Annotated in this window: 831 protein-coding genes, 14 tRNA genes, 1 other RNA gene, 1 pseudogene and 4 riboswitches (2 of these 851 cut by a window edge); of the genes and pseudogenes, 504 read left to right on the top strand and 343 right to left on the bottom strand. The window is 72.7% G+C overall.

The window, feature by feature from the left end:
- Both J3P41_RS07275 and J3P41_RS07270 read left to right on the top strand, forming a co-directional pair.
- Positions 1-1,095: the 3' portion of an ABC transporter ATP-binding protein gene (locus J3P41_RS07275; protein WP_210649509.1), read on the top strand. The gene continues 657 nt to the left of window position 1, outside the view; only the last 1,095 of its 1,752 coding nucleotides appear in the window; its start codon lies off the left edge, out of view; its stop codon occupies positions 1,093-1,095.
- Positions 1,092-1,946, top strand: coding sequence for a serine/threonine-protein kinase (locus tag J3P41_RS07270; RefSeq protein WP_210649508.1), 855 nt, complete (start codon positions 1,092-1,094; stop codon positions 1,944-1,946). The genes J3P41_RS07275 and J3P41_RS07270 overlap by 4 nt, the downstream gene beginning before the upstream one ends.
- On the opposite strand, the gene J3P41_RS07265 is transcribed toward J3P41_RS07270, so the two are convergent.
- Positions 1,893-2,489: a nitroreductase family protein gene (locus J3P41_RS07265; RefSeq protein WP_210649507.1), complete on the bottom strand. Its 597-nt coding sequence runs from the start codon at positions 2,487-2,489 to the stop codon at positions 1,893-1,895. The two genes, J3P41_RS07270 and J3P41_RS07265, sit on opposite strands and share 54 nt — an antisense overlap.
- Positions 2,490-2,587: 98 nt before the next feature.
- Here J3P41_RS07265 and J3P41_RS07260 point away from each other — a divergent pair, with 98 nt between their 5' ends.
- The 8 genes from J3P41_RS07260 to J3P41_RS19225 all read left to right on the top strand — a co-directional run bounded on the left by J3P41_RS07260 (position 2,588) and on the right by J3P41_RS19225 (position 12,821).
- On the top strand, positions 2,588-3,799 hold the full coding sequence (locus J3P41_RS07260) for an allantoate amidohydrolase (RefSeq protein ID WP_246861482.1): 1,212 nt from the start codon (positions 2,588-2,590) through the stop codon (positions 3,797-3,799).
- On the top strand, positions 3,796-5,130 hold the full coding sequence (locus J3P41_RS07255; RefSeq protein WP_210649506.1) for a formimidoylglutamate deiminase: 1,335 nt from the start codon (positions 3,796-3,798) through the stop codon (positions 5,128-5,130). The genes J3P41_RS07260 and J3P41_RS07255 overlap by 4 nt, the downstream gene beginning before the upstream one ends.
- An 11-nt stretch (positions 5,131-5,141) precedes the next feature.
- Positions 5,142-6,326 (top strand): imidazolonepropionase, encoded by a 1,185-nt coding sequence (hutI, locus tag J3P41_RS07250; RefSeq protein ID WP_210649801.1) that lies wholly within the window; start codon positions 5,142-5,144, stop codon positions 6,324-6,326.
- Positions 6,327-6,698: 372 nt separating this feature from the next.
- On the top strand, positions 6,699-9,617 hold the full coding sequence (locus J3P41_RS18905; protein WP_210649505.1) for a helix-turn-helix transcriptional regulator: 2,919 nt from the start codon (positions 6,699-6,701) through the stop codon (positions 9,615-9,617).
- Positions 9,618-9,672: 55 nt separating this feature from the next.
- Positions 9,673-10,431 carry a sucrase ferredoxin gene (locus tag J3P41_RS07240; protein ID WP_210649504.1) on the top strand — a complete coding sequence of 253 codons (759 nt, stop codon included), beginning with the start codon at positions 9,673-9,675 and terminating at the stop codon, positions 10,429-10,431.
- 97 nt (positions 10,432-10,528) lie between these two features.
- Complete coding sequence (locus tag J3P41_RS07235) at positions 10,529-10,789, top strand: hypothetical protein (RefSeq protein ID WP_210649503.1); 261 nt, start codon at positions 10,529-10,531, stop codon at positions 10,787-10,789.
- A gap of 62 nt (positions 10,790-10,851) precedes the next feature.
- Positions 10,852-11,910 (top strand): JmjC domain-containing protein, encoded by a 1,059-nt coding sequence (locus J3P41_RS07230; protein WP_307861868.1) that lies wholly within the window; start codon positions 10,852-10,854, stop codon positions 11,908-11,910.
- Positions 11,907-12,821 (top strand): sucrase ferredoxin, encoded by a 915-nt coding sequence (locus J3P41_RS19225; RefSeq protein ID WP_210649502.1) that lies wholly within the window; start codon positions 11,907-11,909, stop codon positions 12,819-12,821. Before J3P41_RS07230 ends, J3P41_RS19225 begins: the two co-directional genes overlap by 4 nt.
- Here J3P41_RS19225 and J3P41_RS07220 read toward each other — a convergent pair.
- The 4 genes from J3P41_RS07220 to J3P41_RS07205 form a co-directional block, all read right to left on the bottom strand.
- Positions 12,818-13,840 carry a hypothetical protein gene (locus J3P41_RS07220; RefSeq protein ID WP_210649501.1) on the bottom strand — a complete coding sequence of 341 codons (1,023 nt, stop codon included), beginning with the start codon at positions 13,838-13,840 and terminating at the stop codon, positions 12,818-12,820. The genes J3P41_RS19225 and J3P41_RS07220 overlap by 4 nt on opposite strands.
- Positions 13,837-14,139 carry a hypothetical protein gene (locus tag J3P41_RS07215; RefSeq protein WP_210649500.1) on the bottom strand — a complete coding sequence of 101 codons (303 nt, stop codon included), beginning with the start codon at positions 14,137-14,139 and terminating at the stop codon, positions 13,837-13,839. The genes J3P41_RS07220 and J3P41_RS07215 overlap by 4 nt, the downstream gene beginning before the upstream one ends.
- Before the next feature lie 409 nt (positions 14,140-14,548).
- Entirely contained in the window at positions 14,549-15,076 is a 528-nt protein-coding gene (locus J3P41_RS07210) for a DUF1648 domain-containing protein (protein WP_210649499.1), read from the bottom strand.
- Positions 15,061-15,855 (bottom strand): hypothetical protein, encoded by a 795-nt coding sequence (locus tag J3P41_RS07205; protein ID WP_210649498.1) that lies wholly within the window; start codon positions 15,853-15,855, stop codon positions 15,061-15,063. Before J3P41_RS07205 ends, J3P41_RS07210 begins: the two co-directional genes overlap by 16 nt.
- 114 nt (positions 15,856-15,969) lie before the next feature.
- On the opposite strand from J3P41_RS07205, the gene J3P41_RS07200 reads away from it, so the two are divergent.
- Positions 15,970-16,503 (top strand): hypothetical protein, encoded by a 534-nt coding sequence (locus J3P41_RS07200; RefSeq protein ID WP_210649497.1) that lies wholly within the window; start codon positions 15,970-15,972, stop codon positions 16,501-16,503.
- Here J3P41_RS07200 and J3P41_RS07195 read toward each other — a convergent pair.
- Entirely contained in the window at positions 16,490-17,698 is a 1,209-nt protein-coding gene (locus J3P41_RS07195; RefSeq protein WP_210649496.1) for an MFS transporter, read from the bottom strand. The two genes, J3P41_RS07200 and J3P41_RS07195, sit on opposite strands and share 14 nt — an antisense overlap.
- Before the next feature lie 81 nt (positions 17,699-17,779).
- On the opposite strand from J3P41_RS07195, the gene J3P41_RS07190 reads away from it, so the two are divergent.
- Positions 17,780-19,750 (top strand): M3 family metallopeptidase, encoded by a 1,971-nt coding sequence (locus J3P41_RS07190; RefSeq protein ID WP_307861867.1) that lies wholly within the window; start codon positions 17,780-17,782, stop codon positions 19,748-19,750.
- Positions 19,751-19,769: 19 nt separating this feature from the next.
- On the opposite strand, the gene J3P41_RS07185 is transcribed toward J3P41_RS07190, so the two are convergent.
- Positions 19,770-20,480, bottom strand: coding sequence for an SGNH/GDSL hydrolase family protein (locus J3P41_RS07185; protein ID WP_210649495.1), 711 nt, complete (start codon positions 20,478-20,480; stop codon positions 19,770-19,772).
- A 137-nt stretch (positions 20,481-20,617) separates the two neighbouring features.
- On the opposite strand from J3P41_RS07185, the gene J3P41_RS07180 reads away from it, so the two are divergent.
- Entirely contained in the window at positions 20,618-21,415 is a 798-nt protein-coding gene (locus tag J3P41_RS07180) for a GNAT family N-acetyltransferase (protein ID WP_210649494.1), read from the top strand.
- 13 nt (positions 21,416-21,428) lie between these two features.
- Here J3P41_RS07180 and J3P41_RS07175 read toward each other — a convergent pair whose 3' ends face one another.
- A complete protein-coding gene (locus tag J3P41_RS07175) occupies positions 21,429-21,986 on the bottom strand; it encodes a MarR family winged helix-turn-helix transcriptional regulator (RefSeq protein ID WP_210649493.1) in 558 nt (185 codons plus the stop codon).
- On the opposite strand from J3P41_RS07175, the gene J3P41_RS07170 reads away from it, so the two are divergent.
- A complete protein-coding gene (locus J3P41_RS07170) occupies positions 21,985-22,884 on the top strand; it encodes an EamA family transporter (RefSeq protein WP_210649492.1) in 900 nt (299 codons plus the stop codon). The two genes, J3P41_RS07175 and J3P41_RS07170, sit on opposite strands and share 2 nt — an antisense overlap.
- A 51-nt stretch (positions 22,885-22,935) precedes the next feature.
- Here J3P41_RS07170 and J3P41_RS07165 read toward each other — a convergent pair whose 3' ends face one another.
- On the bottom strand, positions 22,936-23,226 hold the full coding sequence (locus J3P41_RS07165) for a Dabb family protein (RefSeq protein WP_210649491.1): 291 nt from the start codon (positions 23,224-23,226) through the stop codon (positions 22,936-22,938).
- A gap of 184 nt (positions 23,227-23,410) precedes the next feature.
- On the opposite strand from J3P41_RS07165, the gene dnaK reads away from it, so the two are divergent.
- The 5 genes from dnaK (at position 23,411) to J3P41_RS07140 (ending at position 27,914) form a co-directional block, all read left to right on the top strand.
- A complete protein-coding gene (gene dnaK, locus J3P41_RS07160) occupies positions 23,411-25,285 on the top strand; it encodes a molecular chaperone DnaK (RefSeq protein ID WP_210649490.1) in 1,875 nt (624 codons plus the stop codon).
- Positions 25,282-25,965, top strand: coding sequence for a nucleotide exchange factor GrpE (locus J3P41_RS19220; RefSeq protein WP_307861866.1), 684 nt, complete (start codon positions 25,282-25,284; stop codon positions 25,963-25,965). Before dnaK ends, J3P41_RS19220 begins: the two co-directional genes overlap by 4 nt.
- A 38-nt stretch (positions 25,966-26,003) precedes the next feature.
- A complete protein-coding gene (dnaJ, locus tag J3P41_RS07150; RefSeq protein WP_210649489.1) occupies positions 26,004-27,173 on the top strand; it encodes a molecular chaperone DnaJ in 1,170 nt (389 codons plus the stop codon).
- Positions 27,170-27,586 carry a heat shock protein transcriptional repressor HspR gene (locus tag J3P41_RS07145; protein WP_210649488.1) on the top strand — a complete coding sequence of 139 codons (417 nt, stop codon included), beginning with the start codon at positions 27,170-27,172 and terminating at the stop codon, positions 27,584-27,586. The genes dnaJ and J3P41_RS07145 overlap by 4 nt, the downstream gene beginning before the upstream one ends.
- A gap of 67 nt (positions 27,587-27,653) precedes the next feature.
- Entirely contained in the window at positions 27,654-27,914 is a 261-nt protein-coding gene (locus J3P41_RS07140) for a hypothetical protein (RefSeq protein ID WP_210649487.1), read from the top strand.
- A 6-nt stretch (positions 27,915-27,920) separates the two neighbouring features.
- Here the strand turns inward: J3P41_RS07140 and J3P41_RS07135 are convergent, their stop codons facing one another.
- The 4 genes from J3P41_RS07135 to J3P41_RS18585 form a co-directional block, all read right to left on the bottom strand.
- Entirely contained in the window at positions 27,921-28,685 is a 765-nt protein-coding gene (locus J3P41_RS07135; protein ID WP_210649486.1) for a 1-acyl-sn-glycerol-3-phosphate acyltransferase, read from the bottom strand.
- Positions 28,686-28,786: 101 nt separating this feature from the next.
- Entirely contained in the window at positions 28,787-29,632 is an 846-nt protein-coding gene (locus tag J3P41_RS07130) for an aldo/keto reductase (RefSeq protein WP_210649485.1), read from the bottom strand.
- A gap of 65 nt (positions 29,633-29,697) precedes the next feature.
- Positions 29,698-30,489, bottom strand: coding sequence for a pentapeptide repeat-containing protein (locus J3P41_RS18590; protein WP_307861865.1), 792 nt, complete (start codon positions 30,487-30,489; stop codon positions 29,698-29,700).
- A gap of 26 nt (positions 30,490-30,515) precedes the next feature.
- Positions 30,516-32,078, bottom strand: coding sequence for a hypothetical protein (locus tag J3P41_RS18585; protein WP_246861481.1), 1,563 nt, complete (start codon positions 32,076-32,078; stop codon positions 30,516-30,518).
- A gap of 229 nt (positions 32,079-32,307) precedes the next feature.
- On the opposite strand from J3P41_RS18585, the gene J3P41_RS07120 reads away from it, so the two are divergent.
- Genes J3P41_RS07120 through J3P41_RS07110 form a run of 3 tightly spaced genes read left to right on the top strand, consistent with a single transcriptional unit; the run spans position 32,308 to position 35,056 of the window.
- A complete protein-coding gene (locus J3P41_RS07120) occupies positions 32,308-33,792 on the top strand; it encodes a cobyric acid synthase (protein ID WP_210649484.1) in 1,485 nt (494 codons plus the stop codon).
- Positions 33,789-34,529 (top strand): cobalt-precorrin-6A reductase, encoded by a 741-nt coding sequence (locus J3P41_RS07115; RefSeq protein ID WP_210649483.1) that lies wholly within the window; start codon positions 33,789-33,791, stop codon positions 34,527-34,529. The genes J3P41_RS07120 and J3P41_RS07115 overlap by 4 nt, the downstream gene beginning before the upstream one ends.
- A gap of 26 nt (positions 34,530-34,555) precedes the next feature.
- Positions 34,556-35,056 (top strand): general stress protein, encoded by a 501-nt coding sequence (locus J3P41_RS07110; RefSeq protein ID WP_210649482.1) that lies wholly within the window; start codon positions 34,556-34,558, stop codon positions 35,054-35,056.
- A gap of 92 nt (positions 35,057-35,148) precedes the next feature.
- Here the strand turns inward: J3P41_RS07110 and J3P41_RS07105 are convergent, their stop codons facing one another.
- The 7 genes from J3P41_RS07105 to J3P41_RS07075 form a co-directional block, all read right to left on the bottom strand.
- Entirely contained in the window at positions 35,149-36,096 is a 948-nt protein-coding gene (locus tag J3P41_RS07105; protein ID WP_210649481.1) for a cobalamin biosynthesis protein, read from the bottom strand.
- Between the two features lie 7 nt (positions 36,097-36,103).
- Entirely contained in the window at positions 36,104-36,901 is a 798-nt protein-coding gene (locus tag J3P41_RS07100) for a CbtA family protein (RefSeq protein WP_210649480.1), read from the bottom strand.
- Positions 36,902-36,911: 10 nt separating this feature from the next.
- Positions 36,912-37,145, bottom strand: a complete 234-nt coding sequence (locus tag J3P41_RS07095) for a CbtB-domain containing protein (protein ID WP_210649479.1) — start codon at positions 37,143-37,145, stop codon at positions 36,912-36,914.
- An 84-nt stretch (positions 37,146-37,229) separates the two neighbouring features.
- Positions 37,230-39,671 carry a cobyrinate a,c-diamide synthase gene (locus tag J3P41_RS07090; protein ID WP_210649478.1) on the bottom strand — a complete coding sequence of 814 codons (2,442 nt, stop codon included), beginning with the start codon at positions 39,669-39,671 and terminating at the stop codon, positions 37,230-37,232.
- A complete protein-coding gene (cobO, locus tag J3P41_RS07085; RefSeq protein WP_210649477.1) occupies positions 39,665-40,279 on the bottom strand; it encodes a cob(I)yrinic acid a,c-diamide adenosyltransferase in 615 nt (204 codons plus the stop codon). Before cobO ends, J3P41_RS07090 begins: the two co-directional genes overlap by 7 nt.
- 1 nt (position 40,280) lies before the next feature.
- Positions 40,281-40,919 (bottom strand): 5,6-dimethylbenzimidazole synthase, encoded by a 639-nt coding sequence (gene bluB / locus J3P41_RS07080; protein ID WP_246861480.1) that lies wholly within the window; start codon positions 40,917-40,919, stop codon positions 40,281-40,283.
- Complete coding sequence (locus tag J3P41_RS07075; RefSeq protein WP_246861479.1) at positions 40,916-42,931, bottom strand: magnesium chelatase subunit D family protein; 2,016 nt, start codon at positions 42,929-42,931, stop codon at positions 40,916-40,918. The genes bluB and J3P41_RS07075 overlap by 4 nt, the downstream gene beginning before the upstream one ends.
- A gap of 23 nt (positions 42,932-42,954) precedes the next feature.
- Positions 42,955-43,101: riboswitch (cobalamin riboswitch) on the bottom strand.
- A gap of 18 nt (positions 43,102-43,119) precedes the next feature.
- Here J3P41_RS07075 and cbiE point away from each other — a divergent pair.
- Together cbiE and J3P41_RS07065 are read left to right on the top strand one after the other, a co-directional pair.
- Positions 43,120-44,334: a precorrin-6y C5,15-methyltransferase (decarboxylating) subunit CbiE gene (cbiE, locus tag J3P41_RS19215; RefSeq protein WP_307861864.1), complete on the top strand. Its 1,215-nt coding sequence runs from the start codon at positions 43,120-43,122 to the stop codon at positions 44,332-44,334.
- Between the two features lie 285 nt (positions 44,335-44,619).
- Positions 44,620-46,182, top strand: coding sequence for an ATP-binding protein (locus tag J3P41_RS07065; protein ID WP_246861478.1), 1,563 nt, complete (start codon positions 44,620-44,622; stop codon positions 46,180-46,182).
- Between the two features lie 780 nt (positions 46,183-46,962).
- Here the strand turns inward: J3P41_RS07065 and J3P41_RS07060 are convergent.
- Positions 46,963-48,645 (bottom strand): AAA family ATPase, encoded by a 1,683-nt coding sequence (locus J3P41_RS07060; protein ID WP_210649476.1) that lies wholly within the window; start codon positions 48,643-48,645, stop codon positions 46,963-46,965.
- A 263-nt stretch (positions 48,646-48,908) separates the two neighbouring features.
- Here J3P41_RS07060 and J3P41_RS07055 point away from each other — a divergent pair, with 263 nt between their 5' ends.
- A complete protein-coding gene (locus J3P41_RS07055; RefSeq protein WP_210649475.1) occupies positions 48,909-49,214 on the top strand; it encodes a hypothetical protein in 306 nt (101 codons plus the stop codon).
- Between the two features lie 449 nt (positions 49,215-49,663).
- On the opposite strand, the gene J3P41_RS07050 is transcribed toward J3P41_RS07055, so the two are convergent.
- Positions 49,664-50,320, bottom strand: a complete 657-nt coding sequence (locus J3P41_RS07050) for a hypothetical protein (RefSeq protein WP_210649474.1) — start codon at positions 50,318-50,320, stop codon at positions 49,664-49,666.
- A gap of 230 nt (positions 50,321-50,550) precedes the next feature.
- Between J3P41_RS07050 and J3P41_RS07045 the strand changes: the two genes are divergently transcribed.
- The 4 genes from J3P41_RS07045 (at position 50,551) to J3P41_RS07030 (ending at position 53,681) form a co-directional block, all read left to right on the top strand.
- Positions 50,551-51,234, top strand: a complete 684-nt coding sequence (locus J3P41_RS07045) for an AzlC family ABC transporter permease (protein WP_210649473.1) — start codon at positions 50,551-50,553, stop codon at positions 51,232-51,234.
- On the top strand, positions 51,231-51,548 hold the full coding sequence (locus J3P41_RS07040; protein ID WP_307861863.1) for an AzlD domain-containing protein: 318 nt from the start codon (positions 51,231-51,233) through the stop codon (positions 51,546-51,548). Before J3P41_RS07045 ends, J3P41_RS07040 begins: the two co-directional genes overlap by 4 nt.
- 148 nt (positions 51,549-51,696) lie before the next feature.
- Positions 51,697-51,903, top strand: coding sequence for a hypothetical protein (locus J3P41_RS07035; RefSeq protein ID WP_246861476.1), 207 nt, complete (start codon positions 51,697-51,699; stop codon positions 51,901-51,903).
- Positions 51,904-51,950: 47 nt separating this feature from the next.
- Positions 51,951-53,681, top strand: coding sequence for a helicase (locus J3P41_RS07030; protein ID WP_307861862.1), 1,731 nt, complete (start codon positions 51,951-51,953; stop codon positions 53,679-53,681).
- Positions 53,682-53,696: 15 nt separating this feature from the next.
- Here the strand turns inward: J3P41_RS07030 and J3P41_RS07025 are convergent, their stop codons facing one another.
- Positions 53,697-54,539 (bottom strand): DUF6461 domain-containing protein, encoded by an 843-nt coding sequence (locus tag J3P41_RS07025; RefSeq protein ID WP_210649472.1) that lies wholly within the window; start codon positions 54,537-54,539, stop codon positions 53,697-53,699.
- A 190-nt stretch (positions 54,540-54,729) separates the two neighbouring features.
- On the opposite strand from J3P41_RS07025, the gene J3P41_RS07020 reads away from it, so the two are divergent.
- From J3P41_RS07020 to J3P41_RS07005, 4 genes are all read left to right on the top strand, one after another.
- On the top strand, positions 54,730-55,005 hold the full coding sequence (locus tag J3P41_RS07020) for a Fe-S cluster assembly protein HesB (protein ID WP_210649471.1): 276 nt from the start codon (positions 54,730-54,732) through the stop codon (positions 55,003-55,005).
- 74 nt (positions 55,006-55,079) lie between these two features.
- Complete coding sequence (locus J3P41_RS07015) at positions 55,080-55,508, top strand: protein phosphatase (protein WP_210649470.1); 429 nt, start codon at positions 55,080-55,082, stop codon at positions 55,506-55,508.
- Entirely contained in the window at positions 55,505-55,927 is a 423-nt protein-coding gene (locus J3P41_RS07010) for a hypothetical protein (RefSeq protein ID WP_210649469.1), read from the top strand. Before J3P41_RS07015 ends, J3P41_RS07010 begins: the two co-directional genes overlap by 4 nt.
- The gene (locus J3P41_RS07005; RefSeq protein ID WP_210649468.1) at positions 55,927-56,988 is read left to right on the top strand and encodes a hypothetical protein; all 1,062 of its coding nucleotides are present in this window, start codon (positions 55,927-55,929) and stop codon (positions 56,986-56,988) included. Before J3P41_RS07010 ends, J3P41_RS07005 begins: the two co-directional genes overlap by 1 nt.
- Before the next feature lie 45 nt (positions 56,989-57,033).
- Here J3P41_RS07005 and J3P41_RS07000 read toward each other — a convergent pair whose 3' ends face one another.
- The 4 genes from J3P41_RS07000 to J3P41_RS06990 all read right to left on the bottom strand — a co-directional run bounded on the left by J3P41_RS07000 (position 57,034) and on the right by J3P41_RS06990 (position 61,008).
- The gene (locus J3P41_RS07000; protein WP_210649467.1) at positions 57,034-57,780 is read right to left on the bottom strand and encodes a cobalt-precorrin-4/precorrin-4 C(11)-methyltransferase; all 747 of its coding nucleotides are present in this window, start codon (positions 57,778-57,780) and stop codon (positions 57,034-57,036) included.
- Positions 57,777-59,312 carry a precorrin-2 C(20)-methyltransferase gene (locus tag J3P41_RS06995; protein WP_307861861.1) on the bottom strand — a complete coding sequence of 512 codons (1,536 nt, stop codon included), beginning with the start codon at positions 59,310-59,312 and terminating at the stop codon, positions 57,777-57,779. Before J3P41_RS06995 ends, J3P41_RS07000 begins: the two co-directional genes overlap by 4 nt.
- Positions 59,309-59,968, bottom strand: coding sequence for a precorrin-8X methylmutase (locus J3P41_RS18580; RefSeq protein WP_246861475.1), 660 nt, complete (start codon positions 59,966-59,968; stop codon positions 59,309-59,311). Before J3P41_RS18580 ends, J3P41_RS06995 begins: the two co-directional genes overlap by 4 nt.
- A gap of 48 nt (positions 59,969-60,016) precedes the next feature.
- Positions 60,017-60,094, bottom strand: a riboswitch (cobalamin riboswitch).
- A 98-nt stretch (positions 60,095-60,192) separates the two neighbouring features.
- Positions 60,193-61,008, bottom strand: a complete 816-nt coding sequence (locus J3P41_RS06990; protein WP_210649465.1) for a nitrite reductase — start codon at positions 61,006-61,008, stop codon at positions 60,193-60,195.
- 287 nt (positions 61,009-61,295) lie between these two features.
- Here J3P41_RS06990 and cobN point away from each other — a divergent pair, with 287 nt between their 5' ends.
- From cobN to J3P41_RS06970, 4 genes are all read left to right on the top strand, one after another.
- Positions 61,296-64,892, top strand: a complete 3,597-nt coding sequence (gene cobN, locus J3P41_RS06985) for a cobaltochelatase subunit CobN (protein WP_210649464.1) — start codon at positions 61,296-61,298, stop codon at positions 64,890-64,892.
- Positions 64,889-65,629 (top strand): precorrin-6A synthase (deacetylating), encoded by a 741-nt coding sequence (cobF, locus tag J3P41_RS06980; RefSeq protein ID WP_210649463.1) that lies wholly within the window; start codon positions 64,889-64,891, stop codon positions 65,627-65,629. Before cobN ends, cobF begins: the two co-directional genes overlap by 4 nt.
- Before the next feature lie 118 nt (positions 65,630-65,747).
- Complete coding sequence (gene clpB / locus J3P41_RS06975) at positions 65,748-68,333, top strand: ATP-dependent chaperone ClpB (RefSeq protein ID WP_210649462.1); 2,586 nt, start codon at positions 65,748-65,750, stop codon at positions 68,331-68,333.
- Positions 68,334-68,356: 23 nt separating this feature from the next.
- Entirely contained in the window at positions 68,357-69,187 is an 831-nt protein-coding gene (locus J3P41_RS06970; RefSeq protein ID WP_307861860.1) for a CPBP family intramembrane glutamic endopeptidase, read from the top strand.
- A gap of 18 nt (positions 69,188-69,205) precedes the next feature.
- On the opposite strand, the gene J3P41_RS06965 is transcribed toward J3P41_RS06970, so the two are convergent.
- From J3P41_RS06965 to J3P41_RS06955, 3 genes are all read right to left on the bottom strand, one after another.
- Complete coding sequence (locus J3P41_RS06965) at positions 69,206-71,062, bottom strand: M12 family metallo-peptidase (RefSeq protein WP_210649461.1); 1,857 nt, start codon at positions 71,060-71,062, stop codon at positions 69,206-69,208.
- Between the two features lie 101 nt (positions 71,063-71,163).
- On the bottom strand, positions 71,164-72,588 hold the full coding sequence (locus J3P41_RS06960; protein ID WP_210649460.1) for an FAD-binding oxidoreductase: 1,425 nt from the start codon (positions 72,586-72,588) through the stop codon (positions 71,164-71,166).
- A 27-nt stretch (positions 72,589-72,615) separates the two neighbouring features.
- Complete coding sequence (locus tag J3P41_RS06955; RefSeq protein ID WP_210649459.1) at positions 72,616-73,527, bottom strand: AEC family transporter; 912 nt, start codon at positions 73,525-73,527, stop codon at positions 72,616-72,618.
- Positions 73,528-73,625: 98 nt separating this feature from the next.
- Between J3P41_RS06955 and J3P41_RS06950 the strand changes: the two genes are divergently transcribed.
- Positions 73,626-74,558, top strand: coding sequence for a 2-hydroxyacid dehydrogenase (locus tag J3P41_RS06950; protein WP_307861859.1), 933 nt, complete (start codon positions 73,626-73,628; stop codon positions 74,556-74,558).
- Positions 74,559-74,594: 36 nt separating this feature from the next.
- Here the strand turns inward: J3P41_RS06950 and J3P41_RS06945 are convergent, their stop codons facing one another.
- Positions 74,595-75,827, bottom strand: a complete 1,233-nt coding sequence (locus J3P41_RS06945) for an alpha-hydroxy acid oxidase (protein ID WP_210649457.1) — start codon at positions 75,825-75,827, stop codon at positions 74,595-74,597.
- Between the two features lie 87 nt (positions 75,828-75,914).
- Between J3P41_RS06945 and J3P41_RS06940 the strand changes: the two genes are divergently transcribed.
- Together J3P41_RS06940 and J3P41_RS06935 are read left to right on the top strand one after the other, a co-directional pair.
- Positions 75,915-77,078, top strand: coding sequence for a mandelate racemase/muconate lactonizing enzyme family protein (locus J3P41_RS06940; protein ID WP_210649456.1), 1,164 nt, complete (start codon positions 75,915-75,917; stop codon positions 77,076-77,078).
- On the top strand, positions 77,075-77,749 hold the full coding sequence (locus J3P41_RS06935; RefSeq protein WP_210649455.1) for a FadR/GntR family transcriptional regulator: 675 nt from the start codon (positions 77,075-77,077) through the stop codon (positions 77,747-77,749). The genes J3P41_RS06940 and J3P41_RS06935 overlap by 4 nt, the downstream gene beginning before the upstream one ends.
- A 316-nt stretch (positions 77,750-78,065) precedes the next feature.
- Here J3P41_RS06935 and J3P41_RS06930 read toward each other — a convergent pair whose 3' ends face one another.
- From J3P41_RS06930 to J3P41_RS06900, 7 genes are all read right to left on the bottom strand, one after another.
- The gene (locus J3P41_RS06930; RefSeq protein ID WP_210649454.1) at positions 78,066-78,404 is read right to left on the bottom strand and encodes a helix-turn-helix transcriptional regulator; all 339 of its coding nucleotides are present in this window, start codon (positions 78,402-78,404) and stop codon (positions 78,066-78,068) included.
- A gap of 1 nt (position 78,405) precedes the next feature.
- Positions 78,406-79,047, bottom strand: coding sequence for an SRPBCC family protein (locus J3P41_RS06925; protein ID WP_210649453.1), 642 nt, complete (start codon positions 79,045-79,047; stop codon positions 78,406-78,408).
- 371 nt (positions 79,048-79,418) lie between these two features.
- Positions 79,419-80,684 (bottom strand): glucarate dehydratase family protein, encoded by a 1,266-nt coding sequence (locus J3P41_RS06920; RefSeq protein ID WP_210649452.1) that lies wholly within the window; start codon positions 80,682-80,684, stop codon positions 79,419-79,421.
- Entirely contained in the window at positions 80,681-81,076 is a 396-nt protein-coding gene (locus tag J3P41_RS06915) for a universal stress protein (RefSeq protein ID WP_210649451.1), read from the bottom strand. The genes J3P41_RS06920 and J3P41_RS06915 overlap by 4 nt, the downstream gene beginning before the upstream one ends.
- Positions 81,073-82,596: a tripartite tricarboxylate transporter permease gene (locus tag J3P41_RS06910; RefSeq protein ID WP_210649450.1), complete on the bottom strand. Its 1,524-nt coding sequence runs from the start codon at positions 82,594-82,596 to the stop codon at positions 81,073-81,075. Before J3P41_RS06910 ends, J3P41_RS06915 begins: the two co-directional genes overlap by 4 nt.
- Positions 82,597-82,607: 11 nt before the next feature.
- Positions 82,608-83,147, bottom strand: coding sequence for a tripartite tricarboxylate transporter TctB family protein (locus tag J3P41_RS06905; RefSeq protein WP_210649449.1), 540 nt, complete (start codon positions 83,145-83,147; stop codon positions 82,608-82,610).
- 26 nt (positions 83,148-83,173) lie between these two features.
- The gene (locus J3P41_RS06900) at positions 83,174-84,172 is read right to left on the bottom strand and encodes a tripartite tricarboxylate transporter substrate binding protein (RefSeq protein WP_210649448.1); all 999 of its coding nucleotides are present in this window, start codon (positions 84,170-84,172) and stop codon (positions 83,174-83,176) included.
- A gap of 113 nt (positions 84,173-84,285) precedes the next feature.
- Between J3P41_RS06900 and J3P41_RS06895 the strand changes: the two genes are divergently transcribed.
- Both J3P41_RS06895 and J3P41_RS06890 read left to right on the top strand, forming a co-directional pair.
- Positions 84,286-85,200, top strand: coding sequence for a LysR family transcriptional regulator (locus J3P41_RS06895; protein ID WP_210649447.1), 915 nt, complete (start codon positions 84,286-84,288; stop codon positions 85,198-85,200).
- 83 nt (positions 85,201-85,283) lie between these two features.
- The gene (locus J3P41_RS06890) at positions 85,284-87,077 is read left to right on the top strand and encodes a HAMP domain-containing sensor histidine kinase (protein WP_210649446.1); all 1,794 of its coding nucleotides are present in this window, start codon (positions 85,284-85,286) and stop codon (positions 87,075-87,077) included.
- Here the strand turns inward: J3P41_RS06890 and J3P41_RS06885 are convergent.
- Together J3P41_RS06885 and J3P41_RS06880 are read right to left on the bottom strand one after the other, a co-directional pair.
- Positions 87,064-87,540: a GNAT family N-acetyltransferase gene (locus tag J3P41_RS06885; protein ID WP_210649445.1), complete on the bottom strand. Its 477-nt coding sequence runs from the start codon at positions 87,538-87,540 to the stop codon at positions 87,064-87,066. The genes J3P41_RS06890 and J3P41_RS06885 overlap by 14 nt on opposite strands.
- A 122-nt stretch (positions 87,541-87,662) precedes the next feature.
- Positions 87,663-87,956 carry a hypothetical protein gene (locus J3P41_RS06880; RefSeq protein WP_210649444.1) on the bottom strand — a complete coding sequence of 98 codons (294 nt, stop codon included), beginning with the start codon at positions 87,954-87,956 and terminating at the stop codon, positions 87,663-87,665.
- A gap of 87 nt (positions 87,957-88,043) precedes the next feature.
- Between J3P41_RS06880 and J3P41_RS06875 the strand changes: the two genes are divergently transcribed.
- A complete protein-coding gene (locus J3P41_RS06875; RefSeq protein WP_210649443.1) occupies positions 88,044-88,964 on the top strand; it encodes a glucose 1-dehydrogenase in 921 nt (306 codons plus the stop codon).
- Here J3P41_RS06875 and J3P41_RS06870 read toward each other — a convergent pair.
- Positions 88,954-89,784, bottom strand: coding sequence for a hypothetical protein (locus J3P41_RS06870; protein ID WP_210649442.1), 831 nt, complete (start codon positions 89,782-89,784; stop codon positions 88,954-88,956). The two genes, J3P41_RS06875 and J3P41_RS06870, sit on opposite strands and share 11 nt — an antisense overlap.
- 185 nt (positions 89,785-89,969) lie before the next feature.
- Here J3P41_RS06870 and kdgD point away from each other — a divergent pair, with 185 nt between their 5' ends.
- From kdgD to J3P41_RS06840, 6 genes are all read left to right on the top strand, one after another.
- Entirely contained in the window at positions 89,970-90,896 is a 927-nt protein-coding gene (gene kdgD, locus J3P41_RS06865; RefSeq protein ID WP_210649441.1) for a 5-dehydro-4-deoxyglucarate dehydratase, read from the top strand.
- Positions 90,897-90,949: 53 nt separating this feature from the next.
- Entirely contained in the window at positions 90,950-92,446 is a 1,497-nt protein-coding gene (locus J3P41_RS06860; RefSeq protein ID WP_210649440.1) for an aldehyde dehydrogenase (NADP(+)), read from the top strand.
- Entirely contained in the window at positions 92,443-93,765 is a 1,323-nt protein-coding gene (locus J3P41_RS06855; protein ID WP_307861858.1) for an enolase C-terminal domain-like protein, read from the top strand. The genes J3P41_RS06860 and J3P41_RS06855 overlap by 4 nt, the downstream gene beginning before the upstream one ends.
- Positions 93,766-93,775: 10 nt before the next feature.
- Positions 93,776-94,702 (top strand): alpha/beta hydrolase, encoded by a 927-nt coding sequence (locus J3P41_RS06850; RefSeq protein WP_307861857.1) that lies wholly within the window; start codon positions 93,776-93,778, stop codon positions 94,700-94,702.
- Between the two features lie 62 nt (positions 94,703-94,764).
- On the top strand, positions 94,765-95,997 hold the full coding sequence (locus J3P41_RS06845; protein WP_210649439.1) for a cytochrome P450: 1,233 nt from the start codon (positions 94,765-94,767) through the stop codon (positions 95,995-95,997).
- 27 nt (positions 95,998-96,024) lie between these two features.
- Positions 96,025-97,101 carry a YihY/virulence factor BrkB family protein gene (locus tag J3P41_RS06840; RefSeq protein WP_210649438.1) on the top strand — a complete coding sequence of 359 codons (1,077 nt, stop codon included), beginning with the start codon at positions 96,025-96,027 and terminating at the stop codon, positions 97,099-97,101.
- Positions 97,102-97,120: 19 nt separating this feature from the next.
- Here J3P41_RS06840 and J3P41_RS06835 read toward each other — a convergent pair whose 3' ends face one another.
- From J3P41_RS06835 to J3P41_RS06815, 5 genes are all read right to left on the bottom strand, one after another.
- Positions 97,121-97,384, bottom strand: a complete 264-nt coding sequence (locus J3P41_RS06835) for a DUF1905 domain-containing protein (RefSeq protein ID WP_210649437.1) — start codon at positions 97,382-97,384, stop codon at positions 97,121-97,123.
- 123 nt (positions 97,385-97,507) lie between these two features.
- Complete coding sequence (locus tag J3P41_RS06830; protein WP_210649436.1) at positions 97,508-98,461, bottom strand: PfkB family carbohydrate kinase; 954 nt, start codon at positions 98,459-98,461, stop codon at positions 97,508-97,510.
- Positions 98,458-99,012, bottom strand: coding sequence for a cysteine hydrolase family protein (locus J3P41_RS06825; protein WP_210649435.1), 555 nt, complete (start codon positions 99,010-99,012; stop codon positions 98,458-98,460). The genes J3P41_RS06830 and J3P41_RS06825 overlap by 4 nt, the downstream gene beginning before the upstream one ends.
- 186 nt (positions 99,013-99,198) lie before the next feature.
- On the bottom strand, positions 99,199-100,035 hold the full coding sequence (locus J3P41_RS06820) for an ABC transporter permease (RefSeq protein WP_210649434.1): 837 nt from the start codon (positions 100,033-100,035) through the stop codon (positions 99,199-99,201).
- The gene (locus J3P41_RS06815) at positions 100,032-100,928 is read right to left on the bottom strand and encodes an ABC transporter ATP-binding protein (protein ID WP_210649433.1); all 897 of its coding nucleotides are present in this window, start codon (positions 100,926-100,928) and stop codon (positions 100,032-100,034) included. Before J3P41_RS06815 ends, J3P41_RS06820 begins: the two co-directional genes overlap by 4 nt.
- Before the next feature lie 143 nt (positions 100,929-101,071).
- On the opposite strand from J3P41_RS06815, the gene J3P41_RS06810 reads away from it, so the two are divergent.
- A complete protein-coding gene (locus J3P41_RS06810) occupies positions 101,072-102,193 on the top strand; it encodes a hypothetical protein (RefSeq protein WP_210649432.1) in 1,122 nt (373 codons plus the stop codon).
- Positions 102,194-102,227: 34 nt separating this feature from the next.
- The gene (locus J3P41_RS06805) at positions 102,228-103,001 is read left to right on the top strand and encodes a DUF4064 domain-containing protein (RefSeq protein WP_210649431.1); all 774 of its coding nucleotides are present in this window, start codon (positions 102,228-102,230) and stop codon (positions 102,999-103,001) included.
- Positions 103,002-103,010: 9 nt separating this feature from the next.
- Here the strand turns inward: J3P41_RS06805 and J3P41_RS06800 are convergent, their stop codons facing one another.
- Entirely contained in the window at positions 103,011-104,183 is a 1,173-nt protein-coding gene (locus J3P41_RS06800) for a pyridoxal phosphate-dependent aminotransferase (RefSeq protein WP_210649430.1), read from the bottom strand.
- A gap of 31 nt (positions 104,184-104,214) precedes the next feature.
- On the opposite strand from J3P41_RS06800, the gene J3P41_RS06795 reads away from it, so the two are divergent.
- From J3P41_RS06795 to J3P41_RS06780, 4 genes are read left to right on the top strand one after another with little or no spacing between them, the layout of a single operon-like run.
- Entirely contained in the window at positions 104,215-104,892 is a 678-nt protein-coding gene (locus J3P41_RS06795; RefSeq protein WP_210649429.1) for a class E sortase, read from the top strand.
- 35 nt (positions 104,893-104,927) lie between these two features.
- Positions 104,928-105,461 (top strand): orotate phosphoribosyltransferase, encoded by a 534-nt coding sequence (gene pyrE / locus J3P41_RS06790; protein ID WP_210649428.1) that lies wholly within the window; start codon positions 104,928-104,930, stop codon positions 105,459-105,461.
- A gap of 30 nt (positions 105,462-105,491) precedes the next feature.
- Positions 105,492-106,157: a DedA family protein gene (locus tag J3P41_RS06785; RefSeq protein ID WP_307861856.1), complete on the top strand. Its 666-nt coding sequence runs from the start codon at positions 105,492-105,494 to the stop codon at positions 106,155-106,157.
- Between the two features lie 49 nt (positions 106,158-106,206).
- Positions 106,207-106,863: a TrmH family RNA methyltransferase gene (locus J3P41_RS06780; RefSeq protein ID WP_210649786.1), complete on the top strand. Its 657-nt coding sequence runs from the start codon at positions 106,207-106,209 to the stop codon at positions 106,861-106,863.
- Here J3P41_RS06780 and J3P41_RS06775 read toward each other — a convergent pair.
- Positions 106,860-107,609 (bottom strand): septum formation family protein, encoded by a 750-nt coding sequence (locus J3P41_RS06775; RefSeq protein ID WP_210649427.1) that lies wholly within the window; start codon positions 107,607-107,609, stop codon positions 106,860-106,862. The genes J3P41_RS06780 and J3P41_RS06775 overlap by 4 nt on opposite strands.
- A 107-nt stretch (positions 107,610-107,716) precedes the next feature.
- On the opposite strand from J3P41_RS06775, the gene fbaA reads away from it, so the two are divergent.
- Positions 107,717-108,751: a class II fructose-bisphosphate aldolase gene (fbaA, locus tag J3P41_RS06770; protein WP_210649426.1), complete on the top strand. Its 1,035-nt coding sequence runs from the start codon at positions 107,717-107,719 to the stop codon at positions 108,749-108,751.
- 611 nt (positions 108,752-109,362) lie between these two features.
- Here the strand turns inward: fbaA and mctP are convergent.
- The 4 genes from mctP to J3P41_RS06750 form a co-directional block, all read right to left on the bottom strand.
- A complete protein-coding gene (gene mctP / locus J3P41_RS06765) occupies positions 109,363-111,123 on the bottom strand; it encodes a monocarboxylate uptake permease MctP (protein WP_246861474.1) in 1,761 nt (586 codons plus the stop codon).
- Entirely contained in the window at positions 111,120-111,401 is a 282-nt protein-coding gene (locus J3P41_RS06760; RefSeq protein ID WP_246861473.1) for a DUF3311 domain-containing protein, read from the bottom strand. Before J3P41_RS06760 ends, mctP begins: the two co-directional genes overlap by 4 nt.
- Before the next feature lie 169 nt (positions 111,402-111,570).
- Positions 111,571-111,903, bottom strand: a complete 333-nt coding sequence (locus J3P41_RS06755) for a hypothetical protein (RefSeq protein ID WP_210649425.1) — start codon at positions 111,901-111,903, stop codon at positions 111,571-111,573.
- Between the two features lie 33 nt (positions 111,904-111,936).
- Complete coding sequence (locus J3P41_RS06750) at positions 111,937-112,356, bottom strand: DUF3151 domain-containing protein (protein ID WP_210649424.1); 420 nt, start codon at positions 112,354-112,356, stop codon at positions 111,937-111,939.
- A 37-nt stretch (positions 112,357-112,393) separates the two neighbouring features.
- On the opposite strand from J3P41_RS06750, the gene J3P41_RS06745 reads away from it, so the two are divergent.
- Complete coding sequence (locus J3P41_RS06745) at positions 112,394-112,858, top strand: thioesterase family protein (protein ID WP_210649423.1); 465 nt, start codon at positions 112,394-112,396, stop codon at positions 112,856-112,858.
- 9 nt (positions 112,859-112,867) lie between these two features.
- On the opposite strand, the gene lysS is transcribed toward J3P41_RS06745, so the two are convergent.
- On the bottom strand, positions 112,868-114,571 hold the full coding sequence (gene lysS / locus J3P41_RS06740; RefSeq protein WP_210649422.1) for a lysine--tRNA ligase: 1,704 nt from the start codon (positions 114,569-114,571) through the stop codon (positions 112,868-112,870).
- A gap of 181 nt (positions 114,572-114,752) precedes the next feature.
- Between lysS and J3P41_RS06735 the strand changes: the two genes are divergently transcribed.
- Complete coding sequence (locus J3P41_RS06735) at positions 114,753-115,739, top strand: DNA-binding response regulator (protein WP_210649421.1); 987 nt, start codon at positions 114,753-114,755, stop codon at positions 115,737-115,739.
- A 40-nt stretch (positions 115,740-115,779) separates the two neighbouring features.
- Here the strand turns inward: J3P41_RS06735 and J3P41_RS06730 are convergent, their stop codons facing one another.
- Positions 115,780-116,691: a diacylglycerol kinase family protein gene (locus J3P41_RS06730; RefSeq protein WP_307861855.1), complete on the bottom strand. Its 912-nt coding sequence runs from the start codon at positions 116,689-116,691 to the stop codon at positions 115,780-115,782.
- 166 nt (positions 116,692-116,857) lie between these two features.
- Between J3P41_RS06730 and J3P41_RS06725 the strand changes: the two genes are divergently transcribed.
- Complete coding sequence (locus tag J3P41_RS06725) at positions 116,858-118,141, top strand: adenylosuccinate synthase (RefSeq protein WP_210649420.1); 1,284 nt, start codon at positions 116,858-116,860, stop codon at positions 118,139-118,141.
- A 16-nt stretch (positions 118,142-118,157) separates the two neighbouring features.
- On the opposite strand, the gene J3P41_RS06720 is transcribed toward J3P41_RS06725, so the two are convergent.
- Positions 118,158-120,302, bottom strand: coding sequence for a serine/threonine-protein kinase (locus J3P41_RS06720; RefSeq protein ID WP_210649419.1), 2,145 nt, complete (start codon positions 120,300-120,302; stop codon positions 118,158-118,160).
- Positions 120,303-120,437: 135 nt separating this feature from the next.
- Between J3P41_RS06720 and purD the strand changes: the two genes are divergently transcribed.
- The 3 genes from purD to purB are packed head-to-tail and all read left to right on the top strand — an operon-like array spanning position 120,438 to position 123,680.
- On the top strand, positions 120,438-121,706 hold the full coding sequence (purD, locus tag J3P41_RS06715) for a phosphoribosylamine--glycine ligase (protein ID WP_210649418.1): 1,269 nt from the start codon (positions 120,438-120,440) through the stop codon (positions 121,704-121,706).
- A complete protein-coding gene (locus J3P41_RS19210; RefSeq protein ID WP_210649417.1) occupies positions 121,699-122,256 on the top strand; it encodes a DUF402 domain-containing protein in 558 nt (185 codons plus the stop codon). The genes purD and J3P41_RS19210 overlap by 8 nt, the downstream gene beginning before the upstream one ends.
- Entirely contained in the window at positions 122,253-123,680 is a 1,428-nt protein-coding gene (gene purB, locus J3P41_RS06705; protein ID WP_210649416.1) for an adenylosuccinate lyase, read from the top strand. The genes J3P41_RS19210 and purB overlap by 4 nt, the downstream gene beginning before the upstream one ends.
- Before the next feature lie 124 nt (positions 123,681-123,804).
- On the opposite strand, the gene J3P41_RS06700 is transcribed toward purB, so the two are convergent.
- The gene (locus tag J3P41_RS06700) at positions 123,805-125,259 is read right to left on the bottom strand and encodes an MFS transporter (protein WP_307861854.1); all 1,455 of its coding nucleotides are present in this window, start codon (positions 125,257-125,259) and stop codon (positions 123,805-123,807) included.
- 116 nt (positions 125,260-125,375) lie between these two features.
- Between J3P41_RS06700 and J3P41_RS06695 the strand changes: the two genes are divergently transcribed.
- The 5 genes from J3P41_RS06695 to J3P41_RS06675 are packed head-to-tail and all read left to right on the top strand — an operon-like array spanning position 125,376 to position 129,090.
- Positions 125,376-125,951, top strand: a complete 576-nt coding sequence (locus J3P41_RS06695; protein WP_210649415.1) for an antibiotic biosynthesis monooxygenase — start codon at positions 125,376-125,378, stop codon at positions 125,949-125,951.
- 9 nt (positions 125,952-125,960) lie between these two features.
- A complete protein-coding gene (locus tag J3P41_RS06690) occupies positions 125,961-126,854 on the top strand; it encodes a phosphoribosylaminoimidazolesuccinocarboxamide synthase (protein WP_210649414.1) in 894 nt (297 codons plus the stop codon).
- A 1-nt stretch (position 126,855) separates the two neighbouring features.
- A complete protein-coding gene (locus tag J3P41_RS06685; RefSeq protein WP_210649413.1) occupies positions 126,856-127,293 on the top strand; it encodes an SRPBCC family protein in 438 nt (145 codons plus the stop codon).
- Positions 127,294-127,339: 46 nt separating this feature from the next.
- A complete protein-coding gene (locus tag J3P41_RS06680) occupies positions 127,340-128,905 on the top strand; it encodes a long-chain fatty acid--CoA ligase (protein ID WP_210649412.1) in 1,566 nt (521 codons plus the stop codon).
- The gene (locus J3P41_RS06675; protein WP_246861472.1) at positions 128,905-129,090 is read left to right on the top strand and encodes a hypothetical protein; all 186 of its coding nucleotides are present in this window, start codon (positions 128,905-128,907) and stop codon (positions 129,088-129,090) included. Before J3P41_RS06680 ends, J3P41_RS06675 begins: the two co-directional genes overlap by 1 nt.
- 245 nt (positions 129,091-129,335) lie before the next feature.
- Here the strand turns inward: J3P41_RS06675 and J3P41_RS06670 are convergent, their stop codons facing one another.
- Positions 129,336-130,163 (bottom strand): DUF72 domain-containing protein, encoded by an 828-nt coding sequence (locus J3P41_RS06670; RefSeq protein ID WP_210649411.1) that lies wholly within the window; start codon positions 130,161-130,163, stop codon positions 129,336-129,338.
- Positions 130,164-130,312: 149 nt separating this feature from the next.
- On the opposite strand from J3P41_RS06670, the gene purS reads away from it, so the two are divergent.
- Genes purS through J3P41_RS06655 form a run of 3 tightly spaced genes read left to right on the top strand, consistent with a single transcriptional unit; the run spans position 130,313 to position 131,717 of the window.
- Entirely contained in the window at positions 130,313-130,594 is a 282-nt protein-coding gene (purS, locus tag J3P41_RS06665) for a phosphoribosylformylglycinamidine synthase subunit PurS (RefSeq protein ID WP_210649780.1), read from the top strand.
- A 2-nt stretch (positions 130,595-130,596) separates the two neighbouring features.
- Positions 130,597-131,265, top strand: a complete 669-nt coding sequence (purQ, locus tag J3P41_RS06660) for a phosphoribosylformylglycinamidine synthase subunit PurQ (protein WP_210649779.1) — start codon at positions 130,597-130,599, stop codon at positions 131,263-131,265.
- On the top strand, positions 131,262-131,717 hold the full coding sequence (locus J3P41_RS06655) for a DUF3817 domain-containing protein (RefSeq protein WP_307861853.1): 456 nt from the start codon (positions 131,262-131,264) through the stop codon (positions 131,715-131,717). The genes purQ and J3P41_RS06655 overlap by 4 nt, the downstream gene beginning before the upstream one ends.
- Positions 131,718-131,786: 69 nt before the next feature.
- On the opposite strand, the gene J3P41_RS06650 is transcribed toward J3P41_RS06655, so the two are convergent.
- From J3P41_RS06650 to J3P41_RS06640, 3 genes are all read right to left on the bottom strand, one after another.
- Positions 131,787-133,145, bottom strand: coding sequence for a glycoside hydrolase domain-containing protein (locus tag J3P41_RS06650; protein WP_210649410.1), 1,359 nt, complete (start codon positions 133,143-133,145; stop codon positions 131,787-131,789).
- A 108-nt stretch (positions 133,146-133,253) separates the two neighbouring features.
- The gene (locus J3P41_RS06645; RefSeq protein WP_210649409.1) at positions 133,254-133,655 is read right to left on the bottom strand and encodes a hypothetical protein; all 402 of its coding nucleotides are present in this window, start codon (positions 133,653-133,655) and stop codon (positions 133,254-133,256) included.
- Positions 133,652-134,755 carry a hypothetical protein gene (locus tag J3P41_RS06640; protein WP_210649408.1) on the bottom strand — a complete coding sequence of 368 codons (1,104 nt, stop codon included), beginning with the start codon at positions 134,753-134,755 and terminating at the stop codon, positions 133,652-133,654. The genes J3P41_RS06645 and J3P41_RS06640 overlap by 4 nt, the downstream gene beginning before the upstream one ends.
- Positions 134,756-134,899: 144 nt before the next feature.
- On the opposite strand from J3P41_RS06640, the gene J3P41_RS06635 reads away from it, so the two are divergent.
- From J3P41_RS06635 to purL, 3 genes are read left to right on the top strand one after another with little or no spacing between them, the layout of a single operon-like run.
- Positions 134,900-135,280, top strand: coding sequence for a hypothetical protein (locus tag J3P41_RS06635; RefSeq protein ID WP_210649407.1), 381 nt, complete (start codon positions 134,900-134,902; stop codon positions 135,278-135,280).
- A gap of 1 nt (position 135,281) precedes the next feature.
- A complete protein-coding gene (locus J3P41_RS06630; RefSeq protein ID WP_210649406.1) occupies positions 135,282-136,430 on the top strand; it encodes a hypothetical protein in 1,149 nt (382 codons plus the stop codon).
- A 57-nt stretch (positions 136,431-136,487) separates the two neighbouring features.
- The gene (purL, locus tag J3P41_RS06625; RefSeq protein ID WP_210649777.1) at positions 136,488-138,770 is read left to right on the top strand and encodes a phosphoribosylformylglycinamidine synthase subunit PurL; all 2,283 of its coding nucleotides are present in this window, start codon (positions 136,488-136,490) and stop codon (positions 138,768-138,770) included.
- A 448-nt stretch (positions 138,771-139,218) separates the two neighbouring features.
- Here purL and J3P41_RS06620 read toward each other — a convergent pair whose 3' ends face one another.
- Positions 139,219-139,965, bottom strand: a complete 747-nt coding sequence (locus J3P41_RS06620; protein ID WP_210649405.1) for an ABC transporter permease — start codon at positions 139,963-139,965, stop codon at positions 139,219-139,221.
- Positions 139,962-140,999, bottom strand: coding sequence for an ATP-binding cassette domain-containing protein (locus J3P41_RS06615; protein WP_210649404.1), 1,038 nt, complete (start codon positions 140,997-140,999; stop codon positions 139,962-139,964). Before J3P41_RS06615 ends, J3P41_RS06620 begins: the two co-directional genes overlap by 4 nt.
- Before the next feature lie 62 nt (positions 141,000-141,061).
- On the opposite strand from J3P41_RS06615, the gene J3P41_RS06610 reads away from it, so the two are divergent.
- The 10 genes from J3P41_RS06610 to J3P41_RS06565 all read left to right on the top strand — a co-directional run bounded on the left by J3P41_RS06610 (position 141,062) and on the right by J3P41_RS06565 (position 150,487).
- The gene (locus tag J3P41_RS06610; RefSeq protein WP_210649403.1) at positions 141,062-142,021 is read left to right on the top strand and encodes a YafY family protein; all 960 of its coding nucleotides are present in this window, start codon (positions 141,062-141,064) and stop codon (positions 142,019-142,021) included.
- Positions 142,022-142,031: 10 nt separating this feature from the next.
- Positions 142,032-142,760, top strand: coding sequence for an alpha/beta hydrolase (locus J3P41_RS06605; protein ID WP_210649402.1), 729 nt, complete (start codon positions 142,032-142,034; stop codon positions 142,758-142,760).
- A 9-nt stretch (positions 142,761-142,769) separates the two neighbouring features.
- Positions 142,770-143,102: a sterol carrier family protein gene (locus J3P41_RS06600; RefSeq protein WP_210649401.1), complete on the top strand. Its 333-nt coding sequence runs from the start codon at positions 142,770-142,772 to the stop codon at positions 143,100-143,102.
- The gene (locus tag J3P41_RS06595; RefSeq protein WP_210649400.1) at positions 143,099-143,908 is read left to right on the top strand and encodes a GNAT family N-acetyltransferase; all 810 of its coding nucleotides are present in this window, start codon (positions 143,099-143,101) and stop codon (positions 143,906-143,908) included. The genes J3P41_RS06600 and J3P41_RS06595 overlap by 4 nt, the downstream gene beginning before the upstream one ends.
- 182 nt (positions 143,909-144,090) lie before the next feature.
- Positions 144,091-145,440: a dipeptidase gene (locus J3P41_RS06590; RefSeq protein WP_210649399.1), complete on the top strand. Its 1,350-nt coding sequence runs from the start codon at positions 144,091-144,093 to the stop codon at positions 145,438-145,440.
- Positions 145,441-145,902: 462 nt separating this feature from the next.
- Positions 145,903-146,373 (top strand): SRPBCC domain-containing protein, encoded by a 471-nt coding sequence (locus J3P41_RS06585; protein ID WP_210649398.1) that lies wholly within the window; start codon positions 145,903-145,905, stop codon positions 146,371-146,373.
- Positions 146,373-147,449: an NAD(P)H-binding protein gene (locus J3P41_RS06580; RefSeq protein WP_210649397.1), complete on the top strand. Its 1,077-nt coding sequence runs from the start codon at positions 146,373-146,375 to the stop codon at positions 147,447-147,449. Before J3P41_RS06585 ends, J3P41_RS06580 begins: the two co-directional genes overlap by 1 nt.
- Before the next feature lie 43 nt (positions 147,450-147,492).
- Entirely contained in the window at positions 147,493-149,028 is a 1,536-nt protein-coding gene (gene purF, locus J3P41_RS06575) for an amidophosphoribosyltransferase (RefSeq protein WP_210649396.1), read from the top strand.
- 26 nt (positions 149,029-149,054) lie between these two features.
- Positions 149,055-150,143 carry a phosphoribosylformylglycinamidine cyclo-ligase gene (gene purM, locus J3P41_RS06570; RefSeq protein ID WP_210649395.1) on the top strand — a complete coding sequence of 363 codons (1,089 nt, stop codon included), beginning with the start codon at positions 149,055-149,057 and terminating at the stop codon, positions 150,141-150,143.
- Between the two features lie 83 nt (positions 150,144-150,226).
- On the top strand, positions 150,227-150,487 hold the full coding sequence (locus J3P41_RS06565) for a DUF3073 domain-containing protein (protein WP_374192866.1): 261 nt from the start codon (positions 150,227-150,229) through the stop codon (positions 150,485-150,487).
- Positions 150,488-150,605: 118 nt separating this feature from the next.
- Here J3P41_RS06565 and J3P41_RS06560 read toward each other — a convergent pair whose 3' ends face one another.
- Entirely contained in the window at positions 150,606-151,697 is a 1,092-nt protein-coding gene (locus J3P41_RS06560; RefSeq protein WP_210649394.1) for a Glu/Leu/Phe/Val dehydrogenase, read from the bottom strand.
- Between the two features lie 101 nt (positions 151,698-151,798).
- The gene (locus J3P41_RS06555) at positions 151,799-153,124 is read right to left on the bottom strand and encodes a hypothetical protein (RefSeq protein WP_210649393.1); all 1,326 of its coding nucleotides are present in this window, start codon (positions 153,122-153,124) and stop codon (positions 151,799-151,801) included.
- A 253-nt stretch (positions 153,125-153,377) separates the two neighbouring features.
- Here J3P41_RS06555 and pstC (J3P41_RS06550) point away from each other — a divergent pair, with 253 nt between their 5' ends.
- The 7 genes from pstC (J3P41_RS06550) to J3P41_RS06520 all read left to right on the top strand — a co-directional run bounded on the left by pstC (J3P41_RS06550) (position 153,378) and on the right by J3P41_RS06520 (position 163,450).
- On the top strand, positions 153,378-154,394 hold the full coding sequence (gene pstC, locus J3P41_RS06550) for a phosphate ABC transporter permease subunit PstC (RefSeq protein WP_307861852.1): 1,017 nt from the start codon (positions 153,378-153,380) through the stop codon (positions 154,392-154,394).
- The gene (gene pstA, locus J3P41_RS06545) at positions 154,391-155,605 is read left to right on the top strand and encodes a phosphate ABC transporter permease PstA (RefSeq protein ID WP_210649392.1); all 1,215 of its coding nucleotides are present in this window, start codon (positions 154,391-154,393) and stop codon (positions 155,603-155,605) included. The genes pstC (J3P41_RS06550) and pstA (J3P41_RS06545) overlap by 4 nt, the downstream gene beginning before the upstream one ends.
- Positions 155,605-157,323, top strand: coding sequence for a substrate-binding domain-containing protein (locus J3P41_RS06540; protein WP_210649391.1), 1,719 nt, complete (start codon positions 155,605-155,607; stop codon positions 157,321-157,323). Before pstA (J3P41_RS06545) ends, J3P41_RS06540 begins: the two co-directional genes overlap by 1 nt.
- Entirely contained in the window at positions 157,320-159,920 is a 2,601-nt protein-coding gene (locus J3P41_RS06535) for a hypothetical protein (RefSeq protein WP_210649390.1), read from the top strand. The genes J3P41_RS06540 and J3P41_RS06535 overlap by 4 nt, the downstream gene beginning before the upstream one ends.
- On the top strand, positions 159,917-160,825 hold the full coding sequence (locus J3P41_RS06530; protein ID WP_210649389.1) for a sortase: 909 nt from the start codon (positions 159,917-159,919) through the stop codon (positions 160,823-160,825). Before J3P41_RS06535 ends, J3P41_RS06530 begins: the two co-directional genes overlap by 4 nt.
- A gap of 73 nt (positions 160,826-160,898) precedes the next feature.
- Positions 160,899-162,488 carry an Ig-like domain repeat protein gene (locus J3P41_RS06525; RefSeq protein ID WP_210649388.1) on the top strand — a complete coding sequence of 530 codons (1,590 nt, stop codon included), beginning with the start codon at positions 160,899-160,901 and terminating at the stop codon, positions 162,486-162,488.
- A 128-nt stretch (positions 162,489-162,616) separates the two neighbouring features.
- Entirely contained in the window at positions 162,617-163,450 is an 834-nt protein-coding gene (locus tag J3P41_RS06520; protein ID WP_210649387.1) for a phosphate ABC transporter ATP-binding protein, read from the top strand.
- A 65-nt stretch (positions 163,451-163,515) separates the two neighbouring features.
- Here the strand turns inward: J3P41_RS06520 and J3P41_RS06515 are convergent.
- The 4 genes from J3P41_RS06515 to J3P41_RS06500 form a co-directional block, all read right to left on the bottom strand.
- A tRNA-Phe gene (locus J3P41_RS06515) sits at positions 163,516-163,589 on the bottom strand.
- Positions 163,590-163,641: 52 nt separating this feature from the next.
- Positions 163,642-164,976 carry a HAMP domain-containing sensor histidine kinase gene (locus tag J3P41_RS19205; RefSeq protein WP_210649386.1) on the bottom strand — a complete coding sequence of 445 codons (1,335 nt, stop codon included), beginning with the start codon at positions 164,974-164,976 and terminating at the stop codon, positions 163,642-163,644.
- Positions 164,973-166,076, bottom strand: a complete 1,104-nt coding sequence (locus J3P41_RS06505; RefSeq protein WP_210649385.1) for a cytochrome P450 — start codon at positions 166,074-166,076, stop codon at positions 164,973-164,975. Before J3P41_RS06505 ends, J3P41_RS19205 begins: the two co-directional genes overlap by 4 nt.
- A gap of 281 nt (positions 166,077-166,357) precedes the next feature.
- Positions 166,358-166,750, bottom strand: coding sequence for a response regulator (locus tag J3P41_RS06500; protein ID WP_210649384.1), 393 nt, complete (start codon positions 166,748-166,750; stop codon positions 166,358-166,360).
- 162 nt (positions 166,751-166,912) lie between these two features.
- Between J3P41_RS06500 and J3P41_RS06495 the strand changes: the two genes are divergently transcribed.
- From J3P41_RS06495 to J3P41_RS06485, 3 genes are all read left to right on the top strand, one after another.
- Positions 166,913-166,988: transfer RNA gene (locus J3P41_RS06495), tRNA-Glu, on the top strand.
- 78 nt (positions 166,989-167,066) lie between these two features.
- Positions 167,067-167,143, top strand: a tRNA-Asp gene (locus tag J3P41_RS06490).
- Between the two features lie 91 nt (positions 167,144-167,234).
- A complete protein-coding gene (locus J3P41_RS06485; protein WP_210649383.1) occupies positions 167,235-167,588 on the top strand; it encodes a metallopeptidase family protein in 354 nt (117 codons plus the stop codon).
- Between the two features lie 16 nt (positions 167,589-167,604).
- On the opposite strand, the gene J3P41_RS06480 is transcribed toward J3P41_RS06485, so the two are convergent.
- From J3P41_RS06480 to J3P41_RS06470, 3 genes are read right to left on the bottom strand one after another with little or no spacing between them, the layout of a single operon-like run.
- On the bottom strand, positions 167,605-167,940 hold the full coding sequence (locus J3P41_RS06480; protein WP_210649382.1) for a CrcB family protein: 336 nt from the start codon (positions 167,938-167,940) through the stop codon (positions 167,605-167,607).
- Entirely contained in the window at positions 167,937-168,338 is a 402-nt protein-coding gene (locus J3P41_RS06475) for a CrcB family protein (protein ID WP_210649381.1), read from the bottom strand. Before J3P41_RS06475 ends, J3P41_RS06480 begins: the two co-directional genes overlap by 4 nt.
- The gene (locus J3P41_RS06470) at positions 168,335-169,267 is read right to left on the bottom strand and encodes an ATP-binding protein (protein ID WP_374192865.1); all 933 of its coding nucleotides are present in this window, start codon (positions 169,265-169,267) and stop codon (positions 168,335-168,337) included. Before J3P41_RS06470 ends, J3P41_RS06475 begins: the two co-directional genes overlap by 4 nt.
- 212 nt (positions 169,268-169,479) lie before the next feature.
- Here J3P41_RS06470 and J3P41_RS06465 point away from each other — a divergent pair, with 212 nt between their 5' ends.
- Positions 169,480-170,961, top strand: a complete 1,482-nt coding sequence (locus J3P41_RS06465; RefSeq protein ID WP_210649378.1) for an NAD(P)/FAD-dependent oxidoreductase — start codon at positions 169,480-169,482, stop codon at positions 170,959-170,961.
- 4 nt (positions 170,962-170,965) lie between these two features.
- On the opposite strand, the gene J3P41_RS06460 is transcribed toward J3P41_RS06465, so the two are convergent.
- Complete coding sequence (locus J3P41_RS06460) at positions 170,966-171,943, bottom strand: S41 family peptidase (protein WP_210649377.1); 978 nt, start codon at positions 171,941-171,943, stop codon at positions 170,966-170,968.
- A gap of 113 nt (positions 171,944-172,056) precedes the next feature.
- Positions 172,057-172,132: transfer RNA gene (locus J3P41_RS06455), tRNA-Lys, on the bottom strand.
- Positions 172,133-172,402: 270 nt separating this feature from the next.
- Between J3P41_RS06455 and J3P41_RS06450 the strand changes: the two genes are divergently transcribed.
- The gene (locus J3P41_RS06450; RefSeq protein ID WP_210649376.1) at positions 172,403-173,200 is read left to right on the top strand and encodes a copper homeostasis protein CutC; all 798 of its coding nucleotides are present in this window, start codon (positions 172,403-172,405) and stop codon (positions 173,198-173,200) included.
- 1 nt (position 173,201) lies between these two features.
- Here the strand turns inward: J3P41_RS06450 and J3P41_RS06445 are convergent, their stop codons facing one another.
- Positions 173,202-174,704: a M81 family metallopeptidase gene (locus J3P41_RS06445; protein WP_307861851.1), complete on the bottom strand. Its 1,503-nt coding sequence runs from the start codon at positions 174,702-174,704 to the stop codon at positions 173,202-173,204.
- Positions 174,705-174,986: 282 nt separating this feature from the next.
- On the opposite strand from J3P41_RS06445, the gene J3P41_RS06440 reads away from it, so the two are divergent.
- Together J3P41_RS06440 and J3P41_RS06435 are read left to right on the top strand one after the other, a co-directional pair.
- Positions 174,987-175,190 carry a cold-shock protein gene (locus J3P41_RS06440; protein WP_045548871.1) on the top strand — a complete coding sequence of 68 codons (204 nt, stop codon included), beginning with the start codon at positions 174,987-174,989 and terminating at the stop codon, positions 175,188-175,190.
- A gap of 199 nt (positions 175,191-175,389) precedes the next feature.
- Positions 175,390-175,551: a hypothetical protein gene (locus tag J3P41_RS06435; protein ID WP_210649375.1), complete on the top strand. Its 162-nt coding sequence runs from the start codon at positions 175,390-175,392 to the stop codon at positions 175,549-175,551.
- Between the two features lie 26 nt (positions 175,552-175,577).
- On the opposite strand, the gene J3P41_RS06430 is transcribed toward J3P41_RS06435, so the two are convergent.
- Entirely contained in the window at positions 175,578-176,627 is a 1,050-nt protein-coding gene (locus tag J3P41_RS06430) for a hypothetical protein (protein ID WP_210649373.1), read from the bottom strand.
- A 46-nt stretch (positions 176,628-176,673) separates the two neighbouring features.
- Here J3P41_RS06430 and J3P41_RS06425 point away from each other — a divergent pair, with 46 nt between their 5' ends.
- From J3P41_RS06425 to J3P41_RS06400, 6 genes are all read left to right on the top strand, one after another.
- Complete coding sequence (locus tag J3P41_RS06425) at positions 176,674-177,534, top strand: NUDIX hydrolase (RefSeq protein ID WP_210649371.1); 861 nt, start codon at positions 176,674-176,676, stop codon at positions 177,532-177,534.
- Positions 177,535-177,751: 217 nt separating this feature from the next.
- Complete coding sequence (gene pstS, locus J3P41_RS06420) at positions 177,752-178,876, top strand: phosphate ABC transporter substrate-binding protein PstS (RefSeq protein WP_210649370.1); 1,125 nt, start codon at positions 177,752-177,754, stop codon at positions 178,874-178,876.
- Positions 178,877-178,955: 79 nt separating this feature from the next.
- A complete protein-coding gene (gene pstC, locus J3P41_RS06415) occupies positions 178,956-179,933 on the top strand; it encodes a phosphate ABC transporter permease subunit PstC (RefSeq protein ID WP_210649368.1) in 978 nt (325 codons plus the stop codon).
- Complete coding sequence (gene pstA, locus J3P41_RS06410) at positions 179,930-180,982, top strand: phosphate ABC transporter permease PstA (RefSeq protein ID WP_210649367.1); 1,053 nt, start codon at positions 179,930-179,932, stop codon at positions 180,980-180,982. The genes pstC (J3P41_RS06415) and pstA (J3P41_RS06410) overlap by 4 nt, the downstream gene beginning before the upstream one ends.
- A gap of 29 nt (positions 180,983-181,011) precedes the next feature.
- Positions 181,012-181,791 (top strand): phosphate ABC transporter ATP-binding protein PstB, encoded by a 780-nt coding sequence (pstB, locus tag J3P41_RS06405; protein ID WP_210649365.1) that lies wholly within the window; start codon positions 181,012-181,014, stop codon positions 181,789-181,791.
- Positions 181,792-182,042: 251 nt separating this feature from the next.
- Positions 182,043-183,119: a hypothetical protein gene (locus tag J3P41_RS06400; protein ID WP_210649364.1), complete on the top strand. Its 1,077-nt coding sequence runs from the start codon at positions 182,043-182,045 to the stop codon at positions 183,117-183,119.
- A gap of 192 nt (positions 183,120-183,311) precedes the next feature.
- On the opposite strand, the gene J3P41_RS06395 is transcribed toward J3P41_RS06400, so the two are convergent.
- From J3P41_RS06395 to J3P41_RS06380, 4 genes are all read right to left on the bottom strand, one after another.
- Positions 183,312-184,307: an inorganic phosphate transporter gene (locus J3P41_RS06395; protein ID WP_210649363.1), complete on the bottom strand. Its 996-nt coding sequence runs from the start codon at positions 184,305-184,307 to the stop codon at positions 183,312-183,314.
- Between the two features lie 49 nt (positions 184,308-184,356).
- Positions 184,357-184,974: a DUF47 domain-containing protein gene (locus J3P41_RS06390; protein ID WP_210649362.1), complete on the bottom strand. Its 618-nt coding sequence runs from the start codon at positions 184,972-184,974 to the stop codon at positions 184,357-184,359.
- Positions 184,975-185,085: 111 nt separating this feature from the next.
- Positions 185,086-187,266 (bottom strand): RNA degradosome polyphosphate kinase, encoded by a 2,181-nt coding sequence (locus J3P41_RS06385; protein WP_210649360.1) that lies wholly within the window; start codon positions 187,264-187,266, stop codon positions 185,086-185,088.
- 81 nt (positions 187,267-187,347) lie between these two features.
- The gene (locus tag J3P41_RS06380) at positions 187,348-187,710 is read right to left on the bottom strand and encodes a DsrE family protein (protein ID WP_210649359.1); all 363 of its coding nucleotides are present in this window, start codon (positions 187,708-187,710) and stop codon (positions 187,348-187,350) included.
- A 22-nt stretch (positions 187,711-187,732) separates the two neighbouring features.
- Here J3P41_RS06380 and J3P41_RS06375 point away from each other — a divergent pair, with 22 nt between their 5' ends.
- The 5 genes from J3P41_RS06375 to J3P41_RS06355 all read left to right on the top strand — a co-directional run bounded on the left by J3P41_RS06375 (position 187,733) and on the right by J3P41_RS06355 (position 191,579).
- Complete coding sequence (locus J3P41_RS06375) at positions 187,733-188,227, top strand: FABP family protein (RefSeq protein ID WP_210649358.1); 495 nt, start codon at positions 187,733-187,735, stop codon at positions 188,225-188,227.
- Positions 188,224-188,682 (top strand): Fur family transcriptional regulator, encoded by a 459-nt coding sequence (locus J3P41_RS06370; protein ID WP_210649357.1) that lies wholly within the window; start codon positions 188,224-188,226, stop codon positions 188,680-188,682. The genes J3P41_RS06375 and J3P41_RS06370 overlap by 4 nt, the downstream gene beginning before the upstream one ends.
- Positions 188,683-188,796: 114 nt before the next feature.
- On the top strand, positions 188,797-189,369 hold the full coding sequence (locus J3P41_RS06365) for a helix-turn-helix domain-containing protein (RefSeq protein WP_210649356.1): 573 nt from the start codon (positions 188,797-188,799) through the stop codon (positions 189,367-189,369).
- Positions 189,366-190,634: an MFS transporter gene (locus J3P41_RS06360; RefSeq protein WP_210649354.1), complete on the top strand. Its 1,269-nt coding sequence runs from the start codon at positions 189,366-189,368 to the stop codon at positions 190,632-190,634. Before J3P41_RS06365 ends, J3P41_RS06360 begins: the two co-directional genes overlap by 4 nt.
- A 9-nt stretch (positions 190,635-190,643) precedes the next feature.
- Entirely contained in the window at positions 190,644-191,579 is a 936-nt protein-coding gene (locus J3P41_RS06355) for a folate-binding protein YgfZ (RefSeq protein WP_210649352.1), read from the top strand.
- A 61-nt stretch (positions 191,580-191,640) separates the two neighbouring features.
- Here the strand turns inward: J3P41_RS06355 and mshD are convergent, their stop codons facing one another.
- Together mshD and J3P41_RS06345 are read right to left on the bottom strand one after the other, a co-directional pair.
- A complete protein-coding gene (mshD, locus tag J3P41_RS06350; protein WP_210649351.1) occupies positions 191,641-192,447 on the bottom strand; it encodes a mycothiol synthase in 807 nt (268 codons plus the stop codon).
- Between the two features lie 37 nt (positions 192,448-192,484).
- Positions 192,485-193,198, bottom strand: a complete 714-nt coding sequence (locus J3P41_RS06345; RefSeq protein ID WP_210649350.1) for a response regulator transcription factor — start codon at positions 193,196-193,198, stop codon at positions 192,485-192,487.
- Positions 193,199-193,262: 64 nt separating this feature from the next.
- On the opposite strand from J3P41_RS06345, the gene J3P41_RS06340 reads away from it, so the two are divergent.
- The 7 genes from J3P41_RS06340 (at position 193,263) to J3P41_RS06310 (ending at position 200,048) form a co-directional block, all read left to right on the top strand.
- Positions 193,263-193,559, top strand: coding sequence for a MoaD/ThiS family protein (locus J3P41_RS06340; RefSeq protein WP_210649348.1), 297 nt, complete (start codon positions 193,263-193,265; stop codon positions 193,557-193,559).
- 160 nt (positions 193,560-193,719) lie between these two features.
- The gene (locus tag J3P41_RS06335; protein ID WP_210649347.1) at positions 193,720-195,864 is read left to right on the top strand and encodes a hypothetical protein; all 2,145 of its coding nucleotides are present in this window, start codon (positions 193,720-193,722) and stop codon (positions 195,862-195,864) included.
- Between the two features lie 101 nt (positions 195,865-195,965).
- Positions 195,966-196,451: a thioredoxin family protein gene (locus tag J3P41_RS06330; RefSeq protein ID WP_210649346.1), complete on the top strand. Its 486-nt coding sequence runs from the start codon at positions 195,966-195,968 to the stop codon at positions 196,449-196,451.
- Between the two features lie 245 nt (positions 196,452-196,696).
- Complete coding sequence (locus tag J3P41_RS06325; protein WP_210649345.1) at positions 196,697-197,197, top strand: DUF4395 domain-containing protein; 501 nt, start codon at positions 196,697-196,699, stop codon at positions 197,195-197,197.
- A gap of 63 nt (positions 197,198-197,260) precedes the next feature.
- Positions 197,261-198,124, top strand: coding sequence for a sulfurtransferase (locus J3P41_RS06320; protein ID WP_210649343.1), 864 nt, complete (start codon positions 197,261-197,263; stop codon positions 198,122-198,124).
- Positions 198,124-198,429, top strand: a complete 306-nt coding sequence (locus tag J3P41_RS06315) for a DUF1416 domain-containing protein (RefSeq protein WP_210649341.1) — start codon at positions 198,124-198,126, stop codon at positions 198,427-198,429. Before J3P41_RS06320 ends, J3P41_RS06315 begins: the two co-directional genes overlap by 1 nt.
- A gap of 140 nt (positions 198,430-198,569) precedes the next feature.
- Positions 198,570-200,048, top strand: a complete 1,479-nt coding sequence (locus J3P41_RS06310; RefSeq protein WP_210649340.1) for a PAS domain-containing sensor histidine kinase — start codon at positions 198,570-198,572, stop codon at positions 200,046-200,048.
- 21 nt (positions 200,049-200,069) lie between these two features.
- On the opposite strand, the gene cysN is transcribed toward J3P41_RS06310, so the two are convergent.
- Both cysN and cysD read right to left on the bottom strand, forming a co-directional pair.
- Positions 200,070-201,359 carry a sulfate adenylyltransferase subunit CysN gene (gene cysN / locus J3P41_RS06305; RefSeq protein WP_210649338.1) on the bottom strand — a complete coding sequence of 430 codons (1,290 nt, stop codon included), beginning with the start codon at positions 201,357-201,359 and terminating at the stop codon, positions 200,070-200,072.
- Positions 201,359-202,273 carry a sulfate adenylyltransferase subunit CysD gene (cysD, locus tag J3P41_RS06300; protein WP_210649337.1) on the bottom strand — a complete coding sequence of 305 codons (915 nt, stop codon included), beginning with the start codon at positions 202,271-202,273 and terminating at the stop codon, positions 201,359-201,361. Before cysD ends, cysN begins: the two co-directional genes overlap by 1 nt.
- 102 nt (positions 202,274-202,375) lie before the next feature.
- On the opposite strand from cysD, the gene J3P41_RS06295 reads away from it, so the two are divergent.
- Positions 202,376-203,536 carry a family 16 glycosylhydrolase gene (locus tag J3P41_RS06295; protein WP_210649336.1) on the top strand — a complete coding sequence of 387 codons (1,161 nt, stop codon included), beginning with the start codon at positions 202,376-202,378 and terminating at the stop codon, positions 203,534-203,536.
- On the opposite strand, the gene dtd is transcribed toward J3P41_RS06295, so the two are convergent.
- Positions 203,533-203,961 carry a D-aminoacyl-tRNA deacylase gene (dtd, locus tag J3P41_RS06290; protein WP_210649334.1) on the bottom strand — a complete coding sequence of 143 codons (429 nt, stop codon included), beginning with the start codon at positions 203,959-203,961 and terminating at the stop codon, positions 203,533-203,535. The genes J3P41_RS06295 and dtd overlap by 4 nt on opposite strands.
- Positions 203,962-203,978: 17 nt before the next feature.
- Between dtd and J3P41_RS06285 the strand changes: the two genes are divergently transcribed.
- Positions 203,979-204,803, top strand: a complete 825-nt coding sequence (locus tag J3P41_RS06285) for a 3-keto-5-aminohexanoate cleavage protein (protein ID WP_210649332.1) — start codon at positions 203,979-203,981, stop codon at positions 204,801-204,803.
- 90 nt (positions 204,804-204,893) lie between these two features.
- Here the strand turns inward: J3P41_RS06285 and J3P41_RS06280 are convergent, their stop codons facing one another.
- The 4 genes from J3P41_RS06280 to cysC form a co-directional block, all read right to left on the bottom strand.
- The gene (locus J3P41_RS06280) at positions 204,894-205,733 is read right to left on the bottom strand and encodes a type IV toxin-antitoxin system AbiEi family antitoxin domain-containing protein (protein WP_210649331.1); all 840 of its coding nucleotides are present in this window, start codon (positions 205,731-205,733) and stop codon (positions 204,894-204,896) included.
- A 140-nt stretch (positions 205,734-205,873) separates the two neighbouring features.
- A complete protein-coding gene (locus J3P41_RS06275; protein WP_246861469.1) occupies positions 205,874-206,875 on the bottom strand; it encodes a sulfite exporter TauE/SafE family protein in 1,002 nt (333 codons plus the stop codon).
- Positions 206,875-207,414: a hypothetical protein gene (locus J3P41_RS18565; protein ID WP_246861468.1), complete on the bottom strand. Its 540-nt coding sequence runs from the start codon at positions 207,412-207,414 to the stop codon at positions 206,875-206,877. Before J3P41_RS18565 ends, J3P41_RS06275 begins: the two co-directional genes overlap by 1 nt.
- Positions 207,407-208,594, bottom strand: a complete 1,188-nt coding sequence (gene cysC / locus J3P41_RS18560; protein ID WP_307861850.1) for an adenylyl-sulfate kinase — start codon at positions 208,592-208,594, stop codon at positions 207,407-207,409. The genes J3P41_RS18565 and cysC overlap by 8 nt, the downstream gene beginning before the upstream one ends.
- 40 nt (positions 208,595-208,634) lie before the next feature.
- Between cysC and J3P41_RS06265 the strand changes: the two genes are divergently transcribed.
- From J3P41_RS06265 to J3P41_RS06250, 4 genes are all read left to right on the top strand, one after another.
- Positions 208,635-209,597, top strand: coding sequence for an asparaginase (locus tag J3P41_RS06265; RefSeq protein WP_210649330.1), 963 nt, complete (start codon positions 208,635-208,637; stop codon positions 209,595-209,597).
- 93 nt (positions 209,598-209,690) lie between these two features.
- A complete protein-coding gene (locus tag J3P41_RS06260) occupies positions 209,691-210,107 on the top strand; it encodes a helix-turn-helix domain-containing protein (RefSeq protein ID WP_210649329.1) in 417 nt (138 codons plus the stop codon).
- 20 nt (positions 210,108-210,127) lie between these two features.
- The gene (locus J3P41_RS06255; RefSeq protein WP_210649327.1) at positions 210,128-210,754 is read left to right on the top strand and encodes a hypothetical protein; all 627 of its coding nucleotides are present in this window, start codon (positions 210,128-210,130) and stop codon (positions 210,752-210,754) included.
- Between the two features lie 79 nt (positions 210,755-210,833).
- On the top strand, positions 210,834-211,130 hold the full coding sequence (locus J3P41_RS06250; protein ID WP_210649325.1) for a DUF2516 family protein: 297 nt from the start codon (positions 210,834-210,836) through the stop codon (positions 211,128-211,130).
- Between the two features lie 57 nt (positions 211,131-211,187).
- On the opposite strand, the gene J3P41_RS06245 is transcribed toward J3P41_RS06250, so the two are convergent.
- Genes J3P41_RS06245 through J3P41_RS06235 form a run of 3 tightly spaced genes read right to left on the bottom strand, consistent with a single transcriptional unit; the run spans position 211,188 to position 215,495 of the window.
- Positions 211,188-212,588 carry a bifunctional dTDP-4-dehydrorhamnose 3,5-epimerase family protein/NAD(P)-dependent oxidoreductase gene (locus tag J3P41_RS06245; RefSeq protein WP_210649323.1) on the bottom strand — a complete coding sequence of 467 codons (1,401 nt, stop codon included), beginning with the start codon at positions 212,586-212,588 and terminating at the stop codon, positions 211,188-211,190.
- Positions 212,585-213,583 (bottom strand): dTDP-glucose 4,6-dehydratase, encoded by a 999-nt coding sequence (rfbB, locus tag J3P41_RS06240; protein ID WP_210649322.1) that lies wholly within the window; start codon positions 213,581-213,583, stop codon positions 212,585-212,587. The genes J3P41_RS06245 and rfbB overlap by 4 nt, the downstream gene beginning before the upstream one ends.
- A gap of 10 nt (positions 213,584-213,593) precedes the next feature.
- Positions 213,594-215,495, bottom strand: a complete 1,902-nt coding sequence (locus J3P41_RS06235) for a DUF4012 domain-containing protein (protein WP_210649321.1) — start codon at positions 215,493-215,495, stop codon at positions 213,594-213,596.
- 61 nt (positions 215,496-215,556) lie between these two features.
- On the opposite strand from J3P41_RS06235, the gene rfbA reads away from it, so the two are divergent.
- On the top strand, positions 215,557-216,423 hold the full coding sequence (rfbA, locus tag J3P41_RS06230) for a glucose-1-phosphate thymidylyltransferase RfbA (protein WP_210649320.1): 867 nt from the start codon (positions 215,557-215,559) through the stop codon (positions 216,421-216,423).
- Positions 216,424-216,611: 188 nt separating this feature from the next.
- On the opposite strand, the gene J3P41_RS06225 is transcribed toward rfbA, so the two are convergent.
- Together J3P41_RS06225 and gmd are read right to left on the bottom strand one after the other, a co-directional pair.
- Positions 216,612-217,547, bottom strand: a complete 936-nt coding sequence (locus tag J3P41_RS06225; protein WP_307861849.1) for a GDP-mannose 4,6-dehydratase — start codon at positions 217,545-217,547, stop codon at positions 216,612-216,614.
- Positions 217,544-218,524 (bottom strand): GDP-mannose 4,6-dehydratase, encoded by a 981-nt coding sequence (gene gmd, locus J3P41_RS06220; RefSeq protein ID WP_210649318.1) that lies wholly within the window; start codon positions 218,522-218,524, stop codon positions 217,544-217,546. The genes J3P41_RS06225 and gmd overlap by 4 nt, the downstream gene beginning before the upstream one ends.
- Before the next feature lie 41 nt (positions 218,525-218,565).
- Between gmd and galE the strand changes: the two genes are divergently transcribed.
- Entirely contained in the window at positions 218,566-219,579 is a 1,014-nt protein-coding gene (gene galE / locus J3P41_RS06215; protein WP_210649317.1) for a UDP-glucose 4-epimerase GalE, read from the top strand.
- A 43-nt stretch (positions 219,580-219,622) separates the two neighbouring features.
- Here the strand turns inward: galE and J3P41_RS06210 are convergent, their stop codons facing one another.
- Complete coding sequence (locus tag J3P41_RS06210; protein ID WP_210649316.1) at positions 219,623-220,525, bottom strand: dihydropteroate synthase; 903 nt, start codon at positions 220,523-220,525, stop codon at positions 219,623-219,625.
- Positions 220,526-220,542: 17 nt separating this feature from the next.
- On the opposite strand from J3P41_RS06210, the gene J3P41_RS06205 reads away from it, so the two are divergent.
- The gene (locus J3P41_RS06205; RefSeq protein WP_210649315.1) at positions 220,543-221,250 is read left to right on the top strand and encodes a dihydrofolate reductase family protein; all 708 of its coding nucleotides are present in this window, start codon (positions 220,543-220,545) and stop codon (positions 221,248-221,250) included.
- Here the strand turns inward: J3P41_RS06205 and J3P41_RS06200 are convergent.
- Positions 221,247-221,774 carry a type 1 glutamine amidotransferase domain-containing protein gene (locus J3P41_RS06200; protein WP_210649314.1) on the bottom strand — a complete coding sequence of 176 codons (528 nt, stop codon included), beginning with the start codon at positions 221,772-221,774 and terminating at the stop codon, positions 221,247-221,249. The two genes, J3P41_RS06205 and J3P41_RS06200, sit on opposite strands and share 4 nt — an antisense overlap.
- A 114-nt stretch (positions 221,775-221,888) precedes the next feature.
- Between J3P41_RS06200 and npdG the strand changes: the two genes are divergently transcribed.
- Entirely contained in the window at positions 221,889-222,554 is a 666-nt protein-coding gene (gene npdG, locus J3P41_RS06195; protein WP_246861467.1) for an NADPH-dependent F420 reductase, read from the top strand.
- A 118-nt stretch (positions 222,555-222,672) separates the two neighbouring features.
- On the opposite strand, the gene J3P41_RS06190 is transcribed toward npdG, so the two are convergent.
- The 4 genes from J3P41_RS06190 to J3P41_RS06175 form a co-directional block, all read right to left on the bottom strand.
- Positions 222,673-223,263: a hypothetical protein gene (locus J3P41_RS06190; RefSeq protein ID WP_210649312.1), complete on the bottom strand. Its 591-nt coding sequence runs from the start codon at positions 223,261-223,263 to the stop codon at positions 222,673-222,675.
- Positions 223,191-223,625, bottom strand: coding sequence for a type IV toxin-antitoxin system AbiEi family antitoxin domain-containing protein (locus tag J3P41_RS06185; protein ID WP_210649311.1), 435 nt, complete (start codon positions 223,623-223,625; stop codon positions 223,191-223,193). The genes J3P41_RS06190 and J3P41_RS06185 overlap by 73 nt, the downstream gene beginning before the upstream one ends.
- Positions 223,626-223,859: 234 nt before the next feature.
- Positions 223,860-225,020: an acyl-CoA dehydrogenase family protein gene (locus tag J3P41_RS06180; protein ID WP_210649310.1), complete on the bottom strand. Its 1,161-nt coding sequence runs from the start codon at positions 225,018-225,020 to the stop codon at positions 223,860-223,862.
- 49 nt (positions 225,021-225,069) lie between these two features.
- Positions 225,070-226,134: a hypothetical protein gene (locus J3P41_RS06175; protein ID WP_210649309.1), complete on the bottom strand. Its 1,065-nt coding sequence runs from the start codon at positions 226,132-226,134 to the stop codon at positions 225,070-225,072.
- A 23-nt stretch (positions 226,135-226,157) separates the two neighbouring features.
- Between J3P41_RS06175 and J3P41_RS19200 the strand changes: the two genes are divergently transcribed.
- Positions 226,158-226,607: a VanZ family protein gene (locus J3P41_RS19200; protein ID WP_210649308.1), complete on the top strand. Its 450-nt coding sequence runs from the start codon at positions 226,158-226,160 to the stop codon at positions 226,605-226,607.
- Here the strand turns inward: J3P41_RS19200 and J3P41_RS19195 are convergent.
- Together J3P41_RS19195 and J3P41_RS06160 are read right to left on the bottom strand one after the other, a co-directional pair.
- Complete coding sequence (locus J3P41_RS19195; RefSeq protein ID WP_210649307.1) at positions 226,543-226,830, bottom strand: PqqD family protein; 288 nt, start codon at positions 226,828-226,830, stop codon at positions 226,543-226,545. The genes J3P41_RS19200 and J3P41_RS19195 overlap by 65 nt on opposite strands.
- Complete coding sequence (locus tag J3P41_RS06160) at positions 226,827-227,684, bottom strand: nucleotidyltransferase family protein (RefSeq protein WP_210649306.1); 858 nt, start codon at positions 227,682-227,684, stop codon at positions 226,827-226,829. Before J3P41_RS06160 ends, J3P41_RS19195 begins: the two co-directional genes overlap by 4 nt.
- An 80-nt stretch (positions 227,685-227,764) precedes the next feature.
- On the opposite strand from J3P41_RS06160, the gene J3P41_RS06155 reads away from it, so the two are divergent.
- The gene (locus J3P41_RS06155) at positions 227,765-229,207 is read left to right on the top strand and encodes a polysaccharide biosynthesis tyrosine autokinase (RefSeq protein ID WP_210649305.1); all 1,443 of its coding nucleotides are present in this window, start codon (positions 227,765-227,767) and stop codon (positions 229,205-229,207) included.
- Between the two features lie 26 nt (positions 229,208-229,233).
- Here J3P41_RS06155 and J3P41_RS06150 read toward each other — a convergent pair whose 3' ends face one another.
- From J3P41_RS06150 to J3P41_RS18890, 10 genes are all read right to left on the bottom strand, one after another.
- Positions 229,234-230,646 carry a sugar transferase gene (locus J3P41_RS06150; RefSeq protein ID WP_210649304.1) on the bottom strand — a complete coding sequence of 471 codons (1,413 nt, stop codon included), beginning with the start codon at positions 230,644-230,646 and terminating at the stop codon, positions 229,234-229,236.
- Between the two features lies 1 nt (position 230,647).
- Positions 230,648-231,766 carry a glycosyltransferase gene (locus tag J3P41_RS06145; protein WP_210649303.1) on the bottom strand — a complete coding sequence of 373 codons (1,119 nt, stop codon included), beginning with the start codon at positions 231,764-231,766 and terminating at the stop codon, positions 230,648-230,650.
- Positions 231,763-232,785 carry a glycosyltransferase family 4 protein gene (locus J3P41_RS06140; RefSeq protein WP_210649302.1) on the bottom strand — a complete coding sequence of 341 codons (1,023 nt, stop codon included), beginning with the start codon at positions 232,783-232,785 and terminating at the stop codon, positions 231,763-231,765. Before J3P41_RS06140 ends, J3P41_RS06145 begins: the two co-directional genes overlap by 4 nt.
- Positions 232,778-233,929, bottom strand: a complete 1,152-nt coding sequence (locus tag J3P41_RS06135; protein WP_210649301.1) for an O-antigen ligase family protein — start codon at positions 233,927-233,929, stop codon at positions 232,778-232,780. The genes J3P41_RS06140 and J3P41_RS06135 overlap by 8 nt, the downstream gene beginning before the upstream one ends.
- Entirely contained in the window at positions 233,926-234,993 is a 1,068-nt protein-coding gene (locus J3P41_RS06130) for a glycosyltransferase (RefSeq protein ID WP_210649300.1), read from the bottom strand. Before J3P41_RS06130 ends, J3P41_RS06135 begins: the two co-directional genes overlap by 4 nt.
- A complete protein-coding gene (locus tag J3P41_RS06125) occupies positions 234,984-237,257 on the bottom strand; it encodes an N-acetylneuraminate synthase family protein (protein WP_210649299.1) in 2,274 nt (757 codons plus the stop codon). The genes J3P41_RS06130 and J3P41_RS06125 overlap by 10 nt, the downstream gene beginning before the upstream one ends.
- 63 nt (positions 237,258-237,320) lie before the next feature.
- Entirely contained in the window at positions 237,321-238,001 is a 681-nt protein-coding gene (locus tag J3P41_RS06120) for an acylneuraminate cytidylyltransferase family protein (protein WP_210649298.1), read from the bottom strand.
- Positions 237,998-239,044 (bottom strand): hypothetical protein, encoded by a 1,047-nt coding sequence (locus J3P41_RS06115; protein ID WP_210649297.1) that lies wholly within the window; start codon positions 239,042-239,044, stop codon positions 237,998-238,000. Before J3P41_RS06115 ends, J3P41_RS06120 begins: the two co-directional genes overlap by 4 nt.
- Entirely contained in the window at positions 239,029-240,033 is a 1,005-nt protein-coding gene (locus J3P41_RS06110; RefSeq protein ID WP_210649296.1) for a glycosyltransferase, read from the bottom strand. The genes J3P41_RS06115 and J3P41_RS06110 overlap by 16 nt, the downstream gene beginning before the upstream one ends.
- A gap of 4 nt (positions 240,034-240,037) precedes the next feature.
- Positions 240,038-240,517 (bottom strand): DapH/DapD/GlmU-related protein, encoded by a 480-nt coding sequence (locus J3P41_RS18890; protein WP_210649295.1) that lies wholly within the window; start codon positions 240,515-240,517, stop codon positions 240,038-240,040.
- A 206-nt stretch (positions 240,518-240,723) separates the two neighbouring features.
- Here J3P41_RS18890 and J3P41_RS06100 point away from each other — a divergent pair, with 206 nt between their 5' ends.
- A complete protein-coding gene (locus J3P41_RS06100; protein ID WP_210649294.1) occupies positions 240,724-242,397 on the top strand; it encodes a rhamnan synthesis F family protein in 1,674 nt (557 codons plus the stop codon).
- A gap of 10 nt (positions 242,398-242,407) precedes the next feature.
- Here the strand turns inward: J3P41_RS06100 and J3P41_RS06095 are convergent, their stop codons facing one another.
- Positions 242,408-243,277 carry a glycosyltransferase family 2 protein gene (locus J3P41_RS06095; protein ID WP_210649293.1) on the bottom strand — a complete coding sequence of 290 codons (870 nt, stop codon included), beginning with the start codon at positions 243,275-243,277 and terminating at the stop codon, positions 242,408-242,410.
- Between the two features lie 190 nt (positions 243,278-243,467).
- On the opposite strand from J3P41_RS06095, the gene J3P41_RS06090 reads away from it, so the two are divergent.
- The gene (locus J3P41_RS06090) at positions 243,468-244,196 is read left to right on the top strand and encodes an alpha-1,2-fucosyltransferase (RefSeq protein ID WP_210649292.1); all 729 of its coding nucleotides are present in this window, start codon (positions 243,468-243,470) and stop codon (positions 244,194-244,196) included.
- A gap of 19 nt (positions 244,197-244,215) precedes the next feature.
- On the opposite strand, the gene J3P41_RS06085 is transcribed toward J3P41_RS06090, so the two are convergent.
- Positions 244,216-246,066 carry an ABC transporter ATP-binding protein gene (locus J3P41_RS06085; RefSeq protein ID WP_210649291.1) on the bottom strand — a complete coding sequence of 617 codons (1,851 nt, stop codon included), beginning with the start codon at positions 246,064-246,066 and terminating at the stop codon, positions 244,216-244,218.
- 120 nt (positions 246,067-246,186) lie between these two features.
- Between J3P41_RS06085 and J3P41_RS06080 the strand changes: the two genes are divergently transcribed.
- The gene (locus tag J3P41_RS06080; protein WP_210649290.1) at positions 246,187-247,269 is read left to right on the top strand and encodes a glycosyltransferase; all 1,083 of its coding nucleotides are present in this window, start codon (positions 246,187-246,189) and stop codon (positions 247,267-247,269) included.
- On the opposite strand, the gene J3P41_RS06075 is transcribed toward J3P41_RS06080, so the two are convergent.
- Positions 247,253-248,575 carry a glycosyltransferase 87 family protein gene (locus J3P41_RS06075; protein WP_210649289.1) on the bottom strand — a complete coding sequence of 441 codons (1,323 nt, stop codon included), beginning with the start codon at positions 248,573-248,575 and terminating at the stop codon, positions 247,253-247,255. The two genes, J3P41_RS06080 and J3P41_RS06075, sit on opposite strands and share 17 nt — an antisense overlap.
- Before the next feature lie 60 nt (positions 248,576-248,635).
- Here J3P41_RS06075 and J3P41_RS06070 point away from each other — a divergent pair, with 60 nt between their 5' ends.
- Entirely contained in the window at positions 248,636-249,583 is a 948-nt protein-coding gene (locus J3P41_RS06070; RefSeq protein WP_210649288.1) for a beta-1,6-N-acetylglucosaminyltransferase, read from the top strand.
- Positions 249,580-250,812, top strand: a complete 1,233-nt coding sequence (locus J3P41_RS06065; protein WP_210649287.1) for a glycosyltransferase 87 family protein — start codon at positions 249,580-249,582, stop codon at positions 250,810-250,812. Before J3P41_RS06070 ends, J3P41_RS06065 begins: the two co-directional genes overlap by 4 nt.
- Here the strand turns inward: J3P41_RS06065 and J3P41_RS06060 are convergent.
- Both J3P41_RS06060 and J3P41_RS06055 read right to left on the bottom strand, forming a co-directional pair.
- Positions 250,748-251,395 carry a WbqC family protein gene (locus J3P41_RS06060; protein WP_210649286.1) on the bottom strand — a complete coding sequence of 216 codons (648 nt, stop codon included), beginning with the start codon at positions 251,393-251,395 and terminating at the stop codon, positions 250,748-250,750. The genes J3P41_RS06065 and J3P41_RS06060 overlap by 65 nt on opposite strands.
- Positions 251,392-252,012: a PIG-L deacetylase family protein gene (locus tag J3P41_RS06055; RefSeq protein WP_210649285.1), complete on the bottom strand. Its 621-nt coding sequence runs from the start codon at positions 252,010-252,012 to the stop codon at positions 251,392-251,394. The genes J3P41_RS06060 and J3P41_RS06055 overlap by 4 nt, the downstream gene beginning before the upstream one ends.
- 63 nt (positions 252,013-252,075) lie before the next feature.
- On the opposite strand from J3P41_RS06055, the gene J3P41_RS19190 reads away from it, so the two are divergent.
- Positions 252,076-253,287, top strand: a complete 1,212-nt coding sequence (locus tag J3P41_RS19190) for a glycosyltransferase family 4 protein (protein ID WP_210649284.1) — start codon at positions 252,076-252,078, stop codon at positions 253,285-253,287.
- On the opposite strand, the gene J3P41_RS06045 is transcribed toward J3P41_RS19190, so the two are convergent.
- Genes J3P41_RS06045 through J3P41_RS06035 form a run of 3 tightly spaced genes read right to left on the bottom strand, consistent with a single transcriptional unit; the run spans position 253,280 to position 257,201 of the window.
- Positions 253,280-254,344, bottom strand: a complete 1,065-nt coding sequence (locus J3P41_RS06045; RefSeq protein ID WP_210649283.1) for a glycosyltransferase — start codon at positions 254,342-254,344, stop codon at positions 253,280-253,282. The genes J3P41_RS19190 and J3P41_RS06045 overlap by 8 nt on opposite strands.
- Positions 254,341-256,191 (bottom strand): glycosyltransferase, encoded by a 1,851-nt coding sequence (locus J3P41_RS19185; RefSeq protein WP_210649282.1) that lies wholly within the window; start codon positions 256,189-256,191, stop codon positions 254,341-254,343. Before J3P41_RS19185 ends, J3P41_RS06045 begins: the two co-directional genes overlap by 4 nt.
- 26 nt (positions 256,192-256,217) lie before the next feature.
- On the bottom strand, positions 256,218-257,201 hold the full coding sequence (locus J3P41_RS06035) for a MauE/DoxX family redox-associated membrane protein (protein ID WP_210649281.1): 984 nt from the start codon (positions 257,199-257,201) through the stop codon (positions 256,218-256,220).
- Between the two features lie 260 nt (positions 257,202-257,461).
- Between J3P41_RS06035 and J3P41_RS06030 the strand changes: the two genes are divergently transcribed.
- On the top strand, positions 257,462-258,163 hold the full coding sequence (locus tag J3P41_RS06030) for a hypothetical protein (protein WP_210649280.1): 702 nt from the start codon (positions 257,462-257,464) through the stop codon (positions 258,161-258,163).
- A gap of 55 nt (positions 258,164-258,218) precedes the next feature.
- A complete protein-coding gene (locus J3P41_RS06025) occupies positions 258,219-259,565 on the top strand; it encodes an MFS transporter (RefSeq protein ID WP_210649279.1) in 1,347 nt (448 codons plus the stop codon).
- A gap of 16 nt (positions 259,566-259,581) precedes the next feature.
- On the opposite strand, the gene J3P41_RS06020 is transcribed toward J3P41_RS06025, so the two are convergent.
- Together J3P41_RS06020 and typA are read right to left on the bottom strand one after the other, a co-directional pair.
- On the bottom strand, positions 259,582-260,253 hold the full coding sequence (locus J3P41_RS06020; protein WP_210649278.1) for a hypothetical protein: 672 nt from the start codon (positions 260,251-260,253) through the stop codon (positions 259,582-259,584).
- An 11-nt stretch (positions 260,254-260,264) separates the two neighbouring features.
- Positions 260,265-262,157 (bottom strand): translational GTPase TypA, encoded by a 1,893-nt coding sequence (gene typA, locus J3P41_RS06015; protein ID WP_210649277.1) that lies wholly within the window; start codon positions 262,155-262,157, stop codon positions 260,265-260,267.
- Between the two features lie 170 nt (positions 262,158-262,327).
- On the opposite strand from typA, the gene J3P41_RS06010 reads away from it, so the two are divergent.
- Genes J3P41_RS06010 through J3P41_RS06000 form a run of 3 tightly spaced genes read left to right on the top strand, consistent with a single transcriptional unit; the run spans position 262,328 to position 265,200 of the window.
- Positions 262,328-263,653 carry a protealysin inhibitor emfourin gene (locus J3P41_RS06010; RefSeq protein ID WP_210649276.1) on the top strand — a complete coding sequence of 442 codons (1,326 nt, stop codon included), beginning with the start codon at positions 262,328-262,330 and terminating at the stop codon, positions 263,651-263,653.
- A 2-nt stretch (positions 263,654-263,655) separates the two neighbouring features.
- Complete coding sequence (locus tag J3P41_RS06005) at positions 263,656-264,153, top strand: O-acetyl-ADP-ribose deacetylase (RefSeq protein ID WP_210649275.1); 498 nt, start codon at positions 263,656-263,658, stop codon at positions 264,151-264,153.
- A gap of 51 nt (positions 264,154-264,204) precedes the next feature.
- Complete coding sequence (locus tag J3P41_RS06000; RefSeq protein WP_210649274.1) at positions 264,205-265,200, top strand: DNA topoisomerase IB; 996 nt, start codon at positions 264,205-264,207, stop codon at positions 265,198-265,200.
- Between the two features lie 535 nt (positions 265,201-265,735).
- Here the strand turns inward: J3P41_RS06000 and serC are convergent.
- A complete protein-coding gene (gene serC / locus J3P41_RS05995) occupies positions 265,736-266,869 on the bottom strand; it encodes a phosphoserine transaminase (RefSeq protein WP_210649273.1) in 1,134 nt (377 codons plus the stop codon).
- Positions 266,870-266,971: 102 nt separating this feature from the next.
- Here serC and J3P41_RS05990 point away from each other — a divergent pair, with 102 nt between their 5' ends.
- From J3P41_RS05990 to J3P41_RS05955, 8 genes are all read left to right on the top strand, one after another.
- Complete coding sequence (locus J3P41_RS05990; protein ID WP_210649272.1) at positions 266,972-267,517, top strand: GNAT family N-acetyltransferase; 546 nt, start codon at positions 266,972-266,974, stop codon at positions 267,515-267,517.
- An 85-nt stretch (positions 267,518-267,602) separates the two neighbouring features.
- Complete coding sequence (locus J3P41_RS05985) at positions 267,603-268,250, top strand: hypothetical protein (protein WP_210649271.1); 648 nt, start codon at positions 267,603-267,605, stop codon at positions 268,248-268,250.
- 62 nt (positions 268,251-268,312) lie between these two features.
- Positions 268,313-269,356, top strand: a complete 1,044-nt coding sequence (pdxH, locus tag J3P41_RS19180) for a pyridoxamine 5'-phosphate oxidase (protein WP_210649270.1) — start codon at positions 268,313-268,315, stop codon at positions 269,354-269,356.
- Positions 269,357-269,461: 105 nt separating this feature from the next.
- Positions 269,462-270,184, top strand: a complete 723-nt coding sequence (locus J3P41_RS05975; protein WP_246861785.1) for an ANTAR domain-containing protein — start codon at positions 269,462-269,464, stop codon at positions 270,182-270,184.
- A gap of 78 nt (positions 270,185-270,262) precedes the next feature.
- Positions 270,263-271,996 (top strand): ABC transporter ATP-binding protein, encoded by a 1,734-nt coding sequence (locus J3P41_RS05970; protein WP_210649268.1) that lies wholly within the window; start codon positions 270,263-270,265, stop codon positions 271,994-271,996.
- Complete coding sequence (locus tag J3P41_RS05965) at positions 271,993-273,978, top strand: ABC transporter ATP-binding protein (RefSeq protein ID WP_210649267.1); 1,986 nt, start codon at positions 271,993-271,995, stop codon at positions 273,976-273,978. Before J3P41_RS05970 ends, J3P41_RS05965 begins: the two co-directional genes overlap by 4 nt.
- A gap of 398 nt (positions 273,979-274,376) precedes the next feature.
- A complete protein-coding gene (locus J3P41_RS05960) occupies positions 274,377-275,963 on the top strand; it encodes an MDR family MFS transporter (RefSeq protein WP_307861848.1) in 1,587 nt (528 codons plus the stop codon).
- On the top strand, positions 275,960-276,418 hold the full coding sequence (locus J3P41_RS05955; protein WP_210649266.1) for a MarR family winged helix-turn-helix transcriptional regulator: 459 nt from the start codon (positions 275,960-275,962) through the stop codon (positions 276,416-276,418). The genes J3P41_RS05960 and J3P41_RS05955 overlap by 4 nt, the downstream gene beginning before the upstream one ends.
- Positions 276,419-276,447: 29 nt before the next feature.
- On the opposite strand, the gene J3P41_RS05950 is transcribed toward J3P41_RS05955, so the two are convergent.
- Together J3P41_RS05950 and J3P41_RS05945 are read right to left on the bottom strand one after the other, a co-directional pair.
- Positions 276,448-278,034, bottom strand: coding sequence for a glycoside hydrolase family 13 protein (locus J3P41_RS05950; RefSeq protein ID WP_210649265.1), 1,587 nt, complete (start codon positions 278,032-278,034; stop codon positions 276,448-276,450).
- A gap of 33 nt (positions 278,035-278,067) precedes the next feature.
- Complete coding sequence (locus tag J3P41_RS05945) at positions 278,068-278,871, bottom strand: hypothetical protein (RefSeq protein ID WP_210649264.1); 804 nt, start codon at positions 278,869-278,871, stop codon at positions 278,068-278,070.
- Between the two features lie 62 nt (positions 278,872-278,933).
- Between J3P41_RS05945 and J3P41_RS05940 the strand changes: the two genes are divergently transcribed.
- Positions 278,934-279,614 (top strand): metal-dependent transcriptional regulator, encoded by a 681-nt coding sequence (locus J3P41_RS05940; protein WP_210649263.1) that lies wholly within the window; start codon positions 278,934-278,936, stop codon positions 279,612-279,614.
- 27 nt (positions 279,615-279,641) lie between these two features.
- On the opposite strand, the gene J3P41_RS05935 is transcribed toward J3P41_RS05940, so the two are convergent.
- The 3 genes from J3P41_RS05935 to J3P41_RS05925 are packed head-to-tail and all read right to left on the bottom strand — an operon-like array spanning position 279,642 to position 282,695.
- On the bottom strand, positions 279,642-280,520 hold the full coding sequence (locus tag J3P41_RS05935) for a Sir2 family NAD-dependent protein deacetylase (protein WP_210649262.1): 879 nt from the start codon (positions 280,518-280,520) through the stop codon (positions 279,642-279,644).
- On the bottom strand, positions 280,517-280,786 hold the full coding sequence (locus J3P41_RS05930; protein WP_210649261.1) for a DUF2277 domain-containing protein: 270 nt from the start codon (positions 280,784-280,786) through the stop codon (positions 280,517-280,519). Before J3P41_RS05930 ends, J3P41_RS05935 begins: the two co-directional genes overlap by 4 nt.
- Positions 280,787-280,832: 46 nt before the next feature.
- The gene (locus J3P41_RS05925) at positions 280,833-282,695 is read right to left on the bottom strand and encodes a beta-propeller domain-containing protein (protein ID WP_210649260.1); all 1,863 of its coding nucleotides are present in this window, start codon (positions 282,693-282,695) and stop codon (positions 280,833-280,835) included.
- A 52-nt stretch (positions 282,696-282,747) separates the two neighbouring features.
- On the opposite strand from J3P41_RS05925, the gene J3P41_RS05920 reads away from it, so the two are divergent.
- Positions 282,748-283,896 (top strand): trans-acting enoyl reductase family protein, encoded by a 1,149-nt coding sequence (locus J3P41_RS05920; RefSeq protein WP_210649259.1) that lies wholly within the window; start codon positions 282,748-282,750, stop codon positions 283,894-283,896.
- 200 nt (positions 283,897-284,096) lie between these two features.
- Complete coding sequence (locus J3P41_RS05915; protein WP_210649258.1) at positions 284,097-284,795, top strand: vancomycin high temperature exclusion protein; 699 nt, start codon at positions 284,097-284,099, stop codon at positions 284,793-284,795.
- 81 nt (positions 284,796-284,876) lie between these two features.
- Here the strand turns inward: J3P41_RS05915 and J3P41_RS05910 are convergent, their stop codons facing one another.
- The 5 genes from J3P41_RS05910 to J3P41_RS05890 all read right to left on the bottom strand — a co-directional run bounded on the left by J3P41_RS05910 (position 284,877) and on the right by J3P41_RS05890 (position 291,027).
- Positions 284,877-287,057: an MMPL family transporter gene (locus tag J3P41_RS05910; RefSeq protein WP_210649257.1), complete on the bottom strand. Its 2,181-nt coding sequence runs from the start codon at positions 287,055-287,057 to the stop codon at positions 284,877-284,879.
- A 251-nt stretch (positions 287,058-287,308) separates the two neighbouring features.
- Complete coding sequence (locus J3P41_RS05905) at positions 287,309-288,154, bottom strand: helix-turn-helix transcriptional regulator (RefSeq protein WP_246861465.1); 846 nt, start codon at positions 288,152-288,154, stop codon at positions 287,309-287,311.
- A gap of 75 nt (positions 288,155-288,229) precedes the next feature.
- Positions 288,230-289,234, bottom strand: a complete 1,005-nt coding sequence (locus J3P41_RS05900) for an SDR family oxidoreductase (protein ID WP_210649256.1) — start codon at positions 289,232-289,234, stop codon at positions 288,230-288,232.
- Between the two features lie 220 nt (positions 289,235-289,454).
- Positions 289,455-289,530: transfer RNA gene (locus J3P41_RS05895), tRNA-Arg, on the bottom strand.
- Between the two features lie 57 nt (positions 289,531-289,587).
- Entirely contained in the window at positions 289,588-291,027 is a 1,440-nt protein-coding gene (locus J3P41_RS05890; protein WP_374192870.1) for a SulP family inorganic anion transporter, read from the bottom strand.
- A 138-nt stretch (positions 291,028-291,165) separates the two neighbouring features.
- Between J3P41_RS05890 and J3P41_RS05885 the strand changes: the two genes are divergently transcribed.
- From J3P41_RS05885 to J3P41_RS05875, 3 genes are all read left to right on the top strand, one after another.
- Positions 291,166-291,564 carry a MerR family transcriptional regulator gene (locus tag J3P41_RS05885; protein WP_210649255.1) on the top strand — a complete coding sequence of 133 codons (399 nt, stop codon included), beginning with the start codon at positions 291,166-291,168 and terminating at the stop codon, positions 291,562-291,564.
- A 119-nt stretch (positions 291,565-291,683) separates the two neighbouring features.
- Positions 291,684-292,973, top strand: a complete 1,290-nt coding sequence (locus tag J3P41_RS05880) for an LCP family protein (RefSeq protein ID WP_210649254.1) — start codon at positions 291,684-291,686, stop codon at positions 292,971-292,973.
- Positions 292,970-293,158 carry a hypothetical protein gene (locus tag J3P41_RS05875; RefSeq protein ID WP_210649253.1) on the top strand — a complete coding sequence of 63 codons (189 nt, stop codon included), beginning with the start codon at positions 292,970-292,972 and terminating at the stop codon, positions 293,156-293,158. The genes J3P41_RS05880 and J3P41_RS05875 overlap by 4 nt, the downstream gene beginning before the upstream one ends.
- A gap of 22 nt (positions 293,159-293,180) precedes the next feature.
- Here J3P41_RS05875 and J3P41_RS05870 read toward each other — a convergent pair whose 3' ends face one another.
- The 3 genes from J3P41_RS05870 to J3P41_RS05860 form a co-directional block, all read right to left on the bottom strand.
- Positions 293,181-293,552, bottom strand: a complete 372-nt coding sequence (locus J3P41_RS05870) for an MscL family protein (RefSeq protein WP_210649252.1) — start codon at positions 293,550-293,552, stop codon at positions 293,181-293,183.
- Between the two features lie 51 nt (positions 293,553-293,603).
- Positions 293,604-294,236, bottom strand: a complete 633-nt coding sequence (locus tag J3P41_RS05865) for an SAF domain-containing protein (protein ID WP_210649251.1) — start codon at positions 294,234-294,236, stop codon at positions 293,604-293,606.
- A gap of 61 nt (positions 294,237-294,297) precedes the next feature.
- Positions 294,298-294,618 carry an FmdB family zinc ribbon protein gene (locus J3P41_RS05860; protein ID WP_210649250.1) on the bottom strand — a complete coding sequence of 107 codons (321 nt, stop codon included), beginning with the start codon at positions 294,616-294,618 and terminating at the stop codon, positions 294,298-294,300.
- Between the two features lie 103 nt (positions 294,619-294,721).
- On the opposite strand from J3P41_RS05860, the gene J3P41_RS05855 reads away from it, so the two are divergent.
- Complete coding sequence (locus J3P41_RS05855; protein WP_210649249.1) at positions 294,722-297,364, top strand: penicillin acylase family protein; 2,643 nt, start codon at positions 294,722-294,724, stop codon at positions 297,362-297,364.
- A 105-nt stretch (positions 297,365-297,469) separates the two neighbouring features.
- Here J3P41_RS05855 and J3P41_RS05850 read toward each other — a convergent pair whose 3' ends face one another.
- Positions 297,470-298,066: a 5-formyltetrahydrofolate cyclo-ligase gene (locus J3P41_RS05850; protein ID WP_210649248.1), complete on the bottom strand. Its 597-nt coding sequence runs from the start codon at positions 298,064-298,066 to the stop codon at positions 297,470-297,472.
- Between the two features lie 22 nt (positions 298,067-298,088).
- Between J3P41_RS05850 and J3P41_RS05845 the strand changes: the two genes are divergently transcribed.
- The 9 genes from J3P41_RS05845 (at position 298,089) to J3P41_RS05805 (ending at position 304,998) form a co-directional block, all read left to right on the top strand.
- Positions 298,089-299,513, top strand: a complete 1,425-nt coding sequence (locus J3P41_RS05845) for a UTP--glucose-1-phosphate uridylyltransferase (protein WP_210649247.1) — start codon at positions 298,089-298,091, stop codon at positions 299,511-299,513.
- The gene (gene glp / locus J3P41_RS05840; protein ID WP_210649246.1) at positions 299,506-300,747 is read left to right on the top strand and encodes a gephyrin-like molybdotransferase Glp; all 1,242 of its coding nucleotides are present in this window, start codon (positions 299,506-299,508) and stop codon (positions 300,745-300,747) included. The genes J3P41_RS05845 and glp overlap by 8 nt, the downstream gene beginning before the upstream one ends.
- Positions 300,747-301,229, top strand: a complete 483-nt coding sequence (gene moaC / locus J3P41_RS05835; protein WP_210649245.1) for a cyclic pyranopterin monophosphate synthase MoaC — start codon at positions 300,747-300,749, stop codon at positions 301,227-301,229. The genes glp and moaC overlap by 1 nt, the downstream gene beginning before the upstream one ends.
- A gap of 13 nt (positions 301,230-301,242) precedes the next feature.
- Positions 301,243-301,719 carry a molybdenum cofactor biosynthesis protein B gene (locus tag J3P41_RS05830; RefSeq protein ID WP_210649244.1) on the top strand — a complete coding sequence of 159 codons (477 nt, stop codon included), beginning with the start codon at positions 301,243-301,245 and terminating at the stop codon, positions 301,717-301,719.
- A 44-nt stretch (positions 301,720-301,763) separates the two neighbouring features.
- Positions 301,764-302,321, top strand: a complete 558-nt coding sequence (locus tag J3P41_RS05825) for a GNAT family protein (RefSeq protein ID WP_307861846.1) — start codon at positions 301,764-301,766, stop codon at positions 302,319-302,321.
- Between the two features lie 60 nt (positions 302,322-302,381).
- Entirely contained in the window at positions 302,382-303,341 is a 960-nt protein-coding gene (locus tag J3P41_RS05820; protein ID WP_210649243.1) for a hypothetical protein, read from the top strand.
- Positions 303,342-303,399: 58 nt separating this feature from the next.
- Positions 303,400-303,475: transfer RNA gene (locus tag J3P41_RS05815), tRNA-Ala, on the top strand.
- A gap of 143 nt (positions 303,476-303,618) precedes the next feature.
- On the top strand, positions 303,619-304,194 hold the full coding sequence (locus J3P41_RS05810; RefSeq protein ID WP_210649242.1) for a hypothetical protein: 576 nt from the start codon (positions 303,619-303,621) through the stop codon (positions 304,192-304,194).
- Positions 304,195-304,386: 192 nt separating this feature from the next.
- Positions 304,387-304,998, top strand: coding sequence for a hypothetical protein (locus tag J3P41_RS05805; protein ID WP_210649241.1), 612 nt, complete (start codon positions 304,387-304,389; stop codon positions 304,996-304,998).
- Positions 304,999-305,029: 31 nt separating this feature from the next.
- On the opposite strand, the gene J3P41_RS05800 is transcribed toward J3P41_RS05805, so the two are convergent.
- Entirely contained in the window at positions 305,030-305,260 is a 231-nt protein-coding gene (locus J3P41_RS05800; RefSeq protein ID WP_210649240.1) for a hypothetical protein, read from the bottom strand.
- A 283-nt stretch (positions 305,261-305,543) separates the two neighbouring features.
- On the bottom strand, positions 305,544-307,115 hold the full coding sequence (locus tag J3P41_RS05795) for a dolichyl-phosphate-mannose--protein mannosyltransferase (protein WP_210649239.1): 1,572 nt from the start codon (positions 307,113-307,115) through the stop codon (positions 305,544-305,546).
- 80 nt (positions 307,116-307,195) lie between these two features.
- Between J3P41_RS05795 and J3P41_RS05790 the strand changes: the two genes are divergently transcribed.
- The 7 genes from J3P41_RS05790 (at position 307,196) to J3P41_RS05760 (ending at position 315,878) form a co-directional block, all read left to right on the top strand.
- On the top strand, positions 307,196-308,998 hold the full coding sequence (locus J3P41_RS05790) for a PKD domain-containing protein (RefSeq protein ID WP_210649238.1): 1,803 nt from the start codon (positions 307,196-307,198) through the stop codon (positions 308,996-308,998).
- A gap of 34 nt (positions 308,999-309,032) precedes the next feature.
- A complete protein-coding gene (gene rsmI, locus J3P41_RS05785) occupies positions 309,033-309,863 on the top strand; it encodes a 16S rRNA (cytidine(1402)-2'-O)-methyltransferase (protein ID WP_210649237.1) in 831 nt (276 codons plus the stop codon).
- On the top strand, positions 309,850-310,758 hold the full coding sequence (locus J3P41_RS05780; RefSeq protein ID WP_210649236.1) for a TatD family hydrolase: 909 nt from the start codon (positions 309,850-309,852) through the stop codon (positions 310,756-310,758). The genes rsmI and J3P41_RS05780 overlap by 14 nt, the downstream gene beginning before the upstream one ends.
- A 276-nt stretch (positions 310,759-311,034) precedes the next feature.
- The gene (locus tag J3P41_RS05775) at positions 311,035-312,165 is read left to right on the top strand and encodes a transglycosylase family protein (RefSeq protein ID WP_307861845.1); all 1,131 of its coding nucleotides are present in this window, start codon (positions 311,035-311,037) and stop codon (positions 312,163-312,165) included.
- Positions 312,166-312,178: 13 nt separating this feature from the next.
- Complete coding sequence (rsmA, locus tag J3P41_RS05770; protein ID WP_210649235.1) at positions 312,179-313,054, top strand: 16S rRNA (adenine(1518)-N(6)/adenine(1519)-N(6))-dimethyltransferase RsmA; 876 nt, start codon at positions 312,179-312,181, stop codon at positions 313,052-313,054.
- The gene (locus tag J3P41_RS05765; protein WP_210649234.1) at positions 313,051-313,950 is read left to right on the top strand and encodes a 4-(cytidine 5'-diphospho)-2-C-methyl-D-erythritol kinase; all 900 of its coding nucleotides are present in this window, start codon (positions 313,051-313,053) and stop codon (positions 313,948-313,950) included. Before rsmA ends, J3P41_RS05765 begins: the two co-directional genes overlap by 4 nt.
- Before the next feature lie 50 nt (positions 313,951-314,000).
- Positions 314,001-315,878 carry an ABC-F family ATP-binding cassette domain-containing protein gene (locus J3P41_RS05760; RefSeq protein WP_210649233.1) on the top strand — a complete coding sequence of 626 codons (1,878 nt, stop codon included), beginning with the start codon at positions 314,001-314,003 and terminating at the stop codon, positions 315,876-315,878.
- Between the two features lie 90 nt (positions 315,879-315,968).
- Here the strand turns inward: J3P41_RS05760 and J3P41_RS05755 are convergent, their stop codons facing one another.
- Complete coding sequence (locus J3P41_RS05755; protein ID WP_210649232.1) at positions 315,969-316,454, bottom strand: MarR family winged helix-turn-helix transcriptional regulator; 486 nt, start codon at positions 316,452-316,454, stop codon at positions 315,969-315,971.
- Between the two features lie 188 nt (positions 316,455-316,642).
- Here J3P41_RS05755 and J3P41_RS05750 point away from each other — a divergent pair, with 188 nt between their 5' ends.
- Positions 316,643-317,455 (top strand): trans-aconitate 2-methyltransferase, encoded by an 813-nt coding sequence (locus J3P41_RS05750; protein WP_210649231.1) that lies wholly within the window; start codon positions 316,643-316,645, stop codon positions 317,453-317,455.
- Positions 317,455-317,835: a VOC family protein gene (locus J3P41_RS05745; RefSeq protein WP_210649230.1), complete on the top strand. Its 381-nt coding sequence runs from the start codon at positions 317,455-317,457 to the stop codon at positions 317,833-317,835. Before J3P41_RS05750 ends, J3P41_RS05745 begins: the two co-directional genes overlap by 1 nt.
- Positions 317,836-317,877: 42 nt before the next feature.
- Here J3P41_RS05745 and J3P41_RS05740 read toward each other — a convergent pair whose 3' ends face one another.
- From J3P41_RS05740 to J3P41_RS05715, 6 genes are all read right to left on the bottom strand, one after another.
- A complete protein-coding gene (locus tag J3P41_RS05740; protein WP_210649229.1) occupies positions 317,878-318,741 on the bottom strand; it encodes an amino acid ABC transporter permease in 864 nt (287 codons plus the stop codon).
- 1 nt (position 318,742) lies between these two features.
- A complete protein-coding gene (locus tag J3P41_RS05735; protein WP_307861844.1) occupies positions 318,743-319,432 on the bottom strand; it encodes an amino acid ABC transporter permease in 690 nt (229 codons plus the stop codon).
- Positions 319,433-319,503: 71 nt separating this feature from the next.
- Positions 319,504-320,388: a glutamate ABC transporter substrate-binding protein gene (locus J3P41_RS05730; RefSeq protein WP_210649228.1), complete on the bottom strand. Its 885-nt coding sequence runs from the start codon at positions 320,386-320,388 to the stop codon at positions 319,504-319,506.
- Between the two features lie 46 nt (positions 320,389-320,434).
- Complete coding sequence (locus J3P41_RS05725; protein ID WP_210649227.1) at positions 320,435-321,211, bottom strand: amino acid ABC transporter ATP-binding protein; 777 nt, start codon at positions 321,209-321,211, stop codon at positions 320,435-320,437.
- Between the two features lie 101 nt (positions 321,212-321,312).
- The gene (locus tag J3P41_RS05720) at positions 321,313-321,810 is read right to left on the bottom strand and encodes a 2'-5' RNA ligase family protein (RefSeq protein WP_210649226.1); all 498 of its coding nucleotides are present in this window, start codon (positions 321,808-321,810) and stop codon (positions 321,313-321,315) included.
- 24 nt (positions 321,811-321,834) lie between these two features.
- Positions 321,835-323,154, bottom strand: a complete 1,320-nt coding sequence (locus J3P41_RS05715) for a family 16 glycosylhydrolase (protein WP_210649225.1) — start codon at positions 323,152-323,154, stop codon at positions 321,835-321,837.
- 256 nt (positions 323,155-323,410) lie between these two features.
- On the opposite strand from J3P41_RS05715, the gene miaB reads away from it, so the two are divergent.
- Entirely contained in the window at positions 323,411-324,913 is a 1,503-nt protein-coding gene (miaB, locus tag J3P41_RS05710) for a tRNA (N6-isopentenyl adenosine(37)-C2)-methylthiotransferase MiaB (protein ID WP_210649224.1), read from the top strand.
- A gap of 161 nt (positions 324,914-325,074) precedes the next feature.
- On the opposite strand, the gene J3P41_RS05705 is transcribed toward miaB, so the two are convergent.
- The 10 genes from J3P41_RS05705 to J3P41_RS05660 form a co-directional block, all read right to left on the bottom strand.
- The gene (locus J3P41_RS05705) at positions 325,075-327,360 is read right to left on the bottom strand and encodes a PQQ-dependent sugar dehydrogenase (RefSeq protein WP_210649223.1); all 2,286 of its coding nucleotides are present in this window, start codon (positions 327,358-327,360) and stop codon (positions 325,075-325,077) included.
- A 119-nt stretch (positions 327,361-327,479) separates the two neighbouring features.
- Complete coding sequence (locus J3P41_RS05700) at positions 327,480-328,187, bottom strand: hypothetical protein (RefSeq protein WP_210649222.1); 708 nt, start codon at positions 328,185-328,187, stop codon at positions 327,480-327,482.
- 64 nt (positions 328,188-328,251) lie between these two features.
- Entirely contained in the window at positions 328,252-329,157 is a 906-nt protein-coding gene (locus J3P41_RS05695; protein ID WP_210649221.1) for a sugar phosphate isomerase/epimerase, read from the bottom strand.
- A complete protein-coding gene (locus J3P41_RS05690) occupies positions 329,154-330,332 on the bottom strand; it encodes a dihydrodipicolinate synthase family protein (RefSeq protein WP_210649220.1) in 1,179 nt (392 codons plus the stop codon). Before J3P41_RS05690 ends, J3P41_RS05695 begins: the two co-directional genes overlap by 4 nt.
- A complete protein-coding gene (locus tag J3P41_RS05685; protein ID WP_210649219.1) occupies positions 330,329-331,468 on the bottom strand; it encodes a Gfo/Idh/MocA family protein in 1,140 nt (379 codons plus the stop codon). Before J3P41_RS05685 ends, J3P41_RS05690 begins: the two co-directional genes overlap by 4 nt.
- A 38-nt stretch (positions 331,469-331,506) precedes the next feature.
- A complete protein-coding gene (locus J3P41_RS05680; protein WP_210649218.1) occupies positions 331,507-332,259 on the bottom strand; it encodes an ABC transporter ATP-binding protein in 753 nt (250 codons plus the stop codon).
- Positions 332,249-333,028, bottom strand: coding sequence for an ABC transporter ATP-binding protein (locus J3P41_RS05675; protein ID WP_210649217.1), 780 nt, complete (start codon positions 333,026-333,028; stop codon positions 332,249-332,251). The genes J3P41_RS05680 and J3P41_RS05675 overlap by 11 nt, the downstream gene beginning before the upstream one ends.
- On the bottom strand, positions 333,025-334,212 hold the full coding sequence (locus J3P41_RS05670; protein WP_246861464.1) for a branched-chain amino acid ABC transporter permease: 1,188 nt from the start codon (positions 334,210-334,212) through the stop codon (positions 333,025-333,027). Before J3P41_RS05670 ends, J3P41_RS05675 begins: the two co-directional genes overlap by 4 nt.
- Entirely contained in the window at positions 334,196-335,074 is an 879-nt protein-coding gene (locus J3P41_RS05665; protein WP_210649216.1) for a branched-chain amino acid ABC transporter permease, read from the bottom strand. The genes J3P41_RS05670 and J3P41_RS05665 overlap by 17 nt, the downstream gene beginning before the upstream one ends.
- Before the next feature lie 62 nt (positions 335,075-335,136).
- Positions 335,137-336,366, bottom strand: coding sequence for an amino acid ABC transporter substrate-binding protein (locus tag J3P41_RS05660; RefSeq protein WP_210649215.1), 1,230 nt, complete (start codon positions 336,364-336,366; stop codon positions 335,137-335,139).
- 121 nt (positions 336,367-336,487) lie between these two features.
- On the opposite strand from J3P41_RS05660, the gene J3P41_RS05655 reads away from it, so the two are divergent.
- The 3 genes from J3P41_RS05655 (at position 336,488) to J3P41_RS05645 (ending at position 339,786) form a co-directional block, all read left to right on the top strand.
- Complete coding sequence (locus tag J3P41_RS05655) at positions 336,488-337,522, top strand: LacI family DNA-binding transcriptional regulator (protein WP_210649214.1); 1,035 nt, start codon at positions 336,488-336,490, stop codon at positions 337,520-337,522.
- Positions 337,519-338,616, top strand: coding sequence for a glycerate kinase (locus tag J3P41_RS05650; protein ID WP_210649213.1), 1,098 nt, complete (start codon positions 337,519-337,521; stop codon positions 338,614-338,616). Before J3P41_RS05655 ends, J3P41_RS05650 begins: the two co-directional genes overlap by 4 nt.
- A 189-nt stretch (positions 338,617-338,805) precedes the next feature.
- The gene (locus tag J3P41_RS05645) at positions 338,806-339,786 is read left to right on the top strand and encodes a hypothetical protein (protein ID WP_210649212.1); all 981 of its coding nucleotides are present in this window, start codon (positions 338,806-338,808) and stop codon (positions 339,784-339,786) included.
- A 187-nt stretch (positions 339,787-339,973) separates the two neighbouring features.
- On the opposite strand, the gene J3P41_RS05640 is transcribed toward J3P41_RS05645, so the two are convergent.
- The 3 genes from J3P41_RS05640 to J3P41_RS05630 are packed head-to-tail and all read right to left on the bottom strand — an operon-like array spanning position 339,974 to position 341,144.
- Entirely contained in the window at positions 339,974-340,264 is a 291-nt protein-coding gene (locus J3P41_RS05640) for a hypothetical protein (protein WP_210649211.1), read from the bottom strand.
- Positions 340,265-340,317: 53 nt separating this feature from the next.
- Positions 340,318-340,806, bottom strand: a complete 489-nt coding sequence (locus tag J3P41_RS05635; protein ID WP_210649210.1) for an NUDIX domain-containing protein — start codon at positions 340,804-340,806, stop codon at positions 340,318-340,320.
- Between the two features lie 20 nt (positions 340,807-340,826).
- Positions 340,827-341,144 carry an antitoxin gene (locus tag J3P41_RS05630; protein ID WP_210649209.1) on the bottom strand — a complete coding sequence of 106 codons (318 nt, stop codon included), beginning with the start codon at positions 341,142-341,144 and terminating at the stop codon, positions 340,827-340,829.
- Positions 341,145-341,191: 47 nt separating this feature from the next.
- Here J3P41_RS05630 and miaA point away from each other — a divergent pair, with 47 nt between their 5' ends.
- Positions 341,192-342,106, top strand: a complete 915-nt coding sequence (gene miaA, locus J3P41_RS05625) for a tRNA (adenosine(37)-N6)-dimethylallyltransferase MiaA (RefSeq protein ID WP_210649764.1) — start codon at positions 341,192-341,194, stop codon at positions 342,104-342,106.
- Positions 342,107-342,109: 3 nt separating this feature from the next.
- On the opposite strand, the gene J3P41_RS05620 is transcribed toward miaA, so the two are convergent.
- The gene (locus tag J3P41_RS05620) at positions 342,110-342,718 is read right to left on the bottom strand and encodes an NAD(P)H-dependent oxidoreductase (RefSeq protein ID WP_210649208.1); all 609 of its coding nucleotides are present in this window, start codon (positions 342,716-342,718) and stop codon (positions 342,110-342,112) included.
- 65 nt (positions 342,719-342,783) lie between these two features.
- Between J3P41_RS05620 and J3P41_RS05615 the strand changes: the two genes are divergently transcribed.
- The 6 genes from J3P41_RS05615 (at position 342,784) to hflX (ending at position 349,352) form a co-directional block, all read left to right on the top strand.
- Entirely contained in the window at positions 342,784-343,359 is a 576-nt protein-coding gene (locus tag J3P41_RS05615; RefSeq protein WP_210649207.1) for a TetR/AcrR family transcriptional regulator, read from the top strand.
- A gap of 48 nt (positions 343,360-343,407) precedes the next feature.
- Positions 343,408-343,926, top strand: a complete 519-nt coding sequence (locus J3P41_RS05610) for a dihydrofolate reductase family protein (RefSeq protein WP_210649206.1) — start codon at positions 343,408-343,410, stop codon at positions 343,924-343,926.
- 76 nt (positions 343,927-344,002) lie between these two features.
- Positions 344,003-345,895: a gamma-glutamyltransferase gene (gene ggt / locus J3P41_RS05605; protein ID WP_307861843.1), complete on the top strand. Its 1,893-nt coding sequence runs from the start codon at positions 344,003-344,005 to the stop codon at positions 345,893-345,895.
- Between the two features lie 85 nt (positions 345,896-345,980).
- Complete coding sequence (dapF, locus tag J3P41_RS05600) at positions 345,981-346,766, top strand: diaminopimelate epimerase (RefSeq protein WP_210649205.1); 786 nt, start codon at positions 345,981-345,983, stop codon at positions 346,764-346,766.
- Positions 346,767-346,947: 181 nt separating this feature from the next.
- Entirely contained in the window at positions 346,948-347,724 is a 777-nt protein-coding gene (locus J3P41_RS05595; RefSeq protein WP_210649204.1) for an SDR family oxidoreductase, read from the top strand.
- 89 nt (positions 347,725-347,813) lie between these two features.
- Positions 347,814-349,352, top strand: a complete 1,539-nt coding sequence (hflX, locus tag J3P41_RS05590; protein WP_246861463.1) for a GTPase HflX — start codon at positions 347,814-347,816, stop codon at positions 349,350-349,352.
- 143 nt (positions 349,353-349,495) lie between these two features.
- On the opposite strand, the gene J3P41_RS05585 is transcribed toward hflX, so the two are convergent.
- Complete coding sequence (locus J3P41_RS05585; RefSeq protein WP_210649203.1) at positions 349,496-351,646, bottom strand: M14 family zinc carboxypeptidase; 2,151 nt, start codon at positions 351,644-351,646, stop codon at positions 349,496-349,498.
- Positions 351,647-351,815: 169 nt separating this feature from the next.
- Here J3P41_RS05585 and secD point away from each other — a divergent pair, with 169 nt between their 5' ends.
- From secD to J3P41_RS05575, 3 genes are all read left to right on the top strand, one after another.
- On the top strand, positions 351,816-354,104 hold the full coding sequence (gene secD / locus J3P41_RS05580; RefSeq protein ID WP_210649202.1) for a protein translocase subunit SecD: 2,289 nt from the start codon (positions 351,816-351,818) through the stop codon (positions 354,102-354,104).
- A gap of 70 nt (positions 354,105-354,174) precedes the next feature.
- A complete protein-coding gene (locus J3P41_RS18875; RefSeq protein WP_282594798.1) occupies positions 354,175-354,306 on the top strand; it encodes a hypothetical protein in 132 nt (43 codons plus the stop codon).
- Positions 354,307-354,392: 86 nt separating this feature from the next.
- Positions 354,393-356,396: an ATP-dependent DNA helicase gene (locus J3P41_RS05575; protein ID WP_307861842.1), complete on the top strand. Its 2,004-nt coding sequence runs from the start codon at positions 354,393-354,395 to the stop codon at positions 356,394-356,396.
- A 3-nt stretch (positions 356,397-356,399) separates the two neighbouring features.
- On the opposite strand, the gene J3P41_RS05570 is transcribed toward J3P41_RS05575, so the two are convergent.
- On the bottom strand, positions 356,400-357,116 hold the full coding sequence (locus tag J3P41_RS05570; protein ID WP_210649201.1) for a sulfotransferase family protein: 717 nt from the start codon (positions 357,114-357,116) through the stop codon (positions 356,400-356,402).
- Between the two features lie 64 nt (positions 357,117-357,180).
- A complete protein-coding gene (lexA, locus tag J3P41_RS05565) occupies positions 357,181-357,903 on the bottom strand; it encodes a transcriptional repressor LexA (RefSeq protein WP_246861462.1) in 723 nt (240 codons plus the stop codon).
- A 311-nt stretch (positions 357,904-358,214) separates the two neighbouring features.
- Here lexA and J3P41_RS05560 point away from each other — a divergent pair, with 311 nt between their 5' ends.
- The 3 genes from J3P41_RS05560 to J3P41_RS05550 all read left to right on the top strand — a co-directional run bounded on the left by J3P41_RS05560 (position 358,215) and on the right by J3P41_RS05550 (position 360,077).
- On the top strand, positions 358,215-358,568 hold the full coding sequence (locus J3P41_RS05560) for a LysM peptidoglycan-binding domain-containing protein (protein ID WP_210649200.1): 354 nt from the start codon (positions 358,215-358,217) through the stop codon (positions 358,566-358,568).
- 220 nt (positions 358,569-358,788) lie between these two features.
- A complete protein-coding gene (locus J3P41_RS05555; RefSeq protein WP_210649199.1) occupies positions 358,789-359,301 on the top strand; it encodes a hypothetical protein in 513 nt (170 codons plus the stop codon).
- Positions 359,301-360,077 (top strand): hypothetical protein, encoded by a 777-nt coding sequence (locus J3P41_RS05550; RefSeq protein WP_210649198.1) that lies wholly within the window; start codon positions 359,301-359,303, stop codon positions 360,075-360,077. The genes J3P41_RS05555 and J3P41_RS05550 overlap by 1 nt, the downstream gene beginning before the upstream one ends.
- A 61-nt stretch (positions 360,078-360,138) precedes the next feature.
- Here J3P41_RS05550 and J3P41_RS05545 read toward each other — a convergent pair whose 3' ends face one another.
- Positions 360,139-360,495, bottom strand: a complete 357-nt coding sequence (locus J3P41_RS05545) for a hypothetical protein (RefSeq protein WP_210649197.1) — start codon at positions 360,493-360,495, stop codon at positions 360,139-360,141.
- Between the two features lie 345 nt (positions 360,496-360,840).
- Here J3P41_RS05545 and nrdR point away from each other — a divergent pair, with 345 nt between their 5' ends.
- The 4 genes from nrdR (at position 360,841) to J3P41_RS05525 (ending at position 366,632) form a co-directional block, all read left to right on the top strand.
- Complete coding sequence (gene nrdR, locus J3P41_RS05540) at positions 360,841-361,317, top strand: transcriptional regulator NrdR (RefSeq protein WP_210649196.1); 477 nt, start codon at positions 360,841-360,843, stop codon at positions 361,315-361,317.
- A gap of 91 nt (positions 361,318-361,408) precedes the next feature.
- Positions 361,409-364,321, top strand: coding sequence for a vitamin B12-dependent ribonucleotide reductase (locus J3P41_RS05535; protein ID WP_210649195.1), 2,913 nt, complete (start codon positions 361,409-361,411; stop codon positions 364,319-364,321).
- Between the two features lie 163 nt (positions 364,322-364,484).
- Complete coding sequence (locus J3P41_RS05530; RefSeq protein WP_210649194.1) at positions 364,485-365,180, top strand: helix-hairpin-helix domain-containing protein; 696 nt, start codon at positions 364,485-364,487, stop codon at positions 365,178-365,180.
- Between the two features lie 183 nt (positions 365,181-365,363).
- On the top strand, positions 365,364-366,632 hold the full coding sequence (locus J3P41_RS05525; protein ID WP_210649193.1) for a hypothetical protein: 1,269 nt from the start codon (positions 365,364-365,366) through the stop codon (positions 366,630-366,632).
- 194 nt (positions 366,633-366,826) lie between these two features.
- Here the strand turns inward: J3P41_RS05525 and J3P41_RS05520 are convergent, their stop codons facing one another.
- Both J3P41_RS05520 and J3P41_RS05515 read right to left on the bottom strand, forming a co-directional pair.
- On the bottom strand, positions 366,827-367,477 hold the full coding sequence (locus J3P41_RS05520) for an endonuclease/exonuclease/phosphatase family protein (RefSeq protein WP_210649192.1): 651 nt from the start codon (positions 367,475-367,477) through the stop codon (positions 366,827-366,829).
- A gap of 109 nt (positions 367,478-367,586) precedes the next feature.
- On the bottom strand, positions 367,587-368,474 hold the full coding sequence (locus tag J3P41_RS05515) for a hypothetical protein (RefSeq protein ID WP_210649191.1): 888 nt from the start codon (positions 368,472-368,474) through the stop codon (positions 367,587-367,589).
- A gap of 342 nt (positions 368,475-368,816) precedes the next feature.
- Between J3P41_RS05515 and J3P41_RS05510 the strand changes: the two genes are divergently transcribed.
- The gene (locus J3P41_RS05510) at positions 368,817-369,629 is read left to right on the top strand and encodes a nuclease-related domain-containing protein (RefSeq protein ID WP_210649190.1); all 813 of its coding nucleotides are present in this window, start codon (positions 368,817-368,819) and stop codon (positions 369,627-369,629) included.
- Between the two features lie 7 nt (positions 369,630-369,636).
- Here J3P41_RS05510 and J3P41_RS05505 read toward each other — a convergent pair whose 3' ends face one another.
- Both J3P41_RS05505 and J3P41_RS05500 read right to left on the bottom strand, forming a co-directional pair.
- Entirely contained in the window at positions 369,637-370,470 is an 834-nt protein-coding gene (locus J3P41_RS05505) for an alpha/beta fold hydrolase (RefSeq protein WP_307861841.1), read from the bottom strand.
- 28 nt (positions 370,471-370,498) lie between these two features.
- Positions 370,499-371,137 carry a nucleoside/nucleotide kinase family protein gene (locus J3P41_RS05500; protein WP_210649189.1) on the bottom strand — a complete coding sequence of 213 codons (639 nt, stop codon included), beginning with the start codon at positions 371,135-371,137 and terminating at the stop codon, positions 370,499-370,501.
- 175 nt (positions 371,138-371,312) lie between these two features.
- On the opposite strand from J3P41_RS05500, the gene J3P41_RS05495 reads away from it, so the two are divergent.
- Genes J3P41_RS05495 through J3P41_RS05480 form a run of 4 tightly spaced genes read left to right on the top strand, consistent with a single transcriptional unit; the run spans position 371,313 to position 375,995 of the window.
- On the top strand, positions 371,313-372,791 hold the full coding sequence (locus J3P41_RS05495) for a GntP family permease (RefSeq protein ID WP_210649188.1): 1,479 nt from the start codon (positions 371,313-371,315) through the stop codon (positions 372,789-372,791).
- Between the two features lies 1 nt (position 372,792).
- Positions 372,793-374,112: a four-carbon acid sugar kinase family protein gene (locus J3P41_RS05490; protein ID WP_210649187.1), complete on the top strand. Its 1,320-nt coding sequence runs from the start codon at positions 372,793-372,795 to the stop codon at positions 374,110-374,112.
- Between the two features lie 42 nt (positions 374,113-374,154).
- Positions 374,155-375,192, top strand: coding sequence for a 4-hydroxythreonine-4-phosphate dehydrogenase PdxA (pdxA, locus tag J3P41_RS05485; protein ID WP_210649186.1), 1,038 nt, complete (start codon positions 374,155-374,157; stop codon positions 375,190-375,192).
- A 26-nt stretch (positions 375,193-375,218) separates the two neighbouring features.
- A complete protein-coding gene (locus tag J3P41_RS05480) occupies positions 375,219-375,995 on the top strand; it encodes a DeoR/GlpR family DNA-binding transcription regulator (RefSeq protein WP_210649185.1) in 777 nt (258 codons plus the stop codon).
- A 45-nt stretch (positions 375,996-376,040) separates the two neighbouring features.
- On the opposite strand, the gene J3P41_RS05475 is transcribed toward J3P41_RS05480, so the two are convergent.
- Positions 376,041-377,228: a zinc-dependent alcohol dehydrogenase gene (locus J3P41_RS05475; protein WP_210649184.1), complete on the bottom strand. Its 1,188-nt coding sequence runs from the start codon at positions 377,226-377,228 to the stop codon at positions 376,041-376,043.
- 79 nt (positions 377,229-377,307) lie between these two features.
- The gene (locus J3P41_RS05470) at positions 377,308-379,137 is read right to left on the bottom strand and encodes a glycosyltransferase (protein ID WP_210649183.1); all 1,830 of its coding nucleotides are present in this window, start codon (positions 379,135-379,137) and stop codon (positions 377,308-377,310) included.
- Positions 379,138-379,342: 205 nt separating this feature from the next.
- On the opposite strand from J3P41_RS05470, the gene J3P41_RS05465 reads away from it, so the two are divergent.
- The 4 genes from J3P41_RS05465 to J3P41_RS05450 all read left to right on the top strand — a co-directional run bounded on the left by J3P41_RS05465 (position 379,343) and on the right by J3P41_RS05450 (position 381,917).
- Positions 379,343-379,564 (top strand): hypothetical protein, encoded by a 222-nt coding sequence (locus J3P41_RS05465; protein WP_210649182.1) that lies wholly within the window; start codon positions 379,343-379,345, stop codon positions 379,562-379,564.
- A gap of 127 nt (positions 379,565-379,691) precedes the next feature.
- Complete coding sequence (locus tag J3P41_RS05460) at positions 379,692-379,943, top strand: hypothetical protein (protein ID WP_210649181.1); 252 nt, start codon at positions 379,692-379,694, stop codon at positions 379,941-379,943.
- A gap of 4 nt (positions 379,944-379,947) precedes the next feature.
- Positions 379,948-380,448 (top strand): DinB family protein, encoded by a 501-nt coding sequence (locus J3P41_RS05455; protein WP_210649180.1) that lies wholly within the window; start codon positions 379,948-379,950, stop codon positions 380,446-380,448.
- Entirely contained in the window at positions 380,445-381,917 is a 1,473-nt protein-coding gene (locus J3P41_RS05450) for a cryptochrome/photolyase family protein (protein WP_210649179.1), read from the top strand. The genes J3P41_RS05455 and J3P41_RS05450 overlap by 4 nt, the downstream gene beginning before the upstream one ends.
- 50 nt (positions 381,918-381,967) lie before the next feature.
- Here J3P41_RS05450 and J3P41_RS18870 read toward each other — a convergent pair whose 3' ends face one another.
- The 3 genes from J3P41_RS18870 to J3P41_RS05435 form a co-directional block, all read right to left on the bottom strand.
- The gene (locus J3P41_RS18870; protein WP_210649178.1) at positions 381,968-382,705 is read right to left on the bottom strand and encodes a matrixin family metalloprotease; all 738 of its coding nucleotides are present in this window, start codon (positions 382,703-382,705) and stop codon (positions 381,968-381,970) included.
- A 108-nt stretch (positions 382,706-382,813) separates the two neighbouring features.
- A complete protein-coding gene (locus J3P41_RS05440) occupies positions 382,814-383,098 on the bottom strand; it encodes a contact-dependent growth inhibition system immunity protein (RefSeq protein WP_307861840.1) in 285 nt (94 codons plus the stop codon).
- A 7-nt stretch (positions 383,099-383,105) separates the two neighbouring features.
- On the bottom strand, positions 383,106-384,500 hold the full coding sequence (locus J3P41_RS05435; RefSeq protein ID WP_210649176.1) for an RNase A-like domain-containing protein: 1,395 nt from the start codon (positions 384,498-384,500) through the stop codon (positions 383,106-383,108).
- Between the two features lie 363 nt (positions 384,501-384,863).
- On the opposite strand from J3P41_RS05435, the pseudogene J3P41_RS19395 reads away from it, so the two are divergent.
- The 4 genes and pseudogenes from J3P41_RS19395 to J3P41_RS05415 form a co-directional block, all read left to right on the top strand.
- Positions 384,864-385,797: pseudogene (locus J3P41_RS19395) on the top strand (DUF222 domain-containing protein); the annotation flags it as partial.
- A complete protein-coding gene (locus tag J3P41_RS19170) occupies positions 385,798-386,055 on the top strand; it encodes an HNH endonuclease signature motif containing protein (protein ID WP_246861770.1) in 258 nt (85 codons plus the stop codon).
- A 105-nt stretch (positions 386,056-386,160) separates the two neighbouring features.
- Entirely contained in the window at positions 386,161-386,670 is a 510-nt protein-coding gene (locus J3P41_RS05420; protein ID WP_210649174.1) for a hypothetical protein, read from the top strand.
- 9 nt (positions 386,671-386,679) lie between these two features.
- Positions 386,680-387,105, top strand: coding sequence for a hypothetical protein (locus tag J3P41_RS05415; protein WP_210649173.1), 426 nt, complete (start codon positions 386,680-386,682; stop codon positions 387,103-387,105).
- A gap of 110 nt (positions 387,106-387,215) precedes the next feature.
- Here the strand turns inward: J3P41_RS05415 and J3P41_RS05410 are convergent, their stop codons facing one another.
- Entirely contained in the window at positions 387,216-387,389 is a 174-nt protein-coding gene (locus tag J3P41_RS05410; protein WP_210649172.1) for a hypothetical protein, read from the bottom strand.
- A complete protein-coding gene (locus J3P41_RS05405) occupies positions 387,386-387,703 on the bottom strand; it encodes a WXG100 family type VII secretion target (RefSeq protein WP_210649171.1) in 318 nt (105 codons plus the stop codon). The genes J3P41_RS05410 and J3P41_RS05405 overlap by 4 nt, the downstream gene beginning before the upstream one ends.
- A gap of 208 nt (positions 387,704-387,911) precedes the next feature.
- On the opposite strand from J3P41_RS05405, the gene J3P41_RS05400 reads away from it, so the two are divergent.
- The 4 genes from J3P41_RS05400 to J3P41_RS05385 all read left to right on the top strand — a co-directional run bounded on the left by J3P41_RS05400 (position 387,912) and on the right by J3P41_RS05385 (position 392,227).
- Positions 387,912-389,513 carry a beta-1,3-glucanase family protein gene (locus J3P41_RS05400; RefSeq protein WP_210649170.1) on the top strand — a complete coding sequence of 534 codons (1,602 nt, stop codon included), beginning with the start codon at positions 387,912-387,914 and terminating at the stop codon, positions 389,511-389,513.
- Positions 389,514-389,639: 126 nt separating this feature from the next.
- On the top strand, positions 389,640-390,194 hold the full coding sequence (locus J3P41_RS05395) for a Dps family protein (RefSeq protein WP_210649169.1): 555 nt from the start codon (positions 389,640-389,642) through the stop codon (positions 390,192-390,194).
- 159 nt (positions 390,195-390,353) lie between these two features.
- On the top strand, positions 390,354-391,721 hold the full coding sequence (locus J3P41_RS05390; protein WP_246861769.1) for a GntP family permease: 1,368 nt from the start codon (positions 390,354-390,356) through the stop codon (positions 391,719-391,721).
- A complete protein-coding gene (locus J3P41_RS05385; RefSeq protein WP_210649167.1) occupies positions 391,718-392,227 on the top strand; it encodes a gluconokinase in 510 nt (169 codons plus the stop codon). The genes J3P41_RS05390 and J3P41_RS05385 overlap by 4 nt, the downstream gene beginning before the upstream one ends.
- Before the next feature lie 23 nt (positions 392,228-392,250).
- Here J3P41_RS05385 and J3P41_RS18500 read toward each other — a convergent pair whose 3' ends face one another.
- The gene (locus tag J3P41_RS18500; RefSeq protein WP_246861460.1) at positions 392,251-393,831 is read right to left on the bottom strand and encodes a bifunctional NAD(P)/FAD-dependent oxidoreductase/class I SAM-dependent methyltransferase; all 1,581 of its coding nucleotides are present in this window, start codon (positions 393,829-393,831) and stop codon (positions 392,251-392,253) included.
- Positions 393,832-393,897: 66 nt separating this feature from the next.
- Here J3P41_RS18500 and J3P41_RS05375 point away from each other — a divergent pair, with 66 nt between their 5' ends.
- From J3P41_RS05375 to J3P41_RS05340, 8 genes are all read left to right on the top strand, one after another.
- Positions 393,898-394,458, top strand: a complete 561-nt coding sequence (locus J3P41_RS05375; protein ID WP_210649166.1) for a helix-turn-helix domain-containing protein — start codon at positions 393,898-393,900, stop codon at positions 394,456-394,458.
- A gap of 41 nt (positions 394,459-394,499) precedes the next feature.
- Positions 394,500-394,712, top strand: coding sequence for a DUF2945 domain-containing protein (locus J3P41_RS05370; protein ID WP_210649165.1), 213 nt, complete (start codon positions 394,500-394,502; stop codon positions 394,710-394,712).
- A 91-nt stretch (positions 394,713-394,803) separates the two neighbouring features.
- A complete protein-coding gene (locus J3P41_RS05365; protein ID WP_210649164.1) occupies positions 394,804-395,487 on the top strand; it encodes an AIM24 family protein in 684 nt (227 codons plus the stop codon).
- Between the two features lie 248 nt (positions 395,488-395,735).
- Positions 395,736-398,909, top strand: a complete 3,174-nt coding sequence (locus J3P41_RS05360; RefSeq protein WP_210649163.1) for an ATP-binding protein — start codon at positions 395,736-395,738, stop codon at positions 398,907-398,909.
- Complete coding sequence (locus tag J3P41_RS05355; protein ID WP_210649162.1) at positions 398,906-399,340, top strand: roadblock/LC7 domain-containing protein; 435 nt, start codon at positions 398,906-398,908, stop codon at positions 399,338-399,340. Before J3P41_RS05360 ends, J3P41_RS05355 begins: the two co-directional genes overlap by 4 nt.
- A 14-nt stretch (positions 399,341-399,354) precedes the next feature.
- Positions 399,355-399,723, top strand: a complete 369-nt coding sequence (locus J3P41_RS05350; protein ID WP_210649161.1) for a DUF742 domain-containing protein — start codon at positions 399,355-399,357, stop codon at positions 399,721-399,723.
- On the top strand, positions 399,704-400,300 hold the full coding sequence (locus tag J3P41_RS05345) for an ATP/GTP-binding protein (RefSeq protein WP_307861839.1): 597 nt from the start codon (positions 399,704-399,706) through the stop codon (positions 400,298-400,300). The genes J3P41_RS05350 and J3P41_RS05345 overlap by 20 nt, the downstream gene beginning before the upstream one ends.
- Positions 400,301-400,303: 3 nt before the next feature.
- Positions 400,304-401,119 (top strand): ABC transporter substrate-binding protein, encoded by an 816-nt coding sequence (locus J3P41_RS05340; protein ID WP_210649159.1) that lies wholly within the window; start codon positions 400,304-400,306, stop codon positions 401,117-401,119.
- 62 nt (positions 401,120-401,181) lie between these two features.
- Here the strand turns inward: J3P41_RS05340 and J3P41_RS05335 are convergent, their stop codons facing one another.
- Both J3P41_RS05335 and J3P41_RS05330 read right to left on the bottom strand, forming a co-directional pair.
- Complete coding sequence (locus tag J3P41_RS05335) at positions 401,182-402,318, bottom strand: calcium:proton antiporter (RefSeq protein WP_210649158.1); 1,137 nt, start codon at positions 402,316-402,318, stop codon at positions 401,182-401,184.
- A gap of 82 nt (positions 402,319-402,400) precedes the next feature.
- A complete protein-coding gene (locus tag J3P41_RS05330; protein WP_210649157.1) occupies positions 402,401-403,396 on the bottom strand; it encodes a GTP pyrophosphokinase family protein in 996 nt (331 codons plus the stop codon).
- Positions 403,397-403,498: 102 nt separating this feature from the next.
- Between J3P41_RS05330 and J3P41_RS05325 the strand changes: the two genes are divergently transcribed.
- On the top strand, positions 403,499-404,101 hold the full coding sequence (locus J3P41_RS05325; protein WP_210649156.1) for a hypothetical protein: 603 nt from the start codon (positions 403,499-403,501) through the stop codon (positions 404,099-404,101).
- 51 nt (positions 404,102-404,152) lie between these two features.
- On the opposite strand, the gene J3P41_RS19165 is transcribed toward J3P41_RS05325, so the two are convergent.
- Positions 404,153-405,631 (bottom strand): phosphodiester glycosidase family protein, encoded by a 1,479-nt coding sequence (locus J3P41_RS19165; RefSeq protein WP_210649155.1) that lies wholly within the window; start codon positions 405,629-405,631, stop codon positions 404,153-404,155.
- Positions 405,632-405,696: 65 nt separating this feature from the next.
- Between J3P41_RS19165 and J3P41_RS05315 the strand changes: the two genes are divergently transcribed.
- The gene (locus J3P41_RS05315) at positions 405,697-406,905 is read left to right on the top strand and encodes a site-specific DNA-methyltransferase (RefSeq protein WP_307861838.1); all 1,209 of its coding nucleotides are present in this window, start codon (positions 405,697-405,699) and stop codon (positions 406,903-406,905) included.
- A gap of 28 nt (positions 406,906-406,933) precedes the next feature.
- Here J3P41_RS05315 and J3P41_RS05310 read toward each other — a convergent pair whose 3' ends face one another.
- Positions 406,934-408,067, bottom strand: a complete 1,134-nt coding sequence (locus J3P41_RS05310) for a glutamate--cysteine ligase (RefSeq protein WP_210649154.1) — start codon at positions 408,065-408,067, stop codon at positions 406,934-406,936.
- 79 nt (positions 408,068-408,146) lie between these two features.
- Here J3P41_RS05310 and J3P41_RS05305 point away from each other — a divergent pair, with 79 nt between their 5' ends.
- On the top strand, positions 408,147-409,580 hold the full coding sequence (locus J3P41_RS05305; protein WP_307861837.1) for a threonine/serine exporter family protein: 1,434 nt from the start codon (positions 408,147-408,149) through the stop codon (positions 409,578-409,580).
- On the opposite strand, the gene J3P41_RS05300 is transcribed toward J3P41_RS05305, so the two are convergent.
- From J3P41_RS05300 to J3P41_RS05290, 3 genes are read right to left on the bottom strand one after another with little or no spacing between them, the layout of a single operon-like run.
- The gene (locus J3P41_RS05300) at positions 409,558-410,115 is read right to left on the bottom strand and encodes a DUF402 domain-containing protein (protein WP_210649153.1); all 558 of its coding nucleotides are present in this window, start codon (positions 410,113-410,115) and stop codon (positions 409,558-409,560) included. The two genes, J3P41_RS05305 and J3P41_RS05300, sit on opposite strands and share 23 nt — an antisense overlap.
- Positions 410,116-410,140: 25 nt before the next feature.
- On the bottom strand, positions 410,141-411,577 hold the full coding sequence (locus tag J3P41_RS05295) for a HAMP domain-containing sensor histidine kinase (protein WP_307861836.1): 1,437 nt from the start codon (positions 411,575-411,577) through the stop codon (positions 410,141-410,143).
- Positions 411,574-412,302, bottom strand: coding sequence for a response regulator transcription factor (locus tag J3P41_RS05290; protein ID WP_282594797.1), 729 nt, complete (start codon positions 412,300-412,302; stop codon positions 411,574-411,576). Before J3P41_RS05290 ends, J3P41_RS05295 begins: the two co-directional genes overlap by 4 nt.
- A gap of 142 nt (positions 412,303-412,444) precedes the next feature.
- Here J3P41_RS05290 and J3P41_RS05285 point away from each other — a divergent pair, with 142 nt between their 5' ends.
- The 4 genes from J3P41_RS05285 (at position 412,445) to J3P41_RS05270 (ending at position 419,100) form a co-directional block, all read left to right on the top strand.
- Entirely contained in the window at positions 412,445-412,885 is a 441-nt protein-coding gene (locus J3P41_RS05285; RefSeq protein ID WP_210649152.1) for a hypothetical protein, read from the top strand.
- Between the two features lie 78 nt (positions 412,886-412,963).
- On the top strand, positions 412,964-416,854 hold the full coding sequence (hrpA, locus tag J3P41_RS05280) for an ATP-dependent RNA helicase HrpA (RefSeq protein ID WP_307861835.1): 3,891 nt from the start codon (positions 412,964-412,966) through the stop codon (positions 416,852-416,854).
- An 18-nt stretch (positions 416,855-416,872) separates the two neighbouring features.
- Complete coding sequence (locus J3P41_RS05275) at positions 416,873-417,469, top strand: hypothetical protein (RefSeq protein ID WP_246861459.1); 597 nt, start codon at positions 416,873-416,875, stop codon at positions 417,467-417,469.
- Positions 417,470-417,657: 188 nt separating this feature from the next.
- Positions 417,658-419,100: an extracellular solute-binding protein gene (locus J3P41_RS05270; protein ID WP_210649151.1), complete on the top strand. Its 1,443-nt coding sequence runs from the start codon at positions 417,658-417,660 to the stop codon at positions 419,098-419,100.
- 3 nt (positions 419,101-419,103) lie between these two features.
- Here the strand turns inward: J3P41_RS05270 and J3P41_RS05265 are convergent, their stop codons facing one another.
- A complete protein-coding gene (locus J3P41_RS05265; RefSeq protein ID WP_210649150.1) occupies positions 419,104-420,450 on the bottom strand; it encodes an HRDC domain-containing protein in 1,347 nt (448 codons plus the stop codon).
- Positions 420,451-420,454: 4 nt separating this feature from the next.
- Positions 420,455-421,075, bottom strand: a complete 621-nt coding sequence (locus J3P41_RS05260; protein ID WP_210649149.1) for a DUF3000 domain-containing protein — start codon at positions 421,073-421,075, stop codon at positions 420,455-420,457.
- Positions 421,076-421,146: 71 nt separating this feature from the next.
- Between J3P41_RS05260 and hemE the strand changes: the two genes are divergently transcribed.
- A complete protein-coding gene (hemE, locus tag J3P41_RS05255; protein WP_307861834.1) occupies positions 421,147-422,193 on the top strand; it encodes a uroporphyrinogen decarboxylase in 1,047 nt (348 codons plus the stop codon).
- Here the strand turns inward: hemE and J3P41_RS05250 are convergent.
- Complete coding sequence (locus tag J3P41_RS05250; RefSeq protein WP_210649148.1) at positions 422,168-423,142, bottom strand: LysR family transcriptional regulator; 975 nt, start codon at positions 423,140-423,142, stop codon at positions 422,168-422,170. The genes hemE and J3P41_RS05250 overlap by 26 nt on opposite strands.
- Positions 423,143-423,361: 219 nt before the next feature.
- On the opposite strand from J3P41_RS05250, the gene J3P41_RS05245 reads away from it, so the two are divergent.
- Genes J3P41_RS05245 through J3P41_RS05230 form a run of 4 tightly spaced genes read left to right on the top strand, consistent with a single transcriptional unit; the run spans position 423,362 to position 427,036 of the window.
- Positions 423,362-424,504 carry an LLM class flavin-dependent oxidoreductase gene (locus J3P41_RS05245; protein ID WP_210649147.1) on the top strand — a complete coding sequence of 381 codons (1,143 nt, stop codon included), beginning with the start codon at positions 423,362-423,364 and terminating at the stop codon, positions 424,502-424,504.
- Positions 424,501-425,055, top strand: coding sequence for an NADPH-dependent FMN reductase (locus tag J3P41_RS05240; protein ID WP_210649146.1), 555 nt, complete (start codon positions 424,501-424,503; stop codon positions 425,053-425,055). Before J3P41_RS05245 ends, J3P41_RS05240 begins: the two co-directional genes overlap by 4 nt.
- On the top strand, positions 425,052-425,690 hold the full coding sequence (locus J3P41_RS05235) for a flavin reductase family protein (protein ID WP_210649145.1): 639 nt from the start codon (positions 425,052-425,054) through the stop codon (positions 425,688-425,690). Before J3P41_RS05240 ends, J3P41_RS05235 begins: the two co-directional genes overlap by 4 nt.
- Complete coding sequence (locus tag J3P41_RS05230) at positions 425,687-427,036, top strand: MFS transporter (protein ID WP_210649144.1); 1,350 nt, start codon at positions 425,687-425,689, stop codon at positions 427,034-427,036. Before J3P41_RS05235 ends, J3P41_RS05230 begins: the two co-directional genes overlap by 4 nt.
- A gap of 103 nt (positions 427,037-427,139) precedes the next feature.
- Here J3P41_RS05230 and J3P41_RS05225 read toward each other — a convergent pair whose 3' ends face one another.
- A complete protein-coding gene (locus J3P41_RS05225) occupies positions 427,140-427,913 on the bottom strand; it encodes an NYN domain-containing protein (protein WP_210649143.1) in 774 nt (257 codons plus the stop codon).
- 54 nt (positions 427,914-427,967) lie between these two features.
- Here J3P41_RS05225 and hemG point away from each other — a divergent pair, with 54 nt between their 5' ends.
- The 3 genes from hemG to J3P41_RS05210 are packed head-to-tail and all read left to right on the top strand — an operon-like array spanning position 427,968 to position 430,929.
- Positions 427,968-429,326: a protoporphyrinogen oxidase gene (hemG, locus tag J3P41_RS05220; protein WP_210649142.1), complete on the top strand. Its 1,359-nt coding sequence runs from the start codon at positions 427,968-427,970 to the stop codon at positions 429,324-429,326.
- Positions 429,327-429,330: 4 nt separating this feature from the next.
- Positions 429,331-430,035, top strand: a complete 705-nt coding sequence (gene hemQ / locus J3P41_RS05215) for a hydrogen peroxide-dependent heme synthase (RefSeq protein ID WP_210649141.1) — start codon at positions 429,331-429,333, stop codon at positions 430,033-430,035.
- A 54-nt stretch (positions 430,036-430,089) separates the two neighbouring features.
- The gene (locus J3P41_RS05210) at positions 430,090-430,929 is read left to right on the top strand and encodes a hypothetical protein (RefSeq protein ID WP_210649140.1); all 840 of its coding nucleotides are present in this window, start codon (positions 430,090-430,092) and stop codon (positions 430,927-430,929) included.
- Here the strand turns inward: J3P41_RS05210 and msrB are convergent, their stop codons facing one another.
- Positions 430,930-431,325, bottom strand: a complete 396-nt coding sequence (msrB, locus tag J3P41_RS05205) for a peptide-methionine (R)-S-oxide reductase MsrB (protein ID WP_210649139.1) — start codon at positions 431,323-431,325, stop codon at positions 430,930-430,932.
- An 83-nt stretch (positions 431,326-431,408) separates the two neighbouring features.
- Between msrB and J3P41_RS05200 the strand changes: the two genes are divergently transcribed.
- Positions 431,409-432,302, top strand: a complete 894-nt coding sequence (locus J3P41_RS05200) for a hypothetical protein (protein WP_210649138.1) — start codon at positions 431,409-431,411, stop codon at positions 432,300-432,302.
- A gap of 9 nt (positions 432,303-432,311) precedes the next feature.
- A complete protein-coding gene (locus J3P41_RS05195) occupies positions 432,312-433,394 on the top strand; it encodes a DNA polymerase domain-containing protein (RefSeq protein ID WP_210649137.1) in 1,083 nt (360 codons plus the stop codon).
- A gap of 215 nt (positions 433,395-433,609) precedes the next feature.
- Here J3P41_RS05195 and J3P41_RS05190 read toward each other — a convergent pair whose 3' ends face one another.
- Complete coding sequence (locus J3P41_RS05190) at positions 433,610-436,378, bottom strand: stealth conserved region 3 domain-containing protein (protein ID WP_210649136.1); 2,769 nt, start codon at positions 436,376-436,378, stop codon at positions 433,610-433,612.
- Between the two features lie 88 nt (positions 436,379-436,466).
- Between J3P41_RS05190 and J3P41_RS05185 the strand changes: the two genes are divergently transcribed.
- A complete protein-coding gene (locus J3P41_RS05185; protein ID WP_210649135.1) occupies positions 436,467-437,555 on the top strand; it encodes a sulfotransferase family protein in 1,089 nt (362 codons plus the stop codon).
- Between the two features lie 38 nt (positions 437,556-437,593).
- Here the strand turns inward: J3P41_RS05185 and J3P41_RS05180 are convergent, their stop codons facing one another.
- The gene (locus tag J3P41_RS05180) at positions 437,594-438,184 is read right to left on the bottom strand and encodes a hypothetical protein (RefSeq protein WP_210649134.1); all 591 of its coding nucleotides are present in this window, start codon (positions 438,182-438,184) and stop codon (positions 437,594-437,596) included.
- A complete protein-coding gene (locus J3P41_RS05175) occupies positions 438,181-439,302 on the bottom strand; it encodes an ATP-dependent DNA ligase (protein ID WP_210649133.1) in 1,122 nt (373 codons plus the stop codon). The genes J3P41_RS05180 and J3P41_RS05175 overlap by 4 nt, the downstream gene beginning before the upstream one ends.
- 42 nt (positions 439,303-439,344) lie before the next feature.
- On the opposite strand from J3P41_RS05175, the gene J3P41_RS05170 reads away from it, so the two are divergent.
- From J3P41_RS05170 to J3P41_RS05150, 5 genes are read left to right on the top strand one after another with little or no spacing between them, the layout of a single operon-like run.
- The gene (locus J3P41_RS05170; protein ID WP_210649132.1) at positions 439,345-440,127 is read left to right on the top strand and encodes a hypothetical protein; all 783 of its coding nucleotides are present in this window, start codon (positions 439,345-439,347) and stop codon (positions 440,125-440,127) included.
- A 29-nt stretch (positions 440,128-440,156) separates the two neighbouring features.
- Positions 440,157-440,474 (top strand): SAV_915 family protein, encoded by a 318-nt coding sequence (locus tag J3P41_RS05165; RefSeq protein WP_210649131.1) that lies wholly within the window; start codon positions 440,157-440,159, stop codon positions 440,472-440,474.
- A complete protein-coding gene (locus J3P41_RS05160) occupies positions 440,471-440,767 on the top strand; it encodes a hypothetical protein (protein ID WP_210649130.1) in 297 nt (98 codons plus the stop codon). The genes J3P41_RS05165 and J3P41_RS05160 overlap by 4 nt, the downstream gene beginning before the upstream one ends.
- Positions 440,764-442,032 carry a hypothetical protein gene (locus J3P41_RS05155; protein ID WP_210649129.1) on the top strand — a complete coding sequence of 423 codons (1,269 nt, stop codon included), beginning with the start codon at positions 440,764-440,766 and terminating at the stop codon, positions 442,030-442,032. Before J3P41_RS05160 ends, J3P41_RS05155 begins: the two co-directional genes overlap by 4 nt.
- The gene (locus tag J3P41_RS05150) at positions 442,020-442,412 is read left to right on the top strand and encodes a hypothetical protein (protein WP_210649128.1); all 393 of its coding nucleotides are present in this window, start codon (positions 442,020-442,022) and stop codon (positions 442,410-442,412) included. Before J3P41_RS05155 ends, J3P41_RS05150 begins: the two co-directional genes overlap by 13 nt.
- On the opposite strand, the gene J3P41_RS05145 is transcribed toward J3P41_RS05150, so the two are convergent.
- From J3P41_RS05145 to J3P41_RS05130, 4 genes are read right to left on the bottom strand one after another with little or no spacing between them, the layout of a single operon-like run.
- The gene (locus tag J3P41_RS05145) at positions 442,409-443,110 is read right to left on the bottom strand and encodes an ABC transporter permease (protein ID WP_210649127.1); all 702 of its coding nucleotides are present in this window, start codon (positions 443,108-443,110) and stop codon (positions 442,409-442,411) included. The genes J3P41_RS05150 and J3P41_RS05145 overlap by 4 nt on opposite strands.
- Positions 443,107-444,018, bottom strand: a complete 912-nt coding sequence (locus tag J3P41_RS05140) for an ABC transporter ATP-binding protein (RefSeq protein ID WP_210649126.1) — start codon at positions 444,016-444,018, stop codon at positions 443,107-443,109. Before J3P41_RS05140 ends, J3P41_RS05145 begins: the two co-directional genes overlap by 4 nt.
- Positions 444,015-444,908: an ABC transporter permease gene (locus J3P41_RS05135; protein ID WP_210649125.1), complete on the bottom strand. Its 894-nt coding sequence runs from the start codon at positions 444,906-444,908 to the stop codon at positions 444,015-444,017. Before J3P41_RS05135 ends, J3P41_RS05140 begins: the two co-directional genes overlap by 4 nt.
- A complete protein-coding gene (locus tag J3P41_RS05130; RefSeq protein ID WP_307861833.1) occupies positions 444,901-445,860 on the bottom strand; it encodes an ABC transporter ATP-binding protein in 960 nt (319 codons plus the stop codon). The genes J3P41_RS05135 and J3P41_RS05130 overlap by 8 nt, the downstream gene beginning before the upstream one ends.
- A gap of 91 nt (positions 445,861-445,951) precedes the next feature.
- On the opposite strand from J3P41_RS05130, the gene J3P41_RS05125 reads away from it, so the two are divergent.
- Positions 445,952-446,030, top strand: a tRNA-Gln gene (locus J3P41_RS05125).
- A gap of 41 nt (positions 446,031-446,071) precedes the next feature.
- On the opposite strand, the gene J3P41_RS05120 is transcribed toward J3P41_RS05125, so the two are convergent.
- The 4 genes from J3P41_RS05120 to J3P41_RS05105 all read right to left on the bottom strand — a co-directional run bounded on the left by J3P41_RS05120 (position 446,072) and on the right by J3P41_RS05105 (position 450,042).
- Positions 446,072-446,962: an alpha/beta fold hydrolase gene (locus J3P41_RS05120; protein WP_210649124.1), complete on the bottom strand. Its 891-nt coding sequence runs from the start codon at positions 446,960-446,962 to the stop codon at positions 446,072-446,074.
- A complete protein-coding gene (locus tag J3P41_RS05115; RefSeq protein WP_246861458.1) occupies positions 446,959-447,807 on the bottom strand; it encodes an SDR family oxidoreductase in 849 nt (282 codons plus the stop codon). The genes J3P41_RS05120 and J3P41_RS05115 overlap by 4 nt, the downstream gene beginning before the upstream one ends.
- A complete protein-coding gene (locus J3P41_RS05110) occupies positions 447,804-449,327 on the bottom strand; it encodes an NAD(P)/FAD-dependent oxidoreductase (protein ID WP_210649123.1) in 1,524 nt (507 codons plus the stop codon). Before J3P41_RS05110 ends, J3P41_RS05115 begins: the two co-directional genes overlap by 4 nt.
- Positions 449,328-449,406: 79 nt before the next feature.
- On the bottom strand, positions 449,407-450,042 hold the full coding sequence (locus tag J3P41_RS05105) for a TetR/AcrR family transcriptional regulator (RefSeq protein WP_210649122.1): 636 nt from the start codon (positions 450,040-450,042) through the stop codon (positions 449,407-449,409).
- A gap of 95 nt (positions 450,043-450,137) precedes the next feature.
- On the opposite strand from J3P41_RS05105, the gene glmU reads away from it, so the two are divergent.
- Positions 450,138-451,574 (top strand): bifunctional UDP-N-acetylglucosamine diphosphorylase/glucosamine-1-phosphate N-acetyltransferase GlmU, encoded by a 1,437-nt coding sequence (gene glmU, locus J3P41_RS05100; protein ID WP_210649121.1) that lies wholly within the window; start codon positions 450,138-450,140, stop codon positions 451,572-451,574.
- A gap of 94 nt (positions 451,575-451,668) precedes the next feature.
- A complete protein-coding gene (locus tag J3P41_RS05095) occupies positions 451,669-452,640 on the top strand; it encodes a ribose-phosphate diphosphokinase (protein ID WP_246861457.1) in 972 nt (323 codons plus the stop codon).
- A gap of 211 nt (positions 452,641-452,851) precedes the next feature.
- Here the strand turns inward: J3P41_RS05095 and pepN (J3P41_RS05090) are convergent, their stop codons facing one another.
- Positions 452,852-455,263, bottom strand: a complete 2,412-nt coding sequence (pepN, locus tag J3P41_RS05090) for an aminopeptidase N (protein WP_246861754.1) — start codon at positions 455,261-455,263, stop codon at positions 452,852-452,854.
- Between the two features lie 276 nt (positions 455,264-455,539).
- Between pepN (J3P41_RS05090) and J3P41_RS05085 the strand changes: the two genes are divergently transcribed.
- The 3 genes from J3P41_RS05085 (at position 455,540) to J3P41_RS05075 (ending at position 457,951) form a co-directional block, all read left to right on the top strand.
- Entirely contained in the window at positions 455,540-456,187 is a 648-nt protein-coding gene (locus J3P41_RS05085) for a 50S ribosomal protein L25/general stress protein Ctc (protein ID WP_210649118.1), read from the top strand.
- A 205-nt stretch (positions 456,188-456,392) separates the two neighbouring features.
- Complete coding sequence (gene pth / locus J3P41_RS05080) at positions 456,393-456,974, top strand: aminoacyl-tRNA hydrolase (protein ID WP_210649117.1); 582 nt, start codon at positions 456,393-456,395, stop codon at positions 456,972-456,974.
- A gap of 329 nt (positions 456,975-457,303) precedes the next feature.
- Positions 457,304-457,951: an acetyltransferase gene (locus tag J3P41_RS05075; protein WP_210649116.1), complete on the top strand. Its 648-nt coding sequence runs from the start codon at positions 457,304-457,306 to the stop codon at positions 457,949-457,951.
- Here the strand turns inward: J3P41_RS05075 and J3P41_RS05070 are convergent.
- The 4 genes from J3P41_RS05070 to J3P41_RS05055 form a co-directional block, all read right to left on the bottom strand.
- Positions 457,935-458,735, bottom strand: a complete 801-nt coding sequence (locus J3P41_RS05070) for a VTC domain-containing protein (protein WP_210649115.1) — start codon at positions 458,733-458,735, stop codon at positions 457,935-457,937. The genes J3P41_RS05075 and J3P41_RS05070 overlap by 17 nt on opposite strands.
- A 4-nt stretch (positions 458,736-458,739) precedes the next feature.
- Entirely contained in the window at positions 458,740-459,468 is a 729-nt protein-coding gene (locus tag J3P41_RS05065) for a DUF4956 domain-containing protein (RefSeq protein ID WP_210649114.1), read from the bottom strand.
- A gap of 122 nt (positions 459,469-459,590) precedes the next feature.
- Positions 459,591-464,438 carry a PKD domain-containing protein gene (locus J3P41_RS05060; protein ID WP_210649113.1) on the bottom strand — a complete coding sequence of 1,616 codons (4,848 nt, stop codon included), beginning with the start codon at positions 464,436-464,438 and terminating at the stop codon, positions 459,591-459,593.
- A gap of 111 nt (positions 464,439-464,549) precedes the next feature.
- Positions 464,550-465,569 carry a sulfite exporter TauE/SafE family protein gene (locus J3P41_RS05055; RefSeq protein WP_210649112.1) on the bottom strand — a complete coding sequence of 340 codons (1,020 nt, stop codon included), beginning with the start codon at positions 465,567-465,569 and terminating at the stop codon, positions 464,550-464,552.
- Between the two features lie 332 nt (positions 465,570-465,901).
- Here J3P41_RS05055 and J3P41_RS05050 point away from each other — a divergent pair, with 332 nt between their 5' ends.
- Both J3P41_RS05050 and J3P41_RS05045 read left to right on the top strand, forming a co-directional pair.
- Positions 465,902-471,397 (top strand): PKD domain-containing protein, encoded by a 5,496-nt coding sequence (locus J3P41_RS05050; RefSeq protein ID WP_210649111.1) that lies wholly within the window; start codon positions 465,902-465,904, stop codon positions 471,395-471,397.
- A gap of 277 nt (positions 471,398-471,674) precedes the next feature.
- Positions 471,675-472,640 (top strand): hypothetical protein, encoded by a 966-nt coding sequence (locus J3P41_RS05045; RefSeq protein ID WP_210649110.1) that lies wholly within the window; start codon positions 471,675-471,677, stop codon positions 472,638-472,640.
- 37 nt (positions 472,641-472,677) lie between these two features.
- Here J3P41_RS05045 and J3P41_RS05040 read toward each other — a convergent pair whose 3' ends face one another.
- From J3P41_RS05040 to J3P41_RS05005, 8 genes are all read right to left on the bottom strand, one after another.
- Positions 472,678-475,743: a lamin tail domain-containing protein gene (locus tag J3P41_RS05040; protein ID WP_210649109.1), complete on the bottom strand. Its 3,066-nt coding sequence runs from the start codon at positions 475,741-475,743 to the stop codon at positions 472,678-472,680.
- A gap of 138 nt (positions 475,744-475,881) precedes the next feature.
- On the bottom strand, positions 475,882-477,438 hold the full coding sequence (locus tag J3P41_RS05035) for an oligosaccharide flippase family protein (protein WP_210649108.1): 1,557 nt from the start codon (positions 477,436-477,438) through the stop codon (positions 475,882-475,884).
- A gap of 14 nt (positions 477,439-477,452) precedes the next feature.
- On the bottom strand, positions 477,453-479,042 hold the full coding sequence (locus J3P41_RS05030; RefSeq protein WP_210649107.1) for a Wzz/FepE/Etk N-terminal domain-containing protein: 1,590 nt from the start codon (positions 479,040-479,042) through the stop codon (positions 477,453-477,455).
- Positions 479,032-479,835: a hypothetical protein gene (locus tag J3P41_RS05025; RefSeq protein WP_210649106.1), complete on the bottom strand. Its 804-nt coding sequence runs from the start codon at positions 479,833-479,835 to the stop codon at positions 479,032-479,034. Before J3P41_RS05025 ends, J3P41_RS05030 begins: the two co-directional genes overlap by 11 nt.
- Complete coding sequence (locus tag J3P41_RS05020) at positions 479,823-480,629, bottom strand: sulfotransferase (protein WP_307861832.1); 807 nt, start codon at positions 480,627-480,629, stop codon at positions 479,823-479,825. Before J3P41_RS05020 ends, J3P41_RS05025 begins: the two co-directional genes overlap by 13 nt.
- Before the next feature lie 59 nt (positions 480,630-480,688).
- Entirely contained in the window at positions 480,689-481,930 is a 1,242-nt protein-coding gene (locus J3P41_RS05015) for a hypothetical protein (protein ID WP_210649104.1), read from the bottom strand.
- Positions 481,927-483,285 carry a hypothetical protein gene (locus J3P41_RS05010; RefSeq protein WP_210649103.1) on the bottom strand — a complete coding sequence of 453 codons (1,359 nt, stop codon included), beginning with the start codon at positions 483,283-483,285 and terminating at the stop codon, positions 481,927-481,929. Before J3P41_RS05010 ends, J3P41_RS05015 begins: the two co-directional genes overlap by 4 nt.
- Positions 483,276-484,214, bottom strand: a complete 939-nt coding sequence (locus J3P41_RS05005) for a sulfotransferase (protein WP_210649102.1) — start codon at positions 484,212-484,214, stop codon at positions 483,276-483,278. The genes J3P41_RS05010 and J3P41_RS05005 overlap by 10 nt, the downstream gene beginning before the upstream one ends.
- Positions 484,215-484,395: 181 nt before the next feature.
- Between J3P41_RS05005 and J3P41_RS05000 the strand changes: the two genes are divergently transcribed.
- A complete protein-coding gene (locus J3P41_RS05000) occupies positions 484,396-485,202 on the top strand; it encodes a LamG-like jellyroll fold domain-containing protein (protein ID WP_210649101.1) in 807 nt (268 codons plus the stop codon).
- 2 nt (positions 485,203-485,204) lie between these two features.
- Here the strand turns inward: J3P41_RS05000 and J3P41_RS04995 are convergent, their stop codons facing one another.
- Positions 485,205-486,203 carry a hypothetical protein gene (locus J3P41_RS04995; protein ID WP_210649100.1) on the bottom strand — a complete coding sequence of 333 codons (999 nt, stop codon included), beginning with the start codon at positions 486,201-486,203 and terminating at the stop codon, positions 485,205-485,207.
- A gap of 131 nt (positions 486,204-486,334) precedes the next feature.
- Here J3P41_RS04995 and J3P41_RS04990 point away from each other — a divergent pair, with 131 nt between their 5' ends.
- The 5 genes from J3P41_RS04990 to J3P41_RS04970 are packed head-to-tail and all read left to right on the top strand — an operon-like array spanning position 486,335 to position 490,169.
- Positions 486,335-486,808: a UDP-N-acetylglucosamine--LPS N-acetylglucosamine transferase gene (locus J3P41_RS04990; RefSeq protein WP_210649099.1), complete on the top strand. Its 474-nt coding sequence runs from the start codon at positions 486,335-486,337 to the stop codon at positions 486,806-486,808.
- Positions 486,805-487,362, top strand: coding sequence for a glycosyltransferase (locus J3P41_RS04985; protein ID WP_210649098.1), 558 nt, complete (start codon positions 486,805-486,807; stop codon positions 487,360-487,362). Before J3P41_RS04990 ends, J3P41_RS04985 begins: the two co-directional genes overlap by 4 nt.
- A gap of 28 nt (positions 487,363-487,390) precedes the next feature.
- Positions 487,391-488,389 (top strand): sulfotransferase, encoded by a 999-nt coding sequence (locus tag J3P41_RS04980; protein WP_210649097.1) that lies wholly within the window; start codon positions 487,391-487,393, stop codon positions 488,387-488,389.
- 44 nt (positions 488,390-488,433) lie between these two features.
- Entirely contained in the window at positions 488,434-489,339 is a 906-nt protein-coding gene (locus tag J3P41_RS04975; protein ID WP_210649096.1) for a glycosyltransferase, read from the top strand.
- Positions 489,336-490,169: a sulfotransferase gene (locus tag J3P41_RS04970; RefSeq protein ID WP_210649095.1), complete on the top strand. Its 834-nt coding sequence runs from the start codon at positions 489,336-489,338 to the stop codon at positions 490,167-490,169. Before J3P41_RS04975 ends, J3P41_RS04970 begins: the two co-directional genes overlap by 4 nt.
- A gap of 952 nt (positions 490,170-491,121) precedes the next feature.
- Here the strand turns inward: J3P41_RS04970 and J3P41_RS04965 are convergent.
- From J3P41_RS04965 to J3P41_RS04945, 5 genes are all read right to left on the bottom strand, one after another.
- Positions 491,122-492,525: an HNH endonuclease signature motif containing protein gene (locus tag J3P41_RS04965; protein ID WP_210649094.1), complete on the bottom strand. Its 1,404-nt coding sequence runs from the start codon at positions 492,523-492,525 to the stop codon at positions 491,122-491,124.
- A 256-nt stretch (positions 492,526-492,781) separates the two neighbouring features.
- Entirely contained in the window at positions 492,782-494,266 is a 1,485-nt protein-coding gene (locus J3P41_RS04960) for an exopolysaccharide biosynthesis polyprenyl glycosylphosphotransferase (RefSeq protein WP_210649093.1), read from the bottom strand.
- Positions 494,267-494,670: 404 nt separating this feature from the next.
- Positions 494,671-496,518, bottom strand: coding sequence for an asparagine synthetase B (locus tag J3P41_RS04955; RefSeq protein WP_210649092.1), 1,848 nt, complete (start codon positions 496,516-496,518; stop codon positions 494,671-494,673).
- Between the two features lie 10 nt (positions 496,519-496,528).
- Complete coding sequence (locus tag J3P41_RS04950) at positions 496,529-497,182, bottom strand: response regulator transcription factor (protein WP_307861831.1); 654 nt, start codon at positions 497,180-497,182, stop codon at positions 496,529-496,531.
- Between the two features lie 7 nt (positions 497,183-497,189).
- Complete coding sequence (locus tag J3P41_RS04945) at positions 497,190-498,656, bottom strand: HAMP domain-containing sensor histidine kinase (RefSeq protein ID WP_210649090.1); 1,467 nt, start codon at positions 498,654-498,656, stop codon at positions 497,190-497,192.
- 416 nt (positions 498,657-499,072) lie between these two features.
- On the opposite strand from J3P41_RS04945, the gene J3P41_RS19160 reads away from it, so the two are divergent.
- Both J3P41_RS19160 and J3P41_RS04935 read left to right on the top strand, forming a co-directional pair.
- Positions 499,073-499,825, top strand: a complete 753-nt coding sequence (locus J3P41_RS19160; protein ID WP_210649089.1) for a LuxR C-terminal-related transcriptional regulator — start codon at positions 499,073-499,075, stop codon at positions 499,823-499,825.
- A gap of 10 nt (positions 499,826-499,835) precedes the next feature.
- A complete protein-coding gene (locus J3P41_RS04935) occupies positions 499,836-500,606 on the top strand; it encodes a 3'(2'),5'-bisphosphate nucleotidase CysQ (protein ID WP_210649088.1) in 771 nt (256 codons plus the stop codon).
- 41 nt (positions 500,607-500,647) lie between these two features.
- Here the strand turns inward: J3P41_RS04935 and J3P41_RS04930 are convergent, their stop codons facing one another.
- The gene (locus J3P41_RS04930) at positions 500,648-500,962 is read right to left on the bottom strand and encodes a multidrug efflux SMR transporter (RefSeq protein WP_210649087.1); all 315 of its coding nucleotides are present in this window, start codon (positions 500,960-500,962) and stop codon (positions 500,648-500,650) included.
- Positions 500,963-500,976: 14 nt separating this feature from the next.
- Positions 500,977-501,042: riboswitch (guanidine-III (ykkC-III) riboswitch) on the bottom strand.
- 91 nt (positions 501,043-501,133) lie between these two features.
- Between J3P41_RS04930 and J3P41_RS04925 the strand changes: the two genes are divergently transcribed.
- The gene (locus J3P41_RS04925; RefSeq protein ID WP_210649086.1) at positions 501,134-501,538 is read left to right on the top strand and encodes a VOC family protein; all 405 of its coding nucleotides are present in this window, start codon (positions 501,134-501,136) and stop codon (positions 501,536-501,538) included.
- On the opposite strand, the gene J3P41_RS04920 is transcribed toward J3P41_RS04925, so the two are convergent.
- A complete protein-coding gene (locus tag J3P41_RS04920) occupies positions 501,539-502,525 on the bottom strand; it encodes a lytic transglycosylase domain-containing protein (RefSeq protein ID WP_210649085.1) in 987 nt (328 codons plus the stop codon). It lies immediately after the preceding gene.
- A gap of 125 nt (positions 502,526-502,650) precedes the next feature.
- Positions 502,651-503,322: a hypothetical protein gene (locus tag J3P41_RS04915; protein ID WP_210649084.1), complete on the bottom strand. Its 672-nt coding sequence runs from the start codon at positions 503,320-503,322 to the stop codon at positions 502,651-502,653.
- Between the two features lie 233 nt (positions 503,323-503,555).
- Between J3P41_RS04915 and mfd the strand changes: the two genes are divergently transcribed.
- The 3 genes from mfd to J3P41_RS04900 are packed head-to-tail and all read left to right on the top strand — an operon-like array spanning position 503,556 to position 508,283.
- Positions 503,556-507,140, top strand: a complete 3,585-nt coding sequence (gene mfd / locus J3P41_RS04910) for a transcription-repair coupling factor (protein ID WP_210649749.1) — start codon at positions 503,556-503,558, stop codon at positions 507,138-507,140.
- A 10-nt stretch (positions 507,141-507,150) separates the two neighbouring features.
- Complete coding sequence (locus tag J3P41_RS04905; protein ID WP_210649083.1) at positions 507,151-507,822, top strand: hypothetical protein; 672 nt, start codon at positions 507,151-507,153, stop codon at positions 507,820-507,822.
- A gap of 11 nt (positions 507,823-507,833) precedes the next feature.
- A complete protein-coding gene (locus J3P41_RS04900) occupies positions 507,834-508,283 on the top strand; it encodes a MazG nucleotide pyrophosphohydrolase domain-containing protein (RefSeq protein ID WP_246861454.1) in 450 nt (149 codons plus the stop codon).
- 42 nt (positions 508,284-508,325) lie between these two features.
- Here the strand turns inward: J3P41_RS04900 and J3P41_RS04895 are convergent, their stop codons facing one another.
- Positions 508,326-511,022, bottom strand: coding sequence for an esterase-like activity of phytase family protein (locus tag J3P41_RS04895; RefSeq protein ID WP_210649082.1), 2,697 nt, complete (start codon positions 511,020-511,022; stop codon positions 508,326-508,328).
- A gap of 105 nt (positions 511,023-511,127) precedes the next feature.
- Complete coding sequence (locus J3P41_RS04890) at positions 511,128-511,976, bottom strand: helix-turn-helix domain-containing protein (protein ID WP_210649081.1); 849 nt, start codon at positions 511,974-511,976, stop codon at positions 511,128-511,130.
- Between the two features lie 152 nt (positions 511,977-512,128).
- On the opposite strand from J3P41_RS04890, the gene eno reads away from it, so the two are divergent.
- The 9 genes from eno to J3P41_RS04845 all read left to right on the top strand — a co-directional run bounded on the left by eno (position 512,129) and on the right by J3P41_RS04845 (position 518,549).
- Entirely contained in the window at positions 512,129-513,406 is a 1,278-nt protein-coding gene (eno, locus tag J3P41_RS04885; protein ID WP_210649080.1) for a phosphopyruvate hydratase, read from the top strand.
- 19 nt (positions 513,407-513,425) lie between these two features.
- Entirely contained in the window at positions 513,426-514,040 is a 615-nt protein-coding gene (locus J3P41_RS04880; RefSeq protein WP_210649079.1) for a septum formation initiator family protein, read from the top strand.
- Between the two features lie 38 nt (positions 514,041-514,078).
- The gene (locus tag J3P41_RS04875; protein WP_210649747.1) at positions 514,079-514,576 is read left to right on the top strand and encodes a DUF501 domain-containing protein; all 498 of its coding nucleotides are present in this window, start codon (positions 514,079-514,081) and stop codon (positions 514,574-514,576) included.
- 21 nt (positions 514,577-514,597) lie between these two features.
- Positions 514,598-515,530, top strand: coding sequence for an exopolyphosphatase (locus J3P41_RS04870; protein WP_210649078.1), 933 nt, complete (start codon positions 514,598-514,600; stop codon positions 515,528-515,530).
- Positions 515,527-516,342 (top strand): uracil-DNA glycosylase, encoded by an 816-nt coding sequence (locus J3P41_RS04865; RefSeq protein WP_210649077.1) that lies wholly within the window; start codon positions 515,527-515,529, stop codon positions 516,340-516,342. The genes J3P41_RS04870 and J3P41_RS04865 overlap by 4 nt, the downstream gene beginning before the upstream one ends.
- Before the next feature lie 5 nt (positions 516,343-516,347).
- Positions 516,348-516,866: a glycine cleavage system protein R gene (locus tag J3P41_RS04860; protein WP_210649076.1), complete on the top strand. Its 519-nt coding sequence runs from the start codon at positions 516,348-516,350 to the stop codon at positions 516,864-516,866.
- Positions 516,867-516,876: 10 nt separating this feature from the next.
- Positions 516,877-517,434, top strand: coding sequence for a peptide deformylase (gene def, locus J3P41_RS04855; protein WP_210649075.1), 558 nt, complete (start codon positions 516,877-516,879; stop codon positions 517,432-517,434).
- A 13-nt stretch (positions 517,435-517,447) separates the two neighbouring features.
- Positions 517,448-517,521 (top strand) — tRNA-Leu (locus J3P41_RS04850).
- A 155-nt stretch (positions 517,522-517,676) separates the two neighbouring features.
- A complete protein-coding gene (locus J3P41_RS04845; RefSeq protein ID WP_210649074.1) occupies positions 517,677-518,549 on the top strand; it encodes a Bax inhibitor-1/YccA family protein in 873 nt (290 codons plus the stop codon).
- 99 nt (positions 518,550-518,648) lie between these two features.
- Here J3P41_RS04845 and J3P41_RS04840 read toward each other — a convergent pair whose 3' ends face one another.
- Positions 518,649-519,698 carry an SGNH/GDSL hydrolase family protein gene (locus J3P41_RS04840; RefSeq protein WP_210649073.1) on the bottom strand — a complete coding sequence of 350 codons (1,050 nt, stop codon included), beginning with the start codon at positions 519,696-519,698 and terminating at the stop codon, positions 518,649-518,651.
- A 62-nt stretch (positions 519,699-519,760) separates the two neighbouring features.
- On the opposite strand from J3P41_RS04840, the gene J3P41_RS04835 reads away from it, so the two are divergent.
- The 5 genes from J3P41_RS04835 to J3P41_RS04815 are packed head-to-tail and all read left to right on the top strand — an operon-like array spanning position 519,761 to position 524,084.
- Positions 519,761-521,146, top strand: coding sequence for a cystathionine beta-synthase (locus J3P41_RS04835; protein WP_210649072.1), 1,386 nt, complete (start codon positions 519,761-519,763; stop codon positions 521,144-521,146).
- Entirely contained in the window at positions 521,143-521,616 is a 474-nt protein-coding gene (locus J3P41_RS04830) for a hypothetical protein (RefSeq protein ID WP_210649071.1), read from the top strand. Before J3P41_RS04835 ends, J3P41_RS04830 begins: the two co-directional genes overlap by 4 nt.
- A 1-nt stretch (position 521,617) precedes the next feature.
- Positions 521,618-522,397: a TSUP family transporter gene (locus tag J3P41_RS04825; protein WP_210649070.1), complete on the top strand. Its 780-nt coding sequence runs from the start codon at positions 521,618-521,620 to the stop codon at positions 522,395-522,397.
- A 35-nt stretch (positions 522,398-522,432) separates the two neighbouring features.
- Positions 522,433-523,458 (top strand): YihY/virulence factor BrkB family protein, encoded by a 1,026-nt coding sequence (locus J3P41_RS04820; RefSeq protein WP_210649069.1) that lies wholly within the window; start codon positions 522,433-522,435, stop codon positions 523,456-523,458.
- On the top strand, positions 523,455-524,084 hold the full coding sequence (locus J3P41_RS04815; RefSeq protein ID WP_210649068.1) for a YigZ family protein: 630 nt from the start codon (positions 523,455-523,457) through the stop codon (positions 524,082-524,084). The genes J3P41_RS04820 and J3P41_RS04815 overlap by 4 nt, the downstream gene beginning before the upstream one ends.
- On the opposite strand, the gene J3P41_RS04810 is transcribed toward J3P41_RS04815, so the two are convergent.
- A complete protein-coding gene (locus J3P41_RS04810) occupies positions 524,077-524,424 on the bottom strand; it encodes a YchJ family protein (RefSeq protein ID WP_210649746.1) in 348 nt (115 codons plus the stop codon). The genes J3P41_RS04815 and J3P41_RS04810 overlap by 8 nt on opposite strands.
- Positions 524,425-524,468: 44 nt before the next feature.
- On the opposite strand from J3P41_RS04810, the gene J3P41_RS04805 reads away from it, so the two are divergent.
- The 6 genes from J3P41_RS04805 (at position 524,469) to J3P41_RS04780 (ending at position 530,501) form a co-directional block, all read left to right on the top strand.
- Positions 524,469-525,422, top strand: coding sequence for a hypothetical protein (locus tag J3P41_RS04805; RefSeq protein WP_210649067.1), 954 nt, complete (start codon positions 524,469-524,471; stop codon positions 525,420-525,422).
- A 104-nt stretch (positions 525,423-525,526) separates the two neighbouring features.
- On the top strand, positions 525,527-526,057 hold the full coding sequence (locus J3P41_RS04800; protein ID WP_210649066.1) for a DinB family protein: 531 nt from the start codon (positions 525,527-525,529) through the stop codon (positions 526,055-526,057).
- Complete coding sequence (locus J3P41_RS04795) at positions 526,054-526,545, top strand: GNAT family N-acetyltransferase (RefSeq protein WP_210649065.1); 492 nt, start codon at positions 526,054-526,056, stop codon at positions 526,543-526,545. Before J3P41_RS04800 ends, J3P41_RS04795 begins: the two co-directional genes overlap by 4 nt.
- A gap of 53 nt (positions 526,546-526,598) precedes the next feature.
- Entirely contained in the window at positions 526,599-527,996 is a 1,398-nt protein-coding gene (locus J3P41_RS04790; protein ID WP_210649064.1) for a sigma 54-interacting transcriptional regulator, read from the top strand.
- Positions 527,989-528,513, top strand: coding sequence for a GNAT family N-acetyltransferase (locus J3P41_RS04785; RefSeq protein ID WP_210649063.1), 525 nt, complete (start codon positions 527,989-527,991; stop codon positions 528,511-528,513). The genes J3P41_RS04790 and J3P41_RS04785 overlap by 8 nt, the downstream gene beginning before the upstream one ends.
- The gene (locus tag J3P41_RS04780; RefSeq protein ID WP_210649062.1) at positions 528,510-530,501 is read left to right on the top strand and encodes a VWA domain-containing protein; all 1,992 of its coding nucleotides are present in this window, start codon (positions 528,510-528,512) and stop codon (positions 530,499-530,501) included. Before J3P41_RS04785 ends, J3P41_RS04780 begins: the two co-directional genes overlap by 4 nt.
- A gap of 334 nt (positions 530,502-530,835) precedes the next feature.
- Here the strand turns inward: J3P41_RS04780 and J3P41_RS04775 are convergent, their stop codons facing one another.
- Complete coding sequence (locus J3P41_RS04775; RefSeq protein WP_210649061.1) at positions 530,836-532,203, bottom strand: AarF/ABC1/UbiB kinase family protein; 1,368 nt, start codon at positions 532,201-532,203, stop codon at positions 530,836-530,838.
- Between the two features lie 258 nt (positions 532,204-532,461).
- Here J3P41_RS04775 and J3P41_RS04770 point away from each other — a divergent pair, with 258 nt between their 5' ends.
- The 7 genes from J3P41_RS04770 (at position 532,462) to J3P41_RS04740 (ending at position 541,108) form a co-directional block, all read left to right on the top strand.
- Positions 532,462-532,749, top strand: a complete 288-nt coding sequence (locus J3P41_RS04770) for a DUF1905 domain-containing protein (protein ID WP_210649060.1) — start codon at positions 532,462-532,464, stop codon at positions 532,747-532,749.
- A 123-nt stretch (positions 532,750-532,872) separates the two neighbouring features.
- Positions 532,873-533,301: a hypothetical protein gene (locus J3P41_RS04765; protein ID WP_210649059.1), complete on the top strand. Its 429-nt coding sequence runs from the start codon at positions 532,873-532,875 to the stop codon at positions 533,299-533,301.
- Complete coding sequence (locus tag J3P41_RS04760) at positions 533,301-533,798, top strand: phage tail protein (RefSeq protein WP_210649058.1); 498 nt, start codon at positions 533,301-533,303, stop codon at positions 533,796-533,798. The genes J3P41_RS04765 and J3P41_RS04760 overlap by 1 nt, the downstream gene beginning before the upstream one ends.
- Before the next feature lie 31 nt (positions 533,799-533,829).
- Complete coding sequence (locus J3P41_RS04755) at positions 533,830-534,318, top strand: phage tail protein (protein WP_210649057.1); 489 nt, start codon at positions 533,830-533,832, stop codon at positions 534,316-534,318.
- 10 nt (positions 534,319-534,328) lie between these two features.
- The gene (locus J3P41_RS04750) at positions 534,329-534,835 is read left to right on the top strand and encodes a phage tail protein (protein ID WP_210649056.1); all 507 of its coding nucleotides are present in this window, start codon (positions 534,329-534,331) and stop codon (positions 534,833-534,835) included.
- 59 nt (positions 534,836-534,894) lie between these two features.
- Positions 534,895-540,426: an Ig-like domain-containing protein gene (locus J3P41_RS19155; RefSeq protein ID WP_210649055.1), complete on the top strand. Its 5,532-nt coding sequence runs from the start codon at positions 534,895-534,897 to the stop codon at positions 540,424-540,426.
- 136 nt (positions 540,427-540,562) lie between these two features.
- Positions 540,563-541,108 (top strand): hypothetical protein, encoded by a 546-nt coding sequence (locus J3P41_RS04740; protein ID WP_210649054.1) that lies wholly within the window; start codon positions 540,563-540,565, stop codon positions 541,106-541,108.
- 28 nt (positions 541,109-541,136) lie between these two features.
- Here J3P41_RS04740 and J3P41_RS04735 read toward each other — a convergent pair whose 3' ends face one another.
- Positions 541,137-541,502, bottom strand: coding sequence for a YciI family protein (locus J3P41_RS04735; protein WP_210649053.1), 366 nt, complete (start codon positions 541,500-541,502; stop codon positions 541,137-541,139).
- Positions 541,503-541,798: 296 nt separating this feature from the next.
- Here J3P41_RS04735 and J3P41_RS04730 point away from each other — a divergent pair, with 296 nt between their 5' ends.
- Entirely contained in the window at positions 541,799-542,338 is a 540-nt protein-coding gene (locus J3P41_RS04730; protein ID WP_210649052.1) for a hypothetical protein, read from the top strand.
- A 16-nt stretch (positions 542,339-542,354) separates the two neighbouring features.
- On the opposite strand, the gene J3P41_RS04725 is transcribed toward J3P41_RS04730, so the two are convergent.
- A complete protein-coding gene (locus tag J3P41_RS04725) occupies positions 542,355-543,035 on the bottom strand; it encodes a class F sortase (protein ID WP_210649051.1) in 681 nt (226 codons plus the stop codon).
- A gap of 229 nt (positions 543,036-543,264) precedes the next feature.
- Between J3P41_RS04725 and J3P41_RS04720 the strand changes: the two genes are divergently transcribed.
- The 9 genes from J3P41_RS04720 (at position 543,265) to J3P41_RS04680 (ending at position 570,846) form a co-directional block, all read left to right on the top strand.
- Entirely contained in the window at positions 543,265-547,599 is a 4,335-nt protein-coding gene (locus tag J3P41_RS04720; protein WP_210649050.1) for a DUF11 domain-containing protein, read from the top strand.
- Between the two features lie 557 nt (positions 547,600-548,156).
- On the top strand, positions 548,157-550,673 hold the full coding sequence (locus J3P41_RS04715; RefSeq protein ID WP_210649049.1) for a DUF11 domain-containing protein: 2,517 nt from the start codon (positions 548,157-548,159) through the stop codon (positions 550,671-550,673).
- A gap of 505 nt (positions 550,674-551,178) precedes the next feature.
- Entirely contained in the window at positions 551,179-555,390 is a 4,212-nt protein-coding gene (locus J3P41_RS04710; protein WP_210649048.1) for a DUF11 domain-containing protein, read from the top strand.
- Positions 555,391-556,260: 870 nt separating this feature from the next.
- A complete protein-coding gene (locus J3P41_RS04705; protein WP_210649047.1) occupies positions 556,261-556,950 on the top strand; it encodes a GAF and ANTAR domain-containing protein in 690 nt (229 codons plus the stop codon).
- 253 nt (positions 556,951-557,203) lie between these two features.
- Positions 557,204-557,905, top strand: coding sequence for a hypothetical protein (locus J3P41_RS04700; protein ID WP_210649046.1), 702 nt, complete (start codon positions 557,204-557,206; stop codon positions 557,903-557,905).
- Between the two features lie 176 nt (positions 557,906-558,081).
- Positions 558,082-560,604 carry an InlB B-repeat-containing protein gene (locus tag J3P41_RS04695; protein ID WP_210649045.1) on the top strand — a complete coding sequence of 841 codons (2,523 nt, stop codon included), beginning with the start codon at positions 558,082-558,084 and terminating at the stop codon, positions 560,602-560,604.
- Between the two features lie 92 nt (positions 560,605-560,696).
- Entirely contained in the window at positions 560,697-568,256 is a 7,560-nt protein-coding gene (locus tag J3P41_RS04690; RefSeq protein WP_210649044.1) for a metallophosphoesterase, read from the top strand.
- Entirely contained in the window at positions 568,253-569,062 is an 810-nt protein-coding gene (locus J3P41_RS04685) for a cobalt transporter (RefSeq protein WP_210649043.1), read from the top strand. The genes J3P41_RS04690 and J3P41_RS04685 overlap by 4 nt, the downstream gene beginning before the upstream one ends.
- Before the next feature lie 218 nt (positions 569,063-569,280).
- Positions 569,281-570,846 (top strand): CHAP domain-containing protein, encoded by a 1,566-nt coding sequence (locus tag J3P41_RS04680; protein ID WP_307861891.1) that lies wholly within the window; start codon positions 569,281-569,283, stop codon positions 570,844-570,846.
- Positions 570,847-570,925: 79 nt separating this feature from the next.
- Here J3P41_RS04680 and J3P41_RS04675 read toward each other — a convergent pair whose 3' ends face one another.
- On the bottom strand, positions 570,926-571,228 hold the full coding sequence (locus J3P41_RS04675; protein ID WP_210649041.1) for a hypothetical protein: 303 nt from the start codon (positions 571,226-571,228) through the stop codon (positions 570,926-570,928).
- 179 nt (positions 571,229-571,407) lie between these two features.
- Between J3P41_RS04675 and J3P41_RS04670 the strand changes: the two genes are divergently transcribed.
- Together J3P41_RS04670 and J3P41_RS04665 are read left to right on the top strand one after the other, a co-directional pair.
- Positions 571,408-572,322, top strand: coding sequence for a bacteriorhodopsin (locus J3P41_RS04670; protein ID WP_210649040.1), 915 nt, complete (start codon positions 571,408-571,410; stop codon positions 572,320-572,322).
- Positions 572,323-573,207: 885 nt separating this feature from the next.
- Positions 573,208-573,705 carry a hypothetical protein gene (locus J3P41_RS04665; RefSeq protein WP_210649039.1) on the top strand — a complete coding sequence of 166 codons (498 nt, stop codon included), beginning with the start codon at positions 573,208-573,210 and terminating at the stop codon, positions 573,703-573,705.
- Positions 573,706-573,717: 12 nt separating this feature from the next.
- Here J3P41_RS04665 and J3P41_RS04660 read toward each other — a convergent pair whose 3' ends face one another.
- On the bottom strand, positions 573,718-574,548 hold the full coding sequence (locus tag J3P41_RS04660) for an MOSC N-terminal beta barrel domain-containing protein (protein WP_307861890.1): 831 nt from the start codon (positions 574,546-574,548) through the stop codon (positions 573,718-573,720).
- A gap of 10 nt (positions 574,549-574,558) precedes the next feature.
- Entirely contained in the window at positions 574,559-575,206 is a 648-nt protein-coding gene (msrA, locus tag J3P41_RS04655; RefSeq protein ID WP_210649037.1) for a peptide-methionine (S)-S-oxide reductase MsrA, read from the bottom strand.
- A gap of 166 nt (positions 575,207-575,372) precedes the next feature.
- Between msrA and J3P41_RS04650 the strand changes: the two genes are divergently transcribed.
- The 6 genes from J3P41_RS04650 to ilvA all read left to right on the top strand — a co-directional run bounded on the left by J3P41_RS04650 (position 575,373) and on the right by ilvA (position 581,592).
- Positions 575,373-576,002, top strand: coding sequence for a hypothetical protein (locus J3P41_RS04650; RefSeq protein WP_210649036.1), 630 nt, complete (start codon positions 575,373-575,375; stop codon positions 576,000-576,002).
- A gap of 87 nt (positions 576,003-576,089) precedes the next feature.
- Complete coding sequence (locus J3P41_RS04645) at positions 576,090-577,250, top strand: cystathionine gamma-synthase (RefSeq protein ID WP_210649035.1); 1,161 nt, start codon at positions 576,090-576,092, stop codon at positions 577,248-577,250.
- Positions 577,247-577,570, top strand: coding sequence for a DUF202 domain-containing protein (locus J3P41_RS04640; protein WP_210649034.1), 324 nt, complete (start codon positions 577,247-577,249; stop codon positions 577,568-577,570). Before J3P41_RS04645 ends, J3P41_RS04640 begins: the two co-directional genes overlap by 4 nt.
- Positions 577,567-578,973, top strand: coding sequence for a glutamate mutase L (locus J3P41_RS04635; protein ID WP_210649033.1), 1,407 nt, complete (start codon positions 577,567-577,569; stop codon positions 578,971-578,973). Before J3P41_RS04640 ends, J3P41_RS04635 begins: the two co-directional genes overlap by 4 nt.
- A gap of 10 nt (positions 578,974-578,983) precedes the next feature.
- Positions 578,984-580,387, top strand: a complete 1,404-nt coding sequence (locus J3P41_RS04630; RefSeq protein ID WP_307861830.1) for an AI-2E family transporter — start codon at positions 578,984-578,986, stop codon at positions 580,385-580,387.
- Complete coding sequence (gene ilvA, locus J3P41_RS04625; RefSeq protein ID WP_210649031.1) at positions 580,384-581,592, top strand: threonine ammonia-lyase; 1,209 nt, start codon at positions 580,384-580,386, stop codon at positions 581,590-581,592. Before J3P41_RS04630 ends, ilvA begins: the two co-directional genes overlap by 4 nt.
- A gap of 290 nt (positions 581,593-581,882) precedes the next feature.
- Here the strand turns inward: ilvA and greA are convergent, their stop codons facing one another.
- Both greA and J3P41_RS04615 read right to left on the bottom strand, forming a co-directional pair.
- Entirely contained in the window at positions 581,883-582,374 is a 492-nt protein-coding gene (gene greA / locus J3P41_RS04620; protein ID WP_210649030.1) for a transcription elongation factor GreA, read from the bottom strand.
- 203 nt (positions 582,375-582,577) lie between these two features.
- On the bottom strand, positions 582,578-582,967 hold the full coding sequence (locus J3P41_RS04615; RefSeq protein ID WP_210649029.1) for a DUF4307 domain-containing protein: 390 nt from the start codon (positions 582,965-582,967) through the stop codon (positions 582,578-582,580).
- Between the two features lie 38 nt (positions 582,968-583,005).
- On the opposite strand from J3P41_RS04615, the gene mca reads away from it, so the two are divergent.
- Positions 583,006-583,905, top strand: coding sequence for a mycothiol conjugate amidase Mca (mca, locus tag J3P41_RS04610; RefSeq protein WP_210649028.1), 900 nt, complete (start codon positions 583,006-583,008; stop codon positions 583,903-583,905).
- A 49-nt stretch (positions 583,906-583,954) separates the two neighbouring features.
- On the top strand, positions 583,955-584,209 hold the full coding sequence (locus J3P41_RS04605; RefSeq protein ID WP_210649027.1) for a hypothetical protein: 255 nt from the start codon (positions 583,955-583,957) through the stop codon (positions 584,207-584,209).
- On the opposite strand, the gene J3P41_RS04600 is transcribed toward J3P41_RS04605, so the two are convergent.
- Positions 584,206-586,365 (bottom strand): MMPL family transporter, encoded by a 2,160-nt coding sequence (locus tag J3P41_RS04600; protein WP_210649026.1) that lies wholly within the window; start codon positions 586,363-586,365, stop codon positions 584,206-584,208. The two genes, J3P41_RS04605 and J3P41_RS04600, sit on opposite strands and share 4 nt — an antisense overlap.
- 141 nt (positions 586,366-586,506) lie before the next feature.
- Here J3P41_RS04600 and J3P41_RS04595 point away from each other — a divergent pair, with 141 nt between their 5' ends.
- Positions 586,507-591,327: a family 16 glycoside hydrolase gene (locus J3P41_RS04595; RefSeq protein ID WP_210649025.1), complete on the top strand. Its 4,821-nt coding sequence runs from the start codon at positions 586,507-586,509 to the stop codon at positions 591,325-591,327.
- Between the two features lie 125 nt (positions 591,328-591,452).
- Here J3P41_RS04595 and J3P41_RS04590 read toward each other — a convergent pair whose 3' ends face one another.
- Genes J3P41_RS04590 through J3P41_RS04580 form a run of 3 tightly spaced genes read right to left on the bottom strand, consistent with a single transcriptional unit; the run spans position 591,453 to position 596,430 of the window.
- Positions 591,453-593,603, bottom strand: coding sequence for an alpha-galactosidase (locus J3P41_RS04590; RefSeq protein ID WP_210649024.1), 2,151 nt, complete (start codon positions 593,601-593,603; stop codon positions 591,453-591,455).
- The gene (locus J3P41_RS04585) at positions 593,600-594,409 is read right to left on the bottom strand and encodes a DeoR/GlpR family DNA-binding transcription regulator (protein WP_210649023.1); all 810 of its coding nucleotides are present in this window, start codon (positions 594,407-594,409) and stop codon (positions 593,600-593,602) included. The genes J3P41_RS04590 and J3P41_RS04585 overlap by 4 nt, the downstream gene beginning before the upstream one ends.
- Positions 594,409-596,430 (bottom strand): beta-galactosidase, encoded by a 2,022-nt coding sequence (locus tag J3P41_RS04580; RefSeq protein WP_210649022.1) that lies wholly within the window; start codon positions 596,428-596,430, stop codon positions 594,409-594,411. The genes J3P41_RS04585 and J3P41_RS04580 overlap by 1 nt, the downstream gene beginning before the upstream one ends.
- Before the next feature lie 168 nt (positions 596,431-596,598).
- Here J3P41_RS04580 and J3P41_RS04575 point away from each other — a divergent pair, with 168 nt between their 5' ends.
- The 3 genes from J3P41_RS04575 to J3P41_RS04565 are packed head-to-tail and all read left to right on the top strand — an operon-like array spanning position 596,599 to position 599,786.
- Positions 596,599-597,924 (top strand): ABC transporter substrate-binding protein, encoded by a 1,326-nt coding sequence (locus tag J3P41_RS04575; protein WP_210649021.1) that lies wholly within the window; start codon positions 596,599-596,601, stop codon positions 597,922-597,924.
- A 3-nt stretch (positions 597,925-597,927) separates the two neighbouring features.
- Entirely contained in the window at positions 597,928-598,857 is a 930-nt protein-coding gene (locus J3P41_RS04570; protein ID WP_210649020.1) for a carbohydrate ABC transporter permease, read from the top strand.
- Entirely contained in the window at positions 598,854-599,786 is a 933-nt protein-coding gene (locus J3P41_RS04565) for a carbohydrate ABC transporter permease (RefSeq protein WP_210649019.1), read from the top strand. The genes J3P41_RS04570 and J3P41_RS04565 overlap by 4 nt, the downstream gene beginning before the upstream one ends.
- A gap of 484 nt (positions 599,787-600,270) precedes the next feature.
- Here J3P41_RS04565 and nagA read toward each other — a convergent pair whose 3' ends face one another.
- The 3 genes from nagA to J3P41_RS04550 are packed head-to-tail and all read right to left on the bottom strand — an operon-like array spanning position 600,271 to position 603,420.
- Entirely contained in the window at positions 600,271-601,401 is a 1,131-nt protein-coding gene (gene nagA / locus J3P41_RS04560; protein WP_210649018.1) for an N-acetylglucosamine-6-phosphate deacetylase, read from the bottom strand.
- Between the two features lie 4 nt (positions 601,402-601,405).
- Complete coding sequence (locus J3P41_RS04555; RefSeq protein ID WP_307861829.1) at positions 601,406-602,653, bottom strand: PTS transporter subunit EIIC; 1,248 nt, start codon at positions 602,651-602,653, stop codon at positions 601,406-601,408.
- Positions 602,650-603,420, bottom strand: coding sequence for a GntR family transcriptional regulator (locus J3P41_RS04550; protein ID WP_210649017.1), 771 nt, complete (start codon positions 603,418-603,420; stop codon positions 602,650-602,652). Before J3P41_RS04550 ends, J3P41_RS04555 begins: the two co-directional genes overlap by 4 nt.
- 95 nt (positions 603,421-603,515) lie before the next feature.
- Between J3P41_RS04550 and J3P41_RS04545 the strand changes: the two genes are divergently transcribed.
- From J3P41_RS04545 to J3P41_RS04535, 3 genes are read left to right on the top strand one after another with little or no spacing between them, the layout of a single operon-like run.
- On the top strand, positions 603,516-603,788 hold the full coding sequence (locus tag J3P41_RS04545) for a glucose PTS transporter subunit EIIB (RefSeq protein WP_210649016.1): 273 nt from the start codon (positions 603,516-603,518) through the stop codon (positions 603,786-603,788).
- Positions 603,785-604,255 (top strand): PTS glucose transporter subunit IIA, encoded by a 471-nt coding sequence (locus J3P41_RS04540; RefSeq protein WP_307861828.1) that lies wholly within the window; start codon positions 603,785-603,787, stop codon positions 604,253-604,255. The genes J3P41_RS04545 and J3P41_RS04540 overlap by 4 nt, the downstream gene beginning before the upstream one ends.
- The gene (locus J3P41_RS04535; RefSeq protein WP_210649015.1) at positions 604,252-604,905 is read left to right on the top strand and encodes an HAD family phosphatase; all 654 of its coding nucleotides are present in this window, start codon (positions 604,252-604,254) and stop codon (positions 604,903-604,905) included. Before J3P41_RS04540 ends, J3P41_RS04535 begins: the two co-directional genes overlap by 4 nt.
- A 10-nt stretch (positions 604,906-604,915) precedes the next feature.
- Here the strand turns inward: J3P41_RS04535 and J3P41_RS04530 are convergent, their stop codons facing one another.
- Positions 604,916-605,905 carry a YihY/virulence factor BrkB family protein gene (locus tag J3P41_RS04530; protein ID WP_210649014.1) on the bottom strand — a complete coding sequence of 330 codons (990 nt, stop codon included), beginning with the start codon at positions 605,903-605,905 and terminating at the stop codon, positions 604,916-604,918.
- A gap of 91 nt (positions 605,906-605,996) precedes the next feature.
- On the opposite strand from J3P41_RS04530, the gene J3P41_RS04525 reads away from it, so the two are divergent.
- A complete protein-coding gene (locus J3P41_RS04525; RefSeq protein ID WP_210649013.1) occupies positions 605,997-606,941 on the top strand; it encodes a DUF1353 domain-containing protein in 945 nt (314 codons plus the stop codon).
- Positions 606,942-606,950: 9 nt separating this feature from the next.
- On the opposite strand, the gene J3P41_RS04520 is transcribed toward J3P41_RS04525, so the two are convergent.
- On the bottom strand, positions 606,951-607,676 hold the full coding sequence (locus J3P41_RS04520) for a hemolysin III family protein (RefSeq protein WP_210649012.1): 726 nt from the start codon (positions 607,674-607,676) through the stop codon (positions 606,951-606,953).
- A gap of 95 nt (positions 607,677-607,771) precedes the next feature.
- On the opposite strand from J3P41_RS04520, the gene J3P41_RS04515 reads away from it, so the two are divergent.
- The 5 genes from J3P41_RS04515 to J3P41_RS18860 all read left to right on the top strand — a co-directional run bounded on the left by J3P41_RS04515 (position 607,772) and on the right by J3P41_RS18860 (position 612,413).
- Complete coding sequence (locus tag J3P41_RS04515; RefSeq protein WP_307861827.1) at positions 607,772-608,551, top strand: isoprenyl transferase; 780 nt, start codon at positions 607,772-607,774, stop codon at positions 608,549-608,551.
- Between the two features lie 220 nt (positions 608,552-608,771).
- Entirely contained in the window at positions 608,772-610,097 is a 1,326-nt protein-coding gene (locus tag J3P41_RS04510; RefSeq protein ID WP_210649010.1) for a PhoH family protein, read from the top strand.
- A gap of 406 nt (positions 610,098-610,503) precedes the next feature.
- On the top strand, positions 610,504-611,184 hold the full coding sequence (locus tag J3P41_RS04505) for a lytic transglycosylase domain-containing protein (RefSeq protein WP_210649009.1): 681 nt from the start codon (positions 610,504-610,506) through the stop codon (positions 611,182-611,184).
- Positions 611,185-611,300: 116 nt separating this feature from the next.
- On the top strand, positions 611,301-611,954 hold the full coding sequence (locus J3P41_RS04500; protein WP_210649008.1) for a Type 1 glutamine amidotransferase-like domain-containing protein: 654 nt from the start codon (positions 611,301-611,303) through the stop codon (positions 611,952-611,954).
- Positions 611,955-612,086: 132 nt separating this feature from the next.
- On the top strand, positions 612,087-612,413 hold the full coding sequence (locus J3P41_RS18860; protein WP_210649007.1) for a DUF2511 domain-containing protein: 327 nt from the start codon (positions 612,087-612,089) through the stop codon (positions 612,411-612,413).
- 407 nt (positions 612,414-612,820) lie between these two features.
- On the opposite strand, the gene J3P41_RS04490 is transcribed toward J3P41_RS18860, so the two are convergent.
- Positions 612,821-613,219, bottom strand: coding sequence for a DUF6174 domain-containing protein (locus J3P41_RS04490; RefSeq protein WP_210649006.1), 399 nt, complete (start codon positions 613,217-613,219; stop codon positions 612,821-612,823).
- Positions 613,220-613,441: 222 nt separating this feature from the next.
- Positions 613,442-613,882: a hypothetical protein gene (locus J3P41_RS04485; RefSeq protein ID WP_210649005.1), complete on the bottom strand. Its 441-nt coding sequence runs from the start codon at positions 613,880-613,882 to the stop codon at positions 613,442-613,444.
- 180 nt (positions 613,883-614,062) lie between these two features.
- On the opposite strand from J3P41_RS04485, the gene J3P41_RS04480 reads away from it, so the two are divergent.
- Positions 614,063-619,729, top strand: coding sequence for a GH92 family glycosyl hydrolase (locus tag J3P41_RS04480; RefSeq protein WP_210649004.1), 5,667 nt, complete (start codon positions 614,063-614,065; stop codon positions 619,727-619,729).
- 63 nt (positions 619,730-619,792) lie between these two features.
- On the opposite strand, the gene J3P41_RS04475 is transcribed toward J3P41_RS04480, so the two are convergent.
- The 3 genes from J3P41_RS04475 to J3P41_RS04465 form a co-directional block, all read right to left on the bottom strand.
- A complete protein-coding gene (locus tag J3P41_RS04475) occupies positions 619,793-620,578 on the bottom strand; it encodes an NAD(P)H-dependent oxidoreductase (RefSeq protein ID WP_210649003.1) in 786 nt (261 codons plus the stop codon).
- A complete protein-coding gene (locus tag J3P41_RS04470) occupies positions 620,575-621,153 on the bottom strand; it encodes a TetR/AcrR family transcriptional regulator (RefSeq protein ID WP_210649002.1) in 579 nt (192 codons plus the stop codon). The genes J3P41_RS04475 and J3P41_RS04470 overlap by 4 nt, the downstream gene beginning before the upstream one ends.
- 109 nt (positions 621,154-621,262) lie before the next feature.
- A complete protein-coding gene (locus J3P41_RS04465; RefSeq protein ID WP_210649001.1) occupies positions 621,263-622,645 on the bottom strand; it encodes an aspartate ammonia-lyase in 1,383 nt (460 codons plus the stop codon).
- Between the two features lie 147 nt (positions 622,646-622,792).
- Here J3P41_RS04465 and J3P41_RS04460 point away from each other — a divergent pair, with 147 nt between their 5' ends.
- Positions 622,793-624,685 (top strand): penicillin-binding transpeptidase domain-containing protein, encoded by a 1,893-nt coding sequence (locus J3P41_RS04460; protein ID WP_210649000.1) that lies wholly within the window; start codon positions 622,793-622,795, stop codon positions 624,683-624,685.
- A 61-nt stretch (positions 624,686-624,746) separates the two neighbouring features.
- Here the strand turns inward: J3P41_RS04460 and J3P41_RS04455 are convergent, their stop codons facing one another.
- Positions 624,747-625,415, bottom strand: a complete 669-nt coding sequence (locus J3P41_RS04455) for a spermidine synthase (RefSeq protein WP_210648999.1) — start codon at positions 625,413-625,415, stop codon at positions 624,747-624,749.
- Between the two features lie 169 nt (positions 625,416-625,584).
- On the opposite strand from J3P41_RS04455, the gene J3P41_RS04450 reads away from it, so the two are divergent.
- Together J3P41_RS04450 and J3P41_RS04445 are read left to right on the top strand one after the other, a co-directional pair.
- Complete coding sequence (locus tag J3P41_RS04450) at positions 625,585-626,454, top strand: MerR family transcriptional regulator (protein WP_210648998.1); 870 nt, start codon at positions 625,585-625,587, stop codon at positions 626,452-626,454.
- Between the two features lie 175 nt (positions 626,455-626,629).
- A complete protein-coding gene (locus J3P41_RS04445; RefSeq protein WP_210648997.1) occupies positions 626,630-627,604 on the top strand; it encodes a hypothetical protein in 975 nt (324 codons plus the stop codon).
- A gap of 9 nt (positions 627,605-627,613) precedes the next feature.
- Here the strand turns inward: J3P41_RS04445 and J3P41_RS04440 are convergent, their stop codons facing one another.
- From J3P41_RS04440 to J3P41_RS04430, 3 genes are all read right to left on the bottom strand, one after another.
- The gene (locus J3P41_RS04440) at positions 627,614-629,332 is read right to left on the bottom strand and encodes a fumarate hydratase (RefSeq protein WP_210648996.1); all 1,719 of its coding nucleotides are present in this window, start codon (positions 629,330-629,332) and stop codon (positions 627,614-627,616) included.
- Positions 629,333-629,394: 62 nt separating this feature from the next.
- Complete coding sequence (locus tag J3P41_RS04435) at positions 629,395-630,018, bottom strand: hypothetical protein (RefSeq protein WP_210648995.1); 624 nt, start codon at positions 630,016-630,018, stop codon at positions 629,395-629,397.
- Between the two features lie 51 nt (positions 630,019-630,069).
- Positions 630,070-630,831: an isocitrate lyase/phosphoenolpyruvate mutase family protein gene (locus tag J3P41_RS04430; protein ID WP_210648994.1), complete on the bottom strand. Its 762-nt coding sequence runs from the start codon at positions 630,829-630,831 to the stop codon at positions 630,070-630,072.
- A gap of 65 nt (positions 630,832-630,896) precedes the next feature.
- Between J3P41_RS04430 and J3P41_RS04425 the strand changes: the two genes are divergently transcribed.
- From J3P41_RS04425 to J3P41_RS04415, 3 genes are read left to right on the top strand one after another with little or no spacing between them, the layout of a single operon-like run.
- Positions 630,897-631,985 carry an NAD(P)-binding domain-containing protein gene (locus J3P41_RS04425; RefSeq protein ID WP_210648993.1) on the top strand — a complete coding sequence of 363 codons (1,089 nt, stop codon included), beginning with the start codon at positions 630,897-630,899 and terminating at the stop codon, positions 631,983-631,985.
- A 36-nt stretch (positions 631,986-632,021) separates the two neighbouring features.
- Positions 632,022-633,728 (top strand): CapA family protein, encoded by a 1,707-nt coding sequence (locus J3P41_RS04420; RefSeq protein WP_210648992.1) that lies wholly within the window; start codon positions 632,022-632,024, stop codon positions 633,726-633,728.
- 45 nt (positions 633,729-633,773) lie between these two features.
- Positions 633,774-634,418 (top strand): DUF1707 domain-containing protein, encoded by a 645-nt coding sequence (locus J3P41_RS04415; protein WP_210648991.1) that lies wholly within the window; start codon positions 633,774-633,776, stop codon positions 634,416-634,418.
- A 138-nt stretch (positions 634,419-634,556) separates the two neighbouring features.
- Here the strand turns inward: J3P41_RS04415 and J3P41_RS04410 are convergent, their stop codons facing one another.
- The 4 genes from J3P41_RS04410 to J3P41_RS04395 are packed head-to-tail and all read right to left on the bottom strand — an operon-like array spanning position 634,557 to position 638,955.
- Positions 634,557-635,819 (bottom strand): ABC transporter ATP-binding protein, encoded by a 1,263-nt coding sequence (locus J3P41_RS04410; RefSeq protein WP_210648990.1) that lies wholly within the window; start codon positions 635,817-635,819, stop codon positions 634,557-634,559.
- Between the two features lie 7 nt (positions 635,820-635,826).
- On the bottom strand, positions 635,827-636,666 hold the full coding sequence (locus J3P41_RS04405; RefSeq protein WP_210648989.1) for a carbohydrate ABC transporter permease: 840 nt from the start codon (positions 636,664-636,666) through the stop codon (positions 635,827-635,829).
- A gap of 1 nt (position 636,667) precedes the next feature.
- Positions 636,668-637,618, bottom strand: coding sequence for a sugar ABC transporter permease (locus J3P41_RS04400; protein ID WP_307861826.1), 951 nt, complete (start codon positions 637,616-637,618; stop codon positions 636,668-636,670).
- Complete coding sequence (locus tag J3P41_RS04395) at positions 637,615-638,955, bottom strand: extracellular solute-binding protein (protein WP_210648988.1); 1,341 nt, start codon at positions 638,953-638,955, stop codon at positions 637,615-637,617. Before J3P41_RS04395 ends, J3P41_RS04400 begins: the two co-directional genes overlap by 4 nt.
- A 100-nt stretch (positions 638,956-639,055) precedes the next feature.
- On the opposite strand from J3P41_RS04395, the gene galK reads away from it, so the two are divergent.
- Positions 639,056-640,162 (top strand): galactokinase, encoded by a 1,107-nt coding sequence (galK, locus tag J3P41_RS04390; RefSeq protein WP_307861825.1) that lies wholly within the window; start codon positions 639,056-639,058, stop codon positions 640,160-640,162.
- Positions 640,163-640,317: 155 nt separating this feature from the next.
- Here the strand turns inward: galK and J3P41_RS04385 are convergent, their stop codons facing one another.
- From J3P41_RS04385 to J3P41_RS04360, 6 genes are all read right to left on the bottom strand, one after another.
- A complete protein-coding gene (locus J3P41_RS04385) occupies positions 640,318-641,235 on the bottom strand; it encodes an alpha/beta fold hydrolase (RefSeq protein WP_210648986.1) in 918 nt (305 codons plus the stop codon).
- A gap of 75 nt (positions 641,236-641,310) precedes the next feature.
- Positions 641,311-642,315 (bottom strand): class II fructose-bisphosphatase, encoded by a 1,005-nt coding sequence (gene glpX / locus J3P41_RS04380; RefSeq protein ID WP_210648985.1) that lies wholly within the window; start codon positions 642,313-642,315, stop codon positions 641,311-641,313.
- 9 nt (positions 642,316-642,324) lie between these two features.
- Entirely contained in the window at positions 642,325-643,284 is a 960-nt protein-coding gene (locus J3P41_RS04375; protein ID WP_210648984.1) for a sulfate/molybdate ABC transporter ATP-binding protein, read from the bottom strand.
- A 29-nt stretch (positions 643,285-643,313) separates the two neighbouring features.
- Positions 643,314-644,105: a molybdate ABC transporter permease subunit gene (modB, locus tag J3P41_RS04370; protein ID WP_307861824.1), complete on the bottom strand. Its 792-nt coding sequence runs from the start codon at positions 644,103-644,105 to the stop codon at positions 643,314-643,316.
- Positions 644,102-644,884 (bottom strand): molybdate ABC transporter substrate-binding protein, encoded by a 783-nt coding sequence (gene modA, locus J3P41_RS04365; RefSeq protein ID WP_307861823.1) that lies wholly within the window; start codon positions 644,882-644,884, stop codon positions 644,102-644,104. Before modA ends, modB begins: the two co-directional genes overlap by 4 nt.
- Positions 644,881-645,288, bottom strand: a complete 408-nt coding sequence (locus J3P41_RS04360) for a molybdopterin-binding protein (protein WP_210648983.1) — start codon at positions 645,286-645,288, stop codon at positions 644,881-644,883. The genes modA and J3P41_RS04360 overlap by 4 nt, the downstream gene beginning before the upstream one ends.
- A 166-nt stretch (positions 645,289-645,454) precedes the next feature.
- Between J3P41_RS04360 and J3P41_RS04355 the strand changes: the two genes are divergently transcribed.
- Positions 645,455-645,994 (top strand): DUF4245 domain-containing protein, encoded by a 540-nt coding sequence (locus J3P41_RS04355; protein ID WP_210648982.1) that lies wholly within the window; start codon positions 645,455-645,457, stop codon positions 645,992-645,994.
- A 441-nt stretch (positions 645,995-646,435) separates the two neighbouring features.
- On the opposite strand, the gene J3P41_RS04350 is transcribed toward J3P41_RS04355, so the two are convergent.
- Complete coding sequence (locus J3P41_RS04350; protein ID WP_210648981.1) at positions 646,436-646,636, bottom strand: exodeoxyribonuclease VII small subunit; 201 nt, start codon at positions 646,634-646,636, stop codon at positions 646,436-646,438.
- Entirely contained in the window at positions 646,629-647,879 is a 1,251-nt protein-coding gene (xseA, locus tag J3P41_RS04345) for an exodeoxyribonuclease VII large subunit (protein WP_210648980.1), read from the bottom strand. Before xseA ends, J3P41_RS04350 begins: the two co-directional genes overlap by 8 nt.
- Positions 647,880-647,936: 57 nt before the next feature.
- Between xseA and J3P41_RS04340 the strand changes: the two genes are divergently transcribed.
- Positions 647,937-648,935, top strand: a complete 999-nt coding sequence (locus J3P41_RS04340; protein WP_210648979.1) for a 4-hydroxy-3-methylbut-2-enyl diphosphate reductase — start codon at positions 647,937-647,939, stop codon at positions 648,933-648,935.
- 15 nt (positions 648,936-648,950) lie between these two features.
- Positions 648,951-649,574 (top strand): L-threonylcarbamoyladenylate synthase, encoded by a 624-nt coding sequence (locus J3P41_RS04335; protein ID WP_210648978.1) that lies wholly within the window; start codon positions 648,951-648,953, stop codon positions 649,572-649,574.
- Between the two features lie 9 nt (positions 649,575-649,583).
- Here the strand turns inward: J3P41_RS04335 and J3P41_RS04330 are convergent, their stop codons facing one another.
- The 3 genes from J3P41_RS04330 to J3P41_RS04320 all read right to left on the bottom strand — a co-directional run bounded on the left by J3P41_RS04330 (position 649,584) and on the right by J3P41_RS04320 (position 652,263).
- Positions 649,584-650,027 (bottom strand): DUF6542 domain-containing protein, encoded by a 444-nt coding sequence (locus J3P41_RS04330; protein WP_210648977.1) that lies wholly within the window; start codon positions 650,025-650,027, stop codon positions 649,584-649,586.
- A 22-nt stretch (positions 650,028-650,049) separates the two neighbouring features.
- The gene (locus J3P41_RS04325) at positions 650,050-651,207 is read right to left on the bottom strand and encodes a DNA recombination protein RmuC (protein WP_210648976.1); all 1,158 of its coding nucleotides are present in this window, start codon (positions 651,205-651,207) and stop codon (positions 650,050-650,052) included.
- Positions 651,208-651,282: 75 nt separating this feature from the next.
- A complete protein-coding gene (locus J3P41_RS04320) occupies positions 651,283-652,263 on the bottom strand; it encodes a GlxA family transcriptional regulator (RefSeq protein WP_210648975.1) in 981 nt (326 codons plus the stop codon).
- 71 nt (positions 652,264-652,334) lie between these two features.
- Here J3P41_RS04320 and J3P41_RS04315 point away from each other — a divergent pair, with 71 nt between their 5' ends.
- Positions 652,335-653,651: an MFS transporter gene (locus J3P41_RS04315; protein WP_307861822.1), complete on the top strand. Its 1,317-nt coding sequence runs from the start codon at positions 652,335-652,337 to the stop codon at positions 653,649-653,651.
- A gap of 3 nt (positions 653,652-653,654) precedes the next feature.
- Here J3P41_RS04315 and J3P41_RS04310 read toward each other — a convergent pair whose 3' ends face one another.
- Positions 653,655-654,458 carry an exodeoxyribonuclease III gene (locus tag J3P41_RS04310; protein ID WP_210648974.1) on the bottom strand — a complete coding sequence of 268 codons (804 nt, stop codon included), beginning with the start codon at positions 654,456-654,458 and terminating at the stop codon, positions 653,655-653,657.
- Between the two features lie 140 nt (positions 654,459-654,598).
- Here J3P41_RS04310 and J3P41_RS04305 point away from each other — a divergent pair, with 140 nt between their 5' ends.
- A complete protein-coding gene (locus tag J3P41_RS04305) occupies positions 654,599-655,411 on the top strand; it encodes a matrixin family metalloprotease (RefSeq protein ID WP_210648973.1) in 813 nt (270 codons plus the stop codon).
- 68 nt (positions 655,412-655,479) lie between these two features.
- Here the strand turns inward: J3P41_RS04305 and J3P41_RS04300 are convergent, their stop codons facing one another.
- Together J3P41_RS04300 and J3P41_RS04295 are read right to left on the bottom strand one after the other, a co-directional pair.
- Positions 655,480-657,051 (bottom strand): PH domain-containing protein, encoded by a 1,572-nt coding sequence (locus J3P41_RS04300; RefSeq protein WP_210648972.1) that lies wholly within the window; start codon positions 657,049-657,051, stop codon positions 655,480-655,482.
- A complete protein-coding gene (locus J3P41_RS04295; RefSeq protein ID WP_210648971.1) occupies positions 657,048-657,551 on the bottom strand; it encodes a PH domain-containing protein in 504 nt (167 codons plus the stop codon). The genes J3P41_RS04300 and J3P41_RS04295 overlap by 4 nt, the downstream gene beginning before the upstream one ends.
- 200 nt (positions 657,552-657,751) lie before the next feature.
- Between J3P41_RS04295 and J3P41_RS04290 the strand changes: the two genes are divergently transcribed.
- Both J3P41_RS04290 and ychF read left to right on the top strand, forming a co-directional pair.
- Entirely contained in the window at positions 657,752-658,582 is an 831-nt protein-coding gene (locus J3P41_RS04290; protein ID WP_210648970.1) for a M57 family metalloprotease, read from the top strand.
- Between the two features lie 100 nt (positions 658,583-658,682).
- On the top strand, positions 658,683-659,759 hold the full coding sequence (gene ychF / locus J3P41_RS04285) for a redox-regulated ATPase YchF (protein WP_210648969.1): 1,077 nt from the start codon (positions 658,683-658,685) through the stop codon (positions 659,757-659,759).
- 98 nt (positions 659,760-659,857) lie between these two features.
- Here ychF and J3P41_RS04280 read toward each other — a convergent pair whose 3' ends face one another.
- The 3 genes from J3P41_RS04280 to J3P41_RS04270 all read right to left on the bottom strand — a co-directional run bounded on the left by J3P41_RS04280 (position 659,858) and on the right by J3P41_RS04270 (position 662,396).
- Positions 659,858-660,892, bottom strand: coding sequence for a CARDB domain-containing protein (locus tag J3P41_RS04280; RefSeq protein ID WP_210648968.1), 1,035 nt, complete (start codon positions 660,890-660,892; stop codon positions 659,858-659,860).
- Between the two features lie 137 nt (positions 660,893-661,029).
- Positions 661,030-661,821, bottom strand: a complete 792-nt coding sequence (locus J3P41_RS04275) for an SRPBCC domain-containing protein (protein WP_210648967.1) — start codon at positions 661,819-661,821, stop codon at positions 661,030-661,032.
- On the bottom strand, positions 661,818-662,396 hold the full coding sequence (locus tag J3P41_RS04270; RefSeq protein WP_210648966.1) for a helix-turn-helix domain-containing protein: 579 nt from the start codon (positions 662,394-662,396) through the stop codon (positions 661,818-661,820). The genes J3P41_RS04275 and J3P41_RS04270 overlap by 4 nt, the downstream gene beginning before the upstream one ends.
- A 133-nt stretch (positions 662,397-662,529) precedes the next feature.
- On the opposite strand from J3P41_RS04270, the gene J3P41_RS04265 reads away from it, so the two are divergent.
- Positions 662,530-662,829 carry a hypothetical protein gene (locus J3P41_RS04265; protein ID WP_246861449.1) on the top strand — a complete coding sequence of 100 codons (300 nt, stop codon included), beginning with the start codon at positions 662,530-662,532 and terminating at the stop codon, positions 662,827-662,829.
- Between the two features lie 27 nt (positions 662,830-662,856).
- Entirely contained in the window at positions 662,857-663,198 is a 342-nt protein-coding gene (locus J3P41_RS04260) for a metalloregulator ArsR/SmtB family transcription factor (RefSeq protein WP_307861821.1), read from the top strand.
- Between the two features lie 58 nt (positions 663,199-663,256).
- Here the strand turns inward: J3P41_RS04260 and J3P41_RS04255 are convergent, their stop codons facing one another.
- The 6 genes from J3P41_RS04255 to J3P41_RS04230 all read right to left on the bottom strand — a co-directional run bounded on the left by J3P41_RS04255 (position 663,257) and on the right by J3P41_RS04230 (position 671,089).
- A complete protein-coding gene (locus tag J3P41_RS04255; RefSeq protein WP_210648964.1) occupies positions 663,257-664,054 on the bottom strand; it encodes a lytic transglycosylase domain-containing protein in 798 nt (265 codons plus the stop codon).
- On the bottom strand, positions 664,051-664,953 hold the full coding sequence (locus J3P41_RS04250) for an anchored repeat-type ABC transporter permease subunit (protein WP_210648963.1): 903 nt from the start codon (positions 664,951-664,953) through the stop codon (positions 664,051-664,053). Before J3P41_RS04250 ends, J3P41_RS04255 begins: the two co-directional genes overlap by 4 nt.
- Positions 664,950-665,750 (bottom strand): anchored repeat-type ABC transporter ATP-binding subunit, encoded by an 801-nt coding sequence (locus J3P41_RS04245; protein ID WP_210648962.1) that lies wholly within the window; start codon positions 665,748-665,750, stop codon positions 664,950-664,952. Before J3P41_RS04245 ends, J3P41_RS04250 begins: the two co-directional genes overlap by 4 nt.
- On the bottom strand, positions 665,747-666,766 hold the full coding sequence (locus J3P41_RS04240) for a choice-of-anchor M domain-containing protein (RefSeq protein WP_210648961.1): 1,020 nt from the start codon (positions 666,764-666,766) through the stop codon (positions 665,747-665,749). Before J3P41_RS04240 ends, J3P41_RS04245 begins: the two co-directional genes overlap by 4 nt.
- Before the next feature lie 67 nt (positions 666,767-666,833).
- A complete protein-coding gene (locus tag J3P41_RS04235; protein WP_307861820.1) occupies positions 666,834-668,414 on the bottom strand; it encodes an anchored repeat ABC transporter, substrate-binding protein in 1,581 nt (526 codons plus the stop codon).
- Complete coding sequence (locus J3P41_RS04230) at positions 668,411-671,089, bottom strand: TIGR03773 family transporter-associated surface protein (protein WP_210648960.1); 2,679 nt, start codon at positions 671,087-671,089, stop codon at positions 668,411-668,413. Before J3P41_RS04230 ends, J3P41_RS04235 begins: the two co-directional genes overlap by 4 nt.
- Before the next feature lie 45 nt (positions 671,090-671,134).
- Between J3P41_RS04230 and J3P41_RS04225 the strand changes: the two genes are divergently transcribed.
- Together J3P41_RS04225 and J3P41_RS04220 are read left to right on the top strand one after the other, a co-directional pair.
- Positions 671,135-672,004 carry a class I SAM-dependent methyltransferase gene (locus J3P41_RS04225; RefSeq protein ID WP_210648959.1) on the top strand — a complete coding sequence of 290 codons (870 nt, stop codon included), beginning with the start codon at positions 671,135-671,137 and terminating at the stop codon, positions 672,002-672,004.
- 131 nt (positions 672,005-672,135) lie between these two features.
- Entirely contained in the window at positions 672,136-676,554 is a 4,419-nt protein-coding gene (locus J3P41_RS04220; RefSeq protein WP_210648958.1) for a choice-of-anchor M domain-containing protein, read from the top strand.
- A 52-nt stretch (positions 676,555-676,606) separates the two neighbouring features.
- Here the strand turns inward: J3P41_RS04220 and J3P41_RS04215 are convergent, their stop codons facing one another.
- Positions 676,607-678,481, bottom strand: a complete 1,875-nt coding sequence (locus J3P41_RS04215) for an arabinofuranosyltransferase (RefSeq protein WP_210648957.1) — start codon at positions 678,479-678,481, stop codon at positions 676,607-676,609.
- Between the two features lie 122 nt (positions 678,482-678,603).
- On the opposite strand from J3P41_RS04215, the gene J3P41_RS04210 reads away from it, so the two are divergent.
- The 9 genes from J3P41_RS04210 to J3P41_RS04170 are packed head-to-tail and all read left to right on the top strand — an operon-like array spanning position 678,604 to position 687,766.
- Positions 678,604-679,614: a decaprenyl-phosphate phosphoribosyltransferase gene (locus J3P41_RS04210; RefSeq protein ID WP_210648956.1), complete on the top strand. Its 1,011-nt coding sequence runs from the start codon at positions 678,604-678,606 to the stop codon at positions 679,612-679,614.
- Entirely contained in the window at positions 679,611-680,996 is a 1,386-nt protein-coding gene (locus J3P41_RS04205; RefSeq protein WP_210648955.1) for an FAD-binding protein, read from the top strand. The genes J3P41_RS04210 and J3P41_RS04205 overlap by 4 nt, the downstream gene beginning before the upstream one ends.
- Positions 680,993-681,781, top strand: a complete 789-nt coding sequence (locus tag J3P41_RS04200) for a decaprenylphospho-beta-D-erythro-pentofuranosid-2-ulose 2-reductase (protein WP_307861819.1) — start codon at positions 680,993-680,995, stop codon at positions 681,779-681,781. The genes J3P41_RS04205 and J3P41_RS04200 overlap by 4 nt, the downstream gene beginning before the upstream one ends.
- Positions 681,781-682,425, top strand: a complete 645-nt coding sequence (locus tag J3P41_RS04195; protein ID WP_210648954.1) for a histidine phosphatase family protein — start codon at positions 681,781-681,783, stop codon at positions 682,423-682,425. The genes J3P41_RS04200 and J3P41_RS04195 overlap by 1 nt, the downstream gene beginning before the upstream one ends.
- A gap of 5 nt (positions 682,426-682,430) precedes the next feature.
- Positions 682,431-683,741, top strand: a complete 1,311-nt coding sequence (locus tag J3P41_RS04190; RefSeq protein ID WP_210648953.1) for a lipopolysaccharide biosynthesis protein — start codon at positions 682,431-682,433, stop codon at positions 683,739-683,741.
- A 29-nt stretch (positions 683,742-683,770) separates the two neighbouring features.
- Positions 683,771-684,814, top strand: coding sequence for an iron-siderophore ABC transporter substrate-binding protein (locus J3P41_RS04185; RefSeq protein ID WP_210648952.1), 1,044 nt, complete (start codon positions 683,771-683,773; stop codon positions 684,812-684,814).
- On the top strand, positions 684,811-685,863 hold the full coding sequence (locus tag J3P41_RS04180; RefSeq protein WP_307861818.1) for an iron ABC transporter permease: 1,053 nt from the start codon (positions 684,811-684,813) through the stop codon (positions 685,861-685,863). Before J3P41_RS04185 ends, J3P41_RS04180 begins: the two co-directional genes overlap by 4 nt.
- The gene (locus tag J3P41_RS04175; RefSeq protein WP_210648951.1) at positions 685,860-686,945 is read left to right on the top strand and encodes an iron chelate uptake ABC transporter family permease subunit; all 1,086 of its coding nucleotides are present in this window, start codon (positions 685,860-685,862) and stop codon (positions 686,943-686,945) included. The genes J3P41_RS04180 and J3P41_RS04175 overlap by 4 nt, the downstream gene beginning before the upstream one ends.
- Complete coding sequence (locus J3P41_RS04170) at positions 686,942-687,766, top strand: ABC transporter ATP-binding protein (RefSeq protein WP_307861817.1); 825 nt, start codon at positions 686,942-686,944, stop codon at positions 687,764-687,766. The genes J3P41_RS04175 and J3P41_RS04170 overlap by 4 nt, the downstream gene beginning before the upstream one ends.
- A 1-nt stretch (position 687,767) precedes the next feature.
- Here the strand turns inward: J3P41_RS04170 and J3P41_RS04165 are convergent, their stop codons facing one another.
- Genes J3P41_RS04165 through J3P41_RS04155 form a run of 3 tightly spaced genes read right to left on the bottom strand, consistent with a single transcriptional unit; the run spans position 687,768 to position 689,759 of the window.
- Positions 687,768-688,184, bottom strand: coding sequence for a VOC family protein (locus J3P41_RS04165; RefSeq protein ID WP_210648950.1), 417 nt, complete (start codon positions 688,182-688,184; stop codon positions 687,768-687,770).
- A 50-nt stretch (positions 688,185-688,234) separates the two neighbouring features.
- The gene (locus tag J3P41_RS04160; protein WP_210648949.1) at positions 688,235-689,440 is read right to left on the bottom strand and encodes an MFS transporter; all 1,206 of its coding nucleotides are present in this window, start codon (positions 689,438-689,440) and stop codon (positions 688,235-688,237) included.
- Positions 689,427-689,759, bottom strand: coding sequence for a DUF3054 domain-containing protein (locus J3P41_RS04155; protein WP_210648948.1), 333 nt, complete (start codon positions 689,757-689,759; stop codon positions 689,427-689,429). The genes J3P41_RS04160 and J3P41_RS04155 overlap by 14 nt, the downstream gene beginning before the upstream one ends.
- Positions 689,760-689,810: 51 nt before the next feature.
- On the opposite strand from J3P41_RS04155, the gene J3P41_RS04150 reads away from it, so the two are divergent.
- From J3P41_RS04150 to J3P41_RS04140, 3 genes are read left to right on the top strand one after another with little or no spacing between them, the layout of a single operon-like run.
- Positions 689,811-691,133, top strand: a complete 1,323-nt coding sequence (locus J3P41_RS04150) for a cytochrome P450 (protein WP_246861446.1) — start codon at positions 689,811-689,813, stop codon at positions 691,131-691,133.
- Positions 691,134-691,157: 24 nt separating this feature from the next.
- Positions 691,158-692,207 (top strand): family 43 glycosylhydrolase, encoded by a 1,050-nt coding sequence (locus tag J3P41_RS04145; RefSeq protein WP_210648947.1) that lies wholly within the window; start codon positions 691,158-691,160, stop codon positions 692,205-692,207.
- A gap of 26 nt (positions 692,208-692,233) precedes the next feature.
- On the top strand, positions 692,234-693,106 hold the full coding sequence (locus J3P41_RS04140) for a thioesterase family protein (protein ID WP_246861445.1): 873 nt from the start codon (positions 692,234-692,236) through the stop codon (positions 693,104-693,106).
- 124 nt (positions 693,107-693,230) lie between these two features.
- Here J3P41_RS04140 and J3P41_RS04135 read toward each other — a convergent pair whose 3' ends face one another.
- On the bottom strand, positions 693,231-694,376 hold the full coding sequence (locus tag J3P41_RS04135; RefSeq protein ID WP_210648946.1) for a hypothetical protein: 1,146 nt from the start codon (positions 694,374-694,376) through the stop codon (positions 693,231-693,233).
- Positions 694,377-694,433: 57 nt separating this feature from the next.
- Here J3P41_RS04135 and J3P41_RS04130 point away from each other — a divergent pair, with 57 nt between their 5' ends.
- The 4 genes from J3P41_RS04130 (at position 694,434) to J3P41_RS04115 (ending at position 697,789) form a co-directional block, all read left to right on the top strand.
- Entirely contained in the window at positions 694,434-694,703 is a 270-nt protein-coding gene (locus J3P41_RS04130) for a hypothetical protein (protein WP_307861816.1), read from the top strand.
- A 66-nt stretch (positions 694,704-694,769) separates the two neighbouring features.
- The gene (gene mshB / locus J3P41_RS04125; RefSeq protein ID WP_210648944.1) at positions 694,770-695,672 is read left to right on the top strand and encodes an N-acetyl-1-D-myo-inositol-2-amino-2-deoxy-alpha-D-glucopyranoside deacetylase; all 903 of its coding nucleotides are present in this window, start codon (positions 694,770-694,772) and stop codon (positions 695,670-695,672) included.
- Positions 695,669-696,031: a hypothetical protein gene (locus tag J3P41_RS04120; protein ID WP_210648943.1), complete on the top strand. Its 363-nt coding sequence runs from the start codon at positions 695,669-695,671 to the stop codon at positions 696,029-696,031. The genes mshB and J3P41_RS04120 overlap by 4 nt, the downstream gene beginning before the upstream one ends.
- 9 nt (positions 696,032-696,040) lie before the next feature.
- Positions 696,041-697,789, top strand: a complete 1,749-nt coding sequence (locus tag J3P41_RS04115) for a VanW family protein (RefSeq protein WP_210648942.1) — start codon at positions 696,041-696,043, stop codon at positions 697,787-697,789.
- Between the two features lie 11 nt (positions 697,790-697,800).
- On the opposite strand, the gene J3P41_RS04110 is transcribed toward J3P41_RS04115, so the two are convergent.
- A complete protein-coding gene (locus J3P41_RS04110; protein ID WP_210648941.1) occupies positions 697,801-698,712 on the bottom strand; it encodes an N-acetyltransferase in 912 nt (303 codons plus the stop codon).
- A 62-nt stretch (positions 698,713-698,774) separates the two neighbouring features.
- Between J3P41_RS04110 and fdxA the strand changes: the two genes are divergently transcribed.
- The 3 genes from fdxA (at position 698,775) to J3P41_RS04095 (ending at position 701,295) form a co-directional block, all read left to right on the top strand.
- On the top strand, positions 698,775-699,101 hold the full coding sequence (gene fdxA, locus J3P41_RS04105; protein ID WP_210648940.1) for a ferredoxin: 327 nt from the start codon (positions 698,775-698,777) through the stop codon (positions 699,099-699,101).
- Entirely contained in the window at positions 699,098-700,216 is a 1,119-nt protein-coding gene (gene dapC, locus J3P41_RS04100) for a succinyldiaminopimelate transaminase (protein WP_210648939.1), read from the top strand. The genes fdxA and dapC overlap by 4 nt, the downstream gene beginning before the upstream one ends.
- Positions 700,217-700,353: 137 nt before the next feature.
- The gene (locus tag J3P41_RS04095) at positions 700,354-701,295 is read left to right on the top strand and encodes a PD40 domain-containing protein (RefSeq protein ID WP_210648938.1); all 942 of its coding nucleotides are present in this window, start codon (positions 700,354-700,356) and stop codon (positions 701,293-701,295) included.
- Positions 701,296-701,323: 28 nt separating this feature from the next.
- Here the strand turns inward: J3P41_RS04095 and J3P41_RS04090 are convergent, their stop codons facing one another.
- The 3 genes from J3P41_RS04090 to J3P41_RS04080 are packed head-to-tail and all read right to left on the bottom strand — an operon-like array spanning position 701,324 to position 703,839.
- Positions 701,324-702,292: a hypothetical protein gene (locus tag J3P41_RS04090; protein ID WP_210648937.1), complete on the bottom strand. Its 969-nt coding sequence runs from the start codon at positions 702,290-702,292 to the stop codon at positions 701,324-701,326.
- A gap of 12 nt (positions 702,293-702,304) precedes the next feature.
- Positions 702,305-703,246: a 2,3,4,5-tetrahydropyridine-2,6-dicarboxylate N-succinyltransferase gene (dapD, locus tag J3P41_RS04085; protein WP_210648936.1), complete on the bottom strand. Its 942-nt coding sequence runs from the start codon at positions 703,244-703,246 to the stop codon at positions 702,305-702,307.
- Positions 703,247-703,293: 47 nt separating this feature from the next.
- On the bottom strand, positions 703,294-703,839 hold the full coding sequence (locus J3P41_RS04080) for a DinB family protein (RefSeq protein ID WP_210648935.1): 546 nt from the start codon (positions 703,837-703,839) through the stop codon (positions 703,294-703,296).
- Between the two features lie 332 nt (positions 703,840-704,171).
- Between J3P41_RS04080 and ileS the strand changes: the two genes are divergently transcribed.
- From ileS to J3P41_RS04040, 8 genes are read left to right on the top strand one after another with little or no spacing between them, the layout of a single operon-like run.
- Positions 704,172-707,381, top strand: coding sequence for an isoleucine--tRNA ligase (gene ileS / locus J3P41_RS04075; RefSeq protein ID WP_210648934.1), 3,210 nt, complete (start codon positions 704,172-704,174; stop codon positions 707,379-707,381).
- Complete coding sequence (locus J3P41_RS04070; RefSeq protein WP_210648933.1) at positions 707,381-708,634, top strand: hypothetical protein; 1,254 nt, start codon at positions 707,381-707,383, stop codon at positions 708,632-708,634. The genes ileS and J3P41_RS04070 overlap by 1 nt, the downstream gene beginning before the upstream one ends.
- 11 nt (positions 708,635-708,645) lie before the next feature.
- The gene (locus tag J3P41_RS04065) at positions 708,646-709,335 is read left to right on the top strand and encodes a hypothetical protein (protein ID WP_210648932.1); all 690 of its coding nucleotides are present in this window, start codon (positions 708,646-708,648) and stop codon (positions 709,333-709,335) included.
- Complete coding sequence (locus J3P41_RS04060) at positions 709,336-710,508, top strand: hypothetical protein (protein ID WP_210648931.1); 1,173 nt, start codon at positions 709,336-709,338, stop codon at positions 710,506-710,508.
- A gap of 28 nt (positions 710,509-710,536) precedes the next feature.
- The gene (dapE, locus tag J3P41_RS04055; RefSeq protein WP_210648930.1) at positions 710,537-711,607 is read left to right on the top strand and encodes a succinyl-diaminopimelate desuccinylase; all 1,071 of its coding nucleotides are present in this window, start codon (positions 710,537-710,539) and stop codon (positions 711,605-711,607) included.
- Positions 711,604-712,362 carry a TIGR00730 family Rossman fold protein gene (locus J3P41_RS04050; protein ID WP_210649733.1) on the top strand — a complete coding sequence of 253 codons (759 nt, stop codon included), beginning with the start codon at positions 711,604-711,606 and terminating at the stop codon, positions 712,360-712,362. Before dapE ends, J3P41_RS04050 begins: the two co-directional genes overlap by 4 nt.
- Before the next feature lie 24 nt (positions 712,363-712,386).
- Positions 712,387-712,680 (top strand): DivIVA domain-containing protein, encoded by a 294-nt coding sequence (locus J3P41_RS04045; protein WP_210648929.1) that lies wholly within the window; start codon positions 712,387-712,389, stop codon positions 712,678-712,680.
- Between the two features lie 15 nt (positions 712,681-712,695).
- Positions 712,696-713,118: a hypothetical protein gene (locus J3P41_RS04040; RefSeq protein ID WP_210648928.1), complete on the top strand. Its 423-nt coding sequence runs from the start codon at positions 712,696-712,698 to the stop codon at positions 713,116-713,118.
- Positions 713,119-713,146: 28 nt separating this feature from the next.
- On the opposite strand, the gene J3P41_RS04035 is transcribed toward J3P41_RS04040, so the two are convergent.
- Entirely contained in the window at positions 713,147-713,980 is an 834-nt protein-coding gene (locus tag J3P41_RS04035; RefSeq protein ID WP_210648927.1) for an enoyl-CoA hydratase/isomerase family protein, read from the bottom strand.
- A 180-nt stretch (positions 713,981-714,160) separates the two neighbouring features.
- On the opposite strand from J3P41_RS04035, the gene J3P41_RS04030 reads away from it, so the two are divergent.
- Genes J3P41_RS04030 through J3P41_RS04020 form a run of 3 tightly spaced genes read left to right on the top strand, consistent with a single transcriptional unit; the run spans position 714,161 to position 716,201 of the window.
- A complete protein-coding gene (locus J3P41_RS04030) occupies positions 714,161-714,328 on the top strand; it encodes a DUF3117 domain-containing protein (protein WP_090967556.1) in 168 nt (55 codons plus the stop codon).
- Between the two features lie 2 nt (positions 714,329-714,330).
- Positions 714,331-715,863 carry a leucyl aminopeptidase family protein gene (locus tag J3P41_RS04025; protein WP_307861815.1) on the top strand — a complete coding sequence of 511 codons (1,533 nt, stop codon included), beginning with the start codon at positions 714,331-714,333 and terminating at the stop codon, positions 715,861-715,863.
- A complete protein-coding gene (locus J3P41_RS04020) occupies positions 715,863-716,201 on the top strand; it encodes a hypothetical protein (protein WP_210648926.1) in 339 nt (112 codons plus the stop codon). The genes J3P41_RS04025 and J3P41_RS04020 overlap by 1 nt, the downstream gene beginning before the upstream one ends.
- A 17-nt stretch (positions 716,202-716,218) precedes the next feature.
- Here J3P41_RS04020 and J3P41_RS04015 read toward each other — a convergent pair whose 3' ends face one another.
- The gene (locus J3P41_RS04015; protein ID WP_307861814.1) at positions 716,219-716,875 is read right to left on the bottom strand and encodes an O-methyltransferase; all 657 of its coding nucleotides are present in this window, start codon (positions 716,873-716,875) and stop codon (positions 716,219-716,221) included.
- A gap of 249 nt (positions 716,876-717,124) precedes the next feature.
- Here J3P41_RS04015 and sigE point away from each other — a divergent pair, with 249 nt between their 5' ends.
- From sigE to J3P41_RS19150, 3 genes are read left to right on the top strand one after another with little or no spacing between them, the layout of a single operon-like run.
- Positions 717,125-717,718, top strand: a complete 594-nt coding sequence (gene sigE / locus J3P41_RS04010; protein WP_210649730.1) for an RNA polymerase sigma factor SigE — start codon at positions 717,125-717,127, stop codon at positions 717,716-717,718.
- Positions 717,718-718,251, top strand: coding sequence for a hypothetical protein (locus J3P41_RS04005; RefSeq protein ID WP_210648925.1), 534 nt, complete (start codon positions 717,718-717,720; stop codon positions 718,249-718,251). Before sigE ends, J3P41_RS04005 begins: the two co-directional genes overlap by 1 nt.
- Complete coding sequence (locus J3P41_RS19150; protein ID WP_210648924.1) at positions 718,248-719,804, top strand: S1C family serine protease; 1,557 nt, start codon at positions 718,248-718,250, stop codon at positions 719,802-719,804. Before J3P41_RS04005 ends, J3P41_RS19150 begins: the two co-directional genes overlap by 4 nt.
- A gap of 1 nt (position 719,805) precedes the next feature.
- On the opposite strand, the gene J3P41_RS03995 is transcribed toward J3P41_RS19150, so the two are convergent.
- The gene (locus J3P41_RS03995; protein WP_210648923.1) at positions 719,806-720,099 is read right to left on the bottom strand and encodes a helix-turn-helix domain-containing protein; all 294 of its coding nucleotides are present in this window, start codon (positions 720,097-720,099) and stop codon (positions 719,806-719,808) included.
- Between the two features lie 100 nt (positions 720,100-720,199).
- Between J3P41_RS03995 and J3P41_RS03990 the strand changes: the two genes are divergently transcribed.
- The 3 genes from J3P41_RS03990 (at position 720,200) to J3P41_RS03980 (ending at position 723,134) form a co-directional block, all read left to right on the top strand.
- Entirely contained in the window at positions 720,200-720,913 is a 714-nt protein-coding gene (locus J3P41_RS03990) for a hypothetical protein (RefSeq protein WP_210648922.1), read from the top strand.
- Between the two features lie 16 nt (positions 720,914-720,929).
- Entirely contained in the window at positions 720,930-722,180 is a 1,251-nt protein-coding gene (locus J3P41_RS03985) for a hypothetical protein (RefSeq protein WP_210648921.1), read from the top strand.
- Between the two features lie 75 nt (positions 722,181-722,255).
- Positions 722,256-723,134, top strand: a complete 879-nt coding sequence (locus J3P41_RS03980; protein WP_210648920.1) for a calcium-binding protein — start codon at positions 722,256-722,258, stop codon at positions 723,132-723,134.
- On the opposite strand, the gene J3P41_RS03975 is transcribed toward J3P41_RS03980, so the two are convergent.
- Together J3P41_RS03975 and J3P41_RS03970 are read right to left on the bottom strand one after the other, a co-directional pair.
- Entirely contained in the window at positions 723,097-724,419 is a 1,323-nt protein-coding gene (locus tag J3P41_RS03975) for a hypothetical protein (RefSeq protein ID WP_210648919.1), read from the bottom strand. The genes J3P41_RS03980 and J3P41_RS03975 overlap by 38 nt on opposite strands.
- 2 nt (positions 724,420-724,421) lie before the next feature.
- On the bottom strand, positions 724,422-724,823 hold the full coding sequence (locus tag J3P41_RS03970) for a hypothetical protein (protein WP_210648918.1): 402 nt from the start codon (positions 724,821-724,823) through the stop codon (positions 724,422-724,424).
- A 125-nt stretch (positions 724,824-724,948) separates the two neighbouring features.
- On the opposite strand from J3P41_RS03970, the gene J3P41_RS03965 reads away from it, so the two are divergent.
- The 4 genes from J3P41_RS03965 to J3P41_RS03950 all read left to right on the top strand — a co-directional run bounded on the left by J3P41_RS03965 (position 724,949) and on the right by J3P41_RS03950 (position 728,725).
- A complete protein-coding gene (locus J3P41_RS03965) occupies positions 724,949-726,406 on the top strand; it encodes a wax ester/triacylglycerol synthase family O-acyltransferase (protein ID WP_210648917.1) in 1,458 nt (485 codons plus the stop codon).
- The gene (locus tag J3P41_RS03960) at positions 726,403-726,747 is read left to right on the top strand and encodes a hypothetical protein (protein ID WP_210648916.1); all 345 of its coding nucleotides are present in this window, start codon (positions 726,403-726,405) and stop codon (positions 726,745-726,747) included. The genes J3P41_RS03965 and J3P41_RS03960 overlap by 4 nt, the downstream gene beginning before the upstream one ends.
- Before the next feature lie 32 nt (positions 726,748-726,779).
- Positions 726,780-728,408, top strand: coding sequence for an L-glutamate gamma-semialdehyde dehydrogenase (gene pruA, locus J3P41_RS03955; protein WP_210648915.1), 1,629 nt, complete (start codon positions 726,780-726,782; stop codon positions 728,406-728,408).
- 74 nt (positions 728,409-728,482) lie between these two features.
- On the top strand, positions 728,483-728,725 hold the full coding sequence (locus J3P41_RS03950; RefSeq protein WP_210648914.1) for a hypothetical protein: 243 nt from the start codon (positions 728,483-728,485) through the stop codon (positions 728,723-728,725).
- Here J3P41_RS03950 and J3P41_RS03945 read toward each other — a convergent pair.
- Together J3P41_RS03945 and J3P41_RS03940 are read right to left on the bottom strand one after the other, a co-directional pair.
- On the bottom strand, positions 728,718-729,380 hold the full coding sequence (locus J3P41_RS03945) for a maleylpyruvate isomerase N-terminal domain-containing protein (protein ID WP_210648913.1): 663 nt from the start codon (positions 729,378-729,380) through the stop codon (positions 728,718-728,720). The genes J3P41_RS03950 and J3P41_RS03945 overlap by 8 nt on opposite strands.
- A complete protein-coding gene (locus J3P41_RS03940; RefSeq protein WP_210648912.1) occupies positions 729,377-729,850 on the bottom strand; it encodes a DUF2505 domain-containing protein in 474 nt (157 codons plus the stop codon). Before J3P41_RS03940 ends, J3P41_RS03945 begins: the two co-directional genes overlap by 4 nt.
- A 183-nt stretch (positions 729,851-730,033) precedes the next feature.
- Here J3P41_RS03940 and J3P41_RS03935 point away from each other — a divergent pair, with 183 nt between their 5' ends.
- On the top strand, positions 730,034-734,911 hold the full coding sequence (locus J3P41_RS03935; protein WP_210648911.1) for an NAD-glutamate dehydrogenase: 4,878 nt from the start codon (positions 730,034-730,036) through the stop codon (positions 734,909-734,911).
- A gap of 194 nt (positions 734,912-735,105) precedes the next feature.
- On the opposite strand, the gene J3P41_RS03930 is transcribed toward J3P41_RS03935, so the two are convergent.
- Both J3P41_RS03930 and J3P41_RS03925 read right to left on the bottom strand, forming a co-directional pair.
- Positions 735,106-735,876, bottom strand: a complete 771-nt coding sequence (locus tag J3P41_RS03930) for a sulfite exporter TauE/SafE family protein (protein ID WP_210648910.1) — start codon at positions 735,874-735,876, stop codon at positions 735,106-735,108.
- Positions 735,873-736,574 (bottom strand): FadR/GntR family transcriptional regulator, encoded by a 702-nt coding sequence (locus J3P41_RS03925; protein WP_210648909.1) that lies wholly within the window; start codon positions 736,572-736,574, stop codon positions 735,873-735,875. Before J3P41_RS03925 ends, J3P41_RS03930 begins: the two co-directional genes overlap by 4 nt.
- Before the next feature lie 111 nt (positions 736,575-736,685).
- Between J3P41_RS03925 and J3P41_RS03920 the strand changes: the two genes are divergently transcribed.
- From J3P41_RS03920 to J3P41_RS03910, 3 genes are read left to right on the top strand one after another with little or no spacing between them, the layout of a single operon-like run.
- Positions 736,686-738,005 carry an SLC13 family permease gene (locus J3P41_RS03920; RefSeq protein WP_210648908.1) on the top strand — a complete coding sequence of 440 codons (1,320 nt, stop codon included), beginning with the start codon at positions 736,686-736,688 and terminating at the stop codon, positions 738,003-738,005.
- 5 nt (positions 738,006-738,010) lie between these two features.
- Entirely contained in the window at positions 738,011-739,186 is a 1,176-nt protein-coding gene (locus J3P41_RS03915; RefSeq protein WP_210648907.1) for a CaiB/BaiF CoA-transferase family protein, read from the top strand.
- A complete protein-coding gene (locus J3P41_RS03910) occupies positions 739,183-740,601 on the top strand; it encodes a carboxyl transferase domain-containing protein (protein WP_210648906.1) in 1,419 nt (472 codons plus the stop codon). Before J3P41_RS03915 ends, J3P41_RS03910 begins: the two co-directional genes overlap by 4 nt.
- Positions 740,602-740,968: 367 nt before the next feature.
- On the opposite strand, the gene J3P41_RS03905 is transcribed toward J3P41_RS03910, so the two are convergent.
- On the bottom strand, positions 740,969-741,958 hold the full coding sequence (locus tag J3P41_RS03905; protein WP_210648905.1) for a Ku protein: 990 nt from the start codon (positions 741,956-741,958) through the stop codon (positions 740,969-740,971).
- A 94-nt stretch (positions 741,959-742,052) separates the two neighbouring features.
- Between J3P41_RS03905 and ligD (J3P41_RS03900) the strand changes: the two genes are divergently transcribed.
- The 5 genes from ligD (J3P41_RS03900) (at position 742,053) to J3P41_RS03880 (ending at position 746,040) form a co-directional block, all read left to right on the top strand.
- The gene (gene ligD / locus J3P41_RS03900) at positions 742,053-742,967 is read left to right on the top strand and encodes a non-homologous end-joining DNA ligase (protein WP_210649729.1); all 915 of its coding nucleotides are present in this window, start codon (positions 742,053-742,055) and stop codon (positions 742,965-742,967) included.
- Positions 742,964-743,866, top strand: coding sequence for a non-homologous end-joining DNA ligase (gene ligD / locus J3P41_RS03895; protein ID WP_210648904.1), 903 nt, complete (start codon positions 742,964-742,966; stop codon positions 743,864-743,866). Before ligD (J3P41_RS03900) ends, ligD (J3P41_RS03895) begins: the two co-directional genes overlap by 4 nt.
- A 117-nt stretch (positions 743,867-743,983) precedes the next feature.
- Positions 743,984-744,130 carry a hypothetical protein gene (locus J3P41_RS03890; protein WP_210648903.1) on the top strand — a complete coding sequence of 49 codons (147 nt, stop codon included), beginning with the start codon at positions 743,984-743,986 and terminating at the stop codon, positions 744,128-744,130.
- Positions 744,131-744,140: 10 nt separating this feature from the next.
- On the top strand, positions 744,141-744,842 hold the full coding sequence (locus J3P41_RS03885) for a response regulator transcription factor (RefSeq protein ID WP_246861444.1): 702 nt from the start codon (positions 744,141-744,143) through the stop codon (positions 744,840-744,842).
- Between the two features lie 28 nt (positions 744,843-744,870).
- Complete coding sequence (locus J3P41_RS03880) at positions 744,871-746,040, top strand: histidine kinase dimerization/phospho-acceptor domain-containing protein (protein WP_210648902.1); 1,170 nt, start codon at positions 744,871-744,873, stop codon at positions 746,038-746,040.
- A 13-nt stretch (positions 746,041-746,053) separates the two neighbouring features.
- Here J3P41_RS03880 and J3P41_RS03875 read toward each other — a convergent pair whose 3' ends face one another.
- Complete coding sequence (locus J3P41_RS03875; protein WP_210648901.1) at positions 746,054-747,079, bottom strand: DUF4436 family protein; 1,026 nt, start codon at positions 747,077-747,079, stop codon at positions 746,054-746,056.
- A gap of 13 nt (positions 747,080-747,092) precedes the next feature.
- On the bottom strand, positions 747,093-748,619 hold the full coding sequence (locus J3P41_RS03870; protein ID WP_210648900.1) for a hypothetical protein: 1,527 nt from the start codon (positions 748,617-748,619) through the stop codon (positions 747,093-747,095).
- A gap of 160 nt (positions 748,620-748,779) precedes the next feature.
- Here J3P41_RS03870 and J3P41_RS03865 point away from each other — a divergent pair, with 160 nt between their 5' ends.
- The 30 genes from J3P41_RS03865 (at position 748,780) to J3P41_RS03720 (ending at position 778,940) form a co-directional block, all read left to right on the top strand.
- Positions 748,780-750,078, top strand: coding sequence for an ATPase, T2SS/T4P/T4SS family (locus J3P41_RS03865; RefSeq protein ID WP_307861812.1), 1,299 nt, complete (start codon positions 748,780-748,782; stop codon positions 750,076-750,078).
- Positions 750,078-750,932 (top strand): type II secretion system F family protein, encoded by an 855-nt coding sequence (locus J3P41_RS03860; RefSeq protein ID WP_210648899.1) that lies wholly within the window; start codon positions 750,078-750,080, stop codon positions 750,930-750,932. Before J3P41_RS03865 ends, J3P41_RS03860 begins: the two co-directional genes overlap by 1 nt.
- On the top strand, positions 750,929-751,870 hold the full coding sequence (locus J3P41_RS03855) for a type II secretion system F family protein (RefSeq protein WP_210648898.1): 942 nt from the start codon (positions 750,929-750,931) through the stop codon (positions 751,868-751,870). The genes J3P41_RS03860 and J3P41_RS03855 overlap by 4 nt, the downstream gene beginning before the upstream one ends.
- Before the next feature lie 55 nt (positions 751,871-751,925).
- Positions 751,926-752,123, top strand: a complete 198-nt coding sequence (locus J3P41_RS03850; protein WP_210648897.1) for a hypothetical protein — start codon at positions 751,926-751,928, stop codon at positions 752,121-752,123.
- Positions 752,124-752,132: 9 nt separating this feature from the next.
- Positions 752,133-752,534 carry a TadE/TadG family type IV pilus assembly protein gene (locus J3P41_RS03845; RefSeq protein ID WP_210648896.1) on the top strand — a complete coding sequence of 134 codons (402 nt, stop codon included), beginning with the start codon at positions 752,133-752,135 and terminating at the stop codon, positions 752,532-752,534.
- A complete protein-coding gene (locus J3P41_RS03840; protein WP_210648895.1) occupies positions 752,531-752,992 on the top strand; it encodes a hypothetical protein in 462 nt (153 codons plus the stop codon). Before J3P41_RS03845 ends, J3P41_RS03840 begins: the two co-directional genes overlap by 4 nt.
- The gene (locus J3P41_RS03835; protein WP_210648894.1) at positions 752,989-753,450 is read left to right on the top strand and encodes a pilus assembly protein TadG-related protein; all 462 of its coding nucleotides are present in this window, start codon (positions 752,989-752,991) and stop codon (positions 753,448-753,450) included. The genes J3P41_RS03840 and J3P41_RS03835 overlap by 4 nt, the downstream gene beginning before the upstream one ends.
- A gap of 115 nt (positions 753,451-753,565) precedes the next feature.
- Positions 753,566-755,749, top strand: coding sequence for a glycogen debranching protein GlgX (glgX, locus tag J3P41_RS03830; protein WP_210648893.1), 2,184 nt, complete (start codon positions 753,566-753,568; stop codon positions 755,747-755,749).
- Positions 755,746-758,022, top strand: coding sequence for a malto-oligosyltrehalose synthase (gene treY / locus J3P41_RS03825; protein ID WP_210648892.1), 2,277 nt, complete (start codon positions 755,746-755,748; stop codon positions 758,020-758,022). The genes glgX and treY overlap by 4 nt, the downstream gene beginning before the upstream one ends.
- A gap of 1 nt (position 758,023) precedes the next feature.
- On the top strand, positions 758,024-759,784 hold the full coding sequence (gene treZ / locus J3P41_RS03820; RefSeq protein ID WP_210648891.1) for a malto-oligosyltrehalose trehalohydrolase: 1,761 nt from the start codon (positions 758,024-758,026) through the stop codon (positions 759,782-759,784).
- Positions 759,785-759,848: 64 nt separating this feature from the next.
- A complete protein-coding gene (locus tag J3P41_RS03815; RefSeq protein WP_210648890.1) occupies positions 759,849-760,661 on the top strand; it encodes a hypothetical protein in 813 nt (270 codons plus the stop codon).
- Positions 760,662-760,779: 118 nt separating this feature from the next.
- Positions 760,780-761,832, top strand: a complete 1,053-nt coding sequence (locus tag J3P41_RS03810; protein ID WP_210648889.1) for a hypothetical protein — start codon at positions 760,780-760,782, stop codon at positions 761,830-761,832.
- A gap of 68 nt (positions 761,833-761,900) precedes the next feature.
- Positions 761,901-763,016, top strand: coding sequence for a peptide chain release factor 2 (gene prfB / locus J3P41_RS03805; protein ID WP_210648888.1), 1,116 nt, complete (start codon positions 761,901-761,903; stop codon positions 763,014-763,016).
- Positions 763,017-763,020: 4 nt separating this feature from the next.
- Positions 763,021-763,314, top strand: coding sequence for a hypothetical protein (locus J3P41_RS03800; protein WP_210648887.1), 294 nt, complete (start codon positions 763,021-763,023; stop codon positions 763,312-763,314).
- A 48-nt stretch (positions 763,315-763,362) separates the two neighbouring features.
- On the top strand, positions 763,363-764,052 hold the full coding sequence (gene ftsE / locus J3P41_RS03795; protein WP_210648886.1) for a cell division ATP-binding protein FtsE: 690 nt from the start codon (positions 763,363-763,365) through the stop codon (positions 764,050-764,052).
- Between the two features lie 76 nt (positions 764,053-764,128).
- Complete coding sequence (ftsX, locus tag J3P41_RS03790) at positions 764,129-765,040, top strand: permease-like cell division protein FtsX (protein WP_210648885.1); 912 nt, start codon at positions 764,129-764,131, stop codon at positions 765,038-765,040.
- A gap of 88 nt (positions 765,041-765,128) precedes the next feature.
- Positions 765,129-766,406, top strand: a complete 1,278-nt coding sequence (locus tag J3P41_RS19145; protein ID WP_210648884.1) for a M23 family metallopeptidase — start codon at positions 765,129-765,131, stop codon at positions 766,404-766,406.
- 123 nt (positions 766,407-766,529) lie between these two features.
- Entirely contained in the window at positions 766,530-767,009 is a 480-nt protein-coding gene (gene smpB / locus J3P41_RS03780; protein WP_210648883.1) for an SsrA-binding protein SmpB, read from the top strand.
- Positions 767,010-767,154: 145 nt separating this feature from the next.
- Complete coding sequence (locus J3P41_RS03775; RefSeq protein ID WP_307861811.1) at positions 767,155-768,270, top strand: ROK family transcriptional regulator; 1,116 nt, start codon at positions 767,155-767,157, stop codon at positions 768,268-768,270.
- A 44-nt stretch (positions 768,271-768,314) separates the two neighbouring features.
- A complete protein-coding gene (locus tag J3P41_RS03770; RefSeq protein ID WP_210648881.1) occupies positions 768,315-769,604 on the top strand; it encodes an extracellular solute-binding protein in 1,290 nt (429 codons plus the stop codon).
- Positions 769,605-769,703: 99 nt separating this feature from the next.
- Positions 769,704-770,612, top strand: coding sequence for a carbohydrate ABC transporter permease (locus tag J3P41_RS03765; protein WP_210648880.1), 909 nt, complete (start codon positions 769,704-769,706; stop codon positions 770,610-770,612).
- On the top strand, positions 770,612-771,451 hold the full coding sequence (locus tag J3P41_RS03760) for a carbohydrate ABC transporter permease (RefSeq protein ID WP_210648879.1): 840 nt from the start codon (positions 770,612-770,614) through the stop codon (positions 771,449-771,451). Before J3P41_RS03765 ends, J3P41_RS03760 begins: the two co-directional genes overlap by 1 nt.
- Complete coding sequence (locus J3P41_RS03755; protein WP_210648878.1) at positions 771,448-772,896, top strand: glycoside hydrolase family 3 protein; 1,449 nt, start codon at positions 771,448-771,450, stop codon at positions 772,894-772,896. The genes J3P41_RS03760 and J3P41_RS03755 overlap by 4 nt, the downstream gene beginning before the upstream one ends.
- A complete protein-coding gene (locus tag J3P41_RS03750; protein WP_307861810.1) occupies positions 772,893-773,810 on the top strand; it encodes an ROK family protein in 918 nt (305 codons plus the stop codon). The genes J3P41_RS03755 and J3P41_RS03750 overlap by 4 nt, the downstream gene beginning before the upstream one ends.
- Positions 773,810-774,595, top strand: a complete 786-nt coding sequence (locus tag J3P41_RS03745; protein ID WP_210648877.1) for a glucosamine-6-phosphate deaminase — start codon at positions 773,810-773,812, stop codon at positions 774,593-774,595. The genes J3P41_RS03750 and J3P41_RS03745 overlap by 1 nt, the downstream gene beginning before the upstream one ends.
- A 40-nt stretch (positions 774,596-774,635) precedes the next feature.
- Complete coding sequence (locus tag J3P41_RS03740; protein ID WP_210648876.1) at positions 774,636-775,967, top strand: hemolysin family protein; 1,332 nt, start codon at positions 774,636-774,638, stop codon at positions 775,965-775,967.
- A gap of 107 nt (positions 775,968-776,074) precedes the next feature.
- Positions 776,075-776,445: a transfer-messenger RNA gene (gene ssrA, locus J3P41_RS03735) on the top strand.
- Positions 776,446-776,585: 140 nt separating this feature from the next.
- Positions 776,586-777,614, top strand: a complete 1,029-nt coding sequence (locus J3P41_RS03730) for an NAD(P)H-binding protein (RefSeq protein WP_210648875.1) — start codon at positions 776,586-776,588, stop codon at positions 777,612-777,614.
- Positions 777,536-778,387, top strand: coding sequence for a DUF5995 family protein (locus tag J3P41_RS03725; protein ID WP_307861809.1), 852 nt, complete (start codon positions 777,536-777,538; stop codon positions 778,385-778,387). The genes J3P41_RS03730 and J3P41_RS03725 overlap by 79 nt, the downstream gene beginning before the upstream one ends.
- Positions 778,388-778,427: 40 nt before the next feature.
- Positions 778,428-778,940 carry a GNAT family N-acetyltransferase gene (locus J3P41_RS03720; RefSeq protein WP_210648873.1) on the top strand — a complete coding sequence of 171 codons (513 nt, stop codon included), beginning with the start codon at positions 778,428-778,430 and terminating at the stop codon, positions 778,938-778,940.
- Here the strand turns inward: J3P41_RS03720 and J3P41_RS03715 are convergent.
- From J3P41_RS03715 to J3P41_RS03705, 3 genes are read right to left on the bottom strand one after another with little or no spacing between them, the layout of a single operon-like run.
- Complete coding sequence (locus tag J3P41_RS03715) at positions 778,924-779,799, bottom strand: cobalamin-binding protein (protein ID WP_210648872.1); 876 nt, start codon at positions 779,797-779,799, stop codon at positions 778,924-778,926. The genes J3P41_RS03720 and J3P41_RS03715 overlap by 17 nt on opposite strands.
- A gap of 10 nt (positions 779,800-779,809) precedes the next feature.
- Complete coding sequence (locus J3P41_RS03710; RefSeq protein WP_210648871.1) at positions 779,810-780,322, bottom strand: putative immunity protein; 513 nt, start codon at positions 780,320-780,322, stop codon at positions 779,810-779,812.
- Positions 780,323-780,331: 9 nt separating this feature from the next.
- On the bottom strand, positions 780,332-780,952 hold the full coding sequence (locus J3P41_RS03705) for an MSMEG_6728 family protein (protein ID WP_210648870.1): 621 nt from the start codon (positions 780,950-780,952) through the stop codon (positions 780,332-780,334).
- An 85-nt stretch (positions 780,953-781,037) separates the two neighbouring features.
- Between J3P41_RS03705 and J3P41_RS03700 the strand changes: the two genes are divergently transcribed.
- From J3P41_RS03700 to J3P41_RS03665, 8 genes are all read left to right on the top strand, one after another.
- Positions 781,038-781,451, top strand: coding sequence for an HIT family protein (locus J3P41_RS03700; protein ID WP_210648869.1), 414 nt, complete (start codon positions 781,038-781,040; stop codon positions 781,449-781,451).
- 52 nt (positions 781,452-781,503) lie between these two features.
- Entirely contained in the window at positions 781,504-782,271 is a 768-nt protein-coding gene (locus tag J3P41_RS03695; RefSeq protein ID WP_210648868.1) for an SDR family NAD(P)-dependent oxidoreductase, read from the top strand.
- Positions 782,272-782,378: 107 nt separating this feature from the next.
- A riboswitch (cyclic di-AMP (ydaO/yuaA leader) is annotated at positions 782,379-782,573 on the top strand.
- Positions 782,574-783,158 carry a C40 family peptidase gene (locus tag J3P41_RS03690; RefSeq protein WP_210648867.1) on the top strand — a complete coding sequence of 195 codons (585 nt, stop codon included), beginning with the start codon at positions 782,574-782,576 and terminating at the stop codon, positions 783,156-783,158.
- A 127-nt stretch (positions 783,159-783,285) separates the two neighbouring features.
- Complete coding sequence (locus J3P41_RS03685) at positions 783,286-784,293, top strand: DUF3048 domain-containing protein (protein ID WP_210648866.1); 1,008 nt, start codon at positions 783,286-783,288, stop codon at positions 784,291-784,293.
- A gap of 97 nt (positions 784,294-784,390) precedes the next feature.
- Positions 784,391-784,945 (top strand): YqgE/AlgH family protein, encoded by a 555-nt coding sequence (locus J3P41_RS03680; RefSeq protein WP_210648865.1) that lies wholly within the window; start codon positions 784,391-784,393, stop codon positions 784,943-784,945.
- A 23-nt stretch (positions 784,946-784,968) separates the two neighbouring features.
- The gene (locus tag J3P41_RS03675) at positions 784,969-785,244 is read left to right on the top strand and encodes a DUF3039 domain-containing protein (protein WP_210648864.1); all 276 of its coding nucleotides are present in this window, start codon (positions 784,969-784,971) and stop codon (positions 785,242-785,244) included.
- 92 nt (positions 785,245-785,336) lie between these two features.
- Complete coding sequence (locus tag J3P41_RS03670) at positions 785,337-787,019, top strand: DEAD/DEAH box helicase (RefSeq protein ID WP_246861678.1); 1,683 nt, start codon at positions 785,337-785,339, stop codon at positions 787,017-787,019.
- Positions 787,020-787,048: 29 nt separating this feature from the next.
- A complete protein-coding gene (locus J3P41_RS03665; protein WP_210648862.1) occupies positions 787,049-787,684 on the top strand; it encodes an IclR family transcriptional regulator in 636 nt (211 codons plus the stop codon).
- Here J3P41_RS03665 and J3P41_RS03660 read toward each other — a convergent pair.
- Positions 787,677-788,153, bottom strand: a complete 477-nt coding sequence (locus J3P41_RS03660) for an Lrp/AsnC family transcriptional regulator (protein WP_210648861.1) — start codon at positions 788,151-788,153, stop codon at positions 787,677-787,679. The two genes, J3P41_RS03665 and J3P41_RS03660, sit on opposite strands and share 8 nt — an antisense overlap.
- 83 nt (positions 788,154-788,236) lie before the next feature.
- Between J3P41_RS03660 and hppD the strand changes: the two genes are divergently transcribed.
- Both hppD and J3P41_RS03650 read left to right on the top strand, forming a co-directional pair.
- Entirely contained in the window at positions 788,237-789,469 is a 1,233-nt protein-coding gene (gene hppD, locus J3P41_RS03655; protein ID WP_246861440.1) for a 4-hydroxyphenylpyruvate dioxygenase, read from the top strand.
- A gap of 378 nt (positions 789,470-789,847) precedes the next feature.
- The gene (locus tag J3P41_RS03650) at positions 789,848-790,645 is read left to right on the top strand and encodes a helix-hairpin-helix domain-containing protein (RefSeq protein ID WP_210648860.1); all 798 of its coding nucleotides are present in this window, start codon (positions 789,848-789,850) and stop codon (positions 790,643-790,645) included.
- 22 nt (positions 790,646-790,667) lie between these two features.
- Here the strand turns inward: J3P41_RS03650 and J3P41_RS03645 are convergent, their stop codons facing one another.
- Positions 790,668-791,267, bottom strand: coding sequence for a LysE/ArgO family amino acid transporter (locus J3P41_RS03645; RefSeq protein ID WP_210648859.1), 600 nt, complete (start codon positions 791,265-791,267; stop codon positions 790,668-790,670).
- Positions 791,268-791,339: 72 nt separating this feature from the next.
- Between J3P41_RS03645 and J3P41_RS03640 the strand changes: the two genes are divergently transcribed.
- The 3 genes from J3P41_RS03640 to J3P41_RS03630 all read left to right on the top strand — a co-directional run bounded on the left by J3P41_RS03640 (position 791,340) and on the right by J3P41_RS03630 (position 793,755).
- Entirely contained in the window at positions 791,340-792,248 is a 909-nt protein-coding gene (locus tag J3P41_RS03640; RefSeq protein ID WP_210648858.1) for a LysR family transcriptional regulator ArgP, read from the top strand.
- A gap of 109 nt (positions 792,249-792,357) precedes the next feature.
- Positions 792,358-793,158 carry a hypothetical protein gene (locus J3P41_RS03635; protein WP_210648857.1) on the top strand — a complete coding sequence of 267 codons (801 nt, stop codon included), beginning with the start codon at positions 792,358-792,360 and terminating at the stop codon, positions 793,156-793,158.
- 60 nt (positions 793,159-793,218) lie between these two features.
- Positions 793,219-793,755: a DUF1697 domain-containing protein gene (locus tag J3P41_RS03630; protein ID WP_210648856.1), complete on the top strand. Its 537-nt coding sequence runs from the start codon at positions 793,219-793,221 to the stop codon at positions 793,753-793,755.
- Positions 793,756-793,762: 7 nt separating this feature from the next.
- Here J3P41_RS03630 and J3P41_RS03625 read toward each other — a convergent pair whose 3' ends face one another.
- The 4 genes from J3P41_RS03625 to J3P41_RS03610 all read right to left on the bottom strand — a co-directional run bounded on the left by J3P41_RS03625 (position 793,763) and on the right by J3P41_RS03610 (position 799,715).
- Complete coding sequence (locus J3P41_RS03625) at positions 793,763-794,338, bottom strand: isochorismatase family protein (RefSeq protein WP_210648855.1); 576 nt, start codon at positions 794,336-794,338, stop codon at positions 793,763-793,765.
- Positions 794,339-794,423: 85 nt separating this feature from the next.
- Positions 794,424-795,557, bottom strand: coding sequence for a methyltransferase domain-containing protein (locus J3P41_RS03620; protein ID WP_210648854.1), 1,134 nt, complete (start codon positions 795,555-795,557; stop codon positions 794,424-794,426).
- An 82-nt stretch (positions 795,558-795,639) separates the two neighbouring features.
- Positions 795,640-798,372 carry a LuxR family transcriptional regulator gene (locus J3P41_RS03615; RefSeq protein ID WP_210648853.1) on the bottom strand — a complete coding sequence of 911 codons (2,733 nt, stop codon included), beginning with the start codon at positions 798,370-798,372 and terminating at the stop codon, positions 795,640-795,642.
- Positions 798,373-798,425: 53 nt separating this feature from the next.
- Positions 798,426-799,715: a nicotinate phosphoribosyltransferase gene (locus tag J3P41_RS03610; protein ID WP_210648852.1), complete on the bottom strand. Its 1,290-nt coding sequence runs from the start codon at positions 799,713-799,715 to the stop codon at positions 798,426-798,428.
- 18 nt (positions 799,716-799,733) lie between these two features.
- Between J3P41_RS03610 and clpS the strand changes: the two genes are divergently transcribed.
- From clpS to J3P41_RS03595, 3 genes are read left to right on the top strand one after another with little or no spacing between them, the layout of a single operon-like run.
- A complete protein-coding gene (gene clpS / locus J3P41_RS03605; protein WP_210648851.1) occupies positions 799,734-800,039 on the top strand; it encodes an ATP-dependent Clp protease adapter ClpS in 306 nt (101 codons plus the stop codon).
- Positions 800,040-800,630, top strand: a complete 591-nt coding sequence (locus J3P41_RS03600) for a DUF2017 domain-containing protein (protein ID WP_210648850.1) — start codon at positions 800,040-800,042, stop codon at positions 800,628-800,630.
- A gap of 37 nt (positions 800,631-800,667) precedes the next feature.
- Complete coding sequence (locus tag J3P41_RS03595) at positions 800,668-801,873, top strand: DUF429 domain-containing protein (RefSeq protein ID WP_210648849.1); 1,206 nt, start codon at positions 800,668-800,670, stop codon at positions 801,871-801,873.
- 26 nt (positions 801,874-801,899) lie between these two features.
- Here the strand turns inward: J3P41_RS03595 and J3P41_RS03590 are convergent, their stop codons facing one another.
- Positions 801,900-803,138, bottom strand: a complete 1,239-nt coding sequence (locus J3P41_RS03590; protein WP_210648848.1) for an MFS transporter — start codon at positions 803,136-803,138, stop codon at positions 801,900-801,902.
- A gap of 109 nt (positions 803,139-803,247) precedes the next feature.
- Between J3P41_RS03590 and J3P41_RS03585 the strand changes: the two genes are divergently transcribed.
- Both J3P41_RS03585 and J3P41_RS03580 read left to right on the top strand, forming a co-directional pair.
- Positions 803,248-803,700, top strand: a complete 453-nt coding sequence (locus J3P41_RS03585; protein WP_210648847.1) for a Mov34/MPN/PAD-1 family protein — start codon at positions 803,248-803,250, stop codon at positions 803,698-803,700.
- Positions 803,700-803,975 (top strand): MoaD/ThiS family protein, encoded by a 276-nt coding sequence (locus J3P41_RS03580; protein WP_210648846.1) that lies wholly within the window; start codon positions 803,700-803,702, stop codon positions 803,973-803,975. Before J3P41_RS03585 ends, J3P41_RS03580 begins: the two co-directional genes overlap by 1 nt.
- A 21-nt stretch (positions 803,976-803,996) precedes the next feature.
- Here the strand turns inward: J3P41_RS03580 and J3P41_RS03575 are convergent, their stop codons facing one another.
- The 4 genes from J3P41_RS03575 to J3P41_RS03560 are packed head-to-tail and all read right to left on the bottom strand — an operon-like array spanning position 803,997 to position 807,554.
- Positions 803,997-804,647, bottom strand: a complete 651-nt coding sequence (locus tag J3P41_RS03575) for a response regulator transcription factor (RefSeq protein ID WP_307861808.1) — start codon at positions 804,645-804,647, stop codon at positions 803,997-803,999.
- Positions 804,644-805,795: a sensor histidine kinase gene (locus tag J3P41_RS19140; RefSeq protein WP_210648845.1), complete on the bottom strand. Its 1,152-nt coding sequence runs from the start codon at positions 805,793-805,795 to the stop codon at positions 804,644-804,646. Before J3P41_RS19140 ends, J3P41_RS03575 begins: the two co-directional genes overlap by 4 nt.
- 35 nt (positions 805,796-805,830) lie before the next feature.
- Positions 805,831-806,649 carry an ABC transporter permease gene (locus tag J3P41_RS03565; protein ID WP_210648844.1) on the bottom strand — a complete coding sequence of 273 codons (819 nt, stop codon included), beginning with the start codon at positions 806,647-806,649 and terminating at the stop codon, positions 805,831-805,833.
- Complete coding sequence (locus J3P41_RS03560) at positions 806,646-807,554, bottom strand: ABC transporter ATP-binding protein (protein WP_210648843.1); 909 nt, start codon at positions 807,552-807,554, stop codon at positions 806,646-806,648. The genes J3P41_RS03565 and J3P41_RS03560 overlap by 4 nt, the downstream gene beginning before the upstream one ends.
- Positions 807,555-807,643: 89 nt before the next feature.
- On the opposite strand from J3P41_RS03560, the gene J3P41_RS03555 reads away from it, so the two are divergent.
- Both J3P41_RS03555 and J3P41_RS18460 read left to right on the top strand, forming a co-directional pair.
- The gene (locus tag J3P41_RS03555) at positions 807,644-808,591 is read left to right on the top strand and encodes a PLP-dependent cysteine synthase family protein (RefSeq protein WP_210648842.1); all 948 of its coding nucleotides are present in this window, start codon (positions 807,644-807,646) and stop codon (positions 808,589-808,591) included.
- A 27-nt stretch (positions 808,592-808,618) separates the two neighbouring features.
- Positions 808,619-809,317 (top strand): DUF3152 domain-containing protein, encoded by a 699-nt coding sequence (locus tag J3P41_RS18460; RefSeq protein WP_210648841.1) that lies wholly within the window; start codon positions 808,619-808,621, stop codon positions 809,315-809,317.
- Here J3P41_RS18460 and J3P41_RS03545 read toward each other — a convergent pair.
- Positions 809,304-810,341, bottom strand: coding sequence for an alkaline phosphatase family protein (locus J3P41_RS03545; protein WP_210648840.1), 1,038 nt, complete (start codon positions 810,339-810,341; stop codon positions 809,304-809,306). The genes J3P41_RS18460 and J3P41_RS03545 overlap by 14 nt on opposite strands.
- Before the next feature lie 112 nt (positions 810,342-810,453).
- Between J3P41_RS03545 and murI the strand changes: the two genes are divergently transcribed.
- Entirely contained in the window at positions 810,454-811,257 is an 804-nt protein-coding gene (gene murI, locus J3P41_RS03540; RefSeq protein ID WP_210649724.1) for a glutamate racemase, read from the top strand.
- A gap of 11 nt (positions 811,258-811,268) precedes the next feature.
- The gene (locus tag J3P41_RS03535; RefSeq protein WP_210648839.1) at positions 811,269-812,048 is read left to right on the top strand and encodes an MBL fold metallo-hydrolase; all 780 of its coding nucleotides are present in this window, start codon (positions 811,269-811,271) and stop codon (positions 812,046-812,048) included.
- Positions 812,049-812,072: 24 nt separating this feature from the next.
- Here J3P41_RS03535 and J3P41_RS03530 read toward each other — a convergent pair whose 3' ends face one another.
- Together J3P41_RS03530 and J3P41_RS19135 are read right to left on the bottom strand one after the other, a co-directional pair.
- Positions 812,073-812,723 carry a response regulator transcription factor gene (locus tag J3P41_RS03530; RefSeq protein ID WP_307861807.1) on the bottom strand — a complete coding sequence of 217 codons (651 nt, stop codon included), beginning with the start codon at positions 812,721-812,723 and terminating at the stop codon, positions 812,073-812,075.
- Positions 812,720-813,883: a sensor histidine kinase gene (locus tag J3P41_RS19135; RefSeq protein ID WP_210648837.1), complete on the bottom strand. Its 1,164-nt coding sequence runs from the start codon at positions 813,881-813,883 to the stop codon at positions 812,720-812,722. Before J3P41_RS19135 ends, J3P41_RS03530 begins: the two co-directional genes overlap by 4 nt.
- A gap of 251 nt (positions 813,884-814,134) precedes the next feature.
- On the opposite strand from J3P41_RS19135, the gene rph reads away from it, so the two are divergent.
- Together rph and rdgB are read left to right on the top strand one after the other, a co-directional pair.
- Positions 814,135-814,863: a ribonuclease PH gene (gene rph / locus J3P41_RS03520; protein WP_210648836.1), complete on the top strand. Its 729-nt coding sequence runs from the start codon at positions 814,135-814,137 to the stop codon at positions 814,861-814,863.
- The gene (gene rdgB / locus J3P41_RS03515; RefSeq protein ID WP_210648835.1) at positions 814,860-815,525 is read left to right on the top strand and encodes an RdgB/HAM1 family non-canonical purine NTP pyrophosphatase; all 666 of its coding nucleotides are present in this window, start codon (positions 814,860-814,862) and stop codon (positions 815,523-815,525) included. Before rph ends, rdgB begins: the two co-directional genes overlap by 4 nt.
- On the opposite strand, the gene J3P41_RS03510 is transcribed toward rdgB, so the two are convergent.
- The 3 genes from J3P41_RS03510 to bcp form a co-directional block, all read right to left on the bottom strand.
- Positions 815,514-816,389: a bile acid:sodium symporter family protein gene (locus J3P41_RS03510; RefSeq protein ID WP_210648834.1), complete on the bottom strand. Its 876-nt coding sequence runs from the start codon at positions 816,387-816,389 to the stop codon at positions 815,514-815,516. The two genes, rdgB and J3P41_RS03510, sit on opposite strands and share 12 nt — an antisense overlap.
- Before the next feature lie 26 nt (positions 816,390-816,415).
- Positions 816,416-816,492: transfer RNA gene (locus J3P41_RS03505), tRNA-Leu, on the bottom strand.
- 3 nt (positions 816,493-816,495) lie between these two features.
- Positions 816,496-816,966: a thioredoxin-dependent thiol peroxidase gene (gene bcp, locus J3P41_RS03500; protein ID WP_210648833.1), complete on the bottom strand. Its 471-nt coding sequence runs from the start codon at positions 816,964-816,966 to the stop codon at positions 816,496-816,498.
- 66 nt (positions 816,967-817,032) lie between these two features.
- On the opposite strand from bcp, the gene J3P41_RS03495 reads away from it, so the two are divergent.
- From J3P41_RS03495 to J3P41_RS03455, 9 genes are all read left to right on the top strand, one after another.
- Entirely contained in the window at positions 817,033-817,800 is a 768-nt protein-coding gene (locus J3P41_RS03495; RefSeq protein WP_307861806.1) for an energy-coupling factor ABC transporter permease, read from the top strand.
- Positions 817,797-818,132 (top strand): PDGLE domain-containing protein, encoded by a 336-nt coding sequence (locus J3P41_RS03490; RefSeq protein ID WP_210649822.1) that lies wholly within the window; start codon positions 817,797-817,799, stop codon positions 818,130-818,132. Before J3P41_RS03495 ends, J3P41_RS03490 begins: the two co-directional genes overlap by 4 nt.
- Positions 818,132-818,794 (top strand): cobalt ECF transporter T component CbiQ, encoded by a 663-nt coding sequence (cbiQ, locus tag J3P41_RS03485; protein WP_210648832.1) that lies wholly within the window; start codon positions 818,132-818,134, stop codon positions 818,792-818,794. The genes J3P41_RS03490 and cbiQ overlap by 1 nt, the downstream gene beginning before the upstream one ends.
- Complete coding sequence (locus J3P41_RS03480) at positions 818,791-819,546, top strand: energy-coupling factor ABC transporter ATP-binding protein (protein ID WP_210648831.1); 756 nt, start codon at positions 818,791-818,793, stop codon at positions 819,544-819,546. Before cbiQ ends, J3P41_RS03480 begins: the two co-directional genes overlap by 4 nt.
- Entirely contained in the window at positions 819,543-819,788 is a 246-nt protein-coding gene (locus J3P41_RS03475; RefSeq protein ID WP_210648830.1) for a DUF3618 domain-containing protein, read from the top strand. Before J3P41_RS03480 ends, J3P41_RS03475 begins: the two co-directional genes overlap by 4 nt.
- A 50-nt stretch (positions 819,789-819,838) precedes the next feature.
- Positions 819,839-820,138 carry a co-chaperone GroES gene (locus J3P41_RS03470; RefSeq protein WP_210648829.1) on the top strand — a complete coding sequence of 100 codons (300 nt, stop codon included), beginning with the start codon at positions 819,839-819,841 and terminating at the stop codon, positions 820,136-820,138.
- 29 nt (positions 820,139-820,167) lie between these two features.
- Positions 820,168-820,728 carry a 1-acyl-sn-glycerol-3-phosphate acyltransferase gene (locus J3P41_RS03465; RefSeq protein ID WP_210648828.1) on the top strand — a complete coding sequence of 187 codons (561 nt, stop codon included), beginning with the start codon at positions 820,168-820,170 and terminating at the stop codon, positions 820,726-820,728.
- Positions 820,729-820,815: 87 nt separating this feature from the next.
- Positions 820,816-820,959, top strand: coding sequence for a GPGG-motif small membrane protein (locus J3P41_RS03460; RefSeq protein WP_210648827.1), 144 nt, complete (start codon positions 820,816-820,818; stop codon positions 820,957-820,959).
- A gap of 105 nt (positions 820,960-821,064) precedes the next feature.
- On the top strand, positions 821,065-822,486 hold the full coding sequence (locus J3P41_RS03455; protein WP_246861438.1) for an amidase family protein: 1,422 nt from the start codon (positions 821,065-821,067) through the stop codon (positions 822,484-822,486).
- 42 nt (positions 822,487-822,528) lie between these two features.
- Here the strand turns inward: J3P41_RS03455 and J3P41_RS03450 are convergent.
- The 4 genes from J3P41_RS03450 to J3P41_RS03435 form a co-directional block, all read right to left on the bottom strand.
- A tRNA-Lys gene (locus J3P41_RS03450) sits at positions 822,529-822,601 on the bottom strand.
- Between the two features lie 74 nt (positions 822,602-822,675).
- Complete coding sequence (locus J3P41_RS03445; protein ID WP_210648825.1) at positions 822,676-824,241, bottom strand: NAD(P)/FAD-dependent oxidoreductase; 1,566 nt, start codon at positions 824,239-824,241, stop codon at positions 822,676-822,678.
- 478 nt (positions 824,242-824,719) lie between these two features.
- Complete coding sequence (locus J3P41_RS03440) at positions 824,720-826,123, bottom strand: HNH endonuclease signature motif containing protein (protein ID WP_210648824.1); 1,404 nt, start codon at positions 826,121-826,123, stop codon at positions 824,720-824,722.
- Between the two features lie 217 nt (positions 826,124-826,340).
- Positions 826,341-828,122 carry a thiamine pyrophosphate-requiring protein gene (locus J3P41_RS03435; protein WP_210648823.1) on the bottom strand — a complete coding sequence of 594 codons (1,782 nt, stop codon included), beginning with the start codon at positions 828,120-828,122 and terminating at the stop codon, positions 826,341-826,343.
- Between the two features lie 242 nt (positions 828,123-828,364).
- Here J3P41_RS03435 and J3P41_RS03430 point away from each other — a divergent pair, with 242 nt between their 5' ends.
- Positions 828,365-834,535 (top strand): DUF5979 domain-containing protein, encoded by a 6,171-nt coding sequence (locus tag J3P41_RS03430; protein WP_210648822.1) that lies wholly within the window; start codon positions 828,365-828,367, stop codon positions 834,533-834,535.
- Positions 834,536-834,688: 153 nt separating this feature from the next.
- Positions 834,689-835,390, top strand: coding sequence for a DUF4396 domain-containing protein (locus tag J3P41_RS03425; protein WP_246861437.1), 702 nt, complete (start codon positions 834,689-834,691; stop codon positions 835,388-835,390).
- A gap of 57 nt (positions 835,391-835,447) precedes the next feature.
- Here J3P41_RS03425 and J3P41_RS03420 read toward each other — a convergent pair.
- Positions 835,448-835,523, bottom strand: a tRNA-His gene (locus J3P41_RS03420).
- Between the two features lie 45 nt (positions 835,524-835,568).
- Entirely contained in the window at positions 835,569-836,225 is a 657-nt protein-coding gene (orn, locus tag J3P41_RS03415) for an oligoribonuclease (RefSeq protein WP_210648821.1), read from the bottom strand.
- A 106-nt stretch (positions 836,226-836,331) separates the two neighbouring features.
- Between orn and J3P41_RS03410 the strand changes: the two genes are divergently transcribed.
- Together J3P41_RS03410 and J3P41_RS03405 are read left to right on the top strand one after the other, a co-directional pair.
- Positions 836,332-837,120 (top strand): thioredoxin domain-containing protein, encoded by a 789-nt coding sequence (locus J3P41_RS03410; RefSeq protein WP_210648820.1) that lies wholly within the window; start codon positions 836,332-836,334, stop codon positions 837,118-837,120.
- Between the two features lie 13 nt (positions 837,121-837,133).
- Positions 837,134-838,195: an adenosine deaminase gene (locus tag J3P41_RS03405; protein WP_210648819.1), complete on the top strand. Its 1,062-nt coding sequence runs from the start codon at positions 837,134-837,136 to the stop codon at positions 838,193-838,195.
- A gap of 32 nt (positions 838,196-838,227) precedes the next feature.
- On the opposite strand, the gene J3P41_RS03400 is transcribed toward J3P41_RS03405, so the two are convergent.
- Entirely contained in the window at positions 838,228-838,380 is a 153-nt protein-coding gene (locus J3P41_RS03400; RefSeq protein ID WP_210648818.1) for a hypothetical protein, read from the bottom strand.
- 106 nt (positions 838,381-838,486) lie between these two features.
- A tRNA-Arg gene (locus tag J3P41_RS03395) sits at positions 838,487-838,560 on the bottom strand.
- A gap of 57 nt (positions 838,561-838,617) precedes the next feature.
- Here J3P41_RS03395 and J3P41_RS03390 point away from each other — a divergent pair.
- Entirely contained in the window at positions 838,618-839,319 is a 702-nt protein-coding gene (locus J3P41_RS03390) for an alpha/beta fold hydrolase (RefSeq protein ID WP_210648817.1), read from the top strand.
- A gap of 35 nt (positions 839,320-839,354) precedes the next feature.
- Here the strand turns inward: J3P41_RS03390 and J3P41_RS03385 are convergent, their stop codons facing one another.
- Positions 839,355-840,749, bottom strand: a complete 1,395-nt coding sequence (locus J3P41_RS03385; RefSeq protein WP_210648816.1) for a dicarboxylate/amino acid:cation symporter — start codon at positions 840,747-840,749, stop codon at positions 839,355-839,357.
- A gap of 288 nt (positions 840,750-841,037) precedes the next feature.
- On the opposite strand from J3P41_RS03385, the gene J3P41_RS03380 reads away from it, so the two are divergent.
- Positions 841,038-841,829 (top strand): SDR family oxidoreductase, encoded by a 792-nt coding sequence (locus J3P41_RS03380; RefSeq protein ID WP_210648815.1) that lies wholly within the window; start codon positions 841,038-841,040, stop codon positions 841,827-841,829.
- A gap of 21 nt (positions 841,830-841,850) precedes the next feature.
- On the opposite strand, the gene J3P41_RS03375 is transcribed toward J3P41_RS03380, so the two are convergent.
- Positions 841,851-843,014, bottom strand: a complete 1,164-nt coding sequence (locus J3P41_RS03375; RefSeq protein ID WP_210648814.1) for a PASTA domain-containing protein — start codon at positions 843,012-843,014, stop codon at positions 841,851-841,853.
- A gap of 87 nt (positions 843,015-843,101) precedes the next feature.
- On the opposite strand from J3P41_RS03375, the gene J3P41_RS03370 reads away from it, so the two are divergent.
- Positions 843,102-843,716: a hypothetical protein gene (locus J3P41_RS03370; protein ID WP_210648813.1), complete on the top strand. Its 615-nt coding sequence runs from the start codon at positions 843,102-843,104 to the stop codon at positions 843,714-843,716.
- On the opposite strand, the gene J3P41_RS03365 is transcribed toward J3P41_RS03370, so the two are convergent.
- The gene (locus J3P41_RS03365) at positions 843,717-844,937 is read right to left on the bottom strand and encodes a methyltransferase domain-containing protein (RefSeq protein ID WP_307861805.1); all 1,221 of its coding nucleotides are present in this window, start codon (positions 844,935-844,937) and stop codon (positions 843,717-843,719) included.
- On the bottom strand, positions 844,916-846,331 hold the full coding sequence (locus tag J3P41_RS03360; RefSeq protein ID WP_307861804.1) for an aminopeptidase P family protein: 1,416 nt from the start codon (positions 846,329-846,331) through the stop codon (positions 844,916-844,918). The genes J3P41_RS03365 and J3P41_RS03360 overlap by 22 nt, the downstream gene beginning before the upstream one ends.
- A gap of 124 nt (positions 846,332-846,455) precedes the next feature.
- Here J3P41_RS03360 and J3P41_RS03355 point away from each other — a divergent pair, with 124 nt between their 5' ends.
- From J3P41_RS03355 to ettA, 6 genes are all read left to right on the top strand, one after another.
- Complete coding sequence (locus J3P41_RS03355; protein ID WP_210648812.1) at positions 846,456-850,718, top strand: metallophosphoesterase; 4,263 nt, start codon at positions 846,456-846,458, stop codon at positions 850,716-850,718.
- Positions 850,719-850,791: 73 nt separating this feature from the next.
- On the top strand, positions 850,792-851,910 hold the full coding sequence (locus J3P41_RS03350; protein ID WP_210648811.1) for a PrsW family intramembrane metalloprotease: 1,119 nt from the start codon (positions 850,792-850,794) through the stop codon (positions 851,908-851,910).
- On the top strand, positions 851,907-853,649 hold the full coding sequence (locus tag J3P41_RS03345) for a dynamin family protein (protein ID WP_246861436.1): 1,743 nt from the start codon (positions 851,907-851,909) through the stop codon (positions 853,647-853,649). Before J3P41_RS03350 ends, J3P41_RS03345 begins: the two co-directional genes overlap by 4 nt.
- Positions 853,650-853,691: 42 nt before the next feature.
- Positions 853,692-855,347, top strand: coding sequence for a YfjP family GTPase (locus J3P41_RS03340; protein WP_210648810.1), 1,656 nt, complete (start codon positions 853,692-853,694; stop codon positions 855,345-855,347).
- Between the two features lie 149 nt (positions 855,348-855,496).
- Complete coding sequence (locus tag J3P41_RS03335) at positions 855,497-855,958, top strand: single-stranded DNA-binding protein (RefSeq protein ID WP_210648809.1); 462 nt, start codon at positions 855,497-855,499, stop codon at positions 855,956-855,958.
- Positions 855,959-856,081: 123 nt separating this feature from the next.
- Positions 856,082-857,764 carry an energy-dependent translational throttle protein EttA gene (gene ettA / locus J3P41_RS03330; protein ID WP_210648808.1) on the top strand — a complete coding sequence of 561 codons (1,683 nt, stop codon included), beginning with the start codon at positions 856,082-856,084 and terminating at the stop codon, positions 857,762-857,764.
- A 220-nt stretch (positions 857,765-857,984) separates the two neighbouring features.
- Here ettA and J3P41_RS03325 read toward each other — a convergent pair whose 3' ends face one another.
- On the bottom strand, positions 857,985-858,479 hold the full coding sequence (locus J3P41_RS03325) for a MarR family winged helix-turn-helix transcriptional regulator (RefSeq protein WP_210648807.1): 495 nt from the start codon (positions 858,477-858,479) through the stop codon (positions 857,985-857,987).
- Between the two features lie 34 nt (positions 858,480-858,513).
- A complete protein-coding gene (locus J3P41_RS03320) occupies positions 858,514-859,728 on the bottom strand; it encodes an acetyl-CoA C-acetyltransferase (RefSeq protein ID WP_210648806.1) in 1,215 nt (404 codons plus the stop codon).
- Positions 859,729-859,880: 152 nt separating this feature from the next.
- Between J3P41_RS03320 and J3P41_RS03315 the strand changes: the two genes are divergently transcribed.
- Positions 859,881-860,726, top strand: coding sequence for a thioesterase family protein (locus J3P41_RS03315; RefSeq protein WP_210648805.1), 846 nt, complete (start codon positions 859,881-859,883; stop codon positions 860,724-860,726).
- On the opposite strand, the gene J3P41_RS03310 is transcribed toward J3P41_RS03315, so the two are convergent.
- Together J3P41_RS03310 and J3P41_RS03305 are read right to left on the bottom strand one after the other, a co-directional pair.
- The gene (locus tag J3P41_RS03310; RefSeq protein ID WP_210648804.1) at positions 860,723-861,130 is read right to left on the bottom strand and encodes a globin; all 408 of its coding nucleotides are present in this window, start codon (positions 861,128-861,130) and stop codon (positions 860,723-860,725) included. The two genes, J3P41_RS03315 and J3P41_RS03310, sit on opposite strands and share 4 nt — an antisense overlap.
- Positions 861,131-861,172: 42 nt before the next feature.
- On the bottom strand, positions 861,173-862,183 hold the full coding sequence (locus tag J3P41_RS03305; RefSeq protein ID WP_210648803.1) for a mechanosensitive ion channel family protein: 1,011 nt from the start codon (positions 862,181-862,183) through the stop codon (positions 861,173-861,175).
- Positions 862,184-862,214: 31 nt separating this feature from the next.
- Here J3P41_RS03305 and J3P41_RS03300 point away from each other — a divergent pair, with 31 nt between their 5' ends.
- Together J3P41_RS03300 and J3P41_RS03295 are read left to right on the top strand one after the other, a co-directional pair.
- Positions 862,215-862,604 (top strand): hypothetical protein, encoded by a 390-nt coding sequence (locus J3P41_RS03300; RefSeq protein ID WP_210648802.1) that lies wholly within the window; start codon positions 862,215-862,217, stop codon positions 862,602-862,604.
- Positions 862,591-862,974, top strand: a complete 384-nt coding sequence (locus tag J3P41_RS03295; protein ID WP_210648801.1) for a DUF5130 family protein — start codon at positions 862,591-862,593, stop codon at positions 862,972-862,974. Before J3P41_RS03300 ends, J3P41_RS03295 begins: the two co-directional genes overlap by 14 nt.
- Before the next feature lie 77 nt (positions 862,975-863,051).
- Here the strand turns inward: J3P41_RS03295 and pepN (J3P41_RS03290) are convergent, their stop codons facing one another.
- Positions 863,052-865,604, bottom strand: a complete 2,553-nt coding sequence (gene pepN, locus J3P41_RS03290) for an aminopeptidase N (RefSeq protein WP_210648800.1) — start codon at positions 865,602-865,604, stop codon at positions 863,052-863,054.
- Between the two features lie 80 nt (positions 865,605-865,684).
- On the opposite strand from pepN (J3P41_RS03290), the gene J3P41_RS03285 reads away from it, so the two are divergent.
- The 14 genes from J3P41_RS03285 to J3P41_RS03220 all read left to right on the top strand — a co-directional run bounded on the left by J3P41_RS03285 (position 865,685) and on the right by J3P41_RS03220 (position 877,361).
- Entirely contained in the window at positions 865,685-866,284 is a 600-nt protein-coding gene (locus tag J3P41_RS03285) for a DsbA family protein (protein WP_210648799.1), read from the top strand.
- 63 nt (positions 866,285-866,347) lie between these two features.
- Positions 866,348-868,150, top strand: coding sequence for a methionine--tRNA ligase (gene metG, locus J3P41_RS03280; protein ID WP_210648798.1), 1,803 nt, complete (start codon positions 866,348-866,350; stop codon positions 868,148-868,150).
- A 27-nt stretch (positions 868,151-868,177) separates the two neighbouring features.
- Positions 868,178-868,759 (top strand): hypothetical protein, encoded by a 582-nt coding sequence (locus tag J3P41_RS03275; RefSeq protein ID WP_246861435.1) that lies wholly within the window; start codon positions 868,178-868,180, stop codon positions 868,757-868,759.
- 8 nt (positions 868,760-868,767) lie between these two features.
- Complete coding sequence (locus tag J3P41_RS03270) at positions 868,768-869,637, top strand: alpha/beta hydrolase (protein WP_210648797.1); 870 nt, start codon at positions 868,768-868,770, stop codon at positions 869,635-869,637.
- 43 nt (positions 869,638-869,680) lie between these two features.
- Positions 869,681-870,229, top strand: a complete 549-nt coding sequence (locus J3P41_RS03265) for a ribose-5-phosphate isomerase (protein WP_210648796.1) — start codon at positions 869,681-869,683, stop codon at positions 870,227-870,229.
- A complete protein-coding gene (locus tag J3P41_RS03260) occupies positions 870,222-871,133 on the top strand; it encodes an Fpg/Nei family DNA glycosylase (protein ID WP_210648795.1) in 912 nt (303 codons plus the stop codon). The genes J3P41_RS03265 and J3P41_RS03260 overlap by 8 nt, the downstream gene beginning before the upstream one ends.
- Positions 871,130-872,185 carry a PP2C family protein-serine/threonine phosphatase gene (locus J3P41_RS03255; RefSeq protein ID WP_210648794.1) on the top strand — a complete coding sequence of 352 codons (1,056 nt, stop codon included), beginning with the start codon at positions 871,130-871,132 and terminating at the stop codon, positions 872,183-872,185. The genes J3P41_RS03260 and J3P41_RS03255 overlap by 4 nt, the downstream gene beginning before the upstream one ends.
- A 77-nt stretch (positions 872,186-872,262) precedes the next feature.
- Positions 872,263-872,336: transfer RNA gene (locus J3P41_RS03250), tRNA-Gly, on the top strand.
- A gap of 55 nt (positions 872,337-872,391) precedes the next feature.
- A tRNA-Pro gene (locus J3P41_RS03245) sits at positions 872,392-872,464 on the top strand.
- 128 nt (positions 872,465-872,592) lie between these two features.
- The gene (gene tig / locus J3P41_RS03240) at positions 872,593-873,984 is read left to right on the top strand and encodes a trigger factor (RefSeq protein WP_210648793.1); all 1,392 of its coding nucleotides are present in this window, start codon (positions 872,593-872,595) and stop codon (positions 873,982-873,984) included.
- 192 nt (positions 873,985-874,176) lie between these two features.
- Positions 874,177-874,782 (top strand): ATP-dependent Clp protease proteolytic subunit, encoded by a 606-nt coding sequence (locus J3P41_RS03235; RefSeq protein ID WP_210440612.1) that lies wholly within the window; start codon positions 874,177-874,179, stop codon positions 874,780-874,782.
- Positions 874,783-874,786: 4 nt separating this feature from the next.
- A complete protein-coding gene (locus J3P41_RS03230; RefSeq protein WP_172265128.1) occupies positions 874,787-875,395 on the top strand; it encodes an ATP-dependent Clp protease proteolytic subunit in 609 nt (202 codons plus the stop codon).
- A 146-nt stretch (positions 875,396-875,541) separates the two neighbouring features.
- Entirely contained in the window at positions 875,542-876,822 is a 1,281-nt protein-coding gene (gene clpX, locus J3P41_RS03225) for an ATP-dependent Clp protease ATP-binding subunit ClpX (RefSeq protein WP_210648792.1), read from the top strand.
- Between the two features lie 137 nt (positions 876,823-876,959).
- Positions 876,960-877,361, top strand: coding sequence for a hypothetical protein (locus J3P41_RS03220; RefSeq protein WP_210648791.1), 402 nt, complete (start codon positions 876,960-876,962; stop codon positions 877,359-877,361).
- Positions 877,362-877,590: 229 nt separating this feature from the next.
- Here J3P41_RS03220 and valS read toward each other — a convergent pair whose 3' ends face one another.
- Positions 877,591-880,224 carry a valine--tRNA ligase gene (gene valS / locus J3P41_RS03215; protein WP_210648790.1) on the bottom strand — a complete coding sequence of 878 codons (2,634 nt, stop codon included), beginning with the start codon at positions 880,222-880,224 and terminating at the stop codon, positions 877,591-877,593.
- A gap of 77 nt (positions 880,225-880,301) precedes the next feature.
- Here valS and J3P41_RS03210 point away from each other — a divergent pair, with 77 nt between their 5' ends.
- The 9 genes from J3P41_RS03210 (at position 880,302) to rodA (ending at position 889,455) form a co-directional block, all read left to right on the top strand.
- Positions 880,302-881,225, top strand: a complete 924-nt coding sequence (locus tag J3P41_RS03210; protein WP_210648789.1) for a GNAT family N-acetyltransferase — start codon at positions 880,302-880,304, stop codon at positions 881,223-881,225.
- 12 nt (positions 881,226-881,237) lie between these two features.
- Positions 881,238-882,629, top strand: a complete 1,392-nt coding sequence (locus tag J3P41_RS03205; RefSeq protein WP_210648788.1) for a folylpolyglutamate synthase/dihydrofolate synthase family protein — start codon at positions 881,238-881,240, stop codon at positions 882,627-882,629.
- Positions 882,626-883,006, top strand: a complete 381-nt coding sequence (locus J3P41_RS03200; RefSeq protein ID WP_246861434.1) for a DUF4233 domain-containing protein — start codon at positions 882,626-882,628, stop codon at positions 883,004-883,006. Before J3P41_RS03205 ends, J3P41_RS03200 begins: the two co-directional genes overlap by 4 nt.
- Positions 883,007-883,025: 19 nt before the next feature.
- On the top strand, positions 883,026-883,457 hold the full coding sequence (gene ndk / locus J3P41_RS03195; protein ID WP_210648787.1) for a nucleoside-diphosphate kinase: 432 nt from the start codon (positions 883,026-883,028) through the stop codon (positions 883,455-883,457).
- A 222-nt stretch (positions 883,458-883,679) separates the two neighbouring features.
- Positions 883,680-884,708 carry a rod shape-determining protein gene (locus J3P41_RS03190; RefSeq protein WP_210648786.1) on the top strand — a complete coding sequence of 343 codons (1,029 nt, stop codon included), beginning with the start codon at positions 883,680-883,682 and terminating at the stop codon, positions 884,706-884,708.
- 13 nt (positions 884,709-884,721) lie between these two features.
- Positions 884,722-885,657 (top strand): rod shape-determining protein MreC, encoded by a 936-nt coding sequence (mreC, locus tag J3P41_RS03185; RefSeq protein ID WP_210648785.1) that lies wholly within the window; start codon positions 884,722-884,724, stop codon positions 885,655-885,657.
- A complete protein-coding gene (mreD, locus tag J3P41_RS03180; protein ID WP_210648784.1) occupies positions 885,654-886,166 on the top strand; it encodes a rod shape-determining protein MreD in 513 nt (170 codons plus the stop codon). Before mreC ends, mreD begins: the two co-directional genes overlap by 4 nt.
- Entirely contained in the window at positions 886,163-888,277 is a 2,115-nt protein-coding gene (gene mrdA, locus J3P41_RS03175) for a penicillin-binding protein 2 (RefSeq protein WP_307861803.1), read from the top strand. Before mreD ends, mrdA begins: the two co-directional genes overlap by 4 nt.
- Before the next feature lie 5 nt (positions 888,278-888,282).
- Positions 888,283-889,455: a rod shape-determining protein RodA gene (gene rodA, locus J3P41_RS03170; protein WP_210648783.1), complete on the top strand. Its 1,173-nt coding sequence runs from the start codon at positions 888,283-888,285 to the stop codon at positions 889,453-889,455.
- On the opposite strand, the gene J3P41_RS03165 is transcribed toward rodA, so the two are convergent.
- Complete coding sequence (locus J3P41_RS03165; RefSeq protein ID WP_210648782.1) at positions 889,452-890,435, bottom strand: endonuclease/exonuclease/phosphatase family protein; 984 nt, start codon at positions 890,433-890,435, stop codon at positions 889,452-889,454. The two genes, rodA and J3P41_RS03165, sit on opposite strands and share 4 nt — an antisense overlap.
- A gap of 138 nt (positions 890,436-890,573) precedes the next feature.
- Here J3P41_RS03165 and J3P41_RS03160 point away from each other — a divergent pair, with 138 nt between their 5' ends.
- From J3P41_RS03160 to J3P41_RS03150, 3 genes are all read left to right on the top strand, one after another.
- Positions 890,574-892,547 carry a TIGR03960 family B12-binding radical SAM protein gene (locus J3P41_RS03160; protein WP_210648781.1) on the top strand — a complete coding sequence of 658 codons (1,974 nt, stop codon included), beginning with the start codon at positions 890,574-890,576 and terminating at the stop codon, positions 892,545-892,547.
- Between the two features lie 102 nt (positions 892,548-892,649).
- Positions 892,650-893,051: a hypothetical protein gene (locus J3P41_RS03155; RefSeq protein ID WP_210648780.1), complete on the top strand. Its 402-nt coding sequence runs from the start codon at positions 892,650-892,652 to the stop codon at positions 893,049-893,051.
- Positions 893,048-894,706, top strand: coding sequence for a glycosyltransferase (locus J3P41_RS03150; RefSeq protein ID WP_210648779.1), 1,659 nt, complete (start codon positions 893,048-893,050; stop codon positions 894,704-894,706). Before J3P41_RS03155 ends, J3P41_RS03150 begins: the two co-directional genes overlap by 4 nt.
- Positions 894,707-894,860: 154 nt before the next feature.
- On the opposite strand, the gene J3P41_RS03145 is transcribed toward J3P41_RS03150, so the two are convergent.
- Positions 894,861-896,192: a hypothetical protein gene (locus J3P41_RS03145; protein ID WP_210648778.1), complete on the bottom strand. Its 1,332-nt coding sequence runs from the start codon at positions 896,190-896,192 to the stop codon at positions 894,861-894,863.
- 10 nt (positions 896,193-896,202) lie between these two features.
- The gene (locus tag J3P41_RS03140) at positions 896,203-897,111 is read right to left on the bottom strand and encodes a glycosyltransferase (protein WP_210648777.1); all 909 of its coding nucleotides are present in this window, start codon (positions 897,109-897,111) and stop codon (positions 896,203-896,205) included.
- 22 nt (positions 897,112-897,133) lie between these two features.
- On the opposite strand from J3P41_RS03140, the gene J3P41_RS03135 reads away from it, so the two are divergent.
- Together J3P41_RS03135 and J3P41_RS03130 are read left to right on the top strand one after the other, a co-directional pair.
- Positions 897,134-898,432 (top strand): hypothetical protein, encoded by a 1,299-nt coding sequence (locus J3P41_RS03135; protein ID WP_210648776.1) that lies wholly within the window; start codon positions 897,134-897,136, stop codon positions 898,430-898,432.
- Positions 898,419-899,207 (top strand): glycosyltransferase, encoded by a 789-nt coding sequence (locus J3P41_RS03130; protein ID WP_210648775.1) that lies wholly within the window; start codon positions 898,419-898,421, stop codon positions 899,205-899,207. Before J3P41_RS03135 ends, J3P41_RS03130 begins: the two co-directional genes overlap by 14 nt.
- On the opposite strand, the gene J3P41_RS03125 is transcribed toward J3P41_RS03130, so the two are convergent.
- Genes J3P41_RS03125 through J3P41_RS03115 form a run of 3 tightly spaced genes read right to left on the bottom strand, consistent with a single transcriptional unit; the run spans position 899,197 to position 901,182 of the window.
- Positions 899,197-900,078 (bottom strand): glycosyltransferase, encoded by an 882-nt coding sequence (locus tag J3P41_RS03125; RefSeq protein WP_210648774.1) that lies wholly within the window; start codon positions 900,076-900,078, stop codon positions 899,197-899,199. The two genes, J3P41_RS03130 and J3P41_RS03125, sit on opposite strands and share 11 nt — an antisense overlap.
- Positions 900,071-900,505 (bottom strand): DUF2304 domain-containing protein, encoded by a 435-nt coding sequence (locus J3P41_RS03120; protein ID WP_210648773.1) that lies wholly within the window; start codon positions 900,503-900,505, stop codon positions 900,071-900,073. The genes J3P41_RS03125 and J3P41_RS03120 overlap by 8 nt, the downstream gene beginning before the upstream one ends.
- On the bottom strand, positions 900,502-901,182 hold the full coding sequence (locus J3P41_RS03115) for a glycosyltransferase family 2 protein (RefSeq protein WP_210648772.1): 681 nt from the start codon (positions 901,180-901,182) through the stop codon (positions 900,502-900,504). Before J3P41_RS03115 ends, J3P41_RS03120 begins: the two co-directional genes overlap by 4 nt.
- A 61-nt stretch (positions 901,183-901,243) precedes the next feature.
- Here J3P41_RS03115 and J3P41_RS03110 point away from each other — a divergent pair, with 61 nt between their 5' ends.
- The 6 genes from J3P41_RS03110 (at position 901,244) to proB (ending at position 909,304) form a co-directional block, all read left to right on the top strand.
- The gene (locus J3P41_RS03110; RefSeq protein ID WP_210648771.1) at positions 901,244-901,966 is read left to right on the top strand and encodes a TIGR03936 family radical SAM-associated protein; all 723 of its coding nucleotides are present in this window, start codon (positions 901,244-901,246) and stop codon (positions 901,964-901,966) included.
- 318 nt (positions 901,967-902,284) lie between these two features.
- The gene (locus tag J3P41_RS03105; RefSeq protein ID WP_210648770.1) at positions 902,285-905,740 is read left to right on the top strand and encodes an Rne/Rng family ribonuclease; all 3,456 of its coding nucleotides are present in this window, start codon (positions 902,285-902,287) and stop codon (positions 905,738-905,740) included.
- A 191-nt stretch (positions 905,741-905,931) separates the two neighbouring features.
- Entirely contained in the window at positions 905,932-906,234 is a 303-nt protein-coding gene (gene rplU / locus J3P41_RS03100; protein ID WP_210648769.1) for a 50S ribosomal protein L21, read from the top strand.
- A 54-nt stretch (positions 906,235-906,288) separates the two neighbouring features.
- Positions 906,289-906,543: a 50S ribosomal protein L27 gene (rpmA, locus tag J3P41_RS03095; RefSeq protein WP_210438357.1), complete on the top strand. Its 255-nt coding sequence runs from the start codon at positions 906,289-906,291 to the stop codon at positions 906,541-906,543.
- 87 nt (positions 906,544-906,630) lie between these two features.
- The gene (obgE, locus tag J3P41_RS03090) at positions 906,631-908,193 is read left to right on the top strand and encodes a GTPase ObgE (protein WP_210648768.1); all 1,563 of its coding nucleotides are present in this window, start codon (positions 906,631-906,633) and stop codon (positions 908,191-908,193) included.
- On the top strand, positions 908,183-909,304 hold the full coding sequence (proB, locus tag J3P41_RS03085; protein WP_307861802.1) for a glutamate 5-kinase: 1,122 nt from the start codon (positions 908,183-908,185) through the stop codon (positions 909,302-909,304). The genes obgE and proB overlap by 11 nt, the downstream gene beginning before the upstream one ends.
- Positions 909,305-909,316: 12 nt before the next feature.
- Here the strand turns inward: proB and J3P41_RS03080 are convergent, their stop codons facing one another.
- On the bottom strand, positions 909,317-909,640 hold the full coding sequence (locus tag J3P41_RS03080) for a MazG nucleotide pyrophosphohydrolase domain-containing protein (RefSeq protein ID WP_210648767.1): 324 nt from the start codon (positions 909,638-909,640) through the stop codon (positions 909,317-909,319).
- A 45-nt stretch (positions 909,641-909,685) separates the two neighbouring features.
- On the opposite strand from J3P41_RS03080, the gene J3P41_RS03075 reads away from it, so the two are divergent.
- From J3P41_RS03075 to mnmA, 3 genes are all read left to right on the top strand, one after another.
- Positions 909,686-909,952, top strand: a complete 267-nt coding sequence (locus J3P41_RS03075; RefSeq protein WP_210648766.1) for a hypothetical protein — start codon at positions 909,686-909,688, stop codon at positions 909,950-909,952.
- A gap of 91 nt (positions 909,953-910,043) precedes the next feature.
- A complete protein-coding gene (locus tag J3P41_RS03070; protein WP_210648765.1) occupies positions 910,044-911,225 on the top strand; it encodes a cysteine desulfurase family protein in 1,182 nt (393 codons plus the stop codon).
- A protein-coding gene (gene mnmA, locus J3P41_RS03065) for a tRNA 2-thiouridine(34) synthase MnmA (protein ID WP_210648764.1) crosses the window boundary here: on the top strand, positions 911,225-911,226 show a 2-nt sliver of it. The gene runs 1,102 nt beyond the window's last position; just 2 of its 1,104 coding nucleotides fall inside the window; only part of the start codon is in view: it crosses the right edge, with 2 bases visible at positions 911,225-911,226; its stop codon lies beyond the right edge, outside the window. The genes J3P41_RS03070 and mnmA overlap by 1 nt, the downstream gene beginning before the upstream one ends.

Genomic DNA, 911,226 nt, shown 5'->3' with positions numbered 1-911,226 from the left:
GGCGGCTCGCTCGGCAGCGTCACCGAGGAGTCGCTCGGCAACGCCGCCCTCATGCAGTCCTACGGCCGCGAGGACCAGGCCGTGGCGGCCTACGACGGTCACAGCCGCGCGATCGCGGGTGCCGAGCTGGCCGCCAGCCGGATCCGAGCGCTGTTCCTGCCCCTCGTGGACCTCGCGGAGCTCATCGGCGTGCTCGTGGTGGTCGGCCTGGGAGTGTGGGCGCTGTCCACCGACCGACTCACGCTCGGCGGGCTGCTCGCCTTCCTCACGCTGCTCATGCAGTGCTTCGGGCCGGTGCGCACGCTCGCCGACCTCGTGCCGTCCCTCTACTCCGCCAGCGCCGGCGTGGAGCGCGTCGTCGAGCTGCTCGACGAGCCCGCCGGCGGCGACCGGGAGGACGCGTCGCGGCTGCCGGCCGGTCCGGGCGCGGTGTCGGTGCGCGAGGCGTCCTTCACCTACCCCGGCACGCCGCGCCCGGCGCTGAGCGGCCTCACCCTCGACGTCGCGGCGGGCGAGGTCGTGGCTCTCGTCGGTCCCAGCGGCTCGGGCAAGTCCACGCTGGGCCGGCTGCTGGCCCGCCAGCTCGTCGCCGACGCCGGCGTCGTGGCGATCGACGGGCACGACGTGGCGGCCCACACCGCCGCGTCGGTGCGCGACGCGGTCACCGTGGTCCACCAGGAGCAGCTCATGCTCGACGCCACCGTCCACGACAACCTGGTCCTCGGCTCGCCCCACGCGAGCCGGGCCGAGGTGCGCGCCGCTGCCCGTGCCGCCGGGGCGCACGACTTCATCGAGCGCCTGCCCCGCGGCTACGAGACCCGCATCGGCCAGCGCGGGCGTGCGCTGTCCGGCGGGCAGCGACAACGGCTCGCCGTCGCCCGCGCCCTGCTCCGCCCGGGCCGCGTGCTGGTGCTGGACGAGCCGACGACGGGCCTCGACGCCGAGGCGGCGCGTCGGCTGATGCGGTCCCTCACCGCCAGGCCGCGCGAGCGCACGATCCTGGTCCTCACCCACGATCCCGTCGTCCTCGAGCACGTCGACCGGGTGCTGTCGCTCGACGCCACCGAGCGGCTGTTGGAGGAGGTGGCGCGGTGACCCGGCGACGTACGCCCACCGGTGACCTTCCCGCGGGCTACCGCCCGCTCGCTCTCCTGGCCGACGGCCGCCGGCTCGAGACCTGGGACGCCTGGGACGAGGCGCGCGGCACCCGCTGCGTGGTCAAGCTGCTGCGCGCCGACCGTCGCGACGACCCGCGGGTGCGCCAGGCCGTGCTCCTCGAGGGCCACCTCGCCACGACCCTCGCCCACCCGCACCTGGTCCGCGGCTACGACGTGCTCGACGACCCGCCGACCGTCGTGCTCGAGACGCTGCGCGGCGCGACCCTGTCGGCGCTGGTCGACGAGGAGCCCTTGGGCCTGGCCGACGCGGCGGAGCTCGGCTGCCAGCTCGCCTCGGTGCTGGGATACCTCCACCGCCACGACTGGCTGCACCTCGACCTCAAGCCCGACAACGTCGTGGTCGACCACGGCAAGGCCGTGCTCATCGACCTCAGCCTCGCCGGCCGGCCAGGCGCCGGCCGGCCGGGCGCGGGCACGCGCGGCTACCTCGCGCCCGAGCAGGCCACGGGGCGCGGGCTCTCACCCGCCACCGACGTGTGGGGTCTCGGCATGGTCCTCATCGACGCCCTCGCCCGCACGGCGCCGTACGGGGACGAGGCCACGTGGGACAGTCGCCGCCGCTGGCCGCTGGTCCACCGCCGGCGACCCGTCGCCCCGGACGGCCTCGACGCGCTGCCCCCGGAGGTGCGCGACGTCCTGGCGGCCTGCGTCAGCATCGACCCGGCGGCGCGTCCGCTGCTCACCCAGGTCCGCGCCGCCCTCGAGCCGCTGTGCTCACCAGCGGCCCCGGTGGACGACGTCCGTACGCCGCTCGCGGCGGGCCGGTGACCCGCTGGGGCCGGCGTCGGCCGCCCGGTGCCCGACCGTGATCGCCCCGACCGGGGTGTGGTCCTCCGGCACGCCGAACGCCTCGCGGAAGGTGCCGACGTGCTCACCGGGGATCCCGAAGAAGCACGCGCCGAGGCCCTCGTCGACCGCGGTCTGCAGGATCAGCAGCGACGCCATGCCGGCATCGACGTACCAGTAGGGCACCGGCCAGCGGTCCTCGCGCCGGTCGGTCCAGCCCTTGTCGTCCTCGGCGTAGCGCTCGAGGTAGGCGTCCTTGCAGGCGACGGGCACGATCACCACCGGCGCTGTCCGCATCCCGTCGAGCCACGCGTTGTGCGTGCCCGGGTCCGCGCCGGTCGCCTCCCAGAACCGGGCGACGTCGTCCACGGCGTCGAGCACCAGGAAGGCCCACCCCTGCGTGAAGCCGGCGTTGGGCGCGCGCTGGGCGTGCGCGAGCATCCGGTCGACGACGGCCGGGTCGACCGGCTCGGGGGAGTAGCGGCGGACCATCCGGCGGCGGCGTACGACCTCAGCGAACTCCATGGCGGCAGGGTCGCACGCCTGATGCCGGTCTGGGATCCGAGACGACTGGCCGGGGCGGCGCGTTGACCGAGGGCCGCGATCGGCGGTGGACTGCTCGCATGCCGCACGCGCGTGGAGACTTCGAGCAGATGTGGCGCGACCTGGCACCCGTCGGCCGTTCCGCGGCCTCCGGCGGCTACCACCGCCAGCCCTGGACGGCGGCGGAGACCGAGCTCCGCTCGTGGTTCGTCGAGGAGTGCGCGGCGCGCGGCCTGACCGTCGAGACCGACGGGATCGGCAACCAGGTGGCCTGGTGGGGCGACGCCGACCTCCCGGGCGTGCTCACCGGCTCGCATCTCGACTCCGTCCTCGACGGGGGCGCGTACGACGGACCGCTGGGGGTCGTGTCGGCGCTGGCCGCCGTCGACGTCCTGCGCGACCGCGGCTTCGAGCCGACGAGGCCGGTCGGCATCGGGGTGTTCGTCGAGGAGGAGGGCTCGCGCTTCGGTCGGGCCTGCCTGGGGTCGCGGCTGGTGACCGGTGCTACGACCTGGGACGACGCGCGCGAGCTGCGCGACCGCGACGGCGTCTTCCTGGCGGACGCGATCGTCGACGCCGGCCTCGACCCGTCGGCCGGGCTGCTGTCGCTGGATCGCGTGGGCACCTTCGTCGAGCTGCACGTCGAGCAGGGCCGCGACCTGGTCGACCGGGGCGTCCCGGTGGGCCTGGCCAGCGAGATCTGGCCGCACGGGCGCTGGCGCTTCGACTTCGCGGGAGAGGCCAACCACGCCGGCACGACGCGCATGGAGGACCGCCGCGACCCGATGCTCACCTATGCGATGACGGCGCTCGCGGCCAACAAGCAGGCTCGGCTGGCCGGCCAGCGCGCGACCTTCGGGCGGGTCGCCGTCGAGCCCAACGGCACCAACGCCGTCCCCTCCCTGGTCACCGCCTGGCTCGACGCCCGCGCCTCGTCCGACGCGGCGCTGGCCGACCTCGTCGACGCGGTCGCGCGCCAGGGCTCGGATCGTGCCGCGCGCGACGGCACCTCGCTCGCCGTGACGCCCGAGTCGGTCTCCGGCTCGGTCGCCTTCGACGCCGACCTGGCGGCGCGGCTCGCCGCCCTCGGCGACCGGCCCGTCATCCCCACGCAGGCCGGCCACGACGCCGGCATCCTGTCCGCCGCGGGCATCCCGACCGCCATGGTCTTCGTGCGCAACCCGACGGGCGTGTCCCACTCGCCCGCCGAGCACGCCGAGACCGCCGACTGCCTGGCCGGGGTGGAGGCGCTCGCCGACGTGCTGGCCGAGCTGACCGGGGCGGGCGCGTGACGGCGTACCTCCTGGAGCGCGCGTGGGTCGACGGCGCCTTCCGCGCCGACGTGCTGGTCGAGGTGGAGGACGGCCGGTTCACCTCCGTCACGCCCGACAGCGACCCGCCGCGAGCGGTCCCGGTGCGGGGCCTGGTCGTGCCCGGCCTCGCCAACACCCACAGCCATGCCTTCCACCGCGCTCTGCGCGGGCGCACCCAGCGCGAGCGCGGCACCTTCTGGACCTGGCGCGAGCAGATGTACGCCGTCGCCGCCGCGCTCGACCCCGAGTGCTACCTCGCGCTGGCGCGAGCGACGTACCGCGAGATGGCGGCGGCCGGCATCACCTGCGTCGGCGAGTTCCACTACCTCCACCACCGACCCGACGGCACCCCGTACGCCGACCCCGACGAGATGGGCCGGGCGCTGGTCGAGGCGGCTCGGCAGGCCGGCATCCGGATCACGCTGCTCGACACGCTTTACCTCTCCTCCGGGTTCGGCGCGCCGCCCGAGGGGGCGCAGGTGCGCTACAGCGACGGGTCCGTCGAGGCGTGGGCCGACCGGGTCGACGCGCTGGCGCTGTCCGGGCACGCCCGGGCCGGCGCGGCGGTGCACTCGGTGCGCGCGGTCCCCGCCGCCGACCTCGCCGTCGTCGCGCAGCGGGTAAGCGAGCGCCCGTTCCACGTGCACGTGTCCGAGCAGGTCGCCGAGAACGAGGCGTGCCGCGAGGCGTACGGCGTGACGCCGACGCGTCTGCTCGCCGACCACGGGCTGCTCGGTCCCCGCACCACGCTGGTCCACGCCACCCACCTCACCGACGACGACGTCGCGCTGATCGGCGGGACCGGGACGTGGGTGTCGTTCTGCCCGACCACCGAGCGCGACCTCGGTGACGGCATCGGGCCGTCGCGGCAGCTGCACGACGCCGGCGCCCGGCTGACCCTCGGCAGCGACAGCCACGCGGTGATCGACCTGTTCGAGGAGATGCGGGCGGTCGAGCTCGACGAGCGGCTCGCGACGCAGCGGCGCGGGCACTGGGCGGCCGGCGAGCTGCTGGAGGCCGCGACCGCCGACGGGCACACCTCGCTGGGGTGGGATGACGCCGGTGCCATCGCGGTCGGTCGTCGCGCCGACCTCGTGGTGCTGGACCCGGCCTCCCCGCGCACCGCGGGCACCGGCCGCGACGAGAGCACCGTCGTGTTCGCCGCCGCCGCCGAGGACGTGCGCCGGGTGATGGCCGACGGCCGCTGGATCGTCGAGGACGACGACCGGCCCGCCATCGGGCGCGAGCTCGACGAGGCGGTCACACGGGTGGCGGCGCTCGTGCGGACCCGAGCGGAGGAGCAGCGATGACCACGCCCGCCCTGACCACCGTGATCACCGGCATCGGCGAGCTGGTCACCAACGACCCGGCCCGCCGGGAGGAGCTCGCGGGGCAGGGCGGACTGCTCGGCCTCGTCCGGGACGCCGCCGTGGTGATCGAGGGTGGCCGCGTCGCCTGGGTCGGGCCCGCCGCCGACGCCCCGGCCGCGGACGTGCAGGTCGACGCCGGCGGCCGGGCAGTCGTCCCGGGGTTCGTCGACTCCCACAGCCACCTCGTCTTCGCCGGAGACCGATCCGCGGAGTTCGAGGCGCGGATGACCGGCCAGCCCTACACCGCCGGCGGCATCCGCACCACAGTCGCCGCGACGCGCGCGGCCACCGACGAGCAGCTCACCTCCCACGTCGCCCGGCTCGTCGGCGAGATGCGGGCCCAGGGCACCACGTCGGTCGAGATCAAGAGCGGCTACGGGCTGTCGGTCCACGACGAGGCGCGCAGCCTCGCGGTGGCGCGCCAGTTCACCGAGGACACCACGTTCCTGGGCGCCCACGTCGTCCCGGCCGGCACGAGCGCGGAGGACTACGTCGACCTCGTCACCGGTCCGATGCTCGCGGCCGCGGCCCCGCACGCCCGGTGGATCGACGTGTTCTGCGAGGACGGCGCCTTCGACGTCGACCAGGCACGCACCGTCCTGGCCGCCGGGTCCGGCAGCGGCCTGCGCGGCCGGCTCCACGCCAACCAGCTGACGTACGGCGGCGGCGTACGGCTGGCCTGCGAGTTCGGGCTGGTCGCGGTGGACCACTGCACCTTCCTGTCGGACGACGACGTCGCGGCGCTGGCGGACTCCGGGACCATCGCGACCCTGCTGCCGGGCGTGGAGTTCTCCACCCGCCAGCCCTACCCCGACGCGCGCCGGCTGCTCGACGCCGGCGTCCGGGTGGCGCTGGCCAGCGACTGCAACCCCGGCTCGTGCTTCACCTCCTCGATGGCGCTGTGCATCGCGCTCGCCGTGCGGGAGATGCGGATGAGCCCCGCCGAGGCCCTGCACGCCGCCACGGCGACGGGCGCCGCCGCGCTCGACCGCGACGACGTGGGCGTGCTCGCGCCCGGCATGGCCGCGGACCTCGTCCTCCTCGACGCGCCGTCGTACGTCCACCTCGCCTACCGCCCGGGGGTTCCGCTCGTGGCGGGGGTCTGGCAGGCGGGCCGCCCGGTGGTCGCCCGGTAGCCGACCGGCCCGGCCGTCATCCCGACCCGAGCCGACAGGTGCCGGCCCGCACTACCTCAGGGGCATGCCGTACGCCGGTGGGCACGCGATCTGAGGTAGCCGGCGCGGCACGGATAGGGCACGCGCCCGATGTCCGGTGCTACCTCATGGGCGGACTCTCGTTCCACGGTCGACGAGGACCGTGGAGACAGAGGAGACCGACATGTTCACCACCGACAGCTTCCTGGGTGCCGAGATCGCCTACCGCCAGGAGAAGATCCGCAAGGACTACGGCCCGCGTCGCTGGACCCGGGTCGGCGGCCGCGACACGGGGAAGTGACCCGCACCGCGATCGACCCGCGCGTGTCCGACCTGCACGACACAATGTCGTCCGTGCCGGCGCTGCGGACCACCGATCTCATCGGACGCGATGCCGAGCTGGAGCACCTGACCGCCCAGCTCGGCATTCGCGCGTCCGGTGCCGCGCCGGCGGTGCGGGCGATGCTGCTCGCCGGTGACGCGGGCGTCGGCAAGACCCGCGTCCTGATGGCCCTGCGGGACCGGGCGATCGAGGCCGACTGGCGCGTCGTCGCCGGCCACTGCCTCGACCTCGCCGACAGCTCCCTGCCCTACCTCCCCTTCTCCGAGATCCTCGGCCGGGTCATGACCGAGCTCCCCGACGTCGCCGCCCGGGTGCTCGAGCAGCACCCGACGCTCGCCCGCCTCCAGCCCGGGCGCCGCATCCGCAGCAGCGAGACCGCGTCGGGCGACCAGGCCCTCGACCGCGGCAACGTCTACGACGCGTTCGGCGACCTCCTCTCCGCCGTCGCCGAGCGGGCGCCCGTGCTCGTGGTCGTCGAGGACGCCCACTGGGCCGACGAGTCCACCCGCGACATGCTCAGCTTCCTGTTCTCCCGCCCGGTGCCGGGCGTCGCCCTCGTCGTGTCCTACCGCGCCGACGACCTCCACCGCCGCCACCCGCTGCGCCGCCAGGTGGCCGAGTGGATGCGCATGCGTGGCGTCGACCGGCTCCACCTCGGCCCGCTCGCCGACGACGACGTACGCCGGCTGGTGCGCGCGCTGCAGCCGGCCACGCTGTCGGAGGCGGAGTACGTCTCGATCGTCGACCGTGCCGAGGGCAACCCGTTCTTCATCGAGGAGCTCGTCGGCGCGTCGTGGTCGGGGCAGGTGCCCGGCGAGCTCGCCGACGTGCTGCTGGTGCACCTCGACCGGCTCGACGAGACCACCCGGCGGGTGGTGCGGCTGGTGTCCGTCGCCGGCCGGCAGGTGAGCCACGGCCTGCTCGCCGCGGTGTCCGACCTCGGCCCCGAGGAGCTCGAGGGCGCGCTGCGCAACGCCGTGGACGCCCACGTCCTGACCGCCTCCCGGGGCGGCACGTACGCGTTCCGCCACGCGCTGCTCGGCGAGGCCGTCTACGACGACCTCCTGCCGGGCGAGCGGGTGCGGCTCCACGCCGACTTCGTCTCCGCGCTCGGCGAGGGTCGCGCCGTCGGCACCGCCGCCGAGCTCGCCCAGCACGCCCGCCGCGCCGACGACCGGCCGGTCGCGGTGCGCGCATCGATCGAGGCGGGGGAGGAGGCGCTCGCCGTCGGTGGCCCCGCCGAGGCCGCCACCCACTTCCTCGACGCGCTGGAGCTGATCGACACCGCCCGCGAGCCGCTGGCCGACGTCGACCCGTCCGTGCTGGCCCGGCGGTGCGCCGAGGCGCTGATCGCCTCGGGCCGGGTGCCCAAGGCGGTCAAGGTGCTGCGGTCCCGGCTGGCCGCGCTGCCGGCCGAGGGCGCCGACCTCGACCGCGGCCAGCTGCTGACCGCCCTCGCCTCGGCCCTCCTGCTGACCGACACCACCGACTCGCCGCACGAGACGGCCGCGGAGGCGGTCGAGCTGCTGCGCAACGGACCGCCCAAGCTGCTCGCCCGGGCGCTCTTGGTCAAGGCGCAGAGCCTCGGCAGCTGGCACGCCGACGAGGCGCGGGCCGTGGCCCTGCAGGCGCTTGAGCTGGCCGAGCGCAACGACCTCACCAGCCTCGCCGTCGAGCTCCACACCACCGTCGCTGGGCTGGACCCCGCCGGTGGCGCCAGCCCCAGCGCGGGCTGGCGCTCGGCCGCCGAGCGCGCCCGACGGGCCGGGCTGATCGAGCCCGAGCTGCGCGCCCTCTACCTCCTCGGCCGCCTGCACCAGGACGAGGGAGACCTCGACACGGCCATCGCGGTCTATCGCGAGACGATCCAGCGCAGCGAGGTCGGTGGCCTCGTCTGGTCGCCCTACCCCGCCGAGGCGCGGGTGCTGCTCGCGGTGGCGCTGACCCATCAGGGCCGCCTCGACGAGGCGTGGCAGCTGCTCGACGTGAGCGGCCAGAACCCGCCCATGATCTACGAGTGGCTCTACTTCGCCCACCAGATGCTGATCCTCATCGGCATCCGGGGCGAGCCCAAGCCCCGCGCCCTCGAGCGGCTGCGCGACTACTGGGGCACCGACGGCCTGACCGCGATCTCGGCGGGCGGCGCCGAGATCATGCGCGCCGTGGCCGAGTGCGACGCCGCCCGGGCGCTCGCGGTGTACGACGACGTGATCGAGATCGTCGTACCCCTCTGGCACGAGTGGTTCCAGGCCCGGCTGCGTCTGGCGACGCTGGTCGTGGCCGCCTTCGCGGGCGCCGCGCCCCGGCAGTCCGCCGAGGAGCGGGAGGCGGCCGCGGCCCACGTCGACCGGCTGATGGCCGACGGCGGGCGGGTGATCGACTTCTACGCCCCCTACGACGGCAGCCACGGCCCCGAGTACCGCATGTGGGTGGCCCGGCGCACGGCCGAGCACCTGCGGTGGCGCTGGCTCGCCCAGGTCGATCCGCCGTCCAGCGACGACCTCGTCACGGCGTGGCGCGCCGCCGAGGAGGCCGCGGTCGCCTACGGCAGCGTGCCCGAGATCGCGCAGACCCGCGTCCGGCTGGCGGGCGTGCTGCGTGCCGCCGGCGACACTGCGGCCGCCCGGGTGACGGCCGACCAGGCCCGGGAGGCGGCGCACGCGCTGGGGGCCCAGCCGTTGCTGGCCGAGCTGACCGCGCAGGGCTCCATGCCGGCGCCGACCGCCACGGTGGACGCGGCTGTGCTCACGCCGCGCGAGGCCGAGATCCTCGCCCTGGTGGCCGAGGGACGCACCAACGGCGAGATCGGCAAGCAGCTGTTCATCAGCACCAAGACCGTGTCGGTCCACGTCTCCAACATCCTGGCCAAGCTCGACGCGGCCTCCCGCACCGAGGCGGCCGCCGTCGCCCGCCGCCGCGGGCTGCTCTGACCGAGCGGCCCGGCCCTCGACCGGTGCGCGCCGGCGGTCGGCCAGACTGCTCCCCATGCCTGACTTCCGGTGCTCGCTGGCCAGCCTCGCCGACGCCGAGCCGATGGCGGGCACCGCCCCGACCGACACCGACCTGCTGCTGGTGGAGAGCGCCGGCCCCTGGGGCCGCGACGCCGTGTCCGACAACCGGTTGCCGCAGGTGGTCCGCGAGCACCTGGGCGCCCTCGACCTGAGGGTGCTGCTGCTGCGCCGCTGCGACGGCAGCTCGGGCCCCGGCACGCGCGTCTTCCGGGCCCGCGCCACCGAGGACGGCTACGACGTCCGCGGCACGGTGCTCGACCGCGCGGAGGACCTCCTGGACGTCGACCTGGCCGGCCTGCCGGCGTACGCCGAGCCGCTGTGGCTGGTCTGCACCAACGGCAGGCGCGACCGCTGCTGTGCCGAGGTCGGCCGCCCGATCGCCGCCGCGCTGAGCGAGGAGTGGCCCGAGGGGACCTGGGAGACCACCCACCTGGGCGGGCACCGCTTCGCCGGCACCCTGCTGGCGCTGCCCAGCGGCCTGACCCTCGGCCGCCTCGACGTCGACAGCGCCCTCGAGGCGTGCCGCGCAGTGGCCCGTGGCGAGGTGCCGGCGCCGTGGGTGCGCGGGCGGGCCGGCCGCCCCGGTGTCGACCAGGTGCGCGAGCTGCACGTGTCGGCGGGCGGTGACCCGGCCGACGAGGTCGTGGCCGTGCCGGGGCCGGAGCGTCGCCAGTCGTGCGGCGACGACGCGGTCAAGGCCACGACGCGGTTCGAGGTGCGACCGGCCGGATGACCACGTCCCCAGGGGTGTGGGACGGTGGAAGTCGCGGGCACGAGACTCGACACGACTCCGGGACGGACCGTCCGTCGCGGCACGAGTAGGAGGATCCATGACGACGACTCCTGACAACCCCCTCGGCGACGACGAGATGAGCACCGAGGGCGTCGACCCCACGGGTGTCGCGGCGGGCCCGGGCACGGACGCCGACGGCACCGACGGCGACTCCACCGACGGCGACTCGACCGACGCTGACGGCACCGACGGCTCCGACGCCGACGGCACCGACAGCGACTCCACCGACGGCGACTCCACCGACGCCACCGACGGCGACTCGACCGACGCCGACGGCACCGACGGGACCGCGCTCTGAGCGCTCTCGACCGGCTCACCGGAGACGCCCAGGCCTTCCTCGACAAGGTCTGGGCGTCCTCGGTGCACGTCCACCGCACCGACCCGGCGTTCGGCGCCGACGTCCTGTCCCTCGAGGCCGCCGACCACCTGCTGACCGAGACGGCCATCCGGGCGCCCGCGGTGCGGGTCGCGCGCAACGGCTCCGTGCTCCCCGAGTCGACGTTCACCCGCGGAGGCAGCCTCGCCGGCAAGCCGCTGACCGGTCTGGTCGACCCGGTCAAGCTGATGCGCCTGCACGACGAGGGCGCCACGATCGTGCTGCAGGGCCTGCAGCGCTACCACTCGCCGGTCGGCGACCTCATCGCCGAGCTCGAGCTCGAGCTCGGTCACCCCTGCCAGGCCAACGCCTACCTGACCCCGCCCGGCGCCCAGGGGTTCGCGGTGCACTCCGACTCCCACGACGTCTTCGTCGTGCAGACCCACGGCACGAAGCTCTGGGAGATCCACGGCGACGGCGGACCCGGCGAGCTGCTGCTCGAGCCCGGTGTCGTGGCCTACCTCCCCACCGGCACCCCCCACGCGGCCCGGGCCCAGGAGGCCGTGTCGCTGCACCTGACCATTGGCATCAACCAGCTCACGTGGCGCAGCCTGCTGACGCGCGAGGTGGGTCGACTGGTCGCGGAGGTGCCCGACGAGCACCTGCCGGCCGGCTACCTCGACGACCCGGCCCGGCTGGCCGAGGGCCTCGGCGGCCACCTCGCAGCGCTGGCCGACGCCGTACGCCGCCTCGACCCGGCGACCCTGGCCGCGGAGCAGGCCGCCTCGTTCCTCAGCGGTCGCCCGCCGCGGCTCGCCGGGGCGCTGCTGGACCGGGCGGCGCTGGCCGGGGGCCTCGACGCCGACACCCGGTTGCGGCGCCGCCGCGGCCACCCCTGCGAGCTCGTCGACGACGGCGACACGGTGCGGGTGCTGATCGGCGACCGCGTGCTGCGGGTCCCGTCCCGGGTGCGCGAGGCGCTCGAGCACGTCGCTGCCCACGCCGAGCTGACGCCCAGCGACCTGTCGTCGCTGGACGCCGAGAGCGCGCTGGTCCTGTGCCGTCGACTGGTCCGGGAGGGGCTGCTCGAGGTCGTACGGTGACGGGCTTCCGCTGCGCCGTCGCCAGCCGGGCCCGCGGTGACGCGCTCGCCGGCACCGCCTCGACCGTCCGCAGCTACCTCCTGGTGGAGCACGCGGGGCCCTGGGGCGCCGACGCGCTGCGCGACGCCCGGCTCCCCGACGGCCTCGGCGAGCACCTGCGGGCGGAGGCCGCGCGGCACCGGGTGCGGGTGCTGCTCGTGCGCCGACCCGGCCGGCGCGCAGCCGGCGGTCGCGTCCGGGTGTTCGCGGCCCGGGCCGCCGGGCCGCGGTCGTGGACGGAGACCGTCGCGCTGGACCGGCTCGAGGACGTGCGCGGCCTCGACCTCGCCGCGCTGGGGGCCGGGCGGTCGCTCGGTCTGGAGGTCCACGAGGCGCCGGTGCTGGCCGTGTGCACGCACGGGCGCCACGACGCCTGCTGCGCCGAGCTCGGCCGGCCGGCGGCGCGCGCCCTGGCCGACAGCGCGCACTCCGACGCCGTCTGGGAGGTCTCGCACATCGGCGGCGACCGGTTCGCGGGGAACCTCGTCGTGCTCGGCCGGGGGCTCTACTACGGCGGGCTGGACCCCGACTCGGCGCTCGCCGTCGCGGACGCGACGGCGTCCGGCGCCGTGCTGCTCGACCATCTGCGGGGCCGGTCGGACCTGCCCATGGCGGCGCAGGTGGCCGACATCGCGCTGCGTCGCGAGCACGGGCGGACCGGGCTCGACGACGTACGAGCCGTGTCCGTGCACGGCGACGGCGACCTCACCACCGCCCGCTTCGAGGTGGAAGGGGTGAGCCTGCGCGACGTCGTCGTACGCCGGGTGGCGGGTGCCGCGACGCACCGGCTGACCTGCTCGGCGGTGCGCGACAGCGCGATCCCGCGCCACGAGGTCCTCGAGGTGCGGGACGTGACGGATGCGGCCGGCTAGCCCAGCCGGTCCTTGAGGTCGACGGGCTCGAACGACTGCTCGGCGCCCGGCCGCCAGTCGGCGCGCTCGGCCACGATGCGCGGACGTCCCTCCTCGGCCGCCTCGAGGTTGCGCGCGGCACGGTTGGCCTGGGCCTGCTCGCGCTCGGCGACCGCCTCGGCCTCGCGGGCCTCGACCCGCGCCTCGGTGAGCTCGCGGTGGATCGCGGCCACCTTCGTGGCCTGGGCCTGGATCTCCTCCGGTGGGCGCTCGGCCAGCACCATCCGCTCGAGGTCGTCCAGCACGGCCTGCTCACGGCGCTTGAGGCCGTCGACGGTGCGCTGGGCGGCCTGTGCGGCGTCGTTGGCCTCGACGGCCTCCATCGCCTCCTCGGCCGCCTCCCGGCGCAGCTCCCCGAAGCGCACCCGGTTGGCGTCGGCCGCGACGAGCTTCTTGTGGTCCTTGTCAGGGTGTACCCCGGCGTACTCGGCCAGCGCCTTCACCAGCTCGCGGGTGCTGGCCCGACGGGCGTCACGCAGCTCGATCTTGGTCTCGAAGCACGCCTGGTAGGCCTTCCAGTCGGCCTCCCACGCGTCGGCCTGCTTCTGTGTGGCGTCGCCGGGAAGCGTCTCGATCGGGGGCCAGATGCGGTGGCCCCGCACCTCGAGGCCGCGGCTCTCGGCGAAGGCGCGCAGCTGCTCGAGGCCCTCGCGGTGGCGGCGCAGCACGTCGGAGTAGGCGTTGATCGCGCGGCCGAGGCCGCGGAGGTTGTCACGCACGCTCGCCGACTCCTGGTGTCGGCGCTCGGCACGCGCCCGCAGGGCGTCGGCGGCATCGCCGGAGAAGACCTCTTCCGACAGGCTCGCGGTGCGCTCGAAGGCGTCGACCGCGAGCTCGACCTTGGCGGCCAGGCGACGTACAGAGTCGCCGTAGGCGTCGACCTCGTCCGGCTCGGTCCAGTGATAGCCGCAGCCGATCGGGTCGCCGAACTGCAGGCCGTCCTGCTGCGTCTCGAGCCTGTCGGCCGCGATCCTGGTCATCGGTGGTCCACCCGGTCCAGCTTGATGGCCACCTGGGCCGCCTGCTCCACCATCGAGTCCAGCTCGTCGAAGTCGACCACCGAGTCGTCGATCGCGCTAGCGATGTTGTGGCAGCGCCGCGCGATCTGCTCGGCGTCCTCCACCAGGCTCCGGACGCCCTCGACCATCAGGTCCCGCCAGGGGAAGTCGTCAGCGGGGTGGTCGACGTCGTCCAGCGCGCCCCGCAGGTGCTCGCGGGCGGAGTCGAGCTCCTCCTTGGCGCCGCGCAGCGCCCGCTGGTTGATCGCGATCGGCCTCATGGCGACCTTCTGCCCCGCTGGCCGCCGTCGAAACCCGTTCTCGTGAAACTGTGAACCACGCGCGCGGCGCGGCCGGCGGGGGGCGGCTCGGCCGGGTTATGCCGGGCCTCGGGTCGGCGCCCCTCGGGCCCCGCATTCATCACGGTATGTCGCTGGGTAGGCACTTCCCCGGGTGAACTCCGCACGGGAAGTGCCTGTTCGGCGACATACCGTGATGAAGCAACGACGGCGTGCCGGCGGAGACGGGGACTGGGCCGGCGCCCCTTGGGCCCCACATTCATCTAGGTATGTCGCTGGGTAGGCACTTCCCCGGGTGAACTCCGCACGGGAAGTGCCTGTTCGCCGACATACCGTGATGAAGCAACCGACGGCGCGCCGGCGCGCAACCCCCGATCCAGCCGAGCCCCGGTCAAGACACCCCGGGCGGCCGGTACCGCGCCCGCACCCGCAGCGCCCACGCGGCGGTGAGGGCCAGGTAGCCGCCGACCAGCCCGGCGAGCACCCACCACGGGACCTCGTCGCGCCCGGTCGTGCCCACCCAGGTGGTCAGGCCCAGCACCGCGAGGAGCAGCACGCCCGTCAACGCGGTCGACGCCTCCGTGTCGTCCTGCAGGCGGTCCCGGAACTCGGCGCGCCGCTCGGGGGCGAACCAGTGGTCCTTCCAGCCGGGCGGCAGGTTGACCCACCTGCCGTCACCCGCGCTCAGGGCGCGCGTGAGCAGAGGGATGCCGCCGAGCACCAGGACCCCGATCCCCGCCCACGCCACGAGCGCCGCAGGGCGCGACGACCAGTCGTCCACCCGACCCGCTGCGTCGAAGTGCGACGGCACCCGCTCGGGCAGCACCGCGGCGGCCCACGCCAGCGCGACGACGTACGCCGCCGCGGTGACGAGCAGCGCGAGGCGGCCGGGTCGCCCGCCGCTCAGACGTGCCCGCACAGCTGCGCCATCCGCAGCTCGAGTCGCGCGAGCATGTCGGAGCACGCCTTCTCGGACGCAGAGGCCTTGCGGCCACCGCCCTGCGCGCACACCGGCAGCACGTCGATCGAGAGCTTGGCGCCGCCGGCCAGCGCCCGCAGCTCGTCGAGCCGGTCGCCGAACGGCGAGCCGCTGCCGGGGGAGTAGTAGCGCACGGCCTCGTCGACGTCGTCGGCGAAGAGGTCGGCCTTCGTCACCGCGATCACGAGCCAGGTCGGGCGATCACGGCGCACCGCCATGGCGGCGATGCGGTGCGCGGTGATCGCCCAGTCCTCGAGCTCGGCGGCGAGCTGCTCCTCGCGCGAGGCGAGCGCCGCGCCGGAGGTGCCGCCGGTGCGCCGCGGGGTGGCGTAGCCGTTGGCGACCACGTGCAGCACGCCGTCGACGGGCTCGTCGTGGAAGACCTCGTCCAACGCGCCGAGCCGGGTGGCGGCGTTCTCGCCCGGCACGACGCGGAAGCGGTACCCGCGCAGCCTCGCGGCGCGGCGCGTACGCCGCTCCATCACCGCCGAGCCGACGTCCTGCCCACCCTCCACAGAGGACTCCGCGCTCGCCCGGCGGGTCAGGCGGTCGGCCAGGCGGGTCTTGCCGACGCCCGTCATGCCGGTGACCGCGACCGTCGGGTAGCGGTGGCGCAGAAGGCGTGCGGCTCGGTCGGGGGCCTGGGACAGCGCGGCCAGGGCGCCTCCGGCGATCGTCGTGCCGATGGCTGCCCTGCCGTGTCGCAACGGTGACTGCATGCCACCATCCTGCCTGCTGGGGAGGAGCCGACCGCCGTCACGAGGCGCAGGTTGGCCAGGTGACCAGCCGTCTTGGACAATGGCCGCGCCCCTGCTCCTGCTCGAAAGGTCCCCATGGACACCGAGAACCGCCCCGTGCTGACCGGGTTGATCGCCCTGGTCGGTGTCGCCGTGGCCATCGGGCTGCTCGGAGGCCTCGCCGTCCTGGTCGGCGTGAAGGCCACGGGGATCGGCGGCGGCTCCAGCGCGGACGGCGACAGCGGCACCCCGGCGACGTTCCGGCTGCCGAAGCCCAGCGACACCGGGACCACGACGCCGGCCCCGTCGGGCACGACCGAGACGACCCCGGGCGCCGAGCCCGGCACGGAGACGGCGGCGCCCGCGATCACGCTCAGCGCCACGCAGCAGTCGGTGAGCCCGATGCAGCAGATCGACCTCACCGGCACCTACCAGGGCGGCGAGGGCGCGATCCTCCAGGTGCAGCGGCTCGAGAACGGCGCGTGGTCCGACTTCCCGGTGACGGCGTCGGTCACCGGCGGCTCATTCGCCACCATCGTGCGAACGGGCCAGGTAGGTGCCAACGAGTTCCGCGTGATCGACACCGACTCCGACGTCACGTCCAACGAGGTCACCGTCACCGTCGGCTGAGCGCCACCCGGTCGAGGTCGACCCGGCGCGTCCAGTAGCCCACCCAGCCGGCGCCGACCAGGCCGAGGACGCCGACGAGCAGGCAGGCCGTCGCCAGCGGCGCCGCGGCCGCGACGGCGCTGACCAGCAGCGGCCCGCCGGTGTTGCCGACGTCGCCGCACAGCCGCCACGCGCCGAGGAACTGCGACCTGCCCTCGGCCGGGGCCGAGTCCGCGCCGAGGGTCATCACGATCCCCGACCCGAGGCCGTTGCCGGCGGCGATCAGCGCCATCACCAGCGCCACGGAGCCGGCCGAGGTGGCCAGCGGCAGCAGCAGGCAGGCGAGTGCCATGGAGAGCACGACCGGCAGCGCCACGACCATCCGGCCGCGCGTGTCCATCAGCCACCCGCCCGGCCACATGAAGGCGACGTCGAGCGCGGCGGCCCCGGCGAAGATCAGCGACGTGGTCGAGGCCGACAGCCCGAGGTGATCGGCCCACAGCGGCAGCAGGCTCAGCCGCAGCGACCGGGACGCCCCGAGGACGACCACGGCGACGCCGAGGGTGGCGAGCACGCGACGGTGTGCGGCGATGACGGACCACACGCCGAGGTGGCCGGAGACCCTTGCCGCAGCGCGCTCGTCCTCGCCCAGGTCGGGCATCGTGGCGGCCAGCAGCGACGCGCAGACCGACATCGCGGCGCCGAGCCAGAACACGCTGGCGAGGTCGGTCAGCCCGATCAGTGCTGCGCCGACCAGCGGCCCGATGAGCACACCGATGCGGTAGGACCCGCCCAGCAGGGACATCGCCCGCGCCCGGTGCGTCACCGGGACGGCGTCGATCATGAAGCCCTGGCGGGCGATGAGGAACAGCGTCCAGCACATCCCGCTCGCCAGCACGCCGGCGGCGAGGCCCGCCACGGAGTCGCTCACCGCCGCCAGCGCCATCGCGGCCGCGTCGACGAACCCCGCGCCGACCAGCGCGCGGCGCTCGCCGATGCGGGCGACGAGCGCGCCGGCCGGGAGGCTCGCGAGGAGCATGCCGACCCCCGTCAGCGCCACGACGGCGGCCGCGGTGCTGACGTCCGCGCCGAGGTCGCGGGCCCGCAGCGCCAGCACCGGCATGATCGCGCCGTGACCGATCGCGGAGACGATCGAGGGGCCGTACGCCACCAGCCAGATGTCGCGGAACCGGAACTCGTCCCGCGTCGTGGTCACGGCGACACGCTACGTCGTCCTCGGCCGGTCCCCGCGCGGCCGGGTGGAGGTCGCCGCTTGGCGCCCGTAGGCTCCCGTGGCGTGGCTCACGACACCGATCCCGCGTCCTCCTCCGCCCGCTCGACGTCCGCGCCGGAGCCGATCGACCTCCCGGGAGCCGGCGACTGGCTCGCCTGGGTCGGCGAGCGGTGCGAGGGCCAGCTCGGCGAGGCCCGGCGCTGCGTCGAGCAGGTGAAGACCGGCTCGAGCGACGCGCACGAGGTGCTGGCGGCGTGGAACCGGGCCGAGACCGCCCTGGCCAACGCCGCGTCGGTGGCCCTGTGGGCCGAAGTGCACCCCGACGCCGCCGTGCGCGACCGCGCCGACGAGCTCGACCAGGAGGTGCAGCGGTACGTCACGGAGCTGGGCCTGGACCGCGACCTGTACGCCGTCTTCGACGCGGTGTCGACCGGCCCCGGCGCCGAGGCCCTCGACGACGACGCGCGCCGGGTGCTCGAGCACACCCTCCGCGACTTCCGCCGCGCCGGCGTCGACCGGGACGAGGCGACCCGCGACCGGCTGCGCGAGCTGAGCGAGACGGCGGTGCGGCTCTCCCAGGACTTCGGCCGCAACATCCGCGACGACGTCCGGTCCGTGCGCGTCGCTCCCGAACGGCTGGCGGGGCTGCCCGACGACTACCGGGCCGGCCACGCCCCCGACGCCGACGGGCTCGTCACGATCACCACCGACTACCCCGACCTCGTGCCCTTCATGACGTTCGGCTCCGACGCCGAGGTGCGCCGCGAGCTCGCCCTCGCCCAGCACAACGTGGCCTGGCCGGCCAACGACCAGGTCCTCCAGGACCTGCTGGCCGTACGCCGCGAGACCGCCGCGCTGCTGGGCTACGACTCGTGGCCCGACTACGACACCGAGGTCAAGATGATCGGCTCCGGGCAGGCCGTCGCGGACTTCATCGAGCGCATCAGCGACGCGGCGGTCGAGCGCGCCCGCGAGGAGGTGGCGGTGCTGCTGGAGCGCAAGCGCGTCGACCACCCCGACGCCGAGGTCGTGCACGCCCACGACTCGCGCTACTACTCGGAGCTCGTCCGCCGCGAGCAGTACGACGTCGACGGCCAGGTCGTGCGCACGTACTTCCCCTTCGAGTCCGTGCGCCAGGGCCTGCTCGACGTCACCGGACGCCTCTTCGGGCTGGAGTGGACCCCCGTCCCGCAGTCGGTGGCCGGCACCTGGCACCCCGACGTGGCCAGCTTCGACGTCGGGCTCGACGGCCGGCGCATCGGCCGCATCCATCTCGACCTGCACCCGCGCGAGGGCAAGTTCAAGCACGCCGCGCAGTTCGACATGGTCACGGGCGTGGCCGGCGTGCAGCTGCCCGAGGGCGTGCTCGTGTGCAACTTCAGCCGCGGGCTGATGGAGCACGACGAGGTGGTCACCCTGTTCCACGAGTTCGGCCACCTCGTCCACCACGTCCTGGGCGGCCAGGGCGAGTGGGCCCGCTTCTCCGGGGTCGCCACCGAGTGGGACTTCGTGGAGGCCCCCAGCCAGATGCTCGAGGAGTGGGCGTGGGACGCCGACGTGCTCGCGACGTTCGCGCGCGACGCCTCAGGCTCGACCATCCCCGCCGAGCTCGTCGCAGCGATGCGCCGGGCCGACCACTTCGGCAAGGGCACCTACGCCGCGCAGCAGATGTCGTACGCCGCCCGCTCCTACTACTTCCACGCGGGCCCGCACGACGACCTCACGGCGTACGGCGACGAGCTGCAGCGCCGCTACTCGGTGTTCCCGCCGCTGGAGGGAGCGCACATGCACTGCGCGTTCGGCCACCTCGACGGCTACTCCTCGGGCTACTACACCTACATGTGGTCGCTGGTGATCGCCAAGGACCTGTTCTCCGCCTTCGACGCCGCCGACCTGTTCGCCGCCGACGTCGCCACCGCGTACCGCGACAAGGTGCTCGCGATGGGCGGGCGCAAGGACGCCGCCGACCTGGTCGCCGACTTCCTCGGCCGGCCGTACTCCTTCGACAGCTGGGCCGCCTGGCTGGCCGAGTAGGACGAGCCCCGCGGACGCCTCAGCGCCGGAGGACCGCGGGACGCGCCGGCTCGAGGTCCGCGATCCGCTGGGCGACGGCCGCCCCGAACTCGCGGTGCCCGCCCTCGGTCAGGTGGAGCCGGTCGCCCAGGTAGGCCAGGTCGAGGTCGCTCGTGGCGACGTACGGGACGCCGTACTCCTCGCACAGCTCGGCGAGCAGCGCGTCGACGCGCGGCACGGAGTCGGACCGCGACGGGGCGTCGGCGGGTCCGACGACCACGACGTGGTGCCCGGCGAGGCTGGCCATCAGGTCGTGGAACCCGCGCTCGATCGCGGCGTCGGGCTGGTCGTGGTCGTTGAGGCCGCCCTCGACCACCACGAGCTGCGGACGCGCCGAGAGCGCGGTCGGGGCGCGGTCGGCGAACGAGACGCGCCCGCACCGGCTGGCGTGGGCGCTGAAGCCCGAGCCGGAGAAGCCTGCGACGTGCACCTCGCCGGACAGGTCGGCCGCCCACGAGCGGCGCAGGTCGTCCTGGCCCAGCCCCACCGACCACGAGTCGCCGATGACCAGGACCGGAGTGCCGGCGCCCGTCACGACGGCGGCGCGCTCGCGCGCGTCGGCGCGGTGCTGCTGACAGCTCTTCGGTCCGGCCCCGGCACGGTCGGCGACGTAGAGGGCCAGGAGGGCCGCGAGCAGCACGACGACGCCCGAGGCGCCGACGACGCGCTTCAGCTTCCCTCCGTGGACCACGAGAAGAGTGTGCGCCCTCGAGGCGAATCTCGGGGCCGCTTCGACCCTGGGATTCCCCTGATTCAGGGTCCGGGGTCGCGTGCGGGGCTCCGGAAATGCGGCGGCGGCGCCACGCCGCCCCGCCCTAGGCTGCGGCCATGACGACCCACGACCTGCTGAGGGCCTACGACGAGCAGCTGCGCACCGACGCCGAGATGGCCGGTGCCGTGCAGGTCGTGCGCGAGGGGCCGCTGTACTGGGCGGTCTTCGACCACGGCGGCTTCGTCTCCTACCGCGACCTCGCCGGCCTGGAGTCGGACGCCCTCGACGAGCTCATCGAGCGGACCGTGGCGCACTTCCGCGACCGGACCGAGGTCGAGTCGTTCGAGTGGAAGACCCGCGGCCACGACCTGCCCGCGGACCTCGGCGTACGGCTGGCGGCGCACGGGCTCGTGCCCGAGCCCGTCGAGACGGTGATGATCGGCGAGGCGGCGCTGCTCGCGGTCGACGTACCCCTGGCGGACACCCCCGACGGACCGGTCGTCGTACGCCGCATCGGCGACGGAGGCGACGTCCGCGACGACCTGACCCGGATGCTGGCCACCCAGGCGGAGGTCTTCGGCGGCCACGGGCCGTCGCTCGCGTCGTCCGTGGCCGAGCTCGAGCGCGGCGCCTCGGAGTTCTGGATCGCGGAGGTCGCCGGCGAGGTGGTGTGCGCCGGACGGCTCACGCCGGTGGCGGGCACCGCGTTCGCCGGGATCTGGGGCGGTTCGACGCTGCCGGCCCACCGCGGCCGCGGGATCTACCGCGCGCTGGTCGCCGCCCGGGCGCGCTCCGCGGTCGAGCGGGGCATCCGCTACATCCACTCCGACTGCACCGACATGTCGCGTCCCATCCTCGAACGCTCCGGCCTGCAGGCCGTGACGACCACGACGCCGTACGTCTGGAAGCGCTGACCTGCCGGGCGCGTCAGGTGGCCCTGGTGCCTCGACCCGGCGGCCAGTCCTGGAGGTGGCGGGTCCAGCGGCCCAGCAGCTGGACGAGCTGGTCGCGCTCGGCCGGCGAGAAGATCTCCAGCAGACGCTCCTCGTTGGCGTAGTGCTGCTCCACCACGCGGTCGACGAGCTGCCTGCCCGCTGCCGTCAGCGCGACGTGGCGGACCCGCCCGTCGTGCGAGGCGACGGTGCGGGTGACCAGCCCGGCGGCCACCAGGCGGTCCACCCGCTTGGTGACGGCACCCGAGGTGATCATGGTGGTCGCCGCCAGCTCGCTCGGAGTGAGCTCGAAGGGCTCGCCGGAGCGCCGCAGGGCGGCGAGCGCGTCGAACTCGCCGTCGGAGATGCCGGCGGCCTCGAAGACGGGGCGCAGCCGGTCGTGGAGGAGGTCGGCGAGGCGGTGCAGACGTCCGATCACGCCCATGGGCGACGTGTCGAGGTCGGGGCGCTCGCGCGCCCACTGCTCCTGCACCCAGGCGACATGGTCGGGCCGCTGGGCAGAATCTTCCGTGGAAGGTAATATGTCTTCCATGGAAAGGATCCTCCTCGGCCGGACGGCGTTGTTCTTGGTCACGGCGGTCGCGCCCGCGGCGTGGGGCACCACCTACATTGTGACGGACCGGCTGCTCCCGCCGGACCGGCCCCTGTTCGCCGCGCTCGTCCGGGCGCTCCCCATCGGGCTGCTGCTGCTCGCCTGGCGCCGTCGGCTGCCGCGCGGGGCGTGGTGGGGCAAGGCGGTGGTGCTGGGGCTGTGCAACATCGGGGCGTTCTTCCCGCTCCTCTTCCTCGCCGCCTACCACCTGCCCGGAGGGTTGGCTGCGAGCGTCCAGGCGACCTCTCCGTTCGCGGTGATGCTGATCGCCTGGCCGGTGATCGGGGAGCGGCCCGCCGCCCTGCGCGTGCTGGCTGCGACCGTCGGCACTCTCGGCGTGGCCCTGCTGGTGCTGCGCAGCCCCGACGGCGTGACGGCGCTGGGGCTGGCCGGCGCTCTCGGCTCCGTGGTGGTCAGCGGACTGGGGTTCGTGCTGATCAAGCGCTGGCCGCCGCCGGTCGACATGCTGACCCTCGTATCGTGGCAGCTCGTCGTGGGCGGCGTCGCCCTGCTGCCTGTCGCCCTGTGGGTCGAGGGCGGTCCGCCGCCGGTCGACCTCGCCGCCGTCGCGGGCTACACGTGGCTGGCGGTCGTCGGCACCGGGCTGGCGTACGTCTGCTGGTTCACCGGCCTGCGGCGGATGCCGGCGGGCGCCGTCGCCATCATCGGCTTGCTCAACCCGGTCGTGGGCACGGCGCTGGGTGTCGCGTTCGCCGCCGAGGCCTTCGGCTGGGCGCAGGCCGCGGGCATGGCGCTGGTCCTGGGCAGCGTCGGCCTCGGGCAGCTCGCTGCGGGACGCGTACGTCGGTCGGTCGCCGCTGCTGCGGCGAGCGCCTGAGCGGGCCCGGACCCGCGGCGCGGCAGCCGGAGGGCCGGATCCCGACAGGGCTCAGAGCGGCTGGTAGTCGATCTCGAGGAAGTCCGCCACCTCGGGCACCCAGCGCTCGGCCACGAACGACGTGTGGACCGGGTGGTCGTTGTAGGCGTCGTACGCCGCCTGGTCGGCGAACTCCATCGAGAAGCCGAACGTGAAGTCGTTCTTGGCGCTGGTCTGGCGCAGCTGCTCGAACGCCTCGACGCCGGGGATGTCGGCGAGCGCCCGCGCGGTGGCGAGGAAGTCGGCCTCCTCGGCGGAGCCCGGAGCGTGGTGGAGTCGGAAGGCGACGGTGTGCCGGATCATGCGGCCCAGGCTACGGGTCCGCCGTCCCGGCGAAATCGGTGTCCGGATCCGGGAACATCCTCGGCGCTCATGCGTTGAGCCACATGAACAGAGTTGAGCGTCTTCGACTCAACTGTTTTGCCTCGCCGGCCGCACCGCGGCAGGATGGGCGACAGTCCCAGATCTCACGCAGGAGGTACACCCCATGGCTCGAGCCGTCGGCATCGACCTCGGTACGACGAACTCCGTCGTCGCCGTCCTCGAAGGTGGCGAACCCACCGTCATCGCCAACGCCGAAGGCGCCCGGACCACCCCGTCCGTCGTCGCCTTCACCAAGTCCGGCGAGGTCCTCGTCGGAGAGGTCGCCAAGCGACAGGCGGTCACCAACGTCGACCGCACCATCCGGTCCGTCAAGCGCCACATGGGCGAGGACTGGAAGGTCGACATCGACGACAAGTCCTTTACCCCCCAGCAGATCAGCGCGTTCGTGCTGCAGAAGCTCAAGCGCGACGCCGAGGCGTACCTCGGCGAGACCGTGACCGACGCGGTGATCACCGTGCCGGCGTACTTCTCCGACGCCCAGCGCCAGGCGACCAAGGAGGCCGGCGAGATCGCGGGCCTCAACGTCAGCCGCATCGTCAACGAGCCGACCGCCGCCGCCCTGGCCTACGGCCTCGACAAGGGCGAGGACCAGACGATCCTCGTCTTCGACCTCGGTGGCGGCACGTTCGACGTGTCCCTGCTCGAGATCGGCGAGGGCGTCGTCGAGGTCAAGGCGACCTCCGGCGACAACCACCTCGGCGGCGACGACTGGGACAACCGCGTCGTGGAGTGGATGGTCAAGAAGTTCAAGGACAGCAACGGCGTGGACCTGGCGGCCGACAAGATCGCCAAGCAGCGCCTGCAGGAGGCCGCGGAGAAGGCCAAGATCGAGCTGTCCTCCTCCAGCGAGACCACCATCCACCTGCCCTACATCACCCACGGCGAGTCCGGCCCGCTCCACTTCGAGGAGCGCCTGACCCGCAGCGAGTTCCAGAAGCTCACCGCCGACCTCCTCGAGCGCACCAAGGCGCCGTTCCAGTCGGTGCTCAAGGACGGCGGCGTCGCGGTCTCCAACATCGACCACGTGGTCCTCGTCGGCGGCTCGACCCGCATGCCGGCCGTGACCGACCTCGTCACCGAGCTGCTCGGGGGCAAGCAGCCCAACAAGGGCGTCAACCCCGACGAGGTCGTGGCCGTGGGCGCCGCGCTCCAGGCCGGTGTCCTCAAGGGCGAGGTCAAGGACGTGCTGCTGCTCGACGTCACCCCGCTCTCGCTCGGCATCGAGACCAAGGGCGGCGTGATGACCACCCTCATCGAGCGCAACACCACGATCCCGACCAAGCGCTCGGAGATCTTCACCACCGCCGACGACAACCAGCCGTCGGTGGAGATCAAGGTCGCGCAGGGCGAGCGCCAGATGTGGTCGCAGAACCAGCCGCTCGGCAACTTCGAGCTGACCGGCCTGCCGCCGGCTCCCCGCGGCGTACCGAAGATCGAGGTCACCTTCGACATCGACGCCAACGGCATCGTGCACGTCTCGGCCAAGGACCAGGCGTCCGGGCGTGAGCAGTCGATGACCATCTCCGGTGGCTCCGCGCTGAGCAAGGACGAGATCGACCGCATGGTCAAGGAGGCCGAGCAGTACGCCGAGGAGGACGCCAAGCGTCGCGAGGCCGTCGAGGCCCGCAACCAGGGCGACCAGCTCGTCTACACGACCGAGAAGTTCCTCACCGACAACGCCGACAAGCTCCCCGAGGACGTCAAGACCGAGGTCCAGGCCGACGTCGACGCGCTCAAGGAGGTCCTCGCCAAGGAGGACGCCACGTCGGAGGAGATCACCGCGGCGGTCACCAAGCTCGGCGAGTCCAGCCAGAAGATGGGCGCCGCGATGTACGCCGCCGCCGAGGCCGACCAGGCCGCCGCGGGCGGTGCCACGGGCGCGACGGGTGAGTCCGACGACGACGTCGTCGACGCCGAGATCGTCGACGAGCCGGCCGACGGCACGTCCGCGAGCGACGCCGAGGGTGAGTCCAAGTGACCGATCGCCCCGACGAGCCCACCCCGGGCCCGCAGGCGAGCGACCTCCCGGAGGGGGAGCCCACCGTGGCTCCCTCTCCGGAGGACGCCCCGGCCGAGGGCTTCGGTGACGTCGCGGGCGACGCGCCCGCGCAGACCGAGGTCGAGACCCAGGTCGAGGGCGACGCCGTCGCCGGCGACGACTCCGGCGCCGACTTCGGCGCGGACTCCGGCACGGAGCCCGGCACCGGGGAGGAGCAGGACGAGCTGTTCGCCCTGCGCGGCCGGGTCGCCGACCTCACCGACGACCTGCAGCGCGTCCAGGCCGAGTACGCCAACTACCGCAAGCGCGTCGACCGCGACCGCCAGCTGGTGGCCGAGACGGCCGCCTACAAGGCGCTCACCCCCGTGGTCGAGGTGCTCGACACGATCGACCGCGCCCGCGAGCACGGCGAGCTCGAGGGCGGCTTCAAGGCGGTCGCCGACCAGCTCGAGCGGGTGGTCACGACCGCGGGGCTGGTCCGCTTCGGCGAGCCCGGCGACGCCTTCGACCCCAACCTGCACGAGGCGCTGAGCCACCTCGGCGGCGACGCCGAGGTCGAGGTGACGACCGTCAAGCACGTCGCCAAGGCCGGCTACCGCTTCGGCGACCGGGTCGTGCGCGCGGCGCAGGTGCTCGTGGTCGACCCGGCCGACGCCTGACCCGCAGACCCGACTGGTGACGGAGAGGAGGTTCACCCATGGCTGACAACGACGCCCCCCGCAACGACTGGGCGACCAAGGACTTCTACGCGGTCCTCGGGGTCGCCAAGGACGCGAGCGCGGCCGACATCAAGAAGGCCTACCGCAAGCTCGCGCGCGAGAACCACCCCGACTCCAACCCCGGCGACGACGCCAAGCACGAGAAGTTCAAGGCCGTCGCCGAGGCGTACGACGTCGTCGGTGACGAGGCCAAGCGCGCGAAGTACGACGAGTTCCGCTCGCTGCAGGCCCGCGGGGGCTTCGGGCCGGGCATGGGCGGCGGGGGGTTCGGCGGCGCGGGCGGGTTCAACCTCGACGACCTGCTCCGCGACCGCGGCGGCTCCGGCGGTCTCGGGGACATGTTCGGCGACATCTTCGGCGGCGCCCAGCGCACCCGCACCCAGCAGACGCGGCCGCGACGCGGTGCCGACGTCGAGAGCTCGGCCACCATCGGGTTCACCGACGCGCTCGAGGGCGTGACGGTGTCGCTGCGCCTCACCTCCGACACCGCCTGCCCGACCTGCCAGGGCACGGGCGGCAAGCCCGGCACCCGGCCGCACATCTGCCCCGAGTGCGAGGGCGCCGGGTTCGTCGTCTCGGGCACGGGCGGTGCGTTCTCCATCAACGAGACGTGCCCGGCCTGCGGCGGTCGGCAGCTGGTCTACGACGAGGCGTGCCCCACGTGCCACGGCAGCGGCCGCGGCACCTCGGCGCGCTCGATCCAGGCGCGGATCCCCGCGGGCGTCAAGGACGGCGCACGGATCCGGCTCAAGGGCAAGGGTGCGCCCGGTGACCACGGGGGGCCGCCGGGCGACCTGTTCGTCACGGTGAAGGTCACCCCGCACCCCGTCTTCGGCCGCAAGGGGGACAACCTCACCATCGAGGTGCCGGTGTCCTTCGACGAGGCCGCGCTCGGCGCCGAGGTGAAGATCCCGACGCTGGGCGGCGCCCCGGTGACGCTCAAGCTGCCGCCCGGCACCCCCAACGGCCGCACCTTCCGCGTGCGGGGCAAGGGTGCGACCCGTCGTGACGGCTCGCGCGGAGACCTGCTCGCCACGGTCGCGGTCCAGGTCCCTGCGACGCTCGACCAGACGGCGCGCGAGGCCCTCGAGGCCTACCGTGCGGCCACCGCCGGGCGGCCGCTGCGTGAAGGGCTCTTCGAGTCGTGAGCACGTTCGGCGCGCCCTCGCCCGACGCGGCCGTCTACGTCATCAGCGTGGCAGCCGAGCTCACCGGCCTGCACCCGCAGACGCTGCGCGCCTACGAGCGGATGGGGCTGATCGCGCCCGGGCGCACCGGCGGCGGCGGCCGGCGCTACTCCCACCGCGACCTCGAGCGCCTGCGCCAGATCGCCGACCTGACCAGCGCCGGGATCGGCATCGAGGGCGTACGCCGGATCATGGACCTCGAGCACCAGATCGACGCGCTGCGGGCGCGCAACGAGGAGCTGGTCGCCGAGCTCGACGCCCTGCGGCGGGCGCTGGCGGCGCGGGCGGCGCAGGCCCAGACGAGCGGCAACAAGCTGCCGGTGCTGCACCAGGCGCCGGGGCAGTCGATGGTCGTGTGGCGCCGGGGGCGCTGACCCTGGCGTGCGGCGCCGATCGCGGCGTTGTCGGTGCCGCCGCCTAGGCTCGGGGCGTGAGTGAGCGATGAGCAAGATGGACAACCTCCGCGCCATGCGGGAGGCACGCTACGCGGAGGCCCAGAAGCGGGCCGGCGCCAAGCCGGCGGCATCCCGCGCCCCGGTCGCCCCCGCGGCCCCGACCCGCACGGCGGTCGGGTCGAGCAGGACGGCGCAGGTCCCTGCCACCGATGCCGCCGCCGAGGCCCTGTGCGGCCACCGCAACATGAGCGGGCGCACCTGCACGCGCGAGAGCGGTCACGCCGCCAAGACCCACCGCTACTCCTGACAGGTTTCACGCGCTGAGCGCTGACTCCGGCACGCCGTAGGGGTGCGGCGGGGTCTCCCCACGCAGGGCCGCGACCTGGGCGACCAGGGACGCCATCACCTCGTCCGCGACGCGGCGCACGGTCGTCTCGTCCACCGGGTCGCCCGCCGCGACGCCGGCGAGCCGGCACACGTCGAGGGGCTCGCCCACCTCGACGGCGACGATCGGGCGCGTCGCGACGTTGCCCAGCAGCCGGGCGAGGATGCGACGCCTGCCGACCACCCGGTGGGCGCCGACCAGCGCGACCGGCACGACCGGGGCACCGGTGCGCAGCGCGAGCCGGACCGCCCCGGTCTTCGACCGCTCGGGCCACTGGTCCGGGTCACGGGTGATCCGGCCCTCAGGGAACAGCCCGACCGCCTCGCCGGCCGCGAGCGCCTCGGCGGCCGCGTCGAGCGACCCGGCCGCGGACGACGTACCGCGCAGCACGGGGATGAAGCCGAGTCGCCGCGCCAGGGGCCCGACGAGCGCCGAGCGGAAGACGCCGCCGGTCGCCATCAGCCGCAGCGACCGGCCGAGGCGACGGCCGACGAGGGCGAGCAGGATGCCGTCGGCATAGCTGGTGTGGTTGGCCACGACGATGAGCGGGCCGTCCGGCAGGTCGTGGCGTACGACGTTGCGCCGGGTGAGCTCGAGGCGGCTGACGAGGGAGACGACGCCGCCGAGCACGGTCGCCGCGACGGCGTAGAGGAGGGCGGCGCGCAGGCCGGGGCGCTGCCAGGAGGTGTCCATGCGCCGAGTGTGGAGCACGCCCACCCCCGGTGACCTGCGTACCGGCACTCAAGTCCCGACGGCCGGGGCGGCACGCCGTCGACGTGCCGCCCCGCCGGCCGTCAGCCGGGGATGTAGTCGAACGTGTCGGGGTTCGGGCCGGTCCGGCCGCTCTCCCCGCGGTCCAGGCCGGAGATCCGGGCGACCTCGTCCTCGGTGAGGGAGAAGTCGAAGATCTCGAAGTTCTCGCGCATGCGGCTCGGCGTCACCGACTTGGGGAAGATGATGTCGCCGCGCTCGATGTGCCAGCGGAGCGTGACCTGGGCGGTCGACTTGCCCTTCGCGGCGGCGATCTCCGTCAGCACCGCGTCGTCGAGCACCTGGCCCTGGGCGATGGGCGACCACGCCTCCGTCGCGACGCCGTGCCGGGCGTTGGCCGCGCGGACGTCCTCGTTGGTGAAGTAGGGGTGCACCTCGACCTGGTTGATCACCGGCACGACGCCGGTCTCGTCGACGATGCGCTGCAGGTGGGCGGGCTGGAAGTTCGAGACGCCGACCGAGGCCGCGCGGCCGTCCTCGACGAACGAGGCCATGGTGCGCCACGTCGAGACGAAGTCGCCGTCGTAGCGCGTGGGGAGCGGCCAGTGGATGAGGAACAGGTCGATGCGGTCCACGCCGAGGTCGGTCAGGGTCTGCTCGAAGGCCCGCTCGGCGTCGTCGGGGCGGTGGAAGCCGTTGTTGAGCTTGGAGGTCACGTAGACCTCGTCGCGGGGCACGCCGGCGGAGCGGAGCGCCTCGCCCACCTCCTTCTCGTTGCCGTACATCTCGGCGGTGTCGATGTGGCGGTAGCCGACGTCGAGGGCCCGGGTCACCGCCTCGACGGTCTCGGCGGGGGCGATCTGGAACACGCCGAAGCCGAGCTGCGGGATCGACGTGCCGTCGTGGAGCTGAATGCTGGGAACAGTCATGCTGGGCACAGCGGGCCACGGCTGCCGCGTATTCCGCCGCCCGCCCCGGAGGGTGGGCGAGCCCGCTAGTGCCTGCCCTGCCAGTGCCCCGGCCGGTCGAGCCCGGCGGGCAGGACGGTGGTCGCGTCGCCGATCGCCGCGTTGACCTGCGGCTGGGTGAGGAACAGCGTCGAGGCGAGGTCGCACCCGCGCACGTCGGCGTCACGCAGGTCGGCGCCCAGCAGGTCGGTGTCGAGCAGGCGCAGACCGCGCAGGTCGGCGCGGATCAGCAGGGCGCCGCGCAGCGTGGCGCCGGCCAGGTCGCGGCCTCGGAGGTCCTGGCCGGCCAGGTCGGCCCGAGCGAGGTCTGCCCCGCCCAGCCCGGCTCGGACCGCGGTGCTGGCGCGGTGCAGCACGGTGCCGACGCGCTCGTGGAGGTCGTCGAGGTCGGCAGTCAGCAAGGTGACCGGGTCGGCGCCGTCGAGGGCGACGATCTCCCGCACGAGCGCGTCGGGCACCAGGTCCGGGGCGCGGTCCGCGGCCGTGCGCAGGTGCAGCAGCATCTCGTGCAGGGCACGGACCACCGAGAGCACGGCGGCCATCTCGCCGAGGTCCGCGACCTCGCGCCAGGACGCGCCGGCGTACGTCACCTGGGTGACGTGCTGCCCGGCGCCGAAGCACTCGAAGCGGGTGCAGCCCACCCACCCGTCGGTGCGCAGCGTGGCGTGGATGCGGCAGGAGTCGTCGCCCGCGAGGTTGTGGCACGGGGTCCCGCCGCCCTTGGTGACGCCGAAGCCGTCGTCGCGGGAGAAGGGGAGCAGCACGCAGCACAGTCCGCTGCACCGGGAGCAGTCGGAGGACAGGACGGGCAGGCGCACCGGCCCATCGTCGCAGCCGCGGCTCGTCAGCACGTGACGGCGTGCGTCCCCGCCGTCAGGCGCGGGCCGCCGCGCGTGGGGCGGCCCGTGCCGGAGGGGTACGCCCGGACCCAGTCGACCAGGGTGCGCGTGGTCTTCATCGGCTCGGTGCCGGAGGCCTGCATGGAGAGGCGGACCGTCAGCGGTTCCCCGGAGATCGCCGCCGGGTCGGTGACCCGCCCGATCGGGCGGCCGTCGAGGAACCAGGTGAGGCGCTTGGGCGTGACCTCGACGGCGAGCGCGTGGAAGGCGTTGCGCACCCGGACGTCCGGGAGGGTCCGCTGCCAGGCGGCGCCGGAGGAGGACCGGGCCCCGATCGTGATCCCGTCGGCCTGCGGGCGTGCCTCGTAGAGGGTGATCGCGCGGGCCTCGCAGCCGGTGGCGACGTCGGCGACCGGCACCAGCTCGGCCCTGACGACGTAGTCCGTGGTGCCGCCGCGGAACACCATGGGCATCAGCCGGGTCTCCCAGCGCCCGTGGGACTGCGCGTTGCCGCCGAGGGTCGCCGACAGCGAGCCCAGCGATCCTGCCCGGCCGGCGCCCTCGCTGTTGCTGCTGAGCTGCATCGCGCCGTTGCGCAGCATCACGCGGCCGGTGCCGGTGCTGACGTCGGTCCACGAGCCGCGTCGGCGGGTGCCGATCACGGCGCGGTCGGTGAGCGACTCGCCGTGCTCCCAGTCGAAGTCGTAGCGCTGGACGCCCCACCGCAGCGTGCCGGCGGCGGTGGACTGGTGCGGGGCACGCCGAGCGAGGGTGGCGGCGCGCGTCCGGGCCGTGCGGTCGCTCGTGACGACCGGCGGCCCCGGCCGCGCGGCGTCGGCGGCGGCCACGTCGACGTACGTCGGATAGCTGGGGAACCAGCCGACGTGCCCGACGCCGCGGTCCCAGTCCTCGAGCCGCACGCGGTAGACGACCGTGCCGGCCGACTCCGGGGTGACGACGAGGCTCCCCGTGCCGTCGGCGCCGACCGTGCTCGTGCCGAGGGTCGCCCATCCGGTGCCGACGCGCTGCTGGAAGGTGAGCCCACGGCCGGGGAGGAGCGGCATCGCGGCGGTGCTGGCGACCAGCGTGAGCGGCCTGCCGGCGACGGGGCGCTCCTGGGTGCGGAGCGTGACCTCCTGGTGCACCGCTTGCGACACGAGCGTGGACGTGCGCCGCGAGCCGCTCACGACGCGGTAGGTGATCGTGCTGGAGTGGGCCGCGATGCGCAGCCGGAACGCACCCGAGGCGTTCGTGCGCGTGGTCGCGCGCGGCACGTCGCGCCACACGTCGCCGCTGCGACCCAGGTTGCTCTGCAGCCGCACCCGACGGCGCCCGTCGGCGCCCAGGTTGCCGGTGAGGGTGACCTGCTGGCCGGCGGTGAAGTGCCCGTTGCCGGGGCTGATCGACAGCGAGCCGGGACGAGCCGCCTGGGCGGCCGGCGTGGCCGGGACGGCGAGGACGAGGGTGCTGCCGAGCAGGAAGGCGAGCAGCGAGGTGAGCGAGCGGATGACGGGCCTCCCGAGAACGGATGTGCGGCCCAGCCTAGGCAGGCTCCACCACCGAGTCACCGCGCTGCGGCGACCCGCGGGTGGGTCAGGCGTACCAGCCGCCCTGGATCGCGAACGCGTTGAGGAACGCCAGCACCAAGAACGCGACCGCGACGAAGCGGTTGTCGAGGAGGAGCTTGCTCATACCATCCAGAGTGCCCGACTGTTCGCGGAATGAAACAGATGGATCGTCAAGATTCGGCCGGGACTGGTGCAGGCCCGCCGGCCGGGCCTCCCTAGGCTGACGCCCGTGGGAGCGCTGCTGGTCGCCGGGACGACGTCGGACGCCGGCAAGACCATCGTCACCACCGCGCTGTGCCGGGCCTTCGCGCGTCGGGGGGTCGCGGTCGCGCCGTTCAAGGCACAGAACATGTCGAACAACTCCATGGTCTGCGCCGACGGGGCGGAGATCGGCCGGGCACAGTGGGTCCAGGCCGTCGCGGCGGGCGTCGAGCCCGAGGCCGCGATGAACCCCGTCCTGCTCAAGCCCGGCGGCGACCGGCGCAGTCACGTCGTCGTGATGGGCAGGCCCGGCGGCACCCTGGACTCGCGCGACTTCGTCGGGGGCCGCACCCACCTGCGCGACGCGGCGTACGCCGCCTTCGACGACCTGCGCTCGCGGCACGAGGTGGTCGTCGTGGAGGGCGCCGGGAGCCCGGCGGAGATCAACCTGCGCGCCGGGGACTACGTCAACATGGGGCTGGCCCAGCACGGCTCGGTCCCTACCGTCGTGGTCGGCGACATCGACCGCGGCGGGGTCTTCGCCGCGATGTTCGGCACGCTCGCCCTGCTGTCCGCGGCCGACCAGGCGCTCGTCGCCGGGTTCGTGGTCAACAAGTTCCGCGGCGACGTCGCGCTGCTCCGCCCGGGCCTCGACGAGCTCCGGTCGCTGACCGGGCGCGAGGTGTACGGCGTGCTGCCGTGGCACCCCGACCTCTGGCTCGACTCCGAGGACGCGCTCGACCTCGAGGGCCGCCGGGCTCCGGAGGGCGAGGCGCGGCTGCGCGTCGCGGTCGTGCGGCTGCCGCGGATCTCCAACTTCACCGACGTCGACGCGCTCGGCGTCGAGCCGGGGGTGGACGTCGTCTTCGTGTCCGAGGCACGGGCGCTCGCCGGCGCCGACCTGGTCGTCCTGCCCGGCACGCGCGCCACGCTGGAGGACCTGGCCTGGCTGCGAGCCCGCGGGCTCGACCGGGCCGTCCTCGACCACGCCGCGGCAGGCAGGCCGGTGCTCGGGATCTGCGGCGGGTTCCAGATGCTCGGCCGCCGCATCCTCGACCCCGACGGGGTGGAGGGCGCGGCGGGCGCCGACGTGCCCGGGCTGGGGCTGCTCGACGTGACGACGACCTTCGCCGCCGACAAGGTGCTGCGGCTCCCGCGCGGCTCCGCGCTCGGCGTGCCCGCGAGCGGCTACGAGATCCACCACGGTCGCACCACCCGGCACAGCGGGGAGGAGTTCCTCGGCGGTGCCCGGTCGGGCGCGGTGCTCGGGACCATGTGGCACGGCAGCCTGGAGGGCGACGAGCTGCGGCGGGCGGTCCTGCGCGTGGCCGCGGCGGCCGCCGGGGCGTCGTACGAGCCGGGCGAGGTGGACTTCGCGGCCCTGCGCGAGCGGCGACTGAACCTCCTCGGCGACCTGGCCGAGGAGCACCTCGACGTCGACGCGCTGCTCGACCTCGCCACGGCCGGCGCCCCGGCCGGGCTGCCCGTCCTCGAGCCGGGGGCGTCGCGGTGACGGTCCTGCTGCTCGGCGGCACCGGGGAGGCGCGCGAGCTCGCCGCGCTGCTCCACGAGGCCGGGGTGCGCGTGGTGTCGTCGCTGGCCGGCCGGGTCGAGCGCCCGCGGCTGCCGGCCGGCGAGGTGCGGACGGGCGGCTTCGGGGGCGTCGACGGCCTGCGCGACTGGCTGGGCTCGCACGGCGTCACGGCGGTCGTCGACGCCACGCACCCCTTCGCGGAGGGCATCTCGGCCAACGCGGTCGCCGCCTGCGCGGCCGCGGGCGTCTCGCTGCTGCGGTTGGAGCGGCCCGGCTGGAGCGGCGCCCCCGGCGCTGAGGGCTGGCACTGGGTCGACGACCACGCCGCGGCGGCCTCGCTGGCGGCGCGGCTCGGGCGGCGTCCGCTGCTGACCGTCGGGCGCCAGCCGCTCGACCGCTTCGTGGGGCCGCTGGGCGGGCACCGGGCCGTGGTGCGGGTGGTGGACCCGCCCGAGATCGAGCTGCCGCCGACGTGGACGGTGCTGCTGGACCGCGGTCCCTACGACCTCGCCGGCGAGCTGGAGCTCCTCGGCGAGCACGCCGTCGACGTCCTGGTCACCAAGGACTCCGGCGGCAGGTACACCTGGCCCAAGATGGCCGCCGCCGGCGAGCTCGGCGTACCGGTGGTCGTCGTGCGCCGCCACGCGGAGGTCGTGGGTGTCGAGACCGTCGCTGACGCCGCCGCCGCAGCGGAGTGGGTCGCCGCCCTCGGCTGACTGGGGCGCGGCCGTATCGTGGCGGCATGTCGACCCCGGGCCTCAACGCCGCCTCGCCCCTCAAGCTGCAGTTCCCCCAGTCGCTGGCGGTCTACGACGACTACGCCGCCGCCCAGAAGAGCGTCGACTTCCTCGCCGACGCGGAGTTCCCCGTCGAGCACCTGATGATCGTCGGCACCGACCTCAAGCGGGTCGAGCGCATCACCGGCCGGCTGACGTGGTCGAAGATCGCCATCGGCGGGATCCTGTCCGGCCTGTGGCTGGGCGTCTTCGTCGGGCTGATCTTCGCGCTCTTCACCGAGGAGGGCGTCTGGCAGGTGCTGCTCAGCACCGCCTTCTTCGGCGCGACCTTCGGCCTCGTGTGGGCGCTCATCGGCTACGCCGCGACGCGCGGGCAGCGCGACTTCTCCTCCGTCGCCGAGGTCGTGGCGACCAAGTACGAGGTGCTCGTCGAGCACAAGCACGCCGCCCGGGCGCGCGAGCTGCTCGCCGGTCTGCCGGGCGCGCTGCCGAACCCGTTCGCGTAGGCGCGCGGGCCCCGGGCAGCGTTCCCCGGCTAGCCGGGGAAACCCGAGCCTCACCCCCGAAACTTCGCACTGGAACCTCCAGTTTCGGACGGTCAGTCCCGGCCCCGGCGCAGCGCGAGCACTGCCGCCACGGCGACCGCGCCGGTGCCGACGGCGCCCGCGAGCCGCACGGAGCGGTCGATGTCGTGCCGGTCCGGCGGCGGGCCGTCGCCCAGGAGCACCCGCTCCTCGACGCCGTGCGCGTAGTGGTTGCGACCGCCGAGCCGTACGCCGAGCGCGCCGGCGAAGGCGGCCTCCACGACCCCCGCATTGGGGCTCGGGTGGCGGCGCGCGTCGCGGGCCCACGCCCGCAGCGCGGCCGAGGGTCGACCGCCGACGGTCGGCGCCAGGGCCGCGGCGAGCAGTCCGCTGAGCCGGGCGCCCGGCAGGTTGAGCAGGTCGTCGAAGCGCGCCGACGCCCAGCCGAACCGGCCGTAGCGCTCGCCCCGGTGACCGATCATCGCGTCGAGGGTGTTGGCCGCGCGATAGCCCAGCAGGCCGGGCGCGCCGAGCACGGCACCCCAGACCAGCGGTGCGACCACGGCGTCGGAGGTGTTCTCCGCGACCGACTCCACGACGGCCCGGCTCACCTCACGCTCGTCGAGGACGCTGGTGTCCCGGCCGACGAGGTGGGTGAGCCGCCGACGGGCGCCGGGCAGGTCGTCGGCGGCCAGGAGGTCGTGCACGGCGCTCGCCTCGCGCGCGAGCGAGGTGCCGCCGAGCACGGTCCAGGTCGCCGCCGCGGTGAGCAGGGTGTGGGCGAGCGGGTGGCGCCGCGCCCGCAGCTCCAGGGCGAGACCGACCCCCGCGGCGGCCCCGGCCAGGAGGGTCAGGTGGACGACGCCGCGCGCCCGCGAGTCGGCGTACGTCCGGCGCTCCAGCGCTGCGGCGGCGCGGCCGAAGCCGGCGACGGGGTGGCCGCGGCGGGGGTCGCTTAGGCGACGGTCGGCGAGGTGGCCGAGCACCAGTCCCAGTGCCCGGCTCACCCCGACCGACGTCATCGCGCGCTCAGAGCGACGCGGCGAGCTCGCGGCGCGCCTGCACGGCGCTGTGCCGCTGCCAGGCGCGGTCGACGAGGAGCGTCAGCACGGCGCCGATCACCGCCCACATCGCCAGCAGGGTCAGCAGCGATGCCACCCGGAAGTCCCACAGGATCCCGGCCGGGAAGTCGCCCAGCTCGTCGACCTTCGGGAACGCGACCGCGGCGACGGCGACCGCGACGACGTACGCCGCCACGCCGGCCAGCACGCCCGGCACGCCGCCCCACTGCCGCGCGACGCGACGGGCGAGCGCCACGGCGAGCACGACGGCGGCCACCGAGACGGCTAGAAAGCCGAAGTAGACGGCAGTGCGGCTGTCGATGGTCTCGCCGGAGCCGACGGCGGGCGGGGTGGCCGGGTACTTCAGGAACGGCACGACGCTGAACGACACCGCGCCGAGCAGGGCGACCAGGGCGGTGCTGCCCGCCGGTCGCAGGCCGCCGAGCCGGCCGAGGCCGAGGGCGGCGAGGAGACCGGTCAGGCCGCCGAGGACGACGCCGATGGCCAGCGTGCCGGTGGCCAGCCCGAGGGTGGACTGGGTGGTGCGGGACACCGCGGCGTCCTCGCCGTGGGAGTGGCCGGCGGACGCATCGTCGTGGTCGTGCGCGTGGCCGTGCCCGTCGGTGGCCGTGGCGCCGGCCGCCTCCTCGAGCGCGATGGCGCGGTCGACCTGCGGCTCACCGACGGTGTACGCCACGACGAACGCGGCGAGACCGGCGAGGAGACCAGCGACGAGACCGTGGACCAGGAAGGTGCGGGTGCTCATCCCCGGGCCGTCAGTGGCAGGGGAAGCCGAGCAGGTGCCGGCCGTCGTGGACCCACTCGTGGATCGCGGTGCCCTCGGGGATGGTGATCGCGCCCTGGACCGAGCTGATCAGCACGAGGACGGACATCGCGAGCAGGGCGCCGAGGACCAGCCAGGGCGTGAGCTCGCGGATCGGGATGGCGAGGTCGGACGGAGCGGGGCCCGTGCCGGAGATCGGGGTGGGGCTGGAGATGGCGTGCGCCATGGTTCCTCCTTCGGGATAGTGCGTCCCGGATAGTTGGGGAGTGTCGTCCAGTCCGTCGGGTCTGACTTCACCGCCACGCAATGCTCACGAAGGCGATGTCACAGTAGCGCCACTGCGCCGGATTCCCACCGGCTTCCTCAGGACTGGGTGCGTGGAGCGTAGCGCACCGAGGAGGTCGTCGGTGACGCTCGGCCGGCGGGCGCTGATGCGCACCCAGGAGTCGTCGAGGCCGGGGAACGTGTCGGCGCGCCGGACGGCGAACCCCCGGCGCCGCAGGGCCTCCCGGCTGCCCTCGCCGGTGCGGGCGAGGACGAACGGCGCGCTGCCGGCGACGGTCTCGATGCCGAGCTCGTGGAGTCCCTGCTCGAGGTGCCGGCGCCGCTGCTCGAGCTCCGCGGCGCGCCTGCGCCCCTCGGCGACCGCCTCGTCGGTGCTCGTCGCGAGGAGGGCGGCGATGGCCGGCGCGGAGACCGACCACGGCGTCTGGAGATCGCGCAGCGCGGCTGCCACGTCGGGCTCGGCGAGCACGTACCCCGCGCGGATGCCGGGGATCGACCAGAGCTTGGTGAGGCTGCGCAGCACCACGACACCGGGCCGCCGTTGCCCGGCCAGGGTCTCGACGTCGTCGTCGAGGAAGGCCTCGTCGACGACGACCAGCCGGCCGTCCCTCCTCAGCGCCTCGACGACGTCGGCCGGGTGGCGTACGCCGGTCGGGTTCGTCGGGTTGCCGATCACGACCAGGTCGGCGTCGTCCGGGACCTGCTCGGGCCGCAGCCGGAAGCCGTCCGCGTGGATCAGGACGACCTGGCCCGGAATGTGGCCGGCCGAGCGCAGCGCGACCTCCGGCTCGGTGAACTGCGGGTGCACGACGACCGGGTGCCGCCACGGCCGCATCCGCGCGAGGAGGGTGAACGCCTCGGCGGCGCCGGCGGTGGCGAGGACGTCCTCGGTCGCCCTCCCGTGGCGCCGGGCGACGGCCGCCTCGGCCGCGCGGGCGTCGGGATAGCTGTCGGCCGCCGTGAGGCTCTCGGTGAGCGCCCGGTCCAGCCAGGCGGGGCGTGGGCCGTCGTAGACGTTGACGGCGAGGTCGACCAGCCCCGGCGTCGCGTCCCGGTCGCCGTGGTGGCGCAAGTCCGGCCCGGCGTACGCCGCCGCGGCGGCCACGAAGCGCCCGGCGAGCTGCGGGTGGCCGGCCCAGTGCGTGTGGAGGTACGACGCGTGGAGGCTCGCGGTCGCGACGCCCGCCGGGTCCGGCATCAGCCACGCCGGGTCGCCGTCCGCGTCGCGGGTCAGGTGGGTGCGGTGGAACTCGTGCCCGGTGACCTGCTCGCCCTGCCGCGCGAGCAGGTTGTCGGTCGGGGCGGTGGCGGTGCGGTAGGACAGCGTCAGCCGCGGCGCCATCTCGGCGGTGGCGCCGATCGCGCCGACCATCGCGACCGGCGGGCCGTCTGGGCCCTGCACGGACTCGCAGAGGTAGAGCAGCCCGGCGCACTCGGCCACGGTCGGCAGGCCCCGGGCCAGGGCCGTGCGGATGTCGCGCCGCAGGCGCTCGTTGGCGCCGAGCTCCGCCGCGTGCATCTCCGGGAAGCCGCCGCCGAGGTAGAGCCCCGTCGTCCCCTCCGGCAGCCGGGTGTCGGTCAGCGGGTCGAGCTCCACGACGTCGGCCCCGGCCGCGCGCAGCAGCTCGACGGTCTCGGCGTAGCGGAACGTGAACGCGCGGCCCCCGGCCACCGCGATGCGCGCCCGAGCGGCGGCTGACGCACGTCCTGCGGCGTCCGGCCCTGCCCCACCCACCGCCTGGCGCGGGTCCCACGGCGCCTCCGCCAGGCCGGGGGCGAGCGACGCCAGGCGTACGACCGCCTCGAGGTCCACCCGCTCGGCGACCTGCACCGCCAGCCGGTCCAGCGCCGCCGCCGCGTCCGCCCGCTCAGCGGCGGGCACGAGCCCCAGGTGCCGTGACGGCGCCTCGATGCCGTCGTCGCGCTGCAGGATCCCGAGCACCGGCACCTGGTCGCCGATCGACCGGACCACCTCGTCGGCGTGCCGCGCCGACCCCGCCTTGTTGAGGATGACGCCCACCACGTCGACCGGCGGCCGCCCCCAGGTCCGGAGCCCGTGGACGGTGGCGGCGATGGTCCGCGAGGCCGACGAGACGTCGACGACGAGGACGACCGGCGTACGCGTCACCGCCGCGACGTGGGCCGTCGACGCGAACCCGTCGCCGCCGATCTGGCCGTCGTACAGCCCCATCACGCCCTCGATGACCGCGAGGTCGGCGCCGGCGGCGCCGTGCAGCAGCAGCGGGACGAGCCGCTCCTCGCCGGCGAGGTGCGGGTCGAGGTTGCGGCCGGGGCGGCCGGTGGCGAGCGCGTGGTAGCCGGGGTCGATGTAGTCGGGGCCGACCTTGTGCCCGCTGACGGTGTGGCCGGCGCGGGCCAGCGCGGCCATCAGCCCGGTCGCGACGGTGGTCTTCCCGTGGCCGGACGCCGGCGCGGCGACGACCAGCCGGGGCAGGTGCGTCACCACTCGATGCCCCGCTGCCCCTTCTGCCCGACGTCCATCGGGTGCTTGACCTTGGTCATCTCGGTGACGAGGTCGGCGGCCTCGACGAGGCGCGGGTCGGCGTACCTGCCGGTGATCACGACGTGCTGGCGTCCGGGCCTGGCTGTGAGCGCGGCGACGACGTCGTCGACGTCGACCCAGCCCCACTTCATCGGGTAGGTGAACTCGTCGAGGACGTAGAGGTCGTGCCGCTCCTCGGCGAGGGCGCGCTTGATCTCCGCCCAGCCCTCGGCGGCGTCGGCGGCGTGGTCCTCCTCGGTGCCGCCCTTGCGCGACCACGACCAGCCCGAGCCCATCTTGTGCCAGGTGACGGGCCCGCCCTCGCCGGTCTCCTCGTGGAGGCGGCCGAGCCGCTCGAGGACGGTCTGCTCGCCGATGCGCCACTTCGCGGACTTCACGAACTGGAACACCCCGATGTCGAAGCCCTGGTTCCAGCCGCGCAGCGCGAGGCCGAAGGCGGCGGTCGACTTGCCCTTGCCGTCGCCGGTGTGGACCGCGAGCAGCGGGCGGTTGCGGCGCTGGCGCGTGGTCAGGCCGTCGTCGGGGACGGTGGTGGGCACTCCCTGCGGCATGTCAGGACCTCCAGGTCTCGAGGTGGACGGCGTCGTCGAGCAAGCGCCCGGTGCGCCAGCCGTGGCGGACGAGGTCGGGGACCTCCTGCAGCTGCGTGACCGGTCCGAGGCACAGCCAGGCGACGGGACGTACGCCGTCGGGCAGGCCGACGAGGTCGGCGAGGAACTCCTCGCGGTAGAACGACACCCACCCGACGCCGAGGCCCTCGGCGGTCGCGGCGAGCCAGAGGTTCTGGATGGCCAGGCAGGTGGAGTAGAGGCCGGTGTCGGCGATCGCGTGGCGGCCGAGCACGTGCTGCCCGCCGCGGCTGCTGTCGTAGGTGACGACCACGCCGAGGCCGGACTCGCGGATGCCCTCGACCTTGATCTTCGCGAACGTCTGCCGCCTGTCCTCGGGCAGCTCCGCGGCGAACACCCGACGCTCGGTCTCGACGTGCTCGGCGAACCTCGCTCGCTTCGCGTCGTCGGCCACGACGACGAAGTCCCACGGCTGGCTGTGCCCGACGCTGGGTGCGCTGTGCGCGGCCTCGAGCACCCGCCGCAGGACGTCGCGGTCGACCGCCTCGCCGCTGAACTCCGCGCGTACGTCGCGCCGGCGGGCGATGACGTCGTACAGGTCCATGCTCGGCGCGAGGCTCATGCCGCGCGCGCCACGGCGGTCAGGGCGTTGGCGCTGACCTCGGCCAGCGGCAGGTGGGTGGCCTGCATGTGCTCTGCGAGGTGCCCGGCGAGGCCCATCCGCATCGGGCCCTGCTCGCAGTCCACGACGACGGCGGAGGTGTGTTGCTCCGCAAGCCAGGCCGCTGCCTGCCGGCTCCGCGCCACGGCGTCGGGCCCGTGGGTCGCGCGGCCGTCGGTGATGACGATGAGGAGCGGGCGCCGCCTCGGGTCGCGGACCTTCTCCACCCGCAGCACGTCGGCCGCGGTCAGGAGACCCTCGGCGAGCGGCGTACGCCCACCCGCCGGCAGGTCGGCGAGCCGCGACGCCGCGATGTCGACCGAGTGGGTCGGCGGCAGCGCGACCTCGGCGGCGTCGGCGCGGAAGGTGACCAGCCCGACCTTGTCGCGGCGCTGGTAGGCATCGAGCAGCAGGCTGAGGATCGCCGTCTTGACCTGCTCCATCCGCTTGCGCGCGGCCATCGAGCCGGAGGCGTCGACGCAGAAGAGGACGAGGTTGGCCTCGCGGCCCTCGCGTCGCGCGGTGCGGAGGTCCGACTGCTCGAACCTCAGTCGGCCCGCGCTCCGGCCCCGGGCCCGCTGGTGCGGGGCGGCGGCGCGGATCGTCTCGACGAGGTGCAGCCCGCCGGCGCCGGTCGGGTCGACGCCGGCCCCCCGGCCGTTCGTCGTCAGCGCGCGGGACCGCTTGCCGGACTCCCCGGCGCCGGTGCCCTGCACCTCGAACCGCCGGACCTGGTAGGGGTCCGCCGATCCGATGACCGACGTTGCGCTCTGCTCGGGCCCGCCCTCGGACGTCATACGGTCGGGTGCAGCGGGTGCCCCCTCCGTATGACGTCCGGGGTCGCCGCCCTCCGATCCGTCCGGCTCCCGGGCGTCTCCCTCCGGCCCGTCGCCCTCAGGCGCGTCGCCCTCCGGCTCCGGCGGCAGTGGCGGCTCGGGCTCCGGCTCCTCGTCGCCCAGCACCTGGTCGAGCAGCTCCTCGTCCAGCCCGGGCGCGTCGAACGGGTTCCGCCGCCGGCGGTGCGGCAGCGCGAGCAGGGCGGCCTGGCGGATGTCGGCCCGCGTGACGGTCGTCCGGCCGTGCCACGCGGCGTGCGCGATCGCCGTACGCGTGGTGACGATGTCGGCGCGTATCCCGTCGACCTCGAAGGCGGCGCAGACCTCGGCGACCTTGGTGAGCACCGCGTCGGTGAGTGCGACCTCGGGAAGCAGCTTGCGGGCGGCGGCGATCCGGTCGGTCAGCGCGCGCTCGGCGTCGGCGTACGACGCGACGAAGGCCTCGGGGTCGGCGTCGAAGGCGAGCCGGCGGCGGACGACCTCGGCGCGCAGCCGCGGGTCGCGCGGCGCGGCGATCTCGACGGTGAGGCCGAAGCGGTCGAGGAGCTGGGGGCGGAGCTCGCCCTCCTCGGGGTTCATGGTGCCGACGAGCACGAAGCGGGCGGCGTGCGCGACCGAGACGCCGTCGCGTTCGACGGTGGAGCGGCCCATCGCGGCGGCATCGAGCAGCAGGTCGACGAGGTGGTCGTGGAGGAGGTTGACCTCGTCGACGTAGAGGATGCCGCGGTGGGCGCGGGCGAGCAGGCCGGGCTCGTACTCGGCGACGCCGTCGGCCAGCACCTTGGACAGGTGCAGCGAGCCGAGCACGCGGTCCTCGGTGGCGCCGACGGGCAGTTCGACGAGGCGTACGGGCCGGGTCTCGGTCTCGGCGTCGAGGGGCCATCTGTGGTCGGGCGCCGGGCCGTCGGGGCTCGTGTCTCCGGGTGCGCTGCAGAACCGGTCGCCGGCGACCACCTCGATCGGCGGCAGCACGGAGGCGAGCGCGCGGACGGTCGTGGACTTCGCCGTGCCCTTCTCGCCGCGCACGAGGACGCCGCCGACCTCGGGGGAGATGGTCGTCAGGACCAGGGCGAGGGTCATGTCGTCGCCGGTGTCCTTGGACGGGACGACGGCGGACAGGGGGTACTGCAGTGGCATGGGGGCTCCCGCTCTCGTTGCCAGCTCAATGGGCGGCGGGAGGCCGGTCTTCGGACTTCCCGGACGCCGTGGTTCGACGTCCGGGTCACCGCAGCGGGCCCTGTGCCGGATTCTCACCGGCTTCCCAGATTCTCCCCAGACTTCGGGGCACCTCTCGCCAAGTGCTCGTCACGATAGCGTCTGCGGTCGTGTCGTCGACCGGGGTGCCCAGCGAGATCGTCGTCGTCGGGATCGGGGCCGATGGCTGGGTCGGGCTGCCTGAGCCGTCGCGCTCGTTGGTGCTGGGCGCGTCCGTCCTGTGGGGCGGTTCCCGTCATCTCTCGTTGGTGCCTGCGGTGTCCGACCAGTCGCGGGTCACGTGGCCCTCGCCGCTGTCATCTGGCCTCCCCGGTCTTCTTGCTGAGTACGCCGGGCGTCCCATCGTCGCGCTGGCCTCGGGGGACCCCCTGGTGTCCGGGATCGCAACAACACTGCTGGAGTACGGCGCTCCGGTGCGGGTGGTGCCGGCCATCTCGTCGGTCGCGCTGGCGCGAGCTCGGATGGGGTGGTCCTCGTCGTCCCACGCTGTGGTGACCGTCGTCGGGCGGTCGGTGTCCACGGTGCTGCGTGAGTGCGCGCCGGGGCGTCGGATCCTGGTGTTGTCGTCGGACGCCTCCACGCCCGCTTCGGTCGCTGCTCTGCTCACGTCGGCGGGCTGGGGCTCGTCGCGGATGACGGTGCTCGGCGACCTGGGCTCGTCGTCCGAGTCCTCAGTGTCTGGGGTGGCCTCGTCATGGTCGGGGGAGTCGCCGGCGCTGAACGTCATCGCCATTGAGGTCGCCGGGCACGGCCTCGCATCCTGGGCACCCGGCCTCCCCGACGACGCCTACGAGAACGACGGCCAGCTCACCAAGCGCGACCTCCGCGCCTCCGCCCTCGCCCGCCTCGTGCCGGCCCCTGGCCAACTCCTCTGGGACGTCGGCGCCGGCGCCGGCTCGATCGGCATCGAGTGGATGCGGTCGCACCCGACCTGCCGAACGATCGCCATCGAGTCCAACCCCGAACGAGCTGCCCGAATCGCCCGCAACGCTCATGCCCTTGGCGTACCTGATCTCCAAATCGTTGAAGGTCGTGCACCCTCAGCCCTGGGCGGCCTCGACGCTCCGGACGCCATCTTCATCGGCGGAGGTACGACCCGAGAAGGCGTCCTCGACACCTGCCTCGCCGCCCTGAAGCCCGGCGGCCGCCTCGTCGTCCATGGGGTGACGCTCGAGACCGAGGTGTTGCTCGCCAAGGCTTACGCCGACCACGGCGGCGAACTGACTCGAGTAGGCATCGAGGTGGCCGCGCCCGTCGGGACGTACACCGGGTGGTCGCCGTCGAGAGTGGTAACGCAGTGGGTTTGGACCGCGGCGCGCGGGTAGAGCTAAGACCTACGGCGAACCGCCCAGACTGCCGCTGCGTTGACCCGCTGCAAACCGCCCAGAAAGGGCTACAAAGCGAACGGTGGTGGCGGACGCACCCAACTTTCTTGCTACTCAAGAACCCTGCATGCGGCGCTATGGCCACGAAGAGCGGGCTGCCCAGCCTTGCCGCGTAGCGAAGCCATCCCTCCACGTGCTTACACGACACGCGAACGCGAATGTTCGCGGTCAACTAGACGAGTGCCGACTGTTTGGCCGTAGTCTCGTCGAGTGGCAATGTCTCAGATGAATCGCGCCCTGATGACGATCCCGCGCCGCGCAGAGTCCAGGCACGCTAACGAACTGCGCGCGACCTTCGTCGACAGTGGCATCGCCGACGCAATGCGAACCGTCGATCACCAGATCATTTACGGTCGCCGCGGCACTGGGAAGACGCACGCCCTTCGCTTCCTGGAAGGGGTCGTCAAGGACGACGCTGATCTTGCGGTCTACCTTGACCTTCGCACTGTGGGCTCACCCGATGGACTCTTCATGGGTCAGAGGCTCCATCTCGCTGAGCGCGCCGGCCGGCTCCTACGGGACCTGCTTCAGCAATTCTACGACCAACTACTCGAGTTGGCGTTTGAGGACGAGTCGCTCCTCACCGGGGCGTTCCTCGATAAGATGCAAGCATTCCAAGACGCCGTCACCTCTGTCCAGGTCATCGGCGAAGTCTCGATCGCTGAGACCGAACAACAGGTTCACCAGACCGATCGGAACCGAGCGTTAAATGGGCGACTGAGCGGCCAGGGCCCGGCGATTGAAGGCCGTTTCGGGAAGAAGGCGAGCAACTCGACGTCGAGTGAAACGCAGACCACGCACACCGGCAACGAGCGAGTCGCCATCAATTTTGGAGACATGGCTAAGGCCATCCGCGATCTGGCTGGTTCGATGCAGGCGAGACGCGTCTGGTTGCTTCTCGACGAGTGGAGCAGTGTTCCTCCCGACGTTCAGCCCTATCTAGCGGAGTTCTTGGTCCGCTGCGTCCTTCCCCTTCAGATCTTCACAGTGAAGATCGCGGCGATTGAACAGCAGAGCAGCTTCAGCATCCAAGACACCGCGACCGGTGCTCGGATTGGTGCTGAAGTTGGCGCCGACATTGCCGCGAACCTCGACCTTGACGACTTCATGGTGTTCGAGCAGGGCAGCGACCGCGCTCGCGAGTTTTTCGTAGGCCTGTTCTTCAAACACTTGACTTCCGGTAATGATTCCCAGCACCAAGTCGCTGGATTACTGAACGAACGAGACCTCATCCGGTTGGGCTTCACGGATCGTCGAGCTTTTGATGAACTGGTGCGAGCGGCGGAGGGAGTTCCCCGCGATGCACTGAACATCGCTTCGGCGGCTGCTCTGAAGGCGGTCGCCGAGCGAATTTCGGTTCCCAACGTGCGCGCGGCCGCCCGTGCTTGGTTCCTTAAGGATAAGGAGGCCGCTCTCTCAGGACAGAGCGACGCAGGGCGACTGCTCAACTGGATCATCGATTCGGTTATTCGTGGAAAGCGCGCAAGAGCCTTCCTGGTCAACCGACGGGACAGTCGCAGCCCAATTCTGATGGCGCTTTTTGAAGCTCGAGTTCTCCATCTTGTCCGACGCGGGTACTCGGCACAGGATCAACCCGGTGAGCGCTACGACGTTTTCAGCATCGACTACGGCGCATACGTCGACTTGATCCAAACCAACTATGAACCACAAGGACTTCTTGCGGCGGAGAACGAGGGCGAGTTCGTCGACGTCCCCACGCAGGACCTCAGAGCGATCCGGCGTTCGATTCTTGATTTGGACGCCTTTTTCGAAGCTCAACCCTCTTAGGCTGCCCAGAGATCGGCGCCCGGGGTCGCGTGACCTATAAGCAGCGTCTTTACCCGCGTGCCAGCACGGCCGCGCCTTCGCGAGGGGCAACTGTTCTGTCTGAACACGCGGACTGACCATGACGCAGAAGCATGGCGTTCAATGTGAATGATCGTTGTGTCGGAGCAGCGGGCCGCAGGCGACGCGATCGACGGGTCAAGTCATGTCACGAAGTAGGCCCCGGGCTGCAGCGATGCCCTCGGTAGCGAGGCGGCGCTGTTCTGCAGCGTCCGTTGCGATGTTAGCCGGCGGCTTGTCCAGAACATCGTCGATCGCGCAGGAACGGACCCCGCGCAGCGTCGCGTGCAAGAGAGTGAGCCTTCCGTTGGATCGCAGTAGATCATCGGCGGCGCCGGTGATCGCCATGAGTGGTTCGAGCCGCGCCCGCTGAGGCTCCACGTGCTGATCAATCCATTCTCGGCTCCGCGGCGACCTTTCGACCTGGCCCAGCGCTTCGACGAGGTCGATGAGCAGGGGGCGTAGCTCAGGCGGGAAGGTGAGCTGTGGCCTCTCGCCTGCGCCGCTCCCCCGGTGGTCACGGTAGGCGAGCAGGCCCGCAAGGCCGCCGACGCTGCCAATTGGACCGCCAACCGCGCCGATGGCTTCAATACGTCCATAATGCACAGGCTATTCGGCGTTCAGTGGGCGGAGCCTCGTGAAGCGCGTCCGAGCGATCTCAATCGCCCGCCTTCTTCGCTCACCCAGACCTTGGTCTCCACATGTGGGTCTTTCCGCCGCGCATTACGCGACTTCCGGTAGCCCGTTGGCCAGACGGATCTTGGCTGCTAAATCCCCCGCGACCGTCGCGAGTTGATCATCCATGTCTGCAGCGGTGAGTGAGTTTGCAACTTCCTTCGCGATTCCAACCTTCGAGTAACTGCCCTTGGTCAGCCCCTCGAACGGCGCGTCAAAAGGACCGGACATCTCGAATGTCTTTAGCCGAGGCCCGGCAACCGGGTGCCTAGCTATCACCGCTCGGCGAAACAGTTCCCGAGGAACGAGGTTCTCGACCGTGCGCACCCAGTCACAGACGATCACCTGTCCGCTACCGGGGCGAAGCGCTTCGTCCATCAGGCGAACCAGGGTTGGTCGGAGAGGATCCTCTCCCGACGTCTTGTCGCTATCGGCGATCACAACGCACTGCCGCCCGAGCTTCAGCAACTGGACTAAGTCCTCCGTCGCTGGGTCGGGCTCGTCACGCAGATGCACGCTATCTATTAAGTAGCCGCCGTAGCTCATGATCGTGAAGTGGACGCCCTCTTTCAGTTGGGGGTCGACAAGTTGCAACCACCTGGACCAGTAGACCCTGTCCGACGGGCCTTCAACCCAAATCGTGTAGTTGGATTGGAGCAAGTCCGAGGCCATGTAGCCGAGGTCCACGCACACCTGCTGGACGTCCGATGCCCTCACCGCAGGCGCCACCCTGCTCGAGGTTCCGTCATGGGTCACGTGAAAGATGCGCGCGCCCGGTAGATCAAGTACGTGGGCGGAGTGGGTGGCGATGATGTACTGGCTCGAGGTGTGGTCTGACAGGAACCTCATGAGCTTGCGCTGAAGGCCAGCGTGGAGGTGAATTTCCGGCTCTTCGAGGAGTACAAGGTGGTCGTCGTAGTAGATGCATGCGGCCGCGATCATGACAACCTGCTTGATCCCGTCGCCGAGGCTATCGATGTGAAGCATGCTGCCGGCTTGCGCCAACCTGACGTGCAGGTCGGTTGCTTCGGCGACCTCCAGCTCCGCATCCGGGTCCTCCAGAACGTCGCGCAGGAAATCCTGAAGCCGTGACCATCGCTGCTTCGCTTCGGCGTACGCAGGCGTATGAGGGCCTCGAGGGTGCTGCCATCGGCTAAGTTCGGCCACCAAGCCCTCGCCGCTGGCGAGGTCAGCGCGGTCGCCCCCGCCGGCTGCCTGTCTCATCTGGCGGAAGGCGGGAATGTTGACGAAGTTGGCTGCAGCATGGGCAGCGACGCCCCCATGGAGCTGGACCGAGTAGTTCTCGACACTCAGCGCCGACTTCAGGTGCCGGGTCAGATTGTTCTGCTCGACGACCCCGGATGTGTTGCTTGCATTCGATCGCTGTACCCACGCTCCAAGCCACCCGTCCTGCAGCGGGAGCAGCGAGGACAGACGGCTTGCCTGCTCCTCCTGGGTTCTCACGCTGCACGACCTCAACATCTGGATGAGAGCATCGCGCTTGATCGGCACCAAAGTGCGACGGACGCCCGTGTGAGCCCCGCCGGATCTCGTGCTCGTCCACTGCGATGCAGCCCGCATTAGTGTGGACTTTCCGTGGTTGTTCCGCCCGACGAGGAAGTTCATCTTCGCGAGCGGGCCGACTCGCGCCTCCACGTCAGCCGCGATACCCGCGACGCCTGACAGCGAGTAGCCGTGTAGCCAACTCTCCTGAGAGTCGAACGGTCGCACTTGTGCCTACCTCCCCGTCATCGCTCTGCTACTTCGTTCTTAGTCTGCCGGTGAGGTGCCAGCGTCGGTCGCTGCCATGACGACGTGTCGCTCGGAGGTAGCGGGTCGCCATTCGGCACCGGGTGGGCTCGTCGACGAGCTAGCTGGACGAACTTAGCGTTTCCCGACCTTGCCCATTCCGCCGCTTGGATGTCCCTGTTTTCGCAACTGCGACTGCGGGCGAACCTGACCCGACAGGGCGACAAGTAACGCATCGTGCACACATGACAAAGAAGGACCGCACAGCCATCGTCCTCCAAGCCCGCGCTGCGCTCATCGTGGCTGCGATGAGCCGCTCCATCGTCACCTACGGCGAGCTTGGGAAGGCTCTCGGCATCGACGGAGTCGCCTTGCGGAACGAGATGAGGCACGTGCTCGACGACCTTTCCGACGACTGCATCGCTCGCGGCGAACCTTCCCTCGCCGCTCTCGTGGTGAATCAACGCAGTGGCGCACCCGGCCCGGGGTGGCAAGACGGTGCTGTGCCGTGGCATGTCGAAGTCCAGGCAGTGTTTCGGCGCGGGGCCTGAACAGTAGGAAGCCCAGATGAGGTAGGGTATTGCGCCGCTTGTCGGGGACGTCCGGCTCCGCCCCGCTAAGTGCTGCTGTTGCAGTGCTATCGGCCTGGGTAGCTCGTGTCCTGCTTGCGAGCCGGACCGAATCGTAAGCCGCCGGTGGTTGCCCGCACCTTCGGGGACGCCTGCCAGTGGGGGCTACCGCTGCCGACGGTGTTCTGGATGGCGAAGTCCCAGCACCATCCCCACATGGTGAACACGTCCCCCCAGGTAGTCACCCCGCGGAGCATTTGGGTGCGATGGCACTGCCCTTGCTTGTAGCCGTCTGTGATGCGAAATCAGCGTTCACACGAGCGAGCGCGTCGGACGGGAGGCGTGCCTGACGCACCCCACCCGCGACCGGGTACTTACACAGGACGGCATCGGCGAGCACCAGGTCCTGCGACAAGATGAGCGGCGTCTTGTCAATGAACGTTCGGCGAGCAGTTCGCACGCACTCGAACCTCATGAGGCCGGGAGTCGGAGCGCTGCTCCCAGAGCAAGTCGCTGAGTCTGGCTGTGACGCCCTTGCCTCCCGCGAATTCGGTCTCGCCGAGCTCCAGGTCGTCGCAAGCGCCGGCGTTGTACGTGACGGCGAAGTCGGTCTCCGGGTAGGTGAACCAGAAAACCTGAGTGGGAGCTCCTACGCCGGCGCAGAAGGTGCCGCCCTCCGGCTTGCTCTCTTTCTCAGCAGCTTCGGCGGCAAAGTTGATTAGGTTCACCACCTGGTCGACCCCAGCGGTCAACGCGTCAACAGGTACAGCGAAGTCGAGTTCAGGGTGCCCTTGTACGCCCATCAACTTGTCACCGGTGAAGTTGCAGATGCGAACTTGGAGGGCCCCGTTTGGCAGCCTGCCTTCCGGCGCCGGGAACTGCGGGTCTACGGCGGCGTCGGGGCATCGCGTCCTGAGAGCCGGAAGGAGAGGGGGAAGTCCGTCGGTGGGCATGGGCACCGCCGACGGGTTCGAGGACGACGACGGCGTCGTTCGCATCCGCTCGGAGTCCGACGTCCTGCTCGAGGTGCACCCTGAGATCGCGATAAGCAGAATCAGAACGCCTACGAATCTCACGTCCCCCTTCATGAGGTCTGAGGCTGGACCCAATCCGCGGCAGGCGCAACGAGCGTCTCCGAATCGTTGCTTCCGGCCGGGGGGTCGGCTAACGCACTCCTCTGCATCGACGCTTGCGCGTCTTTCCGCCGCGTGTCGGGGATATCGAGAGCCTTTGACGCCCAGCGAGTCGCACCCGCGGGCGATGTGAGACACGAGAGTCCGCGGGTGGTGGGATCTACCTGCGTTGCTAGCCTGCGCCGGTGGCAGCGGGGAGAGACGAGGGAGCGCGGGAAGCGTTCCTACGCGGCCTCAAGCTGGGCGTCCCGTTCGGGGTAGTCGGCTTCTTCCTGAGCGCCTCATTCGGTGTCCTGGCTCGACAGGCAGGTTTCAGCGTCGCGCAGGCCATCGTCACGGCGATGATCGTCTTCGCTGGCTCGGCGCAGTTCGCCGCGCTGTCCGTGATCACCGCCGGGGGCGGCATCGCCGCGGCCTTGACCGCGGGGAGCCTGATGAACGCGCGCTTCTTGGCCATGGGCATCGCGCTGGCGCCGTCGTTGCCGGGCGGCCCGATGAAGCGCGCAGCGCAGGGGCAGGCCGTCGTGGACTCCTCGTGGGCACTCGCCAATCGCGGGGACGGCACCTTCGACCGGTGGCTGCTGTTCGGCACGACGGTCCCGCAGTACGTGACCTGGACGCTCGGCGCGGTCGTGGGCGCGATCTTCGGAGACGCTCTCGGTGACACGCACAGGCTCGGCCTGGACGCGATCTATCCCGTGTTCTTCCTGTCGCTCCTGATCGCGGAGCTCCGGGACCCAACCTCGCGCTGGGTGGCCGTCTGCGGCGGCCTTCTCGCGCTCGCCCTGGTGCCGGTCAGTCCTCCGGGAGTGCCGATCCTGGCTGCGAGCGCCGTGACCCTCTTCGGACTGGTGCGGAGGTCGAGGTGACGCTGACCTACACCCAGGTATGGGTCCTCATCTTCGGCCTGGCCGCACTCACCATGCTGATCAAGGCGCTGGGCCCGGTGCTCCTCGGCGGCCGGGAGCTGCCGCCATGGTTCTCCCGGGTCATCGTGCTGATGGCGCCCGCCCTCCTCAGCGCGCTGGTCGTGACCTCGGTGTTCGCCAGCGGACGCTCGTGGTCGGTGGGTGCACACACCGTGGGCGTCGGAGTCGCCGCGGTAATGCTCTGGCGCCGCTGCTCGCTGGTGCTGTCCGCCGTTGTGGCAGTCCTCGTCACGGCCGGGCTGCGGGCGATCTAGGCTGGCTCAGCCGTCCCCGAGCCCGAACCGAGGTCCCCGTGCCTGCCACCCGTTCCGCCAGACAGAGGAGGGCGAGCGCCGAGGCAGGGCCGCTGGCCGTCGTCCGTATCGACCTCAGCCCCGACGACTCCTTCGCCTACAAGATCTCGTGCACGGAGTGCGAGGTCGCGCGTCCGGGGAGCGGCACCCGCGCCTGGAGTACCCGCCGCCCGGGGAGGACAACGGCTACATGGCCGCGATGGACCGGTGGATCCTGCACCTCACGTCCAAGCATCCCGACGCCGAGGCTCCCTGCCTGACGTACCTGCCCGAGGCTCGTGCCCGCCTCCAAGAGCGCCGCGACGCTCGGGACTGACGAGTGTGCTGCTCAGTTCTGGAGCGAGACCCGGATAGCGTCCCGAGGTGGCCAGCTCTCGACGATCGACCGCACGTCGCAAGAGCTCACCCCGACGCAGGGGCGGCACGAAGCAGGAACGCCCGCTACCAACCGCTGGCCCCGGCGAGCGGCTGTGGGTCCTCGACGTCCCGTACGGCACCCAGGTCGACGGCGCGAGCTGGCACCCGGCCGTCAAGACCCACCTGCACGTCGGCCGAGCCCTGCCGGAGCACCTCAAGCCGTACTCCCCGGGACCCCACACCCTCGGGCGGTTCATCGAGAACACCCTCAACCCCGACGACCCCATCCCGAACCCCGAGCCGACGGACGCGCTCGAGCCCAGGAGGATCCAGTTCGAGGCGGCCGACGCGATCGCCGCGCGCGCCGAGGCGGGCGGGCGGCTGTTCCTGCTCGCCGACGAGCCCGGGGTGGGCAAGACGATCTCTGCGGTCCTCGGCGCGACCGCCGTCGGCGACATCAGAGGCGCCAAGAGAGTGTTGGTCGTCGCCGACCGTCCCGCCGCGATCACCATCGGCCACTGGTGCCGCACGATCACGGCGCTGGGCGACGGCGGCCTGGAGTGGGTCGTGATCACGTGGGACCGGCTGGAGAAGGTCAAGGACCACGCCTGGGACGTGATCATCGCCGACGAGGCGCACGCGCTGCGGCGTACGACGACGAAGCGGTGGAAGCTGTGGGCGCGGATCTCCGGGCACGGCAAGCCGCACGACCAGGCGCCGTTCGTCATCGCCACCACCGCGACGCCGGGGCACACGCCGCTCGAGCTGCCGTACCTCGCCCCGGCCTACGCCCAGGTCCTCGGCGAGCCGATGAGGGAGTGGACGAGCGCGACGAAGCCCGGCGAGGTGTTCGCCGACGCGCTCGAGCGCCACGGCGTCGGCGTGGAGCGGGGACGCTACGGCGCGACCTGGACCACCGATCCAGCGCGGCGCGCCGCGGACCTCAAGCTCGTACGCGGCTGGCTCGCCGAGGAGCGGCCACCGGCGATGCTGCACCGCGCCGCGCCGTGGGGGCCGGTGCCGATCTCCGGGATGTCGGTGGCGCTGTCGCCGGCGGAGCGGGCGGCGTACGAGGCGGAGTGGGGCGAGTTCTGCCGCGAGATGGACATCGCCCGGCGCGGCCGCAACGTCGCCAAGGGGCGCGCCGCGCTCCTGCGGTTCCGGCAGAAGGCCGGGCTCATCCGCGTCGACTCGACGGTCGCGTGGATCGCCCAGCAGGTCGAGGCGGAGCGGCAGGTGGCGTGCTCGGTCGAGTTCGTCGCGACCGCCGCGGACCCGATCGCCGACCGCTTGCGAGACTCCGGCATCGAGGTCGCCACGATCTACGGCCGCGACCGGTTCGACCCGGAGACCGAGCGCCTGCGGTTCCAGACCGGGCAGGCCAAGGTGTGCGTCTTCACCACGGTCGCCTCGATCAGCCTGCACGCCGGCGAGACCCTCGCCGACGGCCGTCAGGCGAGCACCGAGCCGCGGGTCGGGGTCTTCCACCAGGCCCGCTTCTCCGGCATCGCCGGGCGGCAGGTGACCGGTCGCACGCACCGCGACCACCAGGTCTCGCCGTGGCACATCGCCTACGCCGAGGGCACCGTCGAGGAGCAGGTGGGCAAGGTGATGGTCGAGCGGATCGCGGCCGCCTCCGACACCGTGGGCAGCGACACCACCGGTCTCGCCGACCTCGCCCAGATCCTCGGAGCCGACTGGTTGCCCGCCGCGAGCCTGACCGACGACGGCGCCTGACCCGGTCGTACGGCGCTACCCGCCGGCGGCCCAGGGCAGAGAGACGACGTACGACTCCTTCACCTTCCTGACCGCCGGTGTCGCGCGGACCCCGGTCACCTTCTCGCTCATGGCCAGCGCGACGGCGGACCAGTCGGCGGTCTCGACCATCGGACCTTCGAGGTCCTCCCAGGCGAGCCGGGCGAGGTCACGGACCTCCGCCGGGATCTCGTTGATGTCGTCGACGAACGCGTACTCGAAGGCGTCGAAGACGATCTGACCGTCGCGGGCGTAGCCGAAGCGGGTCATCGCCTCGATGTTGTCGGTGGCGACGGCGCTCACCGCCCCGCCCTGCGACAGCGCCGCCAGGAGTCGCTTCGGCGGGTCGGCGAAGCCGGTGTCCTCGTAGGCGACCACGCCGTCGCCGACCTGGAGGAAGGAGTACACCGAGAGCTCGGCGTTCATCATGGCGTCCACGTCGGCGTCGGTCGCCTGCCGCGGGTTGGGGCCGAGCAGGCGCAGTTTGGCCTCCTCCACCGTCATCGGCGCGGCCATCACCCAGGACCCCGCGCCGAGGCGCGCATCGATGTAGTGATCGAACAGTGCCCGGTCGGCAGGCGCGAGGCTGGCGATGTTGGCGTCCAGCTCGGTGCGGTCGAGCTCGGGCGGCTCGTACGTCGGCGCGCCCGAGGGAGTGACGTACGGGCTCGGTCCGCCAGGCGGGTTCGCGACAACCCCGGAAAGGTCGTCGTCCGGACCGTTGAGCCCGTCCACCCTCTCGACCGCGACGTCCGACGACCGCTGATCGCCGCACCCGGCAAGCCCGAGCACCATGACCACGATCGACGTGGCAATGGCGCGCCTTCCCCCTGAACGCATGGGCACCAGTCTTGCGCAAGGTCGTCGCCGCTCGCCCGGGAACAGCAGGGGTCGTCGGTCGGGAAGGCGTCGATCCCGCTGCGGGCTGACGAATGATCCTCACTCAACTTCGGTGGCGCCTCGGTTTGGGTCTGCGGCGCGTCCGCGCAATGGTGGAGGGGACACATCCGCCATACGGGAGGAGAGCCCAATGCTTGCTCTCACCGAGAACGTGACCCAGATCGTCAACCAGCTCGCGCAGGAGGTGCCGGAGGTGTCCGGCATCCGCGTCGCGGCCGAGCCGGACGGGCAGTCCCTGTCAGTCAGTCCGGCCAACGAGGCCGTTGCCGGCGACCAGGTCGTCGAGCAGGGCGGTGCGACCGTCTGGCTCGACCCGGTCGCCGCTGATGCCCTCGACGGCATGGTGCTGGACGGCGGCGTGGACGAGGACGGCAACATCCAGTTCGCGCTGGGTCAGCAGGCCTGACGTACTGCATTGAGGAGCCCCGGGCCGTTGGGTCCGGGGCTCCTGCCGTTCCCGTCGGAGCTAGGTTGACGGGCATGCCGACCTGGGACCCGGCTCCGGGCGTCGTGGAGCTGCCGTCAGGGCGGCGGGTGCGCGGTCGCGGACTCCGGTCGGGGAACCCGGACGGGCCCGAGCCCGACCTCGGGATCTACCTCCTCGGCGCGCCACCCGAGCCGGTGCAGTGGGAGACCCGCTGGGTGCGGTGGCCCGACTTCCGGCTGCCGGCCGACCGCGACGATGCGTACGCCGCGCTGCGCGAGTCGTGGCAGCGCTCGGCGGACGAGCGCGTCGAGCTGGCCTGCGGCGGCGGACGGGGCCGGACTGGTACGGCGATCGCGTGCCTCGCGGTCCTCGACGGCGTACCGGCCGCCGATGGGGTCGCGTGGGTACGCGAGCGCTACCACCCGCGCGCGGTCGAGACCCCGTGGCAGCGGCGGTGGGTGCGGCGGTTCGGGACGACGTGAGCGGGTCTCGTGACGGGCGCTTCGCTCGTGGACCGGACCCCGACGACCTCTGGGGCGGGACCTTCATGACGCTGACGCCCTACGACGAGCTCGGCCTGTCCGGCCAGGTCGACGTCGTGCCCGCGACCCTGCAGGCGGCGAGCTCGTGGTTCGCCGAGGCCGAGCGCGGGCTCGACCGCGCGCAGCAGCGGGTGTCGCGGCTCAACCTGCCGCCGTCCAGCCTCGGCGTCGCGCCGGGGGCCGGGGCGCTGGTGTCGACCGTGGACTCGTACGTCGACACGACGGCCACGTGGATCGAGGAGTCGCGCCTGTCCTCTGACACCACCGCGTCCGGGCTGATCGCCGCGGCCAACGACTACGAGGAGGCCGACTCGCGCAGCGACGGGCTCTTCGGCTTCCTGCAACGATTCGTGTCGTGATGCCTCGGACCCGCGCCCTCGCCGCCGCCCTGCTCGGGGTGCTCGCCCTGACCAGCGCCGCCTGCGACTCCGGCGACGAGCCCGCGCGTACGGACGCCGGCTGGCCCAGCACCACCACGCCGGTCGCGACGGACGGCCTGATCTGGGCGGACGACAGCACGGTCCACCTGCCCGACGGCTCGACCATCGACACGGAGGACCCGGCCGGGGCGTACGTCGTCGCCGGCCCCGGCGTGTGGTTCACCTCCACCGAGCCCGGGGAGCTGGACAGCAACGAGCTGCCCGAGCTCCGGCTCGCGACGGCCGACGGGGTCGAGGGGACCGGCGCGCACCCCGACATCGGCAGCCTGATGAGCTCCGACGACGGACGGTGGCTGGCCTTCATCGACCGCCTCGAGGACGGCGCGGGGGCCGCCGAGGCGGTCGTGGTCGACCTGTCCACGGGCGAGGAGGTCGTGCGCAGCAGCGAGGGCCTCGTGCCCTCCGATGACGACGACGTCGATTGGGCCGACCTCTACGAGGACGCGCCGGTGGGCATTCTCGGCGTCGTGGACGGTACGGCGTACGTCGGTGGCCTCGACCAGCTCGTCACCTTCGACCTGGCGACCGGCGAGTCGACGCTTGATGAGCTCGACTGGCCGGCGATCCGCGGCGCCGACTGGTGGACGTCCGTGCACCGGACGCCGCCGCTGTGGAACGACGAGCGCACCTGGCGGATCCCGGCGCAGGCGTTCGGTGCCGCGCCCGTCCTGCAGTCGGCCGACGGCGAGCGGGTCCCGACCTCGGTGCCGGAGGCGACCGGCCCGCTCGGCTCGCCCGACGTGACCGGTCCGCCGCTGGAGGAGTGGAGCCTCGGTGGCTGGACCGACGCCACGACGGTGATCGGTACGACGCCGTCGATGGACGGGTCGTCGCCGGACTGGACGCACCCCGCCCTGATCTCCTGCACCGTCCCGAGCGGCGAGTGCACGCTGATCGAGGGCACGGAGGAGGGCGTCAACCTGCCGGCCGACCGGCCCTTCGGGTTGCCGCGCGAGAGCAGCATCGAGCCGAACGGCTGAGGTTGTCGTCGGCGGGGGTTTCGTGACGGGCGCTTCGCGCCCTCCTCAACCAGCGGTGGGGCGGGGGCGGTCGGCTTGGTAGAGCCAGGACTCGGCTCCGTCGCGGGCGAGGGCCCAGCCGACGAGGATGACGGCCGCTTGCCTGAGACCAGCTTCCTCGACCTGGTCCGCGATGTCGGCGAGCGTCCCGCGGAGGACGAGCTCGTCGGGCTGGGTCGCGCGGTGGACCACGACGGCGGGGCAGTCGGCGCCGTACTCGTCCACCAACGAAGCAGTCAGCTCGCGGGTCTTCGTGATCGCGAGGTGGAGGACGAGCGTTGCGCGCGTTGCGGCGAAGGCGGCCAGTGACTCCGTCTCCGGCATCGCGGTGGAGCGGGCCTGCGTCCGGGTCAGCACCACCGACTGGGCGACGAGCGGGACGGTGAGCTCGCGGCCGACGGCGGCGGCAGCGGCGGCGTACGCCGGGACGCCCGGGCACACGTCCCACTCGACCCCGGCCGCGTCGAGGCGGGCGGTCTGCTCGGCGAGGGCGGAGTAGAGGGAGGGGTCGCCGGAGGTGAGGCGGACGACCTCCTCGCCAGCCTCGGCAGCGGAGACCATCACGGACGTGATCTGGTCGAGATCGAGGCGCTGGGTGTCGACCTGGCGGGCTCCCGCGCAGTGGGAGAGGACCTCGGCGTCGAGGTAGGTGCCCGGGTAGAGCACGACGTCGGCCGCTGCGAGCAGCGACGCGGCGCGCAGCGTGATCAGGTCGGCCGCGCCCGGGCCGGCGCCGACGAAGTGGACGGTCACCCGCCCTCCACGAAGCGAGGCGTCCACACCTGGCCGGCCGCGGTCACGCGGGTCGAGGAGGCGCCGACGATCAGCAGGCACTTCATGTCGATCGTGTCGGCCTCGAGCTGGGCGAGGGTGGTCACCGTCAGCGACTCCTCGGCGCGACCGACGTCGCGGCCGACCACGACGACCGTGTCCGGGCTGCGGTGCTCCAGGAACAGCTTCTGCAGGTCGGCGACCTGGGTGGTGCGGCTGCGGGAGGCCGGGTTGTAGACCGCGAGGACGAGGTCGGCCTCCGCGATCGCGCGCAGGCGCTTCTGCACCACCGGCCACGGCTTGAGGCGGTCGCTCAGCGAGACGACCGCGAAGTCCGCACCGACCGGTGCGCCGGCCTTCGCCGCGACGGCCTGGACGGCGCTGACGCCGGGGACGACCTCGACGGGTACGTCGGGGTAGTCGACGGCTGCCTCGAACACGGCGCTGGCCATCCCGAAGACCCCCGCGTCCCCACCGGACACGACGGCCACGCGCTCGCCGCGCCGGGCGAGGTCCAAGGCGAGGCGGGCGCGGTCGACCTCGACGGTGTTGCCGGACGCGTGGCGGGTGAGGCCCTCGCGCTGGGGGACGCGGTTGACGTAGGGGGCGTAGCCGACGACGTGGTCGACGCGGCCCAGCGCCTCGGCCGCCTCGGGGGTCAGCCACCTGTCCGGGCCGGGGCCGAGGCCGACGACCGTGAGGGGGTGAGGTCCCGCCCCGCCCGCTCGCTCCGGGCGGGGTGCTCGACCCGCGACGACGTCCCGTCGGCCGTGGGGGTCCTCCGCGAGGCTGTCGCCGGGGACGACGATCAGGCTGAAGTACGGAACCGTCGCGGGGTCGACGTCGACCACCCGCATCCAGCGCTCGGCGGGCATCGAGGCGCGCTCGACGTACAGCGCGTGCTCGAGCCGACCGGCCTGGCGCAGCGCCTCGACGACGCCGGGGAAGCGGCGGCCGAGCTTCATGACGATCGCGCCGTCGGTGTCGGCGAGGCGGCGCGCGAGCTCGGGGACCGGCAGCGTGCCGGGCAGCACGGTGAGGACGTCGGTCTGGCGCACGAGCGGCGAGGCGAGGACAGCGGTGGCCGCGGCGAAGGCAGGCACGCCGGGGACCACCTCGGTCTCGAACCGGTGGGCGAGCCGGTCGTGGAGGTACATGAACGAGCCGTAGAACAGCGGGTCGCCCTCGGCCAGCACCACGACCGTACGGCCGGCCTCGAGGTGGGCGGCCAGCCGCGCCGCGCACGACTCGTAGAACTCCGCCATCGCGCCGGCGTACCCGCCCGGGTGGGCGGTCGTGCCGGTGGTGACGGGGTAGCGGAGCTCCTCCTCGAGCGCCGTCGCCGGGATGAGCTCGGCGGCGATCGCGCGGGCGTTGGACGCCTTGCCGACGCCGGCGTGGAAGGCGATCACGTCAGCCGACTCGATCAGGCGCGCGGCCTTGCGGGTGATCAGCTCCGGGTCGCCCGGGCCGAGCCCGACGCCGTACAGCCGGCCGCTCACCTCGCCGGTCACTCCCGCTCCTGAGCGAGCGCGTTGAGGGCGGAGGCGGCCATCGCCGAGCCGCCGCGACGGCCGCGGACGGTGAGGTAGGGGACGTCGAGGTCGCAGTCCTCCAGCGCCTGCTTGGACTCGGCGGCGCCGATGAACCCGACCGGTACGCCGATGATCGCGGCGGGTCGCGGCGCCCCGTCGAGCAGCATCTCGAGGAGGTGGAACAGCGCGGTGGGGGCGTTGCCGACCGCCACGACGGAGCCCTCGAGACGGTCGGCGAGCAGGGACAGCGCGGCGGCGGAGCGGGTGGTGCCCATGCTCGCCGCGAGGGCGGGCACCGCCGGGTCGCGCAGCGCGCAGAGCACCTCGTTGTCGCGCGGGAGGCGGGCGCGGGTGACGCCGCTCGCGACCATGTGCGCGTCGGTGATGATCGGCGCGCCGGCCTCGAGCGCCGTACGAGCCGCGCCCACGAGCCGCGGGTGGACGACCAGGTCGCGGGTGAGGTCGGTCTGGCCGGTGCCGTGGACCATGCGTACGGCGACGCGCTCGGCGTCGGCGGGCAGGTGGTGGAAGGTCGCCTCGCGGCGGATCGTCGCGAACGACTCGTCGTAGATCGCGGCACCGTCGTCGACGTAGTCGAACCGGCGCGTCGGGCGCGCGGGGAGGGTCGGGCTCATCGGCTGCTCCTCGGGGTTCTCGCCCCTGGTCGGCGGACATCGCGCGGGCAGTGTCTGGCTCGACCCTCGATGTCGCCGGAGGGTCTGACAGTGGCGGAACCGCCCCGGACTCGCACCGGGTTCCTGCGTCGCGTGACGCGGGCAGCCTAGGGCAGGGGGGCGCGGGCGCGTGGACGGGCCTGGCGACCGGGGCCAGGGGTTTCGCGACGCGGCTTCGTCGCTCCTCAGCCAGCGGTTGCGACGAGGGACTTCCACGGGGTGACGACCAGTCGCTCGGGCAGCGCGTCCAGCGCCGCGCGGTCGAGCACCCCGTCGGGAACCTCGAGGTGCGTGACGCCCGGCGCCACGTCGCCGTACGACGGCGGGTCGGTCGCCGCAGGCAGGCGCGGGTCGGCGGGTCGGGACGCGGGCGGGACGGGGAGCTCGTCGACGTGCCAGGCGCTGTCGCGGACCTGCTGGAAGGCACGGGCGAGTCCTGTCAGGCGGGCGGCCGCCTCGGTGATCGGGACGACCGGGCCCCAGTGCGAGGACCCGATGCGGAGCTGGACCTCGTCGGCGGACAGGGCAACGAGGCCGAGGTCGCAGGAGCGGTCGACGAGATCGCCGCGGCCGTCGTCGAGGACGAGGAGGAAGCGGCCCGGCAGCGTGGCGAGGGAGGGTGTCGCGCAGATGCGGTCGTCGAGCTCGCCCGTCACCGCTCGCAGGTCCGCGCGTCCGTCGACCAGGCCGGTCAGCGGCGAGACGAGGAAGTTGCGCACGAGCTCGTGGTCGGGGTGGGGGAGCAGGCCGGTCGCGCGGATCGCCTCGACGACCTCGGGTGGCACGGCGCCGTCCGCCAGGGGCAGGGCGCGCAGCTGGAGGTTGGCCCGCTTGGTGAGGTGGACATGCCCGTCGCCGTAGGTCTCGGCGACGTCGAGGAGCGCGGCGAGCGTCGTACGGGAGACGTGGCCGCCGGGGATGCGGAGCCGGACCAGCGCGCCGTCGTCGGCGGGCCACGGGCGGAAGACGCCTGGGCAGAGGTCGCCTCGGGTGCGGGTCACGGGGTGAGTGTGGCACTGGCGCTGGATCGTGGAGGTTCCGAGTCATGTGGTGGCTCGGATGTTCCACGGTGTCGGCGGTTCGAGGCGCGCTGCGCTCGCACCTCAACCACCGGGGATCAGGGCCGGCCCGTGCCGCTAGGCTCGCGGCACCACTCCGCGTGGGACCCAGGAACCCGGTGCGAGACCGGGGCGGTTCCGCCACTGTGAGGTCTGCCCGGCGCAGGCCGCAGCCAGACACTGGCCCACGCGGATCCCGTCACGAGGGGCGAGAACCCCGAGGAGGAACCGTGCGCATCGCGCTGCTGTCCACGTCCGACACCGACCTGCTGAGCGCGCGGGCGTCCGGCGCCGACTACGTGCTCGCCAACCCGGCGCGACCCGGCCACCAGTCGATGGCCGAGGTGATCGAGGGCTGCGACCTCGTCGTCGGCCGGCTGCTCGGCTCACCGCAGGACCTCTGCTCCGGGTTCACCCGCATCGCGGCGACCGGCAAGCCCGTCGTCGTCCTCGGGGGTGAGCAGACGCCGAGCGCGGAGCTGATGGAGCTCTCGTCGGTGCCGATCGGGGTCGCGGCCGAGGCGCACCGCTACCTCGCCGAGGGCGGGCCGGCGAACCTCGCGCAGCTGCATGCCTTCCTCTCCGACACCGTGCTGCTCACCGGCGAGGGGTTCGAGCCGCCGGCGGTGCTGCCGCAGTGGGGGTACGCCGAGCGACCGCCGAGCGAGAGCGACCTGCCCCGCATCGGGGTGCTGTACTACCGCGCCCACGAGGCGAGCGGCAACACCGCGTTCGCCCACGCGCTGGCCGACGCGGTCGACGCCACGGGCCGGGCCGTCGGCGTACCGATCTTCGCCGGGTCGCTGCGCTCGGCACCCGACGAGCTGTACGACGCGCTCGGCACGCTCGACGCGCTCATCGTCACGGTGCTGGCCGCCGGCGGAAGCGTTCCGGCCGGCGCGAGCGCGGGCGGCGACGACGAGTCGTGGGACGTGGCGCGCATGTCGGCGCTCGACTTCCCGATCATCCAGGGGCTGTGCCTGACGTCGAGCCGCGCGGAGTGGGAGGCGTCCGACGACGGCGTGGGTCCGCTGGACTCGGCCACCCAGATCGCGATCCCGGAGTTCGACGGCCGCATCATCACCGCGCCGTTCTCGTTCAAGGAGGTCGACGCCGACGGGCTCCCGCACTACGTCGCCGACCCCGAGCGGTGCGCCCGCGTGGCGGGCATCGCGGTCAAGCACGCGCGCCTGCGCCACGTGCCGAACGCCGAGAAGCGGCTCGCCCTCGTGCTGTCGGCGTACCCCACCAAGCACGCCCGCATCGGCAACGCCGTCGGCCTCGACACCCCCGTCTCGGCGATCCGGCTGCTGCAGCGGCTGCGGGCCGAGGGGTACGACCTCGGCACGGGCAACGAGGTCGTGGACATCCTCGACCGCGACGCCACGGACACTGAGAAGGGCGACGCGCTCATCCACGCCCTCATCGCCGCCGGCGGCCAGGACGAGGAGTGGCTCACCCACGCGCAGCTGACCGACGCGCACGTGCGGATCACGCCGGAGCAGTACGCCGCGTGGACCGCCGACCTGCCGCAGGACCTGCGCGACGACATGGTCGAGGCGTGGGGCGAGGCGCCCGGGTCGCTGTTCGTCAACGACGCCGGCGAGCTCGTGCTGGCGACGGTGCGCGCCGGCAACGTCGTGCTGCTCATCCAGCCGCCGCGCGGCTTCGGTGAGAACCCGATCGCGATCTACCACGACCCCGACCTCGCGCCGACCCACCACTACCTCGGCGCCTACCGGTGGCTCGGCAGTGCCGTCGAGGAGGGCGGGTTCGGGGCCGACGCGGTCGTCCACCTCGGCAAGCACGGGTCGCTCGAGTGGCTGCCCGGCAAGAACGCCGCGCTGTCGGCGAGCTGCGGCACCGACGCGGCGCTGGGCGACCTGCCGCTGGTCTATCCGTTCCTGGTCAACGACCCCGGCGAGGGCGCTCAGGCCAAGCGCCGCGCGCACGCGACGATCGTCGACCACCTCGTGCCGCCGATGGCGCGCGCGGAGTCGTACGGCGACATCGCCCGCCTCGAGCAGCTGCTCGACGAGCACGCCAACATCGCAGCGATGGACCCGGCCAAGCTGCCGGCCATCCGCGGGGAGATCTGGCAGCTCATGCACGCCGCCGAGATGCACCGCGACCTCGGGCTGGAGGAGCAGCCGGACGCCGAGGAGTTCGACGACTTCATCATGCACGTCGACGGGTGGCTCTGCGAGATCAAGGACGCGCAGATCCGCGACGGGCTGCACGTGCTCGGCGAGGCGCCGAGCGGCGAGGCGCGGGTGAACCTCGTGCTGGCGATCTTGCGGGCCGCGCAGGTCTTCGGCGGGCAGGCGCAGGCGGTGCCGGGTTTGCGGGCGGCGCTGGGCCTGGCGGAGTCGGAGGCGACCGGCGAGGTCGACCGGGTCGAGGCCATCGCGCGCGAGCTGGTCGAGCAGATGGACAAGGCCGACTGGGACCCCGCGCGCGCCGCCGAGCTGCACGACGACCCGGAGGTGCGGCGAGTGCTGGAGTTCGCGGCGACCCAGGTCGTGCCCCGGCTGGCGCGCACCACCGACGAGCTCGACGCCGTCGTGCACGCGCTCGACGGCGGCTTCATCAGCGCCGGGCCGTCGGGCTCGCCGCTGCGCGGGCTGGTCAACGTGCTGCCGACCGGCCGCAACTTCTACACCGTCGACCCGCGCGCGGTGCCCTCCCGCCTGGCGTGGCAGACCGGGCAGGCGATGGCCGAGTCGCTGGTCACGAAGTACGTCGAGGAGACCGGCGGCTACCCCCAGTCGGTCGGGCTGTCGGTGTGGGGCACCAGCGCGATGCGCACCAGCGGCGACGACGTCGCCGAGGTGCTCGCCCTGCTCGGCGTCCGCCCGGTGTGGGACGAGGCCTCGCGTCGGGTCAGCGACCTGCAGGTCGTCCCGCTCGAGGAGCTGGGGCGTCCGCGCATCGACGTCACCGTCCGCATCTCGGGGTTCTTCCGCGACGCGTTCCCGCACGTGGTCGCCATGCTCGACGACGCCGTCCGCCTCGTCGCCGCGCTCGACGAGCCCGACGAGCTCAACCACGTCCGTGCGCACGCCCGCGCCGACCTCGCCGAGCACGGCGACGAGCGGCGCTCGACCACCCGGATCTTCGGGTCCAAGCCCGGCTCGTACGGCGCCGGGATCCTGCAGGTCGTCGAGTCGGGCAACTGGCGCAGCGACCAGGATCTCGCCGAGGTCTACACGGCCTGGGGCGGCTTCGCCTACGGCCGCGACCTCGACGGCGCGCCGGCGGCCGACGACATGCGCACCAACTACCGGCGGATCAAGGTGGCGGCCAAGAACGTCGACACCCGCGAGCACGACATCGCCGACAGCGACGACTACTTCCAGTACCACGGCGGCATGGTCGCCACGGTGCGCGCGCTGACCGGCAGCGACCCCAAGGCGTACGTCGGCGACTCGACGACGCCCGACGCGGTGCGGACCCGCACGCTGCAGGAGGAGACCAACCGCGTCTTCCGGGCCCGCGTGGTCAACCCGCGGTGGATCGGAGCGATGCAGCGCCACGGCTACAAGGGCGCCTTCGAGCTCGCCGCCACCGTCGACTACCTCTTCGGCTTCGACGCCACCGCCGGCGTCGTGCACGACTGGATGTACGAGTCGCTCGCCAAGGAGTACGTCCTCGACGAGACCAACCAGGAGTTCCTGCGCACCTCCAACCCGTGGGCGCTGCGCGGCATCGTCGAGCGGCTGCACGAGGCGGCCGACCGCGGGCTCTGGGCGGAGCCCGACGCCGAGGTGATGGCCGCGCTGCAGCAGGTCTACCTCGACGTCGAGGGCGAGCTGGAGGACCGGTGATCGAGGCCGGCACGGCGTCTCGCGTCCGCGTCGTCGGCATCGGCTGCCACCCCGGCCAGCTGACGGCGGAGGCGCGCGAGGCCATCGCCGGCTGCGACTACGTCATCGCTGCCGACAAGGGCGGCGCCGACGCGGGCGCCGACCCCCTGCTCGCGCTGCGCCGGGCGATCTGCGCCGACGTCGGGACCGAGCTGGTCGCCGTGCCGGACCCGCCGCGCGACCGCGACGACCCCGCCGACTACGAGGGCGCGGTCCGCGACTGGCACGACGCCCGCGCCGCGGCGTACGCCTCGGTGATCGGGCGGCGGCCGGGCACGGTCGGCTTCCTCGTGTGGGGCGACCCGGCGTTCTACGACTCGACCATCCGCGTCGTCGACCGGCTGCGGCTGCCGTACGACGTCCTGCCGGGTGTGTCGGCGCTGTCGCTCCTCGCCGCCCGCCACCGCGTCGTCCTCCACGAGGTGGGTCGGCCGGTGCTGGTCACGACGGGCCGTCGGCTGGCGGCCGAGGTCGCGGCCGGGCACGACAACCTCGTCGTGATGCTCGACGGCCGGCTGGAGGCGTCGTCGCTCGCGGGGGACTGGGACATCTGGTGGGGGGCCAACCTCGGCAGCCCGCACGAGGAGCTGGTCGCCGGGCCGCTGCGCGACGTCGTCGGGGAGATCACGGCCGCGCGAGCCCGCGCGAAGGACCGCGACGGCTGGGTCATGGACACCTACCTCCTGCGGCGAGGCTGACAACCGGCCGGGACGCGCAAATTCCCAGAGTTGAGGGGAATCGACTCAACTTCTGGCGCGTTGATCGAGGTGGGACCACAGTGGGTCCCGCAGAGACGTTCGTGACCCAGGAGGACCTGTGAGCCAGTTCGGTGCCGAGAAGTTCACCACCCGCAGCCGCGAGGTCGTCGAGGCTGCCCAGCTGGCCGCCACGACGGGCGGCCACACCAACACCGAGCCCGTCCACCTGCTCGTCGCCCTGCTGCAGCAGGAGGACGGCGCCACCCGCAGCCTGGTGCAGAAGGCCGGGGTCGACCCCGCCGACCTGCTGGCCAGGGCCGTGCAGGTCCAGCGGGCGCTGCCCAGCGCCACCGGCTCGACCGTGCAGCAGCCCAGCGCGTCCGCCGCCCTGACCCGCGTGCTGGCCTCGTCGCTGGACCTCGCTGGGTCGATGAAGGACGACTACGTCGCCACCGACCACCTGCTGGTCGCCCTCGCGACGGTCGAGTCCTCGGCCCGGAAGGTGCTGACCGACGCGGGCCTCACCGCCGACGGACTGCGCGAGGCGATCACCGCCGTGCGCGGCAACCGTCGCGTGACCAGCGAGAGCGCCGAGGCGTCGTACGAGTCGCTGGAGAAGTACTCCGTCGACCTGACCAAGGCCGCCGAGGACGGACGACTCGACCCGGTCATCGGCCGCGACGCCGAGATCCGCCGCGTGATCCAGGTGCTGTCGCGGCGCACCAAGAACAATCCCGTCCTCATCGGCGAGCCCGGCGTCGGCAAGACCGCCGTCGTGGAGGGCCTCGCCCAGCGCGTCGTCGCCGGCGACGTGCCCGACTCGCTCAAGGGACGCCGGGTGCTCTCGCTCGACCTGGCCGCGATGGTGGCGGGCGCGAAGTACCGCGGCGAGTTCGAGGAGCGGCTCAAGGCCGTCCTGGAGGAGATCAAGGACGCCGGCGGGCAGGTCATCACGTTCATCGACGAGCTGCACACCGTCGTCGGTGCCGGCGCCGGGGGCGACTCGGCGATGGACGCCGGCAACATGCTCAAGCCGATGCTGGCCCGTGGCGAGCTGCACATGATCGGCGCGACGACGCTCGACGAGTACCGCGAGCGCATCGAGAAGGACCCCGCGCTGGAGCGCCGGTTCCAGCAGGTCTTCGTCGGCGAGCCGACGGTCGAGGACACCATCCAGATCCTGCGCGGCATCCAGGAGAAGTACGAGGCGCACCACGGCGTGCGCATCACCGACGCCGCGCTCGTGGCCGCCGCGACGCTGTCCGACCGCTACATCACCGGCCGCCAGCTGCCCGACAAGGCGATCGACCTGATCGACGAGGCCGCGTCCCGGCTTCGGATGGAGCACGAGTCCTCGCCCGAGGAGATCGACGTGCTGCGCCGCCAGGTCGACCGGCTCAAGATGGAGCAGTTCGCGCTGGAGAAGGAGACCGACGCCGCGTCCGTCGAGCGGCTCGAGGTCCTGCAGAAGGACCTGGCCGACCGCGAGGAGGAGCTGCGCGGCCTCGAGGCCCGCTGGGAGCGCGAGAAGGACCAGCTCCAGGGCGAGGGCGAGCTGCGCCGCCAGCTCGACCAGCTGAAGATCGAGGCCGAGAAGAAGCTCCGCGAGGGCGACCTCGCCGGTGCCAGCGAGATCCAGTACGGCAAGATCCCTGAGCTCGAGCAGCAGATCGCCGAGGTGGAGAAGAACGAGCAGCTCGACCTCGAGCCGCTCGTCGGCGAGGAGGTCGGCGCCGAGCAGATCGCGGACGTGGTCGAGGCGTGGACCGGCATCCCGACCGGCAAGATGCTGCAGGGCGAGACCGCCAAGCTCCTCGAGATGGAGTCGGTGATCGGGCAGCGCCTGATCGGCCAGCGCGAGGCCGTCAACGCGGTGAGCGACGCCGTACGCCGATCGCGCGCCGGCATCGCCGACCCCAACCGCCCGACGGGCTCCTTCCTCTTCCTGGGCCCGACCGGCACGGGCAAGACCGAGCTGGCCAAGGCGCTGGCCGACTTCCTGTTCGACGACGAGCGGGCGATCGTGCGCATCGACATGAGCGAGTACAGCGAGAAGCACGCGGTCTCGCGCCTCGTCGGCGCGCCGCCCGGCTACGTCGGCTACGACGAGGGCGGCCAGCTCACCGAGGCGGTGCGGCGCCGTCCCTACAGCGTGGTGCTGCTCGACGAGGTGGAGAAGGCGCACCCGGAGGTCTTCGACATCCTGCTGCAGGTGCTCGACGACGGCCGGCTCACCGACGGGCAGGGCCGCACGGTCGACTTCCGCAACACGCTGCTGATCCTCACCTCCAACCTCGGCTCCAACTTCCTGGTCGACCCGCTGATGGAGCCGGTGGTGAAGAAGGAGTCGGTGATGGGGGTGGTGCGCTCGCACTTCAAGCCCGAGTTCCTCAACCGGCTCGACGAGGTGGTGATGTTCGAGGCGCTCACCAAGGACGACCTCGCGCACATCGTCGACCTCCAGCTGGCCCTGCTGGAGAAGCGGCTCGCGGTGCGGCGGATCTCCATCAAGGTCACCGACGCGGCCCGGGCGTGGCTGGCCGAGACCGGCTACGACCCGGCGTACGGAGCCCGGCCCCTGCGCCGCCTCATCCAGTCCGCGATCGGCGACCCGCTCGCGCGCAAGCTGATCGCCGGTGAGGTCACCGACGGCGGCGCGGTCACGGTCGACGCGGGCGGCGACGGGCTGGTGCTGTCGGTCTGAGCCGCGTCCGCGATGCTGTCCCGGTGAGCACCTCCACCCCCGCCCGGTCCTGGTGGCGACTGCCCGACACGCCGGTCCCGGGCGGGGTGCCCGACCTCGCGCGGGCGCTGCTGTGGACCGAGCTGGCGATCGTGCTGCTGCTGTCGCTCGGCCGGTCGGCGGTCTACTCGGTCGTCAGCATCGTCTCGGCGCTCACCGCGCCGGGACCGCTGTCCTCGCAGGCGGCGAACCTCAACAACTCGCTCGCCCCCGACCGGCCGTGGCTGGACCTGACCTACCAGCTGCTGCGGATCGGCTTCGCGCTGGTGCCCGTCGCGCTGGCGGCGTACCTCCTGGTCCGCTCGGGCACCCGGCTGCGCGAGGTGTGGGCGCGCGACGGCGGCTGGGCGACGTGGGGCGACCCGGGTCGCGGCGCCTGGCTGGCGCTGGGCGTCGGATCGGTGGGGGTGGTGTTCTACCTGACCACCTTCGCGCTGGGGACCAACCTGACGGTGGTCGCGCAGTCGCTCCCGGAGGAGTGGTGGCGGGTGCCCGTGCTCGTCCTGGCGGCGGCGGAGAACGCCGTGCTGGAGGAGCTCGTGGTGCTCGGCTTCGTGCAGGTGCGGTTGCGCCAGCTCGGCTTCGGCGACTCCGCGGCGATCGGCCTCGCCGCCCTGCTGCGCGGCAGCTATCACCTCTACCAGGGGCTCGGCGGCTTCGTCGGCAACCTGGCCATGGGGCTGCTGTTCGGCTGGCTCTTCCGCCGCTGGGGGCGGGTGCTCCCGTTCGTCGTCGCCCACACCCTGCTCGACGTGGGCGCCTTCGTCGGGTACGCCGTCCTCGCCGGGCGGGTCAGCTGGTTGCCGACCCTCTGACCCGCCCGGCGACGGGGATCAGCGGCGGATCTTGACCTTCTTCGAGGAGCGCTTGGCGCTCTCGTAGTCCTTGGCCTTGGCGATGACCTTGACCGAGATCTTCTTGCCGCGGTCCTTGGGGCGCACCCGGTAGGTGGCCCCCTTCGCGCCCTTGATCTTCTTGCCGTTGCGCAGCCACTGGTAGCGGACCTTGACGCTCTTCTTGGCGGGCTTGGGCTTCCAGCCCTTCACCGAGACCGACAGGACCCGTCCCACGCGCGGCAGGCCGCGCAGCTTGGGCCGCTTGGTCTTGAACAGCGCCTTGCCGACCACGACCGGGGCGCTGACGGTGGTGACCGACGAGTAGTAGGGCGCCGAGCCCGTCACCTGCACGGACAGCGTCTTCCCGATGTCGCGGCGCGCCAGGTCGTACGTCGCGCGAGTGGCGCCGGGCACCGGGGCGCCGTCGAGCAGCCACTGGTAGCTCAGGGAGACCGCGGGCGCCCACTCGGTGGAGGTGGCCTTGGCGGTGCCCTTGAAGCGTGCGCGTCCGGTGACGCTCGCCGCGCCGGGGTAGATCTGCGACTGGCGGTAGGACGCGACCGCGGCGAGCTGCTCGTTGATCGCCTGCACGTTGTTGGTCGCCGCGGTGCCCTGCGGGCGACCGGCGGCGACAACGTTGGGGCTGGAGAAGTAGCCGATGCGGGTGCAGTTGACTCCGGCGGCGACGCACTGGTCGTAGTACGACATCACGGTGATGGTCCGGGCCGGCACGTCGACGTAGCCGCGGGCGTAGGGCTTGCCGCCGCTGGGCGGGAACTTGGCGCCCGCGTCGTGGTCGGCGCTGAAGTTGTGCCCCAGCTCGTGGGCGAAGACGCGGAAGTCCGTGGCGCAGTTGGCCGCGTAGACGACCGACCAGGCGGCCCACTCGGCGTCGCGGGCGGGGTTGGTCCCGCCGAGGTAGGCCATGCCGCAGGCCTCGCCCCCGGGCACGCTGTTGGCAAGCCACAGGCTGACCAGGTCGGCGTGGGTCTCCTCACGCAGGGCCTGGGCCTCGTCGAAGACGCCGTCGCCGGGCGCCCTGAGCGCCTGGAGGTTGGCCTCGAGGACGGGTGACTGGGGCGCCGCGAGCTGGCGGGTGCCGACGAGCCGCACGCGCGTGGCGACGCCCGAGTTGGCGAACGCCTCGTTGGTCTGCGCGATGCCCTGCGCGAACTGGGCCTCCATGGCCGCCTGGCCCATCTGCGTGGCCAGGAGCGCGGGGTAGACGATCGCGACGTCGATGGTCTCGGGGGCGTCGCGGAGCGAGGCCGGCCCGAGCGCGGCCGAGGGGTCGCGCGGGGCGCGACGCTGGGTGCCGTGGCCCAGACCGTCCTCGCCGGCCGGAGGTGTGGGCTCGATCGCGTCGTACTCGCTGCCGGGCGGGGTGCCGGCCTCGCTGACGACGTAGTCGCCGGTGCGGGTGCTCGACACCTCGAACGTGCCGCGTGCCGAGGAGGTGATGTTGAGGTGCATGGTGCCGTCGACCTCGACGGCGCTGAACGTCCCGTCGACGCCTTCCACGCCACCGCGCCAGGACGTGACCCCGTCGGCGGTGCTCCGGTCCTCGATCACCGCGGTGAGGGTCGTGTCGTCGAACAGCGCCAGGCTGACGCGGTCCCCCACGGCCGCGTCGCCGAGGGCGTCGGTGTCGAGCTCGACGGCCCGCGTCCGCTCGTCCTCGCTGGCACCCGGCAGGCGGCCCGTCCGGTCGTCGGGCGTCGGCGCGCTCAGCAGCTCGACGGCCTCGTCGCGCCCGGTGGGCGCCGCGGAGGCCGTGATGGCCGGCGCAGTCGTGGCGGTCAGCGCCACGGCGCACAGGCCGGCGATCGAGGCCATGGTCTTGTGGTTGGGCATGTGGGAGTCCCCTCTCTCTCGGACGCCTCCTCCCCCCGGAGGCGGCGCTCAAACCTGGCGCGGCTCGGTCACGTCGGCTGTTGTAGCACGGCGGGCGCCCCTCACGCGCCGGGCAGCAGCACCCCCGGGTTCATCAGGCCACCCGGGTCGAGCGCCTGCTTGACCGCGCGCATGAGGTCGACCTCGACGTCCGACTTGTACGCCGCCGCCGCCGCGGCCTTCGTCCGGCCGAGCCCGTGCTCGGCGCTGATCGAGCCGTTGCCGGCGGCCACCGCGTCGTAGATCGCCGCCGACAGGCCGGCGGCCGCGCTCCGCAGCGCGTCGTCGTCGCTGCGTCCCTCGACCAGCGGCGCGCTCAGGTTGTAGTGCAGGTTGCCGTCGCCGACGTGGCCGTAGGTGACCGGCCGGACCCCGGGCAGCAGCCCGGCGACCGTCTGTCCCACCGCGGCGACCCAGTCCGCGAGGCGCGCGATCGGGAGGGTGACGTCGTGCTTGAGCGTCGCCCCCTCGACCTTCTGCGCCTCCGAGATCCCCTCGCGCAGCGCCCACAGCGCGGCCCGCTGCCCGGGGCTGCCCGCGATCGCGGCGTCCGTGGCGAGGTCGGTCTCGACCGCCTCGCCGAGGACGGCCTCCAGGGCGTCGTCGAGGCCGGTGTCGGTCCCGGTGCCGGCCAGCTCGAGCAGGACGTACCACTCGCTCGGCGCCTCGAGCGGGTCGACGGCTCCCGGCAGGTGGGCGAGCACGAGGTCGAGCGCCTGGCGGTTGACGATCTCGAACGTCGCCAGGTGGGCACCGGCGTGCTCCTGCGCCACGCCCAGCAGCGCGACCGCCGCGGCCACGTCGGGCACCGCGACCCAGGCGGTGGCGTGTCGCGGAGTGGCCGGGAAGAGGCGCAGCACGGCTCCGGTGATCACGCCCAGGGTCCCCTCGGAGCCGATGAAGAGCTGGGTCAGGTCGTAGCCGGTGTTGTCCTTGCGCAGGCCGCGCAGCCCGTCCCAGACCCGCCCGTCGGGCAGCACCACCTCGAGGCCGAGCGCCAACTCCCGGGTCATGCCGTAGCGCAGCACGGCGGTGCCGCCGGCGTTGGTGGCGAGGTTGCCGCCGATGGTGCAGCTGCCCTCCGAGCCCAGCGACATCGGGAAGAGCCGTCCCACCCGCTCGGCGGCGGCCTGCACGTCGGCCAGGACGACGCCCGCGTCGACGGTGATCGTGCCGGCGACCGGGTCGACGTCGCGGACCGTGCGCATCCTGCCCAGCGACAGCACGACCTGCCCGCCGCCGGCGTCCGGGACCCCGCCGCCGACCAGGCCCGTGTTGCCGCCCTGCGGAACGATCGCCGTGCCGGCGCGGTGGCAGGCGGCGACCACGGCGGCCACCTCGTCGGTCGACCCCGGCCGGACCACGGCCAGGGCCCGGCCCGCGTGGACGCCGGTCCAGTCGACGACGTACGCCGCCTGGTCGGCGGGCTCGGTCAGGACGTGGTCGTCGCCGACGACGGTCCGCAGGTGGTCGAGCAGGTCGGTCACAGGTCCTCCTCAGGACGGGTGGGCGGGTCAGCCGAGCAGCAGCGCGACGAGCAGCGCCGTCGGCAGCGAGGCGAGGGTCGTGATCAGGATGGTCTCGCGGGCGACGTCCTCGCCCACGCGGTAGCGGGTGGCGTGCAGGAAGATGTTCTGCGCGGTCGGCAGCGCCGCGGTGATCACGACGCCGAGCAGCACCTGGTCGTCGAGGCCGAGGGCGACCCCGACCAGCCACGCCACGACCGGCATGACGGCCATCTTGAGCACCGTCACCAGCACCACCTCGCCGTTGTGGCCGGCGCGACCGACCGGCGGGCTGAGCCGGAGGGCGGCGCCGTACGACATCAGCAGCAGCGGGATGGCCGCCCCGGCCAGCATGTCGAGCGGCGCCATGAGCACGGCCGGCAGGTGCCAGCCGGTGGTCGCCAGCACCAGGCCGAGCACCGCCGCGATCGTCAGCGGGTTGGTGACCAGGCGCCGGACCGCGGCGCCCGCGCCCTCGCCGCGACCGGTGATGCGGTCGAGCACCGTGAGGGCGACCGGCTGCACCAGCAGCATCTGCACGAGCAGCGTCGGCACCACGACCGTGATGTCGCCGACGACGTAGGCGGCGATGGCGATGCCGAGGTTGCCCGCGTTGACGTAGGACGACGACAGCGCGCCGATGAGCAGCGACCCCGTGTCGAGTCGCCAGCGCAGCCGGGCCACGACGACGTACGCCGCGAAGCACGCGCCGAGCGAGACGCTCGAGGCGACGAGGTTGGCCGCCGCCGACTCGAGGTGCACCTGGCTGATGGTGACGACCATCAGCGCCGGCGAGGCGACGAAGAACGCGATCTCGCCGAGGGTGCGCTGCGAGCGCCGGTCCAGGACGCCGACGTGGGCGAGCGCGGCCCCGGCCGCGATCACGACGAGGATCGTGGTGAAGCCGGTCAGCAGGCCCATCGGTGCCCCGTCCCGTCGCCGCGGCGCCCGGGTGCGGGCATCGTGCGATGCCGAGGGCGTGTTGGACGCCCGCGACCGTGCCCGGCGAGGATGGCGCGGTGACCTCCGACGCCCAGCACCCGGTCCGTGTCGTCCAGCTCGGGGGCCTCATGCCCTTCGTGCGCGAGTGGCTCGCGGAGCGCTACGCCGCGCCGGAGCGGGCCGACCTCGCCGACCCGGCGGGGGTCGAGGTGGCCGTCGTGGGCGGCGGCGCAGCCGTGGGTCCGGCCGAGATGGACGCCCTGCCCGGCCTGCGGGCGATCGTGAACTTCGGGGTCGGCTACGACAACGTCGACGTCGCCGAGGCGCGCCGTCGCGGCATCGTGGTGTCCAACACGCCCGACGTCCTCACCGACGCCGTTGCCGACCTCGCGGTCCTGCTCGTCGGCGACGTGCTGCGCGGGGTCAGCGCGGCGGACCGCTTCGTGCGCAGCGGCGCGTGGGCCCGCGGCGAGAAGCCGCCCCTGACCCGTGACGTACGGGGCTCGGTCGTCGGCGTGCTGGGGCTGGGTCGCATCGGGACCGCGGCCGCCCAGCGGCTCGAGGCGTTCGGCGCCGAGATCCACTACCACTCGCGCAGTCCCAAGGACGTGGCGTGGACCTACCATCCGACGCCGGTGGAGCTCGCCGCGGCCAGCGACGTGCTGGTCGTGCTGACCCCCGGTGGCGCCGGCACCGAGAAGCTCGTGGACGCCGCCGTGCTCGACGCGCTCGGCCCCGACGGCTACCTCGTCAACGTGGCGCGCGGGTCGGTGGTCGACGAGGACGCGCTCGTCGCCGCGCTGGAGGAGGGCCGCCTCGCCGGGGCCGGGCTGGACGTGTTCGCCCACGAGCCGCACGTCCCGCAGGCGCTGCTCGGGCGCGACGACGTCGTGCTGCTGCCGCACGTCGGCAGCGCCACCACCCAGACGCGGGAGGCGATGGCCCGGCTGGTGCTCGACAACGTCGACGCGTTCCTCGAGCGGGGCGAGCTGGTGACCCCGGTCCGCTGACCTCATCGGCGCCTCACCGGCCGCCTCACCGGGCGCTCACCGGTCCCGGATGCGGGCGTGGGCGGGGGTGAGGTCCGCGAGGGTCGGCGTGCCGAGCATGCCCATCGCCCGGCGCATCTCGTCGGTGAGCAGGTCGAGCACGTGGCTCACGCCGCGCTGCCCGCCGACCATCAGGCCGTAGAGGTAGGCGCGCCCGAGCATCACCCCGGTTGCCCCGAGGGCCACGGCCGCCACCACGTCGCCGCCGCTGCGCACGCCCGAGTCGAGGTACACCTCGGCGCGGCCGCCGACCGCCTCGACCACCTCGGGAAGCAGCTCGAGCGGGACGGGTGCGCGGTCGAGCTGGCGTCCGCCGTGGTTGGACAGCACGATCGCGTCGGCGCCGGCGTCGACCGCCGTGACCGCGTCGACGACCGACTGCACCCCCTTCACCACCACGGGTCCGTTCCACCGCTCACGCAGCCACGCGACGTCGGTGGGCCGGATCGCCTGCTCGCGCAACTGGTTCGACACGCCCCATCGCGCGTGCTCGGACCCCTCCGGGAACGTCGCGAACGTGAGCGGCTCGGTGCTGAGGATGTCCGCCACCCACCCGGGGTGCCGCGCCATCCCGGCCATCGTGCGCACGCTGAGCCGCGGGGGGATGTCGAAGCCGTTGCGCTTGTCCTTGCGCTTCATGCCGGTGACGGTGGTGTCGATGGTGAGCACGAGTGCCTCGTAGCCCTGCGCGCGTGCCTCGTCGATGTGCGCCCCGGTCACCGCCCGGTCCTTCATCAGGTAGACCTGGAACCAGTTGCGCCCGGCCGGCGCCACCCGCGCGACGTCGGTGATGGAGGTCGTGGCGTACGTCGACAGGCAGTAGGGCAGTCCCGCCTGCTCCGCGGCCGCCGCGACCGCGCGCTCGCCGGTGTGGTGCGAGAGCCGGGTGTAGCCCGTGGGCGCGAGGACGATCGGCGCAGCCGCCGTACGGCCCAGCAGGGAGGCGGTGAGGTCGGGCTCGGCGACCTGCTCGAACGCCGTCGGCCGCAGCTCGACCCGGTCGAAGGCCTCCCGGTTGCGCCGCATCGCGATCTCGCCGTCCGAGCCGCCCTCGACGTAGTCCCACACGGCGCCCGGCACCCGCCGCCTCGCCAGCCTCTCGACGTCGTCGACCGACAGGCAGCGCGCCAGCCGGCGGCGTACGGCGTCGCGCTCGACGGGACGCGGGCGCAGGAACGGCTGGACGTCGCGCCAGCGCGGGACCTGCCGGGGGCTGCGGACCTGCGTCATGCGGTGCTCCTGGAGGTTCGGAGTTGACCTAGTTGTGTAATGAGTTGCACACTCATCATACAAGTTTGCCACGAGCCGAGGAAGCCCATGTCCCAGACCGCCACCCCGTCCCCCGCGAGCCAGCCGCGCACCACCGGCGACCGCATCCGCACCGTCATGCTGTCGCACGTCGTGCTGCCGCTGGCGAACCCCGTGAGCGACGCGAAGGTGCTGACCGGGCGGCAGAAGCCGCTCACCGAGACCGTGCTGCTGTTCGTGGAGCTGACCACCGAGCAGGGCTTCGAGGGGATGGGCTTCAGCTACTCCAAGCGTGCGGGCGGCAAGGCGCAGTACGCCCACCTCAAGGAGGTCGTCGACGTGGCGATCGGCCAGGACCCCAGCGACATCGCGAAGATCTACGAGTCGCTGATGTGGGCGGGCGCGTCGGTCGGCCGCTCGGGCGTGGCGACCCAGGCCGTCGCCGCCCTCGACGTGGCGCTCTACGACCTGAAGGCGCGGCGCGCCGGCCTGCCGCTGGCCAAGCTGCTCGGCGCGCACCGCGACTCCTGCCGCGTCTACAACACCTCGGGCGGCTTCCTCCAGGCCTCGGTGGAGGAGATCAAGGACAAGGCGACGGCCTCGCTCGAGTCCGGGATCGGCGGCATCAAGATCAAGGTCGGCCAGCCGGACTGGGCCGAGGACCTGCGCCGCGTGGCCGCGCTGCGCGAGCACCTCGGCGACGGCCCGTTCATGGTCGACGCCAACCAGCAGTGGGACCGCGCCCGGGCTCGCCGGATGTGCCGCGAGCTCGAGCGGTTCGACCTGGTCTGGATCGAGGAGCCGCTGGACGCGTGGGACGCCGTCGGCCACGCCGACCTCTCGCGCACCTTCGACACCCCCATCGCCACCGGCGAGATGCTGACCTCGGTGCCCGAGCACATGGCCCTCGTCGACGCCGGCTACCGCGGCATCGTGCAGCCCGACGCGCCGCGCATCGGCGGCATCACGCCGTTCCTCAAGTTCGCCACCCTCGCCGCCCACTCCGGCCTCGCGCTGGCACCGCACTACGCGATGGAGATCCACCTGCACCTCGCGGCGGCGTACCCGACCGAGCCGTGGGTCGAGCACTTCGAGTGGCTCAACCCGCTGTTCGAGGAGCGCATCGAGATCCGCGACGGCCGGATCTTCGTCCCGGACCGGCCCGGGCTCGGCTTCACCCTCACCGACACGATGCGCTCGCTCACCGTGGAGACCGCTACCTTCTCGGCGTGAGCACCACCCTGGCGCAGCGCGTGGTCGCCGGCCTCAAGGACAAGATCCTGGCCGGCGACCTCGCCCCGGGCGCCAAGCTGCCCTCCGAGGCCGAGCTCATCGAGGAGTACGCCGTCTCGCGCACCGTGGTCCGCGAGGCGGTGACGCGGCTGCGCGCCGAGGGGCTGGTCGAGACCCAGCACGGGCGCGGCTCGTTCGTGCTCGCGGTGCCCGAGGCGTCGTCGTTCAGCGTCGAGGCCTCCGCCATCCGCACCCACGCCGACGTCATCGCGATGCTCGACTTCCGCATCGGCGTCGAGAGCGAGGCGGCCGCGCAGGCCGCGCTGCACCACACCGCCTCGGACGCGACCGCCATCGAGGACGCGCTCGCGGGGTTCGTCCGCGCCGGGCACGAGGGAGCCGTCGAGGCCGACTTCGCCTTCCACCTCGCGATCGCGCGCGCGACCCGCAACCGGTTCTACGTCGACCTGCTCGGCTCGCTCGGACCGATGATGATCATGCTGCCGCGCACCCGGCTCGGCGAGGCGTACTCGATGACCGACGCCACCCACGTCGAGCGCGTCCAGCGCGAGCACGACAACGTCGCCGCCGCGGTGCTCGCCGGCGACGTCGACACGGCCCGGGCGGCGATGCGGCTGCACCTGGGCAACACGCGGCGGCGGGTGACCTGACGTCGTGCTTGTTGCGCCCTGCTGGCGCTGGGCGGTGTGTGAGCCACATTTACGGGCGGCGGGATGTGGTTGGGGCACCGTTGGGTCGGGTGTTGGCGTGCGCGCGCCGCTGGGCGGTGCGTGAGCCACATGTGCGGGCGGTCGGATGTGGCTGGGGCACCGCTCGGGGGAGCGTTGTCGTGCGCCCGCCGCTGGGCGGTGTGTGAGCCACATTTGCGGGCGGTCGGATGTGGCTGGGGCACCGCTCGGGGGAGCGTTGGCGTACGCTCGCGCACCGGCGGTGCGTGAGCCACATCCGCGTACGGCCGGATGTGGCTCAGGCACCGCGCGAGCGGCGGGCCCGCTTCCCGCGGGCGATCTCCGTGCCGAGGGCATCGAGCCTGCCGTCCCAGAACCTGCGGAACTGCGCGACCCAGAGGTCGGCGTCCCGCATCCCCGTCGGATCGACGGAGTAGAGACGTCGGGTGCCCGCGGCGCGAACGGTCGCGAAGCCGTTCTCCCGCAGCACCTTGAGGTGCTGGCTGACCGCCGGCTGGCTGATGCCGAACTCGGCGCGCACGGTCGCCGTGACGTCCCCGGCGCTCGACTCCCCGTCGGCGAGCAGCTCCAGGATGCGGCGGCGTACGGGATCGCCGAGGACGTCGAAGGCGTGCACGTCAAGCCGGGGCGTCGGCGCCGGTGTAGAAGGCGGCGGTGCGGGCGGCAGCCGCGCGGGACGCGTCCGGGTCGCCGGAGACGGCGGCGTCCGCCTCGCCCCACTGGGTGGCCGCGCCGCTCATGAACGCCTGGCCGTCGGCAGACGCTCCCCAACCCTCGACCTCCTCGTGCGGGATCGAGCTGCCGGAGGCGAGGTGCTCGGCGAGGCCCATCAGGCCGAGCTCCCAGCCGACGCCGACGGCGCCCGGGCCGTACGTCGTCCAGTGCTCGTTGCCGGACACGTCCGCCGCGTGGCGCAGGGTCAGCGTGGCGCCGTCGGGCGCATCCTCCAGGTGCACGTCGACCCAGGACGTGTCGCCGCCGAACTCCCACGTGATCGCCAGGTGCCGCGGCGCCTCGCACGCGAGAACCTCGCCGCCGGCGTTGCCCTCGACCTGGAACCGCCCGCCCAGGCGCAGGTCGCCGGACACCGGGGCGAACCAGCGCGGGATCCGCTCCGGATCGGTGACCGCCTGCCAGAGGTCGTCGACATCGGTGGGGTACGTGCGGGAGGCGATCACGACCTTGACGGGCGTGCCCTCGTGGGTGCTGTCCTCAACGGCGCGCGTGGTGGCGCCCAGGTGCTTGGCTACGTCGAACATGGGCCTAACGTTTCAGGTGCGCCTTATATAAGTCAAGGGCGAATCGTCATCTGGGCGGTGCGTCAGCCACATCGGGGAGGCTCGGAATGTGGCTGGGCCACCGCTCGGGGCCGGTGAACTGGACATACGTCGCGCCCGCCGGTGCGTGAGCCACATCGGAGGGGCGCGCCATGTGGCTGGGCCACCGCCCGGAGGCACGCTGGACGTACGTCGCGCCCGGCGGTGCGTGAGCCACATCGGAGGGGCTCGCCATGTGGCTGGGCCACCGCTCAGCGGCCGGCGGGCACCGCTCGCCCGACTCGCGGTGCGTGAGCCACACCGACCAAGCTCGAGATGTGGCTCACTCACCGCCCCCAGGGCAAGCGGAGCGGCTACCAGCGCGCGGTGTTCGGCGAGAAGCCCGGCTCGATCGAGCGCATGTACACGGTGTCCTCGCGCCGGCGTACGCCGCACGCCAGGTAGAGCTCGTGCAGCTCACCGAGCGCGTCGCGGTCGAGGTCCACGCCGAGGCCCGGCCCGGTGGGCACCTCGACCGATCCGTCGGCGAACGACAGCACGCCGTCGGCCACGACGTCCTGGGTCTTCCACGGGTAGTGGGTGTCGCAGGCGTAGGTCAGGTTCGGCGTCGCGGCGGCCAGGTGCACCATCGCCGCCAGGGAGACGCCGAGGTGGGAGTTGCTGTGCATCGACAGCCCCATGCCCCACACCTCGGTGATCCCGCCGAGCAGCGCGGACTTCTTCAGCCCGCCCCACAGGTGGTGGTCGGACAGCACGACCTGGACGGCGTCCTGAGCGATCGCGGGCGGCAGGTGCTCCATCGCGATCACGCACATGTTCGTGGCGAGAGGTACGTCGGTCCGCGCCGAGACCGCCGCCATGCCCTCGATGCCCGGCGTCGGGTCCTCGAGGTACTCCACCACGCCGGCCAGCCGTTCGGCGACGCGGACCGACGTCTCGACGGTCCAGGCGCCGTTGGGGTCGAGCCGCAGCGGCAGCTCCGGGAAGGCGTCGCGCAGCGCCTCGATGGCGGCGCACTCCTCGTCGGGTGGCAGCACGCCGCCCTTGAGCTTGAGCGAGCCGAAGCCCCAGCCGTCGACCATCCGGTGCGCCTGGGCGACGAGCTGCTCGGGGGTCAGTGCCTCGCCCCACGCGTCGTCGGGGTGTCCGGGGTGCCCGGCCCACTTGTAGAACAGGTAGCCGCTGAACGGCACGCGGTCGCGCACCGCGCCGCCGAGCAGGTCGCTGACCGGCACCCCCGCCTCGCGTCCCTGGATGTCGAGGCAGGCGACCTCGAAGGGGGAGTGCACGGTGTCGACCGCCGAGCCGACGTCGAGCATGCCGCCGAACGACGCGCCCGCCCCGCCCGTCTCGCGGCCCAGCACGTCGGTGACGAGGCGGCGCAGGCCGTGGAGGTCGTACGGGTCGTGGCCCGGCAGGGCAGCGGCGACGGCGCCGAGCCGGCCCAGGTGCGTCTCGTCGGCGTACGTCTCGCCGAGCCCGAGCAGCCCGGAGTCGGTGTGGACCTCGACGATCGCACGCAGCGCGTAGGGCTGGTGCACGCCGACCACGTTGAGCAGCGGCGGGTCGCCGAACGCGACCGGGGTGACGACGACGCGGGAGATGCGGCTCCGGCTCACGGCGCGGGCTTCACGGCCAGGATCGGCACGTCGAGGTCCAGCAGGAGGCGCTGGGCGTCGCTGCCGGTGACCAGCTTGCCGACCGGGGAGCGACGGCGCAGCCCGATGACCACCAGCCGCGCCGAGCTGGCCGCGACGACGTTGCGGAAGGTCTCGACGAGGTCGTCGCCGTGGTCGGCGTGGTCCACGCGCGCCGTCACGCCGGCCCGCTCGGCGCGGGCGACGAGCTCGTCAGCGGCCGCGGTGTCGATCAGCTCCGCGTCGACGGTGCTGCGCCGGCGCGGGCTGTTGAGGATCACCACCTCGTCGCCGTGGGCCGCGGCCTCGGCGAGCCCCGCCTCGAGGGCCGCCTCACCGACGGGGGATGGCACGTAGCCGATCACGATGGTCATCGCAGGACGTCCTCTCGCTGGGTGGTCTCGTCCGGGACGGTGGTGGCGGCGCGCCGGCGGCGCACCGCCTGGACGACGGGGAACACGGCCGCGACCAGGAACAGGGCCAGGATCGTGCCGGAGATGGGGCGGGTGACGAAGCCGGTCGGGTCGCCCTCGAAGATCAGCAGCGCGCGGCGGACGTTGTTCTCCAGCAGCGCGCCGAGGACGAACGCCAGCACCATCGGGCCGGGCTCGAAGCCGACCTTCTTCATCAGGTAGCCCAGGATGCCGAAGGCGATCATCACGAAGATGTCGAAGACCGAGTTGTTGATGGTGTAGACGCCGAGGATCGTGATGAGGGCGGTGATCGGCGCCAGGATCGCCGGGCGCACCCGCAGGATCCGGACGAAGATGCCGACCAGCGGCAGGCTCAGCACGAGCAGCAGCAGGTTGCCGATGTACATCGAGTTCACCACGCCCCAGAACAGGTCGGGGCGCTCCTCGAGCAGCTGCGGGCCCGGGGTGATCCCGAGGACGAGCAGGGCGGCGAACAGCATGCCCATCGAGGCGTTGGCCGGGATGCCGAGGGTCAGCAGCGGGATGAACGACGACGTCGCGGCGGCGTTGTTGGCGGTCTCCGGTGCGGCGACCCCCTCGATCGCTCCGCGGCCGAACCGCTCGGGGGTCTTCGAGACCCGCTTCTCCGTGGCGTACGCCGCCAGCGAGGCCATCACGGCGCCGCCGCCGGGGAGCACGCCGAGGAAGAAGCCGATCAGCGAGCCGCGGCCGATGGCGGGCGTGGCCTGCTTGAGCTCCTTGCGGGACGGCCAGATGTTGGCCACCGCGGCGGGCACGTGGACCTTGCCGTGGCGCTCCTCGAGGTTGTAGAGGATCTCGCCGACGCCGAACAGGCCCATCGCGACGACGACGAAGTCGAGGCCGTCGGCGAGCTGGAGGCTGTCGAAGGTGAAGCGCTGGGAGTTGTTGAAGCTGTCGCGCCCGACTGTGGCCAGGAGCAGGCCGATGGACGCGGCGATGAGCGCCTTGACGGGGTGCCCGCTGCCGATCGTGGCGATCAGCAGGACGCCGAGCAGCGCGAGGGCGGCGTACTCGGCCGGGCCGAAGTCCAGCGCCCAGCCCGCGACGATCGGGGCGGTGAGGCTCAGGGCGACGATCGACACCGTGGCGCCGACGAACGAGCCGACCGCGGCGATGCCGAGCGCGGTGCCGGCCTTGCCCTGCTTGGCCAGCGCGAAGCCGTCGAACACGGTCACCACCGACGACGCCTCGCCCGGCAGGCGCAGGAGCACCGAGGTGATCGTGCCGCCGTACTGGGCGCCGTAGTAGATGCCGGCGAGCATGATGACCGCCGCGACCGGGTCCACGGTGACGACGATGGGCAGCAGGATCGCCATCGTCGCCGCCGGGCCGAGACCCGGCAGCACGCCGATGAGCATGCCGATGAGCACGCCGATGAGGCAGTAGAGCAGGTTGCCGGGCTGGGTGACGACGGAGAAGCCGTCCAGGAACGCGTCCATGTGTCCGCCTCTCAGAACAGGTGCGGCAGCGGGATGCGCAAGCCGTAGAGGAACAGGGCGTAGAAGGCGGCGACGGTGCCGAGCGAGACGACGATCGTCGAGCGCCACGACTCACCGCCGAGGAAGCGCAGCCACACCACGCACAGCCCCAGGGCGGGGAGCTCGAAGCCAAGGGTCGGGATGAGGAAGGCGAGCGCGATGAAGGTCGCGACACCGACCAGCGGGAGCACGCTGGCGCGGCTGAACCGCTCGCTGTCGTCGAGTCCGCGGCCCACGAGGAGCAGCGCCAGCGACAGCACCACGATGACCACCGAGACGACCATCGGCCACAGGCCCGGGCCGGGCCGCGACAGCGACCCGAGCCCGTAGCCCTGGGCGAGCACCGCGCCGACGAGGCCGACCGCGAGGGTGACCAGCGCGGCCACGACCTGGTACGTCGGCCCGCCCGCGGGCGGCCGCTGCTCCTCCAGCTCGTGGGCCACCTCGGCCTCGAGCTCGGCGAGGATGTCGCCCTCGCCGGCCCGGCGCGCGGTGGTGCGCTCGTCGCTCATCGTGGTTCCTCCGGGGGTGGTGATGGTCAGCTGGCGTCGCCGAGGTCGATGTCGTACTCCTCGACCAGGTCGGCGTAGCGCTGCTTGTCCGACTCGAGCGCGTCGACGACCTCGTCGCCGGGGATCTCCATCGGCGTGAGGCTGTTCTGCTCGTTGAAGGCCTGGTAGTCCTCGGTCTCGAACGTGGCCTGCATGGCCTCCCAGATGGTGTCCTTGACGTCCTGGGGCGTGCCCTTGGGGGTCGTCATGAAGCGGTACTGGTACACCTCGACGTCGAGGCCCTGCTCGGTGGCGGTGGGCACGTCGGGGAGGAACTCGATGCGCTCGGGCGCGAAGACCGACAGGGCGGTGAGCTTGCCGTTCTCGATGTTCTCGATGGCCTCGCCGGTCTGCAGGCAGGCGGTGTCGACCTGGTTGCCGAGCAGCGCCGTCAGGGCCGGGGCGCCGCCGTCGAAGGGCACCGCCTCGGAGTCGATGGCGCCGGACTCGTAGGTCAGCGCGCAGGCCAGCTGCGCACCGGTGCCGACGCCGGTGGTGCCGTAGGTGATCTTCTTGCCGGCGCCCTTGAGGTCGTCGATGCTCTTCCAGGGGTTCTCGGCGTTCGTGACGAGCACGTAGTCGTCGCGCGAGACGCCGCCCACGACGTCGAAGTCGTCGATGTTGGTGACCTCGTCCTCGGCGACCGCGAGCGGGGTGATCGCGAAGAGCGAGGCGTTCTGCACGGAGATGACGTTGCCGTCGGGCTCCGCCTGCTGCACCTCGGCGGCAGCGAGCGCGCCGTTGGAGCCGGAGCGGTTCAGCACCGAGAAGGTCTCGCCGAGCTCCTCGGTGAGGCCGGTGGCGATCTGGCGCGAGATCAGGTCGGAGGAGCCGCCGGGGTCGGCGCCGACGTACATCTCGACCGAGCGGGACGGGTACTCGCCGCCATCGTCGCCGCCGGTCGTGGTGGAGACGCCGCCGCAGGCCGAGAGGGCGAGGGCGGCGGTCGAGGCGACGGCCGCCAGGCTGAGGGTCTGCTTGCGCATGGTGGTGCTCCTTGTCAGGTGTGTGACCACCGACACTAGGTTTGCACGACGATGCCGGTCCAAGCCCGATTGCGCATGGACTGATCCATCTCGTGCATCGTAGCCTCGCTCCTGTGATCACCCTCGACCAGGTCCGCTCGTTCGTGGCGGTCGCCGAGGAGCTGCACTTCGGCCGCGCCGCGGAGCGCCTCCAGATGACGCAGCCGCCGCTGTCGCGCCAGATCCAGAAGCTCGAGAAGTCCGTCGGTGCCCGGCTGCTCGAGCGCGACAACCGCCGGGTCGAGCTGACGGGTGCCGGCCGGGCGTTCCTCGACGAGGCCTACCGGTTGCTCAACCTCGTCGAGGGAGCCGGCGACCTCGCCCGCCGCGTGGACGCCGGCGCTGCGGGCGTCGTACGTCTCGGCTTCACCGCCGTCTCCGCGATCTCCATCCTCGGGCCGCTGCTGCGCCGGCTGACCGCGGAGCTGCCCGACGTCGAGGTGGTGCTGTCCGAGCGGGTCACGAACGCCCAGGTCGACGGCATCCGGCGCGGCGAGCTCGACATCGGCCTCGCGCGGCCGCCGTTCGACACCTCGCTGCTGCGCTCGCGCGTGGTGCTGCGCGAGCCGCTCATGGCGGTCGTGCCGGCCGGGCACCCGCTGGCCGGCGCCGGCCGACCGCTGACGCCCGACGACTTCGAGGGCGAGAACGTGATCGGCTACAACCCCCACCAGTCGCGGTACTTCCACGAGCTCTCGGTGCGCTTCTTCGCCAACGCCCACCCCCGCATCGACCAGCGCGTGCACCAGGTCCTCACCGCGATCCTGCTCGTCTCCGCCGAGCGCGGCGTCACGCTCGCGCCCGCCTCGGCCGCCTCGCTCCACGTGGACGGGGTGGTCTTCGAGGACCTCGCGCACCACGGCGGTGACACGCGGGTGGACGCCGACCCCGACCGGCCGGTGGAGCTGCACGCCATCTGGTCGCGCGAGGCGATCACGCCCGTGGTGCGCCGGGTCCTGGACGTCCTCACCGCGCCCGAGGGAGATTGACCGCGCCGTTTCGGCTCCACGCTCGGGGGTCCCATGTGAAGGTGGGAGCACGTGCCGTCGCCGAAGGCGCGACAGGAGGTGCGATGCAGGACCAGTCCAGCGGCCCGTCGGGCCGGCTGCCCGGCGTCGCGTGGGCCGACGACCAGACCCGCCAGCACCTCCAGGTGCTCGTCGAGGGCGTCGCGACCCTCGCCGGCTTCGAGCAGTCCGCGATCAGCCTGCGGCGCGACGGTGACTTCGAGGTCGTCGCCGCAGCCGGGGTGGGCGACGGCTTCGTCGGGCGGCTGGTGCCGGCGGACGCGATCGAGGAGGAGCTCGCCGGCGCGGACGAGTGGGGCGTGTGGCGCTTCGTCCCCCACGACCGCGCCAGCGCGGAGGTCCTCGAGTACAGCCACATCCCCGACGTGACCCCGCTCGACGAGGCCGACGCCTGGCACCCGGTCGACCTGCTGGCCGCGCCGCTGCGCGACGACGAGGGACGGTTGCGCGGGGTGCTCGCGGTCGACAGTCCCCGCGACGGCCGGCTCCCCGGGCCCGCGCAGCTGGAGGTGCTCACCAAGTACGCGGGCGTGGCGCGGACGCTGGTCCTGCTGGCGCTCGAGCGGGAGGTGCTCGCCGAGCGGGTCCGGATGGCCGACGAGGCCCGCCGGATCGTCCGCCGAGCCCTCGGGGAGCCCTCCCTCGAGCTCGTGCTCGAGGCCTGCCGGTCCGCGGTCACGGCCTGCTTCGACGCCACCGGCATGTGGCTCACCGCGCTCGACGACGACGGCCGCAGCTCCACCACCACGTTCTACGCGGCGGACAGCGACCGCGAGCCGCCCTTCGACGAGATCGACGACGTGGTGATCGGGCTGGCACGGCGCTACTGGGCCGACCAGTACGTCGCCCACTTCTCCCACGCCCGGCCCGATCAGCCCGGACTGCCGGACGCCGACGCCGAGCGGCTGCTGGCGTTCCTCGACCGCATCGGCATCGGCTCGGTCCTGTTCGTCCCGCTCGGCGCGGGACCGGAGTGCCTGGGGTTCCTCGTGCTGAGCCGCATCAGCGACACGCGCGCCTGGACCGACATCGAGCGCGACGCGGCGCTCGACATCGGCCGGGACCTGGGCCGCGCCGTGGCCAACGCGCGCCAGCTCGAGCGCGAGCGCGCCCTGGTGGAGAGGCTGCGCGCCCTCGACAGCTACCGCGTGGAGGTGGTCAACACCCTCGGCCACGAGCTGCGCAACCCGCTGTTCTCGCTCAGCGCCAACCTCGAGCTGCTCGACGCCTCCGAGCTCGACGAGGACGCTCGGCGCTCCGTGTCGGCCGCGACCCGCGCCGCCGGCCGCATGCGAGCGGTCATCGACGACATGCTGACGATGGCGCAGATGTCGGATCCCCGACGCGAGTTCCACCCGATCCCGGTGGACCTGCGCCGGATCGTCCACGACGCGATCGAGGAGTGCGCGCCCGCCGCGGCGGCGGGCTCGGTCGCCTGCGCCGCCGAGCTTCCCGAGGAGCCGGTCGTGGTGGCCGGGCAGCGCGAGGACCTCTTCCGGATGCTGGTCAACCTCGTCGGCAACGCCGTCAAGTACACCGACCCCGGCGGCCGGGTCACCGTCCGCATCGAGGCGCGCGGCGGCTCGGTCGTCACCACCGTCGAGGACACCGGCATCGGCATCTCCGAGCACGACCTGTCGCAGCTGTTCCGGGAGTTCTTCCGCTCCACCAACCCGGCCGCGCTGGCCCGGCCGGGCACCGGGCTCGGCCTGGCGATCGTGGCCCGCATCGTCGAGCGCCACGGCGGCACCGTCGACATGGCCTCGCGGCGCGAACGCGGCACCACCGTCACCGTGACGCTGCCGGCCCACGACGGGGACGCCGTCAGCTGGGAGTGAGCCCGAGCGTCATGTACGTGCTCAGCGGGTCGTCGACGTACGTCCCGAACGGGGGGCACGGCTCGAAGCCGGCCGTGGCGTAGAGCGCGCGGGCCGGTGCGAAGAACTCCATGCTGCCGGTCTCGAGCCAGATCCGCTGGACCCCGCGGGCCCGGGCGTCGGCCAGGACGTGGTCCAGCAGCCCGCGCGCGACGCCGCGACCACGGGCGCGCGGTGCGGTGCGCATGCTCTTGAGCTCCTCGTGCCGCTCGCCGTCCCCGAGGTCCAGCGCGGCCAGCGCCGCCGTGCCGACGATGCCCTCCGCGTCGGTGTCCACCCACATGCGTACGTGCGGCTGCCGCAGCGCGGACAGGTCCAGCGCGTGCCGGCTCTCCGGCGGCGCGGTCGGCTCCATGTCGTCGAGGTGCTCCTGCAGGAAGGCCTCGAGGCGGGGGTCGGCGAAGTCGGCACGGCTGATCGTCACGGGCCCAGTCTGGCGGAGCGGGGGCGGCGCCGTCGTACCTGTCCCGCGTCGTCATCGTGGAGGATCCGGGTCACCTGGTGGCTCGGATCCTCCACGATGAGGCCCGGGCGCCGCCGGTGCGCTCAGGGCCGCGGGTTGCGCCGCGTCCAAGGCTTGCTGTCGCGCTTCTCGCCCATGCCGGCCGCGCACTTGCGGCACACCTCGCGCACCTCGTCGGCGTCGCGACCGGTGGCCGGCTGGGCGTCCACCCACTGCACGTGGGGGAACCGGTGCAGCCGGGCCTTGCTGAGCGGTACGCCGCACAGGGTCTGATTGGTGCCCTGGAGCCACGCGTGGACGAGCCCGGCCGGCGCGCGGTAGCCGTCGGGGTCGGTCCATCGGTCGGTCGCGGCGACGGCTGCGTCCTTGGGCGGCATGACCTCCCGGTGCCCCGCATCGACCGTCGTATGCCGGGTACCCGAGGGGCGACCCGCGACCGACCCACGATCAGCAAGGGACGAGCCATGAGCGACGAAGGACAGGCCGAGCAGAGCCGGCAGGACCCCACCGAGGTCCACCACCAGCCCGACACCGAGGGCGAGCAGCTGCCCGCGCCCGGGGACGAGCAGTCGGTGACCGCGGAGATGGGCGAGAAGCCGGACCACGGCGAGGAGACCTACCGTGGCCACGACCGGCTGCTGGACCAGGTCGCGGTCATCACCGGCGGCGACTCCGGCATCGGCCGCGCGGTCGCGCTGGCGTTCGCCCGCGAGGGCGCGGACATCGTGATCGCCTACCTCGAGGGTGAGGAGGACGACGCGCGCGAGACGGCCCGCATCGTCGAGGACGCCGGTCGCCGGGTGGTGCTCGTGCCGACCGACCTCGTCGAGGAGGAGGCGTGCCGGGCCCTGGTCGACCGGGCGGTCAAGGAGTTCGGCCGCATCGACGTCCTGGTCAACAACGCGGCCTACCAGATGGCGCAGCCCGGGGGACTGGCCGACATCACCACCGAGCAGCTCGACCGGGTGATGCGGACCAACGTCTACGCGATGTTCTGGCTCTGCAAGATGGCGCTGCCGCACATGAAGGCCGGCGGCTCGATCATCAACACCTCGTCGGTGCAGTCGTCCTCGCCGTCGCCCGAGCTGCTCGACTACGCCACCACGAAGGCGGCGATCGTGAACTTCACCCGCGGCCTCGCGCAGTCGATCGCCGAGACGGGCATCCGCGTGAACGCCGTCGCGCCGGGTCCGATCTGGACGCCGCTGATCCCGGCGACGATGCCGGAGGAGAAGGTGAAGACGTTCGGCAAGCAGACGCCGATGGGACGCGCCGGCCAGCCCGCCGAGGTGGCCACCGCGTTCGTCTTCCTCGCCTCGCCGGAGTCGAGCTTCATCACCGGCGAGGTCATCGCCGTCACCGGGGGTCAGCCGGTCACGATGTGACCGGGCCCGGAGCGCCCGCGTAGCCCTCGCGGTACGTGGGCAGGGACGGCGCCCATCCGGTCGACCTGAGCCGGGCGTTCGACAGCCGCTTGCCGTGGCCCTGCGCCGGGTCGGCCGGCGGGGGAGCGGGCGCTCCGAGCCGCTCGGCGAGGTAGGCGGCGACGTCGCCGAGCTGTGCCGGCTCGTCGTCGGTGCCGAGGTAGAGCCGCTCGGGCGGGCGGTGCATGGTGAGCAGGTGCACCACCGCGGCCGCCGCGTCGGTGCGATGGATGCGGTTGGTCCAGCGGTGCGGGTCGTCGACGCGGCCCTCGCGGACCTGGTCGAGCAGCCGCGTGCTGGTGCCGCCGTACAGCCCCGAGAGGCGCAGCACCGTGCCGTGCGGGAGGCGCGCGTGGAAGGCCTCCTCGGCCGCGACGAGCATCCGGCCCGGGCCGTCCGCAGGGGCTGCGGGCACCGACTCGTCCTGGATCTCCGGACGGTCCCGGCCCGGGTGGACCGCGGTCGAGGAGACGAGGACCGCCCGCTCCGGCGTCGCCTCCAGCGCGTCGAGCGCGCGCGCCATGCCGTCGACGTACGTCGCCCGGTACGCCTCCTCGGTCCGCGGTCGCGCGGTCAGCGCGACCACGACGAGGCGGGGTCGTACGTCGGACAGGTCGGGCGCCTCGCGGGCCAGGTCGACCGAGCGTCCGACGAGCGGGGCCGGTACGCGGTCGGCGTGGCGGCGCAGCGCGAGCACCCCGTGGCCGAGGTCGGCCAGGCGCAGCCCGACCGCGGCACCGAGGTCGCCGCAGCCGACGAGGAGGGCGTCGGGGGTGGTCACGGCTGCGACGGTACCGGGATCGGGTGCCGCCCATGCGTCATGCACCGGGCGCATCGCGGGATACAGAAACGGGCTTGGACATGCATCGTCGAACGTTCCTAGGTTGGTGAGCACCGCCACATCGCCGCCGGTCACACCTGCGCGGCACGGCCGCTCACATCCGCCTCGGACCGAAGGAACGCAGCGTGACGAAGTACAGCCCCACCGAGCTCGTCGAGACCCTGGGGAGCGGACTGCTCTCGTTCCCGGTGACGCACTTCGACGCCGACCTGCAGTTCGACGAGCCGGCCTACCGCGACCACCTCGAGTGGCTCAGCGGATACCCGGTCGCCGGGCTGTTCGCCGCCGGCGGCACCGGCGAGGGCTTCTCGCTCAGCTCCGAGGAGGCCGACCGCGTCGTCCGCGCTGCGATCGCCGGAGCGGGTGGCAAGGTGCCGGTCCTGGCGCCCGCGACCGGGTCGACGGTCAACGCCGTCGCACAGGTGCAGGCGGCCGAGAAGGCCGGCGCCGACGGCATCCTGCTGATGCCGCCGTACCTCACCGAGGCCGGCCAGCGTGGCCTGGTCGAGCACATCAGCGCGATCTGCGCCGCGACCAGCCTCGGTGTCATTTACTACTCCCGCGCCAACGCCGTGCTCGGCACCGACGCCCTGGAGCAGGCCTGCGAGCGCAACGACAACCTCGTCGGGTTCAAGGACGGCGTCGGCTCCATCGAGCAGATGACCCGCACCTACGCGCAGCTGGGCGACCGGCTCGTCTACGTCGGCGGCCTGCCGACCGCGGAGGTGTTCGCGCTGCCGCTGCTGCAGCTCGGCGTGACCACCTACAGCTCGGCGATCTTCAACTTCGTCCCGCAGTTCGCGCTCGACTTCTACGACGCCGTGCGCCGCCAGGACCAGGCCACGGTCTACGCGATGCTCAACGACTTCGTCATCCCCTACACCAAGATCCGCGACCGCGAGTCCGGCTACGCGGTGTCGATCGTCAAGGCCGGCCTCGCCGCCGTCGGCCGTCCCGCGGGCCCGGTGCGCCCGCCCCTGTCCGACCTCACCGACGCCGAGCGCGACGAGCTGCAGACGCTCGTGGACAAGGTGGCAGGCTCGAAGGCCTGAGCCCCGCGCCACCACGAGCCATCACGAGCACGAGCACGACCGAGAGGAACACCGTGACCGACCAGGCCACCTCCATCATCGCCGGATCCGACTCCGAGCAGGCCGACGTCGCCGCCGCCACCGCGGCGGCCGCCGAGGCGTTCGCCGCCTACCGGGCCACCTCTCCCGAGGAGCGCGCCGCGTTCCTCGAGGCGGTCGCCGCCGAGATCGAGGCCGACAAGGACGCGATCATCCCCGAGGCGGTGCGCGAGAGCAGCCTGCCCGAGGCCCGGATCACCGGCGAGGTCGGCCGCACGACCGGTCAGCTGCGGATGTTCGCCGACGTCGTGCGCCGCGGCGACCACCTCGGCGTGCGCATCGACCCGGCCATGCCCGACCGCGCGCCGCTCCCGCGCGCCGACATCCGCCAGCGGATGGTGCCGCTGGGCCCGGTCGCCGTCTTCGGCGCCAGCAACTTCCCGCTCGCGTTCTCCACCGCCGGCGGCGACACCGCCTCGGCGCTGGCCGCCGGTTGTCCCGTCGTGGTCAAGGGCCACCCCGCGCACCCGGTCACCGGCACCCTCGTGGCCCGCGCGATCACCCGCGCGGTCGAGCGGTCCGGGCTCCCGGCCGGCACCTTCTCGTTCGTCCTGGGCGGCATCGAGACCGGCCAGGAGCTGGTCGCCGACCAGCGGATCGCCGCCGTCGGCTTCACCGGCTCGCGCGGTGGCGGGCTCGCCCTGGTCCAGGCGGCCGCGGCGCGCGAGGTGCCGATCCCCGTCTACGCCGAGATGTCGTCGATCAACCCCGTGGTGGTCCTGCCGGGCGCCCTCGAGGGTGACGTCACGGCGCTCGCGGAGGCGTACGTCGCCAGCCTCGTGCTCGGCGCCGGACAGTTCTGCACCAACCCCGGCCTGCTGTTCCTGCCGTCCGGCGAGGCGGGCGACGCGTTCCTGCGGGCGGCCGGCGCGGCCGTGCAGCGTGCCAGCGGCGCCCCGATGCTCACCCCCGGCATCGCCGAGGCGTACGCCAGCGGCACCGCCAGCCTGCGCGGCACCGAGGGCATCCGGGTCATCGGCGAGGGCACCCCCGGCGGCGACCTGGCTCCGGCCCCGGTCCTCTACGAGGCGCCCGCCGAGCTGCTCTCCCTCGACGACAGCACCGTGACCGACGAGGTGTTCGGCGCCTCCGGCGTGGTCGTCCGCTTCGGGGACGTCACCGAGCTGCTGCCGCGGCTCGAGGGCCTGGAGGGGCAGCTGACCGCGACCGTGCACGCCACCGACGCCGACGCCGACGACGCGGCCGCCCTGCTGCCGGTGCTGGAGCTCAAGGCCGGCCGGATCCTCTTCAACGGCTGGCCCACCGGCGTCGAGGTCGGGCACGCGATGGTCCACGGCGGCCCGTTCCCCGCCACGTCCGACAGCCGCTCGACCAGTGTCGGCAGCCTGGCGATCGAGCGCTTCCAGCGCCCGGTGGCCTACCAGGACGTCCCGGCGGGACTGCTGCCCGCCGCCGTCCGCGACGACAACCCGTGGGGCCTGCGTCGCCGCGTCGACGGGATCCTCGAGTGAGCGCCACGGTCGCCAAGGTCGACGTCGTCCCGGTCGCCGGGCACGACTCGATGCTGCTCAACCTCAGCGGGGCGCACGGACCGTTCTTCACCCGCAACATCGCGATCGTGACCGACTCCGAGGGCCGCGAGGGGATCGGTGAGGTGCCCGGAGGGGAGGCGATCCGGCGGACGATCGCCGACGCCGCCGAGATCCTCGTCGGCCAGCCGGTGGCGACGTTCCGCACGCTGCTGCGGCAGGTGGCGAACGCGTACGCCGACCGCGACGCCGGCGGCCGCGGCCTGCAGACCTTCGACCTGCGCACCACCATCCACGCGGTCACGGCGCTGGAGTCGGCGCTGCTCGACCTGTCCGGTCAGGCGCTCGGCGTACCGGTCGCCGAGCTCCTCGGCGACGGCCAGCAGCGCACCAGCGTGCCGATGCTCGGCTACCTGTTCTACGTGGGTGACCCCGACCGCACCGACCTGCCCTATCTGCGCGAGCCGCAGGGCGCGGACGAGTGGGAGCGCGTGCGTCGCGAGGAGGCGATGACACCCGAGGCCGTCGTCCGCCTCGCCGAGGCCGCGCAGGAGCGCTACGGCTTCGCCGACTTCAAGCTCAAGGGAGGGGTGCTGCCCGGCGAGGAGGAGGTCGCCGCCGTCACCGCGCTGCACGAGCGCTTCCCCGACGCCCGGATCACGCTCGACCCCAACGGCGGCTGGCTGCTCGAGGACGCCGTACGCCTGCTGAAGGGCCGAGACGACGTGCTCGCCTACGCCGAGGACCCGTGCGGCGCGGAGGGTGGCTACTCCGGGCGCGAGGTGATGGCGCAGTTCAAGCGCCGCACCGGCCTGCGGACCGCGACCAACATGGTCGCCACCGACTGGCGGCAGATGGCCGACGCGGTGCGCACCAACGCCGTCGACATCCCCCTCGCGGACCCGCACTTCTGGACGATGGCGGGCTCGGTGCGCGTCGCCCAGCTGTGCCACGACTTCGGCCTGACCTGGGGATCGCACTCCAACAACCACTTCGACGTCTCGCTGGCGATGTTCACCCAGGTGGGTGCCGCGGCGCCGGGGGAGATCACCGCCCTCGACACGCACTGGATCTGGCAGGACGGCCAGGGCCTGACGACCGCTCCGCTCGAGATCCGCGACGGTGCGATCGAGGTGCCGCAGGCTCCCGGTCTCGGCGTCACCCTCGACCGCGACCGGCTGGCGGCCGCGCACGAGCTCTACCTCGAGCACGGGCTCGGCGCGCGCGACGACGCGGTCGCCATGCAGTACCTCGTCGAGGACTGGGCCTTCGACCCCAAGCGCCCCTGCCTGGTGCGATGAGGGTGTCCTAGTGGCGCTCGATCCCGACCTGGCGGCGTTCATCGGCGAGGTCGAGCGCCAGCGCGGGCGACCCGTCGAGGAGCAGAGCGTCGCCGAGGCCCGAGCCGGCATGCGGGCACTGCGCGTCGACAGCGTGCGGCCCGAGGACGTCGTCCCCGTGGGCGCGGCGACGGACGACGTCGTCGACGACCTCCCGGTCCGGGTCTACCGCCCGGCCGGCGTGGACGGACCCGTCCCCACCGTCGTGTACTTCCACGGCGGCGGCTGGTTCCGCGGCGACCTCGACACCCACGACCAGGTCGTGCGGCGGCTGGTGCGCGACACCGGCGCGGTCCACGTCAGCGTCGACTACCGCCTCGCGCCCGAGCACCCGTGGCCGGCGGCGACGCACGACGCCGTGCGGGCCGTCGAGCGGGTCGCCGACCGGCTGGCCTCCTACGGCGGCAGCCACGTGCTCGCCGTCGCCGGCGACTCCGCCGGCGGCAACCTCGCCGCGATCGCCGCGCAGGCGCTGCGGGAGCGGGTCCACGCCCAGCTCCTCGTCTACCCCGCCACCGACCTGCTCGGCCGGCACGCCTCGTACGACGAGTTCGCCACCGGCTACCTCCTCACGCTCTCGATGACCGACCACATCAACCGCCTCTACTTCTCCGGCGAGGCACCCGCGCCCGGCGACCCGCGACACTCGCCGCTTCACGGCGACCTGGCCGGGCTGCCGCCGGCCGTGGTGGCCACCGCGGAGTTCGACGTCCTGCGCGACGAGGGCGAGGCGTACGCCGCCGCGCTCGGCGCTGCGGGCGGGCGGGTCGACGCGGCGCGCTACGACGGGATGATCCACGGGTTTCTGGACCAGGGTCACGTCAGCGCCGCGGCCGCTGCGGCGACGCTCGACGTCAACCGGCGCTTCGCCCGCCTGCTGCGCGACGTCGCCCGCTGAGCGGCCGGCCCGCCCGGCGCGCCGCACGCATGCGACGCGCCGCACGCGGGCACCGGCGGCGCATGACCGACCTCGGAGTGCTGCTGATGCGCCACGGCTATCGCGCGGTCGAGCGGGACCGCGCCGCCCGTGACGGCGGGGACACCTACGTCTCCCGGCTCCTCGGCCGCCGCACCGTCGTCATCGGCGAGCCCGAGGGGGCGCGCGCGTTCTACGACGAGTCGCTGGCCCGGCGCGCTGGTGCGATCCCGCCGCCGCTGGCCTGGCTGCTGTTCGGGCGCGGGGCCGTGCACGGGATGGACGGCACGGCGCACCGCGACCGCAAGCGGCTGTTCCTCGACGTGCTCGACCCGGGCGGCTTCGACCTCCTGCTCGACGAGGTCCGCACTGGGCTGGCGGCGCGATCGCGCGGGTGGGTCGGCCGGACCGTGGACCTCCACGACGAGCTCGTCACCGTCTACGGAGCGGCGGTGCTGCGGTGGGCGGGCCTCGACCTGCCGCAGCGGGATGCGGACACCGTCAGCCGGCACCTGGCGGAGATCGTCGACGGGTTCGGCTTCGCCGGGTGGGCGTACGCCCGGGGCTGGCGCGGTCGGCAGTGGGCCGAGCGCTGGGCGCGCGGCGTGATAGACGACGTGCGCTCCGGCAACCTCGACGTCGCGCCGGGCACCGCCGTGCACACCTTCGCCGAGAGCGGACTCGACGCGCGGACGGCCGGGGTGGAGCTGCTCAACGTGCTGCGGCCGACGGTCGCCGTCAGCTGGCTCGGCGCGTTCGTCGCCCCCGCTCTGGCCGCCACGACGCCGCGCCAGCGGGACGTCCTGCGCTCCGCCACCGGTGAGCGCGAGCGCTTCGCCTTCGCCCAGGAGGTGCGCCGTACCTCCCCCTTCGTGCCGGCGCTGACGGCCAGGGCCCTGCGCGGCGGGACCGTCTCCGGCGTACGCGTGCGCACGGGGGACCGGCTCCTGCTGGACGTCATCGGCATCGACCACCACCCGTCGCGCTGGCCCGACCCGCACCGGTTCGTCGCCGACCGCTTCCTCGACAGCGGCAGCGTCCCCACGCCCCTGGCCTTCGAGCTCGTGCCCCAGGGCGGCGGCCACCCGTCGGGTCACCGCTGCCCCGGTGAGTCGCTGACGCTGCGGCTGCTCGTCGAGACCGTGCGCGTGCTGGCGGGATTCGACGCGCACCTGGAGACCGCGCGCATCGACGCCTCGCGGATGCCCACGCTCCCTGACGGGAGCCACCGCGTACGTCTCACGCCGGTCGACCTCGCCGTCGCCGGCGGCGTATGACGGGTGCGACCGCGGGCACTGGAACTCATGACGCACCGAGGACAGGACGACAGCGAGTCACCCACCGCGGAGCGGGACCGCTCCGCGCCCGACCCGGAGGCGCCCGGCAAGCCCGACTCGCCTGCCGAGATGCGCAAGCCCACCTGGGGCTACTCCCTGCGCAAGACCGTGCGCGAGTTCCTGGACGACCAGTGCACCGACCTCGCGGCCGCGCTGACCTACTACGCCGTCCTGGCGCTGTTCCCCGCAGCCATCGCGCTGCTGTCGCTGGTCGGCCTCGTCGGCCAGGAGAGGCAGACGGTCGACACGCTCCTGCAGATCCTGCGTGACATCGGCGCGTCCTCGGCGGCCGACACCCTCGAGCCCACCCTCAACCAGCTCGCCGCGAGCCAGGGCGCCGGCCTCGCGCTGGTCATCGGCCTCGCGACCGCGCTGTGGTCGGCCTCCGGCTACGTCAACGCCTTCAGCCGCGGCATGAACCGGGTCTACGAGATCGAGGAGGGCCGGCCGATCTGGAAGCTGCGCCCGGTCATGCTGCTGATCACCCTCGTCACCGTCCTCCTGGCCGCCGTCGTGGCCGTCGGCCTGGTCCTCACCGGCCCCGCGGCGGAGGCGGTCGGGAAGGCCGTCGGCCTCGGCGACACGGCCGTCACCGTGTTCAACATCGCCAAGTGGCCGGTGCTCCTGGCCGTCGTCGTGCTCATCGTGGCGCTGCTCTACTACGCCACTCCCAACGTGCAGCAACCGAAGTTCCGCTGGATCAGCATCGGCGCCCTCGCGGCGATCGTGGTGTGGGTGCTGGCGTCCGCGGCCTTCGGCTTCTACGTCGCCAACTTCTCCAGCTATGACCGGACGTACGGCTCCCTCGCCGGCGTGATCGCCTTCCTGCTCTGGCTCTGGATCACGAACCTGGCGCTGCTCTTCGGCGCCGAGCTCGACGCGGAGCTGGAGCGCGGTCGGCAGCTCCAGGCGGGCATCGCCGCCGAGAAGGACATCCAGCTGCCGCCGCGCGACACCCGCAAGTCCGACAAGGCGGCCGCCAAGGAGCGCGAGGACATCGAGCAGGGCCGCCGGCTGCGGCAGTCCGGCGGCGGCGACTCCTAGTCAGGCGAGCCGGCGACGGTCAGCGGTCCGGGTCGGGGACGAGGTCGACCTCCACCTCGTCCCCGGCGCCCCGGCCGGTCCTCTTCCGCGTCTCGGCGTTGAACGACACCAGGAACCGTCCACCCATCACCCCGATCGTGGTCGGGTAGGTGTAGTCGCCGTCGATGGTCACGACGACGGGCACCCGCTTCCCCCGACCGAAGGACAGCACGATCTCCTCGGGGACGACGATGCCGACGTTGTTGCCGCCGGTCGCTTCGAGGACGGTACGGAAGGTGGCCATGGCGAAGGTCCGTTCTAGTCGATTCCGCACAGTATGGGTCTCGGTGCCGGGCCGGCGCAGACGCGCGGACATTGGTCGGTGCGGGCAGCCCGCCCATGCGGGACGCTGCCCCGCCGGCCGGACCTACGTCCGCGCGTCTGCGGCTGTGGCCAGGAAGTCGTCGACCTCCGCGGCGGTCGGTGCCGACGCCGGCCCGCGCCGGGTGACCTTGATGGCTGCCGCCGCGTTGGCTCGCCGGCAGCCCTCCACCCAGGAGGTGCCGTTCGCCACCTCGGCCAGCAGCGCGCCGGTGTGGGTGTCGCCGGCGCCGTTGGTGTCGACCGGCGTCTGCGGGAACCCGGGCACGACGGTGGTGAGCCCGTCGACCCGTACCGCGCAGCCCCGAGGCCCGTCGCGCACGACGGCGACGGCGTCGCCGCGCAGCAGCGGGGCGACCGCTGACGCCAGCTCCGCCAGGGCCGTCGGCGGCTCCTGCCCGGCCGCGCGAAGGAGGTCCTCGGCCTCCTCGGCGTTGCTCGACCAGACGTCGGTCACCGCCAGCATCGCCGTCCGGACGTCGTCCGGGAGGCCGGCGAAGGCGGCACCCGGGTCGAGCACCACCACGGTCCCCTCGTCGAGCGTCGGCAGCCAGGCCAGCAGGGGGTCGCGGGTGCTCGCGAGCGCCAGCGAGTAGCCCGTGACGCACACGAGGTCACCGGGTCGCGGGGCGGAGGTCGCCAGCGACTCGACGGTGACCAGTCGCTCGGCGCCGAGGGTGGTCACGAAGGTGCGCTGGGCGCTGGGCTCGACCAGCACCACGCAGATGCCGGTGTCGAGCCCGTCGACCGCCGGTGCGGAGACCGCGATCCCGTCGGCGGCGAGCGCGCCGCGTACGAGGTCGCCGTGCGGCCCTGTGCCGTGGGCCCCGGCGTGCACGCACGTGGCGCCGAACCGGGCGGCCGCGACGAGCACGGTCACGGCACCACCGGCGTGGTCGGCGACCGAGGACGCCATCACGTTCTGGCCGCGGACCGGCAGGTCGGGCACCTCGACGACCACGTCGACCAGGGCCTGGCCGGTGTGGACGACCCGGCTCACGCGCCGTCCTCCCCGAGGACCTCCGCGGTGCTCGCGAGCGTGATCTGCGGGGGGTAGAGCGCCATCACGTCCATCGCCGCACGGTGGTTCTCCGGGCTCGAGCCGGCGCACGCGTCGGTGACGACGGTGATCGTGGCGCCGGCGTCGGCCGCGGCGAGGGCGGTCGAGACGACGCAGCAGTCGGTGGAGACGCCGACCAGCACCAGGTGCGGGGTGGGACCGGTCACCGCCTGGAGCGCGGGACCCCACTTGCCGAAGGTCGGCAGCGACACCACCTCGTCGCCGAGGTCGCGCAGCTCGGGGACCACCTCGAGGAGCCGGTCGTCCTCCGGCACGTCGGCGAACGGCCAGGCCTCGAGGTACGTCGCCCAGCTGCCCGCCGGCTCCGCGGCGGGGACCCAGCGCGTGACCACGGTGTGTCCGGGCGCGGCGGCAGCGAGTCGGCGTACGGGATCGACGATCGCGGGGAACATCGGCGACCCCCACGGGCTCGCGGCGTCGGCGAAGATCCGCTGGGGGTCGACGACCACCAGCCAGGCGTCCGGGTGCATGCGGCCAGCCTGTCAGACCGCGGGCGGTCCGGGGCCGCGGCGCCACTCGCGTCCCTGCTTCATCACGGTATGTCGCCGAACAGGCACTTCCCCCGGCGAATTCGCCGGGGGAAGTGCCCATCGAGCGACATACCGTGATGGACAGGCAGAGAGGTGGCGGACCGCCGCCAGCGAAAGCCGGACCCGCTACTTGACCTCGGCCCGAAGGACCGCGCGCAGGCCGAGCAACAGCGGGATCCAGAGCCACACCACGGTGGTCACCGCGAGCTGCTGCCACTGCTCGGTGGTCATCGAGTCGTCGAACAGGCCCATCGTCGCGTAGTTCACGTCCACCCAGGGCTGCAGGTCGCGGAACCACTCCTGGAACGCGGCCAGGGTGCCGAGCGCCGCGGGCAGCACCAGGGAGTAGACGAAGTAGCCCACGATGGCGCCGGCGGAGGAGCGGAAGAGCACGCCCAGCGTGAAGCCGATGAGCATGCCGAGGACGTTGGCGAGCACGATCTGGCCGAACTCCCCGACCGAGACGTCCCAGACGGGGTCGAGGCCGGTGATGGCGGAGGCGACCAGGTTCCCGACGACGCCGACGGCGAGCGACAGGGCCATGCCGACCACGCCGATGGCGATGGCCACGACCAGCTTGGCGGCGATGACCCGGCCGCGCCACGGCACGAGGGTGTACGTCGTGAGGCCGGTGCGCTGGCTGTACTCGCTGGTGACCGACAAGATGGCGATGATCGGCAGCACCACCGACAGCGGCATGCCCATCGCGGTGGCGAAGGTCTCGAGCGTGATCGCCTCGTCCGGTGCCCACAGGATGACCGCGGCCGAGGCGAGGACGGCCACGATGCCGACGCTGGCCATCAGCCAGAAGCCGGCGCGGGTGTCGAACATCTTGCGGAGCTCGACGCCCACGAGGCGGCCGGGCGGGATGCGCCGGACCTGGCGGTGCCCGGTGGGTGCGGGCGGTGCGGCCGGTTCGGGTGGGGCGACAGGCGTCGTGCCGACGCCGACGGTGGTGCTCATGCTGCTGCTCCTTCACGTGAGGTCTGGGCGGTGAGCTGGAGGAACATCTCCTCGAGGCCGGCGCCGTCTGCGGCGCGCAGCTCGCGCAGGACGACGCCGGCACGGTGTGCCGTCTCGCCGACGAGCTCGGGGTCGGCGTCCACCCGCAGGCCGCCGTCGATCGGGGTGGTCACGACGGCCGCCTCGTGCAGGGCGCGAGCGAGGCGGTCGACGTCGGAGGTGCGTACGAGCGTGCCGGCGGCGGCGAGCAGCTCGGACTTGCTGCCCTGCGCCACGATGCGGCCCTGGCCGATGACGACGATGTCGTCGGCGATGACCTCGATCTCGTGCAGCAGGTGCGAGGACAGCAGCACGGTGCCGCCGTCGTTGGCGAAGCCGCGGAGCAGGTCGCGCATCCAGCGGATGCCGGCCGGGTCGAGGCCGTTGGCCGGCTCGTCGAGGACGAGGACCCGGGGGTCACCGATCAGCGCGGTCGCGATGCCGAGCCGCTGCCGCATGCCGAGGGAGTAGTCGCGCACCCGGCGTCCCGCCTCGGCCTCGGTCAGCCCGACGCGGGCGAGGGTCTCGGTGACCCTCGACCGGGGCAGGCCCATGGTCTGGGCGGCGATGGTGAGGATCTCGCGGCCCGTGCGTCCGGCGTGCTGCGCGGAGGCGTCCAGCAGGACGCCGACCTCGAGGCCGGGGTTGGCGAGGTCGCGGTAGTCGCGGCCCGCGATGGTGACGCTGCCGGACGTGGCGCGGGTGAGACCGACCATCACGCGCATGGTGGTGGACTTGCCGGCTCCGTTGGGACCGAGGAAGCCGGTCACACGACCGGCGGCGGCCGTGAAGGACACGTGGTCGACGGCCGTGAAGGGGCCGTACTGCTTGGTGAGGGACTCGACGCTGATCATGGGTCCAACCCTCGCGGCGACCCGGCGTCGCGCACATCCGGGACAGGACCCCCCGCTCCCCTGAGAGCCACCCTGAGAAACCCCTCAGCCCGCCCCCGGTACCGGAGGTCCCCGGGTTGGGACCGACCCGCGACAATGGGGGCGTGAGCCAGCCCACCGAGCAGCGTCCGCCCCAGGTGACCCTGGCCTCCGCCATCGTGATGTTCTCCTCGGTGGTGGTGCTCCTGAGCGTGTGGGACCGCATCGCCACCCTCGGCTCCCTGGAGACGCAGGAGTCGATCCGCGACCTGCTGGCCGACGGACGCTTCGCGTCCCTGGGACTCGACGTCGACGGCGTGACCGAGCTGCTCCGCATCTCCTGCATCGTCGCTGCCGTCGCCGCCTGCGGCACCGCGATCCTCGGCTGGTACGTCCGCCGGCCCGACCGCTCGGCCCGCCTGGGACTCACGCTGTTCGCCGTCCCGCTCTTCGTCGCAGGACTGCCCGCCAGCGGCCTGGCAGGCTCGTTCGTGGCCGCGGGCGCGGCCATGCTGTGGACGATGCCGGCGCGCGAGTGGTTCGCGACCGGGCGCTGGACCCCGCCCGCAGCGGCTCCGTCCGCCACCTCGAGCCCTGGTCCGCGACCGTTCGGCAGGTCGGCGTCCCCCGGGCAGCAGGCGGCACCCCGACCGCCCCAGGCCCAGCCGCGCCCGCCGGCACACCCCCAGGCACACCCGCCGGCACACCCGCCGGCACACCCGCCGGCACACCCGCCGGCATGGGGGGCGCCAGGCCCCGCGACGACGCTCACCGCCCAGCAGCGCGAGATGCTGCTGCGTGCCCGCCCCGGCGCGATGGTCGCCGCCTTCGTCATCACCGTCGTCACGGCCGGCGGTCTGCTTGCGCTGTCGCTGCTCTGGATCGCCCTCGCCGGCTTGTCACCGGACTTCTTGATGAGCGTCATCGAGGAGCAGCAGCCGCAGGTGGTCGAGGACGGGCTGACGCTGGAGGAGCTGCGCTCCGCCGTCCTCGGGCTGGCCGGCGTGCTCGTCGTGTGGAGCGTGCTCGCGCTCGTCCTGGCCGGCTTCGCGATGGCGCGCAGGGCATGGGCGCGCCGCGGGTTGCTCGTCAGTGCGGCCGTCAGCGCCGGTGCCTGCTTCGCCCTCGTGCTCACCCTCCCGGTCGTGCTGGTGCCGGCGGCGGCGGCCGTGACGACGGTGGTGTGCCTGCGCCGTGACGAGGTGCGCCGGTGGTTCGCGCTCGAGGTACCCCCCACGCAGCACTGACGCGCGTGACCGGCGACATGGTGAGATAGGGACCATGAGCGACCAGGAGCCCGGACCCACCCACACTCCCTACGGCCAGCCCGAGTCCTCGGGATCGAGCCCCTACGGACAGGGCGGCGCCTACGGCCAGCAGCCGTCCTACGGCCAGAGCCCCTACGGCCACCAGCCGGCCAACGCCTCGCAGCCCACGGGCCGTCGCCCCGGCACGGTCACCGCGGCTGCGTGGATCGCGATCGTGTTCTCGGCGCTCACCGCGCTGCTGTTCGGCCTGATCGCCCTGGCGCTCGTCGTCGCGCGCGACCAGATCATCGCCGAGATGGAGAGGACGCCCGAGTTCCAGGACCTCGACTACGACATCGACCAGGCCTACGGCGTGACGGTCGCGATCCTGTTCGGCGTCGTGGTGTGGTCGGTCATCGCGATCGTCCTGGCCGTGTTCGTGCTGCGCCGCTCCGGCGTCGCCCGGATCCTGCTCGTGATCTCGAGCGCCGCCGCAGCGCTGCTGTCGCTGCTAGGCATCGCCAGCGCCATCACGGCCGTCACGCTCCTCGCGGCGCTCGCGACGATCGTGCTGCTGTTCGTAGGCGGTGCGGGCGCCTGGTTCAAGGGCTCGGACGCCGGGTCCGGCGGCTACCCGGGCGGCTCCTCCGGCTACCAGCCCGAGCAGTACGGCAGCCCGTACGGCAGCCCGTACGGTGGCCAGCAGGGCGGCACGACGTACCCGTCGAGCGGTGACCCCTACGGCCAGCAGCAGCCGCCGGCCGACGGCGGGTCGGAGTATCCGCCGCGGGAGTACCCGGGCCGCTGAGGTCGCGACTCAGCGGGCGAGGTCGGCCGCGGCCAGCCGGCGTACGCCCTCGCGGATGACGTCCGGCTGCTTGCAGAAGGCCCACCGCACGAGCTGGTGACCTGCGTCGGCGTCGTCGTAGAACCCCTGCGTGGGGATGGCGACGACCCCGGCGCGCTCGGGCAGCGCCAGGCAGAGCTCGCGACCGTCGGCCCACCCGAGGTGGGTGACGTCGGTGGTGACGAAGTAGGTGCCCTCCGGCACGCGGGGCGTCAGCCCGGCCGCGGCCAGCCCGGCGCACAGCAGGTCGCGGCGCTGCTGTAGGTCCCGCGCCAGCGCCCGCGGCCAGTCCGGCTCGTGGTCGAGCGCGTGCGCGACCGCCGGCTGCAGCGGTGCTCCGGAGGTGAACGTCAGCCACTGCTTGGCGGCCAGCACCGCCTGGACGAGCGGCGCCGGCCCGGTGGCCCAGCCGACCTTCCAGCCGGTGAAGGAGTACGACTTGCCTGCGCTGGAGAGCGTCAGCGTGCGCTCCCACATGCCGGGCAGCGTCGCGATCGGCACGTGGCCCTCGGCCGAGCGGGCGTCGTCGAAGACGAGGTGCTCGTAGACCTCGTCGGTCACCACGACGACGTCGTGCTCGATGGCCAGGTCCGCCACGACCTGGAGCTCCTCGCGCGTGAGCACCGTGCCGGTGGGGTTGTGCGGGGTGTTGAGCAGGATCGCCTTGGTCCGGTCGGTCACCGCCGCCCGCAGCTCGTCGAGGTCGGGCCGGAAGTCCGGCGACCGCAGCGTCACCGGGCGCCGCCTGGCACCACACATGTCCAGCATCGCGACGTAGGAGTCGTAGTAGGGCTCGAGCACGACCACCTCGTCCCCGGGGTCGACGAGGCCGAGAAGGGCGGCGGCGATGGCCTCGGTGCACCCGGTGGTCACCACGACCTCGCGGTCGGGGTCCGGGTCGAGGCCGTAGTGGCGTTGCTGGTGGCGCGCGATCGCGGAGCGGAGGGCCGGCACCCCGATGCCGGGGGCGTACTGGTTGGCGCCCGCCTCGAGCGCCGCCTGGGCGGCCGCGACGACCGACGGCGGGCCGTCGACGTCGGGGAACCCCTGCCCCAGGTTGAGCGCGCCGGTGCGCAGCGCGAGCGCCGACATCTCGCTGAAGACGGTCGGCGGGAGGTGGGCCAGGCGGGCGGACAGCGGCATGCCCGCCAGGCTAGTGCGGCAGACTGCGGGCATGGCCGAGCCGACCGTCCGCACCCGCTGGCTGGGCCGGGTGGGGGCCCTGATGGTGGTGGCCGGGCTCGTGCTCGGGGGCTACGTGGTGTGGCAGGTGTGGGGCACCAACGTCGTCGCCCAGCGCACCCATCGCGCTCTGGTGGACGAGGTCGAGCAGGCGTGGGTGCAGGCGGACGGCTCGAGGGTCGAGCAGGCCGTGGACACCGACCACGGCCGGGTCTCGGCGGTCGTGCGGATCCCGCGCTTCGGCGAGGACTACGCGGTCCCGCTGCTCGAGGGCACCTCGGACGCCGTGCTGGCGGCAGGCTTCGGCCGCTTCACCGATGGGGCGCGGCCGGGCGGTCGCGGCAACTTCGCCCTGGCGGCGCACCGGGTGACCCACGGCGAGCCGCTGCGCGCGATGCCGGAGCTGCAGCCGGGGGACGAGGTCGTCGTCGAGACCGCGCGCTGGACCTACACCTACGTCCTGGACACCGGAGGCGACGACCTGACGGTGCCCTTCACCGCCGGCTGGGTGCTCGACGAGCTGCCGGAGAACCCCGACGGCGGCGTGCAGCCCGAACAGCGCCCCGGTCAGCGGCTGCTGACCCTCACGACGTGCTCGGAGCTGTTCCACACCGACGACCGGCTGGTGGCGTTCGGGCGCCTGTCCTCGCGCGAGCCGCGCACACGCTGACGCACGCCCGTCGGGGCCGTCGCTAGGCTGCGGTCGTGGTTGACGAGACGCTCGCACGCGACATCGACGCGGCCTGCCGCCTGACCGGGGAGTTCGTCCTGCGGTCCGGCCAGGTCGCCGACACCTACTTCGACAAGTACCTCTTCGAGTCCCAGCCGGCGCTGCTCGACCGCGTCGCGACCCGGATGCTCGACCTGCTGCCGGAGGACGCCGAGCTGCTCGGGGGCCTCGAGCTGGGCGGTGTCCCGATCGCCACGATGGTCTCGGCGAAGACCGGCCTGCCGGCGCTGTTCGTGCGCAAGCAGGCCAAGGAGTACGGCACCTGCAAGCTCGCCGAGGGCCCGGACGTCGCGGGTCGGCGCGTCACGCTGATCGAGGACGTGGTGACCACCGGCGGCGCCGTGCGGGACGCCACCCGCGCGCTGCGCGAGGCGGGCGCGATCGTGGAGGTCGTGGTCTGCGCGATCGACCGCTCGCCCGTGGGGGAGAACCCCCTGGCCGACGTCGCCCTCGACGTCCGCTCCGTCCTCACTCGGGCGGACCTGGACGCCGTACGCGCCGCCGGCTGAGTCCGCGGGCCGGTCATCTAGGGTCTCTGCGTGCTCTTCCGCGTCTTCGCCGCCCAGCCCGGTGCCGAGCTCGATGGCGTAGCGGGGTGGGCCGTCGACGTGATGGAGCGCCTCGGGCCCGTCGGTGCCGCCCTCGTCATCGCGCTGGAGAACCTGTTCCCGCCGCTGCCGAGCGAGGTGATCCTGCCGCTCGCCGGCTTCACCGCGAGCCGGGGCTCGTTCAGCCTGGCCGAGGCGCTGCTCTGGACGACCGTCGGCTCGGTCGTGGGCGCGTTCGCCCTCTACCAGCTCGGGGCGCTCTTCGGCCGCGACCGGATGTACTGGATCTGGGACCGGCTGCCGCTCACCAAGACCTCGGACCTCGAGCGGACCGAGGAGTGGTTCGCCAAGCACGGTCGCAAGGCCGTCTTCTTCGGGCGGATGATCCCGATCTTCCGCAGCCTGATCTCCCTGCCCGCCGGGATCGAGCGGATGCCGATGCTGCAGTTCCTCGGCCTGACGCTCGCCGGCAGCGCCATCTGGAACACCATCTTCGTGCTCGCCGGCTACCACCTCGGCGAGCAGTGGCACCTGGTCGAGACCTATGCCGGCACGTTCCAGAAGATCGTCATCGTCACCGTCGTGCTGGCGGTGGCGTGGTGGGTGCTGCTGCGCATCAGGTCGATGCGCAGCCGACCCGGCCCGCCGACCCGCTGAGCCCGTCGTGCCGGCCGAGGAGCAGGAGGAGCGGGCGCCGTACGACCCGATGCCGCACGGGCCGGCGGAGGTGGGGGTGGGTCCGTGGAAGGGCCCGTGGCCCGAGGGCGACCAGTGGGACCCCGAGCTGCTGCGCGGGGGCGATCGCCGCAACGTCGTCGACCGCTACCGCTACTGGACGCTGGAGGCGATCGTCGCCGACCTCGACACCCGCCGGCACGACTTCCACGTCGCCATCGAGAACTGGCAGCACGACTTCAACATCGGCACGATCGTGCGGACCGCCAACGCGTTCCTCGCCGCGGAGGTCCACATCGTCGGCAACCGTCGCTGGAACCGACGCGGCGCGATGGTGACCGACCGCTACCAGCACGTGCGCCACCACCGCGACGCGGCGGCGCTGGCGGCGTACCTGCACGCGATCCCTGCGGAGTCCGGCGGCCCCGTGCGGCTGCTGGGCATCGACAACCTGCCCGGCTCGCTGCACCTGGAGACGATGGAGCTGCCGCGCCGGGTGTGCTTCCTGTTCGGCCAGGAGGGCCCCGGGCTCTCCGAGAGTGCCCGCGAGGTCTGCGACGGCACCTTCTCGATCGCCCAGTTCGGCTCGACCCGCTCGATCAACGCCAGCTCGGCCGCGGCGATCGCCATGCACACCTGGGTCCGGACGTACGCCGACCTCGGCGGCGACGACGCCTGGCGCGGCTAGCGGCGCGTCTGCGTGTAGCAGACCAGCGTCCGCTCGCCCGCCTTCCAGGCGAGCTTCGACGGCCAGCCGAAGCGGTAGGTCAGGCCGGTCGTCGCCGAGCGGCACCGCTCCGTGCCGAGGCGCTGCCAGGCGCGCTGGCTCGGGTAGCGCGGGGCGCGGACCGCGACCGCGCCGGTGGCCCGGTGCGTGTGCTCCGCGGAGCACACCGTGACGTGGAAGTCACGTCCGGCCAGGCAGCGCGACACCGACCGGGCGAACGGGTACGTCCCGACCTCGAACCGGCGGGGCAGCGGCTGGAGGTCCGTGGCGGCGCCCAGCACGAGGTCGCACCGCAGCCACCGGGCGCCGGCGAGCCGCTGCTCCGGGGTCGGGACGAAGTAGCCGACGTCGTACGCCGTCAGCCGCATCCGGGTCTGCGAGGTGCCGAGTGCGGTGGCCTGGGCCTCCAGGCAGGTCCGGAGGGCGAACCTCGGCAGCCGCCGGCTGTCGTGGTCGAGCCGGTCCGGCAGCGCCGCGACGGCGATGACGGTCGAGGTGTGCTCGGACGAGCAGGCCACCGGCTCGTCGGTGTAGGACGCGGCGGCGAGCTCTGCGGCGCTCAGGTCGAAACAGGCGCCGACGGCCGGGGCGCCCAGCAGGGGGTCCGCGGACGCGGTGGCCGCCCCGGCGCCGGCGCTCGTGGGAGCGGTCGCCAGCAGGCCCGCCAGGACGGCCAGGACGGCGCAGCGCGCCAGTCGTCGTGTCATGGTCGCCAACCTAGGCCCGAGGCTCGACGAGGGCGAGCCCGTCCCGGACCCACCCGTAGCCACTAGGGTGGCAACGTCTGTCGGACCGCTGCAGAGGAGATCTCCCGATGCCCATCGCCACCCCCGAGGTGTACGCCCAGATGCTGGACGCCGCGAAGGAGAAGTCCTTCGCCTACCCGGCCATCAACGTGTCGTCCTCCCAGACCCTCAACGCGGCGCTGAAGGGCTTCGCCGATGCCGGCTCCGACGGCATCATCCAGATCTCCACCGGCGGCGCGGAGTACCTCTCCGGGCCGAGCGTCAAGGACATGGTCACCGGCTCGGTCGCCTTCGCGGCGTACGCCGCCGAGGTCGCGAAGAACTACCCGGTCAACATCGCGCTGCACACCGACCACTGCCCCCAGGACAAGCTCGACGGCTTCGTGCGCCCGCTGCTCGACATCTCCGCCGAGCGCGTCTCGCGGGGTGAGGCGCCGCTGTTCCAGTCGCACATGTGGGACGGCTCCGCGGTGCCGCTGGAGGAGAACCTGCAGATCGCCGAGGAGCTGCTCGCCAAGTGCGCGGCGGCCCAGATCATCCTCGAGATCGAGGTGGGTGTCGTCGGCGGCGAGGAGGACGGTGTCGCCAACGAGATCAACGACCAGCTCTACACGACCCCCGAGGACGCGATCGCCACGGTCAAGGCCCTCGGCGCCGGCGAGCGCGGGCGCTACATGACCGCCCTCACCTTCGGCAACGTGCACGGCGTCTACAAGCCGGGAAACGTCAAGCTGCGCCCCGAGATCCTCAAGACCGCGCAGGAGGCCGCCGCGTCCGAGCTCGGCCTCGGCGCCGACGCGCGTCCCTTCGACCTCGTCTTCCACGGCGGCTCGGGCTCGACCGCCCAGGAGATCAGCGACGCGGTCGACTTCGGCGTGGTGAAGATGAACGTCGACACCGACACCCAGTACGCCTTCACGCGCCCGGTCGCGGCCCACATGTTCGCCAACTACGACGGCGTGCTGAAGGTCGACGGCGAGGTCGGCAACAAGAAGCTCTACGACCCGCGGGCGTGGGGCAAGGCGGCCGAGGCCGGGATGGCCGCTCGCATCGTCGAGGCGTGCCAGAACCTCCGCTCCGCCGGTACGTCGCTGGCGGGCTGAGCTCGCCGGCTCGGCTCGCCCGCCGCTGGGCGGTGTGTGAGCCACATCCTGGAGGCTCGGGTTGTGGCTGGGGCACCGCTGGTGCGGGGGTCGTGCGTCGTACGCCGTGGGGCGGTGTGTGAGCCACATCCTGGAGCCTCGGGTTGTGGCTGGGGCACCGCTGGTGCGGGGGTCGTGCGTCGCTGGCCGCTGGGCGGTGTGTGAGCCACATCCTGGAGGCTCCGGTTGTGGCTGGGCCACCGCTGGCCCGGGGGTCGTGCCCCGCTGACCGTGGGGGCGGTGTGTGAGCCACATTCTGGAGCCTCGGGGTGTGGCTGGGCCACCGCTGGTGCGGGCGTCGTGCGCCGTACGCCGTGGGGCGGTGTGTGAGCCACATCCTGAACCCCCCGGATGTGGCTGAGCCACCGCTGGTGCGGGGGTCGTGCGCCGTACGCCGTGGGGCGGTGTGTGAGCCACATTGTGGAGCCTCGGGATGTGGCTGGGCCACCGCTGGCCCGGGCATCGCCAGTCCCGACCCGAACGCCTCGAGCGGTGCGTGACCCACCCCTCCCACAGGGAAGATGTGGCTCACGCACCGCTCGTTCGGCCCCAAAAGGAAGGGCCGTACGCGCTCAGCGCGACGTCGCGCCGCCCGGCAGGTCGCCGTCGGCCTCGTGGTGCGGGGCGCGCGCGTCGGTCGCGTCCTCCGCGTCGTGCGCGGCGAGGTCCTTCTGCACCCGCGGGTCGTCCGCGTCGGCGAAGTAGTCGAACGGGATCGTCTCGTCCTGGCCGTTGGAGACCTTCATGGCCTGCATGATCGCGGTCACCACGACGGCGACGACGACGTTGAGCACGAACGCGGTCACCGCGATGTAGCCCATCTCGCCGATGCCCGGGATCAGGGCCGTCGAGCCGCCGAAGTGCTTGCCCGTCGCCGGGTTGACCACCTGGTAGGCCTCGATGGTGCCGTAGACCATGCCGACCGCCCAGCCCAGCAGCAGTCCGTAGCGGTGGAACCAGCGGGTGAAGAGGCTGAACACCACGGCGGGGAAGGTCTGCATGATCCAGATGCCGCCGAGCAGCTGGAAGTTGATCGCGTTCTGCTTGTCCAGCGTCAGCACGAACACCAGCGCGAACGCCTTGACCAGCAGCGACATCAGCTTGGAGACCTTCGCCTCCTGCGCCGGCGTCGCGTCCTTCTTGAGCCACTCCTTGTAGATGTTGCGGCTGAAGGTGTTGGCCGCGGCGATGGACATGATCGCGGCCGGCACGAGCGCGCCGATGGCGATGGCGGCGAACGCCACGCCCGCGAACCACGACGGGAACATGTCCTCGAACAGCTGGGGGATGACCAGCTGCGCGTTGGGCTCGCCGTCGAGGCCGATCGGCTGCGTGCCCGCCGCGATCGCGACCCAGCCGAGCAGGGCCAGCAGGCCGAGCACGAAGGAGTACGCCGGCAGGATCGAGGCGTTGCGGCGGATCGTGTTGCGCGAGTTCGACGACAGCGACGCGGTGACCGAGTGCGGGTACATGAACAGCGCCATCGCAGAGCCGAGCGCCAGGGTCGCGTACGCCCAGAAGGCGCCGGAGCCGGGCACGAACGAGGACGACTGCGGAAGTCCGGCCTCGGCGGCCGCGGCGTTGTTCGCGGCCATCTTGTCCTCGGCCGCGCCGAAGATCGCCTCCCACCCACCGACCTGCCCGGGCAGGTAGATGACGGCGACGATGATCACGATGTAGATGAGGATGTCCTTGACGAAGGCGATCACCGCCGGCGCGCGCAGGCCGCTGGAGTAGGTGTAGGCGGCGAGCACCGCGAAGGCGATGAACAGCGGCGCGTCCTTGGCGACGATGTTGTCGCCACCACCGAGCCCGGCCACCTCCAGCACCGCCTGGATGCCGACGAGCTGGAGCGCGATGTAGGGCATGGTCGCCACGAACCCGGTGATCGCCACGGCGAGCGACAGTCCGCGGTCGTCGTACCTGCCGCGGACGAAGTCGGCCGGGGTGACGTAGCCGTGGCGGTGGCTGACCGACCACAGCCGCGCCATGAAGACGAAGATGATCGGGTAGAGCACGATCGTGTAGGGCACGGCGAAGAAGCCGGCCACGGCGCCGGTGGCGAACATCGCGGCCGGCACGGCGACGAAGGTGTACGCCGTGTAGAGGTCGCCGCCGAGCAGGAACCACGTGATCCAGGTGCCGAACGTGCGTCCGCCGAGGCCCCACTCCTCGAGCGACTCCATCGACTCGGCGCGCTTGAACCGGGTCGCCATGAACCCGGCCACGGTGACGAGCAGGAACAGCACGATCAACACCGCGAGGGCGACGCCGTTGATCCCGTCGGTGTCGGCCGCCATCACGGTCAGCTGCGGGCTCAGGTGCGCGGTCATCGGTCCTCACCGGCCTTGTGCGTGGTCTTCCCACGCGCGGAGAGCGTGAGGCGGAAGGCGGTGTAGGTGAGGCTGGAGCAGATGAAGACCCAGACGAACTGGTACCAGAAGAAGAACGGGAAGCCCCACAGCTCGGGCTCGACGCGGGCGTACGACGGCACCCACAGGAGGGCGACGACGGGGATGGCCAACAGGACGGCGGCGAGCGCCATCTTGCGCTTGTCGGTGGGTGGCACCTCGGGTCCGGGGCGCGGCGGAGGAGTGTGACCGAGACTCATGCGCGCGACCTTACTCGTGCAGTGACGACCGTCACGGCATGCGTGCGGCCCACGCCGCGACCAGCGGTCGGGCCGGCGCGCCGAACGGTCAGCCGGCGAGGTGGCCGGGCCGCGGGTCGTGGCGCTGACGCTACGTCGGGTGTACCCCGGGAGTGCGGGCGGAATCCTTTCAGGACCGCCAGCTGGCGAACACGGCGGCGAGCAGCCCGGCGCAGGCCAGCGTCACGAGCAGGATGACCGCCCACTGCCGGGCGCGCCGCACGCCGAACAGCTGCACGCCGAGCAGCAGCACGACGCCGACGACGCCCGCACCGATGCAGGCGCCCTTGAGCCCCTCGGACGCCGACTCCGACATGAGGCCCGCGATGATCGCGACGACCGCCGCGAGGGCGGCGACGCGCAGCATGATGACGCGTCCGATGTCCTCACCGACGTAGGCGGCGAGGTCGCGGGCGTCCGCGTCGTCCGGGATCTGCTGCGGGTCGGTGTGGTCACGCCCCATGTCGCCAGTGTGGCAGGTCCAGGACCGGCCGGGTCAGAGCAGCGCGTCCGCGGCGCTCGGGCTGGAGTCGCGCAGGAACGTCGAGCAGCGCTCCCACTCCTCGGTCTCGCCGATCGCCCGGGCGGCGAGGGCCAGCAGGGCGAGCGAGCGCAGGAAGCCACGGTTGGGCTCGTGCTCCCACGGCACGGGCCCGTGGCCCTTCCAGCCGTTGCGGCGCAGCATGTCCAGCGAGCGGTGGTAGCCGACGCGGGCGTAGGCGTAGACCGTGACGTCGTCGGCCCCGGCCTCCTGCGCCTGCTGCGCCAGCGCCGCCCACGCGGCCGGCGACGCCGGGTGACGGCGTACGACGGCAGCCGGGGCGTCGCCGCCGGCGAGCTCGGCGTCGGCAGGGTCGGCGGGCAGGTGGGTGGGCGGGGGGCCGGCCATCAGGTCGCGGCCGAAGGCGGAGGTCATGGGACGACCCTAAGTCCGGGTCCGACAGACTTCCGCCATGGGTGAGACGTTCACGACCGAGATCCAGGCGCGCTACCGCGACATCAACCTCGCCGGCCACGTGGACAACGTCGAGGCGGTCCGCGTGCTCGACGAGGCCCGCTACGAGTTCCTGCGCTTCGCCCGGCTGCCGTGGCTGCCGGCCGGGGCGAGCGGGCTGCTCCACGCCGCGGACGAGGGTGTGTCCGAGCTGGTCGCCTCGCAGGCCATCGAGTACCACGCCGAGATGCGGTTCGTGCCCTACCAGCCGTTCCTGGCCACCTTGTGGGTCAGCCGGATCGGCGGCTCGTCCTTCACGGTGGCCGCCGAGATCCGGGTCGAGGACGGCGGCGCCCCGGCGGTCGTGTGGGAGTGCGTCAACGTCCTGTGGGACCACCGCGCCCAGACGGCCTGGCGGCTCAGTGACGCCGTGCGCGCCGACCTCGAGCGCTACCTCGGGGACCCGGTGGCGCTGCGGCGCTGAGCCTGGGCGTCAGGCGCCGAGCAGCTCGCGCACCTTGGCCGGCCCGAGGGCCAGCACGAGCGTGGGCAGGCGCGGGCCGCGGTCGGCGGAGACCAGCAGGTTGTAGAGGAGGCGGAAGAACTCCTTCTGGTCCGCCTTCACCTCGTCGGTCGGCGCGTCGTCGAAGCCGAGGCCCCGCGCCACCTTGGGCACGCCGTAGACGACGCCGGTGACCGCGTCGAGGTCCGCCTCCTCGGGCAGGCGGTCCAGGAAGATCCGCAGCCACCGCGCCTCGTCCTCGGTGAGGGAGGCCAGACGCTCGGTGTCCGGGGTCTCCCGGACCGTGGTGCGCTGGTCGGCGGGCAGCGAGGCCGTCCAGGCGGTGGCCCGTGCCAGGCGCGGCTGCAGGTCCTCGACGCTGTCGTGCGCGAAGCCGAGGTCGGAGATCACCGAGCTGATGAGCTCGGTGGAGCCGGCCGTCACGTCGGCGACCGAGGAGAGCGTGCGGAACGGTACGACCACCGGGGAGGTCGGCAGGGGGCCGGCGGCGACGCTGGAGGCGCGCTCCCAGGCCAGCACCGCGGCGTCGCGCTTCGCCGGGTCGGCGGCCTTGCGGCCCAGCGCGTCCCACTCGTCGTAGAGCCGCACGACCTCGGGGCCGAAGTCGACCGTGAAGGTCTGCTTGGGAGCCCGCCGGACGTAGAGCCAGCGCAGGATCGGCGCCTCCAGCACCTCGAGCGCGTCGCTCGCGGTGGGGACGCCCCCGGCGGAGGACGACATCTTCTGCACGCCGGCGAAGCCGACGAAGCCGTAGCCGAACCAGGCCGGCCGCGGCATGTCGAAGAACCGCTCGACCAGCTCGTGGCCCACGGTGAAGGACGAGCCGGGGGTGGCGTGGTCGGCGCCGGCCGCCTCGAAGTCCACGTGGTAGTGCGCCCAGCGCATCGGCCAGTCGACCTTCCACACGAGCTTGCCCTCGTCCTGGGTGGCGAGGTTGGTGACGAAGGAGCCGCCGCACTCGCAGGTGTAGGCCAGGTCCGTGGTCTCGTCGTCGTACGACGTGATGGTGACGGTGTCGCGTCCGCAGTCGCGGCAGTAGGGCTTGAACGGGAAGCGAGCCAGCTCGGTGGCGCCGGTGTCGTCGTCAGCGGCGACCGAGTCGGCCAGCGCGGCGGCCTCCTGCGACTCCAGCTCGCTGCCGGCCTCGGCGGCGGGGGCCGCCGGCTTCTTGGTGCGGTAGCGGGCGAGCACTGCGTCGATCTCGTGCCGCGCCCGTACGGCGACGAGCACGTCGTCGCGGTACGTGCCGCTGCGGTAGAGCTCGGTCTGGGAGATCTCCTCCATCTCCACGCCGAGGTCGGCCAGGGCCTGCTGCAGCGGGGCCTTGAAGTGGCTCGACCAGGAGTCGTGGCAGGCCCACGGGTCCGGCACCGCGGTGAGCGGGCGACCGATGTGCTCCGCCCACTCGGCCGGCACCCCGGCGGGCACCTTGCGGAAGCGGTCGTAGTCGTCCCACACGTGCAGGTGGCGCACCGCCACGCCACGGCGACGCAGCTCGTCGGCGACGAAGTGGGTGGTGAGGAACTCGCGCAGGTTGCCCAGGTGGACCGGTCCGGAGGGGGAGGCGCCCGAGGAGACGGTCACCGGCTTGCCCTCGCCGGCGTGGCGTACGGCATCGTCCGCCGCCCGCGTCACCCAGTCGACGGGATCGCCCTGCTGTCCACCTCTGGCCATGCCCGCAGGCTATCGGTGACCGGGGGAGCGCCGGAGCCGTCCCCCGCAGCGACTCCGACGCCATGCCCCCGAGGGAGCAGGGTCCGCCGTGCACCCCCGTACGCGGCGGGACCCGGGCCAGTATGAAGTGGCCGCTCGCTGCCACACGGGTCAGAAGTGCCGCTGGCACTAAACTGCCACGGTGCCCGGTGACCACGCCTCCGTCCTGGCGGCGCTCGGCCTGCGCCGCGACAGCGAGCAGCTCTACTTCCGTCTGGTGCCCGTCTCGGGCCACACCGTCGTGGGGGTCGCGCGGCTCGTGCAGGAGCGCCCCGACCGGCTGCTGCGACTGCTGACCCCCCTGCTGGAGCGCGGACTGGTCGTGCTGGACGACGAGCGGGTGCTCGTGCCGCCCCTGGCCGACGTCGTGTCCGAGCTCGTGCTCCGCGAGTCGCGCCAGGCGGCGACGGCGGCGGCCAGGCTGGGCGAGCTGGCCAGCGCGGTGCCGCACCTGGTCGCGGCCGGCACGCGGCCGCACGAGCGGGACCTGAGCGAGGTCCACCCCCTCGACGGCGAGCTGAGCTCCGGTGGCGACCCGCTCGAGCTGCTGCAGCTCATGCTGCGCAGCAGTCGCGGCGACATGCTGTGGCTGAGGCCGGACGCCTGGGCCATGGCGCGCGAGTCGCGGGTCAGTGAGCTGCTGGCCGAGGCGATGGCGACCGGGCGCCGCTCCCGGGCCATCTACCCGGTGCGCGCCCTGGCCGAGGCGCCCGACGCGCTGCGCACCCGCGCCCACCTCGGCGAGCAGGTGCGCGTGATGTCGGAGGTGCCGACGCGGATGTTCATCTTCGGCGACGCCCACGCCGTGCTGCCGGAGCCGCTGGGCTTCGCCGACGAGCCGCGCGTCCACGTGCGCCAGCGCTCCATCGTCGCCGCGCTCTCGATGTGGTTCGAGGTGCTCTGGTCCCGCGCCGCGCCGGTGCCCGAGCTCGAGTCGGGGGGACAGCCCGACGAGCGGCGCTTCCTGCTCGAGCAGCTGATGGCCGGAGTCACCGACGAGGTGATCGCGCGCAAGCTGGGCATCGGCCTGCGCACCGTGCGCCGCCGCATCGCGGCCCTGATGTCGGACCTCGGCGTGGACACGCGGTTCCAGGCCGGGGTGGAGGCGGCGCGACGTGGCTGGCTGTGACGCCGCTACGGCCGGCTGCGACTGCGATCCGCGGCCCGGGTCAGGGCAGGATCATCGAGTACGCCGCCGACTCCAGGCGCCAGTTGCGGCTGCGCTCGGGACCCGAGACCTCGCCGTCGGCCGAGAGCCAGAACTCGTCGCCGCTCACCTTCACCGAGCGGCCCTGCAGGGTCAGGACGTCGTCGCGCTCGTCGTGCTCGCCGCGACGCAGCCCGGCGACGTACCCGATCTTGGCGGTGGGCGCCACGGCCCGGCTGATCATCACGTCGAGCAGGCCGTCCTGGGTGTCGGCCTCGGGATTGATCTCGGTGCCGCCGCCGACCCTGCTGCCGTTGCCGATGGCCACCATCAGCACGGGCCGGTCGACGTCGTTGACGACGACGTCGTCCACCTCGACGCGCAGCCGCCAGCTCGGCGGGTGGAACGCCGACAGCAGGGCCCCGATGGGATAGCCGAGCTTGCCCAGGTTCACGTCGCCGACGCCGACGGCGCCGAGCCGGGTCTTCCAGCGCGCACCCTTCCGGCTGGCCTGCGCGCCGACGCCCACGTGGACGTTGTTGACGACCACGTTGCCGGTCTCGTCCACGATCAGGTCGACGGGGCGGGGCCGTCCGGAGAGGACGAGCCGGGCGGCGTCCTCGATGTCCAGGGGGATGTCGTTGCCGCGCGCGAAGTCGTTGCCGGTGCCCATGGGCAGCAGGCCCAGGGTCGCCTCGGCCAGCTCGTGGCGCTTGTGGAGGGCGGTGACGACCGCGTGCAGGCTCCCGTCGCCGCCGGCGACCACGATCGTGCGCCCGCCGGCACGGTGCAGGACGCCGTCGAGCTCACCGGGGTTGGTGGTCCGGGCGACCTCGACCGACGCCTTCTCCCGCAGCACGGTGAGCGCCAGGTTGAGCCGGACCTCGTCGGAGGTGCCGGCCCCGGCGTTGGTGATCACGAGGAGCGAGCGCACGGCCGGGACACTAGCCCACCACCCTGCGGCCCGGTCCCACCCGCAGGAGGCTCGGGCCCGTCGTCGGCCGGGTGCGGTAGCGTGGCGCCGCAAGAGCCCCGGTGCCTTGTGCCGGGGCTGTGTCGTTTCCCGATGCCATGACTATGCCGTGACTAGGAGGGCTGAGATGCCCGCGATCGTCGTGCTCGGCGCCCAGTGGGGCGACGAGGGCAAGGGCAAGGCCACCGACCTGCTCGCCACCACGGACCCCATCGACTTCGTGGTCCGCACCAGCGGTGGCCACAACGCCGGCCACACCATCGTCGTCAACGGCGAGAAGTACGCCACCCACCTGCTGCCCAGCGGCATCCTCACGCCCGGCGCCACCTCCGTGATCGCCGGCGGCGTGGTGGTCTCGCCGGAGGCGCTGTTCCATGAGCTCGACGGGCTCATCGCGCGCGGCGTCGAGGTGGCCGACCTCAAGGTCAGCGCCAACGCGCACGTGATCGCCAGCTATCACGCGACGATCGACAAGGTCACCGAGCGCTTCCTCGGCAAGAACCAGATCGGCACCACGGGACGCGGCATCGGCCCGGCCTACGCCGACAAGGTCAACCGCGTCGGCGTACGCATCGCCGACCTGTTCGACGAGGGCATCCTGCGCCAGAAGGTCGAGGCGGCCCTCGACGTGCGCAACCATCTGCTCACCAAGGTCTACAACCGCCGCGCGATCGAGGTCGACGCGGTGGTCGAGGAGCTGCTGTCCTACGCCGAGCGGCTGCGCCCGATGGTGTGCGACACCTCGCTGCTGCTCAACCAGGCGCTCGACGCCGGCCGGACCGTGCTGTTCGAGGGCGCGCAGGCCACCATGCTCGACGTCGACCACGGCACCTACCCGTTCGTCACGAGCAGCAACCCGGTCGCCGGCGGCGTCTGCGTCGGCGCGGGCATCGGCCCCACCCGCATCGACCGGGTCGTCGGCGTGATCAAGGCCTACACCACCCGCGTCGGTGCCGGACCCTTCCCGACCGAGCTCTTCGACGACGACGGCGCCCGGCTGCAGCAGCTCGGCGGCGAGATCGGCGTCTCCACCGGCCGCACGCGGCGCTGCGGGTGGTACGACGCCGTCGTCGCGCGCTACGCCAGCCGCGTCAACGGCCTCACCGAGCTCTTCCTCACCAAGCTCGACATCCTGGGGGCATGGGAGCGGATCCCGGTCTGCGTGGCCTACGAGGTCGACGGCCAGCGGGTCGAGGAGATGCCGATGACCCAGACGGAGTTCCACCACGCCACCCCCGTCTACGAGTACTTCGACGGCTGGATGAGCGACATCTCCGGCTGCCGCACCTTCGACGAGCTGCCGGCCAACGCGCAGGCCTACGTCCGGGCGCTCGAGGAGATGTCCGGTGCGCCGATCTGGGGCGTCGGCGTCGGCCCCGGCCGCGAGCAGACCCTGGTCGTCCACCCCTGACCGAGGCGGGCCGGCCTCACTCGCTCGAGACCAGCGCCGCGCTCTCGCCCTCGCAGCCGTCGGTGGTGCAGGGGACCTCGCCCCAAGCCTGCGGCTCCTGCACGGCGTCGCCGTCGGAGAGGTACACCTCGACCTGCGCGGTGCCCGCCTCGTCGTCGTAGGAGTGCAGGCGCAGCACGTCCTCGTCGCCGTCACCGTCGACGTCGGCCGCGCCCACGTCGAGGTAGGGGAAGTCGGGACCGCCGCTCGTCGGGGCGACCAGTTCCTCAGGCGTGCCGAAGCTGCCGTTGGTGAAGCGCTGCACCGCCAGGGTCGCGCCGTACTCGTCCTCGCCCCACCGGTCGGTGATGAGGTGCACGAGCTCGTCGGCCCCGTCGCCGTCGATGTCGGCGGCGGTGTAGTCGGCCACGCCGTAGCGCGCGTCGTCGAGACGCGCGGTGGGCGTCTTGCGGAAGCGGTCGCCGGTGCTGAGCAGCACCCGGAACCGTACCCCGACCTCGTCGCCGCCGTTGACCACGCGCGCTGCGAGGTCGTCACGGCCGTCTCCGTCGAAGTCGCCGATCGCGAAGAGGTCGTCCTCGTTGGCACGGCCGCCGCGCGCGGCGTACTCGACCGGCTCGTCGAACCCGGCGCCGTTGCTGCGGGCCACGGCGACGACCATGAACCTCTCGCCGCGGTTGCGGGTCATCAGCAGGTCGTCGCGGCCGTCGCCGTCGAAGTCGCCGACGCCGTAGAAGCCGTAGTCGGTGCGCCAGCGGAAGGTCTGCCGCGCGAGCTCTTCGACGCCGTCGCCGGTGCCGCGCCAGAGCGTCACGGCGACCTCGGTGTCGTCGTCGGACTCGACGACCTCGACCAGGTCGAGCCGGCCGTCCCCGTCGACGTCGCCCGCCTTCGGGCGCTCCATGGTGCCGGCGTCCTCCTCGGCCTCGGACAGGGCGGACCCGTCCGAGGCGAGGAGCGCGACGGGCAGAGCCTCGACGCCGTCACGCCACACGGACCGGTGGACGCGGACGTCGCCGAGGCCGTCGCCGTCCCAGTCGCCGGCGACGGGCTCCTCGATCGCGGCGGGCGTCCGGTCGCCGCTGCCGGAGCCCCCCGCGCCCTCGCCGTCGTCGCCCGCGAGCGCCCGCACGCCGAGCGTGCCGCCGACCACAGCGACCAGTGCCACGGCAGCGGCTGCGACGACCACGCCCGTACGCCGTCCGCGCCCCGCGGCGTCACGGTCGCCCGTCGCGCCTGACGAGCCGGCGGCGGGGCCGGCCGGTGCCGAGGGGCTGCTGGACCCGCTGCCCGACCCGCTGCCGGTGTGGCTGGCGGGCGCGGAGCGGGCGAGCGCGAGCAGGTCGGTGCGCATGGCCCCGGCCGACGGGTAGCGCTCGGCGGGGTCCTTGGCCATCGCCCGGCGCAGCACGCGGTTGACCTCGGTGGTCGCCTCGTCGGTGCCGGGCAGCTGCGGCACCGGCTGGTTGACGTGGGCGACCGCCATCTCGACGTCCGAGCCGGCGTAGGGAGCGCGGCCGGCGACGCACGCGTGCAGCAGGCAGCCCAGGGCGTAGACGTCGCTGGCGGGCGTGGCCGGTGCGCCGTGGGCGCGCTCGGGCGCGAGATAGGCCCAGCTGCCGGCGACGCTGCCGGCGCGGGTCAGGCCCTCGCCCGCCTGGGCGCGCGCGATGCCGAAGTCGCCGAGGTAGACGAACGGCTCGGCGGCGTCGGGGTCGCGGACCAGGACGTTGGCCGGCTTGACGTCGCGGTGCACGATGCCGGCGTCGTGCGCGTCCTGGAGGGCCTCGGCGACCTGCGCGCAGATCGCCGCCGCCATCGGCGTCGGCACCGGTCCCCGCTGCTTGAGCTGGCTGCCGAGGTCGCCGCCGGCGACGTACTGCATCGCGAGGTACGGCGTCCCGTCGACGTCGCCGTGGTCGAAGATCGTGATGATGTGGGGCGAGTCGAGCCGCGCCAGCGTCTCGGCCTCGCGGTGGAAGCGGGCGAGGAGCTCCTCGTCGTCCGCGATCTGGTGGGACATCACCTTGAGGGCGACGCGCCGCTGGAGCTGGGTGTCGAGCGCGAGGTGCACCACGCCCATGCCGCCCGCGCCGAGCCGCTGCTCGACCTGGTAGCGACCGAAGCTGTCCCCCGGACCGATGACCCTGCTGTTCCCCACGCGCGCTCCTCCGACTCGTCGACTGACCGACAAGGCCTGCCCGCGACGGTGCCCCCGCAAACATCCCGTGACCTGGGACACCACGGGCTGAGCGTGTCGCCGAGCCCGGCCGTGCCGCCGATAGGCTCGACGCCCGTGAAGACCCTCGTCATCGGCACCGGCGGTCGCGAGCACGCGCTCGCGCTGGCCCTCGCGAAGGACCCGGCCGTGCGGGAGGTCCACGCCGCCCCGGGCAACCCGGGCATCGGCGAGGTGGCCACCCTCCACGACGTCGACCCGATGGACGGTCCCGCCGTCGCCGCCCTCGCCGTCGCGGTCGGCGCCGAGCTCGTCGTGGTGGGACCCGAGGCGCCCCTCGTGGCCGGGGTCGCCGACGCCGTCCGGGAGGCCGGCGTCGCCTGCTTCGGCCCGTCCCGCGCCGCCGCCCGGCTGGAGGGGTCGAAGGCCTTCAGCAAGGAGGTCATGGCCGCCGCGGGCGTGCCGACCGCCGGGTCGCGCACGTGCACCCTGCCGGCGGAGACGGCCGCGGCGCTCGACACCTTCGGCGCGCCTTACGTCGTCAAGGACGACGCCCTGGCGGCCGGCAAGGGCGTCGTCGTCACCAGCGACCGCGACGAGGCGCTCGCGCACGCCGCGGCCTGCGAGCGGGTGGTGGTGGAGGAGTTCCTCGACGGGCCCGAGTTCTCGCTGTTCGTCGTCTGCGACGGGCAGGTGGGCCGTCCGCTGCTGCCCGCGCAGGACTTCAAGCGCGTCTTCGACGGCGGCCGGGGACCCAACACCGGCGGCATGGGGTCCTACGCGCCGCTCACCTGGCTCCCCGAGGGCACCGTCGAGACGGTGCTGGCGCAGGTCGTCGAGCCCACGCTCGCCGAGATGCGCCGGCGCGGTGCGCCGTTCGTCGGCTGCCTCTACGTCGGCCTGGCGCTCACCGCGGCCGGACCCCGGGTCATCGAGTTCAACTGCCGCTTCGGCGACCCCGACGTGCAGCCGGTCCTGGCGCTGCTCACCTCGCCGCTCGGCGCGCTGCTCAAGGCCGCCGCGGACGGCGACCTGGCCGGTGTCCCGGAGCCGACCTTCGCGGCGGGCGCGTCGGTCTCCGTGGTGATGGCGAGCGCCGGCTATCCCGCGGGATCGAGCACGGGGGACGTCATCGTCGGCACCGAGACGCTGGCAGGGGAGCCCGACGTCGACGTCATCCACGCCGGCACGGCGTGCACCGACGCCGGCCTGGTGACCGCCGGCGGCCGGGTGCTGGCCGTGCGGGCCGTCGGCGCCGACGTCGCCGACGCCCGCGCCAAGGCGTACGAGGGCGTGGCCAGCATCGGCTTCCCCGGCGCCCAGTGGCGCCGCGACATCGCGAGCGAGCCGCTCGGCGTCGTCGAGGGCGCGGCGTCGCGTGGCTGAGCAGCCGCCCTTCGCGCCCGGGACCGACGTCCGGGTGCGTGAGGTGCTGCACGGCGCCGAGTGGGCGTCGTGGTCCGAGCGGGTGATCAGCGACGACGGCCGGGTCCTCGCCACCGTCCAGCCGGACGGCACGCCGCTGACCTTCCCGCCGCACCCGTTCCCGCACCCGTGGGGTCACCTCGACGCGTGGAGCGGCACGACCGTGCTCAAGCTGCGACGCACCGGCGACTGGTACTCGGTGTGGAGGTTCTTCGACGCCGACGGCCCCGGCACCTGGTACGTCAACTTCGAGACGCCCGTGGTGCGCACCGCCGACGGCGTCGACGTCAACGACCTGCAGCTCGACATCGTGGTCCCGCACGACGGCCCGTGGCGGTGGAAGGACGTGCAGGACCTGGCGCCCTCGCTCGCCTCCGGCCGCATCACCCACGACGAGCTGCTCGCCGTGCTCGCCGCCGCCGCCGAGGTGGCGGCGCTGCTCGACCGCGACGACCGCTGGTGGGCGCCGTGGGACGGCTGGGCGCCCGCGGATGGGAGGATCGCGCCGTGAGCGTTCCCGCAGTCCCCAACGTGCTTGCCACCCGCTACGCCGGCGCCGACCTCGCCGCGATCTGGTCGCCCGAGCACAAGATCGTCCTCGAGCGCCGGCTCTGGCTGGCGGTGCTCGAGGCGCAGCGCGACCTCGGCATCGACGTGCCCGACGGCGTCGTCGAGGCCTACGAGTCGGTCGTCGACGACGTCGACCTCGACTCGATCGCCGCCCGCGAGCGGGTCACCCGCCACGACGTCAAGGCGCGCATCGAGGAGTTCTCCGCGCTCGCCGGTCACGAGCACATCCACAAGGGGATGACCTCGCGCGACCTGACCGAGAACGTCGAGCAGCTGCAGGTACGCCGCTCGCTCGAGGTCGTGCGCGACCGCGCGGTCGCCGCCCTGGTGCGGCTGGCCCGGCTCGCCGCCGAGCACGAGGTGACGGTGATGGCGGGCCGCTCGCACAACGTCGCCGCCCAGGCGACGACCCTCGGCAAGCGCTTCGCGACGGTCGCCGACGAGATGCTCGTCGCCGTCCAGCGCATCGAGGAGCTCCTCGCGCGCTACCCCCTGCGCGGGGTCAAGGGTCCGATGGGCACCGCCCAGGACATGCTCGACCTGCTCGACGGCGACGCCTCGCGCCTCGACGAGCTGGAGCGCCGCGTGGCCGCCCACCTCGGCTTCGAGCACGTGCTGACCAGCGTCGGTCAGGTCTACCCGCGCTCCCTCGACTACGAGGTCGTCACGGCCCTGGCGCAGCTGGTGGCCGGGCCGTCCAACCTGGCGACCACCGTGCGGCTGATGGCCGGCAACGAGCTGGTGACCGAGGGCTTCAAGGAGGGCCAGGTCGGCTCGTCCGCGATGCCGCACAAGATGAACAGCCGCTCCTGCGAGCGGGTCAACGGCCTGGCGGTGATCGTGCGCGGCCACGTCTCGATGGTCGGCGAGCTCGCCGGCGACCAGTGGAACGAGGGCGACGTCTCGGACTCGGTCGTGCGCCGCGTCGCGCTGCCCGACGCGTTCTTCGCCACCGACGGGCTCTTCCAGACCTTCCTCACCGTCCTCGACGAGTTCGGCGTGTTCCCGGCGGTCGTCCAGCGCGAGCTGGACCGCTACCTGCCCTTCCTCACCACCACCAAGGTCCTGATGGCGGCGGTGCGCAACGGCGTGGGTCGCGAGGCCGCCCACGAGGCGATCAAGGAGGCGGCGGTCGGCACCGCGCTGGCGATGCGCGGCGGCCAGGCCGACAACGACGTGTTCGCCAAGCTCGCCGCCGACGAGCGGCTCGGGCTCAGCCGCGACCAGATCGACGCCCTCGTCGCCGACCCGATCGAGTTCACCGGGGCCGCGGTGGCCCAGACCCGGGCCGTGGTCGCGCGCGTCGAGGCGCTGGCCGCGCGCCACCCGGCCGCGGCGGCGTACGTCCCCGGCGCGATCCTCTGAGTCGTCGCTCTCCGGCGTCGCAGCCCGAGGTTGTCAGGCCTTCCCGTAGGTGGTCAGGCCGTGCAAGGGCCGACAAGCTCGGGGATCCCCGGGCAGCCGGGGATTCCTCGAGACCGAGGAGCCGTCAGTCGCCGAGCCGCCACGAGCGGACGGCGGCGGCGAGGGCGACCGACAGCACGAGGAGTGCCGCGAGCAGGGCCGAGCGCGCCGCGACCGGTGCTGACGCCACCGCGTCGACCGCCTGGTAGACCGTCATCAGCAGGGCCGCGCCGAGCGCGGAGCCGATCCGCTGCCCGGTCTGCAGGGCTCCGCCGGCCGCTCCGCCCATGCGCGGCGGGACCTCGGCGAGCGTGAGCGTGAAGTTGGGGGAGATCACGCCCCCGCCGCCGATGCCCGCGAGGAACATCGCCGGGGCGAGGGTCCACCACAGCCGGTCGGTGGGCTGGGTCACCAGCCAGGCCGCGAGCGCGGTGCCGGTCATCATCACCGACAGCGCGAGGAGGGTGACCCGCCGCCCGATCCTGCCCACCAGCCTCCCCGCCACGGGGGAGGTGGTCGCGGCGCCGACGGCGAACGGGGTCATCAGCAGGGCCGCGTGGAGCGGCGAGAACCCCTCGCCGTCCTGCAGGTGCACCGACAGCACCAGGAAGATCCCGGTGAACCCGGTGAAGTAGAGGGTGCCGACGAGCAGGCCGTTGGCGTACCCCGGCAGGCCGCGCAGCAGCGACACGTCGAGCAGCGGCGGCCGGCCGAGACGTACGGTCCGCGCCTCCCACCGGGCGAACGCCCAGGCCAGCGGTGGGAACGCCACCAGCAGCACCAGCGGCAGGCCGACGCCGCCCTCGAGGCTGATGAGCGGCAGGAGCACCGCCAGGACGGCGAGGCCGAGCAGCGCCGCCCCGACCAGGTCGACGCGGGGGTCCTTCTCCGCGTCCCCCTGCCCGGCGGCTCCCGCGTCGTTGTCCGGCACCATCCGATGGATCAGCACCAGCGCCACGAGGCCGATCGGCACGTTGACGAGGAACAGCGAGCGCCAGCCGTTCTCCTCGCCGAGCAGGCCGATCAGCGCCCCGCCGATGAGCGGGCCGGTGGCCGAGGCGACCGCCACGGTGAAGCCGAACATGCCGAACGCCCGGCCGCGCTCCTCGCCGCGGAAGAGCTGCTGGATGAGCCCGGAGTTCTGCGGCGTCAGCAGCCCGGCGCTGGCGCCCTGGACCAGCCGCGCGACGACGATCGCGGCCGCGTTGGGCGCGAGGCCGACGGCGGCGCTCGACACGATGAAGCCGAGCAGCCCGATGGTCATCATCCGGCGCCGACCGTGGGCGTCGCCGAGCCGGCCGCCCGCGACCAGGGTCATGCCGAACGCGAGGGCGTACCCCGACACCACCCACTGGATCGTCGCCGCCGACGTGTCGAGGCTCGAGCGGATCGAGGGGACCGCGACGTTGACGATGGTGACGTCGAGCAGCGACATGAAGCCCACGACCAGCGAGACGGCGAGCACCCGCCAGCGTCGCGGGTCCGGCTCGTACGCCGGCTCGTCGGGGGCTGCGGCGTCCGCCTGCTCGCGCTGGGTCACCTTCGCCAGCCTGCCACCGGCGTCCACGGCGCCGGCGGGCGGTCCCGCGCCAACGTGGCCGGGATCTCGTCCGCGCCGGCTTCACCCCGCACCGGCGTGCGCCCGAGACTGTGCGCATGACCGCGCCCGTCACCGTGTCCGTGACCCGTCACGTCGACCCCTCCCGCTCCAGCGAGATGCTCGCCTGGGTGCAGGCGGGCACGTCGCTGGCCGAGAGGTTCGACGGGTTCCTCGGCTCGGGCTGGGTGCGCCCGAGCGAGGACTCCGCGGAGTGGCACATGCTCTACCGCTTCGCCGACGCCGAGTCCCTCGCGGCGTGGGAGGCGTCCCCGCAGCGCGCCTGGTGGCTCGAGGCCGCGCAAGGCAGCGTCGAGGAGAAGCGTCGCGAGCGGCGTACGGGCATCGAGGGCTGGTTCGACGAGCCCGCGTCGGTGGAGGCGCTGAGCGCGGCTCCGGTGGCGCCGCCGCGGTGGAAGCAGATGATCGTGATCTTCATGGGCTTCTACCCGCTGAGCCTGGCGGTCAACTACGTCGTGGGCCACACCCCGCTCACCGACTGGCCGCTCGTGCTGCGCGTGCTGGTGACGATCATGGTGATGACACCGCTCATGACGTACGTCGTGCTGCCGTGGCTCACGCGCCGGATGAACTGGTGGCTCGCCGGGCGGCGCTCGGCCGGCGCTGCTCGATAGGCTCCTCGCGTGGCCGAGATCGACATCCCCGACGCCCCCGAGATCGAGGGCACGACGCACCTGCACTCGGGGAAGGTGCGCGACCTCTACCGCATCGACTCCGGGGAGCACGAGGGCCGGCTGCTGATGGTCGCCAGCGACCGCATCTCCGCCTACGACTTCGTGCTCGACTCCACGATCCCCGACAAGGGCGAGGTCCTGACCCGGATGTCGCTGTGGTGGTTCGAGCAGCTGGCCGGGATCGTCGGCAACCACGTGGTGTCGACCGACGTGCCGGCCTCGGTGGCCGGTCGAGCCGTCGTCGTCGAGCGGCTGGAGATGTTCCCCGTCGAGTGCGTGGCCCGCGGCTACCTCACCGGGTCGGGCCTGCTCGACTACGAGCGCACCGGCGAGGTGTGCGGCATCGCGCTGCCGGCCGGTCTCCAGGACGGCAGCCGCCTGCCGGAGCCGGTCTTCACCCCCGCCACCAAGGCCGACCTGGGCGACCACGACGAGAACGTCGACTACGAGGCGGTCGTCGCCGCGGTCGGCGCCGACGCGGCCGCCGAGCTGCGCGCCCTCACCATGCGGGTCTACGACACCGCCCACGACCTCGCCCGCGAGCGCGGCATCATCCTGGCCGACACCAAGCTGGAGTTCGGCCGGCGGGCCGACGGCACGACGATCCTCGGCGACGAGGTGCTCACCCCCGACTCGAGCCGCTTCTGGCCCGCGGACGACTGGGAGCCGGGCCGGGCCCAGGCGTCGTACGACAAGCAGGTCGTGCGCGACTGGCTGACCCGCGAGTCCGGGTGGGACCGCGCCTCGGGCGAGGCGCCGCCGCCGCTGCCCCCGGCGGTGGTCGAGCGCACCCGGGCGAGGTACGTCGAGGCTTACGAGCTGCTCACGGGCGAGAGGTTCTGAGGTGCCCCGGATCGCGGCCACGGTGGAGCTTCCCGTCTCCGCCGAGGTCGCGTTCCGCTACCTGTGCGACCCGCGCCACCGCCCCGAGTGGCAGTCGTCGCTGCGCTCGGTCGAGGTCCCGGCCGACGAGGAGCCGCACCTGGGCCAGACGTGGCGCGAGACGACCTCGGTCGGCGTCCGTCCCCACCTCGAGACCACCGATCTCGCGCCGTTCCGGCTGTGGGGCGAGCGGGGCCGCTGGCGCGGGGTGAGCGCCACCTTGACGCTGCACTTCACCGAGCTGCCGGCCGGCTGCCGGGTCCGCGCCGAGGGCGAGGTCACCGGCCGGGGCGCCTGGTCGCTCCCGGCGACCGCCGCCGGGCTGCTCGCCTCGCGCGCGATCGGCGCGGACCTGCGCAGGGCCGGGCGGATCCTGTCGCAGCGCACCTCGCCCGGCTAGGTTGACTGCTCCAGGCCGACCGTCCCTCACCCCCGGAGCGCCCACGATGCCCAACCTCGCGTCCCTGCTCGAAGGATCCGCCGCGTCCCACCCGGACCGTACGGCGCTGGTGCTGGGGGACACGCGCCTGACGTACGGGCAGGTCGACGCCGCCGCCAACCAGGTGGCCAACCTGCTGGTCTCGCGCGGCATCGAGCCCGGCGACAAGGTCGCGCTCAGCTGCCCCAACCTGCCGTGGTTCCCGATCGTCTACTACGGCATCCTCAAGGCGGGTGCGACCGTCGTCCCGCTCAACGTGCTGCTCAAGGGACGCGAGGTCGCCTACCACCTCGCGGACTCCGGCGCGAAGGCGTACGTCTGCTTCCAGGGCACCCCCGACCTGCCCATCGGCGCCGAGGGGCACGCCGGGTTCGAGGAGACCGACGGCTGCGAGCACTTCCTCGTGATCACCGTCGACCCGGCCGCGGAGTCGCCGATCGAGGGCACCGAGACGCTGGGCCGGGCCCTGGCGGGCCAGTCCCGGGTCTTCGAGACCCGCGAGGTGCGCCCCGACGACACCGCGGTCATCCTCTACACCTCCGGCACCACCGGCCAGCCCAAGGGCGCCGAGCTGATGCACAGCAACATGATCTCCAACGCGCTGGTCAGCGACCAGCTGTTCGACGCCGACCCCGGTCGGCCGGACACGCTCCTGTGCGTGCTGCCGCTGTTCCACTCGTTCGGCCAGACGGTCATCATGAACGCCGGCTTCGCGTTCGGCGGCACCATCGTGCTGCTGCCCCGCTTCGACGCCGCGTCCGCGCTGGCTCTGATGGCCCGCGAGCGCGTCACCTTCTTCGCCGGCGTGCCCACCATGTACTGGGGACTGCTCGGCGCGCTCGACGACTCTGGCGTCGACGTCCAGCAGGTCGCCGCCCAGGTGCGCGTCGCCGTCGCCGGCGGCTCGGCGCTGCCGGTCGAGGTGCACAAGGAGTTCGAGCGCCGCTTCGGCGTGACGATCCTGGAGGGCTACGGGCTGTCCGAGACCTCGCCCGTCGCCAGCTTCTCCGTCTACGGCGAGCCGGTGCGGGTCGGCTCCATCGGCGTACCCATCCCCGGCGTGGAGATGAAGCTGATCAGCCCGCAGCCCGGCGTCCGCGAGGACCTTCCGGACGGTGAGGACGTCGTCGGCGAGATCGCCATCAAGGGACCCAACGTGATGAAGGGCTACCACGGCCGGCCGGAGGCCACCGCCGAGGCCATCGTCGACGGCTGGTTCCGCTCCGGCGACCTCGCGCGCAAGGACGCCGACGGCTGGTACTACATCGTCGACCGGTCCAAGGACATGATCATCCGCGGCGGCTACAACGTCTATCCGCGCGAGGTCGAGGAGGTGCTGCTGACGCACCCGGACGTGTCCCTCGCCGCCGTCATCGGCGTACCCCACGACCGGCACGGCGAGGAGATCAAGGCCGTCGTCATCCGCACGGACGGCGCCACCGTCACCGAGGACGAGCTGGTCGAGTGGGCAAAGGAGCAGATGGCGGCCTACAAGTACCCGCGCATCGTGGAGTTCGTCGACGCGCTCCCGATGACCGCGACCGGCAAGATCCTGAAGCGCGAGCTCGACTGATGCGCGCGCTCCTCGTCGCCCTCGGCGTGGTGATGGTGCTGGCCGGCGCGGTCTGGACCGCCCAGGGCCTGGGCTACCTCGAGGGGAGCCCGATGACCGACCAGGCTGTCTGGGCGATCCTCGGCCCGCTCGTCGCCGGCCTCGGCGTCGCCCTGGTCGTCGTCGCGGCCCGTCGCCGCGAGTAGCCGTCCCTGCGGTTGCCTCCGCTTGCAGCGATCCTCGCTTGCGGCGATCCCCCTTGCAGCGATCCCCGGCTAGCCGGGGATCCTCGAGCCTCACCCCCGAAGTTTCGGCCGGTAACCGCAAGTTTGGGCGGGTAACCCCTGCCTGCGAGCCGGCCCCGGCTCGACCCCCCGGCCCGCCCCCGGCCCCGCCCGGCCCCAGGCCCGACCGGCCCGGCCCCGCCCCGGCCGGCTCCGCCAGCCAGCCGTCACCCCGCCGCCGAGCTCCCGAGCCGCTCCATGAGCGAGATCGCGTCGAAGGGCGCGTGCACCTTGGCGTCGTTGTCGAAGTACACGTACACGTCGAGGCCGGCCGACTCCCAGGCGCGCACCTTCGCCGCCCAGTGGTCCAGCGCCGCCTCGGAGTAGCCGCTGGCGTAGAGCTCGGTGTCGCCGTGCAGGCGGACGTACGCCACGTCGCTGGTGATCTCGTCGAACATCGGCCACGTCCCCGCGGAGTCGGCGACCACCATGCCGATGTCGTGGGCGCGCAGCAGCTCGCAGAACTCCGGCGTGCGGAACGACAGGTGCCGCACCTCCAGCACGTGGCGCAGCGGCCGGTCGAGGGGCGTCGCGGTGTCGGCGGGCTCCTTGAGCTTGGTCGCGTCGTGGTGCGCCGCGGCGTACGCCGACGCCTCGCCCGTGGTGCGCGGCAGCAGGTCGAAGAACGCCGCGAGACGGTCGGGGTGGAAGCCGAGGTTGGGGGGCAGCTGCCACAGCAGGGGGCCGAGGCGGGGCCCGAGCGACAGGACGCCGGAGGCGAAGAACGTGCCCAGCGGCGTCTCCACGTCGACGAGCTTCTTCATGTGGGTGACGAACCGAGGCCCCTTGACCGAGAACACGAAGTCGGCCGGCACCTGCTCGGCCCACGAGTGCCAGCTCGACGGCCGCTGCAGGGAGTAGAAGGAGCCGTTGACCTCGACGGTGCTCATCCGCTCGGCGGCGTACTCGAGCTCGCGCCGCTGCGGCAGCCCGGGCGGGTAGAACTGCCCGCGCCACCCGGCGTACCGCCAGCCCGAGATGCCGATCCGCGCCATGCCGCCCGCCGTCTCCTCGCCCGTCGCCGCCCTCGTCCGTCGCCGGCGCCGTACCCGGGGCGTCCGCAGTCCATGCCCGAAGTAGGTCGTGGCGGCCCGGCTCTCTAGAATCGACCGTGCCAGACCCCACCTCTCGCCAGGAGCACCCCGTGGCCCGAGTCGTCGTCGACGTCATGCCCAAGCCCGAGATCCTCGACCCCCAGGGCAAGGCCGTGCTCGGCGCGCTGCCGCGCCTCGGGTTCGACCGTGTGAGCGACGTCCGCCAGGGCAAGCGGTTCGAGCTGGAGATCGAGGGGGAGATCACCGACGAGGTGCTCGCCGAGATCGACCGGGTCGCCGAGACGCTGCTGTCCAACCCCGTCATCGAGGACTACGAGGTCCACGTCGAGGACCAGTCCGTCGCCGAGGTCGCCGCGGAGGCCGGTCGATGAGCATGAAGGTCGGCGTCGTCACGTTCCCCGGCTCGCTCGACGACGTCGACGCGCGCCGCGCGGTCACCATCGGCGGCCACGAGGCCGTCGCGCTCTGGCACGGCGACGCGGACCTCAAGGGCGTCGACGCGGTCGTGCTGCCCGGCGGGTTCTCCTACGGCGACTACCTCCGCTGCGGCGCCATCTCTCGCTTCGCGCCGGTGATGACGGCGATCGTCGAGGCCGCGGGCCGGGGGCTTCCGGTGCTCGGCATCTGCAACGGCTTCCAGATCCTGTGCGAGTCCCACCTGCTCCCCGGCGCCCTGATCCGCAACGACCACCGCCGGTTCGTGTGCGTCGACCAGCGCCTGCGGATGGAGCGCGTCGACACCCCCTGGACCTCGGCGTACGCCCCGGGCCAGGAGGTCACGATCGTGCTGAAGAACGGCGAGGGCGGGTACGTCGCGGACGAGGCGACGCTCGACCGGCTCGAGGGCGAGGGGCTCGTGGTGGCCCGCTACCTCGACGACAACCCCAACGGCTCGATGCGCGCCATCGCGGGCGTCTCCAACGAGCGCGGCAACGTCGTCGGGCTCATGCCGCACCCCGAGCACGCCGTCGAGGACCTCTACGGTCCCGGCACCGACGGGCTGGGGTTCTTCACCTCGCTCGCCGCGCAGGCCTTCGCGTGAGCACCCGCGTGACGCCGGCCCGCCTCTACCGCGCGGTCGCCGTCGCGGAGGCGGTGACCTGGGCCCTGCTGCTGACGGGCATGTTCCTCAAGTACGTCACCCGCACGACGGAGCTCGGCGTGCAGGTGTTCGGCATGGTGCACGGCGTCGTGTTCATCGCCTACTGCCTGGTCACGGTGCTGCTGTGGGTCGACCAGCGCTGGCCGTTGAGCCGGCTGGTCCTGGGCCTGCTCGCCGCGGTGCCGCCGTTCGCCACCGTCCCGTTCGAGCGCTGGGCCGAGCGCAGCGGCCTGCTCGGCGAGGACTGGCGGCTGCGGTCCACCGCGCCCGCCGGTCCTGTCGAGCGCGTGGCCGCCTTCCTGCTGCGTCGCCCCGCCCAGGGTGCCCTCGTCGGCGTGCTCGCGGTCGTCGGCCTCACCGGCGTGGCGCTGCTCGTGGGTCCGCCGGCCTGATCCCGTCCGGCCCGCCTGATCCCGTCCGGCCCGAGCCCCGCGTGAGCGGCGGGCCTGCGAGCAGCGGCCTCAGCGGCCCTGCTGGAGCTTGTTCCAGGTCTGGGCCGTCGCGACGCCCGAGACCGGGATGCGCAGCCGCGACTGGTACGTCTTCACCGCCGCCTCGGTCTTGGCGTCGAAGACGCCGCTCGCGCGGAACCGTCCCGCGCCGGCAGCGTTGAGCGCGCGCTGCAGGCGGTACACCGACTCGTCGACCGAGCCGCGCTTGATCGTCGTACGGGCGCCCGCGGCGAGCAGCGCGGTCCAGTGCCGCTTGGCGAAGGTGTCGGTCGGCGTGAACTTCCGGGCCGCCTGCCAGGCGCGGGCGGCCGCGATCGTCTCCGCGTCGTACGCCCCGTCGAGCGGGCCGGCGTAGGTGCCCTGCTCGGTGAGCAGGCACTGCAGCACCTTGACGCGGGTCGCCTTGGTGGTGCCCGGCGACAGCGCGGGGTACTTCCAGAAGCCGAGCCGGGTGCCGGGGCAGCGGCCCTCGGGACGCGGCACCGACCCGGCGCCGAGGTCGATGAAGTTGCTGTCGATGTTGATCGTCACGCCGCCCCACGTCTCGTCGTGGCCGCCGCGGTACTGCTTCATCCGGCCGCCGGGCCGCCAGCCGTCCTCGCCGATGTAGGTCGTGGAGGTGTTGGCCTGCCCGTCCCAGCGGGCGATCCAGATGCGGTCCGGCAGCGCGAACTGCCCGGGGCGCTGCGTGCGGGCGTCGTCCAGCATCTTGATGCCCGAGCTCGCGCTGGAGTAGAAGCCGGCGACGTAGCCGTGCTGCTTGATCCGGGTGACCCAGTGCGAGACGAAGACCAGCGCTGACTCCCGGCAGTGGGTGTCACCGAGGTCGAACCCTTCGAGGTCGTACCAGATCGTGCTGCCCGGCCCGATGCCGTACGCCGCCGCGTCGGCGGCGTTTTTGTCGGCCTCCGCCGCGCCCTGCTGGGCGGCCTTGGCGTATCCGCCGGCCGGCTTGGGCGAGATGGAGAAGTCGTCGGCGTAGCGGGGGAACCGCGGCTGGCACGAGGCCTGTGGCCCGAGCGCGATCGGCAGCAGCCGCCACCCGCGGGCCACCTGGGTGGCCACCCACGTGGGGCTGAGGTTGGGCTGCGAGCGGCAGGCGCGGGAGTCGCCGGAGATGTAGATGCCGACGGCCGAGAACGGGGACTTGCGCCACCACGTGTTCATGGCCGCCTGGGTCGGGGCGAGGCACTGGTCGAAGCCGTAGCCGGTGAAGTCGCCCGGGGTGGCGAGCGCGATCTGTCGCTGCGAGGCGAGCCGCGGCGACGCGTCCTGCGCGCCGGCGGACACCGGCGCGAAGCCGAGCAGCGGGGCGGTGAGGACGAGCGCAGCGGCGGCGACGAACGTACGGACAAGGGCGCGGCGCATCGGTTGCTCCAGCAGTGCGGGGAAGGGCGAACGACGACAGCGAATCACACCAGTCACACGAGTCACAGCGGTTCGAGAGAACTACGCATGTGTAATTCTCGGCGCCACTCAGTCGTCGCGGATGGGTACGTCGTCGAGGAGGAAGTTGCCCTTCGCCTCCTCCTGCTCCACCAGCTCCTCGAACGCCAGCGCGATGTCCTCCTTGTGCTCCTCGAACATCCTCGTGAGGTGACCCTGGAGCAGGGTGCCGTGGGGAGACTCGCCGGAGAAGACCCGCTCCCAGGTCTCCTCGCCGCCCCTGATCTTGGCGACCAGGGTCTGCATGTCCTCCCCGAGCTCGCCGGACTCGGCCTGCTCCTCGAGCGCCTGCTTCTCCTCCTCGGTCAGCAGCGGGCGTGCGGCGAGCTGGTCGACCGTCGCCTTGAGGTCGGCCAGGCTGGTCGTCAGGCCCTCGCGCGCCTCGGTGATCGCGGCGAGGATCTCGGCCTGGCTGCGCAGCTCCTCGCTCATGACGTCGCAGCGACCGGTGCGACGGGGGCCGGGGGAGCCGGCGTGGCGGGACGCTGCCCGACCGTCGGCGTGGCGACCGAGGACGGGTCGCGGGTGACGCTGCTCGGGGCGCCGGTCGCGGTGGGGGCGGTCGGCGTGGAGACGGGAGCCTTGTCGCCGTCGAAGAAGCGCTTCACCGACTCGATGAAGGACGCCACCTGCTTGAGGACGTCGATGAGCCGCATGATCGCCTTGTAGGCCTTCATGACGGCCTGGAAGGCCTGCCACACCGCCTGCACGACCCGGGCCCACCCGACGCCGGGGATGCTCATCGTGGCCAGCGCGGAGGACACCGTCTGGACGGCCGACTTCACGCACTGCACCACCGCCAGCGCGGTCTGCCAGGCGTCGCGGCAGATCTGCACGACGTTCTGCCCTATCTGGACCAGCTGGCCGGCCTGCCGGTCGAGCGACCCCACCCAGGTGCCGATCTGCCTGATCGCGGCGTCGGAGGCGCCGCCCTGCCAGGTCTTGGAGATCGTCTCGCCGCCGCTGCGCAGGTTCGCTGCGACGCCCGACATCGACTGGCCCAGGGCGCCGAACGACGAGCCCTGCGAGGACGCGCTGACCACGTCGCCGCCGATCCGGTCGGCGAGCTCGGCGCGGATGTCGAAGCCGGTGAGCATCCGCACCAGGTCGCACACGGTGTCGTAGGGGAAGCCGAGGCTGATCTGCGGCAGGCTGGTCTCGGTCGGTGCGGCCCGGCGGATCGTGGTGTCCGCGACATCCCAGAAGCTGCTCGAGCCGTCGCGGCCGTCGACGCCGCGGGCGTTGTGGCGACGCACGACGCCGTCCTCGGTGAGCGTGAAGTCGCGCGCGGTCGCGCGCAGCGCCTCGGCGTGGTCGCGCATCCCCGTGCCGTTGTCCTCCAGCGACTGGACCACCGACGGGAGCAGCGCGTTGTAGGCGCCCATCATCGTCTCGAGGATCGGGCCGAAGTCGGTCTGCACCAGGCTGTGGCCGCCGTTGCGGGCGATGCCGGTCAGGTCGTCGCTCGCGCGCTGGACCTGCGCGGACCAGGCGTCGAGCTCCGACAGGTCGACGGTCATCACGGCGTTCATCGCAGCTCCTGGGCTGTCCGGGGGAGTCGAGGCGTCTAGCCGCCTTCCCCGAACCGAGCACCGCGAAACCGCGCAACGCCACCTGTTTGCCCACAGGTCGTCTCCGACGTGTTTGCGGCCCCCGATCGCGGGTAGGGCGAGAGAGTGAGCGCAAGCGGCAAGCGAGTCCTGATGCAGGTCGAGCCGACCAGGCTGGTCGAGCTGGCCGCGTCCTGCGACAGCGTCCTGGCCGCGATGCGCCAGGACTGGGCCACCGCCCTGGACGACCTGACGGGAGCGTGCGACGCGCTGGGCGACGCCCAGGGCGTGCGCAACGTCGCCGCGTCGTACGCCGACTCGCTGCTCGACGCGGGGGAGGTCGTCGCCGCCGTGGCGGACGCGCTGGGTCTCGGCGTCTCCTCGTTGGTCGAGGCCGCACACGACGCCGTGCGCGCCGACGACACGGTCGCCGCCGAGCTCGACCGAGCCGCTCACACGCTCGGCCACGGCGGCTTCGGCCGCCTCCCCGGGGCGGGGGGCCGTTGACGTGCCGGCCAACCCGTGGGAGCTGCGAGCCGACGTCGCCCCGCTCGAGGTCGCGGCGACGCGCTGGGAGGAGGTCGCGACCCAGATGTCGCGCCGCGGCGACGAGATCGTGGACGCCGCGCGGCGCGCCACCGAGGGCTGGGACGCGGCGGCGGCCGAGCGCTACGAGGAGCACCGGCGCGAGGTGCTGGCCCAGCTCGACAGGTTCACCACGCAGGCCGCCCTGGTCGCCGGTTGCCTGCGTGCGATCAGCGCGATCCTGATCTCCACGCAGAAGGAGCTCGACCAGGCGTGGACCAAGGTCGCGATGGTCCCCCACGAGGTGGTCGGCGAGTCGCGCCACCTCGTGTTCCACGCCGCGGCGGACGACGAGCGCGGGAAGGTCGCCCAGGGCCAGCAGGAGGTCGAGGAGATCCGCCGCCGGCTGGCGCTGTCGCTCGACCAGGAGAGTGCCCGGCTGCGGTCGGCGCGCGCCGAGCTCGTCACGGTCCGCACCGAGCTCACGACGCTCACAGGTCGCGCTGTCCCGAGCGGTCTCGTGCCGGGTGCTGAGGAGTCGGGTGTCGGCATCGTGCCGGCCGCCTCCACCTCCGTGCCGGGCACGCCGCAGGTCGGGGTGGGTGCGCTCCCGCCGCTCGCGGCGCCCGCCGCGGTGTCGGTGCCGGCGCTGCCCGGCCTTTCCGCGGCCGCGCTGACACCCGTCGCGTCGATCGCCGCCACCGCGGCGAGCGGGAGGCTGAGCCGCGCCGCCGCCGCGGCGCGTCCCTCCGGCGCGGTGCCGCCCATCGGCGCGATGGGCGCCGGTGCCATGGGTGCCCGTGCGGGTGCGATGTCGCGCGGCATGCCTGGCGGTCGCGGCGGGTCGGGCCGCCTGGCCGTCCCCAGGCTGGAGGGGGCTGAGGACGATGCCGCGCGGGCCGCTCGGCTGGCACGCGAGGAGGAGGCCGCCAAGCAGGCGGAGAAGGAGGCGAAGCGGGCCGCGCTCGAGGAGAAGCGCGCCGAGCGGGCGGCGCGCAGGGCTGAGCGCGAGTCCGAGCGCGCCGCGGGGCGCGGCGGCGAGGGGCGTGCCGGCAAGGACGCCCGTCGTCGTGCCGGCATCACCGTCGTCCACTATGCGCCCGGCGAGGAGCCCGAGGGGCCGCGCCGGTAGATTGGGCCCGTGCCCGAGACGAGCGCCCCGCAGTCCACCTCCCCCCAGGGCCCCGGCCTGACCACCTCCGGCGCCACCGGCACCCTCGACACGGTCGCCCACGCCGCCATCGACGCCGAGCGCGAGCAGCCGTGGGCCGAGCTGGGCCTCAAGGCCGACGAGTACGCCCGGATCCGCGAGATCCTCGGCCGGCGTCCGACGAGCTCGGAGCTGGCCATGTACTCGGTGATGTGGAGCGAGCACTGCTCGTACAAGTCGACGAAGGTGCACCTCAAGCAGTTCGGCGAGATCCCGCAGGAGACCCCGGTCGGCCCGATGCTCGCCGGCATCGGCGAGAACGCCGGGGTCCTCGACATCGGCCAGGGCTACGCGGTGACGTTCAAGGTCGAGAGCCACAACCACCCGTCGTTCGTCGAGCCCTACCAGGGCGCGGCGACCGGCGTCGGCGGCATCGTCCGCGACATCCTCGCCATGGGCGCGCGGCCGGTCGCGGTGATGGACCCGCTGCGCTTCGGCCCGCTCGACGCGCCGGACACCGCCCGCGTGCTGCCCGGGATCGTCGCCGGCGTCGGCGGCTACGGCAACTGCCTCGGTCTGCCCAACATCGGCGGCGAGGCCGTCTTCGACGAGACGTACGCCGGCAACCCGCTCGTCAACGCGCTCTGCGTCGGGGTGCTGCGCCACGAGGACCTCCACCTGGCCAAGGCCTCCGGGGTCGGCAACCAGGTCGTGCTCTACGGCGCTCGCACCGGCGGCGACGGCATCGGCGGAGTCTCGGTGCTGGCCAGCGAGACCTTCGACGCCGACGGCCCCGCGAAGCGGCCGAGCGTGCAGGTCGGCGACCCGTTCATGGAGAAGCTCCTCATCGAGTGCACCCTCGAGCTCTTCGCCGCCGGCGTGATCGCCGGCATCCAGGACCTCGGCGGCGCCGGGCTCTCGTGCGCCACCTCCGAGCTGGCCTCGGCCGGCGACGGCGGCATGCACGTCGAGCTCGACCGGGTGCCGCTGCGCGACTCCACGCTCGCCCCGGAGGAGATCCTCATGAGCGAGTCGCAGGAGCGGATGATGGCGGTCGTCGAGCCCGCCGACGTCGACGCCTTCCTGGCGATCTGTGCGAAGTGGGACGTCGAGGCCGTGGTGATCGGCGAGGTGACCGACACCGGCCGGCTGCACATCGACTGGCACGGCGAGCGCGTGGTCGACGTACCGCCGCGCTCGGTGGCGCACGACGGGCCGACGTACCAGCGCCCGTACGCCCGCCCCGACTGGCAGGACGCGCTCCAGGCCGACCGGGCCGAGGTGCTGCCGCGGCCCTCGTCGGGCGCCGAGCTGCGCGAGACGGTGCTGCGCCTGGTGGCCAGTCCCAACCTCTGCGACAAGTCGTGGATCACCGACCAGTACGACCGCTACGTGCAGGGCAACACGGTCCTCGCCCAGCCCTCGGACTCCGGCATGGTGCGCGTCGACGCCGAGACCAACCTCGGCGTCTCGGTGGCCACCGACTGCAACGGCCGCTTCGCGCGGCTCGACCCCTACGCCGGCGCCCAGCTCGCGCTGGCGGAGTCGTTCCGCAACGTCGCGACGGGTGGCGCGCGGCCGTTGGCGGTCTCCGACTGCCTCAACTTCGGCTCGCCGGAGGACCCCGCCGTGATGTGGCAGTTCGCCGAGGCCTGCCGCGGCCTCAAGGACGCCTGCCTCGAGCTCGGGATCCCGGTCACCGGCGGCAACGTCAGCCTCTACAACCAGACCGGCGAGACGGCCATCCTGCCGACCCCCGTCGTGGCGGTCCTCGGCGTCATCGACGACGTCACCCGGCGCACCCAGACCGGTTTCGTCGCCGCGGGCGAGGAGGTGTTCCTGCTCGGCGAGACCCGCGAGGAGCTGTCCGGATCGGAGTGGGCGCACGTCGTGCACTCCCACCTGGGCGGTCTGCCGCCGCGGGTCGACCTCGCCGCCGAGCAGGCGCTCGCCTCGCTGCTGCAGGACGCGGCGCGCGACGGTGTCGTGACCAGCGCCCACGACCTTGCCGACGGCGGGCTGGCCCAGGCGCTCGCCGAATCGGCGTTCCGGCACGACATCGGCGTCTCGGTCTCGCTGTCGGAGGTGTTCGACGACCCGTTCGTCGCGCTGTTCTCCGAGTCCACCGCGCGCGCCCTGGTGACGACGACCGACGCCCAGGCCGCCGCGCTGGTCGCGCTGGCCTCGCGGCACGGCGTACCGATCACGCCGATCGGTCGCACCGGCGGCGACGTCGTCGCGGTCGAGGGACTCTTCGACCTTCCGGTCGCCGAGGCCAAGCGGGCCTGGCGGGCCACGCTGCCGGCCGTGCTCGACGCCTGAGCGCGTCCTCTCGACCCGGCCGCCCCGGCCCGACCGGCCCCGGCCCGACCGGCCCCGACCGGCCCCGACCGACCCCGACCCGACCGGCCCCGACCGGCCCCGACCGGACCGGGGTATCTAGGGACGATTTGGTAGGCAAGACGGCTGTCCGACCGACCATTTCGTCCCTAGGTACCCGACCCCGACCGACCTGGGTCCGCCCGACCGGCCCCACCCGACAGGACCGGGGTATCTAGGGACGATCCGGTAGGCAAGACGGCTGTCCGACCTACCATTTCGTCCCTAGATACCCCGGGCCGCCGGCCCCAGTCCCAGGACGCCGACCCCAAGACGCCGACCCCAGGACGCCGCCCCCCCAGGCCGCCGCCCCCCAGGACGCCGACCCAGGACGCCGACCCCGGGACGCCGACCCCGGGACGCCGACCCAGGGCCGGAGACCCAGCGGCCGTCAGCTCGAGCGGCGCATCGCCCGTACGCCGACCGCGAGGCCGAGCACGGCGACGACGGCCGCGCCCGCGACGCCCTGGGCGACGACCTCCGCCGGGTAGGTGCCGGCGAAGAGGGCGCGGACCGCGTCGACGACGTACGTCATCGGGTTGAGGGCGGAGAGGACCTCGAGCCAGCGCGGCGCGCCGTCCATCGGCAGCAGCACCCCGGCGGTCAGCAGGGCGGGGAACAGCAGGGTCTGCTGGACCGTCCAGAACATCCAGTCCTGCCCCTTCGAGGCGAGCGCCAGCGCGAAGGACAGCGCCCCGACGCCGACGCTGAACACCGACAGGACGAGCGCCGCCACCAGGACGCCGCCGAGGTGGAGGTCGAAGCTGAACGGCGTCACGACCGCGACGATGATCGCGACCTGCATGAGCATCGGCACCACCTCCTTGAGCGCTCGGCCGACGAGCAGGGCCGGGCGGCCCAGCGGGGAGACCAGCTGGCGCTCGTGGGAGCCCGACTGCATCTCCTCCATGAGGTTGGCGCCGGTGAACGACGCGCCCATCAGGGCGGTCATGGCCACGATCCCGGGCACGAACCACTGGAGCGCGGAGCCGTCGGCCATCTCGGGTAGCAGTGGGGCGAAGAGGCCGAGGAAGACCAGCGGCTGGATCATCGCGAAGACCACCGCCATCGGCTCGCGCCACACGGGCTTGAGCTCGCGGTTCATCACGTTGACGGTGTCGGTCAGGAAGGTGCTCATGCGGCGACCTCGCTCTCGATCGGGGTGGTCTGCTGGGAGTCGGGGGAGCTGGCCTGCTGCGTCTCGCGCAGGCTGCGGCCGGTGAGGTCGAGGAAGACGTCGTCCAGCGTCGGCCGGGTCACCTCGACCCGTGCCGGAGGTACGCCGTCCGCGGTGAGGTCGACGAGCAGTTCGCCCACCATCGTCGAGCCGTCCTTGACCCGGAGGTCCACGGCGTCATCGGAGATCTCGACCCGCGAGTCCGGGATCCGCTCCAGCCGGGCGGCCGCGCGCGCGACTGCGGCCGCGTCGTCGAAACCGAGCCGGATGAGGTCGCCCAGCCCGCTCTTGAGCCGCGCGGCCGAGTCGTCGGCGATCACCCGACCGTGGTCGACCACGATCACGCGCCCGGCGAGCGCGTCGGCCTCCTCGAGGTAGTGCGTGGTCAGCACGACGGTGCTGCCGCTCTCTGCGTGCAGGCGGCGGAGGAGCTCCTGGAGGTTGGCCCGGTTCTGCGGGTCGAGCCCGGTCGAGGGCTCGTCGAGGAACAGCACGCGGGGTAGGTGCACGAGGCCCATCGCGATGTCGAGGCGGCGGCGCTGGCCGCCGGACAGGGAGGACACCTTGCGGTCGGCGACCGCGCCGAGGTCCAGGTCGTCGACCAGCTCGGCGGCGCGGCGCCGCGCCTCTCTGCGGGACAGGCCGTACGCGCGCCCCTGGCTGACCAGCTCGTCGCGGCCGAGCTGCCGGTGCCCGGCGCCGTTGCCCTGGCCGACGAAGCCGATGGCCCGGCGGACGTCGCGCTGAGCGGTGACCACGTCGAACCCGGCGACGCTCGCCGAGCCGGACGTGGGCGGGATGAGGGTGGTGAGCATGCGCAGCGTCGTGGACTTGCCTGCTCCGTTGGGTCCCAGGAAGGCGACGAGCTCGCCCTGCCCGATCTCGAGGTCGAGGCCCTGGACGGCCTCGACGGTCTGCTTGCGCGAGGTGAAGTGGCGGGTCAGGCCACGGGTCACGATCGCCGGTCCGGTTCGCTCTTTGCGGTGGTAGGTCATGCTGACGACGTTAGGCAGCCAAGCGGTCAGGTTCTGACCGCTTGGGCCACTAATTTGAGTGCATGAGCACGAGCGAGCGGATGCTGAGGCTGTTGTCCCTGCTCCAGAGCCACCGCTACTGGCCGGGACCGGAGCTGTCGCAGCGGTTGGAGGTCAGTCCGCGGACGCTTCGCCGCGACGTGGACCGGCTGCGCGAGCTCGGCTACCAGGTCGACGCGGTGCGCGGCGCCGCCGGCGGCTACCAGCTGCGCGCAGGCGGTTCCCTGCCGCCGCTGCTCCTCGAGGACGAGGAGGCCGTGGCAGTTGCGGTCGGCCTCCGCTCGGCGGCCGCCGGCTCGGTCGCCGGGATGGACGACTGGTCCGTGCAGGCGCTGTCCAAGGTGCTGTCACTGATGCCGCCGCGGCTGCGCCGCCAGATGGACGCGGTCGCCTCGCAGACCGAGTCGCCGGGGCCGTGGGAGGGAGCGCCGGTGGTCGACGCCGCGGTGCTCACCACGCTCGCGCAGGCGTGCCGCGACAGCGAGCTGGTGACCTTCGACTACGCCGCCCGCGAGGCCGAGGTGACCCACCGTCGGGTGGAGCCCCTGCGGCTGGTGTCCCTCGGTCGGCGCTGGTACCTCGTCGCCTGGGACCGCGACCGGACAGACTGGCGCAGCTTCCGGCTCGACCGGATCTCCGCCCCGGAGCCGACCGGCCAGCGGTTCCGCGCGCGCGAGCTGCCCGCGGAGGACGCGCTCGCCTTCGTCCGCCAGGGCATCCGGCGGATGCCCCAACGCCACGCCGTACGCGTGCGGTTGGCGATGCCCGCCGACACCCTCGCCGCCCAGGTGGGACGGTGGGGCACGGTCACGCCCGACGGCGCCGGCTGCGTGCTGGAGATGAACGTCGACGACCTGGACTGGCCGGTGATGGTGCTGGCCGGGTCGGGGGCCGACTTCACCGTCGAATCACCGCCCGAGCTGGCCGAGCGAGTCGCTGAGGTCGGGGCACGGTTCTCCCGGAGCGTCCCGGCCACGGCCTAGGCTCGCGGGCATGTCGCGTCTGCAGCCGGAGCGGATCACCTACGGCGACGACCCCAACCGGTGGGTCGACGTCCACCAGCCCGAGGGCACGCCCCGGGGCCTCGTCGTCGTGATCCACGGCGGGTTCTGGAAGGCGCAGTACGGCGCCGACCTCGGCGCCCCCCTGGCCGAGGACCTGGCCGCGCGCGGGTGGACGGCGGCCAACGTCGAGTACCGCCGGGTCGGCATCGGCGGCGGCTTCCCGCAGACGCTGGACGACGTGCACGCCGCCATCGGCGCGGCCGCCGCGCGGGCGGCCGGACCGGTCGTCACCCTCGGCCACTCGGCCGGCGGGCACCTGGCCACCTGGGCGGCTGCGCGCGGACGGTTCGAGCGGTGGGCGGGCGGCCCGAGCGTCACGCACGTGGTGAGCCAGGCCGGGGTGCTCGACCTCCGGGCGGCCGTCCGCGAGGACCTCGGGTCCGGCGCCGCCGCCGCGTTCCTCGGCGACGCGGACGAGGCGGCGTACGACCTGGCCGACCCGCTCGCCCAGGCGCCGCTCGACGTGCCCGTGTGGGCGGTGCACGCGCGCGACGACGACACCGTCCCCTTCGAGCAGGCCGCGACGTACGTCGACGTCGCCACCGCGGCAGGCGGGCAGGTCACGCTGGTCGAGGTGAGCGGCGGGCACTTCGCCGTGATCGACCCCGCGAGTGCTGCCTGGGCGGCCTGCGTCGAGGTGCTGGACTCGATCGCCTAGGTTCGAGGGGTGCCCGCCCGCCTCAAGGTCCTGACCCCCGAGCAGCTCGCGAGCGCCGACACCCGGGCGCTGGTCAAGCACTACCTCGCCGTCCTGGAGGAGCGTGCCCCCGGTCGCTCGGTGGAGGTCCGGGTGCCGCCCTTCGCCGCCGTCCAGGTCGTCCCTGGCGTACGCCACACCCGCGGCACGCCGCCGGCCGTCGTGGAGACCGACGCCGAGACGTGGCTCGCCTTGGCGACGGGGCGTACGACCTGGGCCGAGGCGCTCGGCTCGGGCGCCGTGGTCGCCAGCGGAGAGCGGACGGACCTCACGCCGTACCTGCCGCTAACCTCCGCCCCATGAACGTCACTTCCCTCGGCTTCCGCACCGACCTGGCGCTGCTGACCGCCACCGGCAGCGTCGTCGAGGACCGCGGCACGCACCTGGTGGTCCGCTCGCCGGACAACCCGACCTACTTCTGGGGCAACTTCTTCCTGCTCGCGCAGCCGCCGGTGCCGGGCGGCGAGCGCGAGGTGGTGGGCGCGTTCCACACCGAGTTCCCGACCGCCGACCACGTCAGCATCGGCATCGACACCGCCGACCTCACCGACGAGGCGCGGGCGGCGTTCGAGGCGGCCGGCCTCACCGTCGACGTCGCCACCGTCCTCACCGCCTCCTCGCTGCGGGCGCCGCGCGAGGTCGAGGCGGAGGTCCGACCCCTCGACGGCGACGCCGACTGGGAGGCCCGTGCCCTGCTCAGCCGACAGCTCTACCCGGAGACCCCCGAGGAGGCGTTCCTGGCCTTCGCCCGGCGCAAGAACGTCCAGGAGCGGCGGCTCGTGGACGACGGCCGGGGTCGGCGCTTCGGCGCCTTCGTCGACGGTGCGCTCGTCTCGACCGCGGGCATCTTCGTCACCGAGGAGGGAGTGGCCCGCTTCCAGAGCGTGGAGACCCACCCCGAGCACCGCCGCCGGGGTCTCGCCGCCGCGGTGGTGCACGCCGCCGGCCGGCACGCCCTCGACCACCTCGGCGTACGCACCCTCGTGATCGTCGCCGACACCGACGGCGAGGCGATCGGCCTCTACCGCGGGCTGGGGTTCGCCGACGCGGAGCGCCAGCTGATGATGGAGAAGCGCAGCGGCGCGTGGGCCTCGCCTGACGGGCGCTGAGGCCGGGGGCGGCAGCCCGTGTCGCGATCCCCGGCTAGCCGGTGAAACTTGCGCTTACCCGCTGAAGTTTCGGGGGTGAAGCTCGACTTTCCCCGGGTGTCCGGGGATCCCCGCCGGCGTACCGCCCCTCTCCCGCGATCCCACCTCGCCGCGCCAGCGCACCTGCTCCTAGGGTGGCGGCCATGACTGTCGACATCGCCGCTCGTCTCGCCGAGGTCATGCCCGGCATCCGCCGCGACCTCGAGGACCTGGTCCGCATCCAGTCCGTCTCCGCCGACCCTGCCCGCGCCGGCGAGGTGGAGCGCAGCGCCGAGGTCACGCGCGACCTGTTCGCCGCCGAGGGTTTCGACGCCGAGATCGTGCGCGCCCACGACGGCGCGCCACCGGCCGTCATCGCGCGCAAGGCCGGCCCGGAGGGCGCGCCGACCGTGCTGCTCTACGCCCACCACGACGTCCAGCCGGAGAACGACCACGCCGACTGGGACTCCCCGCCGTGGGAGCCCACTGAGCGCGGGGACCGCCTCTACGGCCGGGGCGCAGCCGACGACAAGGCGGGCATCGCCGCCCACCTCGGCGCCGTCCGCATCTTCGGCGACGACCTGCCGGTCAACCTCGTGATGTTCATCGAGGGGGAGGAGGAGGTCGGCTCCGACACCCTCGTCGACCTGCTCACCGCTCACAAGGAGCGGCTGGCCGCCGACGTCATCGTGATCGCCGACTCCGGCAACTGGGACATCGGCGAGCCGGCGCTCACCACCAGCCTGCGCGGCCTGGTGCGGATGGACGTCGAGGTCCGCACCCTCACCCACGCGGTGCACAGTGGCATGTGGGGCGGCCTGGTGCCCGACGCCATCCTCACGTTGAGCCGACTGGTCGCGAGCCTCGTCGACGACGCCGGCAACGTCGCGGTCGAGGGCCTGCACTCCGGTCCGGCCGCCGACGTCGAGTACCCCGAGGCCCGGCTGCGCGCCGAGTCCGGCGCGACCGAGGGCGTGCAGTGGATTGGCGAAGGTCCCGTCGTCGAGCGCCTGTGGACCAAGCCGTCGATCAGCATCACCGGCTTCGACGCACCGAAGGTCGAGGGCGCCTCCAACACGCTCGTCCCGGCCGCGCGCTGCCGCGTCAGCATGCGTATCGCGCCCGGTGACACGACCGCCAACGCCGTCGAGCGCCTGCAGGCGCACCTCGAGAAGCACACGCCGTGGGGCGCCACGCTCACCACGACGGTCGTCGACACCGGCGAGGCGACGCAGATCGACGCGACCGGGCCGGCGTACGACGCCGCGCGCGCCGCGTTCGCCGAAGCGTGGGACGGCACCGCGCCGGTCGACATGGGCGTCGGCGGCTCGATCCCGTTCATCGCCGAGTTCCTCGACGCGTTCCCGCAGGCCAGCGTGCTGGTCACCGGCGTCGAGGACCCCGACACCCGCGCCCACGGCGCCAACGAGGGCCTGCACCTCGCCGAGTTCGAGCGGGTCGTCAAGGCCGAGGCGCTCCTGCTGCGCAACCTGGGCGAGCTGCCGCGGGGCTGATCGCGCGAGCGCGGGGAGCAGCCCCGCAGCCCCGCGCGTCGGGTGGGCGGTGGCTGAGCCACATCGGGAGGCCTCGGGATGTGGCTGGCTCACCGCCACCCCGGCGACAAGGGCGCGCGCCGAGCGAGCGGTGGCCCACCCACATCAGCAACCGACGGAATGTGGCTCACTCACCGCTACCCCGGCGACAAGCTCCGCGCGCCGAGCGGGCGGTGGTTCAGCCACATCAGCAACCGACGGAATGTGGCTCACTCACCGCCACCCCGGGCGACGCGGGCGCGCGCCGGGCGAGCGGTGGCTCAGCCACATCAGCAACCGACGAGATGTGCTTCACTCACCGCCACCCGGCGACAAGCGCGCCGCACCGGGCGAGCGGTGGCTCACCCACATCACGAGCCCACGGAATGTGGCTCACTCACCGCCCCGCCGCGGCCCCAAGGCGCGCTCGGTAGCGTGGCGGCCATGTCGACCTTCAGGGCGCGCGACCGCTCCGCGGCGGTGCTCCGCTCGCCGCGGAGCGAGGTGTGGGCCGCGCTGACCGACGCCGACCTCATCGCGCGGCTCACGCCCTACGTCACCAGCATCGACGTCGACGGCGACCGGTGGACGTGGCGGATGGGGACGATCCCGGTGCTCGGCATCCAGGTGGCGCCGACCTTCACCGAGGTCATGCAGCTCGAGCCGATGGACCGGATCGTGTTCACCCACGACCCCGAGCGACCCGACGAGACGACCGCCGTGATGGGCACCTACCGGCTCGCCGACCACCCCGGCGGCGGCACCGACGTCAGCATCGACCTGCAGATATCCTGCAACCTCCCGCTGCCCGGCATGGCCAGGCCGGCCGTCGAGCGGGTGATGGCGCGGGTCGTCCAGCACATGGGCGCGGTCTTCTCTCGCAACCTCCTCAAGCACCTGGGCGAGGCGTCCTGATGCGGGTCCTGGTCCTCGGCGCGACGGGCTACGTCGGATCGCGGCTGGTGCCGTACCTCCTCGAGCAGGGGTACGACGTCGTTGCCGCGTCGTCGTCGGTGCCCGATCCGGACCGGTTCGGCTGGGACGAGCGCGTGCGTGCGATCCGCTGCGACGTCACCGACGAGCGGGCGGTCGCCGCGGCGCTGGCCGGCGTCGACGCGGTGGTCTACCTCGTGCACTCGCTCGATCGCGCCGACTTCCCCGACCGCGATCGGCTCGGCGCGGCGGCGGTGGCAGCCGCCGTCGCGCAGAGCGACGTACGCCGCCTCGTCTACCTCTCGGGCCTGGTGCCCGACGTCGCCGAGTCCGAGCTGTCGGCCCACATCGCCTCGCGCCTCGAGGTGGAGCGCATCCTGCTCGCGGCGTTCGACGGGGCCGCCGACGGGGCCGCCGACGGGGCCGCCCGGGGCGCCGTGGCGCTGCGGGCCGGGGTGGTGATCGGTGCCGGGTCGACCTCGTTCGAGATCGTCCGCCAGGTGGCCACGCTGTTCCTCGTGCAGCCGGTGCCGCTGTGGATGCAGAGCTCGGTGCAGCCCGTGGCGATCTCCGACGTGCTCCGGGCCATCGGCGAGGCGCTGCACGACGAGGACCTGCGCGGTGCCGTCGACGTCGGCGGACCCGACGTCGTCGCCTATCCCGACCTCCTGCGGGCCTGCGGCGCCGAGGCGGGCCTGACCCGCGTACGGCTGCCCGCGCCGGTCGCGCCGACCGGCCTCGTCGGCCTGGCGACGGCGCTGGTGACGACCGCCCCCTTCCACACGGTCACCGCCCTGGTCGAGTCCCTGCGCCACGACATGGTGTGCCGCCCCGCGCACACGTGGGCCCCGCGCGACGGCCGCCCGACGCTCGGGCTCGACGAGGCCGTCCGGCGCGCGCTCACGCCGGCGTACGCCGGTCCCGAGGGCGCGCTGCCGTCGGACCCCGGCTGGACGCGCAGCCACCCGCTGCTCGACGTCGTACCGCTTCCCGCCGCGGGCCGGGCCGCCGCCCGGCTGGCGCTGCATCGCGTGCGGTCGCTCCTTCCCGACTTCTGACGTCGGTGCGGCTCTGGAGCCATTCCCCCGTAGACTCGGGTGCGTGCCCCAGCCGACGAGCAAGCGGAAGGGCGGCGACGGCCGTCTCACCACGGCGATCGACCCCCACGACCAGGGCCCGCAGGACGCGTGCGGTGTCTTCGGCGTCTGGGCTCCCGGCGAGGACGTCGCCAAGCTGACGTACTTCGGGCTCTACGCCCTGCAGCACCGCGGCCAGGAGTCCGCGGGCATCGCGGTCAGCAACGGGCGGCAGATCCTCGTCTACAAGGACATGGGTCTCGTCTCGCAGGTGTTCGACGAGTCCACCCTCGACTCGCTGCGCGGCCACCTCGCGATCGGCCACTCGCGCTACTCCACGACCGGCGCCTCGACGTGGCACAACGCGCAGCCGACGTTCCGCCCCACCGGCGACGGCTCCATCGCCCTGGGGCACAACGGCAACCTCATCAACACCCACGAGCTGCGCGAGAAGGTCGCCGAGCTGCCCGGCCCCGCCGGCGAGCTCGACATCAAGGGCGTCGAGGCGACCAACGACACCAGCCTGGTCACCGCGCTGCTGGCCCACCACCCCGACACGTCGCTGGAGCAGCGCGCGCTCGAGGTGCTGCCGCAGCTGCGCGGCGCGTTCTGCTTCGTGTGGATGAACGAGGACACCCTGTACGCCGCCCGCGACCCCCAGGGCATCCGCCCGCTGGTCCTCGGCCGACTCGAGCGCGGCTGGGTCGTCGCCAGCGAGGACGCCGCGCTCGCGACGATCGGCGCGAGCGTCGTGCGTGAGGTCGAGCCCGGCGAGATGATCGTCATCGACGAGAACGGCCTGCGCTCGCACAAGTTCGCCGAGCCCGAGCGCAAGGGCTGCGTGTTCGAGTACGTCTACCTCGCCCGCCCCGACGCCACCATCAGCGGGCGCAACGTCCATGAGGCCCGGGTGGAGATGGGCCGCCGGCTGGCCCGCGAGTTCCCGGTCGAGGCCGACCTCGTGATGCCGGTGCCGGAGTCCGGCACGCCCGCCGCGTCCGGGTACGCCGCGGAGTCGGGCATCCCCTTCGGCCAGGGCTTCGTCAAGAACGCCTACGTCGGGCGCACGTTCATCCAGCCGAGCCAGACCCTGCGACAGCTCGGGATCCGGCTCAAGCTCAACGCCCTCGAGCACATGATCCGGGGCAAGCGCGTCGTCGTCGTCGACGACTCGATCGTGCGCGGCAACACCCAGCGCGCGCAGGTGCGGATGCTCCGCGAGGCCGGCGCCCTCGAGGTGCACGTGCGCATCTCGAGCCCGCCGGTCAAGTGGCCGTGCTTCTACGGCATCGACTTCGCCACCCGCGCCGAGCTCATCGCCAACGGTCTGGACGTCGACGAGATCGCCGCCAGCGTCGGTGCCGACAGCCTCGGCTACATCTCGCTCGAGGGCATGATCGAGGCCACGGACCAGCCGGCCGAGCGCCTGTGCCAGGCGTGCTTCACCGGCGAGTACCCCATCAAGCTGCCGGACGAGAGCCTGCTCGGCAAGCACCTGCTCGAGGCGACGCTGCAGTCGCCGACGATGGGCCGGGCGCTGCCGGTCCTCAACAACCCCTGACCCGCACCCGGCCGCCGAGGAGACACGTGACCGAGCCGACTGACAGTGCCCAGCCGCAGGAGGGGGCGTACGCCGCCGCGGGGGTCTCGATCGAGGCGGCCGACCGCGCGATCGACCTGATGAAGGGCTGGGTCGAGAAGGCTCGGCGTCCCGAGATGATCGGCGGCCTCGGCGGCTTCGCCGGGCTCTTCGACGCCTCGGCACTGACGCGCTACGAGCGTCCGCTGCTGGCCACCTCCACCGACGGCGTCGGCACCAAGGTCGCGATCGCGCAGCTGATGGACGTGCACGACTCCATCGGCTTCGACCTGGTGGGCATGGTCGTCGACGACCTCGTCGTCTGCGGCGCGGAGCCGCTCTTCATGACCGACTACATCGCCTGCGGCCGCGTCGTGCCGGAGCGCATCGCGGCCATCGTCAAGGGCATCGCCGAGGCGTGCGTGGTCGCCGGCTGTGCGCTGATCGGCGGGGAGACGGCCGAGCACCCGGGGCTGCTGGACCCCGACGACTACGACGTCGCGGGCGCGACCACCGGCGTGGTCGAGGCCAGCAGGCTCCTCGGCCCCGGACGCGTGCGTCCCGGCGACGTGGTGATCGCGATGGAGGCCAGCGGCCTGCACTCCAACGGCTACTCGCTGGTGCGCCACGTCCTGCTCGAGAAGGCCGGCTGGACCGTGGACCGCCAGGTCGACGACTTCGGCCGCACCCTCGGCGAGGAGCTGCTCGAGCCGACCCGCATCTACGCCAAGGCCTGCCTCGACCTCGCCGCGCGCACCGAGACCCACGCGATGTCGCACGTCACCGGTGGCGGGCTCGCCGCCAACCTCGAGCGGGTGCTGCCCGAGGAGCTGTCGGTGCGCATCGACCGCTCGACGTGGACGCCGCAGCCGGTCTTCGACGTGGTCCGCCGGGTCGGCGACGTGTCGCAGGCCGACCTCGAGGCGACCCTCAACTGCGGCGTCGGCATGGTCGCGCTCACCGCGCCGGAGGACGTGGACACCGCGATCGCGGTGCTCGCCGGGCACGGCGTACGGGCCTGGGTGGCCGGCGAGACGCGGGCGGACGACGCGCACGGCGGACGCGTGGTCCTGGAGGGCCAGCACCCCGGCTGGTGACGTTATTTCGTGCTCGCGGCGCGAAATGCGCCCCGCGGTGTGCGGGAACACCCAGCCCTCAGGTAGCGTTGGGCTCACGATATGTGACCGATCAGACCGGGCGCGTCGGGGTTCTCCTCGGCAGCCCCGGCCAAGTGTGCGAGGGGGTCGACCCTATGGGGCGCGGCCGAGCGAAGGCGAAGCAGACGAAGGTCGCCCGCGACCTGAAGTACCGGACTCACGAGACGGACTTCGGCGCGTTGGCGAAAGAGCTGCACGGCGAGGACCATCACTCCACGAGTGAGGTCGAGCCGGACGACGACGAGTGGTCGGACTACGCCGATCCTCGTCGGCGCGCAGACTGACTGATCGCACCACCGCCCGGGTGACCGGGTCCACCGGCGTGCGTACGCACCGACCGGGCGCTTCCTCGTGGAGCGCCCGGCCGGCGTGGTGCAGCGGGTGGTGCGGTGCCGAGCGCGGTCAGCGCAGGTGGATGCCGCGCAGGCGGCCGACCTCGCGCATCCGGCGCTCGGCGAGTCGGTCGGCGGCGACCGCGGGCGGCACCGACTCCGACTTGGCCAGCTCGAAGACCCGGCGGGTCGTGTGGAAGATGCCGGTGGCGCGCTGCTGGGCGCGCTCGAAGGAGAAGCCTTCGAGCTCGTCGGCGACCTGGATGACGCCGCCGGAGTTCACGCAGTAGTCGGGGGCGTAGAGGATCCCGCGCTCCTCCAGCTGCTTCTCGACGCCCGGGTGCGCGAGCTGGTTGTTGGCCGCGCCGCACACGATCACCGCCGACAGCGTGTCGACGACCTCGTCGCTGAGCGCGCCGCCGAGGGCGCAGGGCGCGTAGACGTCGAGCTCGGAGGCGACCAGCGCCTCGGTCGACTCGACGACCCGCACCTGCGGGTGCTCGTCGCGGACGCGGTCCACGGCCGGTCGGTGGACGTCGGTCACCACGACGGTCGCGCCGTCCTCGAGCAGGTGCCGGACCAGGTGGCGTCCCACCTTGCCGACGCCGGCGACGCCGACGGTGCGGCCGCCCAGCGTCGGCTCGCCCCAGACCTGCTCCGCGGCCGCGCGCATGCCTTGGAACGTGCCGTACGCCGTCAGCACGGAGCTGTCGCCCGCCCCGCCGTGCGCGACGGTGCGACCGGTGACGTAGTCGCACTCGCGCGCCACGTGGTCCATGTCCTCGGGGAAGGTGCCGACGTCGCAGGCGGTGAAGTAGCGGCCGTTGAGCGACTGGACGAAGCGGCCGTAGGCCCGCAGCAGCGCCTCGGTCTTGAGCTCGGCCGGATCACCGATGATGACGGCCTTGCCGCCGCCGAGGTCGAGCCCGGCGAGGGCGTTCTTGTACGACATCCCGCGCGAGAGGTTGAGGACGTCGGTGACCGCGTCGTCGGTGCTCGCGTAGGGATAGAACCGCGTCCCGCCCAGTCCCGGGCCCAGCGCCGTGGAGTGGATGGCGACGATGGCCCTGAGGCCGCTCGCCCGGTCGTTGCAGAAGACGACCTGTTCGTGCTCGCTGCCGAGCTCGAAGACGTCGACTCCCGAGCTGGTGGCTCCAGACATGTGATGGGTCCTTTCCCGATGGATGGCCGCGGGGTGTGCGGGCCTGGTCAGCGCGGTCGAGGGGTGGTGACCGCCGTCACGCTCAGGGTAGACCCGCGCGATCACCGCTCGCGCATCACCACGAGGTCGCCGTGGGTGCCGTAGCCCAGCAGCCCCCCGCCGGCGGTCCGGCCGTTGAAGGTCGCCAGCAGCCAGGTCCCGTCGACGTGCGCGACCGACGGCCACGGGAGGTTGGTGGGGTAGGGGGCGTCGAGCACCCCGACGTCGGCCATCGTCAGGTCGAACACGGGGAACCGGGCGCGCTGGCCGCGCCGGGAGTCGCGCCCGTCGCTGGCGAGCACCAGCGTCCCGCCGTCCACCTGGACCAGCGTGGTGCCCTCGGTCGCCCGCCGGTCAGCCGCGGCGCCGAGCAGGCGCAGGTCGTCGAGGGTGGGGCCGCCGGCCACCGCGGGGTGGAAGTCGAAGAACCGGCGGGCGCTCACGAAGCCGACCAGCCACTCGCCGTCGCGCCGCACCAGGTGCGGGTCCCAGGTGGCGATGGAGTCCAGGCCGTCGGTGGGCAGGGGCAGCTCGCGGGTGTCCAGCACGTGCGTCCCGCGCAGGAGGTCCGCGCCGGTCTCGGCCAGCGTGACGCGCAAGCCGGCCGGCGTACGGCGACCCGCGCGGGTCGTGGGAGCCTCGAAGTCCCCCCACGTGCTCGTCGCCACCAGCCAGCGGCCGTCGACGCGGACCACGTGGACCGCGTGGTCGCCGAACACTCCCGGCCGGTCGGGGCGACGGAAGAACAGGTCCGCGGAGTGGGTCAGGTCGAGGCTGGTCGGGTCCCACCTCCAGACGCTGGTGTGGGCGGTGTCGAAGAACCCCGGCCCGGCGGAGGTGGCGCTCAGCCACAGCGCCGCGCCGTCGCGCAGCGGCCGTCCGTCGTCCTCGGTGACGAAGCGGACGTCGCGCAGCCCGAGCTGGCCGAAGCCGCCAGCCAGCCCACCCCCCTCCGGCAGCTCGACGCGGAGGTCCGCGAGCGCGGCCTCGTCCCGCGTGTCCACCGCGTCGCGCAGGTCGTGCCGCGACCGGGCCACCCACTCGCCGTGCTCGCGGCTCCACGCGGTCAGGTGCGTCCCGGTCAAGGTGATCCCGAGCTGGGTGGGAGCGTCGGCGCGGTGGAACCGACGGCTCCGCAGCTCCCGGGCGCCGACGGGACCGGTGACGCGCAGGGAGACCGAGCCGTCCTCCACCGAGGCGCCGAGGCGGTGCCCGGACAGGTGCAGGGCGAGCGCGGCGTCGCCGCGCACGTCGGTCGTCGCGGCGACGTACGGCGCGGCGGACGCCATCGGCACGACGCCACCCGAGGCGGCGTCGACGCGCACGGAGTGCGGCGCGACGAGGTCGACCGGACGCGACCGGCGGACGACCTCGAAGCGGGGGAGCACCCGGCCATCCTCCCCGACCCTCCACCCCGACCACCCGACCGGGCCATGCCCCCTGCGCGCTCCCTGGCCCATCCGGACCAGGGCGCGTAGGTCGTTCCGCGGTCGAGGGGCAAGCGTTGGCCGGTCGTTCACCTGGGACGGCGTCGGCGTTCCACCAGGGTCCCAACACTGACGACGCTCACCAGCCGGCACGAGGTCGCGTCGGGGCGTGGCATCCGTCAGCAGTCCTCTCGGGACCGTGCGAAAGATCGTCGTGACCACACTCCCCGTCCAGGACCACGTCCTGCCACCGGAACCACCGGCTCCGCGCCGGCTGGCCCGACGCGCCACCGGCGCCGACCGCGTCTTCGAGCTCGGCGCCCGCACGGTCGGGGCGACCGTGCTGGTCGTGACCGGCGGCATCGGCGCCTTCCTCGCCTGGCAGTCGGTGCCCACGCTGCAGCGCTACGGCTGGAGCTTCTTCACCGAGAGCGCGTGGCAGCCCGAGGCGGACGTGCTCGGCATCGGCGCGGTGCTGGTGGGCACCGTGTCGGTGGCCGGCGTGGCCATGGCCTTCGCGTTCCCCCTGGCGCTGCTGACCGCGCTCTACATCAGCGAGTACGCCCCGCCCTCGATCAAGCCGACCCTGGTCTCGCTCGTCGACCTCATGGCCGCGATCCCCTCGATCATCTACGGGATGTGGGGCTACTTCCTGGTCATGCCCCACGCGGCGGCGTTCAGCCTCTGGCTGCACCAGCACCTGGGGTGGATCCCGATCTTCGCGGTCGACGCCGACCCGGACGCGGCGGTGTGGGACCAGTCGCGCTACATCGGCAGCGCGTTCTGCGCCGGCATCGCCGTGGCCATGATGGTGCTGCCGATGTCGTGCGCGGTCATGCGCCAGGTGTTCTCCCAGACCCCGCCCGGGGAGAAGGAGGCGGCCCTCGCGCTCGGCGCCACCCGCTGGGGCATGATCCGCTCCGTCGTGCTGCCCTTCGGCCGCGGCGGCATCATCGGCGGCACGATGCTCGGCCTGGGCCGCGCCCTCGGCGAGACGATCGCCGTGCTGCTGATCATCTCGCCCGACTTCGTCATCAAGCCCCGCATCCTCGAGGTCGGCACCAGCTCGGTGAGCGCCCTCATCGCCGGCCGCTTCGGCGACGCCAGCGCGGCCCAGCTCTCGGCGCTGCTGACGGCGGGGTTCGTGCTCTTCCTCATCACCCTCGTCGTCAACACGCTCGCCGCGATGATCGTCTCGCGCAGCCGCTCCGGAGCGGGGACCGACGCATGAGCACGATCCGCGAGACGGCGCCGACGGCGCCCCTGGACCCGCCTCCGACGGGCCCGGCTCCGGGGACCCGCGCTCCCTCGACGTACCTGCCGCAGCGCGACCTCGACGCCCCGCCGCCCGTCCCGCGCGCCAGCCTCGGCAAGCCGACGGCGGAGGAGCGGTTCGCGGCCGTCGGCGCCTGGGTGGCCGCCCTCGCGCTCGCCTGGGTCATCACCCAGCGGCTGCTGCCGCTGGGCGGACCCGCCTGGCTCCTCGTCACGTGGTTCGCGACCGGGCTCCTCCTCAGCGCGGTGACGACGTCCATGACCGGGCGCCGGGTCGACGTGGTGGACCGGGTGGTGAGCGGCGTGGTGACCTCCGGCGCGCTCGTGGTGGGCGCCGCCCTGGTGAGCACCGTGGTGTTCGTGGTGTTCCGGGGCTGGGAGCCGCTGCTGCACCTCAACTTCTTCGTCGACGACATGGCCGGCGTCGGTCCGCGCGACGCGTTCGACCGTGGCGGCATCGGCCACGCCATCCTCGGCTCGGTGATCGAGCTGGGGATCGCGATCGCCATCACCCTCCCGCTCGGCATCGGGACGGCCGTCTTCATGACCGAGGTCGGCGGCCGGTTCGCGGTCGTCGTGCGCACCATCGTCGAGGCGATGACCGCGCTGCCCTCGATCGTGGCCGGACTGTTCATCTACACGGTGCTGATCGTCGCGCTCGGGTTCCCCCGCTCCGGGTTCGCCGCGGCGATGGCGCTGTCGGTGATGATGCTGCCGATCATCGCCCGCGCGGCCGACGTGGTGCTGCGCGTCGTCCCGGGCGGCCTCCGCGAAGCGAGCCTGGCCCTCGGCGCCAGCCGGTGGCGCACCGTGTGGCACGTCGTCCTGCCGACCGCCCGTCCCGGGCTCGCGACCGCGCTCATCCTCGGCGTCGCGCGCGGGGTCGGCGAGACCTCGCCCGTGCTGCTCACCTCCGGTGCGGCCAGCTTCTTCGTCACCGACCCGACCGACGGGGTCATGAACTCGCTCCCGCTCTACATCTTCACGGGCGCTCGCAGCCCGGAGCCGCAGATGATCGAGCGCGCGTTCGCCGCCGCGACCGTCCTGCTCGTCCTCGTCCTGGCCCTGTTCGTCGTGGCGCGCCTCGTCGCCCGCCCGGCACGCGCCTCTCGCCGCACGTCCCGCCGTACGCCTCGCCGGGCGCGCGGAGTCTCTGAGGAGTCCTGATGACCGCTCGAACCGTACGCCTCGCCGCCGCACTCGGCGCGCTCGTCCTCGTGTCCCTGTCGGGACTCTCCGCCGCTGCCCAGGCCGACGGACCGGACGACAGCGGCTTCGGCAACCTCCAGCCCCGGGCGGCGTACGCCCAGATCGAGGGCTCGGGCTCCACGTGGTCGGAGGTGATCGTGCAGCAGTGGATCTCCGACGTCGACGCGCTCGGCATGAAGGTCACCTACAACGGCGGCGGCTCCTCGCAGGGGCGCAAGAACTTCGCGCAGAACGTCACCGACTTCGGCATCTCCGAGATCCCCTACCCGGGCGTGGACGAGTTCGGCAACGCCGACAACAGCAACGGGCGCGAGTTCGCCTACCTGCCCATCGTCGCGGGCGGCACCGCCTTCACCTACCAGCTCAAGATCGGCAACGAGCTGGTGCGCAACCTGCGGCTGTCGGGGGAGACGCTGACCAAGATCTTCACCGGTCAGATCACCGACTGGTCGGACCCGGCGATCACCGAGGACAACAACGGCCGCGCCTTCCCCAAGTTGGCCATCACCCCGGTCGTGCGCTCCGACGGCTCGGGCACCACGGCCCAGCTGACCACCTGGATGGACGCCGAGCACCCCGACATCTGGCGGCCCTACTTCGGCAAGAGCGGCTACACCTCGTACTACCCGCGCAAGGGGCGGATGCTCGCCCAGTCGGGGTCGGACCAGGTGATGAACACGATCTCCGGCTTCGCCGGCAACGGCACGATCGGCTACGTCGAGTACGCCTACCCGCTCAACAAGGACTACCCGGTCGTCAAGGTCCTCAACGAGGGCGGCTACTACGTCGAGCCGACGCAGTACAACGTGGCCGTCGCGCTCACCAAGGCGCGGATCAACGAGGACCCGTCCTCGCCGATGTACCTCACGCAGATCCTCGACGGTGTCTACTCGGCCACGGACCCGCGGGCCTACCCGCTGTCGTCGTACAGCTACATGATCATCCCGACCGGCGCGGACGACCAGCGGATGACGACCGCCAAGCGCCAGACGCTCGGCGACTTCATGTACTACTCGCTGTGCGAGGGACAGGACAAGGCGGGGCCCTACGGCTACTCGCCGCTGCCGCTGAACCTCGTGCAGGCCGGCTTCGCCCAGCTCGCCCGGCTCAAGGACGCCGACCCGGCGGTCGACATCACCAACCGCGACGCGACCAAGTGCAACAACCCGACCTTCGTCGCGGGCGACCTCAAGCAGAACAAGCTCGCGCAGATCGCGCCGCAGCCGGCGGCCTGCGACAAGGTGGGTGCGGGCCCGTGCGGCACGGACACCGGCACCGGCGAGCCCTCGACCGACGGGGAGCAGCCCGCCGACTCGACCGGCGACGACGCGGACCAGACCGGCGCCGGCAACGGCCGAGGCGCCACGGGTGACGGTCCGTCCGGCGGAGGAGGCGGAGGAGGCGGCGGCGGTGCAGGTGGCGACCCCGAGGCCACCGAGATCGATCCGGTCACCGGCGAGACCATCAGCACCTCCGGCAGCGGCACCACCGCCGCGGGCACCGGCGCCGCCACCTCGACCGACCCGATCTACGCGACGCCGACAGAGCTGTCGGCCGACCGGCCGGGTGACGGCCGCGCGTTCGGTCTCCTCGCGGCGGTCGAGCTGCTCGCGCTGGTCCTGGTGCCGGGCCTGCTCATCGCCCGGGGCGTACGACGCCGGGGCGCGGCCCGATGAGGCGGCGCGCGCGCCTCCTCGCGGCAGCAGCGGCGGCGCTGGCCGTCGGCCTGCCGGCGCTGGGAGCCTCCGTCGAGGTCGCCGTCGCGGCGCCGGGCGACGAGCCGGCGTACACCGAGACCAAGCACCTGAGCCGCACCATCATGGTGCAGGGCCAGGAGATCGAGATCGACTCCCGCGACGTCACCGTGACCGTCGACCGGACCACGGAGCTGCGCGGGCGCGAGCGCGTCGACATCTCCTGGACCGGCGCCCACCCCACCGGCGGTCGCTCGTCGAGCCCGTTCGGCGAGCAGGGCCTGCTGCAGGAGTACCCCGTCGTCATCCTCCAGTGCCGCGGGCTCGACGACCCGAGCCTGCCGCCGGCCGAGCAGCTGTCCCCCGAGACGTGCTGGACCTCCTCGCGCGCCCAGCGCACGCAGGTCACCGATGACACCGAGGCCGCGTGGCGTCACGACAAGCTGGCCACGGAGGAGCAGCGGGCGCAGAAGTACGGCCTGGCGCCGATCCCCGCGGAGTGCAACGACGTCGCCAACTTCTCGACCCACATCACGCCCTTCCGCGCCGCCGACGGGACCGTCTACGCGAGCTGCACCTCCGAGACGATGGCGCCCGAGGCGGCAGTCGGCGCGGCGTTCCCGCCGGCCGAGCAGGCGGCGTTCACCGACCTCGAGGGCAACGGTCACGCGAAGTTCGAGGTGCGCTCCGACGTCGAGAACGAGTCGCTGGGCTGCTCCGAGAAGGTCGCCTGCTCGATCGTGGTGATCCCGATCCAGGGCATCAGCTGCATGGACGACGACGCCGCCTGCAACCGTGGCGGCCAGTACGAGCCGGGCGCGAGCAACTACTCCAACCAGGGCGTCGACCTCACCGCGTCGCCGATGCTGTGGTGGTCGCCCTCCAACTGGAACAACCGGTTCTCCGTGCCGATCACCTTCGGCCTCTCGCCGGATGCGTGCACCGTCCTCGACTCCCGCGCGCCGACCGGCTTCTACGGCTCCGAGCTGATGTCCCAGGCCTCGCTCCAGTGGTCGCCGAGCTTCTGCCTGGACAAGAAGCGGTTCAAGTTCCAGCACAACAAGATGGCCGACGCGGCCGGCTTCGCGCTGGCCGAGAACGGCGGCGGCGCAGCGGCCTTCGTGTCCGGCGAGCACGAGGTCAAGGGCTCGGACCCGATGGCGTACGCCCCCACCGCCGTGACGGGCTTCTCGATCGGGTACGTCATCGACAAGCCGGGCAACGCCGGCGAGTACACCGGGCTCAAGCTCAACGCCCGGCTCCTCGCCAAGCTGATGACGCAGTCCTACCTCGGCAGCGAGCTCGGCCGTGGCCACCCCGGCATGGAGAGCAACCCGATCGGCATCAACCTGGACCCGGAGTTCCAGAAGCTCAACCCGGGGCTGGACACCATCACCCGCGAAGCGGCGGCGACCCTGCTGTCGCTCTCGGAGTCCAGTGACGTCATCGAGGCCCTCACCTCCTACATCGCCCAGGACGCGGCGGCCATGGCCTGGGTCGACGGCAAGCCGGACCCGTGGGGGATGAAGGTCAACCCGAGCTACAAGAAGATCAAGCTGCCCACGCCCGAGTGGCCCCTGCTCGACGACTACGTCCCGGTCACCAACGACGAGTGCCGCCAGCAGAACCCGACGCCGTACTTCACCCAGCTCGCGGCGCCCGTGCCGTCGATCCGCAAGATCGCCGAGGCGATCCTCGACGCCTGGCCCAACGTCCAGACCAAGTGCGAGCGCTCGACGGTCACCGACCCCTGGAAGATCGGCCGCGTCGACCGGCAGGGCGTCGGCTCCCGCTTCATGCTGGGCGTCGTCAGCATGGGCGACGCCGCGCGGCTCGGGCTGGAGCAGGCCAGCCTCGCGACGCGCAAGGGCTTTGTCGCCCCGACGGCCGGCGGTCTGGTCAAGGCGCTGCGGCTGGCCGAGCCGAGCCGCAGCGGTGAGAAGCCGTTCACGCTCGACATGGCGGCCCTGGTCAAGGCCGACGCCTACCCCGGCACGATGATCGTCTACACCGCGGCGCGTACGGCGAACCTGCCGCAGGAGGACGCCGACAAGGTCCGGCAGTTCATCGAGGTCGCCACGACCGAGGGCCAGAAGCAGGGGTACGGCAACGGCCAGCTCCCCCCGGGCTACGTCCCGCTGACGAAGACCGGCGTCACCGCCCCGCTGTGGAAGCAGGCTCAGGCCGTCGCCGAGGCGATCGGTGAGCAGGAGGGCGCGAGCACCGCCGGCGACGAGTCGACGGACGGCGACGGCGACGGCAGTCAGACCGGCACCGACGGGGGCGACCTCGGGCCCGCCAGCGTCAGCGCGGTCGACGGGACCGACGAGGTCCTCGCGCCGGTCGACGGCCCGGGTGAGGAGGCCGACGCGGACGCCGACGGCAAGGGCGAGGACGAGGGCGACAAGGGCGACGAGGCCGACGACGCGGAGCAGGAGCTCGTGACGATGCCGCCCACGACGCAGGTCTCCTCGCCCGTTGCCGCGAGGGTCCTGCCGACGCTCGTGCTCGTGGCGCTCATCAGCGCCATCGCGGCCAACCTCGTCCGGCTGCGACACCTGCGCAGGAGGCGGTCATGACCGTCACCACCGAGCGACCGGCAGCGGCGCGCGCGGCGGCCCCCCGGCCCGCGCCTCCGGCCCGGAATGACGACGTCTGGTCGGTGGTGTCGACGACGTCGGTGATGTGCTGCCTGGTCGCCGGGTGGATGGTCGCGCAGATGCTCTACCTGGGCGGTCTCGCCCAGGACCGCGCCCAGGACGCGCTCTACGCGGACTTCCGCGCCGAGCTCGCCGCCGGCACCGCCCCGATCGGGCCGGTGACGGAGGTCGGCACGCCCGTCGCCACCCTCTCGATCCCGCACATCGGCGTCGAGCAGGTGGTGGTCGAGGGCACGGCTTCCGGCGACCTGCTGACCGGTCCCGGACACCTGCGCAACACCGTGCTCCCCGGCCAGCGGGGCACGTCCGCGGTGTTCGGCCGGGCGAGCACCTACGGCGCGCCCTTCGCGCGGCTCGGCGAGCTAGAGGCGGGCGACCAGGTCAACGTGGTCACCGCTCAGGGCGCCACCCGCTTCGAGGTGATCGGCGTACGTCGTGCCGGTGACCCGCTGCCGCAGCCCCGGCCGGAGGACGCGGCGCGGCTCGTGCTGGTGAGCGGCGAGGCGGGCGGCTCCCGGCTGCCGTCGCTGTCGCCGGGCGAGGTCGTCTACGTCGACGCCGAGGCGGACGAGGCGTTCGACACCCCCGCGGGCCTGCCCCCCGTGGTCCCTGATCCGGAGCAGGCGATGGGCACGGAGTCAGGAGCGGTGATGCCGCTGCTGACGCTGTGCCTGGGACTGCTCCTGGCGCTGACGCTCGGCGTCATCGCCGCCCGGCAGCGGTTCGGAGCCGCCCTGGTGTGGGTCGTCGCGACTCCGGTCGTGATCGCCGTCGCCTGGCTCACCACGGACGTGGTCATGCGCCTGCTGCCCAACCTGCTGTAACCGAAGTGCCGCTCCACCCGTCCAGGAACACCCGACGCACCACCCCAACGAACACCCAGAGAAAGAGAACCTCATGTCTGTTCGCAGGCTCCTCGCGGGCGTGGCCACCACGTCCGTCCTGGCGACGGCGCTCGCCGTGGCCGCTCCCGCCCAGGCCGACCCGACCGTCGTCCCCGACGCCGACGACATCGTCGGTGTCGGCTCCGACACCACGATGCACGCGCTGACGTACCTGGCCGACGGCCACGCCGGTGTCCCGGGCTACAACGCCGGTGGTGCCGCGCAGCGCCTGGTGTCCTTCGACGCCCGCACGTTCGACGCGTCGGGTGCCCAGACGAACTCCGCCAACGTCACGCTGCGCGCCGGGTCGGCCCCGATCGTGCGGCCGAACGGCTCCGGGGGCGGCAAGGCGCTGCTCTACGGCGCGGGCAACAACACCGACGTGAGCTTCGCCCGCTCCTCCTCCGGCAACAACGCCAACGAGACCGCAGCCGGGCTGCAGGCGTTCCCGTTCGCCAAGGACACCCTCGCCGTGGCCACGGCGCAGACGTCGAACGCCCCGGCCAGCCTCACCCCCGAGCAGATCGTCGCGATCTTCGAGGGCAGCGTCACCAACTGGAGCCAGGTGGGCGGCAGCAACGGCGCCATCAAGCCGCTGGCCCCGCAGACCAGCTCGGGCACGGGTGACTTCTTCAAGAAGGAGCTCGACAAGATCAAGGGCTCGCCGGTCACCTACGGCCCCAGCGTCACCTTCGTGCAGGAGCACGACGACGCGCCGATCAAGTCCGACCCCAACGCGATCGCCCCGTTCTCGGTGGGCCGTGCCGGACTGCTCGGCACCCTGCGCATCGAGCAGGGCTGGCAGGTCGGCCGTGCGCTCTACAACGTGGTGCGCCAGGCCGACGCCGCCAGCCCGTGGGCGCAGGGCCTCTTCGGCCCCAACGGCTTCGCGTGCTCGCCCGCCGCGACCTCGCTGATCCTCGACGCCGGCTTCGAGCAGCTGCTCTCCGCCTCCCAGGGCGGCAAGTGCGGCGTGGCGACCACCACGGCCACGGCCGCCAGCGACCTGCTCACCGCCAAGGTGAACACCACCACGAGCGTCTCCGGCGTCTCGAACGCCGCCGGTGCGGCCACCCTCACCGCCACCGTCGGCGGCGGCGGCACCCTCAAGCCGCAGGGCGTCGTGTCCTTCTCCGTCGACGGCGCGGCCAAGGGCAACGCCGTGGTCACCGGTGGGCGCGCCACCTACACCGCCACCGGCCTCACCCCGGGCGTGCACAAGGTCAAGGCCACCTTCACCCCCACCGGCGCGGCCTTCAACGGCTCGACGTCGACCGAGGTCGACGTGACCGTCCGCGCCGCCGCGCCGGCTCCGGCGGCGAAGGCGAAGACCAAGCTGTCCGAGACCTTCAAGAAGAGCTACGCCAAGGGCGCGGCGATCAAGGGCAAGATCAAGGTCAAGGAGTCGGCGGCGGGCAAGGCCACCGGCAAGGTCGTGGTCAAGCTCGGCAAGAAGACCGTCGGCAAGGGCACCGTCAAGAACGGCGTCGCCAGCGTGAAGCTCACCAAGCTGAAGAAGGGCAAGAACAAGCTCGTCGCGCAGTACGCCGGCAGCTCGGCGTTCGCAGCCTCGAAGCTCGCGTTCGTGATCACGGTGAAGTGACCGACCTCTCCTGAACCGGGGGCGGGCGGCTCGCTGACGGCCGCCCGCCCCCACCTGGTCGCACCGCCCCCCGACCCATCCCGCCCGCGACCCGATCCCGATCCGTCCCCGATCCGAAGAGACCCGCCATGACCCAGTCCACGCTCCCCGCGCCCGCCCCGCCGTCGTACGACGTGGGTGGCGCCGGGCCCGCGACCCTCGAGGCACGCGACATCACCGCGTGGTTCGGCAACCACCAGGTGCTCGACCGGGTCTCGCTGACGATGCCGGCCTCCGGCATCACCGCCCTCATCGGCCCGTCGGGCTGCGGGAAGTCCACCTTCCTGCGGATCCTCAACCGAATGCACGAGCTCGTGCCGTCCGCCGCGCTCGCCGGCGAGGTGCTGCTGGACGGGGAGGACATCTACGACCCGCAGCGCAAGCTCACCGACGCACGGCGCGCGATCGGCATGGTCTTCCAGAAGCCGAACCCCTTCCCCGCGATGTCGATCCGCGAGAACGTCATCGCCGGCCTGCGGCTGACCGGCACCAAGATGAACAAGTCCGCGAAGGAGGAGCTCGTCGAGGAGTGCCTGGTCCGCGGTGGCCTCTGGAAGGAGGTCAAGGACCGGCTCGACAGCCCCGGTGGCGGTCTCTCGGGCGGTCAGCAGCAGCGCCTGTGCATCGCCCGGTCGTTGGCGATCAAGCCGCGCGTGCTCCTGATGGACGAGCCGTGCTCCGCGCTCGATCCCACCTCGACCCGCGTGATCGAGGAGACCATGAAGGACCTCGCCCAGCAGGTCACGATCGTCATCGTCACCCACAACATGCAGCAGGCGGCGCGCGTCTCCGACACGTGCGCCTTCTTCCTCGCCTCGCAGGGCACGCCGGGCGTGATCGTCGAGCACGGCGACACCGACGCGATGTTCACCAGTCCCCGGGACTCCCGGACCTCCGACTACGTGAACGGGCGGTTCGGCTGATCGGCGTCGAACACCAGTCGCAGAAGGGCCCCGATCGGGACGTGATCGGGGCCCTTCTGTGCTTGTGGGCAGGGGCGGGGTCGAACCGCCGACCTATCACTTTTCAGGCGATCGCTCGTACCAACTGAGCTACCTGCCCAAGCGGGACCGAGGATACATCAGCCGCACCACCCTGCGGGAATCGGCTCAGGTCAGGCGCGGATCGGGTCGAAGGCCGGGAGCTCGAGCCAGAACGACGAACCCGACCCCGGCGTCGACTCGCCGCGCACCGCCCCGCCGTCGCGCTCGGCGATGGTGCGCGAGATCGACAGCCCCAGGCCGGTGCCCTTGGTCGCCGGGCCCGCGAAGCGGACGAAGGGCTCGAAGGCCCGCTCCAGCTGACCGGGCTCCAGACCGGGCCCGTCGTCGCGCACGACGACCCGCACCATCGGCCGGCCGCTCTCGCCCAGCAGCCGCTCGGCGGAGAGCAGCACCGTCCCGCCGCCGGGGCGGTGGTGGGCGATGGCGTTGCCGAGGAGGTTGGTGAGCACCTGGCGCACCCCGGACGGGTGCGCCCACACTGCAGTCGACGCGTCGATGTCGACCAGGATCTCCACGCCCGCGATCCGGGCGGGGGCGCGGTGCCAGTGCACGACGTCCGCGACCGCGTCGGCGACCGCCACGGCCTGGCGCTCGTCATCGCCGGACAGCGTGCGACCGGCACCCAACAGGGTGTCGACGATCGCGACCAGCTGCTCGCAGGCCCGCAGGATCACCGGCCCGTCCCGCAGCATGCCCTGCGCCACCTGCTCGGCGGTGCCGTGCTCGGCGTCGTCCAGCAGCACCTCGGTGTAGCCCAGGATCGCCGCGAGCGGGGTCCGCAGCTCGTGGCCGACCGACCCGTAGAGCTGCTGGTAGGCCAGCTGGGCCTGCGTCCCGGTCTCGATCGCCTCGGCAAGGGCGCGGCGTGACTGCTCGAGGGTGAGCCGAGAGGCGACCGCCGCGCTGAGCAGATCGAAGTCGCGCATCAGCTCGTCGGACCACGTGCCTGCGTCGAGGCTGGCTGCCGACATGCTGCCGAACATGACGCCCTCGGACATGCACACCGAGGCCACGAGGCTGCGGATCCCGACCCGCCCGAGCTCGGACTGGTCCTGGGCCGCCTCGGACGGCAGGAGCTCGCGGTCGGTGATGGCGACGATGCCCCGGTCGCGAGCGATCCCGGACAACCACGGCATGCTGAGCGCCGCCTCCGGTCCGGCGCCCGGTGGCGGCGCGATCGAGTGCCCGGACCCCGGCCGGACCCACTCCCGGATCCACGCGCGTTCCCCCAGCCGGGTCCAGCCGGCCGGGTCCTCCGGGGCGAGCCGGGTGAGCACCGACACGACCACCTCGACGCGGGCGCCCGCGAGCAGGTGCAGTGCCGTGCGGGTGATGGCCTCGTCGATGCTGATGTCGCCCTGGAGGATCGCGCGCGCGATGTCGGAGGCCTCCCGGCTCACCGGCGCGTCGGCGTTCAGGTACTGCAGGGAGGCGTGCTCGATCACTGAGGAGCCTCCCTCCTCGGGGCCACACGGAACCGGCACGGCGCCGGGGTGATGCCGCGACTCTGGTCAATGGTCACAGGTTCGCTCAACTCGAGCTCGCGGGTGACCGCCCACCGGGCGACGCAGAGGAGCTGCGCCAGGCCCAGCGTACGGCCTGGGCAGGCGTGCGGCCCGGCGCCGAAAGGCAGCCACGCACCCGGGCGGCGGGCTCCGTCGCGCCAGCGATCGGGGTCGAAGTCGCCCAGTCCGGCGGGGTCGCCGGGGACCAGGGACTCCAGACGACCGAGCAGCAGCGGGCTGACCATCACCACCGATCCCGACGGGATCCGCTCGTCGGCGAGGTCGACGTCCGCCGTGGTGATCCGCGCCGTGACCCAGGTGGGCGGAGTCAGGCGCAGCGTCTCCCACACGGCGTGCAGGGGATCGACATCGCCCGTCGCGTGGTCGGCGAGCCACGCGAGGAGCCAGGCGCCGGCGGCGATCGGCACCTGGATGCCGGCGGCGAGGAGCGTCGCGACCGGAGCGGGGTCGACCCCCGGGACCTGCGCGAGGGTCTCCTCCAGGGCGCGCCGGGCGCGGCGCTCCGCGCGCCGGGTCCGGGTCCAGCCAGCCGGTGGTCGCCGGGCGGCGATCACCGGAGCCAGGGCGTCGATCCAGGCGAGCACCTGGCCGGCGACGCGGTCGCGCTGCGCCGAGTCGGCCGACCCGAGCACCGCGGCGGTCGTGGACCGGGCCACCGGGACCCGCAGCAGCGTCATGGCGTCATAGGGCGCGTGAGGAGTCGTGCGCTCGTGCGCGGCCAGGGCAGCGGCCCACTCGCGCTCGAAGACCTCCACGCCACCGGCCACCTGGTCGGGGGACAGGGCGTCGAACACGAGGTGGCCCGAGCGGGTGTCGCCCCGGCTCGCGGACAGGTCGCCGCTGCGACTCACGTCGCCGGGGAAGTCGAAGTGCGCGGGGTCGGTCAGGACCTGCTTGGCGCTCGCCGGGGTGGTGGCCAGCCAGGGTCCGGAGCGCCCCAGCGACACCACGCCGGACCGCGGGGCGGCGAGGACAGCGCCGAGCCGGCCGCCGGCCGACTCGGCGCTGCCCACGCGCATCACTGCTCGTGTCTCACGAGTCGTGAGGCACCGACCGGTCAGCGACGGCCGGGGGCCGGACGCCAGACGTAGACCGCCTGCAGCTGGTTGCTGGCGCGCTTGGCCTCGATGCGGGTGCGGATGCGGTTCATCATGATGTGTCCTCCAGGGGGTTGAGGTGATGCACGCCAGGCAGGCGCACACGACACCGCCCGGACTCCGCTTCCCGTCGTGCTTCTCAGGGTCGGGTCGCCGACTCCGGACCGCGCCAGCAGCCCGGCCCCCGTGGAGCATCCAGGGGGTCAGGACTCCATGTCGCGGAGTGTCTCGCTAATCAGATCAGTCAATTGCTGAATGCGCAGTGGCTTCTGCATGACGGTTTCGATTCCGAGCTCCTGCAGGACGGCTCGGTGCTCGCCGGCCCACGCGCTGATGACGACGATCCGCATGTCGGGAGCGACGTCGGGGTGAGCCCTCAGCCAGCGCACGACGTCGACGCCGTTCATGCGCGGCATGGTGAGGTCGAGGAGCATCACGTCGAACGACTCGCGTTGCAGCAGGTCGGTGGCCTCGACCCCGTCGCCGGCGGTGGACGCGACGTGTCCGGCCCGCTCGACGAGGCGGCAGAACACGTCCCGGATGTCCTCGTTGTCGTCGACGACGAGGAACCGCAGCTCCCGTCCGTCCGTGTTCATGGGACAAAGGTTAGTAGCGACGGGCGACAGTTGCCGCAGTGTTGCCCAACTGACCGCCCCTCCGGGCGTGGCGCGACGCCGGCTCCGGACGCGGGTTCACCCGGCGCGACGCCCTGGCCCTATGCTGGTCGACGCCTGTGCGGGCCCGTCCCGAGCAGGCGGGCCCCCATCGTCTAGCGGCCCAGGACCCCGCCCTTTCACGGCGGTAGCGCCGGTTCGAATCCGGTTGGGGGTGCCAGGCCCGGTCGTGGTCGCCGCCGATTGGTGGTCTCCGAAGACCATGGGTTAGGGTTTCACCCGCTTCACCAGAAGCACTGGCCCCGTAGCGCAGTTGGTTAGCGCGCCGCCCTGTCACGGCGGAGGCCGCGGGTTCGAGTCCCGTCGGGGTCGCCAACGCATGACCGAACAGGGTGAGCCACCAGGCTCACCCTGTTCGGCATTTCGGCACCACCCCGCCCCTTCGTGCGGTCCCTAGGCTGTCGACATGCCGATCGACCTGGATCCCGCCGCCTTCGACGCGATGGTCGAGCGGGCCCTCGACGGCCTGCCCGACGACCTGGCCCGCCTGGTCGACAACGTGGTCGTGCTGGTCGAACCCGAGGCGCCGGCCGACGACCCCGACCTGCTCGGGCTCTACGACGGGCTCGCCCTGACCGAGCGCCCGGCGAACCACGCCGGCATGCTCCCCGACCGCATCCTGCTGTTCCGCGGGCCGCTGCTCGACATGGCCGACACCGTCGAGGACCTGGAGGAGGAGGTGCGCATCACCGTCGTGCACGAGGTCGCCCACCACTTCGGCCTCGACGACGCCAGGCTGCACGACCTCGGCTGGGGCTGACGCCCGTCGAGGCGAGCTAGCCCGCTCGGACCCCGAGCACCCATCCGAAAGCGCAGGCTCCCACCGCCAGCACCGAGGTCGCGGCGACGTACGCGGCGGCTTCCCGCACCGGCCGCTCCACCGCCTGCAGGGCGAACGACGAGAACGACGTGAAGCCGCCGCAGAGACCGGTGCCAAGCAGAGCCCAGGCGGCGTCGCCCAGCGACAGGGCGGCGAACAGGCCGAACAGGCCCGAGCCGGTCGTGTTGACCACCAGCGTGCCCGTCGGGAAGCGCTGGTCGAGCGCACCCGACAGCACCAGGCGCAGCGGAGCGCCGACGGCCGCGCCCAGCGCCACCAGCAGCGCGGTCACCGCGCCGCCTCCTCGGGCGCAGGTCGGTGCGGGAGCCGCCGACCCGCAGCCGCCGCGCCCAGCCCGGCGGCCAGGGTCAGGCCGAGGTGGAGTCCGGCCAGCGCGACCTGCCCCGCGGCGGCCAGCTCGCGGACCTGCCCGGCCCACGCCGACACCGTGGTGAAGCCGCCCAGCAGGCCAGGTCCGAGGGCTGTTGCGAGGCCGGTCGAGCGGCGTACGGCGGCGAGGGCGGGCAGCAGGCCCAGCGCCAGTGCCCCGACCACGTTGATGGCGATCGTGGGCCAGGGGAGCAGCACGTCGGGCGCGGCGGTGTCGACGGCGTACCGCAGCAGCGCTCCCGCTGCTCCGCCGACGGCGACGAGCAGCAGGTCGCCGCCACCCACCGGGCGGGTGCTCACCCGGCGCGGCTGGCCGAGGCGGTGCTGGAGGGCGGGTGTCCGGCCCACGGCTGGGCCGGCGCGCCGTCGAGCTGGTGGACCAGCTCGCCGAGCAGCCAGTTGTGGAAGGCGCGCTGCGAGGCCGTACGCGCCATCGAGAGCAGTCGCTCGGCTCGGCAGAAGGCGTCGGCCACGTCGAACATCTCCGTCATCGTCACGAAGATGGGTCCGGCCTCGCGCACCATCGGGAAGACCACGTCGACCCGCTGCAGGCCGCGCCTCTCGGCGTCGCGGATCTGCCGGCGGTACGTCTCGGGGAACTGGCGCTCGAAGTTGGCGAACATCGAGGTGAGGTCGCCGGCCAGGGGGTAGTCGGACTGGTGCGAGAGGGAGAGCAGGCGCAGCTCGCGGCGCAGCTCGTTGTACTGGCGGCCCAGGGAGAGGTAGAGCGGCACGTCGAGGCCCATCAGGTGGACCTGGACCGCGGACTCGCTGGTCGGCTCCGGGCGGGTCTGGTCGTGCTGGTCGACGACCCACTCGACCGAGCCGTCCTCGCTCATCTGCGGCGCGGGCTCGAACCAGACGATCTTGCCGTCGGACTCGATGCTGGCGCCCCAGGCGGCGGCGCACTGGGCCACCATCGACAGGCCGCGGCCGAAGGTCAGCAGCATGTCGAGATCGTCGACGTCGACCGGGGACGGAGGAACCGGCGGGCTCGTGGAGCCGTCGACGACCTCGATGCGGGGATGGCTCGCCGTGCCGCGGACCCGCACCTTGTAGGGAGCCCGGGCGTGGATGATCGCGTTGGCGACCAGCTCGGAGACTCCGAGCTCAGCGCACTCGACCAGGTCGTCGCGCTCGAGGCGCCGGCAGATCTCGCTCACCCACCGACGCGCGTCAGCCGCAGCACGCGGCGACGACGCGAGGGTCAGCTCGGAGCTCAGCGGCACTGGGACTCATTTCGACAGAGTGGGCAGTCCAGTGGGGCATGGATACCCCCCACCGGATAGTTCAAACCTCGACGAGCACCATAGTTTCTCCGGGCGCGGGGTAGTGGGTGTGAGCAACCAGACGCGCCCGGCGTTTCGCATTCCCGGTCCGGCCGGGAGGACAATGAAGACATCGGTCCGATGAGATCGCACCTACGACACTAGGAGCTTCGATGACCTCGACCCCCACAGCCCGTCACAAGGTGGTCGTGATCGGCTCCGGCTTCGGTGGGCTGTTCGGCACCAAGGCGCTGCGGCGCGCCGACGTCGACGTGACGGTGATCGGCAAGACCACCCACCACCTGTTCCAGCCGCTGCTCTACCAGGTGGCGACGGGCATCCTGTCCGAGGGCGAGATCGCTCCGCCCACGCGCGAGGTGCTCGCCGGTCAGGACAACGCTCGGGTGCTGCTGGGTGAGGTCACCGCCATCGACCTGACCGCCAAGACGGTCACCTCGCAGGTCCTCGGCCGCGACACGGTGACGCCGTACGACTCGCTGCTGGTCGCCGCCGGCTCCGGTCAGTCCTACTTCGGCAACGACCACTTCGCCGAGTTCGCGCCCGGCATGAAGAGCATCGACGACGCCCTCGAGCTGCGCGGGCGCATCTTCGGGGCCTTCGAGATGGCCGAGCTGGGCGCCAACCGCGGCGACAACATCGACCACCTCCTGACCTTCGTCGTGGTCGGCGCGGGTCCGACCGGCGTGGAGATGGCCGGCCAGATCGCCGAGCTGGCCCACCGGACGCTGCGTCGCGACTTCCGCGCGATCAACACTCGCAACGCCCGCGTCGTGCTGATCGACGCCGCCGGCCAGGTGCTCCCGCCCTTCGGCGCCAAGCTGGGCGCCAAGACCAAGGCCGAGCTGGAGAAGCTCGGCGTCGAGGTGCTGCTCGGCGCGATGGTGACCGACGTCGACGAGCGCGGCCTCGAGGTCAAGTACAAGGACGGCCGCGTCGAGCGCATCGACTCGGTCGCGAAGATCTGGGCCGCCGGTGTGCAGGCCAACCCGCTGGGCAAGACCCTCTCGGAGCAGACCGGCGCGCCCCTCGACCGGGCCGGCCGCATCTCGGTCAACCCCGACCTGACGCTGCCCGGGCACCCCGAGGTCTTCGTCGTCGGCGACATGATCGCCCTCGACAACCTCCCCGGCGTGGCGCAGGTCGCGATCCAGGGCGCCAAGTACGCCGCCAAGGAGATCAAGAACCGGATCGAGGGCAAGCAGCCCCAGGGCCCGTTCAAGTACTTCGACAAGGGCTCGATGGCCATCATCAGCCGCTTCCGGGCGGTCGCGATGGTCGGCAAGCTCCGGCTGACCGGGGTCATCGCCTGGCTGATGTGGCTGGCCGTGCACCTGGTCTACCTGACCGGCTTCAAGAACCGCGTCTCGGCGCTGATGCGCTGGGCCGTCACGTTCATCAGCAACGACCGGTCCGAGCGCACGACGACCGAGCAGCAGATCTTCGCCCGCGCGGCGCTCGCCCGCCTGCGACGAGGCGCTGCCGACCTGGTCTCCGACCCCGGCATCTACGACGCCACCCGGGCGATGATGGAGGAGACCCGGCGCCAGGAGCTGGAGGCGTCGGCCGCTCGCGAGGCCGAGCTTACCGACTCCGGCGCACGCGGGGTGCCTGCGGACCGCGTGGGCGGCGCCTGACGGCTCACGCCGGCGCGGCTCGGGTGAGCTCGCCCCGCGCCACCTTCTCCAGCTCGCGGCGTACGTCCTGCGGCACCGTCGTGCCGGAGGCCAGCAGCCGCTCGGCTGCGAGGCGGTGGGCGACAGCGAGCGCTACGGCAGCCTCGCACGGCACGTCGGGGACGACGCCGGTGCCCTCCCAGCTGGTCCCGGTGTCCGCGACCACCACGCGCTGGGTGGGCAGCCGCAGCACGAAGTGCGGGTCCACCACGACCGACTCGACCGGGTGGGCAGCGCCCACCGTCGTCTCCCCGACCACGACGGCACGGCCCATCGCCTGCAGGTCGTAGGCCAGCTCCTCGGTTCCCGAAGGGGTGCGGCTGCTGGTGAGCACGTAGACCGGCTGCGTGGTGAAGCGCGGCGCACCCAGGTGCGTCTGCGTCCACGTCTGCAGCACGACGGCACCGTCACGGTCCAGCACGTCGAGGATCTTGCGGGTCGGCGGCTCCACGAAGTGGCTGACGAGGTGCGCCACACCGGTGGGCGCCCCGCCGTTGCTCACCCTGACGTCGAGGACCAGCGCGGCGCAGCGACCCAGGAAGGACAGGGCCGCGTCGACGACCGGTCCGGTGCCCTCCGGCTCGTCCAGCGACTCGATCACCACGAGCCCGACGTTGCCGGGCAGCCGCTCGGCCCTGTGGATTCCCTGGTTGTGGTGGTCCTGCTCGGCCCAGTAGGCGGACAGGAAGTCCGGGTCTGCCCACTCGTCACCGACGGACGGGTCCCTGCGGTCGGCGCTGAAGCGGAGCTGTAGGTGCCGGTCCCCGGTCTCCTGCTGCAGGAGCTCCGTCACGGCGCCGGCGAGGCCGCCCTCCGACAGGCCGGCCCAGGCGCCCGCCGTGGCGGCGCGATCCACGGCGTCCGCCGCCCGGGCGCCGGCGTTCGGGACGACGTATCGCTCGCGCAGCTCGGACCCGAGTCGGTCGAGGAGCCGCCGGTCCATGGGGGGACGCTAGCCAGCAGGGTGCGCTGCCGTCCATGGCTTTCGGGTCCGTGCCCGACGTGGGCGAGTCCAGGGCGGATCCTGCTGGATCGACGGTGACGACCGCCGGTGACTGGTAGGCCTCCAGGGGCTCGAACCCTGAACCAACGGATTAAAAGTCCGCTGCTCTACCCATTGAGCTAGAGGCCCGGGACGGAACGCCGGCATCCGTTCGACGCGGACGGCCGACGCGCGCAGCGCTAGTTTGTCAGAGGCGGGACGGTCGCGACCGCCCGGGCAACGCGGCGGCCGGCCCCGAGCTCAGCGCACCACTCGTGTCCGGGGGCGCTGCTCCCCGTCGCGCAATCGCCCCCGGTCGACCGCCACGCCCCGCGCCCGACGTCCGGCGGTCCGGCATCACCGCCGCCGCGCCACCGGCCGTGCGCCCTCGACGCGAGGTGTCCCGCATACGGTGGGGCGATGAGCGCGACCCCACCTGACGGCCTCCGGCCGGAACCCCAGCCCGCCGCCGCCCTTTCCGGGACCCTGTCCGGAACCTTCGTCGAGATCTGCCTCGAGGACGTCGGAGGAGCGCGGGTGGCCGCCGAGGGTGGTGCCAACGCGCTGGAGGTCTGCGCCGGCCTCGCCGACGGCGGCACGACGCCCACCCTCGGCTTCGTCCGGCACTGCGCGTCCCACGCGCCCGGGCTCGACATCCGGGTGCTGGTCCGGGTCCGGCCGGGCGACTTCGTCCACTCCGAGGAGGAGGTGGACGTGATGGCGGCCGACATCGAGGCCGTCCGGGCCGCCCTGCCCGGTCCGGTGCGGCTCGGCTTCGTCGTCGGGACGCTGCGCCCCGACGGCAACGTCGACGTCGACGCCGTACGCCGGCTCGTGTCCGCCTGCGGCGGTGCGCCGGTCAGCTTCCACAAGGCCTTCGACTCCGTGCCCGACAAGGTCGCGGCGCTCGAGCTGCTGGGGGGTCTCGGCGTGACCCGCGTGCTCACCTCCGGCGGTGCCGGACCGGCGGTCGACCACCTGCCCGTCCTCGCCGAGCTCGTGCGGCGCGGCGGCGACGACGTACGGATCGCGGTCGGCGGCGGCGTCCGGCCGGGCAACGTGGTGCAGGTCGTCGAGGAGACGGGGGCGCGCGAGGTGCACCTGCGGGCTCCCGGGTCCGTGGTGTCCAGGGGAGTCTCGGCGGGCTACGACCAGGGCAGTCGCAGCATCACCAGCGCGGACGTCGTGGCGCAGGTGATGGCGGCCCTGGGCCGCTGACTCAGCTCGACGTGTCGCCCGGAAACAGCACGGCGCCGGCCAGCGGGTCGACCCCGGACACGTCGTCGAGCGGGAACATGGGCCGCTGGATCCGGCGGTGCCCCAGGCGGGCGAGGTCCTGGTCGACCCCGCCCGGGGTGAGCGCGAGCATCCAGTCGGCGGCGAGGTCGAAGAGCTCGGGCTCGAGGTAGCCGATCTTCACCACCACGATGTCGGCGCGCCGCGGGTCCAGGCCGAGCCGGGTGAAGTCCGACTCCAGGTGGTACGGGCGACGGCGGCGCGTCACGATCACGTCGACCGCCGGCGTGCGTACCACCACCTCGAGGTTGTCCTCGGTGGGGACCACCGCGACCACCCGGCCCGCGACCTCCACCGGCGGTGCCGGCCGGTCGTCGACCCGGGCGCCCAGCGTGAGCCGTACGTCGGCGCCGACGCCGGCCTCGGCGGCGGCGAGGGCGCCCAGGGCGTCGGGGATGGAGGCGTAGATCGCCCGCTTGCCGCTGTGCGCCAGGTCCTCGCTGCCGAGGAGCTCGGCGAGGGTCCAGGTGACGTCGCCCGCGCCGCCGGCGGTCGGGTTGTCGCCCGAGTCGGAGATGACGTACGGCACGGCCGGTGACGCGATCGCGGCGGCGAGGACCTCCTCGAACGACCCGGTCGGTGCGACGAAGCCGAACTCCTCGCGCCGCGACCACAGCTCGTCGGCCAGTCGGGTGGCCTCGGCCATCGCGAGGTCCGCGTCGTCGCCGATGACCATCACGACCGCGCAGTTGCGCGGCTCGTCCGCCCACGGGTAGCCGATCCAGATGCCGGCGTCGAGGATCCCGTCGAGCGCCTCGATCTCCGGCACTCGGGCGTAGAGGCCGGCCGCCGGCTCCTGGCGGGTGCTGGTCATCTCGCCGGGCAGCAGGATCGGCACCGGCACCCACGCCTTCGCCGGCCGGCGCCTGCCCGGCGGGAGCGCGAGCCGGTCGAGGAGGTTGCGGGCGGCCCGCTCCTTGGTCTCCAGCCAGTCCACGTGCGGCGCCGTGCGGTACGTCGTCAGCAGGTCGACCGTCGCAGCGAGCGTGCGCGAGACGTTGCCGTGCAGGTCCATCCCGCTGCTGATCAGGCAGTCGGGACCGACGACGGCGCGCACCGCCTCGGCCAGGTCGCCCTCCATGTCCTCGAGCCCCACCACGCTGGCCGCGCCGTGGATGTCGAGCACCAGCCCGTCCAGCGGCGCCTCAGCCACGGTCGCGAGGAGGCCGGCGAGGATCTCGGCCTTGAGCAGCGCGTAGTCCTCGGCCGGGATCGCACCGCCGGCGATGCTGCGGGCCTGCAGGATGCCGACCCAGTCCGCGCGCCCGTGCAGCGAGCCTCCCTCCTGCCAGAACGGCCAGGCATCGAGCACCTCGCGCCCGCGTCGCGGCGCGAGCATGGCCGCGGTGGTGAGGGCCGGGGAGAAGGTGGATGCCTCCAGGCTGATGCCGCAGACGGCAACGCGCGGACGGGTCGGTGAGGTCACCGGCCGATGGTGACAGCCGCTCGGGACAGGGGGCTCGGCGGGCCCGTTGGCCGAGTGTTCATGAACAAGTGGTCCGCGGACGGTGCTGTGGGGCGATTTGTTGGTAGGGTTCGTGGTGCAACAGGTGCAAGTTCCAGCAGGTTGACGCCCGCGGAGTTTGTGATCCAACGGCGTTTCATCTTCGGGCCTTCCAGCTTGTGAGTCGGAGCGACGTGTCACCGCACTTGATGCGGAGCCGTCGAAGTGATGGCTTCTCGTTTCGATAACAGGAGTACCGAGCACATGGCTCAAGGCACCGTGAAGTGGTTCAACGCCGAGAAGGGTTTCGGCTTCATTGCGCAGGAGGACGGCGGCGACGACGTCTTCGTGCACTACTCGGCCATCCAGACCAACGGCTACAAGTCGCTGGACGAGAACCAGAAGGTCGAGTTCGACGTCACCCAGGGCCCCAAGGGCCCCCAGGCGGAGAACGTCCGTCCGCTCTGATCGGCTGACGCTGGACCTGTTCCAGATCTGATCGAGGCTCCGGCCCCATCCCCAACATGGGGGTGGGGCCGGAGTGCATTTCGGGGCAGACTGATGACACGTTCGGGCCATTTCGCGCCTGATGGCGCGCCGTCAGGCTTGGTCAAGACGATAAGATCGGACAATTGGATACGTCCCGTGGCGAGAGAAGGAGGGTGACGTGCACGACCAGTTCGACGTGACCCTCGAGGACGGCGACCTCCTCGGCGAGGTCGAGCTCACCACCACCCTCATCATCGCCGCGAGCGAGTCCGAGGACCACCTGTCGCAGGCCGAGATCGACCGGCTGCTCGGGGTGACCCCGCGCCGACCCGTCGACTGAGCGGTGCCTCCCCCGCTCCCTGGCGGTCAGCAGGTCGCGAAGATCACCGGTCCGCTCGTCAGGTCCGACAACACGTAGCCGCCTCCTGACGGGCGCAGGTCGAGGATGATCTCGCGCCCCTCGGCACCGGCCTCCTCGAGGGAGAACCGGTCGCCGAAGGCACCGCCCTGTCCGGGCGCCGGGCCCGAGGCCAGCTGCGCCCGCGCGTCCGCGTCGCCCGGGGCGTCGTCGGCGTCCTCCACCTGCATGACCGCGCGGAGGTCGCCTCGCGCCAGCAGCCCCATCGCGAAGCCGGTCAGCGGGTGCACGCCGCCCGCAGCGGCCACGAGCTGGTCGGCCTCAGCCTGCGCGTCGGCGTCCGCCTGCGACATCGCGAGCTGCTCGCAGGCGTAGGGGCCGTCGTAGACAGCAGCGGCCAGGGGCTCCCCGAGGTCCGCGGCGAGGTCGGCGAGAGCGTCGGCGCCGTCCGAGGCGCCGCGTACCACCTCCAGGACCTGCTCGAGGTACGGCGCCTGGTCGGAGGCCAGGATCAGGTCCTGGTCGGCGAGCACGGCGACGTGCTGCAGCTCGGGGGTGAGGCCGGGGCCCACGCCGACGAGCACCTCCGACCCGCCGACCCAGACGCCGTCGGCCTCGTCCGGCTCGGTCCAGCCGTGCTCGGCGAGGCGGCGGGCGACGTCGTCGAGGTCGAGGGCGTCCGTGGTCCCCATGATGTCCACGGCCCCCTCGTCCGACTGGGACAGCAGCTCCCAGGTGATCGTCGCGGGGGAGAAGCCCAGCTCCTCGTGCATCACGCCGGCAGACGTGCCGAGCGCCGACATCGACGACAGGTCGCGCTCGAAGGCGCTGTCGACGAACGCGTCCACCTCGTCCGCGGCGGACTCCGGGCCGACCTCGGCGCCGAGCTCGCGGCGTACGCCCGCCCAGTCCGTCCACGACGCCCGGCTGGTGTCCGCCGGGGCGAGCGACAGTGCCGTGGCGAGCGGGCCGTCGGCCCGGGCGGCCCGCCACGCGGCCAGGCCAGCGATCGCCAGGCCGAGCGCAGCGGCCACGGCGACGGCGGCACGACGCGACATCGGACGGGGCTCCTCGCGGATCGGGGACGGGTGTGACACTACTTCCATGGAGCTCCGCGAGGTGCGCGCTGCCGGTGCCGTGGTGACGCGCAGAGGCGGTGAGGTGCTGCTCGTGCACCGACCCAAGTACGACGACTGGTCCTTCCCCAAGGGCAAGCTCGACCCCGGCGAGCACGCGGTCACGGCCGCGGTCAGGGAGGTGTCGGAGGAGACCGGTCTCGACGTCCGGCTCGGCCCGGGCCTGGCGCCGCAGCACTACCGGATGAGCAATGGCCGACCCAAGCGCGTCGACTACTGGACCGCGCGCGTCATCGGCAGCGACGACGTACGTCGTTACCGGCCCAACGCCGAGATCGACGCGGTCGAGTGGGTGGACTGGGAGGAAGCGGTGGCCCGGCTCACCTACGACTACGACCGCGACACCCTCGCCGAGGCCCGGCCCCTGCGGCGCCGCACGCGGGCGCTCGTCGTGCTCCGGCACGCCAAGGCCCGCCCGCGCAACGCGTGGCACGAGGACGACCGTCGGCGCCCTCTGGCCCCACTCGGCGAGAGCCAGGCGCAGCGTCTCGTGCCCATGCTGGCCGCGTTCGACGCCACCGCGGTGCACACCTCGTCCAGCACGCGCTGCGTGCAGACGGTGCAGCCCTATGCCGAGACGACCGGCTGGCCCGTCAAGCACCACGACGAGCTCAGCGAGGAGGACGCGACCGCCGAGGCCGTCGGGGGTCTCGTGGACGCCCTGCTGGACGCCGACGAGGGCGCGGTGCTGTGCACGCACCGACCGGTGCTGCCCACCGTCCTCGACGCCCTGCGGGTCCCCTTCGTCAAGCTCGAGCCGGGCGGGTTGCTCGTCGCCCACCACCGCAAGGGCCGCGTGGTGTCGACCGAGGTCCATCAGCCGGCGTGACCAGGGGTGTGCCGCACACGGCCATTGGCACGCGATCCGGTCGCTCGTCAAGGGTCGCGAGGCAAATTCATGTGATCGTCGTCTCAGGCCCCAATGGGTGTCGCCAACCCGCCTGACCGCGTTCACCGCTCGTTCACCGACGCCGCCGCACGCGTTCTCCTGACCTACCTACCTTCGCTGGTGTCAGCAATCATCAGACTCATCAGGAGCACTCGAAGTGAATCGCACTTCTTTCCGCAAGGCTCTCGCCCCCAGCGTCGCCGTCCTCGCCCTCTCGGTCTCCCTCACCGCCTGCGGCGCCGGCAACGAGGACTCGGGCAGCGGCTCGAGCGAGGGCGGCGAGTCGTCGAGCGGCCTGTCCGGCACGCTCGCCGGTGGCGGCGCCTCGTCGCAGGAGAAGGCCCAGGCTGCGTGGCGCGCCGGGTTCCAGGACGAGAACCCCGACGTGACGATCAACTACGACCCCATCGGCTCCGGTGACGGTCGCGCCAACTTCATCTCCGAGGCCTTCGCCTTCGCCGGCACCGACTCCGCGCTCGACGACGACGAGGGCGAGCTCAGCGACGCCCAGGCCCGCTGCGCCGACGGCAACGTCATCCAGGTGCCGGCCTACGTCTCGCCGATCGCGGTCGTCTACAACCTCCCCGGTGTCGACGAGCTCAACCTGTCGCCGGAGACCATCGCCAACATCTTCAACGGCAGCATCACCACGTGGAACGACCCGGCGATCGCCGAGACCAACCCCGACGCGGACCTGCCCGACACCGCGATCACCCCGGTGCACCGTCAGGACGACTCCGGCACCACCGAGAACTTCACCGCGTACCTGGCCGAGGCCGGCGAGGGCGCGTGGACCGAGGAGCCCGACGGCCTGTGGCCGGAGTCGCTCGGCGGCGAGGCCGCTGACGGCACCTCGGGCCTGGTCGGCGCCGTCAGCGGCGGCGAGGGCACCATCGGCTACGCCGACTTCAGCGCCGCCGGCGACCTCGGTGTCGTCAACGTGGGCGTCGGCGAGGAGTTCACCGCTCCCTCCGCCGAGGGTGCTGCCATGGTGGTCGCCAACTCCCCGGCGGTCGAGGGCGCTCCCGAGACCGACATGGCCGTCGAGCTGGACCGCACCACGACCGAGTCGGGCGCCTACCCCGTCCTGCTCGTCTCCTACATGATCGCGTGCGAGACCTACGCCGACGAGGCCGAGGCCGAGCTCGTCAAGGAGTACCTCACCTACGTCGTGAGCGAGGAGGGCCAGCAGGCCGCCGCGGACGAGGCCGGCTCCGCCCCGCTCGACCCGGCGCTGTCCGAGGAGGCGACCAGCCTGCTCGAGAACATCTCGGCCGGCTGATCATCAAGCCCCAACCCTCGCGGCGGTCCGGCTCCATCCCGGACCGCCGCGAGGCACGTCCGACCGACGGGAAGCAGTCATGAGCACGATCACCGAGCCTGAGACGAACGACTCCGGCTCCCCCCTCGACACCGAGGTGCCCGAGAAGGCGCGCAAGCACGCCCTCGGCGACCGGATCTTCTCCGGCCTCTCCTTCACCGCCGGCATCACCATCATGGTGGCGCTCGCCGGGGTGTTCGTCTTCCTCTTCATCGAGGGCTACCCGGGCCTCAGCGTCGACGAGCGGTTCTACCGCCCGAAGACCGACTTCTGGTCCTACGTCGGTCCGCTCGTGTTCGGTACGACGTACGCCGCGATCATCGCGCTCGTGCTGGCGGTGCCGTTCGCGATCGGCATCGCGCTGTTCATCTCCCACTACGCGCCGCGCCGGCTGGCCGGTCCGCTCGGCTACGTCATCGACCTGCTCGCGGCGATTCCGAGCGTGGTGTTCGGGCTGTGGGGCGGCCGTGCCCTGGCCGACCAGATGAAGCCCTTCCTGATCTGGCTCGAGGACACCCTCGGCTTCCTGCCGTTCTTCGGCGGACCCGCCTCGGTGACCGGGCGCACGCTGCTGACCGCCGGCGTCGTGCTCGCCATCATGATCCTGCCGATCATCACCGCGATCTCCCGCGAGATCTTCCTGCAGACCCCGCGCCTGCACGAGGAGGCCGCGCTCGCGCTCGGCGCCACGCGCTGGGAGATGATCCGGATGGCGGTGTTCCCCTACGCCCGCTCCGGCATGGTCTCGGCCACGATGCTGGGCCTCGGGCGTGCCCTCGGTGAGACGATGGCCGTGGCGATGGTGCTGTCCGCATCCCCGATCGTGACGCTCAACATCATCTCGAGCGAGAACCCCGCCACCATCGCGTCCAACATCGCCTCCAACTACAAGGAGGCCAGCCCCGACCGGCAGGCCGTGCTGATCGCCACGGGCCTGATCCTGTTCGCCTTCACCTTCGCGGTGAACTTCCTGGCCCGCTACGTCGCCGGCCGCAGTGAGCGGAGGATGGCTCGATGAGCACCACGACCGTCACCACCGACGCCGGCACCCTGCGTGCCGGCACCCTTCCGAGCTGGGCGCCCCTCGCCGTGGCCGGCCTGTCGGTCGCCCTCGGTGCGCTCGCCTGGATCCTCGGGCTGAGCGTCGTCCTGGCGGTGCTGCTGGCCATCGTGGTCTTCGTCGTCGCGCTGCCCGGCTGGTCGCTGGCGGAAAAGAACCGCCGCGCCGCCACCGACCGCCTCGTCACCGCCCTCATCTGGACGGCCTTCTCCGTGGCCGTGGTGCCGCTGGTGTGGCTGATCGCGCTCGTCGTCAAGGAGGGCTTCGCGACGCTGAGCCCCGAGTTCCTGACGTACTCCATGCGAGGGGTGGTCGGCGACGAGCAGGGCGGTCTCTACCACGCCGCCATCGGCACCTTGCTGGTGACGGTGATGGCCGCGCTGATCTCGGTCCCGATCGGCATCTTCACCGCGATCTACCTCGTCGAGTACGGCAAGAAGAACCGCCTGGCCAAGGTGATCACCTTCCTCGTCGACGTGATGACCGGCATCCCGTCCATCGTGGCCGGCCTCTTCGCGCTGGCGCTGTTCGTGCTGCTGATCGACCCGGCGATCCGTTGGGGCTTCGGCGGCGCGGTGGCGCTGTCGCTGCTGATGGTGCCGACCGTGGTGCGCTCCAGCGAGGAGATGCTGCGCCTGGTGCCCGACGACCTGCGCGAGGCGTCGTACGCCCTCGGCGTGCCGAAGTGGCGCACGATCGCCAAGGTCGTGCTGCCGACGGCGCTGGGTGGCATCGTGACCGGCGTGGTGCTGGCGATCTCGCGCGTCATCGGCGAGACGGCGCCGCTGCTGGTGGTGGCCGGCTTCACCGACTCGGTCAACACGAACCTGTTCGAGGACCGGATGATGACGCTGCCGGTCTACATCTTCACCCAGTACGCCAACGCGACCGAGAAGGGCTACGCCTACGCGTGGGGTGGTGCACTGGTGCTCATCATCATCGTGATGGTGCTCAACCTCGCCGCCCGCCTCATCGGCAAGATCTTCGCCCCCAAGACCGGCCGCTGAGCGCGGCAGAGAAACAGAAGGAAAACCTGATGGCCAAGAGCATCGAGATCTCCGACCTCGACATCTACTACGGCGACTTCCTCGCCGTGCAGGGCGTCAACATGTCGATCAAGGCGCGCTCCGTCACGGCGTTCATCGGCCCGTCCGGCTGCGGCAAGTCGACCGTGCTGCGCTCGCTCAACCGCATGCACGAGGTGATCCCCGGCGCCCGCGTCGAGGGCAAGATCGCGATCGCCGGGCAGTCGCTGTACGACTCCGCCGTCGACCCGGTCTCGGTGCGCCGGATGATCGGCATGGTGTTCCAGCGGCCGAACCCGTTCCCGACGATGTCGATCTACGAGAACGTGCTGGCCGGCAACCGCCTGAACTCCAAGAAGATGAAGAAGTCCGAGGCCGACGACATCGTCGAGCGCTCGCTCAAGGGCGCGAACCTCTGGAACGAGGTCAAGGACCGGCTCACCAAGCCCGGCATGGGACTGTCCGGCGGTCAGCAGCAGCGCCTGTGCATCGCCCGCGCTATCGCCGTCGAGCCCCAGGTCCTGCTGATGGACGAGCCGTGCTCGGCCCTCGACCCGATCTCGACCTCGGCGATCGAGGACCTGATCCACGAGCTCAAGTCCGACTACACGATCGTCATCGTCACCCACAACATGCAGCAGGCGGCCCGCGTCTCCGACGAGACGGGCTTCTTCAACCTCAAGGCGGCCGGTCAGCCCGGTCACCTCGTGGAGTTCAACTCCACCCAGAAGATGTTCGCGAACCCGGACAACGAGGCGACCGAGGCCTACATCTCCGGCCGCTTCGGCTGAGCCGGCGCTCGGGCTGGGTATCTAGGGCTGGGCTCTCGGGCTGGGTATCTAGGGACGATCTGGCAGGCCGATCGGGGGTTTGGCCTACCAGGTCGTCCCTAGATACCCAGCCGGTCGGGTCGGGTCGGGTCGGGTCCGGCCGGGGGCCGTCAGAGGCCGATTTCCGTCCACAGGCGTGTCGTCCGCGGCGTACGGCGTCCGCCTGGGGACGGCGCGGGGCGACCGCCGCCCGACCGTCCCACGCTTCCGGCATGGACAGAGCCGGATGGACCGAGGGGGCGCCGCCGCTGCAGGGAACCGGCCCGCGCGAGGGCTTGCCCGCCGGACTGGTGTGGCCGACGCGGCGCCGGGACGCCGAGGGCCCCAGTCCCTGGCAGACACGGTCGGGCGCCTTCCGCAGCGTGGGTGCCGGCTGGTGGGTGCCGGCCGACGTCAACGCGTCGGTCGAGCAGCGCATCGTCGAGGCGGCCGCTCGCCTGCCCGCTCACGGAGCGGTGACCGGCTGGGCCGGGCTGCGGTGGCTCGGCGCACGGTGGTCGGGCGGGGTCGGGCCGGACGGCCGGGACCGACCGGTCGTCCTGGCACTCGGCTCGCGGCACACCAGGCGGCCGTCAGCCGGGATCCGCGTGAGTCAGGAGCTCGTCCCCGCAGGGCACATCCGACGCGCCCGCGGGTTGCGGGTGACCAGCGCGCTGTGGAGCGTGGCGTTCGAGATGCGCAAGGCGCCGAGCGAGGAGGCGGCGCTGGTGGCGTTCGAGATGGCGGCGTACGACGACCTCGTGTCGGTGGCGGAGCTCGCCGCCTTCATCGACGAGGCGCTGTGGATCCGTCAGGGCGTGCAGCGGGTCCGCGACCTCCTGCCGCACCTGGAGGAGAACAGCTGGTCCCCGCCGGAGTCCGTCATGCGGCGCACCTGGCAGCTGGCCGGCCACGGGAGGCCGCTCGCCAACCGGCCGGTGTTCGACCGCGCGGGCCGCTTCGTCGGTACGCCGGACCTGCTCGACGCCCACCATGGCGTCTACGGGCAGTACGACGGTGCGCTGCACCTCGCGGGCGCCGTGCGTCACGCCGACGTCGCCAAGGACGCGGCGTACCGCGCGCTCGGGCTCGAGGGCGTCACCATGCTGGCCGGCGACCTCGCCGATCGCGGGCCGTTCTGCAACCGCCTGCGCGAGGCGTACGCACGAGCGGCGCGACGTCCCGCGGACCTCCGCCTGTGGGCGCGGGAGCTCCCTGCGTGGTGGGTGCCGACCTCCGGCGTCGAGCAGCGGCGGGCGCTGTCGGCGCACGACGCGACCCGGTTGCTGGCGTACCGGCGCGCCGCCTGACGCCCGCCTGCGCGCTCGCCGTGCGTACCGGGAGAGCCGGGTGCGCGGTATCTAGGGACGTTCCGGTAGGCGATTTTGGCTTCTGGGCGACCACTTCGTCCCTAGATACCCGGAAGACGGGGGCCGCGACGGGGGGCGCGGGGGAGGCGGGGAAGGCGGGGGCCGAGAGGGCCGCCGCGCGCCGTACACCGGTCAGGGCAGGAAGAGGTGCGCCACCCAGTAGCAGATCGCGGCGGCGAGGGCGGCCGCCGGGAAGGTGAGCACCCAGGCCGTCAGGATCGACTTGGCCACGCCCCACCGGACCGCGGAGAGCCGCTTGGTCGCCCCGACGCCCATCACCGCGGAGGTGATGGTGTGGGTGGTGGAGATCGGCGCCTCGAAGACGTACGACGTCGTGTAGAGGACCGAGGCCGCCACCGACTCCGCCGCGAAGCCGCGCGGCGGGTCCAGGTGGATGATGCGCCGACCGAGCGTGCGCATGATCCGCCATCCGCCGGACCAGGTGCCGAGCGAGATGGCGGTGGCCGCGGCGATGATCACCCAGAGCGGGAGTCCGTCGGACTCGGCGACGTAGCCCCCCGTGAGCAGCGCCAGGAAGATCACGCCCATCGTCTTCTGGGCGTCCTGCAGGCCGTGGCCGAGGGCCATCGCCGCAGCGGAGATCGTCTGCGCGACCTTGAAGCCGCGGTTGGCGCGGCCGGGGTTGGCGTTGCGGAACGCCCACATGATCGCCAGCATCAGCGCGAAGCCGAGGCTGAACGCGACGAGGGGCGACAAGAACATCGGGATGACGACCTTCTCGAGCACGACGGCCCAGTTGGCCGTCGCACCGGCGGCCACGGCAGCGCCGACGAGTCCGCCGATGAGGGCGTGCGAGGACGAGGACGGCAGGCCGTAGTACCAGGTGATCATGTTCCAGGTGATCGCACCTAGCAGCCCGCACATGACGATCACCAGCCCGTGGCTCCCTGGCCCCGGATCGATGGTGTCGGAGACGGTGTGGGCAACCTTCTGGCCCAGGAACGCGCCGACGAAGTTCATGATCGCCGCCATGGCCAGGGCCACGCGCGGCTTGAGCGCGCCGGTCGAGACCGACGTCGCGATCGCGTTGGCCGCGTCGTGGAAGCCGTTGGTGTAGTCGAACACCAGGGCCACGACGACCACCGCGATGATGATTCCAAGCTCCATCAGGGGTGCCTCCGGGCGCGCGCGGAGGAACAGGTGGCGATCATCCGGGTCAGGACTCCTTGACCGCGATCTGCTCCACGATGTTGGCGACCTTCTCGAACGCGTCGATCGCGCCCTCGAGGGACTCCACGATGTCCTTGAGCTTCAGGACCTCGAGCGCCTCGTACTCGCCGCTGAACAGGTGGGCCAGGATCCGGCGGAACGACTTGTCGCCGGCGTTCTCGAGCCGGTTGATCTCGATCCAGTACTCGTCGAGGGAGCCCATCGACTCCAGGGACGGCATGGCCGCGGCCGTCAGCTCGGCGCAGCGCTGCAGCACCTCGACCTGCTGAGTGGTCTCCGCGGGCAGGGACGTCACCTCGTAGAGCAGGACCAGGTCGACGGCCTCGTCCATCATGTCCATCACGTCGTCGAGCGCCGAGGCGAGGGAGTAGATGTCCTCGCGGTCGAACGGCGTCACGAACGTGCTGTTGACGCGGCGGATGATCGAGTGGGTGGTCTCGTCGGCGGCGTGCTCGGCCTCACGCATGCGCTGGGCGATCTCGGCCTTGGAGTTGCCGGCCGACAGCATCTCGCTGAGCAGCTGCGAGCCGACGACGAGGTGGCCGGCAGCCTCACTGAAGAGGTCGTAGAACGAGCTGTCGACAGGGCGGAACTTCAAACGCACGGTGAACTCCGGGAGGGGGGCGGATGAACCGGGATCATGCTAGGGGGTCATCTGCCCGCGGGCGCAACCGCGAGCCACCCGGCGAGCCGGGCGTGACGACCGCGCAGGTGGTCAGCGGCGACGGCTGCTGCGCTGTCGGGCGATCAGCTCGTCGTGGAGGTGGCGCTCACCGCGGCGCAGGTGCCAGTCGCCGCCGGAGTCGAGCTCCCAGGCGGTCGTCTGCTCGTCGAGGGCGAGGTCGAGCAGCGAGCGCACCTGCTCGACGACGTGCGGGTCGCGCAAGCGTACGAGCACCTCGACGCGGCGGTCGAGGTTGCGGTGCATCATGTCGGCCGAGCCGATCCACGCGGCCGGAGCGCCGTCGTTCTCGAACCAGAACACCCGGCTGTGCTCGAGGAAGCGTCCCAGCACCGAGCGGACCCGGATCGTCTCCGACAGCCCGGGCACGCCGGGTCGGAGCGCACAGATGCCGCGGACCACCAGCTCGACCGGCACGCCGGCCTGCGAGGCGAGGTAGAGCGCGTCGACGACAGCCTCGTCGACGATCGAGTTCGCCTTGATGCGGATGCCGGCGCGGCGTCCCGCCTCGTGGTGGGCGATCTCCTGGTGGATCTGGGCGATCAACCCCTCGCGCACGCTGTGCGGGGCGACCATGAGGTGGTCGTAGGTCCGGTTGCGGCTGATCCCCGACAGGTTGTTGAACAGCAGCGCGACGTCCTCGCCGATCTCCGGGTCGGCGGTGAGCAGCCCCAGGTCCTCGTAGACGCGCGCCGTCTTGGGGTTGTAGTTGCCGGTGCCGAGGTGGACGTAGCGCTTGATGCCGTCGGGCTCGTCGCGCACCACCATCGACAGCTTGCAGTGGGTCTTGAGCCCCACGAGGCCGTAGACGACGTGGCAGCCGGCGTGCTCGAGCTTGCGGGCCCAGCGGATGTTGGCCTGCTCGTCGAAGCGCGCCTTGATCTCCACGATCACCAGGACCTGCTTGCCCGCCTGCGCGGCGTCGATGAGGGCCTCGATGATCGGGCTGTCGCCGGAGGTGCGGTAGAGCGTCTGCTTGATCGCCAGCACGTGCGGGTCGGCCGCCGCCTGCTCCAGGAAGCGCTGGACCGAGGTGGCGAACGAGTCGTAGGGGTGGTGCAGCAGCACGTCGTGACGCGCCACGGAGTCGAACACGTCGACGGGGGAGGACGACTCGACCTCGGCCAGGCTGGGGTGGGTCGAGGGGAGGAAGGCGGCGTACTTGAGGTCGTCGCGCGGCAGGTCGGCGATGGAGTGCAGGCCGGTCAGGTCGAGCGGACCGGGCAGGGACACCACCTCGTCGCGGCCCACGCCGAGCTCGGAGACCAGGAGCTCGAGGACCTTCGGAGCGATGGACTGCTCGACCTCGAGCCGGACGGGAGCCCCGAACCGACGGCGGAGGAGCTCCTTCTCCAGTGCCTTGAGCAGGTTCTCCGCGTCGTCCTCCTCGACCTCGAGGTCCTCGTTGCGGGTGACGCGGAACGTGTGGGAGCCGAGCACCTCCATGCCCGGGAACAGCTTCTTGAGGTGCTCGCCGATCACGTCCTCGATGGGCACGAAGCGTTGGTTGCCGACGTCGATGAACCGGCCGAAGGTCGGCGGCACCTTGACGCGCGCGAAGTGCTCGGTGCCGGTCTTGGGGTGGCGGACCACGACGGCCAGGTTGAGCGACAGGCCGGAGATGTAGGGGAACGGGTGCGCGGGGTCGACGGCCAGCGGGGTGAGGACCGGGAAGATCCGGTCCTTGAAGAGCTTCTTGCAGACCTTCTGCTCCTCGCGGTCGAGGTCGGCCCACCGGACGATCTGGATGCCTTGGGCGCCCAGCTCGGGAAGCAGGTCCTGGAGCGTGCGGGCGTGCCGCTCCATGAGCTCGCGGCAGCCGGCCCACAGCTGGTCGATCTGCTCGCGGGGCATCAGGCCGCTGGCGGCCCGCACCGCGACGCCTGCGTCGATGCGCCGCTTGAGCCCGGCCACGCGGACCATGAAGAACTCGTCGAGGTTGCTGGCGAAGATCGCCAGGAAGCGCACGCGCTCGAGCAGCGGCACCTCCGGGTCCTCGGCCAGCTCGAGGACGCGCTGGTTGAAGCGGACCCACGAGAGCTCGCGGTCGATGAAGCGGTCCTCGAACTTCTCCACCGCATCGATCGCCGCAGCGTCCGGGACGTACGGCGGCTCGACGTCGAAGGTGTCGCTGGGGTGTCCGAAGGGCTCCGCGACCGGGCCCTCCTCGACCGACGGGGAGACAGCGCTGGTGAGAGTGGCCGAATCGGACATGCGTCCCAGTGTGGCACCGGGAGGTGAACGCCAGATGACGTCTCGTCCACCTCGGGTCGAGAGCCGGATCGAGAGCCGAGGTCAGTAGACGAGGGCCTGGACGCCGTCGCCCAGGACCTGCTCGGCGAACACCGCCGCGCCGGCGATGCTCACCCCGTCGCGCAGGTCACCCTCGACGATGCCCCGGCGTGCCGCGCACTGCGAGCAGACGGTGACCGAGCCGGAGATCTGGACGACAGCCATCAGCTGGTCGAGCGGCGTCGCGAGGTCGAGGGCGAACTCCTCGGCGCGGCCGGGCACCCCGAACCACGCGGCCTGTCCGGTGAGCCACAGCGAGACCTCGGCGCCTGCCGCCGCGGCGGCCGCGGCCACGGTGAATCCCTGGTTGCAGCGCTCCGCGTCCTCGGCGCCGCAGGTGACCTTGACGACCAGTGAGCGAGCCATGGCCACACCCTAGAGTGGAGCCATGCCCTTCGAGCTGCCGGACAACCTGCATCCCAACTGCGGCCCCGTCGCATGGCTGCTCGGCACCTGGCGAGGCAACGGGCACGGCGACTACCCCACGATCGAGCCGTTCCAGTTCGGCCAGGAGCTCATCTTCACCCACGACGGCCGACCGTTCTTCCACTACATGTCGCGCGCCTGGATCGTCGACGAGGACGGCGCGTTCGTGCGCGACGGCGCGATGGAGACCGGCTTCCTGCGCTGTCCGGAGCCGGGGAAGGTGGAGCTTCTGCTCGCGCACAACACGGGCATCTCCGAGATCTGGTACGGCGCGGCCGAAGGCGGCCGGATCGAGATGCACACGGCCGGTGTCTCCTTCACCGAGACCGCCAAGGAGGTGACGGCCGGGTCGCGGATGTACGGCAACGTGGAGGGCGACCTGCTGTACGCCAACGACCTGGCGGCCGTGGGCCAGGAGCTCCAGCCCCACACCTGGGCGCGGTTGCAACGCGCATGAGCGACGACCCTGGGACCGGCTCGGGGGAGAGCCTCGCCGCCCGGCTCCGGGAGCAGGGACTGCGGCTCACGCCGCAGCGGGAGCTGATCCTGCGCGCCGTCGAGGAGTTGCGGCACGCCACCCCCGACGAGGTGCTCGCGCACGTCCGCGGGCAGGTGAGCTCGGTCAACGCCTCGACCGTCTACCGCACGCTCGAGGTGCTCGAGGAGCTGGGGCTCGTGCGCCACACGCACTTGAGCGACCGCGCGCCGACGTACCACTCGACCGACGAGCACGAGCACGTGCACGTGGTGTGCCGCCACTGCGGCGACGTCCAGTCCTACGCCCCTGAGCTCGTCGCCCCGGTCGTGGCAACCCTGGCTGCCGACGGGTTCACGATGGATGTGGGGCATCTGGCGATCTTCGGGGTGTGCGCGGGGTGCGCGTCGCAATCCCCGGCTAGCCGGGGAACCTGAAGGTTCCAGGCCGAAGTTTCGGGGGTGAGGCTCCAGTTTCCCCGGCTAGCCGGGGAACGCAACCGCAGCGCCCGACCCATTGCAAGAGTACTTTCGAAAGAGTACTTTCCACCCATGCCTGAGTACCGCCGCCTGCGCGACCCCCGCGCCCTGACCGCTGTCGCGCACCCCGTCCGGATGGGCATCCTGGAGCTGCTCACGATCGAGGGGCCGCTGACCGCCAGCCAGCTGGCGGAGCGGCTCGACGAGTCGCCGGCCAACTGCTCCTGGCACCTGCGCAAGCTCGCGGAGCACGACTTCATCGAGGAGGCCGAGGGCGGCACCGGCCGTCAGCGACCCTGGCAGATGAGCCAGGTCGGACTGAGCTGGGGTGACGAGCCGGACACCGGTCCGGAGGAGCGGCGCGCGGGCGAGGCGCTGGCCCGCGCGATGCTGGAACGCTGGGTCGACCGCTACCTCGACTCCTCGGCCCGGCTCGCCGAGTCCGACCCCGAGTGGCGCGCGGCCGGCGAGCTCACCCAGACCATGGGGTGGCTCACCCGCGAGGAGCTGCGCGAGGTCAACGACCAGGTCGCGGCGCTCATCCGCGCCTACGAGGGCCGGCTGGCCGACCCCGCGTCACGGCCGGAGGGCTCGCGACTGGTCGAGCTCGTCGCGTGGGGCGCCGCCGTCGAGGTGACCCGGTGAGGGCCGCGTTCGCGCAGCCGGGCTTCTCGCGACTCTTCGCCGGGCTGTCGACCTCGATGCTCGGCGACTCGATCATGCTGCTGGTCCTCAGCATCTGGGTGAAGACGCTGACCGGCTCCAGCGCGATGGCCGGCTTCACGTTCTTCTTCATGTGCATCCCGGCGATCTTCGCCCCGCTCGTGGGTGTGTGGATCGACCGGATCATGCGCAAGCCGATGCTGGTGTGGGGCAACGTGCTGTCCGCCGTCGCCGTGCTGCCCCTCCTGCTCGTCCGCGACGCGGGCGACGTGTGGATCATCTGGACGGTCGCCGGCCTCTACGGCGTGAGCTTCGTGGTGCTGCCGGCCGGACTCAACGGGCTGCTCAAGGAGCTCATGCCCGAGCAGATGCTGGTCGACGCCAACTCCAGCATCCAGACGGTGAAGGAGTCCTACCGGCTCTTCGGCCCGCTGCTCGGCGCCGCGCTCTTCGCGTGGCTCGGGGGCTGGGCCGTCGCACTGGTGGACGCGGCGTCGTTCCTCGTCGCGGCTGCCGTCATCGCGACGATCCGGGTCGAGGAGGAGTCGCCCGAGCCGGAGCAGGGCGCCTACTGGACCCAGCTCAGCGACGGCCTGCGCCACCTCGTCCGCGACCGGGTGCTCGCTCACCTGCTCATCGGGTTCGGGATCTCGATGCTCGTGCTCGGCTTCACCGAGTCGGCGATCTTCGCGCTGACCGACCACTTCGGCCGCGCCGCGACGTACGTCAGCGTCATCGTGTCCGTGCAGGGCATCGGTGCGGTGGTCGGCGGTGTCGCGTCCGCCCGGCTCGTACGCCGCTTCGGCGAGGTCGCGACGAGCACGCTCGGGCTCGTCCTGCTCGGGGTCAGCGCCCTGGGCATCGCCGCGTCGCCCGTCATGGCGGGCGTCCTGGTGAGCATCACCCTGTTCGGGGCCTCGCTGCCGCTGCTGGTGGTGGCCTACATGACGATCCTCCAGCGACGCACCCCGCAGCGCCTGATGGGGCGGGTGTCCACGGCCGCGGAGGTGGTGATGACGGTGCCGACGGCGGTCTCGCTCGCTCTCGGCGCCGCGCTCGTCACGGTGGTGGACTGGCGGTGGATCTTCCTCGTGATCGGTGCGGCGACGCTGGTCGGTGCCGGGCACGTGGCCTTCTGGCTGCGTGCCGAGCTGCGCGGGCGTACGACGGAGCCGGACCCGCTCGACGAGCCTCCCGCTGCTCTCGATCCCTCCTCGCCGCTGGGGCCGGGCGTGGGGGCGGCCTAGTCTGGAGGCATGCCCAGCCCTCTCCTCGCCCTGCCCGGGGCCGTCGCCGGCGACGGCGTCGACGCGCCGGTGGCGGCGCACTACGGCTCCTTCAACACCGAGCAGCGCAGCCTGGTGGCGGGCGAGGGGTTCGTGGACCTCTCCCATCGCGACGTCCTGCGCATCGCCGGCCCGGACCGGCTCTCGTGGCTGCACAGCCTCACCACCCAGTACTTCGACGGACTCGCACCCGGCGCCTGGACGCAGGCACTCATCCTGAGTCCGCAGGGACACGTCGAGCACGCCTTCGCCGGCGTCGACGACGGCGAGTCCTTCACCGCCCACACCGAGCCGGGCGCGGGCGCGGCCCTGGTCGAGTGGCTCGAGCGGATGAAGTTCATGACGCGGGTCGAGGTCTCGCTCGTCGACGACCTCGCCGCGATGTGGCGCCCGGGCGAGGGCAGCGGTCGCTACGACCTGGTGCCCCGCGACCGGCTCGAGGCGTACGCCCACGCGGCCGGCCCGGCGGCGGGCATGTGGGCCTTCGAGGCGCTGCGCATCGAGCGCGGCGAGCCGCGGTTCGGTCTCGACACCGACCACCGCACGATCCCCAACGAGGTCGGCTGGATCGGGGCGGCGGTGCACCTCGACAAGGGTTGCTACCGGGGGCAGGAGACGGTCGCGCGGGTCCACACGCTCGGTCGCCCGCCGCGCCGGCTGGTGCTGCTGCACCTCGACGGCTCGGAGAACCGCCTCCCGCCCGCCGGGTCACCGGTGTCCCTCGATGGCCGCGACCTCGGCTTCGTCGGGTCGAGCGCGCGCCACCACGAGCTCGGTCCGATCGCGCTGGCACTGGTCAAGCGCAACGTGCCGGTCGAGGCCACGCTGTCCGTCGACGGCATGCCGGCGGCCCAGGAGGTCGTCGTCGACCCCGAGGTCGGGCTGCACGTCCGGCCGCTGCGCTGACGGCGCTCCGGTCACGGACCGCGTCCGGCGCGACGCGATCCGGACGCGCGGCGGGAGCGGCTCAGGTACGGCGCCGGTACTGCACGTGGGTGTCGCTCGTCGCGTGCGCGAACCCGAGGCGTGAGTACACCGCCACGGCCGGCGCGTTGTCGGACTCGACGTAGAGCAGGACCTCGTCGACACCGAGGGCGGCCAGGTGGTGCAGCCCGGCGAGGGTGAGCACCCGCCCGAGGCCGCGGCCCTGGGCTTGCGGGGCGACGCCGACGACGTACACCTCGCCCAGACGGGCGTCGTGCTGCTTGGTCCAGTGGAAGCCGAGCATCCCCGAGGAGTCCTCGGCGACCAGGAGCCCGGCGGGGTCGAACCACGGCTCGGCCATCCGGCGGGCCAGGTTGGCCTCGTCCATCGCCCCCTGCTCGGGGTGGTGGGCGAAGGCGGCGGCGTTGACCGCCACGACGTCGGCGGCGTCGGAGTCGCGGTAGGCCCGGATGGTGACGCCGGGCGGCACCTCGAGCGGCGGCATGACGAGGGCGGCGTCACGACGCATCACCCACAGCTCGCGCACCCGCTCCCAGCCGTGGCCCTCGGCGAGCCGGGCCGCGGCGGGGTGGTCCCCGTGGGACCAGGCGGTCAGGGCGCCGGCGTACGCCGCCTCGACCCGCGCCAGCAACGCCGAGCCGATCCCCCTCCCGCGCGCGGCGGGCCGGACGACCAGCGAGAGGTCGTCCGCGTGGACCAGGGCGAACCCGTCGTCCTGCGTCAGCACCTCGACGGTGCCGTCGGCGAGCGCCATGCGCGTCGCCTCGTCGAGCGGGTCGGCGCCGTCGGCCGCGGCCGACTCGTCCGCGATGGCGGTGATGTGGTCCACGCCCTCGACCCTAGCCAGCCGAGCGGCCGGGCAGGCGTCAGTGGTTCGCCGACTCCGCGTCGGCCGCCGCCTCGCGGGTGGGCACCACGAAGCGGTAGCCGACGTTGCGGACCGTGCCGATGTGGTGCTCGTGCTCGGTGCCGAGCTTGGCGCGCAGGCGGCGCACGTGGACGTCGACGGTGCGGGTGCCGCCGAAGTAGTCGTAGCCCCAGACCTCCTGGAGCAGCTGCTCGCGGCTGAACACCCGGCCGGGGTGCTGCGCGAGGTACTTGAGGAGCTCGAACTCCTTGTAGGTGAGGTCGAGCGCGCGCCCGCCGATGCGCGCGGTGTACGTCGCGTCGTCCACCACGACCTCGCCGCGGCGGATGACGTGGGCGGCCGGGTCGTCCGGAGCGGCGGCGCTGCTGCGCCCGATCGCCAGGCGGATGCGCGCGTCCAGCTCGGCCGGTCCGCACGTGTGGAGGACGACGTCGTCCATCCCCCAATCGTGCGCGACGACCGCGAGACCACCCTCGGTGACCACGAGCAGGACCGGGGCCTCGGTGCCGGTGGTGCGGATCAGCCGGCACAGGTCGCGGGCCGCGGCGAGGTCCTGGCGACCGTCGACGAGCACCAGGTCCGCGTCGGGTGCCTCGAGCAGGGCGCTGCCCTGGGCGGGAAGGATCCGTACGCTGTGGGACAGCAGCGCCAGTCCGGGCAGCACCTCGGCCGAGGGCTGCAGGGCGCCGGTGAGCAGAAGCAGCGCGCTCATGGCCGACCCTCCTCGTCTTCGGGGACCTGGGTGTGGGGCTCGGGAGTGAGGAAGGATAGCCCGCATGAGTGCCGCACCCGAGCGTGATCGAGGTCGTGAGACGGTCACCGTGCGCTACTGGGCGGGCGCCCGGGCGGCGGCGGGCACGGCCGAGGACACCTTCGAGGTCACCGACGGGCTCACGCTCGCCGACCTCGTCGAGCAGGTGCTGGCGCGCCATCCCGACGACCGGATGGCGCGCACGGTCGCGGTCTGCTCCGTGCTGGTCGGCGACCAGCCCGTCCGCTCGCAGGACCCCGCCGCCGTCGTCGTCCCTCCCGGGTCGGTGGTCGAGCTCCTGCCGCCCTTCGCCGGCGGCTGAGCGTCGCGGGCGGGGCTGCCGCCAGTCCGCGCGGGAGGCGCAGAGGCGCGCCCGCGCCCGGACAGCGGTGGTCTAGGCTGCCGCCGCAGGCAAACGGGGGTGCCTAACGGGGGATGCCCATTTGCTGCGATCCGTCAGGTTCACAGTGAGAGGAAGCGCAATGGGAAGCACCCACCTGCGCCGGTCTCGTCGTGCCCTGGCCGCGACCGCCATGCTCGGCATGGTCGGTGGCAGCCTGGTGGCGACGAGCGCGGCGAACGCGGCCGTGATGGTCAGCGGCAGCACGATCGACCCGAGCGGCAACTACGTCGAGGGCTCGGTCACCGTCTACACCGAGTCCGGCAGCTACGTCGACACCTACTACGCCGAGGGCGGGGCGTTCGACATCCCGCTCCCCGACGGCGCGTACAAGCTCCAGTTCTACCCCTCGCCCGAGTTCGCGACCGAGTGGTACCGCGACAAGCCCGACGAGGCCTCCGCCGACGTCGTGACGGTCGCCGGCGCGGCGCAGACGCTGCCGGCGTGGACCATCGACCGCGCTCCGAGCGTCGGTGGCGTCGTCCGCACCGTCGACGGCCGCGGTGTCCGCAACGCCCGCGTGGAGGCGTACGACGCGGCCACCGGCACCCTCGTCGGCGCCGACTCCACCGACCGCGCGGGCCTGTTCCGCATCGGCGCGTCCGTCCCGGTGAAGCTCGTCTTCGAGGGCTACGACCCCGACACCGGCGACACGCTCGCGACCGAGTGGTTCAACGACAAGCCCTCGCAGGCGACTGCGGACCCGGTGGCCCCGACCGCCGCCGGCGCCGACGTCGGCGTGGTGACCCTCGCCCCCGGCGGCACGATCGGCGGCCGGATCACCAACGAGGCGGGCGCGCCGCTGCACCGCGCGCAGGCGTGCACGGACGGCTCCTGTGACTGGACGGACGCCAACGGCGTCTACCTCATCGAGGGCGTCGACACCGGTCAGCACGAGGTGACCTTCGTCGACCCGATCGGCGAGTACGTCGGCGAGTCGTGGAACAACGTGCCGTTCGACTCCCCGCTCGACCCGACCCTGGTCACCGTCGGTCCGGGGCAGGCTGTGACCGGCATCGACGCAGCGCTCGCGGCCGCGACCACCGCGGCACCCAACGGCGTGGACGTCAGCGGCATCGTCCGCGACGAGCTCGGCGGCCTCGGCGTGGGCTACCGCATCGACCTGTACGACACGCCTGCCGACCCGCGCGACGCGAAGGCGGTCGCGAGCACGTACAGCAACCGCGCCGGCCAGTACCACTTCGCCCAGCTCGACCGCATCGGCGGCGAGACGGAGTTCAAGATCATGGTCCAGGGCGAGGGACCGCGTGAGGACGGCGACTTCTCCCGTCGCACGACGTGGTCGGGCAACGCGCTGGGCTACGACACCGCGGCCGTGCTGACCGCCGCCCCCCGCACGATGGACTTCACCCTCCCGGTCGCCGGCGGAGTGAGCGGTGCGGTGACCAGCGAGGCCGGCGGGGTGCTCGACAGCCCGAGCGTGTCCTTCCGCGATGCCGAGCAGAACTACGCGGGCTACGCGCAGGACATCGCGCTGAACGGCACGTTCGACGAGCGCACGCTGTGGCCCGGCACCTACACGGTGCAGTTCGGCGCTGCCGACCACGTCCCGGAGTGGTGGAAGGACGCCCTCCCCGAGCACGCCACCACCATCACCGTGCGTCCTGGCCAGGTCGTGACCGGCATCTCCGCAGCGCTCACCAAGGACGTCAAGGCAGTGGAGCGTCCCGAGATCGAGGGCCAGGCCTGGGTCGGCAAGCCCCTCCGCCTCGACGTCGGCCGGTGGAACACCCAGGCCCGCTCGAAGTTCAGCTACGAGTGGCTCGTCGGCAGCACGGTCGTCGCGACCGGCCCGACTCTCGAGCTGCGCAAGTCCCACCTGGGCAAGAAGGTCACCGGCCGCGTCACCAACGACGCCGGCTTCGCGCTCGGCCAGGCGCTGACCACCGCGACCGCCAAGGTCGGCTACCAGCCGAAGCTCAAGGCGAAGGTGTCGCGCAAGGCGGCCGCCATGACGCTCAAGGTCAAGCCGCTGAAGGCCAAGAAGGTCAAGGCGAGCGTCGTGGTCTACGAGGTCGCCGGCACCAGGGCCAACGGCGAGCCCAAGCTCAAGAAGCTCGGCAAGGGCAAGATCGCCAAGGGCAAGGGCGTCGTGCGGTTCAAGAAGCCGCTCCGCGCCGGCAAGCACAAGCTGGTGTTCCGCATCAGTGGCGCGGGCAAGGTCGGGTCCGGTGACCTGACGCAGAAGGTCAAGATCAAGCGCTGAGCTCCAGCTCAGCACCCACCGCGGGGCCCCGGGACGATCCGGGGCCCCGTCGTGCTCTCCAGCGCGGAACAATCGCGGGCACCGCACGTGTTGCACACGACGTGAGCACCGGAGCCTGGATCGCCGCCGCGGCCGTCGTCGTGACCGTGGCGGTGGGTCTGTGGCGACTGGCGACCGACGGCCGGTTCCGCGTCGCGGCCGCTCCTGCGCCGCAGGAGCCCGCCGACGCCGCACCCCCGGCCGTCCCGCCGGGCGCCGAGCTCGTGGCCTCCGTCGGCGGCGCCCTCGGTGGACGTGCCACGCTGCTCCAGTTCTCCAGTGCGTTCTGCGCGCCGTGTCGCGCCACCCGACGGGTGCTCGGCGAGGTCGCCGACCTCGTCGACGGGGTGACCCACGTCGAGGTCGACGCCGAGCAGCATCCCGACGCGACCCGCACGTTCGGCATCCTGCGCACCCCGACGACGGTGGTGCTCGACCCGTCCGGAGCCGAGGTGACCCGTGCTGCGGGCGCCCCGTCGCGCGACCAGGTCCTGGCGGCCGTGGCGCGCGTGGGATCTCACGATGCGGATGGCACGCTCAACAAGTGAGACGAGGGGCGGACGGGATGGATGGACGGCCTACTGTCGTGGGCATGTCCTCGACCCTGCTCACCCGGCGCCGCGCAGTCGACCACTGCCGCGTGCGCTCGGCGCTGTGTCGAATGTCGTAGCGGTCCCGCCCTCCTGAGCACCCGCGCGTCCGTACGCCGGACCGTGCTCTCCGGCGGGACCCGAGCGCCGCGTCCCACGGGCGGCGCTGCCCGGCCCGCCGCGACGACCACCTCAGGAGAGACATGACGACCACAGCCACGCCCGGCACCACGCCGGGCACCAGGACGACCAGCGCGGCGCCGGCACCGCCTGGCGCCATCGACCCGCGTGCACCGCAGCTGGCTGCCGCCGTGACGTCCGTGGTCCTCGTCGCGGTGCTGCTGCTCCCGCCGCCCGCCGCTCTCGCGCTGCTCGCCGCGCAGGCTGTGCTCTTCGGGCTCGGCGCGGTCCGCGGCGTGACGGCGACGCCGTACGCCTGGTTGTTCCGGACCCTCGTGCGACCGCGGCTGGCGCCCCCGGCCGAGTGGGAGGCACCCGAGCCGCCGCGCTTCGCCCAGGGAGTGGGCTTCGCGTTCGCCGTCGTCGGCCTGGCCGCGATGCTGGCGGGCGCGACGGTCGTCGGCCAGGTCGCCGTCGGGGCCGCGCTCGTCGCCGCGCTCCTCAACGCCGGCTTCGGGCTCTGCCTCGGCTGCGAGCTGTACCTCCTGCTCCGCCGCGCCACCGCTCGGCGCATCGCCACCTGACCCGCCACCTGACCCCTCCACCCACCCCGCACACGACTCACCACCAGCAAGGAGCACATCACCATGAGCCGCGAGAACTCGCTCGTCACCGCCCAGTGGGTCGAGGACAACCTCGACACCGACGGGATCGTCCTCATCGAGGTCGACGAGGACACCACCGCCTACGACAAGGGCCACATCAGGGGCGCCATCAAGCTCGACTGGACCACCGACCTCCAGGACCAGGTCCGTCGCGACTTCGTCAACAAGGCGCAGTTCGAGGCGCTGCTGTCCGAGCGGGGCGTGTCCAACGACGACACCGTCATCCTCTACGGCGGAAACAACAACTGGTTCGCCGCCTACGCGTACTGGTACTTCAAGCTCTACGGCCACCAGGACGTCAAGCTCCTCGACGGCGGCCGCAAGAAGTGGGAGCTCGACTCGCGCGAGCTCACCGACGCGGTGCCGACGCGCGAGCGCACGTCGTACACCGCGACCGAGCAGGACACCTCGATCCGCGCCTTCCGCGACGAGGTCGTCGCCGCGATCGGCACGCAGAACCTCGTCGACGTGCGCAGCCCCGACGAGTACGCCGGTCGGCTGCTCGCCCCGGCGCACCTCCCGCAGGAGCAGGCCCAGCGCGCCGGACACATCCCGACCTCGGTCAACGTGCCGTGGAGCAAGAACGCCAACGACGACGGCACCTTCAAGTCCGACGAGGAGCTGGCCGCGCTCTACGACGAGGTCGGCTTCGACGCCGACAAGGACACCATCGCCCTGTGCCGCATCGGGGAGCGCTCGTCGCTCACCTGGTTCGTCCTCACCGAGCTCCTGGGCCGCAAGAACGTCAAGAACTACGACGGGTCGTGGACCGAGTACGGCTCGCTCGTCGGCGTCCCCGTGGCGCTCGGTGACGAGCCCGGCCAGGCGGACGGGACGAGCGCCTGATGTGCGGCGCGACCGAGGGCGGGCTGTCGCTCGACGGCGTCGACGTGGCCAAGGAGGCGGTGATCCAGGGTCAGGTGCTGCGCGCCGGTGACGAGCCGGTGCCCAACGCCTACGTCCGCCTGCTCGACCGCACCGGGGAGTTCACCGCCGAGGTGCCCACGTCCGCGACCGGCCACTTCCGGTTCTTCGCCGGCGACGGTGAGTGGACGCTGCGCACCCTCGCGCCCAAGGCGGAGCCGGTCGACACCCGTGTCGTCGCCGCCACCGGCTCGGTGGCCGAGGTGCAGGTGCTGGTCGGCGCCTGACCGGCTCCCGCCTCACGGAACCGCCCCGCGACCCGCGGGGCGGTTCCAGCAATTTCCTCGCAGTTATCCCGAAGTCGCCCCGCCCCGCGCGCCCGCGTCCTACCGTGGGAGTTCCGCTCCGGACGCGAAGGGATCGCGTGATGCATCAAGCGAGCCTGCCCGTGACCGACGACCTGTGGCGCCTCACCGTGGAGCACTCGCCGGTCGGGACGGCCCTCGTCTCCATCACCGGTGACTTCCTCACCGCCAACGCGGCCCTGTGCGACATGCTCGGCTACGACGCCGGCGCGATGACGACGATGGCGTTCCAGGACATCACCCACCCCGACGACCTCGCCAGCGACCTGGCCCTCGCCACCCGCACGCTGGCCGGGACGATCCCCAGCTACCGCATCACCAAGCGCTACATCCGTGCCGACGGCTCCCTCCTGGTCGGCGACCTCTCCGTCGCGCTGCTGCGCGATGCCGATGGTGCCCCGCTGCACTTCATCTCGCAGATCGCCGACCTCACCGAGCGCCACGCGTTCGCGGAGCGGCTCGACGCGGCCGAGGCGGCTGTGGAGTCCGAGCAGCGCAAGGCCGAAGCGGTGTTCGACACCGTGGCGGTGGGCCTGCTGCTGCTCGATGCCGACGGCACCTACCAGGGCTACAACTCCCGTCACCAGGACTTCATGGACCTCGCGTTCCCCCACGGCCACCGCGGTCGGGTGGGCCAGACCGGCTACCTCTACGACGCCGAGCAGGCCCGACCGCTCAGCTCCGAGGAGATGCCCACGGTGCGGGCGGTCGCGGGCGAGGAGTTCGACGACTTCCTCATCTGGGTCGGGGAGGACCCGGAGTCGCGCCGGGCGCTGTCGGTGTCGGCGCGATCGGTCCGCGACCGTGTCGGCACGCTCACCGGCGCCGCGCTGGCCTACCAGGACGTCACCGAGCTGATGCGCGCGATCCGGGTCAAGGACGACTTCGTCACCTCGATCTCGCACGAGCTCCGCACGCCCCTCACCTCCGCCATGGCCCACCTCGAGCTGCTGGAGGACTCAGCCGAGATCGGTCCCGCTGCCCGACCGCGCGTCGCCGCCGCCCGCCGCAACGTCCAGCGCCTGTCGCACCTCGTGGCGGACCTGCTCTTCTCCACCCGGGCCACCTCCGGCTCGCCGCTGGTCGACCCCTATCGGGTCGACCTCGTGACGATCCTCGCCGAGGCGCTGGAGGCAGCCGCGGTGGACGCCGCGCAGGCCGGGGTCACCCTCGAGTCGGACCTGCCGGACTCCCTGGTCGCGGTCGTCGACGGCATGCGGTTGCGGCAGCTGGTCGACAACCTGGTCTGCAACGCGATCGCCTACACGCCGCGCGGCGGCCGGATCGTCGTCGCGGTGACCTCGTGCGAGACCCACGTGCAGCTCAGTGTGGCCGACGACGGCGAGGGGATCGACCCCGAGGACCGCGACCACGTCTTCAACCGGTTCTACCGCGGTCGCAACGCGCGCCGCCTCCAGGTGCCCGGCACCGGTCTCGGCCTGAGCATCGTGCGCGCCGTCGCCGAGGCGCACGGCGGAGGGGTGTCGCTCGAGAGCACCCCCGGCGGGGGCACCACGGTGTGCGTGGTGCTGCCCCGCTGAGGGTGCTCCCGGTGCGGCCGCTCAGCTGCCGCTGTTGATCATGCCGGCACCGACGGTCACGCCGGTCGCCTCGTCGATCAGGATGAACGAGCCGGTGGTGCGGTTCTTGGAGTACGGGTCGCACAGCAGCGGCACGGTGGTGCGCAGCTGGACGCGGCCGATCTCGTTGAGCCCGAGCTCCTTGGTGTCCTGGTCACGGTGGAGGCTGTTGACGTCCAGGCGGTACTGGATGTCCTTGACCATGGCCCGGCCGGTGCGGGTGGTGTGCTTGATGGCCAGCTTCTGCCGCGGCTTGAGCGGCTCGTTGGTCATCCAGCAGACCATCGCGTCGATGTCCTGGCTGGGCTTGGGGGCGTTCTTGGGCCGAGCGATCATGTCGCCGCGGGAGACGTCGACGTCGTCCTCGAGGTGCACGGTGACGGACATGGGCGGGAACGCCTCGGCGATCTCCTGGTCGAAGAGCTCGACCTTGGCGATCTTCGACGGCATCCCGGAAGGGAGGACGACGACCTCGTCGCCCTTCTTCAGCACGCCGCCGGCGACCTGGCCGGCGTACCCGCGGAAGTCGTGGTAGGCGTCGGACTTGGGGCGGATGACGTACTGCACCGGGAAGCGGGTGTCGACGAGGTCGCGGTCGGAGGCGACGTGGACGTGCTCGAGGTGGTGCATGAGCGTCGGCCCGGAGTACCAGGGGGTGTTCTCGGAGCGGTTGACGACGTTGTCGCCCTGCAGCGCCGAGATCGGGATGACCTCGAGGTCGGGGATGTTGAGCTTCGTCGCGAACTGCGTGAACTCGCGGTGGATCTTCTCGTAGACCTCCTGCGACCAGTCGACCAGGTCCATCTTGTTGATCGCGAGCACCAGGTGGGGCACGCGGAGCAGCGACAGCAGCACCGCGTGGCGGCGCGACTGCTCGGTGAGGCCCTGGCGGGCGTCGACCAGCACGAGGCCCAGGTCGGCGGTCGAGGCGCCGGTGACCATGTTGCGGGTGTACTGGATGTGGCCCGGGGTGTCGGCGATGATGAACTTGCGGTTCGGGGTCGCGAAGTAGCGGTAGGCCACGTCGATCGTGATGCCCTGCTCGCGCTCGGAGCGCAGGCCGTCGGTCAGCAGCGCCAGGTCGGTGTAGTCGTAGCCCTTGGACTGGCTGGTCGACTCCACCGCCTCGAGCTGGTCCTCGAAGATCGACTTCGAGTCGAGCAGCAGGCGACCGATCAGGGTCGACTTGCCGTCGTCGACGGAGCCGGCCGTCGCGAAGCGGAGCAGGTCCATCTGGCCCTGGGCGGTCGTGTGGGAGTCGGTGGTGGCCATCAGAAGTAGCCTTCCTTCTTGCGGTCTTCCATGGCGGCCTCGGAGAAGCGGTCGTCGCCACGGGTGGCGCCGCGCTCGGTGACCCGGGCGATGGCGATCTCGTCGATGATGGCGGCGGTGTCGGTCGCGGTCGACTCGACGCAGCCGGTCTGGGTGCGGTCGCCGACGGTGCGGAAGCGCACCGTCTTGGTCACCGGCGTCTCGCCGGCCTTGGGCTGGATCTCCGGGCCGACCGACAGCAGCATGCCGTCGCGCTCGATGACCTCGCGCTCGTGAGCGAAGTAGATCGAGGGGATCTCGATCTGCTCGCGGTGGATGTAGTGCCAGATGTCGAGCTCGGTCCAGTTGGACAGCGGGAAGATGCGCATGTGCTCGCCGGCGTGGATCCGGCCGTTGTAGAGGCTCCACAGCTCGGGGCGCTGGTTCTTGGGGTCCCACTGGCCGAAGTCGTCGCGGTGGGAGTAGACCCGCTCCTTCGCGCGGGCCTTCTCCTCGTCACGCCGCCCGCCGCCGAAGGCGGCGGTGAACCCGTTCTCCTCGATCGCGCCGAGCAGCGTGCCGATCTGCATGCGGTTGCGGCTGGTCTTGCCGTCGTCGACCACGTGACCCGCGGCGATCGCCTCGTCGATCGTGGCGACGATCATCCGCGCACCCAGGCGCTCGACCCACGAGTCGCGGGTGGCCAGCACCTCGGCGAAGTCCAGGCCGGTGTCGACCTGCAGCAGCGGGAACGGCAGCTTGGCAGGGAAGAACGCCTTCTCCGCCAGGCGGAGCATCACGATGGAGTCCTTGCCACCCGAGAACATCAGGACCGGCTTCTCGAACTCGGCGGCGACCTCACGGAAGATGTGGATCGACTCCGCCTCGAGCTGGTCCAGCTGACTCAGCTGGTAGTCGACGTGGGTGTTGGTCATGGCGTGGCGAGGACCTCTCTAGGGACAGCAGCGTTCATCGTAGCGACGTGGAACGCCTCGGCGAATTCGCATGGCCGGGCGTGGTCGGACAGACTCGGGCGAATGAGCCGCGCCCCCCGACTCGCGTCCCGTCCCCGACCGCGCCGGCTGGTCGGCGGAGTGCTGGTCGTGGCCCTGCTCGGTGCCGGGTGCTCCGCGGCCGAGGAGGCCGGCCCGCCGTCGTACCGGGACAGCGACGCGCTCGAGGTGCGGGTGCTGCCCCAGCTCGCGGCGACCGGCGAGGATCCCGAGCCGGCCGACGACGCCGCCTGGGTCGTGGCGGCCACCGTCGAGGACGCCGAGGCAGGCACGCCCGTGAGGCTCTTCGCCGAGGACGGCGACGACTGGACGTCCGTCTCGGAGCAGGAGACCGACGCCGACGGCGAGGTCGCGCTGACCACCCGCACGCCCGGTGTGCTGCACGTCGTGGTCGGCGAGGGCGAGGACGCGGTCGGCGCCGAGGTCTCGACCGACGACGCCCCGGAGGCCAGCTTCACCGACGACTTCGAGCGGGACACCGTCGACGAGGCAGACGGCACGTGGCACACCCGCGACCAGGGTCACGTCGGCGTGCGCATGTGCTCGCGGGCCGATCCCCGAGGCGCCGAGGTGCTCGACGGCGTCCTGCGGCTGAGCGTGCTCGACGACCCTGCCAGGGGGCAGTGCCGGCTGCCGGGCCGCCGCAAGCAGTTCCCATACCGCCTCAACGGGCACGTCGGCACCGAGGGCGTCTACGGCTTCACCTACGGCTTCGCCGCCGCCCGCATCAAGGCGCAGTCCGCCCGCGGCCAGCACGCGGCGTTCTGGATGCAGGCCGTCGGCGGCCAGTCCGCCGGCGGCGCCCGGACCGGCGGCGCCGAGATCGACGTCATGGAGTACTTCGGCGACGGCCACCCCGAGGGCGGCCTCACCAGCTTCGCCTACTGGCTGGACGAGGACGGCAGGAAGCAGACCTCCGGCGGGTGGGTGCGCGACCTCGACCAGTACGGCGAGGGCTGGGCCGAGCAGTACCACGTGTTCTCGGTCGAGTGGACGCCCGAGGAGTACGTCTTCCGCATCGACGGCCAGGTCACGCACCGGCTGGAGGGCGAGACCTCGGGGCGCCAGGAGTTCCTGATCCTGAGCCTGCTGTCCTCCGACTACGAGCTGCCGCGCTTCAACGGCGAGCTGCCCGAGCACATGGATGTCGACTGGGCGCGGGTCTGGGAGACCGGTCCGCGCTAGGGCGTGTCGAGCACGAGGGTGAGCGGCCCGTCGTTGACGCTCTCGACCTGCATGTCGGCGCCGAACCGCCCGCGCTCGACGTGGGCACCGAGCCGCTCGAGCTCGGCGCACACCGCGTCGTACGCCGGCTCGCTCACCGGGCCCGGCGCGGCGGCCTGCCAGGTGGGGCGCCGGCCCTTGCGAGCATCGCCGTGGAGCGTGAACTGGCTCACGACGAGTACTGGCGCGCCGACGTCGCTGAGGCTGCGTTCCTCGCGCAGCAGGCGCAGGTCCCAGATCTTGCGCGCGGTCCAGGCGACCTCCGCGGCGCCGTCGCCGTGGGTGACGCCGAGGTAGACCAGGAGCCCCGGACCGTCGATCCGGCCGACCTCCTCGCCGTCGACCCGGACAGTGGCGGAGGAGACCCGCTGGATGACGGCGCGCATGGTGCAAGGATGCCGCCATGCCCGATGCCCTGCTGATCACGGTCGCTCCCACCGGTGCCGAGACCGCGAAGGCCGACTGTCCGCAGCTGCCCACCACGCCCGAGGAGATCGCGCGCACCGCGGCCGAGTGCGAGGCGGCGGGCGCCGCGATGATCCACATCCACGTCCGCGACGCCTCCCACCGGCCGACCCTCGACCAGGCCCTCCTGCGCGAGTGGGTGGCCGCCGTGCGCGAGAGCTCGTCGCTGGTCGTGCAGCTCTCCACCGGCGGCTCGGTGCACGATCCGCTGGACGAGCGGCTCGAGGTGCTCGACGCCGAGCCCGACTCGTGCAGCCTGACGATGGGCACGACCAACTTCGGCGACGACGTGTTCCTCAACCCCTGGCCGTTCGTCAAGGACCTCTACCAGCTGGCGCTCGAGCGCGGCGTCGCCCCCGAGTTCGAGCTGTTCGACCTGGGCCAGGTGCATGCCCTCGGCCGCCTCCTGCGCGAGTACGGCCTCCCTGCGGGTGGCAAGGTGCACGTCGACTTCGTCATGGGTGTCCCCGGCGGCATGCCCGGCACGGCCCCGGCCCTGGTCGCCGGCGTGGCCGCCCTGCCTGCCGAGGTGACGTCGTGGTCGGCGACCGGGATCGGCCGCTCGACCCTCGCCGTCGCGATGGCGTCGCTGTCGATGGGCGGTCACCTGCGCGTGGGCATGGAGGACGTGCTGACGATCAGCCGCGGCGTGCCCGTCGAGTCCAACGCGCAGCTGGTCTCTCGCGCCGCCGAGCTCGGCCGGATCACGCAGCGGACACCGATGACGCCCGCCCAGTGCCGGGAGCTGCTCGGCCTGGCGTGAGGGCCGCTTCTCGCCGCTGCCGCCCGCGACACGCGTACGACGCCCGCTTCTCGCCGCGCCCGATCCGGCGGGCGGCCGTGCTCCGGCCCCTCAGGCGGCGACCGGCAGCGACATGGCCGCGCGCACGGTCCGCACCACCACGTGGGGCGCGAACATCACCTGCTCCCAGGTGAAGCGCAGCACCGTCCAGCCGGCGACGACCAGTGCGTTGTAGCGCACGCAGTCGGCGTCGTGCTCCGACCTGCCGGCGTGGAAGGCCCACGAGTTCGCCTCGATGGCCAGCGCGCGGAAGGGGTCGGCGAGGTCGGGGTGGTAGGTCACTCCCCCGATGGCGGTGGCCCACTGCGGGACGACGTCGATCCCGGCGTCGACCAGCACCGCTCGCAGCACCGACTCGAAGGGGTTGGCGGCGAGCGCGGTGGCGTGCTCCAGGACCCGGCGGACGTGAGCCGGGGTGTCCGGCCGCAGCGTCGCGAGCAGGTCGTCGTGGTCGAGGTCACCGTGCCGGAGTGCGGAGTCGGCGACTGCGAGCGCCTCGTCGAAGGGCAGCTCGGCCGCGCAGTCGAGCACGGTGCGCCGCGGCGAGGTCGCCCAGCCGTCCCGGTCCCTCGGCGGAAGCCAGCCGTAGGCCACCTCCGCGCGGACCGGCGCTCGCGGCCGGCGAGGAGCGACGACCTGGGGGTGGCGGGCAGGCCACTTCGTCTCCCAACCCCAGTGCGCGGCTGCGCAGAGCAGCCGCAGGTGGCCGCCCACCTCCCGGGCCACGGCCTTCGCCTCGTCCGCCGTCGGCAGCGCGTATCGCCCGCGGGACACCCGCACGACCCGTCCCTCGTCGACTGCCCGCCGCAGCCTCTTGCGCGTGGTGAGGCTGAGGACCTGAGCCGTCGACGCGATCCCACCGAGGCGGGCGAGGGCGGCGACGGGATCCACGGGGTCAGCCTGGTCCGCAGGAGGTGCGTGCGCGACCGGTCATCCACAGGGGCCGATCCGGCGCGGCTGCGCTCCCGACACGCCGTACGACGGCCACGACACGCCGCGGCCCGGAGGCCGGGCGGCAGCGCTCGGGCCCGTCAGGAGCGGTCGACCTTCTTCATGCCCACCAGGCCCGGGCGGTAGGTCGGGTCCTCGAGCTGGGCGATGGTGGGGGACCCGAACATCGGCAGGCCCTGCTGCTTGCGCAGGAACCCCCACACGATCGGGAGGATCAGCAGCACGGCGATGCCGACACCGGCGATCAGCATCGGGTGCGTCTCCTCCACGCCCAGCGGCGCCCAACCGGCCTTGTCCAGCAGCGCGACGCCGCTCATGGTCAGGACGATGACGATGCCGCGGCGGATGAAGGACTGGGGCACGCGCGGGGCGAGGGCGGAGCCCATCAGCGTGCCGGGGACCGAGCCCAGGAGCAGTGGGATGAGGATCCCCCAGTCGATGCCGTGCAGCACGATGTTGGACACCGCGGCAGCCAGGACCAGGGGGACGGCCTGCACCAGGTCGGTGCCGACGAGCTTCACCGCGGACAGGCCGGGATAGAGCATCAGCAGCGCGATCATGATGACCGAGCCGGAGCCGACGCTGGTGATGCCCACGAGGAGCCCGCCGAGCGCGCCGACGAGCAGCGTGGGGATCGGGCGCAGCCGCGGGTCGTCGTCGGGGTGCTGGCCTCCGCGCACCCGCAGCAGGTTGAGGTACAGGCGCAAGGCGTACGTCGCCGCGGCCAGCAGCAGCGCGAAGCCGATGCAGAGCAGGAGCGTCTCGTCGATGTCCTCGGGGTCGACCACCCAGGCGAGCAGGTGTGGCCCGAGCAGCGCCATCGGGATCGACCCGATCATCAGCCACATCGCGAGCTTCATGTTGGGTGAGCCCTCGCGCTTGTGCACGATCGCTCCGCCGCTCTTGTAGACGGCTGCTGCGGTGAGGTCCGCGGTCACGACGGTGGCGGCCTCGCCGACGCCGAGGAAGATCAGCGCGGGGGTCATCAGGGCGCCGCCGCCCATGCCGGTCAGGCCGACCACGATGCCGACGAAGAACCCGGCAGCGAGGATCGAGAAGAAGGTGGCGGTGACCCAGTCCATCAGTCCTCCCGAGCGGCCGAGGCGCCGGTCAGGCGGGGGACTATGTCGCGCAACATGGCAGTGATTGTGCCCGTTGCCGTCCGGGAGGCCGCCGTGCCCCGCCGGTAGGGGTCCGCGACGTCGTGCTCGGGCAGGGTCGGCGTACGTCGCCGCCCAGCCGCCTCGACGAGCTCGCGGCCGTCCAGGCCCGGCAGCTCCGCGATGGTCGCTGCGAACTGGCCGAGGGTGAACACCTTGCGGTGCAGCTGCGGGAAGTCGTCGAGGATGTGCTCGCGGTGCACCGACTCGGCCGTGAGCACCAGGTCCACGTCGCTCAGCACGGCGGCCGTCAGGGCGCGGCTGCGGAACGCGTCGGCCGCGCCCTTTGGGAGGGTCGCGACCATGTCGGCGTCCATCGCGTGACCGTCCACCGCGTGGGTGCCCGAGCTGGCGAAGACGACGTCGGCGTCACCTGCCAGGTCGCGCGCGATCAGCTCCATCGCGGGCGAGCGGCAGATGTTGGCGGTGCACACGAAGAGCACCTTGAGCGGCTCAGGCATCGGTGCCTGTCAGGTGGAGGTGACCGGCCTCGTCGAGCGCGACCAGGACGTCGTGGAGGGCGTCCTCGATCGTCCGACCGGTGGTGTCCACCCGCACCGCCGGGTCGAGCGGCTCCTCGTAGGGCGAGGAGATGCCGGTGAACTCGGGGATCTCGCCGGCCCGTGCCTTGGCGTAGAGCCCCTTGCGGTCACGCCGCTCGCACTCCTCCAGCGGCGTGGCGACGTGGACGAGGAAGAACGCGCCCCCGGCGTCCTCGACCATCTGCCGCACCTGCTCGCGCGTCTCGGCGAACGGCGCGATCGGCGAGCAGACCGCGACCCCGCCGTGCCGGGAGATCTCGGCGGCCACCCAGCCGATGCGGCGGATGTTGGTCTCGCGGTCGGCCCGCGAGAAGGTCAGCCCGGCGGAGAGGTGGCGGCGTACGACGTCGCCGTCGAGGCTCGTGACCGAGCGGCCGCCCTGCTCGAGCAGCCGGTCCATCAGCGCCCGGGCCAGGGTGGACTTGCCGCTGCCGGACAGGCCGGTGAAGAAGAGCACCAGGCCCTGGTCCTCCGGTGCGGGCCGGTCCTGCTCGACGATCGCGGCGATGCGGTCGGGGTGGGCGGCGGTCTCCGCGCCCCGGTCCGGCAGCGCGTGCACCGGGTCGGGACCGGCGTACGTCGCGACGACCTGCGCGCCGAGGGCATGGTCGGCCTCCGCGTCCCCGTGCGCGGGCAGGGGCACCGCGACGACGGCCGCGTCGTCGAGGAGCGCGGCGGCGGCGAGGGACGCCCGCACCAGGGCGACCGGGGACAGGGCAGCGGTCCCGGTGCCCATCAGGGCGACCAGGACGACGCGACCCAGGCCGCGCAGCTCGTCGAGGTCGGCGTCGGTGAGCGCGTCGACGACCGGCACGAACGTCGCGCCGGCGTGCTGCTCGCGGGCCTGCGACGGCGTCAAGTGCAGGCGGCGGAAGGGTCCGTACTGCGCGGAGGCGAGCGGCTGCAGCGTGCCGTCGCGCGAGACGCGCGCCAGCGGCAGCCCCTCGGGGTCGACCAGCTCGGCCTCGTCCACGCCGTCGGGCAGGTGGAGGGTCACCACGCTCCCCGGCTCGTTGAACCGGGTGGTCGGCGCGTAGGCGCCGGAGACGAGGAGCTCCAGGTCGTCGAGCTCGGTCGGCGTCGGGCAGTGCTGGATCACCCGCGCATCCTCTCACTGCCGCGGTGGGTAGCCTGCGCCCATGCCTGCCGGTCTGCCCGTCGTCGCCGAGATCGTCCGCTCCGGGTTCGTGGAGGGGCACCACTACGGCTCGATCGTCGCGCTGGCCGCGGACGGGTCGGTCGACTGGTCGGTGGGCGAGGTCGACGCACCGGTGCTGCCGCGCTCGAGCAACAAGCCTCTGCAGGCGCTGGCGATGGTGGAGCTGGGGCTCGACCTCCCCCCGGAGCTGCTGGCCCTGGGGTGTGCCTCCCACTCTGGCGAGCCGTTCCACGTCGAGGGCGTACGTCGCATCCTCACGTCGGCTGGCCTGGACGAGTCGGCCCTGCAGACGCCGGCGGACTACCCGCTCCAGGACGAGGTTCGCGAGGCGGTCATCCGCGCCGGCGGTGCCAGGTCCCCGATCCTCATGAACTGCTCGGGCAAGCACGCTGCGATGCTGGCGACCTGCGTGCTGCGAGGCTGGGACACCGCGACCTACCTGCAGGCCGACCACCCGCTCCAGCGCGCGATCCTGGAGACCTTCGAGCGCCTGACCGGGGAGCCGGTCGCCGCGGTCGCGGTCGACGGCTGCGGAGCGCCGCTGCTGTCGGCGTCGTTGATCGGGCTCGCCCGTGCGTTCGCCGTGCTGGCCACCGCGACCGACGGACCGGCGCACCGCGTGGCCCAGGCGATGCGCCAGCACCCGGAGAACGTCAGTGGCAGCACGCGCGACGAGCTCGTGCTGCACCGCGCGGTGCCGGGACTGATCGGCAAGGCCGGTGCGGAGTCCGTCTACGCCGTGGCGCTGCCCGACGGGCGGGCCTGGGCGCTCAAGACCGACGACGGGGCGGCGCGCGTGCGACCCGTCCTGATGGCCGCGGCGCTGCGCCGTTCGGGCGTCCTGGGCGAGGACGGCGTCGACGCCGAGGCGGTCGAGGCCACCGGGCGGCTCCCGCTGATGGGCGGCGGACGTCCCGTCGGCGTCATCCGTGCTGCCTTCTAGCTAGCGGCTCGGGCCGCGTGGGGATGGTCCTTGTGAGACCGCTCACCCACTGCGCGCTTGCATTGTGCTAACCGTTGTTAGCACCATGGGGTCATGGCCAAGGACAAGAACGGCGCGAGCGCCAAGACCGGCAAGGCGGTCGTCGACTCGCTCGGCTCGCTCAGTGACTCGCTGGGTGACTACCTGCGCGAGCACCGGCTCGCCGCACAGCTGTCCCTGCGGCAGCTGGCCGACCAGGTCGGGGTGAGCAACCCCTATCTCAGCCAGATCGAGCGAGGCCTGCGCCGGCCCTCGGCCGAGGTGCTCCAGCAGCTCGCCCGTGCCCTGCGCGTCTCCGCCGAGCAGCTCTACGTACGAGCCGGCATCGTCCACCCCGACCCCGGGCAGGCCGGCTCGGTCGAGCTCGCGATCCTCGCCGACAGCGGCCTCACCGAGCGGCAGAAGCACTCCCTGCTCGACGTGTACGCCTCGTTCCTGGCCCTCAACGACCACCCGCAACAGCCCCGGTAGCCCGGGGGAAGGAGAAGCACATGGCCACCGCCAAGTTCGACATCAGGACCGAAGCCCTCAAGCCCGTCCTGGCCACCGTCGGCGTCACCGACCTCGCGGTCGAGGCGGTCCGCGAGGCCGTCGCCGACGTCCAGAAGCGGGTCGCGGTCGTCCAGCGGACCGCCGCCGCGCGCGTCGCCGACGTGCAGCGGACCGCCACCCGCCGCGCCGTCGAGGCTCGCGTGGCCGAGCTGCAGGCCGAGGCCAGTGCCTACCCGGCCAAGGTCTCGACCCTCGTCGACGAGAACGTCGCCGCGGCCGCCGCCACGTACTCCGAGCTCGTCAAGCGCGGCGAGACCCTCGTCGGGCGCATCCGCCGCCAGGAGTCGACCGCCGCCACGGCGCAGGCCGCGGCGACCACGGCCACCCAGACGAGGAGCACCGCCACCCAGGCCGCCACGACGGCGGGAGCCGCCAAGAAGACCGCGGGGACGGCCAAGAAGACGGCCGCCACGACCGCGAGGGCCACGAAGAAGACGGCCGGCAAGACCGCCGGGGCCACCAAGAGGACCGCCGGATCGGCGAGGAAGACCGCGTCCAGCGCCCGCGAGACGGCCGCTGAGGCGACGAAGGCTGTCGCCGACGCCGCCGAGAAGGTCGGCGACTGAACCCGGCCGCGGGCCCCCGGCCGCACGGGCGGGGGTCCGCACAGCCGGTGGGCGTGCACGCGCCCCTTAGGCTGGGCTCGTGAACATCTACGCGTTCCAGAGCACCCTCATGCTGGTGGTGCTCGTGGTGCTGCTCGCCATCAAGGGGTTCGCGTTCGTCAACGCCCTGACGTACTCCGCCGAGGCCTATGACGCGGCCGGCAAGCTCACCAAGCCGGCCTGGTGCGCGATCACCGGACTCGGCTTCGTCGCGCAGCTGGTCCTGATCGGGTCTTCGCCGCTCGGGATCATCCACCTGGCCTTCACCATCGCCGCGCTCGTCTACATCGCCGACGTGCGCCCCGCCCTGGCGGAGGTCACCTCGCACCGTCGCTGAGCGCGGTGCTGAGCGCGGCGCTGAGCGACGCCGACCGCCACGACGTGCGGGCCGGCGTCAGCTCAGGTAGCGCTCGAGCGCGCTCATCGCGTCCTCGGGCTCGAAGCCGGTGGCGCGGATCTTCGCCAGCGACATCGCCGAGCCGAGCGGCCGAGGCGCGAAGGGCTTGCCCTGCGCCAGCACGCCCTCGGCGTACGCCTCCGTCGTGGTGGCGGTGACGTCCTTCGCGCTGCGCCCGGACCGCTCGAAGACGGCCTGGGCGATCTCGCGCCACGACATCGCGGGCCCGCCGTTGGAGACGTGGTAGGTGCCGAACGGGGCGCCGGACTCCAGCAGGTGGCGGGTCGCGCGGACCAGCTCCTCGGTGAAGGTCAGCCGGCCGACCTGGTCGTCGACCACGCTGGGGGAGACGCCCTTCGCGGCGAGGGACTGCATGGTGCGCACGAAGTTCGCGCCCTCGCCGATCACCCACGAGGTCCGCAGCAGGTAGTGGCGCGGTGCCAGGCCGACCGCGAGGTCCCCGGCCGCCTTGCTCTGCGCGTAGACGCCGAGCGGCGAGAGCGGCTCGTCCTCGGTGTGCCCGGGCTCGAGCGGCGCGGTGCCGTCGAAGACGTACTCGGAGGAGTAGTGGACGAGGGTGAAGCCGTGCTCGCGCGCCAGGGCCGCGAGGGTCGCCGGGCCGGTCGCGTTGGCCGCCCAGGCGGCCACGCGTCCCTCGGGGGTCTCGGCCGCGTCGACGGCGGTGTACGCCGCCGCGTTGAGGACGACGCCGTAGTCGTGCCACGGCCAGGCGCGCACCGCCGCGGCGTCGGTGAGGTCGAGCTCGGCGCGCGTGACCGCGTGGGCGTCGGGGAAGGCGGCTGCCAGTGCGAGGCCGAGCTGTCCGCCGCCGCCGAGGACGAGCGTCCTGCGGGGCGCGATCGCGGTGGCCGGGTCGAGCGCGGGGTTGTTCTGGTCCTTCTCGCTGATGATCGCCTGGTCGAGCGGGATCGGCCACGCGATGGCGACGGTGGGGTCGTCGAGGGCCAGTGCCGGGTAGGCGACGCCTGGGCGCCAGTGCGCGTTGACGAGGTAGGTGTAGGCGGTGGCGTCCTCGAGCACCTGGTAGCTGTTGCCGACACCGCGGGGCACGAAGACCGCGACCGAGGTGTCCATCTCGAGCGTGAACGTCGCGCCGAACGTCTCGCCCTCGCGCATGTCGACCCAGGCGCCGAAGATCCGGCCGGTCGCCAGCGAGATGAACTTGTCCCACGGCTCGGTGTGGATGCCGCGGGTCACGCCGCGCTCGGCGTTGAAGGAGACGTTGTTCTGCACCGGGCCGAAGTCGGGCAGCCCGATGGCGAGCATCTTCTCGCGCTGCCAGTTCTCCTTGAAGAACCCGCGGTCGTCGTCGCGGCGGTCGAGCCGGACGACCACGAGACCCGGGATGGGGGTGGTCTCGAGGGAGGGGAGGCTCACTGGCCCTTCTCCGCGTACTTCGCCTCGGTCGCGTCCTTGTGCGGGCGCCACCAGTCCTCGTGCTCCTGGTACCACCGGATGGTGTCGGCCAGCCCGGACTCGAAGTCCTCGAACTGCGGGCGCCAGCCGAGCTCCTGGCGCAGCTTGCCGGACTCGATGGCGTAGCGCAGGTCGTGGCCGGCGCGGTCGGTGACGTGGTCGAAGGCGTCCGCGGGCTGCCCCATCAGGGTGAGGATCAGCCGGACGACCTCGAGGTTGTTCTTCTCCCCGTCGGCGCCGATGAGGTACGTCTCGCCCACGCGGCCGCGCTCCAGGATGGCCAGGACGGCCGAGGAGTGGTCGTCGGCGTGGATCCAGTCGCGGACGTTCTCGCCGGAGCCGTAGAGCTTGGGCCGGATGCCGTCGATGACGTTGGTGATCTGGCGCGGGATGAACTTCTCGATGTGCTGCCAGGGGCCGTAGTTGTTCGAGCAGTTGGAGACCGTGGCGCGGACGCCGAAGCTGCGCACCCACGCGCGGACGAGGTGGTCCGAGCCGGCCTTGGACGCCGAGTAGGGAGACGACGGGTTGTAGGGCGTGTCCTCGGTGAAGCGCTTGGGGTCGTCGAGCTCGAGGTCGCCGTAGACCTCGTCGGTCGAGACGTGGTGGAGCCGCTTGTCGTGCCTGCGGACCGCCTCGAGGATCGTGTAGGTGCCCAGGATGTTGGTGCGGATGAACGGGCTCGGGTCGTTGAGCGAGTTGTCGTTGTGCGACTCCGCCGCGAAGTGCACCACCGCGTCGTGGGCCGCGACGAGCGGGTCGACGGCGTCCTCGTCGGCGATGTCGCCGACCACCAGCTGCACGCGGTCCTCCGGCAGCCCGGCGAGCGACTCGCGCGAGGCGGCGTAGGTCAGCTTGTCCAGCACGGTGACCCGCAGGTCGGTGTGGTTGACGACGTGGTGCACGAAGTTCGAGCCGATGAACCCCGCGCCCCCGGTCACGAGAAGGCGTTCCATGCCGGGGAGTCTAGGGTGCGGCGGCCGGTCCGGCCGAGCCGGTGATGCTGAGCCGGGGTTGGGTCACCAGGTCGGGATCGGCGTACGTCGTCACGCCGGGCCCGGTGCGCGTCCAGCCCTCGGGGAGGTCGGCGACGTCGTAGCCGCGCGGCCACCGCACAGTCACCGACAGCTCCTGCGGGTCGACCATCCCCTGCGGCGTCACGTCCAGGCGGTAGGTCAGCGTCCCGTCGCCGGGGGCGACCGCGGCGGCAGGGACGTCGTACTCCAGCACCGCCTCGCGGGTCGCCTCGGGCGGCAGCGTCATCCGCAGGAGCTTGTAGGGGCGGCCGTAGTAGTTGAAGACGTCGGTGCCCTGCGCCCGGCCGGCGGCACTGGCGCTCGCGATCTCGACGCCCTCGGGCAGGAAGACGCCGAGGGTCATGCCGTTCCAGCGCGTCACGCTGGTGCCCCCGCGCGGGTCGGCGAAGGCCTGGGCGTAGGGCGGGGAGTCGTTGTGCACCGAGATGGTGAGGCGGACCGTTGCCGACCCGTCCTCGCGGAGCCGGACGTCGCTGCGGACCGCGCGGCGCTGCCAGTAGTCGGCCTTGCTGCGGTTGGTGTTCTGGTTGAAGACCGCGACGTAGTCGTGCTCGGTGTGGGACAGCTCGCCGGCCAGCCCGATGTCGGAGACCGCCGCCTGCACGTCGGCGTCGCGCATCCACAGCGCGAAGTGGCGGGCGCGGGCGGAGTCGCGCAGCGAGGTGATCTTCTCGATGCCGCGGCCGGGGGAGAACAGGCGCTCGGCGAACACCGGCACGATCGCACGGTTGAGGTCGTGGCGTGCCTCGTTGTCGGGGAAGGCGTCGTAGTCACCCACGAGCTTCTGGGTGAACGTGTCCGCGTCGAGCCGGCCGTAGATCGGCGCCTCGACGGGCCCGGTGATGCGCAGCAGGTCGGCGAGCGCGACCACGTCGACGGCCACGAGGCCGTCGGCCTCCTGGCCGGTGCGGCGCGCCCAGCCCCGCAGGAGCTCCTCGCCGGAGACCGACCAGTCCGGGGCGTAGGTCGCCGTCGACAGGCGGAGCTTGCCGTCGTGGAACGGGTTGCCCTCGACCTTGGTCCAGCGGCCCACCCGGTAGAGGTCGGGGTCGGAGGTGTCGCGCGCCTCGCCCATGGTGAGCCGGCCGTCCGCGACCTTCATGGGCGCGACGGTGAGCGGCGCACCACCGGAGAAGCGCTGCTCGCTGGGGTTGAGCAGCGCCAGCAGGTACGTCCGGTCGCCCTCCACGCCGAGCAGCTCGGGCAGCACGGCGGTCAGCGAGGCGGCTCGGCGCGCTCCGCTCGCGAGCGGGGTGACCACGGTCGACGCCTCGTCGCGGGCCTCGGCCAGCCGGGTGCCGACACCCAGCGCCGAGTCGCTCACCGCGCCGAGCTCGAGCTGCGCCGCGTCGAGGTTCACGCTGGCGGTGTCGACCGCGTCGACGAGGCGGCCCAGCGTCGCGACGTCGACGGAGCGGTCGCCGAACAGCGTCGCCCGCTCCCCGTTGACCGCCGGCCAGGTCGCGACCGCGACCTCGGCGGCCGTGGTGAGGTGGTCGAGGGCGTTGCCGAGGTGGCGTACGTCGGCGACGGGCCGGCCCACGACCGGCACCAGGCTCCACAGGTCGCCGCCGATGCCCTGCATCGCGTCCTGCACCTGGTCGGCGTGGCGCCGCGCGCTCTCCACGCTGCTCTCCGCGCTCGCCACGTCGCCGGCGGCGAGGTAGGTGCGCGCCGCCTCGAGGTCGGTGCGGGCGCCCTCGGCGTGGCCGGGCGCCTTGAGGAACGGGATCGCCATCAGCGCCATCGCCGCCAGCAGCAGGAGCAGTCCGCCGGCCACCGTCGCCGGCCGGACCAGCCGCCGCCTGGACGTGCGGCGGGAGGACGGCATGGGCCCATGGTGCCAAACCGGTCGGCACGCCGTGCACGATCGGGCCTCTAGGGTGTGGCCCATGCGCGGAATCATCCTGGCCGGTGGCACCGGCTCCCGACTGCACCCGATCACCCAGGGCATCAGCAAGCAGCTGGTCCCGGTCTACGACAAGCCGATGATCTACTACCCGCTGTCCACGCTGATGCTCGCCGGCATCCGCGACGTGCTGATCATCACCACGCCGCACGAGGCGGACGGCTTCCACCGCCTGCTCGGCGACGGCTCCCAGTTCGGCATCAACCTCACGTTCGCGGTCCAGCCGAGCCCCGACGGCCTCGCGCAGGCGTTCATCATCGGCGCCGACCACATCGGCAGCGACCGGTCGGCGCTCGTGCTGGGCGACAACATCTTCTACGGCACCGGTCTCGGCACGACGCTGCTCCGCTTCGAGCAGCTCGACGGCGCGGCGGTGTTCGGCTACCACGTCGCCGACCCCACGGCGTACGGCGTCGTGGAGTTCGACGAGGCGGGCAAGGCGATCTCGCTGGAGGAGAAGCCCGCCGAGCCGAAGAGCCAGTTCGCCGTCCCGGGCCTCTACTTCTACGACAACGACGTGGTCGAGTACGCCGCCGAGCTGAAGCCGTCCGCGCGCGGCGAGCTGGAGATCACCGACCTCAACCGCCGCTACCTCGAGGAGGGGCGCCTCCACGTCGAGGTGCTGCCGCGCGGCACCGCCTGGCTCGACACGGGCACCTTCGACTCGCTCAACGACGCCTCGAACTTCGTGCGGACGATCGAGGGCCGGCAAGGCTTCAAGATCGGCGCGCCGGAGGAGGTCGCCTGGCGGATGGGCTTCCTGTCCGACGACGAGCTGGTCGCGCGCGCCGAGCCGCTGCGCAAGAGCGGCTACGGCGAGTACCTGATCGGGCTGCTGCAGCACGGCTGATCGCGGGGCGCTTGCGGGGAGCCCTGGCAGCGGATGGCGCCTGCAGCGATCCCCGGCGAGCCGGGGAAACCCGAGCCTCCACCCCGAAACTTCGGGGGCAAGGCTCCAGTTTGGCGGGTGAACCTCGGCCGGGAATGCCCCCGCACGCGGCCACCAGCGCCCGTACGCCGCCAGCGTCGGTACGCCGCTCAGCCGAGGTCGGCGGCGACCATCCGCGCGACCAACTCCTCGAAGTCGACCGTCGGCGCCCAGCCCAGCTCCGTACGGGCCCGGGTCGCGTCGCCGACGAGCTCGGTCGGGTCGGCCGGGCGGAAGTACGCCGCGTCCTGGCGCACCAGCGGCTCCCAGTCGGCGATCCCCACGGCCGCGAAGGCAGCCGCCACGAACTCGCGCACCGAGTGCGCGCGACCGGTCGCCACGACGTAGTCGGTCGGCTCGTCGGCCCGCGCCGCGCGCACCATCGCGTCGACGTAATCCGGCGCCCACCCCCAGTCGCGGCGCGCGTCGAGGTTGCCGAGGACCAGCTCGTCGGCCTCGCCGCGGGCGATGGCGGCGACGCCTGCGGTGATCTTGCGGGTCACGAAGCGCTCGGGCCGACGCGGGGACTCGTGGTTGTAGAGGATCGCGCTCGACACGTGCAGCCCGCGCTGCCGGAAGACCCGCGCGGACAGGTGCGCGAAGGCCTTCGCGGCGCCGTACGGGTTCACCGGCGCGACCGGCGTCGTCTCGTCCTGCGGCGCGGCGGCCGCCTCGCCGAAGATCTCCGCGCTGGAGGCCTGCACGAGCCGTACGCCGCCGACCTGCCGCGCCGTCTCCATGAGCGCGACCGCGGCCTGCCCGTTGACGTGGGCGGTGCGATCGGGCTCGTCCCACGACTGGGCGACCGAGCTGATCGCCGCGAGGTTGTAGATCTCGGCGGGCGCGATCTCGTGCACCAGCCGGCGGGTGCCGGCCACGTCGCCGAGGTCCCCCGCGTGCAGCACCACCTCATCGGGGCAGTGGGGCGGGTGCCCGTCGGCGTGGAGCACGAGGGCATGGACCTCGAGGCCCTCGCCGACCAGGCGCTCGGCGAGATAGCTGCCGTCCTGGCCGCCGATCCCGGTGATGAACGCGCGAGCGATCACCAGCCCGCCTTGACCGCCGCGATGTCGCTGTCCACCATCATCGCCACGAGCTCGGAGAACGAGACGGTCGGCGTCCAGCCCAGCTGCTCGCGGGCCTTGGACGCGTCACCGATGAGCAGCTCGACCTCGGCCGGCCGCATGAAGCGCGGGTCCTGGGTGACGTGCTTGCTCCAGTCGTCGATGCCGACGTGGGCGAAAGCGAGGTCCAGGAAGTCGCGGATCGAGTGCGTCTCCCCGGTCGCGATGACGTAGTCGTCGGCGTGGTCCTGCTGCAGCATCCGCCACATCGCCTCCACGTAGTCGCCGGCGAACCCCCAGTCGCGCTGCGCGTCGAGGTTGCCCAGCGCCATCGAGTCCTGCTGGCCGAGGTGGATGCGCGCCACCGCCTGGCTGATCTTGCGGGTCACGAACTCCGGGCCCCGACGCGGCGACTCGTGGTTGAACAGGATCCCGGAGGAGGCGTGCATGCCGTAGGACTCGCGGTAGTTGATCGTCATGTAGTGGCCGTAGACCTTGCTGACCCCGTACGGCGAGCGGGGCCACAGCAGCGTCTTCTCCGACTGGGGCACCTCCTGCACCTTGCCGAACATCTCCGAGCTCGAGGCCTGGTAGAAGCGGATGCCGGCCGGGTCGTCGCCGGCATGCAGGCGTACGGCCTCCAACATGTTGAGCACGCCCATCCCGGTCACGTCGCTGGTGACGAAGGCGTTCTCCCAGGAGTAGGCGACGAAGGAGATCGCGCCGAGGTTGTAGACCTCGTCGGGTTGCGAGTCGCGCATCGCACGCATCAGGCTGGACAGGTCGGTGAGGTCGCCGTTGTGCAGCCGCACGTCCGGGACGACCTTGGACACGAGGTCGCGCCGAGGGTTGTTCTGCCCGCGGATCAGCCCGTGGACGTCGTAGCCCTTCTCGAGCAGCAGCTCGGCGAGGTACAGGCCGTCCTGGCCGGTGATTCCGGTGATGAGCGCGCTCGGCATGGGCCCAGTCTGGCAGGGCGACCGGTCGTTAGGGTGGCTGCATGAAGATCCTCGTCAGCGGCGGGGCCGGCTACATCGGCTCGCACACCGTCGTCCAGCTCGTCGCCGCCGGCTACGACGTCGTCATCGTCGACAACTTCAGCAACGCGCACCCGACGGTGCTCGCGCGGATGGAGTCGCTGACCGGGACGAGCATCCCGCTGCACTCCTTCGACCTCACCGACCACGACAAGACCGAGCACCTCTTCGCGACCGAGGACTTCGACGGGGTCATCCACTTCGCCGGCCACAAGGCCGTGGGGGAGAGCGTCGAGAAGCCGCTCGACTACTACGAGAACAACCTGGGCTCGACGTTCTCCATCGTGCGCGCGATGCAGCGCTACGACGTCGACAAGCTCGTGTTCTCCTCCAGCGCGACGGTGTACGGCGAGGACCAGGCCGCGGCCACCGAGGACCGCCGGACCTACGCCACCAACCCCTACGGCTGGACCAAGGTCATGCAGGAGCAGATCCTGCGCGACGTCGCGGTCGCGGCTCCGCACATGCGCTTCGCCCTCCTGCGCTACTTCAACCCCGTCGGCGCCCACCCCTCGGGCACGATCGGCGAGGACCCGTCGGGGATCCCCAACAACCTCGTGCCGTACATCGCGCAGGTGGCCGTGGGCAAGCGCGAGAAGCTGATGATCTTCGGCGGCGACTACGACACCGTCGACGGCACCGGGGTGCGCGACTACATCCACGTCGAGGACCTGGCCGCCGGCCACATCGCCGCCCTCAAGGCGCTGGAGGAGACCGACGAGGCGGTGCACACCTGGAACCTCGGCTCCGGCAAGGGCACCAGCGTGCTCGAGATGCTGCGCGCCTTCGAGAAGGCGGTGGGGCGCGAGATCCCCTACGAGATCGTGGCCCGCCGTCCCGGTGACATCGCGACCAGCTATGCCGACCCGACCAAGGCCAACGCCGAGCTGGGGTGGAGCACGAAGAAGACCGTCGAGGAGATGGCCGCCGACACCTGGCGGTGGCAGTCGCAGAACCCCGAGGGGTTCGCGGGCTGACGCTCGCCGTCGTACGCGTCCTGACGCCGGGGTGCGGCGAGGTTCAGCGGACCTCCAGCTCCGCCAGGCCGCGCAGCACCACCCGCAGGTGGGCCACCTCGTGGGTCCGCAGCAGGTGCGTGCCGCCGAGCGCGGCGAAGACGCCGTAGAAGCCCTCGGCCTTGCGGAACTCGTCGCCGAACAGGTCGTAGGTGTGCGGGACCGCGTTGCACACCGGGACGCCGAGCGGGCGGAGCCGGAACGTCTGGGCGAGGACGCGGGCCTGGTGGCGTGCGCGCGCCGGGGGATCGACGAGGTTGGCGTAGTAGAAGCCCATGCCGGGGTCGACGACCACCTTGTCCACCCCCAGCGCACGGGCGTTGGCGATGCGCGGCGCGAAGTGGTCGAGCAGCACGGGGATGGGGTCGGCGTCCGGCGGGACGTCGGCGATCTCCCGCACGTTGGCCGTCTCGCCGAAGCACATCACGACCGCGGCGTCGTACTCGGCGGCCAGCGCCAGCATCTCGTCCTCGTGCTCGCGACCGGTCATGTTGAGGATCCGGGCGCCCGCGTCGAGGCACGCCCGCACGACGGCCGGCTCGTAGGTCTCCACGGAGACGACCGCCTCGCTCGCCAGTCCCTCGACCGCCGGCACGAGCGTCGCGACCTGGTCCTCGGCCGCGACCCGGGCCGCCCCCGCGTTGCTCGACTCGGCGCCGAGGTCGATGACCGACGCGCCCTGGGCCGCCTGGATGCGCCCCATGCGTACGGCGTCGGCGGGGCTGGTCGCCACGCTCTCGCGGTAGGTCGAGTCGCGCGAGAGGTTGATGCATCCCATCAGGGTCACCGGCCCGTCGCCGACGGCGACCGGCCCGCGGGGCCCGTCCACGACGACCGGCGCCACCGGGCTGGCCCAGGCGTCGCCGTGGTCGCTGTGCAGGGCGGCGAGGTCGGCGAGCGTGATCACGGTGCAACAGTAGGGGCGTGAGCGGACACCTCGAGCTGCAACGCCTGGCCGATCTCTCGGACGAGGAGCTGGCCGCGGCCTATGCCCCGCCGTCGGCGCCGTGGCTGCGCGTCAACTTCGTCAGCACCGTCGACGGCGCCGCGCAGGGGACGGACGGCGTGAGCAAGAGCATCAACAACGCCGCCGACAAGCGGGTCTTCGACATGCTGCGGGCGCGGGCCGACTGCCTGGTCGTCGGTGCCGGGACGCTGCGTGCGGAGGGGTACGACGTACCCGCGGTGCCGCTGGTCGTCGTCAGCCGCTCCGGCGAGGTCCCGCCGACCCTGGCGGGCGCCCCGCGCGGCCGGGTGCTGATGGCGACCGTGGCCTCCTCGGACGGCCTGGCGACCGCCCGGGATCGGCTGGGCGAGGAGAACGTCCTGGTCCTGGGCGACGACGCGATCGACCTCGTCGCGCTCACGCGGGAGCTCGCGGAGCGGGGGTGGGACGAGCAGCTGTGCGAGGGGGGACCGTCGCTCTTCGCCGACCTGCTGGCCGCCGGCGTCGTCGACGAGCTGTGCTGGACGGTCGTGCCCCGGCTGAGCGCCGGCGACGCCGTACGCATGGCCGCGGGCACCGCGGTGGACGTGGCCCTACGTCCCGCCCTGCTGCTGGAGCAGGACGGGACGCTGCTCGGCCGGTGGTTGGTGGAGCCGCGGCCCGCCGGGCAGCCGACGCTCGGCTAGGACCCGAGCGCGTCCAAGAGCGCGCGGGAGAATGCCGGGATGTCGTCGGGGTTGCGGCTGGTGATCAGGTTGCCGTCGACGACGACCTCCTCGTCGACCCACTCGCCGCCGCCGTTGCGCACGTCGGTCTGGAGGCTGGGCCAGCTGGTGAGGCGCTTGCCGCGCACCCGGTCGGCCTCGATGAGGGTCCACGGCGCGTGGCAGATGGCGGCGACCGGCTTGCCCGTGTCGAGGAAGTCGCGGACGAAGGCCACGGCCTCCTCGTCCATGCGCAGGGCGTCGGGGTTGGCGACGCCGCCGGGCAGGACGAGAGCGTCGTAGTCGGCGGTCGACACGTCGCTCACCCGCCGGTCCACGCGCTGGGTCGTGGACTTGTCGAGGTGCTGGAACAGCTGCACCTCGCCCTCGTCGAGCGACACGAGCTCCGCGGTGTGGCCGGCGTCGACAGCTGCCTGCCAGGGCTTGGTCAGCTCGACCTCCTCGACGCCTTCGGGTGCGGTCAGGAATGCGATTCGCTTCGACATGCGTCCCACGCTTGCTCGCCGACCCGGCCCGGACAACACACGGAGGGGTGAGCCGTTCGCCTCGCCTGCCGGGTGCCCGCCGGGGCGCGCGGGACGTTCGCTAGCGTCCGTGGGATGACCGAGCCCGACGTGACCTCCCTGACCATCGCCGTCCTGGGCGGCACCGGACCACAGGGCCGTGGGCTGGCCCGCCGCTTCGCCGCCGCCGGGCTCGACGTCGTACTCGGCTCGCGGAGCGCCGAGCGCGCGGCCCAGACGGCGGCCGTCCTCGCCGGTGTGGGCCGGGTCCGCGGCGCCGACAACGCCGAGGCCGCGCGCGCGGGCGACATCGTGCTCGTCGTGGTGCCGTGGGACGGGCACGCCGAGCTGCTGGCCTCGCTGCGCGACGAGCTCGCCGGCAAGATCGTCGTCGACTGCGTCAACCCGCTCGGCTTCGACAAGCAGGGCGCCTTCGCGCTCCCCGTGGAGGAGGGCTCGGCCACCCAGCAGGCCGCCGCGATCCTGCCCGACTCGCGGGTCGTGGGCGCCTTCCACAACGTGAGCGCGGTGCTCCTCGAGGACCCGACGGTGGAGCGCGTGGACACCGACGTGCTGGTGCTGGGCGACGACCGCGAGGCGACCGACCTCGTCCAGGCGCTGGCCTCGGTGGTGCCGGGCATGCGCGGGATGTACGGCGGCCGGCTGCGCAACGCCCACCAGGTCGAGGCGCTGACCGCCAACCTGATCTCCATCAACCGGCGCTACAAAGCGCATGCGGGGGTGCGGGTCACCGACGTCTGAGCTTGTTCTTCGGCGGGGCCGCTGGGGGCGGTTGCATTCCCCGGCGAGCCGGGGAAACCCGAGCCTCACCCGCGAAGTTTCGGCCTGGAACCTCACGCTTGGGGGGTGAACCCCGGCCTCAGGCGACCGTACGCCCTCGCGACTCCAGGATTCGCCGGATGCGCCCAGCCAGGAGCTGAGGCGCTGCGAGCTGGTCCCAGGTGATGCGGATGCACACCCACCCCGTCAACTGGCAGATCAGCTCCTCGCGCGCCTTCTCGCGCATGAGGAACTGCTCGAGCGACTCCCCCGCGCGTCGATGCCGCTCGTACTTGATGCGGCCGTCGAACTCGAGGAAGACGCCGAGCTCGGGCCAGGCGAAGTCGACGCGCGCGACCTCGGCGCCCCGCTCGTCGCGCACGACGACCTGAGGCTCCGGCTTGGGAAGTCCCTGTGCGAAGAAGAAGTAGGCGGTGCGCGACTCGCCAGCCGACTCGTGTCGGGGATCCGCCAGGCGGAGCACCACAGTGGTGCGGAGGCTGCGGGGCCAGAACCTGGTGCGGTGGGCGAACTGACGGATGCCGCTCGGGGTCGTCAGGCCCGCGCTCAGCAGCCCGTCGACCGTGATCAGCGCCGACTCGACGGTCGACACGGTGGTCATCTCCACCGCGCAGCGCGTGGGAAGGGAGACGGGGACGCCGTTGACGACCGCGACGTGGTACGTCGGCATGGTGCCGGCGTCTGCACGCGGTCGCACTCCTTGCGCCCGGAGCGCCCGTCGGTGCGGGTGGTGTGCACCTTGGTGAGGTCGTGGCCCCACACCGGCGCCCCGTGCTCGATGGCGGACGAGACGTGCGTGAGCACCGTGGTGGGGTGTGCTCGCGCCAGGACCGCGCGGGCGAGGACGCGGTGGCGGTCGGCGGCGCCCAGCGAGTCCCACAGTGACTTGTCGCAGTAGCTCCCGTGCCTGACCCGGTGCAGCTCGCCCGCCTTGACGCGGGTCTGGATCTGCCGGTCGGTGTAGCCCGCGGCCAGGAGGTCCTTGCGGAGGACGACCACGCCGGTCAGGTCGAGCAGAACGTCTGATGCCATGCGACCAGCCGTGCCCGCCGGCGTACGCCGCCAATCCTGGACCTTGCAACCTGTGGACAACGCGTACGTCAACCGGCCGGGCGTAGCTGCCAGCGGCGGGGCCCTGGGTTCCGTACCCAAATTGGAGGCTCCAGGCCGAAGTTTCGGGGGTGAGGCTCCAGTTTCCCCGGCTAGCCGGGGAAAGCCACCGCCCCTGCAGCACGGCCGCGAAACCTCAGCGACCGCGGCGCGCCGTCAGGCGATCAGGCCCGAGTTGTCCTTGGCCAGCGACCGGGAGATCACCATCCGCTGGATCTGGTTGGTCCCCTCGAAGATCTGCATGACCTTGGCCTCGCGCATGTAGCGCTCGACGGGGAAGTCGCGGGTGTAGCCGTAGCCGCCGAGGACCTGCACGGCGTCGGTGGTGACCTTCATGGCGTTGTCGGTGGCGACGAGCTTGGCGACCGAGGCCTCGCGGGAGAAGGGCAGGCCGGCGTCGCGCAGGCGCGCGGCGTGGAGCACCGTGGCGCGGGCGGAGACGATCGCCGCCTCCATGTCGGCCAGCACGAAGGCCAGTCCCTGGTGGTCGATGATCCTGCTGCCGAACGTTTCCCGCTCGCGGGCGTAGGCGACGGCCGAGTCGAGCGCTCCCTGCGCGAGCCCGACGGCAACGGCGGCGATGCCGAGGCGGCCGGAGTCCAGGCCCGCCAGCGCGATGCGCAGGCCCTCGCCCTCGGCCCCGAGGCGGCGCGAGGCGTCAACGCGTACGCCGTCGAAGCGCATCGTGGCGGTCGCCGAGCCGGTGAGGCCCATCTTGCGCTCGGGCGGGTCGGCGGAGAGGCCCTCGGCGTCGGCGGGCACGAGGAAGCACGAGATGCCGTTGCGATCGTCGGAGGTGCGGGCCATGACCTTGTAGAAGTCGGCATGCCCGCCGTGGGTGGTCCACGCCTTGGCGCCGTTGAGCACGTAGGAGTCGCCGTCGCGCCGGGCGGTCGTACGCATCGCGGCGGGGTCGGAGCCCGCGTGCGGCTCGGAGAGGCAGTAGGCGCCGAGCAGGTCGCCGCCCAGCATGTCGGGCAGCCATGCGGCCTTCTGCTCCTCGGTGCCGAAGTGGGCCAGCCCAAAGCACGACAGCGCGTGCACGGAGACCCCGACGCCGACCGAGGACCACACGGCGCCGATCTCCTCGAGCACCTGGAGGTAGACCTCGTAGGGCTGGTCGCCGCCGCCGTGCTCCTCCGGGTAGGGCAGCGACAGCAGCCCGGCCTGGCCAAGCATCCGGAAGACGTCGCGCGGGAACGTCTCGGTGGCCTCCGCCTGCGCCGAGCGGGGCGCGAGCTCCTTGGTCGCGATCTCGCGCGTGAGAGCGAGCAGGTCGCGGGCCTCGTCGGTGGGCAGCTGGCGGCGAGCGGTCATGCGGCGCACGTTACCGCCGAGGCAGGACGCCGCGACCGCCCCAGGCCCCTCACCGGCCGACGGGTGCCTGCACCGCTCCCTCCTGCGTCAGGAGGTCGAGGGCGTCGGCCACGAGCCGGGCGGCGTCCGGGTGCTCGCCCCACAGCGCCTGCACCTGCGAGACCAGCTCGTCGGTGGTGCCCGGCGTCTCGAGGGCGAGCCAGAGGACGAGGCCGAGACCGGCCAGCACGTGGACCCGGTCGCCGACCATGAGCACCAGCTCCTCGTCGTACTCCACGGCGTCGAGCCACGGCGTGCGCGTCCAGGCCCGGTCGTGCGCCGCGACGTCCGACCGGCCGGGGTGGTGCAGGCGCGGCGGGGGCGGCTGGGCCTCCATGTCGAGGAGCTGGACGAGCTCCTCGACCCGCTCCTCGAACTCGCGGTAGTGCAGCGCCCACACTCCGCCGCACGCGTCGATGGTGTCGGCCAGCCGGCGGACCGGGTGCTCGAGCCGGACCAGGGAGGACGTCTGCGCGACCATCTCCCCGATCGCGTGGGCCGCGGTGAGGGGCACCAGTCCGGAGTCCTCCTCGCCGCGGTGGAGCACCACGATCCGGTGGAGGTACGCCGTCGCCGGCGGGTGGCGCAGTCCGAGGTCGTCGGGGGAGAGGGACTGCTTCACGAGCGGGTCGGCCGGATCGGTGATCACGGACAGGGGCTTGGGGTGGGGATGGACGGTGAGGGCGTCGTCGACGGAGGTGGTCTCGTCGGACAGGTAGCCCAGCCGCCGGGCCAGCAGCCGGACGGCGGTGGTCTTTCCGGCCCCGGACGCGCCGATCAGCGTGAGGGTCCGTCCCTCCTCGTCCGCGACCGCGCCGGCGTGCAGGTTGATGCGCTGCCCGGCGGTGGCCTCGAGGGCGGCGAGGGTCACCCGCGACGTGACGGCGTAGTCGTGGCTGACGTCGTCGTGGGAGTCGAACGGGCCGAGGTCGACGACCGCCTGCGGGGGCTGGTCGGTCAACGCCCGGCTCCACTGGCGGCGCAGCCGCTCGACGTCGCCGTCCGCGGCCCGGATGCCGATCGGCACCCCGAGGGCGCGCACCACGACGCCGGGTGCACCTCGGCCGCTCGTCACGGCGACCACTCTAGGCTGGCCGCGTGTCCGGGTCGGGCGAGCGCCGCATCCTCGTGGCGCTCGCGACGGCGTACGTGCTGGCGCTGGGCGTGCTGGTCACCGCGCCGTGGGGGTGGCAGCTGAACCGGCTGACCGTCCGCCTCTACGTGCTGTTCCGCTACGACTGGCCGATCGCGCCCGACTGGGCCTCGCCCGACCACTACGGCTTCGCGCTGAACGTCGTGCTGTTCGTGCCGCTGGGCGTGATCGCGGCGCTGCTGACCCGCTGGTCGTGGTGGCGGGTGGTGCTCGCCGCGGCGCTGGCGTCGACGGCGATCGAGGTCGTGCAGTGGCTGTTCCTGGACCGGGTCGGCGACGAGGCGGACGTCGCGGCCAACACCCTCGGCGCGGCGCTGGGCGCCGGGGCGGTCAGTCTTCTCGCACGACTCCGATCACGACGAGCTGGTCGACCAGGTCGGCGACGTCCGCGCTGATCTGGTCCGGGTCGGCGTCCGACATCGCCGCCGCGGCCGCGGTGACCTCCTCGAGGGTGCCGCCCTCGGCGAGCGCCAGCCACACCACGCATCCCGACCCCTCGAGCATGATCGGCATCCCGCGCGGGACTCGGGCCAGGTACGCCGTGGGCACGTCGCCGACGTCGAGGCCGTCCTCGCTGACCCACGCGACGTCGTCGGCGATCCGGTAGCGAGCGGTCACCGGCGCCGCACCCGACTGGCCAGCTCGTCGGTCGCGCGACGCACGCGCAGCCGCTGGCGCGCGCGCACCTCCTCGCGCGTGGGCGGGCGGCCGAGCTCCATGCGCAGGTGGTCGCGGTTGACGCGCAGCGCCGCGCCCAGCAGCTCGGCCCTCGCGCGGGCCGTCCCCGCGGCAGCCAGGCGGGCCCGCCACTCGTCGAGCCGGCTGCCGCCCTCGGTGAAGTAGCGCCACAGGCGGTACGTCGGGTGGTGGCGGTGCAGGTCGAGCTCGCCGATGCCCGCGGCGAGCGCGACCTCCGCGTCGAGCTCGCGGGCCAGTCGGCGTACGTCCTCCTGCTCGCCGGGGTCGGCGGCGGTCCACGCGTGGTCGACGTCGGTGGTGCCACCGGAGCGGGCAGCGTGCAGGACCAGGATGAGCCGCTGCGCGGTGCGGTCGGGAACGGGGCAGTCCCAGTGCGCGATCGGCACCTGCACCCGGGTGCGGGCGAACACGTCGAAGGCGACCTCCGCGTCGACCCCCACCCCCGGCCAGCTCGTGTGCACGTCGACCCAGCCCCAGTCGTCGTGCCACCAGTTGGCGGCGTGGGCGAACACCGAGCCGGTCGCGAAGTCGGTGCGCTGCTCGAAGCCGACCGACTCCAGCGCGGTCACCAGGCGCGGCAGGTGGCTGGGCCGCACCAGCACGTCGACGTCGCTGGACTGGCGCCCCTCGGCGCGCAGGCCGGGCAGGACCGCCGGTCCCTTGAGGTGCAGCAGGTCGATGCCGCGGTCCTCGGCGAGCTTCTGCACGACCGCGTGCGCGAGGTGGACGCGGGCGGCGACGGGTGCTGTGCGCGCGTCGGCCTCCTGGGTCATGCGGACATGGTGCCAGCCGTCCTCACGCGCATGTCGCTGATCGGCCCGGCCCGTCCGCTGCCACGCCCTAGACTCCCGGCATGACGTTCGGGGACTTCGTACGGCTGAGCCGCGCCTACGTCTGGGTGCTGGTTGGCTGCACGATCCTCGGGGCGCTGCTGATGGTCGCCAAGACCACCCGCGAGCCGGTGCTCTACTCGGCCACGTCGTCGGGCCTGGTCATCGTCGGCGAGGCCACGACCGCCGGCGAGGAGCAGGGCAACGCGCAGCTCGCCGAGGACAAGGCGAACCTCTACGCCTTCCTGGTCCCCAGCACGCCCGTGGCCGAGCAGGTGGTCGAGGACCTCGACCTCGACGTCCCGCCGAGCGCGATCGCCGGCCGGTTCTCGGCGTCCGTCGACGCCAGTGTCAACGGCCTCACCGTCTCGGCCATCGGCAGCACGCCCGAGGAGGCCCGCGACCTCGCCAACGCCGTCATCGACGCCGTGGTCGTGTACGCCCAGGAGGTGGAGACGGGCGAGGCGGACCCCAAGACGGCGCCACTGACCCGCATCGTCCCCGTCGAGCCGGCGGAGCTGCCCGGCGCGCCGTTCACCCCGGACTACCGCAGGGCCGCGATGAAGGGCGCGGCCGGCGGTCTCGCGCTGGCGTACGCCGTCCTCATCGCCCGCCGGCTCATCGACCGCCGGATCCGCTCCACCAAGCACGTCGAGGAGGCCACGGGAGCGGCGGTGCTGGGCATCATCCCCAAGGAGGAGGCGCTCGACCGCGCCCACCGCGGCGTGCGCGGCGACCTGGGGCGCGCGGCCGAGGCCTTCCGGCAGCTGCGCACCAACCTGCGCTTCGTCGACGTCGACAACGAGCCGCGACGCATCGTGGTCACCTCCGCCCTCGCGGGGGAGGGCAAGTCGACCGTGTCGGCCAACATCGCCCGGCTGGTGGCTCAGGCCGGCACGCCCGTGCTGCTCATCGACGCCGACCTGCGGCGTCCGATGATCGCCTCGACCTTCGACATCGACGGCACCGTCGGCCTCACCCAGGCGCTGGCCGGGGACGTCGAGGTCCGCGACGTCATCGTCGACTCCGGCATGACCAACCTGAGCGTGCTCCCGGCCGGCCGGATCCCGCCCAACCCCAGCGAGCTCCTCGGCTCGCTGCGGATGAAGCAGTTCATCGACGAGCTGTCCCAGGACCACCTGGTGATCCTCGACGCGCCTCCGCTGCTGCCGGTGACCGACGCCGGACTGCTCTCGGCGTTCTGCGACGGCGCGCTGCTCGTGCAGGCCGCCGGCAAGACGCAGATCGAGCAGAGCCAGCAGTGCCGGCGCATCCTCGACCAGGTCGGCAGCCGCCTGCTCGGCGTCGTGCTCAACAAGGCGCCGGTCAAGGGTGCCGCGGCCATCGCCTACGGCGGCGGCTACGGCAGCTACGGCGGCTACGGCGGCTACAAGGCCGAGCAGGACTCGCTCGACGCGTACTCCACCGCGGGCAAGGGTCGGCGCCGCAGGGCGGCCAGCGCCTGAGCAGGAGGCCGCGTCAGTAGGCCGCCTCAGTACGCCCCGCGGCTGGCCAGCACGGCCGTGACGGTCCGGGCCAGGATCAGCAGGTCCTGCACCATCGACCAGTTGTCGACGTAGTAGAGGTCGAGGCGGACCGTGTCCTCCCACGACAGGTCGGACCTGCCGGAGACCTGCCACAGCCCGGTCATGCCGGGCAGCACGTTGAGCCGGCGCAGCATGTCGTCCTCGTAGTGCTCGACCTCCGAGGGCAGCGGCGGACGCGGACCCACCAGGCTCATCTCGCCGCGGACGACGTTCCACAGCTGGGGCAGCTCGTCGAGGGAGAAGCGGCGGAGAAACCGTCCGGGCCTGGTCACGCGCGGGTCGTCGGTGCTCTTGAACAGCACGTGGTCGCGCGCCTCGACCTCCGCGAGGCGCTCCTCGGCGTCGACCGACATGGTGCGCAGCTTGAGGCAGCAGAACTCGACGCCGTCGCGGCCGACGCGGGTCTGGCGGAACAGGGCGGGTCCGCCGTCGTGGTGCCGGATCCAGAGCATCAGTGCGAGCAGGACGGGCCACGTCAGCGCCAGGACCGTGAGCGCGCCGATCACGTCGAAGGCGCGCTTGGCGTCGTTGCTGGCCAGCTGCGAGCGCGAGCGGCCCAGGTGCATGAGCGGCAGCCCGGCGACGGGGCGGATGCGGACGCGCTCGCTGGAGACGTCGGTGACGTTGGGCGCGACGATGATCTGCACGTCGGCATGGTCCTCGAGGTCCCAGGCGAGACGGCGCAGCTGGGTGGAGGAGTCCACCGCGCCGGCGGTGAAGAAGACGATGTCGGGCGACACCTCGTCGACGACCGCCCGGACCTCCTCGCTCAGCCCGAGCACCGGGACGCCGGCCGAGGTCACCTGCAGCCCGGCGTACTCCTTGGGCACGAGGCAGCCCATCACCTGGTAGCCCAGCCACGCCTCGCGCTCGAGGACGGTGTGGATCTCGCCGATGTAGCCCGGACTGCCGACCAGCAGCACCAACTCGTTGAAGTGCCCGGCTCGCCGCAGGCGCTGGATGACGCGCCGCGAGAACAGCCGCCCGACGAGCAGCAGCAGCACGCCGATGGGGAAGTACAGGACGAAGAAGCCGCGCGAGAGCGGGTACTGCATGAGGTAGGCCATCGTCGCGACCAGCGCGGCGGTGAAGAACGATCCGTTGACGACGAGCTTGAACTCCTCGGTGCCCGCACCGAAGACGTGACGCTCGTAGGTGCCGAAGAACGCCAGCATGATCAGCCAGGTGGCGACGAAGAAGACGCTGGCCAGGGCGGTGTTCTGCAGGACGTCGCCGGCGGTGTCGAAGATCGACAGCGTCAGCCGGAACCGGATCGCGAGCGCCGTGGCCACGACGAGCATGACGAGGTCGACGGCGCCGATGAGCCAGGGGAGCAGCCGGATTCCTTCGGGGCGCACGTCAGGCCACGTCCCCTTCCCCGAGCGCGATCGCGCGGATCCTGTCGATGAAGCGCGCCTCGCCGAACTGCTCGGCCCGCGCTCGCAGTCTGTCAGCGTCCCAGGCCTGGGCGTCGGACGCCGCGAGGGCGGCGGCGACGTCCTCGGGGGCCGGCCGGTCGAAGAAGAGCCCGGTCTCCCCCTCCAGGACGGTCTCGAGGAACCCGCCGCCACGCAGCGCGACGGCCGGCACGCCGAAGGCGGCCGCCTCGAGCGGAGCGAGCCCGAAGTCCTCGTGACTGGCAGCGACCAGCACCCCGGCGCCGGCGTACACCGCGCGCAGCTGGGCGTCGCTGAGCCCGCCCAGCAGGCGCACGTTGTCGGGCAGGGTCGCGCGCAGCCGCGCCTCCTCCGGCCCGCGGCCCACGACGACCAGGCGCCGCCCGCTGCCACGGACCGCCTCGATCACCACGTCGACGTTCTTGTAGGGGAGCAGGCGCGAGACGACCAGGGCGTAGCCGGACCAGCCCTCGAGCTCCGCCACGCTCTCGCGGGGCGCCGAGGCGTCCATCCCGTGCGGCGGCGGCAGCAGCTCGGCCTCGCGCCCGTACGTCTCGGCGATCCGGTGCTGCACGACGCGGCTGTTGGCGACGTAGACGTCGACGTCGCGCGCCCGCCGGCGGTCCCACCGCGTCAGGAGGGGGCGCATCGCGATCAGCGGCGGACCCAGCGGTGAGCGCCATGCGGATCCGCCGAGGTACTCGTCGGTCTGGTAGAGCCAGCGGGCGGGGTTGTGGCAGTAGACGACCGTGCGCCCGGACGTGTCGAACCCGTGCGCCCACCCGCTGCTGGAGGCGACGACCACGTCGGCCTCGACCCTCATCCGCGACGAGGTCGGAGCCAGCAGGGGCAGGGCCAGGCGGTGGTCGCGCCGCAGGGCGGCCACGCGGTTCAGCGGGGAGGTCCGCACGTCGGCGTCGCGGAACTCGGGGTAGGTGGCGTCGGGGTCGTAGAGGGTGGTGTGCACGGCAGCCTCGGGGAAGGCCTTCATCAGCGTGAGCACGACGCGCTCAGCGCCACCGCGCTGGGTGAGGTAGTCGTGCGCGATCGCCACGCGCGGCCGACCGGAGCGGGCGTTCATGTCACCCCCAGGTCCGCGAGGAGTCGGTGCACCCGTTGCCGGCCGGCCGAGGGTGAGTACTGCTCCTCCCAACGGAGCCGGGCCCGATCCGTCACGGCCTGCACCTGCGCGCGGGACGCCGCCAGCGCCCGCCCGATGACCGCGGCGAGGTCGTCGGCGTCACCGGCGCGGGCGATCCACGGATGGTGCGGGCCGGCGACCTCGGGCAGCGCGCCCGCGTCGGAGATCACGAAGGGGACGCCGGCGGCCATCGCCTCGGCGACGACGAGCCCGAAGGACTCCGCCACCCGGCTGGGGAACACCGCCAGGTCGACCTCGTCGAAGAACTCGTGCGGCTCGACCCGGCCCATCCGGCGCACGCGGTCGCCGAGGGCGTCCAGTGCCTGCGCCACGGGGACGCGCTGCTCCTGCGGCACCCAGCGGTCGTCGCCCGCGACGACCAGCTGCGCCTGGGCGAGCGGTGCGGACGTCAGGGCCCGGGCGAGGAGGTCGGTGCCCTTGTCGGTGGCGAGCCGGCCCAGGAACCCCACCCGATGCCCGGCGGCGGGCAGCGGCCCGCGCGTCACCTCACCCGTCCAGTTGGGGCACACCTCGGCCCCGGGGACCGAGCCGCTCAGGAAGGACGAGGGCGTGAGGACGCGGAGGCTGCCCCGCCGGGCGACGGCCAGCGCGGCGCGCTGGCCCCGCGAGCGCGGCAGCTGGTGGAGGTGCACGACGCGCCGCGGGCGGCCTGCGGTGGCGAGGGCCGGCACCAGGCCGTGGCACCACAGCAGACCCCGCCTCTCCCCACGGTCCCAGGCACGCAGTCGGCGCAGGTAGGCACCGCGGTCGTCGGCCCGGATCGCGACCACGTCGGCACCCACCGCGGACGCGGCGTCGAGCACGTCGGTGGGCGCGTCGGGGGCGACCACGGTGACCGGGCGGCCCAGCTCGACGAGGGCGGCGGCCGTGCGCACGAGCATCTGCTCGCCGCCGCCGAGATCGGGGTTGTTGGCTGCGAGGTGGACGCGCTCAGGCATCGGGCGGCCTCCTGTCGCCGGCTCGCAGCGCCTGGCCGAGCGCGAACCCGGTGGCGATCGCCATGGGGGTGTCGAGCAGCACCTCGCCGAGCGTCACCGCCATCACGGCGACCGCGATGATCGCGGCCTGGGCGCCCGCCGCCGCCAGGTCTCCTGCGCGGGCCTGGCGCGAGAGGCGGAGGAAGGCCACCACCAGCAGGCCGAGCACCAGCAGCAGGGCACCCCACCCGCCCTCCTGCCGGGTGGCCAGGTAGCTGTTGTGGAAGAAGAACTCGAGGTCACCGATGTTCACCGTGGCGGTGCCCGGGCCGTGGCCGTACCACGGCGCGGCGGCGAGCTCGACCCTCTCCTGCGCGATGATCCGGTCACGCAGCGCATCACTGCCGGAGCGGTCGGAGAACGGTCCGAAGGTCGTCAGGCCCGCGGGAATGTTGTCGACCAGCCAGACGAGGGCGCCAGCCATGGCCGCGCCCCCGACGACACCGAGCCGGCGTCCGAGCAGCACCCACACGACGGCGAAAGCCCCCGCGAGCAGGCCGGTGCGCGAGTAGGTCAGGACGAGTCCGGCGAGCATCGGCACGGCCACGGCCAGGCGCACCTTCCACCGGTCGTCGGCGAAGAAGATCGCCAGGATCCCGAGGACGGAGATGAAGAACGCCCCTGCGTTGGGATCGCCGAGATAGCCGGTGAGCCGGCCCTCGTAGGTGCTGCCGCCGATCCCCGCCGCCCCCAGCACGATCACCGCGGTGAGGCCCGTGGCGAGGCCCAGGCCGGCCGAGCGCAGCGACACGCGTCCGGTGCCCAGGGCCCAGACGAGGCCGGCGAGGATCGACACGTGGCCCACGCGCCGGGTCCAGTCGACCTCGTTGGTGAGCCCCGAGTAGAGGAGCAGGGCGAGCAGGCTGCCGAGGAGCAGCACGACGAGGCCGGGCAGTCGGGCGCCGCCGCGTGCCGGACGCAGGACGCAGAGTCCGACCAGCGCAGCCATGGTCAGCTCGTTGACGGGGAAGCCCGCGACCTCGACCGTGCGCAGCGGCAGGCTCGCCATGAGGGCGAAGTCGGTGATCCGGATTTCGCGGTCCGCCTCGTCGGCCCGCTGCACCGTCTTGTCCGGCAGGTCCCACGGCGAGTTCACACGGCTCACGTCCGCGCTCCCGCGGCCGCGTACGTCGCGCCGATCTCGGCGCACATCTCGGCCACGGTCGGCCACCGGTCGAGCTCCGGCCGCGCAGCGAGGTCGAGACCCTGACGGGCGAGCGCGCCGGCCACGGCGCCGGCGTCGTCCGCGCGCACGAGGGCCTCCGGGGGCAGCATCTCGGGGTTGCCGCCGACGTTGCTGGCGACCACTCCCAGGCCACGTGCGGCGGCGTCCAGGAGCGCGTAGGAGCAGTTCTCCCACACCGACAGCATCGCCAGCACATCGTGCGCGGCCATCGCCGGCCCGGGGTCGACGAAGCCGGGCAGGACGACCGCGTCGGCGAGGCCCAGCCGCTCGACCTGGGCGCGCAGCGCCGGCTCCTCCGGGCCGGTGCCGGCCAGCGTCAGCCTCGCCTGCGGGTGGGTGCGGTGGAGCTCGGCGAAGCCGTCGAGCAGGGCGGGCAGCCGCTTCTCCGGCGACAGCCGTGCCAGAGACAGGATCCGCAGCCCCGTGGTGGGCGTCGCGGCGGCGACCGGGTCGACACCGTTGGGGACCACCACGACCTCGCGTCGCGGGTGCCACTTCTCGACCATCGCCGCCGCGGTCGCGCGGCTCACCGCGATCGCGGCGTCGAAGCGGCGCAGCCGCACGGTGTGGGCGGCCGCCATCAGCCTCGCCTTGCCGCTCGTGCGGTGGTAGACGACGTCGTCGCGGGCGATGCCGTGCTCGGTCGTGACCAGGCGGGTGCCGCGGCCGACGGCCAGCGCCGCGACGATGTCCGCGTAGGACAGGTGACTGTGCACGAGCGCGGGGCGCTCGCGGCGTACGACGTCGCGCAGGGTGGCCACCGAGGCGCGCAGGCCGTGGTCGGGCCCGAAGGGTTCCTCGACCACCTCGGCGCCGAGCTCGCGCAACCGCTCGGGCAGGGCGCCGGGCGGGGCCAGGAACAGCAGCCGCCAGCCGGGGATGCCCGAGCGCGCCACGTCGAGGACGTGCCGCGCCACGCCGGCCAGGTCGCTGACGGGGACCACCCACAGCGCCAGGGGAGGTGTGGCTGGGGTCAGAACCATTGCTCCAACCGCTCGAGGGCGATCCAGAAGCCCTCGCCGTCGTTGACGTGCCCCTGCCAGATCTCGGGGATGAAGCTCACACCGGGTGACATCGCGTCGAGCTGCTGGGCGAGCACCGCCCAGTCGATCTCGCCGTCGCCCACCTGCACGCCCTCGCCGTCGACGCCGGTCGCGTCCACGAGGTGGAGGTGCTCGGTGTGCGGTGCCAGCAGGTCGGTCGCCTCCGCGAACGACATGCCGAGGTAGTTGGCCGACAGCTTGGAGTGCGAGACGTCGAAGCAGAGGCGGCGGCCGTGGCGCTCGGCGAACTCGGCGGTGTCGCGCGGGTCGACGAAGAGGTTGCAGTAGAGCTGTCCCCCCATGTACCAGGGGTAGGGCGGCAGGGTCTGCGCACACAGCCGGACCCCGGTGTCGTCGACGCGGGCCAGGCCGGCCGCCACCCGCTCGTACATCGCGGCGCGCTGCTCGGGACGTACGAACGCGTCGCTGGTGAAGCCGCCGAGGCTGGCGACGACGACCGGACCCTCGGCGTCGGCCCGGGCGTCGGCGCCACGGGTGAAGTGCTGCTGCATCTCCCGCGTGGTGTCGACCACGCGCTGGAGCTCGCGGATGGAGCGCTCCCAGTGCTCGTCGTCCTCCGAGGCGAGGTTGAGCAGGAAGTCACCCGCGAACAGGTCGGGGGAGTGCGTGGTGAAGCCCATCGGCAGGCCGCCGGGGTACTTCGCGAAGACCTCGGCGACGGGGAGGTCGAGGTCCTTGTAGGAGAAGTGGAACTCCAAGAAGTCGGGGGTCGTGTCCTTCGTCATGGCGTCGATGTCGTGGTAGCGCACGGCCAGGCCCCAAGGACGGCGGAAGGAGTACGCCCGCCCGCGCGGCGCCGCGTCGCCCAGGTCGGTGGCGTAGAAGAAGTCGCCGGGGTCGAGCGCGCGCGAGGTCGTCCGGCCGACGAGTCGGTCGAAGGCGTTGGGCTGCAGCCCGCGACCGGGGCTCTTGATGTCGATGTCGGCCTCGGTGAGCACCTCGCCGGCCTCGATGCGGCGCGCGGCGACGAGCGACTTGGCGAGGTTGACCCGGTTCATCATCTCCCCGGTCGACACCGCGCGAGGTGCCGAGGTGCCGAGGGCCTCCTCCACCTCCCGCACCCGCTGCACCATCTCGCGGTACTCGCCGGGCAGCAGGCTGACCTTGTGGTCGTTGCCCTCGAGGTCGCGGTCCACGGTGAAGTGCTTCTCGATGATCCGCGCGCCCAGCGCCACCGCGGCGAGCACGACGTGGAACCCGCGCTCGTGGCCGGAGTAGCCGACGGGTGCCCGGGTGAGCTCGGCGAGCCGCGTCAGGTAGGCCAGGTTGACGTCCTTGAACGGCGCCGGGTAGGTCGACTGGCAGTGCAGGAAGGCGTGGGCGACGCCGGTGCTCCGGACCAGGTCGACGGTCTCGCGGATCTCGCCCTCGGTGGACATGCCGGTCGAGATCACCATCGGCGTCCCGCTCGCGGCCATGTGCCGCAGCAGCGCGTGGTTGGTCATGTCGGCAGAGGCGACCTTGAGCGAGGGGATGCCGTAGTCGACGAGGCGGTCCACGCTCACCGGGTCCCACGCGGTGCACATGACGTCGATGCCGACGTCGCGGCAGTGGTCGAAGACCTCGAAGAGCCCGTCGGCGCCGAGGTCGTACTTCGCGAGCAGGTCGAGGGTGTACTGCGGGCCGAGGTCCTCCCCGCCCGAGCCGGACGACCCCTGGCGGTAGAGCGAGTCCATGTCGCGCAGCTGGAACTTCACGACGTCGGCGCCCGCCTCGACGGACAGGTCGACGAGCTGCTTGGCCAGCGACACCTCGCCCTGGTGGTTGATGCCGATCTCGGACACCATCAGCGCCGGCGCGTCGGAGGCGACCACGTGGCGGCCGATGCGGAGCTCGTCGGCGCGGTTGATCGCGATGGCGACGAGGTGCCCGCGCTCGTCCACGAGCGCCACGTGGTCGATGCCCGACCCGAAGGCGTGCGTGATCTCGGCGGGGCTGCTCCCGACGGGCAGGCTGCGCGGCGAGGTGTTCGCGGCCTCGAGCGCCGGCACGTCGACGGTGAGGCTGGCCGCGCTGCTGACCCAGCGGCGGAAGTCGCCGTCGGACAGCACGCCGTCGAGGTGGCCGTGGGCGTCGACGAGGAAGATCACGCGCGCCTTGTTGGCGGTGATCTTCTCCAGTGCCCGCAGGACCGGGTCGCCCGAGTAGACGACGTAGGGCGTGAGGTCACGCTCGATGATCAAGGCGGTGGCCTTCCGTCTGTTTACGTTCCACGACACCGTAGCCAGCCGCGGGTGGGTGCGTGGTCACCTCGGAGAAGGGGCGGTCAGCAAGCGCGCCGCGAGCGCGACGTCGAGCTCGGTGTCGATGTCGACGCCCTCGTCCTCGGCCATCACGAACAGCCCGATCCGGCCGCCGAGTCGGTTGTCGTGCTGCTCGTAGACGTCGGTGCGGGTGAGGTAGAGCGAGCCGGTCTCGCGATAGCGCCGGGTCTCGTCGGTGAGGTCCTGGCGCCGCGGGCGCGCCGCGACGTCGTACGCCGCGCGCGGCGGGTCGCCGGCCTGCCAGATGAACGGCGGCTGCTCGACGACGCCGACCATCGAGTCCACGCCAGTGTCCGCGAACTCCGCCAGCGCGCGGCCGAGCGTGTCGTCGTGGCGCACCGGGGAGGTCGCCTGGAGCAGCATCACCGCGTCGGGCCGGCCGCGCTCGGCGGTGACCTGCTCGATGGCATGGCGCACGACCGGCTCCGTCGGCGTGGTGTCCCGCGCGAGCTCGGCGGGCCGCAGCCACGGCACGCGCGCCCCGGCGGCCCGGGCGACGCCAGCGATCTCCTCGTCGTCGGTGGAGACCAGCACGTCGAGCTCCGGGACCGCCAGCGCCTGCTCGATCGTCCACACGATCAACGGCTTGCCGCCGACGTCGAGGAGGTTCTTGCGGGGCACGCCCTTGGAGCCGCCACGGGCGGGGATCACGCACAGCGTCATGACGCCGCCTCGGTCAGGACCTCGGCGATCCGGCGAGCCGGCTGGTGCGTCGGCCGGTCGGGCGCGGGCGTGGGCGGGGTCCCGAGGCGGTGCATGGCATAACGCTCCCAGAACTCGCCCAGCCACGCGGGTGGATGCGGGAAGTCGACCCACGCGTCGCGACCGCGTGCGGCGGCCTCGAGCACCCCGGTGGAGAACACGCTGACGATCGGCGCCTCGAGCTCGACGAGCGGCACTGCGCTGGTGTCGACGGTGATGCCGGCGCGGCGGTACGCCGCCAGCACCGCGCGCGAGGTCACGTCGCGCTCGGACGGGTGCGGGCGGTAGGCGGCGCCGTGGTCACGGCAGGTGACGAGGGCGGCGACGGCCAGCCGGGCGCGCGGGATCTCCGCGGCGTGCCCCTGCCCCAGGTAGGTCAGCGGTGCGGCAGAGCCACTGCTCGACGGCGACGCCCCCGCTGTGGCCGCCGCCCACAGCAGCTGGCTGCCGGTCACCGTCACCTCGACGTCCTGGCGTCCGTGCGTCCAGAACGCTCCGTCCGCCCCGGTCCACGCGAGCAGGTGGGCCGCCCGCGGCAGGGGTGGCGCGAAGGGCGTCAGCGCGCCGTGCTGGGCCACGAGGAACGGCGCACCGCGGTCCTCGGCCAGCGCGAAGGCGGCGGCCCCGATCGCGGTGTAGTGACCGGCCGCCAGCACCGCGTGCGGCGCGGTCGCCCAGGGCAGCTGGTCGACCGTGAGCGTGCGCCGGCCGTGACCGGCGTACGCGTGGGGCGGCTGCCAGCCGTGCGGAGCCACGACGGCGGTGCGGCCCGGCTCCAGGTGATCGAGGGCTGCGACGACGGCGTGGTGGACGCTGCTGTGCGTCGCCTCGACAGCGACCAGGAGGTCGGCGTCGTCGCCGGGACTCAGCAGGTCGAGCACCTCCTCCGCCGGCGGTCGCAACCGGGCGCGAGCAGCTCGGGCGGCGCCACGGACCGGGTGCCGCGACTCGTGCCAGCGGCGCCAGGCGACGAGGTCGGCGGGGTGCCTCAGACCGTGTCCCACGCGTCCTCCAGCACGGCCACCCGGTGGTCGAAGGTGTGCTCGGCCAGCGTCCGGGCCCTGGCGGCTCGCCGCAGCGGACCCGTCCACGACGAATCGGTGAGCGCACGCCGGCACAGCTCGGCCAGCTCGTCGGGGTCGGACCAGGTGGCCACCTCCGTGCCGGGCTCGTAGAGGCTGTCGACGTCGGCGCGGTCGATGACCTGCACGCCGCCGACCCCGGCCGCCTCGAACGTGCGCATGGTGAAGCCGTCCTGGTCGCCGTGCAGGTTGAGGGTGGCCGCTGAGGCCGCCATCACGTCGTACGCCGCCGCGCGGGGGAGGTCGCGCTCGGCCGGGACGGGTGGTGTGGCGACCCGCCAGGTCCGGATGCGGTCCACCGGGTGCCCGGACCAGTCGCGGCCGTAGGCTCGGACCGGCACCGCGCGCTCCTGCAGGCCGGTGAGGACCTGCTCGCGCGCCGGGTAGCGCGCGCCGATGAAGGAGACCGTGGCGGTGCGGGCCTGTGTCGGGGAGGGCAGGAGCCGGTGGTCGTAGGCGAGGGGAAGGTGCCGCGACCCCAGGCCGGCGCTGGTGAAGGCGGCGTGGTCGTGGGCCGAGTACGTCGCCAGCGGGCCGGCGGCGGCGAGCCGGTCGGTGGTCCAGCGCGTGCGCCGGACCTCGTCGTAGAGCCAGGTGACCCGGGGGATGCCGGCGAGCGCCTCCCAGAACCGGAGGCCGAGCGTGTCCCCCTTGATCACGACGACCGCCTGCGGTCGGGCCCGCTCCACCACGGTCGCCGCGGCGGTCGTCTCCTCCCGGGCCAGCCGTCGCAGCGAGCCGGCGCCGATACGGCGAGGCAGCTGGTGGCGGACCTGGTGCCACGTGCGACCGACGACGCCGCCGTGGTCGTCGTACACGTGGGTCGACACGACGTGCCCGCGGGCGACGAGGGCGGCCGAGACGGCGCGGTGGTAGCCGTGGAAGCCCGGGCTCACCAGCAGCACCCTCATCAGGTCAGGTCCGAGTTGAACGTGCGGGGATCCCGACGACGGTGTCGCCGGCCGCGACGTCGCGGGTGACGACGGCGTTCGCGCCGATCGATGCGCCGTCCCCGATGGTCACCCCGCCGAGCACGATCGCGCCCTGTCCGATGAACACGGAGTCGCCGATGGTGACGGGTCCGGTGGCTCCAGTGAGGTGCCGGTCGACCCGATCGTGGTCGCCCGACGTGATCAGGCTGCCGAAGCCCATCAGGCAGTCGTCGCCGAGGGTCACCGGGTCCGTCGAGCTGATGGCCACACACCGGGCGAAGTTGGCGCGGTCCCCGATCGTGATCCGGCTGTCGTCGTTCTCGCACTGCAGCCAGACGTCCTCGAAGATCGCCCCGCCGGAGCCGATGAAGATCTGTTGCGGGCGCCGCAGGGCGTGGGGCCTGACGATGACCGTCCCATCGCCGAAGGCGCCGAACGTCCGCTTGTAGAGCAGACGCGACATAAGGCTGCTCCGGTGCCAGCGGAGCGAGGGCGGTGCTTCCACCAGGCGTCGTAGCACGGTCACGAGAGCCACCTTAGTGACCCGCCCGTTCGTGCGGGCCCGATCGCGAGCGTGCACACCGCGGGCCGGGGGGCGGCCCTCGACCGCGAGGAGGAGCGGCCCGCGAGACTAGGCTCGGCCGGACCGGCCGGACCCGGGAGGGGCTCGTGGAGGACCTGACGCAGCAGGGCGTGTACCTGGACGACCCTCGGGAGGAGTTCGCCGACTTCGTGCCGCCGGATGCCCGCAGGGCCGCTGACGTCGGCTGCGGCAAGGGCGGCTTCGGCCGGACGCTCCGCGAGCGGCTCGGGCCCGAGGCCTGGATCGTCGGCATCGAGTCGGTGGCCGAGCAGGCACGCGTCGCCGCTCGGGGCCACGGCTTCGACGAGGTGGTCGAGGGCTTCTACCCGGAGTCGGTGCCACCATCGTGGACCGACCTGGACCTCGTGTGCTTCATGGACGTGCTGGAGCACGTCTACGACCCCTGGGCCCTCCTCTACGCGTGCCACGAGCACCTCGCCCAGGGTGGGCGCGTGCTCGCCTCGATCCCCAACATCCAGTACCTCCCCGTGCTCGTCGACCTCGCCCGGGGCCGCTGGGACTACGAGGACACCGGGACCCTCGACCGCACGCACGTCAGGTTCTTCACGCGCCGATCCATCGTCGAGATGTTCCACCGATGCGGCTACGAGGTCGAGCGCATCGAGGGCGTGAGCGATGTGCTGGGCCAGTTCCGTTACCGGTGGCTCCGGCCGATGGGCAGCATCATCGGTGATGCCCGGTACCTGCACATGGCGGTGGTCGCCCGGCGGGTCGAGCGTCCGACCAGCGCCGTCTCGTTGCTCGACCCGCCGGAGGTCGAGTCACGAGTGGTCGAGCAGATCGACGCCGTGGCCGACTCCAGCGGCGCGGAGCAGCGTCGCAGGGACAGTCCGATCTTCGCCCTGCGGCGACGAGGCAGGCATCTGGCGGCGATCGAGCTGAAGTTCCGGCTCGGGATCCCGACCGACCTCGCGTGCGACTACGGGACCTGGCGTCGCCGCCGTGGAGCGCCTGCGTCGCTGCTCGGATCCCAGCCGTCCCGGCAGGGCGGGATGACGCGCGGCTCGTCGAAGGGTCGGCTGGCCGTGGTGCTGCACGTCTACTACCCGGACCTCGTGCCCGAGCTCCTGGACCGCCTGCGAGTGGTCGACGTGCCCTACGACCTGTTCGTCACCAACGCGACCGGCACACCGCTCGACCTGCCGGGGACCGCCGCCGGGTCCACGCTGGTGCTGGACGTCGAGAACCGTGGTCGCGACATCTGGCCGTTCCTCCAGGTCGTCCAGTCAGGACTCCTGGACGGTTACGACGCGGTGCTCAAGCTGCACACGAAGAAGAGCCACCAAGGGGTCGCCACGGTGCTGAGCGCGACGACCGGCGACGGCTGGCGCGAGCAGCTCGTCGGGAGCCTGCTCGGCTCGCGCGCCGCCTTCCACGACGCCTACGGGTCAGTGACGCGGGGGCGAGGCGGTCTGGGCTGCCACGAGGGGAGCATCGCCGGCCCCGACGCGTGGGGCACCGATCGCCGGGCCGTCCGCCACCTGGCACGACGCATCCGCGTGCGATGCCCGGCGCGTGGGCTGAGGTTTCCGTCGGGGTCGATCTACATCATGCGGGGGAGCCTGGTCGAGGTGCTCAAGGGACTGCGGATGACGGCCGCGGACTTCCAGGACGAGGGGGACGGGTCCTACACCACGACCGCCCATGCCGTCGAGCGGCTCATGGGCTACGTGGCGCGGAGCCGGGGCCTCGACGTGGTCGGCCTGCAGCCGCCAGCGGAGGAACAGCGGGGTCGCTGAGCCCCGGACCTCACGGTGCCGGGCAACCCAGGCGCCGCGCCTCGACCAGCTTCCCCGCCTCGAACGCCGCCAACGCCAGCCAGCTCCGGCGGGCGTCGGCTGGCCCGCGCCAGGGGTACTGCCGCAGGAGCAGCAGCTCGTGGTGCAGGCGTCGCGGTGCCGACTTGGGCACCACCTCGGCGGGACGGAACCTCGCGTAGAGGGTCGCGGTGCCGCGGCCGGAGTTGTACTGCTGCCGCAGCACGCCGCGCAGGTCCGTGCGTATGCGGTAGTGGAGCAGGGCGTCGGGCAGGTAGGCGAAGCGATGACCGAGGTCCCACGCCCGCCACGCGAAGTCGATCTCCTCGGCACCGGCCGGGTACCCCTCGTCGAAGCCTCCGACCGCCTCCCACACCTCGCGTCGCAGTCCCAGGTTGCAGCCGATGCCGTACGTCCTGCCCTCCCACGTCTCGAACAGCCCGGTGGTCCGCGGCTCGATGGGCACCCAGGCCGCCGACCGCCCCGAGAGGAGGGTCGTCTCGACCGGGCCGCTCACGAGCGGGTGCTCGGCCAGGCCCCGCGCCATGACCGACACCCAGCTCGGCGAGGCGCGGTCGTCGGCGTCGCACACCAGGATCTTGTCGGTGGACGCGTGCTCGATCCCGACGTTGCGCGCCACGGAGACACCGCGACCGCGCGAGGCGTCGACCCGTCGCAGGAGGGGCAGCCGCTCCCGCCAGGGCGCGAGGCCGGCCTCCAGGTCGTCGGTCGATCCGTTGTCGGCGACGACGACCTCGAACGGCGGCGCGTCCTGCTGGGTGCTCAGCGCCTCGAGCTGCTGCCCGATCAGGTGCGCGGCGTTGTAGGTCGGGATCACGACCGAGCACACGGGCTTCGTCACGGCCACAGCCTAGGGACGCTCCTGCCCGCCCGCGCGCGACCCGGTTGCGTACACTCGGGCCGGTCCCGGTCCGTCACCGGACGCACGTCGGCCGAGGAGTGTGAGGGGGGTGCCTCCGTCGTTCTCCTCCCTTCGCCCGTGGCTGTCCGCCCAGCTGCGGCGAGGACGACGGACGGTCATCCTGACCCCGATGACGGCGCGCGTCGGCAACCTCCTCTACTTCTGGCTGCAGGCCCACCGCGCGCAGCAGGAGGGTCGGCAGCTCCGCGTCCGCGAGAGCGAGCACTTCGCCGACTGGGCCGCTGTCTGGCCGGCGGTGACCGACCTCAGCATCCCGAGGCTCTCGATCGGTCGCACCGACCGGCTGCTGCCGGTGCCGCCGACGCACTTCCAACAGTTCGGGACCGACTTCACGAGGGACGAGCTGCGCACGTTCGTGCGCCAGTGCCTGCTCACCGACGCCTTCACGCGGGTGCTGAGCGAGCCCGACCCGGCGAAGCTGACCGTGAACGTCCGTCGCGGCGACTACTACGACGACCCCGACCTGCGCGACCGCTACGGGTTCGACCTCGCGGCCTACCTGCGCGCCGCTGTCGAGTCGGTCGCAGGGTCGGGCGGGATCGAGCGCGTGGTCGTGGTGTCGGACGACCCCGCGTGGTGCGCGGTGGAGCTGGCGTGGCTGGCCGAGGTCGGACCCGTCGACGTCAGGCGCGGGACGCCGGTGCATCACCTGGCCACGCTGGCGTCCGCGAGCAACCTGGTCCTCAGCAACTCGACCTTCTCCTACTGGGGCGCCTACATCGCCGGCACCCGGTCAGCGACGACCCGCGTGCTCGCGCCGAGCTTCCACGTGCGCGACGTCGACGGCGGGGCTCCGTGGCAGCACGACCCCTCGTGGGAGGTCGTGGCAGCCGGCTGAGAGTCGGGGCCGCCGCCCGTCACCCCGCGGACGCGGGCGCGGGGGGCGCGAGGGAGCCGAGCTCGACGAGGCGGGCGAACTGCTCGTTCCGGGCGGCGACCTCGTCGAACGTGCCCACCGTCGCGACTCGCCCGTCGGCCATGAAGACGAGCTGGTCGCAGTGCCGCACCGTGGAGAGCCGGTGGGCGACGATGACGATCGTCATCGTGCCCTTGAGGCTCTCGATGGTCTCGGTCAGCCGGCGCTCGGTCTCGTTGTCCAGCGCGGAGGTCGCCTCGTCCAGCACCAGCACCGCGGGCCGCCGGTACAGGGCACGGGCGATGCCGATGCGCTGCCGTTGACCGCCCGAGAGGCGGACGCCACGCTCACCGATCTCGGCGTCGAGTCCCTGCGGCATCGACCTGACGAGGTCGTCGAGCTGCGCACGGTGCACAGCCTCGGCGAGCCGGCCCTCGTCGAGGTCCTCGTCGAAGGCGATGTTGGCGCGGAGCGTCTCGTCGAGGAGCGTCACGTCCTGCGGCACGACCGCGAGCTGGCGCTGCCAGTCGGGGAGGTTGTCGAAGATGCTGGTCCCGCCCGCCGTGATGGAGCCGTCCCTCGGCCGGTGCAGGCCCAGCAGGATGTCGATGAACGTCGACTTGCCCGCGCCGCTGGAGCCGACCAGGGCGACCGTGCGGCCGCTCGGGATGTCGAGGTCGACCCCGCGGAGGACGTCCTCGTCGGGCTGGTCGTCGTAGGCGAACGTCAGGCCGCGCACGGCGACGTCCCCGGAGGGGACGGTGGTGGTCACGCGCGCGGCCAGCTCGGCGTTGCGCGCGTCCTCGAGCATCCGGTTCTCCGACACCACGTGGGCGAGCGGGGCGCGCGCGAACCTGATGCCCGCGAGGGCGTTGATCAGACGCACGGCGCTGGGCAGGATGCGGGTTCCGGCCGCGACGAAGATCCCCAGCAGCGTGAGGCTGTCGCCGGACGTGTTGCCGGCGGCCGCGCCGACCGCCAGCAGGCCGACCCCGACGATGAAGACGATCTCGAGGAAGTACTTCGGGATCTCGGCGAGCAGCGTCGCCGTCGCGCTGGCACGTGCTCCTTCCTCGCTGGCGCTCGCAAAGGTCCGCACGAAGGGGTCCTGAGCGTGCCGGAGCTTGATCTCCTTGACCGCGGTCAGGGATTGCAGCGAGGACTTGGACACCGCCTTGGAGGCCTCCAGGTTGCGCTGGCTCGCTCGCAGGATCCGCGGCCTGATCCCGCGCTGGACGACGAGGCCGGCGATGCCGAAGTAGACGAGCGCGGCGGCCGTGGCGAGGGGCGAGATGAAGAACAACGAGGCGAAGACGAACGCGATGGTGAGCACCTCGGTGAGCAGCGCCAGCGCCGCGGAGAGCCCCCCGGTGTATCCCATGCCGACTGCCGCTCCGACGGTCCAGAGCTTGTCCGAGGTGTTCTTGGTCAGGTGCCAGGCGTACGGCCCCACCAGGTAGCCCTCGAGGAGCCGGGCCTGGATGGCGACCTGGTTGCGCGCCATGAAGGTGAGCTGCCACCGCCGGAACAGCAGCGCGAAGACGTCCTTGAGGACGAACGCGCCGACGATGATGAGCGCGAGCGCCGCGACCAGCGCTTCCTCCTCGGGATGGCCCAGCAGCCCGTTGACGGCACCGAGGGCGCCGGCGTCCGGGTCCTGGTCGGTGATGTACTGCATCATCGGGAGCATCGCGAGGACGCCCAGCACGTCCAGCAGGGACAGGACCACGGAGCCCCCGACGGAGAGCAGGAGCTTGCGACGCGTGTCGAGGTCCAGCAGCTCGCCGGTGCCCGGCGGGATCCCGATCAGCCGTGCAGCGCGACCGACCAGCGCGCTGTGGAGGCTCAGCACGGGGCCCCGTCCTCGCTGCACGACATGACCTCATCCTTCCATTCGCCGCCACCGGGGGTGGGGCAGTCGGCACGACCGCGCTGCGGGGGCCGGAAGTGCGGCGGTGCCAGGATGGGCCGCGTGATCCGCTTCATGGCGCCCGACCTGCCCACGCCGAGCGGCGGCATCAAGGTGATCTACCGCTACGTCGAGCACCTGTGCGCCCTCGGGTACGACGCCCGCGTGTGGCACGGGACGCCCGGGTTCGCGTACGACTCGTGGGGGTCGACGGCGCCCGTGGACACCGGTGTCGAGCTGGACTTCGCCGCCGGCGACGTCCTGGTGATGCCGGAGACCGGCGGCTCGAAGTGGAGCTTCCTGTCGCGGGGTCAGCCGGTGGTCATGCTGTGCCAGGGCATGGACTTCGTGTTCGCGAGCTCGGACTTCCTCGTGGACGAGCCCGGCGCGTACCCGGGCTGGCCGCAGGCCACGGCCGCCATCGCCGTGTCCGACGCCATCCACACCTTCCTCGAGCGCGCCTGCCACCCCGGCTTCCCGCTCCACAACGTGCCCGTGCAGATCGAGGACTGGTTCCGGCCGGCGGAGAAGGAACGCCGCATCGCCCTCATGCCGCGCCGCCGTCGCGAGGATCTGCTGGGCGCCGTGCAGCTCGTCCGCCGGTCCGGTCGCCTCGGGGACTGGCGGATCGTCCTCATCGACGGCATGACGCAGGAGGAGGTCGCCGAGGAGCTCGGGCGCGCGGCGATCTTCCTGTTCGGAGCCGAGCGCGAGGGCGTCGGCCTTCCCGGCGCCGAGGCCATGGCGTCCGGCTGCTACGTCGTCGGCTTCACCGGTGACGGCGCCAAGGAGTACATGCTCCCGGAGCACTCCTCGGTCATCGCCGACTCCGACGTAGTGGACATGTGCGACCGCACGCTCGAGGCGATGGACTGGTTCGACCGCGACCGGGCGCACTTCGACGCCCGCGCGGCGGCGGGGCGGGACTGGGTGCGGTCGCGACACAGTGCCGAGCTGGTGCGCCGACGCCTCGACGAGACCTTCCGCGCGATCACCGCGCCGGGCTCGCCGTCGCTGCTGTCCGAGGCGGTGACGCTCGCGCACTACCAGGCGCACGCTCCGGCGACGGATCCGTGGAACCGCGCGCGGGTCGGCGCCCGGCGACTGGCCCGTCGCCTGGTCGACGAGGTCAGGGAGCGGCGGTGAGCGTGCGCTGCTCCGGGTCGCGCAGCGTGGCGCGGCGCCGGGACCGCGCCAGCAGGTAGACGACGACGCCGGCCTCGGCGGCCAGTCGGATGACGATGGACGACCAGTACGTCTTGTCGACCCCGGACTCGGGAGTCGTGAACCCGCGGATGTAGAGCCAGGTGGCGACGTAGTGCCACGTCTCCGCGGCGGCGACGACCCCGATCAGCCATCGCTCGCGTGTGACCAGGAGCAGCCCGAGCACGACCCACAGCGAGTACTGGGGCGAGTACACCTTGCCCAGCACGAAGAAGATCAGCAGAAGCACCAGCGCGAGCTCGGCGAAGGTCGGGGCGACAACGCCGCGTCGGGTGAGGACGGCGAGGACCGCCCACGCGACGAGCATGCCCAGGGCCAGGACGAGGCTCAGCTGGTCGGCCGCGACGGGAAGGCCGATCATCCGCATCGCTATCCACAGGGACCCGAACGACGCCGGTCGGTCGGCGTTGGTGTCCCAGAACTCCGACCACGCCTCGGGGTTCGAGAGGTAGAGCGGCGCGTTCACGACCACGGTGGTGGCGAGGAAGGCGACCGTCATGGTGACGAGCGGACGCGCCGACCGCGCCCTCAGGGCCACGATCATGCCGGCCGCCAGCAGCACCAGCGGGAACAGCTTGGCCGCCGTGCCCAGCGCGACGAGTCCACCGAAGAGTGCGACGCGCCCGCGCTGCCACGCGAGGAGGGCCAGCGCGGTCGCCAGCAGTGCGATCGCGTCCCAGTTCACGGTGAGCGTGAGGACGAGGACGGGCGCGAGCATCGCCCAGGAGACGCGGTCGCCCAGGCGCCAGCCGGTTCGCAACGCCACCCACACGCAGCCGAGGGCCGAGGCCAGCAGCCCCGCGCACGTGACCAGGAAGAAGGTCCGTTCCTCGTCCGCCATGCCGGGCACGGCGTACAGCTCGGCGACGGACAGCCGCGCGCGGCGCGACAGCTCCGCCGACGGGGTCCCCGTGACCACGTGGGTGAGCTTGGCGCAGGCCTCGATGAAGAGGTTGATGAGCGGCGGGTACTCGAGGTTGCGGTAGCCCTGGGGCAGCTGTCCGAACCACCCGAAGTCCGCGGCCAGCCCGCGCCCGACGTAGAACAGCGGCACGTCGCTGTAGCACTGCGCGGTGGCCAGCACGTCGGTGTCCACGCGTCCGCGCAGGCAGGGCAGCTTCTGGACGGTCGAGGCCACCGTCAGCACCACGGTGGCCGCGAGCCAGACCCACGGAGCACCCGACCGGGCGTCCCGCCCGGGCTCGGTGGGCGCATACTCCAGTGGCATCACGCGAGGATAGTGAAGGATGGCTCGCGTCGGGCCGGTTCGGAGCGCGGAGGCGTCGAGGTGAGGAAGCACTACCTGCTGCTGGCTCACGACCAGCCGGCGCACGTGGCCCGGCTGCTGCGCCGGCTCCACGACGGGGAGTCGACCTTCTGGTTGCACCTCGACGCGCGGGTCGACACCGGACCGTGGCGAGCGGTGCTCGACCTGCCCGACGTGGTCGCCGTCGATACCCGGGTCAGGTGCCTGTGGGGCACCTGGTCGATGGTCGAGGCCCAGCTCGTGCTCCTGAGGGCGTGCCTCGCCGCGGCGGTGCCGGGGTACGTCGTGATGCTGAGCGGCCAGAGCTACCCGGTGAAGAGCACGGCGCACATCGACGCGTACCTGACCGCTCGCCAGGACCGTGTGCACATGGACCTGTGGGCGTTGCACGAGCGCTGGCCCGACAACTTCCGCGACCGGCTCGACTACTTCTGCGTCCCGATGTCCGAGCGCAAGGGCGACCTCAGGCTCCTGCGTCGCCGACAGGACATGAACGCGCGTGAGCTGGTCGGCTGGACCCGGCGGCTGCTCCGCGAGGTGGGTCCCCGGCGAGCCGCTGAGGTGCTGGCGGTCATCGGCCGCCCCCGACCAGCCGTCGGTGACCGGGTCGTCGGCGGGTCCCAGTGGTGGGCGTTGCCCTGGGACGTCGCCTCGAAGGTGCCCGAGCTCGGCGAGCGGCATCCCGAGTACGCCGAGTTCCTCAGGTGGAGCCAGTACCCCGACGAGTCCTACGTCCAGACCCTGCTCGTCGCGACCGACGACTCCGTGCGCCGGCGCGTCGCGCCCACGCTGACGTTCGTCGACTGGACCGAGGGCGACTGGGACCTGCCCCGGGTCATGGGACCCGACGACGTCCCCCGGCTCCTCGCCCAGCCCGAGCACGTCCTGTTCGCGCGGAAGTTCCTGTCCCCCACCAGCGACGAGGTCGCCGACGCGCTGGACCGAGCCGTGGGCGGGGTGCATCGATGAGCACGGCCGTGGACCGGGGCAACGTGCGTCCCGACCGGTGGCGATGGGTGGTGCTCCTCGTCGCCGTGCTCGTCGCGGCGCGCCACGTCGTCAGCGACTGGCGTCTGGGTGCCAGTGCGGACGTGGGACCGAACGGCGACATCTCCGTCTACATCGGCGCGATCGAGTACCTCGCGCAGGGGGGCGAGCTCTACGACTACCCCGAGGGCGGGGGGTACGGCTTCACCTACCCCCCGTTCGCGGCGATCGCGCTGCGTCCGCTCATCTGGTCGGACCCGACGACGACCGGGCGGGTGTGGCTGTCGCTGTGCGTCCTGGTCGCCGTGGTGCTGGCCGCCCTCGTCGCCGCGACCCGACCGTGGCCGCTGTCGACGCTCGGGCGGCTGGCGGTGCTCGGGCTAGCGGTCGCAGCGTTCCTGGGCTCCGTGCAGGTGCAGAGCGACCTCATCACCGGGCAAGTCAACCTCGTCCTGGGTCTGCTCGTCCTCCTGGACGTCGGGCGGTTCGTCCCGGAACGGTTCCGGGGCGCCCTGGTGGGCCTCGCCGCTGCGGTGAAGCTGACGCCGATGATCGTCTGGGGCTGGTACCTCCTCACCCGGCAGTGGCGGGCCCTGGCGACCTCGGTCGGCACCTTCGCCGCCGCCGTCGCCGGGGCTTGGCTGGTGATGCCGAGCGACTCGCGCCGGTTCTGGACGGAGGCGGTGTTCCAGACCGAGCGCGTGGGTGACGCCGGGCTGCGCTTCAACAGCAGCGTGATGGGGGCGCTGACGCGTGCCGGCGTCGAGGGGGCCGCGAAGCCTCTGCTGTGGCTCGGCATCGGCGGCGTCCTGGTGCTCCTGGCGTACTGGAACGCCCAGCGCGCTCGGCGGGCCGGCGACCACGTCGCTGCGGCGATCCTGCTCGGCTGCGCGGCGGTGGTGGCGACCCCGGTCGCATGGCCGCACCACCAGATCTGGCTGCCGCTCGCCGGGATCGTGCTGGCTCTCCGCGGGCGGCCGCTGCCGTGCGCCGTGGGGCTGGCGATCGTGGCGTACGCCTATCTGCACGTCCCGCTGACGCGGTACTCCGACGCGCACGGGCTCGGTCTGGTGTTCGACAACCTCGACCTCGCCATGTTCGTCGGCGTCTGTGTCCTCGGGCTGGCCGCCCGCCCGGTCGTCGCGGTCAGTGCGGAGGAGCAGCCCTCGCCACGACCTCCATCGGATCGTCGAAGTCCATCAGCACGGTGACGATCGAGTCGCCGGTCGTCTTCAGGTGGTCGGAGAACTCCAGCCCGATGCCGAGCTCGCGGAACTTCGCCTGCGCCTCCTCGCCGAGGTAGTCCCTGGCGCCGGTGCCGGACAGGTACGACGTCGCGCCCACCATCCGCAGCTGCTCGAGCACGCGGTCGGCGGCCTTCTGCGTCGGCGGGTCGGTGAGCACCACCTCCGTCGTGATGCCGAGGTGGTCGCGCATGGCGAGGATCAGCTGGTGGTTGATCTCGGCGAGGTTGTGGGAGTCGACGGCGTGGATCATCGCCAGCACGTCGCCGCTGCGTTCCCTCCAGTGCCGCGCGCTGCGGTAGCGGCCGGTGATCGAGCGCTCCAGGTGGTCCTGCCAGCCGGGCTTGACCACCGTCTCGTTGATCGGGATCAGGTGCGGCTTGGTCTCCAGCGGCAGGGTCACCCACGACCCCCGCATCCTCACGCGGCGCTGCACCCAGTGCTTCTGCAGCTGGTCGTGCACCGCCAGCACGAAGCGGTCGCAGTTGAGCATCTTGAACCAGAACCCCGGCCACGGCAGCAGGTCGGGCTGGTGGATGGCGACCTTCACCGGCGCACCGTCCGGACCAGCGCGTACTGCTCGGCGTAGGGCACCAGCCGCACCTGCCCCAGCGCGCCGGCGATCTGGCGGACGCTGTTGATCGGGTGCACCTCGGTCGGGATCTCCGACTGGTAGGCCTGGCAGGCGGCCTCCTTGGCGGTGATCTGCTCCTCGGTCAGCGCCTCGAAGACGTTCCAGCGCAGGTCCGTGGGGTAGAGGTTCACGTCGTACACCGCGATGTCGTAGACGTAGACGCTCGGCGGGAACCAGTGGTCCAGCGACATCGACACCCGGCACGACCGCATGCCGGCCTCGTAGACCGCGATGTGGTCCTGGTGCAGCGACGGGTACGGCAGGTACAGCTCGTCGGGTTTCAGCTCGGCCATGACCGCGTCGATGGCACCGACCATCTCGCTCATGTGCTGCGGCGTCTGCCCGTCGGGGAAGCCGAGCTGGCGCGACTCCGCGACGCCGAGGATGCGCATCGCCTCGGCGTGCTCGCGTGCGCGTACGTCTCCGCTGTCGGTCACCACCACGACGACGCACTCGTCGGGATGCTTCGCCATCAGTCCGCCGCACCCCATGGCTTCGTCGTCCATGTGGGGGGCCAGGATCAGCCGCACCATCAATGCTCCTTCGTCGGGACGCGCGCGAGTCTAGGTGGACGGCGTTCTGGGAGGATGCCGATCGTGACCCGACCCCGCGTGGTGCTCGTCAGCATGTACGTCGGCCACGAGGGCGTCCCGCACGCCGGCGGCCGCTACCTCCTGGAGCTGCAGCGGCTGCTCGAGTCCGAGACCGACCTGACCATGCTCACCGTCGGCAACCGGCTCAACCACGAGTCCGTGGCCAGGGCGGGGGTCCCGGACCGCACGCTGCTGCTGGGCCACGACCGCGGCCGCGGGCCCGTGAGCCGGCTCGTCAACCGGCTCGTGTTCACCGTCGACGACCGGTGGCGCCGGCGCCGCGACCCGGGATCCCCCTCGCTGCCCTTCGTGCTCGGCCTGCTGCGCTCGCCCGAGGCCCGCGCGGCCGTGCGTGCCGCCGACGTCATCGACCTCCAGTACTCCGAGTCGATCCGTCTCGTGCGGCTGCTGCGCCGGCTGAATCCCCGCGCTCGGATCACCGGCACCTTCCACGACGTGATGAGCCAGTCGTTCTCCCGTGAGCCGCAGGACACCCCCGCGGCCGCGCGCTACTGGCAGGGGGCCGCACGGAGGTCGAGCCGTCACGAGCGGACGATGGTCGCGCGGCTCGACGAGGTGCTCGTCTTCAGCCGCAAGGACGCCGAGCTGCTCGGCAGCCCGGCGCACACCGTCGTGCACCCTCCGCTCTCCGACGGTCGAGAGCGGCGGCACGAGCCGCCCGTCCGGCCGGTCGTGCTGGTCGTCTCCTACCTGGCCCGCGACGAGAACGACAAGGCGGCCCGCTGGACGCTCGACCACGTCTGGCCGCTCGTGAGCGCGCGCCGTCCCGACGCCGTGCTGCGCCTCGTGGGCGGCGGCGCCACCACCGGCCTGCGGGAGCGGGTGGCCGCCGCGCGCGTCAGCGGGCGCGTCGAGCTGGCGGGCTTCGTCGAGAACCTCGATGCGGAGTACGACGCGGCGGCCGTCGCGCTCGTGCCGGTCCTGCAGGGTGCGGGCGTGAAGTTCAAGACCGTCGAAGCACTGTGCCACGGCGTGCCGGTGGTGACGACGACGGTCGGCGCCGAAGGCATCGACGGGGAGGACCTCTGGGCGGCCGTGACGGACGATCCATCCGCCCTGGCGGACGCGCTCGTCGCGGTGCTGGACGACCCCGGAGCAGCGCGGGCCCGCGCGGACCGCGCGCAGGCGTGGGCGCAGCACACCTACGGCCGGGAGCGCTTCGCGGCCACCATCCGGCGCACCTGGCTCAGATGAGCCCGCGCTCGCGCACCACCGCGGCGAGCTCGGTCCACATGTGCCGGGCGTTGAACCTGGTCGCGACGCTGGCCCGAGCAGCCTCGCCGAGGCGCCGACGCTGCTCGGCGTCCTCGCGCAGCTCGGTCAGCACCGCTCGCCAGCCGTCGACGTCCCCCTCGCCGACCAGGCGGGAGTCGACCGTGTCGGTGAAGTAGTCGCGCATCGCGCGCGTCCCGGTGACGGCCACGCAGGCACCCGACGCGGCGGACTCGAGCGCCACGCTGGAGCCGGTCGGGTAGGCGAGGTCGCGGGTGGGCACGACGACGACCTGCGCCCGCTGCAGCAGCCGGCGGTAGTCCGGGAGGGGCACGACGCCGTGGACCCGCACGTTGGCCGGGACGTCGAGGTCGGCGAGGTTCTCGGGCTTGCACACGACGTCGAGGACCAGGTCGGTCCCGCGCACCGCCTCGAACAACGTGCCGTAGTCGCGCCCGCGGTCCTGGCCCACGGCGAGCAGCTCGACGTCGCGCGGGCCGTCGCCCGGCACGTAGTACTCGTGGCTCACGCCGTAGGTCACCGGGAACAGCCGCTCCTCGCCGATGCCGAGGTCGGTGAAGATCTCGGTCTCGTGGCGCGACAGGTGCGTGATGAGGTCGGCCCCGTCGAAGCGGCGCCTGAGGTGCCGTCGTCGCTCGGCGTCCGCGGAGCGGAGGTCGTCGGCCAGCCAGCAGGACCAGACGACGAGCGGTGTGGAGGCGTACGGCGGCACCTTGGCGCGCCGCAGGACCGAGGCGGCGGCGCCCTGCTGCTCCAGCAGCGCCAGCACCACGTCGCTGCGCCGTGCCTCGCGGGCACCGCGCAGGGCCTGCTCGACCGGGAACCCGGCCCGGTGCTCCACCACGTCGCGAGCGCGGCTCCACCGGGGAGCGACTGCCCGGCGCGAGCCGGCCAGCGTCCAGCCCGCCTCGCTGAGGGCGTCCACGCCGTAGGGCATCCGTGCCGGCACCTCCCCGCGCCGGTGACGTTCGCTCCACGCGTCGAGGTCGTGCTCGGAGAGGACCAGCGCGTGCGTCATCGCGTCCCCCGGATCAGCGACAGCTCGGTGCGAGCCACCTCGAGGGGGCGCACGTCGCGACCGGCCGCCCGCCGGGTCGCGTTGACCAGCAGGTTCGCGCCGGTCGCCGCGGTGAGCGCGAGCTGCAGGCGGCGCCGGGAACCCCACGTGTCGGCGTAGCGCAGCTGGCCGTCGACCAGCCACTGGCGGCGCGACTGCGACGGCGACGATCCGCCACCGGCGTGCACCACGGTGGGGGAGCGCAGCGCCACGACGGACAGGCCGCGAGCGCGGAGCCGGCGCTGCAGGTCGATCTCCTCGGAGTTCATGAAGAATCGCTCGTCGAAGCCGCCGACCGCGCGGAAGTCGGCGAGCGGGATCCACATCGCCGCCCCGACGACCCAGTCGACCTCGGACTCGGTCGCGTGGGCGCGCACGTCGTGGCCGACTGCCCAGTGCCAGGCACGGGTGTCGCGGAAACGCGCCAGGGGCGTCAGCCAGGCGGCCGCCTGGTGGTGGGTGCGCGGGAACCGCCGACCGATCCACGCCTCGGCGCCGTGCTCGTCGACGATCCGCGGTGCGAGGACCGCACCCGGGTGCGTCCGCGCCGCCGCCACCATGTCGGCGACGAACGTCGGCTCGACGGTGAGGTCGCTGTTGAGCACGAGCAGCGCCTCGCCCACGGCCGCGGCGGCGCCGGAGTTCACGTTGGCCCCGAAGCCGCCGTTCGCCTCGCGTCGCACCACCTCGACGCCCTCGCGATCGGGGAACGGCGTCGGGGACGCGTCGTCCGCGACGATCACCTGCACCGGGTGCGTCTGGACCGCGAGCTGGTCGAGGAGCGCGAGCGTCGGCGCCGGGTCTCCGTGGTGGGGTACGACGACGCTGACGTCGCGCACCTCCCGCACGGGGGGCGACTCCGCGCGCAGCCAGGTCGCGTCCCCGGCGCGGCGACCGGCGAGGGCTGCGGCCTCCACCGCCCACGCGATCACCTTGCCGTGCGCGAGGGCCGGCAGGCGGGGGAGGAGGTCGTCCACGCGCCGGCCCAACCGGGCCGCGTCCGCTCGGGAGGCGATCCGGTGCGCGGCGAGAGCGACCGCACGGCCCCACGCGCCGGCGGGTGCCGGCACGGCGCCGTGGGTGCCCGGGTGCCGCTCGTCGAAGGCGACGGTCGAGGCGCCCGAGGTGAACGCGCGTGCCGCGCGCGTCGTCGTGTCCGGGGCGGGACCGCGGTGCTCGACCTCGAGCTGTGGGTCGATCACGATCTCGACGCCCGTCCGCGCCAGGCGCAGGCCCAGCTCGGAGTCCTCGCGGTAGCCCATCGTCGCGTCGAAGCCACCGGCCGCCTCGTAGGCGGCGCGGGGCACGGAGTTGCAGGCCGCCCAGTGCTGCCACCGCTCGCCGGCCGGGCGGGCGTACGCCTGTGCGAGGAGGCGCTCGTTGGCGGGCCGACCGTACGCCGCGGCGTACGGCGAGTCGGCGAGGACGTCCCGGGTCATCGAGACGACCCCGAGTGGCGCAGCGCCGGCCGGCCTCGTCCGGTGCCGCGCGAGGTGGCCCGCGACGAGTCCCGACGGGAGTGTCAGGTCGTCGTCGCAGCGCAGCACGATCTCGCCGTCCGCGGCGGCGTACCCCGCGGCGAGGGCGGCGCCCACCCCGTCCCCGCCCGCGCGTTCGAGCACGCGCAGCGGCAGCCGGTCGGCGTACGCGTCCAGCACCTCGCGGCTGCCGTCGACGTCCCCGTCGAGGACGACCACCACCTCCCACGCCTCGTCGATCGTCTGCGCGGCCAGCGTGTCGAGCAGCACCGGCAGCCGACGAGCTCCGCCGCGGGTGGGCACGACGACGGAGACGGCGGGGGACGGCACGCGACGATCCTAGGAGCCGGCACCGCTCACTCGGCGCCGATCGGCTCCTCGGCCAACGCCTCCTGCACCTCGGCGACGAACTCCACGACGTCGTCCTCACCCGCGACCGGTCCGCCGGCGAGGAAGCCGTCGGCGCCGAGCAGGATCGCGGCCGGGGTGCCGACCGAGAAGACGCGGCGGATGTTGAGCTCCGGCTCCCAGGCGGCGGTCTCGGCGGCATGCTGGGACGCTGCGCGGGCAGACGGCCCGTCGGGGTACACCGCGACGACACCGACCGCGGGGCCGAGCTGCGCGCTCCAGCCGTCCACCCTCTCGGCGACCCGGACGCAGGGGGAGCAGCCGGGGTTGAGCACGAGGAGCAGGCGGGCCTGGCTCGCCGCCAGCTCGGTCAGCGTGGCGCTGCTCCCGTCGTGACGGGTGAGCACCCCGAACGGGATCGGCTGGCGCTCGTAGTCCAGCACCTCGGACGAAGCCGGCGGCGTGGACGCGCGGCCGGCGACGAGGGCCACCACGGCGGTCGCCGCCCCCGTGGCGGCCAGACCCCACCAGCCGTCACGGTCGAGCGCGCGGAGGGCGGCCGGCGCCGATCCGCCCTCGACGGCGTACCAGACGGCCGCACCGGCGAGCACCGACAGCAGCACGTTGCGCGCCACGGTGGTGCGGTCGACGTCGTGGCGGCCCAGGCTGCCGAAGCACGAGCACGACACCGGCTCGTCGAAGCCGAGGGCGCGCCCGACCAGCCAGGTGTAGGCGAGCATCAGCGCGAGCACGGCCACGGCGACCGGCACGAGCCAGCCGCGCGGGGCGGCGAGGAGCAGCACGGCGAGCGTGACCTCGACCCACGGGAGGGCCGTCGCGGCGCGGTCGGCCGGCAGCACGCCCGGCACCCGCAGCGCGTCGAACGCATCGCGCGTCGCCCGCGGGTCGCGAAGCTTGGCGACACCGCTGACGAGCAGCACCCCCGCCAGCGTCAGCTGGACGACCAGCGCTGCGAGCGGTGGCGACGACATGGCCCGCATCGTAGGCGTCCGTGCCGGCTCGCCGCGCCGGCGCGGCTCCGTGCCCGGCAGGTCGTCTGTCATCCGGGAAACGGGCTGCGCTCGACCGTCGACCGCTGATCCTCCCTGCGTGAGCCCGTTCGACGGTGGATTTCGTGGTGCAGACAAGGTTCTCTTGAGGATTTCTCGTTACCGATCGGTGGGCGAGCCAGACCTAGCGTGGTGACACCGAGCGACCGTGGGGGTCGCTTGCGTGACCTAGGGGCCTCGTCATGTCGATCGACACCACTCCGCTCGCAGGCGTACGTACGTCGCGCCGCTCGCTCGTCCGCGGCGCCGCGTGGACCGTGCCCGTCGTCGCCGTCGCGACGACAGCTCCGGCGTTCGCCGCCTCGCCGTGCGCCAGCACCACGATCGTCTGGTCGGCTGTGGGGTCGAGCGGCTCGACGTTCGTCAGCACCACGTCGGGCGGGGTCGTCGTCACGCTCACCGTCTCAGGTCAGACGACCGCCCTGAACAACCGGACCATCTCGAACGTGCAGACCGGAGGCCAGTCGAGCAACCTCAGGTTCTACAGCACCTCGGCGAACAACAGCGCGCAGACGGCGACGTTCACGTTCACCCGCAACGGTCAGCCGGTCGACGTGATCAACCTGCGATTCAGCTTCCTCGACATCGACTCCGGTGGTGCCAACTGGGATGACCGGGTCACGGTCAACACCCCGGGTTTCGCCTACACCATCGCGAACCAGACCTATGTGACAGGCAACGGGGGCACGGGATCCAACGCCTTCCGCGCCAACGGATACAACACGTCGGCCGCCACGCCCGGCAACACGAGCAACGGCAACGTCGCGGTCAGCTGGGCCGGCCCGATCTCCAGCATGTCGTTCACCTACGCCCAGGACGGCTCCGCGAGCGGTTCTCCGTTCATCGGCATCTCCAACATGTCCTTCCAGCCCGTCATCTGCTGACACCGAGTCGCCTCCGAGGGAATGCCGCGGCCCGGCGGGGTGTTGTCGCCTCCCGATGACCTCCGCCACCGAGACCGATCCCGCCCTCGCGCAGACTGACGACTCCCGTCGCGTCTCGACGCTCCTCGGACTCCTCTTCGGCCTCGCCGGGATGGGCTCGTCCAGCGCCGCGGTGACCCTCGCCCTCCTCGGGCCGGACCTCGGCGTCGACGCGGGCCTGGCCGCCTGGACGATCAGCCTCTACGTGCTGATGCTCGCGGTCACCACCGCGCTCTACGGGCGGATCTCCGACCTCGTCGGCGTCCGCGCGCCGCTGCTCGCCGGCCTCGTCCTGATGTCCGTGGGCGCGCTCGTGGCCGCGTTGGCACCGACGTTCGAGGTCCTCCTCGGGGCCCGCATCCTGCAGGGAGCCGGCGCCGCCGCCGTACCCACCCTCGGCGTCACCATCCTCTCCGCGAGGTACAGCGGGGAGGTGCGCGGCCTCGCGTTCGGCCGCCTCGCGGGCGTCGCGGCCGCCATCAGCTGCCTCGGGCCGCTGATTGGCGGCGCGGTCGAGGCCGCGTTCGGCTGGCGCGCCGTGATGGCGCTGCCCATCCTCGGCGCGCTGGTCGTGCCGCTGCTGTGGCGCGCGCTCCCGACCGGCGGGAGCGGTGCCCGCCTCGACGTGGTGGGTGCCGTCCTGGTCGCGCTGACGGCCGCCGGCATGGTGCTGCTCGTGCAGTCGCCGTCGGCCGGTCTGGTCGTGGCCGCGATCGGCGCGGGCCTGCTCGTGCTCGGCGTACCGGCCGTTCGCGCCTCTGTACGCCGGCGCCCCGACGGCTTCCTGCCGATCGAGGTCGTCCGCAACGCGACCGTCGTGCGCAGTGCGGTCTCGGCGTCCGCCGTCCCGGCGTCGTGGTTCGCCATGCTCATCGCGCTGCCGGCGGTCCTGCTCGCCGAGGGCTGGGAGGCCTGGCAGGTCGGGCTCGCCATGCTGCCGAGCGCTGTCGTGGCGCTGATGGTGCCCCGGGTCGCCGGCCCGATGCTCAACCGCGGGGGGCCCGCACGGGCCCTCGCCACGGCTGCCGTCATCGCCTCCGTGGCACTGCTGGTCGCCACCGCCGGTGCCCACTGGGTCAGCGCCCCGGTGCTCGTGGTCGCGATCATCCTGGTCACGTTCGCCTTCGGCCTGGGCCAGCCCGCGCTGAGCGCGGTGGTCGGCGACGCCGTGCACCACGAGGTCCGCGGCGTGGCGCTCGGCGTCTCGACGCTGCTCTTCCTCATCGGCGGCAGCGTCGGCTCGGCGGTGGTCGCCGGGCTCAGCGGTCCCGTCGGGATGCCAGGCGCGCTGCTCGTGCTGGCGGTGCTGCCGCTGCTCGGGCTGGCCGTGCTGGCACCGACCCTGCGCCCCGCGCCGGCCTGACCGGCTCGGCCGGGACTCAGCCCTTCGACGCCTGCGCGCGCTCGGCCAGCTTGACGGCCGCGTGCTGCACCACCGGCAGCTCCTCGGGGTCGCGGGCCGCCTCGTGCGGCACCGCCCCGCCCAGCAGCGCCGCCGGCGTGGTGAGCCACATCCAGGCGCGCCACGGGTCGACGCCGGCGGCGAGCAGCGGCTCGAGCACCGCCAGCAGCTCCTCGCGCACCTGTCCCTGCGCGTCCAGCTGGAACTTCGGCACGAGCGTGGCGCCCTCGTTCTGCACGATCAGGATCGCCCGGCGCTGGGCGGCCTTGTGCACCGCGAACCGGGCCGCGTTCTCCGAGATGCCGCGCAGCCGGCCCACCTCGGCATAGCTCAGCCACCCGCCGTCGAGCAGCGCCGCGCGCAGCCGGCCCTCGCGACGCAGCTGCACGAGCTCGACCGGCACGCCGTGCGCCGGGTCGTCGCCGACCGAGCGGAGCAGCCGGTCGAGCTCGACCAGCCGGTCCTCGCCGAGCGCCTCTCCCGTCGCCGGGTCGACCCAGCGCACGGTGCCGTCGCCGGCACGCTCGTACGTCGGCAGGCCGGCGACCACGAGCTGGTCCGTCAGGCCGAGGTCCTCCAGCCACGCGGCCAGCCGCTCGCCGACGCCCGAGTCGTCGGGACGGTCGGGGCGGTCGGAGCGGCAGGACACGGGGACGACGCCTACTTGTTGGCCTTGCGCGCCCGCGACGCCGTCTTGGCGCGCGCGTTGGCGTCGAGGACGACCTTGCGGATGCGCACCGTCTCGGGCGTGACCTCCACGCACTCGTCCTCGCGGCAGAACTCCAGGCACTGCTCGAGCGACAGCTTCTTCGGCGGGATCAGCTTCTCGAAGTTGTCGGAGGTGGCGGAGCGGATGTTGGTCTGCTGCTTCTCCTTGGTGATGTTGACGTCCATGTCGTCGGCGCGGGAGTTCTCGCCGACGATCATGCCCTCGTAGACCTCGGTCGCCGGCTCGACGAACAGCACGCCGCGCTCCTGCAGCGACGTCATGGCGTACGCCGTCGCGGCGCCGGCGCGGTCGGCCACCAGCGAGCCGTTGTTGCGCGAGCGGATCTCCCCGGCCCAGGGGAAGTAGCCCTCGGAGATGTGGTGGGCGATGCCGGTGCCGCGGGTCTCGGTGAGGAAGTCGGTGCGGAAGCCGATCAGGCCGCGCGCCGGGACGACGAACTCCATCCGCACCCAGCCGGTGCCGTGGTTGGTCATGCCCTCCATGCGCCCCTTGCGGACGGCGAGCAGCTCGGTGATGGTGCCGAGGTACTCCTCCGGCGCGTCGATGGTGAGTCGCTCGAACGGCTCGTGCAGCTTGCCGTCGATCTCACGGGTGACCACCTGCGGCTTGCCGACGGTGAGCTCGAAGCCCTCGCGGCGCATCTGCTCGACGAGGATCGCCAGGGCGAGCTCGCCGCGGCCCTGGACCTCCCAGGCGTCGGGACGCTCGGTGGGCAGCACCCGCAGCGAGACGTTGCCGACGAGCTCGGCGTCGAGGCGGTCCTTCACGAGACGGGCGGTGACCTTGGCGCCCTTGACCTTGCCGACCAGCGGCGAGGTGTTGGTGCCGATGGTCATCGAGATCGCCGGCTCGTCGACGTGGATCAACGGCAGCGCGACCGGGTTCTCGGCGTCGGCCAGGGTCTCGCCGATGGTGATGTCCGGGATGCCGGCGATCGCGACGATGTCGCCAGGGCCGGCGGACTCGCCGGGCTTGCGCTCGAGGCCCTCGGTCACCAGCAGCTCGGTGATCCGGACGTTCTTGACCTCGCCGTCACGCCGCATCCAAGCGACGGTCTGGCCCTTCTTGAGCGTGCCCTGGTGGATGCGCAGCAGCGCCAGCCGGCCGAGGAACGGCGAGGAGTCCAGGTTGGTGACGTGGGCCTGCAGCGGCGCCTCGTCGTCGTACTGCGGAGCCGGGATGGTCTCGAGGATGGTCTTGAACAGCGGCTCGAGGTCGTTGCCCTCGGGCATGGCGCCGTTCGCCGGCTGCTCCAGCGACGCGATGCCGGCCTTGCCGGAGGCGTAGACGACGGGGAAGTCGAGGGCGTCCTGGCTGTGGCTGTCGTCGAGCAGGTCCATGAACAGCTCGTAGGACTCGTCGACGACCTCGGCGATCCGGGCGTCGCTGCGGTCGGTCTTGTTGACGACCAGGATCACCGGCATGTCGGCGTTGAGCGCCTTGCGGAGCACGAAGCGGGTCTGGGGGAGCGGCCCCTCGGAGGCGTCGACGAGCAGCACGATGCCGTCCACCATGGACAGCCCGCGCTCCACCTCGCCGCCGAAGTCGGCGTGACCGGGGGTGTCGATGATGTTGATGACCATCGGCTGCCCGCCGCCGGCGGGACCGGCGTAGTGCACCGCGGTGTTCTTGGCGAGGATCGTGATGCCCTTCTCGCGCTCGAGGTCGCCGGAGTCCATGACCCGGTCGGCGACGCTCTCGGCCTGGTGGGCGGTGAAGGCACCGGCCTGGCGGAGCATCGCGTCGACGAGCGTGGTCTTGCCGTGGTCGACGTGCGCGACGATCGCGACGTTGCGCAGGTCGGAGCGGGACTGGATGGGCATGCAGGGGCCTTCCGGGTGGAGACGAGCGGCCAGGGCCGGGCGCGGCCCGCACGGCCGCAGCACCGGGAAGTCTAGTGCGCCGACGCCCAGATCGAGACTTCGTGAGGCGGGCGCGGAGGGTGCGCAGCCGGGGACTACCCGCTGTCGCAGGCACGAGGTAGACCTGTCCCATGACCTCTCGGGACACAGCCACGACCCCCGCGGCCCCCCGCTGCGCGTTCATCCCGCCCTGGCTCGTCGAGCGGGTCGACGGGCCGGAGCAGGCCGAGCGTGAGGAGGCGCTGCGGCGCGCACGCGGCCGGGCCACGGGCACGTCCGCCGCCTCCGGGGTGGTCGCCGGGCCCGCCTGGACCGTCCACGACGCGGGGTCCTCGACCTCGCTGCCCGGCTCACCGGCGCGTCGGGCCGGCGAGCCCGAGACGGGCGACGTCGCGGTCGACGAGGCCGCCACCGGCATCGCGGCGACGCTCCGGATGTTCGCCGAGGCGTTCTCCCGCGACTCCTACGACGGCGCCGGGGCGCCGGTCAGCCTCACCGTCCACTACGGCTCGCGCTACAACAACGCCTTCTGGGACGGCACCCACCTGGTCTTCGGCGACGGCGACGGCCAGGTCTTCGAGCGGTTCACCAAGCCGGTGGACGTGCTGGCGCACGAGTTCGCCCACGCCGTCGTGCAGCACACGGCCGGCCTCGCCTACGAGGGGCAGTCCGGCGCGCTCAACGAGTCGGTCGCCGACGTGTTCGCCTCCTGCCTCAAGCAGCGGCTGCTCGGCCAGGACGCCGGCGCCGGCGACTGGCTGATCGGCGAGGGCATCTTCACCCCGGCGGTGCGCGCACGCGCCCTGCGCGACATGGCCGCTCCCGGCACGGCGTACGACGACCCGGAGCTGGGCGCGGACCCCCAGGTCGGGCACATGGACGACTACGTCGAGACCACCGCCGACAACGGCGGCGTGCACCTCAACTCCGGCATCCCCAACAAGGCGTTCCAGCTCGCAGCCGTCGCGATCGGCGGCCGGGCGATCGAGGGCGCCGGGCGGATCTGGTACGACGCGCTCGTCGGGGACGACGTGCCCGCCGACGCCGACTTCGCCACCTTCGCTGCCGCGACCGTCGCGTCCGCCGGGGCACACGCGGACGCGGTGCGAGAGGCCTGGCGCCGGGTCGGCGTCACCCCGGTCGCCGCGACCGGCGTCCCGGCGGGCGAGCCGCGTGCGGCCAGGCGGCTGAGGGTCGAGCGCAGCGGCGGCTTCGCCGGCCTGCGGCAGGCGGGCGAGGTCGACCTCGACGAGCTCGACCAGCAGGACCTGCGCGCGCTGGTCGAGGAGGCGGTCCGGCCGGGCACCGGCAAGCCGGCGCCGCCGATGCCCGACATGTTCGTCTACACCTTCACCGTGCCCGGCCGTGACCCGGTCACCGTGCCCGAGCAGGCGCTCACGGCCAGTCAGGCCGAGCTGGCCCGGCGGGTGCTGCCGCACGGCTCGGCGGAGGTCTGACGATGCGGCTCACCGTCGTGGAGGGCGACATCACCACGCAGCAGGTCGACGCGGTCGTCAACGCCGCCAACCGACGCATGCGCGGCGGGGCCGGCGTCGACGGCGCGATCCACGCCGCGGGCGGCCCGGAGGTGCTGGCCGACTGCCGGCGCCGCTTCCCCGACGGCCTTCCGACCGGTGCCGCGGGCTGGACCACCGCGGGCCGGCTGCCCGCCCGCTGGGTGATCCACGTGGTGGGCCCCAACCACGCCGCCGGTGAGCGCGACCGCGACCTGCTCACCTCCTGCTACTCCGGCGCGCTCGCGGTCGCCGACGAGCTCGGCGCGGCGTCGGTGGCGTTCCCCCTCGTCAGCGCCGGGGTCTACGGCTGGCCGCGCGGCGACGCGATCCGGGCGGCGATCGACACCCTCCGCGCCACCCCGACCTCGGTGGAGGAGGCTCGCCTGGTGGCCTTCGGCCGGACGGCGTACGACGAGATCGCCGCCGCCCTCGAGGTCTGACCATCCCTCTGGGTGTCTCGGCTGCCGCAGGCCGGGCAGTAGGTTCGCCGCATGCCCCGACTGCGGCGCACCTTCCCCGACCAGCCCGGCTGGACCCGGCGCCGCGCCGGCAAGGGCTTCACCTACCTCGACCAGGACGGCAACCGTCTCGACGCCGAGCAGGTCCAGCGCTGCAAGGACCTGGTGATCCCGCCCGCCTGGAAGGACGTGTGGATCACCCCCTACCCCAACGGACACCTGCAGGCCGTGGGCACCGACGACGCCGGCCGGCGGCAGTACCTCTACCACCCGCAGTGGCGCGCCAGTCGCGACGCTGCGAAGTTCGACCGGATCCTGGGCTTCGGCAAGGCGCTGTCGAAGGCGCGCGAGCGGGTGCTCGCCGACATCGGCGCCGACGGCATGTCGCTCGAGCGGGGGTGCGCGGTCGCGGTGCGGCTGCTGGACCTGGGCTACTTCCGCATCGGCAACGACGTCTACACCGACACCAACGGCTCCTTCGGCCTCACCACCCTGCGCAAGGATCACGTCTCGCGCCACCGCAACGGTCTGAGGTTCTGCTTCGTCGGGAAGTCCGGGGTCGAGCACTGCATCGACATCGACGACCCCGCGGCGACCGAGGCGCTCGACGTGATGCGGCGCCGGCGCGGCGGTGGGGATCGGCTGCTGGCCTGGAAGGACGGCACGACGTGGCGCGACATCAGCGCGCCCGACGTCAACGACTACATCCGCGGCTGCTTCGGGATCGAGGCCACCGCCAAGGACTTCCGGACCTGGCACGCGACGGTCATCGCGGCGGCCGCGCTCGCGGAGACCCCCGAGTCCGGCCAGACCAAGGCCTCCCGCAAGCGGGCGGTGTCGGCGGCCATGAAGGAGGTCTCGGAGTTCCTCGGCAACACGCCGACGCTCGCGCGGTCGTCGTACGTCGACCCGCGGGTGGTCGAGGCCTACGAGCGCGGCCGCACGATCAAGGTCCGCGGGTCCTACGACTCCGCCGACGCACGCCAGGCCGCGCTCGAGCGGGCCGTGCTCAAGCTCCTGACCGCCTGATCCCGAGCGGTGAGCCAGCCACATCCCCGCGGCTGCGCATGTGGCTCAGCCACCGCCCGGCCAGGGCGCGCCGCGGGACGCGGGGGTGGCGGTGAGCCAGCCACATTCCGGCGGGTGCGGATGTGGCTCAGCCACCGCCCGGCGAGCGCGCGCCGCGCGACGCGGAGGTAGCGGTGAGCCAGCCACATCCCCGCGGCTGCGGATGTGGCTCAGCCACCGCCCGGCGAGCGCGCGCCGCGGGACGCGGAGGTAGCGGTGAGCCAGCCACATTCCGGCGGCTGCGGATGTGGCTCAGCCACCGCCCGGCGAGCGCGCGCCGCGGGACGCGGAGGTAGCGGTGAGCCAGCCACATCCCCGCGGCTGCGGATGTGGCTCAGCCACCGCCCGGCCAGGGCGCGCCGCGGGACCCCGGGGTAGCGGTGAGCCAGCCACATTCCGGCGGCTGCGGATGTGGCTCAGCCACCGCCCAACAGGGCGCGCCGCAGCCGACGCGTCAGAGGTTGAGCTCCGCGGTCTCGCGTCCCACCTCGGCTGATCAGCTGTTCTCGACGACGTAGTCGATCGCCCGGGTCAGCGTGGCGACGTCGGCGGGGTCGATCGCGGGGTACATCGCGATCCGCAGCTGGTTGCGCCCGAGCTTGCGGTAGGGCTCGGTGTCCACGATGCCGTTGGCGCGCAGGGTCGCCGCCACGGCGGCGGCGTCGATCGAGTCGTCGAAGTCGATGGTGCCGATGACGAGCGAGCGGTCGGCCGGCTCGGCGACGTAGGGCGTGGTGTACGACGTGCGCTCGGCCCAGCCGTAGAGCGCGTCGGCGGACGCGGTGGTGCGCTCGACCATGCCCGTGAGCCCGCCCTGGGCGTTCATCCAGTCGAGCTGCTCGGCCATCAGGAACAGCGTGGCGACCGAGGGCGTGTTGTAGGTCTGGTTCTTCGCGGAGTTGTCGATCGCGGTCGGCAGGTCGAAGAACGGCGGGACGTAGCGGTCGCTCGCGGCGATCTCCTCCACGCGGGCCAGGGCGCGCGGCGACATCAGCGCAACCCAGAGGCCGCCGTCGGAGGCGAAGCACTTCTGCGGGGCGAAGTAGTAGGCGTCGACCTCCCGCAGGTCCACCGGCAGGCCGCCGGCGCCGGAGGTGGCGTCGACGAGCACCAGCGCGTCGTCGGCGATGCCCGCGGGGCGGCGTACGGGCGCCATGACGGCGGTCGACGTCTCGTTGTGCGCCCAGGCGTAGGTGTCGACGCCCTCCTCGGCGACCGGGTCCGGTCGCGAGCCCGGCTCGCTGGTGATGATCGAGGGGTCGGCGAGCCAGGGCGCCTTCTTCGCCGAGGTCGCGAACTTCGAGGAGAACTCGCCGAACGACAGGTGCTGGCTCTTCTCGCGCACGAGCCCGAAGCACGCGATGTCCCAGAAGGCGGTCGCGCCACCGTTGCCGAGCACGACCTCGTATCCCTCGGGCACGTCGAAGAGGGCGGTCAGCCCCTCGCGGACGCGGCCCACGGTCTTCTTGACCGGGGCCTGGCGGTGCGACGTGCCCATGAGCGTGGCGCCCGTCGCGGCGAGCGCGTCGAGGTGGCTGGTCTGGATCTTGGACGGACCTGCGCCGAAGCGGCCGTCGGCGGGGAGGAGCTCGGCGGGGATCTGCAGCGGCTGGGTCTGGGCGTCGGTCATGGAGGAACCTCACGTGCAGTGCGGAAGGGCGGTCCTGACGACGCTGTCAGCGGTCCCTATTGTGGCACCCGCTCGAGCACGTCTCACGACAGGGGATCCACGATGAACGGCGACGCTGCGCCCACGGTCGACACGCCCGCCCTCGGGGTCCCCGCGACGCCGGAGCTCCGCATCGAGCGGGTGCCCATCACCCACCCCGACGCCCAGGCGCTCGTCGAGGCGGTCCAGGCCGAGTACGTCGAGCGCTACGGCGGCCGCGACGAGTCGCCCATCGACCCGACCGACTTCGAGGACCCGCACGGCCGGTTCTTCGTCGGCTACCTCGACGGCACCCCGGTGGCCACCGGGGCGTGGCGCCGCAGCCCGGTCCAGGCGCTCGGCGCGGAGGTCACCGCCGAGGTGAAGCGGATGTACGTCGTCCCCGCGGCCCAGCGGCGCGGGATCGCCCGGCGGATGCTCGCCCACCTCGAGACCACGGCGGCCGAGGCCGGCATCGAGGCGCTGGTGCTCGAGACCGGGACCAAGCAGCCGGAGGCGATCGCGCTCTACCTCTCCGCGGGCTACGAGCCGATCCCGCCCTTCGGCTACTACGCGGGCGCCCCCCTGAGCCGGACCTTCGGGCGCCGGCTGCGAACCACTCGTCTGTAGTTCGCACGTTCCCCGGACGCCGTTCCCGGTGCCCGCCTACGGTCGCCGTGCCACCGGTGGCCACAGGGAGGGATGGGACGTCGTCATGCGAGCCTCGTCGCGGTTCGTCGCGCTGCTGTCGAGCACCGCGCTGGCGCTCGTGCTGGCGACCGCCAGCGCGTCGGCCGACCCCGCCGGCCACGCCGAGCCCGCCGTCCCGGGGATCCAGCCGCGCGGCACCGTCACCTCGTCCGCCCCCTACCTGCTGCCCGTCGAGGACTACGCCGGCTACCAGCCGCAGACGACGTGCAAGCCCACGCCCAAGAGAGGCGTGCTGATGCTGGCCGACTGGCTGGTCGCCCGTGGCGGCGGCTACGGGCCGATCAGCCGCGCGTGCGCCGGCTCGAGCACCAGCGAGCACAAGGAGTCGCGCGCCTTCGACTGGCTCCTCGACGCCCGCGACCCGGCCGACGCCGCGCTCGCCGCGACCCTGCTCGAGGAGGTGCTCGCCCCCGACGACACCGGCGCGCCCCACGCGCTGGCGCGCCGCATGGGGATCATGTACATCATCTGGGACGACCGGATGTACGCCTCCTACGACGGCTTCGCCGCCAAGCGCTACCTCAGCTCGAGCTGCCGCACGAAGCGGACGTGCTCGCCGACGCTGCGCCACCGCGACCACATGCACATCTCGCTGTCGCGCCGAGGCGCCCGGGGCGCGACCTCCTGGTACGCCGCTCAGCCTGCGTCCTGAGCCGGGCCGGGCGGCCTGCCGCGACCGGCCCCGGGCGCCGCTGGTCGCCGTACGCTCGAGGTGTGGACCGCGGCCTGATGCTCAACGACGGCGACTGCGGCTTCTGCATGCGCACCGGCGCCCTGGTGCCCCACCTGGGCGTCGACGTCGACCGCGCGACCGTGCAGTCCGTGGACCTGGCTGCGCTGGGCGTCGACGCCGAGCGCGCGCTGGTCGAGATGCCCTACGTCCACCCGGACGGCCAGGTGGACTACGGTCACCGCGCCTTCGCCGCCATCCTCCGCACCGGACCTCTGCCGTGGCGCCTGGTCGGACGCGTGCTGACCCTGCCGCTCGTGGACCCGCTCGCGCGCACCGCCTATCACTGGGTGGCAGCCAACCGGTCGCGCCTGCCGGGTGGCACGCCGGCCTGCGCGATCGCGGACCCGCCCCACGACCGCGCCGCTACCCTCGGCCACATGGACCTCACCGGACTGCGCGAGGAGTACGGCCGAGGAGGCCTCGACCTGCCGGACGTGGCCGAGGATCCGATCACGACCTTCGAGCGCTGGCTGGCCCAGTCCGTCGAGGCCGGGGTGCACGAGCCCAACGCGATGGTGCTCGCCACCGCGACCCCCGACGGGCGCCCGTCGAGCCGGATGGTCCTGCTCAAGGGCGTCGGACCCGACGGGTTCGTCTTCTTCACCAACCAGGCCTCGCGCAAGGGCGAGGAGCTGGCCGCCAACCCTCGCTGCGCCCTGCTCTTCCCCTGGCACCCCCTCGAGCGGCAGGTGCGCGTCGAGGGGACCGCGGAGGTCCTCGACGACGCCAGCGTCGAGGCGTACTTCCGCTCCCGCCCCCGCGGCGCCCAGCTCGGCGCCTGGGCGTCGGCACAGTCGCGCCCCGTCGCCTCCCGCGCCGAGCTGGCGGCGTCGTACGCGCGGGTGCAGGAGCGCTTCGGCGCCGAGGACGCCGACGGCGAGGTGCCCGTCCCGCCCGAGTGGGGCGGCTACCGCGTCGTGCCCGCCGTGGTGGAGTTCTGGCAGGGTAGGCCGGGGCGGATGCACGACCGGCTGGTCTACCGGCGCGACGGGGCAGGCTGGCGCATCGAGCGGCTCGCGCCCTGAGCCGACGTTCCTCGGGGTGGGGACGACGCATCCGGGCCGGTCGCGACGGGTACCGCGCGGCGCACGCGTGACGGCCAGGACGACGGAGGTGTGGCGGTGACGCCGATGGAGCCGATCCCCGAGACGGTCGAGGTGCTGCGGGACCTGGACGGGGCGAGCGGCGCGGGCTCGCTGCTGGACCGTCTCTGCGGGCTGGCCGACCGGGCTCAGGCCGTGGTCCCCGACCTCGTCGGTGTCAGCATCGCGCGCCAGCAGGAGGGGCTCTCGTTCACCCTGGTCGCCACCGACCGGGACATCGCGGTCCTCGACGCCGTCCAGTACGTCGCCGGCGGACCGTGCGTGGACAGCGCCGAGGCCGAGGAGGTCCGCGAGTTCAGCAACGTCGACCCCCTGGACGAGGAGCGCTGGCAGATGTTCGCCCAGGCGACGGCCGCGCGGGCCGTGCGCAGCACGCTCACGCTGCCCGTGGTCGTCGACGCGCCGGTCGTCGGCACGGTGAACCTCTACGCCGCGAGCCGGCGCGCCTTCGTGGGACAGCACGAGCGGCTCGCGGAGATCTTCGGGGCGCTGGCCGCCGGGGCCGTGTCGAACGCCGACCTCGCCTTCACCACCCGGGCGGAGGCCGAGGCGGCGCCCGGTCGCGTCCGGGACCAGATGCTGGTCGACGTCGCGGTCGGGCTGCTCGCGGCTCAGCTCGAGGTGGACACGCACGACGCCGAGGAGCGCCTGCACGAGGCGGCCGTCCGCGCCGGAGTCAGCCCCGTCGAGCTGGCGCGCCACATCGTCGAGCTGCAGGAGGGCTCGGACGGGGACGGCGGCTCCGTCTGACCCTGCCACGACGAAAATCGGGTGAGGGAGCAGTCCGCCTCACCTAGGCTGCCCGGGTGCCGATGAGGAGCTGTTGACGTGCTGCTGCGACTCGTCCGCACCTACCTCGCGCCCTACCGAGCCCCGCTGGCGGCCGTCGTGGCGCTCCAGTTCGTCGGCACCATGGCCGCGCTCTACCTGCCCAGCCTCAATGCCGACATCATCGACCGGGGCGTCGTCACCGGCGACACCGGCTACATCGTGCGCCACGGCGCGCTGATGCTCGCGGTCTCCCTCGTCCAGATCACCTGCTCGATCGCGGCGGTCTGGTACTCCGCGCGCAACGCGATGGGGTTCGGCCGCGACCTGCGCGCCGCCATCTTCCGCCGGGTCGGGTCGTTCTCGGCCCGGGAGGTGCAGCACTTCGGCGCGCCCTCCCTCATCACCCGCGAGACCAACGACGTGCAGCAGGTGCAGATGCTGGTGCTGATGGGCGGCACCTTGATGGTGTCCGCCCCGATCATGATGGTCGGCGGCATCATCATGGCGGCGCGCGAGGACGTCGGCCTGTCCTGGCTGGTCCTGGCCGTGGTGCCGGTGCTCGGCCTCTCCATCGGTCTGATCGTGCGGCGGATGGTGCCCAGCTTCCGGCTGATGCAGGAGCGCATCGACGAGGTCAACCGGCTGCTGCGCGAGCAGGTCACCGGCGTGCGCGTGGTGCGCGCCTTCGTCCGCGAGCGCCACGAGACGCAGCGGTTCGGTGCCGCCAACGTGCAGCTCACCGAGGTCGCGGTGACGGCGGGTCGCTGGCAGGCGGCGATGTTCCCCACGGTGATGATCGTCGCCAACCTCGCGACCGTGGGTGTGCTGTGGTTCGGCGGGCACCGGGTGGACGGCGGGCACATGGAGGTCGGCGCCCTGACCGCCTACATCTCCTACCTCATGCAGATCGTCATGTCGGTGATGATGGCGATGTTCATGCTGATGATGGTGCCGCGCGCCTCCGTGTGCGCCGACCGGATCAGCGAGGTGCTCGACGCCGAGTCGTCGGTGGTGCCGCCCAGCGACCCGGTGACCGTGCTCCCCGAGCGGCTGTCCCTGGAGCTCGAGAGGGTCACCTTCGCCTACCCCGGGGCCGACCAGCCGGTGCTGCGCGAGGTCTCGCTCGGCGCCCGTCCGGGCGAGACCGTCGCCATCGTCGGCTCGACCGGCGCGGGCAAGACCACGCTCGTGAACCTCGTGCCGCGGCTCTTCGACGCGACCGGCGGCTCGGTCCGCGTGGGCGGCGTCGACGTACGCGACGTGGAGCTCGACGTGTTGTGGTCACGGCTCGGGCTGGTGCCGCAGAAGGCGTTCCTGTTCCGGGGCACGGTCGCGGACAACCTGCGCTACGGCAAGCCCGACGCCACCGAGGACGAGATGTGGGCGGCCCTCGAGATCGCTCAGGCGAGGGAGTTCGTCGAGGCGATGCCCGGCGGCCTCGAGGCCGAGATCGCGCAGGGCGGCTCGAGCCTCAGCGGCGGTCAGCGCCAGCGGATGGCGATCGCGCGTGCGGTGGTCCGCCGCCCGGCCGTCTACCTGTTCGACGACTCCTTGTCCGCGCTCGACCTCAGCACCGACGCCCGCCTGCGCGCCGCGCTGGCACCGGTGACCCGGGAGTCGACGGTGATCATCGTGGCGCAGCGCGTCGCGACCATCCGGCACGCCGACCGCATCGTGGTGCTGGAGGACGGAGCGGTCGTCGGCACCGGCACCCACGACGAGCTGCTCGACGGCTGCGGCACCTACCGCGAGATCGTCGAGTCCCAGCTGACCGCCGAGGAGGTGGCATGAGCACCACCCGGGCGCCGGGCCGGCTCAAGGAGACCGAGCGCGTCCAGTCCGGCGCGGGCGGACCCGGCCGCGGCCCGATGGGCGGGGGGATGATCGGGCAGCGGCCCGACACGTTCTGGCCCTCGCTCAAGCGGCTGCTCGCGCGACTGCATCCGGAGCGGCACAAGGCGTACGCCGTGTTGGTCCTGACACTGCTCAGCGTCCTCGCCACGGCCGTCGGCCCCTGGATCCTGGGCCGTGCCACCGACCTCGTCTTCGCCGGCCTGATCGGCAGGGACGTGCTCGTCGGCGCGACGACGCAGGAGCAGGTCGTCGAGGGGCTGCGCGCCAGCGGGGAGGACAACCGGGCCGACATGCTCGAGTCGATGACGCTCACCGACGGCGTCGACTTCTCCGCGGTCGCGGACGTCCTGCTCGTCGTGCTGGCGGTGTACGTCGCGGCGTCCCTGCTCGCCCTGCTCGGCGGCTACCTCCTCAACGACGTCGTCCAGGGGACCGTGCTGCGGATGCGCTCGGAGGTGGAGGACAAGATCCACCGGCTGCCGCTGGGCTACATCGACAAGCAGCCGCGCGGTGAGCTGCTGAGCCGGGTCACCAACGACATCGACAACGTCAGCCAGACGCTGCAGCAGACGCTGAGCCAGATGCTCAACTCGCTGCTGACCGTCTTCGCGGTGCTGGCGATGATGTTCTGGATCTCGCCGCTGCTGGCGATGGTCGCGCTGGTCTCGGTGCCGATCTCGATGTACGTCGCCGGAGCGGTGATGAAGCGCTCGCAGGGGATGTTCATCGAGCAGTGGCGCCGCACGGGCGCGCTCAACGCCCACATCGAGGAGACCTTCTCCGGCCACTCCATCGTCAAGGTCTTCGGCCGCCGGGCCGAGTCCGAGCGGGTGTTCGCCGAGCAGAACGACGAGCTCTACGAGGCGTCGTACGGTGCGCAGTTCGTGAGCGGGCTGATCATGCCGATCATGATGTTCGTCGGGAACCTCAACTACGTCGTGATCGCGGTCCTGGGCGGCCTGCGGGTGGCCAGCGGCACCATGTCGCTGGGCGACGTGCAGGCGTTCATCCAGTACTCCCGCCAGTTCACCCAGCCACTCACCCAGGTCGCCTCGATGCTCAACCTGCTCCAGTCGGGGGTCGCGTCGGCGGAGCGGGTCTTCGAGCTGCTCGACGCCGTCGAGGAGCCGCCCGAGGCCGCCGGACGGCTGGCGACGGGGGACGGGGCCCGCGGGGAGGTGCGGTTCGAGGACGTGTCGTTCTCCTACGACCCGGACCAGCCGCTGATCTCGGGGCTCTCGCTGGTGGCCGAGCCGGGGAGCACCGTCGCTATCGTCGGACCCACCGGCGCAGGCAAGACGACGATGGTGAACCTGGTGATGCGGTTCTACGACCCGCAGGCGGGCCGCATCCTCCTCGACGGGGTCGACATCACCTCCGTGCCGCGCGGCGTGCTCCGCAGCCGGATCGGGATGGTGCTCCAGGACACCTGGCTCTTCGCGGGCAGCATCCGCGACAACATCGCCTACGGCCGTCCCGACGCCACGGAGGAGCAGGTCCTCGAGGCGGCTCGCGCGACCTTCGTGGACCGCTTCGTCCACTCGCTGCCCGAGGGCTACGACACGGTCATCGACGAGGACGGCTCCAACCTCTCCGCCGGCGAGCGCCAGCTGGTGACGATCGCCCGCGCGTTCCTCTCCGACCCGGCGCTGCTGATCCTGGACGAGGCCACCTCGTCGGTCGACACGCGCACCGAGCTGCTGCTCCAGCAGGCGATGGCGGCGCTGCGTTCGGACCGGACGTCGTTCGTCATCGCGCACCGGCTCTCCACGATCCGCGACGCCGACCTGATCCTCGTCATGGAGGCCGGCTCCATCGTCGAGCAGGGCTCCCACGACGAGCTCCTCGAGGCCGGCGGCGCCTACGCGCGGCTGTACCGCTCGCAGTTCGAGGCACCCCTCGAGCACGAGGTCGGCTGATCGTCGGCCGACGTCCCCGCGCGGTCGGGGCGTCCGCTCGGGCGGCGGTGGAAATGCCGTTGAGCCGGCTCGGCGCGCGACGTACGGTGGTGGCACACGGAAAGGAGGTGATCCGAAGAATGAGTTCTTTTCGGATGAGTGAGGTGGCTGCCCGCTAGGCAGCCCCGGTACGCCGACAGCTGCCGGCGAATCCACTGCAGCCACCCGACCCGCAGGCTCCCGGCGTCATCCTCCGGGGCCCCTCTCCAGGGGCAGCAGGCCTGCGGGTCGCTGCATGTCCGGGGTCGGGCGCCGATGTGGGCCACGTCTCGTGCTCGCTGGTTTCCGGGCCGTCGGTCGTGGGCGTATAGTTGTGGTCAACAACTATTGCGCAGAGCAACCACAATCGAAGGAACGCAGTGACCCAGGCTCCCACCGCCCCCGCCGAGCAGAGCGGGCAGATGACGCACCGCCAGGTGCTCGAGGCCCTCAGCGGGCTCCTCCTCGCGATGTTCGTCGCGATGCTGTCCAGCACGATCGTCAGCAACGCGCTGCCGACCATCGTCGACGACCTCCACGGCAGCCAGACCGGCTACACCTGGGTCGTCGTCGCCACCATGCTCGCGATGACCGCGACCACCCCGATCTGGGGCAAGTTCGCCGACCTCTTCGACAAGAAGCTGCTCGTGCAGTCGGCGCTGGTGATCTTCTCGGTGGGCTCGCTGGCCGCCGGCTTCGCGCCGTCGATGGAGGTGCTGATCGGCGCCCGTGTCGTCCAGGGCCTCGGCGTCGGTGGGCTCACCGCCCTCGTCCAGGTCGTGATCGCCACGATGGTGTCGCCGCGTGAGCGCGGTCGCTACAGCGGCTACATCGGCGCGGTGTTCGCCCTGGCGACGGTCAGCGGGCCGCTCGTCGGTGGTGTCCTGGTGGACACCGTCGGCTGGCGCTGGTGCTTCTTCGCCGGCCTGCCGGTGGCGGCGCTCGCCTTCGTCGTGCTGCAGAAGACCCTGCGCCTGCCGGTGATCAAGCGCGACGTGTCCATCGACTACCTCGGCGCCTTCCTGCTGGTCGGCGGCGTCTCGATCCTGCTGGTCTGGGTCTCGCTGGGCGGGCAGAACTTCGACTGGGTGTCGTGGACCAGCGCGCTCCTCGTCGCCGGCTCCGTGGTGGTGATCGGAGCCGCCATCCACGTCGAGGCCAACGTGGCCAAGGACCCGGTGATCCCGCTGCGGCTGTTCAGGGACCGCACCCTGGCCCTGGCCACGGTGGCGTCGGTGCTCATCGGGGTCGCGATGTTCGGCTCCACGGTCTACCTGAGCCTGTACTTCCAGCGCGCCAAGGACATGAGCCCGACCGAGGCCGGCCTGATGTCGATCTGCATGGTCGGCGGGCTGCTGGTCTCCTCGATCCTCAGCGGACGGATCATCTCGCGCACGGGGATCTGGAAGCGCTGGCTCGTCGGCGGCATGGTCGCCGTCATCGCGGGCATCGGCCTGCTCTCGACCATCGACGCCGACACTCCACTGTGGCGTACGGGCCTGTTCATGGCGGTCCTGGGCCTCGGCCTCGGTGCCACCATGCAGAACCTCGTGCTGGCGGTGCAGAACACCATCGCGCTCGCCGACATGGGCGCCGGCTCCTCGGTCGTGGCCTTCTTCCGCTCGCTGGGCGGCTCGGTCGGCATCGCCGCCCTCGGCGCCGTGCTGGCCCACCAGGTCGCGGACGCCGTCGAGGCCGGGCTGACCTCGCTGCTCGCCGCGCACCCGGAGCTCGCCTCGTCGGTGGGCCACGACACCGGCGGCATCCCGGACGTCTCCGACATGCCGGCGCCGGTCCGCGCGATCTTCGAGAGCGCGTTCGGCGACGCGACCGGGCACATCTTCCTGGTGGCGCTCCCGTTCGCGGTCGGCGCTCTGATCGCCGTGCTGTTCATCAAGGAGGTGCCGCTGCGCACCTCGGTGAAGCGCGACGACGAGCTGCTCGCCGAGGGCGCGCCGCAGGCATGAACGACGCGTCAGAGCGCAGGCGCCACGACGACCTGCGGCGCATCGAGTCCGAGGTGGGCACGCTGATCCGCAGGGTCAAGCGGGTGATGGGGGAGCGGGCTCGCGAGGTCCACCCCGACCTGCACCCGATGACCTACTCGATCCTCGACCACCTGGCGCGCAACGGTCCGATGCGCGGCGCGGACCTCTCGGGCGCCTTCGACATGGACAAGGGAGGCGTCAGCCGTCAGGTCCAGGCGCTCGTCGACCTGGGCCTGGTCGAGCGCCGACCCGATCCCGAGGACCGCCGGGCGATCATGCTCGACGCCAGCGAGGAGGGCCGCAAGCGGCTGGCCGCCATGAGCCGGGTGCGCAGCGAGCGGTTCGACGAGCGGCTCGCCGCCTGGACCGACGCGGAGCTCTCGCAGTTCGCCGCGCAGCTCGCGACGTACAACCGGGCGCTGTCCGAGGACTGACCGGGTGCCCGCTCGAGCGGGCACCCAGGTCAGCGGAGCCAGGCGGCGGTGTCGGGCGGGAGCGTGCCGTCGACCGGGCCGCTGGCCAGCAGCAGCTCGCCCGCCGGCAGCTCGACCGCGGAGTCGCCGCAGTTGAGCACGACCGTCAGCGGGCCGCGCCGGAACGTCAGCACCTCCGGCCCGGCGGAGACGATCTCGACCTCGTCGCCGGCGGTCCAGGCGAAGTCGCGGCGGGTGCGCAGCGCCTCGCGGTAGAACGACAGCGTCGAGGACGGGTCGTCGGCCTGCGCGGCCACGGTGAGCGGTGCCCAGTGCGGGGGCTGCGGGATCCAGGGCTGGCCGGCTCCCGGGCCGAAGCCGTACGGAGCCTCGCTCCCGCTCCACGGGATCGGCACCCGGCACCCGTCGCGGCCGACCTCGCCGGTGCGCAGGTACGACGGGTCCTGACGGTGCTCCGGCGCGACGTCGACCTGCTCGAGGCCGAGCTCCTCGCCCTGGTAGAGGTAGCTGGAGCCGGGCAGCGCGAGCATGGTCAGCGTCGCCGCGCGGGCACGGGCCAGGCCGCGCTCGCCGCCGCCGTAGCGGGTCGCGTGGCGTACGACGTCGTGGTTGCTGAGCACCCACGTCGGGGAGGCCCCGACGGGCGCCACCGCCGCGAGCGTGTCGGTGATGACACCGGCGAACGCCTCGGCGGACCAGGGCGCGAGCAGCCACGCGAAGTTGAAGGCCTGGTCGAGCTCGTCGGGGCGGACGAACGCGGCCATCGACTCCGGCGTCTGGGTCCACGCCTCCGCGACGGCCATCCGGTCCGGTCCGGCCTCGTCGAGGAGCCGGCTCCAGGAGCGGTAGACGTCGTGGACCTCGGGCTGGTCCCACATCGGCTCGTCCTTGAGCTGCCGCTCGACCATGGAGTGCTCGGTGGTGGCGGCGGAGGCGGGGCGCTCGTCCTCGCTCACGACCTGGTCGCGCAGCGACGCCTCCTTGAACAGCCCGTGCGCCACGTCGACCCGGAACCCGTCGACGCCGCGGTCGAGCCAGAAGCGCAGCACGTCCTCGAACATCGCCGGGACCTCGGGGTTGCGCCAGTCGAGGTCGGGCTGGCTGGAGTCGAACAGGTGCAGGTACCACTGGCCGTCTGCGACCTGGGTCCACGCGGGACCACCGAAGACCGACGCCCAGTTGTTGGGAGGCGTGCCGTCGGGGGAGTCGCGGAACAGGTAGCGCGCGCGCTCGGGGCTGCCCGGGCCCGCCGCGAGCGCCGCCTGGAACCACTCGTGCTCCTCGGAGGTGTGGTTGGGCACGAGGTCGACCACGACCCGCAGGCCGAGCTCGTGCGCGCGGGCGACGAGCGCGTCGGCGTCGGCGAGCGTGCCGAACAGCGGGTCGACGTCGCGGTAGTCGGCGACGTCGTAGCCGTGGTCGTGCTGCGGCGAGGTGTAGAACGGCGTGATCCACAGTGCGTCCACCCCGAGGTCGGCCAGGTGCGGCAGGCGCGAGGTGATGCCGGGCAGGTCGCCGATGCCGTCGCCGTCGCTGTCGGCGAAGCTGCGCACGTAGACCTGGTAGACCACCGCGTGGCGCCACCAGTGCGTCTTTGGATCGTTCACATCAGCCATGGACCCATCCTCGCAAACGGACGGACCCAGCGCTCAACCGTGGGCGTCGGTGCGGGGTGCCCGTCCCCCGAACAGCGCCGGGTCGACCGCGATCCACGTGTGCTCGGCGGTGGCGACGACCCGCCCGTCGGCGTCGTAGAGCGTCGAGGCGGTGAAGGTCTTGCGGCCGTCCTGCCCGCGGCCCTCGCCGACCACCACGTGCGGCTCGCCGACGACCGGCAGGTCCTCGACGCGCGCGGTCATCCGGCCGAGGACCATCAGCCGCTCGGTGAGGTCGCCGGCCCAGCCGCCGATGCAGTCGAGGGCCGCCCAGGTGGCGGGCAGCGAGGCGCGGGTCGGCTCGTCCGCCTCCCACTGCTCCGCGGCGACGCTGGCCGGCGGCGTCCAGGCGGCGGCCACGAGGTCTCCGGACGGCGCCGTGCCGACCCGGCCGGGGAAGATCCGCAGCCCGTCGCCCTCCTCGCGCGCGGTGCCACAGACGAAGCAGGTGGGGAACGGGTGGAAGTCGTGCCCCGGGTACGTCGACGCGGCGGCCGCGGCGGTCGCCGGGTCCACCGGCTCCACCTCGGTGAGGTCGCGCCCGGCGGGCTGGGCGGAGGCGACGACCGTCTGCTCGTGGGCGAGCATGGTGACCCCGCCCTCGGTCGTGACGACGAGCGGTGTGTCGAGGGGTGGCGGCCGGCGCAGGGACACCTCGATCGGCTGTGGGGCCGCGCGCCGGGCGCGCGACCCGGGGTCGGTCGCCTCGACGCAGGCGGCCAGCGCACCGGCCGTCCAGCCGCCGTTGCCGGAGTCGGGAGGCCCGCAGAAACGCCGCGGGACGATCAGCTCGCTCACCGGTCTCACTGTGCCACGGGACGAGGCGCGTCGCAGTTGGCCGATGGGACACAATGACCCACGTGAGCGACCTCATCGACACCACCGAGATGTATCTGCGCACGATCTACGAGCTCGTCGAGGAGGGCATCGTCCCGCTGCGCGCCCGCATCGCGGAGCGGCTGCACCAGTCCGGGCCGACCGTGTCGCAGACGGTGGCCCGCATGGAGCGCGACGGGCTGCTGACCGTGGAGGGCGACCGCCACCTCGAGCTCACCGAGGAGGGTCAGCGCCTCGCCACCCGCGTCATGCGCAAGCACCGGCTGGCCGAGCGCCTGCTCACCGACGTCATCGGGCTCGACTGGGAGCTCGTCCACGCCGAGGCCTGCCGGTGGGAGCACGTCATGTCGGAGACCGTCGAGCGGCGCCTGCTCGACCTGCTCGACCACCCCACGGAGTCGCCGTACGGCAACCCGATCCCCGGGCTCGACGAGCTCGGCGACGTTGGCGGCGAGCACTTCATGGACAACGTCGAGCCGCTCTCCGGCGCTGCGGTCGCCGAGGACCAGCGGGTCCACGTCAAGCGCATCTCCGAGGAGATGCAGAAGGACGAGGAGCTCATGGGCCTGCTCCGCCGCGTGGGTGCGCTGCCCGGCAAGACCGTGACCATCGCCCGCACCGACGAGGGCATCCTCATCGGCTCCGGCGGCGAGACCGCGGAGCTGGTCGTCGAGGCCGCCGAGCACATCTTCGTCCGCCGCTGAGATTCTTCGGGGGTGCGGCGGCGGCCGCTATGAGGGATCCCCGGCCGGCCGGGGATTCCTCAGGTTGTCGGCCCTTGCAAGGCCTGACAACCTCAGGGACTGCCTGACAAGCAAGGTCAGGAACTCGCTGCAGCCGACCTCGAGCTTGTACGTCGCCAGCGGGTCGCCGCGGGTCTCGCCGCGGTTGACGATGACGATCGGCGTGCCACCGGCGGCCGCGCGCTTGACGAACCGCAGCCCGCTCATCACCGTCAGGGACGACCCGGCGACCAGCAGGGCGCCGTCGGTGCCAAGCGCCTCGACGGCGGCGTAGCAGCGCGCCACGCGGTCGGCCGGCACGTTCTCGCCGAAGAAGACCACGTCCGGCTTGAGCGGACCGCCACACGCGCAGGGCGGCACCACGAAGTCGTCGGTCTCCTCGAGGTCCACGTCACCGTCGGGGCGGTCGCCCACACCGCCGTGCCGGTCGGCCCACCCCGGGTTGAGCTCGTCGAGGACCTCCGCCAGCGCCGCCCGCGACGATGTACGCCGGCACGCCAGGCAGACGACGTCGGCCACCCGCCCGTGCAGGGCCACCACGCGCCGGGAGCCCGCGGCCTCGTGCAGGCCGTCGACGTTCTGGGTGATCAACAGGTCCGGGTCGAGCGCGGCCAGGGCCCGGTGGCCGTCGTTGGGCAGCGCCCGTCCCATCCGCTGCCAGCCCAGGTGCGACCGTGCCCAGTAGCGCCGCTGCGCCTCGGGAGTGGCGACGAACTCCTGGTAGGTCATCGGCATCCGCGCCGGAGCGCCAGGTCCGCGGTAGTCCGGGATGCCGGAGTCGGTGGACAGGCCGGCGCCGGTCAGCACGACCAGGGGCCGGTCGACCAGCAGGTCGAGGGCCTCGCCCTCGAGCGCGGCCAGGGTCACGCGCCGTACCGCACGCGCGCCCGGGCGCGCGCCTTCTCCGCCTCCACCTCGCGGTTCTTGGGAGGAGCAGTGGTGACCAGGTCGTCGAGCAGGTGCTCGGTGATGTGGGCGATCTCCTTGACCGCGGCGTAGAAGACGGCCTCGTTGGCCTGGGAGGGCTTGGTCGTGCCGGCCACCTTGCGGACGTACTGCAGGGCGGCGGCGGTGACCTCGTCGCGCGTGGCGGGCGGCTCGAAGTTGTTGAGCGGGCGGATGTTGCGGCACATATCGCGAGCGTACGTCCGCGCCCGGCCCCGGATCGAGGCCTCCGGCTCAACCGGAGACGTCGAAGAAGCCGACGTCCTCGCCGGTCACCAGCACCACCCGGCCCGACGCGAGCGGCACCAGCCGTACGTCGGCGACGTCGCTGCCGTGCTCGACCTCGACCATCCGGTTGGTCATCGAGCCGTCGTCGAGCGAGAGCACGGAGACCCACCCGGTGGTGCCGGTCCAGCCCTGGGAGACGACGGTCAGCGCGACCCGCTGGTCGGGCAGCCAGGTGAACTGGCGGGGGTCGGTGCCGGCTCCGGCCACGCTGGTGCGCGGGTAGCGCACGACGTCGATCTGGCGCGGATCCGTGAGGTCGGTGACGTCGAACAGCGCGGCCTGCGCGCCGCGGACCCGCCCGGTGAGCGAGGCGTCCTGCCCGATGCCGATGAGGCGGTGCTCGCCGAGCGGGTGGAGGTACTCCGAGAACCCGGGGATCTTGAGCTCGCCCAGCAGGCGCGGGTCGGCCGGTTCGCTGAGGTCGACGGCGTAGAGCGGGTCGACCTGGCGGAAGGTCACCACGATCGCCAGCTCGTCGAACCAGCGCACCGACTTGATCTCCTCGTCCACACCGAGCTGGTCGACCCGTCCGTCCTCGACCAGGTCGGCGCCCGCCTCGCGCAGGGTGACCACCGAGTTGAAGTTGCCCGTCTCGCTGCTCGGCCCGACCGCGAGCCGCAGCGAGCCCCCGACCGCGTCCATCGACCACCGGTCGGCGATGGTCCCCTCCACCTCGCCGGAGGCGACGTACGTCGCGTCCATCCCGTCGAGGGCGAAGGCGAAGATCGGCGTGGTGCCGCTGGGGGAGCCGCCGGCCCACCGGCAGTCGATGCACTCGGTCCACCCCCACGCCGGCGCCGCAGCCGCGAGGTAGAAGCGGTCGGTGGAGAAGTAGGCGGTGCCCGAGTCCGTGGCGACGGCCGTCGTGCTGCGCTCGGTCGGTGCGACGGGGTCGAAGGCGAGGACCGTCGTGGTGCCCAGCGCGAGCTCCTCGTCGTCGGGGACCGCGACGTCCTCGCAGTCCACGACCGGCTCGCCGGCCACGCTCGGCAGCCAGTCGGCCAGCGTGGTGTCGCGGACCAGCCCGCGGTTGCGCAACCGCGAGCGGATCTCGCCGAAGGTCCCGTCGGGGTGGGAGAAGTCCAGCTCGGGCAGCCCGTTCTGCAGCACCACGCGGACCACGTCGCCGTGCAGCCGCACCGCGGAGGCACGACCGCGGACCGTGGTGGCGTCCACGACGCTCGGCGAGGTCGGGTCGGCGAGGTCGACGGTCGTGATCGTCGACTCCCAGCCGTCCGAGGACGTCCCGATCACCACCGCGCGCCCGTCGACGAGCACCAGCTCCCCGCCCGGGTCGCCCGGCCACCGCTCGCCGCCGGCGACGTCGAGGTCGGTGGTGGAGAGGAGCCGCGGCTCGCCGCCGGCGACGTCGTAGGCGAGCAGCTCCCCGTCGCGCATCCGCAGCAGCAGCGAGCCCGACACCTTGACCACGTCGGACTCGTCGACGCCGACCTCCTGGACGTTGGTGCCCGACTCGTTGCTGGCGGAGCGGGACGTCGCGACCGTGGACTGCTCCATACCCGACGACGCGGCCTCCGAGGTCGCGGTCGCGTCCCCGGACTGCATCGAGAAGAACGGGGCGTCGCCGCCCCAGCCGTAGGGGCCGACCTGCTCGAGCGCCCGGTCGACGTAGGAGTCGAGGAGCTCCTCGCAGCTCGCCGCGACCGCCAGGTCGGCGTTGGCGAGCGAGATCGGCGGCGAGGTCGGCGGGCCGCCATCGGGTTCGGAGCCGACCACGTAGCCGAGGGCGGCGGCGGCGCTCAGGCTGGCGACGGCAGCGATGCTGGTGGTGATCCTGCGCAGGCTCATGGTCGTGGGACGGCCCGTCGGGACGCGCGGTTCCGCGTGGCACGATGGCGCGATGAGCGACCGACCCCTGGATCTCGTGCTCTTCGGCGCCACCGGGTTCACCGGCGGCCTCACCGCGGACTACCTCGCCGCGCACGCGCCGGCCGGCCTGCGGTGGGCGATCGCGGGTCGCAACGCCGAGAGGCTGGAGGCCGTACGCCGACGGCTGGGCGGCGACGTGCAGGTGCTGGTCGCGGAATCGACGGACGCGGCAGCGCTGTCCGACGTGGTCAGGCAGGCGCGCGTGGTCGCCACGACGATCGGTCCCTACCTCCAGCACGGCGGGCCGCTCGTGGCTGCGTGCGCGGAGGCGGGCACCGACTACTGCGACCTCACCGGCGAGCCCGAGTTCGTCGATCGCACCTACCTCGAGCACCACCGGACCGCCTCGCGCACCGGCGCACGGCTCGTGCACGCGTGTGGGTTCGACTCGATCCCGCACGACATCGGCGCCTACTACACCGTGCAGCAGCTGCCGTCCGACGAGCCGATCACCCTGCGCGGCGTCGTGCGCGCCGGCGGCGCCATGTCCGGCGGGACCTTCCACTCCGCGCTCGACCAGTTCTCCCGCGCGCGGGAGATGAGGAAGACCTACGCGGCGCGACGGCGTGCCGAGGCGCGCCCCGAGGGGCGCTCGTCGCGCTCGGTCAGCGGTAAGCCGCACCGCGACCCGGTGCTGGGCTACTGGCTGCTCCCGCTGCCGACCATCGACCCGATCGTCGTGGCGCGCAGCGGGGCGGCGCTGCCGGCGTACGGTCCGGAGTTCCGCTACTCCCACTGGGCCGGCACCACGACCCTGCGCTACGCCGCGGGCGGGGCCGCGGCCGCGGGTGCGCTCAGCCTCGCCGCACAGGTCGCACCGCTGCGCGAGCTCCTCAAGAGCAAGGTGCCGCAGGGGTCGGGGCCGGACCCGGCCCGGCGGGAGAAGTCGTGGTTCACCGTCGACTTCGTCGGGGAGGCCGGCGGGCGGACGGTCCGCACCCGTGTCTCGGGCGGCGACCCGGGCTACACCGAGACGGCGAAGATGCTCGCCGAGGCCGCGCTGTGCCTCGCCTTCGACGACAACCCGGCGACCGCCGGGCAGGTCACGCCGGCCCAGGCGATGGGCGACGCGCTGCTGGCCCGGCTCCAGGCGGCGGGGATGAGGTTCGAGACGCTCTGACGGAGGTCGTCGGAGCCGCCCTCCGATTCCCATCGGGCGCTCGGGGCATGCCGGCCCGGATCCTCCAGCCCACCAGTGCCTCCGGTCGCGTGAGGGGGAGCGACAGGCCCTGAACGAGCCGCACGACTCCTGACACCGTGGGCCCGTTCGCCTCCCGTCGCCGCGACCCGCGCGGTGACACCGATCAGCAGGAGGATGCGATGCCCCGCACCCACACCGACCCCCGACGCCCTCGCCCCTCGAGGCGGTGGGGCCGCCGGGTCCTGAGGCTGGGCGTGGTCGGCGCCGTCTCGTGCAGCGCGGTCGTGGTCGTCGCCAACGTCGTCGTGGTGGCCCGCACCGACGACGACGTGCGGAGCGACGCCGACGACCTCGATCCTGCCCAGGTGGTCATCGTCCCCGGGTCTCGGGTGCGCGAGGACGGATCACTGGGCGCGGTCGTGGCCGAGCGCGTCGAGGCCGCGGTGGAGCTCCACCGCGCGGGCGCGGTCCAGAAGGTGCTCGTGTCGGGCGACAACGGCACCGTCGCGTACAACGAGACCGATGCGATGCGCGAGGCCGTGCTCGCGGCGGGTGTGCCCGCGGAGGACGTGTTCACCGACTACGCCGGGTTCAGCACCTGGCACACCATGCGCCGGGCGCGCGACGTCTTCGCCGTCGAGAGCGCGGTGGTCGTCACCCAGAGCGCGTACGTCGCCCGCGCCGTCGACCTCGGGCAGGCCGCCGGCATCGACACCCAGGGCTACGTCGTCCGAGAAGGTGGCCGCCGCGGACGCGAGCTGCTCGCGAGGGTGCGCGGGCTCGGCGAGGCGACCTGGCGCCCGGACGTCGTCGGTGGGCCGGTCATCCCGATCACCGGCGACGGCCGAGCCTCGTGGGCCGCCGGCACGGCGGACTGATCGCGCCTGCCTCGCCTCGCCCGGCTGTCGGGTCCGGCCCGGCCCGCCGGTGACGACGAGCCGGGCCGGCGGGGACTGCGGTCAGCCGAGTGCCGCTGGGCTCGGCTCGCGGTTCGCCTGCGCGTCTCTCTCAGGCGGTGTCCAGGTGGTCGCGACCTCGGCCTCGATGGTCGGCAGCAGGCGGTCGAGCCAGGCCGGGAGCCACCAGTTCCGGTGACCGAGCATGGTCATGGTGGCCGGGACGAGCACGAGGCGGACGACGGTGGCGTCGAGGAGGACGGCGACGGCCATGCCCAGGCCGAGCTGGCGCACGATGAGGTCCGACTCGGTGGCGAAGCCGAAGAACACCGCGACCATGACCGCGGCGGCGGTGGAGATGACGCGTCCGGTGCCGGCGACGCCGCGCACGACGCTGCCGCGGGCGTCCCTCGTGTGCAGCCAGTCCTCCCGGATGCGTGAGAGGAGGAAGACCTCGTAGTCCATGGACAGGCCGAACAGGATCGCGAACATCAGGATCGGCAGCCAGCTGGAGACCGGCATGGCGTGGTCGAGACCGACCAGGTCGGTGCCCCACCCCCACTGGAACACCGCGACCACGACGCCGTACGCGGCGCCGATGGACAGCATGTTGAGGGCTGCTGCCTTCAGGGGCACCAGCACCGAGCGGAACATGGCGGCCAGCAGCAGCACCGACACCGCCACGACGCAGGCGACCACCAGCCACATCCGGTCCGCGAGCAGAACGGCGATGTCGGACTGCAGGGCGGTGTTGCCGGAGATGGCGACGCCGTCGAGATCGGCGCGCAGCTGCTCCAGCAGCTCGGGCGTCCGCGCGTCGGAGGGACCGAAGGCGGGTTGGACCTCGAGGACCGCGACCTCTCCGCCCGGCGAGACGACCGGCTCACTGACCGCGACGACGTCCTCGGCCTCGCCGAGCTGCTCCGCGACACGGGACACGCCGCGGTCGCCGACCGCCTCACGGTCGACCACCACGGTGAGCGGCGCGTTGGCGCCCGCGCCGTACTCGGCGGCGATGATGTCGTACGCCTGTCGGGTGGTGTCCTCGGTGGGGTTGTTGGAGACGTCCCGCGGCCAGGTCCGCATCGCCAGGGTGGGGGCGGCCAGGGTGAGCAGCAGCGTGACGGTGACCAGCGTCCAGGCGAGGGGCCGGCGGGCGACGGTGGCGGCCCACCGTGCGGTCCAGGGATCGCGTGCCGGCCGCTGGCGGCGCGGCGGCAGGCCCAGCCGCTCGCGGCGCGGCAGCATGCGTCGACCGAGCAGCCCGCACGCGGCAGGCACCAGGGTGAGTGCGGCTGCGGCGACGGAGACCACGGCGATGCCGGTGGCGAAGCCGTACGACGAGTAGATCGGCAGGCCCGCGAGGCGCAGTCCCATCAGCGAGACCAGGACGATGGCCGAGGCGAACACCACCGAGCGGCCGGCCGTGACCGTCGACCGGGCGGCGGCCTCGACGACGGGGACGCCGGCGCGCAGGAACTCCTGGTGGCGGGTGACCAGCAGCAGCGCGTAGTCGATGCCCACGCCGAGGCCGACCATCATGGCCACCGTCGGCGCGGTCGTGCTGACGCTCGTCGCGGCGGCCAGCAGGGTCACCCCCATCGCGGACACGCCGACCCCCACCATCGCGACCACGAGCGGCAGTCCGGCGGCCACGATCGTGCCGAGCACGAGGGTCATCAGGATGAGCGCGACCGTCACGCCGATGAGCTCGCCGGTGCCCTGGATCTCACCGACGGCGGTGTTGGGCAGCTCCCCGCCGAACTCGACCTGCAGGCCGCCGTCCGCCACCTCCGCGACGTCCGCGACGGCCGACTCCAGCGACGCCAGGCCCGCGCCCCCGGCGAGGTCGGGGTCGGTGACCGGCACGTCGAGCACCACGGTGAGGATCGCTGTGTCGCGATCGTCGGACCACCGTGGTGGGGAGACCGAGGTGACGTGGTCGACCTCGCCCAGGCTGCGGGCCAGGCCGTCCAGGACGCCTTCGCCCACCGCCTCGCCCCCGGGGTCGTGGACCACGGTCTGGGCCGAGCTGCCTGCGGTGGCCGAGGCCGGGAAGCTCTCGCGCAGCTGCTCGACGCCGACCTGGGCAGGGGCGCCGTCGATGTCGAAGTCGTCCTGCGGGGTGCCGCCGAAGGCGCCGGCGGTCGCCACGGTGGCGGCGGCGATGACGAGCCACGCCGCGAAGGTGCGCCACGGGTGGGCGGCCGTGCTGCGGCCGAGGAGGTGGAGGAAGCGGGTCATGATCGGTCCTTTGGGATGGGCGCTGGTGCGCGGATGTCGTCAGGGCAGGCCAGTGCGGATCGGCAGGCCACAGCCAGGTGGCAGGGCGAGGCGAGGCAGGCGAGGGCGAAGCCAGAGGTGAGGTGGCAGGGCAGAGCACCTGCGCGGGATGAGGTGGGGCTGTGGGCATGGCACAGCAGGCCAGGGCCCGGACGGGCGAGGCGGCAGGGACGGCGGCCGCGCGTCAGCACGCGAGCCGGGTCAGGAGGCGGTCAGGGGGTCGACATGACCTGGGCGCCGATCACGGTGAGCAGCTGCAGCTTCTCGTAGCTCTCGGTGCCGGGGTCGGCGGTGTACACCAGGAGCCGGTGCGACTGGTGGGGGTCCAGCAGGACTTGGCAGTTGAGGTCGAGCCGCCCGACCTGGGGATGCTGGAAGCGCTTGACCTCGTCGGGCTCGACCCCGATCTCGTGGTCGGCCCAGAGGGTGCGGAACTCCTCGCTCTGCTCGAGCAGGAGGTCGGCGAGCTCGGCCGCGCGCGAGCGAGGTCCGCGCACGGCGGCGATGCCGCGCAGGCCGGCGGCGTACATGCGGGAGAGGAACTCGTGGTCCTCGGGCACGTAGATGTCGCGGCTCGCGAGGTCGGTGAACCAGCGGTAGCCGTTGCTGCGGGCGGGCCCGCTGTAGCGGGTCCAGTCGCCCACGAGCGCGACCCTGGGCGGGGTCTGCCGCAGCGTCTCGCCCAGCTCGGTGACGATCTCCGCCGGGGTGTCGGCGAGGCGGTCGAAGATGCGCAGCATGCCGGGGCTGACGTGCTCGCTGCTGGCGCCCCGGGTGGGGGGCTGGTGACCGGCGAGGCGGAACAGGTGGTCCCGCTCGGCCACGGTCAGGTGCAGGCCCTGGGCGATCGAGGCGACCATCTGCTCCGAGGGCTGAGGGCCGCGCTCCTGCTCGAGGCGGGAGTAGTAGTCGGTCGACATGTGGCACAGCACGGCCACCTCCTCGCGGCGCAGGCCGCGGGTGCGACGTCGTGGCCCGCGGGGCATCCCGACGTCCTCGGGTTGCAGCGCCTCACGGCGGCGGCGCAGGAACTCCGCCAGCTGGGTCCGGTCGATCATCGTGTGCCTCCTACGCCGGCGGGTGCGCCGGGCTGCTCGGATGTTGTCTACCTGGTCCTGCGCTGCACCGGTACGTCAGGCAGCAGGCGGGCGCGGCAGACGGGTGACCGGCCGGTCCGACGGCTGGCTGCCGTCCTGGCCGGCGGGGAAGGCGACCCCGGTGAGCCTCTCGGACTCCAGCCAGACGCGCTGGGCTTCGTCGACGTCGCGCAGCGGCTTGTACATCTGCTGCTGGGCGGGTGCCCCGCTCATGTGCTGGAACCCGCTGGGTCCGTAGAGCGCGCCGCCCTCGGCGTCGGGCGAGGTGGCCGCGAGCAGAGCCGGAAGCCCGGCCGTGCGGGGAGTGCCCGCCAGGATCCCGCGCTTGGACAGGGCGCGGATCAGCCGCACCGCGCCGGTGTCGCGCTGGCGGCCGAGCTCGGGTCGGGCCGAGAGCAGGCTGGTGGGAGCGACCCCGGGGTGCGAGAGGTTGCTGGTGATCCCCCAGCCGAGCGCCTTGCTGCGGCGGTCGAGCTCGAGGCCGAAGAGTCCGAACGCGATCTTGGACTGGCGGTAGGCCTTCATCGGGTCGTAGGAGCGCTCCCAGTCGAGGTCCTCCCAGTTGATGGTGCCGCTGCTGGCCGCGACGCTGATCTGCGAGGTCACCCGCGCCCGGCCGGCCTGCAGCAGCGGCAACAGGTGCGCCACGAGGGCGACGTGCCCGAGGTGGTTGGTGGCCAGCTGCAGCTCGTGGCCGTCGGCGGTCGCCTGCCGGGTCGGCGGTGTCATCACGCCGGCGTTGTTGACGAGCACGTGGATCGGCGCGCCCTCGGAACGGAGCGCCTCCCCGAGGGTGGCGACGGACTCCAGCGAGGACAGGTCGAGGGACTCGAGCACGACGGTGGCGCCCGGCGTGGCGGCGCGGATCTCGGCGGCTGCCGACTGACCCTTGCCGAGGTTGCGCACCGGCAGGACGAGCTCGGCACCCGCTGCGGCGAGGCGCTTGGCGATCTCGAGGCCGATGCCGTCGCTTCCTCCTGTCACCAGGGCGCGTCTGCCGGAGAGGTCCGGGACGGTGATGTCGATGGCGGTTCGAGGCATGCTGTCGCTCCTGTTGGTCGTCGAGGGCTGTGTGCAGCAGCGGCGCCGTGCGGCTCCGGTGCTGCGTGGACCAACGGTCGCGCAGATCCGCGACGTTATTCAGGGCCTGCCGGTCCCCCCTTCGCGTCAGCGGCCGGGCTGCGGGTTCGCGGACGCCGAGCCGACCCACGGCCACGAGATCGTGCCGGCCAGCGCGTCGAGCGACTCGTCCGAGCGTGTCTGGTGCCCCAGGCAAGAGTCGAACTTGCGACCTTTCGCTTAGGAGGCGGCTGCTCTATCCACTGAGCTACTGGGGCGGTGCCGCGCAACGGCGGCGGGCAGCATGATGCCACGACGGCGCGCCACGCCGCCCATCAGTGCGAGGGCAGGGAGCCGCTGAGGCGCTCGTGACGTGCGGCGCTCGCGGGGTTGAGGCCGACGATCTCGACCGTCTTGCCCTTGCGGTGGTACTTCGTGGTGATGGCGTCGAGGGCGGCGACGGTGGAGGCGTCCCACACGTGGGAGGCCGACAGGTCGATGACCACGTGCTCGGGGTCCTCGGCGTACTCGAACTGGGTGTAGAGGTCGTTGCTGGAGGCGAAGAACAGCTCGCCGGTGACCCGGTAGACAGCCGAGGTGGTGCCGTCATGGTGCGTGACGACCTCTCGGTGCGTCTCGGTGAGGTGCGCAACCCGTCGCGCGAACAGGGTCATCGCGACCAGCACGCCGACGCCGACGCCGATGGCGAGGTTGTGGCTGAGGACGGTGACGACGACGGTGGCGACCATGACGGTCGTCTCGGACTTGGGCATCCGGCGCAGCGTGGCCGGCCGGACGGAGTGCCAGTCGAAGGTGCCGACCGAGACCATGATCATCACCGCGACCAGCGCCGCCATCGGGATGAGGGCGACGACTTCGCCGAACCCGACGACGAGGACCAGCAGGAACACGCCGGCGAGGAACGTGGAGATCCGGGTGCGGGCCCCGGAGACCTTCACGTTGATCATCGTCTGACCGATCATCGCGCAGCCGCCCATGCCGCCGAAGAACCCGGTGACGAGGTTGGCAGCGCCCTGGCCCCAGGCTTCGCGGGTCTTGTCGGAGTGGGTGTCGGTGATGTCGTCGACCAGCTTGGCGGTCAGCAGCGACTCCAGCAGGCCGACCAGCGCCATCGCGAGCGCGTACGGGGCGATGATCTGCAGCGTGTCGAGGGTGAACGGCACGTCGGGGAAGAACAGCGACGGGAGGCTCTCGGGCAGCTCGCCCTCGTCGCCGACGTCGGGCACGTCGAGCGCCGCCACGAGGGTGAAGGCGGTCAGGGCGACGATAGCGACCAAGGGCGCCGGGACGACGTTCGTGACGCGGGGCAGGGCGACGATGACGGCGATGCCGGCGGCGACCATCGGGTAGACCGGCCACGGCACGTCGACCAGGTGGGGCACCTGCGCGAGGAAGATGAGGATCGCGAGCGCGTTGACGAACCCGACCATCACCTGACGGGGGATGAACCGCATCAGCCGGGCCACGCCCAGCAACCCCAGGGCGACCTGGATCACGCCGCCGAGCAGGACGGTGGCGATGAGGTGGTCCATCCCGTGCTCGCGCATGACGGGCGCGATGACCAGGGCGATGGCACCGGTCGCGGCCGAGATCATCGCCGGGCGGCCGCCGAGGAAGGCGATGGACACGGCCATGGTGAACGACGCGAACAGGCCGACGCGCGGGTCGACACCGGCGATGATCGAGAACGAGATCGCCTCGGGGATGAGCGCGAGGGCGACGACGAGGCCGGCGAGCACCTCGGTGCGCAGCATCCGCGGCGAGCGGAGGGCGGCGCGGACGGACGGCTCGGTGGTGGCGGCGACCATAGGGTCCAGAGCGGCAGGCACGTGGCCCAACCCTACCCTTACGTAAGGGTAGAGTTGGCATCCGCACGACGTCAGGAGGCAGCCATGGGCGAGGCACCCGGCGGTCCCGTCATGCACATCGGCGAGGTCGCCGCCCGCACCGAGCTCTCGCTGCGCAGCCTGCGGCACTGGGAGGAGGTCGGGCTCCTCCAGCCGTCCGGACGCACCGAAGGCGGGTTCCGCCTCTACACCGACTCCGACGTGGACAAGATCCTGGTGATTCGCCGGATGAAGCCCCTGGGGTTCAGCCTCGACGAGATGAAGGCCGTGATGTCCGACCTCGAGGTGCTCGACGACCCGGACCTGGCGGACACCGAGCGCGCGGCGGCGCGGCAGCGGCTGGCGGACATCGAGGACGACGCGGCGCAGCGACGCGACCGACTCGTCCGTCAGCTCGAGATGGCCGACGAGTTCATCGGGCTGCTCGCCGCACGACGTGCCTGACGCGTCCCGGCGTACGCACGCCGCGACGTCATTCGGCGCCGGTGGAGTCGGATTCTTGCCGGAGTGAAGTAGGTTCGGTCCGTTGAGCCGAGTCCGCCCCCCTGTCGAAGGTGAGTCCCGTGTCCGATGAGTCGCGCCCGGATGCGGCCGCTGGCGCGCCCAAGCGCAAGGGGAAGGCGCCCCGCAAGCACACCGTCGGCCGCGTCATCCTCATCAGCGCGGTGGTGCTCGCCCTGATCACCGGTCTCGGCACCGTGTACCTGATCCGCCACCTCAACGGCAACATCGACGGAGTCTCGCTCGACGCGCTCGGCGACCGTCCCGAGGAGGTCTACAAGGGCAACGGCGAGCCGCTCGACATCCTCGTGATGGGGTCCGACTCCCGCGACTGCGAGGGCTGCGGAATCGATCAGGAGGGCGGCGGCGGTTCGGACACCACGATCCTGGTGCACCTCTCGGCCGATCGCAGCAGGGCGTACGCCGTCTCGATCCCGCGCGACTCCATCGTTGAGCGCCCCGAGGACGGTTGCGACGCTCCTGCAGCGACTGACGTGATGTGGAACGCCGCCTACGGCCTCGGTGGCCCGGTGTGCACCCTCGCCCAGGTGGAGCACAACACCGGCATCAGGGTCGAGCACTTCGTGGTGGTGGACTTCGCGAGCTTCGGCGACATGGTCGACGCCGTCGGCGGGGTGCCGGTCTGCGTGCCCGAGGACATCGTCGACAGGGAGCACCAGATCTTCGTGCCGAAGGGCGACCCGTCCGTCCTCGATGGCGACGAGGCGCTCGACTACGTGCGCGCCCGCTACGTCGGTGAGGTGATCCAGCAGAACGACATCTCCCGGATCCGCCGCCAGCAGGAGTTCATCGGCGCGCTCGTGCGCGAGGTGATGTCAGCCGGGACGCTCACCCGGCTCGACAGGGTCGTGCGGTTCCTCGACGCCGCGACCGAGTCCCTGACCACCGATGAGGAGTTCGCCTCGGTCACCCGACTGGGCAAGGTCGCCATGCAGCTGCAGGGCATCGGCCTCGACAAGATCCGGTTCGTCACGTTGCCGACCGAGTACTACGACCGCGAGTCCGAGTTCTGGGGCAAGGTCTACTGGACCGAGGACGCCACCCGGATCTGGGAGCTCCTCCAGCAGGACAAGGAGCTCCCGGCCAAGCTGATCGGTGGCACCTCCGTCAGCGCCGAGGGGCCTCCGGGCGCCTCGACGACCGAGACGCCGAGCGCGGGGGAGAGCGAGACGCCCGGCACCGAGACCTCGGAGACCGCCTCGGAGACCCCCGTGACCCCTCCCGACACCGAGTCGGAGACCGCCACCGAGAGCCCCACCGACGCACCCAGCACCACGCCGAGCGCCCCGGTGACGACGGAGCCCGAGCCGGTCCCGGGCATCTGCGCATGAGCCCCGTGGCGGGCGGCTCCGACCACGCCGGGACCGACCCGGAGTGGCAGCGTCGGCGGCGTCTCGCCTCGGTCTTCGGCGACGCGACGCCCGAGCAGACCAGCGACGACCGTGACCCGCGCGAGGACACCTCGGGCAAGGGTGACGACTGGTACCGCGAGCAGGTGCCGCCGCACCACGGCTGACCGCCGCGACCGGAGCACCCGCTCAGACGTCGCCGTTGCGCGCCTTGAGCAGATCGCGGATCTCCTCGAGCAGAGCCACGTCGGCCGGGGTGCCGGGCGTCTCGGTGGGGAAGTAGCGGTCCTTGGCCTTGGTGTAGGGCAGCACCACGAAGAAGTAGATGACCGCCGCCAGGATCAGGAAGGCGACGAGCGAGGTGAGGAACGGGCCGACCTCGATGCCGCCGGGAGCGTAGTCGTCGAAGTTGGGCTGCGCACCGCCCGTGGCCCGGGCGATGGCGGAGAGCAGCATGCCGGTGAAGGTCGTGACGACCGCGGCGAACGCCGTGCCCATGATGACTGCCACGGCGAGCTCGACGAGGTTGCCGCGGAGGATGAAGTTCTTGAAACCGCTCATGGTCAGCTCCTGGTGAGGTCGGGGCCGGACGTGCAGACGGACCCCGTCACGCTAGCGGCTCCACGACACCGTCAGGAACTGCGTCAACGCGGCTCCGGCGAGGTCCATCGCTTCGGGGGCGCTGGTCCCGACGACGACCAGCGCGCCGCCCTGCGCGCCCGTCGGTCCGTCGCCGACACCGCTCGGCGTCGCGAGGACCGTGACGTCGCGAGCCACCACCGTCGAGGTGCCCGTCCCCGGGTCGGTGGCGAGCAGGTCCACCTCGTCGCCCGGTCGCAGCAGCGTCGCCATGCCCGCGTCGGGCAGCCGCACCGGCAGGACCGTCTCGTGAGGCTCGGCGCGGGCCAGCCCGGGACCCACGACCCGCACGTCGGTGACCACCTCGCCGCTGGCGATCGGGCCGGCGAGCACCCGGCCGGCGGCGGAGGTCGCCGCGCCGGGCGGGGCGAGGTCGGCGGGGTACGCCCGCAGCGCGAGGTCGTCGTCGCCCAGGACGGTGCCCGACGGGAGGTCGCGGGTGGCGACGAGGACGTCGGTCGTCTCCGCCGGTGGCGGCGCGAGCGTCCGCAGCGCGCTGAGCGTGGCGAGCGCTGCGAGGGTCGCGGCGATCAGCCGGCGGCGGCGCCGCAGCTGGTGGCGTACGGCGCGCAGCCTGCGCCGCATCGGTGGGAGTCCCGGGAGCATCCTCCGACGCTAGAGGCGTACGGCGTGCCCGCGCTCGGCCTCTCCACAGGGCGGCGGGCGCTCAGTCGGACGACGAGGCGGTCGAGGAGGCCGAGGACGTCGCCGCGCTCGACGCGGCCTTGGTCGAGCCACTGCCGGACGAGGCGTCGGAGGACCCGGACGAGGACCCGGACGAGGATCCGGACCCATCGGAGCCGGACGACCCCGAGCGGCTGTCGGTGCGGTAGAACCCCGAGCCCTTGAAGACGACGCCGACGGCGTTGAACAGCTTGCGCAGCCGGCCCTGGCACTCCGGGCACGTGGTCAGCGCGTCCTCGCTGAAGCTCTGGAACTGCTCGAAGGCGTGACCGCACTCCGTGCAGGCGTACTGGTAGGTGGGCATGTGTGGTCCTCGAGGTGATCCGACGTGGTGCCGGGCCGGCCGGCGCGACGCGCTGGCACTCAAGCCCTTCGACTGCCAATGGTACGGCACTATGGTCGACGCGATGAGCGAGCAGCCGGTCACACCCGCGCACACCCCCGCCGCCGAGGACGCCCCCGCCCGGCGCGGAGGCTGGTGGCACACCTTCCGACGTGCCCCCCGGGGCGTGCGCTGGGCCGCGTGGACGGCGCTGGTCCTGGTGCTCGTGCTGCTCGTCCTGGCCGCGGCGGCCGTCGTCGTCGTACGTCGTCCGCTGCCGCAGACCGACGGCGAGGTGGAGGTGCCGGGGCTGAGCGCGTCCGTCGAGGTGCTGCGTGACGACCACGGCATCCCGCAGGTCTACGCCGACACCGACGCCGACCTGATGTTCGCCCAGGGCTACGTGCACGCGCAGGAGCGGTTCTTCGAGATGGACGTCCGGCGCCACATCACGGCCGGCCGGCTCTCGGAGATCTTCGGCGAGGACACGCTCGAGACCGACCGGTTCATCCGGACGATGGGCTGGCGGCGGGTCGCGGAGCAGGAGCTGGCCCTGCTCCAGCCCGCGACCCGCGACGCGCTGACGTCGTACGCCGAGGGGGTCAACGCCTACATCGGCGAGCGCAGCCCCTCCCAGCTCGCTGCGGAGTACAGCGTCCTGGGCCTGACCGGGCTCGACTACACCCCCGAGGAGTGGCAGCCGGTCGACTCGCTGGCGTGGCTCAAGGCGATGGCCTGGGACCTGCGCGGCAACATGGACGCCGAGGTCGACCGGGTGCTGCTCTCGCTCGACCACACGCCGGAGGAGATCGCCGCGCTGTGGCCGGCCTATCCCTACGACGACCACCCGCCGATCGTGTCCGGCGGCGGCGTGGTGGACGGCGTCTTCGAGCAGAACGCGACCGGCAACGCCACCCGCAACCCGCGCCGGCCCGCGTACCCGCCCGCGGTCGTGGACGCCCTCGAGCGCGTGCAGGAGAGCCTCGACGCGATGCCGTCGCTGGTGGGCAAGGGACGCGGCATCGGCAGCAACTCGTGGGTCGTCGACGGGGAGCACAGCGCGACCGGCATGCCGCTGCTGGCCAACGACCCGCACCTGGGCATCAGCCAGCCCGGCATCTGGATGCAGATGGGACTGCACTGCCGCGAGCAGAGCGCCGAGTGCACCCTCGACACCTCCGGCTTCACGTTCTCCGGCGTGCCCGGCGTGATCATCGGGCACAACGCCGACATCGCGTGGGGGTTCACCAACCTCGGCCCGGACGTGAGCGACCTGTTCCTCGAGCAGACCGACGGCGACGACCGCTACGTCCGCGACGGCCGCTCGGAGCCGATGGAGGTCCGCACCGAGACGATCCGGGTGCGCGGCGGCGACGACGTCGAGCTGCGGGTCCGCGAGACCGTGCACGGACCCCTGATCAGCGACGTGTCGTCGGAGTTCGCGACGGTCGGCGCCAACGCCCCGACCGACGAGCCCGGCGAGCGGGGCAGCGGCTACGCCGTGGCGCTGGCGTGGACCGCGCTCGACCCCGCTCCCACCGCCGACGCCATCCTCGGCCTCAACCGGGCCTCGGACTGGGACGAGTTCCGGGCGGCCGCGGCCGACTTCGCCGTACCGGCGCAGAACCTCGTCTACGCCGACCGCGAGGGCCACATCGGCTACCAGGCACCCGGCCGCATCCCCATCCGCCGCGCCGGCAACGACGGCACGATGCCCGTCGAGGGCTGGGTCAGCGCCAACGACTGGACGGGCGACTACATCCCCTTCGACGGGCTGCCGAGCGTGCTCGACCCGGAGGAGGGCTTCCTCGCGACCGCCAACCAGGCGGTGGTCGGGGAGGACTACCCCTACCTCCTCACCCGCGACTGGGACTACGGCTTCCGCTCCACCCGGATCCGCGAGGCGCTGCAGGCCGAGGGCGAGCTGTCGGTGCAGGAGATGCTCGACGTACAGCTCGACTCGACCAACCCGATGGCCGAGACGCTCGTGCCCTACCTCCTCGACATCCGGGACCTGCCGTCCCCCTACTACCGCAACGCCCAGAACCTGCTGCGCGGCTGGGACTTCACCCAGCCGGTCGACAGCGCGCCGGCGGCGTACTTCAACGTCGTCTGGCGCACCCTGCTCGAGCTGACCTTCCACGACGACCTGCGCCGCCGCACCTGGCCCGACGGCGGCGACCGCTGGTTCCTGGTGGTCAGCCGGATGCTGACCGAGCCGGCCGGCCCGTGGTGGGACGACTCGACGACCGACGAGGTGGAGACCCGCGACGACATCCTGCGCGCCGCGATGATCGCCGCGCGCGACGAGATGACCCGGCGCCAGGCCCGCGACCCGCGGCTGTGGACCTGGGGCCACCTGCACCGGATGCACCTCCACAGCTCGACGCTCGGGGAGTCCGGGATCGCGCCCGTGGAGCGGCTGTTCAACCGGGACGGCTGGCAGGTCGGCGGCGGCTCGGCGATCGTGGACGCCACCTCGTGGAACGCCGTCGACGGCTACGAGGTCACCGCCGCCCCCTCGATGCGCATGGTGGTCTCCCTGGCCGACTTCGACGAGTCGCGGTGGATCAACCTCACCGGCGTCTCCGGGCACCCCGCGTCCGCGCACTACTCCGACCAGACCGAGCTCTACGTCGAGGGCGACACGCTGCCCTGGGCCTGGACCCGCGGCGCGGTCGAGGCCGCGGCCGAGGATCGGCTGGTGCTGACGCCCGCCTCCGGCTGAGGCGCTGCTGACGGCCCGTGAGGAATCCCCGGCCGGCCGGGGATCCCTCAGGTTGTCGGCGCTTGCAACCCCTGACAACCTCAGGAAGAGCCTGCCAGCCGGGGATCACAAAAACCGCGCAACCCCACCCCCGGTCAGGGCGAAGCCGACCCGTACGTCGTGCGGCTCGGTCGGCACGGCCAGGCCGACCTCGTCGTCGTAGAGCAGCACCGCCACCGGCGTCCCGGCCGGCACCCGCGCCAGCGCGCGGTCGTACGACCCCCCGCCGCGGCCGAGGCGCTCGCCGACGGGGGAGGCGGCGAGGCCCGGGACCAGGACCACGTCGGCAGTCCGGACCGCCTCCACGCCGAGCCGCTCGCCGACCGGCTCGAGCAACCCGCGCGCGGCGGGAGCCAGGCTCGCCGGGCCCGCGTACGCCGCCCAGTCGAGGTCGTCGTCGGGGCGCAGCACCGGCACGATGACCCGCTTGCTGTGGGCCACGAGCGCGTCGAGGAGCAGGCCGGTGCCGGGCTCGCTGCCCACCGAGACGTAGGCGGCGACGGTGGCCGCGTCGCGGACCGGCGCCCAGCCGAGCGCGACGTCGGTGACCGCCTCGGCGAAGGACGCCGCGGCCTCCAGCGGTCGCCGCCTGCGGGCGGCCAGCACCTGGTCGCGCAGGGCCGTCTTGGCCGTCGACCTGTCCCCGCCCCATGACGCGTCCACGTGGGCAGCCTACGATCGAACCATGGCAAGCAAGGGCACCGCCAAGGGCAACGCCAAGGGTCTCGAGCTGGCGCGCGAGAAGATGCGGCAGGCCGGGGTGGACGAGGTCGCGATCGACACGTTCGCGCACTACTACCGGCTCCTCGAGCACGGCGAGACCGGCATGATCGCCGAGGACACCATCGAGCCGCTCGACATGGAGGCGCTCGCCGACGTGGAGGTCCCCGACGAGACCGCTGCCGCGGCGATCCGGGAGACGGCCGTGATCAAGCTGAACGGCGGCCTCGGCACCTCGATGGGCATGGAGCGCGCCAAGTCGCTGCTGTGCGTGCGCCGCGGGCTGAGCTTCCTCGACATCATCGCCCGGCAGGTGCTGCACCTGCGCAAGCAGTACGACGCGACGCTGCCGCTGATGTTCATGAACTCCTTCCGGACCTCCGCCGACACCATGGCGGCCCTCGCCCGCTACGACGAGCTCCCCGTCGAGGGCCTGCCCCTGGAGTTCCTCCAGAACAAGGAGCCCAAGCTCCTCGCCGCCGACCTGATGCCGGCCTCCTACCCGAAGGCTCCCGATCTCGAGTGGTGCCCGCCCGGCCACGGCGACATCTACACCGCCCTGCGCGGCACCGGCCTGCTGCAGCGGCTCCTCGACGCCGGCTACCGCTACGTCTTCGTCTCCAACTCCGACAACCTGGGCGCGGTGCCCGACGCGCGGGTCGCGGGCTGGTTCGCGACGAGCGGGGCGCCGTTCGCGATCGAGGCGGTGCGGCGTACGCCGTCGGACCGCAAGGGCGGCCACTTCGCTCGGCGCAAGGAGGACGGCCGGATCGTGCTGCGCGAGTCGGCCCAGACCCTCGAGGCCGACAAGGAGGCGCTCGCCGACCTCGACCGGCACCAGTTCACCTCCACCAACAACCTGTGGTTCGACGTGCAGGCGATGGTCGAGGCGCTCGACGCGCGCAGCGGCATCCTCGGGCTGCCGCTGATCCGCAACGTGAAGCACCTCGACCCCAGCGACCCCTCCACCCCGGAGGTGATCCAGATCGAGACCGCCATGGGTGCGGCGATCGAGGTGTTCGAGGGAGCGCGCACCATCGAGGTCGGCCGCGACCGGTTCGTGCCGGTCAAGACCACCGACGACCTGCTCGTGCTCCGCTCCGACGTCTACGACCTGCGCCGGGACTTCGTGCTCGACCAGGCCGGAGAGCAGGTGCCGTACGTCTCGCTCGACGCCGAGTTCTACAAGCTGGTCGGCGACTTCGACAAGCGCTTCCCCGAGGGCGCGCCGTCGCTGCGCGAGGCCGACTCGTTCACCGTGCAGGGCGACTGGACCTTCGGCCCCGGGGTGAAGGTCCGCGGGGAGGTCGCTCTCGCCGCCAAGGCGGCCAAGCGCGTCGAGGGCGGCGCCGTGCTCGATGACCAGGAGCGCCAGGGCCACGATGGCTGAGCCGCTGCCGGATCTGCTGCCGGTCGGCGAGCACGTCGAGCGCATCCTCGCCACCATCTCCCCGCTGCCGGCCTTCCCGCAGCCCCTGATGGAGGCGCTGGGCCTGGCCCTGGCCGAGGACGTCGTCGCGCCCATCTCGTTGCCGAGCTTCGACAACTCAGCGATGGACGGCTACGCCGTGCTGGCCGACGACGTCGCCACTGCGAGCGAGGCGGAGCCGGTGACGCTGCCGGTGGTGGGCGAGATCGGTGCCGGGCAGTCCTCGATCCTGGCGCTGTCGCCGGGCACCGCGGTCAAGATCATGACCGGCGCGCCGGTGCCTGCCGGCGCGACCACCGTCGTCCCCTACGAGTGGACCGACCGCGGGGTCGCGACCGTGCGCATCAGCCGTGCCGCGCGGCCCGGCCAGCACATCCGGCCGACCGGCGACGACATCACCGAGGGCGACATGCTGCTCGAGGAGGGCACGGTCCTCGGCCCGCGCCACCTGGGCATGCTGGCCGCCGTGGGACGCGCGACGGTCCGCACCCGCCCGCGACCCCGGGTCGTGGTGATCTCGACCGGCTCCGAGCTCCGCGACCCGGGCACCCCGCTGGGCCGCGACTCGATCTACGACGGCAACTCCTACCTCCTCGCCGCCGCCGCCCGGGCCGCGGGCGCGATCGCCTACCGGGTCGGCATCGTCCCCGACGAGGCGCACGCCTTCACCGAAGCGCTGAGCGACCAGCTGGTGCGCGCCGACCTCGTCGTGACCAGCGGGGGAGTGAGCGAGGGGGACTTCGACGTGGTGAAGGAGTCGCTGTCGAGCCACGGCACGATGTGGTTCGGCGGCGTCGGCATGCAGCCCGGCAAGCCGCAGGGCTTCGGCACGATCGGCGAGGACGCCACGCCGGTCTTCACCCTGCCGGGCAACCCGGTCTCCTCCTACGTCTCCTTCGAGATGTTCGTCCTGCCGGCCATCCGCCGGATGATGGGCAAGGCTCCCTACGTCCGTCCCACGGCCCGCGCCCGGCTCACCCACGGCCTGTCCTCGCCGGCCGGCAAGGTGCAGCTCGTCCGCGGCCTGCACGAGACCGACCGCGGGGGCACGTTCGTCTCGCCGGTCGGCGGTCCCGGCTCGCACCTGATCGGCGACCTCGCCACGGCCAACTGCCTGATCGAGGTGCCGGCCGACGTCACCGCCGTCCAGGCCGGCGAGATGGTCGCGATCCGCAAGCTCGACGAGGAGTTCTGATGGCACCGCCCGAGCAGGAGCGCCTCACGCACGTCGACGAGTCCGGCGCCGCCCGGATGGTCGACGTGGGCGACAAGCCCGTCACGACGCGTACGGCGTCCGCGTCCGGCCGCGTCCTCGTGAGCCGCACCGTGGTCGACCTGCTCCGCGGCGAGGGCGTGCCGAAGGGCGACGCGCTCGCCGTGGCCCGCGTCGCGGGGATCATGGGGGCCAAGCAGACCCCGATGCTCGTCCCGCTGTGCCATCCGCTGTCGATCTCCGGCGTCAGCGTCGACCTGGTCGTCACCGACGAGTCGGTGGACATCACCGCGACCGTGCGCACCACGGACCGCACGGGCGTCGAGATGGAGGCGCTGACCGCCGTCTCGGTCGCCGCGCTCACCGTCGTCGACATGGTCAAGGCCGTCGACAAGGGCGCCGTCATCACCGACGTCCGGGTCGAGACCAAGACCGGGGGCCGGTCCGGCTCGTGGAGCCGATGAGGCAGTGGAGCCGATGAGCCTGCGCGCCGCCGTCGTGGTCGCCTCCAACCGCGCCGCCGCGGGGGTGTACGCCGACGAGACGGGCCCGCTGATCGCGCGGTGGCTGCGCGAGCAGGGGTTCGACTGCGGCGACGCGGTGGTCGTGCCGGACGGCGATGCCGTGCGCGAGGCGATCGCCGCCGCCATCGAGGCCGGCGCCCGCGTCGTGCTCACGACCGGGGGCACGGGACTGACCCCCACCGACCGCACGCCGGAGGCGACCGCGCCGCTCCTCGATCGTGAGGTGCCCGGCATCGCCGAGGCCGTGCGCGCCGCCGGCGTCGCGCAGGGTGTGCCGACGGCGATGCTCTCGCGCGGGCTGGCCGGGATCGCCGGCGAGTGCCTGGTCGTCAATCTCCCCGGCTCGCGCGGCGGGGTGAAGGACGGGCTGGGCGTCCTGGCGCCGGTGCTGCGCCACGCGGTGGAGCAGGTCGTGGGGAGCGACCACTGAGCGCGCCCGGCTGGCCCGCGCGGCTGGAGTCGCAGGGGGTGGTGGTGCGGTCGCTGCGCAGGTCGGACGCCGAGGAGTGGCGCGCGGTCCGGGCCCGCAACCACGACTGGCTGCGTCCGTGGGACGCGACGATCCCTCCCGGCGCCGCCCCGCGCCCCTCGTCGTACCGGGTCGTGACGCGCTCGCTGCTGCACCAGGCCAAGCAGGGGCAGTGCCTGCCGTTCGTGATCGAGGTCGACGGCAAGTTCGCCGGCCAGGTCACCGTCAGCAACGTGGCCCGCGGCTCCGCGCAGTGGGCCTCGATCGGCTACTGGGTGGCCGCCGAGGTGGCCGGCCGCGGCGTGGCGCCGCGCGCGGTGGCCATGGTCATCGACCACTGCCTGGGGCCGGTGGGCCTGCACCGGGTGGAGATCTGCGTACGCCCGGAGAACACCAACTCGCTGCGCGTGGTCGAGAAGCTCGGCCTGCACCAGGTCGGCTACGCCCCGCACTTCCTGCACATCGACGGCGCCTGGCGCGACCACCGGATCTTCGCGGTGACCGTCGAGGAGGCAGCCGGCGGCATCACCGCGCGGCTCTCGACACACCAGTCACACCAGTAGTCCTGCGACACACCACCTGACATCCGCCCCGCCCCCGCTCCCCGCTCCTACGCTTCGAACGTGGACCTGAGCGCTCTCATCTTCGTCGCCCTTGCCGTGGCGTGGGCCGTCTACCTGATCCCCAAGGCCCTCAAGCACCACGACGAGGTCGTCCGCAGCCGCTCGGTCGAGAAGTTCTCCCACACCATGCGCGTCCTGGCCCGCCGCGAGCCGGTCGACCGCCGCAACGCGCGCCTCGTCGTCGCTCCCGTTCGCACGTCCCTGCGCCCGCCGGTCGAGACCAAGGCCCATCCGAGCGCCGAGTCCCGCCCGGAGCCTGCCGCCGCGCCCGACACCGTCGTGTCCGTCGCCGCGGCGTCGGTCACCACGACCGTGACCCGCGACGTGACTACGTCCGTCACCGCGAGCCGTACGGCGACGTCGCCCGCCGGCGCCCAGCGCGCTGCGGCCCGCCGAGCCGCGGCCCGCCGCCGCAACGTGCTCGCTCTCGTCCTGCTCGGCAACGTGGTCGTGCTCGGGCTGGCCGTTGCGTCGGTCGTCGCGTGGCCCTGGACGGCCGCGCCCGCCGGCCTCCTCGTCGCCTGGCTGGTCGCCTGCCGCGTCTCGGTCCGCGCAGAGCGTCGCCGACGCACGTCCCGTGCCGCGATCGAGGTCGGCCTGCCGCCGGTCGAGGACGAGGGCGACGACGTGGAGCTGACCGGCGAGCTGCCGGCTGCTCCCGAGGCGCCCGCGGTGCCCGACGAGCCCGAGGAGCACGTGGGTGCCGACGACGTACCGGCCCGCGTGCCGAGCAGCGCGACCCCGGTCGCCGGCGGCTGGGACATGGTGCCCACCACGCTGCCGACGTACGTCGGCAAGCCCGCCGCCCAGCGGCGTACGGTCTCCACGATCGACCTCGACTCCACGGGGGTGTGGTCGAGCGGCCGCAGCGACGAGGACTCCGCTCTCGCCCGCTCCGCCGAGCAGTCCGCGAGGGCGGCACGCGAGAGCGAGGAGACGCGTCGCGCGAGCGGCGCCTGAGCCGATTCGTGGGGCCGCGCGCGGCTCGTGTATCTTGGCGACGCGCCGTGAGGCGCATGGGGCTGTGGCGCAGTTGGTAGCGCGTCTCGTTCGCAATGAGAAGGTCAGGGGTTCGAATCCCCTCAGCTCCACCAGCACGACAGGACCCGCAGGCCGCCTGGTCTGCGGGTCCTTGCATGCACCGCCGCAACGGGCGCGGGACCGACACGGCGGGTTCCGGGCAGGCTCGGATCGAGATCGGCGGCGGGATCGTGCGTTCGCGTGATGGGATGCCCGCATGGCGAAGCGCAAGGAGCGACACGGCGTCTCCGGCAACCCAGCCAGAAGGGCGCACGCGACCGGAGCACCCGCGCCCTCGTCGAGTCGTCGCCGCGCCCCGCAGTCGTACGTCCTGGGTGCCGCGCTCGTCGTCGTGACCGTGTGCGTCCTCTTCGTCTTCAGGCCGGGTGGCGAACGGAGTCCATCACCACCGGCGCAGGACTCGGCCTCCTCGGACGCCCAGGCGTCTCGCCGCGCGCCGGCACAGCTGGAGGCGACGGAGCCACCTCGACGGGCGACGGAGAAGGCGTTCTGCGACGCGTTCGTCGCGATGGTGAAGAGCGAGGGACAGGCCCCCGGCACGCGCGAGACGCGCACCGACCGGCTCGAGCGGCTCGCGAATGACCTGGTCGCCGTGGGCGTCCCGGCGAGCATGTCGTTGCCGGCCAGGACGGGTTACTTCGAGGTCATGTCGGACGTCTACGAGCACATCGGTCTGGAGCTGGCCCCTGAGGCGGTCGGTGCCGCCTCGCTGTCGTTGGAGGGGGCCGAGGCCGCCTTCACGGCGTACCTGGACCAGAACTGCCCCGTCTGACCAGTCCGAGAACGCCGGGGCATGGCATGGGACGGCCCGGGTGCCCTTTGCTCAAGCACCCGGGCCTGGTCACCGCGGCCTCCATGGCGGCTACGGCGACGTGCGCCAGCGGTACCCCTCTCGTCGGGTCCTGAATCGGCGGCGCGCCTGACCGCACGCCGGCCACGTGGTCACGGCGCTACGGTCGTGAGAGTGAGGGAACTCCAGCGCATCCTCGTGGTCAGCACGCAGGCGAGCGCTTCCCACGTCGAGCGTGTGCGGACGGGGCTGTCGCCGGGTGCGAGGGTGCTGACCGCGCCGACGAGCGAGGCGCGGCGCGTGGTCGAGGCACTGGGTCGTACGCCCGTCCCCGACGTCCTGCTCGCTCCCGTGCGGTTCCCCGACGTCGACCGCGGGCACCGCCTCGACGACCTCGTTCGCCGTCATGCGGTGGAGGACCGCTACCGCGACGTGGTCGTGGTCGCGGACCCCGCCACCGTGACGCTGCTGCTGCGGGCCCTCGCCCCCGACCAGCTGCCGGAGTCCGGGCCGGTGACGGAGGTCGGGCTGCCTCGCGCACCCCGGCCGGTGCCCCTTGGCTGGGCGGCCGCCGGTGGCATCGCCCTCGCGCTGGCGACGGGGCTGGCGTCGCCGCTCCTGCCCGTCTGGGTGCTGCCGGGACTCGTCGTCCTCGCGGCGGTCGTCCTGCTGGTCGTGCCCGGGCGCGGTCACTGGGGCCGGGCGCTGCTGGTCGGGACGGGGGTCGCCGTGGTCGTCGCGGTCCTGGCGGTCGCGAGCTCGTCGCGGTTCCCCGGTTCCTGGTGACGAGTCCGGCGAGCGGGGTGCCGCCGCCCGGTCAGCCCCGGCGCGGTCCGAACAGCAGCCCGCGCACCGGAGAGCGGCGTGGCCGGGGAATGGCCGGTGCCGGCCACCAGTCGAGACTGGCGTAGCCGGCCCGGTTGAACCCCTCGCGGTAGACGAAGTTGTCGCCGCAGGCGCAGACCCATCGCTCGCCCACCTCGTGGTGCTCCTCGGGTGACGGTGCGCCCGCGGTCTCCAGGCAGATGTGGATCAGCGTCGAGTCCATGTGCAGCCCTCCCGTGCCTCGCCCGAACGACTCGGGTGCCGCCATCGTGGGCGGCGGGGACGGCGAAAGCCATGGGGGACCGCGGAACTTCGAGCGGTCTTGACGCAACCTCGAACGTTCGTGCCGAGTTGCCCCGCAGCGCTCGGTATCCGCGGGCGCCGGCGACGCCCGGGTTGCGATCCCCGGCGAGCCGGGGAAACCCGAGGTTCCGGTGCGAAGTTTCGGGGGTGAGGCTCGAGTTTGAGCGGCTAGCCGGGGATCGCAACAGCCGCCCCCCCGACGGTCAGATCCAGCGCTGGAACCAGATCCGCGCGTCCCACTCGGACTTCGTCAGCAGGACGTCGGTCCACACCGGCCAGAACCAGGCGAAGGCGACCAGGGCGAGCACGGTGTAGCTCCCCGCGACGACCACGCCGAACGTACGCCGCGGCGTCGGCACGTCCGAGGTGCCGATCAGGTGCCCGGCGGCCAGGGCGATCGACAGCACCATGAACGGCAGGCACGCGATCGCGTAGAAGAAGAAGATCGGGCGGTCGTCGTAGAGGAACCACGGCAGCCAGGTGCTGGCCAGGCCTGTCACGGCGACGCCGTGGCGCCAGTCGCGAGCGCCGATCCACAGCAGCAGCGAGGCGACCATGGCCAGGCAGCCGCCCCACCAGATGACGGGGTTGCCGATCAGCAGGATCTGCCGGATGCAGGTCGACCCGCTGGGCGCGTCACAGCCCTGCGAGCCGGGCTGGATGTCGGTCTGGGCATCGACCCCCACGGGGCGGCCCATCACCAGCCAGGTGGAGGGCCGCGAGGCGTAGACGTGCGTCGAGTCGTCGAGGAAGTGGCTGTGGAACGTGTAGACGTCCTGGTGGTACGACCACAGCGACCGCAGCGACTGGGTCACCTCGCCGAGGCCGTCGGCGTCGGGCTCGCTCGCGGTCGGCCACGGCTCGCCGCCGCCGTACGTCGTGTACTGGGTGTTGCTGAACGCCTGCTCGTAGGCGTCGGCGTGGAGGAGCCAGCCGGTCCACGAGGCGACGTACGTCACCAGCGCGACGCCGACCAGCGCCAGGAACGCCGGTACGCCGTCGAGGAACACCGAGCGGAGCAGTGGCCGGCGCTGGCCGAACGCGCGACGCGCGCCCGCGCTCCACAGCCAGGCGAGGAGGCCGAAGACCGCGAGGGTGTAGATCGCCGACCACTTCGTGCCGCAAGCCAGGCCGAACGCCACCCCGCCGGCCGGCAGCCACGGCCGCCACAGCACCCGGGTCGCGCCCGCCGCGAGCCGGTCGCGCAGCCACTGCCGGTCGGCGACGACGCAGTGCACCCCGCACAGCAGGAAGAAGGCGAGGAAGATGTCGAGCAGCGCGAGTCGCGACAGCACCAGCTGGAGTCCGTCGATCGAGAGCAGCAGGCCGGCGAGCAGCCCGAGCACGGTCGAGCCGGTGACGCGGCGCACGAAGCGGCACATCAGCAGCACCATGAGGGCGCCGACCACGGCCGATGCCGTACGCCAGCCAGCCGGGTCCATCCCGAAGACCTCGATGCCGGCGGCGATCAGCCACTTGCCCACCTCGGGGTGGACGATCATGGACGGACCGTCCTGCCACAGGCCTGTGACGTCCCCGTTGAGGATGGTCTTGTCCGCGTCCTCGACGTAGCTGCGGACGTAGCCGAAGTTCAGCAGCGACCAGGCGTCCTTGGCGTAGTAGGTCTCGTCGAACGAGAACTGGTGCGGCGTGCCGAGGTGCCACCGGCGCAGGAAGAAGGCCAGGGCCGTCAGGCACAGTGCCCCGACCCAGCCGAGGAGGGGCGACTCCGACCGCCAGGGCGCCCGGTTGCGCTCCTCGGCCGTCGGGGTCACGACGCGAACTCTAGCGAGCGACTCCTGCCAGCCCTTGACGTGACGCCCGACACATCCGAGACTCGGGTCACGATTCAGGAATGCGAACCGCGTTCGACATGTCGCTCCGAGAGGTCCTCGCGCCCGTGATCCAGCCTCCTCGCCGCCCGGGCACGCCGCCGCGCGACGTCCCGCGACGCGGGCTCGCGCGGCTGCAGGCCGCGCTCCTCGCCCTCGTCCTGGGCGCCTCCGTCGTGGCTGTCGCCGTCCTAGGTGGCGCGGTCGCGGCGACGGGCACCGCCGCTGCCGAGCACGCCCGCACCTGGGTGGTCGACGCGGTCGACGACGACCGGGGCACCCGGTGGGAGTCGGTGGACACCGGCGACAGCACGGTCACCATCGGCGTCGGCGACACGGTCGAGTGGCAGTTCGACCGTGCCCAGCAGGGCCACGACCTGACCTCGCTCGACGACGGCACCGACTGGTCGCCGCCGCTGCGCGAGGCGCGCAACGCAGGCGGCGAGCCGGTCCGGCGCACCTTCGACGAGCCGGGCACCTACTTCTACTACTGCGCCATGCACGGCACGGTGATGACGGGCGTCGTCGTCGTCACCGACGGCGGGGACAACCAGCAGCCCACCGCCGCCCCGGTGGTCACGCCCACCAGCGGCGACGCCCCTCTCGTGGTGCACGCGACCGCCAACGCGTCCGATCCCGACGGCGACCCGGTGGCGGTGAGCTGGGACTTCGGCACCGGTGCGGCTGCGACGTACGCCGACCACGCGATGTTCGAGTACACCACCCCCGGCACCTACGTCGCCCGGCTCCGCGTCACGGACGGACGCGGTGGGCTCCACGAGCAGGAGTTCCCGATCACCGTCACCGGGCAGCCCGCGCCACCGACGGGTCCGGAGCCGCCGACGGCGGACGGGGCGCTGCCGGCGGTCGACGCGAGCGCCGCAGCGGGCCCGGGCCTGGGCGTCTCGTTCGCCACGCAGGTGACGACGACCGGCACCCTGCGCCCGTTCGCCGACGCGCAGCCCCGCGACGCGGACCTGTCCGGGACCGCGGTCCTGGTGCGACGGCGTGGACAGACCTACACCTCGCTCGTCGTCACCGGGGCCCGGCCGCTCGCGGCCCACCCGGTGCACGTCCACGAGCGGCCCTGCGCGGTCTCCGACGGCGGCGCGCACTTCCGCTTCGACACCACCCGGCCCTTCGCGGAGGTCAACGAGATCTGGCCGGCCTTCACCGCCGACGCCGCCGGCTCGAGCGGCCTGGTCGAGGTGACCAAGCCGCAGCGGGCCGGACCCCTGGCCGTCTCCGTGGTCGTGCACGACCCGGACAACGCCGCGCGGCGCATCGGGTGCGCCGACCTGGGTCCCGGCACCGCCGACCTGACCTACGCCTGGGACTTCGGCGACGGCTCGACCGCGACGGGCCCCGACCCCGATCACACCTACGCTCGCCCCGGCACCTACACCGCCACGGTCACCGTCGCCCGCGGCTCCGGCGCGCACGCCGGGCACCTGTCGGTGAGCGACACGGTGCAGGTGACCGTCGGCGGCGGCGCAGCGCCGGTCGCTCCGCCGGTCGCCCCGCCGCCGGCCGACACCACCGGCCCGCGCATCTCCCGCGTCGCCCCGCGCCGCACCGTCCGCGACGTGACACCCACCGTCACGGCCCGGCTGCGTGACGGCGACTCCGGCGTCCGAGCGAGGTCGATCGTGCTCCGGGTCGACGGCCGGCGGATGTCCGGGGTGACGTACGCCGCCGGCCGGGGGCTGGTGCGCTGGACCCCGCGGCGGCGACTGACGCCCGGACGGCACGTCGTACGGCTGGTCGCCCGCGACACGGCGGGCAACCGCTCGACCGAGACGTGGCGGTTCCGCATCCGCCGCTGACGCCCGGCTCCGGGCGGCCTGCGATGATCGACCCATGGCTGGCGTCCTGGTCCTCGCGGGCACCCCGATCGGCCAGGCCGGCGACGCCCCGCCGCGACTGGCCGCCGAGCTCGCCGGCGCCGACGTGGTCGCCGCCGAGGACACCCGTCGCCTCAAGCGCCTCTGCGCCGACCTCGGCGTCACCCTCGCCGGCCGGGTGGTGTCCTACTTCGAGGGCAACGAGCAGGCGCGCACCCCCGCCCTGCTGGAGGCGCTCCTCGCCGGCGACCGGGTCGTGCTGGTCACCGACGCTGGGATGCCCAGCGTGTCCGACCCCGGCTACCGGCTCGTGGCCGCGGCGGTCGCGCACGACGTACGCGTCACGGCCGTGCCCGGCCCCAGCGCCGTGCTGACCGCGCTCGCGGTGAGCGGGCTGCCCGTCGACCGGTTCTGCTTCGAGGGGTTCCTGCCCCGGAAGGCCGGCGAGCGCGACCGGCGCCTCGCCGCGCTGGCCGCCGAGGAGCGCACGATGGTGTTCTTCGAGGCGCCGCACCGCGCCGAGGCCGCCCTCGCCGCGATGGCGGAGGCCTGGGGCGAGGACCGATCGGCCGCCGTGTGCCGCGAGCTCACCAAGACCCACGAGGAGGTCCGGCGCGGGCCCCTGGCCGAGCTCGCCGCGTGGGCTGCCGAGGGCGTCCGCGGCGAGGTCACCATCGTCGTCGAGGGCTCGAGCGGCGCGCCTGCGGTCGCCACCGACCCCGGCTCGCTGCGGACCGCCGTCGCCGAGCTCGAGGCCACCGGGTCCACGCGCAAGGAGGCGATCGCCGAGGTCGCCCGTCGCGCCGGCCTGCCCAAGCGGGAGGTGTACGACGTTGTCCACCGCTGAGCCGGCAGGCGCCGGTCCCACGCGCAGCCGCGCCGCCACCCAGGAGACGTCGGGTGCGCGGCGTGACCGGCAACGGCCGCCGGCCCCCGAGCCGCTGCCGCACCCGGTCGTCGACAACCACTGCCACCTCGACATCGCAGACGGCGACTGGATCTCCATCGACGACGCCGTCGCCGCCGCTGCAGCCGTGGGGGTGCCGCGCATCGTGCAGATCGGCTGCGACCTGCCCGGCGCCCGGTGGGCGGTGGCCGCCGCAGCCGAGCACGCGGCGCTGGTCGCCGGCGTCGCGCTGCACCCCAACGAGGCGCCCGTGCTCGCGGCGGCGGGGCGGCTCGAGGACGCGCTCGCCGAGATCGAGCGGCTGGCCGGCGCGCACGACAAGGTGCGCGCGGTGGGCGAGACGGGCCTCGACAGGTTCCGCACCGGCGAGGAGGGTCGCGCCGCGCAGGAGGAGAGCTTCCGGCGCCACATCGACCTGGCCAAGCGGCTCGACAAGACCCTGGTCATCCACGACCGCGACGCGCACGACGACGTGCTGCGGGTGCTCGACGAGGAGGGCGCCCCGCAGCGCTGGGTGATGCACTGCTTCTCCGGCGACGACGCCTTCGCCCGCCAGTGCCTCGACCGCGGCGCCCACCTGAGCTTCGCCGGGACCGTGACGTTCAAGAACGCCGCCTCGCTGCGCAACGCCCTCGCCGTGACGCCGCGCGACCGGATCCTGGTCGAGACCGACGCGCCGTTCCTGACCCCCACGCCCTACCGCGGCCGGCCGAACGCCTCCTACCTCGTGCCCCTCACCGTGCGCGCCATGGCCGAGGTGCTGCACGCCGACCTGGAGGAGCTGTGCCGGGCCATCGACGCCAACACCGAGGCGGCCTTCGGGGGACCCTGGTAGGGAGCGCGGCCGCTCTCCGGCTGGGGTCGCGTGAGCGGTGTCTCGCACGAATTCCGGCGTTCGAGTTTGCGACGGGGGCCTGTCTCGTTATCGTCTTGTGATGTTGGCCGGGATCGGGAGCGATGCCGGCAGCACACGAGGACCGGATCGGGCCGGTCCTGCGAGACCCCCGCTCGCACGTCGTACGGCTCCGCAGCTCGCTCGTGGCCGCCGCGCGCCTGGGACCGGGGAGTGCTGCCCACCCGAGGCCTGGAGAAGAACGACGTTCGGAGAATCGTGCGCTCTCGTCTCGCGCAGCTCAGCAAGTCCAAGACCGTCCTGGCGAGCCTCGCCGCAGTGGTGGTCGCCGCCGTCGCAGGTACGACGGCCGGCTACGCCGCCCTCACCAAGGACGTGACCCTCACCCTCGACGGCAGCACCACCCAGGTGAGCGCCATCGGCGGCACCGTCGGTGACGTGCTCGCCGCCGAGGGGGTCGAGCTCACCGACAAGGACCTCGTCGCCCCCGGCGTCGAGGAGCCGATCAGCGACGGCACCGCCATCGCGGTGCAGTTCGGGCGGCCGCTCGAGCTGTCCGTCGACGGCGAGAGCCGCACCTACTGGGTCAACTCGACCGACGTCGCGAGCGCGCTCGGCGAGATCGGCCGCCGCTTCGACGGCGCCGACCTGTCCGCCAGCCGCAGCTCGTCGATCGGCCGGCGCGGCCTCGCGCTCGAGGTGGTCACGCCGAAGGTGCTGCGCGTCAAGGTGGGCGCCCGGGAGGTGCAGCGACACAAGGTCACCGCGGTGACCGTCGCCGACGTGCTCGAGTCGATGGACGTCGAGCTCGGCAAGCGCGACGTCGTCGAGCCGCCGCTGCGCACCGAGATCACCGACGGCGACAAGGTGGTGGTCACCGACATCCGCGTCGCGACCCGCAAGGTCCGGCGCGAGGTCATCGACGCGGGCCTCATCGAGCGCGAGGACCCCTCGATGTACGAGGGCGAGGAGGAGGTCGTCCGCTCGGGCCGGGACGGCGTCCGCGCGGTGACGTACCGCCTGCGCTTCGTCAACGGCGAGCTGGTCACCCGCCGCGTGGTCCGCTCCGACGTGCGCGTCGAGGCGGTGCCGACGATCGTCAAGGTCGGCACCAAGGAGGAGCCCACCGCCGACTTCTCCACCGGCAGCACCGTGTGGGACGCGCTGGCACGCTGCGAGTCCGGCGGCAACTGGGCGATCAACACCGGCAACGGCTACTACGGCGGACTCCAGTTCAGCCTCTCCACCTGGCGTGCCTACGGCGGTGCGGGCTATCCGCACCAGGCCTCGCGCGAGACGCAGATCGCCGTGGCCACCAAGCTCCGCGACGCGACCGGCGGCTACGGCTCCTGGCCGGGCTGCGCCGCCAAGCTGGGACTGCCCCGCTGACTAGGCTGGACCCATGATCGAGAACCCGGCCGGCCCGAGGCTCCTCGGGCCGGCCGAGGTGCGCCGGCTCGCCGCCGAGCTCGACCTGCGCCCCACCAAGCAGCGCGGCCAGAACTTCGTCATCGACGCCAACACGGTCCGCCGGATCGTGCGCGAGTCGGGCGTCACCGGCGAGGACGTGGTCGTCGAGGTCGGCCCCGGCCTGGGGTCGCTGACGCTGGCCCTGCTCGAGGTCGCCCGCCGGGTGATCGCGATCGAGGTCGACCCGCTGCTCGCCGAGCGGCTGCCCGCCACGGTCGCGGCGTACGCCCCGGCGCAGGCGGACCGCTTCGAGGTCGTGCTGGCCGACGCGATGCGCGTCGAGTCGGTGCCGGGCCCGCCGCCCACCGCCCTGGTCGCCAACCTCCCCTACAACGTGTCCGTGCCGGTGCTCATCCACCTGCTGACGCTGCTGCCGTCCCTCGAGCGCGGCCTGGTCATGGTGCAGGCCGAGGTGGCCGACCGGCTCGCCGCGCGCCCGGGATCGAAGACCTACGGTGTGCCGAGCGTGAAGGCGGCCTGGTTCGCCGACGTCCGGCGAGCGGGTGCGATCGGGCGCAACGTGTTCTGGCCGGCCCCCAACGTCGACTCGGGCCTGGTCGCCTGGACCCGGCGCGAGCCGCCGGTGACCACCGCGAGCCGCGCGGAGGTGTTCGCGGTGGTCGACGCCGCCTTCGCCCAGCGGCGCAAGCAGGTGCGGGCCGCGCTGCGCGGGCTCGCCGGCTCCGCCGAGGCCGCCACCGCAGCGCTGGAGTCGGCGGGGGTCGATCCGACGGCGCGCGGCGAGGTGCTCGCGGTGGAGGACTTCGCCCGCATCGCCGAGGGCCTGGCCGCGGTGGGAGCCCGATGAGCATCACGGTCCGCGCGGCCGCGAAGATCAACCTCCACCTCGGCGTCGGCCGCGCCCGCGACGACGGGTTCCACCCGCTCGACACGGTCTACCAGGCGATCGGGATCCACGACGACCTGACGCTGACGCAGGCCGACCGGCTCTCGCTCACCACCCGGGTGGCTGACCACATCGATCCCGCGGCGGTGCCCGACGGCGCCGACAACATCGTGCTGCGCGCCGCCCGGGCGCTGGCGGCCCACCACGGCGTCACCGCCTCCGGCGCGTTCGAGGTGCGCAAGGACATCCCGGTGGCCGGCGGCATGGCCGGTGGCTCGGCGGACGCGGCGGCCGCCCTCGTGGCCTGCGACCGGCTGTGGGACCTGCACACCTCCGACGACGACCTGCTCGCGCTGGCGGCCGGGCTGGGCAGCGACGTGCCGTTCTCGCTCGTGGGAGGTACGGCGCGCGGCCTCGGCCGCGGCGAGCTGGTCACGCCGGTCGACGACGGCGGTGCTTGGTGGTGGGTCGCGGTCCCGTCGACCGCCGGCTTGTCGACGCCGGACGTCTATCGCCACTTCGACGCCCTGCGGCCCGACGCCCCCGAGGTGCCGGCCTCGGCCGAGCCGGTGCTCGCCGCGCTGGCCAGCCGCGAGCCCGTACGCCTGGCGCGCGCCCTGCACAACGACCTCCAGGAGCCGGCGGTGGACCTGCGTCCCGAGCTCGGCGACCTGATCGACCTCGGGGAGGCCGAGGGGGCGCTGCGCGGCATGGTGAGCGGCTCCGGCCCCACGGTGGTGTTCCTGTGCGACTCCGCCGAGGGCGCACGCGAGACCGCCGGCGCCCTGGCCGGCGCCGGGCACGGCGTCGTGCTCACCGCCACGGGCCCGGTGGCCGGCGCCCACGTGCTGGCCTGACCACCGCGGATGCGTCCCGGCGGGGTGCCGCCTGAGAGAATCGGGATGACATGGCGAACCTCATCAACCTCGAGCGGGTCTCGAAGTCCTACGGCGTGCGGCCCCTGCTCGACAACGTCTCCCTCGGCATCTCGGTGGGGGAGCGCGTCGGGATCGTCGGGCGCAACGGCGACGGCAAGACCACCCTGCTGGAGGTCATGACCGGCATCGAGGAACCCGACGCCGGTCGCGTCTCGCGCACCCGGGGCGCCGAGATCGGCTACCTCCACCAGGGCGACGAGCTCGTCGACAGCCACACCGTGCGCGAGGCGGTGCTCGGCGGGCGCCAGGACCACGAGTGGGCCGCGGACGCGACCATGCGCGAGGTCGTCGAGGAGCTGCTGGCCGGCGTGGCCCTCGACCGGGCGGTCGTCGGGCTGTCCGGTGGCGAGCGCCGTCGCTGCGCCCTCGCGGCGCTGCTGCTCTCGCGCCACGACCTCATCGTGCTCGACGAGCCGACCAACCACCTCGACGTCGAGGCCGTCGCCTGGCTGGCCTCGCACCTCGTCGCCCTGCCCTCCGCGCTGATCGTCGTGACGCACGACCGCTGGTTCCTCGACGCCGTCTGCCAGACGACGTGGGAGGTCCACGACGGCGCGGTCGACTCCTACGAGGGCGGCTACGCGGCGTACGTCCTGGCCAAGGCCGAGCGGCAGCGGCAGGCGGCCGCCACCGAGACGCGGCGGCTCAACCTCGCGCGCAAGGAGCTCGCCTGGCTGCGTCGCGGCGCGCCGGCGCGTACGTCGAAGCCGAAGTTCCGCATCGAGGCCGCCAACGCCCTCATCGACGACGTGCCCCCGCCGCGCGACCGGATGGAGCTGCAGCGGTTCGCCAGCCAGCGGCTCGGCAAGGACGTCGTCGACATCGAGGACGTCGACCTCGCGCGCGGCGAACGGGTGCTGCTCGAGCACGCGACGTGGCGCATCGGGCCGGGCGACCGGATCGGCATCGTGGGCGTCAACGGCGCCGGCAAGACCTCGCTGCTCTCGCTGATCTCCGGCGCGCTGCCGCCCGACGCCGGCCGGGTCAGGCACGGCCGCACGGTCCAGCTGCAGCACCTCACCCAGGCGCTCGACGACATCGACCCCGAGGCCCGGGTGCTGCCGACGGTCGAGTCCATCCGCCGCGTCACCCGCACCCTCGACGGCCAGGAGCTCACCGCGACCTCGCTGCTCGAGCGCTTCGGCTTCACCGGCGACCGGCTCACCGCCCGGCTCGGCGACCTCTCCGGCGGCGAGCGGAGGCGCTTCCAGCTGCTCAAGCTGCTGCTGACCGAGCCCAACGTGCTGCTGCTCGACGAGCCCACCAACGACCTCGACATCGACACCCTCAACGTGCTCGAGGACTTCCTCGACTCCTGGCCGGGCACCCTGGTCGTGGTCTCGCACGACCGCTACTTCCTCGAGCGGGTCACGGACTCGGTGTGGGCGCTGCTCGGCGACGGCCAGGTCTCGATGCTGCCGCGCGGCGTCGACGAGTACCTCGAGCGCCGGGCGGCCCTCCAGGCCGCATCCTCCCCGGCTCCCGCCGGCGCGTCATCGCGACCGGCAGGCACCGGTACGGCGTCCGATGACGGACCGCGGGCCGTCGGCGATCCGCCGCCCGGACCGGCGCCCGTGGGCGCGGACCGGGACGACGCAGCCGCGGGCACGCCGGCCAAGGTGCGGCCCGGCAGCGCGGAGGACCGCGCCGCGCGCAAGGTGCTGGCCCGGGTGGAGAAGCAGCTCGAGCGCATCGCCGTACGCGAGGCGGAGCTGCAGGCGGAGATGGAGGCCAACCTCACCGACTACGCCCTCCTCGCGCGCGTCGGCGACCAGCTCGGTCAGCTCGCCGCGGAGAAGGAGGAGCTGGAGCTGGAGTGGCTCGAGGCATCCGAGGTCGTCGAGTAGGCGCGCGGACATTGCTCGCCGTGCACGCGACGACTCAGCGTGCCGACACGCGCGCCGCCGGACCTTCGTCCGCGCGTGTGCGCCGCCCGGTCAGCTGAACGGCGCGAGCAGCGAGCGCAGGAGCGACGCCAACCGGGCCCGGTCGCGCTCCGGCAGGTCGGCGAGCAGGTCGGCCTCGGCCGCCAGCAGCGCCTCGAACGCCCCGTCGACCGCCGCCTTCCCCTCGGCGGTCAGCCGGACGAGCACCCCCCGGCGATCGTGCGGGTCGGGGAGGCGCTCGACGAGTCCGCGGCCCGTCAGCCGGTCGACCCGGTTGGTCATCGTGCCGCTGGTCACGAGCGTCTCGCGCAGCAGCCGGCCGGGGGAGAGCTCGTACGGGCTGCCCGCGCGCCGCAGCGCCGCCAGCACGTCGAACTCCCACGACTCGATGGCGTGGGCGGTGAACGCGTCGCGACGGGCGAGGTCGAGGTGGCGAGCCAGGCGGCTGATGCGCGAGAACACCTCGACGGGGGCGAGGTCCAGGTCGCCGCGCTCGCGGCTCCAGGCCTCGACCAGGTCGTCCACCTCGTCGCGCATGTCGGACATCCTGCCAGATCGGTCGAGAATCTTGACATCGAGAGGCTTCTCGCTGACAGTGGGGATGTCTCGACATCAAGACACTTGTGGAGGGTATCTAGGGACGTCCTGGTAGGACGATGGACGACAATCGCTACGACAACGTCCCTAGATACCCTCCACGAGGACTCGGCGAGGAGGAGAACGTCATGAGCCACACCTGGGATCCCGACCGCTACCTCGCGTACGCCGACGAGCGCGGGCGACCGTTCGTGGACCTCCTCGCCCGCGTGCCGGCCGAGACCCCGCGCGTCGTGGTCGACCTCGGCTGCGGCCCGGGCAACCTCACCGCCCTGCTGGCCGACCGGTGGAGCGGCGCTGTCGTCACGGGCGTCGACAGCAGTGCCGAGATGATCGCCGCCGCCCGCGAGATCCCCGGTGTCACGTGGGAGGTGGGCGACCTGCGCGAGTGGGCGGCGCCCGACCCGCTGGCGCTGCGGGAGCCGATCGACGTGCTCGTCTCCAACGCCACGCTGCAGTGGGTGCCCGAGCACCTCGACCTCCTGCCGGGGCTGCTCGACCGGGTCGCGCCGGGCGGCTGGCTGGCCTTCCAGGTGCCGGGCAACTTCGACGAGCCGAGCCACACCACGCGCACGGCGCTGGCTTCGCGCGAGCCGTACGCCGCGCACGTCCGGGACGCGCGGGTGCCCACCAGCCACGACCCTGTCGACTACGCCCGCGTGCTCCTCGACCTGGGCTGCGAGGTCGACGCGTGGGAGACGACGTACCTGCACGTGCTCACCGGCGAGGACCCCGTCTTCGAGTGGGTGTCCGGCACGGGGGCGCGACCGACGCTGCAGGCCCTGCCCGACGACCTGCGGCCGCTGTTCGAGGAGGAGTTCAAGGCGCTGCTGCGCGAGGCGTACCCCGCCGACGCCTCGGGACGGGTGGTCCTGCCCTTCCGGCGCATCTTCGTGGTGGCGCACAAGCCGGCCCGCGGCGCCGTACGGGCCGCCGGCTGATGCGCCTGCACCACGTCCAGGTGGCCTGCCCGCCGGGCGGCGAGGACGTCGCGCGCCGCTTCTGGGTCGACGGGCTCGGCATGACGGAGGTCGAGAAGCCGGCCGACCTCGCCGCGCGTGGCGGGTGCTGGTTCCGGGCGTACGACGACTCCGGCCGGGTCACCGCCGAGCTGCACGTCGGCGTCGAGGAGCCGTTCGCGCCCGCCCGCAAGGCGCACCCCGCCTTCGTGGTCGCCGACCTCGACGCGGTCGCCACCCGCCTGCGCGGCCTCGGCTTCGAGGTCGACGAGGGCCAGCGCGACAGCTTCCCCGGGCACGCCCGGCTGCACACGTACGACGGCCACGGCAACCGCGTCGAGGTGCTGGCCCCGACGTCCTGAGCCCCGGGCCGGCCGACGTTCCGCCCCGGGTCCGGTCAGACGCTAGAAGGGGCCCCGCTGGGACTGCGCCTCGCCCACCATCGGCACGTCGAGCACCTTCTTCTCGCCGACGAACTTGCGCTGCACCCACATGGCCAGCGCCGTCAGCAACAGGTTGACCACGACGTAGATCGCGGTGATGACGATGATCGTGGGCACGTGGTTGCCGAACTGCTGGTAGATCGGCTTGGCGATGCGGGTCAGGCCGAGCCCGGCGACCGCGTAGCCGAGGCTGGTGTCCTTGAGCGCCACGACCATCTGGCTGATGATCGCCGGGATCATGATCTTCACCGCCTGTGGCAGCAGCACGATCGTCATGACCTGCGTCTTGCGCATGCCGATGGCGTACGCCGCCTCGGCCTGGCCGCGCGGCACGGCGTTGATGCCGGCGCGGAAGACCTCCGCGAGAACGGCGCCGTTGTAGAGGGTGAGCGCGAGCACGACGGACCAGTACGTCCGCCGGCTGAGCTCGTCCATCCCCCCGAAGATCGCGTAGAAGCAGAAGATCATCAGCATGATCACGGGGACGGCGCGGAAGAACTCCACGACGAGCCAGCACGGCCAGCGCAGCCACCGGTGCTCGGAGAGCTTGCCGACGCCGAACACCACGCCGAACACCACGGCTCCGATGACGGCGCTGAACGCCATCTGCAGGGTGATCAGCAGGCCGTCGACGAGAATCGCCTCGATGTAGCGCGGGGTGACGAACGGCTCCCACTTCTCGTACTCGAGCTGGCCGGTGTCGTAGAGGCGCCACAGCACGAAGGCGAGCGCGGCGACCAGGGCGACGCCGGACAGGATGCTGTAGATCCGGTGGCGTGCGCGGGTCGCGGGACCGGGGCTGTCGAAGAGGACTCCGGCACTCATGTCAGGCCACCTTCCAACGACGTTCGATCAGGGTCGAGACCAGCGACACGATCTCGACGAGGATGACGTAGCCGATGGCGAAGGCCAGGAAGATGCCCCAGCGCTGGTCGGCGTAGTCGTTGGTGAAGCCCTTCATCCGCCCGACCGCCTCGATGACGCCGAAGACGCCGGCGACGGAGGTGTTCTTGAGCAGCGCGATCAAGGTGCTCGCCAGGGGCGGCACCGAGGCGCGGAACGCCTGGGGGAGCACGACCTGCGACATCACGCCGGAGAACGGCAGCCCGATGGCGCGGGCGGCCTCGGCCTGGCCCAGGGGCACCGCGTTGACGCCGGCCCGGATCGCCTCGCAGATGAAGGCGGCGGTGTAGAGGCTGAGCGCGGCGACGGCAGCGCTGAAGAAGGACGTGAAGTCGAAGGGGCCGATGTGGATGTCGACCCAGCTGAAGCGCAGCCAGTCGAAGATCTTGCCTGCGCCGAGCTGGAAGAACAGGAAGATCATGACGAGCGGGGTGTTGCGCACGAGGGTGACGTAGCCGGTGCCGAAGATCCGGAGAACGGCGACGGGGCCGACGCGCATGGCGGCGAGCAAGGTGCCGAGGAGCAACGAGATCACGGCGGACACGAGGAACAGGAAGACCGTGTAGCCGAAGGCCCTCAGCACCAGGTCGAAATTGTCCAGGACGGCGTTCACGCCACTCCTCTCACATGGGGGGCCGCCCCGGGCCCGTCACGTCGACGGGCCCGGGACGGCATCAGGGTGTGTTACTCGCAGGAGTCCATCTCGGGGAGCTCGGGCACCTCGACGCCCGAGGGGCCGAGCGTCGCCTCGAACGCCTCCTCGTAGGTCCCGTCCTCGTAGGCCTCGGTGATCGTGTCGACGATCCACTGGCACATCTCGGGGTAGTCCTGGGAGTAGCCGACGCCGATGCGCTCCTCGGAGAACTCCTCGCCGACGACCTTGAGCTCGCCCTCGTTCTGCGCGGCGTAGCCGGCGAGGATCGTGCCGTCGGTCGTCATCGCCTGCACCGTGCCGTCGAGCACCTTCTCCACGCACTCGGAGTAGGTGTCGAAGCCGACCGGCTTGGCGCCCTCGGCCTCGACGTTGTCCAGCGAGGTGGACCCGGTCACCGAGCACACCTCCTCGCCCTTCACGTCGGCCACGTCGGAGATGTCGCTGTCGGCGGTGACGAGGAGCTGCTGTCCGGTCACGAGGTACGGGCCGGCCTGGCCGACGACCTGGCGCCGCTCGTCGGTGATGGAGTACGACGCCAGCACGAGGTCGACCGTCTTGTCCTGCAGGAACGGCTCGCGGTTGTCCGAGATCGTCTCGACCCACTCCACGTCGGTCTCCGGATCGATACCGAGATCGGCCGCGAGCACCTTGGCCATCTCGACGTCGAAGCCGGTCGGGACGTCGGAGGCGGCGTCCTTGAAGCCGAGGCCGGGCTGGTCGAACTTCACGCCGATCTTGATGGAACCGGCCTCGGCGAGCTCCTTCATGCGGGTGCCGTCGTCGAACTCGTCGGCCGCGTTCTCGGCGACCTCGACGTCCGCGCCCTCGGTGTCTTCGCCGGCGTCGCCGCAGGCGGCCAGGCTCAGCGCGAGGCCGAGACCGGCCACCACCGCCTTCGTACGGATGAATCGCATGTGCATCTCCCTTGATCTGTGGGTGCGGGTAACTCGTGGGGGCGGGTCAGTGCTTGAGGATCTTGCCCAGGAAGTCCTGCGCGCGCTCGGACCTCGGGTTGGTGAAGAACTCCTCGGGGGTGTTCTCCTCGACGATGGCGCCGTCGGCCATGAACACGACGCGGTCGGCGGCGGTGCGCGCGAAGCCCATCTCGTGGGTCACCACGATCATGGTCATGCCCTGCTGGGCGAGGTCCACCATGACGTCGAGGACCTCCTTGATCATCTCCGGGTCGAGCGCGGAGGTCGGCTCGTCGAAGAGCATCACCTTGGGCTCCATCGCGAGGGCGCGGGCGATGGCCACGCGCTGCTGCTGGCCGCCGGAGAGCTGCGCGGGGTACTTCTCGGCCTGGTGGCCGACGCCGACGCGCTCGAGGAGCTCGCGCGCGCGGCGCTCCGCCTCGTCCTTCTTGACCCCGCGCACCTTGATGGGGCCGAGGGTGACGTTCTCGAGGATCGTCTTGTGGGCGAAGAGGTTGAAGCTCTGGAACACCATGCCGACCTCGGCGCGCAGCGCGGCGAGCGCCTTGCCCTCCTGAGGCAGGGGCTTGCCGTCGAGGGTGATGGAGCCCTCGTCGATCGTCTCGAGGCGGTTGATGGTGCGGCACAGCGTGGACTTGCCGGAGCCCGACGGGCCGATCACCACGACGACCTCGCCGCGGGTGACGGTGAGGTCGATGTCCCGGAGCGCGTGGAGGGCGCCGAAGTGCTTCTGGACGCCGCTGAGCACGACGAGGGCCTCGCCCCGGGCGGCGGTGACGGCTGCTGCTTCCTGCACGGTCATAGGCGGCAACCTATCCGTACGCGGCTCGCGCAGCCATCGGCGCCCGGCCCGGCCGGGTGACCGTCACCTATTCGTGATCCGTCACCGCGCCGCTGCGCGCGTCAGAGCGGGTGCACGACGCCCGCGTCGGGGTCCCAGCGTCGCAGGCCGGACAGGCTGAGCACCACGTCGTCGTGGCCCAGCACGTCGAGCGCGCGCGGCACGTCGGCCCGGGGGACCCGGCGCGCCAGCGTGACGTGCGGCAGCCAACCGGGGTGCTGCGGCTCGGTCACCGCGGCGCGGAGGTCGAGCACCGCGCGGACGAGGGGGTCGGGCACGTCGACGAGGCGCACGAGGGTCACCCGGGCGCCGCCCAGCAGCGCGATGCCCGCCGCCCTGACCTCGACGGGCAGCAGCGGCCCGAGCAGCTCGACCGCCCGCTGCTCCTCCAAAGGTCCGAGCGAAGGCGCGGCGATCAGCGTCAGGTGCGGGGTGTTGGTGGCGCCGCGGTGGTCGAGCTGCGAGGGGAGCCCGGCGTCGCGCAGCGCCTGCCAGTCCCGGCGTACGACGTCGCGGCCGGCCTCGTCGGGCAGCAGCTCGAGGGCGTGCATGCGGGCCATGCCCGTGAGCCTAGGTCGAGCGGGTCAGGCGGCGGGTCGGGCGGCCTTGCGGCCGAGCGTGATGCGGGAGGCCTGCTGCGAGGTGGCGTCGAAGACCCGCACCCAGTCGACCTGGGCGGTGTCGCCGAGCTCGTCGGCGGTGAGCTTGTCGAGTTCGTAGTCGGAGGTGAGGTTGGACAGGACGAGGTACTGCGGCGCCTGGGAGACGGCCCTGGTCTCGCGGTAGTACTCCCGACCGTCGATGCGGAAGATGTACTCGCTTGGGGTCCACTCGACCGAGAACACGTGGAACTCCTGCCACCAGCTGCGGCCGGCGCCGAGCGAGCGGCGGGCCGTGGGGAAGTAGTCGCCGAGGCTGACCTTGTGCCAGCCCGGCTCGTAGTAGTGGATGTGCGAGCCGACGGTCTCGGTGCCGCGGCCGTTCTCCCCGAAGAACTCCATCACGTCGATCTCGGTGCCGGCGGCCGGGACGCCGTCGACGTACGTCGTGCCCTGCGGCAGCATCCAGAAGCCGGAGTGCATGCCCTTGGCCCGCTGCGGCTTGATGCGGGCGGCGACGATGCCGTGCCGGAACGCGCGGGTGTGCTCGGTGGCGACCTGGCTGTTGAGCAGGTACCTGCTGGTGCCGGCGGTGCCGCCGCTCGTGTAGGCGCAGGGGAGTCCGGCGCGGGCCGGGTCGGCGGCGACGCCGAGATGGAGCACGCCGTCCTCGACGCGGCGGGCGGCGGGGTCGACCCGGGCGCAGGTGCGAGGGGCGTAGACGCTCTCGTGCTCCCGCTTCTGGTCGTTCCAGACGGCCGGGTCGAGGTCGGAGCCGGAGAAGGTGTCCTCGAACACGGGCTCCCACCGCGTGGTGGCGACGGTGCCGGTCACCCACGTGCGCCCGGCGGACGTGGTGAGGGCGCGATACGCGCCGCTGCGCGGGGAGAACGCGGCCGAGCCCCAGGCGTCCTCCCGGGCGCTGGCGACGACGCGCCAGCCGCGATCGGTACGTCGCTCGAGGGTGACGGTGCGTCCGGGCGCGGCAGGGGCGAACGTGGCGAGCAGCACCCCGCCGTCCTGCGGTGCGGCGGCGCTGGTGCCGGGCTGCACGATCGGGGGGAGCGCGGCGAGGGTGCCGCGCACGGCGCCGGAGCGGCGCGCGTCCGTAACGGTCGTGGTGGCGGCGGTGCTCATGGTCGCGTCGTCGGCGGCGTGGGCGGTGCCGGGCAGCAGCCCGACGAGCAGGCCGACGAGCAGGCCGACGAGCAGGCCGAGGACGAGCACCGTGGCACCGGACGTGACGACAAGGACGGCCGCCTCCCGGCTCGGCTGGGATCGATCACGGGCGCTGATGTGCTGCATGACGTCTCCCCCCACCGTGGACGTGGCGACCCGGGACGACGACGAGCTGGCGTTCCCGGGTGTTACCAGTTTGTGCATGTCTGAGGAGATCTTGAGTGGTTCAGAAGAGCCGCGTCGACCGGCTGGGACAGAACCACCCGATCGAGCGCCGGGCGTGGCCCGAAGTGACTAGGCGTGACCAGCGCCGGCTCACCCCCGGGGGTGAGCGGAGTTCGGATTCGGGCGACCTCGCTCGCCGCCGTACCCTTGACCGGTCATGAGCGCCACCGCAGAGACCGCAGCCCGCACCTACGAGGTCAAGACCCACGGGTGCCAGATGAACGTGCACGACTCCGAACGGCTCAGCGGCCTGCTGGAGGACGCGGGCTACGTCCGGGCCGGCAGGGGCGAGCAGGCCGACGTCGTGGTGTTCAACACCTGTGCGGTGCGCGAGAACGCCGACAACAAGCTCTACGGCAACCTCGGCCACCTCGCGCCGGTCAAGGCGCAGCGACCCGGGATGCAGATCGCGGTCGGCGGCTGCCTGGCGCAGAAGGACCGCGACACGATCACGCGGCGGGCGCCGTGGGTCGACGTCGTCTTCGGCACCCACAACATCGGCTCGCTGCCGGTGCTGCTCGAGCGGGCTCGCGTGGCCGAGGAGGCCCAGGTCGAGATCCTCGAGTCGCTGTCGGTGTTCCCGTCGACGCTGCCGACCAAGCGCGAGTCGGCGTACGCCGCCTGGGTGTCGATCTCGGTCGGGTGCAACAACACCTGCACGTTCTGCATCGTCCCGGCGCTGCGCGGCAAGGAGAAGGACCGCCGCCCCGGCGAGATCCTCGCCGAGGTCGAGGCGCTGGTGGCCGAGGGCGTCACCGAGATCACCCTGCTCGGCCAGAACGTCAACGCCTACGGCGTGGAGTTCGGCGACCGGCAGGCGTTCTCCAAGCTGCTGCGCGCCTGCGGGCAGGTCGACGGCCTGGAGCGGGTGCGGTTCACTTCGCCGCACCCGGCCGAGTTCACCGACGACGTCATCGAGGCGATGGCCGAGACGCCGACCGTCATGCCGTCGCTGCACATGCCGCTGCAGTCCGGGTCCGACAAGGTGCTGCGGGACATGCGTCGGTCCTACCGCCGCTCGAAGTACCTCGGGATCATCGAGCGCGTGCGCGCCGCCATCCCCGACGCCGCGATCACCACCGACATCATCGTGGGCTTCCCCGGCGAGACCGAGGAGGACTTCCAGGAGACGCTCGACGTGGTCCGCGCCGCCCGGTTCTCGGCGGCCTTCACGTTCCAGTACTCCAAGCGTCCCGGCACCCCCGCTGCCGTGCTCGAGGACCAGGTCGACCCGGCCGTGGTGACGGACCGCTACCAGCGGCTCGTGGCCGTGGTCGAGGAGATCGCCTGGGAGGAGAGCAAGCGTCTCGTCGGGCGCACCGTCGAGCTGATGGTCGCCGAGGGCGAGGGTCGCAAGGACGCCGCGACGCAGCGGCTCTCGGGCCGGGCCCCGGACAACCGGCTGGTGCACTTCGCCGCCGACTTCTCCGAGGTCGAGGCCGACTCGGTGCGCCCGGGCGACATGGTCACGGTCGAGATCACCTACGCCGCTCCGCACCACCTGGTGGCCGACGGCCCGGTCCGGTCGGTGCGCCGGACGCGTGCCGGCGACGCCTGGGAGCGGCGTACGTCCGCCCCGCCGGCCCCCTCGGCCGTCGGCCTCGGCATGCCCTCGGTCGGCGTACCGGCGCCGCTACCGGCGGCGCCGGCGTGCGGCTGAGCGCGGGCGTTGCGATCCCCGGCTAGCCGGGGAAACTTGCGCGCGGGCGTTGCGATCCCCGGCTAGCCGGGGAAATCACCAGGATCGTGGAGGATCCGAGCCACCTGGTGACCCGGATCCTCCACGATCCGATGGTTACTTCTGGTTACCGAAGCTTCGGGTCAGCGCCGGAACCGGCGGTACTGGCGCGCCACCTCCGACGCGCTGGCCACGTCGTCGAGGAACATCAGCGCGTCCATCCGGCAGTTGCACGGGTTGCGCTCGGTGCCGTTCTGCGGGAACGAGCCGCCGATCTTGATCCCGCGCGGGTTCGTCGCGGACGTGCCGGTGCCGTCGACCTGCCACGGGTCGTTGGTCGCGGTGTAGAAGCCGTCGACCTTCTTGCCGTTGCGGTAGAGCGCCATCGTCCCCTTCGCGAAGTCGAACGTCGCCGCCAGGTGGACCCACTCGCCCTGCGGGAGCAGCTCCTGCCAGTCCTGCGTCGCGGCGAAGGTCTGCGAGGCGCCGGTGTCGAGCCGCCGGCCCAACGCCACCAGCTTGAGCTCGCCGTTGACCTGGATGAGCTCGAGCAGCGCGCGTACGCCGTGGCCGTCGGAGTTGCCGGCCAGCACCCCGGCGAGGCCGATCGCGTTGTAGCCGGGCGTCGGGTTCTGGCCGGTCATCTTGAACCAGCCCATCACCGTCGTGCCCTTGGCGTTGTTGAACCTCGACAGGGACGCGACGCCGTCGGCGTCGGCCTCGTAGACCCCGGCCTTCCACGCCGTGCCGGTCGGCGACTCCGCAGCGCTGTGGACCTGCAGGGCGTTGTTGGAGCCGGGGTAGGCGCCGTCGTCGACGCGCATCCGCTCACCGCCGTTGATCAGCGAGATCAGCGTGCGGCTGGGGCCCTGGTCCTCCTCGTAGGAGTCGTTGGCCGCGAACGGGTGCTCGAAGTCGTACGACGCGACCAGGTGCTTGCGCAGCGCCGGCTCGACGTCGTCGGGCCACTGCTCCCGCTCGGTGTCGACGACCTTCCAGATCATCCCGTTGGCCTTCGCCAGCAGGTACAGGTTGCGCTCTGAGTCGGTGCCGAAGCGCAGGTCGATGCGGCCGTCGCCGACCAGGTCGGGCATCCGGACGCGCTGGCCGTCGGTGGTGAAGAGCTGCAGCTCGTGGACGGTCGCCTCGCGGTCGCGGTCGTCGCGCATCTGCGCGGCGTCGGTGTAGAACACCTTGCCCTCGACGAGGTCGCCGAAGACGTACTTGCCGTAGAGGCCCTTGAGGTCACCGCGGTGCACGTGCCCGCCGGAGATCGCGTGGCCGGAGTCGGAGTTGCAGCTCCAGTTGGCCGGGGTGTCGTGGGAGTACGACGCGACCGGGAAGTCGTAGCCCTTGGCGGCCTGCTCGGGCGTCATCGGGTCGAGACGGCACTGGGTGTCGTTCTGGTAGTCCAGCCGCGACTCGACGTCGGGCCAGCCGAAGTCGTCACCTGCGTCGACCTCGTAGACCGCCTCGATGGCGCGCTGCCCGATGTGCCCGAGGTACATGTCGTGCTTGCCCTCGAGGTCCCAGCTGAAGCGGTGCGGGTCGCGCATGCCGATCGCCCAGATCTCACCCAGCGCGCCCGGCTCGCCGACCCACGGGTTGCTGTCCGGGATGCCGTACTGGCCGTTGGGGCCGTCGGTGCCGAAGGGGTCGATGCGCAGGATCTTGCCGGCGGGGTTGTCGAGCTCCTGCGGGACCGTGCTCCGTACGCCGTTGCCGCCGTCGCCGACCGCGAGGTAGAGCAGGCCGTAGTCCTCGTCGCCCGGCTCGGCCGTCGGGTTGAAGTCGATCTGCTGGATGGCGTGGATCTGCTCGGTGAAGCCGAAGCGGAAGATCTCGCGCGAGGTGCCCTCGAAGGTGTCGGCAGAGGGGTCGCTCGCCGTCCACTCGGTCACCACGCTCTGCACGAAGGCGTTGGGCTGGTTGGGGTACGTCGGCGGCTGGGTCGCGATCGCGTCACGGTCCTCGGTGTGGACGGTGTAGAACTTGCCGTTGTCCGCGAACTCGGGGTGGAACGTCACGAAGCCGAACCCCGAGCCCATGCCGCGGCCGGAGAAGAACTCCGGGAAGCGTGCCTTGATGTCGAGGTAGACGGTCTCCTCCCCGTCCCGCAGCAGGTAGAGCGGGCCGTTGAGGTCCGGGACGTAGAGGCGCCCGGAGCCGTCGGGGACCTCGCCGATGTAGTTGATCCGGTTGTGCCGCATGAGCCGGGCGTCCGTGGGCGCCGGGGTCGGCTCGGAGGCGGGCAGCTGTGCGTACTCCTCCAGCACCAGGCCGAGGTTGGACGGCTGCGGGTCGGGCGGGATCGGTGGCGCCCCCGGCCCGGAGGAGCGCGTGGCCGTGGCCGGGGCGGCCAGGGGGGAGAGGGCCGCTGCCACCAGGGAGGTGGTGAGGGCAGCGGTCCACCAGCGTGTGTGTCGCATGGGGGTCCCTATCGTTGAGGTGGTTGGAGACGACTGCTGCCGCGATTCCTTGCCCGGGTCCGCGGCAGCCCTCGTCGGTCCCCCGGTTCGCCGGGGGACCGACGGGGATCAGGGGGTGGTCACGGCGTGGTGACCGCGGTGCCGACCGCGCGGAAGTGGCGCGTGCGACCGAAGTTGTCGAACGAGCCGAAGCCCACGCGGCCGCCGGAGAACGTGGTGTCCGTGGCCGTCATGAGCGGCTCGTCGGCACCGTCGACGTAGACCTCGATGCGGCCGGTGTCCGCGTCGTAGGACACCCGCACGTCGTGCCAGTCGGCGTCGGTGACGGCGGGTGGGGCGCCCACCGAGCCGGTCCACTGGTCGTCGATGCGCCGGCGGTCGGCCTCGTCCACCACGAAGATCCCGTTGTGCGGATAGATCGTGTTGTCCTGCGAGAAGTGGGCGTAGTAGAAGCGCCGAGGTCCCTGGTAGTTCCAGATGACCACCACGTCGCGGTTGCTGACGGTGACCGACTCGTCGAGACGCACCTCGGCGCTGACGTCGACGTCGGCGAGCTCGGGCCCCTTGGTCACGACGGCGTACTCGAAGGGGCGACGCACGCCGTCGTTCGGGTTGGTGCCGGCGCGGGTGAGGACGACCTGGTTGCCCCGGTAGTCCCACAGCTCGTCGGTCAGCGGGTCCCAGTGCTGGGGGGTCGCCGGTGCGACGACCCTGACCGTCCGGTCGTGGTCGGGGGCGGCTGTCGCCGCCGTAGCGGGCGAGGCGAGGACCGCCGTGGTGAGGAGGGCGGTGCTGACGAGCGTGGTGGGGATGGTCCTGCGGTGCATGTGCTCCCGTTCCTTTCCGAGAATCCAGAGTGGGGGCGTGCAGTGGCCCGGCGGGCCGGTGAGGTCAGAGGTGCGGCTCCACGAGCTCGACGTAGCGGCGGGCGAGCGTGTCGACGACAGCCCGGCCGTCGGCGGCCCAGACGTCGGCGTTGAAGATCTCGACCTCGACGTCGCCGGTGTAGCCGGCGGCGGCGACGAGGGAGGTCAGTCGCGCGAAGTCGATGTGGCCGTCGCCCATCATCCCGCGGGACAGCAGGGCGTCCGGCGGGAGCGGGGTGATCCACTCGCAGACCTGGTAGGACGCGATCCGCTCGCCGGCGCGGGCGATCTGCTCCTCCACGCCCGGCTCCCACCACACGTGGAACGTGTCGACGACGACGCCGACGGCGGCCGACGGGAGCGGTTCGGCGATGTCGAGGGCCTGTGCCAGCGTGGAGACGACGCCGCGGTCGGCGGCGAAGATCGGGTGCATCGGCTCGATCGCGAGACGTACGCCGACGTCGAGCGCGTGCGGGACGAGCGCCTCGATCGCGTCGGCCGCGCGGGCGCGCGCGGCACCGAGGTCGCGGTCGCCGGCGGGCAGGCCGCCCGGCACCAGGACCAGGCACGGGGCGCCGAGCGCCGCGGCCTCGTCGAGGGCTCGACGGTTGTCGTCGTGCCGCTCGGCCCGCGACAGGTCGCCGGCGCCGGTGAAGAAGCCGCCGCGACACACCGAGGAGACCCGCAGGCCCGCCTCGCGCACCCAGCGAGCGGCCGTCTCGAGCCCGACCTCGGCGACCGGCTCGCGCCACGCACCGAGGGCCGGCAGCCCGGCAGCGACGCAGCCGTCGATCGCCTCTCGGAGGCTCCACCCGTCGACCGTCTTCTGGTTGAGGGAGAGCCGGGCCAGGCGGGGGTCGCCCGGGGCGGGTGTCGCGACTCGCGCGGGGGCACCCGAGGGGACGTCGAGGGCCACGTCGACGGCGGTCATCGCGTACGTCCCGGGCCGTCGAGGCCGGCGACCTGCAGGCACAGCTGCATCCGGTGCGCCGCCAGCTCGGGGTCGGGCAGCAGCCGGGCCTCGTTGGCCAGCGCGAAGAGCCGGCCGAGGTGCACCGCGCTGCGCGCGGACTGCAGGCCGCCGACCATGGTGAAGCCGGGCTGGTGGCCGCACAGCCACGACAGGAAGGCGATGCCGACCTTGTAGTGGTACGTCGGGGCTTCGAACACGTGCCGCGAGAGCGGCAGGGTGGGCGCCATCTCCGCGTCGTAGGTCTCGAGGTCGCCCTCGTCCAGCGCGGTCAGTGCCGCCGAGGCGGCCGGGGCGATGGCCGCGAACGCGCCGAGCAGCGCGTCGGAGTGGTGCCGTCCGTCGCCGCGGATGAGCTCGGGGTAGTTGAAGTCGTCGCCGGTGTAGAGGCGCACGCCGTCCGGCAGCTGCGCGCGCAGCCCGGTCTCGTGGTCGGCCGACAGCAGCGACACCTTCACCCCGTCGACCTTGTCGGCGTGCGCGCGCACGAGGTCGAGGAACGTCGCGGTGGCGGCGTCGACGTCGGCCGAGCCCCAGTAGCCGCGCAGCTGCGGGTCGAAGGCCTCGCCGAGCCAGTGCAGGATCACCGGCTCGCGCACCTGGCTGAGCAGCTCGGCGTAGACCGACAGGTAGTCGTCGGGTCCCGCCGCGACGGCGGCCAGCTGGCGCGACGCCATCAAGATCACCTGGGAGCCGGTCGACTCGACGAACGCCACCTGCTCGGCGTACGCCGCACGCACCTCGTCGAGGGTGGCGGCTGCCGGCGCGTGGTCGGTGCCGGCACCGGAGGCGATGCGGGCGTCGTACTCCCGCGCCTGCTCGGCGCTGCGGCGCACCAGCTCCTGCACCGCGGGCCAGTCCAGGCCCATGTTGCGCTGGGCGGTGTCCATCGCCTCGGCGACGCCGAAGCCGTAGCGGAACAGCTCGCGCCGGAAGGCGAGCGTGGCGTCCCAGTCGACCACCGCGGGCGCACCCGGGACGTTCTCCCCGCGGGGGTCGGCCACGACGTGGGCCGCGGCGAAGGCGACGCGCTGGGCGTAGGGCTGCGGGTGGTCCTTCCACTGGCGCGGCTCGGCGAGGGTGACCTCCTGCCACCCGCCGTCGGCCAGCGGGACCTCGACGCGGGCGGGGCTCATCGCAGCGCCACCCGCCGGCCCTCGCGCGAGGACGTGAGGCCGGCGTCGACGAGCTCGAGGCCGCGGACGCCGGCGGAGAAGTCGTAGCGGTGTGGACGGCCGTGGTGCACGTCGAGCAGGAACTGCTCCCACTGCGCGCGGAAGCCGTTGCCGAAGACCTGGTTGTCCGGGATCTCGCGCCACTGGCCGCGGAAGTCCTCGGTGGTCGGCAGGTCGGGGTTCCACACCGGCATCGGGGTCGACTCGCGCGGCTGGATGCGGCAGTTGAACAGGCCGGCGACCGCCGAGCCGTGGGTGCCGTCGACCTGGAACTCCACCAGCTCCTTGCGCTCCACGCGGACCGCCCAGGAGGAGTTGACCTGCGCGATGATGCCGCCGGCCAGCTCGAAGATGGCGTACGCCGCGTCGTCGGCGGTGGCGTCGTAGCGCTCGCCGTTCTCGTCCCACCGCTCCGGGATGTGCGTGACCGCCTTGGCGGTGACCGCCTCGACGCCGCCGAACAGGTTCTCGAGCACGTAGTTCCAGTGGCAGAACATGTCGAGCACCATCCCGCCGCCGTCCTCGGCGCGGTAGTTCCAGCTGGGTCGCTGGGCCGGGAGGTAGTCGCCCTCGAACACCCAGTAGCCGAACTCCCCGCGCACCGACAGGATGCGCCCGAAGAAGCCGGAGTCCACCAGGCGCTTGAGCTTCATCAGCCCGGGCAGGTAGAGCTTGTCGTGGACGACGCCGTTGATGATGCCGCTGCGCTCCGCGGCGTCCACGAGCTCCTGGCCCTCGGCGACGGTCTCGGCGATCGGCTTCTCGGTGTAGACGTGCTTGCCGGCGGCGGCGGCCTTGAGGATCGCCTTCTTGCGCTCGCTGGTGACCTGGGCGTCGAAGTAGATCGGGGCGGGGTCCTCGGCCAGCGCGGTGTCGAGGTCGGTGGACCAGTCGGCGATGCCGTGCTGGTCGGCCAGGCGCGCCAGCTTGTCGGCGTTGCGCCCCAGCAGCACCGGCTCCACCTGCAGCCGGGTGCCGTCGGGCAGCGCGATCCCGCCGTCGTCGCGGATGGCCAGGATCGAGCGCAGCAGGTGCTGGCGGTAGCCCATGCGTCCGGTGACGCCGTTCATCAGGATGCGGAGTGTGCTGTCAGGCATGGTGGGTCCTCACGTCGAGGTCGTCGGGTGGGCGTACGTCAGGCGGTGGGCGCGGCGCTCGGCCGTCCGCCCAGGTAGAGCTCGGCGAGCTGCGGGTCGCGCAGCAGCTCGTCGGCGGGGCCGGAGATGTGGACGCGCCCCAGGTCGAGCACGCAGCCGAGGTCGGCGGTCTCCAGCGCCCGGCGGGCGTTCTGCTCGACCAGCAGCACCGCGGTGCCGGCGTCGCGCATCCGCACGACCTGCTCGAAGACGGTGCCGGTCGCCTTGGGGTCCAGGCCCATGGAGGGCTCGTCGAGCAGCACGACCTGCGGGCTGACCATCAGCGAGCGGGCGAACTCGACCTGCTTCTGCTGCCCGCCCGAGAGGGCGCCCGCCAGCGCGTTCCAGCGGTCGGCGACGACCGGGAAGAGCGTCTTGACGAAGTCGATGCGGTCGTTGACCTCGCTCTTGTCCTTGACCGAGTAGGCGCCGAGGCGGACGTTCTCCTCGACCGTCATCTCCTTGAACACGCTGTGGCCCTGCAGGACGTGGGAGAGCCCGGCGGCCAGCATCTGCTGCGGCGAGTTCTTCGTGACGTCCTGCCCGGCCACCCGGATGGCGCCCGAGCGCGGGGTCAGCATGCCGCTGGCGACCTTGAGGACGGTGGACTTGCCGGCGCCGTTGGGGCCGACCAGGCACACCACCGTGGCGGGCGGGACCTTGACGGTGAGGCCGCGCAGGACGAGCGCGGCGCGGCCGTAGCCGGCCTCGATGTCGTCGAGCTCCAGCAGGTAGGGGGCGTCAGATGCCAAGGTAGGCCTCCAGGACTCGGGGGTCGTTCTGCACGACCGACGGGGTGCCTTCGCAGATGGGGCGGCCGCGGTCGAAGACCACGACGTGGTCGGAGAGCGACATGACCAGGTCCATGTTGTGCTCGACGACGATGAAGGTCTTGCCCTCGGCGTTGAGGGATCGCACGAGGTTGGCGATCCGGTCGATCAGCGCCGGGTTCACGCCCCCCGCCGGCTCGTCGAGCATGATCGTGTCGGGGTCGGCCATCAGCACGCCGGCGAGCTCGAGGAGCTTCTGCTGGCCGTAGGAGATGTCGCGCGCCAGCGAGTGCTCGAGGTGCTCGATGCCGACCCGGGCGAGCAGGCCGCGGGCACGGTCGAGCTCCTCGGGGTTGCGCGCCGAGGACAGCTGGCGGCGCAGGCTCGTGGACCGGACGGCGACGAGCATGTTCTCCATCACCGTCATCCGCGGGAAGATCCGGCACAGCTGGAAGCTGCGACCCACCCCGGCCCGCGCGATGCGGTGCGGGGCCTTGCCGGTGATGTCGGCGCCCCGGTAGCTCACCGAGCCGGAGTCGGGCTTGATCATGCCGGTGACGCAGTTGAAGAACGTCGTCTTGCCCGAGCCGTTGGGGCCGATCAGCGCGTTGACCTTGCCGTGGTGGAAGGTGACGGTCGCGCCGTCGACGGCGTGCACGCCGCCGAAGGACTTCCGGAGCTCGACCGTGGCCAGGCTCGGCGTGGACGGCGCGGCGGTGCTCGGGCCGGCGGTCTCGCTGGTGGCGGTCATCGGCGGGCTCCTTCCGTGACGCTGGTGTCGGTCGGGGTGTCGGTGCTGGGGATGTCGGTGCCGTCGTCGGTCCGCGCCTGCTGGTCGGCCTGTCCCGCCTCGGGTCCCGCCGTACGGCGTTGCTCGGCCAGGTCGGCCGCGCTGACCTCGCGGATGGAGGTCTTCTGCGGCCGGAACCGCTCGACGAGGTTCGTGGCGGCCGGGATGATGCCGTCGGGCATGAACAGCACGACCAGGCCCAGGAGCAGGCCCATCGCGACGAGGTGGAACTGGGAGTCGCCGTACTGGTTCTTGAAGTACTCCACCGCGTAGCCGACGATCACGGCGCCGAGGAACGGGCCGAAGAGGCTGCGGATGCCGCCGAGCAGGCTCATCAGCACCATGTAGGAGCCGACCAGGATCGAGAACTGGAAGATCGGGTCGAGGAAGCCGAACCACAGGGCGTAGAGGCCACCGCCGAGGGCGGTGAAGAACGCCGAGACGACGAACGCGATGAGCTTGTAGGTGAAGGTCGGCACGCCGAGGGCCTGCGCCTTGTCCTCGTCCTCGCGGATCGCCTTGAGGCCCGTGCCGAAGCGGGAGCGGTCGATGAGCCACCACACCAGCAGGGCGACGCCCAGCAGGAGCGCGTGGAGGTAGAAGAACCGCTCGTGCTGCTCGGGCCGCAGCACCTCGGGGCCGAACGGGCGCGGCACCCGCAGGCCGTTGGAGCCGCCGGTGAAGGAGCCCCACGACTGGAAGACCAGCAGGAGGATCAGCACCAGTGCGATCGAGACGATCACGAAGGAGGCGCCGCGCACCCGGAGGCTGGCGATCCCGATCGGGACCGCGAGCGCGGCGACGACCAGGCCGGCGAGCACCATCGCGAGCCACGGGTTGATCCCGGTGTGGATGACCAGGAGCCCGGTGGCGTAGCCGCCGAGGCCGGAGTAGGCGGCGTGGCCGAGGGAGATGTAGCCGGTGAAGCCCCCCACGAAGTTCCACGAGGTCGCCAGCACGGCGTAGCTCATGATGACCACGCCCACCGACAGGATGAACGGGTTGGCCGCGACGGACGGGAAGGACAGGACTCCCGCCGCGAGGACGGCCAGGGCGACCGCCTTGAGGAGCATGGACCCGCGGCGGCGGGTGGTGTCCCCGGTCGCGGCCGAGGTCACGGTCGTGGTGTCAGAAGCGCTGGGCAAGACGACCTCCGAAGAATCCCTGCGGTCGCACCATGAGGGTGGCGAACAACGCGATGTAGAAGAACGTCTGGGCCCACGTCGTCCCGAGCGGGATCTGGAGCAGGGACTGACCCATGCCCAGCACCATCGCGGCGATGGCCGCTCCGGGGATGCTGCCCAGTCCGCCGACGACGATGATCGCCATCAGCGGGCCGATCCAGTGCCAGTGCAGCGAGGGGTAGAACGTGGAGTCCAGGGCGAGCGCGGTGCCGCCGACGGCTGCGGTCGCCAGTCCGAGACCGAAGCCGTAGCCGGCCACGCGGTCGGTGTTGATCCCGATCAGCCGGGCCGCCTCCGGGTGCTGGATGGTGGCGCGCAGCGCCTGGCCGAACTGCGTCTTCTTCATGAGGAGGAAGAGCGCGGCGAGCGAGACGGCGGCGAGGGCGAAGGCGATGAGCTTGACCACCGCGACGTTGGCGCCGAACACCTCGAAGTTGGCACCGCCGTAGTCGAGGCGGATGCGCCGCTGGGTGCCGCTGAACGCGAAGCCGAGCATGCCCTCGATGACCAGCGCGATCGAGAAGGTGAGCAGCACCGACATCATCGTCAGGGTCGCCGGCCGCAGCCGGCTGATCAGCACCCGCTGCATGAAGACCCCCATCCCGAAGAAGAGCGGCACCGTCAGCACGAGGGACAGCAGCGGGTCGAGGCCGGTCTCGGTGGAGAACCACCAGGCGAGGTAGGCGGCGAGGATGAGGAAGGCCGAGTGGGCGATCATCACCACGCGCATCACGCCGAAGTAGAGGGTGAGGCCGGCTGCCAGGAGGGCGTAGAGCCCACCCAGCAGCACGCCCAGCACCAGGCTCTGCAAGAGCAAGGACATGACAGGGGCCTAACGGTCGGGAGCGTCGGTCGCTCGGACGGGGACGTCGTGGCGGGTCGGGGTCACCAGGCCGGCTTCTCGATGATGAGGTCGGCCTCCTTGGCCTCCTCGGGCAGCACGATGCGGATCTCCCCGTCGACGTACTGCTGGATCAGGTGGGCGCCCTCCGGCCGGCCCTCGGCGTCCCAGGTGAGCGGGCCGACGACGGTGTCGACCTCGTTCTCACGCAGCCAGTCGATGAGCTGGCTCTGGCACTCCGGGTCGGGGCTGGCGCACTCGACGGCCTCCACCGCGGCGGCGACCACCTGGCCGGTGGTCCAGGCGTTGGCCTCGTCCTCCGCCGGCGGCGTGCCGTTCTTCTCGGTGTAGTAGTCGACGAACTCCTGGTTGGTGGGGAAGTCCGCCTCCGGGGTGTAGCCGGTGGGGGAGAGGATGCCCTCGGTCTTGCTGCCGATCGCCTCGGGGAACTCGGGGTTGGTGGGCGCGGTGGAGAAGGCCGCCATCTTCGGCTGGTAGTCGAGCTGCTGGAGCGCGACGATCATGTTGACCGCGTCCTGGTACTGGGTGCCGCCGACGACCACGTCGGCCTCGCTGTCGGCGATCTTGGCGGCGATGGAGCCGAAGTCGGTGGTGTTGGGCGGGTAGACCTCGTCGACGACGGTCTCGACGCCCATCTCCTCCAGGCGGTCCTTCAGGCCGTAGGCCGTGCCCATCGCGAACGGGTCGTCCATCGCGGCGTACGCCGCGGTCTTGGGTCGCTGGTCCTCGGGAAGCGCCTCGATGGCGTCGGCGAGGTAGTTGTAGTGGTCGTCGGCCACGGCGGGGGCGGCGTAGAAGAGGTTGTCGAAGCCCTGCGTGAAGACCTCCTCGGCGGCACCGGCCGGCTCGACGAAGAGGAATCCGTAGTCCTGGGCGACCTGGGCCGCGGGCACGACGAGTCGGGTGGAGAACGGGCCGAAGACGAGGTCGACGCCGTCCTGGTTGATCAGCTTCTCGTAGTCGGCGGCGACCCGGTCGGCGTTGGACTGGTCGTCGAGGATGGTGAGCTCGACGTCGCGGCCGAGGAGGCCGCCGTTCTCGTTGACGTAGTCGGCCCACGCCTCGTAGCCGCGCTGCACGCCCTTGCCCGGCTCGGAGAAGTCGCCGGTCAGCGGGAGGGAGATGCCGATCTTGATCGGGCCGTCGCCGTCCTCGGCGGATCCGCTGTCCGAGCCGGAGCTCATGCACGCCGTCAGGGCCATGCAGGACGCCATCGCGAGTCCGGCCACGCGGTAGGGGGTCTTGACCTTCATGTCACTCCTCGGGTCCAATGCGTAAGCGCTTTCGTAAGCGCTTTCGGCTACTGTAGGCAGCATCCGCCGGATGTGGCAAGGGTCACAATCGGATCGACCGGGACGGACGCGAGGGGGCGAGATGCACAAGGAGCGGGCGACCGCGCTGCGCCTCAAGGACGTGGCCGAGGCGGCCGGCGTCTCGATCGCCACCGCCTCGCGCAGCCTGTCCGGGGCGCCCGGGGTGAGCGTGCCGGTGGCCGAGCGGGTCCGCGCGGTGGCGACCTCCTTGGGCTACGTCGCCAACGTCCACGCCCGCAGCCTCGCGGGCGGCCCGAGCCGCTCGGTCGGCCTGGTGGTCCACGAGATCGGCGACCCCTACTTCTCCGAGATCGCGAGCGGCCTGCTCGGCGTCGGCGCTCGCGAGGGGCTCACCGTCCAGATCTGCCACACCGGTCGCGACCCCGAGCGCGAGCTCGAACAGCTGCGGATGCTGGTCGCCAACCGCGTCGGCGCCATCGTCATCGCCGGATCCGGCCTGGTCGACCCGAGCCTGCAGGCGCCGGCCAAGGCCGAGCTCCAGGCCTTCCAGCGTGCGGGGGGTCGCGTGGCGGTGATCGGCCGGCACCACCTCGGCGTGGACGCCGTGCTGCCCGACAACACCGGCGGGGCCGGCTCGGTCGCCCAGCACCTGCTCGACCTCGGCCATCGCAGGGTGGCAGTGGCGACCGGCTCGCGCGGGCTCACCACGGTCGCCGACCGGATCACCGGTCTGGAGGCGGCCTTCACCGCCGCCGGCCTCGACTTCGCCGACGTACCTCTCGTGGAGGCCGACTTCACCCGCGCCGGCGGCAAGGCCGCCGCCGAGGAGATCCTCGACCGACACCCGGGCGTCACCGCCGTGCTCGCGCTCAACGACGACATGGCGATCGGCGTGCTGTCGGCCCTCCGCGCCCGCGGCATCTCGGTCCCAGGACAAGTGTCGGTCACCGGCTTCGACGACGTCGCCGTCGCGGGCGACCTGGCCCCCTCGCTCACCACCGTCCGGCTGCCCATGGGGGAGATGGGCGAGCAGGCGCTGCTCCTCGCGCTCAAGGAGCCGGGGGCCCGCCCCCGCCGCCGACCGGTCGGCGCCGAGCTGGTGGTCCGCGACTCGACCGCACCGCCGCCCGCATGACGACGCCACGCGTGCTGGTCGCGCCCGACAAGTTCAAGGGGTCCCTCCCCGCCCACGAGGTCGCGCGCGCCCTGGCGACGGGCCTGCGCCGGGTGCGACCCGAGGCGGTCGTCGACGTCCTACCCGTCGCCGACGGCGGCGACGGCACCCTCGACGCGGCCGTCGCGAGTGGGTTCGAGCGGGTGCCGGTGGTCGCGAGCGGGCCGACCGGCGAGCCGGTGGCGACGGCGTACGCCCGGCGCGGCACGACCGCGGTCGTGGAGATGGCCGACGCGTGCGGGCTGGCCCGCCTGCCCGGCGGCGTACCTGCTCCGACGACCGCGACGAGCCGCGGGCTCGGCGAGGTCGTCGCGGCCGCGCTGGACGCGGGGTGCCGCGACCTCGTGATCGGGATCGGCGGCAGCGCCAGCACCGACGGCGGGGTCGGGATGCTGGCTGCGCTGGGGGCGGCGGTCGACCCGCACGACCTGTCGTCGGACGTGCACCTCGACCTGTCCGGCCTGCACCCCGCGCTCGCACAGTCGCGCATCGTGGTCGCCTGCGACGTGGACAACCCGCTGACCGGTCCGGAGGGCGCGGCCGCGGTGTACGCGCCGCAGAAGGGCGCCACGCCCGAGCAGGTCGCCCTCCTCGACGCCCGGCTGGTGCGCTGGGCCGATGCGGTCGCAGCCGCAACCGGGACCGACCGCCGAGACCAGCCGGGCGCGGGAGCGGCCGGCGGCGTGGGCTTCGGCCTCGTCGCGGTGCTCGGCGCCGAGCTGCGGCCCGGCATCGACCTGATGCTCGACCTGCTCGGGTTCGCCGACCGGGTGCCCGGGGCGGACCTGGTCATCACCGGCGAGGGGTCGCTCGACGAGCAGAGCCTGCGCGGCAAGGCGCCGGTCGGCGTGGCCACCGCCGCCGCGCGGGTCGGCGTTCCGGTGGTCGCGGTGTGCGGGCGCAGCCTGCTCACCGCCGACCAGGTGGCCGCCGCCGGCTTCGCCGGCGCCCACGCGCTGACCGACCTCGAGCCCGACGTCGACGTCTGCCTGCGCGAGCCGGACCGGCTGCTGACCGACCTGGGCGCGCTGGTCGCGCGCCGCTACCTGGGCTGAGGTCTCGCGGCGGGCCTGCGGGGGTCGCTGCGGGGGTCGCTGCGGTTGCGATCCCCGGCTAGCCGGGGATCCCTGCAGGATCGTGGAGGATCCGAGCCACCCAGCGACACGGATCCTCCACGATGGTGTTGTCCACAGCCTGTGGAGAGTCGGTCGCGCGGCGTCGGCCGGTGCCGGAAGGTGAGCGGCATGGACCGACTGCAGGCACTGCTCGCTCGCCAGGGCGGCGTCGTGACCCGCGCGCAGCTGCTCGATCTCGACCTGGCGCTGCACGACGTACGCCGCCTGGTGCGCCGCCGCGAGCTCACGCCGCTCTTCGCAGGGGTGTACGTCGACCACACCGGGTCGCCGACGTGGGTGCAGCGGGCCTGGGGAGCCGTCCTGGTGTGCGGGCGCCCGGTCGCAGGATCGACGCGCGAACGGGGCGCAGCCCTCGCCGGCGAGTCGGCCATGCGTGCCGCCGACGGGCCCGGGCGCGCCGGGGGCGTCGAGCGAGGTCCGATGGTGGTGGCGGTGCCACGCGAGCGGCGGGTCGTCGCGCCCGCGGGCGTCAACGTCGTGCGCACCTTCGATCTCGACGAACGCGTCCAGTGGCACCTCGGGCCGCCGCGGCTGCGCTACGAGGAGGCGGCGCTCGACGTGGCGCTGGCGGCCGCAGAGGACATCGCGGCGATTGGCGTGGTCGCCCGCGCCGTCCAGGGGCGACACACGACCGCCGTACGCATGCAGGCAGCCCTGGCGAGCCGCAGCCGCGCTTCCCGGCGGGACTTCCTCGCCGGGGTGCTGAGCGACGTGGCGGCCGGCACCTGCTCGGTGCTCGAGCACGCCTTCCTCACACTGGTCGAGCAGCCGCACGGGTTGCCGCGCGCTCAGCGCCAGCTCCGTGCCGGGACGGCGAGCGGGGTCGTCTACCGGGACGTGGCATACGGCGAGCGCCTCGTCGAGCTCGACGGCCGGCTCTGGCACGACACGGCCGAGCAGCGCGACCGCGACTTCGAGCGCGACCTCGACGCGGCGGTCGAGGGCCGCGGCACCGTGCGGTTGACGTACGGGCAGGTGGTCGGCCGGCCGTGCTCCACCGCGGCCAAGCTGTCAGCGCTGCTCGAGCGCGACGGCTGGCCCGCTGCGCGGCCGTGCGGGGTCGACTGCGCGGTGGCGCGGGTCGCTTGAGACGGGCGGGTGGGAATCCCCGGCTAGCCGGGGATCCCTGCAGGATCATGGAGGATCCGAGCCACTAGGTGACCCGGATCCTCCACGCTGTTGGCGCGGGCCAGTCACGGGGCTAGCCAAAGACCTCAGCCAGGCGACCTCAGCCACAGACCTCACTCGAAGCCCCAGCCGAAGACCCCGAGAACGCTCAGGCCGGAGGCTCCGGCGAACCGTCCTCGGCCTCCTGACCGGCGTCCGGGTCACCGACGGGCTCCCCGGCCTCCTGGTGCGAGGTGTCCTCGTCAGGAGCCTGCTGCTTGTCGTCCGGCTCCGAGATCGCCTCGGGCACGTCGTCCGCGGCGGGGTTCCCCTCCGGCTGCAGGTCGCGCCCCAGGCCGTTGTCCGCGGGGTCCTCCTCGAGCGCGTCCGCGCCGCCCGGGTGCAGCTCGGGGTCCTCGGTGGTCGGCGTGGGCATCGGGCTCAGGTTGTCGCTGTCCATGGTTTCCCTCCCTGTTCAGGTCGCACGATCCTGTCGTCCCGCCGTCGTCCCGGCTACCCCCGGGGGGCGGGACGAGGCCGGTCCTGCTGCTCCCACCCGAAGGTGAGGTACGCCGCCCCGCTGCCGAGGTGCGCCAGTGCGTGCGCCTCGTGCGGGACCATCGGCTCCGGCAGCCGGTCGAGCCGGCACCACCGGATCTCCGCACACTTCTCCGGCTCCACGACTCGGGGCTTGCCCGTCCACGACCGGGCGGTGAAGAACCAGTCCACCCGCTCGTCGATCGCGTCCGCGTGCTGGGTGCGCTGCATCGTGAAGGCGAACTCGAGCTCCAGGTCGGTGATGCCGAGCTCCTCCACCGCCTCGCGGCGCGCGGCGTCGTACGCCGTCTCGCCGCGCTCCACGTGCCCGGCAGCGGCGGCCGCCCAGTGCCCGTTCATGTAGGGCGTGCCCTGTCGCAGCTGGAGCAGGACCTCGGGGCCCTCGGCGCCGTCGCGCAGCAGGTAGACGTAGGAGGCGGGGACGAGCACGAAGCGGTCGGTCACCGGCCCAACCTAGGGGCTGCTCAGCCGGTGGCAGGGTTGGTGGGGTCGGTGGGCAGTCCGGGCTGCTGAGTCTCGGGGCGCAGGGGGTCGCCCGCGGGACCGGCCGGCGGCGGGGTGGCGGGAGCGTCGTCCGTGCCGCCAGCGGTGCCGCCCGTGCTGCGGTGCTGGTCGAGCGTCTCGCGCGCCTTGCCGGTGGCCTTCTCGACCTTGTCCGCGTGCTTGCCGCCGGTCCTCTCGTTGACGACCTGCCCGGCCTTGTCGATGCCCTGGGTGATCTTGTCGCCGTGCTCGTCGACGACCTTGGTCAGCTTGTCCTTGGCCTTGTCCAGGAATCCCATGCCGGCGAGCGTAGCCGGGCTGGGACAATCGACTTGTGCCCGATCCGATGCCGCAGCCGATCGTCGCCGTCGTGGGCGCCACCGCGTCGGGCAAGACCGGGCTCAGCCTCGACCTCGCCGAGCGGGTCGGGGGAGAGGTCGTCAACACCGACGCGATGCAGGTCTACCGCGGCATGGACATCGGCACCGCCAAGCTGCCGGCGGGGGAGCGGCGCGGCATCGCACACCACCTCCTCGACGTCCTCGAGGTCACCGAACCGGCCACCGTGGCGCTGTTCCAGGAGTGGGCGCGTGAGGCGGTCGCCGACGTCCGCAGCCGCGGCGCCACACCGGTGCTCGTGGGCGGGTCCGCGCTCTACACCCGCGCGATCGTCGACCGCTTCGAGTTCCCCGGCACCGACGACTCCCTGCGCCGCGAGCTCGAGGCCGAGCTCGAGCGGCTGGGCAGCCGGGCGCTGCACGCCCGGCTGGCCGGCGTGGACCCGGAGGCTGCCGCACAGATCCAGCCCGACAACGGGCGCCGCGTCGTACGCGCACTGGAGGTGGTCGCCCTCACGGGGCGACCGTTCAGCGCGAGCCTGCCGCGCCTGGAGTACGCCGACCCGCTGACCGTGCAGGTCGGGGTGGACATCGACCGGCCGACGCTCGACGAGCGGATCGGCCGGCGGGTGGACCAGATGTTCGCCGCCGGGTTCGTCGAGGAGGTGGAGGCGCTGCTGGCGCGCGGCCTCGCCGCGGGTCGCACCGCTCCTCGCGCCATCGGATACCGCGAGGTGATGGGCTTCCTCGCCGGAGACCGCACGCTCGCTGAGGCGATCGAGCAGACGAAGACCGCCACGCGGCGCTTCGCCCGACGCCAGGACTCCTGGTTCCGCAAGGACCCCCGCACCGTCTGGGTCGCGCACGACGACCCGGGCCGCGTCGAGCAGGCGGTCCGGGCAGTCGAGCGGCTGCAGGGCTGAGGTTCAGCGGCTCGCGGCCGTGAGCTCACGGCGTACGCCGCCGGCGCGGGCGGCGTCGCTCGCCCCCAGGTCGGCCGCCTCGCGGATCCAGGCCGCGATCTCGGCCTCGCTGCGCCCGCGTACGCCGGCGTAGCGGGTGAGCCGGGTGGGCTTGATCCCGCAGAACTCCATAGTCCGCCCGCGCACCTGCTTGGCAGTGGTGTCGCCGACGAGCGGGAGGTACCACCGGGGCGAGTCCGAGGTGACCGCGAGCCGGCCGGTGCGCCCGGCCAGCAGGCCCTCGGGCATGCCGTTGTCCTTGTAGCGGAAGGCCCAGCCGCGCTCGAGGGTGCGGTCGAAGAACCCCTTGAGCAGGGCGGGCACCGAGCCCCACCACAGCGGGGTGAAGACGGCGACGTGATCGGCCCAGCGCAGCAGCTCCTGGGCTCGGACGAGGTCGGGCTCGAGGTCCTGCGGCGTGCGGTAGCCGGTGCGCAGGTTCACGTCGAAGTGGAGGTCGCGCAGAGGGAGTGCGAGTGCGTCGGCGCCCGCACCGGCCGCATAGCTCGAGGCGAGCGCGGCGGTGAGCGAGCGCGGGTCGGGGTGGCCGTCGATGACGAGGACGTGGGACATGGCGATTCCGATCTGGACGGTGTCAAGAAAGTGGACACTGCCAACATTGGAGTACGATGTTGCGCATGTCAAGATCCAGCGGGGGCTATCACCACGGAAACCTCCATGTCGCGCTGGAGGACGCCGCGCTCGAGCTGCTCGAGACCACCTCGGCGGCGAAGATCAGCCTCCGCGAGGTCGCCCGGCGCGCCGGGGTCAGCCACAACGCGCCCTACCACCACTTCGGCGACCGCGCGGCGCTGCTCGGCGCGCTCGGGGTCCGCGGCATGGCTGCGCTGCTCGACGCCCAGGAGAAGGCCGTCGCTGCGGCCGAGGGGCCGGTCGAACGGGTCCGCGCGCTCGGGCTGGCCTACGTGCGCTACGCCGCGGCGCATCCCCAGGCGTTCTCCCTCGTCTTCGACCCCGACTACTGCGCAGCAGGCTCGCCCAGCGCGGGAATGGCGCCCCTGATCGCCCGCAACGAGGAGCTGCTGGGCAGCGAGGTGGCCGCGCTGGTGCGGGAGCCGGGCTACGAGGGACGCGACCCGATGGCGCTGTCGGCCGCGCTCTGGTCCACGGTCCACGGGATGGCGCAGCTGATCACGCTCGGGCACCTGCCGCTCGAGGCGGCCGAGCCCGCCCTGCACGCGCTCGTGCAGTAGCTCGTCGACCCGGCGCCGGATGTCGGTGCCGGCTGTCATGGTGGTGCGATGGCGACCATCTACTACACCGGGTGCACCCTCGACGGCTTCATCGCGACCACGGACCACTCCCTCGACTGGCTGACCTCGCGCGACATCGACCTGGACGGCCCCATGGCCTACCCCGCGTTCCAGCGGCGGCTCGGCGCCTGCGTCATGGGCGCCTCGACCTGGCAGTGGATCCTCGACCACGACGAGGAGCCGTGGGGCTCGTTGCCGACGTGGGTGCTGACCCACCGCACGTTCCCCGAGGCGCCCGCCAGCGTCCGGTTCGACCGTGACGACGTGGCTCGCGTGCACGCGGACATGACCGAGGCGGCCGGCGGCCGGGACATCTGGGTGGTGGGTGGAGGAGAGCTCGCCGGTCAGTTCCACGACGCCGGGCTGCTCGACGAGGTGTGGCTGCAGTACGCACCGGTCGCCCTCGGGGGCGGCGCTCCCGTGCTGCCGCGCCACGTGGAGCTGCGGCTCGAGGAGACCGCGCGCAACCGCGACTTCATGTGCGGGCGCTACTCGGTGGTCCGGTGAGCCGCGGACCGAAGGGTGCCGGTCCCGACCCACCCCCGGGGTCGTGGACAACCGCCGGTCACGGCGGCAAGGTGGAGTGATCGTCACTTCGGAGGTCTTCATGCACCAGCACGCCCGGCGGCTCACCGCCGTCCTGTCCGCCACCAGCGGGCTCACCCTGGCCGTCGGCCTCCTCGTCGCGCCCAGCGCGTCGACGGCCGCGTCGTCGCCGTCCCTCGCGCCCGCCGGGGCCGAGGAGCGCCGCCCGACCGTCAAGGACCCCACCGCGGTCGGCAAGGGCGGCGCGATCAGCACCGTCGACCCCGAGGCCAGCGCAGCCGGCCTCAAGGTCCTCAAGGCGGGCGGCAACGCCGTCGACGCCGCCGTGGCAGCCGCCGCGACGCTCGGCGTCACTGAGCCCTACAGCGCCGGCATCGGCGGCGGCGGCTACTTCGTGTTCTACAACGCCAAGTCGGGCAAGGTGCGCACGCTCGACGGCCGCGAGACCGCGCCGATGAAGATGCCGCAGGACGCGTTCATCGACCCGGCCACCGGCAAGCCCTACAACTTCACTCCCGAGCTCGTCACCAGCGGCGCGAGCGTCGGCACGCCCGGCACGCTCGCGACGTGGGACAAGGCCCTGGCCAACTGGGGGACCCTGTCGCTGGCCGACGCGCTGGCACCCGCGACCAAGGTCGCGCGCCGCGGGTTCAAGGTCGACGAGACCTTCCGGCAGCAGACCCTCGACAACGAGGAGCGCTTCGCCGCCTTCAAGGACTCCAAGAAGCTGTTCCTGCCCAAGGGCGACGCACCCCGGGTCGGCTCGGTGTTCCGCAACCCGGAGCTCGCCGCGACGTACGACATGATCGCCGAGCGCGGCCCCCGGGCGTTCTACCGCGGCCCGCTGGCCCGGCTGATGTCCGAGGTGGTCCGCAAGCCGCGCACGACCAACAACACCGACCTGCCCGTGCCGGCCGGCTGGCTCACCCCGCGCGACCTGCGCGACTACAAGGTGCGCTCGCAGAAGGCGACCCGGACGACCTACCGCGGGCACGACGTCTACGGCATGGCGCCGTCGTCGTCGGGTGGCACGACGGTCGGCGAGGCGCTCAACATCCTCGAGCGCTACGACCTGTCCGCGATGACGCCCGAGCAGGCCCTGCACCACTACCTCGAGGCCAGCGCCCTCGCCTTCGCCGACCGCGGCAAGTACGTCGGCGACCCGGCCTACGTCGACGTCCCGGTCAAGCGCCTGCTCGACGATCGGTTCGCGGCGGAGCGCGCCTGCCTGCTCGACCCGACCAAGGCGGCGGCCAAGCCGGTCCCGGCCGGCGACGTGACGTCGTACGACGGCGTGTGCGGCCCGGCGGCGGCGAAGGGCACGGTCGACGCCGACACCGAGAACATCTCCACCACCAACCTCACCGTCGCGGACAAGTGGGGCAACGTCGTGGAGTACACCCTCACCATCGAGCAGACCGGCGGCTCGGGCATGGTCGTGCCGGGCCACGGCTTCCTGCTCAACAACGAGCTGACCGACTTCTCGACGGTGTACGACGCCGCCGACCCCAACCGGATCCAGCCGGGCAAGCGCCCGCGCAGCTCCATGTCGCCGACGATCGTGCTCAAGGACGGCAAACCGTTCCTCGCGCTGGGGTCCCCGGGCGGCTCGACGATCATCACCACCGTGCTCCAGATGCTCGTCAACCGCATCGACCTCGGGATGAGCATCGAGGAGGCGATCGCAGCACCCCGCGCCACGCAGCGCAACACCACGAGCGTGACGGCGGAGCCGGCGTTCATCGCCGCCTTCGGGCCGGCGCTGACCGCCCTCGGGCACACCCTGGTGCCCGCGGGCGACGCCTTCACCAGCGCTGCCGAGATCGGCGCGGCGACGGCGATCGAGCTCGGGCCACGCCGCCAGATGACGGCGGTCGCCGAGCCGAGCCGCCGCGGCAAGGGCTCGGCCAAGGTGGTCGACCCGCGGTAGCCACTTCGGACGGTCGTGGGGTCCGCGCATCCCGGGGAGCCCACGACCGTCCGGCTGCTCTCCGCACGGCTGCCACACTGGAGGCGTGAGCTATCGCTTCCTCAAGGGCCACGGCACCGAGAACGACTTCGTGGTCCTGCCCGACCCCGACGGCTCGGTCCACGGCGACCTGGCCGCCGAGCGGGTGCGGGCGCTGTGCGACCGCCGCGCGGGCCTGGGGGCGGACGGGGTCCTGCGTGCGGTCCACCGCGGCGACGGCTGGTTCATGGACTACCGCAACGCCGACGGTTCGGTCAGCGAGATGTGCGGCAACGGCGTCCGCGTGCTCGCGCGCTACCTCCACGACCACGAGGGTGAGCCGTTCCCGATGCGCATCCAGACGCGGGCCGGGGTCAAGGTGCTCGACGCCGCCGGCGAGGAGTACACCGCAGACATGGGCGCGCCGGAGGTGCTGGGGGAGACGGAGGTGTCCGTCGGCGACCGGGCCTGGGCGGCCCGCCACGTGTCGATGGGCAACCCGCACGCGGTGGCGTTCGTCGACGACCTCGCCGACGCCGGCTCGCTGCTCGAGCCGCCCGCGCACGACGCCGAGATCTACCCCGACGGCGTGAACGTCGAGTTCGTCGTACGCCGCGGCGAGCACCACGTCGCGATGCGGGTCCACGAGCGCGGGTCCGGGGAGACCCGGTCCTGCGGAACGGGCGCCTGCGCAGTGGCCGTCGCGACCGCGCTCGCCGACGGGGCGCCGCGCGGTACGGCGTACCGCGTCGACGTCCCCGGCGGCACGCTCTGCATCGTGTGGACCGAGGACGACCGGGTCCTGATGACCGGCCCCGCCGTCCTGGTCGCCGAGGGCGTCACCGACCTCTGAACCGCTCGCCGCCGCCCGTCACGCTGGCCCCACATTCATCACGGTATGTCGGTGAGTAGGCACTTCCCCGGGTGAGTTCCGCACGGGAAGTGCCCGTTCGGCGACGTACCGTGATGGACCATCAACGCCCCCGACCCGGGCCCGCCGAGCGCAATCCCTGGGACGTCCTAGGATCCGAGCCATGGACATCACCGGATCCTCCGCCATCGTCACCGGCGGCGCCAGCGGCATCGGTGCCGCCGTCGCCCGAGCGCTCGCCGCGAAGGGCGCCACCGTCGTGGTCGCCGACCTCAACGCCGAGAAGGGCCAGGCGCTGGCCGACGAGGTGGGCGGCTTGTTCGTGTCCGTCGACGTGACCCGGACCGACCAGGTCGCCGCCGCGGTCGAGGCGGCGGCCGAGGTCGCGCCGCTGCGCGCCTGCGTGAACTCCGCCGGCATCGGCTGGGCCCAGCGCACCATCGGTCGCGACGGCCTGCTGGAGTCGGCCCACGACCTCGACGCGTTCCGCAGGGTCATCGAGATCAACCTCATCGGCACCTTCGACATGACCCGGCAGGCCGCGACCGTGATGAGCCGCAACGAGCCGGACGCCGACGGCCAGCGCGGCGCGATCGTCAACCTCGCCTCGGTCGCCGCCTTCGACGGCCAGATCGGTCAGGCGTCGTACTCCGCCTCCAAGGGCGGCGTGGTCGGCATGACCCTGCCCGTCGCGCGCGACCTGTCCGCCGCCGGAATCCGGCTCAACACCGTGGCGCCGGGCCTGATCGACACCCCGATCTACGACTCGTTTCCCGAGCCCGAGGCGTTCAAGGCCAACCTGGGCGCCAACGTGCTGTTCCCCAAGCGTCTCGGCCGCGCCGAGGAGCTGGCCAGCATGGTGGTCGAGTGCCTCACCAACTCCTACATGAACGGCGAGACGATCCGCGTCGACGGCGGCATCCGGATGCCCCCCAAGTAGGCCGTCGCCGCGGCCGCGCCCGGCCGCCGCACGGGCCCGTCGCAAACCGGCTCGCGCAGGTGGGTTCGCCGACCTACTCTTGAGGGCATATGACGAACGCACCTGACTTCAACCTGCGCGACGCACTCGACGCCACCCGCGGCTGGGACGACGAGGCCATCGAGCTCGACGACGAGCTGCTCGCCGACGAGGACGAGGCCGACGACGGCTTCGAGTCGGGCTACGCCGACGACGCGTCGTACGACGAGCCGGACCCCGAGGAGCTCACCGTCGGCGCCCAGGAGCTGGCCGAGCGCCACGCCCTGCGCCGCGTGGCGAGCCTGCGCACCGAGCTCGAGGACATCACCGAGGTCGAGTACCGCCAGCTCCGCCTGGAGAAGGTCGTGCTCGTCGGCGTGTGGACCGAGGGCAGCGTCACCGACGCGGAGAACTCGATGGCTGAGCTCGCGCTGCTGGCCGAGACCGCCGGCTCCGAGGTGCTCGAGGCCGTCTTCCAGCGCCGCCAGAAGCCCGACCCGGCCACCTACATCGGCCGCGGCAAGGTCGACGCGATCCGCGAAATCGTGCAGGCCACCGGCGCCGACACTGTGATCTGCGACGGCGAGCTCGCGCCCAGCCAGCTGCGCAACCTCGAGGACCGGCTCAAGGTGAAGGTCGTCGACCGCACCGCGCTGATCCTCGACATCTTCGCGCAGCACGCGAAGAGCAAGGAGGGCCAGGCGCAGGTCGAGCTGGCTCAGCTGCAGTACATGAAGCAGCGCCTGCGCGGCTGGGGCGGCAACCTGTCGCGCCAGGCCGGTGGCCGGGCCGCCGGCGGTGAGGGCATCGGTGGCCGTGGTCCCGGTGAGACCAAGATCGAGACCGACCGCCGGCGCATCAACACCAAGATCGCCAAGCTGCGCCGCGACCTCAAGGAGATGCGCGGCACCCGCGAGGTCAAGCGACAGTCGCGTCGCCGCAACCACATCCCCAGCGTCGCGATCGCCGGCTACACGAACGCCGGCAAGTCCTCGCTGCTCAACCGGCTGACCGACGCGGGGGTGCTGGTGGAGGACGCACTGTTCGCGACCCTCGACCCCACCACGCGGCGTACGACGACCGCGGACGGACGCATCTACACGATGTCCGACACCGTCGGGTTCGTCCGGCACCTCCCGCACGACCTCGTCGAGGCGTTCCGCTCGACGCTGGAGGAGATCGCCGACTCCGACCTGCTGCTCCACGTCGTCGACGGCTCGCACCCCGACCCCGAGGGCCAGATCGCCGCGGTGCGCCAGGTCCTCGCCGAGATCGGTGCCAACAAGGTTCCCGAGATCATCGTCATCAACAAGGCCGACGCGGCCGACCCGCTCGTCATCAGCCGGCTGCGGGCGCGTGAGCCGCACAGCGTGGTGGTGAGCGCGAAGACCGGCGAGGGCATCGCCGAAGCCCTCGCGACGATCGAGTCGGAGCTGCCTCGTCCCCAGGTCGAGTTCGACGTGCTCCTGCCCTACGAGCGCGGCGACCTGGTCAACCGCATCCACCAGGAGGCGGAGATCGGCACGCTCGAGCACACCGGCGACGGCACCCTCGTCGTGGGTCGGGCCAACGCCGACCTGGCCGGCGAGCTGGCGGCGTACGCGCGCTGAGGTTGGCGGTCGGTCGTCCGGTCGTCCCTCGGGCATCAGGAATCCCCGGCTGCCCGGGGATTCCTCAGGTTGTCAGGCCTTGCATGGGCCGACAACCTCAGCGATCCCCGGCCGACCGGGGATCGCTAAGGTTGTCAGGCACTTCAGCGCTTGTAGCTGCCCCGCCGACAGACGTCCCCGACGCCGACGACCTCACCGCGGTCGACGACCACCGAGCGCGTGCCGAGCACCAGGCCGCGCCGGTCGGTGCAGGAGACGAGCCACGACTCCTTGACGCCGGTCTCGATGGGCGGGTCCGGGCTCTCGAAGGTGACCTCGCCGGTCCAGTCGTGCTCCGCGGAGCCGCCGGCGTAGTTGTCGGCGACGACCGTGTACGTGCCGGGCTGCGGGTCGGGGATCCGGATCACCTCGGGATTGTTCAGCGTCGCGCCCGAGCCGACCGGCGTACCGTCCGGCCCGATCACCGTGAAGTCCCAGTCCTGCGCCTCCGGGTCGTCCGAGGGCCACGAGATCGAGACCACCGCGTAGCCGTTGTCGGCCGCCGGCAGCCCCTGCACCTCGAACGTGGTGGACTCGCTGCCGCCCACCGGCGGGACCTCCGCGGGGTTCACCAGCGGGACCGTCGCCTGCGGCGGGGCCTCGGGGTAGCGGCCGTAGCGGCCCGCGACCAGCGGCCTCGTCGACGGGTTGACGTCCACGACGAAGCGCCCGCCGCGGTCGGTGGCGTACTGGTTGACGAGGGTGTCCTCGTAGAGGATCGGCTCGCCGACCGACCCGTCCGGCTGGATCACCGGCGAGGTCGGGGACACGACGTGCTTGGACACGGTGATCGTGCGACCCGCCGGTGCCTTCCCGCGGATGCGGGAGTGCAGTGAGTCGTCGGCCGCCGCCTCGGCCGCCAGCCAGTACGCCTCCTGGTTGCCGCCGAGACCGGCGCTGTCGGCGGGCGCCTCGCCGAGGTACTCCCCGACCACGGCCTCCTCGTAGGGCGGGTGGAACCCCTCGTCGCCGATCTCGATCGTGTAGCCGAGCCCGCCGGTGATCCAGTAGCTCCAGTCCTCGGTCGACCCGGAGGTGTCGTAGAGCTGGTACGACGCCTGGCTGGTGTAGGCGTTCTGCGCGGCCATCGCGTCGCCGAGAGCCTTCAGCTCCGGCTCGTCGGGCGCGAGCCCGGTGGCCGCGATGGCCGGCGGCCGCAGCACGAGGTTGCTGTAGGTGTGGTTGGAGATCATCACCGTCACCGCGCGCTCGGAGATCAGCTGGCGCACCGCGTCCGTCTCCGGCTCGCTGCCCGGGGCGTCGCCGCGGTAGGTGTCGCTGGACCAGATCGGGCTGGCCCCACCGCCGCCCCAGAAGCCGGGGTAGTTGCGGTTGAGGTCGGTGCCGCGCAGCCGGCCGGCGGGGTTGTCCGCGCAGGTGCCGCCGAGGTACTGCTCGGGCGTCGCCGCGGAGATCGAGCAGTTCTTGCGCTTCATCTCGTAGTCGAACGTGCTGAAGTCGCCGAGCGGCTGGGCGCCGCGCGAGACCTTGAAGCCGTCGACGTTGACGACCGGGACGACGATGACCCGCGACGTCGAGAGCACCCGCCGGGCGCGGTCGCGTACGGCCCGGTCACGGTCGTAGTAGGACTCGAGCAGGTCGAAGGCGAACTCCATGGTGTGCTCGGCGCTCGGCCACTCGCGGGCATGGTGGGCGCCCATCAGCAGGAACACCGGCTTGCCGTCACGTACGTCGCGGGCGTCGACGCTGATCTCGAGGCCGCGGATCGGCTCGCCGAGCACCGTCCGGTTGGGCAGCGTGAGCGGGCGGGTGAGGGTCGGGTAGTGGCGCGCGAGGCGGAACATGTCGCGCAGGTAGTCGTCGTAGGTGCGGTACGACGTGCGCCCGCTGGGCAGGTCCGACCTCGTCGTGGTGGCGGCGTACCGGGCGTCCTGGCGGCGGTTGGCCTCGGTCAGGGCCTCGAGGTCGTCGACCGTGACGGTCCAGGTGAACCCGGCGTCCTTCAGCGTCTGGGCGTCCTCGGCGTCGTGGAGGACGACCTCGATGCCGCGGCTGTTCGCGTGCTCGGTGACGTCGAGCCCGAGCTCGATCACCTCGTTGCGGTCCTCGACCTCCGGTGCGCGGACCATGACGATCTGGGTCGTGTCGTCGGCGGCCGTCCGCGCGAGCTGGCGGCGGCCGTCGTCGAGGCCGGAGCCCGAGGCGACGCCCGCCCCGGCGGCCAGGCCGGCGGTCACCAGACCCGCCACGGCCACGAGTCTGGTGCTGCTGAGCTTCTTCGTGCGTATGGACATGTGTCCTCCCGAGAGTGCGGCCCGGAGCCGGCCGCGGTGCGATCCACACAACACCCGCGGCCGCCCCCTGTCGAGGCCTCTGACGGGCGGAACCTTCCCCCTGAGCCGTCCGTTGGGGTTTCCGTGCCCGGATTCGGGCGATGGAGTCTCGTGGTGGAGGATGTCGCGCATGTCCCGTGGTGTCTGGATTCGCTTCATCCTCGTGCTCGGCCTCCTGGCCGGGTGCGCGGCGCTCGCGATCAACGTCAAGCCCAACCTCGGCCTCGACCTGCGCGGTGGCGCACAGTTCGTGTTCGAGGCCGAGGGCACCGAGCAGACCCCCGCCAGCGCCGAGAACGTCGACAAGACCCTGCAGGTCCTCCGCGGCCGCGTCGACGCCCTCGGCGTCGCCGAGTCGACCCTGGTCCGCCAGGGCGAGAACCGCATCCTCGTCGAGCTGCCGGGCGTCACCAGCGACGCCGAGGCGCAGGAGGCGGAGGAGCGCATCGGCACCACCGCCAAGCTGACCATCCACGAGGTGCTGGCGGCCGCGCAGCCGGACGCCAAGCCGAGCAAGAAGGGCAACCTGGTGCTGCCCTCCGACCAGGGCGACACCATCGAGGTCGGGCCCACCGTCATCCAGGGCGACGAGATCAGCGGCGCCAACGCCGTCCAGCGCGAGCAGAGCGTCCAGTGGGTCGTGGCCATCGACTTCAACGGCAAGGGCGGCGACACCTGGGCGGACATCACCGGCAAGGCCGCGTGCAACCCGTCGGGCGACCCCAAGCGGCGCATCGCGATCGTCCTCGACAACGAGGTGATCTCCTCGCCCGAGGTCGAGACGAGCGTCGGATGCAACGTCGGCATCCGCGGCGGCTCGACGGACATCACCGGCGACTACACCTCCGAGGAGGCCAGGGACCTGGCCGCCCTCATCGAGGGCGGCGCGCTGCCGCTGGAGCTGCGTGCGATCTCCGACCGCCTCGTCGGTCCCTCGCTGGGCGCCGCGGCGATCGACGCCTCGATCGAGGCCGGCATCATCGGCTTGATCCTCACCGGCCTGTTCATCATCGTCGCCTACCGGCTCGTCGGGCTGATGGCGACCCTCGCGCTCACGTCGTACGCGCTGCTGGCGTACGCGATGCTGGTCGGGCTCGGCTCGACGCTGACGCTGCCCGGCCTCGCCGGCTTCGTGCTGGCCATCGGCATGGCGATCGACGCCAACGTCCTCGTGTTCGAGCGAGCACGCGAGGAGTACGCCGCCTACCCGTCCGCGGGGTTGCGGCGCGCCCTCGCGGTCGGCTTCAACAAGGCCTGGACCGCGATCATCGACTCCAACGTCACCACGCTGCTCGCGGCGGGGCTGCTGTTCTTCCTCGGCTCGGGTCCGATCAAGGGCTTCGGGGTGACCCTCACCATCGGTGTCATCGCCTCGATGATCTCCGCGCTGATCATCGCCCGGGTGCTGTGCGACCTCGCCGTCTCCAACCGCAAGGTCGGCCGCTCGCCCAAGGTCAGCGGTCTCAGCGACGTCGGCAAGGTGCGGGCCTGGCTGGACCGCAAGGACCCCAACATCATGAAGAACCGCGGTCGCTGGCTGGCCGTGTCGGGTGCGGCGACGGTGTTCGCCATCGCCGGCATCGTGACCCAGGGTCTCAACCTCGGCGTCGAGTTCACCGGCGGCCGCCAGCTGGACTACTCGGTGACCGACGACGTCTCGATCGATGAGGCGCGCGACGCGGTGGCTGCTGCCGGGTTCTCCGAGGCCGTCGTCCAGACCGCCGACACGCCCGCGGACTTCACCGTGCGCACCGGCGAGATCTCGAACGAGGACGAGCAGCGCATCGAGGACGAGCTCGCCAAGGTCGGCGGTGACGTCTCCAAGATCGACGACCAGCAGATCGGTGCGTCCCTCGGTGAGGAGCTGCGCAACAACGCCCTCATCGCGTTCGGCGTGGCCTTCCTGGCCCAGCTGCTCTACCTCGCCGTCCGGTTCAAGTGGACCTTCGGCGCCTCGGCCGTCATCGCGATGGCGCACGACGTGCTGATCGTCGTCGGCATCTTCGCGTGGCTGCACAAGCCGATCGACGGCATCTTCCTGGCCGCCGCGATGACCATCATCGGTCTCTCGGTCAACGACACCGTCGTCGTCTTCGACCGTGTCCGCGAACGCTGGTTCGGCTCGAAGCCGGAGGACGACTTCAACACGCTGGCCAACAAGGCCGCGGTCGAGACGGTGCCGCGCACGGTCAACACCGGTCTCGGCACGATGTTCATCCTCGCCGCGCTCGCGATCCTCGGCGGCGACTCGCTGCGTGACTTCTCGATCGCGCTGCTCATCGGACTCATCGTCGGCACCTACTCGTCGGTCTTCACCGCCACGCCCCTGGTGACCTACTTCCAGGAGAAGTGGCCGATGAGCCGAGTGCAGAAGGAGAAGGTCGTCCGCGCGCCCGAGGACTCCGGCGCCGTCGTCTGACGGACGGGCGTTCCGCGCCGGCGCTGGCGCGGAACCCCCGAGCGGTTGGCGCCGGGCGTACGCTCTGCCCATGCTGTGGATCCTGCTGATCGTCGTCCTGGGCGTGGTCGCCTACCGCTACCGGGTCAAGATCCTGGCCCGCCTGCTCGGCCAGCCCGAGCGCCGCATCGAGCGCCAGATCGGGCGCAAGAAGAACTACTGAGTCCTCCGCGCGCCTGCGGCGAACGGCCGCGGCGCGTTGTGGACGGCGTACGCCGTGGTGTCGGCGCCGCCCCGTAGGGTTCTCTGGTGCCCGAGACCGCCACCGCCACCCAGCCCGTCGGCGAGGTGCTGGCGCGCGCTGTGACAGCGCTCGGCGGGCAGCAGCGCGACGGCCAGGTGCAGATGGCCGCCGAGGTGGCCGAGGCCATGGAGGAGGGCCGGCACCTGCTCGTGCAGGCCGGCACCGGCACCGGCAAGTCGCTGGGCTACCTCGTGCCGGCGCTGCTCCACGACAAGCGCGTCGTGGTCGCCACCGCCACGCTCGCCCTGCAGCACCAGCTCGTCGAGCGCGACCTCCCACGCCTGGTCGAGGCGGTCAAGGACGTGCCCGGCCTCGACACGTCGTACGCCGTGCTCAAGGGCCGTTCCAACTACGCCTGCCTCCACCGGGTCCGCGCCGGCGTGCCCGACGACCAGGGCACCCTCGTCGACGTCCCGCTGGGCGCGATGGCCGAGAAGGTGCTCGAGCTGCGCGCGTGGGCGGAGCAGGAGACCGAGCAGGGCGGCAGCGGCGAGCGCGACAACGCCCCGCGCCACACCGACCGCGAGTGGCGTCAGGTCTCGGTCAACCACCGCGAGTGCCTCGGTGCCGCCAAGTGCCCGTTCGGCGCGGAGTGCTTCGCCGAGCTGGCGCGCGAGAAGGCGCAGCGCAGTCACCTCATCGTCACCAACCACTCCCTGCTCGCGATCGACGCGATCGAGGACGTGCCGATGATCCCCGACTACGACACCGTCGTCATCGACGAGGCGCACGAGCTGACCGCCCGCGTGACCCAGGCCGCGACCGACGAGCTGGGCGTGTCCGACATCGAGCGCGCGGCTCGACGAGCCACCCGCTGGACCGACGCGGCCGACGGCGATCCGGCCGGCGACCTGGAGGACGCGGCCGCGCAGCTCGCCGAGGCCATCGAGGCGACACCGCCCGGGCGCATCGACCAGCTCTCCACGCAGCTGTCCGACGCGCTCGTGCTCGTGCGCGACGCCGCGCGGGCGTGCCTGTCGGCGTTCCCCCGCGAGTCAGGCGGCGGCGAGGGGGAGGGCGACGCGGGCCGCACCCAGGCCAAGGGCATGGTGCAGGAGGTCTTCGCCAACGCCGAGCGGATGGCGGCCGGGTCGCAGGCCGACGTGATGTGGCTCGGCGAGGCCCGCGACCGGTTCCCGGCCCGGCTCCACGTCGCGCCACTCCAGGTGTGGGGCCCGATGCGCGACAAGCTGCTCACCGACAAGACCGTCGTCTTCACCAGCGCCACGCTCATGCTCGGTGGCGAGTTCGGCGCGGTCGCGACATCGCTGGGACTCAAGCCCACCGAGCGGGTCGGGTCGCAGGTCGTGACCACCGACCCCGACACCGCGCTGCCGTGGAAGGGCCTGGACGTCGGCTCGCCCTTCGACTACGGCCAGCAGTCGATCCTCTACGTCGCCCGCCACCTGCCGCAGCCGGGCCGTGACGGCCTCGGGCCGGCCCAGCTCGACGAGATCTGCGACCTCGTCGACGCGCTCGAGGGCCGTACGCTCGGGCTGTTCTCCTCGCGCCGCGCCGCGGAGGCCGCCGCCGAGGCGGTGCGGGCGCGGCTGCCGCACCTGACCACGCTGGCCCAGGGCGACGCCCAGCTCCCCGAGCTCGCCAAGCAGTTCGTCGAGGACCCGCACACCTGCCTGTTCGGGACCCTGTCGCTGTGGCAGGGGCTCGATGTGCCGGGCGACACCTGCCAGCTCGTGATCATCGACCGCATCCCGTTCCCGCGTCCCGACGACCCGCTGATGTCGGCGCGCCAGCGCGCCGCCGATCAGGCCGGCGGCAACGGGTTCATGCAGGTCGCCGCCACCCATGCGGCGCTGCTGCTCGCGCAGGGCGCCGGCCGGCTGATCCGGACGACGTCCGACCGCGGGGTCGTCGCGGTCCTCGACCCGCGCCTGGAGACCGCCCGCTACGGCCGCTTCCTCAAGGCGTCGCTGCCGCCCATGTGGTCGACGACCGACCCGGCGCTCGTCCGCCAGGCGTTGGCGCGGCTGGGGCAGACGAGGGCCTGAGGCCTACGCCGGATAGCCGAAGACCTGGTAGTCGCGCCGGTACATCCGCGCCACCAGGTCGCGCAGCTCGTCGGACACCTGCCGGTCCCGACCGCCGGGTGCGGTCTGGTTCTGCGGCGCGGTCGGCACCGCCGGCGCGCCCACCCGCTCGCACACCTCCGCGAAGTCGCGGTCGAAAGTCTCCAGGCGACCGACGAAGTCGACACGGTTGAGGTCGATCATCCTGCTCTGGAGCGTGAGGTGCTGGTCGGTGCCCGGCACGGCGGAGAGGTCCTGCGCCGCGGTCCAGCGGGCGAACTCCTCCACGACCTGCATCCGCTCGTGCGTCGCCTCGTCGAAGGCGTAGTAGTTGTTGTGGACGACCTTGTCCTGCCACGCCGAGACAAACCGGTCGAGCGGGTCGCGCACGAACGCGAACGTGAAGTAGTCGGCGAACGCCGCCAGCGGGTAGCGCACGCGCATCGCGTGGTCGACGTCGAGGCTGACGCCGTGGCTCTCGCAGTGGTGACGGATGGTCCGCGTCGCCACCTTCGCCACCCGGTACCAGACGAACCGGTGGCTGTGGCTGATCGTGAGGTTGTACGCCAGCGGGCTGAGCCAGCCGGACTCCTCGCCGGCGGCCGTCAGCCGGCCGAGCTCGGCCTCGGCGGCCGGTACGAGCCGGCGCCGGTTGCCCGGACGGGTGCGGAACAGCGCGGGGTCGGGTGCGTCGGCGGACATCGCCGCGAGGCTACACCGGGGGCGAGCGCGCCGTACGCCGAGCGCGGCGCCCCCGGCGTACGCCTCAGACGCTGCGCAGCACCGCCGTGACGACACCGAGGATCGTGGCGTTGTCGCCGGGGATGGGGTCGTAGGCCTCGTTGTGGGGCAGCAGCCAGACGTGCCCGTCCTTGCGCTGGAACGTCTTGACGGTCGCCTCGCCGTCGATGAGCGCGGCGACGATCTGGCCGTTGTCGGCCGTCTGCTCCTGGCGGATCACGACGTAGTCGCCGTTGCAGATGGCGGCGTCGACCATGGAGTCGCCTGAGACCTCGAGGAGGAACAGCGTGCCGTCGCCGACGAGCTGCTTGGGCAGCGGGAACACGTCGGTGACCTGCTCCTCGGCGAGGATCGGACCGCCGGCGGCGATCCGGCCGACGACCGGGATGTTGACCGCGGTCGGCGCGACGTCGCCGATGCCGGTCTCGTCGATGCTCGATTCCTCGCCGCTGGAGATCGAGCGGCGGGCCGCCATCACCTCGGGCAGGAAGACCTCGAGGGCGCGCGGGCGGTTGGGGTCGCGCTTGAGGAAGCCCTTGCCCTCCAGCACGCGCAGCTGGTGCGCGACGCTGGAGGAGGAGGTCAGGCCGACCGCCTGTCCGATCTCGCGCATGCTGGGCGGGTAGCCCTTGGTCTCGATCGAGTCCTTGATCGTCGCCAGCACGCGCTGCTGACGAGGGGTCAGGCCCGTCGCGTCCGGGGGGCCGTCGGGCATCTCGATGACGTTGGGGTCGTCTGACTTGGCCATGCGGTCCTCCACTACGGTTGCCCACCCCGCGGCCCGCGTCGGCCCGGGAGTGGCTGGTGCGCCCACCGTAGTGCGCGCGGCCGGGCCGGATCAAACACCTGTTCGAAGTCCGCGTGTCGAGGCGTCTCGATGCATGCCGGCGAACACGTGTTCGACGGATGCTTGCGTTGTTCGAACACGTGCTCTAAGGTCGTACATGTGTTCGATCGAACGTCTGATCGACGCCGCTGCCGGGCCAGGCCCGTTGTCGGTGGCTCCGACTAGACATTCGCTCGACCGACCACCCGGCTGATCTTCCCCAGGAGGCCACCATGAGCACCCTCAGCCTTGCACCCGCTTTCACGCCCACCTCCGCTCGTTCCCGATCGACCGTGCGCCTGACGCGCCGTGGCCGGCTTGTCGTCTTCCTGACGTCGCTGTTCCTGGCCCTCGGTGTGGCGTTCCTCCTCGCCGGCGGCGCGGTCGGCACGGACCGCGCAGGAGAGCCGGTGCCGACCGAGATCGTCCAGGTCGCGCCCGGCGACACGCTGTGGGAGATCGCCAGCGACGCCGCCACCGACGGCGACGTCCGATCGATGATGAGCGAGATCGAGCGCCTCAACGCGCTCGAGTCCACCGGCCTCGCGGCCGGCCAGAAGCTCCGCGTCCCAGTCGTCTCCGACTGACGCGAGAGGCCTCCACCAGCCGCTTCGACCCCGGCTGGTGGACCAAAGGGGAGGACGAGGGGCGGGCCAGCTGGCCCGCCCCTCGGCGCCATTTCGAGGCAGTCGCTCGTTCGCTGCCACTATCAGCAAGTTCTCCACAGGGTTTGCCTCAGGGGTGGTTCATTCCCCGCCCGGATGGGTAGTTTCGCGGTGCTGACGTTGTTCTCGGGAAGGCACCTTCATGCACGTACGCCGCGCGCTCGCCGTCACCCTCGTCGCTCCGCTGCTCCTCGCCGGGTGCACCGACGAGGCCGAGCCCACGCCGAAGATGCCCGATCCCACGACGTCGTCTCCTGCGTCGACGCCGACGGAGACGGAGACTGCGGAGCAGGAGAGTCCGGAGGAGTTCATTCGGCGGTGGGTAAAGGCCGGCGACGAAATGCAAGTGACAGGGGCGACGGAGGAGTACGACCGAATGGCGCCAAGGTGCGAACCGTGCCAGGCGTTTGTTGACAACGTTCGCAAGGTGTATGCCGACGGCGGTAGCGCAGAGTTTGCCGGGTCTCGCGTTGTAAGCATGGTGCGGAGAGGGTCGAGTCCGCCGACCTATGACGTCACGAAGGTGCTGCCCGAGACGATCATCAAGAGCGGCGACGGCCGAACTGAAACGCTGCCGGGCGGGCGGACGACGATTCGCGTAACCCTCGGTCTGACCAAGGGCGTGTGGACAGTGACGCACTTCGGGATCCTGTGATGGCTGTCCTTCGAGGTCTCGTTGCGGCAAGCATCCTGACTTCGGTGCTTGTTGCCTTGCTCGCATCGCAGGCGACCGCTGAATCGTCGTGTGTATCGGTCGGTTGGGAACAGCTGGACGCGGACTGCACTTGGACCTACGCGGACTATTCCGCTAGCGCGAGCTCTGGCGATGGGCAGACGTGGGTTGTGACTATCCAGTGCGGCAACGGGGGGATTTGCTCTGAGCACGTCGAGTGCGAGGAGGGCGGCGCGGCGGGCTTCTGGCATGACGTCTTCCTCAATGGGAACGACGTCGGTGACGTCTGCGTGCCGGAGAACGAGGTCGACCAGGTCAACATCGCCCAACTGATCCTCCGCGAATTCAGACGGATCGCCTGGCCGGACTCAGAGCTCGTCGTGCAGCCGCCCGGCGGCAAGACGCTGGTGAACTTCGAGACGAACTTCTACACGCCGGACCACGCTGCGATCACGCAGGACGTCGTCCTGGCGGGCCGGCGCGTTGCTATCCGCGCGGTGCCGACGTCGTACACGTTCCACTTCGGCGACGGGACCAGCACGACGACGGACAGCCCGGGCGCACCGCACCCCGACCTCGACGTCACGCACGCCTACCAGCGCACCGGAAAGGTAACGCTCGGCCTGGACACGACGTACGCGGGGGAGTACCGGATCGGGGACGGCGACTGGGTCGCCATCACGGAGACGCTCACCGTCGCGGGCGACGGGCAACCGCTCGAGATCGTGGAGGCGCTTCCGCAGCTCGTGATCCGCTGACACCCGACATCGTGGAAGTTCCGAGCCACCAGGTGACTCGGATCCTCCACGATCAGGTGGATCAGCGAGCCGCGCGCTTCCCGCCGACGGGTCGGGGAACGGCTGGCTCGTCGGCGGAGGCGCCGGCGGAGGTAGGTGGCGGCGCGGTGATCCCGAGCGCGCGCGAGAGCCGGGCGACCAGGAGCAGGCCGACGAACAGGCAGGCGACCGCGCCCAGGCTGGCCAGCCCCATGAATGCCCAGGCCGAGCCGCCGGATCCCTCGCGCGCCGCCGTACCGAAGTCGATGGCGGCGTAGACCAGGTAGCCCCACGCGATGACGCACAGGGTGATGGCGGCGCCGATGACGAGGGCGGCCTTGTTCAGCGTCCGGGGTGGCCGGGCGCCCTTGCGCGACCCTGCTCTCTTCCCCGTGGACACGCGCCCATTGTGGCGGATGGGGCATGGGCGAGGATGCGATTTCGACCAGGTGCGGGGGTCGACACGCCGGGACGCGAGAGGTGGAACGGCCACTGACCTGCGGTTTTAGCGAGCCGGTGGAATCGGTCCGACGAGGTTCGGCATTCGCTTGCCAAGCGTCGTGGCCGGGGCGTACGGTTACCACTACATCTAGTAGTTACACCGCTGTAGTTATCCACATCTGGTGCACAGGCCAGGCGGCGAAGCGCACAGCTCCAGGCTAGTTGTCCACAGGAACATCCCCAGGCGACACCCTGTTGAGACGGGTGTACGTGCCATGCCTCGACGTACCCGGGAGGAGGACCCATGCACTGTCCCTACTGCAAGAACGAGGACACCAAGGTCCTCGACTCCCGAGTCGCTGACGACGGCGGTTCCATCCGTCGCCGCCGCACCTGCGCCGAGTGCGACCGCAGGTTCACCACGGTCGAGAAGATGCAGCTCACTGTGCTCAAGCGCTCCGGCGCCACCGAGCCGTTCAACCGCGACAAGGCGATCGCCGGCGTCCGCAAGGCCTGCAAGGGCCGTCCGGTCACCGACGCCCAGCTCGCCTGCCTCGGCCAGGAGGTCGAGGACGCCCTGCGCCTCAGCGGACAGGCCGAGTTCGACGCCAACGACGTCGGTCTCGCGATCCTGGCGCCGCTGCGCGCGCTCGACGAGGTGGCGTACCTCCGGTTCGCCTCCGTCTACCGCGCGTTCGAGTCCGCCGACGACTTCGAGCAGGAGATCCAGATCCTGCGCATGGAGCGCACGGCGGAGGCACACCCAGCCCAGTCGGGCTGACCACAGACGGCCCGGCAGGTAGTGGGGAAGCTGCCTGCCGGGCTCACCAACCGTGCGGACGACCGTCCGCAATTCACACACAGGAGAGCGCATGACCGAGACGGTGAGCACCCGCAGGGGCGCTGCACGGGGCAAGGGCCTCAAGCTGGAGCGCATCTTCAGCACCGAGGGCACCCACCCCTACGACGCCATCACGTGGGAGCGTCGCGACGTCGTCCAGCAGAACTGGAAGACCGGCGAGACCGTCTTCGAGCAGCGCGGCGTGGAGTTCCCCGACTTCTGGTCGGTCAACGCCTCGACGATCGTCACGACCAAGTACTTCCGCGGCGCGGTCGGCACCGACGCCCGCGAGTGGAGCCTCAAGCAGCTCATCGACCGGGTCGTCAAGACGTACACCAAGGCCGGCATCGAGCACGGCTACTTCGCCACGGACGCCGACGCCGAGGTCTTCGAGCACGAGCTGACCTGGCTGCTGGTCAACCAGTACTTCTCCTTCAACTCCCCGGTGTGGTTCAACGTCGGCACGCCCTCGCCGCAGCAGGTCAGCGCCTGCTTCATCCTGAGCGTCGACGACTCGATGGACTCGATCCTCAACTGGTACAAGGAGGAGGGCTTCATCTTCAAGGGCGGCTCCGGCGCCGGCCTCAACCTCTCCCGCATCCGCTCGTCCAAGGAGCTGCTCTCCAGCGGCGGTACGGCGTCGGGTCCGGTCTCCTTCATGCGCGGCGCCGACGCGTCCGCGGGCACCATCAAGTCGGGCGGCGCGACGCGCCGTGCGGCCAAGATGGTCGTCCTCGACGTCGACCACCCCGACATCGAGGAGTTCGTGATGACGAAGGCGCGCGAGGAGGACAAGATCCGCGCGCTGCGTGACGCCGGCTTCGACATGGACCTCGGCGGCGCCGACATCACCTCCGTGCAGTACCAGAACGCCAACAACTCCGTCCGCGTCAGCGACGAGTTCATGCGCGCGGTCGAGGACGGCACCGAGTTCGGCCTGCGGGCGCGCGGCACCGGCGAGGTCATCGAGACCGTCGACGCCCGCGACCTGTTCCGCAAGATCAGCCAGGCCGCGTGGGAGTGCGCCGACCCGGGCCTGCAGTACGACGACACGATCAACGACTGGCACACCAACCCGGAGACCGGCCGCATCACCGCGTCCAACCCGTGCTCGGAGTACATGTCGCTCGACAACTCCTCGTGCAACCTCGCCAGCCTCAACCTGCTGAAGTTCCTCAAGGACGACGACACCTTCGACGCGGAGCTGTTCGCCAAGGCCGTCGAGTTCATCATCACCGCGATGGACATCTCCATCTGCTTCGCGGACTTCCCGACCGAGCCGATCGGCCAGACCACCCGCGACTACCGCCAGCTCGGCATCGGCTACGCCAACCTCGGCGCCCTGCTCATGGCGATGGGCCTCGGCTACGACTCCGAGGGCGGCCGGTCGATGGCCGCGGCCATCACGTCGCTGATGACCGGTACGTCGTACAAGCGCAGCGCCGAGCTCGCCGGCATCGTCGGCCCCTACGCCGGCTACGCCCGCAACGCCGACGCCCACAAGCGCGTGATGCGCAAGCACCAGGCGGCCAACGACGTCGTGCGCGTGCTGCACACCGAGGACGGCCGCGTGCACAAGCTGGCCACCAAGGCGTGGGCCGACGTCATCAAGCTGGGCGAGAAGAACGGGTTCCGCAACGCGCAGGCCTCCGTGCTCGCGCCCACCGGCACCATCGGCTTCATGATGGACTGCGACACCACCGGCATCGAGCCCGACTTCTCCCTGGTGAAGTTCAAGAAGCTCGTCGGCGGCGGCTCCATGCAGATCGTCAACCAGACGATCCCGCGGGCGCTGAAGAAGCTCGGCTACCAGCAGGAGCAGATCGAGGCGATCGTCGCCTACATCGCCGAGCACGGTCACGTCGTCGACGCGCCGGGCCTCAAGACCGAGCACTACGAGGTCTTCGACACCGCGATGGGCGCCCGCTCGCTCAAGCCGATGGGTCACGTGCGGATGATGGCGGCGGCGCAGCCGTTCCTGTCCGGCGCGATCTCCAAGACGGTCAACCTGCCCGAGACGGCCACGGTCGAGGAGATCGAGGACGTCTACATGCAGTCCTGGAAGCTCGGCCTCAAGGCCACCGCCGTCTACCGCGACAACTGCAAGGTCGGCCAGCCCCTGGCCGACGGTGGCGGCAAGGCCAAGAAGGACGCCGCCGACAAGGCGGCGGCCGACTCCGCAGCCGAGGTCGAGACCAAGGTCGTCGAGAAGGTCGTCTACGCCCCGGTCCGCAAGCGCCTGCCGAAGTCGCGCACCGCGCGCACCACGTCGTTCACCGTCGGCGGTGCCGAGGGCTACATGACCTCCGGCGCCCACGACGACGGAACCCTCGGCGAGGTGTTCCTCAAGCTCGGCAAGCAGGGCTCGACCCTGGCCGGCGTGATGGACGCCTTCTCGATCGCGGTGTCGGTCGGCCTGCAGTACGGCGTCCCGCTGGAGACCTACGTCTCGAAGTTCACCAACCTCCGCTTCGAGCCCGCCGGCCTCACCGACGACCCGGACGTGCGGATGTCGCAGTCGATCATGGACTACATCTTCCGCCGCCTCGCCCTGGACTACCTGTCCTTCGAGGAGCGCTCGATGCTCGGCATCTACTCCGCCGAGGAGCGCCAGCGCCACCTCGAGACCGGCTCGTACGAGCCGCTGGTCGAGGAGACCGGCTCGGCCGCCGAGCTCGTCGAGCCGGCGTCCTCGTCCGCGTCGTCCTCCACGGACGTCGTCGAGGCCGAGGAGGTCGAGACCAAGGACACCCACGGCAACGAGGCCCGCGAGGTCCCGGCTCAGGTGTCCACCGGTACGGCGCACACCACCGCCGAGCTGTTCGAGAAGCTCACCGGCACCGCCGTTGACTCCCCGCTCTGCATGACCTGCGGGACGAAGATGCGCCCGGCTGGGTCCTGCTACGTGTGCGAGGGCTGCGGGAGCACCAGCGGCTGCAGCTGATCAGTGAATGCGTCGAGGGCGGGCCGCGTGGTGCGGTCCGCCCTCGACGCGTTCCTTCGCGACACCAAGCCGATCGAGCTACGGTCTGCGGTGCTGAGCACAGCCTCTCGGGTTCACCGACATTCTGGAGCGACTGGTCTCAGCGAGACCTACCATCGTGCGCATGCAGCTGCCGAGCCCGCCCGCTAGCCACTACATCAGCCGACCACCCAAGTGGCTGTGGATGCTCCCCGTCTTCTCGATGGGTCTGTTGTCCGCGGTGCCGCCGATCGTCATAGCAGCCAAGGCGAGGGCGCGACAGGCATGGACGTGGGCTGTGGGGTTGGCGGGGACATGGCTGCTCGGCTTCATGCTCGTTGGCACGGACGAGTCCGACAGCTTGCTCTCCGATGTCGGCTTGGCGCTGTACTTCGCTGCATGGATCGGCGCTGTCGTGTATGCCCTGGTGATGGGGCCGAGGGTCCCGTGGCCGCCCAAGGGGAGCTACGTGCCGGTGGCGCGTCCAGTGCCAGCGCCGTACGACCCCAACTCGAGCGCTGTGGCGAGCGTCCAGGGTGCGCGACTCAAGCGGGAGGAGGCGCGTGCCATCGCGAGCCGCGACCCCGCGATGGCGCGCGACCTGCGAATCGGTCGTCCGGACCTGCCGCGGCAGTACGACGACGGAGGACTGGTTGATGTCAACAGTGCTCCCGTCGAGGTCCTGCGGGAGTCGCTCGGATTGACCGCCGACCAGGCTGCGAAGCTTGTTGAGGCACGTCATCAGCTGAGCAGGTTCGAGCACCCCGAGGACCTGGTGAACTTCGCAGGCCTTGAGCTCAGCGCCTTCGACAGCGTCAGGGACCGCGTCATCATCATGTGACGTGAACGCTTGAACGATTGAGCCGTCCCTGTGCCACCGCGCTCACGCGCCCCCGGCCAGCCTCCCGAGCCGACGACGACGTCAGCTGCCGCTCCCTCCGGCTCGGCGGTGGGCAGCAGGAGTCGTGACAACCTTTCAGGTTGTTGCCCAGTCACAAGGGTTCGTGCACGATCAGGGGGAATCATGAGGAACACCAGCCTGACTGCCGCCGCGCTCCTCGGCGCGGCCCTGCTCGCGCCGATCAGCACGGCCACCGCGGCGGCCGAGACATGTCAGGGACAGTCGGCGACCATCGTCGGGACGCCCGGGAGCCAGATCACGGGAACGGAGGGCGCGGACGTCATCGTCACGAACGGCGCGACGCGTGTCGACGCGCTCGGCGGGGATGACCTCGTGTGCGCGACCAGCGAGGACGGCGTCGGCTACAACCCCGTCTTCGCCATCCTCGGCGCGGGGGCCGACACGTTCACCGCCTCCAACGGCGGATCGCACGTGATCTACGCGGGCACCATCGTTGGCCCCGACAACGTGGTCGCCCCCGACAGCACCGACACCGAGGCCGACGTCATCCGGTCCAGCGGTCACAGCCTCGTCAGGTCCGGCATGGCTGGCCAGTCGAACGCCGACATCATCGACCTCGCGTCCGGCGAAGTCAGTTGGAGCGGCATCCAGACCGCCCCGGGCGCGGTGTCCGTGGGTACGGACGGCATCCTGGGCGTTCGATCCGCCAACGGCGACGTCACCATGGACGCCAGCGGCACCGTGACCGGCGCCGACACGATGCTCACCTGGACAGGCCAGTTCGACCGGTTGGTCTTCACCACATCAGCCGCGAACGGACGGTTCACGTTCCGCGGCACCGGCGGCACCGAGCACCTGAAGGTCGACGCGCCGATGACGTATGACCGCGACATCGCGCTCGGCGGCGGCAAGGACTCCTACGAGTCGAACAGCCTGGGCGGGAAAGCGACGCGGATCAAGGGCGACGGCGGGCGCAACCAGCTGCTGCTCGAGCTCGGCAGCCACGACCGGGTGCGCGCCGACCCGAGCCGTTCCCGGGTGACGGCCACCGAGGATGGTGTCACGGACTCGATCCGCGTGCGCGGCTTCGATGACCTCATCGTGACCGCGAAGCGCGCCGACGTCGTCGGCACCAACCGCGCGAACGAGATCGGCGTCATCGCGTGCCGGACGACGATCAAGGGCAAGAAGGGCCGGGACGAGCTCTACGTCGACTCCAAGTACAAGGGCCTCGGCTCGTGGGCCACGCCGCGGTGCGCGACGTATCGATCCACGATGTACGGCGGCTCGGGCAACGACAGCCTCGCCGGGAGCTACGTCAGCAACGACCGCCTCATCGGCGGCCCGGGCAAGGACAACGTGAGCGGTGGGTGGGCCGGGCGCGACGTGTGCCAGGGCGAGAAGCTTCGGAACTGCGAGAAGCGCATCTGACCGCGCGCGCACGCGTCTCGGTGTGTCCTGCAGCTGAGCCAAGCACGGAGGGCGCCCCCAGAGCCCGATGGGCCCTCGAATCGCTCACGGCAGAGCGGGTTGATCCTCGCGCTCCGATGGGGGAGATGCCTCGACGACGTGGCCCGGCGCGGCTCCGCCCCGGCTGAGGCGGCTGCTACAAGAGGCCGGCGGCCTCAGAGGTCGGTCTCGACCACGTACGCGTCGTGGTCGGAGAGCCGCTTCCCGTGGTGCTCCGCCGACACGCGCCTTGCCGAAGCGGCGGTGCCGGCAGGTACGGCGATGTGGTCGATGCTGAGCAGGCCGTCGATCGCGTGCGGCAGCTCGGCGGTCGGGACTGCGAGGTCGAGCTCGCCCAGCGCCCGGGTGATGGCCGCGCGGCCACCTGCGGAGCCGGCGTACTCGCGCCCGGACAGGGCGTGGTTCCAGTCGCCGCCCCACACCAGCGAGCCGGCTGGCCGCAGCCGCAGCAGCAGGTCGTCGACGGCGTTCGACGTCCTGTCGGCGTGCCGATCGCCGACCCACACCGGACCGGACCGGGCGCTGCGCCATGGCAGGACCGAGCTGACGTACGTCGTCGCGCCGATGCGGGCCTGGGCGCTGGCGTGGTGCGGATCCGGACTCGACGCCATCGGCACCCGGCTCGCGACGCCTGCCCAGCGTCGGCGCCGAGCCGCGAGGGACTGGGACAGGTGCAGCGCGTAGCCGGGCAGGCTGGTTTGCTCGTTCACCTCGGTCAGCAGCCACACGTCGCAGTCCGCGTCCAGCAGCAGTGCCCGATGGGCCGCCGACCAGCGGCCGGCGAGGTTCCAGGTTCCGATGCGCACGCCGCGCATCATGGCGGAGTCGCGGACGCGCACGCGCATTCGCTGCGCAGTGGGGCCGCGGGCAGGCGGTCGCGGCGACGGCCGAAATGACCCTTGCGGGCCACGCCGGTCAGGCCCCGCCCCGTTCCTCGAGGTACTGCTCGACCTGCCTGAGGGCCTCCGGGTCGAGTGTGTCGCGCAGGTCGACCACCAGGTCGCGTCGGAGGCCCTCCACGGCTGCGGCGTAGAGGGGTCGGCCCAGCCTCCGCTCCGGGTCGCGGGAGTACCAGTCCCGGTATCTCCGCGCACCCCAGCGCTGCAGCGTGCCTGCGATCAGTCCTGGCCGGCCCCTCCTGCCCCAGAAGCCGACGAGCTGACCAAGGGCAAAGGCGACGATGAATGCCGCCGCCATGACGAAGACCGTGCCGGCGACCTCGTCCCCGGCGAAGTTGTCGGAGGCGGCGAACAGGCCGCCGTAGTAGACAGGAACCAGCTCCCGCACGTGCTCGACGTACGGGCTTGCCTGCTCGGCCGCCGCGGCCAGGTCCCGCAGGGAGCCGGTATCGGGTATCGCGGCCCACGCAGCGTCCAGGTGGTCGACCAGCTCGCGGGCCGTCTCCGGGATGTTGGTGATCCCCAGGTCGCCCACGGTCTCCCTCGCCGCCCCGACCTCGCCGGACACCCGCTCGATGTCACGGAGCGTCTCGACGCTCCGGTCGACACTCGCCTGGAGCTCCGCCTGAGGCGGGGTGTGGTCGCGCAGATGCTCGAGGGCGCCCTGGATCTCCTGGCGGTGGTCGGCGACGTACTTGGCGGCGCGGTACCTGTCCGTCAGGTTGGACACCGCGGCGACCGCGTCGCGGCCCTTGCCGCCCACTGTCTCCGCATCGCTGAGCGCCACGCTCGCTGCCGCGGCGGCGCCATAGGCCTTGAACCCGACCTCACCGATCCAGCCGACGACTCGTCGACCGATCTCGATGTTGCGGGCGCCCGAGGGGCGGTCATGGCCGGTTGTCACAGGGCGTCCTCCAACAAGTCGGTCACGTCCTCGCGGGTGGGAACAGCCCCGCCGGTCCCGAGGATGTTCTCAAACACCACCGTCACGACCGGTCTTGTCGCGCTACCGGCGGACGTGAGAAGTGCTGTCCGCCGGGGAGATGACCCGTTCTCGGTGACGCTCCCGGCGGACGCGATTCATCACTCGTCGGCACCCCGATGGGGCGGTTCGAGGCGCCGGCCGTCGGCCGCACCGGCGGGGGTGACGTACCGATGCGCACCGACGGATTCTCTCGGACCGACATCGCGAAGCCCGCGCGCGCAACGCCGAGGCTGTCTACCGTTGTGGGCGGAGGTGGTCGAGATGGTGGGGGATTCGGCGGGACGGTCGGCACACGACGTCGCGAGGCGGCAGCGTGAGCGCGCCGAGCGGCTGCAGCGATCGGCAGCGCTGTGGGAGCAGGGGGCCGAGGGTGAGGTGGCCGTCGCCCGCGCCCTCGAGGCGTTGCCCGAGGGCTGGGTGGCGCTGCACGATCTCCCATGGCCCGGCCGGCAGCGAGCCAACCTCGACCACGTGGTGGTCGGCCCAGGTGGCGTGTTCGTGGTCGACGCCAAGAACTGGTCGGGCCGGATCGAGGTGCGCGACCAGGTGCTGACCCAGAACGGGCGCCGGCGTGAGGAGGCGGTCGCCGGCGCGGCGGAGGCGGCGATCACCCTGCAGAGCATCGTGTCGGTGTCCCACTCGTGCACGGGCGTCCTGTGCTTCGTGCGGGACGAGCCGATGACTGGGTGGGCCCGCGGGGTCATGGTCTGCTCGACGAGCAACCTCACGACGATGTTGACGTCGCGCCCGCCCGTGCTCGGCGCGGACGACGTACGCGCGTGCGTCGAGGCGATCCGGGCGGGCGCCCAGCGCACCATGCGGACGACGGTGTCCCGATCGGAGCGTCGTACGACGAAGCGGCGGGGCGGTCGGCCGGTGGCGGTGCTGGTGGGCGGGCTCGCGCTGCTGGCGGCCATCGCGAGTGGCGGACTCCAGGACGCGGCCGACTGGGCGGGCCGACAGTTCGCCGGGGTGATCGTGCCGGGTGAGCCGGAGCAGCCGGTCGCGCCGAGCGACAGGGACGAGCGGAACAAGAAGGACAAGCAGAAGCGGATAGACCAGCAGCGTCAGTAGCGGTCGCTCACCCCACCTCCCGCGCCAGCCGCACCACAGCGTCAGCCACCCGCGGCCCGAACATCACCGCGTCGTTGTGGTCCGCGCCCCAGAGGACGACGCGTTCGGCGAGCGAGCCGACGCCATCGGCGACCCGGGCGCTCAGCTCGGTCGGCACGACGCCGTCGCGGTCGCCGTACACCACGGCGACGGGTACGTCGCTCGCTGCGAGCGGGTCGAGCACGGGGAACCGGTCGCGGAGCAGGGTGCGCACCGGCAGCCACGGGTAGTGGTGACGACCCACGTCGGCAAGCTCGGTGAACGGCGAGCGCAGCACGACTCCCGCCGGGCGGTGGCGCTGCTGCAGCGCGGCGACCACGCCCGTGCCGAGGGACTCGCCGAAGTAGATCGTGCGGTCGAGAGGGTGGCCGAGGGTGGCGAGCGCTTGCACCGCAGCGTCCGCGTCGGCGGCCAGGCCCTCCTCGCTGGGGCTGCCGGGGTTGCCGCCGTAGCCGCGGTAGTCCATCACCAGCACGCTGAACCCGCGGTCGGCGAGCAGGCGGGCGAGGCCGGTCCGGCCGGCGCGGTTGCCGCCGTTGCCGGGGGCCATCAGCACGGCCATCCCGGTGTCGCTCGCCGCGTCGGCGGGCAGGTACCACGCGCCCAGCGCGAGCCCGTCGGACGTGTGGAGCGCGACATCGCGAGCGCCGGGCAGCACCTCGCCGGCAGGCGGTACGTCGCTCGCGTCGGGGAAGTAGATCAGCTGACGCTGCAGCCCCCAGACGGCCGCCAGCACGAGGCCGACCAGCACCACCACGGCCACGAGCCCCAAGCCGAGCCTCCTCGCGCGTGATCGAGCCACCGGCTCATCGTGGCACGGAGCGGGCTGTTCAGGACCCGTCGAGCGGCACGACCAGGTCCGCCGCGCCGCGGGTCGCGCGCACGAGCTCGGCGTTGGGCTCGTCGACCCGCTCCACCCAGGCGCGGGCGGCCTCGGGCGACTTGCCGAACTGCTCGTGTCGCCCGACCAGCCGGAGCCGGCGTACATCGTCGTCCACCTCGACGAACCACACCTCGGCGAGCAGCGGACGTACGCGCTCCCAGCCGCCGCCGGGCAGCAGCAGGTAGTTGCCCTCGGTGAGGACCAGCTGCGCCGACGGCGGGATCGCGAGAGCCGCGGCGATCGGCTGCTCGAGGTCGCGCTCGAAGCCCGGCGCGAACAGCGCGCGGTCGGGTTCGTCGTGCAGGCGTCGCAGGGCGGCGACGTAGCCGTCGACGTCGAAGGTGTCCGGCGCGCCCTTGCGGTCGCGTCGCCCGAGCCGGTCGAGCTGGGCGTCGGCGAGGTGGAAGCCGTCCATCGGCAGGTGGCCGACGGCGTCAGGACCGAGCGAGTCGCGCAGGGACGCCAGCAGCGTCGAGGTCAGCGTGGACTTGCCGGACCCCGGCGCCCCGGCGATGCCCAGCACCGCGCGACCCGGCCGCGCCACCAGGGCCGCGGCCTGCGCGAGCAGGGCGGCACGCGAAGTCATGAGGGGAGCGTAGTTGCCTGCCGCGCGCCCGGCCCGAGGCGAAGACCGGCGGCACGCATGCCAAACTGCGCAAACCGCGCAACTTAGTTGCGCAGAACTCTTGCTTATGACGGTCGTCACAGGTCAAGATGGCGCGAGGCCCCGACCGTCGGGCCCTGCGCCATCTGGAGGTTCGATGGATCTGCAACTGCTCCTCGCGCTCGTGCTCGGCATCGGGACGATCATCTTCCTGGTCCTGCGCACCCGCATCGACGCCTTCGTGGCGCTCCTGATCGCCGCGCTGGTGACCGGGTTCGTGGCTGGCTCGCCGGCTCTCGAGACGATCACCTCGATGACAACGGGCTTCGGCAACACGCTCGCCTCGATCGGCATCGTCATCGGCCTCGGCGTCGCGATCGGCAAGATCCTCGAGGTCTCCGGTGCCGCCGACGCGCTGGCGAAGACCTTCGTCAAGGCGCTCGGGCGCGGTCGCGAGCACTGGGCCATGGCGGGCACCGGCGCTGTCGTCTCGATCCCGGTGTTCTGCGACTCGGGCTACGTCATCATGAACCCGTTGGCGCGCTCCATCGCCCGGCGGCTGAAGGGTCGCTACGTCACCCTCGCGCTGGCCCTCGGCTGCGGCATGACCCTCACGCACCACCTCGTGCCGCCGACTCCCGGGCCTCTCGGCGTCGCCGGCATCCTCGGCGCCGACCTCGGTGGCCTGATCCTCGCCGGCCTGATCTTCTCGGTCCTCCTGCTGCCGATCGTGATCCTCTACGCCGCGTGGATGGGCCCCAAGCTGGAGAGCGAGGTCAACGACACCGTGCGCGAGGCGGTCTACGGCACCGCCGCCGTGCAGACCGGGTCGCGCTCCGCCGGCACCTCGACGACCACTGTGGACGACCCGTCGAGCTCGGTGGCGGACGAGGCGCCCGTGCACCAGCTCGGGGAGCCGCCGGCCGGCGGCAAGCCGCACAGCATCTCCTTCGCCCTCGCCGCCCTCCCGCTGCTCGTGCCGCTGCTGCTGATCGTGCTCAACACCGTCGCCACCGCCATCGACCGCAACAGCCAGGGCGCGCTCGGCCCCGAGGACGAGTACACGCCCTCGCGGTGGGCGGAGGTGCTGGCCTTCATCGGCAACCCCGTCGTCGCGCTGATCATCGGCATCGTGCTCGCGGTGTACGTCCTGCTCCCGCGCTGGACCCCGCGCAAGCAGGTCCACGGCTGGATGGCGGACGCCGCGGCCTCCGCGGGACTCATCATCCTGATCACCGGCGCCGGCGGCGCGCTCGGCCAGGTGCTTCGCGACTCCGGCGTGGGCGACGCGCTCGCCGAGGCGATCGCCGACCTGAGCCTGCCGGGGGTCCTCGTGCCCTTCCTGATCGCGAGCCTCGTGCGGCTCGCGCAGGGGTCCGGCACCGTCGCCATGATCACCGCTGCGTCCGTGAGCGCCCCGCTCGTGGTCGGCCTGGACCTGTCCCCGCTGGCTGCGGCGCTGGCCTGCTGCGCCGGGTCGATGGTGTTCAGCTACTTCAACGACTCCTACTTCTGGGTGGTCACCAGGTTCACCGGTCTCGAGGGCACTGCGGCCCTGCGCGGCTGGTCCGGCATCACGACCGCCGTGTGGCTCGGCTCGCTGCCGCTGGTGCTCATCGCGGGCGCGGTCCTCTGACGTGACCGGCGTCCTCGTCGTCGCGGACGACCTGACCGGGGCGAATGCCGCCGCGGCCGGGTTCGCCCGGGCCGGCTTCCGCGCCGCGACCGCCAGCGCCGGCGAGCACGCGGACGTCGTCGCCGAGATGGTGGCGCGCTTCGACGTCGTCGTGGCGACCACCGACAGCCGCCACCTCGACCCGGCCAAGGCGCGGCAGCGCGTGGGTCGCGTGGTCCGCGCCGGCTGGCCCGCCCGGCTGGTCTGCAACCGCATCGACACCACCCTGCGGGGCAACGTCGGCGCCACCACCCGCGAGGTGCTCGAACGCGTCCGCGAGCTGACCGGCGCGCGCGTCGCGGTGCTCTGCGCGCCGGCCCACCCGGAGGCGGCGCGGCAGACCATCGGCTCGATCCAGCTGCTCGACGGTCGCCGGCTCGAGGACACCGAGGTCGCGCGGGACGCCCGGAGTCCCGTGCGTACGTCGAACGTCGTCACCATGCTGGTCGAGCAGGCGGACCTCGACGTGGTCGCGGTGCACCTCGAGGACGTCACCGGCGACGTCGACGCGCTCGCCCGCAGGATCCGTCAGCACCTGGACGACGGCGCCGAGGTGATCGTCGCCGACGCGACGACCACCGACCACCTCGACCGCGTCGCGACCGCAGCGGTGGCCGCGACCGCCGGCACCGGCACGGTGTGGACCACCAGCGACCCGGGGCCGGCCTCCGTGGCTCTGGCCCGGGCGATGGGACTGGCCGACGACGTGCCCGGCGCTCCGTTGCTCGTCCTGTCCGGCTCGGCGACCGAGCTCACCCGGCAGCAGCTGCGCCAGCTCGTGGCCGAGCGCGGTGCCCGCGCGTTCCGTACGCCGGGCACGCACGCCGTACCGGACGTCGACGCCACGGTCGCGGTGCTCGACGAGGCCCTGGCCGAGGCCGGGCCCGGCGGCATCGTCGTGCTGGCCACCGTCCTCGAGGAGTCCGACCTCTGGTCGCCGACACCGCAGGAGGCTCAGCAGATCCCGCTCGCCCTGGCCCGCGCCGCTCGGCGTGCGCTGGAGTCACGTCGGGTGGACGGCGTCTTCAGCACCGGGGGCGACGTCACCGCCGCCCTCCTCGCCGAGCTCGGGTCGCACGGTCTCGAGGTGTCCGACGAGGTGGAGCCGCTGGCGGTGTCCGGCTCGCTGGTGGGCGGCCCCTGGGACGGCCTCCAGGTCGTCACCAAGGGCGGTCTCATCGGCGACGCGCGGACGACGGTCGCCTGCCTCGACCACCTCCGCAGCCAGGTCGACGCGCACCGCAGGCAGGTCACCGCCGCCGAGTCGCGCGAACGCCACTGAAGCCGGCACCACCGCTCCGATCCCGCACAGAAAGAGAGCACCATGACCCGACACGTACTCGCCCTGACCCTCGGAGACCCCGTGGGCATCGGCCCCGAGATCACCGCCAAGACCCTCGTCGAGCAGGCCGGCGCCAGTGACCACCACGGCGTGGCCGTGGGTGACCCCGCCGCCCTGCGCCGCGGGGCGCAGGCGATGGGCCTCGACGTCGAGGTCCGGGTGGTCGACGACTTCGACGTGGAGCCGGCCGACGGCGTCATCGACTGCTACGACACCGGAGTCCTCGGCGACGACCTGCCCGAGTGGGGCGTGGTCGACGAGCGCGCCGGACGGGCGGCCGTGAGGTCCATCGAGGTCGCCACCCAGGCGGCGATGGACCGCAAGGTCGCGGGCATCGTCACCGGCCCGATCAACAAGGAGGCCATCTGGGCGGCGGGCTCGGAGCACCTCGGCCACACCGAGATGCTCGGCGCCCTGACCGGGGTCACCAAGCAGGACACGATGTTCGTCGTCCGCAACGACGCCGCGGGCGGGCACCACCTGCGGATCTTCTTCACCACCCGCCACGTGTCCCTGCGCCAGGCCCTCGACCAGGTCACCCGGGAGTCGGTCGGCGAGTCGATCGTCAAGGCCCACACGGCGCTGAAGGTCTTCGGCGTCGAGGAGCCCCGGCTCGCCATCGCCGCGATCAACCCGCACGGCGGGGAGAACGGCGCGTTCGGCGACGAGGAGATCGTCCACCTGGCCCCGGCGGTCGAGGACGCCAGGGCCGCTGGGCTCGACGTCGCCGGGCCGGTCCCCGCCGACTCGGTCTTCCACCAGGGGCTCGTCGGAAAGTACGACGGGGTGCTCTCGCACTACCACGACCAGGGCCACATCCCCGCGAAGACCTTCGACTTCGACGGGACCATCTCGGTCACGGTGGGGCTGCCGATCCTGCGGACCTCGGTCGACCACGGCACCGCCTTCGACATCGCCGGGTCCGGCAAGGCCGGGCACGGCACGATGCTGTCGGCCTACCTGGCGGCGGTGGACTACGCGCCGTACGTCGATAACATCCGGGCGACGTACGGCTCCTGAGCGCCAGGCGCCGGGGTAGGAGACCTGTGGCCGGCGAGACCCGCGTCCGACGCGCGACGCAGGCGCGCCACGACGCGATGGTGGCCCTCGTCCGCGAGGGCGTGGACAGCGTCGAGGTGCTGTCCGAGCGGCTCCGGGTCTCCGCCTCGACGGTCCGCCGCGACCTGGCGACCCTGCAGCGCGACGGCCGGCTCGCGAGGACGTACGGCGGCGCGCTGGCGCGCGACGTGTTCCACGAGCGGTCCTTCCGCGAGAGCGAGCGGCTCAACCTCGCCGCGAAGTCCGCCATCGCCGCGACGGCCGTCGACCTCGTGCCCGCCGGGGGGACGGTGTTCATCGATGCCGGGACGACCTGCCTGGCCCTCGCACGGCTGCTGGTGGACCGCGGCCCGCTGACGGTCGTGACGCGCGGCCTCGAGGCCGCGCTCCTGCTGTCGCGGTCCGGGGGCGTCGACGTGGTCGTGGTGGGCGGGCGCGTGCAGCCGCTGAGCCACGGGGTGATCGGTCCGCTGTCGGCGCTGGCGCTGGAGCGCTACCACTTCGACGTCGCCTTCCTCGGCGCAGACGCGGTGGACCCGGTGCGCGGGCTCGGTGAGCCGACGGTCGACGAGACGTGGATCAAGGAGCGGGCGAGCGCGGTGGCCGACGAGGTCGTGCTGCTCGCCGATGCGACGAAGCTCGAGCAGCCCGCGCCGGCGTGGCTGCCGATGGGACCGACCTGGACCGTGGTGATCGACGCCGCTGCCCCGGACGCGGCAGTGGCGCAGCTGCGCGAGCGCCGGGTGCGGGTCCTGCTCGCCTGACCCGCACCCAGCATCACCGCCGGCCCGTCGCCGCGCGGGCGCCGGTCAGGGCTGGAAGACCACCTTGACCATGCCCTCCTCCTTCTTCTGGAAGTGCTCGTAGGCGCTGGGGGCCTCGGCGAGCGGGAGGTGGTGGGTGGCGAACGCGTCGACGCCGAACGGGTCGTCCTCGACCAGCATGGCGAGCAGCTCGTCGGTCCAGCGGCGCACGTTGGCCTGCCCCATCCGGATCTGGATCTGCTTGTCGAACAGCTGCATCATCGGCATCGGGTCGGCGGAGCCGCCGTACACGCCCGAGATCGAGATCGTGCCGCCGCGGCGCACGGCGTCGATGGCGGTGTGCAGCGCGGCCAGGCGGTCGAGGCCGGCCTTCTTCATCATCGGCTCGGCGACGGCGTCGGGAAGCAGGCCGGTCATCTTCTGCACGACCTGGGCGCCGCCGGAGCCGTGTGCCTCCATGCCGACGGCGTCGATGACGGCGTCCGGACCGCGGCCGCCGGTCGCCTCGCGCACGACGTCGCCCACGCTGCCGACCTCCATGGCGTCGTCGAGGTTCAGCGGCTCGGCGCCGAACGCCTCGACGCGGGCGAGCCGCTCGGGGACGCGGTCCACCGAGATCACCCGGTGCCCGGCGCGGACGGCCATGCGGGCGCTCATGTCGCCGATCGGACCGGCGCCGAGGACCAGGAGGGTGCCGCCGGCGGGGACGTCGGCGTACTGCAGCGCCTGCCACGCGGTCGGCAGCACGTCGGAGAGGAACAGGAACCGGTCGTCGGCATGCTCGTGCGGCACCTTGACCGGCAGGAAGTCGGCGAAGGGCACGCGCAGGTACTCCGCCTGTCCGCCGGGGACCTGGCCGTAGAGCTTGCTGTAGCCGAAGAAGCTCGCGCCGGTGCCGTGCTCGTGGTTCTGCGTCGTCTCGCACTGGCTGTAGAGCTGCTGCTCGCACATCCAGCACGAGCCGCACGACACGTTGAACGGCACCACGACGCGGTCGCCCACCTCGAGCGACGAGACGCCGGAGCCGACCTCCTCGACGATGCCCATCGGCTCGTGACCGACGATGTCGCCCGCCTCCATGAAGGGCGCCAGGGTCTCGTAGAGGTGCAGGTCGGAGCCGCAGAGCCCGGTCGAGGTGACCTTGATGATCACGTCCGTCGGCTCCTCGATGCGGGGGTCGGGGACCTCCGTGACCTGCATGTCGTGGACGCCTTGCCAGGTGACTGCCTTCATGCCGATGTACCGCCTTCGCTCGAGGGTCGTCGAAGCGGTCCCGTACCCGGGCGCCGGGCGGGCATGCGACGGTGCCGCGCTACCCCCGGTGGCTCGCGATGCACGCGCGGAAGAACTCCACCAGGTCGTCGACCCACGCGTCGAAGGTGAAGAGCGCGCGCTGCGACCACACGCTCTTGCGCAGCCCCTCCATCAGCTCGCGGTCGCGCAGCTGGGCCACCAGGTCGTCGGGCGTGCGCCAGAAGAGGCCGAGCTCGCGCTCGCGGGCCAGCGTCTGGCTGGCCACCACCGAGCCCGAGCTGTCGCGCTGGATCATCGGCACGCCGGCCGCGGCCAGGGTGGCCATCCGGGCGGGGAGGTTGAGGTCGTCCCAGGACGCGGCGTGCAGGTCGCCGCCGTTGGTGCTGGTGAAGTCGTGCAGCCACCCGGCGTCGTACTGCGAGAACTCGCTCACCCAGTCGGACTGCGTCACCTGCCCGTGCAGGTGAAGGTGGTCCGGAGCGGCCCGGCGGCAGTCCTCCACCCACGCACGCATCTGGTGGTGCGCCTTCTCGCTGTAGACGTGGACGTGGATGCCGGCCTCGGCGAGCGTGCCGACGACCTCCGGCGGCGGGCCCATCGGCCGTCCGGCGATGACGGTGTGCACCTCGCCGTCGCGCGCCGACAGCAGGTCGGACTGCTCGCCCACCATGCCCTCCGCACGGGGCAGGTCGCCGTCGAGCAGCATGCTGGGCCGCGAGGCGCTCGCGGGCACCGTGACCGCGAACCAGTCGCGGAGCTCGGGCGAGGAGTAGACGACCCCGTCCGAGCGCGTGTGCAGGTCCACCAGCCGGTCCCAGTGCCCGTGGTGGCGGCTGAAGAACGGCCCCTCCTTGAAGTGCCACACGAACGGGATGCCCAGGTCCTCGGCCAGCACCTCGTGGGCGAACGGCACCGCCTGCCAGTTGAGGAGGGCGTACACCAGGTCGGGCTGCAGCTCGCGCACCGCCTCGCGCCAACGCTCGCGCGGCACCTCGGTGACGTGGCCGAACGGCACCGGCCCGACGGTGTTGAACCACACCGGCGTGTCGGTCCACAGACCGTGGAGCTCGTGGCCGCGCTCGTGCAGGGCGAGGATCCGCTCGGGGTTGTGGGCGAGCTCGCCGACGAGCAGGATCTTCAGGCCATCGGCTGCGCGCGGCGTCGCCGGGCGCTCGCGCAGGTGCCGATAGTGCGCGACCTCGTCGTGCAGGTGGCCGGCGGTGCTCTGGAAGCGCAGCGGCTCCTGCACGCCGTACTTGCTGCGGTAAGGGTTGAGCCCGCCCCACGGCTCGCGCATCGCGCGGTGCCGCTGGCCAGGGTGCGCCACCCACGAGCAGGTGATCCGCCCGGTCTCGACCGGGTCGCGGCCGTCGAGGAGCCGGTCCCACAGCATCCGGTCGAGGTCGTCGGTGGTCAGCTCGCTGCGCTCGAGCCACCGCTCGTCGGTGCGCCGGTGCATCACCTGCACGAGCTGCAGCGGCTCCCCCTCGATCCGGCCGGTCGCCGCTCCGTGCTCGTGCCGGACCCCGGCGACCGCCAGCGGCGCCTCGGGGTGCGCGTTCAGCGTGTCCAGCAGGGACTCCAGGTGGCCGGCGTGCAGGACGTCGTCGGCGGGCAGGTAGGCGACGTACGGCGCCGTGCCGAGGTCGAGGCCCCAGTTGAGCGCTGCCCCCAGGCCTCGGTTGCGCTCGTGCCGCACCAGCCGGAACCGCCGGTCGTCGGCCACCGCGCCCATCGCGGCGGCGACGTCGCCCGGCGACCCGTCGTCGACGACGACGCACTCCCAGGACGCGAGCGTCTGGCGCAGGAGGCTGTCGAGCGCGGCGGGCAGCCAGGCCTCCTGGTCGTGGACCGGCACCACCACGGTGACCTGGGCTGCGTGGGCCATCGGGACGCTCCGTTCTCGCTGGGCGTCACCCTCCACAGCGATGCCTGATCGGGTCCAGTACCCACAAACGACGGGTTCAGGCGACGCCGCACGGCGGCCCCGCACGGCCCGGCCGGGCCGGTGCGCGTCGCTCGAAGTGGGCGGGGACACGCTCGATCTGAACGTTCCATCCCCGGTTCTGCCGTCGAGGACGCATAATCGAAGGATGGCGAGCTCCTACAACTCCCGGCCGAAGCACCTCCCGAGTAGTCCGTTCGCCCCGGCTCCAGAGGTGGTCGTGGAGACCTTCGAGGTCGGCGACCGCGTCAGCCACGACCTCTACGGCCTCGGCAAGGTCGTCAAGGTCGACAGCCACGCGGCGACCGTCGACTTCGGCTCGCAGCTGGTGCGCATCACGCCTCCCTACGCCAAGCTGCACCACCTCTGAGCCAGCACTGGCAGCTCTCGGTACGACCCGCACTCGACCCCTGACCCCGACCCCTCAGCCGACTGCCCCGCGCAGGCCACCCCGAAGGGCGCTTGTGCCACCACGGGCCCTCGTTACCGTGGGACGCATGACCGATGAGACCGACCAGGCAGTAGTCGAGGCAGCAGTCGAGGCAGCTCAGCGCGTGGTGGAGGAGGTCACCTCGTGGGAGTACAGCGCCGAGGAGGGCACCATCGCCGACAAGCTCGACGAGGGGCTGCGTGCCGCCGGGGTGGCGCTCGACGACGACGAGCGGGCGCGCATCCTCGCCGAGATCGACGACATGAAGGACGAGCACTCCGCCGAGCCGCGGGTGCGCAGCGCACGGCCGGTGGCCTGATCCCATGGACGTCCGCGGCGTGCTGACCGAGGCCTACGGCCGCGTCACCGAGCTCTACGACGACGTGGCCGACGGCCTCGACGCCCAGGCGCTCGCGCACCGGCCGGGCGGCACCGGCAACCCGATCGGCTGGCTGCTGTGGCACCTGGCGCGGGTGCAGGACGACCACGTCGCCGGACTCGCCGGGGAGCCCCAGGTCTGGGAGCGGTTCCAGGACCGCTTCGGGCTGCCCAACGGCACCGACGACATCGGCTACGGCCACACGAGCGAGCAGGTGGCGGCGATCCGCATCGAGGACCCGCAGCTGCTCGTGGAGTACCACCACGAAGTCACCCTCGCGACCGCGCGCTACCTGCAGACGGTCGACGAGGCGGAGCTCGAGCGCGAGGTCGACCAGAGCTGGGACCCGCCGGTCACCGCCGGCGTACGGCTGGTCAGCATCCTCGGCGACTGCCTCCAGCACCTCGGACAGGCGGCGTACGTCAAGGGCCTGCTGGCCACATGACCACCCGGTGGCTCTTCGGCGACCAGCTCGGACCGTCCTTCGCCGAGGACCACCACGGGCCGCTGCTGATGGTCGAGGCCCGGTCGGTGCTCCGGCGTCGCCGCTTCCACCGGGCCAAGGCGCACCTCGTGCTGAGCGCGATGCGGCACCGCGCCGAGGAGCTCGGTGACCGGCTGACCTACGTGCGGGCGGAGACGTACGCCGAGGTGGTGCGCGAGCACGCCGACGTCGAGGTCGTGCACCCGACGTCGTACGCCGCGCTGGGCCTGGTCGAGCGGCTCGGTTGCACCGTCCTGCCGGCGCGCGGCTACGCCACCGCCCGCGAGGACTTCGAACGCTGGGCGGAGGGCCGCCGGGGCAAGCGCCTGCTGATGGAGGACTTCTACCGCCGGGCCCGGGTGGCCCACGGCGTGCTCGTCGAGGACGGCGAGCCCGTCGGCGGCCAGTGGAACTTCGACCACGACAACCGTCAGCCACCGCCCAGGGGCGCCGAGACGCTCGGCGTCGCCGAGCCGTGGTGGCCGAGCGAGGACGACATCGACGCGCAGGTGCGCAAGGACCTCGACCGGTGGGAGCGCGACGGCGAGGTGGCGTTCATCGGGCGCGACAGCCCGCGGTTGTTCGCCGCCACCCGCTCCGAGGCGCTGTCCGCGCTGGAACACTTCGCGGAGCACCGGCTGCCGGAGTTCGGCGCCCACGAGGACGCCATCCTCGAGGGCGACCCGTGGATGGCGCACAGCCTGCTCAGCGTCACCCTGAACCTCGGCCTGCTCGACCCCCTCGAGGTCGTCGAGCGCGCCGAGGCGGCGTACCGCAGTGGCGCGGCGCCGATCGCCAGCGTCGAGGGGTTCGTGCGGCAGGTGATCGGCTGGCGCGACTACGTGTGGCACACCTACTGGCACCAGGGCGACGACTACCGTCACGCGAACTTGCTGGGCGCGCACGAGGACATGCCGCGGTGGTTCGCCGAGCTCGACGCCGACGCAACCGACGCGCGCTGCCTGTCGCACACGCTCGGGCAGCTGTCGGAGCGCGGCTGGGTGCACCACATCCCGCGGCTCATGGTGCTGGGGTCGTACGCCCTGCAGCGAGGCTGGTCGCCGCAGCAGGTGAGCGACTGGTTCCACCGGTCGTTCGTCGACGGCTACGACTGGGTCATGGTGGCCAACATCATCGGCATGTCGCAGCACGCCGACGGCGGGGCGATGATGACGAAGCCGTACACCTCGGGCGGTGCGTACATCAACACGATGAGCGACCACTGCGGGTCCTGCCGGTTCGACCCCAAGGTGCGGGTGGGGGAGGACGCGTGCCCGTTCAGCGCCGGCTACTGGTGGTTCCTCGACCGGCACCGCGAGACCTTCGCCGCCAACCACCGCATGCGGCGGGCGCTCAACGGGCTCGACCGGCTCAAGGACCTCCCCGAGCTGGTGGCGCAGGAGGACGCGCGCGGCAGCCGGGCCCCCTGACGTACGTCGCCGCGGGCTCTTCGCAGGGTCAGCCGCAGGTCAGCTGCAGGTCAGCTGCAGGGGAGCGACCCGAGCCGCGCGAGACCCTCGCGGTCGCCGGGGCCGAGCTCGACCTGGCCGGTGTTGTCGGCGTACATCAGCTCCATCGGTTCGTCGACGTGGTCGAGGCCCACCACGTGGGCGAGCTCGTGCAGCACGATCGCCTCCATGACCCGCGGCTCCTGGGCGATGGCGGCCGCGGTGAACGCCTCGACGTCGAGGACGACGCCGCCGCCCACGAAGTGGAGCCGGCCGTCGCTGCCCCGCTCGGCGGCCGGTCCGCCCAGCCCCGCCACCCGTCCGGCAAGGCCCGGGTACTCCGCGGGTGTGCCCCAGCCGATCACGACCGGGTCGGGACGCCCGAACAGCCTGACGCCGTCGGGGAAGGGTCGCCGGTCGGTCTCACCCTCGTCCTCGAAGGCCAGCCCCGTCGCCCGGCTCACCCGGTCGAGGGCCCGGTCGATGAGACCGCGGCCGCCGGGCGGCTCGCCCGCCGGGTTCACCTCGAACCGGATCTTCTCGCACGGGTCCCAGCCGACGGGGTCGCCGGCCGTGCCCGGTTGGGTCCTGGTGAAGGCGTATGCACCGCCCTGCCGTACGACGCTGGGCGCGGGCAGCGCTCGCTCCGGGCCCAACCCGATGGCGCGTCGCACGGTCACGAACTCGTCGGCGGGGTGCCACCTGATGACCGCGACCAGCATCGCGGCGGTGACCAGCAGGGTCAGCCAGGTGGAGGAGCGGCGGGACACGCGTCCAGTGTGGCGCGTGGGTGGGGGAGCCGGCGGGAGAACGAGTGTTGGACTATTCCTGCTCGCTTCGCGATCGGGTGGCGGCGAGGGAGCTGCGCAGCTGCTCGCTCACATCAGCGCACGCGCTTGGGCGTGAATCTCTCTGAGCCAGTCGACGTGTGCCGTGGGTGAGTCGCCCGGTGACCGGTAGTTGCCCATGCCGTCCAGCGTCGAAGCGACGTCGTCGTCGGTCTCCGACTGCTCGAGGAGTCTCGTGATGTCCGCGAGCAGCCCCGGTACGCGGTCCGGAGACCGCCGTGCGTAGTCCGCCACGGCCGCCTGCCACGAGCCGTCGTACTCGGCCGACCAGTCCTGGTGGAAGTACGCAGCCATCAGGTGCCGAAGATCGTCCACAGTCGTCCTATCGGGGGAATGCGGTGAGGACCTGCCAGCCGCCGGGTTGAGTCTTGCTCGGTATCAGCACCACGCGCACGCCCCTCGTCGCCGTCGAGGTGCCGTGAACATCGGTGGTCATGCCTGTGTGGTGCTCGAACGCGGCGTCGAGCAACAGCTTTTCGTCGCTGCCAGTTCGGAGCCAACGCTCGATCACGTCAGTCTTCCGTGCGAGCACGGCGTCGATCAACCGCTCTGCCTCCGCCTCGTCTGTGAAGGTTGAGGCGCGCTTCAGACCATCTGTTCGGCAGCGCTCGAGCAGCTCCTGCTCCGTCTTGCCCACGTGCCGCTCGAGCGTGTGCCCGGGCGGCACCTCGTGCTGGCGAAGCCAGCCGGGTCCGCGACGCGGAGGCAGCCAGCCGCCTGGGTGCCGTAACGTCCCGAGCTCGGTGCGGGCCGGCACTCGCGCGAACTTCTCCAGTCCCCGCCGCACGCCGTCGAGCTCGTCCCAAGCGCCCTGCAGGCGGGTGGTGGCGGTAGCGACGCCGGCGCGGAGGGTGTCGAGAAGGGCGTGGAAACGCGGAGCGTTGCTGCGCACTCGGGCAGCGGCCGCAGCCACCGCGGCGCCGCCCCCGAAGCCGCCCGTGACGCCGGTCGCCAGCACCGAGATCGCGGCGCCTTCGACGATCATCTGTGCCACCTCGGCCAGCAGCGCCCGGGTCCGATCCCGCGCGTCCTCGACCGCGTCGGCGTACTCGTCGCAGGCGGTCGCCAGGTGGCTGAGCTGCCAGCCGGTGTCGCCGACCAGGGTCGCCAGGTCGCTGAGCGCGTCAGCGGCGAGCGGGATCTCCGGAGACCGCTGCATGCGGACGAGGGCCACCGCAACGTCCACGTGGTCGGCGAGGCCGGCGACGGAAGCGGCGGCGCGGCGCCAGGCCGAAGCGGCGGTGCGGAGCTGCTCCACATCGGCGCCGGGCCAGACGAACCCCTCGACCCGGTCGAGGATCCACGCGTCCACGGAGCCGAGGGACGGCTCCTGCGCGCCGCGGCACGACACCAGAACTCGAGGTTGAACGCGCACGAAGGCGCCGTCGTCGAGGCTGCCGCCGTCGTAGCCGAGGACCTTCATGGCGTCGCCGGCCGCCGCTGCTTCCGCCCGGGAGTGGCTGTCGGCTGTCGCGGTGAGCAGGCGGCCCATGCCGGTGAACGCGTTCGTGAGGTCGATGAGCGCTCCGAACGCCTGCCGCGCGGCGACGTCGTACGCCGTTGCAAAGGCGCTGCTGGTCGCGTCGTCGCCTGCCATACCCGCGCACCGCGCGAGCCGGCCAGCCAGTGACTCGGTGAGCACAGCGCTGATGTGGTTGGCGGTGCGGCAAGCGTCGGCCGCCTCGGTGAACCCGCCGCACTCCACGCTGATCCGCATGACGACCACCTTGGCGGCCCCGAATGCATGCGCGCCACCCCGGCCCAGCGATCTGTGGAGATGGCTTTGCGACTGTATTCGAACAGGTGTACAGTCGAAGCAGCACGCCGAACCAACCGGATCACCGCATCCGGCGGACGCGACTCCTGAGGAGACGGTTGGGTCCGAGGTCCGGGAGAGCCACCCATAGAACCCGTCGCTGGTGCCGGCGGGACGTCCCCAGGCGACTGGTCCGACTCACGGGTGGCGAGCTGGCAGCCGAGCCGACATGCCTCACCGCCCACCCCGGGGACCGGGTGGAGGTCGAGCGTCGTGTCGAGGAGGTGAGTGGTGGTGCATCCGATCATCGCGTGCGCCGAGTCCATGGCGGCCGCTCTCAAGGGCGCGGCAGGGGTCGAGCCGACGTTGATGACGACGGCCGACAAGGAGGCCGCGCTCGTCGCGCTCACGGAGGTGGGGTCGCAGCTCGCCGCGCTCACCGTGCGCGTGCTGGCCGAGGCCGGTGACGTCGCCGAGGCGCACGGGCTCCCGCAGGCGGCCGACTGGCTAGCGTCGACCACGCGTACGACGCGGCGCGCAGCCCGGGCGGACCTCGCCCTGGGACAGGCGCTCCTGCGTCACGCGAGCGTGTCCGACGCACTGTGGTCCGGCTCGATCCGGCTCGATCAGGCGCGCGCCATCACGCGGGCCGTCGACGCACTGCCGGCGCAGGTCGACGACGACGTCCGGGATGACGCGCGGAGCGCGCTCCTCAGTCTCGCCGGCGAGCACGACGCCGACGCCCTTCGGCATCTGGGCAAGCGCATCCTCGACGTCGTCGCGCCGCAGGTCGGCGAGTCGCACGAGGCGGCCGTGCTGGCTGCCGAGGAGGCGCGAGCCGACGCGACCGCTGCGCTGACGCTGGTCGACGACGGTGCAGGTCGGTGCCACGGGCGATTCACGGTGCCCGCCCACGTCGGCAAGGTGCTGCGGCGGCACCTCCTGGCGCTCGCCAACCCCGCCCGCCACGCACCGGACGACCTGACCGACGACCAGGGCGCGTGGAAGCCGCTCGACCGACGGCTGGGGGAGGCGTTCGTCGAGTACGTCGAGCGCTGTCCCGCCGACCGCAGCCCGACCACCGCCGGTGTCAACCGCGACCGTGGTGGTCACCATGACGCTGGAGCAGCTCCTCGCGGACGGTGCCACCGCAGTGCTCGACGACGGGAGCCGGATGAGCGCCGGCCAGGCGCGGCGCCTGGCCTGCGAGGCGGGCATCGTCCCGGTCGTGCTGGGCTCACGGTCCGTTCCGCTGGACATGGGGCGTCAGGTACGGCTCTTCACCAAGCACCAGCGGATCGCCCTCGGCCTCCGCGACGGCGGCTGCACAGCCGAGGGCTGCGGGACGTCAGCGTCGGGGTGCCACGCACACCACGAGGACCCCTGGTCGAGACGGGGTCGCACCGATCTCGCCAACGGCCGCCTGCTGTGCCCCCGCCACCACCGCCTGGCCCACGACGCCCGCTACGCCATGACCGTGCATGGGGGCCGCGTCGCCTTCACGAGGCGGACGTGAGCCGCCGCGCGGGAGACGCGGTTGTCCACAGGCGGCGGCCGGCGGGTTTCCGGACGCGCCGGCCGGGCAGGGACTCCTGCACGTCTCGCGAAACAGGAGGTCCTCATGCCACGCGACCCGGACATCGTCGGCTGCATCCGCGTCCACCCTGCCCTCAACGAGGCGGAGCGCGACTTCCTCCTTGACCTGCTCGCCTCCGAGCGCACCCTGCGCGGCACCCCGACGGGCCGTGGGGATGCGAGCGTGCCGTTCGCGCGCCTGGCGTGGGAGCCGTGTCGCGACGGGTGCTGCCTGGAGTGGAACGGCGACGAAGAGGGCAGGTGGATGGAGGAGTCCCTCCTCTTCCTCGTCGCGCACCTGTTCGCGCCGGGTGCGAAGGCGCAGGGGCGAGCGAGGTTCGCCGCTTTCACCTTCGACCACGTGCTCGACGGGGCCGTCATCGCACGTCCCTTCGACGACTCCTCCGCCGATCTCGTCACCGTCGTCGCCAACCAGGTGAGCGGACGGACCGTCCCCTCGCCGTGCGAGTCGCAGCAGGCCGACGCCGCCGTCGACACGCGTCCGCGACCGGACAACGTCATCGAGCTCCGCCCGCGCCGTGCTCGCGGCATGTAGAAAGGCGTCATGAGTCTGATCCCTGCCGGCGCCAAGGCAGTAAAGCTGGCCGCGAAGTACGGCCCCCAGGCAAAGCTGGTCTGGGACGCGGCGGGTCAGGCCGCGGCGGACCAGGTGAAGGCCCGTCGTGCCGCGGCGACCCAGCGCAGGCGGGCCGTCGAGAAGGCGCGCACCGTCGTCGACGGCACGGTCCTGCGCCAGCTTCACGGCGACCAGGTCGTGTGGGTGGTCTACTCCGGCGACGAGCCCATCACCGCCTACCCGTTGCCCGACGTCGACCTCACGGAGCTCACCAGCCGGGCGGAGCTGTCGCAGCGCATCACTCCCGAGCAGTACGACCAGTCCCGCGCGCGGGCGCGCGCAAAGCGGGTGGCGGCCAGGGCGCGACGGCGCGGCGCCCGCGAACCGGGTGCAGGTCCTCAGCCGCTGACCTGACGCCACAGGGCGACGTTGGCCTCGGCGGCACGCGAGTAGCAGGCGTCGGCGCCGGCGACCATCCCCCGCATCGCCGCAAGGGCGGTGACCATCTCGGCGCAGCGGTCGCGTCACGAGTCGTACGACGACGCCTCGCCGATGGCCGCCCGTCCTGACCAGTCCTCGTGCAGGCGCGCATGGGCGCGGTCGATCTCGCCGGCCAGGACGACGAGGTCGCGCTGGCAGGCGGCGAGCTCGCCGATGGCGCGGCGCAGCTCGGCGAGGTCGACGTCGTAGCTGGTCATCCGAGCCGCCCCGAGACCCGGTGGGCCGCCTCGCTGCGGCGGTCGTCGGCGGCGGTGGTGTCGCGGCGCGCGAGGTCGAGCGCCTCGGCGGCGGCCGCGAGGTCCTCGACGACTCCGCAGGCGGCGAGGCGCCACTCTGCCCACCGCTCGCGGAACGCGTCGGCGGCGGACCCGTGCCAGCACGCGAGCACCGCCTCGACGCGGCGATCCGTGGCGTGCCGCCGCGCGTCGAGGGCGTCGAGCCGCTCGCGCAGCACCGCTGTCGACGTCGCATGCGCAGCTGGGTCGAGGTCGATCGTTCCCGAGAGGATCATGGTCCGATGGTGGCGGTTCGCACCGACCTGCGACACCCAGCCCGGACGACCTGTGGAGAACCGTGCAGGGCCCGCCGCTCGCCCCAGGACCAGCGAGCGAGGTGGTCCGCAGACCACTCGCTGAGGCGCACAAGCGGCCCTTGACAGCGCATGGAAGCGCTCTCATAACGTGACGGCCGTCACACTCTCTCGGGAAGAAGGTTCGACCATGCGCATCCTGCGTGCCGCCACCGCCCTGCTCGCCGCACTCGCGGCCTCGCTCTCGCTCACCAGTCTGCCCGGCCCGGCTCGTGCCGTCGGCCCTGACCGGTTGCCGTTCAGCATCGTCAACCAGTCCCAGCGCGGCGAGGAGGTGTTCCTCTACGTCGTCGGCGTCGACCTCGCGTCGGGCCGGCTGGGCTACGTCCGGCAGGACGGCACGTTCAGCCCGTGGCCTGCGGGCAGCAACCCCCCGAGCCCGGCCCCCGACGTGTCGATCCGCATGGGTGGCACCGGATCGAGCACGCCCCTTCACGTCCCGCGCGGGTTCTCCGGCCGGGTGTACATGTCGTTCGGTGAGCGGCTGCCGTTCCGGCTGACCCCGGACGGGCTCGTGCAGCCGGCGCCGTGGGCGCCGGGCGACCCCAGCGAGAACATCCTGTTCGACTGGAGCGAGTTCACGTACAACGACGCCGGACTGTGGCTCAACAGCTCGCAGGTCGACATGTTCGCGGTGCCGCACGCCATCTCGGTGACCGGCGCGGACGGAGCGACCCGGACCACGGGGCGACTCGTGGACGACGGTCGCAACAAGGTGATCGCCGGGATCCGCAACCAGCCGGGCTGGTCCGGGCTGGTCCGGACCCGCGCCGACGGCACGGTGCTGCGAGTGCTGGCGCCCGGCAAGGCCGCCGACGCCGGGTACTTCGACCGCGCCTACCTCGACCCCTACATCGCGCAGGCGTGGAACGCCTACACCACCAAGACGCTGACCGTCGTGCCGTTCGGTGACCGCCCCGACGTCCGCTACTACGGGCGTACGACGGGCGCGACGATGACGTTCGCCAACGGCGCGGGCCAGCAGGTGGCGTCGTTCCAGCGTCCCACGACCGGCGACGTGTGGGGATGCGACGGCGCACTGCACGCCCCCAACGACCAGGTCGTCGGGCCGATCGCCCGGACGCTGTGCGCCGCGCTGCACCGCTCCACGCTGGGCCGCCTCGACACGCAGCCGAGCGGCACGGCGGCCGACTTCTACCAAGGTGCCATCACCAACCACTACTCCCGGCTGGTGCACCAGAACATGGTCGACGGCCGCGCCTACGGCTTCGCGTTCGACGACGTCCAGGCGCAGGAGTCGCTCGTGCACAGCGGCGACCCGCGCTCGGCCGCGATCACGCTCACGCCCTTCGGCCCCGGCGGCGGCACCACGCCGCCGACCGGGTCCACCGGCAGCACTCTCGTCAGCCAGCTCAACGGCAGGTGCATCGACGTCCCGAACTGGCGGTTCGAGGACGGCCAGCGCCTGGTCATGTGGGACTGCGCCGGTGGGACCAACCAGCGGTGGGAGCGCGTCGGCGGCACGCTCCGCTCGCAGAACGGCATGTGCATGGACGTCGCCGGCGGCAGCGTGGCCGACGGCGCGCCGATCCAGCTCGCGCGCTGCAGCACCAACCCGGCGCAGCAGTTCGTGCTCAGTGCCGCGGGCGACCTGGTGAACCCGCAGGCGAACAAGTGCGTCGACATCGTCGACCGCAACGCCGCCAACGGGGCGCAGCTGCAGCTGTGGACCTGTGCCGGCACGCCGAACCAGAAGTGGCGCCTGGGCTGAGGAGAGCCGGCGGGGAGGCGGGCTGGCCCGCCTCTCCGTCGCCGGCCAGGTAGGTCAGCCTCGCCTTACTGGAATCATTCAAGAAAAAGGTGTTCAGTAGGTGGTGTCCGACAGAGAGGAAGTGCCATGACCCAGACCGCCACCCAGTCCACCGGCCAGTCCGCCGGCCAGACCCGCTCCACCCACACCGCGCACCCGGCGTTCCAGGCCTCCGAGCGTCTCGCGGGCCACCTCCAGCAGCTGCTGGTCGACCTGACCGACCTGCACCTGCAGGGCAAGCAGGCCCACTGGAACGTCGTCGGCAAGAACTTCCGTGACATGCACCTGGCCCTCGACGAGGTGGTCGAGGCCGCACGCGGGTTCTCCGACGACGTCGCCGAGCGGATGCGCGCCGTCTACGCCACGCCCGACGCCCGCTCCACGACCGTCGCCGCGCAGTCCACGCTGCCGGAGTTCCCCTCCGCCGAGGTCAACACCGGCGACTGCGTCGACCTCATCGTCGCCGCGATCTACGCGGTGGCGGGCACGGGCCGCCGCATCCACGACGAGGTGGACGCCGAGGACCCGACGTCCGCCGACCTGATCCACACGATCCTCGAGCGGCTCGAGCAGCTGGCCTGGATGATCGACGCCGAGAACCGCGTCGCCAACAGCAGCCTCCCGCGCTCCTGGAGCGAGTGAGACAGACACCTCCCCGACGGGGCCGGCTCAGCGGAGCCGGCCCCGTCGTCGTGTCGGAGCGGGCCCGGCAGCGCCGCTCGTACGAGCCACACATGCGGTGTTGCCCCTAGGGTGAGGCGACCCACCCGGCGAAACTCGGAGGCACTCCACGTGGACACCATGGACCCCGTCTACGGCTCCGGCACGCTGCTGCTCATCGCAGCCGCGGCCGTCGCCGTGCTGCTCGTGCTCATCATCGTGCTGCGCATGCACGCCTTCGTCGCGCTGGTGCTGGTCAGCCTCGGCACGGCCGTGGCGGCCGGCATCCCGGTGGCCGAGGTGCCGACGGTCGCCATCGCGGCCTTCGGCAGCACGCTGGGGTCGGTCGCGCTGCTCGTCGGCCTCGGCGTGATGATCGGCAGGCTGCTGGAGGTGACCGGCGGCGCCCAGGTGCTGGCCGACACGCTCGTGAGCCGGTTCGGCGAGAAGCGCGCTCCGCTGGCGCTCGGCGTCGCCGCCCTGCTGTTCGGCCTGCCGATCTTCTTCGACGCCGGGCTCGTGGTGTTCCTGCCGATCATCTTCTCCGTCGCGAAGCGGTTCGGCGGCTCGGTGCTGATGTACGCCCTGCCCGCCGCCGGCGCCTTCGCCGCCATGCACGCGATCGTCCCGCCGCACCCGGGACCGGTCACCGCGGCCACCGAGCTCGACGCCAGCATCGGCCTGACGCTGCTGGTCGGCGTGGTCGTCGCGGTGCTCGCCTGGATCGTCGGCGTGTACGTCGTCACGACCGCGTGGCTGGGCAAGGTGCAGGTCCCGGTCGACGACTCGGTGCTCACCGGCGGCCGGGCGGCCGACACCGACAACCCGCCGGCCTTCGCCCACGTCCTCGGCATCCTGCTGCTCCCCCTGGTGCTGATCGGCGCCAACACGGTCCTCACCACCCTGCGGACCAACGGCACCATCGCCGAGGACGGCGGGCTCGTGGACGCGCTCGTCTTCCTGGGCCAGACCCCGGTCGCGCTGCTCATCGCGCTCCTCGTCGCGACGTACACGCTCGCTATCCGCCGCCACTCGCGCGAGGAGGTCGAGACCCTGCTCAACGACGCCCTCGGCCCCATCTGCGCGATCATCCTCATCACCGGTGCCGGCGGGATGTTCGGCGGCGTGCTGCGCTACAGCGGCATCGGCGCCGCGCTGTCGGAGTCGCTCGCCGACCTCGGCCTCCCGCTGGTCGTCTCGGCCTTCGTGATCGCGACGATCCTGCGCGTCGCGCAGGGATCGGCGACCGTCGCGCTGACCACCACCGCCGGGCTCCTGTCCGCAGCCGTGACCGAGGCGGACCCCTCGTCGCTGCAGCTCGTCGCGCTGGTGCTCGCGATCGCCGCCGGGGCCACGGTGCTTTCGCACGTCAACGACTCGGGCTTCTGGCTGGTCAGCCGGTTCTTCGGGATGGACGTCAAGACCACGCTGCGCACGTGGACGGTCCTCGAGACGACCCTCGGCGTGTCGATCTTCGTGCTCGCCCTCGGTGTGTGGGCGGTCGGATGAGCGAGCCGCTGCACCTGGTCTTCATGGGCGTCTCCGGGTCGGGGAAGTCGAGCGTCGCGCAGGCGGTGCAGCAGCGGCTCGGCTGGGAGCTCGCGGAGGGTGACGACTTCCACCCACCGGCCAACGTCGCCAAGATGCGTGAGGGCATCGCGCTCACCGACGCCGACCGCTGGGGCTGGCTGGAGTCGCTGGCCGAGTGGACGGCCGAGCGGGACGCTCGCGACGAGCCGACGCTGATGACCTGCAGCGCCCTGCGACGGACCTACCGCGCGGTGCTGCTCCGCGGCGGCGCGGGAACGTTCTTCGTGCACTGCACGGGCGACAAGCACCTCATCCTCGACCGGATGAACGCCCGCGAGCACTTCATGCCGCCGAGCCTGCTCGAGTCGCAGCTCGACACCTTGGAGCCGCTGCAGCCCGACGAGCCCGGGATGGACGTCGACCCGGCGCTGCCCGTCGAGCGGATCGCCGCGCTGGTGCTGGCCCGGCTCGGTCTCATCGGCTGACACCGGCGCGGCGTCCGCCCGCCTCACGCGAGGCGGCGCGCCCGCAGCACCGCGTCGGCGACGGCGATCTCCTCACCGGTCTGCGGGTGCGGCTGCGTGCGCGGTCGGGACTCGCACACCTCGACCGCCCACTCACCCGCGCCGTCCCCGTCGAGCGCGGGCAGGAGCGACTCGGCGGTGAACAGGAACGTGCGGTGTCCGTGCCGCAGCCCGGTCGCCAGGTCCTCGGGGTCGTGCCCGACCACGAGCAGGGTCCCGCCGGGCGCCACTGCCGCGGCGAGGCGTCGTACGACGTCCACCATGCCGCCGTCGGGCAGGTGCACGAAGTGCGAGGTGACCAGGTCCCACGTCTCCCCGTCGGGCTCGAAGATGCGTACGTCGACACGGCGGGTGCTGACGCGGTCGCCCACCCCGGCCTCCTCGGCGTGGGTGGCGGTGCGGGCCAGGGCGGCGTCGGCGAAGTCGACGGCCGTCACGTCCCAACCGTGGGAGGCGAGCCAGATGGCGTCGCCACCCTCCCCGCAGCCGACCTCCAGCGCCCGGCCCGGCGTCATGGCGGCGACCTCCGCGACCAGCTGCACGTTGGCACGGCCGCTCCACACCTGCTCGCCGGAGTAGCGCTCCTCCCACGCGGGCCGCTCGAAGTGCGCGGCACGCCGCTCGGCCACGGCTCGCGCCGCGTCCTCGGCGGCGAGCTCGGCGTTGATCCACGCCCCGACCCGCATGCCGTGCGCGGCCGAGGCCATCAGCGTCATCGCGACGTCGGTGACGTTGCCTGCGGCGAAGACGCCCGGGACCGCAGTCGCGCCGGACGACTCCACCGCGATGACCGAGCCGAAGGCGACGCCGTTCATCTCGAACGGCTGTGGCTCCAGGCCCAGCGGGGCGAGGAAGTCGGCGCGCGCGTGCGGCTTGCTGGCCACCACGATGGCCTGCCGCTCCAGCACCGAGCCGTCGGCCAGCCGCAGCCCCACGAGCGCATCCCCCTCGGTGACGACCTCCTGCGGGGTGCCGTGCTCGATCCGGACGCCGATGGCGCTCATCTTCTCCAGCTCCTCGTCGGGCAGCTCCACGCCGTCGTGGACGATCATCACCACGTCGTCGGACAGCTGCCGGAACAGCAGGCCCTGGTGCCCGGCCATCGGAGTCGTGGCCAGGACGGCGATCGCCTGGTCGCGGACCTCCCAACCGTGACAGTAGGGGCAGTGCAGGACGTCGACGCCCCACCGCTCGGCCAGACCCGGCACGTCGGGCAGCTCGTCCACGACCCCCGCCGTCACGAGCACCCGGCGCGCGCCGTAGCGCCGTCCGCCCGCGGTCGTCACGAGGAAGTCGCCGGCCGCACCGGACAGGCCGACCACGCGATCGTCGACCAGATCGACGCCGTACTGCGCCACCTCGGTGCGGCCGATCTCGAGCAGCTCGCGCGGGGGGATGCCCTCGCGCCCCAGGTAGTTGTGGGCATGTCCGGCCGGGGCGTTGCGGGGCTCGCCCGCGTCGACCACCAGCACGGAGCGCTTGGAGCGCCCCAGCGCCATCGCACCGCTCAGGCCGGCCGCGCCGCCGCCGACCACCACCACGTCGTACATCGTGTTCTCAGTCATGCCGTCGAGAATGCACCCACCCTGCGGAACTGACAAACATTCTTGCCGATGTGGCAAACTCGCGGCATGGACGACGAGGGAGTGCTGCGCAACGTCGGACCGCGGCTGCGGCAGCTGCGGCTGGAGCGCGAGGCCACGCTGACCGACCTGGCGCAGGAGACCGGCATCTCCGTGAGCACGCTCTCGCGCCTGGAGTCCGGTCAGCGCAAGCCGACCCTCGAGCTGCTGCTGCCCCTGGCCCGCGCGCACCGGGTCGCACTCGACGAGCTGGTCGACGCGCCGGAGACGGGTGACCCGCGGGTGCGCCTCAAACCGGTGGTGCGGCACGGTCGCGTCCACATCCCCCTGACGCGCCGACCCGGCGGGCTGCAGTCGTTCAAGCTCGTCCTCCCGGTCGACCGGGACCCGGCGCCCACGCTGCAGACGCACGAGGGCTACGAGTGGTTCTACGTGCTCAGCGGCCGGGTGCGCCTGATCGTGGGCACCCGCGACCTGACCCTGGAGCCCGGGGAGGTCGTCGAGTTCGACACCCGTACGCCGCACTGGGTCGGCAACCCCGGGCCGGCACCCGCGGAGGTGCTGGCGATCTTCGGCCCCCAGGGCGAGCGGATGCACGTCCGCTCCTGAGGGGTGGTCCGCCCGCGTCCGGCCCGTGGCACCGTGGCGGGATGACGATCCGGACCGGCACGCTGGTGAAGTGGAAGTGGGGCTCCTCGTGGGCCGAGGGCAAGGTCGCCGAGATCCACCACGGCGACGTCTCGCGCACGACCAAGGGCAAGGAGATCACCCGGCACGGCAGCGACGACGACCCGGCGTACGTCATCGAGCAGGAGGACGGCACGACGGTCCTCAAGCTCCAGAGCGAGGTCGAGCGCGCCTGACCGTGCGCGAGCGCGCCCCTCGCGGGCCCGCTCCTCGCTAGGCTCCCCGCGACGGCGGCCAGGAGGGCCGCCACGACGACGGGGGAGCACCATGCGCAGCGAGCTGTTCGACCAGGCCAACCAGGAGAACGCGACCGCCCAGCGGTTCAGCCTGCACCACCGCAAGACGCTGCGGGCGGTGCTCGGCGAGCCGGTGCTCGCCGCGAAGGGCTCGATGGTGGCCTACCAGGGGCAGGTCACCTTCGAGCACAAGTCGGCGGGCTCGCTCGGCAAGATGATGCGCCGGCTGGTGACCTCCGAGGACACGCCGCTGATGACGGTCGCCGGGCAGGGCGAGGTCTTCTTCGCCGACACCGCCAAGGACGTCTTCCTCGTGCACCTCGAGGGCGACGCGCTGTCGGTCAACGGCACGGCGCTGCTCGCGATGGACGCCACGCTCGAGTACGACGTCCACCGGGTCAAGGGCGCCGGGATGATGAGCGGCGGGATGTTCAACACCCTGGTGCAGGGTCACGGCACGGTCGCGCTGACCAGCGACGGCCAGCCGCTGATCCTGGACTGCTCGCAGGCGCCGACCTACGTCGACATCAACGCCGCCGTGTGCTGGTCGGCCGGGCTGGTGCCGCAGGTCGTCAGCTCGATGAACATGCGCTCGATGCTGCGCGGCGGCACCGGCGAGGCGTTCCAGTACGCCTTCCAGGGCCCCGGGTTCGTCGTGGTCCAGCCGTCCGAGGGCCCGGTCGTGCCGCCGCACAGCCACGGCTCCGCCGGCTGAGCCTGCGGCGTTCCGGCACCAGTGGAGCCCGCGGCCGACAGGGTGTGACCGTGGGCTCCACTGTCGTTCCCGGTGGTGACCGATCCACGCGCCGCCCGCTCGCGAAACGGCTGGTCCAGCCCTTTACACCCCCGGGGCGCAACTTCTGCGAAAACGCCACGGAATGTCGCGAGACTCCTTAGGTTGAGTCTGCTCCGTCCCTCGGGGCACGTTTCGTCTCTCCGCAGTCGCTCACGAACGAGGCACACATGACCCAGGATGCAGCCCAGTCCCGGAAGGGAGCGGGCATGTCGGTAGCCGGCTGGCCCCTGCGCCGCAAGATCGCGCTCGCCCTGGCCATCCCGCTGCTGCTCGCGGCCACCCTGGGGGGCCTCCGTGTGCTGGGCGACTACAGCGACTCCCGGGAGGCGGCGAGCAGCGCCAAGCAGGTCACCATCATCCAGCCGGCGGTCGACTACCTGACCGCGTCCGAGGCCGCCATGGTGGCTGCGCAGTCCGACGACGCCGCGAGCCAGGGCGACCTGATCGACGCGATCGCCGACATCTCCACCAACGCCGAGGCCCTGACCGAGGCGCGGGACAGCGCCGACCTGACCGACCTGCAGGTGGCCCACGTCAACGCGCTGCTCGACCTGAGCCAGGCGATGCGCGGCGAGGGCGCGGAGTCCCTCGGCCCCGCCACCTGGATCGCCCTGGTCCGCCAGCTCGAGTCGAGCGTCACGCAGCTGATCACCAGCGTGAACGCCGCCCAGGACACGCCGGAGCCCCGCCTCGAGCAGCTGTCCCAGGCCATGAGCGGCCGGCTCTCGCTCGCGCTCCAGCAGGGTCTCATCGCCACCACGCTGTCGCAGTCGAGCTCGCAGGACCTGTTCTCGGAGATCGGTGTGGAGGCTGCCGCCATCGACCGTCTCGCCGGCTCGGTCGAGGGCGCCGAGGAGCAGACCGCCCTCCTCCGCACGCAGAACACCCGGCACGCCGGCCAGGTCCGCGACGACTCCGCGAGCGACCTGGGCGGTCGCGACGCCTACGCTCCGTACGACGAGATCACCGCCTCGCTCATCAGCGGTGTCAGCGACACCCTCGACGAGGCGGCCTCCGACGCGCAGCGCAACGCGCTCCTCGGGGCGGCGCTCACGCTGCTCGCCCTCGCCGCGGCCATCGCCATCGCCTTCGTCATCGCCCGCAGCCTGCTCGACCCCATCGGCCGGGTGCGCGAGGGCGCGCTCGCCGTCGCGCGGCACCGCCTGCCCGATGCCGTCGCCCGGATCCGCGCCGGCCAGGAGCCGGAGCCGATCAAGACCATCGACGTCACCACCAACGAGGAGATCGGCCAGGTCGCCCGCGCGGTCGACGACCTGCACCGCCAGGCCATCCACCTCGCCTCCGGTGAGGCCCAGCTGCGCCAGACGGTCAACGCGATGTTCGTGACGCTCTCGCGCCGCTCCACCTCGCTGGTCAACCAGCAGCTGGCCCAGATCGAGCGCCTCGAGCACGACGAGGAGGACCCCAAGCGTCTCGAGTCGCTGTTCCGCCTCGACCACCTCGCCTCGCGCATGCGTCGCACGGCCGACTCGCTGCTGATCCTGGCCGACGCTCCCAACCGCGCCGCCGGCACGTACAGCCTCACGGTCGGCGAGGCGCTCCAGGCCGCGACCTCCGGTGTGCAGGACTACCAGCGCGTGCAGATCCTGTCGCACCTCGGCACCCGCGTCAGCGACGACGCCGCCCCCGACGTGGTCCACCTGCTCACCGAGCTCGTGGACAACGCGCTGACCTACTCCCCGCCCGCCGAGCCGGTGCGCCTCGCGGCCAAGCTCGGCGCGGACGGCGTGACCGTCACCATCACCGACGCCGGCCTGGGCGTGCCGCCCGCCGAGCTCGAGCAGCTCAACCGCGATCTGGCGCACGGCGCCGAGGCAACGCCGGACACCGCCCGCCGCATGGGCCTGTTCGTCGTCTCCCGCCTCGCCGAGCGGCACGGCATCCACGCCAGCCTGGCGCGCAACGCCGGTGGCGGCATGACGGCCACCGTGCTCCTGCCGCCGGCGATCCTTCCCGAGCTGCCGCAGAGCACTCCCGCGCCGCAGGCGGCCCCGGACGCCGCCCAGCCGGTCCCCGCCACGGTCGCCGCCCCCGAGGCGGAGATCCTCGAGACCACGGCGGTCGCCGCGCCCGCCGGTGCCAGGCGGAGCGCGCGCAAGCCCTCGCGTGCGGAGCGGGCCGAGGCCAAGGCGGCCGAGAAGGCCGAGAAGGCCGCCGCCGCGCAGGCGAAGGCGGCCCGGGACGCCGAGGCGCAGTCGGCCCCGCAGCCCGTGCAGCCGGAGCCCGTCCAGCCGGAGCCCGCGCAGCCGTCGCCGCAGCCGGTCGCTCGGACCGCCGCGGTGCCGTCCGTGACCGAGGACCGCCCGCCCCTGGAGAGCCTGCTGCCGCGCCGCGAGCCGGGAGCCAACATGCCGCGCACGGGAGCCGACGCCTTCCTGCCGCCGGAGACCTCCAGCGCCACCGGTCCGCTCTTCGGCAAGCGTCCCAGCCCGGCCGGCGAGTCTGCGACGGCCGCCGGTGCGGGATCCGCCGATGCGCCCGTTCCGGCCGCCGCCTCGCGTGCCGAGAAGGTGGCCTCGGTCGTCCCCATCACCGCGCTCGCCTCGCGCCAGCGCGCCCAGGCGGAGGAGGCGAAGGTCGAGCCGACGGCTCCTCAGCCGACCGCGCCGGCCACCCCGCCGACCACCCCGCCGACCACCCCGCCGGTCACCCAGCAGTCGGTGGCCGAGCCCGTCGTGCAGCCTCCCGCTCAGCCTGCAGTGGAGCCGGAGCCTGCCCGGGCACACGACCCGCTGTCGCGATCCGTGCCCACCGGCGCGGGCGACCGGGCGACGGCCGTCGACCCCGCCGACGAGGTGCAGGTCGACGTCGACGACCCCCTGGGTCTGGGCACCCCCACCCGCCGCGTGACCCCGCCCGTCGCGGAGCCCGTCGCGCAGCCGGTCGCCCCACCTGCCGCGCAGCCGGTCGCCGACGTACCGGCCGCCTCCCTCGGGACGGACCACGGCACCAACGGCCTGTCCCAGGACAGGGGCGCCCCGGCTCGCGCCGGCGGCGACTCGCCGATCTTCAAGTCCATGCGCTCGGGGTGGCTCACCGGCGACGCCAGCGCGATCCACGAGACCGAGGTCGACCGCGGTTGGGAGATCGCCGAGCAGGTGGCCGAGGAGACCCCGGCCGTCGAGGCCACCCCCGCCGGGCTCCCGCGACGCGCCCCCGGGGAGCGTCTCGTGCCCGGTAGCGTTACCCCGCCCACGGCCGCCAAGACGCGTGACCCCGAAGCGATCCGTCGCCGGCTCCAGGCCCACACCGCGGGTGTGTCCCGCGGTCGACGAGCAGCCCAAAGTTCCCCTCAGCACACGGAAGCAGGCCCCGTATGACGTACGAATCCGCCGCCCCCGCCGCCGGCTCCGCTGGTGACGACCGCGACCTCGACTGGGTGATGTCGCGCTTCGTCGACGACGTGCCCGACGCGGCCCACGCCATCCTGGTCTCCGCCGACGGTCTCCTGATGGCCTCGAGCACGAGCATCCCGGGCGAGCGCGCCGAGCAGGTCGCCGCCGTCTCCTCGGGTCTGGCCAGCCTCGCGGTGGGCGCCGCCCGACTCTTCGAGGGCGGATCGGTCATGCAGACCATCGTGGAGATGGAGATGGGCTTCCTGATGCTGATGAGCGTCGGAGACGGCTCGAACCTCACCGTCCTCACGACCGAGGAGGCCGACATCGGCCAGGTGGGCTACGAGATGGCCCTGCTGGTGGACCGCGTGGGACGTACCGTCGAGGCCCAGGCCCGCGTCGGTACGGGCGGCTGACCGGTTCCCGTGCCATGACGCCCCCACACGAGCCGGAGGACGAGGAGTACCGCCCTCGCCTCATCCGGTCCTACACGATCACCGCTGGCCGGACGGCGACCTCCGTCGACCTGGCCATGGAGGCCACGCTGCGCCTCCAGGCTGGTGCGGAGGCGCCCGTCCTCACCCCCTCTGCCGCGCAGGTTCTCGAGGTCTGCGACCGGCGATCCGTGGCCGAGGTGTCGGCCCTGACCAAGATGCCGATCGGTGTCACCCGGGTGCTGCTGGGTGACCTCATCGAGCAGGGCTTGGTCCGGATCCAGGCCACCATCACCGAGAAGACGTCGACAGATGAGCGTCTCGAGCTCATCGAAAGGACCCTCCGTGGACTTCGAAACTACTAAGGCACAGCGCGCTGCTGCGTCGACGAAGATCGTCATCGCCGGCGGCTTCGGCGTCGGCAAGTCGACGCTGGTCGGCGCCGTCTCGGAGATCGACCCGCTGCGCACCGAGGCGCTCGTGACCAACGAGTCCGAGGGCGTCGACGACCTCGCCGCCGTGCCCACCAAGGCGACCACCACGGTGGCCATGGACTTCGGCCGCCTCACCCTGGCCGAGGACCTCGTGCTCTACCTCTTCGGCACCCCCGGCCAGCGACGCTTCTGGTTCATGTGGGACGACCTGTGCCGCGGCGCCATCGGCGCCATCGTGCTGGTCGACGTGGCCCGGCTCGACGAGTCGTTCTCGCCGCTGGACTACTTCGAGTCCAAGGGCATCCCGTTCATCGTCGCCGTCAACGAGTTCGACGGCGTTCCGCGCTACCCGGCCGACGAGATCGCCGCCGCGCTGGCCCTGCCCGCCGACGTACCGATCATCAGCCTCGATGCCCGCGACCGCGAGCAGGCCAAGGGCGCGCTGGTGAAGATCACCGAATACTCCCTCATGCGACTTCGTGAGTCGCTCACCGTGAATGCGAACTGACCCATGACCCGCACCGACCGTCGCCTCGGCCCGGCCCGCACCGCCGTGGCCGCCCTGACCTCCGTGGCCCTGATGGGTGCGCTGAGCGCCTGCGGTGGCAGCGCCAGCGGCGAGACCGCCGACGCGCTCAGTGACGTGTCCCTCGTCTTCGAGGGCGCGCTGACCATGTGCACCGACAGCCCCTACCCGCCCTTCGTCTACGAGGAGAAGGGCAAGCTCGTCGGCTTCGACGTCGACCTGGGCAAGGCCGTGGCCAAGGCGCTCGACGCCGAGCTGGACGTGCTCGACGTCGCCTTCGACGACATCACCTCCGGCGACTCGCTCAACAACGACGTGTGCGACGTGGCGGTCTCGGCCATGACCATCACCGGCGAGCGGGCGCGCGTCCTGGACTTCTCCAGCCCCTACTTCGACGCCAAGCAGGCGCTCATCACGCCGCGCGGCTCCGGCCTGGACGAGCTGGAGGAGCTCGCCGGGCAGCGGGTCGGGGTGCAGAAGGACACCACCGGCGAGACCTACCTGAGCGACTTCGCGCCGGAGACCACCGAGGTGAAGGCGTACGACGACGCCGCCGGCGTGCAGGCCGCGCTCGACGCGGGCGAGCTGGACGCCGCGATGCTCGACAACACGGTCTCCGGCCAATTCGTCTCCGACAACCCCAGCCTCAAGCTGGCGCGTGAGTTCGACACCGGTGAGCAGTACGGCATGGCGGTGAAGAAAGACGGCAACATCCCGCTGCTGCGCGAGATCAACCGCACGCTCGCCGAGCTGCGCGAGGACGGGACCTACGACAAGATCTACGCGAAGTACTTCGGCTGATCGTCGCTCCCGACCCGTGGCCGGCGACCGACCGGTTGCGCGGGTCGGTCGCGGCAGACGTCCTACGGCGCGATCGTCAGGAACAGGAACGCCGCTAGCAGCACCAGGTGCACGCCGCCCTGGAGCGGCTTGGCCCGGCCCGGCACCACGGTGAGGATCGCGACGGCCGCGGTGAGCACCAGCAGCGTGGTCTGCAGCTGGTTGAGGCCCAGCGCGAGCGGGCCGTCGAGCCAGATGCCGGCCACGGCAATGGCCGGGATGGTCAGGCCGATCGACGCCATCGCCGAGCCCAGCGCGAGGTTGAGGCTGACCTGGACGCGGTTGCGCGCGGCGGCCCGGACGGCGGCGATCGTCTCCGGGGCGAGCACCAGCAGGGCGATCACGACACCGACGACGGCCTGGGGGAACCCCACCGCGGCGACGCCCGACTCGATCGCCGGTGACTCGATCTTCGCCAGCCCCACCACGGCGACGAGGGAGACGAGCAGCAGGCCCAGGCTGGTGAGGGTCGCCCGACCGGTGGGCGGGTCCGCGTGGCCGTCGTCGTCGAGGTCGACCGGCTCGTGCTGGAAGGAGTCGCCGCCACCGGAGGACGCGACGACCGGCGTGTGCTCGCCCGCCGCCACCGGCAGGAAGAAGTCACGGTGCCGGATGGTCTGGGTGAACACGAACATGCCGTAGAGCGCCAGGGACGCGGTGGCCGCGAAGGCGAGCTGTGCGCCGGTGAACTCCGGTCCGGGCTCCGACGTGGTCACCGACGGCACGACCAGGCACAGCACGGCCAGCGCGATCACCGTGGCCAGCGCCGCGCCGGTGCCCTCGGGGTTGAAGACGGCCAGGTGGTGCTTGAGCGCGCCCACCAGCAGCGCGAGGCCCACGATGCCGTTGACGGTGATCATCACCGCCGCGAAGACGGTGTCGCGCGCCAGCCCCGAGGTGTCCTTGTCGGTGGTCACCATGAGCGTGACGATCAGGCCGACCTCGATGATCGTGACCGCGACCGCCAGCACCAGCGAGCCGTAGGGCTCGCCCACGCGGTGCGCCACCACCTCGGCGTGGTGCACCGCCGCCAGGACGGCGCCGACCAGCAGCAGCGCGAGCACGCCGAGCACGACCGGTCCCGGGTGGCGGCCCCAGACCAGCGCGAGCGCCACGGCGGCCAGCAGGGGAGTGAGGGTGGTCCAGGAGGGCCGTCTCATGCGGCAACCCTAGGGGGTCCGGTCCAGGGGCTCGGGCGGGCTCTGGCGAGCGCTTCGGAACGAGCGCGGGCCGTGTGGCGCGTCAGCCCTCCGGCGTGGACAGCTTCTCCAGTCGCGCCCGCAGCAGCGGGACGCGGTGGCTGTTGCCCTCGAGGGTGACGTACTGCTCGCCGAAGATCGCCAGGAGCGCGTCGTCGAGGCGGCGTACGGCTCCGGCGGGATAGCGGTAGCCCATCCGCCGGATCACCGCATCGGCGTCGACCGAGGTCAGCAGGCCGGCGAGGTCGTCGACGGTGTCGATGCCGAGCTGTGCGAGCAGTCCGGCGATCCAGTCGTAGTGGTCGGTGTGCGACCAGCCGGCATCGCTGTAGTGGCCGGCCAGGAACGTGGCGAGGTCCTGCCCGACGATGTGGTCGGCCTCCGGCGCCGTGGTGCTGCCGGGGGCGGCCGCCTGGATGCGCTCGCGGATCGTCGCGAACTCCCGGTCGGCCAGCTCGATGAGCCCGGCGGCCAGCGTGAAGCGCCGATCGAGGTCGGCGGCGGCCTCGCCGGGGACGTTGCCCTTGTAGCGGATGTCGTGCTCGAACTCGGCCCACGCGTGCTGCAGCACCGTCCGCACCTGGACGCTGGCCCGCTCGCCGGCGAGGGACTCGTGCTGGTCGCCGTCACGCACCTGGACGAGGAGGTGGCGGCTCGCGTAGCCGAAGCGCCCCGAGCGGGCCGTCTCCGCGCCCAGGTCGCGGTCGTCGAGCAGGGTCAGCTCGTCGGCCAGCAGCTCGGCGACCGCGGCGACGTCGCTGTGCACGTAGGTGATCACGCGGACGCCGATCTGGTCGGTGATCTGCTCCAGCGGGTCGGGGTACACCGGCCGGCCGTTCTCGGCGCGGTTGGCCTTGGCGGCGAAGGACGCGACGCTCTTGGTCCGCCCGGTGACGCTGAGGTAGTCGATCCCCGCATCGTCGAGCAGGGTCCGGACGAGGGTGACGTACGCCGCGGTGGCGGCGGCGAGGGCCGGCTGCCGGGCGGCGTAGGCGCGGACGGCCTCACGCACCGGCTCGGCCTGCATGGCACTGCTCATGGCGCCCAGCCTGCCAGTGCGGGGGTGGCGGCGTCACTCCGCCGCCGATCCCGCACGCGCCTGCCCGGGGAGCCGCGCCGCGACGGTTATCGTCCCACCACCATGACCTCCCTTCCCACCCCGCGCGGCCGGCGCCGCGCTGCCACGCTCGCCGGCGGTCTCGCCCTCACCTCGGTCCTGGTGGCGGCCCTGTCGGCGTGCGCCTCCGACGGCGGCGACGACACCGCGTCGGACCCGGCGGCCTCGTCCACTGCGCCCAGTCCCTCGGAGTCGGCGTCGGACGCGCCCTCGGGGACCGACGAGCCCACCCCTGAGCCGGAGTCCGGCGACGGGTCGCAGACCATCCCGGCGACCGGCTCGGCGGGGGTCGCCGAGGCGCTGCTGATCAGCGCCACGGACGCCGGCGGCTCCGCCTCGACGTTCGCGTTCGCGCTGGACGGCGACCAGGCGGTCTCGGACTTCGTCACCGGGCTCGACGCCGGGTTCGCCGACACGGTGCGGGCCACCGTGGCGGAGGTGGCGCAGCAGGCGCCGGGATCGACGCCGTACGGCGCGACCGTGAGCGTCGGCTGCGAGGCGCCGACCGGCGTGGCCGTGGAGCAGGGTGAGGCCGGCTTCCAGGTCGTGGCGCAGCTGCCCAAGAGCACCGTGCAGTGCCTCGCGCCGATGACCTTCGTGGTCGTGTTCGCGGCGCCCGACGCCTGAGTCCCACGCCTGAGCTCGAGCCGGGCCGTCGTCGACCGGGCGGGCGGGGTCCTAGCGGCCCGGCGGCGGCGGGACCGTCGGCGTGGAGGTCGGCGTGGAGGTCGGCGTGGAGGTCGGCGTGGGAGTGATCGGCAGCACCGGCGGCAGCTCGCCGTTGTAGAAGACACCGAACGCGTTGGCGACCTTGCGCTCGCTGCCGTCCGAGGGCTCGTTGACCACGGCGCTCGCCCCGGAGGCGGTGCGGGTGTACATGGCCGAGGAGCCGCCGCCGTCGAGGTTGAGGGCGTTCTCCGCGCCCAGGGCCGTCATCAGGTCCGCGAGCTCGACCATCGTGTAGCCCCGGCTGGCCGACGAACGGCCGTCCACGACGAGGATGAGCAGCTTGCGGCCGTCAGCGTCGATGCCGACAGCCGTACGCGGGTGGGCGATGGTGTTGTTGATGACGGTGCGCACGCCGTTGACCAGCAGGGGCCGGTCGCCGCTGATGGCAGCGCTAGCGTTGCCGCCCTCGACGCGCTTCGACAAGGTGATTCTCTCGCCCTTGCGCAGGGACTTCAGCTGCACAGCCCCGCGGCCTACGCCGATGAGCACTCTGTCGCGAGGACCGATCTTCTTGCCGCGCGAGAGGGTGGCGCGATTGGTCAGGACCTTGTTTCTGCGCAGCACCACCTCCCGGGCGAACCTCTTCCCGTCGGTCACCTTGTAGCCCTGCGTTCGGTGCCAGTTCTTGTCGAACACCCCGATCTGGCCCTTGGGCACTTCGAAGTGATTCATGCCGCTCACAACCCAGTCACGGTGCTGTCGAATGGTGTACTGCACGCTCAGCGGGCTGATGTGGAGGCCGGCGTTGTCGATCCAGAATGACGAATTCACGTCCGGAATCCAGCCGTCGCGCGATCCGGTAAGGACCTTGCCGTCATCGATCGTCACGCCCTGCGGAGCATAGGTTCCCGGATTGTCGGAACTGCCGATGTCGAAGAAGTCACCGTTAACCGTCGCGAGCGCGCCGCTCCAGCGCGCAAACTCGCTCGGTGTGCGCCGGCTTGTGACGTACGTCGGTGAAAGAGGGCGGAAACTGATGTTCGGTGCGTCGAGGCTGACCGTCAGAAGGTTCATCCGGACCTGCCCGACGGGCTGCCGGCCGTCCACCTGGTCCCACTCGCGCAGCGTGACGCCGGGGGCGATCTCGTAGCTCACGTCGTTGCGGACCTGGGCGGCGCGGCCGCGCAGCTCGACCGGGGGGCCGACGACGGTGCCCGGCCTGCCGTCCGAGGTCTGGTTGCGGCCACGGTAGCCGGACCGAGCGGCCGCGGCGTGGGCATCGAGGCCCGCCGCGGCCCGAGCGCCGGGGGTGTCGCGGCCCTCGTCGGCGACGGACGGTCCCACGCCGAGCCCCGCGACCAGCACGGCCGCGGTGGCGAGCGTCAACGCCCGGCGACGGCGCGGCAGCGCGAGCGCGGAGGGGCGGGACGAAGGCCGGCTGACGGTCTGGGCGGAGGCGTTGGCGGAGGGCCGGGTGGAGGAAGGCACGCGTTCCAGGGTAAAGGACGTCGTGGGACTGGTGGGGATGTTGGGACCCACCTAGGCTGCCGCGCGTGCCCGCCGAGCCAGCGATACTGACCCCGGGACCGGCGTGGAACACCTTCGTCGCCGGCGACAACCTCGACGTGCTGCCCCGCCTCGCCCCCGGCTCGGTGGACGTGGTCTACACCGACCCGCCCTACAACACCGGCAACGACTTCGTCTACGCCGACCGGTTCCGCGACGGGTCGCAAGCCGACCCCTATGCCGGCCGGCACGCGGCGTGGACGGCGATGATGCGGCCCCGGCTGCAGGCGGTGCGCGAGGTCCTCGCCCCGCACGGCGCCGTCTTCGTCAGCATCGACGACAACGAGGCGGCGCACCTCAGGCTGTTGATGGACGAGGTGTTCGGCGAGGCCAACTTCCTCGCCCAGGTCGTGGTCAACCTCAACCCCAAGGGCCGCCAGCTCGGGCGCGGCTTCGCGACCAGCCACGAGTACGTGCTGGCGTACGCGCGACACCTCCCGGACTGCGCGATCGACGGCAGCACCACCGAGTCGGTCGACGAGGCCGACTTCCCGCGCAGCACCGCCGACGGCCGCCGGTTCCGCTACCTGCCGCTGCGCAACACCAACAAGAAGTTCAACCCGCTCACCGCGCCGACGCTGCACTTCGCCCTGTACGGCGACCCGGTGACCGGCCGCGTCGCGACGAGTGAGTTCCCCGGCAGCCAGGCGCTCACCCCGGTCTTCGGGGACGGGCGCCCGGCGGTGTGGCGCTGGTCGCGCCCGCGCGTCGACGAGCGGCCCGACGACCTCGAGTGCCGGGTGATCAGGGGCCGCGGGGGCGAGCGCGTCGACGTCTTCCAGCGCGACTGGCTGCACCGCGAGGGCGGCCGGCGCAAGAAGCTGCGCACGATCTGGCTGGCCGAGGAGATCGGCTCGACCGACACGGCCGTGGCCGAGCTCAAGGCACTGGTGGGCCACGTCTTCGAGTCGCCGAAGCCCACCGGCCTGGTGCGCCGGATCCTGTCGCTGCTCCCTGACGACGTCGTCGTGCTCGACCCCTTCGCTGGCAGCGGCACGACCGGCCACGCCGTCGCGCTGGCCAACGCCGCCGACGGCGGGACGCGCAGGTGCGTCAGCATCAACTCGGCCGAGCCGACGCGGCAGGGCTCCAACGCCCGGCTGGCGGGGCTGGAGACCGTCGCCGACATCACCCGGGCCCGGCTCGCCGCGGTCGCCGACCAGGTCGGCGGCGGCCTCGACGTCGTCGCCGGCTGACGCCACAGCCGACGCGGAGGGCGCCGCGTCAGGTGCTCAGCGAGTGGGCCAGCTCCTCGACCAGCGCGTCCACCACCGCGACCAGGTCGCCGCCCGACTCGTGGGCGACCGCCCGCTGCCGCTGGTAGGAGGCCCCGCGGGTGGGGATGTCGGCGACCGTGCGCAGCTCGGCCTCGCAGCCCAGGCGCCGGGCGACCGGCGTGAGCCGCTCGAGCAGGTCGTCGAGGTCCTCGGTGACCAGCCGCTCGCGGTTGTGCTCGTCGAGGATGACGATCGCCTCGAGGCCGTAGCGCGCCGCGCGCCACTTGTTCTCCTGCACCTGCCACGGCGGAAGCGTCGGCAGCCGCTCGCCCGCGGCCAGTCGGGTGTCGAGGTCGACGACCAGGCAGTGGACCAGAGCCGTCAGCGCGGCCACCTCGCCGAGGTCCGACATGCCGTCGCAGACCCGGTTCTCCAGCGTCCCCAGGTGCGGCGCGGGGCGCAGGTCCCACCGCACGTCGGCCATCGAGTCGATGATCCCGGTCGTCGTCTGGTCGGAGATGCACTTCTCGAACTCCGACCAGGTGTCGAAGGCGAACGGCAGGCCGGCGGTGGGCAGCTGCTGGAACATCAGCGCGCGGTTGGAGGCGTAGCCGGTGTCCTGGCCGGCCCAGATCGGCGAGCTCGCGGACAGCGCGAGCAGGTGCGGGTAGGTCGTGAGCATCGAGGCGAGGACCGGCATCACCCGGTCGCGCTCGGGCATGCCCACGTGGACGTGCACCCCCCAGATGAGCATCTGCCGACCCCACCACTGCGTGCGATTGATCAGCTCGGCGTATCGGTGGCCCTCGGTGAGCTGCTGGTGCGACCAGTCCGCGAACGGGTGCGAGCCGGCGCCGAGGAGGTCGACCCCCAGCTCGTCGGCGGCCGGGGCGACGACCGCGAGCGTGCCGCGCAGGTCGGCGGCCGCCTCGCCGACGGTGTCGCAGATGCCGGTGACGACCTCGATCGTGTTGCGCAGCAGCTCCTTGTGCAGCCGTTCGGGCTCGTCGAGCCGGCCGCCGGCCAGCTCGTGCAGCTCGGAGGCGACGCTGACGAGGTCGCGGTCGACCCGGTCGACGAGGGCGAACTCCCACTCCACGCCGAGGGTGGGCCGCGGCGACGCGTGGAAGTCGATGCGCATGCGTCCACTCTAGGGACGGCGGTGCCGGGGCTGGCTCACCCCTGCGACGGGCTGAGGACCCTGCTGCCACCATGGCCGCGTGGAGCAGCAGCACGACGGCCGGCACGACGACGGCCAGCACGACGGCCAGCAGGACGGTCGGGACGCCGAGGCGCAGGCGGTCGCGGAGCGGGCACGGGAGATCCACCTGACGATGGACCTCTGCCTGCGCATCGGGGAGATGCTGCTGTCGTCGGGCGCCGGGGCGGCTGACGTGACGGCGACGATGCGCTCGGTCGCCGACCACCTCGGGCTGCGCCAGGCCGAGATCGACGTGACGTTCACGGCACTGTCGATGAGCTACCAGCGCTCGACGGAGGACGTACCGGCGCTGATGCTGCGCCACGTGCAGCAGCGCGACATCGACTACCAGGACCTCACCGCGGTCGACCACCTCGTGCGCGACATCCTCACCGACCGCGTGGACCTCTACATGGCGAGGACGCGGATGGCGACCATCGTCTCGGTCGGCCACGACATCCCGCGCTGGGGCGTGACGCTGGCATCGGCTGTGATGTCGGCCGCGATCGGCGTCTCGCTCGGCGGCGGCCTGGTCGTGCTCGCCGTCGCCGCCGTGGCCGCCGTGCTGATCGACCGCGTCCAGCTCGCGCTCAGCCGGCGCCGGTTCCCCTACTTCTACCTGCAGGTCGCCGGAGGTGCCATCGCGACGCTGCTCGCGGCCGCGGTCGCCGCGACCCCGATTGCGGTGGACCCCTCGCTGGTCGTCACCGCCAACATCATCGTGCTCCTGGCCGGCATCGGGCTGATGGGCGCGGTGCAGGACGCGCTGACCGGCTTCTACCTGACCGCGGGCGCCCGGTTGATCGAGGTGATGATGGCGACCGCGGGCATCATCGCCGGCGTCGCGCTCGGCATCTCGGTGGCCGACGCCGTCCCCGGCCTGGCGCTCGGCGAGCTCGTGCCCGGTCGGCTCGGCTTCTCCGACCTGCCGGCCGTCATCCTCGGGTCGGCCGTGGCGGCCGCGGCGTTCAGCGTGTCGAGCTACGCCCCGCGGCGCGCCGTGCTGCCCGTCGCGGCCATCACGGCCGTGGCGGCGCTGGTGGCGCAGGCCTTCGCACTCAACGGCTTCGGCCGGGTCGCGTCGGCGGGTGCGGCGGCGTTCTTCATCGGCCTCGTGGCGTACGCCGTGGCCGGCCGGGTGCGGGTCCCGCCGCTCGTCGTCGCGGTGTCGGCGATCGTGCCGTTCCTGCCGGGCCTGTCGATCTACCGCGGCCTGAGCTTCCTCTCCGACGGCGGGTTCTTCGTCTCCCAGGGCATCCTCGCGCTGATGACCGCGATCTCGGTCGCGATCGCCCTCGCCTCGGGCGTGATCCTGGGAGAGTACGTCGCCCAGCCGCTCAAGCGGGAGGCGCGGCGACTGGAGAACCGGCTCGCCGGCCCGCGGCTGGTCGGCCCGTTCCGGGCGCTCACCCGTGCCGAGCGGCGGGCGCTCAAGCGGATGTCAGGCGGCTGAGCTCGTCGAGCCAGCGCCGGTGCGCGCCGTCGTACGGCGGCAGGCCGGCGCGCACGGCTGCGACCAACGCGTCGGCGCTGGACCGCGCGGCCGCGACGACGTCGGGCGGGTATCCGTAGGCCACCTGGTGCTCGGCGAACTCGTCCTCGTCGTCGAGAAAGGTCTCGCCGGGTCCCGCCATCCACGGCAGCGGGTCGCGCAGCGGCTCCGGCGACATCCGGATGACGTCGAGGTCGAGGTCGACGGCGCGCAGCACGTCGCCGTCCCAGCGTGCGGGCGTGGTGATGTCGACGTAGACCTCGCACCAGATGCCGGGGGCCTGGAAGGTGGCGAGGTGCCACCCGTCCACAGGCACCAGGGTCACCGCGTCGACGTCGGAGCGGAACTCGTGCCCCGGACGGTGGTTGTGCGTGCCTCGGGGGAAGCCGAGCCACTCGCCGTGCTCGTCGGAGCCGAGGTGGAGGCCGGCGAACTGCCAGTGGGGGCGGTCGCCCCACTTGGTCATCTCGCAGCGGATCGAGGTCCCGGGCTCCATGAGGCTCAACCTAGGCCACCGGACGTCATGCGGAGGTGCGGTCGGGGAGCCGGACCGTGACGGTCGTGTCACCCGGAGCGCTCGCGAGGTCGACCGAGCCGCCGTGGGCCCCGACGATCGCCTCGACCAGGGACAGTCCGAGCCCGGCGCCGCCGGCGCGGGTGCGGGCGACGTCACCGCGGGTGAACCGCTCGAAGGCGCGGGGCGCCAGGTCGGGGGCGAACCCGGGACCGTCGTCGTGCACGGCGAAGCCGCCAGCCGTCCCGGTCACCGTGACGGTGCTGCCGGCGGGGGTGTACTTGTGCGCGTTGGTCAGCAGGTTGCTCACGACCTGGTGCAGCCGCGCCTCGTCGCCGAGGACGGAGATCGGCTCGTCGGGCAGCACCAGCCGCCAGGAGCGCTCCCGGTCCACCACCCGCGCGTCGTCGACGGCCTCCAGCAGCAGCCGGGACAGGTCGACCGGCTCCCGCTGGAGGGGGCGCCCGGCGTCGAGGCGGGCCAGCAGCAGCAGGTCCTCGACGAGCGCGGTCATCCGCGCGGACTCGGTCTCCACCTTGTCCAGCGCGGTGCCCGTGGCCTCCGGCCGCTTGCGGGCGAGCTCGGTGTAGCCGGCGATGGTCGCCAGCGGCGTACGCAGCTCGTGGGAGGCGTCGGCGACGAACTGGCGCACCTGCTGCTCGCTGCGGTGGCGCTGGTCGAGGGAGGACTCGACGTGGTCGAGCATCGTGTTGAGGGCCGCGCCGACCTGCCCGACCTCGGTGCGCTCGTCGGTGAGCCGCTCGGGCACCCGCTCGGTGATCTCGATCTCCCCGGACGCGAGCGGGAGCTCGGCGACCCGGTGCGCGGTGCCCGCCACCTCGCGCAGCGGCGCGAGCTGGCGGCGTACGACGACGGTGCCGACGAGCGCCGCGGCGAGCACCCCGAGCAGGGTCGCCAGCAGCTCGAGCCGGACGAGCTCGGCGACCGTGCGGTTCACCTCGTCGCGAGGCAGGCCGTAGACGATCCATCCGTCGTCCGCCTGGTACGCCGCGATCCGGTAGCTGCCGAGCTCGGGCAGGCGGGCGGTCTGGACGTCGTCGGAGACGATGTCGGCGAGCGCCTCGAGCTGGTCGTGGCCGAGGTCCTCGACACCGCCCCAGCTGTCCCGGTCACGCTCCCCGCGGAGTCGGCCCACGGCCTCGCCCTCGTCGGGGAGCACGGCGACGAAGGCGCCCTCCTCCTGCTGCAGGAGGTCGCGTCCCGGGTCGAAGCCGGGCCCGCCCGGTTCCTCGGACCCGCGCGGGGCGTGCACCGTCAGGTAGAGCGACTCCCGCAGTCGCTGGTCGAGCTGCCCGTCGAGGTCGCTCTTCATCGCCAGCGTCGTCGCCGTGGCGATCGCGAGGGCCGTCGCCGCGACCAGGAGCACCGCGATCGCGACGAGGCGCGCGGTGAGGGTGCGCGGCACGCGGTGCAGCCGTCTCACGGGGCCGGCTTCAAGACGTAGCCGGCGCCGCGCATGGTGTGGATCATCGGCTCGCGGCCGGCGTCGACCTTCTTGCGGAGGTAGGAGATGTAGAGCTCGACGACGTTGGCCTGCCCGCCGAAGTCGTACTGCCACACCCGGTCGAGTATCTGGGCCTTGCTCAGCACCCGGCGCGGGTTGCGCATCAGGAAGCGCAGCAGCTCGAACTCGGTGGCGGTGAGGCTGAGCTCGGCGCCGCCGCGGTGCACCTCGTGGCTGTCCTCGTCGAGGGTGAGGTCGCCGACGACGAGCACGTTGCCGGCCTCGGCTTGGGCGGCCGTGCCGCCGCGGCGGATGAGCCCGCGCAGCCGGGCCACCACCTCCTCGAGCGAGAACGGCTTGGTGACGTAGTCGTCGCCACCCGCCGTCAGCCCGGCGATCCGGTCCTCGACGGCGTCCTTGGCGGTGAGGAAGAGGACGGGGACGTCGCTGCCGTCGGCGCGCATGCGCCGCAGCACCTCGAGCCCGTCGAGGTCGGGCAGCATGATGTCGAGCACCACGGCGTCGGGGCGGAAGTCGCGCGCGGCGGTCACCGCGTCGCTGCCCGAGTGCGCCATCCGCAGGTCCCACCCCTCGTAGCGCAGGGCCATGGCGAGGAGCTCGGCGATGTTGACCTCGTCGTCGACGACCAGGACGCGCACGGGCGAGCCGTCGACGCGGGTGAGCTGCTGCTGCATGAGCAGCATCCTGCCGCTCCTTGCTGTGCGATTGCTGTGCGAGTCCTGTCGCCGACCTGCCAGGTCCGAAGCGCGGACCTCGCGGTAGGTGCTGGGCCGGCTCAGGGCGTGGGCACAGGTCGCGCACAGGCGGGCGGCTCAGGCTCGTCCCATGACCGATGACACGACCCGAGACCCTCGACCCGACGACCAGACCCAGCCGGTGCGTGCGCAGGGCACGCCGTCCGACGTGCCCGCGGCGCCCGCCGATCCGGCTCCGGCTGTCGACCACGCTCCCTCCGCCGCCGGCGGTCCCGCGCGGCGCGGACTGCGCGCGCGGCTACGTACGCTGCGCTCCTCCGGTGGGAGCCGTACGTTCGGCCTGGCGGCCCTGATCGCCTCGACGCTCGCCGGAGTGATCGTCGGCGGCATCGGTGCCGCGACCGTCGGTGCGCTCACCCACGACCGCCCGGACTGGGGCGAGCACCGCGGCCGCATGGGACGCGACGCCGGCGACGACGGGCGCGGTCCGGCGTTCGGGGACCGCGGCCCGGGCCAGATGCAGCCCACGACCCCGCCCGAGGACGACGAGTCGGACGGTTCCACCTCCTGACCTCCGGCCGTCGGCCACCGGCCACCGTCGGCCCGACACGGGGACCGCGCGGGGTGCGCCGGAAACCAGGTTGCCGACGTGGGCGAGAATGGCGCGGTTGTGAAGATCACCTATCCCGCCGAGCTGCCGGTCTCCGCGCGCCGGGACGACATCGCCGCGGCCATCCGCGACCATCAGGTCGTCATCGTCGCCGGCGAGACCGGCTCGGGGAAGACCACCCAGCTGCCCAAGATCTGCCTGGAGCTGGGCCGCGGGCTGGGAGCCGCCGGCGGTGGCAAGCTCATCGGGCACACCCAGCCCCGCCGGATCGCGGCCCGGTCGGTGGCCGAGCGGATCGCCGAGGAGCTCGGCACCGAGCTGGGCGACGTCGTCGGCTACCAGGTGCGCTTCACCGACCGGACCAGCCGTGCCAGCCGGGTCAAGCTGATGACCGACGGCATCCTGCTCGCCGAGCTCCAGCGCGACCGCGACCTGCGCAAGTACGACACGATCATCATCGACGAGGCGCACGAGCGCAGCCTCAACATCGACTTCCTGCTGGGCTACCTCAAGCGCCTGCTCCCGCGCCGGCCCGACCTCAAGGTGGTCATCACCAGCGCCACCATCGACGTGGAGCGGTTCGCCACCCACTTCGGGGCGCCGGTCGTGGAGGTCTCGGGACGTACGTACCCGGTCGAGGTCCGCTACCGGCCCCTCATCGCGCTGCCCGAGGAGGACGACGAGGGCGAGCCGGTGCAGCGGGACCAGACCGAGGCGATCCTCGAGGCGGTCCGCGAGCTCTCCGCCGAGGGGCCCGGCGACGTGCTGGTCTTCCTGCCGGGCGAGCGGGAGATCCGCGACACCGCGGACGCCTTCGAGGCGCTGAGGAGCGACCGCCTCGAGGTCGTGCCGCTCTACTCCCGCCTCAGCGCGGCCGACCAGCACCGGGTGTTCTCCAGCCACCCCTCGACGGTGCGCCGGGTGGTGCTCGCGACCAACGTCGCCGAGACGTCGCTGACGGTCCCGGGCATCCGCTACGTCGTCGACACCGGGGTCGCGCGGATCAGCCGCTACTCGGTGCGCACCAAGGTGCAGCGGCTGCCGATCGAGCCGATCAGCCAGGCCTCGGCCAACCAGCGCTCCGGCCGGTGCGGTCGTGTGTCGGAGGGCATCGCGATCCGGCTCTACTCCGAGGAGGACTTCGAGGCGCGCCCGCAGTTCACCGACCCCGAGATTCTGCGCACCAACCTGGCCAGCGTCATCCTGCAGATGGCGTCGCTCCGCCTGGGCGACATCGCCCGGTTCCCGTTCGTCGAGCCACCGGACCGGCGCAACGTCAAGGCCGGCACGGACCTGCTGGAGGAGCTCGGCGCCATCACCACCTCGCAACGTCATACGGACGGGGCATCCGCTCGCCCCGACCGTATGACGTCCCGGGGGGCCGAGGGGCGCCCCGGCGTACGTCTCACCGAGGTCGGCAAGCGCCTGGCCCGGCTCCCGATCGACCCCCGGCTCGGCCGGATGATCCTCGAGGCCGACCGCCGCGGCTGCCTGCGCGACGTCCTGGTCATCGCGGCCGCCCTCTCGGTGCAGGACCCCCGCGAGCGGCCCGAGGAGCAGCGGGCACAGGCCGACCAGCTCCACGCGCGCTTCACCCACGAGTCGAGCGACTTCCTCACCTGGCTCAACCTGTGGCGTCACCTCAGGCAGCAGCAGCGCGAGCTGTCCTCGAGCGCCTTCCGCCGGATGTGCCGCCGTGAGCACCTCAACTACCTGCGGATCCGCGAGTGGCAGGACTACGAGTCGCAGCTGCGACAGGTGTGCAAGGAGATGGGCCTCGAGCTCGGCAGGGCGCGCGACGCGGGTCCGACCGAGGGCGGGGCGGCGTACGACGAGGACGGCATCCACCAGGCGCTGCTCTCTGGGCTGCTGAGCCACATCGGCGCGCTCGAGGAGCGCGAGAAGGCCCGGCCGGGGGAGCGGCGGCCCATGCGGGAGTACCTCGGTGCCCGCAACGCGCGCTTCGCGATCTTCCCGGGCAGCGTGCTCAAGGGGCGCAACCCGAGCTTCCTGATGAGCGCCGAGCTCGTCGAGACCTCGCGCCTGTGGGCGCGCCAGAACGCAGCCATCCAGCCGGAGTGGGCCGAGCGGCTGGGGGCGCACCTGGTCAAGCGGACGTACTCCGAGCCGCACTGGTCGCGCAAGCGCGCCGCAGTGATGGCGCGCGAGCGCGTCACGCTGTACGGCGTGCCGCTGGTCGCCGACCGGCTGGTGTCCTACGGCAAGGTGGACCCGCCGCTGGCCCGCGAGCTGTTCATCCGCCACGCCCTGGTGCAGCGGGAGTGGGACTCGCGCCACCGCTTCCTCGCCGAGAACGCCCGCCTGCTCGAGGAGGCCGAGGAGCTCGAGCACCGAGCGCGCCGCCGCGACATCGTCGTCGACGAGGAGACGCTCTTCGCCTTCTATGACGCGCGGGTGGGCGCCGAGGTGGTCAGCGGGCAGCACTTCGACCAGTGGTGGAAGCGCGCGCGGAACAAGCGGCCGGACCTGCTCACCTTCGACCCGTCGATGCTGACGCACGACACCGCCGGCGAGGTGCGCGCGCAGGACTTCCCCACCGAGTGGCACGACAGCGACGAGGCGGGACTGACGTTCCCGATCAGCTACCACTTCGAGCCCGGTGCCGCCGACGACGGGCTCACCATCGACGTACCCGTCGCGACGCTCAACCGGGTCGAGGCCGAGGACTTCTCCTGGCTGGTGCCCGGGCTGCGCGAGGAGCTCGTCACCGAGCTGATCCGCTCGCTGCCCAAGCACCTGCGCGTGGCGATGGTCCCGGCGCCCAACACCGCGCGCGAGTTCCTCGCCGCGACGCCTCCCGGCGCCGAGCCGCTGCTCGACGCCCTCGAGCGCTTCGCCCGCAGCACTCGCAGCCTGGTGATCGACCGCGACGCGTGGGACTGGTCCAAGGTGCCCGCGCACCTGCAGCCGACCTACCGGGTGGTGACCGAGGAGGGCACCGAGGCCGCCCGCGGCAAGGACCTCGACGCGCTCAAGGAGCCGCTGCGGCCCACCTTCGAGCAGGCGATGGCCGACGTCGCCGCCGACTCCGGGGTCGCGACGACCGGGCAGACCGCGTGGACCTTCGGCACCGTCGACGAGTCCTTCGTGCAGCGCCGCGCCGGCCACGAGGTGCGCGGCTTCCCCGCGCTCGTCGACGAGGGCGAGACCGTGGGCCTGCAGGTCCTCGCGACCGCCGAGGCCGCCGCGGCGCACCACCGCCTCGGCGTACGCCGCCTCGTGCTGCTCGCGCTCGGTCCCGCCGCCCCGGTGGACGAGGTGCTCGCCAGCGCCGGTCTCGACCAGCGCGCCCGGCTCGCGCTCGTCGGCTCGCCCCACCCCTCCGTCGCGGCCCTGCTCGACGACGTCCGGGCGGGCATCGTGGCCGACGTCGTCGACGCCCGCCCCACGGTGCGCGACGAGGCGGCGTACGACGACGTGGTGTCCGCCGCGCGGGAGGCCGTCGAGAGGGGCACGAGTGCCGCGGTGCACGACGTGATGCGCGTGCTGGACGCGTGGCGCACCGCCGACAAGGCGATCTCCGGCCGCGCCGACCTGATGACGCTGCCCGCCCTCACCGACATGCGGGCCCAGGTCGCCCGCCTGATGACCGACGGCTTCGTCGGCGAGGCCGGCGCCACGCGGCTGCGCGACCTCGCGCGCTACCTCGCCGCGGTCACCTACCGCCGGGAGCGGTTGGACGCGCAGGTGGCGCGGGACCGAGCGCAGATGGACCAGCTGATGGGGCTCCAGGACGCGTGGCTGCACGCGGTGGCGGCGCTGCCCGAGGGCCAGCCGCTGCCGCAGCACCTGCGCGAGGCGCGGTGGCTGCTGGAGGAGTACCGCGTCTCGCTGTTCGCCCAGCAGCTCGGCACCCGGGAGAAGGTCAGCGACCAGCGGATCCGCAAGGTGCTCAGCCGGGCTGGCTGAGCCTCCTAGGCTGGCACCATGACGGATCGTCCCCACCACCGTCCGATGACGCCCGGTGACGGCTTCTTCGCCGACATCGCCGGGGGCACCGACCCGGCGCGCCTGCGGGAGGCCGGTGACCTCGCCGCGACCGTGCTGGTGCGCGGGGCGCGCGACGCGCAGGACCCGGCGCTGGCCGAGCGCATCGTGCACCTGGTCGAGAACGAGGGCCTCGAGACCCTGGCCGAGGTGTGGTCGGGGGCGCCCGCCGACACCCTCGCGGGGAGTCTGTGGCGGCTGTTCCTGCTCCGCACCTGGGTGTACGCCGCCCCGGAGCGGGTCTCTGCCGAGTACCAGGCCGGGCAGCGCCGGGTCGACGTGGCCCGCGTCGTCGCGGGCGTGGCCGACCCGCCGGGGCCCGACGAGCTGCGGCGGATGGTCGACGACGTGCTGCGTGGCATCGCGCGCGGCGACTTCGCGGTCACGCTGTTCCGCGCGGCGGCCTTCGCCCGCATCGTCGCGGCCGGTCGCGCGAGCCTCGGTGCGTCGTCCCACGAGGAGATCACCCGGATGCTGACGCTCTCCGAGCAGCTGGAGGCGGCCGGACACGAGGAAATCAGGCACACGCTGGGCTGAGGTTTTACAATGGTGGTGAGTGCGTCGGGCTGTGGCAGCCCCGGGTCCCAAATGAAGCCGCTACGAGCGGCCACGCGCCGTGAGGCGCTCCCGGTCCGGCGCACTCGCCCTCCGGCTCCGCCCGGCGGGCTCCGCGCCGGCCCGCGTGGGCAGGCACGCGCGTTGCCCTCGACCGTTAGGGTTTCGCCGTGCTCCGTCCCCTTACCGCCCGCCTGAGTCCTCGCCGCTTCGCCGCCGCCGGGTGCGCCCTGGCGGTCGCGCTCACGACCGCCGCGTGCACCGGGGACGCCGACCCGGCGTCCGGGCCGGCCCGGCCGCCTACGAAGCCGGCCCCGTCGCAGCCTCGGGAGGTCGTCTTCGGCGCCTACGGCAGCGACGAGCAGGTGGCGGCCTTCCAGAGCGTCGTCGACTCGTTCAACGCCGCCTCCACCACCCGCAAGGTCACCTTGAAGTCCTGGCCCGACCACGAGTCCGCGCTCGCCGACGTGCTCGCCGGCAACGCGCCGGACGCGTTCTTGACCTCTCGCATCGACCTCGGCCAGCTCGTCGACGCCGGAGCCCTCCAGCCGGTGAGCCTGCTGCTCGACGAGCGCGGCGTCGACTTCGGCGACCGCTTCTCCCGCGACGCCGTCGACGCCTTCGCCATGGACGACGAGCTGCAGTGCATGGCGTACTCGGTCTCTCCGATGGTCATCTACTACAACACCGACATCGTCGACTTCGACAAGATGGAGCGCCGCGAGCTCGACGTGCCGACCCCCGACGAGGAAGGCGTGCGGGACCGCTGGACCCTCGCGGAGTTCGGTGCCGCCGCGAAGTTCGCCGCCCGTCGCGGCGACCGTCGCGGCATCTGGATCGACCCGACCCTGCAGGGGCTGAGCCCGTTCATCTACTCCGGCGACGGGCAGGTCTTCGACGACGACCGGGAGCCGACCTCGCTCGCCTTCTCCGACGACGACACGCGCGAGGCACTCACCCTGACGCTGGAGATCCTGCGCGACCCCACGCTGACGCCCACCAACGCGCAGCTCGCGCGGGCCACCCCGGTGCAGCTGTTCAAGCGCGGCGAGCTGGCCATGATCGCGGGCTTCCGCGACCTCGTGCCGGAGCTGCGCGAGGCCGAGGACCTCGACTTCGACGTGCTGCCGATGCCGACGATCGACAACCGGGCGACCGTCGGGGACATCAGCGGCCTGTGCCTGTCGGCCGACTCCGAGGTCACCCAGGACGCGGCCGACTTCATCGCCTACGCCGTCTCGGACGCCGCGATCGCCACCGTCGCCTCGACCGGCTACATCGTCCCGGCCAATACCGAGGTCGCCTCCTCGCCCGACTTCCTCGCTCCGGGCAACGAGCCGGCCACCGCCGAGGTCTACAACTCCAGCATCCGCTACATGGAGGTGCCGCCGTTCATCGACCAGCGCGAGGAGCTCGTCGAAGCCGTCACCCCCCACCTCGAGCGTCTCGTGACCGAGCCGGGGGTGCTCGACCTCGAGCAGGTCACCGAGGAGATCGACGAGGCCTCGCGGACGGTGCTCGCTCCCGAGGAGGAGACGGAGGAGGACACCGAGGAGTCGGAGGACCCCACCGACTCCTCGACCGGGTCAGCGAGCGAGTCGCCGACGGAGTGAGGCCTACTCCGCCTCGGCGCCCAGGATCGCGCCGACGAGGGCGCCGGTGACCAGCTCGGCCTGCCACGGCCGGGCGCCGTACGCCGCCAGCTGCGAGCGCACGGCCTCCGCCAGTGCGGCCGGCTCCCGGGTCGCCGGCGGCGCCCACATGAGACGGCGCAGGTAGTCGGGGGTCAGCAGGTTCTCGACCGGCAGGTGGTGGACCTCGGCGAGGTTGAGCATCGCCTCACGGGCCGCCTTGAAGCGGCGGTCGGCGACCGGTTCGCGGTCGGCCCACGTGCGCGGGTGCGGGGGACCCTCGCCGCGCGGCGCCCGGGCCGGCAGCTCGTCCTCGGGCATGTCGCGGACCCGCTGCAGCGCCTCGACCCAGGTCGCCGCGTAGCGGCTCGCCCCGCGGCCGTGGAAGCCCGGGGTCGCCAGCAGGGCCCGTCGGTCGGTGGGCATCGCCGTGGCGGCCGCGACGATCGCGGAGTCCGGCAGGATCCGGCCGGGGGTCACGTCCCGCTCGGCGGCGAGCGCGTCGCGCGCCTCCCACAGCGCCCGCGCCGCGCCGAGCGCGCGTCGGCCGCGCAGCCGGTGCACCCCCGACGTACGCCGCCACGCGTCGACCCGGACGGCCGGCTCGAAGCCCAGCAGGTGGTCGAACTCCTGGCGCGCCCACTCGGCCTTGCCGGCCTTCTCGAGCTCCGCGGCCATGTGGTCGCGCAGCTCGACGAGCACCTCGACGTCGAGGGCGGCGTACTCCAGCCAGGGCGTGGGCAGCGGCCGGGTGGACCAGTCGGCCGCGGAGTGCTCCTTGCGCATCCGCTGGCCGAGCAGGGTCTCCACCAGGGTGGCCAGGCCCACCCGTGGGTAGCCGAGCAGGCGGCCGGCCAGCTCGGTGTCGAACAGGCTGGTGGGGGTCAGCCCGACCTCGCGCAGGCAGGGCAGGTCCTGGGTGGCGGCGTGCAGGATCCACTCGACACCTTCGAGCGCCTCCTGCAGCGGCGCGAGGGTGGTCAGCGGGATGGGGTCGACCAGCCAGGTGCCGGCCCCCTCGCGACGCAGCTGGATGAGGTAGGCGCGGTTGGAGTAGCGGTAGCCCGAGGCGCGCTCGGCGTCGATCGCGACCGGCCCGGTCGCGCGGGCGAGAGCGGCGCACGCCTCGGCCAGGCGCTCGTCGGTCTCGACGACCTCGGGCAGCCCGTCGCGCAGCACGAGCAGCGGCGCCGGCGCGGCCTCGGTCTCCGAGGTCGGGTCATCGGTGGGGTCGTCGCTCGGGTCGTCGATGACGTCGGTGGGGTCGTCGCTGGGGTCGGCGCTGAGGTCGGCGGTGAGGTCGGCGGTGGGCTCGTCCGGGATGTCGGGCATCGGCTCAGCCGCCGCGCTGTCCACGCCGGCTCGGGATGGCGGTGACCCCCTCCGGGACCGGCGGCAGGCCGACGGCGGTGCACATCAGCTCGCCCCAGGCCTCGACGTGCGGTGTCATGTCGAGCCCGCCGTCCTCGTCGACGTCCGGCGTCCACGACGCCCGGATCTCGACCTGGGCGGTGCCGGGCTCGTCGGCCATGCCGCCGAAGCTCTCGGTGCTCACGCAGGTGACGGTGCCCGATGCGGCGTGGAACTCGGCGGCGTGCGCCTCGAGCGCCTCCGTCAGCCACGACCAGCCGACCGCGGCCAGCATCGGGTCCGCGCCCAGCTCGGGGTCGATGTCGGCGCGGGCGTAGGCCACGCAGCGGAACGTGCCGTCCCAGGCGTCGTTGCCGGCGGGGTCGTGCAGGAGGATCAGCCGGCCGGTGCCGAGGTCCTCGTCGTCGACCGTGACGTCGCCGCTGAGCGCGGCGGACCACGGCGCGATGCGCTGGGGCGCCGGCATCTCCTCGCAGAGCACCTCGGGACGCAGCGATGCGCGACGCATCGACTCCACAGCCGCGCGGAACTCCGCAGGCCCAGCCGTGGCAGCGTTGCCCGGGTGGGTCTCGTGACGGGCCACCATGGGCCCACAGTAGGCCAGCCCGCGGCTCCGCCGATGTGCCGCCACGCCGCCTGACCTGCGAAGATTCAGGCGTGATCGACGCTGCCGCCGCCCCGCACCCCGGCCTGGCCGGAAGCCCCTTCCTCGCGGCCGCTCGCGGGGAGACGCCGTCCCACACGCCGGTCTGGTACATGCGGCAGGCGGGTCGCTCGCTCCCGGAGTACCTGAAGGTGCGCGAGGGCGTCGGAATGCTGGAGTCCTGCATGGACCCCGACCTGGTCACCGAGATCACCCTGCAGCCGGTGCGGCGCTACGGCGTCGACGCGGCGATCTTCTTCTCCGACATCGTGCTGCCGCTCAAGGCGGTGGGCGTCGACCTCGACATCAGGCCCGGTGTCGGCCCGGTCGTCGCCTCGCCGGTGCGCACGCTCGCCGACGTCGAGGCGATCCCGGACCTCACCCCCGACCACGTGCCCTACATCTCCCAGGCGGTGCGCCAGCTCGTCGCCGAGCTGGGGGCGACCCCGCTGATCGGCTTCGCGGGGGCTCCGTTCACGGTCGCCTCCTACCTGGTGGAGGGCGGGCCGTCCAAGGAGCACGCGCAGACCAAGGCCATGATGTTCGGCGCCCCGGACGTCTGGGACGCGCTGATGCGCAAGATCGCCGGCATCGCCGCGACGTACCTCCGCATCCAGGTCGAGGCCGGCGCCTCGGCCGTGCAGCTGTTCGACTCCTGGGCGGGCGCGCTCACCCCGGCCGACTACCGCGCGTCGGTGATGCCGCACTCGCAGCGGGTCCTCGCGGCTGCCGGCGAGCTCGGCGTGCCGCGGATCCACTTCGGCGTCGGCACCTCGAACCTGCTCGACCTGATGGGGGAGGCCGGGGCGGACGTCGTGGGCGTCGACTGGCGTACGCCGCTGGAGCGGGCGATCCCGCTGGTGGGCGACCGGGTCGTGCAGGGCAACCTCGACCCCACCCTCGTCTTCGCCCCCACCGAGGTCATGACCAGGCGTGCCGGCGAGATCATCGCCGCCGGCCGAGCGGCCAAGGGCCACATCTTCAACCTCGGCCACGGGGTGATCCCGTCGACCGACCCGGATCAGCTGCTGGCGCTCACGGAGTTCGTGCACGGCTGCTGATGGGCGTCACCGGCGTGAGGTCGGAGGCCGTCGGCGCCAGCTCGAGCGAGGCCAGGTAGGAGCGCGCCTGTCGCGCCAGCGCGGTCTGCAGGTCGCGCAGCGTCTCCGGGGTGCGCTCGGCGCGGCGACGCAGCATGAGCAGGGTGACCACGGTGTGGTCGGTGTGGATCGGCCGGGTCGTGAGCACGCCGGCGCGCACCAACGGGTCCGCGACGATGGAGAAGTCGGGCAGGATCGCGATGCCGAGCCCGGCGGCCACCATCGCCTTGCCCATCTCGGCACCGTCGGTGGCGTACGTCGTCTCGGGCAGGACGCCGGCGAACAGCCGGTGCGCGTAGCGGTGCATCACGAAGCCCGGACGCATCAGGACGTGCGCCTCCGCCCGCAGGTCGTCGACGGCGATCCGCTCCCTCGAGGCGAGCGGGTGGTCGGCGCGCAGGCACGCGACGGGTCGGCCCTCGATCAACCGGTCGGCGACCAGGCCCGGGGGCACCTCGTCGCCGGGGAGCACGTTGACCAGCCCGAGGTCGAGCGAGCCCTCGGCGAGTCCCTGCTGGATGTCGGCCTGCCGGCCGGTGACGACCTCGACGCCGCCCGAGCCATGCCGCGCGTGGAGGTCGCGCAGGGCCGGGGCGAGCAGGCTGGAGGAGGCGGTGTTCACCGTGCCGATGCGCAGGTCGCGACGACGGAGGGACTGCTGACCGGCGGCGGTGCGCAGGCGGTCGACGGCCTCGAGCACGTCGGTCATGTTCTGCAGGAGGTCGAGCCCCTGCCGGCTGATGCGGGAGCCCGTACGCCGCCGGTCCAGCAGTGTCGTGCCGAGCTCCTTCTCGAGCTTGGTCAGCGCCTCGCTCAGCGCCGGTTGCGAGATGTGCATGGCCTCGCTCGCCCGGCGCAGCGACCCGTGCTCGGTCACCGCCGCCAGGTACTCCAGCTGTTCGATCCGCACGCGCGCGCTCCCTCGATGGTCAAATACTTAAAGTCAATGTAAACACTATACAAAGCGCGCCGGCGATGGTGTGCAAGGTAAGGGCGCCAGGCGACGCCTTGCGCCCCATCGAGATCCCCGGCAGTCGAGCACGCCGGCGCTGGAGCACCGGCCTGCTAGGTTTGTCTACAAGATTGGTAGAGATAGTCATCTACCGACGCCGAGCACGAGAGAGGTCCGATGAAGTTCCACTGGTTCCTGCCCACCAACGGCGGCGACGGCCGCCAGGTCGTCAGCGGCGGCCACGGCGTCGACCACGGCGCCGCCGGGCGACCCGCGAGCGTGCCCTACCTCGGCCAGGTCGCCCGCAGCGCCGAGCAGCTCGGCTTCGAGGCCGCGCTCACGCCGACGGGCGCCTGGTGCGAGGACGCCTGGCTGACCACGGCGATGCTGGCCCCGCTCTCGGAGCGGTTGAAGTTCCTGGTCGCCTTCCGCCCGGGGCTCACCTCGCCGACCCTCGCCGCACAGATGGCGGCGACGTTCCAGAACCTCAGCGGCGGACGCCTCCTGCTCAACGTCGTCACCGGCGGCGAGTCCCACGAACAGCGCGCCTACGGCGACTTCCTCGACAAGGACGAGCGCTACGAGCGATGCGGGGAGTTCCTCACCATCGTCCGGCGGCTCTGGGCGGGCGAGGAGGTGACCTTCGCCGGCACGCACCTGCGCGTCGAGGGCGCCCGGCTCCAGCAGCTGCCCGACCCGATCCCGCAGATCTACTTCGGCGGCTCCTCACCGGCCGCCGGCCGGGTCGCGGCCGAGCACGCCGACGTCTACCTGACGTGGGGCGAGCCGCCCGCGGCCGTGGCCGAGAAGGTCGCCTGGATCAGGTCGCTGGCCGCCGAGCGGGGTCGCGAGCTGACGTACGGCCTCCGGGTCCACACCATCACCCGCGACACCTCCGAGGAGGCCTGGGCCGAGGCCGACCGCCTGCTGGCCGGGATCTCCGACGAGGACATCCGGCGCGTGCAGGAGGGCTTGCGGCGCTCGGAGTCGGTGGGCCAGCGCAACATGCTCGCCCTCAACCAGGGCAGCCGCGACGGCCTGGAAATCCACCCGAACCTCTGGGCGGGCGTGGGCCTGGTCCGCGGGGGCGCGGGCACCGCGCTGGTCGGCAGCCACGAGGAGGTGGCCGACCTCATCGAGCAGTACGCCGCTGTCGGCATCGAGGAGTTCGTGCTGTCGGCCTACCCCCACCTCGAGGGCGCCTACCACTTCGGGGAGGGCGTGCTGCCGGTGCTGGAGAAGCGTGGGCTGTGGACCAACCCGGTGCCGGCCGGCGCGCAGACCTCGGTGCCGTTCGGCGCCGAGCGGGCGGCGTCGTGAGCGCGCGCGTCGCGGTCGTCGTCGGCAACCCGAAGCCGCGCTCGCGCACCTACGACTCTGCCCTGGCCCTCGCCGAGCGGCTCGGCGGCGCGGACCTCGTGGTCGACCTCGCCGACCACGCCTCCGAGCTCTTCGAGTGGGGCTCCGAGACGATCGGCGGGCTCGTCGAGGAGGTGGCCGGCAGCCTGGTCGTGGTCGTCGCCAGCCCGACGTACAAGGCCACCTACACCGGGCTGCTCAAGGCGTTCCTCGACCGGTTCCCCCATCAGGGGCTCGGTGGGGTCACCGCCGTGCCGCTGATGCTCGGCGCCTCGCCGGTGCACGCGCTGGCGATCGAGCACGGCCTGCGACCCCTGCTCGTCGAGCTGGGGGCGTCCGTGCCGACCCGCGGGCTGTACCTCCTCGACTCCCAGCACGCCGACGCGGAGCCGTACGACGCCTGGTACGCCACGGCGGAGCACCTGCTGCCCGCACTCGGGTCCGCGCCCGGATCCGGGCCCGTGCCGGCTCCCCAGTCCACCCTCGAACCCAGCCAGGCGGTGTCCGCATGACCATCCAGTCCACCACCCCACCCACCTCCCCGCCCGAGGGCGCGGCGGCGATCGACCAGCGCACGCTGCGCGACGCGTTCGGGGCGTTCCCTTCGGGCGTGGTCGCGGTCGCGGCCTCGGTCAAGGGCCAGCTCACCGGCATCGCGGCCTCGTCGTTCACATCGGTCAGCATCGACCCGCCGCTCGTGTCGTTCTCGATCGCCGCCACCAGCTCGACGTGGCCGCTGCTGCGCGAGGCCGGCCGCATGGGGATCAGCGTGCTCGCCGACCACCACGACGTGGTGTGCCGCCAGCTCGCCGGCCCGCGTGAGGAGCGCTTCACCGGGTTGCCCTTCAAGGTCACCACCGACGGCGCCGTGCTGCTCGACGAGGCGGTCGCGACCTACGACTGCTCGGTGCACGCCGAGGTCACCGCCGGCGACCACGTCATCGTGGTGCTCCGGGTGCACCGCGTCGGCGCCGGCGACGGCCACCACCCGCTGGTCTTCCACCGCTCGGCCTTCGCCAAGCTGCACCGCGACGACCTCGACCCGTCCCGCCTCGACGGCCGGATCAACGGCGCCGACGTCGACCGGGGGGCCGCCGAAGGCGCCCCGGAGCGATCCGCGCGCGACGAGGCGGAGGACGCGGCATGAGCGACACGCGCTCCGGCCAGGCGGCGCCCAGCCCCCGCCGCGTCGCCCTCGCCTCGGCCGTCGGCGCCACCATCGAGTGGTACGACTTCTTCCTCTACGGCACCGCCGCCGCGGTCGTCTTCGACAAGCTCTACTTCAACGGCCTCGACGGGCCGGCGGCGCAGTTCGCGGCGTTCGCCACCTTCGCGGTCGGCTTCCTCGCCCGCCCCATCGGCGGGCTGGTGTTCGGGCACTTCGGCGACCGCATCGGGCGCAAGCAGATGCTGCTGCTGACGCTCGTGATCATGGGCGTCGGGACGGCGCTGATCGGCCTGCTGCCGACCTACGACCAGATCGGCGTCTGGGCCCCGGTCGCGCTCGTCGTCCTGCGGGTGCTGCAGGGCATCGGCGTCGGCGGCGAGTACGGCGGCGCCGTGCTCCTCGCGGTCGAGTACGCCCCGGCGGAGCGCCGCGGCTTCTACGGCAGCTTCGCGCACATCGGCGTGCCCGGAGGGCTCGCCCTGGCTGCCGGAGCGTTCTCCCTGGCCGGCCTGCTGCCCGAGGAGGCGTTCCTGGCGTGGGGCTGGCGCGCGTGCTTCCTGGTGAGCATCGTGCTGCTCGGCATCGGCGCCTACATCCGCCTGTCGGTGATGGAGACACCGGAGTTCGCCAAGGTGCAGGAGCGCAAGGAGATCTCCCGGCTCCCGCTGCGCGACCTCCTCGCGCAGCAGCCGCGACCCCTGCTGCTCGGCATGGGCACCCGGTTCATCGAGGGCTTCACGTTCAACCTGTTCTCGGTCTACCTGCTGGCCTACGTCGCCACGAACCTCGAGCTGCCGCGCAGCTGGGCCCTCGACGCGATCCTGGTCGGCGCGGTGCTGGGCGTCGTCCTGGTGCCGATCTCCGGGGCGCTGTCCGACCTCGTGGGCCGCAAGCCGGTCTTCCGGGTCGGCGCCTGGATCGGTCTGGTGTTCGCGTTCCCGGCCGCCTTCTTGATCCAGACGGAGGACCGCTGGGCGATCTCGGTCGTCTTCGTCGTCGGCCTGGGCCTCGTCTACGGCACGGTCTACGGACCGCTGGCCGCGTTCTGGTCCGAGCTGTTCGACACGCGCTACCGCTACACCGCGCTGAGCACGCTCTACCAGGTCTCCGGCATCCTCGCGTCGGGCCTGACGCCGCTCATCGCCGCCTGGCTGGTCACCCGTGGTGACGGGACCCTGTGGTGGGTGGCGGGCTACAACGTGCTGGTGGCGGCGATCTCCCTGGTCTGCGCGCGGTTCCTCCCCGAGACCCGGGGGCGCGCGCTCGACGGCGCGGCCGCTGCCCGGGAGCTCGAGCCCGCCGAGCAGGTGGCGGCACCCGCGTAGACGCGCGGACATTCCTCCCCGCCGGGCGCCGCCGCGCGCGCGGCGGGGAGGTGGGCCGCGGACCATGGTCCGCGCGTCTCCGCCTGCTAGATGCCCGCCTGCGTCAGGACCTGCCCGACGACCGCCGGCCCCCGCCCTTGAGCCGGACCCGCAGCGCGTTGCCCGTGCCCTCGGTCTCGAGGTAGGGCTGCGCTGCCACGAGGGTGCTCAGCCGGCCACCGGGCCCGGCGAAGTTGCGCGCGTCGAACGACGGGTGCGTGCGGATCAGCTGGTTGCCGAGCGCCGGCAGGAGCGCCCAGCCCTCGTCGTCGGAGACGGCGTTGACCGCGCGGGTCAGGGCGCTCTCCAGGTTGATCGACGGGGCCTTCACCGTCTCGTCGTCGGTCCCGCCCTCGTCCGTGTCGACCGCATCGGCGTCGTCGGCCTCGTCGGCGTCGGCGACCACGGCCAGGTCGATGAACTTGTCGCAGGCGTTCCTCAGCGACTCCGGCGCCTTGTTCTCACCGAGCACGTAGACGGCCTTGCCCGACTCGCGCAGCCGGTGCGCCAGGCTGGTGAAGTCGCTGTCGCTGGTCACCAGCGCGAACGCCTCGACGTTGCCGTCGTAGAGCAGGTCCATCGCGTCGATGACCAGCGCGAGGTCGGTGGAGTTCTTGCCGGTCGTGTACGCGTTCTGGTGCATCGCCCGCAGGCCGAGGCTGTTGAGCTTGCGCGCCCACTGGTTCAGGTGCGGGTTGGTCCAGTCGCCGTAGACCCGCCGGATCGTCGGGTTGCCGTACTTGGCGACCTCGCTCAGCACCTCACCGGCGTACGCCGGCCGGGTGTTGTCGGCGTCGATCATCACTGCGATGCGGTCGGCACCGCCGTTGGCTTCCATGCCGTGCAGCCTAGGGCCGTGCAGCCTAGGGGCCGTGCAGCCTAGGGTGGCGGTGTGGTGCAGGACAGGCGGGACGTGGTCGTCGTCGGCGCCGGGATCGCCGGCCTGGTCGCTGCGCGGGACCTCGCAGCCGCCGGACGCGACGTGCTCGTGCTGGAGGCCTCGCCCCGCATCGGCGGCAAGCTCAGCAGCGCCGAGGTCGCCGGGCTCCCCGTCGACGTCGGTGCCGAGGCGATGCTGGCCCGCCGGCCGGAGGGCGTCGACCTGGCCCGCGAGATCGGCGCCGACCTGGTCCACCCGACGGCCGCCACGTCCGGCCTGTGGTCGCGCGGAGCGCTGCGCGCGATGCCGCGCTCGCTCATGGGCGTGCCATTCGACCTGGAGCAGCTCGCCGCCAGCGGCGTGCTGAGTCCCGACGGCCTCGCCCGAGCCGCGGCGGAGACCAGTGCCACCGTCGACGACGACGTGTCGGTCGGGGACCTGGTCGCCGCACGCCTGGGCGACGAGCTGGTCGACCGGCTCGTCGAGCCGCTCCTCGGCGGCGTGTACGCCGGCCGCGCGCGCCGCATCTCGGCGGCCGCGGCCGTGCCTCAGCTGCTCGCCATGGCGCGACGGGGGAGCCTGCTCGAGCAGGCCGCCGCCGTGCCGACGAGCACCGCTCCGGTCTTCGCCGCCCCTCGCGGCGGGATGGGCACGCTTCCCGGGCTGGTGCGCGACGAGGGTGGCTTCGAGGTGCGCACCTCGACGACCGTGCGGGCGCTGCGACGTACGGCGACCGGGTGGGCGCTCACCGTCGGCCCGACCACCCACGCCGAGACGATCGAGGCGGGCGCGGTCGTCCTGGCCACGCCGGCCGCGCCCACCGCCCGGCTGCTCACCGACGTGCTGCCCGAGGCGTCGGCGGAGCTCGCCGCGGTGCAGTCGGCCAGCGTCGCGGTCGTGACGCTGGCCTTCCGGGCCCGCGACGTGCCGGAGGCACTGTTCGAGCGCTCGGGCTTCCTGGTGCCGCCGGTCGAGGGGCGCGCCATCAAGGCCTCGACGTTCTCCTTCGCCAAGTGGGGATGGGTGCACGACCTCGACCCGGACGTGGTGGTGCTGCGCACCTCGCTGGGCCGGCACGGGGAGGAGGCGACGCTGCGGGCCCCCGACGACGACCTGGTGCGCGCCTCGCTCGCCGACCTCGCCGCGATGGCCGGCATCACCGCCCGCCCCGTCGACAGCCACGTCCAGCGGTGGGGCGGAGCGCTGCCGCAGTACGCCGTGGGCCACCTCGACCGGGTGGCCCGGATCCGTGCCGCGCTCGCCGGGCAGCCGGGCCTGGCGGTGTGCGGCGCGGCGTACGACGGCGTCGGCGTCCCGGCCGTCATCGGCTCGGCCCGGCGCGCTGCCGCCGCGGTGACCCGGGCAGAATGAGCACATGAGCGACAAGACGAACGCCGCCCGCACCAAGGAGCTCAACGAGACGATCCGCTACACGATGTGGTCGGTGTTCCGGCTCCGCGACGTCCTCGGCGACGCCGACCGGGACGCGGAGGCGACCGACGTCGAGGCGCTCGTCGAGGTGCTGGCCGAGCAGGACGTGGTGGTCCGTGGCATCTACGACGTCAGCGGCCTGCGCGCCGATGCCGACGTGATGGTGTGGTGGCACGCACCCGACTCCGAGCAGCTCCAGGCGGCGTACAACGCCTTCCGGCGCACCGCGTTCGGCCGCCGGCTCGACCCGGTGTGGTCGCAGATGGCGCTGCACCGGCCGGCGGAGTTCAACAAGTCGCACATCCCCGCGTTCCTCGCCGACGAGGAGCCGCGCGCCCACGTCTGCGTCTACCCGTTCGTCCGCTCCTACGAGTGGTACCTCCTCGAGGACGGCGAGCGCCGCCGGATGCTCGCCGAGCACGGGCAGCTCGCGCGGGGCTACGCCGACGTCCGCGCCAACACGGTCGCCTCGTTCGCGCTCGGCGACTACGAGTGGATGCTCGCCTTCGAGTCCGACGAGCTGCACCGCATCGTCGACCTCATGCGCGACCTGCGTGCCTCCGACGCCCGCCGCCACGTGCGCGAGGAGGTGCCGTTCTACACCGGCGCCCGCGTCACGCCGGCTGAGCTGCTCGCCCGGCTGCCCTGACGCCGGACCGGGTCCGGCTCGGAACCGGCCCGGTCGCGGTAACGTCCCACAGCCATGAGGACACTTCCGCTGTCGCTTGCCCTGGCCGCCGTCGCGCTCAGCGCCTGCTCGACCGAGAGCGAGATGCGCGCCGTCGACCCGGCCGCCGCCGATGACGCCACGAGCGCGCCGGCCGACGCCGTGCCCACCCCGGTCCCGGACGGCGAGGTGCGCACCAGCGGGCTGGTCACGGTGCTCGACGACGGCGACGGCCCGCAGCTGTGCCTGGGGGTGGTGGCCGAGTCGCACCCGCCGCAGTGCGGCGGCCCCGCGCTCGAGGGGTTCGAGTGGGGCGAGGTGGGCTCGGAGCAGGCCGCCGGGGTGACCTGGGGCTCGTACGCCGTGACCGGGACGTTCGACGGGACGACGTTCACCGTCTCCGAGGCCGTGCCGGCGGCGCTGTACGACGCGCTGGCCGAGCCGGAGGAGCAGCCGCTCGACGCGGCCTGCGACGCGCCGGCATCCACGGACCCCGCCAAGGCCACGCCCGAGGACATGGACGCCACCCTCGCCGCCGCGTCCACGCTGCCGGGTTACGCCACGGCGTGGCTGTCGGGCGACACCGTCAACGTCGCCGTCACCGAGGACGCCGCGGGCGCCGAGAGCACGCTGCGGGAGACGTGGGGCGGCCCCCTGTGCGTGACGATCGTCGAGCGCACCGACGCCGACCTCAACGCCGTCAACCAGGAGCTGCAGGCGGAGCTGGGGGACCAGCTGCTCAGCAGCGGCTCGACCGCGCCCGACTCCCTCGACGCGCACGTCGTCTACGACGACGGGTCGATCCAGGAGTGGGCCGACGCGACGTACGGCGAGGGGCTGGTGCGGGTCGGCTCCGCGCTGGTGCCCGCGGAGTGACTACTTCTCGTTGAGCGTGATGCTGATCGAGTTGATGCAGTAGCGGTCACCGGTTGGCGTGCCGAAGCCGTCGGGGAAGACGTGGCCGAGGTGGGAGCCGCACTTCGCGCACCGCACCTCGACGCGCTTCATGCCGTGGGAGTTGTCCTCGATGTACTCCACCGTGTCGGTCATCGGCTGGTAGAAGCTCGGCCAGCCGCAGCCGGAGTGGAACTTGGTGTCGCTGGTGAACAGCTCGTTGCCGCAGGCCTTGCACGAGTAGGTGCCCTCGGTCTCGGTGTCGGTGTACTCACCGGTGAAGGCGCGCTCGGTGCCGGCCTGTCGCAGGACGGCGTACTCCTCGGGGGTGAGCTCCTCGCGCCACTGCTCGTCGGTCTTCTGCACGTCGTAGGCCATGGGCCCAGTTTACGGCGCGACCGAAGGTCACGATCCGGCCACACCCCTCGCGCGCCGGGCCCGGCGTGCGCGACGGTGTCGCCATGAGGGGGAGATGGCTGGCGGCCGGGGCGCTCGTGGTGGCGACGGGCTGCGGTGAGGTGTCTGGGGCACCGACGGTTGAGCCGCTGGACGCGGCCTCCGACGAGCCGGTCCGCCGACCGACCGCCGTGCCGGGCGCGGAGGGTCGGGTGGTCACGTCGACACCGGTGGTCGTGACCGATGACGGCTCGGGCGCACATCTCTGCTTCAGCAACGCGACCTTCGGAGGCGGGGTGCCCGACCCGCTCCTGTGCGACGACGTCGCCCTGGCGGGCTGGGACTGGGACCGCCACGGCGGCGCGCCCGCCGCGGATCGGGGAGTGCGGGCGGGCACCTACGAGCTGGTCGGCACCTTCGACGGCGCGACCTTCACGGTGGAGGAAGCCAGTCCGCCCGACCCGTCGCCGGACGACTGGGACTTCGAGATCCCGTGCCCGACGCCCACCGGCGGGTGGCGGGTGCCCGACCCCAACCGGGTCACCCAGGACGATTACCTCCGAGCCAGTGCGCTCGCGCAGGAGCTCGACGGCTTCGCGATGGCTGCCGTGAGCACCCCGGACGGCTCGCCGGGTCCGCGCGACCCCGCCAACACGGTCCTGTCGGTCTACGTGGCCGGCGACCCCGCAGCTGCCGAGGCGGCGGTCCGGGAGGTCTGGGGCGGCATGCTGTGCGTGACAGGGGTCGAGCGCTCGGCGGAGGAGCTGGAGGAGATCCAGATGCGCCTCGTGAGGCTCGACCTGCCCGGCGTGACGGAGGTCGGCGGCAACCTCGACAACGAGATGGAGCTGGCGGTCTTCCACGACGACGGCAGCATCCAGCGGTGGGCGGACCGCGAGTTCGGCGACGGCGTCGTCGTCGTCGAGTCGAACCTGCAGCCTGCCAGCGCCCCCCGCTAGGGTCGGGACATGGCGAAGGCGTCGGAGGCGTACGTCCGGGCGGGGGAGCGCGAGGTGCGCATCTCCTCTCCGGAGCGGGTGATCTACGAGGCGACGGACACGACGCCCGAGATCACCAAGCTGATGGTCGCGGAGTACTTCGCCAGCGTCGAGGACGGCCTGATGCGGGCGCTGCGCGACCGGCCGACGGCGCTCGAGCGCTGGACCTCGGGCGTGCGCGAGGGGATGCGGCTCGCCACCGGGCCGCAGGACCGCGACGCGGACGCGTTCTACCAAAAGCGCGTCCCGAAGGGCGCTCCGGACTACCTGGAGTCCGTGCAGATCACCTTCCCGTCGGGGCGCACCGCCGATGAGATCTGCCCGACGGAGATCGCGGTGCCGGTGTGGTGCGCCCAGATGGGCACGCTGACCTTCCACCCCTGGCCGGTGCGGCGCGACGACGTGGACCACCCCGACGAGCTGCGCATCGACCTCGACCCGCAGCCGGGCACGACCTTCGCAGACGTCGTGCGCGTCGCCGGGGTCGCCCGCGAGCTCCTCGACGACCTCGGCATGACCGGCTTCGCGAAGACCTCAGGCAACCGGGGCGTCCACATCTACGTCCGCATCGAGCCGCGCTGGGACTTCAGCGAGGTGCGGCACGCCGCCATCGCGTTCGGCCGTGAGCTCGAGAAGCGCGACGGCGGCGTGACGACCGCCTGGTGGAAGGAGGAGCGGGGCGAGCGGATCTTCGTCGACTACAACCAGAACACCCGCGACCGCACCATCGCCTCCGCCTACTCCCTGCGGCCGATCCCCGGCGCGCCGGTCTCGACTCCCGTGACGTGGGACGAGCTGGCCGGGCTGACCTCGCCGAAGGACTTCACCCTCTTCACCGTCCCCGACCGCCTCGACTCCGACGGCGACCCGTGGGCGGCCATCGACGACGAGCACCACTCGCTCCAGCCGCTGCTCGACCTCTGGGCCGAGCACCCCGTCGAGCTCAACTACCCGCCCGACCACCCGAAGATGCCCGGCGAGCCGCCGCGCGTGCAGCCGTCGAAGAAGGTCGAGTCGCACTGGGACGCCGAGGGCAACCGCATCGCCGACTGACGTGCTGCGGCAGCGGTGTCCCAGCAACATCGCGAGCCGCGAGGATGTGGCTCACGCACCGCCCGGCAGCGCGTCGTGTGCGGCCACGCCGGCAGCGGTGTCCCAACCACATCGCGAGCCGCGAGATTGTGGCTCACGCACCGCCCGGCAGCGCGTCGTGTGCCGCCACGCCGGCAGCGGTGTCCCAGCCACATCGCGAGCCGCGAGGATGTGGCTCACGCACCGCCCGGCAGCAGCTCCCAGGGCGCCGGGATCGGGAAGTACCGCTGCAGGAAGTCGAGCAGCAGCCCGTCGGCCCGCTCCTCGTCGAAGGCCGAGACGTGGTTGTCGGCCACACAGAAGAAGTCACGGTCGCGCTTGAGCATCGCCTTGAGCTGCACCGGCAGCTGCTGGTGGCCGAGGTCGACGTAGCCGTGGTGGGCGCCGGCGCGGACGGCCTGACCGGTCACGAGGCCGTAGCTCTGCGCAAAGGACGAGAGCATCGACAGGTCCGTGGGGGACCGGAACGGAGCATGCGTGGTGCGGTCCACCTCGTCGGGGAAGCGGGCCGCGATCTCCGCCAGGACCGTACGCCGCTGCGGGTGCGGGCTGTGCATCATCGTGTGCGTGAGCACCACGCCGAAGGCGTCGGCGAGCACCCGGCGGTTGTTCTGCGCCGCGGAGAGGTAGGGGCGGTCGTCGGTGCCGGGCAGTCCGACGGCACGGTGATCAGCCACGAAGGCGGCGAACTGCCCACCGGGGGTGAAGAAGTGCTCGGGCCGTCGCGGCCGGCCGAGGAAGACGTCGTCGTTGACGTAGACGAAGTGCTCGGCCAGGTCGGGCACGGCGTGCAGCCGGGTCTCGATGGCGTGCGAGCTGAACGTCGGCAGCGCCGACGCGGGCAGGATGTCGCGGTGGTCGACCACCCGGATGCTCGGGTGGGCGGTGTCGAGCCAGGACGGCACCTGGCCGGCGGTGACGAGGTGGATGCGCCGCACCCACGGGGCGAACAGGTGGATGCTGCGCATCGAGTAGCGCAGCTCGTCGCGGCTGCGGTAGCGCGCGGCGCCGGTGGCCCGCCGGTCCGGGGTGCCGCCGAGGGCCACGATCCGGGCGTCGCGAGCGGCCAGCCACTCCTCGTCGTCGCCGTCGACCCAGGTGTAGACGACGTCGACGTCGAAGCGGCAGTCGTCGAGGGTCGGCAGCGCCATCGCCTCGAGCGTGGGCACCGCGACCCCGTCGACCTCGATCGTCGTGCGGGGGCTGCCCGCCGGGACCCGGTCGCCGAACCGGTTGTGGGCTGGCGCCAGCAGGTCGCCGTCGGGCGACTCCTCCCAGAACTGCACGGACACCTCGACGCCCTCCGCGAGCAGGCCGTCGTGCCCGCCGCGCATCGGCCACGGCTCGAGGAACAGCGAGGCCGTACGCGTGCGCGCCAGGTCGGCGGTCATCGCGGCCACCGTGCCGCGGCGCTCGTGCCAGCCGCGTTCGGCGGGGTCGCGCACCGAGAGCCAATCGGGGACCGCGGCCTCGGCCAGCGCCGCGAGGAAGTCGACCCGTCGCGACGACGGCACGACGACGACGGGATGCGGGTCGAGGCCGCGCGCGGGCATCACGAACCACCCGTCCCCGGTGGCCGCGGCGGCGGAGGCGACCACCCGCAGGGTCGTCGTACGCGCCTCAGCGGGGGTGGTCCCGGCCGCCGAGGAGGTCTCCGGCAGGTCGCCGAGCGGGCCGGGCCGCAGCCCGTGCAGCACGCGGCGCGGCGCCAGCGGGTCGGCGCGCCGCTCGACGGCGCGCCGGAAGGTCTCGACCCACTGGCGCGCCAGCACCCGGCCGTCCCAGCGCCGTGAGCGCTCGAGCGCCGCCGCGCCCAGCCGGCTGCGCAGCTCGTCGTCCGCGGCCACCCGCAGCATGGCCGCGGCGAGGGCGGCCTTGGAGCCCGGCGGCACGAGCAGGCCGTCGACGTCGTGGGTGATGATCTCGCGCGGCCCCGACGGGCAGTCGTACGACACCGCGGGGACGCCCGCGGACATCGCCTCCTGCAGGACCAGCGGGTAGCCCTCGCCGCGCGAGGCGAGCACGGCCACGCTGGTGCGGGCCCACTCGGCGGCGAGGTCGTCGGTCGAGCCGGGGAGATCGACGCGGTCCTCGAGCCCGAGCTTGCGGACCTGCGCGGCGAGGTTGTCCGCGCGCGGGCCGTCGCCCCAGATGCGCAGCCTCCACCCGGGCAGCTGCTCGTGGATGCGCCAGAACGCGTCGACGACGTGCTCGAACTGCTTCTCCGGCGCCAGCCGCCCGGCCGTCACGAACGTCCTCTGGTCCAGCGGCGAGCGCGGCTGGGGCTCGGCCGGCAGCGGGTTGGGGACCACCAGCAGCTCGGGGGCGGCGCCGCCGAGCCGGCCCGCCAGCCAGCGCGACATCGACTCGGTCAGCGACACCACGATGTCGGCGCGCGGCGCGAACTCCAGCAGCGCGCCCAGGTCGTTGACGCGGCTGGAGGACGCCCGGTGCTCCTGGTGGACGAGCGCCACGCCCGGGGGCGCGAGCTGCGCGACCACCGCCAGCAGCTCGGGGGTGGTGGTGACGAGGACGTCGGCGTCGAGGGCACCCAGGGCCTCGCGCAGCGTCGCGTCGGTGAGGCCGTTGTAGAGCGCGTCCCAGGAGCGGGGCACGATCACCGACTCGCGCCGGGCCAGCTCGGCGGCGACGTCGGGGGCGGGCCGGTCGGCGACCGCGCTCGGCTGCGCGCCGCGTACGTCGACGAGGTAGGTGACCTCGACTCCGTCGGCCAGCCGGTAGTGGGTGGACGCACCGCTGCGCGTCACGCTGAGGATGCGGACCCGGTGCCCCTCACCCAGGCCGACCAGCGCATTGGCCTGCTCGATGCCGGAGCGGGCGGTGCCGCCCATGCCGTCGGCGTTGAAGAGGACGAAGACGATGTCGAGCGGGCCGTCGCGGCGGGTGCGGCGCATCGCCGAACGCACCTTGTCGGTGAGTGCCACGTGTGTCTCGATCCTGTCCGGGAGCGGGGTCCGCCGATCGGGTCGGCACGATCCTAGAGGCCCGGCCCCGGCCGATAGGGTGACCCGCATGCCGACGTCCCCCTCGCAGCCGGGCACCCCGCTGGTGCTGGTCTCCGGATCCGGCCGCAGCGGCACCAGCTCCCTCGCCGGCACGCTCAAGCGGCTCGGGCTGCACGTGCCGCAGCCCGAGGTCGAGGCGTCGGAGACCAACCCGCGCGGCTTCTACGAGCCGCAGTGGGTCATCGACTTCCACAAGCGCCACCTGCGCGAGCTGGCGCTGTTCAACATCGACAGCCGCCCGGCGGCGGTCGACATCGTCGCCCGCTACGTCGCGGAGGGCCTGCCCGCCGCCGAGCTGCGCGAGTGGCTGGCCGGGCAGCTCGACGCCGACCAGGTGGTCGTCAAGGACCCGCACGCGTTCTGGTTCGCCCGCGTGTGGGCGGAGGTGGCCGGCGAGCTCGGCGCCGACCTGCGGTGGTTGACCGCGCTGCGCCACCCGGCCGAGGTCGTCGGCTCCCGCGACATCGCCTACCTCTCGAGCCAGTCCGACGACCTGCGGCTGACCAAGGAGACCTCCAACGTCGCCGGCTGGGTGCACGCGGCCCTGCTCACCGAGAAGGCCGGACGGGGCGCGAAGCGGTCCTTCGTGCGCTACGTCGACCTCCTCGCCGACTGGCGCGCGGCGCTCACGCCGGTGCAGGAGCAGCTCGGGCTCGACCTCGCCGCCGACCTCACCTCGCGCGAGCACCACGCCGTCGACGACTTCATCGAGCCGTCGATGCGCAAGTCGCAGCTGACCTGGGACGACGTACGCACGCCCGGGTGGCTGCGGGAGATGGCCGAGGAGGTGTGGCAGCTCCTCGGCGTGCTGATCGCGACGCCGCACGACCCCGCGACGCTGGCGGCGCTCGACCGGATCCACGAGGACTACAACGCCCGCTACGCCGACGCCGTGGCGCTCACCTTCGACCACACCAAGGCCGAGTCGACGCTGGCCGCGCGCGAGGCGCGGGAGGCGCAGCGGGCGACGGTGCAGCAGCTGCGGCGCGAGCTGGAGCAGGCGCGCCGTGCCGAGGCGCCGGCGGTCGGTGGTCGGGAGGCCGCCGCGATCCTGCGCCGCGCCGTCGTACGCCGGGTGCGCTCCCCGCGCGGGTGACGCCGGCTCGCGGCTGAGGCCACCGCAGGACCAGGGCCTCAGACGCCGCTGACGCCCTCGCCGGAGCCGGAGGCCTGCTCGGCGAACGTCTCGTGCTCGATCAGGTGCAGCACCGGCACGCCGAGCCGGCGGCGCGCGCGCGAGGTCCAGTCGACGTGGAAGAACTCCGCCACCACGTGCGGGCGGGTCAGGATGATCGCCTCGCGGGCGTCGACCGCCGTGACGAGCGCGGCCAGGGCGTCGACCGGGGGCTCGGAGGTCACCTTGCCGGTCGCCTCGCCGCCGGCGGCGGCCAGCGCGGCGAGCGTCTTCTGCAGGTCCGACGACGAGCTCTCCCGGCACTCGCGCCGCAGCGCCTCGATGTCGACGTCGTTCATCGCCAGCGCCGGGGCGGCCATCAGGTCGCCGGCGCCGAGCGTGCCGAGGGACGCCTCGATCCGGGCCGCGGCGTCCTCGAGCGGCAGCAGGACGTGGTAGACCACCCGATCCTCGATCTCGGCGTGCAGGGAGCGCACCTGCTGGGCGTCGGCTGCGGTGAGCGCCTGCTCGACCAGCAGCACCACGTCGTAGGTGCCCTGGCCGTCGTGGATGCTGTCGTTCGCGCGAACGGGATCGCTGTGCTCGGTCATGACTCGCCTCCGGGGTCGGTGCTGAGGATTCTAGTGAGGTCGTAGCCCGCCGGCTCGTCGAGCTGGTCGTAGCGGCAGGTCTCCGGGTCGCGGTCGGTGCGCCACCGCTTGAAGTGCGCGGTGTGCCGGAACCGGCGGCCCTCCATGTGGTCGTACTTGACCTCCAGCACCCGCTCTGGCCGCAGCGCGGTGAAGCCGAGGTCCTTTCCGGCGCTCCAGCGGCTCTGGGTGCCCGGGACCCGGTCGGGGTTGGCGGTGAGGAGCTCGTTCCAGCGGCCCCACGGGTGGTCGGCGATGTCGCAGACCAGCGGCTGGAGCTCGCGCCACAGCTCCGCACGCCGCTTCGCGGTGAAGCTGGCCGAGACGCCGATGTGCTGCAGCTCGCCGGCGTCGTCGTACAGCCCGAGCAGCAGCGAGCCGATCAGCGGCTCCTCAGGGGTCGAGGTCTTGTGCTCGCGGTAGCCGGCGAGCACGACGTCGGCGGTGCGCTCGTGCTTGATCTTGAGCATCGTGCGCTTGTTGGGCTCGTACGCCGCCCCCAGGGGCTTGGCGACGACGCCGTCCAGGCCGGCGCCCTCGAACTCCTCGAACCACCGCTCGGCCTCGGCGGCGTCCTCGGTCGTGCGGGTGAGGAAGCAGGGGCCGCTGCCGTCGAGGTGTCCCAGCGCGGCCACCAGCGCGGCGCGGCGCTCGGCGAAGGGGCGCCCGAGGAGGGACTCGTCGCCGAGGGCGAGCAGGTCGAAGGCGACGAACCCCGCGGGCGTCTCGACGGACAGCTTGTCGACGCGGCTCGCGGCCGGGTGGATGCGCTCCTGGAGGGTCTCGAACTCCAGCCGCCATCCCGCGGACCCGCGGAGGCCGACGAAGATCTCGCCGTCCAGGACCACCCGGTCGGGCAGCTGGCGACGACAGGCCTCGACCACCTCGGGGAAGTAGCGGGTGAGCGGCTTGGTGTTGCGGCTGGCCAGCTCGACCTCGTCGCCGTCCTTGAAGACCAGGCAGCGGAAGCCGTCCCACTTGGGCTCGAAGCTCAGGCCGCCGTGCTTGACCGGGTCCGGCACCCCGCTGACGCTCTTGGCGAGCATCGGCAGGAGGGGCGGCATCACGGGGAGGTCCACGACCCCGAGCGTAGTGCTCCGGTGGACTCCTAGAATCGCGACATGAGCCCGCCGCCCGCTGTCCGGTTCGCCGGACGGCAGAAGTGGGGCGAGGTGGCGGCCGACCTGGCGCTCGCCGGCGGCGGCACGCTGCTCGCCGCGCTGGGCGCCGCGGCGATGACCGGTCGGGACCCCGTCGGGCTCCTGCTGCTCGTCGCCTACACCGCGTACGCCGTGGCCGCCACGCTCGTGCTGGCGGGCGTGGTGGCGGCGACCAGGCAGCTGCCGACCCTCACCGAGGGCGTGGTCGACCAGAAGCGGGCGGTGGTCGCCCGCAGCTGGGCGGCGCCCTGGTGGCACACCGTGGCGCTCGACGCCGGGCTGGCCGCGGTGGGCATCGCCCTGCTCGGCGCCGGCGTCGGGGCGGGGGCCGACTGGGGCCTCGTCGCCACCGTCCCCGGCGTGGTCGGGCTGTGGTTCCTCGTCCGGGTCGTCCTCGTGCTGGTCGGCCGCCGCCGCCGCCCCGCGCTCTGGCTCACCGACGACGAGCTCGTCCTCGACTTCCCCGCCGGCCGGGCCCGGTCCGCACGCGCCGACGTCGCGAGCGTCCGATCGCGCGCGCGCCGCCTGGTCGTGGACCTGGACCGGGACGCGGCCTGGGAGCTGTGCCCTCGTCCGTGGCGCTCCGCCGTCGCCGACCGGCGCACCCTCGTGCTGGACTGCTCCGACCTGGGGCACCGCGCCGACGACCTCGCCGCCTGGCTGGCCGGTGAGCTCGACGGGTCCGGCTCGGCGCCCCCGGTTTCGTCCGGGCGCAGGCGGGAAAGGAACCACCGAGCACCGTGACGACACGATCCCGAGGAGTGACTGCTTCCGTGACCACCCCCCAGACGGCACCTCCCCCGACGAGCGAGCGGCAGCGTCCGCAGCTGCCGCCCGTGGTGTACGTCCCGACCACCGACGAGGCCGACGTCGCCTCCCGGCGGGTGCTCCTGCACCGGGTGGAGGACGGACGGACCGCCCTCTACGCGTACTCCGCGATCGACCGCCTCCACACCTGGTACCTGCCGGACGCGCCGTGGCTGCTGTGCGACGTGGCGGCGCTCCAGCGGATCCACGACCAGACGCCGTACGACTTGCTCTTCCTCGATGTCGATCCCGGTCTGCGCGACGATGCCGAGGAGACGGCGTGAGCGGCGGCATCGACGTCGACCTCGGAGTCCTCGACACCATCGCGAGCGACCTCGACGGCGCGGCGGACGGCATCGAGGGGCTCGCCGGCAGCGTGCCGCGCGGTGTCGACGCCGGTCCCATGACGGCCGTGATCGCGAGCATGCTCAGCCAGGTCGTCAGCAGCGCCGGCAACGCCTCCACGGCGCTGAGCGGCTCGGCGGAGTCCGTCCGCCTGGCCCGCAGCTACTACCAGCGCGCCGACGCCGACTCCTCGGCCGGCATGGAGCAGATCCGGCGAGTGATGCAGCAGTGAGCATCGACACCGAGATCCAGGGCTCGCCGAGCAGCATCGAGGGTGCCGCCACGTGGCTGCGAGGCAGCCTCGAGCCGAAGCTGACCGCCGCCGGCGACGCAGCCAACGACTCGCGCCGCAACGCCGAGTCGTCGTGGCGCTCGGTGGCCGGCGAGGAGTTCGCGGACATGGCCGGCCGGGCGCGCGACAAGATCGACGACCTGGCCGGCGCGACCAAGAAGATGGCCGGCGACCTCGACGACTTCGCGGAGAAGCTGCGCCGCTCCCAGGAGCAGATGGCCGACGTCCGTACGGCGGCGCGCGGCGCGGGGCTGACGGTCTCCGGGTTCGTCGTGGAGCACCCCGGCGCCGGACCGGCGCGGCCGCCCTCGGACTTCGTGGGCACTCCGCAGGAGGTCGAGGACCACAACCGCCGCGTGGCGGCGTACGACGCCCACCAGGCGCTGCTCCAGGCCTACTACGACGCGGAGGGCGAGGCCGCCCGCATCGACCGCTACTACGCCGCCGCCTGCCGGGAGCTGCAGAACGACTACCAGCCCGGCACCCACGCCGCGTGGCTGGTCACCGTGACCGACATCGTGGGCAAGGTCGCCGCCGGCGCCATGGGCGTCAGCATCGCCTTGCACCAGTCCCGGCTCGTGCAGTCCGCCCAGGACCTCGTCGCCGAGGCACACCGGGCGATGGACGACCTGCAGGCCCACCCCGAGCGCTACCTGAAGCGCAAGTGGTTCTTCTTCGAGACGATCGACCACGCCAGGCTCGAGGCCGACCGGCTCGCGATCGAGGGCAAGCTCGACCAGGCCGAGGACCTGCTGCGCCGGGCCGACGAGGCGGCCGACTCGCGCGGACTGCGCCACCTCGGCCGCGCCGGCAAGATCCTCGGGCCGCTCGGGATCGGGATCGGGATCTACAACGACTGGCAGGAGGGCGAGACGACCGAGCAGATCGCGGTCTCGCAGGGAGTCTCCGCCGGCCTCGGCGCGGCCGCCGGCTTCGGCGCCAGCGTGGGCACCGCGGCGCTCATCGGCGCCACGGCCGGCTCGGTCGTGCCCGGTGTCGGGACCGCTGTCGGAGCGGTCGTCGGCACGGTCATCGGCGCCGGCGTCGCGATCTTCGCCGACGGCGCCATCGACTCGCTCTTCGAGAACGGCCCCGACGTGGGCAAGGCCTGGGACGAGGGCGTCGACGCGCTCGAGGACACCGGAGAGGCCATCGTCGACGGCGTCTCGAGCGTCGGGGAGACGATCGGCGGGTGGTTCAGCTGAGCGCGCGACCCCGGATCGGGAAGGTCTCGGCGGCGTTCGGCGTCGGCGCGGGGCTGCTGGCCGTCGCGCTGGGCACGGGACTCGTCCTCGAGGCCGACAGCGCCTTCGGGCGCGCGTGGGCGGCGGCCTTCGTCGTCTTCGGGGTGGTCTCGGTGCTGGGCGCGGTCGTCGCCGCCCGCCCCCTCGACCCCGGCTCCCGGGCCGCGCGGACCCCGGGCCTGGTGGCGCTGGTGCTGCTCGCCGCGTGGGCGGGCGTCACTGCCGTGGTCGGCGCGGTCGAGGAGAGCTGGCTGTGGGCGGTCCTCCTGGGCGTGCCGGCGGTCTACCTGCTGTGGGCCGCCGGCCGGCTGTGGCGTGCCCGGGCGGTCGTGGCCGACTAGTCCTCGCCGCGCAGCGAGAACGACCGCAGCCGGTCGCCGGCGAACCACACGCCGCCGAGGGTGACCACCAGGGCGGCGAGAACGGCGTAGGGCAGGTTGGCCGGGTCGGGCAGCCGGTCGGAGATCTCGTGGCCCACCCGCAGGCCCCACTGGCCGATGCTGAGCCAGGCGACGCCGGTGAAGAGGTTGCCGAGCAGGCTCTCCCAGATCAGCACGAACATCAGCGACGCGATGACGGCGTGGCGGGTGACGGCGGAGATGGCGAGGAACAGCGCGGAGTACGTCGTGCCGGCGACGATCGCGCCGACGAACATCCCGACCGCCCGGTCGCTGTCGCCGGCGATGAGCGAGGCGACGAGGATCGGCAGCGCGCCCGCGGTCAGCGTCGCGCCGAGGGCGACGAGCCACTTGCTGATCGCGACGCCGTAGCGGCTGACCGGCTTGGAGAGCAGGTAGACGATCGATCCGTCGTCGACCTCGGGACCGAGCACCGACGACGCGGCGAGGATCGCCACCAGCGGGAGCACGAGCGGGTAGCCCAGACCGGGCAGGATGTCGAAGGCGGCGTCACCGTCGGTGAGCGCGGTGACCAGCGCGACCAGCGCGACGAGCAGGACCGGGAAGGCCAGCAACAGGAAGAAGCGGCGGCGACCCAGGAGTGCCTGCAGGGCCAGCTTGGCGATCGTCGTGTTGATCATCGCGCCACCAGGTAGGCGAAGACGCTCTCCAGCGACTCGTCGCTGGGGGAGAGCTCGTAGAGGGTCACGTCGTGCTCCTTGGCCAGGCCGGGCAGTCCCACGGCGAAGCTGCCGAGGTCGTCGACCTGGATGTCGAGGTGGTCGGCGCGCAGGCTGACCGCACGCACGGACTCCTGCGCCATCAAGGCCGCGGCCAGCCGGCGGTTGTCGCTGGACTGCAGGGCGTACTGCACCGGCCGGTCGGTCATCAGCCGGCGGATCGCGCCGAAGTCGCCGGAGGCGGCGTGCCGACCCGAGACCACGACCTCGATGTGCCGGGCGAGACGCTCGACCTCCTCGAGGATGTGCGAGCTGAACAGCACGGTGCGCCCCTCGTCGCCCAGGCGGCGCAGCAGGTCCATCAGGTGCATGCGCTGGCGCGGGTCGACGCCGTTGAAGGGCTCGTCGAGCAGCAGCACGGACGGGTCGTGCACGAGCGCGGCGGCGATCTTCACCCGCTGGCGCATGCCCTTGGAGTAGGTGTCGAGGCGGCGCCCGGCCGGCTCCACCATGTCGACCACCTCGAGGATGCGCTCGGTCGCCGCGGCCGCGTCGGGCAGGCGGTGGAGGTCGGCGTTGGCGCGCACGAACTGGCGCCCGGTGAGGTAGCCGAAGCTCAGCTCGCGCTCCGGCACCAGCCCGATGTGCCGGTAGATCTCGGTGTTGCGCCACACCGGCTGGCCGTCGAGGGTGACGTGGCCGGCCGAGGGGGCGAGGAAGCCGGACATCATCGCCATCAGTGTCGTCTTGCCGGCACCGTTGGGACCGAGCAGGCCGGTCACGCCCGGGCCGATCGACAGCGACACGTCGTTGACCGCGACCACGTTGCCGAACCAGCGCGAGGCCGAGTCGAGGACCAGGGTGCTCATCGCGAACCCACCTTCCGGAAGCGGGCGACCAGCCCCAGGAGACAGCCGGCGACGAGCAGCACCGCCACCAGGGCGTACGCCGGGACCCACGCGCCGTCCACGGGCGCCGGGGTGTTGACCCCCGCGTCCCAGGCGTCGGCGAGGCCGGCGAACAGCGACCATGGGGAGAACAGCCCGACGGCCACCGATGCGGAGTCCGCGTCCTCGAAGGCGGCGATGTTCTGCACGACGCTGACCACGCCGGTCAGCACGATCAGCACCATCACCGATCCGACCACCGCGAAGCCGCGGCGCAGCGACACCGAGGAGATCAGGCCCGTGATGCCGGCGACGAGCGTGGCGAGCAGGACCTGGAGCACGAGCGCCTTGAGCAGGCCGGCGACCTGGTCGCCCGTGTCGAGCTCGGCCAGCAGCGCGCCGAGGAACAACACGAGCGTCGGCACGAGCATGAACAGCAGCAGCGCCAGGCTCAGCGACAGCCATCGCATCAGGGCGAACATCGGCGCGGACAGCGGCCGAGCCAGGTAGAGCACGATCGAGCGGTGGCGCAGGTCGCGCGAGAACAGCACCGGCGCCTGCGCCGCGGCGAACAGGCTGACCAGGAGCTGCGTCTGGTTGGTGTAGTCGGCGTACGACACAGGCAGGTCGCCGAGGCCGGTGAGGACGACGACGCCCACGACGATCGCGGCCGGCAGCAACGACATGCCCAGCAGGAGGAAGGGCATCACCTTCGACTTCCCGGAGCGCCCCAAGCCGTACGCGTGGCGCAGGCCGGTGACGAACAGGGTGCGCGCGATGGCCGGCGTGCCCTCGCGGACGCCGGAGTAGTGGCGGTAGCCGAGGTCGTGGATGACTCCGGAGCGGCCGAGGTCGGGAGCGGACTCAGACACGGGCTCCTCCTTCGAGGAAGACGTCCTCGAGGTGGCCGCGGTCCGGCTCGAGGCGCATCAGTCCCAGGCCCAGCTCGACGGCGACGTCGCGGATGAGGTCGTGGGCGGCGCCCTCGGCGGCGAGGTCTGCCGGCGGCGGGTCGACGGCGACCATCGAGCCGCGTGGCCGACAGGTCAGTCCGCGCCGGGCCAGCTCCTCGCCGAGCCGGTCGCGCTCGGTCTCGGTGCCGACGACCTCGACCAGCAGGCTGCCGGTCTGCCGGAGGAAGTCGGTGGTCGCGCTGGAGCGCAGCAGGCGTCCTCCGTCGAGCACGATGACGTGGTCGCTGACCTGCTCGAGCTCACCGAGCAGGTGGGACGTGACGAGCACGGCGATGCCGAAGTCACTGCCGATGCGCTGCACGAGCCGCAGCATGTCGGTGCGCGCGGCGGGGTCGAGGCCGTTGGTCGGCTCGTCGAGGAAGACCAGCTGCGGGTCGTGCGCCAGCGCCTGGGCCAGCTTGGCGCGCTGCTTCATGCCGGTGGAGTAGCCGCCCATCGGCCGGTAGCGCTCCTCGTCGAGCCCGACGTGGCGCAGCACGTCGGCCGAGCGCTCCCGGGCCGCCGACGCGCCGAGCCCGGACATCCGCGCCATGTGCACGACGAAGTCGCTGGCACTGACGTCGGGCGGCAGGCAGTCGTGCTCGGGCATGTAGCCCACGAGCCGGCGGATGTCCTGGCTGGCCTGCTCGATGTCGTGACCCAGCACGGAGGCGTGCCCGGCCGTCGGCTCGAGGAGGCCGAGCAGGATCTTGATCAGCGTCGACTTGCCGGCACCGTTCGCGCCCACGAGACCCGTCACGCCCGGGCCGACGTCGACCGTGAGGTCGGTCAGCGCGTGCACCGACCCGTAGTGCTTGGTGAGGCCGGCGGTCGCGATGACCGGCGTGCGGCCGATGAGTTCCCCCGTCACGGTCGTCACGCTAGCGGCTGGGACCGGCGTACGGCATCAGGGATCGCCCCGATCGTCGCGAAGGCTGATGGCTCTAGGCTGGGGCGCACATTCCCCGGTTGGTCTGCCGGCAGGGCCCGCCTGACTTTGAATCAGGACTAGCGACGTAGGTTCGACTCCTACCCGGGGAGCTCCTGTCCTGTCGCCTGAGGAATTGCTCCGGACCTGGTCCTCAGCGTCCCGCGCCGACCTCCGCGAGGAAGGCGCGGTAGTCGGCGGCGACGCGGCCGGGCGCCTCCAGCATCGGCATGTGGCCCAGTCCGGGGTAGCGCACGGACCGCGCGCCGGCGATCCCGGCGGCCCACGTCGTCGCGGTGCTCGGGTGCACCAGCCGGTCCTCCTCGCCCCACATCACCAGGGTCGGTGCGACGACCTCGCCGAGCCGGTCGTCCAGCGTGCCGACGCCGTGGAAGTCCGCGAAGATCTCGGCCAGCTGCTCGCGGCGAGCGACGTGGTCGGCGGCGATGGCGGACCGCAGGAAGCCGGGGAGGAACGGCGGGCGCGCCATCGTCATCGCGTAGAAGGCCGGGAAGTCGCCGGCGTGGTCGAGCAGGAAGGGGTTGCGGCCATCGCGGATCAGCAGCTCCGCCTCGCTCGGCTCGGGCGAGCTCACGCCCACCGCGTCGCTGAGCAGCAGCGACCGGACCCGCTCGGGGTGCGAGAGTGCGAGGGTCGCGGCGACGAAGCCGCCCATGGAGTTGCCCGCGACGTGCGCGGCGTCGATGCCGAGCCGGTCCATCAGCACGGCGACCCGGTCGGCCTGGGCGGCGGCGGAGTAGCCGGCGCCGGTGGTGAACCCGGACGCACCGTGGCCGGCGAGCTCGGGCACCACGACACGGTGGTCGCGCAGCAGGTGACGCGCGAAGCGCACCCACACGACTCGGTCGGCGGAGTAGCCGTGCAGCAGCACTGCTGCGGGGGCGTCCGCAGGCCCGCCCTCGAGCACGGCCAGGGTCGCGTCGCCGACGTCCACGCGGCGCTCGCGCAGGCCGTACGCCCTCGCCTCGGCGCCGGTCGCGGCGGCGTACAGGCGACCGGCGAGGGCGGTGCGGACGCCGCTCACTTCCCGCCTCGCGAGCGGACGACGCCGGTGACGAGCCGCTGGTAGCCGGCGGGTGTGAGGCGCGCCATCGCGTCGAAGACCCGGGCGTCGGGTCCCACCAGCACGCGCCGCTTGTCCTTGCGCACCGCGTCGACGATGACGTCGGCGGCCTTGGCGGGGGAGGTGAGGAAGGACTTCTCCAGCTCGCGGGCGGCGGCGTCCGACGGCTTGCCCGTCGCGTTCGCGACGCTGGGATGCACGCGGGCGGAGCGGGCGATGTTGGTCTTGATGCCGCCGGGGTGGACGCACGTGGCGCTGACGCACGAGCCGGTCAGCTCGAGGTCCTGGCGCAGCGACTCGGTGAAGCCGCGTACGGCGTACTTGCTGGCGTTGTAGCCGCTCATCAACGGCTGGGCGGTCAGCCCGAAGACGCTGGAGATGTTCACGACGTGGCCGGCGCCGGAGCGCTCGAGGTGGGGCAGGAAGGCCTTGGTGCCGTGCACCACGCCCCAGAAGTTCACGCCCATGATCCAGCGGTAGTCGTCGGTGGAGAGCGACGCGACGGTGCCCGAGAGCGCGACGCCGGCGTTGTTCACGATGAGGTTGACGCGCCCGTGGTCGGCCACGACCGCGTCGGCCCAGGCCAGGACGGCGGCCTCGTCGGCGACGTCGACGACGGCCGTGGTGACGGCGCGGGCGCGACCGGCGAGCAGCCGCTCGGTCTCGGCGAGGCCGTCGGCGTCCACGTCGGCCAGGGCGAGCCGGCACCCGTCCTGGGCCAGCCGCAGCGCGAGGGCACGGCCGATCCCGGAGCCGGCGCCGGTGACGGCGGCGACCTTGTCGTCCAGGTCGTGCAACAGCTTCATGCGTGCGTCCTCTCGGAGGGGGTGGGCGTACCGGCGGGGTCGGAAGTGCCGACGGGGGTGGGAGCGTGCCGGATGACGTGGTGCTCGGGCCGGAAGCGGCGGGCGAGGCGGCGGAACGAGAAGGAGAAGCCGGGGAACATCGCGACCACCCGGCCCGAGCGCGACTGGTACCAGGACGTGCAGCCGCCGTCGTGCCACACCGTCCGCTCCATCTCGCGGTGGATCCTGCGGGTGTACGCGTCCTCGGCTTGGGCGGTGACCTCGATGCTCGTCGCACCGGCGTCGAGGACCGCGTCGAGCGCGCGCCCGATGTACTCCATCTGCGACTCGATGACGAAGATCGCGCTGGTGTGGCCGATGCCCGTGTTGGGGCCGGTGACGACGAACAGGTTGGGGAAGTTCGGCACGGTCGTGCCGAGGTAGGCCCGCGGGAACTCGTGCCAGAAGTCCGCCAGGGTCGCTCCGTCGCGCCCGCGCACCTCGTAGGGGATGAGCCCGTCGGTGGCGTCGTAGCCGGTGGAGAACACGACGACGTCGACGTCGAGGTGCTCGCCCGATGCGGTGACGATGCCGGTGGCGTCGAAGTGGTCGATGCCGTCGTGACGGTCGTGGAGCGTCACGTGGGGAGCGGACAGGGCGGGGTAGAGCGTGTCGGACAGGATGATCCGCTTGCACCCGATGGTGTAGTCCGGGGTCAGCCGGGCACGCAGGTCGGGGTCGGGGACCTGGGCCTCGAGGTGGCGCAGTGCGGCGCGCTGGGCGACGCGGCGCAGCAGCCACCGGCTGTGCTTGAACCCGATGACCCGGCTCTCGAGCCGCCAGTAGATGGCGGTGCGCAGCAGCCGGTGCAGGGGACGCAGCCGCAGCAGGCGCCGCTGGAGGGGGCCGAACGTGCGGTCGGGCCGCGGCAGCACCCAGTGGGGACTGCGCTGGAACACGTGGAGCTCGCCCACCAACGGCTGGATCGCCGGAATGGCCTGGGCGGCGCTGGCGCCGGAACCGACCACCGCGACCCGCTTGCCGGCCAGCTCGGCCCCGTGGTCCCAGCCGTTGGTGTGGAAGGTGGTGCCCGTGTAGTCCTCGAGTCCGCGGAACGGCGGCACCACCGGGGTGCTCAGCGGCCCCGAGGCGTTGACGAGGAACCGGCCGCGGTGCAGCCCGCCGTCGCGGGTGCGCACGGTCCAGACCCGGCCGTCCCACTCGGCGGCGACCACCTCGGCACCCAGCACCGTGTGCTCGCGCAGGGACCAGCGGTCGATGACGTGCTCGGTGTAGTCGCGCAGCTCGGCCTGCTCGGCGTACATCCGCGTCCAGGGATAGGGCTCCGCGGCGATGGAGTAGAGCGGCGACGGCACGTCGACGGCGGCGCCGGGGTAGGAGTTCTGGCACCAGGTGCCGCCCATGAAGTCGCGCCGCTCGAGGATGCGGAAGTCGGTGATCCCGCGGCGCAGCAGGTTGATGGCGCTCAGCTGGCCGCCGAAGCCGCTGCCGATGACGAGCACGGTGACGGGTGGCTCCACGGCGCGCCTCCGATCTGGGACCTGTCCGTCGCCACCCTAAAGTGATGACGTCCGATTCCGCATCGTGGGGTGACGCAGGTCACCGACCGGTGGGCTCGAGGAGGGCGGCGGCCGCTCCGGAGAGGAACTGGGCCAGCGCGTCCACCACGACCGCGCGGGCGGGGGTGAACCCGGCACTCGCCCACGTGACGACGCTCTGGCTCACCGCTCCGGCACAGGCGCTGGCCAGCAGCTCGCGCGCCTGCTGGGTCAGCGCCTGGTCGCCGGCGCGCTCGGCGACCACGCCCAGCATGAGGTGGCCGAAGGACTGCATCCGCGCCAGGTACGTCGACTCGACCCGCGGGCTGACCCCGAGCACCTCGAACCAGACGACCCGCGCCAGCCGCGGGTCGGACTCCACCACGGTGAGGAACGCGTCGAGGCCGTGCCGCGCGAGCTCGCCGACCGGGCCCTGCCGGTCGCCGAGCGCAGCCAGCGCCGCCTCCTCCAGGCGGGCGGTGCACTCGCCGTAGACCGCGAGCAGCAGGTCCTCGGTGGAGTCGAACTGCTCGTAGAAGTAGCGGTCGCTGACCCTGGCCGCCCGGCAGATCTGACGCACGGTCGTCGACTGGTAGCCCGCGGTGCCGAACAGCTCGAGACCCGCCGCGAGCAGCTGCCGGCGCCGCCGCGCCAGCCGGTCGGTCGCCGACTCCCCGCCGTAGGTGCGTCCGGTCACGTCGACATTCGACCACAGGCCGCGGAGGCGACCGGGTCGAGTGCCGGCGCCCCTACGGTGGTGGCGCACGCGGCGGGCGATGACAGACTGCGGCCATGGACAACCTCACCGTCATCGTCCTCGCCGCCGGCGGCGGCACCCGGATGAAGTCGAAGACGATCAAGATGCTGCACCCGGTCTGCGGGCGCTCGATGATCGGCCACGTCCTGCGCGCGGTTCAGGCGGTGGAGCCGTCGAAGGTCGTCACCGTCGTGGGTCATCAACGCGAGCAGGTCGCAAGGCACGTCACCGACCTCGTGTCCGACGTCGTTCTGGCGGTCCAGGAGACCCAGGAGGGCACCGCGCACGCCGTACGGGTGGCCGTCGAGGCGGCGGGTACGACTACCGGCACGGTGATCGTCACGGCCGGGGACACCCCGATGCTGGAGGGCGAGACCCTGCGCGCGTTCGCCGAGGAGCACGAGGCGGCGCAGCGGGCGGTCTCCATCCTCAGCGGGCGGGTCGCTGACCCGTTCGGCTACGGCCGGATCCTCCGCGACGCCGAGGGCGACGTCGAGGCGATCGTCGAGGAGAAGGACGCGACGCCCGAGCAGCGCGAGATCGACGAGATCAGCTCGGGCATCTTCGCTTTCGACGCCGAGTTCCTCGTCGACGCGCTGCCGCGGATCTCCAACGACAACGCGCAGGGGGAGTACTACCTGCCCGACACCGTCCAGCTCGCTCGCGAGGCCGGGCTCACGGTGGGGGCGTACGTGATCGACGACGTCATCCAGACCCAGGGCGCGAACGACCGTGCCCAGCTCGCCGAGCTCGGTCGCCTCATGAACCAGAGAATCGTGACCCGTTGGATGAAGGACGGCGTCACGGTCATGGACCCCGCGACGACATGGATCGAGGCCGACGTGGTGCTCGAGCCCGACGTCACGATCCTGCCCGGCACCCAGCTCCTGGGCGCGACGATCGTCCACGAGGACGCGGTCGTCGGGCCGGACACCACGCTCAAGGACTGCGAGGTCGGCGCCGGCGCCCGCGTCGTACGCACCCACGGCGAGCTCGCGATCGTCGGCGACGGGGCCAGCGTCGGGCCGTTCGCCTACCTCCGCCCGGGCACGCAGCTCGGCACCGGCGGCAAGATCGGGACCTTCGTGGAGACCAAGAACTCGCAGATCGGCGACGGTGCCAAGGTGCCGCACCTGTCCTACGTCGGCGACGCGGAGATCGGCGAGGGGACCAACATCGGTGCCGGCACGATCTTCGCCAACTACGACGGTGTCGCCAAGCACCGCACCGTCATCGGCCGCCACGCCAAGACCGGCTCCAACAACACCTTCGTCGCACCGGTGGCGGTGGGGGACGGGGCCGGCACCGCCGGCGGGACCGTCGTACGGCGTGACGTGCCGCCGGGCGCGCTGGCGGTCAGCAGCAGCCCCCAGCGCAACCTCGAGGGCTGGACGGAGTCGCGGCGAGCCGGGACGGCGCAGGCCGAGGCCGCCCGAACGGCGCGTGAACGGCAGGAGAAGACCGACGGGTGACCCCGGGGTTGGGGACGGCCGGTTCGTGGGCGAGAATCCTGTGCAGCACCGTCGAACGAGCCCCCCGATCGAGGAGACGCGTCGCGTGACCGGAATGAAGCGGACCACCGAGAAGAACCTCATGGTCTTCAGCGGCCGGGCGCACCCCGACCTCTCCCACGAGGTCGCCGACCTCCTCGAGACCGGGCTGGTCCCGCAGAAGGCGTACGCCTTCGCCAACGGCGAGCTCTACGTGCGCTACGAGGAGTCCGTGCGCGGGTGCGACGCCTTCGTGATCCAGAGCCACACGGCTCCGATCAACGAGTGGATCATGGAGCACCTGATCATGGTCGACGCGCTCAAGCGCGCCTCGGCCAAGCGGATCACCGTCGTGATGCCGTTCTACGGCTACGCCCGCCAGGACAAGAAGCACCGCGGCCGCGAGCCGATCTCGGCCCGCCTCGTCGCCGACCTGTTCAAGACCGCCGGCGCGGACCGGCTGATCACCGTCGACCTGCACGCCGACCAGATCCAGGGGTTCTTCAACGGCCCCGTCGACCACCTGATGGCGCTGCCGATCCTCACCGACTACGTCAAGGAGAAGTACGGCGACCAGCCGCTGGCGGTCGTCTCGCCCGACGCCGGGCGGATCAAGGTCGCCGAGCGCTGGTCGGCGCGCCTCGACGGTGCGCCGCTGGCGTTCATCCACAAGACCCGTCGCACGGACGTGGCCAACGAGGTCGTCGCGAACCGGGTCGTCGGTGAGGTCGCCGGCAAGATCTGCATCCTGACCGACGACATGATCGACACCGGCGGCACGATCGTGAAGGCCGCCGAGGCGTGCATGGCCGACGGAGCCGCGGGCGTCATCATCGCCGCGACCCACCCGATTCTGTCCGAGCCCGCCGTCGACCGGCTGAAGAACTCCTCGGCCATGGAGGTCGTGGTCACCAACACGCTGCCGGTCGGGCCGGAGAAGCAGTTCGACAAGCTGACCACCCTCTCCATCGCGCCGCTCATCGCGCGGGCCATCCGCGAGGTCTTCGAGGACGGCTCGGTCACCTCGATGTTCGACGGGCACGCGTAGGTACCTGCGCCGTACGGGCTCGCCCTTCGCCGGGCGGCGCTGCGGCCGCCGCGTTGCGATCCCCGGCTAGCCGGGGAAACTCGAGCCTCACCCCCGAAACTTCGCACTGGAACCTCCAGTTTCCCCGGCTAGCCGGGGATCGCTGCGTCCCCTCGACAGCCCGTTCAGCGCTGGCCGTGGGGCCGAGCCCCGGAGAGCCGGGGCGCGGCCCTCAGAGCGTGCGGTCGAGGTCGTCGAGGGAGTCGTTCCACGACCGCGCCAGCACGGTCGGCACGTCCCCGCCGGCGAGCGCCGCGGCGACGGTCTCCCGCAGCTCGCGGCGTACGTCCGTCGTGAGCGGCAGGCGCGGGAAGGCGTCGCCGATGACGTCGCCCATGGCCTGGCCGGACCGGCGGGCGAGGTCGAGGCCGTCGGTGACGTAGCGGGCGAGGTAGGGGCGGACCAGGTCGGCCTGCTCCCAGCCCCAGAAACCTGCGCCGACGGCGTGGAACTCGTGGCTGCCCAGGTCGCCGCTCATCAGGCTCTTCCACGCGGCGGCCTTTGCCTCGGCCGTGGGTACGGCGGCGCGGGCGGTGAGCGCGGCGTGGTGACCGGAGACCGACCGGTCGCGCTCGGACTCGGTGTCGATGTGCGAGGGGTCGCCGAGCTCGGCGAGGCGGTGGACGGCGGCCCACCGCACACCGGGGTCGACCTCGTCCTGCCCCAGCCAGGCGCGGAGGAAGTCGCGGTCGGCGCTGAGCCGCGCGAGCGTGCGCGAGGCGCCGGGTGCCAGCGCCGGGTCGCCGCCCTCGACCGCCCCGCGGGCGATGTCGGCAACGACAGCGAGGTGCGCCGCGACCTCCGCCGGCTCGGCGTAGCGGCGCAGCACCAGCTGCAGCGACCGCATCACGCCCTCGAAGACGAGCGGGTGCGTCTCGGGGCGCAGGTGCCGGTCGGCCAGCGCGACCAGGTCGCCGACCCCGATCACCCGCGACTCGCAGAGGTCCACCGCGGTCCACCACAGCATCGCCCGGGTCAGCTGCGACTCGACGCTCGACAGGCCGGCGGTGATCGCGGCCCACGACTGCTCGTCGGGACGCACGACCGCGAACGTCTCGTCGCCGGAGTTGGGCACGACCACGCGTCCGGCGAACTCCTCGAGCCGCACAGGCTCCGCGCCGAGGTGCACGTCGCGGGATTCCAGCAGCCGCATCGCGTCGTCGTACGCCGACACGGTGAGCCGGTGCGGCCGCGACCCCTCGCGGGTCAGGACCGGGACGTCGCCCTCACGCGTCACCACGAGGGTGTCGAACCCGGTGGTGCGCAGCCACGCCTGCGCCCACGCGCGTACGTCCTTGTCGGTGGCCGAGTCGAGCGAGTCGAGGAAGTCGGCGAGGTCGGCATTGCCGAACGCGTGTGCGGTCAGGTGCCGGTTGACCCCGGCCAGGAAGTCGTCCTCGCCCAGCCAGTGGCCGAGCTGGGCGAGCGCCGCGTTGCCCTTGGCGTAGGTGATCATGTCGAAGTTCGCGAACGCCGTGTCGACGTCGACGATCTTGTCGGTGTCCTCGGCGATCGGATGGGTGGAGCGGCGCCGGTCCGCGCGGTAGCCGGTCGGCTTGCGGGTGATCGCCGCCGACGTCCACGCGTCGGTGTAGCCCGCGGCCCTGCCGGCCACGTCGAAGCCCATGAAGTCGGCGAACGACTCGTTGAGCCACGAGTCCTCCCACCACCGCATCGTGACGAGGTCGCCGAACCACATGTGCGCCATCTCGTGGGCGATCGTCGAGGCCAGCCACTCGCGCTCGAGCTCGGTCGGGGTGCCCTGGGTGAGCGCCTGGTCGCGGAAGACCACGCAGCCGGGGAACTCCATGGCGCCCCAGTTGAGCCCGGGCGCGAAGACCTGCTGGTAGTCGGCGTAGGGGTACTCCGGCTCGAAGACGGTCGTGTAGTGCTGGAAGCAGGCGCTGGTGATGCGCCGCAGCTCCTCGGCGTCACGCCGCAGCTCGCGCTCCTGCGAGGCCCGCGCGTGCCAGCCGAACGGCAGCGTGCCGCCCGGCGCCGGGGCGTACGGCTCGTCCCAGGTGACCGACACCCAGGGGCCGCCGACGAGCGTGAAGAGGTACGACGAGAAGGGCGGCGTCGTGCCGAACGTCCACGTGTCGGAGCCGTCGCCGGCCGCGCGCTCCTCGAGCGGCCCGTTGGCGAGCACCGTCCAGTGCGACGGCGCGGTGACGCGGACCGAGAACGTCGACTTGAGGTCGGGCTGGTCGAAGCAGGGGACCACCTTCTGGCTGATGTCCATCGAGGTGTGCGCGCAGACGTAGCGCTCGCCGTCGGCGGGGTCGACGGTGACCGTCATGCCGTCGCCGTCGGTGACGTAGGGCATCCGGGCGGTGACGCGGACCGTGTTGGTCGCGGCGAGGTCGGTCAGCGCGATGCGCCCGTCGGCGTACGGCGCAGGAGCCCCGTCGAGGGTGACGTCGGTGCCGCCGTTGAGCTCGAGGAACGTCGAGGCGCCGGGCCGGGTGCAGCCGAAGGAGATCGTCGCGTCGACGGTGAAGTCCTCGGTCGAGGTGAGGTCGAGGTGGACCTCGGTGCGGACGTCGGTCAGCAGGGCGGCGCGCTCGCGCGCCTCGGGGAGCATCAGGGGCACCGGCTCACCCTAGTGACCGGCTCCGACGAGTTGCACCTCCGTCTCGACCGGTGCCGGACGAGGATTCGACCCGGCTCCGGGTCGAGGTCTAGAGTTCACGGGTTGCCTCGGCGAGGGAGCCCGGACCACCGGAGCTCCGTGATCGACTGGGCCGGCCCGCCCCGCTGCGCCGCGCTCACGATCCGGAGCGCGGCGTTCGTCGTCTCCGGACCGCTGGCCCACCGACCCCGATCACGCCCTGATCACCGCCCGATCACAGGAGAAACCATGTCTGCCCCCGAGAAGATCATCGCCGAGGCGCGCACCGAGTTCGGCAAGGGTGCCGCCCGCCGGATCCGCCGCGAGAACAAGATCCCCGCCGTCATCTACGGCCACGGCAACGAGCCGGTGCACGTGATCCTGCCGGGCCACCAGACAATGATGGCGCTCAAGCACGCCGGCGCCAACGCACTCCTCGCGCTCGACGTCGACGGCTCCGAGCAGCTCGCGCTGGCCAAGGACGTCCAGATCGACCCGATCCGCCGCCTCATCGAGCACGTCGACTTCGTCGCCGTCGTGCGGGGCGAGAAGGTCGTCGTCGACGTCCCGATCAACGTCGTCGGCGACGCTGCCTCCGAGACGCTCGTCGTCACCGAGAACGCGGTCGTCTCCGTCGAGGCCGAGGCCACGCACATCCCCGAGTCCTTCGACGTCTCCATCGAGGGCGCCGAGGCCGGCACCCAGATCCTCGCCCGCGACCTCGACCTCCCGACCGGTACCACGCTGCTCGCCGACGAGGACCTGCTCATCGTCAACGTGACCGCCCAGATCTCCGCGGAGGCCCTCGAGGCCGACCTGGAGGAGGCCGAGGCCGACGCCGGCATCGAGCACGACGCACCCGAGTCCGCTCCCGCCGGGGACGCCGACTCCGAGTGAGCTTGGGACGTCCCGCGGTGCTGCTTCACCACGGGATGTCGCTGGATGGGCACTTCCCCGGGTGAACTGACCTGGGGGAGTGCCCATTCGTCTACATACCTTGATGGGCAGGCAGCCCGTTGGACAGGCAGCCGGGTGGACAGGCAGCCGGGTGGACAGGCAGCCGGGTGGACCGGCAGCCGAACGGATCGGGAAGGATGGGGCCGTGAGCGATGACGTGTGGCTGGTCGTCGGCCTCGGCAACCCCGGTCCGGCCTACGCCGGGCACCGCCACAACATCGGCTACCTCGTCACCGACGAGCTCGCCTCCCGCATGGGCGGCAGGTGGCGCTCGCACAAGTCGGGGCGCGCCGACGTGGTCGAGGGCCGGCTCGCGATGGGCGGCCCCCGGGTCGTGCTGGCCCGCGGCCGGGGCTACATGAACGAGTCGGGCGGACCCGTCAAGGCGCTGGCCACCTTCTACAAGGTGCCGGCCGACCACGTGATCGCGATCCACGACGAGCTCGACATCGCGTTCGGGACGCTGCGCATCAAGCTCGGCGGCGGGGACAACGGGCACAACGGCCTGAAGTCGCTGCGCTCCTCGCTGGGCACCGGGGACTTCTACCGGGTCCGTGCCGGCATCGGCCGGCCACCGGGCCGCCAGGACGTCGCGGACTTCGTGCTGTCGAACTACAGCACCGCCGAGCGCAAGGAGCTGCCGTTCCAGGTCTCCGACGCCGCCGACGCGGTCGAGTCGCTGATCTCCGATGGGCTGGAGAAGACCCAGCAGCGCTTCAACTCCTGACCGGCTCCCCAAAATCGGTCAAAGAGCCGGCGCGCGCCGTGGCGCCGAGCGGCGCGTCCTGAGGATGTGCACGTGCCGCCAGGGGGGCGGCGTCCCGAACCCGGACGGTGGCAGATGGCGATGTACGTCGGCGGCAGCGATGCCGGTCCCGCACAGCCCGCCGCGCCGCAGTCCGGCCCCAGACCGCCGCGTCGGGCGGTGGCCGCTCCTGGTCCCCGCAACCATGGGCGTCCTGCACGAGGCTCGCTGAACGCCGGAACTCACCCCCGGGTCCCTGGCGCACCGATGGCCCTCGCTGCCCGACGCGGCGCCCAGGGGCGGTCCGGCGCATGACGGGCCTGCTGCTCGTCGGTGCCACCGGCCTGGCCCGCGAGGCCACGGCGGTGGCGGTGATGGTGCGCCACCCCGGTCCGGTGCAGGTCGTCGACGACGACGCGGCCCGCTGGGGCACCCTGCACGGCCTCGCGCCGGTGCTGGGCGCGGTCGAGACGGCGATCGAGCTCGACCACGACGTGGTGCTGACCCTCGGCAAGGGCCGGGTACGCCGGCGCACCGCCGCGCGGCTGGAGATGCTGGGCCTCGACGCCGGACGCTACGCCTCCCTCGTCCACCCGCGGGTCGTGCTGCCGGGCAGCTGCTGGCTCGGCACCGGCTGCGTCGCCCTGGACGGTGTCGTCCTCACCGCCGACGTCGAGGTGGGGGACCACGTCGTGCTCATGTCCCACGTCAGCCTGACCGTCGGGTGCGTCGTGGAGTCGTTCGCCACGCTCGGTGCCGGCGTGGCCCTCGGCGCGGGCGTGCACGTCGGCTCCGGGGCGGAGATCGGCATGAACGCCTCGGTCCGCGAGGGCGTGCGCATCGGCAGGGACGCCACCGTCGGGATGGGGTCAGTCGTGCTGGAGGACGTCCCCGCCGGCGAGACGTGGGCCGGCGTCCCGGCACGCCGCCTCCGGACCCGCGTCACCAGCTTCGGCTGACCGCCCCGGGGCGCTGGGGCGCCCAGGCGAAGTACGCCCGCAGCTCCCGGTTCCACCGGTTGGCGGGCAGTCCGTGGTCGAGCACCGCCATCCCCACGCAGTACTTGCTCAGCGAGACCGGACGGGCGCCCAGCGACCGGAGCACACGGTCCGTCGGCGCATCCCCGCCCCGGCTCTTCGACTCCAGCACGACGAGGCCGGTCGCCGGCCCGTACGACTGCCCCGACGGTCGCTCGAACCGGAGGTCGACGTCGCAGGTGACCCGGGTGCCGCGGACCGTGTCGACCAGTGTCGTGCGCCGGTAGAGCGTGGTGAGGGTCGGCTCGAGAGCCGGCACGTCGGTGGTCGCCCCCAGCCGCGCGGCGGCCAGGGCGCGCGCGTCGGCGTCGAGGTCGAAGCGGGATCCCAGCGGGTACGGGTAGCGCTCCTTGACGGTCTCGCCGCGGGACCCGACCCGCTTGAACTCCAGGAGGCACTCGCCGGAGTCGAGGTAGGCGCGGGTCCTGACCTTGGTGCGGCGCCGGCGCCCGTGGGCGTGCTGGTGGTAGCTCAGCAGCCCCGGAGTGTCGAAGTACACCGACTCGTAGCGGAACGCCCGGTGCTCGCCGATCTGCAGGACGTGGAGCTGGTCGCCGACGCGGTCGAGCAGCGCGCTCAGGCACTCGAGCCGGACGACGTACTTGCGGTCCACCCGAGCCTGCAGGTCGGCCGCGGCGAGGACCTCGTCGAGCGACGCGCGCCGCAGACCCGCCGTGAGGGCGGTTAGGAGCGGCTCGGCGGACACGCCGTCACCGCAGGTCGGTGGTCAGGCTCGTGCGGGGGGTGTCGCCGTCGCGACCGGTGAGGGACACCAGTGCGTCGGACAGCGGCGTGGCTGCCGGCAGCGTGGGCCCGCTCGCGGTGGCCGTCGCGGTGGCCGGCGCGGTGCCTGACGTGGTGGCGGGGAGGTCTGGCGCGACCAGCGGCACGAGGCTGGACCGAGCGCGGTATCGGACGTCGACGACGGTGAGGTCGCGCACCAGGTCGAGCTCCTGGACGATCAGGTGCCGCACGTCGATGCCGAGGTGCCGGATGTGGTCGCGCAGCACGGCCTCGTCCGCGATGGCGGTGTCGAGCGTGAGGAGCTGGCGCCGCGCGCGCGGCAGCAGCCGGGGGTGGTCGGCGACGTACATCACCGCGACGAGGAGGGCGGTGAGGACCGGCACCAGGGCCGGCGGTCCCCCGCCGACGCCGGCGAGGAGACCCAGCGCCAGCGCGACGAAGTAGTAGGCGATCTCCTCCTGGGTGATCATGTCGGAGCGCAGCCGGATGATCGACAGGATGCCGAACAGGCCGAGGCCGAGGCCGACGCCGACCGCCGTCGACGAGGTCAGCATCGCCGTGACGCTCAGGATCCCGATGTTGAGCGCGACGTAGGCGAGCAGCAGGTCGCGGCGCTGGTGGCGGCGGAAGTAGAGCGCGGCGATCGCGGTGATCGCCACGACGTCGCAGGCGATGGGCAGCAGGTGTTCGGTCACGGTTCCCCCTTGGGCCTCACTCAGCACCGTAGGTGGCCGTGCAGCGACTGCCGTCACCAAATCTGTCTATCTTCCGTTCACCTTCCAGGCGCATTCCGTTCACTCGCGACGGAGCGTGCTGGTCAGTCGTCCAGGGGCAGCAGGATCGTCCACATCGTGGCGTTGCCGGCCACGCTGTCGGCGGTCGCGGTCAGCTGGCCGTACGCGCCCGCGGGCACCGGCCCGCCGGAGTCGGCGAGGACGCTGCAGACCCGGCCGGCGTTGGCGGCACACGTCGCCTCGCGGGGGACGAGTCCGTCGGGCAGCGAGAACCCGGTGGTCGCGGAGGACTTGTCGGCCCAGTAGGACAGCGCCCAGTCGCCCGCGGACGCGTCGACGACCGGGGTGGTGTGAGCCGCGCGCGCCGCCGTCTCGGCGGCGCCGGCCAGCTGCGGGGCGAGCACGTCCCCGCGGTAGGTCGCGAGGCTCAGGGTGTACTTGGCCGCCGCGTCCATCGCGAAGCGCACCGTCCTGCCGCCGTCCCCGGACGCCGCGACCCGCGTGTAGACGAAGGTGCTCATCGTGCCCGACACGACACTGTCGGCGAGGGTCCATCCGGTCACACCGCCACCGGGTGCGCCGGGGACGCGGGTGGCGTCGTTGAGCGACAGCACCAGGACCAGGCGGTCCCCCGCGGAGGTGCCGGGGGGCACGACGGTGTTCGGGGTGGAGACGTTGCCCTGGTTGGCGCTGCTGCCCACGTAGGAGATCGGCCGCACCGCGACCGCAGCCACGTCTCGCGTGGTGCTGGCGGTGTCCTCGTCGTTGTCGGTGACCGTGAGCGTCACGGCGTACGAGCCCTCGGTGGCGAAGGTGTGGCTCGTGGTGGCCGTGCCCGTGCGGTCGCTCGAGCCGTCGCCGAAGTCCCAGTCGTACGACGTCACGCTGCCGTCGGCGTCGGAGGAGGCGCCCGCGTCGAAGGTGCACGCGAGGTAGCGGCACGTCGTGGTGAACGACGCGGCGGGCGGCGCGTTGGTGCGCCGCACCTGGACCGGCACCACCACCGACCCGGACGTGCCCTCGTCGTCGGTCACCGTCAGCGTGACGTCACGCGTGCCGGAGGTGACGAAGTCGTGGTGGGGCGTGGCCCCGGTGGCGGTGCTGCCGTCCCCGAAGTCCCAGGCGTAGGAGACCAGCGACCCGTCCGGGTCGCTCGAGGGCGTGGCGTCGAACGCGCAGGCGGCGCTCGAGCACGTGGAGGTGAAGGCGGCCGTCGGCGCCTGGTTGGGCTCGACGGTGCGCAGCACGACCGACCAGGTGGTCGCGGTCGCCGTGGCGGTGTCGGCGGTGGCGACGAGCCCGCCGTAGGCGCCGGCGGGGACCGCGGCGGCCGAGTCGGCCAGGACGCTGCACACGTGCCCCGAGCCGGTGCTGCACGCGGCGGAACGGCCGGTGACCGCGTCCGGCAGTGTGAAGCCGGTGGTGAGGGCGGACTTGTCCGCCCAGTAGGACACGACCCACGACCCGGGGGGCGCGTCGACGACGGGCGTCGGGTGGCCGGCCCGCGTCACGGTCTCGGCCCAGTCGGCGTGCACCAGTGCGCCGGCCCGCGCGCCGGAGTACGCGGCGACGGTCATGGTGTACTTCGCGGCGCCGTCGAGGGTGACCGTCACCCGCCGGTCCGCGTCGGCCGCCTCGGCGACCTTGCTGTAGACACGGGTCTGCATGCTCCCGGAGGTGGTGGTGCCCAGCACCGTCCACCCGGTGACGCCGGTCGGCTCGCCCATGGCGCGGGCCGTGTTGAGGGTCAGCGCCATGACCAACCGGTCCCCGGCCGACACGGTGCTCGGGAGCGTCACGTTGGGGGTGGCCACGTTGCCCTGGTTCGCCGCGCCCCCGACGTACGACACGGTGCTGGCCACCGGCGCGGCCACCACGACCTGCGCCACCGACGCCTCGTCGCTCGCCCCGTCGTCGTCGGTCACCGCCAGCGAGATCTGATAGGTGCCCGGGCGCTCGTAGGCGTGCGTCGTCGTGGCGCCGTCGCCGGTGTTGCCGTCGCCGAAGTCCCAGGCGTGGTCGACGAGGGTGCCGTCGCTGTCGGCCGAGGCGCTCGCGTCGACCTCGCACGTGAGGTAGGTGCAGCTGATGTCGAACGACGCCGTGGGGGCGACGTTGGGCTTGACCACCGACACCTGCTGGGTGGTGGTGCTCGTCAGGCCGCCGTCGTCGGTCACGGTGAGCGTCACGTCGTAGGTGCCGGTCTCCGCGAAGTCCTTCTGCGGGGTCGGCCCACCGGCCTCGTCGCCGTCGCTGAACGACCACTCGTAGGAGACCACGGTGCCGTCCGCGTCGCTCGAGCCGGTGGCGTCGAAGCTGCACGAGATGCCGCTGCAGCTCGAGGTGAACGCCGCGCTCGGGGCCGTGTTGGGCAGGACCGAGGCGAGGAAGACCGCCCTGCCGCGCCAGTCGAGGGTGGTGTCCGCGACCGTGGGGGAGCCGGTCGGGGCACCGTTCTCGAAGCCGATGCGCAGCAGCTGGCCGTTCGTCGAGCTCACGACGTAGAGGTCGGTGCCGTCGAGGAACATCCCCCGTGTGGCGCTCCAGCTGATGGTGCCGCCGGCGACGGTGCCCTCGACACCCCCGACGATGCCGCTGTCGGGCGAGAACCAGCGCCAGTAGAGGGAGTTCTGGCCGCTGCGCGTGTAGTAGATGCGACCGTGGGCGTAGAACATGCCGGTGACCGAGGCGAGCTGCGCGTACCAGGTGGGCAGGACGCCCGCGTAGGTCTGCCCCACCGTGCCGCTGCCTGTCTCAACGGTGCTCCACAGCGGGTCCTGGTACGGGTTGACCGCCGTCGGCGGGCCGAACGTGGTGCCGTCGAACGAGCGTCGGTAGAGCATCCCGTCGCTCTGCCCGTAGAACAGCGTGCGGCCGGCCATCACCGCGTGGCGCACGGTCGTCCAGTCGAACGAGCCCGTGCTCACGTCCGAGGCCGAGCTCACGGTGGAGCCGGTGAAGGAGACCACCCGCGCGACGGTGGCGTTGGGCGCGGCCGACAGGTTCAGGATCTCGATGGCGTTGACCTGCGGGTTGCCGAAGACGGTGTGGGTGAAGTCGATGTTGACGACGCCGTCGCTGGTGACGTCGAAGGACTTCATCGTGCCGCGGTTCACGCCCGGGTCGACGTTCGGGTCGTAGGACGAGAGCCGGCTGACGCCGTCGATCGACACGTTGAAGCGACGCGTGGTCGTGGACCGGCTCGCGAAGTAGAGCCGCACCCGCGCGCTCGTGCCGGCGGGCACCGGGAAGGCCCACTGCATCTCGTTGCCCCCGGCCGGGTCGTTGCGCTCGGAGGTCCAGATGCCGAGGGGTGTCGACGAAGGCACGTCGACCAGGCTGGCCGCGCTCAGCGCGCTGAAGCTCGCCGTGGTGCTGCCGGTGTTGCGCACGCTGCTGGTCGCTCCGCTGTCAGCCGCCCAGTCAGGTCCACCGTCCGTGGACGCGATGGCGGCGCCGCCCGCGTTGACCCGGTGCAGGACGTTGGTCGCGGCGAGCGGGGCGCCGATGTAGACGTTGCCCGGCAGGGAGCCCCGGCTCGTCGATGCGGTCTGGTAGCCCTCCGAGTAGGGGAAGAAGGCCAGCCTCGGGCGCTGGTAGCGGCGGTTGCCGACCCAGTCGGTGTCGCTGACCACCCACACCCCGGCGTCGGTCTCGTACACCTCGTAGGCGGCCTCCCCGCGCGGGTTGCGGCCGGGGTTCCACCTCAGCGGGATGCCCGTCTCCGGGTCGAGCGCGGAGAGCCCCGGCCGGGGGACGGCGCCCTGGGCGGCACGGTCGGAGCCGCTGGGGTTGTTCATCCAGCGGTTGTGGCCACCGACGTAGACGGCCGTGGAGGTCACCTCGACGCCCCAGAGCGTGTCGCCGCCCGAAGCGTTGGTCCAGGTGGGGCTCAGCGTCGTGCCGACGGCGTACGTCTCGAACCGGGCCGCGGTGTCGCACAGCGTGCCGCCGTGCGGACCGCCGGTCGTGGCCACCACGAAGAAGGTGCCGTCGGGTGACATCTCCACGTCGCGCATGTAGCTGTCGAAGGCCTGGGGGGAGCAGATCGGCGTGTAGCCGGTCGTGTACCAGTCCGGGGCGACCGCCGCGGTGGCCCCGCTCAGGTCGAGCATCACGATCTGGTCGCGCGCCAGCCCGCCCACCGTGCGGAAGTTGCCCACCACGACCATCCGGTCGCCGGCCGGTGTGACTCCCGCCTCGCGGATGCCCACCGGCGCCTTGGCGCCCGTCCCGGTGTTGTGGTTCCCCGCGACGGTGAGGTCGAGGAAGGGGTCGAGCGTCCCGGTCGTCGCGTCCAGCGTGGCCAGCTGGCCGTGTGGCACCCCGCCGACGCGGGTGAAGAAGCCTCCGATGAACAGGCGGTCGTCCGGCAGCAGCTCCATCGTCTGGATCCCGCCGTTGGTGGAGGGCGCGCGGAAGGACGTCACCGCCTGGCCGGTGTCGAGGTCGAGCAGCTGGACGTGGTTGGGACCCCTGCCGTTGATCTTGGTGAAGTCGCCGGCGACGTAGACGGTGTCGGGCGTGGGTCCGGGAAGCAGCTCCTGCACCCGGCCGTCGACCGTCGGGGCGAACGCCTGGTTCACCAGTCCCGTCGCGGCGTCGAACGCGACGAGGTTCTGCCGCGTGTGCAGGGTCCCGTTCATCGGGTCGGTGACCTGGGTGAACAGTCCGCCGGCGACCATCGTGTCGCCGACCTGGACGATCTCGGTGACCTCGCCGTCGAGCACCCAGGGCGTCCGCTTGCTCGGCACGTCGCCGGGCATCCGGTCGGCGGCAGGTGTCGACAGGGTCGCCGCGGCGACCGCCGGGGTGGCGAGTGTCGGAGTGGCGACTGTCGGGGCGGCTCCCGCGGCTGCCGCAGTGAGGGCGCCGGCCGGCAGCGACGCCGCCAGGCACGAGACGAGCGTGACGATCCGTCGCAGCCGCACGGGAGCCTCCTGGGTGACTGGTGGGTCCGAGAGCCGGTGGCGGGTCAGGGTCGCCGACCCCTGGGTCATTCGAGCCCGGTGCCGCGTCGACGGACCGGTCCGTGCACCGCTCTAGCCACGTTTGGGTAGGTAGGCGCGCTGGACGCGCCAGCCGCCGGGGCGGTATCCCGGGTCCTCGACCTGCTCGACCGTCAGCGAGCCGAACATCGGCAGACCGGTCGTCCGGCGCAGGACCCCCCAGGTGAGCGGCACCATCGCCACCATGGCGATGCCGACGCCCACGACGAGGCCCGGGTGTACCTCGTGCTCGCCGGCACCGAGCACGGACCACCCCGCCTTGTCGAGCAGGGCCACGCCCGACATGGTCAGCACCACGACGATCCCACGTCGGACGAACGACTGCCGCACCCGCGGCGCGAGCAGGCTCCCGAGCACCGTGCCGAGCACGGAGCCCAGCACGAGGGGCACCGTCACGCCCATGTCCAGCCCGTGGAGGGCGATGTTGGAGACCGCCGCGGCCAGCACGAGCGGCACCGCCTGCACCAGGTCGGTGCCGACGAGCCGTACGGCGGGCAGGCCGGGGTAGAGCATCAGCAGGGCGATCATGATGACCGAGCCCGAGCCGACGCTGGTGATGCCGACCAGGAGTCCGCCGAGCGCGCCGACGAGCAACGTCGGCACCGGCCGCACCTGCGGGGCCGCCGCCGCGGTGACGCCCCGGCGCATCCGGACGAGGTTGACGTAGAGCCGCACCGCGTAGGTCAGCGCAGCGAACAGCAGGGCGAAACCGATGCTGAGCTTCAGCACCCGGTCCAGGCCACCCGGCGGGGACAGCCAGCTGATCAGGTAGGGGCCGGCGAGCGCCGTGGGGACGGAGCCCGCGACGAGCCAACCGGCGAGACGCAGGTCGGGCGATCCCTCGCGCTTGTGCACCAGGGCGCCGCCGGACTTGTAGATCGCCGCGGCGGTCAGGTCGGCGGTGACCACCGTGGGCGCATCGCCGACTCCCAGGAAGATCAGCGCCGGGGTCATCAGCGCACCGCCTCCCATCCCGGTCAGTCCCACGACTGCCCCGACGAGGAAGCCCGCCACCAGGATCGACACGAAGGTCGTCGTCACGACGTCACCCATGTCCCACCTCTCATGTCGGGCGCCTTGCAGCGCCACCGGTCCTCGCGGCGCCTCCCGCCCCTCCGCGGCGCCACTCTGGGCGTGCGTCCGCCGGCCACGGGGTCTCCCGTGCGGATCCCCCACAAGTTGGGGAGGCGCGGAAGCCAGAGTCCGGGGGCCGAGCGGTACGGGTCCCCGGCGCGGCGGAGCGGTTCCTCGATTTCGGTGATAAGCCCCCGGAGCCCGGTGGACGGCTCCGGAGGCTACTTACGTTGCCGACGACACAGGTCCCCGGTCGGCACGCCGTGCCGCGAGCCGATCGGACCGAGAACTGCTCTGCGAGGGAGTGCAGCATGAACGGAACGCAGTCGGGTGGGCGCACGCTGCGCGGTGCCGCCATGGCGTCGGTGGCAGCGCTCGTCGGAGCACTCCTGGGCGTGGTCGCGCTCGCGCCGCCCGCCTCCGCGGCGGACGTGATCACGTTCCGGGCCGCCACCGAGGCGTCGTGGAACCAGACCACCGCACGGGTGACCATCCCAGCCGCCGTGCGGGCCACGGACGGCATGCTGCTGTTCGTCACGACCAACAAGGACGTCACGCTCACCGCCCCGGCCGGGTGGACGCTGGAGGGGACCCGGCTCTCGAACGTGGACACCGAGACCACCCTCTACAGCCGCGTCGCCGAGGCCGCAGACGCGGGCCGCAACGCGGCGGTGACGCTCTCGGAGACGGCCAAGACCTCGATGACGCTGCTGGCCTACGACGGGACCGCCGCCGACCCCGTCGCTGCGTTCGCCTCCGCGGCGGAGGTGTCGCCGGCCAAGGCCGCGCACGCGACCCCGGGCGCCGCAGTGGGCACCGCCGGCTCGTACGTCGTGTCCTACTGGGCCGACAAGTACGGCGAGGAGACCAACGGCTGGACCCTCCCGGCCGGCCAGACCCGGCGCAGCACCGTCTCCGGCGTCGGGGCCGGGCGCATCTCCGCCGTCGCCGCCGACGAGGGCGCGCCCGTCGGGGTCGGCGCCAGCCCGAGCCGTACGGCGACCAGCGCCGTCTCCAGCTCGAAGGCGACCATGTGGACCGTCGTGCTGCAGGCCGATCCCGACACGAACCCCAACGTCGCCCCGGTCGCCTCGTTCACCGTCGCCTGTCCCACCGCGACCTGCACGGTGGACGCGTCGGGCTCGACCGACACCGCTCCCGGCACGATCGCCTCGTACGCCTGGGACTTCGGCGACGACACCACCGGCACCGGCGTGACCACGACCCACACCTACGCGACCAGCGGCACCAAGACGATCACCTTGACGGTCACCGACAACCAGGGACTCACGCACTCGACGACGCGGACCGCGAGCGTCACCGTCGGCGGTGGCGGTGGGGCCGGTGCGCAGCCGGTGCCCGGTCACAACCGGCTGGTGCCACAGACGCCGCGCAGCAACACCCCGCGCATCAGCAACGGCGAGATCTGGGACATCGAGGTGGTGCCGCAGCTCAACCGGGTGTTCATCGCCGGCAACTTCACCTCGATCCAGAACACCGCGAGCGGCAACACCACGACCTACCAGCAGTCCGGGCTGGCCAGCTACAACATCTCGACCGGGCTCGTCGACGCCCAGTTCCGCCCGACGTTCAACGGCGGCGTCGCGGCCGTCGAGGCGACGCCGGACGGGACCAAGCTCTTTGTGGGCGGCTCGTTCAACACCGTCGGCGGCGTGACGAAGCAGAAGGTCGCCAGCCTCAACCTCACGACGGGTGCGCCGCTGTCCACCTTCGGCTTCACCAACAACACCAACAACCAGGTGCAGTCGCTGGCCGCGAGCAACTCCACGCTGTACGTCGGCGGTCGCTACTCGCGGATCAACGGCCAGCTGCGCACCGGCGTGGCCGCCGTCAACGCCGCGTCCGGCGCGGTCGACCTGGGCTTCGACAACTCCATCTCCGGCGGCATCGGGGTCAACGGCCAGCTCGGCGTCCCCCAGCTCAAGCTGACCCACGACAACAGCAAGCTGCTGGTCGTCCACACCGGCCGGCAGATCGACGGCCAGGACCGGCTCGGCATGGCCCTCATCGACACCGCCACCAAGCAGCTCCTGCCATGGCGCAGCCGGCTGTGGGACGAGAACCTGTCGCGCGTCGGCGGGGTGACCCGCATCTGCTGCGCCGACATCGCGCCCGACGACTCCTACTTCGTGGTCTCCAGCGGGTCCGGCGGCGACGCCCCGCCCATCAGCGACACCGCGATCCGCTACGACCTGGACGCGGAGTCCCTGCAGGACGACGACGCCCAGTACACGTGGATCTCCCGCCACTTCGACAGCATCTACTCGGTGGCGATCACCGAGCAGGCGGTCTACCTCGGCGGGCACTTCCAGTTCATCGAGTCCCCGAGCTCCGACGACCCGTGGCCCGGCCTCGACAACGTCGGCTACGGCACCGGGCAGGGCCTGTCCGGCTACGGCCTCGGCGACCAGGTGGTCCGCCGCGACCACATCGCCGCGGTCTCCACGGCGACCGGCAAGGCGCTCGAGTGGAACCCCACCGGCGGCTCGAACTCCTTCGAGGGCGACAAGGCCATGGAGGCGACCGCACGCGGGTTGTTCGTCGGCGGCGACGGCATGTTCAAGGGCGGCGTGCGCACCGGCCGGGTCGGGTTCTTCGACCTCACCACCGAGACGTTCCCCGCGCCGGCGCCCGACACCACGATCACCACGCCCATCGAGGGCCGGGTCGTGGCCAACAACGCGCCCTTCGACGTCACCGGCACCGCCCGCGTGGCGACCGGCACCGTCGGGCGGGTGCAGGTGTCGATCCGCGACCGGGACAGCGGCCAGTACCTGCAGGACAACGGCACCGCCTTCACGACGTTCGGCAGCACGAACAACACGCTGAACGCCACGCTGTCGGGCACGGGCACCACGCGCACCTGGTCGGTCCCGGCCACCGTCACGGTCAACCGCAACATGATCGTCACCGCCACGGCGTTCACCGCGGCCACCGGCGGGACGGGTGACTCCACGCCCGCCACGAAGAAGTTCGAGTCCTTCAGCCTCGAGGACCAGACACCCACCACCAGCATCAACGGCCCGAGCGGCGTCCAGACCTCGACCACCTTCACGATGACGGGCACCGCTGTCGACGACAAGGGTGTCAACTCGCTCACCTACTGGTTCCGTGACGAGCAGCAGCGCTACCTGCAGGCCGACGGCACGGTCGACAGCATCTTCCACACCTTCCGCGGCGAGCCGGACGTCATCGGTGCCACCAACGCCACGTGGTCCTACGAGGTGACACTGCCGCACGAGGGCCTCTGGCGCGGCAGCGCGACCGCGGTCGACACCACCGGCCAGGCCGACCTCCGCAGTGCGACCCGGGACTGGACCGTGGACTCCACAGCGGTGGCCCCCACGGTCGCGATCCGCGCGCCCGCCGAGATGACGCCGCCCTTCGCCGTCCCGGCGGTCAACGTCGAGCCGGGGAGCCGGGTCACCTTCTCCGGCACGGCGGCCGACGACGCGGGCCTGAAGAACGTCGAGATCTCGCTGCGCAACACCTCGACCGGCCAGAACCTCGGCAGCGATTGCACCTGGGGCAACGTCAACGCCGGCAACTGCCGGATCTCGCCGGTCGACATCAGCGGGTCCACCTACGGCTGGAGCTGGACCACGCCGTTCGACCTGACGCCCGGCACCTACACGTTCACCGTCCGGGCCACCGACGACGAGGACCTGACGACCTCCTCGACGAACAGGGGCTCGCTCACCCTCAACGCGCAGTATCCCGGCGACCTGCCGCCGGACACGATCATGTCCTTCTCACCCCCCACCGACCAGTCGCTCACGGTCAACCTGCTCGGCTCGGCCAGCGACGACCTCGGGGTGGAGAGCGTGCGGGTCTCGCTGCAGGACCGCGACACCGGGCGCTACCTGCAGGCCAACGGCACCATGTCGTCGACCCTGGCCACCCGCACCGCGACCCTGGGGACCCCGGGCGGCACCAGCACCACCTGGTCGCTGCCTCCCATCACCCTGCCCAGCGGCGGCAACTGGCGCTTCACCGCGACCGCGTTCGACGCCGCGCGCGGCCAGCAGGACGGCACCCCGGCGACGGGCAGCTACCGGGTCTACCCCGGCGACGGCCTGCCCACGCTGTCGGACACGCTCGGGCAGCCGCAGAGCGGGGCCACCTTCGAGGGCGGCAAGATCGTGGTGACCGGCCGCGCGGAGGACGCCCCGGACCAGTACGCCGGCATCGCCGCGGTCCAGGTGGCGATTGTGAACTCGGCCGGCCAGTACATGAGCTCGACGGGCACCTTCACCAGCACCGCGCCGAGCTTCCGCACGGCCTTCCTCAACAGCCCCGGCAGCGTCGGCTCGAACTACTCCTACACCACGCCGGTGATCCCGGCCGGCACCTACAGCGTGGTCGTGCAGTCCGTCGACGTCCACGACCAGGTGATGAACCCGCCGCGCACCAGCACCGGGGTCGTCGTCTCGCAGCCGCCGAACAACCCGCCGGTGCCGAGCTTCACCTACAGCTGCAACCAGAACGTCTGCACCTTCGACGGACGCGGGTCGACCGACGAGAACGCGGCGTCGCTGACCTACACCTGGAGCTTCGGCGCCTCGACGGGCACGACGACCAACGCCAGCGGACCGCTGCCGACCCGGACGTTCAGCGGGCCCGGCACGTTCCCGGTCACCCTGACCGTGCGCGACGAGTGGCAGTCCTCGGTCACCTCGGCGGCGCAGAACGTGACGATCACCGAGCCCGCGGGCAACAGCGCGCCGGTGCCGACGTTCACGCAGAGCTGCCTGGGCACCACCTGCTCGGTGAGCAGCCAGGGCACGGCGGATCCCAACACCGGTGACACGATCTCGTACTCGTGGAACTGGGGCGACGGCACGCCGGTCAGCACGGGGGCGTCCCCGGCGGCGCACGCCTACGCCGCTCCAGGCGCGTACACGATCACGCTGACCACGACGGACGGGTGGGGCAAGGCCGCCTCGACGACCCGCAACATCAACCTCGTCGAGCCGAACGGCAACACCGCCCCGGTGCCGCAGTTCACGGCGAGCTGCGTGTCCTTCACGACCTGCACGTTCAACAGCGCCGGCACGACGGACGCCCAGGGCGACACCATCAGGTATGCGTGGAGCTTCGGTGACACCGCCACGAGCACCGCGGCGAACCCCTCGCGCACCTACGCCGGACCGGGCACCTACACGGTGACCCTCGTCGTCTCCGACGTCTGGGGCAAGAGCGCCACGGCCACCCGCACGGTGACGATCGAGGAGCCGTCGAGCAACAACGCGCCCACCGCGGTGATCGCCTCGGGGACCTGCACGACCTTCACCACGTGCGCCATGAGCGCCACGGGGAGCAGCGACCCGGACACCGCGAGCGGCGACGGCATCCGCAACTACCAGTGGTCGTGGGGCGACGGCACCGCCGACACGCTGGGCACGTCGGCGAGCCAGTCGCACGTGTTTCCCCAGGCCGGCACCTACACGGTGACGCTGCGGGTGATCGACAAGTGGGGACGCTCCAGCGCGCCGGTCACCCGTACCGTCACCACCCAGGCCGAGCCGGCGGGGAACAACGCCCCGAGCGTCACCTTCACGACCAGCTGCAGCGCCCGCACCTGCACCACCAACAGCTCGGGCACGAGCGACGCGGACGGCGGCATCCGGAGCTACTCCTACGACTGGGGCGACGGCACGGCGACCAGCACGACGGCCAACGCGACGCACGCCTACGTCGCGGCCGGGACGTACACGATCGCGCTGACGGTGACCGACAACTGGGGCCGCAGCACGACGGTGAACCGCACCGTCACGGTCACCTGAGGCGGCCTCGGAGGGTCTCGCGAGGCGGGCCGCGGACCCGAGGGGTCCGCGGCCCTCCCACGTGCCTCCCACGCGTCGGGGCTTGGACTCGCGGGGTCGTTCGCCCCTAGACTCCCGAGCGCTTGGCGTGGATCGTTCACCGGCAACGGGGGCTCGTGTCGGTGGACGCGTCAAGCCGGCATCCGTCCCGGGATGTCGTGCCCCGTCCCAGCGGCGCGGCCCCGCGGTGCTCGCGAGCACCCCCGTCGGGGCGTGCGCCGACACTCGGAAGGTCCCCATGCAGCACGTCTCCCGCCGCCATGTCCTCGGCTTGGTCGGTGCCGCCGGCGCCGGCGTCGCGGTCGCATCGACCCAGCCCGCCGGCGCCTCCGCCGGCGACACCGCTCTCCACGACCACGGCCGCCGCCGGCAGCGCGGCCGCCGCACCGGGATCAAGGGCGTCAGCGCCCTGGGCGTCCCGCTGATCGGCATGAGCGCGCCCGCCGAGGTGTGGCACGCACGCCACCGCGCCGTGGGACCGGGTGTGGGCGCCCGCCGCATCTTCGCCGATCTCGCCGACGGTCCGACCAGCCAGCTCTCGCTCGTGCGGGAGGCGCACGCGGCGGGCCAGCTCCCCGTCATCTCCTACAAGGCGGGCGGCGACGTCGACGCCGTGGTCGCCGGTCAGTACGACGCCGCCGCCGCCGCGGCGGCGGCGCGGCTGGCCGCCTTCGACAGGCCCACGGCGGTGGTGTTCTGGCACGAGCCGCACGGCGACATGACCCCCGCGCAGTACGTCGCCGCCAGCATGCGGATCCTGCCCTTCTTCAAGCGCGACCGGCTCGAGGTGGGGCCGCTGCTCAACGGTTGGCTGCTCGACCGCCAGGCCGAGGTGTTCGCCCAGTACGCCCCCGACGAGCTGCTGCGGACGTGGGACTGGTTCGGCTTCGACACCTACGAGTCCGGGACGATGGAGAGCCCCGGCGCGGTGAAGCCCGCGTCACGGATCCCGGCGGCGGCGGCCTTCCTGGCGCAACGCGGGTTCCAGCTCCCGCTGGGTGTCGGCGAGTACAACGGCTACTCGGCGCAGTCCATCACCGATGTCGGCAACGCCCTGCTGTCGACGCCCAACGTGTGGTTCGGCTGTCTGTGGAACACCACCGGCGGCAAGGGCGTCGAGCTCAGTGGCGACCGGCTCGAGGCCTTCCGCGGCACCCTGGCGAAGGCCCGCGCGCGCCGCGCCCGTCGCCGCCGGCGCCGCTGAGTCGGATCGTCGGCGGCGCCGTCGGCGTGCCGGGGCGTCAGCGAGGCACCACGTTGGCGGAGCGTGCCGAGGCCGGGCCGGTGCCGACCGCGTTGATCGCGACGACCTCGAAGCGGTAGTTGCCGGCGGGGAGCGTGAACTCGCGCTGCCGCACCGACGGACCGAGGATGCGCGAGGTCGTGCGCGACAGCACGGTGGCATCGGCCGCCGAGGAGCTCATCCGCAGGGCGGTGACCCGGTAGCCGGTGATCGCGGAGCCTCCCGTGCTGGTGGGTGCCGACCAGCGCGCGATCGCGGTCAGGTCGCCGCCGAGGGGCCCCGGCGACGGGGTGCCGATGATCGGCGCGCCGGGCGCGGTGGCAGTGTTGGTGGGCGTGACGGAGTTGGACAGGGCGGAGTACGCGCCGGTGCCGGCGTCGTTGGTGGCCGCGACCTGGAGGCGGTAGCTCGTGCCGTTGGTCAGGCCGGTGACGGTGAGGCCGGTGGCCGACGCGGGGGCGGGTCGCAGTGCCCCGACCTGGGCGCCGGTGGGCCCGACCACGCGGACCAGGTAGCCGGTGAGCGGTGCGCCGCCGTCGCTGCTGGGCGCGGTCCAGGTCAGGGTGGCGCTGGTGTTGCCGGCCGTGGCGGTGCCGACCGTCGGCGCGGACGGGGCGGTCACCACGGGGCCCGCGCCGCGGGGGGTGCCGGGCGTGCCGGCGCCGCTGGAGAGTGCCCAGCTCGAGCCCAGGTCGTTGTCCGCGGCGGGGTCCTGCAGCTCGAGCGACTGACCGCTGGTGGGCACCGGCCAGCCCGCGCCGCCATAGGTCACGGTGTCCGCCGTCGTCCCGTCGGCCCGGGTGAGGGTGAGGGTCCCTGCTGCGGGGAGCGCGCCGGAGAAGCGGTCGCCGACGAAGACCCCGGCGCCGTGGGCGGCGCGGAACGCGGGGTCGTTGCCGACGAAGGTCATCGCGGTCCTCGGCAGGATCACCGTGCCGGGCTGCACCGTGAGGGCGGTCGCGCCGCCGATCGACCAGCCGGAGAGGTCGACGGCCTGGGTCCCGGGGTTGTAGAGCTCGACGAACTCCGCCGGGTCGCCGCCGGCGGGGGAGTGCTGGATCTCGCTGACGATGACGTCCGGGGTCGCCTGCTGGGCGCCCGGGACGCGGGAGTCGTTCGCGAACGCCGTACGCCGTGCGGCGATGTCGTCGAAGAGCCGCTTGCGGAAGGTCGCCCAGCTCACCGGGTTGCCGGGGTAGGGCCACGCGGCGTAGTCCAGGGGCGCGACCGGCTGCGCCGCCCCCAGCCGGGCGTCGTACAGCGCCTCCATCCGCCCGGGCGCCAGCAGGTCGTCGACGAGCGTGCGCAGGCGCCGGAAGTACATGGTGCGCCACGTCGGCTCGGCCAGGATGGCGCGCATGAGGGCGCTGGTGTTGTCGCCGGGCTCGGCCGGGGTCACGAAGGCGCTGTCGACGTTGCAGCACCCGTTGCCGAGCGTGTGGTCGAGGTCCCACGGCAGGATGCGCCACCGGCCCGTGGTCGGCTCCTGCGCGAGGTAGAAGTTCTTCGACGCGGAGTCGTGGTGCTCGACGATGGCGGTCACCGCCGCGTAGTTGAGCATCTGGGGCAGGTCGGCGTTGGCGAGCAGGTGGTTGCGCTGGGCGGTCCCGGTCAGCCGGACGCCGCTGACGAAGGCCGCGATGGGCGCGAAGTCGGTCTCGTCGGGCGACTTCTTGGAGAACTGCACGGAGATCGGCCGGGTGGAGAAGGCGCTCGTCTCAGCCTCGTAGAACTGGTCGTCGTCGTACCCCTCGCGCTCGCGCCAGGTCCCGTCGTAGGTCTCCTGCAGCGTGTACAGGCCTTGGAAGGCGCCGTTGCGCTGGGTGCGGACCGGGAACATCGTGTGGTCCTCGAAGCCGGCCCGGGCGTAGGCGTCCCAGGACAGGATCGCCCGGCCGTGGGAGCGGTCGCTCCAGTCGGCCTGCATGTCGAGCTCGTCGACCGGCTCCACGAGGAGCCCGGGCATGTCGAAGTCGTAGCCCGCAGGGGTCTTGAACTTCCAGCTGACCTTGGGGTCGCGCTGCGAGGCGTGCCCCTTGATCTCCATCGAGACGTTGTCGTAGACGCGGCCCTCGTAGGCGATCGCCCCCTGGACGACGATGTCGACGGTCGGGTTGTTGACCAGGTTGGTGTAGTCCGAGGGGGCGATGAACCACTCCCACTGCGGGATCGGGCTGCTGATGCCGCTCGGCACCACGACGCCCCGATAGGTGACGGTGTCGTCGCTGCGGGGGGAGGTCGTCGTGGCGGTCGCGTTGGTGGCCTGCACCCGGTAGCGGATGAGGTGGCCGGCCGCGGCGCCGGGGATGGTCGCGGTCCACGTGTCGCCGCCGGTCGCGGTCATCGGCACGGTCTGCTCGGCGGCGAAGTCGGTGCGGTATCGCACGACCGCGCTGGCGTGGCCGGTGATCGTGGCGCTGATGGTGACGGCCTCGCCGGCGGCGGGGGTCGTGGTGCTCGGCGTGACGGCGGTGATCCGCGGGCCCAGCCCGCTGCGACGCACCGAGTTCGCCGCTCCGGGGGTCCGGCCGGCGGCATTGGTCGCGGCGGCCCAGTTGAGGAAGTCGTTGTTGTCGAGGCGGGCGTCGACGAGCTCGAGGGAGGGACCGGTGCCGTCGGCCTTCACGGGCCAGGGGTCGGCCTCGCCGTAGGCGACGGTGTCGATGGTCGTGCCCGCGGCGTCCTTGAGCGAGACGGTCTCTCCGGAGTTGGACAGGTTGCCGCCGTAGACGGCGGCGGGGGCGAACCCGTAGCTGGCCTGGAACTGCGCGGCGTCCTTGGCGACGACCAGGAAGCCACCGGGGGCGATCGTGGTGCCGGCGGGGAGGGTGAGCGTGATGCCGCTGAAGGTCCACCCGGACAGGTCGACGGGGGTGGTGCCGATGTTCGTCAGCTCGAGGTAGTCGTCGCCGTCGAGGTCGGACACGGCGTGGTACATCATCTCGTTGATCACCACGTCCGTGGCGGCCGCGCTCGCCGGGGAGACGGTGGTGGTGCTCAGCGCGCCCGCCGCGGTGGCGGTCGCAGCCAGCAGCGTCACGAGCTTGGTGCGTGGTCCGGTCATGTCGTTCAGGCCCGTCTGTCGGTGTCGCTCGCGTCGCTGGTCGCACCGGCCGTTGCCGGCGGACGCCTGGAGCCTCGAACGTAGGTCGGCCGTCGGAGAGGCCTCAACCTCAGTTTTGGTGAAAGCCCGGGCGCGGGGTCAGGCGGCGGTGGGGCCGGGGCGCGCCGGTGCGTGCCGTGGCCTGAGCGCGGTGCGGAACGCGGCGAGCTCGAGGGGCCCGCGCCACGTCCACAGCACGGCGCCGTAGCCGATCGCGGCCGCGGCGGTGAGCGAGATGCCGACGACCAGGGGCAGGTCGGCGAGCCACAGCACCGCGTCCACGAGGCCGAAGCACCCGAGCGCGGCGAGGCCGACGCGCAGCGACGGCGCCGTTCCGGGCCACATGTCGAGGTGGCGGCGGACCTGGAACAGCGGCAGGAGGTTGCGCACCACGATCGCGACCGCCCAGGCGATCGCCGCGCCCCGGATGCCCAGAGGCGGGATGAGGACGAGGTTGAGGCCGACGTTGACGGCGAGCGCGACGGTGCTGTTGCGGAGGCTCAGCCAGCTGCGCCCGGCCATGAGCAGCACCGAGTCGACGGGGCCGCAGGCGGTCGCCAGGAGCATCGTCAGGGAGAGGATCACCACCACGTCGGAGGCCGACGCGTAGCCCTCGCCGAAGAGGGCCATGAGCGCCGGCGCGAAGCCGGCTGTGACGAGGTAGAGCGGCCAGGCCGCGATCATGCTCCACCGGGTGGCGGCCTGGAACACCGCGTTGGCAGCGCGCTGCTCGCCGCGCGCGAACAGCGAGCTCATCTGCGGCGAGAGCGCCTGCTGCACCGACTGCACGAACAGCTGCCCGAGCACGATGAACCGGCTGGCTGCGGTGTAGAGGGCGGCCTCGGCCGGCGAGGCCAGCGCGGCGACCATCACGATGTCGGAGCGCTTGAGGGCGGTCTGGGTGACGCGAGCGATGCCGCGGGCCGCGGTGTAGGACCAGAACTCGCGTGCCAGCACCGCCCAGGGCGTGGCCGGCGCCCGCCCGCCCGCCCCACGACGCAACAGGCGAGAGAGCCAGACCGTCGAGACGGCCAGGCCCGGGACGTAGGGAACCGCCCAGGCCAGGGCCAGCATCACCGTGCCGCCGCCGGCCAGGTAGGTGAGGACGACCAGCAGGGACTGCAGCCCGAGGCGGCCGATGTTCTCGACGATCACGGTCGGGCGCATCGAGCCGGCTCCGCGGGTGGCGGCCAGCACCAGGTCGTGCAGGGCCGCGACGGGGAGGACCAGCGCGAGGGCGCGGAGCATCCCCGCCATCGTGTCGGCCTCCGCGTCCCCGACGAGGTACGGCGCGACACCGGACGCGACGGTGTGCAGACCTGCCGCGACGACCACGGAGAACAGCAGCACGGGGGCCACCGCGACCACGACCGTGCGGCGGAGATCGCCGGCACGGTCGGAGCCGAGCTGGGTGGGCAGCCACCGCACGAGGCCGGTGTCGGTGCCCAGCAGCGCGACCGACTCCAGGATCAGGAAGGCTGCCGTCGCAGCGAACAGGGTGCCGGCCACCGCCGGGGAGAAGCCGTTGGTGACGATGACGACCAGCACGACCCCGAAGACCCCGCTGAAGCCGGCGCCGATCATGCTGGCGGTGCCCCGCCTGGCCAGCCGCTCCAGCTGGCCGCTGTGCGGCGAGGCCCGACCAGCGGGGGACACCGGGGCCAAGGGGGTCACGCTCGCGCCCGGGGCGCGCCGTGCGAGGTGTCGCGTCGGGCGTTGCGTCGGGCGTCGCGACCCGTCGCGGTCGGTGTCGAGTCCGCGTGGCGGCTGGGTCGGGACCGCTGCGCGAGGTCCCGGGGGCCGACGACGAGCGCGACGACCGAGGACAGCGAGGCGCGCGCCTCACCCACGACCTCCTCGAGCGCCCGGCGCCGGGTCCGCGACCTGGTGACCACCACCACCCCGAGATCGGCCGCCGCGAGGTGGGCCTCGCCGTCCGCGGTGCCGCGGCCGGGCGCCTCGATCACGACGATGTTGCCCTCGTCCACGAGGGGTTGCAGCACCTCCCGCACCCGGTCCGCGGTCAGCAGCTCCCGGGTCTCCGCGGTCCAGGCGCCGCCGTCGAGCACGCTCAGCAGCGGCTCGACGCTCGGGCGCAGCACGTCGTGGACGTCGAGCCGCTCGTGCAGCAGCAGCTGGGCCAGGCCGCGCTCGTCAACGGCGAGGTCCTCGGCCCCGGGCGCGTGGCCGGGCCGCACCAGCACCACCCGGTGCCCCGCCCTGGTGAACGACCCGGCGAGGGCCTCCGCGGCGCCGGCGTCGCTCGTGTCGGACGTCGTACCGGTGACGGTGATGACGCCGGGGCGGTCGTCGAGGTCGAGGATCGTGGTGCGGAGGCGACGTACGGCTGCGTCGACGGCCTCCCGCCTGCTGTCCGGGCGCCGGCGGTCACGCCACCCGGCCGCGGGGACGGCCGCGACGACCGGGACACCGACGTCCTGGGCCTCCCTCGCGGACCGCACCACGCCACGCGTGCGCTCGAGCACGACGGCGAGCAGCAGGCCCAGAGCGAGTCCCGCCAGGGCGCCTCCCACCGGCCACACGAGCGTGGTCAGGAGCGGCGGTCCGGCCGGCACGGACGCCGGGGCGATGACGGTGCCCGGAGGCGAGGTCAGGTTCTCCAGCGAGGTGCGCTGGGCGCGCAGGTTGACCAGCTCGTTGCGCAGCGCGTCGGCGAGCTCGTTGTTGAAGGCGCGCTGGGCCGGGGTGCCCCTCTGCGCCGCGGACGTCGCTGCGCGCAGGTCCTCGACGGTGCGCACCGTCTGGGTCTCGAGCCGTCCGACGCGCTCGTCCTGGATGCGCTGGAAGCGGGCGTCGCGGTTGTCGAGGTAGGCCGTCGCGACGGCTCCGGCCACCTGCCGGGCGAAGCTCGCGTCGCCGGCTGAGTAGGTGATCTCGAGGATCTGGGTGCTGGGCGGCACGCTCACCTGCAACCGCGAGGCGAGGCCCTCGACCGTGAGGCCGTCGCCGCGCTCGACGACCGCGGCGAGCACCTCGGCGGACCGGACCATCTGCGCCTCGGTCTCCAGGCTGGTGACCTCGTCCTGGCGTACCGACGCGGGGGTCGCAGAGAACGGGTTGCCGACCGATGGGTTGATCAGCACGCGTGTGGTGCTGGTGTACGTCGCAGGCTGCGCGCCCGCGACGTACCACCCGGCGCCCAGGCCCAGGGCCGTGAGGACGGCGACGAGGACGATGTGGTGACGAGCGGCCCGGGCGAGCTTCCCGCCCGGTGCGGCGGCGTGGGTGTCATGCGGCATGTTCGTCCTCCTTGGGGACGGAGTGCTCGTCCCTCGATCGATCTCGTGCGGCGCCGACCAGGCAGCCGATGACCAGTCCGAGAGCGGCTCCCGAGGTCACCGGGACCTCGCTGTTGGCGTAGACCGCCTGCCCGCGATCAGGGGCCGGCTCGATGACCTCCGCAGGCGTGCGCCTGGCGCTCTCGAGCTCGTCCAGCCGCGTGCGCAGCTCGAGGAGCTCGGCGAAGAGGTCGTCGCGGGCGGGGACGACGAGGCGTCGAGCCTGCTGCCGGGCCAGCGCCGCCTCGGTCGCGACGACGTGGAACCGCAGCTGGCGGATCTGCTCGTTGGTGATGGCGCCGAGCGCGGTGCGGCGCACCTCGAGCAGCGCGAGTGCCGCGGCGTCGGCCGCGCGGGCGGCCGCGGCGGCGTCGGTGGCGGTGACGGTGACGTGGAGGATGCTCGTGTTGGGCGAGGCCGTCACCGACATGTGCTCCTCGCTCCGGGCGCCGTCGACGTCCAGCTCCTCGGCGACCGCGGCCAGCACCGCGGGACTGCGCAGCAGCTGCGCGTCGGTGTCGATGCTCACCGGGGGCGGAGCCAGCTCGGAGGTCGCCGCCATGACGTAGAGCGGGACGGGCGTGAGCGCCACCGACGCGGTGGCGGAGTACGTGGTGGACTGGGTCGCCGACAGCGCGAGGCCACCCAGCACGCCGGCCGCCACGGCTGCAGCGATCCGTGCGCGGTGCCTGCGGACGAACCGGGTGTAGTCGGCGACCAGCGGCAGGCCGCCGGTCCGGTTCAGCTCGCCCATGCCGGCGGCCGCCCCAGGAAGTCGGACAGCGCGTCGTCGTGGCTGCGGAAGTGCCGGCGCAGGCGGGCCCGGGTGGAGTCCGACATCGGGGCGCTGGGCCGGCCGTTCCACCTGTCGAAGCGCTCGGGCATGACGATCGGCAGCCCGAGGAAGTCCAAGACGCCGGCGAAGGTCCGCTCCGGGTGCTCGAAGAACGACTCGCTCTCCACGACGTGGATGTGCTCGCGCGGGAAGAGCTCGCCGATCCGGCGCAGCTGCTCGGCGTACTGCCCGCGCCGCACGTAGGCGTGGTGGCGGTGGCTGACGCTCTGGTACAGCGGGTCCTGTGCCATCCGCTCGGCCTGCCCGGCGAGCCGCTCGTCCTCGAGCGCGAGCGCGCGGTCGAAGCTCTCGGACTCGAAGCCGCGGGCGTGCTCGTGCTTGTAGGCCGACCACGCGCGCTCGACCGGGTCGCGCAGCATCGCCAGGATCCGCACGTCGGGCAGGTGCTGGGCCATCCGCTCGGGGGCGCACGGGTGGAACATGTAGTAGCCGCTCGCCTCGAACGTGATCGGCTCCCCGCGCAGCCCCTGGGTGCGGCCCCGCAGCGAGGCCGCGAGCGGGAAGTGGCCCTGGTACCAGTCGAAGCCGCGGTGGTAGTTGACGTCGAAGTAGTTGACGCCCTTGTGGTAGTTCGCCGAGTGCACCAGGGGATGCGACTGCAGCGCGCGGAACAGCGAGGTCGTCCCCGCCCGCTGGGCGCCGACCAGGATGAAGGTGGGGAGCTGACGACGCGAGGCGGTGACCGTCCCCACGCCTACGGAGACCAACCTTCCCGCGTGCTTGACCGGCTGGGGCAGTGCCCGACGAATAGTCATGATTCTCCGTTCCGTGCGTGACCTGGGTGGTGCAGCTGGCGTTCGAGGAGCGAGGCGACCCAGTCGGTGCGCAGCCGGAGCACCGGCGTCGCGCCGTGCCGCAGCGCCTCGAGGTAGCGGGCCGACATCTCGGCGAGGTAGAGCAGCAGGGTGAGCCGGTGCTGGCCGGACGGCACGTCGAGTCGCGCCAGGTGCGCGTCGCACGCGGCGAGGAACGCTCGCTCCTGCTCGCCCGCGGCCCGCTCCTCGGGCCGCACCGACTGCGCGGCGAAGTGGAGCTCGTCGAAGCCGAGCGGGACGTCCGGCTCGTGCCGCTCCCAGTCCCACACCTGCAGGACCCCTTGCGACATGGCCATGTTCCAGTGCCCCCAGTCGCCGTGCCAGCCGCCGAACGTCAGGGCGTCGCCGCCGTGGCGCTGCGCGAGGACCTCGACGCAGTCGAGCAGCCGGTCGGCGCCGTCGAGCTGCGTGAGCCCGAGGGCGCGAGCGACCAGCCGGGTGAAGTAGGCGCTCTGCCCGAGCGTGGTCGTGGTGGGATTGCCGAGGCGGATGACCTCGCCGGCGGCGGCGATGCGGGCCGTACGCGGAACCCGGGGACCGTCGCCGGACGCGAGGGGTGACATGACGAGGACCTCGAGCCCGCCCCAGCTGTCATGGTGCAGCACGCGGGGGGCGCGGAAGCGCTGCGGCTGCGCCGCGGCGAGTGCCGTGAGGGCGGCTGCTTCCCGGCGCACCAGTGCCGAGGTCAGCTCGTTGTGCCCGATCTTGGCGTAGCCCAGCACCGCGCCGTCGGCTCCGAAGAGCTGGAGGACCGGCTTCTGGTTGACCCGCCGGGTCCCCAGCAGCACGCCGACCCGCACCTCGGCGCCCAGGGCCGCGGTGAGGTGCCGCTCGATCGAGTCGGCGTCCGGGTCGTCGCCCTGCACCCGCAGCCGCGGCCACCCCAGGAGCGGGAACGCGCGCGAGCGCACCGTCCGCTCGAGCACCCGGCGGGCGGGCCCGGCCCACCCGGACCGGGAGCCGCCGAGCCGGCGGATCATCACCGAGGACCCGGGCAGGTCGGCGGGCACCAGCAGCCGCGGGTTGGTGTCGCTGGGGAACAGGTAGACGTCTCGGTGGCTCGACCCGGCCGGACGCCGGGCGCGGGTGAGCTGCGGCGTCCCCCAGGGAGCGGGCCACAGCAGCCGGGCGACCTCTGCGGCGTAGGAGCCCGACGGGCTCACCAGTTCGGCGCTCATGACGCCTCCTCGATCGGGTCGTCGGCGCGGGCCATGAGGCCGACGGCCACCATCACGGTGAACATGGCCGAGCCGAGGGAGTCGTAGACGAAGAAGCACAGGACCGCGACCAGCAGCACCGTGCAGCAGGTGACGTCCAGGGGCGCGGGCCCGCGGGCTCGTCGCAGGAACTGGTGGGCGAAGAACGCCAGGCACAGCACCGTGCCGCCGAACCCGGTGGTCAGCACCAGGCGCCACATGAAGCCCTGGGTGCCGAGCGGGGGAGCCGCGCACTGGTGGCACTGGTCGGTCTCGCCGCCCGCCAGGGAGCTGAAGCTCCCCTGCATCGTCCGCGTGGTGCCGTAGCCGACGACCGGGGACCCCTGGGCGGTCACCGACACGACCGTCTCCGCGGTCCCGGCCCGCCGGTCGTTGCTGTGCGGCGTCTCGACCCGCAGCAGCAGGGTGTCGTACAGCGGGGAGGAGACGAACGCGATGCCACCGACGAGCACCGCGGCGACGAGGGCCTGCAGCGCACGCGCCCTCCCGTTGGCGGCCAGCCGGAACGCCGCGTAGACCGCCGCCACCGCCAGCGAGATCCACAGTCCCCGGTTGAGCGAGAACGTGATGGGGAAGACCGCGGCGACCAGGACGAGCGGAGCCACCTTGCGACGCCAGCCGCCGTCGCGCCCCATCCAGGCCAGGACGAAGAACGGCAGGTAGAGCGCGATGTTGTTGCCCCACGCGTTGGAGTAGGGGAACGGCGCGGTGGGCCTGGCCTGCACGTAGCCCAGGAAGTCGCTGGACGAGGACAGGGACGGGTGCACCAGGGTGCGCACGAAGTTCTTCGACGTCAGCTGCTGCGGCAGCACCATCTCGACCGGCGACTCGAACTCCAGCGTGGGGGCGACCATGGCCAGCACCCCGAACCCGGTGGTGACGACGAACATCCACGCGAGCAGGCGCACGATGCGCTGGGAGGACACCTCCCGGGCGGTGTTGACGACGTAGAGCATCACGACGGTGATGGCGACGTACCAGCCGCCCCAGACCACGAAGCCCGCGAGCCGGCCGAGACCGCCTCCGGGGACCGTGCCGGGGGCCTGGGCGTAGGTGACGAAGACGCCGGCGCCCATCCAGATCAGGAACAGCAGCCAGAGCGCGAAACCGCGGGGCACGCGCAGCGCGCCCTGCCGCCGCAGGAGAACGGCCATGGCGGCCGCCGAGAAGAAGAAGATGAGCTGGGCCAGGCCGAGCGCCCACCACAGCGGGAAGCCGAGGTAGAGCACGGCGAGCGGCCAGCCCGGGCGCAGCAGCCGGCGCTCGCGGGTAGGGACGTCGGTCCGGACGGCCGGCGCGGCGAGGCTCAGCGCCATGCGGTCGTCCCCGTCCGCTCGTCCGCCGCGTGCCGGCCGGCGTAGCCGTAGCTGACCAGCTGCGGCCAGGTGACGGCCGTGACGACCCGCCTGGAGGCGGATGGAAGGCTCGAGCGCCAGGCGTCGTCGAGCCGCAGCTCGACGTGGCCGGTGGTGAAGCGGGTGCGGCTGCCGGCGACCCCGTGGCTGGCCGGCAGCTCCACGCTGTGGTCGCCCACGTGGGCCAGCGATCCCGGCGCGGCGGGAAGGCCCACCTCCTCCAGGGCCCGCTCCAGGGTGGGCCGCGGGTCGCTGACCAGGTCCTCGTAGCGCATCCGCGTGGCGTACGGCGCAGCCGCGCACAGCATCGCCGACTCGGCCTGCAGCGCCGACCAGAGCACCGCGAGGCGCTGGGGCGAGTAGGTGCCCATCGACTCGCCGTCGCGTGACTGCGGCTTGACCAGGCCGGGCTTGTTCCACGAGTTGGCGACGCCCCGCGAGTCGCGCACCAGGTTGAGAACGCGCAGGTCGAGCGAAGCGATCCGGCGCAGGGCGAACAGCTGGGCGGTCGACTTGCTCGCGTCGACGACCACCTCGGCGCCGGCGACGTCGGCGATCGCGCGGTACAGCCGGTCGTGGCACTCGAGGTACACGCCGAGCTCGCGGCGCGCGTCGTCACTCATCACGCCCGACACCAGCCGTGGGACGTAGCGCTGTCGCACCACCCGCGGCTGCAGCCGGCTCATCTCGGCGGTCACCTCGGACCAGCCGCCGAACGCCTGCTGTCCGACGGCCTGCCAGAAGTCGCAGGAGGAGAACGGCGTTCCGCACCCGCAGCGCTGGTCCTGCCGGGCGACCCGGGAGAAGACGGCGTTGAGCTCGCCGGCGTTGTGCCATCCCGGCAGCGTGCCGAGGGTCCGTTCGAGCAGGGTGCTACCGGACCTGCCCACGCCTACGATATAGAGGACCTTCATCCCCGTTCCTCCCCGTCGTGCCCCACCCGGCCACCGCCGGGGGTGGCCGAGGTGCCGACGCTAGGTCTCGCTCGTGGGCGTGGGCGGGGCAGTCGTCGGGCATCCCCAATTCGGGGTAGCCAGTCAGGACCGACGTGCGAACAGGGGGCTCGCGATCGTGTGGACCAGCAGGTGGCGCCGGGCAGCGCTCTGGTCGGCCGCGTTAGCGATGCTCGCGGCGGGCGCCTGCGCTGCGCCCGAGCCCGCGCCGCCGGACGAGGGGCTCACCGACCCGCCGTCGAGCGGAGGCGCCGATCTCGACGTGTCGGGCGCCGAGCTGTGGCTGTCGTTCGACGACGCCCAGGTCGGCTTCGACGGCTCGCCGGAGTACGCCGACGCCCAGGAGGGGCCGTTCGCCGGCCGGGTCCTCACCGCCAACGGCGGCACGGCGCGGCCCGTCGCCGGAGCTCCGGGGCGCGGTCGCGCCCTCGCCTTCCCCGAGCGGTGCACCGACGACTCGGGGTGCCCCCGGGCGCTCGTGGAGGTACCGGCCGACCCGGCCCTCGAGCCGGGCGCCGCGCCGTTCGCCTACGGGGCCAGCGTGCTGCTGGAGAGGGACCAGACCGCCATCGGCTCCAACATCGTGCAGAGCGGCCGCTTCGGCTCGGCGGGCGGTCAGTGGAAGCTGCAGGTCGACGGCGCGGACGGCCGGCCCAGCTGCGTCATCCGTTCGGGCGACGAGGTCCTCAGCGTCCGCTCCGAGACGGGGGTCGCCGACGGCGACTGGCACCGCATCGTGTGCCGCCGCGACGGTCGCGGCATCAGCATCGACGTGGACGGGTCGGTCGAGCGCCGAGCCGGCCCGAGCGGACCGCTGGAGACGGGCCTGCCGGTCCGCATCGGCAGCCCGGGCACCGGGGACCACGACGACCAGTTCCACGGCATCGTCGACGACGTCGTGGTCGACATCGACCCGGAGGACTGAGGTCAGGCGGGCCGGGCCACCCACGCGGAGGCCAGCTGCTCGGCGAACGCCGACTCCATCGGCTCGGTCAGCTCCCACGAGCCCTCCGGCCCGCTCGTGCGCGAGTTGTAGTACGACAGCGACACGACGCCGTGCGTACGGGCGTAGTCGGCGGCGTCGCGGATCCACTGCGCGGCGATGCCGGGGTTGGCCGGGTCGTCGCGACAGCCGTGCTCGCCGATCACGATCGGCTTGTCGCCCAGCCAGGGCAGGACCTCGTCCATCTTGCTGCCGAAGCTGCGCCACTCCTTGCCGTTGAGCGGCGACCACGGGTTGTAGACGTCGAACCCGGCGACGGGAGCCTCCTCGACCAGCCAGGCCCCCGGGTCGACGTCGTGCCGAGCGGGGTCGAACGTCCAGTGCTGGAGCACCGGGGCGACGACCACCGACGGTGCCAGGTCGGCCGCGAGGCCGAGCGCGCGCCGCTGCATGCCCACGAAGTCCGCCGGCTGCATGCCCGGAGGGCCGGCGTCGTTCTCCGGCTCGTGGTGCAGCGTGAAGATGACGGGTCCCGCGAGCTCGCCGAGGGGGGCGAGCATGCTGGCCAGCCACGAGTCGCGCCGACCGGCGGCCACGTCGGACCACGTCCCGTGCGGCTTGATCGAGACGTGCGGCATCCGGCCGTGCGCGAGGTCGTCGCGGCAGCGCGCCACCAGCTGGGACACCTCGTTGTCGTCGGGGGTGAAGTAGGAGCGGTTGAGCCCGAGCCTCGTGCCCAGGTCGGACTCCCAGTCCGACAGGGACCGGTGGTAGGGCACCGAGGCGCCGTAGTAGAGCGTCCCGGGTGCCGGCTGCCCCGGGAAGAGGTCCGGTCGAGGCACCCGCGCGGTCGTCGCGGTCGGGTCCGCAGGTGCCGTCACGGTCCCGGAGCTGCCCGGCTCTGCGTCGTGGCACGACGTCGTCGCCGCGGACAGCGCCACGCAGGCGCCCGCGCCCAGCAGCTGACGTCGCCCGATGCGCATGTCTCGACAGTAGGTACACCGCGCCCCCTGCGGGAGTGCGCTGCGCGTGGGCCTGTCTGCATACCCCCAAAATGGAGGATTCCCCCCGGCTGCCGGCGGGCCTCCTGCGCGGGGTGCCACAGCCTGTGCCCATGGCGCGAGACGACGGACGTGCGGGACCCGTTCTGCTGGTGAGCTCCCAGGGAGGGCACCTGGCGCACCTGCTCGCGCTGCGGCCCTGGTGGGAGGGCCGGGAGCGGCTGTGGGTGTGCCCGGGGACGCCGGACGTGGCGGACCGGCTCGACGGCGAGCGGGTGACGAGCTCGCACCACCCGACGACGCGCAACGTGCCGAACCTCCTGCGCAACACCGTCCTCGCCCTGCGTCTGCTGCGCCGTGAGCGCCCCGCCCTCGTGGTCAGCGCCGGCGCCGGGGTGGCGGTCCCCTTCTTCGTCCTCGCCTGGCTCCTGCGCATCCCGACGGTCTTCATCGAGGTCTACGACCGGGTGGACTCACCCACGATGACCGGACGGCTGTGCGGCCCCTTCACCACGCGGCGGCTGGTGCAGTGGCCCAGCCAGCTGGAGTTCTACCCGGACGCCCACCTCGTCGGGCCGCTGCTGTGAGCGCCGTCGTCCTCGCCCTCGCCGGCACGGACCACCACCCCTTCGACCGGCTCGTGGAGTGGATGGACGTGGCCGCGACGCGCCGCGCCGACGTGCGCTTCGTCGTGCAGCACGGCTCCGCCCCGCCGCCCCGCGTCGCCGAGGGGCACGCCTTCCTCGCCCACGACGTCATGGTCGGGCTCATCCAGCAGTCGTCCGTCGTGGTCTGTCACGGTGGTCCCGGCACCATCATGGACGCGCGCGAGGCCGGCCGTGTGCCGCTCTGCATGCCGCGCGACCCGCGCCTCGGGGAGCACGTCGACGACCACCAGCAACGGTTCGTCGCGGTGGTCGGGGCCGTCGGCCTGGTCCGCCCGATCGGGACGCTCGAGGGCCTGCTTGCCGAGCTCGACGGAGGGCTCGCGGGCGGGCTGCACGAGGGCGAGCCCGCCGCGATCGACGGGACCCGCCAGGCGGCCCGCGCGCGAGCCGCCGCGGAGCTCGACCACCTCATGTCCGTACGCATCCCGCGGCCGCGTCGGCACCGCCCCACGCAGCTGTCCGGGCCCATGTGAGCGCCGACGGCGACGAGGGGGAGAGCTGATGGGGGTCTGCGTCGTCTATCTCGGGGGCTTCGGCCGGTCGGGGTCCACGCTGGTCGAGCGGGTGCTGGGGTCGGTGCCCGGCTGGGTGAACGTCGGAGAGCTGGTCGACCTCGCCCGCTCGGTCGCGCCGCGCGACGAGCTGTGCGGCTGCGGACGCTCCTTCTCGAGCTGCCCGCTGTGGAACGAAGTGGGCCGGCTCGCCTTCGGCGGCTGGTCGGAGGAGGTGCTGGCCCGCATCCGGTCCTCGCACCACGCATCCGCGCGCCAGCGCCACCTGCCCGGCCTGCTGCGCCCGCGAGGAGAGCCCTCCGCCGCCCTCGCCTCCCTGCGCGCGGACTACAGCGCCATCTACCGTGCCGTCGCGGAGGTGACCGGCGCCCGCGTCGTGGTGGACGCGTCCAAGGGCCCGGCCCTCGGGCAGGCCCTGGCCGGCGCTCCCGGCGTCGACCTGAGGGTGCTCAACGTCGTGCGCGATCCCCGCGCCGTCGCCTGGTCGTGGCAGCGCGAGGTGCTCCGTCCCCACGACGTCTCGGGCACGGACACCATGTGGCGCATCCCGGCGCGGCGGTCGGCGGCCCAGTGGAGCGCCCTCCAGCTCGAGATGGAGCTGGTGGCGCGCGCAGGCGTGCCCAGCGCGCGGCTGCGCTACGAGGACTTCGTGGCCGACCCGGTGGGCTCCGTGGTGGCCGCGTCGACCGCGCTCGGGCTACCGGTGGTGGCCGACGAGCTGCCCGGCACGGACGACGGCGGGCTCGTCCTCGAGCCCAGTCACGGGCTGTCCGGGAACCCGTCGCGGTTCCGGTCCGGCACGGTGCGGCTGCGCCGGGACGACTCCTGGACCACCGACATGCCGGCAGCGGCGCGCGCCGTCGTGACGGGCCTGACCCTGCCCCTGCTGGCCCGCTACGGCTACGCGGGCGCTCGCGCCCCGCGGCCGCCCCAGCAGCGCACGCACGCCGACGTACGGCACGGACTCGACGAGAGGATCGCGAAGTGACGACACAGCAACCACGAGCGGCGGCGGGGCGGGAAGGCCCGCTGGTGAGCGTCGTCATCCCGACGCACGGGCGACCCGACCTGCTCCGCGAGACGCTGGCCACGATCCTCGACCAGGACTACGCCGGCCCGATGGAGGTGCTCGTGGTGCACGACGGGGAGCCGGCCGACCAGGACCTGGAGGCGCTCTCGTGCCCCGGCCGCCTCGTGCGCACGACGACGAATCTGCGCACCCGTGGGCTGTGCGGCGCCCGCAACACCGGCGTGCTCGCCTCCCGGGGCGACCTCGTGGCCAGCTGCGACGACGACGACCTGTGGCACCCGACGAAGGTGCGCAAGCAGGTGCAGCGCCTCGAGGAGGACCCGTCGCTGGTCGTCGTCGGCACCGGCATCCGGCTGCTGATGGGATCGCAGGCCGACGTGGAGTGGGTGGCCACCCAGGGCGTCGTCACGCACGAGCGGCTGTTGCACAACCGCGTCAAGGAGCTGCACAGCTCCAACCTCATGATGCGCCGCTCGGCCTTCGACCTCGCCGGCCTCTACGACGAGCAGCTGCCGCACGGCTACGGCGAGGACTACGACTGGCTGCTGCGGGCGAGCCTCGTCGGGCGGGTCGGCGTCGTCCAGGAGACCCTCGCCGACATCCGCAAGGACGTCCCGTCCTGGTTCCGTGACCGCTGGCTCAACACCGCGACGGCGCTGGAGTACCTGCTGGACAAGCACCCGGACTTCGGCTCGCACCGGCGCGGGCACGCGCGCATCCTCGGACAGATCGCCTACGCCCGCGCGGCCGCCGGCGAGCGACGGGTCGCTGCCCGCCTGGCCGGCCGGGCGCTGCGCCGCCACCCCGCGGTGCCGTACGCCTGGCTCGCCCTCGCCGTCGCCGGACCCGGCACGGACCACCAGCGCCTGCTCACCATGGCGCGTCGCTTCGGAAGGGGACTGTCATGAGCCGTCTGCCCAACTTCCTCTACGTCGGCCCGGACAAGGCCGGGTCGTCGTGGCTGCACGAGACGCTGATCAAGCACCCGGACTGCTACCTCACGCCCTCGAAGGACCTCTACTTCTTCGACCGCTACCACGACCGCGGCCTGGACTGGTACGCCGCGCAGTTCAAGGACGCGCGGGAGGAGAAGGTCGTCGGTGAGGTCTGTCAGGACTACCTGTTCCACCCCGAGGCGGCGCAGCGCATCCACGACGCGCTCGGCGACATCAAGATCATGGTCTCGCTGCGCGACCCGGTGGACCGCGCCTGGTCGTCGTACCTCTACATGCGCAAGCACGGCATCGGGCCCGACACCTTCGCCGAGGCGCTGCGCAGCTGTCCCGAGCTGCTGGAGCACGGGCGCTACGCGACCGGGCTGGACCGCTTCCTGCAGCACTTCTCCCGAGACAACGTCCACGTCGCCCTCTTCGACGACCTCGAGGCCGACCCGCAGGCGTTCCTCGACGGCGTCACGGACACGCTCGGGATCGCCCGGCTCCCGCTCGCGCCCAAGGACCTCGAGGCCAAGCTCCCGGCGGCGAGGGCGCGGTCGGTGCGGGTGGCCGCGACCGTGCGACGCGGCGCCGACTGGGTGCGCGAGCACGACGGCGCCCGGCTGGTCGGGGCGGTCAAGCGCTCGCCGCTGGTGCATCGCGCCCTCTACCGCCCGATCGACCGCGCCGCGGTGCGGCCCGGGGCCAGCGACGTGATGTTCGTGCGCCGGGCACTGGCCTCGGAGGTCGAGGCTCTCGAGAGCACCTTCGGGTTCAGGCTGCGGGAGTCCTGGGGCTGGTAGCGCCAGGCGTCGTCCCTCCGTCGTCCCCCGGCCGTCATCGGCGCGGCGGTATGGATCGGGCGCCGGGACGTGACCTTCGTGCGCCGGGCACTGGCCTCGCAAGTCAGGCGCTCGGCGGCCCCTTGGAGTTTCGAGCTGCGGCCGTCTCAGGGTGGGTGGCTCCACACGTCGTCCCCGACGTCCCTGCATCCGGCCGTGGTCCTGCCCCGGCTTGGGCACGGCTGCGCCGGTGGGATCCAGGCGGCGGCGGCCGAGGAGTGCAGTGGCTCCTGACCAGGCGCTACGGGCGACGGTATTCGGCCACCGCGTCGTCCGTGCGTGCTCGAGGCTCCGCCGTCAATGGAGCGGCGGGGGTAGAGCTGCGTCCAGGACCACCGTGCGCCCGGCACTGGCCTCGGAGAGCCGGCGCTCGGGACACCTTGGCCGTCCAGCTGCGGTGGTTTGAGGGCTGGTAGCGCCACACGTCGTCCCCGACGTGCCTGCAGCCGGCCGGCGGTCCTGCCCCGGCTTGGGCAGGCCTGCGCCAGTGGGATCAGGCGTGGCGGACCGAGGAGGGCAGGCGCCTGCACTGCGGGCGACGGCGTTTGGGCCACCGCGTCGTCCGCACGTGCTCGAGGCTCCGCCGTCAAGGGAGCGGCGGGGGTAGAGCTGCGTCCAGGACCACCGTGCGCCCGGCACTGGCCTCGGAGAGCCGGCGCTCGCGAACACTTGGCCGTCCAGCTGCGGTGGTTTGAGGGCTGGTAGCGCCACACGTCGTCCCCGACGTCCCTGCACCCGGCCGGTGGTCCTGCCCAGGCTTGGGGCACGGCTGCGCCAGTGCGATGCAGGCGGCGGCGGACCGAGGAGGGGAGGCGCCTGACGGGTCACTACGGGCGACGGTGTTCCGGCCACCGCGGCATCCGTGCGTGCTCGTACCCCCGCCGTCATCGGAGCGGCGGGGTGTGGGGCGGGGTCATTGTCGGCGTGGCAGCGGGACCGGTGGTGGGTCGTCGAGTGCGGTGGTGCCGGACGGATCTCGTCTGAACCGGTGGCCGTGGGGGCTGGTCCACTCCAACGCATCTGGTCCGGTGATGCTGTACCGCCAGGCGGAGTGAGTCTTCAATCGGTGGTGGCGCCGACACAACGCGGCGAGATTCGACGTGGTGGTCGGTCCGGGCTGCGGCCGGCCGCCTGCGTGCGCGTCCGGGTCGTAGGGGATGACGTGGTCGATGTCGCAGCCACGGGCGGGCCGGCTGCACCAGGGGAAGACGCACGTCCGGTCGCGGAGGACGACCTGCTCGCGGATGCGGTCGGGGATGTCGTAGCCCGGCGAGGTGAGCTCGGCGGTGAGGTCGATGACCGGCTTGATGGTGACCTTGGTGCGCGTGTCGGCGCACCACCCCTTGACCTGGTCGAGCAGCAGGAGCCGCTGGCCTTCCTCCATGCGACCCGTGGGCCCGAACACCGTCTGGTCGCCGCAAGCCGTGGCGTCGAAGTGGGCGTGGAGGACGACCTCCCGCGCGACGGGGAGCCCGTCAGCTGCCCGCGCCTCGGCATTGCCTTGGGTGTGGAGGTCGAGGGCGGTCTGGGTGCGGGCCAGGTCGCCGAGCGCTTTGGCGCGCCGGGCGTCCAGCGTTTCAGCGGAGCCGAGCGCGGCCAGCGTCGCGGCGCCATGCGCGAGCGCCCGGTCGAGGTCGAGGGCGTCGGCGAGATCGAGCTCGGCCTCGAGGCGCATGGTCCCGGCGTAGTGCACGTCCTGCGTGTCGATCGTGGCGTGGCGCGGGTCCACGGACAGGTAGCCGTCCTCCGGATCCCCAGCGGGATCGGGCGCGGCCAGGTCGAACCGCTTGATCGTCTCAGCGACCAGCCTGTCCAGCTGCGCCGGCCCCACCCGCCCGGCGACCGCGGCGACCTGGGAGTCGACCCAGCCCGCTGCCTCGGGGGTGAGCGCGGGTGTGGCGTGGATCGTGGCCTCGGCGACCGACCGCGCCCGCCACGCCGGCACGGCACCTGACTGGACCTGCGCCCACAGCCGCGGCAGCCGGTGCCGCAGCTCGAGCGCGTGCCCGATGAGCCGCTTCGCCGACGTCGTCGAGATCCCGAGGACGGCGCCGAGCTCGGCGACGCAGAACTCCGCCACCAACGGCGCACCCTCGCCGGCGATGGGCTCCTCGTGATCACATCCGGGCACGGTGAACGAGGCGGCGGAGTGGATGGACTCCGGTGGGTGCAGGTCGGCCCATCGTGCGGCGAGGTCGAGTTGGTCGGCGGCGGCGCGGTGCTCTGTGGCCTTCCGCTCCTTGATCGCAGCCAGCAGCGCGGTGGCGGAGAGGTCCTCGACCCCTGCGCCTCGCGGTCCTGCCAGCGTCTCGATCATGTGTTCGATTATATCGTATTCGACTGACGGTGGCCATGGCTCGGGGCGCATCCGGTGGAGATCGCGGAAGCAAGTGTGGCGCCCGTGTGGCGGGATCCCGTCCTCGGCCCCAGCCCGCCGGCCCCAGGCCCGCCGCGTCCTTCTCCGCCACCGCCTCCAGCGCCGTGTCAGTCGTCCTCGGCGACTCCCTCCGAGATGGCCCGCCCGCTTGAGCCGAGCAGGGCGGACGCCGGCACCGCCCTCCGACGACGCGCGCTCAGTACGCGCCGCGGTGGCCGAGGACGGCCCGGACGGTGCGGACCAGGATCTTCACGTCCAGGGCCAGCGACCAGTTGTCGACGTACTTGAGGTCCAGCCGGACCGACTCCGCCCAGGTCAGGTCCGAGCGACCGGAGACCTGCCACAGGCCGGTCACGCCGGGCTTGACGACCAGGCGCCGCCGCGGGTCGATGTCGTACTGGGCGACCTCGCTCGGCAGCGCCGGCCGGGGTCCGACCAGCGACATGTCGCCACGCACCACGTTCCACAGCTGGGGCAGCTCGTCGAGGGAGTAGCGGCGCAGCATCCGTCCGAGCGGCGTGATGCGGGGATCCTGCTGGATCTTGAACAGCACGCCGTCCTTCTCGTTCACGGCGGTGAGGGCGGATCGCACGTGCTCGGCCTCGACGCACATCGAGCGCAGCTTGAGCATCGTGAAGGCCACGCCGTTGCGGCCGATGCGCTCCTGGCGGAACAGGGCGGGCCCGGGCGTCTCCAGCCGGATGGCCAGGCACAGCGCCGCCAGCAGCGGCAGCGCGAGGAGCCAGGCGACCAGGGCGAGCGAGCGCTCGACGACGTCCTTGAGGAGACGCCGGGGCCCGTCCAGGACGGGCGGGGTGACGTGCAGGATGTCGATGCCGGCGGCGGACACGACTCGCGTGCGCTGCGGCTCGACGTCCAGCAGGCCCGTGCCAAGGTACAGCTCGGCGCCGACGCCGGCCAGTGCCCAGTGCAGGCGGCGCACCTCGTGGTGGGTCAGGCGCGCGCCGGGGAGCACCACCAGCGCGTCGGCCTGGTGGCGGTGCGCCACGGTGGAGGAGTCCGCGAAGCCGACGTACGTCGGCAGGTCGCCGAGAGGCACCTTCGAGGGGCGGGTCAAGCATGCGGCGACGATCTCCGGGCTGCCGGAGGAGCGCAGCTCCGCCATCGCCTCCCGGACGTCGCGCGGGCGCCCGGCCAGCACGAGTCGGAGGCGGCGCCGTCGCGCGCCGACGACCGGGGGGACGGAGCTGGCGAGGCTCATGATGGCGACCAGCGCGGCCAGCGCGGTCAGGTCGACCGTGAAGAACAGGGGCGACACCGCCAGTGCCAGCACCGCCGCACGCACGCCGGTGCCCAGGACGATGCCCAACCGGGCGCCGGCAGTCCCGCCGAGACCTGGGTACCGGTAGTGCCCGGCCGCCAGCAGCAGCAGCGGCCAGGACGCGGCGGAGAGAGCCGCCACCGGCGCCGGGACGACTCCCATGGCCGCCGCGGCGCCTGCGAGGGCGAGCGCGAGCAGGGTGTCGACGCCGATGGCCGATCGAGTCGTGCGTCGCCCGGACGAGACCCGGGTCGCGAACTCGACCACGGCCGGCGGGGGAGCGACCGGCGACAGGGCCGTCGTCGACGGCTCGGCGGGCTCCGCGCCCCGCGGGCGGGGGACCGGTGTCGTCGTCAGCTCGGCCTCGGACGCGACGGCCCTGATCGGCGTGTACGTCATGCTCTGCCCCCCACCCCGTTGCTGCCCACCGGATGCCCTCTGCCCCGGTGGTGCGAGCCTAGGAACGCTGGTCGGTCACGGCATGCCGCAAATGAGCGAAAGCCGTGCAGACGCCCGGGACACGCCACCGACGGGCCGGCCCGGAGATACCCATTCGGTGGGATGGGCGGCGCGGGCGCCAGAACCTAGTCTTGCGGCGGGTGCACCACGCTGGGTGGCACGCCGTCCCACCTCGAGCGCCGTGACGGCTGCCGAGGACGATGAGATCCCCACGACTCGTCGTTCCGACCCGGCGGACCAGCAGCGGCGGTCGAGGATCCCCCACCTCGGCCGCCGCCTCGGTGTGCCGCCCGTGCGTGGTGGCGCGTGCGTTGCAGCGCGTGCGTTGCGGTGCGGCAGGGACCTCAGCCGCGCTGCCCCGGAACGGCGACGCGGCGGTGCTCCCGCCGCGGTCCCGGGACGGGCGGCGGGGCACCGAAGAAGCTGTCGTGCCACATCTCGAGGCTCAACAGGGTCCACAGCCGGAGGGCCTGTCGTCCTCCGAGCTCGTGCCGGTCGAGCACGTCGTGGACCGCGCGCGGGTCGAACGTCTGGCCGATCCACGACCCCTCGGCCGTCAGCCGCTCGCGCGCCACGTCCCGCAGCCCGTCGCGGAACCAGGAGCGGAGCGGAACCCGGGGCTCCGCGCCGGCGCGGTCCAGGACCGCGTCGGGCAGGAACGGCCGGGCGGCCTCACGCAGCACCCAGTGGTCGATGCCGCCGCGCCACTTGACCGACGCCGGCAGCCTGGAGGCCAGCTCGACCAGGCGGTGGTCCAGCAGGCACGGACGCGTCCCGACGGAGGCGGCTGCGGCCATGCGGTCCTCGCGCTCGAGGACGTCGTCGGACAGCCGGTGCCGCAGGTCCTCGCGCAGCATCCGGTCGACGGGGTCCACGCCGAGGGCCGGCGACGACCGCCGCTCGGCGGGCGGGGGCGATCCGAGCAGCCGCTCGCGCTCGGCGGGGGTGAACGTCCCGCACAGGTGACGTTCGACGGTCCCCGCGACGCGCGAGCGCAACCCGGTCGTCCGCTGGGTGGACTGGTCGACGATCCGAGCCAGCAGGTGGCTGCCGTGTCCCCCGAACAGGGCCTCGCTGCCCTCTCCGGTGAGCAGCACGTCGACGTGCTCACGGGCGGCGCGGGCGAGCACGAAGGTCGCGACGTCGCCCGGGTCCGACAGGGGGGCTTCGCGGGCCCAGGTGAGCCGGCCCCAGAGAGCGTCGAGGCCAGCCGCGTCGAGCCTGACCTCGTGGTGCAGGGTGCCCAACATGGCGCTGGTGCGCGCCTCCCGGGACTGCGTGCCGCGGTGGCGGTCGCCGAGGTCGACGGAGAACGTGTGCAGCGGCTCGTCGCCGCGCTGCTGCTGGGCGTGGGCGGCGACCAGGCTGCCGGCGAGGCCGGACAGGTGTACGCCGACCCGGGTGCCCGGCGTACCGGCGCGCAGCGCGGCCTCGACCGCCGCCCGCACGCCGTCGCCGACCGCCTCGATGGCGTCCGCGGCGCTCCACGTGCCGTCCGGGTCGCACTCGGGCGGAGCCCAGTAGCGGACCTCCTCGACATGGCCGCCGGCGGTGACGGTGACCCGGTGCGCGGGTCGCACCTTCTTCACGCCCTCGAACAGCGTGTCGGGTGCGGGCACCGACCGGGTGGCGAGGTAGGCGTCGAGGCTGCGGCGGTCCACCTGCGGGGCCGGGCCGACGTCCAGCAGCGCCTTCACCTCGGAGGCGAACGCGACGCCACCGGGGACCTGGCGGTAGTGCAGGGGCACGACGCCGAGCCGGTCACGCACCAGGTGGGTGGTGCCGGTCCGCAGGTCGTGCGCCACGAAGGCGAACTGCCCGAGCAGCCGTTCGGCGAAGCTGATGCCCTCGACGGCCAGACCGGCCGCGACCACCTCGTCGTCGTCGCAGTCGGACGGTCGGTCGAGGTAGTGGCGCAGGCTGTCGCGGTTGAGGACCACCCCGTCCAGGACGAGCACCCATCGCCCGTCGGCGGAGTGCACGGGTCGCTCGGGAGGCGCGTGGTGCGACGCCGACAGCCCGGTGTGGACGAGGCCGATGTCGGAGCCCACCCACACCGAGGTCCGGTCCGGCCCGCGGTGGTGCAGGTGCCCGGCCATCCGGTGCAGCCCCTCGGTCGCCACCCCCGGACCGGCGCCGGCTTCAGCACCTGCCCCCGCCCCGAAGGCACGCACGCCCCCGATGCCGCTCATCCGGTCGCCCTCATGCGCCCTGCCTCCATCCGACCTGGTTCGCCATCCCGACCGCGGCGAGCTGGGAGGACACCTCGAGCTTGTTGAGTATCGACTTGACCTGGGTCCGCACGGTCGCCTCCGAGACCACGCTCTCCTGCGCGATCGCGCGCACCGTCCGGCCCTCGATCAGCGCCGCCAGCACCTGCCGCTCACGCGGGGTCAGGAGGTCGAGGCGGCGGCGCAGGTCGTCGTGCGCCCGTCGCTCGCGAGCCCACGCGTCGAGGAGCAGCTCCAGCTCCTCACGGTTCATCACCGGCAGGCCCTGGTTCAGGCGCCTGACCGTGGACAGGGCCGACTGCAGGGCACCGCTCTTCGGCAGCACGCGGCGCGCACCCAGGCGCATGCACCCGCCCCAGCGACCGAGCTCCTCCGACGCGGTCAGCACGACCACGTTGATGCCGGCCTTCGCCAGCGGCGCGACCAGGTTGACCCCGTCGCCGAACCGACCGAGGTCGAGGTCGAGGAGCACGGTGCGCGGCCCGGCACGCAGCGCCAGCGACCGCACGGTGGCCATCGAGCCGCCCTCCTCGGGCAGCTCGAGGCGGCGTACGTCGTAGCCCTCGACCGACAGCGCGAGCTCGAGCGACTCCGCGAACAGCACGTGGTCGTCGATGATCAGCACGCGGTGGTCAGCTCGAGCGGCGCCAGGCACTGTCGCCCCCCATCACCAGGTCCTCCTGCGAGCGGCGCACCGCCGGCAGGGAGATCACGAACGACGAGCCGGTGCCGGTGGGCTCGGCCAGCTGCAGCGAGCCGCCGTCCTCGGTCATCAGCCGCTGCGCGACGTGGAGGCCGATGCCCTCACCGGGCGAGCGGCTGCCCCGCTTGCCCCACGCGAAGATCTGCGATCGATGCTCCTCGGGGATCCCGCGGCCGAAGTCGGTCACCGTGATGTCGACGGTGTCCTCGTCGCGGCGCACGACCTCCACCACGCTGCGATCGGTCCGGCCGTGGGTGACGGCGTTGTCCATGAGGATGTTGACGACCTCCGCGAGCGCGTCGAAGCGGGCACGCACGGTGGTGCCGGTGCTGCGCAGCTCGACCTGGCGGCCCTTGAGCCGCTGGAGGTCGAGGATCATGGTGAGCGCCTCGTCGAGGTCGAGCTCGGTCGCCGGCTCGTCCTTGCCGGACAGCAGTCGCTCCATGCGTCCGAGCTCGCGGCGGACCGACTCCCAGAGCCGCCGGCGGACGTCCTCGGGCAGGTCGGGTTCGTCCATGAGCGCCGACCCGTGTACGAGCCCCGCCACCGTGCTGCGCAGCTCGTGGAGGCGCTCGCGCTGCTCGCGCGTCGTGTCGACCAGGACGTGCTCGAAGCTGTCGATGCGTCGTCGGTCCTCCTCGATCGCGCGCCGGAGGCTGACGCAGGCGACGGTGAGCCAGGCCGCGCCCACACCGGCCCTCGCCAGCGCCACCGCGGCGTCGGCGGCGCCGCCGGTCACGCCGAAGACGTTCAGCAGCAGGCCTCCGTCGACCACGAGCACGGTGACGACGATCAGCGCCGCGACGCTCGGGGCCAGCGAGCGCTGCCTGAGCACCAGGGCGGCGACCGCCACGTGGGTGGCGACCAGCACGCCGACCAGGACCTCGACCGTCGCCGCCGGCGGGCGGCTGATCGGGAACTGCAGCAGGAGGTGACCGGCCGCGACCAGCCCCATGCCGAGGCCGATCGCGAAGCTCTTGTCCACCACGTGCCCGACGTCGGCCAGGCCGCGCAGCGAGCCCACCACGCACCCCAGGCCCGCGACTGCGCCGAGGAGCATGAGCGTGAGGGTGACGACGTCACGGGGCGGGGCGCTGTGCAGCGCCAGCAGGGTGACGACGAGGGCCTGGCCCGCGACCAGCGCTCCCGCGGCCAGGACCCACCGGGTCCTCGGGCCGGCGTGCCGGCGCCACGACACCACGGCGGCGGAGATCGCACCGGCGACGAACACACCGCCGACGATCCCGTCGGCGAGTGGTGGCAGTGCCGTGCCCGGTGGCGCCACGCTCCCCACGTGCCCGCCGCTCGACCCGACGTAGACCAGGAAGGCGAAGCAGGAGGCGGCGACGCCTCCGATGCCGATCCAGCGATGAACCCCTTGGAAATGCTCGTGCATGTCTCTCCCCACAAACAGCTGTACGACCGCGACGTACGACCCCGAGGTCTTCGACACGCGCCTGACCCCAACTGCGGGACGGGTTCCCCGGTGCCGATCGCCCCCCATCTGGGGGACTGCGGTGATTGTGTGCGGCGACGCGGCCCGCGTTAAGGCCGGTCTGGTCCGCCCCCTTGAGAGGTCCACGAGGAATGGTCAAGAACGCCACTAGGGCACCGGAAGCCCGCTGCGAGGCATCGACAAGAGCCCGGCTCCACCAACGGTCGGTACCCCGTCGGCGGACCTCCCTCGCGCCGGCCGCCTTCCCCAAATAGGTGCACGTGCGGCACGAGCCACCTTCGTGACGGCGGCGACCCCTCAGGGTTTGTCGTAGGTCCGGCAGGGAGGGAGAGGTCATGGCGGCCCCACCAGTTGACGTGCGCGCGAAGCGCTCCCGGGCGACCGGTCCTGCGCCGGTCGTCTGGGTGGTGTCGCCGCACCGGCTGGTGGCCCAGGCGGTGGTGGCGGCGCTGCAGTCCACGGGGGCGCGGGTGCAGTTCCACGCGTGGGAGAACCTGCGCGACGAGCTGTCGTCGAGCAAGGACGAGGGGCGCGTCCGCCACCTCCTCGTCGTGATCGACGGCGGCGGCCAGGCAGCGGCCGTCGAGGAGATCGGTCGCGTCCTGGCCCTGGGAGACGTGCGCGTCGCAGTCGTGACGTCGCTCCCGAGCGACCCCGGGTGGGGGGCTCTGGTCGCGGACCCTGCGGTCGACATCGTCATGATGACCACGTCCCTCAGCCAGCTGCACGAGGTCGTCGACCGCCTCGTCGCCGGGGACCGGCTCATGGAGCAAGAACGCCGACAAGAACTGCGAGCGGCCTGGATCGAGGCCCTTGACAAGCGTCAACAACTCGTTCAACGCGTGGAGACGCTCAGCGGGCAGCAGCGCCGTGTCCTCGAGCTGCTGGCCTCGGGGCGGCGGGTACCGGAGGTCGCCCAGCTGCTGGGCATCACCGACGGGACGGTGCGCAGCCACGTCAAGAGCCTGCGCGCCAAGCTCGGGGCGAAGACCCAGCTCGAGGCCGTGGCCATCCTGCGTCAGGTCCAGCAGGTGGGCACGGGTGCCGGTGTCGTACCTCGCCAGCGCGCCGCGCCCGCCGACGCCGAGCGAGCCGTCGAGCGTGGCTAGGGTGGGCGCCATGATCGACCCCACCACGCTCGACGACCACGCCTTCGCCGCCTGGGCAGCCGAACGAGCCGGGACGGTGCTGCTCGACGTACGCGCCGGTGCCGCGGCCGAGGGCCTCGAGGGCAAGGCGCTCAAGGACGCCGGCGACGCGGCCGCCCAGGCCGAGCTCGACCGGGTGCTCACCGCCCACCGGCCGGAGGACGCGGTGCTGTCGGAGGAGGCCGCGGACGACAAGTCGCGGCTCACCGCCCGCCGGGTCTGGATCATCGACCCGCTCGACGGCACACGGGAGTTCTCCGAGCCGCCGCGCGACGACTGGGCCGTCCACGTCGCGCTGTGGGAGGACGGCGACCTCGTCGCGGGCGCCGTCGCCCAGCCGGCACTAGGGGAGACGTTCAGCACCGGGCGCCCCAGCGTCGTACCGCCGCGCACCTCTTCGCGTCCGCGCATCGCGGTGTCCCGCAGCCGACCGCCGGCGTTCGTGGAGGCGCTGGCCGCCGAGCTCGACGCCGAGCTGGTGCCGATGGGCAGCGCGGGGGTCAAGGTGATGAGCGTGGTGCGTGACGTGGCCGACGCCTACGTCCACGCCGGCGGCCAGTACCAGTGGGACAACGCTGCACCCGTCGTGGTCGCCCGGGCGGCGGGACTGCACTGCAGCCGTGTCGACGGCTCCCCCCTCGTCTACAACGAGGACGACACCTCCCTGCCCGACCTCATCGTGTGCCGCCCCGAGCTGGCCGAGCAGATCGTCGACTTCGTGCGGCGTCACGGCACGGACTGACCAGCCCGGCCGCCCGCGGGGGCCGCTCGCGCCCCGCGCGCTCAGTGGACGAGCTTGAGGCCGATGATGCAGCCCACGAGCCCGGCCAGCAGCAGTCCCTTGACGACCGAGAACGACTCCGTGCCGGTGGCCATCGCGATGACGAGGGTCAGCACGGACCCGATGCCGACCCAGACGGCGTACGACGTGCCCACCGGCAAGGTGCGCATGGCGTAGCCCAGCCCGCCCATGCTCAGCGCCAGCGCGACGAGGAACGTCGCGGTCGGGACAGGGCGGGTGAGCCCCTCGGACCGGCCGAGTGCGGTGGCCCACACCGCCTCCATCAGTCCGGACAGGACGAGCACGAACCAGGCCATCGACGACGCTCCTCGGTGGCCGTCTTGTCGCTGTCCGGGTACGGCTCCCTCGTCCGGTCGCCCTCTGCTCGGGGCACGACCGACCGTGCCACCGCGGTGCCCTCCCGGGCAAGCCGAGGCGAGGACCGAAACGCGCTTGCGGAGGTGCGTGCGCCTTGCCAGCGTGGCCCCATGACCTCCTTCGTCTCGCACACCACCGTGGACTGCCACGACGCCTACGCGCTCTCGGAGTGGTGGAAGTCCCTGCTCGGCTACGTCGACGTCGAGGACGACCCCAACGAGCCCGGCCACGACGAGTGCACGATCGTCGACCCCGACAGCGGCCACACCATCTTGTTCATCGAGGTGCCCGACGCGCAGCTGCCGGACAAGCGGATCCACTTCGACCTGCGCCCGCGCGAGGGGACCCGGGACGAGGAGGTCGAGCGCGTGCGCGGGCTGGGGGCCACCGAGGTCGCCGACCATCGCGGGGAGTGGGGACCGGGCACGGGCTGGGTCGTCTTCGCCGACCCCGAAGGCAACCAGTTCTGCATCCTCCGCTCGACGGCCGAGATGGAGGCGCCCACGCCGGCCTGATCAGGGGAGGCGCTCCGGATGCGCCTCGACGTACGCCCGCACCGGCACGGGCTGCCGGTGGGCATACCCCTCCGGCAGCCACACGCTGCCGATGCGGGTCAGGTAATAGACCTCCCACGCCAGGTAGCCGTGCAGCTGGCGCGGGTCGCGGCGCATCACCTCGGCGTGGAGGGTGACACCGCGGACGTAGGCCCAGGAGTTGTTGTAGCGCCACAGGGCGGCACCCCGGTCGCGGCGGAAGCCGTTGGCCTGCAGCAGCCTGCCTGCGGCGAGGATCGCGTCGTGCGTGTCGTGGATGTCGCCGCCCGCGCCGTAGATGTCCCACGTCGTCGGGATGAACTGCATCGGTCCCTGCGCCCCGGCGACCGACGTGCCGCGGATGCGGCCGAACGCGGTCTCGACCAGGTGGATGGCAGCGAGGTACTCCCAGTCGACGCCGAAGCGCCGCTCAGCCTCGCGATAGCTGCGCAGCACCATCCGGGCGGGCGCCGGCGACACGATCCGCCAGGCGGGGAGCTCGTCGGCGAGGTCGGCGTTCGAGGTGGGGTGCATCGAGCGGAACTCGCGGCGCGCGGCCACGTTGGCGCGCACCCAGCGTCGCTCGCGAGGGCCGAGCCGCTCCAGCACCCGCGGCAGCCACGCGGGGCGCACCGCGATCTCCCGCACCGCCAGCTGGCCGGTGTGCCCGGCCGCGGCCACCGCGGCGGGGTCCGGGCGCGCCGAGCCGATCACGCGCTGGGAGGCTCGCACCATGGCCGCCGCCTCCCCGGGCGTCGCCGGGCGCTGCGGAGCGCCCGCGAGCGCCGGGCTCAGCTCCTCGGGTACGTCGGACCCGCCCTGCGCATCCGAGGGCTCGGTCGAGGGTTGCTGGGACGTCGGCGCGTCGCTGGGGCGCGGCGAGCCGTCGGTGCCGGCGCCGGAGCGTGGTGCAGCCGTGCAGGCGGTCAGGACGACCAGCAGCGCCGCGAGCAGCCAGGACCGGGACATGCGCCCACTGTCACACAGCGGGCGGCACCGCGAGGCTCCACCGACTCTCAGCCGGGTGCCACCCGAAATGCCACCGACCCGGCAGGGAGCGAGTCTCTGCCGGGTCGGTGTGGGGAGCGTTCAGGTCAGGAGACCCAGGTCTTCCAGACGAATCCGGTGCCGAGGTACTTGGCGTCACCCTTGACGGTGAAGCTCCAGTACCAGGTGCCGCCGCGCTTGGGCAGCGTGACGCGGTACTTGCCGGCCTTGTTGGTCTTGATGGTCTTGAAGCCCTTGAAGCCCTTGTTCTGCTTCTTGCTGACCTTGATGACGATCTTCTTCTTGCCGTAGTTCGGCGTCACCTTGCCCTTGAGCACGAAGCCGGAGCTCGGGTAGGTGATCTTGCGCGCGACGCCCACGGTGAAGGGGGCCGACTCGCTGGCCGCGTAGTTGTCCTCGTAGGTCGAGGTGGCGGCGTAGCCGCTGTAGACCACCTTGTACGTGGTGTTGATCTTCGGCTTGACGTCGAAGAACGTGGAGCTCGCCGAGGTGCCGGTGGCGACCGGGGCCCACGCGGTGGAGCCGGCCTCCATGGCGTAGAGCGTCGAGGTGCCGCGGTAGGCCGACGAGCCGTTGGAGGCGTCGACGTCGACGCTGATGTAGATGTCGTCGCCGTACTCGACCTCGGTGGCGCTCGGCGTGGCGACCGTGGTGGTGGTCAGGTTCTCGGTGGCGTGGCTGGGCGCGGCGATGGCGATCGGCGTGAGGCCGAGCAGTCCGGCGGTGACCGTGCCGGCGACGAGACGGTTGATGCGCATGTCCCCGTGGTTCCTCTCAGTGGATTCTGGTCGACCGGCGCTCGGGCGCCGGGCGTTGAGGTGCTTGCTACCCCAGCGGCGCCCGGGACAAACCCTCCGCGTCGGCCCTCAGGCTCGGTGGTGGATCGGTCCCATCCCGCACGCGCTGTTGTCGGACAGCACCCGTAGACTCTCAAAGCCCCCCGGCGCCCGGCGATCGGGGGTCGCTCTGCGTGCTCTCGAAGGGATTCCCGGTGTCCTCCGCGCCGTCCACACCACTCCACGCCGTCGCCCGGCGACTCGCCACCGCGCCCACCCTGGGTGGTGCGCTGGCCGACGCCGCGGTGCAGTCGACGCTCGACCTGACCGGACCGGGAGCGGTCCGGCCGTTCGTGGTCCACGGGCTGGTGGAGCGGGGTCGGACCGTCCTGGCCGTGACGGCGACCTCGCGCGAGGCCGAGGACCTGGTCGAGGAGCTGGCCGACCTCGTCGACCCCGACACGGTGGCCTACTACCCGAGCTGGGAGACCCTTCCCCACGAGCGGCTCAGCCCGCGCAGCGACACCGTGGGGCGTCGACTCGCCGTGCTGCGGCGGCTGCGCCACCCGGGCACCGACCCGGCCAACGGCCCGCTGTCGGTGGTCGTCGCGCCCATCCGCAGCCTGCTCCAGCCGCAGGTCCCCGGCCTGGCCGACATCGAGCCGGTCGAGCTCGCACCCGGCGACTCCCGTGCCCTGGACGACGTCGTGCGCGGCCTGGCCGACGCGGCGTACACCCGCGTCGACATGGTCGAGCGCCGCGGCGAGTTCGCGGTGCGCGGCGGCATCGTCGACGTCTTCCCGCCGACCGAGGAGCACCCGCTGCGCGTGGAGTTCTGGGGCGACGACGTCGAGGAGATCCGCGCCTTCTCCGTCGCCGACCAGCGCACGCTGGAGACGGTGCAGCGGCTGTGGGCGCCGCCGTGCCGCGAGCTGCTGCTCACCGACGACGTACGCCGGCGTGCCGCAGAGCTCGGGCAGGCGCACCCGCAGCTCCTCGAGCTCACCGACAAGATGGCGGCCGGCATCGCGGTGGAGGGCATGGAGTCCCTCGCCCCGGTGCTCGTCGACTCGATGGAGCTGCTCGTCGACCTGATGCCCGCCGACACCACCGTGCTCGTCCTCGACCCCGAGCGCGCCCGCAGCCGCGCCCACGACCTCGTCGCCACCAGCGAGGAGTTCCTGAGCGCGTCGTGGGCCGCGGCCGCCGGCGGCGGCACCGCCCCGATCGACCTCGGCGCCGCGTCGTACCGCGAGATCGCCGACGTCCGCCTCCACGCGCTCGGCCTCGGCCACGCGTGGTGGACGGTGAGCCCGTTCGGGATCGACACCGACGACGTCCCGGCCGCGGCCCTCGCGGACGCGCAGACCGCCGGCGTCCCGAGCCGCACCCTGCCCACCCAGCCCGCCGAGGCCTACCGTGGCGACCTGCAGAAGGCCGTCGACGACATCCGCGAGTGGGTGGGCGAGGGGCTCGACGTGGTCGTGGTCCACGCCGGGCACGGGCCGGCCGAGCGCTTCGTGGAGCTCCTCGGCGAGAACGACATCGCCGCCCGGATGGTGGAGGACGGCGACACCGCCGGCGCCGGCGTCGTCACGGTCACGTGCGGCCACCTCGTGCACGGCGTGGTCGACGACGAGGCGCGGGTCGCGGTGGTCACCGGCGACGACCTGTCGGGCCAGAAGACCTCGACCCGCGACATGCGCCGGATGCCGACGCGCCGCAAGAAGCAGATCGACCCGCTCGAGCTCAAGGCCGGCGACTACGTCGTCCACGAGCAGCACGGCGTCGGCCGGTTCGTGGAGATGCGGCAGCGCGAGGTCGGCGGCGCGACCCGCGAGTACCTGGTGCTCGAGTACGGCCCGAGCAAGCGCGGCGGTCCCAACGACATGCTCTACGTCCCCGCCGACACCCTCGACCAGGTCACCCGCTACGTCGGCGGCGAGAACCCGAGCCTGGACCGGCTCGGCGGTGGCGACTGGACCAAGCGCAAGGCCAAGGCGCGCCGCGCGGTCCGCGAGATCGCCGCCGAGCTGATCAAGCTCTACGCCGCGCGGCAGGCGACCAGGGGCTACGCCTACGGCCCGGACACCCCCTGGCAGCGCGAGCTCGAGGACGCGTTCCCGTTCACCGAGACCGTCGACCAGCTCACGACCGTCGACGAGGTCAAGGCCGACATGCGCCAGGTGGTGCCGATGGACCGCCTGGTGTGCGGCGACGTCGGCTACGGCAAGACCGAGATCGCGGTGCGCGCGGCGTTCAAGGCCGTGCAGGACGGCAAGCAGGTGGCGGTGCTCGTGCCCACCACGCTGCTGGTCACCCAGCACCTGTCGACGTTCACCGAGCGGATGAGCGGCTTCCCGGTCGTCATCAAGCCCCTGTCGCGCTTCCAGACCGACAAGGAGGCCAAGGAGGTCGTCGACGGTCTCGCCGACGGGTCGATCGACATCGTGATCGGCACCCACCGCCTGCTCAACCCCGACATCAAGGTGAAGGACCTCGGCCTGATCATCGTCGACGAGGAGCAGCGCTTCGGTGTCGAGCACAAGGAGCAGATGAAGCGGATGCGCACCTCGGTCGACGTGCTCTCGATGAGCGCGACGCCGATCCCGCGCACCCTCGAGATGGCGGTCACGGGCATCCGCGAGATGTCGACGATCACCACCCCGCCCGAGGAGCGGCACCCGGTGCTCACCTACGTCGGGGCCTACGAGGACCGGCAGGTGGTGGCGGCGGTGCGCCGGGAGCTGCTGCGCGAGGGCCAGGTGTTCTACATCCACAACCGGGTCAACTCGATCGAGAAGGCCGCCGCCCGCATCCGCGAGCTGGTGCCCGAGGCGCGGGTGGCGACGGCGCACGGCCAGATGAACGAGCGCCAGCTCGAGCAAGTCATGCTCGACTTCTGGGAGAAGCGCTTCGACGTGCTGGTGTGCACGACCCTGGTGGAGTCGGGACTCGACGTGTCCAACGCCAACACGATGATCATCGAGCGGGCCGACACCCTCGGCCTGTCCCAGCTGCACCAGCTCCGCGGGCGGGTGGGCCGCTCGCGCGAGCGGGCCTACGCCTACTTCCTCTACCCGGCGGAGAAGCCGCTGACCGAGACCGCCCACGAGCGGCTCGCGACGCTGGCCCAGCACTCCGACCTGGGTGGCGGCATGGCGATCGCGATGAAGGACCTGGAGATCCGCGGCGCCGGCAACCTGCTCGGCGGCGAGCAGTCCGGGCACATCGCCGACGTCGGCTTCGACCTCTACGTCCGGCTGGTGGGGGAGGCGGTCGCCGACTTCAAGGGCGGCGCCGAGGAGGAGCTCGCCGAGGTCCGCATCGAGCTTCCCGTCGACGCGCACCTGCCCCACGACTACATCCCGAGCGAGCGGCTCCGGCTGGAGATCTACAAGCGCCTGGCCGAGGTGCGCGCCGACGCCGACGTCGACGAGGTCCGCGCCGAGCTGGTCGACCGCTACGGTCCGCCGCCGGAGGTCGTGGAGTCGCTGCTCGTCGTGGCGCGCTTCCGGGCCCGGTGCCGCCAGGCCGGTGTCGGGGAGGTCACGGTGGCCGGCAAGTACGTCCGCTTCGCGCCGGTCGACCTGCCCGACTCGCGCGTCGTACGCCTGCAGCGGCTGCACCCGCGCAGCATCGTCAAGGCGCCGGTCAGCACGATCCTCGTGCCGCGGCCGCAGAGCGCCGGGTTCCCCGTCCGCCCGGTGGCGGGCGTGGCCCTGCTTGAATGGGCCCGCGGCGTGATCGACGAGGTGATCGACCCGCCGGTGCCGGCCACCACCGCAGCGTCCAGCTAGGAGTGAACTCGTGAGGAAGACCCGCCTGACCACGGCCGCGACGACGGCCGTCGCCGCCCTGCTGCTGACCGGGTGCGGGAGCGCCGCGCCGGGGGTGGCGGTCAAGGTGGGCGACGAGGAGCTCACGGTCCGCGAGGTCGACCGCACCACGGCCGACTACTGCACGTCGGTGAGCGACCAGCTCGAGGCGGCCGTCCCGATGGGCTTCGTGCGCCAGTACGTCGTGCAGCTGATGACGCTGCGCTCGCAGGCGATGCAGATCGCCGACGACTACGGCGTGGAGCCGGGCTCGACCTACCGCGGCGACGTCGCCCAGCGTCGGCAGGCCGCCGCCGGCATGCCGGCCGACGTGCAGGACACCTTCGTCGAGCTGGCCTCGACCCCCGCGCTCGCCAACGACGTCGTCAACCAGATCGGCGCGATCGTCCTCGAGGACGAGGGCGTCAGCGATCCCACCGAGGAGCAGCTGTCCGAGGCCGGGGTCGACGTGTTCAACCAGTGGCCCGACGCCCACGGCATCGAGATCGACCCGCGCTACGGGCTGGAGAGCGTCGACGGCGTCCTGACCCCCGTCGACACGAACACGTCGGTGGCCGTGGGCGAGACCGCGACGGCCGGCCAGGCGACCGAGCCGGACACCGCGTACGCCGAGACGCTGCCGCTCACGCACCGCTGCGGGTGAGTGATCGTCCGATGACGGCGGGCGGATCGGGCGAGCACGGCTCGGCGCTGGAGGCGTTCGCCGACCAGATGCGGCTGCTGCGGCGCGAGTGCGCCTGGAAGCGCGAGCAGACCCACGCCTCCCTGGTCCCGTTCGTGCGCGAGGAGGCCGAGGAGGTCGTCGAGGCCATCGAGTCGGGCGACCCCGCGGCGCTGTGCGACGAGCTGGGCGACCTTCTGCTCCAGGTGGTCATCCACTCGGTCATCGCCGAGGAGGCGGGCGACTTCACGCTCGACGACGTCGCGCGGGGCGTGATCGCGAAGATGGAGCGCCGCAACCCGCACGTCTTCGGCGACGCGATCGCCACCGACGCCGCGCAGGTGCAGCGGCTGTGGAACGCGGCCAAGGCCGCCGAGAAGGCCCAAAAGGCGGAGAAGGCCGAGAAGGCGGAGAAGGCGCAGGCGCGCGACCGGACGTCATGAGGATCGCCGGTGCGCACCGGCGATCCCCATGACGTCAGCGGGTCAGCGGACGGTGACCCGCTCGACCGTGCGCGAGCGCCGCGTGCGTGCGTCGCCGAGGTAGGTAACCACGACCGTGTGGCGGCCGCCCGTCAGGCGCAGGTCGAGCACCGCGCGTCCGTCGTCCAGCCGGACCTTGCGCCGCAGCTCGGTCTCGCCGCCGCGCCGGACGAAGACCCGGACCTTGCCGGTGGCGGTGCCGGGGCGGACCCTGGCGACCAGGCGCACCGGGCGGCCCGGCCGGTCCCGGACGGTGAGCGCCACCCGCGACTCCGCCTTGGCGACCGGCCCGGGGGTGGGAGCCGGGGTGGGAGCCGGGGCGACGGGCGTCGGGGCCGGCGTGGCGGGCACCGTGGGCGTGGTGGTTGGGGGAGTGGTCGGCGGGGTGGTCGGCGGCGCCGTCGGCTCCGGTGCGAAGACCGTGGCCGCCGCGCCGAGGCGCAGCAGCTGCGTCTCGCCGGTGGCGTCGTCGAGCCCGTCGTTGTCGGTGACGGCGTACACCTGGCCGTCGGCGCCGATGGTCAGGCCCTCGAGCTTCTCCTGCGTCCAGCCCTTCAGCGCGCGCAGCCGCGGCAGCACGTCGACGGCGAGCCGCTTCGTCAGCGGCACGGGCGTGGTGGTGCCGCCGGTGGCGGGCAGGTCGACGGTGTAGACCCGCTTCACCGCGGCCGCCGGCCCGTTGAGCTTGTCGCGCTCGATCACCGCGAGCGTGTCGGCGTCGACGGCCGTCACCTCGGAGACGCCGATCCAGTCCCCGGCGGTGGCGGTGGTCGCCAGCGGGTAGGCGAACCAGCTCCACGTGCCGGTCGCGACGTCGTAGCGGCCGATCCGGGTGCTGGTGCCCTCGAGCGGGGTCAGGGCGCCGCTCGTGGTGGTCCAGAGGGGGCGCTGCAGCGCGACGTACACGACCTCCGAGGAGCCGGTGCCGGTGGCGGTCACGCCCTCTAGGCCCCAGCTGCGGACGTGGTCGGTCACCGACGCGGGCAGCGGGACGGTCTGGACGACCCGGCCCCGCGCGTCGGTGCGCAGGACCTGGTTGCCGGCGCCGGTCGCGCCCTCAACGGCGAGCCAGAAGCCGCCGTCCGGGCGTGCGGACAGGCCCTCGATGTCGAGCGCCGGCGTGGTGCCGCCGTCGGTCACCTCGACGACCTTCTCGATGACCGCGGGCTCGGCGCCCACGTCGAGCCGGTAGATCCGGCCGGTGGCGTACGCCGCGTCGCTGGCCGCCCAGAGGTGGCCGGCGTTGCCGGGGTCGGCCGACAGCGCGCCGAGGGCGCCCCAGCCGATGTGGGTCCCGTCCGCGTCGGCGTCGGAGACCACCGACGGGAAGGCCGGCCGCCCGGCGCCGAGCTGGTAGATCGCCACGCTCGCGCGCACCTGCGCGGCGGCGTCGTCGGTCTCCGAGGAGATCACCACGAGGTCCCGCGACGGCACGGGCAGCAGGCCCTCGGGTCCGTTGGTGGTCGGCAGCGCCTGGGTGAACCGCGGCTGGGTCGGGTCCGTCATGTCGTAGACCGCGACGAAGTTGCTGCGCTCGGAGCCGACGAAGGCGTACGGCGTGCCGCCGATCTCGGCGAACGCCAGGCCCTCGGGCTCGGCGCCCTTGTTGTCGGCGCGGTCGTTGTTGAAGAGCCCGTGCTCCACGGCGAGCTGCTCGAACGAGCGACCGGCGTCCCAGACGACGTCGCCGGTGGCGGCGTCGAACACCGTCCATCCGCGGGTGCCGCCGAGCCAGTCGCCCTCGTTGGCGGTGGCGACCAGGCCGTCGCCGACCCACTGCACGGCGTCGGGCTCGCGGGGGAGGTCGAGGTCGACGGTGAAGTCGAAGACGCCGTCGTTGTCGTCGTCGACGCCCGGCACCTGGGCGCGGCCGGCCGAGAAGGCGGAGACGATCCGCTTCGACGGCAGGTCGATGACGACGAGGCCGTTGTTCTCCTGGAGGGTGAGGACGTACTGGTCGTCGGCGTTGATGTCGCCGTACTCCGGCTCGGCGTCCTCGGGCGTGTTCATCCCCTCCAGCGCGGCGGCGGGAAGGTCCACGCGGGTGGTCGTCCAGGCGGCGGGGCCGCCGCTCAGCTCGATGACCTGGGCGAACCCGGCGGGCGCCTGGGGGAGGTCGCCCTCGTCCCCGCCGGCCGGGGCGGCGTCCTCGTCGCGCTGGTTCTCCACGGCGACGACGGCGTACGTCCCGTGGGGGCTGGTCGCGATCGAGTCGGGCTGCCCCTCCATGTCGATGCTGCGCACCAGGTCCCGGCTCGCGACGTCGTAGACGTCGACGCGGCCCGACGGGTCGGTGAAGTCGCCGTCCGTGCTGTCGACCGCGACCAGGAGGTGGTCGCCGACGACGGCGACCGAGGTGGGGGAGTCGCCGGGCGCTCCGGCGGCGTCGGCCGCGGTGACGTCGATGGACCCCTTGCCCACCGGGTTCGCCGGGTCGGTGATGTCGAGCAAGCCGATCCGGCGCCCGGCGGCGTCGGTGTAGACCACCGTGCGCCCGTCGTCGGTGACGTCGGAGATCTCCGCGACCGTCTCGTCAGCCGGGTCGACGCCCGCCGGGACGTTCTGGAAGACCGGGTAGGTGGCCAGCCGGTGGAACGACTCCGCGGGCTGCGCGGCACCGGAGGAGGCGCCGGTCACGGCCAGCAGGGAGAGGGGCAGGGCGGCGCCGGCGAGGTACGCCAACGGTCGTCGGGAGTGCAATGCGATGCCTTTCGCGCGGTCGGGTCCGAGACGTCAGGCGAAGGATCGCCGCGGCGCGTGGCGCGGCGGTGACGCCGACGTGAACGGCGTACGTCCTGGGCGGACTCAGGCCCGCAGCGGCGGCCGTCGGTCCGCGAGCAGCGGGTCGTCGATCCCACAGGCGCGCAGGCACGCGACGGCCAGCACGCGGTCGTGGGCGGAGGTGAGCACCTGGGCGACCGCCGCGCCGTGGGAGAGCATCCGCGCCCCGGGCGCGAACGCCGCGACGACCACCTCGTCGAGGCGGCCGGCCCCCGCCGTCACCGCCACCGCCTCGACGAACGCCGACCCGGCGAGGTCGAGGCGCCGTCTCAGGGCGGCGACGGAGTGCTTGCCGGCGACGTCCGGCTCCGCGTCGACCCGGGCCCCACCGCCCAGGACCTCGGCGCAGGCGGCGATCTCGTCGACCAGCCGCGACAGCGCGCCCCGCAGGGTGTCCGCGTCCTCGTCCGGCCACCGGGCGCGCCGGTCCAGGTCGGTGTCCGCGACCGGGCCGGAGCGGTCGAGGAGCTCTGCGACGAGCCGCACGTGGTGCTCGGCCATCTCCACGACCAGGTCGCCGCCGTCGCTCCGCTGCCGGGCCGGCAGGCGGAGATGGGCCGGCGGGTGGAAGTGCACGTCACCGGGCGCGTCGACGACGTACGACGTCGGCTCCGCGCGCCACGCCGACGGCAGCACGCCGAACTCGCGGCGGAACGCGCGCGTGAACACGTCGTAGCGCGCGAAGCCGCAGTCGGCCGCGATCTCGTGCAGGCTCAGGTCGCTCTCGCGTGCCAGGTGTGCCGCCCGCTCGAGCAGCACCCGCCCGCGGAACCTGAGCGGCGCCTCGCCGGCGAGGGCCCGCCCGAGCCGCGCCGCGTCCGGACCGGCGAGACCGCTCACGAAGGCGGCGAGGTGGTCGGCGGCGGTGGGCACGGCCCGCACGCTAGCCGCGCCCGCGGACACCGCCGAGACGCCGTCCGGCCTCGTGACTAGGCTGGCCGCCGGCCGTCGAGGTCGCCACTCCGACCTCCCCCGTACGCCATCCCACACGCGATCCCACACCCCATCCCACACAGGAGTGCTCCATGTCGATCATCGCTGCAGTCGGCGCCCGCGAGATCCTTGACTCGCGCGGCAACCCCACCGTCGAGGTGGAGGTGCTGCTGGAGGACGGCGCGTTCGGTCGCGCCGCGGTGCCCAGCGGTGCGTCGACCGGCGCCTTCGAGGCGGTGGAGCTGCGCGACGGTGGCAAGCGCTACCTCGGCAAGGGTGTGCAGAAGGCCGTGGCCGGCGTCGTGGACACCATCTCCGGCGCGATCGTCGGCCTGGACGCCGACGACCAGCGGCTCATCGACCAGGTGATGCTCGACCTCGACGGCACCGCCAACAAGGCCAAGCTCGGCGCCAACGCGATCCTGGGCGTCTCGCTGGCCACCGCCAAGGCGGCCGCGGAGTCGGCCGGCCTGCCGCTGTTCCGCTACGTCGGTGGTCCCAACGCCCACCTGCTGCCCGTGCCGATGATGAACATCCTCAACGGCGGCGCCCACGCCGACTCCAACGTCGACGTCCAGGAGTTCATGATCGCCCCGATCGGCGCGCCGACCTTCCGCGAGGCGCTCCAGCAGGGCGCGGAGGTCTACCACGCGCTCAAGTCGGTGCTGAAGCAGAAGGGCCTCGCGACCGGTCTGGGCGACGAGGGCGGCTTCGCCCCGAACCTCGACAGCAACCGCGCCGCGCTCGACCTGATCGCCGAGGCCGTGGGGGCCGCGGGCTTCACGCTCGGCACGGACATCGCGCTGGCGATGGACGTCGCCGCGAGCGAGTTCCACGACGACGGCGGCTACACCTTCGAGGGCAAGGCGACCACGACCGACCAGATGGTCGCCTACTACGCCGACCTGGTCGCCTCCTACCCGATCGTCTCGATCGAGGACCCGCTGGACGAGGAGGACTGGGAGGGCTGGAAGGCCATCACCGACGTCCTCGGCACCCGCACCCAGCTCGTCGGCGACGATCTCTTCGTGACCAACGTCGAGCGGCTGCAGCGCGGCATCGACGGCGGGCAGGCCAACGCGATGCTGGTCAAGGTCAACCAGATCGGCTCGCTGACCGAGACCCTCGACGCCGTCGAGCTCGCCCACCGCAGCGGCTTCCGCAACATGATGAGCCACCGCTCCGGCGAGACCGAGGACACCACGATCGCCGACCTGGCGGTCGCCACCAACTGCGGCCAGATCAAGACCGGTGCGCCGGCCCGCTCGGACCGCGTCGCCAAGTACAACCAGCTGCTCCGCATCGAGGACGAGCTGGGTGACGCGGCTCGCTACGCCGGCCGGGGCGCCTTCCCGCGTTTCGCCGGCTGAACGAGGCAGACTGGGGCGCATGCCGTCGCAGCGCCGTACGCCTCGCCGCGGCCCGGCGCGAGGATCGCGCGGGCCGGGACAGGTCAGTCCCGGCACGCGCGGCGCCCGGCTCCGGCGGGGCCCGGCACCGACGACGATCGCCCGGACCGGGGAGCTGCCCGCCGCGGGCGGTCCTGTCGGCCCGAGCAGTCGCGCACGCCGACCGCGCTTCACCGGTCGCGCCGCCGTGCTCGTCCTCGTGCTGGCCGTGCTGACGGTGTCGTACGCCTCGTCGGCGCGTGCCTACCTGCAGCAGCGCTCGCACATCGGCGACCTCAAGGCGCAGATCGCCGAGCGCGAGGCCAGCATCAACGACCTCGAGCGGGAGAAGAAGCGCTGGGACGACCCCGCCTACGTCAAGGCGCAGGCCCGGGCCCGCTTCGGCTACCTGATGCCGGGTGAGTCCGGCTACGAGGTGATCGGCCCCGACGGCCGGCCCTTGGAGGCGCAGGCGTCTCTCAACGACCCCGACGAGGTGCTCAAGACCGTGCCGAAGGCGTGGTGGACCGCCGCGTGGGAGTCGATGGAGCTCGCCGGCAACCCACCCCCGCCCGAGGAAGAACCCGCGAAGCTGATCGACGGGACCCAGCAGTGACCGAGCCGACCCCCTCACCCACACCGCCCGCGCCGAAGATCGACCCCGCCGACGAGGCCGCGATCCGCGCCCAGCTCGACCGGCGCCCGCGCGGCATCGACTCCGTGGGCCACCGGTGCCCGTGCGGCAACCCCGACGTGGTCACGACCGAGCCGCGGCTGCCCGACGGCACGCCGTTCCCCACCACCTTCTACCTCACGTGCCCGCGCGCGGCCTCGCGCATCGGCACGCTCGAGGGCAACGGCGTGATGAAGCAGATGCAGGAGCGGCTCGGCACCGACCCGGAGCTCGCCGCGGCCTACCGCGCCGCGCACGAGCGCTACCTGCAGGCCCGCGCCGAGGTGGGCGAGCGGGCCGGGCTGGACGTGCCGGAGATCGACGGCATCTCGGCCGGCGGCATGCCGGACCGCGTCAAGTGCCTGCACGTGCTGGCCGGCCAGTCGCTGGCGATGGGCCGCGGCGTGAACCCGCTCGGCGACGAGGTGCTCGACGCGCTCGGCGAGTGGTGGTCCGCCGGTCCCTGCGTCGAGCGCTGAGCCGCTCGGCACAATGAGGCCATGACCGACCCGGCACGGCTCGTCGCGGCCATCGACTGCGGCACCAACTCCATCAAGGTGCTCATCGGCAGCCCCCGCGGCGACGGGCGGCTCGACGTGGTGGTGCGCGACTCGCGCGTCGTACGCCTCGGGCAGGGGGTGGACCGGACGGGGGTGCTCGCCGAGGAGGCGCTGACACGCACGTTCGCCGCTGTCGACGACCTCGCCGAGACCATCCGCAGCCACGGCGTCGAGCCGGGGCGGGTCCGGTTCTGCGCGACCTCGGCCACCCGCGACGCAGCCAACGCCGCGGTGTTCCGCGACGGCGTACGCCGACGGCTGGGCGTCGAGCCGGAGGTCCTGTCGGGAGAGGAGGAGGCCGCGCTCGTGTTCGCCGGCGCCATCGCCGCCCAGGACCCGGTCCCGCCGGAGCCCGTGCTGGTCGTCGACATCGGCGGCGGCTCGACCGAGCTCGTCCTCGGCGAGGCGGGGGAGCGGCAGGCGGTGTCGATGGACATCGGGTCGGTGCGGCTGCACGAGCGGCACCTCCACAGCGACCCGCCGACTGCCGACGAGGTCGCGGCCTGCGTGGCCGACATCGACGCCCACCTCGACGCCTCCGGCATCCCGCTCGAGCGGACCCGGACCGTCATCGGCACCTCCGGCACCATCAAGACCCTCGCCTGCGGGGTGCTCGCGCTGCCGACGTACGACCGGGACGCCTTCGACCAGGCGGTGCTGTCCAACGCCGCGACCGCCTCCTTCGTCGACGGTCTGGTCGCGATGACCGTGGCGGAGCGGCGCGCGCTGCCCTACATGCACCCCGGCCGCGCCGACGTCATCGGCGCCGGCGCGCTGATCTGGACCCGGATCCTCGCCCGGGTGCCCGTCCCGGACCACGTGGTCTCCGAGGCCGACATCCTGCACGGCATGGCCGCGGCCATCGGCCGATGACCCTGCTGCCGCACCCGCTCGTCGGGGGCAGGTTCACCAGCCCGGTCGCCCCGGGCACCGGCTGGCCCGACGACCCGGCCGCACCGGACACCCCCGTGGCCCGCGACGCCGACGACGTACGTCGCCTGGCGCGGGACGCGCCGCTCGCCGAGCTCGAGGCGCGGGTCAGCGTCTGCTCGGCCTGCCCGCGGCTGGTGGCCTGGCGCGAGGGGGTGGCGCGCGAGAAGCGCGCCTCGTTCGCCGACCAGCCCTACTGGGGGCGGCCGATCCCGGGGTGGGGGGATCCGGAGCCGTCGCTGCTGGTCGTCGGCCTGGCGCCGGCCGCCAACGGTGGCAACCGGACTGGGCGCATCTTCACCGGCGACCCGAGTGCGGACTGGCTCTTCGCCAGCCTGCACCGCACCGGGTGGGCGGTGCAGGCGACCAGCGAGCACGCAGGCGACGGTCAGCGGCTGGTCGGGGCACGGATGGTCGCGACGGTCCGGTGCGCGCCACCGGACAACAAGCCGACGCCGGCCGAGCGCGACGCGTGCGCACCGTGGATCGCGGCCGAGCTGGCGCTGCTGCCCACCGTCCGCGTGGTGGTCGCGCTGGGCTCGTTCGGCTGGGACGGAGCGGTGCGGTCGCTGGTCGCGGCCGGGGCGCCGGCGCCGGCCCGCAGGCCGAAGTTCGCCCACGGCGCCGAGGTGGAGCTGGGTGCAGTCACGCTCGTGGGGTGCTACCACCCCTCCCCGCACAACACCTACACCGGTCGACTCACCCGGGACATGACGGACGAGGTCTTCGCCCGCGCCCGCGCGCTGACACAATGACCGCCGTGACCCTCCACGCCATCACCGTCCTCGGCCACGACCGCCCCGGCATCATCGCCGAGACCACCGACCGGTTGGCGGGACTGGGCCTCAACCTCGAGGACTCCACGATGACGCTGCTGCGCGGTCACTTCGCGATGACTCTGGTGTGCGAGGGCGCCGCCGGCGACGCCGAGATCGAGGCGGCCCTCGCGCCGCTGACCACCGACGGCACCCTCACCGTGACGGTGCGGGAGGTGCCCGTCGAGCAGGTGCCGGCCGCCGACGGCACGTCGTGGATCCTCTCCGTGCACGGTGGCGACCGTCCGGGCATCGTCTCCGCCGTGGTCGGCGTGCTCGCCGCCGTCGGCGGCAACATCACCGACCTCACCACCCGCCTGGCCGGTGACCTCTACCTGCTCGTCGCGGAGGTGGATCTTCCCGCCGATGCCGACGCGGCGGCTGTCGAGCATGACCTCGCGGCGGTGGCCGCGGACCTCGGCGTCGGCGTGACCCTGCGCGCCGCCGAGACCGACGAGCTCTGAGCGGCCGCCGATGAGTGTCAACCCCCGGGTCCGGGACTGGGCCGTGACCGACCTCGCCGTGACCGGGGCGGTGCGCGCCGTCGTACGCGCTCCCGCGCCGGTGCTGTCCACCGCCGGCGCCGCCGTCGACCCGACGTCGCCCGAGGTCGTGCAGCTCGCCGCGGACCTGGTCGCCACCATGCGGGTGTCCCCGGGCTGCGTGGGCCTGGCCGCGCCCCAGGTCGGTGTCGCCGCCCAGGTCTTCTGCGTCGACGTGTCCCAGCATCCCAAGACCCGCGAGCATCACGGGACGTTCGTGCTCTGCAACGCCGCCGTGGTCGCGAGCACTCGCAACGAGAAGGCCCGCGAGGGCTGCATGTCCGTCCCCGACCTCACCGGCGACGTCAAGCGGCCCAGCCGCATCGTCGTACGCGGGCAGCTGCCCGGCACCGGCGAGGAGGTCGAGCTCGAGGCGGAGGCGTTCGAGGCGCGGGCGCTCCAGCACGAGATCGACCACTGCGACGGCCTGCTCTTCCTCGACCGGGCGGCCGGGGCGCACGCCGTCTACGCTCGCAAGACCTACCTGTAGGACAGCTGGACCGGCCCCGGTATCCCAACCGGTAGAGGAAGCGGTCTTAAAAACCGCACAGTCTGGGTTCGAACCCCAGCCGGGGCACGAACCTGAGAAGTTGCTGTGACGGGAACAGCAGACACCGCGCGCACGTTTGAACAGGTGTCACCCCGGCTAGAGTGGTGTGACGTGACAGGCGCCGTCACCGCGACGGCGTCGGAACCCCCGGAAGCTCCGGGGGCGGCCTCCAAGGAGAGACCATGAAGAGCAACAACCCCGTTTTCAACCGTTCCGAGGAGTTCAGCCGAGCCTCGTCGAACGCCTACGGCAACCAGACGTACGCCGGTGGCGGCGCGGCCTACCCCGGCTACGGCGACACCAGCAGCGACCCGTCCACGTGGGGCACCGGGACGCCCGGCGGCCAGGTGGACCAGGGTCGGATGACGATCGACTCGGTCATCCAGAAGACGGCGATCTCGGTCGCGCTCATCTTCGTGACGGCCACCATCACCTGGTGGTGGATCGGTGACTTCTCCGGCACCGACACCGAGGTCAACGCCGCTGCGTCCCGCGCGCTGATGCTCGCCGGCCTGGGTGCGGGCGCTGCGTTCCTGCTGTCGCTGGTGAACTCGTTCAAGCGCGTCATCAGCCCGGCTCTCGTGCTCGCGTTCGCGGCTGCAGAGGGCGTCGCGCTGGGCGCGGTGAGCAAGGTCTTCGAGACCCAGTTCGAGGGCGTCGTCACCAGCGCGGTGATCGGCACGTTCGGTGCCCTGGCGGGCACGCTCGCCGCCTACAAGTTCCTCAACATCAAGGTGGGCGACAAGTTCCGCCGCGGTGTCGTGGCCGCGATGTTCGGCATGGTCGGTCTCGGCCTGCTGTCGCTGGTGCTGAGCTTCTTCGGCGTCAACACCGGCCTCTACGGCATGGGTGGGCTCGGCTTCGTCTTCGCCCTCGCCGGCCTCGTGCTCGGTGTCCTCATGCTGATCCTCGACTTCGACTTCGTCGAGAACGGCGTCGCCGCCGGCCTCCCGGAGCGCGAGTCGTGGCGGGCCGCCTTCGGCCTGACGGTCAGCCTGGTGTGGATCTACACCAACCTGCTGCGGATCCTCGCGATCCTGCGCGGTGGGGACTGATCCTCGCCTGACCTGCTCCCTGCTGGACCGTTCGCCGGCCCGTCCGAGTCACCTCGGGCGGGCCGGCGCCATGTCCGGGCGCTGCGCCACGGGTGTGCGTCACTGACCGCTGGTGTCGCCCGACGCCGCGGCCAGCTCGGGGTCCTCCTGCTCGTCCTGCTCGGGCGACTCCGCGTCGGTGGAGGGGCGGCGGCGCCGGTGCCGCAGCTCGACCCAGCGCCCGCGCAGGCCGCGCTGGTGGCCGCCGACCTCCGTGCCGTCGACCTCGGTGCCGGGCGTACGGGCGGCGCGGACCGCCGCGGCCGCGACGGGCAGGATCCCCTCGCGGCGGCGCGGCTCGGGCAGCGCCTCGTCCTCCGGCACCAGGCCGAGCGCGGCCAGGCACGACGGGACGAGCACCGACGCGAGCTGCTTGTAGCCGTCGGCCGACGGGTGGAAGCGGTCGGGGCCGAAGAGGACGGCCGGAGCGGCATCGAACTCCGGGCCGAGGATGTCGCCGAGCGACACCGACCGGCCGCCGTTCTCGACCACCGTGATCGTCTGGGCGGCAGCGAGACGGCGCGACCACTCGCGCGCCACCTGCTTGAGCGGTGGCGGGATGGGCCGGACGGTGCCGAGGTCCGGGCAGGTCCCGACCACGACGGCCACGCCGGCCTCGCGGAGCCGGCGTACGCCCTCGGCCAGGTGCCGCACGGACGCGGACGGCAGGACGGTGTGGGTGACGTCGTTGGCGCCGATCAGCACGACGGCGAGGTCGGGGTGGGTGCCGAGCGCGCCATCGACCTGGTCGGCCAGGTCGCTGGACTGCGCGCCCACGACCGCCAAGGAGCGCAGGTGCACGCGGCGGTCGGCCTGGGCGGCCACGCCGGTGGCCAGGTGGGCGCCGGTCGTGTCCTCGACCCGCTGGACGCCGTAGCCGGCGGCGCTGGAGTCGCCCAGCAGCGCGATCCGGATCGCCGGCGCCGGCCGGCCCCGTCCGTACCAGCCGGTGGCGTCGGGAGGCGCGTCGGTGGCGTTGCCGATCACCTTTCGGGCGATCTTCGCCTCGGCGACCAGGACCCCGTAGAGGCCCGCGCCGAGCACGGACAGGCCGCCCCCGCCCAGGGCGGCGGCCGATGCCAGCTTGCGTGCTGCTCCTGTTGCCCCCACGGCGCCGATGCTACGCAACCGGCGTTGACGCGAACGGAGCAGGAGGTGGCTAGATTGAGTGGGTGCAGTACGTGAACTCGCTCCTCGACCTCATCGGCAACACCCCGCTCGTGCGGCTGAGCCGGACCCTCGACCTGCCGGACGGGGGACCGCTCGTCCTCGCCAAGGTCGAGTACCTCAACCCCGGCGGCTCGGTGAAGGACCGCATCGCCTCGCGGATGATCGAGGCGGCCGAGGCCTCCGGTGCCCTCCAGCCCGGCGGCACGATCGTCGAGCCGACCTCCGGCAACACCGGCGTCGGGTTGGCGATGGTGGCCCAGCAGAAGGGCTACAAGTGCGTCTTCGTGTGCCCGGACAAGGTCAGCGAGGACAAGCGCAACGTGCTCAAGGCCTACGGCGCCGAGGTCGTGGTGTGCCCGACCGCTGTCGCGCCGGAGCACCCCGACTCCTACTACAACGTCAGCGACCGGCTCGCCGCCGAGCCCGGCTCGTGGAAGCCCGACCAGTACTCCAACCCCCACAACCCGCGCTCGCACTACGAGACCACGGGGCCGGAGATCTGGGCGCAGACCGAGGGGCGGATCACCCACTTCGTCACCGGCATGGGCACCGGCGGCACGATCAGCGGCGTCGGGCGCTACCTCAAGGAGCAGAACCCCGACGTCCAGGTCGTCGGCGCCGACCCGTCCGGGTCGGTCTACTCCGGCGGCACCGGCCGCCCCTACCTCGTCGAGGGCGTCGGCGAGGACTTCTGGCCCGACACCTACGACCGCACCGTCGCCGACCGGGTCATCGAGGTCTCCGACGCCGACTCCTTCGCCTTCACCCGGCGTCTGGCCCGCGAGGAGGCGATGCTCGTCGGCGGCTCCGCCGGGATGGCGGCCTTCGCGGCCCGCCAGCTGGCGCACGAGCTGGCCGAGCAGGGACGCAGCGACGCGGTGGTCGTCGTGCTGCTGCCCGACTCCGGTCGCGGCTACCTCACCAAGGTCTTCAACGACGACTGGCTGGGCCAGTACGGCTTCGCCACCGGCGCGCAGGCCGACGCCCGCACGGTCGGCGAGGTGCTGCGCGGCAAGTCCGGCCAGCTGCCCGACCTCGTGCACACGCACCCGGGCGAGACCATCGCCGAGGCGGTCCACATCCTGCAGGAGTACGGCGTGAGCCAGATGCCGGTCGTGCGCGCCGAGCCGCCCATCGTGGCGGCCGAGGTGGCCGGCTCGGTGTCGGTGTCCGCACTCCTCGACGCGCTGTACGCCGGCACCGCCCGGCTCACCGACCGGGTCGAGGACCACATGTCGCCCGCGCTGCCGACGATCGGCTCGGCCGAGCCGGCGGCGGACGCCGTCGCGCTGCTCGGCGAGGCCGACGCGGTGCTGGTCCACGAGGAGGGCAAGCCCATCGGCGTGCTCACCCGCCAGGACCTGCTCACCTTCGTGGCCGCCTCGTGAGGCGGGGCACGCGGCTGCCCGCCGCGCTGCTCGCGCTCGCCTGCCTGGGCGCGCTCGGCGCGTGCACGGAGGACGCCGAGGACGCCCGGGATGCCGCGCCCAGCACCGACCCGGTGGAGGTCGAGGTCGGCAAGGCCTTCGAGTGGAACGGCTTCGCCGTGGAGGACGGGTGGGAGCTCAATCCCATCGAGCGCTCCGCCGGTGTCGACGAGGTCACCACCCCGGAGGTCAAGGGCACGATCACCAACCGGTCGGACGAGGAGCGTGCGGCCATCTTCCAGATGGTGTTCTCCACCGACGGCGAGCCCGTGGCCACCCTCAACTGCTCGGCCGCGACGATGGAGACCGACCAGTCCCAGCAGCTGGTCTGCCCCGGACTCGGCGCGACCATGCCCGAGGACTACGACGCCGTCGTGGTGCAGGAGTTCAGCCGGGACTCCGGCTCGGGCGACGACTCCACGTCCGGCTGACGTGGCGGACCTGTCCCTCGAGGTCGTCTGCTTCCTGCTCCTCGCGGCCCTGTGCGCCGGCTTCGTCGACGCCGTCGTCGGCGGCGGCGGGCTCGTGCAGCTGCCCGCCCTGCTCGTCGGGCTGCCCGGCGCGTCGGTCGTGCAGATCGCGGCCACGAACAAGCTCGCGTCCTTCTGCGGCACCAGCATCAGCGCGGCGACGTACGTCCGGCGCATCCGCCCCGACCCACGGACCTTCCTGCCGCTGATGCTGGCCGCGTTCGTCGGCTCCGCGGGCGGGGCACTCGTCGCCTCGCTGCTGCCGCGCAGCGCCTTCGACCCGATCATCCTCGTCGTGCTCGTGCTGGTCGGCGGCTACGTGGTGGCCAGGCCGAGCGTCGGCGAGCTGACCAAGCTGCGCTTCGAGGGCGGTCGGCACCTCGCCGTCGTCGCGCTGACCGGCCTGACGATCGGCTTCTACGACGGGGCGATCGGGCCGGGCACCGGCTCGTTCCTCGTCTTCGCGCTGGTCGGGCTGCTCGGCTACAACTTCCTCGAGGCCTCGGCCAAGGCCAAGCTCGCCAACTGGGCCACGAACCTGGCCGCCCTCGCCGTCTTCATCCCGCAGGGCGCGGTCATCTGGGACCTGGCGCTGGTGATGGCGGCGGCCAACGTCACCGGCGGCTACGTCGGTGCGCGGCTGGCGATGGCGCGCGGCGCGAAGTTCGTGCGGGTGTTCTTCCTGCTGGTCGTCTCGGGCTTCGTGGTGCGCATCGGCGGGCAGCTGCTCGGCTGGTGGTGAGCGCCGGCGGCCACCGGGAGCGGTAGCCTCCCCTCGTGGGAGCGGTCTCGGCAGTCGACGGGTTCCAGCGCCGTCACCCCGTGCTCGGCTTCCCCCTGGCCGTGGTCTACAAGTACTTCGACGACCAGGGCCCCTACCTCGCCTCGGCGCTGACCTACTACGCGTTCATCGCGATCTTCCCGCTGATGCTGCTGGGGACGTCGATCCTCGGGCTCGTGCTCCGCGGCGAGCCGCAGTGGCAGGAGCAGATCCTCGACTCCGCACTGTCGCAGTTCCCCATCATCGGCGACGAGCTCGGCCGGCCCTCGGGCCTGCAGGGATCGGTGGCCGGTGTCGCGGTCGGCGGCATCGCCGCGCTGTACGGCGCGATGGGTCTGGGCCAGGCACTGCAGAACACCCAGCACGTCGCCTGGTCGGTGCCGCGCAACAGCCGGCCCAACCCGTTCTACGCCCGGGTGAAGACGCTTCTCCTGCTGGTCACGGCGGGCTTCTCGCTTCTCGCGGTGACGATCGTGTCCACCGTCGCCAGCACCACCGACGCCTTCACCGAGTGGCTGGGCGAGGGGATCCGGCTGTTCCTGCCGCTGCTCACCGTGGCGGTCGTGGGCACGTTCCTCACCGTGCTGTTCCGCTTCGCCGCCACCGGCCAGCACTCGTTCCGGCGCGCGGCCCCCGGCGGGTACTCGCTCGCCGTCATGTGGCAGGTCCTCCAGCTCGGCGGTGCGGCGTACGTCAACAACGTGCTGGTCGACACGAGCTCGATGACCAAGACCTTCGGGCTGGTGCTGGGGCTGATCGGCTTCCTGTGGATCGGCGCGGTGATGGCCGTGCTCGCGATGGAGATCAACGTGGTCGCGGCCCGCCGGCTGTGGCCGCGCGCGCTGCTGACGCCGTTCACCGACAACGTCGAGCTCACCGACGCCGACCGGCGCGCCTACGCCGCCTACGCCGCGATGCAGCGCCACAAGGGCTTCGAGAAGGTGCAGGTGGTCTGGGAGCCGGGGCCGGCGGAGCTCCAGGCGAGCGGCGAGCCCGAGCCGGCGCCGGACCGCGGCGCGTGACGTCGTACCTCACGCCGGCCCGTCCGGCCACCGCCGAGGTCGAGGACCGAGGCTCGCGCTTCGTGTGCACGCTGCGCCGGGTCGACGACGAGGACGAGGCGCGCCGGCTCGTCGCCGAGCTACGCAAGCTGCACCCGGACGCTCGGCACCACTGCTCGGCCTTCGTGCTGGGTCCGCGCGGGGAGGTGCAGCGCTCCTCCGACGACGGCGAGCCGGCGGGCACGGCCGGCGCGCCGATGCTCGAGGTGCTGCGCGGTGCCGGGATCAGCGACGTGGCCGCCGTGGTCACCCGCTGGTTCGGCGGCACCCTGCTCGGTGCCGGCGGACTCGTGCGCGCCTACGGCGACGCCGTGCGCGGCGCGGTGGCCGCAGCCGGCACGCGGCGCCGCTCCCTGCTCACCGAGCTGTCCCTCGACCTCGACCACGCCGACGCCGGGCGGGTCGAGGGAGAGCTGCGCTCGCGCGGGGCGACCGTCCTCGAGGTGGTCCACGAGGCGCGGGTGCGGCTGCTGCTCGCGGCGGCGCCCGACGAGGTGGAACGGCTGGCCCAGACGGTCGCCGCGGTCACCTCGGGACGGGCCCGGCCGGTGCCCGTGGGCGAGCGTTGGGTCGACGCGCTCAGCTGACGTCGCCGTCGACGTACACCCAGCGCCCCGCGCGCTGCTCGAACCGGCTCACCTCGTGCATCTCGCCGCCCTCCCACGTCGCGACGAACTCCACGGTGTCCGCGTCGACCGCCAGGATCCGCAGCCCGGTCCAGCGCGTCGCGGGGTCGGGGACGACGTCGTCGGGGCGCGTGCGGGGGTGCCAGGTGCGGAACAGGTGATGCGCGTCGCCGCGGACGTAGGCGGTGTAGCGCGACCGCATCAGCTGCTCCGGCGAGGACGCCTGCGCCGTGTTGGCCAGCAGCGGCCCGCAGCACGCGTCGTACGCCGCCCCCGTGCCGCACGGGCAGGTCGGTGTCAGCACGTCGCCGAGGGTAGCGGCAGCGGGCTGGCTAACCTGCCCGCATGACGCGCGACAGCACCCCGGCGCTCGACGCCCTCGCCCAGCTCGCCCGCGACCGGGTCGAGCGCGACGGCGTCGTGGCCCAGCTCGAGGCGGCCCGGCGACGGCTCGAGGGTGCCGCCGAGCGGTGCGAGCGCACGACCGAGCAGCTCGCGGTCGAGCTCGAGGATGTGTCCCGGCTCGAGCAGGTCTCGATGACCCGGATCCTCGCCAGCCTGCGGGGGCGCCGCGACCTCGACCTCGACCGCGAGCGAGCCGAGGCGGAGGCCGCGCGCTACGCCGCCACCGAGGCGGAGTCGCGGCGCCGCGCCGCCCAGGCCGACGTCGACGCGCTCGCGGCCCGCCTGGCCGGGTTCGGCGACCTGGCGGCCCGGCGCACCGAGCTGCTGGCCCAGCGCGAGGCCGAGGTGGCGGCCGACCCCGCGGCACGGGAGACGGCGGCGCGGCTCGACGAGCTCGCAGCCGGCATCGGCGCCCAGCAGGCCGAGCGCCAGCAGCTCGAGGAGGCGCTCGCGGCCGCCGGCGACGCCGCCCACAGCCTCGACGAGGCGGCGCGCCACCTCGGCAGCGCCGGGGACTGGGCCGCGTACGACACGTTCTTCGGCGGCGGGATGCTCACCGACATGGTCAAGTACGACAACCTCGACAAGGCCGGCGCGCTGATGCGGGAGGCCGACGACGCCCTGGCCCACCTCGCCACCGAGCTCGCCGACGTCGGCATGACCTCGGTCGGCACGATCGAGATCACCCAGATGACCGGCTTCTTCGACGTCTGGTTCGACAACATCTTCAGCGACTGGGCCGTGCGCGACCGGATCCGCCAGGCGGCCGACCGGGTGTCGGCGGCCCGCGCCGGGGTGGCCGAGGCCGCCGCAGCCCTCGACCGGCGACTGGCCGCGTGCGCCGCCGAGCTCGACCGGCTGACCGCCCAGCGCCACGAGCTGCTCGGCGCCTGACGCGTAGACACGCGGACATTGGTCGCCCGGCTGCCGTCCGCAGAGCGTGGCGGCCGGCCGAAATCCGGTGTTCTGTCCGCGCGTCTCCCACTAGGTTCGCCGGCATGACCACCGACCGGACCTCGCCGCCGTACGCCGCCGACGAGCTCACGACGCTGCGCTGGTTCCTCGACCACTACCGCGCGACCCTGCGCCGCCAGGCCCAGGGCCTCGACGCCGAGCAGCTCACCCGGACGCTGCCGCCGTCGCCGGTCACGCTCGGCGGGCTGCTCAAGCACCTGGCCTACGTCGAGCACTGGTGGTTCACCGAGGTGCTGCACGGGCGTCCCGCGACCGGCGTGTGGGCCGACGTCGACTGGGAGGCCGACGCCGACTGGGACTGGCACAGCGCCGCCGACGACAGCCCCGAGGAGCTCGACGCCCTGCTGGTCGAGGAGATCGCGCGCGCCGACGCGGCGATCGACGACGCGCTCGCCGACGGCGGCGGCCTCGACCGGCTCGCGGTGCGCCCGCGAGGGGACGGCAGCGTCGCCAGCCTGCGCTGGATCCTGGTCCACATGATCGAGGAGTACGCCCGCCACTGCGGGCACGCCGACCTCGTCCGCGAGTCCGTCGACGGGGCGAGGAACCTGTGACCGTCCGCGAGGCGACCGACGCCGACTGGCCGGCCATCTGGCCGTTCTGGCGCGACATCGTCGAGGCCGGCGAGACGTACGCGTACCCGCTCGGCGCCACGTCCGAGCAGGCCCGCGAGTGGTGGTTCGACGGCAGCCACGTCGTGGTGCTCACCGAGGCCGAGGCGGGCGAGCGCGTCCTCGGCTCGGCGAAGATGGGTCCCAACCGGCCCGGGCGCGGAGCCCACGTCGGGACGGCGTCGGTCATGGTGGACAGCGCCGCCCGCGGTCGCGGTGTCGGTCGTCGGCTCGGTGAGCACGTCGTCGCCTGGCACCGCGAGCAGGGGTTCGCCGGCATCCAGTTCAATGCGGTCGTCGAGACGAACGCCGCCGCGGTGCGCCTGTGGCGTGACCTCGGCTTCGAGGTGGTCGGCACGGTGCCCGAGGCGTTCGACAGCGCGAGCCACGGCCGAGTCGGGCTGCACGTGATGTACCTGGACCTCGGCTGAGCGAGCGACTTCGAGCGCGCTCCACGTTGCGCGGCCGGTCTAGCGTGGAGGTCGTGACGGACCCGACCCAGCACCCCGCCGCCAGCACCCTCGGAGAGCTGCGTGCCAGCGGCCATCGACTCAAGTCCCTGCGGCAGGAGATCCGCGACAACCTGCTCGCCCGCCTCGCCGCCGGGGAGGACCCGTGGCCCGGGCTGCACGGCTTCGCGGACTCGGTGATCCCGCAGGTCGAGCGCGCGCTGCTGGCGGGCCACGACATCGTGCTGCTCGGCGAGCGCGGCCAGGGCAAGACCCGGCTGCTGCGCTCCCTGGTGGGCCTGCTCGACGAGTGGACGCCGGTGATCTCCGGCTCCGAGCTCGGCGAGCACCCCTACGAGCCGATCACCGTGACCTCGCGGCAGGCGGCGGCGACGTACGGCGACGACCTGCGGATCTCGTGGCGCCACCGCGACGAGCGGTACGCCGAGAAGCTCGCGACGCCCGACACCTCGGTCGCCGACCTGATCGGCGACGTCGACCCGATGAAGGTCGCCGAGGGCCGCCACCTCGGTGACCCGGAGACGATCCACTTCGGGCTGATCCCGCGCAGCCACCGCGGCATCATCGCGATCAACGAGCTGCCCGACCTCGCCGAGCGCATCCAGGTCGCGATGCTCAACGTGATGGAGGAGCGCGACATCCAGATCCGCGGCTACGTGCTGCGCCTGCCGCTCGACGTCCTCGTCGTGGCCAGCGCGAACCCCGAGGACTACACCAACCGGGGGCGCATCATCACCCCGCTCAAGGACCGCTTCGGCGCCGAGATCCGCACCCACTACCCGCGCGAGGTGGCGGAGGAGATCGCCGTCATCGAGCAGGAGGCCGACCTCGTGGCCGAGGTGCCGGCGTACCTGCTGGAGGTGCTCGCCCGCTTCACCCGCCACCTACGCGACTCGCAGTCGGTCGACCAGCGCTCCGGCGTCAGCGCGCGGTTCGCGATCGCCGGCGCGGAGACCATCGCGGCCGCCGCCCTGCACCGCGCGACCACGCAGGGCGAGGAGGAGGCGGTGGCCCGCGTCGTCGACCTGGAGACCGCCGTCGACGTGCTCGGCGGCAAGATCGAGTTCGAGACGGGGGAGGAGGGCCGCGAGACCGAGATCCTCACCCACCTGCTGCGGACCGCGATCGCCGAGACCGTGCGCGCCCACCTCGCCGGCATCGACCTGCGGCTGCTCGTCGACGCCATCGAGGCGGGCGCGATGGTCAGCACCGGCGCCCGCGTCGGCGCGCGCGACTTCCTCGCCGGCCTGCCGGTGCTGGGCGAGTCCGACCTCTACGACGCGGTGTGCGACCGGCTCGGCGCGACCAACGACGGCGAGCGGGCGGCCGCCCTCGAGCTGGCGCTGGAGGGGCTCTACCTGGCCCGCAAGATCGGCAAGGACACCGACGGCGGCGAGACCGTCTATGGCTGAGACCCGCTCGAGCGCCGAGATCACCGTCCGGCGCGGCACGGTCGACGACATCCCGCAGTTCCGGGCGCTGGGCGAGGCGGTGGTGCCGCCGACGTACGGCCCCATCGACCCGGCGTACGCCCAGCGGATGCTCGACGAGTGGTGGATCCCGGAGGTGTTCGAGAAGTCGCTGGCCCGCAACGCGCACCTCGTCGCCGAGCGCGACGGGCGGGTCGTGGCGTTGGGCAGCTTCGGTCGGCTCTCCCGCTCGTACCGCGACTTCCCCTACGTCACCGGCGACCGCGAGGTGATGTGGAAGCTCTACGTCCACCCCGACCACCAGGGCCTGGGCATCGGCAGTCGGCTGCTGGGGCAGGTGGAGGCGCTGGTCGAGGGCGACGAGCTGTGGCTGGAGGTGGTCGACGGCAACGACCCGGCCTTCGACTTCTACCGCTCGCACGGCTTCGAGGAGGTGGAGCGGATCAGCGACGACGGGCCGTTCCCCGACGACGTCTGGATGAGGAAGGTCCTGCGATGAGCCGGTTCCGCAGGTACGACGGCGGCGACCCGCTGGCGCCACCGGTGGACCTGTCCGAGGCGCTCGACGCGATCGGGCAGGACGTGATGGCCGGCTACTCGCCGGAGCGCGCGATGCGCGAGTTCCTGCGCCGCGGCGGCACCGACCAGGCCGGGCTCGACGACCTCGCCCGCCGCGTCGCCGAGCGGCGCCGTGAGATCCTCCAGCGCAACAACCTCGATGGGACCATGCGCGAGGTGCGCGAGCTGCTCGACAAGGCGGTCCTGGCCGAGCGGGGACAGCTCGCCCGCGACATCACCATGGACGATGCCGACCGCGACTTCCGCGAGATGGTGCTCGACAACCTGCCCACCTCGACCCCGGCCGCGGTGGGCGAGCTGGCGTCGTACGACTGGCAGTCCGCCGAGGCGCGCGCGGCGTACGAGGAGATCAAGGACCTGCTCGGTCGCGAGCTGCTCGACCAGCGCTTCGCCGGCATGAAGCAGGCGCTGGAGGGGGCCACGGAGGAGGACCGCCAGGCCGTCGCGGAGATGCTGTCCGACCTCAACGACCTGCTCGAGAAGCACGCGCGCGGCGAGGACACTGACGAGGACTTCCGCGACTTCATGGACAAGCACGGGGACTTCTTCCCCGAGCAGCCGAAGGACATGGACGAGCTGCTCGACTCGCTGGCCCAGCGGGCGGCCGCGGCCCAGCGGATGCTGAACTCGATGAGCGAGGAGCAGCGGCGCGAGCTGATGGAGCTCTCGCAGCAGGCCTTCGGCTCGCCGCAGCTCATGGAGCAGCTCGCCCGCATGGACGCCAACCTGCAGGCGCTGCGACCCGGGGAGGACTGGTCGGGTTCGGAGAGCTTCGAGGGCGAGCAGGGGATGGGGCTCGGTGACGGCACCGGCGCGCTGCAGGACCTCGCCCAGCTCGACGCGCTGGCCGACCAGCTGGCTCAGTCCCACTCGGGCGCCCGGATGGACGACGTCGACCTCGACGCCCTGGCTCGCCAGCTGGGCCAGGACGCGGCGGTGGCGGCGAAGACACTGCAGGAGCTGGAGCGGGCGCTGCGCGACAGCGGCTACCTCAAGCGCGGCTCCGACGGCGAGCTGCGCCTGTCGCCCAAGGCGATGCGCCAGCTGGGCAAGGCCCTGCTGCGCGACGTCGCCGACCGGATGAGCGGGCGCGCCGGCGCCCGGGAGACGCGTACGACCGGCCTCGCCGGCGAGCCGTCGGGTGCGAGCCGGCGGTGGGAGTTCGGCGACACCGAGCCGTGGGACGTGCCCCGCACGATCACCAACGCGGTCCTGCGCGACGGCGGGTCACCGGTGCGCATCCAGGTCGACGACATCGAGGTGGTGGAGACCGAGGCCCGCACCCAGGCGGCCGTCGCGCTGCTCGTCGACACGTCGTTCTCGATGGCGATGGACGGGCGGTGGGTGCCGATGAAGCGCACGGCGCTGGCGCTGCACCAGCTGGTCCGCTCGCGCTTCCGCGGCGACGACCTGCAGCTGATCGCCTTCGGGCGGCACGCGCAGGTGATGGAGATCGAGGAGCTCACCGCGCTCGACGCGCGGTGGGACAAGGGCACCAACCTCCACCACGGGCTGCTGCTCGCGAACCGGTTCTTCCGCAAGCACCCCAACGCCCAGCCGGTGCTGCTCGTCGTCACCGACGGCGAGCCGACCGCCCACCTCGAGGCGGACGGCGAGGTGTGGTTCTCCTACCCGCCGCACCCACTGACGATCGCGCAGTCCGTGCGCGAGCTCGACGCGGCCGCGCGCCTCGGCGCGCAGGTGACGTTCTTCCGGCTGGGTGAGGACCCGGGGCTCGCCCGGTTCATCGACTCGATGGCCCGACGGGTCGACGGCCGGATGGTGAGCCCCGAGCTCGACGACCTCGGCGCCGCGGTGGTCGGGTCGTACCTCGGCTCGCGCGGGCCCGGGTCGTCGTACCGCGAGCAGTTCGGGGACTTCTACGGCGGGCGCGGGTTCTGGGCGTGAGGTTCGGGGTGTCGGTTCGCCGAGCCAGGGAAGTGCCTGTTCGGCGACATACCTTGGTGGATGTCGCGGAGCTCCGCCTGCTGCTTCATCAAGGGATGTCGGTCGATGGGCACTTCCCGTGCTGAGTTGACCCGGGGAAGTGCCTGTTCGGCGACATACCTTGATGGATGTCGCGGAGCCCCGCCCGCTGCTCCATCAAGGGATGTCGGTCGATGGGCACTTCCCGTGCCGAGTTGACCCGGGGAAGTGCCTGTTCGGCGACATACCTTGATGATTGTCGCGGAGCCCCGCCCGCTGCTCCACCAAGGGATGTCGCCGAACAGGCACCCGCGGATCAGTCGGCCGCGAACCCCGGCAGCGACTCCTCGAGGATCTCGCGGAAGGGGGCCGACGCGCCGAGCTGGCTGAGCAGGCCCAGTGCGCCGAGCCAGGTGCGGTGGATGAGGAGGTACGACGGGGGCAGGTTGAGCTTGGTGGCCAGGGTGAAGGTCTCGGCGCGGGGGTCGTTGATCCGCTCGAACTGCTCGCGCATCCAGTCGCGGGTGAAGGTGAAGCGCTCCTCCCCGGCGGGCTCGACGAACGGGGAGAGGTAGTCCAGGAGCAGGGCCGGGTCGACCGTCGTGCGCTCCTTGATGAAGCCCTCCTCGCGCAGTCCCGCGACCAGCGACTCCTCGTCGGACTCCAGCGCGATGCGGATCAACCGGCCCATCGCCTCCGGCAGGCCGCCGTTCGGCAGCCGGGCGACGGCGCCGAAGTCGAGGACGCCGAGCCGGCCGGGCCCGCCGTCGGGCGCCGGGATCACGCGGTAGTTGCCGGGGTGCGGGTCGGCGTGGAGCATGCCGGTGCGCCGGGGACCCTCGAACAGGAACCGGACGAACAGCTCGCCGTAGTGGTCGCGCTCGGCCTGGGTGCCCTCGCGGATGACGTGCGCCAGGGAGTAGGCGGAGTCCATCCACTCCGTGACCAGCACCTCGTTGCCCACCGCGACCACGGCCGGCACGACGATGTCGGGGTGGTCGGCGAAGGCCTCGGCGTACGCCGCCTGCGCCTCGGCCTCGAGGTGGTAGTCGAGCTCGTCGGCGGCCCGGGCCTGGAGCTCGGCGACGAGCGGCTTGATGTCGATGCCCGGGAAGACGGGCGCGACGCCGCGCGCCACGCGCGCGATCTGCCGCAGGTCGGACATGAGCGCCTCGCCCGCACCGGGGTACTGGACCTTGACCGCGACCTCGCGCTCCCCGGAAACCCCGGAGGCATGGTCGACGGCGTGGTCGACCCAGCGGCCCCGGTGGACCTGCCCGATCGAGGCGGCCGCGGTGGGGGCACCGTCGAGCCACACCAGCCGCTCGGCCCAGTCCTCGCCGAGGTGCGCGGCGAGCTGCTCGCGGACCGTCGCCGTCGCCATCGGCGGCGCGGAGTCCTGCAGGGCGGTGAGGTGCTCGCGGTAGGGCGCGCTGACCTCCTCCGGCAGCGCCGCCTCGAGCACCGACAGCGCCTGTCCGAACTTCATCGCGCCGCCCTTGAGCTCGCCCAGCGTGCGGAACAGCTGCTCGGCGGTGCGCTGCTGGACCTCCGTCAGCACCGCCTCGGCCGGCTTGCCGCCGAGGCGCTTGCCCAGGCCCATCGCCTGGCGCCCGGCGTAGCCGAGGGGCAACGCGGCCAGACGGGCCGTGCGGGCGGCGGCCTTGCGCGGCAACTCGGTCATGGGCCCAGTGTCGCAGTGCGGGCAATGGGGGTACGGGGGTCGGTCCCCGCGTGACCTGGTGCGGGTCGCGTCGTTGGGCAGGCGACGTATCCGATCTCGGGAGGACCAGATGCGACCCGAGCCGGACCCAGACCCTCCAGGGAGGGCCGCCGCGCGACAGGGGCGCGGCGGAAGGGGACGGGCGGGAGTCCTGCGACTTCCGCCCGTCTCCGGTCCCGGGGCTGGTCCGCGGACGCGGCGGGCTGCCAGGGTGGGGGCATGGAGATCGAGTGCCGCGGCGAGGTGGTCGAGTGGCGCGGGCCGGCGCCGTACCACTTCGTGCGCCTGCCGCTCGATGCCGCCGACCTCGTCGACGAGGTCAAGGCGGACGTCGTCTACTGGGGCGTCGTGCCGGTGCGCGCCTGGATCGGCGGCACCGAGTTCACCACGTCCATGTTCCCGCGCGAGGAGACCTGGTTCCTGCCGGTGAAGGACGCGGTGCGCCGTGCGGAGCAGGTCGAGCTCGGCGACCTGGTCGACGTACGCATCCGGGTCGGTCGCGACTGAGCGACGCGCGGCGGCGGTGGTCCACACCAGTGCCGCAGGTTCGGCGAAAACGCCACGGGCCCGCGATCGGTGTGGAAGCGTCCTCCTGTCATCGTCGGCGCACACAGGATCGATCTCACACGGGTGGACGCACGCATACCGCTGGTCTCGACCGCTGCCACGCGCAGGACGGTGGTCGCCGCAGGCGTCGCGACCGTGGCGACCGTGGCCGCTCCGGACGTCGCCGAGGCGGCGCGCGCTCCGAGACGGTCCCGGTTCGACAAGCTCGTCGGGGAGACGTTCGTCGCCACGCGGGACGGCCGGCGCGTCGCGCTGCGCCTCGACGCGGTGCAGGACGCGCCCTACCGTCCGCCCGGGCTCCGCGGCGAGCGGCTGGCCCGCTGGCGCCGCCAGTCCTACGTGCTCGTCTTCACCACGCGCGGCGTGGTCGAGCAGGGCACGTGGAGCCTGCGCGCGCGCCGATCCCGGCGGTTCCGGCTCTTCGTCGTCCCTGGTGCTGACCGGGGCAGGCGCACGGTCGTGACCGCGACCTTCAACGGCTGGAGAGGCTGATGGCCGAGCCCTTCATCGGCGAGCTCCGCATGTTCGCCGGCACCTTCGAGCCCGTCGGCTGGGGCTTCTGCGACGGACGCGAGCTGCAGATCGCGGAACACGATGTGCTCTACCAGCTCATCGGGACGATGTACGGCGGCAACGGTGTGACGACGTTCCGCCTGCCCGACCTGCGCGGTCGGGTGCCGCTGCACGCGGGCCCGGGCCACCAGCTCGCCAGCCTCGGCGGGGTCGAGACCGTCACCCTGACGGCCAGCCAGCTCCCGCCGCACACCCACGGCCTGCCCGTCTCCTCGACCCCGGCCGGCAGCCGCTCGGCCGTCGGCGGCGTCCCGGCCGCGGCGCCCAGCGAGGTCGTGTGGTCGTCCGAGGCTGCGTCCGAGCCCATGGCCACGACGACTCCCGCGGGCGGCTCGCAGCCGCACGACAACATGCAGCCCTACCTGGGCATCAACTTCATTCTCGCGCTCTACGGCGCGTACCCGCCGATGCCCTGACCGGGAGGACCCTGTGGCCAGCGATCCCTTCGTGGGTGAGATCAACCTGTTCCCCTACACCATGTGCCCGCAGAACTGGGCATGGTGCAACGGCCAGATCCTGCCCATCTCGCAGAACACCGCACTCTTCGCCCTGCTCGGCATCACGTACGGCGGGAACGGCAAGACCACGTTCGCGCTGCCGAACCTCAACGGCTCGGTCGCGCTGCACCCGGGCCAGGGTCCCGGACTGAGCGAGCGGCACCTGGGGGAGGTGGGTGGCTCGGAGACCGTGACCCTCAGCCAGGCCGAGATGCCTTGGCACGTCCACTCGGTGAACGCCGCTCCCGGCCCGGCGACGACGGCCAACCCGGTCACGTCGGCCCCGGCGACGAGCGAGGTGCCTCTCTACCACTCCACCGGCGGCGCCGACAGCATCCTGCACCCCTCCGGCAGCGACCTGCCCCACAACAACATGCAGCCCTATCTCACCCTGTACTACGCGATCGCGCTCCAGGGCGTGTTCCCCACCCGGTCCTGAGAGGTTCACCATGCTCGAACCGCACCTCGGCGAGATCCAGTGGGTCGCCTTCACCTACGCGCCAAGAGGCTGGGCGCTTTGCAACGGCCAGCTGCTGCCCATCAACCAGAACCAGGCCCTGTTCTCCCTGCTCGGCACCCACTACGGCGGCAACGGGCAGACCACGTTCGCCCTGCCCAACCTCCAGGGGCGCGTCATCGTCGGTGCCGGGACGCCGGGTCCCGGTCAGATGGGCGGTGCGGCGGAGCACAGGCTCACCGCCGCGGAGATGCCGGCGCACCTCCACACCTACCCGGCCAGCGACCACCGCGGCACCACCGGGGACCCCGGGGCACCGGCCGGCGCGGCCTTCGCGAGCGGCGAGCGCACCTACACGACGCAGGCGGCGGTCAACGGCACCTTCCATCCCTCGGCCGTATCCGTCGTCGGCGGCAGCGTGCCGCACCAGAACATGCAGCCCTACCTGACCCTCAACGCGATCATCGCCACCCAGGGCATCTTCCCGACCTTCGGCTGACCCGTCCGGGTCCGCCCAGGACCCGACGCGGGCCGAGCCATCACACCTCAAGGACTCCCGTGCCTCTTCGCCACCGCCTCGCCGGGGCCACCGCTCTGACCCTGGCCGCGTCGCTGCCGACGGCCTTTGGCGCTCCTGCCCACGCCGGCGCCTTCGGCCCGGGGGAGACCATCGTGTCCGGGACCACCACGCCGGCCGGCGCCGGCGAGTCCGTCGTCGCCGCGCTGCCCGACGGCCGCACGCTCGTGGTGTGGGAGGGCGCCCGCACCGTGACGACCGGGACGGCGCAGGGGATCAAGCGCGAGATCTTCGGCCGGCTGCTCGACGTGTCCGGCGCGGCCGTCGGCAGCCCGGTCCTGCTGGCCCGGATGGGCGGCGTCGACGACGCGACCACCGACGCGACGGACCCAGCGGTGGCGACGCTGCCGGACGGCCGGGTGGCACTGGTGTTCGCGGGCGACACGATCGCGGACAAAGCTGGAGCGCCGACGCCGAACGACCTCACCGGCTGGCAGATCCAGCACGCGGTGATCGACCCGAGCGCCCTCGGACTCGTCGCCCCCACCCCCGTCACGGCGGTCGCGCCGGGCGACGCCGCCTACGACCAGCAGCACCCCGACGTCGCGATGGACCACGGCGTGCTCCGCGTGGTCTGGGACGGCGACACCCCGGCCACCGGCGAGGGCCAGACCCACGTCTGGACCGCCCAGCTCCCGCTCGATCCGGCCACCGTCCCCACGGCCGTCCGGGTCAGCCCGGCGGCGCCCGCGGGAGCGGCGTACGACCACGCGCGGCCGCGGGTGGCCTCGGCGAGCACCGGCTCGCGGAGCTCGGTCGTCGTCTGGGAGGGCGTCACGGCGCTCGACGGCGGCGCCCCGCTGCGGCGCATCCACGCGGCACGGGTGGACGACGAGGCCGTCACCGCGCTCGACAGCCCGGGTGTCGGCGCGACCGCCCTGGGGTCCGCGGTCGAGGAGCTCTCGCCCGACATCGCCGCGAGCGACGCCGGCTACCGCGTGGTGTGGTCCTCCAACTCCGCAGGGTCCTACCGGATCACCAGCGCGCGGCTGGCCGTCGACGGCGCCATGACGGGGTGGGCGATCCTGACGGCCGGCCACGACACGTGGCCCTCGGTGGCGACCGACCCCGCCCAGCCGGGCCAGTACGTCGTGGACTTCTCGCGCCGCACCCCGGGCACCGGGCACTACGAGGTCATGTCCGCCCGCTTCGGCAACACGGGACGGCTCGAACCCTTCACCCAGCTCAGCACGACCGACGCGAACATGTCCCACCCCAACGCCGAGTCGATGCGACCCGCCCTCGTCGCGCACGCCAGCGGCGCCGTGCACCACGTCTGGGCGCGGGTGCGGCAGGACGCCGGGCCCGGCGTGGCCGTACGCCGCTCGGCCGCGCTCGTCGACCTCACCACCACCATCGCCGTCAGCCCGGCCCGGCCGAGCCCCGCACGTGCGGGGGTCAACCCGGCCGACCAGGTCACGGTCACCGTCGGCTACGGGTCCAGTGCCACGTCCAGCGGTCGCGCGCCCAGCCGGCTGACCGTAGACTTCCCCGGCTTCACCGTCACCAGGAGCGCCGTGACCGGACCGGCCGTCGCGTCCGGTGGCGGCTGGGACGTCCCGCGCATGGAGCCCGGCGCCAGCGGCACGATCACCCTCACCGGCACGATGGCCGCCGGTGCCGAGGGCACGATCCGGACCGCGACCGCCGCGGTCGCGGCGACCGACGCCGTCGTCGACGACCCCGCGCTCACCAACACCGCCACCGCCTCCGTCACCCTCGACCACCCGCTGGCGGTCGAGAGCGTCACCCGGCTCGACTCCTCGCCCACCAGCGCCGCGGTGCGCTGGCGCGTCACCTTCGACCAGCCGGTGACCGGGTTCGACGCCTCGGACGTCGTCCTCGTGCCCGTCGACGTCACCGACCCGACCGTCACGGGCATCACCTGCGCGGGCTCGAGCTGCGTGGTGAGCGCCCGGGCCACCGGCACCGGCACGCTCGCCGTTCGCGTCCCGGCGTCCGCCACGGCGACCGACCCGACCGGCCGCGGGCTGGCGACCGACAACCTCCCGATGACCGGCGCCGCGTACGCGATCGACACCGTCGCGCCGGCGGTCACCACGACCGCGCTCGGGCCCGACCCGACCAACGCCGATCTCATCGGCTTCCGGCTGGACTTCAGCGAGGCCGTGACCGCGCCGGCCCCCGGCCGGCTGACGGTCGGCGGGGGCGCCGTCTCCTCGGTCGGCGTCACCGGCGGCGGCTCCGGTCCTGCCGCGTCGTGGACGGTCCAGGTGACACCGAGCGGCGACGGACCCGTGTCGGTCACACCGGAGGCGGGCGCCGCCAGCGACGCGGCGGGCAACCCCAGCACGGCCGGCAACCGTGCCTCGCGGACCTCCGACCGCACCGCCCCGGTCCTCACGCTGACCGGTCCGACCGACCCGCAGCGGGCGGCGTACGACGTGGTGGTGAGCGCCAGCGAGGAGGTGGCCGCGCTGACGATGGGCGACCTCGTGGTCTCCGGCGGCACCGCGGAGTCCCTCACCGGGTCCGGCCCCTGGACCGTCCGGGTCCGGCCCACGGCCGAGGGCCCGGTGGTCCTGCGAGTACCGGCCGGGTCCGTCGCCGACGCCGCCGGCAACGGCAACGCCGCGGCGGCGAGCACGACGACGTACGACGCCACCGCTCCGGGCGTCACGGTCTCCTCGGCGGCCGGCGAGCGGACGGGTGACAACCCCATCGGCTTCACGCTCACCTTCACCGAGCCCGTGACCGGGCTGGACGTCGACGAGCTCGCGGTCTCGGGCGGTACGGCGACCCTGTCCGGGTCCGGCGCGACGCGGACGGTGCTGGTGGTGCCGGCCGGCGAGGGACCCGTGTCCGTCGCGGTCCCCGCGGGCGTCGCGAGCGACGCGGCGGGCAACACCAACACCGCCGGCGCAGCGGCCACCCGCACCTACGACCAGACAGGCCCGACCCCGCAGGTCACGTCTCCGGTCACCTCACCGAGCAACGCCGCCTCCTTCGCGGTCACCGTCACCTGGCCCGAGGACGTCACCGGCTTCGCCGTCGATGACGTGCAGGTCGTCAACGGAGCCGTCTCCGACTGGGCCGCCAGCGGCCCCCGGTCCTGGACCTTCACCCTGATTCCTGCCGCCGACGGCACGGTCCGCGTGTCGGTGCCGGCCGGCGCCGCGCAGGACCGGGCAGGCAACGCCTCCCTCGCCGCCACGCGCCTGGAGGTGGAGGTCGACCGCGCCGCTCCGGCGGTCACGCTCGACTCGTCGGACCCCGACCCCACCAACGCGTCCTCGATCACCGTCGACGTGGTCTTCGACGAGCCGGTCACGGGCCTGTCCTCGGGCGACTTCACTGCGACCGGCGCCACGGTCAGCAACCTCACGGGCAGCAGTGACACCTGGACGCTCACGCTCTCGCCGAGTGGCGAGGGCCCCTTCGGCGTGCGACTCCCCGCCGGCGCCGTGACCGACGCCGCAGGCAACCCCAACACCGCCAGCAACACGCTCAGCCGCACCCGCGACGTCACCGCCACCGCCCAGCTGACCCGCACCGGGCCCCCGGTCGTGAACGCGCCGATCGCGCTCCAGCTCACCCTGAGCGACGACGCCACCATCGCCCCCGGCGACTTCGTCACCACCAACGGCACGGTGACCTCGCTCGCCGGCGGCCCGCGCCGCTACGACGTCGTGTACACCCCGACCGCGGACGGCCCCGCCTCGGTGCGGCTGCGTGCCGGTGCCTTCACCGACGCCGCCGGCAACACCAGCAGCGCTTCCGCCGAGGTCGCCGTCACCTACGACGCGACCGCGCCCACCGTGACCGGCCTCCGGGCCCCGGCATGGGCGACGGCGCCCTACCCGGTCGAGGTCACCTTCTCCGAGCCGGTGCTGTCCCTCGCCACCGCGAACATCGCCGTCACCAACGGCGTCGCCGGCCAGGCGTCAGGAGCGGAGCGCGACTGGACCTTCGTCGTCACTCCGGACGCGGACGGCCAGGTCACCGTCACGGTCGGAGCGGACACAGCCCGTGACGCCGCCGGCAACGCGAGCGTCAGCAGTGGCACGGTGTCGACGACGTACGACACGACGGCACCCACCGTCACGGTCACCTCGCCGACCGCTGCGGTGGTGACCACGTCGCCCATCCCGGTGGAGATCCGCTTCTCCGAGCCCGTCACCGGCCTCGACGTCGACGACTTCGAGACCGGCAACGCCACCGTGACCAACCTCGCCGGCGGCGGCACCCGGTGGACCGCCGACCTGGTGCCGGCCGCCGAGGGCCTCGTGACCCTGCGGGTGGTCGCCGGTGCCGCGGCCGACCAGACGGGCCACCCGACGTCGGCGAGCGACGTCCTGAGCCGCGAGTTCGACTCGGAGCGGCCCACGCTGGCGCTGACCTCGCCGGTGTCCGGCGTGACGACGGCCTCGACGATCCCGGTGACGGCGACCTTCAGCAAGCCCGTCCTGGGCTTCGAGGAGGACGACCTGCGCACCACCGGCGCCACGGTCACCGACCTCACCCGGGTGGACGCCCGCACGTGGCGCTTCGTCCTGGCCGTCGTGGCCGACGGCGAGGTGTCGGTGCGGGTGCCGGACAACGCAGCCGCGTCCGCCGGCGGGCACCTCGCCTTCGGGGCGACCTACTCGGTCACCGTCGACCGCACCGCCCCGTCGCTGAGGGTCGCCGGGCCGGCCTCGGTCACCGACGACAGGCCGGTCGTCTTCGACGTGGTCGCGAGCGAATCCGTCACCGGCCTCGACGAGGCCGACCTCTCCGTCTCCGGGGCCGCGCGGCCCGGCGCGGTCGTGCTCGCCCAGACGTCGCCGGACAGCTGGCGGGTCACCGTGAGCGGGATGACCCAGGCCGGCGACGTGCAGCTGGCGGTGCGCGACGGCGCGGTGAGCGACGCGGCGGGCAACACCTCCGTACGCGCCGCCGGGCAGGCCGCCTGGCGTCCGTCCGGACGGCTGCGGTCCTTCCGGCTCCTGCAGCAGCCGGGCTCCCGCGAGGGCAATCGGGTGAGCCTCCCGGTGCTGGTGCGGGGGAGCGAGGTGACCTTCACCGCCCGCTCGTCGAACGGCCGGCTCCTGCCGGAGTCGGCGGTCGGCGTCACGGGCAGCGGCGCCACGCGCCAGCTGACCCTGGCCGCCCGCAGCGGCCGGTCCGGCGCGAGCACGGTCGTCGTCACCGCGCACGCCGGCTCGACGAGCCGCACGATCCGGGTGCGCCTGGTCGTCGGTGGAGAGGGCGACGAGCGCCTCCGCGGCGGCCCCGGCACCGACGTCATGCTCGCCCGCGAGGGCGTGGACGCCATGCTCGGTCGCGGTGGCGACGACCACCTCTACGGCGGCTTCGGCTACGACCGACTCGTGGGCGGGGCCGGTGACGACCTGATGGTCGGCGGCCCCGGTGCGGACGAGCTGGTCGGCGGCGCCGGCAGCGACGTCTTCGTGGCTTGGGGCTCGGACCGGCTGGTCGACGTGCGCCGGGGCCGGGGTGACCGGGTCGTCCGCCCGTCGAAGGCGCAGCGTCGCCTGCTCGGCCCCTGAGCCGCTGCTTTCTGCCGCACGCCGTGGGGACAGCTGGTCCAGACCAGCTGTCCCGGGCAGGCAACCCCGCGTACGTCGATCGCGTCCCTCCTCCGTCCCCACCCGGGGGGACCGGACACGAGAACGGACCTGCACCATGCGCACCACCATCTTGAGCATCGCGACCCTCGCGGTCACCACCGTCGCCCTGACCCAGCTCGCGCCGGCCAACGCCGACGGCATCGGCGTCCGGGACCCCAGGGACCTCGACCACGGCGTCGACCTCCGGTCCGTGGTCGTCGACCACCGCGCCGACGACGTCGTGGTGACGACCACGCACCGCGACCTGCGCAGGTCCTTCCGCAGCGGCTCGGCCGGGTCGGTGTTCATCGACACCGACCCCACTGACCGCGGCCCGGAGTACGTCTTCGTCGGCGGCTACTTCGTCGGCACCGACTACCAGCTCCTCACCACCGACGGCTTCAGCAACAAGCTGTGGGGCGAGCCGGTCGAGGGGTCCTACCGGATGCGCGTCGACTACGACCGCGAGCACGTCCGGATGCGGATGTCGCGCGAGGCCCTCGGTCACCCGGAGCAGGTCCGGGTCGCCGTACGCGTCGCCGGGACCCGTCCCGACGGGAGCACCACCGGGCTGGACTGGCTCGGCGACCCGCGCAGCTTCACCGACTGGGTGGCGCAGTAGCCCGCGGGGGTCCCGGCCGGCTGACGGGTCAGGTCGTCGGGACCGGCCCGAAGCGTCGTACCTCCTGCGGCCAGCCGCACGCCTCCGCGAGCCGGCCGGCCCACGTCCGGGCCTCGTCCTCGGTGGCGACGTCGACGACCGTGAGCCCACCGATGACCTCGGTGGTCTCCGCGTAGGGGCCGTCGGAGAAGGTCAGCGTGCCGCTGGTCGCGTCGGCGTGGAAGACGGTGAAGAGGGGGCTGCCCTCCTCCTCGAGCCCACCGGCGACCCGGAGGACGCCCGCCCGTTCCATGTCGTTCACGACGGCCATGGCCAGCGGCGCGCGGCTGCGGGACCACTCCTCGCTGTGGTCGCCGACCCACTGCTGGTTGAAGTAGATGAGGTACTGCGTCATGTCGCTCCTCGGCTGGCGGCCGCCTCGTGCGACCTCTCACCACTGTGACGGACGAGCGCCGGCCTGATCGACACTCGGCACGGTCGCAACGCTTCGTGCGTGTCCCAGGAGCCCGGATGTCACCGTGGGGTGGGTGACGCGTGGCACGACGTTGGTGATTCCGTCATCGTGGCGTGATCATCTCGGTATCCTCGTCCTCGCCGCATCCCCAGCAGAAAAACAGGCTACGCATGACCAACGGTCCCCGCCCCAGTCGTCGGACTCTCACCCGAGGGGCGGCATGGACCCTGCCTGTCGTGGCGGTGGCCAGCACGGCGCCGGCGTTCGCGGCGTCCCCGTGCAACTGCCCGGAGTTCTTCGTCCCCGCCTTCCCGGCGAGCGGGACGGCCGGAAACGGGTGGAGCTTCACGGCGTCGGGCGGCACCTCCGGTGGCGGCAACGACGGGTTTAGCAACGGCTCGTTCGTGACGGTCGCCGACCCGGCCGGCGGCGGGGTGTTGAGCAGTGCACCCACACGACGAGCCGTCGCGAGCCGCACCATCTGCGTCACCCAGGGCCGCACCTACCGGTTCAGCTACAGCTGGACGGCGTACCTCGTCAACCCGCGCCCGATGACCTCGGTGCTGACGGTGGCGGGCGCGGCCGTCGCCGGCAGCCTGATCGACACGGACGCCCACCCGGGCAGCGGCACCCGATCGGTGACCTGGACCGCCACCACGACAGGCAACGTCGAGATGGCGTTCGTGCACACCACCGTCGCGCAGAGCACGTTGCTCGGCTGGACGACCACGGCCGACGACATCACGATCAGCAACCTGACCGGCACCTGCGCCTGACGGCGCTCGCCGGCCGCTAGATCGGCTCGGCGAACCAGATGGTGCGGTGGCTCCAGTCACCCGGCCCGCGGCGGACGCCTGAGCAGACGAGGATCGCGAGACGCGGCCGCCCGGTGGAGGTGTAGTACGCCTGCGCGATCTGCCCGGCGGGCACGCGCGTAATCTTCGTCACCCGGTAGCACATCCGCTGGCCCGCCGGGCCCTCGACCGTGATGCGCGCGCCGTTGCGCAGGCTCGTCAGCAGCCGGTTGCCGAGCGCGAGTCCGTAGGCGCCGCTCCACGGGTAGGTGTGCGCGGTGAGTCGTACGACGCCTCGCTCGCTGCCGGGCCGGATGCGCGAGATCCGGTCCCAGCCGAGCTGCCACTTGCCCCGGTCGGTCAGCGGCGGCGTGCGCGGGACGCCGTTGCGGTCGCGGCCGAGGGCGAGCACGCGGGTCGGACCGACGACGCCGTCGATGCGCAGCGACGTCGGCGTGAACGGTCGGTCGGCGGTCGTGCAGCGCGGTCCGGACGCCGCCGGGGCGGAGGCGGCCTTGGCGGGCGCAGCGGCGCCCGCGCCGGGGTGGAGGAAGCCAGCCAGGAGGACCGGCACCACCAGGAGGAGCGCGGCGCGATGCCGTCGTCGGGCCGCGACGGTGTTGTCCATGTGCACGTTGCCTTTCCCCACGTCGACGGCCTCGGTGGCCGGCAGCAGCATAGGCGACCAGCCGGCCGCATCGGCCAGAAGTCGCACAATCCGCGGAGATCCCGCGCCGTCAGGATCGTTCTGCTCCGGCTCATTCGGTTCACACTCAGAGTTTTCCGCGTTCTCCTGATTTTACTTCCGGCACCTGCGAGTGTCTGGCTCGTTGATGTGATGTAGCGCTCGCGTTCGCGGGAGTCCTTTGGGGGAATCCGCCGATCGCTGCCTCGACCTAAGGAGACTCATGAACACTCGAGCTCGGCGCCCGCGCGCCGACGGACTCCCGCCCGGGCGCTCGCGCCTGGCCCGGCTGGCTCGCCAGCCTTTCCTGTTCCTGCTCGCACTCGTAGTCGCCCTCGGCACCCTGGCGGCCGGTGCCTCGCCGGCCTCGGCGGCGCCGACCTACGAGTTCGTGGCCGAGTGGGAGGCGGGCACCCCGGGTCAGCCGGGTGTCGCCGATCCCGACGCGGCCAAGGGTGACGTGGTCACCGGTCTGTTCCGCATCAGCGTGAACAGCGACCTGGAGGCACCGACGAACGAACCCGTCGACAACGTGTTCGCCACGGTGACGTTGGCCAACGGTTCGTTCGGTGAGATCCCGGACGTGTGCTTCACCGGTGCGGCCTACACCCCGCGCTCGAGCATCTCGGCGGACAAGCGGACGCTGACGTGCAACATCGGCACCGTCCACGAGGGCACTGCTGCGCTGCTGCAGGTGCCGATCGTGGCCGACGGCCCGACCGGCAGCGCGATCACCGCGACGGCCGACGCCATGGGCGTGCCGGCCTCACTGCCCCCGGTGCCCATCCGCAACACCTTCGGCATGAACATGCACTGGGGCACTCCGACGGGCGCCACCATCGTGAAGTCCGACCCCGACGCCATCGGCTTCGACTTCGAGTGGACCCTGTTCCAGGACCAGGGCAGCGACGAGGGTCCGCAGACGGTCACCTACGACCTGTCGATCCCGCTGGCCAACGGGATGAACCTCGAGCTCAGCGAGCTGAACCAGCAGTGGAACACGCCGTGCACGCCGCACGTCACCGGTATCGCAGGCGGCCACCCGTTCTCCTCACCCAATCCCAGCACGGACCCGAGGTTCGCTCCGTTCGTCGAGACGTGCACGCTGACGAAGCTGCCGGGCTACAACAACTTCCGGATGACGATTTCGGGCATCGACTACTCGCAGACCCAGGTCCCGACCACCGACTCGGCCGGCGACCCGATGCCGACCGACCGGGTCGCGATCGCCGCCGGCTCGATCTGGCTGGAGGTGCGGGGGCTGACTGCGGCCACGTCCGCCCGGCTGGACGCTACCGAGCCGACCTACCAGTCCATCACGGGGCAGACGGACGTCGACGACCCCTCGGACAACATCAGCACCAAGACGATCAACTTCCCGGGCACCTGGTCGCAGACGTGGGCTCGCACCAACGGCGGCACGGCGTGGGACTACTCGTTCAAGCTGCCTCCGGAGTCCTCGGTGGTCTCCCAGACCGTCGACCTCATGGCCGCCCAGGCGAATGTCGCCGGTAGCACCGTGGTGGCGGCCTGCACGCTGCTCGACAACGCGTATGTCGACTATGACTCGGTCTCGCTGAACATCTGGGAGAACGAGCAGCCGCAGGCTCCCGGGGCGCTTCCGGCCGGTGCCTACTACGAGTGGTACGTCGGCAACGACCCGCTCCTGACGCCGGGCGCCACCTACAACCCGGACGAGTCCGAGGCGTGCGGCGCGGCCACCGGGTGGACGCGCACCGAGCCCGCCGACAAGACGCTGGTCAAGGGCGTGCGGGTCACCGGCACCGCCGAGCAGTGGGGCTACCGCAACATCAACCTGCGGGTCGCCCAGGTGATCGAGGCCGACGCGCCGACCGGTCAGCACATCTGGACCTTCGGCACGATCTTCCGCAACGGCGCGTGGAACTACGACTACCTCCACGGTGACGTCCCGATCGGCCAGGGTGGTCGCACCGAGGTCACCGAACCTGGCGGGCGCTACGAGACCACCACGCCCGCTCGTGACGTGCTGCGCGTGGTCTACGCCGTCCCCGCGGTGACCAAGCGTGCCGACCGGGCCCAGGTGCGTCCGGGCGTCCCGGCGACGTTCACGCTGGTCTACTCCGCCAACGGCGCGGGATCGGTCCCGCCGACGGTGGACGACTACACGATCGTCGACGTGCTGCCGGTGGGGATGACGTACGTGACCGGGTCGGCCACGCCGGCTCCCACGACGATCACCACCAACGCGCAGGGCCAGCAGGTGCTCACGTGGAGCCTGGACGAGGTCCCGACGAACGTCCGGAACACGCTGACCTACCAAGCCGTGGTGGGCCCGAACGTGACCCCGGGCGTCACGCTGACCAACACGGTCAGCACCTCGCTGCGTGGCGAGACCTCGCGGCCGGCCACCGCCCAGGTGACGACCTCGACGAACGGCTACACGCAGATCTCGAAGGTCACCGACACCCCGTTCATCCCCAACGTGGACGGCTCGGGTGACGGTGCCGGCTCGTGGACGGTGAACCTGCGCTCGTTCGACCCGCTGCCCAACAGCTTCACCGACGTGATCGACATCCTCCCCTACGAGGGTGACGGTCGTGGCACGGACTTCGACGGGACCTACGACCTGTCGCGTCCGGTGGAGATCCTGGGCGCGGCGGCAGGGACCACGGTCTACTACACGACCGCGGACCCGGCCACCCTGCAGGACGACCCCCGCAACCCGACCAACGGCAATGCTGCCGGCACCACGACCGGGAACACGGTGGGGTGGACGACGACCTACACGCCGGCCGCGACCGCGGTGCGGGTGATCGGTCCCCGGCTGGACCCGGGCGCGCTGCGTCAGTTCCGGGTGCACATCGTCACCGACGGCGCCTCGCCTGCCGACGTGTACGTCAACCGGGCCGACGGCAACGCCGGGCACACCCGCCTGGCGATGCGGACCTCGGCGCCGATGCAGATGGCGCCGCACTACTCGGCGAACCTGAAGAAGTACGTCCAGGACGTCGACGGCAACTGGCACGACGCGCAGGACGTGACGGACTACCCGGCGTTCCGCTACGGCGACACGGTGCGGTACCGGGTCGTGGTGACCAACACCGGCCAGGGCACGTTGAACGACATCGTGCTCGAGGACGACAAGCAGCCCGAGCTGGGCGCGTTCACCATCGACTCGCTTGCTCCGGGGCAGTCGCAGAGCCACGAGTACTCGTTCGTGCTGGACGAGGACCAGTCGGGGACCGTGGTGAACACCGCATGTGCAGAGGCGGACGTCCCGGCCGATTCGGGCAGCACGGTGCCGCCGGCGATCAACTGTGACCCGGCGGGTATCGAGATCACCAACTACAAGACGGTGAAGACGTCGGTCCCGGCCGAGCTGACCACGGTGAAGCCGGGTGACAAGGTCACCTACACGGTGCGGGTCACCCAGCAGGGCACTGCGCCGGCGAACGCGGTGTTCACCGACGACTTGAGCGACGTGTTCGACGACGCGACGTACAACGGTGACGTCACGTCTTCGATCGGGGAGGCGACCCTGACCGGCAACCGGCTCGCCTGGGCCGGCACCATCCCGGTCGGGCAGGTCGCGACGGTCACCTACTCGGTGACGGTCAAGCCGATCGCGAACCTCAAGGCGAACGGCGACTTCGGTCTGGACAACGTGGTGTCGTCGCCGGGCTGTGACCCGAAGGCCGGTGAGGACGCGGACTGCAAGACCCGTCACGACGTGGGTGTGTACGAGTACTCCAAGACTTCGGACCCGAAGAGCACCTCGAAGGTGAGCATCGGTGACGAGGTGACGTACACGGTGCGGGTCAAGCAGGTCGGCAAGGCTGCGGTCCCGGGTGCGACGCTGACCGACGACCTGTCGGCGGTCCTGGACGACGCGACGTACAACGGTGACGCTGCGGCGAGCAGCGGCTCGGTGTCGGTGTCGGGCTCGACGCTGTCGTGGACCGGGGACCTGGCGGTGGGCGCGAGTGCGACCATCACCTACTCGGTGACGGTGCGCGCCAACGGCGACAACCGGCTGCGCAACGTGGTCACGAGCAACGACCCGCGCAGCGTGTGCGTGCCGGCGCCGGACCAGAACGCCGACTGCACCACGACCCACATCAAGACCGAGTTCGACTTGAAGCTGAAGAAGTCGATCGTGTCGGGTCCGCGGGCCACGGTGGGCGACAACGTCCGCTACCGCCTCGACGTCACCAACCGCGGTCCGGGCGTGGCGCCGGCCCCGATCAAGCTCTCCGACAAGCTCCCCGCGGGCTTGGAGCTGGTCTCGGCCAGCGGCAAGGGCTGGGACTGCACGGTCAAGAAGGCCACCGACAGGGTCGTGTGCGAGATGGACACGAACCTGAAGGCCGGTCAGAAGGCCAAGCCGGTGTTCGTGGTGGCCAAGACCACCGCGGCGGCTGCGGGCAAGAAGCTCGTCAACGTCGCGGAGGTCAAGGCGGCCGGTGACACGGTCAAGGCCAACAACGAGGACAAGGCGAAGGTCAAGGTCGCCGGTCGTCCGGAGGTCCTGCCCAACACCGGGTTCCGCCCGGGGTTCCGCGCCGGATGGGTGTGATCGATTGACCGCTGATGCAGGTCAGACCTGAGCCATCCGAGACCGGGTGAGGCGGGCGGCCCCTCGACACCAAGAGGGAGCCGACCCGGCTCACCCGGTCTCGGCTTTTCAGAGACCGTGGGATGGGGCGGCGGGGATGGGTCGGCAAATGGTCGGCCTCCGGAGCGATCAGGCACGAATCGGCGTGGAGCGGGGTCTGCCGTCTCGCCGATGCGGCAGCGACGTCCAACATGAATTCGACGACGTCCACGAGATCGGTCGTCGGCCCCGACCTCCTCCCGTGCTCGAGCCGGAAAGACGCCCAAGCAAGCGCGGGGTGTTCCTCCGTTCGACACACAGGTGGGTCGCCTGTGGTGGAAACTGTCGACGGTCGATTGCTGTCGAGAGGGCGCGCGCCTTCGCGAGCTGCGGTGACCGTGCGGTCACGGGGTCAACGGGACCCCGACGCACTGAGCTGATGGAGATCGAGCATGAAGTGGTTCATTTCGGGGAGTCATGCCACCGCCCTCGCGCCGGGGAGGGAGGGCGGGCGCAGTCGGCGGGCCGCTGGTCGCCCCGTGCTGTCTCGCATCGCGCGGTCGGGTGCGGTGCTGGCGATGTCCGCGGCCGCGCTTCCGGTCGTCGGTGTCCTCGGTGCGGCGCCGGCCAACGCGTTGGCGCCGATCTCCTGCGACACGATCTATGCCATGGAGAACGGCGTCGTTGGCCCGAGGCCGGGGGTGGACGCGCTCGACGCGACGACGGGTGCCCTGACTCAGGTCGTGCCACTGTCATCCTCCCTGTACAACGCGCTGGCCGTTGACGGCAGGAACAGCTACGCCTACCTCTTCAGGGGCAGCATCCTCACACGGGTCGACACCGTAACCGGAGCAACGAAGCCCTACAGCGATGTCGTCTTCCCTGTCACCCCGCCGGTCATGGGCGCCTACGACGCCACCAGCGGGATCTACTATCACGGCATCATCAACGCCGGCGTGGTCGAGATCCGGGCCTTCGACACCACGACGGAGACCCCCATCCCGGGCATCATCGGCCGGGTCACGATCGGAGTTGGCGGCAACGGTGACTTCGCCTTCGATGGTGGTGGCCGCCTGTACGTCGTGAGTGCTGGAGTGCTGCTGAGACTCAACGACCCCTTGCCGACGACGGGGACAGTCGACGGACCGCTCCTGGCGACCACAACCATCGCGAACCCGCCCGTAGGCCAGATCAACTCGATGGCCTTCGGGGCGGACGGGTATCTGTACCTCGGTGGGGGCCGGGCTCCCCAGAGCGTGTACAAGGTCAACCCCAGTAGTGGGGCAGTCGTCTCGTCGGTGCCGTACACCCCAACGACGGCAGTGATCTCCGACTACGCCTCGTGCGCGCTGCCGAACGCGATCCAGGTGCGCAAGACGCTGCCCGATGGCCGAGTGGCCGCCACGGACCAGTTCGGGCTGTCGGTGACGGGCGGGGGACTGACCACCGGCAACACCGGCACCACAGCCGGTGACGAGACCGGGCTGCAGGACCAGGACGCGGCTGAGGTCGCCGGACCTGTCCTCGGTCTGTCCGGCGTCACGTACACGATCGCCGAGACCGCGGCCGGTACCACGGACCTGGCCGACTACGCCAGCTCGTGGGAGTGCGTCAACACCCTCACCGACACCGTGGTTGCCAGCGGCACGGGCAGCACCGGAACGTTCACGATGCCCAACGGTGGCGCCAACGGCACCAACGTCGTGTGCACCTTCGCCAACGACGCGCTGCTGCCGGAGCTCGAGGTGAGCAAGTCCGCGACCCCGGCCTCGGGTGCCACCGTTCCTGCGGGCGACACGATCACCTACACCCACACGTTCGACAACACCGCGGGTGACGCTCCGGCGAGCGTGGACTGGGACGACGTGGTCGCGGGTGTCCTCGATGACGCCACGATGCTCGCGCCCCCCGTTGCCTCGGCCGGGTCGCTAACGGCGTCCCCGGTCGAGTCCGGCCGGTTCTCGGTCACCGGCACGGTGCCGGCGGGTCAGGCGATCACAGTGTCCTACACCGTGCGGGTCAGCCCCGAGGCCCAGCGCGGCGACGATGTGCTGGAGAACTTCCTGGTCCCCGCCGGTGACCGACCTCCGGCGGGCTGCGTGGAGAGCTCCCCCCTATGCACCGTCCACATCCCCTCAGACGCACCCGCGAACGTGGTCGACGCCAAGACCGTGAGCCCGGCCTCCGGAACGCTGGTCGGCCAGGGCCAGCAGGTGACGTACACCCTCAGCTTCACCAACCAGGGTGGGCTGACGGGACCCGTGGACCGGGTCGACGACCTGACCCACGTCCTCGACGACGCCGCCATCACCGCCGCGCCGGTGTCCTCGGATCCCGCACTGGCGGTCTCTCCGGTCGTCGGCGGCCGGTTCGCGATCACCGGCGACCTTGCCGCGGGGCAGACCGTCACGGTCACCTACACCGCAACGGTGAAGCCGGTCGAGGCCCAGGGGGACCGCGTGCTGAGCAACTTCCTGCTCGGCCAGGACGACCCCACGCCACCCGCCGCAGCGTGCCCCGCCGGGTCACAGGACTGCACCAGCCATCCCGTCGCACCGCCCGTCGTGCCCCCCGCCCCACCCGCGCCCCCTGTCGCACCGCCGGCGGGCGCGGCGACGTTCGACTTGGACCTCGACAAGACCGCGATCTCGGGTGCCAAGGCCACGGTGGGCGACGAGGTCCGCTACCGGCTGCAGGTCACGAACACCGGCCCCGACGCAGCACCGGGCCCGATCAGGCTCGTCGACCGGCTCCCCGACGGACTCCAGCTCGTCTCCGTCAGCGGCAAGGGCTGGAACTGCCGGGTCAACAAGGCCACCGACACCGTCAGGTGCAGTCGCCAGAACGGGTTGGCAGCCGACACGGCAGCACCGTCCGTGGTCGTGACCACGAAGGCGACCAAGGCCGCGGTCGGCCGCGTCGTCAACATCGCCCGGGTCCGCGCCCCTGGCGACGCCGACGTCGCCAGCAACAGGGACAAGGCCAAGGTCGTCGTGGCCCCCGTCCCGGCGCTGCCCAGCACCGGCTTCCGGACCAACATCCACGGCTGGAGCTGAAGCCCTGAGCGGCCGGCGCCTCCCGCGCCGGCCGCTCGCCCATGCACAACTCTCGCGTCGAGGCGCACGCAGCCCCGGCGCGGTGCGGGCTCGGCCGAGCGGAGGCACGGCTTCGTGCCCCGCCAGCACCGACCGGGTGAGGTGCGCGACGTCCCTTCCGCGACGTCGCGCACCTCACCCGGTTAGTGCCTTCTCCGCACCAAGACAAACAGGTTATGGCGATTTCTGTTTCTCCTACGTTTCCTTGCGAAACGTGCAAGTGTCTGTCTCGTTGATCTGATGTAGCGCTCGCGTTCGTGGGAGTCCTTTGGGGGAATCCGCCGATCGCTGCTTCGACCCAAGGAGACTCATGAACACTCACGCTCGGCGCCCGCGCGCCGGTGGACTCCCGCCCGGGCGCTCGCGCCTGGTCCGGCTGGCTCGCCAGCCTTTCCTGTTTCTGTTGGCGCTGATGGTCGCGCTGGGCACGGTGGCTGTGGGCGCCGTGCCCGCGTCTGCTGCGCCCGTGTATCAGCTCGAGGCCGAGTGGGAGGCCAATACTCCCGGCCAGCCCGGTGTCGCTGATCCGAATGTCGCGCGCGGTGAGCTCGTGAACGCGAAGTTCCGGGTCAACGTCAACAGCGACCTCGCGGCGCCGACCAACGACCCGGTGCCGAATGTGACCGCCAGGGTGACGGTGGAGAACGGCACGTTCGACAACCTGCCGAACGTGTGCTTCACCGGTGCCGGCTACGAGCCCCAGTCGAGCTTGTCCGCGGACCGCAAGACGCTGACGTGCAATATCGGCACCGTCCATGAGGGCACAGCCGCGGTCATCATCACCCCGATCATCGCCAGCGGCGCCACCGGGTCCAACATCAACGTCGACGCATCTTTCGGCGACCCGGCGAACCCGGTCACCGCGGAGTTGCCGCCTGTCCCGATCGTCAACTCCTTCGGCATGGACATCCGGTGGGAAACCCCGTCGGGTGACATCGCGCTGGTCCCCGGTACGAACGACACGATCCGATTCCCCATCCAATGGACCCTGTTCCAGGACAAGGGGAGCGACCCCGGCCCGAGCACCGTCTCGTACGACCTGACCATCAGCCTGGCCAACGGCCAGGCTCTCGCTCCAGGAAGCTGGGCCGGCGGCGGGTACAACGATGCGCCATGCTCCCCCCAAGTCGCCACCGTTACGGGTCACCCGTACTCCAACCCCGCGCCCGCCGCGAGTGAACAGCACACGGCGTTTCCCACGTGCACGCTGACTCAGAGCGCAACAGATCCCACGCGTTTCACCCTCACGCTGAGCAACATCGATTACTCCTTGACGACCGTCCCGTCGCGCGACTCAGCAGGCGCCCCCATGCCGGTCGACAAGACTGCGATCGCCAGCGGCATGGTGAACCTGCGGATGACGGCCCCGCTCGCGTCTAACACGTCGGTGACGCTCGTGTCCAGCACGCCCACGTACGTGGCCCCGACCGGGCAAAGCGACGTCGACGACGCAGCCAACAACACCAGCAGCAAGACGCTCACACTGCCCGGCACGTGGAGCAACTACATCAACCGGCAGTATGGCGGCACGCCGTGGGACAACAGCGGGGAATACCCCCAGGGCGCCGAGTTCTTCAATCTCGTCAACGACTTCCACGCCGTCAGCATCCCGGACAACGAGGTCATGGGCAGCTGCTCCATCCTCGACAGCCAGTTCGTCGACTACACCAAAGTCGAACTGTGGTCGTGGCCCGACAACACTCAGGCCTACGAGTTGTATACCCCCGCAACGATCGGCAATCGCGGCACCTTCGCCTGGTATGTCGGCAACGACCCCACCGTCACCCCGGGCAGTGGCAGCTACAACCCCGACGCCTTCCGCGGCTGTGGCGGTACCGCAGGTTGGGTGACCACAGAGCCGGCCGACAAGACCACCATCAAGGCGGTCCGCATCACCGGAACCGGTGGCAGCTTCCGCCACCAGAACATCCAGCTCCGCCCGTACCAGACCGTGCAGACCGACGCCGCCATCGGCCAGGACATCTGGTCGTGGGGAGCGCCGCTGCGCGATGGTGCCTGGCACTACTGGGGACGCGACGGCGCGGACAGCCCTCAGATCGGCGAGTACTTCCCGTTCAACCGTCCTGGTCGCCCGTCGGCGCGTTACAACAGCACCAACGGCGCCCGCGACCTCATCCGGGTTATCTTCGCCCAGCCGGCGATCACTAAGCGAGTCGACCGACCTGTGCTGAGCCCGGGGGAGTCGGCAACCTTCAGCCTGACCTACTCGGCCAACGGGTCCGGTGCCGTTCCGCCTACGGTGGATGACTACACCATCGAGGACCACCTGCCCATCGGAATGACCTACGTCGCCGGGAGTGCGACGCCGGCGCCGGTCATCTCCATCGCGGGCGACGGGCACCAGGTGTTGACCTGGAACCTCGACGACGTGCCGACCAACGTGCCGAACACCATTACGTACCAGGCCGCGGTGGGCCGCGTCGAGCCAGGAGTGGTGCTTCGCAACACGGTGACCTCGTCACTGCTCGGGGAGACCTCTCCGGTGGCCGCCGCCCAGATCACCACAGCCTCCAACGGGTACACGCAGATCTCGAAGACGACAGACACGCCGTTCATCCCGAATGTGGACGGCTCGGGTGACGGGTCGGGTTCGTGGACGGTGAGTCTGCGGTCGTTCGACCCGCTGGTGAGCCCTTACACCGATGTGATCGACATCCTTCCCTACGAGGGTGATGGTCGTGGGACGGACTTCGACGGTGACTATGCGCTTGACCGGGTCGAGATCCTCGGCAACACCGGCGGCACGGTCTACTACACGACGGCCGACCCGGCCACGCTGTCGGACAACCCGCGTGAGGCGGTCAACGGCACCAATCCTGGCTCGATCGCGGGCAACACCTCGGGGTGGACGACCACGTTCACTCCGAACGCGACCGCGGTCCGGGTGATCGGTCCGGCGTTGAACCCGGGTGCGACCCGTCAGTTCCGGGTCCACATCGTCACCGACGGTGCGTCCCCGGCCGACATGTTCGTCAACCGGGCTCAGGGCGTGGCTCAGCACACCCGTCTGGTGATGCGGACCTCGGCTCCGATGTCGGTGGCTGCGTTCTACTCGGCGAACCTGAAGAAGTACGTCCAGGACCGCAACGGCGAGTGGCACGACGCGCAGGACGCGGCGGACTACCCGGCGTTCCGCTACGGCGACACGGTGCGCTACCGGATCGTGGTGACCAACACCGGGCAGGGCACGCTGCGCGACGTCGAGATCAGCGACGACAAGCAGCCCGAGCTGGGTGGTTTCACGATCGACTCGTTGGCTCCGGGGGAGCAGCAGACGCACGAGTACGAGTTCGTGCTGGATGAGTCGACGTCGGGCACGGTGGTTAACACCGCGTGCGGCACGGCTGACATCCCGAGCGACTCCCAGGTGCCGCCGGCGATCAACTGTGACCCGGCGGGTATCGAGATCACCAACTACAAGACGGTGAAGACGTCGGTCCCGGCCGAGCTGACCACGGTGAAGCCGGGTGACAAGGTCACCTACACGGTGCGGGTCACCCAGCAGGGCACTGCGCCGGCGAACGCGGTGTTCACCGACGACTTGAGCGACGTGTTCGACGACGCGACGTACAACGGTGACGTCACGTCCTCGATCGGGGAGGCGACCCTGACCGGCAACCGGCTCGCCTGGGCCGGCACCATCCCGGTCGGGCAGGTCGCGACGGTCACCTACTCGGTGACGGTCAAGCCGATCGCGAACCTCAAGGCGAACGGCGACTTCGGTCTGGACAACGTGGTGTCGTCGCCGGGCTGTGACCCGAAGGCCGGTGAGGACGCGGACTGCAAGACCCGTCACGACGTGGGTGTGTACGAGTACTCCAAGACTTCGGACCCGAAGAGCACCTCGAAGGTGAGCATCGGTGACGAGGTGACGTACACGGTGCGGGTCAAGCAGGTCGGCAAGGCTGCGGTCCCCGGTGCGACGCTGACCGACGACCTGTCGGCGGTCCTGGACGACGCGACGTACAACGGTGACGCTGCGGCGAGCAGCGGCTCGGTGTCGGTGTCGGGCTCGACGCTGTCGTGGACCGGTGACCTGGCGGTGGGCGCGAGTGCGACCATCACCTACTCGGTGACGGTGCGCGCCAACGGCGACAACCGGCTGCGCAACGTGGTCACGAGCAACGACCCGCGCAGCGTGTGTGTCCCGGCGCCGGACCAGAACGCCGACTGCACCACGACCCACACCAAGACCGAGTTCGACTTGAAGCTGAAGAAGTCGATCGTGTCGGGTCCGCGGGCCACGGTGGGCGACAACGTCCGCTACCGCCTCGACGTCACCAACCGCGGTCCGGGCGTGGCGCCGGCCCCGATCAAGCTCACCGACAAGCTCCCCGCGGGCTTGGAGCTGGTCTCGGCCAACGGCAAGGGCTGGGACTGCACGGCCAAGAAGGCCACCGACAAGGTCGTGTGCGAGATGGACAGCGACCTGAAGGCCGGTCAGAAGGCCAAGCCGGTGTTCGTGGTGGCCAAGACCACCGCGGCGGCTGCGGGCAAGAAGCTCGTCAACGTCGCGGAGGTCAAGGCGGCCGGTGACACGGTCAAGGCCAACAACGAGGACAAGGCGAAGGTCAAGGTCGCCGGTCGTCCCGAGGTCCTGCCCAACACCGGGTTCCGCCCGGGGTTCCGGCCCGGGTTCCGTGCCGGCTGGGTGTGATCTGACACCAGCCAGGACCTGACTCACCACAACCGGGTGAGGTGCGCGACGTCCCTCGGGACGCTCGCCCACCTCACCCGGTTCCAGGTGGCGGGTCCGGCCCGTGCCGCGTCGCGTCGTGCCCGTCTTCTCCTTGACGAGCCGGCCGGCGTAGACGAGGCCGTGTCGTCGGCGACGCGCGAGCGCAGGCTGACGGCTGCACCGACGGCACCCCTCGTCAAGGCCGGGGGCGTCTGGGACCCCCCAACTCAGGCGCTTCCGGCCGCTCTGGCGCTCGTCGCCTAGCGGTGGCTGAGCCACATGTGCGTCGGCGTGGTTGTGGCTGGCTCACCGCCGAGCGTGCGCGCGGCCGGTGTACGGCGGGTGGCGGTGGCTGAGCCACATGTGCGGCCGCGTGGTTGTGGCTGGCTCACCGCTGGGGGTGCTCGCCGGCCGGTGTACGTCGTCTAGCGGTGGCTGAGCCACATGTGCGGCCGCGTGGATGTGGCTGGCTCACCGCCGAGCGTGCGCGCGGCCGGTGTACGGCGGGTGGCGGTGGCTGAGCCACATGTGCGGCCGCGTGGTTGTGGCTGGCTCACCGCTGGGGGTGCGCGCCGCCGGCGTACGGCCGGTAGCGGTGGCTGAGCCACATCTGGGTCGGCGTGGTTGTGGCTGGCTCACCGCTGGGGGGTGCGCGCGGCCGGTGTACGGCGGGTGGCGGTGGCTGAGCCACATCTCGGTCCTCGTGGATGTGGCTGGCTCACCGCCGAGCGTGGTGCGAGCCAAGCCATCGTGTCGTCTAGACTGCCGCTGTATTTGCGTCCGCCTGGCCAAGGCGTGACTGAATTGTCACCAACTGCCGGAAGCCGGGGTCGCAGGATTGAGGTCGTCGTGAACGACACCAGGTTGATACACGAGTTCAGCCAGCTGGCGCAGGCCATCGCCTCCGCCACGGACGAGAACGCCCGGCTGCAGGTGGCGGTCGACGCGGCGGTGTCACTCGTGTCCCGGTGCGACCACGCCGGCATCACCATCAACGAGAAGCGCGGCCTGGTCACGCGGGCCAGTAGCGACGACGTCGTGAGGCGCGCCAACGAGCTGCAGCGCGAGCTCGGCGAAGGCCCGTGCCTCGACGTCAGGCGCGACCAGGAGACGCTCGTCAGCACCGACCTGACCCAAGAACGGCGGTGGCCCCGCTGGTCGCGCCAGGCCCACGACGAGCTCGGCGTGTGCACGATGATGTCGCTGCTCATCTACACCGACAAGCACTCCTACGGCGCGCTGAGCCTCTACGCACGTGAGGGGCACCGCTTCGATGCGGATGACCTGACGGTCGGGCAGGCCATCGCCAGGCACATGTCGGTGATCATGAGCGCCGGGCGCGAAATCGACCAGCTCGGCGCCGCCCTGCACAACCGCATCACGATCGGACAGGCCGAAGGCATCCTCATGGAGCGTCTGGACATCTCCGTCGACCAGGCCTTCGACTACCTGCGCCGCGCCTCGATGCACCTCAACCGCAAGGTCGTCGACGTCGCTGCCGACATCGCGAGCACGCGCAAGCTGCCCGACCTGAACTAGCGGTGCGCGCTCCTCGTACGCCGACGGGGTCCCGGCGTCGGCTCGGACCGTGCAAGCGGCCCGGGTGCCCGCTGGCTTGAGCACCCGGGCCTCGTCGTCAAGGCACCCATGGCTGCCTTGTGGACGTGGCCGGTCGGTACCCCGATGCCGGCGTCCGATTCGCAGCCGGGCGGTTCACCGGCGCGTGGCCGGGAGTTCGGCCCGCGGACACCGCCGTCGTGGACCCTGCACCGTCGACGATCGAGGAGCAGCAGTGGCAGACATGCGCGGGGCCGCGGCCGCGGCGGTCATCACCGCTGCCCTGGTGCTGGGCGCCGGTCCTGCTCAGGCGCACCCCTTCGGCGACCCGCAGACCGTCGAGGTGTCCGCGACCCCCGACGGCGTCCGCGTGGACTGGGCGGCCGCCCCCGATGACGTGACCGCGCTGGCGGCGTACGTCGGCGTGGTGGGCGGCAGCCACGTCGTGGTCTTCGAGGACGGGGAGTACGCCGAGGACCAGTCGTCGGTCGCGGCCGGCATCCGCCTCGCCGAGGAGCCGGAGGTCCTCGAGGCGTACCTGCTCGAGCACATCGCGGTCACCGTCGGCGGCGAGGACTGCGCCGGCTCGCTCGAGCCGGTCGACAACGTGCAGGACACCGGCGCCGGTCTGGCCTTCGACTGCGGCGGTCCCGTGTCGAGCGCCGACGTGACCGTCCGGATGCTCACCGACATCGACCCGGCCTACCGGACGCTGGCCACGAGCGAGGACGGTCAGCGCCGGGTCTACACCGCCGCCGACGACACGTTCACCTGGCGGCTGGGCAAGCCGCCGTCGGCCTCGGGGGAGCCGGCGCAGAGCGGCCCGGACGCCGCCGCGAGCGCCGTACGACAGCTCGGAGCGGTCGCGGCGGGCGCGGCACTGGTCGCGCTCGCGGCCGTCGTCGTCCGCCGGCGGCGAACGGCACGGTCCGGCTGAGCATCGACAGCCAGCCTTCGTGCGTCGTCCAGACCGCGGTCCGTCGCCGGTCACCGTCCGTTCACCTGTGCCGGAGAGCGTGACGCCGCCGTTGGGTCTATCGGGAAGTCGGCGGTACACACCTCCGCCATCCCCCGTTGTGAAGGACGTCCGTGCCCAGTCGAGGCCGCCTCGCCATGCCCGCTCCTGCGCCCGCTCCCGCCGTCTCCCCGCGCACGTCGGCGCGGCGAGCCCTGCTGCTCCTGCTGACCGGCACGGTCGCCCTGGTCGGGCTGCTGCCCGCCACGGCGCACGCCGCCTCCGTCGGTGACCTCGAGGGCGACGGCTCGCCGGCCGACCCGGTGCTGATCGCCGACGCGGCGGACCTCGACGCGGTGGCCGCCGCGGTGAACTCGGAACCGGCGACGTACGCGTCGCTGTCCTACCGGCTCGTCGCCGACATCGACTACGACGGCGCCACGTTCGCAGGCTTCACGACGTTCTCCGGCACCTTCGACGGCGACGGCCACGCGATCGAGGACATCGTCTACAGCAACGCGCGCAACTCGGTCGGCCTCTTCGCGGCGCTGACCCGGGCGACCGTGCGCGACCTCACGCTGACCGACGTCTCCGGCACCACCCGGGACGGCACCGGAAGCGCGGGCGTGGTTGCCACCACCGCCACCGACTCCGTCATCACCGGCACGAGCGTCGTCGACGCACGGGTCACGGTGGCCCCGGGAGGAGCGGTCAACACGCAGGCCGCGGGCCTCGTCGCCGGTTCCTTCGGAGCCACCCGGATCACCGACAACGTCGTGTGGGCCTCGACGGTCACCGGCCACAAGTACGCCGCCGGCCTGGTCGCCTACCCGCGCGCGGGCACCACCCTCGCGCGCAACCTGGTCGTCGACGTCGACGTCGTGGCCGACGCGGGCGGTGCCGGCTCCACCGCGGGCATGCTCATCGCCCAGCACCAGGCCACGCCCGGCTTCGACGTCTCCGCGAACGTCGTCGTGCGCGGCAGCGCGACCGGCCTCGCGCTCACCAAGGGCGCCGGGCCGGCTGCACTGACCGGCACCGCGCCCAACCTCGTCGACTCGAGCACCCGGCTCGGCAGCGGCACCGTCGCCGGCAACACCGGGACCGCGGCGACGCCCGAGGAGCTGGCCACCGAGGCGACGTACGTCGCAGCGGGCTGGGACCTCGCCGGTGCCTGGCGCTGGCTCGCGGGCGTGCGGCACCCGGCCCCCGCAGCGGCGGTGCCGCCCACCTACACGCTCGACTACGACCTCGCCGGCGGTTCGCTGGCGACGGCCAACCCCGCGTCGTACCGGCTCGGCGACGCTGCCGTCGAGGTCGCCGCCCCCGTCCGGGACGGCTACCTCTTCACGGGCTGGACCGGCACCGGCCTGTCGTCCCCGACGCTCGGCCTGCAGATCCCCGCCGGCGCGACCGGCGACCGGGCCTACACCGCCACCTGGACGGCGGCCGAGTACGTCGTGCGCTACGACCTGGCCGGCGGGTCCGTAGCGGGCGGCAACCCGGTCTCGTACACCGTCGAGTCGGACGCCTTCACCCTGACCAACCCGACCCGCCTCGGCTACACCTTCCTCGGGTGGAGCGGCACCGGTCTGAGCTCCCCGGCCATGACGGTGCGGGTCCCGACGGGCTCGCTCGGCGACCGGACCTACACCGCCACCTGGTCGTCCGCGACCGCCTATCCGGTGACGTACGACCTCGCCGGCGGCACGGGCGCGGCGAGCAACCCGTCGTCGATCACGATCGAGTCCGGTGCCGTCACGCTGGCCGACCCGACCCGCGAGGGCTACCGGTTCGCCGGCTGGACCGGCACCGGACTCGCCGGTCCGACGATCTCGGTGACCATCCCCGCGGGCGCGGTCGGCGCGCGCAGCTACTCCGCGACCTGGGTCGCGATCGACTACCCGATCACCTACGACGCGCAGGGCGGCACCCTGCCCGACGGCAACCGGGGCACCTACACGGTCGAGACGGGTGCGTTCACGCTGCTCGACCCGGTCCGCACGGGCTACCGGTTCGCCGGCTGGACCGGCACCGGCCTCACCGCCGCGACGACCGCGGTCACCGTGCCCGCCGGCGCCACCGGCGTGCGCTCCTACCGCGCCACGTGGACGCCCGTGCGCTACCCGCTGACGTACGACCTCGCGGGCGGCCAGGTGAGCAACCCGGGCGACTACCACGTCGAGTCCGGCCCGATCACGCTGGCCAACCCGACCCGCACCGGACACGAGTTCGCCGGCTGGGTGGGCACCGGGCTGGCCGGCCCGAGCACCCTCGTCACCATCGCCACCGGCTCGCTGGGCGCGCGCAGCTACGTCGCCACCTGGCGGGAGGTCGCCGCCCCGAGGACGGCCACGACCGTCGGGCTCTCGGTCGTCGACCGGGCCACGCAGCGCGTGCGCGTGCGGCTCTCGGGTGCCGGGGCAGCCAGGGCGACCGGCACGGTGACCGTGACCGCCACGGCGAAGGTCCGGACGGACCGCGGCACGCGGGTCCGCACGGTCACCAGGACGCGCACGGTGCGCGTGGACGGCGCGTCGACCACGCTGCGGCTGCGCGGGCTCCGGCCCGGGAGGTGGCGGCTCACCGCGTCCTACTCCGGCGACGCCGACCGCCTCGGTGCGACGTCGCGCGCGGTGAACCTCCGCGTCCCGAAGCCGGCCAAGGGCCCGAAGGGCTAGCCGCTACCGGCCCGGTGCCCCACCGGTCCCACCCGATCCACTCCGTCTCCCGCGCCCCCGAGCACCTCAGACCTGCCTCCAGGAGTCCCTCCGTGTCGTCCCGCCCCATGCAGTCGCGCAGGCTGCGCCAGCTCGTCCTCCCCGTGATCACCCTCGCCGTCGGCGTGCTCACGGTCATCCCGGCCACCGCCGGCTCCGCGAGCGCGGCGACCGTTCCCGGCCTGGAGGGCTCGGGCAGCACGGGGGACCCGCTGCTCATCGACTCGGCCGCCGACCTCGACGCGGCGACCGCCGCCATCAACAGCGAGCCCGCGACCTTTGCCTCGCTGTCCTACCGCCTCTCCGGCGACGTCGACTACGAAGGCGGCACCTACCCCGGCATCGCCGCCTTCTCCGGCACCTTCGACGGTGCCGGCCACACCATCAGCAACCTCGCCTACGCCAACACCGCCGACTCGGTCGGGTTCTTCCGCAGCCTGACCGGCGCGACGGTCACCGGCCTGACGCTGGCCAGCGTCCAGGCCTCCACGGCCACCGGTGACGGCACCGGCGGCCTCGTCGCGACCGTCGCCGCCGACTCTCGCGTCGTGGGCAACACGGTGCTCGACTCCTCGGTCCGCCTCGGCAGCGGCGGCGCGGTCAACACCCAGTCCGGCGGGCTCGTGGGCGGCAGCACCGGCACCACGACGGTCACCGACAACGTGCTCTGGAACGTCAGCGTGACGGGCCACAAGTACGCCGCCGGCCTCGTGGCCTACCCCCGCGCCGGCACCACGATCGCGCGCAACCTGCTCGTCGACGTGACCGTGCGCAGTGACGCTGGCGGCGCGGGCGCGACCGCGGGACTGATCCTGTCGCAGGGCGTGGGCGCCGCCTCCACCGGCGGGAACGTCGTGATCCGCGGCGCCGTGTCGAAGTCCGGCTCGGGCACCGCCGCCGTCGGGCCCGAGGGCATGACCGTCACCCGGCCCAACCTGGTGAGCACGGCGACCACCATCACCGCCGGTTCGGTGCCCGGAGCGGTCGCGACCCGCGGCACCCTCGCCCCCGCCACCGAGACCGACCTCCCCGACCTCACCGCGCAGCCGACCTACGAGGGCCTCGGCTGGGACTTCGCCGAGGGCACCGGCGCCTGGCGCTGGGAGCCCGCCGTCTCCCACCCCGCGCCGCGGCTGGCGGCGCTGCCGCCGCTCAAGCAGGCCGGCGTCCCGGGCGCGGGCACGTCCGCCGACCCGTTCCTCATCTCGTCGGTCCGCTCCTTCGAGGCGATGGCCGCGGCGGTCAACGCGGACCCCGCGACGTACGGCTCCGGCTCCTACCGGCTCACCGCCGACCTCGACTTCGACGCTCGCACCTTCCCCGGACTCGACACCTTCGCCGGCGACCTCGACGGCGCCGGCCACACCCTCACCGACATCGGCTACGGGCCGGGCTCCGGCGCGGGCGCCACCGACCTCGGGCTCGTGCGCGACCTGACCGGCCGGGTGCGCAACCTCGCGGTGGAGGGCATCAGCCTGCACCCGACCGCGACGACCGAGCACGTCGCGGGCGTCGCCGTACGCGCCCTGCCGGGCTCCTCGGTGTCCCTGGTCCGCGTCGAGTCCGACCTCGACGCTCCCGACGCCGACGTCGCCGGCGGCCTCGTCGCGGTGGCGGACGACGCCACCCTCCACGCCAACGTCGTGGACGTCACCGTGCGCGCAGCCGGCGCCGCCGGCGGCATCGCGGGCCGCGCGAGCGGCGGCACCGAGGTCGCCGAGAGCCTCGTCGACGCCGAGGTCTCGGCCCTGACCGCCGGCGGCGTCGTCGCGACCGTGTCCGGCGACGGCACCGTCGTACGCCGCAACGTCGTGCACGGTGGCTCGACCACCGGCACCAGCGCCGGACGCGTCCTCGGCAGCACGAGCGGCACCGGCGACTGGACCGTCGCCGACAACCTCGCCGAGCGCACGGTCACCGTCTCCGGCTCGACGGTCACCGGACCGGGCGAGCGCAACCAGCACGGCACCGACGTGACCGCGGAGCAGCTGCGGGTCCGCTCGACCTACCGCGACCTCGAGTGGAACTTCGTCGACACCTGGCGCTGGGACACCGCCGCGCTCGTGCCGGCCATCAAGTACGTCACCGCGGCCGAGCAGCCCAACCGGATCACCACGACCTTCCACGGCGACCCGACGACCCGGCGCGCCTTCACCTGGTATCAGGACCTCGACGCCGAGGACCCGGGCGTCCTGCTCAGCACCGACCCCACGTTCCCCGACAGCGCGACCACCCTCGTGCCCGCCACCGAGGAGGAGTCCGAGCACGGGGAGACCGTCTTCCGTGCCGTGGCGTCCGGGCTGACCCCCGGCGTGACCTACCACTACCGCGTCGGCGACGACCTGACCGGCCTGTGGAGCGACCTGGGGCACTTCCGGACTCCCACCGGCGAGGGCGACTTCAGCTTCATCGACCTGACCGACACCCAGGCCCGCGGGGCAGGGGAGGCGGCGGTCTCGGCCGCGACGATGGCCAAGGCGCTGCGCACCGTGCCCGACGCCGAGTTCATGGTGCACAACGGCGACGTCGTGCAGACCGGCGAGGAGGAGTCGGAATGGCAGGACCTGCTCGGCGCCGCGCAGGAGAGCCTGCTGGCCACGACGATCGCCCCCGTGGCCGGCAACCACGACCTCGCGAGGAACTCGTTCAGCGACCACTTCACCCTCGAGCGGCCCAACGGCCAGGACCCCAGCACCGGCGCCTACTACTCCTACGACTACAACGGCGCCCACTTCGTCATGCTCAACACCAACGAGGGCAACGACCGCACCCCGCTCAGCGTGGGTGACGTCGACTACGAGCCGATCTCGGACGCGCAGCTGGGGTGGGCGCGCCGCGACGTCGCCGCCGCCCGCGAGCGGGGCAGCGACTGGATCGTCCTCACCCTGCACAAGGGCCCCTACTCGGCCGCGGACCACCCCACCGAGCCCGACGCCGTCAGCCTGCGCGAGCGCCTCGTCCCGCTGATCGACGAGCTCGACATCGACCTCGTGCTGCAGGGCCACGACCACTTCTGGTCGCGCACGCAGGTGCTCCAGTCCGACCCCGCCGGCGTCGCCGGCGCCAAGGTCGTGCCGACCGAGGTGATCACCGAGGTCCGGGGTGGGGTCCACGTCGACTACAAGGTCGACCCCGACGGCACCGTCTTCGTCCTGCCCGGCACCGCCGGCACCAAGCACTACCCGCAGCTCACCGACCCCGCGGGCGCCTTCGACCTGGAGTCCTACTTCGGCCTGTTCGAGCGTCTCGGGGGCGGCCTGCGGTGGGGCAACGCGGGGGAGTCGTTCGTCGAGGTGCAGGTCACCGACGAGCGGCTCACCGTCAACCGCTACGAGATCGTCGGGCGGGGCGAGCCGACCTTCGCCGAGGGCTTCGGCATCGACCGCCAGGTCTCCTCCGTCGACGCCACCCTCGGCGAGCTGCCCGACGCCGCGTCGGTCACCCTCGACGACGAGCCGGCGATCGTGGCCGCGCGCCGGCTGGTGCGGGCCCTGACGAAGGCGCAGCGGGCGCACCTGTCGAACCTCGACCGGCTCCGGGCCGCCGAGGAGGCGCTCCGGGTGCTGCGCCGCACCGTGGCCGTCGACGGCTCCGAGGTCGCCTGGGCCGACCCGGCTGCGACGAGCCGTCAGCCCATCACGGTCCGCAACGACCAGCGCCGCGCACTGGAGGACGTGCCCGTCCGCCTCGCGATCACCGACACCCCGGACGTCGACGCCGCCACCCTCGCGATCACCACCTCGCGCAGCGTCCCGCTCTCCTTCGAGGTGGAGACCTGGCAGCCCGGCGGCACCTCGGTGGTCTGGGTCAAGCTCCCGGAGCTGGCCAAGGTCTCTCAGCAGATCGTGTGGGCGTACTTCGGCGGCACCGGTGCCGCCGACAACGACCCGGCCGACGTGTGGAGCGACGAGTTCGAGCTCGTCGAGCACTTCGCGGCCGACACCGAGGCGGGCGGCACGCGTCCCGACTCCAGCGGCACCACGACCGGCACGCTCGTGGGCGAGCCGCTTGCCGGTGAGGTCGCCGACGGCCGCGGTCTGCCCGGCGGCATGGTCAGCCGGTTCTCCGGCTCCCGCCTGCAGTACGGCGGCAACCTCGGCCGCTTCACCCGCGAGTTCACCGTGTCGGGGATCTACTCGCTCACCCAGGCCGACCTCGACGCCGTCGGCGGCGTCGAGACCGCGCTCCTCGGCAAGCGGGCGCCGGGTGCCGAGACCCCCACCTTGACCCTCGGCCCGGTGAAGGCCACCGGCCAGGCCCGCACCCGGACGCCGTTCGGCGGCGCGATCTCGGACGTGCCGGTCGACGGCGAGCCGCACCTGGTCACCATGACCTTCGACGGCATGACGTTCGCCGTCTTCGTCGACGGCGAGATCGTCCACGAGCAGATGGCCGAGGGGCGGCAGTTCCCCGACCAGCCGGGCGTGCTCACCGCGATCGGCGACACCGGCGTCGACCCCGAGCGCCCCGACACCCTCGTCGAGCCGTTCCACGGCGTCGCCGACGAGGTGTGGGTCGCCAGCACCGAGTTCATCCCCGAGTACGACGCCTTCCGCACCGACAACTACTTCGGCGACGCCGTCGTCCTGGGCGACCGCGAGCAGCGCACCGACGCCGGCCTGTCCCTGGCCCTCGGCAACCCGAGCGACGGCACCGCCGTCGAGGCGGGCACCGTCGACGTGTTCGGCAGCGTCACCCGCCGCTCACGGCTGGTGGCCACCATCGACGGCGAGGAGGTCTTCTCCCAGCAGGTGGACGCCGGCACCTTCACCGTGCCCGTGCCCGTGCTGAGTGCCGGCGACGACGTCCGCGTCGCGTTCACCGCGACCGCCGTCACGGACCCGTCGCGGTCCGCCGCGGCCGCGCTGACCCTCGATGTCACCGACACCACGGGCCCGGCCGAGCCCCGCGTGAGCGACGTACGTCCCGCGGGGCAGCCGCTGACGCTGAGCGTCCAGCCGCGCACGGACGTGGCCGAGAAGGTCGAGGCGCGCTTCTACGCCAATTCCAGCGTCGCCCTCGGGTCCGACAACGTCACGGTGCGGACCGGCTCGACCACGGACCGCGTGCCGTCCTCGCTCACGCCTGCCAGCGGCGTCGCGAGCGACGCGCTCACGCCCACCACCGTCGGCGACGACCGCAACCCCTACCAGATCTACCGCGTCCGGCTCACCCCCGAGCAGACCGCCGAGCCCGAGCAGCACTTCTCCTGGCGCGGCACCGGAGGCGACCGCACCGTGTCGGCGTGGGTCTGGGACACCACCACGTCGGCATGGGTGCTCAAGGACTCCGCGGCCGACCGCGACGGCGGTCAGCTCAACCTGGACGTCCGGACCACCAGCGCGGACCACGCCGTCGACGGCGACGGCGTGCTGACCGTGCTCGTGTGGCGCGGGCTCACCGAGCTGCCGTGGGGTGAGGACCGCGACTACGACAACACGGTGCCGTCCCCCGACGACTACGACTGGTCGTTCAACCACGTCGGCGACACGCAGCTCTACACCGAGGCGACGCCGTGGACGATGACCGAGCAGTTCGAGTACATCCGCGACCGAGCGGAGGAGCGCAAGACCGCGCTGGTGCTGCAGGCCGGCGACTGGGTCAACCGCGAGGAGTACGAGGACGAGTGGCAGTGGCGCAACGCCGAGCCGTCGGCCCGCATCCTCGAGGACGCGGACATCCCCTACATGATCTCGTGGGGCAACCACGACTACAACGAGACCCGCAACGGCCGCCAGATGCTCCAGAAGTACTTCCCCGCGGAGCGCTTCGCAGCCAGCCTCGAGGGCTCCCCGTGGTCGATGGGCGGCACCCACGACATCGACAACTACTACTACACCGGCGAGATCGACGGCGCGAAGCTGCTCTGGCTCGAGGTCGGCTTCTGGTCGGCCGAGAGCGACGACGACCCGGCCTTCGCGTGGGCGCAGGACGTCATCGAGTCCCACCCCGACCACACCGTCATCCTCGCCACGCACAACTACCTGGTCGCCTCCGGCGGCGGTGGCTACTCCAACCCGCGGATCAACACCCTGCTCGTCGACCCCTACCCCAACGTGAAGCTGGTGCTCACCGGCCACAACTCCGGCACGTTCGTCTCCTCGCGCACCAACAGCGGCGGCACCCGGGTCTACGGCATCCTCACCGACTACCAGACCCGCGCGTGGGGCGGCCACGGCTTCTTGAAGAACCTCAGCGTCGACGCCGAGAACGGCCTGATCTACGTCAACACCTACTCGCCGTGGCTGCAGACGACCACCTCCGACGGTCGCTGGAACAACCCGATCGAGGAGTCGTCGACGCCCGGCTTCCACGGCGACAACGCCGAGAACTACGTCCTCGAGCTCGACCTGGGCGGCACCCAGACCCGCACCCTCGCCGCTGACCGGGTGACCTTCTCCTCCGGGGTCCCCGAGCAGGTCGGCGAGCCCGTCGACCTCACCGGTGAGGACGTCGGCAGCGTGGACTTCAGCCCGGACCTGGGCGTGACCCACGAGTGGTACGCCGTCCTGACGGACCGCTCCGGCAACTCGGTCACGTCCGCGACGCGCACCGTGCGCCGGATGCAGGCCCACCCCATCGGCTACGACCTGGCCGGCGGCACGCTGCCGCCCGGCGCGGCGAACCCGGTCACGCACACCGCCGACGACGAGCCGCTCACGCTGGTCAACCCGACCCGCGCCGGCTACGAGTTCGCCGGCTGGACCGGGACCGGCCTGGCCGGCCCCACGGTGGACGTGACGATCCCGACCGGCTCGGCCGAGGCCCGCAGCTACGTCGCCACCTGGCGCCGGGTGGACTACCCGCTGTCCTACGACCTCGCCGGCGGTGTCCTGCCGAGCCTCAACCCGTCGAGCTACCACGTCGAGTCCGGGCCGACGAGGCTCGTCGACCCGATCCGCGGCGGTCACGAGTTCGTCGGCTGGCTCGGCACCGACCTCGACCGGCCGACGACCGCCCTGACGATCCCGGCCGGCTCCACCGGTGCGCGCTCGTACGTCGCCGTGTGGTCCCCGCTGGCGCCGGCGGCGGAGGACTCGACCGTGCAGATCGAGCCGGTCCCGGCCGGCACCTACGGGCAAGGCACGCCCGTCGCCGTACGCGTCACGGGCGTCGGCGGCGGCGCGGCGAGCGGCGAGGTCGTGCTCAGCGGCGTCGGGCAGCCCGTCGTCGCACAGCTCGCCGGGGGCCGAGCGGTCCTGGTCGTACCCCCGAGCACCGGCGCGGGGAGCCACGTCGTCAGCGTCACCTACACCGGCTCCGCCACGCTGCGCCCCTCCGTGAGCAGCGCGCGGCTGGTGCGGGCGAAGGCGTCCGGTCCGAGGCTCGGTCTGAGCAGGGTGCGGGCGCGGGGGCGCACGGGGCGGGCGGTCGTGAGCGTCGCGTACGCCGACGGCGTCCCGGCGCCGAGTGGTGTGCTGCGGCTCGTGGCGACCCGGACCAGCGACGGTGCCACCCGCACCCGAGCGCTCACCCTGCGCGAGGGCCGGACCCGGGCGAAGCTCCCGGCGCGGATGGGACGGGGCCGCTGGAAGGTCACCGTGACCTGGGCCGGCAGCGCGGACCTCGAGGCGTCGCGCTCGCGGACCATGACCGTGCGGGTGCGCCGATGACGCTCGACCTGCTCGGCGCCTCGGCGCTGGCCGACCGCCTCGTGGCGGCGGTCGGGTCGGACTCCTTCACGCCGGTCGCCCTCCTGGTCGCGGTCGCGGCCGGGGCGGCGCACGGCGTCGGACCCGGTCACGGCAAGAGCCTCGCCGCGGCCTACCTGGTCGGGTCCGACGGCCGCGTGCGCGACGCCGCCTGGCTCGGTGGCTCGGTCGCGGTGATGCACACGTTCTCGGTGCTCGTGCTGGCCCTCGCGTGGACCTTCCTCGACCTCTCCGACATGGTCAGCCTGGGGCGCCTCACCAGCGGCCTCGAGGTCGTGGCGGGACTGCTCGTCCTCGGGCTCGGCCTGTGGCTCGTACGACGCCGGCTGGGCGCGCACGGCCACGGGCACTTCCACGGGCACGGGCACTCCCACGGGCACTCCCACGGGCACTCCCACGGGCACGGTCACGCCCACGACCACGTCCATGCCCTGCGGGTGAGCCGGCCCAGCCTCGCCCTGCTCGGCGCGTCCGGCGGCCTGACACCGTCGCCGGCGGCGTTCCTGGTCCTGGTCACGGGCCTGTTCAGCGGTCGCTCCGCGCTGGCGCTGCTGCTCGTCGTCGCCTTCGGGCTCGGCCTGGCCTCCGTGCTGTTCGCGACGGGCCTGCTGGCCCTGGCCGGCAAGTCCGTCGTGGTGCGCGTCGCCGGGCAGGGCCGGGTCGTCGCCCTTGCGGGCCGGGTCGGGCCGATCCTGGCCGCAGGCATGATCGCGGTCATCGGGTCCGCGATCACCCTGGTCGGGGTCTCGGGCCTGACCCAGGCCTGAGCGGCCCCGCGCCCGCAACCGGCGGGAGAATTACACGATTGATCTTCACTCATCGGCGTGGCGCGCTTGACGACCGGCCCATACGATCGCTCACTGTGCAACAACAGCCTCATCGGTCACAGCCGTCACAGCCGACCCGCCCCGTCTCGTCCGGTGTTCGGCTGGTCCTCCGACGGGCTGGCCGTGCCACCAAGCTGATCACCGGCGTCTTGGCGCTCGTGCTGCTCGTCACGCCGACCACCGCGGACAAGATCAGCCTGACCACCTCGACGTACCTCTGCTCGGGCTACGCCGGCTGCCAGGCGGCCGGCTACGGGAACGGCGGTTACCGGCAGGCGTCGTCCACCATGTACTGGCGCATGTACGCCGGGCACAACTGCACCAACTACGTCGCCTACCGGCTGATCCAGTCCGGCATGCCCGACGTCCGTCCCTGGGAGGGCAGCGGCAACGCCTCGAACTGGGGCGTGGCGATGGCGAGCATCACCGACCAGACCCCCGCGGTCGGGTCCGTCGCCTGGTACAAGCCGCACGTGACGCCGGCAGGTGGCAGCGGCCACGTCGCCTACGTCGAACAGGTCATCTCCGACACCGAGATCATCGTCTCGGAGGACTACTGGGGCGGTGACTTCTACTGGCGGCGCATCACGAAGTCCGGCGGGGGCTGGCCCACGGGCTTCATCCACTTCAACGACCGCGTGGTCGCGCCCACGACGGCTCCCGCCATCGTCGGCACTCCGGCGGTCGGTGCACCGTTGGAGGTGGCGGGTGGCGCGTGGACGCCGACGCCCAGCAGCGTCTCCGTCCGTTGGCTCGCCGACGGTGTCGCCATCCCCGGTGCCACCGCGTCCAGCTACGTCCCGACACCCGACGTGAAGGGCAAGGCGCTCACCGCCGAGGTGACGGCTCAGCTCGACGGCTACACCGCTGGGCGAGCAGTCCTGGCGACGGCTCCCGTTGCCCCCGGCAGGTTCCAGGTCGCAGCGCAGCCGACCATCCAGGGCGTCGCGGAGGTCGGCCAGACGTTGTCCCTCGCCCCCTCGTCGTGGTCGCCGCAGCCCGCGAAGGTCACGACCCAGTGGTACGCCGACGGGGTCGCCCTTCCCGAGGCCACGGGGACGTCCCTCGTGCTCACCCGGGACCACATCGGCAAGCGGATCAGTGCACGTACCACGGCAAGTGCGCGCGGCTACAAGAAGTCGAGGTCGGACGCGGCCGCGACCGCGCCCGTCCTGGCCAAGCCGATCGCGATCACCCGGCCATCCCGCGTGACAGGCACGCCCGTGGTGGGCCAGAAGCTGGTCGCCCGGGTCGGGGCCACGAAGCCCGGGGACGCGACCGCCACGTACGCCTGGTTCCGGGACGGCCAGCGCATCGCCAAGACCACGAAGCCCACGTACACGGTCCGCCGGGCGGACGTCGGCCGCAACCTGTCCGTCCAGGTCACGCTGACCCGGCGCCACTTCCGCAGCACCACGGAGTTGGTTGCCGTCCCCGCCCCGGTGACGACCGTTCCCGAGATCAAGGTGCGCGCTGACGCGTCGCGCAAACGCGTCACCGTGGACGTGCGCGTCCGTGCTCCCGGAGCGCCGAAGCCGGACGGGCAAGCGACCGTCAGCGTGGGAGGACGCACGGTCGAGGTCCAGCTGGTCGGAGGCAAGGCGCGGGCCGTCGCACGCGGCGTCCGCCCGGGCACGAAGCCCGTCGTCGTGCGCTATGCCGGGACCGATGTCGTGCTGCCTGCAGTCGCCCGTACGAGCGTCACCGTGCCGTCACGGCGCTAGCCGCCGCGACGGGGCGCGGTCTCGCGGCGGAACGGCTTCGCCGCGGTACTGCTGGTGTCAGCGGGCTGTCGATCTCGGATCAGGTCCGGTAGGGCTTGTGCTCGTGCCGGGGGTCCAGCCGGGGATAGCCCGCCTTCGGCTCCACGCCGTCCGGCTGCGGCTCCGCGCCACCCGATGCTTGCTCCGGCGGCCCCTCTGCCGGGGTGTCCGACGTGGAGGTGTCCCGCACGCCGTCGGTCCCCACCTGGCCGCGGCCGGTGGGACCGACACGCTCACTGCTGGAGCCCATGGTCCCTGCCGCTCCCTCGGGGCCGGACGAGTTCGGCGTCGCCCGTCCCGCCTCGGATGCTGGCTTGGCCGTCTTGTCGTCCGGGCTGGTCATCAACTCGTCCCCTCACTCATGGATCGCAGTCACCTTGTTCCCAGGTCGGCGCTCGCGATGCGCCCCACGACGACCGTGCCGGCCGAGCGGCGATCACATGCACGGTTTGCCCGCGGGGTACCGGACGGGCCAGCAAGCGTACGAACGTGCGAGCGGCCGAACCGTCGAGAGGAGCGCTGATGCTCCTCGTCGCGTCCGCCGATGTCACAGCTCCCGAGAAGATCGTGCTGAGCTCGGCCCAGCACGACCTGATCGTCTTCAGCATCGTGGCGGCGGGCTTCGCCCTGCTCACCCACTTCCTCTACAACTGGGCCAGCATGGGCGAGGTCAGCTCGCGCTACCGGCCGGCCGTGCTCGCGAGCCTGTGCATCGCCGGGGTTGCGACCGTGTCCTACCTCCTCGTGTTCCTGAAGGTCGACGGTGGCTACGACTACTCAGGCGGCGGCTACGTGCCGAACCCCGAGGCGCTGTCCAGCATCACGTCGCGCTACATGGACTGGGCCGTCACCGTGCCGCTGCTGATGGCCGAGCTCCTCGCCGTGTGCACGCTGGTCGGCCGCAAGCTCGCCGGCACGCGGGCGGTTGCGATGGCTGCGGCGTTCGCGATGATCGTCACCGGCTACCTGGGGGACCAGGTCTTCAGGGAGGGTGAGAGCACCTTCTGGCTGTGGCTCTGGTGGGGCATCAGCATGGCCTGCTTCGTGCTGATCTACGTCGTCCTCGTGCCGGCGGTGGTGACTTCGGTCAGGAGCCTGCCCCAGGACGCGGGACGCGGCCTCGGCCAGGCCGCGACGGTGCTGCTGTCCGTCTTCTTCGTCTACCCGATCGTCTATCTAATCCCGATCTTCTTCGATGGCGGCTGGTGGACCACGACCATCCACGTGTCGTTGTCAGCCGCCGACGTCATCGCGAAGGTCGGTTTCGGCATGTTGATCCACAAGGTCGCCAAGCTCCGGACCGCGGCCGACGTGACCGCTGGTGAGGAGACCCACCCCGAGCCGGTCTGGGTGAACAGCGTCCACCACAGCGACGGCGTCCAGCCGGTTCAGCGGCCTCTTGAGGAACTGCCTCGACCTCGCGGCGACGTCCACTGAGCGGTGGGCGAGCACGCGTCACGGCACCCTCGTCGACGGGCGACCGCGTCGCGAGCAGCGCCGATCGCGGTGTACGCGCGGCAGATTCGCGGGTGCCTCGCACGAACCGACACCGAAACCGGCTACATGGGCGACTAGCGAACCGGATCTGCAGCAACCAAGTCCATGTTCGGCGGGGAGGCGGGGTCTACTTCCCAGCACTTCTTCCACCCTGCGGTGGAACCCGTCTCTCCCTCTTACCTGCCGGGATGGCCGGGACCCACCCTACGGACGAGGAACATCCGGATCTCCGTCCTTGAGGGCGGCCACGCTCGCGGGACCTGCCGGGTGTCGGTGGAATCTGCTGCGATCGGAGACGTCGTCGGGCTGGAGTGCGCGCGGGGCGTCATGGGTTCGAGCGGTTCGAACCGGTGGTTCTCATGACGTCATGGAGGGGGCGCTGGGACACGTCCTCCTGCCGAGCGTCGAGCGACTCGACTCCTGGAACTGACGGGGCAAGAAGTTGCGCGGCACGCCAGCGGGGATCTCGCACGATCCGGAAGTTCGTGGCGCTGGTCGACACCGACCATGCCTCTTACTGGTGACCGCTCCCGTTGAAGCGGTGTCGTTGCCCTCTGGGGCCGTACCCGCGCCACGCAGGAACAAGGGGTGCAATCACCGCGACCGCTAGGACGGCGACGCCTGTAGCCAACGTCTTCAGCAGTGACCCCGCCACGTTCAGCCCGAGTGTGACGACACGTCAGATCCGCTTTCCGAACCATGCCGACACAGCTGTTCCTGACGCCTGGCAGGAGTCCGGGAACCGGAGTGACCGGGCCAGTTCGGCGCGCGACTGTTGCCGGAGCGATCGGATGATCGATAGGCATCTCTGGCATCCTGCGTCGGGTGAGGGAGACGATCGAGGCCACGCGGGTCGATTGGCCGGACGTGCCGACCAGCGCGTGGGCACTCGGGTACTCCTTCGTGGTGGGGCAGTCCCTGGCGCTGTTCGAGCGCGGCACGCAACCGCCGGAGGATTGGCTCATCTCGATCGCGCTCAGCGTCGCTCTCGTGGTCCTGGGCGCACACGGGGTCATGCGTGCGCGCATGATCCGCTTCTGGCTGGTGGTGGCCGTGGTGATCATCGCCGCCGTCGGGGGCGTCGTGAGCCTCTTCGTCGCGCCGTCAGCCTGGGACGTGCTAGAGCTCGGGCTGACGGTTGTCCAGCTCATCCTGCTCCGCACCTACTACCGGAGCGAATGGTTCGCGCTCCATCGCCAGAACGTACCCGGCGCCCCGTCGCTCGCGCCGATCATGTTCGTCGCCGTGCTCGTGGGCGTGATGGGCGGCATGCTCGGGGCCGGCTCCAACGGTGTGAGCGTGACCTTCAACGTCGGCTCCTGAGACGTGCGAGTCTCAGCGGACCTCCACGGGGTCGCCGACGCTGATCCGGCCGGCCGTGTCCGGGATCAGGTTCACGGCGAACAGGACCTTCTTATCGACCAACCGGTGCCTGGCCAGGGTCCGGAGCGGCTCCCTGCCCGTCTGCAGCGACACAGGATCAAGCGTCGTCATGACGCACCGGGCGTTCAGCTTCGCGGCCCGGAAGCGGACGTCCCCGATGACCACCGAGCTCCAGCCGTCCTCGGCGAACGGCTCGTCGCCGTCCACGACGACGTTGGGCCGAAACCGCTCCATCTGGAGCGGCGGGGGCGGGTCCTCGCCGCGCTCGACCGCAGCCTCGGCGACCCAGTCGTTGAGCCGGCGCAGGGAAGAGAGCGACGCGATCGTGACTGGGTATCCGTCGGCGAACGCGGTGTGGTCCCCGGGCGAGGAGAACGCGGGGTCCAGATGCCGCTGGGCCGGGTCGTCGCACCAGACCAGGCGGACGTCGTCGCGGCCAAGCACGGTTCGGAGCCACGCATCTGCCTCCCGGCCGGCGACAACGCCGTCGACCTGCTGGCCGAACACCAGGGTGCGGACCCGTTCGCCGCTCGGTTCGTCCACGAGCAGGTCCGGCATGCTGGGGGACCGCAGCCGCAGTCCTCGCTCGAGTGCGGGATCGGTGGCCGGCGTGTCAGCGACGATCCTGAACAGCGCATGGGTCTTGCGCGCGGTGAGCATGGTCCCGTCGCCGTCGACGACCATCCAGGTCCGGTCGCCCTCGAGGCCTCCGGGCAGCACCAGCGCACTGTCCACCGGCCGGGTCGCGGTGCTCTTGACGGGATAGACGGCCAGGCCGGTCACGAGCACGACGTCAGCTCTCGGGGAACTTCACACCCGTCTTCGCGTGGCACCGGTACCCGAACGGGTTCTTCGCGAGGTACTGCTGATGGGCGTCCTCGGCGTAGTAGTACGGCGTCTCGCTCGCGGGGCGGATCTCGGTGGTGATCTCGCCCAGGCCGCGGCGCGCCAGCTCCTCGCCGTACACCTTGGTCAGCTCGCGCGCGGTCTGCTCCTGCTCGGGGGTGGTCCAGTAGATCGCCGAGCGGTACTGGGTGCCGACGTCGTTGCCCTGGCGCATGCCCTGGGTCGGGTCGTGGATCTCGAAGAACGTCTTGAGCAGGTCGGCGTAGGAGACGACCGAGGGGTCGAACACGACGCGGACGGCCTCCGTGTGGCCGGTGCGACCGCTGCAGACCTCCTCGTAAGTGGGGTGCGGGGTGCTGCCACCGGCGTAGCCGACCGACGTCGACCAGACGCCCGGCACCTGCCAGTAGACCTCCTCCGCGCCCCAGAAGCAGCCCAGGCCGAGCACCGCGACCTCGTGGCCGGGCGGCACGTCGTCGCTGACCACGGGCGTGCCGAGAACGAGGTGCTGGCCGAGGGACCACGGCTGCTCCGCGCGCCCAGGCAGGGCCTCGTCGGGGCTGGGCAGGGTGGTGGGCTTGCCGAATCCGAACATGCCCCCATTCTCCCCGGTCGGACAAGGCCCGGCGTAGCGGTCTCGCCGCCGGGCATCGGTGAAATTACGCGGTCTAGTCGTCGTGCTGTCACCGATGCGCGATCGCCGTGCGCGGAGGAACGTCGGTGGCATCCCATCCGCACGCACCCCCTTGGAAGGCACGCACATGTTGTTCCGATCAGGCCGCTACGCCAACGTCGCGTCGACCCTCGCGCTCGTCGTCGCACTCGGCGGCACGAGCTACGCCGCCGTCGCCATCCCGAAGAGCTCCGTCGGCTCGAAGCAGATCATCGACTCGTCCGTGAAGAGCAAGGACATCAAGAACGGCACCCTCAAGGGCACCGACTTCAAGACCGGCGAGCTCCCCGCGGGCTCGCAGGGCCCCGCCGGCCCCGCCGGCCCCGCCGGTCCGCAGGGCCCGGTCGGACCCAGCAACGGCTACAGGTTCGACTCCGGCAGCGACATCCTCGACTGGACCGCCACCGACCAGACGGTCGCGACGCTGAGCCTGCCGGCTGGCAGCTACGTGCTGTTCGCCAAGACCATGGGCAACAACAACGCCGCCACCGTCGCGACGATGAACTGCAAGCTGAGGTTCAACGGCACCGTGGTGGACGACGGCCTGGGCTACCTCAGCCTCGACGGGTCCGGCGTGGACCGGGGCTACGTGCCGCTGGCGGGCACCGCGACGTCCGCGGGCCCGGCCACGGCGAGCGTGACCTGCCAGGCCAGCGCGAACACCGGCAACTGGCTCAGCCGCACCATCACCGCGGTGAAGGTCGGCTCCATCGGCTGAGCTCGGCCGTCGACGGCCGCCACACCGGGGGAGTGTGGCGGCCGTTGCGCTGTCCGCAGCGTCGGCGGCGGGGTCTACGCTCGGAGGGTGACCCAGGAACGCGCCAACAAGACCGGGTTCGAGACGCGTGCGATCCACGCCGGCTACGAGCCCGACGCGATGACCGGGGCGGTCATCCCTCCCATCTACGCCAGCAGCACCTACAAGCAGGACGGCGTCGGCGGCCTGCGTGGCGGCTACGAGTACAGCCGCTCCGCCAACCCCACGCGTACGGCGCTCGAGGGCGCCCTCGCCGCCGTCGAGGACGGCGTGCGGGGGTTCGCCTTCGCGTCCGGCCTGGCCGCCGAGGACACGATCATCCGGGCCCTGACGGGCACGGGCGGGCACGTGGTCATCCCCGACGACGCCTACGGCGGCACGTACCGCCTCTTCGACAAGGTCGCCAAGGTCTGGGGCCTCGACCACAGCCCGGCGCCCGTGGCCGACACGGAGGCCGTCGCCGCGGCCATCGAGCCGGGTCGGACGCGGCTGGTGTGGGTCGAGACACCCACCAACCCGATGCTCACCATCGGCGACATCGAGGCGCTCGCCACGGTCGCCCACGACGCCGGCGCGCTGCTCGTCGTCGACAACACCTTCGCCTCGCCCTACCTCCAGCAGCCGCTGACCCTCGGCGCCGACGTGGTCGTGCACTCGACCACCAAGTACGTCGGCGGGCACAGCGACGTCGTCGGGGGAGCGGTGATCGTGCGCGACCTCGAGCTGGCCGAGAAGATCGCCTTCCACCAGAACGCCATGGGAGCGGTGGCCGGCCCCTTCGACTCGTTCCTGGTCAACCGCGGGCTCAAGACCCTGCACGTGCGCATGGACCGCCACTGCGACAACGCCGAGCGCGTCGTGGCCTTCCTCGACGCCGACCCGCGGGTCACCGAGGTGATCTACCCTGGCCTGACCAGCCACCCCGGCCACGAGGTCGCCGCGCGCCAGATGAAGCGCTTCGGCGGGATGGTCTCCTTCCGGGTCGCCGGCGGCGTCGAGCGGGCCCTCGCCGTGTGCGAGCGGGCCGAGGTCTTCACCCTGGCGGAGTCGCTGGGCGGCATCGAGTCCCTCATCGAGCACCCGGGCCGGATGACCCACGCCAGCGTCGCCGGCACCGACCTCGAGGTGCCCGACGACCTCATCCGGCTCAGCGTCGGCATCGAGAGCGTCGAGGACCTGCTCGCCGACCTCGACCGAGCGTTGGGGTGAGCACGCCCGAGGGCCCCGACGTCCGGTTCTCGCTGGCCAACGAACGCACCTTCCTCGCCTACGAGCGCACGGCCGTCGGGCTCGTCGCCGCCGCGCTCGCGGTCTTCCACCTGCTCGACCCGTCCTGGTCGCAGCGACTGCTTGGCATGCTGCTGGTCGCCTCCGCCCTGGTCGCCGCCGGTGGCGGCTGGCTCCGCTTCCGCCAGGCCGACCGGGCGATCCGGGAGGGCCGTGAGCTTCCCGTCGGGCGCACGGTGCACGTCCTGGCGTTCGCCGTGGTGGCCCTGATCGTGGTGGCCGGCATCTCGGTGGTGGTGTGAGCAGCGTCGTGTGCGTCGACTTCGGCTCGACCTTCACCAAGGCGGCCCTGGTCGACCTGGCCACGGGCGCGCTCCTGGCCACCGCGAGCCACCCCACCACGCTGCCCGGCCCCAACGGGACCGGCGACGTGCTCGACGGGTACGACGCCTGCTTGGCGGCCCTGCGCGAGCAGGACCCGCGGGCTGAGGACGCCGACGTACGGGCATGCTCCAGCGCCGGCGGCGGGCTGCGGATCGCGGTCGTCGGCAACGAGGAGCTGGTGACCGCCGAGGCGGGCCGCCGGGTCGCGCTGTCCAGCGGCGGCAAGGTGGTGCTGGTGCTGTCCGGCGGGCTGACCGCCGCCAAGCTGGCCGAGCTCCGCGGCTGCGAGCCCGACGTGGTGCTGCTGGTCGGCGGCACCGACGGCGGCAACTCCGAGGTGCTCGAGGGCGACACGGCGTTCCTCGCGAGCGCGCCCTGGCCGGGGCCCGTCGTCGTCGCCGGCAACGTCGAGTCCCAGCCGCAGGTCCAGGCCCTGCTCGAGCAGGCGGGAACGCCGTACGTCCTGGCCGACAACGTCGTGCCGCGCATCGGCGTCCTGGCTCCCGACAGCGCCCGGCGGGCCATCCGGGAGATCTTCTTGAGCCACGTCATCGGCGGCAAGCACCTCAGCAGCCGCACCGACGGACGGGGCCGGTCGTTCACCGACCTGGTCCGCGGCGCCACCCCTGACGTCGTGCTCACCGGCGTCGAGCTGCTCGCCCGCGGTCTCGACGACGCGCACCCGGGAGCCGGCGACGTGGTGGTCGTCGACGTCGGCGGCGCCACCACCGACGTGCACAGCGTCGTCGAGCTCGACCCCGAGGACAGCGGGCTGGCGCGCGAGGTCGTCGCCACGACGCCGGTGACCCGCACCGTCGAGGGCGACCTCGGCATGCGCTGGTCGGCCGTGTCAACGGTCGAGGCGGCCGGGCTCGACCACCTGGCCGACGCCGCGCGCCGCCGTCGCGCGCATCCCGACCTCCTGCCCGACACCTGCCCCGACCCGGCGCTCGAGCGCGACGCCGACCTCGACATCGCGGCCGCCGCGGTCCGGCTCGCCCTGGAGCGTCACGCCGGTCGCAGCCGGGTGGTCGTCAGCCCCGAGGGACGCGTCGTGGAGCGCAGCGGCAAGGACCTGCGCGAGGTCGACCTGCTGGTCGGGTCGGGCGGCGTGCTGCGCCACGGCGGCCCCGACGGCGTACGCCGGGTCCTGCTGCCGGCGACCGGCGACGCGTTCGAGGGCGGGTGGCAGCTGCCCCGCGACCCGGTCGTCGTCGTGGACCACGACTACGTCCTGGCGGCGGCCGGCCTGCTGGCCGAGGAGCACCCCCTGACGGCGCACCGGCTGGTGAGCCGCCTGCGCACGGCCGGTGATGGGTAGCGTGGCCGATGTGAGCGAGCAGCGCGCGTCCGACCCCGACCGGAGCCTCGAGACCGAGGAGGACTCGATCCGGCGTCGGCTCTTCGCCGCCCTGCAGCGCGGCGACGACGAGGACCGCCTCACCGAGCGGATTCTCGGCCAGTGGGCGCAGATGCGCGCCGAGCGCCGCAGCGAGCCGGCCTTCACGACCGGACCGTCCAACTTCAGCCGGGCGCAGGTGCCGTGGGGGCTCGACCTGGCCGCTGCCTGGTCGTGGCGGCTGATCGTCATCTGCATCGCCGCGCTCGGGCTGCTGTGGACGCTGCGCCACTTCGCGGTGGTCACCCTCCCACTGGCGGTGTCGCTGCTCGCCGCGGCGCTGGCCGTGCCGCTGGTGACCGCGCTGCGCAGGATCGGCCTGCCACGAGGACCCGCGGCAGGCATCGTGCTGGTGCTCGGCCTGGGCACCGTCTCGCTGCTGCTGACCTTCGTGGGGCAGCAGGTCGCGCAGGGCGCGAGCGACCTGGCCGACTCCGTCGTGGACGGGCTCGAGCAGATCCGCGCGTGGCTGCGTACGGGTCCGCTCCACGTCTCCGACTCCCAGCTCGACGGCTACATCGAGCAGTTGCAGGGGGCGGTGACCGACAGCACGGACACCGACGGCGTGGTCACCCGCGTCACCGAGGTGGGCACCGCGCTGGGGCACGTGGTCGCCGGGTTCTTCATCGTGCTGTTCTCCACCTACTTCTTCCTCGCCGACGGCGACCGCATCTGGGCCTGGCTCGTACGCATCGCGCCCCGCGCCGCGCGCGAGCGGGTCGACGCCTCCGGTCGCGTCGCGTGGGTCTCGCTCACCCAGTTCGTACGAGCGACCGTGCTGGTCGCGCTGGCCGACGCGATCGGGATCATGATCGTCGCCTGGCTCCTCGGCGTGCCCTTCGTGGTCGCGATCGGGGTGCTGGTGTTCCTCGGCGCCTTCGTGCCGATGATCGGCGCCACGGTCGCCGGCTCCGTCGCCGTGCTCGTCGCGCTCGTCGACCAAGGCCCGTGGACCGCGGTGCTGATGCTCGGCGGGGTGATCCTGGTGCAGCAGATCGAGGGCCACATCCTGCAGCCGTTCCTCATGGGCCGCTTCGTGTCCCTGCACCCGCTGGGCGTGATCGTCGCCATCGCGTGCGGGGTGATCGCGGCCGGGATCGCCGGCGCGCTGATCGCCGTACCGCTCGCGGCGGCCGGCAACGCCGTCGCCCAGCACCTGGCCAGCTACACCGCCATCGGCGAGGACGACCCCGACGACGCCCTCGACGTCGACCTCGCCACCGACGGCGTACCCCCCGACGTCGTGCCCGAGGACGACAGCCCCCTCGCCGGCCCCGACGCTCCGTCGGACGGCCGGCGCGTCGACCACCACCCGCACGTGGAGGACCCCTCATGACCCAGCAGGTGACCCTGGCCGACATCGTGGCCGCGCGGGAGATGCTGGACGGCGTCACCGTGACCACGCCCATGGAGGAGTCCCGGTGGCTCTCCGCGCTCGCCGGGGGACCGGTGGCGCTCAAGTGCGAGAACCTGCAGCGGACCGGGTCGTTCAAGTCGCGCGGCGCGTACGTCCGCATCGCCCGGCTGTCGGCGCAGGAGCGCGCCAACGGGGTCGTCGCCGCGTCCGCCGGCAACCACGCCCAGGGCGTGGCCCTGGCCGCCGCGACGCTCGGCATCCGCGCGACCGTCTTCATGCCCGAGGGGGCGCCGATCCCGAAGGAGAAGGCGACCCGGGGCTACGGCGCCGACGTCGTCTTCCACGGCCGCTACCTCGAGGACTCGCTCGCCGCCGCCCGGGAGTTCTCCGAGCAGACCGGGGCGGTGCTGATCCACCCCTTCGACCACGTCGACATCGTCGCCGGTCAGGGCACGCTCGGGCTCGAGGTCCTCGAGCAGTCGCCCGACGTACGCACCGTGCTGGTGCCCACCGGCGGGGGCGGCCTGCTCGCGGGGGTCGCGATCGCGGTCAAGGCCGTACGTCCCGACGTACGCGTCGTCGGCGTGCAGGCCGAGGGCGCGGCCGCCTACCCCGGCTCGCTGGCCGCCGGACAGCCGGTGCCGCTGGAGTCGATGAACACGATGGCCGACGGCATCGCGGTCGGGCGACCCGGCGAGATCACCTTCGCCGCGGTGCGCGACCACGTCGACGAGATCATCACGGTGTCCGAGGAGTCGCTGTCGCGGGCGCTGCTGGCGCTGGTGGAGCGGGCCAAACAGGTCGTCGAGCCGGCCGGTGCGGCGGCGGTGGCGGCGATGCTCGACAACCCGAGCGGCTTCGAGACCCCCGCGGTCGCGGTCCTCTCCGGCGGCAACATCGACCCCCTGCTGCTGAGCAAGGTCATCCGGCACGGCCTCGCCGCCGCCGGGCGCTACCTCTACCTCCGGGTGTGTATCCCCGACCTTCCCGGCGGGCTGGCCTCGCTGCTCTCGGAGGTCGGTGCGGAGGGGGCCAACGTGCTCGAGGTGGCCCACGAGCGGATCTCGCCCTCGCTGACCCTCAACGAGGTCGAGGTACGCATCCAGCTCGAGACGCGCGGCGACGCGCACGCCGAGCACCTGATGGACCGCCTGCGCGAGCGCGGGTACCGCGTCAACGACTGACCGGCGCGCGTTGGGGGTGCGGGTGGGGCCGGTGTTGGGGCCCGGCCCTGGGGCCTGGCCCGATGTGGGAATCCCCGGCTAGCCGGGGAAACTCGAGGTTACCGGCCGAAACTTCGGGGGTGAGGCTCCAGCTTCCCCGGCTAGCCGGGGATCGCAACCGGGGCCTGATCCCCGAGAAACGGCGGAGCGGTGCCCCAGCCAGATTCAAAGACGTTGGGATGTGGCTGGCGCACCGCTCCGGCGGTGACGGGGTGACGGGGGTGACGGGGTGACGGCGGTGACCGGGCAGGTCAGGCGCGGTACGGCTCCGCGTCGACGATCGTGACGGTCAGGTCCTTGCCGTTGGGCGCGGTGTAGGTGACCTCGTCGCCCTTCGACTTGCCGTTGATCGCAGCGCCCATCGCCGACTGCGGCGAGTAGACGTCGAGGTCGTCGCCCTCGGTGAGGTTCTCGCGGGCACCGAGCAGGAACTTCTCGGTGTCGCCGCCGCCGAAGTCGATCGTGACGACCATGCCGGGCTCCACGACGCCGTCGTTGGCGGGCGTCTCGCCCACCTCGGCGCGCCGGAGCATGTCCTCGAGCTGGCGGATGCGGGCCTCCTGCTTGCCCTGCTCGTCCTTGGCGGCGTGGTAGCCGCCGTTCTCCTTGAGGTCGCCCTCGTCGCGGGCGGCAGAGATGCGCTCGATGATCTCCTGGCGCTTGGGACCCTTGAGGTCCTCCAGCTCGGCCTGCAGCTTGTCGTAGGCCTCCTGGGTCAGCCAGATGGTGCCCTGGTCGGTCATGTCACTACTCCTGCTTCGCGTGGTGCTGATGCGCATGTGCTGGGGATGTGCCTCAGCGCAACCGCATCCGGTCGGTGTGCTCTTCCGTCCGATCAGGGTCAGCGCGGCAGCAGACGTGGGCCAGCGCTGCCGGACGGGCAGACCGACAGGCTAGCAAGCCGGACCGAAAAGCGCAGGTCGCGTTCTCCGGGGCGGCCGTACGCTCAGCGCGGGCGCGGCTGGTCGTCCGTGGTGCAGCCCAGCTTCTCCACCGAGGTGGCCCGCCGCTCGGTGCGGATGACGACCTCGTTGGTGCCCGCGACGGGCGTGAACGCCAGCTCGCCGACAGGGGTGTGGTCCTCGGCGTGGGCGCGTACGCGACAGGTGGCCTCGACCCCGTCCGCGAGCGTGACGTCGACGCGCGCCTGCGTCTCGTGCTCGCTGGTCACCTCGAAGGTCACGACCTCCGACTCCACCTGCGGCGTGCTGTGGAACCAGGCGGTCCAGGCCAGCCAGGTGAGGCCAGCCACCGCGAGGACGACCGCGAGAGCGACGATGACCGGGCGCTGCCACCGCGAGGGGGCGCCGTACCGGTCGGCGAGGTCGGTGGTCACGGACACGAGCCTAAGCGCCTGCTCCTAGACTCAGGCCCATGGCCCAGCCCTCCGCAGACCGGCCCCGCGCCGGACTCCGACTCATGCACGTCCACGCCCACCCCGACGACGAGTCGAGCAAGGGCGCCGCGTCGACGGCGAAGTACGTCGCCGAGGGCGTCGACGTGCACGTCGTCACCTGCACCGGCGGCGAGCGGGGCTCGGTCCTCAACGCCAAGATGGACCGCCCCGAGGTCTGGGAGAACATCACCGAGATCCGGCGCGAGGAGATGCACCGCGCCCGCGACATCCTCGGGATCCGGCAGGACTGGCTCGGGTTCATCGACTCCGGCTGGCCCGAGGGCGACCCGCTGCCGCCGCTGCCCGAGGGCTGCTTCGCCCTGGTCCCCCTGGAGGAGGCCGCCGAGCGCCTGGTCCGGCTGATCCGTGAGTTCCGCCCGCACGTGATGACGACGTACGACGAGCGCGGCGGCTACCCGCACCCCGACCACATCCGCTGCCACGAGGTCTCCGTCGCCGCCTACGCCGCGGCCGGCGACCCCGACCGGTTCCCCGACGCCGGCGAGCCGTGGCAGCCGATGAAGCTCTACTACCACCACGGCTGGAGCTGGGCGAAGACCAACGCCCTGCACGAGGCGATGCTGGCCCACGGCCTGGAGTCGCCCTACACCGAGCGCCTGGAGAAGTGGGAGCGCGAGCCGGAGTGGGATGAGCGCATCACCACCCGCGTCCCGTGCGGCGACTACTTCGGGGTGCGCGACCAGGCGCTGCTGGCCCACGCGACGCAGATCGACCCCGACGGCATGTGGTTCGCGATCCCGCGCGAGATCCAGCAGAACGTCTGGCCCACCGAGGACTTCGAGCTGGTCGAGTCGACGGTGGAGACCAGCCTTCCCGAGGACGACCTCTTCGCCGGCATTCCGGCCCCCGCTCCCTGAGCCGTCGGCCGACTCGGACCCGTCAGGGGGTGAGTGGGACACTGGGAGCATGCTCGACCTGCTGATCGTTCTTGCCGCCGACCCCACCCCGGAGCCCACCGAGGTCAAGGCGGGACCGCTGGGCTTCGCCATCTGGATCTTCATGATCCTCGCGGTGGTCGTGCTCGCCTTCAGCCTGGTCAAGCAGCTGCGCAAGGCGCAGGCCGCCAAGGACGCCGGTCTCTACGGCGACCAGCCGGCCGACGGGTCGACCGAAGGATCGGTCGACGATTCGGCGTCGACGCCCAACCGCGACGAGCGCTAGGCCGGGTCGGCGGCAGCAGCCTGACGAGCTCGCCCCGGCACCCACCAGTTCCACCTGCCGAGCAGGGTCATCGCCGCCGGCAGCAGCAGACCGCGTACGAGCGTGACGTCGATCAGCACGGCCACGGTCATGCCGACCCCGATCTCCTTGACCGCGATGAGTTCCCCGGCCACGAAGCCGAGGAAGACGATCCCGATCGCCACCGCCGCCAGGGTCACGACCGGGCCGGAGGCGGTGATGCCGCTCATCACGGCACGGTCGCTGAGCACGCGCGGGTCGACGGCTCGCTCCTTGCGCCGCCGCGGCCGGGCCAGGGACTCGTCCCAGGCCTCACGGATCCGGGCGACCAGGAACACGTGGTAGTCCATCGAGAGCCCGAACGCGAACATGAACAGCAGCAGCGGGGTGGTGACGTCGAGCGCGCCCCAGGAGTCGAAGCCGAGCAGGGACGACGCCCAGCCCCACTGGAACACCGCGACCACGACGCCGAGGGTGGCGCCGAGGGAGAGCAGGTTCATCGCGACCGCCTTGAGGGGTACGACGACCGAGCGGGTGAGGCGACCGAGCAGGAGCGCGGTGAGGAGCGTGACGACGAGGATCGCCCACGGTGCGCGGTCGGCGAGGGCGGCGCGGGTGTCGACGAGCTCGGCCACCGGTCCGCCGACGAGCACGTCGGAGCCCAGGTCGGCGGCCCGCAGCCGGCGTACGAGGTCTTGGCCGTCGGGACCGTCGTAGTCGCCGGCGGCGTCGGGCCGCGGCTCGACCAGGATCTGGCTCACGTCGTCGGGGAGGGGGTCGAGCAGGGTCACGTCGGCCACGCCGGGGATCCCGCCCAGGCGGGCGAGGGCGTCGGCGGTCTGCTGGGAGTCGTAGGCGCCGTCCACCAGGACCGTGATCGGGGTCGCGGCCTGCTCGGGGAAGTCGCGCTCGATCGTCTCCTGCGCGAGCCGCGGCTCGCTGTCGCGGGGGAGCGAGCGGGCGTCGGAGTTGCGCAGGTCGAGCGAGAGCAGCGGGGTGGCGAGCAGGAGCAGCAACGCGGTGCAGCCGAGCAGGACCGGCCACGGTCGCGCCTGCGCGAACCGGGCAAGGCGGGGCAGCAGCGCGTGCGCGCTCGGGGTGCCGCCGAGGAACCGACCCGGCTGGGGTGCCGGGATCCGGCGGTGGCCGAACGCCACCAGCACCGGCATGAGGGTCAGGCCGGCCAGCGTGGCCGCAGCCACGGCGACGAGGCCGCCGACCGCCATCGGGGACAGCACCGGGTCGCCGAGCAGCAGCAGACCGGCCAGCGCGGTGCCGACCGTCAGCCCCGACACGAGCACGGTGCGACCGGACGTCGCGAGCGTGCGGGCGAGGAGGTCGGCGGGATCGGCGCGGGGGCTGGCCTCGCGCTCCTCTCGGAACCGGCCCAGCACGAGCAGGGCGTAGTCGACGGCGAGGCCGAGCCCGAGCAGGGTCACCACGTTGACGGCGTACTCGCTCACCGCGCTCACCCGCGCCAGCCCGGCCAGCGCGAGCAGTGCCACGCACACCGACCCGAGGGCCGTGAGGACGGGGAGCACGCCGACGACGACACCGCCGAGCGCGAGGGCGAGCACCACCACCAGCACGAGGACTGCCGCCCCCTCGCCGCGGGCCGCGTCCTGGATCGCCTGCTCGCCGAAGGCCTCCTCGGCCAGCGAGGGGCCGCCGACGAGAACCTCGGGCATGGCGACCTTGCGCAGGGTGCGGTCCACCCGCTCGACGGCTGCGCGGGCCCGGTCGTCGTCGACGGTCGGGTCGATCTCGACCGTCACGACCGTGCCGAAGCGGTCGGGCGCGACGAGGTCCTGGGCGCCGGTGGTCCACGGGTCGCGCACCTCGACCACGTCGGGCAGGTCGCGCACCTCGTGCATGACCTTGCTCGCCTGGTCGATCAGGTCGACCCCGTAGAGGTCGGCTCCCGAGAACACGGCGACGACGAGCTCGCCCTCCGGGTCGACGGCGTCGAGCCGCTCCTGCAGACGCGCCGACTCGGCTCCCTCGCGCAGCGAGTCGGGGGACTCGGCCAGGTCGAACACCGCGCCCCCGAGAGTCGCGCCGAGCAGCACGACGATCACCCACACCCCGGCGATCCAGGTGCGCCAGCGGTGCAGGAGGCGTCCCAGGTCGTCGAGCACAGGCGTGACTGTAACCGGCGTCACCCCTTTTGACGATCAGCAGGCAAAAGTTGTTCACAAACCGCCGCATTCGACCTAGGGTGAGCGTCGTCACATCCCCCTGCCCGTGCCTCGTGCCCGGGTTCCCGAGAGGTATTGCCGGTGTCGAAGACCCCCTCCACCGCTCCACCCCGTCGCGTACGCCGCTGGGCTGCCGCGACCCTCGCCGCCTCCGTCGCGGCGAGCCTCGCCGCCACGGTGCCGAGCGCCGCGTCGGCCATCCCGCCGAACGACGAGCCCGGGCTGACGATGCGTGCCTACCAGCTCGGGCAGAGCATCTCGGAGCTCTGCACGCTCAAGAGCGGTCAGACGCCCAACGTCGACGTGCTCAAGCAGACGATTAACTGGAGCACCCCCGCCGACTTCGGCGGCCTCGAGGACAACTTCGTGGTCGAGGCGCTGGCCAGGCTCAGCGTCGAGACGAGCGGTACGTACCGCTTCCGGCTCACCAGCGACGACGGGTCCCGCCTGACCATCGGCGACCAGGTCGTCGTGGACCACGACGGCCTGCACGGTGACACCGCCATGGAGGGCAGCGTCCCTCTGACCGCAGGAGTGCACGAGCTGCGGGTCGACTACTTCGAGGCCGGTGGCGGGGAGCGTCTCCTGCTCGAGTGGATGCCGCCCGGTGCGACCGCGTTCACGACCGTCCCGACCTCCGTGCTCAGCACGGAAGCGAACGTGACCCGGGTCGTCGACCCGGGCTTCAAGTACTGCGAGGGACAGAACGACTCGGCCGGCGACGGCCTGCAGCTCGACGGGGTCAACCCGGCCTACGAGCTCACCGACCTGCGTCCCCAGGGTTTCGAGCCCCAGGTCACCGGACTCGAGTGGCTGGGCGACGACCTGCTCGTCCTCACGTGGGGCGGCAACAACAACGACGCGGGCGACACCGAGCTCGGTGAGCTGCACCGATTGAGCGGCGTCAAGGACGCCGCCTCGCCGGCCGACGTCGAGCGGACGCTGATCGCCAGCGGGCTCAAGGAGCCGCAGGGCATCAAGGTCGTGGACGGCGAGATCTACATCTCCGAGAAGACCGGCCTGATCAAGCTGACCGGCGAGGACGCCCAGGGCGTCTTCCAGTCGGAGGAGAAGATCGCTGACTACCCCTTCGACACGAACTTCCACGAGTTCGGCTTCGGCATGCTCTACAAGGACGGCAAGTTCCACGTGAACCTGTCGGTCTCGATCAACCGCGGCGGGGCGACGACCGTCCCGCAGGGATCGCAGGACCGCGGCACGCACATCACCATCGACAAGGAGACCGGCCGCATCGACTACGTCGCCGGCGGCCTCCGCACCCCGCACGGCATGGGCTGGGGCGCCAACGGTGAGATCTTCGTGACCGACAACCAGGGCGCCTGGCTGCCGGCCAACAAGCTCATCGAGATCAAGCCCGGCGAGTTCTACAACCACTTCACCACCGAGAAGGACGGCACGCCCGGTCGCTTCGACGACCAGCCGGTCACCAAGCCGGTGCTGTGGATGCCGCAGAACGAGATCGCCAACTCCCCGAGCACCCCGATCGTCGTCGAGGAGGGCCCCTACGCGGGCCAGATGTTCATCGGCGACGTCACCTACGGCGGCCTGCAGCGCGCCGACCTCGAGGAGGTCGACGGTGCCAAGCAGGGTGCGCTCTTCCGCATGACGCAGGGCCTCGAGGCCGGCGTCAGCCGCGTCCTCGCCGGTCCGGACGGCTCGCTGATCATCGGCGGCCTCGGCGCCGGCGGCAACTGGGGTCAGGCCGGCAAGAAGCGGTTCGGCCTGCAGAAGCTCTCCTTGAGCGGCAAGACCCCGTTCGACATGGCGTCGATGGACGTCGTCGAGGGCGGCTTCGAGATCGAGTACACCCAGCCCCTCTCCGAGGAGACCCTCGCCGGCCTGGCGGACGCCTACCAGCTCAAGCAGTGGCGCTACCGCCCGACCGCGCAGTACGGCGGCCCGAAGCTCGATGAGGAGAGCCTCGCGGTCACCAGCGCGACCGCCAGCGAGGACGGCAAGACCGTCACCCTCCAGGTCGACGGCATGAAGCCCGACCGCGTCGTCCACCTCCGCTCGCCCCGGCCGTTCGCATCGGCCTCCGGCGAGACGCTGTGGAGCACCGAGGCGTGGTACACCCTCAACAGCTACCCGGGCTACGTCGAGCCCGAGCCCGAGGCCCCGGCCGACGGCATCTACGAGCTCGAGGACGGCGTCCTCACCGGCACCGCCGGCATCGACACCGAGCACGCCGGCTACACCGGCTCAGGCTTCGTCGACGGGATCCAGACGATCGGCTCCGGTGTCACCGTCGACATCGTCGCTCCCCGCGCCGGCGCCTACGACCTGCAGCTGCGCTACGCCAACGGTCCGAACCCCCAGCCCAACCAGGCCAAGAAGATGAGCCTGTACGTCGGCGGGGTGCTCCAGACGATCGTCCTGCCGCCGCTGGGCGACTGGAAGACGTGGGGCACGCACACCGTCCGGGTGAACCTGCCGGCCGGGGTCACCACCGTGGAGATCGCCTACGAGACCGGTGACGACGGCAACGTCAACCTCGACCACCTCAAGGTCGTCGACCCGACCGGCGGTCGCGTCGAGGCCGAGGTCGGGACCATCACCGGTGACCGCAACCGGGTGCAGACCGAGCACGCCGGCTACAGCGGCGCCGGCTACGTCGGCGGCTTCGAGGTCGACGGCGCCTCCGTGACCTTCGACGTGACGGCGACGGCGGCCGGCTACCACAACGTGACGCTCGGCTACGCCAACGGCCCCAACCCGCAGGCCAACCAGACCAAGGTCATGTCGGTCTACGTCAACGATGTCTTCGCCAAGAAGATCTCGCTGCCGCCCTTCGCGACCTGGAAGGAGTGGGGCTCGGTCACCGACCAGCTCGAGCTGAGGGCCGGCGCCAACGTCGTGAAGATCCAGCGCGACGCCGGCGACAACGGCAACGTCAATCTCGACTACCTCGACCTCGGTGCTCGTCAGGCGTGCGCCCCCGGGCAGGTGCCGGGTGCCGACGACGAGTTCGACGGCACCACGCTCGACACCTGTCGCTGGAGCACGATCCTCAACAAGACGGCGACCGGCGTCACCGTGGCCGACGGCCAGCTGCGGATCACCGCGCAGGGCGGTGACCTCTCCGGAGGCGCCGTCGACGCGAAGAACATGGTGCTGCAGAACTCGCCCGCCGAGGGCCCCTGGGCCGCCGCGACGCAGCTCACGATGACCGGCACGGACGACTACCTGCAGGGCGGTCTGGTCGCCTGGACCAGCGCGACCAACTACGCCAAGTTCGTCGCGATGGAGAAGCCGGACGGCGACTGGGTGCTGGAGCTGGGTCGCCGCATCAACGGCGACATGGTCTACACCAACGCCGACCTGCCCGAGGGCGCCGCTCCGGACGACCTGCAGCTGCAGATGGTCTCCACCGGCAGCGCCATCCAGGGCCGTTGGTCGGTCGACCAGGGCGCGACGTGGCAGTCGATGGGCGCGGGCTACCCGTCCACGGGCCTGGTCGCCCCCAAGATCGGCGTCGCCGCCTACAACGGCACCGGCAGCCAGACCGGGGTGTTCGACTGGTTCAAGCTCGTCGACCCGGTCGTCGAGCCCGACACGTGCCAGGCCACCGAGGCCGACCCCGGCTACCGGATGCTCTTCGACGGCACCGCGTCGAGCCTCGAGGACTGGAACATGGCCGGCCCCGGCGTGTTCACCCGCGAGGCGGACTGCTCGCTGAAGACCAACGGGGGGATGGGCCTGCTCTGGCACTCCGAGCCGCTGGAGGGTGACTACTCGCTGCAGCTGGACTGGAAGCTCACCAAGGACGACAACGGCGGCGTGTTCGTCGGGTTCCCGAACCCGGAGACGACGCCTCGCCAGGACGGTGGCACGCCGAACCCGGCGGGCGACCCGTGGGTGGCTGTCGACCGGGGCTACGAGATCCAGATCGACGCCACGGACCTGCCTGACCGGACCACCGGCGCCATCTACACGTTCCAGGGGGCCAACGCCCAGCGGGACGCGGCGCTCAAGGGGCTCAACGAGTGGAACCACTACGAGATCCGGGTCGAGGGCCGGCGCATCCGCGTCTTCCTCAACGACGTGCTGGTGAACGACTTCACCAGCCCGGCGTCCGACCCCAACCAGGCGAATCGCCTCAAGTGGCCTTCGCACTTCGGCCTGCAGAACCACGGCGGGGGCGAGAACGTCTTCTACCGCGACGTGCAGGTGAAGGAGCTGGCCGACCCGGAGAACGTCCCCGCGACGGTCACCGTCACCGCGCCGGAGCAGGTCGAGACGGGCGAGAAGGCGCAGGTGCAGGTCGAGGTCACCTCGGCGGCCGAGGAGGTGCCGACCGGTGAGGTCGTGCTGTCGGTCGACGGCACGGACCTGCCCGGTGTGGAGCTCGAGGACGGGAAGGCGACGTTCGAGGTCGGACCGTTCGAGGCTGCCGGCACTGTGGAGCTGGTGGCTGACTACGCCGGCGACCTGGCGGTCGATGCCGGGCAGGGCACCGCGCAGCTCGAGGTGGTGACGTCGACGACCCCGCCGACGACTCCGCCGACGACCCCGCCGACGACCCCGCCGACCACCCCGCCGACCACCCCGCCGACGACCCCGCCGGACGGGCCGACGGTCAAGGTGATCAAGCGCGGCTCGGTCGACGCGACGTCCAACGGTCGCAAGGCGAAGCTCGCGCTCCGCTGCGGTCCGGTCGACTGCGAGGGCAAGGTCGTGCTGCGCACCACCGGGAAGAAGGGCAAGCGCCTCGGCGGTGGCTCCTTCGACCTGGAGGCGGGTGACAAGGGCACGGTCAAGCTCAAGCTGAACAAGCGGGCCCGCATGCTGCTCGGCACGAAGAAGTCGGTCAAGGCGGTGCTCGTCGTCCGCAACGAGGACGGCACCACGCAGCGGGTGAAGGTCCGCCTGAAGCGCTGACACCGCGGTCCGGGTGGGAGAGCGCAGTCAGCGCTCTCCCACTCGGACCACTGCACCCCCGGCCGTGCGCCATCCGGCACGGCCGTGGTCGCCGCCGCCGCCCGCCACCAGTGCGGGCGGCGGCGCTAGTTCTTCACGTCCACGGCGAACAGGCGCAGTACCCGCGCGTCCTCGGGATGCATGACGGGGAGCGCAACACCCGTGCCGGCCAGCGCCCGTCCGGTCAGGACGCGGCCGGAGGCGGCCCAGGAGTCGGTCAGGTCGGCGCCGCCCGGCTCCGGCGGCATCTCCTCGACGAGCCGGTAGGCCCGGTCGGGGTCGAGCCCGGTCAGTCGCAGGGGCGCCGGGTGCTGCGTCGCCGTGGCCGCGACGGTCGCCACCACGAAGCACGCCTCGGAGCGGTCGGCGGCGACCACGCCGGTGACGAGCACCGCCGGGTCCGGGTGGTCGGGGTGCACCAGCGTGCCGCTGCCGATGATCGGGCGCACCTGTTTGTGGAGCGCGACCCAGTCGCGCAGCGCGGCCAGCTGCGACTCGTCGAGCGTGGTGACGTCCCACTCGATCCCGAACGAGTACAGCAGGGCGGCGGCTGCCCGGTAGCGCAGCGGATGGGTGCGCCCGGTCGTGTGGGAGGTGGGGCCGCCCACGTGCGAGCCGATGAGCTCCGGCGGCACCAGCAGCGACGTCCATCGCTGCAGGTGCTGGCGCTCCAGCGGGTCGATGGTGTCGCTGGGCCAGATCCGGTCGGTGCGGCTGAGCACCTCGGCGTCCACACGCGCCCCGCCCGAGGAGCACGACTCGACCTCGAGCGCGGGATGCGCCTCGCGCAGCTCGTCGAGCAGCCGGTACGCCGCCCGGGTCTGCCCGTGCACCGCGGGGCGGCCGGCGTGGGTGACGTCGGTGAGGTCGCGGTTGTGGTCCCACTTGAGGTAGGCGACGTCCAGCTCGTCGAGCAGCGCCAGGAGGGCCTCGCGCAGGTCGGCGTACGCCGCCTCGTCCTGCAGGTCAAGCACCTGCTGCTGGCGCCACGGCGGGGAAGCGGCGGCGCGACCGCGCAGCACGCGCTCGGGGTGCCGGCGCGCGGTCTCCGAGTCGAGGTTGACCATCTCCGGCTCGACCCACAACCCGAACTGCATGCCACGGCCGGTCACGTGGTCGACCAGCGGTCCCAGCCCGTGCGGCCACGCCTCGGGGTCGACCCGCCAGTCACCGAGCCCCCGGGTGTCGTCGCGGCGGCCGAGGAACCAGCCGTCGTCGAGCACGAAGCGCTCGACGCCGATCGACGCGGCCACGTCGGCGAGCTCGGCGAGCCGCTCCAGCGACTGGTCGAAGTAGACCGCCTCCCAGGTGTTGGCGATCACCGGGCGCTCGGTGCGGGCTCGCGGGGTGACCGCGCGGAGGTGGGCGTGGAAGCGGTGGCTGAGCGGGTCGAGCCCCCGATCCGACCACGACCCCAGCAGCTCCGGTGAGCGGTAGGTGTCGCCGGGGCGGAGCACCACCTCGCCGGGCGCCAGCAGCTCGCCGCCGCCGAGGAGGCAGTCGCCCTCGGGTGTGCGCTCGGCGTACGTCGTGTGGTTGCCGCTCCAGGCGGTGTGGACTCCCCAGACCTCGCCGCGGCCGAACGCGAAGCCGGGGGTGCCCGCCACCATCAGCAGGGTCGCGTCGTGCCCGGTGCGGCCGTGGCGGGCGTCGCGGCGATGGGTCCCCTGGACCCAGGAATGGCGCTGCGGCGTGCGCTCGCGACACCAGCGTCCGGTCAGGTCGAGCAGCTCGGTGGCATGCGCGGCGACGGGTAGGACGGTGAGGACGGAGGCGAGGTGCAGGTCGCCGTCGGCCGTGTTGGTGACCTCGGTGCGAGCGTGCAGCAGCCCGGCGTCGTCGAGGCGCAGCACCACCTCGACCCGCCAGCCGGCCTCGTCGTCGGTGACCGTGCACGTCACCCCGGCCGCGTCGTCGCCGCGCACCTCCCAGTCCACCAGGCTGGGTGCGACGGCAGCGGCGGCGCCGCCGACGCGGTGCCCGGCGAGAGCGGGGGTGCCGGAGAACCCGCGGGTGCTGTCAGGGACCAGCCCCGTGCGGCGCGGCACGTCGTACGACGACCGCGCGACGCCGGGCCGGCGGGCGGCGACCAGGTCCGCCAGCGCGGCGTCGTCGAGGTCGCCGAGCGCGGCACCCCAGTGCAGCAGCACCGGGACCCCGGCCTCGTCACGTCCCACCACGACGCTCACGCCCGCGCGGGTCAGGTGCACCGCGCCGGGCGCGGCCGGCGCGCTCATGCGTCCTCCGCCGCGTCGAGGGCGTCGTCGTCGACCGGGTCGACGACCACCAGCTCGCCGACGTGGTCGGCCAGCGCTCCGCTGGCCTGCGCGGAGAGGCCGGAGTCGGTGACCAGCACCGCTGCCTCGGACAGGCTCGCCATGCTGCTGAGCCCGACGACTCCCCACTTGCTGGAGTCGGCGCACACGATCAGGCGCCGCGAGCGCTCGATCATCGCCCGGTTGGTCTCCGACTCCAGCAGGTTGGGCGTGCTGAAGCCGGCGCGCACGTCCATGCCGTGCACCCCCATGAAGAACGCGTCGACGTGCAGCGTGCGCAGCGAGGAGACCGCAACCGGACCGACGAGCGCGTCGGACGGGGTGCGCAGGCCGCCGGTGAGCAGCACCGACGTGGTGGCGTCACCGGTGCGGTGCAGCACGTCGGCCACCCACACCGAGTTGGTGACGACGGTCAGGTTGGGGATGCGCGCGATGTGCTCGGTGAGGGCGTGGGTGGTGGTGCCGGCCGAGACCGCGATGGCCATCCCGGTGTGCACCAGCTCGGCGGCGGCTGCCGCGATCGCCTCCTTCTCGCGCCGCAGCTGCACCGACTTGGCGGCGAACCCGGGCTCGGACGACGACGGCTCGGCGACCGCGAGTGCGCCGCCGTGCACCTTCTCCAGCAGGCCGTCCCGGTGCAGGGCGACGAGGTCGCGGCGCACCGTCATGTCGGAGACGCCGAGCAGCTCGACGAGGTCGGTCACGCGGACGGTGCCGTCCCGGCTGAGCTCGGCCAGGATGCGTCCCCGGCGCTGGGCGGCGAGCATCAGGCGACCTGCCCGCCGGCAGCGGCCTCGCGTACCACCGCGACGCCGCCCGCTGCGACGACGAGGTCGCCGGCGACCTCCTGCCCGCTGACGAGCTCCACGCCGTGGACCGCCACCTCGGCGGGCTCGCTGTCGTGGTTGACGACGAAGAGCCAGCTCGCGCCCTCGCCCACCCGGCGGGTCACCTCCACCAGGGGGGAGGCGCCGGGGAGACGCTCGAGCCTCACCTCGGTGACCAGTCGCTCGACCAGCCGGTCGGTGCCGGCCGCGTCGAGCCGGGTGGCGACGTACCACGCGGCGCCAGCGCCGACCGGACGCCGGGTGATCGCGGGCAGCCCGGCGGCGGGTCCGTCGACGTGCGTGGCGACCGCCTCGGCCCCGGCGAGCTCGAGGTCCTCGGTCCACACGTCGGCCGTCACCGGCCCGCCCTCGAGGCCCTCGACCCGCACCTGCTGACCGGCGAGCAGCGGCAGGAACTCGGTGGTGCGTACGCCGAGCAGGTCGCGGAAGGCGCCGGGATAGCCGCCGAGGCGGACGTGGTCGTGCTCGTCGACGATCCCGCTGAAGTAGGTCACGACCACCGTCGCCCCGGCCTCGGCAGCAGCAGTGAGCGCCGCGGCGGTCGCGTCGGAGACGAGGTAGAGCGTCGGCACCAGCACGAGACGGTACGACGACAGGTCGGCGCTGGGGTGCACGACGTCGACCCCGACGCCGAGCGCCGACAGCGCCCGGTGGAGGTCCTCGGCGCGATCGCGGTAGCGCACGTCGACGGTGGGGTGGGAGTCCAGCTCGCACCCCCACCACGCCTCGTAATCGAACAGGATCGCCGCCTCGTTGCGCGCCGTGCTGCCGGCGACCTCCTCCACCGCGTCGAGGACGCGCGAGAGCTCGACCACCTCGCGCCACTGGCGGGTGTCGGTGCCGGCGTGGGGGAGCAGGCCGGAGTGGAACTTCTCCGCGCCCGCCCGCGACGCCCGCCACTGGAAGAACAGCACCGCGTCGGCACCGCGCGCCACGTGGGAGAGGCTGTTGCGGATCATCTCGCCGGGCGTCTTGGCACGGTTGCGCGGCTGCCAGTTGACCGCGCTGGTGGAGTGCTCCATGAGCAGCCACGGTCGCCCGCCGGCCGTGCCCCGCGTGAGGTCGGCGCTGAACGCGAGCTCGCGGTGCCCGCCGGCCTCGGCGGCGATGAGGTAATGGTCGTTGGAGACCACGTCGAGCTCGCGCCCCCAGCGCAGGTAGTCCATCTCCGCCGTCTGGCGCATGACCATGAAGTTGGTCGTCACCGGCACGCCGGGGGAGACCCGGTGCAGCACGTCGCGCTCGGCGACGAAGTTGTCGAGCAGCTGGTCGGAGGAGAAGCGCAGGAAGTCCAGCTGCTGGGTGGGGTTGGCGTGCGTGGGAGCGACCCGCGGCGGCAGCACCTGCTCGAAGTCGTCGTAGCGCTGGGACCAGAAGGCCGTGCCCCAGGCGTCGTTGAGCACGGCCACGTCGTCGTCGTACCGGCGACGCAGCCAGGTCCGGAAGGCGGCGGCGCTGACGTCGCAGTAGCAGCGAGCGTTGTGGCAGCCCAGCTCGTTGGACACGTGCCACAGGGCGAGCGCCGGATGCTCGGAGTAGCGTTCGGCCAACGCCGTGCACAGCGTCAGCGCGTAGTCGCGGTAGAGCGGCGAGCTCGGGCAGAAGGCCTGGCGCCCGCCCGGCCAGAGCGTACGGCCGTCGTGGGTCACCGGGAGCACCTCGGGGTGCCGGTGGGTCAGCCACGGCGGCGGGCTGGCGGTGGCGGTGGCCAGGTCGACCCGGATGCCCGCGCTGTGCAGCGAGTCCATCTGGTCGTCAAGCCAGCCGAACTCCCAGCGGTCCGGCTCGGGTTGCAGCCAGGCCCACGAGAAGACGCCGAGGGTGACCAGGTCGACCCCGGCCTCGCGCATCAGCGCGCGGTCCTCCTCGTGGATCTCGCGGGACCACTGCTCGGGGTTGTAGTCGCCGCCGAAGGCGAGCGCCGGCAAGGGGACGGGCATGCCGCCCACTGTGGCGACCCTCACACGACGAAGTCAACGCCCCCGAGTCGAAATCCGTTCGGAAGTGTTCGATCCGGTGTCGATTGGCGGCTCGGAGAGGCTTGACGTCGGTGTGAGGGGCGTCACATGCTGTGCACCCCTGTTTGATTTTGTCCCCAGGAGGCCGTCATGCCCCGTCCCCGTTCCGCCGCCGTCCCCCGCTCCGCCGTGGCCACGGTGGCCGCGACGCGGCGCTCCGTGATCCGCGGCATGGCGCTCAGCGGCCTCGCGGTGGGCGGAGCGAACCTGCTGGCCGCGTGCGGCGGCGACGACGGGCCCGCCACCGGGTCGGGAGCCACGGTGAAGTTCGGCATCAACGAGGCCGAGGGGGTCGGCGCCGCCCACGACCGGCTGGCCGCGATGGCGGCGGCGTACACCGAGGAGACCGGCACCAAGGTCGACCTCAACGCGGTGGACCACAACACCTTCCAGGAGAGCATCAACACCTACCTGCAGGGCACTCCCGACGACGTCTTCACCTGGTTCGCCGGGTTCCGGATGGCGCAGTTCGCCGAGGCGGGGCTGATCACCGACCTGAGCGACATCTGGCCGATCGAGGGGCTCGACGACTCCTTCAAGCAGGCCTCGACCGCCGCCGACGGCAAGCAGTACTTCGTGCCCGTGCAGTACTACCCCTGGGCGGTCTTCTACCGGAAGTCGGTGTTCGAGAAGAACGGCTGGACCGCCCCCGAGTCCAACGACGACTTCATGGCGCTCATGGAGGACATGCAGGGCAAGGGCATCACGCCGTTCGCCTTCGGCGACAAGGACGGGTGGCCGGCGATGGGCACGTTCGACATCCTCAACATGCGGCTCAACGGCTTCGACTTCCACATGAGCCTGATGGCCGGCGACGAGCAGTGGGACGGCGACGAGGTCAAGCAGGTCTTCGAGACCTGGCGCACGCTACTGCCCTACCACCAGGAGGACCCGCTGGGCCGCACCTGGCAGGAGGCGGCCACGGCCATGGGCAAGGGCGAGTGCGGGATGTACCTGCTGGGGACCTTCGTGGTCGACGCCCTGGGTGAGAACGGCGAGGACCTCGACTTCTTCACCTTCCCCGAGCTCGACCCGGCCATCGGCTCCGACGCGCTCGACGCCCCCATCGACGGGTTCTGCGTCGCGGCGGCCGGGCAGAACCAGGAGGCCGGCAAGGAGATGGCCAAGTGGCTCGGCAGCGCCGCGGCCGCCGACGCGGCCAACAACGGCGCCGACGCCCCCTTCATCGCCGCCAACTCCGGCGCGAGCACGGCGACGTACAGCGACCTGCAGAAGAAGTCGGCCGAGGTCGTCAGCGCGGCGGCCAACATCGCGCAGTTCATGGACCGGGACACCAACGCCGACTTCGCCAACACCGTGATGATCCCGTCCATCCAGGAGTTCTTGAAGAACCCCGACGACATCGACGGCGTCACGGCCAGCATCCAGGAGCAGGCCGAGTCGATCTTCGCCTGAACCATGTCCGAGACCACCGAGGCGCCGCCGCGCCAGGCGGCCGCGTCCCCTCCGGGCAAGCGCCGGCTACCCCCGCGCGACCGGCTCACCGTCGTCGCGATGATCACCGTCCCCACCCTGCTGGTGGTCGGGCTCGTCTGGCTGCCCGCGCTCGGCTCGGTGCTGCTGTCCTTCACCCGCTGGAACGGCTTCGGCGGCCTCGACACCATCGAGTGGGTCGGACTGCAGAACTACGAGGACATCACCACCATCTACCCCCCGTTCTGGCCGGCGATCCAGCACAACCTCATCTGGTTGGCGTTCCTCTTCGTCCTGCCGACGATCCTCGGGGTCGTGCTGGCGGTGGTGCTGGACCGCGAGATGCGGGGGAGCCGGTTCTACCAGACCGCCTTCTACATGCCCGTGGTGCTGTCGCTGGCGCTCATCGGCTTCATCTGGCAGCTGTTCTACTCACGCGACCAGGGGCTGATCAACCAGGTGTTCGGCACCACGGTCGACTGGTACGGCGACCCCGACGTGAACCTGTGGGCGGTGCTCGTCGCCACCGCCTGGCGCCACACCGGCTACATCATGCTCATCTACCTGGCCGGGCTGAAGGGCGTGGACGCGTCGCTGCGCGAGGCGGCCGCGATGGACGGGGCCAGCGAGGTGCGCACCTTCTTCCACGTGATCTTCCCGGTGATGCGGCCGATCAACATGATCGTGATCGTCATCGTGGTCATCGAGTCGCTGCGCGCCTTCGACCTGGTGTGGGTGATCAACAAGGGCCGCAACGGACTCGAGATCATCGCCGCGCTGGTGAGCCAGAACGTCATCGGCGAGGCCACGCGCTACGGGTTCGGCTCGGCACTCGCGGTGATCATGATGCTCATCTCGTCGGTCTTCATCACCCTCTACCTGCGCGTGGTGTTCAAGGAGGAGCGGTCCCGATGACGTACGAGACACCCGTCGCGACCCCGCCTCCCACCGCCGCGCCGGCGGCCGGGACCACGTCCCGTACGGGTGGGGTGCTGAGCAGCCCGCGCGGCACCGTCGTCACGGTGCTCGTCGCGGTGCTCGCGCTCGCGTGGCTCTTCCCGCTGGTGTGGGCGCTGGTCAACTCGTTCCGCGACTACGACTACACCCAGGCCAACGGCTACCTGTCGCTGGGCGGGTGGACGCTCGACAACTACGAGGAGGCGTGGGCCCGCGGCAACTTCGGGCTGCACTTCAAGAACTCGCTGCTCATCACCGTGCCGGCGGTCCTGCTCACCCTATGGCTGTCGTCCATGGTGGCGTTCGTGCTCGCGCGGTTCAGCTTCCGGTTCAACCTGACGCTGCTCGGCGTGTTCCTGGCTGCGAACCTGCTGCCGCCGCAGGCCCTGCTGATCCCGGTCTTCCGGCTGTTCCGGGAGATCCCGCTGCCGCTGTTCATGAGCGACTCCGGATCGATGCTGAACAGCTTCTGGTCGCTCATCCTGGTCAACACCGCGTTCCAGCTCGGCTTCTGCACCTTCGTGCTCAGCAACTACATGAAGACGCTGCCGCACGAGCTCTACGAGTCGGCCGAGCTCGACGGCGCCAGCGTGTGGCGGCAGTACTGGCAGCTCACCATGCCGCTCGTACGCCCTGCGCTGGCAGCCTTGGCGACGCTGCAGGTCACCTGGGTCTACAACGAGTTCTTCTGGGCGACCGTGCTGCTGCAGCAGGGCAGCAAGTACCCGGTGACGTCCGCGCTCAACAACCTGCGTGGCCAGTTCTTCACCGACACCAACCTGGTCGCGGCGGGGTCGATCCTGGTCGCGCTGCCGGTGCTGGTCGTGTTCTTCGCCCTGCAGAAGCAGTTCGTGTCCGGATTGACGCTGGGCTCGACGAAGGGCTGAGGTGGGTTGGTCCGGGGGTCCGGGCGTTCGGTGTTCGGGCGTTTGGGGGTCCGGGTCGCCGTTGCTTCATCACGGTATGTCGGCGAGCAGGCACTTCCCCAGGCGAACTGATCGAGGGAAGTGCCCATCCAGCGACGTACCTTGATGGAGCTGGGGCCGCTGGGACTCTTGGGATCGCCGGCCGGCCGGCGGTGCCGGCGCTGGTGCTTCATCACGGTATGTCGGCGAGCAGGCACTTCCCCAGGCGAATGCACCTAGGGGAGTGCCCATCCAGCGACATACCTTGATGAAGCTGGGGCCGCTGGGACGTTGGGATCGCCGGCCGGCCGGCGGTGGCCGGCGCCTGTGCTTCATCAGGGTATGTCGGCGAGCAGGCACTTCCCCGGGCGAATTCGCCGAGGGAAGTGCCCATCCAGCGACATACCGTGATGAAGCTGGGGCCGGTGGGGCGCTCGGGATCGCCGGCGCCCAACCGACAGCCCGGTCAGCCCGCGACCCAGGCCCCCGCCCGCATCACCCGGACCACCTGCAGGTCGTCGTCGAGCACGACGAGGTCGGCCCGGCGACCGGGTTCCAGCGCGCCCACGTCGCCCAGCCCCCACGCGTTCGCAGGCGTCGTGCTCGCAGCGCGGACGACGTCGATGAGCGGCAGGCCGGCGGTGCGTACGGCGTGGCGCACGGCGGCGTCCATGGTGAGCGTCGAGCCGGCGATCGCCCCGCGGCCGTCGGCGGCGGCCAGCCGGGCCACGCCGTCGCGGACCTCGACGGTCATCGGTCCGAGCCGGTAGTCGCCGTCCGGAGCGCCCGCTGCGGCCATCGCGTCGGTGACCAGGATGCAGCGCCCCGGCTTCGCGGCGAACACGGTGCGCACCAGCGCGGGGTGCAGGTGCACGCCGTCGGCGATCAGCTCGACGTCGACGGGCGCGTCGAGCAGCGCTCCGACCGCGCCGGGGTCGCGGTGGTGCAGGGGCCGCATGGCGTTGAACAGGTGGGTGCCCAGCGGCGAGCCGGCGTCGAGCGCCGCGCGCGCCTCGTCGTACGTAGCGTCCGTGTGGCCCACCGCGGCGACCACGCCGGCGGCGGTGAGCCGCTGCACCGCCTCGATCCCGCCCGGCAGCTCCGGGGCGAGGGTGACCATGCGTACGGCGCCGTCGCCCGCGGCCAGGAGCGACTCCACGGCTGCCGGGTCAGGGGCGGACAGCGCACCGGGCTGGTGGGCGCCGGAGCGCTGGGGACTGAGCCACGGACCCTCGAGGTGGATCCCGGCGAGGAGGCCGTCGTCGACGAGCAGGCCCAGCTCACGCACGGCGGCGGTCATCCGCGCCGGCGTGTCGGTGACCAGGCTGGCCGCCATCGACGTCGTGCCGTGGGCGAGGTGGGCGGCGGCCACGACGCCCGCCGCGTCCGCCGTACCGGCGTCGAAGGACGCGCCGCCGCCGCCGTGCACGTGCAGGTCGACGAACCCGGGGACGACGGTGGCCTCGCCCAGGTCGAGGTCGGCCGCGCGCGGCGGCGCGCCCTCGCCCACCGCGGCGATGCGGTCACCCTCGACGGACAGCCACCCCGGCGCGAGGATCCGCGCCGGGGTGACCACCTGCCCTGCGGTGAGGATCACCCGCTCAGGCCTTGTTGTCCTGCTCGAGGACCGAGCCGCCGCCCGCCGCGTCGTCGTCCTCGCGGCCGGGCGTCTTGAGGTTCCACTTGCGGATGACGAACCGGAAGAGGAAGTAGTAGACCGCGCCGTAGGCCAGGCCGATCGGGATGATGAGCAGCGGCTTGGTCGCGATGCCGAAGTTCAGCACGTAGTCGAACAGGCCCGCCGAGAAGCCGAAGCCGTCCTTGATGCCGAGCGCGTTGGTCAGCGCCATCGACGAACCGGTCAGGAACGCGTGGATGACGTAGAGCGGGAACGCGACGAACATGAACGCGAACTCGAGCGGCTCGGTGACGCCGGTCAGGAACGCCGTCAGCGCGGCGGAGAGCATGATGCCGCCGACGAGCTTCTTGTTCTGCGGCTTGGCCTCGTGCCAGATGGCGATGGCCGCTGCGGGCAGGGCGAACATCATGATCGGGAAGAAGCCGGTCATGAACGCGCCGGCGGTCGGGTCGCCGGCGAGGAAGCGCTCGATGTCGCCGTGGTAGGTCTCCCCGCCGGAGGTGTACTCGCCGAAGATGAACCACGGCGGGTTGTTGAGGATGTGGTGCAGGCCGAGCGGGATCAGCAGCCGGTTGATGGTGCCGTAGACGAAGCCGCCGAGCACCGCGTTGTCGGTCACCCACTCGCCGAGGCCGGTGATGCCGGCGTCGAAGGCGGGGTAGACGAAGCTCATCAGCACCGAGACCACCAGCATCGCGAAGGCGGTGAGGATCGGCACGAACCGGCGACCGCCGAAGAAGGCGAGGTACGGCGGCAGGGAGGTGCGGTAGTACCTCTGCCACAGCCAGGCGCTCACCAGGCCGGACACGATGCCGCCGAGCACCCCGTAGTTGATGAGCTCGTCCCCGTCGAGGATGACCGGCGACATCGCGTCGCCGACGCCCTTGAAGACGAGGTAGCCGACGACGGCGGCCAGCGCCGTCGAGCCGTCGGACTTGCGAGCCATGCCGATGGCGATGCCGACCGCGAACAGCAGCGGCAGGTTGGCGAACAGCGCGTTGCCGGCCGCGCCGACGACGGCCGCGACGTCGACCCAGCCGAGGCCGTCCGCGCCGAGCAGGTCGGCTTGGCCGAGCCGCAGCAGCAGCGCCGCGACGGGGAGTGCGGCGATGGGCAGCATGAGGCTGCGGCCGAACTTCTGCACGGGCGCGAGGTTGAACCTGCGCTTCTCTGGGGCGGTGCCGCTCGCGGCGGCGTCCTGGGTTGTCACGAGGATGCTTCCCTTCCGGTGGTGCTGGTTTTCCCGGTGGCGCCGTTGTCGGCGCCGAGGTTCATGTGGACCTGGTAGCGGTCGCCGCGGTAGCGCGAGACGACGTACTCGACGGGTCGGCCCGCGGCGCTGGAGATGCGGCGGAAGACCAGGAGCGGGGTGTGCACGGGTGCCTCCAGTCGGCGGGCGGTCGCGCCCTCGGCCGCCTCGCCCCACAGCGTCTGCTCGGCGACGTCGATGACCAGGTCGTAGTGCGCCGCGAAGAGCGTGTAGAGCGAGCCGCTGAGGTCCTCGGTGTCGAGGGCGGGCAGGAGGGCGCGCGGGTACCAGCCCTGCTCGATGGCCATCGGCTGGCCGTCGGCCAGGCGGACCCGGTCGATGCGCCAGGCGGTCCCACGCGCACCCAGGCGCAATGCGTTGGCGACCTCGGCCGGCGGGCGCTCCTCGTCCACCAGCATCAACCGGGTCGACGGCTCGAGCCCGCGCCGGCGCATGTCCTCGGAGAATGACGCGAGGTGCAGCCGGCTCTCCACGCGCGGCCGCGCCACGAACGTGCCCTTGCCCTGGATCCGGTGGAGCAGGCCGCCGGCCACCAGGCTGTCGATGGCCTTGCGCACGGTGGCGCGCGAGACGTCGTACGTCGCCATCAGCTCGCGCTCCGAGGGGATCGCGGTGTCCGGCCCGAGCTCACGCGTCGCGAGGTCGGCCAGCACGTCGCTGAGCTGCGCGTGCTTGGGGCGGGGACCCTCGTCGATTCTGCGGGCCATGCCGTCCTCTCGACCTCGTGCCGACGAATTGGTACGGTCTGGTACGTACCAGCCGTCGAGCATCGCGCTGGCGCCCGGAGTTGTCAAGGACCACGATGGTGGTCGGCATCGACGGCACCACGGAAGGAACCCAGATGAGCAGCAAGGCAGAGCAGATCCTCGCCGGCCTCGGCGGCGCGCAGAACGTCGTGGAGATCGAGGCCTGCATCACCCGCCTCCGCACCGAGGTCAAGGACGGCTCCCTCGTGGACCAGGCCGCCCTCAAGGCCGCCGGCGCCCACGGCGTGATGGCCAGCGGCACCGTCGTGCAGGTCGTCGTCGGCCCCGAGGCCGACAACCTCGCCGACGACATCGAGGACCTGATGTGACGGCTCCCTCCGTCCGCGTCCTCGCCCCCTGCCCCGGCCGGGTGCTGGCGATGGCCGACGTGCCCGACCCGGTCTTCGCCGAGGAGATGGTGGGCCCCGGGGTCGCCATCGAGCCGGACGCCGGCCCGACCACCGTGGTCTCCCCGATCGCCGGCACGGTCGTCAAGGTGCTGCCGCACGCCTTCGTAGTGCTCGGCGACGGCGTCGGCGTGCTGGTGCACCTCGGCATCAACACCGTGCGGCTGCGCGGCGAGGGCTTCGAGGTGCACGCGACCCAGGGCAGCGAGGTCGCCGCCGGTGACCCGATGGTGACCTGGGACCCGTCGACGCTGCCCGCGTCCGCCGACGGGCAGGACGTCTCGCCCGTCGTGCCCGTGGTCCTCATGGACGCTCAGAAGGGCTCCGTCACCAGCGACGCGATCGGCAGCGCCGTCGCGGCGGGCGACGTGCTCTTCGTCACTCCATGAGCCGACCTCTCGCCGGTGTCTCGGCGCTCCTGCTGGACCTCGACGGCACCCTCGTCGACTCCGAGCCGCTGCACCGCCGCGGCTACGAGGCGTTCTTCGCCCACAAGGGCTGGGACGTCCCCGACCTGACGATCTTCACCGGCCGGCGCGCCGAGGACGTCTTCGCCACCGAACCGGGTCCGTGGGCCGGGCTCGACCCGGCGGCCGTCCTCGCCGAGGTGCTGCTGCACGTGCCCGACGAGGCAGCGCTGGCCGTGCCGGGCGCGCGCGAGCTGATCGAGGCGGCCCGCGCCACCCGTACGCCGGTCGCGATCGTCACCTCCGCGGGCCCCGCCTGGGTGGAGCGCTCGCTGGTGGAGTCGCTGTCGCTCGGGCTCGACAGCGTCGACGTGGTCGTCACCGCCCGCGACGTCGTGGACGGCAAGCCGCACCCGGCGGGGTTCGCGCTCGCCTGCGAGCGTCTGGGCGCCGATCCCGCGCAGGCGCTGGCGGCCGAGGACTCGCCGGCCGGCGTACGAGCCGCGCTGGGCGCCGGCGTACGACAGGTGCACGGCCTCAGCACCAGCCACGCGCCCGAGGTGCTGCTCGAGGCCGGTGCCGTCGAGGTGCACGACGACCTGCGTCCGCTTCGGGCCCTGCTGGACGGCTGAGGCGGCCGTCTCAGCCGTCGCTGTGGTCGCCGACGGTGCGTGCGTGCGGGCGCCCGGGGTCGTCCAGCGACGGGGCGGCCTCCCCGGCCCGCAGCGCCTCGAGCTGCGCGCAGACCGCGGTGCCGTAGAAGAGCGCGATGGAGGACAGCAGGGCCCACAGCAGCAGGGCGAAGATGCCGGCCAGCGGCCCGTAGACGTCGCCGAAGGAGCCGCTGAGGGAGACGTAGAGCGCCAGTCCCACGGTCGCGAGCGCGCTGAGCAGCACGGCGATGGCCGCGCCCAGCGCCAGCCACGACAGCGCCGGCTGCCGGCGGCGCGGGGCGTGGTCGAGCAGCACCGCGATCGTCAGGACCAGCAGGCTCAGACCCACCGGCCAGCGCAGCACGTTCCACCACGTCACCGTGCGCGCCGACCACCCGTAGCTCTGCGCCATCGCCTCGCCGAGCGCGGCGCCACCGACGATCATCACGAAGCCGGTCGCCACCGGCAGGGCCAGGACCGCGGTCAGCACGGCCGCGCGGCCGTACTTGAACATCGCCTTGCGGTCCCGCCGGATGCCGTAGATGCGGTTGGCGCCGCGCTCGACCTGGGCCATCGCGGTCGTCATCGACATCAGGGCGAAGCCGAGGCCGAGGACCAGGGCCACTTCGCCCGCCCGCTCGTCCTCGTCGCCCGTGCTGACCGCCGAGGCGAGGGCGTCGCTCTCACCGGCGCCGGGGGAGACGGAGTCGACGACGTGGGCGACGACCGCAGCCGGGCGCTCCTCGTCGAGGTCGGCGGCGAGCCCGGTCAGGGCCAGCAGGAAGGGCACGACCGCCAGGCACGCCTGCAGGGCGAGCGCGCGCGAGTTGGTGAACCCGTCGCCGTAGCGGAACCGCACGAACGACTCGACCGCGATGCTGCGCAGGCCGTGCTGGCGCGCGAGGTGCCACGCGTCGAGGGCGTCGAGCTCGTCGCCGTCCATCTCCGTGGTGACCGGGACGGTACGCGCGGTGGTCATGGGCGCACCCTAGGTGGACCGCGGCGCGGTCGGGGAGGACGGGTGGGGGCGGGTGGTGCCGGGTGTCGGTCCGGGCCACCACACTGGGGACATGCAGTCTCGGGAGCGCAGGGGAGCGGTCGTACGGCTCCCGCGGCAGGTGGCGCGTGAGCCGCGTCGCTTCTACGACGGCGGCACGCTGCCGAGTGCGGCGGGCCCGGGCGAGCCGCCCGACCGCGACGCCGACCCGCGCATCGTCCTCGAGCGGCACGCCGAGGAGGACGCGGAGCTCTTCGAGCTCGAGCGCCGTCTGGCCTACCTCGACCGCCACCTCGGGGAGCTGCTGGTCCCGGCGACTCCGGGCTTCCGCACCGACCTGACCTCGGTGCCGGCGCTGTTCACGTGGCTGGTGCCCAAGACCGGCGCCCACCTCCCGGCCGCCCTGCTGCACGACGCGCTGGTGGCCGGCGGCGACGACCCGGCGTCGTACGACTCCACCGACGGGCACGTCGTGGACCGGGTCGCGGCCGACCGCATCTTCCGCGACGCGATGGCCGACACCGGCACGGGCGTGATCCGCCGCTGGATCGTGTGGACCGCGGTCACGGTGGCGACGATCTTCGTAAGCGAGTCCGTGCCGTGGTCGCGGGCACGGCACTGGTCCTACCGCGTGGCGGCCGTCGTGACGATCACGACCATCCTCTTCCTCGGCTACTCCTCGACCAGCGACCTCCTCGACCGATCCTGGGTCGGTGCCGTCGACGTGCCGTGGATGGGTGAGCGGCCGTGGTGGCTCGAGCTGGTCGGCGGCCTCGCCGGCACCGTCGTGCTGCCGCTGGCGCTCAGCCTGCTGTGGGGGCGGCTGCGGATGGCCGGCGCGATCGCCGGGGTGATGCTCGCGGTGCTGTTCCACGTGACGATCGGGCTGGCGGCGATCGGGGCGTCCTACCTCGCGCTCGAGCGCCTGGCCCGGCGCGCGCCGGTGCTGGCGTGGGCGCTGGCCGCGCTCGTCGTGGCGAGCTCCCTCGCCACCTTCGCGCTGCTCACCCTCGGCTGAGCCGGCCCGCTAGCGCAGCGAGTACGTCGCCAGCGAGACACCGATGTAGTGGGCGGCGAACGCCAGCACGGTGAAGGAGTGGAACACCTCGTGGAAGCCGAACCACCGCGGCGAGGGGTTGGGTCGCTTGAGGCCGTAGACGACGCCGCCGAGCGTGTAGAGGATGCCGCCGATCGCGACCAGCACGAGCGTCGCGATCGCGATGCCCGAGCTGAACTTGTCGGCGCCCTCCATGAACTGCGGGATGAAGAAGACCGCGGCCCAGCCCAGCGCGATGTACATCGGCGTGTAGAGCCAGCGCGGGGCATCGGTCCAGAAGACCCGGAAGACCACTCCCGCGATCGCGGCGGCCCACACCACGACGAGCAACGTCGTGCGGGCGGAGCCGTCGAGGAACAGCAGCGCGTAGGGGGTGTAGGTGCCAGCGATCAGCACGAAGATGTTGGCGTGGTCGAAGCGCCGCAGGAACGCCCAGGTGCGCGGCGACCACTCGCCGCGGTGGTAGATCGCGGACACGGTGAACACCAGCAGCGCCGACAGCGCGAAGGCGGTGGACCCGATCCGCGTGGAGGCGGTGGGGGACAGGGCCACCAGCACGATGCCCGCGGCGAGGGCCAGCGGCGCGGTCGCGGCGTGCAGCCAACCGCGCAGTCGCGGCTTCACCTCGGCCATCTTGTCGGCCATGATCCCGCCGGCGCGCTCCACAGCGTGCTCGACGCGGTCGCGAGATGTCATGCCCTGGTCTCCATGGTGCCGAAAATACCCGGACGTCGGTGACGCGCGCAGCCGACCGTGCCGAGTGCTCGCTCGGGCGGCGTTACGATCGGTCGGTGGTCAACGTGAAGGACGCCGTGCGACGGGTGCTCTACCCGGCGTACGAGTCCCGGGTCGTGAAGTCCCTGTCCGCGGACCGCCTTCCCAAGCACGTCGGGGTGATGCTCGACGGCAACCGGCGCTGGGCCAAGGCCGTCGGCGCCAACACCGCCGAGGGCTACCAGGCGGGCGCCGACAACATCCGTCCGCTCCTCGGCTGGTGCGAGGAGGTCGGCATCGAGGTCGTCACGCTGTGGCTGCTGTCCAGCGACAACCTCACCAACCGTCCGCCCGAGCAGATCGCCGGCCTGCTGCGCATCATCGAGGGCGCCGTCGCCTCGCTCGCCGAGGCCGGTCGCTGGCGGATCCACCCCGTCGGCGCGCTCGACCTGCTGCCGACCGAGACGGCCGAGCAGCTCAAGGCGGCCGAGGAGGCCACCCGCCACATCGACGGCGTGCTGGTCAACGTCGCGGTCGGCTACGGCGGGAGGCGCGAGATCGCCGACGCCGTACGCGCGCTGCTGGCCGACCACGCGGCGCGCGGCACCTCGCTGGAGGAGCTCGCCGACCTCATCGACGTCGAGCACATCGCCGAGCACCTCTACACCAAGGGCCAGCCCGATCCCGACCTGGTCATCCGCACCTCCGGCGAGCAGCGCCTCGGCGGCTTCCTGCTGTGGCAGTCGGCCAACTCGGAGTTCTACTTCTGCGAGGCCCTGTGGCCGGACTTCCGGCGCGTCGACTTCCTGCGCGCGATACGGGCGTACGCCGCCCGCGAGCGTCGCTTCGGCGGCTGAGCCGGCCGCGGTCGAAGCGTCACCTGCTGCTCACCCCACGTTCGGGCGTGTCGGCGGTCCGGGTGTGGCGGACGGGCGTACGTTCGCCACATCGGCAGGTGGGGAAGCCTGCTGAACCGGGAGGCAGTCCTTGAGCACTCAGATGGGAGCTCTCCGGTCCGTTGAATGACATCGGGCCGGGCGAGGAGTGCGCGCGCCGACCCGCAGCTAGGGGTTAGTCGTGGCCAGCAACACCTCATCGCCCAGCACCGCACGTCGGACCTACGTCCTCGACACCAGCGTCCTCCTCGCCGACCCCGGGGCGCTCAAGCGCTTCGCCGAGCACGAGGTGGTGCTGCCGGTCGTCGTGATCACCGAGCTCGAGGGCAAGCGGCACCACCCGGAGCTCGGCTTCTTCGCGCGGTCGGCGCTGCGCTCCCTCGACGAGCTGCGGGTCGTCCACGGGCGGCTCGACGAGCCGGTCGCCATCGGCAGCGAGGGCGGCACCATCCGCGTCGAGCTCAACCACACCAGCCCCGACGCGCTGCCCTCGGGCTTCCGGCTCGGCGACAACGACACGCGCATCCTCGCCGTCGCGCGCAATCTCGCCGACGAGGGACATCGCGTCACGCTGGTCTCCAAGGACCTGCCGCTGCGCATCAAGGCCTCCGCCGTGGGCCTCGACGCCGAGGAGTACCGAGCCGAGGCGATCAGCAGCTCCGACACCGGCTACACCGGCATGGCCGAGCTCGAGGTCCCGGCCACCGACCTCGACGAGCTCTACGAGGACGGGGTCATCGACCTCGCGGAGGCGCGCGACCTGCCGTGCCACAACGGGCTGGTCCTGCTCTCGGAGAGGGGTACGGCGCTGGGCCGCGTCGGCGCGGACAAGCGCGTCCACCTCGTGCGCGGCGACCGGGACGCCTTCGGGATCCACGGGCGCTCCGCCGAGCAGCGGGTCGCCCTGGAGATGCTGCTCGACCCCGAGGTCGGCATCGTCTCGCTCGGCGGCCGTGCCGGCACGGGCAAGTCCGCCATGGCGCTGTGCGCCGGGCTCGAGGCGGTGATGGAGCGCCGCCAGCACAAGAAGGTCGTGGTCTTCCGCCCGCTGTTCGCCGTCGGCGGGCAGGAGCTGGGCTACCTGCCCGGCTCGGAGAACGAGAAGATGTCGCCGTGGGCCCAGGCGGTGTTCGACACGCTCGGGGCGCTGGTCTCGCGCGACGTGGTCGACGAGGTGATGGACCGCGGGATGCTCGAGGTGCTGCCGCTCACCCACATCCGCGGCCGGTCGCTGCACGACGCCTTCGTGATCGTCGACGAGGCGCAGTCGCTCGAGCGCAACGTGCTGCTGACCGTCTTGTCGCGCATCGGCGCGAACTCCAAGGTCGTGCTGACCCACGACGTCGCCCAGCGTGACAACCTGCGGGTCGGGCGTCACGACGGCATCGTCGCGGTGGTGGAGAAGCTCAAGGGCCACCCCCTGTTCGCCCACGTCACCCTGACCCGTTCGGAGCGCTCCCCGATCGCCGCCCTGGTGACCGAGATGCTGGAGGACGTCACCCTCTGAGCCGGGCGCGCGGCGGCTCCGGCCGCCGGCCGCTGTCGGCGCCCCCGCCCGATGTAACGCCGTGTTACTGCACCTACCCACCCCCGTACACGACCGGGCGTACAAGCAGTAACACGGCGTTACATCGCCGCTGCCAGCAGACGGATGTGACGTATGGGGCTGGTGGGCTCGATGTGGCGCGTTCCTTGCCGACGTGATCCACAAGACGTCATCAATCCGGGCGTTCGGTTTGCACGCCCCGAAGGCCTCGTGCATGGTGGCTGGTGACCTCCTCGTGACTCCGGTCGTCGGCTGGTGAGCGACCCCCGCAACCCCGCCGCCCGTACTGTCGCCCGAGTCGTCGAGGCCGGTCCGCCCGCGTCCTGCGACGTGCCCCCCCCTGTCGTCGACCCCCTCTGTGAACCCTGTGCCCAAGCCCGACAAGTACGTCCCCAAGCACCGCGCCCCTGGCAAGCACAAGGCCGTACGTGCCCCGCGCCGCGCCCTGCGCACCGGCGTCGCCCTCACCGGGGTGGCCGCCGCAGTGACCGGGGTGAGCGTCGCGGGCGGGATCTCCGCCAGCGACCCGGCCGTGCTGACCCCGGCCGCGGCCGACCTGGCGACCAGCTCGTCCAGCGCTTCTCCCCGCCCGGCGGCCGGCTCGTCGACGCCGGAGCCCGCGGCGGACCGGCTCGAGCAGCGCTCGCAGCGTTCGGTGGCCTCCCGCTCGGCACGACGTACCGATGCTGCCAAGGCGACGGCGCTGGCGATGTCGGGCGGCGCCGCGGTGACCCGCTCGCAGACGCTCTCCGAGGCAGACCCCCGCGACATCGCCCGGGCGCTCCTGCCGGTCTACGGCTTCTCCTCCGACCAGTTCTCGTGCCTGGACGCGCTCTACGTGAGCGAGTCCGACTGGCGCATCGACGCCGACAACCCCACCTCGTCGGCGTACGGCATCCCGCAGGCGCTGACGCAGCTGCACGAGCTGCCCGCCGACTACATGACGTCGGCTGAGTCGCAGATCCGTTGGGGCCTGGAGTACATCCGCGACACCTACGGGACCCCCTGCAGCGCCTGGGACTTCAAGCAGGGCAACGGCTGGTACTGACGCTGATCGTCGTCGAGCTGTCGGCGGTCCGGCGAGTGGTATTCCCGCGGGACTAGTGTGAGCCTGGAGTGCCGCGACCCTCTGCCACACATTCCTCCTCCACGCCGGGAGGCGTCATGAAGTTCCTGCTCACGTCGGGCGGCGTCACCAACCCGAGCATCCGCGGCGCGCTCGTGGAGCTGCTCGGCAGACCGATCGAGGAATGCCACGCCCTCTCCGTCCCGACGGCTCAGTGGGGCCATCCCATGTGTGGCCCCGGATCCGTACGTCGCTCCGTCGCCGGCGACGGGACCAACCTGACCGACCTCGGTTGGGCGTCGGTAGGCGTGCTGGAGCTCACGGCGCTCCCGACGATCGGCGCGGAGCGGTGGCAGTCGTGGGTGCGGGACGCCGACGTGCTGCTGGTCGATGGCGGCGACGCGACGTACCTCAGCCACTGGATGCGGGAGTCCGGCCTGGCTGACCTGCTGCCGTCGCTGACCGACATGGTGTGGGTCGGGGTGAGCGCGGGAAGCATGGTCCTCGCTCCACGGATCGGGTCCAGCTTCGTGGAGTGGCCGTCCGCGGTGGACGACCGCTCTCTGGGAGTCGTCGACTTCTCGATCTTCCCGCACCTCAACGCGTTCCCGGAGAACACCCTGGACGCGGAACGGTGGGCAGCCGAGCTCGGCGGGCCCGGTTACGCGAGTGACGAGCAGACCGCGATCCAGGTGGTCGACGGCACCGTCGAGGTGGTCTCCGAAGGTGAGTGGACGCGGTTCGGCGTCTAGTCACGCCACGGTCCCCATCCTGAGTCGACGAGCGCTTTCGCGCCCGAGATCTGCCCGGCGCTGAGCGCGCTCGTGCCGAGAAGCGTGCTCCGCGTCGGCGATCTTGCGCGAAGGGGATCTACGCTTCGCTGCGTGCATCGGCTCCTCGTCGCGATCGCGAGCATCGCCTTCCTCGGCGCGTGCTCCAGCCCCGACAAAGGCTTCGGCGAATCCGAGGAGATCGGGCGGAGCGAGCTCGGCTCCGAGTGGCCGCTCAACGTCGACTCTGCACTTCTGACGTGTCTCGAAGGCGATGTCTCAGTCACCATCGCAGGACGGACTGACTACATCGACACCGACGTAGAGCTTCAGGACCTCTCGCGCAGGTTCAGGAGGGCCTGGTCGCACGACCCCTTGCGCCCGGACTCGCGGATGAGTCTGCGACCGCTGGTCGATCGAGGGAAGTCGCTCTGCGACTGACCGTCCGGATCCGCCGCGGCGAGGGGCATCCGTCCCTGCCGAGATCGGAACGCCATCGGTCGCGGACCCAGGCGGGACATCTATGCACACCCACAGTTCGGCAGGGTGCAGCGGGGCTTTCCAGCCTTCATGTTCATAGCCGAGGACGGCACCATCGCAGGCGTGGCCTCCGGGGGAGTCGCCTCCGTAGCCGAGATCGAAGACTTGGTGGCGAAGCACCTCGGCGTGCGGCTCTGACCGCCAGCGAACGCCGTGGCTCGTCTGCCCGAGCGTCCGGATCCACCTGCGTGGCCTACGACTCCCGCAGGCTCGACATCGTGGTCGAGGTTCGTTCGAAGTGGTTCGCCAGCCCTGCCGAGCTGCGGCCGAGCCGAGTGGCCGAACGTGTCCGTACGAGCCGGTGGTGGTCATCGCCGCAGCGGCGACACGTCGGTGACCTCGTAGCACTCCTCGTCGTCGGTCACCTCGGACGACGGGTCGATGTTCAGACTGCTTGGGAGGCCCTTGTCGTCCACCGCCAGCGTCACCTCCGCGCCCGCCTCGGCCTGGTCGGCCCGGTCCAGCAGGCCGGCCAAGGTGGGTACGTCGGCGAGCTCCGGCCGCGCGACGGTGCCCTGCAGCGGCTCGGCGGATTGCACGGCGCCATCGCGCACCTCCACGCGGTAGCGACCGATGAGCGGGCGCTCGCCGCACGAGGAGGTGAGGACGAATCGGTAGTCCTGCGGGAGTTCAGGGCGCTCCGACGCCGGCGCTGGACCTCCGGGAGCCGGCTCGTACGTGGAGCAGCCGGTGACGGCCGCTGCCACGACCGACGCTGCAACGGCGTACGAATGTCTCCGTCCAGCCATGCCAAGCCCTCCCGCCAGCGGTCGACCTCCAAGGGACCATAGCCTCGGTGAGCTGCGCGAGCGGACTTCGGCAGGGAGGACGCGGCCGGCGCTGACCGCCAGCTGGGCGGCGCGGGTGGCTGGCGCCACGACGTCATACGGACGGGGCAGGCGCCGGCCCTGCCCGTATGACGTCCGGGGTCACTCCGAAGCGGCGGGTGGAGTCGCGAACACGGCGTCGACGGCGCCGGTGCGGTGCAGGCAGTCCACGACCGCGTCCGCGTCCACGCCCTCAAGGCCTCGGACGTGAGCCTCCCCGTAGTGCCCACCGCCGCCGGAGAAGCGGTCGCCGAGGGCGACCGACTGTCCTGAGTCGAAGACGACTGCTCGCTCGGTCGCGTCCCACGTGGTTCCGTCGGCCCAGAACGCCACCGAGTCCCCGACGAGGAGGCAGCCCGCGGCCAGCTCGAGGCGGCCAGACACCTGCGCTGCGGGGTACGCATCCCAGCCACGCACCGCGATCACGGGGCCCGCCGTCGTCGCGTCGTCCGCGGGCGCGCGGTCGTCGCCGCTGCACCCGGCTCCGGCGCCCATGGCAGTGATCGACGCGACCAGCCATCCCGTCGCCGTACGAGTCCGCATCGCGATCCCCCCTCCTGCTGAGCGTAGCCGGTCCAGGGCGCGCGGCACTCGTGCGAAAGGCCGCGTTCACCCAGCGGTCGCTCGGAGGAACGCTGCCTGCCACCCCGTCCTGAAACCTTTCAGGCCAGGCGCCTGCTCGCGGGGGCGCCTTCGTCATGTCTCCCTCCGAAAGGACCCGCCATGCCCCGACCCGGAGCCCCCTCCGGCGTCGGTCGACGTCGTCGCAGCAGCCTCGTGCTGGCAGCGACCGTCGGCCTCGGTCTGGTCGCGTCGAGCGCCTCGACCGCCACGGCCCAGCCGCCCCTGTCCGCGAGCGCAGCGGCGACGGCCGCCGCCTCGACCCTCGCCCCGTTCGACGCCGTCGACCAGTTCATCGGCACCGAGCTCGACACCACCCAGAACAAGAGCAACGACGCCTACGGCAACACCTACCCCGGCGCGGCGCTGCCGTTCGGCATGGTGCAGCCGAGCCCGACGACGTACAAGGTCGGCGAGACCAACGACCTGGTCCGCGAGAAGGGCGGCTACGAGTACACCGCGAACCAGATCCGCGGCTTCGGCATGACGCGCTACTCCGGCACGGGATGCCACACCCGCTTCGGCGGCTACGAGTTCCCGACGATCCCGTACGCCGGTGAGCTCGCGGCCGACGGCACGCTGCCGCGCAACCCCGCGGTCGACGGGCAGCACCGCTCCTACTTCCTCGACTTCAGCCACGACGACGAGGTCTCCGAGCCCGGCTACTACCAGGTGACGACTGCCGACGGCACGAGCACCGAGCTCACCGCGACGCGGCGCACGGCCGTCAGCCGCTTCGACTTCTCCGACGCCGACGGCTCGACGCTGGTCCTCGACGCCTCCGGCGCCAACAACCGCACCTTCGAGGTGGACCTCGACATCGACCCCGAGACCCGCACGGTCAGCGGCTCGATGTACGGCACCGACGTGTGCGACAACGGCAACTTCTACCGCGCCTACTTCTCCACGACGTACGACCAGGCGTTCGCCTCGTACGGCACGTGGACCAACGGCACGATGACCGCCGGCTCGACCGAGGCGTCCGTCGCCGGCGACACCGGCTCCGACCAGCGCCACCGCACCGGCGGCTGGGTCACCTTCGCCGACGACGCCGTCGTCACCGCGAAGACCGGGTTCAGCTACACCAGCGTCGACGCCGCGGCGGCCAACGCCGAGGCGGAGACCGCCGGCTCGTCCTTCGACGACGTCCGCGCCGACGCGAAGGCCGCCTGGGAGCAGGCCCTGGGCACCGTCGAGGTCGCCGGTGGCACGGACGCGGAGCGCACCAAGCTCTACACCGCGCTGTACCACGCGCTGCTGCAGCCGACCATCGGCCAGGACGCGGACGGCCGCTACCTCGGCTACGACGGCCAGGTGCACCAGGTCGAGGAAGGTCACGACTTCTTCCGCCGGATCAACTTCGCCGGCCAGGGCTGGGACATGTACCGCAGCCAGGCGCAGCTGATCGCCATGCTCTTCCCCGACGTCGCGGTCGACATCAACCGCTCGATCGTCGCGCTGACCCAGCAGACGGGCAAGTGGTCGCCCGGCGCCGCGCGGATGTCCGGCGACAACTACCAGGTCATCCTCTCCACGCTCGACGCGTTCGGTGCGACCGACTACGACCGGCGGGCTGCCCTCGACTCGATGCTGGCCACCCAGGAGCTGCCAGCCACGAACTCCACGCGCACGGAGGCCTTCCAGTTCGCGGCGGCCGGGTTCATCGAGAACCGCAAGGGCAACCACGCCACCTCGCGCACCCTCGAGTACGCCGTCGACGACTTCGCCATCGCGCAGCTCGCCGACCGCCTCGGCGACACGGCGGCGCACGACGCGTTCATGGTCCGCGCGCAGAACTGGCAGAACGTCTTCGACCCGCAGACCCAGCACATCCGCCCGCGCGAGCGCACCGGCTTCGACCGCAACCAGAACCTCGCCAACCGCGGCACCGGTACCTACGGCGAGCAGTTCAACCAGTCCACCGGCTACCAGTACGGCTGGATGGTCCCGCACAACATCGCCGAGCTGGTCGAGCGACGCGGCGGCCGGTCGGCCTCCCTGCGCGCGCTCGACGTGCTGATGGCCGAGCTCGACGCCGGTGCCTACGACAAGACCGGCAACTACCTCTCCAACGAGGCCGCGCTGAGCACGCCGTGGGTCTACAGCTGGCTGCAGGCGCCGCACAAGACCACCGACGTCCTGCGCCGCGCCGTCACCGAGCTCTACGACACCACTCCCTCGGGCCTGCCCGGCAACGACGACGAGGGCGCGCTGAGCGCCTGGTACGTCTTCGCGAACATCGGCGTCGCGCCGGTCATCCCCGGCACCTCGAACCTGCTGGTCACCGCCCCGATGTTCGACAAGGTCACCCTGCGCAGCCTCGGCTCCGACCGGGTGTACGAGATCAACGCGCCGGGCGTCTCGGCAGGGCAGCGCTACACCACGGCGATGAAGGTCGACGGCGTCGCCACCACGAAGAGCTGGGTCGGCGAGGACTTCGCCCGTGACGGCGGCACGCTCGACCTCACCATGGCCGCCACCCCCGGCACGTGGGGCACCGGCGCGGACGACGTCCCGCCGTCGTACGGCGAGGGCATCGACGCGCGCAACAACGTCGGCACCTCGCCGGACGGCCAGGCCCGGATGGGCTCGATGGACCTCAGCGACTGGTCCTTCTCCCGCCAGACGCTCGCGAGCAAGGGCGCGGCACCGGGTCAGCAGATCCCCTTCGGGGACACCGGCCTCACCTTCACCTGGCCCGACACCGAGCCGGGCGAGCCGGACAACTGGATCCCCAACGGCCAGCGGGTGGACCTCGCGAACGGCAACGCCGGCAGCATCTCCTTCATGGGGCTGGCCACGAACGGCCCGTCCTCCGGCACCGCGGTCGTCGAGTACGCCGACGGCAGCACGCAGCGGGTCCCGGTCACGCTCAACGACTGGACCGGCAGCGGCAACGGCAACACCGAGCTGTTCAGCGTGAGCGGGCGCAACAACGCCAACGGCACGACCGGCGCCGGGACGTTCAAGGTCTTCGCGACCCGTCCGGCGCCGCTCGACCGCAGCAAGACCGTCGACGCCGTCGTGCTGCCGCAGGCGACGTACTCCGGGGTCATGCACATCTTCGACGTCGCCACCTCCCCGCAGGAGTACGTCGACCCGAACGCGCCCACCGGCACGCCGGACCGGGTCATCCTCACCAGCACCGAGGCCCCGGCGACCTCGCAGCACGTGACGTGGCGCAGCAGCAGCGCGCTGCCCATCGACGGCAAGGTCGAGTACCGCACCGTCGGCGGCACCGCGCAGACCGTGGACGCCGTCGAGCAGGCCGAGCGCACCGTCGGCGGCTACCCCTCGCGCAGCCACTCGGCGCGGCTCACCGGTCTCACGCCGGCCACGGCGTACGAGTACCGCGTCGGCGCGGGCAGCACCTGGAGCCCGTGGCAGACGTTCACGACCGCAGGCGACGAGGACGACGCGCTGTCGTTCCTCTACTTCGGCGACGCCCAGGAGGGCATCGACACGGTGTGGCCGAAGACGGTCGCCGACGCGTGGAAGGCCGTTCCCGACGCCAGCCTGCGCCTCTACGCCGGGGACATGGTCAACACCTCCACCAACGAGAAGGAGTGGGACGACTGGTTCTCCGGCGTGGGCTACCACGCGCGCACCACCACCTCGCTCGCCACGCCGGGCAACCACGAGGTCGGGCCCGAGCCCTTCATGGAGCACTACAAGGACACCTTCGAGTTCGACGGCAACGGCCCCGTGGCCGCCGACGCGGGGCCGTACGCCGCGACGTACGGCGAGCACCTCGCCTCGGTGCTGAAGGACACCGTGACCTACAGCGACCACCAGGGCGTCCGGTTCGTCGTGCTCAACGCCAACCGCGACGACATCTGCCCGATGACGACCGTCCCGGGCCTCGCGACGTGGAGCTGCGACGTCGCCCGGCACGTGTGGATGTCGATGCAGGCCACCTGGCTGGACCGGGTGCTGGAGGAGAACCCGCACAAGTGGAGCGTCGTGCTGGTCCACCAGCCGCAGTTCTCCACCGGCATCTCCGACAGCGGGGCCTTCCGCGACGAGGACAACTGGCGTCGCTACGTCGGCCCGGTGATCGAGCGTCACGACGTGGACCTGGTCCTGCAGGGCCACGACCACGCCTACGGCCGCGGCTTCATGAACCGGCACCGCACCGACACGCAGGGCGTCTCCACCGGTCCGGTGTACGTCGTCGCCAACGCGGGTCAGAAGCAGTACCGCGCGGCGCCCGAGAACGACAACGTGTGGACCCGCAACCGGGCCACCGCGGTCGTCAGGGCGCAGGACACCTCGACGTTCCAGCACATCCGCGTCGAGGGCGACACGCTGACCTACGAGTCGGTCGTGACCTACGTCGAGGCGGGCGGTGCCGCTCCGAAGGCGCCGGGGGAGACCCTGGACTCCTTCACCATCACCAAGTACGACGACGGCGCCAAGTGGGTCACCGAGGCCGGCGTGGCCGTGCCCGGACCCGAGGTGCCGGCGGCCGGCGTCGAGAAGCCGGGATCGGAGCCCTTCGATCCCGACACCTTCGGTGCCGTGGTCTGGGACGACGACTTCAGCACCGACAAGCTGGCGCAGTACGCCACCCGAGCGGGCGGCGAGCCGCTGCCCGCCCTGTCGGTCGACACCGCCGACGGCGTGCTGGAGGCGACGGCGACTGGGCGTGCCTGGGGCAACGTGGTGCCGCCCGTGGAGGGTGGCGAGCGCTGGGCGCTCGTCGTCGAGCCCCGGTCGTTCGCCGGCAACCGCGCCGCGGAGGACAGCATCTTCGTCGGGGCCTCGGCCGACAACCAGAACCAGTGGATGAACTGGTACAACCACAGCCGCAAGGAGACCGGCTACGACTTCGCCGCCTCCTCCGCGGGCAAGGCGGTCGGTCGTGCCAACGGCCCGCTCAGCGTGGACCCGGGCGACCGGGTGGCCTTCGTGGTCGACCACGGCGAGGTGAGCTCGTGGATCGAGGAGGACGGCGCGTGGCGACGCTACAACGGCGGCCTCGCGGCGTACGCCCTCGACGAGGGGACGCTCGAGTCCTGGAAGCCGACGCTGGGCCTGCGGCTCGACCCGGGCACGATCGCGATCGACCGGGTGACGGTCCTCGCGGGCGACCCGGTGGACCCGCCCGTCGACCCGCCGGTGGACCCGCCGGTGGACCCGCCGGTGGACCCGCCCGTGACCACCCCGGTGGACCCGCCGGTCGACCCGGCGCCTCCCACCGAGGCGGCGCCCGTCTCCCTCGCCCTGAGCGGCGCCGGACGGGCACACGGAAGGGCGACCATGATTACCGGGACGCTCCGCTCGGGCTCCCGGCCGGTCACCGGTGACGTGAGTGTCGCCGTCGACGGCAAGGCCTACCGCACCGTCACCGCCACAGGGGGCACGTTCACCGTCGCGCTCGACCGGTCGCTCGCGGCCGGACGGCACACGGTGACGGCGTCGTACGCCGGTGGCCGGGGGCTCCAGCCGGCCACCGCGGAGCTGGGCATCACGGTGGCGAAGGCGACGGCGCGGGTGAGGCTCGCGCTGCCGAAGGCCGTGGCGGCGGGCACGCGGCTCAGCGCCGTGGTCCGCGTGGTCCTGCGCGGCGGCGCCCCCGTCGACGGCGGCCGGGTGCGGCTCACGGTCGGCGGCACACGGGTGGTCGCCAAGGTGCGCGACGGCCGGGCGCGGATCCAGCTCCCGGTCCTCCGCAGGCCCGGCAAGGTCCGCGTGACGGCGCGATTCCTCGGCACGGACTCGGTGCGGAAGGCCACCGCGAACACGGTGGTCCGCGTACGGCGCTGACCGTACGCAGCACCACGCACCACACCGGCGGGCCGGGACGCGCCACGCGTCCCGGCCCGCCGGTCACACGTAGTGGATCTGCAGGTCGGTGCGCCCGGGCAGCACGTCGGCGCGCAACGCCCGGGTCTCCCGGTAGTCCCCGTCCCGCAGGGACCGGAAGCGCCGGGCCGGCTCGGACGCGATGCCGCTCAACCGCTCGCGCAAGCGCTCGACCTCTGCCTCGACCTCGCTCGCGGTGAGGCTGTCGGCGTCGTGGACCACGTGCAGGTCGAGCGTCTCGATGCCGACGTACCACAGCACGCCGTGGGTGACGGGGAACAGTAGCGAGTCCAGGTCGCCGCTGATCCCGCGCGGGCCGATGGACCGGGCGTCCTCGCCCGCGGTCACAACGACCAACGCCCGGCGCCCGGCGAGGCCGCCGTCGCCGTACCGTCTCGGCAGGCCCTGGGCATCGACGTCCCCGTGCGCGAAGCCGCCGGTCAGGACCCGGTCGAACCAGCCCTTGAGGATCGCGGGCGGCGCGTACCACCAGAGCGGGAACTGCAGGACCAGCAGCTCGGCCGCGGCCAGCTTGGCCTGCTCGGAGCGGATGTCGTCGGGCAGCGACCCGGAGGCGTAGGCGTCCTCGAGCTGCTGCCAGATCGGGCCACCGGTGCTGGCCGGGCGCAGGTCCGACTCGCGCAGCACCGGGTCGAAGCCCTGCGCATAGAGGTCGGAGGTCCGTACGTCGAAGTCGGTGCTGAGTGCCCGGACACCCTCGGCGAACAGTCGGCCGTTGAGCGAGTCCGAGCGCGGGTGGGCGTGGACCCACAGCGCGGTGCCCGGGGTGATCGGGTGCGTGATGGTCATGTGTCGCTCCGCCGGCTGTCGTCGCGGTCGCCGACCAACGCCGAGACCACCCGAGCCAGCACCCTGCGGGCGTCCGTCGCGGTGACGTCGCCGTCCAGGACGCTGCGGGCCAACGCGTCGCCCGCGCCGACGACGGCGCGCAGCGCCGACGCTGGGATCGGTCCGGCAAGGGGCTCGAGGGCTGCCCGTGCCATCACGAGGTAGGCGTCCTCGGCTTCCTGACGCAGCGACGTGAGCGCGACGGACCCGCTCAGGGCGGCCACGACGTCGGCCATCTCCCGCCCTTCAGCGACACAGCAGTCGAGGTAGGCCCCTGAGACCAGGTCGACGACCGTCGCCAGGTCGTGCCGCCCCTGCTCGAGCGCGGCGTCCAGCGTCTCGCGCTGGTGCGCCTCGAACTCGCGGTACAGCTCCGCCAGGACGCCCGCCCGGTCGCCGAAGTGGTCGTACACCAGGGGCTTGGTCACGCCGGCGCGCTCCGCGAGCCGGGCGAGGGTCAGCCCGTCGGTCCCGTCCTCCCGGATCAGCTCGCGCGCTGTCGCCAGCAGCTGCGCGCGCCGCTCCGACCGGGCCATCCGTCGAGGCTGTCTCGGTGTGGGTGTGGTCACGAAAGTTCCTCACGCTCGTCGCTAACTTACCTTTCGTAAGTTAGCAGCGGGCGCAAGCGCACGAGCGACCCCCGGTTCAGCGCCCGGTCATGGAGTCGACGTCGAGGGCGGCGTCGAGCTGCTCCTCGGTGAGCTCGCCGCGCTCGACGTAGCCCATCGCGATCACCGTCTCGCGGATCGTGGCGCCCTGGGCCAGCGCCTGCTTGGCGACCTTGGCCGCCTGCTCGTAGCCGATGTGAGCGTTGAGGGGCGTGACGACGGACGGGGACGACTCGGCGTAGCGGCGCATCCGGTCCGCGTCGGCGGTGATGCCGTCGACACACCGCTCGGCCAGCAGCACGCTGGACGTCGACAGGACGTGGATGGACTCGAGCAGCGCCTGCGCCATGACCGGCATCATCACGTTGAGCTCGAAGTTGCCGGCCGCTCCGGCCCAGGCGATCGTGGCGTCGTTGCCGACGACGCGGGCGCACACCATCAGCGTCGCCTCGGGCAGCACCGGGTTGACCTTGCCGGGCATGATGCTCGAGCCCGGCTGCAGGTCGGGCAGGTGGATCTCCGCGAGCCCCGTCGTCGGTCCCGAGGACATCCAGCGCAGGTCGTTGCAGATCTTGGTGAGGCCGACCGCGACCGTGCGCAGCACCCCGGACAGCTCCACGAGGGAGTCGCGCGTGCCCTGGGCCTCGAAGTGGTTGCGGGCCTCTGCGAACGGCTGGCCGGTGCGCTCGGACAGCGCGGCGATGGCGCGCTCGGCGAACGCGGCCGGCGTGTTGATCCCGGTGCCGACCGCCGTGCCGCCGAGGGGGAGCTCGCGGACCCGGGGCAGCACCGCCTCGAGCCGCTCGACGCCGAGCCGCAGCGTGGCGGCGTACGCGCCCATCTCCTGCCCCAGGGTGACCGGGGTGGCATCCATCAGGTGGGTGCGGCCGGACTTCACGAGGTCGGCGAACTCCTCCGCCTTGGCCTCGAACGCCGATGCCAGCCGGTCCAGGGCCGGAAGCAGGTCGTCGACGACGGCGAGCGTCGCGGCCACGTGGATGCTCGTCGGGAACGTGTCGTTGCTGCTCTGCGAGGCGTTGACGTGGTCGTTGGGGTGCACCTCCACGCCGGCGCGGGCGGCCAGCGTGGCGATGACCTCGTTGGTGTTCATGTTGGAGCTGGTGCCCGAGCCGGTCTGGAAGACGTCGATCGGGAACTCGCCGTCGTGCCGGCCCGCCACGATCTCGTCGGCGGCGGTCAGGATCGCCTGCGCCTGCTCGTCGGTGATCACGCCCAGCGCGGCGTTGGCGGTCGCGGCGGCCGCCTTGACGTGGGCCAGCGCCTGCACGTGCCGCGGTTGCAGCGTGAGACCGCTGATCGGGAAGTTCTCGACCGCGCGCTGGGTCTGGGCCCGCCACAGGGCGTCGCGAGGCACCTCGACCTCGCCCATGGAGTCGTGCTCGATGCGTGTCTCGCTCATGAGGAGACGGTAGCCCGAGTCCGACCGGGTCGGGCCGCCGGACCGGTGTCTGGAGCGGCGACGTCGTGCGTGACCGCGCCGAGCTCGGCTGACCCGGATCGGCGTGTGGGCCGCGCCTCGCGGCGGCGACGCTGCGAGCATCGGCCCATGCGATCACTGCGTCTCGGGATCGCCGCTGTGCTCGTGGGGGTGGCCGCCGGCTGCTCCGCGCTCGGCGGCGACGACAACGAACCCGCCTCCGGCACCGCCGACGACCTCGCGGCCGCACTGTCCGAGCACTCGCTCGGCGAGGTGCCGCTCACCGACGAGGCGGACCGCACCGCGTACGCCGAGCTGGTCGCGCCGCTCGACGACGTACCGGTCGCGGTCGAGGTGGTGTCGGTCGAGGAGACGGAGGCGAGCGGTGACGCCGAGGCGTCGGCGACGGCCACCCTGGGCTGGAGCTGGGAGCTCACCGACGACGCGGCGTGGGAGTACGAGTCGACCGTGGCGCTGCTCCCGGTCGAGTCCGGCTGGGAGGTCGACTGGACCCCCGCGGCGCTGTCCCAGGAGCTGGCCGAGGGCGACACGCTCGGGCTGCGGACGCTGAGCCCGCAGCGCGGTGAGATCACCGGCGCCGGCGGGGTCGCCCTGGTCACCGAGCGCCCGGTGCTGCGCTACGGACTGGACAAGACCAAGGTCGACGGGCCCCAGGTGGCGCGCAGCGCCAGGCGCATCGCCGCCATCCTCGACGTCGACGTCGACTCGTACGTCGCACGCGCGGAGGCGATGGGGCCGGAGGCCTTCGTCGAGGCGGTCGTGCTGCGCGAGGACGACGCCCGCGACGTGCTGCCGGCCTTCCGGCAGGTGCCGGGGGCGCTCGCGGTCCGCGACACGCTGCCGCTCGCGCCGACGCGGGAGTTCGCCGCCGCGCTGCTCGGTCGCGTCGGCCCGGCGACGGCCGAGATCGTGGAGGCGTCCGAGGGACGCATCCTCGCCGGGGACGAGGTCGGACTGTCCGGGCTGCAGGCGCGCTACGACGAGCAGCTCCGCGGCACGCCCGGCACGGCCGTGGTCGCCCGCGACGCCGAGGACCGGCTGCGCACGATCCACGAGGTGCCGGCCACCGACGGCGCCGACCTCGCCACCACCCTCGACCCGGCCCTGCAGCAGAAGGCCGAGCAGGCGCTGGCCGGCCTCGGTGCCGACGGTCCCGCCAGCGCCCTGGTCGCCATCCGGCCCTCCGACGGCGCGATCCTCGCGACCGCCAACGGCGCCGGGGCCGCCGGGGCGGACCTGGCCTCCACGGGCCAGTACGCACCCGGCTCCACCTTCAAGGTCGTCTCCTCGCTGGCGCTGCTGCGCGCCGGGCTGACCGTCGACGACGCGGTCGACTGCCCCGCGACGACGGTCGTGGACGGTCGGTCGTTCAAGAACTACGACGACTACCCGGCGACCTCGGTCGGGCGGATCACCCTCACCGAGGCCGTCGCGCAGTCCTGCAACACCGCCTTCATCGGCAACGCCGACCGGCTGGGCCGCGGTGACCTCGCCGCGGCGGCACAGGCGCTCGGCTTGGGCACCGACCACGACCTGGGGTTCCCGGTGTACTTCGGCCAGGTGCCGCCGCCGGAGACCGAGACCGGCGCCGCGGCCGACCTCATCGGCCAGGGGACGGTGCTCGCGAGCCCGTTCGCGATGGCGACGGTGGCCGCCTCGGTGTCGGCCGGCCGCGCAGTGCTGCCGGTCCTGCTCCCCGAGCACCAGGTGGAGCAGACGCAGCCCGAGGTGCCGCTGACCCCGCAGGAGGCCGACACGCTGCGCGGCCTGATGCGGGCCGTGGTGACGTCGGGCTCGGGACGGTTCCTGCTCGACGTACCAGGGGAGGTGGGCGCCAAGACGGGCACGGCCGAGTACGGCACGCCGGACGCCGCGGGGGAGCTGGCGACCCACGCCTGGATGATCGCCACGCGCGGCGACCTGGCGGTCGCGGTGTTCGTGGAGACCGGGGTCTCGGGGTCGCAGACCGCGGGGCCGGTGCTGGAGGCCTTCCTGCGCTGACCCGAGCCCTCAGCGGCCGGCTCTCAGCGGCGAGCTCTCAGCGGCGGGCTCAGCGGCGGGCTCAGCGGCGGGCGAGGTAGAGGTAGTACTTCTCCGGACGGTCCTGCAGCAGCACGTCGTGGGCCTGCTCCTCGGCGTGCCCGAACACCTCGCGCAGCGCCTCCAGCAGCGCGGGCGCGGCGGCGGCCGACCACACCACGAGCACGCCGCCCGGGCTGAGCAGGTCGCGGCAGCGGCGCAGGAACTGCTCCTCGTAGACCGCCTCGTTGGCGGCGTGCACGAGGTAGCCCGGGCCGTTGTCGACGTCGAGCAGCACCAGGTCGTACGTCGATCGCGCCTCGGCGATCGCCATCGCGATGTCGGCGTTGACGACCGTGGCCCGCGTGTCGGCGAGGATCGCCGGGCCGTGCGGCACCGTGCCGTCGCGCATCCACTGCACGAGCGGTTCCTCGATCTCCACGACCACCGCCCGCTCCACGCGAGGGTCGGCCAGCACCCGCTGGAGGGTGAACCCGAGTCCCAGCCCGCCGATCAGCACGGACGCCGGCCGCTCGACGAGCTCGAGCGCCTGCGCCGCGAGCTCGATCTCGCTGGTGGTCTCGAGGGTGTCCATGACGAAGACCCCGTTGACCCGCAGCTCCAGCACGTCGGCGGCCGCCTCGGACGTACGTCGTCGCAGGACGACCTCGCCGCGCTCGGTCTCGGCGCGGGCGATCTCGGCACTCTCCACGAGTCCATCCTGCCAACGCCGGCGCGGGACCGGCCACGGCGTCCATCCCGTCGTACGGGCACCTCCTCCACGTGTCGTCCACGCGGCGTCCAAGCCCCGTCCAACGTCGCCGCGCGGAAGTGCGCGCAAAGTACTGCCGAGCGCCCGGAGGCGTTCTACGTTGGAACACGTGTACACCGTCGGACGAGCCGCCGAGCTCACCGGCGTGCCCAGCGGCACCCTGCGCAAGTGGGAGCAGCGCTACGGCGTGGTCGCCCCACACCGTTCCCCGGGCAACTACCGGCTCTACGACGACGAGGCCGTCCGCAGGCTGAGCGTCATGCGCAGCCTCGTCGAGGCGGGATGGTCGGCGCAGGAGGCGGCGCGGCACGTGGTGCACGACGCGGCGGCCGCGGAGTCTGCGCTGCCGCGTCCGGAGGTGCCCTCGTCCGACCCGCGGTTCGCGGCGCTCGTCGAGTGCGCCCGCAGCTTCGACGGGCCCCGCCTGGAGCGGCTGCTGGCGCAGGCCTTCGCGGACGCCGACCTCGTCTCGCTGGTCGACGACTGGTTCCTGCCCTCTATGGTCCACCTCGGCAACGCCTGGCAGCGCGGCGAGATCACCGTCGCGGGGGAGCACTTCGTCACCGCGGCCATGCACCGCCGGCTCGCGCACGCCTTCCAGTCGCTGCCGCCTGCGCGCGATGGCGGACCCCGCGTCGTGGTCGGGCTGGCCCGCGGCTCGCGCCACGAGCTGGGCGTGCTGTCCTTCGCCGTCGTCCTCCGCTCGCGCGGCGTCGCGGTGACGTACCTCGGCGGTGACCTCCCGCTCGAGGCCTGGGTGGGCACGGTCTCGCTCGTCGCACCGGAGGCGGCCGTGCTGTCCGTGCCCACCGTCGAGGACCTGCCCGCCGTACGCGAGGTCACCGAGGCGCTCGCGCCGCTGACCGCGGTGCTGCTGGGTGGTGCCCACCAGGCGCAGGTCGAGGGACCCGAGCACCTCGGCCACCGCGCGGGCGCGGCTGCCGCCGCGCTGGCCCGGCAGCTGGGCGCGGTCGGCTAGGGCTGCCCGCCCTTCCGCCCCCGCCCCGGACGTCATACGGACGGGGCAAGCGTCCGCCCGCTCCGTATGACGTCCGGCGTGCCGCTGCCGTCCACAGAGGTCGGCGGAGGTGGGTTCTCCACAGCCGGTGCGCCGGGTCGTGGCGACGGGCGGCCGCGGCGAGAACCCTCGCCGCATGCCACGACGTACCCCGCACGACGACCCCCGCCCCGTCCAGGCCCGCCAGCTGGCCGCGCGCCAGGGCGGCGTCGTGTCCAGGCCCCAGCTGTACGACCTCGGACTGACCCGCTACGAGGTCAGGGGTCAGGTCCGCGGGGGCAGGTGGCAGCTCGTCGGGGACCAGTCGGTCTGCCTGCACAACAGCGAGATCTCCGACGCCGGCCACCGGTGGGCGGCGGTGTTCCAGAGTGGACCGAGAGCCTGCCTGGACGGTGCCTCCGCGCTGGTCGCCGGCGGCCTGGAGCGCTACGAGGTGCAGCGGCACCGCGTCTCCGTACCTCGCGGGGCACGCGTACGCCGCTCCGCCCACTACGACATCCGCCAGACGCGGCGGTGGGACGCGAGCGACCTCGCGGTGTCCGGGATCCCGCGCACCCGTCCGGACGTCGCCGCCGTCCGCGCGGCGCTGTGGGCGGCGTCCGACCGCCAGGCGACGTACGTGCTCACCCTCGTCGTGCAGCAGGGGCTCGCCACGGCCGAGGAGCTCGGACGGCAGTCGCTGCGCATCAGGCGTGACCGGCGGCGCCGCCTCGTGCACACCACGATCCTGGACCTGCTCGACGGGGCGCGGTCGCTCGGCGAGCTGGACGTCGTACGCGCGCTGCGCCGGCGCGGGCTCCCACCGCCGACCCGCCAGGTGCTGCGACGGGACGGGGCCCACCGCTACTACCTCGACCTCTACTGGGAGGACTACGCGCTGGTCGTCGAGGTCGACGGCATCCATCACACCTGGGCCACCAACGTCGTCGGCGACGCGCTGCGCCAGAACTCTCTCGTCATCGCCCGCGACCGCGTCCTCCGGCTCCCGCTGCTCGGCCTGCGGCTCGAGCCCGACGCCTTCTTCGCCCAGATCGAGGAGGCGCTCGTCGCGGGCGGCTGGCAGCGCGGCAACGTCATACGGACGGGGCAGGCGTCGGCCCGCCCCGTATGACGTCCGGGGCTACTGCGCGGAGCGGACCCGGATCCCGGACTGCAGCAGCGAGCCGAGCGGGACGGTGACGGCGCCGGAGGGGTCGGTGAAGAAGTCGTTGCCCTTGTCGTCGACGACGATGAAGGCCGGGAAGTCCTCGACCTCGATGCGCCACACCGCCTCCATGCCGAGCTCCTCGTACTCCAGCACCGAGACCGACCGGATGCAGTCCTGCGCCAGCCGCGCGGCGGGCCCGCCGATCGAGCCGAGGTAGAAGCCTCCGTGGGTGCCGCAGGCCTCGGTCACCTGCTTGGAGCGGTTGCCCTTGGCGAGCATCACCATCGACCCGCCCGCGGCCTGGAACTGCTCGACGTAGGAGTCCATCCGGCCGGCCGTCGTCGGACCGAAGGACCCCGACGGCAGGCCCTCGGGCGTCTTGGCGGGTCCGGCGTAGTAGACCGGGTGGTCCTTCATGTACGCCGGCATCTCCTCGCCGGCGTCGAGGCGCTCCTTGATCTTGGCGTGCGCGATGTCGCGGGCCACGACCAGCGGCCCGGTCAGCGACAGCCGGGTCTTCACCGGGTGCTTCGAGAGCTCGGCGAGGATGTCGGCCATCGGCTGGTTGAGGTCGATGGCGACCACCTCCCCGCCGGCGATGTCGTCGGCGAGCCCGGCCTCGGGCATGTAGTGGGCCGGGTCGGTCTCGAGCTGCTCGAGGAACACTCCCTCGGGCGTGATCTTGCCGAGCGCCTGGCGGTCGGCCGAGCAGGAGACGGCGATCGCGACGGGGCACGACGCGCCGTGGCGCGGCAGGCGGATCACGCGGACGTCGTGGCAGAAGTACTTCCCGCCGAACTGCGCACCGATGCCGAAGGAGCGGGTGAGCTCGAGGACCTTCTCCTCCAGCTCGGTGTCGCGGATGCCGTGGGCGGCCATCGAGCCCTCGGTCGGCAGGTCGTCGAGGTAGCGCGCGCTGGCGTACTTGGCGGTCTTCAGCGCGAACTCCGCGCTCGTGCCGCCGATGACGACGGCCAGGTGGTACGGCGGGCACGCGGCGGTGCCGAGGGAGCGGATCTTCTCGTCGAGGAACTCCATCAGCCGCGTCGGGTTGAGCACGGCCTTGGTCTCCTGGAAGAGGAACGACTTGTTCGCCGAGCCGCCGCCCTTGGCCATGAAGAGGAACTTGTACTCCGGGACGTCGGTGGCCGGCGTGGAGTAGATCTCGATCTGCGCCGGCAGGTTGGTGCCGGTGTTCCTCTCCTCGAACGTCGTCAGCGGCGCGAGCTGCGAGTAGCGCAGGTTGAGCCGGGTGTAGGCGTCGTACACGCCCCGGCTGATGGCCTCGCCGTCGTCGGCGCCGGTGAGGACGCCCTCGGACTTCTTGCCCATCACGATGGCGGTGCCGGTGTCCTGGCACATCGGCAGTACGCCGCCGGCGGAGATGTTGACGTTCTTGAGCAGGTCGAGGGCGACGAAGCGGTCGTTGCCCGACGCCTCCGGGTCGTCGATGATCCGGCGCAGCTGGGCGAGGTGGCCGGGCCGCAGGTAGTGGCTGATGTCGTGCATCGCCTCCTCGGTGAGCCGGCGAATCGCCTCGGGCTCGACCTGCAGGAGAGTGCGCCCGCCCACCTCGACGGTGGACACGCCCTCGGTCGTCACCAGCCGGTACGGCGTCTCGGGAGCGCCGTTGGAGCCGGCGGTGGGGAGGAGGTCGGAATAGCGGAACTCGGGGCCGGAAGGAGCGGTCACGAGCGCCGAGCGTACGCCGCCGCCGACTGCGACCGTGCCACCACCCGGGCCCGCACCGTCGGTCAGTCGCTGCCGCGGGTCCGGACGTGTGCCGGTGCGCCGAGCCGCTCGAGCTCCTCGCGCAGGATGCGCGTGAAGGTCACGCCCATGGGCGCCGGGATGACGCCCTTGCAGTCGACGTAGCCCTCGACCCCGTGCGGGGTCACGACCGGGTCGGCGGTGTAGTTGGGCGTGTAGAGGCCCTCGGTGAAGGCCGCGACCGCCGCGTCGTCGTCGGCGTGCTCGCGCCCCAGCTCGTCGACCAGCATGAACCGGCGGCCGGCGCGCGCGACCGCGTCGGCGACCGCGCGGGCCGATGCCGCGCTGGTGACGACGAAGTACTCCGAACCGGGGTCGCCCCACTCGTCCGGACCGAACACGTCGTCGTCGATGACCACCCGCCTGGAGGCGGCGTCAGTGGCGGGCGTGGGCTCCGGCTCGGGCTCCGGCTCGGGTACGCCGCGTCGCTGCCGCTCGGCGCGCTCGCGCACGGCACGCCGGTAGTCCTGCTCGGCGCGTGGGCTGTGCGGACGCACCGGGGGAGGAGCGGGCGACCCGCCACGACGCGCCGCGGCGCGGCGCTGCAGCAGCCGGACGACGACGTACACCCCGACCGCGAGGACCAGCAGGACGAGGGCGATGCGCACGCTTCCACCCTAGGACCCGTGCGCACGCGCGCCTGATGCTGACGGCGGCGGCTACCGCCAGGCGGCGACTAGTGCGGCCAGCTCCGGAGCGAGCTCCCTCTGCAGCAGCGGACCGAACGTCACCCGGTGCACCCCCATGACCTGGAGGTCCTCCAGCGATCCGGCCGCGGACCCGGTGCGGGGGTTGGCGATCACGTTGACCGGTCCGGCCAGGCCGTCGAGCAAGGCCTGCAGCGACGCGGCGTCCGGCACCTTGACCGGATAGCTGCAGCGCGAGCCCGCCTCCTCGCAGGCGGTCAGGCGGGCCAGCGCCTCGGCGACCGGGTCGTCGAAGCGGTCGGGATCCAGCCACACGTCGGTGCGCGCGTTGACGACGAGGTCGACCCCGGCGGCGTCCGCGGCCTGCCGGATGCCGCCGATGTAGTCGGCGTGCTCGGCCACCGACCGCAGCCGGCCGCCCTCGGAGTGCACGGTGTCCTCGATGTTGACTCCGACCGCACCGGCCTCGAGCAGCCGCTCGACCAGCTCGGCCGGGGCGGCGCCGTAGCCGGCCTCCATGTCGGCGGTGACCGGCACCTCGGGCACGGCCGCGCAGATGCGGCGCACGCCGTCGAGGGCGTCGTCGAGCGACATGTCCTCGTTGTCGCCCTGGCCGCGGGAGTCGGCCAGCGGGTGGCTGCCGATGCTCAGGGCGGGGAACCCGGCCTCGGCCACGACCCGGGCCGACCAGGCGTCCCAGACGTTGGGCAGGACCAGCGTGGTGCCGGTGTGGTGCAGCTCGAGGAGGGTGGTGGCGCGTGTGGTGATGTCCATGCCCCGAGGCTCCCACGCGGCCGAGGCGCGGGCATAGGGGCCGCCCGTCCCGCGTTGCACCCGACATGACGGTCGTCGGTGAGGTGCTCGACTCGGTGGTCGTCGGCGCCGGGCAGGCCGGCCTCGCCGCGTCGTACTTCCTGCGCCAGCGCGGCATCGACCACGTCGTCCTCGACGCAGACGCCGGACCGGGTGGCGCCTGGCAGCACCGCTGGGCGTCGCTGAGCATGGACGACGTGCACGGCGTGGCGGACCTGCCCGGCTCTCCGGCACCCGGCCGCTCCGAGCGGGCGGCGCGCGACGTCGTGCCGGACTACTTCGGCGCCTACGAGCGCCATCACCGCCTTCCGGTCGTGCGCCCCGTACGGGTGGACCGGGTCGACGACGACGGCGGACTGCTGGTGGTGCGGGCCGGCGACCGCACGTGGCGGACCAGGACCCTGGTCAACGCGACGGGAACGTGGCGGCGGCCCTTCGTCCCGTACTACCCAGGGATCGGCACGTTCGCCGGCGAGCAGCTCCACACCGCCGGCTACCCCGGTGCCGAGCACTTCGCCGGGCGTCGGGTGCTCGTGGTCGGTGGCGGCGCGTCCGCGGTGCAGCACCTGGGCGAGCTGGCCCCGGTGACCGACACCCTGTGGGCGACCCGCCGGCCCCCCGTGTGGCGCAGCGACGACTTCGACGAGGCGGCCGGGCTCGCCGCGGTGACCGCCGTCGAGGAGCGCGTACGCCGCGGGCTGCCGCCGACCAGCGTCGTGGGCGTGACCGGCCTCGCGCTGCGCCCCCAGGAGCAGCAGGCGGCCCGGCTCGGGGCGTACGAGCGGCTGCCGATGTTCGACCGGATCGAGGCGGACGGCGTCCGGTGGACGGCCGGCGCGGAGGCGGGTCGCGACGAACGGGTCGACGCCATCCTCTGGGCCACCGGCTTCCGGGCCGCGGTCGACCACCTCGCGCCGCTCAACCTGCGGACCCCGCAGGGCGGCATCGCGCTGGTGCCGGTGCCCGGCAACGTGCAGGGTGCCACGACCGCGGTGCGCGACCCGCGCGTGCAGCTGGTGGGCTACGGGCCCTCGGCCAGCACCATCGGCGCCTCGCGCGCCGCTCGCCAGGCGGCCCTGGCGGTCTCGCGGCACCTCGCGACCGCCGCCGCCTGAGGCGCCGCGCCACCGCGCGCCGGGCACAATCGGAGGATGGACGGACGCGTCGGACGGGTGGTGGCCGTCCTCGGCTGCGTCCTCCTCCTCGCCGGGTGCACCGCGTCGGCGCCGGGCGGGGAGACGCGACGGCCGGAGTCGGTGACCACCACGACCGCTGCGTCCCCGGCCGGGGAGATCACCCTCGCCTTCGGGGGCGACGTCCACTTCGAGGGCCACGTCGCCGCGCTGCTCCGCCGGCCGGGAGCGACCCTCGGCCCGATCTCGCGCACGCTGCGCGCGGCGGACGTCGCGATGGTCAACCTCGAGACCGCGGTGACCGCCCGCGGCCGGCGCGACCCCAAGGAGCTCGAGCTACCCCAGGACCGGTACCACTTCCGCACGACCCCGCGTGCCCTCGACGTGCTCGCCGACTCGGGCGTGGACGTGGTCAGCGTGGCCAACAACCATGCCGGCGACTACGGCAGCGGCGGGCTCGCCGACACGCTCGCCGCGGCCCGGGCGCGCGGGCTGGCCCCGGTCGGCGCCGGCCGCGGTGCCGCCGCCCACGCCGCGCACGTGGTGGACGTGCGCGGCCGGGAGGTCGCGTTCCTCGCCGCCGACGGGGTGCAGCGCGAAGGAGCGAGCGAGGTGTGGAGCGCCGGCCCCGGCACCCTCGGCACGGCGTCGGCCCGCGGACGCAGCCCGGACCAGCTGCTCGACGCCGTCTCGGCCGCCGCCGCGAGGGACCAGATCGTCGTGGTCTACCTCCACTGGGGCAAGGAGTACCAGCGCTGCCCCACGCAGTCGCAGCGCCTGCTCGCCCGGGACCTCGCCGCTGCGGGCGCCGACGTCGTGGTCGGCGCGCACACCCACGTCCTCGGCGGCGCCGGCTGGTCCCGCGACACGTTCGTGGCCTACGGGCTGGGCAACCTCGCCTGGTACAACGCCCGACAGTCGGCCAGCGGCGTCCTGACGGTCACGCTGGACGGCGACGGCGGGAGCACGAAGTCCTGGACCCCGGCCCGCATCTCCGCCACCGACGGCCGGCCGGTGCCCCTCACCGGCGCCGCCCGCGCCCGCGCGGTCGCCGACTGGCGCGCCGGACAGCGGTGCAGCGGCCTGGCCGCGGAGCCCGGTGGGGCGCAGGCCGACGACCCTCCGTACGCCGCCACGGTGTCCCCGATCGACGCCGAGCTGGCCGAGCGGATGCGGGGCACCAGTCACCGGCCCGGCTGTCCGGTCCCGCTCGCCGACCTGCGCCACCTGACGATGACCCACCGGAGCTTCGACGGCGTCGCGCGCACCGGCGAGATGGTCGTGCACCGGCGCTTCGCGCGGGAGGTGACCGAGGTGTTCGGCCGGCTGTACGACGCCGGGTGGCCGATCGCGCGCATGCGGCTGGTCGACGACTACGGCGGCGACGACGACGCCTCGATGGCGGCCAACAACACCTCCGGCTTCAACTGCCGGCGCGTCGCGGGCCAGCCGAACTGGTCCGACCACGCCTACGGCGCAGCCATCGACCTCAACCCGCTGCAGAACCCCTACGTCCGGCCCGGATCGGTCGTCCCGCCCGCCGGGCGGCGGTACGCGCGCATCGACCGCAGCAGGTCGGCGCCGGTGCCGACCGGGGCGATCCGCGACGGCGACCTCCCCGTCGCCGCGTTCGCCCGCATCGGCTGGCAGTGGGGCGGTCACTGGAGCTCGACGAAGGACTACCAGCACGTCGCCGCGAGCGACGTACCGCGCTCGGATCCCTGACGCCCGTCACGGGCGCGTCCGGCGAGGGATCGCTAGTCTGGGCGCATGGGGGAGATGGAGCGCCCGTACGACCCGTCGCAGATGCGCATCTCCGACGCGGACCGCCAGCGCGTGGCCGACGTGCTCCGCGACGCTGCCGGTGACGGCCGCCTCGACCTCGACGAGCTCGAGGAGCGCCTCGAGCGCACCTGGCAGGCCAAGACGTACGGCGACCTGGTGCCGATCACCGTCGACCTCCAGGCGCCCGGTCCGGTGGCGCCGCACGCCGCCGCGCCCGTACGCCGTCCGCCGTCGTCGGTGCCGGCCGTGGGCCACAACTCCTCGGTGGCCATCATGAGCGAGTGCAAGCGGCAGGGCGTGTGGGCGGTGCCCGAGCACCACAGCGCCTTCGCCCTCATGGGCGGGGTGGTCATCGACCTCCGCCAGGCGCAGCTCGAGGCTCGCGAGACCCTCATCAACGCCAGCGCGGTGATGGGCGAGGTCAAGGTCATCGTGCCCGCCCACGTGCACGTCGTCGTCGACGGGACGCCGATCATGGGCGAGTACAGCCAGGCCCGGGACAAGGTGCCCGCCGAGCTCGGCCCGGACTCGCCGGTGGTCCGGGTGCGTGGCATGGCCATGATGGGCTCCGTCACCGTGCAGCGGCTCCCGCCGCCCGGCACGCCGCGGAAGATCCTCGGCACCTACTGACCCGGCCCACGACGCCGCCCGCGACCCGGCCCACGACGCTCACGACGCGGCCGACGACGCGGCGAGGCCCCGGTCGCTGATGCTCCCGGGGCCTCGGTTCCACGCCGACCTGCGGGGCCGGACATCACTGGTGGACGCTCAGGTGGTCGCCTGGTCCGAGCTCGACTCGACGTTGTCCTGCTGCTCGCCGACCCGCTCCGCCTTCGCCATCGCGTCGCCGCCCGGGACCGTACCGGCACGGGAGGCGTCGACGGTCAGGTTCTCGCCGGTGGCCGGGTCGAACAGGTGCATCTTGCGCGCGTCGACCCAGATGGTGGCTTCGTCGCCCTCGCGGATCCGGCTGGCCCCGTCGAGGGAGACGACCAGCTGCGTGCGCAGCGACTCGCCGTCGAGGTCGCGCTCGAGCTGCTGGAGCTGCCGCTGCACCTCCGGCGGCGCCTCGAAGGGCACGTAGGCGTACGCCTCGTTGCCGAGCCACTCGACGACGTCGACGGTGGCGGTGAACGTGGAGTCGGTCACCTTGTCGGCGTCGACGACGCTGGCGTCCTCGAAGTGCTCGGGCCGGATGCCGGCGATGAGCAGGTCCTTGCCCTGGGCCCGGGCCGCCTTCTCGGCCGGCAGCCGCACCCTGCCGAAGGGCAGCTCGACCGAGTCGCCGTCGACCCGCGCCGGGAGGAAGTTCATCGGCGGGGAGCCGATGAAGCCCGCGACGAACAGGTTGGCCGGGTTCTCGTAGAGCTCGCGCGGCGTGGCCAGCTGCTGCAGGACGCCACGCTTGAGCACCGCGACGCGGTCGCCCAGGGTCATGGCCTCGGTCTGGTCGTGGGTGACGTAGACGGTGGTGATCCCCAGCCGCTTCTGCAGGCGGGCGATCTCGGTGCGCATCTGCCCGCGCAGCTTGGCGTCGAGGTTGGACAGCGGCTCGTCGAAGAGGAACGCCTCCGCCTCGCGGACGATGGCGCGTCCCATGGCCACGCGCTGGCGCTGGCCGCCGGACAGGTTGCCCGGCTTGCGCTCGAGGTGCTCGTCGAGCTCGAGCGTCTTGGACGCCTCGCGCACCTTCTGGTCGACCTCCGCGTCCGAGGCACCGGCCAGGCGCAGGGGGAAGGCGATGTTCTCGTAGACGGTGAGGTGCGGGTAGAGCGCGTAGTTCTGGAACACCATGGCGAGGTTGCGGTCGCGCGGGGCGAGGTCGTTGACCCGCTTCCCGCCGATGACCATGTCGCCCTCGGTGATGTCCTCCAGCCCGACGATCATCCGCAGCAGCGTCGACTTCCCGCACCCGGACGGCCCGACGAGGATCAGGAACTCCCCGTCGGCGACGTCGATGCTCACGTCGTTGACGGCCGGGAACCCGTCGCCGTACTTCTTGACGATGTGCTTCATCTCGATGGCGGCCATGACAGCTTCACCCCTTCACTGCGCCGGAGGTGAGGCCGGCGACGATCTTGCGCTGGAACAGCAGGACGATGACGATGATCGGGATCGTCGAGACGACGGCTCCCGCGGCCAGCAGCGAGGCCGGCCGGTTGAACGGGTCGGAGCCCACGAAGAACGACAGCGCGGCGGGGATCGGCCGGGCCCGCTCGGTCGAGGTGAGGGAGATGCCGAAGACGAAGTCGTTCCACGCGAAGAAGAACGTCAGGATCGCCGCGGTGAAGACGCCGGGAGCGGCCAGCGGGACGATCACCTTGCGGAACGCCTGCCACGAGGTGGCCCCGTCGACCTGCGCCGCCTGCTCCATCTCCCACGGGATCTCGCGGAAGAAGGCCGACAGGGTCCAGATCGCCAGCGGCAGCGTGAAGGACATGTAGGGGATGATCAGTCCCGGCCAGGTGTCGTAGATGCCGAAGGTGCGCCACATGTCGAACAGCGGCCCCACCAGCGAGACCACCGGGAACATCGCGATGACCAGCGCGAGCGTCAGGACGAACTTCTTGCCGGTGAACTCCAGCCGCGCGATCGCGTACGCCGCCAGGGTCGCGATGATCACCGACAGGAGCGTCGCGATCAGCGAGATGCCGATGGAGTTGAGGATCGAGCGCAGGAACTGGTCGTCGGCCAGGACGTCGCGGTAGTTCTGCCATCCCGCGCCGCCGCCCTCCGACGGCAGGAACCCGGGGCTGCCGTTCGTGATCGCCTCCTGGCTCTTGAACGACAGCGAGATGATCCACGCCACCGGCAGCAGGCACCACAGCAGGATGAGTGCCGCGCCGATGACGACGCCGATCTTGTTCGTGGTGCTCATGTCAGCCCTCCTGTCGGGCAGCAGCGAGGTCGACCCGGAAGATCTTGACGATCAGGAAGGCGATCAGCAGCACCGAGAGGAACAGCAGCACCGACAGCGCCGACCCGATCCCGAGCTGGAACTGCTCGATGACCTGCCGGTAGGTGAGGAACGAGATGGACTCGGTGCCCTGGGCCCCGGCGGTCATCACGTAGATGTTGTCGAAGATGCGGTAGGCGTCGAGCGCGCGGAAGAGCACCGCCACCATGATCGCCGAGCGCATGTTGGGCAGGATGACCTTCCACAGCCGCTGCCACCACGTCGCCCCGTCGACCTTCGCCGCCTCGAGCATGTCCTCGGAGACCTGCGCGAGGCCGGCCAGCAGCAGCAGCGACATGAACGGCGTGGTCTTCCAGATCTCCGAGACCATGATCGCCGCCATCGCCGAGCCGTACTGGCCGAACCAGTTGAAGCCGTCCTCGACGAACGGCAGCCAGGCGTTCACGAAACCGTTGTTGTTGCTGAAGGCGAACTGCCAGGCGAAGCCCGAGACGACGGTGATGATGCCGTAGGGGATCAGGATCGAGGTGCGGATGACGCCGCGGGCGAAGATCACCCGGTGCATCACCATCGCGAAGGCGAACCCGATGACGAGCTCGATCGCGACGGTCACCACCATGATGAAGACCGTGTTGAGCGTCGTCTCCCAGAACAGCGAGTCGGTCAGGGCCGTCCAGTAGTTGGCGAACCCGACGAACTCGCGGTCGTCCGGTGCGGTCAGGCTGTAGTTGAAGACGCTGAGGTAGAGCGCGCGCAGCATCGGGAACGCCGTCACCAGGAGCATGAGGAAGATCGCCGGGGCGACCAGCTTCATGCCGAGGCGGTTCTCGGACTTCGACCGGTCGCTGGCGGCGGCCTTGTCGGCCCGCCGCACGTCGCGCTTGTCGTCGGGCGCCACGGTCGTGTGCGTCACAGCAGGCTCCTTCCGCTGAGGACGTCGTCGAGGAACTGCGCCGACTCACGGGGCGTGGAGTCCGGGCTCACCGACGTGGGGGAGTGCCAGACCGACTGCACGGCGCTGGAGATCTGGCTGTAGAAGGGACTCTTGGGCCGCGGGCCGCCCTCGTCGACGCTGGTGCGGTAGAGCTCGAGGAGGTCCTCGGGGAACTCGCCGCCCGCCGCCACCTCGTCGTACGCCGAGTTGGTGGACGGCATCAGGCCGTCGTTGACCGCCAGGTCGACCTGGGCCTCGGTGGAGGTGATGCACTGCGCCGCCTCCATCGCCCACTCGGGGTGCTCGGAGTAGGCGCCGATGCCGATGTCGATGCCGCCGATCGGGGGCTTGGACGGCTCGCCCTCGACGGTCGCGGGGTAGCGCGCCCAGCCGAGGTCCTCGAACTCCTGCTCGTCGGCGGGTCCGCCCGGGGCACCGACGAGGCCCTTGTAGTTGGCGTAGACGAAGGTCCAGTTGACCATGAACTCGCCGGGGCCCTCCTCGGGGAACATCTGTCCCAGGCTGGTGCCCTCGTTGGAGACGGTGAGGTCGGGCTGCGCCGCCTCGCTGTCGGCGAGCTTCTGGATGATCGCGGCGGCCTCACGCCCGGCGTCGCTGTCGAGCTCGACCTTCGCGTCGCGACCGGCCTCGGTGTCGGTGACGATCGCGCCGCCGGCGCCCTGCATCAGGGCGTTGATCCACACGACGTACGCCTCGTAGCGGTTGGCCTGGACCCCGACCGTGCCGCCCTGCGCGGCGGCGGCCTCGATGACCTGGTCCCAGGTCACCGGCTGGCTCATGTCGAGGCCGGCGGCCTCGGCGAGCGACTTGCGGTACCAGAGGACCTGGGTGTTGGCCCACAGCGGGATGGCGTAGACGCCGTCGTCCCACACGACGGTGTCGGCCGCGCCCTCGAGGTAGTCGCCGCCATCGGTGATCTCGGTGGCGATGTCCTCGGGCACCTCCTCCAGCCAGCCGGCGTTGGCGAACTCGGCCACGAAGACCGGGTCGAGGTTCATGATGTCGGTCGAGGAGTCCTCGGCCGCGAGCCGGCGCGCGAGCTGGGTCCGCTGGTCGGTGGCGCTGGCGGGCAGCTGCTGCACCGCGATGTCGTACTGGTCGGTGCTGCACTTCTCGGCGTACTCGCGGAACGTGTCGACCCCGTCGGGGTTGACGTACCAGTTGAGGGTCGGTGTGCCGCCGTCGCCGCCACAGGCGGACAGGAGACTGCTGGCGAGCGCCAGGGTGGCCACCGAGCCGGCGATCCGCCGGGCCCTCGGGCGGCCCGGCCGTGGGGTCGATGAACGTGAAGCCATGCGCCCTCCTCGTAGTGACTCGGGTCACTGGTCTATCGGCAAGGGCTAGGGTTTGGCAACCAACCCCAGCCCTTCGAATGAGCAACCGGAAAGGCCCGACGTGACTCGCTGGTTCGCGCCCGGACGGATCAACCTGATCGGCGAGCACACCGACTACAACGACGGCTTCGTGCTTCCGCTCGCCCTCCGGCACGGATGTACGACGACCCTCTCGGCGGCCGACGAGGGCTGGACCGTCGCCTCGGCCCAGGCCTCGGCCCCGGCCACCGTCCGACCCTCGGGGCTGGCCGGGCGCGACGACGCCCCCGACTGGGCGGCGTACGTCCTCGGGGCGCTGTGGCTGCTGCGCGACGACGGCGTCGACGTCCCGCCGATCCGCATCGAGGTCGACTCCGACGTGCCGTCGGGCGCGGGGCTGTCCTCGTCGGCCGCGCTGGTCTGCTCGGTCGTGTGCGCCCTCGACGACCACCTCGGTCTCGACCTCGGCCCCGACGGCCTGCTCGACCTCAGCCGGCGCGTGGAGAACGACGCCGTCGGTGCGCCGACCGGCGGGATGGACCAGCTCGCCAGCCTGCGGGGCGAGGCGGGCCACGCGCTGTTCTGCGACATGCGCGACCTGACCACGCAGTCGGTGCCCTTCGACGCAGCCGGCGCCGGGCTCGTCCTGCTCGTGGCCGACACGCGCGCCCCGCACCGCCACGCCGACGGGGAGTACGCCGCTCGCCGCAGCGGCTGCGAGGAGGCGGCCCGTCAGCTGGGCGTCCCGGCGCTGCGCGACGTCACGCTCGCCGGCCTCGACGACGCGCTCGGCCGTCTCGACGACGAGGAGCTGCGGCGCTACGTCCGCCACGTCGTCACCGAGGACGCCCGCGTCCTCGACGCCGTCGAGGTGCTCCGCGCAGGACGGACCGAAGACCTCGGACCGCTGCTGACCGCCTCGCACGCCTCGATGCGCGACGACTTCCGGATCACCGTCCCCGAGGTCGACACCGCGGTGGAGGCGATGCTGTCCGCCGGCGCGAGGGGGGCCCGGATGACCGGCGGCGGGTTCGGCGGCTGCGTCATCGCCCTGGTGCCGTCCGCTGACGTCGACGCGGCGGGCGACGCCGTACGCCGCGCCTCCGCCGACGCCGGCTTCGCCGAGCCTGCCCTCTTCACCGCCGAGGCGGCGGCGGGGGCGCGGCGGGTTTCCCCGGCTAGCCGGTGAAACTGGCGGCGGGGGCCGCGGTGGGTTTCCCCGGCTAGCCGGGGAAACTGGAGCCTCACCCCCGAAACTTCGGCCGGTAAGCTCGAGATTCCCCGGCTAGCCGGGGATCGCCACCGGGGTCCCCCGAGCACCGAGCCCCGAGCCCCGAGCCCGGGCTAGCCGGCGCGGGCGGCGGTGCGGGCGATCGCCTCGACGAAGGTGTCGAACAGCTCGGGGGGCAGGTCGTGGCCCATCCCGTCGATCAGCACCAGCTCGGCGCCGGGGATCGCGGCGGCGGTCGCGCGCCCGCCGCTGACGTGCACCATCTTGTCGGCCGTGCCGTGCAGCACCAGCGCCGGGATGCGCAGCTCGCGCAGGCGAGGGGTGCGGTCCGGCTGGGTGAGAATGGCCATCATCTGGCGCAGCACGCCGCTGGTGCTCACCCCGCGGTCGAACGTCTCGCCGGCTCGGGTGCGCAGCGACTCGGGGTCGCTGGGGTAGCCCGCGGACCCGATCAGCGCCCACATCGCGACGCTGCTGGCGATGTACGCCTCGCGCCCGGCCTTGCGCGGCGCGATCAGCCGCGGCAGCAGGGCGGGGTGCTGCCAGCCGACGGTGCGCCGACCGGTCGTGGAGCTGATGCTCGTCAGCGACCGCACCCGCGAGGGGTGCTCGATGGCGACCGTCTGGGCGATCATCCCGCCCATCGACACGCCGACCACGTGCGCGGACTCCAGCCCGAGGTGGTCGAGCAGGGCGACGGCGTCCCCCGCGAGGTCGGACATGCTGTACGGGGCGTGCGCCCGCCCGGTCGCGAAGGCGCGCAGGAGCTGGTCGTGGCGCACCGGCGCGGCGACCCGCGAGGACCGGCCGGTGTCACGGTTGTCGTAGCGCACGACGTGGAACCCGGCGGCGGCGAGCCGCTCACAGAACACCTGGTCCCACCAGGTCATCGGTCCGCTCAGCCCCATCACGAGCAGCAGCGGCTCGTCGTCGGGGTCGCCGAAGGTCTGGTAGCACAGCTCCACCTCGCCGATCGGCGCGTAGAGCTCCTCGGAGACGACGGGCCCGTCGGGGCTGTCTGCGGTCGGCATGCGCCCAGTGAACACGACGGCGCTCGCGCCGCCCAGCACGGCAGGGCGGTCAGCCCGCCGTTTCCGTCGACGGCGTCAGTTGTCGAAGTCGATGGAGGACAGCGCGCGCAGCTTGGACAGGCGGTGGTCGGCGGTGATCGAGCGGACGGTGCCGCTGCGCGAGCGCATGACCAGCGAGTGCGTCGTGACGCCGTCGCCGCGGTAGCGCACCCCGCGCATCAGCTCGCCGTCGGTGATGCCGGTGGCGACGAAGAAGGCGTCGTCGCCGGTCACCAGGTCGTCGGTGCCGAGCACCACGTCGGGGTCGAGGTCGTGGCCGGCGTCGATCGCACGCTGGCGCTCGTCGTCGTCCTGCGGCCACAGCCGGCCCTGGATGGTGCCGCCGAGGCACTTCATCGCGCAGGCCGCGATGATCCCCTCCGGCGTACCTCCGACACCCAGCAGCAGGTCGACCCCCGTGTCGGGGCGCGCGGCCATGATCGCCCCGGCGACGTCGCCGTCGGTGATGTACTTGATGCGGGCGCCGGTCTCGCGGATCTCCTCCACGAGCCGGGCGTGGCGGGGCCGGTCGAGCAGCACGACGGTGACGTCGCGGGGCGACATCTTCTTGGCCTTGGCGACCCGCGCGATGTTCTCCTTCACCGGCAGCCGGATGTCCACGGCGTCGGCGGCCTCGGGGCCGGTGACGAGCTTCTCCATGTAGAACACGGCGCTGGGGTCGTACATCGAGCCGCGCGGGGAGACGGCCAGCACCGAGATGGCGTTGCTCATCCCCTTCGCGGTCAAGGTGGTGCCGTCGATCGGGTCGACCGCGACGTCGCACTCGGCGCCGGTGCCGTCGCCGACCTCCTCGCCGTTGTAGAGCATCGGCGCGTTGTCCTTCTCGCCCTCTCCGATGACGACGGTGCCGCGCATCTCGACCGTGGAGATCATCACGCGCATCGCGTTGACCGCGACGCCGTCGGCGTCGTTCTTGTCGCCGCGCCCCACCCAGCGGCCGGCGGCCATGGCGGCGGCCTCGGTGACCCGCACCAGCTCGAGGGCGAGGTTGCGGTCGGGCTGAGGGGCGCTGGCGCTCATGGCGCGATGCTATCGGCCGGTCGGGTCGGCGTCGCCGGACGATCGGTAGCGGCTCACCGCGGTCGCCTTCGCCGACAGCCAGACCTCCGTGCCCGGCACCAGGCCGAGCTCGGCGGCGGCTGCGGGAGTGACGTCGGCGAGCAGGTCGGTGGCGGCGTGCACGAGCAGGCGTACGGCGTCGCCGTGCGGCGCGAGGCTCGCGACCGGGCCGTGCCACCGGAGGCGGGAGGACCCTTCCGGCTCGGTGAGCGAGACGACGACCGCGTCCGGGGTGAAGGTCATCAGCTCGTCGCCGTCGGCGACGAGGTTGAGCCCGACGAGCCGGGCGACGTGCGGCGTGCGCGGCTCGGCGGCGACCTCCGCGGGCGGGCCGGCCTGCGCGACGCGCCCCTGGTCGAGCACCAGCACCCGGTCGGCCAGGGTGAGGGCGTCGAGCGCGTCGTGGGTGACCAGCAGGGCGATGCCGGCGAAGTCGCGCAGGTGGCGTCCCAGCTCGATGCGCAGCGCCATCTGGACCGACACGTCGAGCCCGGTGAACGGCTCGTCGAGGAGCAGCACGTCGGGGTCGGTGGCCAGGGCGCGGGCGATGGCGACGCGCTGGGCCTGGCCGCCGGACAGCTCGCGCGGCCGGCGTCCGGCCAGATCGGCGATCCCGAAGCGCTCCAGCCAGTCCCGGGCCACGGCGTCCGCGGCGGCGCGGGCCGCTCCGCGGGCGCGCAGCCCGAAGGCGACGTTGTCGAGCGCCGTCAGGTGCGGGAACAGCAGCTGGCCCTGGAAGACCAGGCCGACGCGGCGCTCGCGGACCGGGAGGGCCAGCAGGTCGGTGCCGCCGAGCCGGGCGTGGCCCTCGGCGTCGACCAGGCCGGCCAGGGCGTGCAGCAGGCTGCTCTTGCCGGCGCCGTTGGGACCGATCACCGCCAGCACCTCGCCGGGCTCCGCGGCGAACTCGGCCCGCACGCGCGCAGCCACGCGGAGGTCCGCCTCCAGCCGACGGGCCGTCACGGCGTGCCCAGCCAGTGGTCGCGCAGCGCCACGAGCACGCCGATGGAGACCAGCAGCATCACCAGGCTCAGCGACAGCGCGGCGTCCTGGTCGGCCTGCCGGGTGACGTAGATCAGCGTCGGCATCGTCTGGGTGGTGCCCGGGTAGTTGCCGTTGAACGTGATGGTCGCCCCGAACTCGCCCAGCGACCTGGCCCAGCCGAGGACGGTGCCGGCGACCACCCCGGGCAGCGCGAGCGGCACGGTGACCCGGCGGAAGGTCGTCCAGCGGGTGGCGCCCAGCGTCGCCGCGGCGTCGTCGTACCTCGGGTCGGCCGACCGCAGGGCGCCCTCGATGGCGATCACGACGAACGGCATCGAGACGAAGACGTGTGCCAGCACGACACCCCACGTGGTGAAGGGGAACGCGAAGCCCGTCCAGGCGAGCAGCGGCTCGCCCAGGACGCCGGTGCGGCCGAACGCGCTGCGCAGCGCGACCCCGGCGACCACCGGCGGCAGCACCAGCGGCACGGTGACCAGGGCGCGCAGCGCCTGCCGGCCACGGAAGTCCACCCGCGCCAGCAACCAGGCCAGGGGCAGTCCCAGCACGAGGCAGACGGCGATCGCGACCGTCGAGGTCAGCAGCGACAGGCGCAGCGCCTCCAGTGCGGTGCGCGAGGTCAGGTGGCCGGGAAGCGCCTGCCAGCGCGTGTCCGCGACCATGGCGACCAGCGGCACGAGCAGGAGGAGGGTCCCGAGGACCGCCGGCACGATCAGCAGAACGGGCGGCCGACCCAGCCGGTCCCTCACGGCATCCCGAAGCCGGCGTCAGCGAGGATCTCGCGGCCTTGCGCCGAGCGCACCCACGCGACCCAGTCGGCGGCGAGGCCGGCGTGCTGCGACTGCTCGAGCACGGCGATGGCGTACGACGTCGGCGCATCCCCGGCGCCGCGGACGTCGACCGAGTCGACCTCGGCGTCAGCGGCGACCGCGTCCGTGCGGTAGACCAGTCCCGCGTCGGCGTCGCCGGAGATCACCTTGTCCAAGGTCGCCCGGACGTCCTCCTCGAGGCTGGCAGGCTCGGCGGTGACGCCTGCGGCCTCCAGCAGCGTACGGGCGACCTTGCCGCACGGCGCCTCGTCGGCGCAGCGCACCCACGTCGTACCGGCCAGGTCGTCGAGCGAGTCGACCCCGGCCGGGTTGCCGCTGGGTACGGCGATCGTCAGCACGTTGGTCGCGAACACGCCCACGTCGCCCGTGACCCCGGCGTCCGTCGCGAGGTCCATCGACGCCGAGTCCGCCGTGGCCAGCACGTCGCCGGGGGCGCCGTCGGCCACCTGCTCGGCGAGGTCGGTGCTCGAGCCGAAGGAGAACCGCACCTCTACGCCGTGCTCCTCCTCGAAGGGCACGGCGAGGTCCTCGAACACGTCGCTGAGCGACGCGGCGGCCAGGACCGTGAGCTCGCCGTGGTCGCCCCCGGCCGCGTCGCCGCCCCCGCAGGCGGCCAGCGCGAGCAGTCCCGCGAGCGTTCCCGCGACCTTGGCCGGGATCGGGATGCGGCGCTGCATCCGCTGGTGCGCGGCGCTCACGAGGGGACCTCGACGACGACGTTGGTCGACTTCACGCTCGCGATGGCGCGGGCGCCCGGCTCGAGGCCCAGCTCGTCCGCCGCGTCGCTGCTCATCAGGGACACCACGCGGTAGGGGCCGCAGATCATCTCGACCTGTGCCATCACGTGATCGCGCTTGACGCGCGTGACGATCCCGCTCATCCGGTTGCGGGCGCTGACCCTGCTCGCTCGCGTGCGGTCCCGCTCGGCCACCTCGCCGGACTCCGCCAGGTGCTCCGCGAGGAGCGCGAGGTCGGCTCCGGACACCGTCGTTCGTCCTTCGGTGCGCTGCGACGGGATCCGGCCGGTGTCGACCCACCGGCGTACGGTGTCGTCGCTCACCGCGAGGATCTCCGCGGCCTCCGCGATCCGGTACGTGATCACGAGGGCAGTATGCCGCAACTGCGGCGGCGTGTGCGGGTTTCGGCCCGCACGTGCGGATACGCGAGCGCCGCCCCTGCTTTGCTGAGTGGCTCGGCGAGCCGCTGCGGCCGCCGACGGCACACGGCCCGTCCTGGGACTCCCCGGCGGCGGCTGGGAGGATGGCGGGGTGAGTGAGCAGCCGAGCCGGTACACCCGCTCCTTCAGCGGCATGACGGGCGCCCTGATCGTCACGGTCCTGTTCGTGCTGGCCTTCGTGATCTGGCGCGGGTTGTTCCGCGGCGAGACCGACGCGACGCCGGTCGCCGTGGACTGGCAGGAGAGCGTACGGCTGGCCCAGGAGGCCGACCTGCCGATCGTGCACCCGCGCGAGCTGCCGGCGGGGTGGCAGGCCACCAGCGTGGAGCTGCGCGCCGGTGCCGACCCGCGGTGGGGGCTCGGCGTCCTCACCGACGACGGCGACTTCATCGGGATCCGCCAGCAGGACGCGTCGGTCGCCGAGCTCGTCGAGCTCTACGTCGACGAGGAGGCCGAGGGCGGCGACGAGGCGACCGTGACGTCAGAGGTCACCGACACGTGGCAGACCTGGTCCGACGACGGCGGCGACCACGGCTACTCCACCGAGCTCGGCGACGACGCGCTCCTGGTCTACGGCTCGGCGCCGGTCGAGGAGATCGAGAGCTACCTGGGGCTGCTGACGACCGGCTAGGACGTACCCGCGGGCGGTGCGTGAGCCACATTGTCGGGACCTCGGATGTGGCTGGGGCACCGCTGCCCCGGGCGTACGGGCGCGCAACGGTGGCGGGCGGTGCGTGAGCCACATTCCTGAAGCTCGGGATGTGGCTGGGTCACCGCTGCCCCGGGCGTACCTAGGCGCGGGGTGGCGGGCGGTACGTGAGCCACATTCCTGAAGCTCGGGATGTGGCTGGGCCACCGCTGCCCCGGGCGTACGCGCGCGCAACGGTGGCGGGCGGTGCGTGAGCCACATTCCTCAAGCTCGGGATGTGGCTGGGCCACCGCTACCCCGGGCGGACCTAGGCGCGGGGTGGCGGGCGGTGCGTGAGCCACACCCCCGCCGCTCGGAATGTGGCTCCGCCACCGCTGAGCCCGCGGCCGGGACGCTCGCGCGGCCGGGACGCTCGCCGGGACATCACCCGTCGCGGTCGGCTCCGGTCGCCTCGTCGAGCCGCTTGCGGGCGCCGTCGAGCCACTCCTGGCACACCTTGGCGAGCGCCTCGCCGCGCTCCCACAGCGCCAGCGACTCCTCGAGGGTGGTGCCGCCGGCCTCGAGCGTGCGGACCACCTCGACGAGCTCCTCGCGCGCCTCTTCGTAGCTGGGGGCGTCAGTCATCGGGGTCCTCCATCACAGGGTCTGTCTCGATGCGGTCGGTGGTGGCGTGGATCCGCCCGTCGGCGACCCGCACCGACACGGCAGCGCCGGCCGGTGCCTGCCGCACCGACGTGATCACGTGGCCGTCGGCGTCCTGGAGCACGGCGTAGCCCCGCTCGAGGGTGGCCAGCGGCGACAGCGCCTGGGCGCGGGCCCGTTGGTGGCCGATGTCGTCGGCGGCGCGGTCGAGCCGGTGGGCGAGCGTACGACGGGCGCGCGCGAGCAGCTCGCCGACCTCGTCGGAGCGCGCGGCGAGCAGGTTGCGAGGGTCGGCCATCGCCGGACGCGAGCGCAGCTGCGCCAGCCACTCCTGCTCGCGCCCGATCCGCTGGATCATCACCTGACGCAACCGGTCGCGCGCCCAGGTCACGCCGGCGGACTCCTCGGCGATGTCCGGCACGACCAGCTTGGCGGCGTCGGTGGGCGTGGAGGCGCGCACGTCGGCGACGAGGTCGAGGAGCGGCTGGTCGGGCTCGTGGCCGATCGCGGACACCACCGGCGTCCGCATCGCGTGCACGGCGCGGACCAGCGCCTCGTCGGAGAACGGCAGCAGGTCCTCGATCGAGCCGCCGCCGCGGGCCACGACGACGACGTCGACCCGGGGGTTGCGCTCGAGCCGGTCGAGCGCCTCCATCACCTCGGCGGCCGAGCGCTGCCCCTGCATGGCGGCGTACGCCACCTCGAACTGCACCGCGGGCCAGCGGCGCCGGGCGTTGTCGAGGACGTCGCGCTCGGCGGCGCTGTTGGGCGCCGTGACAAGGCCCACGCGGCCGGGCAGGAACGGCAGGTCGCGCTTGAGCTCGGGTGCGAACAGCCCCTCAGCGGCGAGCAGCTGGCGGCGGCGCTCGAGGCGGGCGAGCAGCTCGCCGAGGCCGACCATGCGGATCTCGCGGGCGGCGAGGGAGAACGATCCCCGGTTGGCGTAGAAGCTCGGGCGGGCGTGCACGACGACGCTGGCGCCCTCGACGAGCGGCGGATTGAGCGAGTCGAACAGCGACCGCGCACAGGTGAGGGTGACCGAGATGTCGGCGACGGTGTCACGCAGCGTCATGAAGACGGTGTTGACCCCGGGGCGGCGGTTGACCTGCGCGATCTGCCCCTCGACCCACACGCCGCCGAGCTTGTCGATCCACTGCGCCACGGCGTTGGCCACCGCCCGCACCGGGGCCGGGGAGTCGACCGTGGCGTCGCGGAGGGTGGGCACGCGGCGAGGATAGGCGAGGGATCGGACATGGCGGGTCCGGCCCGTAGACTCGGGGACATGAGCACCGACCTCGGCCTGCCCCCGGTCCTCGACCCCGAGACCGCGCGCGACGTCCTGCTGGCGGCCCCGCGGGGTTACTGCGCCGGCGTGGACCGGGCCGTGATCACCGTCGAGAAGGCACTCGACCTCTACGGCGCCCCGGTGTACGTCCGCAAGCAGATCGTGCACAACAAGCACGTCGTGGCCAACCTCGAGGCGCGCGGCGCGATCTTCGTCGAGGAGCTCGACGAGGTGCCCGAGGGTCGCACGGTGGTCTTCTCCGCCCACGGCGTCTCCCCGGCCGTGCACGCGCAGGCCGCGGCTCGCGGGCTCAAGACCATCGACGCCACCTGTCCGCTGGTGACGAAGGTCCACCACGAGGCCAAGAGGTTCGCCGGCGACGACTACGACATCCTCCTCATCGGCCACGCCGGCCACGAGGAGGTCGAGGGCACCGCGGGAGAGGCACCCGACCACATCCAGCTGGTGGAGAGCCCCGACGACGTCGCGGGCATCGTGGTGCGCGACCCGGCCCGGGTGGCCTGGCTGTCGCAGACGACGCTGAGCGTCGACGAGACCCTCGAGACGGTCGCGGCGATCCGGGAGCGGTTCCCGCTGCTGCTCGACCCGCCGAGCGACGACATCTGCTACGCCACCCAGAACCGCCAGCTGGCGATCAAGCAGATCTCGGCGGAGGCGGACCTCGTGATCGTGGTCGGCTCGCGCAACTCCTCCAACTCCGTGCGGCTGGTCGAGGTGGCGCTCGAGGCCGGCGCCAAGGCGTCGTACCTCGTCGACGACCACACCGAGATCGACGAGGCCTGGCTCGAGGGGGTGCGGACCGTCTCGGTGACGTCCGGTGCCTCGGTGCCCGAGGACCTGGTCGAGGGCGTCCTCACGTTCCTGTCCGAGCGCGGCTACCCGGACGCCCGCGCCGTCCACTCCGCCGAGGAGTCGCTGATCTTCGCCCTGCCGCCCGAGCTGCGCCGCGACCTGCGAGCCGCGCAGAAGGCCTGACGGGGGACACCGGCGATGGCGCGCTTCCTCGACATCCACCCCGACAACCCGCAGCCGCGGCTGGTGGCGCAGGTCGTCGAGGCGCTGCGCAACGACGCGCTGATCGCCTATCCGACCGACTCCGGCTACGCCCTGGGGGCCCAGCTCGGCAACCGGGACGGTCGCGACCGGATCCTGCGCATCCGCGAGCTCGACGACCGACACCACTTCACCTTGATGTGCAAGGACTTCGCCCAGCTCGGGCAGTTCGTCCACGTCGACAACTCCGCGTTCCGGGCGATCAAGTCCGCCACGCCCGGGCCCTACACGTTCATCCTGCCAGCGACCGGCGAGGTGCCGAAGCGGCTGATGCACCCCAAGAAGCGCACGGTCGGCGTGCGGATCCCCGACCACCCGCTGGTCTGCGCGATGCTCGAGGAGCTCGGCGAGCCGATCCTCACCAGCACGCTGATCCTGCCCGGCGAGAGCGAGGCGCGGACCATGGGCTGGGAGATCAAGGAGGACCTCGACCACGTCGTCGACATCGTCGTCGAGTCCGGCGAGGTGACCGCCGAGCCCACGTCGGTGATCGACTGGTCGGAGGCCGAGCCCGTCGTCGTACGACGCGGCGCCGGCGACGTCGAGCGCTTCGAGTCCTGACCCGGCCGGTCAGCCGGCGCGCCGGCCCAGCTCGCGGCTGAGCTCGGTGACCATGCCGGCCTCGCTCTCGCGGTGCAGCCGCCAGCCGAGCCAGCCCAGGCACAGGGCGTAGCCGACGAAGAGGGCGACGCCGTGCGTGACGACGCCGGACACGATCGCCTGCAGAGCGCTGTCGCGCGGGTCGGCCAGCGCGTCGCGCGCGACCAGCGAGACGAAGGCGAACACCGCGGTCATCAGCACCGGCGGGAGCAGGGCGACGAGGTAGAAGTCCTTGCGTCGCACCAGCGCCGCGAGCCCGAGGCACATCGCCATGAACCAGAGGTCGAAGAACAGCGTCAGTCGCCCGGCCAGGAGCACGTCGATGCTGACGGCGGTCAGCGTGAGGGCGACGCCGAGGGACACGACGTCGCGGCCGGGCTCGTGCCCGGCCGCCCACGACGCGGCGTCTCCCACGAGTCTCAACCTAGGTCCGTCCTCACGCACCCTCGGCGCGGCGCGCCGGGGCGTCGAGGGCCTGCTCGGCGAGGAGGTCGTCGAGCGTCGGGGCCTCGGTGGCGCCGCCGACGTCGTCGAGCACGGACAGCTCGGGGGCGGCGAGCGAGCGGGGCGCGGTCTCGACAGGGCGCGGTCCGGGCAGCGGCTCCGAGGTCACGCCCAGGTCGGTGAATCGTCGCGCCGAGACCAGGACCCGGCCCTCGAGCGAGCCCATCGCCTGGTTGTAGGCGACGACGCTGGCGTTGAGCGAGCGGCCGACCCGGTCGAGGTGACCGGCCATCGAGCCGAGCCGCGCGTGCAGCTCCTGCCCCAGCCGCTGCACCTCCCGGGCCTGCTCGTTGAGGACCTCGTGCTGCCAGCCCTGGGCGACCGTGCGCAGCAGCGCGATGAGGGTGGACGGCGTGGCCAGCACGACGTTCTTCGCCGCCGCCTGCTCCACCAGGTCGGGAACCGCCTGCAGCGCGGCCTGCAGGATCGCCTCGCCGGGCAGGAACAGGACCACGAACTCCGGCGTCGTGGCGAGCGCCTCCCAGTAGCGCCGCGAGCCCAGGTCGCTCACGTGCTTGCGGACGTGCTCGCCGAGGCGGGTCAGCGCCCGATCGTGCTCGTCCGGGTCGTCGGAGCCGGTCAGGTCGAGGAACGCGGCGAGCGGCGCCTTGGCGTCGACCGCGATCGTGCGGCCGCCCGCCAGCGTGACGACGAGGTCGGGACGCAGCCGGCCGTCGTCGACGCGCACCTGCTCGGCGAAGTCGCAGTGGTCCACCAGCCCGGCGAGCTCCACCGTGCGGCGCAGGTGGAGCTCGCCCCACTGGCCGCGCACCTGCGGCTTGCGCAGCGCGGTCGCGAGGGTGGTGGTCTCCTGTCGCAGGGTCTCGGTGGAGCGGCGCATCTCGCTGACCTGCTCGCGGAGCTGGGCCTGCCACGCCACCCGGTCGTGGGCGAGGTCGCTGAGCTGGTCCTGGAGGCGCTCCAAGCCGTCCTGCACGACGGCCTGGTCGGCGACGCGGCGCTCCAGCGCCGCGACCGCGGCGTCGTCGGCGGGACGGCTGCGGGCCCACAGCACGCCGATCAGCGCACCGAGCGCGAGGCCGACGGCCAGCGCCAGGGCGAGGGCGAGGAGGAGCGGCAGCGTGTCCATGTCGCCAGCATGACCCGACCCACCGACAGCGGGCGGGACGCGCGCGCGACCTGGGCCGGGACGTCGCGGCGTGGCTCAGGCGTCCGCGGCGCCGCGGAAGGTGCGCCGGTAGGCGGACGGGGACACCCCGACGCTGGCGCGCAGGTGCTGGCGCAGGGAGGTGCCCGTCCCCAGCCCGGCGCGGGCCGCGACCTGATCGATCGGAAGGTCGGTCGCCTCGAGGAGGTGCTGCGCGTGCCGGAGGCGCTGCTGGGCGACCCAGGCGCCGGGGGACTGGCCGGTCTCCTCGCGGAAGCGGCGGGTGAACGTACGCGTGCTCATCGCCGCCCGTCGCGCCATCGTCGCGACGTCGAGCCGCTGGTCGAGGTGCGCCTGGGCCCAGTCGCGCACCGCACCCGTGGCCTCATCCGAGCACCGCGGCACGTGGCGCTCGATGAACTGCGCCTGTCCGCCGTCGCGCCAGGGCGGCACCACCATGTGGCGGGCGACGGCGTTGGCGGCCGCGGTGCCGTGGTCGGTGCGGACGAGGTGCAGGCACAGGTCGACCCCGGCACTCAGCCCGGCGGACGTCAGCACCCGCCCGTCGTCGGTGAACAGCACGTCCTCGTCCACCGCGACCGCGGGGTAGAGGCGACGGAAGTCGTCGGCGTACTTCCAGTGGGTCGTCGCGCGGTGCCCGTCGAGGATGCCGGCGGCCGCGAGCACGAAGGCACCCGTGCAGATGGACATCCAGCGTGCGTCGGGTGGCGCGGAGGCGATGGCTGCCCGGATGTCGTCGGACAGCGTGCCGTCGCGTCGCGGGCCGGCGATCATCGTGCCGGGCACGACGACCGTCTGCGCCGTGGCCAGCGCCGCCACGCCCGCCGAGGGAGCGATGGCGTAGCCGCGGCTGGTGGCCACCGGGGCGTCGTCGACGGTGACGACCTGCACGTCGTAGAGGGGGCGCCCGTCGGCGTCGTGGGCCTCGCCGAGCACCTGCGGCGGGATCGTCAGGTCGTAGCCGATCACCGGCGCGAGGGCGAGCACGACGACGCGATGGGGGTCGCGAGTGGGCATGGCCGGAGTCTTTCACATGTTGGCAATCAGGCCACTCGTTCCGAGTCGATGGCTTCCCCACACTGGTCCGCGTGACGACGACGACCCCGCCCGCACCCCACCTCGACCGCGACCGGCGCCTGCACTGGGCCTGGGTGGTCGCCGCCGTGTCGTTCGCGACGTTGGTGGGCGCCGCCGCCTTCCGCTCGGTGCCCGGCGTGCTGGTCGAGCCGCTGCACGAGGAGTTCGGCTGGTCGCACGGCCTGATCGGCTCCGCGGTCTCGCTCAACCTCATGCTGTTCGGGCTGATCTCTCCGTTCGCGGCAGCGCTGATGGACCGGTTCGGCGTGCGTCGCGTGGTGACGTTCGCGCTCGGCATGGTCGCCGCCGGCAGCGGCCTGACCGTCTTCATGACCGAGCCGTGGCAGCTGGTGCTGTGCTGGGGGCTGGTCGTCGGCATCGGCACCGGCTCGATGTCCATGGCCTTCGTCGCCACCGTGACCAGCCGGTGGTTCGTCGCCCGCCGTGGCCTCGTCAGCGGCATCCTCACCGCCGGCTCCGCCACCGGCCAGCTCGTGTTCCTGCCGGTGGTGGCGTGGCTGGCCACCGAGCACGGGTGGCGTACGGCAGCGCTGCTGGCCGCGGCAGCGGCACTCGCCGTCGTCCCGCTCGTGCTGCTGTTCCTGCGCGACCACCCGGCCGACCTCGGGCTCCGCGCGCTGGGGGCCACTGACGCCGACCCGGGCCCGCCGCCCCACCAGCACGTGGGCTCGAGCGCCGGGCGCGCGCTGGCGGTGCTGCGCGACGCCGCGCGCAGCCGCACGTTCTGGCTGCTCGCGGGCGGGTTCGCGATCTGCGGGATGACCACCAACGGGCTCATCGCGACCCACTTCGTCCCGGCCGCCCACGACCACGGCATGCCGGCCACCACGGCTGCCTCGCTGCTCGCCGTCGTGGGGGTCTTCGACGTCGTCGGCACCATCGCGTCGGGCTGGCTGACCGACAAGTGGGACCCGCGCCTGCTGCTCGTCGGCTATTACGCGCTGCGCGGCGTCGGCCTGATGGCGCTGCCGGCGCTCCTCGCGCCGCACGTCGAGCCGAGCATGTGGGTCTTCATCATCGTCTACGGCCTGGACTGGGTGGCCACCGTGCCGCCGACCGTCGCGCTGTGCCGCGACCGCTTCGGCGCGGCCACCGGGCCGATCGTCTTCGGCTGGGTGTTCGCCAGCCACCAGGTCGGCGCTGCGGTCGCGGCCACCGGCGCCGGCGTGGTGCGCGACGTCACGGGCGGCTACGACCCCGCCTTCTACGCCGCGGCCGGGCTCTGCGCGCTCGCCGCCGTGATGTCGTACGCCATCCGCACGCCGCGGCGGCCGGCCGTCGCACCGCCCGCCGCCGGCGTCATGTGAGCCTCAGCGCAGGCCGGGGTCGAGGTCGAGGTCGAGGTCCACGACGACGGGGGCGTGGTCCGAGGGCGAACCGGTGCCCTGGGCGGGGTCGCGCTCGTCGCGGTCGATCGACGCGCCCGTCACCCGGGGCGCGAGCCCGGGCGAGGCGAGGACGAAGTCGATCTTCAGCCCGCGGTCGCGCTCGAAGCGCTGGCGGTAGTAGTCCCAGTAGGTGAACCCCGGCGCGTGCGCGCGGGTCACCTCGGCCCACCCGTCGTCGAGGAAGCCCTGGAAGGCGGCCCGCTCCGGTGGGGTGACGTGCGTGGACTTCGCGAACTGCTTGACGTCGAAGACGTCGTCGTCGGTGGGGCAGATGTTCCAGTCGCCGACCAGCGCGGTCGGGACGTCGAGCCACTCGCGGGCGCTCGCGCGCAGCCGGGCGAGCCAGTCGAGCTTGTAGACGTAGTGCGGGTCGTCGGGCTTGCGGCCGTTGGGCACGTAGAGCGACCAGATCCGGACGCCGCCGCACGTGGCGCCGATGGCGCGCGACTCCGCGGCGGCCGGCTCGCCGTACGACGGCATGCCGGGGAAGCCGACCTCGACGTCCGCCAGGCCGACGCGGGAGACGAGGGCGACGCCGTTCCACTGGTTGAGGCCCGCGACGGCGACGTCGTAGCCGAGCGCCTGCAGGCCCATCAGCGGCAGCTGGTCCTCGCGCGCCTTGGTCTCCTGCAGCGCCAGCACGTCGATCTCGTGCCGCTGGACGAACGCCTCCACGCGGTCGATGCGGGAGCGGAGGGAGTTGACGTTCCAGGTCGCGATGCGCACGCCTCCACCCTAAGGAAGGCTTTACAGACTGCGGGTGCGCGGGGGAGGTTCGGCGCCACGCACCTGTCTCGGGAACTCGTGCTCACCCGCTCGACCCCGGACGGCCTGCGCCCATCCCCCTTCACGAGAGAAGAACCAGCATGCAGCGCAGTCGACTCGGGGCGATCGCCCTCGGCGCCACGGCACTCCTCGGCGCGGCCCTCGCCTCACCGGCACTGGCCGCCACGGACTCGGAGGTCCCGTCGTTCTCGCAGTTCCACGCGTCCACCTACCAGGACGCCGACCGGCAGTACATCGTCAACGGCGACGAGCCGATCCCGAGCACGGGCGAGCTCAAGGGCTACTACGACCGGATGGTGCACGGGTCGGAGGAGGCCGTGGAGAACGGTCTCGTCGTCAACACCGTGGGCGGTGTCGACGACGCGTGGTCGCGTGCTCAGGTCGGCGACCTGACCTACTGCGTCAGCACGAAGTTCGGTGCGCGCCACGGCGACATCGTGGCCGCGATGGCCGGCGGCGCGGGCCTGTGGGAGGCGGCGTCCTCGGCGATCGACTTCGTCCACGTGCCGTCGCAGGACGCGAGCTGCACGACGCGCAACAAGTCGGTCGTGTTCTCCGTCGAGCCCGTGCAGACCACGCAGTACATCGCCCGCGCCTTCTTCCCGAGCACGCCCAAGCGCTCGCGCAACGTCCTGGTCGACGACTCGATCTGGACCTCCGGTTCGTGGACGCCGACCAACATCCTCGGCCACGAGCTCGGGCACGTCCTCGGGTTCCGCCACGAGCACACCCGCCCCGAGGCCGGCACCTGCTTCGAGGACAACAACTGGCGCCCGCTGACGCCGTACGACTCGGCGTCGATCATGCACTACCCGCAGTGCAACGGCTCGTCGAGCAACCTGTCGATGACCAGCACCGACCGCGCCGGAGCCGTGGCCCTCTACGGTTCCTGAGCGCACGGCGGCTCCCGCACCCACCGTCGCGAGCGCCCCTTCCGTCCCGAGCGGAGGGGGCGCTCGTCTCACGCCAGCGCGTCGGTGTGCACCACGAACGGTGCGAGCAGCCCGGGCGTGGCGCGGTCCGCGAGCGCCACGGCGACCTCGAGGCGCACGTCGCGCACGAGCACGCGCTCGTTGCCGGCGGCGGTCGTCGCAATCAGGTCGGCCAGCCCGATCCGGCGCTGCCACCACGACTGGGACACGACCCAGCCGATGATGCCGTCGGTCTCCAGCACCGTACGGACCCGGGCCAGGGTGCCGCTGCCGGCCACCAGGTGCTGGTGGTCGAGCGCGTGGCCCAGGTGGCGGTACGACGCCTCGCCGGCCGCCGCGGCCAGCACCACGAGCGCGCCGGCGAGGGTCAGCAGCCACCACCACGAGAGGTCGAGGAACCACCAGGCCACCGCGGCGACCAGCACGAGGTCGAGGGCGTGGCGCAGCTGGCGGAACCAGGCGCGGCGCCGCGCCTTCGCACCGTGCGGCACGAGGTCCTCGGTCAGCGGACCCGGATGCTCGAGCACCGACTCGCCCACGCCCACCGCCACGGCGCGCGGGCACGGCGGCAGCACCTGCGTGACACCGTTCTCGACCCCCGTGGCCAGGGTGGACAGCTCGGCGCCGCCGACGAGGCGCAGCAGCAGCGGCTCGGTCATCTCCACGCCGCGCACCTTGGGCTCCTCGACGGTGATCGAGCGGGTGGTGAACAGCCCGGCGGTGAGGTGCAGCGACCCGTGCTCGCGCACGAGCCGGAACCGCCACCACTGCGCGACGTAGCCGGCGACCGCCAGCACGACCCAGACGGCGAGCGCGCCCACGACGAGCACGGCGACGATCGCGACGACCGCGAACTGGGTGACCCACTCCCACGCCGACGTCGCGGCCTGCTCGTTCCAGATGGGCAGGTCGTCGCCGAGCTGCGAGAGCAGGCCGACCGCGCCGGCCAGCAGGACCAGGCGGCCCAGGCTGAAGGGCGCGAAGCGTAGCCACGACCAGTCGATCTGCGCCAGCAGGACGGAGGCGGGCACGAGCGGGGCGACCGGCGCGGGTGCCACCGGCGCCGGGCCGCCCGGTTCCCCGGTGCCCGCCTCGACCGCCTCGTCAGCCGGAGCCGGAGGAGGAGCCGGAGCCGCACCGGGTGACGCCTGCAGGCTGCGCCGGCGCAGGAGCGTCGTACGCAGCGCATGCGCGTCGGCGGCGGCCAGGGCGTCGAGGGTGATCCGGTCGTCGTCGACGCCGGTGCCGATCTGGACCTTCTGCAGGCCCAGGACGCGGTGCAGCAGGCTGGCCTCCAGGTCGACGCTGCGGACGCGGTCCAGGGGTGCGGTGGAGGTGTTCTTGTTGAGCAGGCCGCGGCGGACCTGGACCTGCGTGTCGGTGAGCCGGTAGTGCGTGGTGAGCCAGGGGAGGGCGCCGAGGACCAGCGGCCCCAGCACGGCGACGGGCAGGATGAACGGCCAGTACCTCATGTCGCTCTGGCTGATGCCGACGAGCGCGACGACGACCGGCACGATCGCCTGACCGACGGCCTTGACCGGGTCGAGCAGCAGCTTGCGCGGGCTGAGGCGGACCCAGCCGTCGCCGGGGACGGGGATCACGTCGCGTCGTCCGCGGTGGCGGCCGTGATCGCGGTCAGCCGGGCCACGACGTCGCGAGCGGTGTCCTGGTCGAGGCAGTCGACGGTGATGGGGCCGGCGGCCGAAGCGGTGGTGACGGTGATCGAGGACAGCCCGAACAGGCGCATCAGCGCTCCCTGCCGCGAGTCGACCGTCTGCACCCGGCTCAGCGGGGCGATCCGGCTCTGCCGCCCGATCCAGCCCTCGCGCGTGTGCACCGCGGTGTCGGTGACCTCCCAGCGGTGCACGCGGAAGCGGATGCGCGGCATCAGCACCACGTGGGCGACGGCCAGCGCGGCCGCGAGCGCGACGATCAGCCCGACCCACGACGGGACGCCGGGGATCAGCAGCCAGGCGACGAGCGCGGCGACGACGAGGACCGCGTCGCCGATGAGCGCCGACACGGTCCAGAACGGCACGGCGCGCGGCGAGACCTGATGGGCCGGCGCGCGCAGGACCGGCGTACCCCCGACGTCACTCATGGTGCCGAGTCTTGCAGGTGCGTCCTGCCGCCACGCTCGCTCGGCTCTCGGCCGAGGCGACGCGCGCCGCTGCGGGGTCTTGCAAGTTCGTGCACTGCACACACATGGGGCTCGCGACCACTTCCGCGAGGTGGTCTGGACCGGGTTTGGTGAGCAGGCGTCAAACCCCCACCACTGTGACCAGCAGAAGGACAACCACCATGTCGCACCGCACGATGCTGCGAGCCGCCACCGCGGCCGCCGCAGCAGCAGCAATCGCCTTCTCCCTCGCCCCGGGCGCCACCGCTGCCCCGGCCCGGGACCGGGTGCCCAGCTTCGGCGAGTTCCAGGCCGCGACGTTCCGCGACGTCGACGGCCAGTACGTCGTCAACGGTGACGAGACCATCGTCAACACCAAGGAGCTGCAGAACTACTACGACGAGATGATGGCCGAGTACCAGGCCGGCGACGGCCCGTCGGCCGAGCTCATCATCAACCGCGTCTACGGTCGCGACGACAAGTGGTCGGCCACGCAGGCCCGCAACCTCACCTACTGCGTGTCCAACAACTTCGGCACCCAGAAGACCAACATCGTCAACGCGATGGCCAACGGTGCCGCCCAGTGGGAGGCCGCCTCCACCGGCGTCAACTTCACCTACGTCCCCTCCGCCGACTCGAACTGCCGCACCAGCAACAACGCGGTGCTGTTCTCCGTCGAGCCGACCACCACGACGCAGTACATCGCCCGGGCCTTCTTCCCCAGCACGCCCGACAGCCAGCGCAACGTGCTGGTGAACGCCTCGTCGCTGATGAACTCCGGCTCGTGGACGCCCGGCAACATCATGGCCCACGAGCTCGGCCACGCCCTCGGGTTCCGCCACGAGCACACCCGCCCCGAGGCCGGTACCTGCTTCGAGGACAACAACTGGCGCCCGCTGACGCCGTACGACTCGGCGTCGATCATGCACTACCCGCAGTGCAACGGCTCGTCGAGCAACCTGTCGATGACCAACACCGACCGGACGGGGATCCGCGCGGTCTACGGCTCCTGAACGAGCGCACCCCGCACGACGACGAGAGGGTCCGGCCGCCGCGGCCGGGCCCTCTCGCGCTTTCGTGCCCGCACGCCCGGCCGCCGTAGACTCCCGGCCCGTGGCTCTCACCATCGGCATCGTCGGTCTCCCCAACGCGGGCAAGTCGACCCTCTTCAACGCCCTGACCAAGAACGACGTGCTCGCGGCGAACTACCCGTTCGCGACGATCGAGCCCAACGTGGGTGTCGTCGGGGTCCCGGACGAGCGGCTCCCCAAGCTCGCCGAGCTGTTCTCCTCGGCCAAGGTGCTGCCCGCCACCGTCGAGTTCGTCGACATCGCCGGCATCGTCGCCGGCGCCTCGCAGGGCGAGGGCCTGGGCAACAAGTTCCTCTCGCACATCCGCGAGTCCGCGGCGATCTGCCAGGTCACCCGGGTGTTCCGCGACGAGGACGTCACCCACGTCGACGGCAAGGTCGACCCCGCCTCCGACATCTCCACGATCTCGACCGAGCTGATCCTCGCCGACCTGCAGACCGTCGAGAAGGCGATCCCGAGGCTGGAGAAGGAGGCGCGCGGCAACAAGTCGCTCGCCGCGACCGTCGACGCCGCCAAGGAGGCGCTGTCGGTGCTGGAGTCGGGCACCCGCGTCATCGACTCCAAGGTCGACGTCTCCCTGCTGCGCGAGCTGTCCCTGCTGACCGCGAAGCCGTTCATCTTCGTCTTCAACTGCGACGCCGACGAGCTGGCCGACGAGGCGCTCAAGCAGCGGATGCGCGACATCGTCGCCCCGGCCGAGGCGATCTTCCTCGACGCGAAGTTCGAGTCCGAGCTCGTCGAGCTCGGTGACGAGGACGAGGCCCGCGAGATGCTCGCCGAGATGGGCATCGAGGAGCCGGGTCTGGACCAGCTCGCCCGCGTCGGCTTCGACACCCTCGGCCTGCAGACCTACCTCACCGCCGGCCCCAAGGAGACGCGGGCCTGGACGATCCGCAAGGGCGCGACCGCCCCCGAGGCGGCGGGTGTGATCCACACCGACTTCCAGAAGGGCTTCATCAAGGCCGAGATCGTCTCCTTCGACGACCTCGTGGCCGCCGGCTCGATGCTCAAGGCGCGTGAGCTCGGCAAGGTGCGCATGGAGGGCAAGGACTACGTCATGGCCGACGGCGACGTGGTGGAGTTCCGCTTCAACGTCTGAATGACCCGCGCGTGGGCGCAGTGTCGAGCACGCGAAAGCCGGCACGGTCCACCCGGGGGTGCACCGTGCCCGGCTCGCGGCAGGCTCTCAGTCGAGGGTCACTTCAGGGTGAGGACGAGCTCGCCCGTGATGGAGTCCCAGTCCGACGTGACGTTGTAGGCCCCGACGAACTCCGAGACCCGGTAGGTCACGGTGGTCGCCGACCGGCTGACCTGCGTGAGCGTGATGTCGTTGAAGTCCGTCGAGGATGCGGTGGTCGTCTTGGGCTCCTCGCAGTCCGACTCGGTGGTCACCGCGGTGTACGGCAGATTGATGAGCAGCCCCAGACCGCTGAGGTCGGTCTTGGTGAACTTCCCCGCCACGTTGTCGGTGTAGGCGTTGCCGGTGTACGCCAGGGTGCCGCCGCCTGTCTCGCTGCGCCGACGGTCGCAGCCCGGCGGGATCTTGAAGTCGTCCAGCGTGCCGTTGACCGTGTACGTGCTGCCCGTGGAGGCGAACACCTCGTCGAGGGGGGGACCGCTGACCGACATGTTCACGGTGGCTTGGGCCGAGCGGTTCCACGTGTCCCACTCGCCGGTGCTGCTCTCGCCGGTGTCCGTGAAGGTGAGGGTCCCCGACAGGGTTCCCTCGATGTCGCCTGCGACTGCGACGTCGCCGGCGACCTTGACGGGCGCGGCGGAGGCGCGGCAGTTGTTCTTCTCCTTGCTCTCCCGGACTTTCTTGCCGGCGTCCGCACAGGCGATCACGAAGTAGCTGCCGTCCGGGGTGCTGGCGGGCAGCACCACACTCGCCTTCACCGACGCGCTCTTGCCCGGCTTGAGCGTCTTGACCTTGCTCTTGACCGGCAGCGCGATGTCGCCGCCGGACTTGTCCGTCGACAACGCGAACGTGATCCGGGTGGCCGGTGCCTTGCGCTTGGAGGCGTTCTTCACCTTCGCCGAGACGGAGATCGCCTCGCCGGGCTTCGCTGCGGCCGTGACGGTGACCGACTTGACGGCGAGGTCGGGCCGCGGCGACGGCGCGGCGGACGCTGGCGGCACCAGGCTCGCGGTCAGGCACGCGGCGGCGAGCACCGCGGCGGTCCGCGCCGGGCGGAACCGCTGCGCTGCGCCGGCATGGTTCTTCAGGTACATGGGAGGTCTCCTCGAGTGGGTCGTCGTACGCGCTGAGCGTCGGTGCAGTCTCACGCGGGCGACTTGTCCCCTGCTTGCGCCCGTCTTGTCCGGACTGACCCACCCGCATCGGCACCGCGTCCGGTACCGGCAGGCGATCAGGCAGGGACGGAGATCTCCTGCAGCCAGGCCTGCCAGGCCGGCTGTTCACGTCGCACGTAGTCCGCGGCGTCGGCGGCGAACAGGTACGCCCGTACGGTCGCTGTCGCCTTGCCGTCGCCCTCGTCCCACACGGAGACGCTGAGCATCCCGGGGACCGGCGCGGTCAGCCGGACCAGGGCATGCCGGTCACCGACGCGCTCGACCGTGCCGGTGGCGCCGCGCACCTCGACGGTCGCGCCCTCGTCGCCGAGCCCGAGCGTGTCGTGCAGCGCCGTCCACAGCGCGTCCACGTCGCCAGGGTGCGAGGCGCTCGCCTCCAGGTGGGCGGCCTCCTGGCCGGGGAAGTGCGACAGGTAGAGGCGGAGGTTGTCGAAGTACGGCATCCAGCCGGTGCCCATGTCGTCCCAGAACTCCGACTCCCAGTCGGCGCCGGTCCCGAAGCCGCTGCTGGTGACGCGCACGATGCAGGTTCCCCCGGACTGTGCCTCGACGACGAACTCCGACGTCAGCGGGCTGAGCGCCTCGGCGTCCTTGCCCATGAGGGCGGCCCAGTCCTCCTCGTAGACGAGGCGGCGGGGCGGCTCCCATGCCGTGACCTGGCCGTCCGAGCCCATCTCCGGGCCCATGGTGAAGTGCAGGGAGCCGCCTTCGCGCTCGTCCATCGCGGTCGGCGTGAACCAGGCGCTCATGCCCTTGGCGGTGGCGATGGCCTGCCAGACCTGCTCCGGGGTGCCGGGGACCTCGACGCTGAACTCCAGGCGATACGGGACGTGGGGGGTGGTGCTCATGGGTTCTCCTCGGGAAGGGGGTGGGCGGCGACGAGGAGCCGGTGCGGGCGGCCGTCGTCGTGGTGGTAGCGAGCTGCCAGGTCGAGCACCGCGGCGGTCAGGTCGTCGGCGAAGGCAGCCCGGTCGGCGGCCGACCGGAAGCCGATCGTCGTGTCGATCGTCAGGGTCGGCAGGCGCTTGTCAGAGGCGCCGGCGCGGCGCGCCAGGGCGCCGACCTCACGCACCAGCCGGCCTGCCAGCGCGACGAGATAGCTCGCCGACAGGTGGTCGGCGTTGGCGTCCGGGTCGGCCGCGGACGCGCTGAGCGCCGCCGGAGACACGACGTACGACGCGGCCGATGCCTGCAGGAACCGCTCGGTGATGCCTCCGTGCCGGCGCTCGCCGGACAGCTGCACGAGGCCGTGCGCCTCGAGCGCCTTGAGGTGGTAGTTGACCTTCTGGCGCGCGATCCCGACTCGAGCGGCGAGCCCGGCGGCGGAGGCGGGCTGGGCCAGCTCGCCGAGCAGTCGGGCGCGGACCGGATCCAGCGCGGCGGCTGCTGCCTCCGCGCTCTCGATGACCTCGACGTCCTGCACCCAGTCACCATCCCGCTGACAAGAATTCTTGTCAAGGGTTCCGGGCGATCGCCGGATCGACAACACATCAGCACATGCTAATATGTTGATGAATGCCGATCGCCGGCCTCGCCTTCCCTCTGAGGAGTCCATCGTGACCACCACCCACGACGTCCACGCCGACCACACCCACGTCCACGGTGACGACTGCGGCCACGCCGCGGTGCGGCACGCGGACCACACCGACTACCTGCACGACGGCCACGTCCACCACCAGCACGAGGACCACTACGACGAGCACGACGTGGACGCGCACGTCGACGCGGAGGACCACTCCGACCACACCCATGGAGACGACTGCGGGCACGTCACCGTGCAGCACGACGACCACGTCGACTTCCTCCACGGCGAGCACCGCCACGCCGCTCACGGCGACCACTACGACGAGCACTGAGCCCCGTCCGCGTGAGAGGCTCGGGGGGTGACACCCGGTGACGAACCCGCGCGACCAGGACTAGGGGCCGTCGCGATCGACCACAGCTACGGTCCGGTCGCCGACGTCTTCGCCGCGCTCGCTGCTCCCGTGAGAGCCGCGATCGTGCACCGGCTCACCTCGCAGCCCCAGACGGTCGCCGAGCTCGTCGAGTTCCTCGGCGCCTCCCAGCCCCTCGTCTCCCAACACCTCACCCGGCTCAAGCACGCTGGTCTCGTCGAGGGCGAGCGCCACGGGCGCAACGTCGTCTACCGCATCGCCGACGACCACGTGGCGCACGTGTTCCTCGACGCGCTGCACCACAGCGCCGAGACCGGCTCGCCGGCCTGAGAGGTCGGCCTACCCGCCCGGCGCCGGATTCCGTGGCGGGAGGGCGTCACCCCGCGGATCAGTTCCCGCCGCCGGCAACAGCCTCCGCGTAGCGCGTGGCGGCCTCGGCGACCCGGTTGTGATAGCCAGCGTCGGGGTTGTACGACGTGATGGCGGCGGTCCAGTCGTCGGGCTGCGTGAGGTCCGTGCCGGTGCTGCACAGATAGGCGGCGGCGGTCAGGGCCGCGTCGTCGAGGTTGTGCACGTCCGGCACCCCGTCGCCGTTGCCGTCGGTCGCGTGCTCCTCCCACGTGGAGGGGATGAACTGCATGGGTCCGACCGCGCGGTCCCATTCCGCGTCCTGGTCCAGGCTCCCGTCGTCGGTGTCGGGGATCTCGGCCACTCCGTCACCGTCGAGGGGCACCCCGAGGATCGGCGGATCGGTGTCGCCGTCGTCGTCGAGCACGGAGCGGCCGATGGTGCCGTGCTCGGACTCCACCTCCCCGATGGCGGCCAGGGTGTTCCAGCCGAGCCCGCAGCCGGGGTGCGTGTCGGTGACCGCGACCGACGCTCCGGCGTACGCGGCGAGCGCGCGCGGCGGTATGTCGAGGGCCGCAGCGCTCGCGCTCACCCAGGCGGGGTCGGCGAGCTCGGCGACGCCGCTTGCGGTGCTCGTGGCCGCACCGACGTGGTCGTCGCGCGGCACGACGGGGACCTGCTGCTCCGAGGATCGCGGGTCGGCCGTGCTCGAGGCCGGGGCGGGTTCGTCCCGGGTCACGGCGAGGGCGACGGCGAGCGTGACGGCGATGGTGCCCAGCACCAGCAGGACGATCGCGAGGGCCGGCACCAGCCAGCGGCGGGACGTCGGTCCGCTCATCGCGGGTCACCGGTGGCTGGGAGCGTCGGCGACAGCGATCGCTCGGCTCGCCGGGCGGCGACGCGGGCGAGCAGGCCCTGCCGCGGCGACAGGAAGAAGGCCCCCAGGAAGGCCGCGGTGAGGACGAGCACGATGGTCCCGCCGGTCGGCAGGTCCCAGGACCAGGAGACGTAGACCCCGGCCAGGGCGGAGAACCCGCCGACCGCCGGAGCGAGCGCCATCATCACGCCCAGGCGGTCCGTCAGCAGCCGGGCGGTCGCGGCGGGAGTGACGAGGAGGGCCAGGACGAGGATGTTGCCGATCGTCTGCACCGACATGACCACCGCGAGGGTGATGAGCACGTAGAGCACCAGGTCCAGCCAGAAGACCGGCACGCCCAGCGCTCGCGCGGACTCGCGGTCGAGGCTGATCGTCACGAGCTCCTTGTGCAGCGCGAACAGCGCTGCGAGCACGACGAGGCCGGTGACGCCGACCACGTAGAGGTCGGAGGTGGGGATCCCGACGATGGAGCCGAAGAGGAACTGCTGCAGCGACCCGGCGTACCCCGGTGCCTGGGCGATGATCACGATGCCGAGGGCGAACGAGGCCGCGAAGAAGACGCCGATCACGGAGTCCTCCTTGAGGCGGCGGTTCTGGGAGAACAGGGCGACCAGGACGGCGGTGATGATGCCCGCCACGGTGCCGCCGACGACCAGGTTGCCGGACACGACGAAAGCGACGGCGAGCCCCGGGAAGACGGCGTGCGCCACGGCGTCGCCGATGAAGGCCATGCCGCGCAGAACGACGTAGCAGCCGACGACGCCGCAGACCAGCGACGACATCACCGCGACGGCGAGCGCCTTGGGCAGGAAGGCGAGGTCGGGGTTGACCAGGTCGGTGAGGAACTCCAGGGGACTCATGCCGCCGCCTTCAGCACGCGCAGCAGCGCGGAGTCGGGACCCACGCCGAAGGCGGCCATCCACGCCTGCGGGTCGTCCGCGAGCTGGGCGGGCGTGCCCTCGGCGACGATGGTGCGGTTGAGGAGCGCGATGCGGTCGCAGATGTCGAGCGCGCCGAGGATGTCGTGGGTGGTCATCACCACGGCTCGGCCCTCGTGGGCGAGGCCGGCGAAGAGATCGGCGAGCAGCTCCTGGGTGGGCAGGTCCAGGCCGGTGAACGGCTCGTCGAGCAGCAGCACGGTGGGTCGCAGAGCGAGCGCGCGGGCGACGAGTACCCGCTGCCGCTGGCCTCCGGACAGCTGCCCCACGGGTCGCTCGGCCAACGCGGTCATCTGCACCCGCTCGAGGGCGTCGGCGACAGCCTCCCAGTCGGCCACGCGTGGGCGCCGGAACAGGCCGAGCGACCCGGTGAGGCCCGTCATCACGGTGCCGGCGACCGAGACGGGGAAGTCCCAGGCGAACTCGTGGCGCTGCGGCACGTACCCGACCGGCACCCGGCCCGGGCGGACCGGGCGGCCGCCCACGGTGATCGCGCCGCCGGTCGGCTGCACGAGACCCAGCGTGGTGCGCAGGAGCGTGGTCTTGCCGGCGCCGTTCGGCCCGATGAGCCCGAGGAGCTCGCCCTCGGCGACCCGGAGGGTGGCGCCGGTGAGCACGGGTCGCCCGCCCAGCGCGACGTGGAGGTCGTCGACGACCAGCGCCGACGCCACACGCTCGCGAGGAGCCGCGGAGGTCCCGTGTTCCGTCGTCGCGCTCATGAGGCCACCTCCGGTCCGCCGTCGGGGCCGCCGTCGGGGCCGCCGGCGCGGGCACCGAGCACCTGCCTGCGCGCGCGGTTGCTGCGGGTGAGGGCGACCGCGAAGCCGGCGATCAGGGCGAGGGCGACGACGATGATCGCGCCGACCAGGACCGGGACGAGCACGCCGTCGTCGGACCCGGCGGCGGCCGGCTCGGCTGCGCCGCCGTCCGACGGCTCCGACTCTTCCGGCTCGGCGGGTCCGCTCCACGACGCGGCGAGCGCCTCGTCGGTGGAGGTCTCGGTCCCCACGGCGAACCGGAGGTACTGCGTGTCGCTGACGGTGGTGCCGTCGATGAGGTCCGCCTCCGCCTCGAGGCGCAGGAGGTAGACGCCGGGCTCGGTGAAGACCCAGTTGGCGTGGGTGTGGGTGTTCACGTCGACCCACAGGGGTTGCTCGCCGGACTTCCGCGAGTCCCAGAGGACCTCGGGCTCGCCGAACGAGCCCGACTGGAGATAGACGGTGACGGTGCCGGGGCCATCGACGCCGCTGAGCGACAGGGTGACGCCCCGGTCGATCGTCTCCATGACGCGCGGGTCCTGGGTGTTCCACCCGAGCCACACCACCTCCGGGTTCTGCGTCTGCGGCACGACCCAGATGGGGTCGCCGGGCGCTGCGCCGGTGAACGCGTAGGCCGGGTCGTCGGGCTGGGTCAGCCGCGCCTGGTCGAGGACGCGGAACACCGTCTCGTCGGGGTAGCGCCACACGCTCGTCGCGTCGGCGTCGGCCTTGGAGACGTCGTCGTGGATGAGGAAGCGCCAGTCGTCGCCGTCGAACTTCGGGCCCATGTCGACGTGCCCGGCCTCCAGTACGCGTGGTCCGTGCACGATCGCGAGGTCGTCGAGCTTCTGGTCGAGGGCCCCGTCGCCGTCGCGGTCACCTTCGGCGGCGTACGTCGCCGCGGGTACGGCGGTCAGGGCCAGGACGAGGACGCCGAGGGCGGCTGCCAGTCGGCGTGGGCGGGTCGAGGTGGTCATGGCTCTTCTCGTGGTCTGCCGGCGGAGGATCAGCTCGGGCCGGTCGGGAGGGGGCGGTCGGGCAGGGTCAGTCGGTGAGGCAGCGGCGCAGGCTGTCGGCGTTGAAGCGCATCATCTGGGCGTAGGTCGCGACCTCGTCGTCGAAGGAGTCGCCGTAGATGTCGCACACGGCGATGCCCGCGTCACGGGCGACCTCGGTGAGGGTGGAGGAGCGCGCGACGAGGTTGGGCTCGAGGAACACCGCGGGGACGTCGAGCGTGCGGATCGTCTGGGCCAGCTTGCGCCGGTCGGACAGCGACGGCTCGACGGCCGGGTTGGGCGCGACGAACCCCGCGACCTCGACGTCGTAGGCCTTCGCGAGATAGCCGAACGCGTCGTGGGTGGTGACCAGCTGGCGGTCGGCCTCCGGGATCTGCGCGATGGTCTCGCGCACGTAGTCGTCGACCTCCTCGAGCTCGGCGACGTACGCGCGGGTGTTGGCGGCGTAGTCGCTCGCGCCCTCGGGGTCGGCGGCGATGAGCGTGTCGCGGATGAGCTGGACGTACGCCATCGCGTTGCGGACGTCCTGCCACAGGTGCGGGTCGATCTCCCCGTGCACGTGCTTGCCCAGGACCGCCTGCGGGAGCTGGTACACCGCGTCGCCGGCGCGGCCGATGAACGAGAACTGCGAGCCGGCGGGCACCTCGTCGAGGGCCTTGGCCGGGACGTCGATCACGACCTCGTCGGCCGGATGGGTCTGCTGGGTGGCGTGCCCGCCGCCCTCCGGGTCGTAGGTGACCTCGAGCTCCCCGTCCGTCAGGTCGGCGGTGAGGTCGGCGTGGCCCTCCTCGAGGACCACCGGGTCCTCGACACCGGCCTCGGCGGGGTCGACGCCGACGGCGAAGGTGAACGTCTGCTCGTCGATGTCGACCGGCCGGGAGGTGTCGTCGACCTGCAGGCGGGCGGTGAGGTCGAGGGTGTAGACGCCGGGCTCGGTGAAGGCCCAGGACAGATGGGTGTGGGCGTCGGCGGGCAGCGACATGGTGTCGTCGCGGTAGCCGTCGGCGGCATCGAAGCCGTCGGAGGAGTCGAGGTAGACGTCGGTGTCGCCGAACGACCCGGTGAGGTAGGCGTACACCTCACCCGGGCCGGTGGCGCCGGTCGCCGAGAGCAGCACCTCGGACGTCCGGGTGGCACCGAGCTCGCCCTCGTCCCCGTGGGCGCGCAGGCCGAGCCAGACGGTGTCGAGGTTGACGTCCTCCACGAGCGGGATCAGCTCGGCTGCGTACTTCACCGACTCCTCCGCGAGCGACACGCTCACCGCCTCCTCGGGCAGGTTGGCGTCGAGGGTCTTGATGACGTTGCGCTCCTCGAGGAGCGCGTAGTTGGAGAACGCCACGTCGGCGTAGACGACGTTGCGCGCATCGCGCAGCGTGGGCTCGTAGGAGTGCGGGTCGCCCCCGTCCGGCACGAGCGAGGCGACGTCGATCCGGTCGCCGCCGACGTGGGAGACGAGGTCGGCGAGGAGCCCGGTCGTGGTGATGACCTGGAGCCGCTCGCCCCGCGCGGAGAGCGCCGGCTTGGTGGCGCAGCCGGCGACGAGGGCGCAGGCGAGCGCGACCAGCCCCGCCGCGCCGACCCGGCGTGACCTGGAGGACGTGGGAGTCACGCGGCCGGCTCCCACGAGCCCGTGGGGGATGCGGGCCGGCGCCACCACAGCAGCCCGGTCCCGCCGGCGCCCACCAGCAGCAGGCCGCCGAGGGCGCCGAGGAGCAGCGGCACCGGGTCGGACGCCGACGGCGCCGCGACCGCGCCGGTCCCGGTCGACTGGGCGGCGACCGCCTCGTCCGGGAGGGCGAGGGACGACTCGGCCGACGCCTCGGGAGCAGCCACCTGGGGCGCGGCGCCGGCGAGACGCTGGTCGCCGCCCGAGGAGGTCGGCACGGTCGCCGACGCCGGCTCGCAGCCCGTGCCCGCGTCCGCCCCGGACGTGTCGGAGGAGGTGCCGGTCTCGGCCGTGCTGGCGCCGCTGGTGCCGGTCGACGTGGGGTCGACGTCGCCGACCGCGATCGTCAGGGTCTCGGTGTCGGAGGAGCGTGACCCGTCGGCGAGCGTGACGCTCTGGGTGCTGGTGAGCCGGTAGGTCCCCTGCTCGCTGAAGGCCCAGTTGGCGTGGGTGTGCACGCCGAGCGGGATGGAGTAGGACGAGCCCGCACCCGAGAACACCATGTCCTGGACACCGCCGAAGGACCCGGAGAGGTAGACCTTGACCGTTCCCGGGCCCTGGACGCGGTCCAGGCGCCAGGTGACGGTGCCGCGGGCGTTGCCGGCGTTGAGCTGCTCGGTGTTCCAGCCCAGCCAGATCAGGGACGGGTTCTGGGTCTGGGGGACCTGCCAGACCGTGGTCCCCGGGCTGCCCACCTGTCCGTAGCCCGACGGCAGGGTGACCCGCGACTCGGGCTTGAGCCAGAGCACGACCGACGACGGCTCGCGGTAGACCTTCGAGCCCGAGGTGTCGTCGCCGACCTGCGAGACCAGCCGCCCGTCGACGATGCGCGAGGCGTAGTCGATGTGCCCTGCGGACAGCACCGTGGTGCTGCGCCGCTGGGTGGTCGGGAGCGGGGGAGCGGTGGGCGTGGGCCCCGTGCCGCCGCCCGTCGTGGTGTCGCTCGGCACGCAGCGCTCGAAGCCGGGTCCGGTCGATGCGCCGGAGGTCGCCGACGTGCTGTCGGAGTCCGCGGTCTGGTCCTCGCTGCCCGTGCCGGTGTCGGTGCCCGGCTCGTCCTCGTCGCCCTTGGAGCCCTTGGAGCCCTTGGACCCCTTGCCGCCCCGGGATCCGTCGTCGGCCTTCGGCGGAGCGACTGCCGGAGCCTGGACGTCGACCTGCTCGCCGCACCGCGCGGGGTCGACGCCCATCACGTCGGCGGTGCCGACGGCGACGGCCAGCACGAACCGGTCCGAGACCGACTGGCCCGAGGTCAGCTCGGCCACTCGCTGCCCGGCGAGGCAGTAGAGGCCCGGAGCGCTGAACGCCCACGAGCCGTGGGCATGGGTGTTCTTGGGAATCGTGAACCGGTCGGCCTGGGTGATCCCGTCGCGGGTGTTGAAGAGCACCGAGGGGCGGCCGAAGGGGTCGGTCTCGTAGATCGCGAACTCGCCGGGTCCGGACATGTCGTCCAGCGACCAGAGCACGCCGCCGGTGGTGGCAGCGGCGGGGACGCTCTCGGTCGACCACCCGGGCCAGAGGAGGTCGGGCTGCTGGGTCTGGGTGACCTGGTAGAAGGAAGCGCCGGGCGCGCCCAGGAAGCCGTACGCCGGGTTGGCCGGGACCGTCGCCCGGGAGCGGGGCAGCAGCTGCAGCACGGTCCGGGCAGGCTCGCGCCACACGGTGGCCGAGGTGGTCGTGTCCTTGATGCGCGTGGTCAGCTGCCCGCCCTCGAGCACGGAGGCCACGTCGACGTGACCGGCGTTGAGGACCGTCGCCCCGCGTGCGTTGACCGTGCCGTTGGGCACGTCCCACGTCCCGCCCGGAGTGGGCTGAGGGTCGGGGCCGGGCGTGGGGTCAGGTGTGGGGTCGGGCGTGGGGTCGGGCGTGGGGTCGGGCGTGGGGTCGGGTGTGGGATCGGAGGTGGGGGGCGGCGTGGGGTCCGTGGGACCGGCCCCGCCGACCTGAAAGCTGTAGGTCCGCGACGCACTCTGGACGGTGTCGCCGGTGGTGCGGGTGCCGCTCGCGCGGACCGTGAAGGTGTAGCGGCCGGGCTCGGTGAAGGCCCAGTTGGCGTGGACGTGTGCGTTGACCTTGGTCTGGATGCGACCGGGCAGGCGGAACCCGCCCGAGTCGAGGACCGAGGTCGACTCGCCGAACGGACCGGTCTGCCACAGGAACACCTCCCCAGGTCCGTCGACGCTGTCGACGTGGATGCGCATCGGGTCGGAGAAGACTCCGGTGGGGATCCGCTCGGTGCTCCACCCCGGCCAGACCAGGTCCGGGTCCTGGGTCTGGGGCAGGAACCACACGTCGCTGCCGGCCGCGCCGAGGAACGAGAGACTCGGCGGCACCGGTGAGGGGAGCGTCATCCGCGCCTCGTCCTTGACCGTGATCAGCACGTCCTCCGGGTCGTGCTGCACGTGATGACCGGTCACGTCCTCCTGCAGGCCGAGCTCGAGCCCGGTGCCCCACGTCAGCGTGAAGGCGTCGACGTGCCCGTGGTCCAGCTCGAGCGCGAAGCCGTCGGCCGCGGCGGCAGGGGCGGTGAGCTCGACCGTCCCGGCGGCCCCCACGCTCACGGCGACGAGTGCGACGAGTGCCGTCAGCGCTGCGCTGACGCGGGGTCGTGCCGTCATGTGGACCGTCCTAGCCAGATACGAGAATGCTTCTGATAATCATTATTGACTGAGGATGCGCCGGGTGCCAAGTCCGGCGTCGACGGTGAATCGCGACGGGCTGCGATCGGTGCGGGCAGCGACGGCGAGGGGAGGAATGGGATCGAGATGGCGATCGAAGGGATGGGGATGGACGCCAGCACGTTCTGGGCGACCGGTGACTACGGCATCGTGGGAGACATGTGGGCCGCGCCGGGGCGCGATCTCGTGGCCGCCTTGGAGGTGCGCGGCCGCGACGCCGTCGACCTGGCGACGGGCACCGGTGTCACGGCGCTGACGCTGGCCCGTGAGGGGGCAGCATCGGTGGTCGGCGTCGACATCAGCCCCGGCCTGCTGGCCGAGGCGGCGCGGCGTGCCGCGGCCGAGCGCCTGGACGTCCGGTGGCTCGAGGCGGACGTGGTCGACGTACCCCTCCCCTCGGACTGCGCGGACGTGGTGACCTCCACCTTCGGACTCGTCTTCGCCGACCATCCCGAGCGTGCGGTGGCGGAGGCGCGCCGGCTGGTGCGCGACGGCGGAGATGTCGTCTTCACGAGCTGGTCGCCCAACGGCCTCTTCGGTGACATCCGGCGCCTCATGTCCCGCTACCACCCGGACGTCCCGGCCCCGTGGCACGAGTCCGTCGCCGGGATCCGCGACGTGGCCGGCGCCGGCGCCACGGTGGAGGAGCGGGAGTTCGACCTGGTCTTCGAGTCGCCGGAGGCCTTCGTCCACCTGATGGAGCAGTACAGCGCTCCCATCCTGATGGCCCGCCGGACCCTGGGTGAGCAGTGGTCGGCGGCGCGAGCGGCTGTGCTCAGCGCCGTCCGGTCGTCGGCGACACCCGGAGCGGCGGGTTACGTGTGCCGGGTGCCCTACTGGGTGACGACGCTGTGATCGCTGCACGCGTCATCGCGACGACGCCCTCCGGCCTGCATCCGGGGCACTGCACTTGCTAATAAATAATGAGAACGATTATCGTCACGCTGAGCGGGCGCGCGCCCGCTCCGGACGTGAAAGGTCTCTACGTGACAACGCCCCTCGCGGCCCGCATCAGCGGCCCACCCCGAATCCTGCTGTCCGGCCTGGTGGCCGGCGCTCTGGCCCTCGGCACGACAGCGGGACTCTCCGCGGCCGCCTCGGCCGTTCCCGGTCCTGCACCGGCTCCGCTCGAACGGACGGTGATCGCGGACGTCCACACCGACGCCATCGCGACGTTCTGGGAGGACGGTCGGCTGGTCCTTGACACCAAGGCCGACATCCCCACCCTGGGCACCCGCTACGACGCCGACGAGGTGTGGTTCCACGTCGACGACGACTCGCGCATGGACCGCCTCCCCGCGGGATACGAGTTCATCGCACCCGCAGGATCGACGGTGTGGCTGGCGCCGCAGGTCGAGGGTCCGGGCCAGATCTGGCCGGGCTTCTCGACCGAGTCGGTGCCCGCCGGCACGCTGGACGACGACGACACGACGTTCACCCTCGTCGACGTCGACGGCCCCGGTGACGTGGAGCTGTGGCTCACCGGCACCTTCGGGGGTGTCGGATCGCGGATCTGGTCGAGCGACGAGGACGTCAAGAGCTTCACCCGCAAGCGCGTGCACATGCACGCCAACTGGGCGTTCACCCGACCCGGCACCTACGAGCTCACGGTCCGCGCCGACGCGGCCGTCGGTGGCGCACCGGTCACCGACACCCAGGTCTACACCTTCGTCGTGGGCGAGCTCCCGGAGAAGGTCCTGACCTCCACGACGCTGTCCGCGTCGGCGTCCCAGGTGACCGCGGGCGACCCCGTCACCCTGAGCGCCGAGGTCAGCCCGGCTGCGGTCGAGGACCTCGACGGCGCCGTCGAGTTCCGCGACGGCAGCACGGTCCTGGGGCACGACCCCATCGACGCGAGCGGCCGGGCCGAGCTCACCGTGCCCGACCTCGCCGTGGGCTCGCACACCCTCACCGCGGCCTTCGTGCCCGCGACGGCCAACCTGGCCACAGGCTCGACCTCCGACCCGGTCACCGTCGACGTCACGGACGCGACGGGGCAGCCCTTCGCGATCACGGGCGTCCGCGACTCCTACGCGCCGGGCGACACGCTGAGTGCCCGCGCGGTCGGCGTGGACCTGGCTGAGGGCCAGACGCTACGGTGGCTGATGCGTCCCACGGGCAGCACGGTCACGGGCACGAACCTGCAGAGCACCACGAGCAACGAGCACTCGCGGCCGCTGTCGATCGCGGACGACGGCTACGAGCTGAGCGTCGCGCTGCGCCAGGGGTCCTCGACCGTCCTCTCCCAGACGCCGTGGGTGCCGATCCGGGTCGCCTCGGACGTCGAGCCGCAGACGCTGACGCGGACCTCGCCCGCGCTGACGTACGTCGGCGACCTCTGGACCGCGGACATCGGCGGCCGGCCCCTCGCTGACGGCGAGACGGCCCGCATCGTCCGCCGCGGCTCCACCAGCGGGCTCTGGACGCCGGCGAGCGACACGACCATCACCGGCAGCACCGTGAGCGCCCCCACCACGGCGGCGGTCACCCTCCTCTGGGCGGTCCAGGTCGTGCGCGACGGCGTCGCCGTCGCCCAGTCCGCGCCCATCACGCAGACCAGTGCGCGTCGTGAGACCCAGATCCAGGGCCTGCGCGGCACCTACCGTCTCGGCCAGACCATGCAGCTGTCCGGCACGGTGTTCCCGCAGCGCGAGGGACTGTCCTACCGCTGGGTCGTCCAGAAGGCCGACGGGACCGTCTCGTACGAGAAGGACCTGCCGGTGGGCACCGACCCGGCCGAGGTCAGGCTCGAGCACACGCCGGCGATGGGTGACCGCTACGTCCAGCTGTACGCCTCCTACGACTACCCCGGCGGCGGCCGGGCCACGGCCGGCTACGCGGTCGGCGACATCACGGTGACCGACACGCCGGCCGACCAGCAGCTGTTCGCCTTCGGCGCGCTGGCGGCGCACTACCACCAGGGCGACCGGGTCGACCTGCGGCTGACGGCCGACCCCGAGCTCGCGGTCGGCGACACCGTCTCGTGGGAGTGGAAGTGGCCGGGCGCCGACGCCTGGACGGCCTTCCCCGGGCCGCAGGGGCTGAGTCACACGCTCACGGCGGAGCAGGCACTGGACGGCGTCCAGGTCCGCGCGACGCTCGACTTCGCCGCCGAGGGCAAGGAGTCGGTCGTCGCCGCCCCGGTGACGATCCACAACGACGACCACGGCGCCGCCGCCCGGCAGAAGCCGTCGGTCGCCGGCCGCACCAGCTACACCGCGGGGGAGAGCCTGGCACTGGGGCTGTCGCTGCCGAGCAACGGGGCGACCGTGCTCACCGACCGCCGCTGGGAGCGCAGGGCGCCCGGCGCGGCCGAGTGGAGCGTCCTGCCCGGGCAGGACGGCGCGGAGCTGGCGCTCCCGGCGACCCTGGCCGACGACGGCGCCTCCTACCGCGTCTCGATCCTGAAGCCCACCGGTGAGGTGGCCTACGGCCCGTCCGAGCCGGTGACGATCGGCGTCCGCGAGGAGACCGCTACCGACCTCGCGATCGCTGGGGTCGAGCAGTCCTACGACGTGGGCGACGTGCTCCGGGCCCGGGTGGTCGGGCACGACCTCGAGCAGGGCCAGGCGTGGCGCTGGACGATCCGCCCGATCGGGTCCACCGGCAGCGGCTACGTGTTCTCCGGCGACGGCGACGCCACGGAGGTCGCCCAGGGCCGGCTCCGCCAGCTCTTGGACGCCCAGCACGACGGCTACGAGGTGCGCGCCCGGCTGCGGCAGGGCTCGGCGTACGTCCCCGGCAAGGACACTGCCTGGGTGCCGCTCAGCGTCGCGAACGCCGTCCCGCCCGTCGCCACGTCCTTCCCGGCCGGCAAGCAGCACCTGGGAGACGACGTCGTCCTGCCGCTCGACGGCCCCGAGCCGGCCGCGGGCGAGTCCGTGCGCCTGGTCTACCGCAGCGACAGCCCGTGGTTCGAGCTGCCCGGCGCGAAGCGCGACGGCGACACGATCGTCGCGCGCCCGTACGTCGCCACCGGCCCCGCCGAGTTCGCCGTCCAGACCGTCCGGAACGGCGTCGTGGTGGCGACCTCCGCGCCGATGACGGGCGAGATCGCGGAGCGTGAGGTCCTCGTGCAGGGCACGCGCGGCGTGTACCGGGCGGGCCAGACCCTCACGGCGACCGCCGAGGTGCACCCGGCCGCCGAGGGGCTCACCTACCGGTGGTACACCGTCGACGAGGACTGGAACCACGTGGTGCTCGAGGAGGGCACCGGACCCGAGGCGCTCAGCATCGAGCTGCCGATGACGATGCAGTGGCACGACCAGCAGCTGCACTTCGCCGCCGTGGCCGACGCCCTCGTGGACGACCCGCTCTACGGCGACGAGATCTTCGCCGGTCACTGGAGCACCACCGTCAAGGTCTCGGACGCCGACCCCGGCACGCAGCTGCTGTTCTTCTCCGACCTGGGCGGGCACTACCACCAGGGCTACGACATCGACCTGGACCTGGTGGCGGACCCGGAGCCCGACGCGAACGACACCCTCGCGTGGGAGTGGAAGTGGCCGGGCGGCGGCTGGGTGCCCTTCCCGGGAGCGTCCGGGATGTCGCACCGGCTCGTCGCCGAGCAGGCGCTCGACGGGGTCCAGGTGCGGGCCACCCTGCGCGACGGCGACACCGGTGACACGCTCAGCGCCGCGCCGGTGACCATCCACCACGACGACCACGGATCCCCGGCCCGCCAGCAGCCCACGGTGGCCGGCGACACCTCGGTGGACGAGGGCGGGACCGTCACCCTGAGCCTGGAGCTCCCGGAGAACGGTGCGACGGTCCTGACCGACCACCGGTGGGAGAGGAAGGCCGCCGGTGGCGAGTGGACGACCATCGAGGGCGAGTCGACGTCCAGCCTGTCGTTCGAGGCAGCCATGGCCGACGACGGCGCGCAGTACCGCGTCTCGATCCTCAAGCCGACCGGAGAGCTGGCCTACGGTCCCTCGCCGGCCGTGACCCTCGCGGTCGCGGAGGACCCGACCCCGGACCCGACGCCCACGCCGGACCCGACGCCCACCCCGGACCCGAGTCCGACGCCTGACCCGACGCCGACCCCGGACCCGGCGCCGGTCCCCACGCCGACCCCGCCGCCGGCTCCGGTCGCCCCGGTGCCCGGTCCGGTCGCCAAGGCCGAGCCGCGGATCAAGGTGACGTCCCCCGCCGCCGTGCGGCGCGGCACCACGGTCCGGATCAACGTCGTCGTCCGCGCGCCGGGCGCTCAGCCGACCGGGAAGGTCCGGATCAAGGTGGCCGGCACGAACCGGACGGTGCGACTCGCCGACGGCAGGGCCCGGGTCACGATGCCGATCCCGCGCTCGACCGCCCCGGGCCGGACGAAGGTCGTCGTCGTCTACCTCGGCGACGGCTCGGTCGCCCGCCACCGGGAACGCACCACCCTGCGCGTCACCCGCTGACCGCACCGCCGAGCAGACAGGGTCGGGGTCGCCGCCAGGCGCCCCGACCCTGTCAGCGGACGGCGAGGACGGTCCAGCGACCGACGTCGGCGCGCTCGAACCACGGTGCCGCGAAGAGGTCGGCGGGGAAGACGACCTGCTCGCGGCGCGTGCGGTCGGGGAAGTCGTCGACCATGAAGCGCAGGGTCAGCTGGTCGCCCGCCCGCTCGAGCACCAGCCCGTCGACCCGGTCGTAGGGGTTGTCGCGCAGGAGCCCGGCCGCGCAGGCGGGGTTCGGGCACGCGGCGACCTCCCGCAGCAGCTCGACCCGGTCCTCGAACCGGCCGTTGGGGTGCGAGTAGATGCTCTTGAACGCGAGGAACCCGTGGACCGGGGTCGTAGCGAGCAGGTCGACGCGGGAGGTGACCAGGACCGTCCGCGAGCGGGGGAGCGCGGGGCGCAGCCGGTCCCACCCGGCGAGCACGTCGGCCGCCGGTGGATCGTCGGCGCGGACGAAGAGCACCGGGACCTGCTGCTCGAGGTCCCCGGCCCCCGCCGGTCGCAGGCCGTCGGGATAGCGGGTCGTGTTCGCGACCAGCGCGGGGCTGCCGGTGGCCCAGTCCACCGCGACGTGGTGGGTCGCGGTCCCGGTCGCCACCGCGGCCGCCACGGCGGCCGCGGCCGACGCGAGGCGACGCGGGACACCTGGACGCACACGTCCGAGCAGGTGGCCGAGGAGGTGGGCGCCGCCGAGGACACCGCAGGTGACGAGGAGCATCTCGAGCAGGTCGTTGGTCTTGAAGGCCAGCACGCCGACGTCCGCCCGCTCGAGGAGGGCGCCGACGCCCAGCGTCGCCAACGCGCCGGCGAGGGCGAGCGCCAGCCCGCCGGCGAGCAGGTCGTCGCGTCCACCGCGCCACCGGCGCCAGGCGGCCCAGGCCAGCCAGGCCAGCCCGCACAGGACAGCCAGGCCGACGGGCTCCCACGGATCGGGCACCACCACGGGCTCGTTGCCGCCGGGCTTGGCGTAGCGCAGCTGCAGGCTGTCGCTCGGTAGCCGCAGGCGGGCGAGCACCGCCCCCGCCCAGTACGGCGACGACACGAGCAGCGCGACCGCGCCGATGCCCAGCGCCCGTGGCAGCGGCAGGCGCGGCGACCTGCCGCGGCGCCGGGCCAGGACGTCGGAGCCGAGCGCCAGCAGCGTCGCGATCCCCAGCGGCAGGAAGTAGTAGGTGTGCACCAGGACCAGCAGCCCGAGCACGATCCCCAGCGCCCATGCTCGCGGCCGCGGGCTGCCGGGGGTGCGGACGTCGCGGACCGCGAGCAGCCACCACGGCACCAGGCACGTCAGCACCACCCACTCGTCGGGCTTCTGCGGGTGCGCGCACCACAGCGCGGTCAGGACCGCCACGGCCGCCGCCCGCGGGGCGCCGACCACGCGGAGCCACAGCCCGTACGCGAGCACCGGGACGGCTGCTCCGACGGCGATCTGCACCGGACGCACCGCTGCCCAGCCGGGCATCCCGGTGAGGTCCGCGACCCGACCCTGGATCCAGCCGACGGCCGGCGGGTAGTACGCCGGCAGGCCGCGGTAGCCGTAGTCGACCAGCGCGACACCCTCGGCGTAGCGGGTGGCCATCTGCGTGCGGAACGCCGAGTCGGCGAACAGCCCGTACCAGCCCCAGCGGGTGCCGTCGAGTGCCGCCATCGAGAGCCCCGCCAGCAACGCCGCACCGAGGACGACCCCGGCCTCCGCGGCGAGCCGGGGGGAGCGGCGCCCCAGCAGGGTCAGGGCGGCGGCGACCAGAGCCGCGGACAGGGTCGCGCCCAGCACGACCGCGAGCCGCCAGCCCGACTGCGCCACCCGGACGTCGAGGACGGCGACGCCGGCCGCGGCGCACGAGGCAGCGACCACGCTCGCCAGCACCATGAGCGCTGCCCGTCGCATCTGGCTGTCTCCTGGCACTCCCCGGTCCCGCTTCCCGTTCGCGCCGCGCACCGTGCTCGACGGTCAGGATAGGTCACCACTCACCGGGGTACGGCAGTGCTCGGCCACACTCGGGAGGACGCATGACCACCACTGAGCCGCGCCCGGAGACCCCGGTGGCGCCGGCAGCGGCGTCCGCCGCGCCGCGGATCCCGGCCCCCCGGCGGAGCGACGCTGCTGCCGAGCCCCCGCCTGAGCGGACTCCGTCGCCCCGACGCCGCCGACGCGCCGTCGCGCTGGCGCATGGGTGCCGGCCCCGCCAGATGAGCAAGAACGTCCTCGTCCTCACCGCACCGGCCCTGGCGGGCACCGGCCTGGCGGACCCCACCGTCCTGGTCGGTGCCGCGGTCGCGTTCGTGACGTTCTGCGCCGCCTCGGCCGCGGTCTACCTCGGCAACGACCTGCGCGACGTCGAGGCCGACCGGCGCCACCCGGCCAAGCGGCTGCGACCGGTCGCCAGCGGCGCCGTCTCGCCCGCCGCGGCGACAGGCGCCGCGGTGGTCCTCGTCGTCGCCGCCCTCGGCGGCGCGCTGCTCTGGTCGGTGGGACTGGCGGGCGTGCTGACCGCCTACCTGGCCGTGCAGGTCGCCTACAGCTCGGGGCTCAAGCACCGGGCGGGCGTCGACCTGCTCGTCGTGGCGAGCGGCTTCGTCCTGCGGGTCGTCGCCGGCGGGGTGGCCGCCGGCGTGGAGCTGTCCGTGCCGTTCCTCACCGTCATCGGCTTCGCCTCGCTGTTCATGGTGGCCGGCAAGCGGTACTCCGAGCTGGCCACCCTCGGAGCGACCGGCTCCACCCGCCCCGTCCTGCGCGGCTACTCGCTGCCGTGGCTGCGGGCGACCTGGGCGTCGTCCGCCGTCCTTGCCGTCGGCGGGTACGCCGTCGCGGCAGCGGGGCTCGCGCCCGTGGGGAGCCTCGCGGCGGCCTGCGCGCTGGTGTCGGTGCCGGCGTTCGCGGGCGGCATCGGTCGCTACGCCTCCCACGTGCGGTCGGCGGATGCCGGCTGCCCCGAGGCCGTCGTGTTCGGCGACCGCACCCTGCAGCTGCTCGGGCTGCTGTGGCTGGCAGCGGTCGTCGCGGCGCTGGCGTCGGCGTGAGCGTCCTTGGCGTCGACCCCCAGCGGCGCACCCTGACGGGCTGGGGACGTACGGCCCCGTCGGCGGCCGACGTCGCCGTGCCGCCCGGGCCGGACGGGGTGGCCGCGCTGATCGCCTCGCTGCGCACTGGTGGCGACCCGCCGGCGCGCGGAGTCCTGGCCCGCGGGCTCGGACGCAGCTACGGCGACGCCGCGCAGAACGCCGGCGGCCTGGTGCTCGACATGACCGGCTGCGACCGGATCCTGTCCATCGACGTCGACCGGGGCGTCGTGCGGGTGGAGGCGGGGGTGAGCATCGACACCCTCACCCGGACGCTGCTGCCGCTCGGCCTGTGGCTCCCGGTGGTGCCGGGCACCCGCCAGGTCACCGTGGGCGGCGCCATCGCGGCCGACGTGCACGGCAAGAACCATCACGTCTCCGGGTCGTTCGGCGACCACGTGCTCGCGCTGGACCTCGTCACCGCCGACGGTGCGCTGCGCACCCTGACCCCCGACGGTCCCGGCGCCGAGGCGTTCTGGGCGACGGTGGGCGGCATGGGGCTGACGGGCGTCGTCGTGCGGGCCACCTTGTCGTGCGTCCCGGCTCAGACGGCGTACGCCGTCGTGCGCACCGAGCGGGCCCGCGACCTCGACCACCTGCTCGAGCTGCTCGCCGAGGACGACCCGGACCCCTACTCGGTGGCCTGGTTCGACGCGCTGGCCCGCGGCCCGCGGATGGGTCGCGCCGTGCTGACCCGCGGCCGGCTGGCCCGGCTCGACGACCTGCCGGCGAGGCTCGCGAAGCGCCCCACCGCCTTCGGCGGCGGCGGGCCGGGCCCGGGGGTGCCTCCGATGCCCTACGGCTTGCTCAACCGCGCCACCGGCCGGGCGTTCAACGAGCTGTGGTTCCGCAAGGCGCCGGCGCGCCCGACCACCGACGTGCAGCCACTGGGCGCGTTCTTCCAACCGCTCGACGGCGTGCGCGACTGGAACCGCGTCTACGGGCCGCGAGGGTTCTGCCAGTACCAGTTCGTGGTGCCGCCGAGCGAGACCGAGGCGTTCCGGCGAGCGGTCGCCCTGATCGCCGACTCGGGACACCCCTCCTGCCTCAACGTCCTCAAGCGGATGGGGGAGAGCAGCCCAGGCCTGCTGTCCTTCCCCGCTCCCGGCTGGACGCTGGCCGTCGACCTGCCCGTCGGACCGGGCCTCGACCGGCTCTTCCACCGCCTGGACGACGTGGTGCTCGGCGCCGGGGGACGCGTGTACCTGGCCAAGGACGCCCGGCTCGGCCCCGACGCCGTCGAGGCGATGTATCCCCGGCTGGCCGAGTTCCGCGCAGCGCGCCGGGTGCTGGATCCTGAGGGCCTGTTCGTGTCCGACCTCGCCCGGCGGGTGCTGCTGTGAGCCCGCCCGACCCGCAGGAGCTGACTGTGCTCGACGCCACCGGCCGACCCCGATCGCTGTTCCTGCTCGGCGGGACCTCCGACATCGCGCTCGCGGTCGCCGAGCGGTACGCCGCGCGCACTCCCGGGCTGCGCGTCGTGCTGGCCGCCCGTCCCGGGGAGCGGCGCGACGCGGCGGTGGGCCGGCTCGGCGACCTCGGCTGCGAGGTCCACGCGGTCGACCTGGAGGCGCGGTCGGTCGAGTCCCACCAGGACGCGGTGCGTGCCGCGGCCGGCCACGGCGACATCGACGTGGCCGTCGTGGCGTACGGACTGCTGGGCGACAACGAACGCGCCTGGACCGACGTGGCGGCCGGCACGGAGCTGGCGGAGGTGAACTTCGTGGGACCGCTGGCCGCCGGGATCCTGCTCGGCGAGCAGGTCCGGCGCCAGGGCCACGGGATCGTGGTCGCGCTCTCCAGCGTGGCCGCCGAGAGGCCTCGGCGCTCGAACTTCGTGTACGGCGCGACCAAGGCCGGCGCCGACGCCTTCTTCACCGGCCTCGGCGAGGCCCTGCGCGAGCACGGTGGGCACGTCCTGGTCGTACGCCCCGGGTTCGTCCGCTCGAAGATGACGGCCGGTCTCGAGCCCGCGCCCCTCGCCACCGACCCGGGCCGCGTCGCCGACGCCGTGCTGGCCGCCGTCGACGCCCGTCGCGAGCAGGTGTGGGTGCCGGGCGCGATGCGCGGGGTCATGGTGGTCCTGCGCCACCTGCCGCGGCCGGTGTTCCGCCGACTGCCGATCTGATGTCCGTCACGACCGTCCATCTGGTCCGCCACGGCGAGGTGCTCAACCCCGACGGCATCCTCTACGGCCGGCTGGCCGGCTTCCCCCTGTCCGAGCGCGGGCACGAGATGGCCGAGCGCGCCGCCGACGCCCTCGCCGGTCGCGACGTGACCCACGTCGTCGCCTCGCCCCTCGAGCGCACCCGCCAGACCGCCGAGCCGGTGGCCCGGACGTTCGGGCTGCAGCTGCGCACCGACCCTCGGATCGTGGAGGCGGCCAGCCGCCTGGAGGGCCTGCGGCTGGCCGGTGCCGAGCGCGTCCTGCGCACGCCGGTGGCGTGGCGACACCTCTGGAACCCGCTCCGTCCGTCGTGGGGCGAACCCTACGAGGAGGTGGTCGCGCGGATGAGGGACGCCGTGGACGACGCCCGCGCCGAGGCGCGCGGGCACGAGGCCGTCCTCGTCTCCCACCAGCTGCCCATCTGGGCCACGCGTCTTCGCCTGGAGGGTCGCCCGCTGGTGCACGACCCCCGGCGTCGCCGGTGCACCCTGTGCTCGATCACCTCCCTGGAGTTCGCCGGCGACCGGCTGAGCGCGGTGACCTACTCGGAGCCGGCCGCCGACCTGCTGCCCGTGCGGGGCGCCGGCTCGCGCCGACGCGGGTGAGCGGCGTGCCCGCCGAGCCGGACGCGACCTCGTCCGGTCCCGCGTCCGGTCCCGCGTCCGCCCCCGCGAGCGACGCCGGGCGGGTCGCCGGCGGCGCCCAGGTCGCCGTCGCGATCACCGTGATGAACCTCGCGATGTACGGGTTCACCATGTCGGCCGCCCGCCTGCTCGGCCCCACGGCGTACGGCGGGTTCTTCGCCGTCGTCAACCTGATGCTCATCGTCGGGGTGCTGCAGCTGGGCCTGCAGGCCACGGCGGCCCGGCGCATCAGCGCCGAGCCGGCGCACGCCGAGGAGGTGGCGCGCGAGGTCCTGCGCGTCTCGCTCCGCGCCGGCGTCCTCCTCTCCGGCGTGCTCCTCCTCGCAGCGCCGGCGGTCACCCGCCTGCTCGACCTCCAGAGCCTCGCCACCGCGCTCCTGGCCGCGGTCGCGGCGGTTCCGCTGACCGTGTCGGGTGCGCAGGCCGGGATCCTGCAGGGAGAGCGTCGCTGGCGCGAGCTCGCCGTGCTGTACCTCCTGATGGGGGTGCCCCGGCTCGCGGTCGGCCTGGCCCTGGTGCTGTGGCGACCGACGGAGCTGATGGCGTTCCTCGGCGTCGGCGTGGGGTTCGTCGCGCCCTGCCTCTACGGGCTGCACGCCCTGCGGCGCGTGCGGCCGCGAGGCGCTCGGCGCGATCGTCGCAGCCGTTCCCTCGTCGCGGAGACCGCTCGCAGCTCGCAGGCCCTGCTCGCCTTCTTCGCCCTGACCAACGCCGACATGCTCGTCGCGCGAGTCGTCCTGGACCCGGGGGACTCCGGCCGGTACGCCGCCGGCCTGCTGGTCACCCGGGCCGTGCTCTTCCTGCCCCAGTTCGTCGTGGTCGTCGCGTTCCCGTCGATGTCCGCCGAGGGGGGCGGCGGCCGGGCACTCGTCCGGAGCGTCCTGGCCGTGACCGGCCTGGGGGTGCTGTGCACCGCCGCGACCGCTGCGCTGCCGGGACTGGCGCTGGTCTTCGCCGGCGGAGCGGCGTACGCCGGGATCCGCGACGTGCTGTGGCTGTTCGCCCTCCTCGGCACCGCGACCGGTGTCGTCCAGGTGCTCGTCTACTCGGCGCTGGCACGCCCGGGCGCGCGGTCGGTCCACCTGGTGTGGGCGGCGCTGGTCGCGATGGTCCTGCTCGCCACGACCGTGGGCAGCGTCGCGGGCATGCTCGCCGTCGTGCTCCTGGTCGACACCACCCTGCTGGCCTGCCTCGGAGTCGCAGCGTCCGTCGGAGCCTGGCGGGGGCGGGGGCACGCGACCCCCGTGGCACCGGACCGGAGGAGTGGGTTAGGTTAGCCTCACCTACCGTCTCCTGTGAGGTTCCCGTGACTCCGTTGAAGAAGCTGGCGGCCCCCGCCGCCGTGGTCCTGCTCTCCCTCAGCCTCGCCGCCTGCGGCAACGAGGCGTCCACCGACGACACCGCCTCCGACGAGGGCGCTGCCGCCGCCGAGTGGGAGCCCGTCACCATCACCCACGCCTACGGCGAGACGGTGATCGAGGAGAAGCCCGAGCGCGTCGCCACGATCGACTTCGCCAACCAGGAGGTGCCGCTCGCGCTCGGCATCGTGCCGGTCGGGATGTCCGAGATGACCTGGGGCGACGACGACGGCGACGGCGTCCAGCCGTGGACCGAGGACAAGCTCGAGGAGCTCGGCGCCGAGACGCCGGTCCTGTTCGACGAGACCGACGGCTACGACTTCGAGGCCATCGCCGGCACCGAGCCCGACGTCATCCTGGCCGGCTACTCCGGCATGACCGAGGACGACTACAACACGCTCAGCGAGATCGCCCCGGTCGTCGCGTTCCCCGACGACCCGTGGGCGACGGAGTGGCGCGACTCGCTCCTGCAGAACGCCCGCGGGCTCGGCATGGAGGAGGAGGGCGAGCAGCTCATCGCCGACCTCGAGCAGACCATCGCCGACGCGGTCGCCGAGCACCCGGAGCTCGAGGGCACGACCGGCATGTTCCTCACCCACGTGGATCCCGCCGACCTGAGCGAGATCAACTTCTACAGCGCCGCCGACACCCGCTCGAAGTACCTCGTCGACCTCGGCATGGAGATCGCGCCGAGCGTGGTCGAGGCCAGCGGCGACAGCGGCGACTACTCCGGCTCGATCAGCGCCGAGCGCGCCGACGAGCTGGCCGACGCCGACGTGATCATCACCTACGGCGGTGACGAGCTCATCGACGCCCTCGAGGGCGACCCGGTGCTCTCGCAGCTGCCCGCGGTGAAGAACAAGGCCATCGTCAACCTCGACGGCAGCAAGCCGATCGGCACGGGCGCCAACCCGACGCCCCTCTCGATCCCCTACCTCGTCGAGGAGTACGTCGGCCTGCTCGCCGAGGCGGCCGCCTACACCACCGAGTGAGCGTCTCCGCCCCTGACACCGACGTGCCCGTCGGGACCGCTGCCGCCGTGCAGCGGACCCGGCGGGCACGCGGTGCGTGGCTGCTCATCTGCGTCGTCGTGCTCCTCGCGGCCTGCGCGACCTCGATCGTCCTGGGCTCGCGCGACGTCGGCTGGGCCGACGTGTGGGCCGGCCTGAGCGGCGACACCGACGGGTTCGCCCAGGCCGCGGTGGCCAAGCGGGTGCCGCGTACGGCGCTCGCGGTGGTCGCCGGCGCGGCGCTCGCCGTCTGCGGACTCGTCCTGCAGGGCATCACCCGCAACCCGCTCGCCGACCCGGGGATCCTGGGCGTCAACGCCGGCGCGTCGCTGGCCGTGGCGACCGGCATCGCCTGGTTCGGCCTCTCGACCCCGACCGGCTACATCTGGGTCGCGATCCTCGGTGCCGCGGTGACGTCGGTGTTCGTGTGGACCGTCGGCTCCCTGGGACGCGGCGGCACCACGCCGCTCAAGCTCACGCTCGCCGGAGCCGCCACGACCGCGGCGCTCACCTCGTTCATCACCGCCGTCGTGCTGCCCCGCCCCGACATCTCCGAGAACGTCGTGTCCTGGCAGATCGGCGGCGTCGGCGGCGCCACCGACGACAAGCTGTGGCAGATGGCACCCTTCCTCCTCGCCGGGGCGCTGCTGTGCGTGGGCTGCGCCCGCGGGCTCAACATGCTGGGTCTCGGCGACGAGCTGGCCGCCGGTCTGGGGGAGCGGGTCGCCCGGACCCGCCTGCTCGCCGCGCTCGGAGCGGTCACCCTGGCGGGCGCCACGACCGCCGTGACCGGGCCGATCGCGTTCGTGGGACTCGTCGTCCCGCACTTCTTCCGGATCCTCGTCGGCGTCGACCACCGGTGGCTGATCCCGTTCAGCGCCGTGGGCGGCGCGACGCTGCTCGTGGTCGCCGACGTCCTGGGACGCGTGGTCGCCCCGCCCTCGGAGGTCGACGTCGGCATCATCACCGCCCTGGTCGGCGGACCGGTCTTCATCGCCGTCGCCCGGCGCGGACGGGTGCGTGAGCTGTGAGCGTCACCTCTCGCACCGCCGCGACGCCCCGGGGACTCGCCGAGCCGCACCCCGACGTGCTGGCGAGCGTGCGCACCGGACGGCGTACGCGTCGGCGGCGGCGCCGGACCGCGATCGCGGTGCTCGCACTCCTGGTCGTGGCGGCGTACGCCGGCAGCCTGATGCTCGGGTCGACGGTGTACCCGCCCTCGGACGTGCTCGCGGTGATCCTCGGCCAGGAGCCGCCCGGGGCGCAGTTCGTCGTGGGCCGCCTGCGCCTGCCGCGGGCCACGCTCGCGGTGCTGGTGGGCCTCAGCTTCGGCCTCGCCGGCGCCACCTTCCAGACGCTGCTGCGCAACCCGCTCGCCAGCCCCGACATCATCGGCGTGACCGAGGGCGCCAGCGCCGCGGCAGCCGTGGCGATCGTCAGCTTCACGCTGAGCGGCCTGCTGGTCTCGTGGCTCGCCGTCGCCGCCGGCATCGGCGTCGCCCTGGCGATCTACCTGCTGGCCTACCGTCGCGGGGTCGCTGCCGGCACGCGGTTCATCCTCATCGGGATCGGGGTGTCGCTGATGATGCAGAGCGTCATCTCGTGGCAGCTCGAGCGGGCGCGCAACTTCGAGCTGGCCGAGGCCATGCGCTGGCTGACCGGCAGCCTCAACGGCGCGCTGTGGCGCGACAACCTGCTGGTCCTCGCGGCGCTGGTCGTGCTGGGAACCGCGGTCCTCCTCCAGGCGCGGAGCCTGGACACCTCCCAGCTGGGCGACGACACCGCCTCCGCCCTGGGCGTGCGCGTGGAGCGGCTGCGCCTGCTGACGATCGTCGCCGCGGTCGGACTGGTCTGCTTCGCGACCGCCGCGTCCGGGCCCATCGCGTTCCTCGCGTTCCTGTGCGGCCCCATCGCCGCCCGCATCATCGGCCCACGTGGCTCGCTGCTGGTCCCGGCCGCGCTGGTCGGCGCGCTGCTGACGCTGGTCGCCGACTTCGTCGGCCAGCACGCCTTCGGCACCCGCATGCCCGTCGGGGTCGTCACCGGCATCCTCGGCGCCCCCTACCTGATCTACCTCATCGTCCGCATCAACCGGGTCGGAGGCACCCTGTGAGCCCGTCCACCTCGTCCCCGCCGCGACTGGAGATCCAGGAGCTCACCCTCGGCTACGGCGACCGCGAGGTCGTCCACGGCCTCGACCTCGTGATCGCCCCCGGCGAGGTCACGGTCATCGTCGGACCCAACGCGTGCGGCAAGTCGACCCTGCTGAGGTCGATGACCCGCCTGCTCCCGCCACGGACCGGCCGCGTGGTGCTCGATGGCGCGTCGGTGCACACGATGCCCGCCAAGCAGCTCGCCCGCCGCCTGGGGCTGCTGCCGCAGTCGCCGATCGCACCGGAGGGCATCACGGTGGGCGACCTCGTCGGGCGGGGCCGGCACCCTCACCAGCGCGCCTTCGCGCGGTGGTCGGCGGCCGACGACCGCGCCGTCGCCGCCGCCCTCGAGGCCACCGACACCGCCGAGCTCATCGACCGGGCCGTCGACGAGCTGTCCGGCGGCCAGCGCCAGCGCGTGTGGATCGCCATGGCGCTCGCGCAGGAGTCGGAGGTCCTGCTCCTCGACGAGCCGACCACGTTCCTCGACGTCAGCCACCAGGTCGAGGTGCTGGACCTGCTCACCGACCTCAACCGGGCCAAGGGCACCACGATCGTGATGGTGCTGCACGACCTCAACCTCGCCGCGCGCTACGCCGACCACCTGATCGCGCTCCACGAGGGTCGCCTCTACGCCGCCGGCCACCCGCGCGACGTGCTGGAGCCCGGCCTGGTCGAGGACGTGTTCGGCATGGCCAGCCGGATCATCGAGGACCCCGTCTCCGGCCGGCCGCTGATGATCCCGATCGGGCGACACGGACTCCTGCCCACCGCGGGCTAGGTCACAGCGAGAAGTGCCCGGGCGCGAGGCTGCGGAGCACGCAGAACTCGTTGCCCTCGGGGTCGGCCAGCACGATCCACGACTCCTCGCCCGTCTGGCCGACCTCCGCGCGGGTGGCGCCGAGCGCCAGCAGCCGCTCGACCTCCTCGTCGCGGGAGCGGTCGATGGGCGAGACGTCGAGGTGGAGGCGGTTCTTGACGACCTTGTCCTCGGGGACGGCCGCCAGGAACATCGTGGGCGCCACGGGACCGGAGCGCACGGCGTCGAGGAGCTCGCCGTCGTTGCGGCCCGCCGGTCCGATCTCCACCAGCCCGGGCTCGCGGTCCAGCACCACCCAGTCGAGCACGGCGGTCCAGAACTCGGCCAGCCGGTCGGGGTCGTGGCAGTCGAGGGAGATCTCGGTCAGTCGCGAGGCCATGGACCGATCCAAGCACGTCCGCGCGCCGGCTCGGCGCGGCCGGCCGCGGCTCAGATCTCGTCGTCGACGTACGCCGGGCGCGCCACACGCAGCCCGGCGAGGGTCAGCGGCACCGCGGTGAGCGCGAGCAGCACGATCACCAGCGACCAGTCGCCGGTGGCCTCGTGGACCAGGCCGACGACGAAGGGGCCGACTGCGGCCAGGCCGAAGCCGACCGGCTGGACGAAGCCGGAGAGCTGTGCGGTGACCGAGGGATGACGGGTGCGCGCGGTGATCAGCGCGATCGACGTCGGGAAGGCCAGGCCGGCCAGGCCGAGCAGCAGCGCCCACACCCACGGGAGGGTGGCCGGGGCGAGGAGCAGTCCGGCGTAGCCCAGGGCGAGCGTGATGCCGAAGAACACCATCCAGGCGTGCAGGCCGCGACTGCGCGCGATCACGGTGGGCATCACGAGGGCCCCGGCGATGCCCACGCTGGACAGCAGTGCCTGCAGGGCGCCGGCGGAGGAGGCGGAGATGCCGGCGTCGCGGTAGATCTGGGGCAGCCAGCCGAACTGGACGTAGGCGTGCATCGACTGCACGCCGAACATCACGGTCAGCGCGACGGCCGTGGGGGAGTGCAGCACCCGGCCGGTGGGTGCCGCCTCCCCGCTGACGTCGTGCTCGACCGGCGAGCGCCGTTCGCGCAGCGCGAGCCAGGCCCACAGCGGCACGGCGATCGCCGCCAGCAGGCCCCACATGCCGAGCCCGGCGCGCCACGAGCGGCTGGTCTCGCTCACCGGAGCGGTGAGCAGCGACCCCAGGCTGCCGCCCACCACCAGCCCGGTGCCGTGGACGGTCATCAGCACGACCGCGTGCCCGTGTGTCTTGATCCAGGCGGGGACGAGGACGTTGCCGACGGCCATGCCGGCCAGCGCGGCGACGGTGAGGAGGAGGAAGAGCGGGACGCTGTCGGTCGTCACCCGCAGCAGGAGGCCGATCGCCGCGAGGGTGAGCCCGATCGCGAGCGCCGCCGTCATCCCGATGCGGCGCGCGAAGCCGACGGCCAGCGCGCCGACCAGGCCGAAGCAGAGTCCGGGCAGCCCCGTCATCGCCCCGGCCACGCCCGCGCTCATGCCCAGCCCCTCGCGTACCTCCTCCAGCACCGGCCCGGGCGAGGACGCGCCGGGCCTCAGGTTGATCGAGACGACGACGACGGCGACGAGCAGGAGGCCGAAGGGGACTGCGGAGCTGCGGGACCTGGCCTCATCGTCTGACACGTGCACCGACTCTAGGAAGCACGAGCAGCGCGCCGAGGACGAGGGTGGCGACGACGACGAACGCCGTCGCCGTCCCTTGGCCGCTCGCCTGGCGCAGCACCATCCCGCCGACCAGGGCGCCGAGCCAGACCGCGACGCCGGAACCGATCGCAGCCGGGGCACGCCGGGTCGCCGTCAGCACGGCCCAGGCGAGCAGGGCGCCGACCAGGAACGGCCAGGCCGTGGCCCACCACCCGCCGACGGTCAGGGTGCCGTAGTGGCTGAGCCGCCCGATCACCGCGAAGACGCCGATGAGCAGGAGGTCCACCACGAGCCACATGCGCTCAGCCTAGGGACGCCGGTCCCGTCGTCCGCGGCTAGTCTCGAGGCCATGAGCTCGCTCGCCACCTCGCCGGTCGCCCGCAAGGTGAGGTCGGGGGTCCACTGGGGGGTGGCTCACGGCCTGCCCACGCTGTTCCTGCGCCGAGCCGCCAGCCGCGGCGACCTCCAGGCGCGGCTGATCCGGGCGGGAGCGCGCGGCTCCGACGACGTCTTCGACCTCATCGAGGAGATCCGCTCGCACGGGCCGCTCTACCGCTCGCAGGTCGGGTACGTCGCCACCAGCCACGCCGCCGTGCGCCACGTGCTCACCGGCGACGACTTCCGCACCGGCCTGCCGACCGCCGAGGGCCCCCTGGGCCGGATCTCGCGCTGGGCGGCACCCGACACGCTCCACCCCGTCGAGCCGCCGTCGCTGCTGGTGACCGAGCCTCCCGACCACACGCGCTACCGCAGGCTCGTCACCCGCGTCTTCACCATGCGCGCGGTCGAGCGGCTGCGCGAGCGGACCGAGGAGATCGCCACGGCGCTGCTCGACGCCCTCGAGCCGCGGGCCACGTCGGCCGCGGACCTCGTCGAGGCCTACTGCGCCCAGCTGCCGGTCACCGTCATCGCGGAGATCCTCGGCGTGCCGGAGGACGAGCGCGGCACGGTGCTGCACGTCGGGTCGGCGGCCGCGCCGAGCCTCGACCTGGGACTCGGCTTCCGGCGCTACCGCTCGGTCTCCCGCGCCCTTGACCAGTTCGACGCGTGGCTCGGCCGGCACCTCGACGACCTCCGGCGCGCCCCGGGCGACGACCTGCTCAGCCAGCTCGTCGCCGTCCGCGACGAGGGCCGCGGCCTCGACGAGACCGAGCTCAAGGCGACGGCCGGACTCGTCCTCGCCGCCGGCTTCGAGACCACCGTCAACCTCCTCGGCAACGGGATCGCGCTGCTCCACGACCACCCCGAGCAGCGGGCCCGCGTGGTCGCGGACCCCTCGCTGTGGCCCAACGTGGTCGAGGAGGTGCTGCGGCTGGACCCGCCGGTGCTGCTCACCGGCCGGATGGCCGCGCACGACACCGAGGTCGCCGGGCGGCCGGTCCGCGGCGGCTCGATGGTCACCGCCATGCTCGGCGGCGCCAACCGCGACCCCGACGTCTTCGCCGATCCGCGCCGCTTCGACGTCGGCCGGTTCAACGCCCGCGACCACATCGCCTTCTCCGCCGGCCGGCACCACTGCTTGGGCGCCCAGCTGGCGCGCATGGAGGGCGAGGTCGGCCTCCGCGCGATCTGGGACCGCTTCCCCGACCTGCGCCTCGAGCCGGGCGCGCGCCGTCGCGAGACCCGCATCCTGCGCGGCTTCGAGCGGCTTCCCGCGACACTGCGTCCCTGACCTGTCCGCGGTACGGTCCCCCGCGTGTCCGACCGGGGAGCAGTCCGCCTGCTCGTGCTGCTGCTCGCCGCCTGCCTGCTGTCCGTCGCCGGTCCCACAGGCGCCGCCGAGCGCGTCCCGCGACCGGTGCTCGACCTGGACTTCCCCGACCCCGCGGTGGTCGCCGCTCCCGGCGGGCTCATCGCGTACGCCACCGGCGACCGGGTGCCGCACGCCTGGTCGCGGCGCGCCGACGGGCCGTGGCGGCGGGGCCCGAGCCTGCTGACGCACCGGCCGTCGTGGTCGCGCGAGGGCGGTGTCTGGGCCGTCGACGTCGCCCGCGCCGGCGGCAGGTGGCTGCTCTACTACGCGACGCCGGTGCGCGGGATGGGCGAGCACGGACGGTGCATCGGGGTCGCCCGCTCGGCATCGCCGCGCGGTCCGTTCCGCCCGGTGGGCCGCGCGCCGCTGGTGTGCCCGGCCTACGCCCGGGTGCCGACCGCGCAGGATCCGCTGCTGCCGCGCGACCCCACGCTGCCCCGGGCCGGAGTGATCGACCCGTCGTGGTTCCGCGACGCCGACGGGTCGGCGTACCTGCTGTACAAGACCGACCGGGTGCCCTCCAGCATCCGGATCGTCCCGCTCTCGCGCGACGGGCAGTCGGTGCGGCGCGGTGCCACCAGCCTCGAGCTGCTGCGGTTCGAGGGCGTCTGGGAGAACCCGGTCCTGACCCGGCGGTCCGGGGACTACGTCCTCCTCGTCTCCGAGGGGGACTGGACGCGCTGCACCTACAGCACCCGGTGGCTACGGTCGGCGGACCTGCTCGACTGGTCGGCTGCGGAGACCGGCGTGCTCGTGGACGCCGCGACCACCGGCCTGTGCGGACCCGGTGGACTGGACCTCGTCGAGGGCCGCGGCGGTCGCACGCTCGCGTTCCTCCACGGCTGGACGTGCCACGGGACACCGCTCCCGTGCGCCGGGACGGGCAACTGGGACCAGAAGCTGCGCTCGCGCGGCCGCCGGGCGCTGTACGCCGCCCGGCTGGGCTGGATCGACGGTGTGCCGCAGGTCACCGGCTGGCTCCGCGCGCGCTGACCCGGCCCGGCCCCTAGTCTCGGGACATGGCTTCGGAGTGGGACACGCACACCGCCCTGACCGCATCGGGCGAGGGGCTCTTCGGCGCTCAGCTCGACCCCGGCTGGGTGGTCGGCGGAGGCGTGAACGGCGGCTACCTGCTGGGGATCGTCGGCAACGCGGTGGCTGCCACGGTGCCCGCCAAGCCGCACCCGCTGGCGGTCAGCGCGCACTACCTCACCGCCTCGCGTCCCGGCCCCGCCCAGGTCGCGATCCGGGTCCTGCGCGAGGGCGGCAGCGTCGCGACCGTGGCGGCGGAGCTGGGACAGGAGGGCACGACCCGCATCACCGCGCTGGCGACGTACGGCGACCTGAGCGCGATGCCCGACGACGTCGCCACCACCGCCGAGGAGCCGACGCTGGCTCCGCTGGAGGAGTGCGTCCCGGCCTCTGCGGCGCCCGACCACGTCCGGCGCACGGCGCCGCTGATGGAGCGCTTCGACATCCGCTTCGACCCGGCGTGCATCGGTTGGGCGGTGGGCGAGCCGAGCGGCCGTGGCCACATCCAGGCCTGGTTCCGGCTGGCCGACGGCCACGACGTCGACCCGGTGGGGCTGCTCATGGTCTGCGACGCCCTGCCGCCGGTCACCTTCGACCTCGGCCGCCCCGGCTGGGCGCCGACCCTGGAGCTGACCGTGCACGTGCGCGCGATGCCCGCACCGGGCTGGCTGAGGGTCTCCCACCGGACCCGCAATGTCGCCGGCGGGATGTTCGAGGAGGACTGCGAGGTCTGGGACTCAGCGGGCGGCTGGTCGCCCAGAGCCGGCAGCTGGCGCTGCAACCGCGGGCGTGAGTCGGGCTTGAGTCGCTGGGAGACTCAACCGCGATTCCGGGCGTGTCGGGCGGCGTCGGGCGCGTGAGTTGGTCTTGAGTCGCTGGGAGACTCAACCGCGATTCCGGGCGTGTCGGACGGCGTCAGTCGGGTGAGTCGGGCTTGAGTCGCTGAGAGACTCAAGCGCGACTCCGGGCGTGTCGCGCCGCCGGTCAGTCGAAGAAAGCGCGGTCCAGCGACACGATCCACCGGCGGCGTGGGTGCTCGGTGAGGGACCACAGCCGGTCCGTCGAGGGCCAGTACGACAGGTCCTCCGGTCCCATCGGCACCGCCCACCGCCTCCTGCGCATCGACCCCGGCTGGCCGGCGTACACGGTGCCGGGCATCCACGGTCCGTGCGAGACGGTCACATGGTAGCGGCCGGCCGCGATCACCGCCCCCTGCATCTGCCGGACTCCGCCCTCGTCGAGGGCGAGGGGGCGGGAGTACCCGTCGTCGCCCGCGGCGAGCTGCCAGGTGGCGGGGTCCAGCGGGTAGCGAGCCAACCGGGTCGTCGCGTCGGCCGCGAGGGCGTACTCGCCCGCGACCAGCGTCGGCGGCTGCGAGCGCCGGTCCAGCGACATGAAGGAGTAGCGCAGCTTCTGGTGTCCCTCGTCGGTGAGCGCCCGGTAGGTGGAGCGCACGGGCAGCACGTAGCGGTGGCCGAAGGAGTGCAGCGCGGTGCCCTCGATGCCGAGACGGTCCGGGTGGTCGTCATCGCCTGCGACGCGCATGATGTCGTCGACGCGCGCGGTGACGAAGCCGCGCCCGGTCGCGGCGATGTGCAGGTAGGGCCCGGCCCACACGATGCCGCCCGCGTGGATGCTCATCGGCCGCAGCGTGAGGGCGCCGGCCTCGTCGAACACCGGTGAGACGAGCAGGACGTGCCGGTACCTCTCGGAGTCCAGGTCGACGAACGTGACGCGCGAGCCGCGTCGGATGCCGTCCTTGCCGGTGGAGTACCAGGTGGTGACGACCACCCGGCGGCCCGCGACGTCCTCGGTGTCGGAGGAGTCGGCGCTCGTCGAGATGCCCTGCGGGTACCACTGCTCGTCGCGGTCGTCGTAGGCGTCCCAGCGCCATGCCTCCCGCACGGCACGACCGAGGATGCGCGGCACGACCTGCGCCCGGCGCACCTCGTGCTTGAGGTCCGCGAGGAGGGCCTCCAGCCCCGTCGCGCCACCGGTGAGGGCGGAGAGCGCGTCGATCTCGCGGACGTTCTCGTCGGTGCGCCGCAGGTGCACCCCCATGACCGGCGCAGGCCCGGCGGCGCTCGGCACCGCGGAGCGCGCGGGGTCCTCCTCGCCGGCCGGCTGCATGCCTCGACCCTAGCCAGCCGTCGGCGGCCCGTTCTCGCGCGTGGGACGATGGCGCTCGTGAGGGCGATCTTCTTCGACGAGGACGATGCGCACGCCGTCGTGGCGCGCCTGCGTGCCGACGGCTTCGCGGCGCGGCTCGAGCGTGAGCGGCTGGCCGGCGAGGACGACGACGAGGACCACCCCTGGGCGGTGGTCAGCGACGCGCCCGGCTTCATGCTCGAGGTGCTGGTCGACACCCACGACGGCTGGCTCGACGAGGAGCAGCCGGCCGCTGCCCCGGCGCCCGTCGAGCTGCCCGTCGAGCCCCGCCGCATCAAGCGCGGCTGACCGCGCCGCGCCGGGCGTACGCCGTCGAGGGCCCGCCTGTCGGAGACGACTCCTAGGCTGGAGCCCATGACCGACCACCGCCTGCTCCTCGTCCACGCCCACCCCGACGACGAGTGCATCAACAACGGCGCCACCATGGCCCGCTACGTCGACGAGGGCGTCGGCGTGACCCTCGTGACCTGCACCGCCGGCGAGATGGGCGAGGTGCTGGTGCCCGAGCTCGCCCACCTGGCCTACGAGGAGAAGGGCGGTCTCGGCGAGCACCGACGCGGTGAGCTCGAGGAGGCCATGAAGGTCCTCGGCGTGACCGACCACCGGTTCCTGGGCGGCTTCGGGCGCTTCCACGACTCCGGAATGGCCTGGCACGCCGAGGGTCACGCGATCCCCGCGGAGACCATCCCCGACAACGCCTTCTGGACCGCCGACCTCAACGAGGCCGCCGACGAGCTGGTGAAGGTGATCCGCGAGGTGCGGCCGCAGGTGCTGGTGACCTACGACGAGTTCGGCGGCTACGGACACCCCGACCACATCCAGGCGCACCGCGTGGCGATGTACGCTGCCCAGCTCGCCGCCGCGCCGTCCTACAAGCTCCACCTCGGCGAGCCGCACGACATCGCGAAGATCTACTGGACTGCGATGAGCGAGTCGCGGATGCGCGAGAGCCTGCGCCAGCTGCGCGCGGCCGGTGACACCGAGACGTTCGCCGGCCTGGAGCCCGACGGCAAGCTGCCGCCGTTCGTGACTCCCGACGAGCTCATCAGCGCCCGCGTCGACGGCACCGCCACGGTCCAGCGCAAGATGGACGCCCTGGCCAAGCACGCGACGCAGGTCCGCCCCGACGGCGAGTTCTTCGCCGGCGCCGAGAGCGGTCACTCCTGGTGGTCCGAGGAGTTCTATCGCCTGGTCAAGGGCACGCCCGGCCCGGTCGCTGCCGACGGGTACGAGGAGGACCTCTTCGCCGGCCTGTGAGGGCCCTGCTGGTCCTCGCCGCGGCCCTGGCCGGGGCGCTGTCCGGGGCCGCCGGCACGCTGCTGCACCAGCGCTGGTGGGGGCTGGGACTCGCCCTCGTCACGGGCGTGGCCGTGCTCGCCTGGCTCCCGCCCGGCGCTGCCCGGGTGCTCTTCGCGCTCGGGTGGTGCGTCCCGGTCCTGCGCGGCGCCCTGCCGCGTCCGGCCGGCGGCTACTTGGTCGCCGCCGACGCCGCCGGCTGGTCCCTCCTGGCGGGCTCGGCGGTGCTCCTGATGGCCGCCCTCGCCACGGTCCGGAGCCGGACCTCGACGGCGCCGGACGAGGTCGAGGATCCCGGAGTTCGCCGTCCGGCCACCTAAACTCGCCGCGTGCCGACCCCACGCAGCGACGCCCAGCCCCGCGAGAAGGCGGGTGCCAAGGTCGTCCTCTGGATGCTGTTCGCGCTCGTGCTCCTCTTCGGCGGCCTCTACGTCGCCGCCCACTACGCCGCCGGCGACAAGGTCCCGCGCGGCACGACCGTGTCCGGCGTACGCATCGGCGGGCACCCGCAGGGCGAGGCGGCGCAGCGGCTCCGGGCCGGGCTCGCCGACGAGGTCGCCCGTCCCATCGCCGCCACGATCGACGGCAAGCCGGTCGAGATCGACCCCGCCGCGCTCGGGCTGGGCGTGGACTACGAGGCGTCCGTCGCCGAGGCGGGCGGGGAGCGCAGCTGGGACCCCCAGCGGCTGTGGGACTACTTCACCGGCGGCGACTCGTTCGAGGCCGAGGTGACGGTCGACGAGGCTGCCTACAACGCCTACCTGGCGCGCCTCGACGAGGAGCACGGCACCCCCGCGCGCGACGGCGCCGTCGCCTTCGACGGCGGCCGGATCGAGACGACCGACGCCACGACCGGCCGGGCGCTCGACCCCAGCGACACCCTCGGCGCGCTGCGGGAGGCGTACCTCCAGGACGCTCCCGGAGTGGTCGCCCTGCAGACGACGGACGTGGTGCCCGACATCGACGCCGGCGACGTCCAGGAGGCGCTCGACGCCTTCGCCTCCCCGGCGGTCGCGGCGCCGGTGACCCTCCGCTTCGAGGGCTCGGACGTCACGATCTCGCCAGCCGACTACACCAGCGCGCTGAGCCTGGTGCCGACGGGCGGTGAGCTCGTGCCGACGCTCGACGCGCAACGGCTCGCGGAGGTCGTCGGCACCCGGATCACCACCGGCGCGCCGGTCGACGCCACCGTCGCCCTGGTCGGCGGCAAGCCGCAGGTCGTGCCCGCCAAGCCGGGGGTCACCTTCGACCGCGCGCAGCTGGAGGCCGGCTTCCTGGACGTGGTCGCCCAGCCGCAGGGGGAGCGCACGCTCGAGCTGGACTCCCAAGTGGCGCAGCCGGAGTTCACCACCCGCGAGGCACGCGCGCTCAAGGTGCGCGAGCAGGTCTCGACCTTCACCACCTACTTCCCCCACGCCGACTACCGCAACATCAACATCGGCCGCGCCGCCGAGATCATCGACGGCACGCTGCTCAAGCCCGGCGAGACGTTCTCCCTCAACGACACCGTCGGCGAGCGGACCGAGGAGAACGGGTTCACCAAGGGCTACGTCATCAGCGACGGCATCCTCGTCCAGGACCTCGGCGGGGGCGTCTCGCAGATGGCCACCACCTTGTTCAACGCGATGTTCTTCGCCGGGCTCGAGGACGTCGAGCACAAGCCGCACTCGTTCTACATCGACCGCTACCCGGTGGGTCGGGAGGCGACCGTCGCGTGGGGTGCGGTGGACCTGCGCTTCCGCAACGACACCCCCTACGGCGTGCTCATCGACACCAACGTGACCCCGTCGACCCCGTCGTCCTCGGGCGTGGTGACCGCGACCATGTACTCCACCAAGTACTGGGACATCACCACGACCACCGGCGAGCGCTACAACATCACCCAGCCCAAGGTGCGCCGCATCGACGACCTGACCTGCCACCCCAACCAGGGCTACGGCGGGTTCGACATCGACGTGGTGCGCTACTTCCGGCCGGTCAACGGCAACACCGAGACCCGCGACGACGAGGTCTTCCACACCACCTACACGCCGAGCGACACGGTCATCTGCACCAACCCCGACGCCGTCGACCAGTAGCCGCGGGAGCCTCAGCCGGCCAGGTAGCGGTTGGTGTGGTGGGTGACGAAGCCGTGCCGGGCGTAGAGCGCCAGCGCTCCCGCGTTGGCCGTCTCCACGTGGAGCATCGCCGTGCGCGCGCCGCGTGCGGCGCCCCAGTCCAGCAGCTCGGCGAGGACGGCGCTCGCCAGGCCCCGGCGGCGCTGGGCGGGGTCGACGGCGAGTCCCTCGACCAGCAGCCAGTCGCCGGACAGCACGCCGGTCCCGGTGGCGTCGTCGCGGACCGTCGCCGTGGCACGGTCGTCGGCCTCGGCCAGGTCGACGGGGACGTCCGGTGCCGCCGTGCGCAGCGAGCGCAGGGCCTGCGGGACCGGCGCCAGCTGCGCGTGGGCGTCCCCGCTGCCGATCGGCGAGAAGCCGAGCGCGGCCAGGGTCGTCTCGACCGCCGAGCCGGGCTGCACCTGGATGAGCGGCGGCTGCTCGAGGGCGGCGTAGAACTCCCGGACGCGCCACACGGCGTCGGCCCAGCCGATGCCGGGCTCGTCCATGGCGAGGGCGGAGTTGCCGCGGCGGCGCAGCCGGCCGCCGTGGGGCGGCGACGCGCGCAGCAGCCAGGCGCCGAGCGGCTCGGTGGTCGTGGTGGACCAGAGCGCCGAGACGTGCTCCTCCACCTCGCGCGCCGGCACCCGCGCCCGCACCGACGCGCGCGGCGGCACCGGCTTGCCGGTCACCACGGCGGCCAGGGCGACCTCGACCGGTCCGTGACCGTCGCGGTCGAGGGTCAGCGACTCCGCGCCCCACGCCGTACAGGTGCCCAGGACGTCGGTGGCCCGGCCGTCGGGAAGCAGGTGGCGCACGACGATCCGCTGCCCCACCACGTGGGGCCCGAGCGTGTGCCTGCCCACGCCGGTGCCCACGGTGTGGGGTTCTGACGTCTCGGGCATGCCCGGATACTAGAGTGGAGGCGCTCGACCATCGTTCCCCCATCCGTGCCCAGGAGGACCTGGTGACCTACGTCATCGCCCAGCCGTGTGTCGACCTCAAGGACCGCGCGTGCGTCGACGAGTGCCCCGTCGACTGCATCTACGAGGGCAAGCGGATGCTTTACATCCACCCCGACGAATGCGTCGACTGCGGCGCGTGCGAGCCGGTGTGCCCGGTCGAGGCGATCTTCTACGAGGACGACACCCCGGAGGAGTGGAAGGGCTACTACGACGCCAACGTCCACTTCTTCGACGACCTCGGCTCGCCGGGCGGCGCGGCGAAGATGGGCCTGATCGACAAGGACCACGAGATGGTCGCGGCGCTGCCGCCGCAGGAGCACGACGAGTGACGCCCGTCCCGGGCGGCGGGCCGGTCTCCGGCCGCCTCCCGGACTTCCCCTGGGACAAGCTCACGGCGTACGCCGCGACGGCGCGCGCCCATCCTGACGGCGTCTGCGACCTGTCGGTCGGCACGCCCGTCGACTCCACGCCCGCGGTCGTCCAGGACGCCCTGCGCGCCGCGAGCGACTCCCCGGGCTACCCGACCACCATCGGGCTCGAGGCGACGCGTCAGGCCGCGATCGACTGGCTGTCGCGCCGCCACGGCGTGACCGGCCTCGGGCTCGACGCGGTGCTGCCGGTGACCGGCTCCAAGGAGCTGATCGGCTCCATGGCGCTGCACCTGGGCATCGGCGCAGGCGACCTCGTGGGCTATCCGGCCCTGGCCTACCCGACGTACGAGGTCGGTGCGGCGCTCGCCGGCGCCGACAGCCTGGCCACCGACTCGCTGACGGCGTTCGGGCCGCGCACGCCGCGGCTGCTGTGGCTCAACAGCCCCGCCAACCCCAGCGGGCGCGTGCTCCCGCTGGAGCACCTGCGCAAGGTCGTGGACTGGTGCCGCGAGCGCGGCACGATCCTCGTCTCCGACGAGTGCTACATCGAGTGCGCGTGGGAGGGCGAGCCGCCGCTGTCGATCCTCGACCCGCGGATCACGGGCGGGTCGCTCGACGGGGTGCTCGCGGTCCACTCGCTGTCCAAGCGCTCCAACCTGGCCGGCTACCGCTGCGCCTTCGTCGCCGGGGATCCCGCCCTGGTGAAGGAGCTGCTCGCCGTCCGCAAGAACCTCGGGCTCCAGATGCCCGGTCCGCAGCAGCGCGCGATGATCGCCGCGCTCGCCGACGATGCGCACGCCGACGAGCAGCACGCGCGCTACGCCGCCCGGCGCAGCACGCTCCGGGCCGCCCTGGAGTCGGCCGGGTTCCGCATCGACCACTCCGAGGCCTCGCTCTACCTGTGGGCCACCCGCGGCGAGGACTGCTGGCGCACGGTGGGCGAGCTCGCCGAGCAGGGGATCCTCGTCGCCCCCGGCGAGTTCTACGGCGCGGCCGGCCGCGAGCACGTCCGGGTGGCCTTCACCGCCACCGACGAGCGGGTCGCGGCCGCCGCCGCACGCCTCGCCGGCTGACGGTCTACCGGTCCCAGGGTCGGCCCGGGCCTCGGTCGGCCTGGACGGGGCTATCCCCACGGTTGGGCATGCGCCCGGACGCGGCAGTTCCTAGCCTCGAGAGGTCAGCCCGAGCCCTCCACGAAAGCCACGGTGCCATGTCGCGACGTGCCGCACGTGCCGTCCTCGCCCTCCTCCTCGTCGTCGCGTCGGGACTCGCCGCTCTCACGGCGCCCGCGAGCGCGGGCGGGTCCTTCGGGCGGCTCGACGGACGGATCGCCTTCGTCCGCGGCGAGCAGGTCCACACGATCGATCGCTGGGGCGGCGACGAGAAGCAGTTGACGCACACGGGTCGCAACTCCGGGCCGACCTGGTCCCCCGACGGGCGCCGGATCGCGTACATCCACGAGGTCGACGGCAGGCGCGACGTGTGGGTGATGGCCTCGGGCGGTGCGTTCAAGCGCCCGGTGACCCGCTCGGGCGACGTCACCTCGACCACTGCCACCTGGTCGCCCGACGGGCGCACCCTCGCGTACGCCGCCGGCGGGCGGCTGGTGACGATCCGGTCGCGCGCGCCGCACGGAGCCCCGCGGCCCGTGAGCGCCGTGCCCACCGGGGGCTGGTGCGACTCCGGTGACGGCGAGGCGCAGGAGGTGCTGGTCGACCGCTTCGTGGCCTGGTCGCCGGACGGCTCGCGGATCGCGGTGCTCAACCACTCCGACTGCTACTTCGACGACCGGATGGACCACGTCCACCTCGACACCGGCGAGCGCCGCCAGTACGCCGCCACCGGTGCCGACTGCTGCGGCTACCTCGAGTGGTCGGACCTGTTCTGGGGGCCGGACGGCCAGTTCGGCTGGTCCGAGGCGGACACCGGCCAGTACGGCGAGGAGCCGGACGCTCCGAGCCGGATCGTCTACCCGGGCTTCGCGTCCCTCGACGGCGACACCGGCGGGGCCGCCTCTCCCTCGGGCCACTTCCTCGCGCTGAGCAGCTCGGCGACGGGCACCGAGCTCCTGATCCGCGCCCGGTCCGACGGGAGCCACCGGAAGGTGCTGGCCGTCGGCTCGCAGCCGGACTGGCAGGCCCGTCCGCGGTGACGGTGCGCCGCGCCCGACTCAGCGGGTGTCAGTCGAACACGTCGACGTGCACGTGGTCGCGGTGCTCGAGGATCGCCCGGTCGCCCGAGGACGACGAGGGCACCCGGTAGTCGGTCCATCCGTCGTCCGAGCGCGAGCCGGCGCGCCAGATCCGGTCGTCGAAGATGATCGTCTGGACGTCGAGCCGGTCGGCCTGGGCCACCAGGTAGCTCGCCATCGCCCAGCCGCGCTTCTTGTTGTCGGCGGTGACCGGGCGGAAGAACACGTCGATCGCCCGGCCCTCGTAGTGCGCCGAGCCCTCCATGTGCCCGCTCGAGACGCCGCCGGGCTGGAACCCGCCGAGCGACAGCGCGCCGAACCGCTCCTCCAGGTCGCGCCGCACGACGCTGGCGCGGGGGACCAGCCCCGTCTCGTCCAGCTCGTCGCTCGCCTCCTCGGCGTCGCCGGGCACGTCGCACCACAGCGCCCCGGGCGAGTTGCCGGTCAGGGCCGAGGCCAGCGCGCGGGCGTCCTGCTCGTGGTCGGCGTACGCGTCGGGGTACGCCGAGCGCTGCACCTCCTGCGCCGCCACGGTGATCTCCATGGCCTCGTAGCCCTCGACCTGCGCCAGGGCGTCGTAGAAGGCGTGGGTGGCGTAGACCGGGTCGGTCAGCTGGGGGACCGTGCCCCAGCCCTGCGAGGGGCGCTGCTGGAACAGCCCGACGGAGTCGCGGTCGCCGTAGTCGATGTTGTAGAGCTTGGACTCCTGGAAGGCGGTGGCCAGCGCGATGCTCGCGGCGCGCGCCGGCATGCCGCGCTCGACGGAGATGGCGGTGATCAGGGCGGCGTTCTCGGCCTGCTCGAGATCGATCTCGACCGTGTGCCCGTCGACCTCCGCGGTGCAGCCGCTGGAGTCGAGGACGGACGGCATGCCGCCGCGGTCCACCAGCACCACGGCGGTCGCGACGGCGCCCAGCGCCACCACCGCGCCGACGGCGGCCGCGCGCAGGGACGGCACGGTGCCCCGGTCCTAGTTGGCGTGCAGCGCCGCGTTGAGGGTGATGCCCTCGCCCTTCCACGGCACTGCCTCGATGGCTCCGCTGACCGAGTTGCGGCGGAACAGGACGTTGTCGACGCCCGAGAGGGTGGCGGCCTTGACGACCCGAGGCTTGCTGTCCATGTCGGTGACGGTCACCTTGGTGCCCGCGGTGACGTAGCACCCGGCCTCGACGACGCAGTCGTCGCCCAGGGAGATGCCGATGCCGGCGTTGGCGCCGATCAGGCAGCGCTCGCCCACCGAGATCACCTGCTTGCCACCACCCGACAGCGTCCCCATGATCGACGCGCCGCCGCCGACGTCGGAGCCGTCCCCGACCACCACGCCGGCCGAGATCCGGCCCTCGACCATCGAGGCGCCCAGGGTGCCGGCGTTGAAGTTGACGAAGCCCTCGTGCATGACGGTCGTGCCCTCGGCGAGGTGCGCGCCCAGGCGGACCCGGTCGGCGTCGGCGATGCGCACGCCGCTCGGCATCACGTAGTCGACCAGGCGCGGGAACTTGTCGACCCCGTGGACGGTCACGTGCTGGCCGCTCGCCCGGAGGCGGGCGCGGGTGGCCTCGAAGCCCTCGACCGCGCACGGGCCGGCGGAGGTCCACACGACGTTGGCGAGGAGCCCGAAGATCCCGTCCAGGGACTGCCCGTGCGGCTTCACCAGGCGGGTGGAGAGCAGGTGCAGGCGCAACCAGACGTCCTCGGTCGACGCCGGCGCCTCGTCGAGGTCGGCGATCTCGACGAGCCGCACCTCGCGGCGCACGGCGCGGGCCTCGTCGTCGCCCTCGAGCGCCACGAGCTCCGCGGGCGCCTCGCCCTCGGTCGCACCGAGGACGGGGGAGGGGAACCAGGCGTCGAGGACGGTCTCGCCCGAGCCGGTCGAGGAGAGGGTCAGCAGGCCGTAGCCGGATGCAGCAGTCACGCGGGCAAGGGTACGGAGGCGGCCTCACGGGCCCGGGAGGTGCCCGGCTACTGGCCGGCGCGCCCGTCGATGCACTCGCGCACGAGGTCGGCGTGCCCGCAGTGGCGCGCGTACTCCTCGATCATGTGCACGACGATGTCGCGCACCTCGGTCGGCTCGCCGTGCACGTCGACGATCGCGTCCAGGTCGGTGCGCTCGAGCACCTCGCGGGCGTACGCGATCTCCGACTGCCACAGGTCGTGGCTGACCCGGACCAGCTCGTCGTCGGCCTCGGGGAAGGTGAACCCGGCGTCCTCGGCCTCGTCGGGGAACAGCCGCGGGAGGTCCATGCGGGCCTCGATCACCCGCCGGAACCAGCTCTGCTCGACCCGCGCCATGTGCCGCACCAGGCCGAGCAGCGAGATGTTCGACGGCGGCACGGCCCGGCGGGCGAGCTGCTGGGCGTCGAGGCCGTCGCACTTGAGCGCGAGGGTCTGCCGGTAGTGCTCGAGGTAGCCGACCAGGCACTCGCGCTCACCGCGGGTCGGTCCCATCTGCATCCGCGGGTCCTCCTCCGCCGGGAGCCACATGCCGTCGTATCCGGGGTTCGCCATGGACCCAGCCAATCGCACCGCCCGCGCACGGACCAAACGAGTTGCGACGCCGCCGCCCGCGCGAGCCGGAACCGATTGGCGCCCCCGCGCGGGACGGTCGTACGATCGCCGCAGGCGTCTGAGCCGTCATCAGCGGCGAGCCTCCGGAAGAACGGGTACGGCGATCCGGCCGCGGCCTCACTAGAACCGGACGGGTACGGCCCGACACAGCCGCAACGAAGCGGGGATCCTCCGGATCCCAAGCGAGGTGGTACCGCGGTCGCGCCCGGGGATCGGGCGCAGTCGTCCTCGTGGTGAGCCCGAGTCGTACGACGCACCGCGAGGAGCACCAGATGGCCTACCCGAAGGTCTCGCACACCGACGCGACCTCCGTCGCGAGCAGCCCGCGCTTTCCCGAGATCGAGGAGGCGGTGCTGAAGTACTGGGAGGCCGACGACACCTTCCGCGCGAGCGTCGAGCAGCGCGACGCCGGCCAGGACGGGTCGGGGGAGTTCGTCTTCTACGACGGCCCGCCGTTCGCCAACGGGCTGCCGCACTACGGCCACCTGCTCACCGGCTACGTCAAGGACCTCATCCCGCGCTACCGCACGATGCGCGGGCAGCGCGTCGAGCGCCGCTTCGGCTGGGACACCCACGGCCTGCCCGCCGAGCTCGAGGCGATGCGCCTCAACGGCATCAAGACCACCGACGAGATCGTCGAGCTCGGCATCGAGAAGTTCAACGAGGCCTGCCGCCAGTCGGTGCTGAAGTACACCGGCGAGTGGCGCGAGTACGTCACCCGCCAGGCGCGCTGGGTCGACTTCGAGAACGACTACCGCACCATGAACCCGGAGTTCATGGAGTCGGTCATCTGGGCCTTCAAGCAGCTGCACGACAAGGGCCTGGTCTACGAGGGCTTCCGGGTTTTGCCCTACTGCTGGCAGGACGAGACGCCGCTGTCCAACCACGAGCTGCGGATGGACGACGACGTCTACCAGGTGCGGCAGGACCCCGCCGTCACCGTCGGCTACCACGTCACCACGCCCGGCGACCTCGAAGGCGTCAAGGTCCTCGTCTGGACGACCACGCCCTGGACCCTGCCCTCGAACCTCGCGGTGATGGTCGGCGAGGACATCGACTACGTCGTGGTGGAGTCGTCGACGCCGACCGGCCGGCCCGAGCGCTACCTGCTCGCCGAGGCGCGCCTGGCGTCGTACAGGCGCGAGCTGTTCCCCGACGCCGACGAGGCGACGGTGCTCTCCCGCCACACCGGCGCCGACCTCGTCGGCCTGGAGTACGCGCCGCCGTTCTCCTACTACCTCGGCCACGAGCGGGCCTTCCGCCTGGTGCCGGCCGAGTTCGTGACGACCACCGACGGCACCGGCCTGGTGCACACCGCCGGCGCGTTCGGTGAGGACGACAAGGTGGTCACCGACCGCGAGGGCATCGAGGCGGTCATGCCGGTGGGCAAGGACGGGCGGTTCACGTTCCCCGTCGTCGACTACGAGGGCCTGCAGGTCTTCGACGCCAACCTCCAGATCATCGACCACCTCAAGGCGGTTACCCGGGGCGAGCAGGCGGGCTCGGTCACCCCCGGCACGGTCCTGGTGCGCCGCGAGACCTACGACCACTCCTACCCGCACTGCTGGCGCTGCCGGCAGCCGCTGATCTACAAGGGCGTCTCGTCGTGGTTCGTGGAGGTGACCAAGGTCAAGGAGCGCCTGATGGCGCTCAACCAGGACATCCGCTGGGTGCCCGACCACATCAAGGACGGCCAGTTCGGCAAGTGGCTGGAGAACGCCCGCGACTGGTCGATCACCCGCAACCGGTTCTGGGGCAGCCCGGTGCCGGTGTGGAAGTCCGACGACGAGAAGTACCCGCGCGTCGACGTCTACGGCTCGTTCGAGGAGATCGAGCGCGACTTCGGCCGGCTGCCGCGCGACGCGGACGGCAACCCCGACCTGCACCGCCCCTTCGTCGACGAGCTGACCCGCCCGAACCCCGACGACCCCCGCTCGCCGGAGGAGGGGCAGTCGACGATGCGCCGCGTCACCGACGTCCTCGACGTGTGGTTCGACTCGGGTTCGATGTCGTTCGCGCAGGTGCACTACCCGTTCGAGAACAAGGACTGGTTCGAGCACCACTTCCCGGGCGACTTCATCGTCGAGTACATCGGCCAGACCCGCGGCTGGTTCTACACGATGCACGTCCTGGCCGGCGCGATCTTCGACCGGCCGGCGTTCTCGACCTGCCTCAGCCACGGCATCGTGCTCGGCAACGACGGCCAGAAGATGTCGAAGTCGCTGCGCAACTATCCCGACGTGCGCGAGGTGTTCGACCGCGACGGCGCCGACGCGATGCGCTGGTTCCTCATGTCGAGCCCGATCCTGCGCGGCGGCAACCTCGTGGTGACCGAGCAGGGCATCCGCGACTCGGTGCGCCAGGTGCTGATCCCGCTGTGGAACAGCTGGTCGTTCTTCAGCCTCTACGCCAACGCGGCGTCGTACGACGCGCGCTGGCGCACCGACTCCGCCGACCCGATGGACCGCTACATCCTGGCCAAGCTGCGCGAGTACGTCGCGACGATGACGCAGCAGCTCGACGACTACGAGGTCGCGAACGCCTGCGACTCCACGCGGTCGTTCCTCGACGTGCTCACGAACTGGTACATCCGTCGCTCCCGCGACCGGTTCTGGGCCGAGGACGCCGACGCGTTCGACACGCTGTCCACGGTGCTGGAGGTCGTGTGCCGGGCGACGGCCCCGCTGCTGCCGCTGACGACCGAGGAGGTCTGGCGCGGCCTGACGGGTGGGCGCTCGGTGCACCTCACCGACTACCCGACCGTCGACGAGCTGCCCGGCGACGACGCGCTCGTGACGGCCATGGACGAGGTCCGGGACGTCTGCTCGGCGGGCTCGGCGCTGCGCAAGGCGGCGAACCTGCGCAACCGGCTGCCGCTGTCGGGGCTCACCGTCGTCACCGAGGCCGACCTGAGCGGCTTCGAGTCGGTGGTCGCCGACGAGCTCAACCTCAAGGCCGTGACGCTGCTCCGGCCCGACGCGCCGGAGGCGGCGTCGTACGGCGTCTCGCAGCGGCTCACCGTCAACGCCCGCGCGGCCGGGCCCCGGCTTGGCAAGGACGTGCAGGTCGCGATCAGGGGGTCGAAGTCCGGCGACTGGTCGGTGGCCGAGGACGGCACCGTGACGGCCGGCGGCCTGGCGCTGGTCGAGGGCGAGTACGCCCTCGAGACGGTGGCCGGGACCTCCTCCGACGACACGGCGATCGGCATGCTGCCGCACGGCGGTTTCGTCGTCCTCGACACCGCGGTGACCCCCGAGCTCGAGGCCGAGGGCGCCGCCCGCGACCTGGTCCGCGCCGTGCAGCAGGCCCGCAAGGACGCCGGCCTGCAGGTCAGTGACCGGATCTCGCTCACCGTGGCCGCGCCCGAGGCGACGCTCGCCGCGGCCCGGGCGCACGAGGCGCTCCTCGCCGAGGAGACGCTGGCGACCTCGGTGTCCTACGTCGAGGCGGACGAGATCGGCGTACGGGTGGAGCGCGCCTGATGGACGCACCGAGCGGCCTCGACGCGCTCGCCGAGGAGCTGCGGACCGACGGCGTCGTGGTCGACCGGGTGCTCGGCACGGGCGAGGCGCAGGAGGCGCACGACCGGATCGCCGCGGTCGTCCGCGAGGTGCCGTTCCCGGTCTACGTCGCCCTGGTCGAGCAGCCGGACGGGCTGCCGGACGACGGCATCGCCGCCGCCGACGCCCTGGCGGGCCTCCTCAACCGCCGCCTCGGCGACGGCCTCTACGTCCTCGAGACCAGTGACAGCATCCAGCAGGTGTACTCCTTCGGCCTCGGCTCCGACCCCAGCCGGCTCAGCCTCGCGGCCTACGCCAACGCCGACGTCCTCGAGGCGGAGGCCGAGGCGATCCGGGGGGACCACGTCGTCGTGCCGCCCGCGGTCGAGGCGGAGGCGCAGGCGCGCACCGCGGAGGAGCTGCTGGGGATCGGCCGCGGCCCCTTCCTGGAGGGAGGGGAGTATCCCGCGACGCTGACCGACGCCGAGACGCGGCGCCTGGCCGAGCGCGCCGTCGAGCTCGCGGCGAGAGCCGACTGGCGTCCCGAGGGAGGCGACTACGTGTCGGTGCGCACCGCGTCGCGCGGCCTCTCGGCGCTCGTGGGTGTGCTGTCGGGTCTCGTGGTCGCACTGCTGCTCGGCCAGACCTTGCGCGGCTGGCCCCGTCGGCGCGCGGATGGTCCCGACGGACGGGAAGCCGCCCGCCCCGCCCTGGCGCCTCCTCCGGACCGCGACGCCGAGCTCGCCCGCGCTCGCGAGCTGCTCGACGCCCTGTCGCAGGACCTCGAGCGCGTGGACTGGGCCCGGGTGCGGGACAGCGAGGTGGCGGGCCGGGCGCTGACCGCCCGCGACGCCGGTGAGCCGCTGCTGGAGTCGCGCGACGTGGCCGACCTGATCGGCGCCCAGGTGATCGCCCGCGCCGGCTCCCGCGACCTCGCCCGAGGTCGCCGCGGCAGTGGCGACGCGCTGCGGACGTGCTTCTTCGACCCGCGCCACCCCGAGGCCCGGGCGAGCGTCTCGTGGCGACTGGGCGACGGTGAGGTCGAGGTGCCGTGCTGCACGGCGTGCGCCAAGCGGGTGGGCGCCGGGCGTACTCCCGACCATCTCCGGCTGCGGGCCCGTCGCGGCACGGAGCCCTACTGGAACCGGGACGACGTCTGGGCCCGCACCGGCTTCGGCGCGACCTCGGACTACCTGGCCCGCGACGTGCTGGCCGACCGGGCGGAACAGCGGTGAGGGTCGTGCGCATGGCGGTACGCTCCGCCGGCTGGGTGATCGGCGCGGTCACCGGCGTCGTCGTCGGCACGCTGCTGGCGCTCGTGACCCAGGACTGGCAGGAGTCGCGGGAGGCCGCCGACGTGGCCAGGCGGGCCGCGGCGTTCGAGCACCGCGACGTCGTCCCCGAGCCGGGCGACGCGGTGCGCGCCCTGGTCGAGCAGGACTCCCGGCTGGCGATCGACCCGCTCCTCGCCGACCGGGTGCCCGTGGCCGACCGGCGGCGCGCGGAGGCGCTCCTCGACGGGTCGCCGGTCCCCGCCCGCATCGCGTACCTCACCTATCCCGAGACCCAGGACGAGGGCTACACCAGCTCCGGCGCAGCGGCACAGTGGCGCACCGCCGTCGGCGAGGAGGGCCACTACGTCGTGCTCTGGGACAGCGGCCACACGGAGTCCGGGGCGTTCGGCCTCGAGGAGCACTACGTGGAGAGCCGCACCGAGGGGCAGCCCGGACCGGCCCTGGTCCGGCTGGCCGAGGAGATGGCGGAGTGGGAGGCCGAGCCCCTGCCCACGCGGCCCGAACCCGTCCACGACTACGACTCCTGGGGCGGCATCGGCGGTGGACTCGCCGCAGGCGCGCTGATGGGCCTCTTCGGCGTCGTGCCCGTGTTCCTGCTGCTGCGCTGGTTTGTCGGCACCCGACGACGAGAGGTCTCCTGAATGGACATCACCGACGCCACGATCGCCGAGATCGAGGAGGAGCTGGGCGGCGACGGCGTGTGGGTCGACCCCGGCTTCGCCCGCGCCCACGACATCTCCGCCGCCGACGAGGCCCGGATGGAGGAGGCGGTCGCGTCGACGGAGCACGCCGAGCTCAAGGTCGTGCTGGTCGAGGTGGACAGCGACGACGAGCGCTTCCAGGGCAGCTTCTCCTCGCTCACCGCCTGGATGCAGGACACCCGCGGCGGGGACGCGACGTACGTCGGCTGGGAGGTGTGGAGCGAACCCCACCTGACCGTGGTGACGTACGGCCAGCAGCCGGACCCCATCTACGTCGCCAGCGTGGCCGACCACGAGCACCCCGACGACCTGGTGAGCCAGGTCGTCGAGGTGGGCGAGCTGCTCGACAGCGGACGCGCTGAGGAGATCTGGCACGAGGTGCCGTCCGACGAGCGCTACAGCTGGACGGCCGACGAGGGCATGCAGGCGTCCGAGTGGGCCGCCGTGGGAGGCGGGGTCGTGCTGCTGGTCGGGGCCGTCGTCCTGGCGCGCAGGGCGCTCCGGCGGCGCCGCAGCGCCGGCTTCGTGCTGCCCACCACCGTGCTGCACACCGTCCGCGCCGCCGAGGACCGCCGGCTGCGGCAGCAGGCCGAGGCCGAGGTGCTCGCCCTCGGCGAGGCGATCGGTCTCGGGGAGCCGAGCGGCTCGGCGAGCTCGCTCGCGGCGTGGCAGCAGGCGCTGGACCACTACGCCGCGGCCCGCTCGATCCTGTCCCAGGCCGCCGCTCCCGCCGACGTGGTGGGCGCGCTGGTGCTGGCCCGTCACGGCGAGTCGGCGCGCGCGGCGGCGCAGCAGCCCGAGGCGGACGCCTGGGAGCCGCCGGTCCGCTGCTGGTTCAACCCGCTGCACGAGGGCCCGACGACCGAGGTGACGTGGCGCGACGACGCACGCGAGGTCGACGTGCCCGCCTGCGCGGCGTGTGCGCGCGACGTGCGCGCGGGCCGGGAGCCCGACGACGTCCTCGACTTCATCGAGGGGGAGCGGACGGTGCACTACTTCCGCCTCGACCTCGGTGCCTGGAGCCGCACCGGCTACGGCGCGCTCGACCGCGACCTCCTCGGTGCGCTGCGCGCGGGCACGGGTGCCCGCGGTCGCCTGTCCCGGCGGCGGTGAGTCGCGCGGGACTGGTTGAATCGGGGCCATGCCCGAACTCGACCTGTCCGCCGACGTCGTGACGCTGACCCAGCAGCTCGTCGACATCTCCTCGGTGAGCCACCACGAGCAGGAGATCGCCGACGCCGTCGAGGGCGCCCTGCGGGCGCTGGGGCACCTGAGCGTCACCCGTCGCGGCCACACCGTCGTGGCGCGCACCGAGCTGGGCCGCGACGAGCGGGTCGTCATCGCGGGTCACCTCGACACGGTGCCGCTCAACGACAACCTGCCGGCCCGCCTCGAGGACGGCGTCCTGCACGGCCTCGGCAGCTGCGACATGAAGGGCGGCGACGCGGTCATGCTCAAGCTCGCCGCCGACGTCGCCGACCCCAACCGCGACCTCACGTTCATCTTCTACGAGGCCGAGGAGGTCGCCTCGGTCCACAACGGCCTGCGCAAGCTCACCGAGAGCGACCCCGACCTGGTCGCGGCCGACTTCGCGATCCTGATGGAGCCCAGCAACGCCTCGGTCGAGGCCGGCTGCCAGGGGACGATGCGCGTGGACGTGCGCACCACCGGCGAGCGCGCCCACAGCGCCCGCAGCTGGAAGGGCGTCAACGCGATCCACCTCGCCGGACCGGTGCTGGCCCGGCTCAGCGAGTACACCGCCCGCACCCCGGAGATCGACGGGTTGACCTACCACGAAGGGCTCAACGCCACCGCGATCCGCGGCGGCGTCGCCGGCAACGTCATCCCCGACGAGTGCGTGGTCGAGGTCAACTTCCGCTTCGCCCCCGACCGGAGCGAGGCGGACGCCGAGGCCTTCGTGCGCGACTTCTTCGCGGGCTACGACGTCACGGTGACCGACATGGCCGCCGGCGCGCTGCCCGGCCTCGACCGGCCGGCGGCGCAGGCGTTCGTGCGTGCCGTCGGCGGCGAGGTCAACCCCAAGTTCGGCTGGACCGACGTCGCGCAGTTCACCAAGCTCGGGATCGCGGCGGTGAACTTCGGGCCCGGCGACCCGACGTACGCCCACAAGCAGGACGAGCACGTGCCCACCGAGCACATCGAGCGGTGCGAACGGATCCTCACGCAGTGGCTGACGGGGGACGTGCGATGAAGGACCGGTTCAAGGGACCGATCGTCGAGCGCCGGCGCCAGGTCGAGGAGGGCAGCACGACCGACCAGCGCCTGCTCGACTCCCGCGGCCCGACCGACTGGGTGCACACCGACCCATGGCGCGTGCTGAGGATCCAAGCCGAGTTCGTCGAGGGCTTCGGCGCGCTCGCCGAGCTCGGGCCGGCGATCGCCGTGTTCGGCTCGGCCCGCACGACGCCAGACCACCCGCACTACGCGGTTGCCGAGGAGGCGGGACGCAAGCTGGCCGAGGCCGGCTTCGCGGTGATCACCGGCGGCGGCCCCGGCACCATGGAGGCCGCCAACAAGGGAGCGAGCGAGGCCGGCGGGGTCAGCGTCGGGCTGGGCATCGAGCTGCCCTTCGAGTCGGGCCTCAACCAGTGGGTCGACCTGGGCATCAACTTCCGCTACTTCTTCGCCCGCAAGACCATGTTCGTCAAGTACTCCCAGGGCTTCGTCGTCCTGCCCGGCGGCCTCGGCACCCTCGACGAGCTGTTCGAGGCGCTGACGCTGGTGCAGACGCAGAAGGTGACGTCGTTCCCGATCGTCCTGATCGGCACGTCCTACTGGCAGGGCCTGCTCGGCTGGCTGCGCGAGAGCGCGCTCGCCGACGGCAAGATCAACGCCAAGGACCTCGACATGATGGTGCTCACCGACGACGTGGACGAGGCGGTGGCCCTGATGGTCGCGGCCCGCGAGGACCGCTGGCCCACGCCGGCGCCCGAGCGGCCCGAGTGAGACCGGAGTGGGAGTGAGGCTGTGATGACCTGGTTCTTCGCGATCCTCGTCGTGCTCGCGATGGGCGGCGTGGCGGTGGTGGCCGCGGGTCGCGGCGGATCGATGCCGCCGGCGTACGACGACCGTCCCGACCTCGGCCTGCCCGAGGACCGGCCGCTGTCCGCGCAGGACCTGCGCAGCGTGCGGTTCCCGCTCGCCGTGCGCGGCTACCGGATGTCCGACGTCGACGCCGTGCTGGCTCGGCTGGCCACCGAGCTGGAGGACGGTCGGGACCGCGCCGACGGCGACGACTCGTCTGGCGACGGGTTGCGCGACTAGGGCACACTTCGGCCAATGTCGTTCCCGATCGTCGTGTGGATCCTCACGGGCCTGGCGGCCGTGACGGTCGCGCTGACCCGCGTGCGCCTGAGCGGCGACCGCGCGGCCGGCCGCCTCTCGATCAGCCCCCGGCTGCCCGTGGTGCACGTGGTGTCCGGCACGGTCGCCCTCGTGCTGTGGCTCGGCGTCCTGGTGGCGCCGGAGGACACGCTGGTCGGCGGGCCGCTGGTCGGGATCCTCGCGATCGCGTGCTGGTGGGTCACCGCCATCTGCGGCCTGCTCATCCTGGCGCGCTGGCTGCCCGCCAAGGGCCGGCACGTGCCGGAGCCGGCCGGCGACGGCTGGAGCGACGGGCCCGGCCTCTCGGTGCTGGCCCACGTCGGCATGGCCGCCGGCGTCCTGGTGTTCACCTACGCCTACCTCACCGCCGCCGTGTGAGGCGCCGCCGTGTGAGGCGGCGCCGGGGTCAGCGGCCGCGGAAGACCGGCTTCGCCTTCGCGACGAAGGCGTCGACCGCGGCGAGGTGGTCCTCGGTGCCGCCGGTCAGGGCCATCTTCTCCGCCTCGACGGCCAGCGAGTCCGCCAGCGGGTGCGCGGCGGAGTGCGCGACCGCCTGCCGGATTGCGCCGTACGCCACCGTCGGGCCCGAGGCGAGGCGCGCGGCCAGCTCGCCGGCCGCCGTCGCCAGCTCCTCGCCCGGCACCACCTGTGTGGCCAGGCCCAGCTCGAGAGCCTCCTGGGCGGACACGGTGCGCGGGAAGTAGAGCAGCTCCATCGCCTTGGCATGGCCCACCAGGCGCGGGAGCGTCCAGCTCGACCCGGTGTCGCACGACAGCGCGACCCCGGCGAACGAGGTGTTGTAGCCGGCGGTGTCGGCCAGGACCCGGAAGTCGGCGGCGAAGGCGAGGCTCGCGCCCGCTCCCGCGGCGACACCGTTGACCGCCGCGACGACCGGCTTGGCCATGGTGGCCAGGGTCAGCACGATCGGGTTGTAGTGCTTCTCCACGGTGTCCGAGAGCGGCACGTCGGCCTGGCCCGTGAGGCCGGCCAGGTGCTCCTTGAGGTCCTGGCCCACGCAGAACGCCCGGCCGCTGCCGGTGAGCACGACGCAGCGCACGGCCGGGTCGTCGGCAACCTGGCGCACGGTCGCGAGCAGCAGCTCCTTGGTCGCCACGTCGAGGCCGTTCATCGCCTCGGGGCGGTTCAGGGTGATCGTGGCCACCGCGTCGACGACGTCGAGCAGGACGGGCGCGGCGGCCGGCACGGGGCCGGTGGTGGTGTCGGTCGTGAGGTCGGTCATGGAGGGAGTCTGCCGCACGTCGCGTCGCGGTCCGTGCGCCCTGTGGTGCCGCTCACGCGGGACATGAGGGATACTGGGCGGCGTACGACGCCGATCGGGGCGGCCAGGCTCGACGCAGCCGCCTCGATTCGCATGTGAAGAGCCACCGCCGAAGTTGGCCGAACAGGAAGAGGTGCGCCCATGGCCGCCATGAAGCCCCGCACGGGTGACGGACCGCTCGAGGTCACCAAGGAGGGACGCGGCATCGTCATGCGGGTCCCGCTGGAGGGCGGTGGCCGCCTGGTGGTCGAGCTGAACGCCGACGAGGCGACGGCTCTCGGGGATGCCCTCAAGGACGTCGTCGGCTGATCGTGGCCACCCCACAGCTGCCCACGCAGGTCTCTCCACCCGAGTTCGCCCTCAGCCCGGCGCTGCCCCACCAGGTGGGTGGCGCCGAGGTGTGGGCGTTCCCGGTCCTCCCCGGTGACCCCGGCCCGCTCCTCGGGCCAGGGGCCGACGCGGCCTCCGAGGTCCTCGGCACCGACCTCCTGGCGGCGCTGGAGGCCGCTCGCGCGACGGGACGGACCGGTGAGGTCACCTCGGTCCCCGTCTCCGCCCCGGGCGGCGACCACGACGTGAGCCTGGTGCTACTCGTCGGCGTCGGCGACGGCTCGGTCACCGACCTCCGTCGCGCCGGTGCCGCGCTGGCCCGCGCGACCCGGGACCGCGCCAGCGTGGCCACCTCGCTCGCGACCATCGCGCCCGAGGAGGGCCTCGGCGCCCTCGTCGTCGGGGCGATGCTCGCCTCCTTCGCCTTCCACTGGCGCTCCACCGGTCCCCGCGACCGCCCGGTCGCCCGCATCGTCCTGGCCGGCGTTCCCGACGACGGCGCCGACGGCGAGCTGGCGCGCGCCATCGCCCTCGGCGGCGCCGGCTGGCGCTCGCGTGCGCTCGCCACCGTCCCGGCGAACCTCAAGACTCCCGCGTGGCTGGCCGAGCAGGCCGTCGAGGTCGGCGAGGCGGCCGGTCTCGAGGTGACGGTCTGGGACGAGGAGCGGCTGGTCGCCGAGGGCTTCGGCGGCATCCTCGCGGTCGGCGGCGGCTCTGTGCACCCGCCCCGCCTGATCCGCATGGACTACACGCCTCGCGGCGCCTCACGGCGTACGCCCACGGTGGTGCTGGTCGGCAAGGGCATCACCTTCGACAGCGGCGGCCTCGACATCAAGCCGAGCGAGGGCATGCTCACCATGAAGCGCGACATGAGCGGCGGCGGCGCGGTCATCGCCACCATGGCCGCGCTGCGCGACGTCGACTGCCCGGTGCGCGTCGTCGGCCTGGTCCCGGCGGCGGAGAACGCGATCAGCGGGTCCGCGATGCGCCCCGGCGACGTGATCACCCACTTCGGCGGCCGCACCTCGGAGGTCAACAACACCGACGCCGAGGGGCGCCTGGTGCTCGCCGACGCCATGGCGTACGCCGTCGCCGAGCTCGACCCGAGCGTGCTGCTCGACATCGCGACGCTGACCGGCGCCATGAAGGTGTCCCTGGGCCAGTGGACCGGCGGCTACTTCGCCAACCACGACGCCCTGGCCGCGCTCGTCGATGCGGCGTCCGCGGCGTCGGGGGAGAACGTGTGGCGGATGCCGCTCGTGGCCGACTACGAGGAGCGGGTCAGCTCCAAGATCGCCGACGGCGACAACGCCGCCGGCGGCGCCGGGGCCATCACGGCCGCGCTGTTCCTCCAGCACTTCGCCGGGGACGTGCCCTGGGCGCACATCGACTTCGCCTCCGCCGCGGAGTCGCCGACCGACCGCCACGAGTGGACCGCCGGTCCCAGCGGCTTCGGCCCGCGCCTGCTGCTGACCTGGCTCGGCTCCGACGACCCGCTGGCAGGGATCGGCTGATGCTCGGACTCACCGTCCGCTGGTCGCTGGCCGACGCCCCCGCCGGCGTGGAGGAGCGACTCGCTGCCTACGTCGCCGGCACGTCGCACGCGCGGTTCAGCGCCATGCCCGGACTGCGGTTCAAGACGTGGCGCCAGGTGCCGGGGGAGTGGTTCGAGGGCTGCTACGTCTTCGCCACCAGCCAGGACCGCGAGGAGTTCCAGCGCGCCTTCGCCGAGGACGCGGCGCAGGCGCCGGGCTCGCAGATCGTCGGCTCGCCGCCGATCCTCATCGAGGCCTGCGACGTGGTCGCGATCGCCGAGGGCGCCGACGGCTTCGCCCCGGTCGTCCCCGCCTGAGCCGACCGGCGTACGACTCAGGCCTCGGGGGCCCACTCCTTCTTGGCGGCGAGCAGCCCGTCGCCGACGGGCAGCAGCACCGGCACGAGCGCCTCGTGCTCGAGGATCGTGCGCCCGAGGTCGCGGATCGTCACGGTCTCCTCGTCGCGCTGCGCGGGGTCGGCGACCCGGTCGTGCCACAGCGCGTTGTCGAAGGCCACCACCCCGCCGGGACGCAGCAGGCGCAGCGCCTCCTTGAGGTAGGCGGCGTACTCGCGCTTGTCGCCGTCGCAGAACACGAGGTCGTAGTGGCCGTCGGTGAGGCGGGGCAGCACGTCGAGCGCGGCGCCGGCGATGGTGCGGGCGCGGTTGGCCGGGATGCCGGCCTCGCTGAACGTCTCCTTGGCCAGGCGCTGGTGCTCGGCCTCGATGTCGACCGTGGTCAGGACGCCGTCGGAGCGCATGCCGCGCAGCAGCCACAGCCCCGAGACCCCGGTGCCCGTGCCGATCTCCACCACGGCGCGCGCGTCGAGGACCGAGGCCAGGAAGCGCAGGGCGGCGCCCGCTCCGGACCCGACCGGCGCCACCCCGACCTCCTCCGCCCGGCCGCGCGCGGCGGCGAGGATCTCGTCCTCGGCGACGAACGACTCGGCGTAGGACCAGCTCGCGGGCTTGATCGCGGTGTGATTCGGCACGAGGCGACCCTATCGCGCGCGCAGGGCCGGACGTGGCCGGGAACACACGGGGCACCTCGCTCGTTGGAGTCGGTACGCCGGGACCCCGGCGGACGATCGGCCGGGCGTTTCTTGGCCGGAGCGCATGTGGTTCACAGCGAACTCTCAGGCGGGCTCCCTAGCGTCAGGAAGGACAGCGAACCGTTGCAGCTGCGGTCGAGGAAGACGAGCCAGGGAGCCTCCGTGGGCGAGCAGGCCGATGCCACCCGGATGCAGGTCGCGACGCCGACCCCCATCCCCACCCCGAGCTGGGACGAGGTCGTCGAGCAGCACTCCGACCGCGTGTTCCGCCTGGCCTACCGTCTCACCGGCAACCGACCCGACGCCGAGGACCTGACGCAGGAGGTCTTCGTCCGCGTCTTCCGCTCGCTGGACACCTACACCCCGGGGACCTTCGAGGGCTGGCTGCACCGGATCACCACGAACCTCTTCCTCGACGGCGCCCGTCGCAAGCAGCGGATCCGCTTCGACCCGCTTTCCGACGAGCGTGCCGCCCGGCTGACCAGCGCGGCGCCCGCCCCTGAGCTCGCCGTCGCCGACCAGACCTTCGATGACGACATCGAGACCGCGCTGGCCATGCTGCCGCCCGACTTCCGCGCCGCCGTCGTGCTGTGCGACGTCGAGGGGCTCAGCTACGAGGAGATCGCGGAGATCATGGACGCCAAGCTGGGCACCGTGCGCTCCCGCATCCACCGCGGCCGGACGATGCTGCGCAAGGCCCTCGCCCACCGCGAGCCGGCAGCGGGGCGTCAGCGCTACTCCGGACCGACCTCCGCCGCGGGCCCGGACGGGGCGGTGTCCTGATGAGCCACCTCGGCGCCCGGGTCAGCGCCCTCCTCGACGGCCGACTGCCGGCCGATGAGGAGGAGCGCTGCTGGAACCACGTCCACGCCTGCCACAGCTGCCGCGACCTGGTCGAGCAGGAGGGGTACGTCAAGACCCAGCTGGCCCGGCTCTCCTTCGGTCCGTCCCAGACCTCCCACGACTTCAAGTCGTCCCTTCTCGGGCACTGCTCGTCCCTGCAGGCGTCGCCCGGCTCCGGCGCGTACGCCGCTCCGCACCTGTCGACCTCCCACCGTTCGCGGCGCGGCCTGGTCGCGATCGGCGGCGGCGCGGCGAGCGCGTGCGTGGTGGGTGTGCTCGCCCTCGGGGTGGCCGGGACGCCGCGCATGGAGCCGCGACCTCCCGCCACCGACCTCGGTCGTCCGGCCAGCCCGGCCAGCCCGGCCGCACCGGTCGGCAGCGTCGACGACCGGGCCGGGCGCGTGCCGGTGTCACCCTCCCGGACGCCCCTGGCCGAGCGCCTCGTGGCGATCCGGGAGAAGATTGCTCCGTGAGCGACGAGCACGAGCCCGGCCCGGACCCCCAGCACCGCCCCGGCTCGGACGAGCCGACGCAGCCGCTGGCCGGCTGGCGCCCGTCCGAGGCGACGGCCGAGCCTGAGCGCGAAGCAGGGCCCGAGCCGACGACCGGGCCCGAGGCCGGGCCCGAGGCCGGGCCCGAGCCGGTCGCCGACCCCGCACCGGACCCCGAGCCGACGTCGCAGGCCGTCCCGGCGCCGCCGGCCCAGCCCGACGGGCAGCCCTACGGCACGCCCGGTCCTGCTCGGCAGGCGCAGGGCGCCGAGCGCGAGGCGGAGCTCCCCGGCTGGGTGCAGCCGCCGCCCTCCTCGCGGCCCTTCGGCCAACCCGCTGCGACGGTCCCGCTCGAGGCGAGGCCCGGGCCCGGTGGCCCGGGCTACTTCGGGCCCGGTCCGCATCCGGCGTACGCCCCGCGACCGGCCCCGACCCGCAAGCTCCCGCTCTGGGTGTGGCCCGCGGTGGCGGTCCTCGCCCTGCTCGTCGGTGTCCTCGGGGGACTCGCTGGGGGAGCGCTGCAGGACCAGCTGGCCTCGGAGCGGGGCACCAACGACAACGGCCTCGGTGGCGTCCGCACGCGCACCGCGGCCCCCCTGAAGGCGGCGAACGGATCCGTGCCCGCCGTCGCCCAGGCCCTGCTGCCCAGCACGGTGCAGATCCTGGCTGAGCTCGACGGCCAGGAGGCGGGGGCGACCGGGTCCGGCTTCGTGCTCGACCGCGACGGCCACGTGGTGACCAACAACCACGTGGTCGCCTCCGCCGCCGAGGGTAACGGGCCCATCGTGGTGATCGACCAGTCCGGCCAGCGGCACGAGGCGACCGTGATGGGACGCAGCGCGGTCTACGACCTCGCAGTCCTGACCGTCGAGGGGGCGGAGGCCCTGGAACCGGCCGCGCTGGGCGCCTCGCAGGCGCTCCGCGTCGGCGACCCGGTGGTCGCCTTCGGTGCACCGCTCGGCCTGAGCCAGACCGTGACGTCCGGGATCGTGAGCGCGCTCAACCGGCCCGTCACCACCTCCGGCGAGTCCGACGACGACTCGTCCTACATCAACGCCGTGCAGACCGACGCAGCCATCAACCCCGGCAACTCCGGCGGCCCGCTGGTGAACCTCGCCGGCGAGGTGGTGGGCGTCAACTCCGCCATCGCCACCACCGGCGGGCTGACCAACGAGTCGGGCAACATCGGCGTCGGCTTCGCCATCCCGATCGAGCAGGTGCGCACGACGGTCGACCAGATCCTGCGGACCGGCCGCGCCGAGTATCCCGTCATCGGAGCCCAGGTGCGCACCGGCGGTGAGCCCGACGCCGAGGGCGCGACGATCACCGAGGTCATGCCCGACACCCCCGCGGAGCGAGCCGGGCTCGAGAAGGACGACGTGATCGTCGCCGTCGACGACCAGCCGGTCAACGACGGGATCGCGCTGATCGTGGCCATCCGCACCCACCTGCCGGGCGACACCGTCGAGATGTCGGTGGTGCGGGGCGGCGAGGAGCGGATCGTGCAGGTCGAGCTCGACGGCAAGGTCGGCTAGCTCAGGCGTCGTCGGACCCCTGACCCAGCGCCTGCTCGACGGCCCGGTCGACCGCGCGGTCGGAGCCGCCGTCCGCCTCGACGAACGGGTGCTGGTCGACGAAGGTCCGGGTCTCGGCGTACATGCGCTGGATGAACTCCTCCAGCTGCACGCGCTCGACGCGCCACTGGCCTCGGCCGCCGATCTTGATCGCCGGCAGCTCCCCGCGCCGGACCAGGGCGTAGACCTGGGCGCTGGACGTGTTGAGCACCTCGGCGACGTCGGCGAGCGTCAGGAAGCGGGGGTCCTCGGCCATGGGCTCATCGTGCCACCGCCGCGGTGGTGGCCGACGTCGCCCGGCCGCAGGCTGTGGAGAGACAGGTGTGAAGTCCGGCCCGGGCGGCAATGATGGCCGGGTGTCTCGGAACCAGTTCCGGTCGTCCCCGGCCCAGTCCCCGACGGCCCAGTCCCCGACGGCGCGCGCCGTCGACGTCCCCGCGGCCAGCCGGTCGAGCGCGGCCAGGTGGCGCGACCCGCGACTGTGGGTCGGGGTGGCCCTCGTGGCCGGCTCGGTCGTCGCCGGGGCGCGTGTCCTGTCGGGCGCCGACGACATGACGGCCGTCTGGTCGGCGTCCGCCGACCTGGCCGCGGGGCAGACGCTGGGCGCCGACGACCTCGAGGCGACGCGGGTGCGGTTCGACCACGCCGACGACGCGGCGCGCTACCTCGCGGTCGACGACGACCTGCCGGACGCCCTGACCCTGACCCGCCCGCTGCACGCCGGCGAGCTCGTCCCGGCGGGTGCCCTGGGCGAGGCGGCCGGCGAGGACTCGGTGGCGGTGTCGATCGCGGTCGCCCCCGAGCACGTCCCGACCGACCTGGTCCGTGGTTCCCGGGTCGACGTGTGGGTGCTCGCCGAATCCACCCTGGGCCAGCGGCGCTCGCGCTCGGGCGCAGAGGTGGTGCTCGAGGACATCGCCGTGCTGGACGCGCCGGTGGTGTCCGACGCGTTCGCCTCCGCGACGAGCAGGCAGCTCGTGCTGGCCGTCCCCGACGACGACGAGGAGTCGCTCGCGGCGCTCCTCGCGGCCAGCGGCGACGACCGCGTCCGCGTCGTGGGCCGGGGCTGAGCGCGCCGTGCTGTGCGTGCTGCTGCTCGCCGCCGGCGAGCCGTGGGAGTCGCCGGCGATGGCGGACCTCGAGGCCCACCCGGGCGTGGTCGTGCTCAAGCGGTGCGTCGACGTCGACGACCTGCTCGCGTCCGTGACGAGCGGCCAGGCCGACGTCGCCGTGGTCTCCCTCGACGCTCCCGGTCTCGACCCCGCGAGCGTCGACCACCTGCGCCGGCACGCCGTGCGCCCGGTGGCCGTCACCTCGACGCGGTCGGAGGACCTCGACGTGCGCGAGCACGCCCAGCGGCTCGGGATCACGGCGATCGTCGGCGCCGGGGAGCTCGCGTCGCTGCCCCGGGTGGTGACGACCTTCGAGGACACCGCGGACACGCGCGCCCGCGAGGCGGCCGACGTCGCCGTGCCCCACGCCGAGACCGCCCCGGACGGTCGGTTGGTGGCGGTGTGGGGACCGGCGGGGGCGCCGGGACGTACGACGGTCGCGACCGGACTGGCCTGCGAGCTCGCCCGACGCGACGTCGACGTCGTGCTGGCCGACCTCGATCCCTACGGCGGCTCGGTCGCCCAGCACCTCGGCGTCCTCGACGAGGTCTCCGGGCTCCTGTCCGCCGCCCGGCTGGCAGCGGCGGGCCAGCTAGACGACCGGTTCGCGTCGGTCTGTCGCGGCGTCGGCGACCACCTCGCCGTGGTGACCGGCCTTCCGCGCGCCGACCGGTGGCGCGAGGTGCGGGGCGCCCAGGTCGACCGGCTGCTCGACCGGGCCCGGTCGTGGGGCCAGGTCGTCGTCGACACCGGCTTCAGCCTCGAGGACGAGGCCGGCGCCGAGCTCGGCGGGCGCCCCAGCCGCAACGCGCTGACGCTCGCGGCCCTCGAGCAGGCCGACGAGGTCGTGGTCGTCGGTGCGGCCGACCCGGTCGGGCTGGCGCGGCTCGCACGTGGGCTGGTGGAGCTGCGCGAGCGCTCGACCGGCGCTCCCGTGCGGGTCGTCGTCAACCGCATGCGCGCCTCGATCGGGTGGTCGGAGAAGGAGATCGCCCAGATGGTGGAGGGCTTCAGCCGGGTCGCCGGGCTGCACTTCCTGCCCGAGGACCGTGCGGGCCTCGACCGCGCGCTGGTGAGCGGCCGGGCCCTGGTCGAGCTGGGGGACTCAGCGCTGGTCCAGGGCCTCGCGGGCTTGGCGGACGCGGTGTTCCCCGCCAGCGTCCGACCGGTCGCTCCTCGGCGCAGCGGGCGTCGGAGGGGCGCGGTGCGGCGACGGACGGGGTGAGGCGTCGCTCATGGACCCGCGCGTGCGAGGGTATGGGTCTCCACCTCACGTGACCGCACGAAGGAGTTCTCGGTGATGTCCCCCTCCCGCGCGACTGCCTGCGCCGTCCTCGCTCTCGCCCTCGTCTCGACCCCGGCCCACGCCGGCCGGGTGCCGAAGGGCACGACCGGCAGCGACGTCATCAAGGGCAACAGCCAGTCCAACCGCATCATGGCCCTGGGTGGGCGCGACCGCGTGCGCGGCTACGGCGGTGACGACACGATCTACGCGGGCAAGGGCAACGACACCGTCTACGGCGACACCGGCAACGACTGGATCACCGCCCAGCCGGGCCGCGACTGGGTCGCCGGCGGCGTGGGCAACGACAAGATCGACGGCGGCCAGGACGACGACGAGCTCTTCGGCGGCGAGGGCGACGACAACATCAGCGCCAGCGACGGCAACGACGTCGTCCATGGGGAGACGGGCAACGACACCCTCGGCGGCGGCGACGGCGACGACCGGCTGCTCGGCGGCGACGGCACCGACAAGCACATCGGCGGCGACGGCAACGACTGGATCCACGGCGGCGCGGGCGACGACGGTGCGATCCAGGGCGGTCCGGGCAACGACGTACTGATCGACGGTGACGGCAACGACTGGCTGGTCAAGGGCGACGAGGGCGACGACACCGTGTTCCTCGGCCCCGGTGCCGACAAGGTCTTCACCGAGCAGGGCAACGACACGATCTACGTCCTGCCCGACGGAGCCGTCGACAAGATCCGCTGCGACGACGACGACCAGGCCAACGGCGACGCCGACCGGGTGATCTTCGTCGGTGGCCGCGACCCCCTCGACCAGGTGGACCCGTTCGGGGGCCGCTGCGAGATCGTCGAGGTGCAGCGGGAGCTGCCCGAGGGCTGGCCCTACGGACCGGTCACGCAGCGAACAGCAGGTACAGCCCACCCACTGTGAACCCGACCATCGCGACCAGCATCGGCAGCTGACCGGTGAGCTGGTGGCGCCGCGGCAGCAGCTTGACGGCACGGTCGTGGGCCGCCACGGCCCCTACCACGTGCCCCAGCGCAACCGCGAGGACCTTGGTGACCGCCAGGAACGTCGGGTGCTCGGAGAGCCAGTAGCTGACCTGGAGGTCCGCCGTGCCGAGGTAGTCGTCCCCCCGGCTGAACGGGTCGCTCAGCTGGATGAGGGTGGTCTGGCCGTACTCGACGAAGTACGACAGGTAGTGCGCCACCACGTAGCCCACGATGATCGGCACGACCGAGTGCGCGAAGAGGTCGGGCAGGGCTCGTCGCGGCGTCTCGCTGGTGACGCCGGTCGCCATGGTGGCGCCGGTGAGCACGAGGGCCACTCCGGCGGAGAAGACGACGAGGGCGATCGTGTCGGGCAGGACCCGCGGCAGCGACAGTGACTGCACGAAGACCAGCCACGGCGTCGACTCGCGGAAGGAGTCGAACGCCGTGCTGCCGAACAGGACCCCCACGACAGCGACGAGGCCGGGGCGAGGCGCCACCGCGTCGAGGTTGGCGAGCGGGCTGCGCAGCACCAGCACGCCGTCGCGGCGTCCCCACACCGAGAGCCTGGCGACCAGCGAGGAGTAGACCTCGAACGGGTCGGCGCGGGCGAGGAAGGTCGTGCCGAACAGGGCGGAGCCGACCAGCATGATGCCGAGGTACGCCGCCGCCCACAGGCGCACCGGGCCCAGGTCGGTCGAGCTGGGGTACACCAGCTCGAGCCAGACGAACGCGAAGAGCCCGGCCGCCGCCGGCCAGTAGCCGAGCCGGGCGGGATAGGCGTACAGGCCCTCGCCCTCGGGGACGCCGGACACCTTGGCGAAGAGCATGCTGATCGTCCGGGCCGGGCTGACGGCCTTGAAGAACTCCCCGAACAGCAGCGAGGCCGGCACCAGGCCCACCCAGAGCAGCACGTAGAAGACCCCGAAGAAGGGGTTGATCAGGCTGTCCTTGCCGAACACCGCTGCTGCGGCGACGTAGAGGAAGAACGCCATGCCCAGCACCCGGGCGCCGATCGCCAGGGCGCGCGAGGACACCAGGCGGTCCAGCCACGGCGGAGCGGGTCGTCCGCTCGTGGCGGCGTCGTAGCGCGGCTCGCGCCACGCCACCGCGAGCACCGTGAACGAGATGACGAGCGCGGCCACCGCGCCGGCGATGGCCAACTCCGCGGGGATGGGCAGGTCCTTGGCGCCGCCCAGTCCGTGGGCCGAGATCGAGCCGCCCACGATCAGCGGACTTCGAGCTGGAGCACGATCGAGTCGGGATCGTGGCTCTCCACCTCGACCACGCCCGGGCGGTCGACGGTGATCTCGTGCTCGGAGCTGCCGGACTCGTAGGCGATCTCCTGCTCGGGGGTGCTGTGGACGTGCAGCTCGCCCGCCTCGTCGGCGGTGACCTCCAGCACCAGCGTCTGCCCGACCTCGAGGGCGACGCGCTCGCCGTTGGGGGTGAAGGTGCCGTCCTCCCGGGTCACCGGGACCACCACCGAGTCGCCCTCCGTGCGGGGGGAGGAGGCGCTGCCCGAGGGACCGTCGTCGCTGCCGCCGCACGCGGCCAGGCCGGGAGCGGTGAGGGCGAGCAGGAGGGGGAGGGCGAGGGGAGCGAGGCGCGTGCGACCGCGACCGGGCACAGAGATCTCCTTCGACAGGCCGGCGTGTGACGGTGGCCACGGCACCCGCCGGACCCCGCCTCTGTCAGAATCCCACGGGGGCCAAGACACCGACGACCGGGGGGCACGATGAGGCGGGCAAGCAGATGAGCGAGCGACTGCGACCGCGAGACCTGGCCATCCTGGCCGCGGAGTCCGCCACCACGCCGATGCACAACGCGACCCTCGAGATCTTCGACCCGGGCGACTCCGGCTTCGACCACGACCGGCTGGTCGAGCTGATCGCCGACCGGATCGCCTTCGTGCCGCGCTACCGGCAGCGCCTGCAGACCGTGCCGGCCCGGCTCGCCAACCCGGCCTGGGTGGACGACGACGGCTTCGACCTCGGCTACCACGTACGCCGCTCGGCCCTGCCGCGTCCGGGCACGATGGACCAGCTGCGCGAGCTCGTGGCCCGGATCGCCTCCCGGCCCCTCGACCGCAGCCGTCCGCTGTGGGAGTGCTACTTCGTGGAAGGCCTCGCCGACGGCAGGGTCGCCCTGCTCGTCAAGAGCCACCAGATCCTCGTCGACGGGCGCGAGACGGTCGACATCGGACAGGTCCTGCTCGACACCTCCCCGGACCGCTCGACCCTGGGGCACGACGACGACTGGCGCCCGCGACGCGCGGCCGGCCCGGTCGCCGCCGCGATCGACGCGGTGACCGACACCCTGGAGAGCCCTCGCACCCTGTGGTCGACGGCCCGCGCCCACGCGGAGTCGCTGGGCCGCCAAGCGTCCGCCACGGGTGCCCGGGTCACCGAGGTCGCCCACACGCTCGCCGGACGCGGACCCGTCTCGACCCCGGTGCAGCGCCGGCTGTCGCAGCAGCGCCGCTTCGTCACCGTCCGCACCCGGCTCGCGGACTACCGCGCGATCCGGGAGGTCCACGGCGGCACCGTCAACGACGTCATCCTCGCCACGCTCGCCGGTGGCTTGCGCGGCTGGCTGATGACCCGCACCGACTCCACCAGCGTCCCGCGGACGATGAAGGCGATCGTGCCGATGTCGGTCATCGACGACGAGCTCGAGGCCACCTCGCTGGGCACCCAGGTCGCCGGCCACCTGGTGCAGCTGCCCATCGGCGAGCCCAGCCCGGTCGTCCGGCTGCACCAGGTCAGCTACGACCTCCGGGCCCACCGCGACAACGGCCGCAACGTCTCGGCCAGGCGGCTCTCCGGCATCGCCGGCTTCGCGCCCACCACCTTCCACGCCCTCGGCTCCCGCATCGCGACCGCCGAGCTGCGCCGCGGGTTCCAGGTGTCGATCACCAACGTCCCGGGCCCGCAGTTCCCGCTCTACGCCGACGGCGCGCGGATGCTGGAGTCCTACCCCGTCCACCCGCTGCTGCCCGACCACACCCTGGCGATCGGCGTGACGTCGTACGACGGTGGCGTCTTCTACGGCATCACGGCCGACCGCGACGCCGTGCCGGACGCCGACACCCTCGGCCAGTGCGTGCTCGAGGCGCTCGAGGAGCTCAATGACTCCGCCTCCGACTCCCGGCCCCGCGCGCCGCGCGGGCGCACCGGCAGCCGCACGGACGACCCGGCGGGCCGCTCGTGACCCGCCGCTACCTGCCCGGCACGCTGCCGCGCCTGGCCGAGGAGTGGGAGCGTGAGGGCCCCGGGACGCAGGACGCGGTCGTGCCCAAGGACGAGGGCGAGGAGAGCGAGTACGCCGCGCTGATGACCGCCGCGGACGTCTCCGCCGAGCTGGTGTCGGGCCTGCCGGACGGACAGCGGCGCAGGGTCGTGGTCGTGGCGGAGACCGCCGACGCGCAGGGCCCGGTCCACTGGCGGGACGTGGTCGCGCTGCACGTCGACAGTGACGACGACGCGGACCCCGACGACGACCTGGCGTGGTGGGCCACGCAGGAGATTGGTGACCTGCTGAGCTCGCTTTGAGGGGCTCGACCCTCTCTGACACGATCACCCGCATGGACGCGATCACCTTCCCTCCGGCTCCCACCAACGAGCCGAACCTGACGTATGCGCCCGGCAGCCCGGAGCGAGAGACCCTCGTCGCCGAGCTGGCCCGGCTCGAGGCCGAGCAGCGCACCTTCCCGGCCGTGATCGGCGGCGAGCGGCGCGACGGCGGGGGTGCGGAGACGACCGTCGTCCAGCCGCACGACCACCAGCACGTGCTGGGCACGTTCCGCAGCTCCACGACCAAGGACGCGGAGGACGCGATCAAGGCGGCGGCCGAGGCTGCTCCGCTGTGGCAGGCGATGCCGTTCGACGAGCGGTGCGCGATCCTGCTCAAGGCCGCCGACCTGCTGGCCGGTCCGTGGCGGCAGCGCCTCAACGCCGCGACGATGCTGGGCCAGTCCAAGACGGCGTTCCAGGCCGAGATCGACGCGGCGTGCGAGCTGATCGACTTCTGGCGCTTCAACGTCCACTACGCCAAGCAGATCCTCACCGACCAGCCGATCGCCAACAGCCCGGGCACCTGGAACCGCACGGACCACCGCCCGCTGGAGGGCTTCGTCTACGCGATCACGCCGTTCAACTTCACCGCCATCGCCGGCAACCTGCCGAGCGCGCCGGCGCTGATGGGCAACACCGTCCTGTGGAAGCCCTCGCCCACCCAGCAGCTCGCCGCCTCGCTGACCATGGAGCTGCTGGAGGAGGCCGGGATGCCTCCGGGCGTCATCAACATGCTCCCCGGCGACGGTCTCGACGTGTCCAAGGTGGCGCTCGCGCACCCGGACCTCGCGGGCATCCACTTCACCGGCTCGACGCCGACGTTCCAGCACCTGTGGCGCACGGTCGGGGAGAACATCACCGGCTACCGGGCCTACCCGCGCATCGTGGGCGAGACCGGGGGCAAGGACTTCATCGTCGCCCACCCCTCGGCCGACCCCGACGTGCTGCGAGTGGCGATGATCCGCGGCGCCTTCGAGTTCCAGGGCCAGAAGTGCTCGGCGGCCTCGCGTGCCTACGTGCCCCGGTCGGTGTGGAACACGATCAAGGACCAGCTCATCGCGGACACCGAGGCGCTGTCGATGGGCGACGTCAGGGACCTGTCCCACTTCATGGGCGCGGTGATCGACGAGCGGGCCTTCGCCAAGCACGAGAAGGCCATCGCGCGCGTCGAGGGCACCGACCACCTCACGCTGCTCGCCGGCGGCCAGACCGACGACTCGGTGGGCTGGTTCGTCCGCCCGACGATCATCGAGTCGAGCGACCCGACCGACCAGATGTTCTCCGAGGAGTACTTCGGGCCGATCCTGGCCGTGTCGGTCTACGAGGACGACCGCTTCGAGGACGTCGTGGCGCAGATGGAGCGCTTCGCCCCGTACGCCCTGACCGGCGCGATCATCGCCCAGGACCGCGCTGCCATCGCGTGGGCCCGCAAGACGCTGCGCTTCGCGGCCGGCAACTTCTACATCAACGACAAGCCCACCGGTGCCGTCGTCGGCCAGCAGCCGTTCGGCGGCGGGCGGGCGTCGGGCACCAACGACAAGGCCGGCGCGGCGATCAACCTGCTGCGCTGGACCTCGCCGCGCTCCATCAAGGAGACCTTCGTGCCGCCGACCGACCACCGCTACCCGCACATGGGCTGAGACCCGGGCGGAGAGTGCGTGCGAGGCGTCAGGGCGAGGGGGCGGGGCGCCGCCGGGGGTGAGACGATGGGGCGGTGACCCCCTTGCACCTGGGGCCCCTGCACCCGGTCGAGCAGTGGCTCACCCTCGGCCTCGCGTTCGGGCCGTTCCTCGTCCTCGGCGTGGTGATCTGGTGGCGCGCTCGCCAGGACGCCGAGGAGGCGCCGGAGACCGGAGGCGCCGGGAACGCCGACAGCCCTGGGAACGCCGACCGCACCGGGGACGCGGCGACCGCCGGGGACGCTGCCGCCGCCGAGGAGCCCGAGCGGCTCAGCTGAAGACCGGCACCGCCGAGTCGCCCAGGTCCTGCCGCTCCGCCGCGCTCGGCTCGGCGCGGCCGGTGCCCACGAGGGCGACGCGGCGGTCGGACCAGCCCTCGAGCGTGCGCCCGAGCAGCGCCTCCACCACCCGCCGCGCCTCGGCGAGCCCGGCGGCGGTCGGGGCGAAGGCATCGCGGGCGCTCCCCGGCTCGGGGTCGAGGTGGGCGACGAGGTCGACGTGGTGCAGCGTTGCCTCGACCGCCAGGGTGCTCGCCAGGTCGTGCGCACGCAGCGCGTGGCCCTGGGTGGCCACGACGTGGTCAGGGGGCAGCGTGTCGACGGCGCGGGCCGCCGCTGCCGAGGTCTCGAGGTAGCGCTCGCGGAGCGCAGCGAAGTCGTGCAGCCCGGCCTCGACCCGGGTCAGGCGTCGGCTGCGCTCGTCGGCCTCGGGGTCGCTGCCCCACGCGCGCCAGTAGGACACCGCGTCGCGGTCGACCGGCTCCTCGGTCGGAGTGTGCGCGGCGACCAGGCCGCGTACGGCGTCGGCGTGCAGGTGCCACACCAGGTCGCGCACGGCCCAGCCGGTGCAGCCGGTGGGCGCCCAGGCGTCGTCGTCGCCCAGCGCCGACACCGCGGCGGCGAGCGCGGCGTACGCCTCCCGCAGGACCGTCATCCGCGAGCGAGCCACTCCACGCCGGTCTCGTGCTCCTTGTCGAGCGCCTTGCCGAGCATGTCCGCGACCAGGCCCTCGATCTTGCCGCCCACGAGGGGGACGCGCACGGTGACCTCCATCTCGATCCGCTCGGTGGTGCGACCACCGGACTCGGTCAGCGTCGCGGTGCCGGACATCGCCCCCGGCTTGCCGGGGATCGTGACCTCGACGTCCGCGCGCTCGGGCGTGCGCCACGACTCCACCTGCACGATCCGGATCTCGTCGCCGACGAGCCTCGTCGCGAACGACGGCAGGCTCGAGGCGGACTGGACCTGGTCGATGGTGACGACGCCGTCCTCGACGGTGGCGTGCCCGCGCACGACCTTCAACCGCTCGAGCACCCGCTCGCGGAAGGCGGGGTCAGTGAGCATCGCCGCGACCTCCCCGATCGAGGCGTCGTAGGTCAGCTCCCTGGTCACGCGCTTGCCCATCCGGAGGTCCTCCCGGTGCTTGCTCGAGCGGTCGGGCGGGTCGCGCGACCGGTGCCGCCATCATGTCGGAACAGCCCGCCGAGGGCGAGGACCGGCACCCCTCGCGCTGCCGCTCCGGCGCGGTGACCCGGCAGCGTCGACCCCTGTTGTGGGTGCCCCGCGGGGGGTCCTAGTGTCGGAGTCGTGGCGACGCCTGAGGAGACCAAGCAGCAGCAGCTCGACGCGGCGACGGCGGACCGCCCGGAGTGGGGCGAGCTGGTGCGTGCCTACTACCGCCACGTCGCTCCCGAGGACGTCGCCGAGCGCTCGCCGCAGGACCTGTTCGGTGCGGTCGCCTCCCACCGCGAGCTCGCCGGGTCGCGGCCGCAGGGAACGGCGACGGTGCGGGTGGTGACCCCCACGGCGGCCGACGCCGGCTGGTCGGCGTCGGGTCGCTCGGTGGTCGAGGTGGTCACCGACGACATGCCGTTCCTCGTCGACTCGGTGACCATGGAGCTCAACCGGCTCGGGCACACCGTGCACTCCGTGGTCCACCCGCAGCTCCGGGTCGACCGCGACATCACCGGCGAGCTGCGCGACGTCGGCTCGCTGGTCGACGAGACGCACGCCGCCGGCGACGCGGGCGGCGGGTCGGGCGCCGAGTCGTGGATGCACGTCGAGATCGACCGCACCGACGACGACGAGGCCGCTGCGATCACCGCCGGCGTGCAGCGCGTGCTGCGCGACGTGCGCGAGTCGGTGGAGGACTGGGAGAAGATGCACGCCCAGGCCCTGTCCGTGGTCGCCGACCTCGACACCGCCCCGCCGCCGCTGCCCGAGGAGGAGCTGCGGCAGGGTCGCGAGTTCCTCACCTGGCTTGCCGACGACCACTTCACCTTCCTCGGCTACCGCGAGTACGTCCTCGAGACCGAGGAGTGCGAGCCCGGCGAGTGCGGCCTGCGCGCCGTCCCGGGCTCCGGGCTCGGCATCCTGCGCCACGACCAGGACCTGTCGGGCTCCTTCGCCAAGCTGCCGCCCCTGGTGAAGGCCAAGGCTCGGGAGAAGACGCTCCTGGTGCTTGCCAAGGCCAACTCGCGCGCCACCGTGCACCGTCCGGCGTACCTCGACTACGTCGGCGTCAAGACGTTCGGCGCGGACGGGGAGGTCGTCGGTGAGCGTCGCTTCCTCGGGCTGTTCTCCAGCGCCGCCTACACCGAGTCGGTGACCCGGATCCCGGTGCTGCGCGAGAAGGTCGCCGAGGTGATGCGCCACGCCGGCTTCGACCCGCGCAGCCACGCCGGCAAGGCCCTGATGGACACCCTCGAGAACTACCCCCGCGACGAGCTGTTCCACACCTCGCCCGCGGAACTCGCCCCGGTGGTGCAGGACGTGATGTTCGCCCGCGAGCGCCGCCAGCTGCGCGCGTTCGTACGCCGCGACACCTACGGTCGCTACGTCTCGGTCCTGGTCTACCTGCCGCGCGACCGCTACAGCACCGCGGTGCGCGAGCGGTTCTCCGACATCCTGCGCGAGCAGCTCGGCGGCGAGCACGTGGAGTTCACCGCGCGCGTCAACGAGTCGACCACCGCCCGCGTGCACTTCGTGGTGCACCCGCCCAAGGGCGAGCACATCCCCGAGATCGACGTCGCCGACCTCGAGCGGCGCCTCGTCGAGGCCTCCCGCTCGTGGCGCGACGACTTCGTCGCTGCGGTGGTCAGCGAGCACGGCGAGGACCGGGGCTCGCAGCTGGCCCGGGCGTGGGCCGACGCGTTCCCGGAGGCCTACAAGGAGGACTTCAGCCCCCGGCGGGGCTCGGCCGACCTCGGCCGGATCGAGGCGATCGAGGGCGAGCAGGGGATCGACCTCGCGCTGTTCGACCAGGACGAGCAGACCGGCGCCTACCGCCGCGGGGAGTCGCGGCTCAAGGTGTTCCGGGTGGGCGAGCCCCTCTCGCTGAGCACGGTGCTCCCGATGCTGACCTCGATGGGGGTCGAGGTCGTCGACGAGCGACCGTACGCCCTCACCGGCCTGCCGCGGCCGTCGTACATCTACGAGTTCGGGCTGCGCCACGGGCGCACCCTGTCGCCGCACGAGCGCACGCTGTTCGCCGAGGCGCTCCGCGCGGTGTGGGACGGGTTCAACGAGATCGACGGCTTCAACCAGCTCGTCCTGGCCGCCGGCCTCACCTGGCGCCAGGCCACCGTGCTGCGCGCCTACGCCAAGTACCTCAAGCAAGGCGGCTCGCCCTTCGCGCTGGACTACATCCAGGAGGCGCTGCGCAGCAACGTCGACATCACCCGCCTGCTGGTCGAGCTCTTCGAGTCGCGCTTCGACCCGGGCCGCGGCGACCGGGACCTCGCGCACGACGCCGAGGCGCGGGTGAGCAAGGTCGAGGCCGTCGAGGAGCGCCTGGCCAAGGCCCTCGACGAGGTCGTCAGCCTCGACCACGACCGCATCCTGCGCTCCTACCGGACGCTGGTGCGGGCGACGCTGCGCACGAACTTCTTCCAGCACACCGCGGACGGCGCGCTGCACCCCTACATCTCCTTCAAGCTCGAGCCGTCGGCGATCCCCGACCTCCCCGAGCCGCGCCCGCGCTACGAGATCTTCGTCTACAGCCCCCGGGTCGAGGGCTCGCACCTGCGCTTCGGCGCCGTCGCCCGCGGCGGGCTGCGCTGGTCGGACCGGCGCGACGACTTCCGCACCGAGGTGCTGGGCCTGGTCAAGGCGCAGATGGTGAAGAACACCGTCATCGTGCCGGTCGGCGCGAAGGGCGCGTTCTTCTGCAAGCAGCTGCCCGACGCCTCCGACCGCGACGCCTGGCTCGCCGAGGGCGTGGCCTGCTACAAGACCTTCATCTCGGGGCTGCTCGACATCACCGACAACCTCGTCGACGGCGACACCGTGCCGCCGCGCGAGGTCGTGCGTCACGACGGCGACGACTCCTACCTCGTCGTGGCCGCAGACAAGGGCACCGCCACGTTCTCCGACATCGCCAACGGCGTGGCCAAGGACTACGGCTTCTGGCTCGGCGACGCGTTCGCCTCCGGCGGCTCCGTGGGCTACGACCACAAGGCGATGGGCATCACCGCCCGCGGTGCCTGGGTCTCGGTGCAGCGCCACTTCCGCGAGATGGGGGTCGACTGCCAGGCCGAGGACTTCACCGCGGTCGGGATCGGCGACATGTCAGGCGACGTGTTCGGCAACGGCATGCTGTGCTCCGAGCACATCCGGCTGGTCGCCGCGTTCGACCACCGCCACATCTTCCTCGACCCCGCGCCCGACGCGGCGACGTCGTACGACGAGCGCCGCCGGCTCTTCGACCTGCCGCGCTCGAGCTGGAAGGACTACGACACCTCGCTCATCTCCGAGGGAGGTGGCGTCTGGCCGCGCTCGGCCAAGTCGATCCCCGTCTCCCCGCAGGTGCGCGAGGCGCTGGGACTGGCCGAGGGTGTCACCGCGCTGACGCCCGCCGAGCTGATGAAGGCGATCCTGCTCGCGCCGGTCGACCTGCTGTGGAACGGCGGCATCGGCACCTACGTGAAGTCCTCGGAGGAGACCGACGCCGACGCGGGGGACAAGGCCAACGACGCGATCCGCGTCAACGGCAAGGACCTGCGCGCCCGGTGCGTCGGCGAGGGCGGCAACCTCGGCTTCACCCAGCTCGGCCGGGTGGAGTACGCGCGCCTCGGGGCCAACGGCGAGGGCGGGCGGATGAACACCGACTTCATCGACAACTCCGCCGGCGTCGACACCTCCGACCACGAGGTCAACATCAAGATCCTGCTCGACCGGGTCGTCCGCAACGGCGACATGGACGAGCCGGCGCGCAACGCGCTGCTCGCGGAGATGACCGACGAGGTCGCGGCGCTGGTGCTGCGCGACAACTACGAGCAGAACCTCGCGCTGGCCAACGCCGAAGCCCACGCCCCCTCGCTGCTCCACGTCCACGAGGACTGGATGCGGGCCCTGGAGCGGCGCGGCGTGCTCAACCGCGAGCTCGAGGGGCTGCCCTCGACGCGCCAGGTCAAGCGCCGGCTCGAGCGGCGCCAGGCGCTGTCGGCGCCCGAGCTCTCGGTGCTGCTCGCCTGGACCAAGATCGTGCTGGCCGACGAGCTGATCGGGTCCGACCTGCCCGACGACCCCTACCTGCGCGAGGACCTGCTGGCCTACTTCCCGAGCCGGATGAAGCCGGACCTCGAGGCGGCCATCGAGGACCACCCGCTGCGCCGGCAGATCATCGTGACCCAGGTCGTCAACGACCTCGTCAACGGCGCCGGCATGACGTTCTGGCCGCGGCTGCAGGGCGAGACGGGTGCGAGCGCGGCCGACCTCACGCGCGCCAACTTCGTGGCGCGCGAGATCTTCGGCTCGCTGCCGCTGCGGGAGGAGGTCGCGCGGCTGGACAACCAGGTGCCCGCCGAGCGGCAGACCCGGATGCGGATCGAGATGCGCACGCTGGTCGAGCGCGCCTCCCGGTGGCTGGTCACCAACCGCCGGCCCCCGCTCGACTCGATCGCCACCGTGGAGTTCTTCCGCGGCCGGGTGCAGGCCGTGATGGCCCAGCTGCCCGGCATCATGAGCGGGCGCGAGCTCGACGGCTACCGCGCGCGCCTGAAGCGGCTGACCGACCACAGCGTGCCCGAGGACCTCGCGTCACGGGTGGCGGTGCTGGCGCCGGCGTACGCCCTGCTCGGCATCGTGGAGACCGCGGACCGGCTCGACCTCGACCCCGCCGAGGTGGCGCGCGTCCACTTCGCGCTGGGGGAGCGGCTCGGGCTGCCGGCGCTGGTCGAGCGGATCTTCGCGCTGCCGCGCGACGACCGCTGGCAGACGATGGCGCGCGCCGCGGTGCGCGACGACCTCTACGGCGTGCACCAGCAGCTGACGGCCCAGGTCCTGGTCTCGACCAGTCCCGACGACTCCGCCCCGGCTCGCGTGGCGGAGTGGGAGAACGCCGACGAGGAGCTGATCGGTCGCTCTGCCGCCACGCTGGAGGAGATCTGCCGCGAGGAGACCGCCGAGCTGGCCCGGCTCTCGGTGGGCCTGCGCGTGGTCCGCGGCCTGCTCAGCACCCCCTGACCGGGGCCGCGCTTCGTGCGGGGCCCGCGCGGCCGTGCTGCCTGTCCATCAAGGTATGTAGGCGAGTGGTGCACTTCCCCAGGTGAACTCACCCGGGGAAGTGCCTGTTCGGCGACGTACCGTGATGAAGCCCCCAGGCGACGTCGCCCGCGACCACACGCTCGGGCCGGCGCGCGACGGCGGCCGGCCGGGGATCAGAACAGCAGGACGGCCGCGACCACGCCGGCCGCCACGACGGCCCAGCGGAACACCGCATCGGGCAGCTTGCGGCCGATGCGGGCCCCGACGTACCCGCCGACGAGCGAGCCGGCCGCGAGCACTCCCGCCACGTCCCACCGCGGGTCGGCGACCACGACGAACACCAGGCCGGCCACGACGTTGCCGACCATGAGCGCCAGCGTCTTGAGGCCGTTGACCACCCGCAGCTCGAGGTCGGTGCCGAGCCCGAGCACCGCCACCATCATCACGCCCGCACCGGCCCCGAAGTAGCCGCCGTAGACGCCGGTGAGCGTCGCGAAGCCAGTGGTCGCCGGCGACATGTGCCGCCGCTCGGCGCGCTGCGCGCCGTGCTGCTCCTCGTGCCGGGCGCGCAGCCAGGCGGAGATGCGTGGCTGCGCCCCGACGAGGAGGCAGGTGAACAGGATGAGGAACGGCACGACCGCCTCGAAGACGCCCGCCGGCAGTCCCAGCAGCAGCGCGGCACCCGCGAGCGCGCCGACCGCGCACACGGCCACGATGACCCGTGCGACGCGACCGGCCTCGCGGACCTCGCGGCGGTAGCCGACGACGCCGCCGAGGCCGGCGGGGATGAGGCCGAGGGTGTTCGAGACGTTCGCGACCACCGGTGGCAGACCGAGCCCGACCAGGACCGGGAAGCTCAGCAGGGAGGCGACCCCAACCGTGGAGGACAGCACGCCGGCGCCGAGGCCGGTGGCCAGCACCAGCAGCGCCTCGGTCGCCGTCACGGCTGCTCGCGCAGGAGGGCCACGTCGCTGACCATGGTGACGTGGGCGTGCATCGCGGCCGCGGCGGCTTCGGGGTCGCCGGCGCGGATCGCCTCGGCGACGGCCCGATGGCCGGCGAGCGAGTCCTGTGGCCGGCCGGGCTGGCCCAGCGACTCGAGGCGGGTCTCGCGGATGAGGTCGGCGATCTCGTCCATCAGCCGGGCCAGCAGCAGCGAGTGCGAGGCCGCGGTGACGGCGCCGTGGAAGCGCTCGTCGCCCTCGACGCCCCGCCCCCCGGCCTCGATGTCGGCCTGCATGAAGGCCAGTGCATCGTCGATGCGGGCGAGGTCGTCGTCGGTGCGGCGGGTCGCGGCAAGGGCGGCGATCTTCGTCTCGAGGGCGTCGCGGGTGTCGATGATCTCCGGCAGCCGGTCGGCGTGGTCGCGGATGGCCTCGACGATGCGGGTCGCGGTCTGGTGGCGGGCGGTGACGACCGTGCCGTCCCCGTGGCGTACCTCGACGACCCCGACGACCTCGAGGGCGACCAGCGCCTGGCTGAGCGTGGCCCGGCTGACGCCGAGGCGTTGCGCGAGCTCGCGCTCGGGCGGCAGCCGGTCCCCGGCCGCGAGCCCGTTGTCGCCGATCCAGGCGGAGATCTGCCCGGCCACCTGCTCGTAGAGCCGGGTGCGCAGCAGTCTCGGAGGGAAGGACTCGGACATGCGACCACCCTATTGACGTTCGGCTCATTGTCCTATTGGCTAGGCCACTGAGCCAGCACCGTGACCGAGGTCACCCCCGACCCGCGGGCGGCTCGAATCCGGAGGTTGCACATGGGTGCGGAGTGGGTCGCGATCATCGCACTGGTCGCCTTGTTCGTCGTCGGCACGGTGCTGCCGATCAACATGGGAGCGCTGGCCTACGTCGCCGCGTGGTTCGTGGGGATGTACGCCCTCGACCTCGACGAGAAGGAGATCCTCGCCGGCGTCAGCGGCGACCTCATCCTCACCCTGATCGGCGTCACGTACCTGTTCGCGATCGCGCGCAACAACGGCACGGTCGACCTCATCGTGCGTACGGCGGTGCGCGCCGTCGGCGGCCGGGTGGCGCTCATCCCGTGGGTGATGTTCGCGGTCACCGCCGTCCTGACGGGCATCGGCGCCGTCAGCCCAGCGGCGTGCGCGATCATCGGCCCGATCGCCCTGGGCTTCGCGGGCCGTTACGGCATCAGCCCGCTGATGATGGGCATGTTCGTCGTCCACGGCGCCCAGGCCGGTGGCTTCTCGCCGATCAGCATCTACGGCGTCATCACCAACTCGGTGATGGAGGACGCGGGGCTGCCCTCGAGCGAGATCACGGTGTTCCTCGCCAGCCTGGTCGTCAACACGGTGATGGCCGCCATCTTGTTCGTGGCGCTCGGCGGCCGCCGGCTGATGACGATGCGGATCGACCCGAGCGACGACGACACCCTCTCCGAGGACCTGCACCGCGGCGGTGCCACCGTCTCGGCGCGCGGCATGGGCGCCAGCGCTCCCACCGGCACCCAGGCCCAGGGCGTCCGGCGCGACCAGGTGCTGACCCTGCTCGCCTTCATCGGCGTCGCCGTCGTCGCGCTCGCCTTCGAGAAGAACATCGGCTTCGTGGCGATCACCGCCGCCGTCATCCTGGCGATGCTGGCCCCCAACGAGCACAAGGATGCCGTCAAGCAGATCGCGTGGCCCACGGTCCTGCTGGTTGCCGGCGTCAGCACCTACGCCACCATCCTCACCACCGCCGGGTCGCCGCAGTTCGTCGGCACCTGGGCCGCCGGCCTCGGTGCGGCCGCGATCGGCGCGCTCGTGCTCTGCTACGTCGGCGGCGTGGTCTCCGCCTTCGCCTCGTCGACGGCGCTGCTGCCGGTCATCATCCCGATCGCCGTGCCGCTCATCCAGGACGGCGGCATCAACGCGGCCATGTTCGTGGCGGCCCTGGCAGTGGCCTCGACCATCGTGGACGTCAGCCCGTTCTCCACCAACGGAGCCCTGATGCTCGCCAACAAGCCGGACACGATCGAGGAGCCGGTCTACTACAAGCAGATCCTCACCTACGCCGTGATCGTGACCCTCGTCGGCCCGCTGCTCGTGTGGGCAGCCCTCGTCCTCCCTGGATGGTGACCGCCATGACCGGACCCCTCTCCGACCTCCTCGTCGTCGATCTCACCCGGGCCCTGGCCGGGCCGCACGCCACCCAGATGCTGGGCGACCTCGGCGCTCGCGTCATCAAGGTGGAGGCGCCCGGCAGCGGCGACGACACCCGCGGCTGGGGTCCGCCGTTCGTCGGCGAGCCCGACGCCCGGCAGTCGACGTACTTCCTGTGCACCAACCGCAACAAGGAGTCCATCGCCCTCGACCTCAAGGACGACGTCGATCGGGACGTCCTCCTCGGCCTCGTCGAGCGCGCCGACGTGCTGGTGGAGAACTTCCGCACCGGCGTGCTCGAGCGGCTCGGACTGGGCATCGAGGAGCTGATGCGCCGCAACCCGCGGCTCGTCGTCCTCTCCATCACCGGCTTCGGCCACGACGGCCCGGAGGGCGGGCGCGCCGGCTACGACCAGATCGCGCAGGGCGAGGCGGGCCTGATGTCGCTGACGGGCTCCGGACCCGACGACCCGCAGCGCGTCGGCGTACCCATCGCGGACCTGCTGTCGGGGATGTACGGCGCGTACGGCGTGCTCGCCGCGCTGCACGAGCGGGCCACCACCGGCAAGGGCGCCGTCGTGCGCACGTCGCTGCTGGCCTCGGTGGTCGGGGTGCACGCGTTCCAGGGCACCCGCTGGACCGTCGCGGGCGAGGTCGGCCGCGCGCAGGGCAACCACCACCCCTCCATCGCGCCCTACGGGCTGTTCCACTGCCGCGACGGCGCCGTGCAGATCGCGCTCGGCAGCGAGGGGCTGTGGAAGCGGTTCTGCGAGGGCTTCGGGCTCGACCCCGACGCCGACGGGCTCGCCACCAACGGCGAGCGCGTCGCCAACCGGGAGCGGGTGATCGAGGTGGTGGAGCAGGCCTTCGCCGACTGGGACGCCGAGCCGCTGCTGGCCCGGCTGGCTGAGGTCGGCGTGCCCGCCGGCAAGGTGCGCACCCTCGACGAGGTCTACGAGTGGGACCAGGTCGCCAGCCAGGGTCTGCTCGTCGACGTCGAGCACGCCAGCCTCGGGCGGCTCACGCTGCCCGGCCCACCGCTGCGGTTCTTCGACGCCGAGGGGACCGAGGTCACCCGACGCGACCACGTCGCGCCGCCGCTGCTCGACCAGCACGCCGACGAGATCCGCACGTGGATCGGCGGGGGCGGCTCGTGACGCGTCGCTGGACCGCGCACGAGCTGCTCGACCTCGTCCTCGACGAGGGCACCTTCACGTCCTGGGACACCCCGGTGGACCTCTCCGGGGTCGACGACGACTACCGCGCCGTGCTGACGGCCGCCGCCGAGAAGGCCGGCACCGACGAGTCCGTGCTGACCGGGCGCGGGGAGGTGCGCGGGCGACCGGTGGCCGTGGTGGTCAACGAGTTCCGCTTCCTCGCCGGGTCGATCGGCCGGGCCGCCGCCGACCGGATCACCGCCGCCGTGCGGCGCGCGACCGCGGAGGGCCTGCCGCTGCTGGCCAGCACGGCCTCGGGTGGCACCCGGATGCAGGAGGGCACGCCCGCCTTCGTCCGGATGGTCGAGATCTCGCGGGCCCTGATGGACCACCGCGCCGCGGGCCTGCCGTACCTCGTCCACCTGCGCCACCCCACCACCGGCGGCGTGTACGCCTCATGGGGCTCGCTGGGCCACGTCACGGTCGCGGAGCCGGGTGCGCTGGTGGGCTTCCTCGGCCCGAAGGTCTACGAAGGCCTGCACGGCCGACCGTTCCGGCCCGGCGTCCAGGTCGCGGAGAACCTCGCGGCCGCCGGGGTCATCGACGGCGTCGTCGCCGCCGAGGACCTGCCCGCGATGGTCGACCTCGCCCTGGCCGTGCTCGTCGACCCCGCCGGGCCGGGCCGCCTGCCCGCGCGTGAGCCGCGGCCGATCGGCGACCACGCCGCCTGGGACAGCGTGGGACGCACCCGCCGTACGGACCGGGCGGGGGTGCGCGACCTGCTGGCCCACGGCGCGACCGGGACCCTGCAACTGCGCGGCACCGACGAGGGCGAGCGGGACTCCACCGTGCTGGTCGCGCTGACCCGCCTCGACGACCAGCCCTGCGTCGTGATCGGCCAGGACCGCTCGCGCCAGACTCCCGGCCACGCCATGGGTCCGGGCGCGCTGCGGGAGGCGCGCCGGGGCATGCGGCTCGCCGACGAGCTCGGGTTGCCGCTGGTCACCGTCATCGACACCCCCGGCGCCGAGCTGTCCCCCGCGGCGGAGGAACGCGCGATCGCCGGCGAGATCGCGCGGTGCATCGCCACGCTGACGACGATGACCGTCCCGACCGTGTCGGTGATCCTCGGCCAGGGGTGCGGGGGAGGGGCGCTGGCCTTCCTCCCGGCCCGCACCGTCATCGCCACCGAGCACGCCTGGCTCTCCCCGCTCCCGCCGGAGGGCGCCAGCATCATCGTCCACGGCGACATCGACCACGCGGCCGAGATGGCGGAGCGTCAGCGCGTGCGTGCCACCGACCTGCTCGCCGACGGGACCGTGCAGCACGTGGTGCCCGAGGTCGAGGGGGAGTCCGCGCGCGACCTCGCCCTCGCGGTCGCCGCCGAGATCGGGGCCCGGCTGCGGGACTTCTGACCGGTCGCTTCGGCCCGGGCGGGTTGAGCCGGGGCGGTGGCTGAGCCGGGGCGGTGGCTGAGCCACATTCCGGACGGCCGGCATGTGGCTGACGCACCGCCGCGGGCCCCGGCGGTGGCTTAGCCCGCCGCTTGGGCCACGGCGGTGGCTGAGCCACATTTCGTACGGCGGAGATGTGGCTGACGCACCGCCAACAACCCGAGCGGTGCCCCAGCCACATCTCGTACGCCGGAAGTGTGGCTCACGCACCGCTGGTGCGCCCGGGACAGCGGTTCAGCGCACCACCAACAACCCGAGCGGTGCCCCAGCCACATCCCGTAGGCCGGGAATGTGGCTCACGCACCGCCCACCCGCCCGCCCACAGCGGTCAGCTGGCCTTCTTCGCCGCCGTCTTGCGGGCGGGCGCCTTCTTGGCAGTCGACTTCTTGGCGGCGGACTTCTTCGCAGCCGTCTTCTTGGCCGGGGCCTTCTTGGCGGCCGACTTCTTGGCGGCCGACTTCCGCGCCGGCTTCGCGCCCGAGTCCGAGTCGGCGTCGGCGTCGGTGTCGGAGTTGTCCGAGGAGTCCTCCTCGCCGCGCGCCGACTTGGCCGCCGCGACCGACTTCTGCAGCGCGGCGAGCAGGTCGACGACCTCGCCGGAGGTCTTGGTGGACGTCTCGGTGCGCTTGACCTCGCCGCCCTCGATCTTCGACTTCACCAGCGCCTCCACGGCCTCGGCGTAGTCATCCTCGAACTCGGTCGCGTCGAAGTCGCCGGCCAGTGTCTCCACCAGCATGTGCGCCATCTTGACCTCTTGCGGCTTGGCGTCGTCGACCTCGACCTTGAAGTCGGGCACGCGCACCTCGTCGGGCCACATCATCGTCTGCAGCACGATGACCTCGCCCGCCTCGGTCTCGCGCACGCGCAGCACCGCGATGGTGGTGCGCTGGCGCAGCGCGACCGTCACCACCGCCATCCGGTCGGCGTCCTTGAGCGCCTGGCGCAGCAGCGCGTAGGGCTTGGCCCCCTGCCCCTCCGGCTCGAGGTAGTAGGACTTCTCGAACAGCAGCGGGTCGATCTGCTCGCGCGGCACGAACTTCTCCACCGCGATCTCGCGCGACGACGTCGACGGCAGCGCGGCCATGTCGTCGTCGGTGAGGATGACCATCTCGCCGTCCTCGGTCTCGTAGCCCTTGGCGATGTCGGCGTACGCCACCTCCTCGCCGTCCAGCGAGCACACCCGCTGGTACTTGATGCGGCCGCCGTCCTTGGCGTGCACCTGGCGGAACGACACGTCGTGGCTCTCGGTGGCGGCGTACAGCTTGACCGGCACGCTCACCAGGCCGAAGGAGACCGCGCCCTTCCAGATCGCTCGCATGGGCCGACGATAGCCGTCGGCGCGGACCCCCGTCTCCCCTCGGAGGGTGCCGACCCGCAGGCGGGCCGGATGCCACACTGACCCCGTGCGCCCCATGCTCGCCACCAAGGCCGACCGTGTCCCCGCCGGCGAGCAGTGGCTCCACGAGGTCAAGTGGGACGGCGTGCGCGTCCTGGTCGACGTCCGCGACGCGGTGGCCAGGATGACCAGCCGCAACGACAACAACGTCACGCCGGCGTGGCCCGACCTCAGCGTCCCTCCGCTCGGCGAGCGCGACCTGCTGGTCGACGGCGAGGTGATCGCCCTCAACGAGCGCGGGATCCCGGACTTCCGCGTGCTGCAGCACCGCATGCACGTGCGCAACGCCGCCGACGCCGCCCGCCTCGTCAGGAGCGTGCCGGCGACGCTGATGGTCTTCGACCTGCTGCGCCTCGACGGGGAGGACCTCACCGACCGCCCGCTGGAGGAGCGCCGGGCGCTGCTCGAGGGGCTGCCGCTCGCCGACTCCAAGTGGCAGGTCCCGGCGGCGTACGACGACGGCGACATGCTGTTCACCGCCACGCTCCAGCAGGGGCTCGAGGGGGTGGTGAGCAAGCGCCGCGGCTCGCGCTACCGCTTCGACACGCGCAGCGACGACTGGCGCAAGCTCGCCCACCGCCACCGCGGGTCGTTCGTGGTCGGCGGCTGGCGCCCGCAGGTCGGTACGACGGACCGGCTCGCGTCGCTGCTCGTCGGCGAGCCGACACCCGAGGGCCTGATGTACCGCGGCCGGGTCGGCAGCGGCATCGCGGGCGCGACGGGCGTCCGGCTGGCCGCGCTGCTCGAGCCGTACGCCGCGGCCGCCTCGCCGTTCGCCGACGAGGTGCCGCGGGTGGACGCGGCCGGCACGTTCTGGGTCGAGCCGCGGGTGGTGGTCGACATCGACACCCACGGGCTGGGCTACGACCGCCTGCGCCAGCCGTCGTTCCAGGGCGTGCGCGACGACCTCTTCCCGGAGGACCTCCGATGAGCCCGACCGGCGAGGTGCAGGTCGACGTCGAGGGCCGCACCCTGACCATCAGCAACCTCGACAAGGTGCTCTACCCGCGCACCGGCACCACCAAGGGCGAGGTGCTCAACTACTACGCGCAGGTCTCCCCGGTGCTGCTGCCGCACCTCGCCGACCGCGCGGTGACCCGGATCCGCTGGCCGCACGGAGTCGAGGGATCGAGCTTCTTCGAGAAGAACGCGCCAGCCGGCACCCCGTCGTGGGTGCGTACCGCCGAGGTGCCGACCACCGGGTCGCGCACCGGCAAGGGCGACGGCACGCTGCGGTTCCCCGTCTGCGACGACCTCGCCACGCTGACGTGGCTGGCCAACCTGGCCGCCCTCGAGCTGCACGTCCACCAGTGGACCGTCGACGCCGACGGTACGCCGCGCAACCCGGACCGACTCGTGATCGACCTCGACCCGGGGGAGCCGGCAGGCCTGCACGAGTGCGCCCGGGTGGCGGTGATGGTCCGCGACGCGCTGGCCGAGCGCGACCTCGGCTGCACGCCGGTCACCAGCGGGAGCAAGGGCCTGCACCTCTACGCCCCGCTCCCCGGCGACCTGGACAGCGACGGCACCACGGCGCTCGCCAAGGAGGTCGCCGAGGCGCTGCAGAAGGAGCACCCGGACCTGGTGACCGCCACCATGACGAAGGCGAAGCGGCCGGGCAAGGTGTTCTTGGACTGGTCGCAGAACTCCGGCTCCAAGACCACCGTCTCGCCGTACTCCCTGCGCGGCCGGGAACGGCCGACCGCCGCGACCCCGCTGACGTGGGAGGAGGTCGAGGAGGGTGCCGAGGACGAGCTGGCGCTGGGGCAGTTCTCGATGGAGCAGGTGCTGGCGCGGGTCAACGAGCTGGGCGACGTGTTCGAGGCCTGACCGGCTCGTCGGCGTACGCCCGGTCGTGCCCGGAAGTGCCCGTCCAGGTCCGAAAGATTTACCCCGCGTGACCGCATCGAGGATCTGGCGTGGATCGGGGGATCGCATGCTTTTCCCATGTCCCGCCTCCTGCTGATCCCCATCGCGGCGCTCCTCGCCGCCGGTGGAGTGGCCGTCGGACCCGGGGAGGAGGCCCCCGCCCCGCCCGCCCAGACCGTCGTCACGCCCGCGGCGGACTCGGACGTTCGCGCCACGAACCGCTGACCCTGCCTCTATGCTCGACGCCATGGTGCACGACGTGCTGGTGGTCGAGGACGAGGAAGACATCGCCCTCCCCCTGATGCGTACCCTCGAACGCGAGGGCTACGAGGTCAGCCGGGTCTCGGGCGGAGCCGAGGCGGTGTCCTTCGTGATCGACAACGCGCCGGCGGTGGTGATCCTCGACCTCGGGCTCCCCGACATGGACGGCATCGACGCGTGCCGGCAGATGCGCGCGGGCGGCTTCGTGGGCGGCATCATCATGGTCACCGCCCGCGCCGGCGAGCTCGACCGGGTGGTCGGCCTCGACGTCGGCGCCGACGACTACCTCGCCAAGCCCTTCGGCCTCGCCGAGCTCCTCGCGCGGGTGCGCGCCCTGCTGCGCCGCAGCGCGCTGGTCGCCGAGGACGACTCCACCGTCACGACCGCGTCGGGGCTCACCATCGACGCGGCCTCGCGCCGGGTCCACCTCGGCGAGCGCGAGATCGCGCTGACCGCCAAGGAGTTCGACGTGCTCGCGGTCCTCGCCTCCCACCACGACAAGGTCGTGCCGCGCGAGACGCTGATGAGCCAGGTGTGGGACCAGAACTGGTACGGCTCGACCAAGACGCTCGACGTCACGATCGGCCGGCTGCGCAACAAGCTCGAGGCCGCCGAGGCCGGCGAGAAGGTCGTCGCGATCCGCGGAGTGGGCTTCCGGTTGGAAACCGGCACCTGAGGTGCGCGAGCGGCTCACCATCGCGTTCGTGGGCCTGGCTCTGGCACTGGTGACGTTCGTCGGGGCGGTGCGGGGGATGACCCTCACCGAGTCGGCTCGCAACAGCGAGCTCAGCACGCTCGGCGAGCACGCCGCGCACGTCGCCCGCGGGTTCGAGCGGAGGTACGCCGAGGGCCTGCGCGTCTCCGAGGCGGACCTCGCCGACGTCACGAACGCCGACATGCGGCTCACCGTCTCTCGTCCGGGCGAGCCCGCTCTGACGTCGTGGGGGGACCGGTTCCGCCCCGAGGCACTCGGGGACCCGTTGAAGGTCACCCGGGTCTCGGGGGACACGACCGTGACCGCGGTGCGCAGCGACCGCCAGGTCCGCGCGATCGCGTGGGGCCGCGGCCGCGAGGCGATCCTCATCCTCCTCGCCTCGGTGGTCCTCGCGGCGCTGCTCGCCTGGGTCATGGCCCGGTGGCTGTCGCGGCCGTTTATGGAGCTCGCCGCGAGCGCCGAGGCGCTGGGCCGGGGACGGTTCGACCTGCGGCTGCCCTACTCGCGCATCCCGGAGGTCGCCGCGGTGAGCGCCGCGCTGCGCTCGAGCGCCCACAACCTCGAGCGCCAGTTCGAGCGCAACCGCGACTCGGTCATGGACACCTCCCACGCGCTGCGCACCCCGCTCACGGGCCTGCGGCTCGAGCTGGAGGAGGTGATGCTGCGCCAGGACCTCGACGAGGACGTACGCCACAGCCTCGCGCGCTGCCTGCAGGACACCCAGCGGCTCCAGGACACCATCGCCGAGCTGGTGGAGGCCGAGCGGCGGCGCTGCGTCATGGGCGGTCGGACGGTGGACGTCGGCGAGCTCGCGGAGCTCACGCGCCAGCGCTGGCGACTGGGGCTCCCCTCGGGTCGCGACGTGCAGGTTCTCGTGCTCGACGGCGCCGGACTCTCGCTGACCCTCGGCCCGGTCGAGCAGCTCCTCGACGCGGTGCTGGCCGATGTCCGCACCAGCACCACGGGGCGGGTGCGGCTGACACTGGCGGGGGAGGAGAGCCTCGTGCGCATCGGCGTACGCACCGAGGGCGCCACCGCGCCGACCGGTACCGGCCCGACCGCGGTCCGACCCGGCGAGGCGATCGCGCAGTTCCTCGGCGGTCACTGGCGCGGCGACGTCGCCGGCGACGGCCTGGAGATCCTGCTCCCGCGTCGCTGAGGCCGCGCCCGGCTCAGACGCTCACCGTCCGCCGCGGCCCGGGGACGTCGGGGTCGGCGTCGCCCGCGGCGTGACGGTCGGCGTCGGCGCCCGCGTCAGCCTCGGTGTCGGAGTCGTCGGCGTCCTCGGTGCTGGCCCGCCCCAGCAGCACCGCGCTCTCGCGGCGCACGAGGTGGAGCCCCGTCCACAGCAGCATCGCGGCGATCGCGCACACGCACGGGAAGAAGACGACGTAGTCCAGCGCCGTCCCCAGCGGGGGCGCGTCCGGCATCACGTTGCGCAGGGTGGGGAACGCCAGCAACGTCGCGGACAGCCAGATGACGTTGGAGAACTCCAGCGTCCGCTGCACCAGCGCGCTCCCGATGGTGACCACGGCGATGAGCGTGGTGAGCAGGATGACCAGCAGGTAGAACATGATGAGGGTGACCGTGAGCGTGTCGCGGTGGCCGTCGATCTGCACGGGGTAGACCATCTTGGCGCCCTCGGTCCTCGGCTCGTCCATGGTCGCGGACATCACCCAGGGGCGCGAGGAGCTCTCCACGTCCAGCGCGATGGGCACGGCCGCGCCGGTGCGGTCGTCCTGGGCGCTGACCGAGAAGTCGACGAACGGCCGGTCGAAGGGGTACGCCACGTCGCCGCGGTCGAGCGCCAGCTCGACCGCCGTCGGGTCGATGATGGACTTGCTCGGGTAGCTGATGACGGAGGTGGCCGCCCCGCCGCTGGCCACCTCGATGCGCAGGCCGCGGCTCATCTCGCCGGTCTTGCGCCCGACGAGGTCGCCGTGCGGCGCCGGAAGGATGGTCGCGCGCAGCACGCGGTTCGCGACGTCGACCTCCTGCAGCTTGAGGTGCAGGGTCACCAGGTCGGAGCCGGTCGGCGCGGCGGCCTTGTCCAGATCGACCTGCGTCGAGGTGCCGAGCGACCCGGTCGCCACCAGGACGGCGTAGTAGACCGCGAGCAGCGCCACGCACGCCGCGAGGATGCGGGCGGCTGGGTTGCGCCGGGGCTTGGCGGGGTCGGGGGTGGAGCGTCGGGACACGGGGGACTCCTGGTCAGTTGATACGTCGGCGTTCGCTGACATGTGCGGCGAGGGCGAACATCAGCAGGGCGAGCAGCGGCACGAATTGCGCGGCGTACGTCGCCCCGGAGCGTGCCTCGGCCGTGCCGGGCACGCCCGGGTCCACGGCCAGGGTGGACGTCACGCCGTCACGGCGACCGTCCGCAGAGGTCACGGACAGCTGCTGGCGAGCGAGGGCGGGCGCCGCGTCGGCGTCCGGGGTCAGGACGACGCGCAGGCCACCCACCTCGCCGGCAGCCAGGTCGAGCGTGCAGCGGAACTCGAGGGTCCGTACGACGCAGTCGCCGCCCGGAGCGAGCCGTACGTCGCGGTAGCGCAGCCCCGGCGTGAGCGAGCCGCGAACCACGATCTCGCCGGCCTCGCGCGCCGGGCCGATGGACCCGGTCAGGGTGGCCGCCTGGCCTCGGACGAGCGGGGCGGGCGGGACCCGGACGTCGATCGACAGCGGCCCCTGGTCCGGTCGAGCGCGGGTGCCCGAGGACTCGTCGGGCACTGCCCTGCCGCCGTCGCCCGCGTCGTCGCCGTCCCGGTCTCGGTCGCCAGCGCTATCGCCGCTGCCGTCGGCGTCGCCGTCGGTGGGCTGCGGCCCGGCGGTCGCCGTCGGTGGCGCGGGGCTGGGCTGCGTCGGTACGACCGCGGTCGGGCTCGGGGTCGGCTGCGTGGGGGTCGGCTGGGTCGGCGTGGGTTGGGCCGGCGTGGGCGGCGTCGGGGTGGGCGTCGCCGTCGTCGTCGGCTGCGGCGTGGCGGGCGGGGGAGCCGGGGTCTCCTGAGGCGCGGGCCGCACGATGGTGAGCACGACCCTGGTGGAGCGGCGGGACTCCATACCGGACACGCGCTGGGTGGCGCTCAGGAGGTGACGGCCCCAGGCGAGCCGGGCGGTCAGCGTGCAGGTCCACCGGCCGTTACGGTCCGCGGTCGCGGTGCAGACGCGGCGGTCGCGGTCGTGGACCACGACCTTCGCGCCGGGAACGGCGTCACGCCCCGAGACGGTCGGGGTCCGGTCGTGGCTGCGGGAGTCGTCGCGGGGGACGGTGATGACCGGTGGCTCGGGTCGCTCCTCGGGCTCCGGCTCCGGCTGCGGCTCGGGCGCCGGCTCCGGCGGCTGCGGCTCCGCGGACACCACCTCGAACGTGACCGTGGCCGGGGGCGAGACCTCGTCGGCGGGACCCACCTGCACGGCCGACAGCGTCACGGTCCCGAGGGGGAGGTCGGCGGAGGGCTGGCAGCTCCACGTCCCGTCGGGCTGCACCGGCTTCGCCGGGCACACCTCCGCCCCGTCCAGGGTGACGGCCACCTTCAGCGTCGGGTCGCCCGTGCCGCTGACCGTCGGCCGGCGCTCGGTGATCACCTCGCCGGCAGCGGGGGTGAGGATGGTGGGCGCAGGCGCCGCCGCGACGGCGGCCCACGAGGTCAGGGCGCCCAGCCCGCACCCGGCGAGCAGCAGGATCAGCACCGCGGCAACGCCCCGACCGCGCCCGACGAGCTTCCCGAGTGACCTCACCGGGCAATCGTCCATGACTCGCGCGCCGCGCGCGGGGTTTTGCCGGACTAGACCGGCTTGACGGGCAATCGGGCGGTGCGCGGCGTCGTCCGCACCCTCTGCGGTGGATTCTCCACAGGCTGGCCGCGACCCCTGTTTGCGTCCGGTCAGCGTGGGTAGCGTGACTTCGCAGAACTTCTCGGGACGGGGTACCACCATGACGCTGACGCGTCCGGACGCAGCCGACCACGTGGTCGAAGCCCTCGACGCGCGCGTCCGGGAGCGCGTGCGGCGCGAGGGCGTCGACCCGCAGCGCGAGGCGCTCGTCGTACGCCGCATCGCCGAGGACGTCGTGCGCGACCACGACGAGCTGAGCCTGACCGGCAAGGTCGCGCCGATCGCCGACGGCGGCGCGATGGTCGGCGAGCTGGTCGCGCGCGTGTCCGGCTTCGGCCCGCTGCAGCCGTTCCTCGACGACCCCGAGGTCGAGGAGGTGTGGATCAACGACCCGAGCCGGGTGTTCATCGCGCGTCGCGGCCGGCACGAGCTCACCAACCTCCGCCTCGACGCCGCCCAGGTCGCCGAGCTCGTCGAGCGGATGCTCAAGTCCAGCGGGCGCCGGCTCGACATCAGCACGCCGTTCGTCGACGCGATGCTGCCCGAGGGCCACCGCCTCCACGTCGTGCTGGAGGGCATCACCCGCGGCTTCACGGCCGTCAACATCCGCAAGTTCCTGCTGCGCGCCCACCGGCTCTCTGACCTCGTGGCGCTGGGCAGCCTGACACCGCAAGCCGCGAGGTTCCTCGAGTCGTCCGTGCGCGCCGGCCTCAACATCCTGGTCGCGGGCGGCACCCAGGCCGGCAAGACCACGATGCTCAACTGCCTCGCCGCCGCCGTGCCTGGTGGTGAGCGCGTGGTGAGCGTGGAGGAGGTCTTCGAGCTCCGGTTCAGCCACCCCGACTGGGTGGCGATGCAGACCCGCCAGGCAGGCCTGGAGCAGACCGGCGAGATCGTGCTGCGCGACCTGGTCAAGGAGGCGTTGCGGATGCGGCCGAGCCGCATCCTGGTCGGCGAGGTCCGGGCGGCTGAGTGCCTCGACCTGCTCCTGGCGCTCAACTCCGGGCTACCGGGGATGTGCACCCTCCACGCCAACAGCGCGCGTGAGGCGCTGGTGAAGATGTGCACCCTGCCGCTCCTGGCGGGCGACAACATCTCCGCTCGCTTCGTGGTGCCCACCGTGGCGACGTCCGTCGATCTCGTCGTGCACCTCGGTGTGGGCGCCGACGGCGTACGCCGCGTCAACGAGATCGTCTCGGTGCCCGGACGCGTGGAGGCCGACGTGATCGAGGTCGAGCCGATGTTCGTGCGTCACGGGTCCGAGCTGCGCCGCACCGGGGGCGTGCCGGCGCAGCTCGAACGCTACGAGCGGGTCGGTATCGACATCCACCAGGTGCTCGCCACCGGCGGGGGCGAGGACTGATGGGCGCGCTGATCGGTCTGGGCGTGGGCATCGGGCTGCTGCTCATCTGGTCCGCGTTCGCACTGCCCCGCCGACCGCGCGGTCGGACCGCCGGGACCACGGCGCTGAGCCGGCTGCTCGGTCGAGCGGGCCTCAGCGACGTCACCCCCGCGGGGGTCGTCGCGCTGTGCGCCGTGCTGTTCGCGGTGGCGCTCGCCCTGGTGCAAGCCGTGTCCAGGACGATGCCGGTTGCGGTCGTCTTCGCGGCCATGGCGGCCTACCTGCCGATCGCGGTGCTGCGCCAGCGAGCAGCCCGCCGGTTGCGGGAGTTCGCGGAGGTGTGGCCGGAGGCGGTCGACAACCTCGCCAGCGCCGTACGCGCCGGCTTGTCCCTTCCCGACGCAGTGGCTGCCCTCGGCACCAGCGGGCCGGAGGCGCTCCGCGAGGACTTCGCGCGGTTCGCGCTGGACTACCAGGTGACCGGCCGGTTCGGGGAGTGCCTCGACCGGCTCAAGGAGCGCCTCGCCGATCCCGTCGGCGACCGCGTGATCGAGGGGCTGCGGCTGGCGCGCGAGGTCGGCGGTGGCGACCTGGGCCGTCTGCTGCGCAACCTCTCGGGCTTCCTCCGCGACGACGCGCGCACCCGCTCCGAGCTCGAGTCGCGGCAGGCGTGGACCGTCAACGGCGCCCGGCTCGCGGTGTCGGCGCCGTGGATCGTGCTCCTGCTGATGTCCTTCCAGACCACCGCGATCCGCCACTACGCATCGCCTGGCGGCGTGATCGTGCTCGGCATCGGCTTCGGCGCGTGCGTGCTGGCCTACACGGCGATGATGCGCATCGGGCGGCTGCCCGTCGAGAAGCGGATCCTGTCGTGAGCGCCCTGCTGTGGGGCGGTCTGCTCGGCGGGCTGACCGGCACCGGTCTGGTCCTGGTCGCGACCCGGATCAGCGTGCTGCGCCGGCCGCAGCTGTCCGTGCGGGTGCTGCCTTACCTGCGTGACGTCCCCGCCCGTGAGCAGGGCCCGGCGTCGCGTTCCGTTTCCTCCACGCCCGCGTCCGCCGCCGTCGGCATCTTCGGTCCGGTCCTGTCGTCGGCCGCGGACGTCGTCGAGAGGGTCCTAGGCGGCAGCTCGTCCGTACGCCGGCGGCTGCAGCGTGCGGGCCTGGACCGCACGGTGCAGGACTTCCGCATCGAGCAGGTCGTCTGGGGGCTGGTGGGGTTCGGAGCTGCCGCTGCGGTCACGCTACTGCGCGCCCTGGGCGGGGTGGGCAGCCCTGCGTCCGCCGTGATCTTCTGCGTGCTCGGCTTCGTCTGTGGCGTCTTCCTGCGCGACAACCGGCTGAGCACCCAGGTGAAGAACCGGGAGCGCCAGGTGCTGATCGAGTTCCCGACGATCGCCGAGCTGCTGGCGCTCTCCGTCGCCGCTGGAGAGAGTCCCGTCTCGGCGCTCGACCGCGTGGTGCGCCGCAGTCACGGCGCCCTTTCGGAGGACCTGGCCGGCGTGCTCGCCCGCATCCGCACCGGCGAGCCCGTCGGGACCGCCTTCGAGTCACTCGCCCGCGCCACCGGACTGCCGATCGTGGCCCGGTTCGCCACCGGCATCACCGTCGCCATGGAGCGCGGCACGCCGCTGGCCGACGTCCTGCACGCGCAGGCTGCCGACGTGCGCGAGGCGGGCCGCCGGCTCCTCATCGAGACCGCGGCGCGCAAGGAGATCGCGATGATGGCGCCGGTCGTGTTCTTCGTGCTGCCGGTGACGATCCTCTTTGCCTTCTACCCCGGCGTGCTCGGCCTGCGCCTCAGCACGCCCTGACGTCCGCCCGCGCCCGCGACCCGCTCCGACCTGCAACTCAGAAGGGACATCACTCATGCAACTGCCCATCTCGGGAACCCACCACACCGACCCACCGGCCGGGCCAGTTCGGCGCCGCGACGACCGCGGCGACGTGCCGGGCTGGGTCATGGTCACGCTGATGACCGCCATCGTGGTCGCGGCGCTCACGCCGTTCGTCGGTGACGAGCTCCGGGGCCTCCTCGAGCAAGCCTTCTCGATGGTGAGCGGCTAGGACCCACCGGTGAGCCGTCGCAGCCGCGCCGGCGAGCGCGGGGCAGCCGTCGTCGACTTCGTCCTCGTGCTCCTCGTGCTGCTTCCGCTGGTGCTCGGCATCCTCCAGCTCGCACTCGTGCTGCACGTGCGCAACACGCTCGCCTCCGCAGCGTCCGAGGGGGCGCGGCACGCCGCCGTCGCCGGGTCGTCGGCCCCCGCCGGCCACGCCAAGGTGCAGGAGCTCATCGATGGTGCCCTGTCGCCCGGCTTCGACAGGACGGTGACCGTACGACCGGCGGCCGTGGGTGGCGCGCCCGGATACGAGGCGGTGGTGGAGGCGGACGTCGGCCTGCTCGGCCTCGACGGCGGGGCCGGGGTGCACCTGCGGGTCGTCGGTCACGCCGTCGCCGAGGTGGGGGCGGCGCCGTGAGGCGGCGCGGCGAGGCCGGCTCCGCGCTCGTCGAGCTCAGCTGGCTCGCGATCATCCTGCTGGTGCCGCTCATCTGGATCGTCGTGTCGGTGTTCGAGGTGCAGCGCGGGGCCTTCGCGACCAGCGCCGCAGCGCGGGCGGCGGGCCGGGCGTACGCCCTCGCCGCGGACGATGCCACCGGTGAGGCGCGGGCGCAGGCCGCCGCCCGGCAGGTGCTCGCCGACCAGGGCGCTCCCGGTCAGCGCGCGCGGGTGACGGTCTCGTGCGACAGCCCGGCCGGCAGTTGCCACGTCGGCACGGCCGTCATCACCGTGCGCGTCGTCTCGCAGGTGCGGCTGCCGATGTTCCCCTCCATCCTGGGCAGGGGGGCGGCCACCTTCTCGCTCGACGCCAGCCACACGGTGCCGATCGGGCAGTACGTCGAGTCGGTGCCCGAGGACGAGAGGACCGCGCCGTGACGCCGCAGTCCTCCGGCAGCCGCGGCGATCGGGGGCAGGTGACGCTGCTGATCATCGGCTTCGCGAGCATCCTGTTGACGGCGGTCGTGGTGGTCGTCGACGCGTCGGCCGCGTACCTCCAGCGCCAGGGCCTCGACAACCTCGCCGACGGCGCCGCGCTCTACGGCGCCGACCTCGGATCCTCCGGCGTCTACGACGAGGGCCTCGACGGGCAGCGGCTGTCGCAGCAGGAGGCGGCCGTGCGGTCGGCGGTCCAGGACTACCTCGTCCGGGCCGGCGCCGCGAGGTCGTACCCCGGCATCGACGTGGGCGTCCGCGTCGACACCGTCAGCCGCTCGGTCACCGTCCGGCTCGAGGCGCCGCTCGAGCTGCCGCTGCGGATCCCCGGCTCCCCGGGCGACCCGACCGTCGCCGCCACCAGCACGGCCGCCGTGACCGTCCAATCGTCGGCCGGATGACCCGGGCGAACGCCGCCCCACGCGCGGCTGACCGACGGGTGAAGGTCGTCACCGCCGCCCACCTGCCGGGGTGATCGAAGCGCCGTCCGGCGCGCTTCGCCGGTAGCGTCGGACCATGACCGAGACTTGGCCCGGCGCGGCCTACCCCCTGGGCGCGACCTACGACGGAACCGGCACGAACTTCGCCCTCTTCAGCGAGGTCGCCGAACGAGTCGAGCTCTGCCTCATCGACGACGACCCCGAGCACGAGGGCAAGCGTGTCGAGACCCGCGTGGAGCTCACCGAGGTCGACGCGTTCGTCTGGCACGCCTACCTGCCCGGCGTGCAGCCCGGACAGCGCTACGGCTTCCGCGTGCACGGACCGTGGGACCCTTCGCAGGGCCTGCGCTGCAACCCCAACAAGCTGCTGCTCGACCCCTACGCCAAGGCGACGGTCGGCGAGTACGAGTGGGATCCGTCGGTGTTCTCCTACGACTTCGACAACCCCGAGTCGACCAACGACGACGACTCGCTCGACCACGTGATGCTCGGCGTGGTCGTCAACCCGTTCTTCGACTGGGAGGGCGAGGCGCGCCCGCGCACGCCGTACCACGAGACCCTGATCTACGAGGCGCACGTCAAGGGCCTCACCCAGCTGCACCCGGACGTCCCCGAGGACCTCCGCGGCACCTACGCCGGCATCGCTCACCCCGCGGTCGTCGAGCACCTCACCCGCCTCGGCGTCACCGCCATCGAGCTGATGCCGGTGCACCAGTTCGTCCAGGACGACGCGCTGGTGCAGAAGGGCCTGCGCAACTACTGGGGCTACAACACCATCGGCTTCTTCGCCCCGCAGGAGTCGTACGCCTCCGCGCAGGGCCTGGGCCAGCAGGTCCAGGAGTTCAAGGCGATGGTCAAGGCGCTGCACGCCGCGGGCATCGAGGTCATCCTCGACGTGGTCTACAACCACACCGCCGAGGGCAACCACCTCGGGCCCACGCTCAGCATGAAGGGCATCGACAACGCGGCCTACTACCGCCTCGTCGAGGACGACCCGCAGTACTACATGGACTACACCGGCACCGGGAACTCGCTCAACGTGCGCCACCCGCACTCGCTGCAGCTGATCATGGACTCGCTGCGCTACTGGGTGACCGAGATGCACGTCGACGGCTTCCGCTTCGACCTCGCCTCCACGCTGGCGCGCGAGTTCTACGACGTCGACAAGCTCTCGACGTTCTTCGAGCTCGTGCAGCAGGACCCGGTGGTCAGCCAGGTCAAGCTGATCGCCGAGCCGTGGGACGTCGGCCCCGGCGGCTACCAGGTCGGCGGCTTCCCGCCCCAGTGGACCGAGTGGAACGGCGCCTACCGCGACACCGTGCGCGACTTCTGGCGCGGCGAGCCGGCGCTGGGCGAGTTCGCCTCCCGCGTCGCGGGCTCCTCCGACCTCTACGAGAACTCCGGTCGCCGCCCGTTCGCCTCGATCAACTTCGTCACCGCCCACGACGGCTTCACCCTGCGCGACCTCGTGTCCTACAACGAGAAGCACAACGAGGCCAACGGCGAGGACAACAACGACGGCGAGAGCCACAACCGCTCGTGGAACCACGGCGTCGAGGGTCCGACCGACGACCCGCACATCAACGCGCTGCGCTCACGCGAGCAGCGCAACTTCATCACCACGCTGCTGCTCAGCCAGGGCGTGCCGATGCTGCTGCACGGCGACGAGATGGGCCGCACCCAGAACGGCAACAACAACGGCTACGCCCAGGACAACGAGCTCACCTGGATGCACTGGGACCAGGCCGACCACGGGCTCATCGAGTTCACCGCCGCCGTCTCCCGGCTGCGCCGCGAGCACCGCACCTTCCGCCGCCGGCAGTTCTTCACCGGCCAGGCCGACGAGAACGGCCTCGACGACATCGTCTGGCTGCACCCCGAGGGCCGGCCGATGGAGGACGGCGACTGGGAGTCGGGCCAGAAGTCGCTGGGGATGTACCTCAACGGCGAGGCCATCAACACCCGCGACTCCCGCGGCAACCAGATCACCGACGACCACTTCCTGCTGTGGTTCAACGCCGACGGCGCGTGCGAGGTGACCCTGCCGCCGGCGGAGTACGCCGAGGCGTGGGACGTGCTGATCGACACCGGCGGCGTCGCCGACGACCGCGGCCGCTGCGAGGCCGGCACGACGCTGCCGATGGGGGAGCGCACGACGCTGGTGCTGCGCCAGCACGTCGAGGCCGAGCCCGAAGCCGAGGAGATCGACCGGTCCGTCTCCGCATCCCTGAGCACCCCGGCGGGAACAGAGGCGCCGTGACCGACCCCGCGCGCAGGACGCCGCACAGCACGTACCGCTTCCAGGTCAGCTCCGACTTCACGCTCCACGACGTCGCGCGCACGCTGCCGTACGTCCGCGACCTGGGCGTGGACTGGGTCTACCTGTCCCCGATCCTGGCCGCCGAGCCGGGCAGCACGCACGGCTACGACGTGGTCGCCTTCGACCACATCGACGAAGCGCGCGGTGGCGCCGAGGGGCTGGCCGCGGTGTCCGCCGAGGCGCGCCGGCTCGGCCTGGGCGTGCTGGTCGACATCGTGCCCAACCACGTCGGGGTGGCCACGCCGGCGGAGAACCCCTGGTGGTGGGACCTGCTGCAGCACGGGCAGCAGTCCGAGCGCGCCGTCGCCTTCGACGTCGACTGGGAGGCCGGCGGCGGCAAGCTGCGGATCCCGGTCGTCGGGGACGGCGACGAGGGCTCCATCCGCATCGTCGGCGACGAGGTCCACTACCACGACCAGCGCTTCCCGATGGCCCCTGGCACGTCGACGCTCGAGGAGCAGCACTACGAGCTCGTCAACTGGCGCACCGCCGACGACCAGCTCAACTACCGCCGCTTCTTCGCGGTGAACACCCTCGCCGGGGTGCGGGTCGAGGACCCGGACGTCTTCGCCGAGACGCACGCCGAGATCAGGCGGTGGTTCGACGAGGGCCTCGTCGACGGCCTGCGGGTCGACCACCCCGACGGGCTGCGGGACCCCCAGGGCTACCTCGACGACCTCGCCGCCCTCACCGGCGGCGCCTACGTGCTGGTCGAGAAGATCCTCGAGCCGGGGGAGCAGCTGCCCCGCGACTGGGCGACCGCTGGCACGACGGGCTACGACGCGCTCGCCTTCATCGACCGGGTGCTCACCGACCCGGCCGGTGAGGCGCCGCTGACGGCGCTGGAGGACCGGCTGCGCGAGACGCACGTCGACTGGCACCGGATGGTCCACGACAACAAGCGGGCCGTCGCCGACGGCATCCTGCAGTCCGAAGTGCGCCGGATCGCCCGCGAGGTCCTGGCCGTCACCGACGAGGCCCCCGAGGCCGAGGTCAGGGACGCGGTCGCCGAGCTGCTGGCCTGCTTCCCGGTCTACCGCTCCTACCTCCCCGAGGGCCGCGACCACCTCGACCAGGCGTTCGCCGCCGCGCGGGCGGAGCGGCCCGGGCTCGCGGCGACGTACGACGTGCTGGAGCCCGTGCTCGGCGACCCCGAGACGGCGCCGGCCCTGCGCTTCCAGCAGACGTCGGGGATGGTGATGGCCAAGGGCGTGGAGGACTGCTCCTTCTACCGCTGGTCGCGACTGACCTCGCTCAACGAGGTCGGCGGCGACCCGTCGGTCTTCGCCGTCGACGTCGACGACTTCCACGCCGCGATGGCCGAGCGCCAGCGCGACTGGCCCGACGCGATGACCACCCTGTCGACCCACGACACCAAGCGCGGCGAGGACGTCCGCGCCAAGATCACGGTGCTCGCCGAGGAGCCGGGCCACTGGGAGCGCGCGCTGGAGGAGCTGCTGCGGCTCGTCCCGGTGCCCGACCCGGCGTTCGGCTCGCTGCTGTGGCAGGCCGTGCTCGGCGCGTGGACCCCCGACCACCTGCCCGACCTGCCCGACCGGCTCCACGGCTACGCCGAGAAGGCGATGCGCGAGGCCGGGGACCGCACGACGTGGACCGCGCCGGACGAGGACTACGAGTCGGCCGTGCACGCGGCCGTCGACGCGATCTTCGAGTCCGCGGAGGTGCGCCAGGTGCTCGTCGACCTCTCGACCCGCCTCGAGGAGCCGGCGCAGGCCAACGCCCTGGCCGCCAAGCTGCTCGCCCTCACCATCCCCGGCGTGCCCGACGTCTACCAGGGCAGCGAGCTGTGGGAGACGTCGCTGGTCGACCCCGACAACCGCCGCCCGGTCGACTTCGAGCACCGTGCCGCCGTCCTTGCCGGCACCGCCGAGGACGACGCCGCGGCCAAGCTGCACGTCACCTGCTCCGCGCTGACCCTGCGGCGCGAGCGCCCCGAGCTGTTCACCGACTACGCGCCCGTGACCGCCACCGGCCCCGCGGCCGGCCACGTCGTGGCCTACGACCGGGGCGGGGCGATCACCGTCGTCACCCGGCTGCCGGTCGGGCTGGCCGCCGCCGGCGGCTGGGCCGACACCGTGCTCGACCTGCCCGAGGGCCGCTGGCACGACGTGCTGACCGGGCTCGACACCGACGGCCGCCTGGCCGACCTGCTGGCCGTCCACCCGGTCGCCCTACTGGTGAGGAAGGACTGACATGACCACCGGAGCGCTGCGCACCCCCTTCGACGTCTGGGCCCCCCGACCCGAGCGGGTCCGGCTCAGCCTGGCCGGCGAGGTCGTCGAGATGACCCGCGCCGGCGACGGCTGGTGGACGCCGACCGAGCCCGTGCCGACCCCCACGGCCGCCGTCGACTACGGCTACCTGATCGACGACGACCCCGACCCGCGACCCGACCCGCGCTCGCGCCGCCAGCCCGACGGCGTGCACGGGCTCTCGCGGTGGGAGCCGACGGCGTACGAGTGGAGCGACGCGTCGTGGACCGGCCGCCAGCTGGCCGGGTCGGTCGTCTACGAGCTGCACGTCGGCACGTTCACGCCCGAGGGCACCTTCGACGCGGCCGCCGAGCGGCTCGAGCACCTCCTCGACATCGGCGTCGACCTGGTCGAGCTGCTGCCGGTCAACGCGTTCAACGGCACCCACAACTGGGGCTACGACGGCGTCGGCTGGTTCGCGGTGCACGAGGGGTACGGCGGCCCGGACGGCTACCGGCGCTTCGTCGACGCCTGCCACGCCGCGGGCCTCGGCGTGGTGCAGGACGTCGTCTACAACCACCTCGGCCCCTCCGGCAACTACCTCCCGCTCTACGGGCCCTACCTCAAGGACGGGCGCAACACGTGGGGGGACCTGGTCAACCTCGACGGCGAGGGCTCGGCCGAGGTCCGCCGCTACATCCTCGACAACGTGCGCATGTGGTTCGAGGACTACCACGTCGACGCGCTGCGCCTCGACGCCGTGCACGCGCTCAGCGACACCTCCGAGGTGCACCTGCTGGAGGAGATGGCGATCGAGACCGCGGCGTACTCCGCTCACGTGCGGCGGCCGCTGACCCTGATCGCGGAGTCCGACCTCAACGACACGCGGCTCGTCACGCCCCGCGAGGGCGGTGGCTACGGCCTCGACGCCCAGTGGAGCGACGACTTCCACCACGCCGTCCACGTCGCGCTGAGCAAGGAGACGACCGGCTACTACGCCGACTTCGAGCCGCTCGAGGCGCTGGCCAAGGTGTGCGAGCGCGGGTTCTTCCACGACGGCACCTACTCCTCGTTCCGCGAGCGCGACCACGGCCGGCCGGTCGACACCGAGCACATGCCGACGTGGCGCCTCGTCGTCGCCAACCAGAACCACGACCAGGTCGGCAACCGCGCCCGCGGCGACCGGCTCGCCGAGCACCTCGACGACGACCAGCTCGCCTGCGCGGCGCTGCTGACGCTCGCGGGCCCCTTCACGCCGATGCTCTTCCAGGGCGAGGAGTGGGCGGCCTCGAGCCCCTTCGCGTTCTTCACCTCGCACCCCGAGCCCGAGCTCGGCAAGGCGACCGCGGAGGGCCGCATCGCCGAGTTCGAGAAGATGGGCTGGGACCCCGACGACGTGCTGGACCCGCAGGACCCCGACACCTTCCGCCGCTCCAAGCTCGACTGGGACGAGCGGTCGGACGGACGCCACGCCGTCGTGCTCGACTGCTACCGCCGGCTGGCCCGGCTGCGGCGCTCGCTGCCGCAGCTCACCGACCCGGCGTTCGGCTCCGTCTCCTGCACGGTCGAGGGCCGGCTGTTCGCGATGCGACGCGGCGACCTGCTCGTCGTCGTCAACACCGGCGACGACGCCGCGAGCCTCGAGGTGGGGGAGCGCGACGTGCTGTTCGAGACGCCCGCCGGGGTGACGCTGGACGGCGCGACGCTCTCGGTGCCCGCTCACGCGGGATGCCTTCTGGGACCGGTCGCAACTTTCTCGTGACCCGCTGAGTCTCCCTGGTGACCAAGGCCCTCGGGCCACCGAACCTCACCACGGGGACGTCCAGATGACCAGCACCACGATGCCCGCACTGCGCCGGGTCGCCGCCCTCACCACCGCCACCCTGACCACGGCCGCGCTCGCGGCCGGCCCGCTCTCCCTGGCGCCGAGCCATGCCGCTGCGGCGAAGGCCGACGCCTACAAGGTCACCGCCAAGGCCAACCTGAAGGTCGCGATCGGCAAGGAGGACACCATCAAGGTCCGCGGCCGCGTGACGCCGAAGGCGGCCGGCGAGAAGGTGATCCTGCAGCAGCGCGTGGCAGGCAAGCAGAAGTGGAGGGCCACCGGCAGCGCGAAGGTCAAGAGCAGCGGCGCCTACGTGCTCGAGGACGACCCGTCGACGCCGGGGATGCGGGAGTACCGCGTGGTCAAGCCCGCCTCCGACGGCCTGCGGCGAGGCGTGAGCAAGGCCCTGCCCGTGCAGGTGTACGCCTGGCAGAGCCTGGCCTCGCGCCTCAGCGGCGCGAGAGTCAACCTCGACCCGGGCACCGTCATGATCGCCGCGGACAGCTATTCCCTCAGCCTCGCGACGGCCACCTCGGGCACGCCGGCCTCGGTGGAGTACACCTTGGGTCGCAAGTGCACGGACCTGCGCGCGACGTACGCCCTCACCGACGACTCCGCGACCGGCTCGACCGGCCGCGTCACCGTCACCTCCGACGGCACCGTCGTCGACGACCACGCGCTCGCCGTCGGCACCGTCGTCGCCGGGTCGCTCGACGTCACCGGCGTCTTCCGCCTGCGCTTCGACCTGACCACGAGCGCAACACCCGCCGCCACCGCGGCCATCGCCACGCCCGAGGTGCTCTGCACCCGCTGAGGCCAACGGCTCGACAGGCGCGGGCGCGATCGGGGAGCAGGCTGCCCGAAGCGCCCGCGCCGTTACCGCCCTGTTGCTATCGTTACCTCTCCGGTGCCGAGTCGGAGAGGGTTTGTGGATGTACGACGAGCGGGCTCCGAAGACCGGGCCGCGACGCGAGGTCACCAGGCGAACCTTCACCCGGGGGGTCGCCTGGAGCGTTCCCGTCGTCTCGGTCGCTGCGGCCGCTCCCGCCTACGCCGCCAGCTTCGTCCAGAACTACACCACGCCCGGGACGCACACGGTGACGATCCCTGCGGGCTACCGCGTCATCACCTTCGAGGTGGTCGGCGGCGGCGGGGGCGGGAACACCGCGGCGCGCGGCGGCTCCGGCGCGCGGGTGACCGGGACCATCACCCTGCCGAGCAATGCGGCCGGTGTCGCGCTGACCGTGGTCGTCGGCGGCGGAGGCGGTGAGGGCGTCGGCACGGCCACCACGGCGGGCGTCGGTGGCGTCGGCTATGGCCGCGGTGGTGCGGGCGGCAGGGGCTCCGGGCTGGTCGCCGGCGGCGGAGGCGGCGGCAGCGCCGTCCTGCTCGGCGCGACGCCCCTGGTGGTCGCCGGCGGTGGCGGTGGCAAGGGGGGCCTCTCGGCTCCCAACAACCCCTCGTCCTCGAACCCCGGTGCCGGCGGTACGTCGGCCGCAGTGGCGGACCGGGGCGGCGACGCGACGGCCACCTACGCGGCGCTGCTCGGCCAGGTGTCCGTGGCCGCCGGCGGCGGGGGTGGCGCCGCGGGCCTCCCGAGCGCCGCGACGACTCCCGGCGCGGGTGGCACGAGCGGCAGCGGATCCGGCTCCGGGAGTCCCGGCACGGCCGGCGGCGCGAACGGCGCCGGGCTCAACGGCGGTGGCAACGGAGCAGCAGGCGCCTCGCGCGGACCCGTGGGAGCCGGCGGCGGTGGGGGCGGCTACGCCGGAGGCGGGTCGGGAGGCACGCGGAGCGCCACCTTCCTCCTCGTGAACAACATCAGCACGACCGTCGACGCGGGCGGAGCCGGTGGCGCCGGCTCGAGCTTCACCGGGAACGCGGCGCTGTCGGGCGTCGCGGGTCCGAGCGACGGGGCCAACGGCGGCACCGGGTCGGGTACGGCTGCCCGCGGCGGCGACGGCTTCGTGACGCTCCGGTTCTGAGCGCCCCGTCGACTGCCGCGGCCATCGCTTTCGCGCTCGTCGCGCCCGACGCCGTACTGTTGGCTCTTGTGGCAAGCATCGACTACGACGTTGAGATCAAGCAGCTCCAGGCGACCATGAAGACCATCGGTCAGGTCCTCGACCTCGACAAGATGCGCGCCGAGATCGCCGAGCTGGGCGAGCAGGTCGCTGCCCCCGACCTGTGGGACGACCAGGACAACGCCACCCGCGTCACCGGACGGCTCTCCGCCCTCCAGGGTGAGCTCGACCGCTTCACCAACCTGGAGACCCGCGTCGAGGACCTCGCCCTGATGGTGGAGATGGCCCAGGAGGAGGGCGACGCCGACAGCCTCGCCGACTCCGAGGTGGAGCTGGGGCGGATCAAGAAGGCCGTGGAGTCGCTGGAGATCCGCACCCTGCTCTCCGGTGAGTACGACGAGCGCGAGGCCATCGTGACGATCCGCTCCGGCGCCGGAGGCGTGGACGCGGCCGACTTCGCCGAGATGCTGATGCGGATGTACACGCGCTGGGCCGAGCAGCACAAGTACGCCGTGGAGGTCTACGACGTCTCCTACGCCGAGGAGGCCGGCATCAAGTCGGCCGAGTTCGCCATCCACGCGCCCTACGCCTACGGGACCCTGTCGGTCGAGGCCGGCACTCACCGCCTGGTGCGGATCAGCCCCTTCGACAACCAGGGCCGTCGCCAGACCTCCTTCGCCGCGGTCGAGGTCGTCCCGGTCCTCGAGCAGACCGACGAGATCGAGGTCGACGAGAACGAGATCCGCGTCGACGTGTTCCGCTCCGGCGGACCCGGCGGCCAGTCGGTCAACACCACCGACTCCGCCGTGCGGCTCACGCACATCCCCACCGGCATCGTCGTGTCCTGCCAGAACGAGAAGTCCCAGCTGCAGAACAAGGCCTCCGCGATGGTCGTGCTCAAGGCCAAGCTCCTGGCGCAGAAGAAGGCCGAGGAGGCCGCGCTCAAGAAGGACCTCAAGGGCGACGTCGCCGCCAGCTGGGGCGACCAGATGCGCAACTACGTCCTCAACCCCTACCAGATCGTCAAGGACCTGCGGACCGGGCACGAGTCCGGCAACCCGAGCGCGGTCTTCGACGGCGACCTCGACGACTTCATGGAGGCCGGCATCCGCTGGCGCCGTGGGGCCGAGAAGGTCGACGCCTGAGCCGATGGGTCTGTTCAGCCGGCCGGAGGTGATCGGCCCCGGCAGCGGGAACGACGCCGACCGCACTCGCATCGCCGAGCTCGAGCGGCGGGTGGCGCGGCTCGAGGCGCAGCTCGCGCAGCTGTCGCAGCCGTCGTCCGACAGGCCCGTGCCGGCTCCGGCCCCGGAGGGCTGGATGGCCGAGGTGCAGGCGCTGCACAGCGCCGGCAAGACGATCCACGCCATCAAGCTCTACCGCGAGCGCACCGGCGCCGGGCTCAAGGCGGCCAAGGACGCCGTCGAGGCGCTGCCGCGTTAGCGGCGTGCGTTTCCGGTCAGCCCCCACCCCTCACGTAGCCTCGACGCCGTGATTCGCTTCGAGAAGGTGACCAAGGCCTATCCCGGCCACCCGCACCCCGCCCTCGACAACATCTCCGTCGACGTGGAGAAGGGGGAGTTCGTCTTCCTGGTCGGGTCGTCGGGCTCGGGCAAGTCCACCTTCCTGCGGCTCGTGCTGCGCGAGTACCGACCCACCGCCGGCCGGGTCTACGTCGCCGGCAAGGAGATCAACCGGCTGGCCAGCTGGAAGGTCCCGCGGCTGCGTCGTGACATCGGCACCGTGTTCCAGGACTTCCGCCTGCTGCCCAACAAGACGGTGACCGAGAACGTCGCCTTCGCGCTGCAGGTGATCGGCAAGTCGCGCAAGGAGATCAAGGACGTCGTCCCCGAGACGCTCGAGCTGGTCGGCCTGAGCGGCAAGGGCGACCGGATGCCCGACGAGCTGTCCGGCGGCGAGCAGCAGCGCGTCGCCGTGGCCCGCGCGTTCGTGAACCGGCCGATGATCCTCATCGCCGACGAGCCGACCGGCAACCTCGACCCGACCACGTCGGTCGGCATCATGAAGCTCCTCGACCGTATCAACCGCACCGGTACGACGGTCGTCATGGCCACGCACGACTCCGGCATCGTCGACCAGATGCGCAAGCGCGTCATCGAGCTCGAGAACGGCCACGTCGTACGCGACCAGGCGCAGGGCGTCTACGGCCACCAGAACTGACCGCTCAGCCCGAGCCCACCTGATCCCTCCACCTGATCCCTCCACTGATCTCACACGGATCGAGAGCCTCCCCTCCATGCAGCTTCGCTACGTCTCCTCCGAGCTCGGCCAGGGCCTGCGCCGCAACCTGTCCATGCACCTCGCGGTCGTGCTCACCCTGTTCGTCTCGCTGACGCTCGTCGGCATCGGTGTGCTGTTCAACCAGCAGGCCACCAAGGCCGCCGCCCACTGGGGCGACCAGCTGCAGATCACCGTGTACCTGTGCCGCGTCAACGACAGCAGCGCGGTGTGCCCCAACGCCGTCACGGACGCGCAGAAGACCGAGATCTCGCAGGTGGTCGAGGACAACCCCGAGGTCGCCGACTTCCACTTCGAGTCCAGCGAGCAGGCCCTCGACAAGGCGCGCGAGCTCTACGGCGACGAGCTGTTCTCCGGTGAGAACCCCGCGATCACCGCCGAGGACATGCCGCAGACCATCTGGATCACCCTGCGCGATCCCGAGCAGTACGAGGGCATCACCAGCGCCGTGCAGGGGCTCGACGGCGTCTCGCGGGTCCGCGACATGCGCGACGAGGTGGCGCCGATCCTCGAGTCGATCAACATGCTGCAGTGGGTCGCGCTGGGCACGGCGGCCTTCCTCGTCTTCGCCGCGCTGCTGCTCGTGGCCAACACGATCCGGCTGGCCGCGTTCGCCCGCCGCAAGGAGATCGGCATCATGCGGCTGGTGGGCGCCTCGACGCTCTACATCGCGCTGCCCTTCCTCCTCGAGGCGCTGGTCACCGCGCTCATCGGCGTGGCGCTGGCCGGCGGGGCGCTGTGGGGCTTCATGTACTTCGGCATCGACGAGATCTCGCAGAACCGGCTCAAGTTCGTCCCCTGGATCGGCTGGGACGAGTTCTGGCTCGCCGCCGGGGCGGTCGCGATCCTCGGTCCGCTGCTGACGCTGCTCCCGACACTCGTGCTGACGCGCAAATACCTCAAAGTCTGAGCCGCGGACGTTAGCGTCTAGCCGTCTCCTCCCGACTCGTGCGAGGGGAGGCACCTTCCCCGCTTCCCCAACGCAAAGGCTTCCCCCGGTGCGTCCCTTCCCCCGTACCGCTCAACGCCGCATGGCCGCCTCGCTCGTCGCGGTCCTGGCTCTGGGCGTCTCCGCAGCTCACGCCGAGGACCTCAAGGACAAGAAGAACGAGGTCGAGCGCCAGATCGAGGGCGCTCACAAGGACCTCGACGAGTCGAGCTCCTCGCTGCAGCGCGCCACCGCCCGGCTCGACGCGGCCCAGGAGCAGCTCGACCTCGCCAAGACCCGTCTCGCCACCGCTCGCGGCAAGGTCGAGGTCGCGCGCGAGCGCGACGCGCAGATGCAGGCCGAGCTGGTCGCCGCCGAGGCGGAGCTGGCCGCAGCCGAGGCCGACCTGGCGCAGGGCGAGGTCGATCGCGAGGCGCAGCGCCAGCAGGTGGCCTCGACCGTGGCCGACATGTACTCCGAGGGCGACCCCGAGCTGATCGCCTTCGCCTCGCTCATCGACGCCGACTCGACCGAGGAGCTCACCCGCCGCGACGGCGTACGCGACGTGATCGTCGGCCAGGAGGCACGGGCGTACGACGAGCTCAAGGCCGCCGAGGTGCTCCTCGAGGTCCGCGAGCAGCAGGTCTCCGAGGCCCGCGACGACGTGGCGGCCAAGCGGCAGGCCGCGGCCGAGCACCTCGCGCTGATGCAGGCCCTGGAGGCCGAGGAGAAGGCGGCCAAGGACTCCGTGGTCTCGCTCGTGGTCGAGCGCCGCGACGCCCGCGCGGAGGCGAGCCGCGCCCGCGCCCAGGACCTCGCCAAGCTCCGCAGGCTCGAGCGGGAGCAGGCGCGGATCGAGGAGATGCTGCGCCAGCGTGCCCTGGCCGCCCTGCGCCGGCAGCGGGCCCAGGCCCGCGCGCAGGGACAGGCGCCTCCGGCGTCCGGTCCCAGCGGTGGCCTGCTCGCCTCGCCGGTGGACGGCTACGTCACCTCGCCCTTCGGCTACCGCGAGCACCCGATCTACCACTACTGGGGCCTGCACGACGGCGTGGACTTCGCCGGCGGCTGCGGCACCCCGCTGCGGGCGGCCGCGCCGGGGCGGGTCGTGTCGTCGTACGTCAGCGGCGTCTACGGCAACCGGCTGGTCATCGACCACGGCGCGATGGGCGGCGTGGGCCTGGCCACCATCTACAACCACGCCAGCTCCTACAACGTCGGCGTGGGGGACCGGGTCGAGGTGGGCCAGGTCATCGGCTACGAGGGCAGCACCGGCTGGTCGACCGGCTGCCACCTGCACTTCACGGTGATGGCCAACGGCAAGGCCGTGGACCCGATGAACTGGCTGTGACCCCCGCCCGGCCCGCCGCCGCGCGCAACGTCATACGGACGGGGCCGGCGCCGGCCCCGTCCGTATGACGTCCGGGGTCGCCGCGGAGCCAACCCGCTGGACACGCTCTGGGACAATGGACCCATGGCGAAGGAGCAGGGCCAGAAGATGGTCGCGCAGAACAAGAAGGCGCGACACGACTACCACATCGAGGACACGTGGGAGGCCGGCCTCGTCCTGATGGGGACCGAGGTGAAGTCGCTACGTCAGGGGCGCGCGTCCCTCGTCGACGGCTTCGCCGAGATCGACGGCGGCGAGGCGTGGCTGCTCGGCGTCCACATCCCCGAGTACAGCCAGGGCACGTGGACCAACCACTCCGCCCGGCGCCGTCGCAAGCTGCTGCTCAACCGGTCCGAGATCGACAAGATCGAGCGCAAGATCACCGACAAGGGCTACACGATCGTGCCCCTCGCGCTCTACTTCAAGGACGGTCGCGCGAAGGTGGAGATCGCCCTCGCCAAGGGCAAGAAGGCCTACGACAAGCGCCACACGCTGGCCGAGCGGCAGGCCAACCGGGAGAAGGTCGACGCCGTCCAGCGCCGGCTCAAGGGTCACCGGGACTGAGGCTCCGACGCCGGTTGGCCCGGGGGAGCGGTCGAGCGGACCCGCGGCCGACGGCGGCCTCCGGTGCGCTGGACCAGTCTCAGGAGATGCTTGACACGGGATAAGTAAGTGCGCTGGACTAACTAATGTGACACCGAACACACCCGTGGGACGCCCGCTGCGCCCGCGCGGCAAGCTCCTCCAGGAGGACGCTCGCCGCCACCACCGTTCGCTCCTGCTGCAGCAGCTGTTCCGCGAGGGCCCGGCCAGCCGCGCCGACCTGGCGCGGGCCAGCGGCCTGACCCGAGTCACCGTCTCCGACCTGGTCGGGGAGATGCTGGCCGACGGCTTCGTGACCGAGCTCGGAGCCCCCGCCGAGAGCCGCGTGGGCAAGCCCCCCACGCTGGTCGGCCTGGCTGCCGACTCCCACCACATCATCGGGCTCGACCTGTCCGAGACCGACCGGATGTCCGGCGCCGTGGTCAACCTGGCCGGCACGGTGCAGGCGCGGCACGAGGTGCACGTCGACGGCGCCCAGGGCGAGCAGGCGGTCGAGCTGGTGCAGCGGCTGGCCTCGGAGCTGATGGCGATGACCGACCGTCCCGTGCTCGGCATCGGCGTCGGGAGCCCCGGTGTCGTGGACACCCAGGGCGCCGTCCTGGACGCACCCAACCTCGCCTGGACCGACACGCCGCTCGCAGCGCGGCTCGCCGAGTCGTTCGGCGTGCCGGTGCTCGTCGCCAACGACGCCAACACCGCCGTCCTCGGCGAGCACACCTTCGGGGAGTCCGGCGACGGCGGGCTGATGGTGCTCCGGGTCGGCACCGGTGTCGGTGCCGGCCTGGTGCTGGGCGGGTCGCTGCTCCACGGCCACCTCGGCGCCGCCGGCGAGATCGGGCACGTCGTCGTCGACCCAGACGGCGAGCGGTGCGCCTGCTCGCGGACCGGCTGCCTGGAGACCGTCCTGTCCGCGCCCCGCCTGCGCCGCCGGGTGCAGGAGCCGGGCGTCGACGCCGCCGCGGTGCTCGCCGACGTCGGCCGCAGGCTCGGCGAGGTGCTGGCGCCGGTCGTGGCCGCCCTCAATCTGCACGAGATCGTGCTGAGCGGCCCCGCGGAGCTGCTCGACGGTCCGCTGCTCGACGCAGCCGACCGCACCATCCGCGAGCGGACGATGGAGATCAGCTCCACCGGGCTGGCCGTCCGCACCTCCAAGCTCGGCGAGGACGTCGTGGTCGTGGGAGCGGCCGTACTCGTGCTCGCCGCGGAACTGGGCGTCTCGTGAGCGCCTCGACCCCCGAGCAGGACATCCATGAGAGGAACACTGTGGTGCGCATCAAGAAGTCTCTGACCGGCGCGGCGGTCGCCGCGCTCGCGTTGACCACGTTGGCCGCGTGCGGCAACGACGACGGCGGCTCGTCCGAGGGCGACGGCGGAAGCGAGTCGGCGGACATCCGCGTCTGGCTCAACGGCACGGACACCCCGCAGGAGGCCCGTGACTGGCTGAAGAAGACGTTCGAGGACGAGAACCCCGGCTCCACGCTCACCATCGAGCAGCAGGAGTGGGACGGCCTGGTCGAGAAGCTCACCACGTCGCTCTCCAGCGAGTCCGAGACGCCCGACGTGGTCGAGATCGGCAACACGCAGGCCCCGACCTTCACCGCGGCCGGCGCCTTCGCCGACATGACCGACCAGCTCGACGACCTCGGCGGCGACGACCTGCTGCCCGGCTTCGTGGAGGGCGCCACGGTGGAGGGCAAGACGTACGCCGTGCCCTACTACGCCGGCTCGAAGCACATCTTCTACCGCAAGGACCTCCTCGAGAAGTCGGGCCTCGAGGTGCCCACGACGCTCGACGAGTTCGTCGAGGCCGCGATCACGCTCAAGAAGGACAACCCCAAGCCTGCGAACTTCTCCGGCTTCTGGTTCCCCGGACAGGACTGGCGCAACGGCGCGACGTTCATCTGGGACGCCGGCGGCGACCTGGCCGTCGAGGACGGCGGCGAGTGGACGCCGGCCCTCAGCTCCCCGGAGTCCCTCGCCGGCCTCGAGACCGCCCAGAAGCTGTTCCTCGAGGCGTCCGGGGCGCCGAAGGACGGCAACGAGGCCGACCCGTGGACGCCGTTCTGCGCCGGCGAGGTCGGCATGATGTCCACGCCTGGATGGGTCAAGGGCCTCATCGAGGACCCGGAGACCGGGTGCCCCGACACCTTCGCCAAGCAGATGGGCGTCTTCGCCCTGCCCGGCAGCGACGGCGGCCCCGCTCCGGTGCTGCTCGGCGGATCCGACATCGCCATCGCCGCGAAGTCGGCCAACCAGGACCTCGCCCGGGAGGCGGTCGCGCTGATGCTGAGCGACGACTACCAGACCATCCTGGCCGAGGCCGGCCTCACGCCGGCCAAGGAGTCGCTGGCCTCGCTGCTCGGCGACGACGAGTACGCCGCGGCGACGATCGAGGCCGCGTCCAACGCCAAGCTCACCCCGGCGGCCCCGGGCTGGGCCAACGTGGAGGGCTCGCGAGCCCTCGAGGACCTGTTCAGCGGCATCGCCCAGGGAGGCGACGTGGCCGAGCTCGCGGCGAAGGCCGACGAGCAGATGAGCGGTCAGCTGAACGGCTGAGCACCGAGCCGGCAACGGCGGGGGCGGCGTTCGCCGCTGCCCCCGCCGCTGCCTGTCCAGCCGTCACCACGTCACGTACGAGAACGGAGCAGAGCACAGATGAGTGAGCGCACCGGACGCGCACGCGCCGCTTCGCTGCCCTACCTCCTCCTCACCCCGGCCGTCCTGGCGCTGTGCCTGGCCCTCGGCTACCCGCTGGTGCGCCAGCTGCTCCTCTCCTTCCAGGAGTTCGGCCTCGCCCAGCAGTTCGGCCGCCCGCCGGACTGGGTGGGACTGGCCAACTACCGCGAGCTGCTCACCGACGCCTACCTGTGGCGCGTCACCGCCCGCACCGTCGTGTTCTGCCTGCTCAACGCCGCGCTGACGATGGTCCTGGGCGTCGGCCTGGCGCTGGTGATGCGGACGATGTCCAAGCCCGTGCGGCTGCTCACCCAGACCGGGCTGCTGCTCGCCTGGGCGATGCCGGTGGTCGCGTCGCTGACCGTGTGGCAGTGGCTCTTCGACACCCAGTACGGCGTCGTGAACTACGTGCTGACCGCGCTGGGCGGCGACTTCGAGGGCCACGGCTGGCTGCTGCGTCCGCTGTCGTTCTTCTTCGTCGCCACGGTGGTCGTGGTGTGGATGAGCGTCCCGTTCGTCGCGTTCACGGTCTACGCCGCCCTCACCCAGCTGCCGGGAGAGCTGATGGAGGCCGCGGAGATCGACGGCGCCGGGATGGTCCACCGGCTGCGCTACGTCATCCTGCCGAGCATCCGGCCGGTGCTCCTGGTGGTCGGTCTGCTGCAGGTGATCTGGGACCTGCGCGTGTTCACCCAGATCTTCATCCTCCAGGAGGCCGGCGGCAGCGCCAGCGAGACCAACCTCCTGGGCACCTACATCTACCGGCTCGGCATCGGCGGCGGTGACTTCGGCACCTCGGCCGCGGTGGCGGTGTTCATGCTCGCCCTCACCGTCGTGCTCACCGCCCCCTACGTCCGCGCCATGCTCCGACAGGAGAGGCAAGCCTGATGGCCCGCACCGCCAGCCGCCCCGCTCGCTGGACCGCCAACGTCATCGGCCTGGTCGCCTTCGTGCTCGCGACCTTCCCGGTCTACTGGATGGTCAACAGCTCCTTCCTCGACCGCAACGAGATCCGCAGCCCGGTGCCGACGTGGGTGCCGCTCGGCGGCGACCTCGACAACTTCCGCACCGTCTTCGCGACCGACCAGTTCGTCAACGCGCTGAAGATCAGCCTGATGGTCACCGGTCTCACGCTGGTCGTGGCGCTGGGCTTCGCCTTCGTCGCCGCGGTGGCGGTCTCCCGGTTCCGGTTCCGGGGGCGGATCTCCTTCATCGTGACGCTGCTGGTCATCCAGATGATCCCGGCGGAGGGGCTGTTCATCTCCCAGTACAAGATGCTGGAGACGATGGAGCTGCTCAACACGGTCGTCGGGCTCACGATCGTCTACGTCGCGGGGGTGCTGCCCTTCACGATCTGGACGCTGCGCGGCTTCGTCGAGGGCGTTCCCTACGAGCTCGAGGAGGCGGCGATGATGGACGGCTGCACCCGCACGCAGGCGTTCTTCCGGGTGACGTTCCCGCTGCTGGCGCCCGGCCTGGTCGCCACGGGCGTGTTCGGCTTCATCCAGGCCTGGAACGAGTTCACGCTGGCGCTGGTCGTGATGTCGCGCGAGGACCAGCGGACCCTGCCGCTGTGGCTGTCCACCTTCACCGACGTCAACCGCGGCACCGACTGGGGCGGCATCATGGCCGGCTCGACCCTCATCGCCGTGCCGGTCATCGTCTTCTTCCTCGTCGTGCAGGGGCGCATGGTCAGCGGACTGACCGCCGGGGCGGTGAAGGGATGACGGCCCCGGAGGCGAGCGCCGACGCACAGGTGCCCGAGCTGGCGATGCAGGTGCTGCTGCCCGGCTTCGCGGGCACGACGCTGCCCGACGACTACCGGGCGCTGCTCGAGCAGGGCCTCGGCGGCATCTGCTACTTCGGCAGCAACACCACCGGCGGCGCCGCGAGCACCGCCGCGCTCAGCGCCGAGATCCGCGCGGCCAACCCCAGGGCCGTGATCGCGGTCGACGAGGAGGGCGGCGACGTCAGCAGGCTGCACACGCGTACGCCGAGCCCGGTGCTGGGCGCTGCGGCGCTCGGGGCGGCGGACGACCTCGCCCTGACCGAGGCGGTCGGCGGCTGGGTCGGCGCCGAGCTGGCGGCGGTCGGCGTCACCCTCGACCTGGCCCCCGACGCCGACGTCAACACCGACCCGGACAACCCCGTCATCGGCACGCGGAGCTTCGGCACCGACCCCGCACGGGTCGCCGCGCACGTCGCGGCCTGGACCCGGGGCCTGCAGGCGACGGGGGTGGGGGCGTGCGCCAAGCACTTCCCCGGCCACGGTGACACCGCGACCGACAGCCACCTCGCGCTGCCGAGCGTCGACGTCGACCTCGACACCCTCCTCGAGCGGGAGCTGGTGCCGTTCGCCGCCGCGGTCGAGGCGGGCACCGCCTCGGTGATGACCTCGCACATCGTCGTGCCGGCGCTCGACCCGGAGCGCCCGGCGACGCTGAGCCCGGTCGTGCTGGCGCTGCTGCGCGAGCGGCTCGGCTTCGAGGGCGTCATCGTCAGCGACGCGCTCGACATGGCCGGCGCATCGGCGGGGCGCGGCGTACCCGAGGCCGCCGTCCTGGCCCTCGCCGCCGGGTGCGACCTGCTCTGCATCGGTCCGGACAAGCCGGCCTCGCTGGTCGAGGAGATCCGCGACGCCGTCGTCGCGGCGGTGGAGGCCGGTCGCCTCGACGCCGCGCGCCTCGCCGAGGCGGCCGCCCGGGTGCGGGCGATGCCGGTGCCGGCGGCGACCCGGCCCGCGGGCGAGCCGGACCCCGAGCGCCAGGCGGCCGCGGCCGCCACCGCGCTGCTGGTCGACCGCCCGCTGCCCGACCTCGCCGGCGCGACCGTGGTGAGCGTCGAGACCGTCGCCAACATCGCCGTCGGCGAGGTGGCGTGGGGCCTCCCGCCGGACCACCGGCTGGCTCCCGACACCCTGACCCAGGGGCTGCCGGCCCACGTGCGGGACGACGTACCGCTGGTGGTGCAGGTGCGCGACGCACACCGCCGACCCGACGTGCTCGCCTTCCTGGCCGGGCTCGCCGCCACCGGCACGACCGCCGTGGTCGTCGACTGGGGCTGGCCGGGCGCGTACGACGTCGGGCTGCCCACCATCAGCACGCGCGGCTCGTCCGGTCCGGGCGTCGCCGCGGTGACCCGACTGCTGCGAGAGGCAGGGTGGACGCGGTGAACGCCGCACTGGCAGGGGCCCGCGCGGTGGGGCTCGACATCGGCGGCACGAAGACGCACGGGGTCGTGCTCGGCGAGGACGGCACGATCCTCGCCCAGGTGCGGCGGGTCACCGCGCCCGGCGCCGACGGGGTCGTGGCCACCGCGCACGAGGTCTACGAGGCCCTGCGCCGCGAGACCGGCGGAGCGCCGACCGGTCGCGTCGGAGTCGGCGTCCCGGGCCTCGTCGACGTGGGGCGCGGGATGCTGCGGCACGCGGTCAACCTCGGCGTCAACGGCGACGACCTGCCGCTGCGCGACCTGCTCACCGAACGCCTCGGCGTGCCGACCGTCGTCGAGAACGACGTCAACGCCGCCGCCCTCGCCGCCCAGGCGCTGGTCGGGGCCGACGACGTGGTCTACCTGAGCGTCGGCACCGGCTTGGCGGCCGGCCTCGTGATCGAGGGCCGGCTGCGTCGCGGCGAGCACGGCGCGGCCGGCGAGATCGGGCACCTGCCGGTGGACCCCGCCGGCGCCGAGTGCGGCTGCGGGCAGACGGGGTGCCTGGAGACGATCGCGTCGGGTCGTGCCCTGGCCCGGGCGTGGCCGACTCCCGACGGGCCGCCGGCAGCCGCGCTCTTCGCCGCGGCCGCGCAGGGTGATCCCGCCGCCGTGGCGGTGCGCGACCGGTTCTGCTGGGGCGTGGCCAGCGCGGTGCGAGCTCTGGGACTCACCATCGACCCCGAGTGCATCGTGCTCGGCGGTGGTGTGAGCGAGGTCGGCGAGCCGCTGCGCGAGCAGGTGGTCCACCAGCTGCGGGCGCTCGGGCAGGGATCACCCTTCCTCGCCTCGCTCGAGCTGGCCGACCGGTTGAGCATGGTGCCGCAGCACTATCCTGTTGCCGCAGTCGGAGCCGCGATCCTGGGGAGGTCTTGATGGAGGTCGTTCCTCTGGGGAGCGCCGAGGAGGTCGGGGCGCTGGCCGCCGACGTGATCGAGGCGCTGGTCCGCGCCACGCCGACGGCCGTGCTGGGGCTGGCGACCGGGTCGAGCCCGCTGCCGACCTACCGCGAGCTCGTACGGCGCCACCGCGCCGGCACCGGGCCGTCGTACGAGCAGGTGCGCTGCTTCACCCTCGACGAGTACGTCGGGCTGCCGCCCGGCCACCCGCAGAGCTACCGCGAGACGATCTTCGCCGAGGTCACCGACGACCTCGGCATCGCCCGCGAGCGGGTGTCCAGCCCCGACCCGGCTCCGGAGGGCCTGCCCGAGGCAGGCGCCCGCTACGAGGCCGCGCTCGTCGAGGCCGGCGGCGTCGACGTGCAGGTGCTCGGCATCGGCAGCGACGGACACCTCGCCTTCAACGAGCCGGGCTCGTCCCTGGCGTCGCTGACCCGGCTCAAGACGCTCACCGACACCACCCGCCGCGACAACGCGCGGTTCTTCGACTCGCTCGACGACGTGCCCCGGCACGTGCTGACGCAGGGCCTGGCCACCATCGGCCGCGCGCGGCACCTGCTGCTGGTGGCGAGCGGGGAGGGCAAGGCCGAGGCCGTCGCCGCGGCCGTGGAGGGTCCGGTGTCGGCGTCGTGCCCCGCCTCGGTGCTGCAGCTGCACCCGCGCGTCTCGGTGCTCCTCGACCCCGGCGCCGCGTCCCGGCTCGCGCGGGCGGACTACTACCGCGAGGTGTTCGCGGGCAAGCCGGAGTGGCAGGGCCTCTGACCAAGAGGGCGCGTTGCGCGACGGTCGTTAGGTTGTGGCCGTGGAATCCGGAACCTGGATCGATGTCCTGCTCGTCCTCGGCTTCGTGCTGGTGGGCGGGGTGTTCGCGGCGACCGAGATCGCCCTGGTCTCGCTCCGCTCCGGCCAGGTCGACCGGCTCGAGGCGGCCGGTGGGCGCGGCTCCTCCGTCGCCTCGCTGGCGCGCGACCCCAACCGCTTCCTCTCGGCGGTCCAGATCGGGGTCACCGTCGCCGGGTTCTTCTCCGCCGCGTTCGGCGCCTCGACGCTCGCCCCGTCCTTCGCCCCGGTGTTCGAGAACCTAGGCACGCCCGCCCCGGAGACCGTCTCCCTGGTGGTGACCACCCTCGTCGTCTCCTACCTCTCGCTGGTCCTCGGGGAGCTGGTGCCCAAGCGCCTGGCGCTGCAGCGGTCCGTCGGCGTCGCGAAGCTCTTCGCCCCGCCCCTGGGTCGCTTTGCCACGGTGATGACGCCGGTCATCTGGCTGCTCTCGATCTCGACCAACCTGCTGGTCCGCGTGCTCGGCGGCAATCCGGACGCCGCGGGCGACGAGGTCGACGAGGAGGAGCTGCGAATGATGATCTCGGGCCACGAGGACATCCCCGAGGGAGAGCGCAGGCTCGTCGACGACGTCTTCGAGGCCGGCGACCGCTCCCTGAGCGAGGTGATGAAGCCGCGCGGCGACGTGGTCTTCCTGGCCGGGGACCTGACCCTCGCCGAGGCGGTCGCCGTCATCGTCGAGCAGCCCTACACGCGCTACCCGGTGACGGGGGAGTCGTTCGACGAGGTGCTCGGCTACCTCCACCTGCGCGACGTGCTGGGCCGCGCCGACGACCGCACCACCACGGTCGCCGCGCTCGCCCGTGACCTGCCGGTGCTGCCGCGCACCAACCGGGTCCTGCCGTCCATCGACCAGCTGCGCAGCCTCGGCGCCCACATCGCGCTCGTCGTCGACGAGTACGGCGGCACCGACGGCATCGTCACCCTCGAGGACCTGATGGAGGAGCTCGTCGGCGAGATCCACGACGAGTACGACACCGACGCCGCGATCGCCGCAGCGGCGGACCCGGCGACCGTGGACGCCGGCATCACGATCGAGGAGTTCGGCGAGCGCACCGGCGTCGAGCTGGTCGACGGCCCCTACGAGACGGTCGCCGGCTACGTGCTGCACGGCCTCGCCCGGATGGCCGAGGTCGGCGACGTCGTCCTCGTCGGCGACCGGCGCCTCGAGGTGGCCGAGGTCGACGGCCACCGCATCACCCGCGTACGCCTCCACGCGCCGGCTCCGGTCCCGGCGCCGGAGTCGGGGACCGCTCAGCCCGAACCGGCGCCGGAGCCCGGACCCCGCGGCTGACCGCCCGCGGACCGACGCTGGGGGAATAGTGTTCGCCCGTTGTCGGTTGTGGCACCTAGACTGTCGGTGCAGACCACGCACGGCTCGGTCTGCTTGACAACACAAGAGGGGCTGATCGGTTTCGACTTGGGACGTTAGTTCCAGGGGAAGCGGGTCGAGAAGCCAGCGTCATCTCGTAAACGATCGCTGGAAACCTATAGTTGCCAACTCTGAGCGCAACGACTTCGCTCTCGCTGCCTGAGCAGTGATCGAAGGGTCTGACCGGGCATCCGTCTCCGTCCCGGACCCAGGCCTCATCTAGGAGACTTGCTGGTCACTCTCTGTCAGGAGGGGTGACCGGGACTCAATCCTGACTGAGCCTGTCGGCGACGTGTCTGTGCGAGCGCCGGGGCCGAGAAAAGCGACATCACAGACTGCACCCGGAGAAGACCTGGTTCGACGCTCGAGGACCGGGGTTCGATTCCCCGCAGCTCCACGCTCCAATCGAGGGCGGCGTGTGCCACGGCTCCGGCCGCCGGCCACGTCGCTCTCGGCATTTCAGCGCAACTCCACTGCGTCCGATCCCCCTGCGAGGTCGTGGCCGACGCATCCCGACGTCGGGCGCGGGAACCGGGGGACATGCGGATCCTGGTGACCGGAGCGACCGGCTACGTCGGCGGGCGGCTGGTGCCCCTGCTCCTCGAGCGCGGCCACGACGTGCGCACGACCACGTCCCACCCGGACCGCGAGCCTTCCTGGTGGGGGGACCGGGTCGAGACGGTCGTCATGGACGCCCTCGACCCCGACCAGGTCGCGGCCGCCTGCAAGGGCATGGAGGCCGTCTACTACCTGATCCACGGGATGGGCGGTGGCGACTTCGCCGCGACGGACCGCGCCGCGGCGAGCAACCTCGTCGAGGGCGTATGCGCCCACGGCGTGGAGCGGGTCGTGTACCTGTCCGGCGTCGTCCCGGACGTCGCCGACGAACAGCTGTCCGAGCACCTCCGGTCGCGCCGTGAGGTCGAGCGCATCCTCACCGACAGCCCCGCGCGGGTGGTCATCCTGCGGGCAGCGGTGCTGCTCGGCAGCGGATCCACGTCGTTCGAGATCATTCGGCAGGTCAGCGAGCGCTTGCCGGTCCACACCGTGCCGGCGTGGATGGACTCCCTCGTGCAACCCATCGCGGTCGTCGACGTGCTCGAGGCCCTGGTCGGTGCCCTCGCCTACAGCGGCCCCTCGCGCCACTTCGACGTGGGCGGACCCGACCGGTTGCGGTACGGCGCACTGCTCGACGCGTACACCACGCATGCCGGCCTGAGGCGCCCGCAGGTCACGGTGTCGCTGCTGCCGACGGCACTGGTGGGGACGCTGGTGGGCAGCCTGACCGATGTCCCGCGGCGGACGGTCGAGGCGCTGGTCGAGAGCCTGCACCACGACATGGTCGCCGCGGACGACGACTTCGTCGGCGCGCTGCTGCCGCCGGGCCATCGGCTGGTGGGACTGGAGGAGTCGTTCCGACGCGCGTTGGCCCCGCCCGCGGGGGACCCTCAGGGCAGCGATCCCATGGGTCCGCTGCCGCAGGACCCGGCGTGGGCGAGCGGGGGCGACGGCCGGCCGGCCGCGGCGAAGGTGGTCGACGCGGTGCGCGACGTCCTCACGGACTCCTGACCGTGGCAGCCGGACGCACCCACCGACACGCTGGCGCGGATGCGGATCCCATCGCCGGCGTCGTCCGCACCATGACGGCGCGGCTGGACGCGCTGATGCCCGAGCAGGACCACCTCGGCCGGTTCCTCGCCACCTACCAGCGCACGACGCTCGCGGTGGGCAGCGCGCTCGCGGACGGTCTCTTCGAGGACCCCTCGTGGGTGGCGCGCTGGGACGTGGCGTTCGCCGAGATCTACCTGGAGGCCCTGGACGCCTACCTGTCCGGAGGCTCTCCGCCTCGCCCCTGGCGTCTCGCCTTCGACGCGCCACGCAACCTCCCGCCCCTCGGCCACGTCCTGCTCGGAGTCAACGCGCACGTGAACTACGACCTGCCGCACGCCCTGCTCGCCGTCCTCTCCGACGCCGACTTCGCCGACGCCGCCCTGATGGCGAGCCGGCGCCGCGACCACGAGCGCATCGACTCCGTGCTGGCCGGTCGCGTCGCGGCGGAGGACGACGAGCTCGGGCCGCACGGCCGGTCACGGACCGACCGCCTCCTGCAACCGGTCCACCGCCTGTCAGCCAAGCGGTTCCTGCGCGAGGCGCGCACGAAGGTGTGGCACAACACCGTCGAGCTGCAGGCGGCGCGCCGCGCCGGCCCGGCGGCGTACGCCGCGCGGCTGTCGGAGCTGGAGGTGCTGAGCGCCGCGCGCGTCGCCGACGTCCTGGCCCCGGGCCAGGTGCTGCTCAAGCTCGCCGTCGCCGGGTTCGGCGTGACCCTCCCGCCGCTGTGACCGGACGGGGAAGCGCACACGCCGTCTGTGGGAGTCTGCGGTGGTGACACCTCTCATCGATCCGCGCTCGCTCGAGGTCGTGCCGCTCACCCGACCGCATGCCGAGGACATCGCGACCTGGCGCTACGACCCGCCCTACGACGTCTATGACTACGTCGGCGTGGATCCCGGCGAGCTCCTCGACCCCGACGTCGGCTACCACGCCGTGCTGGCGGGCGGTCGGCTCGTGGCGTTCCGCTCGTTCGGACCGGACGGTCGGGTGCCGGGCTGGGACTACGACGACCGGGCCCTGGACACCGGCGGCGGCTTGCGACCCTCGCTGACCGGGCAGGGACTCGGGCGCACCGTCATCTCGGCGGGCCTCGCGTTCGGCCGCGCCCGGTTCGCACCGGCGGCCTTCCGGGTCACCGTCGCTTCCTTCAATGCGCGCGCGCTGCGGACGGTGCAGTCCCTCGGCTTCGAGCGCGTCGGCTCCTTCGCCGCCGCCCGTGACGGCCGGGAGTTCGTCGTGCTCGTCCGCACCGAGCACCGAGCCGTCAGACCCGGCGGCTGAGTCCTCCTGAGAGCGGGGCTGCCTCCGGGTGCAGGATCCCGGCCAGCACCTCGACGCCGTCGACCAGGCGCGGGCCGGGCCGCGCGAAGTGGCTGTCGGCGTCGACCGCCCAGACCGGGACGCCCGGGAAGCGGTCCCTGACGCCCTCGGCCAGCGCAGCGCTGCCCTCGAGGTCGAAGCCGCAGGGCGCGCACACGACCAGGTCCGGGCGCGAGCCCACCGCGTCCTCCCACGTGATCCGCGTCGACCTGGCGCCGGCGGTGCCGAGGGCCGGTTCGCCGCCGGCCCGCGTCACCATCTCCGGGATCCAGTGACCCGGTGCGAACGGCGGGTCGGTCCACTCCAGGACGAGCGCCCGCGGCCGCGGGCGTCCGGTGACCCGGTCGGCCACCGCCTTCAGCCGGGCCTGCAGCGACGCGACGACCTCGGCCGCCCGCTCGGCACGCCCGGTCAGCCGGCCGACCTCGGTGACGCAGGCCAGCACGTCGTCGACGGTGTGCGGGTCGAGCGTCGCCACCTCGGCGCGGCAGCCTAGGTAGCCCAGCGCCTCGTCCACGGTCGTCACGTCGACCGCGCAGACCGCGCAGAGGTCCTGGGTGACGACCAGGTCGGCGTCCAGCTCGGCCAGCGCTCCGGAGTCGAGGCGGTAGAGGTCCTCGCCGGCGGCGAGCGCGGTGGCGACGAAGTCGTCGATCTCCTTCGCCGTCAGGCCCTCCGGCATGGCGGAGGTGGACACCACGCGGCGCTCGCGGGCGGCGGGTGGGTGGTCGCACTCGAAGGTCACGCCCACCACGTCGTCGCCGGCCCCGACCGCGAAGAGGATCTCGGTCGCGGACGGGATCAGCGAGACGATGCGCACCTCGGCGACCCTAGGCGAACACGTGCCAGCAGATGTCGTTGCGTCGCCGCTGGTCCTCCAGCACCAGGTCGCGCACGCTCGCCGGCAGCCGGTCGCGCTGCCACCGGAGCTCGGCGAGGCGGACCGGTTCCTCCTCGCCGGCGGGCGCTGCGGCGACCGCCGCCTTGATGGCGTACGCCGCGGCGCCGAGGTCGTGCTCGGCGACGTGCGCGACCACCGCGGCCTGCCCGGCGGCGTACGCGGCGAACCTCGGCGCGCCGCGCAGGTCGCGGGCCGCTCCCATCGCGTGCCCGCCCATGGCCCGGGTGTGCATCATCGCGGCCTCGCCGCGCGTCCACGCGCGCGCGGCCTCGATCGCTTCGCGGGGGCGTCGGTCCCCGGGGCGGGCCGCCTCGAACAGCCCCAGGACGTGCTCCGCGCACTCCGCGGCCCACAGCGCGAGCAGGTGGTGGTGCTCGTCGGTGAGCGTGCCGCCGCGCCGGACCGTGACCAGGCGCGGGTCGCGGACCGCGGGCAGGATCATGCCGCGACGCTACCCGCCCTCGCGCGCGTTGCGGCGCCGCGTCTCCCACGCCTTCTTGGCCGCCCGGCTGCGTCGCCTCCGGGCCCGCTCGGCCTCGGCGAGCAGCCGCTGGGCGGCGCGCTCCTGGCGGCGTACGGCGTTCTCGGCGCGACGCCGCTCGGCCTCGATGACGTTGGGGGAGCGCACCGGCCACACGTAGTCGATGTCGTCGGGGACGTCGGGGAAGCGGGGGCGGTAGAAGGCCGGATCCTTGCGCACGAGGGCCGACTGGTGGCTGCGGTGGACGTCGGGGTCGCCGAGCCACGGGGGCAGCGCACCGGCCTCGGCCAGCTCGGCCTGCGAGCGGACCGTCGGCACGCCCGCCGAGCGGAGGTCGGCGGCGATGGTCGCCGCACAGGTGTCGCCGAAGCCCAGCTCGAGCCACACCGCGCAGCACACGAACCCGTAGCGCCCGAGCGCCTCCTCGAAGCCGCGCCACATCAGCGCCGCGGGGTGGTTGGCCCAGCCGTAGCCCGGCACCGTCAACGCCCGCACGACCTGGATCGTCTCGACGCGTTGCTTGCCGAGGCGCTTCTGGTCGAGCGCACGGGCAGATGCCTCGAAGTCGGCGTAGGGGAGGAACGTCTGCACCTCCTCGAGGCTAGGGGGCACGAGCCGCGCCCGCCCCACCCCGACGGCAGGTGTGGCACCTGCGGCGCCCGGGCAGACTGGCGGCGTGACTGACTGCGTCTTCTGCCGGATCGTCGCCGGCGACCTGCCGGGGCACCTCGTGCTCGAGACCGAGGACCTGGTCGCCTTCCTCGACACCCGCCCGGTGTTCAAGGGGCACGTCCTGCTGGTGCCCCGCACCCACGTCGAGACCCTGCCCGACCTTCCCGCCGAGCTGCGCGACCCGTTCCTCGAGGCCGCGCAACGGCTCGCCACGGCCGTGGTCGACGGCCTCGGCGCGCAGGGCTCGTTCGTAGCCGCCAACAACACGGTAAGCCAGTCGGTCCCGCACCTGCACCTGCACGTCGTGCCGCGGACCAAGGGCGACGGGCTGCGCGGCTTCTTCTGGCCCCGCGCGACGTACGCCGAGGGCGAGCCGGCGACGTACGCCGAGCGGCTGCGCCACGCGCTCGCCGAGTAGGCCGGCCACTACGCTGCCGGCAACAGTCACCGAGGACCGAGGAGTCACCGAGATGGGTCGTTTCGACCGGCGCGTCGCCGTCATCACCGGAGCAGCGCGGGGCATCGGCTTCGGCATCGCCCAGCGCTTCGCCAGCGAGGGCGCCTCGATCGCCGTCCTCGACCTCGACGAGGCCGCCGCCGCCGAGGCCGCCGCTCGCCTCGAGCTCACCGCGGGCGCCTCCGCCATCGGCGTGGCCTGCGACGTCGTGGACGGGGCTGCGGCGGAGGCCGCCGTGCAGCGCGTGGTCGACGAGCTCGGCGGGATCCACATCCTGGTCAACAACGCCGGGATCACCCGCGACAACCTGCTGTTCAAGATGACCGAGGACGACTGGGACCTCGTCATCGGCGTCCACCTCAAGGGCGTGTTCAACATGACCAAGGCGGCGCAGTCGCGCTTCGTGGAGCAGAAGTACGGCAAGATCCTCAACCTCTCCAGCGTCTCCGCCCTCGGCAACCGCGGGCAGGCGAACTACTCCGCGGCCAAGATGGGCGTCCAGGGCCTCACCCGCACGCTGGGCATCGAGCTCGGGCCCTTCGGCATCACCGCCAACGCGATCGCCCCGGGCTTCATCGCCACCGAGATGACCGACGCCACGGCGCGGCGGCTGAAGATGGAGCCCGAGGAGCTGCAGCGACTCAACGCCGAGGCCACGCCGGTGCGGCGGGTCGGCCAGCCCGAGGACATCGCCGCGGCCGCGGCGTTCCTGTGCAGCGACGAGGCGTCCTTCATCACCGGCCAGACGCTCTACGTCGACGGCGGCCGCAAGCTCGGCTGAGGCGCCCGCCGGGGTGATCCTGGCCACGACCGCACGCTCGCAGGGGTGGGCGGAGTTTGCGATCGGCGAGGTCGTCTGTCACGTTCGGGAGCGGTCGAAAGACCGCGTCCCGGACTACGCCGAGTCCTGCCCGGCCGGGACGACCCCCGAGATCATCGAGGGCAGGAGTGGGGGACCCACAGGTTCCACCGCCGACGCGCGCGTCGGCTCGGGGTGAAGCCGGACTCTCTCTCGGGGAGACGGCGGGACACCTTCCAGTCCCAACCCGACAGCTCACCTCACAGGCGTGGGAAAGGACACTCATGCCTGCGACTACTCGCACGGCGCGAGCCTGCGCGCTCGCCCTCGCCGGACTCGGCCTCGCCGCATCGACCATGACGGCGCTGCCGGCCTCCGCCACCAGCACGACGAACGACAGCAGCACGACCAACGACGGCGCCACGACCAGCGCCTCCAGCGACAACAGGCGCGCGACCACGCAGCGCCGTGCTGCGGCCAGGACGGCCGCCCGCCGCGTGGACGCCCGCGTGCTGGGTGCCCGCGACACGGCCCTGCGCCAGCGCGGCGACTGGTACGCCTACGGCGCCGCCGGCCCGGACCGCTTCGACTGCTCGGGGCTGGTCCACTACAGCTACCGCCGGGCCGGGTTCGCGGTGCCGCGCACGTCCAGCGCCCAGGCCGGATTCACCCGGCGCGTGGCCAAGCAGGCCATGCGCCCGGGCGACCTGATGTTCTTCTACGGCAGCGGCGGCGTCTACCACGCCGCGATCTTCCTGCGCTGGTCGAACGGGCACGCGCTGATGGTGCACGCCCCCGGCTCGGGGCAGCGCGTGCGCGTCGCCGTGCCGTGGACCTCGCAGTGGTTCGGCGGCACGCTGCGTCGCTGACTACGCTTGGCGCGCCTTCCCCGATCGGGGAAGGCGCGCCTCCACACTGCAGGAGCAGCCATCTCGACTGCCCCCCCAGCCGTCGACCGCTGCACACGCAGCCATCCCCCGCTCGATCGGAGTACCCGTGCGTCACCGTCTTCCCAGCTGCCTCGCCGCGCTCGTCGCGGCCTCGCTCCTCCTCGCCGGCTGCGGCGGGGGAGGCGAGGAGGAGACCCCGAGCGGCTCCGCTCCGTCCGAGCCGACCTCGTCGCAGACCAGCGAGGCGCCGGAGCCGACGTACTGGCCGCTGACGGGTCTCGAGCGCACCGGCGACGCCCCCCGGCACCCGGTGATCGTCACCAAGGTGGACAACACCGCGTCCAGCGCCCCGCAGGTCGGGCTCGGCTCGGCCGACCTCGTCGTGGAGGAGCTCGTCGAGGGCGGCTACACCCGGCTCGCGGCGTTCTACTACTCCAAGATCCCCGCCGACATCGGCCCGGTCCGCTCGATGCGCGCCAGCGACATCGGCATCGTCCCCGAGGGCGCCACCGTCGTCACCAGCGGTGCCGCCCAGGTCACCATCAACCGCATCAACGGTGCCGGCATCCCGTGGATCACCGAGGGCGACGCGGGCGTGTACCGCCAGACCTCGCGCTCGGCCCCCTACAACCTCTTCGCCCACCTCGGCGACATCGCCAAGCGCCTCAAGGCCCAGGAGGAGCCGGCGCCGTACCTCCCGTTCGGCACCAAGGCCGACCTGCCCCGGGGCGCACCGGCGCGCAGCCTCACCGCCGACTTCGGCGCGCACGCCACGTCCTGGCAGTTCCAGGGCGGCGGCTACGTCAACACCGACTCCTACGCCGCCGAGGGCGACCAGTTCCCCGCGGACTCCGTGCTGGTGCTGCGCGTCCGCGTCGGCGACGCGGGCTACCGCGACCCGGCCGGCTACCCGGTGCCCGAGACGAAGTTCGAGGGCCGCGGCGAGGCGCTGCTCTTCCACGGCGGTCGCGTCGTGAAGGGCACCTGGTCCAAGGACGGCCTGAACGGCGCCATCGAGCTGCGGACCAAGCAGGGCGAGCTCACCGTGCCCGCCGGCCGCACCTGGATCGAGCTGGTGCCGGCCGTCAACGGCGACGTCACCTTCGCCCGCTAGGTGTGCTGACCGGGCCCGCCGCACCCGCCGACGTCCGCCGGTCTTCTGGGCTCTGAGGGTGGTGTGCGCCTGCGGTCGGTTTGTCATAGTGGACGACATGCAGCTCGCATCGGGGATGCTGCTGGTGGCGACGCCGGCCCTGCAGGATCCCAACTTCGCCGACACCGTGGTGCTGCTGCTCGACGTCAACGAGGAGGGCGCGCTCGGGGTGGTGCTCAACCGGCCATCCCAGGTGCTCGTCGCCGACGTGCTCGAGCCGTGGCGCGACGTGGTGGCCGAGCCCGAGGTCCTGTTCCGCGGCGGACCGGTGGGCACCGACGGGGCACTGGCCGTCGCGCGGCTGCGTGACCCGCAGCAGCCACCCGTCGGCTGGCGCCCCGTGGCCGGGCTGCTCGGGATGATCGACCTCGACACGCCCACCGAGCTGGTCGACGGCTCGCTGAGCGCCATGCGGGTGTTCGCCGGCTACGCCGGCTGGGGCGCCGGCCAGCTCGAGGTCGAGATCCAGGAGGGCAGCTGGTACGTCGTGTCGAGCGAGGCGGCCGACGCCTTCCGCGGTGACCCGAGCGTGCTGTGGCGAGACGTCATGCGCCGCCAACCCGGCATGCTCGCCTGGCACGTCAACCGGCCCGTCGATCCGGACATGAACTGACCCCGGGGTTAGGCTTCTCCACCATGAGCACCATCGGATTCGCGCCGGGCAGCCAGACGGTCGAAGAGCGTCAGACGGTGCCCACGGACGAGGGCGACCACGAGCGGTTCTCCCACTACGTCCCCAAGGACAAGCTCACCGAGGCGATGGTGATGGGCACCCCCGTGATCGCCCTGTGCGGCAAGGTGTGGGTCCCCTCACGGGCTCCGGAGAAGTTCCCGGTCTGCCCGGAGTGCAAGGAGATCTGGGAGTCGATGAAGCCCGGTGGCGGTTCTGACGGCTCGGGTCCCGAGGCGTGACGGGGCGCCCCGACGCGCCGCTGCCTCCCGCCTGGCCGGACCGGGCCGCCTGGGGCACCGCGCCGTCCCTCCGCGCCTGGCAGCAGGCGGCGATGGACGCCTACCAGTCCCGGCAGCCGCGTGACTTCCTCACCGTCGCGACGCCCGGCGCCGGCAAGACGACCTTCGCCCTGACGGTCGCGGCCGACCTGCTGAGTCGCCGCGTGGTCGACCGGATCACCGTCGTGGCTCCCACCGAGCACCTCAAGACCCAGTGGGCCGAGGCGGCGGCGCGCGCCGGCATCCCGATCGACCCCACCTACTCGGCGGGCAAGGGCAAGACCTCCGACGACTACGTCGGGATCGCGGTGACCTACGCCGGCGTGGCGGTCAACCCGCTCGCCATGCGCATTCGCACCGAGCGCTTCAAGACCCTGGTCATCCTCGACGAGATCCACCACGCCGGCGACGCGCTGTCGTGGGGCGAGGGCGTGCGCGAGGCCTTCGACCCGGCGACGCGCCGGCTCGCGCTGACCGGCACGCCGTTCCGCTCCGACATCAACCCGATCCCCTTCGTCACCTACGTCCCGGGTGACGACGGGATCCCGACGTCCGCGGCCGACTTCACCTACGGCTACGCCCACGCGCTCGCGGACCACGTCGTGCGCCCGGTGCTGTTCATGGCCTACTCCGGGGAGATGCAGTGGCGCACCCGCGCCGGCGACGAGGTCGTCGCCCGCCTGGGGGAGCCGCTCACCAAGGACATGCACGCCCAGGCGCTGCGTACGGCCCTCGACCCGCGCGGATCGTGGATCCCGGCGGTGCTGGAGGCCGCCGACAAGCGGCTCTCGGAAGTACGCCGTCACGTTCCCGACGCCGGCGGCCTGGTGATCGCCGGCGACCAGGACACCGCCCGCGCCTACGCGGCGCTGCTGAAGAAGATCAGCGGCGAGACGCCGACCGTCGTGCTCTCGGACGAGAAGGGCTCCTCGAAGAAGATCGCGAAGTTCGCCGCCTCCGAGGACCGCTGGATGGTCGCGGTCCGGATGGTGTCCGAGGGCGTCGACGTGCCGCGGCTCGCCGTCGGGGTGTGGGCCACCACGGTCTCGACTCCGCTGTTCTTCGCGCAGGCGGTCGGCCGCTTCGTCCGCGCCCGCTCCCGCGGCGAGACCGCCTCGGTGTTCCTGCCGTCGGTGCCCCACCTGCTTGAGTTCGCCTCCGACATGGAGGCCCAGCGCGACCACGTGCTCGGCCGACGGGTCACCGACGACGACGACATCTTCGCCGCCGAGGAGGGCCTGCTGGCAGAGGCGCAGCAGGGGGAGTCGGCCTCCGACGAGCTGGAGATGTCGTGGGAGGCGCTCGGCTCCACCGCGTCCTTCGACCACGTCCTCTACGAGGGCGCCCAGTTCGGCCACTCCGGCGAGGTGCACGTCGGCTCGGAGGAGGAGATGGACTTCCTCGGCATCCCGGGACTGCTCGAGGCCGACCAGGTCCGCGAGCTGCTGCACTCGCGGCAGAGCGAGCGCGCTCGCAAGCAGAAGGCCGACGGTGGCGGGGACCGGGTCGTGGACTCCGTCGAGCAGCTCAGCACCCACCAGCAGCTCGGCGTGCTGCGCCGCGAGCTCAACGGCCTCGTCGCCGCGTGGCACCACCGCACCGGCCAGGCGCACGGCATCACCCACGCCGCGCTCCGCAGGGAGTGCGGCGGCCCGCCGGCCGCGGTGGCCAGCGCCGAGCAGCTGCACGAGCGGATCAACAGGATCCGCGAGTGGGCGATGCGCCAGTCCTCCTGACGCCGTTGCGCGATCGCTAGGCTCGCGCCATGGCCGCGGAGACCTCCCAGACGCTCGACCGGGGCCTGAAGGTGCTGCGGGTGCTGGCCGACAGCCCCGAGGGACTCACCGTCACCGAGCTCGCCGGCCGGCTCGAGGTCAACCGCACGGTCGTCTACCGGCTGATCAGCACCCTCGAGCAGCACGGACTGGTCCGCCGCGACGCCCGCTCCCGGCTGTTCGTCGGGCTCGGAGTGCTGCACCTGGCCAGCGGCGTGCAGCCGCTGCTGCGCGACCTGGCCATGCCGGTCCTGCGCTCGCTCGCCGAGTCGATCGGCTCCACCGCCCACCTGACCGTCGCCGACGGCGACGAGGCGCTCGCACTGGCGGTCGTGGAGCCGACGTGGACCGACTTCCACGTCGCCTACCGGGTCGGCGCCCGCCACCCGCTCGCCCAGGGTGCGGCCGGCAAGGCGATCGCGCTGCTCGACGCCCGGGAGCCGGCGTACGCCGTGACGAGCGGCGAGCTGCAGGCCGGGGCGCGAGGGCTGGCCGCCCCGGTGCGCGGCGTCGAGGGGCTGCGCGCCAGCGTCGGCGTGGTCAGCCTCGACGGTCCCATCGACGAGGACGTGGTGGCCCCGCAGGTCATCGCGGCGGCCCGCGCGGTGGCCGAGCGCCTCAGCTGAGCGCGGCAGCGCCGGCGAGCGGGACGACCCGGTAGGGGATCTGCGTCGCCAGCGCGATGACGGTGGTCGAGCGGTCGATCCCCGGCTCGGTCAGCACGAGGTCGATGACGCGCTGGAGGTCGGCGTTGGACCGCGCGACGACCCGCGCCCACATGTCGCCCGCACCGGTGATCGTGTAGGCCTCGAGGACCTCCGGGATCCCCGCGAGGTGGGCGGCCACCGCGTCGTGCCCGCCGCGTTCGGCGGAGCCCTGGCGGATCTCCAGGGTCAGGAACGCCATCACCGGGTATCCGAGGGCCTCGGGGGACAGGTCCGGTCCCCACCCGGTGATCACCCCGGCCGCGGTGAGCTTGTCGAGGCGAGCCTGCACCGTGCCGCGGGCGATCCCGAGCCGTCGGCTCGCCTCCAGCACTCCCAGGCGCGGCTCGCTGGCGAAGAGCTCGATCACCTTGCCGTCGATCTCGTCCATGTCCGCTCCCGGTGCTGTACAACTTGCTCAACAGATCGACGTACTGTTGCACACCTTGCTGCGCGGTTGGCAGGGTTCGGCGCATGACGACTGACATCGCCTCGACCGGTGGCGCCCTGACCGTGGACGAGATGAAGGCCGACCTGTCCCTCGAGCAGCTCCAGCAGCTCGTCGGCCTAGTCGAGTACGACGCGGAGTCCGACCTCTTCCCGGTGACGGGCTGGGACGCAATCTGCTTCGTGGTCGGCAACGCCACGCAGGCCGCCCACTACTACGCCTCGGCCTGGGGCATGGAGCTCGTCGCCTACTCGGGTCCGGAGAACGGCAACCGCGACCACAAGTCGTTCGTCCTCAAGTCCGGCTCCATCAAGTTCGTGCTCAGCGGTGCCGTCTCGCCCGACAGCCCGATGGTCGAGCACCATGCGCGGCACGGCGACGGCGTCGTCGACATCGCGCTGGAGGTCCCCGACGTCAACCAGTGCATCGCCCAGGCCCGCCGGGCCGGCGCGACCGTGCTGCGCGAGCCGGAGACCGTCAGCGACGAGCACGGCTCGGTCCGCGTCGCGGCCATCGCGACGTACGGCGAGACGCGGCACACGCTGGTGCAGCGCACCGTCGACGGTGTGACGTACGCCGGCCCCTACCTGCCCGGCTACGTCGCCGTCGCGCCGCGCTGGGAGAAGAAGCCCGACCAGCCCAAGCGCCTGTTCCAGGCGCTCGACCACATCGTCGGCAACGTCGAGCTCGGCAAGATGGACGAGTGGGTGGCCTTCTACAACCGGGTCATGGGCTTCGTGAACATGGCCGAGTTCATCGGTGACGACATCGCCACCGACTACTCCGCGCTCATGTCGAAGGTCGTCGCCAACGGCAACCACCGCGTGAAGTTCCCGCTCAACGAGCCGGCCGTGGCGAAGAAGAAGTCGCAGATCGACGAGTACCTCGAGTTCTACCGGGGCCCGGGAGCCCAGCACCTCGCGCTGGCGACCAACGACATCATCGCCACCGTCGACGCGCTGCGCGCCAACGGTGTCGAGTTCCTCAACACCCCCGACTCCTACTACGAGGACGCCGAGCTGCGCGCGCGCATCGGCGAGGTGCGGGTGCCGATCGAGGAGCTGCAGAAGCGCGGCATCCTCGTCGACCGCGACGAGGACGGCTACCTCCTGCAGATCTTCACCAAGCCGCTCGGCGACCGGCCCACGGTGTTCTTCGAGCTGATCGAGCGCCACGGCTCCCTCGGCTTCGGCAAGGGCAACTTCAAGGCGCTGTTCGAGGCGATCGAGCGCGAGCAGGAGCGCCGCGGCAACCTCTGACGCGGGGCGGCCGCGGCGGTCCGCCGGGCTGCGCGCCCGGCTGCGCTCGGGTGGGCGGTGGCTGAGCCACATCGGCAGGCGTCCGGATGTGGCTGACGCACCGCCACCTTCGCGACCCGCGCTGGCGCCCGCCCGAGCGGTGGCTGAGCCACATCGGCAGGCGCCGGGATGTGGCTGGGGCACCGCCATCCCCGCGAGCCGCGCTCCGCGCCGCCCGAGCGGTGGCTGAACCACATCAGCAGGCGTCCGGATGTGGCTGACGCACCGCGATCCCTGCGACCCGCGCGCCGCCCGAGCGGTGGCTGAGCCACATCCACGAGCGACGGAATGTGGCTGGCTCACCGCTCACCCGCGCCCGCGCTCTGGCAGGCTGGTCGCATGATGATCCGACCCGCCGAGCTGGCGGCGATCAAGGCCGGGACCGTGGACCTCGCCTTCCGGCGCTGGGCCAAGCCGCGGGTCGTCGTCGGGACGCGGATGCGTACGGCGGTGGGCGTCGTCGAGGTCACCTCGATCGAGCAGGTCAGCGTCGCGTCGCTGCGCGCGGAGGACGCCCGTCGCGCGGGCGCCCCGTCGCTGGCGGCGCTCAAGCAGGCGCTGGCGGCGCGGTCGTCGGAGCCGGCGTGGCGCATCGGTCTCACCTACGCCGGGCCCGACCCGCGCGAGGCGCTGCGCGAGTCCATCCCGGACGCCGAGGAGATCTGCGAGATCAGCGCGCGGCTCGACCGCCTCGACGCGTCGTCGCCGCACGGGCCGTGGACCCGGCAGACGCTCGACCTGATCGACCGCAACCCCACCGTGCGGGCCCCCGACCTCGCCGCCGAGGTGGGGCGCGAGACGGCGGAGTTCAAGAAGGACGTCCGCAAGCTCAAGGAGCTGGGGCTCACCGAGTCCCTCGCCATCGGCTACCTGCTGTCGCCGCGGGGAGAGGCGGTCGTCGACGCCTCGCTGCCCTCGCCGCGGCAGCGCGCGCCGCGCCAGCAGGGCACGCCGCTGCCCCGCACGATCGGCGCGCCGGCGACCCGGGCGCTGCGGGAGGCCGGGCTCACCACGTTGGAGCAGATCGCCGGCCGCTCCGCCGACGACCTGGCCGCCATGCACGGTGTCGGTCCGATTGCCATCGACCGGTTGCGCGAGGCGCTAGCCGAGCGGGGTACCGGCTTCGCGGGCGAGTGACCCACCCGCACTCGTACGCCGCTCAGTGGGCGAGCAGCCCGACGCCCAACGTGCCCATGACCACCGCGATCGCCGAGTCGAGCACGCGCCACGCCACGGGCCGGGCGAAGAGCCCGCGCAGCAGGCGGGCGCCGTAGCCCAGGCCGAAGAACCACATCAGGCTCGCGGCGAGCGTTCCGGCGAGGAACCACCAGCGGTCCGAGCCGAAGCTGTTGGCCACCGTGCCGAGCATCAGGACGGCGTCGAGGTAGAAGTGCGGGTTGAGCCAGGTCAGGGCCAGCGTCAGCAGGACGGCCCGGCCGGGAGTGAGGGCGGCGCCCTCGCCGGCCTCCAGCGCACTGGGCCGCCAGGCGCGCATCGCGGCGTGCACCCCGAAGGCGATGAGGTAGAGACCGCCGAGCACCTGGGCCACCGGGAGGACCGCGGGCCACCGCTCGAGGACGACGCCGAGGCCCGCCACGCCGGCGGTGATCGCGACGACGTCGGAGACCAGGCACGTCAGCACGATGGGCAGGACGTGCTCGCCGCGGATCCCCTGGCGCAGGAGGAACGCGTTCTGGGCGCCGATGGCGACGATGAGGGCGAGGCCGGTGAGGAGACCGGTGAGGACGACGTGGAGCATGTGGTCAACGCTAGACACCGCAAGTGCCGCAATCCAGCGAACGATTCTGACGAATCATTAGTATGTCTAAGTATGAGAGACGTCACCCAGCTCGACCCTGTGGCTCTGCGCACGCTGGCCGTCGCCGTCCGGCTCGGCACCTTCGAGGCCACCGCTCGGGAGCTGCACGTCACCCCCTCCGCCGTGAGCCAGCGGATCAAGTCCCTGGAGACCCGCATCGGGCGCGTGCTGCTGCACCGCGTCAAGCCGCTGGAGCCCACCGAGGCCGGGCTCGTGCTGGTGCGCCTCGCCACCCAGACCGAGCTCCTCGAGCGCGAGGCGGTGGCCGAGCTGGTCGAGGAGGACGAGGACGGGGCGTCGTACACCTCCCTGCCGATCGCGGTGAACGCCGACGCGCTCTACAGCTGGTTCGTCGACGCGCTGGCCGAGGTGCAGACCCGGCACCGGGTGGTCTTCGAGGTGGTGCGCGAGGACCACACGCGCACGGCCGAGCGGTTGCGGCGGGGAGAGGTGATGGCGGCGATCACGGGCGAGCCCAAGCCCGTGCCGGGGTGCCGGGTGGTGCGGCTCGGGCGCCTGCGGTACGCCGCTGTCGCCACGCGCGGGTTCCACGCCACCCACTTCGCCGGAGGGGTCGGGTCCACCGCGCTCGCCGAGGCGCCGATCGTCGCCTTCGACCGCAACGACTCGCTGCAGCACGACTTCATCCGCCGCGTCACCCGCCGCCACCTCGCGCCGCCGGTCACCTACGTGCCGTCCGTGCGCGAGTTCGACCGGGCCATCCGAGTGGGCATGGGATGGGGGCTGCTGCCCGAGGCCGACGTCGCGACCGAGCTGGACCGTGGGGACATGGTGGAGCTGGTCCCCGGCCGCCGGCCCGAGGTGGCGCTCTTCTGGCAGCACTGGCGCCTGGGCTCCTCGGTCGTCGCCGACCTCACCGAGGCGGTCGTGGGTGCCGCCCGCGGCTGGCTGACGAGCTGACGCTCGGACAAGTTATCCGGCTTTGCCGGACAAGGCCGACGGGTCGGTCCTAGGCTCCGGGCCATCGAGCACGCAGCTCGCACCGACGCCACCGGGACGGACCAGATCCATGACACGCCACCACGCCTCGCGCCCAGCGGCTCTCGCCGCCGGTCTCCTGCTGGCGCTCACCGGCTGCGGCGGAGCCGGTGAGGCCGCCGCCGACAAGACCGCGGAGGTCCTTCTCGAGGGCGACCAGCTCGAGGCGATGGTCGAGCAGGTCGAGGGCATGGGCATCGTCGAGTGGCACGGCCAGCTGCTCACCCGGAACCCCGACAAGGGCGGCAAGCGCATCTTCGACCTCGACGGCCGCTACAGCCCCTCGACGGGCTACAGCGAGCTGTCGATGGATTCGGTCATCGACGGCAACCCCCAACAGGTCGACTACCTCGTCGTGGCCGGCCGCACGTACTTCAACAGCGACGACTGGGGTCCCAACGCCGGCACGTGCTGGGTGGACATCACCGACGACGCGACCCGCAGCTGGGCGCTGCCGACCGACCTCGATCCGACCTGGCCGGTGACCGCGGCCCGCGCGATCCGGCTCATCGGCGACGGGATCGACGTCGGCATCCCGGCCGCGGCCGTGATCACCGGCATGCCGCGCGGGTTGTTCCCCCAGGTGCCCGCAGCGCTGCAGGGCATCGAGGCCGACGCCAGGATCACCCCGCACGGCGAGCTCATCGAGGTGGGCGTCGACGTCCTCAACATGTGGAAGGACGTCCCCAAGCAGGAGCGGGCCGACATCGCGACGCGGAAGTCCGGCTGGTGGGCGATGACGATGCAGGAGTCGAGCAACGGCGACAACATCGTGCCCCCGCAGCACGTCTTCGACCCGGCGGTGACACCGCCGAGCCAGTGCAAGCGCTGACCCACCCGCTGAGCCACCCGCACCCTCACCGGGCGCCTGCCGGTCGGGCATGATCGGCTCGTGCCCGACTACGTCGCCTTCCTGCGCGCCATCAACCTCGGCCGGACGCGCGTCTTCCGCAAGGAGGCGATCAGGGCCGCGACCGAGGCGGCCGGCGGGTCCGACGTCGAGACCTACATCAACACCGGCAACGTCCGGCTGACGCACCCGGCCGGCTCGGTCGAGGAGGTCCAGCGGGCGCTCGAGCGGGCGTACGCCGACGCCGCGGGGTTCGAGGTCCCCACCATCGTGTTCACGACGGGCGACCTCGCGGCGCTCACCGCGCGCGCCGAGGAGCTCCACGCCGAGCACCAGCCCTCGGGTCAGCACTACGTCACGCTTTACGCCCAGGCGCCTCCCGCCGATGCCGTGGCGGCCGTCCACGCCCTGGCGCACCCCGGCGAGACGGTGGTCGTGGAGGGCCGGGCCGCCTACGTCCTGCTCGACGGCGACATCCACACCTCGAAGGTGATGGCCTCCCGGGAGCTCACGGCGCTGGGCCAGGGGACGGCCCGCACGGTCAAGGTGCTGCGCACCGTCACCGGGAAGTGGTGCTGACCGCCGGTCAGGCGATCTCGACGCCCGCGCCGGCCATCTCGGTGATCGCGGCGGCGGTCGTGTCCTCGGCGACGCCGGCGCACAGTGCGGTGAGCACCCGGGTCCCGAAACCCTCGCCCGCGCTGTCGAGCGCGGTCGCGCGCACGCAGTGGTCGGTGGCGATCCCGCACACGTCGACCTCCGTCACCCCTCGCGCACGCAGCCAGTCGGCGAGGCCCTCACCGGCCGAGGTACGCCCCTCGAAGCCCGAGTAGGCCGCCGCGTGTTCACCCTTGTAGAACACCTCGTCGAAGGGCTGCGGGTCCAGGTTGGGGTGGAAGCCGGCGCCCTCGGTGCCCACCTTGCAGTGCACCGGCCACGAGGTGACGAAGTCCGGCTTCGCCGCCCAGTGGTCGCCGGGATCGACGTGGTGGTCCTTGGTGGCCACCACGACGTCGTACGCCGGCGCGTCAGCGTCATCGGCCGAGCGGCGGTGCAGCAGCTCGCTGATGTCGGCGGCCACGCGGGCACCGCCGACCACCGCGAGGGAGCCGCCCTCGCAGAAGTCGTTCTGGACGTCGACGACGATCAGTGCCCGTGCCATGCCCCGAGGCTAGCGCCGCCAACGGCGCAGGAGCAGCCCTCCCGCCACGCGGCGAGAGGGCTGCTCGGGTCGCTGGCCCGTGCCGTCAGCGGCGGGTCGCCGTGACGATGCGGTACTCCCAGTCGCACACCAGACCGCAAGCTCCTTCCCCGCGGTCGTGCGACTCGGCGAGCGCGACGAGGTCGGCGCGGAGCGCGGCGCGCCCCTCGTCGTCCAGCCGACCCGCCGCGGCGAACGTCGGCCCGTAGTAGGTGAGGAACAGGTCGGCGAAGGCCTCCGGGTGGGCGAAGCGCTGGGTGACCGTGGCGGTCACCGAGCGCACGTCGGCGACCTCTTCGCCGAACAGGCCGGCGACGACCTCCTCGGTCCCCCACCGCGTGGCGGGCTGCGCCCCGGGCGGCGGCGAGACGTGCGCGCCGACCGCCCGGAGCATGCCGCCGACGAACCCCTCCGGGGTCCAGCTCGCCACCCCGATGCGCCCGCCGGGGCGGGTCACGCGGACGAGCTCGCGAGCCGCAGCGTCGTGGTCGGCGGCGAACATGACGCCGATCGCGGACAGGACGACGTCGAACGCCGCATCGTCGTACGGTAGGTGCTCCGCGTCGGCCTCGGTGAGCTCGACCGCCAGGTCCTCGGCCGCGGCACGGCGCCGGGCGACGGCGAGGAGGGCCGGGACGTAGTCGATGCCGGCGACCTCGGCGGAGCGCCGGGCGGCGGCGAGGGCGACGTGCCCCGTGCCCGTGGCGACGTCGAGGACCCGGTCGCCGGGCCCCACGCCGACGTGGTCGACGAGGTGCTCGGACACCGGCACGGTGAGGGCGGCGATCTTGTTGTAGTCGCCGCTGCTCCAGATCTTCTGCTGCTTGTCGCGCAGCGCGGTGAGGTCGGGGGTGCTGCTGGTGGTGGTGCTGGTCATGTGGGTTCCTCTCGTGGTGCCATCCGGCGACTCCTGTGCGCCGGCGACGGACGTGGCTGCCGCCGAGACGTGCTCGGGCCGCAGCCCGGCCCGGACCACCGCCTCGGCGACCAGATCGGCCGAGTCCGCCTCGTAGAGCAGGAAGCACGTCTCGTCCTCAGGGACGAAGATCGACCGCACGTAGCGCACCGCCCGGCCCTCGCGGGCCAGCTGGGTGCCGGCCCGTTCCGCCGACACGGCGTGGTGGCGGGCGGCGGTGTGGTCTCCCTGCGCGACGTACAGCTCGACGAGGTACTCGGCCATGACCACCACGGTCCTCGTCGCGCGTGCCCGCCGAAACTGCGGGAGACCCCAGGGTTTGACCCCGGGAACCCCAGCCGACCGCTCAGGACACTGGCTCGTCGATCTCCTGCAGGCTCTGGGCGAGCTCTCTTCGCGACCGGATCCCGAGCTTGGCGTAGGTGTTGCGGAGGTGGAACTCGACGGTGCTCACAGTCACCACGAGGGCGCGGGCGATCTCCTTGTTGGCCAGTCCCTCGACGGCCAGCTCGGCCACCCGGCGCTCCGTCGCCGTGAGCCGGCCGCCCCCGGGCCGCCGGGCACCGACCCGCTCGAGCTCGGCGCGGGCAGCCGCGGCCCAGCCGGGTGCTCCCATCGTCGCGAAGGAGCCGGCCGCGCACTCGAGCGACTCCCGGCTGGCGCCCCACTTGCGGGACCGCCGTTGGGCGCGCCCGAGGACGAGCCAGGTGCGCGCCGCGTCGGCGGCCAGCCCTTGCTGGCCGTAGTCCCTCGCCGCGCGGGCGAGCTCATCGGCCGCCTCGTCCGACCAGCCCGCACCGAGGATGAGCGTCGCGGCACCGCGCCGGGCCGCCAGGCGCGCCCAGGGGTGGTCCTGCAGGTCGGCCGCGTCGGCCAGCACGTCGACGACGGCGCGGGCGGCGTCGAGGTCGCCGACGTCGACGAGCGCCTCCACGAGGTCCGGTGCGACGGGGAAGGCTCCGGGGTCGAGCACGCCCTCGCGCCGGGTGTGCTCCCACACCGTCCGCAGGTGCCGGACCGCCTCGTCCGGCCGGCGGTCGAGCAGGGCCGCGACGCCCAGCGCGCGCGTCGACTCGAGCCAGTCCCAGCGGATCCCGGTCTCCTCGGCCTGGTCGATGGCCCGCTCCGCCCACTCGCGTGCCTGGACCACGTCACCGCGGCCGGCGGCCAGCAGGCTCCGGCACCGCTCGTACATCGGCCAGTGGAGCAGGCTGCTGTCGGTCGAGGCGGCCCACTCGTCGAGGAGCGCCTCGGCGGCGTCCCAGCGGCCCACGCGCAGCTCGAGCTCGCACAGGTGCAGCCGCGCCAGGGCGTACGGCGACGGCTCGCCGCGCGCGGCTGCGAGCGAGCGGAACTCCTCGAACCGCGCCCGCGCCGGGCCGGGCTCGCCGCGCCACACGTGCTGCTGGCCGGCCACCCGGCCCGGGGTGCGCGCCAGGTAGGTCGACCTGCTCGCGAGCGCCTCGTAGCGCTCGAGGAGGTCGTCGAGCGGCCGGCCGCGGAGGGCGGAGGTCCATACGCGGGTGTAGAGGGCGAGCCGCTGGTCGCCGGCCGACCCCGCGGCGGACGCCACGACGGCCTCGCCCGCCCTCCGGTCGGCGACCTCGACGTTGCGCACCTCGATGACCGCCTCGTTCTCGGCCAGGTGGCACAGCACCCGCAGCCGCAGCCCGTTGTCGTCACCCGCCTCGTCGAGCGCGCGCTGCAGGAGGCGGAGGATGTCGTCGTTGCCGTGCACCACGCCGCCGGTGAGCAGCAGGTGGGCACGCACCCGGTCGGTCCGGTCCGGCAGCGTCGCGGCACGGGGCGCGAGGAGCTCGGTGAGCCGCTGCTTCTCACCGGCCATCTGCAGCAGCTTGGCCAGCGCCATGACGCGGGTGGCGTCGGGGTCGCCGGCCGGCGTGAGCCGGAGCGCGTGCGCGGCGAGGTCGGCGGCCAGACGGATGGACCCGCGGGCCGTCGCCCGCAGCACCGCGCCGTCGAGTCGCGCAGCGAGGGCCGCGTCGGGTGCGGTGGCCGCGAGGGCCAGGTGCAGGGCGCGGCGTTGGTCGTCGGTGGAGATCCGCGCGAGCTCGGCGTGCAGCGCGCGTACGTCCTGCGCCGGAGCGGCGCGCCGAGCCGCCTCGGCCAGGAGGGGGTGTGTCGGGCGGAGCCGGTCGCCGCGTACCTCGACCACACCGGCGGCCACTGCCCGGTCGACCCCGTCGTCGCCGGCGAGCACCGCCGCCTGGTCGGGCAGCAGGTCCGCCGCCAGGGACAGCGCGAGCAGCACCCGACGTGCCGCCGGATGCAGGTCAGCGACCCTCAGCCCGAGCAGCTCCTCCACGGCGTCCGGCACGGGCAGCTCGTCGCCGAGCCGCTCGGGGTCGCGTCTGGCGAGCAGCCGTCCGACCTCGAGGGCGAAGAGCGGGTTGCCCAGGGTCGTGTCGTAGACGCGGCGGAGCAGGTGGTGCGGCAGCCTGAGGCCCAGCCGCGCCGCGAGGACCTGTCGGGTGCCGCCGAGGCTCAGCGCGCCGACCGGCACGCGGTCGACGCGGTGCTCGGGGACGGCCTGCTCGACCGGGGTCGGGGTGGCCGGTCGGCGGGAGAGGAGCAGCGTCACGTGGTGCGACAGGCGGCGTGCGGTGTAGGCCAGCGCCACCTGCGACGACGGGTCGAGCCACTGCGCGTCGTCGACCGCGACCAGCACGTGGGCGCGCCGCGCCAACGCCCGGAGGGTGGACAGCAGCGCCAGCGACACCACCTGGTCGGTCGGTGCGTGCTCGCCGGGCTCCGCGCGGTAGAGCGCCACTTCGAGCGCGCGGCGTTGCGGCGGCGGGACGTCCGCGAGGTCCTCGCCGGACACGCCGTCGAGCAGGTCGATCACGCCGGCGAAGGGGAGTCCGGTCTCCGCCGCCGAGGCACGGGCGACGAGCACGCGCATGCCGCGGGCGGCCGCGTCGGCCACCGCCTCCTCCCACAGGCTCGTCTTGCCGATGCCCGGCGGCCCGACGAGCACGACCGCCCGCGTGTCGGTGGGCTCACGGGCGAGCACGCCATCGATGACGGCGAGCTCCGGCTCCCGTGCGACGAGACCCATCTCGCCATGATGGCAGGCTCGGACCCCGCTGGGCACCGGGAGAAGGCGGGCGCTCAGCCGCCGACGTGCACCGTCGGGATCGCCGGCTCGCCGGCCGACATCATCGTCACCGCGCGCGGGAGCTCGGCGATCGAGCCGCGATGGCGCGCCCGCGCCTCCTCGAGGGTGGCGCGGCCGACCACCTCGCCGGCGCGGACCAGCGGCACGAGGAGCGGGCGGTCGTCGCCGTCGTCCTGCGGCGGCTCGCCGATCCCGACCACCTCGGCCTCGGCGACGCCGCCGGGGGAGCGGCGGCGCAGGGCGTACTTCCGGCCGCCGATGGACCCCTTGTCCGTCGACCGCTTCGCCACCGAGACCATCTGGCCGTCCTCGCCCTCGCGGGCGACCAGCTTGTAGACGAACCCGCAGGTCGGGTGTCCGGACCCGGTGACCAGCTGCGTGCCGACGCCGTACGCGTCCACCGGCGCCGCGGCCAGGGCGGCGATGGCGTACTCGTCGAGGTCGCTGGTGACCACGATCCTCGTCCGGGTGGCGCCCAGCGCGTCGAGCTGGTCGCGCACCTCGCGGGCGATCTCACCCAGGTCGCCGGAGTCCAGGCGCACCGCGCCGAGCTCGGTCCCGGCCACCTCGACGGCGAGCCGCACCGCCTCGGCCACGTCGTAGGTGTCCACGAGCAGCGTGGTGCCGACGCCGAGGGTCTGCACCTGGGCGCGGAACGCGTCGGCCTCCGTGTCGTGCAGCAGCGTGAACGAGTGGGCGGCGGTGCCCGTCGAGGGCACGCCGTGGATCGCCCGCGCGGCCAGGTTGCTCGTGGCCTCGAACCCGGCGACGTACGCCGCCCGCGCAGCGGCCACGGCGGCCTGCTCGTGGGTGCGGCGCGAGCCCATCTCGATGCACGGTCGCGCACCCGCGGCCAGCGTCATCCGCGACGCGGCGGAGGCGATCGCGGAGTCGTGGTTGTAGATCGAGAGCAGCACCGTCTCGAGCAGCACGGCCTCGGCGAAGCTGCCCTCGACCACGAGCAGCGGGGAGTAGGGGAAGAACGCCTCGCCCTCCGGGTAGCCCCAGACGTCGCCGCCGAAGCGGAACGAGGAGAGCCAGTCGAGCATGTCGGCGTCCACCACGCCCTCCAGCGCCGCGAGCGCGGCGGCGTCGAAGTGGAACGACTCGATGGCGTCCAGCGCCCTGCCGACCCCGGCGACCACGCCGTAGCGGCGGCCCTGCGGCAGCCGGCGCGGGAACAGCTCGAACACCGCCCGGCGCTCCGCCGTGCCCGCTTGTCGCGCGGCCTGGACCATCGTGAGCTCGTAGTGGTCGGTCAGCAACGCCGTCGGGCTGGTCACGACCCACACTGTGCCACGATGGGCCCCGTGTCAGCCGCCAGTCCCGTCGAGGTCGAGCCGACCCTGTCCCCTGACGAGATCACCAACCTGTCCAAGCCGTGGGTGACGCTCGTCTGGGACGACCCGGTCAACCTCATGTCCTACGTGTCCTACGTCTTCCAGAAGTACTTCGGCTACGACAAGGCCACCGCCGAGAAGCTGATGCTCGAGGTGCACACCGAGGGCAGGTCGGTCGTCTCGACCGGCACGCGCGAGGAGATGGAGCGCGACGTGCAGGCGATGCACGAGTACGGGCTGTGGGCGACCATGGAGAGGGCGTCCTGAGTGAGCGGCTTCGAACGACACGTGCGCTCCGACCGCATCATCGCCACCTTCAACGGCTTCGAGGCCGACCTGCTGCGCTCGCTGGCGTCGCAGATGGTCGAGCTGCTGCGCAACGAGCGCGCCGAGCCGGCCACCCCGACGGCCGACCCGTTCGAGGCGCTGATGGTGGAGTTCTCCGGAGCCACGACCATCCCCGAGGACCCGGTCCTCGCCCGCCTGTTCCCGACGGCGTACCCCGACGACGCGGAGTCCGCGGCGGACTTCCGCCGCTTCACCGAGAGCGGCCTGCGCGACGGCAAGGCCGCGGCCTCGGGGCTCATCATCGACACTCTCGAGGACGCCGGGCTGCCACCGGAGCTGACCGAGGACGGGCTCGTGATCGACGTCGAGCTGACCCCGGAGGAGGCCGAGACGTGGATGCGCGCGTTCACCGACATCCGGCTCGCCCTGGCGACCCGGCTCGGCGTGCAGGCCGGCGACGAGGACTACTGGCACTCGCTGCCCGACGAGGACCCGCGCGCGCAGGCGCACGACATCTACGAGTGGGTGGGCTACCTGCAGGAGACGGTCGTCGAGGCCCTCACCGCATGAGGCCGGTCCGGCGCCGCACCGGGCGGGTGAGCAGCGGATGAGCCCCGTCCCCGACTTCGTCCTCGCGATCCGCGAGAAGATCGGCCACGACCCGCTGTGGCTGCCCGGCGTCACCGCCGTGATCCGCCGCGGCAACGAGGTGCTGCTGGTCCGGCGCTCCGACAACGGCCAGTGGACGCCCGTGACCGGCATCCCCGACCCGGGGGAGGAGCCCGCCGTCGCCGCCGCGCGAGAGGCGATGGAGGAGGCCGGCGTCCGCATCCGGGTGGACCGGCTCGTCTCGACCGCCGCGCACGGAGAGATCGTGCACGTCAACGGCGACCGGGCGACGTACCTCGACCTCACCTTCGCCTGCACGTGGCTGGAGGGCGAGGCGCACGTCGCCGACGACGAGTCCACCGACGTGCAGTGGTGGCCGGTGGACGGTCTGCCGGCCATGAGCGAGGTCATGCTGACCCGGATCGAGGCGGCGCTGAGCGATGAGCGGGAGGCACGCTTCGTCGCACCGGCCGACCAGGCGGGTGCCGAGCCGCCGCCGGCGCTGTCGCCGGAGCGTCCGGTCCTCGGCGTGGACGCGTGCTCCGGCGGCTGGGTCGGCGTCGTCCTGGACACCGCACGGCGGCCGTGGGTCTTCGTCGACGCCACCATCGGCGGCCTCGTCGAGCTCGCCCGGGAGAAGCACGACGTCTCGCTGGTCGCCATCGACATCCCCATCGGCCTGCCCGACAGCGGCGGGCGTCGCGCCGACGCCGAGGCCCGACGCGTCCTCGTCGGCAAGGCCTCGTCGGTGTTCTCCACTCCTGTGCGGGCCGCCCTCGAGGCCGCGACGTACGAGGAGGCGCGCGCTGCGAACCTCACTGCCACCGCGGGGCGCACGAGCGTGAGCGCCCAGGCCTACGCGTTGCGCGAGAAGGTGCTGCAGGTCGACGCCTGGGTCCGGGCGCGACCGGGGGTGCCGGTCATCGAGGTGCACCCCGAGGTGAGCTTCGCGCGGATGGCCGGCTCGCCGGTGATCGCGCGCAAGAAGGACCCCGACGGCGTACGGGCGCGACGCGAGGCGCTGGCGGCGCACGGCATCGTCGCGCCGCCGTGGTTCCGCGGCGCCGGGTTCGCCGAGGACGACCTGCTCGACGCCTGCGCCGCCGCCTGGTCGGCGGTGCGGCACTCGCTCGGCGTGGCGGAGTCCTTCCCGGCGACCCCGGAGGTCTTCAGCGACCAGATCCCGGCGGCGATCCGCGCCTGAAGCGGGCCGTCGACTCGAGTGGGTCGTCAGCCGGAGTGGGTCGTCACGCCGTAGCGCTCACGGGAGGCGAGCGCCCAGCGCGAGGCAGGGATCGCCACGAGACCGGTCGCGACCATCAGCCCGGCCAGCAGCAGCCAGCCCACCTCGCCGAGGTCGACGCAGAAGTAGGCGACCATCGGCGGGCCGATGACCGCGGTCATGCTGAAGCCGAGGCCCGCGAACCCCTGGTACTGGCCCTGCCGCTCGTGCGGCGCCAGCCCCATCTGCAGGCCCCACTGGCCGCCGGAGCCGATCATCTCGCCGACCACGTGGACCAGCGAGCCGACCACCAGCAGAACGACGGCGGTGGTCGCGTCGCCCCGGTCGGCGAACGCCACGACGGCGAAGCCGACGGCGATGAACAGCGAGCCCGTCAGCAGCGCGCGGGCGCCGGAGGTCACCGAGTCGGCGCGGCGGGACAGGCGCACCTGGAAGAACGTCACCGCGATCGTGTTCACGACCAGCAGGATCGCGACCATCACCTTCGGCGCCTCGGTGCGCTCGACGATGTAGAGCGCCATGCCCAGCTCCATGATCGTGAAGTGCAGCGAGAACACGCCGGTGACGAGGGTGATCACCACGAACGGCACGTCGCGCAGCACCGCGAGCCGGGGCTCACCCTCGGCGCGGACGTACGCCGGGAGGTCGGGCAGCCGCGTGGAGTTCCAGGCGGCCACCGCGGTGAAGGCGGCGTTGAGGAAGAACACCGAGACGTAGGCCCACTCCTCGTCGACCACCAGCGCGGCCCCGCCGAAGACGGAGCCCAGGCCGATCGCGGAATTGGTGACCGCGCGCAGGTAGGCCTTGAACATCACCCCGCGCCGGCCCGTGGCCAGCTGGGCGATCACGCCCTGCTGCACCGCGCCCGCCGAGCGCTCGAACAGCGTGAGGAGTGCGAGGAGCAGCGCGAGCGACCACGGCGCCCGGGCGAAGGCCGGGAGCGGGGCGACCAGCGCCGCCCCGACCATGAAGACCGTCAGCATCCGGCGCGGACCGAGGGTGTCGCCGAGCTGGCCGGCGGGGACCTGCACCAGCAGCGCGACGACTCCCGCGACGGCGAAGGCGATCCCGACCTCGGCGGCGGTGAAGCCCACGTGGCGGGTGAAGTAGATCGCGCTCGTCGTGACGACGGCTCCCGAGCCGAAGCGGTTGGCGAACGAGCCCAGCGCCAGGACCCGCAGGTCCGGGTCGAGCGGAAGCCCGCGGCGGGTGAGCGGAGCCGTCACGTCACCGACCGTCACATCCGCCTCCTGGCCCGCCCGTAGTTGTCTTGACGTCAAGACTATGTCGTGAGACGGGCACGGTCCGCATCGGTGGCCTGCCTAGGCTGTCGACGTGCTGAGGATCGCCCAGGAGACGTACGACGCCATCGTGGCGCACGCCAAGCGCGACCACCCGGACGAGGCGTGCGGCGTGGTCGCCGGCCCCGAGGGCAGCGACCGCCCGGTGCGGTTCGTGCCGATGGTCAACGCCGCCGGCAGCCCGACGTTCTACGAGTTCGACTCCACCGAGCTGCTCGCGCTCTACAAGGACATGGACGCGCGCGACGAGGAGCCGGTGGTCGTCTACCACTCCCACACCGCCACCGAGGCCTACCCCAGCCGCACCGACATCAACCTGGCCAGCGAGCCGAACGCCCACTACGTGCTGGTGAGCACCCGCGACTGCTTCGACGCGGACGGCGGGAATACCGACGGCCCGGTGGAGTTCAGGTCCTACAGAATCATCGACGGTGTCGTGACCGAAGAGGACGTCACGATCACGCCCACGGAAGAGAGCACCCCCTGATGGCCATCGAGGTCCGCATCCCCACGATCCTTCGCACCTACACCGACGGCGCCAAGGCGGTCGAGGCGTCCGGGTCGACCCTCACGGCCCTCATCGACGACCTCGAGAGCAGCCACCCCGGCATCAAGGACCGCCTCGTCGACAACGGCGACCTGCGCCGCTTCGTCAACGTCTACATCAACGACGAGGACGTGCGCTTCATCGGCGGCCTCGACGCCGAGCTCTCCGACGGCGACCAGGTCGTCGTCCTGCCGGCCGTCGCCGGCGGCTGCTGACCGGCTGAGTCGCGGGCCGGCTCAGCCCAGGATCCCGCGCTCGTACGCCGTCGCCACCGCCGCGGCGCGGTCGCTCACGCCGAGCTTCTCGTAGACGTGCACGAGGTGGGTCTTCACCGTCGCCTCGCTGACGAACAGCTCCTCGGCGATCACCCGGTTCGACCGGCCGCGGGCCACCAGGGCGAGCACCTCCCGCTCCCGCGCGCTCAGCACCCCGGAGGCGGCGGGACGGCGTACGTGCGAGGCCAGCCGGGAGGCCACGGCCGGGGACAGCACCGTCTCGCCCGCCGCGGTCGCGCGGACGGCGGCGAAGAGCGTCTCCGCGGGTGTGTCCTTGAGCAGGTAGCCGGTGGCGCCGGCCTCGATCGCGGCCACCGTGTCGGAGTCGGTGTCGTACGTCGTCAGGACAAGCACCGCCGCCCGCGAGCCGCGCTCGCGCAGGGTCCGGACCGCGTCGACGCCGCCGCCCCCGGGCATCCGCAGGTCCATCACCACGACGTCGGGATCCGTGGCCAGCACCTGCTCGACCGCCTCCGGGCCGCTGGCGGCCTCGCCGACCACCTCGAAGCCGCTCACCGCGGCGAGCATGCTGCGCACGCCGTCGCGCACCACCGGGTGGTCGTCGACCACGACGATCCGGACGGGTTGGGCCGGCGGCGGGGGAGCGCTCACGCCGCCTCCCGGGCCAGGGCCGGCAACCGCGCCGAGACCGCGGTGCCGCGTCCGGGCGACGACTCGAGCGTGAGGTCCCCGGCCAGGCGCGCGACCCGCTGGCGCATCCCGCGCAGGCCGAAGGAGCTCGACCCGGCGGGGGCGGAGGTGTCGAAGCCCACCCCGTCGTCGCGCACGTCGAGCACGACCTCGTCGCCGTCGTAGGACAGCGTCACTCCCACCCGGGCGGCGCCGGCGTGCTTGGCGACGTTGGTCAGCGACTCCTGCGCGATGCGCAGCACGGTCGCCTCGACCTCGGGGTGCAGGGCGACGGCGTCACCGGTCACGACGACGTCGGCGCGCACGCCGTGGTCGGACGACCAGGCCGCCACGGCACCGGCCAGCGCATCGGGCAGGGTCGCGCCGTCCAGGTCGCCGGGGGAGAGGTCCTGCATGGAGCGGCGGGCCTCGGCGAGCGCCTCCCGCGCCAGCCGCAGCGCGCGCTCCTGACGCTCCCCGCCGACGGCCGCCTCGAGCTGGGTCACGATGCCGGCGAGGCTCTGCGCGGTGGTGTCGTGGATCTCCCGGGCCAGCCGGGCCCGCTCCTCCTGGACGCCGGTGCGCCGCGCCTGCTCGACCAGCCGCTCCTGCAGCGCGTCGTTCTCGGCCAGCGCCGCCTCGAGCTCGGTGTTGAGCCGCTCGAGCTCGGCGTTGCGCTCCTCGGTGCGCATGCCCATCTTCATGAAGGCGGTCGCCAGGCCCGCGTTGAGCCCGATGAGGGCGAGGAACACCCACATCTGCGTCGCGTCGTCGGGCGGGAAGCCGCCGGACTGGGACCCGGCCTGGGTGACGCCGACCACCAGCATGCCGACGTAGACCCAGCGCCCCTTCAGGGACTCGTAGGCGTCGAGGAAGCCGACGAAGCCGAAGACCCCGTAGAAGGGGTTGAGCCAGGTCAGCACGAACGCGAGAGCGGTTCGTCCGACGTAGTGGAGTGCGCTCGGCCGCGGCGTCGCGAGCATCCACAGCACCGTGACGGCGCTGAGCGCGATGGTCCACCGGACGTCGGCGGCGTCGTCCCCGAGAGCGGGCGCTGCCGTCGTGGCGACCGCGGTGGCGAGTCCGAGCAGCCCGAACGGCAACCAGGCCATCCACCGCTCCTCGCTCACGACGCCATCCTGGCAGGACATCCGGGTCTTCCCCGTCACTCCCAGCGGAACAGGCGTACGGCGACCAGGGACAGCACCGCGGCCCATCCGGTCACCACGGCGAGGTCGACCAGGTCGGGCCGCAGTCCGTGCAGCGCGTCGTTCAGCGCCTCCGACGCCGCCCCCAGGGGCGTCGCGACGACCACGTCGCGCAGCCAGCCGCTCATCGTCTGCACCGGCATCCAGACGCCCGAGGTGAACATCAGCGGGAAGATGACGACGGTGCCCACGGTCTGCACCACGCGGGCGCTGGCCGAGACGGCGGTGACGACGGCACCGACCGAGAACGCCGCCGCGGTCGTGAGCACCAGGGCGACGGCGTACCAGCCGACGGCACCGGGCAGCGGGACGTCGTGCAGCACGCGGGCGGTGCCCAGGGCCAGCACGACCGAGCCGAGCACCGCGGCGGCGTGCAGCGCGACCTGGGCGCCGAGCAGGGCGGCGGGATGCACCGGGGTGGTGCGCAGCCGGCGCAGCACCCCGCTCTCGCGGTAGCCCGCGATGACCGAGGGCATGGCCATGACGGCGGCCATGATCGTGGCGAGGACCACCACCACGGATGCGTAGAGGTCGATGACCCGCTGCCCCCCGAGCGCCGGGTCGGGCTCGGTGAAGTCCGGCACGAAGCCGAGGATCACCAGCAGGATGGTGGGGAAGAGCACGATCCAGAACAGCGAGCCGAGCTCGCGACCGAACAGGACGGCCTCGGTGCGGACGACCGCGGCCGTGGGGGACGTGCGCGACGCGGCCGGCGTCGCGGTGGACGTGCCCGGGGCGGTGCCCGGGGTGGTGCCTCGGTTGGTCGAGGTGCTCATGCGGGGGTCTCCTCGCGGGTGTCGGTGAGCTGGAGGTAGGCCGTGTCGAGGGTGCCGTCGACGACGCGCAGGCCGTGCGGCGTGACCTGCTGGCGAGCGAGGCGCTCGAGGACCTCGAGCGCGGCGCCGTCGCGGCCCTCGACGACGACCCGCCCTGCGTCGGTGCGCACCGACGACACCGACGCAAGGGCGCGCAGCGACTCGAGGTCGACCGGCTCCTCGGCGGTGAAGGACGTGACAGTGGCGGCGCTCGCTTCGGAGATGAGCCCGTCGGGGGTGTCGAGGGCGCGCACCCGGCCGTGGTCGATGATCGCGATCCGGTCGCAGAGCTGCTGGGCCTCCTCCATCGCGTGCGTGACGAGCAGCACGGTGACGCCGTCGGCGCGCAGGTCGCGCACGACCTGCCACACCTCGCGACGCGCCCGCGGGTCCAAGCCGGTGCTGAGCTCGTCGAGGATCACCACGCGGGGACGCCCGACCAGCGCGAGCGCGATGGAGAGTCGCTGCTGCTGGCCGCCGCTGAGATCGCGGAACCGCGATCCGGCCTGGTCCTCGAGGCCGAGCCGCTCGACGAGCCCGGCCCACGGGACGGGATCGGCGTACAGCGCCGACCACAGGCGCATCGCCTCGGCGACGGTGATCTTGGGCTGGAGCCGGCTCTCCTGCAGCTGGACGCCCAGCACCCGGGTGAGCTCGGGGCGGTCGGTGCGGGGGTCGAGGCCGGCCACGCGCACGGTGCCCGAGTCCGGCACCCGCAGTCCCGCGACGCACTCCACGGTCGTGGTCTTGCCGGCGCCGTTGGGGCCGAGGATGCCCATCACCTCGCCGGCGGCGACCTCCAGGGACACGTCGTCCACGGCGACCGTGTCGCCGTAGGCCTTGCGGAGGTGGGAGATCGAGATCATGCGACCAGCCTGTCGACGGCCGGCGTCTCGCACATCGGGCAACCAGCGCGGATCGGCATCAACCGATCGGTGGATGTCATGCTTGCCGCATGCGCTTCGACAGCCTGCTGGAGTCGGTCGGCGGCACCCCCCTCGTCGGCCTGCCCCGGCTCTCGCCGAGCCCCGACGTCCGCATCTGGGCCAAGCTGGAGGACCGCAACCCGACGGGGTCCATCAAGGACCGCCCGGCCCTGCGGATGATCGAGCAGGCGGAGAAGGACGGCACCCTGCGCCCGGGCTGCACGATCCTCGAGCCCACCAGCGGCAACACCGGCATCTCGCTGGCGATGGCCGCCAAGCTCAAGGGCTACCGCATCGTGTGCGTGATGCCGGAGAACACCTCCGAGGAGCGGCGCCAGCTGCTGCGGATGTGGGGCGCGGAGATCGTCTCCTCGCCCGCGGCGGGCGGCTCCAACGAGGCTGTCCGGGTCGCCAAGCAGGTCGCGGCCGAGCACCCCGACTGGGTGATGCTCTACCAGTACGGCAACGACGCCAACGCGCTCGCGCACGAGGAGGGCACCGGTCCGGAGCTGCTGGCCGACCTGCCGGAGATCACGCACTTCGTCGCCGGTCTCGGCACCACCGGGACGCTGATGGGCGTCTCGCGGTTCTTCCGCGCGGCCAAGCCCGACGTGCGGATCGTCGCCGCCGAGCCGCGCTACGGCGAGCTGGTCTACGGCCTGCGCAACCTCGACGAGGGATTCGTGCCCGAGCTCTACGACGCCTCGCTGATCGACACGCGCTTCAGCGTCGGCCCGCGCGACGCCGTGCGCCGGGTCCGCGAGCTGCTCGAGCTCGAGGGCATCTTCGCCGGGATTTCCACCGGCGCGATCCTGCACGCGGCGCTCGGCCAGGCCGCCAAGGCCGTCAAGGCCGGGGAGCGGGCCGACATCGCGTTCGTCGTGTGCGACGGGGGTTGGAAGTACCTGTCCACCGGCGCCTACGAGGGCACCGTCGACGAGGCCGAGGATCGCCTCGACGGGCAGCTGTGGGCCTAGCCCGCCGCCCGGCCTAGGCTCGGGCAGGTGAACCTCGCGGCTCGGCTCCTCCTGCTCGTACCGCTCGTGTCGCTCGTGGCGGCCACGCTGGTCCTGATCCCGGTCCCGACCCCGGTCCTGGGGCCGGCCGTCGGCGGCAGCCTCGCGCCCGCCGCGCACGCCTGGCCGGTCGACCCGCACGACCAACGCTGGACACCCACGCCCGAGTCCCCGACGGCAGAGGGGTACGCGGTCCCCGTCCGCCGACGGGTGACCTACTCGGTGACCACCCGGGGCGGGATCTCGACGCCGCTGGCGGTGTTCCGCCGCCAGGCCCAGGAGACCTACGACGACCCGCGCGGGTGGCGCACCGCCGGTGTGCAGTTCCGCCGGGTGCCCCGGGGCGGGAGCTTCACGCTGGTCCTGGCGGCGGCGAACGTGGTCGAGTCCTTCTCCTCCGGCTGCTCGGCGCAGTGGTCGTGCCGGGTCGGGCGCTTCGTGATCATCAACCAGGAGCGGTGGAAGCACGCCTCTCCCGCGTGGAACGCGGCACGGGGCTCGCTGCGCGACTACCGGCACATGGTCGTCAACCACGAGACCGGCCACTGGCTCGGACGCGGGCACGCGTCCTGCCCGGCGGGTGGCGGCCGGGCGCCGGTGATGATGCAGCAGTCCAAGGGCACCGGCGGGTGCCGGCTGAACCCGTGGCCGCTCGGCTGGGAGGCCGCCGCGGTCAGGGGGCGGTGAGGCGCAGATCCATGTCGGCGTCGAGCTCGCTGCCCGGGACGGCGGGAAGGTCGAGCAGGTCGAGCGCGAGGTTGGCGACCATCCCGTTGCGCACCGGCTGCCGGCGCGCTCCGTAGCCGGTGCGGCGGGTGCCGGGGTCGCGGTGGGTCGGGTTGATCTCGTAGAGGTCGACGCCCCGGTCCACCGCGGCGCCGCGGGCCATGAAGACGATGCGGTAGTTGTCGAAGAGCCGCGCGTCGTCGTGCCGCGGCCCGTGCCCGCCGTGGTCGCTGGTCAGGATGATCGTGGTGCCGGCCTTGCGGACGGGGTCGGAGCCGACCGCGCCCACTACCCGGCCGACGAGGGCGTCGGCCTGTCGCACCGCGCGCAGGTAGGGCCGCGACATCCAGCCGTGGGCGTGGCCGGCGTTGTCCGGCAGCGAGAGGTGGAGGAAGCGGAAGTCGCGGTCCTCGTCGAGGTCGGCCACGAGGCGATCCACGAGCGCCCCGTTGTCCTGGTCGATGACGACCTGGTCGATCGCGTCGGGCCAGGAGCGCTCCCACAGGGTGAACTTCGTCTTGGCGGCGAACAGCGCCGTGGAGCCGCCGGCCTGGTCGACGACGGTGAAGACCGAGGCGACGTCGTGGCCGGCCGCCGCCTGGACGGTCGCCGGGACGAGCCGCTCGTCGTTCCACGTCACGCCGTGACCGCCGGTGGCCGCGTCGATGCGCCGACCGGTCACCATCCCGGTGTGGTTGGGCAGCGTCACGGTCATCTCGTGCTCGGTGCGGGCGTTGGTCGTCGAGGCCCCGGCCCGCATGAAGCGGTGGAGGTTCGGCAGCTGCGCGCGCCCCAGCCTGCGGACGGCGGCGACGCTCATGCCGTCGATGGAGATCGCCAGCACCGACTCGGCGTCGGCCGCCCGCACGGTGCGGGCCGACGCCGGCTCGCCGTCCACCTCGGCGGGCGCGTGCGTGCCGACGAGGACGGCACCCGACACGGCGACGGCGGAGGTGAGCAGGGACGCGAGAGCGGGACGCAGCACCCCGCGACGATAACCCGCCGGCGGCGGTGTGACGGGGCCGACGCCCGTCACGGCGTGACCGGCGACCGACCGACCGCCTAGCCTTGCGCACGTGCCGACGACCTCGACCCGGATGAGCGCCGATGCTCCGATCGGCATCTTCGACTCCGGGTTCGGCGGCCTGACGGTCGCCCGCTCGGTGATCGACCAGCTGCCCCACGAGTCGGTGATCTACCTCGGCGACACCGCCCGCCAGCCCTACGGCCAGAAGCCGATCGGGGAGGTCCGCGAATACGCGCTGGAATGCCTCGACCACCTCTACGAGCAGGGCGTCAAGGCGCTCGTGATCGCCTGCAACTCCGCGAGCGCCGCGATGCTGCGCGACGCGCGGGAGCGCTACGACGTACCGGTCGTGGAGGTGATCCTGCCAGCGGCGCGCCGTGCCGCCGCCGGCACGCGCAACCGCCGCGTCGGCGTGATCTGCACCCGCGCGACCGCGAGCTCGATGGCGTACGACGACGCCTTCGCCGCCGTGCCCGACCTCGACCTGCACATCCGGGCCTGCCCGCGCTTCGTCGACTTCGTCGAGCAGGGGGTCACCGGCGGCGACGAGCTGCTGGCCGCCGCCCACGACTACCTCGACCCGCTGGTGGCCGCCGGCGTCGACACGCTGATCCTCGGCTGCACCCACTACCCGCTGCTGACCGGCGTCATCTCCTACGTGATGGGGGACGGGGTCACCTTGGTGAGCTCGGCCGAGGAGTGCGCCAAGGACGTCTACAAGATGCTCGCCCGCACCGGGCTCATGCGCGCGGACGGCGCGGCCGACTACACGTTCGCGACCACCGGCAGCCCGGAGGCCTTCGCGACCATCGGCCGTCGCTTCCTCGGCTCCGAGCTGCTCGGCGCCAGCCAGTTCGCGGGAGGCCTGAGGTGAGCGCGGCCGGGATGAGGCTGACGATCGTCGGCTGCTCCGGCTCCTACCCCGGCCCGGAGTCCGCGGCGAGCTGCTACCTGCTCGAGGCCGAGCACACCGCGGAGTCCGGGGAGACGCGCACGTGGCGGATCCTGCTCGACCTGGGCAACGGGTCGCTGGGACAGCTGCACCGCTACGTCGACCCGCTGGAGGTCGACGCGCTCTTCCTGAGCCACCTGCACGCCGACCACTGCCTCGACCTCTGCGGCTACTACGTCCTGCGCAAGTACCACCCCTCCGGCGCGCAGCCCCGGATCCCGGTGTGGGGTCCGCGCGGCACCGCCGAGCGGATGGCCCGCGCCTACGACCTGCCCCTCGAGCCGGGGATGAACGAGGAGTTCGACTTCCGCGAGCACGGCGGCCCCGGCGCCGCGGTCGAGGTCGGCCCGTTCCGGGTCGAGACCTACGAGGTGGTGCATCCCGTGTCGGCGTACGCGCTGCGGGTCAGCGCCGGCGGTCGCACGCTCGCCTACTCCGGTGACACCGGTCCGTGCTCCGCGCTCGACGAGGCCGCCCGCGGGGTCCACCTGCTGCTGGCGGAGGCGTCCTTCCGCAGCGCGGACGACAACCCGCCCGACCTGCACATGACCGGCGCCGACTGCGGGCGCACGGCGGCCAAGGCCGGCGTCGAGCGGCTCGTGCTCACCCACGTCCCGCCGTGGCACGACCCGTCGGTCGCGGAGGCCGAGGCCCGCGCCGAGTGGTCGGGACCGATCGAGCTGGCGCGCGCCGGCGCGACGTACGACGTCTGAGCCGCGCGCTCGCCGCCGTGTGGCTCAGACGAGGCCGGCGTCGTGCACGACCATCGCCACCTGCACCCGGTTGGTGCTGCCGAGCTTGGTGAGCAGCCGCGAGACGTGCGACTTCACCGTCGGGACGGAGAGGTAGAGCTCGGAGGCGATCTCGGAGTTGCTGAGGCCTCGCCCCACGCACACCGCCACCTCGAGCTCGCGCTCGGTCAGGACGGTGAGCCGCTCGGCGGCGGCGGTGGTGCGCTCGCTCGAGGTGCTGCTGCGCAGCCGCGAGACGAGGCTGCGGGTGGCCGACGGGGACAGCATCGCGTCGCCGGCCGCGACGGTGCGGATCGCGCTGACGATGTCGCTCGGAGCGGTGTCCTTGAGCAGGAAGCCGTCGGCCCCTGCCGCCACCGCGCGCAGCACGTGGTCGTCGGCGTCGAAGGTCGTCAGCACGACGACCGAGGGCGGCGCGGGGCGCTGGTGCAGCACGCGGGTGGCCTCGAGCCCGTCCATCACCGGCATCCGGATGTCCATCAGCACCACGTCGGGTTCCAGCTCCGCGACCAGCGCCAGCCCGGCCTCGCCGTCGGCCGCGTCGCCGACCACCTCGATGTCGCTCTGCCCGCCCAGCATCAGCGACAGGGCCGAGCGGACCAGCGGATCGTCGTCGACGATGAGCACCCGGATCACGCGGTCCACGGTAGCCATGCCTCCAGGACGAACCTCGACCCGTCGGTGCGCTGGTCGAGCCGCCCCCCGCGCAGCTCGGTGCGCTCGCGCAGGCCGACCAGGCCCACCCCGGCCCCCGGCGCGCCGCTGCCGTGCTCGACGATCGGGTTGGTCAGCACCACCGTGATGCCGGAGCGCGGGTCGCCGGCGGAGCGGATGGCGACCTCCGCTCCCGGCGCGTGCTTGCGCGCGTTGGTGATGCCCTCCTGGACGATGCGATAGACGGTGCGGCCCGTCGCCGGCGGGACCGCCGCCGTGGTGTCCACGTCGTCCGCGAAGTCGACGTCGAGGCCCAGCGCCCGGGCCTCGTCGACCAGCGCCGTGATGTCGCAGTACGTCGGCTGGGGGCGGGCCGTCGCCGGTCCCGGGTCGTCCTCGCGCAGCACGCCGAGGACGTCGCGCAGCTCGTGCAGCGCGTCGTTGGCCTGCCGCTGGATCTGGGTCAGGCCCTCGCGCAGCCGGTCGCCGCCGAGGTCGTCGCGGAAGGCCAGCGCGCCGGCCTGCATCGACACCTGGGTGATGCGGTGAGCCAGCACGTCGTGCATCTCGCCGGCGATCCTGGCCCGCTCGGCGGAGCGGGCCCGGGCGAGCCGCAGCTCCTGCTCGGTCTCGGCGCGCTCGGCGCGGCTGCGCAGGTTCCAGATGATCTCGCGGCGCGAGCCGATGTAGAGCCCCCAGCCCATCATCCCGGCGTTGACCGCGAGGTTCACCAGCGTCGTGATCACCGGGTCGTTGTCGCGGAACGGGGCGACGGTCGTCCACGTCTGGGCGGCCACGAAGTTGACCGCGCCCACCACGAGCACCTCGAACGGGTCGCGCCGCGCCGCCACCGACACCGCTGCCAGCGTGGCCGGGCCGGCGGCGAGCCCCGACAGCGCGCTCATCGTGGCGACCCCGAGCGCGACGGGCACCGGCGCCCGCCGCCGGAAGTACACCAGCACGAAGGCGGCCGCGCCCAGCGCGACCTCGGCGACGAAGAGCAGCCGGTTCTCCCGCCACTCGATCCCCGCCACCGACCACCAGATGGCCAGCGAGAACACCGCACAGACGGCGTAGCGCCACGCGTGGGAGACCCAGGTCAGCTCGGGCTGGGTCTCCGCGGGGGTGGGGCGTCTCTCCACGCCTGTCAGGGTAACGACCGCAATTCCTACTTTGGTCGCAGTCGGTTGCGCCCCAGGACCGATGCCGACAGGGGGCGGCGCACCGCAGGCTGGTCACACCACCGCGTGGAGGGAGCTGCGCGGCGTGGGGCCGCGCACCACGGTCGGTCCCACAGGGGAAGGGGCCTCGAGCCGGGTCCGGTAACACACGGGGGTGACCGGACCCGGCTCTGCCGTTCCCGGCGTCGGAAGGTGGCTCTAGGGTCGTGACCATGACCCCGACTCCCCGCGCCGACGGCCGCGCCGACGACGAGCTCCGCCCGATCACGATCACGCGCGGCTGGCTCGACCACGCCGCCGGCTCGGTCCTGATCGAGTTCGGCGGCACCAAGGTGCTCTGCGCCGCGTCCGCCTCGGAGGGGGTGCCCCGCTGGCGCAAGGGCTCGGGGCTGGGCTGGGTCACGGCCGAGTACGCGATGCTTCCCGCCTCGACCAACACCCGCTCCGACCGCGAGTCCGTCAAGGGCCGCATCGGCGGCCGCACCCACGAGATCTCGCGGCTCATCGGGCGCTCCCTGCGTGCCGTGATCGACTACCAGGCGCTTGGGGAGAACACCATCGTCCTCGACTGCGACGTCCTCCAGGCCGACGGCGGCACCCGCACCGCGGCGATCACCGGTGCGTACGTCGCCTTGGCTGACGCCGTCGCGCACCTGCGGGCGGGCGGTGCGCTGACCGGCGAGCCGCTGACCGGCTCGGTCGCGGCGGTGAGCGTCGGCATCATCGACGGCGTCCCGCGCCTGGACCTGCCCTACGTCGAGGACGTGCGCGCCGAGACCGACATGAACGTCGTGATGACCGGCGAGGGCACCTTCGTGGAGGTGCAGGGGACGGCCGAGGGCGCCGCGTTCGACCGGTCCGAGCTCGACGCGCTCCTGACGCTGGCCGAGAAGGGGTGCGCCGACCTGACGCGCCTGCAGCGAGAAGCGCTGGCTCGATGAGGGTCTTCCTGGCCTCGGGCAACGCTGCGAAGGTCCGTGAGATGCAGCGCATCCTCGCCGAGCACGTGCCGGACGTCGAGGTGCTCGGGATCGGCGACGTCGACGGCTACGTCGAGCCGGTCGAGGACGAGCCCACGTTCGCGGGCAACGCGCTGCTCAAGGCACGCGCGGGGGTGGCGGCGACCGGCCTGCCGTCGATCGCCGACGACAGCGGCCTCTGCGTCGACGCCCTGAACCAGATGCCCGGCGTGCTGTCGGCGCGCTGGTCCGGACGGTCCCGGGATGCCGAGGACGGCGACCGGCGCGGCCAGGACCAGCGCAACAACCGGTTGCTGCTCGACCAGCTCCACGACGTGCCCGACGAGCGGCGCGGCGCGCACTTCGCCTGCGCGGTGGCGTGGGTCCTGCCCGACGGGCGCGAGCGGGTGGTCGAGGGCCGGATGGACGGCCGGATCATCCGCGAGCAGCGGGGGAGCGGCGGGTTCGGCTACGACGTGCTGTTCGTCCCGGTCGAGCACGACGCCGAGGGACGCACGTCCGCCGAGCTCGATCCGGCCGAGAAGGACCGGGTCTCGCACCGGGGCAGGGCGCTGCGCGAGCTGGCACCCCAGGTGGCCGCCGACCTGTCGAGGGCGTCTCAGGAGACGTCCTCAGCCGACTGAGGCACCCTCGCTCGCGGCCACTCGCCGGGAGACCCACATGCCCCACAGGGCCGCGAAGACGAACATGACGATCGAGTAGACCGCCGCCGGCACGGAAACCTCGACCTCGTCGAGCACCTCGACCGCCACGAAGATCGCGAGGGTCGCGTTGTGCACGCCGACCTCCATCGACGAGGCGATCGCCTGCGGGCCGGTGACCCCGAACGCCTTCGGCACGACGTAGCCGACCACCAGGCTGATCGCGCAGAACAGGGCCGCGATGACGCCGACGTCGGCGAGGTAGTCGCCGACGTTCTCCAGCTGGTCGAGCAGGATCCCGAGCACCAGGACCGCCAGGATCACCGCGGACCCGATGCGCACCGGCTTGTCCATCCGGCGCGCGAAGCCCGGCGCCCTGGCGTTGACCAGCATGCCGAGGCCGACGGGCAGCAGGATCAGCGCGAACACCTCGACGATCTCCACGAGCGGCATCGACACGTCGTCCTCGCGGCCGAACCAGCCGATGGCCAGGCCGGTGATCAACGGCAGCGTCGCGACCGCGAGGACCGTGTTGATGGCGGTCAGCGTGATGTTGAGCGCCACGTCGCCGCGGAAGAGGTGGCTGAAGAGGTTGGCGGTGGTGCCGCCGGGCGACGCCGCGAGCAGCAGCATGCCGATCCCCAGCAGCGCGGGCAGGTCGAACAGCACCACGAGGCCGAAGCAGATCGCCGGCAGCAGCACCACCTGGCACGCCAGCGCGACCCCGACGGCCCGCGGCGCACGCCCGATCCGCCGGAAGTCGCCCACCGTCAGGTCCAGCCCGAGCCCGAGCATGATGATCGCCAGGGCGACCGGCAGCCCGACGGTGGTCAGAGCGGAGTCCATGGGCGGACTCTAGGGCCCGGTCGCCGTGGTGCGCTCGGAGAGACTCGAACTCTCACTGGCCAGGACCTAAACCTGGTGCCTCTGCCAATTGGGCTACGAGCGCTGGTCAGCCCAACCCTAGGTCCCGGCGCAGCTTCGCGACGTGACCGGTGGCCTTGACGTTGTACTGCGCGAGCTCGACCGTGCCGTCCGCGTCGATCACGAACGTCGAGCGCAGCACGCCCTCCACCTCCTTGCCGTAGAGCTTCTTGGTGCCGTAGGCCCCGTAGGCCCGGTGCACGGCCAGGTCCGGGTCGGAGAGCAGGGTCAGCGTGAGGGCGTCGCGCTCGCGGAACTTCGCGAGCTTGGCGGGCTCGTCCTTGGACACCCCGAGCACCTCGTAGCCCGCACCGCGGAGCGAGTCGAGCGACTCGGAGAAGTCGCAGGCCTGCTTGGTGCAGCCCGGCGTCATCGCGGCGGGGTAGAAGTACACGATCACCCGGCGACCGCGCAGTCCCGCCAGCGAGACCTGCTCCCCGGTGTCGCTGGGCAGGGTGAAGTCGGGGGCGGGGTCGCCGGCGGCGAGGCGGTCGGGCATGGGGACTCCTGTGCGCGGGTGGACGGGCAGTTGGTTGTTGCAAGATCTTTGCAATAAGGTCGAGGGGTGCCGACCCGGTATCGGGGGATCCTGGTCGGCCACCAGACATCCAAGCAGGCGCCACCGCGATCCGGAGACGACGACGTGCACGTGCCCGACGGCTTCCTCGACGCACCGACGTCGGTGGCCACGGGCGTCGTCGCCGCTGCCGCGGTCGCGGTGTCCCTGCGCGGGGCGCGCCGCGAGCTCGACGACCGCACCGCCCCGATGGCCGGTCTCGTCGCGACGTTCGTCTTCGCGGCGCAGATGATCAACTTCCCGGTCGGCGCCGGCACCAGCGGCCACCTCATGGGCGGTGCGCTGGCAGCCGTGCTCGCCGGGCCGTGGACGGCTGTGCTGTGCCTCTCGGTGGTCCTGCTGGTCCAGGCGCTCCTCATGGCCGACGGCGGCATCACCGCGCTCGGCACGAACATCACCCTGATCGGGATCGTCACCGTGGTGGTCGGGTGGGGGGTGTTCGTCCTGCTGCGTCGCGTCCTGCCGGCCCGCACGAGCCTGGTCGCTCCGGCGGCGGCCGTCGGCGCCCTCGTCAGCGTGCCGGTCGCGGCGCTGGTCTTCACCGGCCTGTTCGCCGTCGGCGGCACCGCCCCGGTCGACCTCGGCGCCGTCGCCACCGCGATGCTGGGATGGCACACCGTCATCGGCATCGGGGAGGCGGTCGTCACCGGGCTCGTCGTCGCCAGCGTCGTCGCGTCACGCCCCGACATGGTCCACGGCGCCCGGCCACTGCTGGCCGAGCGCGAGCTCGAGACCCGCGCGGTGGCGGCGTCGTGAGCACCCGCACCGGGACGCGCCGCTTCTACGCGGTGGCGCTGCTCGTCAGCCTGCTGGTCGCCGGCGTCGCGAGCTATTACGCCAGCTCGCATCCCGACGGCCTCGAGTACGTCGCCGAGCAGACCGGCTTCCTCGACTCGGCCGAGGACTCCGCGACCGCCGACAGCCCGCTCGCCGACTACCAGACCTCGGGCGTCGACGACCCGCGGGTCAGCGGCGGCGTGGCCGGCGTGGTCGGCGTGGTGGTGATGCTGGTGCTCAGCACCGGGCTGTTCTGGCTGATCCGGCGCCGAGAGCCCCGGGACCGAGAAGCCCGGGACGCGGGCTCCTGATGCGAGCCGGGGACGGGCTCCACGTCGAGGGCCGCAGCCCCGTGCACCGTGCGCCGGCGCACCTGAAGGTCCTGGCCCTGCTGGGCTTCATGCTCGTCGTGGTGGCGACCCCGCACGAGGCGTACGCCGTGTTCGCGCTGGAGGCGGTGGTGCTGCTCGGCGTCGTGGCGCTCTCCCGGGTCGGGCTGCGCCGCCTGCTCCCGCGCATGGTCGTCGAGCTGCCGTTCGCGGTCTTTGCCGCGCTCATGCCCTTCATCTCGCACGGGCCCCGGACCGAGGTCCTCGGCGTGACGGTGTCCGAGCCGGGGCTCGTCGCGGGCGCCGCGCTGCTCATCAAGGTCAGCATCGGCGTGCTGGCCTCGCTGACCCTGGCAGCGACCACGCACCCCCAGGACCTGCTCCGCGGGCTCCAGCGACTGCGGGTGCCGGAGCTGGTCGTGCAGATCATGGGCTTCATGATCCGCTACCTCGACGTCGTCACCGACGAGTTCGGCCGGATGATGACGGCGCTGCGCTCGCGCGGCTGCGAGCCGCGATCGCCGCGGCACTGGCCGGTGCTGGCCCGCTCGCTCGGCGCCCTGTTCATCCGGTCCTACGAGCGCGGCGAGCGGGTCCACCTGGCCATGCTCTCGCGGGGGTACGACGGTAAGTTGCCGACGTGAGCACCCCAGTCCTGGACGTCCGGGGCCTCGCCTTCGCCTATCCCGACGGCCACCAGGCCCTCTACGGGGTGGACCTCCACGTCCATCGCGGCGAACGGGTGGCGATGCTCGGCCCCAACGGGGCCGGCAAGACCACGCTCGTGCTCCACCTCAACGGCATCCTCACCGCCGGCAGGGGATCGGTGGCCGTGAGCGGGCTGCCCGTCACCAAGGAGCACCTCAAGGAGATCCGCCGCCGGGTGGGCATCGTCTTCCAGGACCCCGACGACCAGCTGTTCCTCGGCACCGTGCGCCAGGACGTGGCGTTCGGGCCGGCCAACCTCGGTCTCCGGGGAGCCGAGCTCGACCGCCGGGTGATGGACGCGCTCGACCGGGTCGGCATGGCCGACTTCGCCGACCGGCCCCCGCACCACCTGTCGTACGGCCAGCGCCGCCGCGTCGCGGTCGCCACGGTCCTGGCGATGGAGCCGGAGATCCTGGTGCTCGACGAGCCCTCGTCCAACCTCGACCCCGCATCGCGCCGCGAGCTCGCCGACATCCTGCGCAGCCTCGACGTGACGGTGCTGATGGTGACCCACGACCTGCCCTACGCGCTCGAGCTCTGCCGGCGCAGCGTGGTGCTGAGCGACGGGGTGGTGGTGGCCGACCGGTCGACCCTCGACGTCCTGACCGACGACGCGCTGATGGCCGCCCACCGGCTGGAGCTGCCGTGGGGCTTCGATCCCCGGCGCATTGATAGCCTGCCCAGGTGACCCAGGACATGCGCGCGCTCGAGCGCGAGATCGAGGAGACGCGTCAGCGGCTCGCCTCGACGATCGACCAGCTCGCCCACCGCGCTCACCCCAAGACGATCGTCGATCGGCAGGTCGCGACTGTGAGGTCCACGTTCGTGGACGACAGCGGCGCACCGCGCACCGACAACATCCTCAAGGTCGCCGGCGCCGTCGTGGGCGTCGTGGTCCTGCTCACGGTCGTCCGGAAGGTCGCGCGCTGAGCACCCCGCCGGACAGCACGGCCGCCGGCGGCGCCGGCGCGGCGATCAAGATGCTGCACGACCGCCTGCTGGTCGAGGTCGACAAGGAGGCGGGCGAGCGCCGCTCGACCGGCGGCATCGTCATCCCCGCCACCGCGGCGATGGGCGCGCGGCGGCTGGCCTGGTCGCGCGTGATCGCCGTCGGCCCGCACGCGCGCGCCGTCGAGGTCGGTGACCGGGTGCTCTTCGATCCCGAGGACAAGGCCGAGGTCGAGATGCACGGCGAGGTCTACGTCGTCATGCGCGAGCGCGACGTCCACGCGGTCGCGGCCGAGCGCCTCGAAGGCGGCTCGACAGGGCTCTACCTCTAGACCGCGCAGAACACGAGAAGGGACCGCCAGTGCTCCGTCGAAGGTTCGCCCGCCTCGTCCTGCGCGCCGCCCGCTGGCGCGCGGTGGGGGAGGTGCCGCAGCGCGGTGTCCTGGTCGGCGCGCCGCACACGTCCAACTGGGACTGGGTGCTCACCATGCTGCTGGCCTGGAGCTACGGGATCACCATCCGGCTCCTGGTCAAGCAGGAGCTGTTCGTCGGGCCGCTGGGCTGGCTGCTGCGTCGCACCGGGGCGGTCGAGCTCGACCGCAAGAACCCGTCGGCCACGGTCAAGGAGCTGCTCGCCGAGGCAGAGGGCGACGACCCGTGGCTGCTGGGCATCGCGGCCGAGGGGACCCGCTCGCGAGGGGAGTACTGGAAGTCCGGCTTCTACCGCATCGCCCGTCAGACCGGCCTCCCGATCACCCTGGCCTTCCTCGACGTGCCCTCGCGCACGGTGGGCTGGGGTCCGACGTTCCACCCCAGCGGCGACGTGAGCGCCGACATGGACGTGCTGCGGGAGTTCTACGCGGACAAGACCGGCTTCCACCCAGAGGGGTTCACGCCGCCGCGGCTGCGCGAGGAGGGGTGAGCCCCGGCCCTCCGAAGGGGTGTGCGCGAGTGGTCGTGCGTCACGCGACGCCGCTAGGTTGAGGCCCCCAACCGAAGGGAGCACATCATGGCGTTTCTGCTGTGGATCATCGCCGTCATCCTCGTGGTGGCCGGCATCGTCTCGCTGGTACGCGGCCAGATGTTGTGGGGGATCCTGCTCATCGTCGTGGGCCTGCTGGTCGGTCCGGGCGGCTACAGCATCTTCAGGTAGCCCCCGCGCGCACGAATGCGGAGAGCCGGTCCCGACGTCGGGACCGGCTCTCCGCGTCTCCCGCCTCCGTACCGCAGCGCGAACCGTCCCGTCCTAGGAGTGCCGATGACCCGTGACGAACCGTCCCCCCGCGCGCTGGACGAGGTCGACCGCCTCCTGGCGCGGATCGAGGCCGTGGATCCGCTCGTCAACGCCGTGTGCACGCTGCACCCCGAGGCGGCGGCCCAGGCACGGGCCCTGGACCGCGAGGCGGCCGCCGGGCACGTTCGCGGGCCGCTCCACGGGCGGGCCGTGCTCGTCAAGGACAACATCGACACCCACGACCTCGTCACGACGGCGGGCTCGCTGGCGCTGGCCGACGCACCGCCACCGGTCCGCGACGCCACGCTCGTGCGGCGCCTGCGTGCGGCCGGCCTCGTCGTCCTCGGCAAGACCAACCTGTCGGAGTGGGCGAACATCCGCGACGAGAGCTCGGCGTCCGGCTGGAGCGCGTACGGCGGGCTGACGCGCAACCCCCACGCCCTCAACCGGTCGTCCGGCGGCTCGAGCTCCGGCAGTGGTGCGGCGGTCGCGGCGGGCCTGGCGTCGCTGGCGGTCGGCACCGAGACCGACGGATCCATCACGTGTCCCGCCGCGTTCAACGGCTGCGTCGGCATCAAGCCGAGCGTCGGCACGGTCCCTACTGATGGCGTGGTGCCGATCGCGCCGTCGCAGGACTCGCCCGGCCCGATGGCCAGGACGGTCCGGGACGCGGCCGCCCTGCTGGGTGTGATGGCCGGGGACGGGACCGACTACGCCGCGCACGCCGTCGCCGGCCGGCTGGCCGGCAGGCGCATCGGCGTGCCGCGCGCGACGTACTGGGGCTACTCGCCGCACGCCGACGCCGCTGCCGAGCGGGCGGTGTCCCTTCTCGCGGCCCAGGGAGCGACGATCGTCGACGGCACCGACCTGCCGACGATCGACGACCGGGTGTGGGAGGACGAGCTGCTCGTGCTGCTGGCCGAGTTCCGCACCGGCGTCGCGGACTACCTGGCGACCCGCCCGGGCGACGTGCCGCGCACGCTCGAGGAGCTCGTCGCCTTCAACCGGGCGCACGCGGCGACCGAGCTCGCCCATTTCGGGCAGTCGCTGTTCGAGAAGGCGCTGGAGGGACCGCTCGCCGGGAGCGCGGCGCACCTGGCCGCCCGCGAGCGCGGCGTGGCCGCCACCCGCGACGACGGTATCGACGCGGTGCTGCGTGCGCACGACCTGGACGCGCTGGTCACCCCCTCCTACGCGCCCGCGCACCCGATCGACCTCGTCAACCCCGAGTCCTTCCCGGGCTCGTGCACCGGACCGAGCGCGGTCGCGGGCTATCCGCTCGTCACCGTGCCCACCGAGCTCGCCGCGGGGCTGCCGGTCGCGGTCTCCTTCTGGGGCACCGCCGGGGCCGAGACGACCCTCGTCGAGATCGCCCACGGCTACGAGGCGGCACGCGATGCCACCTCCGGCCCGCTGCCCGAGCCGGCGTACGCACCGTTCGTCTGAGACGCGAAGAGCCGGCCCGTCAGGACCGGCTCTTCGCTTCGGTACGCCATCAGGGACTCGAACCCCGAACCCGCTGATTAAGAGTCAGCTGCTCTGCCAATTGAGCTAATGGCGCAGGCGGTGAAGCGAGGACAACACTACCGCGTGGTGTCCTGCGGACGAAATCGAGGTCGTTGCTCGGGGCGGGCGTCAGAGCTCCGCGATCACGGCCTGGGCCGCGTTGTGCCCACCGAGCCCGGAGACCGCGCCGCCGCGTCGAGCACCCGACCCGCACAGGAGCACCGCGTCGTGCTCGGTCTGCACGCCCCACTGCTGGGCCGGGGTGTCGAGCCGCGCGCGGTTGGGCGCCCAGGGCCACTCGAGGTCGCCGTGGAAGATGTGGCCGCCGGGCATCGCGAGGTCCCGCTCGACGTCCTGCGGGACCTTCGCCTCCAGGCAGGGCCTGCCGTCGGCGTCGGTGGCCAGGCAGTTCACGATCGGCTCCGCCAGCACCGCGTCGAGCGAGGCCAGCGCGCGCTGTATGGCAAGCTCGCGTGCCCCCGGATCCGCCTCGAAGAGCCAGGCGGGGGTGTGCAGGCCGAAGTAGGTCAGGGTGTGCTGCGACCCGGCGCGCTCGCCCAGGATCGAGGGGTCGGTCAGGCTGTGGCAGTACACCTCGCCCGGCATCGGGTCGGGCACCGCGCCGGCCGCGGCGGCGGCGTACGCCTGCTCGAGCAGCCCGTAGTCCTCCGCGAGGTGCAGCGTGCCGGCGAACGCGACCTCCGGGTCCGCGCCGGACCGGAGCGCCGGCAGCCGGTCGAGCAGGAGGTTGATCTTGAGCTGCGACCCGACCGGCTTGGTGCCGGCGTCCTCGCCTTCGCCGAGGAGGATGCGCAGCACCCAGGGCGCGACGCCGGACAGGACGCGCCGGGCCGTGACCGAGTGCTCCCGGGTGCCGTCGTGCCAGGTGACCTCCGCGCCGTCGGTCCCCGGCGCGATCGCGCTCACCCCGGCGCCGGTGACGATCTCGGCGCCGGCATCGACCGCTGCCCGGGCGAGGGCGGTGGTGAGCGCCCCCATCCCGCCGACGGGCACCCGCCACTCGCCGGTCCCGTTGCCGATCAGGTGGTAGAGGAAGCAGCGGTTCTGGATCAGCGACGGGTCGTCCAGCGAGGCGAACGTGCCGATCAGCGCGTCCGTCGCGACCACGCCGCGCACCGTGTCGTCGGTGAACCGCGCCGTGATCGCTCGACCCAGCGGGTGCTCGACGACGTCGGCCCACACGCCCTCCGGCACGAGGGCCCGCACCTCCCGCTCGGCGGGAAGCGGCTGCATGAGGGTCGGCGCCACGACCGCGGCCAGGTCGCCGACCTCGGCGTAGAAGCGCTGCCACGCGGCGTACTCCTCGTCGCCTCCAGTGAGGTCGCGGAACGACGCCCGCGTGGCCGCGCCCTCCGGTCGCTCGACGAGCAGGCCGCCGGTGCGTCCCGCGCGGGTCCAGGGGGTGTACGACGCGGTGGTCCGCGAGACCAGCCGGACGTCGAGGTCGAGGTCGGCCATGAGCTGCTCGGGCATCAGGCTGACGAGGTAGGAGTAGCGGGAGAGCCGGGCGGGCTGGCCGGCGAACGGCTCGACCGAGACGGCTGCGCCCCCGGTCTGGCCGAGGCGCTCGAGCACCAGGACCGACAGGCCGGCGCGGGCGAGGTAGGCGGCGCTGACCAGACCGTTGTGGCCGCCCCCCACCACGACGACGTCATAGCTGGTGGCGGTGCTCATCGGCCCAACGTAGACCGTCGACCGGGCGCCGGTCGGTAGCCGCGTCGTCCGTTGGTGCGTGCGTTGCTGGTCGCGCGCCTGTACGGCGGTGGGCGGCTGGCTGGCTGGGGATGGCTGGCTGGGGTGGGCTGGCTGAGGTGGGCTGGCTGAGGTGGGCTGGCTGGTTGGGGTCGGCTGGCTGGTCGGGGTGAGCGCAGTCGGCGCGGTCGGCGGGGTGCCCGGACGGTTGGGGTGGCGCGGCTGGGGTGGCGCGGATAGCTGCAGGTGGCGCGCGGACGGCTGTGGGGATGGGCTCGGCTGGCTGGGCGCAGCGCGGCCGGCGGGGCGGTGGAAGGGCCCTGACGGCAGGGCGGGCGGGCGCGGGGCGGCCCGGAGGGCGAGGCGACGCGGACCCCGACCGTCGGTCAGTCAGCTCAGCGGCTCGACCGGGGCATGCCTGCGGCCCCGCGGGCGGATGCTCGCGGGGTGTGGGGCGGGGTCATGGTCGGCGTGGCAGCGGGACCGGTGGTGGGTCGCCGAGTGCGGTGGTGCCGGACGGATCTCGTCTGAACCGGTGGCCGTGGGGGCTGGTCCACTCGAACGTGCCGGGTCCGGTGGCGGTGTAGCGCCAGGCGGAGTGTGTCTTGAGCCGGTGGTGCCTGCGGCAGAGGGCGGCGAGGTTGGACGTGGTGGTGGGCCCGGGTTGTGGCCGGTCCTTGTCGTCGGCGTCTGGGTCGTGGGGGATGACGTGGTCGATGTCGCAGCCACGAGCCGGTTGTGAGCACCAGGGGAAGACGCAGGTGCGGTCGCGGAGGACGACGTGCTCGCGGACCCGGTCGGGGATGTCGTAGCCGGGGGTGGTGAGGTCGGCGGTGAGGTCGATGACGGGCTTGATGGTGACCTTGGTGCGCGTGTCGGCGCACCATCCCCTGACCTGGTCCAGCAACAGGAGCCGCTGGCCTTCCTCCATGCGACCGGTGGCGCCGAACACCGTCTGCTCACCGACCGTGGAGGCGTCGAAGTGGGCGTGCAGGACGACCTCCCGCGCGACCGGCAGCCCGTCGTGTGCCCGCGCCTCTGTGGACCCCTGCTTGTAGAGGTCGAGCGCGGTCTGCGTGCGGGCCAGGTCGCCGAGTGCCTTGGCCCGGCGAGCATCCAGCGTCTCGGCCGAGCCAAGGGCCGCGAGCGTCGCGGCGCCGTGCGCGAGCGCCCGGTCGAGGTCGAGGGCGTCGGCGAGGTCGAGCTCGGCCTCCAGGCGCATGGTCCCGGCGTAGTGCACGTCCTGGGTGTCGATGGTGGCGTGGCGCGGGTCCACGGCGAGGTAGCCGTCCTCCGGATCCCCGGCCGGATCGGGAAGCGCGAGCTCGAACCGCTTGATGGTCTCGGCGACGAGCCGGTCGAGCTGTGCGGGACCGATGCGCCCGGCGACCGCGGCGACCTGGGAGTCGACCCAGCCCGCTGCCTCGCGGGTGAGCGCGGGTGTGGCGTGGATGGTGGCCTCGGCGACCGACCGGGCCCGCCACGCCGGCACGCGGCCGGACTGGACCTGGGCCCACAGCCGGGGGAGGCGGTGGCGCAGCTCGAGTGCGTGCCCGATGAGCCGCTTCGCCGCGGTCGTCGAGATCCCGAGCACGGCACCGAGCTCCGCGACACAGAACTCCGCCACCAACGGCGCACCCTCACCGGCGATGGGCTCCTCGTGCTCACACCCCGGCACGGCGAACGACGCAGCTGCGTGAATCGACTCAGGAGGGTGCAGGTCCGCCCACCGGGCAGCCAGGTCGAGCTGGTCCGCTGCCGCGCGATCCTCTGCGGCCTTCCGCTCCTTGATCGCAGCCAGCAGCGCGGCAGCGGAGAGGTCCTCGACCTCTGCGCCTCGCGGCCCTGCCAGCGTCTCGATCATGTGTTCGATTATACGCTCAACCACCGACACCGGCAAGGCTCGCGACCGCAATCTGGGGAGAGGAAGGTGTCGTACCGGTTCCCGCTGCGGCTCCGGTCGCGGTTGCTGCTGTTCGACAGCTCGGCGTCGGTTGCGACACCGCCGGCGGACCCCTCGATCAGCGACAGACGCGGCGAACCTCAGCCGGCCCGCAGCGGCCGCCCCAACTGCCGAAACCTCAGGCGCCCTCCTGCGCCGCCTGCTCGTCGAGCAGCGCGCGAGCGTGGGCGCCGCTCTCGCCCTCCTGGTCCAGCCCGCGGCGGAAGCTGTCGAGCTTCTCGCGCCCGGCCGGGAACGGGGGGAGGAGCGGTACGTCGGGGTCGACCACCGCCTCGATCACGACGGGCCGGTCCGCGGCGAGGGCGCGGTCCCAGGCGTCGTCGACGTCCTCGGGCCGGTCGACGCGGATGCCGGTCAGGCCCAGCAGCTCGGCGTACGCGGAGTAGGGGAAGTCGGGCAGTGCCTGGCTGGCGTCGTAGCGCGGGTCGCCCTCGGTCTCGCGCTGCTCCCACGTGACCTCGGCGAGCTCCTGGTTGTGCAGGACCAGCACGACGAAGCGCGGATCGGCCCACTCGCGCCACCGGTGCGCGACCGTGATCAGCTCGGAGATGCCGTTCATCTGCATGGCGCCGTCGCCGGCGAGCGCGACGACCGGCCGGTCGGGGGCGTGGAGCTTGGCTGCGAGGCCGTAGGGCAGGGCCGAGCCCATCGAGGCGAGGGTGGAGGACAGGTGCGCCGGTACGCCGGGCGGCAGGGTGAGGTGCCGGGCGTACCAGTAGGTCACGGACCCCACGTCGACACTGACCTGCGCGTCGGCCGGCAGCCGCGGCGAGAGCCCCCGGACCACCCGCTCCGGGCTGAGGGGGTCGGCGGGTCCCTCGGCCCGCTCGGCGGCGAGCCGGTGCCAGGCCTGCACCCGGTCCGCGACCTCCGCGCGCCAGCCGTCGCGCTGCTCGAGCAGCGGGAGCAGCGCCGTGAGCGTCTCGGCGGCGTCGCCGACCAGCCCCACCTCGACGGGGTAGCGGTTGCCCAGGTGGCGGCCGTCGATGTCCACCTGCACGCCCCGCGCCTGGCCGGGTGCGGGGTAGAACTCGGTCCACGGGTCGTTGCTGCCGACCACGAGCAGGGTGTCGCAGCTGTCGAGGAGCCACCCGGACGCGGTGGTGCCGAGGTGGCCCATCACGCCGCAGCTGGTCGACAGCGTCTCGTCCCACCACGGCTTGCCCAGGAGCGACGTGGTCACGCCGGCACCGAGCCGCTCGGCGACGGCCTGCACCTCGGCTCCCGCGCCGCGGGCGCCCTGGCCCACGAGCAGGGCGACGCGCCGCCCGGCGTTGAGCACCTCGGCGGCAGCAGCGAGGTCGTCGTCGTGCGGCAGCACCCGCGGGGGACGCCACTGCGGCGCGGTGGGTACGACGCCGTGCTCGTGCGGCACCTCCTCGGGCGCCGGCGCCACCTGGACGTCGTGGGGGAGGATCACCACGCACGGCGACCGGGTGGCCAGCGCCGTGCGGAACGCCCGGTCCACGACCATGGCCGCCTGCTCGGGGGCGAGGACCGCCTGGACGTACTGCGCCGCCACGTCCTGGAACAGGCTGCTCAGGTCGATCTCCTGCTGGTACTCCGCTCCGAGCGCCGTGGTCGGCTGCTGGCCGACGATCGCGACCACGGGATGGTGGTCGAGCTTGGCGTCGTAGAGGCCGTTGAGCAGGTGTACGGCCCCGGGCCCCTGGGTGCTGGTCACGACGCCGACCCCGCCGGCGTACTTGGCGTGCCCGACGGCCATCAGCGCGGCGTTCTCCTCGTGGCGCGCCTGCACGAACTCCGGGTCGCCGCCGGCTCGCCGCAGTGCGCCCATGAACCCGTTGATGCCGTCGCCGGAGTAGCCGAAGACGCGGTGCACGCCCCAGGCGAGCAGGCGCTCGACGACGAGGTCGGCGACGAGTCGCTCGCCGCCCACGTCAGGCCCGCCCGGTCTGGGTCTGGGGTGGGGTCGGTCGGGTCGGGGTCACTCGCGCGTCGGCCACGCCACCCGGTGCCCCGCGCCCCCGCGGCCATGCGTGAGGCACGTCACGTGTCGCACTGGCAACTTCTCGCCCGATCCGGCGTAAGCCCACGGCGCCTCCACGTGTCTCACTAACGTACCGACCGCGTCGGCGGTCGTCGTGGACGCAGACCAGGATGATGGGGACTCCGAGGATGATGATCGATCGATGGCGGCGTGCCGTCGCAGCTGCCGGGACGCTGATCGCGGTGGCGACGTCGGGGACGGCTGCCGCAGCGGCGACGCAGGGCTCCGTGCCGTCCGCCCCGCCGACCGTGTCCAGCGGCGCCCTCGTGGAGGCGCCCGCGGAGCAGGAGGCGGAGGGAGCCGGCCGCGCGGCCGGCACCCAGGCGGCCGCCGCGCCGGCCCAGTCCCAGGTCGGGATCACCAAGGAGAGCAGCCTGGACGGCTCCGCGGTGACGCCGGGATCCCAGTTCTCCTACATCCTCACCGCGCGCTGCTCCGGTCTGACGGCGGGCTGTGTCAACCAGACCGTCACCGACGTCCTGCCCGCCGGCCTCGACGTCACCTCGTTGCCCCCGAGCACCGACACCCGCGTCGTGGAGTACGACGCCGCGACGCGCACGCTCACCGTGCGCTTCGAGGAGCCGCTCCAGGAGCCGGTCGGCTCGGTGGGGCTCAACGACGGCGCCACCCGCGTGCTCGAGATCGGGATGCGACTGCCCGCCAGCACGTCGATGGCCGACGGTGCCGAGATCACCAACACCGCCACCACCGTCGCCGACAACGCGCCGTCGGTCTCCGCGGACAACGTCCTGCCCGTCTCGGTCCCGCGGGAGGTGCGGCCGGTGTCCACGAAGGTCTGGACCGACGGCTCGGCGATCGCCGGCGGACGCGAGGCCACCGTCGTGCTCGTCGGTGTGCGCAACGCGTCCTCGAGCTCCGCGTCGGTGCGCGAGCTGCGCATCACGGACGCCACGCCCGGCACCTTCGAGAACTTCGACCTGACCGGCGCCGAGCTCGTCGCCTTCCCCGCCGGCGCCGACCGTGCCCGGCTGCTGGTGTGCCGGGAGCCGGCGTCCGCATGCGGCGACGACGCGGACTGGACCGCCGGGCCGACCGTCACCGCGACGGGGACGCTGGCACTGCCCGACGGCATCGCCGCCGGTGACGTCACCGGCGTCCGGGTCGTGTTCACGGCCGCCTCCGGCGACGCCCTGCCCTACGACGCCACCGGCGGGTCGGTCCGCCTCGGGCTGGTCCTGCGCGACACGGTCCGCTCGACCGGCGACGACCTCGCCCCGACGACGAAGCTCACGATCGACAACTGCGCGGTCCCGGGAGCGGTGGAGGAGAACGGAGACGTCACCGCCGGCACGGCCGCGTGCGACACCTTCGACGTGCTGCCCGACACGGTGGTGGTCCACGCGAGCAAGACCTTCATCGCGGACACCGACGGCAGCTTCGGCCGGGACAACGGGGAGTACGCCGTCGTCGGGCAGCGCTCGCCGGTGTCGGCGACGGTGGCCGTGCGCAACGACTCCGCCTTCCCCCTGCGGCAGGTCCGCATCACCGAGCCGGACGCCGGATCGCCGGTCTCGGAGTTCGAGAAGCTCGACGTCACCAAGGTGCGACTGCGGTTCCCGACGGGTGCGACCTCCGCGCGCCTGGTCGTCACGTACGCCGACGGCAGCGCCGACCTGGTCCGCGACCTCACCGCGACGGCGGTCGTCGACGTCGCCCGACCCGGCACCCGCCCCACGAGCGTCGAGGTCCAGTACACCGGCGTGGACGCGAACGGACCGTCGATCGCCGTCGGCGCGACGTCCTACCTCGACCTGCACGGCACCCTGAACGACGGCGTCACCGCCGCCGACCTCGCCAGCGGAACCTCGCCGGGGGTGGGCAACTGTGCCGCCTACCGCGCCCAGGCCGACGTCTCCGACAGCACCGGCACGACGTCGGGCAACGCGTGCGCCGTGCTGAGCGTGGAGTCGCGGCGCTCGGGTGCGTCGGGCGTCAAGACCGTCGGTCAGCGTCAGGTCCCGCCCGGCCAGCCCATCCCGTTCACGATGACCATGACCAACAACGGCAACGTCGCGCTGGTGGACCCGGTGCTGTCGGACCCGCCCGTCGACGCGGACGGCCGCCCGCGCGCCGACGCCAACCCGTTCGCCGTGCTGTCGCTGGTCTCGGCCACCGTCCGCAAGGACTCCGGGACGCCGAGCGTCGACCTGGAGGTCTTCGACCCGGTGGCCGACGCGTGGGTGCCGTACGCGGCGTCCGACGCGGCGCTGCTGGCCCGGTCCCTCGGTGTGCGTGCCCTCGTCGACGGCGAGCTGACGCCCACCAAGCGCGTCTTCCTCGACCTCGTCACCCAGCGCCGCAGCGGCGTCGCCGACGACGTCCAGCTGAGCAACTGCTTCGCCGTGGGTGCCGTGGGCTTCGACGGGGACCCCGCCTGCTCGGCCGAGCTCACCACCGCCCCGGCCTCCAGCGGCGCGGTGCTGAACAAGTCGATCACCCCCGGGCGGCTGCCCGCGCCGATCCCGGGCGTGCCGCAGCAGACCGCCCAGGTGCGGCTGACGGTGGCCAACACCGGCAACGTCAGCGCCAAGCGGATCCAGGTCACCGACGACGACGCGGCGTTCTTCGACGCCGTCGACTTCGGCCGGATCGCCTCGGTCACGTTCCCCGTCGGCGCCAACCGCGTCCAGGTGGACGCCCGGACCGCCGCGGGCTGGGTATCCGGCACGCCGGTCGCCAGCGCGGCGTCGTACGCCCTACCCGCAGGCGTCGCGGCCGCGGACGTCGTGGGTGTCCGGGCGACGTTCACGAACAGCGACGGCGGCTACTCGCTGCGTCCCTGCGAGGGGACTCCCACGCCCGCCAGCTGCACCGGCGCCGTCGTCTTCGACGTGCACCCGCGCGGCGAGAGCCGGTCGGACGCGGGCGCCGAGCCCGCCCGGGAGCTCGAGAACACCGCCTCGGCGGGCTTCGAGACCCGGCTGCAGGCGCCCGGGACCCTGGCCCCGGTGGACCCGGTCGAGGCGTCGCTCGACCTCGTCGAGGGCGACGCCCAGCTCGACGTCGAGAAGACGCCGAACAGCGCCATCGCCCCCGGGGAGGTCGCGCCCTTCCGGCTTGAGGTCACGAACTCCGGGACCGCTGACCTCCCGGGCGTCGTCGTGCGCGACCTGCTCCCGGCCGGTCTGACGTTCGACGAGTCGTTCCAGGGCGGGACCGGGTTCCGGATCGTCGACGTGCAGGTGCCTGCCGGCACCGAGCCGATCCCCACGGCGACGTTCACGACCGCGGCCGAGGACGGTCGCATCGCCGAGCTGCGATGGTCCTTCGGGGACTGGGTCATGCGGCCCGGGACCACCTTCGCCATCGAGATCCAGGTCCGCCTGGCGCCGGGCGTCACCGAGGGCCAGGTCAGCAGCAACGTGGTGGGCGTCAGCTCCCCGGTCGACGAGCTGGCCTGCGCCAGCGGGACGGGCACGTCGGTCGACGGGGCCTTCGGCACCGGCACCTGGTGCACCGACAGCGCGGCCGTGACCACCAAGGCCGGCGCCGCCTTCGAGGCACGCAAGTGGGTGGCCGGCAACGACGCCCTCGGCTGGTGGAACAACCGCACGCTCGAGCCCGTCGCGGTCGGTGACCCCGGCTGCCCCTCGCGCACCGAGGCGGGGCGCACCTACACCGCCTACCCCTGCGTCGCGCTCGTCAATCCCGGAGACCGCTTCGACTACCTGCTGCGCATGGTCAACGCCGGCACCGAGCCGGCGACGGCGATGCGGGCCATCGACCGGTTCCCGGTCGAGGGCGACAACGGCGTCGTCCTCAGCGGCGCCGAGCGTGGCACGCAGTGGGCCGAGCGCCCGACGCTGGCCAGCGCCCCGTCCCTGCGCGGTGCCGGCACCCTCAGCACGACCTACGCCGACAGCGAGGCCGGTGTGTGCACCGCGGACCTCGGCATGGGCAACGGTTGTGGCCCCGGCACGTGGTCCGCCCCGTACAGCCAGGACGCCGTCGCCGCCCAGATGCGGGTGGACTGGGACACCCCGCTGGCGCCCGGGGAGGGCGTCAGCATCGTGTTCTCGATGGACGCGCCGCTGGAGGTCCCGCGGGTCACCGACCCGACGATCGCCTGGAACTCCTTCGGCCACGCCGAGACCACCCGCCGAGCCAACGGCTCGAGCCGCGTGCTGCCGCCGACCGAGCCCATCCAGGTCGGCGTCGCCATGGCGTACGGCACCCTGCGCGTGGAGAAGCAGCTGCTCGAGAACCCCGGCGACCTGCCGGTCGCGACCCGTGCGTTCGACATCGACTACTCGTGCACGATCGACCCGGTCGGCAACCCGACGCAGACCGTGGCCGAGGGCACCCTGTCCCTGCGTCCCGGGGAGAGTGCCGACGTGACGGGCATCCCCGGTGGTGCCGAGTGCCGGGTGTGGGAGGCCGACGCCCACGGCGGGGTCACCAACCACCCCCTCGACGACCCGGCGGTCGTGACGATCCGGCCGCAGCTCGGCCCCGACCCGGCGCCGGCTGCGAGGGTCACCGTCACCAACAGCTATCCCTTGGCCGAGGTCCGGGTCCGCAAGACCGTCGACGGGGCAGCAGCCAGGTTCGGTGCCGCGACGACGTACCCCGTCGAGGTCACGTGCGCCATGGACGGCGTCACAGCCGCCGGCTTCCCCACGACGGTGGAGCTCGTCGGCAACGACCTCGAGACCCTGCGCGCACCCGTCGGGGCGACGTGCACCGCGAGCGAGCGCGACAACGGGGGCGCCACTGCGACCGCGGTGTCGCCCGCGGCCGGTGTCCTCGTCGTCCCGGGCGCCACCGCACCGCTCACGCTCGAGGTCGTCAACACCTTCGAGCAGGCGCACCTGCAGATCCTGAAGCGGATCACGGGAGCCGGCGCGTCGCTGCCGGCCGGCCCCTTCCGCTACGAGGTGGCCTGCACGTTCGAGGGGACCGCCATCGCGCCCGTCGCCGTCGAGATCCCGCGGTCCGGCGCTGACACCGAGCTGGTCGCCGACGTGCCCGCGGTGCTTCCCGTCGGAGCGGTGTGCACGGTGAGCGAGACCGACGACGGCGGAGCCGACGCCACGCCGGCACCGGTCACGGTCACCCTGGTGGAGAACGCCGACGACAACACCGTGCGCGCGACCTTCACCAACGAGTTCTCGGCGGCGACGCTGAGCCTGGCCAAGACGCTGGCGGGGGAGGGGGCGACGAAGCCGTACGCCACCGCAGCGACCTTCACCATCGACGTCACGTGTGCCGTCGACGACCCGGCGAACGTGCTGCACTCCGCGGCCGTGCGGATCCGGGGTGGCGAGAAGGTGGAGATCGCCGACGCCGACGGTGACCCGCTGCTCCTGCCGCTGGGAGCCCGGTGCTGGACCGACGAGTCCGACACCGGCGGTGCCAGCTCCCACGCGAGCAACGCCTCGTCGTGGAACGACGCGGTCGTCGTCGCCGGCGGAGCGCCCGACCAGCTCCAAGCCCTCGGCCTGGAGGTCACCAACACCTTCGACCTCGCGGCGCTCGACCTCACCAAGGTCGTCACGGGCGACGCGGCCGCCTACGCCGCCGGTCGCGCCTACCAGGTCGCCGTGAGCTGCGTCCTGCCGCAGGGCGGCGCCCGGACGCCGATCCTGACCGCCCAGCCGTTCACCGTCACGCCGGGCCAGCCGGTGCGGGTGCCCGACCTCCCGGTGGGGGCCGAGTGCTGGGCGGAGGAGACGGACGCCGGGGGTGCGACCGCCTCGGTCGTGAGCCATCCCGGACAGGCGGCCCCGGCGCTCCTCGCCCAGCAGGGTGCCAAGATCGAGGTCGTCAACACCTTCGACGCGGCGCAGCTGACCGTCGCCAAGCGCGTGGTGGACGGCCCCGCCGGCCCCTACTCGTTCGAGGTGACCTGCACGACCGCGCGAGGCCCGGTCGAGCTGGGGAAGGGCGACGCGTCCTTCACGCTCAAGGACGGGCAGCGGCGCGAGATCGCCGTGCCGAAGGGCGCCGAGTGCACGGTCACCGAGGTCGACGCTCCGAAGGCCGCGGACGTCTCGTTCGAGGAGGACGCGTCGGGGAGCGGGAAGCACGACGGCACCGTCGTCGTCGACACGCAGGCGACCGTCACCGTCGTCAACACCTTCGACACCGCCGAGGCCGGGGACGACCCCGCCGGGGACGACGTGGCCGGCGAGAACGCCGGGACCGAACCGGACGGCAACGGGGTGATCCCGAACCTGGGCGGCCCGTCGCTGTGGCTCGCCCTGCTCGCCGGGCTGCTCCTGGCGGGAGGAGCCGTGCTGCTCCGCCGCGGTCGGACTGCGGGACGTACGGAGGCCTGACGTACGGGCTGCGGACGCCGCAGCGAGCAGCGAGCCCCCGGCCGAACGGCCGGGGGCTCGTCACGTCCCGAGGCAAGCAACGGGAATATACCCCCCGGGGGTATCTGTTCCGTTGTCATCCGCACTGCTCCCACCGACGACGGAGGTAGGCCGATGACCGGCACACCGCAGCGCCCCGAGATGCACGACCACGCTCACCACGACCACGCTCACCACGGCCCGAGCGGCACCAACGCGATGGCGCTCAGCGCCACCCTGCACTGCCTCACCGGCTGCGCGGTGGGCGAGATCGCCGGACTCATGATCGGGACCGCCATCGGGCTGAGCGCCGGCTGGACCATCGTGCTGGCGGTGTCGTTGGCGTTCCTGTTCGGCTACACGCTCTCCGCCCTGCCGCTGGTCAAGGCCGGCCTCGGGGTCGGGACCGCACTGGCGGTCGTCTTCGCCGCCGACACGCTGTCCATCGCGACCATGGAGGTCGTCGACAACGCCGTCATGGCTCTCGTTCCCGGCGCCATGGAGGCGGGGCTCGTCAACTGGGTGTTCTGGGTCAGCATGATGATCGCCCTCACGGCCGCGTTCCTGGCCGCCTACCCCGTCAACCGCTACCTGCTGGCTCGCGGCAAGGGCCACGCGCTCACGCACGAGTACCACGGCGCCGCGCACGCGACCGGCGCGCGCCGTCTCATCCCCTCGCTGTCGACCCCCACCCTCGTCGGTGTCGTCGTCGCGTTCATGCTCGGTGGGCTGGTGGTGTCCATCGCCGCTGGCCTCGGCGAGGGCGGGGAGGGCGACGTCGGGCACGTCCGGGTCGCGGAGGCAGGTCAGGAGTTCATCCCCGCCCGTGTCCGTTGAGGCCGACGGACGAGAAAGGCCCCCGACCGGCGTCTCCGCAGGTCAGGGGCCTTCCGTTGGGGTGAGTAACGGGACTTGAACCCGCGACATCCGCCACCACAAGGCGGCGCTCTACCAGCTGAGCTATACCCACCATGTCCTCCGCGCGAGCGCGAAGACGTCGGAAAGTGTAGGGCAATCAGGCCGGAGGGTTGGAATCGAGGTCGGCATCCGCGCCAGACGCCTGGCCGAGGCCGGTCAGCTGGCCCCCGTGTCGGGCCGCGATCTCGCGCGCCCGAGCGCTGTCGGGGCCCGGTTGCGGCACGAAGACCGCCTCCCGGTAGTAGCGCAGCTCCTCGATGCTCTCCTGGATGTCGGCCAGGGCCCGGTGGTTGCCACGCTTGGTCGGGGCGGCGAAGTAGGCGCGCGGGTACCAGCGGCGCGAGAGCTCCTTGATCGAGGAGACGTCGACGATCCGGTAGTGCAGGAACGACTCCAGCTCCGGCATGTCCCGGGCCAGGAAGGAGCGGTCGGTGGCGACGGTGTTGCCGGCCAGCGGCGGCCGGCTCCCGTCGGGGCAGTGCTCTCGGATGTGGGTCAGCACCTGCTCCTGCGCGTCGGCGAGCGTCGTGCCGGTGGCGAGCTCGTCGAGCAGGCCGGACTTCTCGTGCATGGAGCGCACGAACTCGACCATCTGGTCCAGCGCCTCCTGCGACGGCTTGATGATGACGTCGACGCCCTCGCCGAGCACGTTCAGCTCGAAGTCCGTGACGAGCGCGGCGACCTCGATCAGCGCGTCGGCGCCCAGGTCGAGGCCGGTCATCTCGCAGTCGATCCACACCAGTCTGTCGCTCACGACGGGCAACCCTACGGGGTCCGCAGCGGCGGACCTCTCAGACTCGGCTCAGGCTGACCTCCTACTCTGTGCGGGCGTACGACCACTGATCCCGGAGGAAGCCTCGATGGCGCAGAAGAAGAGCTCGCACAAGACGGCGCAGGACAAGGCCGCGGCCCAGGCCAGGCGCGAGCAGCGACAGGCCCGCGCCGAGCGCGCCAAGGCGCAGGCGGAGGAGCGCCGCAGGGCGGCCAAGCGCAAGGAGCAGCTGACCCGATTCGGGCTCATCGCCGGCGTCGTGGTGGTGCTCGTCGGCGGCTGGTTCCTCTTCACCCAGCTCGGCTCGGACAAGCCCGACACGCCCCCGGAGGGCGCGAGCAACAACTACGGCCTCGTCCTCGGTGAGGCCGATGCGCCGAAGTCGATCGTGGTCTACGAGGACTTCCTCTGCCCCTTCTGCGGGCAGCTCGAGCAGACCGTCGGCGACCAGCTCGACGCCCCGATCGAGGCCGGCGAGGTGAAGGTCGAGTACCGCCCGCTGCCGTTCCTCTCGCGGCTCAGCGACTACTCGCCCGAGGCCGCCAACGCCTTCGCGGTGGTGCTCGACGCGGCCGGGCCGGAGGTCGCCAAGGAGTACCACGACCTCCTCTTCGCCAACCAGCCCCCGGAGAGCGGGCCCTTCCCCGACTCCGACCAGCTGGTCGAGTGGGCCGTCGAGGCGGGTGCGAGCGAGGACGACGTGCGTGCCGGGATCGAGGACATGGCCTTCGAGGGGTGGGTCGACGCCGCGGGGGACGCTGCCGGCGACGCCGGCATCGACAGCACGCCGACGGTGCTGATCGACGGCGAGCAGGTGACGGGTGATCCCAACCAGATCGCGACCCAGATGCTGGCCGGCACGAGCGCGGCCAACTGACACACTGCGGGGCGTGAGCCTCCAGGACTTCATCGCCGGCCTGCCCAAGGCCGAGCTGCACGTGCACCACGTCGGGTCGGCGTCGCCGCGGATCGTCTCCGAGCTCGCGGCGCGCCATCCCGGCGCGGGCGTACCCCACGACCTCGACGAGCTTCGGCGGTTCTTCACGTTCCGCGACTTCGCCCACTTCGTGGAGGTCTACCTCGCGGTCGTCGACCTCGTCCGGAAGCCGGAGGACGTGCGGCTGCTGACCTACGAGGTGGCGCGGGAGATGGCCGAGGGCCAGCACCTCCGGTACGCCGAGCTGACCTGCACGCCGTACACCTCGGTGCTGCGCGGCATCGCGATCGAGGACTACACCGAGGCCATCGAGGACGCGCGGGTCGCCGCGGAGCGGGACTTCGGCCTGGTCCTGCGCTGGATCTACGACATCCCCGGCGAGCTGGGGGTCCCGGCGGCCGACGCCACGCTGACGTACGCGCTCGAGCACCGCACCGACGCCCTGGTGGGCTTCGGGCTCGGCGGGCCGGAGATCGGCGTGCCCCGTGCGCAGTTCCAGCACCACTTCGACACCGCCCGTGCCGCGGGGCTCCACTCGGTGCCGCACGCCGGCGAGACCACTGGGCCCGACACCGTCTGGGACGCGGTGCGGCTGCTGGGCGCCGAGCGCATCGGCCACGGGACCTCGGCCGCGCAGGACCCGGCGCTGCTCGCCCACCTCGCCGAGTCCGGCGTCGTGCTGGAGGTGTGCCCGACCTCCAACGTCGCGACCCGGGCCGTCGCCCGGATCGAGGACCATCCCGTCCGCGCGTTCGTCGAGGCGGGCGTGACGGTGACCATCAACTCCGACGACCCGCCGATGTTCGCGACCACGCTGAACCACGACTACGAGGTCGCCGCGGGCCTGCTCGGGCTGGACGAGAGCGGCGTCGCAAACCTGGCCCGGGCGGCGGTCGAGGCGTCGTTCGCACCGGCGGAGGTGAAGGCGCGAGTCGGCGCCGAGATCGACGCGTACGTCGCGACGAGCGGCAGCGCGTCAGGCGCTCGCCCCCCGACGCCCGACCAGCAGCCCTAGCCGCTCGCGTCGATCAGCCGGGAGGGCGCCGGTCAGGAGTCGACGCGGGTGCGCGCTGCGCGGTGCGCCGGCTTGGGGCGGCGCAGGTTCGTCGGGTCCATCGCCGCGAGGAGGAACAGCAGGGCAGCGATCCCGGCGAGCACGCCGAGCACGGTGAGGAGACCTGTGTCCAAGTCGTTGGTCATGGGGGCCTTGCCTTCGGTGGGTGCCAGGACTCGCACCCGTACCCGCGGCCGAGGGCCGTATGACCGGGCCTCCACCCCTAGGAGGGAAGGGGCCGTCGTGCATCGGCGCCCCCGACAGGATTCGAACCTGTGACCCGCGGATTAGAAGGCCGCCGCTCTATCCAGCTGAGCTACGGGGGCTGGCGGCAGCAGTATCCCAGCCGCTGCGGCGCCCTCGCGAGGTGGCATCCTCGACCCGTGCGTCCGCACCTCGTCCTCGTGCACGGCTCCCGCCTCGCCAGCTCGCAGTGGCTGCCGCTGCTGGAGGGTGCGGTCAGCGTGGGTCTCGTCGACCTGCCCGGCCACGGCAGCCGGGACGGCGAGCGGTTCACCCTCGCCCGGTGCGTCGAGGTGATCGACGAGGCCTTCGACGCGGCGCCGGCCGGCGCGCCCGTCGTCCTGGTCGGGCACTCGCTGGGCGGCTACGTCGCCATGGCGTACGCCGCCGAGCGCGGGGCGCGTCTCGACGGCCTGGTCCTGGCCGGGTGCAGCGCGACGCCGACCGGTCCCGGCGCGGCCGCGTACCGGGTCGTGGCTGCCGTCACCGAGCGGATCGGGCCGGACCGGATGACGCGGTTCAACAACCGCGTGCTGCGCCGCCTCTATCCGGCCGAGCTCATCGAGCCGGTGATCGCCGACGGCTACTACTTCACGCCGACGCCCGACGCGTGGCGCGCCGTCATGACGCACTGCCGGCCCGCCATGCTGCAGGGCCTGCAGTGCCCGGTCCTGGTGCTCAACGGCCAGTGGGACCAGTTCCGGCTGGGCGTCCGCAGCGTGCTGCGGGTGCTGCCGCACGCACGGGTGCGGACGATCGCAGGGGCGTCCCACCTGTCGAACCTGGACCGGCCCGAGGCCTTCGCCGAGGAGGTCGTGGCGTTCGCCACGAGCCTGTCCTGAGCGAGGCCCCGGGCCGGGTCGGCCAGCAGGTGCGGTCAGGCCGCGGTGGCCGGCTGCAGCGGCGCGTCCGCGTCGACGTCCTCGCGCCAGGCGTTGCGCCCGCGCGGGGCGTCGTACGCCGCCTGGTCGAGGATGCCCTCGCGCTTGGCGACCAGGGTGGGGACGAGCGCCTGGCCGGTGACGTTGACCGCGGTGCGGCCCATGTCGAGGATCGGGTCGATCGCGAGCAGCAGGCCCACGCCCTCGAGCGGCAGCCCGAGCGTGGAGAGCGTCAGCGTCAGCATCACCGTCGCGCCGGTGACCCCGGCGGTCGCCGCCGAGCCGATCACCGAGACGAACGCGATCAGCAGGTAGTCGGTGACGGAGAGGTCGAGACCGAAGAACTGGGCGACGAAGATGGCCGAGATCGCCGGGTAGATGGAGGCGCAGCCGTCCATCTTGGTCGTCGCGCCCAGCGGGACGGCGAAGGACGCGTAGGCCCGCGGGACGCCGAGGTTGCGCTCGGTCACGGACTCGGTCAGCGGCATGGTGCCCACCGACGAGCGGGACACGAAGGCCAGCGAGATCGCCGGCCAGGCGCCGGAGAAGAACTGCTTCACGGACAGGCCGTTGAGGCGGAGCAGCGCCGGGTAGACGCCGAGCACGACGAGCGCGAGGCCGGCGTAGATGGCGACGGTGAACATGCCGAGCGAGCCGAGGGCGTCCCAGCCGTAGCTGGCCACAGCGTTGCCGAGCAGGCCGACCGTGGCGATCGGGGCCAGCAGGATGATCCACCACAGGACCTTCTGCACGACCGCGAGCGCGGATCGGACGAAGCCGAGGAACGGGTCGGCCGCCTCGCCGACCTTGAGGGTCGCGATGCCGACGGCGATGGAGACCACCAGGATCTGCAGCACGTTGAACGACAGGCCGACCGAGCCGTCGCCGGAGGCGGAGGCCTCGAGGCCGAGCACGTTGGCGGGGACCAGGCCGGTGAGGAAGTCGAGCCACGAGCCGGTCGTCCCGGGCGTCGCGGCCGCGTCGGAGCTCACGCTGGTGTGGTCGCCCGGCTGCAGCACCAGCCCGAGGACGATGCCGATGATGACGGCCACGAGCGCGGTGATGGCGAACCAGGCGAGGGTCTTCCACGCCAGCCGCGCCGCGCCGGTGACGTCGCGCAGGTTGGCGATCGAGGCGACGATCGCCAGGAACACCAGGGGCGGGACGACGGTGCGCAGCAGCGTCACGAACGTGCCGCCGACGGTGCTGAGCGTCTCGGTGAGCCAGTTGGGGTCGACCTCGCCGGTGGCGGCGTCGACGCCGTCGGCGCCCATGCTGCGGGCGACCAGGCCGAGAACGACGCCGAGGACCAGGCCGATGAGGACCTGCACGCCGAACGAGGGAAGCGTGAATCGGGAGCGCTTGGGCTGCTCCGACACTGAAGTAGTCATTGCTGGAGGGGAACCTTTCGAAGCCGCACCGGGGTCGAGCCGATGCGGAGGACGCGGGACGCGGAGGGGGACGCGGAGGACGACGCAGAGAGGTCAGGCGAAGGCGCGTCGGAGGCGACACAGCGCGCTCTCGGTGCGAGCGAGGTCGACGGCACGACGCTGCGTCAGCAGGTCTCCGATCGACAGATTGGCTCGCACACCCGGTGCAACCGAGCCCTGCGGGCGGGGATTCCGTGGTTCGGGTCACAGTGGGCACATCCCCGGCCCGAGGACGGGTACGGCGGCGACATGGCGAACAACTATCCCCGATTGGCGATCGTGACGGGCAGCGACTCCGGCATCGGCCGGGCGACGGCCACCCTGCTGGCGAGCGAGGGCTTCGACGTCGGCCTGACCTTCCACCGCGACGAGGAGGGCATCCGACACACGGCGGAGGAGGTCGCGAGCCGCGGCCAGCGCAGCTTCGTCGAGCCGTTCGACGCCTCTTCCCCGGACGCGGGGTCGGTCGTCGACCGGCTCGCCGACCAGCTGGGTGGCCTGAGCGTCCTGGTCAACGTCGCCGGGACGGGCCACTCCGACCGCGCGATCGACCTGGACCCCGACACCTGGAGGCACGTCCTGGCGACGGACCTCGACGGCCCCTTCCTCTGCGCCCAGCGCGCCGCCCGACGGATGATCGAGCAGGACCGCGGCGGGCGCATCGTCAACGTCACCAGCGTGCACGAGCACCTGCCGCGCCTGGGCGCCGCCGCCTACTGCGCTGCCAAGGCGGGCCTCGGGATGCTCACCAAGGTGATGGCCCTCGAGCTCGCCGAGCACGGCATCACCGTCAACTCGGTCGCTCCCGGCGAGATCTCGACGCCGATGACCGGACAGGACGAGTCCGAGGCATACCACCTGGAGCGGCCGGGCAACCCGCTCGGGCGGCCGGGCCACGTCAACGAGGTCGCCTCGGTAATCGCGTTCCTCGCCTCGCCGCGCTCGGCGTACGTCACCGGCTCCTCCTACACCGTCGACGGCGGGCTGAGCCTGATGGCCGCGCACGGGCACGACACGGCCACGGGCTGGCGCGAGATCTGAGTCCGGCGCGGCTCCTGGCCGCTACCTGCCCAGCCGGACCGCGACCTTCGTCCCGGTGCGCACCTCGAGGCGCGCCGGGACGGTCTGGCTGAGCACCTTCCCCCGCTTGCGCGCGGCGGCACGGGCCTTCGAGACCTTGCCGAGCGCGCACCCGGCTCTGGCGAGAGCCGTTCGCGCCCTGGCGAGCGTGAGGCCCTTCAGTTGCGGGACGACGCAGTACGCCGTGGGAGTCGGCGCGGGTGGCGTCGCGGTCGGCGGGGCGGCGGGGACCGGAGCGGGGACCGGGGCAGGGACCGGAGGGGGTGTGGGAGCCGGGCTCGGAGTCGGGGTCGGGGTCGGGGCCGGGTTCGGCACGGGACTCGGGTTCGGGACCGGAGAGCACGCGGGGGCGGTGTGGGTGAACGACGATTCAGTGGCGTTGCCCACGACCGTGTTGCCGCACATGTCGGTGATGCGCGCCCCGTCCTTGCTGACCAGCGCGACGTCGTTGAGGCTCAGCGAGGAGCTCGCCACCCATGCCTCGGCGCCGGCGCCGACCACCAGCGCCTGGTGCGACGTGCTGATGCTCGAGCCCCTCACCACCACGCGGGTCTTCTGACCAGCCGAGGGGGTGGCCAGGATCCCGGCGTTGCAGTTGCCCATGGCGTCGAGGTCGTTGACCGTGACGTCCACGAACACGTCGGGGTTGGCCGAGCCGACGTCGAGCCTGACGGCGTTGGCGAACCCGGAGATCCGCACGTGGTCGAGGCGCAGCGACGCCGCCGCTTCGACATCGATGCCGTCGCCCGAGGTGCATCCTGGCACCGAGTCGACTCCCGTGACGTCGATGTCGCGCAGCACGACGTCGGCCTCCGGGTTGGTGATCCGGATGCCGTCGGTGCCGCTCACCAGGCTCGACGCGGTCGCACCGGTTCCGTCGAGGGTGATCGACTTGTGGATCGTCACGCCGCCGAAGCCGCCCGAGTCCATGGCGTTGATGGTGCCCCCGTCGACCGTCTTGCTGAGGGCGCCGGCCCACGTCTTGCACGGGGCCGTGCGTGAGCACGGGTTGGCGTCGTCACCGACGCCGGAGACCCAGGTGCGGCTCGCCTGGGCGTGAGCTGCGGGGGTCGAGACTGCGACCAAACCGGCGGACGCGACAGACAGGGCGATCGCGGCGACGCCGCGGCGAAGTGAGGTGCGCACGACCGGACCCTGCCACGCCTCGGTGCCGTGCGAGGGCGTTTTGCGCCGAACGGGCACACGGGGGAGCCGGGTGCCTAGTCTTCGGCCATGACCTCTCGCGCCGGTGCCCGGCTGTCCGCCGTCCTTGTCCCCCTGATGCTCCTGTCGCCCGTCGCGGCCCACGCGGAGACGGTGGTGACCGAGGACCGGGAGGGCGACGCCGAAGCCATCGCGGTTCACGCGGAGTCGGTGGACTTCGTCCCGGCTCCCGCCGAGACCTCCACCGACATCACGCGCACGGTCGTCTCGCACGGCGGGCGGCGTCTCGACGTGACCGTCCACTTCCGCGACCTGGTGCTCACCGGTGAGGCCACGACCTACGTCCGCGTGACCACCCCCGCGGACCGCTACGGCGTCACCGTCGAGAAGTCGCCCGGCCGCCGAGCCCGCGTCAGCCTCGAGGCCGGACGCGTGGAGCCGGCCGAGTGCCGGGGCCTGCGTGCGCGGGTCGACGGCGGCCAGGACACGGTCGCGGTGTCGGTGCCGACCGCCTGCATCGGCACGCCGACCTGGGTGCGCATCGGCGTCGGGGCCACCCGCGTCGACGTCTCGCCAACCGAAGACGGGACCGGCACCGTCATCTCCTCCTTCGCCGACGACGGGCACCGCGGCGCGATCCGCGTGAACAGCATCGGCAAGGGTCCGAAGGTCCGCCGCGGCTGACTAGGGCCGGTCCCCGCGGGCGAGCAGCACGAGCACCTCGTAGTGGCTGGTGTGCGGGAACATGTCGAGCAGCCGCGCCTCGACCGGGCGCAGCGACGGCATCAGCGCCAGATCGCGAGCGAGCGACTCGGCGTTGCACGACGAGTAGACGACGTGCGGCACGCCGGACGTCTCCAGCCAGCCCGCGAGCTCGGCGCCGATGCCGCGACGGGGCGGGTTGACCACGACGAGATCCGGCACGTCGACCGAGGCCAGGGCGTACGCCGTCGCGTCCGCTGCGACGAACCGCGCGGGCGCTCCCAGCTCGGTCGCCGTCTTGGTCGCGGCGGCCGTCGCGTCCGCCGACACCTCGACGCCGAGGACGTCGCGACCGGGACCGGCGAGATGCAGGGCGAAGCCGCCGACGCCGCAGTAGAGGTCCCACACGGTGCGCACCTCGGGCAGCCGGTCGAGCCACGACCGCGCCTGGTCGTAGAGCGCCTCGGCGACGACGGTGTTGGTCTGGAAGAACGACCTCGGGCCCAGCCGGAGCGTCACGCCGGTCGCCAGTCGCATGGGCAGCGTCGCCTCGTCGGTGAGCACGATCTCGCGATCGCCCTCCAGCACCGCCTTGTGCTCGGGCTGGACGTTGAGAGTCACCACGCGCAGTCGTGGCACCGAGGCCAGCAGCCCGGGCAGGCGCGAGCGGATCCGCGCCTCCAGCGCCGTGGAGCGCATCACCAGCCGCAGCATCAGCTCGCCGTCGGGCGACTCCGTCAGCAGCACGTGCTTGAGCTCGCCGCGACGGGTCGCGACGTCGTAGGGCACCAGGCCGGCGCCGGAGACCCAGCCGGCGACGCGGTCCAGCGCCTCGGTGAGGCCGGGGGACTGCAGGCCGCAGTCACGCAGGTCGACGCCGACCAGGTCGCGGTCCAAGATGCCCAGGGTCGGCGCCTCGACCGTGCCGCCGACCGCCATCTTGGCCTTGTTGCGGAAGCCCGCGCCGGCCCCGGCCACGGTCGGCAGCCACACGGGCGCGTCGACGAGCGAGCGCGCGTGCGCCTCCTTGTCCGAGAGCTGGCGGGCGCGGGGCACCTCCAGCAGCGTGCACGAGCGGCAGCGGAAGGCGTCGAAGTGGTGGCAGTCCAGCCCGGACGAGGTCAGCCCGGACGAGGTCAACCCGGACGGGCTCAGCGGCGTCGAGGTCGGCGGCGTCGAGGTCAGCGCAGCCGTCCCATCCACTCCTCGACGTCGGCCGAGGTGCGGGGGAGCGAGGCCGAGAGGTTCCGGTGGCCGTCGGCGGTGACGAGGATGTCGTCCTCGATCCGGATGCCGATGCCGCGCAGCTCCTCGGGCACGAGCAGGTCGTCCTCCTGGAAGTACAGGCCCGGCTCCACGGTGAGCACCATCCCCTCGGCCAGGTCGCCCTTGGGGTAGATGTCGGCCGAGGAGCGACCGCAGTCGTGGACGTCCATGCCGAGCATGTGGGAGGTGCCGTGCAGCGTCCAGCGGGCGTAGACCTTCGACTCCGGGTCGAGCGCCTCTTGCGCGGACACCGGCAGCAGCCCCATGCCCTCGAGCCCGTGGGCGAGGACGTGCATCGCCGCGTTGTGCGCGGCGAGGAACGGCGCACCGGGGCGGACCGCGTCGATGCCGGCCTGCTGCGCCTGGTGCACCAGGTCGTACAGCTCTCGCTGCAGCGGGGTGAAGGTGCCGTCGACGGGCAGGGTCCGGGTCACGTCGGCGGTGTAGAGGTTGTGGCCCTCCACGCCCATGTCGAGCAGGGCCAGCGTGCCCGGCTCGATCGATCCGGTGTTGTCGATCCAGTGCAGCGTCGTGGCGTGCGAGCCGCCGGCGCAGATCGAGTCGTAGCCGATGTCGTTGCCCATGGCGCGCGCGCGGCGGAAGAACGTGCCCTCGATCCAGCGCTCGCCGAACTCCAGCACCTGGTCCCACTCGCGCACCGAGTCCTCGAAGCCGAGCGCGGTGATGTCGCACGCCTGCTGGAGCTCGCCGACCTCCCACTCGTCCTTGACCAGGCGGAGCTCGTCGGCGACCCGGGCCAGGTCCTCGTCGGTGGTGAGGTCGCGGGTCTTGCGGTCGTCGTCGAAGGACGGCAGGTCCTTGACGTGGCGCACCTCGATCCCGAGGGACTCGGAGATCTCGCGGGCCGAGGGACGGCGCCCGGCCCACAGCTCGCCGTACTGCCGGTCGCGGAAGAACTCGTCGGTGTCGCGCTCAGAGCGGGGGCGGGCGTAGAGCACGGACTCGCCGTCCTCGATCACCAGCACGGCGTCGGAGGTCTGGTTGCCCGAGAAGTACGTGTGGGCGGTGTCGGGCCGGAAGCGGTAGTCGGTGTCGTTGGCGCGCACCTTGTAGGTGCCGGCGGGCAGCACGAGCCGCTCCCCGGGGAAGGCCTCGGCGAGCTTGGCGCGTCGGGTCGCGGCGAGGTCGGCGACGGGGTGGCGCGGCACGTCGAGCGGCCGCTCGCCCCAGCCCTGGCGCATGAAGGCTGCGTAGGCCGCGGGCACGGCCGGGTCGTGGGACTCGGTCTTCAGCTCGCCGCCCTCGGCAGGCGTCGCGACGGGAGTCTCGGCGGAAATCTCGGCGGGGGTCTCGGCGGTGGGCTCGCTCACGCCGCCACTGTACGACGCCTGGCCGGGGTCCTCACACGTGTCGAGGCCGACCCGTCGCCCGGGGGAGCCGCCTCGTTCACCGGACGTACCGCCGCGGTTCACCGGGTCCCTGTGGGGTGCGGCCATGCCGTCTGCGAGATCGTTCCTGCTCCTCGTCGTGTCCGTCGCCCTCACGGGCGGGACGCTGGTCGCCACCGCGCTTCCGGCACAGGCCGCCGACCCCCAGCCGACGGCGCCGATCCTCCAGGTGACCGAGGTCGCGCCGGACACGGCCAACGTCGGCGGTGGCGACGCCTACGAGTTCGTCGAGGTCTACAACGCCACCGACGCCCCGGTGTCCTTCGGCGACTTCACCCTCAACTACCTCTACATCGACGCGAACGCCGTCACCACCAACCAGGCCTTGTGGCCGGCAGTGCCCCACGACCCGGTGATCCAGCCGGGGCGGACGCTCGTGCTGTGGATCAAGAACGCGGCCAACGCCTCGCTGGACGCGGCCGACTTCAACGCCGCCTTCGGGACCAACCTGAGCGCGGGCCAGGACCTGGTGGAGGTGCACTCGGCCGGCATGGCCAACGGCGGCCTGCGCGGGATCCAGGTGATGACGAACACCGGGCTGGACGTCAGCACGACGTACTACTTCACCGACGCGCAGACCACGCCGACCACCGCGATCCAGTACGCCTGGAACCCGCCGGAGTCGCCCGACCACCTCTGGGTGCCGCAGCCGAAGAACGGCACCGTCCAGACGATGACGCGGCTCGCTCCGCCGTCGCCGGGCCGCACCGATCCCGGGCAGGTGCCCGACGGCCTGATCCCGACGCCTGCCGACAACGCGGCGCCGACCATCGACGACCTGACCGGCGGCCCCCTGCTGCCGGAGACCGAGGACCTCACCCTCGGCTTCGACGTGAGCGACGACCAGCAGGTGCGCACCGCCGAGCTGAGGCTCGTCACCGACGTCGGCGACCCGGTCACCAAGTCGCTGCGCTTCGAGTCGCCCGGCCGCTTCGTCTACACGATCCCGTCGGTGGACCTCTACGGCAAGCAGTGGGTCGAGTACACCCTGGAGGTGTCCGACGGCACCCGCACCACCACGCTCGGCCCGGTGCGCGTCGACCTCAGCGAGGGTCCCCGGCCGCCGGTCCGGCTCAACCACGCCGACGGCGACTTCGTCGCCGGCGACGTCCCGGTCACCGCCACCACCGACGGTGACCCGTCGGGCCTGGCCCTCGACATCGACGGCCAGCGGGTGGGCGACGCAGTCGCGTCGCTGGAGGCCGCACCCCGCTTCGCCTTCGAGGCCACGAACACCGACGCGTTCTTCCGCAACGGCGTGAAGATCGGCGACGAGGTGCTGACGGTCTTCGACGAGGGGTTCTACGCTCGCACCGAGACCGTGGCAGCCGACGTGCCGCTCGAGAAGGTGGTCAAGGGCCAGCAGGTCACCGTGGGCATCTACGCCGGCACCAAGGCCTGGCCGCAGCCGGACCCCAACGAGAACAACGACGACTTCACCGCCATCGACCCGCGGCTCGCACTGCCCGACGGCCGGGTGCTGCGGCCCGTGGGCTGCGCCAGCGCCGCCGAGGGCCAGGAGCCCACGAGCCGGCCCTGCCCGGCCCCGGACGCCCGCATCAACTTCGCCGACGCGACCCTGGTCTACTTCCTGGCCACCTTCGACATCCCCGACGACGCGTTCGACTCCTTGTTGCACCAGTGGGACACCACCGCGGTCGCCGACGGGCCGCACGCCGTCACGGCGCGTGCCGACGGCCGTGCCGCGACCCGCACGCTGGTCGTCGACAACACCGCACCCGCCATCACGTCCTCGGTCCCGGACGGCGAGGCGATGCGGGGATCGTTCGACATCGACGCGCAGGCGAGCGACGCCGGGTCGGGCGTGGCGTCGCTGACCGCGACGCTGGACGGCGAGCCCGTCCTGCTGCCCCACCGCACGTCGTCGGTGGACCTCGAGGCGGGCGAGCACGAGATCGTGCTGACCGCCGTCGACGAGCTCGGCAACACACGGACCCGTCGCGTCGTCTTCACCACCCCCGACGAGCAGCCCTCGGCCTCGCTGGAGGCTCCCCAGGACGGGGCGGAGGTGCCGTCCGGCGCCGTGACGCTGCGAGCCACGCCCACCGACCCCGAGGGTGACGTGCTGGACGTCGAGCTGCGCCGCGGCTTCCACTTCGACGCCGACGACGAGTCCGTCACCGCCAGCGCCGGCACGACGTACGACGCCGGCCGCGTCGCTCGCGAAGGCGCCGTCCTGCTGACCGAGGCGGAGCTCGAGGCGATCACCACCAAGGACGGCCTCGCCGCCACCACCAGCTCGGAGAGCCTCTTCCCCTACCAGCTGTTCACCGTCGAGGTGCCCGAGGGAGCCGGCGATGACTTCACCGCGCGGGTGCACTGGGCGGGCTCGGCGAACGCCGAGGCGCGCGTCGGCCTGCACGTCCTGGACGTGACCGCGGGGAAGTGGGACCAGGTCGACGAGCACCTCACCACCGGCGGGGCGCCCACGGAGTTCGACCTCGACGCCCTCGTGCCGGCGGCCGACCACGTCCGCGACGGCCGGATCACGGTCCTGGTGCAGCACTCCGAGGGCTTCACCACTCCCGGCCAGAGCACCCGCGGCGACCAGGTGCCGCCGTACTCGGGCGGCGCCACGCCCCGCGGCCAGTACGACTTCACGGTCGCGTGGGAGTCCGACACCCAGTACTACAACCAGAACCCGGACTTCTACCGCCACCAGCGAGCCATCCACGACTTCCTCGTGGCGCAGCGGTCCAACCTCGACCTGCAGTACCTGATGCACACCGGCGACATCGTCAACGACTGGGACCAGCCGGCCCAGTGGCAGCGCGCGGACGCCGCCTACCGCGACCTCGATCAGGCGCGGATCCCCTACGGCGTGCTGGCGGGCAACCACGACGTGGGCCACCACCGCAACGACTACGGCGCCTACGGCGAGTGGTTCGGCGAGGAGCGCTACGCCGCCAACCCCTGGTACGGCGGCTCGCACGAGGACAACCGCGGGCACTTCGACCTCATCAGCGCCGACGGCATCGACCTGATGGTCGTCTCGATGGGCTGGGGGGCCGGCGACCCGCAGATCGCCTGGATGAACCGCGTGATCCGCGAGCACCCGGAGCGCAAGGTCATCCTCAACCTGCACGAGTTCATGCTCACCACCGGCGGGCTGGGTCCGATCCCGCAGCGGATCATGGACGAGGTCGTGCGGCCCAACCCCAACGTCATCGCCGTCGGGTCCGGGCACTACCACGACGCCTACACCCGCCTCGACGAGATGGACGACGACGGCGACGGCGTCGCGGACCGCACGGTCTACTCCATGCTGTTCGACTACCAGGGCCTGCCCGAAGGGGGCCTGGGCTACCTGCGCCTGCTGCACTTCGACAACGTGGGGGGGCGGATCGTCGTCCGCACCTACTCGCCCTCCCTGGACGACTTCGACTCCGACGACCCGTCGCTGGAGCAGGTCCACCAGGAGTTCGAGATCCCCTACGCCGCCTCGGGCCTGCAGCCGCGGGTCAAGACGCTCGCCACCGACGAGCTCAGCGTCGACATCCTCACCACCGAGACCATCGAGTCCTTCGCCGACGTGGCGAGCGGCACGACGCTGGAGGCGACCTGGGACGTCGAGCCGGGCCGGCACGGCTGGTACGTCCGCACCGCGGACCCCTACGGCGCGGTCGACCACTCGACGGTGCACGGCTTCACCGCCGCCGGAGACCCCGGCGCCGAGCCCACCGACCCCCCGGCCGACCCGACGACGCCGGCCACGCCGACGCCGCCCACGCCGACGACGACCACTCCGGCACCGGGCGCCGTCGTGCCGGGCACGCCGACGCTGTCGGGTCGGGCCCGCGTCGGCGGCACGCTGCGGGTCGACCCCGGCACCTGGGCACCCGGCACCGCGCTGGCGTACACCTGGTTCGCGGACGGTGCCCCCATCGCCGGACAGTCCGGTCAGACGCTCGACCTGCGAGCGCGGCACCGCGGTGCGCGCATCAGCGTGACGGTGACGGGCACCGCCGCGGGGCTCACGGCGTCGACCGCCTCCGTCACCGACGACCGAGACGTCCGCCGGGGACGGCTGGAGGCCGACCGGCCGCGGATCCTCGGGCGGGCGGTCGTCGGGCAGGTCCTCCGGGCCCGGACGGGGGAGTGGACCGCCGGGACGCGGCACCGGATCGTGTGGCTGGCCGACGGCGAGCGGGTCGGGACCGGCAAGCGCCTCGCCGTGCGTCCGGCTCTCCGCGGGGCCCGGATCACCGTCCGGGTGACCGGGCACCGGACCGGCTACGCCACGACCACTCGGACCAGTGCCCCCACGCGCGCCGTGCGCGGCGTCTGAGTCACCGCCCTAGGGGTGCGCCCCCGGTCCGCCGACCGGGGGCGCACGCTCACGCTCCGTTAGGCTGCGCCACATGCACCGAGCTCGTCGCGACAGTGTCGCCTTCACCGTCGTGGTGGGCGTCCTGGTGCTGCTCGGTGGTGCCGCGATGGCGCTCGTGGTCGCCCTCTCCGGGGCTCCCGGCTCGCTCGCGCTCGCCGCGCTGCTGGCCGCCGTGCCGGTCGGCCCGCTGCTCGGCTGCTTCATGTGGCTGGACCGCTACGAGCCGGAGCCGCGCAACCTGCTGGTCGCCGGCCTGCTGTGGGGGGCGTTCGTCGCCACCGCGGCCGCGCTGGTCTTCCAGGGCATCGGCCTGGCCGGTGGCGCCAGCGAGCGTGACAGCCTGGCGATCGTCGCGCCGATCACCGAGGAGGCCACCAAGGGGGCGTTCCTGCTGCTGCTCCTGTGGTGGCGGCGCCACGAGCTCGACGGCGTGCTCGACGGCATCGTCTACGCCGGCATGGTGGGCATCGGGTTCGCCTACACCGAGAACATCCTCTACCTGGCCGCCGCCTACGACGGCACCGACGGGCTGGGGCCCGGAGGGACGACCGCGCTGACCGGCACCTTCATCCTGCGCTGCCTCATCAGCCCGTTCGCCCACCCGTTCTTCACCGTCTTCATCGGCATCGGCGTGGGCCTCGCCATCGCCTCACGGCGCCTGTGGCTGCGCCTGCTCGCCCCGCTGGTGGGCTTCGCGGTCGCCGCGGCGCTGCACGGGCTGTGGAACTCCTCGACCCTGTCGGGCACCGGCCACTTCTTCGTGGTCTACGGGACCATGATGTTCCCTGCGTTCCTCGGCGTCGTCGCGTTCGCGGTCTACCGCCGACGGTCCGAGCGCCCGCTGCTCACGCTGGCGCTGCAGGACGCGGCACAGCGCGGGCTGCTTCCCGCCACCGACATCCCGTGGCTGGTCGACCTGCGTGCCAGGCGGCACGCGCGCCGGTGGGCCCGGCACCACGGCGGCCGGCAGGCCGAGCGCGGCATGCGCGCCTATCAGGCGGCCGCGATCGAGCTCGGCTACCTGCACCACCGATACCTGCGCGGCACCGCACCCGACGACTTCTCCGTGCGTGGGCAGGAGCACGTCGAGGAGCTGCGCACGATCCGTCCCTACATCTCCTTCCCCGGACAGGTGGTGCCGAGCCGATGACCGACAACACCGCCATGGTCACCGCGCTGGTCCGGCTCCGCGGCGCCCTGCAGGAGGCGCGGCTGCCGCTGGAGCTGCCCGGCGCCGACGAGCAGCGGGCGGCACAGGCCGAGATGGTCGACCAGCTCGAGGACTACGTCATCCCCCGCCTGATGACGCTCGACGCCCCGCTGCTCGCGGTCGTCGGCGGCTCCACGGGCGCCGGCAAGTCGACCCTCGTCAACTCCCTCGTCGGCACTCGGGTCACCACGCCCGGCGTGCTGCGGCCCACGACGCGCTCCCCGGTGCTGGTGCACCACCCGGACGACGCCAAGTGGTTCGGCCAGGACCGCCTGCTGCCCGAGCTCGAGCGGGTCGAGCGCCAGACCAACGACCCGCACGCCCTCCAGCTGGTCGCCTCGCCGGCGATGTCGCCGGGGCTGGCGATCCTCGACGCGCCCGACATCGACTCCGTCGAGGAGCAGAACCGCGTGCTGGCGGCCCAGCTGCTCGCCGCGGCGGACCTGTGGCTGTTCGTCACGTCGGCGGCGAGGTACGCCGACCAGGTGCCGTGGGAGTTCCTGCGCAAGGCTGCGGAGCGCTCGGCCGCCGTCGCGATCGTCCTCGACCGGACGGCGCCGGACGCCATCGACACCATCTCCACCCACCTCGCCCGGATGCTCGCCAGCCGCGGGCTCAAGGACTCCCCGCTGTTCGTCGTCGAGGAGTCCGAGGTCTCCGACACGGGCCTGCTGCCCTCGTCGGCGGTGCTCGAGATCCGGCACTGGCTGCAAGCGCTCGCCGAGGACCAGGAGGCGCGCGGCGCGGTCGTGCAGCAGACCCTCGACGGCGCGATCCGCACGCTCGGGCGTCGTACGCACACGGTCGCCGACGCGGCGACCGAGCAGGTCGACGCCGTGCGCCGGCTGCGCGAGGACGTCAACGACGCCTACGACCGGGCGGTGACCGCGGTCGGCGAGGCGTCCGCCGACGGCACGCTGCTGCGTGGCGAGGTGCTGGCGCGGTGGCAGGAGTTCGTGGGCACCGGGGAGCTGCTGCGCACGCTCGAGACGCGCGTCGGCTGGATCCGCGACCGGGTCGTCAACGCCGTGAAGGGCAAGCCGCAGCAGGCCGAGCGCGTCACGGTCGCGGTGGAGTCCGGCCTGGAGACGCTGATCCTCGAGCACGCGGAGGCGGCTGCCGAGCGCGCGGAGGCGTCGTGGCGCAGCACCGCGGCCGGACAGGTCCTCCTGCGCGACGCCGGCGAGGACCTCGGTCGCGCCTCACGCGACTTCCGCCGACGTGCCGAGCGAGCGGTGCGCGACTGGCAGTCCGACGTGCTCGAGATGGTGCGCACCGAGGGAGCGGAGAAGCGGTCGACCGCACGGTTCCTCGCCTTCGGGGTCAACGGGCTCTCGGTCGCGCTGATGGTGGTGGTGTTCGCCCACACCGCCGGCGTCACCGGCGCCGAGGCCGGCATCGCCGGGGGATCGGCGGTCCTGGGGCAGAAGCTGCTCGAGGCGGTCTTCGGCGACCAGGCGGTGCGGACCCTGGCCGAGCGCGCGCGACGTCAGCTCGAGGCCACGATGCGGGACCTGCTCGACGCCGAGCGCCGTCGCTACACCGACCTGCTCGACCAGCTCCAGGTCTCGCCCGAGGCGCCCGAGCGGATGCGCGCCGCGGCCCGCAAGGTCGACGACCTGCGCTATGCGGCCACCCACGACCCCCAGGGAGCGGGACGTGAAGACGACGCCCCCTAGGGTTGGGGCGCACTGCACCGCCACCCGGACCGTGAGGGAGTCATGACGTCGTTGCTCGAAGGGGCCAAGAAGCTGGTCACCAGGAGCTCTGACATCGGCGCTCGCGTCGAGGGACTCGAGCGTGCCGCGGCCGCGGCCCGAGGACGCGTCGACGACGCGGTGGTCGACGACGCGGTGGCGGTCGCCGCGCGTGCGGCCAGTCGGCTGCGACTCTCCGCCGACCACACGGTCGTCGCCCTCGCGGGCGCCACCGGCTCCGGCAAGTCCTCGACGTTCAACGTGCTCAGCGGGCTCGAGCTGGCCGCGGTCGGCGTACGCCGTCCCACCACGTCGTGGGCCACGGCGTGCGTGTGGGGCAAGGAGGGGGCCGAGGAGCTCCTCGACTGGCTCGGCATCCCGGCCCGCCACCAGGTCACCCGCGACTCGATGCTCTCCAAGGCCGACGAGGACATCGAGATGCGCGGCGTCGTGCTGCTCGACCTGCCCGACCACGACTCCACCGAGGTCTCCCACCACCTCGAGGTGGACCGGCTCGTCCAGCTCGCCGACATGCTCGTGTGGGTGCTGGACCCGCAGAAGTACGCGGACGCGGCCATCCACGACCGGTTCCTCAAGCCCCTGGCCGGGCACCGCGACGTCATGCTGGTCGTGCTCAACCACATCGACACCGTGCCGGAGGACCGCCGGGCGAGCATGGTCGAGGACGTGCGCCGGCTGCTCGAGGCTGACGGGCTGGCCGGCGTCCCCGTCCTGCCCGTCAGCGCCAAGCAGGGGTGGGGCATCCCCGAGCTGCGCGGCCTGATCGCGAAGCGCGTCGCGGAGAAGAAGCTCACCCGGGCGCGGCTGGAGGCCGACGTGAAGAGCGCCGCCCAGCGGCTCCAGGAGCAGGTCGGCACTGGCAAGCCCCCGACCCTGTCCAAGGAGCGCGTGGCCGCGCTCGACGACGCCTTCGCGGACGCCGCAGGGGTGCCCACGGTGGTCAAGGCGGTCGCCGACTCCACGCGGATCCGCGCCAACCGCGCGACCGGCTGGCCGGTCACCGCGTGGTTCTCGAGGCTCAAGCCGGATCCGCTCAAGCGACTGCACCTCGACCTCGGCGCGTCGGGCAAGGAGCTGACCGGGGCAGCCCGCACGTCGGTGCCCCGCGCGAGCGGCGTCCAGCGCGCCCGGGTCGACACCGAGGTGCGCGCGCTCGCCGACCAGGTGGGGGAGGGGATGGCTCCGTCGTGGGCCGCGGCCGTGCGCGCCGCCTCGGTGTCGCGCCTGCCCGACCTCGGCGACCGCCTGGACCGCGCCGTCGGGGCCACCGACCTGGGCGCTGCCCGGATCCCGGTCTGGGCCGGCGTGGTGCGCGTCCTGCAGTACGTCCTCATCCTCAGCGCGCTGGTCGGCGCCGGCTGGCTGGCGCTGCTCGCCCTGGGCTCCTACGCCCGGCTGCCCGAGCCGCCGACCCCCGAGGTCGGGTCCTTCCCGCTGCCCACGCTGTTGCTCCTGGGAGGGATCGCCCTCGGGCTGCTGCTCGCCCTCGTCTGCCGCTGGCTGGTCGCCCTGACCGCGAGGTCGCGCGCCCGCACGGCCGACAGGCGGCTGCGCGAGGCGATCTCCGAGGTGTCGGCCGAGATGGTGGTCGAGCCGATCGAGTCCGAGCTCGCCTCGTACGCCGAGGTGCGCGACGGGCTCTCCGTGGCCCTGCGCTGAGGTTCGCGGGCCGGCCGGCGTCCACAGCGCCTGTCGAGCCGAGCCTCTCCACAGGGCGTCCGGTCGTCGGTCGGTCGGTGTCGGCCGCGTTGCCCAGGCTCGGGGGTGACCGCGGCGGAACCACCGCCGCCTCACACCGGGAGGCACCGATGTACGACACCCAGATCACCCTGACCGGCTGGATCGGCGGCGAGGTCACGCTGCGCCAGGTCGCGGAGGGCCGCGAGGTCGCCGCGTTCCGCGTGGCCTGCACCCCCTCGCGCTACCGCGACGGCGAGTGGGTCAAGGGCACCACCTCCTGGCACACCGTCAAGGCGTGGAACCGGCTCGCCCGCCACGTGGCCGGGTCGCTGCGCAGCGGCGACCCGGTGGTCGTGCACGGTCGACTCGTCGCCGACGTGTGGGAGCGCGACGGCAAGACCCAGACGTCCTTCGAGGTCGTCGCCAGCGCGGTGGGCCACGACCTGACCCACGGCACCGCCAGCTTCGCCAGGGCGGTGCCCGCCGACGTGCCGGCGCAGGTGTCCGGGCAGGCGCCGGCAGGGGCGTCCACGGAGGTGGTGGCAGACGTGGCGGCGCAGGTGCCGCCCGCTGCGGCGCAGGCTGCCTAGCGGCGGCCAGGGGCCGGTGCCGCCGCGACGCCGCGGGCGCCTCGGATCGGCGCGCCCGCAAGTGTCGCTCCCGGGCCCGGCGCGATTGTCGGCACGGGTCCGGTTCCCCGTAGGCTCGCCCGCATGGCTGAGTACGTCTTCACGCTGCGCAACGTGCGCAAGGCCCACGGTGACAAGGTCGTCCTCGACAACGTCACGCTGTCGTTCCTCCACGGTGCCAAGATCGGCGTCGTCGGGCCCAACGGCACGGGCAAGTCCTCGCTCCTCAAGATCATGGCGCAGCTCGACCACGCCAACAACGGCGACGCGATCCTCGACCCGGAGGCCACCGTCGGGATGCTCCAGCAGGAGCCGCCGCTGACCGAGGGCAAGACCGTCCTGGAGAACGTCGAGGAGGCGGTGGGCGACCTCAAGGCGAAGATGAAGCGCCTCGAGGAGGCCTACATGGAGATGGGCGAGCCTGACGCCGACCAGGACGCCCTCATGCAGGAGACCGGCGACCTGCAGACCGAGCTCGACAACGCGAACGCGTGGGACCTCGACAGCCGCTTGGACCAGGCGATGGACGCGCTGCGCTGCCCGCCGCCGGACGCGCTGGTCGACAACCTGTCCGGTGGCGAGCGCCGCCGCGTGGCGTTGTGCAAGCTGCTGCTGCAGCAGCCCGACCTGCTGCTGCTCGACGAGCCCACCAACCACCTCGACGCCGAGTCGGTGCAGTGGCTCGAGGGCCACCTCGCCTCCTACCCCGGCGCCGTCCTGGCCGTCACCCACGACCGCTACTTCCTCGACAACGTCGCACAGTGGATCCTCGAGCTCGACCGCGGCAAGGCGCACCCCTACGAGGGCAACTACTCGACCTACCTCGAGACCAAGAAGGACCGGCTCAAGGTCGAGGGGCAGAAGGACGCCAAGCGCGCCAAGATGCTCGAGAAGGAGCTGGAGTGGGTCCGCTCCAACCCCAAGGCCCGCCAGGCCAAGAGCAAGTCCCGTCTCGCGCGCTACGAGGAGATGGCGGCCGAGGCCGACCGGATGCGCAAGATCGACACCTCCGAGATCAACATCCCGGCGGGTCCGCGCCTGGGCGACATCGTGCTGGAGGCGGACAACCTCGACAAGGGCTTCGAGGGCCGCACCCTCATGCACGACCTGTCCTTCAAGCTGCCCCGCGCCGGCATCGTCGGCGTGATCGGGCCCAACGGCGTCGGCAAGACCACCCTGTTCCGGATGATCACCGGCTCGGAGGAGCCCGACGCAGGCACGCTGACGGTCGGCCAGACCGTCAAGCTCTCCTACGTCGACCAGAGCCGCGGCGGGATCGACCCGGAGAAGAACGTGTGGGAGGTCGTCTCCGACGGCCTGGACTTCATCAAGGTCGCCAACTTCGAGATGAACAGCCGCGCCTACGTGGCCTCCTTCGGGTTCAAGGGACCGGACCAGCAGAAGAAGGCCGGCGTGCTGTCCGGTGGCGAGCGCAACCGGCTCAACCTGGCGCTCACGCTCAAGATGGGCGGCAACCTGCTGCTGCTCGACGAGCCCACCAACGACCTCGACGTGGAGACGCTGTCCTCGCTCGAGGACGCGCTCCTCGACTTCCCCGGCTGTGCCGTGGTCACCTCCCACGACCGGTGGTTCCTCGACCGCGTCGCGACCCACATCCTGGCCTGGGAGGGCGACGACGAGGACCCGGCCAAGTGGTTCTGGTTCGAGGGCAACTTCGCCTCCTACGAGGAGAACAAGATCGAGCGGCTCGGCATCGAGGCTGCTCGCCCGCACCGCGTCACCCACCGCCGCCTCACCCGCGACTGAGCCGCGGCCCGCGCCGCGGCCTGGTCCGGCGGCCTGGTCCCGCCAGCCGCACATTCATCACGGTATGTCGCCGAACGGGCACTTCCCCAGGTGAACTCACCTGGGGAAGTGCCCGTTCGCCTACATACCGTGATGAAGCACCACGCGGCCGGACGGCGGGCGGGTACGCGGCCGGCGGGCCGGTACGCGGCCGGCGGGCGGGTACGCGGACGGCGGGCCCTCAGCCGGTGCGGATCTCCGACTCCGGGTGCCGGTTGACGAGGTGGTCGGCCACCCGGTCGAAGACCCGGCCGACGGCGGCGAAGTCCTCCTCGGGGACCAGGTCGACGATGTTGCGGCGCACGCTCTCCACGTGGCACGGCGCGGCCTTGACGAGCAGGTCGTAGCCCTGCTCGGTCATGGTGGCGACGACGCCGCGCCCGTCCTCGGGCGTCGTGCCGCGAGTGACGTAGCCGACCGCCTCCATCCGCGCCACCGTGTGCGTCACCCGGCTGCGCGAGTGCGCCATCGCGTCGGCGAGCTGCGCCATCCGCATCGCCCGCCCGGGCCGCTCGGAGAGCCGCACCAGCACCTCGTACTCGGTCAACGACATGCCGAACTCGCGTCGCAGGTCGTCGTCGAGCCGCTCCATCAGCAGCGTGATGCCCATCATCAGCGCGCGCCACGAGTGCTGCTGGTCGGCGTCGAGCCAGCGTGCGTCGCCGGGTGTCGTCATGTGCGCAGCCTAGTGCGGGTGATGGCGGAACGGCTCAGGAGAGACGCTCCAGGATCATCGCCATGCCCTGGCCGCCGCCCACGCACAGGGTGATGAGGCCCGTGGACTTGTCGTGCCAGTCGAGGCTGTTGAGCATGGTGTTCTGGAGCCGGGCTCCGGTCATGCCGAAGGGGTGCCCGACCGCGATGGCGCCGCCGTTGACGTTGAGCCGGTCGAGGTCGATGCCGAGGTCCTGGTAGGACGGCACGACCTGCGCGGCGAAGGCCTCGTTCATCTCGACCAGGTCGATGTCGTCGATGCTCATGCCGGCGTACTTCAGCGCGTTCCTCGTCGCCTCGACCGGGCCGAGCCCCATGATCTCGGGGGAGAGCCCGGACACGCCGGTGGAGACGATGCGCGCGAGCGGCGTGAGGCCCAGCTCGGCGGCCTTGGTGTCCGACATGACGACGACGGCGGCGGCACCGTCGTTGAGCGGGCAGCAGTTGCCCGCGGTGACGACGCCGTCGGGGCGGAACACCGGCTGCAGCGCGGAGATGGCGTCGTAGGTCACGCCCGCTCGCGGGCCGTCGTCCTGCGTCACCACGGTGCCGTCGGCCAGCGTGACCGGCGTGATCTCGCGCTCCCAGAAGCCGTCGGCGATCGCCTTCTCGGCGAGGTTCTGCGAGCGGACGGCGTACTCGTCGAGCTCCTTGCGGTCGAGCCCCCGCAGCCGGGCCACGTTCTCGGCCGTCTGGCCCATGGCGATGTAGATGTCGGGCAGCCGGCCGTCCTCGCGCGGGTCGTGCCAGTCCTGCCCGCCCTTGGCGTACTCGTCGGTGCGGGCGGCGGCCTCCTCGAACACCGGGTTGCGGGTGCCCGGGAGGTGGTCGGAGGTGCCCTTGGCGAAGCGGGAGACGGTCTCGACGCCGGCCGAGACGAAGACGTCGCCCTCGCCGGCCTTGATCGCGTGGAACGCCATGCGCGTGGTCTGCACCGACGAGGCGCAGTAGCGGGTCACCGTCGCGCCGGGCACCTCGACACCGAGCAGGGTGGTCACCACGCGGGCCATGTTGTTGCCGGACTCGCCGCCGGGCAGGCCGCAGCCGAGCAGGAGGTCCTCGATCGCCGCCGGGTCGAGGGCCGGGATCTTGTCCAGCGCCGCCTGCACGGCGAGGGTGGTGAGGTCGTCGGGACGGAAGTCCTTGAGCGAGCCCTTGTTGGCGCGACCGATGGGGGTGCGCGCTGCGGAAACGATCACTGCCTCGGGCATGGAGAACTCCGGTTACTCGTCGGTTGGAGGGTCTCCGGGCACCCTAGTCCGCACGCGCGCGGGGCGGAACGGACGCCTCCCGGGGTCGTCCACACCGGACGGCCGGCGCCACCGGACCGTGCCTAGCGGCGCACGTCTGCGACGATCGGGGCGTGCGCCATCTCTACCGCTGCCCGCTGAGGTGGGCCGACCTCGACCTGCTGGGCCACGTCAACAACGTCACCTACGTGGACTACCTGCAGGAGGCGCGGGTCGACATGTTCCGCACCCACGCCCCCGACAGCCGGGCGGAGGACCTGGCCGAGGCGGCCGTCGTGGTGCGGCACGAGGTCACCTACGTCGCCTCGCTCACCTTCGGTCCCGAGCCGGTCGCCATCGAGTGCTGGGTCACCGAGATCCGCGCCGCGAGCTTCACCATGGCGTACGAGATCTTCGAGGAGGACGAGGCCGGTGAGCGCACCGTCTTCCTCCGCGCGCGCACCGTCCTGACGCCGTACGTCTTCGCCACCGGCCGTCCGCGCCGGCTGCGCGAGGAGGAGCGGGAGTCGCTGTCGCGGCTGCTCGAGCCGGCCGAGCCGGTGCGTGCTCCTACGGCACCCGACGTCGTCGACGTGCCGGGCGGCGCCTACCCGGTCCACGTCCGGTTCAGCGACGTGGACGTCTACGGGCACGTGAACAACGTGAAGTACTTCGAGTACTTCCAGGAGGCGCGCATCCAGCTGCTGGTCACCCAGGGCCGCGAGCTCGGCGCCGGCCACCACCTCGTGGTCGCGCAGACCGACGTGGACTACCGCCGCCCGATCCTGTTCCGCGCCGAGCCCTACGACTGCCGCACCTGGGTCTCGCGGATCGGCAGCACGTCGGTCGTCTTCGAGTCGGTGGTGCGGGACGGCGACGAGGTGCTGGCTCGCGCACGCGTGGTGGGCGTGTGCATCGACAGCGCGAGCGGCCGTCCGGCACCGGTGCCGGACGCGTTCCGCGCGCTGGTGGCCCGCTAGAGGACGTCGGCGGGCGTCGGCGGCTGCGGGTCGGGCGTGTTGACCATGAACTGCGCCGCGTGGGTCACGTACTCCCAGAACCGGGCGTCCTGCTCGGGGGTCAGCTCGACCGCGTCCAGGCCGGCCCGGAAGTGCCGCAGCCAGTGCTGCGCCGCCGTCGGGGTCACCAGGAACGGCCCGTGGCGCATCCGCAGGCGCGGGTGGCCACGGGTGTCGCCGTACGTAGTGGGGCCGCCCCAGTACTGCATGAGGAACAGCGCGAACCGGTCCTCGGCGGGACCGAGGTCCTCCTCGGGGTACATCGGGCGCAGCACCTCGTCCGTGGCCACGCCCTCGTAGAAGCGGTGCACGATCGCGCGGATCGTCTCCTCGCCGCCGATCTCGTCGTAGAACGTGGTGGTCACGCTGCCATTGTCCCGCAGGACGCCAGCGACCCTCGGCCGGGGCTAGGCCTTCTCCGTCGGCTCAGCGGAGGCCGCCGAGGGGGCGCTCTCCTGCCACATCACCCGCTGCGCGACGGCCAGGTTGATGCCCTCGGCCTCGAAGCGTGCCTTCACCCGCTCGCGCATCGCCCGGGCCACGCCCCACTGCTCCATGGGTGCGGTCTTGAGGGTCACCCGGATGACGATGCCGTCGACCCCCAGCGACTCCACGCCCCACACCTCGGGCTCCTCGATGACGAGGCCCTGGAAGTCCTCGTCGACCCAGAGGTCGTGCGCGACCTCCTCCAGCACGCGGCGCACGTGGACCAGGTCCTCGGTGTAGCCGACCGTCACGTCCAGCACCGTGCGCGCCCAGTTCTGGCTCATGTTGCCCACGCGGAGGATCTCGCCGTTGCGGACGTACCAGACCGTGCCGTTGACGTCGCGCAGCCGGGTGACGCGCAGGCTCACCGCCTCGACGGTGCCGGAGGCCTCACCGAGGTCGACGACGTCGCCCACGCCGTACTGGTCCTCGAAGATCATGAAGATGCCGGACAGGAAGTCCTTCACCAGTGTCTGCGACCCGAAGCCGAGCGCCACGCCCAGGATGCCGGCGCTGGCGATCAGCGGGGCGATGTCGTAGCCGAGCTCGGAGATGAACATCAGCGCGACGACGGTGAACACGACACCGGTCACGATGCTCTTGAGCAGCGACCCGAGGGTGGCCGCGCGCTGGACGCGCCGGGTGTACGTCGGGTCCTCGCGCAGGTTGAGCGCGGCACCCATCCGGCCGCCGGTGATCGCCCGGCTGAGCCGGTCGGGGAGCACACCCGCCTCGGCACGCTTGATGATCCGGTCGATGATCCGGTGCAGCAGCCACCGGACGACGACCCCGATGACGATCAGCCCCAGGAGGGTGCTGGGCTTGCCGACGATCCAGTCCACCGCGGTGGCGAGGGTGCTGTTGCCGGTCTGGTCGAGGACCCAGGTGCAGAGGTCCTCGTCGGTCGAGCAGGTGGCGAGGGGGTGGGACATGCCCGCCAGTATGGGCGATACGCTGGTGCCCGTGACCACGCCCGCCAGTCGCTCCCACCCGTCCCGGCGCCCCGGTGCGCGATCGATCGGCCGAGCCGCCGCCGTGGCGAGCGTGCCGCTGCTGGCGCTCCTGGCCGCACCGGCGCACGCCGACGTCCCGGAGGGCTGGGGCGGTGCCCGCGAGCACCGCAACCTCGACGCCCTGCACGCGCTGGGCATCTACGTCGGCGCCCCGGCCCTGCTGTTCGTGCTCATCGTCCTGGCCGTCTACCTGCCGGCGATGGTCCGGGGCGAGAAGCTGCTGCCCGACCACTCCGAGGGCGAGGGCCACTGGATCGGCGGCCCGCGCCAGGGCGTCGCCGAGCTGCCGGCGCCCGACGGCGAGGACTCACGGGCGGGTGGCGCCAGTGGCAGCTGGTGAGCCGCTGACCGAGGCCGAGCGCCTGGCCCTCGACAAGGCCATCCGGGTCGCCGAGCAGGCCTGCCGCTTCGAGTTCTCCGTCTACGTCGGGCCGGTCCAGGGTGACCAGCCCCGGGCGTGGGCCACGCGTCTGCACAACCGGCTCGTCGCTCCCGCGCGGAGCGTCCTGATCCTGGTGGACCCCGCCCGGCGCATCATCGAGGTCGTCACCGGCGGCGACGTACGCCGGCACCTCACCGACGCCGAGGTCGAGCTGGCGGTGCTGGCGATGTCCACGGAGTTCGCCGCCGGCAACCTGCTCGTGGGGCTCCAGCGCGGCATCGCGATGCTCGCCGAGCACGCCCGCCCGCAGAACACCCTCCACGCCTGAGACGCCGACCGGGCACGTCCTCGTCGAGGACGTGCCCGGTCGTGTGCCCGGTCGTGTGCGGGTCGGGCCCGCGGCGCTCAGCCGGCGTCGCAGGCCTGCGCGGCCAGCGCTCGGGCGATCTCGGCGCGCGCCTCGCCGACGTAGCGCTGCGCCTGCTTGGGCGCGTCGTTGTCCGCCAGCCACTCGTCGAGCCGGGCCAGCGTGGCCGCGGAGCCGAGGGCCTTGGGGAAGCCGTACTCGAGCACGACCGACGCCTTGTGGAAGCCCAGGGTGTCGACCAGCGTCCGGGACGCGTCGAGGAACTCCTCGAGGTACGGCTCGAGCACGTCCTCCTGGCCGAACCGGAAGATCGACATCGCGATCTCGCGGGAGGTCTCGTTGGGCGTGCTCGGGTCGAGGATGGCGTTCCAGCCGGCCTCCTTGGCCTGCGCCGTCGGCTGGGCCACCCGGGCGGCGGCCGCCTGCTCCTTGCCGGAGATGGTCTTGTCGACCTCGAGCTCGGCGTCGATCTCGGCGTCGCCGAAGCGACCCGCCCTCGCCAGGGCGGTGATCAGCACCCACCGCATGTCCTGGTCGATCGCCAGGCCCTCGACGGTGAACGAGCCGTCGAGCAGCCCGATGAGGTCGTCGAGCGCGGCGTCGCTGTGGGCGGCGCCGGCGTAGGTCCGGGCGAAGGTGAGCTGGTGGTCGCTGGCCGGCTCCGCGGCCAGCAGCAGCTCGCGCAGCCCCGACTCCCACGTCGCCTTGAGCTCGCGCCGGTGCTCGGGGTCGGAGTAGAAGTTGACCGCCAGCGCGGTGGAGGCGGGGATGCGGGTCACCGCCCACGCGTCGCTCTCCTGACCGATGTTGGCCAGCACGAGGTCCACCCAGTCGCGGGTGCGCATCTCCGCGTCGCGGGTCATGTCCCACGCCGCACCCCACACGAGGGCGCGCGGCAGCGAGTCCTCGAAGGTGGACAGCGCCGAGATGGCGGTGGCCAGCGACCGCTCGTCGAGACGGATCTTGGCGTAGGCGTGGTCCTCGTCGTTGAGCAGCAGCAGCGCCGGCTGCTGGACGCCGACCAGCGCGGGGACGTCGGTGCTCGCGCCGTCGACGTCGATCTCGAGGTAGTCGCGACGCACCAGGCGCCCGTCCACGTCGTCGTAGAGGCCGATGCCGAGGCGGTGGCGTCGCAGCGTCGGCCAGTCCGGGTGGGCCGTCTGGCTGACCGCGAACGACGAGTAGGTCCCGTCCTCGGCGAGCTCGAACGACGGCGCGAGGGTGTTGACCCCGGCGGTCTGCAGCCACTCCTGGGCCCAGCCCTGCAGCTCGCGGCCCGACGCCTTCTCGAGCGTCGCGAGCAGGTCCTTGAACTCCGGGTTGCCGTACTCCCACTCGCGGAAGTAGGCGCGCAGGCCCTGCAGGAAGGGCTCGATGCCGACCCAGGCGACGAGCTGCTTGAGCACCGAGGCGCCCTTGGCGTAGGTGATCATGTCGAAGTTGACCTCGACCGCGTGCAGGTCGACGTTGTCGGCCGCGATCGGGTGCGTCGAGGGCAGCTGGTCGGCGCGGTAGCCGGTCTGCTTGCGGGCGTTGGCGAAGCCGGTCCACGCGTCGGTGAACTCGGTCGCGTTGGCCTCGCACCAGTAGCAGGCCCACTCGGCGAACGACTCGTTGAGCCAGAGGTCGTCCCACCACTTCATGGTGACCAGGTCGCCGAACCACATGTGGGCCATCTCGTGGGTGATCACCGAGGCCCGGAACTCGAAGAACGAGCGCGGCTGGCGGCTGCGGGGGAGGTACTCGTCGCGCAGCGTCACGCATCCGGCGTTCTCCATGGCGCCGGCGTTGTACTCCGGCACGTAGAGCTGGTCGTACTTGCCGAACGGGTAGGCGTAGTCGAACTGCTCCTCGAAGAACGCGAAGCTCTGCTTGGTGAGCTTGACCAGCTCCGCGGTGTCCATGTGCTCCTTGAGCGACTGGCGGCAGTAGTGGCCCAGCGGGATGGTGCCGAACTTGCCCTCGTAGGTGTCGAACTCGCCGTGGTACTCGCCGGCGACGATGGCGGTGATGTAGGTCGACATCCGCTTGGTGGGCGGGAAGCTCCACACCGAGACACCGTCGCCGGCCTCGGTCGGCTCGGGCGTCGGCGCGTTGGACACCACGACCCAGTGCGAGGGCGCGGTGACGGTGAACGTGAAGACGGCCTTCAGGTCGGGCTGCTCGAAGGTGGTGAACACGCGACGGGCGTCGGGCACCTCGAACTGGCTGTAGAGGTAGACCCGGTCGTCGGCCGGGTCCACGAAGCGGTGCAGGCCCTCGCCGGTGTTGGAGTAGGCGCAGTCGGCGGTCACGACGAGCGTGTTGGTCTCCTCGAGGCCGTCGAGCGCGATCCGGCTGTCGGCGTACGCCGTGGCGGGGTCGAGGCTGCGGCCGTTGAGGGTGATCTCGCGCACGGTCGGCGCCACCAGGTCGGCGAAGGTGCTCGCGCCGACCTCGCGGGAGGTGAACTCGATGGTGGTGACGGAGACGAAGGTGGTCTCCTCCGGGCGGGTGGCGGACGTCAGGTCGAGGTCGACGGCGTACGACGTGACCTCCAGGAGGGCGGCGCGGGTGGCGGCCTCGTCCCGGGTGAGATTGGTTCCAGGCATGCAGCGCATCCTGCCACCGGCGTGTGGTCCCGCCCACACCGGTGGGGAATAGCCGAGGCCCGTCCGGGATTGGGCTGGACATGGCTACCGCTGACCTCTGGTTCGACCCGCTCTGCCCGTTCGCCTGGATCACCTCGCGCTGGATCCGCGAGGTCGAGCAGGTCCGCGACATCGAGGTGCAGTGGCACGTGATGTCGCTCGCCTACCTCAACAAGGACAAGGACATCCCGCAGGACTACCGCGACCTGCTCAGCGGTGCGGAGCGGCCGGTCCGCGTGGCGATCAAGATCGCCCAGGAGCACGACAACGCGCAGCTCGGCGAGTGGTACACCGCCATCGGCACGCGCCACCACAACAACGGCGAGGAGCTCACCCGCGAGACCGCCGCGGCGGCGCTGGCCGACGCCGGCCTGCCGGCCGGGCTCATCGACGCGTGGGACGACGAGTCGCTCGACGCCGCCGTGGCGGCGAGCCACCACGAGGGCATGGACCCCGTCGGGGACGAGGTCGGGACGCCGACCATCCACATCAACGGCTCGGCCTTCTTCGGGCCGGTGCTGTCGAAGATCCCGCGCGGCGAGGAGGCCGGCGAGCTGTGGGACGGTGCCGTCGCGGTCGCGAAGTTCCCCTACTTCTACGAGCTCAAGCGCTCGCGCACGGGCGACCTGGACTTCTCCTGACCGGCGAGGGGCGGCGGGCGACCCGCGGTCATCGCGTGGCGCCCGGTCACTAGGCTTGCGCGCATGACTCGTGTCCTGTCCGCCGTCGCCTGGCCGTACACCAACGGCCCGCGCCACATCGGCCACGTCGCCGGTTTCGGCGTGCCCTCCGACGTGTTCAGCCGGTACATGCGGATGGCGGGCCACGACGTGCTGATGGTCAGTGGCACCGACGAGCACGGCACGCCGATCCTCGTGCTCGCCGACAACGAGGGACTGCCGGCACGCGAGCTGGTCGACAAGTACAACCAGGTCATCGTCGACGACCTGTGCGGACTGGGCCTGTCCTACGACCTGTTCACCCGCACCACGACCGGCAACCACTACGCCGTGGTGCAGGAGATGTTCGAGACGTGTCGCCGCAACGGCTACATGGTCGAGGAGACGACGCAGACCGCGATCAGCCCGTCGACCGGCCGCACCCTGCCCGACCGCTACATCGAGGGCACGTGCCCGATCTGCAAGTACGCCGAGGCGCGCGGCGACCAGTGCGACAACTGCGGCAACCAGCTCGACCCGACGGACCTGATCGAGCCCAGGTCGAGGATCAACGGCGAGACGCCGCAGTTCATCGACACCCAGCACTGGTTCCTCGACCTGCCTGCGCTGGCCGAGGCGCTGGGGGAGTGGCTCGACCAGCGCGAGGCGACGGGGCTGTGGCGCCCCAACGTGATCAAGTTCAGCCAGAACATCCTCAAGGAGATCCGCCCGCGTGCGATGACGCGCGACATCGACTGGGGCATCCCGGTGCCGGGGTGGGAGGACCAGCCGACGAAGCGGCTCTACGTCTGGTTCGACGCCGTGATCGGCTACCTCTCGGCCTCCATCGAGTGGGCGCGTCGCCAGGGCGAGCCCGACAAGTGGCGCGAGTGGTGGAACGACGCGGACGCGGAGTCCTACTACTTCATGGGCAAGGACAACATCGTCTTCCACTCCCAGATCTGGCCCGCCGAGCTGCTCGCGTACAACGGCCAGGGTGCCCGCGGTGGCGAGCCCGGGGCGTACGGCTCGCTCAACCTGCCGACCGAGGTGGTCTCGAGCGAGTTCCTCACCTTCGGCGACGCCCAGTTCTCCACCAGCCGCGGCAACGTCATCTACGTCGGCGACTTCCTCGCCCGCTACGGCCCCGACGCCCTGCGCTACTACATCTGTGCCGCCGGGCCGGAGACGTCCGACGCGGCCTTCACGTGGGCCGACTTCGTCACCCGCAACAACTCCGAGCTGGTCGCCGGCTGGGGCAACCTGGTCAACCGCACCGCCACGATGATCGCCAAGAACTTCGGCGAGATCCCCGCCGCGGGGCCGTTGGAGGAGGTCGACGAGCAGGTGCTCGCCGCCGTGCGCGAGGGCTTCACCACCGTGGGTGGGCTCATCGAGAAGCACCGGCTGCGTGCCGCCGTCGCCGAGGCGATGCGGGTGGTCGGCGAGGTCAACAAGTACCTCACCGTCACCGAGCCCTACAAGATGAAGGACGAGTCGCAGCGCGAGCGGCTCGGCACCGTGCTGCACGTCGCGGCCCAGTGCGTGAGTGACTGCAACACGCTGCTCGCGCCGTTCCTGCCGCACGCGGCCAACAAGGTGCACACGGTCATGGGCGGCGAGGGCGAGCTCATGCCGATGCCGCGCATCGAGCAGGTCGACGAGCTCGAGCCGGGCAACGGCGCCGGCCACGTGTCGTACTCCATCATCACCGGCGAGTACACCGCGACGCCGGCGTGGGAGTCGCGCCCGGTCACGGTGGGCGCTCCGGTCGAGAAGCCGACCCCGGTCTTCACCAAGCTCGACCCGTCGGTGGTCGAGGAGGAGCTGGCGCGGGTCGCCGACTGAGCCGCGCGGCTGACTAGGCTCGGCGCCATGTCCTCCGAGATGACCGCAGAGATGTACCTCCCGCACTTCGTGGTGAAGCAGAAGCTCACCATGATGATCAACCGCTACGAGGTCTCCGAGTCCGACGAGGCGGGCAACCCGACCCGCCTGATGGCGCTCGCCGAGCAGAAGCGGATGGCCTTCAAGGAGCAGGTGACGTTCTACGCCGACGCCGCCAAGACGCGGGCGGTGTTCGGCTTCAAGGCCCGGCGCAAGCTCGACCTCAACGCCGGCTACGACATCACCGACGAGGCCGGTGCGCAGATCGGGTTCTTCCGCAAGGACTTCGGTGCCTCCCTCCTGCGCTCCACCTTCCACATCGAGGGCCCCGGCTACACCGGCACCGGTCGCGAGCGCAGCCAGGTCGCCGGCCTCCTGCGCCGGTTCACCGAGCTCGATTTCATCCCGATCCACTTCGACTTCGTCGACTCCGCCGGTCAGCCGCTGTTCTCCGTCGAGCGCAAGATGTCGATCGGCGACCGCTACCGGGTCACGGTGCCCGACCAGCGCATCGACTTCCGGGTCGCGGCGGCGGTCGCGGTCGGCCTCGACGCGCTCATGGCGCGCTGAGGTCGCCCATGTACCCCGAGGTCCGCGCCGCCGTCGCCGCCGACACCAGCCCCGACCTGCGCGCCCCCGGCTTCGACCTCGCGGCCCACCGCGGGCGGGCCCGCCTCGCCGCCCTCGCCGAGCCGCGCGAGGACGTCGCCTCGGTGCGTGACGTCGACGCCGGTGGCGTGGTGTGCCGCCTCTACACGCCGGCCAACCCGCTGCCCGGCGTGGTGGTGCACGCCCACGGCGGCGGCTTCGTGCTCAACGACGTCGACGTGCACGACGGCGTCTGCCGGCGCTTCGCGAACCGGCTGCGTCGACCAGTCCTGAGCGTGGAGTACCGGCGCCCTCCCGAGCACCCGTTCCCCGCCGCCCCCGACGACATGGACGCCGTCGTCGCCTGGCTGCGCGACGGCGGCCTGCCCGGACCGTACGCCGCCCACGGCGACTCGGCGGGCGCCAACCTCGCCCTCGTCGCGGCGCTGCGCAACCCGGGCTTCTTCGCGGCGGTCGCGCTCGTCTACCCCTTCCTCGACCCGCGCAACAGCTTTCCGTCGTGGGAGCAGGCGGCCGACACCGGCTTCGACCCGGGGGAGGCCACCTGGTACTGGGAGCAGTACGCGCGCAGCGAGGCCGACTACGACGACCCCGACCTGGCACCGCTGCGCTCCGACCGGCTCCACACGCTGCCGCCGACCTTCGTCGCCACCGCCGAGCACGACCCGCTGCGCGACGAGGGCGAGGAGCTGGCGCGGCTGCTCGCCGAGGCCGGCGTGCAGACCGTCGGGGTGCGCTGCCTGGGCCAGACGCACGGGTTCTGGCGCCACGAGCACTTTCCCGCCTCCGAGCCGCTGCTGCGGCAGGTGGCCGGCTGGCTCGACCTCCACCTCGGGTGAGCCGTTGCCGGATGCCGTGCCCCGGCTCTGGGACACTCGTCCCATGCGCGTACACCTCGGTTCCGACCACGCCGGCCTCGACCTGAAGGACCACCTGATGACCTGGCTGGTCGACCACGGCTACGAGCCGGTCGACCACGGGCCGTTCGTCCACGACGCCGACGACGACTACCCCTGCTTCTGCCTGCGTGCCGCGGAGGGCGTCGCCGGCGACCGGCAGGAGGGGCTCGACAGCCTCGGGATCGTGATCGGCGGGTCGGGCAACGGCGAGCAGATCTCCGCCAACAAGGTGGAGGACATCCGCTGCGCCCTGGCGTGGTCGGAGGAGACCGCTCGGCTGGCTCGCGAGCACAATGACGCCAACGTCGTCTCGGTCGGGGCGCGGATGCACTCCGTCGAGGACGCGACGCGGTTCGTCGAGGTCTTCTTGACCACGCCGTTCAGCGGCGACCCGCGCCACGTGCGCCGCATCGACCAGGTGTCGGTCTACGACAGGACGAAGGAGCTGCCGGACCTGCCCGAGTCGGCGCTGAGGGGTCCGGACCCGGCCAGCGCGGCGGCTGACGCGGAGCCCGACGAAGCGGATGCCTGAGGGGCACACCCTTCGTCGCCTGGCCGAGGACCTCACCGCCGCGTTCGCCGACCGTGCGGTCCGCGTGTCCTCCCCGCAGGGACGCTTCGCGGCCGACGCCGAGCAGCTCGACGGCTCGAGGCTCCTCGGTGCCGAGTCCGCCGGCAAGCACGTGTTCATCGGCTTCGAGGGCGAGCGGTTCGTCCATGTCCACCTCGGTCTGATCGGGCAGCTCGACGTCCACCGCGACGTCGACGTCGTCCCGTCGCCGCTCGGGGCGGTGCGCCTGAGGCTGGTCGCGGTGCCGGCCGCCGAGCCGACGGGCGGTCCGGCAGGGACGTCGTACGCCGACCTGCGCGGTGCCATCGTGTGCGACCTCGTGGGACCCGAGCGGCGGGCGCAGGTCCTCGGCCGGCTCGGCCCGGACCCGCTGCGCGCCGACGCCGACCCGGACCTCGCCTGGCGGCGGATCTCCGCCAGCCACCGTCCGGTCGGTGACCTGCTGATGGACCAGAAGGTCCTGGCCGGGGTGGGCAACGTCTACCGCGCCGAGGTGCTGTTCCGCCATCGCATCCACCCGCTGCGACCCGGGAGCACCCTGCGGGTCGGGCAGTGGCGCGCGATGTGGGCCGACCTCGTGGAGCTGATGGGAGAGGGCGTGCGCACGGGGCGGATCGACACCGTGCGGCCCGAGCACACCCCGGAGGCCATGGGGCGGGCGCCGCGCCGCGACGACCACGGGGGAGAGGTGTACGTCTACCGACGCACGTCGATGCCGTGCCTGGTCTGCGGGTCGAGCATCCGCACCGCCGAGCTGGTCGGACGCAACGTCTTCTGGTGCCCGCGCTGCCAGCCCTCCTTCCGCTCCCGCGCCGTAGGATCTCCCGGCAGGGACAGCGGCACGTCGCGAGGAGCTCGGCCATGAGTCCTCGGCGCTGGCTGGGTGAGACCTTCGACCGCGTCGTGCCCCGCGGCTCGCGGATCCTGTGGGCGCTGGTGGTCGCGACCGCGCTCGTCGGCGCCACGATCCTGCGCTTCCCCCAAGAAGCGCCGCTGACCGGCCTGCTCGTGCCGCTGGTGGTGGCCGGCCTGGTGCTCGGGCCGCGGCAGCTGCCCTGGTTCGTCGTCTACGTGCTCGTCGTGCTCGCAGTGGCCAGCCTGCGCCAAGAACCGGACGTGCGGGTCGTCCTGACCGCGGTCGTCATCTTCGTCCTGGGCCTGCTGATCATGATGTCCTCGTTCCGCCGCTCGCGGCTCGGGGTGGCGGGGATCCAGGGCGAGATGATGCTCGTCGACCTCCGCGACCGGATCCTGCGCCAGGGCGGCATCCCGGCGCTGCCCGACGACTGGTACGCCGCCGCGGAGCTGCGCTCGGCCGGCGGCACGCCGTTCGCCGGCGACTTCGTGGTGGCCTCGCGGGTCGGGCAGCGGCTCGAGGTGGCGGTGGTCGACGTCTCCGGCAAGGGGCAGGGCGCCGGCACCAGGGCCCTGCTCCTCTCCGGCGCCATCGGCGGCCTCCTGAGCGCCCTGCCGCCGGCGGAGTTCCTGTCCGCAGCCAACACGTTCCTGCTCCGCCAGGACTGGGAGGAGGGCTTCGCCACCGCCATCCATCTCTCCCTCGACCTGGACACCGGGCACTACGACATCCGCAGCGCCGGGCACCCGCCGGCGGCGCTGCGGCACGCGGGCTCGGGCCGCTGGGAGGTCCTCGAGTGCGAGGGGCCGGTCCTCGGGCTCATCGAGGACGCGGACTACCCCACCACGTCCGGCGAGATGCTGCCGGGGGACGCGATGCTGCTCTACACCGACGGGATGGTCGAGACGCGCAACCGCGACATCTCGCTCGGCATCGACCGGATGCTCGGGCAGGCCGAGCGGCTGCTGCGCGGCCGGTTCGAGGGCGGGGCGGCGCGTCTGGTCGACGCGCTGGGCTCGCGCAACGACGACCGGGCACTGCTGCTCGTCCACCGACGCTGAGGCTGGTGTGGGGCGAGGCCTCGTCGGTGTGGCACCATGACACCCGCACCGGCGGCCACCGCGCCTCCGGACAGCGCGCGGATGTAGCTCAATGGTAGAGCCCCAGTCTTCCAAACTGGCTACGCGGGTTCGATTCCCGTCATCCGCTCCAGGCAGGCCAGCGGGCTGCCCGGTCCCACCGGGCCGGGCGGTCCGGGGCGGCCTGGCGGGGCGTAGCGTAGTGGCTAGCGCGCCTGCTTTGGGAGCAGGAGATCGCAGGTTCGAGTCCTGTCGCCCCGACCCGGTGGTCACGCTGCTGTGCAAGATTCGGTCAGCGCCAGCACCGTCGATAGACTGACGAGGTTTGCGGTTGCTGCGCCCGCGCGTGCCCGCGACGTACCCATGACCTTCAGCATCAGGAGACATTTGTGAAGAGCGCCGTCGAGACCTTGAGCCCGACCCGGGCCAAGCTGACCGTCGAGGTGCCCTTCGAGGAGCTCAAGCCGAGCCTCGACGCGGCGTACCAGAAGATCGCCCAGCAGATCAACGTCCCGGGCTTCCGCCGGGGCAAGGTGCCGCCGGCGGTCATCGACCGCCAGGTCGGCCGGGGTCCGGTCCTGGACGAGGCGATCAACGCCGTCGTGCCGCAGTCCTACATGGCCGCGCTCCAGGAGCACGACCTCGAGCCGCTGGCCCAGCCGGAGATCGAGGTGACCAAGTTCGAGGACAACGAGTCGCTCGAGTTCACCGCCGAGGTCGACGTCAAGCCCGACTTCGAGGTCCCCGACTACGAGGGCCTCGAGGCGAGCGTCGACGACATCGAGATCACCGACGCCGACGTCGAGGAGCAGATCGAGGCGCTGCGTGAGCGCTTCGGCACGCTGGTCCCCGTCGAGCGCGCCGCCGCCGACGGCGACTTCGTGACCATCGACCTCGTGGCCGCCCGCGACGGCGAGACCGTCGAGGGCGGCGAGGTCACCGGCATGTCCTACAAGGTGGGCCGTGGCGGGATGATCGACGGGCTCGACGAGGCCCTGGTCGGCATGTCCGCCGGCGAGGACAAGACCTTCGACTCCGAGCTCGTCGGCGGCGACCTCGTCGGGGAGGCGGTCCAGGTGACCGTCACGGTCACGGCCGTGCAGGAGCAGCAGCTGCCCGACTACGACGACGAGTTCGCGCAGCTCGCCTCGGAGTTCGACACCGCCGAGGAGCTCACCGCCGACGTGCGCGAGCGGCTCGGGCGCGGCAAGCGCCTCGAGCAGGCCGCCGCGGCCCGTGACGCGGTCCTGGAGGCCCTGCTGGAGAAGGTCTCCATCCCGCTGCCGGAGGTCATGGTGACCGACGAGCTCAATGCCCGTCGCCAGAACGTCGAGCAGCAGCTCGGCTTCGCCGGCATCACCATGGAGAAGTACCTCGAGGACGAGGGGCAGACCCAGGACGAGTTCGAGGCCGACCTCGAGCGCCGGGTGCGCGACGCGGTCGCGGCCCAGTTCATCCTCGACAAGATCGCCAAGAAGGAGGAGTTCGGCATCGACCAGGCCGAGCTCTCCGAGCACCTCGTGCGGCGTGCCCAGCAGTCCGGGCAGGACCCGCAGGAGTTCGCCAACCACATGTTCGAGCACAACCACATCCCCGAGCTCGTGCAGGAGATCCTGCGCGGCAAGGCGCTGGCCGCGATCGTCGAGGCGGCGACCGTCAAGGACGCCTCGGGCAACGTGGTCGAGCTGAAGAACCTGCGTCCCGACGGCACGATCGGCGAGCCGGTCGAGACCGCCGACGAGGCGACGGACGCCGTCGCCGAGGACACCGAGCAGGCCTGACCGCTCCCCGTCCGCTGACCGGCCGGCGCCCACCCTCGGGTGAGGCGCCGGTCGGCATTTGCGGCGTGGGCGCGGACCGTCTCCTGGAATCCGCTGTGGGCGAACAGGGCGGGTTCCCGCGTGGAAGTGTCCGACCTTCCGGCTAGTGTCGCCAGCGTGAACCAGAACTCCAGCCCAGCCCTCTCGCCCGAGATGAACGGCGCCGGTGGGATGTACGGCCTCGACGACCACATCTACCAGCGCCTCCTCCGTGAGCGCATCGTCTTCCTCGGCTCCGAGGTGCGCGACCAGAACGCCAACGCGATCTGCGCGCAGCTCCTGCTGCTCTCCGCCGAGGACCCGGAGGCCGACATCTTCCTCCACATCAACAGCCCCGGTGGCTCCGTCGACGCCGGCATGGCGATCTACGACACGATGAACTACATCCCCAACGACGTGGCGACCGTCGGCATGGGCCTGGCGGCCTCCATGGGCCAGTTCCTGCTCTGCGCCGGCACCAAGGGCAAGCGCTACGCCCTGCCGCACGCGCGCATCATGATGCACCAGCCGTCCTCGGGCATGGGCGGGTCCGCCTCGGACATCAAGATCCAGGCGCAGCAGTCGATCCACATCAAGAAGGTGCTGCTCGACCTCATCGCCGAGCACACCGGCCAGAGCGTCGAGCAGGTCGTCGCCGACGCCGACCGCGACCGGTGGTTCACCGCCGACCAGGCGGTCGAGTACGGCCTCGTCGACCAGGTCATCACCAGCGCCCGCGAAGCCGCCGACGAGGGCCGCCCGGCCCGGACCAAGGACTGATCACATGAACTACTACATCCCGCAGTGGGAAGAGCGCACCTCCTACGGCTTCCGCCGCATCGACCCCTACGCCAAGCTGTTCGAGGAGCGCATCATCTACCTCGGCACGCCGATCAGCGACGACGTGGCCAACGCGGTCATCGCGCAGCTGATGTGCCTGGAGACGATGAACCCCGACACCGACATCAGCATCTACATCAACAGCCCCGGCGGCTCGTTCACGGCCCTGACGGCGATCTACGACACGATGCGCTTCATCAAGCCGGACGTGCAGACCGTGTGCCTGGGCCAGGCGGCCTCGGCGGCCGCGATCCTGCTGGGCGCCGGCGCCAAGGGCAAGCGGATGGCGCTTCCCAACAGCCGCATCCTGATTCACCAGCCCTACACCGAGGGCACGTTCGGCCAGACCTCCGACATCGAGATCCAGGCCAACGAGATCCTGCGGATGCGCGAGCTGCTCGAGCGGATGATCGCCGACTCCAGTGGCAAGGACATCGACCAGGTCAGCCGCGACATCGAGCGCGACAAGATCCTGACCGCCGAGCAGGCCGTCGAGTACGGCCTCATCGACGCCGTCATCGAGTCCCGCAAGGGCGCTCCGGCGCTCGTCTGAGCCCGACCCCCCGGGCGAATCGAACATGACCCGCGACATCTCGTGTCCGGCCCCCGCGGGGGCCGGACACGGGGTACCGTCGTCGGGCCTGTTGCAAGGTGTGAACAGCCGGAGCCCCCATCCGGCGAGACTGGAGGACACGACTCGTGGCACGAATCGGTGACGGCGGCGACCTGCTCAAGTGCAACTTCTGCGGCAAGAGCCAGAAGCAGGTCAAGAAGCTCATCGCTGGCCCCAACGTCTACATCTGCGATGAGTGCATCGAGCTCTGCAACGAGATCATCGAGGAGGAGCTCGCCGAGGGCTCGGAGGTCAGCCTCGAGGAGCTGCCCAAGCCGCGCGAGATCTTCGAGTTCCTCAACTCCTACGTGATCGGCCAGGAGCACGCCAAGAAGTCCCTCGCCGTCGCGGTCTACAACCACTACAAGCGAGTCCAGGCCGGGCTCCAGCCGGTGACCGGCAAGGCCAAGGACGACGCGGTGGAGGTCTCCAAGTCCAACATCCTCGTCATCGGCCCCACCGGCTGCGGCAAGACGTACCTCGCCCAGACCCTCGCCCGGATGCTCAACGTCCCGTTCGCGATCGCCGACGCCACCGCGTTGACGGAGGCCGGCTACGTCGGCGAGGACGTCGAGAACATCCTGCTCAAGCTGATCCAGGCCGCCGACTACGACGTCAAGAAGGCCGAGACGGGCATCATCTACATCGACGAGATCGACAAGGTGGCCCGCAAGGCGGAGAACCCCTCGATCACGCGCGACGTCTCCGGCGAGGGCGTCCAGCAGGCGCTGCTCAAGATGCTGGAGGGCACCACCGCCTCGGTGCCGCCGCAGGGCGGGCGCAAGCACCCGCACCAGGAGTTCATCCAGATCGACACGACGAACATCCTGTTCATCGTGGGCGGCGCGTTCGCGGGCCTGGAGCAGATCATCGAGCAGCGGGTGGGCAAGAAGTCCCTCGGCTTCACCGCCGAGGTGCGCGGCGCCGCCGAGCGCGAGGCCGACGACCTGCTCGCCCAGGTCCGTCCCGAGGACCTCACCAAGTTCGGCCTGATCCCCGAGTTCATCGGTCGTCTGCCGCTCATCGCGAGCGTGAGCAAGCTCGACCGCGAGGCGCTGGTCCAGATCCTCACCGAGCCGCGCAACGCGCTCATCAAGCAGTACCAGAAGCTCTTCGACATCGACGGCGTCGAGCTCGAGTTCACCGACGACGCGGTCGACGCCATCGCCGAGGCGGCGCTCGAGCGCGGCACCGGGGCTCGCGGCCTGCGCGCGATCATCGAGGAAGTGCTCCTCTACGTCATGTACGACGTCCCCTCGCGCGGTGACGTGGCCAAGGTGGTCGTGACCCGCGAGGTGGTCGAGGACGACGTCGCCCCGACGCTCATCCCGCGTGAGTCCGAGGGTCGCAAGAAGAAGTCGGCCTGAGCCGACCGGCCCGGGCGCCTGCGCTGCTGGCCCGCCGTAGGAGCAGTTCGACTTCCAGGTCTCGGTTCCGCGTCATGGCGGGGGCGCGCTGACGTCTCCTCAGCATGTGGAGACCGGACCCCGCAGGGGTCGACCAGGTGCGACCGCTCGTCGGCTTCGCGCTCGCCGCGGTGCTGTGCGCGGTCCTCATGGCCGTCTCGATGTCCGGCGGCTGGCGGCACGACCTCTTCCGACCCGCGCCGCCCATCGCGGCACCGGTCACCGACCCGCCCGCCTCGCCGCCGAGCGAGGAGGCCGTCTCCGGTGTCGTGCGCATCCCCGCCGAGCTGAGCCCGCCGTCGCTCGGCGCCGGCACCCCTGCGACCGGGTCCGCCGCGACCGAGTCCTCGACCGCGCAGCCCGCTCCCGTGCCCGCCGCGGCCGAGGACCGTGACGCCGCCGCGACCACTCGCAAGCCGAAGTGGAATGCTACGAAGGCGGCTCGCAAGGCGGACCGGGACACGGCGAAGGCGCGCCGAGCCGGCACAGCCTCCCGCTGACCTCGTGAGCGGTGGCTGAGCCACGTCAGGCAGCCGCGGGATGTGGCTGACCCACCGCTGGTCTGTCGAGCGGTGGCTGAGCCACATTGGCCCGTCGTGGGATGTGGCTGGCGCACCGCCGCTCCGGGCGAGCGGTGGCTGAGCCACAACCAGGAGCGCCGGGATGTGGCTAGCTCACCGCCCAACCCCGGCGCGCGTACGCCCGCCAGCGCGGCGCGGCGTACGCCGGTCAGTCCTCCGTCGGCGCGAGCTCCGCGGACACCTGCAGCTCCGTCAGCGACTCGTCGGCGACGAACTCCAGGTCGCCGACGATGGTGCCCACGGCGCGGAGGTCGTCCTGCGCCTCGCGAGCGGCCTCGACCAGCCCCTGGGGACCGGTGATCACGACGCGGGACAGGGGAGCGCGCATCTTCGCCTTGGCCTGCGACTTCGCGCCGCGGATCCCGGTCAGCGCGGAGGCGACGGCGTCGAGGACGAGCGGCTGGGCGGCGGCCGCGGACCCGAGGTCGGCCGCGGTCGGCCACGAGGCGCGGTGGATGGATCCGTCCTGCCACCACGACCACACCTCCTCGGTGGCGTAGGGCAGGAACGGCGCGAGGAGGCGCAGCTGGACGTGCAGCGCGATGGCCAGCGTCGCCCGGGCCGAGTCGGTGCCGACCCCGCCCTCGGCGTCGTACGCGCGCTCCTTGACCAGCTCGAGGTAGTCGTCGCAGAACTCCCAGAAGAACTTCTCGGTGACCTCGAGCGCGGTGGTGTAGTCGTAGACGTCGAACGCCTCGGTGGCGCGGCGCACCACCGTCTCGAGCCGGCCGAGGAGGGCGCAGTCGACCGGCGCGCTCACGGCGCTGGGGGTCAGCGTTGTGGCGCCGACGTTGCCGAGGACGAACTTCGAGGCGTTGAGCACCTTCATCGCCAGCCGGCGACCGACCTTCATCTGCGACTCGTCGAACGGCGAGTCGAGGCCTGGGCGGCCGATAGCGGCGCGCCAGCGGACGGCGTCGGCGCCGTACTTGTCGAGGATGTCGGTGGGGACGACGACGTTGCCCTTGGACTTCGACATCTTCTTGCGGTCCGGGTCGACGATGAAGCCGGAGATCATCGCGTGCGACCAGGGCACGACCTGGTGCTCGAAGTCGGCGCGCACGACGCGGGCGAACAGCCAGGTCCGGATGATGTCGTGCGCCTGGGTGGCGAGGTCGTAGGGGAAGACGCGCGAGAACAGGTCGTCGTCGACCTCCCACATGCCGGCGATCTGCGGGGTCAGCGAGGAGGTGGCCCAGGTGTCCATCACGTCGGGGTCGCCGATGAAGCCGCCGGGCTTGCCGCGCTGGTCCTCGGTGTATCCGTGCGGCGCCTCGGTGGAGGGGTCGACGGGGAGCTGGTCCTCGGTCGGCAGCAGCGGGTGGTCGTGGTCGGGCTCGCCGTCGGCGTCCAGCGGGTACCAGACGGGGAACGGGATCCCGAAGAACCGCTGGCGGGAGATCAGCCAGTCGCCGTTGAGACCGCCCACCCAGTTGTCGTAGCGGTGCTTCATGTGGGCCGGGATCCAGGTGATCTCCTCGCCGCGCACGAGCATCTCCTTGCGCAGCGCCGCGTCCTTGCCGCCGTTCTTGATGTACCACTGGCGCGTCGCGACGATCTCGAGCGGCTTGTCGCCCTTCTCGTAGAAGTTCGCCATCCGCTGCGTCGCCCGCGGCTCGCCGTCGAGGTCGCCCGACTCGCGCAGGAGGGCGACCATCGCCTCCCGGGCGCTGAAGGTCGTCTTGCCGGCCAGCTCGGCGTACGCCGTCGCGGCGGCGTCGGCGGCCAGCCACTCGGGCGTCTCGCGCAGCAGCCGGCCGTCGCGGCCGACCACTGTGCGGACGGGGAGGCCGAGCTCGCGCCACCACATGACGTCGGTCAGGTCGCCGAACGTGCAGCACATCGCGATGCCGGCGCCCTTGTCGGGCTCGGCGGCAGGGTGGGGGAGCACCGGGATCTCGACGCCGAAGACCGGCGAGGTGACGGTGGTGCCGAAGACGCCCTGATAGCGCTCGTCGTCCGGGTGCGCGATGAGCGCGACGACGCTCGGGATCAGCTCGGGACGGGTCGTCTCGATGTGGATCGGGCTGCCGTCGGGGCGGTGGAACGCGACGCGGTGGTAGTGGCCCGGGTAGTCGCGGGCCTCGAGCTCGGCCTGTGCCACGGCGGTCTGGAACGTGACGTCCCACAGCGTGGGCGCCTCGGAGAGGTACGCCTCGCCGCGCGCGTAGTTGCGCAGGAACGCGCGCTGGCTGACGGTGCGGGAGTGGCGCCCGATCGTGGTGTACGTCGGGTTCCACTGGACCGAGAGACCGAGCTGGCGCCACAGCGCCTCGAACGCCTTCTCGTCCTCGACGACGAGCTGCTCGCACAGCTCGATGAAGTTGGGCCGGCTGATCGGGACCTGCTTCTTGGGGTCCGGCTTCTCCGGCGGGGTGAAGTCGGGGTCGTAGGGCAGCGCGGGGTCACAGCGGACGCCGAAGTAGTTCTGCACGCGACGCTCGGTCGGCAGGCCGTTGTCGTCCCAGCCGATCGGGTAGAACACGGCCTTGCCCTGCATCCGCTGGTAGCGGGCGATGAGGTCGGTGTGGCTGTAGGAGTAGACGTGCCCGACGTGCAGCGAGCCGCTGACGGTCGGCGGGGGAGTGTCGATCGAGTAGACGTTCTCGCGCGGCTGCGTGCGGTCGAACGCGTAGGTGTCGTTCTCCGCCCACGTGCGCGACCACTTCTCCTCCAGGCCCTCCAGCGCCGGACGCTCCGGTACGACGACGGCACGCGGGTCGGTGCTCGGAGTCGTGTCCGGCGCGGCGTCCGGGGTCTGGGTGGCGGGGGTCTCAGTCATGGCCTGAGTCTATTGACGCGCCTCCGGCCTGCGAAAACGACTTCGCGTGCGCCACGCGGCATCGCTAGCGTCCGCGCATGGACCTGGAGTTCTTCGACGCGCCGCAGCCCTTCCTCGACGCCGCCGGCGACCTGCTCGCCGCCGAGCCCGTGCTGGGCAGCGTGATCGCGAGCGTGACCCAGCGGACCGCGCGGGAGCTGGCCGACGGGAGGGACTCGTGGGCGGAGGTCGGTGCGCCGTTCCGGCGCTGGTGGGTGGTCGTCCGCGACGGCTCCGGCACGGTGGTCAGCGCGTCGATGCGCACCGCGCCGTTCCAGCCGCACCCGGCGTTCGTGCTGCCCATGGACGACGACGCGGCCCGGGCACTCGCGGCGGCGCTCCACGCTCGCGGGGAGTTCCTCGGCGGGGTCAACGGTGCGCTTCCGGGTGCCGAGGTGCTCGCCCAGGAGACCGCCCAGCTGACCGGCGGGGCGGTCGTCGCGGACAAGGCCACCCGGCTGTGGGAGGCCACCTCCGTCGAGGTGCCGCCCGCACCGGAGGGCCGGCTGCGCCGCGCCACCGAGGACGACGCGGAGCTCGTGCTGTCGTGGTTCGAGGCCTTCCACATGGAGGCCGACGAGCAGGCCGGACGCGAGCCCGACCCTGCCTCCGGCGACCACAACACCCTGGAGAGCGTCCTCGTGCGGATCCGGGAGGGCGTCGAGTGGTTGTGGGAGCTGCCGGACGGGACCGTCGCCCACCTGACCGGCGCGGGGCTGCCGGCGTACGGCGTGTCCCGCATCGGCCCGGTGTTCACGCCGCGCGAGTTCCGCGGACGCGGCATCGCGTCCCACGTCGTCGGCGAGCTGACCCGCCGCGGCCTCGAGGCCGGACACCGGATGTGCCTGTTCACCGACCGGGCCAACCCCACCTCGAACAAGATCTACGCCGGTCTCGGCTACGAGCCCACCGTGGACATGGCCGAGCACCTCGTCCGGCCGGCAGGATCGCAGCAGCCCTAGACTCGGGGAGCCATGACTGACGCCCCCGAGCACGACCCGGTCGACCGCGACGACGTCGACGCCCCCCGCCTCGCCGAGACCTTCGACGAGGTCGAGGACGCCCTGCTGTCCCGCTGGCCCGAGACGCGGCTCGAGCCGACGCTCGAGCGCATCGAGGCGTTCACCGAGCTGCTCGGCGAGCCGCAGCGCTCCTTCCGCTCGGTGCACCTGACCGGCACCAACGGCAAGACCAGCACGAGCCGGATGATCGAGACGCTGCTGCGTGCCCTGGACCTGCGCACCGGCCGGTTCACCTCGCCCCACCTGGAGCGGATGAGCGAGCGGATCAGCATCGACGGGGAGCCGCTCGACGACGAGGCCTTCGTCCGCGCCTTCAACGACGTGGCGCCGTACACGCACCTGGTCGACGCGGAGCAGGACCATCCGCTGAGCTTCTTCGAGACGGTCGTCGGGATGGCGTACGCCGCCTTCGCCGACGCTCCGGTGGACGTGGCCGTGGTGGAGGTCGGCATGGGGGGCGGCTGGGACGCGACCAACGTCATCGACGCAGACGTCGCCGTCGTCCTGCCGATCGCCGTCGACCACGCCAAGTACCTCGGCGACGACCCCGCCTCCATCGCCGCCGAGAAGGCTCGGATCATCAAGCCCGGCGCCGTCGCGGTGCTGGCCGAGCAGACCCCTGAGGTCGCCGCGGTCCTGCTCGAGCGCGTGGCCGAGGTCGGCGCCACCGTCGCCCGCGAGGGCATGGAGTTCGGCGTGCTCTCGCGCACGCCCGCCGTCGGGGGCCAGGTCGTCTCGCTGCAGGGCCTGCGCGCTGCCTACGACGACGTCTTCCTGCCGCTCTACGGCGCCCACCAGGCGCAGAACGCCGCCGTCGCGCTCGCCGCGGTCGAGGCCTTCGCCGGCAGCGGGGCCCTCGACGAGGACCTGGTGCGGGCGGCGTTCGCCGAGGTCACCTCGCCGGGGCGGCTGGAGATCATCCGCCGCAGCCCCACGATCGTGCTCGACGCCGCGCACAACCCGCACGGCGCCGAAGCCGTGGCAGCGGCGCTGGAGGACTCGTTCTCGTTCAGTCCGCTGATCGGCGTGATGGGCGTGATGGAGGACAAGGACCACGAGGGCGTGCTGGCCGCGTTCGAGCCGTACCTCGCGCACCTGGTGTGCACCCAGAACTCCACTCCGCGGTCGATGTCCGCAGCCGCGCTCGGTCGCGCCGCTGCCGGGATCTTCGGCGAGGACCGGGTCAGCGTCGTGCCCGACCTCGCCGACGCGATCGACCGCGCCGCCACCCTGGCCGAGGCCGGCGAGGCCATCGACGTCTCGATCGGGGCGGGCGCGGTGCTGGTGACCGGCTCGGTCGTCACCGTGGGCGAGGCGCGCGGGCTGCTCAAGGGCCGGCGATGAGCGAGTCGGCGGGCGGCGAGCGGTCGCCCCGCCGCGGCATGTGCGCCGCGGTGCTGAGCCTCGAGGCGATCACTCTGGGCCTGTCCACGCCGGTCATGATCACCATCGCCGGCGTCGCGACCGGCACGGCGGTCGCGGTCGGGCTGGGGCTCGCCGTGATCTGCCTGCTGCTGGCCGGGATGCTGCGGGCGCAGTGGGCCTACCTGGCCGGCTACGTCGTCCAGGTCGCGGCCGTCGCGCTCGGCTTCGTGGTGCCGGTGATGTTCGCGCTGGGCGCGATCTTCGCGGTGCTGTGGACGACGGCCGACCTCCTGGGGCGCAAGATCGATCGGGAGCGTGCCGCGGCGTGGGCGGCCTGGCGGGCCGAGCAGGAGTGAGCCTGGCTAGGCTGCGCCCATGACCGACGTGCAGCGTTCCCTCGTCCTCGTCAAGCCCGACGGCGTGCGCCGCGGCCTCTCGGGCGAGATCCTGCGCCGGATCGAGGCCAAGGGCTACACCCTTGCGGCCGTCGAGCTGCGCACCGCGACCCCCGAGATCCTCGCCGCCCACTACGCCGAGCACGAGGGCAAGCCGTTCTACGGCCCGCTCGTCGACTTCATGCTGTCCGGACCCGTGCTCGCGGTCGTCATCGAGGGCCAGCGCTGCATCGAGGGCTTCCGCTCCCTGGCCGGCGCGACGGACCCCACCGTCGCCGCCCCCGGCACCATCCGCGGAGACCTCGGTCGCGACTGGGGCCTGGCGGTCCAGCAGAACCTGGTCCACGGATCGGACTCCGAGGACTCGGCCGCTCGCGAGATCGGGATCTGGTTCCCCGAGCTCGGCGCGTAGCGCGAGCTCGCTCGCGGCTACGCGGCGAGCGAGGCATCTCTCACGCCGCGCGAGGCAGCTTTCACGAGGCCTCCTGCACGAGGCATCTTTCACGCCGGCCCCACCCGCCTCGCGCGTGTCCTGCCGCGAACACCGTCCCGCGCTCCTTAACCTGAGCGTGGGTCGGCGGGAGTGCTGACCCCTCTTCCCGGTACGACCCGACCTGCAGGGGCAGCAGCGGCAATGGCACACAGCTTCATCGGCCGAGACATGGCCGTCGACCTCGGCACCGCCAACACGCTGGTCTATGTGCGCGGCAAGGGCGTCGTGCTGGACGAGCCGTCCGTCGTCGCGATGAACACCACGACCGGCGAGGTGCTCGCCGTGGGCCACGAGGCCAAGCGGATGATCGGCCGGACCCCCGACAACATCGCCGCCATCCGCCCGTTGAAGGACGGCGTGATCGCCGACTTCGAGGCGACCGAGCAGATGCTGCGCTACTTCATCCACCAGGTGCACCGGCGCCGCTACTTCGCCAAGCCCCGCATGGTCATCTGCGTGCCCAGCGGCATCACCGCGGTCGAGCAGCGCGCCGTCAAGGAGGCCGGCTACCAGGCCGGCGCCCGGCGCGTCTACATCGTGGAGGAGCCGATGGCCGCCGCGATCGGCGCCGGCCTGCCGGTGCACGAGGCCACCGGCAACATGGTCGTCGACGTCGGCGGCGGCACCACCGAGGTCGCCGTGATCAGCCTGGGCGGCATCGTCACGAGCCTGTCGGTCCGCACCGCCGGCGACGACCTCGACCAGGCGATCATCGCCTGGATGAAGAAGGAGTACTCCCTCATGCTGGGGGAGCGCACCGCCGAGGAGATGAAGATGACCCTCGGGTCGGCCTTCCCGCTCCCCAGCGAGCCGGACGCCGAGATCCGAGGCCGCGACATGGTCTCCGGCCTGCCGCGCACCGTCGTGGTCTCCAGCTCCGAGCTGCGCCAGGCACTCGAGGAGCCGATCCACGACATCGTCGACGCCGTGCGGGCCACGCTCGACCAGACGCCTCCGGAGCTGGCCGGCGACATCATGGATCGCGGCATCGTGCTCACGGGTGGCGGTGCCATGCTCCGCGGCCTCGACGAGCGCCTGCGCCACGAGACGGGCATGCCCGTCCACGTCGCCGAGGACCCGCTGTCCTCGGTCGCCTACGGCGCCGGCAAGTGCGTGGAGGAGTTCGAAGCCCTGCAGCAGGTCCTCGTCTCGGACCCGAGGCGCTTCTGATGGGAGGAGCCTGATGGGTGCGCTGTCCAACCACGACGGACGCGAGCGACGCTGGAAGGGACTCGACCGGCTCGAGTCGCGCCGAGCGCCGCGCTCGCTGCTCGTGGCGCTGCTGCTCGCGAGCGCCACGCTGATCACGCTCGATGCCTCCGGCGGCGAGGACTCGCCGCTGGAGCCGGTCCGCCGGGTGGTGGGGGAGGCGTTCGGTCCGGCCGAGTCCGCCGCGGCCGCCGCCGTACGACCGTTCACGGCCGTGCCGGCCTGGTTCCGCAGCAAGGGCGACCTCGCCGACCGGGTGCGCGACCTCGAGGCCAGCAACGCCGAGCTGCGCGGGGAGGTCCAGCTCGCCGGCTTCGACCGCAACCGCCTCGAGCAGTACGACGGGCTGACCACCGCCGCGTCCGACCTGGGCTCGGCGCTCGTCCCCGCCCGCGTGGTGGCGCTCGGTTCGCGGCAGTCGCAGAGCTTTACCGTCACCATCGACGCCGGCTCGGAGGCCGGCGTGGGTCCCGACATGACGGTCGTCAACAACGACGGACTGGTCGGCCGGGTCCTGCGGGTCACCCGCACCACCGCGACGGTGCTGCTGGTGATCGACCCCGACTCCACGGTCGGTGGCCGCGTCGGGTCCAGCATGGAGATCGGCTTCGTCACCGGGAGCGGCTCGCTGGACCAGGAGTCCGGGCTGGACCTGCGCCTGGTCGACGGCGCATCCGTCCCCGCGCGCGACGACACGGTCGTGACCTGGGGAAGCACCACCGGCCCCTACGCCCCGGGCGTGCCGATCGGCACGATCACAGAGGTCTACAGCTCGCTGCGCGAAGCCACCCAGCGCGCGGTCGTCAAGCCGTTCGTCGACTTCTCCTCCCTCGACGTGGTCGGCATCATGGTGCCCAGCGGCACCGACAGCGACCGCGCCATCATCGAGGCCGACGGGAGCCTGAGGTGACCTACGCACGCTGGGCGGCCGCGCTGGCGGCCGTCGTCCTCGCCCTCGTCGTGCAGGTCTCGCTGTTCCCGCACGTCGCCTGGCACGGCATCGTCCCCAACCTGTGCCTGCTCGTCGTGGTCGCCGCGGCCCTGACGGTCGAGGCGCCGTTCGCGCTGTTGCTCGGCTTCGCGGCGGGCCTCACCCTCGACCTCGCGCCCCCGGCCGACCACGTCGCCGGACGCTGGGCGCTGGCGCTGACGATCGCGGCGTTCCTGGCCGGGCGGGTGCGGCAGGACGTCAAGCCGACCGCCCTGGCCGTGGTGGGCACGGTCGCCGCCGCGTCGTTCGTCGCGACGTCCGTCTTCGCGCTCAGCGGCGTCCTGCTCTCGGACCCCGCGATGTCGATCGCGGGGCTGCTGGAGGTGGTGCTCGTGGCCGTGGTCTGGGACGTGCTGCTCACCCCGTTCGTGCTGCCGCCGCTGATGAGGCTCTTCGCCAGGCTCAGTCCGCAGTGGGTCGCGCCGTGATCCCGGGCGCCCACCGGAGCCGGCTGCGCCTCGTGGTCGTGCAGGCCCTCGCCTTCTCGCTGTTCGCGACGCTGTTCGTCCGGCTCTACTACCTGCAGGTCATCGGCGGGGAGTCCTACCAGGCGCAGGCCGCCGACCAGTCGGTGCGCGACATCGTGGTGCAGCCGCAGCGCGGACTGATCGTCGACAGCCAGGGCCGCCCGCTGGTCGCCAACCGCACCTCGTGGGTCATCTCCGTCGACCGCACGGTGTTGGGCAAGCTCGAGGAGCGCCAGCGCACCGAGCTCGTGCGCCGGGTCTCGGTGGTCGTGGACGCGCCGCCGGAGGACGTGGAGGCCCGGTTGGTCACCTGCGGCGACCCCGGCAGCGTGCGCGACGTGTGCTGGAACGGCTCGCCCTACCAGCCCGTCCCGGTCGCCACGGACGTGCCCAAGGACGTCGCCCTGCGCGTGCTCGAGCAGCCGGAGGACTATCCGGGCGTGCTGGCCGAGCAGCAGGACGTCCGCTCCTACCCGCGCCCGTTCGGCATCAACGCCGCCCACCTGCTCGGCTACCTCAGCCCGATCACCGAGGACGAGTACGACCTCGCCGCGGAGCGCGACGACCGATCGCTCAACGGCGCCTCGGTCGTGGGCCGTGCCGGGGTCGAGAAGGAGTACGACGAGTGGCTGCGCGGGCTGCCCGGCTATCGGCGCGTCGCCGTCGACTCGATGGGACGGGTGCTCGGCGACGACTCGGTGGTCGAGAGCACGCCCGGCGACACGCTCGTCACCTCGATCGACGCCAAGGTGCAGGCCGTGGTCGAGCGGCAGCTCGCCGAGCGCATCGCCTACCAGCGCACCCAGTTCGACGACGTCACCGGCCGCAATTACGTCGCCGACTCCGGTGCGGCGGTGGTGCTGGACGCGAAGACCGGTCGCGTCGTCGCGATGGCCAGCCAGCCGACGTACGACCCGGACGTGTGGACGGGCGGCATCAGCGAGGCGCAGCTGCGCCGGCTCTACTCCGAGGCGGCCGGCACCCCCCTGCTCTCCCGTGCCACGCAGGGACAGTTCGCGCCGGGGTCGACCTGGAAGCCGTTCATGACCGCCGGCGCGCTGATCAACGGCTACACCGTCGACAGCCGGCTCGACTGCTCGTCGGGCTTCCAGGTCGGCAACCGGGTCTTCAAGAACTACGAGTCCCAGCCCTACGGCAGCATCGGCTTCGCCAAGGCCCTCGAGGTGTCCTGCAACACCTTCTTCTACCGGGTCGGCTACGACTTCTGGCAGCGCCTGGGCAGCGATCCCGCCGACGTCGACGCGCGGGACCCGCTCGTCGAGGCGGCCAAGATGTTCGGCTTCGGCTCGCGCACCGGCATCGACCTGCCGGGCGAGGCGCCGGGGCGCATCGCCGACCGTCGGTGGAAGCAGGACTACTACGAGTCGCAGAAGGACTACTACTGCGACCTCAGCAGCCGGCCGCAGACGCCGGACACCAGCGACTTCGTCTACCGGTTCGCGCGGGAGTTCTGCCTCGAGGGCAACCTCTACCGCGCCGGTGACGCGGTGAACTTCTCGATCGGGCAGGGCGACACGATCGTCACCCCGCTCCAGCTCGCGCGTGCCTATGCGGCGCTGGCCAACGGGGGCACCCTGTGGGTGCCGACGGTCGCGAAGGCGCTCGTCAGCCCCGACGGCGAGGTGCTGCGTCGCATCGCGCCCCGCAAGGCCGGTCGCGTCGACGTCCCGGCTCGGCTCCTCGACTACATCGACTCAGCGCTCGAGGGGGTCACCCGCCAGGGCACGATGGCGTGGAAGATGGGCGGCTTCCCGCTCGACCAGGTCACGGTGCGCGCCAAGACCGGCTCCGCGGAGGTCTACGGCAAGCAGTCGACCGGCTGGGTGGCCTCCTACAACGAGGACTACGTCGTGGTCATGATGATCAGCCAGGGCGGCACCGGCTCGGGATCGACCGGCGACGGCATCCGCGCGATCTGGGAGGCGCTCTACGGGGTCGAGGGCGAGTCCGTACGCCCGGCCCGCGCCGCCACGCCGGGGACCGTCCCGCCCGCGCGGCTGCCGCAGTTCCTCGAGGACGGCTCGATCATGCCGCCGGCCGCGGGGGAGTGAGCGCGATGACCGTCCTGTCCACCCGCCCGGCGCGGCCCGCGCAGACCGCCGGCACCCTGCGCGCCCCCGGCCTCGACTGGCCGCTGGTGCTCGCCGCGCTGGCGCTGGTCACCCTCGGCACCCTCCTCGTCTGGTCGGCCACCTCGACGCGCGCCGACCTGACCGGCGGCGACCCCAACGCCTACCTGCGCAAGCAGCTGGTCAACGTGGCGATCGGCCTGGTGCTTATGGTCGCGGTGCTGGCCACCGACCACCGGTGGGTGCGGATCCTCGCGCCGGTGGCGTACGTCGCCAGCGTCGGCGGGCTGGTGGCCGTGCTCGTCGCCGGCAGCACGGTCAACGGGTCGCGCTCGTGGCTCCAGCTGGGCGGGATGTCCATCCAGCCCTCGGAGTTCGCCAAGCTGGCCGTGGTGGTCGGCATGGCGCTGGTCGTCGCCGAGCGCACCGAGCGGCGCTGGGGACGGCGAGTGGGCAGCCTGGAGGTCGTGGCGATGCTCGCCATCGCCGGCGTCCCTGCCGTGCTCATCCTGCTGCAGCCCGACCTCGGGACCATGCTCGTGCTCTCCGCCACCGTCTTCGGCGTCGTGGCCGTCGCCGGCGCCGGGTCGCTGTGGCTGTGCGGGCTCACGCTCGGTGCCGTCGTGGGCGCCGTCGCCGCGGTGTCGATGGGAGTGCTCAAGCCCTACCAGGTCGACCGGTTCCTGGCCTTCACCAACCCGGGGCTCGACCCGCGTGGCGCGGGCTACAACACCGAGCAGGCCCGCATCGCCGTGGGCAACGGCGGGCTCTTCGGGCAGGGGCTCTTCGACGGCTCCCAGACCCGCTCGGGCTTCGTGCCCGAGCAGCACACCGACTTCATCTTCACCGTCGCCGGTGAGGAGCTCGGCCTGGTCGGTGCCGGTCTGGTGATCCTGCTGCTCGCCGTGGTCATCTGGCGCGCGCTCACGATCTCGGCGCGCGCCGGCGACCTCTTCGGGCGGGTGGCGGCAGCCGGCATCGCCTGCTGGTGGGGGTTCCAGGCGTTCCAGAACATCGGCATGTGCCTGGGCATCATGCCGGTCACCGGCGTTCCCCTGCCCTTCGTCTCCTACGGCGGCAGCTCGCTGTTCGCCGGCATGCTCGCGCTGGGGCTGCTGCAGAACATCCATCTCCGCACGACGGGCGGCCCCGGACGCTAACCGGCCGGTCCCGGCGACGCGGTGTCGCAGGTGTCCGGGGCCGGCAGCCGCACGTCCGCCCACAGCCGGTGGTGGTCGGAGACCCCCGACGGTGCGACCTGGCTGAGCAGCGGACGCATCCCACGCACGAAGAGGTAGTCGATCTTGCGGCCGCCACTGCTGGTGGCCGAGCGGCCCTGGCCGGAGGCGGTCCAGGTGTCGGTGAGCTCGCGCGCGATGGTGGCGACGGCGGCCGAGGCGGGCCACGCGTTGAGGTCGCCGCCGAGGACGACCGGCAGCTCGTCCTCGGCGAGGACGCCCGCGACCTGGCGCGCCTGGGCGAGGCGTACGTCGGCGTCGGTGGCCTCGAGGTGGGTGTTGTAGACGCGGATCGCCTGGCCCGCCACCTCCAGCGTGACCCACTGGAGCCCCCTCGCCTCGGCGCCGGGGCCGCGCACGAGCCCGATGCGGCCCTGCTGCACGATGTCGAAGCGGCTCAGGACGAGGGTGCCGTAGTGACCGGTGCCGCGGACCAGGTTGGCGCTGAACGAGCCGTCCATGCCGACCGCCTCGGCCAGCACCTCGGCCTGGTCGACGGAGCCGCTGCGCAGCATCCTGCGGTCCACCTCCTGCAGCAGCACCACGTCCGGCTCCAGCGCGAGGATCTCGCCGGCGACGGCGTCGAGCGTGCCGGTGGAGCGGTGCGTGTTGAAGGACATCACCCGCAGGTCCACGGCCGTCCGGTTCTCCTCGCAGACCAGCTCGGCGAGCCCCTCGGGAGGCGAGGGGACGGTGTCGGGTGCGTCCGGTGCGTCGGGCACCTCGGGGGACGGGTCGGAGGGCTCGACCACCTCGGGAGCGTCGGTCGGGGTGCTGACCGTGGGCTCGGGCTGCTCCGCGCCGGGCTCGTCCGCACTCCGGTCGCGCAGGAACAGGAACACCAGGGCGGCGAGGATCAGCACGGTGGCGCCGATGCGCAGCACCTCCTCGCGCCGGCTCATCGCACCCCCTTGCTGGACACCGCTGGTCGTGGTTAGGCCGCACCGGGCGTGGCGACGTACTCTTGATGATCGCGCAGCGGGCCAACGAGTCCGTCATTCTTCCCCGTCCAGCCCGATCACCGAGGTAGGTGTCCCCGTATGTCCGTCGCGTCGGTCTTCTCGCGCCTCGAGGCCAAGCTGCCGTCGGTGCAGAAGCCGATCCAGTACGTCGGCGGCGAGCTCAACTCCGTCGTGAAGGACTGGGACTGCGCGGCGGCCTCCGAGACGGGCGGCCCCACGGTGCGCTGGGCCCTGATGTACCCCGACGCCTACGAGGTCGGGCTGCCCAACCAGGGCGTGCAGATCCTCTACGAGGTGCTCAACGAGCGCGACTGGATCCTGGCCGAGCGCACCTACTCGGTGTGGCCGGACATGGAGCAGGTGATGCGCACCGGTGACGAGCACGGGCCGATCCCACAGTTCACCGTCGACAGCCACCGCCCGGTGGCCGCCTTCGACCTGTTCGGGCTCAGCTTCTCCACCGAGCTCGGCTACACCAACATGCTCAACGCCCTCGACCTCGCCGGGATCCCGCTGCACGCGGTCGACCGGGGCGAGGACCACCCGGTCGTGATCGCGGGCGGGCACGCCGCCTTCAACCCCGAGCCGATCGCCGACTTCATCGACGCCGCCGTGCTCGGTGACGGCGAGGAGGTCGTCCTCGCGATCTCCGAGGTCGTGCGCGAGTGGAAGGCCGAGGACCGGCCGGGCGGGCGCGAGGAGCTCCTGCGGCGGCTCGCGGTCACCGGCAACATCTACGTGCCGCGGTTCTACGACGTCGCCTACGCCCAGGACGGGTCGATCGAGGCCGTCGTGCCCAACCGGCCCGGCATCCCGTTCCGCGTGCGCAAGCACACCCTGATGGACCTCGACCAGTGGCCCTACCCGGCGAACCCGCTGGTCCCGCTGGCCGAAACCGTCCACGAGCGGTTCTCCGTCGAGATCTTCCGAGGCTGCACCCGCGGCTGCCGGTTCTGCCAGGCCGGCATGATCACCCGGCCGGTGCGCGAGCGGTCGATCAAGACGATCGGCGACATGGTCGAGAACGGCATCCGCAAGTCCGGCTTCGAGGAGGTCGGCCTGCTGTCGCTGTCCAGCGCCGACCACACCGAGATCGGCGACGTCGCCAAGGGCCTCGCCGACCGCTACGAGGGCTCCAACGTCTCCCTGTCGCTGCCCAGCACCCGCGTCGACGCCTTCAACATCACCCTCGCCAACGAGTTCTCCCGCAACGGCCGGCGCTCGGGGCTGACGTTCGCCCCCGAAGGTGGCTCCGAGCGGATGCGCAAGGTGATCAACAAGATGGTCACCGAGGAGGACCTCATCCGCACGGTCGCGGCGGCGTACTCCCACGGCTGGCGGCAGGTGAAGCTCTACTTCATGTGCGGCCTGCCGCAGGAGACCGACGAGGACGTGCTCGCCATCGCCGACCTCGCCAAGCGGGTGATCGCCAAGGGCCGCGAGGTGTCCGGACGCAACGACATCCGCTGCACGGTGTCGATCGGCGGGTTCGTGCCCAAGCCGCACACCCCGTTCCAGTGGGCCCCGCAGCTCGACCACGAGGCGACCGACGAGCGCCTGCGGCTGCTGCGCGAGGTCGTGCGGCAGGACAAGAAGTACGCCCGTGCGATCGGGTTCCGCTACCACGACGGCAAGCCCGGCATCGTCGAGGGACTGCTCTCGCGCGGCGACCGCCGGGTGGGTCGCGTGATCGAGGAGGTGTGGCGCGACGGCGGCCGGTTCGACGGCTGGAGCGAGCACTTCTCCTTCGACCGCTGGATGGCCTCCGCCGAGCGCGCGCTGGCCGGCACGGGCGTGGACGTCGACTGGTACACGACCCGCGAGCGCGACTACGACGAGGTCCTGCCGTGGGAGCACCTCGACTCCGGCCTCGACAAGGACTGGCTCTGGGGTGACTGGGAGGACGCCCTCGCGGCGGCGGCCGGCGCGGACATCGAGATCGAGGACTGTCGCTGGACGCCGTGCTACGACTGCGGGGTGTGCCCGGAGATGGGCACCGAGATCCAGGTCGGGCCGACCGGGCAGAAGCTGCTGCCGCTCAGCGTCGTCTGAGGTGCGCGCGGCCGGACCGGGGGACCGCGGCCACTGCGGTAGCCTCGAGCGCCGACGCACGCGCGTCGCAGCAACGACGGCAGGGACACGGACGGGAGCACGATGGGTGACGAGCAGCAGGGCCAGGCCACCGGCCTGGTCACGGGGGACGCGGCGGCAGCAGGGCTCGCGCAGCGGGTCGAGGAGCTCGAGCGCGAGCTGCTGAGGGCGCGTCAGGCGGCGCTCGTCAGCCGCGACCACGTGGTCGGCATCGAGGCCGAGATCGGCCGCCAGAACGCCGACATCCTCCGGCTCACCGCCGACCTGCGACGGGTCTCGGCGCGGGCCGCGCGGCTCGCCTCTGTCAAGAAGGCGCAGCAGAAGCGCATCGTCGAGCTGCGGTCGCGCCTCGAGACCGTCCGCAAGCGCAACGCGGCCCTCACCTCGCGGGTGCAGGATCTCGAGACCGCCCGCCCCTCGCTCGCCCGCCGGGTGGCCCGCCGCCTGCGGGGACGGGCGCGATGAGCGCACCGCTCTTCTCGATCGTCACCCCCGTCTACGACCCACCGCTCGAGGTCTTCCAGGAGACCTTCGCCTCGGTGCTGGCACAGGAGCTCCCCGACTGGGAGTGGGTGCTGGTCGACGACGCGTCCCCGTCGCCCCAGGTGCGCGACTGGATCCGCGAGCAGGCCGCGACCGACGACCGGATCCGACTCGTCGAGCGCGCCGACAACGGGCACATCGTCCGGGCGACCAACGACGGTGTCGAGGCGGCACGGGGGGAGTTCCTCGCGTTCGTCGACCACGACGACCTGCTCACCCCCGACGCGCTGGCTGTCATGGCGCGCCACATCGCCGACCAGCCCGACGTCGACTACCTCTACTCCGACGAGGACAAGGCCGACGCCGACGGCACGCTGCACTCGCCGTTCCGCAAGCCCGACTGGTCTCCCGAGCGGCTGCGCGGGCAGATGTACACCTCGCACCTGTCGGTGATGCGCACCTCCCTGGTGCGCGAGGTTGGCGGCCTCCGCGAGGGCTACGACGGGTCCCAGGACCACGACCTCGCGCTGCGGGTCAGCGAGCGCGCGCGGCGCGTGGTCCACGTGGCCCGGGTGCTCTACCACTGGCGTGCGATCGCAGGCTCCGCCGCCGCGGACATCGGCGCCAAGCCCTACGCGACGATCGCCGGGCAGCGCGCCGTGCAGGACCAGCTCGACCGCCTCGGCATCCGCGGGCGCGTCGAGCAGGGCGCCGAGCCCGGCCGCTACGTCATCCAGCGCGACCTCGACCCCTTGGTGCGGGTCTCGATCGTGATCCCGACCCTCGGCAGCTCCGCGCTCGTCTTCGGTGAGCGCCGGGTGCTCGTCGAGGAGACCGTGCGCTCCGCGCTGACGCGCACCGACCACGACGACGTCGAGGTCGTGGTCGTCCACGACACCCCGACCCCGCCCGAGGTGCTGGAGCGGCTGCGGGAGATCGCCGGCGACAAGCTGGTGCTGGTCGAGTTCGACAAGCCGTTCAACTTCTCCGAGAAGTGCAACGTCGGCGCCCTGCACGCGACGGGCGAGCGGCTGGTGTTCCTCAACGACGACGTGGAGGTGATCAGCGAGCGCTGGCTGGAGAACCTCGTCGGCCCGCTCGACGAGCCCGACGTCGGCCTGACCGGAGCCAAGCTCTACTTCAGCGACAGCTCGATCCAGCACGCCGGTCACGGCTACTGGAACAAGCACTACCACCACCCGTTCCGCTTCCGCACCCGCCAGGACCCCGGGCCGTTCGGCGAGCTCGCGGTCAACCGCGAGGTCACCGGCGTGACCGCCGCGTGCGCCGCCGTGCGGCGCGAGGTGTTCGTCGCGATCGGCGGGTTCACCGAGGCGCTGCCGTCGAACTTCAACGACGTGGACTTCTGCTACAAGATCGCCCACCACGGCCTCCGCACGGTCTGGGTGGCCAACTGCGAGCTCTTCCACTTCGAGTCGCAGACGCGCGACGGCACGGTGGAGGCGTGGGAGCGGCACTTCGTCGTACGCCGCTGGGGCGTGCCCGACGTCGACCGCTACACCCCGCCGGGGCTCGCCGCGCCGATGCTCGACCCGCACCGGGTGCTCGACGTGCAGCTGCACGAGACGTCCCGGACGAGCGGTCGGCGCCGGGGCCGCAGGTCGCCGGAGGCCTGACGGCCCTCAGCCGTCGCCCAGCACCTCGGGCGGGCCGGGCATGGGCATCGGCGACCCGTCCTCCCTGCCTTCGCGTTCCACACCCGACGGGCCTGCCGGGCCTGCCGGCCGGCCGGGCCTCGGGACGCTCTCCGCGGGGCCGGGCGGACCCTGCTCAGGCGAGGTTGAGGTCGACCAGGCGCCAGAGCGTCAGCACCAGCGATGCCGCCGCGATCCCCCAGAGGATGGCCGAGCTGGTGCGGGTGCGCACGCACGCGACGGTGCTCAGAGCCAGCGGGGCGATCAGCGCCATGCCGTAACGGCTCGGCAGTGGGATGTAGGACCCGCTCGTGACGTAGGAGATCACGATGAGGCCGATGCTGCAGGCGATGCCGCTGATGATCGTCGCGCGGGCGAGGTCCTGCTCGCGCTCCTGCCCGACGCCGAAGATGGCGGTCGCCACCGTGCCCGCGGTCACCGTGAGCGTGCCGAGCGTGCAGGCGAGCACGACCAGCTGCGGTGTGCCGACCAGCACCCACGGGTTGCTCAGCGGCTGCAGCAGGACGAAGAGGCTGTCACCGATGCCGTACCAGGGGAACGCGCCCACCTGGAACCTGGTGGCCATGTCGGGGAGGGCCTCGTCGGAGATCTGCGGCATCGAGGAGACGTACGACGTCCACGCGAAGGTGCCGGCGAGCGCGGTGACCGCAGCGACGGCGCCCGTGACGAGGGGCCAGTGCGCCCGCTCGCCGCGCTGCAGCCCGCGCAGCCACCGGATCAGGAGGTAGAGGGCGACCACGGCCACGCTGCACAGGTAGGTCATCTTCACGAGCGGGGCGATCGTCGCGATCAGGACGAGCACCGCGATGCGCCGCTTCGTGGGTCTCTCCTCGACCCAGGTCAGCGCCAGGACCAGACCAGCGCTGAGGGCCAAAGCGGTCGCGTCGGGCGCGATGGTGGATGACGGGTAGAGCAGGGCCGGTCCGGAGACCAGCAGCACGCAGATGGCGGCGAGGGGGCCCCGGTCGAGGCCGCGGCGACGTCCCGCGGCGAAGAGCAGCAGGGCGCCCAGCGCGAGCCAGAAGCCGCCGACGAGACGTCCGGACGTCACGAGGTCGTCGGCGGGGGTGACCAACTCGATGCCGCTGGCGACGACCTTGGTCGCGGTGTAGTAGAGCGGCGTGTAGATGGAGGCGGTGTTGTAGCCGCGCTCCTGGAAGTTGTCGGGGTCGAGCCTCCCGCGCACGCATCCCGGGGGCCCGAAGCCCTCGAAGTCCATGCCCCGGCACAGCTGCTGGTGCATGGCGAACTGTCCGACGCGGTCGGTGGGGGAGGGGTGGCCCGGCGCACGGTCGAGGTAGTCGATGTGCTGGAGCTCGTCGACCGGGCTGAGCTTGGTGTAGCCGTCGACGTGCAGGCCCACGAGCAAGCCGGACAGCACGACGATCATCGCGACCACCAGTGCATTCGCGCGCCCGAAACGCCTCCCGACGTCTCGTGCCTTCATGCGGCGCACCTTACCGGCGCGGCCGGTGCGTCGATGAACCGGCCGTACGAGGCGGTCGCAGTCCATGCTCGCCACGCAGCCCGGCCCGCACACCCGCGCCGGCGTTGCGGAGCCTGGCGCCGCGGCCGGGTGCCAGCACGGTCACGATGGCGAGGTGGCGCGCAGCGCGTACGACGGCGCCAGCCGCCCAGCGCGGGTGGCGGCGGCCGTGGCGGCGCACGACCCGCACGAGGTTGCGCCACTGGTAGTAGTAGCGGAACTGGCTGGCCACCACGAAGGGCAGCCGGATGCCGCCACCGGTGACGAGCGGCTGCCCGAGCCGGTGGTCGAGGGACACGCCGGGCGCGACGACCGCGGTCAGGCCCACGTCGAGCGCGCGGAGCCAGTAGTCGCTGTCGACGCCGTCGATCACCAGCGACTCGTCGAAGTCACCCACCGCGTCCAGGGTCGCCACGGGCAGCAGCAGCCCGGACTGGATCGGCTCGCCGCCGGGCCGGAAGACGTCGGCGTTGTCGGTACCTCCTCGCCGAACCGTCGTGATCGTCCCCGGGGACGTCATCCCCACGCGCATCCCCGCCTCGCGGGCAGCCCGCTCGGCAGCCGCCAGGCCGGCCAGGAAGCCGTCGGGAACCTCGGAGTCCTGATCGAGGGTGAGCACGTGGGTGAGGGTGGGGTCCGCCGCGCGGGCCGCACCGATCCCGGTGTTGAGCGCCGCGCCGATGCCGCGGTTGGCGCCGTGGCTGAGGACCCTCGCGCCGAGGGCGGCGCACTCCGCGAGGACCGCGGCTGCATCGCTCGAGCCGTCGTCGACGACGACGACGTGCGCGACCTGGCCGACCACGGAGCGCACCGCGGTCGTCAACGTCTCGCCGGGCTGGTAGGCCGTGATCACGGCAGCGGTGCGGTGGGAGGTGGTCATGGCGCGACTAGAGTAGGCGTCGATGGAACGACGGGGCGTGGCGGCGGCGCCTGCGGAGCGTGGTCGTGCCGCCGTGCTGGTCGCCGTGGCGGCCGGGGCCTCGGCACTGACGAGCTACGTCGTCATGTGGATCGCCACCCACCGGCTCCCGACGGACGCGGCCGCCCACTTCCTCACGATCCTGTCGGTGCTGTTCTTCGCCTACGGCCTGCTGTCCGGACTCGCCACCGAGGTCACCCGGTCGACGGCCGCCGCGCAGCGGGACGGGCATGCGGTGGGGCCGAGCCTCTGGCGGGTCGCCGCGGCCGCCTCGGTCGTGTGCGCGGTGCCGGTCGGCGTCTTCGCCCTGGCCTGGCACAAGCGGTTGCTCGGAGTCGGGGCGGGGCTGGGCGACGCGTGGCCCGTCGCCCTGCTGCTCGGCCTGGGCGTGTGGGGCTACGCCTTCCACTCGACCGCCGTCGGCGGCCTCACGGGGCGCCGCCAGTGGTCGGCCAGCGCGACCGTGATCGGCGCGGAGGCATCGGCTCGCCTCGGGCTCACCGTCGTGGTCGCGCTGGCGGGTGCCGGCCTGCTGGGCCTGGTCGCCGGGTCGACGGTCGCTGCCCTCGCGGTGCTGCTGGTCCTCCTGCTCGCGCCACGTGTCCGCCCCGTGATGGGTGCGGCGACCGACTGCGCCGGCGGCGTGCTCGCTCGGCGCGTCGCCCAGTCGATGCTCGCGCAGGCGTCCGCCGCCGCGGTGGTCGTCGGCTTCCCGGTGATCCTGGCGGCGACGACCGCGCCCGCGGGCTACCGCGCCGCAGCGCCGCTCCTGCTGGCGATCCAGCTGACCCGCGCGCCGCTGCTCATCCCGCTGAACGCGGTGCAGGGCATCGCGGTGTCCTACCTCGTGCACGCCGGCCGGCGCTTCGGTCGTGCGCTCGTGCTCGTCATCGCCGCCATCACTGCGATTGGCGTGCTCGGCAGCCTGCTGGCGTGGGCGGTCGGGCCGTGGCTGATGACGACGATCTTCGGCGCCGACTACCGGGTCGCTGGCTGGGTCCTGGCCCTGCTGACCCTGTCCGCCACCGAGTTGGCCGTCCTGACGGTCACCGGCGCCACGTGCCAGGCGACCAACCGGCACGCGATCTTCCTCGGCGGGTGGCTGGTCGCGACGGCCTCGACCGTCCTCCTGCTCCTCCTGCCGGGGACCCTCGAGCAGCGCAGTGTCACCGCCCTCATCGGCGGGCCCGCAGTGGGTCTGCTCGTCCACGTCGCCGCGCTGGTCTGCGGGCGCACCAGGAACCTCGAGCCAGAGACGGGAGAGGCCCATGTCCCTGCCTGAGGTCGCAGCCTCGCGGCCGGCCGTGTCGGTCGCCATGGCGACCTACAACGGATCGGCCTACGTCGAGGAGCAGGTGCGCAGCATCCTGGTCCAGCTCGACGCAGGTGACGAGCTCGTGGTCGTCGACGACGCCTCGACGGACGAGACCGTCGCCGTCGTGCGCGCGATCGGCGACGCCCGGGTGCGACTGCTCGAGTCGCCCGTGAACCGGGGCTACGTGAGGACCTTCGAGACCGCCCTGCGTGAGTGCCGCCACGACCTGCTGTTCCTCGCCGACCAGGACGACGTGTGGCCCGAGGGCCGCACCGACGCCATGGTCGCGGCGCTGGCCACGGCCGACGTCGTGGCCGGCAACCTGGTGCTGCTCGGCTCCGGACGACGCCTGAGCCCGCCCCTCGGCGGCGGGGAGTGGGTGCTGCACGACGCGGACTCGACCCGCCACGTCCGCAACGTCGCGGGCATCCTGGCCGGGATGCGGCCCTACTACGGATGCGCGATGGCGCTGCGCCGAGAGGCGCTCGACACGGTGCTGCCGTTCCCGTCCCTGCTCATCGAGTCGCACGACCTCTGGCTCGCGCTGTGCGGCAACCTGCGCGGCAGCATCCGACACCTCGAGGACGTCGTCGTGCTGCGTCGCCAGCACGACGCCAACCAGACGACACCGGACCGGCCGCGAGGCGTCGTACCTGCCCTGCGGTCGCGGCTGATGCTCCTGCGGGCCGTGGCCGTGGCCGTCCGGCGAGTGCGCCGGAGGAGGTCGCCCCTCAGCGCGTGACGTGCGCCCAGATGTGGCGCACCGACTCGCGGCGCGCCGGGTTGCGCAGCGCCCCGGGCACGAGGGTCAGCGCGTGCAGGCGCGAGACCCAGCGCTGCCGTGCCGCGCGCGCCGCGCGGGGCCACCCGTGCTGTGCGAGGTCGGCCGCCACCTCGGCGAAGTAGCGGCCCTCCTCGGCCAGGCGCGACCCGTCGACCGCGGCGGTCGAGGACAGGCTGGCGGCGTGGCGCCGGTAGGAGAAGGTCACCTCGGGGTCGAGCACGAGCGAGCCGCCGTCGCGGACGACGCCGAGGACGAAGGAGAGGTCCAAGACGATGTCCTGGTCCACGCGGAACTCGCGCTCGGCGATCCAGGCGCGACGGAAGACCAGCGAGGGCCAGTAGAGCCAGTTGCCCCGCAGCAGGCTCGTGGCGAGCGGCTCACCCGAGAGCTCGGTGGGCGCCGCGACGCGGGGCCGCAGGAGGTCCTTGACCCGGTCGCCCAGTGGCCGCGCCTCACTGCCCGAGCCGTCGATCACGCACACGCCGGGCTGGAGGATCGCCGCCCCGGGGAAGGCGGCGAGGACCGATCGCGCGCGTTCGACGTAGGTCGGGTGCAGGAGGTCGTCGCAGCCGAGGAACACGACCAGGTCGCCGGTCGCGAGCTGGCGGCAGCGCTCGAAGTTGGCGGAGATGCCGAGGTTGACGTCGTTGCGGACGTAGGTGATGCGCTCGTCGTGGAGGCCGGCGAAGAACTGCGCCACCGAGGGGTCGGGGTAGTGGTCGTCGACCACGACCAGCCGCCACTCGGGGTCGGTCTGGGCCTGCACGCTCGCGACGGCCGCACGCAGGTGGCTCGGGTCGCCCCAGAACGGGACCAGGACCTCAAGCATCCCGGTCGTCCGCCCGCTGGGCCTGCTGGGCCTGCTGCGACTGCTCCGCCTGCGGGTCGGTGGCGGGGCGGGTCTCGTCGCGGTGGTCGAGTCGGTAGCGCTCCAGCGCCTCCAGGACGGCGATCCGCCTGGCGAGGCGGTGCAGCTGCTGGCGGCTGTCCTGGCCGCGGAGGTAGTCGTTGACGACGTAGAAGCCGAAGGCGACGGCGAGGAGGTAGAGCACCAGGTCGGTGCCGCGGCCGACTCCGACGAGGTTGGCCACCTCGGTGACGAGGTTGGGCGCGAGGACGGCCACGACCAGGACGGCGATGAACGCCATGAAGAAGAGCTTCTTGGACGCCGAGACGCCGTGTGCCGTGCGGCTGCGGATCGCGACGAAGAAGAGGAAGACGAACGCCGCGATGAGCAGGAACTGGACGACGATCACTGGCGGGTCACCCTTCGCAGCAGCGTGTCGACGGCGATGTTGATCGCGTTCACGCTCGCCTGCCCCTTGCTGGTGGAGTAGTCGGTGTAGTGGATGGTCACCGGCACCTCGCGGTAGCGGTAGCTGTTTGCCGCGATGAGCTCGATGATCTCGCTCGCGTGGGTCATGTCGGGGGCCGTGATCTCCATCGTCTCCGCGACGTGGCGGTTGAAGGCGCGCAGGCCGTTGTGGGCGTCGGTGAGCCGGATGCCCGAGGTGACGTTGCTGAACTTCACGGCTGCCTTGAGCAGCACCTTCTTCGCTCCCGACGCGCCGACGGTCTCGCCCAGGAAGCGGGAGCCGAGCACGATGTCCAGGTCGCCCTCCTCGAGCAGGTCGAGCATCCGGACGGCGTCGGCGACGAGGTGCTGCCCGTCGGCGTCGAAGGTGACGAAGCGCTGGATCTGCGGCAGTGCCCGGGCGAACTCGATGCCGGTCTGCAGCGCTGCCCCCTGGCCCATGTTGATCGGGTGGTCGACGAGGTAGCCGCCGGCCTGCACGATCGCCTGCGCGGAGCCGTCCCGGCTGCCGTCGTTGACGCACACGACGTGCGGCGTCACCGTGTGGATGTCGGCAATGACGTCGGCGATCACGGAGGCCTCGTTGTAGACGGGCACGACGAACGCGACATCATTCACGTCGCGCGATGCTACCGGCGGCGGCGCCGGGGGCCGACTTCGCGCCGTCTAGCCTGAGCGGGTGCCCCAGCAGCAGCCCGAGCAGCAGGCCCCGCCGGTCCAGCGCCTCCGCGTGCGCTACGCCAAGCGCGGCCGGCTCCGCTTCACCAGCCACCGCGACTTCAGCCGGGCGTTCGAGCGCGCGGTGTTCCGCGCGCGGATCCCGATGGCGTACTCCTCCGGCTTCAACCCGCATCCGCGCATCTCCTACGCCGGTGCCGCACCCACCGGCTCCGCGAGCGAGGCCGAGTACCTCGAGCTCGCGCTCGCCGAGGTGGTGGTGCCCGCCGACGTCCACGCGCTGCTCGACGCGGCGCTTCCGCCCGGGCTCGACGTCCTCGAGGTCGTGGAGTCGCCCGGCGGCTCCCTCGCCGACCTGCTCGAGGGCAGCCGGTGGCGCATCGAGGTGGCCGCCGACCACGACACCGCAGCCGACGCTGTGGCCAGGTTCCTGGCCGCCGACCAGGCGCTCGTCGAGCGGATGACCAAGAAGGGGATGCGCGAGTTCGACGCCCGCGGTGCCGTGGTCTCCCTCAGCGTGCTGCCCGCCGACGCCTCGGCTCGTACGACGTTGGACGTGGTGCTGCGCCACGGCACCCCTGCCGTCCGCCCCGACGACGTGCTGCGCGGGCTGGAGACGGTGGCCGGCCTGTCCGCGGGAGAGGCGCCGCTGATGACCCGGCTGGCGCAGGGGCCGCTGCTCGCCTCCGGGGAGCTGGCCGACCCGCTGGCGTCGCGCGCATAGGGGATCGCCGGGATCGGTGTGCGATACTCGCCACGTTCGATGCCCCGGCAACCGTCGGGATCCGTCGAGCCGACGACGTCCTCGCCGGCCGCACCCGTGGTCGGCACCCCTGGCGGGTGGACGTCACCGGACCGCGACGCGGCCGCCGGAGTCGGTGACAGCGACTCCGAGGGCCCGGCGACCGCGGCGGGTGACGGATCAGCCGCTCGGAGACGCACACGCGGAGGGTGTCGCCGCCACTGAAGCTTCGCGTCCCTGCGATCGCTCGCGAGAGCGGTGGACGCCGTATCGGCACCGAACGGTGCCCGAGGAGCACCCATGCTCGACAACGACCAGCCCGACCGCACCGACGCCGCGAACGACACCCCGCCCGTGGCTCCCGAGGGCGGCACCCCGCCTGACGCGTCCCCCGCCGTAGCGGAGCCGGCGCCTCCCGTCGTGACGCGGCGCACGCGCAAGGCGCCCGCCAAGAAGGCGGCTGCCGCACGGGCAGCGTCCGACGAGGCGCCGGCCGCGGCGGCCGAGCCGCCCGCCGGCGATGCGGACGCCGCCGAGGAGGGCGCCGCCGTGGCGCCGGCCCGCAAGGCAGCCGCTCGCAAGGCCCCCGCGCGCAAGGCCGCGGCCAAGAAGGCCCCCGCCCGCAAGTCCACCGCGAAGAAGGCCGCCGCGCCTGGTGAGGCGCCGGCTGAGGCCCCTGCCGAGGCCCCTGCCGACGTCGCCGAGGCCGCACCCGCCGAGACCGCACCCGCCGAGACCGCGCAGGCGCCGGCCCCCGCCAAGAAGGCCACCACTCGCAAGCGCGCCGCGAAGAAGGCGGCACCGAGCGCGGCCGTCGACGCGCCGGCGCCCGACCCGGTCGCGAGTCCGACCGACGAGGCGGACGAGGCTGACGCAACGACCCAGACGACCCAGACGACCCAGACGGCCGAGACGGCCGAGCCGGCCGGTGGTCACGCCGTGCTGTTCCAGGCGCCGGTGGTCACCACGACGCGTCGTACGCGCAAGCGGAGCGAACCCGCTCCGGAGCCCGTCGCGGACAGCTCGGACGGCTCCGACGACGCCGCATCCGCACCCGAGCCGGGGAGCGAGGCGGCCCCGGCCGCCAGTGCCACCGGCCGCGCAGCGAAGAAGACGGCGGCCAAGAAGACCGCCGCCAAGAAGACCGCCGCCAAGAGGGGCGCCAAGAAGGCCGTCGCGCCGGTGGAGCCGACCGAGCCCGCTGACGAGGACGCAGCGGAGTCCGCGGCCGCCCTCGCCAGCGAGCAGACCGAGGCCGCTGAGCCCGCCGACCCCGCTGTGCTCGCGGTGGACACCGACGCCGACACGGCTGCGGACGCCGCCGACGAGGCGCCGGCCGAGACCGGTGCTGTCCAGGCCGACGACGACGCGACGGAGTCCGCCGACGACACCGGTGAGGGCGAGGGCGGCGGCGCGCGCCGCCGTCGCCGGCGCGGCGGACGCCGCCGGCGCAAGTCCTCCGACGGCGGTGCCGAGGGCGGCTCCGGGGGCGACGAGGCCGACACCGACGTCGAAGCCGTCCAGTCCGCAGGTGCCCGAGGCGCCGGGTCCGACGCCTCCGACGACGCCGCCAGGGACGAGGCCGACGAGACCGCTGCCGCCTCCGGGGGAGATGCCGCCCAGGGCGAGGCGTCCGACGGCAACGGCGAGGGTTCCTCGCGGCGCCGCCGTCGCCGGCGTCGCGCCGGCGACGAGGGCGCCTCCGACGACGAGGACGCCAACACCGTGACGCGGGTCCGCAAGGGCCGCTCCGCCGAGGACCAGATCACCGCCGTCTCGGGGTCGACCCGCCTGGAGGCCAAGAAGCAGCGTCGTCGCGAGGGCCGCGAGGCCGGCCGTCGCCGCGCGCCGATCGTCAGCGAGGCCGAGTTCCTCGCCCGCCGCGAGTCGGTCGAGCGGGTCATGGTGATCCGCCAGCGCCAGGACCTCACCCAGATCGCGGTCCTCGAGGACAAGGTGCTCGTCGAGCACTACGTCGCCCGCGAGTCGCAGACCTCCATCATCGGCAACGTCTACCTCGGCCGGGTCCAGAACGTGCTCCCCTCGATGGAGGCGGCGTTCATCGACATCGGCAAGGGCCGCAACGCGGTGCTCTACGCCGGCGAGGTCAACTGGTCGGCGCTCGGGCACAAGGAGGGCCAGCCTCGCAAGATCGAGTCGGTCCTCTCGAGCGGCCAGATGGTGCTGGTGCAGGTCACCAAGGACCCGGTCGGCCACAAGGGCGCCCGCCTGACCAGCCAGGTCAGCCTGGCCGGCCGCTTCCTGGTCTACGTCCCGGACGGCACCACCTCCGGGATCTCCCGCAAGCTGCCCGACACCGAGCGCAACCGCCTCAAGACGCTGCTGAAGGAGATCGTCCCCGACACCGCCGGCGTCATCGTGCGCACCGCGGCCGAGGGCGCAAGCGAGGAGGAGCTGACCCGCGACGTCGAGCGCCTCAAGTCGCGCTGGGAGGCCATCGAGAAGAAGGCCACCCACAAGGGCTCCGGCCCGCAGCTGCTCTACGGCGAGCCCGACCTGACGCTCAAGGTCGTGCGCGACCTGTTCACCGAGGACTTCGCCAAGCTCGTCATCGAGGGCGACGACGCGTGGGACACCGTGTCCCGCTACGTCGAGCAGGTGGCCCCGGACCTCGCCGAGCGGGTCGAGAGGTTCGAGCGCGGCAACACCGGCGGCGACGTCTTCGCGACGTACCGGATCGACGAGCAGATCCACAAGGGCCTCGAGCGCAAGGTCTGGCTGCCCTCGGGCGGTTCGCTGATCATCGACCGCACCGAGGCGATGACCGTCGTCGACGTCAACACCGGCAAGTTCACCGGCTCCGGCGGCAACCTCGAGGAGACCGTCACCAAGAACAACCTGGAGGCGGCCGAGGAGATCGTGCGCCAGCTCCGGCTGCGCGACATCGGTGGCATCATCGTCGTCGACTTCATCGACATGGTGCTGGAGTCCAACCGCGACCTCGTCGTGCGCCGCCTCGTCGAGTGCCTGGGCCGCGACCGCACCCGGCACCAGGTCGCCGAGGTCACCTCCCTCGGCCTCGTCCAGATGACGCGCAAGCGCATCGGCACCGGCCTGCTCGAGTCGTTCAGCGAGAACTGCGAGCACTGCAACGGCCGCGGCGTCGTCATCAAGGACCAGCCGGTCGACCCCGACGCCAAGCCGGAGGAGAGCGAGGGACGGCGCGGCAGCCGCCGTCGCGGTCGCCGCGCCAACGGCGAGGACAACGGCGGCGACACCGGCCGGCCCGCCGAGCAGCCCGTGGCGGCACCGTCGCCCAAGGTCGTCGCCGCCATGGCGCGACAGGACAAAGGGGCGGAGCAGCAGGCGTCTGCCGAGGCTCCGGTCGAGGTTCCGGTCGAGGGCCAGCACGAGGCGGCACCCGCCGCGGCTGCCCCGGCTGAGCCGGCTCCGGCTGAGCCGGCCCCGGCTGAGCCGATCCCGGCTGAGGTGACCCCGACCCCCGAGGTACGGACCGAGGCCCCGGCCGCCGCCGCGGCTCCGGCCGACGAGGAGAAGCCGCGCGTGGTGACCCGAACGCGCCGTCGCTCCGCCAGCCGTCCGGCCGGCCCGCCGGCCGGAGGCCCGTCGCCGGAGGCCGCAGGTGCGGTGGCCGCGACGAACGGCGTTGCCGGCACGCCGCCCGCATCAGGCGCGGTCGAGCCCGGCACGGCGGACGTCGAGCCGGGGGAGGCCTCGGACGCGCCGACGGTGGAGCACGTCCCGATCAAGAAGAAGGGCTCGCGCAAGCGCTGAGCCGTGCGGAGGGGCCGGCCGGGCGTCGTTTTGCCGGTCGCCCTCCGATCCCGTAGTCTTGATCCTCGGTGTTCGACGCACCGATCCCTGCGCGCCCGCCCCGCGGCGTACGTCGTCCGAGGTCAGGCGGTGTCGTGCGCAGACCCGAAGTTCTTTCACCTGTAGTTCTGTATCGAGGAGAGTGACTCGCCGTGTACGCAGTCGTGCGCAGTGGCAGCAAGCAGCAGAAGGTTGCCGTGGGCGACGTCATCGAGATCGACAAGACCGACGTGGCCCAGGGTGACACCATCACCCTGCCCGTGGTCATGGTCGTCGACGGCGAGACGGTCACCGCCACCGGCCTCGACAAGGCGAGCGTGACCGTCGAGGTCACCGGCGCCACCAAGGGCCCGAAGATCATCATCCAGAAGTACAAGAACAAGACCGGCTACAAGAAGCGCCAGGGCCACCGCCAGAAGTACACCCAGGTCAAGGTCACCGACATCTCCCTCTGAGCGCTCGCTCGAGGTCGACACCGTCTCCCCGACACGTCTGCGAAGGACTGAACAATGGCTCACAAGAAGGGTGCCGCGAGCACCAAGAACGGTCGTGACTCCAACGCCCAGCGCCTCGGCGTGAAGCGCTTCGGCGGCCAGGTCGTCGGCGCCGGCGAGATCATCGTCCGCCAGCGTGGCACGCACTTCCACCCGGGCACCGGCGTGGGCCGCGGTGGCGACGACACCCTGTTCGCCCTGCAGGCCGGCGCCGTCGAGTTCGGCACCCGCCGCGGTCGTCGCGTCGTCAACATCGTCCCCGGCGAGTGACGTCACCGCGACACTGAGCACTTCTGCGAAGGGCGTCCCGATCGACGGGGCGCCCTTCGTCCTTTCACCACCACCGACAGGAATCTGATGGCCCTCCCCACGTTCGTGGACCACGTCACGCTGCACGTGGCGGCAGGTCGCGGCGGCAACGGCGTGGCCTCGGTGCACCGCGAGAAGTTCAAGCCGCTCGGCGGCCCCGACGGCGGCAACGGCGGGCCCGGCGGCTCGGTGATCCTCGAGGTCGACACCAGCGTGACGACCCTCGTCGACTACCACCACAACCCCCGCCGCCGCGCCGAGCACGGCGGCCACGGCGCCGGTGCGCACCGCAACGGCGCGCACGGCAAGGACCTCGTCCTCCCCGTCCCCGACGGCACGCTCGTCAAGGACGCCGACGGCAACGTGCTGGCCGACCTCGTCGGTGCCGGTACGACGCTCGTCGTCGCGCAGGGTGGCCGGGGTGGTCTCGGCAACGCCGCGCTGGCCTCCTCCAAGCGCAAGGCCCCGGGCTTCGCGCTGCTCGGCGAGCCTGGCGACGAGCTCGACGTACGACTCGAGCTCAAGGTGGTCGCCGACATCGGCCTGGTCGGGTTCCCCAGCGCCGGGAAGTCGTCGCTGATCGCCGCGATCTCGCGGGCGCGCCCCAAGATCGCCGACTACCCCTTCACCACGCTCGTGCCCAACCTCGGCGTCGTGACGGCGGGGGAGACGACGTTCACGGTCGCCGACGTGCCCGGGCTCATCGAGGGGGCCGCTGAGGGCCGGGGCCTCGGCCACGACTTCCTGCGGCACATCGAGCGGTGCGCGGCGCTGGTCCACGTGGTCGACACCGCGTCGATCGAGCCGGGTCGCAACCCACTCGACGACCTGCAGGTCATCGAGGGCGAGCTGGCCCGCTACGGCGGGCTGGAGGACCGGCCCCGGCTGGTCGCCCTCAACAAGGTCGACGTGCCCGACGGGCAGGACATCGCCGACATGGTGGTCGACGAGCTCCGGGAGCGCGGACTGCGTGTCTTCCAGGTCAGCGCCGCCTCCGGCGCGGGGCTTCGCGAGCTGACGTTCGCGATGGCCGAGATCGTCCAGGCCGCTCGCGCCGAGCGGCCGGTTGTCGAGGCGCAGCGGATCGTGCTGCGCCCGGCTGCCGTCGACGGCGGTGGCGACTTCTCGGTCACCCGGACCGACGAGGGATGGCGCGTGCGGGGCACCAAGCCGGAGCGCTGGGTGCGCCAGACCGACTTCAGCAACGACGAGGCCGTCGGGTTCCTCGCCGACCGCCTCAACCGGCTGGGCGTCGAGCTCAAACTCGTCGAGCTCGGGGCTCAGGAGGGCGACACGGTCCTCATCGGGCCGGAGGACAACTCGGTCGTCTTCGACTTCAAGCCCAGCATCGAGGCCGGTGCGGAGATGCTCGGGCGCCGCGGCGAGGACCAGCGCTTCGACGAGGCCCGCCCGGCCCGGGGCCGCCGCCGCGAGATCGACGAGGCGATGGAGAGCAAGGCCGAGGAGGAGGCGCGCGCCGACGTGGCCCGCCGTCTCGACGCGGCCCGGAAGAAGGGTCCGAACCGCAGCAGCGGCAGCTCCGGCGTTGGCCCGATGTCCTACGAGATCGGCAGCAAGGACGACCCCGACTGGGACGGCAGTGACGACTGACCGCTCGGCCCTGGTGAGCCGGGCCCGGCGCATCGTGCTGAAGGTCGGCTCGTCGTCGCTGACCACCGCGGCGGGCGGCATCGACCCCGCGCGCGTACGCCGGTTGGTCGAGGTGCTCGCCGCGGCCCGAGGGGCGGGCGCCGAGATCGTGCTCGTGTCGTCCGGTGCGATCGCCGCGGGGCTCGCCCCGCTCGGCCTCGCCGCGCGTCCTCGGGGCCTGGCCGCCCAGCAGGCGGCGGCCTCGGTGGGGCAGGGCCTGCTGGCGCACCGCTACCAGGAGGAGTTCGCGCGGCACGGCATCGTCACCGGGCAGGTGCTGCTCACGGTCGACGACGTCACCCGCCGCGCGCACTACCGCAACGCGCACCAGACCTTCGCCAAGCTGCTCGAGCTCGGGGTCGTGCCCATCGTCAACGAGAACGACACCGTCGCCACCTCCGAGATCCGCTTCGGCGACAACGACCGGCTGGCCGCCCTCGTCGCCCACCTGGTCCACGCCGACCTGCTGGTGCTCCTGTCCGACGTGGACGGTCTCTACGACGGGCCGCCGAGCCGACCCGGCTCGCGGCTCGTGCCGGTGGTGCGCTCCGACGACGACCTGGCCGCCGTGACGATCGGCTCCGCCGGCGCGTCCGGGGTCGGCACCGGCGGCATGACGACCAAGGTGGACGCGGCGCGGATCGCCACCGGTGCGGGCATCGACGTGATCCTCACCTCCGCCGACCAGGCGGCGGCGGCGCTGTCCGGGACGGACGTCGGCACCCTCTTCACGGCCACGGGCAAGCGGCGCCCGACCCGCCTGCTCTGGCTGGCCCACGCCACCTCGGGGCAGGGCACGCTCACCCTCGACGCCGGCGCCGTACGGGCCGTGGTCGAGCGCCGCGCGTCGCTGCTCGCCGCCGGGATCACCGCCGTCGACGGTGGTTTCGTCGCCGGCGACGCGGTCGACCTGCTCGGTCCCGACGGCACGCTCGTGGCCCGCGGGCTGGTGAACTTCGACGCCGACGAGCTCCCCGCGCTCCTCGGCCGCTCGACGCGCGAGCTCAAGGACGCGCTCGGGGCGGCGTACGAGCGCGAGGTCATCCACCGTGACGACCTGGTGCTGCTGTAGGCAGACCCGTCGTCACACGTCCGGGCCGGCAAGGACCTCCTCGAGCTCGTGCATGGTCTCGGTGAAGGCGCGTCCCAGGTCCATGTCGTAGGCGTCGGCGAGCGTCAGCACGCACCACAGGCAGTCGGCGAGCTCGCGGGCCAGCGCCGCGTCGAGGTCCGCACGCGGACGCACGCCGGCCTTGCCGTGCACGAGCTTGGCGAGATCGCCGACATCGCCGACGAACCCGAGCATGATCTCCTCGGTCGTCCAGGACCGACCGTGGCGCGCGGCCTCGACGGCGGCGTACCGGGCGCGGACGGAGCGGGCACGCTGCTGCAGCAGCTCGAGTCCCATGGGGCACGTGTTCAGAACTACCGCTCCATCACCCTCCGGCCTGCCATGATCCGTGCCATGGACGAGGAGTACTCAGCGGACCCCGACGTGAGCCCGGCGGCGCGCGACTCGCCGTCGCCCCACCCGGCGCCGTCGCCGACGATCGCCTGGTTGCCGGGCGCCGCCATGCTGACCATCGGCCTCGTCCTGCTCGGTGAGGGCGAGGACTTCGGCTGGGTTCTCTTCGGTCTCGGCGCGGCGCTGCTGATGGTCGGCGCGGTCGCACAGGGCGTGGCGTGGGGCATGGACATGCACAAGGAGCGGCACCCCTGACCCGTGGGGCACCCGCGGCCGCCGCCGCACCACCGGGCCCGACCGGGACGATGGCGGGCCGAGACACCCCGCCACGTAGGCTGGGCAGGTCATGAGCCAGCCGATCGTCTACCTCGACCACGCCGCGACCACGCCCATGCTGCCGGTCGCCGTGGAGGCCATGACGCGCCAGCTCACCAGCATCGGCAACGCCAGCTCGCTGCACGCCTCCGGCCGCGGCGCCCGCCGGGTGGTGGAGGAGTCGCGCGAGACGATCGCCGCGATGATCGGCGCCCGTCCCGGCGACGTGGTGTTCACCTCCGGCGGCACCGAGTCCGACAACCTCGGCGTGAAGGGCATCTTCTGGGCCCGGCGCGCCGCGGATCCCCGGCGCACGCGCATCCTGTCGACCGCGGTCGAGCACCACGCGGTCCTCGACACCCTGCACTGGCTCGCACACAGCGACGGGGCCGAGGTCGAGCTGCTGCCCGTGTCGCCCGAGGGCGTGCTCGACGTCGACTCGCTGCGCGCCTCCATCGCGCGCGACCCGGACTCGGTGGCCCTGATCTCGGTGATGTGGGCCAACAACGAGGTCGGCTCGATCCAGCCGGTCGAGCAGGTCGTCGCCCTCGCCGCCGAGCACGGGATCCCCGTGCACACCGACGCCGTGCAGGCGGTGGGCCACGTGCCCGTCGACTTCGGCGAGTGCGGCGTGGACGCGCTGACCTTCACCGGCCACAAGCTCGGCGGCCCCATCGGCGTCGGGGCGCTCGTCGTACGCCGCGACCTCGAGGTGAGCGCGCTGGTGCACGGCGGCGGCCAGGAGCGCGACATCCGCAGCGGCACGCTCGCCGTCCCGGCCATCGCCGGGCTCGCGGCCGCGGTCGAGGAGTCGGTCAAGAACCAGCACGACCACGCCGTGCGCGTGGCCGCGCTGCGCGACGACCTCGTCCGCCGGGTCGTCGAGGTCGTGCCGGACGCCCACCTCCACGGGGCGCCCCCCGGTCCGCTGCGCCTGCCCGGCAACGCCCACATCGGCTTCCCCGGCTGCGAGGGAGACTCGCTGCTGATGCTGCTCGACGCCCGCGGCATCGAGTGCTCCACCGGCTCGGCGTGCTCGGCGGGCGTGCCGCAGCCCTCGCACGTCCTGCTCGCGATGGGTTGCGACGACGACCAGGCCCGGCACTCGCTGCGCTTCTCGCTCGGCCACAGCACCACCCCCGCCGACGTCGACGCCCTCGTGGCGGCGATCGGCCCCGTCGTGGAGCGCGCCCGCGCCGCCAAGGGCCGCTGAT

It is taken from the genome of Nocardioides sp. SYSU D00065 (assembly GCF_017916425.1).
Taxonomy (GTDB): Bacteria; Actinomycetota; Actinomycetes; order Propionibacteriales; family Nocardioidaceae; genus Nocardioides.
The sequence above is the reverse complement of the archived record's forward strand: the minus strand, read 5'-3'. Positions and strand labels throughout refer to the sequence as shown.

Excerpts from the sequence above, each read along its gene's own strand:
- J3P41_RS06325 (WP_210649345.1), top strand. The coding sequence starts at position 196,697 with ATGACGACCACAGCCACGCCCGGCACCACGCCGGGCACCAGGACGACC.
- J3P41_RS06010 (WP_210649276.1), top strand. The coding sequence starts at position 262,328 with ATGACCTCTCGGGACACAGCCACGACCCCCGCGGCCCCCCGCTGCGCG.
- J3P41_RS05510 (WP_210649190.1), top strand. The coding sequence starts at position 368,817 with ATGGTGGGGGATTCGGCGGGACGGTCGGCACACGACGTCGCGAGGCGG.
- J3P41_RS05475 (WP_210649184.1), bottom strand. The coding sequence starts at position 377,228 with ATGAAGGCAGTCACCTGGCAAGGCGTCCACGACATGCAGGTCACGGAG.
- J3P41_RS04900 (WP_246861454.1), top strand. The coding sequence starts at position 507,834 with ATGACGGCGGGCGGATCGGGCGAGCACGGCTCGGCGCTGGAGGCGTTC.
- J3P41_RS06610 (WP_210649403.1), top strand. The coding sequence starts at position 141,062 with ATGAGCACGAGCGAGCGGATGCTGAGGCTGTTGTCCCTGCTCCAGAGC.
- J3P41_RS03995 (WP_210648923.1), bottom strand. The coding sequence starts at position 720,099 with ATGGCCGAGGACCCCCGCTTCCTGACGCTCGCCGACGTCGCCGAGGTG.
- fbaA (WP_210649426.1), top strand. The coding sequence starts at position 107,717 with ATGCCCATCGCCACCCCCGAGGTGTACGCCCAGATGCTGGACGCCGCG.
- J3P41_RS03255 (WP_210648794.1), top strand. The coding sequence starts at position 871,130 with ATGAGTCCTCGGCGCTGGCTGGGTGAGACCTTCGACCGCGTCGTGCCC.
- mca (WP_210649028.1), top strand. The coding sequence starts at position 583,006 with ATGGCCCAGCCCTCCGCAGACCGGCCCCGCGCCGGACTCCGACTCATG.
- J3P41_RS06155 (WP_210649305.1), top strand. The coding sequence starts at position 227,765 with ATGACGTTCGGGGACTTCGTACGGCTGAGCCGCGCCTACGTCTGGGTG.
- J3P41_RS05705 (WP_210649223.1), bottom strand. The coding sequence starts at position 327,360 with ATGCGACACACACGCTGGTGGACCGCTGCCCTCACCACCTCCCTGGTG.
- J3P41_RS03690 (WP_210648867.1), top strand. The coding sequence starts at position 782,574 with ATGCCTGCGACTACTCGCACGGCGCGAGCCTGCGCGCTCGCCCTCGCC.
- J3P41_RS03425 (WP_246861437.1), top strand. The coding sequence starts at position 834,689 with ATGACCGGCACACCGCAGCGCCCCGAGATGCACGACCACGCTCACCAC.
- J3P41_RS03980 (WP_210648920.1), top strand. The coding sequence starts at position 722,256 with ATGTCCCCCTCCCGCGCGACTGCCTGCGCCGTCCTCGCTCTCGCCCTC.
- J3P41_RS05340 (WP_210649159.1), top strand. The coding sequence starts at position 400,304 with ATGACCCGCACCGACCGTCGCCTCGGCCCGGCCCGCACCGCCGTGGCC.
- J3P41_RS03270 (WP_210648797.1), top strand. The coding sequence starts at position 868,768 with ATGTACCCCGAGGTCCGCGCCGCCGTCGCCGCCGACACCAGCCCCGAC.
- J3P41_RS04110 (WP_210648941.1), bottom strand. The coding sequence starts at position 698,712 with ATGCCCGAGACGTCAGAACCCCACACCGTGGGCACCGGCGTGGGCAGG.
- J3P41_RS05920 (WP_210649259.1), top strand. The coding sequence starts at position 282,748 with ATGAGCGACCGACCCCTGGATCTCGTGCTCTTCGGCGCCACCGGGTTC.
- ligD (WP_210649729.1), top strand. The coding sequence starts at position 742,053 with ATGCTCGCCACCAAGGCCGACCGTGTCCCCGCCGGCGAGCAGTGGCTC.
- J3P41_RS07075 (WP_246861479.1), bottom strand. The coding sequence starts at position 42,931 with ATGCCACTGCAGTACCCCCTGTCCGCCGTCGTCCCGTCCAAGGACACC.
- J3P41_RS04425 (WP_210648993.1), top strand. The coding sequence starts at position 630,897 with ATGACGGTCGTCGGTGAGGTGCTCGACTCGGTGGTCGTCGGCGCCGGG.
- dtd (WP_210649334.1), bottom strand. The coding sequence starts at position 203,961 with ATGCGCGCCGTCATCCAGCGGGTCTCCTCCGCCACTGTCCGGGTCGAC.
- J3P41_RS04245 (WP_210648962.1), bottom strand. The coding sequence starts at position 665,750 with ATGAGCGCGACGACGGAACACGGGACCTCCGCGGCTCCTCGCGAGCGT.
- J3P41_RS04915 (WP_210649084.1), bottom strand. The coding sequence starts at position 503,322 with ATGCGCATCAACCGTCTCGTCGCCGGCACGGTCACCGCCGGACTGCTC.
- J3P41_RS04340 (WP_210648979.1), top strand. The coding sequence starts at position 647,937 with ATGAGCACCGACCTCGGCCTGCCCCCGGTCCTCGACCCCGAGACCGCG.
- J3P41_RS03455 (WP_246861438.1), top strand. The coding sequence starts at position 821,065 with ATGACCCGTGACGAACCGTCCCCCCGCGCGCTGGACGAGGTCGACCGC.
- J3P41_RS03385 (WP_210648816.1), bottom strand. The coding sequence starts at position 840,749 with ATGACTACTTCAGTGTCGGAGCAGCCCAAGCGCTCCCGATTCACGCTT.
- J3P41_RS03150 (WP_210648779.1), top strand. The coding sequence starts at position 893,048 with ATGAGCGCACCGCTCTTCTCGATCGTCACCCCCGTCTACGACCCACCG.
- J3P41_RS07265 (WP_210649507.1), bottom strand. The coding sequence starts at position 2,489 with ATGGAGTTCGCTGAGGTCGTACGCCGCCGCCGGATGGTCCGCCGCTAC.
- J3P41_RS05050 (WP_210649111.1), top strand. The coding sequence starts at position 465,902 with ATGAACGGAACGCAGTCGGGTGGGCGCACGCTGCGCGGTGCCGCCATG.
- J3P41_RS05645 (WP_210649212.1), top strand. The coding sequence starts at position 338,806 with ATGGACCGACTGCAGGCACTGCTCGCTCGCCAGGGCGGCGTCGTGACC.
- ligD (WP_210648904.1), top strand. The coding sequence starts at position 742,964 with ATGAGCCCGACCGGCGAGGTGCAGGTCGACGTCGAGGGCCGCACCCTG.
- J3P41_RS05550 (WP_210649198.1), top strand. The coding sequence starts at position 359,301 with ATGGCTGTCCTTCGAGGTCTCGTTGCGGCAAGCATCCTGACTTCGGTG.
- J3P41_RS03440 (WP_210648824.1), bottom strand. The coding sequence starts at position 826,123 with ATGATCGAGACGCTGGCAGGGCCGCGAGGCGCAGAGGTCGAGGACCTC.
- J3P41_RS06520 (WP_210649387.1), top strand. The coding sequence starts at position 162,617 with ATGACCCAGTCCACGCTCCCCGCGCCCGCCCCGCCGTCGTACGACGTG.
- J3P41_RS06915 (WP_210649451.1), bottom strand. The coding sequence starts at position 81,076 with ATGACCATCGTGATCGGCTACGTGCCATCCCCCGTCGGTGAGGCGGCC.
- J3P41_RS03260 (WP_210648795.1), top strand. The coding sequence starts at position 870,222 with ATGCCTGAGGGGCACACCCTTCGTCGCCTGGCCGAGGACCTCACCGCC.
- J3P41_RS05265 (WP_210649150.1), bottom strand. The coding sequence starts at position 420,450 with ATGCCCGACATCCCGGACGAGCCCACCGCCGACCTCACCGCCGACCTC.
- ileS (WP_210648934.1), top strand. The coding sequence starts at position 704,172 with ATGGCCTACCCGAAGGTCTCGCACACCGACGCGACCTCCGTCGCGAGC.
- J3P41_RS06760 (WP_246861473.1), bottom strand. The coding sequence starts at position 111,401 with ATGAGTCTCGGTCACACTCCTCCGCCGCGCCCCGGACCCGAGGTGCCA.
- J3P41_RS05910 (WP_210649257.1), bottom strand. The coding sequence starts at position 287,057 with ATGACCCGCTTCCTCCACCTCCTCGGCCGCAGCACGGCCGCCCACCCG.
- J3P41_RS03200 (WP_246861434.1), top strand. The coding sequence starts at position 882,626 with ATGAGCGAGTCGGCGGGCGGCGAGCGGTCGCCCCGCCGCGGCATGTGC.
- J3P41_RS06695 (WP_210649415.1), top strand. The coding sequence starts at position 125,376 with ATGACCGCGCCCGTCACCGTGTCCGTGACCCGTCACGTCGACCCCTCC.
- dapE (WP_210648930.1), top strand. The coding sequence starts at position 710,537 with ATGCCCGAACTCGACCTGTCCGCCGACGTCGTGACGCTGACCCAGCAG.
- J3P41_RS03595 (WP_210648849.1), top strand. The coding sequence starts at position 800,668 with ATGAGCCCCGTCCCCGACTTCGTCCTCGCGATCCGCGAGAAGATCGGC.
- J3P41_RS03650 (WP_210648860.1), top strand. The coding sequence starts at position 789,848 with ATGATGATCCGACCCGCCGAGCTGGCGGCGATCAAGGCCGGGACCGTG.
- J3P41_RS04215 (WP_210648957.1), bottom strand. The coding sequence starts at position 678,481 with ATGCGACGGGCAGCGCTCATGGTGCTGGCGAGCGTGGTCGCTGCCTCG.
- J3P41_RS06900 (WP_210649448.1), bottom strand. The coding sequence starts at position 84,172 with ATGCGCAAGCAGACCCTCAGCCTGGCGGCCGTCGCCTCGACCGCCGCC.
- J3P41_RS06820 (WP_210649434.1), bottom strand. The coding sequence starts at position 100,035 with ATGAGCACCACCGTCGGCGTCGGCACGACGCCTGTCGCCCCACCCGAA.
- J3P41_RS06035 (WP_210649281.1), bottom strand. The coding sequence starts at position 257,201 with ATGTCGTCGCCACCGCTCGCAGCGCTGGTCGTCCAGCTGACGCTGGCG.
- J3P41_RS04030 (WP_090967556.1), top strand. The coding sequence starts at position 714,161 with ATGGCCGCCATGAAGCCCCGCACGGGTGACGGACCGCTCGAGGTCACC.
- J3P41_RS05045 (WP_210649110.1), top strand. The coding sequence starts at position 471,675 with ATGCAGCACGTCTCCCGCCGCCATGTCCTCGGCTTGGTCGGTGCCGCC.
- J3P41_RS03940 (WP_210648912.1), bottom strand. The coding sequence starts at position 729,850 with ATGGGCAAGCGCGTGACCAGGGAGCTGACCTACGACGCCTCGATCGGG.
- J3P41_RS05975 (WP_246861785.1), top strand. The coding sequence starts at position 269,462 with ATGGAGCCGATCCCCGAGACGGTCGAGGTGCTGCGGGACCTGGACGGG.
- J3P41_RS18890 (WP_210649295.1), bottom strand. The coding sequence starts at position 240,517 with ATGTCGCGTCTGCTCTACAAGCGGACGTTCGGCGCCTTCGGCGATGGG.
- J3P41_RS03410 (WP_210648820.1), top strand. The coding sequence starts at position 836,332 with ATGGCGCAGAAGAAGAGCTCGCACAAGACGGCGCAGGACAAGGCCGCG.
- J3P41_RS06560 (WP_210649394.1), bottom strand. The coding sequence starts at position 151,697 with ATGTCTGGAGCCACCAGCTCGGGAGTCGACGTCTTCGAGCTCGGCAGC.
- greA (WP_210649030.1), bottom strand. The coding sequence starts at position 582,374 with ATGACCGACCAGGGCACCATCTGGCTGACCCAGGAGGCCTACGACAAG.
- J3P41_RS05335 (WP_210649158.1), bottom strand. The coding sequence starts at position 402,318 with ATGAGACGGCCCTCCTGGACCACCCTCACTCCCCTGCTGGCCGCCGTG.
- J3P41_RS05730 (WP_210649228.1), bottom strand. The coding sequence starts at position 320,388 with ATGCGATTCATCCGTACGAAGGCGGTGGTGGCCGGTCTCGGCCTCGCG.
- rpmA (WP_210438357.1), top strand. The coding sequence starts at position 906,289 with ATGGCTCACAAGAAGGGTGCCGCGAGCACCAAGAACGGTCGTGACTCC.
- J3P41_RS06925 (WP_210649453.1), bottom strand. The coding sequence starts at position 79,047 with ATGTTCGACGTAGCCAAGCACCTGGGCGCCACCACGCGCGCCGTTGAG.
- J3P41_RS04060 (WP_210648931.1), top strand. The coding sequence starts at position 709,336 with ATGGACATCACCGACGCCACGATCGCCGAGATCGAGGAGGAGCTGGGC.
- J3P41_RS05195 (WP_210649137.1), top strand. The coding sequence starts at position 432,312 with ATGGCGAAGGCGTCGGAGGCGTACGTCCGGGCGGGGGAGCGCGAGGTG.
- J3P41_RS05525 (WP_210649193.1), top strand. The coding sequence starts at position 365,364 with ATGAGGAACACCAGCCTGACTGCCGCCGCGCTCCTCGGCGCGGCCCTG.
- J3P41_RS06680 (WP_210649412.1), top strand. The coding sequence starts at position 127,340 with ATGCCCAACCTCGCGTCCCTGCTCGAAGGATCCGCCGCGTCCCACCCG.
- J3P41_RS07095 (WP_210649479.1), bottom strand. The coding sequence starts at position 37,145 with ATGGCGCACGCCATCTCCAGCCCCACCCCGATCTCCGGCACGGGCCCC.
- hemQ (WP_210649141.1), top strand. The coding sequence starts at position 429,331 with ATGAGCGACAAGACGAACGCCGCCCGCACCAAGGAGCTCAACGAGACG.
- J3P41_RS06590 (WP_210649399.1), top strand. The coding sequence starts at position 144,091 with ATGACTGTCGACATCGCCGCTCGTCTCGCCGAGGTCATGCCCGGCATC.
- J3P41_RS04045 (WP_210648929.1), top strand. The coding sequence starts at position 712,387 with ATGACCTGGTTCTTCGCGATCCTCGTCGTGCTCGCGATGGGCGGCGTG.
- J3P41_RS03510 (WP_210648834.1), bottom strand. The coding sequence starts at position 816,389 with ATGGACTCCGCTCTGACCACCGTCGGGCTGCCGGTCGCCCTGGCGATC.
- J3P41_RS18875 (WP_282594798.1), top strand. The coding sequence starts at position 354,175 with ATGCTGTGGATCCTGCTGATCGTCGTCCTGGGCGTGGTCGCCTACCGC.
- J3P41_RS05285 (WP_210649152.1), top strand. The coding sequence starts at position 412,445 with ATGACCGATGACACGACCCGAGACCCTCGACCCGACGACCAGACCCAG.
- glp (WP_210649246.1), top strand. The coding sequence starts at position 299,506 with ATGGCTGAGCCGCTGCCGGATCTGCTGCCGGTCGGCGAGCACGTCGAG.
- J3P41_RS03620 (WP_210648854.1), bottom strand. The coding sequence starts at position 795,557 with ATGGCCGAGTACCTCGTCGAGCTGTACGTCGCGCAGGGAGACCACACC.
- J3P41_RS03565 (WP_210648844.1), bottom strand. The coding sequence starts at position 806,649 with ATGAGCACCTCGACCAACCGAGGCACCACCCCGGGCACCGCCCCGGGC.
- J3P41_RS05955 (WP_210649266.1), top strand. The coding sequence starts at position 275,960 with ATGAACGACGCGTCAGAGCGCAGGCGCCACGACGACCTGCGGCGCATC.
- J3P41_RS05405 (WP_210649171.1), bottom strand. The coding sequence starts at position 387,703 with ATGATCCTCTCGGGAACGATCGACCTCGACCCAGCTGCGCATGCGACG.
- J3P41_RS18565 (WP_246861468.1), bottom strand. The coding sequence starts at position 207,414 with ATGCCTGAGCCGCTCAAGGTGCTCTTCGTGTGCACCGCCAACATCTGC.
- J3P41_RS06775 (WP_210649427.1), bottom strand. The coding sequence starts at position 107,609 with ATGACACGACGACTGGCGCGCTGCGCCGTCCTGGCCGTCCTGGCGGGC.
- bluB (WP_246861480.1), bottom strand. The coding sequence starts at position 40,919 with ATGAGCCTCGCGCCGAGCATGGACCTGTACGACGTCATCGCCCGCCGG.
- J3P41_RS04750 (WP_210649056.1), top strand. The coding sequence starts at position 534,329 with ATGCTCGAACCGCACCTCGGCGAGATCCAGTGGGTCGCCTTCACCTAC.
- rsmA (WP_210649235.1), top strand. The coding sequence starts at position 312,179 with ATGATCGAGAACCCGGCCGGCCCGAGGCTCCTCGGGCCGGCCGAGGTG.
- J3P41_RS04670 (WP_210649040.1), top strand. The coding sequence starts at position 571,408 with ATGCTCCTCGTCGCGTCCGCCGATGTCACAGCTCCCGAGAAGATCGTG.
- J3P41_RS06340 (WP_210649348.1), top strand. The coding sequence starts at position 193,263 with ATGAGTGCCGCACCCGAGCGTGATCGAGGTCGTGAGACGGTCACCGTG.
- valS (WP_210648790.1), bottom strand. The coding sequence starts at position 880,224 with ATGACTGAGACCCCCGCCACCCAGACCCCGGACGCCGCGCCGGACACG.
- J3P41_RS03905 (WP_210648905.1), bottom strand. The coding sequence starts at position 741,958 with ATGCGAGCGATCTGGAAGGGCGCGGTCTCCTTCGGCCTGGTGAGCGTG.
- J3P41_RS03350 (WP_210648811.1), top strand. The coding sequence starts at position 850,792 with ATGCACCGAGCTCGTCGCGACAGTGTCGCCTTCACCGTCGTGGTGGGC.
- J3P41_RS05530 (WP_210649194.1), top strand. The coding sequence starts at position 364,485 with ATGCAGCTGCCGAGCCCGCCCGCTAGCCACTACATCAGCCGACCACCC.
- J3P41_RS07055 (WP_210649475.1), top strand. The coding sequence starts at position 48,909 with ATGACAAAGAAGGACCGCACAGCCATCGTCCTCCAAGCCCGCGCTGCG.
- J3P41_RS07205 (WP_210649498.1), bottom strand. The coding sequence starts at position 15,855 with ATGCAGTCACCGTTGCGACACGGCAGGGCAGCCATCGGCACGACGATC.
- J3P41_RS03165 (WP_210648782.1), bottom strand. The coding sequence starts at position 890,435 with ATGAGCCGGCGCGAGGAGGTGCTGCGCATCGGCGCCACCGTGCTGATC.
- J3P41_RS04685 (WP_210649043.1), top strand. The coding sequence starts at position 568,253 with ATGACGCTCGACCTGCTCGGCGCCTCGGCGCTGGCCGACCGCCTCGTG.
- J3P41_RS06395 (WP_210649363.1), bottom strand. The coding sequence starts at position 184,307 with ATGGAGCTTGGAATCATCATCGCGGTGGTCGTCGTGGCCCTGGTGTTC.
- J3P41_RS06880 (WP_210649444.1), bottom strand. The coding sequence starts at position 87,956 with ATGCCGCCCAAGGACGCAGCCGTCGCCGCGACCGACCGATGGACCGAC.
- J3P41_RS05965 (WP_210649267.1), top strand. The coding sequence starts at position 271,993 with ATGAGCACCACCCGGGCGCCGGGCCGGCTCAAGGAGACCGAGCGCGTC.
- J3P41_RS04570 (WP_210649020.1), top strand. The coding sequence starts at position 597,928 with ATGTCCGAGACCACCGAGGCGCCGCCGCGCCAGGCGGCCGCGTCCCCT.
- J3P41_RS06640 (WP_210649408.1), bottom strand. The coding sequence starts at position 134,755 with ATGAACGCCGTGATGACCGTCGACCTGTCGGAGCTCGACGCCTGGTCC.
- J3P41_RS03890 (WP_210648903.1), top strand. The coding sequence starts at position 743,984 with ATGTCCCGCCTCCTGCTGATCCCCATCGCGGCGCTCCTCGCCGCCGGT.
- J3P41_RS03635 (WP_210648857.1), top strand. The coding sequence starts at position 792,358 with ATGACACGCCACCACGCCTCGCGCCCAGCGGCTCTCGCCGCCGGTCTC.
- J3P41_RS03335 (WP_210648809.1), top strand. The coding sequence starts at position 855,497 with ATGTACGACACCCAGATCACCCTGACCGGCTGGATCGGCGGCGAGGTC.
- J3P41_RS05010 (WP_210649103.1), bottom strand. The coding sequence starts at position 483,285 with ATGGCGCTGAGCCTCGCCGCGCCGGCCGTCCGGACCGACGTCCCTACC.
- J3P41_RS07020 (WP_210649471.1), top strand. The coding sequence starts at position 54,730 with ATGCTTGCTCTCACCGAGAACGTGACCCAGATCGTCAACCAGCTCGCG.
- J3P41_RS05870 (WP_210649252.1), bottom strand. The coding sequence starts at position 293,552 with ATGAGCGGTTTCAAGAACTTCATCCTCCGCGGCAACCTCGTCGAGCTC.
- J3P41_RS06585 (WP_210649398.1), top strand. The coding sequence starts at position 145,903 with ATGTCGACCTTCAGGGCGCGCGACCGCTCCGCGGCGGTGCTCCGCTCG.
- J3P41_RS03670 (WP_246861678.1), top strand. The coding sequence starts at position 785,337 with ATGGACGCCTACCAGTCCCGGCAGCCGCGTGACTTCCTCACCGTCGCG.
- J3P41_RS05690 (WP_210649220.1), bottom strand. The coding sequence starts at position 330,332 with ATGAGCCCCGCCCGCGTCGAGGTCCCGCTGGCCGACGGCGGGTGGCAG.
- J3P41_RS06285 (WP_210649332.1), top strand. The coding sequence starts at position 203,979 with ATGCCCGATGCCCTGCTGATCACGGTCGCTCCCACCGGTGCCGAGACC.
- J3P41_RS04070 (WP_210648933.1), top strand. The coding sequence starts at position 707,381 with ATGGACGCACCGAGCGGCCTCGACGCGCTCGCCGAGGAGCTGCGGACC.
- J3P41_RS03105 (WP_210648770.1), top strand. The coding sequence starts at position 902,285 with ATGCTCGACAACGACCAGCCCGACCGCACCGACGCCGCGAACGACACC.
- cobO (WP_210649477.1), bottom strand. The coding sequence starts at position 40,279 with ATGCCGCAGGGAGTGCCCACCACCGTCCCCGACGACGGCCTGACCACG.
- J3P41_RS04295 (WP_210648971.1), bottom strand. The coding sequence starts at position 657,551 with ATGAGTGACGTCGGGGGTACGCCGGTCCTGCGCGCGCCGGCCCATCAG.
- J3P41_RS06755 (WP_210649425.1), bottom strand. The coding sequence starts at position 111,903 with ATGGGGCGTGACCACACCGACCCGCAGCAGATCCCGGACGACGCGGAC.
- J3P41_RS06645 (WP_210649409.1), bottom strand. The coding sequence starts at position 133,655 with ATGAGCGAGGAGCTGCGCAGCCAGGCCGAGATCCTCGCCGCGATCACC.
- J3P41_RS06295 (WP_210649336.1), top strand. The coding sequence starts at position 202,376 with ATGAGCCGCGCCCCCCGACTCGCGTCCCGTCCCCGACCGCGCCGGCTG.
- J3P41_RS03625 (WP_210648855.1), bottom strand. The coding sequence starts at position 794,338 with ATGGCACGGGCACTGATCGTCGTCGACGTCCAGAACGACTTCTGCGAG.
- J3P41_RS03680 (WP_210648865.1), top strand. The coding sequence starts at position 784,391 with ATGCAGCTCGCATCGGGGATGCTGCTGGTGGCGACGCCGGCCCTGCAG.
- J3P41_RS07025 (WP_210649472.1), bottom strand. The coding sequence starts at position 54,539 with ATGCGTTCAGGGGGAAGGCGCGCCATTGCCACGTCGATCGTGGTCATG.
- J3P41_RS06780 (WP_210649786.1), top strand. The coding sequence starts at position 106,207 with ATGCCGCACGGGCCGGCGGAGGTGGGGGTGGGTCCGTGGAAGGGCCCG.
- J3P41_RS05390 (WP_246861769.1), top strand. The coding sequence starts at position 390,354 with ATGGACCCCGTCTACGGCTCCGGCACGCTGCTGCTCATCGCAGCCGCG.
- pstC (WP_210649368.1), top strand. The coding sequence starts at position 178,956 with ATGAGCACGATCACCGAGCCTGAGACGAACGACTCCGGCTCCCCCCTC.
- murI (WP_210649724.1), top strand. The coding sequence starts at position 810,454 with ATGAGCGCCGATGCTCCGATCGGCATCTTCGACTCCGGGTTCGGCGGC.
- J3P41_RS05355 (WP_210649162.1), top strand. The coding sequence starts at position 398,906 with ATGACGTACGAATCCGCCGCCCCCGCCGCCGGCTCCGCTGGTGACGAC.
- J3P41_RS03460 (WP_210648827.1), top strand. The coding sequence starts at position 820,816 with ATGGCGTTTCTGCTGTGGATCATCGCCGTCATCCTCGTGGTGGCCGGC.
- gmd (WP_210649318.1), bottom strand. The coding sequence starts at position 218,524 with ATGCCGAGCGCGCTCATCACCGGAATCACCGGCCAGGACGGCCTGTAC.
- ftsX (WP_210648885.1), top strand. The coding sequence starts at position 764,129 with ATGCAGCTTCGCTACGTCTCCTCCGAGCTCGGCCAGGGCCTGCGCCGC.
- hflX (WP_246861463.1), top strand. The coding sequence starts at position 347,814 with ATGACGAACGCACCTGACTTCAACCTGCGCGACGCACTCGACGCCACC.
- J3P41_RS05830 (WP_210649244.1), top strand. The coding sequence starts at position 301,243 with ATGAGCCTGCGCGCCGCCGTCGTGGTCGCCTCCAACCGCGCCGCCGCG.
- J3P41_RS05260 (WP_210649149.1), bottom strand. The coding sequence starts at position 421,075 with ATGGTGGCCCGTCACGAGACCCACCCGGGCAACGCTGCCACGGCTGGG.
- clpS (WP_210648851.1), top strand. The coding sequence starts at position 799,734 with ATGGGCCCCGTGTCAGCCGCCAGTCCCGTCGAGGTCGAGCCGACCCTG.
- J3P41_RS05535 (WP_210649195.1), top strand. The coding sequence starts at position 361,409 with ATGACCGAGACGGTGAGCACCCGCAGGGGCGCTGCACGGGGCAAGGGC.
- ndk (WP_210648787.1), top strand. The coding sequence starts at position 883,026 with ATGACCGACGTGCAGCGTTCCCTCGTCCTCGTCAAGCCCGACGGCGTG.
- J3P41_RS05745 (WP_210649230.1), top strand. The coding sequence starts at position 317,455 with ATGCGCCTGCACCACGTCCAGGTGGCCTGCCCGCCGGGCGGCGAGGAC.
- J3P41_RS05985 (WP_210649271.1), top strand. The coding sequence starts at position 267,603 with ATGCGAGCCTCGTCGCGGTTCGTCGCGCTGCTGTCGAGCACCGCGCTG.
- J3P41_RS06465 (WP_210649378.1), top strand. The coding sequence starts at position 169,480 with ATGACCTCGACCCCCACAGCCCGTCACAAGGTGGTCGTGATCGGCTCC.
- J3P41_RS03080 (WP_210648767.1), bottom strand. The coding sequence starts at position 909,640 with ATGGGACTCGAGCTGCTGCAGCAGCGTGCCCGCTCCGTCCGCGCCCGG.
- J3P41_RS03145 (WP_210648778.1), bottom strand. The coding sequence starts at position 896,192 with ATGAAGGCACGAGACGTCGGGAGGCGTTTCGGGCGCGCGAATGCACTG.
- J3P41_RS04725 (WP_210649051.1), bottom strand. The coding sequence starts at position 543,035 with ATGCTGCTGCCGGCCACCGAGGCCGTCGACGTGGGGAAAGGCAACGTG.
- J3P41_RS04735 (WP_210649053.1), bottom strand. The coding sequence starts at position 541,502 with ATGACGCAGTACCTCATCTACTTCAACCAGCAGTGGGTCGGCGACCAC.
- J3P41_RS04165 (WP_210648950.1), bottom strand. The coding sequence starts at position 688,184 with ATGGCCTCGCGACTGACCGAGATCTCCCTCGACTGCCACGACCCCGAC.
- J3P41_RS04210 (WP_210648956.1), top strand. The coding sequence starts at position 678,604 with ATGACCACCACTGAGCCGCGCCCGGAGACCCCGGTGGCGCCGGCAGCG.
- J3P41_RS05180 (WP_210649134.1), bottom strand. The coding sequence starts at position 438,184 with ATGACCGAGCACAGCGATCCCGTTCGCGCGAACGACAGCATCCACGAC.
- J3P41_RS06745 (WP_210649423.1), top strand. The coding sequence starts at position 112,394 with ATGGGTGAGACGTTCACGACCGAGATCCAGGCGCGCTACCGCGACATC.
- J3P41_RS05365 (WP_210649164.1), top strand. The coding sequence starts at position 394,804 with ATGCGCAGCGAGCTGTTCGACCAGGCCAACCAGGAGAACGCGACCGCC.
- J3P41_RS05665 (WP_210649216.1), bottom strand. The coding sequence starts at position 335,074 with ATGTCCTTGCTCTTGCAGAGCCTGGTGCTGGGCGTGCTGCTGGGTGGG.
- J3P41_RS04250 (WP_210648963.1), bottom strand. The coding sequence starts at position 664,953 with ATGAGTCCCCTGGAGTTCCTCACCGACCTGGTCAACCCCGACCTCGCC.
- J3P41_RS04305 (WP_210648973.1), top strand. The coding sequence starts at position 654,599 with ATGCAGCGCAGTCGACTCGGGGCGATCGCCCTCGGCGCCACGGCACTC.
- J3P41_RS03430 (WP_210648822.1), top strand. The coding sequence starts at position 828,365 with ATGATCGATCGATGGCGGCGTGCCGTCGCAGCTGCCGGGACGCTGATC.
- J3P41_RS03925 (WP_210648909.1), bottom strand. The coding sequence starts at position 736,574 with ATGTCCGAGTCCTTCCCTCCGAGACTGCTGCGCACCCGGCTCTACGAG.
- J3P41_RS03235 (WP_210440612.1), top strand. The coding sequence starts at position 874,177 with ATGAACGGCGCCGGTGGGATGTACGGCCTCGACGACCACATCTACCAG.
- J3P41_RS04845 (WP_210649074.1), top strand. The coding sequence starts at position 517,677 with ATGAAGAGCAACAACCCCGTTTTCAACCGTTCCGAGGAGTTCAGCCGA.
- J3P41_RS06335 (WP_210649347.1), top strand. The coding sequence starts at position 193,720 with ATGGGAAGCACCCACCTGCGCCGGTCTCGTCGTGCCCTGGCCGCGACC.
- J3P41_RS04040 (WP_210648928.1), top strand. The coding sequence starts at position 712,696 with ATGTCGTTCCCGATCGTCGTGTGGATCCTCACGGGCCTGGCGGCCGTG.
- pepN (WP_210648800.1), bottom strand. The coding sequence starts at position 865,604 with ATGCCTGGAACCAATCTCACCCGGGACGAGGCCGCCACCCGCGCCGCC.
- J3P41_RS06940 (WP_210649456.1), top strand. The coding sequence starts at position 75,915 with ATGTCCCAGACCGCCACCCCGTCCCCCGCGAGCCAGCCGCGCACCACC.
- J3P41_RS05495 (WP_210649188.1), top strand. The coding sequence starts at position 371,313 with ATGGATCTGCAACTGCTCCTCGCGCTCGTGCTCGGCATCGGGACGATC.
- purQ (WP_210649779.1), top strand. The coding sequence starts at position 130,597 with ATGAAGGTCGGCGTCGTCACGTTCCCCGGCTCGCTCGACGACGTCGAC.
- sigE (WP_210649730.1), top strand. The coding sequence starts at position 717,125 with ATGCAGGTCGCGACGCCGACCCCCATCCCCACCCCGAGCTGGGACGAG.
- J3P41_RS04770 (WP_210649060.1), top strand. The coding sequence starts at position 532,462 with ATGGAGATCGAGTGCCGCGGCGAGGTGGTCGAGTGGCGCGGGCCGGCG.
- eno (WP_210649080.1), top strand. The coding sequence starts at position 512,129 with ATGTCGATCATCGCTGCAGTCGGCGCCCGCGAGATCCTTGACTCGCGC.
- J3P41_RS07065 (WP_246861478.1), top strand. The coding sequence starts at position 44,620 with ATGAATCGCGCCCTGATGACGATCCCGCGCCGCGCAGAGTCCAGGCAC.
- miaB (WP_210649224.1), top strand. The coding sequence starts at position 323,411 with ATGAGCGCCACCGCAGAGACCGCAGCCCGCACCTACGAGGTCAAGACC.
- J3P41_RS03400 (WP_210648818.1), bottom strand. The coding sequence starts at position 838,380 with ATGACCAACGACTTGGACACAGGTCTCCTCACCGTGCTCGGCGTGCTC.
- J3P41_RS05740 (WP_210649229.1), bottom strand. The coding sequence starts at position 318,741 with ATGAGTGCCGGAGTCCTCTTCGACAGCCCCGGTCCCGCGACCCGCGCA.
- J3P41_RS04430 (WP_210648994.1), bottom strand. The coding sequence starts at position 630,831 with ATGGACATCACCACACGCGCCACCACCCTCCTCGAGCTGCACCACACC.
- pruA (WP_210648915.1), top strand. The coding sequence starts at position 726,780 with ATGGACGCGATCACCTTCCCTCCGGCTCCCACCAACGAGCCGAACCTG.
- J3P41_RS03355 (WP_210648812.1), top strand. The coding sequence starts at position 846,456 with ATGCCGTCTGCGAGATCGTTCCTGCTCCTCGTCGTGTCCGTCGCCCTC.
- J3P41_RS04395 (WP_210648988.1), bottom strand. The coding sequence starts at position 638,955 with ATGGCTTCACGTTCATCGACCCCACGGCCGGGCCGCCCGAGGGCCCGG.
- J3P41_RS06485 (WP_210649383.1), top strand. The coding sequence starts at position 167,235 with ATGCCGATCGACCTGGATCCCGCCGCCTTCGACGCGATGGTCGAGCGG.
- J3P41_RS05300 (WP_210649153.1), bottom strand. The coding sequence starts at position 410,115 with ATGGAGCCCGGGACCTCGATCCGCTGCGAGATGACCAAGTGGGGCGAC.
- J3P41_RS05470 (WP_210649183.1), bottom strand. The coding sequence starts at position 379,137 with ATGGCCCACGCAGCCCAGGTCACCGTGGTGGTGCCGGTCCACGACCAG.
- J3P41_RS05465 (WP_210649182.1), top strand. The coding sequence starts at position 379,343 with ATGGCGAGCTCCTACAACTCCCGGCCGAAGCACCTCCCGAGTAGTCCG.
- dnaJ (WP_210649489.1), top strand. The coding sequence starts at position 26,004 with ATGGCTGACAACGACGCCCCCCGCAACGACTGGGCGACCAAGGACTTC.
- J3P41_RS03325 (WP_210648807.1), bottom strand. The coding sequence starts at position 858,479 with ATGACGACACCCGGCGACGCACGCTGGCTCGACGCCGACCAGCAGCAC.
- J3P41_RS03645 (WP_210648859.1), bottom strand. The coding sequence starts at position 791,267 with ATGCTCCACGTCGTCCTCACCGGTCTCCTCACCGGCCTCGCCCTCATC.
- J3P41_RS05185 (WP_210649135.1), top strand. The coding sequence starts at position 436,467 with ATGCCGACGTCCCCCTCGCAGCCGGGCACCCCGCTGGTGCTGGTCTCC.
- J3P41_RS04565 (WP_210649019.1), top strand. The coding sequence starts at position 598,854 with ATGACGTACGAGACACCCGTCGCGACCCCGCCTCCCACCGCCGCGCCG.
- J3P41_RS05460 (WP_210649181.1), top strand. The coding sequence starts at position 379,692 with ATGACCGATGAGACCGACCAGGCAGTAGTCGAGGCAGCAGTCGAGGCA.
- J3P41_RS05800 (WP_210649240.1), bottom strand. The coding sequence starts at position 305,260 with ATGGACTCGACGCTGATCCACATCTGCCTGGAGACCGCGGGCGCACCG.
- glgX (WP_210648893.1), top strand. The coding sequence starts at position 753,566 with ATGACCGAGACTTGGCCCGGCGCGGCCTACCCCCTGGGCGCGACCTAC.
- J3P41_RS04460 (WP_210649000.1), top strand. The coding sequence starts at position 622,793 with ATGCGATCACTGCGTCTCGGGATCGCCGCTGTGCTCGTGGGGGTGGCC.
- J3P41_RS05700 (WP_210649222.1), bottom strand. The coding sequence starts at position 328,187 with ATGCACCGCAGGACCATCCCCACCACGCTCGTCAGCACCGCCCTCCTC.
- J3P41_RS03470 (WP_210648829.1), top strand. The coding sequence starts at position 819,839 with ATGCTGCACGACCGCCTGCTGGTCGAGGTCGACAAGGAGGCGGGCGAG.
- J3P41_RS03135 (WP_210648776.1), top strand. The coding sequence starts at position 897,134 with ATGGAACGACGGGGCGTGGCGGCGGCGCCTGCGGAGCGTGGTCGTGCC.
- J3P41_RS05455 (WP_210649180.1), top strand. The coding sequence starts at position 379,948 with ATGGACGTCCGCGGCGTGCTGACCGAGGCCTACGGCCGCGTCACCGAG.
- J3P41_RS05555 (WP_210649199.1), top strand. The coding sequence starts at position 358,789 with ATGCACGTACGCCGCGCGCTCGCCGTCACCCTCGTCGCTCCGCTGCTC.
- def (WP_210649075.1), top strand. The coding sequence starts at position 516,877 with ATGAGTGTCAACCCCCGGGTCCGGGACTGGGCCGTGACCGACCTCGCC.
- J3P41_RS03370 (WP_210648813.1), top strand. The coding sequence starts at position 843,102 with ATGACCTCTCGCGCCGGTGCCCGGCTGTCCGCCGTCCTTGTCCCCCTG.
- J3P41_RS05055 (WP_210649112.1), bottom strand. The coding sequence starts at position 465,569 with ATGGGTGACGTCGTGACGACGACCTTCGTGTCGATCCTGGTGGCGGGC.
- J3P41_RS04405 (WP_210648989.1), bottom strand. The coding sequence starts at position 636,666 with ATGAGCACCACGAACAAGATCGGCGTCGTCATCGGCGCGGCACTCATC.
- J3P41_RS04275 (WP_210648967.1), bottom strand. The coding sequence starts at position 661,821 with ATGAGCACCACCCCCCACGTCCCGTATCGCCTGGAGTTCAGCGTCGAG.
- J3P41_RS03765 (WP_210648880.1), top strand. The coding sequence starts at position 769,704 with ATGAGTGAGCGCACCGGACGCGCACGCGCCGCTTCGCTGCCCTACCTC.
- J3P41_RS04775 (WP_210649061.1), bottom strand. The coding sequence starts at position 532,203 with ATGACCGAGTTGCCGCGCAAGGCCGCCGCCCGCACGGCCCGTCTGGCC.
- J3P41_RS04095 (WP_210648938.1), top strand. The coding sequence starts at position 700,354 with ATGTCGCGACGTGCCGCACGTGCCGTCCTCGCCCTCCTCCTCGTCGTC.
- pdxA (WP_210649186.1), top strand. The coding sequence starts at position 374,155 with ATGACCCGACACGTACTCGCCCTGACCCTCGGAGACCCCGTGGGCATC.
- J3P41_RS03275 (WP_246861435.1), top strand. The coding sequence starts at position 868,178 with ATGTCCTCCGAGATGACCGCAGAGATGTACCTCCCGCACTTCGTGGTG.
- J3P41_RS06530 (WP_210649389.1), top strand. The coding sequence starts at position 159,917 with ATGACCGTCACCACCGAGCGACCGGCAGCGGCGCGCGCGGCGGCCCCC.
- J3P41_RS04865 (WP_210649077.1), top strand. The coding sequence starts at position 515,527 with ATGACCCTGCTGCCGCACCCGCTCGTCGGGGGCAGGTTCACCAGCCCG.
- J3P41_RS06910 (WP_210649450.1), bottom strand. The coding sequence starts at position 82,596 with ATGGACGCGTTCCTGGACGGCTTCTCCGTCGTCACCCAGCCCGGCAAC.
- J3P41_RS04520 (WP_210649012.1), bottom strand. The coding sequence starts at position 607,676 with ATGACATCTCGCGACCGCGTCGAGCACGCTGTGGAGCGCGCCGGCGGG.
- J3P41_RS04255 (WP_210648964.1), bottom strand. The coding sequence starts at position 664,054 with ATGAGCGGACCGACGTCCCGCCGCTGGCTGGTGCCGGCCCTCGCGATC.
- J3P41_RS04155 (WP_210648948.1), bottom strand. The coding sequence starts at position 689,759 with ATGTGGCTCGTGGTGGACCTCCTGCTCATCGGCGTCTTCGCGGTGATC.
- J3P41_RS05915 (WP_210649258.1), top strand. The coding sequence starts at position 284,097 with ATGCCCCGCACCCACACCGACCCCCGACGCCCTCGCCCCTCGAGGCGG.
- J3P41_RS04065 (WP_210648932.1), top strand. The coding sequence starts at position 708,646 with ATGGCGGTACGCTCCGCCGGCTGGGTGATCGGCGCGGTCACCGGCGTC.
- npdG (WP_246861467.1), top strand. The coding sequence starts at position 221,889 with ATGACCGAGCCCGACGTGACCTCCCTGACCATCGCCGTCCTGGGCGGC.
- J3P41_RS04535 (WP_210649015.1), top strand. The coding sequence starts at position 604,252 with ATGAGCCGACCTCTCGCCGGTGTCTCGGCGCTCCTGCTGGACCTCGAC.
- J3P41_RS06500 (WP_210649384.1), bottom strand. The coding sequence starts at position 166,750 with ATGAACACGGACGGACGGGAGCTGCGGTTCCTCGTCGTCGACGACAAC.
- J3P41_RS07015 (WP_210649470.1), top strand. The coding sequence starts at position 55,080 with ATGCCGACCTGGGACCCGGCTCCGGGCGTCGTGGAGCTGCCGTCAGGG.
- J3P41_RS04590 (WP_210649024.1), bottom strand. The coding sequence starts at position 593,603 with ATGAGCGCGCCGGCCGCGCCCGGCGCGGTGCACCTGACCCGCGCGGGC.
- J3P41_RS06430 (WP_210649373.1), bottom strand. The coding sequence starts at position 176,627 with ATGTCGCGTCGTGCCGCCGTCGCCGTGGCCGCTGCGCTCGGCCTGGCG.
- J3P41_RS04990 (WP_210649099.1), top strand. The coding sequence starts at position 486,335 with ATGGCGCGAGACGACGGACGTGCGGGACCCGTTCTGCTGGTGAGCTCC.
- J3P41_RS05140 (WP_210649126.1), bottom strand. The coding sequence starts at position 444,018 with ATGAGCACCCTGGTCCTCGACTCGGCCTCGCGCTGGTTCGGCAACGTG.
- rsmI (WP_210649237.1), top strand. The coding sequence starts at position 309,033 with ATGGCTGGCGTCCTGGTCCTCGCGGGCACCCCGATCGGCCAGGCCGGC.
- dnaK (WP_210649490.1), top strand. The coding sequence starts at position 23,411 with ATGGCTCGAGCCGTCGGCATCGACCTCGGTACGACGAACTCCGTCGTC.
- J3P41_RS06320 (WP_210649343.1), top strand. The coding sequence starts at position 197,261 with ATGAGCCGCGAGAACTCGCTCGTCACCGCCCAGTGGGTCGAGGACAAC.
- J3P41_RS06965 (WP_210649461.1), bottom strand. The coding sequence starts at position 71,062 with ATGCCCAACCACAAGACCATGGCCTCGATCGCCGGCCTGTGCGCCGTG.
- J3P41_RS03535 (WP_210648839.1), top strand. The coding sequence starts at position 811,269 with ATGAGGCTGACGATCGTCGGCTGCTCCGGCTCCTACCCCGGCCCGGAG.
- J3P41_RS06505 (WP_210649385.1), bottom strand. The coding sequence starts at position 166,076 with ATGCGCGTGGGCAGCGCCGAGTCGGCCGGCGGCCGGCTCGGCGCTGTC.
- J3P41_RS04965 (WP_210649094.1), bottom strand. The coding sequence starts at position 492,525 with ATGATCGAGACGCTGGCAGGACCGCGAGGCGCAGGGGTCGAGGACCTC.
- J3P41_RS06725 (WP_210649420.1), top strand. The coding sequence starts at position 116,858 with ATGCCCGCGATCGTCGTGCTCGGCGCCCAGTGGGGCGACGAGGGCAAG.
- J3P41_RS05385 (WP_210649167.1), top strand. The coding sequence starts at position 391,718 with ATGAGCGAGCCGCTGCACCTGGTCTTCATGGGCGTCTCCGGGTCGGGG.
- metG (WP_210648798.1), top strand. The coding sequence starts at position 866,348 with ATGACTCGTGTCCTGTCCGCCGTCGCCTGGCCGTACACCAACGGCCCG.
- J3P41_RS04230 (WP_210648960.1), bottom strand. The coding sequence starts at position 671,089 with ATGACGGCACGACCCCGCGTCAGCGCAGCGCTGACGGCACTCGTCGCA.
- J3P41_RS03075 (WP_210648766.1), top strand. The coding sequence starts at position 909,686 with ATGATCCGTGCCATGGACGAGGAGTACTCAGCGGACCCCGACGTGAGC.
- J3P41_RS03205 (WP_210648788.1), top strand. The coding sequence starts at position 881,238 with ATGACTGACGCCCCCGAGCACGACCCGGTCGACCGCGACGACGTCGAC.
- J3P41_RS03160 (WP_210648781.1), top strand. The coding sequence starts at position 890,574 with ATGTCCGTCGCGTCGGTCTTCTCGCGCCTCGAGGCCAAGCTGCCGTCG.
- J3P41_RS05095 (WP_246861457.1), top strand. The coding sequence starts at position 451,669 with ATGAAGCGGACCACCGAGAAGAACCTCATGGTCTTCAGCGGCCGGGCG.
- J3P41_RS03380 (WP_210648815.1), top strand. The coding sequence starts at position 841,038 with ATGGCGAACAACTATCCCCGATTGGCGATCGTGACGGGCAGCGACTCC.
- cbiQ (WP_210648832.1), top strand. The coding sequence starts at position 818,132 with ATGCGAGCCGGGGACGGGCTCCACGTCGAGGGCCGCAGCCCCGTGCAC.
- miaA (WP_210649764.1), top strand. The coding sequence starts at position 341,192 with ATGCCGCAGCCGATCGTCGCCGTCGTGGGCGCCACCGCGTCGGGCAAG.
- J3P41_RS03755 (WP_210648878.1), top strand. The coding sequence starts at position 771,448 with ATGACGGCCCCGGAGGCGAGCGCCGACGCACAGGTGCCCGAGCTGGCG.
- J3P41_RS04580 (WP_210649022.1), bottom strand. The coding sequence starts at position 596,430 with ATGCCCGTCCCCTTGCCGGCGCTCGCCTTCGGCGGCGACTACAACCCC.
- J3P41_RS04005 (WP_210648925.1), top strand. The coding sequence starts at position 717,718 with ATGAGCCACCTCGGCGCCCGGGTCAGCGCCCTCCTCGACGGCCGACTG.
- J3P41_RS07050 (WP_210649474.1), bottom strand. The coding sequence starts at position 50,320 with ATGAAGGGGGACGTGAGATTCGTAGGCGTTCTGATTCTGCTTATCGCG.
- J3P41_RS05630 (WP_210649209.1), bottom strand. The coding sequence starts at position 341,144 with ATGGGATTCCTGGACAAGGCCAAGGACAAGCTGACCAAGGTCGTCGAC.
- J3P41_RS05865 (WP_210649251.1), bottom strand. The coding sequence starts at position 294,236 with ATGCTCCCGGGACTCCCACCGATGCGGCGCAGGCTGCGCGCCGTACGC.
- J3P41_RS03675 (WP_210648864.1), top strand. The coding sequence starts at position 784,969 with ATGAGCACCATCGGATTCGCGCCGGGCAGCCAGACGGTCGAAGAGCGT.
- J3P41_RS04445 (WP_210648997.1), top strand. The coding sequence starts at position 626,630 with ATGCCACGACGTACCCCGCACGACGACCCCCGCCCCGTCCAGGCCCGC.
- J3P41_RS04410 (WP_210648990.1), bottom strand. The coding sequence starts at position 635,819 with ATGGCCGCCATCGAGATGAAGCACATCGTCAAGAAGTACGGCGACGGG.
- J3P41_RS04740 (WP_210649054.1), top strand. The coding sequence starts at position 540,563 with ATGCGCACCACCATCTTGAGCATCGCGACCCTCGCGGTCACCACCGTC.
- J3P41_RS06090 (WP_210649292.1), top strand. The coding sequence starts at position 243,468 with ATGACGGCGCGCGTCGGCAACCTCCTCTACTTCTGGCTGCAGGCCCAC.
- J3P41_RS06615 (WP_210649404.1), bottom strand. The coding sequence starts at position 140,999 with ATGACCTACCACCGCAAAGAGCGAACCGGACCGGCGATCGTGACCCGT.
- J3P41_RS06315 (WP_210649341.1), top strand. The coding sequence starts at position 198,124 with ATGTGCGGCGCGACCGAGGGCGGGCTGTCGCTCGACGGCGTCGACGTG.
- J3P41_RS06110 (WP_210649296.1), bottom strand. The coding sequence starts at position 240,033 with ATGAGGGTGCTGCTGGTGAGCCCGGGCTTCCACGGCTACCACCGCGCC.
- J3P41_RS03615 (WP_210648853.1), bottom strand. The coding sequence starts at position 798,372 with ATGGGTCTCGTCGCACGGGAGCCGGAGCTCGCCGTCATCGATGGCGTG.
- J3P41_RS06180 (WP_210649310.1), bottom strand. The coding sequence starts at position 225,020 with ATGACCGCTCGCCGCCAGCTGCCCACCGACGAGGCCCGCGACCTGCTC.
- J3P41_RS05650 (WP_210649213.1), top strand. The coding sequence starts at position 337,519 with ATGACGACGCCACGCGTGCTGGTCGCGCCCGACAAGTTCAAGGGGTCC.
- J3P41_RS04960 (WP_210649093.1), bottom strand. The coding sequence starts at position 494,266 with ATGACGTACACGCCGATCAGGGCCGTCGCGTCCGAGGCCGAGCTGACG.
- J3P41_RS03305 (WP_210648803.1), bottom strand. The coding sequence starts at position 862,183 with ATGTCCCACCCCCTCGCCACCTGCTCGACCGACGAGGACCTCTGCACC.
- J3P41_RS04955 (WP_210649092.1), bottom strand. The coding sequence starts at position 496,518 with ATGAGCGGCATCGGGGGCGTGCGTGCCTTCGGGGCGGGGGCAGGTGCT.
- msrA (WP_210649037.1), bottom strand. The coding sequence starts at position 575,206 with ATGTTCGGATTCGGCAAGCCCACCACCCTGCCCAGCCCCGACGAGGCC.
- J3P41_RS04585 (WP_210649023.1), bottom strand. The coding sequence starts at position 594,409 with ATGCTCGCCGCCCAGCGCCGGGGACGCATCCTGGCCGAGCTCAGCCGG.
- smpB (WP_210648883.1), top strand. The coding sequence starts at position 766,530 with ATGGCGAAGGAGCAGGGCCAGAAGATGGTCGCGCAGAACAAGAAGGCG.
- J3P41_RS04320 (WP_210648975.1), bottom strand. The coding sequence starts at position 652,263 with ATGCCCACTCGCGACCCCCATCGCGTCGTCGTGCTCGCCCTCGCGCCG.
- J3P41_RS04675 (WP_210649041.1), bottom strand. The coding sequence starts at position 571,228 with ATGACCAGCCCGGACGACAAGACGGCCAAGCCAGCATCCGAGGCGGGA.
- J3P41_RS04605 (WP_210649027.1), top strand. The coding sequence starts at position 583,955 with ATGCTCGACCTGCTGATCGTTCTTGCCGCCGACCCCACCCCGGAGCCC.
- J3P41_RS05655 (WP_210649214.1), top strand. The coding sequence starts at position 336,488 with ATGCACAAGGAGCGGGCGACCGCGCTGCGCCTCAAGGACGTGGCCGAG.
- J3P41_RS06055 (WP_210649285.1), bottom strand. The coding sequence starts at position 252,012 with ATGGTGCGGCTGATCCTGGCCCCCCACATGGACGACGAAGCCATGGGG.
- J3P41_RS06750 (WP_210649424.1), bottom strand. The coding sequence starts at position 112,356 with ATGACCTCCGCCTTCGGCCGCGACCTGATGGCCGGCCCCCCGCCCACC.
- J3P41_RS05610 (WP_210649206.1), top strand. The coding sequence starts at position 343,408 with ATGGCGACCATCTACTACACCGGGTGCACCCTCGACGGCTTCATCGCG.
- J3P41_RS04550 (WP_210649017.1), bottom strand. The coding sequence starts at position 603,420 with ATGGCCCGCAGAATCGACGAGGGTCCCCGCCCCAAGCACGCGCAGCTC.
- J3P41_RS04575 (WP_210649021.1), top strand. The coding sequence starts at position 596,599 with ATGCCCCGTCCCCGTTCCGCCGCCGTCCCCCGCTCCGCCGTGGCCACG.
- J3P41_RS06235 (WP_210649321.1), bottom strand. The coding sequence starts at position 215,495 with ATGCCGTCCTCCCGCCGCACGTCCAGGCGGCGGCTGGTCCGGCCGGCG.
- J3P41_RS05715 (WP_210649225.1), bottom strand. The coding sequence starts at position 323,154 with ATGCAGCACATCAGCGCCCGTGATCGATCCCAGCCGAGCCGGGAGGCG.
- J3P41_RS03860 (WP_210648899.1), top strand. The coding sequence starts at position 750,078 with ATGGGCGCGCTGATCGGTCTGGGCGTGGGCATCGGGCTGCTGCTCATC.
- J3P41_RS05760 (WP_210649233.1), top strand. The coding sequence starts at position 314,001 with ATGGCGAACCTCATCAACCTCGAGCGGGTCTCGAAGTCCTACGGCGTG.
- J3P41_RS05395 (WP_210649169.1), top strand. The coding sequence starts at position 389,640 with ATGACCCAGACCGCCACCCAGTCCACCGGCCAGTCCGCCGGCCAGACC.
- J3P41_RS05875 (WP_210649253.1), top strand. The coding sequence starts at position 292,970 with ATGAGCCCCGTGGCGGGCGGCTCCGACCACGCCGGGACCGACCCGGAG.
- J3P41_RS04800 (WP_210649066.1), top strand. The coding sequence starts at position 525,527 with ATGACCACCGACCGGACCTCGCCGCCGTACGCCGCCGACGAGCTCACG.
- J3P41_RS05145 (WP_210649127.1), bottom strand. The coding sequence starts at position 443,110 with ATGATCAACACGACGATCGCCAAGCTGGCCCTGCAGGCACTCCTGGGT.
- J3P41_RS07235 (WP_210649503.1), top strand. The coding sequence starts at position 10,529 with ATGACGACGACTCCTGACAACCCCCTCGGCGACGACGAGATGAGCACC.
- J3P41_RS04870 (WP_210649078.1), top strand. The coding sequence starts at position 514,598 with ATGACCGACCCGGCACGGCTCGTCGCGGCCATCGACTGCGGCACCAAC.
- J3P41_RS06460 (WP_210649377.1), bottom strand. The coding sequence starts at position 171,943 with ATGGACCGGCGGCTCCTCGACCGACTCGGGTCCGAGCTGCGCGAGCGA.
- J3P41_RS04720 (WP_210649050.1), top strand. The coding sequence starts at position 543,265 with ATGAACACTCGAGCTCGGCGCCCGCGCGCCGACGGACTCCCGCCCGGG.
- J3P41_RS04995 (WP_210649100.1), bottom strand. The coding sequence starts at position 486,203 with ATGCGCATCGGGCGACGTCAGCTGCTGGGCGCGGGCGCCTGCGTGGCG.
- J3P41_RS06375 (WP_210649358.1), top strand. The coding sequence starts at position 187,733 with ATGCCCTTCGAGCTGCCGGACAACCTGCATCCCAACTGCGGCCCCGTC.
- J3P41_RS06620 (WP_210649405.1), bottom strand. The coding sequence starts at position 139,965 with ATGAGCACCTTCCTGACCGACACCGTCAACGTGATGAACCGCGAGCTC.
- J3P41_RS06845 (WP_210649439.1), top strand. The coding sequence starts at position 94,765 with ATGACCGACCTCGGAGTGCTGCTGATGCGCCACGGCTATCGCGCGGTC.
- J3P41_RS04980 (WP_210649097.1), top strand. The coding sequence starts at position 487,391 with ATGGGGGTCTGCGTCGTCTATCTCGGGGGCTTCGGCCGGTCGGGGTCC.
- J3P41_RS05210 (WP_210649140.1), top strand. The coding sequence starts at position 430,090 with ATGAGGACACTTCCGCTGTCGCTTGCCCTGGCCGCCGTCGCGCTCAGC.
- J3P41_RS04485 (WP_210649005.1), bottom strand. The coding sequence starts at position 613,882 with ATGCGGACTCGTACGGCGACGGGATGGCTGGTCGCGTCGATCACTGCC.
- J3P41_RS07110 (WP_210649482.1), top strand. The coding sequence starts at position 34,556 with ATGTCGACCCCGGGCCTCAACGCCGCCTCGCCCCTCAAGCTGCAGTTC.
- J3P41_RS04760 (WP_210649058.1), top strand. The coding sequence starts at position 533,301 with ATGGCCGAGCCCTTCATCGGCGAGCTCCGCATGTTCGCCGGCACCTTC.
- J3P41_RS03130 (WP_210648775.1), top strand. The coding sequence starts at position 898,419 with ATGTCCCTGCCTGAGGTCGCAGCCTCGCGGCCGGCCGTGTCGGTCGCC.
- J3P41_RS03210 (WP_210648789.1), top strand. The coding sequence starts at position 880,302 with ATGGACCTGGAGTTCTTCGACGCGCCGCAGCCCTTCCTCGACGCCGCC.
- J3P41_RS07215 (WP_210649500.1), bottom strand. The coding sequence starts at position 14,139 with ATGAGGCCGATCGCGATCAACCAGCGGGCGCTGCGCGGCGCCAAGGAG.
- J3P41_RS06140 (WP_210649302.1), bottom strand. The coding sequence starts at position 232,785 with ATGCCTGAGCGCGTCCACCTCGCAGCCAACAACCCCGATCTCGGCGGC.
- J3P41_RS06835 (WP_210649437.1), bottom strand. The coding sequence starts at position 97,384 with ATGGCCACCTTCCGTACCGTCCTCGAAGCGACCGGCGGCAACAACGTC.
- J3P41_RS06805 (WP_210649431.1), top strand. The coding sequence starts at position 102,228 with ATGAGCGACCAGGAGCCCGGACCCACCCACACTCCCTACGGCCAGCCC.
- serC (WP_210649273.1), bottom strand. The coding sequence starts at position 266,869 with ATGACCGACGCCCAGACCCAGCCGCTGCAGATCCCCGCCGAGCTCCTC.
- J3P41_RS07170 (WP_210649492.1), top strand. The coding sequence starts at position 21,985 with ATGGAAAGGATCCTCCTCGGCCGGACGGCGTTGTTCTTGGTCACGGCG.
- J3P41_RS05950 (WP_210649265.1), bottom strand. The coding sequence starts at position 278,034 with ATGGCTGATGTGAACGATCCAAAGACGCACTGGTGGCGCCACGCGGTG.
- J3P41_RS03710 (WP_210648871.1), bottom strand. The coding sequence starts at position 780,322 with ATGATCCTGCCCGCGGTCCGCGACCCGCGCCTGGTCACGGTCCGGCGC.
- J3P41_RS04545 (WP_210649016.1), top strand. The coding sequence starts at position 603,516 with ATGGTGGTCGGCATCGACGGCACCACGGAAGGAACCCAGATGAGCAGC.
- J3P41_RS06365 (WP_210649356.1), top strand. The coding sequence starts at position 188,797 with ATGCCTGAGTACCGCCGCCTGCGCGACCCCCGCGCCCTGACCGCTGTC.
- J3P41_RS05765 (WP_210649234.1), top strand. The coding sequence starts at position 313,051 with ATGAGCATCACGGTCCGCGCGGCCGCGAAGATCAACCTCCACCTCGGC.
- J3P41_RS03580 (WP_210648846.1), top strand. The coding sequence starts at position 803,700 with ATGGCCATCGAGGTCCGCATCCCCACGATCCTTCGCACCTACACCGAC.
- J3P41_RS06440 (WP_045548871.1), top strand. The coding sequence starts at position 174,987 with ATGGCTCAAGGCACCGTGAAGTGGTTCAACGCCGAGAAGGGTTTCGGC.
- rfbA (WP_210649320.1), top strand. The coding sequence starts at position 215,557 with ATGCGCGGAATCATCCTGGCCGGTGGCACCGGCTCCCGACTGCACCCG.
- J3P41_RS06890 (WP_210649446.1), top strand. The coding sequence starts at position 85,284 with ATGCAGGACCAGTCCAGCGGCCCGTCGGGCCGGCTGCCCGGCGTCGCG.
- J3P41_RS05925 (WP_210649260.1), bottom strand. The coding sequence starts at position 282,695 with ATGAGCCTGCGCAGGATCACCACCAGCATCGCTGCCGTCGCCAGCCTG.
- J3P41_RS07140 (WP_210649487.1), top strand. The coding sequence starts at position 27,654 with ATGAGCAAGATGGACAACCTCCGCGCCATGCGGGAGGCACGCTACGCG.
- J3P41_RS04920 (WP_210649085.1), bottom strand. The coding sequence starts at position 502,525 with ATGTCCCGGTCCTGGCTGCTCGCGGCGCTGCTGGTCGTCCTGACCGCC.
- J3P41_RS03665 (WP_210648862.1), top strand. The coding sequence starts at position 787,049 with ATGGCCGCGGAGACCTCCCAGACGCTCGACCGGGGCCTGAAGGTGCTG.
- ettA (WP_210648808.1), top strand. The coding sequence starts at position 856,082 with ATGGCTGAGTACGTCTTCACGCTGCGCAACGTGCGCAAGGCCCACGGT.
- J3P41_RS04930 (WP_210649087.1), bottom strand. The coding sequence starts at position 500,962 with ATGGCCTGGTTCGTGCTCGTCCTGTCCGGACTGATGGAGGCGGTGTGG.
- J3P41_RS05235 (WP_210649145.1), top strand. The coding sequence starts at position 425,052 with ATGACCATCCAGTCCACCACCCCACCCACCTCCCCGCCCGAGGGCGCG.
- J3P41_RS04970 (WP_210649095.1), top strand. The coding sequence starts at position 489,336 with ATGAGCCGTCTGCCCAACTTCCTCTACGTCGGCCCGGACAAGGCCGGG.
- J3P41_RS05115 (WP_246861458.1), bottom strand. The coding sequence starts at position 447,807 with ATGAAGCTGTTGCACGACCTGGACGACAAGGTCGCCGCCGTCACCGGC.
- J3P41_RS05200 (WP_210649138.1), top strand. The coding sequence starts at position 431,409 with ATGAGGGGGAGATGGCTGGCGGCCGGGGCGCTCGTGGTGGCGACGGGC.
- J3P41_RS04805 (WP_210649067.1), top strand. The coding sequence starts at position 524,469 with ATGACGCGCGACAGCACCCCGGCGCTCGACGCCCTCGCCCAGCTCGCC.
- cysD (WP_210649337.1), bottom strand. The coding sequence starts at position 202,273 with ATGACCAACACCCACGTCGACTACCAGCTGAGTCAGCTGGACCAGCTC.
- J3P41_RS05245 (WP_210649147.1), top strand. The coding sequence starts at position 423,362 with ATGAAGTTCCACTGGTTCCTGCCCACCAACGGCGGCGACGGCCGCCAG.
- J3P41_RS03945 (WP_210648913.1), bottom strand. The coding sequence starts at position 729,380 with ATGACGGTCCTGCGGGAGGCGTACGCCGCGCTCGCCGCCGCGGTGTCG.
- J3P41_RS07175 (WP_210649493.1), bottom strand. The coding sequence starts at position 21,986 with ATGGAAGACATATTACCTTCCACGGAAGATTCTGCCCAGCGGCCCGAC.
- J3P41_RS05225 (WP_210649143.1), bottom strand. The coding sequence starts at position 427,913 with ATGGAAGCCAACGGCGGTGCCGACCGCATCGCAGTGATGATCGACGCC.
- J3P41_RS06385 (WP_210649360.1), bottom strand. The coding sequence starts at position 187,266 with ATGTCCGATTCGGCCACTCTCACCAGCGCTGTCTCCCCGTCGGTCGAG.
- J3P41_RS04240 (WP_210648961.1), bottom strand. The coding sequence starts at position 666,766 with ATGACCACCTCGACCCGCCCACGCCGACTGGCAGCCGCCCTCGGCGTC.
- J3P41_RS04470 (WP_210649002.1), bottom strand. The coding sequence starts at position 621,153 with ATGGCCCGGTCGGAGCGGCGCGCGCAGCTGCTGGCGACAGCGCGCGAG.
- msrB (WP_210649139.1), bottom strand. The coding sequence starts at position 431,325 with ATGGCCTACGACGTGCAGAAGACCGACGAGCAGTGGCGCGAGGAGCTC.
- J3P41_RS06540 (WP_210649391.1), top strand. The coding sequence starts at position 155,605 with ATGACCGCTCGAACCGTACGCCTCGCCGCCGCACTCGGCGCGCTCGTC.
- bcp (WP_210648833.1), bottom strand. The coding sequence starts at position 816,966 with ATGCCCGACCGCCTCGCCGCCGGCGACCCCGCCCCCGACTTCACCCTG.
- J3P41_RS04035 (WP_210648927.1), bottom strand. The coding sequence starts at position 713,980 with ATGACCGACCTCACGACCGACACCACCACCGGCCCCGTGCCGGCCGCC.
- J3P41_RS03265 (WP_210648796.1), top strand. The coding sequence starts at position 869,681 with ATGCGCGTACACCTCGGTTCCGACCACGCCGGCCTCGACCTGAAGGAC.
- J3P41_RS05885 (WP_210649255.1), top strand. The coding sequence starts at position 291,166 with ATGGGCGAGGCACCCGGCGGTCCCGTCATGCACATCGGCGAGGTCGCC.
- J3P41_RS06120 (WP_210649298.1), bottom strand. The coding sequence starts at position 238,001 with ATGACGCTGTGCGTGATCCCCGCCCGTGGCGGCTCCAAGGGCGTGCCC.
- obgE (WP_210648768.1), top strand. The coding sequence starts at position 906,631 with ATGGCCCTCCCCACGTTCGTGGACCACGTCACGCTGCACGTGGCGGCA.
- J3P41_RS06045 (WP_210649283.1), bottom strand. The coding sequence starts at position 254,344 with ATGACGCACGCGCTGGTCCTCTCCGAGCACGACCTCGACGCGTGGAGC.
- rph (WP_210648836.1), top strand. The coding sequence starts at position 814,135 with ATGACCCCGACTCCCCGCGCCGACGGCCGCGCCGACGACGAGCTCCGC.
- J3P41_RS05695 (WP_210649221.1), bottom strand. The coding sequence starts at position 329,157 with ATGACCGCCGTCGACGTGGCCCTCGACGTCCCCTCGGGTGCCCCCGCG.
- treZ (WP_210648891.1), top strand. The coding sequence starts at position 758,024 with ATGACCACCGGAGCGCTGCGCACCCCCTTCGACGTCTGGGCCCCCCGA.
- J3P41_RS03125 (WP_210648774.1), bottom strand. The coding sequence starts at position 900,078 with ATGCTTGAGGTCCTGGTCCCGTTCTGGGGCGACCCGAGCCACCTGCGT.
- J3P41_RS03560 (WP_210648843.1), bottom strand. The coding sequence starts at position 807,554 with ATGATCTCGATCTCCCACCTCCGCAAGGCCTACGGCGACACGGTCGCC.
- J3P41_RS05310 (WP_210649154.1), bottom strand. The coding sequence starts at position 408,067 with ATGCGCATCGACTTCCACGCGTCGCCGCGGCCCACCCTCGGCGTGGAG.
- J3P41_RS06370 (WP_210649357.1), top strand. The coding sequence starts at position 188,224 with ATGAGCGACGACCCTGGGACCGGCTCGGGGGAGAGCCTCGCCGCCCGG.
- pepN (WP_246861754.1), bottom strand. The coding sequence starts at position 455,263 with ATGCTCCCCGAGGCGCGCGAGCGCGCCGCCCTGCTGACCGACGTCCGC.
- J3P41_RS04925 (WP_210649086.1), top strand. The coding sequence starts at position 501,134 with ATGACCTCCTTCGTCTCGCACACCACCGTGGACTGCCACGACGCCTAC.
- J3P41_RS05660 (WP_210649215.1), bottom strand. The coding sequence starts at position 336,366 with ATGAAGGTCAAGACCCCCTACCGCGTGGCCGGACTCGCGATGGCGTCC.
- J3P41_RS06130 (WP_210649300.1), bottom strand. The coding sequence starts at position 234,993 with ATGGTTCTGACCCCAGCCACACCTCCCCTGGCGCTGTGGGTGGTCCCC.
- J3P41_RS05810 (WP_210649242.1), top strand. The coding sequence starts at position 303,619 with ATGGCGAAGCGCAAGGAGCGACACGGCGTCTCCGGCAACCCAGCCAGA.
- pstA (WP_210649392.1), top strand. The coding sequence starts at position 154,391 with ATGAGCACGATCCGCGAGACGGCGCCGACGGCGCCCCTGGACCCGCCT.
- J3P41_RS06190 (WP_210649312.1), bottom strand. The coding sequence starts at position 223,263 with ATGCCGACGTACCACGTCGCGGTCGTCAACGGCGTCCCCGTCTCCCTT.
- J3P41_RS19170 (WP_246861770.1), top strand. The coding sequence starts at position 385,798 with ATGGGGCGTCAGGTACGGCTCTTCACCAAGCACCAGCGGATCGCCCTC.
- J3P41_RS05230 (WP_210649144.1), top strand. The coding sequence starts at position 425,687 with ATGAGCGACACGCGCTCCGGCCAGGCGGCGCCCAGCCCCCGCCGCGTC.
- J3P41_RS04420 (WP_210648992.1), top strand. The coding sequence starts at position 632,022 with ATGGACGGACGCGTCGGACGGGTGGTGGCCGTCCTCGGCTGCGTCCTC.
- J3P41_RS06605 (WP_210649402.1), top strand. The coding sequence starts at position 142,032 with ATGTCGCGTCTGCAGCCGGAGCGGATCACCTACGGCGACGACCCCAAC.
- J3P41_RS05725 (WP_210649227.1), bottom strand. The coding sequence starts at position 321,211 with ATGACCGTGCAGGAAGCAGCAGCCGTCACCGCCGCCCGGGGCGAGGCC.
- J3P41_RS05400 (WP_210649170.1), top strand. The coding sequence starts at position 387,912 with ATGCGCATCCTGCGTGCCGCCACCGCCCTGCTCGCCGCACTCGCGGCC.
- nrdR (WP_210649196.1), top strand. The coding sequence starts at position 360,841 with ATGCACTGTCCCTACTGCAAGAACGAGGACACCAAGGTCCTCGACTCC.
- J3P41_RS05040 (WP_210649109.1), bottom strand. The coding sequence starts at position 475,743 with ATGACCGGACCACGCACCAAGCTCGTGACGCTGCTGGCTGCGACCGCC.
- J3P41_RS07005 (WP_210649468.1), top strand. The coding sequence starts at position 55,927 with ATGCCTCGGACCCGCGCCCTCGCCGCCGCCCTGCTCGGGGTGCTCGCC.
- J3P41_RS06450 (WP_210649376.1), top strand. The coding sequence starts at position 172,403 with ATGAGCGCGACCCCACCTGACGGCCTCCGGCCGGAACCCCAGCCCGCC.
- J3P41_RS05990 (WP_210649272.1), top strand. The coding sequence starts at position 266,972 with ATGAACGGCGACGCTGCGCCCACGGTCGACACGCCCGCCCTCGGGGTC.
- hppD (WP_246861440.1), top strand. The coding sequence starts at position 788,237 with ATGACGACTGACATCGCCTCGACCGGTGGCGCCCTGACCGTGGACGAG.
- J3P41_RS07100 (WP_210649480.1), bottom strand. The coding sequence starts at position 36,901 with ATGAGCACCCGCACCTTCCTGGTCCACGGTCTCGTCGCTGGTCTCCTC.
- J3P41_RS05900 (WP_210649256.1), bottom strand. The coding sequence starts at position 289,234 with ATGCCTCGAACCGCCATCGACATCACCGTCCCGGACCTCTCCGGCAGA.
- J3P41_RS03815 (WP_210648890.1), top strand. The coding sequence starts at position 759,849 with ATGACCAGCACCACGATGCCCGCACTGCGCCGGGTCGCCGCCCTCACC.
- J3P41_RS07240 (WP_210649504.1), top strand. The coding sequence starts at position 9,673 with ATGCCTGACTTCCGGTGCTCGCTGGCCAGCCTCGCCGACGCCGAGCCG.
- J3P41_RS05420 (WP_210649174.1), top strand. The coding sequence starts at position 386,161 with ATGCCACGCGACCCGGACATCGTCGGCTGCATCCGCGTCCACCCTGCC.
- J3P41_RS06580 (WP_210649397.1), top strand. The coding sequence starts at position 146,373 with ATGCGGGTCCTGGTCCTCGGCGCGACGGGCTACGTCGGATCGCGGCTG.
- J3P41_RS05170 (WP_210649132.1), top strand. The coding sequence starts at position 439,345 with ATGAGCCCGCCGCCCGCTGTCCGGTTCGCCGGACGGCAGAAGTGGGGC.
- J3P41_RS07220 (WP_210649501.1), bottom strand. The coding sequence starts at position 13,840 with ATGACCAGGATCGCGGCCGACAGGCTCGAGACGCAGCAGGACGGCCTG.
- J3P41_RS05325 (WP_210649156.1), top strand. The coding sequence starts at position 403,499 with ATGACCTCCCTTCCCACCCCGCGCGGCCGGCGCCGCGCTGCCACGCTC.
- J3P41_RS05030 (WP_210649107.1), bottom strand. The coding sequence starts at position 479,042 with ATGCCGCATGACACCCACGCCGCCGCACCGGGCGGGAAGCTCGCCCGG.
- J3P41_RS03965 (WP_210648917.1), top strand. The coding sequence starts at position 724,949 with ATGAGCGAGCGACTGCGACCGCGAGACCTGGCCATCCTGGCCGCGGAG.
- J3P41_RS03760 (WP_210648879.1), top strand. The coding sequence starts at position 770,612 with ATGGCCCGCACCGCCAGCCGCCCCGCTCGCTGGACCGCCAACGTCATC.
- J3P41_RS04080 (WP_210648935.1), bottom strand. The coding sequence starts at position 703,839 with ATGGCGAACCCCGGATACGACGGCATGTGGCTCCCGGCGGAGGAGGAC.
- J3P41_RS04500 (WP_210649008.1), top strand. The coding sequence starts at position 611,301 with ATGAAGTTCCTGCTCACGTCGGGCGGCGTCACCAACCCGAGCATCCGC.
- J3P41_RS05350 (WP_210649161.1), top strand. The coding sequence starts at position 399,355 with ATGACGCCCCCACACGAGCCGGAGGACGAGGAGTACCGCCCTCGCCTC.
- J3P41_RS07180 (WP_210649494.1), top strand. The coding sequence starts at position 20,618 with ATGACGACCCACGACCTGCTGAGGGCCTACGACGAGCAGCTGCGCACC.
- J3P41_RS06255 (WP_210649327.1), top strand. The coding sequence starts at position 210,128 with ATGGCCACCGCCAAGTTCGACATCAGGACCGAAGCCCTCAAGCCCGTC.
- glmU (WP_210649121.1), top strand. The coding sequence starts at position 450,138 with ATGGACAACCTCACCGTCATCGTCCTCGCCGCCGGCGGCGGCACCCGG.
- J3P41_RS03190 (WP_210648786.1), top strand. The coding sequence starts at position 883,680 with ATGGCACACAGCTTCATCGGCCGAGACATGGCCGTCGACCTCGGCACC.
- J3P41_RS03640 (WP_210648858.1), top strand. The coding sequence starts at position 791,340 with ATGAGAGACGTCACCCAGCTCGACCCTGTGGCTCTGCGCACGCTGGCC.
- J3P41_RS04475 (WP_210649003.1), bottom strand. The coding sequence starts at position 620,578 with ATGACCATCACGCACCCGATCACCCCGGGCACCGCGCTGTGGGTCCAC.
- J3P41_RS06030 (WP_210649280.1), top strand. The coding sequence starts at position 257,462 with ATGTCGATCGACACCACTCCGCTCGCAGGCGTACGTACGTCGCGCCGC.
- J3P41_RS07165 (WP_210649491.1), bottom strand. The coding sequence starts at position 23,226 with ATGATCCGGCACACCGTCGCCTTCCGACTCCACCACGCTCCGGGCTCC.
- J3P41_RS04780 (WP_210649062.1), top strand. The coding sequence starts at position 528,510 with ATGAGCCGGTTCCGCAGGTACGACGGCGGCGACCCGCTGGCGCCACCG.
- J3P41_RS03070 (WP_210648765.1), top strand. The coding sequence starts at position 910,044 with ATGAGCCAGCCGATCGTCTACCTCGACCACGCCGCGACCACGCCCATG.
- J3P41_RS03660 (WP_210648861.1), bottom strand. The coding sequence starts at position 788,153 with ATGGACGAGATCGACGGCAAGGTGATCGAGCTCTTCGCCAGCGAGCCG.
- J3P41_RS04525 (WP_210649013.1), top strand. The coding sequence starts at position 605,997 with ATGCAGTCTCGGGAGCGCAGGGGAGCGGTCGTACGGCTCCCGCGGCAG.
- J3P41_RS03555 (WP_210648842.1), top strand. The coding sequence starts at position 807,644 with ATGCGCTTCGACAGCCTGCTGGAGTCGGTCGGCGGCACCCCCCTCGTC.
- J3P41_RS06380 (WP_210649359.1), bottom strand. The coding sequence starts at position 187,710 with ATGGCTCGCTCACTGGTCGTCAAGGTCACCTGCGGCGCCGAGGACGCG.
- J3P41_RS05640 (WP_210649211.1), bottom strand. The coding sequence starts at position 340,264 with ATGGACAGCGACAACCTGAGCCCGATGCCCACGCCGACCACCGAGGAC.
- J3P41_RS05360 (WP_210649163.1), top strand. The coding sequence starts at position 395,736 with ATGACCCAGGATGCAGCCCAGTCCCGGAAGGGAGCGGGCATGTCGGTA.
- J3P41_RS05595 (WP_210649204.1), top strand. The coding sequence starts at position 346,948 with ATGGACATCACCGGATCCTCCGCCATCGTCACCGGCGGCGCCAGCGGC.
- J3P41_RS04480 (WP_210649004.1), top strand. The coding sequence starts at position 614,063 with ATGCCCCGACCCGGAGCCCCCTCCGGCGTCGGTCGACGTCGTCGCAGC.
- J3P41_RS05855 (WP_210649249.1), top strand. The coding sequence starts at position 294,722 with ATGAGCGAGCAGCCGGTCACACCCGCGCACACCCCCGCCGCCGAGGAC.
- J3P41_RS04945 (WP_210649090.1), bottom strand. The coding sequence starts at position 498,656 with ATGCACGAGCATTTCCAAGGGGTTCATCGCTGGATCGGCATCGGAGGC.
- ilvA (WP_210649031.1), top strand. The coding sequence starts at position 580,384 with ATGACCCAGCAGGTGACCCTGGCCGACATCGTGGCCGCGCGGGAGATG.
- mshB (WP_210648944.1), top strand. The coding sequence starts at position 694,770 with ATGACCGACCACCGCCTGCTCCTCGTCCACGCCCACCCCGACGACGAG.
- J3P41_RS05560 (WP_210649200.1), top strand. The coding sequence starts at position 358,215 with ATGAGCACCCTCAGCCTTGCACCCGCTTTCACGCCCACCTCCGCTCGT.
- J3P41_RS04465 (WP_210649001.1), bottom strand. The coding sequence starts at position 622,645 with ATGAGCGAGACACGCATCGAGCACGACTCCATGGGCGAGGTCGAGGTG.
- J3P41_RS05620 (WP_210649208.1), bottom strand. The coding sequence starts at position 342,718 with ATGTCCCACGTCCTCGTCATCGACGGCCACCCCGACCCGCGCTCGCTC.
- J3P41_RS05330 (WP_210649157.1), bottom strand. The coding sequence starts at position 403,396 with ATGAGCAGTGCCATGCAGGCCGAGCCGGTGCGTGAGGCCGTCCGCGCC.
- J3P41_RS05075 (WP_210649116.1), top strand. The coding sequence starts at position 457,304 with ATGACGGGCCTGCTGCTCGTCGGTGCCACCGGCCTGGCCCGCGAGGCC.
- J3P41_RS03155 (WP_210648780.1), top strand. The coding sequence starts at position 892,650 with ATGGGTGACGAGCAGCAGGGCCAGGCCACCGGCCTGGTCACGGGGGAC.
- J3P41_RS04020 (WP_210648926.1), top strand. The coding sequence starts at position 715,863 with ATGCTCGGACTCACCGTCCGCTGGTCGCTGGCCGACGCCCCCGCCGGC.
- lexA (WP_246861462.1), bottom strand. The coding sequence starts at position 357,903 with ATGGCCAAGTCAGACGACCCCAACGTCATCGAGATGCCCGACGGCCCC.
- rfbB (WP_210649322.1), bottom strand. The coding sequence starts at position 213,583 with ATGGAACGCCTTCTCGTGACCGGGGGCGCGGGGTTCATCGGCTCGAAC.
- J3P41_RS05685 (WP_210649219.1), bottom strand. The coding sequence starts at position 331,468 with ATGCCTGACAGCACACTCCGCATCCTGATGAACGGCGTCACCGGACGC.
- J3P41_RS05905 (WP_246861465.1), bottom strand. The coding sequence starts at position 288,154 with ATGATCGACCGGACCCAGCTGGCGGAGTTCCTGCGCCGCCGCCGTGAG.
- J3P41_RS03810 (WP_210648889.1), top strand. The coding sequence starts at position 760,780 with ATGTACGACGAGCGGGCTCCGAAGACCGGGCCGCGACGCGAGGTCACC.
- J3P41_RS06800 (WP_210649430.1), bottom strand. The coding sequence starts at position 104,183 with ATGCCGCTGTCCGCCCGCCTGGCCCACCTCCCGCCGACCGTCTTCAGC.
- glpX (WP_210648985.1), bottom strand. The coding sequence starts at position 642,315 with ATGAGCGCCAGCGCCCCTCAGCCCGACCGCAACCTCGCCCTCGAGCTG.
- J3P41_RS03340 (WP_210648810.1), top strand. The coding sequence starts at position 853,692 with ATGACGTCGTTGCTCGAAGGGGCCAAGAAGCTGGTCACCAGGAGCTCT.
- J3P41_RS07260 (WP_246861482.1), top strand. The coding sequence starts at position 2,588 with ATGCCGCACGCGCGTGGAGACTTCGAGCAGATGTGGCGCGACCTGGCA.
- J3P41_RS05015 (WP_210649104.1), bottom strand. The coding sequence starts at position 481,930 with ATGAGCGCCGAACTGGTGAGCCCGTCGGGCTCCTACGCCGCAGAGGTC.
- J3P41_RS03445 (WP_210648825.1), bottom strand. The coding sequence starts at position 824,241 with ATGAGCACCGCCACCAGCTATGACGTCGTCGTGGTGGGGGGCGGCCAC.
- J3P41_RS06840 (WP_210649438.1), top strand. The coding sequence starts at position 96,025 with ATGACGCACCGAGGACAGGACGACAGCGAGTCACCCACCGCGGAGCGG.
- J3P41_RS06345 (WP_210649350.1), bottom strand. The coding sequence starts at position 193,198 with ATGAGCGCGCTGCTTCTGCTCACCGGCGCCCTGCAGCCCTCGGCCGAG.
- J3P41_RS06815 (WP_210649433.1), bottom strand. The coding sequence starts at position 100,928 with ATGATCAGCGTCGAGTCCCTCACCAAGCAGTACGGCCCCTTCACGGCC.
- J3P41_RS03320 (WP_210648806.1), bottom strand. The coding sequence starts at position 859,728 with ATGCCCGAGGCAGTGATCGTTTCCGCAGCGCGCACCCCCATCGGTCGC.
- J3P41_RS06000 (WP_210649274.1), top strand. The coding sequence starts at position 264,205 with ATGCCCCGACTGCGGCGCACCTTCCCCGACCAGCCCGGCTGGACCCGG.
- J3P41_RS04385 (WP_210648986.1), bottom strand. The coding sequence starts at position 641,235 with ATGCCGACCGCAGACAGCCCCGACGGGCCCGTCGTCTCCGAGGAGCTC.
- J3P41_RS05375 (WP_210649166.1), top strand. The coding sequence starts at position 393,898 with ATGGACGACGAGGGAGTGCTGCGCAACGTCGGACCGCGGCTGCGGCAG.
- rdgB (WP_210648835.1), top strand. The coding sequence starts at position 814,860 with ATGAGGGTCTTCCTGGCCTCGGGCAACGCTGCGAAGGTCCGTGAGATG.
- J3P41_RS06065 (WP_210649287.1), top strand. The coding sequence starts at position 249,580 with ATGAGCACGGCCGTGGACCGGGGCAACGTGCGTCCCGACCGGTGGCGA.
- J3P41_RS03885 (WP_246861444.1), top strand. The coding sequence starts at position 744,141 with ATGCTCGACGCCATGGTGCACGACGTGCTGGTGGTCGAGGACGAGGAA.
- pstA (WP_210649367.1), top strand. The coding sequence starts at position 179,930 with ATGAGCACCACGACCGTCACCACCGACGCCGGCACCCTGCGTGCCGGC.
- J3P41_RS05025 (WP_210649106.1), bottom strand. The coding sequence starts at position 479,835 with ATGGGCGAGCTGAACCGGACCGGCGGCCTGCCGCTGGTCGCCGACTAC.
- J3P41_RS04135 (WP_210648946.1), bottom strand. The coding sequence starts at position 694,376 with ATGCAGCCGGCCGGCGAGGAGGACCCCGCGCGCTCCGCGGTGCCGAGC.
- J3P41_RS06670 (WP_210649411.1), bottom strand. The coding sequence starts at position 130,163 with ATGGCGCGGATCGGCATCTCGGGCTGGCGGTACGCCGGGTGGCGCGGG.
- J3P41_RS05435 (WP_210649176.1), bottom strand. The coding sequence starts at position 384,500 with ATGCGGATCAGCGTGGAGTGCGGCGGGTTCACCGAGGCGGCCGACGCT.
- J3P41_RS05860 (WP_210649250.1), bottom strand. The coding sequence starts at position 294,618 with ATGCCCACCTACCAGTACGCCTGCACGGAGTGCGGTCACGCCTTCGAG.
- J3P41_RS04195 (WP_210648954.1), top strand. The coding sequence starts at position 681,781 with ATGTCCGTCACGACCGTCCATCTGGTCCGCCACGGCGAGGTGCTCAAC.
- J3P41_RS04140 (WP_246861445.1), top strand. The coding sequence starts at position 692,234 with ATGGCTTCGGAGTGGGACACGCACACCGCCCTGACCGCATCGGGCGAG.
- J3P41_RS05720 (WP_210649226.1), bottom strand. The coding sequence starts at position 321,810 with ATGGCCCGCATGCACGCCCTCGAGCTGCTGCCCGACGAGGCCGGCCGC.
- pstB (WP_210649365.1), top strand. The coding sequence starts at position 181,012 with ATGGCCAAGAGCATCGAGATCTCCGACCTCGACATCTACTACGGCGAC.
- J3P41_RS05930 (WP_210649261.1), bottom strand. The coding sequence starts at position 280,786 with ATGTGCCGCAACATCCGCCCGCTCAACAACTTCGAGCCGCCCGCCACG.
- J3P41_RS05570 (WP_210649201.1), bottom strand. The coding sequence starts at position 357,116 with ATGTCCGCCGACGCACCCGACCCCGCGCTGTTCCGCACCCGTCCGGGC.
- J3P41_RS04325 (WP_210648976.1), bottom strand. The coding sequence starts at position 651,207 with ATGGACACGCTGCCGCTCCTCCTCGCCCTCGCCCTGGCGCTGGCCGTC.
- J3P41_RS05085 (WP_210649118.1), top strand. The coding sequence starts at position 455,540 with ATGTCTGCCCCCGAGAAGATCATCGCCGAGGCGCGCACCGAGTTCGGC.
- J3P41_RS05585 (WP_210649203.1), bottom strand. The coding sequence starts at position 351,646 with ATGTCCATACGCACGAAGAAGCTCAGCAGCACCAGACTCGTGGCCGTG.
- J3P41_RS06650 (WP_210649410.1), bottom strand. The coding sequence starts at position 133,145 with ATGCGCCGCGCCCTTGTCCGTACGTTCGTCGCCGCCGCTGCGCTCGTC.
- J3P41_RS06400 (WP_210649364.1), top strand. The coding sequence starts at position 182,043 with ATGGACAGAGCCGGATGGACCGAGGGGGCGCCGCCGCTGCAGGGAACC.
- J3P41_RS05450 (WP_210649179.1), top strand. The coding sequence starts at position 380,445 with ATGACCACCCGGTGGCTCTTCGGCGACCAGCTCGGACCGTCCTTCGCC.
- J3P41_RS07200 (WP_210649497.1), top strand. The coding sequence starts at position 15,970 with ATGGACACCGAGAACCGCCCCGTGCTGACCGGGTTGATCGCCCTGGTC.
- J3P41_RS04050 (WP_210649733.1), top strand. The coding sequence starts at position 711,604 with ATGAAGGACCGGTTCAAGGGACCGATCGTCGAGCGCCGGCGCCAGGTC.
- J3P41_RS05500 (WP_210649189.1), bottom strand. The coding sequence starts at position 371,137 with ATGACTTCGCGTGCCGCCCTGCTCGCGCAGGCCGCGGCCCTGGTGGCG.
- J3P41_RS04350 (WP_210648981.1), bottom strand. The coding sequence starts at position 646,636 with ATGACTGACGCCCCCAGCTACGAAGAGGCGCGCGAGGAGCTCGTCGAG.
- J3P41_RS05370 (WP_210649165.1), top strand. The coding sequence starts at position 394,500 with ATGACGATCCGGACCGGCACGCTGGTGAAGTGGAAGTGGGGCTCCTCG.
- J3P41_RS06025 (WP_210649279.1), top strand. The coding sequence starts at position 258,219 with ATGACCTCCGCCACCGAGACCGATCCCGCCCTCGCGCAGACTGACGAC.
- J3P41_RS06675 (WP_246861472.1), top strand. The coding sequence starts at position 128,905 with ATGCGCGCGCTCCTCGTCGCCCTCGGCGTGGTGATGGTGCTGGCCGGC.
- J3P41_RS03345 (WP_246861436.1), top strand. The coding sequence starts at position 851,907 with ATGACCGACAACACCGCCATGGTCACCGCGCTGGTCCGGCTCCGCGGC.
- J3P41_RS06275 (WP_246861469.1), bottom strand. The coding sequence starts at position 206,875 with ATGGACTGGGTCACCGCCACCTTCTTCTCGATCCTCGCTGCCGGGTTC.
- J3P41_RS06005 (WP_210649275.1), top strand. The coding sequence starts at position 263,656 with ATGCGGCTCACCGTCGTGGAGGGCGACATCACCACGCAGCAGGTCGAC.
- J3P41_RS06265 (WP_210649330.1), top strand. The coding sequence starts at position 208,635 with ATGCCTGCCGGTCTGCCCGTCGTCGCCGAGATCGTCCGCTCCGGGTTC.
- J3P41_RS06145 (WP_210649303.1), bottom strand. The coding sequence starts at position 231,766 with ATGAACGCCCGCTCCGGTCGGCCGCGCGTGGCGATCGCGCACGACTAC.
- J3P41_RS03850 (WP_210648897.1), top strand. The coding sequence starts at position 751,926 with ATGCAACTGCCCATCTCGGGAACCCACCACACCGACCCACCGGCCGGG.
- J3P41_RS06875 (WP_210649443.1), top strand. The coding sequence starts at position 88,044 with ATGAGCGACGAAGGACAGGCCGAGCAGAGCCGGCAGGACCCCACCGAG.
- J3P41_RS04695 (WP_210649045.1), top strand. The coding sequence starts at position 558,082 with ATGCCCGCTCCTGCGCCCGCTCCCGCCGTCTCCCCGCGCACGTCGGCG.
- J3P41_RS04880 (WP_210649079.1), top strand. The coding sequence starts at position 513,426 with ATGCCGTCGCAGCGCCGTACGCCTCGCCGCGGCCCGGCGCGAGGATCG.
- secD (WP_210649202.1), top strand. The coding sequence starts at position 351,816 with ATGTCCCGTGGTGTCTGGATTCGCTTCATCCTCGTGCTCGGCCTCCTG.
- J3P41_RS06310 (WP_210649340.1), top strand. The coding sequence starts at position 198,570 with ATGCATCAAGCGAGCCTGCCCGTGACCGACGACCTGTGGCGCCTCACC.
- J3P41_RS04785 (WP_210649063.1), top strand. The coding sequence starts at position 527,989 with ATGGCTGAGACCCGCTCGAGCGCCGAGATCACCGTCCGGCGCGGCACG.
- J3P41_RS05890 (WP_374192870.1), bottom strand. The coding sequence starts at position 291,027 with ATGCTGCGCACCGAGGTGCTCGCCGGCCTCGTCGTCGCCCTCGCGCTC.
- J3P41_RS04650 (WP_210649036.1), top strand. The coding sequence starts at position 575,373 with ATGTTGTTCCGATCAGGCCGCTACGCCAACGTCGCGTCGACCCTCGCG.
- J3P41_RS05750 (WP_210649231.1), top strand. The coding sequence starts at position 316,643 with ATGAGCCACACCTGGGATCCCGACCGCTACCTCGCGTACGCCGACGAG.
- J3P41_RS03230 (WP_172265128.1), top strand. The coding sequence starts at position 874,787 with ATGAACTACTACATCCCGCAGTGGGAAGAGCGCACCTCCTACGGCTTC.
- typA (WP_210649277.1), bottom strand. The coding sequence starts at position 262,157 with ATGCCCATCCAGTCCCGCTCCGACCTGCGCAACGTCGCGATCGTCGCG.
- J3P41_RS03730 (WP_210648875.1), top strand. The coding sequence starts at position 776,586 with ATGCGGATCCTGGTGACCGGAGCGACCGGCTACGTCGGCGGGCGGCTG.
- J3P41_RS04150 (WP_246861446.1), top strand. The coding sequence starts at position 689,811 with ATGAGCTCGCTCGCCACCTCGCCGGTCGCCCGCAAGGTGAGGTCGGGG.
- J3P41_RS05290 (WP_282594797.1), bottom strand. The coding sequence starts at position 412,302 with ATGCTGCTCATGCAGCAGCAGCTCACCCGCGTCGACGGCTCGCCCGTG.
- J3P41_RS05845 (WP_210649247.1), top strand. The coding sequence starts at position 298,089 with ATGGCAAGCAAGGGCACCGCCAAGGGCAACGCCAAGGGTCTCGAGCTG.
- J3P41_RS06795 (WP_210649429.1), top strand. The coding sequence starts at position 104,215 with ATGGCCGAGCCGACCGTCCGCACCCGCTGGCTGGGCCGGGTGGGGGCC.
- J3P41_RS07135 (WP_210649486.1), bottom strand. The coding sequence starts at position 28,685 with ATGGACACCTCCTGGCAGCGCCCCGGCCTGCGCGCCGCCCTCCTCTAC.
- J3P41_RS05615 (WP_210649207.1), top strand. The coding sequence starts at position 342,784 with ATGTCAAGATCCAGCGGGGGCTATCACCACGGAAACCTCCATGTCGCG.
- J3P41_RS06525 (WP_210649388.1), top strand. The coding sequence starts at position 160,899 with ATGTCTGTTCGCAGGCTCCTCGCGGGCGTGGCCACCACGTCCGTCCTG.
- J3P41_RS06425 (WP_210649371.1), top strand. The coding sequence starts at position 176,674 with ATGGAGCTCCGCGAGGTGCGCGCTGCCGGTGCCGTGGTGACGCGCAGA.
- J3P41_RS05410 (WP_210649172.1), bottom strand. The coding sequence starts at position 387,389 with ATGACCAGCTACGACGTCGACCTCGCCGAGCTGCGCCGCGCCATCGGC.
- J3P41_RS05275 (WP_246861459.1), top strand. The coding sequence starts at position 416,873 with ATGACGGATCGTCCCCACCACCGTCCGATGACGCCCGGTGACGGCTTC.
- J3P41_RS05415 (WP_210649173.1), top strand. The coding sequence starts at position 386,680 with ATGAGTCTGATCCCTGCCGGCGCCAAGGCAGTAAAGCTGGCCGCGAAG.
- J3P41_RS05675 (WP_210649217.1), bottom strand. The coding sequence starts at position 333,028 with ATGACCGCCACCAGCGAGACCGCCGGCCCGAGCACCGCCGCGCCGTCC.
- J3P41_RS06955 (WP_210649459.1), bottom strand. The coding sequence starts at position 73,527 with ATGGGCCTGCTGACCGGCTTCACCACGATCCTCGTCGTGATCGCGGCC.
- J3P41_RS06200 (WP_210649314.1), bottom strand. The coding sequence starts at position 221,774 with ATGTCGAAGCGAATCGCATTCCTGACCGCACCCGAAGGCGTCGAGGAG.
- J3P41_RS05755 (WP_210649232.1), bottom strand. The coding sequence starts at position 316,454 with ATGCGCGACGAGGTGGACGACCTGGTCGAGGCCTGGAGCCGCGAGCGC.
- J3P41_RS06825 (WP_210649435.1), bottom strand. The coding sequence starts at position 99,012 with ATGCACCCGGACGCCTGGCTGGTGGTCGTCGACCCCCAGCGGATCTTC.
- J3P41_RS03695 (WP_210648868.1), top strand. The coding sequence starts at position 781,504 with ATGGGTCGTTTCGACCGGCGCGTCGCCGTCATCACCGGAGCAGCGCGG.
- J3P41_RS18580 (WP_246861475.1), bottom strand. The coding sequence starts at position 59,968 with ATGAGCCCGACCCTCCCCGCGCGCCCGACGCGCCGGTTCGACTACGTC.
- J3P41_RS03285 (WP_210648799.1), top strand. The coding sequence starts at position 865,685 with ATGGCTACCGCTGACCTCTGGTTCGACCCGCTCTGCCCGTTCGCCTGG.
- rodA (WP_210648783.1), top strand. The coding sequence starts at position 888,283 with ATGACCGTCCTGTCCACCCGCCCGGCGCGGCCCGCGCAGACCGCCGGC.
- J3P41_RS06160 (WP_210649306.1), bottom strand. The coding sequence starts at position 227,684 with ATGACCCAGGAGGCCGACGCGCGCACAGCACCCGTCGCCGCCCGCGTC.
- lysS (WP_210649422.1), bottom strand. The coding sequence starts at position 114,571 with ATGGCCAGAGGTGGACAGCAGGGCGATCCCGTCGACTGGGTGACGCGG.
- J3P41_RS07105 (WP_210649481.1), bottom strand. The coding sequence starts at position 36,096 with ATGACGTCGGTCGGGGTGAGCCGGGCACTGGGACTGGTGCTCGGCCAC.
- J3P41_RS05790 (WP_210649238.1), top strand. The coding sequence starts at position 307,196 with ATGCGAACCGCGTTCGACATGTCGCTCCGAGAGGTCCTCGCGCCCGTG.
- cysN (WP_210649338.1), bottom strand. The coding sequence starts at position 201,359 with ATGGCCACCACCGACTCCCACACGACCGCCCAGGGCCAGATGGACCTG.
- J3P41_RS03745 (WP_210648877.1), top strand. The coding sequence starts at position 773,810 with ATGGAGGTCGTTCCTCTGGGGAGCGCCGAGGAGGTCGGGGCGCTGGCC.
- J3P41_RS03800 (WP_210648887.1), top strand. The coding sequence starts at position 763,021 with ATGGGTCTGTTCAGCCGGCCGGAGGTGATCGGCCCCGGCAGCGGGAAC.
- J3P41_RS06945 (WP_210649457.1), bottom strand. The coding sequence starts at position 75,827 with ATGACGCAGGTCCGCAGCCCCCGGCAGGTCCCGCGCTGGCGCGACGTC.
- mctP (WP_246861474.1), bottom strand. The coding sequence starts at position 111,123 with ATGACCGCGCACCTGAGCCCGCAGCTGACCGTGATGGCGGCCGACACC.
- J3P41_RS06075 (WP_210649289.1), bottom strand. The coding sequence starts at position 248,575 with ATGCCACTGGAGTATGCGCCCACCGAGCCCGGGCGGGACGCCCGGTCG.
- J3P41_RS04415 (WP_210648991.1), top strand. The coding sequence starts at position 633,774 with ATGGGGGAGATGGAGCGCCCGTACGACCCGTCGCAGATGCGCATCTCC.
- J3P41_RS18500 (WP_246861460.1), bottom strand. The coding sequence starts at position 393,831 with ATGACTGAGAACACGATGTACGACGTGGTGGTGGTCGGCGGCGGCGCG.
- J3P41_RS03915 (WP_210648907.1), top strand. The coding sequence starts at position 738,011 with ATGACCGGACCCCTCTCCGACCTCCTCGTCGTCGATCTCACCCGGGCC.
- J3P41_RS06535 (WP_210649390.1), top strand. The coding sequence starts at position 157,320 with ATGAGGCGGCGCGCGCGCCTCCTCGCGGCAGCAGCGGCGGCGCTGGCC.
- J3P41_RS06905 (WP_210649449.1), bottom strand. The coding sequence starts at position 83,147 with ATGAGCGACGAGCGCACCACCGCGCGCCGGGCCGGCGAGGGCGACATC.
- J3P41_RS03140 (WP_210648777.1), bottom strand. The coding sequence starts at position 897,111 with ATGACCACCTCCCACCGCACCGCTGCCGTGATCACGGCCTACCAGCCC.
- J3P41_RS06260 (WP_210649329.1), top strand. The coding sequence starts at position 209,691 with ATGGCCAAGGACAAGAACGGCGCGAGCGCCAAGACCGGCAAGGCGGTC.
- J3P41_RS04280 (WP_210648968.1), bottom strand. The coding sequence starts at position 660,892 with ATGTACCTGAAGAACCATGCCGGCGCAGCGCAGCGGTTCCGCCCGGCG.
- galE (WP_210649317.1), top strand. The coding sequence starts at position 218,566 with ATGAAGATCCTCGTCAGCGGCGGGGCCGGCTACATCGGCTCGCACACC.
- J3P41_RS06185 (WP_210649311.1), bottom strand. The coding sequence starts at position 223,625 with ATGGCATCAGACGTTCTGCTCGACCTGACCGGCGTGGTCGTCCTCCGC.
- moaC (WP_210649245.1), top strand. The coding sequence starts at position 300,747 with ATGGCACCGCCCGAGCAGGAGCGCCTCACGCACGTCGACGAGTCCGGC.
- J3P41_RS04335 (WP_210648978.1), top strand. The coding sequence starts at position 648,951 with ATGGCGCGCTTCCTCGACATCCACCCCGACAACCCGCAGCCGCGGCTG.
- J3P41_RS04530 (WP_210649014.1), bottom strand. The coding sequence starts at position 605,905 with ATGACCACCGCGCGTACCGTCCCGGTCACCACGGAGATGGACGGCGAC.
- J3P41_RS07130 (WP_210649485.1), bottom strand. The coding sequence starts at position 29,632 with ATGACTGTTCCCAGCATTCAGCTCCACGACGGCACGTCGATCCCGCAG.
- J3P41_RS06595 (WP_210649400.1), top strand. The coding sequence starts at position 143,099 with ATGAACGTCACTTCCCTCGGCTTCCGCACCGACCTGGCGCTGCTGACC.
- J3P41_RS06355 (WP_210649352.1), top strand. The coding sequence starts at position 190,644 with ATGCCCAGCCCTCTCCTCGCCCTGCCCGGGGCCGTCGCCGGCGACGGC.
- J3P41_RS04290 (WP_210648970.1), top strand. The coding sequence starts at position 657,752 with ATGTCGCACCGCACGATGCTGCGAGCCGCCACCGCGGCCGCCGCAGCA.
- J3P41_RS03920 (WP_210648908.1), top strand. The coding sequence starts at position 736,686 with ATGGGTGCGGAGTGGGTCGCGATCATCGCACTGGTCGCCTTGTTCGTC.
- J3P41_RS04935 (WP_210649088.1), top strand. The coding sequence starts at position 499,836 with ATGATCGACCCCACCACGCTCGACGACCACGCCTTCGCCGCCTGGGCA.
- mreC (WP_210648785.1), top strand. The coding sequence starts at position 884,722 with ATGGGTGCGCTGTCCAACCACGACGGACGCGAGCGACGCTGGAAGGGA.